The organism is Pseudomonas sp. S3_A03, assembly GCF_054668275.1.
This window is the reverse complement of sequence record NZ_CP162753.1, coordinates 1,552,923-2,475,668: the sequence shown is the minus strand read 5'-3', so window position 1 is coordinate 2,475,668 and position 922,746 is coordinate 1,552,923. Positions and strand designations below refer to the sequence as shown.

The 922,746-nt window shown below is 61.2% G+C and carries 752 protein-coding genes, 15 tRNA genes, 98 pseudogenes and 2 riboswitches (2 of these 867 running past the window's edge); of the genes and pseudogenes, 496 read left to right on the top strand and 369 right to left on the bottom strand.

Annotation, left to right across the window (positions count from 1 at the left end):
* Positions 1–274 carry the 5' portion of a substrate-binding periplasmic protein gene (locus AB4O25_RS11165; RefSeq protein WP_017527491.1) on the bottom strand. The gene continues 488 nt to the left of window position 1, outside the view, so only the first 274 of its 762 coding nucleotides appear in the window; it begins with the start codon at positions 272–274; its stop codon lies off the left edge, out of view.
* A gap of 132 nt (positions 275–406) precedes the next feature.
* Between AB4O25_RS11165 and dnaX the strand changes: the two genes are divergently transcribed.
* The 4 genes from dnaX to recR all read left to right on the top strand — a co-directional run bounded on the left by dnaX (position 407) and on the right by recR (position 4,701).
* On the top strand, positions 407–2,461 hold the full coding sequence (gene dnaX, locus AB4O25_RS11160) for a DNA polymerase III subunit gamma/tau (protein WP_116079344.1): 2,055 nt from the start codon (positions 407–409) through the stop codon (positions 2,459–2,461).
* 43 nt (positions 2,462–2,504) lie between these two features.
* The gene (locus AB4O25_RS11155) at positions 2,505–2,843 is read left to right on the top strand and encodes a YbaB/EbfC family nucleoid-associated protein (protein WP_017527493.1); all 339 of its coding nucleotides are present in this window, start codon (positions 2,505–2,507) and stop codon (positions 2,841–2,843) included.
* A gap of 154 nt (positions 2,844–2,997) precedes the next feature.
* Complete coding sequence (locus tag AB4O25_RS11150; RefSeq protein WP_017527494.1) at positions 2,998–4,032, top strand: NADP-dependent oxidoreductase; 1,035 nt, start codon at positions 2,998–3,000, stop codon at positions 4,030–4,032.
* A 66-nt stretch (positions 4,033–4,098) separates the two neighbouring features.
* On the top strand, positions 4,099–4,701 hold the full coding sequence (gene recR / locus AB4O25_RS11145) for a recombination mediator RecR (protein WP_017527495.1): 603 nt from the start codon (positions 4,099–4,101) through the stop codon (positions 4,699–4,701).
* Positions 4,702–4,872: 171 nt separating this feature from the next.
* Here recR and AB4O25_RS11140 read toward each other — a convergent pair whose 3' ends face one another.
* Both AB4O25_RS11140 and fnr read right to left on the bottom strand, forming a co-directional pair.
* Positions 4,873–5,421: an adenine phosphoribosyltransferase gene (locus AB4O25_RS11140; protein ID WP_017527496.1), complete on the bottom strand. Its 549-nt coding sequence runs from the start codon at positions 5,419–5,421 to the stop codon at positions 4,873–4,875.
* 79 nt (positions 5,422–5,500) lie between these two features.
* On the bottom strand, positions 5,501–6,235 hold the full coding sequence (gene fnr / locus AB4O25_RS11135) for a fumarate/nitrate reduction transcriptional regulator Fnr (RefSeq protein WP_017527497.1): 735 nt from the start codon (positions 6,233–6,235) through the stop codon (positions 5,501–5,503).
* 154 nt (positions 6,236–6,389) lie between these two features.
* Here fnr and AB4O25_RS11130 point away from each other — a divergent pair, with 154 nt between their 5' ends.
* Entirely contained in the window at positions 6,390–6,854 is a 465-nt protein-coding gene (locus tag AB4O25_RS11130; protein WP_026067235.1) for a hypothetical protein, read from the top strand.
* A gap of 6 nt (positions 6,855–6,860) precedes the next feature.
* Here AB4O25_RS11130 and hemN read toward each other — a convergent pair whose 3' ends face one another.
* From hemN to ccoN (AB4O25_RS11060), 14 genes are all read right to left on the bottom strand, one after another.
* Positions 6,861–8,243, bottom strand: coding sequence for an oxygen-independent coproporphyrinogen III oxidase (gene hemN, locus AB4O25_RS11125; protein WP_017527499.1), 1,383 nt, complete (start codon positions 8,241–8,243; stop codon positions 6,861–6,863).
* 102 nt (positions 8,244–8,345) lie between these two features.
* The gene (locus AB4O25_RS11120) at positions 8,346–9,029 is read right to left on the bottom strand and encodes a sulfite exporter TauE/SafE family protein (protein WP_017527500.1); all 684 of its coding nucleotides are present in this window, start codon (positions 9,027–9,029) and stop codon (positions 8,346–8,348) included.
* A complete protein-coding gene (gene ccoS, locus AB4O25_RS11115) occupies positions 9,022–9,240 on the bottom strand; it encodes a cbb3-type cytochrome oxidase assembly protein CcoS (protein ID WP_017527501.1) in 219 nt (72 codons plus the stop codon). Before ccoS ends, AB4O25_RS11120 begins: the two co-directional genes overlap by 8 nt.
* A gap of 22 nt (positions 9,241–9,262) precedes the next feature.
* The gene (locus AB4O25_RS11110; RefSeq protein ID WP_017527502.1) at positions 9,263–11,713 is read right to left on the bottom strand and encodes a heavy metal translocating P-type ATPase; all 2,451 of its coding nucleotides are present in this window, start codon (positions 11,711–11,713) and stop codon (positions 9,263–9,265) included.
* A 114-nt stretch (positions 11,714–11,827) separates the two neighbouring features.
* On the bottom strand, positions 11,828–12,367 hold the full coding sequence (locus tag AB4O25_RS11105; RefSeq protein ID WP_460150858.1) for a FixH family protein: 540 nt from the start codon (positions 12,365–12,367) through the stop codon (positions 11,828–11,830).
* Between the two features lie 15 nt (positions 12,368–12,382).
* Positions 12,383–13,798, bottom strand: a complete 1,416-nt coding sequence (gene ccoG / locus AB4O25_RS11100) for a cytochrome c oxidase accessory protein CcoG (protein ID WP_460150857.1) — start codon at positions 13,796–13,798, stop codon at positions 12,383–12,385.
* A gap of 312 nt (positions 13,799–14,110) precedes the next feature.
* Entirely contained in the window at positions 14,111–15,088 is a 978-nt protein-coding gene (gene ccoP / locus AB4O25_RS11095) for a cytochrome-c oxidase, cbb3-type subunit III (protein WP_460150856.1), read from the bottom strand.
* Positions 15,085–15,270 (bottom strand): CcoQ/FixQ family Cbb3-type cytochrome c oxidase assembly chaperone, encoded by a 186-nt coding sequence (locus AB4O25_RS11090; RefSeq protein WP_003175465.1) that lies wholly within the window; start codon positions 15,268–15,270, stop codon positions 15,085–15,087. Before AB4O25_RS11090 ends, ccoP (AB4O25_RS11095) begins: the two co-directional genes overlap by 4 nt.
* 6 nt (positions 15,271–15,276) lie before the next feature.
* Entirely contained in the window at positions 15,277–15,885 is a 609-nt protein-coding gene (ccoO, locus tag AB4O25_RS11085; protein ID WP_003193167.1) for a cytochrome-c oxidase, cbb3-type subunit II, read from the bottom strand.
* Positions 15,885–17,327: a cytochrome-c oxidase, cbb3-type subunit I gene (gene ccoN, locus AB4O25_RS11080; protein ID WP_065878162.1), complete on the bottom strand. Its 1,443-nt coding sequence runs from the start codon at positions 17,325–17,327 to the stop codon at positions 15,885–15,887. The genes ccoO (AB4O25_RS11085) and ccoN (AB4O25_RS11080) overlap by 1 nt, the downstream gene beginning before the upstream one ends.
* 423 nt (positions 17,328–17,750) lie before the next feature.
* Positions 17,751–18,698 (bottom strand): cytochrome-c oxidase, cbb3-type subunit III, encoded by a 948-nt coding sequence (gene ccoP / locus AB4O25_RS11075; RefSeq protein WP_017527507.1) that lies wholly within the window; start codon positions 18,696–18,698, stop codon positions 17,751–17,753.
* Positions 18,695–18,895: a cbb3-type cytochrome oxidase subunit 3 gene (locus tag AB4O25_RS11070; RefSeq protein WP_010208563.1), complete on the bottom strand. Its 201-nt coding sequence runs from the start codon at positions 18,893–18,895 to the stop codon at positions 18,695–18,697. Before AB4O25_RS11070 ends, ccoP (AB4O25_RS11075) begins: the two co-directional genes overlap by 4 nt.
* A gap of 3 nt (positions 18,896–18,898) precedes the next feature.
* Positions 18,899–19,507, bottom strand: a complete 609-nt coding sequence (gene ccoO / locus AB4O25_RS11065) for a cytochrome-c oxidase, cbb3-type subunit II (RefSeq protein ID WP_017527509.1) — start codon at positions 19,505–19,507, stop codon at positions 18,899–18,901.
* A gap of 10 nt (positions 19,508–19,517) precedes the next feature.
* Positions 19,518–20,942 (bottom strand): cytochrome-c oxidase, cbb3-type subunit I, encoded by a 1,425-nt coding sequence (gene ccoN, locus AB4O25_RS11060; protein WP_116079354.1) that lies wholly within the window; start codon positions 20,940–20,942, stop codon positions 19,518–19,520.
* A 79-nt stretch (positions 20,943–21,021) separates the two neighbouring features.
* Between ccoN (AB4O25_RS11060) and AB4O25_RS11055 the strand changes: the two genes are divergently transcribed.
* On the top strand, positions 21,022–21,714 hold the full coding sequence (locus tag AB4O25_RS11055) for an alpha/beta family hydrolase (RefSeq protein WP_116079355.1): 693 nt from the start codon (positions 21,022–21,024) through the stop codon (positions 21,712–21,714).
* Positions 21,715–21,746: 32 nt separating this feature from the next.
* Here AB4O25_RS11055 and AB4O25_RS11050 read toward each other — a convergent pair whose 3' ends face one another.
* Entirely contained in the window at positions 21,747–23,312 is a 1,566-nt protein-coding gene (locus AB4O25_RS11050; protein ID WP_017527512.1) for a methyl-accepting chemotaxis protein, read from the bottom strand.
* A gap of 451 nt (positions 23,313–23,763) precedes the next feature.
* Between AB4O25_RS11050 and AB4O25_RS11045 the strand changes: the two genes are divergently transcribed.
* The 3 genes from AB4O25_RS11045 to AB4O25_RS11035 all read left to right on the top strand — a co-directional run bounded on the left by AB4O25_RS11045 (position 23,764) and on the right by AB4O25_RS11035 (position 27,730).
* Positions 23,764–25,206 (top strand): mannose-1-phosphate guanylyltransferase/mannose-6-phosphate isomerase, encoded by a 1,443-nt coding sequence (locus AB4O25_RS11045; RefSeq protein ID WP_116079357.1) that lies wholly within the window; start codon positions 23,764–23,766, stop codon positions 25,204–25,206.
* A gap of 443 nt (positions 25,207–25,649) precedes the next feature.
* The gene (gmd, locus tag AB4O25_RS11040; protein ID WP_017527514.1) at positions 25,650–26,684 is read left to right on the top strand and encodes a GDP-mannose 4,6-dehydratase; all 1,035 of its coding nucleotides are present in this window, start codon (positions 25,650–25,652) and stop codon (positions 26,682–26,684) included.
* Between the two features lie 95 nt (positions 26,685–26,779).
* Positions 26,780–27,730, top strand: a complete 951-nt coding sequence (locus tag AB4O25_RS11035; RefSeq protein WP_116079359.1) for a GDP-mannose 4,6-dehydratase — start codon at positions 26,780–26,782, stop codon at positions 27,728–27,730.
* A gap of 27 nt (positions 27,731–27,757) precedes the next feature.
* On the opposite strand, the gene AB4O25_RS11030 is transcribed toward AB4O25_RS11035, so the two are convergent.
* Together AB4O25_RS11030 and AB4O25_RS11025 are read right to left on the bottom strand one after the other, a co-directional pair.
* The gene (locus tag AB4O25_RS11030; protein ID WP_017527516.1) at positions 27,758–28,642 is read right to left on the bottom strand and encodes a DMT family transporter; all 885 of its coding nucleotides are present in this window, start codon (positions 28,640–28,642) and stop codon (positions 27,758–27,760) included.
* 52 nt (positions 28,643–28,694) lie between these two features.
* Positions 28,695–30,305, bottom strand: a complete 1,611-nt coding sequence (locus AB4O25_RS11025; protein ID WP_370737724.1) for a methyl-accepting chemotaxis protein — start codon at positions 30,303–30,305, stop codon at positions 28,695–28,697.
* Positions 30,306–30,709: 404 nt separating this feature from the next.
* Between AB4O25_RS11025 and aceK the strand changes: the two are divergent.
* Both aceK and hrpA read left to right on the top strand, forming a co-directional pair.
* A pseudogene (gene aceK / locus AB4O25_RS11020) lies at positions 30,710–32,407 on the top strand (bifunctional isocitrate dehydrogenase kinase/phosphatase); the annotation flags it as partial.
* Between the two features lie 129 nt (positions 32,408–32,536).
* Positions 32,537–36,448, top strand: coding sequence for an ATP-dependent RNA helicase HrpA (gene hrpA, locus AB4O25_RS11015; protein ID WP_460150855.1), 3,912 nt, complete (start codon positions 32,537–32,539; stop codon positions 36,446–36,448).
* Positions 36,449–36,591: 143 nt separating this feature from the next.
* Here the strand turns inward: hrpA and AB4O25_RS11010 are convergent, their stop codons facing one another.
* Positions 36,592–37,524 carry an IS110 family transposase gene (locus AB4O25_RS11010; protein ID WP_068931592.1) on the bottom strand — a complete coding sequence of 311 codons (933 nt, stop codon included), beginning with the start codon at positions 37,522–37,524 and terminating at the stop codon, positions 36,592–36,594.
* 433 nt (positions 37,525–37,957) lie between these two features.
* Between AB4O25_RS11010 and AB4O25_RS11005 the strand changes: the two genes are divergently transcribed.
* From AB4O25_RS11005 to AB4O25_RS10995, 3 genes are all read left to right on the top strand, one after another.
* Positions 37,958–39,079, top strand: a complete 1,122-nt coding sequence (locus AB4O25_RS11005) for a beta-ketoacyl-ACP synthase III (protein WP_017527520.1) — start codon at positions 37,958–37,960, stop codon at positions 39,077–39,079.
* A 143-nt stretch (positions 39,080–39,222) separates the two neighbouring features.
* The gene (locus tag AB4O25_RS11000) at positions 39,223–39,837 is read left to right on the top strand and encodes an RNA polymerase sigma factor (RefSeq protein WP_017527521.1); all 615 of its coding nucleotides are present in this window, start codon (positions 39,223–39,225) and stop codon (positions 39,835–39,837) included.
* The gene (locus tag AB4O25_RS10995) at positions 39,831–40,064 is read left to right on the top strand and encodes an anti-sigma factor family protein (RefSeq protein WP_017527522.1); all 234 of its coding nucleotides are present in this window, start codon (positions 39,831–39,833) and stop codon (positions 40,062–40,064) included. The genes AB4O25_RS11000 and AB4O25_RS10995 overlap by 7 nt, the downstream gene beginning before the upstream one ends.
* A 75-nt stretch (positions 40,065–40,139) precedes the next feature.
* On the opposite strand, the gene AB4O25_RS10990 is transcribed toward AB4O25_RS10995, so the two are convergent.
* On the bottom strand, positions 40,140–41,462 hold the full coding sequence (locus AB4O25_RS10990) for a putative porin (protein ID WP_017527523.1): 1,323 nt from the start codon (positions 41,460–41,462) through the stop codon (positions 40,140–40,142).
* 283 nt (positions 41,463–41,745) lie between these two features.
* On the opposite strand from AB4O25_RS10990, the gene AB4O25_RS10985 reads away from it, so the two are divergent.
* Positions 41,746–42,870: a GNAT family N-acetyltransferase gene (locus AB4O25_RS10985; RefSeq protein ID WP_460150854.1), complete on the top strand. Its 1,125-nt coding sequence runs from the start codon at positions 41,746–41,748 to the stop codon at positions 42,868–42,870.
* Between the two features lie 90 nt (positions 42,871–42,960).
* Here AB4O25_RS10985 and AB4O25_RS10980 read toward each other — a convergent pair whose 3' ends face one another.
* From AB4O25_RS10980 to AB4O25_RS10965, 4 genes and pseudogenes are all read right to left on the bottom strand, one after another.
* Positions 42,961–44,793, bottom strand: a complete 1,833-nt coding sequence (locus tag AB4O25_RS10980) for an ABC transporter ATP-binding protein (RefSeq protein WP_017527525.1) — start codon at positions 44,791–44,793, stop codon at positions 42,961–42,963.
* An 82-nt stretch (positions 44,794–44,875) separates the two neighbouring features.
* Positions 44,876–45,439 carry a peptidylprolyl isomerase A gene (locus tag AB4O25_RS10975; protein ID WP_017527526.1) on the bottom strand — a complete coding sequence of 188 codons (564 nt, stop codon included), beginning with the start codon at positions 45,437–45,439 and terminating at the stop codon, positions 44,876–44,878.
* 3 nt (positions 45,440–45,442) lie between these two features.
* Positions 45,443–46,246, bottom strand: coding sequence for an alpha/beta fold hydrolase (locus AB4O25_RS10970; RefSeq protein WP_460150853.1), 804 nt, complete (start codon positions 46,244–46,246; stop codon positions 45,443–45,445).
* Positions 46,247–46,271: 25 nt separating this feature from the next.
* Positions 46,272–47,183 (bottom strand): annotated as a pseudogene (locus AB4O25_RS10965) (LysR family transcriptional regulator); the annotation flags it as partial.
* 49 nt (positions 47,184–47,232) lie between these two features.
* On the opposite strand from AB4O25_RS10965, the gene AB4O25_RS10960 reads away from it, so the two are divergent.
* The 3 genes from AB4O25_RS10960 to AB4O25_RS10950 all read left to right on the top strand — a co-directional run bounded on the left by AB4O25_RS10960 (position 47,233) and on the right by AB4O25_RS10950 (position 49,367).
* Entirely contained in the window at positions 47,233–47,547 is a 315-nt protein-coding gene (locus tag AB4O25_RS10960) for a 3-phosphoglycerate kinase (RefSeq protein WP_017527529.1), read from the top strand.
* Between the two features lie 151 nt (positions 47,548–47,698).
* Positions 47,699–48,298: an FMN-dependent NADH-azoreductase gene (locus tag AB4O25_RS10955; protein ID WP_017527530.1), complete on the top strand. Its 600-nt coding sequence runs from the start codon at positions 47,699–47,701 to the stop codon at positions 48,296–48,298.
* 202 nt (positions 48,299–48,500) lie between these two features.
* Positions 48,501–49,367 carry a carboxylate/amino acid/amine transporter gene (locus AB4O25_RS10950; RefSeq protein ID WP_017527531.1) on the top strand — a complete coding sequence of 289 codons (867 nt, stop codon included), beginning with the start codon at positions 48,501–48,503 and terminating at the stop codon, positions 49,365–49,367.
* 21 nt (positions 49,368–49,388) lie between these two features.
* Here the strand turns inward: AB4O25_RS10950 and AB4O25_RS10945 are convergent, their stop codons facing one another.
* Positions 49,389–50,687 carry a mechanosensitive ion channel family protein gene (locus tag AB4O25_RS10945; protein WP_017527532.1) on the bottom strand — a complete coding sequence of 433 codons (1,299 nt, stop codon included), beginning with the start codon at positions 50,685–50,687 and terminating at the stop codon, positions 49,389–49,391.
* 193 nt (positions 50,688–50,880) lie between these two features.
* On the opposite strand from AB4O25_RS10945, the gene AB4O25_RS10940 reads away from it, so the two are divergent.
* Positions 50,881–52,227, top strand: a complete 1,347-nt coding sequence (locus AB4O25_RS10940; RefSeq protein WP_003193110.1) for a DEAD/DEAH box helicase — start codon at positions 50,881–50,883, stop codon at positions 52,225–52,227.
* Positions 52,228–52,277: 50 nt separating this feature from the next.
* Here AB4O25_RS10940 and AB4O25_RS10935 read toward each other — a convergent pair whose 3' ends face one another.
* A complete protein-coding gene (locus tag AB4O25_RS10935) occupies positions 52,278–52,553 on the bottom strand; it encodes a hypothetical protein (protein ID WP_017527533.1) in 276 nt (91 codons plus the stop codon).
* Between the two features lie 152 nt (positions 52,554–52,705).
* Between AB4O25_RS10935 and AB4O25_RS10930 the strand changes: the two genes are divergently transcribed.
* From AB4O25_RS10930 to copD (AB4O25_RS10910), 5 genes are all read left to right on the top strand, one after another.
* On the top strand, positions 52,706–53,095 hold the full coding sequence (locus AB4O25_RS10930) for a hypothetical protein (protein WP_017527534.1): 390 nt from the start codon (positions 52,706–52,708) through the stop codon (positions 53,093–53,095).
* Positions 53,096–53,219: 124 nt separating this feature from the next.
* Positions 53,220–54,932 (top strand): copper resistance system multicopper oxidase, encoded by a 1,713-nt coding sequence (locus tag AB4O25_RS10925; protein WP_460150852.1) that lies wholly within the window; start codon positions 53,220–53,222, stop codon positions 54,930–54,932.
* Between the two features lie 10 nt (positions 54,933–54,942).
* The gene (locus AB4O25_RS10920) at positions 54,943–55,761 is read left to right on the top strand and encodes a copper resistance protein B (protein WP_065878134.1); all 819 of its coding nucleotides are present in this window, start codon (positions 54,943–54,945) and stop codon (positions 55,759–55,761) included.
* A 50-nt stretch (positions 55,762–55,811) separates the two neighbouring features.
* Positions 55,812–56,198, top strand: coding sequence for a copper homeostasis periplasmic binding protein CopC (gene copC, locus AB4O25_RS10915; protein ID WP_017527537.1), 387 nt, complete (start codon positions 55,812–55,814; stop codon positions 56,196–56,198).
* Positions 56,195–57,076 (top strand): copper homeostasis membrane protein CopD, encoded by an 882-nt coding sequence (gene copD / locus AB4O25_RS10910; protein ID WP_065878133.1) that lies wholly within the window; start codon positions 56,195–56,197, stop codon positions 57,074–57,076. The genes copC (AB4O25_RS10915) and copD (AB4O25_RS10910) overlap by 4 nt, the downstream gene beginning before the upstream one ends.
* Here copD (AB4O25_RS10910) and AB4O25_RS10905 read toward each other — a convergent pair.
* From AB4O25_RS10905 to AB4O25_RS10895, 3 genes are all read right to left on the bottom strand, one after another.
* On the bottom strand, positions 57,073–57,939 hold the full coding sequence (locus tag AB4O25_RS10905; protein WP_017527539.1) for a DUF6279 family lipoprotein: 867 nt from the start codon (positions 57,937–57,939) through the stop codon (positions 57,073–57,075). The genes copD (AB4O25_RS10910) and AB4O25_RS10905 overlap by 4 nt on opposite strands.
* A gap of 66 nt (positions 57,940–58,005) precedes the next feature.
* Positions 58,006–58,728, bottom strand: coding sequence for a TorF family putative porin (locus AB4O25_RS10900; protein ID WP_065878130.1), 723 nt, complete (start codon positions 58,726–58,728; stop codon positions 58,006–58,008).
* A 205-nt stretch (positions 58,729–58,933) separates the two neighbouring features.
* On the bottom strand, positions 58,934–59,113 hold the full coding sequence (locus tag AB4O25_RS10895; RefSeq protein ID WP_017527541.1) for a hypothetical protein: 180 nt from the start codon (positions 59,111–59,113) through the stop codon (positions 58,934–58,936).
* 324 nt (positions 59,114–59,437) lie between these two features.
* Here AB4O25_RS10895 and AB4O25_RS10890 point away from each other — a divergent pair, with 324 nt between their 5' ends.
* From AB4O25_RS10890 to AB4O25_RS10880, 3 genes are all read left to right on the top strand, one after another.
* A complete protein-coding gene (locus tag AB4O25_RS10890) occupies positions 59,438–60,274 on the top strand; it encodes a CvfB family protein (protein ID WP_017527542.1) in 837 nt (278 codons plus the stop codon).
* A 52-nt stretch (positions 60,275–60,326) separates the two neighbouring features.
* Entirely contained in the window at positions 60,327–60,725 is a 399-nt protein-coding gene (locus tag AB4O25_RS10885; protein WP_017527543.1) for a DUF2177 family protein, read from the top strand.
* Between the two features lie 198 nt (positions 60,726–60,923).
* The gene (locus AB4O25_RS10880) at positions 60,924–62,366 is read left to right on the top strand and encodes an NCS1 family nucleobase:cation symporter-1 (protein ID WP_017527544.1); all 1,443 of its coding nucleotides are present in this window, start codon (positions 60,924–60,926) and stop codon (positions 62,364–62,366) included.
* On the opposite strand, the gene AB4O25_RS10875 is transcribed toward AB4O25_RS10880, so the two are convergent.
* On the bottom strand, positions 62,278–63,483 hold the full coding sequence (locus AB4O25_RS10875; RefSeq protein ID WP_017527545.1) for an MFS transporter: 1,206 nt from the start codon (positions 63,481–63,483) through the stop codon (positions 62,278–62,280). The genes AB4O25_RS10880 and AB4O25_RS10875 overlap by 89 nt on opposite strands.
* 104 nt (positions 63,484–63,587) lie before the next feature.
* Between AB4O25_RS10875 and ptrR (AB4O25_RS10870) the strand changes: the two genes are divergently transcribed.
* Together ptrR (AB4O25_RS10870) and AB4O25_RS10865 are read left to right on the top strand one after the other, a co-directional pair.
* A complete protein-coding gene (gene ptrR, locus AB4O25_RS10870) occupies positions 63,588–64,481 on the top strand; it encodes a putrescine utilization regulator PtrR (RefSeq protein ID WP_065878127.1) in 894 nt (297 codons plus the stop codon).
* Between the two features lie 141 nt (positions 64,482–64,622).
* Positions 64,623–64,745: a PA1414 family protein gene (locus AB4O25_RS10865; protein WP_003193089.1), complete on the top strand. Its 123-nt coding sequence runs from the start codon at positions 64,623–64,625 to the stop codon at positions 64,743–64,745.
* Positions 64,746–64,756: 11 nt separating this feature from the next.
* Here the strand turns inward: AB4O25_RS10865 and AB4O25_RS10860 are convergent, their stop codons facing one another.
* The 3 genes and pseudogenes from AB4O25_RS10860 to speB form a co-directional block, all read right to left on the bottom strand.
* A complete protein-coding gene (locus AB4O25_RS10860; RefSeq protein ID WP_017527547.1) occupies positions 64,757–66,271 on the bottom strand; it encodes a purine-cytosine permease family protein in 1,515 nt (504 codons plus the stop codon).
* A 21-nt stretch (positions 66,272–66,292) separates the two neighbouring features.
* A pseudogene (locus AB4O25_RS10855) lies at positions 66,293–66,717 on the bottom strand (YybH family protein).
* Complete coding sequence (speB, locus tag AB4O25_RS10850) at positions 66,717–67,667, bottom strand: agmatinase (RefSeq protein ID WP_017527549.1); 951 nt, start codon at positions 67,665–67,667, stop codon at positions 66,717–66,719. The pseudogene AB4O25_RS10855 and the gene speB overlap by 1 nt, the downstream one beginning before the upstream one ends.
* 150 nt (positions 67,668–67,817) lie before the next feature.
* On the opposite strand from speB, the gene AB4O25_RS10845 reads away from it, so the two are divergent.
* The 7 genes from AB4O25_RS10845 (at position 67,818) to AB4O25_RS10815 (ending at position 75,654) form a co-directional block, all read left to right on the top strand.
* Positions 67,818–68,711 carry a LysR family transcriptional regulator gene (locus tag AB4O25_RS10845; RefSeq protein WP_017527550.1) on the top strand — a complete coding sequence of 298 codons (894 nt, stop codon included), beginning with the start codon at positions 67,818–67,820 and terminating at the stop codon, positions 68,709–68,711.
* Positions 68,712–68,717: 6 nt separating this feature from the next.
* Positions 68,718–69,323, top strand: a complete 606-nt coding sequence (locus AB4O25_RS10840; protein ID WP_460150851.1) for a tRNA-uridine aminocarboxypropyltransferase — start codon at positions 68,718–68,720, stop codon at positions 69,321–69,323.
* Between the two features lie 146 nt (positions 69,324–69,469).
* On the top strand, positions 69,470–70,372 hold the full coding sequence (gene cysM, locus AB4O25_RS10835) for a cysteine synthase CysM (RefSeq protein WP_017527552.1): 903 nt from the start codon (positions 69,470–69,472) through the stop codon (positions 70,370–70,372).
* Positions 70,372–71,724, top strand: a complete 1,353-nt coding sequence (rlmD, locus tag AB4O25_RS10830; protein ID WP_116079389.1) for a 23S rRNA (uracil(1939)-C(5))-methyltransferase RlmD — start codon at positions 70,372–70,374, stop codon at positions 71,722–71,724. The genes cysM and rlmD overlap by 1 nt, the downstream gene beginning before the upstream one ends.
* A gap of 122 nt (positions 71,725–71,846) precedes the next feature.
* Positions 71,847–74,093, top strand: coding sequence for a GTP diphosphokinase (gene relA, locus AB4O25_RS10825; protein WP_017527554.1), 2,247 nt, complete (start codon positions 71,847–71,849; stop codon positions 74,091–74,093).
* A gap of 156 nt (positions 74,094–74,249) precedes the next feature.
* Positions 74,250–75,083 carry a nucleoside triphosphate pyrophosphohydrolase gene (gene mazG, locus AB4O25_RS10820; RefSeq protein ID WP_217855289.1) on the top strand — a complete coding sequence of 278 codons (834 nt, stop codon included), beginning with the start codon at positions 74,250–74,252 and terminating at the stop codon, positions 75,081–75,083.
* A gap of 25 nt (positions 75,084–75,108) precedes the next feature.
* Positions 75,109–75,654, top strand: a complete 546-nt coding sequence (locus AB4O25_RS10815; RefSeq protein WP_017527556.1) for a DUF2058 domain-containing protein — start codon at positions 75,109–75,111, stop codon at positions 75,652–75,654.
* A gap of 92 nt (positions 75,655–75,746) precedes the next feature.
* On the opposite strand, the gene AB4O25_RS10810 is transcribed toward AB4O25_RS10815, so the two are convergent.
* The 7 genes from AB4O25_RS10810 to purM all read right to left on the bottom strand — a co-directional run bounded on the left by AB4O25_RS10810 (position 75,747) and on the right by purM (position 84,184).
* Entirely contained in the window at positions 75,747–77,867 is a 2,121-nt protein-coding gene (locus AB4O25_RS10810) for a TonB-dependent receptor (protein ID WP_017527557.1), read from the bottom strand.
* An 11-nt stretch (positions 77,868–77,878) separates the two neighbouring features.
* Positions 77,879–79,090: an MFS transporter gene (locus AB4O25_RS10805; protein WP_017527558.1), complete on the bottom strand. Its 1,212-nt coding sequence runs from the start codon at positions 79,088–79,090 to the stop codon at positions 77,879–77,881.
* On the bottom strand, positions 79,080–80,972 hold the full coding sequence (locus AB4O25_RS10800; RefSeq protein ID WP_223271399.1) for an IucA/IucC family protein: 1,893 nt from the start codon (positions 80,970–80,972) through the stop codon (positions 79,080–79,082). Before AB4O25_RS10800 ends, AB4O25_RS10805 begins: the two co-directional genes overlap by 11 nt.
* 285 nt (positions 80,973–81,257) lie before the next feature.
* Positions 81,258–81,446, bottom strand: a complete 189-nt coding sequence (locus AB4O25_RS10795; RefSeq protein ID WP_017527560.1) for a hypothetical protein — start codon at positions 81,444–81,446, stop codon at positions 81,258–81,260.
* A gap of 307 nt (positions 81,447–81,753) precedes the next feature.
* Positions 81,754–82,467: a DUF3108 domain-containing protein gene (locus tag AB4O25_RS10790; protein ID WP_017527561.1), complete on the bottom strand. Its 714-nt coding sequence runs from the start codon at positions 82,465–82,467 to the stop codon at positions 81,754–81,756.
* A gap of 8 nt (positions 82,468–82,475) precedes the next feature.
* Entirely contained in the window at positions 82,476–83,126 is a 651-nt protein-coding gene (gene purN / locus AB4O25_RS10785) for a phosphoribosylglycinamide formyltransferase (RefSeq protein ID WP_017527562.1), read from the bottom strand.
* Positions 83,126–84,184 (bottom strand): phosphoribosylformylglycinamidine cyclo-ligase, encoded by a 1,059-nt coding sequence (gene purM, locus AB4O25_RS10780; RefSeq protein ID WP_065878114.1) that lies wholly within the window; start codon positions 84,182–84,184, stop codon positions 83,126–83,128. Before purM ends, purN begins: the two co-directional genes overlap by 1 nt.
* A gap of 356 nt (positions 84,185–84,540) precedes the next feature.
* Here purM and AB4O25_RS10775 point away from each other — a divergent pair, with 356 nt between their 5' ends.
* From AB4O25_RS10775 to AB4O25_RS10685, 19 genes and pseudogenes are all read left to right on the top strand, one after another.
* Positions 84,541–85,578: a DUF2066 domain-containing protein gene (locus AB4O25_RS10775; RefSeq protein WP_068938079.1), complete on the top strand. Its 1,038-nt coding sequence runs from the start codon at positions 84,541–84,543 to the stop codon at positions 85,576–85,578.
* A 39-nt stretch (positions 85,579–85,617) separates the two neighbouring features.
* The gene (locus AB4O25_RS10770; protein ID WP_065878111.1) at positions 85,618–86,691 is read left to right on the top strand and encodes an AI-2E family transporter; all 1,074 of its coding nucleotides are present in this window, start codon (positions 85,618–85,620) and stop codon (positions 86,689–86,691) included.
* A gap of 203 nt (positions 86,692–86,894) precedes the next feature.
* Positions 86,895–87,599, top strand: a complete 705-nt coding sequence (gene hda / locus AB4O25_RS10765; protein WP_017527566.1) for a DnaA regulatory inactivator Hda — start codon at positions 86,895–86,897, stop codon at positions 87,597–87,599.
* Positions 87,600–87,808: 209 nt separating this feature from the next.
* A complete protein-coding gene (locus AB4O25_RS10760; RefSeq protein ID WP_017527567.1) occupies positions 87,809–88,438 on the top strand; it encodes a C40 family peptidase in 630 nt (209 codons plus the stop codon).
* Positions 88,439–88,582: 144 nt separating this feature from the next.
* Positions 88,583–89,122 (top strand): C40 family peptidase, encoded by a 540-nt coding sequence (locus tag AB4O25_RS10755; protein ID WP_017527568.1) that lies wholly within the window; start codon positions 88,583–88,585, stop codon positions 89,120–89,122.
* Between the two features lie 97 nt (positions 89,123–89,219).
* Positions 89,220–89,465, top strand: a riboswitch (cobalamin riboswitch).
* Between the two features lie 79 nt (positions 89,466–89,544).
* Positions 89,545–90,157: pseudogene (gene cobO / locus AB4O25_RS10750) on the top strand (cob(I)yrinic acid a,c-diamide adenosyltransferase).
* Positions 90,154–91,473 (top strand): cobyrinate a,c-diamide synthase, encoded by a 1,320-nt coding sequence (locus tag AB4O25_RS10745; RefSeq protein WP_460150850.1) that lies wholly within the window; start codon positions 90,154–90,156, stop codon positions 91,471–91,473. Before cobO ends, AB4O25_RS10745 begins: the two are co-directional and overlap by 4 nt.
* A gap of 4 nt (positions 91,474–91,477) precedes the next feature.
* Positions 91,478–92,128 (top strand): 5,6-dimethylbenzimidazole synthase, encoded by a 651-nt coding sequence (gene bluB / locus AB4O25_RS10740; protein ID WP_017527571.1) that lies wholly within the window; start codon positions 91,478–91,480, stop codon positions 92,126–92,128.
* Positions 92,125–93,033, top strand: a complete 909-nt coding sequence (gene cbiB, locus AB4O25_RS10735; RefSeq protein WP_460150849.1) for an adenosylcobinamide-phosphate synthase CbiB — start codon at positions 92,125–92,127, stop codon at positions 93,031–93,033. Before bluB ends, cbiB begins: the two co-directional genes overlap by 4 nt.
* Positions 93,026–94,015, top strand: coding sequence for a threonine-phosphate decarboxylase CobD (gene cobD / locus AB4O25_RS10730; protein ID WP_065878102.1), 990 nt, complete (start codon positions 93,026–93,028; stop codon positions 94,013–94,015). The genes cbiB and cobD overlap by 8 nt, the downstream gene beginning before the upstream one ends.
* Positions 94,012–95,465, top strand: a pseudogene (locus tag AB4O25_RS10725) (cobyric acid synthase). Before cobD ends, AB4O25_RS10725 begins: the two are co-directional and overlap by 4 nt.
* The gene (cobU, locus tag AB4O25_RS10720) at positions 95,465–95,986 is read left to right on the top strand and encodes a bifunctional adenosylcobinamide kinase/adenosylcobinamide-phosphate guanylyltransferase (protein ID WP_017527575.1); all 522 of its coding nucleotides are present in this window, start codon (positions 95,465–95,467) and stop codon (positions 95,984–95,986) included. Before AB4O25_RS10725 ends, cobU begins: the two are co-directional and overlap by 1 nt.
* Positions 95,983–97,038: a nicotinate-nucleotide--dimethylbenzimidazole phosphoribosyltransferase gene (cobT, locus tag AB4O25_RS10715; protein WP_460150848.1), complete on the top strand. Its 1,056-nt coding sequence runs from the start codon at positions 95,983–95,985 to the stop codon at positions 97,036–97,038. The genes cobU and cobT overlap by 4 nt, the downstream gene beginning before the upstream one ends.
* Positions 97,035–97,610: an alpha-ribazole phosphatase family protein gene (gene cobC, locus AB4O25_RS10710; RefSeq protein WP_065878096.1), complete on the top strand. Its 576-nt coding sequence runs from the start codon at positions 97,035–97,037 to the stop codon at positions 97,608–97,610. Before cobT ends, cobC begins: the two co-directional genes overlap by 4 nt.
* 2 nt (positions 97,611–97,612) lie before the next feature.
* Positions 97,613–98,341: an adenosylcobinamide-GDP ribazoletransferase gene (locus tag AB4O25_RS10705; RefSeq protein WP_460150847.1), complete on the top strand. Its 729-nt coding sequence runs from the start codon at positions 97,613–97,615 to the stop codon at positions 98,339–98,341.
* A 42-nt stretch (positions 98,342–98,383) separates the two neighbouring features.
* The gene (locus AB4O25_RS10700) at positions 98,384–98,788 is read left to right on the top strand and encodes a MarR family winged helix-turn-helix transcriptional regulator (protein ID WP_017527579.1); all 405 of its coding nucleotides are present in this window, start codon (positions 98,384–98,386) and stop codon (positions 98,786–98,788) included.
* A gap of 63 nt (positions 98,789–98,851) precedes the next feature.
* On the top strand, positions 98,852–100,051 hold the full coding sequence (locus AB4O25_RS10695; protein ID WP_161979887.1) for an MFS transporter: 1,200 nt from the start codon (positions 98,852–98,854) through the stop codon (positions 100,049–100,051).
* A complete protein-coding gene (locus AB4O25_RS10690) occupies positions 100,048–100,170 on the top strand; it encodes a hypothetical protein (protein WP_017527581.1) in 123 nt (40 codons plus the stop codon). The genes AB4O25_RS10695 and AB4O25_RS10690 overlap by 4 nt, the downstream gene beginning before the upstream one ends.
* A gap of 35 nt (positions 100,171–100,205) precedes the next feature.
* Positions 100,206–100,757, top strand: coding sequence for a glutathione peroxidase (locus AB4O25_RS10685; protein ID WP_017527582.1), 552 nt, complete (start codon positions 100,206–100,208; stop codon positions 100,755–100,757).
* A gap of 65 nt (positions 100,758–100,822) precedes the next feature.
* Here AB4O25_RS10685 and AB4O25_RS10680 read toward each other — a convergent pair whose 3' ends face one another.
* From AB4O25_RS10680 to AB4O25_RS10665, 4 genes are all read right to left on the bottom strand, one after another.
* Positions 100,823–102,103: an outer membrane protein transport protein gene (locus AB4O25_RS10680; protein ID WP_116079402.1), complete on the bottom strand. Its 1,281-nt coding sequence runs from the start codon at positions 102,101–102,103 to the stop codon at positions 100,823–100,825.
* Between the two features lie 146 nt (positions 102,104–102,249).
* A complete protein-coding gene (locus AB4O25_RS10675; RefSeq protein ID WP_460150846.1) occupies positions 102,250–102,732 on the bottom strand; it encodes a hypothetical protein in 483 nt (160 codons plus the stop codon).
* Positions 102,733–103,011: 279 nt separating this feature from the next.
* On the bottom strand, positions 103,012–103,236 hold the full coding sequence (locus AB4O25_RS10670; RefSeq protein ID WP_007898912.1) for a hypothetical protein: 225 nt from the start codon (positions 103,234–103,236) through the stop codon (positions 103,012–103,014).
* A gap of 441 nt (positions 103,237–103,677) precedes the next feature.
* On the bottom strand, positions 103,678–103,983 hold the full coding sequence (locus tag AB4O25_RS10665) for a hypothetical protein (RefSeq protein WP_017527585.1): 306 nt from the start codon (positions 103,981–103,983) through the stop codon (positions 103,678–103,680).
* Between the two features lie 457 nt (positions 103,984–104,440).
* On the opposite strand from AB4O25_RS10665, the gene AB4O25_RS10660 reads away from it, so the two are divergent.
* Both AB4O25_RS10660 and AB4O25_RS10655 read left to right on the top strand, forming a co-directional pair.
* Complete coding sequence (locus AB4O25_RS10660; RefSeq protein WP_065878088.1) at positions 104,441–104,764, top strand: SEL1-like repeat protein; 324 nt, start codon at positions 104,441–104,443, stop codon at positions 104,762–104,764.
* A gap of 175 nt (positions 104,765–104,939) precedes the next feature.
* Positions 104,940–106,304: a DNA recombination protein RmuC gene (locus AB4O25_RS10655; RefSeq protein WP_460150962.1), complete on the top strand. Its 1,365-nt coding sequence runs from the start codon at positions 104,940–104,942 to the stop codon at positions 106,302–106,304.
* 110 nt (positions 106,305–106,414) lie between these two features.
* Here the strand turns inward: AB4O25_RS10655 and AB4O25_RS10650 are convergent.
* The 3 genes and pseudogenes from AB4O25_RS10650 to AB4O25_RS10640 all read right to left on the bottom strand — a co-directional run bounded on the left by AB4O25_RS10650 (position 106,415) and on the right by AB4O25_RS10640 (position 110,990).
* A pseudogene (locus AB4O25_RS10650) lies at positions 106,415–109,884 on the bottom strand (hybrid sensor histidine kinase/response regulator).
* A 114-nt stretch (positions 109,885–109,998) separates the two neighbouring features.
* On the bottom strand, positions 109,999–110,382 hold the full coding sequence (locus AB4O25_RS10645; RefSeq protein ID WP_026067239.1) for a YbaN family protein: 384 nt from the start codon (positions 110,380–110,382) through the stop codon (positions 109,999–110,001).
* A 20-nt stretch (positions 110,383–110,402) separates the two neighbouring features.
* Entirely contained in the window at positions 110,403–110,990 is a 588-nt protein-coding gene (locus AB4O25_RS10640; protein WP_065878086.1) for a UPF0149 family protein, read from the bottom strand.
* Positions 110,991–111,268: 278 nt separating this feature from the next.
* Here AB4O25_RS10640 and recQ point away from each other — a divergent pair, with 278 nt between their 5' ends.
* Entirely contained in the window at positions 111,269–113,395 is a 2,127-nt protein-coding gene (gene recQ, locus AB4O25_RS10635; RefSeq protein WP_017527591.1) for a DNA helicase RecQ, read from the top strand.
* A 121-nt stretch (positions 113,396–113,516) separates the two neighbouring features.
* Complete coding sequence (locus tag AB4O25_RS10630; protein WP_017527592.1) at positions 113,517–113,951, top strand: MarR family transcriptional regulator; 435 nt, start codon at positions 113,517–113,519, stop codon at positions 113,949–113,951.
* Between the two features lie 105 nt (positions 113,952–114,056).
* On the opposite strand, the gene AB4O25_RS10625 is transcribed toward AB4O25_RS10630, so the two are convergent.
* The gene (locus AB4O25_RS10625) at positions 114,057–116,246 is read right to left on the bottom strand and encodes a patatin-like phospholipase family protein (RefSeq protein WP_460150845.1); all 2,190 of its coding nucleotides are present in this window, start codon (positions 116,244–116,246) and stop codon (positions 114,057–114,059) included.
* Between the two features lie 83 nt (positions 116,247–116,329).
* Between AB4O25_RS10625 and AB4O25_RS10620 the strand changes: the two genes are divergently transcribed.
* Positions 116,330–116,617: an Rdx family protein gene (locus AB4O25_RS10620; RefSeq protein WP_017527594.1), complete on the top strand. Its 288-nt coding sequence runs from the start codon at positions 116,330–116,332 to the stop codon at positions 116,615–116,617.
* A gap of 41 nt (positions 116,618–116,658) precedes the next feature.
* Here AB4O25_RS10620 and AB4O25_RS10615 read toward each other — a convergent pair whose 3' ends face one another.
* Together AB4O25_RS10615 and AB4O25_RS10610 are read right to left on the bottom strand one after the other, a co-directional pair.
* Positions 116,659–116,940, bottom strand: coding sequence for a hypothetical protein (locus tag AB4O25_RS10615; RefSeq protein ID WP_017527595.1), 282 nt, complete (start codon positions 116,938–116,940; stop codon positions 116,659–116,661).
* A gap of 131 nt (positions 116,941–117,071) precedes the next feature.
* Positions 117,072–117,956, bottom strand: a complete 885-nt coding sequence (locus AB4O25_RS10610; protein ID WP_017527596.1) for a DMT family transporter — start codon at positions 117,954–117,956, stop codon at positions 117,072–117,074.
* A 191-nt stretch (positions 117,957–118,147) separates the two neighbouring features.
* Here AB4O25_RS10610 and AB4O25_RS10605 point away from each other — a divergent pair, with 191 nt between their 5' ends.
* Positions 118,148–118,957: a UDP-2,3-diacylglucosamine diphosphatase gene (locus tag AB4O25_RS10605; protein WP_065878084.1), complete on the top strand. Its 810-nt coding sequence runs from the start codon at positions 118,148–118,150 to the stop codon at positions 118,955–118,957.
* A 61-nt stretch (positions 118,958–119,018) separates the two neighbouring features.
* Here the strand turns inward: AB4O25_RS10605 and AB4O25_RS10600 are convergent, their stop codons facing one another.
* From AB4O25_RS10600 to phhA, 3 genes are all read right to left on the bottom strand, one after another.
* Positions 119,019–120,212 (bottom strand): amino acid aminotransferase, encoded by a 1,194-nt coding sequence (locus AB4O25_RS10600; protein ID WP_017527598.1) that lies wholly within the window; start codon positions 120,210–120,212, stop codon positions 119,019–119,021.
* The gene (locus AB4O25_RS10595; RefSeq protein ID WP_003192995.1) at positions 120,212–120,568 is read right to left on the bottom strand and encodes a 4a-hydroxytetrahydrobiopterin dehydratase; all 357 of its coding nucleotides are present in this window, start codon (positions 120,566–120,568) and stop codon (positions 120,212–120,214) included. The genes AB4O25_RS10600 and AB4O25_RS10595 overlap by 1 nt, the downstream gene beginning before the upstream one ends.
* A gap of 99 nt (positions 120,569–120,667) precedes the next feature.
* Complete coding sequence (gene phhA / locus AB4O25_RS10590) at positions 120,668–121,459, bottom strand: phenylalanine 4-monooxygenase (RefSeq protein WP_460150844.1); 792 nt, start codon at positions 121,457–121,459, stop codon at positions 120,668–120,670.
* A 257-nt stretch (positions 121,460–121,716) separates the two neighbouring features.
* Here phhA and AB4O25_RS10585 point away from each other — a divergent pair, with 257 nt between their 5' ends.
* From AB4O25_RS10585 to AB4O25_RS10405, 37 genes are all read left to right on the top strand, one after another.
* A complete protein-coding gene (locus AB4O25_RS10585; RefSeq protein WP_017527600.1) occupies positions 121,717–123,279 on the top strand; it encodes a sigma-54-dependent phenylalanine hydroxylase transcriptional regulator PhhR in 1,563 nt (520 codons plus the stop codon).
* 230 nt (positions 123,280–123,509) lie between these two features.
* Positions 123,510–124,250 carry a flagellar basal body rod protein FlgF gene (locus AB4O25_RS10580; RefSeq protein WP_017527601.1) on the top strand — a complete coding sequence of 247 codons (741 nt, stop codon included), beginning with the start codon at positions 123,510–123,512 and terminating at the stop codon, positions 124,248–124,250.
* Positions 124,251–124,307: 57 nt separating this feature from the next.
* Complete coding sequence (flgG, locus tag AB4O25_RS10575; RefSeq protein WP_017527602.1) at positions 124,308–125,093, top strand: flagellar basal-body rod protein FlgG; 786 nt, start codon at positions 124,308–124,310, stop codon at positions 125,091–125,093.
* 52 nt (positions 125,094–125,145) lie between these two features.
* Positions 125,146–125,841 (top strand): flagellar basal body L-ring protein FlgH, encoded by a 696-nt coding sequence (gene flgH / locus AB4O25_RS10570; protein WP_010208725.1) that lies wholly within the window; start codon positions 125,146–125,148, stop codon positions 125,839–125,841.
* 27 nt (positions 125,842–125,868) lie between these two features.
* The gene (locus tag AB4O25_RS10565) at positions 125,869–126,957 is read left to right on the top strand and encodes a flagellar basal body P-ring protein FlgI (RefSeq protein WP_032883431.1); all 1,089 of its coding nucleotides are present in this window, start codon (positions 125,869–125,871) and stop codon (positions 126,955–126,957) included.
* 4 nt (positions 126,958–126,961) lie between these two features.
* On the top strand, positions 126,962–128,233 hold the full coding sequence (gene flgJ / locus AB4O25_RS10560) for a flagellar assembly peptidoglycan hydrolase FlgJ (protein WP_032883425.1): 1,272 nt from the start codon (positions 126,962–126,964) through the stop codon (positions 128,231–128,233).
* A gap of 10 nt (positions 128,234–128,243) precedes the next feature.
* Positions 128,244–130,289, top strand: a complete 2,046-nt coding sequence (gene flgK, locus AB4O25_RS10555; protein WP_068938085.1) for a flagellar hook-associated protein FlgK — start codon at positions 128,244–128,246, stop codon at positions 130,287–130,289.
* Positions 130,290–130,303: 14 nt separating this feature from the next.
* Positions 130,304–131,896 (top strand): flagellar hook-associated protein 3, encoded by a 1,593-nt coding sequence (locus AB4O25_RS10550; protein WP_135196174.1) that lies wholly within the window; start codon positions 130,304–130,306, stop codon positions 131,894–131,896.
* Between the two features lie 279 nt (positions 131,897–132,175).
* Positions 132,176–133,105 (top strand): ketoacyl-ACP synthase III, encoded by a 930-nt coding sequence (locus AB4O25_RS10545; RefSeq protein ID WP_065878075.1) that lies wholly within the window; start codon positions 132,176–132,178, stop codon positions 133,103–133,105.
* A gap of 275 nt (positions 133,106–133,380) precedes the next feature.
* Complete coding sequence (locus AB4O25_RS10540; protein ID WP_135196173.1) at positions 133,381–135,081, top strand: flagellin N-terminal helical domain-containing protein; 1,701 nt, start codon at positions 133,381–133,383, stop codon at positions 135,079–135,081.
* A 77-nt stretch (positions 135,082–135,158) separates the two neighbouring features.
* On the top strand, positions 135,159–135,506 hold the full coding sequence (locus AB4O25_RS10535; protein WP_017527609.1) for a flagellar protein FlaG: 348 nt from the start codon (positions 135,159–135,161) through the stop codon (positions 135,504–135,506).
* An 83-nt stretch (positions 135,507–135,589) separates the two neighbouring features.
* Positions 135,590–136,957 carry a flagellar filament capping protein FliD gene (gene fliD, locus AB4O25_RS10530; protein ID WP_017527610.1) on the top strand — a complete coding sequence of 456 codons (1,368 nt, stop codon included), beginning with the start codon at positions 135,590–135,592 and terminating at the stop codon, positions 136,955–136,957.
* A 128-nt stretch (positions 136,958–137,085) separates the two neighbouring features.
* Positions 137,086–137,475, top strand: a complete 390-nt coding sequence (fliS, locus tag AB4O25_RS10525) for a flagellar export chaperone FliS (RefSeq protein ID WP_017527611.1) — start codon at positions 137,086–137,088, stop codon at positions 137,473–137,475.
* Positions 137,476–137,500: 25 nt separating this feature from the next.
* Positions 137,501–137,797, top strand: a complete 297-nt coding sequence (fliT, locus tag AB4O25_RS10520) for a flagellar protein FliT (protein ID WP_017527612.1) — start codon at positions 137,501–137,503, stop codon at positions 137,795–137,797.
* 168 nt (positions 137,798–137,965) lie between these two features.
* A complete protein-coding gene (locus tag AB4O25_RS10515; protein ID WP_017527613.1) occupies positions 137,966–139,441 on the top strand; it encodes a sigma-54 dependent transcriptional regulator in 1,476 nt (491 codons plus the stop codon).
* Positions 139,442–139,551: 110 nt separating this feature from the next.
* Entirely contained in the window at positions 139,552–140,763 is a 1,212-nt protein-coding gene (locus AB4O25_RS10510) for a sensor histidine kinase (RefSeq protein WP_068938087.1), read from the top strand.
* A gap of 6 nt (positions 140,764–140,769) precedes the next feature.
* Complete coding sequence (locus AB4O25_RS10505) at positions 140,770–142,146, top strand: sigma-54-dependent transcriptional regulator (protein WP_017527615.1); 1,377 nt, start codon at positions 140,770–140,772, stop codon at positions 142,144–142,146.
* A gap of 529 nt (positions 142,147–142,675) precedes the next feature.
* Positions 142,676–143,005, top strand: coding sequence for a flagellar hook-basal body complex protein FliE (gene fliE, locus AB4O25_RS10500; protein WP_015885194.1), 330 nt, complete (start codon positions 142,676–142,678; stop codon positions 143,003–143,005).
* A 16-nt stretch (positions 143,006–143,021) separates the two neighbouring features.
* Positions 143,022–144,803, top strand: a complete 1,782-nt coding sequence (fliF, locus tag AB4O25_RS10495) for a flagellar basal-body MS-ring/collar protein FliF (RefSeq protein ID WP_017527616.1) — start codon at positions 143,022–143,024, stop codon at positions 144,801–144,803.
* The gene (gene fliG, locus AB4O25_RS10490; protein WP_017527617.1) at positions 144,796–145,812 is read left to right on the top strand and encodes a flagellar motor switch protein FliG; all 1,017 of its coding nucleotides are present in this window, start codon (positions 144,796–144,798) and stop codon (positions 145,810–145,812) included. Before fliF ends, fliG begins: the two co-directional genes overlap by 8 nt.
* Positions 145,813–145,822: 10 nt before the next feature.
* Positions 145,823–146,587 carry a flagellar assembly protein FliH gene (fliH, locus tag AB4O25_RS10485; RefSeq protein ID WP_065878070.1) on the top strand — a complete coding sequence of 255 codons (765 nt, stop codon included), beginning with the start codon at positions 145,823–145,825 and terminating at the stop codon, positions 146,585–146,587.
* Positions 146,577–147,935: a flagellar protein export ATPase FliI gene (fliI, locus tag AB4O25_RS10480; RefSeq protein ID WP_017527619.1), complete on the top strand. Its 1,359-nt coding sequence runs from the start codon at positions 146,577–146,579 to the stop codon at positions 147,933–147,935. The genes fliH and fliI overlap by 11 nt, the downstream gene beginning before the upstream one ends.
* Before the next feature lie 3 nt (positions 147,936–147,938).
* On the top strand, positions 147,939–148,388 hold the full coding sequence (gene fliJ / locus AB4O25_RS10475; RefSeq protein ID WP_017527620.1) for a flagellar export protein FliJ: 450 nt from the start codon (positions 147,939–147,941) through the stop codon (positions 148,386–148,388).
* 115 nt (positions 148,389–148,503) lie between these two features.
* Positions 148,504–148,809: an STAS domain-containing protein gene (locus AB4O25_RS10470; protein ID WP_017527621.1), complete on the top strand. Its 306-nt coding sequence runs from the start codon at positions 148,504–148,506 to the stop codon at positions 148,807–148,809.
* Complete coding sequence (locus AB4O25_RS10465) at positions 148,806–150,524, top strand: ATP-binding SpoIIE family protein phosphatase (RefSeq protein WP_460063361.1); 1,719 nt, start codon at positions 148,806–148,808, stop codon at positions 150,522–150,524. Before AB4O25_RS10470 ends, AB4O25_RS10465 begins: the two co-directional genes overlap by 4 nt.
* A 30-nt stretch (positions 150,525–150,554) precedes the next feature.
* On the top strand, positions 150,555–150,902 hold the full coding sequence (locus tag AB4O25_RS10460; RefSeq protein WP_017527623.1) for an Hpt domain-containing protein: 348 nt from the start codon (positions 150,555–150,557) through the stop codon (positions 150,900–150,902).
* A gap of 87 nt (positions 150,903–150,989) precedes the next feature.
* Positions 150,990–152,324: a flagellar hook-length control protein FliK gene (locus tag AB4O25_RS10455; protein ID WP_065878066.1), complete on the top strand. Its 1,335-nt coding sequence runs from the start codon at positions 150,990–150,992 to the stop codon at positions 152,322–152,324.
* Positions 152,325–152,485: 161 nt separating this feature from the next.
* Complete coding sequence (gene fliL / locus AB4O25_RS10450; RefSeq protein ID WP_017527625.1) at positions 152,486–152,986, top strand: flagellar basal body-associated protein FliL; 501 nt, start codon at positions 152,486–152,488, stop codon at positions 152,984–152,986.
* A gap of 9 nt (positions 152,987–152,995) precedes the next feature.
* On the top strand, positions 152,996–153,964 hold the full coding sequence (gene fliM / locus AB4O25_RS10445; protein WP_017527626.1) for a flagellar motor switch protein FliM: 969 nt from the start codon (positions 152,996–152,998) through the stop codon (positions 153,962–153,964).
* Between the two features lie 56 nt (positions 153,965–154,020).
* Entirely contained in the window at positions 154,021–154,488 is a 468-nt protein-coding gene (fliN, locus tag AB4O25_RS10440) for a flagellar motor switch protein FliN (protein ID WP_017527627.1), read from the top strand.
* A 1-nt stretch (position 154,489) separates the two neighbouring features.
* Positions 154,490–154,924, top strand: coding sequence for a flagellar biosynthetic protein FliO (gene fliO, locus AB4O25_RS10435; RefSeq protein ID WP_017527628.1), 435 nt, complete (start codon positions 154,490–154,492; stop codon positions 154,922–154,924).
* Positions 154,924–155,667: a flagellar type III secretion system pore protein FliP gene (fliP, locus tag AB4O25_RS10430; protein WP_017527629.1), complete on the top strand. Its 744-nt coding sequence runs from the start codon at positions 154,924–154,926 to the stop codon at positions 155,665–155,667. Before fliO ends, fliP begins: the two co-directional genes overlap by 1 nt.
* 4 nt (positions 155,668–155,671) lie before the next feature.
* Complete coding sequence (gene fliQ, locus AB4O25_RS10425; protein WP_003175300.1) at positions 155,672–155,941, top strand: flagellar biosynthesis protein FliQ; 270 nt, start codon at positions 155,672–155,674, stop codon at positions 155,939–155,941.
* Between the two features lie 4 nt (positions 155,942–155,945).
* Positions 155,946–156,731 (top strand): flagellar biosynthetic protein FliR, encoded by a 786-nt coding sequence (gene fliR, locus AB4O25_RS10420; RefSeq protein ID WP_017527630.1) that lies wholly within the window; start codon positions 155,946–155,948, stop codon positions 156,729–156,731.
* A gap of 3 nt (positions 156,732–156,734) precedes the next feature.
* Complete coding sequence (gene flhB, locus AB4O25_RS10415; protein ID WP_017527631.1) at positions 156,735–157,871, top strand: flagellar biosynthesis protein FlhB; 1,137 nt, start codon at positions 156,735–156,737, stop codon at positions 157,869–157,871.
* A 398-nt stretch (positions 157,872–158,269) separates the two neighbouring features.
* Entirely contained in the window at positions 158,270–158,479 is a 210-nt protein-coding gene (locus AB4O25_RS10410; RefSeq protein WP_017527632.1) for a cold-shock protein, read from the top strand.
* Positions 158,480–158,664: 185 nt separating this feature from the next.
* Positions 158,665–159,827, top strand: a protein-coding gene (locus tag AB4O25_RS10405; protein ID WP_139129458.1) for an IS3 family transposase whose coding sequence is annotated in 2 segments (ribosomal slippage) — positions 158,665–158,920 and positions 158,920–159,827 — 1,164 coding nt in all. Because the reading frame shifts where the segments join, the coding sequence is not laid out codon by codon here.
* A gap of 20 nt (positions 159,828–159,847) precedes the next feature.
* Here AB4O25_RS10405 and AB4O25_RS10400 read toward each other — a convergent pair.
* On the bottom strand, positions 159,848–160,780 hold the full coding sequence (locus AB4O25_RS10400) for an IS110 family transposase (RefSeq protein ID WP_068931592.1): 933 nt from the start codon (positions 160,778–160,780) through the stop codon (positions 159,848–159,850).
* Between the two features lie 451 nt (positions 160,781–161,231).
* On the opposite strand from AB4O25_RS10400, the gene flhA reads away from it, so the two are divergent.
* From flhA to yegS, 15 genes and pseudogenes are all read left to right on the top strand, one after another.
* A complete protein-coding gene (gene flhA / locus AB4O25_RS10395) occupies positions 161,232–163,346 on the top strand; it encodes a flagellar biosynthesis protein FlhA (protein ID WP_460150960.1) in 2,115 nt (704 codons plus the stop codon).
* Between the two features lie 12 nt (positions 163,347–163,358).
* Complete coding sequence (flhF, locus tag AB4O25_RS10390) at positions 163,359–164,675, top strand: flagellar biosynthesis protein FlhF (protein WP_017527634.1); 1,317 nt, start codon at positions 163,359–163,361, stop codon at positions 164,673–164,675.
* Between the two features lie 104 nt (positions 164,676–164,779).
* Positions 164,780–165,613: a flagellar synthesis regulator FleN gene (fleN, locus tag AB4O25_RS10385; protein WP_003192912.1), complete on the top strand. Its 834-nt coding sequence runs from the start codon at positions 164,780–164,782 to the stop codon at positions 165,611–165,613.
* Positions 165,610–166,350, top strand: a complete 741-nt coding sequence (gene fliA, locus AB4O25_RS10380; protein ID WP_460150843.1) for an RNA polymerase sigma factor FliA — start codon at positions 165,610–165,612, stop codon at positions 166,348–166,350. Before fleN ends, fliA begins: the two co-directional genes overlap by 4 nt.
* 169 nt (positions 166,351–166,519) lie before the next feature.
* Complete coding sequence (locus AB4O25_RS10375; protein ID WP_003192908.1) at positions 166,520–166,894, top strand: chemotaxis response regulator CheY; 375 nt, start codon at positions 166,520–166,522, stop codon at positions 166,892–166,894.
* A gap of 18 nt (positions 166,895–166,912) precedes the next feature.
* Positions 166,913–167,701 carry a protein phosphatase CheZ gene (locus AB4O25_RS10370; RefSeq protein ID WP_017527636.1) on the top strand — a complete coding sequence of 263 codons (789 nt, stop codon included), beginning with the start codon at positions 166,913–166,915 and terminating at the stop codon, positions 167,699–167,701.
* Between the two features lie 11 nt (positions 167,702–167,712).
* Positions 167,713–169,944, top strand: coding sequence for a chemotaxis protein CheA (locus AB4O25_RS10365; protein ID WP_135196172.1), 2,232 nt, complete (start codon positions 167,713–167,715; stop codon positions 169,942–169,944).
* Between the two features lie 48 nt (positions 169,945–169,992).
* Positions 169,993–171,143: pseudogene (locus AB4O25_RS10360) on the top strand (protein-glutamate methylesterase/protein-glutamine glutaminase).
* Positions 171,143–171,882, top strand: a pseudogene (locus AB4O25_RS10355) (flagellar motor protein). The pseudogenes AB4O25_RS10360 and AB4O25_RS10355 overlap by 1 nt, the downstream one beginning before the upstream one ends.
* 94 nt (positions 171,883–171,976) lie before the next feature.
* The gene (gene motD / locus AB4O25_RS10350) at positions 171,977–172,864 is read left to right on the top strand and encodes a flagellar motor protein MotD (RefSeq protein ID WP_017527640.1); all 888 of its coding nucleotides are present in this window, start codon (positions 171,977–171,979) and stop codon (positions 172,862–172,864) included.
* Positions 172,865–172,914: 50 nt separating this feature from the next.
* On the top strand, positions 172,915–173,703 hold the full coding sequence (locus tag AB4O25_RS10345; protein WP_017527641.1) for a ParA family protein: 789 nt from the start codon (positions 172,915–172,917) through the stop codon (positions 173,701–173,703).
* 2 nt (positions 173,704–173,705) lie between these two features.
* The gene (locus AB4O25_RS10340) at positions 173,706–174,518 is read left to right on the top strand and encodes a CheW domain-containing protein (RefSeq protein ID WP_026067243.1); all 813 of its coding nucleotides are present in this window, start codon (positions 173,706–173,708) and stop codon (positions 174,516–174,518) included.
* An 81-nt stretch (positions 174,519–174,599) separates the two neighbouring features.
* Complete coding sequence (locus AB4O25_RS10335; RefSeq protein ID WP_010208785.1) at positions 174,600–175,082, top strand: chemotaxis protein CheW; 483 nt, start codon at positions 174,600–174,602, stop codon at positions 175,080–175,082.
* Positions 175,083–175,475 (top strand): DUF2802 domain-containing protein, encoded by a 393-nt coding sequence (locus tag AB4O25_RS10330; RefSeq protein ID WP_017527643.1) that lies wholly within the window; start codon positions 175,083–175,085, stop codon positions 175,473–175,475. It begins immediately after the preceding gene.
* 92 nt (positions 175,476–175,567) lie between these two features.
* The gene (gene yegS, locus AB4O25_RS10325) at positions 175,568–176,488 is read left to right on the top strand and encodes a lipid kinase YegS (RefSeq protein ID WP_460150842.1); all 921 of its coding nucleotides are present in this window, start codon (positions 175,568–175,570) and stop codon (positions 176,486–176,488) included.
* Here the strand turns inward: yegS and AB4O25_RS10320 are convergent.
* The 3 genes from AB4O25_RS10320 to AB4O25_RS10310 form a co-directional block, all read right to left on the bottom strand.
* Positions 176,447–177,106 carry a response regulator transcription factor gene (locus AB4O25_RS10320; protein WP_017527645.1) on the bottom strand — a complete coding sequence of 220 codons (660 nt, stop codon included), beginning with the start codon at positions 177,104–177,106 and terminating at the stop codon, positions 176,447–176,449. The two genes, yegS and AB4O25_RS10320, sit on opposite strands and share 42 nt — an antisense overlap.
* Complete coding sequence (locus tag AB4O25_RS10315) at positions 177,103–177,996, bottom strand: sensor histidine kinase (protein WP_017527646.1); 894 nt, start codon at positions 177,994–177,996, stop codon at positions 177,103–177,105. Before AB4O25_RS10315 ends, AB4O25_RS10320 begins: the two co-directional genes overlap by 4 nt.
* A 355-nt stretch (positions 177,997–178,351) precedes the next feature.
* Positions 178,352–178,801, bottom strand: coding sequence for a hypothetical protein (locus AB4O25_RS10310; RefSeq protein ID WP_017527647.1), 450 nt, complete (start codon positions 178,799–178,801; stop codon positions 178,352–178,354).
* 558 nt (positions 178,802–179,359) lie between these two features.
* Between AB4O25_RS10310 and AB4O25_RS10305 the strand changes: the two are divergent.
* Together AB4O25_RS10305 and AB4O25_RS10300 are read left to right on the top strand one after the other, a co-directional pair.
* Positions 179,360–180,294, top strand: a pseudogene (locus AB4O25_RS10305) (chemotaxis protein CheV).
* Between the two features lie 41 nt (positions 180,295–180,335).
* On the top strand, positions 180,336–181,142 hold the full coding sequence (locus AB4O25_RS10300) for an MOSC domain-containing protein (protein WP_065876515.1): 807 nt from the start codon (positions 180,336–180,338) through the stop codon (positions 181,140–181,142).
* A 65-nt stretch (positions 181,143–181,207) separates the two neighbouring features.
* On the opposite strand, the gene ppnP is transcribed toward AB4O25_RS10300, so the two are convergent.
* The 8 genes and pseudogenes from ppnP to AB4O25_RS10260 all read right to left on the bottom strand — a co-directional run bounded on the left by ppnP (position 181,208) and on the right by AB4O25_RS10260 (position 190,387).
* A complete protein-coding gene (gene ppnP, locus AB4O25_RS10295; protein ID WP_017527650.1) occupies positions 181,208–181,489 on the bottom strand; it encodes a pyrimidine/purine nucleoside phosphorylase in 282 nt (93 codons plus the stop codon).
* A 63-nt stretch (positions 181,490–181,552) separates the two neighbouring features.
* A complete protein-coding gene (locus AB4O25_RS10290) occupies positions 181,553–182,095 on the bottom strand; it encodes a 3'-5' exonuclease (RefSeq protein WP_017527651.1) in 543 nt (180 codons plus the stop codon).
* Between the two features lie 73 nt (positions 182,096–182,168).
* Positions 182,169–184,051 (bottom strand): annotated as a pseudogene (locus AB4O25_RS10285) (acetyl/propionyl/methylcrotonyl-CoA carboxylase subunit alpha).
* A 125-nt stretch (positions 184,052–184,176) separates the two neighbouring features.
* The gene (locus tag AB4O25_RS10280; protein WP_017527653.1) at positions 184,177–184,938 is read right to left on the bottom strand and encodes an enoyl-CoA hydratase/isomerase family protein; all 762 of its coding nucleotides are present in this window, start codon (positions 184,936–184,938) and stop codon (positions 184,177–184,179) included.
* A 4-nt stretch (positions 184,939–184,942) separates the two neighbouring features.
* A pseudogene (gene atuD / locus AB4O25_RS10275) lies at positions 184,943–186,092 on the bottom strand (citronellyl-CoA dehydrogenase); the annotation flags it as partial.
* Positions 186,093–186,107: 15 nt separating this feature from the next.
* Positions 186,108–187,724, bottom strand: coding sequence for a geranyl-CoA carboxylase subunit beta (gene atuC, locus AB4O25_RS10270; protein ID WP_017527655.1), 1,617 nt, complete (start codon positions 187,722–187,724; stop codon positions 186,108–186,110).
* A 3-nt stretch (positions 187,725–187,727) separates the two neighbouring features.
* Positions 187,728–188,600 (bottom strand): annotated as a pseudogene (locus tag AB4O25_RS10265) (SDR family oxidoreductase).
* 11 nt (positions 188,601–188,611) lie between these two features.
* Positions 188,612–190,387, bottom strand: a pseudogene (locus AB4O25_RS10260) (acyclic terpene utilization AtuA family protein).
* A 153-nt stretch (positions 190,388–190,540) separates the two neighbouring features.
* Between AB4O25_RS10260 and AB4O25_RS10255 the strand changes: the two are divergent.
* From AB4O25_RS10255 to AB4O25_RS10245, 3 genes are all read left to right on the top strand, one after another.
* On the top strand, positions 190,541–191,164 hold the full coding sequence (locus AB4O25_RS10255; protein WP_017527658.1) for a TetR/AcrR family transcriptional regulator: 624 nt from the start codon (positions 190,541–190,543) through the stop codon (positions 191,162–191,164).
* A gap of 93 nt (positions 191,165–191,257) precedes the next feature.
* Positions 191,258–192,046, top strand: a complete 789-nt coding sequence (locus AB4O25_RS10250; protein WP_137219824.1) for a substrate-binding periplasmic protein — start codon at positions 191,258–191,260, stop codon at positions 192,044–192,046.
* 68 nt (positions 192,047–192,114) lie between these two features.
* Positions 192,115–193,128, top strand: a complete 1,014-nt coding sequence (locus tag AB4O25_RS10245; protein ID WP_460150841.1) for a GNAT family N-acetyltransferase — start codon at positions 192,115–192,117, stop codon at positions 193,126–193,128.
* 43 nt (positions 193,129–193,171) lie between these two features.
* Here AB4O25_RS10245 and AB4O25_RS10240 read toward each other — a convergent pair whose 3' ends face one another.
* The gene (locus tag AB4O25_RS10240) at positions 193,172–193,723 is read right to left on the bottom strand and encodes an RNA polymerase factor sigma-70 (RefSeq protein ID WP_017527661.1); all 552 of its coding nucleotides are present in this window, start codon (positions 193,721–193,723) and stop codon (positions 193,172–193,174) included.
* A 303-nt stretch (positions 193,724–194,026) separates the two neighbouring features.
* Between AB4O25_RS10240 and AB4O25_RS10235 the strand changes: the two are divergent.
* A pseudogene (locus AB4O25_RS10235) lies at positions 194,027–194,777 on the top strand (thioesterase II family protein).
* A 50-nt stretch (positions 194,778–194,827) separates the two neighbouring features.
* Positions 194,828–207,731: pseudogene (locus tag AB4O25_RS10230) on the top strand (non-ribosomal peptide synthetase).
* Between the two features lie 115 nt (positions 207,732–207,846).
* Here the strand turns inward: AB4O25_RS10230 and dsbG are convergent.
* From dsbG to dsbD, 3 genes and pseudogenes are all read right to left on the bottom strand, one after another.
* Complete coding sequence (gene dsbG, locus AB4O25_RS10225; RefSeq protein WP_460150840.1) at positions 207,847–208,608, bottom strand: thiol:disulfide interchange protein DsbG; 762 nt, start codon at positions 208,606–208,608, stop codon at positions 207,847–207,849.
* Positions 208,584–209,428, bottom strand: a pseudogene (locus AB4O25_RS10220) (prolipoprotein diacylglyceryl transferase family protein). Before AB4O25_RS10220 ends, dsbG begins: the two are co-directional and overlap by 25 nt.
* Positions 209,428–211,155, bottom strand: a complete 1,728-nt coding sequence (gene dsbD, locus AB4O25_RS10215) for a protein-disulfide reductase DsbD (protein ID WP_017527666.1) — start codon at positions 211,153–211,155, stop codon at positions 209,428–209,430. Before dsbD ends, AB4O25_RS10220 begins: the two are co-directional and overlap by 1 nt.
* A 176-nt stretch (positions 211,156–211,331) precedes the next feature.
* Between dsbD and AB4O25_RS10210 the strand changes: the two genes are divergently transcribed.
* From AB4O25_RS10210 to AB4O25_RS10190, 5 genes are all read left to right on the top strand, one after another.
* Positions 211,332–212,012, top strand: a complete 681-nt coding sequence (locus AB4O25_RS10210; RefSeq protein ID WP_017527667.1) for a response regulator — start codon at positions 211,332–211,334, stop codon at positions 212,010–212,012.
* Positions 212,009–213,331: an ATP-binding protein gene (locus tag AB4O25_RS10205; protein WP_017527668.1), complete on the top strand. Its 1,323-nt coding sequence runs from the start codon at positions 212,009–212,011 to the stop codon at positions 213,329–213,331. Before AB4O25_RS10210 ends, AB4O25_RS10205 begins: the two co-directional genes overlap by 4 nt.
* A 121-nt stretch (positions 213,332–213,452) precedes the next feature.
* Positions 213,453–214,220 (top strand): N-acetylmuramoyl-L-alanine amidase, encoded by a 768-nt coding sequence (locus tag AB4O25_RS10200; RefSeq protein ID WP_460150839.1) that lies wholly within the window; start codon positions 213,453–213,455, stop codon positions 214,218–214,220.
* Between the two features lie 171 nt (positions 214,221–214,391).
* Positions 214,392–215,786, top strand: a complete 1,395-nt coding sequence (locus AB4O25_RS10195; protein ID WP_065876505.1) for an aspartate aminotransferase family protein — start codon at positions 214,392–214,394, stop codon at positions 215,784–215,786.
* Positions 215,787–215,868: 82 nt separating this feature from the next.
* A complete protein-coding gene (locus AB4O25_RS10190) occupies positions 215,869–216,090 on the top strand; it encodes an MbtH family protein (protein WP_017527671.1) in 222 nt (73 codons plus the stop codon).
* 59 nt (positions 216,091–216,149) lie between these two features.
* Here the strand turns inward: AB4O25_RS10190 and AB4O25_RS10185 are convergent, their stop codons facing one another.
* From AB4O25_RS10185 to minC, 7 genes and pseudogenes are all read right to left on the bottom strand, one after another.
* Positions 216,150–218,315: a mechanosensitive ion channel family protein gene (locus tag AB4O25_RS10185; protein ID WP_065876504.1), complete on the bottom strand. Its 2,166-nt coding sequence runs from the start codon at positions 218,313–218,315 to the stop codon at positions 216,150–216,152.
* 52 nt (positions 218,316–218,367) lie between these two features.
* Positions 218,368–218,544, bottom strand: a complete 177-nt coding sequence (locus AB4O25_RS10180; protein ID WP_017527673.1) for a hypothetical protein — start codon at positions 218,542–218,544, stop codon at positions 218,368–218,370.
* Between the two features lie 248 nt (positions 218,545–218,792).
* A complete protein-coding gene (locus AB4O25_RS10175; protein WP_017527674.1) occupies positions 218,793–220,082 on the bottom strand; it encodes a M18 family aminopeptidase in 1,290 nt (429 codons plus the stop codon).
* A gap of 184 nt (positions 220,083–220,266) precedes the next feature.
* Positions 220,267–220,902 (bottom strand): RluA family pseudouridine synthase, encoded by a 636-nt coding sequence (locus AB4O25_RS10170; RefSeq protein WP_017527675.1) that lies wholly within the window; start codon positions 220,900–220,902, stop codon positions 220,267–220,269.
* 96 nt (positions 220,903–220,998) lie between these two features.
* A complete protein-coding gene (gene minE, locus AB4O25_RS10165) occupies positions 220,999–221,253 on the bottom strand; it encodes a cell division topological specificity factor MinE (RefSeq protein WP_003175252.1) in 255 nt (84 codons plus the stop codon).
* A gap of 3 nt (positions 221,254–221,256) precedes the next feature.
* Positions 221,257–222,070: pseudogene (minD, locus tag AB4O25_RS10160) on the bottom strand (septum site-determining protein MinD).
* A gap of 201 nt (positions 222,071–222,271) precedes the next feature.
* Entirely contained in the window at positions 222,272–223,009 is a 738-nt protein-coding gene (gene minC, locus AB4O25_RS10155; protein ID WP_026067245.1) for a septum site-determining protein MinC, read from the bottom strand.
* A gap of 119 nt (positions 223,010–223,128) precedes the next feature.
* Between minC and AB4O25_RS10150 the strand changes: the two genes are divergently transcribed.
* Together AB4O25_RS10150 and AB4O25_RS10145 are read left to right on the top strand one after the other, a co-directional pair.
* Positions 223,129–224,064, top strand: a complete 936-nt coding sequence (locus AB4O25_RS10150; protein ID WP_460150838.1) for a lipid A biosynthesis lauroyl acyltransferase — start codon at positions 223,129–223,131, stop codon at positions 224,062–224,064.
* Between the two features lie 30 nt (positions 224,065–224,094).
* A pseudogene (locus AB4O25_RS10145) lies at positions 224,095–225,244 on the top strand (patatin-like phospholipase family protein).
* 44 nt (positions 225,245–225,288) lie between these two features.
* On the opposite strand, the gene AB4O25_RS10140 reads toward AB4O25_RS10145, so the two are convergent.
* The 7 genes and pseudogenes from AB4O25_RS10140 to puuE form a co-directional block, all read right to left on the bottom strand.
* Entirely contained in the window at positions 225,289–226,074 is a 786-nt protein-coding gene (locus tag AB4O25_RS10140; protein WP_017527680.1) for an outer membrane protein OmpK, read from the bottom strand.
* A 230-nt stretch (positions 226,075–226,304) separates the two neighbouring features.
* Positions 226,305–227,650, bottom strand: a pseudogene (locus AB4O25_RS10135) (nucleobase:cation symporter-2 family protein).
* Between the two features lie 158 nt (positions 227,651–227,808).
* Positions 227,809–229,092: a urate hydroxylase PuuD gene (locus AB4O25_RS10130; protein WP_017527682.1), complete on the bottom strand. Its 1,284-nt coding sequence runs from the start codon at positions 229,090–229,092 to the stop codon at positions 227,809–227,811.
* Positions 229,093–229,143: 51 nt separating this feature from the next.
* The gene (locus AB4O25_RS10125) at positions 229,144–229,647 is read right to left on the bottom strand and encodes an ureidoglycolate lyase (protein ID WP_017527683.1); all 504 of its coding nucleotides are present in this window, start codon (positions 229,645–229,647) and stop codon (positions 229,144–229,146) included.
* A 60-nt stretch (positions 229,648–229,707) separates the two neighbouring features.
* Positions 229,708–230,703: an allantoicase gene (gene alc / locus AB4O25_RS10120; RefSeq protein WP_017527684.1), complete on the bottom strand. Its 996-nt coding sequence runs from the start codon at positions 230,701–230,703 to the stop codon at positions 229,708–229,710.
* A gap of 42 nt (positions 230,704–230,745) precedes the next feature.
* On the bottom strand, positions 230,746–231,261 hold the full coding sequence (gene uraD / locus AB4O25_RS10115) for a 2-oxo-4-hydroxy-4-carboxy-5-ureidoimidazoline decarboxylase (RefSeq protein ID WP_065876486.1): 516 nt from the start codon (positions 231,259–231,261) through the stop codon (positions 230,746–230,748).
* Positions 231,258–232,184: an allantoinase PuuE gene (puuE, locus tag AB4O25_RS10110; protein WP_017527686.1), complete on the bottom strand. Its 927-nt coding sequence runs from the start codon at positions 232,182–232,184 to the stop codon at positions 231,258–231,260. The genes uraD and puuE overlap by 4 nt, the downstream gene beginning before the upstream one ends.
* Before the next feature lie 384 nt (positions 232,185–232,568).
* Between puuE and uraH the strand changes: the two genes are divergently transcribed.
* The 5 genes from uraH (at position 232,569) to AB4O25_RS10085 (ending at position 238,303) form a co-directional block, all read left to right on the top strand.
* Entirely contained in the window at positions 232,569–232,922 is a 354-nt protein-coding gene (gene uraH / locus AB4O25_RS10105; RefSeq protein WP_460150837.1) for a hydroxyisourate hydrolase, read from the top strand.
* Between the two features lie 172 nt (positions 232,923–233,094).
* Positions 233,095–233,934, top strand: a complete 840-nt coding sequence (locus tag AB4O25_RS10100; protein ID WP_460150836.1) for a hypothetical protein — start codon at positions 233,095–233,097, stop codon at positions 233,932–233,934.
* A gap of 10 nt (positions 233,935–233,944) precedes the next feature.
* On the top strand, positions 233,945–235,342 hold the full coding sequence (locus tag AB4O25_RS10095) for a hypothetical protein (RefSeq protein ID WP_460150835.1): 1,398 nt from the start codon (positions 233,945–233,947) through the stop codon (positions 235,340–235,342).
* The gene (locus AB4O25_RS10090) at positions 235,339–236,517 is read left to right on the top strand and encodes a dermonecrotic toxin domain-containing protein (RefSeq protein ID WP_460150834.1); all 1,179 of its coding nucleotides are present in this window, start codon (positions 235,339–235,341) and stop codon (positions 236,515–236,517) included. The genes AB4O25_RS10095 and AB4O25_RS10090 overlap by 4 nt, the downstream gene beginning before the upstream one ends.
* Before the next feature lie 97 nt (positions 236,518–236,614).
* The gene (locus tag AB4O25_RS10085; protein ID WP_460150833.1) at positions 236,615–238,303 is read left to right on the top strand and encodes a hypothetical protein; all 1,689 of its coding nucleotides are present in this window, start codon (positions 236,615–236,617) and stop codon (positions 238,301–238,303) included.
* A 21-nt stretch (positions 238,304–238,324) separates the two neighbouring features.
* Here the strand turns inward: AB4O25_RS10085 and AB4O25_RS10080 are convergent, their stop codons facing one another.
* From AB4O25_RS10080 to AB4O25_RS10070, 3 genes and pseudogenes are all read right to left on the bottom strand, one after another.
* Positions 238,325–238,951, bottom strand: coding sequence for a LysE family translocator (locus tag AB4O25_RS10080; RefSeq protein WP_460150832.1), 627 nt, complete (start codon positions 238,949–238,951; stop codon positions 238,325–238,327).
* 63 nt (positions 238,952–239,014) lie between these two features.
* A pseudogene (locus tag AB4O25_RS10075) lies at positions 239,015–240,362 on the bottom strand (NCS2 family permease).
* 174 nt (positions 240,363–240,536) lie between these two features.
* Positions 240,537–240,965, bottom strand: a complete 429-nt coding sequence (locus AB4O25_RS10070; protein WP_026067248.1) for a MarR family winged helix-turn-helix transcriptional regulator — start codon at positions 240,963–240,965, stop codon at positions 240,537–240,539.
* A gap of 82 nt (positions 240,966–241,047) precedes the next feature.
* Here AB4O25_RS10070 and AB4O25_RS10065 point away from each other — a divergent pair, with 82 nt between their 5' ends.
* A complete protein-coding gene (locus AB4O25_RS10065) occupies positions 241,048–242,214 on the top strand; it encodes an aminotransferase-like domain-containing protein (protein WP_068937084.1) in 1,167 nt (388 codons plus the stop codon).
* A 10-nt stretch (positions 242,215–242,224) separates the two neighbouring features.
* On the top strand, positions 242,225–242,827 hold the full coding sequence (locus tag AB4O25_RS10060; protein ID WP_217855267.1) for a glutathione S-transferase family protein: 603 nt from the start codon (positions 242,225–242,227) through the stop codon (positions 242,825–242,827).
* A 7-nt stretch (positions 242,828–242,834) separates the two neighbouring features.
* On the opposite strand, the gene AB4O25_RS10055 is transcribed toward AB4O25_RS10060, so the two are convergent.
* Entirely contained in the window at positions 242,835–243,734 is a 900-nt protein-coding gene (locus AB4O25_RS10055) for a LysR family transcriptional regulator (RefSeq protein ID WP_017527693.1), read from the bottom strand.
* A gap of 125 nt (positions 243,735–243,859) precedes the next feature.
* On the opposite strand from AB4O25_RS10055, the gene AB4O25_RS10050 reads away from it, so the two are divergent.
* Genes AB4O25_RS10050 through AB4O25_RS10040 form a run of 3 tightly spaced genes read left to right on the top strand, consistent with a single transcriptional unit; the run spans position 243,860 to position 246,795 of the window.
* Positions 243,860–245,152 carry a CitMHS family transporter gene (locus AB4O25_RS10050; protein ID WP_017527694.1) on the top strand — a complete coding sequence of 431 codons (1,293 nt, stop codon included), beginning with the start codon at positions 243,860–243,862 and terminating at the stop codon, positions 245,150–245,152.
* Positions 245,153–246,478 carry an acyclic terpene utilization AtuA family protein gene (locus tag AB4O25_RS10045; protein WP_460150831.1) on the top strand — a complete coding sequence of 442 codons (1,326 nt, stop codon included), beginning with the start codon at positions 245,153–245,155 and terminating at the stop codon, positions 246,476–246,478.
* Positions 246,475–246,795 carry an AtuA-related protein gene (locus tag AB4O25_RS10040; protein ID WP_017527696.1) on the top strand — a complete coding sequence of 107 codons (321 nt, stop codon included), beginning with the start codon at positions 246,475–246,477 and terminating at the stop codon, positions 246,793–246,795. Before AB4O25_RS10045 ends, AB4O25_RS10040 begins: the two co-directional genes overlap by 4 nt.
* A gap of 43 nt (positions 246,796–246,838) precedes the next feature.
* Here AB4O25_RS10040 and AB4O25_RS10035 read toward each other — a convergent pair whose 3' ends face one another.
* The 5 genes from AB4O25_RS10035 to AB4O25_RS10015 form a co-directional block, all read right to left on the bottom strand.
* A complete protein-coding gene (locus AB4O25_RS10035) occupies positions 246,839–247,210 on the bottom strand; it encodes a glutathione S-transferase N-terminal domain-containing protein (RefSeq protein WP_068937085.1) in 372 nt (123 codons plus the stop codon).
* A gap of 101 nt (positions 247,211–247,311) precedes the next feature.
* The gene (folE, locus tag AB4O25_RS10030) at positions 247,312–247,857 is read right to left on the bottom strand and encodes a GTP cyclohydrolase I FolE (RefSeq protein WP_017527698.1); all 546 of its coding nucleotides are present in this window, start codon (positions 247,855–247,857) and stop codon (positions 247,312–247,314) included.
* Positions 247,858–247,935: 78 nt separating this feature from the next.
* Entirely contained in the window at positions 247,936–248,493 is a 558-nt protein-coding gene (locus tag AB4O25_RS10025; protein ID WP_460150830.1) for a Smr/MutS family protein, read from the bottom strand.
* Between the two features lie 74 nt (positions 248,494–248,567).
* Positions 248,568–248,888, bottom strand: coding sequence for a hypothetical protein (locus AB4O25_RS10020; RefSeq protein WP_017527700.1), 321 nt, complete (start codon positions 248,886–248,888; stop codon positions 248,568–248,570).
* 135 nt (positions 248,889–249,023) lie between these two features.
* The gene (locus AB4O25_RS10015) at positions 249,024–249,614 is read right to left on the bottom strand and encodes a cysteine hydrolase family protein (RefSeq protein ID WP_017527701.1); all 591 of its coding nucleotides are present in this window, start codon (positions 249,612–249,614) and stop codon (positions 249,024–249,026) included.
* 240 nt (positions 249,615–249,854) lie between these two features.
* On the opposite strand from AB4O25_RS10015, the gene prmB reads away from it, so the two are divergent.
* Positions 249,855–250,763 (top strand): 50S ribosomal protein L3 N(5)-glutamine methyltransferase, encoded by a 909-nt coding sequence (gene prmB, locus AB4O25_RS10010; protein WP_065876493.1) that lies wholly within the window; start codon positions 249,855–249,857, stop codon positions 250,761–250,763.
* A gap of 109 nt (positions 250,764–250,872) precedes the next feature.
* Here prmB and AB4O25_RS10005 read toward each other — a convergent pair whose 3' ends face one another.
* Together AB4O25_RS10005 and AB4O25_RS10000 are read right to left on the bottom strand one after the other, a co-directional pair.
* Positions 250,873–251,679: a hypothetical protein gene (locus AB4O25_RS10005; protein WP_017527703.1), complete on the bottom strand. Its 807-nt coding sequence runs from the start codon at positions 251,677–251,679 to the stop codon at positions 250,873–250,875.
* Positions 251,680–251,778: 99 nt separating this feature from the next.
* Positions 251,779–252,741: an alpha/beta hydrolase gene (locus AB4O25_RS10000; RefSeq protein ID WP_017527704.1), complete on the bottom strand. Its 963-nt coding sequence runs from the start codon at positions 252,739–252,741 to the stop codon at positions 251,779–251,781.
* 142 nt (positions 252,742–252,883) lie between these two features.
* Here AB4O25_RS10000 and aroC point away from each other — a divergent pair, with 142 nt between their 5' ends.
* From aroC to AB4O25_RS09980, 4 genes are all read left to right on the top strand, one after another.
* On the top strand, positions 252,884–253,975 hold the full coding sequence (gene aroC / locus AB4O25_RS09995; RefSeq protein ID WP_017527705.1) for a chorismate synthase: 1,092 nt from the start codon (positions 252,884–252,886) through the stop codon (positions 253,973–253,975).
* A complete protein-coding gene (locus AB4O25_RS09990; protein WP_050553993.1) occupies positions 253,938–255,146 on the top strand; it encodes an MFS transporter in 1,209 nt (402 codons plus the stop codon). Before aroC ends, AB4O25_RS09990 begins: the two co-directional genes overlap by 38 nt.
* Entirely contained in the window at positions 255,143–255,667 is a 525-nt protein-coding gene (locus AB4O25_RS09985; RefSeq protein WP_017527707.1) for an acireductone dioxygenase, read from the top strand. The genes AB4O25_RS09990 and AB4O25_RS09985 overlap by 4 nt, the downstream gene beginning before the upstream one ends.
* Positions 255,668–255,883: 216 nt before the next feature.
* Positions 255,884–256,153 carry a response regulator transcription factor gene (locus AB4O25_RS09980; RefSeq protein WP_026067249.1) on the top strand — a complete coding sequence of 90 codons (270 nt, stop codon included), beginning with the start codon at positions 255,884–255,886 and terminating at the stop codon, positions 256,151–256,153.
* A 62-nt stretch (positions 256,154–256,215) separates the two neighbouring features.
* On the opposite strand, the gene AB4O25_RS09975 is transcribed toward AB4O25_RS09980, so the two are convergent.
* Positions 256,216–256,494, bottom strand: a complete 279-nt coding sequence (locus AB4O25_RS09975; RefSeq protein ID WP_003172952.1) for a DUF3509 domain-containing protein — start codon at positions 256,492–256,494, stop codon at positions 256,216–256,218.
* A 403-nt stretch (positions 256,495–256,897) separates the two neighbouring features.
* Here AB4O25_RS09975 and AB4O25_RS09970 point away from each other — a divergent pair, with 403 nt between their 5' ends.
* The 5 genes from AB4O25_RS09970 to AB4O25_RS09950 all read left to right on the top strand — a co-directional run bounded on the left by AB4O25_RS09970 (position 256,898) and on the right by AB4O25_RS09950 (position 262,607).
* A complete protein-coding gene (locus tag AB4O25_RS09970; protein ID WP_017527709.1) occupies positions 256,898–258,724 on the top strand; it encodes a long-chain-acyl-CoA synthetase in 1,827 nt (608 codons plus the stop codon).
* A 107-nt stretch (positions 258,725–258,831) separates the two neighbouring features.
* Positions 258,832–259,347: an ankyrin repeat domain-containing protein gene (locus tag AB4O25_RS09965; protein WP_017527710.1), complete on the top strand. Its 516-nt coding sequence runs from the start codon at positions 258,832–258,834 to the stop codon at positions 259,345–259,347.
* Between the two features lie 41 nt (positions 259,348–259,388).
* Positions 259,389–259,919 carry a hypothetical protein gene (locus AB4O25_RS09960; RefSeq protein ID WP_460150829.1) on the top strand — a complete coding sequence of 177 codons (531 nt, stop codon included), beginning with the start codon at positions 259,389–259,391 and terminating at the stop codon, positions 259,917–259,919.
* 67 nt (positions 259,920–259,986) lie between these two features.
* Positions 259,987–260,178, top strand: coding sequence for a PLDc N-terminal domain-containing protein (locus tag AB4O25_RS09955; RefSeq protein WP_003172956.1), 192 nt, complete (start codon positions 259,987–259,989; stop codon positions 260,176–260,178).
* 341 nt (positions 260,179–260,519) lie between these two features.
* On the top strand, positions 260,520–262,607 hold the full coding sequence (locus AB4O25_RS09950; RefSeq protein WP_017527712.1) for an LTA synthase family protein: 2,088 nt from the start codon (positions 260,520–260,522) through the stop codon (positions 262,605–262,607).
* Positions 262,608–262,658: 51 nt separating this feature from the next.
* Here the strand turns inward: AB4O25_RS09950 and AB4O25_RS09945 are convergent, their stop codons facing one another.
* Positions 262,659–262,811, bottom strand: coding sequence for a DUF3309 family protein (locus AB4O25_RS09945; protein WP_015885095.1), 153 nt, complete (start codon positions 262,809–262,811; stop codon positions 262,659–262,661).
* Positions 262,812–263,137: 326 nt separating this feature from the next.
* Here AB4O25_RS09945 and AB4O25_RS09940 point away from each other — a divergent pair, with 326 nt between their 5' ends.
* Both AB4O25_RS09940 and csrA (AB4O25_RS09935) read left to right on the top strand, forming a co-directional pair.
* Entirely contained in the window at positions 263,138–263,953 is an 816-nt protein-coding gene (locus AB4O25_RS09940) for an SDR family oxidoreductase (RefSeq protein ID WP_460150828.1), read from the top strand.
* Between the two features lie 127 nt (positions 263,954–264,080).
* On the top strand, positions 264,081–264,278 hold the full coding sequence (gene csrA / locus AB4O25_RS09935) for a carbon storage regulator CsrA (RefSeq protein ID WP_017527714.1): 198 nt from the start codon (positions 264,081–264,083) through the stop codon (positions 264,276–264,278).
* 7 nt (positions 264,279–264,285) lie between these two features.
* Here csrA (AB4O25_RS09935) and AB4O25_RS09930 read toward each other — a convergent pair whose 3' ends face one another.
* The 4 genes and pseudogenes from AB4O25_RS09930 to AB4O25_RS09915 form a co-directional block, all read right to left on the bottom strand.
* Positions 264,286–264,513, bottom strand: a complete 228-nt coding sequence (locus tag AB4O25_RS09930; RefSeq protein ID WP_003192759.1) for a YheU family protein — start codon at positions 264,511–264,513, stop codon at positions 264,286–264,288.
* Positions 264,514–264,572: 59 nt separating this feature from the next.
* Positions 264,573–265,755 (bottom strand): annotated as a pseudogene (locus AB4O25_RS09925) (osmoprotectant NAGGN system M42 family peptidase).
* A 31-nt stretch (positions 265,756–265,786) separates the two neighbouring features.
* Positions 265,787–267,536 (bottom strand): annotated as a pseudogene (gene ngg / locus AB4O25_RS09920) (N-acetylglutaminylglutamine synthetase).
* Positions 267,537–267,539: 3 nt separating this feature from the next.
* On the bottom strand, positions 267,540–269,312 hold the full coding sequence (locus AB4O25_RS09915; RefSeq protein WP_017527717.1) for an N-acetylglutaminylglutamine amidotransferase: 1,773 nt from the start codon (positions 269,310–269,312) through the stop codon (positions 267,540–267,542).
* Positions 269,313–269,502: 190 nt separating this feature from the next.
* On the opposite strand from AB4O25_RS09915, the gene AB4O25_RS09910 reads away from it, so the two are divergent.
* The 4 genes from AB4O25_RS09910 (at position 269,503) to AB4O25_RS09895 (ending at position 274,291) form a co-directional block, all read left to right on the top strand.
* Positions 269,503–271,056, top strand: a complete 1,554-nt coding sequence (locus AB4O25_RS09910; protein WP_460150827.1) for a dermonecrotic toxin domain-containing protein — start codon at positions 269,503–269,505, stop codon at positions 271,054–271,056.
* Between the two features lie 348 nt (positions 271,057–271,404).
* Positions 271,405–271,836, top strand: a complete 432-nt coding sequence (locus AB4O25_RS09905; RefSeq protein ID WP_460150826.1) for a hypothetical protein — start codon at positions 271,405–271,407, stop codon at positions 271,834–271,836.
* A 260-nt stretch (positions 271,837–272,096) separates the two neighbouring features.
* A complete protein-coding gene (locus AB4O25_RS09900; protein ID WP_460150825.1) occupies positions 272,097–272,681 on the top strand; it encodes a hypothetical protein in 585 nt (194 codons plus the stop codon).
* Positions 272,564–274,291 (top strand): NEL-type E3 ubiquitin ligase domain-containing protein, encoded by a 1,728-nt coding sequence (locus AB4O25_RS09895; RefSeq protein WP_460150824.1) that lies wholly within the window; start codon positions 272,564–272,566, stop codon positions 274,289–274,291. Before AB4O25_RS09900 ends, AB4O25_RS09895 begins: the two co-directional genes overlap by 118 nt.
* A gap of 9 nt (positions 274,292–274,300) precedes the next feature.
* On the opposite strand, the gene mnmC is transcribed toward AB4O25_RS09895, so the two are convergent.
* Positions 274,301–276,283, bottom strand: coding sequence for a bifunctional tRNA (5-methylaminomethyl-2-thiouridine)(34)-methyltransferase MnmD/FAD-dependent 5-carboxymethylaminomethyl-2-thiouridine(34) oxidoreductase MnmC (mnmC, locus tag AB4O25_RS09890; protein ID WP_460150823.1), 1,983 nt, complete (start codon positions 276,281–276,283; stop codon positions 274,301–274,303).
* A gap of 141 nt (positions 276,284–276,424) precedes the next feature.
* Between mnmC and pap the strand changes: the two genes are divergently transcribed.
* From pap to AB4O25_RS09830, 12 genes and pseudogenes are all read left to right on the top strand, one after another.
* Positions 276,425–277,939: a polyphosphate:AMP phosphotransferase gene (gene pap, locus AB4O25_RS09885; protein ID WP_460150822.1), complete on the top strand. Its 1,515-nt coding sequence runs from the start codon at positions 276,425–276,427 to the stop codon at positions 277,937–277,939.
* A gap of 107 nt (positions 277,940–278,046) precedes the next feature.
* The gene (locus tag AB4O25_RS09880) at positions 278,047–279,231 is read left to right on the top strand and encodes a thiolase family protein (RefSeq protein ID WP_017527721.1); all 1,185 of its coding nucleotides are present in this window, start codon (positions 278,047–278,049) and stop codon (positions 279,229–279,231) included.
* 471 nt (positions 279,232–279,702) lie between these two features.
* Positions 279,703–280,223, top strand: a pseudogene (locus AB4O25_RS09875) (fimbrial protein).
* Between the two features lie 165 nt (positions 280,224–280,388).
* The gene (locus tag AB4O25_RS09870; protein ID WP_017527723.1) at positions 280,389–280,835 is read left to right on the top strand and encodes a fimbrial protein; all 447 of its coding nucleotides are present in this window, start codon (positions 280,389–280,391) and stop codon (positions 280,833–280,835) included.
* Between the two features lie 19 nt (positions 280,836–280,854).
* Complete coding sequence (locus AB4O25_RS09865) at positions 280,855–283,458, top strand: outer membrane usher protein (protein ID WP_460150821.1); 2,604 nt, start codon at positions 280,855–280,857, stop codon at positions 283,456–283,458.
* On the top strand, positions 283,455–284,204 hold the full coding sequence (locus AB4O25_RS09860; protein ID WP_460150820.1) for a fimbria/pilus periplasmic chaperone: 750 nt from the start codon (positions 283,455–283,457) through the stop codon (positions 284,202–284,204). Before AB4O25_RS09865 ends, AB4O25_RS09860 begins: the two co-directional genes overlap by 4 nt.
* Positions 284,205–284,225: 21 nt before the next feature.
* A pseudogene (locus tag AB4O25_RS09855) lies at positions 284,226–284,797 on the top strand (fimbrial protein).
* A 10-nt stretch (positions 284,798–284,807) separates the two neighbouring features.
* A pseudogene (locus AB4O25_RS09850) lies at positions 284,808–285,301 on the top strand (fimbrial protein).
* Between the two features lie 22 nt (positions 285,302–285,323).
* Positions 285,324–285,804: pseudogene (locus AB4O25_RS09845) on the top strand (fimbrial protein).
* An 11-nt stretch (positions 285,805–285,815) separates the two neighbouring features.
* The gene (locus AB4O25_RS09840) at positions 285,816–286,352 is read left to right on the top strand and encodes a fimbrial protein (protein WP_460150819.1); all 537 of its coding nucleotides are present in this window, start codon (positions 285,816–285,818) and stop codon (positions 286,350–286,352) included.
* 37 nt (positions 286,353–286,389) lie between these two features.
* Positions 286,390–287,360, top strand: a pseudogene (locus AB4O25_RS09835) (fimbrial protein).
* Between the two features lie 99 nt (positions 287,361–287,459).
* On the top strand, positions 287,460–288,416 hold the full coding sequence (locus AB4O25_RS09830) for a DMT family transporter (protein ID WP_460150818.1): 957 nt from the start codon (positions 287,460–287,462) through the stop codon (positions 288,414–288,416).
* Here the strand turns inward: AB4O25_RS09830 and AB4O25_RS09825 are convergent.
* Positions 288,413–289,790, bottom strand: a pseudogene (locus AB4O25_RS09825) (class II fumarate hydratase). The gene AB4O25_RS09830 and the pseudogene AB4O25_RS09825 sit on opposite strands and share 4 nt — an antisense overlap.
* Positions 289,791–289,970: 180 nt before the next feature.
* On the opposite strand from AB4O25_RS09825, the gene AB4O25_RS09820 reads away from it, so the two are divergent.
* From AB4O25_RS09820 to AB4O25_RS09795, 6 genes are all read left to right on the top strand, one after another.
* The gene (locus AB4O25_RS09820) at positions 289,971–290,489 is read left to right on the top strand and encodes a DUF2059 domain-containing protein (protein ID WP_017527734.1); all 519 of its coding nucleotides are present in this window, start codon (positions 289,971–289,973) and stop codon (positions 290,487–290,489) included.
* 6 nt (positions 290,490–290,495) lie between these two features.
* On the top strand, positions 290,496–290,789 hold the full coding sequence (locus AB4O25_RS09815) for a BolA family protein (RefSeq protein ID WP_017527735.1): 294 nt from the start codon (positions 290,496–290,498) through the stop codon (positions 290,787–290,789).
* A 255-nt stretch (positions 290,790–291,044) separates the two neighbouring features.
* Positions 291,045–293,393 (top strand): RHS repeat-associated core domain-containing protein, encoded by a 2,349-nt coding sequence (locus AB4O25_RS09810; protein ID WP_460150958.1) that lies wholly within the window; start codon positions 291,045–291,047, stop codon positions 293,391–293,393.
* Positions 293,394–293,416: 23 nt separating this feature from the next.
* On the top strand, positions 293,417–293,977 hold the full coding sequence (locus AB4O25_RS09805) for a hypothetical protein (protein WP_460150817.1): 561 nt from the start codon (positions 293,417–293,419) through the stop codon (positions 293,975–293,977).
* Positions 293,978–294,140: 163 nt separating this feature from the next.
* On the top strand, positions 294,141–295,811 hold the full coding sequence (locus AB4O25_RS09800; protein ID WP_460150816.1) for a hypothetical protein: 1,671 nt from the start codon (positions 294,141–294,143) through the stop codon (positions 295,809–295,811).
* A gap of 27 nt (positions 295,812–295,838) precedes the next feature.
* Positions 295,839–296,960, top strand: a complete 1,122-nt coding sequence (locus tag AB4O25_RS09795) for an RHS repeat-associated core domain-containing protein (RefSeq protein ID WP_460150815.1) — start codon at positions 295,839–295,841, stop codon at positions 296,958–296,960.
* 60 nt (positions 296,961–297,020) lie between these two features.
* On the opposite strand, the pseudogene AB4O25_RS09790 reads toward AB4O25_RS09795, so the two are convergent.
* The 4 genes and pseudogenes from AB4O25_RS09790 to AB4O25_RS09775 form a co-directional block, all read right to left on the bottom strand.
* A pseudogene (locus tag AB4O25_RS09790) lies at positions 297,021–301,574 on the bottom strand (SpvB/TcaC N-terminal domain-containing protein).
* Complete coding sequence (locus AB4O25_RS09785) at positions 301,571–303,658, bottom strand: Tc toxin subunit A-related protein (protein WP_460150814.1); 2,088 nt, start codon at positions 303,656–303,658, stop codon at positions 301,571–301,573. The pseudogene AB4O25_RS09790 and the gene AB4O25_RS09785 overlap by 4 nt, the downstream one beginning before the upstream one ends.
* Complete coding sequence (locus tag AB4O25_RS09780) at positions 303,562–306,387, bottom strand: neuraminidase-like domain-containing protein (RefSeq protein WP_460150813.1); 2,826 nt, start codon at positions 306,385–306,387, stop codon at positions 303,562–303,564. The genes AB4O25_RS09785 and AB4O25_RS09780 overlap by 97 nt, the downstream gene beginning before the upstream one ends.
* Before the next feature lie 49 nt (positions 306,388–306,436).
* A pseudogene (locus AB4O25_RS09775) lies at positions 306,437–309,216 on the bottom strand (Tc toxin subunit A).
* 232 nt (positions 309,217–309,448) lie between these two features.
* Between AB4O25_RS09775 and trhO the strand changes: the two are divergent.
* The 5 genes and pseudogenes from trhO (at position 309,449) to AB4O25_RS09750 (ending at position 316,210) form a co-directional block, all read left to right on the top strand.
* Positions 309,449–310,390 carry an oxygen-dependent tRNA uridine(34) hydroxylase TrhO gene (gene trhO, locus AB4O25_RS09770; RefSeq protein WP_017527741.1) on the top strand — a complete coding sequence of 314 codons (942 nt, stop codon included), beginning with the start codon at positions 309,449–309,451 and terminating at the stop codon, positions 310,388–310,390.
* Between the two features lie 3 nt (positions 310,391–310,393).
* On the top strand, positions 310,394–311,029 hold the full coding sequence (locus tag AB4O25_RS09765) for a DsbA family protein (RefSeq protein ID WP_017527742.1): 636 nt from the start codon (positions 310,394–310,396) through the stop codon (positions 311,027–311,029).
* Positions 311,022–312,824, top strand: coding sequence for an ABC transporter ATP-binding protein (locus AB4O25_RS09760; protein WP_460150812.1), 1,803 nt, complete (start codon positions 311,022–311,024; stop codon positions 312,822–312,824). The genes AB4O25_RS09765 and AB4O25_RS09760 overlap by 8 nt, the downstream gene beginning before the upstream one ends.
* A 71-nt stretch (positions 312,825–312,895) precedes the next feature.
* On the top strand, positions 312,896–315,361 hold the full coding sequence (locus tag AB4O25_RS09755) for an EAL domain-containing protein (RefSeq protein WP_137219814.1): 2,466 nt from the start codon (positions 312,896–312,898) through the stop codon (positions 315,359–315,361).
* Positions 315,362–315,408: 47 nt separating this feature from the next.
* Positions 315,409–316,210, top strand: a pseudogene (locus tag AB4O25_RS09750) (TenA family transcriptional regulator).
* A 21-nt stretch (positions 316,211–316,231) separates the two neighbouring features.
* On the opposite strand, the gene AB4O25_RS09745 reads toward AB4O25_RS09750, so the two are convergent.
* Positions 316,232–317,158 carry a GGDEF domain-containing protein gene (locus tag AB4O25_RS09745; RefSeq protein WP_137219813.1) on the bottom strand — a complete coding sequence of 309 codons (927 nt, stop codon included), beginning with the start codon at positions 317,156–317,158 and terminating at the stop codon, positions 316,232–316,234.
* A 281-nt stretch (positions 317,159–317,439) separates the two neighbouring features.
* Positions 317,440–318,582, bottom strand: a complete 1,143-nt coding sequence (gene lldD / locus AB4O25_RS09740) for an FMN-dependent L-lactate dehydrogenase LldD (protein ID WP_017527747.1) — start codon at positions 318,580–318,582, stop codon at positions 317,440–317,442.
* Positions 318,583–318,683: 101 nt separating this feature from the next.
* On the opposite strand from lldD, the gene AB4O25_RS09735 reads away from it, so the two are divergent.
* The 3 genes from AB4O25_RS09735 (at position 318,684) to AB4O25_RS09725 (ending at position 320,590) form a co-directional block, all read left to right on the top strand.
* A complete protein-coding gene (locus AB4O25_RS09735; RefSeq protein ID WP_017527748.1) occupies positions 318,684–319,580 on the top strand; it encodes a LysR family transcriptional regulator in 897 nt (298 codons plus the stop codon).
* A 60-nt stretch (positions 319,581–319,640) separates the two neighbouring features.
* Positions 319,641–319,716, top strand: a tRNA-Asn gene (locus AB4O25_RS09730).
* 121 nt (positions 319,717–319,837) lie between these two features.
* Complete coding sequence (locus AB4O25_RS09725; RefSeq protein WP_460150811.1) at positions 319,838–320,590, top strand: ParA family protein; 753 nt, start codon at positions 319,838–319,840, stop codon at positions 320,588–320,590.
* Positions 320,591–320,600: 10 nt separating this feature from the next.
* On the opposite strand, the gene AB4O25_RS09720 is transcribed toward AB4O25_RS09725, so the two are convergent.
* From AB4O25_RS09720 to AB4O25_RS09710, 3 genes are all read right to left on the bottom strand, one after another.
* Positions 320,601–321,395, bottom strand: coding sequence for an Abi family protein (locus AB4O25_RS09720; RefSeq protein WP_460150810.1), 795 nt, complete (start codon positions 321,393–321,395; stop codon positions 320,601–320,603).
* 678 nt (positions 321,396–322,073) lie between these two features.
* Entirely contained in the window at positions 322,074–322,886 is an 813-nt protein-coding gene (locus tag AB4O25_RS09715; RefSeq protein WP_017527752.1) for a DUF1206 domain-containing protein, read from the bottom strand.
* Positions 322,887–323,103: 217 nt separating this feature from the next.
* Positions 323,104–324,330: a benzoate/H(+) symporter BenE family transporter gene (locus tag AB4O25_RS09710; RefSeq protein WP_017527753.1), complete on the bottom strand. Its 1,227-nt coding sequence runs from the start codon at positions 324,328–324,330 to the stop codon at positions 323,104–323,106.
* 95 nt (positions 324,331–324,425) lie between these two features.
* On the opposite strand from AB4O25_RS09710, the gene pdxR reads away from it, so the two are divergent.
* From pdxR to AB4O25_RS09695, 3 genes are all read left to right on the top strand, one after another.
* The gene (gene pdxR, locus AB4O25_RS09705; RefSeq protein WP_017527754.1) at positions 324,426–325,925 is read left to right on the top strand and encodes a MocR-like pyridoxine biosynthesis transcription factor PdxR; all 1,500 of its coding nucleotides are present in this window, start codon (positions 324,426–324,428) and stop codon (positions 325,923–325,925) included.
* Between the two features lie 222 nt (positions 325,926–326,147).
* A complete protein-coding gene (gene wecB, locus AB4O25_RS09700) occupies positions 326,148–327,197 on the top strand; it encodes a non-hydrolyzing UDP-N-acetylglucosamine 2-epimerase (RefSeq protein WP_065877733.1) in 1,050 nt (349 codons plus the stop codon).
* A gap of 284 nt (positions 327,198–327,481) precedes the next feature.
* On the top strand, positions 327,482–328,300 hold the full coding sequence (locus tag AB4O25_RS09695; protein WP_460150809.1) for a glycosyltransferase family protein: 819 nt from the start codon (positions 327,482–327,484) through the stop codon (positions 328,298–328,300).
* A gap of 47 nt (positions 328,301–328,347) precedes the next feature.
* Here the strand turns inward: AB4O25_RS09695 and AB4O25_RS09690 are convergent, their stop codons facing one another.
* Genes AB4O25_RS09690 through AB4O25_RS09660 form a run of 7 tightly spaced genes read right to left on the bottom strand, consistent with a single transcriptional unit; the run spans position 328,348 to position 337,673 of the window.
* Complete coding sequence (locus AB4O25_RS09690) at positions 328,348–330,405, bottom strand: glycosyltransferase (protein ID WP_116077672.1); 2,058 nt, start codon at positions 330,403–330,405, stop codon at positions 328,348–328,350.
* 13 nt (positions 330,406–330,418) lie between these two features.
* Complete coding sequence (locus AB4O25_RS09685) at positions 330,419–331,396, bottom strand: class I SAM-dependent methyltransferase (protein ID WP_223271396.1); 978 nt, start codon at positions 331,394–331,396, stop codon at positions 330,419–330,421.
* A gap of 19 nt (positions 331,397–331,415) precedes the next feature.
* The gene (locus AB4O25_RS09680) at positions 331,416–333,572 is read right to left on the bottom strand and encodes a glycosyltransferase (protein ID WP_460150808.1); all 2,157 of its coding nucleotides are present in this window, start codon (positions 333,570–333,572) and stop codon (positions 331,416–331,418) included.
* An 11-nt stretch (positions 333,573–333,583) separates the two neighbouring features.
* The gene (locus AB4O25_RS09675) at positions 333,584–334,288 is read right to left on the bottom strand and encodes a 2OG-Fe(II) oxygenase family protein (RefSeq protein WP_017527760.1); all 705 of its coding nucleotides are present in this window, start codon (positions 334,286–334,288) and stop codon (positions 333,584–333,586) included.
* The gene (locus tag AB4O25_RS09670) at positions 334,281–335,603 is read right to left on the bottom strand and encodes a polysaccharide pyruvyl transferase family protein (protein ID WP_135196147.1); all 1,323 of its coding nucleotides are present in this window, start codon (positions 335,601–335,603) and stop codon (positions 334,281–334,283) included. Before AB4O25_RS09670 ends, AB4O25_RS09675 begins: the two co-directional genes overlap by 8 nt.
* Positions 335,600–336,868, bottom strand: coding sequence for an ABC transporter ATP-binding protein (locus AB4O25_RS09665; protein WP_460150807.1), 1,269 nt, complete (start codon positions 336,866–336,868; stop codon positions 335,600–335,602). Before AB4O25_RS09665 ends, AB4O25_RS09670 begins: the two co-directional genes overlap by 4 nt.
* Entirely contained in the window at positions 336,858–337,673 is an 816-nt protein-coding gene (locus AB4O25_RS09660) for an ABC transporter permease (RefSeq protein ID WP_017527763.1), read from the bottom strand. Before AB4O25_RS09660 ends, AB4O25_RS09665 begins: the two co-directional genes overlap by 11 nt.
* Before the next feature lie 258 nt (positions 337,674–337,931).
* Here AB4O25_RS09660 and AB4O25_RS09655 point away from each other — a divergent pair, with 258 nt between their 5' ends.
* Together AB4O25_RS09655 and AB4O25_RS09650 are read left to right on the top strand one after the other, a co-directional pair.
* Positions 337,932–338,390: an Hsp20 family protein gene (locus AB4O25_RS09655; protein WP_065877722.1), complete on the top strand. Its 459-nt coding sequence runs from the start codon at positions 337,932–337,934 to the stop codon at positions 338,388–338,390.
* 102 nt (positions 338,391–338,492) lie between these two features.
* A pseudogene (locus AB4O25_RS09650) lies at positions 338,493–339,746 on the top strand (IS3 family transposase).
* A 38-nt stretch (positions 339,747–339,784) separates the two neighbouring features.
* Here the strand turns inward: AB4O25_RS09650 and AB4O25_RS09645 are convergent.
* The 4 genes and pseudogenes from AB4O25_RS09645 to AB4O25_RS09630 all read right to left on the bottom strand — a co-directional run bounded on the left by AB4O25_RS09645 (position 339,785) and on the right by AB4O25_RS09630 (position 344,468).
* Positions 339,785–342,196, bottom strand: a complete 2,412-nt coding sequence (locus tag AB4O25_RS09645) for a TonB-dependent siderophore receptor (RefSeq protein WP_460150806.1) — start codon at positions 342,194–342,196, stop codon at positions 339,785–339,787.
* A gap of 75 nt (positions 342,197–342,271) precedes the next feature.
* The gene (locus tag AB4O25_RS09640; protein ID WP_460150805.1) at positions 342,272–343,222 is read right to left on the bottom strand and encodes a FecR family protein; all 951 of its coding nucleotides are present in this window, start codon (positions 343,220–343,222) and stop codon (positions 342,272–342,274) included.
* Positions 343,219–343,739: pseudogene (locus AB4O25_RS09635) on the bottom strand (sigma-70 family RNA polymerase sigma factor). Before AB4O25_RS09635 ends, AB4O25_RS09640 begins: the two are co-directional and overlap by 4 nt.
* An 87-nt stretch (positions 343,740–343,826) precedes the next feature.
* Complete coding sequence (locus tag AB4O25_RS09630) at positions 343,827–344,468, bottom strand: TetR/AcrR family transcriptional regulator (RefSeq protein ID WP_017527768.1); 642 nt, start codon at positions 344,466–344,468, stop codon at positions 343,827–343,829.
* Positions 344,469–344,590: 122 nt separating this feature from the next.
* Between AB4O25_RS09630 and AB4O25_RS09625 the strand changes: the two genes are divergently transcribed.
* The 3 genes from AB4O25_RS09625 to AB4O25_RS09615 all read left to right on the top strand — a co-directional run bounded on the left by AB4O25_RS09625 (position 344,591) and on the right by AB4O25_RS09615 (position 348,075).
* Positions 344,591–345,856 (top strand): MFS transporter, encoded by a 1,266-nt coding sequence (locus AB4O25_RS09625; RefSeq protein ID WP_065877715.1) that lies wholly within the window; start codon positions 344,591–344,593, stop codon positions 345,854–345,856.
* A gap of 34 nt (positions 345,857–345,890) precedes the next feature.
* Positions 345,891–346,688 carry a DNA/RNA non-specific endonuclease gene (locus tag AB4O25_RS09620; RefSeq protein ID WP_017527770.1) on the top strand — a complete coding sequence of 266 codons (798 nt, stop codon included), beginning with the start codon at positions 345,891–345,893 and terminating at the stop codon, positions 346,686–346,688.
* Positions 346,689–346,863: 175 nt separating this feature from the next.
* Positions 346,864–348,075 (top strand): YeeE/YedE family protein, encoded by a 1,212-nt coding sequence (locus AB4O25_RS09615; RefSeq protein WP_017527771.1) that lies wholly within the window; start codon positions 346,864–346,866, stop codon positions 348,073–348,075.
* Positions 348,076–348,077: 2 nt separating this feature from the next.
* Here AB4O25_RS09615 and AB4O25_RS09610 read toward each other — a convergent pair whose 3' ends face one another.
* From AB4O25_RS09610 to AB4O25_RS09590, 5 genes are all read right to left on the bottom strand, one after another.
* Positions 348,078–348,239 carry a DUF2986 domain-containing protein gene (locus AB4O25_RS09610; RefSeq protein ID WP_065877713.1) on the bottom strand — a complete coding sequence of 54 codons (162 nt, stop codon included), beginning with the start codon at positions 348,237–348,239 and terminating at the stop codon, positions 348,078–348,080.
* Between the two features lie 61 nt (positions 348,240–348,300).
* The gene (locus AB4O25_RS09605) at positions 348,301–349,527 is read right to left on the bottom strand and encodes an MFS transporter (protein WP_026067255.1); all 1,227 of its coding nucleotides are present in this window, start codon (positions 349,525–349,527) and stop codon (positions 348,301–348,303) included.
* A 173-nt stretch (positions 349,528–349,700) separates the two neighbouring features.
* Complete coding sequence (locus tag AB4O25_RS09600; protein WP_460150804.1) at positions 349,701–350,741, bottom strand: alpha/beta hydrolase family protein; 1,041 nt, start codon at positions 350,739–350,741, stop codon at positions 349,701–349,703.
* Positions 350,742–350,859: 118 nt separating this feature from the next.
* Positions 350,860–351,267, bottom strand: coding sequence for a hypothetical protein (locus AB4O25_RS09595; protein ID WP_017527775.1), 408 nt, complete (start codon positions 351,265–351,267; stop codon positions 350,860–350,862).
* Positions 351,268–351,554: 287 nt separating this feature from the next.
* Positions 351,555–352,523 (bottom strand): AraC family transcriptional regulator, encoded by a 969-nt coding sequence (locus AB4O25_RS09590; RefSeq protein WP_116077689.1) that lies wholly within the window; start codon positions 352,521–352,523, stop codon positions 351,555–351,557.
* Between the two features lie 103 nt (positions 352,524–352,626).
* On the opposite strand from AB4O25_RS09590, the gene AB4O25_RS09585 reads away from it, so the two are divergent.
* Together AB4O25_RS09585 and AB4O25_RS09580 are read left to right on the top strand one after the other, a co-directional pair.
* Complete coding sequence (locus tag AB4O25_RS09585) at positions 352,627–353,877, top strand: MFS transporter (protein WP_460150803.1); 1,251 nt, start codon at positions 352,627–352,629, stop codon at positions 353,875–353,877.
* 194 nt (positions 353,878–354,071) lie between these two features.
* Positions 354,072–355,199, top strand: coding sequence for a mechanosensitive ion channel family protein (locus tag AB4O25_RS09580; protein WP_368949261.1), 1,128 nt, complete (start codon positions 354,072–354,074; stop codon positions 355,197–355,199).
* On the opposite strand, the gene gudD is transcribed toward AB4O25_RS09580, so the two are convergent.
* Positions 355,200–356,525: a glucarate dehydratase gene (gene gudD / locus AB4O25_RS09575; RefSeq protein ID WP_017527778.1), complete on the bottom strand. Its 1,326-nt coding sequence runs from the start codon at positions 356,523–356,525 to the stop codon at positions 355,200–355,202. It lies immediately after the preceding gene.
* A 19-nt stretch (positions 356,526–356,544) separates the two neighbouring features.
* A complete protein-coding gene (locus tag AB4O25_RS09570) occupies positions 356,545–357,906 on the bottom strand; it encodes an MFS transporter (RefSeq protein WP_217855234.1) in 1,362 nt (453 codons plus the stop codon).
* 339 nt (positions 357,907–358,245) lie between these two features.
* On the opposite strand from AB4O25_RS09570, the gene AB4O25_RS09565 reads away from it, so the two are divergent.
* The 3 genes from AB4O25_RS09565 to AB4O25_RS09555 all read left to right on the top strand — a co-directional run bounded on the left by AB4O25_RS09565 (position 358,246) and on the right by AB4O25_RS09555 (position 360,037).
* The gene (locus AB4O25_RS09565; protein ID WP_017527780.1) at positions 358,246–358,956 is read left to right on the top strand and encodes a FadR/GntR family transcriptional regulator; all 711 of its coding nucleotides are present in this window, start codon (positions 358,246–358,248) and stop codon (positions 358,954–358,956) included.
* Positions 358,957–358,969: 13 nt separating this feature from the next.
* The gene (locus tag AB4O25_RS09560; RefSeq protein ID WP_065877701.1) at positions 358,970–359,665 is read left to right on the top strand and encodes a tRNA (adenine(22)-N(1))-methyltransferase; all 696 of its coding nucleotides are present in this window, start codon (positions 358,970–358,972) and stop codon (positions 359,663–359,665) included.
* Between the two features lie 81 nt (positions 359,666–359,746).
* A complete protein-coding gene (locus tag AB4O25_RS09555; RefSeq protein ID WP_017527782.1) occupies positions 359,747–360,037 on the top strand; it encodes a DUF3144 domain-containing protein in 291 nt (96 codons plus the stop codon).
* Here AB4O25_RS09555 and AB4O25_RS09550 read toward each other — a convergent pair.
* A complete protein-coding gene (locus AB4O25_RS09550) occupies positions 360,016–360,567 on the bottom strand; it encodes an RNA 2'-phosphotransferase (RefSeq protein ID WP_026067257.1) in 552 nt (183 codons plus the stop codon). The two genes, AB4O25_RS09555 and AB4O25_RS09550, sit on opposite strands and share 22 nt — an antisense overlap.
* Positions 360,568–360,918: 351 nt before the next feature.
* Here AB4O25_RS09550 and AB4O25_RS09545 point away from each other — a divergent pair, with 351 nt between their 5' ends.
* Complete coding sequence (locus tag AB4O25_RS09545) at positions 360,919–362,976, top strand: methyl-accepting chemotaxis protein (protein WP_368949260.1); 2,058 nt, start codon at positions 360,919–360,921, stop codon at positions 362,974–362,976.
* 65 nt (positions 362,977–363,041) lie between these two features.
* Here AB4O25_RS09545 and AB4O25_RS09540 read toward each other — a convergent pair whose 3' ends face one another.
* Positions 363,042–364,163 carry a lactonase family protein gene (locus AB4O25_RS09540; protein ID WP_460150802.1) on the bottom strand — a complete coding sequence of 374 codons (1,122 nt, stop codon included), beginning with the start codon at positions 364,161–364,163 and terminating at the stop codon, positions 363,042–363,044.
* Positions 364,164–364,536: 373 nt separating this feature from the next.
* On the opposite strand from AB4O25_RS09540, the gene AB4O25_RS09535 reads away from it, so the two are divergent.
* Positions 364,537–366,273, top strand: coding sequence for an OPT family oligopeptide transporter (locus AB4O25_RS09535; protein WP_068935567.1), 1,737 nt, complete (start codon positions 364,537–364,539; stop codon positions 366,271–366,273).
* Positions 366,274–366,297: 24 nt separating this feature from the next.
* Here the strand turns inward: AB4O25_RS09535 and AB4O25_RS09530 are convergent, their stop codons facing one another.
* Both AB4O25_RS09530 and AB4O25_RS09525 read right to left on the bottom strand, forming a co-directional pair.
* Positions 366,298–366,924: a glutathione S-transferase family protein gene (locus tag AB4O25_RS09530; protein ID WP_065877697.1), complete on the bottom strand. Its 627-nt coding sequence runs from the start codon at positions 366,922–366,924 to the stop codon at positions 366,298–366,300.
* Positions 366,925–366,986: 62 nt separating this feature from the next.
* Complete coding sequence (locus AB4O25_RS09525) at positions 366,987–367,445, bottom strand: VOC family protein (RefSeq protein ID WP_017527788.1); 459 nt, start codon at positions 367,443–367,445, stop codon at positions 366,987–366,989.
* 195 nt (positions 367,446–367,640) lie between these two features.
* Between AB4O25_RS09525 and AB4O25_RS09520 the strand changes: the two genes are divergently transcribed.
* From AB4O25_RS09520 to gbdR, 6 genes are all read left to right on the top strand, one after another.
* Positions 367,641–369,686, top strand: coding sequence for a 2Fe-2S iron-sulfur cluster-binding protein (locus AB4O25_RS09520; RefSeq protein WP_065877695.1), 2,046 nt, complete (start codon positions 367,641–367,643; stop codon positions 369,684–369,686).
* A 144-nt stretch (positions 369,687–369,830) separates the two neighbouring features.
* A complete protein-coding gene (locus tag AB4O25_RS09515; RefSeq protein ID WP_017527790.1) occupies positions 369,831–370,460 on the top strand; it encodes a glutathione S-transferase family protein in 630 nt (209 codons plus the stop codon).
* 25 nt (positions 370,461–370,485) lie between these two features.
* Positions 370,486–371,406 (top strand): LysR family transcriptional regulator, encoded by a 921-nt coding sequence (locus AB4O25_RS09510; protein WP_065877693.1) that lies wholly within the window; start codon positions 370,486–370,488, stop codon positions 371,404–371,406.
* Positions 371,406–372,305, top strand: coding sequence for a LysR substrate-binding domain-containing protein (locus tag AB4O25_RS09505; protein ID WP_017527792.1), 900 nt, complete (start codon positions 371,406–371,408; stop codon positions 372,303–372,305). Before AB4O25_RS09510 ends, AB4O25_RS09505 begins: the two co-directional genes overlap by 1 nt.
* Positions 372,306–372,567: 262 nt before the next feature.
* The gene (gene gabP / locus AB4O25_RS09500; RefSeq protein ID WP_217855226.1) at positions 372,568–373,974 is read left to right on the top strand and encodes a GABA permease; all 1,407 of its coding nucleotides are present in this window, start codon (positions 372,568–372,570) and stop codon (positions 373,972–373,974) included.
* Positions 373,975–373,997: 23 nt separating this feature from the next.
* Positions 373,998–375,083, top strand: a complete 1,086-nt coding sequence (gene gbdR, locus AB4O25_RS09495) for a choline metabolism transcriptional regulator GbdR (protein WP_017527794.1) — start codon at positions 373,998–374,000, stop codon at positions 375,081–375,083.
* Between the two features lie 60 nt (positions 375,084–375,143).
* On the opposite strand, the gene AB4O25_RS09490 is transcribed toward gbdR, so the two are convergent.
* Entirely contained in the window at positions 375,144–376,907 is a 1,764-nt protein-coding gene (locus tag AB4O25_RS09490) for a S8/S53 family peptidase (RefSeq protein WP_017527795.1), read from the bottom strand.
* A 130-nt stretch (positions 376,908–377,037) separates the two neighbouring features.
* Here AB4O25_RS09490 and AB4O25_RS09485 point away from each other — a divergent pair, with 130 nt between their 5' ends.
* Complete coding sequence (locus AB4O25_RS09485; protein WP_368949282.1) at positions 377,038–377,214, top strand: hypothetical protein; 177 nt, start codon at positions 377,038–377,040, stop codon at positions 377,212–377,214.
* 23 nt (positions 377,215–377,237) lie between these two features.
* On the opposite strand, the gene AB4O25_RS09480 is transcribed toward AB4O25_RS09485, so the two are convergent.
* The gene (locus AB4O25_RS09480) at positions 377,238–377,657 is read right to left on the bottom strand and encodes a DUF6691 family protein (RefSeq protein WP_017527797.1); all 420 of its coding nucleotides are present in this window, start codon (positions 377,655–377,657) and stop codon (positions 377,238–377,240) included.
* A 2-nt stretch (positions 377,658–377,659) separates the two neighbouring features.
* A complete protein-coding gene (locus AB4O25_RS09475; RefSeq protein WP_017527798.1) occupies positions 377,660–378,091 on the bottom strand; it encodes a YeeE/YedE family protein in 432 nt (143 codons plus the stop codon).
* A gap of 134 nt (positions 378,092–378,225) precedes the next feature.
* On the opposite strand from AB4O25_RS09475, the pseudogene AB4O25_RS09470 reads away from it, so the two are divergent.
* A pseudogene (locus tag AB4O25_RS09470) lies at positions 378,226–378,336 on the top strand (chloride channel protein); the annotation flags it as partial.
* Positions 378,337–378,357: 21 nt separating this feature from the next.
* Here AB4O25_RS09470 and AB4O25_RS09465 read toward each other — a convergent pair.
* Complete coding sequence (locus AB4O25_RS09465) at positions 378,358–379,938, bottom strand: methyl-accepting chemotaxis protein (RefSeq protein WP_460150956.1); 1,581 nt, start codon at positions 379,936–379,938, stop codon at positions 378,358–378,360.
* Between the two features lie 239 nt (positions 379,939–380,177).
* Here AB4O25_RS09465 and AB4O25_RS09460 point away from each other — a divergent pair, with 239 nt between their 5' ends.
* Entirely contained in the window at positions 380,178–380,840 is a 663-nt protein-coding gene (locus AB4O25_RS09460; RefSeq protein WP_460150801.1) for a hypothetical protein, read from the top strand.
* The gene (locus AB4O25_RS09455; protein ID WP_460150800.1) at positions 380,837–381,841 is read left to right on the top strand and encodes a tetratricopeptide repeat protein; all 1,005 of its coding nucleotides are present in this window, start codon (positions 380,837–380,839) and stop codon (positions 381,839–381,841) included. Before AB4O25_RS09460 ends, AB4O25_RS09455 begins: the two co-directional genes overlap by 4 nt.
* A gap of 454 nt (positions 381,842–382,295) precedes the next feature.
* Here AB4O25_RS09455 and AB4O25_RS09450 read toward each other — a convergent pair.
* Positions 382,296–383,241, bottom strand: a pseudogene (locus AB4O25_RS09450) (hypothetical protein).
* 309 nt (positions 383,242–383,550) lie between these two features.
* Between AB4O25_RS09450 and AB4O25_RS09445 the strand changes: the two are divergent.
* From AB4O25_RS09445 to AB4O25_RS09435, 3 genes are all read left to right on the top strand, one after another.
* A complete protein-coding gene (locus AB4O25_RS09445; RefSeq protein WP_460150799.1) occupies positions 383,551–383,946 on the top strand; it encodes a hypothetical protein in 396 nt (131 codons plus the stop codon).
* Between the two features lie 832 nt (positions 383,947–384,778).
* Positions 384,779–385,450, top strand: a complete 672-nt coding sequence (locus tag AB4O25_RS09440; RefSeq protein ID WP_460150798.1) for an AAA family ATPase — start codon at positions 384,779–384,781, stop codon at positions 385,448–385,450.
* Positions 385,444–386,112, top strand: a complete 669-nt coding sequence (locus tag AB4O25_RS09435) for a TOPRIM nucleotidyl transferase/hydrolase domain-containing protein (protein ID WP_460150797.1) — start codon at positions 385,444–385,446, stop codon at positions 386,110–386,112. The genes AB4O25_RS09440 and AB4O25_RS09435 overlap by 7 nt, the downstream gene beginning before the upstream one ends.
* A 1,477-nt stretch (positions 386,113–387,589) precedes the next feature.
* Here the strand turns inward: AB4O25_RS09435 and AB4O25_RS09430 are convergent.
* The 4 genes from AB4O25_RS09430 to AB4O25_RS09415 all read right to left on the bottom strand — a co-directional run bounded on the left by AB4O25_RS09430 (position 387,590) and on the right by AB4O25_RS09415 (position 389,728).
* The gene (locus tag AB4O25_RS09430) at positions 387,590–387,844 is read right to left on the bottom strand and encodes a hypothetical protein (RefSeq protein WP_460150796.1); all 255 of its coding nucleotides are present in this window, start codon (positions 387,842–387,844) and stop codon (positions 387,590–387,592) included.
* Between the two features lie 233 nt (positions 387,845–388,077).
* Entirely contained in the window at positions 388,078–388,299 is a 222-nt protein-coding gene (locus AB4O25_RS09425) for a hypothetical protein (RefSeq protein ID WP_460150795.1), read from the bottom strand.
* 655 nt (positions 388,300–388,954) lie between these two features.
* Positions 388,955–389,314, bottom strand: coding sequence for a hypothetical protein (locus AB4O25_RS09420; RefSeq protein WP_460150794.1), 360 nt, complete (start codon positions 389,312–389,314; stop codon positions 388,955–388,957).
* Positions 389,315–389,332: 18 nt separating this feature from the next.
* Positions 389,333–389,728 (bottom strand): hypothetical protein, encoded by a 396-nt coding sequence (locus AB4O25_RS09415; protein WP_460150793.1) that lies wholly within the window; start codon positions 389,726–389,728, stop codon positions 389,333–389,335.
* Positions 389,729–390,048: 320 nt separating this feature from the next.
* Here AB4O25_RS09415 and AB4O25_RS09410 point away from each other — a divergent pair, with 320 nt between their 5' ends.
* Entirely contained in the window at positions 390,049–390,282 is a 234-nt protein-coding gene (locus tag AB4O25_RS09410; protein ID WP_460150792.1) for a hypothetical protein, read from the top strand.
* Positions 390,283–390,285: 3 nt separating this feature from the next.
* Here AB4O25_RS09410 and AB4O25_RS09405 read toward each other — a convergent pair whose 3' ends face one another.
* Entirely contained in the window at positions 390,286–390,525 is a 240-nt protein-coding gene (locus AB4O25_RS09405) for a DUF6124 family protein (protein ID WP_017527807.1), read from the bottom strand.
* 378 nt (positions 390,526–390,903) lie between these two features.
* Here AB4O25_RS09405 and AB4O25_RS09400 point away from each other — a divergent pair, with 378 nt between their 5' ends.
* Positions 390,904–391,476, top strand: a complete 573-nt coding sequence (locus AB4O25_RS09400) for a nucleotidyltransferase family protein (RefSeq protein ID WP_135196135.1) — start codon at positions 390,904–390,906, stop codon at positions 391,474–391,476.
* Between the two features lie 120 nt (positions 391,477–391,596).
* Here AB4O25_RS09400 and chrA read toward each other — a convergent pair.
* Positions 391,597–392,805, bottom strand: a pseudogene (gene chrA / locus AB4O25_RS09395) (chromate efflux transporter).
* Between the two features lie 132 nt (positions 392,806–392,937).
* On the opposite strand from chrA, the gene tspO reads away from it, so the two are divergent.
* Positions 392,938–393,378 carry a tryptophan-rich sensory protein TspO gene (tspO, locus tag AB4O25_RS09390; RefSeq protein WP_017527810.1) on the top strand — a complete coding sequence of 147 codons (441 nt, stop codon included), beginning with the start codon at positions 392,938–392,940 and terminating at the stop codon, positions 393,376–393,378.
* Entirely contained in the window at positions 393,378–394,301 is a 924-nt protein-coding gene (locus AB4O25_RS09385; protein WP_460150791.1) for an alpha/beta hydrolase, read from the top strand. The genes tspO and AB4O25_RS09385 overlap by 1 nt, the downstream gene beginning before the upstream one ends.
* 225 nt (positions 394,302–394,526) lie before the next feature.
* Here the strand turns inward: AB4O25_RS09385 and AB4O25_RS09380 are convergent, their stop codons facing one another.
* The 3 genes from AB4O25_RS09380 to AB4O25_RS09370 are packed head-to-tail and all read right to left on the bottom strand — an operon-like array spanning position 394,527 to position 397,299.
* On the bottom strand, positions 394,527–395,291 hold the full coding sequence (locus AB4O25_RS09380) for an ABC transporter ATP-binding protein (protein WP_116077710.1): 765 nt from the start codon (positions 395,289–395,291) through the stop codon (positions 394,527–394,529).
* Positions 395,288–396,292, bottom strand: coding sequence for a FecCD family ABC transporter permease (locus AB4O25_RS09375; protein ID WP_460150790.1), 1,005 nt, complete (start codon positions 396,290–396,292; stop codon positions 395,288–395,290). The genes AB4O25_RS09380 and AB4O25_RS09375 overlap by 4 nt, the downstream gene beginning before the upstream one ends.
* On the bottom strand, positions 396,289–397,299 hold the full coding sequence (locus AB4O25_RS09370; RefSeq protein WP_017527815.1) for an ABC transporter substrate-binding protein: 1,011 nt from the start codon (positions 397,297–397,299) through the stop codon (positions 396,289–396,291). The genes AB4O25_RS09375 and AB4O25_RS09370 overlap by 4 nt, the downstream gene beginning before the upstream one ends.
* Positions 397,300–397,414: 115 nt before the next feature.
* Positions 397,415–397,608: riboswitch (cobalamin riboswitch) on the bottom strand.
* A gap of 60 nt (positions 397,609–397,668) precedes the next feature.
* Here AB4O25_RS09370 and AB4O25_RS09365 point away from each other — a divergent pair.
* The 3 genes from AB4O25_RS09365 (at position 397,669) to AB4O25_RS09355 (ending at position 399,327) form a co-directional block, all read left to right on the top strand.
* On the top strand, positions 397,669–398,532 hold the full coding sequence (locus AB4O25_RS09365) for a M24 family metallopeptidase (RefSeq protein WP_223271395.1): 864 nt from the start codon (positions 397,669–397,671) through the stop codon (positions 398,530–398,532).
* 317 nt (positions 398,533–398,849) lie between these two features.
* Positions 398,850–399,152, top strand: coding sequence for a hypothetical protein (locus tag AB4O25_RS09360; RefSeq protein WP_460150789.1), 303 nt, complete (start codon positions 398,850–398,852; stop codon positions 399,150–399,152).
* A gap of 10 nt (positions 399,153–399,162) precedes the next feature.
* Positions 399,163–399,327, top strand: coding sequence for a hypothetical protein (locus AB4O25_RS09355; protein ID WP_460150788.1), 165 nt, complete (start codon positions 399,163–399,165; stop codon positions 399,325–399,327).
* 173 nt (positions 399,328–399,500) lie between these two features.
* Here the strand turns inward: AB4O25_RS09355 and AB4O25_RS09350 are convergent, their stop codons facing one another.
* Positions 399,501–400,892: an aldehyde dehydrogenase family protein gene (locus AB4O25_RS09350; protein ID WP_017527819.1), complete on the bottom strand. Its 1,392-nt coding sequence runs from the start codon at positions 400,890–400,892 to the stop codon at positions 399,501–399,503.
* 104 nt (positions 400,893–400,996) lie between these two features.
* Between AB4O25_RS09350 and ptrR (AB4O25_RS09345) the strand changes: the two genes are divergently transcribed.
* Positions 400,997–401,869 (top strand): putrescine utilization regulator PtrR, encoded by an 873-nt coding sequence (gene ptrR, locus AB4O25_RS09345; protein ID WP_017527820.1) that lies wholly within the window; start codon positions 400,997–400,999, stop codon positions 401,867–401,869.
* A gap of 46 nt (positions 401,870–401,915) precedes the next feature.
* On the opposite strand, the gene AB4O25_RS09340 is transcribed toward ptrR (AB4O25_RS09345), so the two are convergent.
* Entirely contained in the window at positions 401,916–402,125 is a 210-nt protein-coding gene (locus tag AB4O25_RS09340) for a hypothetical protein (RefSeq protein ID WP_016970937.1), read from the bottom strand.
* Between the two features lie 111 nt (positions 402,126–402,236).
* Positions 402,237–403,433: an amino acid aminotransferase gene (locus AB4O25_RS09335; protein ID WP_460150787.1), complete on the bottom strand. Its 1,197-nt coding sequence runs from the start codon at positions 403,431–403,433 to the stop codon at positions 402,237–402,239.
* Between the two features lie 344 nt (positions 403,434–403,777).
* On the opposite strand from AB4O25_RS09335, the gene uvrB reads away from it, so the two are divergent.
* The 12 genes from uvrB (at position 403,778) to AB4O25_RS09275 (ending at position 413,330) form a co-directional block, all read left to right on the top strand.
* On the top strand, positions 403,778–405,793 hold the full coding sequence (uvrB, locus tag AB4O25_RS09330) for an excinuclease ABC subunit UvrB (RefSeq protein WP_017527823.1): 2,016 nt from the start codon (positions 403,778–403,780) through the stop codon (positions 405,791–405,793).
* Between the two features lie 184 nt (positions 405,794–405,977).
* Positions 405,978–407,459, top strand: coding sequence for a glutamate--tRNA ligase (gene gltX, locus AB4O25_RS09325; RefSeq protein WP_017527824.1), 1,482 nt, complete (start codon positions 405,978–405,980; stop codon positions 407,457–407,459).
* A 147-nt stretch (positions 407,460–407,606) separates the two neighbouring features.
* Positions 407,607–407,682 (top strand) — tRNA-Ala (locus tag AB4O25_RS09320).
* Between the two features lie 78 nt (positions 407,683–407,760).
* Positions 407,761–407,836, top strand: a tRNA-Glu gene (locus tag AB4O25_RS09315).
* 50 nt (positions 407,837–407,886) lie between these two features.
* A tRNA-Ala gene (locus AB4O25_RS09310) sits at positions 407,887–407,962 on the top strand.
* Between the two features lie 79 nt (positions 407,963–408,041).
* Positions 408,042–408,117: transfer RNA gene (locus tag AB4O25_RS09305), tRNA-Glu, on the top strand.
* Positions 408,118–408,300: 183 nt separating this feature from the next.
* Entirely contained in the window at positions 408,301–408,840 is a 540-nt protein-coding gene (locus AB4O25_RS09300; RefSeq protein WP_017530682.1) for a TetR/AcrR family transcriptional regulator, read from the top strand.
* Positions 408,841–408,854: 14 nt separating this feature from the next.
* On the top strand, positions 408,855–409,688 hold the full coding sequence (locus AB4O25_RS09295) for an alpha/beta fold hydrolase (protein WP_460150786.1): 834 nt from the start codon (positions 408,855–408,857) through the stop codon (positions 409,686–409,688).
* Between the two features lie 40 nt (positions 409,689–409,728).
* Positions 409,729–410,163 (top strand): acyl-CoA thioesterase, encoded by a 435-nt coding sequence (locus AB4O25_RS09290; protein WP_017530680.1) that lies wholly within the window; start codon positions 409,729–409,731, stop codon positions 410,161–410,163.
* 55 nt (positions 410,164–410,218) lie between these two features.
* A complete protein-coding gene (locus AB4O25_RS09285; protein WP_017530679.1) occupies positions 410,219–411,196 on the top strand; it encodes a tRNA dihydrouridine synthase in 978 nt (325 codons plus the stop codon).
* A 575-nt stretch (positions 411,197–411,771) separates the two neighbouring features.
* Complete coding sequence (locus tag AB4O25_RS09280) at positions 411,772–412,260, top strand: hypothetical protein (RefSeq protein ID WP_137219793.1); 489 nt, start codon at positions 411,772–411,774, stop codon at positions 412,258–412,260.
* 302 nt (positions 412,261–412,562) lie between these two features.
* Positions 412,563–413,330 carry a hypothetical protein gene (locus tag AB4O25_RS09275; RefSeq protein WP_460150785.1) on the top strand — a complete coding sequence of 256 codons (768 nt, stop codon included), beginning with the start codon at positions 412,563–412,565 and terminating at the stop codon, positions 413,328–413,330.
* A 3-nt stretch (positions 413,331–413,333) separates the two neighbouring features.
* On the opposite strand, the gene AB4O25_RS09270 is transcribed toward AB4O25_RS09275, so the two are convergent.
* The gene (locus tag AB4O25_RS09270) at positions 413,334–416,612 is read right to left on the bottom strand and encodes an EAL domain-containing protein (RefSeq protein ID WP_116077719.1); all 3,279 of its coding nucleotides are present in this window, start codon (positions 416,610–416,612) and stop codon (positions 413,334–413,336) included.
* Positions 416,613–416,678: 66 nt separating this feature from the next.
* Complete coding sequence (locus AB4O25_RS09265) at positions 416,679–417,569, bottom strand: LysR family transcriptional regulator (RefSeq protein ID WP_017530194.1); 891 nt, start codon at positions 417,567–417,569, stop codon at positions 416,679–416,681.
* A 139-nt stretch (positions 417,570–417,708) separates the two neighbouring features.
* Between AB4O25_RS09265 and leuC the strand changes: the two genes are divergently transcribed.
* The 19 genes and pseudogenes from leuC to AB4O25_RS09170 all read left to right on the top strand — a co-directional run bounded on the left by leuC (position 417,709) and on the right by AB4O25_RS09170 (position 436,622).
* Positions 417,709–419,127 (top strand): 3-isopropylmalate dehydratase large subunit, encoded by a 1,419-nt coding sequence (gene leuC / locus AB4O25_RS09260; protein ID WP_017530193.1) that lies wholly within the window; start codon positions 417,709–417,711, stop codon positions 419,125–419,127.
* A gap of 10 nt (positions 419,128–419,137) precedes the next feature.
* Positions 419,138–419,782 (top strand): 3-isopropylmalate dehydratase small subunit, encoded by a 645-nt coding sequence (gene leuD / locus AB4O25_RS09255; RefSeq protein ID WP_017530192.1) that lies wholly within the window; start codon positions 419,138–419,140, stop codon positions 419,780–419,782.
* A 151-nt stretch (positions 419,783–419,933) separates the two neighbouring features.
* A complete protein-coding gene (locus tag AB4O25_RS09250) occupies positions 419,934–420,698 on the top strand; it encodes a class I SAM-dependent methyltransferase (RefSeq protein ID WP_017530191.1) in 765 nt (254 codons plus the stop codon).
* Between the two features lie 53 nt (positions 420,699–420,751).
* The gene (gene leuB / locus AB4O25_RS09245) at positions 420,752–421,834 is read left to right on the top strand and encodes a 3-isopropylmalate dehydrogenase (protein ID WP_460150784.1); all 1,083 of its coding nucleotides are present in this window, start codon (positions 420,752–420,754) and stop codon (positions 421,832–421,834) included.
* Positions 421,835–421,898: 64 nt separating this feature from the next.
* Positions 421,899–423,011 (top strand): aspartate-semialdehyde dehydrogenase, encoded by a 1,113-nt coding sequence (gene asd / locus AB4O25_RS09240; RefSeq protein ID WP_460150783.1) that lies wholly within the window; start codon positions 421,899–421,901, stop codon positions 423,009–423,011.
* A 229-nt stretch (positions 423,012–423,240) separates the two neighbouring features.
* Positions 423,241–424,250, top strand: a pseudogene (locus tag AB4O25_RS09235) (aspartate-semialdehyde dehydrogenase).
* A gap of 163 nt (positions 424,251–424,413) precedes the next feature.
* The gene (locus tag AB4O25_RS09230) at positions 424,414–426,945 is read left to right on the top strand and encodes a FimV/HubP family polar landmark protein (protein ID WP_460150782.1); all 2,532 of its coding nucleotides are present in this window, start codon (positions 424,414–424,416) and stop codon (positions 426,943–426,945) included.
* A 127-nt stretch (positions 426,946–427,072) separates the two neighbouring features.
* Complete coding sequence (truA, locus tag AB4O25_RS09225) at positions 427,073–427,897, top strand: tRNA pseudouridine(38-40) synthase TruA (protein ID WP_020379920.1); 825 nt, start codon at positions 427,073–427,075, stop codon at positions 427,895–427,897.
* Positions 427,898–427,960: 63 nt separating this feature from the next.
* Positions 427,961–428,593, top strand: coding sequence for a phosphoribosylanthranilate isomerase (locus tag AB4O25_RS09220; protein WP_017530185.1), 633 nt, complete (start codon positions 427,961–427,963; stop codon positions 428,591–428,593).
* Between the two features lie 247 nt (positions 428,594–428,840).
* Positions 428,841–429,761, top strand: a complete 921-nt coding sequence (gene accD / locus AB4O25_RS09215; RefSeq protein ID WP_017530184.1) for an acetyl-CoA carboxylase, carboxyltransferase subunit beta — start codon at positions 428,841–428,843, stop codon at positions 429,759–429,761.
* Positions 429,758–431,065 (top strand): bifunctional tetrahydrofolate synthase/dihydrofolate synthase, encoded by a 1,308-nt coding sequence (gene folC, locus AB4O25_RS09210; RefSeq protein ID WP_017530183.1) that lies wholly within the window; start codon positions 429,758–429,760, stop codon positions 431,063–431,065. Before accD ends, folC begins: the two co-directional genes overlap by 4 nt.
* Positions 431,049–431,711, top strand: a complete 663-nt coding sequence (locus AB4O25_RS09205; protein WP_460150781.1) for an SPOR domain-containing protein — start codon at positions 431,049–431,051, stop codon at positions 431,709–431,711. Before folC ends, AB4O25_RS09205 begins: the two co-directional genes overlap by 17 nt.
* Positions 431,712–431,966: 255 nt before the next feature.
* Positions 431,967–432,524 (top strand): CvpA family protein, encoded by a 558-nt coding sequence (locus tag AB4O25_RS09200; RefSeq protein ID WP_003192538.1) that lies wholly within the window; start codon positions 431,967–431,969, stop codon positions 432,522–432,524.
* A 41-nt stretch (positions 432,525–432,565) separates the two neighbouring features.
* A complete protein-coding gene (purF, locus tag AB4O25_RS09195) occupies positions 432,566–434,071 on the top strand; it encodes an amidophosphoribosyltransferase (RefSeq protein ID WP_017530181.1) in 1,506 nt (501 codons plus the stop codon).
* Between the two features lie 65 nt (positions 434,072–434,136).
* The gene (locus tag AB4O25_RS09190) at positions 434,137–435,348 is read left to right on the top strand and encodes an O-succinylhomoserine sulfhydrylase (RefSeq protein ID WP_065877647.1); all 1,212 of its coding nucleotides are present in this window, start codon (positions 434,137–434,139) and stop codon (positions 435,346–435,348) included.
* 11 nt (positions 435,349–435,359) lie between these two features.
* Positions 435,360–436,124 (top strand): SDR family oxidoreductase, encoded by a 765-nt coding sequence (locus AB4O25_RS09185; RefSeq protein WP_020379919.1) that lies wholly within the window; start codon positions 435,360–435,362, stop codon positions 436,122–436,124.
* A 107-nt stretch (positions 436,125–436,231) separates the two neighbouring features.
* Positions 436,232–436,307 (top strand) — tRNA-Val (locus tag AB4O25_RS09180).
* A 56-nt stretch (positions 436,308–436,363) separates the two neighbouring features.
* Positions 436,364–436,440: transfer RNA gene (locus AB4O25_RS09175), tRNA-Asp, on the top strand.
* Between the two features lie 105 nt (positions 436,441–436,545).
* A tRNA-Asp gene (locus tag AB4O25_RS09170) sits at positions 436,546–436,622 on the top strand.
* Between the two features lie 157 nt (positions 436,623–436,779).
* On the opposite strand, the pseudogene AB4O25_RS09165 reads toward AB4O25_RS09170, so the two are convergent.
* A pseudogene (locus AB4O25_RS09165) lies at positions 436,780–438,064 on the bottom strand (NAD(P)/FAD-dependent oxidoreductase).
* Between the two features lie 184 nt (positions 438,065–438,248).
* Here AB4O25_RS09165 and AB4O25_RS09160 point away from each other — a divergent pair.
* Positions 438,249–438,325: transfer RNA gene (locus AB4O25_RS09160), tRNA-Val, on the top strand.
* 1,439 nt (positions 438,326–439,764) lie between these two features.
* Here the strand turns inward: AB4O25_RS09160 and AB4O25_RS09155 are convergent.
* From AB4O25_RS09155 to AB4O25_RS09135, 5 genes and pseudogenes are all read right to left on the bottom strand, one after another.
* A complete protein-coding gene (locus tag AB4O25_RS09155; RefSeq protein WP_460150780.1) occupies positions 439,765–440,040 on the bottom strand; it encodes a hypothetical protein in 276 nt (91 codons plus the stop codon).
* Positions 440,041–440,719: 679 nt separating this feature from the next.
* On the bottom strand, positions 440,720–442,183 hold the full coding sequence (locus AB4O25_RS09150) for a DEAD/DEAH box helicase family protein (RefSeq protein WP_460150779.1): 1,464 nt from the start codon (positions 442,181–442,183) through the stop codon (positions 440,720–440,722).
* Positions 442,170–442,445, bottom strand: coding sequence for a hypothetical protein (locus AB4O25_RS09145; protein WP_460150778.1), 276 nt, complete (start codon positions 442,443–442,445; stop codon positions 442,170–442,172). The genes AB4O25_RS09150 and AB4O25_RS09145 overlap by 14 nt, the downstream gene beginning before the upstream one ends.
* Before the next feature lie 14 nt (positions 442,446–442,459).
* Positions 442,460–442,870 carry a hypothetical protein gene (locus AB4O25_RS09140; protein ID WP_460150777.1) on the bottom strand — a complete coding sequence of 137 codons (411 nt, stop codon included), beginning with the start codon at positions 442,868–442,870 and terminating at the stop codon, positions 442,460–442,462.
* 717 nt (positions 442,871–443,587) lie between these two features.
* Positions 443,588–444,122: pseudogene (locus AB4O25_RS09135) on the bottom strand (tyrosine-type recombinase/integrase); the annotation flags it as partial.
* A 63-nt stretch (positions 444,123–444,185) separates the two neighbouring features.
* Here AB4O25_RS09135 and AB4O25_RS09130 point away from each other — a divergent pair.
* Positions 444,186–445,347, top strand: a protein-coding gene (locus AB4O25_RS09130) for an IS3 family transposase (RefSeq protein WP_460150776.1) whose coding sequence is annotated in 2 segments (ribosomal slippage) — positions 444,186–444,445 and positions 444,444–445,347 — 1,164 coding nt in all. Because the reading frame shifts where the segments join, the coding sequence is not laid out codon by codon here.
* Between the two features lie 9 nt (positions 445,348–445,356).
* On the opposite strand, the pseudogene AB4O25_RS09125 reads toward AB4O25_RS09130, so the two are convergent.
* Together AB4O25_RS09125 and AB4O25_RS09120 are read right to left on the bottom strand one after the other, a co-directional pair.
* A pseudogene (locus AB4O25_RS09125) lies at positions 445,357–445,782 on the bottom strand (tyrosine-type recombinase/integrase); the annotation flags it as partial.
* A 305-nt stretch (positions 445,783–446,087) separates the two neighbouring features.
* Positions 446,088–446,708: a CatB-related O-acetyltransferase gene (locus AB4O25_RS09120; RefSeq protein WP_017531156.1), complete on the bottom strand. Its 621-nt coding sequence runs from the start codon at positions 446,706–446,708 to the stop codon at positions 446,088–446,090.
* A 344-nt stretch (positions 446,709–447,052) separates the two neighbouring features.
* Between AB4O25_RS09120 and AB4O25_RS09115 the strand changes: the two genes are divergently transcribed.
* The 4 genes from AB4O25_RS09115 to AB4O25_RS09100 all read left to right on the top strand — a co-directional run bounded on the left by AB4O25_RS09115 (position 447,053) and on the right by AB4O25_RS09100 (position 449,848).
* A complete protein-coding gene (locus tag AB4O25_RS09115; protein ID WP_017531155.1) occupies positions 447,053–447,769 on the top strand; it encodes a DUF969 domain-containing protein in 717 nt (238 codons plus the stop codon).
* Positions 447,766–448,716, top strand: coding sequence for a DUF979 domain-containing protein (locus AB4O25_RS09110; RefSeq protein ID WP_460150775.1), 951 nt, complete (start codon positions 447,766–447,768; stop codon positions 448,714–448,716). The genes AB4O25_RS09115 and AB4O25_RS09110 overlap by 4 nt, the downstream gene beginning before the upstream one ends.
* 7 nt (positions 448,717–448,723) lie before the next feature.
* Positions 448,724–449,338 carry a pyroglutamyl-peptidase I gene (gene pcp / locus AB4O25_RS09105; RefSeq protein WP_017531153.1) on the top strand — a complete coding sequence of 205 codons (615 nt, stop codon included), beginning with the start codon at positions 448,724–448,726 and terminating at the stop codon, positions 449,336–449,338.
* A 63-nt stretch (positions 449,339–449,401) separates the two neighbouring features.
* Complete coding sequence (locus tag AB4O25_RS09100; RefSeq protein WP_017531152.1) at positions 449,402–449,848, top strand: anti-virulence regulator CigR family protein; 447 nt, start codon at positions 449,402–449,404, stop codon at positions 449,846–449,848.
* On the opposite strand, the gene AB4O25_RS09095 is transcribed toward AB4O25_RS09100, so the two are convergent.
* From AB4O25_RS09095 to AB4O25_RS09085, 3 genes are read right to left on the bottom strand one after another with little or no spacing between them, the layout of a single operon-like run.
* Complete coding sequence (locus AB4O25_RS09095; RefSeq protein WP_065877646.1) at positions 449,818–451,260, bottom strand: heavy metal sensor histidine kinase; 1,443 nt, start codon at positions 451,258–451,260, stop codon at positions 449,818–449,820. The two genes, AB4O25_RS09100 and AB4O25_RS09095, sit on opposite strands and share 31 nt — an antisense overlap.
* Positions 451,257–451,928 (bottom strand): heavy metal response regulator transcription factor, encoded by a 672-nt coding sequence (locus AB4O25_RS09090; protein ID WP_065877645.1) that lies wholly within the window; start codon positions 451,926–451,928, stop codon positions 451,257–451,259. The genes AB4O25_RS09095 and AB4O25_RS09090 overlap by 4 nt, the downstream gene beginning before the upstream one ends.
* Positions 451,929–451,970: 42 nt before the next feature.
* Positions 451,971–452,222, bottom strand: a complete 252-nt coding sequence (locus tag AB4O25_RS09085) for a DUF2790 domain-containing protein (protein ID WP_017531149.1) — start codon at positions 452,220–452,222, stop codon at positions 451,971–451,973.
* A gap of 205 nt (positions 452,223–452,427) precedes the next feature.
* Between AB4O25_RS09085 and AB4O25_RS09080 the strand changes: the two genes are divergently transcribed.
* On the top strand, positions 452,428–453,105 hold the full coding sequence (locus tag AB4O25_RS09080) for an HAD-IA family hydrolase (RefSeq protein ID WP_460150774.1): 678 nt from the start codon (positions 452,428–452,430) through the stop codon (positions 453,103–453,105).
* A gap of 20 nt (positions 453,106–453,125) precedes the next feature.
* Here AB4O25_RS09080 and AB4O25_RS09075 read toward each other — a convergent pair whose 3' ends face one another.
* Complete coding sequence (locus AB4O25_RS09075; RefSeq protein ID WP_065877643.1) at positions 453,126–453,380, bottom strand: hypothetical protein; 255 nt, start codon at positions 453,378–453,380, stop codon at positions 453,126–453,128.
* 211 nt (positions 453,381–453,591) lie between these two features.
* Complete coding sequence (csrA, locus tag AB4O25_RS09070; RefSeq protein WP_003192511.1) at positions 453,592–453,786, bottom strand: carbon storage regulator CsrA; 195 nt, start codon at positions 453,784–453,786, stop codon at positions 453,592–453,594.
* A 263-nt stretch (positions 453,787–454,049) separates the two neighbouring features.
* Between csrA (AB4O25_RS09070) and AB4O25_RS09065 the strand changes: the two genes are divergently transcribed.
* Positions 454,050–454,415: an SPOR domain-containing protein gene (locus tag AB4O25_RS09065; protein WP_017531146.1), complete on the top strand. Its 366-nt coding sequence runs from the start codon at positions 454,050–454,052 to the stop codon at positions 454,413–454,415.
* 31 nt (positions 454,416–454,446) lie between these two features.
* Here the strand turns inward: AB4O25_RS09065 and AB4O25_RS09060 are convergent, their stop codons facing one another.
* The 3 genes from AB4O25_RS09060 to AB4O25_RS09050 all read right to left on the bottom strand — a co-directional run bounded on the left by AB4O25_RS09060 (position 454,447) and on the right by AB4O25_RS09050 (position 456,670).
* Positions 454,447–455,136 (bottom strand): endonuclease, encoded by a 690-nt coding sequence (locus AB4O25_RS09060; RefSeq protein WP_017531145.1) that lies wholly within the window; start codon positions 455,134–455,136, stop codon positions 454,447–454,449.
* A 4-nt stretch (positions 455,137–455,140) separates the two neighbouring features.
* Positions 455,141–455,392: a DUF1654 domain-containing protein gene (locus AB4O25_RS09055; protein ID WP_017531144.1), complete on the bottom strand. Its 252-nt coding sequence runs from the start codon at positions 455,390–455,392 to the stop codon at positions 455,141–455,143.
* Between the two features lie 189 nt (positions 455,393–455,581).
* Positions 455,582–456,670, bottom strand: a complete 1,089-nt coding sequence (locus AB4O25_RS09050) for an asparaginase (RefSeq protein ID WP_017528197.1) — start codon at positions 456,668–456,670, stop codon at positions 455,582–455,584.
* Positions 456,671–457,220: 550 nt separating this feature from the next.
* Between AB4O25_RS09050 and AB4O25_RS09045 the strand changes: the two genes are divergently transcribed.
* The 7 genes from AB4O25_RS09045 to AB4O25_RS09015 are packed head-to-tail and all read left to right on the top strand — an operon-like array spanning position 457,221 to position 464,188.
* Complete coding sequence (locus AB4O25_RS09045; protein WP_017528198.1) at positions 457,221–458,180, top strand: sugar ABC transporter substrate-binding protein; 960 nt, start codon at positions 457,221–457,223, stop codon at positions 458,178–458,180.
* A gap of 57 nt (positions 458,181–458,237) precedes the next feature.
* Positions 458,238–459,791 carry a sugar ABC transporter ATP-binding protein gene (locus tag AB4O25_RS09040; protein WP_017528199.1) on the top strand — a complete coding sequence of 518 codons (1,554 nt, stop codon included), beginning with the start codon at positions 458,238–458,240 and terminating at the stop codon, positions 459,789–459,791.
* Positions 459,751–460,764, top strand: coding sequence for an ABC transporter permease (locus AB4O25_RS09035; RefSeq protein ID WP_460150773.1), 1,014 nt, complete (start codon positions 459,751–459,753; stop codon positions 460,762–460,764). The genes AB4O25_RS09040 and AB4O25_RS09035 overlap by 41 nt, the downstream gene beginning before the upstream one ends.
* A gap of 3 nt (positions 460,765–460,767) precedes the next feature.
* Positions 460,768–461,790, top strand: coding sequence for a LacI family DNA-binding transcriptional regulator (locus tag AB4O25_RS09030; RefSeq protein WP_017528201.1), 1,023 nt, complete (start codon positions 460,768–460,770; stop codon positions 461,788–461,790).
* A gap of 23 nt (positions 461,791–461,813) precedes the next feature.
* Positions 461,814–462,731 (top strand): ribokinase, encoded by a 918-nt coding sequence (gene rbsK, locus AB4O25_RS09025; RefSeq protein ID WP_065877638.1) that lies wholly within the window; start codon positions 461,814–461,816, stop codon positions 462,729–462,731.
* A complete protein-coding gene (rbsD, locus tag AB4O25_RS09020) occupies positions 462,728–463,132 on the top strand; it encodes a D-ribose pyranase (RefSeq protein ID WP_017528203.1) in 405 nt (134 codons plus the stop codon). The genes rbsK and rbsD overlap by 4 nt, the downstream gene beginning before the upstream one ends.
* A gap of 27 nt (positions 463,133–463,159) precedes the next feature.
* On the top strand, positions 463,160–464,188 hold the full coding sequence (locus tag AB4O25_RS09015; protein ID WP_065877636.1) for a nucleoside hydrolase: 1,029 nt from the start codon (positions 463,160–463,162) through the stop codon (positions 464,186–464,188).
* 33 nt (positions 464,189–464,221) lie between these two features.
* Here AB4O25_RS09015 and AB4O25_RS09010 read toward each other — a convergent pair whose 3' ends face one another.
* Positions 464,222–464,434 carry a hypothetical protein gene (locus AB4O25_RS09010; RefSeq protein WP_017528205.1) on the bottom strand — a complete coding sequence of 71 codons (213 nt, stop codon included), beginning with the start codon at positions 464,432–464,434 and terminating at the stop codon, positions 464,222–464,224.
* A gap of 170 nt (positions 464,435–464,604) precedes the next feature.
* Here AB4O25_RS09010 and AB4O25_RS09005 point away from each other — a divergent pair, with 170 nt between their 5' ends.
* Positions 464,605–464,910 carry a hypothetical protein gene (locus tag AB4O25_RS09005; protein ID WP_017528206.1) on the top strand — a complete coding sequence of 102 codons (306 nt, stop codon included), beginning with the start codon at positions 464,605–464,607 and terminating at the stop codon, positions 464,908–464,910.
* A gap of 144 nt (positions 464,911–465,054) precedes the next feature.
* Positions 465,055–465,375: an I78 family peptidase inhibitor gene (locus AB4O25_RS09000; protein WP_017528207.1), complete on the top strand. Its 321-nt coding sequence runs from the start codon at positions 465,055–465,057 to the stop codon at positions 465,373–465,375.
* A gap of 73 nt (positions 465,376–465,448) precedes the next feature.
* On the opposite strand, the gene AB4O25_RS08995 is transcribed toward AB4O25_RS09000, so the two are convergent.
* Both AB4O25_RS08995 and AB4O25_RS08990 read right to left on the bottom strand, forming a co-directional pair.
* Entirely contained in the window at positions 465,449–465,661 is a 213-nt protein-coding gene (locus AB4O25_RS08995) for a cold-shock protein (protein WP_003179963.1), read from the bottom strand.
* Positions 465,662–465,950: 289 nt separating this feature from the next.
* Positions 465,951–466,265 (bottom strand): hypothetical protein, encoded by a 315-nt coding sequence (locus AB4O25_RS08990; RefSeq protein WP_017528208.1) that lies wholly within the window; start codon positions 466,263–466,265, stop codon positions 465,951–465,953.
* Positions 466,266–466,621: 356 nt separating this feature from the next.
* Here AB4O25_RS08990 and thrS point away from each other — a divergent pair, with 356 nt between their 5' ends.
* The 11 genes from thrS to AB4O25_RS08935 all read left to right on the top strand — a co-directional run bounded on the left by thrS (position 466,622) and on the right by AB4O25_RS08935 (position 474,790).
* Complete coding sequence (gene thrS, locus AB4O25_RS08985) at positions 466,622–468,544, top strand: threonine--tRNA ligase (RefSeq protein ID WP_460150772.1); 1,923 nt, start codon at positions 466,622–466,624, stop codon at positions 468,542–468,544.
* A complete protein-coding gene (gene infC / locus AB4O25_RS08980) occupies positions 468,544–469,095 on the top strand; it encodes a translation initiation factor IF-3 (RefSeq protein WP_169850653.1) in 552 nt (183 codons plus the stop codon). Before thrS ends, infC begins: the two co-directional genes overlap by 1 nt.
* A 60-nt stretch (positions 469,096–469,155) precedes the next feature.
* Entirely contained in the window at positions 469,156–469,350 is a 195-nt protein-coding gene (gene rpmI, locus AB4O25_RS08975; RefSeq protein ID WP_002553160.1) for a 50S ribosomal protein L35, read from the top strand.
* Positions 469,351–469,380: 30 nt separating this feature from the next.
* On the top strand, positions 469,381–469,737 hold the full coding sequence (rplT, locus tag AB4O25_RS08970; protein ID WP_005789679.1) for a 50S ribosomal protein L20: 357 nt from the start codon (positions 469,381–469,383) through the stop codon (positions 469,735–469,737).
* A 109-nt stretch (positions 469,738–469,846) separates the two neighbouring features.
* On the top strand, positions 469,847–470,863 hold the full coding sequence (pheS, locus tag AB4O25_RS08965; protein WP_003234250.1) for a phenylalanine--tRNA ligase subunit alpha: 1,017 nt from the start codon (positions 469,847–469,849) through the stop codon (positions 470,861–470,863).
* Positions 470,864–470,889: 26 nt separating this feature from the next.
* Positions 470,890–473,268 carry a phenylalanine--tRNA ligase subunit beta gene (pheT, locus tag AB4O25_RS08960; protein WP_017528211.1) on the top strand — a complete coding sequence of 793 codons (2,379 nt, stop codon included), beginning with the start codon at positions 470,890–470,892 and terminating at the stop codon, positions 473,266–473,268.
* A 3-nt stretch (positions 473,269–473,271) separates the two neighbouring features.
* Entirely contained in the window at positions 473,272–473,574 is a 303-nt protein-coding gene (ihfA, locus tag AB4O25_RS08955; protein ID WP_002553164.1) for an integration host factor subunit alpha, read from the top strand.
* Positions 473,555–473,911 (top strand): MerR family transcriptional regulator, encoded by a 357-nt coding sequence (locus tag AB4O25_RS08950; protein WP_003174972.1) that lies wholly within the window; start codon positions 473,555–473,557, stop codon positions 473,909–473,911. Before ihfA ends, AB4O25_RS08950 begins: the two co-directional genes overlap by 20 nt.
* Before the next feature lie 90 nt (positions 473,912–474,001).
* Positions 474,002–474,078 (top strand) — tRNA-Pro (locus AB4O25_RS08945).
* Between the two features lie 294 nt (positions 474,079–474,372).
* A complete protein-coding gene (locus AB4O25_RS08940) occupies positions 474,373–474,603 on the top strand; it encodes a hypothetical protein (RefSeq protein WP_460150771.1) in 231 nt (76 codons plus the stop codon).
* The gene (locus tag AB4O25_RS08935) at positions 474,539–474,790 is read left to right on the top strand and encodes an RES family NAD+ phosphorylase (RefSeq protein ID WP_460150770.1); all 252 of its coding nucleotides are present in this window, start codon (positions 474,539–474,541) and stop codon (positions 474,788–474,790) included. Before AB4O25_RS08940 ends, AB4O25_RS08935 begins: the two co-directional genes overlap by 65 nt.
* Before the next feature lie 507 nt (positions 474,791–475,297).
* Here the strand turns inward: AB4O25_RS08935 and AB4O25_RS08930 are convergent.
* The gene (locus AB4O25_RS08930) at positions 475,298–476,794 is read right to left on the bottom strand and encodes a trypsin-like serine peptidase (protein WP_068933790.1); all 1,497 of its coding nucleotides are present in this window, start codon (positions 476,792–476,794) and stop codon (positions 475,298–475,300) included.
* A gap of 743 nt (positions 476,795–477,537) precedes the next feature.
* Here AB4O25_RS08930 and AB4O25_RS08925 point away from each other — a divergent pair.
* The 4 genes and pseudogenes from AB4O25_RS08925 (at position 477,538) to AB4O25_RS08910 (ending at position 482,861) form a co-directional block, all read left to right on the top strand.
* Positions 477,538–478,910, top strand: a pseudogene (locus tag AB4O25_RS08925) (sigma-54 interaction domain-containing protein).
* A gap of 183 nt (positions 478,911–479,093) precedes the next feature.
* Positions 479,094–480,243 (top strand): annotated as a pseudogene (locus AB4O25_RS08920) (iron-containing alcohol dehydrogenase).
* Between the two features lie 75 nt (positions 480,244–480,318).
* Positions 480,319–481,752, top strand: a complete 1,434-nt coding sequence (locus AB4O25_RS08915; protein ID WP_460150769.1) for a hypothetical protein — start codon at positions 480,319–480,321, stop codon at positions 481,750–481,752.
* A 152-nt stretch (positions 481,753–481,904) separates the two neighbouring features.
* Positions 481,905–482,861, top strand: a complete 957-nt coding sequence (locus AB4O25_RS08910) for a cyclase family protein (protein ID WP_020379909.1) — start codon at positions 481,905–481,907, stop codon at positions 482,859–482,861.
* 146 nt (positions 482,862–483,007) lie between these two features.
* Here AB4O25_RS08910 and AB4O25_RS08905 read toward each other — a convergent pair whose 3' ends face one another.
* The 3 genes from AB4O25_RS08905 to AB4O25_RS08895 all read right to left on the bottom strand — a co-directional run bounded on the left by AB4O25_RS08905 (position 483,008) and on the right by AB4O25_RS08895 (position 484,512).
* Positions 483,008–483,418 (bottom strand): VOC family protein, encoded by a 411-nt coding sequence (locus tag AB4O25_RS08905; RefSeq protein WP_080598144.1) that lies wholly within the window; start codon positions 483,416–483,418, stop codon positions 483,008–483,010.
* A 126-nt stretch (positions 483,419–483,544) separates the two neighbouring features.
* Complete coding sequence (locus AB4O25_RS08900; RefSeq protein WP_017528219.1) at positions 483,545–483,871, bottom strand: DUF2388 domain-containing protein; 327 nt, start codon at positions 483,869–483,871, stop codon at positions 483,545–483,547.
* 77 nt (positions 483,872–483,948) lie between these two features.
* Positions 483,949–484,512 carry an acyltransferase gene (locus AB4O25_RS08895; protein WP_068937397.1) on the bottom strand — a complete coding sequence of 188 codons (564 nt, stop codon included), beginning with the start codon at positions 484,510–484,512 and terminating at the stop codon, positions 483,949–483,951.
* Positions 484,513–484,765: 253 nt separating this feature from the next.
* Here AB4O25_RS08895 and AB4O25_RS08890 point away from each other — a divergent pair, with 253 nt between their 5' ends.
* The 3 genes from AB4O25_RS08890 (at position 484,766) to AB4O25_RS08880 (ending at position 488,940) form a co-directional block, all read left to right on the top strand.
* Complete coding sequence (locus AB4O25_RS08890) at positions 484,766–485,092, top strand: DUF2388 domain-containing protein (RefSeq protein WP_026067284.1); 327 nt, start codon at positions 484,766–484,768, stop codon at positions 485,090–485,092.
* Between the two features lie 636 nt (positions 485,093–485,728).
* Positions 485,729–488,134, top strand: coding sequence for a TonB-dependent receptor (locus AB4O25_RS08885; RefSeq protein WP_267864589.1), 2,406 nt, complete (start codon positions 485,729–485,731; stop codon positions 488,132–488,134).
* Positions 488,135–488,325: 191 nt separating this feature from the next.
* Positions 488,326–488,940, top strand: coding sequence for a TetR/AcrR family transcriptional regulator (locus AB4O25_RS08880; RefSeq protein ID WP_065877620.1), 615 nt, complete (start codon positions 488,326–488,328; stop codon positions 488,938–488,940).
* Between the two features lie 121 nt (positions 488,941–489,061).
* Here the strand turns inward: AB4O25_RS08880 and AB4O25_RS08875 are convergent, their stop codons facing one another.
* A complete protein-coding gene (locus tag AB4O25_RS08875) occupies positions 489,062–491,800 on the bottom strand; it encodes a beta-glucosidase (protein ID WP_068937398.1) in 2,739 nt (912 codons plus the stop codon).
* 486 nt (positions 491,801–492,286) lie between these two features.
* On the opposite strand from AB4O25_RS08875, the gene AB4O25_RS08870 reads away from it, so the two are divergent.
* From AB4O25_RS08870 to AB4O25_RS08770, 21 genes and pseudogenes are all read left to right on the top strand, one after another.
* Positions 492,287–492,514, top strand: a complete 228-nt coding sequence (locus AB4O25_RS08870; protein WP_017528227.1) for a hypothetical protein — start codon at positions 492,287–492,289, stop codon at positions 492,512–492,514.
* 93 nt (positions 492,515–492,607) lie between these two features.
* Positions 492,608–494,338 (top strand): type II secretion system ATPase GspE, encoded by a 1,731-nt coding sequence (gene gspE / locus AB4O25_RS08865; RefSeq protein WP_017528228.1) that lies wholly within the window; start codon positions 492,608–492,610, stop codon positions 494,336–494,338.
* Positions 494,335–495,536 (top strand): annotated as a pseudogene (gspF, locus tag AB4O25_RS08860) (type II secretion system inner membrane protein GspF). Before gspE ends, gspF begins: the two are co-directional and overlap by 4 nt.
* 20 nt (positions 495,537–495,556) lie before the next feature.
* Complete coding sequence (gene gspG, locus AB4O25_RS08855) at positions 495,557–495,982, top strand: type II secretion system major pseudopilin GspG (RefSeq protein ID WP_017528230.1); 426 nt, start codon at positions 495,557–495,559, stop codon at positions 495,980–495,982.
* Positions 495,983–495,991: 9 nt separating this feature from the next.
* On the top strand, positions 495,992–496,423 hold the full coding sequence (locus AB4O25_RS08850; RefSeq protein ID WP_460150768.1) for a GspH/FimT family pseudopilin: 432 nt from the start codon (positions 495,992–495,994) through the stop codon (positions 496,421–496,423).
* Positions 496,420–496,782: a prepilin-type N-terminal cleavage/methylation domain-containing protein gene (locus tag AB4O25_RS08845; RefSeq protein ID WP_017528232.1), complete on the top strand. Its 363-nt coding sequence runs from the start codon at positions 496,420–496,422 to the stop codon at positions 496,780–496,782. The genes AB4O25_RS08850 and AB4O25_RS08845 overlap by 4 nt, the downstream gene beginning before the upstream one ends.
* The gene (locus AB4O25_RS08840; protein WP_017528233.1) at positions 496,779–497,408 is read left to right on the top strand and encodes a prepilin-type N-terminal cleavage/methylation domain-containing protein; all 630 of its coding nucleotides are present in this window, start codon (positions 496,779–496,781) and stop codon (positions 497,406–497,408) included. The genes AB4O25_RS08845 and AB4O25_RS08840 overlap by 4 nt, the downstream gene beginning before the upstream one ends.
* Positions 497,405–498,130, top strand: a complete 726-nt coding sequence (locus tag AB4O25_RS08835; protein ID WP_065877615.1) for a general secretion pathway protein GspK — start codon at positions 497,405–497,407, stop codon at positions 498,128–498,130. Before AB4O25_RS08840 ends, AB4O25_RS08835 begins: the two co-directional genes overlap by 4 nt.
* Complete coding sequence (locus AB4O25_RS08830; protein WP_026067287.1) at positions 498,127–499,170, top strand: PilN domain-containing protein; 1,044 nt, start codon at positions 498,127–498,129, stop codon at positions 499,168–499,170. Before AB4O25_RS08835 ends, AB4O25_RS08830 begins: the two co-directional genes overlap by 4 nt.
* Positions 499,145–499,756 (top strand): type II secretion system protein GspM, encoded by a 612-nt coding sequence (gene gspM / locus AB4O25_RS08825; protein WP_017528252.1) that lies wholly within the window; start codon positions 499,145–499,147, stop codon positions 499,754–499,756. Before AB4O25_RS08830 ends, gspM begins: the two co-directional genes overlap by 26 nt.
* Positions 499,753–500,277, top strand: coding sequence for a hypothetical protein (locus AB4O25_RS08820; RefSeq protein ID WP_460150767.1), 525 nt, complete (start codon positions 499,753–499,755; stop codon positions 500,275–500,277). Before gspM ends, AB4O25_RS08820 begins: the two co-directional genes overlap by 4 nt.
* Positions 500,274–502,494: pseudogene (gspD, locus tag AB4O25_RS08815) on the top strand (type II secretion system secretin GspD). The gene AB4O25_RS08820 and the pseudogene gspD overlap by 4 nt, the downstream one beginning before the upstream one ends.
* An 827-nt stretch (positions 502,495–503,321) precedes the next feature.
* The gene (locus AB4O25_RS08810) at positions 503,322–503,585 is read left to right on the top strand and encodes a DUF6124 family protein (RefSeq protein WP_017528238.1); all 264 of its coding nucleotides are present in this window, start codon (positions 503,322–503,324) and stop codon (positions 503,583–503,585) included.
* A 577-nt stretch (positions 503,586–504,162) separates the two neighbouring features.
* A pseudogene (locus AB4O25_RS08805) lies at positions 504,163–506,555 on the top strand (TonB-dependent receptor plug domain-containing protein).
* Positions 506,556–506,571: 16 nt separating this feature from the next.
* A pseudogene (locus AB4O25_RS08800) lies at positions 506,572–507,538 on the top strand (amino acid ABC transporter permease).
* Positions 507,531–508,303: pseudogene (locus AB4O25_RS08795) on the top strand (amino acid ABC transporter ATP-binding protein). Before AB4O25_RS08800 ends, AB4O25_RS08795 begins: the two co-directional pseudogenes overlap by 8 nt.
* 17 nt (positions 508,304–508,320) lie before the next feature.
* Positions 508,321–509,247, top strand: coding sequence for an ABC transporter substrate-binding protein (locus tag AB4O25_RS08790; RefSeq protein ID WP_460150766.1), 927 nt, complete (start codon positions 508,321–508,323; stop codon positions 509,245–509,247).
* Between the two features lie 12 nt (positions 509,248–509,259).
* Positions 509,260–510,843: a flavin monoamine oxidase family protein gene (locus tag AB4O25_RS08785; RefSeq protein WP_460150765.1), complete on the top strand. Its 1,584-nt coding sequence runs from the start codon at positions 509,260–509,262 to the stop codon at positions 510,841–510,843.
* 11 nt (positions 510,844–510,854) lie between these two features.
* On the top strand, positions 510,855–511,277 hold the full coding sequence (locus AB4O25_RS08780; protein WP_017528244.1) for a RidA family protein: 423 nt from the start codon (positions 510,855–510,857) through the stop codon (positions 511,275–511,277).
* 175 nt (positions 511,278–511,452) lie between these two features.
* Complete coding sequence (locus tag AB4O25_RS08775) at positions 511,453–511,839, top strand: DUF4398 domain-containing protein (RefSeq protein ID WP_223271400.1); 387 nt, start codon at positions 511,453–511,455, stop codon at positions 511,837–511,839.
* 10 nt (positions 511,840–511,849) lie between these two features.
* The gene (locus tag AB4O25_RS08770) at positions 511,850–512,623 is read left to right on the top strand and encodes an OmpA family protein (RefSeq protein WP_065877601.1); all 774 of its coding nucleotides are present in this window, start codon (positions 511,850–511,852) and stop codon (positions 512,621–512,623) included.
* 110 nt (positions 512,624–512,733) lie between these two features.
* On the opposite strand, the gene AB4O25_RS08765 is transcribed toward AB4O25_RS08770, so the two are convergent.
* From AB4O25_RS08765 to AB4O25_RS08750, 4 genes are all read right to left on the bottom strand, one after another.
* Positions 512,734–513,942, bottom strand: coding sequence for a DUF1835 domain-containing protein (locus AB4O25_RS08765; protein ID WP_017528247.1), 1,209 nt, complete (start codon positions 513,940–513,942; stop codon positions 512,734–512,736).
* Between the two features lie 151 nt (positions 513,943–514,093).
* Positions 514,094–514,336 carry a hypothetical protein gene (locus AB4O25_RS08760; RefSeq protein ID WP_017528248.1) on the bottom strand — a complete coding sequence of 81 codons (243 nt, stop codon included), beginning with the start codon at positions 514,334–514,336 and terminating at the stop codon, positions 514,094–514,096.
* Between the two features lie 170 nt (positions 514,337–514,506).
* Complete coding sequence (locus AB4O25_RS08755; protein ID WP_460150764.1) at positions 514,507–515,559, bottom strand: L-idonate 5-dehydrogenase; 1,053 nt, start codon at positions 515,557–515,559, stop codon at positions 514,507–514,509.
* Between the two features lie 13 nt (positions 515,560–515,572).
* On the bottom strand, positions 515,573–516,346 hold the full coding sequence (locus AB4O25_RS08750) for a glucose 1-dehydrogenase (RefSeq protein WP_017528250.1): 774 nt from the start codon (positions 516,344–516,346) through the stop codon (positions 515,573–515,575).
* Between the two features lie 146 nt (positions 516,347–516,492).
* On the opposite strand from AB4O25_RS08750, the gene AB4O25_RS08745 reads away from it, so the two are divergent.
* On the top strand, positions 516,493–517,365 hold the full coding sequence (locus AB4O25_RS08745) for a LysR family transcriptional regulator (RefSeq protein WP_017528251.1): 873 nt from the start codon (positions 516,493–516,495) through the stop codon (positions 517,363–517,365).
* A 118-nt stretch (positions 517,366–517,483) separates the two neighbouring features.
* A pseudogene (locus AB4O25_RS08740) lies at positions 517,484–517,636 on the top strand (ABC transporter ATP-binding protein); the annotation flags it as partial.
* Here AB4O25_RS08740 and arnT read toward each other — a convergent pair.
* Together arnT and pmrG are read right to left on the bottom strand one after the other, a co-directional pair.
* Positions 517,608–519,292, bottom strand: a pseudogene (gene arnT / locus AB4O25_RS08735) (lipid IV(A) 4-amino-4-deoxy-L-arabinosyltransferase). The pseudogenes AB4O25_RS08740 and arnT sit on opposite strands and share 29 nt — an antisense overlap.
* 188 nt (positions 519,293–519,480) lie before the next feature.
* The gene (pmrG, locus tag AB4O25_RS08730) at positions 519,481–520,155 is read right to left on the bottom strand and encodes a lipopolysaccharide core heptose(II)-phosphate phosphatase PmrG (protein WP_460150763.1); all 675 of its coding nucleotides are present in this window, start codon (positions 520,153–520,155) and stop codon (positions 519,481–519,483) included.
* 275 nt (positions 520,156–520,430) lie between these two features.
* Here pmrG and AB4O25_RS08725 point away from each other — a divergent pair, with 275 nt between their 5' ends.
* From AB4O25_RS08725 to AB4O25_RS08680, 10 genes and pseudogenes are all read left to right on the top strand, one after another.
* Positions 520,431–521,099 (top strand): ABC transporter ATP-binding protein, encoded by a 669-nt coding sequence (locus AB4O25_RS08725; protein WP_116077759.1) that lies wholly within the window; start codon positions 520,431–520,433, stop codon positions 521,097–521,099.
* A 1-nt stretch (position 521,100) separates the two neighbouring features.
* The gene (locus tag AB4O25_RS08720; protein ID WP_460150954.1) at positions 521,101–523,563 is read left to right on the top strand and encodes an ABC transporter permease; all 2,463 of its coding nucleotides are present in this window, start codon (positions 521,101–521,103) and stop codon (positions 523,561–523,563) included.
* Positions 523,553–524,614, top strand: coding sequence for a lipocalin-like domain-containing protein (locus AB4O25_RS08715; protein ID WP_065877597.1), 1,062 nt, complete (start codon positions 523,553–523,555; stop codon positions 524,612–524,614). The genes AB4O25_RS08720 and AB4O25_RS08715 overlap by 11 nt, the downstream gene beginning before the upstream one ends.
* 114 nt (positions 524,615–524,728) lie before the next feature.
* Positions 524,729–526,180: a hypothetical protein gene (locus tag AB4O25_RS08710; RefSeq protein ID WP_368949631.1), complete on the top strand. Its 1,452-nt coding sequence runs from the start codon at positions 524,729–524,731 to the stop codon at positions 526,178–526,180.
* Positions 526,181–526,381: 201 nt separating this feature from the next.
* Positions 526,382–527,305: a substrate-binding domain-containing protein gene (locus AB4O25_RS08705; protein WP_460150762.1), complete on the top strand. Its 924-nt coding sequence runs from the start codon at positions 526,382–526,384 to the stop codon at positions 527,303–527,305.
* 63 nt (positions 527,306–527,368) lie between these two features.
* Positions 527,369–528,878: pseudogene (locus AB4O25_RS08700) on the top strand (sugar ABC transporter ATP-binding protein).
* Positions 528,844–529,836, top strand: a complete 993-nt coding sequence (locus AB4O25_RS08695) for an ABC transporter permease (protein WP_017527391.1) — start codon at positions 528,844–528,846, stop codon at positions 529,834–529,836. Before AB4O25_RS08700 ends, AB4O25_RS08695 begins: the two are co-directional and overlap by 35 nt.
* Positions 529,837–529,861: 25 nt before the next feature.
* Entirely contained in the window at positions 529,862–530,941 is a 1,080-nt protein-coding gene (locus tag AB4O25_RS08690; RefSeq protein WP_017527004.1) for an erythritol/L-threitol dehydrogenase, read from the top strand.
* A gap of 2 nt (positions 530,942–530,943) precedes the next feature.
* A pseudogene (locus AB4O25_RS08685) lies at positions 530,944–532,477 on the top strand (FGGY-family carbohydrate kinase).
* Between the two features lie 52 nt (positions 532,478–532,529).
* Complete coding sequence (locus AB4O25_RS08680; protein WP_065877585.1) at positions 532,530–533,255, top strand: SDR family oxidoreductase; 726 nt, start codon at positions 532,530–532,532, stop codon at positions 533,253–533,255.
* Here AB4O25_RS08680 and AB4O25_RS08675 read toward each other — a convergent pair.
* The 15 genes and pseudogenes from AB4O25_RS08675 to AB4O25_RS08605 form a co-directional block, all read right to left on the bottom strand.
* Positions 533,252–534,256, bottom strand: coding sequence for a LacI family DNA-binding transcriptional regulator (locus AB4O25_RS08675; RefSeq protein ID WP_065877583.1), 1,005 nt, complete (start codon positions 534,254–534,256; stop codon positions 533,252–533,254). The genes AB4O25_RS08680 and AB4O25_RS08675 overlap by 4 nt on opposite strands.
* A 58-nt stretch (positions 534,257–534,314) precedes the next feature.
* Entirely contained in the window at positions 534,315–535,178 is an 864-nt protein-coding gene (locus AB4O25_RS08670; RefSeq protein ID WP_017527008.1) for a LysR family transcriptional regulator, read from the bottom strand.
* A gap of 98 nt (positions 535,179–535,276) precedes the next feature.
* Entirely contained in the window at positions 535,277–535,756 is a 480-nt protein-coding gene (locus AB4O25_RS08665) for a DUF2846 domain-containing protein (RefSeq protein ID WP_017527009.1), read from the bottom strand.
* Between the two features lie 118 nt (positions 535,757–535,874).
* Positions 535,875–537,269, bottom strand: coding sequence for an amidase (locus AB4O25_RS08660; protein ID WP_135196107.1), 1,395 nt, complete (start codon positions 537,267–537,269; stop codon positions 535,875–535,877).
* The gene (locus AB4O25_RS08655; protein WP_017527011.1) at positions 537,266–538,534 is read right to left on the bottom strand and encodes a Zn-dependent hydrolase; all 1,269 of its coding nucleotides are present in this window, start codon (positions 538,532–538,534) and stop codon (positions 537,266–537,268) included. The genes AB4O25_RS08660 and AB4O25_RS08655 overlap by 4 nt, the downstream gene beginning before the upstream one ends.
* Positions 538,535–538,547: 13 nt before the next feature.
* Positions 538,548–539,243, bottom strand: coding sequence for an ABC transporter ATP-binding protein (locus AB4O25_RS08650; RefSeq protein ID WP_017527012.1), 696 nt, complete (start codon positions 539,241–539,243; stop codon positions 538,548–538,550).
* 12 nt (positions 539,244–539,255) lie between these two features.
* A pseudogene (locus AB4O25_RS08645) lies at positions 539,256–539,993 on the bottom strand (ABC transporter ATP-binding protein); the annotation flags it as partial.
* Positions 539,990–540,952: a branched-chain amino acid ABC transporter permease gene (locus AB4O25_RS08640; RefSeq protein WP_460150761.1), complete on the bottom strand. Its 963-nt coding sequence runs from the start codon at positions 540,950–540,952 to the stop codon at positions 539,990–539,992. The gene AB4O25_RS08640 and the pseudogene AB4O25_RS08645, both read right to left, overlap by 4 nt.
* Positions 540,953–540,999: 47 nt before the next feature.
* Positions 541,000–541,860 carry a branched-chain amino acid ABC transporter permease gene (locus tag AB4O25_RS08635; RefSeq protein ID WP_017527015.1) on the bottom strand — a complete coding sequence of 287 codons (861 nt, stop codon included), beginning with the start codon at positions 541,858–541,860 and terminating at the stop codon, positions 541,000–541,002.
* Between the two features lie 57 nt (positions 541,861–541,917).
* A pseudogene (locus tag AB4O25_RS08630) lies at positions 541,918–543,121 on the bottom strand (ABC transporter substrate-binding protein).
* Between the two features lie 101 nt (positions 543,122–543,222).
* On the bottom strand, positions 543,223–543,993 hold the full coding sequence (locus tag AB4O25_RS08625; RefSeq protein ID WP_460150760.1) for a FadR/GntR family transcriptional regulator: 771 nt from the start codon (positions 543,991–543,993) through the stop codon (positions 543,223–543,225).
* A 110-nt stretch (positions 543,994–544,103) separates the two neighbouring features.
* Positions 544,104–544,849: pseudogene (locus AB4O25_RS08620) on the bottom strand (alpha/beta fold hydrolase).
* Between the two features lie 102 nt (positions 544,850–544,951).
* Positions 544,952–546,350 (bottom strand): annotated as a pseudogene (locus AB4O25_RS08615) (efflux transporter outer membrane subunit).
* A 7-nt stretch (positions 546,351–546,357) separates the two neighbouring features.
* Positions 546,358–548,329 (bottom strand): annotated as a pseudogene (locus AB4O25_RS08610) (MacB family efflux pump subunit).
* 6 nt (positions 548,330–548,335) lie between these two features.
* Positions 548,336–549,500, bottom strand: a pseudogene (locus AB4O25_RS08605) (efflux RND transporter periplasmic adaptor subunit); the annotation flags it as partial.
* 259 nt (positions 549,501–549,759) lie between these two features.
* Between AB4O25_RS08605 and AB4O25_RS08600 the strand changes: the two are divergent.
* The 4 genes and pseudogenes from AB4O25_RS08600 (at position 549,760) to AB4O25_RS08585 (ending at position 553,815) form a co-directional block, all read left to right on the top strand.
* Positions 549,760–550,241: pseudogene (locus AB4O25_RS08600) on the top strand (sigma-70 family RNA polymerase sigma factor).
* 119 nt (positions 550,242–550,360) lie between these two features.
* A pseudogene (locus AB4O25_RS08595) lies at positions 550,361–551,697 on the top strand (lysine N(6)-hydroxylase/L-ornithine N(5)-oxygenase family protein).
* A gap of 67 nt (positions 551,698–551,764) precedes the next feature.
* On the top strand, positions 551,765–552,985 hold the full coding sequence (locus tag AB4O25_RS08590; RefSeq protein WP_065877569.1) for a putative DNA modification/repair radical SAM protein: 1,221 nt from the start codon (positions 551,765–551,767) through the stop codon (positions 552,983–552,985).
* Positions 552,982–553,815, top strand: coding sequence for a TIGR03915 family putative DNA repair protein (locus AB4O25_RS08585; RefSeq protein WP_068937415.1), 834 nt, complete (start codon positions 552,982–552,984; stop codon positions 553,813–553,815). The genes AB4O25_RS08590 and AB4O25_RS08585 overlap by 4 nt, the downstream gene beginning before the upstream one ends.
* A 131-nt stretch (positions 553,816–553,946) precedes the next feature.
* Here the strand turns inward: AB4O25_RS08585 and AB4O25_RS08580 are convergent, their stop codons facing one another.
* The 7 genes and pseudogenes from AB4O25_RS08580 to ctlX form a co-directional block, all read right to left on the bottom strand.
* Positions 553,947–554,444: an Lrp/AsnC family transcriptional regulator gene (locus tag AB4O25_RS08580; RefSeq protein WP_017527026.1), complete on the bottom strand. Its 498-nt coding sequence runs from the start codon at positions 554,442–554,444 to the stop codon at positions 553,947–553,949.
* 5 nt (positions 554,445–554,449) lie between these two features.
* Positions 554,450–555,280 carry an ABC transporter ATP-binding protein gene (locus tag AB4O25_RS08575; protein WP_065877567.1) on the bottom strand — a complete coding sequence of 277 codons (831 nt, stop codon included), beginning with the start codon at positions 555,278–555,280 and terminating at the stop codon, positions 554,450–554,452.
* A gap of 3 nt (positions 555,281–555,283) precedes the next feature.
* Positions 555,284–555,996, bottom strand: a pseudogene (locus tag AB4O25_RS08570) (ABC transporter permease).
* Positions 555,993–556,694 carry an ABC transporter permease gene (locus AB4O25_RS08565; RefSeq protein ID WP_017527029.1) on the bottom strand — a complete coding sequence of 234 codons (702 nt, stop codon included), beginning with the start codon at positions 556,692–556,694 and terminating at the stop codon, positions 555,993–555,995. The pseudogene AB4O25_RS08570 and the gene AB4O25_RS08565 overlap by 4 nt, the downstream one beginning before the upstream one ends.
* 168 nt (positions 556,695–556,862) lie before the next feature.
* Complete coding sequence (locus AB4O25_RS08560) at positions 556,863–557,642, bottom strand: ABC transporter substrate-binding protein (protein ID WP_017527030.1); 780 nt, start codon at positions 557,640–557,642, stop codon at positions 556,863–556,865.
* A gap of 257 nt (positions 557,643–557,899) precedes the next feature.
* Entirely contained in the window at positions 557,900–558,946 is a 1,047-nt protein-coding gene (locus AB4O25_RS08555; RefSeq protein WP_460150759.1) for an ornithine cyclodeaminase, read from the bottom strand.
* Positions 558,947–558,957: 11 nt separating this feature from the next.
* Entirely contained in the window at positions 558,958–559,884 is a 927-nt protein-coding gene (gene ctlX, locus AB4O25_RS08550) for a citrulline utilization hydrolase CtlX (protein ID WP_460150758.1), read from the bottom strand.
* 223 nt (positions 559,885–560,107) lie between these two features.
* On the opposite strand from ctlX, the gene AB4O25_RS08545 reads away from it, so the two are divergent.
* A complete protein-coding gene (locus AB4O25_RS08545; protein ID WP_083221593.1) occupies positions 560,108–560,992 on the top strand; it encodes a GNAT family acetyltransferase in 885 nt (294 codons plus the stop codon).
* Positions 560,993–561,058: 66 nt separating this feature from the next.
* Here the strand turns inward: AB4O25_RS08545 and AB4O25_RS08540 are convergent, their stop codons facing one another.
* From AB4O25_RS08540 to AB4O25_RS08520, 5 genes and pseudogenes are all read right to left on the bottom strand, one after another.
* Positions 561,059–562,078 carry a branched-chain amino acid aminotransferase gene (locus AB4O25_RS08540; protein WP_017527033.1) on the bottom strand — a complete coding sequence of 340 codons (1,020 nt, stop codon included), beginning with the start codon at positions 562,076–562,078 and terminating at the stop codon, positions 561,059–561,061.
* An 83-nt stretch (positions 562,079–562,161) separates the two neighbouring features.
* Positions 562,162–563,541, bottom strand: coding sequence for a dihydrolipoyl dehydrogenase (gene lpdA / locus AB4O25_RS08535; RefSeq protein ID WP_068937417.1), 1,380 nt, complete (start codon positions 563,539–563,541; stop codon positions 562,162–562,164).
* Positions 563,542–563,545: 4 nt separating this feature from the next.
* Positions 563,546–564,802: a dihydrolipoamide acetyltransferase family protein gene (locus AB4O25_RS08530; protein ID WP_460150757.1), complete on the bottom strand. Its 1,257-nt coding sequence runs from the start codon at positions 564,800–564,802 to the stop codon at positions 563,546–563,548.
* Positions 564,803–565,860 (bottom strand): annotated as a pseudogene (locus AB4O25_RS08525) (alpha-ketoacid dehydrogenase subunit beta).
* Between the two features lies 1 nt (position 565,861).
* Positions 565,862–567,096: pseudogene (locus tag AB4O25_RS08520) on the bottom strand (thiamine pyrophosphate-dependent enzyme).
* A gap of 194 nt (positions 567,097–567,290) precedes the next feature.
* Between AB4O25_RS08520 and bkdR the strand changes: the two are divergent.
* Positions 567,291–567,779, top strand: a complete 489-nt coding sequence (bkdR, locus tag AB4O25_RS08515) for a Bkd operon transcriptional regulator BkdR (protein WP_003174877.1) — start codon at positions 567,291–567,293, stop codon at positions 567,777–567,779.
* A gap of 54 nt (positions 567,780–567,833) precedes the next feature.
* Here bkdR and AB4O25_RS08510 read toward each other — a convergent pair.
* Positions 567,834–568,698: pseudogene (locus AB4O25_RS08510) on the bottom strand (MBL fold metallo-hydrolase).
* Positions 568,699–568,792: 94 nt separating this feature from the next.
* On the opposite strand from AB4O25_RS08510, the gene AB4O25_RS08505 reads away from it, so the two are divergent.
* From AB4O25_RS08505 to AB4O25_RS08480, 6 genes and pseudogenes are all read left to right on the top strand, one after another.
* Positions 568,793–569,128 (top strand): ArsR/SmtB family transcription factor, encoded by a 336-nt coding sequence (locus AB4O25_RS08505; RefSeq protein WP_017527038.1) that lies wholly within the window; start codon positions 568,793–568,795, stop codon positions 569,126–569,128.
* Positions 569,129–569,179: 51 nt separating this feature from the next.
* Positions 569,180–570,427, top strand: a pseudogene (locus tag AB4O25_RS08500) (NAD(P)/FAD-dependent oxidoreductase).
* The gene (locus AB4O25_RS08495) at positions 570,428–571,240 is read left to right on the top strand and encodes a sulfite exporter TauE/SafE family protein (protein ID WP_460150756.1); all 813 of its coding nucleotides are present in this window, start codon (positions 570,428–570,430) and stop codon (positions 571,238–571,240) included.
* 157 nt (positions 571,241–571,397) lie between these two features.
* On the top strand, positions 571,398–572,573 hold the full coding sequence (locus AB4O25_RS08490) for a porin (RefSeq protein WP_003174872.1): 1,176 nt from the start codon (positions 571,398–571,400) through the stop codon (positions 572,571–572,573).
* Between the two features lie 171 nt (positions 572,574–572,744).
* Entirely contained in the window at positions 572,745–573,890 is a 1,146-nt protein-coding gene (gene nosP, locus AB4O25_RS08485; RefSeq protein ID WP_116077787.1) for a nitric oxide-sensing protein NosP, read from the top strand.
* Complete coding sequence (locus AB4O25_RS08480; protein WP_460150755.1) at positions 573,832–575,775, top strand: PAS domain-containing hybrid sensor histidine kinase/response regulator; 1,944 nt, start codon at positions 573,832–573,834, stop codon at positions 575,773–575,775. Before nosP ends, AB4O25_RS08480 begins: the two co-directional genes overlap by 59 nt.
* Positions 575,776–575,821: 46 nt before the next feature.
* Here the strand turns inward: AB4O25_RS08480 and AB4O25_RS08475 are convergent, their stop codons facing one another.
* From AB4O25_RS08475 to AB4O25_RS08450, 6 genes and pseudogenes are all read right to left on the bottom strand, one after another.
* Positions 575,822–576,487, bottom strand: coding sequence for a response regulator transcription factor (locus AB4O25_RS08475; RefSeq protein WP_017527045.1), 666 nt, complete (start codon positions 576,485–576,487; stop codon positions 575,822–575,824).
* Between the two features lie 27 nt (positions 576,488–576,514).
* Positions 576,515–577,054, bottom strand: coding sequence for a PQQ-dependent catabolism-associated CXXCW motif protein (locus AB4O25_RS08470; protein WP_068937420.1), 540 nt, complete (start codon positions 577,052–577,054; stop codon positions 576,515–576,517).
* A gap of 107 nt (positions 577,055–577,161) precedes the next feature.
* Positions 577,162–577,953: an ABC transporter permease gene (locus AB4O25_RS08465; RefSeq protein WP_065877546.1), complete on the bottom strand. Its 792-nt coding sequence runs from the start codon at positions 577,951–577,953 to the stop codon at positions 577,162–577,164.
* Positions 577,950–578,690: an ABC transporter ATP-binding protein gene (locus AB4O25_RS08460; RefSeq protein WP_017527048.1), complete on the bottom strand. Its 741-nt coding sequence runs from the start codon at positions 578,688–578,690 to the stop codon at positions 577,950–577,952. Before AB4O25_RS08460 ends, AB4O25_RS08465 begins: the two co-directional genes overlap by 4 nt.
* A pseudogene (locus AB4O25_RS08455) lies at positions 578,687–579,645 on the bottom strand (YVTN family beta-propeller repeat protein). Before AB4O25_RS08455 ends, AB4O25_RS08460 begins: the two are co-directional and overlap by 4 nt.
* 30 nt (positions 579,646–579,675) lie before the next feature.
* Complete coding sequence (locus AB4O25_RS08450; protein ID WP_460150754.1) at positions 579,676–580,812, bottom strand: ABC transporter substrate-binding protein; 1,137 nt, start codon at positions 580,810–580,812, stop codon at positions 579,676–579,678.
* Between the two features lie 203 nt (positions 580,813–581,015).
* On the opposite strand from AB4O25_RS08450, the gene AB4O25_RS08445 reads away from it, so the two are divergent.
* Positions 581,016–582,278, top strand: a complete 1,263-nt coding sequence (locus AB4O25_RS08445) for a sensor histidine kinase (protein WP_368949637.1) — start codon at positions 581,016–581,018, stop codon at positions 582,276–582,278.
* Positions 582,275–582,901 carry a response regulator transcription factor gene (locus AB4O25_RS08440; protein WP_017527052.1) on the top strand — a complete coding sequence of 209 codons (627 nt, stop codon included), beginning with the start codon at positions 582,275–582,277 and terminating at the stop codon, positions 582,899–582,901. Before AB4O25_RS08445 ends, AB4O25_RS08440 begins: the two co-directional genes overlap by 4 nt.
* A 206-nt stretch (positions 582,902–583,107) precedes the next feature.
* Here AB4O25_RS08440 and AB4O25_RS08435 read toward each other — a convergent pair.
* Positions 583,108–583,756: pseudogene (locus tag AB4O25_RS08435) on the bottom strand (pentapeptide repeat-containing protein).
* A 97-nt stretch (positions 583,757–583,853) separates the two neighbouring features.
* Positions 583,854–585,759, bottom strand: a pseudogene (exaA, locus tag AB4O25_RS08430) (quinoprotein ethanol dehydrogenase).
* Positions 585,760–586,012: 253 nt separating this feature from the next.
* On the opposite strand from exaA, the gene pedF reads away from it, so the two are divergent.
* From pedF to AB4O25_RS08370, 12 genes are all read left to right on the top strand, one after another.
* A complete protein-coding gene (gene pedF, locus AB4O25_RS08425) occupies positions 586,013–586,474 on the top strand; it encodes a cytochrome c-550 PedF (protein ID WP_460150753.1) in 462 nt (153 codons plus the stop codon).
* A 3-nt stretch (positions 586,475–586,477) separates the two neighbouring features.
* Positions 586,478–587,353 (top strand): substrate-binding periplasmic protein, encoded by an 876-nt coding sequence (locus AB4O25_RS08420; RefSeq protein WP_017527056.1) that lies wholly within the window; start codon positions 586,478–586,480, stop codon positions 587,351–587,353.
* A gap of 9 nt (positions 587,354–587,362) precedes the next feature.
* Complete coding sequence (locus tag AB4O25_RS08415; RefSeq protein WP_017527057.1) at positions 587,363–588,112, top strand: quinoprotein dehydrogenase-associated SoxYZ-like carrier; 750 nt, start codon at positions 587,363–587,365, stop codon at positions 588,110–588,112.
* A gap of 16 nt (positions 588,113–588,128) precedes the next feature.
* Positions 588,129–589,061 carry a quinoprotein relay system zinc metallohydrolase 1 gene (locus AB4O25_RS08410; protein ID WP_116077791.1) on the top strand — a complete coding sequence of 311 codons (933 nt, stop codon included), beginning with the start codon at positions 588,129–588,131 and terminating at the stop codon, positions 589,059–589,061.
* Positions 589,062–589,174: 113 nt separating this feature from the next.
* On the top strand, positions 589,175–590,950 hold the full coding sequence (locus AB4O25_RS08405; RefSeq protein ID WP_017527059.1) for a PQQ-dependent methanol/ethanol family dehydrogenase: 1,776 nt from the start codon (positions 589,175–589,177) through the stop codon (positions 590,948–590,950).
* 121 nt (positions 590,951–591,071) lie between these two features.
* Positions 591,072–592,592, top strand: coding sequence for an acetaldehyde dehydrogenase ExaC (gene exaC / locus AB4O25_RS08400; protein WP_017527060.1), 1,521 nt, complete (start codon positions 591,072–591,074; stop codon positions 592,590–592,592).
* A 240-nt stretch (positions 592,593–592,832) separates the two neighbouring features.
* On the top strand, positions 592,833–592,904 hold the full coding sequence (gene pqqA / locus AB4O25_RS08395; protein ID WP_074750225.1) for a pyrroloquinoline quinone precursor peptide PqqA: 72 nt from the start codon (positions 592,833–592,835) through the stop codon (positions 592,902–592,904).
* A gap of 103 nt (positions 592,905–593,007) precedes the next feature.
* Positions 593,008–594,171, top strand: a complete 1,164-nt coding sequence (ercA, locus tag AB4O25_RS08390; RefSeq protein ID WP_017527061.1) for an alcohol dehydrogenase-like regulatory protein ErcA — start codon at positions 593,008–593,010, stop codon at positions 594,169–594,171.
* A complete protein-coding gene (locus AB4O25_RS08385; protein WP_065877533.1) occupies positions 594,155–595,525 on the top strand; it encodes an ATP-binding response regulator in 1,371 nt (456 codons plus the stop codon). Before ercA ends, AB4O25_RS08385 begins: the two co-directional genes overlap by 17 nt.
* 77 nt (positions 595,526–595,602) lie before the next feature.
* On the top strand, positions 595,603–597,066 hold the full coding sequence (locus tag AB4O25_RS08380) for a DASS family sodium-coupled anion symporter (RefSeq protein WP_460150752.1): 1,464 nt from the start codon (positions 595,603–595,605) through the stop codon (positions 597,064–597,066).
* Between the two features lie 239 nt (positions 597,067–597,305).
* The gene (locus tag AB4O25_RS08375) at positions 597,306–598,949 is read left to right on the top strand and encodes an MFS transporter (RefSeq protein WP_017527064.1); all 1,644 of its coding nucleotides are present in this window, start codon (positions 597,306–597,308) and stop codon (positions 598,947–598,949) included.
* A complete protein-coding gene (locus AB4O25_RS08370) occupies positions 598,946–600,091 on the top strand; it encodes an HlyD family secretion protein (RefSeq protein ID WP_065877529.1) in 1,146 nt (381 codons plus the stop codon). Before AB4O25_RS08375 ends, AB4O25_RS08370 begins: the two co-directional genes overlap by 4 nt.
* A gap of 20 nt (positions 600,092–600,111) precedes the next feature.
* Here AB4O25_RS08370 and AB4O25_RS08365 read toward each other — a convergent pair whose 3' ends face one another.
* From AB4O25_RS08365 to copC (AB4O25_RS08325), 9 genes and pseudogenes are all read right to left on the bottom strand, one after another.
* Positions 600,112–601,011 (bottom strand): aldose 1-epimerase, encoded by a 900-nt coding sequence (locus AB4O25_RS08365; protein ID WP_460150751.1) that lies wholly within the window; start codon positions 601,009–601,011, stop codon positions 600,112–600,114.
* Between the two features lie 98 nt (positions 601,012–601,109).
* Positions 601,110–602,390 (bottom strand): TRAP transporter large permease, encoded by a 1,281-nt coding sequence (locus AB4O25_RS08360; protein ID WP_017527067.1) that lies wholly within the window; start codon positions 602,388–602,390, stop codon positions 601,110–601,112.
* Position 602,391: 1 nt separating this feature from the next.
* Complete coding sequence (locus AB4O25_RS08355; protein WP_017527068.1) at positions 602,392–602,919, bottom strand: TRAP transporter small permease; 528 nt, start codon at positions 602,917–602,919, stop codon at positions 602,392–602,394.
* A gap of 63 nt (positions 602,920–602,982) precedes the next feature.
* Positions 602,983–603,945: a TRAP transporter substrate-binding protein gene (locus AB4O25_RS08350; RefSeq protein ID WP_460150750.1), complete on the bottom strand. Its 963-nt coding sequence runs from the start codon at positions 603,943–603,945 to the stop codon at positions 602,983–602,985.
* A gap of 50 nt (positions 603,946–603,995) precedes the next feature.
* Positions 603,996–604,871 (bottom strand): SMP-30/gluconolactonase/LRE family protein, encoded by an 876-nt coding sequence (locus AB4O25_RS08345; RefSeq protein ID WP_017527070.1) that lies wholly within the window; start codon positions 604,869–604,871, stop codon positions 603,996–603,998.
* 30 nt (positions 604,872–604,901) lie between these two features.
* Positions 604,902–605,720: an NAD-dependent epimerase/dehydratase family protein gene (locus AB4O25_RS08340; protein ID WP_017527071.1), complete on the bottom strand. Its 819-nt coding sequence runs from the start codon at positions 605,718–605,720 to the stop codon at positions 604,902–604,904.
* 231 nt (positions 605,721–605,951) lie between these two features.
* Positions 605,952–607,214 (bottom strand): OprD family porin, encoded by a 1,263-nt coding sequence (locus AB4O25_RS08335; RefSeq protein ID WP_065877523.1) that lies wholly within the window; start codon positions 607,212–607,214, stop codon positions 605,952–605,954.
* 189 nt (positions 607,215–607,403) lie between these two features.
* A pseudogene (gene copD, locus AB4O25_RS08330) lies at positions 607,404–608,260 on the bottom strand (copper homeostasis membrane protein CopD).
* Between the two features lie 3 nt (positions 608,261–608,263).
* Complete coding sequence (gene copC, locus AB4O25_RS08325; RefSeq protein WP_460150749.1) at positions 608,264–608,629, bottom strand: copper homeostasis periplasmic binding protein CopC; 366 nt, start codon at positions 608,627–608,629, stop codon at positions 608,264–608,266.
* Between the two features lie 116 nt (positions 608,630–608,745).
* Between copC (AB4O25_RS08325) and AB4O25_RS08320 the strand changes: the two genes are divergently transcribed.
* Positions 608,746–609,366 carry a TetR/AcrR family transcriptional regulator gene (locus AB4O25_RS08320; protein ID WP_017527075.1) on the top strand — a complete coding sequence of 207 codons (621 nt, stop codon included), beginning with the start codon at positions 608,746–608,748 and terminating at the stop codon, positions 609,364–609,366.
* A gap of 111 nt (positions 609,367–609,477) precedes the next feature.
* Here the strand turns inward: AB4O25_RS08320 and preA are convergent, their stop codons facing one another.
* From preA to hydA, 3 genes are all read right to left on the bottom strand, one after another.
* Positions 609,478–610,752: an NAD-dependent dihydropyrimidine dehydrogenase subunit PreA gene (preA, locus tag AB4O25_RS08315; protein WP_017527076.1), complete on the bottom strand. Its 1,275-nt coding sequence runs from the start codon at positions 610,750–610,752 to the stop codon at positions 609,478–609,480.
* Positions 610,752–612,119 carry an NAD(P)-dependent oxidoreductase gene (locus AB4O25_RS08310; RefSeq protein ID WP_017527077.1) on the bottom strand — a complete coding sequence of 456 codons (1,368 nt, stop codon included), beginning with the start codon at positions 612,117–612,119 and terminating at the stop codon, positions 610,752–610,754. Before AB4O25_RS08310 ends, preA begins: the two co-directional genes overlap by 1 nt.
* Positions 612,120–612,277: 158 nt before the next feature.
* Positions 612,278–613,717 carry a dihydropyrimidinase gene (gene hydA / locus AB4O25_RS08305; protein ID WP_017527078.1) on the bottom strand — a complete coding sequence of 480 codons (1,440 nt, stop codon included), beginning with the start codon at positions 613,715–613,717 and terminating at the stop codon, positions 612,278–612,280.
* A gap of 591 nt (positions 613,718–614,308) precedes the next feature.
* On the opposite strand from hydA, the gene AB4O25_RS08300 reads away from it, so the two are divergent.
* Together AB4O25_RS08300 and AB4O25_RS08295 are read left to right on the top strand one after the other, a co-directional pair.
* On the top strand, positions 614,309–615,796 hold the full coding sequence (locus tag AB4O25_RS08300; protein ID WP_017527079.1) for an NCS1 family nucleobase:cation symporter-1: 1,488 nt from the start codon (positions 614,309–614,311) through the stop codon (positions 615,794–615,796).
* Positions 615,797–615,951: 155 nt separating this feature from the next.
* On the top strand, positions 615,952–617,235 hold the full coding sequence (locus AB4O25_RS08295; protein ID WP_017527080.1) for a Zn-dependent hydrolase: 1,284 nt from the start codon (positions 615,952–615,954) through the stop codon (positions 617,233–617,235).
* 161 nt (positions 617,236–617,396) lie between these two features.
* On the opposite strand, the gene AB4O25_RS08290 is transcribed toward AB4O25_RS08295, so the two are convergent.
* The 3 genes from AB4O25_RS08290 to AB4O25_RS08280 are packed head-to-tail and all read right to left on the bottom strand — an operon-like array spanning position 617,397 to position 623,176.
* Positions 617,397–618,815: an efflux transporter outer membrane subunit gene (locus AB4O25_RS08290; RefSeq protein ID WP_460150748.1), complete on the bottom strand. Its 1,419-nt coding sequence runs from the start codon at positions 618,813–618,815 to the stop codon at positions 617,397–617,399.
* Positions 618,799–619,965 carry an efflux RND transporter periplasmic adaptor subunit gene (locus AB4O25_RS08285; protein ID WP_460150747.1) on the bottom strand — a complete coding sequence of 389 codons (1,167 nt, stop codon included), beginning with the start codon at positions 619,963–619,965 and terminating at the stop codon, positions 618,799–618,801. Before AB4O25_RS08285 ends, AB4O25_RS08290 begins: the two co-directional genes overlap by 17 nt.
* Entirely contained in the window at positions 619,955–623,176 is a 3,222-nt protein-coding gene (locus AB4O25_RS08280; protein WP_460150746.1) for an efflux RND transporter permease subunit, read from the bottom strand. The genes AB4O25_RS08285 and AB4O25_RS08280 overlap by 11 nt, the downstream gene beginning before the upstream one ends.
* 195 nt (positions 623,177–623,371) lie before the next feature.
* Here AB4O25_RS08280 and AB4O25_RS08275 point away from each other — a divergent pair, with 195 nt between their 5' ends.
* On the top strand, positions 623,372–623,782 hold the full coding sequence (locus AB4O25_RS08275; RefSeq protein ID WP_065877505.1) for a PA0061/PA0062 family lipoprotein: 411 nt from the start codon (positions 623,372–623,374) through the stop codon (positions 623,780–623,782).
* Here AB4O25_RS08275 and AB4O25_RS08270 read toward each other — a convergent pair.
* On the bottom strand, positions 623,779–623,928 hold the full coding sequence (locus AB4O25_RS08270) for a hypothetical protein (RefSeq protein WP_017527085.1): 150 nt from the start codon (positions 623,926–623,928) through the stop codon (positions 623,779–623,781). The genes AB4O25_RS08275 and AB4O25_RS08270 overlap by 4 nt on opposite strands.
* 210 nt (positions 623,929–624,138) lie before the next feature.
* Here AB4O25_RS08270 and AB4O25_RS08265 point away from each other — a divergent pair, with 210 nt between their 5' ends.
* Positions 624,139–624,801, top strand: coding sequence for a C39 family peptidase (locus tag AB4O25_RS08265; RefSeq protein WP_026067213.1), 663 nt, complete (start codon positions 624,139–624,141; stop codon positions 624,799–624,801).
* Between the two features lie 35 nt (positions 624,802–624,836).
* Here AB4O25_RS08265 and pbpG read toward each other — a convergent pair whose 3' ends face one another.
* Positions 624,837–625,760: a D-alanyl-D-alanine endopeptidase gene (gene pbpG, locus AB4O25_RS08260; RefSeq protein WP_460150745.1), complete on the bottom strand. Its 924-nt coding sequence runs from the start codon at positions 625,758–625,760 to the stop codon at positions 624,837–624,839.
* A gap of 208 nt (positions 625,761–625,968) precedes the next feature.
* Positions 625,969–626,823, bottom strand: a complete 855-nt coding sequence (gene folD / locus AB4O25_RS08255) for a bifunctional methylenetetrahydrofolate dehydrogenase/methenyltetrahydrofolate cyclohydrolase FolD (protein WP_065877503.1) — start codon at positions 626,821–626,823, stop codon at positions 625,969–625,971.
* A gap of 276 nt (positions 626,824–627,099) precedes the next feature.
* Between folD and AB4O25_RS08250 the strand changes: the two genes are divergently transcribed.
* The 10 genes from AB4O25_RS08250 to AB4O25_RS08205 all read left to right on the top strand — a co-directional run bounded on the left by AB4O25_RS08250 (position 627,100) and on the right by AB4O25_RS08205 (position 636,495).
* Positions 627,100–627,176 (top strand) — tRNA-Arg (locus tag AB4O25_RS08250).
* 32 nt (positions 627,177–627,208) lie between these two features.
* Positions 627,209–627,284: transfer RNA gene (locus AB4O25_RS08245), tRNA-His, on the top strand.
* A 57-nt stretch (positions 627,285–627,341) separates the two neighbouring features.
* A tRNA-Leu gene (locus AB4O25_RS08240) sits at positions 627,342–627,426 on the top strand.
* A gap of 76 nt (positions 627,427–627,502) precedes the next feature.
* A tRNA-His gene (locus tag AB4O25_RS08235) sits at positions 627,503–627,578 on the top strand.
* A gap of 398 nt (positions 627,579–627,976) precedes the next feature.
* A complete protein-coding gene (gene tig / locus AB4O25_RS08230; RefSeq protein WP_017527089.1) occupies positions 627,977–629,287 on the top strand; it encodes a trigger factor in 1,311 nt (436 codons plus the stop codon).
* A gap of 91 nt (positions 629,288–629,378) precedes the next feature.
* Positions 629,379–630,014 (top strand): ATP-dependent Clp endopeptidase proteolytic subunit ClpP, encoded by a 636-nt coding sequence (gene clpP, locus AB4O25_RS08225; protein ID WP_003174822.1) that lies wholly within the window; start codon positions 629,379–629,381, stop codon positions 630,012–630,014.
* A gap of 112 nt (positions 630,015–630,126) precedes the next feature.
* Entirely contained in the window at positions 630,127–631,410 is a 1,284-nt protein-coding gene (clpX, locus tag AB4O25_RS08220) for an ATP-dependent Clp protease ATP-binding subunit ClpX (protein ID WP_010209414.1), read from the top strand.
* 160 nt (positions 631,411–631,570) lie between these two features.
* Positions 631,571–633,967 carry an endopeptidase La gene (lon, locus tag AB4O25_RS08215; RefSeq protein WP_017527090.1) on the top strand — a complete coding sequence of 799 codons (2,397 nt, stop codon included), beginning with the start codon at positions 631,571–631,573 and terminating at the stop codon, positions 633,965–633,967.
* A gap of 150 nt (positions 633,968–634,117) precedes the next feature.
* Positions 634,118–634,390 carry an HU family DNA-binding protein gene (locus tag AB4O25_RS08210; protein WP_003174819.1) on the top strand — a complete coding sequence of 91 codons (273 nt, stop codon included), beginning with the start codon at positions 634,118–634,120 and terminating at the stop codon, positions 634,388–634,390.
* 230 nt (positions 634,391–634,620) lie between these two features.
* Positions 634,621–636,495: a SurA N-terminal domain-containing protein gene (locus AB4O25_RS08205; protein ID WP_460150744.1), complete on the top strand. Its 1,875-nt coding sequence runs from the start codon at positions 634,621–634,623 to the stop codon at positions 636,493–636,495.
* A gap of 48 nt (positions 636,496–636,543) precedes the next feature.
* On the opposite strand, the gene AB4O25_RS08200 is transcribed toward AB4O25_RS08205, so the two are convergent.
* Positions 636,544–637,731, bottom strand: a complete 1,188-nt coding sequence (locus AB4O25_RS08200; RefSeq protein WP_065877501.1) for an MFS transporter — start codon at positions 637,729–637,731, stop codon at positions 636,544–636,546.
* 119 nt (positions 637,732–637,850) lie between these two features.
* Between AB4O25_RS08200 and AB4O25_RS08195 the strand changes: the two genes are divergently transcribed.
* On the top strand, positions 637,851–638,750 hold the full coding sequence (locus AB4O25_RS08195; RefSeq protein ID WP_017527093.1) for a LysR family transcriptional regulator: 900 nt from the start codon (positions 637,851–637,853) through the stop codon (positions 638,748–638,750).
* Positions 638,751–638,839: 89 nt separating this feature from the next.
* Positions 638,840–639,613 carry a DUF2242 domain-containing protein gene (locus AB4O25_RS08190; protein ID WP_017527094.1) on the top strand — a complete coding sequence of 258 codons (774 nt, stop codon included), beginning with the start codon at positions 638,840–638,842 and terminating at the stop codon, positions 639,611–639,613.
* A gap of 1 nt (position 639,614) precedes the next feature.
* On the opposite strand, the gene aceE is transcribed toward AB4O25_RS08190, so the two are convergent.
* Positions 639,615–642,275, bottom strand: coding sequence for a pyruvate dehydrogenase (acetyl-transferring), homodimeric type (gene aceE, locus AB4O25_RS08185; RefSeq protein ID WP_460150743.1), 2,661 nt, complete (start codon positions 642,273–642,275; stop codon positions 639,615–639,617).
* 145 nt (positions 642,276–642,420) lie between these two features.
* Between aceE and AB4O25_RS08180 the strand changes: the two genes are divergently transcribed.
* On the top strand, positions 642,421–642,891 hold the full coding sequence (locus AB4O25_RS08180; protein WP_065877499.1) for a MarR family winged helix-turn-helix transcriptional regulator: 471 nt from the start codon (positions 642,421–642,423) through the stop codon (positions 642,889–642,891).
* A 78-nt stretch (positions 642,892–642,969) separates the two neighbouring features.
* On the opposite strand, the pseudogene AB4O25_RS08175 reads toward AB4O25_RS08180, so the two are convergent.
* The 3 genes and pseudogenes from AB4O25_RS08175 to AB4O25_RS08165 form a co-directional block, all read right to left on the bottom strand.
* Positions 642,970–643,080: pseudogene (locus tag AB4O25_RS08175) on the bottom strand (transketolase-like TK C-terminal-containing protein); the annotation flags it as partial.
* Between the two features lie 261 nt (positions 643,081–643,341).
* Positions 643,342–644,376 (bottom strand): AraC family transcriptional regulator, encoded by a 1,035-nt coding sequence (locus AB4O25_RS08170; RefSeq protein ID WP_017527098.1) that lies wholly within the window; start codon positions 644,374–644,376, stop codon positions 643,342–643,344.
* 4 nt (positions 644,377–644,380) lie between these two features.
* Entirely contained in the window at positions 644,381–645,511 is a 1,131-nt protein-coding gene (locus AB4O25_RS08165) for a carbon-nitrogen hydrolase family protein (RefSeq protein WP_460150742.1), read from the bottom strand.
* 212 nt (positions 645,512–645,723) lie between these two features.
* On the opposite strand from AB4O25_RS08165, the pseudogene AB4O25_RS08160 reads away from it, so the two are divergent.
* Both AB4O25_RS08160 and AB4O25_RS08155 read left to right on the top strand, forming a co-directional pair.
* Positions 645,724–647,762, top strand: a pseudogene (locus tag AB4O25_RS08160) (oxidoreductase).
* Positions 647,763–647,819: 57 nt separating this feature from the next.
* Positions 647,820–648,718: pseudogene (locus tag AB4O25_RS08155) on the top strand (1-aminocyclopropane-1-carboxylate deaminase/D-cysteine desulfhydrase).
* On the opposite strand, the gene AB4O25_RS08150 reads toward AB4O25_RS08155, so the two are convergent.
* The 3 genes from AB4O25_RS08150 to AB4O25_RS08140 all read right to left on the bottom strand — a co-directional run bounded on the left by AB4O25_RS08150 (position 648,699) and on the right by AB4O25_RS08140 (position 651,337).
* On the bottom strand, positions 648,699–649,256 hold the full coding sequence (locus tag AB4O25_RS08150; RefSeq protein WP_017527102.1) for a cytochrome b: 558 nt from the start codon (positions 649,254–649,256) through the stop codon (positions 648,699–648,701). The pseudogene AB4O25_RS08155 and the gene AB4O25_RS08150 overlap by 20 nt on opposite strands.
* Positions 649,257–649,371: 115 nt before the next feature.
* Positions 649,372–650,199 (bottom strand): phosphonoacetaldehyde hydrolase, encoded by an 828-nt coding sequence (gene phnX / locus AB4O25_RS08145; RefSeq protein ID WP_460150741.1) that lies wholly within the window; start codon positions 650,197–650,199, stop codon positions 649,372–649,374.
* Between the two features lie 28 nt (positions 650,200–650,227).
* Entirely contained in the window at positions 650,228–651,337 is a 1,110-nt protein-coding gene (locus AB4O25_RS08140; RefSeq protein ID WP_116077812.1) for a 2-aminoethylphosphonate--pyruvate transaminase, read from the bottom strand.
* Positions 651,338–651,447: 110 nt separating this feature from the next.
* Here AB4O25_RS08140 and AB4O25_RS08135 point away from each other — a divergent pair, with 110 nt between their 5' ends.
* Positions 651,448–652,305 carry a LysR substrate-binding domain-containing protein gene (locus AB4O25_RS08135; protein WP_460150740.1) on the top strand — a complete coding sequence of 286 codons (858 nt, stop codon included), beginning with the start codon at positions 651,448–651,450 and terminating at the stop codon, positions 652,303–652,305.
* Between the two features lie 99 nt (positions 652,306–652,404).
* Positions 652,405–653,112: a YebC/PmpR family DNA-binding transcriptional regulator gene (locus AB4O25_RS08130; protein ID WP_017527106.1), complete on the top strand. Its 708-nt coding sequence runs from the start codon at positions 652,405–652,407 to the stop codon at positions 653,110–653,112.
* A 61-nt stretch (positions 653,113–653,173) separates the two neighbouring features.
* On the opposite strand, the gene AB4O25_RS08125 is transcribed toward AB4O25_RS08130, so the two are convergent.
* From AB4O25_RS08125 to AB4O25_RS08110, 4 genes and pseudogenes are all read right to left on the bottom strand, one after another.
* Positions 653,174–654,475 carry a protein kinase gene (locus AB4O25_RS08125; RefSeq protein WP_460150739.1) on the bottom strand — a complete coding sequence of 434 codons (1,302 nt, stop codon included), beginning with the start codon at positions 654,473–654,475 and terminating at the stop codon, positions 653,174–653,176.
* Between the two features lie 37 nt (positions 654,476–654,512).
* On the bottom strand, positions 654,513–655,607 hold the full coding sequence (gene zapE, locus AB4O25_RS08120) for a cell division protein ZapE (protein ID WP_217855179.1): 1,095 nt from the start codon (positions 655,605–655,607) through the stop codon (positions 654,513–654,515).
* An 83-nt stretch (positions 655,608–655,690) separates the two neighbouring features.
* Positions 655,691–656,428: an anti-sigma factor family protein gene (locus AB4O25_RS08115; RefSeq protein ID WP_460150738.1), complete on the bottom strand. Its 738-nt coding sequence runs from the start codon at positions 656,426–656,428 to the stop codon at positions 655,691–655,693.
* Positions 656,425–656,936, bottom strand: a pseudogene (locus AB4O25_RS08110) (sigma-70 family RNA polymerase sigma factor). Before AB4O25_RS08110 ends, AB4O25_RS08115 begins: the two are co-directional and overlap by 4 nt.
* 170 nt (positions 656,937–657,106) lie before the next feature.
* On the opposite strand from AB4O25_RS08110, the gene AB4O25_RS08105 reads away from it, so the two are divergent.
* Both AB4O25_RS08105 and AB4O25_RS08100 read left to right on the top strand, forming a co-directional pair.
* Complete coding sequence (locus AB4O25_RS08105) at positions 657,107–658,189, top strand: catalase family peroxidase (RefSeq protein ID WP_017527111.1); 1,083 nt, start codon at positions 657,107–657,109, stop codon at positions 658,187–658,189.
* Positions 658,186–658,725: a cytochrome b gene (locus AB4O25_RS08100; protein ID WP_460150737.1), complete on the top strand. Its 540-nt coding sequence runs from the start codon at positions 658,186–658,188 to the stop codon at positions 658,723–658,725. Before AB4O25_RS08105 ends, AB4O25_RS08100 begins: the two co-directional genes overlap by 4 nt.
* Before the next feature lie 16 nt (positions 658,726–658,741).
* Here AB4O25_RS08100 and AB4O25_RS08095 read toward each other — a convergent pair whose 3' ends face one another.
* Complete coding sequence (locus AB4O25_RS08095; RefSeq protein WP_017527113.1) at positions 658,742–659,893, bottom strand: M14 family metallopeptidase; 1,152 nt, start codon at positions 659,891–659,893, stop codon at positions 658,742–658,744.
* A gap of 462 nt (positions 659,894–660,355) precedes the next feature.
* Positions 660,356–660,706, bottom strand: a complete 351-nt coding sequence (locus AB4O25_RS08090) for a DUF6124 family protein (RefSeq protein ID WP_460150736.1) — start codon at positions 660,704–660,706, stop codon at positions 660,356–660,358.
* A gap of 131 nt (positions 660,707–660,837) precedes the next feature.
* Between AB4O25_RS08090 and AB4O25_RS08085 the strand changes: the two genes are divergently transcribed.
* A complete protein-coding gene (locus AB4O25_RS08085) occupies positions 660,838–661,473 on the top strand; it encodes a LexA family protein (protein ID WP_065877490.1) in 636 nt (211 codons plus the stop codon).
* Here the strand turns inward: AB4O25_RS08085 and AB4O25_RS08080 are convergent.
* Genes AB4O25_RS08080 through AB4O25_RS08065 form a run of 4 tightly spaced genes read right to left on the bottom strand, consistent with a single transcriptional unit; the run spans position 661,470 to position 666,996 of the window.
* Positions 661,470–663,395, bottom strand: coding sequence for an acetyl/propionyl/methylcrotonyl-CoA carboxylase subunit alpha (locus AB4O25_RS08080; protein ID WP_068931687.1), 1,926 nt, complete (start codon positions 663,393–663,395; stop codon positions 661,470–661,472). The genes AB4O25_RS08085 and AB4O25_RS08080 overlap by 4 nt on opposite strands.
* Positions 663,392–664,198, bottom strand: coding sequence for a gamma-carboxygeranoyl-CoA hydratase (locus tag AB4O25_RS08075; RefSeq protein ID WP_460150735.1), 807 nt, complete (start codon positions 664,196–664,198; stop codon positions 663,392–663,394). Before AB4O25_RS08075 ends, AB4O25_RS08080 begins: the two co-directional genes overlap by 4 nt.
* Before the next feature lie 15 nt (positions 664,199–664,213).
* Positions 664,214–665,821 (bottom strand): carboxyl transferase domain-containing protein, encoded by a 1,608-nt coding sequence (locus AB4O25_RS08070; protein ID WP_065877484.1) that lies wholly within the window; start codon positions 665,819–665,821, stop codon positions 664,214–664,216.
* Between the two features lie 11 nt (positions 665,822–665,832).
* Complete coding sequence (locus tag AB4O25_RS08065) at positions 665,833–666,996, bottom strand: isovaleryl-CoA dehydrogenase (RefSeq protein WP_017527120.1); 1,164 nt, start codon at positions 666,994–666,996, stop codon at positions 665,833–665,835.
* 150 nt (positions 666,997–667,146) lie between these two features.
* On the opposite strand from AB4O25_RS08065, the gene AB4O25_RS08060 reads away from it, so the two are divergent.
* Positions 667,147–668,778, top strand: coding sequence for an AMP-binding protein (locus AB4O25_RS08060; protein ID WP_065877482.1), 1,632 nt, complete (start codon positions 667,147–667,149; stop codon positions 668,776–668,778).
* Between the two features lie 99 nt (positions 668,779–668,877).
* Positions 668,878–674,001, top strand: coding sequence for an NEL-type E3 ubiquitin ligase domain-containing protein (locus tag AB4O25_RS08055; protein WP_460150734.1), 5,124 nt, complete (start codon positions 668,878–668,880; stop codon positions 673,999–674,001).
* A gap of 546 nt (positions 674,002–674,547) precedes the next feature.
* Here the strand turns inward: AB4O25_RS08055 and AB4O25_RS08050 are convergent.
* From AB4O25_RS08050 to AB4O25_RS08040, 3 genes are all read right to left on the bottom strand, one after another.
* Positions 674,548–675,447 (bottom strand): hydroxymethylglutaryl-CoA lyase, encoded by a 900-nt coding sequence (locus tag AB4O25_RS08050; protein ID WP_137219770.1) that lies wholly within the window; start codon positions 675,445–675,447, stop codon positions 674,548–674,550.
* A 16-nt stretch (positions 675,448–675,463) separates the two neighbouring features.
* On the bottom strand, positions 675,464–675,856 hold the full coding sequence (locus AB4O25_RS08045; RefSeq protein WP_003174785.1) for a MerR family transcriptional regulator: 393 nt from the start codon (positions 675,854–675,856) through the stop codon (positions 675,464–675,466).
* Between the two features lie 84 nt (positions 675,857–675,940).
* Positions 675,941–676,876 (bottom strand): LysR family transcriptional regulator, encoded by a 936-nt coding sequence (locus tag AB4O25_RS08040; RefSeq protein WP_017527123.1) that lies wholly within the window; start codon positions 676,874–676,876, stop codon positions 675,941–675,943.
* Positions 676,877–677,042: 166 nt separating this feature from the next.
* Between AB4O25_RS08040 and AB4O25_RS08035 the strand changes: the two genes are divergently transcribed.
* Positions 677,043–678,272 carry an acyl-CoA dehydrogenase gene (locus tag AB4O25_RS08035; RefSeq protein ID WP_017527124.1) on the top strand — a complete coding sequence of 410 codons (1,230 nt, stop codon included), beginning with the start codon at positions 677,043–677,045 and terminating at the stop codon, positions 678,270–678,272.
* Positions 678,273–678,323: 51 nt separating this feature from the next.
* Here the strand turns inward: AB4O25_RS08035 and AB4O25_RS08030 are convergent.
* Positions 678,324–679,653, bottom strand: a pseudogene (locus AB4O25_RS08030) (substrate-binding domain-containing protein).
* A 106-nt stretch (positions 679,654–679,759) separates the two neighbouring features.
* Positions 679,760–680,595 (bottom strand): annotated as a pseudogene (xthA, locus tag AB4O25_RS08025) (exodeoxyribonuclease III).
* Positions 680,596–680,764: 169 nt separating this feature from the next.
* On the opposite strand from xthA, the gene AB4O25_RS08020 reads away from it, so the two are divergent.
* The 7 genes and pseudogenes from AB4O25_RS08020 to AB4O25_RS07990 all read left to right on the top strand — a co-directional run bounded on the left by AB4O25_RS08020 (position 680,765) and on the right by AB4O25_RS07990 (position 691,727).
* Positions 680,765–681,415: a GNAT family N-acetyltransferase gene (locus AB4O25_RS08020; protein WP_460150733.1), complete on the top strand. Its 651-nt coding sequence runs from the start codon at positions 680,765–680,767 to the stop codon at positions 681,413–681,415.
* A gap of 64 nt (positions 681,416–681,479) precedes the next feature.
* Positions 681,480–683,206: pseudogene (locus AB4O25_RS08015) on the top strand (autotransporter assembly complex protein TamA).
* A pseudogene (locus AB4O25_RS08010) lies at positions 683,206–686,874 on the top strand (translocation/assembly module TamB domain-containing protein). The pseudogenes AB4O25_RS08015 and AB4O25_RS08010 overlap by 1 nt, the downstream one beginning before the upstream one ends.
* A gap of 190 nt (positions 686,875–687,064) precedes the next feature.
* The gene (locus AB4O25_RS08005; protein ID WP_017527130.1) at positions 687,065–687,535 is read left to right on the top strand and encodes a MarR family winged helix-turn-helix transcriptional regulator; all 471 of its coding nucleotides are present in this window, start codon (positions 687,065–687,067) and stop codon (positions 687,533–687,535) included.
* Positions 687,535–688,985 (top strand): annotated as a pseudogene (locus AB4O25_RS08000) (efflux transporter outer membrane subunit). The gene AB4O25_RS08005 and the pseudogene AB4O25_RS08000 overlap by 1 nt, the downstream one beginning before the upstream one ends.
* Positions 688,986–689,000: 15 nt before the next feature.
* Positions 689,001–690,199: pseudogene (locus AB4O25_RS07995) on the top strand (efflux RND transporter periplasmic adaptor subunit).
* Positions 690,199–691,727 (top strand): annotated as a pseudogene (locus tag AB4O25_RS07990) (DHA2 family efflux MFS transporter permease subunit). The pseudogenes AB4O25_RS07995 and AB4O25_RS07990 overlap by 1 nt, the downstream one beginning before the upstream one ends.
* Positions 691,728–691,792: 65 nt before the next feature.
* Here AB4O25_RS07990 and lpxH read toward each other — a convergent pair.
* Both lpxH and AB4O25_RS07980 read right to left on the bottom strand, forming a co-directional pair.
* On the bottom strand, positions 691,793–692,542 hold the full coding sequence (gene lpxH / locus AB4O25_RS07985; protein ID WP_017527134.1) for a UDP-2,3-diacylglucosamine diphosphatase: 750 nt from the start codon (positions 692,540–692,542) through the stop codon (positions 691,793–691,795).
* Positions 692,539–693,046, bottom strand: a pseudogene (locus AB4O25_RS07980) (peptidylprolyl isomerase). Before AB4O25_RS07980 ends, lpxH begins: the two are co-directional and overlap by 4 nt.
* Before the next feature lie 238 nt (positions 693,047–693,284).
* On the opposite strand from AB4O25_RS07980, the pseudogene AB4O25_RS07975 reads away from it, so the two are divergent.
* From AB4O25_RS07975 to AB4O25_RS07955, 5 genes and pseudogenes are all read left to right on the top strand, one after another.
* Positions 693,285–694,984 (top strand): annotated as a pseudogene (locus AB4O25_RS07975) (glutamine--tRNA ligase/YqeY domain fusion protein).
* Between the two features lie 15 nt (positions 694,985–694,999).
* Positions 695,000–696,382, top strand: a pseudogene (cysS, locus tag AB4O25_RS07970) (cysteine--tRNA ligase).
* A gap of 527 nt (positions 696,383–696,909) precedes the next feature.
* Entirely contained in the window at positions 696,910–697,887 is a 978-nt protein-coding gene (locus AB4O25_RS07965) for a hypothetical protein (protein WP_460150732.1), read from the top strand.
* 183 nt (positions 697,888–698,070) lie between these two features.
* Positions 698,071–699,117 carry a hypothetical protein gene (locus AB4O25_RS07960; protein ID WP_460150731.1) on the top strand — a complete coding sequence of 349 codons (1,047 nt, stop codon included), beginning with the start codon at positions 698,071–698,073 and terminating at the stop codon, positions 699,115–699,117.
* On the top strand, positions 699,042–700,496 hold the full coding sequence (locus AB4O25_RS07955) for a hypothetical protein (RefSeq protein ID WP_460150730.1): 1,455 nt from the start codon (positions 699,042–699,044) through the stop codon (positions 700,494–700,496). Before AB4O25_RS07960 ends, AB4O25_RS07955 begins: the two co-directional genes overlap by 76 nt.
* Here the strand turns inward: AB4O25_RS07955 and AB4O25_RS07950 are convergent.
* From AB4O25_RS07950 to AB4O25_RS07920, 7 genes are all read right to left on the bottom strand, one after another.
* Positions 700,488–700,847: a Na+/H+ antiporter subunit G gene (locus AB4O25_RS07950; RefSeq protein ID WP_017527139.1), complete on the bottom strand. Its 360-nt coding sequence runs from the start codon at positions 700,845–700,847 to the stop codon at positions 700,488–700,490. The genes AB4O25_RS07955 and AB4O25_RS07950 overlap by 9 nt on opposite strands.
* Positions 700,844–701,122: a K+/H+ antiporter subunit F gene (locus AB4O25_RS07945; RefSeq protein ID WP_017527140.1), complete on the bottom strand. Its 279-nt coding sequence runs from the start codon at positions 701,120–701,122 to the stop codon at positions 700,844–700,846. Before AB4O25_RS07945 ends, AB4O25_RS07950 begins: the two co-directional genes overlap by 4 nt.
* Positions 701,119–701,607, bottom strand: a complete 489-nt coding sequence (locus AB4O25_RS07940) for a Na+/H+ antiporter subunit E (RefSeq protein ID WP_017527141.1) — start codon at positions 701,605–701,607, stop codon at positions 701,119–701,121. The genes AB4O25_RS07945 and AB4O25_RS07940 overlap by 4 nt, the downstream gene beginning before the upstream one ends.
* Entirely contained in the window at positions 701,604–703,286 is a 1,683-nt protein-coding gene (locus AB4O25_RS07935; RefSeq protein WP_460150729.1) for a monovalent cation/H+ antiporter subunit D, read from the bottom strand. The genes AB4O25_RS07940 and AB4O25_RS07935 overlap by 4 nt, the downstream gene beginning before the upstream one ends.
* Positions 703,283–703,627 carry a Na+/H+ antiporter subunit C gene (locus AB4O25_RS07930; protein ID WP_003192163.1) on the bottom strand — a complete coding sequence of 115 codons (345 nt, stop codon included), beginning with the start codon at positions 703,625–703,627 and terminating at the stop codon, positions 703,283–703,285. The genes AB4O25_RS07935 and AB4O25_RS07930 overlap by 4 nt, the downstream gene beginning before the upstream one ends.
* On the bottom strand, positions 703,627–706,548 hold the full coding sequence (locus tag AB4O25_RS07925; RefSeq protein WP_460150728.1) for a monovalent cation/H+ antiporter subunit A: 2,922 nt from the start codon (positions 706,546–706,548) through the stop codon (positions 703,627–703,629). Before AB4O25_RS07925 ends, AB4O25_RS07930 begins: the two co-directional genes overlap by 1 nt.
* Before the next feature lie 154 nt (positions 706,549–706,702).
* Positions 706,703–707,632: a DMT family transporter gene (locus AB4O25_RS07920; protein WP_068934691.1), complete on the bottom strand. Its 930-nt coding sequence runs from the start codon at positions 707,630–707,632 to the stop codon at positions 706,703–706,705.
* 93 nt (positions 707,633–707,725) lie between these two features.
* Here AB4O25_RS07920 and AB4O25_RS07915 point away from each other — a divergent pair, with 93 nt between their 5' ends.
* The 11 genes and pseudogenes from AB4O25_RS07915 (at position 707,726) to AB4O25_RS07865 (ending at position 718,614) form a co-directional block, all read left to right on the top strand.
* Entirely contained in the window at positions 707,726–708,289 is a 564-nt protein-coding gene (locus AB4O25_RS07915) for a helix-turn-helix domain-containing protein (protein WP_017527145.1), read from the top strand.
* 154 nt (positions 708,290–708,443) lie between these two features.
* A complete protein-coding gene (locus AB4O25_RS07910; RefSeq protein ID WP_017527146.1) occupies positions 708,444–709,640 on the top strand; it encodes an SfnB family sulfur acquisition oxidoreductase in 1,197 nt (398 codons plus the stop codon).
* Between the two features lie 12 nt (positions 709,641–709,652).
* On the top strand, positions 709,653–709,979 hold the full coding sequence (locus AB4O25_RS07905; RefSeq protein ID WP_065877455.1) for an acyl-CoA dehydrogenase: 327 nt from the start codon (positions 709,653–709,655) through the stop codon (positions 709,977–709,979).
* Positions 709,979–711,415, top strand: coding sequence for an LLM class flavin-dependent oxidoreductase (locus AB4O25_RS07900; protein WP_065877454.1), 1,437 nt, complete (start codon positions 709,979–709,981; stop codon positions 711,413–711,415). Before AB4O25_RS07905 ends, AB4O25_RS07900 begins: the two co-directional genes overlap by 1 nt.
* Positions 711,416–711,524: 109 nt before the next feature.
* Complete coding sequence (locus AB4O25_RS07895) at positions 711,525–712,373, top strand: AMP-binding protein (RefSeq protein ID WP_116077839.1); 849 nt, start codon at positions 711,525–711,527, stop codon at positions 712,371–712,373.
* A complete protein-coding gene (locus tag AB4O25_RS07890) occupies positions 712,370–713,140 on the top strand; it encodes an ABC transporter ATP-binding protein (RefSeq protein ID WP_017527150.1) in 771 nt (256 codons plus the stop codon). The genes AB4O25_RS07895 and AB4O25_RS07890 overlap by 4 nt, the downstream gene beginning before the upstream one ends.
* Positions 713,140–714,021, top strand: coding sequence for a branched-chain amino acid ABC transporter permease (locus tag AB4O25_RS07885; RefSeq protein ID WP_065877451.1), 882 nt, complete (start codon positions 713,140–713,142; stop codon positions 714,019–714,021). Before AB4O25_RS07890 ends, AB4O25_RS07885 begins: the two co-directional genes overlap by 1 nt.
* Positions 714,022–714,025: 4 nt before the next feature.
* The gene (locus AB4O25_RS07880; protein ID WP_017527152.1) at positions 714,026–715,075 is read left to right on the top strand and encodes a branched-chain amino acid ABC transporter permease; all 1,050 of its coding nucleotides are present in this window, start codon (positions 714,026–714,028) and stop codon (positions 715,073–715,075) included.
* A 21-nt stretch (positions 715,076–715,096) separates the two neighbouring features.
* The gene (locus AB4O25_RS07875; RefSeq protein WP_460150727.1) at positions 715,097–716,437 is read left to right on the top strand and encodes an ABC transporter substrate-binding protein; all 1,341 of its coding nucleotides are present in this window, start codon (positions 715,097–715,099) and stop codon (positions 716,435–716,437) included.
* 3 nt (positions 716,438–716,440) lie between these two features.
* Complete coding sequence (locus AB4O25_RS07870; RefSeq protein ID WP_017527154.1) at positions 716,441–717,208, top strand: ABC transporter ATP-binding protein; 768 nt, start codon at positions 716,441–716,443, stop codon at positions 717,206–717,208.
* A 12-nt stretch (positions 717,209–717,220) separates the two neighbouring features.
* Positions 717,221–718,614, top strand: a pseudogene (locus AB4O25_RS07865) (FAD/NAD(P)-binding protein).
* Between the two features lie 46 nt (positions 718,615–718,660).
* Here AB4O25_RS07865 and AB4O25_RS07860 read toward each other — a convergent pair.
* The 4 genes and pseudogenes from AB4O25_RS07860 to AB4O25_RS07845 form a co-directional block, all read right to left on the bottom strand.
* A pseudogene (locus AB4O25_RS07860) lies at positions 718,661–719,904 on the bottom strand (efflux RND transporter periplasmic adaptor subunit).
* A complete protein-coding gene (locus AB4O25_RS07855) occupies positions 719,894–721,357 on the bottom strand; it encodes a TolC family protein (protein WP_068934701.1) in 1,464 nt (487 codons plus the stop codon). The pseudogene AB4O25_RS07860 and the gene AB4O25_RS07855 overlap by 11 nt, the downstream one beginning before the upstream one ends.
* Positions 721,350–722,549, bottom strand: a complete 1,200-nt coding sequence (locus AB4O25_RS07850) for an ABC transporter permease (protein WP_017527158.1) — start codon at positions 722,547–722,549, stop codon at positions 721,350–721,352. Before AB4O25_RS07850 ends, AB4O25_RS07855 begins: the two co-directional genes overlap by 8 nt.
* Positions 722,546–723,253: an ABC transporter ATP-binding protein gene (locus tag AB4O25_RS07845; RefSeq protein WP_017527159.1), complete on the bottom strand. Its 708-nt coding sequence runs from the start codon at positions 723,251–723,253 to the stop codon at positions 722,546–722,548. The genes AB4O25_RS07850 and AB4O25_RS07845 overlap by 4 nt, the downstream gene beginning before the upstream one ends.
* A 356-nt stretch (positions 723,254–723,609) precedes the next feature.
* On the opposite strand from AB4O25_RS07845, the gene AB4O25_RS07840 reads away from it, so the two are divergent.
* Complete coding sequence (locus tag AB4O25_RS07840; protein ID WP_017527160.1) at positions 723,610–724,359, top strand: TetR/AcrR family transcriptional regulator; 750 nt, start codon at positions 723,610–723,612, stop codon at positions 724,357–724,359.
* Positions 724,360–724,656: 297 nt separating this feature from the next.
* Positions 724,657–727,989 (top strand): hypothetical protein, encoded by a 3,333-nt coding sequence (locus AB4O25_RS07835; protein WP_460150726.1) that lies wholly within the window; start codon positions 724,657–724,659, stop codon positions 727,987–727,989.
* A 431-nt stretch (positions 727,990–728,420) separates the two neighbouring features.
* Here AB4O25_RS07835 and AB4O25_RS07830 read toward each other — a convergent pair whose 3' ends face one another.
* Both AB4O25_RS07830 and AB4O25_RS07825 read right to left on the bottom strand, forming a co-directional pair.
* Positions 728,421–729,482 carry an FUSC family protein gene (locus AB4O25_RS07830; RefSeq protein ID WP_460150725.1) on the bottom strand — a complete coding sequence of 354 codons (1,062 nt, stop codon included), beginning with the start codon at positions 729,480–729,482 and terminating at the stop codon, positions 728,421–728,423.
* Between the two features lie 62 nt (positions 729,483–729,544).
* On the bottom strand, positions 729,545–731,161 hold the full coding sequence (locus tag AB4O25_RS07825) for an NADP-dependent glyceraldehyde-3-phosphate dehydrogenase (protein ID WP_017527163.1): 1,617 nt from the start codon (positions 731,159–731,161) through the stop codon (positions 729,545–729,547).
* Between the two features lie 138 nt (positions 731,162–731,299).
* Between AB4O25_RS07825 and AB4O25_RS07820 the strand changes: the two genes are divergently transcribed.
* From AB4O25_RS07820 to AB4O25_RS07810, 3 genes are all read left to right on the top strand, one after another.
* Positions 731,300–732,184: a Dyp-type peroxidase gene (locus AB4O25_RS07820; protein WP_017527164.1), complete on the top strand. Its 885-nt coding sequence runs from the start codon at positions 731,300–731,302 to the stop codon at positions 732,182–732,184.
* 65 nt (positions 732,185–732,249) lie between these two features.
* Positions 732,250–733,614 (top strand): MFS transporter, encoded by a 1,365-nt coding sequence (locus tag AB4O25_RS07815; RefSeq protein WP_460150724.1) that lies wholly within the window; start codon positions 732,250–732,252, stop codon positions 733,612–733,614.
* Between the two features lie 70 nt (positions 733,615–733,684).
* On the top strand, positions 733,685–734,818 hold the full coding sequence (locus tag AB4O25_RS07810) for an MFS transporter (RefSeq protein WP_017527166.1): 1,134 nt from the start codon (positions 733,685–733,687) through the stop codon (positions 734,816–734,818).
* Position 734,819: 1 nt separating this feature from the next.
* Here the strand turns inward: AB4O25_RS07810 and AB4O25_RS07805 are convergent, their stop codons facing one another.
* Positions 734,820–735,341: a DUF3087 family protein gene (locus AB4O25_RS07805; RefSeq protein WP_460150723.1), complete on the bottom strand. Its 522-nt coding sequence runs from the start codon at positions 735,339–735,341 to the stop codon at positions 734,820–734,822.
* Between the two features lie 126 nt (positions 735,342–735,467).
* Here AB4O25_RS07805 and AB4O25_RS07800 point away from each other — a divergent pair, with 126 nt between their 5' ends.
* Positions 735,468–735,647 carry a hypothetical protein gene (locus AB4O25_RS07800; protein ID WP_017527168.1) on the top strand — a complete coding sequence of 60 codons (180 nt, stop codon included), beginning with the start codon at positions 735,468–735,470 and terminating at the stop codon, positions 735,645–735,647.
* A 14-nt stretch (positions 735,648–735,661) separates the two neighbouring features.
* Positions 735,662–735,861: pseudogene (locus tag AB4O25_RS07795) on the top strand (DUF6021 family protein).
* Positions 735,862–735,892: 31 nt separating this feature from the next.
* Here AB4O25_RS07795 and AB4O25_RS07790 read toward each other — a convergent pair.
* A complete protein-coding gene (locus AB4O25_RS07790) occupies positions 735,893–736,129 on the bottom strand; it encodes a DUF6555 family protein (protein ID WP_017527170.1) in 237 nt (78 codons plus the stop codon).
* Between the two features lie 259 nt (positions 736,130–736,388).
* Between AB4O25_RS07790 and AB4O25_RS07785 the strand changes: the two are divergent.
* Positions 736,389–737,142, top strand: a pseudogene (locus AB4O25_RS07785) (outer membrane beta-barrel protein).
* Between the two features lie 91 nt (positions 737,143–737,233).
* Here the strand turns inward: AB4O25_RS07785 and nuoN are convergent.
* From nuoN to AB4O25_RS07670, 23 genes and pseudogenes are all read right to left on the bottom strand, one after another.
* Positions 737,234–738,697 carry an NADH-quinone oxidoreductase subunit NuoN gene (nuoN, locus tag AB4O25_RS07780; RefSeq protein WP_017527173.1) on the bottom strand — a complete coding sequence of 488 codons (1,464 nt, stop codon included), beginning with the start codon at positions 738,695–738,697 and terminating at the stop codon, positions 737,234–737,236.
* 7 nt (positions 738,698–738,704) lie between these two features.
* Positions 738,705–740,236: pseudogene (gene nuoM / locus AB4O25_RS07775) on the bottom strand (NADH-quinone oxidoreductase subunit M).
* Between the two features lie 39 nt (positions 740,237–740,275).
* Complete coding sequence (nuoL, locus tag AB4O25_RS07770; protein ID WP_460150722.1) at positions 740,276–742,129, bottom strand: NADH-quinone oxidoreductase subunit L; 1,854 nt, start codon at positions 742,127–742,129, stop codon at positions 740,276–740,278.
* Entirely contained in the window at positions 742,126–742,434 is a 309-nt protein-coding gene (nuoK, locus tag AB4O25_RS07765) for an NADH-quinone oxidoreductase subunit NuoK (RefSeq protein ID WP_003174727.1), read from the bottom strand. The genes nuoL and nuoK overlap by 4 nt, the downstream gene beginning before the upstream one ends.
* Before the next feature lie 2 nt (positions 742,435–742,436).
* Positions 742,437–742,940 carry an NADH-quinone oxidoreductase subunit J gene (gene nuoJ / locus AB4O25_RS07760; RefSeq protein ID WP_017527176.1) on the bottom strand — a complete coding sequence of 168 codons (504 nt, stop codon included), beginning with the start codon at positions 742,938–742,940 and terminating at the stop codon, positions 742,437–742,439.
* 9 nt (positions 742,941–742,949) lie between these two features.
* A complete protein-coding gene (gene nuoI / locus AB4O25_RS07755) occupies positions 742,950–743,498 on the bottom strand; it encodes an NADH-quinone oxidoreductase subunit NuoI (protein WP_003174725.1) in 549 nt (182 codons plus the stop codon).
* Positions 743,499–743,509: 11 nt separating this feature from the next.
* Positions 743,510–744,517 carry an NADH-quinone oxidoreductase subunit NuoH gene (nuoH, locus tag AB4O25_RS07750; RefSeq protein ID WP_017137518.1) on the bottom strand — a complete coding sequence of 336 codons (1,008 nt, stop codon included), beginning with the start codon at positions 744,515–744,517 and terminating at the stop codon, positions 743,510–743,512.
* A complete protein-coding gene (gene nuoG / locus AB4O25_RS07745) occupies positions 744,514–747,228 on the bottom strand; it encodes an NADH-quinone oxidoreductase subunit NuoG (protein ID WP_017527177.1) in 2,715 nt (904 codons plus the stop codon). Before nuoG ends, nuoH begins: the two co-directional genes overlap by 4 nt.
* A gap of 135 nt (positions 747,229–747,363) precedes the next feature.
* Positions 747,364–748,719, bottom strand: a complete 1,356-nt coding sequence (nuoF, locus tag AB4O25_RS07740; protein ID WP_017527178.1) for an NADH-quinone oxidoreductase subunit NuoF — start codon at positions 748,717–748,719, stop codon at positions 747,364–747,366.
* The gene (nuoE, locus tag AB4O25_RS07735; protein WP_003174721.1) at positions 748,716–749,213 is read right to left on the bottom strand and encodes an NADH-quinone oxidoreductase subunit NuoE; all 498 of its coding nucleotides are present in this window, start codon (positions 749,211–749,213) and stop codon (positions 748,716–748,718) included. Before nuoE ends, nuoF begins: the two co-directional genes overlap by 4 nt.
* A gap of 2 nt (positions 749,214–749,215) precedes the next feature.
* On the bottom strand, positions 749,216–751,000 hold the full coding sequence (nuoC, locus tag AB4O25_RS07730; RefSeq protein WP_460150721.1) for an NADH-quinone oxidoreductase subunit C/D: 1,785 nt from the start codon (positions 750,998–751,000) through the stop codon (positions 749,216–749,218).
* Between the two features lie 71 nt (positions 751,001–751,071).
* The gene (locus AB4O25_RS07725) at positions 751,072–751,746 is read right to left on the bottom strand and encodes a NuoB/complex I 20 kDa subunit family protein (RefSeq protein ID WP_017527180.1); all 675 of its coding nucleotides are present in this window, start codon (positions 751,744–751,746) and stop codon (positions 751,072–751,074) included.
* Between the two features lie 10 nt (positions 751,747–751,756).
* Positions 751,757–752,170, bottom strand: a complete 414-nt coding sequence (locus tag AB4O25_RS07720) for an NADH-quinone oxidoreductase subunit A (protein WP_003219575.1) — start codon at positions 752,168–752,170, stop codon at positions 751,757–751,759.
* 555 nt (positions 752,171–752,725) lie between these two features.
* The gene (gene aceA, locus AB4O25_RS07715; RefSeq protein ID WP_003174717.1) at positions 752,726–754,051 is read right to left on the bottom strand and encodes an isocitrate lyase; all 1,326 of its coding nucleotides are present in this window, start codon (positions 754,049–754,051) and stop codon (positions 752,726–752,728) included.
* 494 nt (positions 754,052–754,545) lie between these two features.
* Positions 754,546–755,283, bottom strand: coding sequence for a secretin N-terminal domain-containing protein (locus AB4O25_RS07710; RefSeq protein ID WP_017527181.1), 738 nt, complete (start codon positions 755,281–755,283; stop codon positions 754,546–754,548).
* A 227-nt stretch (positions 755,284–755,510) separates the two neighbouring features.
* On the bottom strand, positions 755,511–755,933 hold the full coding sequence (locus tag AB4O25_RS07705; protein WP_017527182.1) for a GNAT family N-acetyltransferase: 423 nt from the start codon (positions 755,931–755,933) through the stop codon (positions 755,511–755,513).
* Positions 755,926–757,092, bottom strand: coding sequence for a ribosomal protein uL16 3-hydroxylase (locus AB4O25_RS07700; RefSeq protein WP_017527183.1), 1,167 nt, complete (start codon positions 757,090–757,092; stop codon positions 755,926–755,928). The genes AB4O25_RS07705 and AB4O25_RS07700 overlap by 8 nt, the downstream gene beginning before the upstream one ends.
* 83 nt (positions 757,093–757,175) lie before the next feature.
* Positions 757,176–758,546, bottom strand: coding sequence for an adenylosuccinate lyase (gene purB / locus AB4O25_RS07695; RefSeq protein ID WP_065877430.1), 1,371 nt, complete (start codon positions 758,544–758,546; stop codon positions 757,176–757,178).
* 124 nt (positions 758,547–758,670) lie between these two features.
* Positions 758,671–759,294, bottom strand: a complete 624-nt coding sequence (gene hflD, locus AB4O25_RS07690; RefSeq protein ID WP_065877428.1) for a high frequency lysogenization protein HflD — start codon at positions 759,292–759,294, stop codon at positions 758,671–758,673.
* On the bottom strand, positions 759,291–760,415 hold the full coding sequence (mnmA, locus tag AB4O25_RS07685) for a tRNA 2-thiouridine(34) synthase MnmA (RefSeq protein WP_135196785.1): 1,125 nt from the start codon (positions 760,413–760,415) through the stop codon (positions 759,291–759,293). The genes hflD and mnmA overlap by 4 nt, the downstream gene beginning before the upstream one ends.
* Before the next feature lie 59 nt (positions 760,416–760,474).
* Positions 760,475–760,921, bottom strand: coding sequence for an NUDIX hydrolase (locus AB4O25_RS07680; RefSeq protein ID WP_017527187.1), 447 nt, complete (start codon positions 760,919–760,921; stop codon positions 760,475–760,477).
* Between the two features lie 67 nt (positions 760,922–760,988).
* Positions 760,989–761,390, bottom strand: coding sequence for a carbohydrate-binding module family 20 domain-containing protein (locus AB4O25_RS07675; RefSeq protein ID WP_017527188.1), 402 nt, complete (start codon positions 761,388–761,390; stop codon positions 760,989–760,991).
* Between the two features lie 211 nt (positions 761,391–761,601).
* Complete coding sequence (locus AB4O25_RS07670; protein WP_017527189.1) at positions 761,602–763,827, bottom strand: NADP-dependent isocitrate dehydrogenase; 2,226 nt, start codon at positions 763,825–763,827, stop codon at positions 761,602–761,604.
* Between the two features lie 507 nt (positions 763,828–764,334).
* Here AB4O25_RS07670 and icd point away from each other — a divergent pair.
* The gene (gene icd, locus AB4O25_RS07665) at positions 764,335–765,591 is read left to right on the top strand and encodes an NADP-dependent isocitrate dehydrogenase (protein ID WP_460150720.1); all 1,257 of its coding nucleotides are present in this window, start codon (positions 764,335–764,337) and stop codon (positions 765,589–765,591) included.
* A gap of 81 nt (positions 765,592–765,672) precedes the next feature.
* Here the strand turns inward: icd and cspD are convergent, their stop codons facing one another.
* Positions 765,673–765,951: a cold shock domain-containing protein CspD gene (cspD, locus tag AB4O25_RS07660; protein ID WP_065877426.1), complete on the bottom strand. Its 279-nt coding sequence runs from the start codon at positions 765,949–765,951 to the stop codon at positions 765,673–765,675.
* 224 nt (positions 765,952–766,175) lie between these two features.
* On the opposite strand from cspD, the gene clpS reads away from it, so the two are divergent.
* Together clpS and clpA are read left to right on the top strand one after the other, a co-directional pair.
* A complete protein-coding gene (gene clpS / locus AB4O25_RS07655; RefSeq protein ID WP_065877424.1) occupies positions 766,176–766,544 on the top strand; it encodes an ATP-dependent Clp protease adapter ClpS in 369 nt (122 codons plus the stop codon).
* 29 nt (positions 766,545–766,573) lie between these two features.
* A complete protein-coding gene (clpA, locus tag AB4O25_RS07650; RefSeq protein WP_065877422.1) occupies positions 766,574–768,844 on the top strand; it encodes an ATP-dependent Clp protease ATP-binding subunit ClpA in 2,271 nt (756 codons plus the stop codon).
* Positions 768,845–769,030: 186 nt separating this feature from the next.
* Here the strand turns inward: clpA and infA are convergent, their stop codons facing one another.
* The 3 genes from infA to aat form a co-directional block, all read right to left on the bottom strand.
* The gene (gene infA, locus AB4O25_RS07645; RefSeq protein WP_002553999.1) at positions 769,031–769,249 is read right to left on the bottom strand and encodes a translation initiation factor IF-1; all 219 of its coding nucleotides are present in this window, start codon (positions 769,247–769,249) and stop codon (positions 769,031–769,033) included.
* A gap of 100 nt (positions 769,250–769,349) precedes the next feature.
* A complete protein-coding gene (locus AB4O25_RS07640; protein ID WP_017527193.1) occupies positions 769,350–770,057 on the bottom strand; it encodes an arginyltransferase in 708 nt (235 codons plus the stop codon).
* A gap of 56 nt (positions 770,058–770,113) precedes the next feature.
* Positions 770,114–770,794, bottom strand: coding sequence for a leucyl/phenylalanyl-tRNA--protein transferase (aat, locus tag AB4O25_RS07635; protein ID WP_017527194.1), 681 nt, complete (start codon positions 770,792–770,794; stop codon positions 770,114–770,116).
* Between the two features lie 484 nt (positions 770,795–771,278).
* Here aat and ftsK point away from each other — a divergent pair, with 484 nt between their 5' ends.
* The 6 genes from ftsK to cysG are packed head-to-tail and all read left to right on the top strand — an operon-like array spanning position 771,279 to position 778,778.
* Positions 771,279–773,684 carry a DNA translocase FtsK gene (gene ftsK / locus AB4O25_RS07630; RefSeq protein WP_017527195.1) on the top strand — a complete coding sequence of 802 codons (2,406 nt, stop codon included), beginning with the start codon at positions 771,279–771,281 and terminating at the stop codon, positions 773,682–773,684.
* Positions 773,685–773,738: 54 nt separating this feature from the next.
* Positions 773,739–774,362, top strand: coding sequence for an outer membrane lipoprotein chaperone LolA (lolA, locus tag AB4O25_RS07625; protein ID WP_016975527.1), 624 nt, complete (start codon positions 773,739–773,741; stop codon positions 774,360–774,362).
* A 27-nt stretch (positions 774,363–774,389) separates the two neighbouring features.
* Positions 774,390–775,715 carry a replication-associated recombination protein A gene (locus AB4O25_RS07620; RefSeq protein WP_017527196.1) on the top strand — a complete coding sequence of 442 codons (1,326 nt, stop codon included), beginning with the start codon at positions 774,390–774,392 and terminating at the stop codon, positions 775,713–775,715.
* Positions 775,712–776,086, top strand: coding sequence for a fluoride efflux transporter CrcB (crcB, locus tag AB4O25_RS07615; protein ID WP_017527197.1), 375 nt, complete (start codon positions 775,712–775,714; stop codon positions 776,084–776,086). The genes AB4O25_RS07620 and crcB overlap by 4 nt, the downstream gene beginning before the upstream one ends.
* 16 nt (positions 776,087–776,102) lie before the next feature.
* Positions 776,103–777,383, top strand: coding sequence for a serine--tRNA ligase (gene serS, locus AB4O25_RS07610; RefSeq protein WP_017527198.1), 1,281 nt, complete (start codon positions 776,103–776,105; stop codon positions 777,381–777,383).
* A complete protein-coding gene (gene cysG, locus AB4O25_RS07605) occupies positions 777,384–778,778 on the top strand; it encodes a siroheme synthase CysG (RefSeq protein WP_017527199.1) in 1,395 nt (464 codons plus the stop codon). It begins immediately after the preceding gene.
* A 107-nt stretch (positions 778,779–778,885) separates the two neighbouring features.
* Here the strand turns inward: cysG and AB4O25_RS07600 are convergent, their stop codons facing one another.
* The 6 genes from AB4O25_RS07600 to tusD all read right to left on the bottom strand — a co-directional run bounded on the left by AB4O25_RS07600 (position 778,886) and on the right by tusD (position 782,322).
* A complete protein-coding gene (locus AB4O25_RS07600) occupies positions 778,886–779,881 on the bottom strand; it encodes a glutathione S-transferase family protein (protein WP_017527200.1) in 996 nt (331 codons plus the stop codon).
* 88 nt (positions 779,882–779,969) lie between these two features.
* On the bottom strand, positions 779,970–780,971 hold the full coding sequence (locus tag AB4O25_RS07595) for a glycosyl transferase family protein (protein ID WP_135196787.1): 1,002 nt from the start codon (positions 780,969–780,971) through the stop codon (positions 779,970–779,972).
* Positions 780,968–781,303 carry a TusE/DsrC/DsvC family sulfur relay protein gene (locus AB4O25_RS07590; protein WP_017527202.1) on the bottom strand — a complete coding sequence of 112 codons (336 nt, stop codon included), beginning with the start codon at positions 781,301–781,303 and terminating at the stop codon, positions 780,968–780,970. Before AB4O25_RS07590 ends, AB4O25_RS07595 begins: the two co-directional genes overlap by 4 nt.
* Positions 781,300–781,578: a sulfurtransferase complex subunit TusB gene (gene tusB, locus AB4O25_RS07585; RefSeq protein WP_017527203.1), complete on the bottom strand. Its 279-nt coding sequence runs from the start codon at positions 781,576–781,578 to the stop codon at positions 781,300–781,302. The genes AB4O25_RS07590 and tusB overlap by 4 nt, the downstream gene beginning before the upstream one ends.
* Positions 781,578–781,928 (bottom strand): sulfurtransferase complex subunit TusC, encoded by a 351-nt coding sequence (gene tusC / locus AB4O25_RS07580; protein WP_017527204.1) that lies wholly within the window; start codon positions 781,926–781,928, stop codon positions 781,578–781,580. Before tusC ends, tusB begins: the two co-directional genes overlap by 1 nt.
* 1 nt (position 781,929) lies before the next feature.
* Positions 781,930–782,322, bottom strand: a complete 393-nt coding sequence (gene tusD, locus AB4O25_RS07575; protein WP_065877414.1) for a sulfurtransferase complex subunit TusD — start codon at positions 782,320–782,322, stop codon at positions 781,930–781,932.
* 157 nt (positions 782,323–782,479) lie between these two features.
* On the opposite strand from tusD, the gene AB4O25_RS07570 reads away from it, so the two are divergent.
* A complete protein-coding gene (locus tag AB4O25_RS07570; RefSeq protein WP_065877413.1) occupies positions 782,480–783,655 on the top strand; it encodes a CaiB/BaiF CoA transferase family protein in 1,176 nt (391 codons plus the stop codon).
* Between the two features lie 40 nt (positions 783,656–783,695).
* Here AB4O25_RS07570 and AB4O25_RS07565 read toward each other — a convergent pair whose 3' ends face one another.
* Together AB4O25_RS07565 and AB4O25_RS07560 are read right to left on the bottom strand one after the other, a co-directional pair.
* The gene (locus AB4O25_RS07565) at positions 783,696–784,190 is read right to left on the bottom strand and encodes a SprT family zinc-dependent metalloprotease (RefSeq protein ID WP_017527207.1); all 495 of its coding nucleotides are present in this window, start codon (positions 784,188–784,190) and stop codon (positions 783,696–783,698) included.
* A gap of 128 nt (positions 784,191–784,318) precedes the next feature.
* Entirely contained in the window at positions 784,319–784,921 is a 603-nt protein-coding gene (locus AB4O25_RS07560) for a Yip1 family protein (RefSeq protein ID WP_017527208.1), read from the bottom strand.
* A gap of 360 nt (positions 784,922–785,281) precedes the next feature.
* Here AB4O25_RS07560 and ttcA point away from each other — a divergent pair, with 360 nt between their 5' ends.
* Both ttcA and AB4O25_RS07550 read left to right on the top strand, forming a co-directional pair.
* Positions 785,282–786,106, top strand: a complete 825-nt coding sequence (gene ttcA, locus AB4O25_RS07555) for a tRNA 2-thiocytidine(32) synthetase TtcA (RefSeq protein ID WP_017527209.1) — start codon at positions 785,282–785,284, stop codon at positions 786,104–786,106.
* Between the two features lie 68 nt (positions 786,107–786,174).
* A complete protein-coding gene (locus AB4O25_RS07550; RefSeq protein ID WP_017527210.1) occupies positions 786,175–786,846 on the top strand; it encodes a DNA-3-methyladenine glycosylase I in 672 nt (223 codons plus the stop codon).
* Here AB4O25_RS07550 and AB4O25_RS07545 read toward each other — a convergent pair.
* The 3 genes from AB4O25_RS07545 to arsC are packed head-to-tail and all read right to left on the bottom strand — an operon-like array spanning position 786,840 to position 788,210.
* Positions 786,840–787,262: a DUF2069 domain-containing protein gene (locus AB4O25_RS07545; protein WP_017527211.1), complete on the bottom strand. Its 423-nt coding sequence runs from the start codon at positions 787,260–787,262 to the stop codon at positions 786,840–786,842. The genes AB4O25_RS07550 and AB4O25_RS07545 overlap by 7 nt on opposite strands.
* Positions 787,246–787,803, bottom strand: a complete 558-nt coding sequence (wrbA, locus tag AB4O25_RS07540) for an NAD(P)H:quinone oxidoreductase (RefSeq protein WP_460063957.1) — start codon at positions 787,801–787,803, stop codon at positions 787,246–787,248. Before wrbA ends, AB4O25_RS07545 begins: the two co-directional genes overlap by 17 nt.
* A 53-nt stretch (positions 787,804–787,856) precedes the next feature.
* A complete protein-coding gene (gene arsC, locus AB4O25_RS07535; RefSeq protein ID WP_017527213.1) occupies positions 787,857–788,210 on the bottom strand; it encodes an arsenate reductase (glutaredoxin) in 354 nt (117 codons plus the stop codon).
* 115 nt (positions 788,211–788,325) lie between these two features.
* Here arsC and AB4O25_RS07530 point away from each other — a divergent pair, with 115 nt between their 5' ends.
* Positions 788,326–788,787: a TlpA family protein disulfide reductase gene (locus AB4O25_RS07530; protein WP_017527214.1), complete on the top strand. Its 462-nt coding sequence runs from the start codon at positions 788,326–788,328 to the stop codon at positions 788,785–788,787.
* Positions 788,788–788,861: 74 nt separating this feature from the next.
* Here the strand turns inward: AB4O25_RS07530 and AB4O25_RS07525 are convergent, their stop codons facing one another.
* From AB4O25_RS07525 to AB4O25_RS07510, 4 genes are all read right to left on the bottom strand, one after another.
* Positions 788,862–789,266 (bottom strand): META domain-containing protein, encoded by a 405-nt coding sequence (locus tag AB4O25_RS07525; RefSeq protein ID WP_017527215.1) that lies wholly within the window; start codon positions 789,264–789,266, stop codon positions 788,862–788,864.
* On the bottom strand, positions 789,263–789,703 hold the full coding sequence (locus AB4O25_RS07520) for a hypothetical protein (protein WP_065877407.1): 441 nt from the start codon (positions 789,701–789,703) through the stop codon (positions 789,263–789,265). The genes AB4O25_RS07525 and AB4O25_RS07520 overlap by 4 nt, the downstream gene beginning before the upstream one ends.
* A 71-nt stretch (positions 789,704–789,774) precedes the next feature.
* Entirely contained in the window at positions 789,775–790,764 is a 990-nt protein-coding gene (locus tag AB4O25_RS07515) for a 2-hydroxyacid dehydrogenase (protein WP_065877405.1), read from the bottom strand.
* A gap of 23 nt (positions 790,765–790,787) precedes the next feature.
* Positions 790,788–793,541, bottom strand: a complete 2,754-nt coding sequence (locus tag AB4O25_RS07510; RefSeq protein ID WP_017527218.1) for a response regulator — start codon at positions 793,539–793,541, stop codon at positions 790,788–790,790.
* 205 nt (positions 793,542–793,746) lie between these two features.
* Here AB4O25_RS07510 and AB4O25_RS07505 point away from each other — a divergent pair, with 205 nt between their 5' ends.
* On the top strand, positions 793,747–794,475 hold the full coding sequence (locus AB4O25_RS07505; RefSeq protein WP_460150719.1) for a response regulator transcription factor: 729 nt from the start codon (positions 793,747–793,749) through the stop codon (positions 794,473–794,475).
* A complete protein-coding gene (locus AB4O25_RS07500) occupies positions 794,459–795,832 on the top strand; it encodes a histidine kinase sensor domain-containing protein (RefSeq protein ID WP_460150718.1) in 1,374 nt (457 codons plus the stop codon). Before AB4O25_RS07505 ends, AB4O25_RS07500 begins: the two co-directional genes overlap by 17 nt.
* A 3-nt stretch (positions 795,833–795,835) precedes the next feature.
* Here the strand turns inward: AB4O25_RS07500 and AB4O25_RS07495 are convergent, their stop codons facing one another.
* Positions 795,836–796,351 carry a DUF2062 domain-containing protein gene (locus AB4O25_RS07495; protein ID WP_017527221.1) on the bottom strand — a complete coding sequence of 172 codons (516 nt, stop codon included), beginning with the start codon at positions 796,349–796,351 and terminating at the stop codon, positions 795,836–795,838.
* 135 nt (positions 796,352–796,486) lie between these two features.
* On the opposite strand from AB4O25_RS07495, the pseudogene AB4O25_RS07490 reads away from it, so the two are divergent.
* The 8 genes and pseudogenes from AB4O25_RS07490 to murB all read left to right on the top strand — a co-directional run bounded on the left by AB4O25_RS07490 (position 796,487) and on the right by murB (position 803,345).
* Positions 796,487–798,713: pseudogene (locus AB4O25_RS07490) on the top strand (DNA internalization-related competence protein ComEC/Rec2).
* A 109-nt stretch (positions 798,714–798,822) separates the two neighbouring features.
* A complete protein-coding gene (locus tag AB4O25_RS07485; protein ID WP_017527223.1) occupies positions 798,823–799,458 on the top strand; it encodes a MotA/TolQ/ExbB proton channel family protein in 636 nt (211 codons plus the stop codon).
* Positions 799,455–799,883, top strand: coding sequence for an ExbD/TolR family protein (locus tag AB4O25_RS07480; RefSeq protein ID WP_017527224.1), 429 nt, complete (start codon positions 799,455–799,457; stop codon positions 799,881–799,883). The genes AB4O25_RS07485 and AB4O25_RS07480 overlap by 4 nt, the downstream gene beginning before the upstream one ends.
* The gene (gene lpxK, locus AB4O25_RS07475) at positions 799,883–800,893 is read left to right on the top strand and encodes a tetraacyldisaccharide 4'-kinase (RefSeq protein WP_460150717.1); all 1,011 of its coding nucleotides are present in this window, start codon (positions 799,883–799,885) and stop codon (positions 800,891–800,893) included. The genes AB4O25_RS07480 and lpxK overlap by 1 nt, the downstream gene beginning before the upstream one ends.
* Before the next feature lie 24 nt (positions 800,894–800,917).
* Positions 800,918–801,103, top strand: coding sequence for a Trm112 family protein (locus tag AB4O25_RS07470; protein WP_003174668.1), 186 nt, complete (start codon positions 800,918–800,920; stop codon positions 801,101–801,103).
* A complete protein-coding gene (gene kdsB, locus AB4O25_RS07465) occupies positions 801,100–801,864 on the top strand; it encodes a 3-deoxy-manno-octulosonate cytidylyltransferase (RefSeq protein ID WP_460150716.1) in 765 nt (254 codons plus the stop codon). Before AB4O25_RS07470 ends, kdsB begins: the two co-directional genes overlap by 4 nt.
* Positions 801,864–802,329, top strand: a pseudogene (locus AB4O25_RS07460) (low molecular weight protein-tyrosine-phosphatase). Before kdsB ends, AB4O25_RS07460 begins: the two are co-directional and overlap by 1 nt.
* Complete coding sequence (murB, locus tag AB4O25_RS07455) at positions 802,326–803,345, top strand: UDP-N-acetylmuramate dehydrogenase (protein WP_460150715.1); 1,020 nt, start codon at positions 802,326–802,328, stop codon at positions 803,343–803,345. The pseudogene AB4O25_RS07460 and the gene murB overlap by 4 nt, the downstream one beginning before the upstream one ends.
* A 67-nt stretch (positions 803,346–803,412) precedes the next feature.
* Here murB and AB4O25_RS07450 read toward each other — a convergent pair whose 3' ends face one another.
* Positions 803,413–804,084, bottom strand: coding sequence for a Bax inhibitor-1/YccA family protein (locus tag AB4O25_RS07450; RefSeq protein WP_460150714.1), 672 nt, complete (start codon positions 804,082–804,084; stop codon positions 803,413–803,415).
* A 152-nt stretch (positions 804,085–804,236) separates the two neighbouring features.
* Here AB4O25_RS07450 and AB4O25_RS07445 point away from each other — a divergent pair.
* From AB4O25_RS07445 to AB4O25_RS07435, 3 genes are all read left to right on the top strand, one after another.
* Positions 804,237–804,327, top strand: a tRNA-Ser gene (locus tag AB4O25_RS07445).
* Between the two features lie 159 nt (positions 804,328–804,486).
* Entirely contained in the window at positions 804,487–805,119 is a 633-nt protein-coding gene (locus AB4O25_RS07440) for an ABC transporter permease (RefSeq protein ID WP_065877392.1), read from the top strand.
* 725 nt (positions 805,120–805,844) lie between these two features.
* Entirely contained in the window at positions 805,845–806,861 is a 1,017-nt protein-coding gene (locus AB4O25_RS07435; RefSeq protein ID WP_460150713.1) for a hypothetical protein, read from the top strand.
* 119 nt (positions 806,862–806,980) lie between these two features.
* On the opposite strand, the gene AB4O25_RS07430 is transcribed toward AB4O25_RS07435, so the two are convergent.
* The gene (locus AB4O25_RS07430; RefSeq protein ID WP_017527230.1) at positions 806,981–807,226 is read right to left on the bottom strand and encodes a hypothetical protein; all 246 of its coding nucleotides are present in this window, start codon (positions 807,224–807,226) and stop codon (positions 806,981–806,983) included.
* 724 nt (positions 807,227–807,950) lie between these two features.
* Here AB4O25_RS07430 and AB4O25_RS07425 point away from each other — a divergent pair.
* The 7 genes from AB4O25_RS07425 (at position 807,951) to AB4O25_RS07395 (ending at position 815,154) form a co-directional block, all read left to right on the top strand.
* Positions 807,951–808,250 carry a hypothetical protein gene (locus AB4O25_RS07425; protein WP_460150712.1) on the top strand — a complete coding sequence of 100 codons (300 nt, stop codon included), beginning with the start codon at positions 807,951–807,953 and terminating at the stop codon, positions 808,248–808,250.
* A 400-nt stretch (positions 808,251–808,650) separates the two neighbouring features.
* Complete coding sequence (locus AB4O25_RS07420; protein WP_217855145.1) at positions 808,651–809,400, top strand: hypothetical protein; 750 nt, start codon at positions 808,651–808,653, stop codon at positions 809,398–809,400.
* Positions 809,401–809,555: 155 nt separating this feature from the next.
* Positions 809,556–809,822, top strand: a complete 267-nt coding sequence (locus AB4O25_RS07415; protein ID WP_116077878.1) for a hypothetical protein — start codon at positions 809,556–809,558, stop codon at positions 809,820–809,822.
* A gap of 108 nt (positions 809,823–809,930) precedes the next feature.
* The gene (locus AB4O25_RS07410; protein ID WP_017527234.1) at positions 809,931–811,244 is read left to right on the top strand and encodes a methyl-accepting chemotaxis protein; all 1,314 of its coding nucleotides are present in this window, start codon (positions 809,931–809,933) and stop codon (positions 811,242–811,244) included.
* Between the two features lie 244 nt (positions 811,245–811,488).
* On the top strand, positions 811,489–813,603 hold the full coding sequence (locus AB4O25_RS07405; RefSeq protein WP_460150952.1) for a TonB-dependent receptor family protein: 2,115 nt from the start codon (positions 811,489–811,491) through the stop codon (positions 813,601–813,603).
* A gap of 79 nt (positions 813,604–813,682) precedes the next feature.
* Positions 813,683–814,222: a sigma-70 family RNA polymerase sigma factor gene (locus AB4O25_RS07400; protein ID WP_017527236.1), complete on the top strand. Its 540-nt coding sequence runs from the start codon at positions 813,683–813,685 to the stop codon at positions 814,220–814,222.
* The gene (locus AB4O25_RS07395; RefSeq protein WP_065877378.1) at positions 814,222–815,154 is read left to right on the top strand and encodes a FecR family protein; all 933 of its coding nucleotides are present in this window, start codon (positions 814,222–814,224) and stop codon (positions 815,152–815,154) included. The genes AB4O25_RS07400 and AB4O25_RS07395 overlap by 1 nt, the downstream gene beginning before the upstream one ends.
* Here the strand turns inward: AB4O25_RS07395 and AB4O25_RS07390 are convergent.
* A pseudogene (locus tag AB4O25_RS07390) lies at positions 815,151–816,963 on the bottom strand (sigma-54-dependent Fis family transcriptional regulator). The gene AB4O25_RS07395 and the pseudogene AB4O25_RS07390 sit on opposite strands and share 4 nt — an antisense overlap.
* Before the next feature lie 268 nt (positions 816,964–817,231).
* Here AB4O25_RS07390 and AB4O25_RS07385 point away from each other — a divergent pair.
* From AB4O25_RS07385 to tnpC, 11 genes and pseudogenes are all read left to right on the top strand, one after another.
* Complete coding sequence (locus AB4O25_RS07385) at positions 817,232–818,326, top strand: ABC transporter ATP-binding protein (RefSeq protein WP_065877376.1); 1,095 nt, start codon at positions 817,232–817,234, stop codon at positions 818,324–818,326.
* Positions 818,326–819,423 carry an ABC transporter ATP-binding protein gene (locus tag AB4O25_RS07380; protein ID WP_460150711.1) on the top strand — a complete coding sequence of 366 codons (1,098 nt, stop codon included), beginning with the start codon at positions 818,326–818,328 and terminating at the stop codon, positions 819,421–819,423. Before AB4O25_RS07385 ends, AB4O25_RS07380 begins: the two co-directional genes overlap by 1 nt.
* Complete coding sequence (locus tag AB4O25_RS07375) at positions 819,420–820,286, top strand: carbohydrate ABC transporter permease (protein ID WP_460150710.1); 867 nt, start codon at positions 819,420–819,422, stop codon at positions 820,284–820,286. Before AB4O25_RS07380 ends, AB4O25_RS07375 begins: the two co-directional genes overlap by 4 nt.
* A gap of 10 nt (positions 820,287–820,296) precedes the next feature.
* Positions 820,297–821,097, top strand: a complete 801-nt coding sequence (locus tag AB4O25_RS07370; protein WP_017735079.1) for a carbohydrate ABC transporter permease — start codon at positions 820,297–820,299, stop codon at positions 821,095–821,097.
* 10 nt (positions 821,098–821,107) lie between these two features.
* A complete protein-coding gene (locus AB4O25_RS07365; protein ID WP_003232363.1) occupies positions 821,108–821,380 on the top strand; it encodes a DUF2160 domain-containing protein in 273 nt (90 codons plus the stop codon).
* Positions 821,381–821,411: 31 nt separating this feature from the next.
* Complete coding sequence (locus AB4O25_RS07360; protein ID WP_460150709.1) at positions 821,412–823,154, top strand: ABC transporter substrate-binding protein; 1,743 nt, start codon at positions 821,412–821,414, stop codon at positions 823,152–823,154.
* A 624-nt stretch (positions 823,155–823,778) separates the two neighbouring features.
* Positions 823,779–824,078 (top strand): annotated as a pseudogene (locus AB4O25_RS07355) (isocitrate lyase/phosphoenolpyruvate mutase family protein); the annotation flags it as partial.
* Between the two features lie 32 nt (positions 824,079–824,110).
* Complete coding sequence (locus AB4O25_RS07350; protein WP_026067219.1) at positions 824,111–825,202, top strand: bifunctional transcriptional activator/DNA repair enzyme AdaA; 1,092 nt, start codon at positions 824,111–824,113, stop codon at positions 825,200–825,202.
* A 229-nt stretch (positions 825,203–825,431) separates the two neighbouring features.
* Complete coding sequence (tnpA, locus tag AB4O25_RS07345; RefSeq protein ID WP_003173944.1) at positions 825,432–825,764, top strand: IS66-like element accessory protein TnpA; 333 nt, start codon at positions 825,432–825,434, stop codon at positions 825,762–825,764.
* On the top strand, positions 825,761–826,096 hold the full coding sequence (tnpB, locus tag AB4O25_RS07340) for an IS66 family insertion sequence element accessory protein TnpB (protein ID WP_003177794.1): 336 nt from the start codon (positions 825,761–825,763) through the stop codon (positions 826,094–826,096). Before tnpA ends, tnpB begins: the two co-directional genes overlap by 4 nt.
* An 81-nt stretch (positions 826,097–826,177) precedes the next feature.
* Positions 826,178–827,706, top strand: a pseudogene (gene tnpC, locus AB4O25_RS07335) (IS66 family transposase).
* Positions 827,707–827,723: 17 nt separating this feature from the next.
* Here the strand turns inward: tnpC and AB4O25_RS07330 are convergent.
* A pseudogene (locus AB4O25_RS07330) lies at positions 827,724–828,183 on the bottom strand (winged helix-turn-helix transcriptional regulator).
* Between the two features lie 96 nt (positions 828,184–828,279).
* Here AB4O25_RS07330 and AB4O25_RS07325 point away from each other — a divergent pair.
* Positions 828,280–829,227: an aromatic alcohol reductase gene (locus AB4O25_RS07325; protein ID WP_108538180.1), complete on the top strand. Its 948-nt coding sequence runs from the start codon at positions 828,280–828,282 to the stop codon at positions 829,225–829,227.
* Positions 829,228–829,726: 499 nt separating this feature from the next.
* Here AB4O25_RS07325 and AB4O25_RS07320 read toward each other — a convergent pair whose 3' ends face one another.
* Entirely contained in the window at positions 829,727–830,221 is a 495-nt protein-coding gene (locus tag AB4O25_RS07320) for a DUF6622 family protein (RefSeq protein ID WP_460150708.1), read from the bottom strand.
* An 818-nt stretch (positions 830,222–831,039) separates the two neighbouring features.
* Between AB4O25_RS07320 and AB4O25_RS07315 the strand changes: the two genes are divergently transcribed.
* The 4 genes from AB4O25_RS07315 to AB4O25_RS07300 all read left to right on the top strand — a co-directional run bounded on the left by AB4O25_RS07315 (position 831,040) and on the right by AB4O25_RS07300 (position 835,833).
* Complete coding sequence (locus AB4O25_RS07315; RefSeq protein WP_017527247.1) at positions 831,040–832,419, top strand: iron-containing redox enzyme family protein; 1,380 nt, start codon at positions 831,040–831,042, stop codon at positions 832,417–832,419.
* A gap of 11 nt (positions 832,420–832,430) precedes the next feature.
* Complete coding sequence (locus tag AB4O25_RS07310) at positions 832,431–833,375, top strand: methyltransferase (protein WP_017527248.1); 945 nt, start codon at positions 832,431–832,433, stop codon at positions 833,373–833,375.
* Between the two features lie 6 nt (positions 833,376–833,381).
* Positions 833,382–834,500 (top strand): carboxylate-amine ligase, encoded by a 1,119-nt coding sequence (locus tag AB4O25_RS07305; RefSeq protein WP_068935779.1) that lies wholly within the window; start codon positions 833,382–833,384, stop codon positions 834,498–834,500.
* A gap of 85 nt (positions 834,501–834,585) precedes the next feature.
* Positions 834,586–835,833, top strand: a complete 1,248-nt coding sequence (locus tag AB4O25_RS07300) for a zinc-dependent alcohol dehydrogenase (protein WP_017527250.1) — start codon at positions 834,586–834,588, stop codon at positions 835,831–835,833.
* A 51-nt stretch (positions 835,834–835,884) separates the two neighbouring features.
* Here the strand turns inward: AB4O25_RS07300 and AB4O25_RS07295 are convergent, their stop codons facing one another.
* Together AB4O25_RS07295 and AB4O25_RS07290 are read right to left on the bottom strand one after the other, a co-directional pair.
* Positions 835,885–836,316, bottom strand: coding sequence for a hypothetical protein (locus AB4O25_RS07295; RefSeq protein ID WP_065878691.1), 432 nt, complete (start codon positions 836,314–836,316; stop codon positions 835,885–835,887).
* 186 nt (positions 836,317–836,502) lie between these two features.
* A complete protein-coding gene (locus AB4O25_RS07290; RefSeq protein ID WP_017527252.1) occupies positions 836,503–837,291 on the bottom strand; it encodes an AraC family transcriptional regulator in 789 nt (262 codons plus the stop codon).
* 60 nt (positions 837,292–837,351) lie between these two features.
* Here AB4O25_RS07290 and AB4O25_RS07285 point away from each other — a divergent pair, with 60 nt between their 5' ends.
* The 3 genes from AB4O25_RS07285 to AB4O25_RS07275 all read left to right on the top strand — a co-directional run bounded on the left by AB4O25_RS07285 (position 837,352) and on the right by AB4O25_RS07275 (position 840,691).
* Positions 837,352–838,374: a bile acid:sodium symporter family protein gene (locus AB4O25_RS07285; RefSeq protein WP_460150950.1), complete on the top strand. Its 1,023-nt coding sequence runs from the start codon at positions 837,352–837,354 to the stop codon at positions 838,372–838,374.
* Between the two features lie 87 nt (positions 838,375–838,461).
* Positions 838,462–839,646: a sugar transporter gene (locus AB4O25_RS07280; RefSeq protein ID WP_017527254.1), complete on the top strand. Its 1,185-nt coding sequence runs from the start codon at positions 838,462–838,464 to the stop codon at positions 839,644–839,646.
* A gap of 70 nt (positions 839,647–839,716) precedes the next feature.
* Positions 839,717–840,691, top strand: a complete 975-nt coding sequence (locus tag AB4O25_RS07275) for a hypothetical protein (RefSeq protein ID WP_460150707.1) — start codon at positions 839,717–839,719, stop codon at positions 840,689–840,691.
* Here the strand turns inward: AB4O25_RS07275 and tal are convergent.
* The 7 genes from tal to AB4O25_RS07240 all read right to left on the bottom strand — a co-directional run bounded on the left by tal (position 840,688) and on the right by AB4O25_RS07240 (position 847,868).
* Entirely contained in the window at positions 840,688–841,611 is a 924-nt protein-coding gene (gene tal / locus AB4O25_RS07270) for a transaldolase (protein WP_017527256.1), read from the bottom strand. The genes AB4O25_RS07275 and tal overlap by 4 nt on opposite strands.
* A gap of 22 nt (positions 841,612–841,633) precedes the next feature.
* Positions 841,634–842,587 (bottom strand): sugar-binding transcriptional regulator, encoded by a 954-nt coding sequence (locus AB4O25_RS07265; protein ID WP_017527257.1) that lies wholly within the window; start codon positions 842,585–842,587, stop codon positions 841,634–841,636.
* Positions 842,588–842,632: 45 nt separating this feature from the next.
* A complete protein-coding gene (locus AB4O25_RS07260) occupies positions 842,633–843,433 on the bottom strand; it encodes an SDR family oxidoreductase (RefSeq protein ID WP_017527258.1) in 801 nt (266 codons plus the stop codon).
* Between the two features lie 9 nt (positions 843,434–843,442).
* The gene (locus tag AB4O25_RS07255; RefSeq protein WP_068935775.1) at positions 843,443–844,207 is read right to left on the bottom strand and encodes an SDR family oxidoreductase; all 765 of its coding nucleotides are present in this window, start codon (positions 844,205–844,207) and stop codon (positions 843,443–843,445) included.
* Positions 844,208–844,353: 146 nt separating this feature from the next.
* Positions 844,354–845,862, bottom strand: coding sequence for a sugar ABC transporter ATP-binding protein (locus AB4O25_RS07250; RefSeq protein WP_460150706.1), 1,509 nt, complete (start codon positions 845,860–845,862; stop codon positions 844,354–844,356).
* A gap of 15 nt (positions 845,863–845,877) precedes the next feature.
* Positions 845,878–846,810 (bottom strand): sugar ABC transporter substrate-binding protein, encoded by a 933-nt coding sequence (locus AB4O25_RS07245; protein WP_065878697.1) that lies wholly within the window; start codon positions 846,808–846,810, stop codon positions 845,878–845,880.
* 50 nt (positions 846,811–846,860) lie between these two features.
* Complete coding sequence (locus tag AB4O25_RS07240; RefSeq protein ID WP_017527262.1) at positions 846,861–847,868, bottom strand: ABC transporter permease; 1,008 nt, start codon at positions 847,866–847,868, stop codon at positions 846,861–846,863.
* Between the two features lie 361 nt (positions 847,869–848,229).
* Here AB4O25_RS07240 and AB4O25_RS07235 point away from each other — a divergent pair, with 361 nt between their 5' ends.
* From AB4O25_RS07235 to AB4O25_RS07225, 3 genes are read left to right on the top strand one after another with little or no spacing between them, the layout of a single operon-like run.
* Positions 848,230–849,066, top strand: a complete 837-nt coding sequence (locus AB4O25_RS07235; RefSeq protein ID WP_460150705.1) for a transketolase — start codon at positions 848,230–848,232, stop codon at positions 849,064–849,066.
* Positions 849,056–849,988, top strand: a complete 933-nt coding sequence (locus AB4O25_RS07230; RefSeq protein ID WP_017527264.1) for a transketolase family protein — start codon at positions 849,056–849,058, stop codon at positions 849,986–849,988. The genes AB4O25_RS07235 and AB4O25_RS07230 overlap by 11 nt, the downstream gene beginning before the upstream one ends.
* Before the next feature lie 4 nt (positions 849,989–849,992).
* Positions 849,993–851,468: an FGGY family carbohydrate kinase gene (locus AB4O25_RS07225; RefSeq protein ID WP_017527265.1), complete on the top strand. Its 1,476-nt coding sequence runs from the start codon at positions 849,993–849,995 to the stop codon at positions 851,466–851,468.
* Between the two features lie 61 nt (positions 851,469–851,529).
* Here the strand turns inward: AB4O25_RS07225 and AB4O25_RS07220 are convergent, their stop codons facing one another.
* A complete protein-coding gene (locus AB4O25_RS07220; RefSeq protein ID WP_460150704.1) occupies positions 851,530–852,474 on the bottom strand; it encodes an aliphatic sulfonate ABC transporter substrate-binding protein in 945 nt (314 codons plus the stop codon).
* A gap of 110 nt (positions 852,475–852,584) precedes the next feature.
* Positions 852,585–853,433 carry an AraC family transcriptional regulator gene (locus AB4O25_RS07215; RefSeq protein WP_017527266.1) on the bottom strand — a complete coding sequence of 283 codons (849 nt, stop codon included), beginning with the start codon at positions 853,431–853,433 and terminating at the stop codon, positions 852,585–852,587.
* A gap of 111 nt (positions 853,434–853,544) precedes the next feature.
* Between AB4O25_RS07215 and AB4O25_RS07210 the strand changes: the two genes are divergently transcribed.
* Positions 853,545–853,955, top strand: coding sequence for a hypothetical protein (locus AB4O25_RS07210; protein ID WP_065878705.1), 411 nt, complete (start codon positions 853,545–853,547; stop codon positions 853,953–853,955).
* Between the two features lie 138 nt (positions 853,956–854,093).
* Positions 854,094–855,002, top strand: coding sequence for a glutaminase B (gene glsB / locus AB4O25_RS07205; protein ID WP_017527268.1), 909 nt, complete (start codon positions 854,094–854,096; stop codon positions 855,000–855,002).
* 48 nt (positions 855,003–855,050) lie between these two features.
* On the opposite strand, the gene AB4O25_RS07200 is transcribed toward glsB, so the two are convergent.
* The 3 genes from AB4O25_RS07200 to AB4O25_RS07190 form a co-directional block, all read right to left on the bottom strand.
* Entirely contained in the window at positions 855,051–855,290 is a 240-nt protein-coding gene (locus AB4O25_RS07200) for a DUF6124 family protein (protein ID WP_460150703.1), read from the bottom strand.
* A gap of 505 nt (positions 855,291–855,795) precedes the next feature.
* Positions 855,796–857,040 carry a saccharopine dehydrogenase family protein gene (locus tag AB4O25_RS07195; RefSeq protein ID WP_017527270.1) on the bottom strand — a complete coding sequence of 415 codons (1,245 nt, stop codon included), beginning with the start codon at positions 857,038–857,040 and terminating at the stop codon, positions 855,796–855,798.
* A 29-nt stretch (positions 857,041–857,069) separates the two neighbouring features.
* Entirely contained in the window at positions 857,070–858,167 is a 1,098-nt protein-coding gene (locus tag AB4O25_RS07190; RefSeq protein WP_017527271.1) for a carboxynorspermidine decarboxylase, read from the bottom strand.
* Between the two features lie 293 nt (positions 858,168–858,460).
* On the opposite strand from AB4O25_RS07190, the gene AB4O25_RS07185 reads away from it, so the two are divergent.
* From AB4O25_RS07185 to metE, 7 genes and pseudogenes are all read left to right on the top strand, one after another.
* On the top strand, positions 858,461–859,480 hold the full coding sequence (locus AB4O25_RS07185; RefSeq protein ID WP_460150702.1) for a LacI family DNA-binding transcriptional regulator: 1,020 nt from the start codon (positions 858,461–858,463) through the stop codon (positions 859,478–859,480).
* Complete coding sequence (locus tag AB4O25_RS07180) at positions 859,464–860,468, top strand: ABC transporter substrate-binding protein (RefSeq protein WP_267864418.1); 1,005 nt, start codon at positions 859,464–859,466, stop codon at positions 860,466–860,468. Before AB4O25_RS07185 ends, AB4O25_RS07180 begins: the two co-directional genes overlap by 17 nt.
* A pseudogene (locus AB4O25_RS07175) lies at positions 860,469–861,286 on the top strand (ABC transporter permease).
* The gene (locus tag AB4O25_RS07170) at positions 861,283–862,077 is read left to right on the top strand and encodes an ABC transporter permease (RefSeq protein WP_065878710.1); all 795 of its coding nucleotides are present in this window, start codon (positions 861,283–861,285) and stop codon (positions 862,075–862,077) included. The pseudogene AB4O25_RS07175 and the gene AB4O25_RS07170 overlap by 4 nt, the downstream one beginning before the upstream one ends.
* Positions 862,074–863,105, top strand: coding sequence for an ABC transporter ATP-binding protein (locus AB4O25_RS07165; protein WP_460150701.1), 1,032 nt, complete (start codon positions 862,074–862,076; stop codon positions 863,103–863,105). The genes AB4O25_RS07170 and AB4O25_RS07165 overlap by 4 nt, the downstream gene beginning before the upstream one ends.
* Positions 863,106–863,115: 10 nt before the next feature.
* Complete coding sequence (locus AB4O25_RS07160; protein ID WP_460150700.1) at positions 863,116–863,949, top strand: phosphodiesterase; 834 nt, start codon at positions 863,116–863,118, stop codon at positions 863,947–863,949.
* Between the two features lie 199 nt (positions 863,950–864,148).
* Positions 864,149–866,437, top strand: a complete 2,289-nt coding sequence (metE, locus tag AB4O25_RS07155; protein ID WP_068935783.1) for a 5-methyltetrahydropteroyltriglutamate--homocysteine S-methyltransferase — start codon at positions 864,149–864,151, stop codon at positions 866,435–866,437.
* A 68-nt stretch (positions 866,438–866,505) separates the two neighbouring features.
* Here metE and AB4O25_RS07150 read toward each other — a convergent pair whose 3' ends face one another.
* Complete coding sequence (locus AB4O25_RS07150; protein ID WP_460150699.1) at positions 866,506–867,660, bottom strand: DUF1624 domain-containing protein; 1,155 nt, start codon at positions 867,658–867,660, stop codon at positions 866,506–866,508.
* A 133-nt stretch (positions 867,661–867,793) separates the two neighbouring features.
* On the opposite strand from AB4O25_RS07150, the gene AB4O25_RS07145 reads away from it, so the two are divergent.
* Complete coding sequence (locus AB4O25_RS07145) at positions 867,794–868,330, top strand: DUF924 family protein (RefSeq protein ID WP_017527280.1); 537 nt, start codon at positions 867,794–867,796, stop codon at positions 868,328–868,330.
* A gap of 96 nt (positions 868,331–868,426) precedes the next feature.
* Positions 868,427–869,059, top strand: a complete 633-nt coding sequence (gene yfcF, locus AB4O25_RS07140) for a glutathione transferase (RefSeq protein ID WP_017527281.1) — start codon at positions 868,427–868,429, stop codon at positions 869,057–869,059.
* Here yfcF and AB4O25_RS07135 read toward each other — a convergent pair.
* Positions 869,034–869,306 (bottom strand): hypothetical protein, encoded by a 273-nt coding sequence (locus AB4O25_RS07135; protein WP_017527282.1) that lies wholly within the window; start codon positions 869,304–869,306, stop codon positions 869,034–869,036. The genes yfcF and AB4O25_RS07135 overlap by 26 nt on opposite strands.
* A 130-nt stretch (positions 869,307–869,436) precedes the next feature.
* Between AB4O25_RS07135 and AB4O25_RS07130 the strand changes: the two genes are divergently transcribed.
* Together AB4O25_RS07130 and AB4O25_RS07125 are read left to right on the top strand one after the other, a co-directional pair.
* Entirely contained in the window at positions 869,437–870,081 is a 645-nt protein-coding gene (locus tag AB4O25_RS07130; RefSeq protein ID WP_460150698.1) for an ATPase, read from the top strand.
* A 49-nt stretch (positions 870,082–870,130) separates the two neighbouring features.
* Positions 870,131–870,463, top strand: coding sequence for a hypothetical protein (locus tag AB4O25_RS07125; protein ID WP_026067221.1), 333 nt, complete (start codon positions 870,131–870,133; stop codon positions 870,461–870,463).
* Positions 870,464–870,519: 56 nt separating this feature from the next.
* On the opposite strand, the pseudogene AB4O25_RS07120 reads toward AB4O25_RS07125, so the two are convergent.
* Positions 870,520–871,265 (bottom strand): annotated as a pseudogene (locus AB4O25_RS07120) (creatininase family protein).
* Positions 871,266–871,295: 30 nt separating this feature from the next.
* Positions 871,296–872,006, bottom strand: coding sequence for a murein L,D-transpeptidase catalytic domain family protein (locus AB4O25_RS07115; RefSeq protein WP_017527286.1), 711 nt, complete (start codon positions 872,004–872,006; stop codon positions 871,296–871,298).
* A gap of 39 nt (positions 872,007–872,045) precedes the next feature.
* Between AB4O25_RS07115 and AB4O25_RS07110 the strand changes: the two genes are divergently transcribed.
* On the top strand, positions 872,046–873,647 hold the full coding sequence (locus AB4O25_RS07110; RefSeq protein ID WP_065878724.1) for a L,D-transpeptidase family protein: 1,602 nt from the start codon (positions 872,046–872,048) through the stop codon (positions 873,645–873,647).
* On the opposite strand, the gene AB4O25_RS07105 is transcribed toward AB4O25_RS07110, so the two are convergent.
* Positions 873,599–874,138 carry a P-loop nucleotide/nucleoside kinase family protein gene (locus tag AB4O25_RS07105; RefSeq protein WP_017527288.1) on the bottom strand — a complete coding sequence of 180 codons (540 nt, stop codon included), beginning with the start codon at positions 874,136–874,138 and terminating at the stop codon, positions 873,599–873,601. The genes AB4O25_RS07110 and AB4O25_RS07105 overlap by 49 nt on opposite strands.
* A gap of 77 nt (positions 874,139–874,215) precedes the next feature.
* On the opposite strand from AB4O25_RS07105, the gene dapF reads away from it, so the two are divergent.
* Positions 874,216–875,019: a diaminopimelate epimerase gene (gene dapF, locus AB4O25_RS07100; protein ID WP_460150697.1), complete on the top strand. Its 804-nt coding sequence runs from the start codon at positions 874,216–874,218 to the stop codon at positions 875,017–875,019.
* On the opposite strand, the gene AB4O25_RS07095 is transcribed toward dapF, so the two are convergent.
* Together AB4O25_RS07095 and AB4O25_RS07090 are read right to left on the bottom strand one after the other, a co-directional pair.
* On the bottom strand, positions 875,007–876,149 hold the full coding sequence (locus tag AB4O25_RS07095) for a PAS domain-containing sensor histidine kinase (protein ID WP_460150696.1): 1,143 nt from the start codon (positions 876,147–876,149) through the stop codon (positions 875,007–875,009). The genes dapF and AB4O25_RS07095 overlap by 13 nt on opposite strands.
* The gene (locus AB4O25_RS07090; RefSeq protein ID WP_065878727.1) at positions 876,139–876,954 is read right to left on the bottom strand and encodes an alpha/beta fold hydrolase; all 816 of its coding nucleotides are present in this window, start codon (positions 876,952–876,954) and stop codon (positions 876,139–876,141) included. The genes AB4O25_RS07095 and AB4O25_RS07090 overlap by 11 nt, the downstream gene beginning before the upstream one ends.
* Before the next feature lie 128 nt (positions 876,955–877,082).
* On the opposite strand from AB4O25_RS07090, the pseudogene AB4O25_RS07085 reads away from it, so the two are divergent.
* Positions 877,083–878,307, top strand: a pseudogene (locus tag AB4O25_RS07085) (TPM domain-containing protein).
* 22 nt (positions 878,308–878,329) lie between these two features.
* Here AB4O25_RS07085 and AB4O25_RS07080 read toward each other — a convergent pair.
* The gene (locus tag AB4O25_RS07080; protein ID WP_017527293.1) at positions 878,330–878,755 is read right to left on the bottom strand and encodes a GNAT family N-acetyltransferase; all 426 of its coding nucleotides are present in this window, start codon (positions 878,753–878,755) and stop codon (positions 878,330–878,332) included.
* A 17-nt stretch (positions 878,756–878,772) separates the two neighbouring features.
* Complete coding sequence (locus AB4O25_RS07075) at positions 878,773–879,264, bottom strand: GNAT family N-acetyltransferase (protein WP_017527294.1); 492 nt, start codon at positions 879,262–879,264, stop codon at positions 878,773–878,775.
* Positions 879,265–879,345: 81 nt separating this feature from the next.
* Here AB4O25_RS07075 and AB4O25_RS07070 point away from each other — a divergent pair, with 81 nt between their 5' ends.
* Together AB4O25_RS07070 and AB4O25_RS07065 are read left to right on the top strand one after the other, a co-directional pair.
* The gene (locus AB4O25_RS07070) at positions 879,346–879,816 is read left to right on the top strand and encodes a GNAT family N-acetyltransferase (RefSeq protein ID WP_065878731.1); all 471 of its coding nucleotides are present in this window, start codon (positions 879,346–879,348) and stop codon (positions 879,814–879,816) included.
* Between the two features lie 1,035 nt (positions 879,817–880,851).
* Positions 880,852–881,181: a DHCW motif cupin fold protein gene (locus tag AB4O25_RS07065; RefSeq protein WP_017527297.1), complete on the top strand. Its 330-nt coding sequence runs from the start codon at positions 880,852–880,854 to the stop codon at positions 881,179–881,181.
* A gap of 57 nt (positions 881,182–881,238) precedes the next feature.
* On the opposite strand, the gene AB4O25_RS07060 is transcribed toward AB4O25_RS07065, so the two are convergent.
* Both AB4O25_RS07060 and AB4O25_RS07055 read right to left on the bottom strand, forming a co-directional pair.
* Complete coding sequence (locus AB4O25_RS07060; RefSeq protein WP_017527298.1) at positions 881,239–881,706, bottom strand: copper chaperone PCu(A)C; 468 nt, start codon at positions 881,704–881,706, stop codon at positions 881,239–881,241.
* On the bottom strand, positions 881,706–882,311 hold the full coding sequence (locus AB4O25_RS07055; RefSeq protein WP_003174593.1) for an SCO family protein: 606 nt from the start codon (positions 882,309–882,311) through the stop codon (positions 881,706–881,708). The genes AB4O25_RS07060 and AB4O25_RS07055 overlap by 1 nt, the downstream gene beginning before the upstream one ends.
* 181 nt (positions 882,312–882,492) lie before the next feature.
* Here AB4O25_RS07055 and AB4O25_RS07050 point away from each other — a divergent pair, with 181 nt between their 5' ends.
* From AB4O25_RS07050 to AB4O25_RS07035, 4 genes and pseudogenes are all read left to right on the top strand, one after another.
* Positions 882,493–882,876, top strand: a complete 384-nt coding sequence (locus AB4O25_RS07050; RefSeq protein WP_017527299.1) for a DUF2946 domain-containing protein — start codon at positions 882,493–882,495, stop codon at positions 882,874–882,876.
* A 62-nt stretch (positions 882,877–882,938) separates the two neighbouring features.
* Positions 882,939–883,483, top strand: a pseudogene (locus AB4O25_RS07045) (putative natural product biosynthesis protein).
* 67 nt (positions 883,484–883,550) lie between these two features.
* A complete protein-coding gene (locus AB4O25_RS07040; protein WP_017527301.1) occupies positions 883,551–883,994 on the top strand; it encodes a membrane protein in 444 nt (147 codons plus the stop codon).
* 77 nt (positions 883,995–884,071) lie between these two features.
* Positions 884,072–885,328: an oxygen-independent coproporphyrinogen III oxidase gene (locus tag AB4O25_RS07035; RefSeq protein WP_460150695.1), complete on the top strand. Its 1,257-nt coding sequence runs from the start codon at positions 884,072–884,074 to the stop codon at positions 885,326–885,328.
* Positions 885,329–885,401: 73 nt separating this feature from the next.
* Here AB4O25_RS07035 and AB4O25_RS07030 read toward each other — a convergent pair whose 3' ends face one another.
* Genes AB4O25_RS07030 through AB4O25_RS06980 form a run of 11 tightly spaced genes read right to left on the bottom strand, consistent with a single transcriptional unit; the run spans position 885,402 to position 894,312 of the window.
* A complete protein-coding gene (locus AB4O25_RS07030; RefSeq protein ID WP_017527303.1) occupies positions 885,402–886,856 on the bottom strand; it encodes a nitrite reductase in 1,455 nt (484 codons plus the stop codon).
* Positions 886,853–887,677 carry a uroporphyrinogen-III C-methyltransferase gene (cobA, locus tag AB4O25_RS07025; protein WP_017527304.1) on the bottom strand — a complete coding sequence of 275 codons (825 nt, stop codon included), beginning with the start codon at positions 887,675–887,677 and terminating at the stop codon, positions 886,853–886,855. Before cobA ends, AB4O25_RS07030 begins: the two co-directional genes overlap by 4 nt.
* 45 nt (positions 887,678–887,722) lie before the next feature.
* Positions 887,723–888,904, bottom strand: a complete 1,182-nt coding sequence (gene nirJ, locus AB4O25_RS07020) for a heme d1 biosynthesis radical SAM protein NirJ (protein WP_017527305.1) — start codon at positions 888,902–888,904, stop codon at positions 887,723–887,725.
* A gap of 12 nt (positions 888,905–888,916) precedes the next feature.
* Positions 888,917–889,417, bottom strand: a complete 501-nt coding sequence (ahbB, locus tag AB4O25_RS07015) for a siroheme decarboxylase subunit beta (RefSeq protein ID WP_017527306.1) — start codon at positions 889,415–889,417, stop codon at positions 888,917–888,919.
* Entirely contained in the window at positions 889,392–889,835 is a 444-nt protein-coding gene (locus AB4O25_RS07010; RefSeq protein WP_017527307.1) for an Lrp/AsnC family transcriptional regulator, read from the bottom strand. The genes ahbB (AB4O25_RS07015) and AB4O25_RS07010 overlap by 26 nt, the downstream gene beginning before the upstream one ends.
* Positions 889,828–890,316, bottom strand: a complete 489-nt coding sequence (gene ahbB / locus AB4O25_RS07005; protein WP_017527308.1) for a siroheme decarboxylase subunit beta — start codon at positions 890,314–890,316, stop codon at positions 889,828–889,830. Before ahbB (AB4O25_RS07005) ends, AB4O25_RS07010 begins: the two co-directional genes overlap by 8 nt.
* 23 nt (positions 890,317–890,339) lie before the next feature.
* Entirely contained in the window at positions 890,340–890,798 is a 459-nt protein-coding gene (locus AB4O25_RS07000; RefSeq protein WP_116077908.1) for an Lrp/AsnC family transcriptional regulator, read from the bottom strand.
* A 1-nt stretch (position 890,799) separates the two neighbouring features.
* On the bottom strand, positions 890,800–891,969 hold the full coding sequence (locus tag AB4O25_RS06995; RefSeq protein WP_065878742.1) for a cytochrome D1 domain-containing protein: 1,170 nt from the start codon (positions 891,967–891,969) through the stop codon (positions 890,800–890,802).
* Positions 891,966–892,283, bottom strand: coding sequence for a c-type cytochrome (locus tag AB4O25_RS06990; protein ID WP_017527311.1), 318 nt, complete (start codon positions 892,281–892,283; stop codon positions 891,966–891,968). Before AB4O25_RS06990 ends, AB4O25_RS06995 begins: the two co-directional genes overlap by 4 nt.
* A gap of 16 nt (positions 892,284–892,299) precedes the next feature.
* The gene (locus tag AB4O25_RS06985; RefSeq protein ID WP_068935796.1) at positions 892,300–892,614 is read right to left on the bottom strand and encodes a c-type cytochrome; all 315 of its coding nucleotides are present in this window, start codon (positions 892,612–892,614) and stop codon (positions 892,300–892,302) included.
* 24 nt (positions 892,615–892,638) lie between these two features.
* The gene (locus tag AB4O25_RS06980; RefSeq protein ID WP_460150694.1) at positions 892,639–894,312 is read right to left on the bottom strand and encodes a cytochrome D1 domain-containing protein; all 1,674 of its coding nucleotides are present in this window, start codon (positions 894,310–894,312) and stop codon (positions 892,639–892,641) included.
* A 195-nt stretch (positions 894,313–894,507) separates the two neighbouring features.
* Between AB4O25_RS06980 and AB4O25_RS06975 the strand changes: the two genes are divergently transcribed.
* The 3 genes from AB4O25_RS06975 to AB4O25_RS06965 are packed head-to-tail and all read left to right on the top strand — an operon-like array spanning position 894,508 to position 896,087.
* A complete protein-coding gene (locus AB4O25_RS06975; RefSeq protein WP_017527314.1) occupies positions 894,508–895,284 on the top strand; it encodes a CbbQ/NirQ/NorQ/GpvN family protein in 777 nt (258 codons plus the stop codon).
* Entirely contained in the window at positions 895,268–895,831 is a 564-nt protein-coding gene (locus tag AB4O25_RS06970) for a cytochrome c oxidase subunit 3 (RefSeq protein ID WP_026067224.1), read from the top strand. Before AB4O25_RS06975 ends, AB4O25_RS06970 begins: the two co-directional genes overlap by 17 nt.
* Before the next feature lie 7 nt (positions 895,832–895,838).
* Complete coding sequence (locus AB4O25_RS06965; protein WP_017527316.1) at positions 895,839–896,087, top strand: cytochrome C oxidase subunit IV family protein; 249 nt, start codon at positions 895,839–895,841, stop codon at positions 896,085–896,087.
* Here the strand turns inward: AB4O25_RS06965 and AB4O25_RS06960 are convergent.
* Positions 896,064–896,744, bottom strand: coding sequence for a Crp/Fnr family transcriptional regulator (locus AB4O25_RS06960; RefSeq protein ID WP_065878749.1), 681 nt, complete (start codon positions 896,742–896,744; stop codon positions 896,064–896,066). The genes AB4O25_RS06965 and AB4O25_RS06960 overlap by 24 nt on opposite strands.
* A 218-nt stretch (positions 896,745–896,962) precedes the next feature.
* Between AB4O25_RS06960 and AB4O25_RS06955 the strand changes: the two genes are divergently transcribed.
* Positions 896,963–897,400 (top strand): carboxymuconolactone decarboxylase family protein, encoded by a 438-nt coding sequence (locus tag AB4O25_RS06955; protein WP_017527318.1) that lies wholly within the window; start codon positions 896,963–896,965, stop codon positions 897,398–897,400.
* Between the two features lie 4 nt (positions 897,401–897,404).
* Here the strand turns inward: AB4O25_RS06955 and AB4O25_RS06950 are convergent, their stop codons facing one another.
* Positions 897,405–898,175, bottom strand: a complete 771-nt coding sequence (locus AB4O25_RS06950; protein ID WP_460150693.1) for an AraC family transcriptional regulator — start codon at positions 898,173–898,175, stop codon at positions 897,405–897,407.
* A 98-nt stretch (positions 898,176–898,273) separates the two neighbouring features.
* Here AB4O25_RS06950 and AB4O25_RS06945 point away from each other — a divergent pair, with 98 nt between their 5' ends.
* Positions 898,274–899,404 carry an MFS transporter gene (locus AB4O25_RS06945; RefSeq protein WP_460150692.1) on the top strand — a complete coding sequence of 377 codons (1,131 nt, stop codon included), beginning with the start codon at positions 898,274–898,276 and terminating at the stop codon, positions 899,402–899,404.
* Here AB4O25_RS06945 and AB4O25_RS06940 read toward each other — a convergent pair.
* Positions 899,394–901,538: a TonB-dependent siderophore receptor gene (locus AB4O25_RS06940; RefSeq protein ID WP_460150691.1), complete on the bottom strand. Its 2,145-nt coding sequence runs from the start codon at positions 901,536–901,538 to the stop codon at positions 899,394–899,396. The two genes, AB4O25_RS06945 and AB4O25_RS06940, sit on opposite strands and share 11 nt — an antisense overlap.
* 191 nt (positions 901,539–901,729) lie before the next feature.
* On the opposite strand from AB4O25_RS06940, the gene AB4O25_RS06935 reads away from it, so the two are divergent.
* The gene (locus AB4O25_RS06935; RefSeq protein ID WP_017527320.1) at positions 901,730–902,509 is read left to right on the top strand and encodes an acetoin reductase; all 780 of its coding nucleotides are present in this window, start codon (positions 901,730–901,732) and stop codon (positions 902,507–902,509) included.
* 181 nt (positions 902,510–902,690) lie between these two features.
* Here the strand turns inward: AB4O25_RS06935 and AB4O25_RS06930 are convergent, their stop codons facing one another.
* Positions 902,691–904,556 carry a sigma-54-dependent Fis family transcriptional regulator gene (locus AB4O25_RS06930; protein ID WP_460150690.1) on the bottom strand — a complete coding sequence of 622 codons (1,866 nt, stop codon included), beginning with the start codon at positions 904,554–904,556 and terminating at the stop codon, positions 902,691–902,693.
* Between the two features lie 308 nt (positions 904,557–904,864).
* Between AB4O25_RS06930 and AB4O25_RS06925 the strand changes: the two genes are divergently transcribed.
* From AB4O25_RS06925 to AB4O25_RS06915, 3 genes are read left to right on the top strand one after another with little or no spacing between them, the layout of a single operon-like run.
* Positions 904,865–905,842 carry a thiamine pyrophosphate-dependent dehydrogenase E1 component subunit alpha gene (locus tag AB4O25_RS06925; protein WP_017527322.1) on the top strand — a complete coding sequence of 326 codons (978 nt, stop codon included), beginning with the start codon at positions 904,865–904,867 and terminating at the stop codon, positions 905,840–905,842.
* Between the two features lie 26 nt (positions 905,843–905,868).
* The gene (locus tag AB4O25_RS06920; protein ID WP_017527323.1) at positions 905,869–906,888 is read left to right on the top strand and encodes an alpha-ketoacid dehydrogenase subunit beta; all 1,020 of its coding nucleotides are present in this window, start codon (positions 905,869–905,871) and stop codon (positions 906,886–906,888) included.
* Positions 906,885–907,988 (top strand): acetoin dehydrogenase dihydrolipoyllysine-residue acetyltransferase subunit, encoded by a 1,104-nt coding sequence (locus AB4O25_RS06915; RefSeq protein ID WP_460150689.1) that lies wholly within the window; start codon positions 906,885–906,887, stop codon positions 907,986–907,988. Before AB4O25_RS06920 ends, AB4O25_RS06915 begins: the two co-directional genes overlap by 4 nt.
* 75 nt (positions 907,989–908,063) lie before the next feature.
* On the opposite strand, the gene AB4O25_RS06910 is transcribed toward AB4O25_RS06915, so the two are convergent.
* The 3 genes from AB4O25_RS06910 to rfaH all read right to left on the bottom strand — a co-directional run bounded on the left by AB4O25_RS06910 (position 908,064) and on the right by rfaH (position 910,336).
* The gene (locus AB4O25_RS06910) at positions 908,064–909,146 is read right to left on the bottom strand and encodes an LLM class flavin-dependent oxidoreductase (RefSeq protein WP_460150688.1); all 1,083 of its coding nucleotides are present in this window, start codon (positions 909,144–909,146) and stop codon (positions 908,064–908,066) included.
* Between the two features lie 206 nt (positions 909,147–909,352).
* Positions 909,353–909,661 (bottom strand): phosphomannomutase, encoded by a 309-nt coding sequence (locus AB4O25_RS06905; protein WP_223271478.1) that lies wholly within the window; start codon positions 909,659–909,661, stop codon positions 909,353–909,355.
* Between the two features lie 165 nt (positions 909,662–909,826).
* Positions 909,827–910,336, bottom strand: a complete 510-nt coding sequence (gene rfaH, locus AB4O25_RS06900; RefSeq protein WP_068935806.1) for a transcription/translation regulatory transformer protein RfaH — start codon at positions 910,334–910,336, stop codon at positions 909,827–909,829.
* A gap of 412 nt (positions 910,337–910,748) precedes the next feature.
* Between rfaH and AB4O25_RS06895 the strand changes: the two genes are divergently transcribed.
* From AB4O25_RS06895 to AB4O25_RS06845, 11 genes and pseudogenes are all read left to right on the top strand, one after another.
* Complete coding sequence (locus AB4O25_RS06895; protein WP_420712911.1) at positions 910,749–911,138, top strand: low molecular weight protein-tyrosine-phosphatase; 390 nt, start codon at positions 910,749–910,751, stop codon at positions 911,136–911,138.
* A gap of 43 nt (positions 911,139–911,181) precedes the next feature.
* Positions 911,182–913,409 (top strand): annotated as a pseudogene (locus AB4O25_RS06890) (polysaccharide biosynthesis tyrosine autokinase).
* 204 nt (positions 913,410–913,613) lie between these two features.
* Positions 913,614–914,777, top strand: coding sequence for an acyltransferase family protein (locus AB4O25_RS06885; RefSeq protein WP_068935810.1), 1,164 nt, complete (start codon positions 913,614–913,616; stop codon positions 914,775–914,777).
* Complete coding sequence (locus AB4O25_RS06880) at positions 914,768–916,045, top strand: O-antigen ligase family protein (protein ID WP_017527331.1); 1,278 nt, start codon at positions 914,768–914,770, stop codon at positions 916,043–916,045. Before AB4O25_RS06885 ends, AB4O25_RS06880 begins: the two co-directional genes overlap by 10 nt.
* A gap of 25 nt (positions 916,046–916,070) precedes the next feature.
* Positions 916,071–917,096, top strand: coding sequence for a glycoside hydrolase family 5 protein (locus AB4O25_RS06875; RefSeq protein ID WP_017527332.1), 1,026 nt, complete (start codon positions 916,071–916,073; stop codon positions 917,094–917,096).
* Positions 917,097–917,116: 20 nt separating this feature from the next.
* Positions 917,117–918,292 carry an MATE family efflux transporter gene (locus AB4O25_RS06870; RefSeq protein ID WP_017527333.1) on the top strand — a complete coding sequence of 392 codons (1,176 nt, stop codon included), beginning with the start codon at positions 917,117–917,119 and terminating at the stop codon, positions 918,290–918,292.
* Positions 918,289–918,909, top strand: a complete 621-nt coding sequence (locus AB4O25_RS06865; RefSeq protein ID WP_460150687.1) for a polysaccharide pyruvyl transferase family protein — start codon at positions 918,289–918,291, stop codon at positions 918,907–918,909. The genes AB4O25_RS06870 and AB4O25_RS06865 overlap by 4 nt, the downstream gene beginning before the upstream one ends.
* A 37-nt stretch (positions 918,910–918,946) precedes the next feature.
* Entirely contained in the window at positions 918,947–919,354 is a 408-nt protein-coding gene (locus AB4O25_RS06860) for a polysaccharide pyruvyl transferase family protein (RefSeq protein WP_460150686.1), read from the top strand.
* A gap of 18 nt (positions 919,355–919,372) precedes the next feature.
* Positions 919,373–920,518, top strand: a complete 1,146-nt coding sequence (locus tag AB4O25_RS06855) for a glycosyltransferase family 4 protein (protein WP_017527335.1) — start codon at positions 919,373–919,375, stop codon at positions 920,516–920,518.
* Positions 920,511–921,617: a DUF1972 domain-containing protein gene (locus tag AB4O25_RS06850; RefSeq protein ID WP_065878776.1), complete on the top strand. Its 1,107-nt coding sequence runs from the start codon at positions 920,511–920,513 to the stop codon at positions 921,615–921,617. The genes AB4O25_RS06855 and AB4O25_RS06850 overlap by 8 nt, the downstream gene beginning before the upstream one ends.
* 53 nt (positions 921,618–921,670) lie before the next feature.
* Positions 921,671–922,746, top strand: the 5' portion of a protein-coding gene (locus AB4O25_RS06845; protein ID WP_460150685.1) for a mannose-1-phosphate guanylyltransferase/mannose-6-phosphate isomerase. The gene runs 331 nt beyond the window's last position; the window shows 1,076 of its 1,407 coding nt (coding positions 1–1,076); the start codon lies at positions 921,671–921,673; the stop codon falls past the right edge of the window.

Here is a 922,746-nt window from a genome sequence, read left to right as displayed (position 1 = left end):
CCCATGACGGCGTGACGTAACAGCGCACGTCAATTTCACCATGGGCCATGGACGCGGCGATCCGTGCGCGTGCCAGTACCTGGAAGTGCGCCGGATGGCCAACGTGGGTGGCCAGGCTCGACATCAAGTCATACACAATACCCTGGGTTGGCCGGCCATTATCCAGTTGCACCATGGGCATCGCCCAACTGTCGGACACCGAAAAGCGCAGCGGTGCAGGCGCCGCAAGGCTCGCCGTGGTGATCATCCATAAAGCGCCCAGGACTACGCGCATATTCTCTCCGGGTTCAGGCCTTTGCAGGCCACTGCGCAGAGCTTAGTCAGATTAGACGAGCGTGCCGGATGCAATTTCCCCCTTGCTCCGCTAGCATTACGGGCTTCCGCTTCCCAGTTGCGACGGTTTTCGATGAGTTATCAGGTTCTTGCACGTAAATGGCGCCCGCGCTCGTTCCGCGAAATGGTCGGCCAGACCCATGTGCTCAAGGCTCTGATCAATGCCTTGGACAGCCAACGGCTGCACCATGCCTACCTGTTCACCGGCACCCGTGGGGTGGGCAAGACCACTATTGCGCGCATCATCGCCAAATGCCTGAACTGTGAAACCGGCATCACCTCGACGCCCTGCGGCACCTGTTCGGTGTGCCGGGAAATCGACGAAGGGCGTTTCGTCGACCTGATCGAAATCGATGCCGCGAGCCGCACCAAGGTCGAAGACACCCGCGAACTGCTGGACAACGTGCAGTACGCGCCGAGCCGCGGCCGCTTCAAGGTCTACCTGATCGACGAAGTGCACATGCTGTCCAGCCATTCCTTCAACGCGTTGTTGAAAACCCTGGAAGAGCCGCCGCCCTACGTCAAATTCATCCTGGCCACCACCGACCCGCAGAAGCTTCCTGCAACGATTCTGTCGCGGTGCCTGCAGTTCTCTCTGAAAAACATGACCCCCGAGCGCGTGGTCGAGCATTTGACCCACGTGCTGGGCGTCGAGAACGTGCCGTTCGAAGACGACGCACTGTGGCTGCTCGGCCGCGCCGCCGATGGCTCGATGCGGGATGCCATGAGCCTCACCGACCAAGCCATCGCCTTTGGTGAAGGCAAGGTCATGGCCGCCGATGTGCGCGCGATGCTCGGCACCCTCGACCACGGCCAGGTGTTCGACGTGCTGCACGCGCTGATCGAAGGTGACGCCAAGGCGTTGCTTGAAGCGGTGCGCCACTTGTCGGAACAGGGCCCGGATTGGAACGGCGTGCTGTCGGAAATTCTTAATGTGCTGCACCGCGTTGCCATCGCCCAGGCCCTGCCGGAAGGGGTCGACAACGGTCATGGCGACCGCGACCGCGTATTGGCCCTGGCCCAGGCGCTGCCGGCCGAAGATGTGCAGTTCTACTACCAGATGGGGCTGATCGGTCGCCGCGACCTGCCGCTGGCGCCGGACCCGCGGGGTGGCTTCGAGATGGTGCTGCTGCGGATGCTGGCCTTCCGGCCTGCGGACTCGGCAGACGCACCGAGGCAGCCGCTAAAGCCAGTGGGGATCAGCCAGGCCACAGTTGATTCCGCCAAACCAGTGGCTGGCGCGGCGGTCGTCGCGCCAGTGGTTGCTGCGCCTGCCCCGGCGCCTGCGCCTGTCGCGGCGGCGCCGGTGGCCGAGCCTGCCCCGGTTATCGAAGCCGAGCCCGCGCCTGTCGTCGACCTGCCGTGGAACGACCCGGTAGAACCCGAGCCCGAACCCGAAGTCGAGCTGCAACCCGCCGTGGAGCCCGTGCTGGAAACCACCGGCGAGCAGCCCGAGCTGACGCCAATGCCTGCGCCGACCCCGGACAGCGCAGTGCCGGCCGCGCCGGAGTGGGTGTCGGCGCCGGTGCCCGAGCCGACCGTGGCCCAGGTCGATAGCGCCACGCCGGGCATCGACCTCGATGACGACGAGCCGCCGCTGGACGAAGACTACATCGAGCCGGACATGGATTCGGCCTACAGCTACCTGGACGACCTGGCCAGCGAACACACCGCCGAGCCTGCGCCCGAGCCCGAGCCTGAACCCGCTGCGGCCCCGGCCACCGGCCTGGCGTTGCAATGGCTGGAACTGTTCCCGAAACTGCCGATCTCCGGCATGACCGGTAGCATCGCCGCCAACTGCACGCTGATCTCCATCGAGGGCGACCACTGGTTGCTGCACCTGGACCCGGCCCATAGCGCCCTGTTCAACGCGACCCAGCAACGCCGGCTCAATGACGCGCTCAACCAGTACCATGGGCGCACGCTGACCATCGCCATCGAGTTGATCAAGCCCGAGCAGGAAACCCCCGCCCAGGCCGCCACACGCCGGCGCCTCAACCGCCAGCGCGAGGCTGAAGAGTCGATCCACGGCGATCCGCTCATCCAACAAATGATGCAACAGTTCGGTGCGGTCGTCCGCCACGATACTATTGAACCTGTCGAAGCCCCGGTGCCCCAGGCGTCATAACACCGGGCTATTAACTGATCCACGAACGTTTGAGGTGATTCCCATGATGAAAGGTGGCATGGCCGGCCTGATGAAGCAGGCGCAGCAGATGCAGGAAAAAATGGCCAAGATGCAGGAAGAACTGGCCAACGCCGAAGTCACCGGTAAAGCCGGTGGCGATATGGTCAGCGTGGTGATGACCGGTCGTCACGACATCAAGCGCGTGAGCATCGACCCAAGCCTGCTCGAAGGCGTCAGCGATGACGACCGTGAAGTGCTGGAAGACTTGTTCGCCGCCGCCGTCAACGACGCCGTGCGCAAGATCGAAGCCAACAGCCAGGACAAAATGTCCGGTGTGACCGCTGGCATGCAGCTGCCACCGGGCATGAAGCTGCCGTTCTGATCGGCAGTCTGCGCTAAGCTCCAATGCCAGGCCTCGTGCCTGGCATTTTTTTTGTCTGCCGGTGATCGCTCCAGCAGGTGGGAACGATCTGAACCCCAACCACCTGATGATGGTCTGCACCCTGTACCGATGAATTCGATAAAGGAGCCCCTTCATGCCTCAAGAACCGACACTCAACCAGCGCATCGTCCTGGTCTCGCGCCCTCACGGCGCGCCCACCCCGGAAAACTTCCGCCTGGAGCGCGTGAGCCTGCCGGAGTTGGCGGACGGCCAGGTACTGCTCAAAACGCTGTACCTGTCCCTCGATCCCTACATGCGTGGGCGTATGAGCGATGCCCCGTCCTACGCCGCACCGGTGGAAATCGACGAGGTAATGACCGGGGGCGCTGTCAGCCGTATCGAACAGTCGCGTCATCCTAAATTCGAGGTGGGCGACCTGGTGGTCGGCGCCACCGGCTGGCAGAGCCACAGTATTTCCGACGGCCGCAACCTGATGCCGGTGCCCAAAGGCCTGCCCAGTCCGTCAATGGCCCTGGGTGTGCTGGGCATGCCTGGCATGACTGCCTACATGGGCCTGATGGACATCGGTCAACCCAAGGCCGGCGAAACCCTGGTGGTCGCCGCGGCATCCGGCGCGGTGGGCTCGGTGGTGGGCCAGGTGGCCAAGCTCAAGGGCTTGCGTGTGGTCGGCGTCGCGGGCGGCGCCGACAAGTGCCGTTATGTGGTGGATGAGCTTGGCTTTGATGCCTGTATCGACCACAAGAGCGCGGAGTTTGCCGATGAGTTGGCCCAAGCCTGCTTCAACGGTGTGGACATCTACTTCGAGAACGTCGGTGGCAAAGTATTCGACGCCATAGTGCCCTTGCTCAACCCCAAGGCTCGCATTCCCCTGTGCGGGCTCATCGCCGGCTACAACGCCCATGAGGCGCCCAGCGGGCCTGATCGCTTGCCGGCCTTGCAACGTACCCTGTTGACCAAGCGTGTGCGGATCCAGGGCTTTATCGTATTCGACGACTACGGCGACCGTCAGCCCGAGTTCCTCAGCGCCATGGCGCCTTGGGTACGCGACGCTAAGATCAAGTTCCGCGAAGACGTGGTCGAGGGCCTGGAGCGCGCGCCCGAAGCCTTTATCGGTTTGCTCGAGGGGCGCAACTTCGGCAAGTTGGTGGTGCGCGTCGCCCAGGATTGAGGATTTGACGCTAATCCGGGGCGCGGGTATAAACCGCGTCTCGTTGTTTTGTCGGACCATTGCCCCATGAGCTTCAGCCCCCTGATTCGCCAACTGATCGACGCCCTGCGCACGTTGCCCGGCGTCGGCCAGAAAACCGCCCAGCGCATGGCGCTGCAACTACTGGAGCGCGATCGCAGCGGCGGTTCCCGGTTGGCCCAGGCCCTGAGCCAGGCCATGGAAGGTGTGGGCCACTGCCGCCAGTGCCGCACCCTCACCGAAGAAGAACTCTGCCCGCAATGCGCCGACCCGCGCCGCGACGACACGCTGTTGTGCGTGGTGGAAGGGCCGATGGACGTGTACGCGGTGGAGCAGACCGGTTATCGCGGGCGCTACTTTGTGCTCAAGGGCCATCTGTCACCCCTGGACGGCCTGGGCCCGGAGGCTATCGGCATTCCGCAACTGGTGGCGCGGATCGAAGAGCAGGGCACCTTTACCGAAGTGATCCTGGCCACCAACCCGACCGTGGAAGGTGAAGCCACTGCGCATTACATCGCCCAACTGCTGAGCAACAAAGGCCTGATCACGTCGCGCATCGCCCATGGCGTGCCGTTGGGCGGAGAGTTGGAGTTGGTGGACGGCGGCACCCTGGCGCACTCGTTCGCCGGTCGCAAGCCGATCGCGCTCTAGCGGACACTGCAGGGCTAAAAATGTGGGAGGGGGCTTGCTCCCGATAGCAGTGGGTCAGTCAATGAATGTGTTAACTGATACACCGCCATCGGGAGCAAGCCCCCTCCCACAATGGTTTTGCAGTGTTAGTGAGATATATGTTGTCCGCGATGTCCTCAGCCCGGCCACTCGTTAACGTTCAGTCAACGCAAACTGCGTCAGGCAAAAAGTCGGAATCCCCATATCTTCCAAGCGCTGCGAGCCGCCCAGTTCCGGCAGGTCAATAATCGCCGCCGCTTCAAAGACCTTGGCGCCCATGCGCCGCACCAGGTTCGCCGCTGCGATCAAGGTTCCGCCGGTGGCGATCAGGTCATCGAAGATCAGCACCGAGTCACCTTCGCACAGGCTGTCGGCGTGCACTTCCAGGAAGGCTTCGCCGTACTCGGTCTGGTAACCCTCGGCCAGCACATCGGCCGGCAGCTTGCCCTGCTTGCGGAACAGAATCAGCGGCTTGTTCAGTTGGTAGGCGATGATCGACCCGATCAGGAAACCACGCGCATCCATGGCGCCGATATGGCTGAAATCGGCTTCGACATAACGGTGGGCAAAGGTGTCGGCCACCAGGCGCAGGGCCTTGGGCGATTGGAACAACGGCGTGATGTCACGGAAGATCACCCCAGGCTTGGGGAAGTCGATGACAGGGCGGATCAGGGATTTGATGTCGAACGAATCGAAGGTCATCGTCGAAGAGTCCTGGGAGGAAAACGGACTCGGAGTATACCTGCGGCCTCGCTGCTTGGCGCGGCCGCAGATGTCTGGCTCAGCCTTCCAGAGAGCCGCCGGCCAGCGCGCACAGCTGGATCGGATCGAGGATGTGCACTTCCTTGCCTTCGGCGGCCAGCAGTTCGTTCTGCTGGAAACGGGTAAATACGCGGGACACGGTTTCCACCGCGAGGCCCAGGTAGTTGCCGATTTCGTTGCGCGACATGCTCAGGCGGAACTGGTTGGCCGAGAAGCCACGGGCACGGAAGCGCGCCGATAGGTTGACCAGGAAGGTGGCAATGCGCTCATCGGCGGTTTTCTTCGACAGCAACAACATCATTTGCTGGTCGTCACGAATTTCGCGGCTCATCACGCGCATCAACTGGCGGCGCAGTTGTGGCAGTTGCAGGGCCAGTTCGTCGAGGCGTTCGAAGGGAATTTCGCATACCGATGTGGTCTCCAGCGCCTGGGCCGACACCGGGTGAATCTCGGTGTCCATGCCCGACAGCCCGACCAGCTCGCTGGGCAGGTGAAAACCGGTGATCTGTTCTTCGCCGCTGTCGCTGAGGCTGAAGGTTTTCAAGGCGCCCGAACGTACTGCATAGACGGAATCGAATTTGTCGCCCTGGCGAAACAGAAACTCGCCTTTTTTCAGCGGGCGACCACGTTTTACGATGTCGTCCAGCGCGTCCATGTCTTCCAGATTCAATGAAAGTGGCAAGCAGAGCGGGGCCAGGCTGCAATCCTTGCAGTGGGCCTGGCCGTGAGCGCGCAGTTTGGCTGGCTCGGACATTTCTTAAATCCTTGTGGGAAAACACACATAAGACGTAAGGGTAACGCACAGTGAGGGGGTGAGGCCAGCCTGTACAAAAAAACGCGGTCGGTATAAAGATCCGCAAAAAACGGCCGATAGTCTGCTATCGACTCTTCATTCACGGGCTAAATTGATGCTTTCTTTCAATACTAATCTCGCAGCCAGCGTCAGCATCCCAGCGGCTCAGGCCACTAAAGACGACGCTGTGAAAGAGAAGGATGACGTGACGGGTGTGGCGGAAGTAGCCAAGCCTGGCGTTTCGGTAACGATTTCCGGTGCCGCAATGAAAGCCGCGGCGGCGCAGAAAACCTCCAACAACGATATTGATGACAGTGGCCTGGCAGACAACGTCAAGCAACTGCTGAAGATGATTCGCGACATCAAAAAGCAGATCGCCGAGAAACAAGCCGAAATGGCGGCCGTGATGGCCGACAAGAACCTCAGCCCTGAACAGGCCAGGGCCAGGCTCGCCGGCCTGCAATCGGCCTTGAGCGGCTTGCAGGCCGGCTTGACCAGTGCTCAGGCATCCTTGGCCAAGGCGATGAAGGATATGAGCGCCGGCGATGCGATCAAGGCCTCCGGCCTGGCGATGAAATAGCCGCGCTTAGATCACCCGCGAAAACCGCTGCCGGTTCTGGTGTTCCAGGTACGTATCGAACACCATGCACACCGACCGCACCAGCAAGCGCCCGGCAGGCAATACGCGAATGCCCTGGGCGTCGAGCTCGATCAGGCCGTCGGTGGCCATGGTCTCCAGTTGCGGCCAGATCTCGTCGAAGTACCCGCGAAAATCAATGTTGAAGGCCTGTTCGATGCGTTCGAATGCCAGGCTGAAATTACAGATCAACTGCTGAATCACCTCCCGCCGCAACCGATCGTCCGTGGTGCAGACCAAGCCACGGCTGGTGGCCAGTTGCGCGCCGGCCAAGGTGTTCTGGTAGCCGTTGAGGTCGCTGCTGTTCTGGCAGTACAGGTCGCCGATCTGGCTGATTGCCGACACGCCGAGCCCGATCAGGTCGCAGTGACCGTGAGTGGTATAGCCCTGGAAGTTGCGTTGCAGGGTGCCTTCTTCCTGGGCGATGGCCAATTCGTCATCGGGCAGGGCGAAATGGTCCATGCCGATGTAACGATAGCCGGCCAGGGTCAGTTGCTCGATGGTGGTGTGCAGCATCAGCAGTTTTTCGGCGGGCGACGGCAGGTCGTCGGTGTTGATGCGCCGCTGGGGCATGAAGCGCTCCGGCAGATGCGCGTAGTTGAACACCGACAGGCGGTCCGGTTGCAGCTTGATCACTTCTTCCACGGTGCGCGCGAAGTTGATCGGCGTTTGCTTGGGCAGGCCGTAGATCAAGTCGATGTTGATCGAGCGAAATTGCAGGGTGCGCGCGGCGTCGATCACCGCGCGGGTTTCCTCCAGGCTTTGCAGGCGATTGACCGCCCGTTGTACCTCGGGGTCGAGGTCTTGCAGGCCCACGCTGATACGGTTGAAACCCAGCTCGCGCAGCAGGCCCATGGTGGCCCAGTCGGCTTCGCGCGGGTCGATCTCGATGCCGTAGTCGCCGGAATCATCCTCAAGCAAATTGAAGTGCTGGCGCAGGCAGGCCATGACCTGGCGCAATTCGTCGTGGCTGAGAAAGGTGGGGGTGCCGCCGCCGAAATGCAGCTGTTCAACCGGCTGTTTCGGGTCGAGGTGGCAGGCCACCAGTTGAATCTCCTGCTCAAGGCGTTGCAGGTAGGCGTGGGCGCGGCCACGGTCCTTGGTGATCACCTTGTTGCAGGCGCAGTAGTAGCAGATGTTCGCGCAGAACGGCACATGCACATACAGCGACAATGGTCGCACGGCCTTGCGGCTTTCGCGCAGGGCATGGAGCAGGTCGAAGGTGCCGACCTGGCTGTCGAATTGTACGGCGGTGGGGTAGGACGTGTAGCGCGGTCCTGCCAGGTCGTAGCGATGAATCAGATCGGTATCCCAACGAATGGCGTCGAGCATGCGGGCGTCCCCCGGATAGGCTAGTGGGCCGAGTCTAGGGGCTGTGCGGGGCTGGCACCTTGATTTGCATCAACAGGGAGCGGCGCTATGCCACATGGCCCTTTAGTGGCCCATTAGCCAGTGCTGATGCGGCCCCGGCAAGGTCCATATGCCAAACACCATCACCAGCAAGCCACCGGCCATACGCACACTGCGTTTACGCAAGAGTGCGGTCACGCGTTCGGCCGCGAGCCCTGTCGCCAGCAACACTGGCCAGGTGCCCAGGCCGAACGCCAGCATCAGCAGTGCACTGTTCAGCGCATTGCCCTGGCTCGCGGCCCACAGCAGGGTGCTGTAGACCAACCCGCACGGCAACCAGCCCCACAGCGCACCCAGCAGCAAGGCGCGGGGCAGGCTCGACACCGGCAGCAAACGGTTGGCGACGGGCTGGATATGCCGCCACAGGCCGCGCCCGAGGCTTTCGATGCGGGTGAGGCCGCTCCACCAACCGGCCAGGTACAGGCCCATGCAAATCAGCAACAGGCCGGCCAGCACGCGCATGAACATCGCCGCCGGGCTATTGGCCACGGCCCAGCCGGCCAGGCCGATCAACAGCCCGGCGGTGGCATAACTGAAGATGCGCCCCAGGTTGTACGCCAGCAGCAGGCGAAACCTGCGGCGTCGTTGCTCCTTGGGAATGGCCAGGGTCAGCGCGCCCATCAGCCCGCCGCACATGCCCAGGCAATGGCCGCCGCCCAGCAAGCCCAGGATCAGCGCGGAGACCAGCAAGGGGGCCAATTCAAGCATGGGGCGGGTCTTGGGGCTTGGGCGGTTGTTCGGCGCTATTGGCTTCGTCGACGGCGGCCAGGTGGTTAGGGTCCTGGTCATCGAACAGCACGCTGTGGGCCGGGCCGTCGAGGTCGTCGTACTGGCCGCTGTCCACGGCCCAGAAAAAGATGTAAATGGCGATCGCCACGATCAGCAGCGCCGCTGGAATCATCACGTATAAAGCTGGCATCTGCACTCCATGCCCGCGCGGCTCACGCCGGCAGCGGGCGGGTGATTGAGGGGGCGCCGCCTGCTGGCGCGCTCGGCAGGCGAGTCAGGCGCAGGGCGTTGAGCACCACGGTCAATGAACTGATGGACATGCCGACCGCCGCCCAGATGGGGGTGATCCAGCCGAGGGCGGCGAACGGCAGCATCAGGCCATTGTATAGACCCGCCCACAGCAGGTTTTCAAGAATCACTCGTCGGGTGCGCCGCGCCAGGCTGAAGGCCTGCACCAGGGCGTCGAGGCGGTTGGACAGCAGCACCGCGTCGGCGCTGGTCTTGGCCAGGTCGGTGGCCGAGCCCATGGCCACGCTGATATCGGCGGCGGCGAGTACCGGTACGTCATTGACGCCGTCGCCGAGCATCAGCACCTTGCGGCCTTCCTTGTGCAGTTGTTGCAGCACCTGCAACTTGTCGTCGGGGCGCAGGCCACCGTGGGCCTCGTCGATACCCAGCTCAAGGGCGACGCTGGCGACCATCGGCGAGCTGTCCCCCGACAGCAGCAAGGTACGCCAGCCGCGTGCCTTGCAGGCGGCGAGCAGGGCGGGGGCATCGCTGCGCAGGCGATCGTCGAGTACGAACCAGGCGAGGGCGCCGTCGCGGTCGCCCAGCAGCAGCCATTGCCCGGCGTCGTCCGGTGAAGCAGGGGCCGGGCAACCACTGAGTTCACACACAAAACCCGGCTGGCCGATGCGCAATAAGCGCCCGCCCACACAACCCTCCAGGCCCAGGCCCGGGGAGCTGAGTACCTCATCGGCGGCCAGCGGCGCGCGGCCAAAGGCTCGGGCAATCGGGTGTTCCGAGCGGTTTTCCAGGGCGGCCGCAAGGCTCAGGCAGCGGTCGCTGCTCAGTTCGCCCAACGGCCGAATCGCCCGCAGTGCCAAGCGGCCCTCGGTGAGGGTGCCGGTCTTGTCGAAAATCACCGTGTCGATCTGGTTCAGGCCTTCCAGCACATGACCGCGAGTCAGCAGCAGCCCGAGTTTATGCAGGGTCCCGGTGGCGGCGGTGAGGGCCGTCGGCGTGGCCAGGGACAAGGCGCACGGGCAAGTCGCGACCAGCATGGCCAGTACGATCCAGAATGCTCGCGATGCATCCAGTTCCCACCACAGCAGGCCGATCAGCGCGGCGGCGATCAGCGAACACAGCAAGAACCACTGCGCGGCGCGGTCGGCGATTTGCGCCAGGCGCGGCTTCTCGGCCTGGGCCCGTTCCAGCAGGCGCACAATGGCGGACAAACGCGTCTCATGGCCCAGGGCGCGCACTTGGACGGTCAACGGGCCCTCGACATTCAGGGTGCCGGCCGTGACCGCATCACCGACCTGACGCGGTTGCGGCAGGTACTCGCCAGTGAGCAGCGATTCATCGATGCTGGACTGGCCGTCGAGGATCACACCATCCGCCGGCAGCACCGCGCCCGGATGCACCAGTACACGGTCGCCCAGGGCCAGTTCGCTCAACAGGATGCGCTCGCTCTGGCCATCGGCCTGCACGCGCAGGCACGAGGCGGGCAACAGGTTGACCAACTGCGCAGTGGCCGCCGCCGTGCGCTCGCGGGCACGCCGTTCCAGGTAGCGCCCCGCCAGCAGGAACAGCGCAAACATGCCCACCGCATCGAAGTAGAGTTCGCCGACACCGGTGATCGCGGTCCAGATTCCCGCCAGATAAGCCCCGCCAATGGCCAGGGAGACCGACACGTCCATGGTCAGGTGGCGCGTGCGCAAGTCGCGCATGGCGCCCTTGAAGAACGGCGCGCAGCTGTAGAACACGATGGGCGTGGTCAGAAACATCGCAACCCAACGCAAGATGACGTGCAGTTCCGGGCTCAGGTCGATATTGAATTCGGGCCAGGTGGCCATGGTCGCCATCATCGCCTGGAACCACAACAGCCCGGCCACACCGAGTTGGCGCAGGGCCAGGCGGTTTTCGCCGGCCAGTTGCTCGGCGGCGCGGTCGGCTTGATACGGGTGAGCGGCGTAGCCGATATGGCGCAGTTCACTGAGCACTTGGCTCAGTGGCAGTTGCCCGTCGGCCCAACGCACTTGCAGGCGATGGTTGGACAGGTTCAGCCGCGCCTCGGCCACGGCGGGCAGGCTGCGCAGGTGTTTTTCGATCAACCAGCCACAGGCGGCGCAGCTGATGCCTTCCATCAGCAGGGTGGTTTCAGCCAGTTCGCCCTGGTGGCGCACGAACGGTTTTTGCACGTCGGCGCGGTCGTACAGCGCCAGTTCGTCCACCAGTTGCACCGGCAGCGTTTCGGGGTTGGCCGAGGCTTCGCTGCGGTGCTGGTAATAGCTTTCCAGGCCGCCGGCGACGATGGCTTCGGCGACTGCCTGGCAGCCCGGGCAGCAGAGCTCACGGCGCTCGCCGAGGATATCGGCGGTGAACCGGCTGCCCGGCGGAACGGGCAGGGCGCAGTGGTAGCAGGGAGTTGGGCTGGTCATTGGTTTGGATCTTGGTTGGCTGGGAGGGCCTCATCGGGGGCAAGCCCCCTCTCACAGGGGAACGCATTCCAACTGTGGAGGGGGGCTTGCCCCGGATGCGCGAAGCGCGGGCTTTTACTTCTTGAGGTCTTCGGCCCCTTGCAGCGGCTCGTCGCCCAGCAGCAAGTCCTTGTCGTGGCTGACCTCTTCTTCTTCGAACAGGCGCCAGGTCTTGTCGCCTTCCACGCCCAGCAGTTCGACGAAGCGACGACCCTGGACCTTGTCGGTGACCTGGCCAATATAGCGGCCCGGCTCGCTGTCGCTGCGCGCCAGGTTGATCTTGCGATCCTTCTCCGGCTGGGTCGGGGAAATCAGATTGAGTTCCAGGGTGGTCGGGTTGCTGTAGCCGGTGAGGTTCAGCTCGACTTCACCGGTCAGTTCATCCAGATGCAGCTTGGCGCGCAATTGCAGGGTCTGGCCCAGGCGTTCGCGGTCCAGGGAACGGTTGATGCCCTTGCCAGCCTCGTAGTAATTGTCGTTGACCAGGTTGTCCGGGTTGTTCACCGCGATGGTTACCATGGACAAGGTCAAGGTCACCGAGCAGGCGAGGATTCCAATGATGATCCAGGGCCAGAGGTGCTTGTACCAAGGGCTTGCGGCAGTGGTTGCGGGCATTCTCGTGTTCCCTGTTTAACGAACTTGTGGGCCGATGAACCGGCTCTTGGCTTCAATACGGACGCTGGTGTCATCGGCATCCTTGAGGATGAAAGTCACCTCGTTGGTACTCGACGGCAGTTGTTCCGGCGCGCTCGACAGCTCCACCGGCATGCTCACGATATCCCCGGCGGCCACTTTGATTTCGCGTCGGCCTTGCAGCTTGAGGTCCGGCAGGCCGGCGGCGTCGAGCACGTAGGTGTGGTCGCGCTGGTCTTTGTTCATGATCTTCAGGCTGTAGACGTTTTCGATACGGCCTTCGGCGTTTTCGCGGTACAGCACGCGGTCTTTGCTCACGTCGAAACCCACCAGTGAACGCATGAAAAACGCGGCGGCCAACAGGCTCATCATCGCCAGTAGCACCAGGGCGTAACCGATCAGGCGTGGGCGCAATTTGTGGGTCTTTTGCCCCGACAGGTTGTGTTCGGTGGTGTAGCTGATCAGGCCGCGCGGGTACTCCATCTTGTCCATGATGTTGTCGCAGGCGTCGATGCACGCGGCGCAACCGATGCACTCGATCTGCAGGCCGTCACGGATGTCGATGCCGGTGGGGCACACCTGTACGCACATCGTGCAATCGATGCAGTCGCCCAGGCCCTGGGCCTGGTAGTCGCTACCTTTTTTACGCGGGCCGCGCAGTTCGCCACGGCGCGGGTCGTAGGACACGATCAGGGTGTCTTTGTCGAACATCACGCTCTGGAAACGGGCGTATGGGCACATGTAGATGCACACCTGTTCGCGCAGCCAGCCGGCGTTGCCGTAGGTGGCGAGGGTGAAGAAACCCACCCAGAAATACGACCAGCCGTCGGCCTGGCCGGTGAAGAAGTCGAACACCAGTTCGCGGATCGGCGAGAAGTAGCCGACAAAGGTCATGCCGGTGACAAAACCGATCAATAGCCACAGGGTGTGCTTGCTGAATTTGCGCAGGAACTTGTTGGCGCCCATCGGCGCCTTGTCCAGCTTGATGCGCTGGTTGCGGTCGCCTTCGGTGACTTTTTCGCACCACATGAAGATCCATGTCCACACGCTTTGCGGGCAGGTATAGCCGCACCACACGCGGCCGGCGTACACCGTGATAAAGAACAGGCCAAACGCCGCCACGATCAGGATGCCCGACAGCAGAATGAAGTCCTGAGGCCAGAAGGTCGCGCCAAAAATAAAGAACTTACGCTCCGGCAGGTTCCACCACACTGCCTGGTGACCGCCCCAGTTCAGCCACACCGTGCCGAAGTAAAGCAGGAACAGCCCGGCGCCGCCGAGCATGCGCAGATTGCGGAACAGGCCGGTGAAGGCGCGGGTATAGATCTTCTCGCGCGCGGCGTAGAGATCGACCGTTTTACTCTCGGTTTTGGCAAGCGGGGTAACGTCATGTACCGGTATTTGGTTGCTCATCATTGCATCCCACGGCGGTGGAGATTTGCCTCGGCCAGTACGTGCCAACCGGGGTCAAATTAAGGGTCTTGCAGTGGCTTAATGATACGCCCCCGATGGTACGCCAAGGGTGCGACCTTTGGTCGCGTTGGGGGAAATGAATTGATGGTGTACGTGATCTGGATCAATTGACTTGGGAAGTATGGACGGTTTTTGCGGGTAAGCCGGTCATTCGTCCCATGGATTTATCAGTGGAACGCCACTGGAACTGAAATCACTGAACAAAAAGCCCCGCCAGCTTTCGCTGCGCGGGGCTCTGTTGTCTGAGCGCTTTTACTGCTCTTCAGCCTTCTTATCCCCATGGGACAAGCTGTACACATACGCCGCCAACAAATGCACTTTGTCGTTGCCTTGCAGTTGCTCCTGCGCCGGCATCTGGCCCTGGCGGCCATAACGGATGGTCTGTTGCAGTTGGGCGAAGCTTGAGCCGTAGATGAACGCACCGGGGTGGGTCAGGTCGGGCGCGCCCATGGCGGGGGTGCCTTTACCGGCCGGGCCGTGACAGGCCACGCAGTTGGCGGCGAAGAGTTTTTCGCCGTTGGCCACGTCAGCCTTGGCGCCTTCCGGCAAGGTGCGACCGTCGAGCTTGGTCACCACAAAGCCCGCTACGTCGGCCACGCCTTGCTCGCCGATGACTGCGGCCCAGCCCGGCATCACCGCGTGGCGGCCCTTCATGATGGTTTCCTTGATGGTGTTCGCCTCGCCACCCCAGCGCCAGTCGGCGTCGGTCAGGTTGGGGAAACCATAGGCGCCCTTGGCGTCGGAACCGTGGCACACCGAGCAGTTGGAGGCGAACAGACGGCCACCCATCTTCAAGGCTTGCGGGTCCTTGGCCACTTCTTCAATCGGCATCGATGCGAATTTGGCGAAGATCGGCCCGAACTTGGCGTCCGACCTGGCCATTTCCTTTTCCCATTCGTGTACGCCGGTCCAACCGGTCTGGCCGTTGGCGAAAGGGGTCTGTTTTTCGGTGTCGAGGTAGTTGTAGCCCGGCAGCAGGCCTTTCCAGTTGCCCAGGCCCGGGTACAGCACCAGGTAGCCAAGGGCGAAGATGATGGTGCCGACGAACAGCATGAACCACCACTTGGGCAGCGGGTTGTCGTACTCCTCGATGCCGTCGAACGAGTGGCCGACGGTTTCGTCGGTTTGTTCGGCGCGCTGGCCCTTGCGGGTCGACAGCAGCAGCCAGGTCAGGGCGAAGATGGTGCCCAGGCTGAGGACTGTGACGTACAGACTCCAGAACGTAGTCATTCTTTGTTACTCCTAGAAGCTTGCTCGACGTGCTTGATGGCTTCGGGGTCATCCGCAAAGGGCAGCAAGGTCGCGTCTTCAAACTCCGACTTGCGCTTGGGGCTGAACACCCACAACGCCAGACCGATAAAAGCCACCATCACGACAACGGTGCCCAGGCCACGAATCATCCCGATATCCATGAAGAATCACCGTTTGCTTTTGATGATGGTGCCCAGGCCCTGCAGGTAGGCCACCAGTGCGTCCATTTCGGTCTTGCCCTTCACGGCTGCGGCTGCACCGGCGATATCTTCGTCGGTGTAGGGCACGCCCAGGGTGCGCAAGACTTCCATCTTCTTCGCGGTGTCCTTGCCGTCCAGCTTGTTTTCCACGAGGAACGGGTACGCCGGCATTTTCGACTCGGGCACAACGTTGCGCGGGTTGTACAAGTGCGCACGCTGCCAGTCATCGGAGTAACGCCCGCCCACACGCGCCAGGTCCGGGCCGGTACGCTTGGAGCCCCACAGGAACGGGTGGTCCCATACGCTTTCACCGGCCACCGAATAGTGGCCATAGCGTTCGGTTTCGGCACGGAACGGCCGGATCATCTGCGAGTGGCAGCCGACACAACCGTTGGCGATGTAGACGTCGCGGCCTTCCAGTTCAAGGGCGGTGCGTGGCTTCATGCCTTCGACCGGCTTGTTGGTGACATCCTGGAAAAACAGCGGAACGATCTGGGTCAGGCCGCCGATGCTCACGGCGATGACCATGAAGAAGGCCAGCAGGCCGATATTCTTCTCGACTACTTCATGCTTCATCAGTGGGCTCCCACAACGGCGATCTTGGCGGCGGCTTCGGCTTGTGCAGGGTCCGAGGCACGCACGGTGCGCCAGACGTTGTAGGCCATGAACAGCATGCCGGCGGCAAAGAACGCACCGCCCAGGGCACGGACAATGTAGCCAGGGTGGCTGGCTTGCAGCGCTTCGACGAAGGAGTAGGTGAGGGTGCCGTCATCGTTGATCGCACGCCACATCAGGCCTTGGGTGATGCCGTTGACCCACATCGAGGCGATGTAGAGCACGGTACCGATGGTCGCCAGCCAGAAGTGCGTGTTGATCAGCCCGACGCTGTGCATCTGCGCGCGGCCGAACAGCTTGGGAATCATGTGGTACAGCGCGCCGATGGAGATCATTGCCACCCAACCGAGGGCACCGGCGTGTACGTGGCCGATGGTCCAGTCGGTGTAGTGGGACAGCGAGTTGACGGTCTTGATTGCCATCATCGGCCCTTCGAAGGTCGACATGCCGTAGAACGCCAGGGACACCACGAGGAAGCGCAGGATCGGGTCGGTGCGCAATTTATGCCAGGCGCCCGACAGGGTCATCATGCCGTTGATCATGCCGCCCCAGCTCGGGGCCAGCAGGATGATCGACATCGCCATGCCCAGGGACTGCGCCCAGTCCGGCAGGGCGGTGTAGTGCAAATGGTGCGGACCGGCCCAGATGTACAGGGTGATCAGTGCCCAGAAGTGCACGATGGACAGGCGATACGAGTAAATAGGACGTTCGGCCTGTTTAGGCACGAAGTAGTACATCATCCCCAGGAAACCGGTGGTGAGGAAAAAACCTACGGCGTTGTGGCCGTACCACCACTGGATCATCGCGTCCGTCGCGCCGGCGTAGGCCGAGTAGGACTTGAACAGGCTGACCGGCAACGACGCGTGGTTGACGATGTGCAGCATCGCCGTGACCACGATGAAGGCACCGTAGAACCAGTTGCCCACGTAGATATGTTTGGTCTTGCGCTTGACGATGGTGCCGAAGAACACCGCACCGTAGGTCACCCAGACAATCGCCAGCAAAATGGCGATCGGCCATTCCAGCTCGGCGTATTCCTTGGTGGTGGTGTAGCCCAGCGGCAGGCTGACGATGGCGCCGATGATGACCGCTTGCCAACCCCAGAAGGTAAAGGCGGCGAGGCCGTCGGAGATCAGCCGCGTCTGGCAGGTGCGCTGCACGACATAGTAAGAGGTGGCAAACAGCGCGCATCCGCCGAAAGCGAAAATCACCAGGTTGGTGTGCAGTGGGCGTAGACGGCCGAAGGTCGTCCAAGGCAGGTCGAAATTCAATTCCGGCCAGACCAGTTGCGAGGCGATGAACACCCCGAGCCCCATGCCAAGGATCCCCCAGACCACCGTCATGATGGCGAACTGGCGGACTACCTTATAGTTATAAGCAGTCGGACTGATTGCTGTGCTCATTCTAAGGTTCCACGGTTTAGGTTTTTTTATAGGTAAAATCGGCCGCAAGTATGGAGAAAGCGAGGGGCCATTGCAACGCAACGGCTGACCTGGATCAATGCGTTCCACGCCAGATTCTGCGCCCTTTCCATGTTTGGCGTAAGGACAAATCCGAAATGGAAAGCTGATCAAGTGGACAGGAAAATTGCGGGGTCACAACGGGTGTCGTTGGGCGTACCGCAATCGCTGCGCTTGAAAGCAAGCGTAGACCCGAATGGCAGGAGGGGAAAGGTGTGCTTTGGAAGGGTGCGACACTTGGTCGCGCCAAAAGATGCCGCACGGTAACGAGCGAACAAAAAACCTGTGGCAAGGGATCTTGCTGGGGTAAGGGAGCAAGCTCCCCGTGGAAAGTGACCGCCCCAGGGTCGGGGCGGTCGTCAACGCTTACTGCGGTTGGGCTTGCGGCGTTGCGCCGTTGGCGTTATGGGACAGGCTGTACACGTAAGCCGCCAGCAAATGCACCTTGTCATTGCCTTGCAGCACGTCCTGCGCCGGCATCTGGCCCTGGCGGCCGTGACGGATAGTCTGCTGCAACTGCGCCAGGCCGGTGCCGTAGATATAACCGCCGGGCAGCGTCAGGTTCGGCGCGCCCATGGCTTCCATGCCGTGGCCTTGTGGGCCATGGCAGGCTACGCAGGTGGTGTTGAACGCAGCTTGACCGGCGGCCAGGTCAGCAGTGCTGTCGGCCGGCAGTGGCAGTTTGGCCAAGTCGTGACGCACATAGGCGGCGACGTTTCTTACACCATCATCACCCAATATCTCACCCCAGGCCGGCATCGCCGCGTGGCGACCGTTCAGGATGGTGGTCTTGATCGCTTCGGCCGAACCGCCCCAGCGCCAGATAGTGTCTGCCAGGTTAGGGAAACCGTACGCGCCCTTGGCATCCGAACCGTGGCACACCGCGCAGTTGGAGGCGAACAAACGCCCGCCCATTTTCAGCGCTTGCGGGTCCTTGGCCACTTCTTCCACGGGCATGGCCGAGAATTTGGCGAAGATCGGCCCGAACTTGGCGTCGGCCTTGGCCATTTCCTTGTCCCACTCCTTGGCCTGGGTCCAGCCGCCTTCATAACCGGGCAATATGCCTTTCCAGTTGCCCAGGCCCGGGTAGAGCACCAGGTAGCCGACGGCAAACACCAGGGTGCCGGCGAACAGCATGAACCACCACTGCGGCAGGGGGTTGTCGTATTCCTCGATACCGTCGAAGGCGTGGCCCATGGTCTGGTCGACGCTGCCCTTGGTCTCGCCCTTGCGGGTGCCGATCAACAGCCAGGTCAGGCCGATCAGGCTGCCGATGGTCAGTACACAGATCCATGTACTCCAGAATAGGGTCATGGCCGGGTGCTCCTTATTGCAGGCTCTTCTTGAGCGTCGGATGGAGAAGGTTCATCGGCGAAGGGCAGCAGGCGCGCCTGCTCGAATTCCGCATTGCGCCGGTTGTTGAACACCCACAGTGACAGGCCGATAAAGGCGATGGCGACGACCAGCGTGCCAAGGCCGCGGATGGTGCCCGCATCGAATTCAAATCCCATGGCTCACCTCTTGCTCTTGATGGCGGTGCCGAGCACTTGCAGGTATGAAACCAGCGCGTCCATTTCGGTCTTGCCCTTGAGGCTGGCGACGGCGCCACTGATGTCGTCGTCGGTGTACGGCACGCCGAGGGTGCGCATCACCTTCAACTTGCTCTCGGTGTGGCTGCTGTCGACCTGGGCCGTGACCAGCCATGGATAGGCCGGCATTTTCGACTCCGGTACCACGTTGCGCGGGTTGTACAAGTGCGCGCGATGCCAGTCGTCCGAGTAGCGTGCGCCGACGCGTGCCAGGTCCGGCCCGGTGCGCTTGGAACCCCACAGGAAGGGGTGGTCCCACACGCTTTCACCGGCGACCGAGTAGTGGCCGTAACGTTCGGTTTCGGCGCGGAACGGACGGATCATCTGCGAGTGGCACTGTACGCAGCCTTCGCGGATGTAAATGTCGCGGCCTTCCAGTTGCAGCGCGGTGTAGGGCTTCATGCCTTCGACCGGCTTGTTGGTCACGTCCTGGAAGAACAGCGGGACGATCTGGGTCAGGCCGCCGATACTCACGGCGAGTACCATCAGCAACATCAGCAGGCCGACGTTTTTTTCAATCGTTTCGTGTTTCATCACGGACTCCTCAGGCCAACTGCGCAGTGGCAGTGGCTTCGACAGGCTGCGGCGAACGCACGGTGCGCCACGTGTTGTAAGCCATCAGCAGCATGCCGCTGAGGAACACCGCGCCGCCCACCAGCCGCACGATGAAGCCTGGGTGGCTGGCCACCAGGGTTTCGACGAAGGAGTAGGTCAAGGTGCCGTCTTCGTTGACCGCACGCCACATCAGGCCCTGGGCGATGCCGTTGACCCACATCGAAGCGATGTAGAGCACGGTGCCGATGGTGGCCAGCCAGAAGTGCGCGTTGATCAGGCCGAGGCTGTACATCTGCTCGCGACCGAAGATTTTCGGGATCATGTGGTACAGCGCGCCGATGGAGATCATCGCCACCCAACCCAGCGCCCCGGCGTGTACGTGGCCGATGGTCCAGTCGGTGTAGTGGGAGAGGGCGTTGACGGTCTTGATCGCCATCATCGGACCTTCGAAGGTCGACATGCCGTAGAAGGCCAGGGAGACAACAAGGAAGCGCAGGATCGGGTCGCTGCGCAACTTATGCCAAGCCCCCGAGAGCGTCATCATGCCGTTGATCATGCCGCCCCAGCTTGGCGCCAGCAGCACCAGCGACATCACCATGCCCAACGACTGCGCCCAGTCCGGCAGCGCGGTGTAGTGCAAGTGGTGCGGGCCGGCCCAGATGTACAGGGTGATCAGCGCCCAGAAGTGCACGATGGACAAGCGATAGGAATACACCGGGCGCTCGGCCTGCTTGGGTACGAAGTAGTACATCATCCCCAGGAAACCGGCGGTGAGGAAAAAGCCTACCGCGTTGTGCCCATACCACCACTGCACCATGGCATCCGTCGCACCGCCGTAGAGGGAGTAGGACTTGGTCAGGCTGACCGGGATTTCCAGGTTATTGACGATATGCAGGATGGCCACGGTGATGATGAACGCACCGAAGAACCAGTTGCCGACGTAGATGTGCTTGGTGTTGCGCTTCATCACCGTGCCGAAGAACACGATGGCGTAGGCCACCCAGACAATGGTGATCAGGATGTCGATCGGCCATTCCAGCTCGGCGTATTCCTTGGAACTGGTGTAGCCCAGCGGCAAGGTGATCGCGGCCAAGAGGATGACCAACTGCCAGCCCCAGAAGCAGAACGCGGCGATTTTCGGCGCGAACAGCTGAGTCTGGCAGGTGCGCTGCACCGAGTAGAACGAGCTGGCAAACAGCGCGCAGCCACCGAAGGCGAAGATCACCGCGTTGGTGTGCAGCGGGCGCAAGCGGCCGAAGCTGGTCCAGGGCAAATCGAAGTTGAGCGCGGGCCAAACCAATTGGGCGGCGAGAAAAACCCCGAGCCCCATGCCGACGATGCCCCACACCACCGTCATAATGGCGAATTGGCGGACCACCTTGTAGTTATAGGCGGTACTTAAAGTAGTGTTCATGGTTCCCCATCCACGGTTCAACCCAAGCAAGTGCGGCACTTGGGCTGGAGTTATAGGCAGACTAAATAGCGAGGCAAGCATGGGCAAAGAGCACAAGGCCAGTATTGACGGGGATCAATGGGCGCAGTGTGCGCGGGAACATGGGTGGTTATGGGATGTCGCATCGGGCCCGGCGGCGGGTACCGCGCCGACGCTGATCCTGGCCCACGGCGCCGGCGCCCCGATGGACTCGTCTTTCATGAGCGACATGGCTGCACGCCTTGCCGGGCATGGCGTGAACGTGTTGCGCTTCGAGTTTCCCTATATGGCCCAGCGTCGGCTGGACGGCGGCAAACGCCCACCGAACCCGGCGCCGAAACTGCTGGGTGCCTGGCGTGAGGTGCATACCGTAGTGCGACGCCATGTCGCTGGGAAACTGGCCATCGGTGGCAAGTCGATGGGTGGGCGCATGGCCAGTTTGTTGGCCGATGAAGTCGGCGCCGATGGCCTGGTGTGCCTGGGGTATCCCTTCTATGCGGTGGGTAAGCCTGAGAAACCACGGGTCGAGCACCTGGCGGGCTTGAAAACACCGACGCTGATTGTGCAGGGCGAGCGCGATGCCTTGGGCAATCGGGCGGCGGTAGAAGGCTATGATTTGTCGCCGAGCATCGAGGTGATGTGGCTGGAGGCGGGGGATCATGACTTGAAGCCGTTGAAGGCTTCCGGGTTTAGCCATGAGCAGCATGTGGAGGCTGCGGCAGTGAGGGTGGCCGGGTTTCTCGGCGCCCTCTAGGGCCCTATCGGGGGCAAGCCCCCGATAGCGGTTTACCGGTTAAACCGCTCCACCAGCGAGTACTGGGTATTAGCGGTATGCGTCAGCTCTTCACTCAACTGCGCCGAGTTCAACGCCTGCTCCGAGGTCTGGTCCGCCAGCAACGCAATGGTGCTGATATTGCGACTGATCTCCTCGGCCACCGAGCTTTGTTCCTCGGTCGCCGCGGCGATTTGGGTTGTCATGTCGGTGATATGCGCCACCGCCTCACTGATGCCCACCAGCGCCTGGTCTGCTTCCATCACCCGCGCCACGCCTTCTTCGGCCTGGCGATGCCCGGCGTCCATGGTCTGTACGGCGGCGGAGGCGGTTTGCTGCAGCTTGGCGATCAGGGCATGGATCTGCCCGGTCGATTCAGCCGTGCGTTGCGCCAGTTGGCGAACCTCGTCAGCCACTACCGCAAAACCACGGCCCATTTCGCCGGCACGTGCCGCTTCGATGGCTGCGTTCAATGCCAGCAAGTTGGTCTGGTCGGCAATGCCTTTGATCACGTCAACCACGCCACCGATCTCATCGCTGTCCTTGGCCAACTGCGTGACGGTCACCCCCGTTTCCCCGACGGCCAGCGACAAGCGCTGAATCGCCTCGCGGGTTTCCCCGGCGATATCGCGCCCGCGACCGGTCAGGCGGTTGGCCTCCTGGGTCGCATCGGCGGTGCGCTGCACGTGGCTGGCCACTTCCTGGGTCGTCGCCGCCATCTGGTTGACCGCCGTGGCCACCTGTTCGGTTTCGACGCGCTGGCGTTCCAGGCCGCTGGAGCTGTTGTGCGCCAGGGTGTTGGACTGCGCGGCTTGGTCGTTGAGGTGTTCGGCGGTGTCCTGCAAGCGCGTAAGACAGGTCTTCAGACGTGCCTCCTGGCTGAGGATCGACATCTCCAGGCGCGCCTGGGCGCCACGGCTGTCGGTGTACATCTGCGCGATCAGCGGGTCGGACGTGGTTTGCTCGGCCAGGCGCAACAGGCGCTTGAGCCCGCGCTGCTGCCAGCTCAGGCCCAGCAGGCCCAACGGTACCGACAAGCCCGCCGCCAGGGCAAAGCCCCAGTGGGAATTGAGCGACGCGCCGATCATGAAACTTAACTGGCTGATCAGGATAAATGGCACCCAGTCCTGCAACACCGGCAGCCACTTGTCCCGCTGGGGAACGGCCGACTTGCCCTGGTTGATGCGTTGGTAGAGCGCTTCGGCCCGGCGGATCTGCTCGGTGGTGGGCTTGATGCGTACCGATTCGTAGCCGACCACCTGATTGCCTTCGAAGACCGGCGTCACATAGGCGTTAACCCAGTAATGATCGCCCGTCTTGCAGCGGTTCTTGACAATGCCCATCCATGGCAAGCCTTGTTTGAGCGTTGACCACATATGCCCGAACACTGCAGCCGGCACATCCGGGTGACGTACCAGGTTGTGCGGCGCACGCAGCAGTTCTTCACGGGAGAACCCACTGATCTCGACGAACGCGTCGTTGCAGTAAGTGATCACGCCTTTGGCATCTGTGGTGGAGATCAACCGTTGCTGAGCGGGGAAGGTACGTTCGCGCTGGGTAACGGGTTGGTTATTACGCATGGTTTTTTTATCCGCAAGGCTTTGAAGGGTTGTCGGCCGTGATCTGTGATTGTTGAGTGGATTTTCCGATAAGCAGTGTAGACACAGTCCCGGCGCAAGGGCGCGAGCATTCATGTGGCGTACACCGATGGGCTGCAGAGCGTGGGGTGTTTTTGCGGGCGTTCGGTTGTTTGAGGCGCAAAATCGACACGTCCCTTGGCAGGCTTTTTTCCTGGGCCATAAAAAATAGTTTTTGTCTGTCGGATGACGGGTCTTTTCCTAGACATAAATGACCATTTAAATAAGAATGTTCGGGGTAATTTGTAAGAGAAACGCCATAACCTCCTCCAAACGCTCCGGCGATTTGATTTTTTAGCTCAAAGACTCTAGTCGCTTTGCTTTCGAGTCTGTTCGTCGCGAGGAGGCGAGGGCGACGGCCGAAATAAAATGACATTGCGTAAAGGAGTACAGTGTGGCACTCGTTCCAGTCATTATTTGCGGCGGTGCGGGTAGCCGTCTGTGGCCTGTTTCCCGTTCAGCGCATCCCAAACCGTTTATTGAATTGCCAGATGGTGGCAATTTAATTCGGAAGACTTATGCCCGTGCCTTGGCTTTGGAGTCGGTCAGCGAAGTATTGACCATCACCAATCGTGATCTTTATTTCAAGACGCTCGATGAGTACGGCGCGCAGGCTCCGGAATTCACCAATTTAAGTTTCGTTCTGGAGCCATTCGGACGTAATACGGCTGCCGCAGTCGCACTCGCGGCCCAGGAAGTTGCACGAACTCATGGGCAAGATGCCATCATGTTAGTGCTGCCTGCCGATCACTTAATAGATAATCACGCTGCATTTGCCCAGGCCGTTTGCTCTGCTTCGGAACTGGCAAAAGACGGCTGGCTGGTGACGTTCGGTGTAAAACCGGAGTTTGCGGAAACCGGTTACGGCTATATCCAAAAAGATAATGACGGCCCCCTTGGTAATGGGTTCAAGGTCAAACGTTTCGTCGAGAAACCGGACCTGGAAACGGCTCAAGGGTATGTGGCGTCGGGCGATTATTTTTGGAACTCCGGCATGTTCTGCTTCCGCGCGGGTACGCTGATCCAAGAAATGCAATTGTGCGCGCCGGATGTATCCAGCGCCGTGGACGCGTGCCTCGCAGGTTCCGGCACGATGACGGGTCACAGCCACCGCAGCCTGCACTTGGAGCCGGGCAGCTTTGCCAGGGTGCCGGACATCTCCATCGACTTCGCACTGATGGAGCGCTCAAGCAAAGTGGCGACGGTGCCTTGTGACATCGGTTGGAGCGATATCGGTTCGTGGAACGCCATGAGTGAACTGTCCCCGGCGGATGAGCACGGCAATCGCATTGACGGCGAGGCTATTTGTCATAACTCCAACAACAACTATGTGCGCAGCCATCGCCGACTGGCGGCTTTGGTCGGCGTTCAAGACCTGATCATTGTCGACACGACCGATGCCCTGCTGGTTGCACACAAAGATCACGCGCAAGACATCAAGGCTATCACTGCTCAGTTGAAGAAAAATGGGCATCAGTCCCATCTGGACCACACCACCGTGCGCCGTCCGTGGGGGGCCTACACCACCTTGGAAGACGGGCAGCGGTTCAAGATCAAGCGCATTGTCGTCAAGCCCCAAGGTTCGTTGTCGCTGCAGATGCACCATCACCGCAGCGAGCACTGGATTGTGGTCAGCGGTATGGCACGCGTGGTCAATAATGACCGCGAATTTCTACTCAATACCAATGAATCAACCTTCATTCCTGCCGGGCACACCCATCGGCTGGAGAATCCGGGGGTCATTGACTTGGTATTGATCGAAGTGCAGAGCGGTGATTACTTGGGTGAAGACGATATCGTGCGGTTCGAGGATATTTACGGTCGGGCCGGCATCTGAGTCATGCGCCGTTGGAAACACGTTTGAGGGCTCGCGGTTTGCCCGGCATCGCTTGGGTTGGGGTAGAGGATTATTCACCCATTGGCGCAGGTTGCGATTTAAGTGCTGATGTTGCCCAGCGTGCCGCCTGCGAAGTTGCAGGGTATTGAAGTAAATGCACTGTCGGGATTGTTTGCGACGCAGAGATTTTGATGAGGTTCACACCGCCGTATTTACAGTTGAGCCGAATATAAAGTGAAACTCCATTGCGCATGCCCAAGAGCATTCATGGGGCAATTGTGCCGCTGGTTTTTTGCTGGTGTAACAAGATCAATTTTTGGTAAGCGCGTCGCTTGGGCGTGCTCATGTTTTCGGATAGAACGGGTAATGGACTGTACTCTTCATTACGATCTGAGTAGGTCAGCCTCGTTCGTTATAGGATTTATTTTCGAAGGGGATTTTTCATGAAAAAAGCAATTATCACCGGTGTTACTGGCCAAGACGGTGCGTACCTTGCTCAGCTCTTGCTGGAAAAAGGCTACACCGTATATGGCACCTATCGCCGTACCAGTTCGGTCAATTTCTGGCGGATGGATGAGCTAGGTGTCACCCAGCACCCAAACCTGCACCTGGTCGAATACGATCTGACTGATCTGTCCTCCAGCATTCGTCTGCTGCAGACCACGCAGGCCACTGAAGTCTACAACCTGGCTGCCCAGAGCTTCGTCGGTGTGTCCTTCGACCAGCCGGTGACCACCGGTGAAATCACGGGCTTAGGCGCGGTCAATTTGCTGGAAGCCATCCGCATCGTTAACCCGAAGGTGCGCTTCTACCAGGCCTCTACTTCGGAAATGTTCGGCAAGGTTCAAGCGATTCCACAGGTCGAATCCACGCCCTTTTATCCGCGCAGCCCATACGGCGTTGCCAAGTTGTACGCGCACTGGATGACCATCAACTACCGCGAGTCCTACGGGATATTCGGGACCAGCGGTATCTTGTTCAATCACGAGTCGCCACTGCGCGGCCGTGAGTTCGTTACCCGTAAGATCACTGACTCCGTCGCCAAGATCACCCAAGGCAAACTGAGCGTCCTGGAGCTGGGCAACATGGACGCCAAGCGCGATTGGGGTTTTGCCAAAGAGTACGTGGAAGGTATGTGGCGCATGCTGCAAGTCGATGAGCCAGACACCTTCGTGCTGGCGACCAATCGCACTGAAACAGTACGTGACTTTGTATCGCTGGCATTCAAAGCGGTTGAGATCGACCTGGAATGGAAAGACAAGGGTGACCAGGAGCACGCGATTGACGCACGCACCGGCAACACCGTGGTGCGGGTCAACCCGAAGTTCTACCGACCTACCGAGGTGGAGTTGTTGATCGGCGATCCAGCAAAAGCCAAGGCGGTCCTGGGTTGGGAACCAAAAACCAGCCTGGAGGAACTGTGCCGGATGATGGTTCAAGAAGACTTGCGTCGTAACGAACAAGGCTTTTCGTTCTAAGGCCAGAAGAGCGCAGTCACTTGCGTTGCAGTGGGCGGGTTCTATTTGAACCCGTTCGGTCCTACTTATGTTGTTCAGGCCAAAGGTGAATAGCGGTGAAACATGTTCTGGTGACTGGAGCCAACGGCTTTGTCGGTAAAGTCCTGCTCGGGCAACTATTGGCGGCAGGCTATCGAGTAAGTTGTGCTTGCACTACGCCCAACCCGTCACCTCGTGAAGGCGTGGAGCAGGCCATACTGGATATCCGTGATCCAAGTGCCTGTGCGGCGACGCTTGAACGGTTAAAGCCAACCCATATTATTCACCTGGCGGCCATTTCCCACGTGCCAACCAGTTTTCAAGACCCTCTGCTGACTTGGAATACCAATGTCATGGGCAGCCTGAATCTGCTGGAAGCCGTGAAACAGAAGGCCCCGGATGCCTTTGTTGTGTTCGCCAGTTCCTCTGAAGTGTATGGCGAGGCGTTCAAGGCTGGCGTAGCGCTGGACGAAAGCAGCCCGTGCTTGCCGATGAACCCTTATGCGGCCAGTAAATTGGCTGCGGAGTTGGCACTCGAGCAGTATTTCAAGCAGGGTGTGCGAGGCGTGATTGCGCGCCCTTTCAACCATATTGGCAGCGGCCAGTCTCCTGACTTCGTGACGGCATCGTTTGCCCGACAGATCGCACGCATCGAAAGCGCAGAACAAGCGCCGGTCATGCAAGTCGGCAATCTGGAGGCATGCCGCGATTTCCTCGATGTGCAGGATGTGTGTGCCGCTTACGTGCAGTTGCTCAAGCTGAGCGATCGTCACGATTATCCCCGTTTGTTCAATATCGCATCGGGGCAGTCGCGCAAAATTCGCGACATTCTTGACGAGATGATCAGCCAAAGTACCGTGGCTATTTCTGTTGAGCTTGACCCTCAACGCTTGCGGCCGTCCGATATCCCGGTCGCGGTGGGTAACTGTGACCGCATCCGCGACGTGCTCGGCTGGCAGCCAACTATCCCGCTGGAAGACACCCTGGCTTCGTTGTTGGCTGACTGGCGGTCGCGCACAGACGCATAAAACGTGTCCTCACCGAGCAACTCGCGCCTACAATTTTTGCGGGCGCAACACCAACCCCAACGCCCCCCCAATCAACACCCCTCCATACACGTGCGCCATCGACAACGGCTCCCCCAATAGCAAAGCCCCCCACAACACTCCAAACGGTGGGATCAAAAACGTCGTGGTCATCGATTTCACCGGTCCGATGGATGTCAGCAGCCGGAAGTACAAAACATACGCGAACGCTGTACACACCAAGCCCAACCCCAGCAGCGACATCCACACCTGCCACCCACCCCAGCTCGCGGGCGGATGGCTGATGGCGCTGTAGGCAAACAACGGCAGCAGGAACAACGTGGCGCCGAGCATGCTGCCCAACGCCGACAGGCGGCTGTCCAAGCCGCCGCGTTGGTCCAACCAGCGCCGCGCCAGGAACCCGGCAAAGCCATAACAGGTGGTGGCCAGCAAGCAGGCCAGCGCACCCGTCAACAATTCCAGGTCAAACGCCACTGGCCCCGCGCGGGTCAGTACGCCCACGCCGAACAAGCCCAGGCACACGCCGGCGAGTTTCGAGGGGGTGAGGCGCTCGCTGAAGAACAGCCCGCCGATCAGTACGCCCATCAGTGGCGTGGTCGCGTTGAAAATCGCCGAATAGCCCGCCGGCAGCACCTGGGCCGCCAGCGAATACAAGGTTGCGGGGATGCCGGAGTTGATCACGCCCAGCAGCAGCACGGTTTTGAACTTGCCCTGGAAGTCCCAGCTCACCCGCATCACTGTCAACATCACCAGCAGCCCGGCGGCGGCAATCGATACGCGGAAAAACGCGGTGGGCACGGTGCCGATTTCCGGCGCAATAATGCGCATGAACAGGAAGCTCGCGCCCCAGATGGCAGCCAGCCCCAGCAGGTAGAGGGTGTCGACAGGTCTCACGCAACGCTCCTACATCAATCAGGCGGCGAGTGTTGCACGCCGCTTTCATTGATTACAGAACAAACCGCGTCACCAGCCCATTCAGGTCCACCGCCAGGCGCGACAGTTCCTGGCTGGCGGCGCAGGTTTGGGTGGCGCCGGCGGCGGTCTGGGTGGACAGGTCGCGAATATTTACCAGGCTGCGGTCCACCTCCCGCGCCACCAGTGCTTGTTGCTCGGCGGCGCTGGCGATCACCAGGTTGCGCTGGCTGATCTGCGAGATGGCGGCGGTGATTTTCTCCAGGGCGCTGCCGGCGCTGTTGGCCCGTTGCAGGGTTTGGCCGGCGTGTTCGGCGCTGCTGTTGAGGGCCTCGACGGTGTTCTGGGTACCTTGCTGGATGCTGGTGATCATCTGCTCGATTTCCTGGGTGGAGTCCTGGGTGCGCTGGGCGAGCGAGCGCACCTCATCGGCGACTACCGCAAACCCGCGCCCGGCTTCACCGGCGCGCGCGGCTTCAATGGCGGCGTTGAGCGCCAGCAGGTTGGTTTGCCCGGCAATGCCACGGATCACCTCCAGCACCTTGCTGATGTCCTGCGCCTGTACGGCCAGGCCTTCGGCCTTGTTCGAGGCGCCGAGCACTTCCTCCACCAGGTTCTGGATCGAACTGATGGTTTCGCTGATCTGGTAGTGGCCGTGCTTGCTGTCTTCGTCCGAGGCCTGGGACGCTTCGGCGCTGGACACCGCGTTACCCGCCACTTCGTCCACCGCTGCGCTCATCTGGTTGACGGCGGTGGCGGCCTGTTCGATTTCATCGTTCTGTGCCTGCAGGCCACGGGTGCTCTGGTCCATCACCGAACTCATTTCCTCGGCCGCCGAGGCCAGTTGCTGGGCCGACTCGCTGATGCCTCGGATGGTGCTCTGCAACTGCGCCTGCATGCTGGCCAGCGCGCTGAGCAGTTGGGCCGGTTCATCGGTGCCACTGACCTTGATCGGCTGGCTCAAGTCGCCGTTGGCGATGGTGCGTGCCACGCTCAGGGCCTGGGCGATTGGGTGGGTGATGCTGCGAGTCAACAACCAGGCCATCAGCAAGGTGGCGATCAGCGCACCCACGATAATCAGGCTGACCACCCACTGCGCGCTCGAATACATCTGTGCCGCCGAATCGGCGGCGGCCTCGACGCCGTTCTGGTTGAACACGATCAGGTTTTCCAGGCTCTGGCTGAGGACCGCACCCTGGGGGGCGAGGCGACTGACGAGCAGGTCGAGGGCGTCCTGCTGCTGATCCTTGTCCACCAGCGCGATCATTTGGCTAGCGATGGCGAGGTAGGTCGCCACATTGGTTCTCAGGGTTTTGAGCAACTCGCGTTCTTCGTCGTTGCTCAGCAAGGTTTCATGCCGGTCGAGCAAGGCTTGCAGCTCGCTGCCGGTGCGGGTGATCAGGCCTCGGCTGGTGTCACGCACCCGCGATTCGTCGGTGCTCACCATGCGCAGGGACTCCAGGCGGACCGTGGCGATCAAGGCGGCGCTGTCGTGGATGTTCTCGATGCTCGGCATCCAATTCTGTTCAATGACCAGCGCACTTTCGCGCAGTTTGACCATCTGGCCCAGCCCAAACAGCCCCACGATCACCAGCAAAGCGGCCAAAACCCCAAAACTCAGGCTGGCGCGTAGCCCGATCCGCATATTCCTCAACGACATCTCAATGCTCCTTGTGCGATTAAAACCTGCTCCCGTAGCGGTCTTTTGACCTTGTCAGGGCGGGAGAGGGCGCGCTGTATATCAAAGTGCCATCAAGCTAGTAATCGGGGTTTCCCTTACTTGGATCCAAAATCATGGCGCATTGCCAGGTTCAAGACCGTTGGCGCTTTTCCAGGGCGGGGTGGCAAGCCACGCGTTTGCGGGGCTAGAGGCGCGGCGGCGGGTGACGTGTGCGCACGTTTATTGACCGATTGGTCGACTTATAAAAAATCAAAATAAATGCATGAAGTGAACGAAGCTGTACAACGCGGCGTAAAAAATCGTCCTTCTCCTGCTCTCCTACACTGGCTAAGCTCAGGGCTTCCAGATGCCCGTTCGAGGTTTCCCGCATGCCGCAGTCCGCCCCCGCCATCGCCCGAATGATCCTCGATGGCTTCGATGATTACCGCGAGCACTTCCGCCAGATCACCGACGGCGCCCGCGAGCGATTCGAAAAGGCCCAGTGGCAACAGGGCCAGGCGGCGTCGGCGGCGCGCATCAACCTGTATGAGGACAAAGTTCTTGAGGTGACCACACGCCTGCGCGCCAGCTTCGATGCCGCGCTGTTGCTGAAGATTGACCTGTGGCCCCTGGTTAAAAGCGCCTACATCGGCCTGATCGACCTGCGCTTCGACGATGAACTGTCGGAGACCTGGTACAACTCGATCTTTTGCGGCCTGTTCAGCCACGACCTGATCAGCGACGGCTGCATGTTCATTCACACCACACGGCCAAGCCTGCGCCGGGCACGCGCGGCGCAAACTCGCACGTACGCACCGGCCGGCAACATTGCGCCGGTGCTGGCGCAAATTTTCACGGACTTCAGCTTCAGCGAACCCTACGCCGACTTGCCCGCCGACCTGCGGCGCCTCCAAGCGCAACTGCGCGAGAACCTGCCGGATTGGGTGTGCAAGGACCCGGACCTCAAGATCGAGCTGTTTGCCTCGGTGCTCTACCGCAACAAAGGCGCCTACCTCGTAGGGCGCATCTACACCCGTGACGAACAATGGCCCTTGGTGATCCCGCTGTTGCACCGCGAGGGGCAGGGGATCCAGATCGATGCGTTGATCACCGACGAAGCCGAGGTGTCGATCATCTTTTCGTTCACCCGCTCCTACTTCATGGTCGACGTGCCGGTACCGGCGGAATTCATCGGCTTTCTCAAGCGCATCCTGCCGGGCAAACACATCGCCGAGTTGTACACCTCCATCGGCTTCTATAAACACGGCAAGTCGGAGTTCTACCGCGCGCTGATCAACCACCTGGCGACCACTGACGATCAATTCATCATGGCTCCCGGTGTGCGCGGCATGGTCATGAGCGTGTTTACCCTGCCGGGCTTCAACACCGTGTTCAAGATCATCAAGGACCGCTTCTCACCGTCGAAAAACGTCAACCGCGCCACAGTGATCGAGAAGTACCGCCTGGTTAAAAGCGTTGATCGTGTCGGGCGCATGGCCGATACCCAGGAGTTCGCCGACTTCCGTTTTCCGCTGAGCAAGTTCGAGCCCGAGTGCCTTGCCGAGCTGTTGGAAGTGGCCGCCGACACGGTCGAGGTGGAGGGCGACACGGTGCTGATTCGCCACTGTTGGACCGAACGGCGCATGACCCCGCTCAACCTCTATCTCGACAACGCCAACCCCGCCCAGGTGCGTGAAGCCCTGGAAGACTACGGCCTGGCCATCAAGCAACTGGCGGCGGCCAATATCTTCCCCGGCGACATGCTGCTGAAGAATTTCGGTGTCACCCGCCACGGTCGCGTGGTGTTCTACGACTACGACGAGATCTGCTTTCTTACCGAAGCCAACTTCCGCCACATCCCGGCACCGCGTACCCCGGAGGATGAAATGGCCTCCGAGCCCTGGTACTCCATCGGCCCGCTGGACGTGTTCCCGGAAGAGTTCCCACCGTTCCTGTTTGCCGATGCCGGCCAGCGCAAGCTGTTCAATGAACTGCACGGCGAGTTGTACAACGCCGACTATTGGAAGGGCCTGCAAGACGCGATTCGGGCCGGCAAGGTGATTGATGTGTTTCCGTATCGCAGAAAGAGCCGCTGTAAGCGTCAAACGGCAAGAGAAAACCACACGGTGCTTACTGACTGCTTGAAGCTTGCCGCTTGCTGCTGCTTTTCTGCGACAATCCGCCCCCTGCCTATATAGAAGACCCTTGCGTACCTGATGACCGACCAAGCGCCCACTATCGACCAACTGCTCAAAAACCTCGATCACGCCATGCTCGCCGACCGCCACCGCTTGCGTCGGCAGTTGCTTGAGCTGCGCAAGAAACCCGACGAGGAGAAGCTGGCGCAGTGGGTCACGCGCCTGCAGGCTTCCTGCGCCCAGGTCACGGCGCGGCGCGCCAGCCTGCCGGTGATTCGCTACGACGACAGCCTGCCGATCGCGGCCAAGCGCGACGAGATCAAGACGGCGCTGCAAAAGCATCAGGTGCTGATCATTGCCGGCGAAACCGGCTCGGGTAAAACCACCCAGTTACCGAAAATCTGCCTGGAGATCGGCCGCGGCCAGTACGGCCTGATCGGTCACACCCAGCCACGCCGGATCGCCGCGCGCAGCGTCGCCAGCCGCGTGGCCGAAGAGCTGGCCACGCCGCTCGGGGCGTTGGTCGGCTATCAAGTACGCTTCGAAGACCAGAGCGACTCCAATACCCTGGTCAAGCTGATGACCGACGGCATCCTGCTGGCGGAAACCCAGAACGACCGCTACCTGGAACGCTACGACACGATCATTGTCGACGAAGCCCACGAACGCAGCCTGAACATCGACTTCCTGCTGGGTTACCTCAAGACCCTGCTGCCGCGGCGCCCGGACCTGAAAGTCATCATCACCTCGGCGACCATCGACCTTGAACGGTTTTCCAAGCACTTCGACGATGCGCCGATTGTCGAGGTCTCGGGCCGCACCTTCCCGGTGGACACCTGGTATCGCCCGCTGACGCTGGAACAGGACGAGGAGGGCAACCGCGTCGAGGACGACTTGACCGTTGACCAGGCGATCCTCGCCACCCTCGACGAAATCGCCGCCTATGAGCGCAGCGAACGGCGCAGCCCCGGCGATGTGCTGGTGTTTTTGCCGGGTGAGCGCGAGATTCGCGACGCCGCCGAGATGCTGCGCAAGGCCCAGCTCAAGCACACCGAAATCCTGCCACTGTATGCGCGCCTGTCGCCGGCCGAGCAGCAGCGCATTTTCCAGTCCCACCCCGGCCGCCGGGTGGTGCTGGCGACCAACGTCGCGGAAACCTCGCTGACCGTGCCGGGCATTCGTTACGTGATCGACAGCGGCACCGCGCGCATCAGCCGCTACAGCTACCGCGCCAAGGTGCAGCGGCTGCCGATCGAGGCCATTTCCCAGGCCAGCGCCAACCAGCGTAAAGGCCGTTGTGGCCGGGTGGAGCCGGGCATCTGTATCCGCCTGTACAGCGAAGAAGATTTTATCGGCCGCCCGGAATTCACCGACCCGGAGATCCTGCGCACCAACCTGGCCGCCGTGATCCTGCAAATGCTGCACCTGCGCCTGGGCGAGATCACCGATTTCCCGTTTATCGAACCGCCGGATGGCAAGGCCATCAGCGACGGTTTCAACCTGCTGCAAGAGCTGTCGGCGGTCGACCGCAACAGCCAGCTCACGCCGCTGGGCCGTCAACTGGCGCGCCTGCCGGTGGACCCGCGCATGGGCCGCATGCTGCTCGAAGCCGCCAAGCTCGGCAGCTTGCAGGAAGTGCTGATCGTCGCCAGCGCGATGTCGATCCAGGATCCGCGCGAACGCCCGCCCGAGCGTCAACAGGCCGCCGACCAGGCCCACGCCCAATGGAAAGACCCGGACTCGGACTTCGCCGGGCTGGTCAACTTGTGGCGCGGCTTTGAAGAACAACGCCAGGCGCTCACCGCCAGCCCGCTGCGCAACTGGTGCCGCAAAAATTTCCTCAACTATTTGCGCCTGCGCGAATGGCGTGACTCCCATCGCCAGTTGAGCCTGATCTGCCGCGACATGCAGCTGGCCCTCAACAAAGAGCCGGCCGACTATCCGAAACTGCACAAGGCCGTGCTGGTGGGCCTGCTCAGCCAGATCGGCCAGAAGACCGAAGAGGGCGATTACCTCGGCGCGCGTCAGCGTCGCTTCTGGATTCACCCGTCATCGGGCATCGGCAAAAAACGCCCGCAATGGCTGATGACCGCCGAGCTGGTGGAAACCACCAAGCTCTATGCGCGCATGGTGGCCAAGATCGATGCCGACTGGATCGAGCCGTTGGCCGGGCACCTGATCAAGAAAAACCACTTCGAACCGCACTGGGAAAAAAAGCGCGGCCAAGTAGTGGCCTTCGAGCAGATCACCCTGTTCGGGCTGATTGTGGTCGGGCGCCGGCCGGTGCATTACGGGCCGATTGACCCGGTGGTGTCCCGCGAGCTGTTTATCCGCGAAGGCCTGGTGCGTGGCGAGATTCAGTCCCGCGCCAAGTGCCTCACGGCCAACCAGCAGTTGCTGGAGCAGCTCGACGAACTGGAAGCCAAGGCGCGCCGCCGCGACATCCTGGCCGACGAAGAAACCCTGTACGCCTTCTACGACGCGCGCTTGCCGGCGGAGATCCACCAGACCGCGACTTTTGACAGTTGGTACAAGGTCAACAGCCAGAAAGACCCGCAGTTGCTGATCATGCGTGAGGAAGATGTGCTGGCCCGCGAAGCCAGTGAAGTCACCGCCGCGCATTACCCGGACACCTTGCACCTGGGCGACCTGGCCCTGGCGCTCAGCTACCACTTCGAACCCAACCACCCGCGCGATGGCGTGACCTTGCGCGTGCCGGCGCCGCTGCTGCCGGCCTTGCCGCCGGAGCGCCTGGAATGGCTGGTACCGGGGTTGATCGAAGCCAAGTGCATTGCCTTGGTGCGCAACTTGCCCAAGGCCCTGCGCAAGAACTTCGTGCCGGTGCCGGACTTCATCAAAGCCGCGCTGCAACGCATCGAATTCGGCCAGGGCTCTTTGCCGCAGGCACTGGGCCGCGAACTGCTGCGCATGACCGGCGCGCGGGTCAGCGATGAAGCCTGGGCTGAAGCGGCGCAGCAGGTGGAAAACCACCTGAAGATGAACCTGGAAGTCGTCGACGCCCAGGGCAAGTTCCTCGGCGAAGGCCGTGACCTGGCCGAGCTGACCGCACGGTTCGCCGAAGCCAGCCAGGCCGCCCTGGCCGTGCCGCAAACCGCGAAGAGCCAGCAACCGGTGGAGGCCAAGGTGTTCGCCGCCGTGGCCGAGAAAACCCAGCAGAACATCGCCGGGCTGTCGATGACCGTGTATCCGGCGCTGGTGGAAGAAAACGGCACGGTCAAGGAAGGGCGTTTTTCCACCGCAGCCGAAGCCGAGTTTCAGCACCGCCGCGCCTTGCAGCGTCTGTTGATGCAGCAACTGGCGGAACCGGCCAAGTTCCTGCGCGGCAAATTGCCCGGCCTGACTGAGTTGGGCCTGATGTACCGCGAATTGGGGCGTATCGACGCGCTGGTGGAAGACATCCTGCTGGCCAGCCTCGACACCTGCGTGCTGGACGGCGAAGCCAGCCTGCCGCGTGATGGCGCGGGCCTGGCCGCCTTGGCCGAGCGCAAGCGTGGCAGTTGGACCGAGCATGCCGAACGCCTGGCGCGCTTGACCCTGGACGTGCTGAAACTCTGGCATGGCCTGCAAAAGTGCTTCAAAGGCAAGATCGACCTGGCCCAGGCCGTGGCGCTCAACGATATCAAGCAGCAGTTGAGCAACCTGGTGTACCCGGGTTTTGTGCGCGAAACCCCGGCACAGTGGCTCAAGGAGCTGCCGCGATACCTCAAGGCCATCGAACTGCGCCTGGAGAAACTGCCGGGCCAGTTGCAGAAGGATCGGGTGTGGAGCGGCGAACTCGGCGGGTTGTGGGCGCAGTACCAGAACCGTCTGAATAAACATACCCAGGAAGGCAAGCGCGACCCTCAGTTGGAGCTCTACCGCTGGTGGTTGGAGGAATATCGCGTGTCGTTGTTTGGCCAGCAATTGGGCGCCAAGGTACCGATTTCCGACAAACGCTTGAGCAAGCAATGGGGCCAGGTAGAGCCCTGAAGCCTTGCTCGGTTTCCAGCACACAGCAGGTTCAAATGTGGGAGCAACTGTCTTGATGACCCTAACTTTGGCATCGCTTTTTAAGACAGCCAAGCTCCCACAGCTTCAAGCCGTGTGACCTTCAACCACATATCGCTACCGATTCAGGCAGCGTGTTCTTTCCATTCGGCTCTATAACGCAGCATCGCGTTCAGCCTGACTAACAAAACACGCATGCATGCGATTAGCGCAACTTTTGCGCGTTTGCCTTTGTCGCGCAGTGCTTTATAGCGGGCTTGGAATTCAGGCTGTTCCCGGATGACAACCCAGCAGGCCATGTAGAGCGAGCGACGCACGGAAAACCTCCCGCCGCTAATGTGACGCGCACCTTGGTGTTTCCCACTGTCGTTGTTATACGGAGCGAGGCCCGCTAGCGCCGTGATCGGACGCCTGCCAATCTCGCCCAGCTCCGGCAGATATGCCATTAGGCTAGCCGCCGTAATGAGCCCGATGCCCTTAACTGAGCACAGGCGTTCGACCTTTTCGCGGTCTAGCCTGTTGGCGGTTTCGCGAATCAGCTGCTCTATCGCGTTCACAGCCTTGCTCAAGTAGTCGATATGGCTCTGCAACGCCGGTTTTACTACGTCGCAGGAGGCTGTTTTCAGGCGCCTTCTGTCATCGTCCCTCTGCTGAACAAAGTTCTCTCGCTGCTGGACTAACGCGCGCAACTCGTCATGTTCCGGGCTGGTGATTCGGCTGCTTGGTGAGTCGAGAACCGCTGCGAACTGCGCAAGAGACTTTGCGTCTATCGGGTCGGTTTTAGCGTGTTGCCCCATCGCCCTGGAAAAACTCTTGGCCCGACGGGGATTGACGCAGATGACATTAAGGCCCGCAGCCTGAAGCGCCTTCATGACTTTGCGCTCATAACCGCCAGTAGCCTCCAACACCACGCGTCCGACCTGGTGAAGCAATAGCCACCCAATCAACCCAGGGAAATCTTCTTCGGCGTTAGCGCAATTTACCCCAACGTCAACCTGATGAACTCGAGCTTCAAGGCTGTCCTTGGAAACATCAATGCCTGCTGGATAGGAAAACATAGCCAAACCCTCTTACACTAAAAGTGAGAGCGCTCTGGCTTGGCCCACGCTTGTAACTGTTCGAGGTGGGCTCGTTCAACTGTTCGGGCTCATGTCCAGAGCGGAGAAGTGAGTGGCAGCATGGGCTCCCACACGTGCTTTAAGCACTTCGGGCATTCAGCTTGCCACTCACCCTCTCACTCTCAGCTTAATCCCGTATCAAGACACAAGGGGGCTTGCTCCCACATTTAAAAGAGGCGCTTTTGAGAGAGGGCGCCAAATTCCTGGGTTTGTGGCAAACTTCGCCGCTATAAATCCCGGGATCGCCGCAAACGGCGGCGGCCCGATGGAATAAAGCATTGCCAGTTTGATGTCCGCCAGGCGGAATAAAACTACTTAAAGTTTGGTACGACGGTACCAATATCTTCTGCCTGACAGACATAGAGGAACGACCGTGCATAACGTCGTCATCAGCGGCACTGGCCTGTACACCCCTGCCAACAGCATCTCCAACGAAGAGCTGGTGCAGTCTTTCAATACCTATGTGCAACAGTTCAACCGCGACAACGCTGCCGCCATCGAGCGCGGGGACGTGCAGGCGCTGACCGAATCCAGCGCGGCGTTTATCGAGAAGGCATCCGGCATCAAGAGCCGCTTTGTGATGGACAAGGACGGCATCCTTGACCCGCAACGCATGACCCCGCGCCTGCCCGAGCGCAGCAATGACGAGTGGTCGGTACTCTGCCAGATGGCTATCGGCGCTGCCGAGCAAGCCTTGCAGCGCGCCGGCAAGACCGCCGCCGACATCGATGGCGTGATCGTCGCCTGTTCCAACCTGCAGCGTGCTTACCCGGCCATCGCCATCGAAGTCCAGGAAGCCCTGGGCATCGAAGGCTTCGGCTTTGACATGAACGTGGCGTGTTCCTCGGCCACGTTCGGCATCCAGAATGCCGCCAACAGCATCCAGCTGGGCCAGGCCCGGGCGATCTTGATGGTCAACCCGGAGGTCTGCACCGGTCACCTTAATTTCCGCGACCGCGACAGCCACTTCATCTTTGGCGATGCGGCCACGGCGGTCGTCCTCGAGCGCGCCGACCTGGCGACCTCCAAGCACCAGTTCGACGTGGTGAGCACCAAGCTGCTGACCAAGTTCTCCAATACCATCCGCAACAACTTCGGCTTCCTCAACCGCGCGGCGGAGGAAGGCATCGGCGCGCCGGACAAACTGTTCGTGCAGGAAGGCCGCAAAGTCTTCCGCGACGTGTGCCCGATGGTGGCCGAGCTGATCGGCGTGCATCTGGCGGAAAACCAGCTGGAGGTGGCTGATGTGAAGCGCTTCTGGCTGCACCAGGCCAACCTGAGCATGAACCACCTGATCGTGAAGAAGCTGCTGGGCCGCGAAGCTACCGTGGAAGAGGCCCCGGTGATTCTCGATACGTACGCCAATACCAGCTCGGCCGGTTCGGTGATTGCGTTTCACACTTATCAGGATGATCTGCCCAAGGGCGCGGTCGCGGTACTCAGCTCGTTTGGCGCGGGCTATTCAATCGGCAGCGTGATCCTGCGCAAGCGCTGAGAATGCGCTGGCGCGCGATCAACTGCGGGAGCGGGCTTGCGAAAGCGCTCGGCCAGTCACCGGATACTGTGGCTGACACGGCCCCTTCGCGAGCAAGCCCGCTCCCACATTGACCGTATTCCACGGCAAGATCGAGGTTAACGATGGCAGCAGTGGACGACACGCACCTGCTTGAACGTTTGCTCAAGGGTGAGCAGCGGGCCTACAAGGAATTGGTCGTCACCTACCAGAGCGCCATGCGCGCGGTGGCTTATGCGATTGTCGGCCAGCGCCATGCCGATGAAGTGGTGCAGGACGCCTGGCTGTCGGTGGTGCGCAACCTGGGGAAATTCGAAGGGCGCTCCAGCCTCAAGACCTGGCTGCTGACCATCACCGCCAACGCTGCCAAGGGCCGCTACAAACAGAATCGTCGCGAAGTGCTGCTCGACGATTTACCGTCGCCCCACGGCACCATCGGCGATGATCGCTTCAGCCCCGACGACGGTCACTGGGCTGTTGCCCCGTATGCCTGGCACCAGGACACCCCGGAAGCGCTGCTCACCGAAGACGAACTGCGCAAATGCCTGGAACATACGTTACTCAGTTTGTCGCAACTGCAAAGCAGCGTGCTGGTGCTGCGCGAGCGCCAGGGCCTGGAATTGGAAGAGATCTGTAATCTCCTGAGCCTCACGCTCTCCAATGTCCGTGTGCTGTTGCACCGAGCGCGGCTGAAAGTCTTCGCCACGGTGGAGCATTTTGAGGAAACGGGCGAATGTTGACCTGCAAGGAACAAGTGGCGCGATCCAGTGATTATCTCGATGGGCAATTGACCTTTCGCGAGCGTCTGCTGGTGCGTCATCACTTGATGTTCTGCCCGAACTGCCGCCGGTTTATTCGTCAGATGCGCCTGCTGCAGGCGACGCTGAAGATCATGCCGCAGGAGCCGGTGAAAGAGGCTGATGCCCTGGCGCAGCGGCTGGCGGCCGAGCGGCTCAAGGATCTGTAAGACGGTTGCAAATCAAAAACGGCAAGTGACGCGCTTCTCCTTGAAGCGTGCCGCTTGCCGCTTGACGCTGCTTGTTTAGAACTTGGCCTCGGCATCCAACTGCAAGGTATTGGCGTTGGCGTCACGCTGGGTGCGGCTGGCGAAATCCGCCTTGGTCAGGAAGTAGGTGGCGCCGACCGCGAAGTTCTTGTCGATGTCGTAACCCACTTTGAGCTTGTGCCCGCGCGAGCCGGTGGTGCCGTTGGCAAAGTCCGAGTCGGTGAAGGCACCCACCACGGCGTTACGTTGCGTATCGCGGTAGTTGTAGTCCAGGTTGAAACCGAACACCTTGGACTTGGCGCCCAGCAACCAGGCGGTGTCCTGATCGGTAGAGGCGTCGTTGTTTTTCACGTATTGGCCATACAGCGACAGCGGAACAGCCAGGCCGCCGATGTCCAGTTGGCTGAAACCTTCGTACAGGCGGAACTCTTCGTTGGCCGAGTTACCGTTGACCGCCAGGGCGCATGGCGTGGTGGTCGTGGTGCAGCGGCTGTCCTCATCGTTCTGGTAGGCGTACACGCTGCCGCCCACGGTCAGTTTGAGGTTGTCGGTCAGCGCGAAGCGCGAACCCAGTTGGCCGGCCGTCAGGCGCAGGTCGTGACGGAACTGCACGCCGTCGCCGTCCACGTTGTCCTTGAGGTTGTAGTTGCCGATGCTGCCGAACACCTCGGCGCTGCCACCCAATGGGTACTTGTAGGTCAGGGCCAGGCCTTCCGGGTTGATATCGCTATCCCAGATCACGTCGCCCATGTTGACCCAGGGTTGCAGCATCTTGCCGCCGATCACGTGCAGGTTCTTGATCTGGTCGGGGTGGTAGTCGATATAGCCCAGGTCCAGCCAGATCGACTTCTTGTCGAAGTAACCATCCTGGTCCTGGTTGGTGGAACGCGCATCGTCGCCGCCGCCGGTGGCGATACGAATACCGGTGTCCACTTGCGGGTTGATTTCGGTGTAGGCGCCCAGGCGGGCACGAATACGCTGACGGTCCTTGTCGCGCCCGCCGTTGTTGGGTTCGCCATCGATCTTGATGGTTTCCTGACGGAACCGCACATCACCCTTGAACTGCGTCTTGGCGGCCCAGGCCAGCTTCTGGTCGAAGCTGCTCAGCTCGTTGGTTTTTTTCGCGGTGGCCGCGATCTGTTCGTTGGTCTCTTGTTGAGCTTGCCGTGCGATCTGCTGTTCTTTCTGGTCTTTGGCCAACTCACTTTGCAGTTCGGTGTACTGCGCAGCGGTAATCTGGCCGTTGGCCTTGAGCATGTCGAGCAATTTAGCGTCGACTGCGGCGCTGGCCGGAACGCTCAGGGCCAGTAACAGGCCGCCGCACAGGGCCGCCGCAGTTTTAGTGGAAGCAAGACGCATATCAATCTCCGAAAGTGAGGAGGGATGGCAAACCATCCAGGACACAACCGACCGATGACGGACGGAAAAATAGCCGCCTGCTAGAACCAGGCGCTCTAAAAACAGGCGTCAGTATCGCGAGGGTTTATGACGCAGCAGTGGCGAAGTGATGTCATCTACATGACAAATCACTCAGCCTTGGAACTAATGGTTTAGAGCCTTGTCGTGCGATTTGAAGGTGTGCCAGGCCCGCCGATAAGCGATACTCGCCAGGCTTTCACGCCCTGAAGTAGTGAGGATGCCGATGCCGCTGCAACGCCTGGACAGCCTGTCCGAAATCGACCCGCAGGTGTGGGACGCCCTCGCGCCGCAGGCCCAGCCTTTTGTGCGGCATGCGTTCCTGAGCGCACTGGAAGACAGCGCCAGCCTGGGCCCGCAATCGGGCTGGCGACCCGAGCATTTGCTGCACTGGGAGGGTGATCGGCTGGTGGCGGCACTGCCGGGTTATCGCAAGTGGCATTCCTACGGTGAGTATGTGTTCGACCATGGCTGGGCCGACGCCTGTGCGCGGGCGGGTATCGACTACTACCCCAAGCTGCTCACGGCCGTGCCCTTCAGCCCGGTCAGCGGGCCACGGCTATTGGCCGCCAACGCCGAGGATGGCTTTGAACTGCTCAACAGCCTGCCGGGTTATCTGGAAATCGAAGGGCTTAGCAGTGCGCACGTCAATTTCACCGATGCGTTGGCCGATGAGGCGCTGGCCCGGCAACCGGGCTGGATGCAGCGCCTGGGCTGCCAGTTTCATTGGCAGAACCGTGGTTATCGCGACTTCCAGGATTTCCTCGACGCCCTCAGTTCACGCAAGCGCAAGCAGATGCGTAAAGAACGTGAACAAGTGGCGGGGCAGGGCATCGATTTCGAATGGTTGCAAGGTGGTGAACTGAGCGAGGCGCAGTGGGATTTTGTCTACGCCTGCTATGCCAACACCTACGCGGTACGCCGCAAGGCCCCGTACCTGACCCGCGCGTTTTTCAGTCTGCTGGCCGAACGCATGCCCCAGGCCATCCGCGTGGTACTGGCCAAGCAAGGCCCGCGGCCCGTGGCCATGGCCTTCAGCCTGATCGGGGGTGACAGTTTTTATGGTCGCTACTGGGGCTGCCTGGCGGAATTCGATCGCCTGCATTTCGAAACCTGTTTTTACCAGGGCATGGACTACGCCATCGCTCAGGGCCTGCAACGCTTCGACGCCGGCGCCCAGGGCGAGCACAAACTGATTCGCGGGTTCGAACCGGTGATCACCCGTTCCTGGCACTACCTGCGTCATCCGGGGTTGAAGAATGCCGTGGAGGACTTCCTCGAGCGCGAGCGGGTGGGGATTGTGGCCTATGCCGAAGAGGCGAGGGCGGCCCTGCCTTATCGGCAGGCGTGAGTCGTCCCGATAGCACTAACCCGTCAACGCACTGTTGACTGCCCCAGCGCTATCGGGAGCAAGCCCGCTGTGGTAGAGGCGGGGCAGTATTCAATCGATACCCACAAACCCCCCGGTCTGGTGCTGCCACAACCGGGCATACAGCCCCTTATGCGCCAGCAGCTCGGCATGGCTGCCACTTTCGGCAATCTGGCCTTTTTCCAGCACCACCAGGCGATCCATCCGCGCAATGGTCGACAAGCGGTGCGCAATCGCGATTACCGTCTTGCCTTGCATCAGGGTCTCCAGGCTTTCCTGGATCGCCGACTCGACTTCCGAGTCGAGCGCCGACGTGGCTTCGTCCATGATCAGGATCGGCGCGTCCTTGAGCAGTACGCGGGCGATAGCGATGCGCTGGCGTTGCCCGCCCGACAGTTTCACCCCGCGTTCGCCCACGTGGGCATCCAGCCCGGTGCGGCCTTCGGCGTCCGACAGCAGCGGGATGAACTCATCGGCGCGGGCCTTGTGCACGGCGGCCCAGAGTTCTTCGTCGGTGGCGTCGGGCTTGCCGTACAGCAGGTTGTCGCGGATCGAGCGGTGCAGCAATGAGGTGTCCTGGGTGATCATGCCGATCCGCTCGCGCAGGGACTCCTGGGCCACCTCGGCGATGTTCTGGCCGTCGATCAGAATGCGCCCGCCTTGCAGGTCATAGAGGCGCAGCAGCAGGTTGACCAGGGTCGACTTGCCCGCCCCCGACGGGCCGATAAGGCCGATTTTTTCGCCGGCCTTGATCTCAAGGTTCAAGTTGCCAATGATCCCGCTGCGTTTGCCGTAGTGAAAATCCACCTGTTCAAAACGCACTTCGCCGTGGGGCACGCTCAGGCGTGGGGCGTTGTCGCGGTCGACCACCGCCAATGGTTGGGCGATGGTCTTGAGGCCGTCCTGCACGATGCCGATGTTTTCGAAAATGCCGTTGACCACCCACATGATCCAGCCGGACATATTGACGATGCGAATCACCAGGCCCGTGGCCAGCGCGATGGCGCCTACGGAGATCAGCGATTGCGTCCACAGCCACAGGGCCAGGCCGGTGGTGGTGACGATCAGCAGACCGTTCAGCACGGTGATCACCGCATCCATGCTGGTGAGCACGCGTGCCGCCAGCTGGGTTTTTTCGGTTTGCTCAATGATCGCTTCCTTGGCGTATTCCTGCTCATTCTGCGTATGGGCGAACAGCTTCAAGGTGGTGATGTTGGTGTAGCCGTCGACGATGCGGCCCATGAGTTTGGAGCGCGCTTCGGAAGAAATCACCGAGCGTTCCTTGACCCTTGGCACGAAGTAACGCAAAGCCAGGCAGTAGCAAATGATCCAGGTGATCAGCGGGATCATCAGCCGCCAGTCGGCCTCGGCAAACAACACCAGCGAAGTGATGGCGTAGATCGATACATGCCAGATGGCCTCCGCGGTTGCCACCGCAGAGTCACGCAGGGCGTTGCCGGTTTGCATGATGCGCTGGGCAATGCGCCCGGCGAAATCATTCTGGAAGAAATTCAAGCTCTGCTTGAGCACGTAGCTGTGGTTCTGCCAGCGGATCTGGCTGGTCATGCCGGGGTTGATGGTCTGGTGCACCAGCAGATCATGCAGGCTGTTGAAAATCGGCCGCAGCAGCAGGGCGACCACGGCCATCCAGATCAGCTCGGCGCTGTGCACTTGGAAGAAGTTGGCGGGCGGTGTGCCCTGGGCCAGGTCGATAATGCGGCTCAGGTAGCTGAACAGCGCGACTTCGATCAATGCGCCGACCAGCCCCACCACGAGCAGCGCGGCAAAGCACGGCCACACCTGGCGCAGGTAGTAGAGGTAGAAGGGCAGGACTTTATCGGGCGGGGCGGCGCTGGGGGCGTCGCGGAAAATATCGATCAGTTGTTCAAAACGACGATAGAGCATTAGGGTTGACGCCCGCCGGGCGGGCTCTCCTTTCAAATGCGCGCGCAGCCTTGTGGGCTACGCGCGAAGCTTCCTGCAAACCTCAGTCGATGCGCTTGGCCGACTTGATGATCACAGGATCGATTGGCACGTTTTGCATGCCCTGCTTGGTGGTGGTCTGGGAGTTGACGATGATGTCGACCACGTCCATGCCCTTGACCACTTTGGCGAACACGGCATAACCGGCATCGCGACCTGGGTCGAGGAAGGCATTGTCGGCCACGTTGATGAAGAACTGGCTGGTGGCCGAATCCGGGTTCGAGGTGCGGGCCATCGACAGTGTGCCGCGCACGTTATGCAGGCCGTTGCTGGCTTCGTTCTTGATCGGCGCTTCGGTCGGCTTTTGCGACATCTGCTGGGTGAAGCCGCCGCCCTGGACCATGAAGCCTGGGATCACCCGGTGGAAAATCGTGTTGGTGTAAAAGCCCTTGTCGACATAGGCCAGGAAGTTCTTGGTACTGATCGGCGCCTTCACCGGGTCCAGTTCGATTTCAATCTGGCCGTTGGTGGTGTCGAGCAAAACGTGCGGCGCCTTGGCCGGCTCAGCCGCCATCAGGTTGGCAGCGAACAAGGCGGAACCGGCAAAGAAGGCGATTTTTTTCAGCATGGGTCAGTGATCCTGGGTAGTGGTGTCGACGGTCGTTAGAAAGTCGAGCAGGGTAGCGTTAAAGACTTCGGGTTGATCCAAGGGCGTGGCGTGACGGGAATCCTCGATCACCACCAGTCGCGCATCGGGCAGCAGTTTTACATAGATTTCTTTCTGGGCCACGGGGGGGTAGTCGTGGTCGGCGCTGATGACCAGGGTTGGACAGGTAATCCGCCAAAGTCGTTCCTGCACACCCCAGCCCACAATCGCATCGAAGCTGGCGAGATAAGCACGTTTGTCGTTTTTTGCCCAGCGTTCGGCCATCTTGCGGCGCAGGTCGGCCTGCTCCGGTTTGGGAAATAATCGGTCACCCAGCGCCTTGCCGATGGTGCTCAGGCTGAGTACGCGGGCCAGGGTCCGGCGCTTGGCCCATTGCCAGTAATCATCGGCGCTGCGCACTTTTACCTCGGGGGCACTGTTGACGATGCACAGGCTCCTGACCAGGGCGGGTTGGTCCACGGCCAACTGAAACGCGATCATGCCGCCCATGGACAGGCCCACTACATGGGCGGGCGGCAGGTTCAAGTGGTCGAACAGTGCCAGCAGGTCATGGGCAAACCCCTGGATGCTGTAGCGCTCGCGGGGTTTGTCGGAGCGCCCGTGGCCGCGAACGTCGACCACGACCAGGCGGTAGTGCCTGGCCAGTACCGGCACTTGCAGTTCCCAGTCCTGGCTGCTGGAGCCGAGGCCGTGGATCAGCAGCAGCGGGGTGCCGTGGCCGTATTCCTCGTAGTGCAGGCTGCAGTCGTCGTGGTCGAACCAGGCCATGCATGAACTCCGTCTCAGGCTTGCCGGGGGCGGCGAAAGGTGCGTCCAGCGGGGCCGTGTCAAAAGTGCGCAGCAACTCCACCAGGATCTGCGTTGCGGGCCCCAAGGGTTTGTCTTTGTTTGAGTACAGGTAGAACGTAGGGTGGCGGCTGCCACCCTGCTCCAAGGGTAGTTGCTTGAGCACGCCCTCGGCGAGTTCGCGCTCGATCATGTGCCGGGGCAACCAGGCAAAGCCCAGGCCGCTGCCGACGAAGGATGCCGCGGTGGCCAGGCTGCCGACGGTCCAGCGCTGCTCGGCGCCGAGCCAGCCCACATCGCGGGGTTGCTGGCGGCCGGAGTCGCGGATCACCACTTGCATCTGGCTTTCCAGGTCCTGGAAGCTCAGCTCGCGATTCATGCGGTGCAGGGCGTGCTCGGGATGGGCCACGGCGACGAATTCCACGTCGCTCATTTCCGTGCCCAGGTAACCGGGGATGCTGAAGCCGCAGATCGCCAGGTCGGCCACGCCCTCGATCAGCAGTTCCTCGACGCCCGACAACACCTCTTCACGCAGGCGCACGCGGCAGCCACGGCTCTGCGGCATAAAAGCGCTGAGCGCACGTACCAGGCGTGCGTTAGGGTAGGCGGCATCGACCACCAGCCGCACTTCGGCTTCCCAGCCCTGTTCCATATGGTGGGCGAGGTCTTCCAGTTGGCTGGCGTTTTTGACTAACTGCCGGGAGCGCCTCAATAGCACTTCGCCGGCATCGGTCAGCACCGCCTTGCGCCCATCGATGCGCAGCAGTGGCACGCCGAGCTGGTCTTGCATGCGGGCCACGGTGTAGCTCACCGAGGACTGCGAACGGTGCAGCGCTTCGGCCGCCTGGGCGAAGCCGTCATGGTCGACCACGGCTTGCAGCGTGCGCCATTGATCGAGGGTAACGCGGGGCGCTTTCAAGATAGGTTCCTCTTGTCCTAAGCTGGCGGTCCTTATTGGAGACTGCCGAATGAGAAAATTCTGTTGTGTGTTGCTGGCGCTGCTGCCGATGAGCGCGTTCGCCTACCCCATCGACGTGACCAAAAAGATCGATGGCGTGAGCGTGGACTACACCGCCTCCGATGTGGACGGCGACATCAGTTCGATTCAACTCAATAACTACGGCACCCGAGACGCGGTGTGCTCAGTAACCTTCACCAACGGCCCGGAAGCGCCGCGACGTCGCACGGTCACGGTACCGGTGGGCAAAAGCACCAACACCACGGTGAAGTTCAACCGCGCCATTATCAAGATGCGTATTGCCCTGGCTTGCGCGCCGAAATAAAGCGGCAGCGGAGCATGCCCACAGGAATACTCCGCTTATCAACAAATTTCTAGATGGGTTGCAGCAGTTTTTTGCGCTTTTTTATCGAATGAGCCTTGGTTAATCTTTTCTCCATCGACTTACAGCAGTTTCAGATGGAGCCTACGAAGCCATGTCCAACGTTCTGATCATCGAAAGCAGCGCCCGCCAAACGGATTCGATCTCCCGCCAATTGACCCGGCAGTTCATCAGCCAATGGCAGGCCGCCCACCCGGCGGATCGGATCACCGTGCGTGACGTGGCCCGTGAACCGGTGCCGCACCTGGACGCCAACTTGCTCGGCGGCTGGATGAAACCGGCGGAGCAGCGCAACGACGACGAACAGATTTCTCTGGACCGCTCCAACGAGTTGACCGACGAACTGCTGGCCGCCGACGTGCTGGTCATGGCTGCACCGATGTACAACTTCGCCATCCCGAGCACCTTGAAAGCCTGGCTGGACCACGTGTTGCGGGCCGGCGTGACCTTCAAGTACACCGCGACCGGACCGCAGGGTTTGCTGACCGGCAAGCGCGCCATTGTGCTCACCGCTCGCGGCGGCATTCATACCGGCGCCAGCTCCGATCACCAGGAACCGTACCTGCGCCAGGTCATGGCCTTTATCGGGATTCACGATGTGACTTTCATCCATGCCGAAGGGGTGAACCTGAGCGGTGACTTCCAGGAGAAGGGCATCAATCACGCCAAGGCGCTGATCGCCCAGGTGGCGTGATCCTTTAATCGTCACGTAATCGCCCGGTGTTTATATCGCTTCACGCAAACCCTTCAAGTACGCGTATCGAACCTCCCTTTGCACTTGTTGCTCCTGAGTGCTCCTGCCCGACTGACGCTTTAGCGAGGTCGGGTTTTTTTGCCCCGAGTTTCTTCACATCCCGAAAACCTTTAATGTCGCGCCCATTCAAAACGAGGTGCGCATGGGCTATCTACTGGTTGTCACCCTGATACAGGCTTTTTCCTTCAGCTTGATCGGCGAATACCTCGCCGGCCACGTCGACAGCTACTTCGCGGTGCTGGTGCGTGTGGTACTGGCCGGGCTGGTGTTTATCCCGCTGACGCGCTGGCGCTCGGTGGAGCCTGCGTTCATGCGCGGCATGCTGGTGATCGGCGCCCTGCAGTTCGGTGTGACCTACGTGTGCCTGTACCTGAGCTTTCGTGTGCTCACGGTGCCGGAGGTGTTGCTGTTCACCATTCTTACGCCGTTACACGTGACCTTGATCGAAGATGCCCTCAACCGACGCTTCAACCCGTGGGCGCTGGTCGCCGCACTGGTGGCGGTGGCGGGCGCGGCGGTGATTCGTTTCGACCAGATTACCCCGCACTTCCTGATGGGCTTTTTGCTGCTGCAACTGGCCAACTTCACCTACGCCGCCGGGCAAGTGATGTACAAGCACCTGGTGGCGCGTTATCCGAGTGACCTGCCGCATTACCGGCGTTTCGGCTACTTCTACCTCGGCGCCTTGTTGGTGGTGCTGCCGGCATTCCTGTTGTTCGCCAAGGCCGATTTCCTGCCGCAAGCGCCGCTGCAATGGGGCGTGCTGGTGTTCCTGGGCCTGGTCAGCACCGCGCTCGGCATGTATTGGTGGAACAAAGGCGCGTGCCTGGTGCATGGCGGCACGCTGGCAGTGATGAATAACCTGCATGTGCCGGTGGGGTTGTTGCTGAACTTGCTGATCTGGAACCAGCACGAGCCGCTGGGGCGTTTGGCATTGGGCGGGTTGGTGATTCTGGGGGCGGTGTGGATCAGTCGGTTGGGTGTGCGCAAAGCCCCGACCCGCGCCTGAGCACACCGCTGAGCCGAGGCGTTATATAGCGCGGTGTTCGGTGGTCGGCAAGTGGCTGGCCCCCACCACCGCCGGCAACATCCCCGCGCGTAAGTCATTGCCACTCGGCTGCTGATATAAGCTCAAGCCGAACTCCGGCAGCACCGCCAGCAGGTAATCGAAGATATCGCCCTGGATGCGCTCGTAATCGGCCCACGCCGTGGTGCGGGTAAAGCAGTAGATCTCCAGCGGCACCCCCTGGGCGGTGGTTTGCATCTGGCGCACCATGCACGTCATGTTCGGCTGGATGTCCGGATGGCTTTTCAGATAAGCCAGGGCGTAGGCGCGGAAGGTGCCGAGGTTGGTCATGCGCCGGCGGTTGGCCGACAGTTGCGCGGTGTTGCCCTGGGCCTCGTTCCAGGCCTTGAGCTCGGCCTGTTTGCGGCTGATGTAGTCGGTGAGCAGGCGAACCTGGGTCATGCGGACTTCTTCATCGTCATGCAAAAAGCGTACGCCGCTGGCGTCGATGTACAGGCTGCGCTTGATCCGGCGGCCGCCCGAGGCCTGCATGCCGCGCCAGTTCTTGAACGACTCGGACATCAGTCGCCACGTGGGAATGGAGACGATGGTCTTGTCGAAATTCTGCACCTTGACCGTGTGCAGGGTGATGTCCACCACATCGCCGTCGGCGCCGACCTGGGGCATTTCGATCCAGTCGCCCACGCGCAGCATGTCGTTGCTGGTGAGCTGCACACTGGCGACGAACGAGAGCAGGGTGTCCTTGTACACCAACAGAATTACCGCCGACATCGCACCCAGGCCCGAGAGCAGCAACAGCGGCGAACGATCGATCAGGGTGGCGACGATGATGATCGCGCCAAACACGAACAGCACCATCTTCGCCAATTGCACGTAGCCCTTGATCGAGCGGGTACGCGCGTGTTCGGTGCGTGCGTAGATGTCCAGCAGGGCATTGAGCAGGGCGCTCATCGCCAACACCAGGAACAGAATGGACAGGGCCAGCGCAACATTGCCGATAAACAGGATGGCGGTCTTACTCAGGGCCGGCACCAGGTACAGGCCGAACTGGATCACCAGCGACGGCGTCATCTGCGCCAGGCGGTGGAAGACTTTGTTGTGCCGAAGGTCATTGAGCCAGTGCAGCGCCGGTTGCCGGCCGAGCAGTTTGACGGCGTGGAGGATGAGGTAACGCGCCACCCGTCCGAGTAACAGGGCGACGACCAGCAACACCAGAAAACCCAGGCTGGCATGCAGCATCGGGTGTTCGTCGAGGGCGCCCCAGAGGTCTTGGACGTTGAGCCAGAGCTGTTTGATATCCATGGGTGAAACCGATTCTTCTGTTAAGACAAGATGGGGCGATTAGAGCATTTAAGTGCTGCAAAGTTGACCTTGCGTATAAATTCCATGACAAAAATCAGCTGTTTAGCCCCGTGCGCGTAAAGAAACTCGGTTTGGACGCCCGAAACCGTTACCCTATGCAGCTGATATTTTGTATTTCTTCGAGGTAGCACCCGTGTTTTCCCAATTCGCCCTGCACGAACGCCTGCTCAAAGCCGTGGCCGAGCTTAAATTTGTCGAGCCTACGCCTGTGCAAGCAGCGGCCATCCCGCTCGCGCTTCAAGGGCGTGACCTGCGGGTGACGGCTCAAACCGGTAGCGGCAAGACCGCCGCGTTCGTCCTGCCGGTCCTGAACCGTTTGATTGGCCCGGCCAAGGTCCGCGTCAGCATCAAGACCCTGATTCTGCTGCCGACCCGCGAGTTGGCCCAGCAGACCCTCAAGGAAGTCGAGCGCTTCTCGCAGTTCACGTTCATCAAGTCCGGCATTATCACCGGCGGCGAAGACTTCAAGGTCCAGGCGGCCATGCTGCGCAAGGTGCCGGACATCCTCATCGGCACCCCGGGCCGCATGATCGAGCAACTCAACGCCGGCAACCTTGACCTCAAGGAAGTCGAAGTGCTGGTGCTGGACGAAGCCGACCGCATGCTCGACATGGGCTTTGCCGACGACGTGCAGCGCCTGGTCGGCGAATGCGTCAACCGTCAGCAGACCATGCTGTTCTCCGCCACCACCGGCGGTTCGACCCTGCGCGACATGGTCGCCAAGGTGCTGAACAACCCTGAGCACTTGCAGGTCAACAACGTCAGCGACCTGAACGCGACCACGCGTCAGCAGATCGTCACTGCCGACCATAACGTGCACAAAGAGCAGATCCTCAACTGGCTGTTGGCCAACGAGACCTATCAGAAGGCCATCGTGTTCACCAACACCCGCGCGGCGGCCGACCGCATCTACGGTCGCCTGGTGGCCCAGGAATACAAGGCGTTCGTGCTGCACGGCGAAAAAGACCAGAAGGACCGCAAGCTGGCCATCGACCGCCTCAAGGCCGGTGGCGTGAAGATTCTGGTCGCCACCGACGTCGCTGCCCGCGGTCTGGACGTGGACGGCCTGGATCTGGTGATCAACTTCGACATGCCGCGCAGCGGCGACGAATACGTGCACCGTATCGGCCGTACCGGGCGTGCCGGCAACGATGGCCTGGCCATCTCGCTGATCTGCCACGGCGACTGGAACCTGATGTCGAGCATCGAGCGCTACCTTAAGCAGTCGTTCGAGCGCCGTACCATCAAGGAAGTCAAAGGCACCTACACCGGGCCGAAAAAGGTCAAGGCCTCGGGCAAGGCAGTTGGGGTGAAGAAGAAAAAGACCGACGCCAAGGGTGACAAGAAGAAAACCGGTGCCAAGTCGCCGACCAAGCGCAAGATCGCCAACCGGCCGAAGACCGACAACCTGTCGCTCGTCAGCAAGGACGGCATGGCCCCGCTCAAGCGCCGCAAGCCAGAAGCACCCGCTGCCGAGTAAGGCGCTGGCTGCTGTGAAAAAAACCGGACATTGTCCGGTTTTTTTTGCCTTCAGTTTTTGGCCTTGGCGGCGGCTTCTTTCAGCTCTTTGAGGCGTGCGTCGATCAACTGGCACTTATCGGGCAATCGCGCGCTTTCGGTGTCCAGGTCCATTTTTTGTAGCTCGGCATTCATCTCCTTGGCCTGGGTCGGGTTTTGCTCGGTCAAACGGGTGACTTCCTTGGCCAGCGCTTCACGCTTGGCCGTGGCTTCTTCGGGCGTGCAGGCCCAGGCGGGCAGGGCGGTGAGCAGGGCGGCGGCGATGGCCAGGGTTTTCAGGGTGCTCATGGTTCGGACCTCCTTGGTAATGATGTGCGGTTGAGGGGGCGAACGTCTGGAAAGTTCAGAGAAGTGACGCTCGTCCGTTTGGCTGAACGGCTGCCGACGCGGTGTGTCACTCCTTATGACGGGCTACTTTTTCGCCTGCAGGAGGAATCAGGATGACGACTTACAACTGGGATTTGATCGAACGTCTGCTGCATGAAGTGCAGAACGGCGAAGGCAGCTTTGCCCCACGCAAATACGCCGAACAGGAAGCAGCGGATAAGGCCACGGCAGGCGAGGACACCGGCAACCTGGATGCGCTGAAGAAGACCGCCGCCGATTACGAGGCGTTGCTGTTCAAGCGCGGTTTTATCGAATCACGCCCGGAGGAAGAGGGCGGCAATGGCGAGAATTTCATTTTGACGGCGCTGGGCGCGCAATTGCTGGCGCTGATCGACAGTTCCATTCCGGGCAATGACCACCCGCGCCAGGTGCTGGACGAGCAAGCGGATGCGCTGGACCCAGCGACATTTGCCGACGTGGCCTCCAAGGCCCAGATCGCCTGACCTCATCACGCGCCGGCACCCGCCTGGCCGGCGCGAAACTGTCGGATCGGTAATCTGCCGCTAAGGTTGCTGACAGCCGGCGCCGCCTAATCTGCTGCCATTCAACTCATGGACTTGAATCGGCATGCATTCCACTACCTCCAGACGTACTTTCGTCAAAGGCCTGGCCGCCGGCGGCCTGTTGGGCGGGCTCGGGCTTTGGCGCCCCCCGGTGTGGGCGCTGACCAGCCCCGGCCAGCCGACGGTGCTGGCGGGCACTGAATTTGATGTGTTCATCGGCCAGACCGTCGTCAACCTTACCGGCCAGGCGCGCACCGCGTTGACCATCAACGGCAGCCTGCCCGGCCCGCTGTTGCGCTGGCGCGAAGGCGACACCGTGACCCTGCGCGTAAAAAACCAGTTGGCCGCGCCTACCTCGATTCACTGGCACGGGATTGTGCTGCCTTCGACCATGGACGGCGTGCCAGGGCTGAGCTTCAAGGGCATCGAGCCGGGCGGCGTGTTTGTCTATCAGTTCACGCTCAGGCAGCACGGCACCTACTGGTACCACAGCCATTCGGGGTTCCAGGAGCAACAGGGCGTGTACGGCCCTTTGGTGATCGACCCCAGGGAGCCGGAGCCTTACACCTATCAGCGCGATTACGTGGTGATGCTGTCGGACTGGACCGACGAAGACCCGGTGGCCCTGATGAAGACCCTCAAAAAGCAGTCCGATTACTACAACCTGCACAAACCTACCGTGGGTGATTTTGCGCGCGATGTGGGCAAGCAGGGCTGGTCGGCCACCGTTGCCGACCGCTGGATGTGGGCGCAGATGAAGATGAACCCCACCGACCTTGCCGACGTCAGCGGCCAAACCTACACCTACCTGCTCAACGGCCAGCCGCCCGGTCGGAACTGGACCGGGCTGTTTCAGGCCGGGGAAACGATTCGCCTGCGCTTTATCAATGGCTCGGCGATGACCTATTTCGATGTGCGCATTCCGGGCCTGAAAATGACCGTCATCGCCGCCGACGGCCAGCCGGTGACGCCGGTGAGCGTGGACGAGTTGCGCATCGCGGTCGCCGAAACCTTTGATGTGCTGGTGGAGCCCACGGCCGAGGCTTACACCTTGTTTGCCCAATCGATGGACCGCACCGGCTATGCCCGAGGCACCCTGGCCCGGCGGGCCGGCGCGGTGGCCCCGGTGCCGCCGCTCGACCCACGTGTCTGGCTGAGCATGCAAGACATGAGCATGGGCGGCATGGACCACGGCGCCATGGCGGATATGCCCGCAATGGAAGGCATGGACCACAGCATGGGCGCGATGCCGATGCAGGCGCACCCGGCCAGCGAGGCAAACAACCCGCTGGTGGACATGCAGGCCATGAACCCGCTGCCCAAGCTCGACGACCCCGGTATCGGCCTGCGCGACAACGGCCGGCGGGTGCTGACCTACGCCGACCTGCGCAGCACGTTCGAGGACCCTGATGGCCGTGATCCCGCGCGTACCATCGAGTTACACCTCACCGGGCATATGGAGAAGTTCGCCTGGTCATTCAATGGTGTGAAGTTTTCCGATGCCGAGCCTCTGCAACTCACCTATGGCGAGCGCGTGCGGCTGGTACTGGTCAACGACACCATGATGAGTCACCCGATCCACTTGCATGGCCTGTGGAGCGACCTGGAGGACGAGAACGGCCAGTTCCAGGTGCGCAAACACACCATTGATATGCCGCCGGGGTCGCGCCGCAGTTACCGCGTGACCGCCGATGCCTTGGGCCGCTGGGCCTATCACTGCCACCTGCTGTACCACATGGAAATGGGCATGTTCCGTGAAGTGCGCGTGCATGAATAAGGAAGCGAATATGAGCCACCGGGTTTTAGCGGTTTGCATGGCGCTGGTGTTCAGTTCGCTGGCGACCGCCGAAGAAGAGTTCCAGGGGATGAGCCCCGCAGTGCCGGCGTTGACCGAAAGCCGCACGCCGATCCCGGTGCTGACCGACGCGGACCGCGCGGCGGTGTACAACGAGCCGGGCGGGCACAACGTGCATGACAGTGCCGTGCATTCGATGCTGCTGTTCAACCAGTTGGAATGGCAGGGCGGTGAAGGCAGTGGGGCGCTGAATTGGGACGTCAAGGGCTGGGTCGGCGGTGACGTCGACCGCCTGTGGCTGCGCAGCGAAGGCGAGCGCAGCGCCGGGCGTACCGACAGCGCCGAAGCCCAGGCGTTGTGGGGGCATGCGATCAGCCCATGGTGGGATGTGGTGGGTGGCGTGCGCCAGGACTTCAAGCCCGATGACAGCCAAACCTGGGCCGCGTTCGGTGTGCAGGGCATGGCGCTGTACAACGTCGAAGCCGAGGCGACGCTGTTTGTCGGCGAGTCGGGACGCACCGCCGCGCGGCTGGAAGGGGATTACGACGTCCTGCTGACCAATCGCCTGATTCTGCAGCCGACCGCCGAACTCAACTTTTATGCGCAAAACGATCCGCAGCGTGGCGTGGGGGCGGGCTTGTCGCAGAGCGAACTGGGCCTGCGCTTGCGTTACGAAATACGCCGGGAGTTTGCGCCTTACGTGGGTGTCAGCTGGAACCGCACCTATGGCCAGACGGCGCACTACGCCCGGGAAGAAGACGAAGACATCAGCCAATGGCGCTGGGTCGTCGGTGTGCGCCTGTGGTTTTGAGCTTTTTCTTATACCTATAACTCGCCGCCTGGAGCGGCCTGGAGCCTTGCATGTCGATGTTGAAAACTGCGTTAGCGGGAGGTGCCCTATGGGCCGGATTAATGTTCAGCGTGTCGGTTTCGGCCCATCCGAAACTGCTGTCCTCCGCCCCTGCGGCCGGTGCCCAGGGGGCCGCGCCGGGGGTGATTGAACTGCGCTTCTCGGAAAACCTGCTGACGCAGTTTTCCGGGGCCAAGCTGACCATGACCGATATGCCCGGCATGCCCAATTCGCCGATGCCGGTGAAGGCCAGTGTGGCGGCGGGCACTGACCCCAAAGTCATGCTGATCAAGCCTGCGTCTGCGCTGACGGCAGGCACCTACCGGGTCGACTGGCGCGCGGTGTCATCCGATACCCACCCGATCACCGGTAACGTCGTGTTCAGCGTCCAGCCATGAGCGAACTGAGCCAAATCCTGTTGCGCTTCGCGCTTTATCTGGACCTGATGCTGGTGTTTGGCCTGGGGCTTTTTGGCCTCTACGGGCTGAAGGCCGCAGAGCGTACGCTGTTGAATTTCAAGAGACTGCTGGGGTGTACGGCGGGCCTTGGCGTGTTGCTGTCGATCGCATCGATGTTGAGCATCACCCAGGCCATGAGCGGAGCCACGGATTGGCCGACGTTGTGGCCGCACCTGTACATGATGCTGGCGCAGACAGACTTGGGATGGACAGCGTGCCTGCGCCTGGCGGCGCTGGTGCTGGTCGCCTTCAGCGCCAGCCTGCATCTGGCCACGCTGTTTGGCGGTGTTGCCCTGGTGACGCTGATGTGGAGCGGGCACGGCGCGATGCACGAGGGCGCGCAAGGGGTGTGGCACATGCTCAGCGACGGTGCGCACCTGCTGGCGGCGGCGGGGTGGGTGGGTGCGTTGGCGGCGTTTGGCCTGTTGCTGATGCGCGCGTCGGTGCCGGACGCGCGCCGCGTTGAGGCATTGGCCGCTGCATTGGCGGGGTTCGAGCGAATCGGCGCGGGGTTCGTCGCCGTGCTGATCGTCAGCGGGGTGGCGAATTATCTATGGGTGGTGGGGCCGAATCTGGACGGCCTCACCGGCGGCATCTACGCGTTGCTGTTGAGCCTGAAATTGGGCTTGTTCGGCGTGATGTTGGGGCTGGCGGCGCTCAATCGCTTTCATCTCACGCCGTTTCTGCAACGCGCCGTAGCGGCGGGCGACACTGCGCCGGCCATTGCCGCACTGCGGCGCAGCATGGCCCTGGAGTTTGGCGCCGTGGTGCTGATACTCGGCTTGGTGGCCTGGCTGGGGACACTGTCACCTGTTTAGGGCGCGGCGCTCTTCAGGCATTTGAGTGCCTTGAAGTCGCTGCGTACGCCGTCGATTTTTTGCGTGAGCTTGCGGCGTTGCTGCGCAGTGCTTTGCGCCATCAGATCGACCAGCAGGCTGCGTGCGGCGGCTTCGGTCTGGGCATAGGCGGCGCGGTATTCGGGCGTCCACAGGCTTTCGCGGTCCACCAGTAGTTGCTGCATCTTTTGCGGGAAGTCGGCGTTGTGGCGTTGTCGCACGGCGTCGATAAATTGCGCCTGCCAGTTCGCACGGTTGCCTATCCACTGCGTATTCTGCTCACCCAGGGCGATGGACCAGGCCATGACGCGGTTCTGCTGGCCGGCACTGAGCGGGCCCATCCAGGTATCCAGGCGTTTGGTCATGCGCTCGGCGCGTTGCTTGATTTGCTCGGCCAGCGGCGGCTTGAGGTATTCGTCCTGGCGTTTGCGCAGGTCCTTGGCCAACGCCTCGTTCATATCCTGGACTTGTTGATCATCCAGCCCCTGGAGCAACTCGATGGCTGACGGCGTGATTTCGCGGGCGACGTCGGCGATGGCCTGTTTGGCCTCGAGGGTACGGCTTTGCAGCGCGGCGTCGTTGACCTGGTTGTCATCGACCATCCGTTGCAGGCGGTCGAGCCAGTCCAGGTAACCGGGCAATTGCGTGGTGCAATGCCAGGCCAGGTGTTCCTTGAGCGTGTCGTTGAACCAGCTCTTTTGCCCGGCGTTCATGTCCAGGTAGTCGTTGAGGGTCCAGGGGATGATCACATCCAGGTTGCGATAGGCCAGGCCTACGCGATTGCAGCCGGCGAGCGCCAGGCTCAGGGTAAGCAGTATCACCAGCAGTTTGAGCCGACGCAGCATGGGTAGGTCCTGGCGCAGAGTGGGTTAATGCATGTGAACCCACGCCGAGGGCGACAGTTCAGCCCATCAATAAAACGGCCGCACGGCCTTCAAGGTCAACAGGCCGTCGCATTGCGAATTGTGCCCTGAATAGGCTGAGCAATCGCCGCCGCTGAGGCTGGAGTCGCTGTAGATCAGGTTCAGGTCAACGCCCTTCCACGCGCGGGAGAACTGCACCGACCAGTCGCTGAAACTGCTGATGGTGCCGCCCTCCACCGAGGCCGGGGTGCCCAATTGATGGGTGGTGTACTTCATGCTCACGCCGATGCCGAAGGGCTGGGTGCCGCCCAGGTCGGCGAACAGGGTGCTGTCCTGGCGGTCCGGATCGTTGCTGAACGAGGCGCCGAAACGATTGCCCAGCAGGTTCAGGCCGCCGTAGAACTCCTGGCTGTCGAGTGGGCTGAGCTTGGGATAGCTGTAGTGAATCAACCCCACTTCGTAGCCCAGTGTCTGGTCGAAGGGATGTTTGAAACCCATATAGGAGTCGACTTCGAGGGTATTGGCCGAAGAAAACCCCATGTTGGGTGAAAATTGACCGAAGTACAGCCCACTGTCGTGGCTCAGGTCCAGACCGCCATGGAACGAATCGCTGCCCGGTGAGGTGGGCTTGACCAGGCCCTGGGCCATGCTGCGGCTGGGCGTGGTGCCTAATTTGAGGTCGAAGTCGCCCAACTCGCGCTGGAAAATCTGCGCTTCGGCGAGGGGGCAAGCCACTAAGGCACAGACCAGGAAAATGCAGGGTTTAAGCATGCTTCACTCCATGAAAAGCGAGGAGCAGTAACGGGAAAATCGGGCAGATGCCCGTGCTAGACGTGTGCAAGGATACCGACGTATGCCAGGCGGTGAGGCCCGTTCGTCGATTAGCACGATATTGAATCGGTGGGCGAGGTATTGCGGACTCTAGTCCTAGCGCCTTGAGAACAAGACGCTTAGGGACCAGGCATGTTGCGAGGCTTTACTTTTTACCCAGGCTGATCTGCTTGGATGGGCCGAAAGTCTGGCCGCTGACGCCCTTGGCAATTTGTTGGATTTCGCCACCGGACTTGAGGAAAGCCGCGATTTGGTTGTTGATCGATTCGCTGGTTTCAACGGCGGGAGCTGGCTTTGCTTTGCTGTTGGATGCTTTTACGCGCATGGCGGCCACTAACCTGTAGAAAATTAACTTGGCCAGGCATCGTACAGGAAATACTTGACAATTGCTTGGTAAATATCCCCCCAGGAATAAGCGTTGCGTCGAATCATCGGCAAACTTGCTGTTGGAAATTAGCCGCTAACTTACTGTTTTAACTCGAAACCACGCGGCGAATCGGCGCTGGCGGGGGTAACGAAATTCAGCCGATTGATCGGACGAGCGGGGCGGTGCCACTGGAAGGCCACGCCAGGCCGCGATTTTTCAGGTGCGCGCGCGTGGCGGGCGCAACTCGGGTAGAATGCCGCCCACGCAATGAGGGTATTGGAAATGGCTTTAGTCGGGCGCTACAACAGCTTGCAAGTGGTTAAACACACTCACTTTGGTTTGTACCTCGATGGTGCGCAAGATGGCGAAATCCTCTTGCCTAATCGGTATATCCCCAAAGATATTCCCAGTGAAGATGAAGACTGGCTTAACGTTTTCATTTATCTGGACAGCGATGACAAACTTATCGCGACCACCGAAAAACCCAAAGTTCAAGTTGGCGAATTCGCCAGTTTGAAAGTAGTGGAAGTCAACAGTATTGGTGTATTCCTCGATTGGGGTTTGCCAAAGGACCTGTTGCTGCCGTATTCGGAAGAAAAGCGTCAGCTGACCGCCGGTGAATATTGCGTCGTGCACGTCTACCTCGACAAGCACACCAAGCGTATTACCGCGACCGCACGTCTTGACCGCTACCTGGACAAAACCCCGGCCAACTACCAGGTCGGCCAGGAAGTCGACCTGCTGGTGGCCGAAGCCACTGACATGGGCTTCAAGGCGATCATCAACAACAAGCACTGGGGCCTGATCCACAAGAACGAAGTGTTCAAGTTCCTGCGCCCAGGCAAGGAAGAGAAAGGTTTTATCAAAGAGATCCGCGCCGATGGCAACATCAGCCTGAGCCTGCAGCCGGTTGGCCAGGAAGCGGCCTCCAGCCTGAACTCGAAGATCCTCGCCAAGTTGCGCGAAAACAACGGCACCCTGCCGGTCAGCGATAAGAGCGATCCGGTGCTGATCAGCAACTTGTTCGGCGTGAGCAAAGGCAACTTCAAGAAAGCCATTGGTGCGCTCTACAAACAGGGCCAGATTGTGATTCATGCCGATCGCATTGAACTAAGCTGAATGCGCTTTGCTCTTTTGTAGGCGCCAATCGGCGCCTACAGAGGCTGCGTCCATGTCCAAGAAAATACTGTTTGCCTACCTCGGCACTTTGCTCGCCTTTCTGATCCTGGACGGGCTCTGGCTCGGCGTCCTCATGGGCCCTACCTACAAATCCCTGCTGGGCCCGCTGATGCTCGATCAGCCACGGCTGTTGCCCGCTGTACTCTTCTATCTCTTATACGTTCTTGGTTGCGTGGTGTTCGTGGTCTTGCCCAGCGTCAGTTGGCAGCGTTCTGCGCGCCTGGGGGCGCTGCTTGGCCTGGTTGCCTACGGCACGTATGACCTGAGCAATTGGGCCACGCTGCAAGGCTGGTCCGCCGGGTTGGCGCTGATGGACATGGTCTGGGGAACCTTCCTGAGCGCCGCTTGCTGCACGGTTGGCTACTTGTGTGCACAACGGGTGCACCGATGATTGTGTACAGGATCCCTATGCACCGTTGCTGAGCGTAGCCCTTACGACTAAACCCACGTCAGTGTCTTTGGTGTCCCGTGTTAGAGGGATTGTGTGCTATTGGCACGTATTCTGCTGACTGCCTCGTATACAAACCATGCCGCCTCCCGTATGCACCACCGCAACGGAAGCGCGGGCTGGTATTTCGAGGAGCCAGCGATGACCGAACAATTGCCCAAAGGCTACAGCCCGCGTCTGTACAACCAAGACCTGGGCCCACTGCCGCAAAAATGGACTTGGTACAACATCTTCGCCTTCTGGATGAGCGACGTGCACAGCGTCGGGGGTTATGTATTTGCCGCCAGCCTGTTCGCCTTGGGCCTGGCCAGTTGGCAGGTGCTGATCGCCTTGCTCGCCGGCATCTGCATCGTGCAGTTGGTCGCCAACCTGGTGGCCAAACCCAGCCAACAGGCGGCGGTGCCTTATCCGGTGATTTGCCGACTGGCGTTTGGTGTATTTGGCGCGAACATTCCTGCGGTGATTCGCGGTTTGATTGCGGTTGCCTGGTACGGCATTCAGACCTACCTTGCCTCCAGCGCCTTGATCATTGTGGTGCTGCGTTTTTTCCCACAGATGGCGGTGTATGCAGAGCCGCATTTCGCCGGTCTGTCTTACCTGGGCTGGTTTGGTTTCCTTAGCCTGTGGGTGCTGCAGGCTGCAGTGTTCTGGGCCGGCATGGAATCCATTCGGCGCTTTATCGACTGGGCCGGGCCGGTGGTGTATGCGGTGATGTTTGCCCTGGCCGGTTGGATTGTGTGGAAGGCCGGTTGGGCGAATATCAGTTTTACGCTGTCGGAAAAGGCCCTGTCGGGCTGGCAAGCGGTTGGTCAAGTGATCGTGGCCACCGCGTTGGTGGTGTCGTATTTTTCCGGGCCCACCCTGAATTTCGGCGATTTCAGCCGTTACTGCCGCAGCATGCAAGACGTGCGGCGCGGCAACTTCTGGGGCTTGCCGGTGAATTTCCTGGCGTTCTCCCTGGTCACCGTGGTGATCGTCTCGGGCACCTTGCCGGTGTTTGGTGAAATGCTTCATGACCCGATCGCCACCGTTTCGCGCATCGACAACAGCATGGCCGTGCTGCTGGGCGCCTTTGCCTTTGTGACGGCGACCATCGGCATCAACATTGTCGCCAACTTCGTTTCGCCGGCCTTCGATTTCGCCAACGTGGCGCCAAGCAAAATCAGCTGGCGCGCCGGCGGGATGATCGCCGCCGTGGCCTCGATCTTCATCACCCCGTGGAACCTGTTCAACAACCCGCTGATGATCCATTACACCCTGGACATCCTCGCGGCGTTCATCGGGCCGCTGTTCGGGATTTTGCTGGTGGATTTTTACCTGATCAAAAAACAGCAGATCGACGTGGATGCGCTGTTCGACGACAGCGCGAATGGGCGTTACTACTTTGACGGCGGCGTGAACTGGACGGCGATCAAGGCGCTGGTGCCCGCGACGCTGACGGGCGTCGCGATCACCTTCACGCCGGCGCTGCAAGGTTTGGCCAACTTCGCCTGGTTTACCGGGTGCTTGCTGGGTGGGTTGTTTTTCCTGGTGCTGTCACGGCGTGAACAGATTCGCGCGCCTGCACCGTTGGTTGCCAGCTGACCAACACGCCTCCCGCCAGTAACAGGCCTGCACCGGCGACCACCAACGCCGGTTGCAGGCCGCCGCTCAGGTGACTGCTCACCGAGGCCAGCAATGGCCCGCCCAATTGGCCGATGGCGAAGCTGGCGGTGAGCAACCCGGTGCTGCGCTGGTAGCCTTGTGGCGCGACATCGCGCAGACGGGCCATCACCAATTGCATGCACGCCAGAAATGGCCCGCCGCACAGCAACACGCCCAGTGCCAACCCCCAGCCATTGCCCAGCAAGCAGGCGAACACCCCGGCCGCTTGCAGCCATAACGTGGTCATCAGCCAGCGACGTGTAGTGGTCGGGTCCTTGCGGCGCAGGCTTGCGACTCCCACGCCAATCGCGGCGATCAGGCCAAAACATGGCCAGAACAGGTCGGCCTGCCAGGCACCGTTGAACTGCGCGCTGGCCATTTGTGACAGAAAGGTCGCCGGAATGATGTAGCCCAGCCCGAATAGCACATAAACCCAGCACAGGTGCGTGATGCTGCCGGCGTTGCCCGAAGCGCTGTGGTGGGGGGACGGGGCGCTGGCGCAGGGTTTGGGTAAAAACGGCAGGATCGCCAGCAACATCGCCAGCGCTACGGCGCCATACAGCAGCCACAACGTGGCGGAATTTTGCCCCAGCAGGTTTGAGCCCAGCGCCAGCAAACCGGTCAACAAAATCCCTAGTCCCGGCCCGGCAAATACCAGGGCACCCAGGTGCGGGCGTCCGGCAGCGATCGCCAACGGCTGGCTCAGGCTGGTGATCATCACCAATACCCAGGCACTCGCCACGCCGGTACCAAAGCGCAATAACAGGTGCGGCAAGAAGCCATGGGCCCAGTACGACACGAACGTGAGCAGCACACATAGCCACAGCCCCGCGTACAGCCGGCTCCTGACATGGTGATGGCTGCGGGCGAAAATCGAATCCACCGCGCCCACCAAATAGCCGAGGTAATTCGCGGCGGCGATCAGGCCGGCGTCGGTCAGGTCGATCTGCCCTTCACTCAGCATATGGGGCATTTGGGGGGTGAGGGCGAAGCGGCCAATGCCCATGGCCATCATCAGGGCGATACAACTGGCGAGTAAGCGAGTGAGGGGTGACATGGTCAGTGTCCTGCTGAGAAAACGAATGACCTTCAGCCTAAGGTGGATTGACTTTCTGTAAAATTGAATAATAGTGAGCAACTTGTTTAGTTTTGGAGAAAGGTATGGAGTTCAGTCAATTGCGCATTTTCCAGGCCGTGGCGCAAGAAGGCTCTATTACCCGGGCGGCCGAGCGCCTGCACCGTGTGCCGTCGAACCTGTCGACCCGACTTAAACAGATGGAAGAGCAGCTCGGTGTTGACCTGTTCATACGCGAACGCCAGCGTTTGCAGCTTTCTCCTGCGGGCAAAGTGTTACTGGACTACAGTGCTCGCCTGCTGGCGCTGCACGACGAAGCCCACGGTGCCGTGCAAGGAGGGCAGCCGGTCGGCGACTTCGTGTTGGGCAGCATGTACAGCACCGGCGCAGTGCATTTACCCGGGCTGCTGGCGCGTTATCACAAGGCTTACCCGATGGTGAATTTGCAGGTGCAGTCCGCGCCCAGCGGTGAGCTGCTGGAAGGGCTGATCACCGGGCGCCTGGATGCAGCCTTTGTGGACGGCCCAGTGACCATCGCCACCTTGGACGGCGTGCAATTGTGCGAGGAAAAACTGGTGCTGATCTGCGAAGCCGATCACCCACCCGTACAGGGTCCTCAGGATGTGATCGGGCGCTCGGTATTCACGTTCCGACGCAGCTGCGCCTATCGCACGCGTCTGGAAAACTGGTTCTCCAACGAACACGTGCCCATGGGGCGGGCCATTGAGATTGAGTCGTACCAAGGCATGCTCGCCTGTGTGATCGCCGGTTCAGGTGTGGCGTTGATGTCCCAGTCCATGCTCGACAGCCTGCCCGGCAAGGACAGCGTGTCCGTTCATCCGCTGACTGGGCATTTTGCCACTGCGACAACCTGGCTGATGTGGCGAAAGGGTATGCTCGGCGCTAACCTCAATGCATGGATCGACCTGCAGCAAGAAGGCACGGCCGCGTTGGCGAACGACACGCGCGCCATTGCTTGACCGGTCCGTCAGCATTTGGATGAATCCAGTAATAGTTCGTTGTGGTTTCGTACAAGCAATACGTAGGACTTAGGGCTACTATCTATGTAGGAAAAGGCGACAAAACTGCGCCGAACCGTACTACCCTCAAAGGGGGCAATCATGAAAGAGAAAATCCAGAACTGGCTCCATGACCTCGGCGTGGCCCTGGGCTTGATCGAGCCGCCGCTGCAGCCCGTGCCAATTCGTACAGATGACGAGCAGCGTCGTCCTCGGCGCAGGTAAGATCCGATTTTTTACGTTGTAGGTGCGCTCGTTGTGGCGAGGGAGCTTGCTCCCGCTGGGCTGCGAAGCGGCCCTTCGGGGCCATACACCGCAGCCGGTTCCGGAAACAGGCGCAGCAACGTCAGGTACACCACCGACGCCAACCCCAGGCTCACCGGCAAACTGATATCAATGCCGTCGGCCAAATTGCCCAGCGGCCCGACAAACTGCCCCGGCAGATTCACGAAACACAGGCCCACCAGCGCACTTGGGATCCACGCCCCCAGCCCACGCCAGTTCCAGCCATGGCTGAACCAGTAGCGCCCGCCGGTTTCACCGCGGGTGAACACTTGCAGGTCATCCGGGCAGTAGAAACCGCGACGTGCGATCAGGCCGATGATCATCATCACCATCCACGGCGTGGTGCAGGTGATGATCAGCACGGCGAAGGTCGACACGCTTTGCACCAGGTTGGCGGCGAAACGTCCGATAAAGATGAAGGCAATCGACATCACCCCAATCAGCAACGTGGCCTTGACCCTTGACAGCAGGCGCGGAAACACACTGGACATGTCCAACCCGGTGCCATACAACGCGGTGGTGCCGGTAGACATGCCGCCAATCACCGCGATCAGGCACACCGGCAGGAAAAACCACGTGGGTGCCACCGCCAGCAGACCGCCGACGTAGTTGTTGGCCGCGATGTAGTCCGGGGCCTTGATCGCCACGATGGTCGCGGTGGCGAGGCCGAACAGGAACGGAATCAACGTGGCGATCTGTGCCGCAATCACGGCAAGAAGGATGCGCGCTTTCGGCGTTTCACGCGCAATGTAGCGCGACCAGTCACCGAGGAACGCGCCGAAGGAAATCGGGTTGCTCATGGCCACCAGCGCCGCACCGATAAACGCCGCCCAGAACCCGGGCTGGCCCATGGCGACGCTGCCGGCGAAGTGGCTGTCGAAAGCCTTCGCGAACGCGAATATCCCCAACAGGAACAGCAGGCTCGCCGCCCACACCGCGATGCGGTTGACCCACAGCATGAAGCGAAACCCGTAGATGCACACGGTGAGCACCAGCACGGCGAACAGGCCATAGGCCAAGCCCAGGGTCAGGTCGGTTTCCGGCAGGCCAACCAGACGTTTCGCACCGCCGACCAGCGCATCGCCTGAACTCCACACCGACAGTGAGAAGAAGGCAATTGCCGTCAGCAGCGACAGGAACGAGCCGACAATCCGCCCATGCACACCAAAGTGCGCACCGGAAGACACCGCGTTATTGGTGCCAGTGATTGGCCCGAACAGACCCATGGGCGCCAGGATCAGCGCGCCCACCAGCACGCCCAGCACAATCGCCCAGGCACCGGCCTGGAACGACAGGCCGAACAGCACCGGGAACGCGCCCAGTACGGCGGTGGCAAAGGTATTGGCACCGCCGAAGATCAGACGAAACAGATCCGTGGGGCTGGCGGTACGTTCGTGGTCCGGGATCTGTTCGACCCCGTTGGTTTCTATTTTGCGAATACTGTTGTCGTTGTTTTTATTATTCATGATCAGCTCCGATCACATTGGCTAAGGGGGCGGCAGCCCTTCCGGCATAGCGGACAAATGTTCGTGACAGGCCAGCCACAGGCCTTGTTTTTGTTGTGCGCGCAGCCTTTGCCGTTTGAAGACAATGGTCTCGCGTTCCTGGCTAGAGAATTGCTCCCCGTTCATGCGCAGCTCGGTGGCCACGTCATGCACAAATATCGCCACGTCCTCACCTTGTAGGCTGACGAACGCATTGCTTGAAGTGCATGACAACACTTCAAAGCCCTCGTCCCGACGCCAGCCGTCCCACAACGCCTGGTAGGCCTCGCGACTGAGCAGCGGCCGGGGAGGGTATAAAACACGAAGCTGGCATCGGCCGTGAACGCGCCGAAGTAGGCGTCGCGGTCATTGCGAGCGAAGGCCGCCACCAGCACGGCGGCGGCGTGCAGTACCTCGCGCGTGCTCATCAGCGATGCGCCACGCCGGGCAGTACGCAGAGCATCTCGTACAGCAGGTTGGCGCCGAGCAACGAGGTGTTGCCGGTGGTGTCGTAGGGCGGCGAAACTTCGACCAGGTCGCAACCAATCAGGTCGAGGCCCTGGCAGCCACGGATGATCTCGATCGCCTGGATGGTGGTCAGCCCGCCGATTTCCGGGGTGCCTGTACCGGGTGCCCAGGCCGGGTCGATACCGTCGATGTCGAAGCTCAGGTACACCGGGCCGCCGCCGACTTTTTCGCGTACTTCGGCCATCAGCGGTGCGAGGGAGCGATGCCAGCACTCTTCGGCCTGCACCACACGAAACCCCTGTTTGCGGCTCCAGTTGAAGTCTTCGGCGGTGTAGCCCTGGGCACGCAGGCCTATCTGCACCACGCGGTCGCAATCGAGCAGGCCTTCTTCCACGGCGCGGCGGAAGGTGGTGCCGTGGGCGATTTTCTCGCCGAACATATGGTCATTGACGTCGGCGTGGGCATCGATGTGCACCAGCCCGACCTTGCCGTGTTTTTTGTGGATCGCCCGCAGGATCGGCAGGGTGATGGTGTGGTCACCGCCGAGGGTCATGGGAATCACGTTGTGTTCGAGGATCTCGTCGTAGGCCTCTTCGATGATGCGCACGGCGTCGAGTAGGTTGAAGGTGTTGATCGCCACGTCGCCGACATCGGCCACCGACAGCGAGTCGAAGGGTGCGGCGCCGGTGGCCATGTTGTACGGACGGATCATCACCGATTCGGCGCGAATCTCGCGTGGCCCGAAACGGGTGCCGGCGCGCAGCGAAGTGCCGATGTCCAGCGGCACGCCGATAAAGGCGGCATCCAGGCCCTTGGCCGTTTGCAGGTGGGGAAGACGCATCATGGTGGCGATGCCGGCAAAGCGCGGCATTTCATTGCCGCCCAGTGGTTGATGGTAAGTCTTGTCCACGGGAGTGCCTCAGCGTTGTTGTGTTTGTCTTGGGCCGATTCTGCGAAAAGCTGAGGCGGGGAAGAATCGGCTGGGGCAAATACTTAGTTCAGATTTTTCTAAACTAACGCCTGGGGTAAACTCGCCACAAAATGTGTTCCTGGAGCCTTCATGGCCAACGCCTTGCCCGACCTGAAACTGCTGCGCATCTTCGTCAGCGTCGTGCGGCACCAGGGGTTCGCCAATGCCCAGCACGAACTCAACCTGTCGACGTCGGCCATCAGCACTTATATGAGCCAACTGGAATCGGCACTCGGGCTGGTGCTGTGCCATCGCGGCCGGGGCGGCTTCAGCCTGACCAGCAAGGGCGAGTTGTTCCATCAGGAAACCCTGCGCCTGCTCGCTGAGCTCGAAGGCTTCGAGCAGTACGCCGCCGCGTTGAAAGGCGAGTTGCGCGGTACCCTCAAGCTTGGCGTGCTCGACTCAACCGTCAGCGACAAGGCTCTGCCGTTCGCCGAAGTGATCGGCGCCTACAGCCTGGAACACCCGGCGGTGCACCTGAATTTATCGGTGATGAGCCCTTACGAATTGCAACTGGGCGTGCAGGACAACCGTCTGGACCTGGCCATCGGCGCTTTCTCCAACCGCATGAGCGGGCTGATCTACATGCCGCTGTACCGCGAGCAGCACTGGTTGTATTGCAGCACGCGGCATCCGCTATTCAATGAGCGGCGCATTCCCGAGCCAGTGATCACTCAGCAGCGCATGGTCGGGCGCGGCTACTGGAGCCAGGCGGAGCTGGCGCGCCACGGCTTCAAGCACAGCGCCGCCACGGTGGAAAGCATGGAGGCGCAACTGATCCTGGTCCTGTCCGGTGCCTACATCGGGTACCTGCCGGAGCACTACGCCCAGGCCTGGGCGGATAAAGGCGATTTGCGCGTGCTGCTGCCTGCGACCTTCGGTTACCAGGCGCCGTTCTCAATGATCATGCGCCGTGGCCGCAGCCGCGAGCCGCTGATCCAAACGTTTCGCGATCTACTCAAAGCACAGCTCAACCAGGCCTGAAAAACCATGTCCAGACCCCAGTGTTCCCGTTGCCTCAGGCCCGTCACCCATTGCCTTTGCGCGCTAATCCCCACCCTCGACAGCCGCACCCGCGTGCTGTTGCTGCAACACCCGAGCGAGGTCAACCATGCGCTCAATACCGCGCGGTTGGCGGCGTTGGGTCTCAATAACGCGCGATTGGTGGTGGGGGAGGTATTCGATGACCTGGCCACGCTATTGACCCCGCCCGGTTATCAGGCCCGGCTGTTGTTTCCCGCCGACGACGCCCAGCCGCTGCAAACCTATGCGCCTGATGAGCAACCGCTGTTGCTGGTGGTGCCCGACGGCACCTGGCGCAAGGCGCGCAAGCTGCTGCATCTCAACCCGTTGCTGGCCGCATTGCCACGGGTGACGTTGGCCGATGGCGGCGTCTCGCGTTATCGACTGCGCAAGGCGCCGGGGCCGGGGGCATTGTCGACCATTGAAGCCATCGTGCAGGCGTTACAGGTATTGGAAGCGCCCTTGTCATTCGAGCCGTTGCTCAAACCCTTTGAAGCGCTGATCGAGGGGCAGATTGCGGCGATGGGTGATGAGGTCTTCCATAAAAATCATGGTGACGGTCGGCCTGGCTAGCAGGTTCACCGAGGGGGGCTTGCCCCGATGGGCCCCCTCACAGTCACCTTATGCCTTTAAGCCATAAGCACCGTACTTTGCGTGATATGGCCCGCCGGCCTTTCCCGGTATGATGTGCGCCCCGCAGTCTGGATTGCGAATACGCCATGACCTTGCAGTACCCAACAATCGCCGATTGCGTCGGCAACACGCCCCTGGTCCGCTTGCAACGCATGGCGGGTGAAACCAGCAATACCCTGTTGCTCAAGCTCGAAGGCAACAACCCGGCCGGCTCGGTAAAAGACCGCCCGGCGCTGTCGATGATCACCCGTGCCGAGTTGCGCGGGCAGATCAAGCCCGGCGACACCCTCATCGAAGCCACCTCGGGCAATACCGGAATCGCCCTGGCCATGGCTGCGGCGATCAAGGGTTACAAGATGGTGCTGATCATGCCCGACAACGGCAGCGCCGAGCGCAAGGCGGCGATGACCGCTTATGGCGCCGAGCTGGTGCTGGTGACCCAGGAAGAGGGCATGGAAGGCGCCCGCGACCTCGCCGAGCGTATGGCCGCCGAAGGCCGTGGCCAAGTGCTGGACCAGTTCGCCAACGGCGATAACCCCGAGGCGCACTACACCAGCACCGGCCCGGAGATCTGGCGCCAGACCCAGGGCACCATCACGCATTTCGTCAGCTCCATGGGCACCACCGGCACCATCATGGGCAACTCGCGCTACCTCAAGGAGCAGAACCCGGCGATCCAGATCGTTGGCCTGCAGCCGATGGAAGGCGCGGCCATCCCGGGTATTCGCCGCTGGCCCGAAGAATATCTGCCGAAGATCTACAACGCTGCGCGGGTGGATCGCATCATCGACATGGCCCAGCGTGAGGCTGAAGACACCACTCGCCGTCTGGCTCGTGAAGAAGGTATTTTCTGCGGCGTGTCGTCCGGCGGTGCCGTGGCCGGTATGTTGCGCCTCTCCAAAGAAGTGGAAAACGCGGTGATCGTCGCGATCATCTGTGACCGAGGCGACCGTTACCTGTCGACCGGCATCTTCGACGAACCCAACTGATGGCCAAGCACGAGAGAGGCCTGCGCTTCCAACCGACGGGCGGCAGCCGGGCCCCGCAGGTTCCAGTGGGCAAGAAGCAACGCCTGACCATCGAGCGGCTGGCCAACGACGGCCGTGGCATCGTGTTCTTTGAAGGCCGCACCTGGTTCGTCAATGGCGCGCTGGCCGGCGAAGATGTCGAAGCGCGCGTGTTGGGGGCCCATGGCAAAGTGGTCGAGGCCCGCACGGAGCGGGTGTTCAAGCCCAGCGAACTGCGTCGTCCGGCGCCGTGCGCGCATGTTGGCCGCTGTGGCGGTTGCAGCGTGCAGCACTTGCCCCACCACGAACAACTCGCCCTGAAACAGCGCATGCTCGCCGAACAACTGTCCCGAGTGGCCGGTGTCGAGCCGCAAGAGTGGGCGCCACCTTTGAGTGGTCCGGAGTTTGGCTACCGACGCCGCGCCCGCGTGGCTGTGCGCTGGGATGCCAAGGCGAAAAAACTCGAGGTGGGTTTTCGCGCCGTGGCCAGCCAGGATATCGTCGCCATCGATGATTGCCCGGTGCTGGTACAGGCCTTGCAACCGATCATGCAGCGCTTGCCGAACATGCTGCGCCGCCTGAGCAAACCCCAGGCGCTGGGGCATGTGGAGCTGTTCAGCGGTTCGTCCATCGCCGTGTTGCTGCGGCATATGGCGCCGCTGTCCGAAGCGGACCTGCACGTCTTGAAAGAATTTTGCAGCTTTCATGAGGCTCAATTATGGCTGCATGGCGAAGGCCGGCCGGAACCCGTCGAGCCCGATCAGGCCCTCGGTTTTCGCTTGGACGCATGGGATCTGGATCTGGCTTACCGGCCAGGAGATTTCGTGCAGGTCAATGCCGGGGTCAACGAGGCGATGGTTGCCCAGGCTCTGGAATGGCTGGCACCGCAGCCTGATGAGCGGGTTCTGGACCTGTTCTGCGGCCTGGGCAACTTTGCCTTGCCGCTGGCCAAGCAGGCGCGGGAAGTGGTGGCGGTGGAGGGTGTGCAGACCATGGTGGACCGGGCGGCACACAATGCCCTCAGCAACAATTTGCATAATGCGCAGTTTTTTCAGGCCGATTTGTCCCAGCCTTTGACTGACGCGGAATGGGCCAAACAGGGCTTTTCTGCGGTACTCTTGGACCCACCCCGCGATGGTGCCCATGAGGTTGTGCGCAAGCTCGCCACTCTAGGGGCCAAGCGCCTGGTGTATGTGTCCTGCAACCCCGCCACGCTGGCGCGGGACACAGTTGAGTTGGTCAAGCAAGGCTACCGGCTAAAACGTGCCGGGATCCTCGACATGTTTCCGCAGACAGCGCATGTCGAGGCCATGGCGTTATTTGAAGCGGGCTAGGATGCCCGTTTAATCCGACTGGCCTGCGTTCTCCAAGGCCTGTGAACTGCCACGGAGCTCGCAGTAAAAGGTCGGCGATGATTCTGGCGCATCGAAGATGCGTCATAGGGAAGGTAAGCAAGATGGTACAGGTGAGAGCACACCAGCCGATCAACACTGACGGCAGTATCAATCTCGAGGCATGGTTGGATCATGCCGTCAGTGTCGATCCGGCACTGGACCGTGAAGCCTTGAAAGCAGCCTGCGAGTTCGCTCGTGAGTCTGAACAGCAAGACAATGCGGCCAAGAACCTGTGGGCCGAGGGCACTTCCAGCTTTCGCACCGGCCTTGAGATCGCCGAGATCCTCGCCGACCTCAAGCTGGACCAGGATTCGCTGATCGCCGCCGTGCTCTATCGCGGCGTGCGCGAAGGGCACATCCCGTTGGCCACCGTGGGCCAGCGTTTCGGCTCCGTGGTGGCCAAGCTGATCGACGGCGTGCTGCGCATGGCTGCCATCAGCGCCAGCCTCAGCCCGCGCCAGTCCCTGGTGTTGGGCACCCAGGGCCAGGTCGAGAACCTGCGCAAGATGCTGGTGGCGATGGTCGACGACGTACGCGTCGCGCTGATCAAGCTGGCCGAACGCACCTGCGCGATTCGTGCGGTGAAGACCGCCGACGACGAAAAGCGCAACCGCGTCGCCCGCGAAGTCTTCGACATCTACGCGCCGTTGGCGCACCGCCTGGGTATCGGCCATATCAAATGGGAGCTGGAGGATTTGTCCTTCCGCTACCTGGAGCCCGATCAATACAAGCAGATCGCCACGTTGCTGCATGAGCGGCGGCTCGACCGCGAACGCTTCATTACCGACGTGATGGGCCAACTGCGTGCCGAATTGCAGGCCACCGGCGTTGATGCCGACATCAGCGGCCGCGCCAAGCACATCTATTCCATCTGGCGCAAAATGCAGCGCAAGGGCCTGGCCTTCAGCCAGATCTACGACGTGCGTGCCGTGCGCGTGTTGGTGCCGGAAATGCGCGACTGCTACACCGCGCTGGGCATCGTGCACACCCTGTGGCGGCACATCCCCAAGGAGTTCGACGACTACATCGCCAACCCCAAGGAAAACGGCTATCGCTCGTTGCACACGGCGGTGATCGGCCCCGAGGGCAAGGTGCTCGAGGTGCAGATCCGCACCCACGCCATGCACGAAGAGGCAGAGCTGGGCGTATGCGCGCACTGGCGCTACAAGGGTACCGACGTCAAGGCCGGCTCCAATCAATACGAAGAAAAAATCTCCTGGCTGCGCCAAGTGCTCGAATGGCATGAAGAGCTGGGTGACATCGGCGGCCTGGCCGAACAGCTGCGGGTGGATATCGAGCCGGACCGGGTCTATATCTTCACCCCCGACGGCCACGCCATCGACCTGCCCAAGGGGGCCACGCCGCTGGACTTCGCCTACCGCGTACACACCGAAATCGGCCACAACTGCCGGGGCGCGAAGATCAACGGGCGCATCGTGCCGCTCAACTACAGCCTGCAGACCGGTGAGCAGGTCGAGATCATCACCAGCAAACACGGCACGCCAAGCCGCGACTGGCTGAACCCGAACCTGGGTTACATCACCACCTCGCGGGCGCGGGCTAAGATCGTGCACTGGTTCAAGCTGCAGGCGCGCGACCAGAACGTCGCCGCCGGCAAGACCTTGCTCGAACGCGAACTGGCGCGCCTGGGCCTGCCTCAGGTGGACTTCGACAAGCTGGCCGAAAAGGCCAACATGAAGATCGCCGAAGACATGTTCGCCGCCCTTGGCGCCGGCGACCTGCGCCTGGCGCAACTGGTCAACCTGGCCCAGCAACTGGTCGAGCCCGAACGCGGTAACGAACAGTTGGAACTGATCCCACGCAAAGCCACCGGCTACAAGCCCGGCAAGCGCGGCGATATCCAGATCCAGGGCGTGGGCAACCTGTTGACGCAAATCGCCGGTTGCTGCCAGCCGCTGCCGGGCGACGCCATCGTCGGTTACATCACACAGGGCCGTGGCGTGAGCATTCACCGCCAGGACTGTGCCTCGGTGCTGCAACTGGGTGGGCGCGAGCCGGAGCGGATTATCCAGGTCAGTTGGGGCCCGGTGCCGGTGCTCACCTACCCGGTAGACATCATCATCCGTGCCTACGACCGTTCCGGTTTGCTGCGTGACGTGTCGCAAGTACTGCTCAATGAGCGGATCAACGTACTGGCGGTCAATACCCGCTCGAATAAAGAGGACAACACGGCGTTGATGTCCTTGACCATCGAGATCCCGGGGTTGGACGCGTTGGGGCGGTTGCTGGGGCGTATTTCCCAGTTGCCGAACATCATCGAGACCCGGCGCAACCGCACACCCTCATGAATAGCTGGATGAACACGGTTCCAACGTGTGGGAGGGGGGTTTGCTCCCGATAGCGGTGGGTCAGTCGATATAGGTACTGACTGATCCACCCTCATCGGGAGCAAGCCCCCTCCCACAGATGATCGGCAGTGTTCGTACCTGATCGGAAAGAGACTGATGTATTCACTGGATGACCTGCTGCACTTGATGAATCGCCTGCGGGACCCGCAATACGGGTGCCCGTGGGACATCAAGCAAACCTACGCGAGCATCGTGCCGCACACCCTGGAAGAGGCTTACGAAGTCGCCGATGCCATCGAGCGCGGTGACTTCGACCATCTGCAAGGTGAACTGGGCGACCTGCTGTTCCAGGTGGTGTATTACAGCCAGCTGGCGCGGGAAGAAGGGCGTTTCGAATTTGCCGGGGTGATCGACGGCATCACCCGCAAGCTGATCCGTCGCCACCCGCACGTGTTCCCCACGGGCGACCTGTATGCGCCGCTGGATATCCCGCAATTGAGCGAAGAGCAGGTCAAGCTGCGCTGGGAGCAGATCAAGGCCGAGGAGCGTGCACAAAAGTCTGACGCGCCGGAGCAGCTCTCCCTGCTGGATGATGTGCCTGGCGCATTGCCGTCGTTATCCCGTGCCGCCAAATTGCAAAAACGCGCCAGCCAGGTCGGCTTCGACTGGCCATCCGCCTTGCCGGTGGTGGATAACGTGCGCGAAGAGCTGGATGAAGTGCTCGAAGCCATGGCCGATAACGACTCGGTGGCCATTGCCGATGAGGTCGGTGACCTGCTGTTTGCGGCGGTCAACCTGGCCCGGCACCTGAAGGTCGACCCGGAAACCGCGCTGCGTGGCGCCAATGCCAAGTTCGAACGACGTTTCCGATTTATCGAACAGGCATTGCGCGATACCCAGCGTCCCATAGAAGATTGCACCCTTGAAGAATTGGACGCCCTCTGGGGCGAAGCCAAACGTCAGGAAAAGAACGTGTCCAGCTGCGGTTGAGCAGTTGCCTAAGTGAGTAAGCACCATGAGCCTTTCCCTTCGCGACCAGTTGCTCAAAGCAGGTCTGGTCAACCAAAAGCAGGCCAAGCAGGTCGGCAAAGAGAAACAGAAGCAGCAGCGCCTGGTTCACAAAGGTCAGGCCGAGGTTGATGACACCCAGGCGCGCCTGGCCCAGGAAGCGCAGGCCGAGAAGGTCAAGCGCGATCAGGAGCTGAACCGCCAGCAGCAGGAAAAAGCCGAGGCCAAGGCGCGCACGGCGCAGGTCAAGCAACTGATCGAGACCTCGCGCCTGCCCAAGCTGACCACCGAGGACTACTACAACTTCGTGGATGACAAGAAGGTCAAGCGCCTGTCGGTCAATACGCTGATGCGCAACAAGCTGAGCAACGGCTCACTGGCGATCGTGCACCACGGTGGCGGTTACGAGGTGATCCCCCGTGAAGCGGCGCTGAAGATCCAGGAACGGGCACCGGAGCGTATTGTGCAGCTCAATATCCTGACCGAAAGCCAGGTGCCGGATGAGGATGACCCGTATGCGGCCTACCAGATCCCGGATGATCTGATGTGGTAAGGCGCTAACCCCGTAAACGACAAACCCCGCTCAACAGGCGGGGTTTGTCGTTTCTACGCGGCGTATGGCCGACCGCGGGCTACATCAAGCAATCACCAATCCACCGCATAGCTCAGGCTGAACGTGCGCCCTTGAGCATTCGGGTAAGGCGCGCGTGCGTTGGCCTGGGCGAACATGTTCTGGTAGTTGCGGTCGCTGAGGTTGTAGATCGCCCCTTCCAGGCGCCCGACCGGCAACCGCACTGAGCCCAGCAGGTCGACCAACGTATAGCCTTTTATATCGCGACCATTGTTGTCTTTGAACGCAGCGTCATAGTCCGCCAGTTGCATGCCTTGCAGGCGCAGGCTGTAGTCATCGTGGTCATAACCGACGAAGACGGTGGTCTTGGCCGGCGAGATACGCGTGGCGGGCAGGTCGATCCATTTGCCGTTTTGCTTGGTTTCACCTTTGGCGTAAGCGTAGGTGCCGCCAACCGACCATTGCTCGGTCACGTTGTAGGTGAGGCTGGTTTCGATGCCGCGCACGCGCTCTTTCTGGTTGACCAGGCGCAGCACACGATCGTTTGCGTCGTAGAACTGGGTGACATCCGAGGTGTTCTCATAGGCCGTTACGTTGGCCAGCCACTTGTCCCAATTGCCACGCCAGCCCAACTCGTAGCTATCGACCTTGAGCGCTTGTGCGTTGAGTTTCTGAATGTCATAGGTGCTGCTGACGTCGCGCAGGAAGCGCTGGATATCCGGCAGCGAAAAGCCCTGGCTGAAGTTGGCGAACACGTCCTGGTTTTCACTCAGGTGATACACCGCGCCGAGGTTGTAGAGCGTGTCATCGTATTTAAGGGTGCCGCCGGGCAGGGTTGCACGGTTGCCGGTCTGAACGATTTCCCCGTAGGCGATGCTGTCGGCAACGTCGCTTTCGATCCACTCGCGACGCACACCGCCACGCAGGGTCCAGTCACCGATGTCGTAGGACAGCTGACCAAAAATGGCTTTGGTGGTGGTCTCGATGTCCGGGCCCAGTTCGAAGGTAGTGCCGGTCTTGGTGTAGGTCAGGCCATTGACGCGGTATTGGTCGCCGCGCTGGCGTGAGGTTTCATGGTCATAGTCCGCGCCCCACACCAGGTTGCCGGTTGCCGGGCCGATGTCTGGCATCTGGCTGTCAATCGCCGCGCGCAGCCCATACACATCTTGCACGCTGTTGTTGTCGGCCACGCCGGCGCGGCCGCGCGACAGGTCCGGGAAGAACAGCGCGTCGGCGCGCCGCCAGTAGCTTTCGATCTGTAAGCCCTGACCGTAGAAATCCTTATCGGTGTAGTTGAGATTGACCGCCTGGTTGTGGGTATAAGGCTGGTCATCCAGGTCCAGGCCTTTTACCGCGACGGCATTGCTGGTGATGCGTGGGTTCTTGGTGTAGCGGGTGTCTTGTTCGTCTTTGTAGTCTTGCAGTGACAGGCTGATCTTCTTGTCGTCATCCAACTCATAGCCGAAACGACCTTGCAGGTCGTAGGTGTCGGTGTCCATGTTGCTGCCCTGGGACGTGTCCTGGGGAATGCGCTTGCCGTTGCCGTCAAACTGGTCGTTGCGCTGTACGGTGTTGGCCGATAAGTACCAGTCCACGGGGCCTTGACGGCCCGTTGCGCTCTGAAAGGCCTCGTAGGCGAAGCCCTTGTGGCTGAGGTTGTTGCCGGAGGTCATGCCGAGCTTGCTGCTGAACGCCAGGTCTTCACCTTTGTTGCGCTTGGTGATGATGTTGATGATGCCGCCCGATGCGCCTGCGCCATAGACACTGCTGGCGCCGGATATCACTTCGATACGTTCAATGCTTTCCGGCGCCACGCTGTTGAGCTGACGGAAGTTATCGCGCGTTGCGTTCTGGGACACGCCGTCGATCAGGATCAGCGTACTGCGCCCGCGCAGTGTCTGGCCGAAGTTGCTCATACCGCCGCTGGAAGGCGAAATGCCCGGTACCAACTGGCCGAGGATGTCGGCGACCCGGCGCCCCGCGCCTGCCTGCTGGCGAATCTGATTTTCGTCGATGACCTGCACGGAGCCTGGGATCGCTGCAATGCTGGTTTCACTGCGTGTGGCGGAAACCACTGTGGCCTGTAGCTGCAGGTTGGTGGGGGCTGCCTGCGTTTGCTCGGATTGATCGGCCCAGGCCGGCGCGCTGATCGATCCGAGGAGGGGCAGCAAAACCGCCCATTGCGATTTGTTCATGACCTTGCCTTTCAGTTATTAGAAGTATTGACAGAAAAACGCGATGTTTCGGGCGTTCGGGTGAACGAACGGATTGCGCGGATACCCAGGGCGGCCAGGGCATACGTGAGTGCTACCAGCCAGAAGCTATGAGCCAGACCGACTAGGCCCATGCCGATACCGCCTATCAGGACGCCGCACAGCGCGCCGGCTTTGGCGGCGCTGTTGCCCAGGCCGAGCGCGAAACCTTGTTGGCTGGGCGCCACGGTATTGGCGATGAGGGTGTACGCGACCGGCAACAAAGCGCCTTGCCACACGCCCCATATCAACCGGCTGGCGAGGAACCCCAGCCATTCGCTTGCGATCGCCGTCAAGGCCAACGTCAGGGCGCAGGACCACGTGACCCATTCGATGATGCGTAGCGTCTGCGCCGGCTGATGACGGTCGAACAGGCGCCCCCACAACGGAGCGGACACTGCCAGGGTGAGCGCACTGGCGGCATAGCTGGCACCGATCAGCCACGCCGGGGCGTGTAATACGTCGGCGACGTATAGGGCATAAAACGGTTGCGGCATCATCTTGGCGGCTTGAATCAGCACGATGATTCCCAGCATTGCGCCCAGCCAGCCCTTGGGCAGCGCGCTGGCGGGCGTGGTACGCGCCGGCCGCACGTGCTGCGTATCGCCCGGCAAGAACAGGCTGATCACCGCACACAACAAGCAGACCGCGGTAGCGCTGTAGCACAGCAGGGCGAAGCCCGAGATATCCATCAGCCAGCCGCCCAGCACTGGCCCGGCCAGCGAGCCCACGGCGGTGGCCGATTGCAGGCGCGCCAAAATGTGGCCGCGCCCGCCATCGCCGCAGCAGGCCAGCGCATAGGCTTGGGCCGCGGCAATGAAGCCGGCCAGTGCACCTTGTGCCACTCTGATGGCCACCAGTAGCCACGGGTCGGTGGTGAAGGCAGCCAACGCCTGGCACACCGCCAGCGCCAGCAGTGCCCGGATGATCATCGGCTTATGGCCGGTACGATCACCCAGGCGCCCCCACATCGGCGTGAGCAGCATCGCCGCCATCATCGGCCCGGCATATACCAGGGACGACAGCAGGCCGGTGTAGTGGGCGTCGGCAACTCCCAGCAGCTTCTGGATTTGCAGCGGCCAGAACGGCCCGCTCATTTCCATGGCCCCCATGGACACCAACTGAATCACCACCAGCAGGCGTAGCGCAGTGTGGTTAGCCTGCACGGGCGAGGCTGCTCAGCGGGTTCGGCAGGCGACCCACAATGTCGGCATGGCTTTCAAGCAAGCGCATGCGCATAAACGACTTGGCCGGCCAGTCCTGCTCCAGCAGCGCTTTGCGTTCAGTCTCCCAGCGCTGCGGTTCGACTTGGCTGCGCAAATCATCAAAACACTGGTTGACCTGCGCCGACAGTTCATCCCATAGCAACGCCTGGGGAATATCGAAGTAGCGGGCGCTGAGCAACACCAGCTCTCCCAGATGGCACATGAAGACCGTGTGCAAGAGCTTGTCACGCACGAAGCTCGCGTCGTCGTACAGGGTCATCTTGGGATCGTGCAGTTCGATGTCAAGACCTTGGGCGTGCAAGGTCTTGCGGTCGATCCGGATATCACCGAAGTCACGCAACAACAGGCGGTTCGGTTGCCCATCCGCCGCCATGACCATAAAGGCATTTTGTTGATGGGCCTCGAAAGCCACACCGTAGCGCAGGTACATACCCAGCAGCGCCGGCACCGTGATCGCGGCGTAGTCCCGAAAGAAGGCGAGCATCGCATCCGCGTCGTCAATGCCTTTGCTCAGGCGTACCCATTGCCTCAGCAGGGGTTGCCCATGCTGGTCGATGGCAAACAGGCTGCCCACGGGCACGGCCATTTCGCCGGGCGCGAGCAGGCTCAGCGGGTTGTCGCGGTAGAGCACGGCCAAGTGGCGGGAGCTTTCGTCATTGGCGGGCTGAGGCTTGAAGTGCACGCCGATGCGCTCGGGAACGATGCTGAGCATTTTCTGAATCGCAGGCTCGCGCTTCAAAATGGTCTGCAACAGATGGCTGATGCGCGGGCCCATACGGGCCGAACGGGGTGAAACAGTGCGCTGCACACTGGTCAGTCGCAGTGAAACCGGCAGTTTGACCATCGGCGCGTCGCGCCGGCCCTCGGGCAGCACGGTTCGGAAGGACATGGTGGGGTGGGCGTTGAACGCGACGATGTCGGTCAGCACCAGCAGGCGGTCGCCAATTTCGTTGGCGAACAGTTGCGGCAATTCCTGGCGTGCCTGCCAAGGGTGGGCCGGCAATGGAAGATAGTCGCTGGCCTCAAGCCCCTGGGATGCCAACTGCGCGGTCAGTTGTTGGGCGGCCTGTGGGAAGTGGTGTTGCCACCACGGCCAATAATCCGCCGTACCGGCCAATGTCTCGACATGCGCGAACTGGCGGTGCAGCGCACACAGGAGCACGGGGAAACGAGCTTCGAATTCCGGCGAAAAGTCGATGACCTGGTGCGTGCTCAAACCCAGTTTGGTTTTGTAGTTGGGATGCCACGGATGGCCCAGCGTGCCCCACTGTTCAAGCACCGAGGTAGGGTTGCTGACGCTAGGGTCGTGCTTGAGATGGCTGAGCAGGTTGTGTTGATGCGCAGGGGCCATGGCGGCGTGCAGCTTGAGTGTCCACTGCTCATGGAAGGCGAGGCACAGGGTGTCGTTGACGAAGCTGTCGTCGATCTCTGTGTTGAGCCGGGCCAGTACCTCTGAGGTGGCGGGCGATTCAAGGCAACCGTTGAGCAGCGTCAACAGCTGCGAAGGGAACTGAATTTTTTGTGCAGGCTGATCTGCGCGGCAGAGGGTGACGTGACCGCGCAGGTCCCAACTGCCCATGCGTCCGGGAACAAGGTGATCGAAACGCAGGTGGCTGTGGTCCGGGAGTGCCAGCGAGCATTGACCGCGCTCGTTGTAAGCAAGGGCGTCGCAGGCCAATAGGCCTTCACGAAACAGTGCCTGGACCAAGCGTTGAAAGCTGCGCTCGGCGGCGGGGGCCAGCGTGCAGACCAATGAGTCGAGGGAGATGCGATCGGTTTGAAACTGTGGGGTAGCAAGTGCCTGCGTCCAACGTTCCAGCAATGAAATCTCCGGCGTCCTGCAGTTTCCGTGCGTCACAATCGAATTCCTTATTCGTGGGGCTAGGTAAAACGCGTCGGGATGTTATCGAGAACCATTACCAATTGTCTATTTGTTGTTACATATATTTGTTGGAAACATTTCCCCAGGGCCTTGTTTTAGAGCGGTTGCAGCGCTCATGCGGGGGAGCAGGGGGCTTGGAAAAGCAAAAAACCCGTTCAAAGACGGGTTTTTTGGTTGCAGTGCCCAGGCTGCGTGGGGCCTGGGCATTGGCGCGATTTCAGCGTTTCAGGAGCTTTGCGGCTGACGTTGCATCTCAAGGGCTTCGAGCTCGTTTTTATAATTATGAGCGTCGCTCTCGTTATGGAACATGCCGACCAGCAGGTCTTGTTGGTGTACATCCCAGATGTGAATCCCATGGCCCAAGGCTTCGTGGGACATATGTTCGTCGTCGCGTTCAGTTACTTTTACAGTCATCTGCTTGCTCCAATCTCTGGTGGACCTGCGGCAAGTCGTCGCAGGCCTTTGTTATATGATTTGTTAGCTTGCTAAGTAAACGGCTTTGACGGTTTATGACAGAAGTTTCATGTTGTATGGCAGCTTGATAGGGCTGGGTGGGTCATGCCGCCGCTATCGGGAGCAAGCCCCTCCCACATTTAAAAGTGTTCGCAGTCCAAAACTGGGAGGGGCTCGCTCTCGATGGCGGTAGAAGCTTCAACACAAAATATCCAGGCGAAAAAAAGCCCCGCATTCAGCGAGGCTCCGGTTCAGCTCATCTGCGCAATCAGCTGCCTTTGACGGCCTTACCGTCAACGGTACCGTCCTGCAGCATGATGTTGTATTCCTTGCCGTCGGTTTCCACCTGACGCAATGCAACCAGAATGCCGCCCTGGTCCTTGGCAAACCACATCTGGGTGATGCGCTTGCTTTGCGTCGGGTCGCGCACGCGCTCGACCTTGATCGCATCAATGGAACCGACCTTGGTCTGGACCTTTTCCGGGCCGATCACACGGAAGTCGTAGGTGTCGACGTCGGTGCCTTCCACCACGTTGTAGCTCATGCTCTTTTTGCCGGCCGCCACATCGCGCTGCAGCGCCAGTTGGTAGGTCGACTTGTCGAGCATGCCGCTTTGCAGGGGCACGTTGACCGGGTCTTTGTTTTCAAAGCCGGTGACTTTCTTGGCGGTCTGGTCGAAGTCCAGGTTGATCTTCTTGGCCTTGCCCAGGCCGCCGCGCTCGAAGCTGTAGCTCTTGGGTTGCAGGGCGTCCTTGTCAAACTGGATGACGCTGGTTTCGGTCAGGCTGGCGATCATCATCGAGGCCTTGAAATTCAAGGTCCACGTACCGTCGCCATTCTTGGTCAGGCTGCGTTCAGCCGAACCACTCATGGGCAGCTGTTTCCAGTCGGCGGTGTAGCTGGCGGAGAAAGGGTGAAGGTCTGCCGCTTGCACGGCAGGCAAGGCAAACAGAGCGAAAGCGAAGAGCAAGGCGCGACGCATAAAATCTCCTAGGTTCGAATCAAGTGGCCGCTGGCCGCGAGTAGCTGACCGTCCAATAATGCACCCTGGTCACCAAGAATCAATCGCCCCTCGGCAAACCAGCGTACCGCCAGCGGGTAAATCCTGTGTTCCTGGGTATGGACCCGTTGCGCAAGCGTCTGCGCCGAGTCGTCAGACTCTACCGGAACCACTGCCTGTACGACCAGAGGCCCGCCATCGAGTTCCTCGGTGACAAAATGCACGCTGCAGCCATGTTCGCTGTCACCGGCATCGAGTGCGCGCTGGTGGGTGTGCATGCCTTTGTATTTGGGCAGCAGGGAAGGGTGGATATTGAGCAGGCGCCCTTCATAGTGCCGAACGAAATCAGCGCTGAGGATGCGCATGAAACCGGCCAGTACCACGAGTTTTGGATTGAAGGCGTCGATCAGTTCGATCAAGGCGGCATCGAAGGCCTCGCGGCCTTCGAAAGCCTTGTGATCCAGCGAGCGGGTTTCGATACCCGCGTCTCTGGCGCGTTGCAGGCCATAGGCGTCGCTGCGGTTGGAGATCACCGCAGCGATGCGCACCGGGCTGTCGCCGGTGCGCGTGCTGTCGATCAGGGCCTGCAAGTTACTGCCGGTGCCGGAAAGCAGCACCACGACATCACAGGTCTGAGACATTAATGAGCCTTGAGGTTCTTCAGTTCAACCTGAGCCGCGCCTTCGGCAGCGGTGGCGATCTGGCCGATGACCCAAGGCTGCTCGCCGGCTTCACGCAATACGTTCAACGCGGTTTCGACGTGCTCCTGGGCCACGCAGATCACCATGCCCACGCCGCAGTTCAGCACGCGGTGCATTTCGGTTTCGTTGACGTTGCCTTTTTCCTGCAGCCAGTCGAAGACCGCAGGACGCTGCCAGCTGGCTACGTCGACAATCGCCTGGGCGCCTTTTGGCAGCACGCGCGGGATGTTGTCCAGCAGGCCGCCTCCAGTGATGTGGGCCATGGCCTTGACCGCGCCGGTGTCCTTGATCAGCTTGAGCAGTGGCTTGACGTAGATGCGGGTCGGGGCCATCAGCAGGTCGGTCAGCGGCTTGCCGTCGAGCTGGATATTCTCGATGTCGGCACCGGACACTTCGATGATCTTGCGGATCAGCGAGTAACCGTTGGAGTGCGGACCGGACGATGGCAGGGCGAGCAGGGCGTCGCCGGCCGTCACTTTGGAGCCGTCGATGATTTCGGCTTTCTCTACCACGCCGACGCAGAAGCCAGCCAGGTCGTAGTCTTCGCCTTCGTACATGCCGGGCATTTCGGCGGTTTCGCCACCGACCAGCGAGCAACCCGACAGTTCGCAACCCGCGCCAATGCCGGTCACTACCTGGGTAGCGGTCTCGACGTTGAGCTTGCCGGTGGCGTAATAGTCAAGGAAGAACAACGGCTCGGCGCCGCACACCACCAGGTCGTTGACGCACATGGCCACCAGGTCGATGCCGATGCTGTCGTGCTTGTTCAGGTTCAGTGCCAGGCGCAGCTTGGTGCCCACGCCGTCGGTGCCGGACACCAATACAGGCTGTTTGTAGCCGGCCGGGATTTCGCAGAGGGCGCCAAAACCGCCCAGGCCGCCCATGACTTCGGGGCGCGCAGTGCGCTTGGCGACGCTCTTGATGCGTTCGACCAATGCTTCACCGGCGTCGATGTCTACACCGGCGTCCTTGTAGCTCAGGGAGGGTTGCTTGCTCATGATCCAGGCCTTTAGGGGGGATTTCTGGGTAACGACCGAGCGGGCAGGCGCTTTTGGTAAAAGGCCCAGCCGTTGACGGTCTGCGAAGGCGCGCGATTTTATCAGGCTTGAGGGGCAGCGGCCATCCTCGGGCCGACGGGCAGGGCTATATAGCTGAAAAAAGCGCGTTAAAAAAATGCTAATCGGCTCTGCTTCGGGCCGTATTAAGGTATAGCCTTGAACCCGCTATCGTTATGACGGCGCGAAAACTTACCGAGGCCCTGTGAATGTTTTGTCGGTCGCCATGGTCACAGCCATGGCAAACCGAGTTCATGCGGTCTGTTCCAGCCGCTAAATTTGTCGTTCGGGAATCTTCCATGCGTCTGTGTAAATTCTTCTTTGTGGGCTGCTTGTCGTTGGTCAGCCTGGCGAGTCATGCCGAAACCCTCAATGGCCTGTATCAAGTACTTGAACCGGTTAGCAGCCAATCGCCGCAAGAGCGCGATCAGGCCACCCAGCGTGCGGTGCAGACGATGGTGATCCGCCTGACCGGCGACGCCAAAGCCGCCGAGGGCCCGGGCCTGGCGGCGATTCGCAAGGACCCGCAGCAAATCATCACCCAATATGGCTATGACGCCGGGCCGCCCGAGAGCCTGCAAGTGGACTTCGATCCGGTCAGCACCGACCGCGCCCTGCGTGACGCGGGCCTGTCGATCTGGGGCAGCAATCGGCCGTCGATCCTCGGCTGGTGGCTCAACGATTCCACCGAAGGCAGCAGCCTGGTAGGCGATGGCCAGAGCGTTGCCCAGGCCCTGCGCCGCGCGGCACAACATCGCGGTTTGCCGCTGCGCCTGCCCCTGGGGGATCTGGACGAGCAGGTCGTGGCCACCGCGCCGAACCTGGAAAGCGCCGATGCCACCCCCTTGCGCGCCGCTTCCGAACGTTACGGTGCCGACGCCTTGCTGGCGGTGCATGCGCGCCAGGAAGGCAACCAATGGCAAGCCAAATGGCGCCTGTGGCTGGGTGACAAGAGCGAGCAGGGCACCGCCCAAGGTGCCGATACCGGCGCCGTGGCCGACGCGGTGATGCTGGCGATCAGCCAAAAGCTGGCGCCGCGTTTTGCGGTCAAGCCGGGCGTGAGCACCGAACAATTGCTGCAAGTGCAGGGCATGACCCTGGAACGCTATGCGGCGCTGGGGCATTTGCTTGAGCCGTTTGGTGGCCAGCCGCTGCGGGTGGAGGGCGATCGCATCGTGTATCGCGTCAATGGCAGCGCCGATCAGTTGCGCACCCAGTTGAGCCTGGCCAAGTTGCAGGAAATTCCCGCGGGCGAGCCTGCGCCGCAACCGTTAGCGCCAGGCGCGCAACCGCCCGCCGCACCTGAGCCTCAGGCGCAACTGCGGTTTCGTTGGTAAACAGTTCTTCCTTATATAGATAGAAGCATGGAGTGGTGTATGGCGGATACGCGTCGTTGGGTGTGGCTTGGCGGGATTGTCCTGCTGTGCGTTTTTGTGTTCTTGCTGCATTCGATCCTGACGCCGTTCCTGGTTGCGTTGCTGCTCGCCTATCTGTTCGATCCCGTGGTGGATCGCCTGGAGAAGGCCGGGCTGTCGCGGACCTTGGGGGTTGTCGCGGTGTTCGCGCTGTTTACCCTGATCATCACCGCGTTGGTATTGGTGCTGGTGCCGATGTTGGCCAAGCAATTGTTCCGCCTCTATGAACTGGCGCCACAGATGCTCGACTGGTTGCAACACACGGCGATGCCGTGGGCCCAGGCCAAGCTCGGGCTGTCGGACGGCTTCTGGAAGTTCGACAAGGTCAAGGCGGCGATCAGCGAACATATGGGCCAGACCACCGATATCGTGGGTGTGATCCTCAGCCAGGCCACCGCCTCCAGCCTGGCATTGATCGGCTGGCTGACCAACCTGGTGCTGATCCCGGTGGTAGCGTTCTATTTGCTGCGCGATTGGGATGTGATGATGGCCAAGATCCGCAGCCTGCTGCCGCGCAACCGCGAGGAGCGCATCGTCGCCCTGGCCGGTGAGTGTCATGAAGTGCTCGGGGCGTTCGTGCGCGGGCAGTTGCTGGTGATGCTGGCACTGGGGATCATCTACGCCGCCGGCTTGATGGCGATAGGCTTGGAGCTGGGCCTGTTGATCGGCCTGATCGCGGGCTTGGCCGCCATCGTGCCGTACATGGGGTTTGTGATTGGTATCGGTGCGGCGCTGGTGGCCGGGCTGTTCCAGTTTGGCGGTGACCTTTACCCGATGCTGGGCATTGTTGCGGTATTCATGGTCGGCCAGGCCCTGGAAGGCATGGTGCTCACCCCATTGCTGGTGGGCGATCGAATCGGCCTGCACCCCGTGGCGGTGATCTTTGCGATCCTGGCGGGCGGCGAGCTGTTTGGCTTTACGGGCATCCTCCTGGCGCTGCCGGTGGCGGCGGTGATTATGGTGCTGGTGCGCCATGTACATGATTTGTACAAGGATTCCGAGGTGTACACGGGCGTCGAAGACCCCGAGTTGTAATCGCGGCGTCACAAACCCGGCTTCGGCCGGGTTTGGCGTTTATGGCCCTGTGCCGTCAAACAAACCGCAAAAAACCGGCAAGTTAACGCAAACCTTTGATTTTGCTTGTGGTCTGCTGCATTGTGCGCCCGGCTTCACGGGTATAAACTTTGCAAACTTTACACAGAGGCCACTAACGGTTCGATGGGAGCCGTTCAGTCAGCATGAAACCGATTCAGCTGCCCTTAGGTGTGCGTCTGCGTGATGACGCCACCTTTATCAATTACTACCCAGGCGCCAATGCCGCTGCACTCGGCTATGTCGAGCGGCTCTGCGAAGCCGACGCCGGGTGGACTGAAAGCCTGATCTATCTGTGGGGCAAGCATGGCGTGGGGCGTACCCACCTGTTGCAGGCCGCCTGCCTGCGCTTCGAGCAAATGGGTGAGCCGGCGGTATACCTGCCGTTGGCTGAGCTGATGGATCGCGGCATCGGCATCTTCGACAACCTTGAACAGTACGAACTGGTGTGCCTGGATGACCTGCAGGTGATCGCCGGCAAGGCGGATTGGGAAGAGGCGCTGTTCCATTTATTCAATCGCTTGCGTGACAGCGGCCGGCGCTTGCTGATTGCCGCCGCCACGTCGCCTCGGGAATTGCCGGTCAAGTTGGCCGACCTCAAGTCACGCCTGACCCTGGCGCTGATCTTCCAGATGCGCCCCCTGTCCGACGAAGACAAGCTGCGCGCCCTGCAATTGCGTGCATCCCGTCGTGGCCTGCACCTCACCGACGAAGTGGGGCACTTTATCCTCACCCGCGGTACCCGCAGCATGAGCGCCTTGTTCGATTTGCTTGAGCAGCTCGATCAGGCCTCTTTGCAGGCGCAACGAAAATTGACGATCCCTTTTCTCAAAGAGACGTTGGGTTGGTAACACGTTGATTTGTCACGATTCGGCACTTTTCAGGCGCCAGAAAACCTGCGTCTGAGCCCGGCGGGCTACGCATTTACGTCATTAATTGGAATCAGGGCTTAGATGTCACGGTCCAATCGCGAAGTCACATAGCGCACGATTGAATTTGCAAATCGATGTGATAGAGGGCATAGTCTCGGCTTCTTTACACATCAGCCACGGTCGTGCCCATGCTAAATCGCTTCGCACCCCTCGTGCCTCTCGCACTCGTTACCCTGTTGTTTGGTTGCGCCTCCCACCCTCAACACGTGGCAGAGCAGCAGAAGCCTCAACAACAGTCCCAGGCAAAATTCGTCGCTGCGCAGTCTGCTTCCGTTTATGAAGAAGAGCTGGCAACCGAGAAAGAACTGGCCGATTTCTCCGGCAACAAGCCTTACCAGCTTCCAGTTCTGGCCGACAGTATCCTAGAACGCGGCATGTCCCTGATCGGTACCCGTTACCGTTTCGGCGGTACCTCCGAAGCCGGTTTCGATTGCAGCGGTTTTATCGGCTATCTGTTTCGCGAAGAAGCCGGCATGAACCTGCCACGCTCCACGCGCGAAATGATCAACGTGAAAGCACCGTTGGTCGCACGCAACAACCTCAAGCCCGGTGATCTGCTTTTCTTCAGTACGGCAGGCCGTGGTCGTGTCAGTCACGCCGGTATCTACTTGGGTGACAACCAGTTTATCCACTCCAGCAGCCGTCGCAGTGGCGGTGTGCGAGTCGACAGCCTGGGTGACAGCTACTGGAGCAAAACCTTCATCGAAGCCAAGCGCGCACTCGCCATGGCCCCGACTACGGTTACCGCCAGTAAGTAAACTTAAAGTGATACTTGAAGTTTGACGCGTAAGCGCTAGAATCCCTGGATATTGTTGTAACCCGTTCGCGCGAGCTTTGCTTGCGCGTTCTGGTTTTCAGCGTTCGGCAGCGAAAGCCGCATCCAGACCAGGATTGTTCTGCACATGTCGACCTCGGCCCGCCTGATTCTAATTGTTTGCGCCGCGCTTCTCAGCGCCTGCGCCAGCCGCACACCGCCGCCTGCGCCCATCGCGGTCAAGCCCAAGCCGGTGTTCAATTATTCCACCCAGAACTTTTCGCCTGCTGCCGAAGACGTGCTCTTTCGTGCGCTGGGCCTGGTCGGCACGCCTTATCGCTGGGGCGGTAACACGCCGGACTCCGGTTTTGATTGCAGCGGCCTGATCGGCTTCGTCTACCGCGACGCCGCCGGCATTTCCCTGCCACGCACCACGCGCGAGCTGATCGTGATGCGCGCCCAGGATGTGAGCGAGCAGAACCTGCAAACCGGCGACCTATTGTTCTTCGCCACCGGTGGTGGCTCGCAGGTCAGCCATGCTGGGATCTACGTGGGTGAAGGTCGCTTTGTCCATGCGCCGCAAACCGGTGGCACGGTGAAACTGGACACCCTGTCCAAAGCGTATTGGCAGAATGCTTACCTGAGTGCCAAGCGCGTATTGCCGGGCAATCTGGCGCGTAATCCTTAGAATCAATGCCACGTTGCACGCTTAAAGCTGCAAGACGGCGCAATGCCTGCTTGTAGCTTTAGGCTTGACGCTTGCAGCTAGCCCTCCAACCCACTAACCTTCGCCGCTTGTTCCAGGTGCTCTGTGACCCGTGGGTCGACAGAGTGAAACAGGGAAGCCGGTGAGTGAGCGCGCTTATACACAGCGCCGCCGCAATTCCGGCGCTGCCCCCGCAACGGTAAATGAGTCAAGACCCTGCATTGAGCCACTGTATCGCTCGCGATATGGGAAGGCGCAGCGTCGGCCTGTTCGCTTCAGAACGCCACTCATGAGCCCGGAGACCGGCCAGGATCATCCAACAGCATCACGGTGGGCGATGCTTGGCTGTCTGTTTTTTCTTTTCCCTGCCCGCCGTTTTTGTTCAGCCCCAACGGAGAGCTGCCATGACCGATACCCCCGACCGCGATGAACGCCACCTGGCACGCATGCTGCGCAAAAAAGCCGTGATTGACGAGCGCATCGCCAATTCACCCAATGAATGCGGCTTGCTATTGGTGCTCACCGGTAATGGCAAAGGCAAGAGCAGCTCGGCATTCGGCATGCTCGCCCGCGCCATGGGCCATGGCATGCAGTGCGGCGTGGTGCAGTTCATCAAGGGGCGTAACAGTACCGGCGAAGAATTGTTTTTCCGCCGTTTCCCCCGAGCAAGTGCGCTTTCACGTGATGGGCGAAGGCTTCACTTGGGAAACCCAGGACCGGCAGCGCGATATTGCCGCCGCCGAAGCCGCCTGGGCCGTGTCGCGCCAATTACTGCAAGACCCGTCCATTGGCCTGGTGGTGCTGGATGAGCTCAATATTGCCCTCAAGCATGGCTACCTCGACCTCGATCATGTTCTGAGCGACCTGCAAGCCCGCCCACCGATGCAACACGTGGTCGTCACCGGCCGTGGCGCCAAGCCCGAGTTGATCGAAATGGGCGACACCGTCACTGAAATGGGCATGCTCAAGCATGCGTTCCAGGCCGGTATCAAGGCACAGAAGGGCGTCGAACTGTGAACCCGCCCCGTCATTGCCCGGCTGTATTGATCGCCGCTCCGGCGTCCGGCCAGGGCAAAACCACCGTCACCGCCGCGCTCGCCCGTTTGCATCGTAACCTGGGGCGCAACGTGCGCGTGTTCAAATGCGGCCCGGACTTTCTGGACCCGATGATCCATGAGCGCGCCAGCGGTGCGCCGGTTTATCAATTGGACATGTGGATGGTGGGCGAGCAGGAAAGTCGCCGCTTGTTATGGGAAGCGGCGGGGGAGGCGGACCTGATCCTGATCGAGGGCGTGATGGGCCTGTTCGACGGCACGCCGTCCAGCGCCGACCTGGCGCGGCACTTCGGCGTGCCGGTGTTGGGCGTGATCGACGGCACCGCCATGGCCCAGACCTTTGGCGCGCTGGCATTGGGCCTGGCGCGCTATCAGCCGGACCTGCCGTTTGCCGGGGTACTGGCCAACCGCGTCGGCACGCTGCGCCATGCGCAGTTGCTCGAAGGCAGCCTCACCGAAGGCCTGCGCTGGTACGGCGCGTTGTCACGTGAGACCGGTATCGAGCTGCCCAGCCGTCACCTGGGGCTGGTGCAGGCCAGCGAATTGAATGATCTCGATGTGCGCCTGGACGCCGCCGCCCAAGCCCTGGGCGGTAGTTGCAAAGTCGCGCTGCCGCCGCCGGTGGCCTTCGCCGCACCGCAGGTGATCGAGGCGGAGCCATTGCTCAAGGGCGTGCGCATCGCCGTCGCCCGTGACGAAGCCTTCGCGTTCACCTACGGCGCCAGCCTCGACCTGCTGCGAGCGATGGGGGCTCAGTTGAGCTTCTTTTCGCCGATCCATGATCACGCACTGCCCGACGCCGACAGCCTCTATCTGCCCGGTGGTTACCCGGAACTGCACCACCAGGCGCTGTCGGAAAATACCCCGATGCTCGCTGCCATCCGCGCCCACCACGCCGCCGGCAAGCCGTTGCTCGCCGAATGCGGCGGCATGCTCTACCTGCTGGACTCGCTCACCGACGTCGACGGCAACCGTGCCGAACTGCTCGGCCTTTTACCGGGCGATGCGGTGATGCAAAAGAAACTCGCGGCCCTGGCCCTGCAAAGCGTCGAATTGCCGGAAGGCGTGTTGCGCGGGCACACGTATCACCATTCCCTGACCAGCACCGAGTGCGAGCCGATTGCCCGTGGCCTGAGCCCTAACGGTGGGCGCGGTGCCGAGGCGGTTTACCGACAGGGGCGGATGACAGCCTCTTATGTGCACTTTTATTTCCCATCGAACCCATCAGCGGTCGCCGCCTTGTTTGCACCCAATGTGGGAGGGGCTTGCCCTCGATAGGGCCATGACCGACAACGCATTTGCCCCGGCCGACCGCGACGCCGTCTACCGCGCCATCGCCGAGCGCCGCGACATGCGCCACTTCAGCGGCGGTACGGTGGCTCCCGAATTGCTTCATCGCCTGCTCCAGGCCGCGCATCAGGCACCCAGTGTGGGTTTGATGCAGCCGTGGCGTTTTATCCGCATCAGCGACCGCCACCTGCGTGGGCAAATCCAGCAAGTGGTCGAAGAAGAGCGCGTGCGCACCGCCCAAGCCCTGGGCGAACGTTCCGATGAATTCATGAAGCTCAAGGTCGAAGGCATTCACGACTGCGCTGAAGTACTGGTGGCGGCGTTGATGGATGATCGCGAGCGGCACATTTTCGGCCGCCGTACCTTGCCGGAAATGGACATGGCTTCGCTGTCCTGTGCGATCCAGAATCTATGGCTGGCTGCCCGTGTCGAAGGGCTGGGCATGGGCTGGGTATCGTTGTTCGACCCCCAGGCCCTGGCCGATCTGCTGGGCCTGCCGCCCGGCGCCAAACCCCTGGCCGTGCTGTGCCTGGGGCCGGTGGCCGAATTCTATCCGGCACCGATGTTGCAGCTCGAAGGCTGGGCCGAACCGCGGCCGCTGAAAGACATGTTGTATGAGAATACGTGGGGAGCGAGTCAATGAGTGTGGCCTTGCTGTGTGTCGCCGGGGTGGCGTTGGATGCGCTGCTGGGTGAACCCAGGCGTCGGCATCCGCTGGTGGCGTTCGGCAATTTTGCCGGGCGCATCGAGCAACGCTTCAATAGCGGTGGCCGTGGCTGGCGCAGCCATGGCGTGACGGCATGGTTTATCGCCGTGGTGCCGTTGACGCTGCTGGCCACCGCGCTGTCGTGGGCGCCCTCTATCGGGTGGGCGCTGGAGATTCTGGCGCTGTACTGTGCCCTCGGCATGCGCAGCCTGGGTGAACATGTACTGCCTGTCGCCCAGGCGTTGCGCAGCGATGACCTGGATGAAGCGCGCACGCGGGTGAGTTACCTGGTGAGCCGCCAGACCAGCGAGCTGGACAGCACCGAAGTAGCCCGCGCCGCCACCGAATCGGTGCTCGAAAACGGCAGTGATGCGGTGTTTGCCGCGTTGTTCTGGTTCGTGGTCGCTGGCGTACCGGGGGTGGTGCTCTACCGTTTGAGCAATACCCTCGACGCCATGTGGGGCTATCGCAATGAGCGCTTCGAACGCTTTGGCTGGGCGGCGGCGAAAATCGACGACGTACTGAACTACATTCCTGCGCGCCTGGTGGCCTTGACCTACGCGGTGCTGGGCAAAACCGCCCTGGCGCTCAAATGCTGGCGTACCCAGGGGCCGACATGGGACAGCCCCAACGCGGGGCCGGTGATGGCGTCCGGGGCCGGCGCACTGGGCGTCGAATTGGGCGGTGCGGCGATTTATCACGGCGAGCTGCACCAGCGCCCGCCATTGGGCGAAGGCCCGGCGGCGGATGCCGATTCAATCGAACGAGGCTGGCAACTGGTGCAGCGCGGCGTTTGGCTGTGGCTGCTGATCCTATGCGCGGGGGCGCAATTCTATGCTTGAACACGGTGGTCGGCTGCGCAAAGCGTCGGTTCAATACGGGATTGCCGAGGCCAACTGGCTGGATCTCTCCAGCGGCCTTGCGCCCTGGCCCTGGCCGATCCCCGAGATACCGCTACGCGCTTGGGCGCGCCTGCCGGAAACCGACGACGGCCTGGAGCAGGCCGCCGGCGAGTATTACGGCGCGGCGCACGTGTTGCCGGTGCCCGGTTCCCAGGCGGCGATCCAGTTGCTGCCACGCCTGCGCCGTGCGGGCAAGGTCGGCGTGTTATCGCCGTGCTACGCCGAACACGCCGAAGCTTGGCGCCGCGCGGGTTACGTGGTGCGTGAGGTGCAGGAGCAGGAAGTCGACTTTTTCCTCGATGGCCTCGATGTGCTGGTGGTGGTCAACCCCAACAACCCCACCGGTCTGAGCCTCAGCCCGCAGCGCCTGCTGGATTGGCACACGCGGCTGGCCCAGCGCGGCGGCTGGCTGGTGGTGGACGAAGCGTTTATGGACGTGACCCCGCAATTGAGCCTGGCGAGCCAGGCCCATCAGGTTGGCCTGATTGTACTGCGCTCGTTCGGCAAGTTTTTCGGCCTGGCGGGTGTACGGCTGGGCTTTGTGCTGGCCGAGCGCCGGCTGCTCAAGTTGCTCGCCGAGCAGGTCGGGCCGTGGGCGGTCAGTGGGCCGACGCGGGTGCTTGGCCAAGCGTGCCTGCGCGACACCGCCGGCCACGCGCACCAGCGCGCCCGGTGCCTGGAGGCCGGCCGGCGCTTGTTCGAGTTGCTGCAACGCCATGGCTTTGAACCGCAGGGCGGCTGCGCCTTGTTCCAATGGTTGATCACTCCGCATGCCGAACGCATGCACGAATTCATGGCCCAGCGCGGCATTCTGCTGCGCCTGTTTGTGCACGACAGCAGCCTGCGCTTCGGCCTGCCCGACACCGAGGTCGATTGGCTGCGCCTCGACGCGGCGCTGGCTGCCTATAAGGACGCTGCATGAGTACGCTGATGGTGCAAGGCACCACCTCCGATGCGGGTAAAAGCACCCTGGTGACTGCGCTGTGCCGTTGGCTGGTGCGCCAAGGCATTGCAGTGGCACCGTTCAAACCGCAGAACATGGCGCTCAACAGTGCGGTGACCGCCGAAGGCGGCGAAATAGGCCGCGCCCAGGCGGTGCAGGCCCAGGCGGCCAACCTGGCGCCGCATACCGATATGAACCCGGTGCTGCTCAAACCCAACAGCGACACCGGCTCCCAAGTGATCATCCATGGTCGTGCGGTCACCAGCATGAACGCGGTGGCCTATCACGACTACAAAGCCATCGCGATGCAAGCGGTGCTGGCGTCCCACTCGCGCTTGAGCCAGGCCTACCCGGTGGTGATGGTGGAAGGGGCGGGGTCGCCGGCGAGATCAACCTGCGCGCCAACGACATCGCCAATATGGGCTTCGCCGAGGCGGTGGATTGCCCGGTGTTGTTGATCGCCGATATCAATCGGGGCGGGGTGTTCGCCCATTTGGTCGGCACGCTGGAGTTGCTCTCACCCAGCGAACAGGCGCGGGTCAAAGGCTTCATCATCAACCGTTTTCGCGGTGATATCGCGCTGCTGCAGCCTGGCCTCGATTGGCTGCAAGCGCGTACCGGCAAACCGGTAGTGGGCGTATTGCCGTACGTGATGGACCTGCACCTGGAAGCCGAAGACGGCATTGACCATCGCCAGATCGACAAGGCCGCGCAGGTACTCAAGGTGGTGGTCCCGGTGTTGCCGCGCATCAGCAACCATACGGATTTCGACCCGCTGCGCCTGCATCCCCAAGTGGATCTGCAGTTCGTCGGGCCGGGCCAACCTATACCCGCCGCCGACCTGATTATCCTGCCGGGCTCGAAAAGCGTGCGCAGCGATCTGGCGTATCTGCGCGCCAATGGCTGGCACACCGCCGTGGCGCGGCACCTGCGTTATGGCGGCAAGGTGCTCGGTATTTGCGGCGGCTTGCAGATGCTTGGCGAGCAGGTGCACGACCCGTTGGGCCTGGAAGGGCCGGCGGGTTCCAGCGATGGCCTGGGCCTGCTGGCGTTCAGCACCACGCTGGAGCACGAAAAACAGCTGCGCAACGTTCGCGGTCGCTTGTTGCTGGAAGATGCCGAGGTCAGCGGCTATGAGATCCATGCCGGCGTAACATCGGGCGAAGCCTTGTCGAGCGCTGCCGTGCACTTGGATGACGGCCGTACCGATGGCGCCCTGAGTGCCGACGGGCAGATCCTCGGCACCTACCTGCACGGGCTGTTCGAAACCCCGGCCGCGTGCAGCGCCTTGCTGCGCTGGGCGGGGTTGGCCAACGTGCAGGCGGTGGATTACCACGCCCTGCGCGAGCGCGACATCGAGCGGTTGGCGGACCTGGTGGAGCGCCACCTGGATACGGATTTGTTGCGCACCTTGTGTGGAGTCGCCTGATGCACCAACTGATCCTGGGCGGCGCCCGTTCCGGTAAAAGTCGCCTCGCCGAAAAACTCGCCAGCGACAGCGCGTTGCCTGTCATTTATATCGCTACCAGCCAACCGCTGGACGGCGAGATGAACACCCGCGTGGCCTTGCATCGCAAGCGTCGCCCCGAGCAGTGGGGCTTGATCGAAGAACCGATCGAGTTGGCGCGGGTGCTGCGCGAAAACGCCGCCCCCGGCCGCTGCCTGCTAGTGGATTGCCTGACGTTGTGGTTGACCAACCTGCTCATGCTCGAAGACCCGGAGCGCCTGGCGTTCGAGCGCGAGCAATTGTTGGAAAGCCTGGGCACGCTGGCGGGTGAAATCATTTTTGTCAGCAACGAGACCGGTCTGGGTGTCGTGCCGCTGGGCGAATTGACTCGCCGCTATGTGGATGAAGCCGGTTGGCTGCATCAAGCCTTGGCCGAACGGTGTCAGCGCGTGGTCCTGACCGTTGCCGGCCTGCCCCTGACTTTGAAAGGTACTGCGTTATGACTGACACTTGGTGGCTCAACCCGTGTAAGGCGATTGACGCCTCTGCGTACGAGCAGGCGCTGGCGCGCCAACAGCAATTGACCAAACCTGCCGGCTCCCTCGGCCAGTTGGAAGCGCTGGCCGTGCAATTGGCCAGCTTGCAGGGCCAGGTCAAACCGTCGATGGACCGGCTGTGGATCGCTATTTTTGCCGGTGACCACGGCGTGGTCGCCGAGGGCGTGTCGGCCTATCCCCAGGAAGTCACCGGGCAAATGCTGCATAACTTTGTCACCGGCGGTGCGGCCATCAGCGTGTTGGCGCGTCAGTTGGGCGCGCAGCTGGAAGTGGTGGACCTCGGCACGGTGAACCCTTCGCTGAGCTTGCCTGGCGTGCATCACCTGAACATAGGCGTCGGCACCGCCAATTTCGTCAAGGGCCCGGCAATGACCGCTGCCCAGGGCAGATTGGCGCTGCAAGCGGGTCGCGATAGCGTGCTGCGTGCCCGTGAAAACGTTGCGCAATTGTTTATCGGCGGCGAAATGGGCATCGGCAACACCACCGCCGCCAGCGCGCTGGCGTGTGCGTTGCTCAAGTGCCAGGCCAGTGACCTGACAGGCCCTGGCACGGGCTTGAACGCCGACGGTGTCAGCCACAAGGTGGCCGTGATTGAACGCGCGTTGGCGCTGCACGCCGGGCAGCGCGATGATGCCCTGCACACCCTGTTCAATCTTGGCGGTTTTGAGATTGCCGCATTGGTGGGGGCCTACCTGGCGTGCGCCCAGGAAGGCATCGTCGTGCTGGTGGACGGGTTTATCTGCACCGTCGCTGCGCTGGTCGCCACGCGGTTGAACCCGGCATGCCGCGACTGGTTGCTGTTCGGCCATCGCGGGGCGGAGCCCGGCCATCGGCACGTGTTGCACAGCCTTGATGCGCAACCGTTGCTCGACCTGGGCCTGCGCCTGGGTGAGGGCAGTGGCGCCGCGTTGGCCGTGCCGCTGCTGCGCCTGGCCTGTGCGTTGCACGGGCAAATGGCGACCTTTGCCGAAGCGGCCGTGGCGGACCGCCCGGCATGACCTTGCACCTGGACCTGCTGCGTCACGGCGAAACCGAACTGGGCGGCGGCCTGCGTGGCAGCCTGGACGACGCATTGACCGTCAGGGGCTGGGAGCAGATGCGCGCCGCAGTGGCGCAGCGAGGACCTTGGGACCGGGTGGTCAGTTCGCCATTGCAGCGCTGCGCGCGGTTCGCCGATGAATTGGGTGCGCGGTTCAACCTGCCGGTGAGCCTGGAGAACGATCTGCAAGAACTGCATTTCGGCGCTTGGGAAGGGCAGAGCGCGGCGGCGTTGATGAACACCGATGCCGAAGGCCTGGGGCTGTTCTGGGCCGATCCCTACAGCTTTACGCCGCCCGATGGCGAGCCGGTGGGCGAATTTTCTGAGCGGGTTCTGGGCGCTGTCTCACGCTTGTATCAGGCCTATGCCGGTAAGCGGGTGTTGTTGATCAGCCATGGCGGCGTGATGCGCTTGCTGCTGGCGCGTGCGCGGGGGTTGCCCCGTGAGCAACTGCTGAATGTGGAGGTCGGCCATGGCGGCTTGTTCAGTCTGCGGGTGGCCGCCGATGGTGGGTTGAAGGAAGGAATCTGACGATGCTGCCGTTCTGGATCGCTCTGCAATTTCTCAGCAGTTTGCCGATTCGCCTGCCGGGGATGCCGCAGCCCCTGGAATTGGGGCGTTCATTGCTGTTTTATCCGTTGGTCGGGTTGCTGTTCGGGTTGCTGCTGTGGAGTTTGAATGCGGCCCTGCTGGGCGCGCCGCTGTTGCTGCATGCCGCGCTGCTGTTGACCGCCTGGGTGTTGCTCAGCGGCGGCCTGCACCTGGATGGCCTGGCGGACAGCGCCGATGCCTGGCTGGGTGGCTTCGGCGACCGCGAACGCACCCTTACCATCATGAAAGACCCACGCAGCGGGCCGATTGCCGTGGTCACGCTGAGTTTGGTGCTGCTGCTCAAATTCACCGCGTTGGTGGCCTTGATCGAACAGCACAACGGTGCGGCATTGATCCTGGCGCCGCTGATCGGGCGGGCCTCGATGCTGGCGTTGTTCCTCACCACGCGCTATGTGCGGGCAGGCGGATTGGGTCAGGCACTGTCGGATCATTTACCCAGGACCGTCGGCCAGCAGGTGCTGGTTTTCAGCGGTCTGGCGTGCGTCCTCATCGGCGGTTTCAACGGCGGGGTGGCCGTGTTGCTCGCCACGCTGTGCTTTATGGGGCTGCGCCAATTGATGATCAAGCGTCTCGGCGGCACCACGGGCGACACCGCTGGGGCCTTGCTGGAGTTGCTTGAGGTCGCGGTAGTGGTCGGCCTGGCGCTGTAACACTTTCTTGCATTCCCTTAATCGCGGGTATATACACGTTCCATGCTTGCCTCCCAATGTTTATGCACCAACCTGCGACGTGCCGCCCGTGGCGTCAGCAGGCACTATGACGGCGCTCTCGACGGCTTCGGGATCAACGTCGCCCAGTATTCCTTGCTGTGTAATCTGCAGCGCCTCGATCAACCGAGCATTTCCAGCCTGGCCGAGGCCATGGGCCTGGATCGCAGCACCCTGGGGCGAAACCTGCGGGTGCTGGAATGCGAAGGCTTGGTGCAATTGGTCGAGGGCAATGACCTGCGCAACCGCCTGGTGTTGCTCACCGAAGCGGGTGCGCAGCGCCTGGCCGACGCCTTGCCGGCCTGGGAAGCGGCACAACAGAAATTGATCGATCGACTCGGCGCGCAAAAACGCGAAACCTTGTTGGCCTTGCTGGATGAACTCGCCTGAGTGCGGGTTTGTTCGAACACAAGCGGGTATATACCCGTGAGCGGAGAATAAGAAATGACCTCGATGTGGCGCACCAGCGGTTGGATCCTTGTGGGGAGTGCGCTGATCCTGGCGCTGTCTTTGGGCGTGCGGCATGGTTTCGGCCTGTTTCTGGCGCCGATGAGCAGCGAATTCGGCTGGGGCCGTGAGACCTTTGCCTTCGCCATCGCCTTGCAGAACCTGATCTGGGGTCTGGCGCAGCCATTTACCGGTGCGTTGGCCGACCGTTTCGGCGCCACCAAGGCCGTCTTTGTCGGTGGGGTGTTGTACGCCGCCGGCCTGGTGCTGATGGGCATGTCCGATTCGGCCTGGACGTTGTCGTTGAGTGCGGGCCTGCTCATCGGCATTGGCCTGTCCGGCACCTCGTTCTCGGTGATTCTGGGTGTGGTCGGCCGCGCGGTGGCGCCGGAAAAACGCAGCATGGCCATGGGCATTGCCAGCGCCGCCGGTTCTTTTGGCCAATTCGCCATGGTGCCGGGCACGTTGGGCTTGATCAGTTGGTTGGGGTGGTCGGCCGCGCTGCTGGCGCTGGGCTTGATGGTGGCGCTGATCCTGCCGCTGGTGATAATGCTCAAGGACCGGCCGCTGCCGGTGCTGGCCGGCCAGCAAACCCTGCGCGAAGCTTTGAAGGAAGCCTGCTCGCACTCCGGGTTCTGGCTGCTGGCCTTTGGCTTTTTCGTCTGCGGTTTCCAGGTGGTGTTTATCGGCGTGCATCTGCCGGCATACCTGGTGGACCAACACTTGCCGGCCACCGTCGGCACGACCGTATTGGCGCTGATCGGCCTGTTCAACATCTTCGGTACCTACACCGCCGGCTGGCTCGGTGGGCGCATGTCCAAACCACGCTTGTTGACGGGTTTGTACCTGTTGCGCGCGGTGGTGATCGTGTTGTTCCTGTGGGCGCCGGTCACCGAAATCAGCGCTTATCTGTTCGGCATGGCCATGGGCTTTCTGTGGCTGTCCACGGTGCCGCTGACCAACGGCACGGTCGCCACGCTGTTTGGTGTGCGAAACCTGTCCATGCTCGGTGGGATCGTGTTCCTGTTCCATCAACTGGGTTCATTCCTGGGCGGTTGGTTAGGCGGAGTGGTCTATGATCGAACCGGCAACTACGATTTGATCTGGCAAATGGCGATCCTGCTTAGCCTGCTCGCTGCGGCCCTGAATTGGCCGGTGCGTGAGCGGCCGGTCGCGCGATTGCAGGCACAGATGGAGGCAGCATGAATTCGATGGGGTACCTGTTCGGCGGGGTTGGCGCGATAGCGCTGCTGCTGGTGTTGGCATGGTGGGGCTGGCAGCGGGGTGGGCTGGCATTGATGCAACTGGGTATGTCGATCTGTTAAGTTCGATGTCCGGATTCTTTAAAGGACTTTTTGACATGCAGATGCGCTGGCTGGCTGTACCTGTGCTGATGGCGACCTTTGGCGGCGTGGCGTTGGCCGCCGAGTGCCCTTCCTTGCTTGAGGGCCAATTGCCCAAGCTGCGCGCCAAGGAGTCCATCGACCTGTGCCAGCGCTTTGCCGGCAAGCCACTGGTCATCGTCAACACCGCAAGCTTTTGTGGGTTCGCGCCGCAGTTCAAAGGCCTCGAAGCCTTGTATCAGCGCTACAAGGACCAAGGGCTGGAAGTGATCGGCGTGCCGTCCGATGACTTCAAGCAGGAAGCCAAGACGGGCGAGGAAACCGCCAAGGTCTGCTACGTGAATTATGGCGTGACCTTCACCATGACCGAGCCGCAGAAGGTCAAGGGGCCGGACGCGGTACACCTGTTCAAGGTGCTGGCGCAGCAGAGCAATGCGCCGAAGTGGAATTTCTACAAGTACGTGGTGGACCGTCAGGGCAAGGTGGTCGCCGATTTCTCCAGCCTGACCAAGCCGGACAGCCCGGAGCTGATCGAGGCGGTGGAGAAGGCCATCGCCTCCAAACCCTGAGCAACCCCGACTAAAAAGCCCCGCCTCCTTTGCAGGAGAGCGGGGCTTTTTTACACCACTGTGAATCAGAAGCGGTAGGTCATGCCCAGGCCGAAGCCGTTGGCGCTGTTTTCATATTTGGCGTTGTAGCTGGCCAGTTGGTTGGAGCGCGTGACCTTGACGTCTTCTTCCTTCAGGTAGGAGTAGGCGACGTCGATGGTCATGTTCGGCATGACCTCGTAGCCCAGGCCCAGGCTGAAGATGGTGCGGTCGCCGGTAGGAATGCGTGGCGAACGATCAGTGTTGTTGGTTGGCGACTGGTCGAATGTCAGGCCGGTACGCAGCACGACCTGTTTGGTCAACTGGTACGAAGTACCCACGGCGTAAGCCCAGGTATCGTGCCAGTTCTGATCTTCCTTGATGGTGCCGACCAGACTAGGCGCGAGCGCGCCGCCGCTGGCACCGCCAACGACACCTTCGTTCTTGACGGTGATGTCTTTCAGGCGGCTCCAGCGGGTCCAGGTGGCGCCTGCGTAGAGTTTCCAGGCGTCGGTCAGGTCTTGAGTCACCGAAAGGTCATAGGACTCAGGCGTGTCGATTTTCAGAGACGCGTCATAACGGTTGCTGCGCAAGAGGCCGGACGTTGCAGCGGGCGCGCTGACTTCGGTGTGACCGTCCAGCTTGTAGCTGACCTTGGAGTGATAGGTCAGGCCCACGCGAGTGGTGTCGGTGGCTTGCACCAGTACGCCGACGTTGAAGCCGAGCGCCGTGTCGTCGCCCTTGATCTTGATATTGGTGTCGGGTAACGCTTGGTTGAACGACAGATCCGATTCCAGCGTGCCGGAGATGCGGTTGATGGTCGGGCCAAAACCAACGGAAACGCGATCATTGAAGGCGTAGCTGACGGTCGGTTGAAAGGTCATGACTTTAACTTCGCTGTTGCTGCCGAAACTGCGGCCCTGGAAGTTTTTTTCGTAATCGGTCACCAGGCCGAACGGCGCATAGACGCCGAAGCCGACAGCCCACTGATCATTGAGTTTATTGGTGTAGAAACCGAAAGGAACCGCAGTGAAAGGCACCATGTCGCCTTTGTTGCTGCCACGCGAACGGCCGCTGGTATCGCTGATATCGCTGGAGGCGTCAATCGCCGCGACACCGCCGGTAATCTGCTGGCCATTGAGGCGCGCCATACCGGCAGGGTTACCGTAGACAGTGCTTGCATCATCGGCAGAGGAAGAGCGACCTGCGAAACCCGTACCCATCCCGCTGACGCTCTGTTCGTTCAGTGCGAAACCGCTCGCGAACAGTTGGGAGGATGCCATGGCAACGGCGAGGCTAAGTGTGGTCTTGAGCATTACTTTTTTCATTATTAGAACTCCGGGGTGATCACCGCTGCGGAAAGTAACAATAAAATTAACATCGCGCTATAGGCTGTAATGTAGGAGATAGAGCAGTTTTGTAGGACAATCCGACCAAAATTCAGCGTTTTTGGCGAATCTTGCAAATTGCCCGGTCAGCAAACCACGTGATTCAAGGGTGAAACACAGGTTTTCCAGGTTTGGCTGAAATCACGCAGCCTTCCTTGCGGATGAAATATTTCTTTCCAGATACGCGCCATGGCTAAAACATCACCGGGTGGTGGCAGGGCGGGGCTGTGTTGTTCCACCAGGAGCCAGGCGATGGCCGTGGCGTAACGCAGGTTTACCGTGAGTTCCAACTGGGGGGCGCTGAGAAAGGCATGTTGACTGGCCAGCCCGCGTACCAGGCTGGCACGTTCTGGATCGAGCGCCAGGTAGGTGTCCCACAAGGCGCGATGCCGGGGTTCGGTGATGCTGTACAGGCCGTGGCCGCGCCGGTCGTGCAGTGCCGAGCCCAGTTCCGACTGGCTGGCCGCAATGCCCAGCAGCAGAGCCTCGGCCGTCGGGCTCTGCCGGCCGAGGTACGACAATGTCGGTCGGACCACATAACAACACAATTCACTGGCTGCGATACCCATACATACCTCAATCCGTGAAAGTGGTTGGCGAGGCCTGAGAGGGGGGGCTTGGCAGCAGTGAATCGGATCTCAGGCTCGCCGGAAGCGGATCACGCCGCTTGAGTTGAAGTGTAGTGTCATATTCATGATGTAAAGGCCTGTTTTTAAAACATCTTCGTTATTCAGTTATAACGTTTATATCTATTTGAACTTAGTGCAAAAGCTCAATACGTAAATATCAGGCAATAAAAAACCCTGTGTTTTAAACAGGGTTTTTTGGGTTTCAGCAACTCGGGTCGATCAGGCAACCAGTGCCTGACGGGTACGCTCGATCACGGCCTGCAGCGGTTCTGCGCTGGAGTATTGATCGGGGTACAGGCGTTCGCTGTGACGAGCGATACCGTGTTCGTTGACCAGGGTAAAACTGAAGCAGCCTTTGCGAGCGGCCATGATCAGGCAGTTCATCGGGGCAAAAGCATTGGTGAGGGTGCGAATGGCATCCTGAGTATGGATTTGAGTGGACATATTATTGGTGTTCCTACAAATGACACGGATAAGAACCGTGCAACGTTAAAACGTTCCAGTAACGTTGATCACCATTGATCAAACGAAGAACCCGACTGGAACAAAGCAGCCAGTTTAAAGCGCTGTTAATTGGCGCGCTTGGGCTGGCAGGTAGGTACTTAGGAGGGCAGGCATCACAACAGGGGCAAAGGTTCTGGGCCCGGGGTGAAGATCCTGATCAATTTGCAGGTTGGTTCGGTCAGAGTATGAAAACTTCGCGCCACCCTTTGCTTATTCAAAGGCAGTGTCGTCGCAAGTGATACCTGGAAACCATCGAGGTGGTCGATCCCGTGTTGTTCAGGGGAGTTGTTCGACCAGAATTGACTTTCAGCTTGGTACTAACGCCGCGGATAGTAACGGATTGATACAGGGAAAGGAAGCGCACTGACCAAAAAACTTCAATCAGCCCCCCAACACGCCGCGATAGACCAGCACCGTGACGGCCGCGGCCAGTGAACAGCCCAGTGCGTAAGCGGCCAGGGTCAGGCGCAGGGATTGGCCGGTCTCGACCACCTTCATCACATCGCCCATGTCATTGATGCGGCCTTCACCCAGTTCGATACACAGGCTCACGGCTGTGAAAGCCGCCGACAGCAAGATCGCAATGGCAAACAAGGCCCCGTCCGGCGACGGCAGTGCGGCGTTGATCCCCAGGGAAGTGGCGCAAATCACCAGCAATAACCCGGCGAATATCAGAATTCCTTTCATCGCGCCTCCCACCGTTGCGCTGTCGGTCGGGCAGTGTGGCGAGCCTTTGAGGGTTTGAAAAGTGCCTGTTATGTCCTGCCGGTAACATTTTTGAGGCCGGCAGCTCCAAAAAAAGCCGGTGATATAACCATCGGGTGGGTACTTGTGCACATTAGTTGCGGCGTGTGTAGCCAGGCTGTCAAGGGTAAGGCAGGGTCGCCATTTGCCTGTAATGGAAATTTAAGTCAATGAAAAATCTGGCTTTTTTTAATTGGTGAAAAAATCGTCAGTTTGACTGCGAGGCCCGTTCCATGGGCGTTTGCGCGAGTTAGAGGGAGGTTGTCCACTGAGTTATCCACAGCTTCTGTGGATTGTCCCAAGCGCTTGCTCTAGGACGGGCGTGCACGGTTTTTTCAGCTTTACCTGTACGAAAAAAAGAGTAGAGTTGCGCGCCTTCCGTTCTGTCCCACAGTGCTTTATGAAGTTTCGCTCAGTATCACCTTCTGTTACCGACGCCCCGCAAGCTGTTACCGCACCCAGGCGCTTCTCCTTGAAAGTCGCCCTGTGGTTGCTCGACAGCCCGCGCCTGGGCCACAGCACCAACGTCAAGCACTTTGCCGGGCGCTTGCTCAAGCAGTCGGCCCGTGAAGGCGTAGTCGCCGCGCAAAGCCGCCTGGGCCAATTGATGTGCCGTGAGTGCGGCAACGCGCGCGACCGCCGCATTGGCCATGAGCTGCTGCGTTCAGCTGCGCGCGCCGGTGACCGCCGCGCCCAACGTGAACTGGGTCAGGTCGAAGACTGAGCTGTCCTCCCGCTCTATGCTTGGTTAACCTTGCTCTTTTTCGGTGATGGCAGAGATGGCTATGGCTTTTGACTGGACCAGTATTGCCTTGGGCCTGGCGGGTGCCGCAGTGCCTTTATTGGCGGTGTGCTGGCAGCTTCAACGGCGGCTGACCGCGCGCACCACCGGCTGGGAATTGCTGGAAGAACGCCTGGCCACGGCGCAATTGGCCCAGGAAGGCCTCGCTGCGCAGTTGGATGCCAGCCGCGATGAAATCAGCGACCTGAGCCACGCCAATGCCGCCAAGCAAGCCGACCTGGCCGCGCTGCGCCGCGAAGTCGAGTTGCTCCACATCGACCGCGACAACGCACGCGACGCCGCCCACGCCTGGAGCCTCGACCGCAGCGCCAAGGAAACCGAATTGCGGCGCCTCGATGCGTTGTCGGCCGCCCTGCGCGCCGAACTGCGCGAGCAACAGGAAAGCCAGCAACAGCGCCTCAATGACCTGCAAGGTTCGCGGGATGAACTGCGTGCACAGTTCGCCGAGCTGGCCGGCAAGATCTTCGATGAGCGTGAACAGCGCTTTGCGCAAACCAGCCAGGAACGCCTCGGGCAGTTGCTCGACCCGCTGAAGGAGCGCATTCAGTCCTTCGAAAAACGCGTGGAAGAGAGCTACCAGAACGAAGCGCGCGAGCGTTTTTCCCTGGCCAAGGAGCTTGAGCGCCTACAGCAATTGAACCTGCGTCTGTCGGATGAAGCCACCAACCTGACCCGCGCGCTCAAGGGCCAGAAAACCCAGGGCAACTGGGGTGAACTGATCCTAGAGCGGGTGCTGGAACATGCAGGTCTTGAGAAGGGTCGCGAGTACCAGACCCAGGTCAGCCTCAAGGGGCCGGATGGTGAGCGCTTCCAACCGGATGTGCTGATCATGTTGCCCGGCGACAAGCAGGTGGTGGTGGATTCCAAGGTCAGCCTGACGGCCTATCAACAATACGTCGCCGCCGATGATGAACTGATCGGCCAGGCGGCGTTGAAACAGCATGTGCTGTCATTGCGTAATCACGTCAAAGGTTTGGCCGGCAAGGACTACAAGCGCCTGGAAGGCTTGCACAGCCTGGATTTCGTGTTGTTGTTCGTGCCGATCGAAGCGGCGTTTTCCGCCGCGTTGCAGGCTGAGCCGAACCTGTTTCAGGAAGCCTTCGACCGCCACATCGTGATCGTCAGCCCCACCACCTTGCTGGCCACCTTGCGGGTGATCGACAGCCTGTGGAAGCAGGAACGCCAAAGCCAGAACGCCCGTGAAATCGCCGAGCGCGCCGGCTGGCTGTATGACAAGTTTGTGCTGTTTATCGAAGACCTGGATGAGGTGGGCAACCGTCTGCAGCAGTTGGACAAGGCTTACAGCGCTGCGAGAAACAAGCTGACGGATGGACGTGGAAATCTGGTCAGCCGCACCGAGCAATTAAAATTGCTCGGCGCGCGCGCCAGTAAAAGCCTGTCGGCAGATTTGCTGGAACGGGCCATGACCGACTCAGACGGCGTGGCGCACTTTCCCGAGTAAACGCAGTGCTAAATGTGGGGGCTTGCTCCCGATAGCGCAGTGCCAGTCGGTATTTATTGACTGGCATCCCGCTGGCGGAGCAAGCCGCTCCCACAGGTTGATCTGCTTGCCTACAGCGGTAAGTGCCGGCTGATCAACGCACGCAACGCCGCCGGCTTCACCGGTTTGGCCAGGTAGTCCAGCCCCGCTGCATGCACTTCGGCGACCATCTCGGGGCGGCCGTCGGCACTGATGACCACGCCGGGAATCGGCTCCGCCAATTGCGCGCGCAGCCAGCCCATCAATTCGGTGCCGGTCTCGCCGTGGTCCAGGTGGTAATCCACCAGTGCCAGTTGTGGCCGCACACCCTCTGCCAGCAACGCCGCGCACTGCGCCTGGTCGGTGGCGGTCCACACTTCGCAACCCCAGCGTGTCAGCAAACTGCGCATGCCGATCAGGATGCTCTCCTCGTTATCCACGCACAGTACTTGCGCGCCGCTCAGTGGCAGGCCATTTTCCTGCGGGGCCTTGACCGGTGCAGCGGTTTGGTTGCGCGCCAATGGCACGCGCACGCTGAACACGCTGCCTTGGCCCGGCCATGAGCGCACGCTGAGGCGATGGCCCAGCACGCGACATAGGCCATCGGCAATCGCCAGGCCCAGGCCCAGGCCTTTTTCAGCGCGAGTCTGATGGCTGTCCAGGCGCTTGAACTCTTCGAAGATCACCTTCTGTTTGTCCTGCGGAATACCGGGGCCACGATCCCAGACTTCCAGGCACAGTTCGCCCTTGCGTCGACGTACGCCAGCAGCACCGGGCCGTCGGCATAGCGGAAGGCGTTGGTCAGGAAATTCTGCAAAATCCGCCGTAGCAGCTTGATGTCACTGTCGACGCGCAAACGGCTGCCGCGCAAGCGAAAGCGCAGGCCTTGTTCGTGGGCGAGCGCCTTGAATTCGGCACCCAGGGTGTCGAACAGCTCGTTGAGGACAAAGGGCTGACGTTGCGGGTTGATCTTGCCGTTTTCCAGTCGTGAGATATCCAGCAAGTCACTGATCAGGTCTTCGGCGGAGCGCAGCGAACTGTCCAGGTGCTGCACCAGTTGCCGGGCTTCGCTGGACAGCCCGTCGTTCTGGTGGGAGAGGGCGGCGGAGAATAGGCGTGCGGCGTTCAACGGCTGCATCAAGTCATGGCTGACGGCCGCGAGGAAGCGTGTCTTCGACTGGCTGGCGGATTCGGCCACGCCTTTGGCATCGGTCAGCGCCACATTGAGCTGCGACAGTTCATGGGTACGTTCGGTCACCCGTTGTTCAAGGCCTTCGTTGGCCTCGGTGAGGGCCTGTTCGGCTTCGCGGAACGCGGTGATGTCGGTGAAACTCATGACAAAACCGCCGCCCGGCATTGGGTTGCCGATCAGTTCGATCACCCGCCCATTGGGGAACAAGCGCTCAGAGGTGTGCGCGCGGCCCTGGCGCATCCAGTGCAGGCGTCGCGCCACATGCACTTCGGCCTCGCCGGGGCCACACAGGCCGCGCTCGGCGTTGTAGCGGATGATATCGGCAATCGGTCGGCCCACGCTGATCAAACCGTCCGGGTAATTGAACAGCTCCAGGTAGCGCCGGTTCCAGGCCACCAGCTTGAGGGACTGGTCCACCACGCTGATGCCCTGGGTGATGTTCTCGATGGCGCCTTGTAACAGCGCGCGGTTGAATTGCAGCACTTCAGACGCTTCGTCGGCAATGCGTACCACGTCCTCCAGCTGCATTTCCCGCCCTTCAATCGCAGCTTTTACTACGGCGCGTGTCGAAGAAGCGCCGAGTACACCGGCCAGCAGGCGCTCGGTGTGAGCAATCCAGTCGTTGTCGGCATTCTGGTTGGGGTTGAAGCCTTTGCCCTGGCGGTAAGCGAAGCGGATAAAGCTCTGTTGGGCGCGTTCTTCACCGACAAAGCGCGCCGCCAGGCTGAGCAGGTCGCTGATCTGTACCGACAACATCGAGCGGGCGCTGGCACGCTGGCTGATTTCCTGGCCGATGAAACGCCCGGCTTGCCAGTGTTCGGACACCCGCGTGCGCGACAACATCGACACCCACACAAATAAGGTGAAATTCCCCGCCAGGGAAAACACCGTGCCCAGTGTAAGAGAGGTCACCGACAAGCCGAGCGGGTGTGAATGCATCCACGTCAGCCCAGGGAAAAGGCTGAGTGACCAACCCAGGCTTTTCGCCGTTACCGGTAGGACCAAGGTGTAGAACCATAGGAATGTACCTGCCGCCAAGCCGGCAAACACGCCCCGTCGGTTAGCCTGTTTCCAGTACAGCGCACCGAGCATGGCGGGGGCGAGCTGGGTCACGGCGGCAAACGCGATCTGGCCGATGGTGGCCAGGCTCGCGGTAGACCCCAGCAACCGGTAGCTGACATACGCCAGCAACAGAATGATCACGATGCTGACCCGGCGTACCGAGAGCATCCAGTGGCGGAACACTTCGAATGGCCGCTCGGCGCTGGAGCGGCGCAACAGCCATGGCAGCAGCATGTCGTTGGAGACCATGGTCGACAAGGCGATGCTGGCCACAATCACCATGCCCGTGGCTGCCGAGGCGCCGCCGATAAAGGCCAGCACGGCGAGTGCCGGGTGAGCTTCGGCCATGGGCAGGCTGATCACGTAGGAGTCCGGCAATACCGACGTGGGTAACATCATTTTGCCGCCGAGGGCGATGGGTACCACAAACAGCGCGGCGAGGATCAGGTAGGCAGGGAAGACCCATTTGGCCAGGCGCAGATCCTGAGGGTCGATGTTCTCCACCACCGTCACGTGGAACTGGCGCGGCAGGCAAATGATCGCCATCATCGCCACGCCGGTCTGTACCACCATCGACGGCCAGTTGATGGTTTCTTTCCAGTACTCTTCCAGCCGTGGTGCGAGCATCGCCTGGCTGAACAGGTCGCCGAAACCGTCGTACAGGCCGTAGGTCACAAACGCGCCGACGGCAAGAAAAGCCAGCAGCTTGACCAGAGATTCAAATGCAATCGCCAACACCATGCCACGGTGGTGTTCGGTGGCGTCGAGGTTGCGCGTACCAAACACAATGGTGAACAACGCCAGCACCAGCGACACGATCAATGCCGTGTCCTGGGCGCGGGTGCCGGTGGTGTCGGCACCCGCGCCAATCAGCAGGTTCACCCCCAGCACGATGCCTTTGAGTTGCAGGGCGATATAAGGCAATACGCCGACGAGGCAGATCAGTGCGACCACGACCGCCAGGGCTTGGGATTTACCGTAGCGCGCGGCGATAAAGTCGGCGATTGAGGTGATGTTTTCCTGCTTGCTGATCAGGATCATCTTCTGCAGAACCCAGGGCGCTAACACCAGCAGCAGCACCGGCCCCAGGTATATCGGTAAGAACGCCCACAACTGTTCGGCGGCCTGGCCTACAGCGCCGAAGAAAGTCCAACTGGTGCAGTAAACCGCCAGCGACAGGCTGTACACCCAGGCGCGCACACGCGGCGGCAAGGGCGCGTGGCGACGGTCACCGTAGAAGGCGATGGCAAACATAATGGCCATATAGGCCAGGGCAACGGCGGCAATCAGCCCGCTGGACAGCGTCATGGTAACTCCGAGCATAAGAACGCCCGGGCATTCCAGGCCCGGTTGGACAGTCTCGCATGATGCTTGGGGTTAGTCAGTGTCGACCATGGTCTGAGCGCGACGTGATGTCGCGGCCTATCGAGGCGGCAGGGTTTTCTGGCGCAGGATGTAGACAGTCACCAGCACGGCACTGGTCAGCATGAACCCACGTGCCCACGGCAGCGGCACCAGGTAGCAGGAGAGGCCGATACTCAGCCACATCAGGCCGATGGCGTAGACCTTGCCCTTGAGCGGGATGCCGTTGCCCTCCAAATAGTCACGGATCCAGGGGCCCAGGCGTGGGTGTTCGACCAGCCACTGGTAGAAGCGCGGTGAGCTTCGAGCGAAGCAGGCGGCAGCGAGCAGGAGGAAGGGCGTGGTCGGCAGCACCGGGAGGAAAATGCCGATCACTCCCAGCGCAACGCTCAACCAGCCGATGGCCAGCAGTGCGTAACGCAGGAGCAGCGAGCGGTTGCCCATGGGTGTCACGGGCAAGCGACTCAGTGGTGACGAGGCTTGAGGATCGCCGGTTTTTCGTCAGGCGCGTTGCACAGCAGGTACAGCGCGGTCAGGGCTTCCGGGATCTGGACGATCATGTCGTCCATCAGGTTGGCATCGCTGGCGATGTCGGCGAATTCCGGCTGGTCGTCGAACAGGCCCGAACCGACCATGATCGGCAGGAGCATTTCGCTGACTTCTTCCTCGGCGGTTTCGAACCAGGCGGCTTCGCGCAGGAACACGCCTTCCATGAAGCCGATGCACCAGCCGCGCAGGTCGGAGTCATCCGGGTCTTCACCCAGGTCCAGCTCGCATGGCAGCTCGAATTCCTCGTCGGAGGCCAGTTGACGACCGATGTGGGCCTTGAGGGCGAGCAGGGTGGCTTCGATTTCTTCGCGCTGGGCGTCGTTGGCGTAATGCGGCTCTTCGGCGAACAGTGCGTCGATCCATTCACGATCAGGCACTTCTTCGGCGCAGATCGACAGGGCGGTCAGGTAGCCGTGGGCGGCCACATAGTCCAGCGCCTCGTCATGCAGCTCATCGGCGTCGAGGAAGGCTTGCAGGCGGGTTAGTTGCTCAGCGAAGGACATTGAAGGACTACCTTGGGAATAAACGATGCTGAATTCTAGGCGTTCTTGCGCGCCCAAGCCAGTCGCCATGCAGATTTGCCAGGTTTTAGAGACGGGCTGCAATTCGTCAGTGGTGCCCTTCGGTGGATGACGCCTCGGGTATACTGCCGCGTTTTGTGATGCCCTTACAGGTTAGGCGCCAGTCCGCGAAAACTTCGCTTACGGATTATTTCCCGTAAAGCCGTATTTTTTCGGCCAGCCTGTACAGAGGGTTTTCGGGACTATTTTTGGAGTTTTACATGCTCGAGCAGGCTCAACGCGTCCTCAAGGACATCTTCGGCTACGACAGTTTTCGTGGCCGCCAGGGTGCGATCATTGAGCGCGTGGCCAGTGGTGGAGACGCCCTGGTATTGATGCCTACCGGCGGCGGCAAATCCTTGTGCTTCCAGGTGCCGGCCTTGCTGCGCAATGGGTTGGCCGTGGTGGTGTCGCCGTTGATCGCGTTGATGGACGATCAGGTCGCTACCCTGGAAGAACTCGGCGTCGCGGCTGCGTCCTTGAATTCCACCCTCAGCGCCGAGCAGCAGCGCGATCTGGCTGCGCGCATCAAGCGTGGCGAAGTGAAAATGCTGTACCTGGCCCCTGAGCGCCTGGTGCAGCCGCGCATGCTGGCCTTTTTGCAAAGCCTGGAAATCGCCTTGTTCGCCATCGATGAAGCGCACTGCGTCTCGCAGTGGGGCCACGATTTCCGTCGCGAATACCTGCAACTGGGTCAGTTGGCCGAACTGTTCCCCGATGTGCCACGTATCGCCCTGACCGCCACTGCCGACAAGCGCACCCGCGAAGAAATCGTCGAGCGCCTGCACCTGCAGAATGCCGAGCGTTTCCTGTCGAGCTTCGACCGTCCGAATATCTTCTACCGCATTGTGCCCAAGGAGCAGCCGCGCAAGCAGTTGCTGGCGTTCCTCTCCGAACGGCGCAGCGATGCGGGCATCGTTTATTGCCTGTCGCGCAAGAAGGTCGACGAAGTGGCCGCGTTCCTCTGCGAGCAGGGCTACCCGGCACTGCCGTACCACGCAGGGTTGCCGAATGAAACGCGCTCTGCGCACCAGAAGCGCTTCCTTAACGAGGAAGGCCTGATCATGGTGGCCACCATCGCGTTCGGCATGGGTATCGACAAATCCAACGTACGTTTCGTGGCTCATATGGACCTTCCCAAGTCCCTTGAGGCGTACTACCAGGAAACCGGTCGTGCCGGCCGTGATGGCCTGCCGGCGGATGCCTGGATGGTCTACGGCCTGCAAGACGTGGTGATGCTCAAGCAGATGTTGCAGAACTCCGAAGGCGACGAACGCCACAAGCGACTGGAGCAGCACAAGCTCGACGCCATGCTCTCCCTGTGTGAAGAGACCCGCTGCCGGCGCCAGACCTTGCTGGCGTACTTCGACGAAGACATGCCACAGCCGTGTGGCCACTGCGATAACTGCATGGACGGCGTGCAGACCTGGGACGCCACTGAGCCTGCGCGTCAGGCCTTGTCCACGATCTATCGCACCGGCCAGCGTTATGGCGTGGGGCATCTGGTGGATGTACTGCTGGGCAAGGACAACGAAAAGGTGCGCAGCTTCGGTCACGAAAAGCTGTCGGTCTATGGGGTCGGCAAGGCCCGCGCCGAAGGTGAGTGGCGTTCGCTGTTCCGGCAGATGGTCGCGCGCGGCCTGGTGGACATCGACATTGAGGGCTATGGCGGCCTGCGCCTGAACGACAGTTGCCGGCCGCTGCTCAAGGGCGAGGTGAGCCTGGAGCTGCGCCGCGACCTCAAGCCGCAGACCACGGCCAAGAGCAGCACCAGCCAGGCCAGCCAGTTGGTGCGCTTGGAGGAACGCGAACAGTGGGAAGCCCTGCGTACCCTTCGACGCAAACTGGCGCAGGAACACAGCGTGCCGCCTTACGTTATTTTCCCCGACTCCACCTTGCTGGAGATGCTGCGCGAGCAGCCGACCACGATGGCGCAAATGGGGCGGGTCAGTGGTGTGGGGGCGCGCAAGCTTGAGCGCTACGGCCAGGCGTTCCTCGAAGTGCTCGGCGGCCAGGCCGAAGCGCCGAAGGAAATCGCGGATATTCGCCACGAGCTGATCAGCCTGGCACGTGCCGGCATGACGCCGATCCAGATCGCCGGCCAGTTGCAATGCTCGGAAAAGAACGTCTACACGTTGCTGGCCGAAGCCATCGGCAAACAACAGCTGTCGCTGGAGCAGGCGCTTGATTTGCCGGAAGATTTGCTCGGCGAGATCCAGGACGCGTTTCTTGATGGCGAGGGCGAACTGCCACCGGTGGCCGAGATCGCGCCGCTGTTTTCAGGGCGCGTTCCAGACGGTGTGTTGTACTGCGTGCGGGCCGCTTTGCAGTCTGAATTCGAAATTTAGTGTGCCAATTACGACAATGTAACGAATCAGTACATAGCGACTCTTGCCTACGGGCATGGCGCATGCTTAGCTGACTAATAATTAGCCACAATTTGTTTTTAGTCTAAATCATGAGTTTTTTATGCCGTTAACCGATCAACACCGTTTTGGCATGCAGCTGGCGCAAATGTCCCGAGGTTGGCGCGCTGAGCTGGACCGCCGTTTGGCGGGGCTGGGTTTGTCCCAGGCGCGCTGGCTGGTGCTGTTGCACCTGGCCCGTTTCGAAGAAGCACCGACACAGCGTGAGCTGGCGCAAAGCGTCGGTGTAGAAGGGCCGACCCTGGCCCGTTTGCTCGACAGCCTCGAAGGCCAAGGCCTGGTGCAACGCCAGGCCGTGGTGGAAGACCGTCGCGCCAAACGCATCCTGCTGTGTGACACCGCCCGGCCGTTGATCGAGCAGATTGAAACCATTGCCACCGCTTTGCGCCACGAGCTCTTTGTGGGCGTGGACGAGGCGGATCTGCGCGTGTGCATGCGCGTGCATGGGCACATCCTGGCGAATCTGGAAAAGTCCTGACCTGAACGCTGATGTATGCCGGCCGGACTTGTTGTGGTGAGCGGGCCCGCTCACCTCATTAAGTCCCGCTCATCACCACCCCCCACATTTGATTTGCGTAGGGCTCTAGAACGTCTGCCCGAGGTTCAGGTACACCGCCTTCTGATTATCATCATTGAAGCCATAGCTGAAATTCAGCGGCCCCAGCGGTGTATCAAACCCCAGGAAAATACTCGCGGCGTTGATATAACCGCTATCGAATTCATTGTCGTTGTTCCACGCCCGACCGCGTTCCAGCGACGCGCCGAGGTACAGCGGGAAATCCAGCGGCAGGTACGAACGCGGCGTCAGCCGGCGGTAGTACACCGCGCGCATCAGGCTGATGTTCTGCCCTGAAATCGCATCCTGGCGAAAGCCCGACAATTGCCGCGCACCGCCCAGCAGGAAGCTGGAAATCACCACGTCCGAATCATCCAGGGTGCGCCCGTAGCGACCGCCCAGCACCAACGTGTCCGGGCCGTGGCTCATGGCTTTGTCGAGCTTGAATTCCCACTGCCGGTAACGCTGGTCCGAGCCCAGGCCGGGCTCGAACTCACGGAAGGCCAGGCCAATGTCCTCGCCGGTGTGCGGGAAGTACACGTTGTCCAGGGAGTCGAAGGAATACTTCAACTCATAGAAACCCTCGTTGAAGCTCAAACTCGGTAGGTCGCGGTCGCCAATGCGCACATCGGCTTTGCCCCAGGCCTCGCCGACGCCGAAGCGGATCTCGCCGCTGTTGCCGATCTGGCGCCCCACGTTCAAACCGAAACCATAGCGTTCCAGGCGGTATTCGGAGATGGGGTCGTTGTCCAGGATCAACTCGACGTTCTGCGCCTGGGCGCTGAGATAGGGCGCGATAAAGTAGCGTGAACCGGCGTCCATCGGTTGGTAGAACTCGCTGTACAGTTCTTGCCGATCACCGATCTGCACGCGCGTCAGCCATTCGGCGCCGAGGCGGTTGATGCCATTGATGCGGTAGCTGGCGCCGAGGTTGAAGGCGCTGTCGCCGCGCATGTCGTCCGACAGGTTCAAGCCCAGGCGCAGGTAATCGGTGCCGCTGCGTTTGCCGCGTGCGCTGATGACCAGCGTATTGTCCTGGCCTTTTTTCACGACGCGGTATTGCACCTGATCGAAGTAGTCCAGGCCATACAGGGTGCCCATGTCGGTTTGCAAACGGCCGAGGTTCAGCGGTTCACCCAGCGGTTGACGGATGTAGTAGCGGATCACGTCGTCGCTGACTTTCGAGTCGTTCTCCAGCTTGATTGCAGTGATCACCGGGGTGCGTTCGCCCGGTGTACGCGCGGCCACCAGTGTGGGGTCGATGGGTTCGGCGGGGCGCAAGTGGGCCAGGCGCAAGTCCAGGGCGCGGGTGGCACGGTAGCCGGCGTCGATCATGTCTTTGGCGCGGCCGAAGTCGGTCACGCCATAGGCGGCCAGGGGCGGCTGGATCAGCACGTCCTTGGGGTTCAGCGCCTTGAGCTGCTCTTCGGAATTGCGCCGGGTCATCAGGGTAATGGACTGGTTGAGCACGTCCACCACCGTTGCCAGTTGTTTGCGCGAGCGCAGCGGGGTGCCGATATCGACGACGATGGCGATATCGACCCCCATCTCCCGTGCCACATCCAGGGGGATGTTGTCGGTCATGCCGCCATCCACCAGCAGGCGGCCGTCCAGCTCCACCGGGGCGAACACCGCCGGGATCGACATGCTGGCGCGGATTACCTGGGGCAGGTGGCCCTTGCTGAACACCACCTTTTCGCCGGTGGTGATATCGGTGGCCACGGCGCGGAAGGGGATCGGCAGCTTGTCGAAATTACGCGTGTTGCTGCTGTGGGCGAACATGCTTTCCAGCAGCAGCGCCAGGTTCTGGCCCTGGATCACTCCGAGCGGCAGGCCGAGGCTGCCGTCATCACGAAAGCTCAGCTTTTGCTTGACCAGGAAATCACGGTCGTCCTGCTTGCGCCGAAACGGCACGTCTTCGCGCGGCGGCGCATCGGACAAGGCCTGCTGCCAGTCGATACTCAGCGCGAGTTTTTCCAGCTCATCGATCTTGTAGCCCGAGGCGTACAGCCCGCCGATCACCGCGCCCATGCTGGTGCCGGCGATGGCGTCGATGTGGATACCTTGTTCCTCCAGCGCCTTGAGCACACCGATATGCGCCAGCCCACGGGCGGCGCCACCAGACAGCACCAGGCCGATTTTAGGGCGTGGGGCTTCGACGGCATCGGCAAACAGAGGGATGAGGCACAGAAACAGGTAGGGCAACAGGCGGCACATCGTGAATCTCGAGGCTGGGCGATAAAGGCCGCTATTATAGCCGCCTGACCCTCATCCCTCGTTACGCCAGGAATTTCTGAATTATGTCCGCGAGCAAACCCGAGATCGTCATCACCTATTGCACCCAGTGTCAGTGGCTGTTGCGTGCGGCCTGGCTGGCCCAGGAGCTGTTGAGCACTTTCAGCGATGACCTGGCCAAGGTGTCGCTGGAGCCGGCCAGCGGTGGGGCGTTCCGCATCACCTGTGATGGCGTGCAGATCTGGGAGCGCAAGGCGGACGGTGGTTTCCCCGAAGCCAAGGTGCTCAAGCAGCGCGTGCGCGATCGGATCGACCCGCAGCGCGACCTGGGGCACAACGACCGTACGCAGTAAAAGTCACCGCCGCTGTTGGGCGGTGACCCGGTGGTGCGCCGTTATTTCTCGGCCATCTTGCTTTTGATCAAGCCTACCACCCAGGTGAGCACCAGGCCGCCGACGCCACCGCCGACAATATTGCTGCCGACCGCCGCCACATCCAGTGCTTCGCCACCGGAGGTGCCGGTCAGCGCCGAAACAACCTGGCCCAGGATCAGGCCGCCGACGCCACCGAGAGTGGTATTGAGCCCGGTGCCCAGGCTTTGTTTGGTCATGCCGGCGAGGTTACCGCCGACGGCGCCGCTGATCACCTGAACCAGCAAGCTGATGAGCATTTCCATGGTTAAAGCTCCTGCATCGCGTTGAGGGATAACCACCCACGTGCAGCAACTTCAGAAAACGCCATGGCTGCCGTCGAGCGGTCTTTATCCGTTGAACGACTACAGACTGTTGCGGATGTTTAAAGTATAGATCAGGCCGTTGCAGCCGGTTGTTTAGCCTGGCTGGCGCTGCCCAGCAGCCCCGAAAGCACGATGGCGACGATGATCAGCACGCCGCCCAGCAGCATGCGCAGCGTCGGCGTTTCGGCGAACAACAGCCAGGCCGCCGTGATGCCGTAGACCGGTTCCATGGCAAACACCACCGAGGCGGTACGGGCCTTGATCACCGCGAGGCTGGCCACAAACAGGCTGTGGGCCAGGCCAGTGCAGAACACGCCGAGCAGGCCGATCCACAACCAGTCCAGCGCGCTTACTTGCATCAGGCCCGGCGCGGCCACGGGCAGCAGGCATACCGCGACCACCACGTTCTGGCACAACGCCGCCTGCACCGCCGGTATACGCCCGGAGCTGGCGCGATTGTTCAGCGAAAGCAGGGAGAACAGCAGCCCCGAGGCGATGCCCCACAGCAAGCCACCGGTGGCTTCGCTGGCCAGGTTGAAGTCCGGGGTGACCAGCACCAGGCCAACGCTCACCAGTACCACCAGTACGATTTCATTGGCGCGGATGCGTTCGCGGAAAATCAGCCCCTCAAGGATCACGGTAAACGCCGGGAACGCCGTGAACCCCAGCGTGGCGACGGCCACACCGGCCACCTTGACCGCGATGAAGAACGTCACCCAATGCGCCGCCAGCAATACGCCGCTGACCAACAGGCGGCGCCAATCGCGCCGCTCCAGGGTTTTCCACGCGGTGTTGCTGGCAAATCGGGCGAATACCGCCAGCGCCAGCACGGCAAACAGGGCGCGCCCAAATACGATGATCGACGGTGAGGCGGCCGCCAGCTTGCCGAAGACGCCGGTGAGGCCAAACATCAATGCGCCGATATGCAGGGCGCCGAGGGCTGAGCGGGGAGTCATTGCGATCCTTGAGCAAACGAGCTAACAGCCTCGCAGTCTAATGGGTTGGTCATGCCGATGTCTGTGGGTTGCAGCGCGTTTGGCCAAACCCGGCCGAACAGGCTCGTCGCTGTCATCAGACTGACGCACAGCTGTCATGGGCTATTAATCGCCAGGGCGCAAGCTCGCCAAAACAGCGTCGAGGGATGCCCATGACCAGTGCCGAGCTCACCCAGCCCAGCCGTAAACAGCGCGTACGTACTTTATGGATTTCCGATGTGCACCTGGGCACCCGGGATTGCCAGGCCGAACACTTGTCGCAGTTCCTCAAGGGCTACCACGCCGACAAAGTGTACTTGGTGGGTGACATCATCGACGGCTGGAAAATGCGCGGGGGCATGTATTGGCCACAAGCGCACACCAACGTCATCCGCCGCCTGCTGACCATGGCCAAGCGCGGCACCGAGGTGATCTACGTCACCGGTAACCATGACGAGTTCCTGCGCCGCTATTCCAAGTTGATCCTGGGCAATATCCAATTGGTCGATGAGGCGGTGCACGTGACTGCCGATGGCCGTCATCTGTTGGTGATCCATGGCGATCAGTTCGATGTGATCACCCGTTATCACCGTTGGCTGGCGTTTCTCGGCGACTCGGCCTACGAGTTCACCCTCACCTTGAACCGCTGGCTGAACCATTGGCGCGCACGGTACGGCTATGGCTATTGGTCACTCTCGGCGTATTTGAAGCACAAGGTCAAAACCGCCGTGAGTTTTATCAGCGATTTCGAAGAAGCCATCGCCCACGAAGTGACCAAGCGCGAATTGCATGGCGTGGTGTGCGGGCATATCCACCATGCGGAGATCCGCAAAGTGGGCGAGGTGGACTACCTCAACTGTGGGGATTGGGTGGAGTCGTGCACGGCGCTGATCGAGCACTGGGATGGGCATATCGAGTTGTATCGGCTGGCGGATGCGCAGGCCAGAGAGGCACTGCTCAAGGCTGAGATGGTCGCAAGCTGAAGGCCAACCACAGTCCAAATGAGGGAGGTGGAAAACCCCTCCCTCATTTGAACCGGTTTGTTCAGTTGCAGACGTCGGCGATCGCTTCGGCCAATAGCGCCAACCGCGTTGCATCCGCCCCGGCCACGTTGGCCCGGCCCGAACTGACCATATACACACTGTGCTTCTCGCGCAGTTGCTTGACCTGCTCGGCGTTCAAACCGGTGTAGGAAAACATCCCGCGTTGCGCGCCAATATGCGCAAACCGCTCGGCCAGCCCATGGGGCGCGAGCGCCTCCACCAGCCCGGAACGCAACTGCGCGATCCGTGAACGCATGGCTTCGACCTCGTCGCTCCACTGCTTTTTCAACTGGGCATCACCGAGGATGGTCGCGACCACGGCCGCGCCATGATCCGGCGGCGTCGACCACAGGTTGCGCGCGATATTCGCCAGTTGGCTGCGTACATCCGTCAGCTTCTCGGCATCCGCGGCGCACACGATCAGCGCGCCGACCCGGTCGCGGTACAGGCCGAAGTTCTTCGAGCAAGAACTGGTGACCAGCACTTCCGGCAGTTCGGCGGCAAACAATCGCACGGCCCAGGCGTCTTGCTCCAGGCCATCGCCGAAACCCTGGTAGGCAAAGTCGATCAGCGGCAGCAACTGGCGCTCGCGCACGATCTGCAGCACTTGGCGCCAGTCATCCCGGGACAGGTCGAAACCGGTGGGGTTGTGGCAACAGGCATGCAGCAGCACCACATCACCCTCGGGTACGCGGGCCAATGTTGCCAGCATCGCGGCTACATCCAGGCGGTTGTCCGCGCCTACGTAGGGGTAGTGGCTGACCTTGAGGCCGGCCTTGGCGAAGATGGTTTCGTGGATCGGCCAGGTCGGGTTGCTCAGCCACACGCCCCGGCCGGGCAGGCTGTGGGCGATAAAGTCGGCGCTCAGGCGCAGGGCGCCGGTGCCGCCAGGCGTCTGGGTGGCGCCGGCACGGCGGTCGCGAATCAGCGCGCAATCGGCACCGAGCACCAGTTCGCTGATCAACGCGCCGAAGGCTGCATCGCCGTGGCCGCCGATGTAGGTCTTGGTGGTTTGCCGCTCCACCAGGCGCTGCTCCGCCAGCTTCACCGAAGGGGGAATCGGCGTCAGGCCCTGGTCGTCCTTGTACACGCCCACGCCCAGATCGAACTTGTTCGGGTTGGGATCCTGGGCGTACAGGTCCATCAGCCCCAGGATCGGGTCGCCGGGTACGCGGCCAATGGCATCGAAATGCATTACTTGCGGCCCTCGGCGGTCTTGGCCACTTCGTCGGTGCGCGCGGCCATGATGAAGTCGTTGCGGTGCAGGCCCTTGATCGAGTGGCTCCACCAGGTCACGGTGACTTTGCCCCACTCGGTGAGCAGGCCTGGGTGATGGCCTTCGGCTTCGGAGATTTCACCCATGGCGTTGGTAAAGGCCAGGGCAAACTTGAAGTTCTTGAACAGGAAGACTTTTTCCAGCTGCATCACACCGTCGCGTACTTCGATGTTCCAGTCGGGGATCTGCTTGATCAGTACCGGCAGTTCTTCATCGCTGACCTGTGGGGCATCGGCGCGGCAGGCTTCGCAGTGGGCTTGGTTCAAGGTGGTCATGTGCGGTGTCCTGAATTCGAATGATTGAAGATCAGTGAGCGTCACCCTAAAGCAACGCGGGGCCAGGGAAAAGGCTCACCTGGCCATAAAAATCGTGGTTCACGCGGCTTTGGGTTTGGGCGGGAACTTGGGGGCGTGCAGACCCAGCCGCATACCACGTTCGACCATGCCCATGATGTCTTCCTGGGCTACCTCGAACAGGCGCTTGAGCTCGGGCAGCACAAAATAGAGCGGTTGCAGGATGTCGATGCGATACGGCGTGCGCATCGCCTCCAGCGGGTCGAAGGCCTGGTGCTCGGGCTCGGAGGACAGGCTGTACACCGTCTCCTTGGGCGACGACAGGATCCCGCCGCCGTAGATGCGTCGACCCAGGGGAGTGTCCACCAGGCCGAACTCGATGGTCATCCAGTACAGGCGCGCCAGGTACACCCGCTGCACCTTGGTGGCCGCCAGGCCGAGTTTGCCGTAGGTGTGGGTGAATTCAGCGAACCAGGGGTTGGTCAGCAGGGGGCAGTGGCCGAAGATCTCGTGGAAAATATCCGGCTCTTGCAGGTAGTCCAGTTCTTCACGGGTACGAATAAAGGTCGCCACCGGAAACTGCTTGCTGGCGAGCAATTCGAAAAAAGTCTGGAAGGGAATCAACGCCGGTACCCGTGCGACTTGCCAGCCGGTGGTTTCGGCCAGCACGGCGTTGATTTCGCCCAACTGGGGGATGCGGTCCAGCGGCAGGCCGAGCTTGTCGATGCCGTCCAGGTATTCCTGGCAGGCGCGACCCTCGATCACTTTCAACTGACGTGTGATCAGGGTGTTCCACACCGCGTGTTCTTCCGGCGGGTAGTGGATAAAACCTTGCGCATCGGGCTCGCGGGCCACGTAGTGCGTCTGCTTCATACGGTTCTCCTGCTAGGCATTCGTTCTTGTTATGTCCTGCGATGTACCTATTGATAACCCGTGAAGGGCAGGATTCCACCCGCCTGCGCGGTGTTCTTGTAGGGAAAGACGCGGCTTTTCGTAAAGTATTCGTTACGTTTCTGTAGCCCATCGCCGCGCCGGGCTGTGAAAAGCTCACAGGCTGTAACATAATCTTGACGACTATCTGCGCCCAGCGACAAAAAGACGCGGCGCCTACCCATTGTTCGAGCCTCTTCATGCGTATCAAAGTGCACTGCCAGAACCGCATCGGCATCCTGCGGGACATTCTCAACCTGCTGGTGGAGTACGGCGTCAACGTCGCCAAGGGCGAGGTCGGCGGGGAACATGGCAATGCCATCTATTTGTTTTGCCCGAACCTGGTGAACATGCAGTTCCAGGCACTGCGCCCGCAGTTCGAAGCGATTGCCGGGGTGTTTGGCGTGAAAAGGGTAGGGCTGATGCCCAGCGAGCGTCGACACATGGAACTCAACGCGTTGCTCGGCGCCCTGGAGTTCCCGGTGCTGTCCATCGATATGGGCGGCTCCATCGTCGCCGCCAACCGTGCGGCGGCGCAGTTGCTCGGTGTGCGGGTGGACGAGGTGCCGGGCATTCCGCTGTCGCGCTATGCCGAGGATTTCGACCTGCCGGAGCTGGTGCGTGCGAGCAAATCGCGGATCAACGGCCTGCGGGTCAAGGTCAAGGGCGACGTGTTCCTGGCGGATATCGCGCCGCTGCAATCGTCCGAGCACGATGACAGCGAAGCCATGGCCGGCGCCGTGCTGACCCTGCACCGCGCCGACCGTGTGGGGGAGCGCATCTACAACGTGCGCAAGCAGGAGCTGCGCGGCTTTGACAGCATTTTCCAAAGTTCCAGAGTCATGGCGGCGGTGGTGCGTGAAGCCCGGCGCATGGCACCGCTGGACGCGCCTCTATTAATAGAAGGCGAAACCGGCACCGGCAAAGAGCTGCTGGCGCGCGCCTGTCACCTGGCCAGCCCGCGTGGCCAATCGCCGCTGATGGCGTTGAACTGCGCCGGCTTGCCCGAATCGATGGCCGAGACCGAGCTGTTCGGCTATGGACCTGGCGCGTTTGAAGGCGCGCGGGCCGAGGGCAAGTTGGGGCTGTTGGAACTGACGGCGGGCGGTACGTTGTTTCTGGATGGCGTCGGGGAAATGAGCGCGCGCCTGCAGGTGAAATTGCTGCGCTTTCTGCAGGACGGCTGCTTCCGACGGGTCGGCAGCGATGAGGAGGTGTACCTGGATGTGCGGGTGATCTGCGCGACCCAGGTCGATTTGTCCGAACTGTGCGCCCGTGGCGAATTCCGCCAGGACCTCTATCACCGCCTCAACGTGCTGTCGTTGCATATTCCGCCACTGCGCGAATGCCTCGATGGCCTGGCGCCGTTGGTCGAGCACTTTCTCGATCAGGCCAGTCGGCAGATCGGCTGCCCGCTGCCCAGGTTGGCGCCTGCCGCGATGGACAAGCTCAGCCACTACCACTGGCCGGGCAATGTGCGGCAGTTGGAAAACGTGCTGTTCCAGGCGGTGTCGTTGTGCGAGGGCGGGACGGTCAAGGCTGAGCATATTCGCCTGCCGGACTATGGCGTGCGTCAGCCGCTTGGCGATTTTTCCCTGGAGGGCGGCTTGGAGGCGATTGTCGGGCGCTTCGAGAAGGCGGTGCTGGAAAGTTTGTATGCCGAGCACCCCAGCAGTCGGCAATTGGGCAAGCGACTGGGCGTGTCGCATACCACCATCGCCAACAAACTGCGCGATTACGAGATTCTCAAGGCCGACAAATAACCCAAGGTGGGAGGGGGCTACACCCTCTCACATTGATCTGCGCCGTTGCCGTAAGCGGCAGTAGTCCGCCGTTTTTTTCGACTATCCCTCCCTCCATATTTTTTAATGCCTTTGCGCAAGCCCCCGTGGTTGCTGGGCTTCGTCCTCTTTTGAGAAGTTGGTTCGCAAATTGCTTAAGCCTCCTCAGTACAGCGGTAGGCGGCAAGCCTGCGTCAGAAAGAGGAAAGAGTGTGGACAAGTACCTTTATGTGGCAATGACCGGCGCCAGCCAGAATGCACTGGCGCAGAAGGCCCATGCCAACAACTTGGCGAACATTTCCACCAACGGTTTTCAGCGTGACCTGGAACAGGCGCGTTCGATGCCGGTGTTCGGTGACAGCTTTCCGGCGCGGGCGTTTGCCATGACCGAACGCCCAGCCACCGATTTCAGCCCTGGCGCGATGATCGAAACCGGTCGTGACCTGGACGTGGCCGTCAATGGTGATGGCTGGATGGCCGTGCAAACCCCGGATGGCGGCGAAGCCTACGTGCGCAGCGCCAGCATGAACGTCGATGCATTGGGCGTGCTGCGTGCCGGTAACGGCATGCCGATCATGGGCAACGGTGGGCCGATTGCCGTACCGCCGCAGCAGAAGATTGAAGTGGGCGCCGACGGCACCATCAGCATTCGCGCCATGGGCGAAGGCCCGCGCGTGATGGCCGAGGTAGACCGCATCAAGCTGGTCCAGCCGGACCTCAAGAACATGAACAAGGGCCTCGATGGCACCATCCACACCAAGGATGGCCAGCCGGCCGTGGTCGATGCGAGCGTCAAGCTGACCTCGGGTTTCCTGCAGGCGAGCAACGTCAATGCTGTGGAAGAAATGACGGCGGTATTGGCGCTCTCCAAGCAATTCGAGCTGCACATCAAGATGATGAACAGCGCCAAGGAAGACGACCAGGCCATGACTCGCGTCATGCAGATGAGCTAAGTCATTCACTAATTTCGCAGCACGGCGCCAACAAACAGGCGCACAGAGGAGAACAGCATGCTTCCGGCTCTATGGGTTGCCAAAACAGGCCTGTCCGCCCAGGACACCAACCTGACCACCATTTCCAACAACCTGGCCAACGTGTCGACCACGGGTTTCAAACGTGACCGCGCCGAATTCCAGGACCTGCTCTATCAGATCAAGAAGCAGCCTGGCGCCCAGTCGACCCAGGACAGCGAACTGCCGTCGGGCCTGCAATTGGGTACAGGTGTGGCAATTGTCGGCACCCAGAAAAACTTCAGCGCCGGCAACCTGCAGCAGACCGGCCAGCCGCTGGACATGGCCATCAACGGCCGTGGTTTCTTCCAGATCCTTCAACCGGATGGCACCACGTCCTACACCCGTGACGGTACCTTCCACCTGGACTCCAATGGCCAGATCGTCACCGCCAACGGGTTCTCCCTGGAACCGGCCGTGATCGTGCCGGCCGATGCCAAGACCTTCACTGTCGGCAACGACGGCACCGTGTCGATCACCGTGGCCGGCAACCCGGCGTCGCAAGTGATCGGCAACCTGCAAACCGCCGACTTCATCAACCCGGCCGGCCTGCAGGCGATGGGCAACAACCTGTTCCTGGAAACCGCCTCCAGCGGCGCGCCGCAAATCGGCACCCCTGGCCTGAACGGTTTCGGTACCACGCTGCAAAGCACCCTGGAAACGTCCAACGTGAGCACCGTTGAAGAGATGGTCAACATGATCACCACTCAGCGCGCCTACGAGATGAACTCCAAGGTGATCTCCACCGCCGACCAGATGCTTTCGTTCGTAACGCAGAATCTGTAATCAAGTCTATGGGGCGCTCTTGAGGGCGCCTGCAACACCGTGAGGTAGGGTCATGAATCGCTATGTTTCCGTTCTGGCATTGAGTGGGATTGCCGTGCTCGCGGGCTGCGTCGCCCCGACGCCAAAACCCAATGACCCGTACTACGCGCCGGTGTTGCCGCGCACGCCGTTGCCGGCGGCGGCCAACAATGGCTCGATCTACCAGGCCGGTTTCGAGCAGAACCTGTACAGCGACCGCAAGGCGTTCCGGGTCGGTGACATCATCACCATCACCCTCAACGAGCGCACCCAGGCGAGCAAGAACGCCAACTCCCAGGTGGGTAAAACCAGCAAGGCGGGCATTGGCCTGACCTCGTTGTTCGGTGCGGTGCCCAACGTCAATAACCCGTTGGGCGATGGCGACCTGAGCCTGAGCGCCGGCTACAGCGGCGACCGTGCCACCAACGGCAAGAGCGCGGCAGGGCAGGGCAACAGCCTGACCGGTTCGATCACCGTGACCGTGGCCGATGTATTGCCCAACGGCATCATCGCCGTGCGCGGTGAGAAGTGGATGACCCTCAACACCGGTGACGAGCTGGTACGCATCGCCGGCATGGTGCGCGCCGATGACATCTCCACCGACAACACCGTGCCGTCCACGCGGATTGCCGATGCACGCATTACCTATTCCGGCACCGGCGCGTTCGCTGATGCAAGCCAGCCGGGCTGGTTCGACCGTTTCTTCCTTAGCCCGCTGTTCCCTTTCTAGGTGGCCACTTTGAAACTCAAACAGCTGATGGCGGCCGCACTCCTGCTCTCGTTGAGCGCTGTCGCCCAGGCCGAGCGCCTGAAAGACATCGCCAGCATCTCCGGCGTGCGGTCCAACCAGTTGATCGGCTACGGCCTGGTGGTAGGGCTCAACGGTACGGGTGACCAGACCACTCAGACCCCGTTCACCCTGCAGACCTTCAACAACATGCTCTCGCAGTTCGGCATCAAGGTGCCGGCGGGCTCGGGCAACGTGCAACTCAAGAACGTCGCGGCAGTGTCCATCAGCGCCGAATTACCGGCGTTTTCAAAGCCGGGCCAGGCGGTGGACATTACCGTGTCGTCCATCGGTAACTCGAAAAGCCTGCGTGGTGGCACCTTGCTGATGACGCCGCTCAAAGGTATCGACGGCAACGTCTACGCCATCGCCCAGGGCAACCTGGTGGTGGGCGGGTTTGACGCCGAGGGCCGTGACGGCTCGAAGATCACCGTTAACGTACCGTCGGCCGGTCGTATTCCCGGCGGCGCCACGGTGGAACGTACCGTGCCCAGCGGTTTCAACCAGGGCAACAGCCTGACCCTGAACCTCAACCGCTCCGACTTCACCACCGCCAAGCGCGTGGTCGACAAGATCAACGATATGCTCGGCCCTGGCGTGGCCCAGGCCATCGATGGCGGCTCGATCCGTGTAACCGCGCCGCTGGACCCAAGCCAGCGCGTGGATTACCTGTCGATCCTGGAAAACCTCGAAGTCGACCCGGGCCAGGCCGTGGCCAAAGTCATCATCAACTCGCGTACCGGCACCATCGTGATCGGCCAGAACGTCAAGGTGTCGCCGGCCGCGGTGACCCACGGCAGCCTGACCGTGACCATCACCGAAGACCCGATCGTCAGCCAGCCCGGGCCGCTGTCCAATGGCCAGACTGCCGTGGTGCCACGCTCGCGGGTCAATGCCCAGCAAGAAGCCAAGCCGATGTTCAAGTTCGGCCCCGGTACCACCCTGGATGAAATTGTCCGCGCGGTGAACCAGGTGGGCGCAGCCCCCGGCGACTTGATGGCGATCCTCGAAGCCTTGAAACAGGCCGGCGCCCTTCAAGCCGACCTGATCGTGATCTGAGGCCATGGTCATGGATATGCGCAAGAGCGGTCTTACCAGCACGGCGGACTCGGGGTCTTACTCCGACCTGAACCGGCTTAACCAGCTCAAGGTCGGTGACGACAAGAACAGCGAAGGCAACATGCGCAAGGTGGCGCAGGAGTTCGAGTCGCTGTTCCTCAACGAGATGCTCAAGTCGATGCGCTCGGCCACCGAGGTGTTGGGCAAGGACAACCCGATGAACACCCCGGCCGCCAAGCAGTATCAGGAGATGTACGACCAGCAATTGGCCGTGTCGATGTCCCGCGAAGGCGGCGGTATCGGCCTGGCCGACGTGCTGATGCGCCAGATGCAGAAGAACAAACCGGTGGACGCCCAGGCGGCCACCTTGCAGGGCCCGGCGGCTGCCGAGCCTGCGAAAAAAGCCGATGTGCCGACCGAAATTGCCGCCGGCACCCAGGCCACCGGGCCGCTGGGCCGCTCCAATGGTCAGCGCCCGCTGTGGGCTTACCGCGTAGCCGAGCCCCAGGCCGGTGCCGCGGCTGCCCACAGCAACGACATGGAGCTGATGAACCAGCGCCGTATCGCCTTGCCGAGCAAGCTGACCGATCGCCTGCTCGCCGGCATCGTGCCGACCACCCAGGCCGCCAGCGAGGCCAAGGCCGCGCCGCTGCGTAACAGCGCCTTGCAAGACAACGTGGTCAACAGCGCCGCGCGCAGCTTTGCCGTGCCCAGCGACCGCATGCAGATCTACAGTCGCGCCGTGGCCCAGCCGCCATTGGCGCCGGCGAAAAAGGCGTTCAGTTCACAGGATGAATTCGTCGCCACCATGTTGCCGATGGCCAAGGCGGCCGCTGCGCGCATCGGTGTCGATCCGAAGTACCTGGTGGCCCAGGCCGCCCTGGAGACCGGTTGGGGCAAATCGGTGATGCGCGCCGAGGACGGCAGCAGCAGCCACAACCTGTTCGGCATCAAGGCCGGCCAGAGCTGGCAGGGCGGCCAGGCACGTGCGATTACCAGCGAGTTTCGTGATGGGGCGATGGTCAAGGAAACGGCGCAGTTCCGCTCCTACGACTCCTACCAGGACAGCTTCCATGACCTGGTGACTTTGCTGCAAAGCAATGATCGCTATAAAGAAGTACTGAAGTCGGCCGACAACCCGGAACAGTTTGTGCGCGAGTTGCAAAAAGCCGGTTACGCCACCGACCCGGCCTACGCCAGCAAGATTTCGCAGATCGCAAAAACGATGAACAGTTACCAGAATTACGCTGCCGCTGGCGCGACCACTCATTTATAAGGTCTGAACCATGAGTTTGCTCAATATCGGGATGTCGGGTCTTAACGCCGCTCAAGGATCGTTGTCGGTCTTGAGTAACAACATCGCCAACGTTAATACGCCGGGCTATTCGCGCCAGCAGAGCAGTCAGACCGCCAATGCGTCGAACCAGTTCGGCGGTGTGTTTATCGGCAGCGGTACGACCCTGGCGGATGTGCGCCGGGTGTACAACGAGTACCTCGATGCCGCGTATCAGAACAGTACCTCGCTGAGTGCCGATGCCAATGCGTACCTGGGGCAGGTCAGCAGCGTGGACAAGCTGTTGTCGGATCGCACCACGGGCATGTCGTCGGTCCTCAGCACGTTTTTCGCAACGTTGCAGACGGCGTCTTCGAACCCCAATGATCTTTCGGCCCGGCAGCTGCTGGTTGCCAATGCCCAGACCCTGACCAATCGCTTCAACTCGCTGTCGACGCAACTGACCCAGCAAAAAGAAACCATCAATAGCCAGTTGAGCACGATGAGCGATCAGGTCAACCAACTGACGTCTTCGATCGCTTCGCTCAACAAGCAGATCAAACAGGCCCAGGGTTCGGCCAGCAGCCCACCGGCTAACCTGCTGGACTCGCGCAACGAGGCCGTGCGTGCGCTCAACGAGCTGATCGGCGTGACGGCGACGGAAAAGAACGGCCAGTTCAGCATTAACACCGGTACCGGGCAGTCGCTGGTGGAAGGTGGTATTTCCAACACTATTTCGGCGGTGCCGAGCAAAAGCGATAACAGCCAATACACCATTCAGTTGAATGTCAGCGGCACCACCCTGGACCTCGGTTCGGTCGTCACCGGCGGCAGCATTGGTGGCCTGTTGCGTTATCGCAGCGATGCGTTGATGCCCGCCATCAATGAGCTGGGCCGTCTGGCCGTGGCCACCGCGGACACCGTCAACAATCAGCTGGGCCAGGGCCTGGACCTGAACGGTGAATTCGGCACCTCGCTGTTCAAGGACATCAACAGTGCCACGGCCATCGCTTCACGCAGCCAGGGCGCGTCGGGTAACAGCGCGACGGCAAGCAACCTGAACGTGACGATCACCGACAGCAGTAAGCTCACGACATTCGACTACAAGGTCACCTTCAGCGACCAGGCCAACCCGAACATGGTGACGGTGCTGCGCTCCGACGGTAAGGCCATGGGCACCTTCGACATCACGGCCGCGAACCAGGTGCCGATGGACGGCTTCACTCTGGCGCTTGATGGTAAGGGCACCATGAGCTACCCGGACAGCTTCAAGGTCAGTCCAACCGCCACCGGGGCCAGCGCCATCGGAGTGGATATGGTCGATGCCAACAAGCTCGCGTTTGCCGGGCCGCTGATTGGCGAAAGTGGCAAGACCAACGCTGGCACGGGCACGTTTACCCAGCCGTCGTTGACCGTGCCGCTGGATATCCACGGGGGCGCTGCGACTGCGCAGTTGCGTACGGATATCAAAGCGCTGATGCCGGTAAAAATGGTCTTCGACAAGCCGGCGGCGGATGGCACGCAGTCGTACACGATCAGCAATGCCCAGGGCAAACCGCTGGGTACCGGCACCATCATTCCGGGGCAGGGCAACAAGATCACCGTGAATGTGCCCGAACTGGACGCCACTGGCGCCGTGATCCCGGGGTCCGGTTTCAAATTCGACACCACCATCAACGGTTCGCCGGCGGGTGGTGACAGCACGACCTTTTCGTTCAACAGTGGCGGCAAATCCGATGGCCGTAACGCTCAGCAGTTGCTCGATCTGCAGACCAAGGCCACGGTCGGCCTGGGCGACGGTAACGTGGGGGTGAGCCTGACCGGCGCCAACAGCCGCCTGGTTTCTCAGGTGGGTGCCAAGGCGAACCAGTCTGGCGTTGATGTTTCCGCGACAGGGGCGTTGCTGGCAGCCAACAAAGCCGCGCGTAACTCGGTGTCCGGGGTCAACCTGGATGACGAGGCGGGCGACATGATCAAGTTCCAGCAGTACTACACCGCATCGTCACAGATCATTAAGGCTGCGCAAGAAACCTTCACCACATTGATCAATAGCCTTTAAGGGAGCCTGGGAAGATGCGTATTTCTACACAGCAATATTTCGAAACCAGCTCCGCCAACTACCAGCAGAATTATTCCAGCGTGGTGAAGGCCCAGGATCAGGCCAGCAGCGGCGTGCGCGTGCAAACGGCGGCGGATGATCCGGTGGCGGCGGCGCGGTTGCTGATGCTGCAACAGCAGAAAGATATGCTGGCGCAGTTCAATGGCAATATCGACACGCTGAAAAATTCATTGAGTACCGAAGACAGCGTGCTGGAAAACATCAATATCGCTGTGCAGAAGGCCAGTGAGTTGGCCCTGAAGGCGGGTAACGTGGGTATCAGTGATGCCGACCGCAAGTCGATTGCAGCTGAGGTCGGTTCCCTTGAAGACCAGATCATGGGCCTGCTCAACACCAAGGACGCCAGCGGCAATTACCTGTTTTCCGGAAGCAAGACCGATACCCCGCCGTATTCGCGCAACAACGACGGCACCTACACGTATAAGGGCGACGACACTCCGCTGACCCTGAAAGTGGCGGAGAACTTGTCGATTTCGATGGGTGATACCGCCAAGAGCATGCTTGAGACGGCCGCCAACACCGGGCGTACGCAAGCCACGCGCGTGCTGCCGAACCCGCTTGTGGATGTGGATGACGGTAAAGTCACCGTGTCGGCGGGCCTGATCGCTTCAGGCACCACCAGCGTTAAATTTGCCGACGGCCAACCGTATAAGCTGACGTTTGTCAGCAGTACGCAGTACACCGTCCAGGACGCCGCCGGCCAGGACATCACCGCCGAGATCCCGGGCAACGGCACCTTCGATTCCACCAAGGAAGGGGCTTCCACCATCAACCTGCGTGGGGTCAAGTTCGATATCGGCTTGAACCTGGGCCAAGGCGTATTGCCGGGCGCGCCGTCGGACGCCGTGGTCGCGGGACGTGAGTTCAGCCTCTCGATCAAGCCAGACTCGTTCAGCGTATCCCGTACGCCGAGCAACCCGAGCACGGCGCAGTTGACGGGCGGCGCAGTGACCGATCCGGCGGCCTATTCGAGTACCTTTCCCAACTCCGGCATGGTGGTCAAGTTTGGCGCGGCGGGGGCTTACAGTGTCTATGCCCAGCCATACACTGCCGACAGCAAAGCCATTGCCAGCGATACACTCGCCGCCGGTGCCACCTCGATCACAGTGGCGGGCGTCACGCTGGGCGTGAGTGCCGACCCGCAAGACGGTGACCAGTTCCTGGTCGGTGCCACCAGCAACAAGAATGAAAATGTGCTCGATACCCTGGGGCGTCTGCGTAAAACCCTGGAGACACCGTCGGATGGCAACCCGGCAGCGCAAAAGGAACTCAAGGATGTGGTGGCCAGGTCCATCGGTAACCTGACCAATGCCTACAGTCAGGTCGACCAGATCCGCGGGGGCATCGGTGCGCGCCTCAATACCCTGGATATTCAGGTGCAGGAAAACACCAGCCTCAGCCTGGCCAACACCACCACCATGAATTCGTTGGGCAATGTCGACTTCGCCGAAGCCGCCATCAACCTCAGCCTGCAACAAACCATGCTGCAGGCGTCGCAGCTGGCGTTCGTGAAAATCTCGCAGTTGAGCCTGTTCAACAAGATGTGATCGGCGCTCTGTCATGCAATGGCCCAGCCTGGAAACAGGCTGGGCCATTGTCGTTTTCGCGGCTTAATTGTTTGAAGGTTTTGCATAAACCACACACAATTAGGTGACCTGTGAGTCATAAAGCGCATCTTCACTGTATCGTGTGAAAAGGATAAGTCGTCACAGGGTCCTTGCGGGGCGGCTTTCAGTGAGATTGTTACGGGGTTATCCCCTTTATTGTCAGCACTCCAGGCGTAGCCCGAGGGGTGTTCTCCAGCTATTTAGTATTGGGAAGCCACAATGATTGGCATAAAAAGCATCGCCAGTTACGTGCCGGTAGACGGGATCGATAACTACGCCCAGGGTGCCAAATTCGCCAAGGATGAAGAATTCATCATCGGCAAGATCGGTTCCGCGTTCCTGCCGCGCAAGGCAGCTGCGCAGGAAACCTCCGATCTGTGTGTCGAGGCGGTCAACGCTTTGTTTGCCAACAACCCGGATTTGAAGCGCGAATCGATTGACGCGCTGATCGTCGTCACCCAGAACGGTGATGAAGAGGGCTTGCCCCACACAGCGGCCATCGTCCAGGACAAACTGGGCCTGCCGACCCACGTTGCCGCGTTTGATATTTCCCTGGGCTGCTCCGGTTATGTCTACGGCATCTACGCGATGAAGGGCTTCATGGAAGCCGCCGGCCTGAAAAACGGCCTGCTGGTCACCGCCGACCCGTACTCCAAGATCGTCGACCCGGAAGACCGCAACACCACCATGCTGTTCGGCGATGCCGCCACCGCCACCTGGATGGGCGAAGACGCCTTCTGGCAGCTCGGCAAGGCCAAGTTCGGCACCGACGGTTCAGGCGCGCCGCACTTGAAGGTCAGCGACGGCGTGTTCTTCATGAACGGCCGCCAGGTCTTCAACTTCGCCTTGCTCAAGGTGCCGGCGCATCTGCACGAGCTGCTCAACGAGTCTGACCTCAAGGCCGATGAGATCGATGCGTTCTGTATTCACCAGGGCAGCGCGGCGATTGTCGACGCCGTGGCGCGCCGTTTCGAAGATGCACCGGTGGACAAGTTCATCAAGGACATGGTCGAGACCGGTAACACCGTGTCGTCGAGCATTCCGTTGCTGCTGGAAAAGCACGTGATGGATGCCACCTGGAAACGCGTGGCAGTCAGTGGTTTTGGCGTGGGGTTGTCGTGGGGGTCGGCGATTCTTTATCGTCCGTGAGGCTGCCGTAGACCGCGTTCACCGCAAAAGCAAACGCCGATGATCAAAAGATCATCGGCGTTTTTTATTTGGCGCCAAAAAAACCCGTAAAAGTGGGTATTTGCGGGGGTCTAAACCCTTGAATTACAAGGGGTGGCACCGCGCCAGTAAAAAAAATCAAAAAAACCCTCAAGCAACCGGCTACCACGACGATAACTATTACGTAGGTTCTCTAGGCCACACCCGGCGGTTGCCAGGGCCGGAAGCCGCAGCATCCAATCAACGAGGATTTCGTCATGGCATTATCAGTAAACACCAACATCACTTCCCTGGGTGTCCAGAAGAACCTGAACAAAGCTTCCGACGCTCTGAGCCAGTCGATGAACCGTCTGTCCTCCGGCCTGAAAATCAACAGCGCCAAAGACGACGCTGCCGGCATGCAGATCGCCAACCGTCTGAACAACCAGGTCAAAGGCCTGAACGTTGCAATCTCCAACGCCAACAACGGCGTGTCGATTGCCCAGACCGCTGAAGGCGCGATGCAAGAATCCACCAACACCCTGCAGCGTCTGCGTGAACTCGCCCTGCAAGCGGCGAACGGTGATAAAAGCGACGCTGACCGTGTTTCCCTGCAGCAAGAATTCACCGCTAAAGTGGGCGAGCTGAACCGTATCGCCAGCACCACCACCTTCGGTGGTCGTAACCTGCTGGATGGCTCGTTCAACAACGTAGCATTCCAGATCGGCGCCAACGCCAACGAGACTATCTCGTTCGGTATGACCGATATCAGCTCTACCGCTCTGAAAGGTAACTACAAAGAAGCTGCCGTAAACGGCGCTGCAATGACTGGCCTAGCTGCTACCGCTACTGGTTCGGTTGTTGGCGATAAGGCAACTGTTACAGGTTCCGCCGCTGCGACTGCACTTGCTGCTGGTGATGCAATTACCATTAACGGTACTTCAATCACTCTGGCCACTGGTGCAGTTGCTGCTGGTGCAGCTGCTGGTACCGCTGCTGTCGCCGCTATCAACGCACAAACAGCAACCACTGGCGTTACCGCAAGCACAACCGCTGCAGGCATTGTCTCTCTGTCTTCCAGCAGTGCAATCACCATTGGTGCCACCCCAGCTACCGGTCCTACCGCTCTGGGCATGACAGCTGGTACTACCGCTGCCGCTACCCCGACCACTCTGGCTGCTGCCGGTTCGGTTTCTGTAAATGGCAACAACGTGACTTGGGCTGCGAACGCTACCATCGCCAGCGTCGTAACAAGCCTGACAACCGCTGCCGGTACTGGTGGTACTGCATCGTTCACCAACGGTCGTTTCCAGGTGACCTCTGGTCAGGGCGCTGACATCAAGCTGGCCAACAACACCAGCGGTTCTCTGTCGCAGTTGGGTCTGTCCGCCGGTACTACTCAGGCCAAGTTGACCGCAGATACCTCGATCAGCCTCAACGGTGTTGAAGTCAAGTTCAAGAAAGGCGATACCGCTGACGCGATCGTTTCTTCGATCAACAGCGCCAGCACCGGTGTTCAAGCCAGCAAAAACGCTGACGGCACTCTGAACTTGTTCGCTGACAAAGACATTACCGTTAAAGACGGCAGCGCAGGTACTGGCCTGGCTGCACTGGGTCTGACCACTGTCGCTGCTGCCGGCACCAAGGCTGCTGTGACCATGGAAACCACCGTTTCCGACCTGAACATCCTGACTGCCGCTTCTTCGCAGCAGGCTATCCAGGCTCTGGACGACGCCATGCAGCAGATCGACAGCCAGCGTTCGCAGCTGGGTGCCGTACAAAACCGCTTCGCCAGCACCGTGGCCAACCTGCAGAGCATTTCGCAGAACTCCTCCGCTGCCAAAGGCCGCGTAGAAGACGCTGACTTTGCTTCTGAAGCTGCTGAACTGACCAAGCAACAAACCCTGCAACAGGCTTCCACTGCGATCCTGTCCCAGGCCAACCAACTGCCATCCTCTGTTCTGAAGCTGCTTCAGTAATAGGCGGTAGCGGTTAAATAACGGGAGGGTGCGTTTAACAACGTGCCCTTCCGTTTTTTCAGTTTGGAGGTGGTGACATGGACATGAGCATCAAGCTGAACACGCCTTACCTCTCTGGCACAGTCCAGCCCAGCGCCACACCCGTGGTCGCTCAGGCCAAGCCTGCAGCCAGCATTGAGCCAGTCCAAGGCGAAGAGCCACAGCGCGTTGCGCTGGAAAAAGCGGTAACCGATATACGTGAGTTTGTGCAGGCTTCACAGCGCAACCTGGATTTTTCCATCGATGACTCCACCGGCAAAGTGGTCGTCAAGGTGATCGCCACTGACAGTGGTGAAGTAATTCGACAGATTCCATCGGAAACTGCGCTGAAGTTGGCGCAGAACCTGAGCGATGCCAGCAGCCTGTTGTTTGACAGCAAGGCTTGAGTTGGCACGAAACATGTTTCTGATTGCGGTCAGGGCGCGCTCGCGCCAAAAAAACGGCCGCTGCAGAACAAGGAGAATGGCAAATGGCTAGTTCAACGATTTCCGGCCCAGGTTCGGGCTATGACACCCAGGCTATCGTCAAGGCATTGGTGGGGGCTGAACAGGCACCCAAGCAAGCTCAGATCACCAGCGAGCAGAAAAAGGCCACCGTGCAGCTGTCTGCGGTTGGTTCGGTCAAGACGGCGCTGGAAGCCTACCAGGCGGCGATCACCAAGTTGAACAATGCCTCGGCCTTCAACGGTCTGGCGGCGACTTCTTCGGAAGAGAAAAACGCTAAGGTCACCCTGACTGACGGTGCGTCCAGCGGCAAATACCGATTGGAAATTGCCAGCCTAGCCACGGCCTCGAAAGTCACTACAGCCGTCAATGCGGACGGCGCATCGGGCAAGGCCAACAGCACGGACGAAGACCAGACGCTGACCATCAACCAGTCGGGCAAGAGCTACGACGTGGTGATTCCGGGCGGCGCGACCTTGCAGCAGGTGCGCGAGTCCATCAATGCCCAGTTCTCGTCCCAGGGCATCAGCGCCAACGTGCTGAGTGACTCCAACGGCGCGCGCCTCGTGTTGACCTCGACCAATATGGGTGAAGGCACCGACATCACCCTGACAGGCGACTCGCAACTGGCTGTCGGTTATGACAAGGGTGCGGCGCCGACTAACGCCAAATACTCCATTGATGGCGTTGCCATGTCATCCACCAGCAACAAGATCACGAATGCCATCAGTGGCGTGACCCTGGATCTGTTGGACACATTCGACATCGCCAAGCCGACGACTATCACCGTGTCCAGTAACACCGACACGCTGAAAACCTCGGTGCAGTCCTTCGTTACCGCGTACAACGCCCTGATGACGGCCGTCAACACCCAGACCAAAGTCACCGCGACCGGCGACGCCTCGACCACCACCGCAGGCGCGTTGACCGGCGATGCCTCGATGCGTCAATTGGTGAACAGCCTGCGTTCCGAACTGGTGAGCGGCTCCGGCGCGGGCACCATGACCAGCCTGGCGCAGATGGGGATCACCACTGACCAGAAAACCGGCCTGCTGAGCCTGGACGATACGGCGTGGAACAAGGCGGTGGTCAAGGGCGCTGGCGATATTGCCAAGCTGTTCACAGGCGACACTGGCTTGATCACGCGCATGAACAAGGCGACCAGCAGCTACGTGGGCACCACGGGCACCCTGGCGACCCGTGCCACTGATCTGAATAACAAGTTGACCGACTTGACCAAAGAGACGGACGACCTGACACGGCGTATGGATGCTTTGCAAAAATCCCTGACGGCCAAGTACACCGCCATGGACACCATGATCGCGCAGATCAACTCCAGCAGCTCCAGCATCATGACCACCCTCAACTCGCTGAATAATCCGAAGTCGAGCTGATGGGCGGTGCGCCGGCAGGCCCTGCTTCAGGGCCCTGGCGCGTGGTTCTGGATTAAAGTTTTAGCCGCCACGGTCGAAAAACTGGTTAAGCAAACCTATTCGATTGTCGCCAGTAACGAGGTAGCAACATGAACCCGATGAGAGCCCTTCGCCAGTACCAGAAGGTCAATTCCCATGCTCAGGTCTCCGAGGCCAGCCCGCATCGCCTGGTGCAGATGCTGATGGAAGGCGGTCTGGATCGTATGGCGCAGGCCAAGGGGGCGTTGAGTCGCGGTGATATTGCACAAAAAGGGCTGATGCTGGGCAAGGCAATTGAAATTATTTCCGGCCTGCGCGATGGGCTGGAGCCGGAGAAAGCTGAAGATCCGGCAGCCATACAGCGTCTGGATGCGCTGTATAACTACATGGGCAATCGTTTGGTAGAGGCTAATCAGGTCAATGATGCCGACATGATCGACGAAGTCGCCCGTCTGCTGATCACAGTCAAGACCGGCTGGGATGCCATCGCTCCACAATAAGGCGGATCGCCTTGAGGTACGCATCATGAGCCAAGCACTGCAACGCATCGACGAAACCCGCGAAGCCCTGATCGGCGCGCTGGCTGAGCGCAACTGGGAGGCCGTTGGCGAGTTGGACCTGGGATGCCGCGCGGCGATTGATGAGGTGCTCAGTGAGCCACCGGTGGACGAAGCTGCATTGCGCGAGAAGCTAGAGAGCCTGTTGGCGGTTTACCAGCAGTTGCTCGAGGTGACGACGGGCGAGCGCCAGGCGATTTTTGAAGAGATGTCGCAGATCAACCAAGCGAAGAATGCGTCAAAGGTCTACCATCTTTTCGGCTGAGCAGACGCAGTTAATCCAACCGGCGCGTCATAAATTTGACCGTGCCAGCTTTTTTGACTTAACTAGTGCTGTTTTCAGAGTTCAGACGTCTATAGAGTACGAAGTCCTACAGCCGTCTCGATTGCCCTTACACCGGGCAGGAAGTTTTACTAGGGAAGTTGCTATTGCATGTGGCGTGAAACCAAAATTCTGCTGATTGATGACGATAGCGTCCGTCGCCGCGACTTGGCGGTGATTTTAAATTTTCTTGGCGAAGAAAATTTGCCCTGCGGTAGCCATGATTGGCAGCAGGCTGCGAGCTCATTGTCATCGAGCCGTGAAGTCATTTGTGTACTGATCGGGACGGTAAATGCTCCTGGCGCTGTTTTGGGCTTGTTAAAGACACTGTCTACCTGGGATGAGTTCCTTCCGGTGTTGCTGATCGGCGATATTTCTTCTGTCGAGCTGCCGGAAGACCAGCGCCGCCGTGTGCTTTCCACCCTGGAAATGCCACCCAGCTACAGCAAATTGCTCGATTCCCTGCACCGTGCCCAGGTCTATCGCGAGATGTACGACCAGGCCCGCGAGCGCGGTCGCCACCGCGAACCCAACCTGTTCCGCAGCCTGGTCGGCACCAGCCGTGCCATCCAGCACGTGCGCCAGATGATGCAGCAAGTGGCCGATACCGACGCCAGCGTGCTGATCCTCGGCGAGTCGGGCACCGGCAAGGAAGTGGTCGCGCGCAACCTGCACTACCATTCCAAGCGTCGCGACGGGCCGTTTGTGCCGGTCAACTGCGGGGCGATCCCGGCAGAGTTGCTTGAAAGTGAGTTGTTCGGCCACGAGAAGGGCGCCTTTACCGGGGCGATCACCAGCCGTGCCGGGCGTTTCGAGCTGGCCAACGGCGGCACCCTGTTCCTTGACGAAATCGGCGACATGCCGCTGCCGATGCAGGTCAAGCTGCTGCGCGTGTTGCAGGAACGTACGTTCGAACGCGTGGGCAGCAACAAGACCCAGAGCGTCGACGTGCGCATCATTGCCGCGACCCACAAGAACCTCGAAAGCATGATCGAGGTCGGCAGCTTCCGCGAAGACCTTTACTACCGCCTCAACGTCTTCCCTATCGAGATGGCCCCGCTGCGTGAGCGCGTGGAAGACATCCCGCTGCTGATGAACGAATTGATCTCGCGCATGGAACACGAAAAACGCGGCTCGATTCGCTTCAATTCCGCCGCGATCATGTCCCTGTGCCGTCATGGCTGGCCGGGCAACGTCCGTGAACTGGCCAACCTGGTGGAGCGCATGGCGATCATGCACCCCTACGGTGTGATCGGCGTGGTCGAGTTGCCGAAGAAATTCCGCTATGTCGACGACGAAGACGAGCAAATGGTCGACAGCCTGCGCAGCGACATGGAAGAGCGAGTGGCCATCAACGGCCATGCGCCGGACTTCGCGTCCACCGCCATGCTGCCGCCGGAAGGCCTGGACCTCAAAGACTACCTCGGCAACCTGGAACAAGGCTTGATCCAACAGGCCCTGGACGACGCCAACGGCATCGTCGCCCGTGCCGCCGAGCGCTTGCGCATCCGCCGAACCACCCTGGTGGAGAAGATGCGCAAGTACGGTATGAGCCGTCGCGAAGGTGATGAACAGGCGGATGATTGACGCCTGTTTTTCAACTGACTGATTTATAGCTGGTTTTTTTTAGGCACGGGTATTGCTACAGCCCTCGCAACGTTCCGTTTAACTGACGGTCAGCCAAGCGAGAGAGCATGATGCCCCACGCCGCCCAACTTCCTTCGGCCCCTGCCATCCAGGGGCTGGTTCCGCCTGTAGAACCGCTGGCCCGGCAGGGGCTTGAGCACGCGTTCTCGCAGTTCAGCCAGATGTCGAGCCAACTGAGCGATTCCTACAGCCTGCTGGAAGCCCGAGTATCCGAGCTCAAGGGCGAACTGGCGGTGGTCAGCGCCCAGCGCATGGAAGAGCTGGCCGAGAAAGAGCGCCTGGCCAACCGTTTGCAAAACCTGCTGGATTTGTTGCCCGGTGGCGTCATCGTCATCGACGACCAGGGCCGCGTGCGCGAAGCCAACCCGGCAGCCTGCGACCTGCTCGGCCTGCCGCTGGAAGGCGAGCTGTGGCGTCATGTCATCACCCGCTGCTTTGCGCCGCGTGAAGACGACGGCCACGAAATCTCCCTCAAGGACGGGCGCCGCCTGTCTATCGCCACGCGTTCTCTGGATGCCGAGCCCGGTCAGTTGGTGCTGCTCAATGACCTGACTGAAACCCGTCACCTGCAAGACCAACTGGCGCGCCACGAGCGTTTGTCGTCGTTGGGACGCATGGTTGCTTCGTTGGCCCATCAGATCCGCACGCCATTGTCGGCGGCGTTGATCTATGCCAGCCATTTGACCGACGAGCAGTTGCCCGCCGCCACCCACCAACGTTTTGCCGGGCGCCTCAAAGAGCGCCTGCACGAGTTGGAGCATCAGGTGCGCGATATGCTGGTGTTCGCCCGTGGCGAATTGCCGCTGACCGACCGCGTCACCCCCGGCCAGTTGATGCAGGCCCTGCAAGCGGCGGCCTCCACGCATATCCAGGATGCCCACGTGCGCTGGCAATGCGACAGCCACCTTGGTGAGTTGCTGTGCAACCGCGACACCCTGGTGGGCTCGCTGCTCAACCTGATCGAAAACGCCATCCAGGCCAGCGGCCCCGGCGTGCGGCTCAAGGTGCACCTGTACCACCGCGAGCAAACCCTGCGCCTGTGCATCAGCGACAACGGCAGCGGCATTGAGCCGACCGTGTTGCGACGCCTCGGCGAACCCTTTTTTACCACCAAGACCAACGGCACCGGGCTGGGCCTGACCGTGGTCAAGGCCGTGGCGCGTGCCCATCAGGGAGAATTGCAACTGCGTTCCCGTGTCGGGCGTGGCACTTGTGCATTGATGACCTTGCCGCTGTTTTCATGCGCGGCAAGCGCGGAGTAAAAGGAAATGGCTATCAAGGTTCTATTGGTCGAAGACGATCGCGCCCTGCGTGAAGCATTGGCTGACACGCTGCTGCTGGCGGGCCATGACTACCGTGCGGTCGGTTCCGCCGAGGACGCCTTGGAAGCGGTGGAACAAGAGGCCTTCAGCCTGGTGGTCAGCGACGTGAATATGCCCGGCATGGACGGCCATCAGTTGCTGGGCCTGCTGCGCGCGCGCCAGCCGCAACTGCCGGTGTTGCTGATGACCGCCCACGGTGCCGTGGAGCGGGCGGTGGACGCCATGCGCCAAGGCGCGGCGGATTATTTAGTCAAGCCGTTCGAGCCCAAGGCGCTGATCGAACTGGTGGCGCGGCATGCCCTGGGCGTGGTCGCGGCCGGCGAAGGTGAAGGCCCGATTGCGTTCGAGCCGGCCAGCGCGCAATTGCTCGACCTGGCGGCCCGTGTCGCACGCAGTGATTCCACGGTGCTGATTTCCGGCGAGTCGGGTACCGGTAAAGAGGTGCTGGCGCGGTATATCCACCAGCAATCGACCCGCGCCACGCAACCGTTTATCGCCATCAACTGCGCGGCGATCCCCGACAACATGCTCGAAGCCACGTTGTTCGGTCACGAAAAGGGCTCGTTCACCGGTGCCATCGCGTCCCAGGCGGGCAAGTTCGAACAGGCCGACGGCGGCACCCTGCTGCTCGATGAAATCTCGGAAATGCCCCTGGGCCTGCAAGCCAAGCTGCTGCGGGTGTTGCAGGAGCGCGAAGTGGAGCGGGTGGGCGCGCGCAAGCCGATCCAATTGGATATCCGGGTGATCGCTACGACCAACCGCGACCTCGCCGGCGAAGTGGCGGCGGGGCGTTTCCGTGAAGACCTGTTCTACCGGCTCTCGGTATTTCCGCTGGCCTGGCGCCCGCTGCGCGAGCGTCCGGCGGACATCCTCCCGCTGGCCGAGCGCCTGCTGAATAACCACGTCAAAAAAATGAAGCACGCCCAGGCACGGCTGTCGGCCGAGGCCCAGGCGTGCCTGGTCGGTTACCCATGGCCCGGCAACGTGCGTGAACTGGACAACGCCATCCAGCGTGCGTTGATCCTGCAGCAGGGCGGCCTGATCCAGCCCCAGGATTTTTGCCTGGCCATGGGCAGCGGCGCCGCGCCGCTGCCCACGTTGGCCGCCGCGCCGGTGGTTGCCGAGGCGGAGTCTGCCGGTGCCCTGGGCGACGACCTGCGCCGTCGCGAGTTCCAGATGATCATCGACACCCTGCGCGCCGAGCGCGGCCGCCGCAAAGAGGCGGCTGAACGCCTGGGTATCAGCCCGCGCACCCTGCGCTACAAGCTGGCGCAAATGCGTGATGCCGGGATGGATGTGGAGGCGTATCTGTTTGCCACCTGACTTCGCCCTATAGCCATTGGTCTCTACACAACGTTGGCGTGGGTTTGAACCTGTGGCGGTTCGGGCGCAGACGACTATCTAACTGATGCCCCGCGACTAAAAATGTGGGAGGGGGCTTGCCCCCGATGGCGGCGTGTCAGGCGACTATTTTTTGGATCTGACCGAGTACATATCCGTTTCTGCGGTAACGGCGGCTATTGGTTCCGCTTTTACAGCGGGTCACTTTTGGAAAAGAGCCCCAAAAGTAACCAAAGGGCTCTTGCCCCAACACTCGGCCCCTCGCTTAGGCTCGGTGTGCCCGAACCTGCGTTCGCCCAGCGTGTTTGACGGGGCGCCTTAGATCAAGATCAAAAGCCAGAGCAACAGCCTGCAGTCGTGTAGATACCCATGCCTATAGCCGGTAACAATTTGGACAAGCTTTGTCGCCTTTTCTTACGAGCTGATAGGAATCTGGCACCCTTGTTGCTACCTCCCCAGGTAAGTACGGCGTAGCGTCAAAAAAATACGGGTTGTCGGAGAGAGAAAGGTCATGAGCCAGGGTATTGAGTTCAATCGGTTGATGTTGGATATGCGCTCCATGCAGATGGATGCCATGGCTCAACCGAAATCCGTCGCGCCAGCGCCGGAATTGGGCCAAAGCAGCTTTGCCGACATGCTCGGCCAGGCGATCAACAAAGTCAGTGATACCCAGCAAGCCTCCAGCCAGTTGGCCAATGCGTTCGAGATCGGCAAAAGTGGCGTGGACCTTACCGATGTGATGGTTGCCTCGCAAAAGGCCAGCGTCTCCTTCCAGGCCCTGACCCAAGTGCGCAACAAGCTGGTTCAGGCCTATCAAGACATCATGCAGATGCCGGTTTAAGGGCGAGATTTAAATCATGGCAGAAGCAGTCTCCGACAACGTCCCCGCCAAGGCAGACGGCAAACCGCCGCTGTTTGGCCTGTCGTTCCTGGAAAACCTCTCGGAAATGACCATGTTGCGTCAGGTGGGCCTGTTGGTCGGCCTGGCTGCCAGCGTGGCGATTGGTTTTGCCGTGGTGTTGTGGTCGCAGCAACCCGATTACCGGCCGCTGTACGGCAGCCTGGCGGGCATGGATTCCAAGCAGATCATGGAAACCCTGGCCGCCGCCGACATCGCTTATACCGTGGAGCCCAACTCCGGCGCGCTGCTGGTCAAGGCCGATGACGTGGCCCGCGCGCGCATGAAGCTCGCCGCCGCCGGCGTGACCCCGTCCGACAGCAACATCGGTTTTGAGATCCTCGACAAGGACCAGGGCCTGGGTACCAGCCAGTTCATGGAAGCCACCCGCTACCGTCGTGGCCTGGAAGGCGAGTTGGCGCGCACCATTTCCAGCTTGAACAACGTCAAGGGTGCCCGCGTGCACCTGGCCATTCCAAAAAGCTCGGTGTTTGTGCGCGATGAACGCAAGCCAAGTGCTTCGGTATTGGTCGAGCTGTTTTCCGGCCGCTCCCTGGAGCCTGGCCAGGTCATGGCGATCATCAATCTGGTGGCCACCAGCGTTCCCGAGCTGAGCAAGTCTCAGATCACCGTGGTCGACCAGAAGGGCAACCTGCTGTCCGACCAGGCCGAGAACTCGGCATTGACCATGGCCGGCAAGCAGTTCGACTACAGCCGCCGTATGGAAAGCATGCTCACCCAGCGTGTGCATAACATCTTGCAGCCGGTGCTGGGCAACGACCGCTACAAGGCTGAAGTGTCCGCCGACGTGGACTTCAGCGCGGTCGAGTCGACCTCCGAGCAGTTCAACCCAGACCAGCCGGCCCTGCGCAGTGAGCAGTCCACCAGCGAACAACGTACCGCCAGCAATGGCCCGCAAGGTGTGCCGGGGGCCCTGAGCAACCAGCCACCATCGCCGGCCTCGGCACCGCAAACCACCGGCGGCGCCACAGCCGCTGCGGGCGCGATCCAGCCTGGGCAGCCACTGTTGGACGCCAACGGTCAGCAGATCATGGACCCGGCCACCGGCCAACCGATGCTCGCCCCGTACCCGGCGGACAAGCGGAACCAGTCCACCAAGAACTTCGAACTCGACCGCTCCATCAGCCACACCAAGCAACAACAAGGGCGCGTCAATCGCCTGTCGGTGTCGGTGGTGGTCGATGACCAGGTCAAGGTCAACCCCGCTGACGGCGTGGTCACCCGCGCTCCGTGGAGCGCCGACGAATTGGCGCGCTTCACACGCCTGGTGCAGGACGCCGTTGGTTTTGATGCCAGCCGGGGTGACAGCGTCAGCGTGATCAACATGCCGTTCTCCGCCGAGCGTGGCGAAACCATCGCCGAGCCTGCGTTCTACTCGCAGCCGTGGTTCTGGGACATCGTCAAGCAAGTGCTGGGTGTGTTGTTCATCCTGGTGCTGGTGTTCGGCGTGCTGCGTCCGGTGCTCAATAACATCACCGGCAACGGCAAGAAACAACAACTGGCGGCCTTTGGTGGCGGCGACGTGGAGCTGGGTGGCATGGGCGGCCTGGACGGCGAACTGGCCAACGACCGCGTCAGCCTCGGCGGCCCGCAAAGCATTCTGTTGCCAAGCCCGAGCGAAGGTTACGACGCTCAGTTGAACGCAATCAAAAGTCTGGTGGCAGAAGACCCGGGCCGTGTGGCCCAGGTCGTGAAAGAGTGGATTAACGCAGATGAGTGATCGAGCCGCAGTTGCCAAACTCTCCCGGGTCGACAAAGCCGCAGTACTGCTGCTGTCGCTGGGTGAAACCGACGCCGCCCAAGTGCTGCGCCACATGGGCCCCAAAGAGGTCCAGCGCGTGGGCGTGGCCATGGCGCAGATGCGCAATGTGCACCGTGAGCAAGTCGAACAGGTGATGAGCGAGTTCGTCGAGATCGTCGGCGACCAGACCAGCCTGGGCGTCGGTTCCGACAGCTACATCCGCAAGATGCTCACCTCGGCCCTGGGCGAAGACAAAGCCAACGGCCTGATCGACCGCATCCTGCTGGGCGGCAACACCAGCGGCCTGGACAGCCTCAAGTGGATGGAGCCGCGCGCCGTCGCCGACGTGATCCGCTACGAGCACCCGCAAATCCAGGCGATCGTGGTGGCGTACCTCGACCCCGACCAGGCCGGTGAAGTGCTCGGCCACTTCGACCATAAGGTGCGCCTGGACATCATCCTGCGCGTGTCATCGCTGAACACCGTACAGCCGGCGGCCTTGAAAGAATTGAACACGATTCTGGAAAAGCAGTTCTCCGGCAACTCGAACGCCTCGCGCACCACCCTGGGTGGTATCAAGCGCGCGGCCGACATCATGAACTTCCTCGACAGCTCGGTCGAAGGCCAGTTGATGGACTCGATCCGCGAGATCGACGACACCCTGTCCGGCCAGATCGAAGACCTGATGTTCGTGTTCAACAACCTCTCCGATGTCGACGACCGTGGCATCCAGGCGTTGCTGCGCGAAGTGTCCTCCGACGTGCTGGTATTGGCCCTCAAGGGGTCCGACGAAGGCGTCAAGGAGAAGATCTTCAAGAACATGTCCAAACGTGCTTCCGAGCTGCTGCGCGACGACCTCGAGGCCAAGGGGCCGGTGCGTGTCAGCGACGTGGAAACCGCGCAGAAAGAAATCCTCACCATTGCCCGCCGTATGGCCGAAGCCGGAGAAATCGTTCTCGGTGGGAAGGGCGGCGAAGAAATGATCTAAGGCGCCACGCATGTCGAACAAAGATGAGGCGCCCAGCGATCTGATTCGCGCACGGGATGTCGGTGGGTTCGACATCTGGTCGTTGCCCAGTTTCGACCCGCATGTGCCGGAGCCCGAGCCGGAACCGGTGGTCGAACTGCCGGTGGAAATGGAAGAAGTGCCGCTGGAAGAAGTCCAGCCACTGACCCTGGAAGAGTTGGAAAGCATCCGTCAGGAGGCCTACAACGAAGGCTTCGCCGCCGGTGAGAAAGACGGCTTTCGCAGCACCACCCTCAAAGTGCGCCAGGAAGCCGAGGCGGCGTTGAGCGTCAAGCTGGGCAGCCTGGAGCGCTTGATGGGCGGGCTGTTCGAGCCCATCGCCGAGCAGGACTCGCAGATCGAAAAAGCCATGGTGCGCCTGGTGGAGCACATCGCCCGCCAAGTGATCCAGCGCGAACTGGTGCTGGACTCCAGCCATATTGAAAGCGTGATGCGCGAGGCCCTCAAGCTGCTGCCCCTGGGCGTCGGCAATGTGCGCTTGTACATCAACCCGCAGGATTTCGAGCAGGTCAAAGCCCTGCGCGAGCGCCATGAAGAAACCTGGCGCATCGTCGAAGATGCGGCCTTGCAGCCCGGTGGATGCCGGGTCGAGACCGAACACAGCCGCATCGATGCCACGGTGGAAACCCGCATCAGTCAGATCATGGCCAAGCTGTTGGACCAACAGCACGAGCAAGCGCTGAACCCGGCCGAACCCGACCTGAGCGTGGACCTGGACGCCGCCGATGCGCCTTGATCGCACCAGCTTCGCCAAGCGCCTGGGCGGCTACGTCGAGGCCACCGAGTTGCCCGGCCAGCCGATCCTCGAAGGGCGTCTGTTGCGCATGGTCGGCCTGACGCTCGAAGCCGAAGGCCTGCGTGCCGCCATGGGCAGCCGCTGCATGGTGATCAACGACGACAGCTACCACCCGGTGCAGGTGGAGGCTGAAGTGATGGGCTTCTCCGGCAACAAGATTTTCCTGATGCCGGTCGGCAGCCTGGCGGGCATCGCCCCCGGTGCGCGTGTAGTGCCACTGGCCGATACCGGCCGCCTGCCCATGGGCATGAGCATGCTCGGCCGTGTGCTCGACGGTGCCGGCCGCGCGCTGGACGGCAAGGGCGGCATGAAGGCCGAAGATTGGGTGCCGATGGACGGGCCGACCATCAACCCCCTCAACCGTAACCCCATCAGCGTGCCGCTGGACGTGGGTATTCGCAGCATCAACGGTTTATTGACGGTCGGCCGTGGCCAGCGTCTGGGCCTGTTCGCCGGTACCGGCGTGGGCAAGTCGGTGTTGCTGGGCATGATGACCCGCTTTACCGAGGCCGACATCATCGTGGTCGGGCTGATCGGCGAGCGGGGCAGGGAAGTCAAGGAGTTCATCGAGCACAGCCTCGGTGAAGAAGGCCTCAAGCGCTCGGTGGTGGTCGCCTCGCCTGCGGACGATGCGCCGCTGATGCGCTTGCGCGCTGCCATGTACTGCACGCGCATTGCCGAATATTTTCGCGACAAGGGCAAGAACGTCCTGTTGCTGATGGACTCGCTCACGCGTTTCGCCCAGGCCCAGCGGGAAATCGCCCTGGCCATCGGCGAGCCGCCCGCCACCAAAGGCTACCCGCCGTCGGTGTTCGCCAAGCTGCCCAAGCTGGTGGAGCGTGCCGGTAACGCCGAGGCCGGTGGCGGTTCGATCACCGCGTTCTATACCGTTTTGTCCGAAGGCGACGACCAGCAGGACCCGATTGCCGACTCGGCGCGGGGCGTGCTCGACGGCCACATCGTGCTGTCGCGGCGCCTGGCGGAGGAAGGGCACTACCCGGCCATTGATATCGAAGCGTCCATCAGCCGGGTGATGCCGGCGGTGGTCACGCCCGAGCATATGACCCGCGCGCAGCAGTTCAAGCAGCTGTGGTCGCGCTATCAACAGAGTCGTGACCTGATCAGCGTCGGTGCCTACGTGGCCGGTGGTGATCGCGACACCGACCTGGCGATCGCCCTGCAGCCGCAGTTGGTGACCTACCTGCGCCAGGGCCTCAATGACAAGATCAGCATGGGTGAAAGCGAAGCGCATTTGCAGTCCATTTTTGCCCCTGCGCCAGGCGGCTAAGCCATGGCCAACAGCCGCGCCGCGCGCCTGGCTCCCGTGGTGGAGATGGCCGAAAAGGCCGAGAAAACCGCGGTTCAGCGCCTGGGTTACTTCCAAGGCCAGGTACGCCTGGCCGAAAGCAAGCTGGGCGACCTGGAGCGCTTTCGCAGCGAGTACCAGCAGCAATGGATCGAACGCGGCACAAAGGGCGTGTCGGGCCAGTGGTTGATGGGCTACCAGGGCTTTCTCAACCAGTTGGAAACGGCGGTCGCCCAGCAGCGCCAGAGCCTGGCCTGGCATCAGAACAATCTCGATAAAGCCCGCGAAAGCTGGCAAGCGGCGTTTGCCAGGGTCGAGGGGCTGCGCAAGCTGGTGCAGCGCTATATCGACGAGGCGCGAGCGCTGGAAGACAAGCGCGAGCAAAAACTGCTCGACGAATTATCACAACGCCTTCCGCGCCAACAACAGTTCTAACTACGCCCGGCAGGAAAAAATGGGGGGCTTGCTCCCACATTTGATTTGTTGTGTTGCCCACTTCCGGTTCACCTGCTAAACCTTGTGTGTATCTCAATGACAAGGAAGCTGTCATATGTCAGTCGAGTCAGAAGTATCCCTGGATGGGAAGAAGTTGACGATTGCAATCAAGGGCCGGTTCGATTTCGGCAGTCACCGGGCGTTTCGAGATTCATATGAGCGTTTCTACAAGGTTCCCGAGACTTACATCGTCGACCTGAAAGAAACCACCTACATGGACAGCTCGGCCCTGGGCATGCTCCTGCTGTTGCGCGACCACGCGGGCGGTGACGACGCGGAAGTCAGGGTTATCAACACCCACTCCGACGTGCGCAAGATCCTCGCCATCTCCAACTTCGACAAGCTGTTCGATATCAATTGAGAGTCCTGGCCCCAGTCTCCGAGCCGCTGAGCATTCTGATCGCCGAAGACAGCGCGGCCGACCTGTTGCTGCTGTCGACTATCGTGCGGCGCCAGGGTCACCACGTGCTCACCGCCACCAACGGCGAGGAAGCCGTGGAAGTCTTTGCCCGCGCGCGTCCGCACTTGGTGCTGATGGACGCCATGATGCCGGTGATGGACGGTTTTATCGCCGCGCGATGGATCAAGCAGTTGGCGGGTGAAGCGCTGGTCCCGATTATTTTTCTGACCTCTCTGAGCGAAAGCGCCGACCTCGCCGAATGCCTGGATGCGGGTGGCGATGATTTCCTGCCCAAGCCCTACAACGCATTGATCCTGGCGGCCAAGATCAATGCCATGGACCGCCTGCGCCGCCTGCAAGCCACGGTGCTGGAGCAGCGCGACCTGATCGCCAAGCACAATGATTACCTGCTGCACGAGCAGCGGGTGGCCAAGGCGGTGTTCGACAAGGTCGCGCATTCGGGCTGTATCAACGCCGCGCCGAATATCCGCTATCTGCAATCGCCCTATGCGCTGTTCAACGGTGATTTATTGCTGGCGGCCTACACGCCGTCCGGCGATATGCACGTGCTGCTCGGCGACTTCACCGGGCACGGCCTGCCGGCGGCGGTGGGCGCCATGCCCCTGGCCGAAGTGTTCTATGGAATGACCGCCAAAGGCTATGGCCTGGCGCAAACCCTGCGGGAGATGAACGCCAAGCTCAAACGCATCCTGCCGGTGGACATGTTCTGCTGCGCCACGCTGCTGTGCCTGAGCACCCAGCGGCGCGTGGTCGAGGTGTGGAACGGCGGCATGCCCGACGGCTATGTGCATGAAGTGGCCAGCGGCAAGCGCACGCCGCTGCAATCGCGGCATTTGCCCTTGGGGGTGCTGTCGCCGCAAGCGTTCGATGACCGCACCGAAGTCTGGCCGATGGCGCTTGGCGACCGGGTGTTCCTGCTCTCCGACGGTGTACTGGAGACGGCCGATGCCAATGAGCAACTGTTTGGCACGCAGCGTTTGCATCAGGTGTTCGCCGCCAACCGCGAGCCGGACCGCCTGTTCGAAGATATCGAACAGGCGCTGGCCGCGTTTCGTGGTGAGGCGCGCGATGACGTAAGCATGGTGGAAATCACCCTGGAGCCCGGCCCGGCGGTGCGCGTGACGGGGCCGCTGTATGCCGACAGCGGCCAGTCGTGCCCGCTGGATTGGTCGGTGGATTTCGAGTTCAGGGCCGACACCCTCAAGCGCTACAACCCGTTGCCTTATCTGCTGCAGCTGTTGCTGGAGATCCATGGCCTGCGCGAGCAGAGCGGGGCGCTCTATAGCGTGATGGCCGAGTTGTATTCCAACGCCCTGGAGCATGGCGTGCTTGGCCTGGACTCGCGGCTCAAACGCGATGCCGAGGGTTTCGCCGAGTACTACCGCCAGCGCAATGACCGCCTGGCGCAGTTGAGCGATGGGTACGTGCGGGTGCGCATCCACGTGGTGCCGACCGCGACGGGCGGCAAAATGACCCTGTGCCTGGAGGACAGCGGCGCGGGGTTCGACGTGGAGCAGGTGCTGGCCCGACCGTTGGATACGGACCGCCTGTCCGGCCGGGGCTTGAGCCTGGTGCGCCAATTGAGCAGCGATGTAGGCTGGTCTGACGGTGGGCGCAGCGTCTGCGTAGAGTTTTGCTGGGAGGCTCTGGCATAATCCGCCGATTCTTGATCAAGGAGCGAGCAAGTGGCTGAGATTCATTTGGACCCGCAGGTGTTGTCGGGTTTGCAGGAAGTCATGGAAAGTGAGTATCCCAAGCTGCTCGACACCTTTCTTGACGACTCCCAGAAACGCGTCGAAGCGCTGCGCAAGGCGCGTGACGATGCCAAAGCGCTGGGGCGGATCGCGCATAGCTTCAAGGGCAGCAGCAGCAACCTGGGGGCGGTGCGGCTGGCCGATCTTTGCCGGCGACTGGAAGACGGGTCGGCCGAACCTGCCCACATAGACCTGGGGAAGCTGGTGAACGAGATTGACCTTGAGTTCGCCCTGGTTCGGCCTTTGTATGAGCGCGAGCGGCAACGGTTTCAGCTGTGATGGCAGGTTAATCGCGAACCTGGCCCGACTCTTGCTCTACCTCCTGATACTGCATCCCCGATCCCCATGCAGTGGAGACCTTTACCTATGCCAGTCGCTCCCAATTCGCTGCTTCAGACTGCCGCCGCGGCCAAACCCCAGGCACCTGCCGCCAACCCGCCGGTGGTAGCCGCGGAGCCACGGGACAAGGGCCCAGGCTTCGCTCAAGTGTTTGCCAGCCAAGGCTCGAAACCGACGGTAAAGGGCGACGATACCCCGACCAAGCCGATGCGCGACAAGACCGCCGATGCCGCCGCCAAACCGGCAGCCGGCAGCGACAAGCCTGCCGCCAGCAAACCGGCGGTTGCCGATAGCGGCAATAGCTTGCCTGCCAAGCCGGCGGCCACCTCCGATGACAGCGCCAGTACGGATGAGGCGGCGCCGGTTGACCCGACCCTGGCGCAACAGCCTGCGGTTGACCCGGTGGTCGATCCGGCGTTGGTAGCCACCGTCACCCCGGTGGCGGTACCGGTTCCCGTCGAGACGCCGGCACCCGCCGCTGCGCCGACTGATCCCAAGGCGCAGGTTGCCGCGCCGATCACGGCCACCGATGAGATCAAGCCCGCCTTCGACCCCGCGGCCGACCCGCTGGATGCGATGCCGGCCGTGCGCCTGGCGATGGAGCAGGGCGGGCATGTGTCGGCCAGCAGTCAGGCCTCGGCCAAGACTGCGCCGCCGCCCGCCCAGGATCAGCCGACCGCCGCGCAGAATTTCGCCGCCGGCCTGGCCGGCATGGTCGACCAGCAGGCCACCAAGGACAGCACCGACCAGGGCGGCGACAAAGCTTTTACCGGGCTGATCGAAGAGGGCCTCAAGGACCTCAAGGGCGCCAGCAGCGACACCCGTGTCGACGACTTCGCCAATCGCCTGGCGGCACTGACCCAGGCGGCCACGCCGAAAACCGCCAACGCCTTGCCGCCGGTGGCCAACGCACCGTTGGCCATGCACCAGAGCGGCTGGACCGACGAAATCGTCAACCGTGTGATGTACCTGTCCAGCGCCAACCTCAAATCGGCGGAGATCCAATTACAGCCCGCCGAACTCGGACGCCTGGATATCAAAGTCAACATGACCGCCGATCAACAGGCCCAGGTCAACTTCATGAGCGCCCACCCGGTGGTGCGTGAAGCGCTGGAAAGCCAGTCCGGCCGCCTGCGGGAAATGTTCGCGCAGCAGGGCATGGGCCAGGTGGACGTCAACGTTTCCGACCAGTCCCGTGGCCAGGAGCAACAACAACAGCAGGCCCAGACCCGTGGTGTGAGCGGCAGCGGCGGGCGCGGTGGTGATAATGGCGATGGCGGCAACCCCATTGATGTGGCTGAGGCCGTGGCGCCCCTGACCTCAACCGTGATCGGCTCCAGCGCCGTGGACTACTACGCCTGACCTGAGCCTGGCGTAGGACAAAATGTGGGAGGGGGCTTGCCCCCTCCCACATTTGCTTTGGGGTGTGCTTTCGTCTGCGACTTGCCGGACAACTCTGGCATAACACTTGCTCTTGCCTTTGCGTAGATCTATGAATCCCCGAATAGTGACGGATTATTGGCATGGCGAAGAGCGACGACGCAGCAAAAGCACCCGCAGGCAAAGGTAAGCTCAAGCTTATCCTGTTGATAGTCGTGGGCCTGCTCCTGGCCATCGGCGCTTCGGTGGGTGGCACCTGGTACATCATGCACAGCAGTGCAAGCAAACCGGCGCCGGTTGCCGAAACCGCCAGTAACGCCAAGCAACCGGCTATCTTCGAACCGATGCTTCCGGCCTTTGTCGCCAACTTCAACCAGAACGGTCGCCAACGCTATTTGCAGGTGAGCATTACCTTGCTGGCGCGCAACCAGTCGGACCTGGACGCACTCAAGGTGCACATGCCGGTGATCCGCAACAACCTGGTCATGCTGTTCTCCGCCCAGAGCTTCGACACCCTGGCCACTCCGGTGGGCCAGGAAATGCTGCGTCAGAAGGTCACTGCCAGTGTGCAGGAAGTGGCCCAGAAGGAACTCGGCAAAGTCGTGATCGAGCAGGCGCTCTTCACTAACTTCGTATTGCAGTAGGATCACGACATGGCCGTGCAAGACCTGCTGTCCCAGGATGAAATCGACGCGCTGCTGCATGGTGTGGACGATGGTCTGGTACAGACCGAAATGGTTGCCGACCCCGGCAGCGTCAAAAGTTATGACCTCACCAGCCAGGATCGTATCGTCCGTGGGCGCATGCCGACCCTGGAGATGATCAACGAGCGTTTTGCCCGTTATACCCGCATCAGCATGTTCAACATGCTGCGCCGTTCGGCGGACGTGGCGGTGGGCGGCGTGCAGGTGATGAAGTTCGGCGAGTACGTGCACTCGCTGTACGTGCCCACCAGCCTCAACCTGGTCAAGATCAAGCCGCTGCGCGGCACCGCGTTGTTCATCCTCGACGCCAAACTGGTGTTCAAGCTGGTGGATAACTTCTTCGGCGGTGACGGCCGTCACGCCAAGATCGAAGGGCGCGAATTCACCCCAACCGAATTGCGCGTGGTGCGCATGGTGCTGGAGCAAGCCTTCATCGATTTGAAGGAAGCCTGGCAGGCGATCATGGAAGTCAATTTCGAGTACATCAACTCGGAAGTGAACCCGGCCATGGCCAACATCGTCGGCCCCAGCGAAGCGATTGTGGTGTCCACCTTCCACATCGAACTCGATGGCGGCGGCGGCGACCTGCACGTGACCATGCCGTACTCGATGATCGAGCCGGTGCGCGAGATGCTCGACGCCGGTTTCCAGTCCGACCTGGACGACCAGGACGAGCGTTGGGTCAAGGCCCTGCGCGAAGACCTGCTGGACGTCGACGTACCGCTGAGCGCCACCGTGGCCCGTCGCCAGTTGCGCCTGCGAGATATTTTGCATATGCAACCGGGGGACATCATTCCCGTCGAGTTGCCGGAAGAAATGATCATGCGCGCCAACGGCGTGCCGTCGTTCAAGGTCAAGCTTGGTTCCCACAAGGGCAACCTGGCGCTGCAGGTGGTGGAGTCGATCACTCGTCGTTGACGCCACCCGTTTGAAACATCCCTATTTATGAATGTTTGCTCCGCCGAGGACATGTAATGGCTACCGAACACGAAAACACTTCCGCCGAAGACCAGGCTCTGGCTGACGAATGGGCGGCTGCCCTGGAAGAAACCGGCGAAGTTGGCCAGGACGATATCGACGCACTGCTGGCCGCTGACGCCGCCACCGCGCCTGCCGGCAACCGCCTGCAAATGGAAGAATTCGGCAGCGTGCCCAAGAACAACGAGCCGGTGAGCCTGGACGGTCCGAACCTGGACGTGATTCTCGACATTCCGGTGTCGATTTCCATGGAAGTGGGCAGCACCGACATCAACATCCGCAACCTGCTGCAACTCAACCAGGGTTCGGTGATCGAGTTGGACCGCCTGGCCGGCGAGCCGTTGGACGTACTGGTCAACGGCACCCTGATTGCCCACGGTGAAGTGGTGGTGGTCAACGAGAAGTTCGGCATCCGCCTGACTGACGTGATCAGCCCAAGTGAACGCATCAAGAAGTTGCGCTGATATGAAACGGCTGATGGTGGGACTGTTGGTCGCGCTGCCACTGGATGCCTGGGCCGCCGAGCCGGTGGTGCAGGCCGTCGCCGCGCCGGTTACCGGCAGCGTCGCAGGGCAATTGACACAACTGGTGTTGGGCCTGCTGCTGGTGGTCGGTGTAATTTTCGTGCTGGCCTGGCTGATGCGCCGCGTGCAGAGCATCGGCCCGGGCAACGCCCAGGTGATTGAGCTGGTCGGCTCGCGTGCGCTTGGTCCGCGTGATCGGCTGGTGCTGGTGCAGGTAGGCGAGGAGCAGATCCTGCTGGGCATCACCCCTGGCCGCATCACCCCGCTGCACGTGCTCAAGACGCCGGTACAAACCACCCAATCCCAGCCCGCCACGCCCGAATTCGCTCAGCGCCTCATGGAGTTGCTGGGCAAGGATCAGAAGGATAAGAAGTAATGCGCGTTTTATTGACGCTCATGCTGTTGCTGGCTGCGCCGTTGGCGTTTGGCGCCGATCCGTTGTCGATCCCGGCCATTACGCTGGGTACCAACGCCGCCGGGGCCCAGGAATATTCGGTCAGCCTGCAGATCCTGCTGATCATGACCGCGCTGAGTTTTATTCCGGCGTTCGTCATGCTGATGACCAGTTTCACGCGGATCATCATTGTGTTCTCGATCCTGCGCCAGGCACTGGGCCTGCAACAGACGCCATCGAACCAGATCCTCACCGGCATGGCGCTGTTCTTGACGATGTTCATCATGGCGCCGGTGTTCGACAAGGTGAACCAGCAAGCCCTGCAACCGTACCTCGCGGAAAAAATGACGGCCCAGGATGCAATCGACAAGGCGCAGGGGCCGATTAAGGATTTTATGCTGTCGCAGACCCGTTCCAGCGACCTTGAGCTGTTTATGCGTCTATCCAAACGTACCGATATCGCCACCCCGGACCAGGCGCCGCTGACCATTCTGGTGCCGGCATTCGTGACCTCGGAACTCAAGACGGCGTTCCAGATCGGCTTCATGATTTTTATCCCGTTCCTGATTATCGACCTGGTGGTGGCGAGCGTGCTGATGGCCATGGGGATGATGATGCTCTCGCCGCTGATCATTTCGTTGCCGTTCAAGATCATGCTGTTTGTGCTGGTGGATGGCTGGGCGCTGATTATCGGCACCTTGGCCGGCAGCTTCGGCGGGGTATAGCGCGATGACTCCAGAAGTAGCCGTTGACCTGTTCCGTGAAGCGCTGTGGCTGACCACCATGATGGTCGCGGTGCTGGTGGTACCGAGCCTGTTGGTGGGCCTGCTGGTGGCGATGTTCCAGGCCGCGACGCAGATCAACGAACAGACCTTGAGCTTTTTGCCGCGCCTGCTGGTGATGCTGGTCACGCTGATTGTCGCCGGCCCGTGGCTGGTGCAGACCTTCATGGAATACATCCTGCAGTTGTACGGCAGTATTCCGCAGTTGATCGGCTGATCCGATGAACTCGCTGCTGGCGTTGACCGATACCCAGATCAGTACCTGGGTGGCTTCGTTCATCCTGCCGTTGTTCCGTGTGACGGCCATGTTGATGGCTATGCCGGTGTTCGGCACGACCTTGGTGCCACGGCGTATTCGCCTGTATTTCGCGGTGGCGATTACCGTGGTGATCGTGCCGGGGTTGCCGCCGATGCCGCCGGTCAATGCGCTGGACCTGAGCGCGTTGCTGCTGATCGCCGAGCAGGTGTTGATCGGTGCCATGCTGGGGTTTTCCCTGTCGCTGTTTTTTCAGGCGTTCGTGATTGCCGGGCAGATCATTTCGATCCAGATGGGCATGGGTTTCGCGTCCATGGTCGACCCCACCAACGGCGTGTCGGCGGCGGTGATCGGGCAATTTCTGACCATGCTGGTGACCTTGCTGTTCCTGGCCATGAACGGCCACTTGGTGGCGTTCGAGGTGCTGACCGAAAGCTTCACCACCCTGCCGGTGGGCTCGGGGCTGGTGGTCAATCACTTCTGGGAAGTGGTGGGGCGCCTGGGCTGGGTGTTGGGCGCGTCCCTGTTGTTGGTACTGCCGGCGATCACTGCGCTGCTGGTGGTCAATATCGCGTTCGGCGTAATGACCCGCGCCGCGCCGCAACTGAACATCTTCTCCATTGGTTTCCCATTGACCCTCGTATTGGGCATGTGGATTTTCTGGATCGGCATGGCCGACATTCTCAATCAGTATCAACCGCTGGCGACCGATGCCCTGCAGTTCTTACGTGACCTGGCACGGGCGCGCTGAGCCATGGCCGAGAGCGAGAGTGGTCAGGACAAGACAGAAGACCCCACGGAGAAACGTAAAAAGGACTCCCGGGAAAAAGGCGAGATTGCCCGTTCCAAAGAACTCAATACCGTTGCGACCATGATGGCCGGTGCCGGCGCCTTGCTGATCTACGGCGGTGGTCTGGCGCTGGACCTGCTGGAATTGATGAAGCACAACTTCAGCCTGCCCCGTGAAGTGTTGCTCAACCCGGACTCCATGGGGCAATACCTGCTGCACTCGGGGAAAATCGCGATCCTGGCGGTACAGCCGATTCTGATTACCTTGCTGCTGGCCGCGCTGATCGGCCCGGTCGCCCTTGGTGGCTGGTTGTTCGCGGCGGGCAGCATGGCGCCCAAATTCAGCCGCATGAACCCGGCCGCCGGGCTCAAACGCATGTTTTCCGCCAAGGCGCTGGTGGAACTGCTCAAGGCGTTGGCCAAATTCATCCTGATTCTGTTCGTGGCGCTGTCGGTGTTGTCGTCCGACGTCGACGATTTGCTGCGCATCGCCCACGAGCCGCTGGAGTCGGCGATCATCCACAGCGTGCAGGTGGTCGGCTGGAGCGCGCTGTGGATGTCGGCCGGTTTGATCATCATTGCGGCGGTGGATGCGCCGATCCAACTGTGGGAAAGCCACAAGAAATTGCTGATGACCAAGCAGGAAGTGCGTGACGAGCACAAGGACCAGGAAGGCCGGCCCGAGGTCAAGCAACGTATCCGCCAACTGCAGCGCGAAATGTCCCAGCGCAAGATGATGGCCGCAGTGCCTGACGCCGATGTGGTCATCACCAACCCGACCCATTATGCGGTGGCCCTCAAGTACGACCCGGAGAAGGGCGGCGCGCCGATGCTGCTGGCCAAGGGCAGTGACTTCACCGCCCTTAAAATCCGCGAAATCGCCGTGGCCAACGACATCCTGCTGTTGGAATCGCCGGAGCTGGCGCGTTCGATCTTCTACTCCACCGACCTCGACCAGGAAATCCCTGCCGGGTTGTACCTGGCCGTGGCGCAGGTGTTGGCGTATGTCTATCAAATCCGCCAATACCGCGCCGGCACGGGCAAACGCCCGGACCCGCTCAAGGACCTGCCGATTCCGCCGGAATTGCGCCGCGACTCTTAATTCGCATCTCACCTGGCCTTCAACGGTTGCCGCTACCACCTCTTCTCAATCGGTGTCTACCTGTCAACTCTGACAGTAGCCAGCCGCCGCTCGCCCGGGTTTCATTACAGCAGGCACGGCGCACAGGTCGTAGACGAGAGGCTGGGAGCGTGGCGGTGAATAGGTACAGAGGGCGTGTCGGATCGTATGACCCCGAGACCGGGTTGGGGTGGGTTGTGCCGCGCTCCGGGGAAGAGGGCGTGATGATTCGCCGGGACGATTGGGCTGGGACGGTGCTTTATGCAGGTAAAAAACTGACGTTTCGAATGATTCATCGGCCCGATGGCATTTATGCGTTGCGTGTTGATGCGAGCGCCGATATCTGAGTCGCGGCTCAGTCACGATTAGGGAGAACGACAATGGCTAGGGGTACGGTGAAGTGGTTCAACGCGGAAAAGGGCTTTGGGTTTATTACTCAGGATGAGGGTGGAGCTGATCTCTTTGTTCACTTTTCCGCGATCCAGGGTGAAGGGTTCAGGACGCTCGAAGAAAATCAGAAGGTTGAGTTCGAGAGCGAGCAAGGAAAGAAAGGGCCTCAGGCTATGAACGTACGACCCGTTGCGGGGTAGCGCTGGACGCACACACATCCAAATGTGGGAGCAACTGTCTTGATGACCCTAACTTTGGCATCGCTTTTTAAGACAGCCAAGCTCCCACAGCTTCAAGCCGTGTGACCTTCAACCACATATCTGTAGTGGTCTAATGAAACCGGACACCCATTTAGGCGAGAATGCTCGCCAGATCGAGGTGTCAGATGACCAAACAACGCCGCTCCTTTACTCCTGAATTCAAACGCGAGGCTGCCGACCTCGTGCTCAAACAAAACTACAGCTACATCGAAGCCAGCCGTTCACTCGGCATTGGTGAGTCGGCATTGCGCCGCTGGGTTGACCAGATTCAGAAAGAACATAAAGGCATCACCCCGCAGAGCAAGGCTCTGACTCCGGAACAGCAAAAAATTCAGGAGCTGGAAGCCCGGATTGCTCGGCTTGAGCGAGAGAAATCAATACTAAAAAAGGCTACCGCGCTCTTGATGTCGGAAGATCACGAGCGTTCGCGCTGATTGACCAGTTGAGTGCACATGAGCCGGTTGATTGGCTGTGCAAGGTGTTTGACGTCACGCGCTCGTGTTACTACGCCCAGCGCCTGCGGCGCCGCACGCCCGATGTTGAACGGCTTCGATTGCGAAGTCGCGTCAGTGAGCTGTTCTCGCAAAGTCGCAGCTCTGCGGGCAGTCGCAGCATCTTGTCGCTGATGCGTGAAGACGGTGAGCAACTCGGTCGATTCAAAGTGCGTAGCTTGATGCGCGAGCTTGATTTAGTCAGCAAACAACCTGGCTCCCATGCCTACAAACGAGCAACAGTAGAAAGACTGGATATCCCGAACACATTGAACCGCGAGTTCGACGTGCCAGCGCCCAATCAAGTCTGGTGCGGCGATATCACCTACATTTGGGCGCAAGGAAAGTGGCATTACCTGGCTGTCGTCCTGGATCTTTGTACGCGTCGGATCGTGGGCTGGGCGCTGTCGGAAAAGCCAGACGCTGAGCTGGTGATCAAAGCGCTGGATATGGCTTACGAGCAGCGTGGCAGGCCTTCGGATCTGCTATTCCACTCGGACCAGGGATCGCAATATGCAAGCCGACTCTTTCGCCAGCGGTTGTGGCGATACCGCATGCGCCAGAGCATGAGCCGACGAGGAAACTGCTGGGATAACGCACCGATGGAGCGCGTATTTCGCAGCTTGAAAACAGAATGGATACCGACCGTGGGCTATCGAACTGCGCAGGAAGCACAGCGCGATATCAGCCATTTTTTGATGCATCGCTACAACTGGATTAGGCCTCATCAATTCAACGATGGGTTGGCCCCAGCGCGGGCCGAGGAAAAACTTAACGTCGTGTCCGGGATTAGTTGACCACTACAATCGCTACCGATTCAGGCAGCGTGTTCTTTCCATTCGGCTCTATAACGCAGCATCGCGTTCAGCCTGACTAACAAAACACGCATGCATGCGATTAGCGCAACTTTTGCGCGTTTGCCTTTGTCGCGCAGTGCTTTATAGCGGGCCTGGAATTCAGGCTGTTCCCGGATGACAACCCAGCAGGCCATGTAGAGCGAGCGACGCACGGAAAACCTCCCGCCGCTAATGTGACGCGCACCTTGGTGTTTCCCACTGTCGTTGTTATACGGAGCGAGGCCCGCTAGCGCCGTGATCGGACGCCTGCCAATCTCGCCCAGCTCCGGCAGATATGCCATTAGGCTAGCCGCCGTAATGAGCCCGATGCCCTTAACTGAGCACAGGCGTTCGACCTTTTCGCGGTCTAGCCTGTTGGCGGTTTCGCGAATCAGCTGCTCTATCGCGTTCACAGCCTTGCTCAAGTAGTCGATATGGCTCTGCAACGCCGGTTTTACTACGTCGCAGGAGGCTGTTTTCAGGCGCCTTCTGTCATCGTCCCTCTGCTGAACAAAGTTCTCTCGCTGCTGGACTAACGCGCGCAACTCGTCATGTTCCGGGCTGGTGATTCGGCTGCTTGGTGAGTCGAGAACCGCTGCGAACTGCGCAAGAGACTTTGCGTCTATCGGGTCGGTTTTAGCGTGTTGCCCCATCGCCCTGGAAAAACTCTTGGCCCGACGGGGATTGACGCAGATGACATTAAGGCCCGCAGCCTGAAGCGCCTTCATGACTTTGCGCTCATAACCGCCAGTAGCCTCCAACACCACGCGTCCGACCTGGTGAAGCAATAGCCACCCAATCAACCCAGGGAAATCTTCTTCGGCGTTAGCGCAATTTACCCCAACGTCAACCTGATGAACTCGAGCTTCAAGGCTGTCCTTGGAAACATCAATGCCTGCTGGATAGGAAAACATAGCCAAACCCTCTTACACTAAAAGTGAGAGCGCTCTGGCTTGGCCCACGCTTGTAACTGTTCGAGGTGGGCTCGTTCAACTGTTCGGGCTCATGTCCAGAGCGGAGAAGTGAGTGGCAGCATGGGCTCCCACACGTGCTTTAAGCACTTCGGGCATTCAGCTTGCCACTCACCCTCTCACTCTCAGCTTAATCCCGTATCAAGACACAAGGGGGCTTGCTCCCGATAGCGGTGGTTCAGCCAATTAATCTATTGCCTGATACACCGCCATCGGGAGCAAGCCCCCTCCCACATTTAACTGGGGCTAGGGCTGTAGAAACGCTCGCTTGTGAGGTTGTTCACGCCCCCAAACCAAAGTTGGACAGCTTCTTGCAATACCGCCACCAGGATGCCTCCCGGCGTCAAAAGTTTGCTTTACGTTACGAGGAATACCGGTGGTGGATCGCTCTCAAATGCTCGGCACGGCCCGTACGACCCTGACTGACCTCTCGCGGGGCAATCTGGGTGTGCCGTTGTTGTTGCTGGTGATGCTGGCAATGATGATGTTGCCGATGCCGCCGTTCCTGCTCGACGTGTTCTTCACTTTCAACATCGCCCTGTCGGTGGTGGTGCTGCTGGTGTGCGTGTATGCCCTGCGGCCCCTGGATTTTGCGGTGTTCCCGACGATTTTGCTGGTGGCGACCCTGCTGCGCCTGGCGTTGAACGTGGCCTCTACCCGCGTGGTGATGCTTCATGGCCAGGACGGCCACGCCGCGGCCGGTAAGGTGATCCAGGCCTTCGGTGAAGTGGTGATCGGTGGTAACTACGTGGTCGGTATCGTGGTGTTCGCGATCCTGATGATCATCAACTTCGTGGTGGTGACCAAAGGCGCCGGACGGATTTCCGAGGTGAGCGCGCGGTTTACCCTCGACGCCATGCCCGGCAAGCAGATGGCCATCGACGCCGACCTCAACGCCGGCCTGATCGACCAGAACCAGGCCAAATCGCGCCGCCTGGAAGTGGCCCAGGAAGCCGAGTTCTACGGCTCCATGGACGGCGCCAGCAAATTCGTGCGCGGTGACGCCATCGCCGGCCTGCTGATTCTGTTCATCAACCTGATCGGCGGCATTGCCGTGGGTATCTTCCAGCACGGTATGACCTTCGGCGACGCGGGCAAGGTCTACGCCTTGCTGACCATCGGTGACGGTTTAGTGGCGCAATTGCCATCACTGTTGTTATCAACAGCCGCTGCAATCATGGTGACCCGTGCGTCGGGCTCCGAAGACATGGGCAAGCAGATCAGCCGGCAGATGTTCGCCTCGCCCAAGGCCCTGGCCGTGGCGGCGGGCATTATGGCGATCATGGGTATCGTGCCGGGCATGCCTCATGTGTCGTTCCTGACCATGGCCGCATTGGCCGGCGGCGGTGCCTACCTGTTTTGGAAAAAGCAAAACGCAGTCAAAGTGCAGGCGCTGCAGGAGGTCGCGCGCCAGCAGGAGCTGCTGCCATCCCCGGCCCGTGCCCAGGAAACCAAGGAGTTGGGCTGGGACGACGTGACGCCCATCGACATGATCGGCCTGGAAGTCGGCTACCGCCTGATTCCGCTGGTGGACCGCAACCAGGGCGGCCAATTGCTCGCGCGGATCAAGGGGGTGCGCAAGAAGTTGTCCCAGGACCTGGGCTTTTTGATGCCCACCGTGCACATCCGCGACAACCTCGACCTGGCGCCCAGTGCCTACCGCCTGACGCTGATGGGGGTGATCCTGGCCGAAGCCGAGATTTACCCGGACCGCGAGCTGGCGATCAACCCCGGCCAGGTGTTCGGCAGCCTCAACGGCATTACCGCCAAAGATCCGGCTTTTGGCCTGGAGGCGGTATGGATCGAAATCAGCCAGCGCAGCCAGGCGCAGTCCCTGGGCTATACCGTGGTGGACGCCAGCACCGTGGTCGCCACCCACCTCAACCAGATTTTGTACAAGCACTCCCACGAGTTGATCGGTCACGAAGAAGTCCAGCAATTGATGGGTTTGCTGGGCAAGGCCTCGCCAAAACTCGCCGAAGAGCTGGTGCCGGGCGTGCTGTCGCTGTCGCAACTGCTCAAAGTGCTGCAGGCGCTGCTGGCCGAACAGGTGCCGGTGCGCGACATTCGCAGCATTGCCGAGGCCATCGCCAACAATGCCGCCAAGAGTCAAGATACCGCCGCGCTGGTGGCGGCGGTGCGTGTCGGATTGTCGCGTGCAATCGTGCAAAGCATTGTAGGGCTTGACTCTGAGCTGCCTGTGATCACCTTGGAACCAAGGTTGGAACAAATATTGCTCAATAGTATTCAGAAGGCAGGACAAGGCCAGGAAGAGGGCGTTCTGTTGGAGCCAAGCATGGCTGAAAAACTGCAGCGTTCGTTGATCGAGGCCGCGCAGCGCCAGGAAATGCAGGGCCAGCCGGTGATTCTGCTGGTGGCAGGCCCGGTCCGGGCAATGTTGTCGCGGTTCGGGCGCCTGGCAGTACCGAATTTGCACGTTTTGGCTTATCAGGAAATTCCTGACAACAAGCAAGTGACTATCGTCGCGACAGTAGGGCCCAACGGCTGAGGGTAGTGGGTTATGCAAGTGAAGCGTTTTTTCGCCGCCGATATGCGTCAGGCCATGAAACTGGTCCGTGATGAGCTGGGCGCCGACGCCGCGATTATCGGTAACCGTCGTATTGCCGGCGGTGTCGAGCTGACGGCTGCCCTGGATTACACCCCCCAGGCCCTGGCGCCGCGCGTGCCGAACATGGAGCTTGAAGACGAGCTGCGCAAGACTGCCTCGCGCATCGTCTCGGCCCAGGCCGAACTGAGCATGCGCGGCGACAGCGATGCCACCACCAATCGCCAGTTGTTCGCCGGCCTGCCGCTGACGGCTGCCGAGCCGTTGGTCGAGCCCACTTTCATCGAACCGCCGCGTCCTGCCGCGCCCGCCCCGGCCGCCGCAGTCGACCAGCGCGCGTTCGACTCGATGCGCTTTGAACTCAATGGCCTGCGCGAGTTGCTCGAAGTGCAGCTCGGCTCGCTGGCCTGGACCCAACTGCAAGGCAGCAAACCGCAACAGGCCAACTTGTGGCGTCGCCTGCAACGCATCGGCCTGTCCGGCCCGTTGTCCCGCGACCTGTTGGCGCTGACCCACGAAATCGAAGAGCCTCGCCAGGCCTGGCGCATGTTGCTGGCCCACTTGGCGCGGATGATCACCACGCCACAGATCGAACCCTTGGAAGAGGGCGGAGTGATCGCCATGGTCGGCCCGGCCGGCATGGGCAAGACCACCACGCTGGCCAAGCTTGCCGCCCGTTATGTGCTTAAGTACGGCGCCCAGAATATCGCGCTGGTGAGCATGGACAGCTACCGTATCGGCGCCCAGGAACAGCTCAAGACCCTGGGCCGCATCCTCAATGTGCCGGTTACCCATGTCGACCCCGGTCAATCCCTGGCCAATGCCCTCGACCCGCTGCTGCGCAAGCGCGTGGTGCTGATCGACACCGCCGGCCTGCAAGCCAGCGACCCGGCGTTGCGTATGCAGCTCGAAAGCCTGGCCGGGCGTGGCATCAAGTCAAAAAATTACCTGGTGCTTGCAACCACCAGCCAGAAACAGGTTCTTACCGCTGCGTATCACAGCTACAAACGCTGCGGGCTGGCCGGTTGCATCCTGACTAAACTGGATGAAACCGCCAGCCTGGGTGAAGTGCTGAGCCTGGCTATCAGCCACGAACTGCCGGTGGCTTACCTGACCGATGGGCCGCGGATCCCGGATGATCTGCATCTGCCGCGCCGTCATCAGTTGGTCAGCCGCGCCGTCAGCGTACAAATGCAAGACGAGCCTAGCGAGGAAGCGATGGCCGACATGTTCGCCGATCTCTATCACAACCCGGCAAAACGGGTCGGTTGAGTCAGATGAACACCGTGAAAAGTATCTACATCGATGGTCTGCAAGCGATTCACGCGGCCAAGCCATGTAGCCTGCGTCTAAGCAAGACAAGGTAAAGAAATAAAATGGGCAGCATGCATCCCGTACAGGTGATCGCGGTGACCGGCGGCAAAGGTGGCGTCGGAAAAACTAACGTGTCAGTGAATTTGTCCCTGGCCCTGGCAGAACTTGGCCGTCGCGTCATGCTGCTGGATGCTGACCTGGGACTGGCGAACGTCGACGTTCTGCTGGGGTTGACGCCCAAACACACGCTTGCCGATGTGATCGAGGGGCGCTGTGAGCTGCGCGATGTGCTGCTTCAAGGCCCTGGCGGGATCCGCATCGTGCCGGCCGCCTCCGGCACCCAGAGCATGGTGCACCTGAGCCCGGCGCAGCATGCCGGCCTTATCCAGGCATTCAGCGATATCGGCGACAACCTCGACGTGCTGGTGATCGACACCGCCGCCGGGATCGGCGAATCCGTGGTCAGCTTCGTGCGCGCGGCGCAGGAAGTGTTGCTGGTGGTCTGCGATGAACCCACCTCGATCACCGACGCCTACGCCCTGATCAAATTACTTAACCGTGACTACGGCATGAACCGCTTCCGCGTACTGGCCAACATGGCCCAGAGCCCGCAGGAAGGGCGCAACCTGTTCGCCAAGTTGACCAAGGTCACGGATCGCTTCCTCGATGTCGCCTTACAATACGTCGGTGCAGTTCCCTACGACGAGTGTGTGCGCAAGGCTGTGCAAAAGCAGCGTGCGGTCTACGAAGCGTTCCCTCGTTCCAAATGCGCATTGGCGTTCAAGGCTATTGCCCAAAAGGTCGATACTTGGCCGTTGCCCGCCAACCCACGGGGGCATCTGGAGTTTTTCGTCGAGCGATTGGTACATCAGACGAGCGCAGGACCCGTGCTATGACAGCGAACGGCTATAACGCCTACAAGAAGTCCGCCCGTGACGGTCAGGGCGAGTTGATCGAGCGTTATGCGCCGCTGGTCAAGCGCATCGCCTATCACCTGCTGGCACGCCTGCCCGCCAGCGTCCAGGTCGAAGACCTGATCCAGGCCGGCATGATTGGCCTGCTCGAAGTGTCAACCAAATACGATGCCACCAAAGGCGCGAGTTTCGAGACGTATGCGGGTATCCGTATCCGGGGCGCCATGCTCGATGAAGTGCGCAAGGGTGATTGGGCGCCTCGTTCGGTACACCGCAATACGCGCATGGTCAGTGACGCAATTCGCGCAATTGAAGCAAAAACCGGTCGCGACGCTAAAGATCACGAAGTTGCGGCCGAACTCCAATTGAGTCTCGACGATTATTACGGGATTTTGAACGACACCTTGGGCAGCCGCCTGTTCAGTTTCGACGACCTGTTGCAGGACGGTGAACATGAAGGGCTGCACGAGGACGGCGCGAGTACTCATATGGAGCCGGCGCGAGACCTGGAAGATGAACGCTTTCAGGGTGCGTTGGCGGACGCGATTGCCAATTTGCCTGAGCGTGAGCGACTGGTATTGGCGCTGTACTACGACGAAGAGCTGAACCTCAAGGAAATCGGTGAGGTCCTGGGGGTCAGCGAATCGCGAGTCAGCCAGTTACACAGCCAGTGCGCCGCTCGCTTGCGGGGGCGTTTGGGAGAGTGGCGAGCGCGCTGACAGGCAGTGTGGGGACACTGCAAAGCGATACCGCGAAGGTGATGGATCTTCGCGGGTTCGGCCCGTGGTGCCCCCGGCAGTCCTTTTTGTGTAATGCCTGTTGATTGAAATGACGCGTCCAGGTGCTGGGCGCGTTTAAGACTGCTTGGAGGTCGAATTGGACAAGAACATGAAAATCCTCATCGTTGATGACTTCTCAACGATGCGGCGGATCATAAAAAACCTGTTGCGTGACCTTGGGTTCACAAACACGGTCGAGGCGGATGATGGCCTTACGGCGATTCCGATCCTCAACAGCGGGAGCATCGACTTTCTGGTAACCGACTGGAACATGCCGGGCATGACCGGTATCGACTTGCTGCGTCATGTGCGGGCCGACGAAAAGCTGCGCAGCCTTCCCGTGCTGATGGTCACCGCCGAAGCCAAGCGTGAGCAGATCATCGAAGCTGCCCAGGCGGGTGTTAACGGTTACGTGGTCAAGCCATTCACTGCACTGGCCTTGAAAGAGAAGATCGAAAAAATCTTCGAACGCATCCACGGCTGATGCCATCGCGGGGGAGCTATGGAGCATAACGAAACGTCACAGGGAGACTTTGAGTCGACCCTGAAAAAACATGCTCACCAGTTGGTCGACAGCCTTGAAAAAGGCCAGTTCGGCGACGCGGTGCAGTTGATCCATGAGCTCAACCAGACCCGTGACCGCGGCCTGTATCAGGAAGTGGGCAAGCTCACACGCGAGCTGCACAGTGCGATTGTCAATTTCCAGATTGACCCGCACATGCCCCAGGCCGAAGAAATCTCACAGATCACCGATGCCACCGAACGCCTGTCCTATGTGGTCAGGCTGACTGAGGCGGCGGCCAACCGCACCATGGACCTGGTGGAGAACGCCACGCCCCTGGTCAACGGCATGGCCACTGAAGCCCAGGCCCTGAGCGCCGATTGGGGCCGCTTCATGCGCCGGGAAGTCGGGGCTGAGGAGTTTCGTGAGCTGGCACGTCGGGTTGAAGGCTTCTTGTCGCGCAGCGAGCAGGAAAACCGCACGGTTTCCAGCAACCTCAACGATATTTTGCTGGCCCAGGATTACCAGGACCTCACCGGTCAGGTGATCAAGCGTGTGACCCAGTTGGTCACCGAAGTGGAAAGCAACTTGCTCAAATTGGTGCTTATGGCAGGCCAGGTTGACCGTTTTGCCGGCATTGAACATGACCGCGAAGCGATCCTCTCGGAAAAAGATCCACAAAAACATCTCGCCAAGGGTGAAGGTCCGCAGATTCATGCCGATAAACGTGAAGACGTTGTGTCAGGTCAGGATGACGTAGATGACCTGTTATCCAGTTTAGGCTTCTAAGGAGCACCCACATGAGCTTCGGCGCCGATGAAGAGATCCTTCAGGATTTCCTTGTAGAGGCCGGCGAAATTTTAGAGCAACTGTCCGAGCAACTGGTCGAGCTGGAAAGCCGCCCGGATGATGCGAACCTGCTCAATGCAATTTTTCGCGGTTTTCACACTGTAAAAGGGGGCGCCGGCTTCCTCCAGCTCCATGAGCTGGTGGAGTGCTGCCACATCGCCGAGAACGTGTTCGACATCCTGCGCAAGGGTGAGCGTCACGTTGATTCGGAGTTGATGGACGTGATTCTCGAAGCACTGGATGCGGTCAACGGCATGTTCAGCCAAGTGCGTGAACGTGCCCCGATCACGGCGGCCACGCCGGAACTGTTGGCGGCCCTGGCGCGCTATGCAGAGCCTGCGGACACTTGCGCGCCGGTGGTTGAAGCGGCGCCGGAGCCTGTGGCGGAGCCTGAAGCGGATGTCACGGACACTGAGTTCGAACAACTGCTCAACTCCCTCAGTGCCGTCAAGGCCGAAGCCGAAGCACCGGCCGCCGAAGCCCCGGCAGCGGCGCCGACCAGCGAAGACATTACCGACGCGGAATTCGAATCGCTGCTCGACCAGCTGCATGGCAAAGGCCAGTTCGCCGCTGATGCGGTGGCGCCTGCCGCTGCCGCTCCTGCACCTGCCGCAGCGGGCGGGCCGGTCAGCACCGACATCACCGACGACGAATTCGAAGCGTTGCTCGACCAACTGCACGGCAAAGGCACCTTTGCGGCCGACGCCTTGCCGGCAGTCGCCGCCACCGCCGCTGCGCCTGCCGCCCCTGCGCAGCCTGCCGCTGATGGCCTGATCACGGATAACGAATTCGAAGCCCTGCTTGACGATTTGCACGGCAAGGGCAAGTTCAGCGAGGTTGCACCTGCCGCCGCTACGGCAGCACCGGTTGCCGCCAAAGCGGCTGCACCCGCCAAAGCTGCCGCTCCAGCCGCTCCAGCCGCCAAACCGGCACCTGCCCCAGCGGCGGCGCCGGCTGCGGCCCCAGCGCGTGCCGCCGCCGCGGCGCCGCCTGCGGACAAACCCGCCAGTGAAGCCGAAACCACCGTGCGCGTGGACACCGCGCGCCTGGACGACATCATGAACATGGTCGGCGAGCTGGTGCTGGTACGTAACCGCCTGGTGCGCCTGGGCCTGAGCAGTGGCGATGAAGCCATGCAAAAGGCCGTGTCGAACCTCGACGTGGTGACCGCCGACCTGCAAACCGCCGTGATGAAAACGCGGATGCAGCCGATCAAGAAAGTCTTCGGCCGCTTCCCGCGCCTGGTGCGTGACTTGGCGCGCCAACTGAAGAAAGAGATCAACCTGGAACTGGTGGGTGAAGAAACCGACCTCGACAAAAACCTTGTCGAGGCCCTGGCCGACCCGCTGGTCCACTTGGTGCGCAACGCGGTCGACCACGGCGTCGAAACCCCGGAAGAACGCGAAGCCTCGGGCAAGTCCCGTGGCGGCAAAGTCATCCTGGCGGCGGAGCAGGAAGGCGACCACATCCTGCTGTCGATCACCGATGACGGCAAGGGCATGGACCCGACCATCCTGCGCAATATCGCGGTCAAGCGTGGCGTGATGGACAAGGACGCCGCCGACCGCCTGACCGACACCGAGTGCTACAACCTGATCTTCGCCCCTGGCTTCTCGACCAAGACCGAGATCTCCGACGTGTCGGGCCGTGGCGTGGGCATGGACGTGGTGAAGACCAAGATCAGCCAGCTCAATGGTTCGATCAACATCTACTCGACCAAGGGCCAAGGCTCGAAGATCGTGATCAAGGTGCCGTTGACCCTGGCGATCATGCCGACCCTGATGGTGATGCTGGGCAACCAGGCGTTCGCCTTCCCGCTGGTCAACGTCAACGAGATCTTCCACCTCGACCTGTCGCGCACCAACGTGGTGGACGGCCAGGAAGTGGTGATCGTGCGCGACAAGGCGCTGCCCCTGTTCTACCTCAAGCGCTGGCTGGTTGCATCGGCCGCCCATGAAGAGCAGCACGAAGGTCATGTGGTGATTCTCTCCGTGGGTACCCAGCGTATCGGCTTTGTCGTCGATCAACTGGTGGGCCAGGAAGAAGTGGTCATCAAGCCTTTGGGCAAAATGCTGCAGGGAACCCCGGGCATGTCGGGTGCGACCATCACCGGTGACGGTCGGATCGCGCTGATTCTCGATGTTCCGAGCATGCTCAAGCGTTACGCCGCTCGGCGTATTTGATTCTGGTGGGGCAGGGCGGTCTCGCCCGCCCCACCTAACGGAGTGTTTATGGCAGTCAAGGTCCTGGTGGTGGACGATTCGGGTTTCTTCCGCCGCCGCGTCTCGGAAATTCTTTCCGCCGATCCAAGCATCCAGGTGGTCGGCACGGCCACCAACGGCAAAGAGGCGATTGATCAAGCCATTGCGCTGAAGCCGGACGTGATCACCATGGACTACGAGATGCCGATGATGGATGGCATCACGGCAGTCCGGCACATCATGCAACGCTGCCCCACCCCGGTATTGATGTTCTCCTCGCTGACCCATGAAGGCGCCCGAGTGACCCTCGATGCGCTGGATGCCGGTGCGGTGGACTTTTGCCGAAGAATTTCGAAGACATCTCGCGCAACCCCGAGAAGGTCAAGCAGATGCTGTGCGAGAAAGTCCACAGCATCTCGCGCAGTAACCGCCGCAGCCTGTTCAGCGCGCCGACACCGACACCGACGCCTGCCCCGGCAGCGGTGGCTCCGCCGGCTGCCTCCAGCCGTGCCTCGTTCGGTCGCCCGGCGCCCGCGCCGCTTGCACGGCCTGCACCGCCACCGGTACGCACGTCGGCCCCGGCCACTGCAACGGCGCATTCGCCGGCACCCAAGCGCAAAGCCTACAAGCTGGTCGCCATCGGCACCTCCACGGGTGGCCCGGTCGCCTTGCAGCGCGTGTTGACCCAGTTGCCGGCCAACTTTCCGGCGCCGATCGTGTTGATCCAGCACATGCCCGCCGCGTTCACCAAAGCCTTTGCCGAACGCCTGGACAAGCTGTGCCGCATCAGTGTCAAGGAAGCCGAGGATGGCGACATTCTGCGCCCTGGCCTGGCGCTGCTGGCCCCCGGCGGCAAGCAGATGATGGTCGACGGCCGTGGCGCGATCAAAATCCTGCCGGGCGATGAGCGCCTCAACTACAAGCCGTGCGTGGACATCACCTTCGGTTCGGCGGCCAAGTCCTACGGTGACAAAGTTCTGGCGGTGGTGCTCACCGGCATGGGCGCCGACGGCCGTGAAGGCGCGCGCCTGCTCAAGCAGGGCGGCAGTGCGATCTGGGCCCAGGACGAAGCCAGCTGTGTGATCTATGGCATGCCCATGGCCATCGTCAAGGCGGACCTGGCCGACGCCGTGTACAGCCTGGACGACATCGGCAAGCATTTGGTGGAGGCCTGCCTCTAATGGATGTGTTGAGCCTGATCGGCATCACCATGGCGTTTGTCGCAATCATTGGCGGCAACTACCTCGAAGGCGGCCACCTGGGCGCCTTGGCCAACGGGCCGGCGGCGCTGATCGTGATTGGCGGCACCGTGGGCGCCGCGTTGCTGCAGTCGCCGATGAGTTCGTTCAAGCGTGCAATGCAGATCGCGATCTGGATCATTTCCCTCCACGCGTCGACTTGGCCGGTGGCATCGACCGCGTGGTCAACTGGAGCCTCACCGCCCGCAAGGAAGGCCTGCTGGGGCTGGAAGGCGTGGCCGATGCCGAGCCCGACAGCTACGCGCGCAAAGGCTTGCAGTTGCTGGTGGACGGCGCCGAGCCGGAAGCGATCCGCAGCATCCTTGAGGTGGATTTCTACACCCAGGAAAGCCGCGACATCAACGCGGCCAAAGTCTACGAAAGCATGGGCGGTTACGCGCCGACCATCGGCATCATCGGTGCGGTGATGGGCTTGATCCATGTGATGGGCAACCTCGCCGACCCTTCGCAACTGGGCAGCGGGATTGCCGTGGCGTTCGTTGCCACCATCTACGGTGTGGCCAGCGCCAACCTGGTGTTGTTGCCGGTAGCGAGCAAGCTCAAGTCGATTGCCATGCGCCAATCCCGTTACCGCGAAATGCTGCTCGAAGGCATCCTGTCGATTGCCGAGGGCGAGAACCCGCGCTCCATCGAATTGAAGCTCCAGGGCTTCATGGACTGATGGATATGAACAATGACGTGTGGCCAGCGAGCTTGCTCGCTCACCCCTGTGAGCGGGGCGGTTACATAAGTGGTGTACAGAGAGGTGCCTGCCTGTGAGCCGTCGCCGCCGCGAGCCTGAAGAACACGTCAACCACGAGCGCTGGCTGGTGTCCTACGCGGACTTCATCACCTTGCTGTTTGCGTTTTTCGTGGTGATGTATTCCATCTCGTCGATCAACGAAGGCAAGTACAAAGTCATTTCCCAGGCGCTGATCGGCGTGTTCAACGACGCCGACCGCGCGCTCAAGCCGATCCCCATCGGTGAAGAGCGACCCAAGACCGTGACGCCGGCCAAGCCGCTGGTCAACGACAGTGACGAAACAGCCGCCGGCGTGGGGGGCACCAGCGACCCGCTGAAAAGCATCGCCGATGACATCAGTGCCGCGTTCGGCGACTTGATCAGCTCCAACCAGATGACCGTGCGCGGCAATGAGTTGTGGGTAGAGATCGAACTCAACTCCAGCCTGTTGTTCGCCAGCGCCGATGCAATGCCCAGCGATCAGGCGTTCACCATCATCGACAAGGTGGCGGCGATCCTCAAACCGTTCGAGAACCCGGTGCACGTCGAGGGCTTTACCGACAACGTGCCGATCAGCACCGCGCAGTACCCGACCAACTGGGAACTGTCATCGGCGCGTGCCGCGAGCATCGTGCGCATGCTCGCGATGCAGGGCGTAAACCCCGGGCGCCTGGCCTCGGTGGGGTACGGCGAGTTTCAGCCGGTGGCCAATAACGCCACGCTGGAAGGCCGCGCGCGCAACCGGCGCGTGGTGTTGGTGGTCTCGCGAAACCTGGATGTGCGCCGCAGCCTGACCGGGACCGGCACCGCCAATGCAACACCGGACGCGGCCCTGAAGCGCGCTGGCACACAAACTGCACCGGCCCCGGTAAAACCGCTGGTTCGGCAGAGTGCCGTCAATTCTCCGTCACCGGCTCAATAACCTATGCAATGTCTCGGTCGCGCTTGTGCCCACCGGGAGGAACCATCCGAATGAGAGTCTGGGCAGTTGCCAATCAAAAAGGTGGAGTCGGCAAGACCACCACCTCCATCGCCTTAGCCGGCTTGCTGGCCGAAGCGGGCAAGCGCGTGGTCGTGGTTGACCTTGACCCCCACGGCTCGATGACCAGCTACTTCGGCTATGACCCGGATGCGCTGGAGCACAGCTGTTTCGACCTGTTCCTGCACAAGGGCAGTGTGCCTGGCGACTTGCCCGGCCAATTGCTGCTGCCAACCAGCAACGAGAGCATTTCCCTGTTGCCGTCCAGCACCGCGCTGGCCACCCTGGAGCGTCAGTCGCCGGGGCAGAGCGGCCTGGGCCTGGTGATCGCCAAGACCCTGGCGCAACTGTGGCAGGACTTCGACTACGCGATCATCGACAGCCCGCCGTTGCTCGGCGTGCTGATGGTCAATGCCTTGGCGGCGAGCCAGCAACTGGTGATCCCGGTGCAGACCGAACACCTGGCGGTCAAAGGCCTGGAGCGCATGGTCAGCACCTTGGCCATGATCAACCGCTCGCGCAAGCAGCCGCTGCCGTACAGCATCGTCCCCACCTTGTTCGACCGCCGCACCCAGGCCTCCCTCGGTACCTTGCGCGTATTGCGCGACGCCTACCCGCAGAGCATCTGGAACGGCTACATCCCGGTGGACACGCGCCTGCGCGATGCCAGCCGCGCCGGGCTCACGCCTTCGCAGTTCGACGCCAAGAGCCGTGGCGTCATGGCTTACCGTGCGTTGCTCAAGCATCTGCTGTCGCAGCAACTCGTGGCGCAGGTGGCTTGATGATGAACCGCCCCGTTGAACTCAAGACCAAGACCCGGCCGCAACTGGCGCTGGAGTCCTACCTGGACGCCCTGCTGCAAGACGCGACCGCAGAAGAATTACCGGAACCGATCCTGGTGCTGGAACCGGCGGTAGAAGTGCCGCCGTCGGACGCCCTGGATGAGTTCCAGTTGGCTGTATTGGAAGAGCAGGCCCGCGATGCACACGCCGCGCCGCTGACCGTGGCGCCCGAGGCGCCGGTTGTCGTGGAAGCGCTGACGCCGCCGGTGGTGGTCGAGCCGGTGGTGCAAGTGCACCTGCCGCCCAGCATCACACCGCCGCCGGTCACCGGCGACGGTCGTCCGTCGTGGGCCGCCGAGCCGTTCGAGTGCTTGCTGTTCGACGTCGCCGGGTTGACCTTGGCGGTGCCGCTGGTGTGCCTGGGCTCGATCTATTCCCTGGAAGGCCAGGAATTGACGCCGCTGTTCGGGCAACCGGAGTGGTTCCTCGGCATCCTGCCCAGCCAGGCCGGCAACCTCAAGGTGCTGGACACCGCGCGCTGGGTGATGCCCGACCGCTACCGCGATGACTTCCGCCAAGGCTTGCAATACGTGATTTCGGTGCAGGGCTACGAGTGGGGGTTGGCGGTGCATCAAGTCAGCCGCTCGCTGCGCCTGGATCCCAATGAAATCAAATGGCGCAGCCACCGGGGCCAGCGGCCTTGGCTGGCGGGCACCGTGATCGAACATATGTGCGCGTTGCTCGACGTTGCCGAACTGGCCGAATTGATCGCCAGCGGTGCCGTCAAGGCGATGCCTGCCAACAAACGCAGTTGATTGAACAATAAGGGCCGCGCGCAAGTGTGGTCAAAAGCAGTAAATACGCCGCCTACATCGGCATCTGAAGGGGTCAGAGATATGAACAAGTCAGCGTCCGCACAAGGTTTGGATGATCCGATCCTGCAATGGGTTACCTTCAAGCTGGACAACGAGACCTACGGCATTAACGTGATGCGCGTGCAGGAAGTGCTGCGCTACACCGAGATCGCTCCGGTTCCGGGTGCGCCGAGCTACGTACTGGGCATCATCAACCTGCGCGGCAACGTGGTGACGGTAATCGACACCCGCCAGCGCTTCGGTCTGGGTACCGTCGAAGTCAGCGACAACACCCGTATCGTCATCATCGAAGCCGACAAGCAAGTGGTCGGCATCATGGTCGACAGCGTGGCGGAAGTGGTTTACCTGCGCCAATCGGAAGTGGAAACCGCGCCGAACGTGGGCAACGAAGAATCGGCCAAGTTCATCCAGGGCGTGTGCAACAAGAACAACGAACTGCTGATTCTGGTTGAGCTGGACAAGATGATGAGCGAAGAAGAATGGTCGGAACTGGAGAGTATCTGATTGTTCTTTGAGGCTGCGGTGATTGTCCTGGCCCTGTTGTGGGCCGGGACCCTGGGTTTTTTGCTGCGCTACCTGCGCCAGCAACGGGAATTGGCGATGCAGCAGGCCGAGCGCGACGCTGTGCGCGACCGGCGTGTATTGGAGCTGGTCAAGCGGGTCGACCAGTACCAGCGCAGCGCGGTGAAGGTCGGGGATGAGGTGCATGAACTGCGCGCCATTCTCGCGCCGTTGCCGGACAAACTGGTGCAGCTCGAGCAGCGTGATCCCGCCAGCCTGTCGTTCGCTCAGGCCGCGAAATTGGTCGGCATGGGCGCGACGGTGGACGAGCTGACCCAGTCGTGCGGGCTGACCCAGGCTGAGGCGCAGTTGATGAGTAAGTTGCACAAGGGCTGAGTGCGACAAGCTTGTCACTTGCTGCCGCACTTTTGCTACGGGTTCAAGGTCCACATCCTTCAAGCACCTTTGAATCCAGGAGTACCTCGTCCATGACCAGCCCCAAGGCACTGTTGATCCTCCACGGCAAGCAAGCCCTCAACGAGGACGTGCGCGCAGCCGTGCAGGCCCGGCGTGAGCAGGGCTGGGAGCTGGCGGTACGGGTGACCTGGGAGGGGGGCGACGCCCAGCGCTTGGTCAACGAAGCCCTGGACGACGGATACACCTGCCTGATCGCCGGTGGCGGCGACGGTACCTTGCGCGATGTGGCCGAAGCGATGGCCCTGGCCAGGACCGACGCCAGCCTGGTGCTGATGCCCCTGGGCACCGCCAATGATTTCGCCAAGGCCGCCGGTGTGCCGCTGGAGCCGGCCCTGGCGCTGGCGATGCTGGACGTGCCGCCGCGGGCGATCGACCTCGGCCAGGTCGGCGGGCAGATCTTTCTCAATATGGCCACCGGCGGCTTCGGCAGCCAGGTCACCGCCAACACCTCCGAAGACCTGGAAAAAGTCCTGGGCGGCGCCGCCTACCTGTTTACCGGCTTGACGCGTTTCAGCGAATTGACGGCGGCCTATGCCGAGCTGGACGGGCCGGATTTTCATTGGAAGGGCGAGCTGCTGGCGCTGGGCATCGGCAATGGTCGCCAGGCCGGCGGTGGGCATGAGCTGTGCCCGGGTGCCATGGCCGATGATGGCTTGCTCGACGTGAGTATTCTGCCGGCACCCCAGGAGGTGGTCGGCACGTTGCGTGAGCTGATGAGCAACGGGTGGGGCCTGGACACCATGTTTGTCCGCGCGCGCCTGCCGTGGGTCCGGATCCAGCAGGCTGAAGGGCTTTACATCAACCTCGACGGTGAGCCGCTGCAGGGTGACGATCTGCGTTTTGAAGCCTTGCCCAAGGCGCTTCGTGTGCACCTGCCGCTGGGTTCGCCGCTAGTCATCCAGGCTGATGATCTGCTCGCGCACCGCGAATAACACCAGGCCCGCGACGTCGAATATCTGCAGGCGCTTCATGATTTGCGAACGGTGCGCTTCCACGGTCTTGATGCTCAGGCCCAGGCCGTGGGCAATCTCCCGGGTGGATTTGCCACGCACGATCAGGCGCAGGATCTCCAATTGGCGCGCCGTAAGGTTATGGCTGTGGCCGGCAGGCGCGCTGGTCGCCTGGTTACGCACCAAGGCCTGGTTGATCACGGTGTGGGCGATGGCCGGGCTCAGGTAGCGCTCGTTGTTGGATAAGGCCGCCAGCGCGTGTTCCAGCTCATTGGCGGTGGTGTCCTTGAGCAGGTAGCCATGGGCGCCGGCCTCCAGCGCACACATGATCAACTGCGGGTCGGTGTGCATCGACAGGATCAGCACTTTGCTCCTGGGGTAGGCGCGCTTGAGTTGCTGCAAGGCATCCAGGCCGCTGGTGTGCTTCATCGACAGGTCCAACAGGACGATATCCGGCTGCAGCGCGCTGAACTGCTCCAGCAATTGCGCGCCATCGCTGGCTTCGCCGGCCACCGCATAGCCGGGAATGTCTTGGATCAGCGCGCGTACGCCGGCCCTGATCAGTGCGTGGTCATCCACCAGCAATAATGTACAGGTCACTCGAGAACCTTAGGGGAGCTGGCCCGTTCGAGGGCGCGCGGCGCCCAGGGGAAAAGTGCTTCGATGCGCGTGCCGGCGCCAGGCTGGCTGCTCACGGACAGGGTGCCTCCCAACTGATCGATCCGCTCGGCCATGCCGGCCATGCCCCGTTGGCCTTCGCTACCTGGGTCGATGGCGGGCGAAAAGCCCTGGCCGTCATCACAGATACTCAGCGACAGCCCTTCAGGCAGGCGTTGCAGGCGAACCAGCACGTTGCGCGCCTGGGCGTGGCGCAGCATGTTGGTCACCGCTTCCTGGGTAATGCGAAAGGCCGCCACGGCCATTTCTTCGGGGATGCCGGTCAGCCGTTGCTGGCATTCCAGGCTCCAGTGCACCGGGGTGTTTGCCAGCGTCTTGAGCAAGTGCGCGCGCAGGCTGGCTTCCAGGCCCAGGCTGGCGAGCTGTCGCGGGTTGAGGATGGCGGACACGTCGCGCACCTTGGCCAGGGTCTCGTTCAAGGTGTTGCACAACACGCTGCACTGGCTTTGCAGTTCGTCCGGCAGGCGCCGCTTGAGCCATTCGCTTTGCAGCTTGGCGGCGGTCAGCAGTTGGCCGATATCGTCATGCAATTCGCGGCTGAGGCGGTGGCGTTCGTTTTCTTGCACTTGCAACAGGCGCTTGGCCAGTTCGTGAGGCTGGAACTTGATGGACTTGCGCGAATACCACTGCTGCAGGCCCACCACCAGCAAGATAGCGAGGTTGAGCAGCAACACCATCAGCGGCAGCGGCGCGGATCGAACGTAGGCCCACAGGCTCAACAGCAGCGAGCCAAGGCACAGGGTGAGGATCAAACGGCGTGCATTGCTGCGGGACGCGGACCTGGCAATGAGTGTCTTGAGGCTGGCATTCATAGCGGATGGAGCCAATAAAGGTTCGCTGCGGGAAGACCGGTCACGGCGGCTGAGCGGTCTTGTTTGGAATACGTTATCGAGTCGTTTATTCGCATCATGAAGTTGGGTCACTTCGAGCGCAGGCATAGTACCACCACTCTTACCGTTGGTCGCCTGGTGCCATGACCGGCAGGCTTACTTGGCGGCGGCCTTGCCCCAGGCGGCATTCCCGGAGTGTAGGCAGTGAGAGGAAGTTGTCGTACTTGAGTGGGGGTGTGGTGATAAACATTAATAGCTAATTGATATCTATGCGCGCCGTTTTAACGGGTGAACAAGCTTCTGGGCTGTAAAGAACACGCGAGTTGAAGACGACCCATCAACTCGCGTGATGCAGGCGTTGCTGCGGCTTATAACTGAAGCTTTTTTGCGGAATCTGCAGGCTTACCGTGGCAATCAAGGTGGTTTGCTCGGTGTCGTCCATGCCCAGCTCACCCGTGCGGGTGTCGATCAATTCCAGTTGCCAGGCCAGCAGGCTCAAGCAGGCGTGCAACGCGTCCAGCGCCTGATCATGCAATTGCAGGGGGCTGGCGGCGTTGGCGATCAGATACTCGATATGCCGGGAGAATTCGCTGATAGCTTGCAGGGCCAGGCTGTCGGCTGTCTCGGCCAGTTTGGCCAAGCTGTTTTTCATGCACTCGATGGCATCGCTGTCGTCGCGGATCAAGTGCAGATGGCTCAAGCATTCTTCTGATTTTGCCAGCAGTTTTTCTGCTTCAATCAAGAACTCGGGGAAGGTGGTCTGCCATTCATTTGCGCTATTCATCATGCAAGCCTCCACAACATACGGTCGGGTGATGAGATGTCGCACTGGGTGGATGGCTTAAAAATAGCGCTGAAATTTGGCTTGGACCTGTAGGTCGCTTCTGATTTTTTAGTAAGACGTTTATTGGAATGACGGCAAGGGCCGTGCGTAGCCTTGGTGAGTGGGCTTTGTTGCACACCTTCACTTGCCGTGACATGGACGTCTGAAAGGCCTGTGGGCCGAGGGCTTGGCATGGCAAACAAAAAAGCCTGACTCCATTCATGCAATGAGAATGGCGTCACATTAATGGCTATTAGATACTGCGAATATCAGGTTTTGCCTGATTGTGCATAGGGGAACCCCTTACATAGCGGAACCTTGCGTCGATTTGAATGTCACGCAACGTCGCTGTACTGCCGTCTGGAGAGGCCCGCGCAGTAAAGCATGATGTCAGTGTGACATCAATCAATTTCCGTGGCACTTTACAGGGGGTCAAGGTCTGGCATTTGCCGCCGATAACTAGCTCAAGTGAACTGCATAATCCGTTCGCGCCACATTTCCAGCGCACATCAGGAGCATTTAATGGCCGGCATTCTCGACACCGTAGATCAACGTACGCAACTGGTGGGTGAGAATCGCCTGGAGATCCTCATGTTCCGCCTGTTCGGCCGGCAACTGTTTGCGATCAACGTGTTCAAGGTGCAGGAGGTCCTGCAACTGCCCAAGCTCACGCTGATGCCCCAGCGCCACCCTTTGTGTGTGGCGTGGTCAACCTGCGTGGCCAGACCCTGCCGGTGATCGACCTGTCCCAGGCGATCGGCATGCGCCCACTGGTACCGGGCCCGAACAGCACCATCATCGTCACCGAGTACAACCGCTCGGTGCAGGCGTTCCTGGTCGGTGGCGTGGACCGCATCGTCAACATGAACTGGGAAGCCATCCTGCCGCCGCCGACCAGCGCCGGGCGCCAGCATTACCTCACCGCCATCAGTAAGGTCGATGACCAGTTGGTGGAAATCATCGACGTCGAAAAAGTCCTCGCCGAAATCGTGCCCTACAACGCCAAGGTCTCGCGTGAAAAACTCGAAGACCCGGTGCTGGAACGTGCCCGTGGGCGCGAAGTGCTGCTGGTGGACGACTCCAACGTTGCCCTCTCGCAACTGCGCGACACCCTGGGCCAACTGGGCGTGAAGATGCACATCGCCAGCGACGGCCTCAAGGCGTTGAACATGCTCAAGGCCTGGGCCGATGAGGGTCACGTGATGACCGACAAACTGCTGATGATCTTCACCGACGCCGAAATGCCCGAGATGGACGGCTACCGCCTCACCACCGAAATCCGCAACGACCCGCGCCTGCGCAAACTCTACGTGGTGCTGCACACCTCGCTGTCGGGCAGCTTCAACGAATCGATGGTGAAGAAGGTCGGCTGCGACAATTTCCTGTCCAAATTCCAGCCCGACAAACTGGTGGATGTGGTGCGTCAGCGACTGATGCTGGACGAAGCCTCGGCTTGACCTTAGGGTTGCACTCTTTGCCCCCCGAGGAATGCAGGCCCATGCTTCGTCTCAGCGCGTTGTACCGTTACCCCTTGAAGTCCGGCAAGGCCGAAACCTTGCAGGCTGTCGGCCTGGATAAACTCGGGCTGGAGGGCGATCGACGCTGGATGCTGGTGGACGAAGCCAGCGGGCGTTTCCTCACGCAGCGCGCCGTGGCGAAGATGAGCCAATTGTCGGCGTTGTGGAACGCTGCCGGCGGGCTCACCCTGAGTTCGCCGGGCTACCTGCCGTTGGACGTGGCGTTGCCCGGCAGCGCCAACGAACTGCGCGGCGTGACCATTTGGCGCGACACCCTGCGTGTGCCGGATGCCGGTGACGCCGCCGCTGCCTGGGTCAGCGATTTCATCGGCAAGCCGACGCGCCTGGTGCAGATGCCCGTGGAATATGCGCGCAGCACCCAGGCGGGTTATGGCCGCGATGATGACCAGGTGGCGTTCGCCGATGGTTACCCGTTGCTGCTCATCGGCCAGGGCTCCCTCGATGACCTCTGCGCAAAAATCGGCCGCCCCATGCCGATGCTGCGTTTTCGCCCCAACCTGGTGATCGAAGGCGCTGAAGCCTTTGCCGAGGACGGCTGGAAGCGCCTGCGCATCGGCGATATCGAATTTCGTGTGGTCAAGCCCTGCTCGCGCTGCATCCTCACCACCATCGACCCACAGACCGGCGAGCGCAGCGCCGACCGCGAACCCTTTGCCACGCTGCAAACCTACCGCAACACGCAAGAGGGCGCGATGTTCGGCCAAAACCTGGTCAACGACGGGGTAGGGCGCCTGGAAGTAGGCATGCCGGTGACTGTCCTGGAATAATTTTCAGTGCCCATAAAAAATGCCCGTCTCGCAGGAGACGGGCATTTTTTTGTTCGGTTGAACCCTCAGCCGCGGTATTCGCACAGGTAAGCGGTATCGACGGCGACCTTCAGCTGGAACTTGCTGTTGGCTGGTACGTTGAACTGGCTGCCGGCGGCGAAGGTTTCCCACTCGGCGTCAGGCAGCTTGACGATAAGGGCGCCGGAGACCACATGCATGATTTCACGCTGGGCCGTGCCGAATTCGTATTCGCCCGGGGCCATGACGCCGATGGTCGCCGGACCTTCTGCGGTGCCGAAAGCGATCGACTTGACGGTGCCGTCGAAGTACTCGTTGACTTTAAACATGGGCGATTCCTCGGAAAAGGGTCTGAAAAGGTCGGCCAGTATGCCCAAGGCCAACGGGGCTGCCTAGACCGGCAAAATCAGCGGCAGCAGGCGCGCGGTGTTGCGCGCATCTTCGAGTGCCCGATGTTGCTGGCCATGGAACTGCATCCCCGCCAATTGCAGGGCGCCATTGAGCCCCAGGGGCTTGTCCAGGCGCCGGGCCTTGGCGAAGCGCTGCTTGAGGTTCACATGGGGCTTTTCGGTGAGTGCGCTGGCCAGGCCATTGCGCTGCCATTCGAGCTCCAACTGCGCGCGATCATAGTCGCCCCAACTGGCCCAGCCCTCCAGGCGCGGTTGATGCTGGCCCAGCCAGCGTTCGAACAGCGGCCACACCTCGGTGATGGGCGCCGCGCTGTCGATGTTCGCCTGGGTGATGTGGGTGAGCTGGCGGCAAAACGGCGTCAGCAAGGGGCGGCGCAGCGGCCGCACAAAGCGCTGGAAGTGGTCCAGTTCGCGGCCCTGGCGGTTGACCAGGCTCGCGCCGATCTCGATGACTTCCATTTCCGTCACGGGCCAGCCGCCTTCATCCGTTGTGGCTTCAAGGTCAATAATCAGCCAATGAGGCATCGTGCAGGTTCCCGTACTCGTCTCTTCCTGATGGGGATAGAGCGTAGCCCGGCCTTGTAGTTCCGCCCAGGGCCTATTCAATCTCCAGTAAAACCTGGCGATTGCGCACCTGATCGCCGGTTGCGACTTGCACGCCTTTGACGATGCCATCAATGCCCGCGGTCAGTGGATGCTCCATTTTCATGGCTTCCAGCACCAGCAGCAGTTGGCCTTTGCTCACACGCTCACCGGCATTGACGCGCACATCGACAATGGCGCCGTCCATCGGTGCCTTGAGCGTACCGCTGCCGGCGTCGGCCTGAGGGTTGGCGACGGGTTGGGTGCGGTTGGTCAGCGCCAGGCCCGGCAGCCACAGGCGGTCGCCGTCGAGGTGGTAGGCGATGCGACGGCGAATGCCGTTGAGCACAAACGTGGCGTGACGGCCGTCGGTGGTGAGCGGCAGGGCGGCGGCGGTGACGCTGTGGATCTGGTCGTTGACCTCAAGGCGGCAGGTCCAGGGCGTGCTGGCGTTGTTGCGCCATCCCGCCAAGCCTGGGGGATGCGGGCGGGCGCTGTGGTGATAAAACAGCGCGGCGGCCAGGGCGAGTTGTTCGTCGGTCGCAGGCTGTCGGGCAATGACGCTGAAGTGCTCGGCGATAAACCCGGTGGTGAAATCGCCGCCGATAAAGCCTGGATGCGTGAGCAGGTCGGCCAACAGGCGCTGGTTGGTGGTTACTCCGAGCAGTTGCGTGTCTTGCACCGCGCGCAACAACTTGCGCCGTGCCTCTTCGCGGGTGGCACCGTGGGCGATGATCTTGCCTTGCATGGCGTCGTAGAACGGGCCGATGGTATCGCCCTCGCACAGCCCGTGGTCGATTCGCACACCGGGCGCGGGTTCCCAGCGCAGCACCTCACCGGTCTGCGGCAGAAAGCCCTGGGCCGGGTCTTCGGCGTACAGGCGCGCTTCGATGGCGTGGCCGGTCAACGTCACGTCTTCTTGGTCAGGGGCAGCGCCTGGCCGGCGGCGATCTGCAATTGCAACTGAACCAGGTCCAGGCCGGTAATCAACTCCGTGACCGGGTGCTCCACTTGCAGGCGGGTGTTCATTTCCAGGAAGTAAAACCGGCCGTTGCGGTCGAGCAGGAACTCCACGGTACCGGCGCCCACATACGTCACCGCGCGGCCGGCCCTGAGCGCGGCTGCGCCCATGGCCTGGCGCAGCTCGGGCGTCATCACCGGGCACGGCGCTTCTTCAATGACTTTTTGATGGCGGCGCTGGATCGAACAGTCGCGCTCACCGAGGTAGATGAGGTGGCCATGGGTGTCGCCGAACAGTTGGATTTCGACGTGGCGCGGCTCGATCAGCGCCTGTTCCAGAATCAGCTCATCACTGCCGAACGCGTTCTGCGCCTCGGAGCGCGCGGTGCGCACGTGTTCCAGCAAATGTTCGCGCTGATGCACCAGGCGCATGCCACGCCCGCCGCCACCGGCGCTGGCCTTGATCATCAACGGGTAGCCGATGCGCTCGGCTTCCCGTTGCAACGTGGTGTCGTCCTGGGCGCTGCCCTGGTAACCGGCGATGCAGGGCACACCGGCGTCGAGCATGGCCAGTTTGGACAGGCGCTTGCTGCCCATCAACTCGATGGCCTCGACGCTGGGGCCGATAAAGGTGAGGTTGGCCTGCCGGCAGGCGCGGGCAAAGTCGGGGTTTTCCGAAAGGAAGCCGTAGCCGGGGTGGATGGCGTCGGCACCTGTGCGTCGGGCTGCGTCGAGGATGGCCGGGATGTTGAGGTACGACTGCTGCACCGGCGCCGCGCCGATATTCACCGCTTCGTCCGCCATTTGCACATGCAGGGCCTGGCTGTCGGCCTCGCTGTACACCGCCACGGTGCGGTAGCCCAGGGCTTGGGCAGTGCGCTGGATGCGGCAGGCGATTTCGCCGCGGTTGGCGATGAGGATTTTGTTGAATGCGGGCATTGGGTTATCCCTCGGGTTATACGGGTGTCTGTTCCGGCCTCATCGGGGGCAAGCCCCCTCCCACATTTGAAACGCGTTCCCCTGTGGGAGAAGCGTTGCGACGATTCGACTTGCCCCCGATAGCGTCATTTGCACCACCCAGGCTTGCGCTTCTGCACAAAAGCCTGGGTCCCCTCAATCCCTTCTTCACCGGTCACCGCCTCGGCAAACCACTGCGCCGCCTGATCCAGCAGCGGCCCCAACGGCTGTTGCGCGCTGGCCAGCAACAGCGCTTTGGTGCGCGCATTGGCCTTCGGCGCGCACTGCAACACCTGGCCCAGCAACGCGTCCAATCGCTGCGCCAATGCCTGTGGATCGCTTTCGGTAAAGTGCACCAGCCCCAACCGCTCGGCCTCGACCCCATCAAAGCGCGCTGCCGTCAGGGCCAGTCGTCGGGCCTGGGTGAGGCCGATGCGCTTGACCACGAACGGTGCGATCTGCGCCGGCAACAGGCCCAGGCTGGTTTCCGGCAAGCCGAACTGCGCCTTGTGGTCGGCAATGGCGATATCGCTGACGCATGCCAGGCCAAATCCACCGCCCAACACCGCACCTTGCAGCACCACGATCACCACCTGCGAAACGGCTTCGACCTCTTGCAACAAGGCGCCGAAAGCTCGGTTTAATGCGGCCAGCTGATCGCCCGCAGTAACCAGGTCCTTCACATCCGCCCCAGCGCAGAAGTGTCCGCCCGCGCCGCTGATCACCACGGCCCGCACCTGGCTGTCCAATTGCGCCAGGGCCGTGCGCAGTTCGTTGACCATCTGCAGGCTCATGGCGTTGCGGCATTCCGGCCGGTTGAGGGTAATGTGCAGCACGCCGTTGTGCGGTTCGAGCAGTAGAGTGTTCATGGTTTTTCCCCGGCAGGGTGCCCATCAGTTTGCAGATGATGCCCAGCATGATTTCGTCGGCGCCGCCGCCGATCGACACCAGGCGCACGTCGCGATAGGCCCGCGCTACCGGGTTGTCCCACATAAAGCCCATGCCGCCCCAATATTGCAGGCAGCTGTCACTGACTTCGCGGCCCAGGCGCCCGGCCTTGAGTTTGGCCATGGACGCCAGGCGGGTCACGTCCTGGCCCTTGATGTATTGCTCGGTGGCCTGGTACACCAGCGCCCGCAGGCATTCGATTTCGGTGCTCAGTTCGGCCAGACGAAAATGGATCACCTGGTTGTCGATCAGCGCCTTGCCGAAGGTCTGGCGCTCCTTGCAATAGTCGATGGTGCTGTCGATGCAGTGCTCCAGGCCCTTGATCATGTTGGCCGCGCCGAACAGGCGTTCTTCCTGGAATTGCAGCATCTGCATCATGAAACCCGCGCCTTCATGGCCGATGCGGTTGCGTTGTGGCACGCGCACGCCATCGAAGAACACCTGGGCGGTTTCGGAGCTGTGCATGCCGAGCTTTTCCAGGGGCGGGCTGACGCTGACACCGGGGGTGTTCATGGGCACCATGATCAGTGATTTGTTGATGTGCGGCTTGTCGTCGGAGGTGTTGGCCAGCAGGCAAATGAAGTCGGCGCTGGGCGAGTTGGTGATCCACATTTCTGCTGCCGTTGATCACGTAGTCATCGCCATCCTTGCGCGCGTGGGTCTTGAGCCCGGCCACGTCGGAGCCGGCGCCGGTTTCCGAGACCCCGATGCAACCGACCTGCTCGCCACTGATGGCCGGGCGCAGGAATTGCTCGCGCAGCTCATCGGAGCCGAAGCGGGCGAGGGCGGGGGTGCACATGTCGGTCTGCACGCCGATGGACATGGGAATGCCGCCGCAATGGATGGTGCCGAACTCTTCGGCGGCGACAATCGAGTAGCTGTAGTCCAGCCCCATGCCGCCGAACTTTTGCGGCTTGCAAATGCCCAGCAGGCCGAGGTCGCCGGCCTTGCGGAAGATCTCGTGGATGGGAAAACGCCCGGCCTTTTCCCATTCGTCCACATGGGGGTTGATCTCGCGGTCAACGAAGGCGCGCACGCTGCGGCGCAGTTCCTGGTGTTCCTGGGTGAAGATCATGGTTTTGTTCTCCTGTTAGAAACGCGCCACGCCGAAGCTGTTCGGTTGCAATTGCCGTACTTCGGCCTCGTGGCAGATATCCAGCAAAAAACCGAGCAGCGTTCGCGTATCCCGAGGATCGATCAGCCCGTCGTCCCACAGGTTCGCGCTGCCATACAGCGCAGTGGACTGGCTGTCGAGTTTCTGCGCGGTGACCTGCTCCAGCATGTCCAGCATCTTGGGGTCGGGCACCAGGCCATCCTTGAGTTGCTTGGCCTCGGTGACGATACGCAGCACCTTGCCTGCCTGCGCCCCGCCCATCACCGCCGTGCGGCTGTTGGGCCAGGCGAAGATAAAGCGCGGGTCGAGGCCGCGGCCGCACATCGCGTAATTGCCGGCGCCGTAGGAGCCGCCCACCACAATCGTGAGTTTAGGCACCCGTGCATTGGCCACCGCCTGGATCATCTTCGCGCCGTGCTTGATCACCCCTTGCTGCTCCGATTCGGTGCCGACCATGAAGCCGGTGGTGTTATGCAGGAACAGCAGCGGCGTGCGGCTCTGGTCGCACAGCTGGATAAACTGCGCGGCCTTGCTGGCGCCCTTGGGCGTGATGGGGCCGTTGTTACCGATCACGCCGACGGCGCGACCCTGGATGTGCAAATGGCCGCAGACGGTGTGGGCGTCGAACTCACCCTTGAATTCGAGGAAGCGCGAGCCGTCGCCCAGGCGCGCGAGGATCTCGCGCACGTCGTAGGGCTTTTTCGGGTCATCGGGGATCAATCCCAGCAGTTCGTCGACGGGGTACAGCGGTTCTGTGTAGGTGCGTTGTGGCGCTGCCGGCAGGCGATCATTCCACGGCAGCAGGCCGACGATCTCCCGTACGATGCGCACGCCGTCGGCGTCGTTTTGCGCCAGGTATTCTGCGGTGCCGGCGGTTTGCGCGTGCATCTGGGCGCCGCCCAGTTCTTCATCGGTGGCCACTTCACCCGTCGCGGCCTTGAGCAGGGGCGGCCCGGCGAGGAACAGTTTGGCCTTGCCGCGCACCACCACCACGTAATCCGACAACCCCGGCTGATACGCCCCGCCGGCCGTGGCCGAGCCATGCACCACGGTGATCTGCGGCAAGCCCATGGCCGACATGCGCGCCTGGTTGGCAAAGCTGCGCGCGCCTTCGACGAAGATCTCGGCGGCGTAGTTGAGGTTGGCGCCGCCGCTTTCGGCCAGGGTCACCACCGGCAGTTTGTTTTCCAGGGCGATCTGTTGCAGGCGCAGGGATTTTTTCAGGCCGGTAGGGGAGATGGTGCCGCCCTTGATCGCGCTGTTGTTGGCCACCACCAGCGTGCGCACCCCGCTGACATAGCCGATACCGGCGATCAACCCGCCACCGGCGGCGCTGCCGTCCTTGTCGTCATGCAGCTTGTAGCCGGCCAGGCTGGCCAGTTCCAGGAACGGCGCCCCAGGGTCCAGCAGCAGGTCCAGACGCTCGCGGGGCAGCAATTGGCCGCGTGTGTCGAACTTGGGCTTGGCTTCCTGGGCTTTGCTCAGCAGGTTCTGCTCCAGTTGGCGCAGGTGCTGGAGGCTTTCCAGCAGGGCCTGGCGGTTCTGCGCGAACTGCGGGCTGTGCGGGTCGATCAGGCTTTCAATCACCGGCATGCGCTATTGCTCCGTCTTGAGCACATCGGGTAGATACGCCCGATGAAAACCATTGAAGGGCTCGCTTGGCGGCTGCGCCTTGTGCAGCGGCCAGGCGCGGCTGCCCAGGCTGGCGGCGCCGTCGATGCGCAGGGTGCTGCCGCTGATGAACGCGGCGGCGGGGCTGAGCAGGAACACAATGGCGGCGCTGACTTCCGATTCGGTGCCGATGCGTTTGAGTGGCACATGTTCGCGCAAGGTCGGGATCACTGCCTTGAATGCGCCTTCGTAGGTGTCCATGCCGCTGGATGCGATCCAGCCTGGCGCTACGGCGTTGACCCGCACGCCGGCGCAGGCCCATTCGACGGCGGCGGTCTTGGTGAAGTTGTCCATGCCCGCGCGCGCCGCGCCCGAGTGGCCCATGCCAGGCATGCCGCCCCACATGTCGGCGAGCATATTGACGATGGCGCCGCCGTGCGTGCTCATCGACTGGTTGGAACACTTCCCGCGCCATCAGGAAGCCGCCCACCAGGTTGGTGCGCAGTACGGTTTCAAAGCCCTTTTGATTGATCGAGGCAAGCGGCGAGGGTACTGGCCCCCGGCATTGTTGACCAACCCGTGCACGGGGCCGTGCTCGTTGACGATCTGCGTGACCAGCGCCGTCACCGCCTCTTCGTCGCGAATATCACAGGCGTGCCAATGGGCGCTGCCACCGTCCTCGGTGATTTCCTGCGCGACCTGTTGCAGCTTTGACGCCTTGCGCCCCACCAGAACCACGCGGGCGCCCAGGGCTGCCAGCTCGTGGGCGGTGCACCGGCCAATACCGCTGCCGCCACCGGTGACGATCAGGGTGTGCCCCTGGAAAAGGTCGGCTTTGAAGATCGAGTCGAAAGCCACGGCAGCGCTCCTTATTTGAATTGATCGGCGATGTGTTGCGGCACCGCGATGGGGATTTCCAGCAACTGCTGGGCGAAGGCCTTGCCTTGCGGGTCGATGCGCAAGCTGGCGATACCGCCGCCGCCCAGGGCGTTTTCCAGCAGGAAATTCAGGCTGTGGCTGCCGGGCAGGTACCAGCGCTCGACGCGGCCATACACGGGGTCGAGGACGTGGCTCATCCAGTCGACGACGACTTGTGGGGTCAGCGTTTCGGCGATCCACGGCAGGTACTCGGGCTGGCGGGCGATCACGCCGATATTGCTGTGGTTGCCCTTGTCGCCGGAGCGCGCCACCGCGAGTTTCACCAGCGGCACGCTGGCGTCGGCGCAGCCTTGCGCGGTTGGCGGATCAAGTGGCGCTGCGGGAGTGGCCAATACGGTAGCGGCAGGCAAGGTGCAGGGTGGCGCTTGCCTTCGAACTCGATCAGCGGCTCACACAGGGTTTTGTCGACCAGGAACGAAAACAGCCGAATCAACGGATACACCGTGGGCCGCCCGCCGACGATGCCGGTCAGCCCCGGCGCCATGCCCGTGGCGGCCTGGGCGATTTCGCGGGCGAACAGCACCAGTGCCTGCTTGCTCGGGTGCCGCACCGCCAGTTTCATCACCACCTCGCGGCAGTCGTGGCGCCGGGCGTGGGCGCCATAGGTCGCTTCGCTGCCCAGCAGTTCTATATTCACGTCGGTGTAAGGCGCCCAGCCGCGTTGGCTGAACAGCTGCGAGGTCTTGTGGATGATCGCCTGGCTGACGCGCTCGGCCTTGGCCACCGCGTCGATCCCGGCGATCAGGCAACTGGCGGTGCAGCGGAATCCGTCGGGGTAGGTGGCGCTGACCTTGTACTGGTCGGTCGGCGGCAGCCCTTGGCGCCGCGCAGGTGAACGCGGTTCTCCCCTTGTTGCTGCAAGGTGACCTGGCTGAAATCGCAGATCACGTCGGGCAACAGATACGCGCGCGGGTCGCCGATCTCATACAGCAGTTGTTCGGCCACGCTGAGTTCGCTGATCAGCCCGCCACTGCCGTCGACTTTAGCGACGGTGAACGAGCCGTCGGCGCTGACCTCGACGATGGGAAAACCGATGTGCTCGTAGTCGGGCACCTCGCGCCAATCGGTGAAGTTGCCGCCGGTGCATTGGGCGCCGCATTCGATGATATGGCCGGCGAGCGCGGCCTGGGCGAGCTGGTCATAGTCATGCCATGCCCACTTGAATTCATGCACCAACGCCGCGCTGACGACCGCACTGTCGACGACCCGGCCGGTGATGACGATGTCGGCGCCCAGCGTCAAAGCCTGTGCGATGCCCGGAGCACCGAGGTAGGCATTGGCCGATACGCACACCGGCGGCAATGGCGCGCCGCTGAACATGTCGCGGATATTGGGCAATTGCTTGAGTCGGGGGTGCAGGTCATCCCCGAGCAATACCGCGATTTTCAACGCGATGCCGGCCTTGTCGCAGGCCGCTTGCAGGACGGTGGCGCAGGCCTGGGGGTGGATGCCGCCGGCATTGCTGATCACGCGGATGCCCTGGCGCTGGATCTCGGCCAGCAGCGGCGTGAGCACTTCGACGAAATCCGTGGCGTAACCGGCCTGTGGGTCTTTCAGCCGCGCACCGGCGAGGATCGACAGGGTGACTTCCGCCAGGTAATCGAACACGAGGTAATCCAGCGCGCCGCCGTGTACCAACTGCGCGGCGGCGGTGCAGGTGTCGCCCCAAAGGCACTGGCGCAGCCGATACGAACCGTCTTGCTCATGAGAAATCCTTCCTCGAGTGGCTGGCGATGAGACTACCAAGCAAGCGCTTGGTTTGTAAACATTGGATACAAGTTTCACCCAAGCGCTTGCTTGGTTGGCCGGCACCGCCTAAATTGCCGGCCAAGACGTCAGTAGAAGTAAAGGAGAGCAGCATGGATGAGCAAACAGCCCTGCGGGTGATGCGCACCATGGTCGACGGCGGCCAATTGACCGACCCCGACAGCGCCCGGGGCAAGTTGCTGCAAACCGCGGCTCACCTGTTTCGCCACAAAGGCTTTGAACGCACCACCGTGCGCGACCTGGCAGGCGCGGTGGGCATTCAGAGCGGCAGCATCTTTCATCACTTCAAGAGCAAGGATGAGATCCTGCGTGCGGTGATGGAGGAAACCATCCATTACAACACCGCGCTGATGCGGGCTTCGCTGGAAGAGGCCGGCACCGTGCGCGAGCGTGTGCTGGCGCTGATTCGCTGCGAATTGCAGTCGATCATGGGCGGCAGCGGCGAGGCCATGGCGGTGCTGGTGTACGAATGGCGCTCACTGTCGGCCGAGGGCCAGGCCCAAGTCCTGGCCCTGCGCGACGTGTATGAAGAGCTCTGGTTGCAGGTACTGGGGGAGGCCAAGGCGGCCGGCTACATCAAAGGCGATGTGTTTATCGTCCGACGTTTCCTCACCGGCGCGTTGTCCTGGACCACCACCTGGTTTCGCGCCGAGGGCAGCCTGACCCTTGAGCAATTGGCCCAAGAGGCGCTGTTGATGGTGCTCAAACCTGACTGAGGCGCAAGCTATTAATTTGCCGACGGAAAGTTGTTTCGCCAGGCAAAAACGCCTAGCTTATCGCCATCAATGTGTTGAACGGTGTGTGCCTTGATGTTATCGCCATGGCGGTTGGCTGCAGGACTTACTTTATGGGCACTGGGCACCGCGTGGTGGATGCCGGCTTCGGCTGCGCAACTGGTACGCATCGGCGCGGCGCATTTTCCGCCCTACACCGTGCGCCCGGAGCAGGGCGCCGACACCGGTTTGCTGCCGCAATTGGTCGAGGCCCTGAATGCCTCGCAAAGCGACTACCAGTTTGTGCTGGTGCCCACCTCCATCCCCCGACGTTTTCGCGATTTCGAACAAGGCCGGGTCGACATGGCGATTTTCGAGAACCCCGATTGGGGCTGGAAAAACATTCAACACACAGCCGTCGACATGGGCCTGGAAGATGCGGAAGTGTTTGTCGCGCAGCGCAAGCCAGGTCGTGAGCAGCGCTATTTCGCTGACCTCGATGGCAAACGCCTGGCAGTGTTCAGTGGTTATCACTATGCCTTCGCTCACTTCAACCCCGACCCCAAGTACATGGCCGAGCACTTCAACGCCACGTTGACCTACTCCCATGACAGCAACCTGCAAATGGTCGCCCGTGACCGTGCTGATATCGCCTTGGTGACCCGTTCTTACTTGAGCGACTTCATGGTGCGCAACGCCGACATAGCCGGCACGTTCCTGGTCTCGCAGCGCATCGACCAGGTGTATCACCATTACGCCTTGCTACGGCCCGGGGCGCCGATTACCGGCGAAGCGTTCAGCGCCATGCTCAAGCGTTTGCGCGACAGCGGCCAGATGCTGAAAATTTTCGAGCCGTACCGCATCGATGTGATGGCAGTACCCTGATCGGCTAAATTTGTGCACGCGGCTCACGTCACTTCTTTATCCAGTCGACGCTACCGTGAGCCCTCTCCATGTCCAATCCGAATGACCCGTCGGTCTTGCCCTTGCCGGCCGGGCCGGCCCTGAATGCCGATGAAACCGAAAACCACCTGAGCCTGACCCTGGAAGGCCAGCCACTGGCCCGCTTGCGCCTGGAGCGCGGCGACGAACTGCATGTGCATTGGCAGCAACCCGGCGAGGTGCCGTCCGCAAGGGCGTTGTGGGCCGCCTGCTATTGGTTGTTCGCCAAAGAGCCGACCCGCCAGCGCCTGGCCTGGCACCATGAACATGTGCCGGAGGATGCGTTGCGCAGCGGTTTGCTGCGGACCACCGAGATTGCCGGGCAGTATCACTGTAAGCGCACCCTGTTTTGGCAACTGCCCCAGCCGTGGCTCGGGCATTCCCCTGCTGGCAGTTACCCGCAACAGATGGTTATCAGTGCCGGCAAGCGCCACCCTGCGCGCCCGCCGAAACCACGGGGTGAGGTTTATCGCCGTTTCGACGCGCGCCTGGGTGCCTGGATTTCCCTGCGAACCGTGGAGATTGACGTCGACCTGGCGCGCTTCAATCGCTGGCAGAACAGCCCGCGCGTGGCGAGTTTCTGGCAGGAAAGCGGCAGCCTGCAACAGCATCGCGAGTACCTGGACAAGCTTGAGGCCGACCCGCACACCCTCACCTTGATCGGCTGCTTCGATGACGAACCCTTTGCCTATTTTGAAGCGTACTGGGCCAAGGAAGATCGCATCGCACCGTTCTACGACGCCGCTGACTACGATCGCGGCATCCACATGCTGGTAGGCGAGGAGCATCATCGCGGCCCGCACAAGGTCGGCAGTTGGCTATCGGCGCTGGTGCACTACGTGTTCCTGGATGACCCGCGCACCCAGCGTGTGGTGGCGGAGCCGCGTGCCGACAACGCGAAGATGATCGGCCATATGCACAACCAGTGTTTCCACTGCGAAAAGGAGTTCGACTTCCCGCACAAGCGCGCGGCGCTGATGCTGCTGGGGCGCGAGCGGTTTTTTGAGCGGTGTGGGTTAGCGTGAAGGGGCGCTGATCGTTCCCGTCGTGGGAACGATCAGCGGGCGGTCATACCCGCCGCGCGAAGGTGTCGCTGTGGTTGCCCGAAACCTTGCGGCAGTGCACCAGCGCATCGCGAATCATGAAGTTCACCAGTGTGGGCGAAACCCCCAGCTCCTTGGCGATGTCCTTTTGCGGCACGCCATGCAGGCGGTACATCTCGAACGCGTAGCGGGTGCGCTGGGGCAACTCGGTCAGCGCGTCGGCGATGTTTTCCAGGGTGTTGAAGTTGATGTGCGAGGTTTCCGGCGAGGCGCCGTGAATCACCACATTCAAGCCTTCCTCCTCCGGCCCTGAATATTTGAGCTCCAGGGCCTGCTTGCGGTAGTGGTCGATCGCCAGGTTGCGCACGATCTGGAACAGGTAACTCAACTGGGCCTTGAACGATGAGGTGATCGTAGGCGCCGATTGCAGTCGAAAGTAGGCGTCCTGCACAACGTCTTCGGCACGGGAGCGGCAACCGGTAATGCGTGCCGCGATCTTCACCAGAATCAGCCGATTGTCGACGAATGCCTGGAGAAGGGGTGAGTCGCACCTGCCTGTGGATACTTGTTCCGTCATGGAAATCACCTTGTCGCAAAAGAGGTTGGGAGAGGGCGTCCTTGCTGAGGCCTCCTACACATCGGGCAACAAATTATGCTTAATGATAATTATTGTCAAATGAGAAGACGAACTAATCTTATGCCTTCCGGTTCGATGTGAACCACCTCTCGCTCGGCGCCTGCGACTAATTATTTGCCGGTGCCGTCCGTTCTTCTGGGTGACAGGTCCGTTAGTCAAGCGGCCAAGGATCAGCCACCCGCAGGAGGACGAAATGGGTTTTTACCGTGCACACAGCGTGTTTCAGTGGGGAGTGCTCAAGCGATGAGTGCACCGACCAGACTGCGCCTGTTCTGCCTGCCCTATTCCGGCGCCAGTGCCATGGTTTATGCGCGTTGGCGGCGAAGCCTGCCGGACTGGTTGCACGTGTGCCCGCTGGAATTGCCCGGTCGTGGCATGCGCATGGACGAGCCCTTGCAGCGCGATATCAAGGCGTTGGCCGCGCAACTCGCCGAGGAGATCAGCCATGACCTGAGCGGCCCTTATGCCGTGTTCGGTCACAGTCTTGGCGGGCTGCTGGCCTTCGAGCTGGTCCATGCGCTGGCCGCACGCAACCTGCCGGCGCCACTGGCCCTGTTCGCCTCCGGCACCGCAGGCCCCGCGCGCCGCGATGTCAGCGAATACGCCATCGAAAAGACCGATGCACAACTGATCGACCGCCTGCGCGAGTTGCAGGGCACTGCCGAAGAAGCCTTGGCCAACCCCGAATTGATGCAACTGATGCTGCCAATCCTGCGCGCCGACTTCCTGCTTTGCGGCAGTTTCACCTACGGCCGGCGCGCCGCTGGGCATGCCGATTCATGTGTTCGGCGGCAAGCAGGACAGCGTGCGTGCCGACCAATTGCTCGACTGGCAACTCGATGCCGCCAGCGGCTTCTCCCTCGACCTGTTCGACGGCCACCACTTCTTCCTCGTGCAGCACGAAAGCGCCGTGCTGCGCTGCCTGCGGCGCTACGCCGAAGAACATCTGGCCCGCTGGCGCAATGGCGCGGCGCGGCAACGGGTTGCCGGCTGAAGCCCCCCAATTTCATAATTTCCCGTAAGCCGATTTCAGGCAGGAACCCCATGATGGACGCCTTCGAACTTCCCTCTACTCTGGTCCAGTCCCTTCAACGCCGTGCCGCGCAGACCCCGGACCAGGTGGCCCTGCGCTTCCTCGCCGAGTCCGCCGAGCACAGCGTGGTGCTCAGTTACCGCGACCTCGACCAGCGTGCCCGCACCATCGCCGCCGCGCTGCAAGCCAACGTCGAGCCGGGCGACCGCGCGGTACTGTTGTTTCCCAGCGGCCCGGATTACGTCGCGGCGTTCTTTGGCTGCCTGTACGCCGGCGTGATCGCGGTGCCGGCCTACCCGCCGGAATCCGCCCGCCGTCATCACCAGGAGCGTTTGCTGTCGATCATCAGCGACGCCGAGCCGCGCCTGCTGCTGACCATCGCCAGCCTCGCCGATGGCCTGGCGCAGATCGAGCATGCGCCGCCGCTGCTGAGCGTCGACACCCTCGATGCGCCACTGGCCGACCATTGGATTGCCCCCGACCTGCAACCCGGCGACATTGCCTTCCTGCAATACACCTCCGGCTCCACCGCGCTGCCCAAGGGTGTGCAAGTCAGCCACGGCAACCTGGTGGCCAACGAAGTGCTGATCCGGCGTGGTTTCGGCATTGATCTGAACCCGGATGACGTGATCGTCAGCTGGCTGCCGCTGTACCACGACATGGGCTTGATCGGCGGCCTGCTGCAGCCGATCTTCAGCGGCGTGCCGTGCGTGCTCATGTCGCCGGCGTATTTCCTCGCTCGGCCGTTGCGCTGGCTGGAGGCGATCAGCGAATACGGCGGCACCATCAGCGGCGGCCCGGACTTCGCCTACCGCCTGTGCAGCGAGCGGGTCAGCGAGTCGGCTCTGGATCGCTTGGACTTGAGCCAGTGGCGCGTGGCCTATTCCGGTTCCGAGCCGATTCGCCTCGACACCCTGGAACGCTTCGCCGAGAAGTTCGCCGTCTGTGGCTTCAGCTCGAAGCAATTCTTCGCCTCCTATGGCCTGGCGGAAGCGACGCTGTTTGTCGCCGGTGGCCGCCGTGGCCACGGTATCCCGACGCTGCGCGTCGACGAGCAGGCCTTGGCCGCCAATCGCGCCGAGCCCGGGCAGGGCAGCGCGATCATGAGCTGCGGCACCCCCAGCCCGAACACGCGGTACTGATCGTCGACCCGCACACCTTGAGTGAACTGGCCGACAACCGCGTCGGCGAACTCTGGGCCACCGGCCCGAGCATCGCCCACGGCTACTGGCGCAACCCCGAAGCCACCGCCAAGACCTTCGTGCAGCACGCCGGGCGCACCTGGCTGCGCACCGGTGACCTGGGCTTTATCCGTGAAGGCGAGGTGTACATCACGGGGCGCCTGAAAGACCTGCTGATCGTGCGTGGCCATAACCTGTACCCGCAAGACATCGAACAGACCATCGAGCGCGAAGTGGAAGTGGTGCGCAAGGGCCGCGTCGCGGCGTTCGCGGTGAATGACCAGGGCCTGGAAGGCATCGGCATTGCCGCCGAAATCAGCCGCAGCGTGCAGAAGATTCTGCCGCCCGAAGCCCTCATCAAAGCCATCCGCCAGGCCGTGGCCGAGGCCTGTCAAGAAGCGCCAAGCGTGGTGGTGCTGCTCAACCCCGGCGCGTTGCCGAAGACCTCCAGCGGCAAGCTGCAGCGTGCCGCGTGCGCGCTGCGTCATGCCGACGGCAGCTTCGACAGCTATGCGCAGTTCCCCGGTGTGCAAGCGCCGGTCAGCGAGGCCGCGCCGGAGTCCGCACTGCACAACCGGATCGCCGCGATCTGGTGTGAGCAGTTGCAGGTGGCCCATGTCGCCGCCGACGATCACTTCTTCCTGCTCGGCGGCAACTCCATCATTGCCACCCAGGTGGTCGCACGCCTGCGTGAAACCCTGGGCCTGGAGCTGAACCTGCGCATGCTCTTCGAAGCGCCCACGCTGGCCGCCTTTGCTACCCGCGTTGCGCAGTTGCAACAGGAGGGTGGCGTAGCCCAAGGTGCGATCCAGCCCCTCTCGCGCCAGCACGAACTACCGCAATCCCTGGCCCAGAATCGCCTGTGGATCACCTGGCAACTGGACCCGCACAGCAGCGCCTACACCATCCCCGGCGCGCTGCGCCTGCGCGGCGAGCTGGACGAAGACGCCGTGCGCCTGAGCTTCCAGCAGTTGGTCCAGCGCCACGAAGCCCTGCGCACGCGTTTCTACGAGCGCGACGGCCGGGGCTTCCAGCGCATCGATGAACACGGGGCGTTCGAGCTGCACGTCATCGACCTCAGCGACGTGCCCGCCGTGGAACGCGAAGCCCGCGCGCAGCAGATCCGCGAGGATGAAGCGCGCACCCGGTTCGATCTGGAGAAAGGCCCGTTGCTGAGGGTGACCCTGGTGCGCCTGGATGATGAAGACCACCAGTTGCTGGTGACGCTGCATCACATCATTGCCGACGGCTGGTCGCTGAACATTCTGATCGATGAATTCTCGCGGTTGTACGCCGCCGCTTCACAGGGCCAGCCCCTGGAGCTGCCAGCACTGGCCCTGCAATACGCCGACTACGGCACCTGGCAGCGCCAATGGCTGGCCGAAGGTGAAGGCCAGCGCCAACTGGCGTACTGGAAAGCCCACCTGGGCGACGAGCAGCCGACGCTCAACCTGGTTGGCGATCACCCGCGTTCGGCGCGGCGCCTCAACAGTGCCGCGCGCCACACCACGCGCCTGAGCGTCAACCTCAGCCAAGCGATTCGCCAGACCGCCCAGGCCCATGAGTCCACGCCGTTCATGCTGTTGCTGGCGGCGTTCCAGACCTTGCTCTACCGCTACAGCGGCCAGCGCGATATCCGCATCGGCGTGCCCAACGCCAACCGCCCGCGCCAGGAAACCCAAGGCCTGGTCGGCTTCTTCATCAACACGCTGGTGTTTCGCGCCGAGCTGGACGGGCGCCTGCCGTTCGACCAACTGCTGGCGGCCACCCGCGAGACGGCGCTGGGCGCTCAGGCCCATCAGGACTTGCCGTTCGAGCAACTGCTCGAAGCCTTTGCGCAAGCGCGCGAGCAGGGCCTGTTCCAGGTCATGTTCAACCACCAGCAACGCGACCTCAGCGCCTTGCGCCGCCTGCCGGGCATACTGGCCGATGAACTGCCGTGGCACAGCCGCGAAGCCAAGTTCGACCTGCAACTGCACAGCGAAGAAGACCGTAACGGGCGCCTGAGCCTGTCGTTCGACTACGCCGACGAACTGTTCGACCCTGGGACGATCCAGCGCCTGGCCGAACACTTCAGCCACCTGCTGCAGGCGGTCTGCGCACAACCGCGCCAAGCCCTCGGCGACCTGCCGTTGATGCCGGCGAACGAACCACAACCGTGGGCCCAGGCGCCGTGCGCGCCGGCCCGGCAGTGGTTGCCTGAACAGCTCAATCAAGCGGCTTCGGACGACACCGCAGTGGTCTGGCAGGGCGGCAGCCTGAGCTTCGCCCACCTGCATACCCAGGCCAACCGCCTGGCCCATTACCTGCGCGACAAGGGCGTCGGCCCCGACGTCTGCGTGGCCATCGCCGCCGAGCGTTCGCCGCAACTGTTGATCGGCTTGCTGGCGATCATCAAGGCCGGTGGCGCCTATGTGCCGCTCGACCCGGACTACCCCGCCGAACGCCTGGCCTACATGCTGGAGGACAGCGGCGTACACCTGCTGCTGACCCAGACCTCATTGCTTGACCACCTGCCGACGCCCGCCGGCGTGTGCGTGATTGCCATGGACAGCCTGCATCTGGATCAATGGCCGACCCAGGCACCGGGCCTGAACCTGCACGGCGACAACCTGGCGTACGTGATCTACACCTCCGGCTCCACCGGCCGCCCCAAAGGGGTGGGCAACACCCACGCGGCCCTGGCCGAGCGCTTGCAGTGGATGCAGGCCACCTATCAACTGGACACCACCGACGTGCTACTGCAAAAGGCGCCGATCAGTTTTGACGTGTCGGTGTGGGAGTGCTTCTGGCCACTGATCACCGGTTGCCGATTGGTGCTGGCCGGCCCCGGTGAACATCGCGACCCGCACCGCATTGCGCAACTGGTGCAGGAACACGGCGTGACCACCCTGCATTTTGTGCCGCCGCTGTTGCAGCTGTTTATCGACGAACCGCTGGCGGCCGGGTGCACCAGCCTGCGTCGCCTGTTCTCCGGTGGCGAGGCCTTGCCTGCCGAGTTGCGCAACCGCGTCCTGGCGCAGTTGCCGGCGGTGCAATTGCACAACCGTTATGGCCCGACCGAGACCGCGATCAACGTCACGCACTGGCATTGCCAGGCCGAAGATGGCGAGCGCTCGCCGATTGGCCGACCCCTGGGCAATGTGATCTGTCGCGTGTTGGACGACCAGCTCAACCTGTTGCCGGCCGGTGTGCCGGGTGAACTGTGCATCGGCGGCATCGGCCTGGCGCGGGGTTACCTTGGCCGTGCCGGGTTGACCGCCGAACGCTTCGTGGCCGACCCGTTGGGCGAGCCGGGTGCGCGCCTGTACCGCACCGGTGACCGCGTGCGCTGGAGCAACGATGGAGTGCTCGAATACCTCGGCCGTCTCGATCAACAAATCAAGCTGCGCGGTGTGCGCCTGGAGCCGCAGGAAATCGAAGCACGCCTGCTGGCCCTGGACGGTATCGCCCAGGCCGTGGTGCTGGTGCGCAACGCCACGTTGATCGGCTACTACACCGCCCACACCGCATGGGTGGAGCAGGACGTGAAGGCCGCCCTGGCCGCCGAATTGCCGGAGTACATGGTGCCCGCGCTGCTGATGCGCCTGGACGCCATGCCCCTGAGCCCCAGCGGCAAACTCGACCGCCGTGCGCTGCCGGAACCGGTGTGGCAGGTGCGTGAACACCTCGAACCCGAATCGCCGTTGCAGCAACAAATTGCCGCCATCTGGCGCGAAGTCCTCGGCCTGCCGCGTATCGGCCTGCGCGACGACTTCTTCGCCCTCGGCGGCCATTCGTTGCTGGCCACGCAAATCATCTCGCGCACCCGCCAGGCCTGTGACGTCGAGTTGCCGCTGCGTACCTTGTTCGAAGCCAGTGAACTGGGGGCGTTCGTTGAGCAGATCAGCCTGATCCAGGCCTCGGGCCAGCGTAACCGGCAAACCGCAATCGCCAAGGTCGACCGCAGCCAACCGGTGCCGCTGTCCTATTCCCAGCAGCGCATGTGGTTCCTCTGGCAAATGGAACCGGACAGCCCGGCCTACAACGTCGGCGGCATGGCGCGCCTGCGCGGCGTGCTCGACGTGGGGCGTTTCGAGGCCGCGTTGCAAGCGTTGATCATGCGCCACGAAACCCTGCGCACCACCTTCCCGAATGTCGATGGCGTGGCCTGTCAAAAGGTCTCGCCGCAGACCGGCCTGCGCATGGCCTGGCAGGATATTTCGGCGCTGGATGAAGCCGCCGCGCGCAGCGTTTGCAGGAGTTGGCCGAGCATGAAGCCCACACGCCGTTCAACCTGGAAACCGGGCCATTGCTGCGTGCGTGCCTGGTCAAGGCCGGCGAGCAGGAACACTACCTGGTGCTGACCCTGCACCATATCGTCACCGAAGGCTGGGCCATGGACATCTTTGCCCGTGAACTCAGCGCGCTGTACGAAGCCTTTATCGACGAGCGCGAGTCGCCGCTGGCGCCGTTGCCGGTGCAATACCTCGACTACAGCGTGTGGCAACGCCAGTGGATGGAAGCCGGGGAGCGCCAACGCCAGCTCGATTACTGGACGGCACAACTGGGCAATGAACATCCACTGCTCGAACTGCCTGCCGACCGGCCACGGCCACCGGTGCAAAGCCACCAGGGCGAGCTGTACCGTTTCGATCTCAGCGACGAATTGGCCGCCCGCGTGCGCGCCTTCAACGCCGAACGCGGCCTCACGCTGTTCATGACCATGACCGCGACCCTCGCCGTGTTGCTCTACCGCTACAGCGGCCAGACCGACCTGCGCATCGGCGCGCCGGTGGCCAACCGTATTCGCCCTGAAAGCGAAGGGCTGATCGGTGCGTTCCTCAACACCCAAGTGCTGCGTTGCCGGCTCAATGGGCAGATGCAGGTCGGCGAGCTGTTTGAGCAGGTGCGCCACACCGTGATCGAAGGCCAGTCCCATCAGGACTTGCCGTTCGACCACTTGGTGGAAGCCCTGCAACCGCCGCGTAGTGCCGCGTATAACCCGTTGTTCCAGGTGATGTGCAACGTGCAGCGCTGGGAGTTCCAGCAGAGCCGCCAACTGGCTGGCATGACCGTCGAGTACCTGGCCAACGATGCCCGCGCGACCAAGTTTGACCTCAACCTGGAGGTCACCGACCTCGACCATCGACTGGGCTGCTGCCTGACGTACAGCACTGACCTGTTCGACGAACCGCGCATCGCGCGCATGGCCGCGCATTGGCGCAACCTGTTGGAAGCGCTGATTGCAGGTCCCGAACAACGTCTCAGTGAACTGCCGTTGCTCAATGCCGACGAGCAACGGGCGTTGCGCGGCAGCCTCGGTGTGGAGGCCGGTGAACATCGTCTCGACCAGTGCATCCACGCGCTGTTCAGCCGGCAGGCGGTCAGTCGCCCGGATGCACCGGCCCTGACCTTTGCCGGCGTGACCCTGACTTACGCCGAACTCGACGCCCGCGCCAATCGCCTGGCCTGGATGTTGCGCGAGCGCGGCGTGGGCCCGCAGGTGCGGGTTGGCCTGGCGCTGCCGCGATCGCTGGAAATGGTCGTCGGCCTGCTGGCGATCCTCAAGGCCGGCGGTGCCTATGTGCCGCTGGACCCGGAATACCCGCTGGACCGCCTGCACTACATGATCGAAGACAGCGGTATCGGCCTGTTGCTCAGCGATGCGGCGATGTTCCAAGCCCTCGGTGAACTGCCGGCCACGCTGGCGTGCTGGTGCCTGGAAGACGACTCGCCAAGGCTTGCCGATTACCCGGCGGATGAGCTGCCGTTTATCAGCCTGGCGCAACACCAGGCGTACCTGATCTACACCTCCGGCTCCACCGGCAAGCCTAAAGGCGTGGTGGTCTCTCACGGCGAAATCGCTATGCATTGCCAGGCGGTGATCGAACGCTTCGGCATGCGCCCGGATGATTGCGAGCTGCATTTCTATTCGATCAACTTCGACGCCGCCACCGAGCGTTTGCTGGTGCCGTTGCTCAGCGGCGCGCAGGTAGTGTTGCGTGCCCAGGGGCAGTGGGATGCCGAAGAAATCTGCGGGCTGATCCGTGCCCATCGCATCAATGTCCTTGGCTTTACCCCCAGCTATGGCAGCCAGTTGGCGCAATGGCTGGCGACCCAGCAACAAACCCTGCCGGTGCGCATGTGCATCACCGGTGGCGAGGCGCTGACCGGCGAGCATTTGCAGCGCATCCGTGCGGCATTCCAGCCCCAGGTGTTTTTCAACGCCTATGGCCCGACCGAAACCGTGGTGATGCCGCTGGCCTGCCTGGCGCCGCAGCAGTTGGAGGAGGGCGCCGGCAGCGTGCCGATCGGCAGCATTATCGGTGACCGCGTGGCGTATATTTTCGACGCCGACCTGGCGTTGGTACCGCAAGGCGCGACCGGCGAGCTGTACGTCGGCGGTGCCGGCCTGGCCCAGGGTTACCACCAGCGTCCGGGCATGACGGCGGAACGCTTTGTGGCCGATCCGTTCAGCACCCGGGGCGGCCGTCTGTACCGCACCGGTGACCTGGTGCGCCAACGCGCCGATGGTCTGGTGGAATACCTGGGGCGGATCGACCATCAGGTGAAGATTCGCGGCTTCCGTATCGAGTTGGGCGAGATCGAAACCCGCCTGCTGGAACACCCGGCCGTGCGCGAAGCCGTGGTGCTGGCGCTCGACTCGCCAAGCGGCAAGCAGCTCGTGGCGTACCTGGTCAGCGACCAGGCGCCGGTCACGCTGCGCGATGCGTTGAAGGCCCACCTCAAGGCGCAACTGCCGGACTACATGGTCCCTGCGCACCTGATCGTGCTGGATGCCATGCCGCTGACCGCCAACGGCAAACTCGACCGCCGCGCCTTGCCGCAACCGGACGCCGAGGCCAATCGTCAGCAGTACGTGGCGCCACGCAGCGAGTTGGAGCAAACCCTGGCCGCGATCTGGTGCGCGGTGTTGAACGTGCGGCAAGTCGGCCTGGACGATAACTTTTTCGAGCTGGGGGGCGACTCGATCCTGTCGATCCAAGTGGTCAGCCGCGCGCGCCAGGCCGGGGTTCATTTCAGCCCGCGCGACCTGTTCCAGCACCAGACGGTGCGCACCCTGGCCGCCGTTGCCACGCGCTCCGAGCGCGTCACGGCTGAGCAAGGCGTGCTCACCGGCAGCTCGGGCCTGACGCCGATCCAGCATTGGTTCTTCGACACCGATATTCCTGATCGCCAGCACTGGGACCAGGCCCTGCTGCTCAAGCCGCTGCAACTGCTCGACCCCCAGCGCCTGGAGCAAGCGCTGCTGGCCGTGCTCGAACACCACGATGCCCTGCGCCTGAGCTTCACGCAGCGGGACGCCCAGTGGCACGCCGAACACTTGGCCGTGCCCCAGGGCGGCGTGCTGATGCAGGCGCATGTGCGCGATATGGATCAATGCGCCGCGCTGTTCACCGACACCCAGCGCAGCCTCGACCTGGCACACGGCCCGCTGCTGCGCGCCTTGCTGGTGGATGGCCCCGACGGCCAGCAACGCCTGCTGATCGCGATCCATCACCTGGTGGTGGACGGTGTGTCGTGGCGTGTGTTGCTCGAAGACCTGCAGAACGTCTATCGCCAATTGAGCGACGGCCAGTCGGTGAACCTGCCGGCCAAGACCAGCGCCCTGCGTGACTGGGCCGCGCGCTTGCAGGCGTATGCGGGCAGCGAATCCCTGCGCGAAGAACTGACGGTGTGGCAGCAGCAATTGGCCGGGCCCGCCGTGGCGTTACCGGTGGACCGTGCGCACGGTACGTTGCGTAATCGCGATGCCGAGACCGTCAGCGTGCGCCTGGGCGCCGAACACACCCGCCAATTGCTGCAACAAGCGCCGAGCGCCTACCGCACCCAGGTCAACGACCTGCTGCTGACCGCCTTGGCCCGCGTGCTGTGCCGCTGGAGCGGGCATGCATCGGCTCTGATCCAACTGGAGGGCCACGGCCGTGAACCCCTGTTCGATGAGATCGACCTGACCCGCAGCGTCGGCTGGTTCACCAGCGCCTATCCATTGCGCCTGACCCCGCAAGCGGAGCAGGGCGCCTCGATCAAGGCGATCAAGGAACAACTGCGCGGCGTGCCGCACAAGGGCCTCGGCTATGGCGTGCTGCGTTACCTGGCGGACGACCTGTGCAGGCGGACCCTGGCGGCGTTGCCAACCGCCGACATCACCTTCAACTACCTCGGCCAGTTCGACCAGAGCTTCGGCGGCGATGCGCTGTTCCATCCGCTGGAGGAGCCTGCCGGCCTGGCCCATGACCCGGACGCGCCGCTGCCCAATCAGCTGAGCGTCGACAGCCAGGTGTACGGCGGGGAACTGGTGCTGCGCTGGACCTTCAGCCGCGAACGCCACGACGCCCACACCGTCCGCGAATTGGCCGGGGCGTACCTGGCTGAGCTGCAAAGCCTGATTGCCCACTGCCTTCAGGACGATGCCGGCGGCCTCACCCCGTCCGACTTCCCCCTGGCGCACCTGACCCAGCCGCAACTGGATGCGTTGCCGGTACCGGCCAATGCCATCGAAGACGTCTACCCGCTGACCCCGATGCAGGAAGGCCTGCTGCTGCACACCCTGCTGGAACCGGGTACTGGCCTGTATTACATGCAGGACCGCTACCGTATCAACAGCGCGTTGGACCCTGAGCGTTTCGCCCAGGCCTGGCACGCGGTGATCGCCCGTCACGAAGCCCTGCGCGCCTCGTTCTGCTGGAACGTCGGCGAAGACATGCTGCAAGTGATCCACACCCGGGCAGCACGCCCATTGAATATCTCGATTGGAGCGCCGCGCCTGAGGCCGAGCAGGAGCCGCGCCTGCAAGCGCTGCTCAAAGCCGAGCGCGAAGCTGGTTTCGATCTGCTCAACCAGGCGCCGTTCCACCTGCGCCTGATTCGCGTCGGCGAAGCGCGCTACTGGTTTATGATGAGCAACCACCACATTCTGATCGATGCCTGGTGCCGTTCGCTGCTGATGAATGACTTCTTCGAAATCTACCTGGCGCTCGGTGAAGGCCGCGACGCGCAACTGGCCACGCCGCCGCGCTACCGCGACTACATCGCCTGGCTGCAACGCCAGAACCTGAATGAGGCCCGCCAGTGGTGGCAACACAACCTGCAGGGTTTCGAGCGCACTACGCCGATCCCGAGTGACCGGCCGTTCCTGCGTGAACACGCCGGCCACAGCGGTGGCATGGTAGTGGGCGATTGTTACACCCGCCTCGACGCCGCTGATGGCGTGCAACTGCGCGAATTGGCCCAGGCCCATCAGCTCACCGTAAACACCTTCGCCCAAGCGGCCTGGGCCTTGGTATTGCGGCGCTTGAGCGGGGAGCGTGACGTGCTGTTCGGCGTCACCGTGGCCGGTCGCCCGGTAGACATGCCAGAGATGCAACGCACCGTCGGCCTGTTCATCAACAGCGTCGCGCTGCGCGTGAAACTGCCCGAGGATGACCAGCGGTGCAGCGTGCGCCAGTGGCTGAGCGACCTGCTCGACAGCAATATGCAGCTGCGCGAGTACGAATACCTGCCGCTGGTGACGATCCAGGAACACAGCGAACTGCCCAAGGGCCAACCGTTGTTCGACAGCCTGTTCGTGTTCGAAAACGCCCCTGTGGAAACCTCGGTGCTGGACCGTGCGCAAAGCCTGAACGCCACCTCGGACTCCGGCCGCACCCACACCAACTTCCCGTTGACCGCCGTGTGCTACCCCGGTGATGACCTCGGCCTGCACTTGTCGTATGACCAGCGTTATTTTGACGAAACCACAGTGCAAGGCATGCTCGGCGAGTTCAAGCGCTTGCTGCTGGCGCTGGTGCAAGGCTTCCATGGCGACATGGCCGACCTGCCGCTGATCGGCGAGCAGGAACGCGAGTTCCTGGTGGAAGGCTGCAACCAGAGTGAGCACGACTACCCGTTGGCGCGTAGTTATGTCGAGCTGTTCGAAGCGCAAGTGGCCGCGCATCCGCAGCGGATCGCGGCCAGTTGCCTGGGCCGGCACTGGAGCTTTGACGAACTCAACCGTCGCAGTAACGGCTTGGGTCATGCGCTGGTCGCGGCGGGCGTCGGCCTGGATCAGCCGGTGGCGTTGCTGGCCGAGCGCAACCTGGACCTGCTGGGCATGATCATCGGCAGCTTCAAGGCCGGTGCCGGTTACTTGCCGCTGGACCCCGGCCTGCCAAGCCAGCGTCTGAGCCGCATTATCGATTTGAGCCGCACGCCGTTGCTGGTATGCACCGAGGCGTGCCACGAGCAGGCACTGGAACTGCTGGCGCAATTGGGCTGTGCGATTCGGCCGACGTTGCTGGTATGGGAAACGCTGGCGGCATCAGAGCAGAACCCGGGTATCTACAGTGGCCCGGACAACCTCGCCTATGTGATCTACACCTCGGGTTCCACCGGCCTGCCCAAAGGCGTGATGGTTGAACAGCGCGGCATGCTCAATAACCAGTTGAGCAAACTGCCCTACCTGGACCTGAGCGCGGCGGATGTGATCGCTCAGACGGCCTCGCAAAGTTTCGATATTTCCGTGTGGCAATTCCTCGCCGCGCCGCTGTTCGGCGCGCGGGTGGACATTGTGCCGAACAGCATCGCCCATGACCCCCAGGGCTTGCTCGCACATGTGCAGGCCCAGGGCATCACGGTGCTGGAGAGCGTGCCGTCGCTGATCCAGGGCATGCTCGCCCAGGACCGCATCAGCCTCGACGGCCTGCGCTGGATGCTGCCCACCGGCGAAGCCATGCCACCGGAGCTGGCGCACCAATGGTTGCTGCGTTACCCGCAGATCGGCCTGGTGAATGCGTATGGCCCGGCGGAATGCTCGGATGACGTGGCGTTCTTCCGCGTCGACCTGGCGTCGACCCGAGGCCCCTACTTGCCGATCGGCACGCCCACTGACAACAACCGTTTGTACCTGCTCGATGGCGCGCTGGAGTTGGTGCCTCAAGGGGCGGTGGGCGAGTTGTGCGTGGCCGGTACCGGGGTAGGGCGCGGTTATGTCAGCGACCCGCTGCGCACCGCCCAGGTGTTTGTGCCGAACCCGTTCGGTGCGCCGGGGGAACGTGTACCGCACGGGGGACCTGGCCCGCCGCCGCAGCGACGGTGTGCTGGAATACGTCGGGCGGATCGATCATCAGGTGAAGATTCGCGGCTACCGCATCGAACTGGGCGAAATCGAAGCGCGCCTGCATGAGCAACCCGAAGTGCGTGACGCGGCGGTCGGCGTCCAGGACGGCGCCAATGGCAGGCATCTGGTGGGTTATCTGGTGCCAACTGATGAAACGCTGAGTTCAGGCGAACGCCTGGACCGTATCAAGCAACGCCTGCGTGCCGAACTGCCGGAATACATGGTGCCGCTGCACTGGCTGTGGCTGGAGCGCCTGCCGCTCAACGCCAACGGCAAACTCGACCGCAAGGCCCTGCCGGCGCTGGAGATCGGCCAGTTGCAGGGCCAGGATTACCTGGCGCCACGCAACGAACTGGAAACCACGTTGGCCGCCATCTGGGCCGAAGTGCTGAAAGTCGAAAAAGTCGGTGTGCAGGACAACTTCTTCGAACTGGGTGGGCACTCGTTGCTGGCCACGCAGATCGCCTCGCGGGTACAGAAGACGCTACAGCGCGATGTGCCGTTGCGGGCGATGTTCGAGTGCAGCACGGTGGCGCAGTTGGCCGAATACATTGATGGGCTGGCGGCCAACGAGATCAGCGCGCAGAAGGCGGATCGGTTGAGTGACCTGATGGCGGAGTTGGAAGGGCTGTAGATTTGGTTGCCTGTCAGGGCCTCATCGGGGGCATGCCCTCTTCCACAGTTTGAATGTATTCACAGTCAACCTGTGGAAGAGGGCTTGCCCCCGATAGCGCCCGCCCAGGCACGGCCTATTTGGGCCCGAGTATCTTCACCAGCTTATCCGGCGACGGCGCCCCTTGCTGTTGCTGCAACCCGCCCTTGTCATCCAGGTAGAAAATCGCCGGCGTCGCCGACAGTTCCAGCTCGTCCATCAACTTCATGTTGGCTTCGAGCTTGGCTTCGATATTCGCCGGGATCTTGGTCAGCGCCTGCAATGTGCTGCCTTTGCCGGCGGCTTCGTGTTCTTCCAGGGCTTTTTGCGGGTCTTTGGCGGCGAACAGTGCGGCGGATTTACCGGGGCTGTCTTCGCGAATGATCCCTACCATGATGTGGCGCAACTGCACCTTGCCGGCTTTGACCCACGGCCGCGCCTGTTCCCAGAACATGTTGCAGTACGGGCAGTTGGGGTCGCTGAACAAGTAAACGGTGCGTGGGGCGTTCTTGTCGCCGTCCTGGATCCAGCTGCTTTTTTCCATCTTGGCCCACACTTCCTTGGCCATCGGGGCGTACACCAGTTGTTCCAGGGGCGCGCTGCTCAGGTCATTGCCCTGGGCATCGTACAGGCTGCCGGCGATCACGCTTTTGCCGTCGGCGGTCAGGTACAGGGCCATGCCGTGGTTCTGGTATTGCGCGGCGTAGCCAGTGAGGCCGCTGGGGGCGTCGAATTTGCCGATGATCTTGGCGCCCTTGGCTTCGATCTGTTTGATGGGCGCCGGCCAGTCTTCGGCTTGCACCAGAGTGGCCGCCGCCATCAGCGGCAGCAGGGTCAGCAGGTGGCGGAGGCTTGGCATGAGGGTTTCCTTTCAGGGCGGTGTCGAAGGGTTCCATGGCATGGGCCAGGCTGGCCTGGGACAACTCGCCCAGGTGACTGTTGATCAGGCGTCCGTCGGCTGAGTAGAACAGCGTGGTCGGCAATGCCATGGAACCCACGGCCTGGCCGAGGTGGCCGCTGGCGTCGAACAGCACGTTGTCCAGGGTCAGGCCTTGCGTGGCCAGGTAGGTGCTGACGCTTTGCATGCTTTCGGCCTGGTTGACGAACAGGAAGGTCACGTCGGGGCGTTGGTGCTGCGCGCGTTCCAGTACCGGCATTTCGCGGCGGCACGGCGGGCACCAGGTGGCCCACAGGTTGATCACCAGCGGGCCACCCTTGTAGTCGGTCAGTTGCACCTCTTGGCCATCGGCCGTGCGCAAGGTGATGTGCGGTAGCTGCGTGCCCTTGTCGTAGAGGCTCAGGGCCAGGCTGGTCATGCCCCAGAACAGCAGGCCGGTGACCACCCCGGCGCTCAGCGGCTTGCGCAGCGCCGGGCGCCGCCAGCCGTAGGCCAGCGCGCCCAGGACCAGGGCGACCACGCCGGGCCAGGCGAGAAAACCACCGTCGCGCAGGTCGACCATCTGCAACCAGTCGCTGCTGTAATAATTCCAGTACATCAACACAAAGCTCACGCGCGCTGCGAGCATGCCCAGCAGGAACAGGCTGAACAGCACCGACTCCGGGTTCTCACCGCCACGCTTTGCCACTCGCCAGCCCACCAGGGTGGCGAGAATCAGTGCGCTGATCAGCAGGATGTGATTCAGCGCAATGGCGAAGGTGCCGATGGTCAGGGTCAGCATCAGAGGGCGTCCCGGGCTTGGGTCCAGCGTTGCAGGAAGGCATCGGCATTCACTTCGCCGGTGATGCGCTGGGCGCGGCGTTCTTCACCGTTGGGGCCGATCCACACAAAGCTGGGCGGCCCCGGCACCTTGTAGCGGCTAAGCAGCTCGCGGCTGGCCGCGTTGTCGGCGGTCACGTCCAGGCGCAGCAGGCGTACGTCTTTCAACGCGTCGAGCACGTCGGGTTTACCGAACACCTGTTTTTCCATGATCTTGCACGACACGCACCAGTCGGCGTAGTAGTCCAGCAGTACCCATTGGCCCTGGGCCTTGGCGCTGTCGAGCTGGCTTTGCAGCACGGCCGGGTCGTTAATCGTCATGAAGGCTTGATGGGCGCTCGGCGCCTCGGCAACCCGCGAGCCGCTGTACACCTTCAACGGTTGCCACAGGTCGTCGCTGCCACCGGCGGCGCCCACCACCAGCACGCAACCCCATACACCCAGTACCACGGCGCCGGCGCCGAACAGCATGGCCACGCGGCCGAAATCCTGGGCCAGGCGCCAGCCGCAATAAGCCATCGCCAGCGCCAGCGCGCCCCACAGGCCGAGCCACAGGCTGTCGCCGATGATCGGGCGAAGCATCAGCACGGCGGTGCCCAGGAACAGGAAGCCGAAGACGCCCTTGAGCACGTTCATCCAGGTGCCCGGCTTGGGCAGGAAGCGGTTACCCACGGTCACCAGCAGCAACAGCGGAATACCGATGCCGATACCCATGGCGAACAACACCAGGCCACCGTGCAGCGCATTGCCGCTTTGTGCGATATACAACAGCGCGCCAGCCAGGGGCGCGGTCATGCACGGGCCCACCAGCAGGCCGGACAAGGCGCCGAGAATACCCGCACCCACCAGGCTGCCGCCGCTTTGCTGGCGGCTGACGGTGTCCAGGCGATCGCGCAGGAAGGCCGGCAATTGCAGTTCAAAGAAGCCGAACATCGGCAGCGCGAGGAGTACAAACAGCGCGGCGAAACTGCCCAGGATCCAGGGGGTTTGCAGCCATGCGGCGAGGTTGGCGCCAAGCAGGGCGGCCAGCACGCCCAGCGCCGCATACACCAGCGCCATGCACACCACGTAGCTGCCGGCCAAGGCAAAGCCGCGACGCGCACTGGCGCCACTGCCTACCACCAGGCCGGCGAGGATCGGCAACATCGGCAGCGAACACGGGGCAAACGCCAGCAACAGGCCCAGCCCGAAGAACACCAGCAAGCTCCAACCCAGGCTGCGCTGTTGCAGGCCGCTGGCCAGGCTCTGGTCCTGAGCCTGGGTGGTGGCCGCAACTGCCGGGTTGCCGCCCAGGTCCACGGTGATCGACTGCGGCGGGTAGCACAGCCCCGCATCGGCGCAGCCCTGCCAGCCCAGCTTGACCTGGCCGGTGACGCCGGCCGGGATCTTCACTTCCAGGCCCTGGCGATACACTTGCTGCTCGCCAAAGAACTCGTCGCTGTGGGCTTCGCCCTGGGGCAGCACGGGCTTTTCGGCCAGGCCATCGAACTTCATGCGCTGCTGGTACAGGTAATATCCGTCGGCAATCTGCCAATACAGCTGGGTCTCGCCGCTTTCAAGACGTTCGGAGGTAAAGGTGAATGCCTTGCCCACCGGCAGGAAATCGGGTTTGGTCTCAAACGGGTTGCCCGGCGCGGCCTGGGCGAACCCTGCGAACAACACCAGCAGAAAGGTAAACAGATGCCGCATGGTCAAGCCTTAGTTCGATGCAAGTGAGGCACACAATGTGTGGCGTTGATTAACCGATGATTAACCGGTCGCTATTCTAGAGTGTAGGGATTGCCGGGTGTTGTGAACTTTGACGGCATAATGCGCGCTTAATCCACGGCTTCTCTAATCGCCCCATCTTTTATGAAGGGTTCAGCATGCACGTACTGGTCTGTGAAGACGACGAACTGATCGCCAGCGGCATCGTGGCCGGCCTCGGTGCCCAGGGCTTTACCGTCGAGCGCGTGGCGACGGCCGCTGCCGCGCGGGCGATGCTCAAGGCCGCGACCTTCGACATCATGGTGCTGGACCTGGGCCTGCCCGACGAAGATGGCCTCAAGCTGCTGCAACAACTGCGCAGCCAGGGCCTGGAAATTCCAGTGCTGATCCTCACCGCGCGCGATTCGGTGACCAACCGCGTCGACGGCCTGCAAGCCGGCGCAGACGACTACCTGCTCAAACCCTTCGACCTGCGCGAATTGGCCGCCCGCCTGCAAACCTTGCTGCGTCGCATGGCGGGGCGCAGTGTCAATTTGATCGAGCATGGCCGGTTGAGCTACGACCCGAGCAGCCGCGAAACCTTGCTCGGCGGCCAGCCGGTTGATTTGTCGCGCCGCGAGCAGGCGCTGTTGCAGGCCCTGCTGCACAACAAGGGGCGAGTGCTCTCCAGCGAACAACTCAAAGACAGCGTCTACGGTTTTAACGACGAACTGGAAAGCAACGCGCTCAATGTGCATATCCATCACCTGCGCCGAAAACTGGGGAATGGCATCGTCGAAACCGTGCGCGGCCTCGGTTACCGCCTGGGCCCGGCGGACGACGGCGAGAGTGCGTCGTGAAGAGCCTGCGCCTGCGCCTGACCTTCAAGCTCGGCGCTGCCTTTGTAGTGATCTGGGCCCTGGCGGCGGCCTGGATGCTCAACGATCTGCGTAACCAGATGATGTTTTCCCTCGACCAGCGCCTGGTGGCGTCGGCGCGCATGGTGGCGGGGCTGACCGAACAGATGCCGGGCCTGGCCAGTATCAGCGGCGGCGCGCACTTGCGTACCGAACAGCTGCATGTGCCGGGCGGCATGGCCTGTCAGGTCAGCTCGTTGCGCGGGGAAATCCTCGCGCGCAGCCACACCACGCCGGATCAGGGCCTTGAGTCGCAACGCAGTGGCTTTCGCGACCAGACGATCGACGGCGTAGGCTGGCGCAGCTTTACCCTGTCCCGTGGCGACCTGTTGATTACCACCGCCGACCGCCAGGTGGAGCGTGAAGCGCTGAACATGTCGATCCTGCTGGCGGCGTCGGTGCCGGTGGGCGTGGCCATGCTGGGCTGCCTGTGCCTGCTGTGGCTGGGCATCGGCCAAAGCCTGCTGCCGCTCAACCGCATGCGTGACGCGCTGATGCGGCGCAGTGCCGACTCCCTTGAGCCGCTGCAGATCCACCCGTTGCCCAGTGAGCTCAAGCCGCTGCTCGACACCCAGAACCAACTGTTGCAACGCATCGCCAAGACCATCGAGCGCGAACGCCGCCTGACCGGCGACGCCGCCCACGAACTGCGCAGCCCGTTGACCGCGATCAAGACCCACCTGCAAGTGGCGCGCATGACCGACGGCGCGGCCCGCGACCAGTCGCTGGCACATGCCGAGGAGGGCGCCGACCGCCTGCATCGCACCCTGGAACAATTGCTGCTGCTGGCGCGGGTGGAAGGCAGCCTGTCGTTTGACGATGGCTTGCAGTCCAGCGCCGAAGAGGTCGCGCGGCTGGCGATTGAGGATGCCAATGCGGGGGATAACGCACGTATCGACCTGATCCTGGCGCAAAACCTCACCGGCGCGCCGGTGGAAATGCCCGTTGGCCTGGCGGTTGCGGCCCTGCGCAACCTGCTGGATAACGCCTTGCGCCACACCCCGGCGGACACTCGGGTCGAACTCAGTGTGTTCACTGCCAAGGATCACGTGGTGTTCCGCGTGCGTGACCATGGCCAGCAGATTTCCAGCGAAGACCTGCAATACCTGACCCAGCGCTTCTGGCGCAACGGCAACAGCGAAGGCTGCGGGCTGGGCCTGGCAATCGTGCAAGCGATCGTGCAGCGCTGTTCGTGCTCGCTGAAATTTGACAGTCAGGTCGATGGGTTGCGTGTCGACCTGGGCATGCCACTGCGACGCTGATCCTTTTTCCAAGTGCCAAATAGTTACCGCCCGCCTGGGGTTCAAGCCTTCAGGATGGCGGTAATTTTTTTGTGCTTGAACGGGCCGAAAGACTCGGCCTGTATTGAAAAGGACGGTTCTTATGTTGGTCATCGACACCAGTTTCCCCGCCACCGGTTTCAACGATCGCAACGGCGAGCCCGTTGGGCAGTTGCTTGTGCATTACACCGCGGCGCCTTTTGCGTCGTCCCTGCGCACCCTGACCCGGGACGGCGTCAGCGCTCACTACTTGCTGCCCGACCCGCATGAACCCAGCTATCGCGCCGCCGGTTACGACGAGTTGCGCGCGTTTCGCCTGGTCGACGAAGACAAGCGCGCCTGGCATGCCGGCGTAAGCCAGTGGGACGGGCGGGATAACCTCAATAGCCGCTCGATTGGCATCGAGATCGTCAACCTGGCAAGGGATGACGGTGGCGTGTTCACCTTTCCTGCGTATGGCGAGGAACAGATCGAGGTGTTGATAGCGCTGCTGCGCGACATTCTTGGCCGCTACCCACGGGTTGGGCCGACGGACATCCTCGGACATTCGGACGTGGCCTTTTGGCGCAAGAGCGATCCCGGACCTCGTCTGCCCTGGCGGCGTTTGTTCGAGGCGGGCGTCGGCGCCTGGTTTGATGAGGCGACGCGTGCCATGTACCAGCGCCGGTTTTGCCTCGGGCTGCCGCCGGAGGTGGAAGTGGAGCGGGCGTTCCAGCGCTATGGCTATGCACCGGCCAAAAATCGCCAGGGCTTTGAGCTCCGGACGCGGGCGTTTCAGATGCATTTTCGGGCGCGGGATTATTGTGGGTTTCTGGATGCCGAGACCTGCGCGATTTTGTATGCGCTGAACGAAAAATACCGCGGCCTGTAACGCTGATCGCTTTCACCTTTCAGGCTTGATCCGCCCATAACGATTACCGGCCCTAAATCCCTGCGGCGCTGATGCGTTTCCAGAACAGGAAATCCGTGCGCATGCCCTTGGGCCAGACGCCAACGGATCGGCAGTTTGGTCACCATCATCAGCGTATTGAGGGATCGAGAAATGTCAGTCGCTACCAGTCGTATCGAAGACGCCCAGGTGCATGAAACGCTCTACCAGTTCGACGAGACGCCGCTGCTGGCCCGTCAGCGTCAGCAGGAGTCCAACGCCCGCAGCTACCCACGGCGTATCCCCCTGGCGCTCAAACGTGCCAGGGGCATTTACGTGGAAGACGTGGAAGGTCGCCAGTTCATCGACTGCCTGGCCGGTGCGGGTACCCTGGCGCTGGGGCACAACCACCCGGTGGTGATCCAGGCCATCCAGCAGGTGCTGAGCGACGAATTGCCGTTGCACACCCTCGACCTGACCACGCCGGTCAAAGACCAATTCGTACAGGACCTGTTCGGCCTGTTGCCTGAAGCGCTGGCGCGGCAAGCCAAGATCCAGTTCTGTGGCCCCACCGGCACCGATGCGGTGGAAGCCGCGTTGAAACTGGTGCGCACTGCCACCGGGCGCAGCACCGTGCTTTCGTTCCAGGGCGGTTATCACGGCATGAGCCAGGGCGCGTTGAGCTTGATGGGCAGCCTGGGGCCGAAGAAACCCTTGGGTGCATTGCTGGGCAATGGCGTGCAGTTTTTGCCGTACCCCTATGACTATCGCTGCCCGTTCGGCCTGGGCGGCGCGCAAGGCGTGCGTGTCAACCTGCATTACCTGGAAAACCTGCTCAACGACCCGGAGGCCGGGGTGCTGCTGCCGGCGGCGGTGATTGTTGAAGTGGTACAGGGCGAAGGCGGTGTGATCCCGGCGGACCTCGACTGGCTGCGTGGCCTGCGGCGCATCACCGAGCAGGCCGGTGTGGCGTTGATCGTCGATGAGATCCAGAGCGGTTTTGCGCGCACCGGCAAGATGTTTGCCTTTGAACACGCCGGGATCATCCCGGATGTGGTGGTGCTGTCCAAGGCCATCGGCGGTAGCTTGCCGCTGGCGGTGGTGGTGTATCGCGACTGGCTGGACACCTGGCTGCCGGGCGCGCATGCCGGGACGTTCCGTGGCAATCAGATGGCCATGGCGGCAGGCTCGGCGGTGATGCGCTACCTCAAGGAACACGACCTGGCCGGCCATGCCGCGGCCATGGGCGAACGCCTTGGCGAGCATCTGCGCATCCTGCAACGGGATTTCCCGCAACTGGGGGATATTCGTGGTCGTGGGCTGATGCTCGGCGTGGAACTGGTAGACCCGCACGGTACGCCGGATATCCAGGGCCATCCGCCCGTGGACCGCCAATTGGCGCCGCGTGTGCAGCGCGAATGCCTCAAGCGCGGGCTGATCCTGGAGCTGGGCGGCCGACACGGTAGCGTGGTGCGCTTCCTGCCGCCGCTGGTGATTACCGCCGCCGAAGTCGACCGTGTGGCCGAGATTTTCGGGCGAGCCCTGGCGGCCGCGGTCGCCAGCCTCTAATTTTTCGACGACTTGGTACGTTTCTACAGATATCAGCGCTGCGCGTGGTGCGCAGCCAGCCTTTGAGCAACGGAGAACAGCAATGACCTCAGTATTTGACCGCGACGACATCCTGTTTCAGGTAGTGGTCAACCATGAAGAACAATATTCCATCTGGCCCGACTACAAGGCCGTGCCGGAAGGTTGGCGCACCGTGGGCAAGAGCGGTCTGAAAAAAGAATGCCTGGCCTACATTGAAGAAACCTGGACCGACATGCGCCCGTTAAGCCTGCGCCAGAAAATGGACGGCGCTGCGCTGGCCTGACTCACCCCGTGTGGCGAGCAAGCACGCTTTCTCGCCACCACCGGACGGCTTCTGCGGGTTCACGCGGTCTTGTCTTTTTCCAGCCCGCCCGTAGCGCCCGTCACCACCTGCACACTCAAGCGCGGCGTGGCCAGGTCCAGCCCTGCTTCGTCGAGTTGCCGCTTGAGCGCCAGGTTGAATGCCCGCGACACTTCCCATTGCTTGATCGGCGCCGTCTTGAAGCGTGCACGCAGGATCGCGCTGCCTGATTCGAAACTCTCCACCCCCTGGATCTCCAGCGGCGACCAGATATTGCGGCGCTGTAGCGGGTCGTTGCGGATTTTCTGGCCCACGTCGCGGATCAACTTGATCGCGGCATCGATCTGCATGTTGTAGGGGATCGCCACCCGGAAGATCGCATAGCCGAACTCACGGGAGTAGTTCTTGATGCTCTTGATTTCGCTGAACGGGATGGTGTGCACGATGCCGTCGATGTCGCGCAGGCGCACGGTGCGGATGGTCAGGCCCTCGACAGTACCGAGGTGGCCGCCCACATCCACGTAGTCGTCGATGGCCAGGGAGTCTTCGATGATGATGAACAGGCCGGTGATCAAATCCGCCACCAGCGACTGCGCACCAAAACCGATGGCCAGCCCGATCACACCGGCACCGGCCAGCAGTGGAGTGACGTTCATGCCCATGTTCGCCAGGGCCACGATGGCGGCGATGATAAAGATGGTTACGAACAGCACGTTGCGGATCAACGGCATCATGGTCTGCGCCCGCGCATTCGCCAGGCCTTTGCGCGAACGGGTGAGCGCGTGGTGGATCGCGGTGTCGCTGAGGATCCAGATCAGCCAGGCAAACAGCAGCGTGCCGGCCAGGCCAAACAGCTTGACCGCGATTTCATGGCCCTCGCCTTCGGCAAAGCCAATCAGCGACAGGCCCCACACCCGTAGGCCCAGCTCGATAAACACCAGCCACACCGCCAAGTGGGCCAGGGTGTAGATGAAGCTTTTCAGGCGCTCGGAATACAGCGCATGACGTTTGTGCCGTTGGGGTTTCAGGGCATGGCGCCGCACCAGGCCATTGATCACCATGCACAACACCAGCAACACCGTGCATAACAACGATTGGCGCAGGGCGGTGCTGGTGTCGCCGGCCGACAGGAAGGTGGCAAACAGCGAAATACCCACCAATAACATCGCCGGCAGGTACCAGAAGGTGCCGATGATCGACAGCGTGTCGGTGAGCGCGCGTCGGGTGAGGCGGCGCGACAGCGGCTGGTTGCGGATCAGGTGCGCAATCGGCCGGCGGAAACGCAGGATAAACACGCCGGTGGAGAGCGCCGCCATTACATTGGCCACGGTCGCAGCGGTATGGGCCAGGTGCTGGCCCAGGGCGGTCACCAGGCGCGGGTCGCTCAACGCTTCGCCAAAGGCGGCAAAGCTGCCGATCAGCCACAGTGGGCGAAATGCCTGGTGGCGCAGGATATACAGCGCGCGGTGACGGTGCGGGCCGTCGAGCAGGGAAAAGGCAATCACGCAGATCGCCGAAAAACAGGTACCCACCACCAGCGCGTAGGCCAGCACCATCGCCAGGGATTTGCCCAGGGACGAGGGCAGGGCATAGCTCAGGTAAACCGTGATCACCAATGCGATCAGCCAAGGCCCCAGTTTGCGCAGGGCAAAGCGCAGCATGTCCCAGGTGCGCGGGTGTTGGGGAAGTTCTTCCGGCAGGCCGAAGCGCTCGCGCACACGGTGGCTGAGCCAGATCAGCGCGGCCGCCAACAGGCTCCACACCGCCAGGATCAGCGCAAAACCGAAGATGATCGGCAGCCACTCACTGGCCGGCAGCATCAAGGCGTCGAGTTCCTCCTTGGCCTGGTCGACTTCATTGGACCAGCGTCCCAGCGGGCTGTCGTTACCCGAAAATTGCTGTTCAAAACCGGACAGCGTGCTGCCGATCAGCCCGAGCACACCTTGCTCGGCCACGGGCTGGGCCTTTTGCGTGGCGGCACGCAGCTTTTTCAGGTCGCTGAGCAGTTGGCTGCGCTGCTGGTCGTTTTCCAGGGTCTTGATCACCTCATCCAGCGACTGCCCCAGAGGTACCTCGGCCTGAGGTTGAGCCTTGGCGGTGCCCCCCAACAGTCCGGGCAAACCCACGGCGTGGGCAGGCGAAGTGGGAAGCAGGATGAGCAGGGCGATCAACAGGTAGCAGGGCAGGGCGAACAGACGGGAAAGCACGAGGCGGTCAACCTTGGAGACGGCAGGTTGACCGAGTGTACGAGGGCAGGCGTCATTCGGCCAGTTTGGCGAGGATCTTGTACACCACGGTACCCAGGATCAGCAGCATACCGACCCACATGCCGAACACGCCGACGGGCTTGTCCCGAAAATTGAACCCCACGGCAAGCAGGAACATGCCGATCAGGATAGGGATAAGCATGGCGTGGAAGGCGGACATGGAGATCATGGGGCGACGGCCTTGTCGGAGTGGGAATACTGACAAGTCTAGGTCGGATTATGGAAAGTGCAGATGATGCAGATCAGTTTGGCCTGGGTCATATTTCCAGAAACACACAGAACCCAATGTGTGTGGGGCTTGCTCCCGATAGCAGAGTTTCAGTCACCAGATTCATTGACTGATACACCGCTATCGTGAGCAAGTCGAATCGTCGCACCGCCCCTCCCACATTTTTTGACCGCATTCAGCCCTTGAGATCAGGGCAGGTCGTGGCTCGCGTAGAACGCACCCAACACTTTCACCAAATGCGCCAGGTCATGGCTGCCGCACAGTTCACGGATGGAGTGCATGGCGAACGTCGGCAGGCCGATATCGACGGTGCGCACGCCCAGGTGGCTGGCGGTGATCGGGCCGATGGTCGAGCCGCAACCCATGTCGCTGCGCACCACGAAGCTCTGTACGGGCACTTCTTCGGCCATGCACAAGTGGCGGAAGAACCCGGCGGTTTCGCTGTTGGTGGCGTAGCGCTGGTTGCTGTTGACCTTGATCACCGGGCCGGCATTGAGCTTGGGGCCGTGGTTGGCGTCGTGCTTGTCGGCATAGTTGGGGTGCACGCCATGCGCATTGTCGGCAGACACCAGCAGGGATTTCTGGATGGTGCGTACGAACTCGTCACCTTCGGGCAACAGGCGACGCAGGGTCTGTTCCAGCATCGGGCCGTCGGCACCGCACGCCGAGCAGGAACCGACTTCTTCGTGGTCGTTGCACACCAGCACGCAGGTTTCATCACTGTCGCTGGTGAGCAAGGCTTGCAGGCCGGCGTAGCACGACAGCAGGTTGTCCAGGCGCGCACCGGCGATAAAGTCGCCGTTCAGGCCAATCACCGCAGCACTTTGCGTGTCGTAGAAGCTCAGCTCGTAATCGAGCACCACATCGGCGTTCAACCCATGTTCGCGTGCCAATTGCTCGGTGAGTACGGCGCGGAAGTCCACGCGCTCGTCACCGGCAAACTGCGCGAGGATCGGCGGCAGCTCGGTCTGGGCATTGATCGCCCAACCCTGGTTGGCCTCACGGTTCAGGTGAATGGCCAGGTTGGGGATGATGGCAATGGGCAGCTTGAAGTCGATCAACTGGCTCTCGACCTTGCCGTCGCGGCGGAAAGTCACGCGGCCGGCCAGGGACAGGTCACGGTCGAACCACGGTGCCAGCAGTGCGCCGCCATAGACTTCAACGCCCAGTTGCCAGAAGCCCTGGCGTTGCAGCTCCGGCTGGGGCTTGACCCGCAGGCACGGGCTGTCGGTATGGGCGCCGACCAGGCGGATACCGCCCAGCAGCGGCGAGTGACGGCCGAGCTTGAAGGCGATGATCGAGGAGTCGTTGCGGGTCACGTAGTAGCGACCGTTGGCTTCGGTGGTCCAGGTCTCGCGTTCGTCGAGACGCTGGTAACCGGCCGCTTCGAGGCGCTGGGCCAGGGCGGCAGTGGCATGAAAAGGAGTAGGGGAGGCCTTGAGGAAGTCAATCAGGCCTTGATTCAACGCTTCGCGCATAAATAGCTCCAGACAGCAGTGCCGCAAGTTTACCGTTCGATAGCGGCAAGTGCACAGAACAAATGTGGAGGGGCTTGCTCCCGATGGCGGTGGGTCAGGCCCATACCTCTGGAGCTGATACACCGCCATCGGGAGCAAGTCGAATCGTCGCACCGCCCCTCCCACATTTGACGGTGTTCACAGCTTAAAAAGGAGCTGGGCACTCGAAGCGCAAGCGCTCACCGCTTTGCGGGTGCGTGAAGCTCAACATGCTGGCATGCAGGCACAGGCGCGGCCAGGCGGCCAGGGCTTGTTCGTGGGCGTACAGGCCATCACCCAGCAACGGGTGGCCGATGGACAGCATATGCACACGCAACTGGTGCGAACGCCCGGTGATCGGCGTCAGTTCTACCCGGCACCACTCGCCACAACGCTCCAGCACTTTCCAGAAGGTCAGCGCGTGCTTGCCGAACTCATGATCCACCACGTGGCGGGGCTTGGTCGGGGGGTCGTAGCGCAGGGGCAGGTCGATGCTGCCGCTGTCCAGTGCCGGTTGGCCCCAGGCCAGGGCGGTGTAGGCCTTCTCGGTTTCACGGTCGTGAAATTGGCGGGACAGTTCGCGATGGGTATCGGCGTCCCTGGCCAGCAGAATGATCCCCGAGGTTTCCCAGTCCAGTCGATGGACGATGCGGGCTTCGGGGTAGCCGTTTTCCTGCAGGCGGGTGATCAGGCAGTCTTTGTTGTCGTCGGCGCGACCAGGCACCGAGAGCAGCAGGGTCGGCTTGTTCACCACCAGGACGGCGGCGTCCTGATGAAGGATATGGATGTTGGACAACGGCATTAAACAGCCTCGTAACAAACGCCAACGGCGGCTCGACCACCCCGCTCTCGCACAGAGATCAAGGTGATCGAGCCGCCGTGGCGGCCGCCTGTTCGATCAACGATCAGGCAGGGTGATATTGAGTTCCAGAATCGAGCAGCTGCCGTCGTTTTCCAGGGCGACATGCACGTCATCGTTGCCGATATTGACGTACTTGCGGATCACCTCGACCAGTTCCTTTTGCAAGGCGGGCAGGTAGTCCGGGGTACTGCGTTGGCCGCGTTCGTGCGCCACGATGATCTGTAGACGCTCTTTCGCGACCGACGCGGTGCTTGGCTTTTTGTTGGCGCGAAAGAAGTCGAGAAATTTCATTGTTTAGTTGCCTCCAAAGATACGCTCGAAGAATCCCTTCTTCTTTACATCGAGGAAGCGATGTTCCACGGTCTTGCCCAGCAAACGATCGACGGCATCGCTGTACGCCTGGCCGGCGTCGCTCTGGTCGTCAAGAATCACCGGCACGCCCTGGTTGGAAGCCTTCAGCACGGCCTGGGATTCCGGGATCACGCCCAGCAGGGTCACCGCGAGGATTTCCTTCACGTCTTCAACACCGAGCATCTCGCCGTTGCTGACGCGCTCAGGGTTGTAGCGGGTGAGCAGCAAGTGCTCCTTGATCGGCGATTCGCCTTTCTCGGCGCGCTGGGATTTGCTCGCCAACAGGCCCAGCATGCGGTCCGAGTCACGTACCGACGAAACTTCCGGGTTGGTCACCACGATGGCTTCATCGGCGAAGTACATCGCCAGGTGAGCACCGGTTTCGATGCCGGCCGGGGAGTCGCACACCACGTATTCGAAGGTTTCCTTCAGCTCGGCCAGGACCTTGCCCACGCCTTCTTTGGTCAGCGCGTCTTTGTCACGGGTCTGGCTGGCGGCCAGTACGTACAGGTTCTCAAGGCGCTTGTCCTTGATCAGGGCCTGTTGCAGGTTGGCTTCGCCGTTTACCACGTTGACGAAGTCGTACACCACGCGGCGTTCGCAGCCCATGATCAGGTCGAGGTTACGCAAACCGACGTCGAAGTCGACGATGATCTGTCTTGTGGCCGCGCAGAGCGAGGCCGGTACCGATAGCGGCGCTGGTGGTGGTCTTACCCACACCACCCTTGCCGGATGTAACCACGAGAATCTTGGCCAAGGTGTTTCACCCCTAAGGAAAAAGGACTTTTCAGCCCCTGAAAAACATCTCTTGAAACTCGCTGCAGGCGGACAGCCCTTGTAGGAAAAAGATGTCGTTTGCGTAAAGGAAACGCCAACTTCAGAAGATTCCTACACAAGTATTGCCGGTTTCGCTGTGCTATCAGAGTCTAGAGATGCTTGGAAAATGCGGCAGTATCCGTTAAAGCCGGGTGATGTTCAACACATCGCCCGCCAGGCTGACCTGCACCCCGGCCCCCCATAGCGGATCACGGCGCAAATCTTCGGAAACCTTGTACCGGCCTGCAATGGAGACCAGCTCAGCGGTCAACTGCTGACAGAAAATACGCGCCTTGGTATCACCCTTGATGCCGGCGAGTGCACGTCCGCGCATCGGGCCGTATACATGGATGTTGCCATCGGCGAGAAGTTCCGCGCCGGGGCTGACCGAAGCGATCACCACCAGGTCGCTTCCTTCGGCGTAAATTTGCTGCCCGCCGCGTACGGGCGAGGTGATGATCTTTGTAGGCTTGATCGTCGGCTCGGGTGGTTTTTCCGGTTTTTTCTTCACTTCACCTTCGCTCGGGTCCAGCGGACGCTCGCGAGCGCCGGACGGCGGCAGTACTGGCAGTTCAATAGCGATGGCGGCGGCAATGTCTTCGATACGGCTGGCGCGAATGGCCAGGGTGCGCAGGCCATGGGAGCGGCACACGCGCATCAGGCCGGGCAAGTCGATCACGCCCTGGCCGGCGGGCAGTTTGTCCAGGGCCAGTACCAGCGGGGCATTATTGAAAAAGTTCGGCGCCAGCGCGACCTTGGCGGCGAGCTGGCGGTCCAGGGCGTCGAGGTCGTTGCGGGCCAGTTCCAGCACGGTAATGGCGAGCATGCTGCCTTTCAGCTGGAACACGGGATCTTGGTCTAGCGGTTCGGTTTGGCTCATGGTCGGCATAAAGCGGCTTGTCACGAAAAGTGTCGAGACTTATAACGAGAACACTCACCCGCCGCAAGCCGGGTCGAACCGTTGTAGAATGCGCGGCCCTGTCTTTACCGGAATCTGTAATGGATCGCCCGCGTTTTCGAGCTGCATTTTGTCACCCGCGTTTCTGGCTGTTATGGCTGGGGCTAGGCCTGCTGTGGCTGGTCACCCAGTTGCCCTACCGCACGCTGCTGACCATTGGTCGGTTGCTTGGCGCCGGCATGTACCACGTGGCGGGCGAACGTCGTCGCATCGCCGCGCGTAACCTGCAATTGTGCTTCCCGGAAAAAACCGCCAAAGAGCGCAAGCAACTGCTCAAGCAAAACTTTGCGTCCACCGGCATCGCCTTCTTTGAAATGGCCATGAGCTGGTGGTGGTCGCGCCAGCGCCTGGCGCGGCTGGCCCACGTCGAAGGCCTGGAGCATCTCAAACAAGCGCAGTTGGATGGCAAGGGCGTGATCCTCATGGCCCTGCACTTCACCACCCTGGAAATCGGCGCGGCGCTGCTTGGCCAGAAGCACACCATCGATGGCATGTACCGTGAGCACGGCAACCCCTTGTTCGACTTTATCCAGCGCCGTGGCCGCGAACGCCATAACCTCGACTCCCTGGCCATCGAGCGCGAAGACGTGCGCGGCATGCTCAAGCTGCTGCGTGCCGGCCGTGCCATCTGGTACGCGCCGGACCAGGACTACGGCGCCAAGCAAAGCATCTTTGTGCCATTGTTCGGCATCCAGGCCGCCACCGTCACCGCCACCAGCAAGTTCGCGCGCCTGGGCAAGGCGTTGGTGGTGCCGTTCACCCAGGAGCGCCTGGCCGACGGCAGCGGTTACCGCTTGGTGATCCACCCACCGTTGACCGACTTCCCCGGCGAGACCGACGAAATCGATTGCCTGCGCATCAATCAATGGGTCGAAGCCGCGGTGCGTGAGTGCCCCGAGCAATACCTGTGGACCCACCGGCGTTTCAAGAGCCGGCCACCGGGTGAACCCAAACTGTACGAAAAACGCCGTCGATAAGACCGACTTTTCCCCACATGGAGTGACGCAATGCCCCCATCTGAACCGGTTACAGGTTTGATTCTTTCCGGCGGCGGTGCGCGCGCGGCGTATCAGGTGGGGGTGTTGGCGGCAATTGCCGAACTGCTGCCGCCGGGGGCACCCAACCCATTTCCGGTGATCGTCGGCACCTCGGCCGGCGCGATCAATGCGGTGAGCCTGGCCAGCGGTGCGATGGACTTCAGGGCGGCGGTGCAACGCCTTACCGCGTTCTGGCAGGGCTTTCGCAGCCATCTGGTGTTGCGCAGCGATTGGCCTGGCGTGGTCCGCCAGGCGAGTCGCTTCCTGATCCACAGCCTGTTCGGCCTGGGCCGGCAATTTCCTGTGGCATTGCTCAACAGTTCACCGCTGCGCGACTTGCTGCAGGACAAGCTGCACCTGGCGGGGATCGACGAAGCCATCCGGCAACAGCACCTGCATGCGGTAGCGGTGACCGCGTTCGGCTACGAGTCCGGGCAAGCGGTGACCTTCTACCAAGGCGGCGGCACCATCGACGCATGGCTGCGGCACCGCCGTATCGGCATACCCACCCAACTGACGGTTGAACACCTGCTGGCCAGTTCGGCGATCCCGTTGTTATTTGCCCCGGTCAAACTCGACGAGGAGTACTTCGGCGACGGTGCCGTGCGCCAATCCGCACCCATCAGCCCGGCCCTGCACCTGGGCGCCAGTCGCGTACTGGTGGTGGGCGTCAGCGGCAACCCACGGGGCAACGAGCCGGCGATACAACGCACGTACACCGGCCAGCAACCCACGCTGGCGCAGATCGGTGGGCATATGCTCAACAGCACGTTCATTGACAGCCTGGAAAGCGACATCGAACTGCTGGAACGCCTGAACCAGTTCAGCCATTTGCAACCGGCCGACAGCACGGCCCGTGGCCTGGCGCCTGTAGACGTGTTGGTGATCGCACCCAGCCAGCCGATCGATGAAATCGCGGCACGGCATCGCCAGGAGCTGCCGGCGGCGTTGCGTTTGTTCTTGCGTGGCCCAGGGGCGACCAAGACGAGCGGGGCGGGGGTGTTGAGTTATTTGCTGTTCGAGGCGGGGTATTGCAGCGAGTTGATCGAGGTTGGGGCGCAGCGATGCGTTGGCCAAGCGCGAAGAAATCACGCGGTTCCTGGGCATAAACCCAATCTGAATGTGTGAGGGGCAAGCCCCTCACACATAGGTTTGCAGTGCTCTTTAGAAGTGGTACTTGACCAGGAAACTCGCCGTGTCCTGCGTCGTCTTGAACGCGCCCGAATCTTCGATCCCGTACTTGTTCTTCCAATAGTCGTATTCAAAGCCGACATACAGCTGCTTGTCGCCCCAATGCAGCGCCTTGCCCAAGTCATATTTGACCTGTGGGTTGAAGTGCAGGTTGGCGTGATAGGTGCCACGGGCGTTCTTGTCGTTGTCCACCACCCAATCCATAAAGCCGTCGATCAGGATATTGGAGTTGCCCACCGGCAGGGTGTACGACCACACCGGGGTGATCTGCCACACGCCATCACCCGGGCGATTGCCTTCGGTCTGGCGCTGGTAGAAGTTCAGCTGGAAATAATCGAAACCGGGGATGTTCAAGTCAAAGCCCGGGCCGACCAGGTACGACTCGTTGTCGCCTTCGCCGAACTCATAAGTCATGGCCAGCAGCACATCTTTGATCGGGCCGAAGGACAGGTCTTTGTCGAGAATCTTGCCGAATGACAACCGTGGGCTGAACTCGCCGTAGTAAGTATTCGGGCCGACGTTGCCGTCTTCCTTGCCGTTGTAAAAGATGCGGTCGAGGAAGAAGAAGTTGTCGCCGTACTTCCACGCGTCGGCGTGTTCGAAGGTGACGGTCTGCTGGATCTGCGGGTTGATGGTAAAGCTCTTGCCCCACAGGTAGGTCAGGCTGTTGTTCTGCCACTGCAACAAGTCACCCGCCACGGCCTGGCCGCCGGCCAGCAGGGATCCTGCCAACACCAGGCCTTTGAACAGAGGTTTCATTCGGTTGCTCCCGAGTTAAGGTTTTATGGTTTTTCTCATGTGGCGCTCTGATGTGGCGCCTTTGGTTTCGCTGAAAAACTCGTCTGATTGGTCAGCTTTATGGCTACAGCAAAAGCCGCGCCAAGGCGGTAAAACCACCGTCGATACAAGCGGGCGCGGAGAATACTGGCTCCCACGTCTGGGCTCAAGTGCGCCGTTACAGCGCGCACAGGGCGACAATGGGGCATGTTTCAGGTATGGGCGTGCTCAACCGCAACGCGTTCAGCGCCGCCAAGGATGTTGAACAGTATGTTCAGCGACAACGCGCTGAGGGTGGCCATGGCGATGCCGCTATGGGTAATCGGGTTCATCCACAGCGGCAGTTGTGCAAAGAATTCCGGGCGCACCACCGGGATCAGGCCCATGCCGATGCTCACCGCCACCAGCAACTGGTTGCGACGGTCAGCGATGTCGGCTTCCTGGAGGATCTTGATACCGGTGGCCGCAACCATGCCGAACATGGCAATGGCCGCGCCGCCGAGCACTGCCGGCGGTATCGACGCCACCAGATAGGCGGCCTTGGGTAGCAGGCTGAGCACGATCAGGAACGCGCCGGCCATGATCGTCACCGAGCGGCAGCGCACGCCGGTCATCTGCACCAGGCCGATATTCTGCGCGAAGGAGGAATGGGTAAACGTGTTGAAAAACCCGGCGAAGAACGATGCGCCGGCGTCACACAGCAAACCGCGGCGCAGCATCTTCGGCGTGACCTCCTGGTCGGTGATCTTGCCCAGGGCGAGGAACAGGCCGGTGGATTCGACAAAGATGATCACCACCACCAGGCACATCGACAGGATCGGCGCCAGCTCGAACGTCGGCATACCGAAGTGCAGCGGTGTCACCACCTGCACCCAGGGCGCCTGGGCCAGGCCACTGAGGTCGACCATGCCGATCATGCCGCACAGGCCGTAGCCCAGGCCCATGCCGATCAACACGGAGATATTCACCCAGAAACCCCGCATGAAGCGGTTGATCAGCAGGATGGTGGCCAGTACCAGGGCGGCAATCGCCAGGTAAATCGGCGAACCGAAGGTAGCGGCGGCGCTGCCGCCACCGGCCCAGTTCACGGCTACGGGAAACAGCGACAGGCCGATGGCGGTGATCACCGTGCCGGTCACCAGGGGGGAAAGAAGCGCACCACCTTGGACATGAACGGCGCGATCAACATGCCGAAGAACCCGGCGGCGATGGTTGCGCCGAAGATGCCTTGCAAGCCGATACCGGGCATGCCGGCCATGGCGACCATGCTGCCGACGGCGGCGAAACTGGCGCCCATCATCACCGGCATGCGAATGCCCACCGGGCCGATGCCGAACGACTGCACCATGGTGGCAATACCGGCCACCAGCAGGTCGGCGTTGATCAGGAAGGCGATTTCTTCACGGCTCAGGCCCGCGGCCTGGCCGATGATCAAAGGCACGGCGACGGCGCCGCCGTACATCAGCAAGACGTGTTGCAGGCCTACCAGGATCAGTTGCAAGAGGGGCAGCCGCGCCATTGCGGGCGCGGCAGGAGTCTGCGGTTCTAACTGGGACATGCAACACCTCGAATCTTTTATTGTTGTGTTGTGTGGAACGCACTCTTCAAAACACTGCTGATCCCCAGTGGGAGGGGGCTTGCTCCCGATGGCGGTGTGTCATTCAAAGCATCAGTGACTCAAACACCGCCCTCTGGAGCAATCCTGTATGTATCAGATCAGTTGGTTCGCGCCCCCTGATTGATCCAGGCACCAATCAAATCCCGCTCCTGCTGGGTCATCTGCGTGATGTTGCCCAGTGGCATGATCTGGCTCGCCACGGCTTGCGCCTGGATGCGCGCGGCCTGCTGCTGGATCTGCTGCGGGGTGTCGAACATCACGCCGGCCGGTGCGGTGCTGAACAACGGGCTGGTGGGTTTGGCCGAGTGGCACACCGTGCAGCGTTGCTCGATCACATGGTGCACCTGGCCGAAGTCGGTGCCGGCCTGGGCCGGTGCCGGTTCAGCGGCCGGCGCGGCGGGCGCTGCGGGTTTCAAGCCGCCGCCCAACGCCGTTTCCGGCAGTGGCTGGTATTCGATGGCCGCGGGTGCCTTGGCAATCGGCTCCGCCGGCTTGGGCCCGGTGACGTACGCCAGGCTGATCATCGCCAACGCGCCCACCGGCAGGGTCCACGCGTACTTCTGGCTGTTGTGACGGGTGTTGAAGTAATGCCGCACCAACACCGCCGCCACCGCGATACCCGCCAGGATCAGCCAGTTGTATTGGCTGCCGTAGGTGCTCGGGAAGTGGTTGCTGATCATGATGAACAGCACCGGCAAGGTGAAGTAGTTGTTGTGGCGTGAACGCAGCAAGCCCTTGGCCGGCAGGGCCGGGTCGGGTGTGCGGTTCTCGGCGATGGCGGCCACCAGCGCGCGCTGCGCCGGCATGATGATGCGGAACACGTTGCCCACCATGATGGTGCCGATCACCGCACCCACGTGCAGGTAGGCGCCACGGCCGCTGAACACTTTGCTGAAGCCATAGGCGGCCGCAATCAACAGCACGAACAGGATAAAACCGAGCAGGGCAGGGCGCTTGCCCAGGGCCGAGTCGCACAGGAAGGAATAGATAAACCAGCCGGCGAACAGTGAGCCGATGCCCAGCAACACGCCTTCGGTGCCGCTGAGTGTGCTGCCGGGGGCGAGCAGGTACAGCGTGGGGTTCCAGTAGAACACCACGCACAGCAGCGCGACGCCCGACATCCAGGTGAAATAGGCTTCCCATTTGAACCAGTGCAGGTTGTCCGGCATGGTCGGTGGGGCCAGTTTGTATTTTTCCAGGTGGTAGATACCGCCACCGTGGATCGCCCACAAGTCACCGGCCAGGCCGCTCTTGGGATTGACGCGATTAAGGTTGTTTTCCAGCCAGACAAAGTAGAAAGAAGCGCCGATCCAGGCGACGCCAGTGATCATGTGAACCCAGCGCACGCTCAGGTTCAGCCATTCCAACAGATGTGCTTCCACAGTCTTTACCTCTCGCCTGTCACCCTTGTTGTCGGGTGATCCGGCCTTCTCTTATTGGTGGGGGGCGAGGATCAACCGCTCATCCTCTTCAAAAAAATGCTCATCGCAGTTATTGCCTGTGCCACTGCGATCAACCACCAGGAAGTCATCCCGCTTTTCGATCGTCAGCACCGGGTGGTGCCAGACGCCGCGATGGTAATTAATGCCCTGCCTGCCGTTGGTAACGAAGGCGCGGACCAAGCCCGATACAGGTGCATCGCCAAGTGGCGCGACCACGATCAGAAAGGGGTTGCCGAGCAGCGGAATGAAAGCCTGGCTGCCCAGCGGGTGTCGCTCCAGCATGCACACGGTCAACGGCATATCCAGCGCGTCGGCGCGGAAGATGCTGATGATGGCGCGGTCTTCAGGCTGTGCTGTTTCGACCGTCGCCAGTTTGTGAAAGCGCATGGTCGACCCGTTGTTGATCATGAAGTGATCGCTGCCGTCGGTTTCGATAACGTCTCCGAAAGGGGCGAAGGCTTCTTTGGTCAGGGGTTCGATCATCAGTGTGCGCATGGCTGTCTTCTTAAGTTTTCGAATTTGATGTTGTCTGGTCTACCGCGATTGGGTCGACCCTTATTTGGCTACCTTGCCCAACACACGCAGGCGACTCACACCACCGTCCGGGAACACATTCAAGCGGATGTGGGTAATCGGCCCCAGCGCCTTGATCTGCTCGGCGAAGGTGTGTTCGGCGTGCATTTCCAGTTTCTGCGCCGGCAGCAGTTCGCGCCAGAACAACGATTGGGTTTCGATCTGGCTGTCGGTGCCGCCTTTTACGAAGGCGCCCTGGATCGAGCAGGTGTCCGGGTAGTTGCCCTTGAAGTGCAGGGTATCGACGATGATTTTTTCGATCTCGCCCGGGTGGCCCAGCGCGACGATCACCCAGTCATTGCCCGGTGTACGACGCCGTGCGGTTTCCCAGCCGTCGCCCATGTTGATGCCGCGGCCGGGGTTGAGGATGTTGCTCATGCGGCCGAAGTGTTCATCGGAACAGGCCAGGGCACGGCCACCATTGAGCGCGGCGGCCAGGTCGACCTGTTCGTTGTCGCCTACAGACGACCAGTCGCGGTACGGCACGCCGTACACCCGCAGGCGGGCCACGCCGCCATCCGGGTAAATGTTGAAGCGCAGGTGGCTGAACGCCTGTTCGTGGTTGATCTCGTGGTAGTGGTGGCTGTTGCCTTGCAGCTCGACGGCCGACAGCACTTCGGTCCACTGGGTGTTTTCGTCCGGCTCGCCCGAAGCCAGGAAGCAGGCTTCCAGGGAGGCCGACGGCGGGAAGTTGCCGGTGAAGAATGAAGTGTCGATGTCCACGCCCTTGATTCGGCCCGGTACGCCGAGTTGGATCACCGCGCTGTCGTAGCCTTCGAAGCGCTTGCGGCGCGATTCCCAGCCGTCCATCCACTTGCCGTTGTCATCGAAAACGCCCTCCTTCCACACGGCCGGGGTCGGCTGGAACAGGCGGTTGGCGTCAGCGAACCAGTCATCGGTCACCGAGAGAATCTTGGTGCCCAGGCGGGCGTCGGCCAGGTTGACGAACTTCTCGAAAGGTACGGGTTGCGCTTTCATTCTTCTTGTCTGCCTTAGATAGAGTGGCTGGGGATGGACTGCTTAGAGGGTCAGTAAGCGGAACAACGCGATCTTGTTGATCTCGTCCAGCGCGCATTTGAACTCGGCGTCCGCAGAGTTGTGGATGCGCGTTTCGAACGCGGCAAGGATCTGGTGCCGGTTGCTGCCTTTTACCGCCATGATGAAGGGAAACTTGAACTTGGCCTTGTAGGCATCGTTCAGCTCGGTGAAGCGTGAGAACTCTTCGGCCGTGCATTGGTGAATCCCCGCGCCAGCCTGTTCATCGGTGCTGGCTTGGGTGAGTTGGCCCTGGACGGCCGCTTTGCCGGCCAGGTCCGGGTGAGCATTGATCAACGCCAGTTGGCTGGCATGATCGGCGCTCAACAGGATGTCGCTCATGCGCTGGTGCAGGGTTTCGATCTGGTCGATCGACGCGTCCTGGCCCAGGTCGTAGGCCTTTTCGGCCACCCATGGCGAATGTTCGTAGATATCGGCGAAGGCGGCGACAAAGGCGTCACGGCTCAAGGTCGACGGTTTCAGGCTGTGAAACGCAGTCATTTCACCGCTCCCGTGCAGGGGTGGGTTTCGTGCCAGTGGCGGGCAATATCGACGCGACGGGTGAACCACACCTGTTCGTGGCTTTTGGCGTACTCGATAAAGCGCTTCAACGACGCCAAGCGGGCAGGGCGGCCGATCAGGCGGCAATGCAGGCCGATGGAGAGCATCTTCGGCGCCTCGGCCCCTTCGGCGTAAAGCACGTCGAAAGCGTCTTTGAGGTACTCGAAAAAATCATCGCCCTTGTTGAAACCCTGCACCTGAGTGAAGCGCATGTCGTTGGTGTCCAGCGTATAAGGGATCACCAGGTGCGGCTTGCCGGTGGGGGTGTTCGGCTCCCAGTAGGGCAGGTCGTCGTCGTAGGTGTCGCAGTCGTAGAGGAAACCGCCTTCTTCCATTACCAGCCGCCGCGTATTGGGGCCGGTGCGGCCGGTGTACCAGCCCAGCGGGCGTTCGCCGGTCAGCTCGGTGAGGATGCGGATGGCTTCGAGCATGTGCTCGCGCTCCTGGGCCTCGTCCATGTACTGATAGTCGATCCAGCGGTAACCGTGGCTGCAGATCTCGTGGCCGGCCTGGACCATGGCACGGATCACATCCGGATGGCGCTGGGCGGCCATGGCCACGGCGAAGATGGTCAACGGAATATCGAATGCCTTGAACAGCTTGAGGATGCGCCACACGCCGGCACGGCTGCCGTATTCGTACAGCGACTCCATGCTCATGTTGCGCTCGCCCTGAAGCGGTTGGGCCGAGACCATTTCCGAGAGGAAGGCTTCGGACTCTTTGTCGCCGTGCAAGATGTTGCGCTCGCCGCCTTCTTCGTAGTTGAGTACGAAAGACAACGCGATGCGCGCCTTGCCCGGCCAGTGGGGGTGAGGAGGGTTACTGCCGTAACCGATCAGGTCGCGTGGGTAGTCAGCGCTCACTGCAGTCTTCCTTCTTGTGCGTGGTAGCAAGTGTGTGGCGGCCGGCGGAAAAGATCGGGTGGCGTCACAGCGATGGGATGATTGTATACAACTTGCTGGTCACTTTGTAAGCCTGTAATTCTGCATTTTTTCCAGCCCAGCGTTAGCGCCTGGCATTGCAGAAACTTGCCCAACTGGTCAGTAAATGGATGAAAGGTCTTTAAAAAGCAAGGCTCAATGAGGATCTGCTGCAAGGAGGGAGGTTCAAAGGCTCGCGCAAAAGTTTGTGATTTTTATTGTGTACAATTTTCATTAAAAGTGTCTTAATTAGCCCGTCACCGGCTTTTTCATGCCCTGCAAAGGTGCGGCCTATCTTCATTCGACTCAATAAGGGAGCCCGGATCCATGGGACGACTGACCACACACGTACTGGATGCGGCTCACGGCTGCCCCGGCAGCGCCATCCAGGTTGAACTGTACCGCGTCGAAGGCGCGCAGCTCGAGCGGGTCGCCAGCGCAGTCACCAACAGCGATGGCCGTTGCGACGCGCCGCTGCTGCAAGGCGATGACTACCGCAGCGGCGTCTACCAGTTACAGTTCAGTGCCGGCGATTACTACCGTGCCCGTGGCGTGCAGTTGCCGGAACCTGCGTTCCTCGAGGTGGTGGTGCTGCGCTTTGGCATCAGTGCCGAACAGGACCATTACCATGTGCCCCTGCTGATTTCGCCCTACAGCTACTCCACTTATCGCGGTAGCTGAGCGTCACCTCGCTTCACACCCCCAAAGCGACTCAAAGGTTTGGCCCGCGCACACTGCGGGCTTTTTTTCGTCCGATGTGGCTGATCGCCAACGATCTCGAGCTATTTATGTAGCGCCAGAGCGGTGAGCCAGCCCCTAATCTGCGGTTTTACAGCAGAGAATGGATGCAGGCATGGAACCCGAAGAGTTGGCCGCGACTGATAAAACCCCTGAACGTACGCAAGGGTCAGCGTCTTCCTCCGACCCACCAGGCTCCGTGGCGTGGATGGAGTCGGTCCTGATTGAGCGCTTGTCCACCAGCGCTCACCCCAGCCAAATGCTCAATCAGCTTTACCACGCTCAGGCGCGATGCGCGCGGCACGCGCACCTGTTGCAAAAGATGCAGGTTAGTTCGCCAAGAATTACCCGGCTGATCCGCAAGACGTTGCGCGAAACATTCGAGACTGACCCCGATTCCCTGTTGCTCAATGTGCCATTGGTGCCCGATGCGCCGCCATGGCGTCGCAACTTGACCGACACGATCATGCATCTGCTGGCCGAACATGCGTGTACGAGAGCAGGTGTATGGAGCGAGCAGGTATGCCGACCGGAGGGCCAAACCGACAGAGTGCTGGATGAGATTTTCGATGTGGATCTGCTCGAACGCATTGAGGCCGCTGTGCCGGCGTATTGGCAAGTGCTGGCTGAAAACGAGGTCTGTTCGCGCAAGGATCGCTGGTGCACGCTGTACCGGGAGTTCGCGGCTGACCAGGCAGTGCTGGCCCACGGGTTGAATCAACTGTCCGACGCCGGGTTGCAGATGGTCATGACCGTGGTCGAAGCGCCAACGCCTCAGGCCCGTGCACTGGCGGGAGGCGTGCGCGCGAAACTGCACGTGGCGCAAGTAGTGTGTCCAGGAGAGGGTGACAGCCAGATCCCGTTCAGTGGGGCCTTGCATTTTTTCTATCAGGAGGGGACTGAGGATAAGCGACAGGTCCTGCTACCTACCCGGCCTGGCTCAAGCGTTTTATGAGTTCAGCAGCTTGCAAGAATGGCAGGCCCAATTCGCCACGCTGGTCAATAAGCATGCGCTGCTGTTGTGGCCGCTGTTGGAGTTGCCTCGACGTCACCAGTTAGCACCGGCCACAGCAGTCGCACTGCTGCCCTTCGCCGCAGGCCGGATAGGCCCGCACATCAGCATGGATGCCTTGTCCCATAGCGCCGAGGCGCTGTTAAAGGTGCAGTGGGACAACGAACTGGCCACATTGCTGGAGATCAATATCCCCTATCTGTTTGCCGGCAACGCAATCAAGGGCGCGCATATGCGACCGCTCGAACGCCTGCTGCAGGTGGAGCAGGAACGGGGCGTGATATCCGTGCAACCCGAGTTGAACACCGTTCTGTCGCGGTTGCTGGAAAGGGACAAGCAACGGCGTCATCGTGAGATCAGCTTTTCCAGCCTCTCGACCCACTTACCCTTGCGTGCCTGCGAAGCGAAGGTGCGGCATCAGGAACTCGCCTTTCAACGTCTGCTCAACCCCGAGAAACCAGGCGAGCAGACCCAGGCATTCAACACCGCCGTGGCCCTGCACAAACAATGGCTGGAAAAACGCGATCAATGCGTGGAGTTGCTGCAAGCGCAGGCGCACCGATTGCATGAGTCGGCGTCTTGGGCCGACATCGGCATCGACCAGCTTAGTCTGGAGCAGCGCCTGCTGAGCGCTCGTGGCGCGGCGTTGGAGCTCGAGGCACTGCTGGGACACCGGATGGGCTTGATTGATCCGACGCTCTTGGCACGCGTCACGGCGCTCACCGCGACGCCGGCGCAGGCACAGGCGAGCGACACCCGTGCAGATCGGGTGTTGGCGCTCAGTATCGGTTCGGCGTCGCAGCCCAGGTACCGATTGCGTGGTGCATGCGTACTCGCCGGTGCGGATAAGCCCGCAGCCTCCAGCCAGGCGGTGTTGTTGTATGTGCCTGGCATTGACGGTGGCTTGCAACGGTTTAAATCCCTGACGTACCTGAAGCAGTGTGTACAGGCCAGTTTCAAGGCCGCTGAACCCGCTGCGCTCTGGCAATGCATCGGGCGTGCCGAGCGCAACGCTGCGCGTGACTGGGTCCGAAGCTTGGCGGTGGACGAAGCGCTGGAGGTGACTGTCGAAGCGCTTGGGGCCGATGCGCTGAAAATCGGCCTTCAGGAGCAGATAGCGGCGCTGGTGGAGGCGCACGAGCGGCTTGGACGAGGCGAGCGGATGTTCACCGAAGTCAGCGACAGATCGTTGACCACGACCTTGCTGGCGATGGAGGCCGTGCAGAACCTGCAGGTGCCGGCCAACGATGCGCGGGAAATGGCCTTGAATAATATCCAACTGGTCATCGCCGCTGCCAGGTTCAGCGCCACGCTGCCCCCCTTGGCACGGATCACCGGCGCTTGCTTTTGAGACAGCAACACAGTGAGTTCAATCTCCAGCGTTGGTTGGCCACTCAGTTGGGCGACATAGAAAGTTTCGGCCGCCAGCGCTTGATCCTGCAATTGACCCAGGATGGTTTTTACCCTGGGTTGGATATCGACAAGCCGCTTTTCGATATTCCAGACGACGTGAGCAAGGTCTGGGCCGCCCACCCTGAGCGCGCGGTGGGGGAAGCCGGCGCGAAAACGCTGGTGAGTCCGGAGCGCACCACCTACAGCTTCGTGCAACTGGCCCTGAACAATCTCGACCCACAAGCGCCATGGACGCGCTGGCGCCTGCAGCATATGACCTGCCTGGACCCGGTCTGGACAACGCGCCTGAACGTGGATTACCTGATCAAGACTATCTCTGGCCTGGACCTTGGCGGGCAATTTGAGCGCAAAATCCTTGAGGTCTGTTATGGCGAAGAGGGCATGGCCCGGACCGCGCAGGTGTCGCCATTGCTGCACGAGTTATTGCGCCGGCCGGTCAAGCGTCAGGCGAAGCTGGCGCTGCTCGATCAGCAGCAGTGCGTGCTGAGCGAGCGGGGCCGGCAGCTGTTTGCAAAGGTGTTGGCGAACAAGCGTGGCGTGAGCCTGGCGCCGCTGCAACTGTGTTTTCTACGGCTGGAGGCGCTGACGCTGCCATGGGCGCGGCATATTGCCGCGAGGGTGGTGATTCATGACCCAGGCAGCGGTTATTGCCTGCTTTACTGGCCCGGCGCCATTGGTTACCCGGCGCTGTCCGAATACACGAGCCTCAAGGCGTTGCGCGAGGCCTTGATAGCGCACCTGCAGCCCGGAGAACCCATCTCCCGGTTGGCTGAACATGTTGCGCCTGGTTCCGAGTCGCAAGCTCTGCTTGGTTACCCTGGCTATATCAAAGCGCTGGTCGAGCCCGCTTCGATCTGGCGCCGCATGCTGGAACGCAACGGGATGTTTTCAGTCTTGCCTCTCGTTCACGGGGCGGTTGAGACGGGCAAATACCTGTATCGATGGTTCAAGACCCACCGAGTGTTCCCTGCGGCGGCCTTGAGCGAGATAGAGGCCGAGATCCTCGAGCAGCGAGCGCATGGTCCGCACGAATGGCTCGGCATCAGCGCAACGGATGCCACGGATATGCTCGGTCTCCTGGCCCACGCACAGGGTATTGCGGGTGCAGCGTGAGGCGCATGCTCAATCCAATTCTCTCGAAAGGCTGCAGACGTATCGTCAGTGGCGATATGGCGAGGCGACGGGTCGAACCAACAGGGGGCTGTTATCGATGATCCCCCTGGTGGGTGTGGGGGTCATGGCTTGGGAGGCGATATTGGCCGCGCGACGGCTTTATCACAGCGGCAGTGCCGATGATGTGATCGAGTTGGTGTCCAGCGTGCACCTGTTATTGCTCGAATGCGTAATGCTGTTCCTGCCGGTAAAAGGGGCCGCAGCGGGTAAGCTGGCCACCGGCTCGTCAAAGCGCTCGATGGGCGCGGCGCTAAGGCGTCTGCATCAAGGCCAGCGCAGGCAAGCCAGCCTTGCCGTGCGGCCTCTGTCGTCGTCCAGGTTCAAGGGGCCGTCTCCCTACAAGATGGCAGGCGAGGCGGTCGATGCGGTCGAGCTCAAGGCGCCGGTGGACAAGGGGACACGGATACGCGACGGCGAGCAGTTCGTGCTCGACGCCACAGGCCAGCGCCTGGGTGTCTATCGACGCAAAGGTGAGCAACGGCTGCGTTTCAAAAACACCCAGAAACCTGGCGAGAATGAGCTGTTTGTATTTATCGAAGAGCCCCGTGAATGGCTGCTGGGCGCCGACAACCCGCAGCCGGGAACGAGTACCGGCGCAAGTGCTTCCTGGCGGCCGACACCCGCGCCCACCCCGGTCAGTTGGTCGCCACCGTCGTCACGCTTGCTGGGTGATTTGACGAGACGTCCGACCAACATCACCAGTCAATGGCGCGAATGGGGGCAGACGCTGAACATCGGAGAACTCACCGAGATAACGCCAGGCAAAAACCTGTATCAGGCAACCGGCTCGCCGCGCCGGCTCGTTAAAGTGGGCGCGAACTTTTATGAGACACTTGCCGACGGCTCGCAGCCCCATGCCGACCTCGTCTTCCTCAGACCACCAGGCGGGGTGATTGACAGCCTCGATGGTTTGGCCATGCACCTGGGGCAAACCCCCACACCGCAACCGTTGATGCTCACATACGGCGCCGACCTGCGTTGGAGCCCGCGTCGAGACCTGTTCCTCCAGCCGCTTTCACAATCACTGGCTAACCGTTTCCCGGGCCTGACACCGGCCAGTCTGCGACAGTTGACGCACAGAATGGTGGAGCTGGCCGACACTGGCACATCCGTCACGAGCACTCGTTTATTAACCATCCGTGCAACGCTGAATAGATGGGTGCCTCCCGCACTGGGGCAGATGGCACCGACCGACGATCTACTGACAATGCTGCGGCCTGTCAGACCGCGCAAAAAAACCAATCTGTACGTGGGACTGGATGGCGAGGTGGGAGGGTACGAGCGTGTGGACTTCGGTCTGCCAGGTGCGCTGGAGGCCAGGCTGCTCGGACCATCACACGGTGACATAGCGATCACCAATGCTCGGATAAGCGCCAGTATCACTGCCGTGACTGATGTCCTTCAGTCTCTCGGATTTACGGTCACGCTGAAGCGCGTCACCTCTGGCAGCAGGCAGCTTGCCTATCTGGTTTGCGCACATACAGCTTCAAATAACGTGTATTTCATATGGATCAAATGGCTGGATGGGGTATCTCTCGAGATGAAAAGCGGACGGGGACGTTTGATGTCTCGTGCATGGTTCACGGACAAACACAGCTCGCATCCAACGGTCTATCAACCGTTCCTGACGGCCCAGAATGAGGGCCGACTGGTCAAGCTATTCGCCGGCATCCAGAATGCCAATCGGCCGACAATTTACTTTTTGAGGCCGGCCGACCTGGACTGACGCTAAATCCGCCCAGAACGTCTACCGGCTGAGCAACGAAGCCGCGCCGGCGCCGCCGAACAGGCCGGCACTGACCCGGTTGAACCAGCTTTGGCCCTTGCCGCTGCGCAGATACCGCGCAGCGCCATGGGCGCCCAGGCCATAGGCCAGCTTGCACAACAGGTCGAGCACGGTCCACGTCGCGATCATCACCAGCAGTTGCGGCAAAAACGGCCCTTGGCTATCGAGAAACTGCGGCAGAAAGGCGGCAAAAAACAGGATGTCCTTGGGGTTGCTGGCGCCCAACACGAAGGCCCGGCCAAACAGCGCGCGAAAACGCGGCACGGCCGGCGCCTGCGGGACTTCGGCCCCCTGGGCCGGTTGCCGCGATTGCTGCCAGCTCTGCCAGGCGAGGTAGAACAGGTACAGCGCGCCGACGATCTTCAGGGCGCTGAACAACTGTTCCGATGCCAGCAACAGCGCGCCCAGGCCCAAGGCCGACGCGCTCAACAGACAAATCGACGCAAATACCCCGCCGAGGAACGCCGGGTAGGAGCGGCGCAGGCCATAGTTGAGGCTGTTGCTGATCATCAGCAGCGACAGCGGGCCGGGGATCAGGATCACGATCAATGCAGCGCCGCTGAACAGCAGCCAGGTTTCCACGCTCATTACAGTCCTCCATTCATGCAAAAGCCCCGCCCGAAGGCGAGGCGGTATTCGCCACTTCCGCGGTTACAGGAAGACAAACTTGGCAATGAAAATCGCACACAACACCCACAGGCTCACGGAAATTTCCTTGTGCTTGCCGGTGCCGGCCTTGAGCGCCACGTAGGTGATAAAGCCCAGGGCGATACCGTCGGCGACCGAAAAGGTCAGCGGCATCATGATCATGGTGACAATCGCCGGAATGCTGTCGGTGGCGTCGTCCCACTCGGATTTGCGCCATGCCGCTCATCATCAGCATCGCCACGTAGATCAACGCACCCGCTGTGGCATACGCCGGAATCATGCCGGCCAGCGGCGCGAAAAACATCGCGGCGACAAACAAAACGCCCACGGTGACGGCGGTCAACCCGGTGCGCCCACCCGCGGCCACGCCTGCGGCGCTTTCCACATAACTGGTCACCGGTGGCACGCCGACCATGGCGCCGAACACGCTGGACGCACTGTCGGCCTTCAAGGCACGGGACAGGTTTTCGATCCGGCCGTCGGCGTTCACCAGGCCCGCGCGCTGGGCCACGCCCATCAAGGTGCCGGCGGTGTCGAACATGTGCACGAACAGGAACGCAAACACCACGCTGATCATGCTGACGTTGAACACGCCCATCACGTCCATGGCCATCCAGGTCGGCGCCAGGCTCGGCGGGCTGGCGACGATGCCTTGGTACTGCACCAGGCCCAGGCCCCAACCCGCCAGGGTCACGGCGATGATGCTGAGCAGGATCGCGCCGAACACGCGGTGATAGCTGAGGATCGCGATTAACAGAAAACAGATGGCCGCCAGCAGCGGCGCGGGCTCATGCAGCGGGCCCAGCTTGATCAGAGTGGCTGGGCTGTCGACGATGATGCCGGCGGTTTTCAGGCCGATCACCCCCAGGAACAAACCGACGCCCGCGCCCATGGCGTGGCGCAGGCTCACGGGAATGCTGTTGAGCAGCCATTCACGAATGCGCGACAGGGTCAGGATCATGAACAGCACCCCTGAGATAAACACCGCACCCAGTGCGGTCTCCCAGGTGTAGCCCATGGTGCCGACCACGGTGTAGGTAAAAAACGCATTCAGCCCCATCCCTGGTGCCAGGCCTACAGGCCAGTTGGCATACAGGCCCATCAACAGGCAGCCCAGCGCGGCGGCGATGCAGGTGGCGACAAAGGCCGCACCATGATCGATGCCGGCGTCGGCCATGATGTTGGGGTTGACGAAGATGATGTAGGCCATGGTGATGAAGGTGGTGAGGCCGGCGATCAGCTCGGTCTTCACTGTGGTGCCATGCAAGCGCAGTTTAAACAGGCGTTCCAGCCAGCCGCTGTGCGGTATGGCGTGGTCGAGCGTTGGGGCTTCGGATTTGCGGCTATCCACAGCGAGTACTCCTCAAGCATTTTATTGTTATGGCCAGCGCGCGGGCGCTGTGAGGTACTGGCGGGTTTGTTGACTAATAGGTCAGGAACTCGCACGAAGCGAATTATGCTTTTGTATACAAATAAAGCAAATAATGTTTTTGATTATGTACTCAGAATTGGATGAAAGGCTAATTCACCCACTCAGGGCCTGATTGACCGCCAACCATCCGGCCACCGCCTCTTCCCCGGTTTCACTGAACGCACGCTGCAACAGCTTTACCTGTTCACGGCGCAACGACTGCTCGAAACGCCGGCCTTCGTCGGTCAACTCCAGCAAGCGTTTGCGCTTGTCGGTCTCGGACGCAATGCTCTGCACCAGGTGCATTTCCTGCAATTGGCGCAGCGGCATGTTCAGCGCCTGCTTGCTCACGCCGAGTAATTCCAACAGCTCTTTGACGCTCAACGCCGGGTAGCGCGCGATAAAAAACACAATGCGCTGGTGCACCCGGCTCAGGCCGCGCCGCTCGAGCATTTCGTCAGCCTTGGCGGTAAAGGCCTGGTAGCCGAAGAAGAACGCTTCCATGGCGAGTTGCTGACTGGTCTGGTTTTTAAGGTCAAGCATATTGACGTATCCACTCAAGTCGTCGTAGTTTCGGTCAACCAGTTTGACGTATTTCCCACAGCCTCCGCCAGCGGTGACCTCCATGCCCTTCTCTGAACGTGTTACCCGCCTTAAAAGCTCCTTGATCCGTGAAATCCTCGCGGCAGCCCAGCGCCCGGAAGTGATGTCATTTGCCGCAGGCCTGCCGGCCGAAGCCATGTTGCCCGCGCTGAACTGGGACGACATGCCGCTGAACATCGGCCAATACGGCATGAGCGAAGGCGAGCCGCAGCTGCGCGAGTTGCTCGCCGCCCAAGCCCGCGCCCTGGGCGTGCCGTGCCAGGCCAGCCAGGTGCTGGTGGTCAGCGGTTCCCAGCAAACCCTGGACCTGGCGGCCAAGCTGTATATCGATAAAGGCACGCAGATCCTGCTGGAAGGCCCGACCTACCTGGCCGCATTGCAGATCTTCCAGCTGTTCGGCGCCGAATGCCTCACCGTGCCGCTGGAAGCCGACGGCCCGGACCTGGCCGCGTTGCGCGCCAATCTCGAACGCCATCATCCGGCCTTCATCTACCTGATCCCGACCTTCCAGAACCCGTCGGCCGTGCGCTACAGCGAAGCCAAGCGTGACGCCGTGGCGGCCCTGCTCGATGAGTTCGGCGTGACCCTGATCGAAGACGAACCCTACCGCGAACTGTCCTTCGACGGTGGCAGCGCGCGACCGATCGTCAGCCGCCTGCACAAGGCCAGCTGGATCTACACCGGCACCGTGTCCAAAACCCTGTTGCCCGGCTTGCGTGTCGGCTACCTGATCGCCAGCCCGGACCTGTTCCCGCACCTGCTCAAGCTCAAGCAATCGGCAGACCTGCATACCAACCGTGTGGGCCAGTGGCAGGCGATGCAGTGGGTCGGCAGCGAAAAATATCAGCAACACCTGCTGCAATTGCGCAGCTTTTACCGTGAGCGCCGCGATGCGTTCCAGACCGCGCTCGAGCATCACTTTGGCGATTTGGCCGACTGGCAGGTGCCTCAGGGCGGATTATTCTTCTGGCTGACCTTGAAACGGCCGCTGGACACCCGCACCTTATTGCCCCAAGCGTTGCAGCAGAATGTGGCGTTCATGCCCGGTGAACCGTTCTTCTCCGAGCCGGACCAGCACCTGGGCTCGTTGCGCCTCAATTTCAGCCATATCGACCCGGCCCGCCTGGATGAAGGCCTCAAGCGCCTGGCCAGCGTGATCCGTCAAGCACAGCACGCGCAAGCGGCATAAGGGGAGCCCCATGTACAAGGTTTATGGCGATTACCGTTCGGGCAACTGCTACAAGGTCAAGTTGATGCTGAACCTGTTGGGCATCCGGTACGAATGGGTGAATGTCGACATCCTCAACGGCGACACCCAGACCGCAGAGTTCCTGGCCAAGAACCCCAACGGCAAGATCCCGGTGCTGGAACTGGAAGACGGCACCTGCCTGTGGGAGTCCAACGCGATTCTCAACTTCCTCGCCGACGGCAGCGAATTTTTGCCGAGCGAGCCGCGCTTGCGCACGCAAGTGCTGCAATGGCAGTTCTTCGAGCAGTACAGCCACGAGCCGTACATTGCAGTGGCGCGGTTTATCCAGTTTTACCTGAACATGCCGGAGGATCGTCTTGAGGAATACAAGACGACCCACAAGGGCGGTTACAAAGCCCTGCGCGTGATGGAACGGCAACTGCAGGCCACGCCCTACCTGGTGGGCGAGCAGTATTCGATTGCCGACATCGCGTTGTATGCCTACACCCATGTGGCGCATGAAGGTGGTTTCGACCTGGCGCCTTACCCGGCTGTGCAGGCATGGTTGCAACGAGTGGCCAGCCACCCCAAGCATGTCTCGATGCTGGACTAAACACAGATTAAATGTGGGGTGGTTTGTCAGATAGTTCGTCGCTCAATAGGTCAAAACACTGCCGCGCCGCCGGGCTCAGCCCCATCCCGCTGCGACTGATCAGCCCGATCTCCCGGTTTACGCCGGGATGGTCGATGTTGATGCGCTTCAACCCCTCCAGGCTGTCCGCCGCCGATTCCGGCAGCACGCTGATCCCCAAGCCCTGGCGCACCAACGCCAGCACCGTCGACATGTAGTTGGCCTCCATGCCTGCGGTCATCGTCAGCCGCATCTGATCGAACAAGGCGTCCACCTGCTCGCGCACACTGCTGTCGCGCCCGGTCAGGATGATCGGCTGGTCCGCCAATTGCTCCAGCGTCAACCGGCGGTGACGGGCGAGGGGATGACCCAGCGGCACGAACGCACACAGCCGGTCATTCAGCACCGGTACAAAATCCAGCCCGTGGCTCAGCCGTGCGCGTACGCCGATGCCGAAGTCCACCAGGCCTTCACGCACCTGGGCATGGATGCGGTGCGCGACCAGGTCATGCAAGCGCACGTCGATCCCGGCAAAGCGTTCGCGAAACAGGCGCAAGGCCGGCGGCAGGGCTCCTGCGCACACCGAGGGCAGGGCGGCAATGCTGACCACGCCGCGGCGCAAGGCGGCGAGGTCGCGTGAGCCCGTGACGATGTTGTCCAGGTCCAGCAGCAGCTTTTCCATGGGGCCGCGCGCTTCCTGGCCGGCGGCGGTGATGCTCACATGGCGCGGGCTGCGATCGAGCAGGGCGACGCCGAGCCAGTCTTCCAACTGTTGCACTTGCACGGTGAGGGCCGAAGGTGACAGATGCAATTCGTTGGCAGCCTTGGTGAAGCTGCCCGTCCGCGCTACCGCGAGAAAGGCTTGTATGTGCTGGATAGAGTTCTTCATAGCGATCGCTTCATTTTGTTTTTCCGAACATGCCAGGCCGAATATTCCAATTTACAAAGACTAACCCGCTTCCAATACTCCTGGGAAAACAATAACCGGCCGCAAAGGCCGCTCTGGAGTAACCCATGCTCGCTACCCTGGGTGTCATCACCATCCTGTGCCTGCTCGCTGCCGTCATGAGCAAACGCCTCTCGCCATTGGTGGCCCTGATCGCCTTGCCGATCATCGCCGCGCTGCTCGGCGGGTTCGGCCTGCAAACCAGTGCCTTCATCATTACCGGGATCAAGAACGTCGCCCCGGTGGTGGGCATGTTTGTCTTTGCGATTCTGTTTTTCGGGATCATGACCGATGCCGGCATGCTCGACCCCATCATTGATCGCATCCTGCGCACGGTCGGCACGCGGCCCACGCGCATTGTGGTCGGCACCGCGACCCTGGCGCTGTTGGTACACCTGGACGGTTCCGGCGCGGTGACGTTCCTGGTGACGGTGCCGGCGATGCTGCCGCTGTACACGCGGCTGGGCATCGACAAGCGCATCCTCGCCTGTGTGTGCGCCATGGCCGCCGGGGTCAATTTCCTGCCTTGGACCGGGCCGGTGCTGCGCTCGTCGGCGGCGCTGCATGTGCCGGTCGCGGACCTGTTCCAGCCGCTGATCCCGGTGCAGATCGTCGGGCTTATCTTTGTTTTCGCCTGTGCCTGGTGGCTGGGCCACCGTGAAGAAAAACGCCTGGGCCTGGGGGCCGGTTCCAGCGTGGAGGCGGTGCCACAACGGGTGCTCAGCGACGACGACATCAAGCTGCGTCGTCCAGGGCTGTTTTGGCTCAACCTGATGCTCACCGTGCTGGTGATGGTGGTGATGATCGCCGGCTGGGTCGACCCGGTGGTGATGTTCATGCTCGGCACCGTGGTGGCGTTGTGCATCAACTACCCCAATGTCGACGCCCAGCGCGCACGTATCGACGCCCATGCCAAAACCGCGTTGACCATGGCCAGCATTCTGCTCGCCGCCGGCGTGTTCACCGGCATCATGCAAGGCACCGGCATGCTCAAGGCGATTGCCGAAGTGGCGGTGGCGCAGATTCCCGCCGGCCACGGCAAGCTGATCCCCGCAGTGGTGGGCTTTATGTCCATGCCGCTGAGCATGCTGTTTGACCCCGACTCCTATTATTTTGGCGTGATGCCGGTGATCGCCGAAGTGGGCAAAGCCCTGGGGGTCGACCCGTTGCAAGTGGCCCAGGCTTCGCTGTTGGGCGTGCATACCACCGGATTCCCGGTCAGCCCGCTGACCCCCGCGACCTTCCTGCTGGTGGGCCTGTGCAAGATCGAATTAGCCGATCACCAGCGCTTCACCATTCCATTTCTGTTCGCCGCGTCGGTGTTGATGACCCTGACGGCGCTGCTCCTGGGAGTGATTTAAATGAAAACCTTGCGCATCGGTTCCGGCGCCGGCTATTCCGGCGACCGTATCGAACCTGCCGTGGAACTGGCCGAACAGGGCGACCTGGATTACCTGGTGTTCGAATGCCTGGCCGAACGCACCATCGCCCTGGCGCAACAGGCGCGTATCAGCGACCCACAGGGCGGCTATGACCCGCTGCTGAGTGAGCGTATGCGGCGTGTTTTGCCGTGTGTAGGCGCGCAGGCCGGGCGCCGTCGCCTGCGGGTGATCACCAACATGGGCGCGGCCAACCCGGTGGCGGCGGCGATTGAAGTGCGGCGGATAGCCGGGGAGCTGGGCTTGAACCTCAAGGTCGTCGCCGTGGTGGGCGATGACGTGCTCAGCGTCTTGAACCCCGAGCAGTTGTTGGATAACGGCCAGACGGTTGGCGCGCTGGGTAAACGGCTGATTTCCGCGAATGCCTACCTGGGCGTCGACGGCATCCTAGAGGCCCTGCGCGCCGAGGCCGATGTGGTGATCACCGGGCGCGTGGCTGACCCTTCGCTGTTCCTGGCGCCGCAGATGTTTGAGTTCGGCTGGGCGGCGGACGATTGGCAACGGCTGGGGCGCGGCACGTTGGTGGGGCATTTGCTGGAATGTGCGGGGCAGGTCAGCGGCGGTTATTTTGCCGACCCTGGTTTCAAGGATGTTGACGACTTGGCGCGCCTGGGTTTCCCGCTGGCTGAAGTCGACGCCGAAGGTGAAGCTGTGATCACCAAGGTCGCAGGCTCCGGTGGACGGGTGAGCCGGGCAACCTGCATCGAGCAATTGATCTACGAAGTGCACGATCCGGCGGCGTACCTGACGCCCGATGTGACCGCCGACTTTTCCCAGGTGGGTTTTGTCGAGGATAGCCTTGATCGGGTACGTGCCCAAGGCGCGGCGGGGCGGGCACGGCCGGAGCAATTGAAGGTCAGCGTCGGTTATCTGGACGGTTGGATCGGTGAAGGGCAGATGTCCTACGGCGGCCCCGGCGCAGTCGCACGGGCGCAGTTGGCGCGGGATGTCGTACTCAAACGCCTGGAATTGATGGGTGTAAAGATGCACGACGTGCGCGCCGAGTTGATCGGTATGGACGCGCTGCACGGCCCGCGCAGCAGTGTCGAACCCTGGGAAGTGCGCCTGCGCATCGCCGCGCGTTGTGAGGAGCGCAGCGACGCGGTGCGCGTGGGCAACGAGGTGGAAACCCTCTACACCAACGGCCCGTCCGGCGGCGGCGGGGCCAGTAAAAGCCTACGGCAGGTGGTGGCGGTGGCGTCGCTGCTGCTGCCGCGTGGTGCGGTCAACCCGAGGATCGAAGCATGAAACTGCATAACCTGGCCCATTCCCGTACCGGGGACAAGGGCGATACCTCGAACATTTCGATCATTGCCTATCGCAAGGAAGACTACCCGTTACTGTGCGAGCAGCTCACGGCTGCGCGGGTGGCCGAGTTTTTTGCCGGGCTGCTGGAGCCGGGCGCGGCGCCGGTGCGACGCTATGAGTTGCCGAATGTGCAGGCGCTGAACTTCGTGTTGCCGGGGATATTGCGCGGCGGCGTGACCCGCTCGCTGGCGCTGGATGCTCATGGCAAGTGCCTGGGCTCGGCACTGTTGAGCATGGATCTGCCAATACCGAACTAATGTGGGAGGGATGCAAGCCCCCACATTAGATGGCACACGCCTCTCAGATGGCGGCGAAGCGTTTGTCCAGGTAGTCGATGATCACCTTGGAATCGTACATCCAGCTGGTCTGGCCATTTTCTTCGATACGCAGGCACGGCACCTTGATCTTGCCGCCTTGCTCCAGCAGGGTCTGGCGGTCCTGTTCGTTGTTCTTCGCGTCCTTGAGCGCCACCGGCACATTCAGGCGGTGCAGGGTACGGCGGGTCTTCACGCAGAACGGGCAGGCGTGGAATTGATACAGGGTCAAGCCCTTGGCGGCATCGTTGACCTGCGCCTGTTGCTCGGCGGTGCGCTGCTTTTTGCGCGGGCGGGTCAGGAAGTCGCCCACGATGATGATTTGGCCGAGACCGACTCGAAGTGCTTTGACGAACATGGCTGAAAGCCTCTTGCCCATGAAGAAGGGGTCGCAGCTTACCTGAATTTTGCGGGCGAAAAAAAACCGGCGATGAACGCCGGTTGCTTTCTACGCAGCCTTTACTTGATCAGGCTGAGGAATTCGCTGCGGGTGGCCGCGTTTTCGCGGAACTCACCCAGCATCACCGAGGTGATCATCGACGAATTCTGCTTCTCCACACCGCGCATCATCATGCACATGTGCTTGGCCTCGATCACTACCGCCACGCCCAGGGCGCCGGTCACTTGCAGTACCGCATCGGCGATCTGGCGGCTGAGGTTTTCCTGGATCTGCAGGCGACGCGCATACATGTCGACAATCCGCGCGACCTTCGACAGGCCCAGCACTTTGCCGCTCGGGATATACGCGACGTGAGCCTTGCCGATAAACGGCAGCAGGTGATGTTCGCACAGCGAGTACAGCTCGATGTCCTTGACCAGCACCATTTCGCTGTTATCGGAGCTGAACAAGGCACCGTTGGTGACTTCTTCGAGCGTCTGCTCATAACCGCGGCAGAGATACTGCATCGCCTTGGCGGCACGCTTTGGCGTGTCGAGCAGGCCCTCGCGGGAGACGTCCTCGCCGAGTTGGCCGAGGATCTCTGTGTAATTGTGTTCCAGGGACATGAAACTACCTGTGGGATTTTCGCAAAGCGCAAGGTTACGGTGGTGGACACATCGCTGCAAGCCTGACGATGGCACTTGTTACTCGTCCCGCCCTTCCATCATCGTGCGCTTGAGCATCACATACACCGCGCCCGCGCCGCCGTGACGGGCCTGGCAGGAGGTAAAGCCGAGTACCTGGGCATGCTGGCGCAGCCAGGTATTGACGTGGCTCTTGATCATCGGCCGCTTGCCGTCCAGTCGCACGGCCTTGCCGTGGGTGACGCGCACGCAGCGGATTTCGAATTTGGTGGCTTCGGCGAGGAAGGCCCACAGGGTTTCCCGGGCTTTTTCCACGGTCATGCCGTGCAGGTCCAGGCTGCCTTCGAATGGGATCTGGCCAGCCTTGAGCTTGCGCATCTGGTTTTCCTGCACGCCGTCGCGGGCCCACATCAGCTCGTCTTCGGGCCCGACATCGATCACGAACTGATCCGACAGGCCATCCACGGTGGTGGCGTGGGTACGCACGGTCGCGGCCTGGCGCAGCGTGGCGATCTGCGCGCGGTCAGCTTTGGGTTTACCGGTGTCGGCGCGGTCGTGCTTGATAGGCTTGACGCCGCGCAGCTCGTTTTTGAACAGGGAAAAATCGTCGTCTTGCATGTCAGCCTCCGCGAAGGGCGGGCAGTTTACCTAATCGCGGCGGCCAGGGCGCAGGAAACGCTATCCAAGCGCCACTAGTCGTGCTTTTTCATCAGGTGCGAAGCGATGTTAAGCGACAGTGGCTGGCGCATTTTGCGCCGGCTGCGGCGCCACAACCACACGCCCAGCCACAGCACCAGTAGGCCGATCCCCGCCAGGAGGGCCGAACCGCCAGGGCTGGCATTCAGTTCGCCAAGGGCCGGTGAATGCCCCAACAAACCGGCGCCACCTGCGCCGGCCAGCAACAGACCAACAATCGCCAGCAGCGCCGCGATGCACGCCAACAGGCGCAGACGCCAATTGCTCGGGCCCTTGGGGCGCAAGCGACGAGCGTCAAAACCATCGGATATCTTCATTCCGACCTTTCCTCCAGGGTATCGGCCCTTCGACCGGAAGATACACAGGTTGTTCCTGTACCGAAGGTAAATGCGCCAAATGAGGAGGCTTTGCGGATGAGCGGGCCGTACCCGGCACCGCTCATCGAGGGGCAGTCAGATCAGATCCTTGGTCAGCGCGAGGGTGGCGAAGTTGTCCGCCATGATCGCCATTTCAGTCTGCTGCACGTGCTCGGCGCTCAGGATGCCGCCTTTATAGGGCAGGTCGCGGGTGGCGCAGGCGTCTTCCACCAGCGTGCAGCGAAAACCCAGGTTCTTGGCGGCGCGCACCGTGGTGCTGACGCTGGAGTGGCTCATGAAACCGCACACGATCAGGTCCAGGGAGCCGAGGTCCTGCAGGTGTTTTTCCAGGCCAGTGCCGTGGAAGGCGCTCGGCAGCAACTTGCCGATGATGGTTTCGTCGCCTTCGGGCTCAAGGCCGGGAATGAATTCCCCGCGCTCGCCTTGCGGGTCAAACAGGCCGCCGACGGTGCCCAGGTGGCGCACATGCACGATCGGGCGCCCGGCGTTGCGTGCCGCGTCAACCAATTGTTTGATGTTGCCGACGGCGGCGTCCATGCCCGAAAGGGCGAGCGGGCCGCTGAGGTATTCCTTCTGGGCGTCGATGATCACGAGGGTCGCATGGTTGAGGTTGGCTGCTGCATAACCGCGACCGCTGAGTTGAAACATCGTCTTTGGAACGGACATTCTGGGGGCTCCTGTGAGGGGGGCTTTTGCGACATTGTCCACTGGCTGAGCGGTTCTGTGAATCGCTACTATCGTAAGGTACGCCGTTGCTGGCGTGCAGCCTTGTCAAGTAGGCGGCTTGTTTATCGCAATAGTGGCAAATTGGATGAAATCCGACATACGGTGCCGAGGGTTTCGTACATCGTCGGTACAGGCGAAGGCTGTTAGAATCGCCAGTCGTTTTTTCAGGAGTCTGCCCCCGTGATCACTTCCCGCCTGCGCACCTTGCGCGACCATATCCGTTGGGCTGTCAGCCGTTTCCATGGGGAAGACCTGTTTTTTGGACACGGTACCGACAATGCCTGGGACGAAGCCCGGCAATTGGTGCTCGGCGCCGTGCATTTGCCGTGGGAAATTGCCGACAGCTACCTGGACTGCAACCTGGAAGAAGAGGAAATCTCTCACGTTCAGCGCTTGCTGCATCGCCGTATCCACGAGCGCGTGCCCACCGCCTACCTGCTGGGTGAGGCCTGGTTCTGCGGCATGTCGTTTATCGTCGACAAGCGGGTGCTGATCCCGCGCTCTCCCATTGGAGAGTTGATCGAAAACCGCTTCGAACCCTGGCTGGCGCAGCCGCCGGCCCGCATTCTCGATTTGTGTACCGGCTCCGGCTGCATCGGCATTGCCTGCGCCTACGAGTTCCCGGACGCCGAAGTGGTGCTGGGCGACTTGTCCTTCGAAGCCTTGGAAGTGGCTAACCAGAACATTGAGCGCCATGGCGCCGACGAGCGCGTGTACACCGTGCAGGGCGATGGCTTCGACGGCCTGCCGGGCCAGCGCTTTGACCTGATTGTGTCGAACCCGCCGTATGTGGATGCCGAAGACTTCGCCGACATGCCCGACGAATACCAGCACGAGCCGGAACTGGGCCTGGCCTGTGGTGACGACGGCTTGAACCTGGTGCGACGGATGCTCGCCGAAGCGGCGGACCACCTGACCGAGAAAGGTTTGCTGATTGTCGAAGTGGGCAACAGCCAAGTGCACGTCGAGGCGCTGTACCCGGAAGTGGACTTTGCCTGGCTGGAGTTCCAGCGCGGTGGGCACGGCGTGTTTATGCTCACTGCCGAGCAGTGCCGCCAGCACCAGGCGGTGTTTGCGGCGCGTATCTAACTGTAAACAGAGCCAATGTGAGAGGGGCTTGCTCCCGATAGCGGTCTGTCAGTCACTGCATTGAGTGACTGACACCCCCCTCATGCATGTTTGATTGCATGCCGGTCCATTACCGGTGCGTGGCAATCCAGATCAGCAACCCCGCCTGAAACACCGTAAATGCCACCAAACAGGTGATGGTAAACCGTAGCCCGCTGTCCTCACGCTTGAACTTGGTGACCTTTTCTTCCTCCTTGCGCAGCTTCACTTCCTGCTCCAGCAGGTTGTGCTCGGCCTGTTGCAACATCTGCGCGGCTTCGAGGATCTCCACGAACTGCACTTTCTCGGTGTTCCAGCTGTCCAGCACGTCGCTGACCTTGCCGGGCTGCACGTTGCCTTTCAAATGCTGCACATCGGCGTAGGCCACATCAAAGCCCTGGATACGCAGGAAGTGATCGCGACGCAGGCGCGTGGCTTCGTTGAGCGCGTCTTTGTTGGACAGGTCGACACCGTCGACGCGGTAATGCGACCACTTCTTTTTCGCCCACGCCGCCGCTTGGGCCACGAGGAAACGGCCGATGCCGCGGTTGGCCGGTTCGATTTCCAGGCTGTTGCCCGGGCCGAAGTGCACGCGATGGGTATCGTGGTCGACCCAGATATCCAGATGGTTCTGCTCGCGGCGCACACGTTGCCCCGGAAGTTGGATGACCATGCGCAACAGGCTGTGGTGTTTGTCATGGCGCTCGGCATAGCCGAACTGCACGAACCGCAACGGCCGCGCACCGGTGGCACGGTCCGTGGCCAGTGGGGCCAGGCGCAGCATCTTGAAATGCTCGGCCTGAACGTCTGCCCACGGCAGCGACGCCATGTCGACGGCCGCGTTTTTTTCAGCCGTGGTGTCGGCGGTCGGTTCGGGTGTTGCTTCTGTGGTAGTCATGCGACGCGATCCTGTCCAAGCCTTGCGAGCCGACAGTCTTTTGACTGCCGACTGTGGGCTTATCGGCCGCTTTTCCCAAGACTGGAGGCCAATTGCCGCTTAATTGGGTTGAAGTTCATCGATAAAGCGCACCACCCGTTCACCCAGTTCGGCGGCGAGGGGCAGCTTCGGGTCGTTATAGGAGGCCAGTTGTTGCTTCACCTCGTTGGGCACGATGCGCATCACATGATTCATGCCTTCAATCACCGTCAACTGCGCGTCCGGCTTGGCCCGTTTCAGTTGCTGGGCATCGCCGACGCCTACCTGGATATCATGCGTGCCCTGGATGATCAGCGCAGGCATGCGCAGTTTGGCAAAGGCCGCGCGAGGGTCGGCGCGAAACAGGCTGATCAGGTAAGGCTGGACGCTGGGCCGGAAAATGCCTTCCAGCGGGCCGGGCACGTCGGTATCCACTTGGCCGGCCTTCAGGTGATCAAGGATTTCATTACTGCGCAGCAGCAGGGCTGGGGGCAGGTGATCGGCCAGTTGCTGGCGGATCACCTGGTCTACCGGGCGCGCGCTGCCGGACAGCGAGATGACGCCCGCCGGGTCTAATTGCGGCGCAGCCAGGGCTGCCACCAGCGCACCTTCACTATGGCCCAGCACAATCAACGGGCCCATGCGTTTGTCGGTCTTGAGCAATTGGCCCCAGGCCACCGCATCGGCGACGTAGGCATCAAGGGTCAGGTTGCGTTCATCCGGGGTGGCGGCGAGGCTGGCGGCCACGCCGCGCTTGTCATAGCGCACGCTGGCGATGTTATGCCGGGCCAGTACCCAGGCCAGGCGCTTGAGGCTGTCGTTGCGCGCGCCGTCGGCGCTGTTGCCGTTGCGGTCGGTGGGGCCGGAACCGGCGATGATCAGCACCACCGGCACCGGCTTGTCGGACTGTGGCAACAGCAGTGAGCCGAACAGCTCGCCGCTGCCGGTGTCCAGGCTGATAGGGCGTTGCAGTACGACGGGGGAGGCGGCGTGGGCCACGGCGGTAAACAAGGTCAGGGTAAGAAGCAGGACTCGAAGCATCATCGCGCCATCATGAGGAGGTGCCGGTTGGACCAACGTCCACCGGTAAGGTTTCGAGGATGAACTAGTCGGTTAGCCTGCGTATACTGGCCGCCTTAAGTTATTACGGTTGACTCGATTCAACTGATTTCACGGAGCGCCCCGCATGTCCGGCAATACCTTCGGCAAGCTGTTCACTGTCACCACCGCGGGCGAAAGCCATGGCCCGGCGTTGGTCGCCATTGTCGACGGCTGCCCGCCCGGCCTCGAGCTGTCTCTGGAAGACCTGCAGCGTGATCTCGACCGCCGCAAGCCCGGCACCAGCCGCCACACCACCCAGCGCCAGGAGCCCGACGAAGTCGAGATCCTCTCCGGCGTGTTCGAAGGCCGCACCACCGGCTGCGCCATCGGCCTCTTGATCCGCAACACGGATCAGAAGTCCAAGGATTATTCCGCGATCAAGGACCTGTTCCGGCCAGCCCACGCCGACTATACCTACCACCACAAATACGGCGAACGCGACTACCGTGGCGGCGGCCGCAGCTCGGCGCGTGAAACCGCCATGCGCGTGGCCGCCGGCGCCATCGCCAAGAAATACCTCGCCACCCAGGGCATCGTGATCCGTGGCTACATGAGCCAGCTGGGCCCGATTGAAATCCCGTTCAAGACCTGGGACAGCGTTGACGACAACGCTTTTTTCAGCCCGGACCCGGACAAAGTGCCGGAACTGGAAGCCTACATGGACCAGCTGCGCCGCGATCAGGACTCCGTTGGCGCCAAGATCACCGTGGTCGCTGAAGGGGTGAAGCCTGGCCTGGGCGAACCGATCTTCGACCGTCTCGACGCTGAGCTGGCCCATGCATTGATGAGCATCAACGCGGTCAAGGGCGTGGAAATCGGCGCGGGTTTCGCCTGCGTCTCCCAACGCGGCACCGAGCATCGCGATGAGCTGACCCCGCAAGGTTTCCTCAGCAATAATGCCGGCGGCATCCTCGGCGGTATTTCTTCCGGCCAGCCGATTGTGGCGCACCTGGCGCTCAAGGCCACGTCGAGCATCACCACTGCGGGCCGTTCGATCGATGTGCACGGCAATCCGGTGGACGTCATCACCAAGGGCCGCCACGACCCGTGCGTGGGCATCCGCGCCACGCCGATTGCCGAAGCGATGATGGCTATCGTGTTGATGGACCACCTGCTGCGCAACCGCGGGCAGAACGCCGATGTGCGCGTCAGTACCCCGGTGCTCGGCCAGCTGTGACGGGCTGGTTGTGACAGCCCTTCCTTATTGGCGCCTCTCCAGTTTCTACCTGTTCTATTTCGCCCTGCTGGGGGCGACGGCGCCATTCCTGGCGCTGTATTTCGATCACCTGGGGTTCTCCAGCGCGCGCATCGGCGAGCTGGTGGCCATTCCCATGTTGATGCGCTGCGTGGCGCCTAACCTGTGGGGCTGGCTGGGCGATTACACCGGCCGGCGCCTGGCCATCGTGCGGTTTGGCGCGGTGTGCACCCTGGTGAGTTTTTCGCTGATTTTCGTCAGCCAAACCTACGCCTGGCTGGCGCTGGTGATGGCCCTGCATGCGTTCTTCTGGCATGCGGTGCTGCCGCAGTTTGAAGTGATCACCCTGGCTCACCTGCAAAAACAAACCTCGCGCTATAGCCAGATCCGCCTGTGGGGCTCCATCGGTTTCATCCTTGCGGTGGTGATCATGGGCCGCCTGTTCGACCGGTTGAGCCTGGATATCTACCCGGTCGTGATCGTGGTGATCATGGCCGGCATCGTCGGCGCCAGCCTGTGGGTGCCGAACGCGCAGCCCGTCACCCACGGCAGTCGAGTCGCAGGCGACGGGTTCCTCAAGCAACTGCGCAGCCCTGGGGTATTGGCGTTTTACGCTTGCGTGGCGTTGATGCAAATGAGCCATGGCCCGTATTACACCTTCCTCACCCTGCATCTGGAACACCTGGGCTACAGCCGTGGCGTGATCGGCATGCTGTGGGCGCTGGGGGTGGTGGCCGAAGTGCTGATGTTCCTGGGCATGAGCCGTATCCTCACACGCTTTTCGGTACGCCGGGTGCTGCTGGCCAGCTTCCTGTTGGCGGCGTTGCGCTGGCTGCTGCTGGGGTCGTTTGCCGAGTTCTTCTGGGTGCTGTTGCTGGCGCAGGTGATGCATGCCGCGACTTTCGGCAGCTTCCATGCGGCGGCGATCGCCTTTGTGCAACGCAGTTTCGACGCTAAACAACAAGGCCAGGGCCAGGCGCTGTACGCCGCCCTGGCCGGCACCGGCGGCGCATTGGGCGCATTGTATTGCGGCTATAGCTGGAACCTGCTGGGGCCGACCTTCACCTTTAGTATTGCGAGCATCGCCGCCCTGGCCGCGGCCGTTATCATTGGCCTTCGATTGCACGAGCAGAACCAAGGAACCCTTCAATGAGTTATGTCGCCGTCTACCCCGTTGCTACACCGGATACCCCGAACAAGGTATTGACCCATTTCGACGACATCGCCGCCATCCTGGCCGAACACGGCGTACGGTTCGAGCGCTGGCAGCCCAGTCCGATCGAGAAGGGGGCCAGCGATGCGGCAATGATCTCGGCGTACCAGATGCAGATCGACCGCCTCGGCTACGCTCAGGTGCAAGTGCTCAGCATCACCAGCGACCACCCGCACAAAGCCGAGCTGCGCGAGCAGGCTCGCAAGGAGCGCCGCGGCGAGAAAGATGAGGTGCGTTTTTTCATCGCAGGCCTTGGTCTGTTTTGCCTGCACATCGGCGACTACGTGTATGCCGTGCGCTGTGAGAAAAACGACCTGCTGATGATTCCGGCGGGTATGGCGCATTGGTTTGACATGGGCGAGAACCCGCACTTCGTGGCCTTGCGGTTATTCCACGCGGGCGGTGAGCCGGAGTTGACCGGTGACTCAATTGCCAGTCGCTTCCCGGGTCTGGACGACTGAGCCCCCAGCCATTGGAATGTTCAACCCCAGTGGGTTTGAAACTGCTGTGGGAAGACGCCTAAATATATGTAGGGCAGCGCTGTTTATCACGAGCCCTGCGCACTGGCTCCATTCATTGTGTAACTCTCTGCGGCCTCAACGTTTATATATCGCCTGTCAACAGGAGGAATCCGAGGGGTGATTAAGGCATCAGCCAAATAAAAAGGAGAGAACGTGATGAATGGCCCAGAGGAGTTGTGTTCGCCGCCGTATTTCGTACCCACTGCCGTCAGGAGGCGGCTTGGCTTGTCCGGCAAGCCCCTGACCCCGGCGGAGTTGGAGATTCTGCGCTGGGCTTCGGAAGGCAAGACCGTCTGGGAGATCAGCCAGATCCGTGCCACGTCCGAGGCCACGGTTAAATTTCACCTGCGCAATATCTACGGCAAATTGCAAGTGACCAACCGCGTGCAGGCCATGAATGAAGCGGCCCGCCAAGGCCTATGGTAGGCCCATGAAAAAAAGGCCGGGACGCTCAACGGCGTCCCGGCCTTTTTTTTCGGGGTGTGGCGTTAAGCCGAATGGTAGGTCGGCAGAGCAAAGCGGTTCTGGCTTTGCAACATCGAAATTTGCGGCAGTTCGCTGGCTTGTTCAGCCAAATCACGGCGAATGGCGCTGATCACCCACGTCAGTTGATCGGCGGTGTGCAATTGCTGGTAAGAAATCGACCGCTTGACCTGTTTGCCTTCACTGTTACGCAGGGTCAACAGGATGCCGCCGTCTGGACGTGGTTGGGTGGTGACGTCGTAGTTGGAGAATACTGAAGCGAATTTATCTTGGATCAGGCTCATGTCTATCAGCTCCGTTGGCTCAAGTGGGCAAGCATGGAGTGATAGGTGCAGTGATTGTGCCAGCTAGTGATTTTGTTAAATATCTTTATAAATCAGTCACTTATAAAAATCGTGATTTTTCGATTTCGTGCAATTTGCATGAATGGCCATCATGCACACTGCATTTTGCTCTACTCGCGGAGGCGGCTGGGGGCGCGCTTATTCATAAAGACCGCCGTGGCGTAGGTAAATTCCCTTTTGCAAGGGCATGGGCTGGGATACAAAACTTTTCAAATCGCGCGTGTACAGCCGAAGAATGGCTGGCGTATTTTCCTGCATGGCATTGGGCCTCTCGCCTACGAAGCTTGCGTGGAAAATGCCGGTGTTGCCGGATCATACGAAGAATAAGAAAAAGGACGTTCCCATGAGGCATCCGCAGAGCGACATGATCACCTGGGCCAAGCTGCTGCGTAAGGTGCCCGCCATTGTGCGTGCCTTACCTCGGGTGGTTCGCGGCATGCGTGCCGCCAACGTAACCGACCCCGCGCAGCCGTGCGGGTTGGGCTGGCACTTTGAGCAAGCCACCCTGAGCAACCCCGACGGCCAGGCATTGTTGTATGGCGACCGGGTCCTCAGCTATCGCGAAGCCAATCAATATGCCAACCGCATCGCCTACCACCTGCAGGCCCAGGGCATCGGCAAGGGCGACGTGGTGGCACTGTTTATCGAAAACCGTCCCGAATTACTCCTCAGCGTATTGGCCGTGGCCAAGCTCGGTGGCATCTGCGCCATGCTCAATACCGCGCAAACTCAAGCTGCGCTGGTGCACAGCCTGAACCTGGTGAGCCCGGTGGCGATTGTGGTGGGCACGGAACTCGTGGCTGCCTACGGGGCAGTGCGCGATCAGGTGCAGATCCCGGCGGCGCGAACCTGGTTCGTCGCCGATCAGCTATCCGGCGAAATGCCCGAGGGGTACATCGACCTGCTGGCGGCCAGCGCCGAGTGCCCGGTGGACAACCCCGCCAGCACCGCGCAGATCTTCTTCAACGACCCCTGCTTTTATATCTACACCTCCGGTACCACGGGCCTGCCCAAAGCGGGCATCATGAAACACGGCCGCTGGACCAAAACCGCCGTCAGCTTTGGCCGCATTGCGCTGGACATGGGCCGGGACGACGTTCTGTATTGCACCTTGCCGCTCTACCACGCCACCGGTCTGTGTGTGTGCTGGGGCTCGGCGATTGTCGGGGCTTCGGGGTTTGCCATCCGCCGCAAGTTCAGCGCGAGCCAGTTCTGGGACGATGCGCGCAAATTCAAGGCGACCACCCTTGGCTATGTCGGTGAGCTGTGCCGTTACCTGCTGGACCAGCCGCCCAGTGCAAGCGACCGCGATAACCGCGTGACCAAAATGGTCGGCAATGGTTTGCGCCCCGGCGTATGGGCGCAGTTCAAGGCGCGGTATGGCGTCGAACACATCTGTGAGTTGTACGCGGCCAGCGACGGCAATATCGGGTTTACCAACGTGCTGAATTTCGACAACACCATCGGCTTCTGCCTGCAGCATTGGGCCCTGGTGGACTACGTTCACGACAACGGCGAGCCGCTGCGTGGCAGCGATGGCTATATGCGCAAGGTGCCCACCGGCGGGCAAGGCCTGTTGCTGGCCAGGATTGACGAAAAATCACCCTTCGACGGTTACACCGACCCGCAAAAGAACGGCAAGGTGGTGCTCACCGACGTGTTTGAAAAGGGCGATCGCTACTTTAATACCGGTGATTTGTTGCGCAGCATCGGCTTTGGCCACGCGCAATTCGTCGATCGACTGGGGGACACCTACCGCTGGAAAGGCGAAAACGTCTCCACCACCGAAGTCGAGAACGTCCTGCTGCAACACCCACAGATCGCCGAAGTGGTGGCCTATGGCGTCGAGATCGACAACACCAACGGTCGCGCAGGCATGGTCGCCATCACGCCGAGCGAATCCCTGGCGGCATTGGACATGCGCGAATTGCTGCAATTTGCCCATGGCCAGTTGCCGGCCTATGCGGTGCCGTTGTTCCTGCGAATCAAGGTCAAGATGGAAACCACCGGTACGTTCAAGTACCAGAAGGTCAAGCTCAAGGAGGAGGCGTTTGATCCGGACAAGGCCGGCAATGACCCGGTGTACGCGTGGCTGCCGGGGTCCGACTGCTACGTACCGGTGACGGGTCAATTGCTGGCGCAGATTCAGGGCGGCCAGTTCCGTTATTGATTATGCCTATGGCGGCTTTTGACAAAAAAGCCATGACAGGTGGGAACTCCATCGCGACACTGGGCGCCTCTATTGAATACCCGACGTCGCCACACCAGGAGCCCCGCATGTCCGACCAGCCAAAACAAATGACCGAAGACGAAGCCGCCGAATTTGCCGAGCAGGTCTTCGACGTGGCCCGCCGAGGCGATGCCGCGATGCTCGCCGCCTTGCTGGCCAAGGGCTTGCCGGCCAATTTTCGCAACCACAACGGCGATACCTTGTTGATGCTCGCGGCCTACCACGGCCACGCCGAGGCGGTAAAAGTACTGCTCGAATTCAAGGCGGACCCGCTGATTGCCAATGACAAGAACCAACTGCCGATTGCCGGCGCGGCGTTCAAGGGCCATTTGCCTGTGGTCCAGGCGCTCATCGAAGGCGGTACGCCGGTGGCAGCGGCTTCATCCGACGGGCGCACGGCCTTGATGATGGCGGCCATGTTCAACCGCGTCGAAATGCTCGACTACCTGCTCGACCAGGGCGCTGACCCCAAGGCCACCGATGCGCAGGGCGCGACCGCGCTGGCGGCGGCCCAAACCATGGGCGCGGTGGATACGGCGGCGCGGTTGCAGAAACTGGTGTAGGCTACGCGCCCTCCAAAACCCGCCCGTCACAGGATTGCCCCATGAAAACCGCCCTCGTCGAACTCATCAGCAAAATCAGCGCCGGGGTCATGGGCGAGGACGAAGTGGCGCGCATCGCCGAGGAAGCCGCCCGGGCCTACGCCGATCCCGCGGCATTCCTGGCGGCCAACCCGGACATCAACTACGACGACAGCTTTCCGATCCCGCTGGGAGAGTGGGTGGTGGTCGGTAGCCTGCCGGACACCGCGCTGTTCCAGGCCGATACCTATGCCGACCTGTTTGCACAAATCGTCGCGTCGTTTGGTCCGGGTGTGGCGTTCAACCTCAAGCCCAAGCAATTGGCCAAGACCGAGGACCTCACTGCACTGAACCGCATCCAGATCCAGATGAGTGCGCTTAGCCCCGAAGAGGGTGGCTATGTGCTGCTCAACTTCAGCCAACTGTTGGATGACGAGATCCAGGCCGTGCTGGTGTTCGGTAACGACCTGCCGCGTGTGCTGCAACTGTGTGCCGAAGTGGGTATCAAGGCCGAGCCGTCCCTGGAAGCGCTGAAGATCGGCGTGCACATCTGAAATAAAACGGAACCCCTGCCAGGGCTGACTATCCTACAAGTGCATGCCCTCACTTAGGAGCGACACCATGGGTTCCACTTTTAACGGCTTGATCGGGCTGATCATCCTGGCGCTGGATATCTGGGCGATCATCAACGTATTCAAAAGCGGCGCGAGCACCGGCGCCAAGGTGCTGTGGATCCTGCTGATCCTGCTGCTGCCGGTACTTGGCCTGATCATCTGGGCGATTGCCGGGCCGCGGGGTAACGTGCGGATCTGATCGCTTCACTCCTGCTGGAGTGGGCACAGTCAATATGGAAGGGGGCTTGCTCCCGATGACGGTTTATCAGTCACAGCTGTTCTGACTGATCCACCGCTATCGGGAGCAAGCCCCCTTCCACATTTGCTTTGGGCGTGCTCCATAGATTTATGTATCGAAATATTCGCTGCACATAATTTTCACACCCCGTCCAAGACAATTCCCCGGCTTTACCTGCCTGCTATTAAAGGTGGCGCAGCGGTGCTCGTTCACTAATTAATAGCCTTGCTGTGATTGATCGGGCACCATTCGCGCCACCGCGATATTTCGTCACATAAACTTCCAATGGGTCCTGAAACGACATGGCAAACCCGGACGCCCTGAGTCAGCAGCGAGCTTCTAATCGCCTGCTGCAACCGACCGTCAAATCCCATCTGGCGTACACGCTGCTCTGCGCACTGGTCATGATGGTGATGCTCTCCCTGCTGCGCCTGGCGCTGCTGGTATACAACCGCGAGATGATCCTCGACACGCCGGCCTCGACCTTCCTTGAAGCGTTCGCCAACGGCCTGCGCCTGGATATCCGCCTGGTGGTGTACCTGCTTATCCCGTTGCTGCTGGCATTGTTCAGCGTACGCGCCATGGCCGCGCGGGGGTTCTTCCGTTTCTGGCTGACTATTGCATCCAGCATCGCCCTGTTCCTGGGCTTGATGGAGATGGACTTCTACCGCGAGTTCCACCAGCGCCTCAACGGGCTGGTCTTCCAGTACGTAAAGGAAGACCCGAAAACCGTCATGAGCATGCTCTGGTACGGTTTCCCAGTGGTGCGCTACCTGCTGGCCTGGGCCGTGGGCACGCTGATCCTGAGCATGGCGTTCAAAGGCGCCGACCGCGCCACGCGCCCACGCGGGCCGTTCAGCGGCGGCAGCATCGGCACCCGCCAGGTGGCCCCGTGGTACTCGCGCATCGCGGTATTCGTGGTCTGCCTGCTGATCGCCGTGGTCGCCGCCCGTGGCACCCTGCGCCAAGGCCCGCCGCTGCGTTGGGGCGATGTGTACACCACCGATTCGAACTTCGCCAACCAGTTGGGCCTCAATGGCACCTTGTCGCTGATCGCGGCGGCCAAGGCGCGGTTCGGTGAAGACCGTTCCAACATCTGGAAGGCTACCCTGGACCAGCCGCTGGCCACCCAGACCGTGCGTGACATGCTGGTGCTGCCGCAAGAAAAGCTGGTAGACACCGATACCGCCGCCGTGCGCCGTGACTACATGCCACCGGCCGAGAAGACCCTGCCGATCAAGAACGTGGTCGTGATCCTGATGGAAAGCTTCGCCGGTCACTCGGTGGGCGCCTTGGGCCGGCCGGGCAACATCACGCCGTATTTCGACAAACTGTCCAAGGAGGGCCTGCTGTTCGACCGCTTCTTCTCCAACGGTACCCACACCCACCAGGGCATGTTCGCCACCATGGCCTGCTTCCCGAACCTGCCGGGCTTCGAATACCTGATGCAGACCCCGGAAGGCAGCCACAAGCTGTCGGGCCTGCCGCAGTTGCTCAGTGCCCGCAAGTTTGACGACGTGTATGTCTACAACGGCGATTTCGCCTGGGACAACCAGTCGGGTTTCTTCAGCAACCAGGGCATGACCAACTTCATTGGTCGCAACGACTTCGTTAACCCGGTGTTCTCCGACCCGACGTGGGGCGTGTCCGACCAGGACATGTTCAACCGCGGCCTGGAAGAGTTGAAGGCGCGTGAGGGCGGCAAGCCGTTCTACGCACTGCTGCAAACCCTGTCCAACCATACGCCGTACGCATTGCCGACGCCGTTGCCGGTCGAGAAAGTCACAGACCGTGGCAGCCTCAACGAGCATTTGACGGCCATGCGCTACTCCGATTGGGCCCTGGGCCAGTTCTTTGAAAAGGCCCGCAAAGAGCCGTACTTCAAGGAAACCCTGTTTGTGATCGTGGGCGACCACGGCTTCGGCAACGAACAGCAGATCACCGAGATGGACCTGGGCCGCTTCAACGTGCCGATGCTGATGATCGCACCCGGCATGCAGGAGAAGTTCGGCGAGCGCGACCACACCGTGGGCACCCAGATCGACATCGTGCCGACCATCATGGGCCGCCTCGGTGGCGACACCCTGCACCAGTGCTGGGGTCGCGACCTGCTGAACCTGCCGGAAGGCGACAAGGGCTTCGGCGTGATCAAGCCATCGGGCAGCGATCAGACGGTGGCGCTGGTCACCGCCGAGCGCATTCTGGTACTGCCCAAGGAGATGCCGCCGAAGTTGTGGGAATACGAATTGGGCGCCAACCCGAGCGGTAAAGTGATCCCCGACTCGCCGGACGAGGCGGCACTCAAGCAGAAACTTGAATCGTTCCTGCAAACGGCCACCAAGAGCCTGTTGAACAACACCGCCGGTGTGGTTGACGGCAAGCCGGACTAACTAACCGGCAATAAAAAAGAGGCCTGTGAAGGCCTCTTTTTTATCCGGCGTTTATATCCGACCGAGCAACAACAGCACCAGCAGTACCACCAGCACAACCCCGAGGATGCCCGACGGGCCATAACCCCAGTTACGCGAGTGAGGGAACACTGGCAGGCCACCGACCAGCAGCAGGATCAAGATAATGATCAGAATCAGGCTCATGTTTTTTTTCCTTATTGGCTTTCTGCAAAGACCGGTTATTAACGATAGGCCCGGCACTTAATGACGGACGCCTTAATAACTCCGACTCTGTCACTTCAAAGAAAATTCCAAGTTTTTTAAAGCATTTCGATCGCTCGCTTATTTCTTTTAACGCACGCGTCCGTACGCCTCGTTAGTCAAAAAAGATTGAACTTAGGCCCCGCGCGGGCATCCGACCCGGCCTTCGGTTTGCCTGGGGCATTCATCATTCTGATGGTGCGTGGGTACGGGAAAAACCTTCGCTACACTGCCGATCACTTCTTCTGTGAACCACAAGGCTACTTCCTATGCAAAATCGCATGATGATCACTGGCGCCGGGTCCGGCCTGGGTCGCGAAATCGCTCTGCGCTGGGCTCGCGAGGGTTGGCAATTGGCCTTGTCGGATGTCAGTGAGCCCGGCTTGCAGGAAACCCTGAAGCGGGTGCGTGAGGCCGGTGGCGACGGGTTTATCCAGCGCTGCGACGTACGTGACTACAGCCAGCTCACCGCGTTTGCCCAGGCCTGCGAGGTCAAGCTCGGGGGTATCGATGTGATCGTCAACAATGCCGGCGTGGCCTCGGGGGGCTTTTTCGCCGAGTTGTCCCTGGAAGATTGGGATTGGCAGATCGCAATCAACCTGATGGGCGTGGTCAAGGGCTGCAAGGCATTCCTGCCGCTGCTGGAAAAGAGCAAGGGCCGTATCATCAACATCGCCTCCATGGCGGCGCTGATGCAAGGGCCGGCCATGAGCAACTACAACGTGGCCAAGGCTGGCGTCGTGGCGTTGTCGGAGAGTTTGCTGGTGGAGCTCAAGCAGCAGGAGGTCGGCGTGCATGTGGTGTGCCCGTCGTTCTTCCAGACCAACCTGCTGGACTCGTTCCGTGGGCCGACCCCCGCCATGAAAGCCCAAGTGGGCAAACTGCTGGAAAGTTCGCCGATCCCGGCGGCGGATATTGCCGATTACATTTATCAGCGCGTGGCACAGGGCGAATTCATGATCCTGCCCCACGAGCAGGGCCGGATGGCGTGGGCGTTGAAGCAGAAGAACCCGCAGTTGCTGTACGACGAAATGACCACCATGGCCGACAAAATGCGCGCCAAGGCGCAGGCAGTTAAGGGCTGATTCGGCAGCGGTCTGTCAGGCAAATTACCTGCATCCGTAGGTGTTGCCTGATTTCGCCGCGAGCCATTGAAGCCTCCATCCTCAGCGCGCATGGTCGGGGTCCTGTCACTCCAAAAGGTCCACCGCCATGCTGGTTTTAAGCCGCGCCGTAGGCGAAATCATCTCCATCGGTGATGACATCACCGTGCATATCCTCGAACTGAAGGGCAACCAAGTGAAACTCGGCATCCAAGCGCCGCCTGGCGTGCACGTACATCGTGCCGAGGTCTACCGCAAGATCCTAGAACGCCAGACGCCGTCTGCCCAACCCGTCATCCAACTCTAGAACGCCCTCAGTCGAACAGATGCTTGGGCACGTCATGCTTGAGCATCAATTGGCATTGTTCGCTTTCGGGGTCGAACACGATCAGCGCCTGGCCTTTGGTCAGCGCCTGGCGCACACGCAGTACACGGGTTTCCAAGGGCGTGTCGTCGCCGTTGTCGGTGCCGTCGCGGGTGACGAAGTCCTCGATCAGGCGGGTCAGGGTGTCGACTTCAAGTGCGTCGTAGGGAATCAGCATACAAGCCTCAGGTGTCAGGTCCCGGCGATGCTACTGCGCCGGGGCCTTGCTGACCAGCGTCAGGACTTGTGGCCGACCAGGCTGTCCACCGGCGGCACACGCGTGTCGCTCTCCATCTGCGTCTCATGTTCCAACTGGTGACTGAAGCGGTCCAGTGAGCCCTGGGCCGGCTGCGCGTCGCTGGCAAACACCGGCGGGCTGAGGATATACGCGCCCAACAGGCGGCTCAGCGCGGCCAGGCTGTCGATATGGGTGCGCTCGTAACCGTGGGTCGCGTCGCAACCGAACGCCAGCAGCGCGGTGCGAATGTCGTGGCCGGCGGTCACGGCGGAATGCGCATCGCTGAAGTAATAGCGGAACAGGTCGCGGCGCACCGGTAGGTCATTGTCCGCGGCCAGGCGCAGTAAATGACGCGACAGGTGATAGTCGTAGGGCCCGCCGGAATCCTGCATCGCCACGCTCACCGCATGCTCACTGGAGTGCTGGCCGGGAGCGACCGGGGCGATATCGATGCCGACGAACTCACTCATCCCACGGCAGCGCGGCTGCGGCACCGCTGCCGGTTTCCTCGGTAATGGTGAACAGCGGGTGACAGTCGATCAGCAGGGGTTCGCCACTGTCGACAATCGCCTTGAGCGCAGCGAGCAGGGCAGCGACGCCGGCTTTGTCGTCCAGGTGGCGTGCGCTGATATGCCCACTCTCGGTGAACTCGGGCAAGGGGTCGAAGGCCACGTAGTCGCCGACGCTGATGCCCAGCGAGTCGCAATCGGCGCGGGTGGCGCAGTAGGCGTCCAGGCGCAGTTCCACATGGTCCCAACTCACCGGCATTTCATCCACGGCGGTGTTGAACGCATGCCCGGAGGCCATCAGCGGCAGTACGCTGCCACGGATCACGCCGTTGTCGGTGAACAGGCTGACGCGGCTGCCTTCGGCAAAGCGGCTCGACCAGCAGCCTACGGGGGCAAGTGTCAGGCGGCCGTTGTCCTTGATTGCGCGCACGGCGGCACCGATGGTGTCCAGGTGCGCGGAGACGGCGCGGTCCGGGCTGTTTTTCTGGCCCTTGAGCGTCGCGCGGATGGTGCCGCGCCGGGTCATTTCAAACGGGATGCCGAGTTCTTCCAAACGCTCGGCGACGTAGCGCACGATGGTATCGGTGAACCCGGTAGGGCTGGGAATGGCGAGCATTTCCAGCAGGACTTTTTGCAGGTAGTTGAGATCAGGTTCGGGAATGGTTCGAGTCATAAAAATTCCTGATGAGATAAGCGTGCTCAGGTCATTGGGCGGCCGGTTGGCTGTGTGGAAACAGCAGGTCCACAAACTTTTGCGCGGTGGGCTGCGGTTCATGGTTGGCCAGGCCGGCCCGTTCGTTCGCCTCGATAAATACGTACTCTGGTTGATCGGCGGCGGGCACCAGCAGGTCCAGGCCCACCATGGGGATGTCCAGGGCGCGGGCGGCGCGCACGGCGGCGTCCTTGAGCGTGGGATGCAGGATCGCGGTGACATCTTCCAGGCAACCGCCGGTGTGCAGGTTGGCGGTACGGCGTACCGCCAGGGTTGAGGCCACGGGGCAGGACGCTGCTGTAGTCGTAGCCTGCGGCGGCGAGGGTGCGTTCGGTTTCGGCGTCCAGGGGGATTTTGCTTTCGCCGTCGGTGGCGGCCTGACGGCGACGGCTTTGGGCCTCGATCAGGGCGCGGATGGAGTGCTGGCCGTCACCGGTCACCTCGGCGGGGCGGCGAATCGCGGCGGCAACCACCTCGAAGCCGATCACCAGGATGCGCAAGTCTAGGCCTTCATGAAAGCTCTCCAGCAGTACGCGGTTGTCGAACTGGCGCGCGTTTTCGATTGCCTGCTGCACCTCTTCGATGGTCTGCAGGTCCACCGCCACGCCTTGGCCCTGCTCGCCATCCAGCGGCTTGACCACCACGCGCTGGTGCTCGTCGAGGAACTCCAGGTTCTCGTCGGCACTGCCCGCCAATTGCTGCGACGGCAACTGCAAACCGGCGGCCTTGAGCACCTTGTGGGTCAGGCTCTTGTCCTGGCACAGGGTCATGCTGATGGCGCTGGTCAGGTCGCTCAGTGACTCACGGCAGCGCACGCGGCGCCCGCCATGGCTGAGGGTGAACAAACCGGCATCGGCATCATCCACCTGCACATCGATACCGCGTCGGTGGGCTTCTTCAACGATGATCCGCGCATACGGGTTGAACCCCGCCTGCGGCCCAGGGCCGAGAAACAGCGGCTGGTTGATGCCGTTCTTGTGCTTGATCGCAAACGTGGTCAGCGCACGGAAACCGAGCTTGGCATAAAGCCCCTTGGCCTGACGGTTATCGTGCAGCACCGACAGGTCCAGGTAGCTCAAGCCACGGCTCATAAAGTGCTCCACCAAGTGACGCACCAGCACTTCGCCGACGCCGGGGCGCGTGCATAGCGGGTCGACGGCCAGGCACCACAGGCTGCAACCGTTTTCCGGGTCGTGAAAGGCTTTCTGGTGGTTGAGCCCCATCACGCTGCCGATCACCGCGCCGCTGTCTTCGTCCTCCGCCAGCCAATACACCGGGCCACCCTGATGACGCGGCGTGAGGCGTTCGGCGTCGACCGGCAACATGCCGCGCCCTTGATACAACTGGTTCACCGCCTGCCAGTCGGCTTCGCTCTGTACCCGGCGGATACGAAAGCCGCGAAACACACGGGTGGCCGGGCGATAGTCGCTGAACCACAGGCGCAGGGTGTCGGAGGGGTCGAGAAACAATTGCTGCGGGTCAATCCCGAGGATCTGCTGGGGCGCGGCCACGTACAGCGCGATGTCGCGTTCGCCGGGCTGTTCATTCAGCAGTTCCCCCGCCAGGCTGGCCGGGTCGGGGAAGGTATGGCCGATCAACAACCGGCCCCAGCCGCAATGCACGGCAATCGAGTTCGGCGGCCAACGCGCTGCCGTCTTCGGCCAGGCGCGCCTGCAGGCGTTCGTAAGTGGGGGCCTGGCCTTGAGCAAGCGTTGGCTATACGCCGCGGCGTTAGGTTTCATGGATCAAATTCCTTGTTCGCTGAGCCACAGGTTCAGCGCTGCCAGTTGCCACAGCTTGGAGCCGCGCAGCGGGGTCAATTGGCCCTGGGGGTCGGTGAGCAAGCGGTCGAGCATGGCGGGGTTGAAGAGGCCGCGGTCCTGGCTCGGGTCCAGCAGCAGGTCGCGCACCCAGTTCAGGGTGTCGCCTTGCAAATGCTTGAGGCCCGGTACCGGGAAGTAACCTTTTTTGCGGTCGATAACCTCGCTCGGGATCACCCGGCGCGCCGCTTCCTTGAGCACGTGTTTGCCGCCGTCGGGCAGCTTGAACCGGCCCGGCACACGGGCCGAAAGTTCTACCAGGCGGTAGTCGAGGAACGGTGTGCGCGCTTCCAGGCCCCAGGCCATGGTCATGTTGTCGACACGTTTGACCGGGTCGTCCACCAGCATCACCGTGCTGTCCAGGCGCAGGGCCTTGTCCACGGCGGCATCGGCGCCCGGCATCGCAAAATGCTCGCGCACGAAGTCGCCGGCGGCGTCATGGGCGGTCAGCCATTTTGGTGCGACGGTGGCGGCATAGTCGTCATAGCTGCGGTCGAAAAACGCCTCACGGTAGGCAGCATACGGGTCGCTTGCGCCGTCCACTTGCGGGTACCAGTGGTAACCGGCGAACAACTCATCGGCACCCTGGCCGCTCTGCACAACCTTGCAATGCTTGGCCACTTCCCGCGACAACAGGTAGAAGGCGATGCAGTCATGGCTGACCATCGGCTCGCTCATGGCGCGGAACGCCGCCGGCAGTTGCTCGATGATTTCGCTTTCGGCGATACGCAGTTGGTGGTGACGGGTGCCGTAGTGCTTGGCGATCAGGTCCGAATACTGGAACTCGTCACCGCGCTCGCCGCCGGCATCTTCAAAACCGATGGAGAAGGTCGACAGATCCTGCACGCCAACCTCACGCAACAGGCCCACGAGCATGCTCGAATCGACGCCGCCGGAGAGCAACACGCCCACATCCACCGCCGCCCGTTGGCGAATCGCCACGGCTTCGCGGGTGCTGTCGAGCACACGGTCGGTCCAGTCTTCCAGGCTCAGGTACTTCTCATCTTCACGCGGGCCGTAGGGCAGGGTCCACCAGGTTTTCTGCTCGGTGTTGCCGTTGGCCTCGATACGCATCCAGCTGGCCGGCGGCAGTTTTTCAATGCCCGCCAGCAACGTGCGCGGCGCAGGCACCACCGCGTGGAAGTTCAGGTAATGGTTCAGCGCCACCGGATCGAGGATCGGGTTGATGTCGCCACCCTTGAGCAGCGCAGGCAGCGCGGAGGCAAAGCGCAGGCGCTGGCCGGTGCGCGACAGGTACAGCGGCTTCACACCCAGGCGGTCACGCGCGATGAACAAGCGCTGGGCATCGCGCTCCCAAATGGCGAAGGCGAACATGCCGTTGAGCTTGGGCAGCAGCGCTTCGCCCCAAGCGTGATAGCCCTTGAGCAGCACTTCGGTGTCGCCACCGGAATAGAACGCATAGCCCAGCGCTTCAAGCTCCTGGCGCAATTCGGGGAAGTTGTAGATCGCGCCGTTGAACGCCAGGGAAAGCCCCAGTTGAGCGTCGACCATCGGTTGGGCGGAGCCGTCCGACAAGTCCATGATCTTCAGGCGGCGATGGCCCAGGGCAATCGGCCCTTGGGCATGAAAACCCCAGGCATCGGGGCCTCGGGGGGCGAGGTGATGGGTGATGCGTTCTACGTCTGCAAGGCTTGCAGGTTGATGATCAAAGCGTAACTCGCCAGCTAATCCACACATAAGTTCCTTACCGGTTTTTCCGTTGGGGAGGTTTGGGGGTACCCGAAAACTGACCCACCTGTGTTGCGGTAGTTTTAGATCAATCGGTTATAAGCAGGCTGGCGGGCGCGTCGTTGTATTAATTATTACGGCCTTGATTGCGGCGTGAGGTGCCTAAGCTGACGCCTCATTTTTTCAAGGAGCACCCCCCATGGATCAGGACGTCAGTGTGTCGCAGGGTCTTCAGCCGATGACGACGCGTGAGTTATCGATGGCGTTATTGGAGCTCACCGGCGAGCTGGAAAAGGCCGAGGTACTGCAACAGAACGTGCCCGACTGGTTGATGAACGCCGGTGGCACATTCCTGGAACAACTCAATGAGGCCGCAGACGAGGCGCTGTCCCTTCAGGAAGCCGTAAAAGTGCGCTTGAGTACCTTGGACGATGTCCAGGCTTTTTGCCGCAAACACCTGAAAGCCGCGCTGTCCAGCGAGTTTGGCGACGGCTTCGACGTGGATGAAGACCGTCTGTGGCTGCCACAGCGCGAGTGGTTCAACCTGGGGCCGCCGCTGTATCGGGATGTGCCCACGCCGGCGCGGTGGGTCAGCCACAGCTTGTTGGAAGCCGCGATGCAGAACTTCACCCAAGCGCAGGAAGGTGTCGGTGAGGACGGCATGCCGGCGGTGGCGATGTTGGCCACCCAGGCACCGGCAAAGCCCTCGCCGGCGGCTTTTGCCAAGTGCTGTCGCCGCTTGGACCTGGGTAAGCGCTATCAAGAACACCTGCTGCACGTGCTCACCCAGGGGCGGTCCGCCAACGATGACCAGGCGTTGTTCACACCGGTCGCGCGATCGATAAAACAGCTGAGAGTCGCCGTGTTGAAAACGGAGGTGCTGATTGCCTATCAGAAGCAGCACCTGTCCAAAGACGGCTACGACACGCTGCAGCTGTTCCTCGAAAAAGGCGCGACGCTGGCGTCAGGTGATGTGCTTTATAACGCTAAGCCGGTGAGCCTGCAGGGCCTGGAAATCCACGGCGCCTGCCTCTGGGGCGTGGTGGTGTTTTCCGCACGCTCGGTTGAACAATTCCCTACCGAAAAATGCATGGTTTACATGCCCGGCGAACCTTTTCGCCCGGTGTACGAGTACGCGGCATTCAGCCAATTCCAGCAGTACCTCAGCCTCAAATTGAAAACGAAGGCCTACCGGCAGACCTTCACCCGTTATATCGATGAGGCCAATCGGCTGGATTTTTTCAAGGCGCTGACGGACCAGGCCGAGTTGGGGGTTATCAAACAACGCCCGATGACCCATGACCTCAACAGGTTTTTCTTCGAGAGCCTGCTGGGCAAACCGCAAGTGGACAGTCGGACCCTGGCGGTGCCGACCGCCGATGTGGATGCCGAGCAACGGCAAAAACGTCTTGAGGGCTACTGGGAGGCCGGGCTCACCCTGGCCAACATCTGCGCGATGTTCATCCCCGTCATGGGCGAACTGATGATGGGGGTGACCCTGGGGCAGTTGCTCGGCGAGATCTTTGACGGTTATGAGGATTGGCAGGCCGGGGATAAGCGCAAAGCGTTTTCGCACCTGACCAATGTGCTGGCCAATGTCGCGCTGATGGCCGCGTTCGCAAAGGCCAGCTCCGCGCTCAAACTGCACCCGCAGCAAGACACGGCTGATTGGTTCGATGGCTTCGAAGCGGTCACCCGAGGGGGTGGCGTCGGCTGTGGAAGCGCAACCTGCGTCGTTATCGCCAGCCGATAGACCTGTCTGACACGCCGGACAGCAACGGCCTCTACCAAATAGGCGACAAGACATTTGTGCGGTTGCAGGGGCATGCGCTGGAGGTGCGTTTCGATGAGCTGTCCGGGGGCTGGCGCTTGCAACCCCAGGCGGGTCACGACCTGTTTGCCCCGCCTGTGGAGCTCAACGGCGAAGGCGGCTGGCGTTACCGCGGCGAACGGCCGGCCGAATGGGATAACAGCCTGTATGTGCTGCGGCGTATAGCGCCTCGATCTCAAAGCGCTCAGTGCGCTGCGGCTGGAAGCAGTCCAGGACATCACCCAGGCGCCGCTGCCGCGATTGCAAGCGTGGGCGCGGCAGAACCAACCCGTGTCCAGGCGCTTCAGAGACCAGGCCGAACGGTTCATCCTGGAGCAGCGCATTCGTGACTGTATCTGGCACCTGGTGAATGAGGGCCAGCCCACCGCCGAGAATCAACGGTTGTTGCTGCATGCGTTACCCATGCTGCCGGCATGGCCCAAGCACGTCTATTTCGAATTGTTCAACGACAACGGCGTGCATATCGCGAACTACCCGCAGGGGCTGCGCCTCACGCCCGAGCACACCGGTATTCGTCTGACCGAGCACTCATTGCGTGAAGACGGAGTACTGGGCTTGGCCCTCGATAAGCTGGATGAGCAAGCCACGGCACAGTTGCTCAAGGAGGCGCCCGCTAGTGGCACGCCCGCGCGTCGCCTCGCCCCGGGCGGTAGCGGACTGGATGGAGAAAAACGCAGCGCTGTTTTTCGGCAAGCTGTATGAGGCCTATGACCGGCCCAACGGGCCTTCGCAAACCCTGTTCAAGCAGCGATTTGCCCAATTGCCGGTGCGCGTTGCTCAGCGTCTGATTGATCGGGCCAGCAGCGTTGAGCGCCTGCGGGTTGTCAATGACCAGCGTATCCCCATGCGCCTGGCCCAGGAGGCTCGAGAAATGATGGAACAGGTAGCGGCGGACCGGGCCTGTGCCGAATTATTCCTGCCCGCGCGGGGGGTTATCCGAGAGCCGGCACCAGGTGCTCCAGTTGCTCAAACGCATGCCCGGCTGGCCGGCGGATTTTGCCCTGGAAGTTCGCGACGGCAGTATCGGGGGGCCGTTGCTGGAGCGGGTGGGGCCGTCGGATGCCAAGGTCCGCCGGATTATCGCCAAGCAGGGCGAGCTGCATGAAGCCTACGACGTCTCGGGGCGAATCTTGGGGCTTCCCACCTCCGGGCGCCAGAGTCTGTACGACGCGGCGCTGCGTGCGCTGCCCGCGGAACAATTGAACGCGCTGGGGTTGTCTGAGCGCGAGCGCTCCCATGGGTTCAAGCTACGCAACGAACTCTTTGAGCATGCCGTCAATGATCGTCCGGCGGTCATGGCGTTGTTGCGCGGCGAGTCTCTGGATAAAACTGAACCGCTTCCCGCGTGCGTCCAGGCCAGCCCGCCGGCCCCCCAGTGCCTGCCGCTCACTCGCGGGCGTTGGTGCGTCGCACGCGCAGACTGTTTCCATTGTTTACCGAGATCCAGATCAACCATTTCCTGGATGAGCGAGGCGCCGACCACCTGGAGCGTGCCGAATCGATCAAGGCGCATGAGCAGCAGCTACAGGTGTTGCGCGCCAGTTTGAAAAGCTGGACCCGCGCCACCCAAGGCATTACCGGCGAGCTGCACACCAGCCGCCTGCAAGTGGCCGGCCTGATCGAAGACGCCTGGCGCCGTCTGACCTTCGTCCCGGGGGAGGGGCGTGAAAGCGTCGCGGGCCTCAAGCTCGACGGCATGCGCGTCGGCGATCTGCCGTCGCTGCCTGGCGCGGTCAAGTTCGATCACCTGCGGCTGGTGTCACTCAACGATATGCAACTCGACGACAGCGTGGCGTACTTTCTCAAGGCATTTACCCACGTCGAATCATTGAGCCTTGAGCGCAACAACATTACCCGGCTGCCGGAAATCCTGGCGCACATGCCCGGGCTCAAACGTTTGCTGATGTCGTCCAACGCCCTGACGCTGTCCGAGTACACGCTGAAAAAACTCGCCGATATGCGCAACCTGATTGCCCTGGACTTGAGTGAAAACCGCCTCGGCGCAACGCCGGAGGTGGGCAAGATGCTGGATATGGTGCATCTCAAACTGCGTAATTGTGACCTTCGCGAACTCCCGGTGGGCTTGGGGCGGTTGCCCTTCCTGGACTTTGTGGATCTGCGCAACAACGCCATTCGACAACTGCCTGATTGGGTGTTTGCCGCACCACGGCGTATCGCCCAAACCATTAACCTGCGTTTCAACCTCTTGTCGTCGACCACGGTCGCGAGCCTCGACGCTTACCGTAGGCGAACCGGTATCGGCATGGGCTACCTGCACGACGATATCGCGGCGATGAATGAGTCGACCGCACGCGGTATCTGGATGCCGGAGTCCCCTGCCGCCCCCAAAGCGATCTGGACCGATCTGAAAGACGACCAGCGTTCAGAGAGCCTGTTCGCGTTGTTATCCGAACTGGGTAACAGTGCTGACAGCGAATTTGTCAGAGAAGACATGCACACGCGCGTATGGGAGGTGCTGGAAGCGGCGCATGACAACACCGAGCTGCGTAACGAGGTATTCAACCTGGCGGCCAACCCCTTCAACTGTACGGACTCGGCGGCCATCAACTTCAGCCATCTGGAAGTGGCGGTGCGGGTGCACAAGGCCGGCGTGGCGAGTGAGCGGGGCACTTCGACGGCGGCATTGCTGCGCGAGGGGCGTGGCCTGTTTCGGCTTGATGAGCTGGAAAAACTGGCCCATGAACACAGCCAGGCCGACCCCTCGGCGGATCCGGCGGAAGTCAGCCTGGCCTATCGCACCGGCCTTGTGGAATCGCTGGACTTGCCTGGGCAGCCGACGCATATGCGTTTTGCCGGGTTAAGCGGAGTAACGCGCGAGGACCTGGAAAAGGCTTCCATGCGAGTGCGCACGGCCGAACTTTCGCCGGCCTTCATGGACTCCCTCACCGGGCGCAAGTTCTGGCGTACCCATTTGCGTAAACGCTATCCCGGCCGGTTTGACTTGATGAACACGCCGTTTCACGAGGAGCAGGATGCGATCATGGAACGCGCTCACTCCATGGACGATGCGCAATTTCGGCGTGAGTTTGAAGCCATTGGCGATCGCAGGGAGGCCGCCGAACGCACGTTGTTCAGGGAGCTGACCCACGAGGAAATGAAAACCGTGGACATGGGCTGCCAAGCGCTCGTGGACTGAGCGACGCCGTTACTTTTGATTGCGCATCAGGCCGCGCACGGCAAACCGATTGGGGTGGCAGGCCTGTGCGACGCTGACGGGCACCGGCAGCGGTTCGTCGTTGAGCCACGCCGCGAGCAGCTCGCCGCACAGTGGCGCGGTGATCAGGCCGCGTGAGCCGTGGCCGCTGTTGATGTACAGGCCTTCGAGCCAGGGGCAGGGCGTTTGCGGGACCTGGCGTGCGTCCTTGCGCAATACGGCGTAGGCCTGGGCGAAGTCTTCGCTGTGGGCCAACGGGCCGACAATCGGCAAGTAATCCGGGCTGGTGCAGCGAAACGCGGCGCGCCCCTGGAGCTGCGTGGGGTCTGCCTGGTCGGCGGCCAGGCGTTCGAGCAAGTCGACCGAGATGTCGCGCAGCATCTGCAGGTTGCCGCTGTGCTCGCCGGCCGTGGGCGTCAGGTCATCGCTGGCGAAGTCAAAACTGGCGCCGAGGGTATGTTCGCCCAACCGTGCCGGCGCGATATAACCCTCGCCGCAGACCACTGTGGCCAGTGCCTGGCTGTCGGCGGTTTGCGGCAACCGGGTGATCTGGCCGCGAATGCGCTTGAGCGGCAGCTGGGCGCTGAACGGGAAGCGCTTGATCTCGGCGGCGCCGGCCAACACCACCACCGGCGCGCTGGCCAGCAGAGTCTCGCCGTCGCGTGCCTGCCATTGCCCGTCGACCTGCTGCAAGGTGAGGGCCTCTTGATGCAGCAGCGACTGCACCCCCGGCTGCTGCGCTTGCCACTGGCACAGCGCGGGCGGATGTACCCAGCCACCCTGCGGAAAAAACAGCCCGCCGTGCGCCAGTTGCACACCGGCGCGGGCCTGGGCCTCGGCGCGGTCCAGGGTATGCAGCAGGTCAGGGGCAAAGGCCTGGGCCAATTGCGCCTGGCGCTCGCCTTCCTTGGCATTGAACGCCAGTTGCAGCACGCCGCAGGCCTGCCAGTCGACGTCTTGCTGCAAATGCTCGAGCAGGCGGCGTGTGTAGCCGAACCCGCTGACAATCAGTTGCGACAGTGCCGTGCCGTGGGCCGACAGCTTGAGGTACAACACCCCCTGCGGATTGCCCGAGGCTTCCTGGGCCAACGCCCCATGGCGTTCCAGCAGGCTGACGCGCCAGCCCCTGGCGGCCAGGCTGGCAGCGGTGGCGCAACCGGCCAGGCCGGCGCCGATGACCAGCGCGTGGCGCTCGCCCGTGTGCCGCGCCGGGCGGGCGAACCACGGCGCGCCGGCCGCTGGCGCAGGCAGTTGTTCGGGCCAGCCGATGAACTCACCGCGCAAAATTTCCCATTTATGGCCGATCCCCGGCGTGCGCTTCATTTTGAAGCCGGCGGCGTTGATCAGCCGCCTTACCCAACCCGTGCTGGTAAAGGTGCTGATGGTTGCGCCGGGCGCGGCCAACCGCGCCAATTCGGCGAACAACTCGGCGGTCCACATGTCGGGGTTTTTCGCCGGCGCAAAGCCGTCGAGAAACCACGCGTCGACCTGGGCATCCAGCTGCGGCAGTTGCTCCAGGGCATCGCCGATCAACAGCGTCAGGGTCACGCGACCGCCGTCCAGCACTAAACGCTGGAAGCCTTGGTGGATGGCGACGTACTGGGCCAGCAACTGTTCGGCGAAGGGCTGCAGTTCCGGCCACAGGGCCAGTGCCCGTTGCAGATCGGCGTAACTCAGCGGGTACTTTTCCACGCTGACGAAATGCAGGTGCGCCCCGGCCACCGCCTGTTGCGCGAACAACTGCCAGGTACACAGGAAATTCAAGCCGGTGCCGAAGCCGGTCTCGCCAATCACCAACCGCCCACCCACCGGCAGGGCGGCAAAGCGTTCCTGCAAACGGTTCTGTTCAAGGAACACATAGCGGGTTTCTTCAAGGCCCGACTTGTCGGAGAAGTACACGTCGTCGAACACCCGCGAGCGCGGGCGACCTTGGTCATCCCAGTCGAGCTGGGCGTGGGGCAATACGGGGTTCATGGGCGGCTCGGCAAAGGCAAGGCCGCCATTCTAGCTGATCAACAGGCAATCAATTGACCCATGGCAAGCATGCGTGGAATTTCCTCCCGCGTGTTGCTGCCCAATCCGCTAGTCTTGAGCCATCTTGAAACGGAGCTGCCCATGTTCGAATCCGCCGAAATCGGTCACGCCATCGACAAAGACACCTACGACGCCGAAGTGCCGGCCTTGCGCGAGGCCCTGCTGGAGGCGCAGTACGAGCTGCAACAGCAAAAGCGCTTCCCGGTGATCATCTTGATCAATGGCATCGAAGGCGCCGGCAAGGGCGAGACGGTCAAGCTGCTCAATGAATGGATGGACCCGCGCCTGATCGAAGTGCGCACCTTCGACCAGCAGACCGACGAAGAACTGGCCCGGCCACCCGCCTGGCGCTACTGGCGCCAGTTGCTCGCCAAAGGCCGCATGGGCATCTTTTTCGGCAACTGGTACAGCCAGATGCTGCAAGGCCGGGTGCATGGGCACATCAAGGACGCGCGGCTCGACCAGGCCATCGCCGGCGCCGAGCGCCTGGAAAAAATGTTTTGCGATGAAGGCGCGCTGATCTTCAAATTCTGGTTCCACCTTTCCAAGAAACAAATGAAGGCGCGACTCAAAGCCCTGGCCGACGACCCGCTGCACAGTTGGCGCATCAGCCCATTGGATTGGCAGCAATCGCAGACCTACGACAAGTTCGTGCACTTCGGCGAGCGCGTGCTGCGCCGCACCAGCCGTGATTACGCGCCGTGGCATGTGATCGAAGGGGTGGACAGCAATTATCGCGGGCTCACCGTGGGCAAACTGCTGCTGGAAGGCATGCAGAATGCCCTGAAGCAGCCCAAGGGCAAGGCCAGCGGCATGAACCCGGCGCCGCTGATCGCCGCCGTGGACAAGAAGGGCCTGCTCGACAGCCTCGACATGACCCTGCGCCTGGACAAGGACGACTACGAAGAACAGCTGATCACCGAGCAGGCGCGGCTCTCTGGCCTGATGCGCGACAAGCGCATGCGCAAACACGCGTTGATTACGGTGTTCGAAGGTAACGATGCGGCCGGCAAGGGCGGCGCGATCCGTCGCGTGGCGGCGGCGCTGGACCCGCGCCAGTACCACATCGTACCGATTGCCGCGCCGAGCGAAGACGAGCGCGCCCAACCCTACCTGTGGCGGTTCTGGCAGAAAATCCCGGCGCGGGGCATGTTCACGGTGTTCGACCGCTCCTGGTACGGCCGCGTGCTGGTGGAGCGCATCGAAGGCTTTTGCACACCGGCGGACTGGATGCGCGCCTATGGCGAGATCAATGACTTTGAAGAGCAACTGCGCGATGCGGGCGTGATCGTGGTCAAGTTCTGGCTGGCCATCGATAAAGACACCCAACTGGAACGCTTCCAGGCCCGTGAAGAAATCCCCTTCAAACGCTTCAAGATCACCGAAGACGACTGGCGCAACCGCGACAAATGGGACGCCTACCGCACCGCCGTGGGCGACATGGTCGATCGCACCAGCACCGAAGTCTCGCCCTGGACCTTGGTGGAAGCCAACGACAAGCGCTGGGCGCGGGTCAAGGTGTTGCGCACCATCAACCAGGCGCTGGAGGAGGCGTTCGCCGAAACCGATAAGCGCGACAAGAAGAAAAAGAAATAACCTCACCGTCATGCTTTCGCATCCATGGGGTGAATGATCGTCGCGGTCGGGCAGGCCTGGATCTATCCTCGATCCATCTCCCAACAACCACAAGATCGAGGTAGCCCATGCGTGAAGTAGTGATCGTCGACAGTGTGCGAACCGGCCTGGCCAAGTCTTTTCGCGGCAAGTTCAACCAGACCCGTCCGGACGACATGGCGGCCCATTGCGTCAACGCGCTGCTGACCCGCAATGGCATCGACCCGGCCACGGTAGAAGACTGCATCGTCGGCGCCGGCTCCAATGAAGGCGCCCAGGGCTACAACATCGGGCGCAACGTGGCGGTGCTGTCGCAACTGGGCACCGGCACGGCAGGCATGACCCTCAACCGCTTTTGTTCCTCGGGCTTGCAGGCGATTGCGATTGCCGCCAACCAGATCGCCTCCGGCTGCAGCGATATCATCGTCGCCGGGGGCGTCGAGTCCATCAGCCTGACCATGAAAAGCGTCAACACCGACAACCTGATCAACCCACTGCTCAAGGCGCAGGTGCCGGGTATTTATTTCCCCATGGGCCAGACCGCCGAAATCGTCGCGCGCCGCTATAACGTCAGCCGCGAGGAACAGGATCTGTACGCCCTGCAGAGCCAGCAACGTACCGCCCAGGCCCAGGCGGACGGGTTGTTCAATGATGAAATCGTACCCATGAAGGTCACCTACAAGGTCGAGGACAAGGCCACCGGCGAGGTGCAGCTACTGGAAGGCGTGGTGGACCGCGACGACTGCAACCGACCCGACACCACCCTGGCCAGCCTGCAGGGCTTGAAACCGGTATTCGCCGAAGATGGCTCGGTGACGGCGGGCAATTCCTCGCAGCTGTCCGACGGCGCTTCGATGACCCTGGTGATGAGCCTGGAAAAAGCCCTGGCGCTGGGGCTCAAGCCCAAGGCGTTCTTCCGCGGCTTTACCGTCGCGGGTTGCGAGCCGGACGAGATGGGCATCGGCCCGGTGTTCTCGGTGCCCAAGTTGCTCAAGGCGCGCGGCTTGCAGGTGGCGGACATCGATGTGTGGGAGCTCAACGAAGCGTTCGCCTCCCAATGCCTCTACGCCCGCAATCGCCTGGAAATCGATAACGCCAAGTACAACGTCAACGGTGGTTCGATCGCCATCGGCCATCCGTTCGGCATGACCGGCTCGCGGCAAGTCGGGCATCTGGTGCGCGAGTTGCAACGGCGCAACCTGCGTTACGGCATCGTCACCATGTGCGTGGGCGGTGGCATGGGCGCGACAGGGTTGTTCGAGGCGGTGCGCTAGCGCAGTGATGCCCTGCGGCATCCGATAACCATTGAAAGGGGGAGCTTGCTCCCCCTTTTCTTTACCTTCAAATAATCAATAAGCCATTAATGGGTCGATGTTTAACACGGTTGGACTTTCAAGTTTATCTCGTTTGCTTCTGACAGTTTTTGCTGGTGAGTAGGTGCGTTAACTAACGCCAATGTAGTCCGCTTCCTTCAGATCAACTTATTATTTATGTAGGACGCCATAAGTTTCCTATTTGTCGTGATGGACTTTGCCTACGCAATCATCTGATGTTGATGGGTTGTTTATCCAAGTGTGGAGTGGGAACTTGCATGCCGTTGATTGGCGGCCCGAAAGCACAATAAAAAGTTGCCAGGGCCAATACGGTCGCCCGATCAAACGCATTGTTTAAACCGCTGATTAGTAAGCGCCTTGCACGTCCGTGGCGGCGCTTTTTAATGACACTTGATAAGTAGGAAACTGTGAATGAAAACGATATTGAACGTTGCGCTGTTGTCTGCCGGTGTGTTGGCCGGTTCGTTGTCCGTTGCGCAAGCGTCTCAAGGGACGGTGACGTTTTGGGCTCGGTTCATTCGGGGGCGTGTTCCATCAAGCCTGAATCCGTTGATCAAACCGTTAACTTGGGCGCCATTGCAAAGCACCAACTGCAAACCGGTGGCAAGTCCGAGGCCCGGCCTGTGCTGATCGAACTGCAAGGGTGCGATTTGGCCGACCTGACCGATAACACGGTGACCACCACGTTCACCGGGGCACCGTCGGCCGTAGTACCGGGCGCTATCGGCACCGTGGGGGGCGCCGGCGGCATCGGCATCATGATGACCCACGGCGGCAGCGCGGTGAAATTGGGGGTGCCTACTGCCCCGCAGCCAATCAGCGCCGGTGATAACACCCTGCAGTTCGGTGCCTATGTGCAAGGCGTCGCCACGGGGGACATCGTTCCCGGTGACTTCAGCGCGGTGGCCAATTTCACCTTGGCCTATCAGTAAGTTGCGCCCCCGCCACTGCGGGTGGCGGGGGCACGCTGGCGGGAGGTCCACGTGAATATATCCATACATATCCCTATCGCCTTTTCAGTGACGTTGCTCCTTGGCCCTTGCGTTTTTGCGCAGTCATCTTCCCAGGGCGAGGGGGTCGTCACGTTAGGCGGCGAGGTGGTTGATTCGGCCTGCGGGCTGGAGCTGAGCAGCCTCGATCAAACCGTCGAGATGCCTGCGGAACCGGTGGGGCGGCTGCTGCGAAACACGCGGGGTGAAACGCATCCCTTCCAGTTGCGCCTGGTCAATTGCACGTTGAGTCGGCCGGACCCTTCGCGCCCCGGGGGAACCTTGCCGGATTGGCAGCACATGCGAGTGACGTTTGACGGCCCGACCGATCGAAGCGGGCGCTCATTTGCGGTCTTCGGCGGTTCACAGGGCGTTGCCCTGCATATCGTCGATTCCGCCGGCGAGGAAAGCGTGCCGGGTGAGCGCATGGCGCCCAGGCCATTGAGTGAAGGCAGCATGACTCTTGACTACACGCTCAGTTTGATCGGCAACGGATTGCCACTGATCGTTGGCCCCCACAGTGCCGCCGTGCGGTTCAAGTTGGAATACTTTTGAACAGTGATGGATTGCTTGCATGTTGAATACATTGAAAGTCAGACACACGTTCGCCCCAAGTGTGTTGGGTGGGCTGATGTCGTTGGCCGGAACGGCATTGGGTGCTGGGGATATCGAGTTCAATACTGACGTGCTTGACCTGAGTGATCGCCGCAATATTGATTTGTCCCGGTTTGCGCACAGCGGGTTTATTCTGCCGGGCACTTACTCAATGGTGGTGCAGGTCAATGCCCAGCCTGTTTCAGAACAATCAGTCACGTTCTATCCGCCTGACGATGATCCAAAGGGCAGTCAGGCGTGTTTGTCGCCGGCCCTGGTTGAGCAACTGGGCCTCAAGGCCACGCAGGCCGCCGGCCTTGCGTCGTGGCGCGGTGGCGAATGCCTTGATCTCAAGGGCTTGCCCGGCACGCAGGTCAGTGCCGACCTGGCCACGTCCACGCTGAACATCAGCCTGCCCCAGGCGTACCTTCAATACAGCGCTATCAATTGGGACCCGCCCTCACGCTGGGATGAAGGCGTGCCGGGGTTGCTGGTTGACTACAACCTGACGGCGCAGTCGATCTTCCAGCGCAACGACGGCCAGCGCAAGAACCTGAGTGGTAACGGAACGGTGGGGGCCAATGCCGGGGCCTGGCGCCTGAGGGCGGATTGGCAGGGGCGTGTCGAGAATGGTCGCGAGTCGGCGGCCGGGCCCCAGAAGCTGGAATGGAGCCGCTATTACGCGTATCGCGCGGTGCCCGCCCTGAGTGCCCGTTTGCTGGTGGGTGAGAACTACCTGTATTCGGACCTGTTTGACAGCTTCCGTTTTACCGGTGCTGCGCTCAACTCGGACGAAAGCCAGTTGCCCCCCAACCTGCGTGGATACGCACCGGAGGTGGTCGGGGTGGCCAAAACCAATGCCAAGGTGATCGTCAGCCAGCAGGGCCGTGTGCTGTATGAAACCCTGGTGGCGGCGGGACCTTTCCGTATCCAGGACCTCAATGACGCAGTGTCGGGCACCCTGGATGTGCGGGTCGAGGAGCAGGACGGTTCGGTACACACGTTCAAGATCGATACGGCAGGCGTTCCCTACCTGACCCGCCCCGGCCAAGTTCGTTACAAGTTGGCGAGTGGGCGACCGACCCGGCTTCAACACGGCGCCGAGGGTAAGACGTTTGCCACCGGCGAATTCTCCTGGGGCATCAGCAATGGTTGGTCCTTGTTTGGCGGCGGCATCACCGATAGCAACTACCGGGCAATGTCGGTGGGGGCGGGGCGCGACCTGCTGGCGTTCGGCGCCGTCTCGCTGGACGTGACGCAATCGCGCGCCAGCGTCTGGAATGAAACCCTCTCGGGTAAGTCGTTGCGTCTTCAATACTCGAAGAACTTTGAAGCCTACGACAGTCAGGTGACGTTTGCTGGTTACCGGTTCTCCCAAGAGAACTTCTTGAGCATGAGTGAATACCTGGACGCGCGTTATTACGGCCTCAATGGCGAACGCGGCAGTCGCGATGAGTACGTTGAAGGGCGCGACAGCTGGAAACCGCTTGGCGCCAGCAAGGCCCTTTATACCGTGACGCTCAATAAGCAGTTTCGTGACCTGGGTGCCACCGTCTATGCCAGTTACAACAAACAGACGTATTGGAACCGTTCCGACACTCAGCGCTGGAACCTGGCGGTGTCGCGCTACTTCAACGTGGGCACCGTAAAAAACATGAGCCTGTCGCTGAACATGTACCGCAGCGAGGATTACAACTACAAGGGCAACGGCATGTCGCTGATGGTCAGCCTGCCATTGGGGCGCACCGGTACCTTGTCGCTGGATGCCAACAGCGGTTCGGGTAAAAACCCATTGGCGGCGCGCTACAGCGATCGCCTGGATGAACGCAACAGTTACCAGATCGGTGCGAGCAACCAATCGGCCAGTGGTTATCTGAGCCACATGGGGGATGCAGCCGACATTGATCTGAGCGCCAGTACACAGAAAGGCAGTTACAGCAGCCTCGGTGTGTCGGCGCGTGGCGGTGGCACGCTCACGCCCTACGGTGCGGCCCTGCATCGCACCCAAAGCACCGGCGGTACCCGGTTGATGATCGATACCGCGGGTGTGCCCGATGTGCCAGTGCGCGGTTATGGCTCGCCCACCCGCAGCAACGCGTTCGGCAAGGCGGTCATTGCCGACATCGGCAGCTACCAGCGCACCTCTGCCAGTGTCGATCTGGAGCGCTTGCCAGCCAATGTCGAAGCCACCCAATCGGTGACACAACTGACGCTCACCGAAGGGGCTATCGGCTATCGCTCGCTGGAAGTGATTTCCGGTGAGAAGGCGATGGCGGTACTTCGCCTGCCGGACAGCAGCGCACCGCCCTTCGGCGCGACGGTGAAAAACCTCAGGCAGCAGGACACCGGCATTGTGAATGACGACGGCCATGTCTACCTCAGCGGGATTCAGGCCGGCGAACGGATGATCGTCAGTTGGGGCGGTGCCGAGCGCTGCACCGTCACGCTGCCGACCATTTTGCCCATGGACGGCCTGACCGATGCCCTGAACCTGCGCTGCCAACTGTTGGCCGCTGATCAATCTTCAACCGACCCGGCAGCATTGACCGGGACGCCTATCGATACGGAGAACACATCCTCATGATGCCGAACATGCGCCTCATCGCCCTGGCCTTCGCGCTGCTGGGGCCTGGCTTGACTCAAAGCGCCAGCGCCGCTGTCGGCCTGGACCGCACCCGCGTGATTTTCGACGGGGGCAAACAGGCCACCAGTGTGAACATCACCAATAACAACACCCAACTACCGTACCTGGCCCAGGGCTGGATCGAGGATGAAGCCGGCCAGAAAATCACCACGCCGTTGATCGTCCTGCCGCCGGTGCAACGCCTGGAGCCCGGCACGCAAAGCCAGGTCAAGGTGCAGGCGTTGCCGGCGGCCAGGTTGCTGCCCCAGGACCGGGAAACGGTGTACTACTTCAACCTGAGGGAGATTCCACCGCGCAGCGACAAATCCAACACCCTGCAAATTGCCCTGCAGACCCGCATCAAGTTGTTCTACCGGCCGCAGGCAATCGAGCCGAGCCAGCAAGACCTGTCCAACCCTTGGCAGGAAAAGCTCACCCTGACCCGTGCGGGCGATCACTACATCGTCAACAACCCCACGCCTTACTACGTGACCCTGGTGGATGCACGCAGCACCAAGGACGGCAAAACCGTGGCGGGTTTCGAGCCCATGATGGTGGCGCCCAAAGACTCGCTGAAGTTGAAACCCACGGCGACGGCATTGGGGACGGCCCCCTATTTGAGTTATGTGAACGACTACGGCGGACGTCCGTTGCTGGCCTTCACCTGCCGTGGCGAAACGTGCCAGGTAGCGCCGTCCAATGAGTAACGCCTGGGGTTGGAGAACGTCATGAAGTCGAACACCGTGAAAGTCTTCGCCGGCCTGCTGCTGATGCTGATGGGGCGGGCGCACGCCCAGGACGTGGAAGGTATGAATGGACTGCTGAACGTGCTCGGGTCCCTGCATGAGAGCCCATGCAGCCTGGAGATGACCGCCGTCAACCAAACGATTGACCTGGGTGAGGTCTCGACCAGCCAACTGCAACGGCCCGGCGATCAGGCGAACCCGGTGGCCTTTCAACTGCGCTTCGATGATTGCCAGCGAACCGCCGGCAGCCTCCGCAATGAACGTACCGGGAACCTGACATGGAGTGCCTATCAGCCGGTGCTGTCGGTTGCGTTTATCGCACCCGCCGATGCCGATGACCCGCGGCTGGTCAGGGTGCAAGGCATCACCGGGATGGGCCTGCGCCTGACCGATGCGCTGGGGCGGGATGTGCAATTGGGGGCGCGGGGCGAACCGTTGTTCCTGGCTGTGGGCGCCACCACCCAGACCTGGAAGGTTCAACCCACGCGCACCGCCGCACCTTGACCAGCGGGGCGTTCAGGGCCGTCGTGGATTTCAGGCTCAACTATGAGTGAGGGCAGAACAATGGCTTACACAAACGGGTCGCGCGCCATTCTGGTCGGGGGCGCCTTGCTGTGGGTGGCCTGCCGGATGGCGCAGGCCGATACTAACCTGACCATCCGCGCGGTGATCGTTGCGCCACCACCGTGCGTCATCAACAGCGGCGGTACGCTGAATGTACCGTTTGGAAATGACCTGCTGACGTCACGGATCGATGGGGTCAACTATCGTCGCGAGGTGCCTTATACCGTCACCTGTGATTCCCCCTTCAGTAACGCCTTGACCCTGGAACTCAGGGGCACGGGCGCCGCGTTCGACCGGCGCGTGCTCGCGACCCGCAAGACGGACCCGGGGTCAAGCTGTTCGTCAATGGCGCCGACTGGCCGTTGAATACCGCCGTGAACTTTACCTACCCCCAGTTCCCCGCGGTGCAGGCGGTGCCCGTCAAGCGTGCGGGCAGCCGACTGACCGGCGGGGCGTTCGATGCGACCGCCACCCTGGTGGTCGATTATCAATGACGGCGATAAAGAGGAACGACCCATGACATTCAGGCAGCAGCGAGCGCTGTTTTTCCTGTGCGCCGTCGGCCTGCATGGCGGCGCATCGGCCAACGTGACATTCAGCGGAACATTGAATGAACCACCGCCCTGCACGATTGAGGGGGGCAACACCATTGAAGTCGATTTTGGCGATGTGGGGGTCAAGCGCGTCGATGGCGTGAAGTACCGCAAGCACGTGGGTTACACCATCACCTGTGGCACCGACACGCTGCCTTGGGTGCTGAAGTTGAGCGTCAACGGCACACCCACGACGTTTGACGGCTCGGCGGTGCAGACCAGCGTGCCGGCGCTGGGGATACGGGTTTTCCAGGACAGCCAGCCGTTTCCACTCAATACCCCCCCTGGACATAACCCTGTCGTCACCGCCGACATTGGAAGTGGTGCCCGTCCAACAACCCGGCGCAACCCTGAGCGCCGCCAGCTTCACGGCGGTGGCGACGCTGTTGGCCGAATATCAGTAGGAGTCGAGTCTATGCGACATGAAAGGGTTCAAAAGGGCGCACTGGCGCTGCTGCTCACCTGCGGCCTGGCCCCGCTTGGGCAGGCAGCGGACAACCTGCGTTTCAAGGGCAATCTGGTGGAAGAAGCCTGCACCCTGCGCCCCGGTGACGAGGCCATCACCTTGGAGCTGTGGGACCTGACCAGCAAGTATCTCTATATCAGCACGCGTTCGGTGGGCCGGCGTTTCCAACTGCACCTGCAAGAGTGCGACACCACCATCAGCGACTCGGTGACCATCACCTTTGGCGGCACGGGAAACCCTGAGCTCCCCGGTCTGCTCGCGCTGGACGCCGGCAGTGGTGCCTCGGGTATCGGGGTCGGGCTGGAAACCCTCGGCGACAAGCCATTGCCCGTCAATAGTGTGAGCGACAGGCAGGTGCTCAGTGATGGCAGCTATGTGATCGAGCTCAAAGCCTATGTGCAGGGCGAGCCGGCCGCGATCAGGGATCGAACCATTGGGCACGGGGCGTACTCGGTGACCTCAACCTTTATGTTGGACTATCCATAGGCTGTGCCTGGATAGGGCAGCGCGACGAGAAATAAACATGAGAAAAACAGCTAGCGCCATGACGCTTTTGTTCCTTGTCTGTGTGGCTACGACGGCTCGCGCCGTGGACTGTCGTATGAATGGCGGACCGTGGATCACGGTTGGCGGGGGGCAGGATATCAACTTGCAGGTACCGGTGACTGTTCGGCTGGACACCAACCAGAACCGAATCCTAATGGACGGGGCGAACCTCCAATGTCGATACACGCCCGGCCCTCAAACCCCTCTCGCGCCGAAGACTACTGGGCCACCGGCAGCACCGCCGGTATCCCGTGGACGCCCGGTCCCAAGTTCGCCTCGGAAGGCACTGGCCTGCGCGTCAATGGCGTGTACCGAAACTATCCGGTGGCCGGCGGTATCCGGGTGGCGACGCTGCCGGACAACAGGGTCGGCTACCCGATTGATGTCACGCCCTACATTATTATGCGTAACAGCCCGGGGAACCCGATCAGCATCCGGATCGGCGACAACCTGGGGCTGCTGCGCATGACCCAGACAAACAACGCGGGGAGCGGTTCATCCAGGCTTGCGGTCACCTATGTGGCCAACAACAACTTCACCATCTCCCCATCGACCTGCACGATCAACAATAACAACCCGATCGAAATCAACTTCGGCCAGGTCAACCAACGCGCAATCGGCAGCGACCCGTTGACCACCCCCATCGTCAGCAATCGCAGGCTGACTTATTCATGCCCTCAAGGCGGGATCAGCACACCGATCACCATTACCTACAAGGGAACCCGGTCGTCGTTCGACGCCCGGTTGCTGATGATGAGCAACCCGCAAGTGGGTACAGCCCTTGTGCGTGCCGGCACTGCCGTTCCCGTGAATGGGTCGTTCCTGACCCGCATCACTAACAGCGTGGGTGGCGACGACGTGACGTTCTCGCTCGTGCGGCAAGCGGCATCGCTGCCGGCCGCCGGGGCCATAAGCGGCAGCGGAGTACTGGTGATGGGGGTGCCGTGAGCCATTTGTGATGTCCATCGGGGGGAATCATCTATACCCAAACCGCACCGTAGCGCCCTAGAATGCCTGCTCTTCCACCTCTGGCTTTTTGGGGCACTCATGCACATTTCTTCAGGCCGCTGGGTCTACGGTTTTTTCCTGACCCTGTTGACCGCGCTGCTCTGGGGCATTCTGCCGGTCAAACTCAAGCAGGTGTTGCAGGCAATGGACCCGATCACCGTGACCTGGTTTCGCCTGACGGTTGCCGGTGGTTGCCTGTTTGTCTACCTCGCGGCCACCCGACGTTTGCCAACCCGCAAAGTGCTGGGGCCCAGGGGCGGCTGGTTGGTGGCGATGGCCGTGTGCGGCCTGGTGGGCAACTACGTGTTGTACCTGGTGGGCCTTAAAACCCTCAGCGCCGGCACCGCGCAGTTGGTGATCCAGATGGGGCCGATCTTTCTGATGGTCGCCAGCGTATTCGTGTTCAACGAGCGTTTCAGCCTGGGGCAGATGATCGGGCTGGTGGTACTGATCATCGGTTTTGGCCTGTTCTTCAATCAGCGCCTGGTCGAACTCTTGACCTCCTTCGGCGCCTACACCGCCGGCGTGCTCACAGTGTTGCTCGCCACCTCTCTCTGGGTGTTCTACGCCCTGGGCCAAAAGCAATTGCTGACGGTATGGAACTCGCTGCAAGTGATGATGGTGATCTACCTGAGCTGTGCCTTGCTGCTTACGCCCTGGGCGCATCCGCTGGAGGCCCTGCAACTGAGCCCGCTGCAAGGCTGGCTGTTGCTGGCGTGCTGCCTGAACACCCTGGTGGCTTACGGTGCGTTTGCTGAAGCGCTGGCCCATTGGGAGGCGTCGCGGGTGAGTGCGACCCTGGCCCTCACGCCGCTGGTGACCTTTGTGGCGGTGGCCTTGGCGGCCTGGTTGTGGCCGGATTACGTGCAGGCCGAAGAGATCAATGCCTTGGGCTATTTCGGCGCATTCGTGGTGGTGCTCGGCTCGGCGGCCGTGGCGTTGGCGCCCTCGCTGCTCGCCGGGCTCAAGGCCCGGCGGCTGCGTGCGACGGCTTAGCTGCCGAGCATGTCTTCAGGGCGTACCCACTGATCGAATTCTTGGTCAGTGAGGTAGCCCAGCGACAGCGCCGCTTCCCTTAGCGTCAACCCTTCGGCGTAGGCTTTCTTGGCGATTTGCGCCGCCTTGTCATAGCCGATATGCGGGTTGAGCGCTGTTACCAACATCAGCCCACGCTCCAGGTGCGCGGCCATTTGCTCGACGTCTGGCTCAAGGCCGGCGATGCAGTGTTCCTGGAAGTTATTGCAGCCATCGGCCAGCAGGCGGATCGACTCCAGCAGGTTGTGGATGATCACCGGCTTGTACACGTTCAACTGCAAGGCCTTGGCTGGCGGCCATGCCGATGGTCACATCGTTGCCCATGACCTGGCAGGCCAGCATCGACAGCGCTTCGCACTGAGTGGGGTTGACCTTACCCGGCATGATCGAACTGCCCGGCTCGTTGGCGGGCAGCTTCACCTCTGCCAGGCCGGCGCGCGGGCCGGAGCCCAGCAGGCGCAGGTCGTTGGCGATTTTCATCAGGGCCACGGCCAGGGTTTTCAGCGCGCCATGCAAGGTCACCAACGGCTCGTGACCGGAGAGGGCAGCGAATTTGTTCGGTGCGGTCACAAACGGCAGGCCGGAGAGGGCGGCCAGTTCAGAAGCAATCGCCTCGCCGAAGCCATGGGGCGTTAAGGCCCGTGCCCACTGCGGTGCCGCCCTGGGCCAGTTCACACACGGCGGGCAGGGCGCTGCGAATGGCGCGTTCGGCGTAATCGAGTTGGGCGATGAACGCCGACAGTTCCTGGCCGAAGGTAATCGGTGTCGCATCCATCATGTGGGTGCGCCCGGTCTTCACCAGCTTCATGTGCCGCGCCGCCAGTTCCGCCAAACCGCCGGACAGCGTGGCGATCGCCGGCAGCAAGCGTTGATGCACGGCCTGCACGGCCGCGATGCTCATGGCCGTGGGGAAGCAGTCATTGGAGCTCTGGGAGCGGTTCACATGGTCGTTGGGGTGCACCGGGCTCTTGCCGCCGCGTTCGTTGCCCGCCAACTCATTGGCACGGCCGGCGATCACTTCGTTGGCGTTCATGTTGCTTTGGGTACCGCTGCCGGTCTGCCACACCACCAGCGGGAACTGGTCGTCGTGCTGGCCGTCGAGCACTTCATCGGCGGCCTGCTCGATCAGCGGGCGATGTCGGCGGGCAGGTCGCCATGGCGGTCGTTGACCCGGGCGGCGGCCTTCTGACCAGGGCCAGCGCGTGCAGCACCGCCAGGGGCATGCGTTGCTCGCCGATGGCGAAATTCACCAGCGAACGTTGGGTCTGGGCGCCCCAGTAAGCAGCTCTCCGGGACTTCCACTTCTCCCAGGCTGTCGGTTTCAATTCGGCTCATCGGGCACACTCCTTCAGGTTCGTTTGCGCAGTTTAGGCCGTGATCGGCCAGGTGGGTTCCCTAAAAGACGTTTCATCGGCCAATCCATGCCGGATAAGGCTCGGGGTTGAGCCGTGAGGTTTTTTAGGCGCAGAATGGGCGCCCTTGGGGTCTTACCCCGCCAGCTAGAAAGGAAACTCGATGACTCGTCTTCGTGCCATCTGTACCGCGGTTGCTCTGGTGTGCGCCAGCGGCCAGGTTTTTGCCGATACCGCCAGCCACAACGCCAGTGCCGAAGCCTTCCTGACCCTGGCCCATGCCGACAAGCTGGGTACCCCGGTGTACATGCAAGTGCAGCAAATGTTCGCCCAGCGCTTCGAACAGACCAAGGCGCCCGCCGCCAAGCAGTCCGTGCTCGACAGCTACCAGGCCAAGGCCAACGCCGCGCTGGACCAGGCCATTGGCTGGCCTAAGCTGAAGCCGGACATGGTCAAACTCTACACCACCAACTTCAGTGAATCCGAACTCAAGGACCTGGTTGCGTTCTACCAGTCGCCACTGGGCAAGAAAGTCCTGGAAAAAATGCCGCAACTGACCCAGCAATCGGCCCAGATGACCCAGGCCAAGCTGGAAAGCGCCGTGCCGGTGGTCAACAAGCTGTTGGAAGACATGACCAACGAACTGTCGCCCAAAGCCGCCGCACCGGCCAAGAAGAAGTAAGCAGCAATGACTATGCAACAGCGTATCGAAACGGCCCTCGCCGCCCTGGGCCCGCAACACTTGAGCGTGCTGGATGAAAGCCACATGCACAGCCGGGGGTTGCAGACCCACTTCAAGGCCGTGCTGGTCAGCCAGCAGTTCGAGGGGCTCAACCGGGTCAAGCGCCACCAGAAGGTCTACGCCACCCTGGGCGACCTGATGGGCGAGTTCCATGCGCTGGCGCTGCACACCTACACGCCCGAGGAGTGGGCCACAATCGACGCGGCTCCGGCCTCGCCGACCTGCGCCGGCGGGCATTGAGACCGTGTGCGGGGTTTGCACCGATGCTTATCGGCCAAGCCCCGCAATACGCGGTCCCCTAGAACGCTGACGCCTGTATTCGCTTTGCGCATCCGGATACACAAAACGCACCACTACTACCGCTTTTCAGCGCGACCCCAGCAATAGCCTTCGTGATCATTTAACAACCGATGATCACAACCCCATGTCCCATGCCCTGCATCAATTCACCCCCCCCCCCCTTCGCTGACGGCGTACGATCCTCGCGGCTTGACTGTGCGTAACGTCGACTACTATCGCGCGACAGCCTCCGACCCTCCTCAGCCGCACATTTGCCGGCAGGTGCATGACAGCGCCGGTTCGATGGTCGAGCAGTGGGACCCGCGTCTGTTCCAATTGCAACGTTCGCAGCCTGCGACGCTCGCCAATCAACGCACGGTCTACAGTCTTGGCGGCCTAGCTTTGCGCACCGACAGTGTGGACGCGGGCCTGCGGTTAATGCTGCCCGGGGAGGCAGGGCAGGTGCTCGACATCTGGAGCGGCGGCGGTGCACACCAGGCCTATCGCTATGACCCGTACCTGCGGGCCGTGGCGGTGTTCGAACAAGCCTCCGGTGACGCGCAACCTCACTGTGTCGAGCGACTTGAATATGGCGCCTATTCGGTGGCAGAGGCGGCACTCAATCGCTGTGGCCGGGTCATTCGTCATGATGACGGCGGCGGCAGCGTGTTCCATGAGCGTTATGGCGTACACGGGGAGGTCGCGCTGCAGACCCGGCGTTTTCGGCAGTGGGATGCAGTGTTGGATTGGCCGCAGCCCGAGGCGCAACGAGAGGCACGCCTGGAGCCCGAACGTTTCGCCACGACCGCCGGGTTCAACGCGCTCGGTGAGCGCTTGTATCACACCGATGCCAAGGGGCACCGCGTTGAATACGCCTATGGGGTGGACGGTCAAACGACGGGCGTTTTCCTGGTGCTCAGGGGCAGCGTGCGCCAGTGCCTGTCGGATCAATACCGTTACAACGCCGCAGGGCAGTTGCTCCACCAACGGGCTGGAAACGGCGTCGTGCGCACCTTGCACTATCACCCGTGTGATGGTCGCTGCCGACAGATGATCGCCCATTTACCGGGGGCTGCGGCGCAACGGTTGCAAGACGTGCAATACGACTATGACCCCGTCGGCAATATCGTGCGGATCGACGATCGTGAACAACTGACGCACTGGTCGCGCAACACCCGGGTTGATGCGCTCAGCACCTATGAGTACGACACACTGTCGCGACTGACCAAGGCCAGCGGACGGGAAACCGTCGGCAACAGCGGTGGCCCTGCGTTACCGGGTTGGGTGGCGTTCGGCTCCACCGACGACAGTGTCTGGCGTCGTTACACCCAACACTTTCGCTATGACCCGGCCGGCAATCTGCTTCAACTGCGCCATGTGCCGAGCAGCGGGGTGGGCTACACCCGCAACATGACGATAGCTGCGCACAGCAATCATCTTTTGCCCCGGATCGATGGTGCGGCTGCGCCGGGACTGGGGCAGGGTTATGACCGCTGCGGCAATCTTCAGGCCCTGGAGGGTATTCGCGGGATGGGGTGGAATGCGCGCGGCCAATTGACCCACCTGATTCAGGTAGCGCGCGCGGGTGATGACGATGACGAGGAACGTTATGAGTACGATGCCGCAGGGCAACGAATACGCAAACGTCGGTCGTTCAAGGCTCGCGGCCGCCTGCATACGGCCGAGGTGCGATACCTGCCGGGGCTGGAAATCCGCCATGACAGTGCCACCGACGAACAGTTGAACGTGCTCAACCTGGCTGTCGGCACGACGACCGTGCGGGTGTTGCAATGGGATCGGCATCCCGGCGGGGTTGCTCAGCCGGCGCAGATTCGTTTCGGGCTGTCGGACCACTTGGGCAGCAGCACGCTGGAATTGGATGAGCAGGCGCAACGCATCAGCCACGAGAGCTACTACCCTTATGGCGGCACCGCGTGGTGGGCAGCCAGGAATGCCAGCGAGGCGGATTACACATTCATTCGTTATTCGGGTAAGGAACGCGATGCCAGCGGGCTGTATTACTACGGTTTCAGGTACTACGCGCCGTGGCTATGCCGCTGGATCAGCCCGGACCCGGCCGGCGATATCGATGGGTTGAACCTGTATGCCATGGTCGGCGGTAATCCCGTCACCCACGGGGATGAACAGGGGGTTGGCGCCCTCAATACCCACGGCAGTTTCCCGGCCCAGGCGACTGCGCACAATTTCCTGGACACGCACTGCCGCGCACATTGGTCGAATCCTGAGGCCGCGGATCCAAGCGGCCGGTTCGGCGGCGATTCGCGATGGGTTGTCGACGTATCTGGCCAACGCCATCGCGGCGGGGGTCGATATGGCGATCTTTGGCAGCACTGCGCCGACAGCGGCAGGCAACCAGGCGTTGCGCTATACCGTCGCGGCGCTGGATGCACTGGCTGTCGTGCACATGAGTACCGGGCTCGCCGGTCGGTGGACGCGCTATGCGCCACTGGTCGGGCTGATAGCGGGCGGTGTGGCGGGAGGAGGGGTACGCCGGGCATGCCGAGTCGCTGCATCCGTCCGCAGAGGAGGGTTGGGACCCTGTAGCGCGCCTGCGCTTGGCTGGGCATGTGCGCTCGTTCGCCAGGGAACTGGTGCAACAGATTATTCGCGGGCACGGCAGCGGTTTCTCTTGGGGCGCGACGCCCCTGCGCGCCAGGCTCACAAGAACCGCCGGCGCGACGGCGGCCTATGCGGTCGCGACCGTTGGCAACGCGTTTTTCGGCGCGGACGTGCCGGTGCCCCTCGTGCCGAATGTCACCCCCATGGTCGAGGCCTATGACGGGGCCATGGGCACGTTGATTCGTGCCGGCCATGCAACCGCCGTCGCTGATACGCATGGTGAGACCCTGCAGCTTCCGGACCCGACGGCGATGATGCACGGCGGCCTGAGCCGGATGTTCAATCAAACATGGGCGTACTGGGTCTCGACAGGCATAGAGGCATTGGCCGTGCGCCTGACCGGCTCGTCCATGGCCGGGCAAAGTGCATTGGCGCGTACCGCTGTGACGGCCGCGCGCGGCCTGACTTCAGCGCTCACCGAATGGCGCGGGTTCGCGGTACAGGCGGCCAGGGAAGGGTATTCGAACCTGGCGTCGAGATGGTCGCGAAGCCGGGTTGCGCGGCTCTGATGCCCACTTACAACACCGCCCAAAGCCGCCCTTGTGCCCATCCGCCATGTCTTCGCTTTGCGCACCTTTGGATTATTGAGGTTATGTGCCATGTCTTACGCCCAACACCAACACACCCCTACGCTGTTCTGCCATTGACCCGCGCGGGTTACCGGTTCGCGGCGTGGCTTATCATCGCGAGACCGCGCGGGAGCGCCCCCAGCCACGTATCACCCGCCGAGTGTTCGGCGCCCAGGGGGCGTTGCACGAGCAGTGGGATTCGCGGCTGATCGCGCTGCAGGCGGCAGACCCAGCGGTTAAACCCAATGAGCGCGTGCAGTTGAGCCTTTCTGGAGCGTTGCTGCGCATCGACCGCGTGGATGCCGGCTGGCAGTTGAGGCTGCCGGGAGCGGCTGGGCAATTGCTGGAGCAGTGGGACGCCCGCGGTGCTCATCAGCGTTATGAATACGACCGTCTGCTCCGTACCGTGGCGACGTTTGAACACGCCGCCGATCAGCCTGCCCCGCGTTGCGTCGAACGCCTGACCTATTCCCACGGCACCGCCACGCAGGGTGGCCTGCACGCCGGGCGCCTGGTACGCCATGACGACACCGCCGGCACGCTGTTTTATGAGGCTTATGGCGTGCAGGGTCAGGTTGTGCGGCAAAGTCGAGCCTTTGCGCAACAACCGCAGATGCTCGATTGGCCTGAATCGCCAACGGCCCGTGAGCCGTTGCTGGAAGCGCAACGGTTTGTCACCACCTGGCACTATGCGGCGTCGGGCCAGCTGCTGGAGCAAGTCGACGCCAAGGGCAACCGCGCGCAGTCGCGCTATGGCCTGGAGGGGCAGCTCATGTCCGGCGCGGTGTTGCTTGCCGGCGGCCGTCGACAGGTGCTGGTGGAGCGCTGTACCTACAACGCGGCGGGTCAATTGCTGTCGGAGCGAGCCGGTAACGGCGTCGTTACCTCGGCCGATTACGCTGAGGCGGATAACCGGTTGCAGCGTTTGCGGGTGCATCGCGCGGGTGGTCAGAACCCGTCACTGCAAGTCTTGAATTATGAATACGACGGTGTTGGCAACGTTGTGCGTATTCAGGACGCGGTGCAGCCGACGCGCTGGTTCAATAACGCGCACAGCGCCGCTGACGCGGTTTATGCCTATGACACGGCTTATCAACTGATCCGCGCCACGGGACGTGAACATGCACACGCCCTGGCGGGACAGGGGCCGGCGCCGATGGTGCTGTTCGGTGCCGTGGATGACAGCCAGTGGCGCGCCTACACCCAGCAGTACAGCTACGACGCGAGTGGCAATCTCAAGACCGTCCAACACCGGCCGGCCGTCGGCACGGGGTACACCCGCGACTTCACGGTTGGCCGCTACAGCAACCACGCTTGCCTGCAACCGACGGCGGTGGATGCGCCAGGCTTGGGCCGAGGTTTCGATGCATGTGGCAATCAGCTGGAGTTGGTGCAAGGGCAGGCCATGTCATGGAATGTGCGCAACCAGTTGACGCGGGTGACCCAAGTGCGGCGTGGCCAGGATGCCGACGACGATGACGAAACATACGGCTACGACGGCGGCGGCCAGCGCGTGTTCAAGCGCCGGCGCAGCCGCGGCCGGATGCGCACGTTCGTGCAAGAGGTGCGTTATTTGCCGGGGCTCGAAATCCGCAGCAATACGGCCACCGGGAAACAGTTGAATGTAATCACCGCGTCGCTGGGGCGTAGCCCCGCACGGATACTGCAATGGAGGCAGGGCAACCCGAGGGGCTGGCGAACGAGCAGGTCCGCTTCAGCATCGGCGACCATTTGGCTAGCCGTTCGCTGGAACTGGATGGCCAGGCGCAATTGATCAGTCAGGAAGTGTTTTATCCGTTCGGTGGTACGGCCTGGTGGGCGGCCAGGGAATGCCGTTGAAGCCAACTACAAAACCCTGCGCTATTCGGCTAAAGAGCGAGATGCCAGTGGGCTGTATTACTACGGGGCTCGGTATTACGCGCCTTGGTTGCAGCGCTGGATCAGCCCCGACCCGGCAGGCGCCGTTGATGGGCTGAATCTCTACGCCATGGTGGGCAATAACCCGGTGACGTTTGTTGATCGCGACGGCCTGCAAGGGCAGCGCGCAGCACCTGTGTCACCGCTAGCGCTGACCGCGGTGGCTGTTTTGATGATGCTTTTGGGGGTTATAGGCGGTGCGTTGATGGGACATGAAATGGCAGGCGCTTCTATCGGCGCATTGGTGGGGGCTGCTGTGGTGTATCGCCACCAACGACGCCCTCGAACCGAACCTGCTCAGATGACCGACAGCCAATATGGTGAACAGTTGACGAGCCTCGCCCTGCGGATGGCTGAGCATTACCGGTTGAGCAACGAAGAGGCTTCCAGGCTGCTGTCGCTTGCCTATGAACAGCGACGGGAAGTGGAAGGGGTCTCTTTCCTCGTTTCCTACGAACAAGACCTTATTTACGCGCATGCGGGCCCGTTTGCTGCAAAACCTCAAGCCGAGGCGCTGATCGCCCAGCACCGCAACCCCGCACCCGAGTTGGCTCGCATAGGCTGGGACACTCGCCAGCTGCGCGGTCCAACCCGCTCGCAAACCCTGGAAAACGTACAAGCGTCCTCCGCTCCATCATTTGAAGTGGCGTCTACGTCCCATGCTTCCCGTGCACGCCGCCAGCGCAGGTCAGCGGTGGCCGAGGCGCATACGCCGGTTCAGCAAAGCCAGGCGGTAACAGCATCCGGCTTTGAGATCGACACGACGGCCGTGCAAGGAATAGACCCCCTGAGTACCCAGGGGCGCAGTATTGCTCTGGCGCTCAGCCACTTGCGCGAGGCGCGCTTTACTGCGGTTCATTGGCACCAGCATCGGGATCGACTGTGGTCCGTTGATTTGCATGGGTATCCCGGCGCGCGCGGGCGCGGTGCCTATCGGCTCATGCTGCAGCATATGGGCGGGCTGCATTATCGCGTTCAGGGGGTACGTGACCCCCACAGGCGTTGACTGCGGCCGTGGAGGCCAGGCCGTCACCGGCAACCGGTGACGGCCTTTTTTCGAGAGGCATCAGCGCAGCGGTGAATCCAGCGCAGGCTTTACCTCTTGGTAGGTATCGTTTTCATCCTCGCTCACCGTATACCAGGCCCAATACGTCATGCGCCGCATGAAACCGGCGGCGGTGAGTGTCCGTGTCGGGCGCCCAAGGGAATCGTAGAACTGCCGGTCGCTGTAGCCGAGTTCGCGCAGGGATTGATCATTGATGTAACCGTGCCTGTCGGCAAAGTAAGGGCGGTAGGTGCGAATGATCAGGCCTTGGTGGTTGAACTCGACCCGTTCGCTGACTCGCCAGCGAGGATCGGCCTGCACCTGGCGCAGCTGTTTTTTTACCGTGTTGGCATCAGCGTCAGGCGTTTCGTCGACCAGCAGGTTGCCTTGGGCGTCCACGGCGTTGGCCGGTCCTGGTTCGGTTTTTTGCTTGCTCTGCAGGGTGCGGCCAAAACCGTCCCAGTAGGTCAGGGTCATGCGCACCTGCTGTTCGGCATCGTCTGGGTAACGATCGGCCAGCAGCGTAAGCGCGTGTACCGGCGTTTGCCGGGCCGCGTCGATCAACACCTTGAGTTCTTTTTCGCTGTCGTTGAGCGGTCGACGAGTGTCTTTCAGACGTGAGCGTGCAAGGGGCCGAATATGCCCAGTGGGCAGAACATAACCACGGGTCACCCAGTCTTTTTTACCTGGTCTTTATTGATCGCGCCCATCCAGCTGAAGGGGGCGTAGCAGTGAGCGCCGGCCATGTTCCGCAACACGGTCTTGCTGTTTTCAATGGCAAAGGCAGGCGTTGTATCGTCGGCCCGGGTGTCGTCGGCCAACGCTGAGAAGCCCACTCTGAGCCCCTGCTCATGACCGTAAAAGGTATGGGCGAGTAGCTGTCCAAACCCGTCATACCGTGCCTCTTGAACAGTGCCATTGGGGTCGACGATTTTGGTCGGCAGCAGCGACCCATAGTCATATTCGGCGGTGGTCAAACAACCATCGGGCAGTTTTACCTGGGTGACCTGAAGCCAATAAGGGTCGTAAGTAATGCTTGTTCTGCCATGCGCCTGGGTCGCTTGCAGCGCTTTGAGCCGGTAGAACTGTGTGGCATTTCCATACTGTGGGAAATAGCGTCGGATCGACCACAGGTTGCCGGCCTCGCCCGCGAACGAAAAACCGCTCCATGGTGTGGTAACCGCTGTCCTTGAGCTTTTGCGTCAACTCAACCGTGGGTTGGTTCGGCATCACCGGTATGTCTTCATAGATACCCAGCGCCTTTTCATCCAGCTCTGCCGCTTCAAGATAATCGGTCAGGGCCTGCGGGGTCGCGACGCCTGGCGCGAGGGTTTCCCCATGGCCGCCGGCTTCCCGGTAACGTTGCACCGTCAAGCCGCTCAGTTCGCGCGCGGCATCTGCGGCCAAGGGGCCGTTTTTCAGGTCGATGAGGGTTTCATGGCTGATCTGCTCCAGGCTTAACCCACCCGCCGCAGGGGCCTTGCCCAGTACCAGCGCGTTGCTGCGCTGGCGATACGGCAGGGCCAGGCGCTGCGGCCGCGCGTTATCCAGATGAATGTAGTGCGCCAACGTCTCGCTCAGGTAATAGGACTGTTGCGCGCTGTCATGGGTGTCGCGCCACCATTGCCGTTGAGGGTCGTCGGTGAGCACGGCGGGTGGCGCGTCCTCGGCGGTGGTCCGGCGCGCGTAGTGAACCGTCACGCCATGCACCAGGCAGCCATAGGCGTCCCGGCGCAGGTTGATCTGGTGCCGGCACACAGGATCGTCCGCTACGCCTTCATATTGATAACTGATCGATTCCAGCGGCAGTAACAGCAGCCTGGCATCGCGCGCGTGCGTGCTGATGGGGGCCAGTTCGCGAACCTGATAACGATGCACCTGCACTGAATAGGGCGGCCGGTGTGGCGCGGTATCCACGGCCACCACTTCGCTGCGTAAAACCATCCCGCTGAGTGCGCGCGCGGCCTGACGCAACAGCGCGGGCGCGGGCGCATGGATCACCTCATCGTGATGGCCGATGGGATCGGCCGGGTCGACGGCCCGGTGTTTGCTGAGCAACGTGGGGCCCAATGCCTTGGCTTGCCGGTCATGCGCGCTGGCGCCGCGGGTCGGCATGTCCAGCTGTTGCCCGGTATGGAACCAGGTTTTGTGCACCACCGGTGCGCTGAAACCGGCCGCGCCTGATGGGTTACCGTCGGCCTCGGTGTCGGTTTGCAGCAGTAGGCCAAAGCCGCGAAATTCAAGGTCTTCGCGGTCGTAGTAGGCGCAGCGGTAACGCAGGTGATGGGTAAGCCGGTTGCCGGTAATTTCGTCTTGTTGGGTATGCGCGCGCACCACGTGGATCGCAAAGGGCAAATGGCTGATGGCGGGCTGGCCGGCGGCCTTGAGTTCGTGTTTTTCATCCAGCCACTCTTGGGCGCTGCTGCGGTACTGGATGGAGGCTTGGGCGCCCATGTTGTTAGAGGTTTTGATCAGCAGGCAGGGCTTGTTGTGGAAAAAGTCATAGCGCCAGTGAATGGGCGACTGGTGGGCGGCGCTCAGGATCAGGCTCGGGCAGCCCAGGCCTTGCACATCGACCAGGCTGACCTGGCAGTGATCGTCATGCACGATGCCCTTGGGCCAGGGCACCTTGACCGGCTCCGTCTCGAAGCCGTTGCCGCCGTTGTTGAGGAAAACCAGCAGGTGTTCGGGGCTCGGGTACAGCAAGTCCGTGGCACCGCTGCCCGCCAGATCGGCGAGCAGCACATTGCTTGCCTTGAACGTACGGTAAGAGAACGGCAGCGTGGCCAGTACAAAACCCTTGGCGAAACGCCCCCGGCCCAGGTTTGGCCAGCATTTCACTTCGTTGTGACGGATGCGCACCAAGTGCTGTTGCCCGCTGGCGAGGACGTCGCTGAAGGCCACCAGTTCGTCAGGCGAGGACGAGAGCGTCGGCAAGCTGTCGTCGTCCAAGTGAAGGACTTCGGTGGCCGGCGCGAAGCCGGATTTTCTGCGGTTGGCATACAGGCGCACGCTGCGGGGGCCGATCATGGCGAAATCACTGCGTCCGGCGCCCATCAAGTCAGCCAGCGCGCCCCGGGGATGGAAAAACTCCGATGGGAACGCATCGAATGGGGTAAATGCCGACCAGTTGCGCTGTTCGTCCAGGGCGAAAAAACCACTCATTCCAGGCTGGGCGACGATCCAGTCCAAGCGGCCGTCGCCCTCAAGGTCGGCCAGTGCCTGGTGGATGGGGCGGCTGCTGTCAGCGACCGGCACTCGCGCCAGCGCTTGGGCGATGCCGTACGTCACTTCGTCACCGGTAGGTGCGGCGGGTGCCCTGAGCGGCTCTCGGTAGTACCAACTTTTGTCGCTGCGGTAGAGGATCCCCGGGATCCCTTCGCCATACAGATCGACCAATTGGTAGCGATTGCCATCGTTGAGTCCCGCCATCGCACCAAGCGGTTGGTAACGGCTCTGATCCGTCCTGAGCCGGCTCGATTCATAGGCACATTCCAGCGGTGGGCGGCTCACGCATTGGCCCGCGCTGTCGAAGGCCTGCTCATGCACGGCGCCCAACAGATTGACCTTGCCGATGAGGTGGTATTCCAGCAACAGGCGCCTGACCAGCACCGGTTCGGCAGCCATTTTGGGCTCATCGGGAAAGTGGTGAAACATCAGGATCTGCCGGCACAGGCGCAGGGTGCGTAACTCAAAACCGAAGGAAAAGTCCGAGCTGGCGTCAGGTCGTATGCGCCAGGCGCGGGTGGGTTCATAGGTCGTCGGCTTGGACCATTGGATGGCGCGCTCGTCGTAATCGAACAGCAATTGAAAGTGCCAGCCCATAGCCGGCTTCTCGTCGGTATGCCACAGGTACAGGTGTTCTTGTTTCCTGGCCGTGAAGTTGCCGTAGCAGATGCGTTCCAGGTAGTGCTGGGCACGGCAATCGCGTGGGTGGCGCGAGGTGTCGGTTTCTGGCGTGTAGTGATAGTAAATATGCTCGCCGTGGGCATTCAGGCTTTCCTGCAACAACCATTGCGCCACGTGCTGTGGTTCGTCCGGGTCGGCAATGCGCGCCAGCGCGGTTTTGCCATAGAAGTGCTGGCTGCCGTCAGCGCCGTGTATCAGCCAGAAGCCTGCGGTATCGGTTGCTGATCGCCAATGCTCGATGATGTCGAAGCTGCTTTCGACTCGCGCAAAGTAGCGAACCACACGATAGGCCGTGCCCGCTACCGTGGACGGGCGGTCGAGCGTCGTGCCTTGGGCGTCGCGCTCGGGCAACCAGGTTTGCGCGTCGGGCCCGATGAACTCGTCGTGTTCCGTGTAGGCAGGCACGCCATGGGCCGTGCGTCGGCGGATGGCGCTCAGGTTGATCGTCCACCCCAAGCCGAAGGGGCCGTTTCCCGCCGTGCTGTGGTAACTCAGCGTCATGGCCGGCGCATACCCCCTGGCGGGAGAAATCGGTAAGGCAATCTCAAAGGTCGCCGTACCGCTGATGCCGACGTTGGCCCAGCCCTTGCCGGTGCCTTGAATGGCGCCGCCGCCTTTGGGCAGCGTGGGTGGGTTGATCTGCAGGTCAGGCGTATCGTTGCTCATACCTGGGCCCCCGCTGCGGGCTTGACCCGCGCGGTGTAGCGCAGGTGAATGACAATGTCGTTGATCGATTCCAGGATGGCTTTTTGCATGTCGTGATTGGGAAACGTCAGGGTCCATTCGGAAATGGCGCCCGTGTACTCGAACGGCAAGTAGCGCTCGTGACTGTCGAACGTGAGCGCAAACAGGCCGTTGTCATCCAAACCGGTGGACAGCGCGATTTGCTGATGGGCGCGCTTATCCTTGATCGAGGTACCGTTGGGCAATTCGATCTCGTGGCTGGTCTGGGTCAGTATCGCCTTGATGTCTTCATACGCGCCCAGTGTCGCCGGCAACGACACGCTGATGCCTTTGATGCGCCGCAGGATGTGGTTGGGGTAGTCCTCTTCGAAGAGCGTTTGGGGCAATTTGAAGCAAAGCGCGCCATCGCTGACCAGTTGTTTTTTCAAGTGGGCCCACCGCGCCGGAGTGTCGGCTTGAGCGGTCTCACTGAGTTCGGAGGTGTTGGTCGGGACAAGGGGTTGGACGTTGCAGTCGAGCACGCGATGTCGCAGAGACAGGGTCTTGACGATTTCCAGATCGCGAACATTGGTTTGCAGGTACGCGTCGTTCATTTTCAGCAGCGACAGCTTCAGGGCTTCGCCCGCGAGGTAACCGCGGTAACGGGTGTTCCAGGCCCCTGTTTGGATAAATGAGCGGTTGTCGGCCATTTCGTATTGCCAGCTCGCTTCGGCTGCCCGGCACAGGCCCAGGCTCAGGTCGTAGGCCTGGTAGAAGAACTGGCCGAGCTGAGCATTGAGCCAATCGTAGAGCTGGGCGTTGGCGAAGCGTTTGATCAGCAATTGATAGCTCGACCAGGCCTGGGCGAGGGTCGTCTGCGCCAGGCGCAATTGCAGGCGCGTGGCCTTTTCCTGCTCGGCATAGGCTTGCAACTGGGCATCGACCTGGGCCAGTTCGAATCGGGCCTGTTCCTGGGCATGGGCCCACTCTTGTGCGCGACGCTTGAATTGTTCGGTACGGTCCAGGTCCGACGCGGTGCTGCGCAGGGCTGTCGCGGCCCCTTGGGCCAGTGCTTGTGCGGCATGGAATGGGCCTTCCCAGCGCGAACCACCGACCGACGTGCCGACGATGTTCGGCGCCATCATCGCAATGCCGGCCCCGGCGCCCGCGACCGCGCCTGCGGCATCGAACACATTACTGGCCAGGTAAAGCTGCCCCGCCTTGGTTTCGTGGTGGCTGACACCCTCGGTGAGCAGATGCTGGTAATAGCCCAGCCGGGCTTCGATGATCTGTCGGCTGATAGACAGCGCCTGGCGGTTTTTCTCGTCGATCAACAACGCCTGGGTGTGTTGCATGACCACGATATTGGCCAGGTCCCAGGCTTGTTGATGTTGCAGTTCCAGGTATTCGGCCTGGTCCTTGCGCTCATTGAGCGTCAGCAGCGTATTGCCGAATTGGATCACTGCGTCGGTGGCCGCCAGGGCATGGCCGAGCATGATCTGGAAACGATAGTGGCCAACCTGCGCAGAGGGAAAGGCCGCCGCGCCCACTGCCGGGACGAGGCCGTCTTTGACCTGGCTGGCCAACAGCGTTAGCGCTGCCAATGGCGCGCCGTACAACGCCAGCTGCAGCGGTTTGCCGGTGATGTCGAGGTTGTGCCGCAGGTTATGCAGGCGGCTTTCGAGTTTGTCCCAGCGCGCCACGAGGTCGGTGTTGAACGGCAGGCAGAGCTTGTCGGTGGGGGCCGGCAGCGCGCGTGCGGCGTCGTCGACCGGTCTGTCCATATCGATTGACGGTGTCGACCATTCCAATTCGCGTAGCGCCTGCGAAGGGGTTGTGACCAACGTACGCAGCGTGATGCTGGCCCAGGGCTCGGTAGTGGTGATGGTGGGGCGTGCGCCCAGCAGCCGATTGACCCGCGTGTACCAGAGTTTGGCCTGTGTCAGGCTGTCGGGCGTCAGCTGTCGGTAGGCGGCATCGCCACGGTTGATCAGGATATCGAGGAAAAACAGGTACACCGCCTTGCGAAAGTACAGGGGAGTACGAATCGCCAGTTCGTGCGGGTCGTGTGAGATTGCGCCAGGCACGGCCTCCCGCCGGGCCAGTTCGTTGAAGCCCCAGTAGGCCGGGCGGCCGATGGCGGCGTCGGCTGCGCGTGCGGGGTCGAAGATGTAAGTGAGCCAGGCTTGGGCTTCTTCGTGTTGCTGCTCCTGATCCAGGCGGTGAGCGACCAGCCAGGGCAGGTACAGAAACAATTCCCAGAAGTACTGGCCGTAAGCCCCTTGAAAGTCGATAGCCTCGGCCACTTGTTTTTCCGCCAGGGAGGCTCTTGCCAGTGTTGCGGGGTTAACGAAAACACCTGTTCCAGGCCTGTATTGGCGGCCTTGACCAGCTTGTCGGCAACGCAGGTGTTCATACGAAGGGTCTTGGGCGTATCGCTGGCCGCGTTGGGCGTGCTGCCCGAGAAATCAATGAATTGGGCGGTGCCGAGCGGGAGCGACGTGTAGGTGTTGATACGCGGGGCAAGTTGTTGGAGGGCCGCGGATATCGTGGAGACGGCGGTTGATTTCAGTTCAACCGCTTTCAGGGCACAGCCAAGCGTCTGGGTGCGGTTCTCGTTAATCTCAAGCGTCAACACCCCATGGATAAGCGTAACGCCCGCTTTCAACATTTCGGCTGTCATCGGAATGCGGGCGGTGACTTTATGCCCGATCGACAATTCGGGGCTGGAGCCGACGAGGCTGGTATGGGCGGTGTCCTGCAAGTTGAGGATTCGGGCCGAGCCTTCGTTGATCTGCTCTACAAGGGGGTATTCGGCAAAGTTGGAACGCATGACGACATGCTTATACACGCGATATTTCTCGATTTTTGCGTCGCAGCGAATGAGCGATAGCGCATTCGTTCCGTGAAGTGCGACCAGGCCGCTGGGCAGGGTGGACGTGGTGAGGCGGTTGGTCAGGACGTCGAACGTGTGATGGGTGTTTTGATACAGGTGTATGAAAGCGCTCCTGTCGATGAACTTACCTTCCAGCGATATAGCCTCTTCGCCATCCGGTGTCGGCTTGATCAAGCGCGACTCGTCATCGTGGATGCAGTTGATGAACTCTTCGTGAGTAACCCCATCTCTGAGGAAGATGGCATAGAAGCCCGCTTTGTAATTTGAGTACGCATCGGTGAAGCGCGAACCGGCACTGAGTTTTAGCTGGGGGGTAGTGGCATCGCCCAGCGTTTCGGTGGTCAGGGTTAACGTGTAATCCCCTTTCTTTATGGTGACCGTGTAAGGGTGCTGAAATGTGCCCTTGAGGGTGGAAGTGAATACCAGCTCCTGAGTGTCTGGGTCGAAACTCGATGAGTTGTATTTGGCCTCTTCAATGGATGTTTTATTGCCCAGATAGTCCCAGTTTGTATAGTTCGGCTCCAGGGTGGCCTGGGTGATCGAGTGTTTGGTGGAAGGGGCGAACTTGAACTGGAGATTGCCTTGGTTTGTATGCCCGAACAGCGTGAAGTGTTGTCGAGAAGTGCCGAGCAATAATTCGTTGTAATACTCTTCATGTTCCGGGTCGTTGCCGGCGAGGGCCTGTTTGACTTGTTGCTGCTGGGACGGCTGAAAGTACTTCAATAACTCATGTATTTCTTCGGATAACTCCGAGCCCTGTGGCACTTTGTAGCGCCCAGGCGTGCCGCCGTCGGCGATTTTTATCATGTTGAAGTGGGGATCTACCTCTACGGCCTGGAAAAATTTGCCACTGAAGGGTTCCTGTTGTTTCGGATCGGTCGTATGCAAGCCTAAAAACAGCCGAGCCGGCGTATTCGAAGAAGCGGCATCCACGATCGCCACGGTGTGCGTGAAGGATTTGATCGCGGCAAGGTCAACCCCATTGATTTCCTGCGCTGCACAGTACTCCTCAATACAGGTCTGGGCCGCGCTCCAGCTGTCATTGTGTTTTTTATAAGAAAAATTAAGACGGAATTTAGGAAAGTGACTGTCCGCCCATTCGTTGAGGCGTTGTTTAGTGTCCGGTTTCGCTGGCGTGGTTTTGAAGGCGCTGGTCGGCGCGGGTTTACTGCATTCGGCCCAGACTAAAAACAGCCGGTTATTAAAAAATACCGGGCGAATACTTGCCTCGATGGTGTCTTCGGAGGGTGTCAGGTTGATCTTTTTCCACGCCGACCAAGCGTCTGGAAAAAGCCGCTCGCCGGAGCGCCTGGAGAGGTCAAGGCTGCGCCAGTAATAGGTATTCTCGGAGCTGGACTTGCCAACGAAGTAATAGGTGCTGCGGTACAGCGCAGTGGTGTTGCCGTCGATATAGCCGTTGAGCGTACGGATATTGGCGATTTCTTCGAAACGCGCCAGGTAACTCTGTACCGCCGTCACGACGCTGTCTGATTGCACTCGATACTGGCTCAGCTCGTTTTCCAACTGCTGGAAACTATCGGTTTTATTGCGACGCAGCGTCGGGTCCAGGTAGTTGGCCGGGTGGTAACGCAATTGCTGGCTGGCGCTCCAGACCGGGTAAGTGTGCAGTTGCTCACGCCAAAGCCGGTCATGCTGCGCGCTCATCCCCTGGTTTTCGTAACCCGCTTCCAGGCCCAGTTGAATGCGCGTGATGTATTGCTGAAGGCTGGCAATGGCGCAGGCCACGGGGCTGGTCGGTACCGCTCGGCTGACTTGAACGTCGAGCAGCCAGTATTCGTAGAGGTCATCGGCGTTGCTGATTTTGTCTTTGAGTGAGGCAGGTACTTTGTGGGCCAGGTAGTACGCGAGCATCGCATCGCGCAGGCGTTCATCGGGGTGTTGATTGAACAGGTGAGACATGATCAGTCCTTGAACAGGTCGAAAGGGGCGGTGGTGAAGGTGCGGCTATTTATTGATCAGTACGCGCGAGCGCCTCGCTGACGACCTTCCATTCCTCCAGCGTCGAGGTGCTTTGCAATTGGCAGGCGCGCAGGAGCATGCCGGCCGACAGTTGGGTGTCGAGACTTGCCTGGTGGCAGCGCAGCACCCAGTCCAGACGGCTCATTGAGGTAATACGGGGAGGGCTTAAATGGTGGCTCAGCACTTCGATTTCTTCAGTGCGCCAGCCCAATAGTTGCGCGAGGTGCTCATCGGTTTCATGACGGCTGGTCAGCGAGACATCGTTGGGTGGGCGATTGGCATAATCGAAGTAGTCGAATAATTGTTGTTCCGACAGGCTGTAGCGGTCGATGCAGTGTTTGAACCGTTGCAGCAGGTAGAGGGTGTTCAGAGACAATTCCAGCAGTGAAAACGTTGGATATGCCTGATCAAGCCAGTGCGGTTTGGCCAGGAATTGATGCAGCGCCTGCTGGCTGATCGACAGTTGCAACAGCTCGGTGGCGTTGGGCAGCAACAGGATCAGGTAACCCAGGGTTTGCAGAGGCGCGGCTGATGGGGTGAGGGGCATGTACAACCGGGAGAGCGCGCTATGGCACTCATATTTCAGGCGCAGCTCGGACTCGCCGGCGGGGTGGGGGTGAGCGTTAATGAGGGGGCGCAGGCGAAGGTAGAGTTCCCATAACTCGCCGATGGTCTTGACCAGTTCGGGGAGTAGTTTTTCCTTCGCTTGCTCAATGAAATGCTTCTGACGGTCATGTTGAACGCTGATAGGGCAGGTGCCGAGGGCTTCGTCGAGCGCCTGCTCCACAGTGCCTGTGAAACGCGCCCGCGACATGGCGCTGTGAATGATTGACTGCCAGTTAATCGCTGTCAGCCGTGGTGTCTCGTCGTAGGGTTGTTGCGGAAGCGTCAGCTTGTTCACTCGATCTGTCAGGGCGTTTTGGTCGTAGTCGGCGAACCTCTTCAGCAGTGCGTTAACCGCCGAGTCAGTGCTCGCCAGCCCTTGCAACCATTGGCGACGCAACCACGATGGGCCAGTGCCCTGGGCCTTGAGCCATTGGCTGGCCCAGTCCAGTTGCATCAGTAGATCCAGGAAGTCAGGCAACCCCTGTGGTGCGGCGCGCAAATTCGGGTTGAGCAGTTGTGGCTGGAGTTGCAGCAGGTTGGCCAGTTGCTGGCATTCCAGGACGGACAGGCCAAACAGACGGGCAATGCGTGCTTGCCTGTAGATTTTGCTGAGGGTGAGGATGTTGCGTTCTGCAAAGGTGTTTGTGCTGATCAGCAACCCCAGCGAGTCGGGTGTGTCTTGCAGGCCAAGGGCGGCGCTGAGTTGTTGCCGGGTGTTCATATCGAATGGCCTGTTATCCAGGCGCAGTGGCGGCGAGTCGGTGCGGTTGAACACCTGATCGAACAGCGACAGATCTTGGCCCGAGCCGTGAACGGGCATTTGATGGACCAGCGCGGCAAACTCTTCGGCGTGTAACCCGTAGCGTTTATTCAGGTAGCGATAGACGCCCAGTGCGCGCAGGGTGTTGTGGTTGATCATCAGCAGCGTGCTATTGGTGCTGTTCTCGCCGCGCATGACGCTGACGATCAGCGTGTCCAAGTGTGCAAACGGGATATCGAGCCAGCGCTGCAAACGGATCATGCGCTGCAAACGGTCAAAACGTTCAAGCGACACGTTTGACAGTTTGTCCGGCGCTTGCGCGTCCAGGCTGATGGGGGAATGCCCTGGCGCGTTGACGTAGCAGGCGCCATAGGTAAGGCCGGTGTCTTGCAGGCAGTTGGGCGATTTGCTGGGTTGATGGGCCTGTTGCGCAAGCAGCGCCTGAAGCTGTTCGGCGTCCAGCTGAGTATGTTGCAGAAAATCCGCGATCTTTTCCGGCGCGCCCACATCAGCGTTGTAATACGTTCGATAGAAGCCAGCGGCGCCGTAGGCGTTGGCCAATGGGCTTTTGAGCATGTTCTGCTGTTCGGGGCTTAACCCGCTGAGTAAGCACTGCACCTCATCATTAGGGGCGGTGACGAGTCCGTAGACGCTGGAGTTGCCTGCTATGGGCAGCTTGCGGCTGATGCGATAACTGAGCTCCCCCAGCGCGGGTTTTGCCCCAGAGAGCGCGTAGTGGCAGGTGTAATGGTAGACGTTGAACGGCAGGGAGTAGGGGTACCACGTGTCGCTCAATAAGGCATAGGTATCGGTTGTTGGCGTGTCCGCGATATTGCTTAGCAGGGTGTGGTTGATGATCGACAACATGGGCCGTTGTTCCGACACGCTGCGCGAGTCGATCAGCAGGCCCTTCAGGTCGGGCGGCGCTCGGTCAGCTTGGTGGCGCTGGGCCCCAGGGCGTTTTTTTCCAGTTGCTCGGCGAATAGATAGAGTTCGCGCAGGTAAGCGGCCGGCGAATCGACCGCGGCAATGGATGTGCTGGCGCAGAACTGATCCCAGTTTTCTTCGAACAGGGCTTTATAGGTGGCACCTGCTGCGCTTTTGGCTGCGCCGATGCGCCGTTTGTGGCGCAGCGACGAAGCGTCCGAGCCGACCTGGTTTTCGCGAAATACCCCTTCCAGTTGGGCGACTGCACTCTGGGCCTTGAGGTATATCGATTGGGCGTCGTCGTCGTTATATGCAGCCAGTTGCCTGGCGAATTGCTTTTCGGATAACCGCACAATGTCGAACACCGAATGGATGTTCAAGCGTTGCAAGGCGGTCTTCAGGTCGTCCCGGCCCGGCGCGGGAGGGTTTGCGTGGTCGATCAGTCGAGTCAGTAAAGGGCTGCTGTCGGCGTCCATATCCATACGTTTCCTTGGGCTTCGCCGGTGAGTCGGCGGGTAGCGGGAAACGCTATCACGCAGGTCCCCAAGGTTCAGGTCAGCCATGTCGCGATGGGCGTGGGGGGAAATATCACTGGCTGCGTGTCGATGGCGCCGGGGTTTTGTTAAACTGCGCGCCGCACGGCTGCGGCCGGCGATTTTTTGCATCCGGTTCACCCCTTACGAGGGTAGCCACCTGGAGAGAACACCCATGACCCAACCCATCGTCGTGGCGGCACTGTACAAGTTCGTCACCCTCGAAGATTACGTCGCCCTGCGCGAGCCATTGCTGCAGGCGATGGTCGACAACGGCATCAAAGGCACCTTGCTGATCGCCGAAGAAGGCATCAACGGCACTGTTTCCGGCAGCCGCGAAGGCATTGATGGCCTGATGGCCTGGCTGAAGAACGACCCACGCATGGTCGACATCGACCACAAGGAATCGTACTGCGACGACCAGCCGTTCTACCGCACCAAGGTCAAGCTCAAGAAAGAGATCGTGACCCTGGGCGTCGAAGGCGTGGACCCGAACAAAAAGGTCGGCACCTATGTCGACCCAAAAGACTGGAACGCGCTGATCAGCGACCCTGAAGTGCTGTTGATCGACACCCGCAACGACTACGAAGTGTCGATTGGCACCTTTGAAGGCGCAATCGACCCGAAAACCACCAGTTTTCGCGAATTTCCCGACTACATCAAAGCCAACTTCGACCCGGCCAAGCACAAGAAAGTCGCCATGTTCTGCACCGGCGGCATTCGTTGCGAGAAAGCCTCGAGCTACATGCTCAGCGAAGGCTTCGATGAGGTGTATCACCTCAAGGGCGGCATCCTCAAATACCTTGAGGAAGTGCCTCAGGAAGAGACCAAATGGCAGGGCGACTGCTTTGTTTTCGACAATCGCGTGACCGTGCGCCACGACCTGAGCGAAGGCGACTACGATCAATGTCATGCCTGTCGCACACCGGTGAGCGTGGAAGACCGTGCATCCGAGCACTACGTGGCCGGCATCAGTTGCCCGCATTGCTGGGATAAGCTGCCGGAGAAAACCCGTCGCAGCGCCATCGACCGGCAGAAGCAGATAGAGCTGGCCAAGGCCCGCAACATGCCGCACCCGATTGGCTTCAACTATAAGCAAACCCCTTCCGAGGTCTGACCCATGTCCGCGCGCCTGCTCTACGTAATGGACCCGATGTGTTCCTGGTGCTGGGGCTTTGCCCCGGTGGCGACGGCCTTGGTGGAGCAGGCCCGGGCGGTCGGCGTGGACGTGCACCTGGTGGTGGGCGGCTTGCGCACCGGCAGCGGCGCGGCGCTGGAACCGACCACCCGGCGCTACATCCTTGAGCACTGGCAGGCCGTCACCGAGGCTACCGGCCAGCCGTTCAAGCGCGAGGGGGCGCTGCCGGACGGTTTTGTCTATGACACCGAGCCTGCGTGCCGCGCCATCGTCACCGCGCGCAGCCTGGCGCCGGATTGCGCCTGGACGCTGTTGGGGCTGATCCAGCAGGCGTTTTATGTCGAGGGCCGCGACGTGACCCTCGCCAGCGTGCTGGTGGAGTTGGCTGAGCAGGCGGGCATACCGCGCATCGAATTTGCCGGCGAGTTCGACCGTGCCGAGCAGCACGCCGCCACGGCTGCCGATTTCACCTGGGTGCAGGATCTGGGCATTGCCGGGTTCCCGACCCTGCTCGCCGAACGCAAGGGCCAGTTGGCCTTGCTGACCAACGGTTACCAGCCGCTGTCCGAGTTGTCGCCTTTGTTGGGCCGATGGCTGGAGCGAGCCGCCTGTGTATGACCCCAATACACGCACCGATCGCCTGACCTGGGCGGAAATTCGCCGCCTGGCCCTGCGTCACAAGAAATCCCTATGGGCCGCCAATGGTGTCGCCGTGTTGGCGACCCTGTGCAGCGTGCCCATCCCCTTGCTGTTGCCGTTGCTGGTGGACGAAGTGTTGTTGGGCCGTGGCGATGCGGCGCTCAAGGTGATGAACCACGCGCTGCCCCTGGTTTGGCAGAAAGCCGCCGGGTATATCGGCCTGATGCTGCTGGTGACCCTGCTGCTGCGCTGCGGCGCGCTGGTGTTCAACGTGTTACAGGCGCGGCTGTTCGCGCGCCTGGCCAAGGACATCGTGTACCGCATCCGCGTGCGCCTGATCGAGCGCCTCAAGCGTATCTCGCTGGGTGAATACGAAAGCCTGGGCAGCGGAACGGTCACCACGCACTTGGTGACCGACCTGGACACCCTGGATAAATTCGTCGGCGAAACCCTCAGCCGTTTCCTGGTCGCCATGCTGACCCTGGTCGGCACCTCGGCGATCCTGGTGTGGATGCACTGGCAATTGGCATTGCTGATCCTGCTGTTCAACCCGTTGGTAATCTACGCCACGGTGCAGTTGGGCAAGCGCGTCAAACACCTCAAGAAACTGGAAAACGACAGCACCTCGCGGTTTACCCAGGCCCTGACCGAAACCCTCGACGCCATCCAGGAAGTGCGCGCGGGCAACCGCCAGGGCTTTTTCCTCGGGCGCCTGGGCCAGCGCGCCCAGGAAGTGCGTGACTATGCGATCCATTCCCAGTGGAAAACCGACGCGTCCAGCCGTGCCAGCGGGCTGCTGTTCCAGTTCGGTATCGACATTTTTCGCGCGGCGGCGATGCTTACCGTGCTGTTTTCCGACCTGTCCATCGGCCAGATGCTCGCGGTGTTCAGCTACCTGTGGTTCATGATCGGCCCGGTGGAGCAACTGCTTAACCTGCAATATGCCTACTACGCGGCGGGCGGCGCGCTGAGCCGTATCAACGAGCTGCTGGCGCGTGCCGATGAGCCGCAATACGTTGGCGGCGAAGACCCGTTCACCGGGCATGAGACCGTCGGCATCGAGGTGCGCGGCCTCAATTTCGGCTATGGGGAAGAGCGGGTGCTCAACCAGTTGAACCTGCAGATTGCGCCTGGCGAAAAAGTCGCGATTGTCGGCGCCAGCGGCGGTGGCAAGAGCACGCTGGTGCAATTGTTACTCGGGCTGTACACGCCCCAGGCGGGGAGTATCCGTTTTGGCGGTGCCACCCAGCAGGAGATTGGCCTGGAGACCATTCGCGAGCATGTCGCGGTGGTGCTGCAACACCCGGCGCTGTTTAACGACACCGTGCGCGCCAACCTGACCATGGGCCGCGAACGCAGTGACCAGGCCTGCTGGCAGGCGCTGGAAATCGCCCAACTGGATGCCACCGTCAAGGCATTGCCGCTGGGGTTGGACAGCGTGGTGGGGCGTTCCGGCGTGCGCTTCTCCGGCGGGCAGCGCCAGCGCCTGGCGATTGCGCGCATGGTGCTGGCCGAGCCCAAGGTGGTGATACTCGATGAAGCCACGTCTGCGCTGGATGCCGCCACCGAGTACAACCTGCACCAGGCCCTGGCGCGGTTTCTGAATGGGCGTACTACACTGATCATCGCCCACCGTTTGTCGGCGGTAAAACAGGCAGATCGAGTGTTGGTGTTTGACGGCGGTCATATCGCTGAGGATGGCGATCATCAGCAATTGATTGCCGATGGCGGGCTTTACGCCAAACTTTATGGACACTTGCAACAAGTGCGTTGATTTAGCCTAGTCTGTGCTATCGGAAGCGGGTGTTTGCGTGCGTATCCAGCAGTGCATATGCAAGGGACTTCATGAAGCAAAAGCGGACTCTCGGAACGCCTCGGCTGTTGGGCATTGTCTGGCCTTTTATAGCCGTCGTCCTGTTCCAGGCATTGTTGGGTTGCGTCAGTCTCTACGTGCTTTCAGCGGTGCGTGGTTATGTGGGCGGCGAGAGCTTGTGGTCCAAGGGCCAGAAGGACGCTATCTATTACCTGACGCTTTACGCCGATAACCGCGACGCAGCCACCTACCTCAAATACCAGCAGGCCATCGCCGTGCCCCAGGGCGGGCATGAATTGCGCATTGCCCTGGACCGCCCCAGCCCTGACCTCGCCGCCGCGCGCCAGGGCATCCTCAAGGGCGGCAACCATGCCGATGACGTCTCCAGCCTGATCTGGCTGTACCTTAATTTTCGTCATTTCAGCTACCTGGAAAAAGCCATCGAACTGTGGACCGTCGGTGATGGTTACCTGGTGCAATTGGATGACCTCGCCCGCCAGATGCACGACGCGATCAGCCGCGACCAGGTCAGTGCCAACGATGTGCGCGAATGGAAGGCGCATATCACCGCCATCAACGAGGGCGTGACGCCGGCCGCCAAAGCCTTCAGCGATGCGTTGGGCGAAGGCTCGCGCATGATCCTGCGGTTGCTGCTGATCACCAACCTGGCCACGGCCCTGGGCCTGATCGTACTGGCGCTTCTGCGCACGCATAAACTGTTGGCGCAGCGCCATGCCTTTGCTGATGCCCTGCGAGAAGAGAAGGAGCGGGCGCAAATTACCCTGGAGTCGATTGGCGACGGCGTGATCACCACCGACGTCGATGGCGCCATCACCTATATGAACCCCGCCGCCGAAGCGCTGACCCACTGGAACTCGGTCCAGGCCCAAGGCCTGCCCCTGGCGGCGCTGTTCAGCTTGCTGGATGACGATGCCCAGCCCGACGGGTTTACCCTGATCGAACACATCGTCAAGGGCCAGTTGCGGGGCGGCAGCGAGCATGCCAAGACCATCCAGCGCCTGGATGGCAGCACGGTGTCGGTCACTCTGGTGGGCGCGCCGATCCGCAGCGCCGGCAGGGTCAGCGGTGCGGTGCTGGTGCTGCACGACATGACCCAGGAGCGTCAATATATTGCCAACCTGTCGTGGCAGGCGACGCACGATGCCTTGACGGGGCTGGCCAACCGTCGTGAATTCGAGTATCGCCTGGAACAGGTACTGCACCCGGCCGGGGGGCAGCAGGGCGGGCGGCATGCGCTGATGTTCCTGGATCTGGACCAGTTCAAGCTGGTCAATGACACCTGCGGCCATGCCGCTGGCGATGAGTTGCTGCGACACATCTGTGCGTTGCTGCAATCGGACCTGCGTGAGGGCGACACGCTGGCGCGTCTGGGCGGCGATGAGTTCGGCATCCTGTTGGAAAACTGTCCGGCGTCGGCGGCGGAAAAAATCGCCGAGAGCCTTCGCCATACTGTGCAAAATCTGCATTTTGTGTGGAAGGGTCGGCCGTTCATGACCACCGTGAGCATTGGCCTGGTGCATCTGTCATCCCAAACGCCGACCACGCTGGAAACCTCGCTACGGGCTGCCGACATGGCCTGCTATATGGCCAAGGAGAAGGGGCGCAACCGCGTGCAGGTCTACCATGCCGATGATTCGGAGCTGTCGCTGCGCTTTGGCGAAATGGCCTGGGTGCAGCGTTTGCACATGGCGTTGGAGGAAAACCGCTTTTGCCTGTACGCCCAGGAAATTTCACCCCTGGGTGCTACCGACGCCGGCAATGGGCATATCGAAATCCTGCTGCGCCTGCATGATGAAGCGGGCCGCATCATCCTTCCCGATAGTTTTATTCCTGCGGCCGAACGTTATGGCTTGATGACTTCCCTGGATCGCTGGGTGGTGGAAAACGTATTCAAGATCATCGCTCGTTGCATGCTCGAGCGTCCGGCCCGGCCTATGGCTATATGTGCGATTAATCTGTCAGGCATAACTATTGGAGACGACGAATTTTTAGGATTTTTACGTGAGAAATTCGAGACTTACCGCATTCCCCCAGAAATGATTTGTTTTGAAATAACTGAAACCAGCGCGATCGCAAACTTGGGTAGCGCGATTCGATTTATTAATGAACTCAAAGCCTTAGGCTGCCATTTTTCACTTGATGATTTTTGCGCCGGAATGTCCTCGTTCGCGTATTTGAAACATTTACCTGTAGACTTCCTGAAGATCGATGGAAGTTTCGTAAAGGATATGCTGGACGACCCGATTAACCGCGCCATGGTCGAAGTGATCAACCACATCGGCCATGTCATGGGTAAGCGCACAATTGCCGAGTTTGTTGAAACACCGCAAATCGAAAAGGCTCTGCTCGAAATTGGTGTGGATTACGCTCAGGGTTACCTGATTGAACGACCGCAATTGTTTACCTTTGATAGCTTGCAGTGTCGACCTGCGCGGCCGCAGCCTGTGTTATTCAAGGCGCCCGGCACATTCCGCTGAAACAACTGCTGGTCTGTACAACATCACACTTAAAAAGGAGCCTTACAGTGATCGACACATTCAACCGAACCGGTCCGCTTATGGAAGCCTCAAGTTACCCCGCCTGGGCACAGCAATTGATCCTGGACTGTAGCGAGAGCAAGCGCCGCGTTGTCGAACACGAACTGTACCAGCGCATGCGCGATAACACGCTCAGCGCCAAGACCCTGCGCCACTACTTGATCGGTGGTTGGCCCGTCGTGGAACAGTTTGCTTTGTACATGGCACAGAACCTCACCAAAACCAAGTTTGCCCGTCATCCTGGTGAGGATATGGCGCGACGTTGGCTGATGCGCAATATTCGGGTGGAACTGAACCATGCCGACTATTGGGTGCATTGGGCGCGCGCCCACGGTGTCAGCCTTGAAGAGCTGCAAGCGCAGAACGTACCGCCGGAGTTGCATGCACTGAGCCATTGGTGCTGGCACACCAGCTCGGCCGATTCGTTGATCGTGGCGATTGCCGCCACCAACTACGCGATCGAGGGGGGCGACAGGGGAGTGGTCCGCAGTGGTGTGTTCCACCGGTGTGTATGCGGCAGCCTTTCCCGAGGAAGACCGCAAGCGTGCGATGAAGTGGCTGAAGATGCACGCGCAGTACGACGACGCGCACCCTTGGGAGGCTCTGGAAATCATCTGCACCCTGGCCGGGATGAACCCGAGCAGGGCCTTGCAGGTAGAGCTGCGCCAAGCCGTGTGCAAGAGCTACGACTACATGTACCTGTTCTTGGAAAGCTGCATGCGCCTGGAGAAGGAGAAAGCGCCGGCGGTGGTGCGCGAGCGCCAGATGCGCGTCGCCAGCGAAGCGTGACGTAAAAGGGATGGCGGGGTTTTACCCCGCCATTGCCAAGCGGTTGCGACCTTCGCGCTTGGCCACATACAACGCGCTGTCGGCCCGGCGCAACAGGCTTTCTGCCGACTCGGCGGCCAGCAACGTCGAGCAACCCAGGCTCACCGTCAATTCAATCCGCGCACCTTCCGCCCAATAGTCCTGGGCCTGTGCCGCCTGGCGCAGACGTTCTCCAACCATCCTGGCCGCATCCCGCCCGGTGTTGGACAGCAGGATCAGAAACTCTTCCCCGCCAAACCGGAACACCATATCGACGTTGCGCAACTGGCTCTTGATCGCCGCCGCGATAGTGCGCAAGACGTTGTCGCCGGCCGCGTGGCCGTGGGTATCGTTGATGGTTTTGAAATGGTCGATGTCCAGCATCAGCACGGAGAGCGGGCTCAGATGCCGACGCGCCATATCGATTTCGCGCTGCAGCGTCTGGTCCATGGCAATACGATTGCCCGTTTCGGTCAAGGGATCACGCAGGGCACTGCGGGTGGCGGCGCGGTAGAGCAGGGCATTGCGCATCGGGTAGAGCAGCGTCGACAGCAGGGATTCGAGCTGGCCGAGTTCCTCTTCCGTCAGGCGTTGGTTGCGGCGAAACACCAGTTCGCCCAAATGCTCGCCTTCGTGGCTCAGGCTGTAGCTCACCGAATGGTGGCCGCGATGGCCGAACTCCAGGCGCAGGTCGCTGGCTTCGTGCCGGTAGTGCAGGGCGTCCAAGGGGACCAGGCGTTGAACCTCGCGAAAAAATGCGCCGAGGACACGCTCCACTTCCAGGCTGGTTTGCAGTTGCTGCACCAGTTGCTGGCGAAGCTGCACGATGGTCGCGGGGCGACGGGGCAGGGCGGTGGGGTGGCCAAACCCAAGGCGTTGCAATTTGGCACTGTCGAAGTCGATTGCGTGGGTCTGGGTCGGTGTTTTCATCAGCAATCGGCCTCTAAGTACTTAACTGTCTTACAGGCTCGATGAGCGCGGCGAGTGCCAAGCGTATTACTGTTCCTTCAGTTCCGTAAAACATTGGAAACAGTTTAGTCCGCTTTGCCAGGGCGTATAACCCTTGGGCCCTGCCGCACGTCTTGTCATTGCGTGACCTGCTTGAAAATTAATAGAGCGATATTCATGCCAATAGTTACAAATTAATAAATATCCTTATAAATCAACGACCGTTTTCCGGCTGGAAAACAGTCGTCGGGGTATGACGCCGGTTATTTGGCTGCTTGAACCAATGTGTTGGCGTCAATCTGCTCAATCGACGTCACGCCGGTCAATGTCATTGCCACGCGCATCTCCCTGGCGAAGATATCCAACAGGTTTTCCACCCCGTGCCGGCCATCGGCGGCCAACGCATAGGCGGTCGCGCGGCCCAGCAGGCAAGCTTTGGCGCCCAGGGCGAGCATGCGCACCACATCCAGCCCGGAACGGATGCCGGAGTCCACCAGCACCGTCAGGTCCTCGCCCACCGCGTCGGCAATCGGTGGCAGGGCTTTGGCGGTAGACAGCACGCCATCGAGCTGACGGCCGCCGTGATTGGACACCACGATGGCATCGGCGCCGAAACTGACCGCGTCCTTGGCGTCCTGAGGGTCGAGGATGCCCTTGATGATCATCGGGCCCTTCCAGAATTCGCGTATCCATTCCAGGTCTTTCCAACTGATCGACGGGTCGAAGTTGTTGGCCAGCCAGCCGATGTAGTCTTCCAGGTGCGTGGGTTTACCCAGGTACTTGGAGATATTGCCCAAGTCGTGGGGGCGGCCCATCAAGCCCACATCGAACGCCCACTGCGGCTTGGTGACGGCTTGCAGCATGCGCCGCTGCGCCGCAAACGGCCCGGACATGCCCGAGTGGGCATCGCGATAGCGCGCGCCCGGTGTCGGCATGTCCACAGTAAACACCAGCGTGGTCACCCCGGCTGCCTGGGCGCGCTCCAGCGCATTGCGCATAAAACCACGGTCTTTGAGCACATACAGCTGGAACCAGATCGACCGCGGGCTTTGTGACGCCACCTCTTCGATCGAACACACCGACACCGTCGACAGGCAGAACGGGATGCCTTTATTGGCCGCTGCCTGGGCCGCTTGCACTTCGCCGCGTCGCGCATACATACCGGTCAAGCCCACGGGGCTGAGGATGACCGGCATGTCCAGTTCCTCGCCCAGCAGCGTGGTCTTCAGGCTCAGGTTGTCGACATTGCGCAGGATGCGTTGGCGCAGGCTGATATCCGCCAGGTCCGAGCTGTTGGCGCGCAGCGTATGTTCGGCGTAGGCGCCACCGTCAATGTAGTCAAACAGAAAGCGCGGCAGCTTGCGCTTGGCGGCGGCGCGGTAGTCTGAGGCGGACGAAATGATCATGCACGGGATCTCGGCAGGGCAGGGTGGCTCCAAGATAAGCAAACATCTGTCATGATAAAAGCAACTTTTATCGCTAGTTGCCAGTCGCTAAAGGAATACTGATGAACCTCAGAACATTGCGCGCCTTCGTCGAAGTCGTGCGCCAAGGCGGCTTCTCCCAGGCCGCCGAGGTGGTGTCCCTGACCCAATCGAGTGTGAGCAAGGCGGTCAAGACCCTGGAAGACGAACTGGGCACGCCGCTGCTCAGTCGCCTGGGGCATAAGAACGAACTCACCGCCGCCGGCGAAATCGCCTACAGCCGCGCTTTGGTCATGCTTGCCGAACATAACGACCTCGTCGCTCAAATCAATGACCTGCGCGGCCTCAAGCGCGGTGTGTTACGCATCGGCCTGCCGCCGGTGGGATGTGGGGTGGTGTTCGCGACGATGTTCGCCACCTACCGCAGCCGCTACCCGGACATCGACATCGAACTGACCGAATATGGCAGCAAAAAACTGCGTGAATGCCTGGACGCCGGGGAGGTCGACCTGGCGGCCCTCCTGCTGCCGATAGATGAAGGCTTCGACTATCAACCCGTGCGCAACGAACCGCTGATGGCCGTACTGCCCATCAGCCACCCGCTGGCCGCACGCGCGAGCATCGACTTCACTGACCTGGCGGATTCACCCTTTATCCTGTTCGAAGCCGGCTTTGCCCTGAACGCCAAGATCCTCAAAGCGTGCGAGCGCAAAGGCGTCATGCCGAAGATAACCGCCCGCAGCGGGCAGATCGACTTCATCGTCGACCTGGTGTCCGCCGGACTCGGCGTCGCCTTCCTGCCGCGCATGCTGGCCCACAAGCACCAACACGCTGGCATCGCCCTGATCCCCCTGGACGAACCCCACACCGACTGGCACATCGCCCTGGCCTGGCGCGCCAGCGCCCACCTGCCACCCGCCGCGCGGGCCTGGCTGGAATTGGCCAGGGAGCCGCAACGTTCGACCGGTCATCCGGATTAATCCGCCGAAATGCTGTGCAAAGCTTGACTTATCCTTTTCAATCAGTAACATACGGCGCATTCCGCGATAGCTCAGTTGGTAGAGCAAATGACTGTTAATCATTGGGTCCCTGGTTCGAGTCCAGGTCGTGGAGCCAGATAGGGAAAAGCCTGCAGCGATGCAGGCTTTTTTTTGCCTTGGATTTTCCGGGGTGATCAAAGCGCACAGCGTGACCTGCATGAAAGCATCTCAAATCCTACGATTCCGAGGTCAATATCATGAAAGTCACTGCGGTCGTTTCAACCAAAGGCGGGCCGGGTAAAACCACGGTTGGCGTCAATCTGGGCGCGTTCTGCGCCGATGCAGGGATCCGTACCCTGCTCATCGATCTGGATAACCAGCCGTCGCTGTCGTCGTTTTATGCGCTATCGCATGAGGCGCCTGGTGGCACCTATCCACTGATCGCGAATAACGAAACTCGGGCCGACCAGGTCATTTCGCGGACCTGCACTCCTAATCTCTCGCTGATCCACTCCAATGATCCGTTCAATCAGTTGGGAAATCTGTCGCGGCATGCTGCTGACAGGCGTCTTCGTCTCAAGAATCTGTTGCCTGCTTTCGAGCAGGACTTTGATCTGATTCTGATCGATACCCAAGGAGCTCGCTCCATCGTGCTGGAGATGGCCTTGCTTGGGGCACACATGGCGATTTCGCCCATCACCCCGGATATGCTGACTGCACGAGAGTTTCAGCGTGGGATGCTTCAGCTTTATCGAGACCTTGAGCCGTTGGCAGCACTGGGCGCAGTGACGCCAATGCTGAATGTCGTGATCAACAAGCTTGATGCAACCAATGATGCAAACCTGATTTATCACACGCTGACCGAAACCTTTGCTGATTATCCGAAGGTCCAGATGACCCAGACCACGATCCCGGCGGCAGTGAGTTTTCGTCGGGCTGCCACAGAAGGCATTCCTGCCCACCGCCTGGAATATCGCGTCCCTACTCACCGCCGTTCACCGGACGATTAAAGACGGGATTTCAGATGCCGAACAAGTGCCGCGGAAAACCATCTTCAGAAGGAAGCCCAAGGGACCCGAACGGGCACCCAGGAAGGTTCGGTTTGGAATCTATGACATCCGCTACATGTCGGATCCAGTCTGAGCTTGGTCCGATACGCTGTACCAGGAACCAGATGATAGCGATCTGTCCATAAAGACGGGTGAGTGCACTGTGATCCAACTTCAACGTTTGGAAGTATGGCTCTGCAGCAAGGTCAGGGAGCGCATTCGCTGACACCTGGTTCCAAATACGACTGTGATGTGCACAGCGATTTCGAAGGGTGTTAATTTCTTGCAGCCAAAGCTTGAGTGTCCTGGTGTTCGAGACACCCAGGCGCTGTGCGATACGGTTTTGATGGTTGCCCTTGAGTATCTCGTAGTACTTGGAGAGCGTACCGAAGTCCCAGGCCTCAATGGCTACCCAGAAAGGAATCGCCTTGCGGTTTCGTTTGTGCCACTCAATGCAGTCCTCTTGGCTGCGGGCAACTAGACCGTTTTGTCTTTCAAGCCACTCTCGCCAGGTGTTGCGTTGCCTTTTGCTTCTATCCGTCCAGTTTTGGGTCTGCTTTGGGACGATGAAACTGGGATCCGTATAGGCCAATGCCCCGTAATACCCGACTTCATGGGCAGTGACAGTTCGAACGTGGATCTCGATTCGCTCGATGGCATCAAGCATTAACTGGCGCAGCTTTTTGTCGAAAAGGTAAAGGCTAAACGCGTCGTCGAATGTGGTGTCTGGAAGGAAGGAGTTTTGTCGAAGGGGCTTTTGGGTCACCTAGCAGAGCACCACATTCTGCAGGTGGTCTCGTACAAAATCACGAGCCGGGAACCAGTAACCGCTCAGACGGTAGTAGCCTACCTGAGCGATTTTGCGTTCCGAACGGGCTGGGTTGGCGATGCCCATACCGCGTTCAATCAGTAACGCAACGAGGTCTGGGTAAGTCCGAAAGGGCTTCGGTGGCGAGAGCTGCTGCAACTTCCGTGTTCCATAAACAAGAAGGCCCGAACATAGAGCTGGACAAGCCAGCCCCAGAGGATCGGGCGCTATTGGGCCCAAATCTCGGCTATCAGCGTCTCAGTGTCAATCGACTGGCAGCGTGCGTGAGTAGGCTGAGTGTATAGGACTATCAGAGCCTGAAAGCTTTGGCGAATTTATGAATCTGTCACTTTTGATTAATCTTGAGTGGGCTGGAGAAGGGCGGAGCTTCTGCTCTACCGGGCGGAGGTGTTCTGGTGCCGGTACAGGTTCCGACCGCGCCGGTTGGAGGGCTATGCATCACTGGCCGCATGTTTACGTGGATATTCTGCGATTTAAACACAGAGGTCACGGGTCCGTGAGCTGACTGTTGCCGCCTCCTTTTCCTACAAGTCATTGCTTTGCCACGCTTTGACAACCCAATCCAGCCCGACTAACTTTCGTGATCCGAACGGGCTTGTACGGCGATGGCTGGCACTAGGGTCTCGGTATTCCCGGCACATCCATGTTGATCTTGCGCCAGAAGGCTTGCGAGAAGCTATAAACCGAGAAAGCTATCAGCCCTGATGCCATCACCATCAAAATCAACCAACCAGCGGGTAGGTTTTGCAGCGCGTTCAGTGCTTCCTTCATCCCCGGTGGGTCCATGGCTTGATAAGTGGAGCCGCTGATTGCCAGCAGCAGCGCAATCTCTATAAACACGACCCCACGGGCAACTAGACCGAATCGAGATACAGGGCGGACATACCGCATGACGTCTTCATCGGCCTCAAAATATTTCTCGAACGACGCCTTCCATCCCTTGATGATGTGAGCAATACCGACGCCCAGCGGAATGAGTGCGATCAGGTACAGCATCAAATTCGAGTGATCCCAAGACAAGACATGCGCCAGCCAGTCTTTGGACTGCCCACCGGAATGACCCGAACGTTCAATGCCGCTAATGAGCAGGCCCAATGCAAAGAACGCTAGAGCGCCGTTGACCAGACCTCCCGCCAACAGGCCTGCACGAATCACCAGGCCTTTGAGTGCTTTGCCGTGATGATCGACATCACGCGTAGCTTGCAGCACGCGCCACGCCGCAAATGCGAGCAGACCCGCCACCACCAGCCCCACTAAAAAATAGCCAAATGGTTGGCTTAGCAGTGCTTCCAGGCTCTTATGGCTGTCTTTGGGTTTTGTCGAATCCTGCGCTGCCAGCAGTGCGAAGAGACCGATGATCAAATAAAGCAGCCCCCGAGCGGCGTAGCCTCCCCGAGCAAGTATCACTAGGCTATGTTGCGCGGACATTCGATGTATTCCCAGGTTCTGATAAAGGAGCAGACCCTTCTCGTTGGGCTGGGTTCTATTTTCCAGTCGATGACTGTGATGTGTGATCCGGCTGCGGCAGTCGAGCACTGGCGTGCCGCCAACGTGCGTTAACCTGCCGGATACCAGGAAGGCCACATCAAGCAGACCTCTATGGCTACCCGTCTCAACGCACTGCGTTGCACCGACCTCTGCTATTTCACCCGCGCGTTGGCGCAGCATCGGAACCCGCCTCGCGACGTGGCAAGCGGCCGTTGAGCACGGCATACGCCACCAGCCCGATCAACAACCCCCAGAACGCCCCGCCGATGCCGAACACGGTAATGTTGGCGGCAGCCGCCAGGAAGGTTATCAGCGCGGCTTCGCGGGATTTGGCGTCGACCATGGCGCCAGCCAGGCTGCCGCCGAGGGTGCCCAGCAGGGCGAGCCCGGCCAGGGTTGTGATGAAGGCGGCCGGGAAGACCATGAACACCGCGGCGAGGGTCACGCCGAAAATCCCCACCAGAATATAAAACACGCCTGCGGCGATGCCGGCGATCCAGCGCTTGGAGGGTTCTTCGTGCGCCTCCTTGCCGGTGCAGATAGCCGCTGTAATCGCTGCGATGTTGAACGCGTGGGAGCCAAACGGTGCCATCAGCAAGGAACCCAGCCCGGTGAGGGCCACGATTGGATTGGCGCTGGTGCGGAACCCATCGTTGCGCAGTACCAGCATGCCAGGCATGTATTGGCCGGTCAGGGTGATCAGAAACAGCGGCAACGCGACGCTGAGCAAGGCATTGAGCGAGAACTCAGGCCGGGTGAACACGGGGGCTGCAAACTGCAACCCAAGCCCTGACACATCGAAACGTCCCTGAATCAGCAAAACGACCAGGCCCAGCGCCAGCACGCCCACCACTGCGTAGCGCGCGGTAAAGCGTTTGAGCAGCAGGTAAGCAACAATCAGCACCCCGACCAGCGTCGGCTCGACGCTCATGCCGCCAAAGGCGCCGATGCCGAACTGCAACAGGATACCGGCCAGCAGCCCTGCGGCCACGCCTGGCGGGATCAGGCGGATGACTTTCTCGAAATAGCCCGACACGCCCAACAGCACGAAGGCCGCGCCCGAAATCATGTACGCGCCCACCGCCTCGGCATAGGGCGTGGTGGCCAGGGCGACGACCAGGAACGCCGCCGCAGGCGTCGACCAGGCGGTGATGATCGGTTCGCGCGCGACCCAACTGAGCAACAGCCCGGTCACCCCCACGCCAATCGATACGGACCACACCCACGAAGCGGTCAACTCAGGGCTCAGCCCCGCGACCTTGGCCGCCTGGAACACCAGGATGAAGGTACCGCCATAGTTGACGATGACCGAGATCAGCGCGGCGACAATCGGATGGATAAGATCTCTGAGGCGAATGGATGAGTTGGCGGGTGACGAAGACATGGCGTTACGTTGCTCCTTGCAAATGGCGATGAGCAAAGTCTACGGATAAACTGGCCTGTCATTTACGGCCAATTTATTCACGTAGGGCAGACCGCATGGCAAATACGTTCGAACTCGAAACGTTGCAGATACGCCTCAACGATGCCGAGTTTCAGAGGCTGGACTTGCATCAGCGGATCCAGCGCGCCCTGCGTGCCTTGATCCTTGAAGGTGCCCTCGGCCCAGGCCTGAAGTTGCCGGCGTCCAGGGTCCTGGCCAAGACGCTCGGCGTGGCCCGCGACACGGTCGAGAACGCTTATGTGCATTTGCACCGTGACGGTTTCATCGTGCGGCGCGAGGGCTCGGGCAGCTACGTATCCGCGGCGGTCGGCGCCGAATTGCGCGGGGCTGCGCGCCGGCGCACGAACGTGCAAGGCGCCCCGCACAGCGAGGCGCCGCCGGGGGCGGGCCTGAGCCAGCGCGGGCGGATGATTTTCAACAGCGGTGGCGTTAACGATCAACAAGTAATCAAGGCATTTGCCACCGGGTTGCCGGAAACCCGAACCTTCCCCACCCGGATATGGGAGCGCCTGCAACGCCAGGTCACGAAGGATTACCAGGCCAATGTCCTGCTGCATGGCGACCCCCAAGGCGCCGAGCCTCTGCGCAAGGCAATCGCCACGTACCTGAACCTTGAGCGCGGGGCCAAATGCTCGCCTGAGCAGATCCTGGTGTTAAGCAGCACGCGCCAAGCCCTGTTCCTGTGCGCCCAGTTGCTGGTGGACGCCGGCAAACCGATCCTGCTGGAAAACCCGGGCTACTTCGGTGCCAAAAAGGCCTTTGAAACCGCCGAGGCCAACGTGGTGCCCATCGATGTCGATGCCCAGGGCATACGCACGGACCTGCTGCGGGCCGATCGCAGCGGTGCCAATTGCGTCTATGTAACGCCCTCGCATCAATACCCCACCGGTGCGACCTTACCGCTGGAGCGTCGACTCGAGCTGATCAACTGGGCGACCGAGCATGGCAAGTGGATCATCGAGGACGACTACGACAGCGAGTTCCACTACGACGGGCTGCCGATTGCGTGCGTGCAGGGCCTGGACAACGATCAACGCACGATCTACCTCGGTACCTTCAGCAAAACCCTGTATCCGGGGTTGCGGATCGGCTACATGGTGCTGCCTCTTGAGTTGGTCAAAGCCTTCACCTACGCACGCAGCATCATGGACGGCCACACACCGCAGAGCCTTCAACTGACCCTGGCGCGCTTCATGGAAGACGGCCATTACAACGCGCATGTCCGCGCCATGCGCAAACTCTACGCCGCGCGCCGTGCAGCCATGCTGGATGCGATCGGCCGGCACCTTGGCGCAATTGTCACGGCCTTAAGCCCCCAGGGCGGGCTGCAGATTCCCTGTTTGCTGGCCGAGGGTTGGTCGGAAGAAAACACCATCCGCCAGGCTGCCCGCGTGGGCGTGCAACTGCCCGGCCTCAGTCGGCTCTATGCCGGCGTAGAGAAAAAACACGGTTGGCTATTGGGATACTCGTCCCTGACCGCCCATGAAATCGAAGTCGCCATGCAGCGCCTGGCCGGTGCGCTGAGCAAAAAATAGGGCAACCTTTCCGATCTGGGAAAGCGCGTCGCGCTATCGGGCAGGAAGCGCGTTCTGTGTCTATGCTGCTTAAGCACAGCGGAATGTGCGTGCAATGGCTTGAATTCAGTTGAGTCACGAACCTCAGCAGTTATTCAGCTACTCCCTGAATATGGAAATAGGCTCGACGTGTCTCTGAAAAAAATCTTGTGTGTTGTCGGGACTCGTCCCGAAGCGATCAAAATGGCCCCGGTTATTTTGGCCCTGAAAAAAGAACGTTGGGTGGATGTGCGTGTACTTGCCACGGCGCAACACCGTCATCTGCTGGACCAGATCCTGGTGTCTTTCGGGATCGAACCCGACATCGACCTGGACGCGATGCGGCCCAATCAGACCCTCACCAGCTTGACCGCCCATTTGTTGCTCGACCTGGACACCGTGCTCCTGCAAGAGCGGCCCGATGCCGTTTTGGCACAGGGCGATACCACGTCGGTGCTGGCCTGCGCCTTGGCCTGTTTTTATCACCGTATACCGGTGGGTCATGTTGAGGCCGGCCTGCGCACCTGGGATATGCAACAACCGTTTCCAGAGGAAGCCAACCGTGTGATGACCGGCAGGTTGGTGCGTTGGCACTTTGCACCGACGGCAAGCGCCCGGCAAAACCTGTTGAAAGAGGGCGTCTGCGCTGCAGATATTGTGGTCACCGGCAACACGGTGATTGATGCCCTGCTCACGGCAGCGGCCAGGGCGCCGGCGCTCAACCTTGATCTTGACCCCAGCCGACGCCTGGTGCTGGTGACCTCTCACCGCAGGGAACATTTCGGCGCGCCGTTTCTCGATATTTGCCGGGCATTGCGTACCCTGGCCGAGCGCAACCCTGAGGTGCAGTTCCTGTACCCCGTGCATCCGAACCCGAATATCAAGGAGGTCGCGCATGCGTGTTTGGCCGGGATACCCAATTTCAGGCTCTGCGCGCCGCTCGATTACACGACCTTCATCGCCGCCATGCAAGCCGCCTATCTGATCCTGACCGACTCGGGCGGGGTGCAGGAAGAAGCCCCGGCACTGGGTAAGCCTGTACTGGTCATGCGGGATGAAACCGAGCGACCCGAGGCGGTTGAACAGGGTTGCGTAAAACTGATTGGTACGAACGGCGATCACATTATTGAGGCCGTGCAGCACCTGCTTGATGATGAATCGGCCTATCGGGCCATGGCGCTCGGCATTTCGCCCTATGGCGACGGGCAGGCGGCCGGACGTATCGTCAACGCCCTGCGCGAGCACTTTGTTTGAACCGCGTAGTCATCCTTTCGCCGCTACCCTGGGAGAGCTTCGCTCAGCGGCCACATAAGTTTGTCGACTGGCTTCACCGCCGCACGGGCGTGTCGGTGCTATGGGTGGACCCTTACCCCACGCGGCTGCCCAAGTGGAGCGATCTGCGGCGTCTGCGCGCATCCCCAGTTGTTCAGCCACCCAGCCCAACGCCCGCCTGGCTAACGGTTTTGAAGCCGGGCGGGTTGCCCATTGAGCCGCTACCGGGGGCAGGCTGGGTAAACCGTTTTGTGTGGCGGCATGCCTTGAGCTTGATCGAAGGTTTCGCGCGCGAGGCGCCCACCTTGCTGGTGGTCGGCAAGCCGTCGGCGCTGGCGGGGTTGCTGTTGCAGCGTCTGCCGCATTGCCCGTCGCTGTATGACGCCATGGACGATTTTCCGGCGTTCTACACCGGTTTTTCGCGCGCGTCCCTGGCGCGATGGGAGCGGTTGATCGCTCAGCGAGTGGATGTCATCTGGGCGTCGAGCTCTGGCATTAATGCGCAATGGCGCGGTTATCGGGACGATGTGCACCTGGTGCATAACGGTCTGGATCTGGCGGCAGTGCTCGGCATACAACCTGCGCCGACGTCCTCCACGCGAAAGGTGTTCGGCTATGTGGGCACGATGGCCTTCTGGTTTGACTGGGGCTGGGTAGCCGCCTTGGCCCTGGCCAGGCCCCACGACGAAATCCGCTTGATCGGCCCCGTGTTCGAGCCGGCCGCCCATCAGCTACCCCCTAACGTCGTCTTGCTGCCCGCCTGTGATCATGACGCGGCACTGCAAGCCATGGCTGAGTTCGACGTGGGGTTGATCCCCTTCAAACCGAACGTACTCACCGCCTCTGTCGACCCCATTAAATATTACGAATACCGCGCCCTGGCGTTGCCCGTGATCTCCACCGACTTTGGCGAAATGCACTGCCGCTCAGACCTGCCAGGTGTGTTTATCAGTCATTCGCTGACCGATCTTGCGGCGCTGGCCGAGGCAGCCTTGTGCTGTGAACGTGACGCGGATGAGGCCCATGCGTTTGCCTTGCAACACTCTTGGGAGGCGCGTTTTGATGCCACTAAACTTCATTCATGAGCGCGACGTTGCCGCAGGCCAGTGGTGCGCGCAACGTCGTCGCGGCCTTATTCATGTTGATGGGGCACCCATGGGCCCCATTTGGCCTCGTAGATCGCTTTGTTTTTCTCGAACAGTGCCTGGCGTTCGCTCTGGTTTATTTGCCCGAACGAGGCCGACAGCTGGTGATGAATGAACACATCGCGCGCGCATGCGCAGGCGAGGCCGGCGTGTTCGACACGTCGGCAGTAATCGTCATCTTCGAAAAAGCCTCGGCCATACACCTCGTCGAGCGGGCCGATTTGCGTGTAGGTACTGCGCCGCATCATCACGCAGAAGAACGCCAGGGTCGGCTGCCGGACACGCTCGCCAAGGTGCCGGCAGGTAAAGCGTCGAGCCGCTTGCGGCATCTGCGCCAGGCTGGTGTAGGTGACATCAACCTTGGCTTGATTGCCGATATTATTGGTCACCGGGCCAATCAGGCCGAGTTCAGGGTTACGTTGCAAATGCCGCTGCAAGGTACTCGCCCAGCCTGAAGTCACCTGGGTGTCGTTGTTGAGCAGCACCAGATAATCGCCGGTGGCGACCGCCAACCCCTGGTTATTGGCTGCCGCGAAGCCTCGGTTGTCCGGGTTGAGGATGACCCTGTGCCCGCTGTCGGCGGCCCACTGCGCCAGGAAGTCCGCGGTGGCGTCGCTGGAGGCATTGTCCACCACGATAATCTGCAGCGCGATGCCTTCGCGGTGGCGCTCAAGGCTTTCGAGGCAGGCGCGGGTCAATGCCAGGTTGTTATAGGTCACGACGATCACGCTGACCCGCGCGGCGTGGTCGCGGTGTTCGGCCAGGGTGATGAGCGCATCGGCGCGGTGCGTCCAGGTTTGTTGAGCCGCGAACGCCTGTCGTTGAGCGAGGTGTTCGGCGGTGGAGGGTGCCAGTGCCTGGGTGATCGCGGCAATAAACCCAGGCGTATCCCTGGCGACCTGCACCAGCGCGCCAAATTGCTGCATTTCCGGCAGGTCCACCGAAACCACCGGTTTGCCGGCGCTCAAGTACTCGTAAACCTTTACCGGGTTGGTGGCGAGCGTCAGCGGCGTCACGCGAAACGGCACGATGCACACGTCGAAACCATGCGCGTAATAGGGCAGGGCGCCATAGGGCACTTCGCCCATGAACTCGACGTTCGGGCAGCCGCGCAAGCGTGCCTGCACCCCGGCCGTATCGGCACCGATCAGCAGCACCACATGCTGTGCAAAGGCCTCGGCGATGCTGGCTACCAGTTCGGCGTCGAACCAACCGGCAATGGCGCCGTAATAGCCGATCACCCGGCGTTGCAGGCGATCCCGATAGACCGACGCCGGGGGGCTGGAAAAATGCGCGAAGTCAGCCGCGTTACGGACGATAGCGCTGGGTTCGTGTGGCTGGGCCGGCCATTGCCGGGCCAGCCAGTCGGAGGTAAACAGCCGGAGGTCGGCGTCGCGCACCAGTCGCCGCTCAAGCTGCAGGATGTCCGGGGCGTTGTCGTCGAACCCTTGGTGATGGTCCATGCAATCGTAGATCAATCGACTGTCGGGCAATTCACCGGCGATGTCGCACCAGAAGGGATGTTGCACCAATGAAATAACACGGGTAGATCCGGACCACAGCAGCACCTCACCGATACTGCGCAGCAATTGGTGAACCTGCGCCGCGTTTGGGGCACCGGCGTAGATACGCGGCGCGCCATGGGCGAACAGGCTGACCTGGAACAGCCGGCCCTGTTCATCCAGCGGCGCCAGTTCAAAGCCGGCATGGCGCGCATCGATCAACGACGACGACACGTAGATCACCCGGCGCCCCGTGGCGCCCAGTGCCTGGGCCAGTTGTTGCGGGCGTTGGTGGCGCAAGTCCCAGTCGATGGCGCCCCAGATGATGTAGTCGGCCAGCCCTGCCTGTTGGGGCTGCGGCACCGGTGAGGGGCTGATAAAGGTTTGTCCTGCGTTCATGGCATTTCGTATGGCGCGCACAGCGCCCAGCAACACCCGTCGATAAATCGCGGCGAGCAGCTTTTTTATACTGGCCGGCAACGGCAGCCGATGGTAAGCCGCGCGCCAGCGGCTAAGCCGCGAGGGGCGTCGATCGATCAGCATGGCGCGGGCCGTTTCATGCGGTTTTCCCCGGCGATGCGGCGACCACCACGAAGTCACTTTTCAGCGTGCCCGACTCGATAAGGCCGTCCTCGATGTCGAACAACATTTGCAGCACCCTGAGCGACTGTGGATTATCCGGCGTGAAGTTGCCGGCGATGCCGTGCAGCAGAAATTGCAGGAGCGAGCCGCCGCAGCGGTTCAGCGCGCGAATCTCGAAGTGCTCCTGCACCACGCGCAAAATGTCGGCGGAGCGCACGGCTTCCGAGGGGTCGACCTTCACCACTTCGATGGGGTCGGGTAATGGCACGGCCTGTTGCACCTGGCCGTAGGAACCCTTGACGAATGAGCGGCGAAACGGTTCTGGAATCAAGCCGAACGCATGGCTGATGGCCGCACATTGTTGCGCATCAAAGGCAAAGTGATTGGCCCCGACGTACTCATTGAAAAACAGCCAGCCACCGGGCTTCAGGCTGTGGCGAACCCGTTGGCAGACGATTTCCAGTTCGCGGATGTGGTGCAGCGAGCCATTGAACCAGACCGCGTCGTAGCAGTTGCCGGGCAGGTCCGTCTGTTCGATGTCGCACAATGAATAGTTGATGCTCGACGCGCCGATCGCCAGCGCCTCGGTTCTGGCAACGTCGAGTGCGCCAGGCGCTATGTCCACGGCATCGCACTGCTCGAAGGCGTTGAGCTTGTAGAGCTCTCGCTCCAGGGTGCCGGTGCCGCAACCGATACTCAGCATCCGCGCGCCGGAAACCGAGTGGCCCAAAAACTCCTTGAGGCAGTACTGCACCCAGCCAGGGTGGCCGCTGCCGGCAGTCGCTTTGTGCTGATGGCGCCGTTGTACGGCGGGGACCGCGAGCCAATACACATCCGCGGAAAATGCGTCGGAGCCGGCCATGTTCTCCGACCAATGATCGGCGGTGACTTGCTTGTCGGCGCTGACCGCTTCCGGCTGGGCGTTGAGCTTTTTCATGATTCGCTTGAACACGATGTCATCCTCCGGTTGGTCAGCGCGCGCGCGATTGCAGGCGGGGTTCAGGGCGCTTCCATTTACCCCACTTGCTCTCGAAATAGGCCTGGTTCTTGTCCCACAGCGCCTGGTATTCACCGCTGGCGATCAGCTTCTTGAACGAGGCCTGCCCATAGTGATGAATGTATGCATCCTGGGCGCAAACCGTCCTCAGCCCGGCCGCCTGGATGCGCCGGCTGTAGTCGTCATCTTCAAACATACCGATGCCGAATGCTTCGTCCAGCAGGCCTATGCGCTCGAACACCTCGCGGCGCATGGCCACGCAGAACATGGCGAGCATGCTGATATCGAAGGTGCGGCCGCGGTGCCGTGCGACATGGCGGTCGGCGAAGGCTTCCATGTGTTCAAGGTCAACATAGTCGACGTCCACCTTGGCTTCGTTGCCGACCGCGTTCGTCATCGGGCCGACCAGGCCAATTTGCGGGTCTTGCAGGTGGCGCAACAAGGGGTCGATCCACCCCTTGGGTAGCACGGTATCGTTATTGAGCAGCACCAGGCAGTCACCGGTTGCCAGGCGCAGCCCCTGGTTGTTCGCGGCGGCGAAGCCGAGGTTGCGGTCATTGAGCACGACGGTGACATTCGCCTGGGTGCGGCTCAGGTAACGCAGGTAGTTGCGCGTATCGTCCGAAGAGGCGTTGTCGACGATGATCAATTCGTAGTTGGGGTAGGTGGTATTGCGCAACAGGCTCTGGATGCAGCCTTGGGTCAGCTCGACGTTGTTGTAGGTGACCACGATGATCGACACTTTCGCATGCAAGGCCGTCAGCGCGTTCAGATTGGTTTCGAAGCGATGATGCCAGTCATTGGCGCTGGCGAGCGCCACGCGTTCGGTGGCGGCGCGGGTGTCGGTCTCGTTCAGGGCGCACTCGATCTGTTCGATGAAGGCCCGCGGTTCGCTGGCGAAATAAACGAAGTCCTGGTAGATCTTCATTTCTTCCAGCGGCACCGATACCACCGGTTTGCCTGCGCTGATGAATTCGTAGAACTTCACCGGGTCGACCGCATGGGTCACGTTATACAAGCGGAACGGGATCAGGCAGGCATTGAAGTGGTACAGGTACAACGGCATCTGCGCATAGGGCTTCCTGCCGAGCAAATGCACGTTGGGCAGGCGGTCCAGCCCGGCCAGGTCTTTGACGAACAGGTCGCCGATCAATACGAAGTTCCAGTCCGGCCGCTGCCGGGCGATGGCCGCGATCAACGGCAGGTCCACCCATTCGGCCAGGCCGCCATAAAAGCCGATCAAAGGCCGCTTGATGTCCGCCAGCAGGTTGTTGGGCACGCAGTTGCGTTCGAAGAACTCAAAATCCACGCCGTTGCGCAGCAGCAGGCAGTTGTCGCTCGCGGTGGCCCATTTTTCCTGGAGCGAGGCCGCGGTGACCGTCATCAAATCGGCCTGCTTGACCAGGGTTTGTTCTTCTTCGAGCAAGACCTCGCCGATACCCGGGAAGCCAACCCAGTCATCCATGCAGTCGTACTGAATTTTCCAGCCGTGATCGTTGCGCAGTTGATACGCGAGCGGGGCCCAGAAGGCCAGGTGAATCACTGAAACCGCAGTCTTTATACGCAGGTCCCTGGCCAGCGCATCGATCGCCTTTGTGTAGCCCCGCAGGGTGTCTTCAGTGAGGCGTTGGTTGTAGCAGTCCACGAACTCATCGCGCCGCAACGCAACCTCGAACACGCCAGGCGCCACTTCTACGCTGCTGTAGGCATGCCCAGGCTCGGCGCTGCGGGAGGGGACGATGTAGAAGACACGGTAGCCATGCCGGGCAAACTGGCTCATCAGTTGCTGAGGGCGCTGAAAGCGTGCGGCCCAGTCGATATTGGCAAAACAGAGAATGTCGAAGCGGGCCTCTGTCGGCGATTCGTCCGGCAAGGATGGCTGGGTAGTTTTCGCGGTGGGGCTTAAGGGGAGATCTTCAGCACGCAGGAATTCCAGGGTGTCGGGTTCGGTGTGCCTGGATTTGTACTTGAGCCAATGCAGCAGCGTGCGCAAGGGGCGGGTAATGCGCCATGAGCGGGTATTTTTCAGCATTGCGATGTAGGCAATCGCCGCGTCTCGTTCCCTGATGGCCGCATCGCGTTCTACCCGTGCGTTTTCGCGCTCAAGTGTGGCCAGATTGTCCTTGTCCATGGGGGCGTCCTTTACACAATCGTTGCGTTGTTCGGTTCACTGTAAGGGTGCAGCGGTGTCGGGTCATCGGCCGGCCACATCGAGCTGCGTGAGCCTGGACGGTAGAAGGTCACGGTCACGCTGCGCCGGGAGGACCGACAGCCATCCACGACTCGCGAAACCGCGTGCCACGAGTTGTCGGCGCGCACCAGGACCGCCGAGTTGCCGATCACGGGGGGCACTTGGGCGACGACGTCGGCAGGGTCGGCAGAGCCGAGGATTTGCAGGCAACCGCCGTCGGCGGGGTTCCATGTCTCGTTGAAATACAGAATGTGCGTGACCCGTTTGTCGTCCAGGTCGGGATGGGGCCCCAGGTTGGCGCCAGGGCCGTAATGGAAGACATTCACCTCCATGGGCGCGTGGCTCAGGTCCTGGCCGGTCAATGTGGACATCGCATGGCGGTACTGCGCCGAGCGCAGGCTGTCGCTCAATGCCAGCCATGCGCGGCTCAGGGCCTGTGGGTTGACCACCTCGTGGCTGCCCATGGCGATCAATTGCCGTGCCTCGTATTCGTAATCCTTTGCCCCGCCGTAGCCCGATACCGTCTTGAAGTGGTCGTGGGGGTAGGTTCGGGCCAGTGCCTTGGCGTCTTCGGGGCTATACAGCGCGTCGATCTGCGCCCAGGAATAAGGCGCGCTTTTCAAGCGATTGGCGCTCAGTTTGCTCAGGTCAATCATGTCGAAGGGCTCCCAGCCATTTCGTCAGGGTACGGCGGATGTGGCGCAACGGCGCCGTCAGCTTGAAAGAGTTGGAGCGGTACAGCGCCTCAAGCGCGTGTTGGTGTTGCGCGTGGTCGCTTTGCCGCTCGGCGACCTGATGTTGGACCTGTGCATGCAGGTCTTCGAGTACCCCAGGCAAGCCTTGCCAATAACGGTTGAGCGCGGCTGGGGTCGACCTCGGGCCTTCACGGATCAGCTCGGCCACGCGGTCCCAGTGTGCGTCGAGCTGCTCCGTCGCGTGGGCGGTGACCTGGGACAGGGGCTGCCTGCCCAATTGGGCGCGAAACCACTGCGGCTCAATGGGCTGGTCCCGGCGTATCTGGAAGATGCGCCCATGGCTGGGCAGCGCGGTGTATTTACCGGTGCCCAGGTCCGCCGAGCAGAAGATCGGCACGCCAAACACCAGTGAGCTGATCGCCAAGTGATAGCTGTGCCCGATGACGCCCTCGGCATGGGCCAGCAGTTCCGCCAGCAGCAAAGGATCAGGCCAGAACGGCAGGCATCGCGAGCGTTCCAGGCCCTCGCCCAGAACGCTTTCGTGGTCGCCCAGCACCGGTCCTATGGGCAACAGCAGCAGCTGCAAGTCTTCGAACAATCCGGCATGGGTTCGCCACAGGTGCAGGAAGCTGTCCAACCCCCACATCGCATGCACCACCAGATACGGTTGAGTCAGCCCGGCGCTGGCGCGAAGTGCCAGGAAGGCGGCCGACGGCGCTTGCACGTCGAGCAACCGCGCAAGGCCGAAGGCGGTATCGGGGAGCACCTCGACCTGGGCGGTCGGCGACACCTGCGCCAGGGCTGACTGCGAGAGTGCATCCCGCACCCGGATATGCGGGCTGTGATCCAGGCTCAGCTTCACCAGCGGCACGGCCCACGACGGAATCTCGTTGCAATGCATGCCGGGCGCATTCCAGATCAGCGGGATTGCGTGTTGCAAGGCGATCAGCGCCGGCGTCAGCCAGTAACCGGTGGGGTGGTGAATGGAGGCATCCGGCGGGTAATAGCCGGTGGCAACCACTTTGTCGAAGCGAATAATGAAACCGCCGCCGATCAGTACGCCATCCAACTCGCCGGCGATGTCCGGCAAAGCGGTCAGTGAGGTGACCTCGTACGGCCATTCGGGTGGGGTTTTTGCGTGATAGGAAAACCGATGGAGCTTTACCGCGCCCAGGCGCCTGGTCAATTCCACTTCAGCGATGATGGGAAACAGCAAGTCGCCATAGTTGGCGACATCGAACGTGCCGAAGATCCCTACCTGCCACGCGCGACTCATTGGCGCTCCCCCAGAGTGCTCGTTTGCAGGGCGTGACCGGCCTCGATTCCCAGGTCGACGAACCCAAGGAAGTCCTTGGTGCCGGGCAGGGTGTCGAACGCCAGCAGCGCGACCTGCTTCTCGATGAGCTGTGCGGTTTCTTCGCTGTGGCCGTTCATCAGTTTCAGTGTGATGTGGTATTTGCCCGCCGCGAGGGCGGCGGGGAAGTGGACGGTGATGGTCGCCTTGCGCCAGCCATCGTGCGCCGCCTCCATCTGCAGCGGCAGGTTGGCGCCGCCGATCACCAGCAGCCGGGCTTCCTGGATTGTCACGCTGATGGAGGGCAACTCGATGGTGTCGCGAACCTGGGCCTGGATGCATATCTGGATGGTTTCGCCGTACACAAAGCTCGAATAGAGGCTGTCGGTATTGGTAAAGCAGGCGGCCACGATATGCCCCTCATCGGTGCCGAAGGCGATGCCGCCTTGTTTGTCGAGAAACGCCTTGGGAGCGACCGGCACCGCACCGCCACTGGCCCAGCGGCGCTGTTCGTCGCGCATTTCCAGCAGATAGAGTTCGGCCATTTCTTCGGGAGACCCACTGGCGCGCACCCGGCCTTCGCGCAGGTAAATGACTCGATTGCAAAAGCGTTTGACCATGCCCATGTCATGGGACACGAACAGCAACGTGGTGCCTTGCTGGGTCAGCGCCTCCAGGCGATTGAGGCACTTGAACTGAAACGATGCGTCACCCACCGCAAGGGCTTCATCGACGATCAGGATGTCGGGCTGTACGCACACGGCCACCGCAAAGGCCAACCGCACGAGCATGCCGCTTGAGTAGGTCTTGGTCGGTTGGTCGATAAAGTCGCCGATATTGGCAAAGTCAGTAATCTGGGCAAAACGCGCGTCGATTTCAGCACGACTGAGCCCCAGCACCGCGCCGTTCATATAGACGTTTTCGCGCCCGGTGAAGTCGTGATTGAAACCCGACCCCAGCTCCAGCAACGCGGCCACGCGCCCATGGCTGTGAATGCTGCCGGACGTGGCGCTCAATGTGCCGCAGATCAGTTGCAGCAACGTCGATTTGCCACTGCCGTTACGGCCGATGATCCCCACCGTTTCGCCTTTGCGCAGTGTCAGTGACACATCCTGCAGCGCCCAGAACTCGCGATAAAAATGCTTTTTACCCCGGGACAACAGCTGCCACAGACGATCCCTGGGCGTGTCATAGATGTGATAGCTCTTACTCAGGTGGGCCGTTTTTACGGCGATGTCAGAGCACATCGGCAAATCCTTTACGAGACTTCTGGAACCAGCTGAACCCCAGCCAGGCTACGCCCCCGGCCGCGAGTAGGCCGCAGACCCAAGTGAGAGGGTCGGGCAAGACGCCCCAGAACAGCACGTCACGGGTTTGCTCGACCACCAACGTGAGTGGGTTGAGGCGCAGGAGGCCTTGATAGGCCGGCGGAAAGGCGCTGGCCGGGTAAAAAATCGCGGAGACGAACATCAAGGCCGTCGTCAATACGCCAACTATCTGGCCGACATCGCGCAGGTAAACCCCCAGTGAGGCCAGCAGCCATGAGATGCCCAGGGTAAAGAGCACCAGCGGCAATAGCACCAGGGGCAGCAGCAGGCTGGTCAGGGGCGGAAAACCGAAAAACAGCAGGTGGAAGACCAGCCAGATCAATAAGCTGGCCAGGGTATGGAACAGCACCGCGCCCAGCACCACCCAAGGCAGGATCTCCAGGGGGAACATGACTTTTTTGACGTAGTTGGCGTTGGCGATGATCAGGCCGGGCGCACGGCCCACACATTCGGCGAACACGTTGAACACCAGCAGGCCGGCAAACACCAGCAGCGCGAATTCGCTCCTGGAACCGCTGCCTTGAGGCCAGCGCAGCTTGAACATCATGCTGAACACGAAGGTGTACACCAGCAACATGAACAGAGGGTTCAGGAACGACCACAACAGCCCCATGATGGAGCCGCGATACCGACCAATCACTTCCCGCTGAACCATGGAAACCAACAGTTCTCGATGTCGCCACGGGCTGGAAAACATGCCGGCCCGTGCGTTTACTTCACTCATCCAACGATTCCCATGACCAAGTCTGTGCGCTCATCAGTCTAGTCAGGAACTGCCGTTTAGCTATGCGGCCCTGGAAGATTGCTCGCGGCACTGCTCATCCGTCGGTGCTGTGGCCTGTATTCACGGGATCAGAGCCCAGCAAAAAAATTTTTAGGGACGCCGCTTGAAATTTTTTCGCCTGAACCTACTTAGGTTTTACGCGATGCCGAATACGGGTCGCGTATCAAATCACTTGGAGAAAACTCAGGAGATTTTGCAATGGCTACTACTCTCTCGTTGGCCCCACTGTTCCGCCATTCTGTTGGCTTTGACCGTTTCAACGACCTTTTCGAATCGGCGCTTCGCAGCGAGGCCGGTACCACGTATCCGCCTCACAACGTCGAGAAGCACGGTGATGACCACTACCGGATCGTCATCGCAGCTGCCGGCCTGGTGGAGGACGACCTGGAGATCCAGGTGGAAAAAGGTGTGTTGACCGTCGCCGGTGGCAAGCGTGAACACGATGAAAACATCACCTACCTGCACCAGGGCATCGCCCAGCGCGCGTTCCGCCTGTCGTTCCGCCTGGTCGACCACATCGAAGTGCAGGGCGCACAGCTCTCCAACGGTTTGCTGAGCATCGACTTGCTCAGGGTGGTACCGGAGGAAGCCAAGCCGAAGCGCATTGCGATTGGCGGTGCGGCCAAGGCTGAGGTGAAATCCATCAGCGAGCAGTAATGTCGCGATGAATAAAGGCGCTCTTTGGAGCGCCTTTATTGTTTGGTCTGTCCCGTCCTGAATAAGGTTTACACCTTCTGATCTGCTTTTCAGGAGGACGTAATGGAATCAGTAAAAAGGCGCAGTCAGCGAGACTACACGTTGACCTTCAAATTATCGGTCGTCGATCAGGTCGAAAAAGGCGAGCTGAGTTATAAAGAGGCTCAGGAGCGCTACGGGATTCAAGGCAAAACGACCGTTCTGACCTGGTTACGCAAGCACGGTCGGCAGGATTGGAGCCCGGGCACATACATTGGCTCGCCGAGGATGGGGTCTATGCCCGACAAAAACCGACCATTAACGCCAGAGCAACGCATCAAAGAGCTTGAAGAGCAGTTGGCGCTGTCCAATCAGAAAGCGCAGTTTTTTGAGGCAGTCGTGGATGTCTTGAAAAATGACTACGGTCTCTCTGTCGTAAAAAAGCGTCCCGGCAAGTCCTCGCCCAAAAACGAATCCAAAACCTGAGCATCAGCAGGGCTTGCCAGTTCATGGGGATAAGCCGCCAGGCTTACTACAAACGCAATCGCGCCGATGCGGCACGTCTCGCTCTGGATCAGAAAGTTGCCGATTTCGTTCAGCAAAAACGTCAGCGGCAGCCACGTTTGGGCACCCGAAAGCTGCATTACTTGCTGCAGTGCCAACCTCAGCTTGAGCTGCAAGTGGGTCGAGATCGCCTGTTTTCGATTCTGCGTGAACGGCGTTTATTGGTAGCCCGCAAGCGGGCGTATCACAAGACAACCGACAGCCATCACCGCTTTCGGCGTCATCCAAACCTGCTCAAACCCGGCCCTGATCAAGTTATTCCCAGCGGCCCGGAACAAGTCTGGGTGGCTGACATCACCTATCTGCCCACTCAGGAAGGTGTGGCCTATTTGAGCCTTGTGACGGATGCTTTTTCACGAAAGATCGTGGGCTATCACGTCCATGAAAGCCTGCACACCGAGTCGGTCGCGCAGGCGCTGCGCCGAGCGGTGAAATATCGTCGAACGGAGCAGCCGCTGGTGCATCACTCAGATAGAGGCAGCCAATATTGCTCGGGAATGTATCAGGAGTTGCATGCGAAGCACGGCATCAGGTGTTCGATGACGGATGGCTATGACTGCTACCAAAACGCCTTGGCAGAGCGGGTCAACGGGATATTGAAGACAGAGCTTTTGCTCCAGCGGCCACAGGATTTAACGCAGGCGAAGAAGATGGTCAGCGAGTCGGTATCGATCTACAACCGTGAGCGTCCACACCTGTCTTTGAAATACAAAACGCCCGATGCGATGCATCGGGCGTTAGGGTGAAACAGGTGTAAACCTATTTCAGGACTAGACAGTCCTATGAATGTCAACGGGGGTTGTTCCAGCCGATTACCAGCGATACGTCAACGAACTGATCAACTGCCGCTCATCCCCATACCGGCAAATCGCGAATTCACAATAGGTGTAGCGCTTGTTGGTGACGTTATTGGCGTTGACCGCGACCTCCCAATGCTCGTCGAGCTCATAACTGGCGCGAGCGTCGTACAGGGTGTAGGCGGGCATCGACGAGGGTACGCCGGAGGCTTGGGTGGTGCCCTTGTAGCGGGCGCCGCCGCCGATGCGCAGGTGCGGGATACCCAGTGCCGCCAGGCGGTAATCGGCCCACAGGGCGGCCTGATGATAGGGAGTGTCTTCGCTGCGTTGGCCGATTTCGCTGGCGATATCGCTTTTTGTGATGCGCGCGTCGATGTAGGCGTAGGACGCGATCAGGCTGAGGTTGGGGGTGGCTTCGGTCTTGGCTTCCAGTTCAAAACCACGCGAGCGCACCTCGCCGACCTGTACCGAGAAGTTGAGGTCGGTGCGGTCCTGGCTCAGCACGTTGCGCTGTTCCAACTGATACACCGCCGCGCTCAACAGCGTGGCGCTGCCTTCGGGTTGATAGCGGATACCGATTTCATACTGCTTGCCTTCGGTGGGAATAAAGCTCTCTTCGGCCTTGTTGGTGCCGGCCACCGGAAAGAACGATTCGCTGTAGCTGATGTAGGGCGCCAGGCCATTGTCGGCCTTGTACACCAGGCCGGCGCGCCAGGTGGTGGCTTCATCGCTTTTGCCGCTGTCGACCCCGTTGCGGAACAGTTCGGTGTGCTGGTCGGCCCAGTCGTGACGGCCGCCCAACAGCAGGATCCAGCGTTCGTCGAACTTGATCTGGTCCTGGAAGTAGATGCCTTTTTGCAGGGTGTCGATCTGCGAGCCACGGTCGGTGGCGGGGTTTGTGTTGACCACTACCGGCTGGCCATATTGATAGGTCGCCAGGTTCAACGGCTGTGCGGTGCCGCGAAAGTTATGCGAGTCGTAGCTGGTGTCGTAACCATCGAAGCCCAGCAGGAAGGTGTGCTGCCAGTCACCGAACTGCCATTTGCTTTCGATATGGGTGTCGCTGGCCAGGCCCCGCGAGCGTTCTTCGCGGTCGCTGTATTGACGGCGCAGCAGGCCGGTGGTCTGCGCGGTGGCGATGTTGTTGCCGGCGATGTTGACCTGCAGGTAGCGCCAGGTCACGTCCGACTGGTAGTAGCGCAGCTTGTGGCTGATGCGCGTGTGCTCATCGAAACGGTGCTCGAACTCATAGCCCAGCGCCGACATCTCGCCGTTCATTTCGTCGTAGTCCGGTTCACCGATAAAGTCGTGGCGGCCGATCTGGGACCGGCCGCTGCCCACGCCCTTGGTCAGTTGATAGGGCAGGGGCGCGGAGAAGCCGGTTTCGGTCTTCTGGTAGAACGACAACAAGGTCAGCGAGGTGTCGTCGTTGGGCTGCCAGGTCAGGGCCGGCGCGACGTAGACCTTGTCGTTGCGGATATGGTCGGCGGCGGTGTCGCTCTTGCGGTCGAGCAGGGTCAGGCGGTAACTCAGGGTGTCGCTGTCGCCCAGCGGGCCGGTGAAGTCGGCGGACAGTTGTTTACGGTTGTTCTGCCCGGCCTGCAGGTTGAGCTCATGGTAAGGCGTTTGGCTGGGGCGCTTGCTCACGGTGTTGATCAACCCGCCGGGCGAGAGCTGCCCGTACAGCACCGACGCCGCGCCGCGAATCACCTCGGCGCGTTCCAGCCCATAGGGTTCCTGTACGCCATCGTACGAGTTGTTTTGCAGGCGCAGGCCATCGCGCAGGGAGCCACCGGTGGCCGACTCCACGTCGAAGCCGCGAATGCGGAAACGGTCCGAGGTGCGGTTGAAACTGGTGGGTTGGCTGGTGAACCCCGGCGTCAGGTCAAGGGTTTGCGAGAGGGTTTCCGATTGCCGATCGCGGATCTCATCGCTGGTGACCACCGACAGCGATTGCGGGGTTTCGATGATCGGCGTGTCGGTCTTGGTAGCACTCAGGTTACGCGTGGCCACGTAGCCCTTGACGTGCTCGGTGCTGCGTTCTTCGGTCAGGCCCGTAATCGACGTCAGCCCCAGTTCCAGCGAGCCGCTGGTGTTGACCGGCACCAGTACATAGCCATTGGCGCCTTGCGCAGCCTGCAAACCACTGCCGCTCAGCAGTTGGGCAAAGCCCTGGTTGATCGGGAACTCACCGTGCAGGCCAGCCGTAGTCAAACCGGCGACGGTTTTGCTGTCGAACAACAACGCCACATGGGCCTGCTGGGCGAACAGGTTCAGCGCCGGGCCGAGCGGCCCCGCGGCGATGGCATAACGCGCCGCCTCTTGCGCGGCAGCCGGGCTGCACAGGGCCAGGCTCAGCGCGGCAACGCTGGCCAGGTTGATCGCCAGGGCGAGGGGCAAGGGGGAACGCTGGAAGTGGCGCGGCATGGAAGACATTCCTGTTATTGAGGTGCTTTCTTCCTTGACGGGGCAGTACGTAAAAGCGGAACCCGGCCTGCGCGATTATTTTTCGTGACGCTCGATCCGCAGCCACAACGGGCTGAACGCGCGGATGCGCACCGGCAGGCCATCGGCAATCAGTTGCAGGGCGCGGCGCGGGTTATCCAAGGGCAAGACGGCGGATACGCGCAGGTCGGCCAGTTGCTCGCGATCGAACTGCAGATGGCCGCCATATTGGCGTGCGAGTTCATCGAGGACCTCTGGCAACGGTCGGTCCTGTACCACCAACTGATGGTATTGCCAGGCGTCGTTCAGGGTGCGCGGGTCAACCTTGCCCACGCGTGTCACCGCGTTTGGCGTGATGCGCGCCTGCTCGCCCGCGCTGACGTTCACCGTGGCGTGATGGCCGGCATCGGTGGCTGCGACCGTTGACTCGAGCAGGGTCAGCAGCGTACCCGGTGCTTCGCGCTTGACCGTGAAACGCGTGCCGAGGGCGCGCATCTGGCCGTCGTCGGTCACCACCACAAACGGCCGCGCGGCATCGTGGGCCACCTGCACCAGGATTCCACCGCGCAGCAAGCGCACCTGGCGTTGCTGGTCATTGAAGGTCAGGTCTACGGCGCTGTTGCCACCAAGAGTCAGTTGCGAGCCGTCGTCCAGGTTGACCTGCTGCCATTGCGCCGGGGCGGTGCGCTGGTCGGCCAACAGATAGCTCGGCGGGTAGGCCCGCAGCGCCAGGGCCACCGGCAATGCCAGCAACAGGCCCAGCAACACCCGGCCGCTCGGGTTGCGTCGGCGTACCCGGGCGGCTTCCAGTGCGGCCTGCACCGGCGCCTGTTGCGGGCGCAACGCCTGCAAGCGCCCCACGAACCCTTGCAGGCGCTCGAACGCCGCCGCATGCCGTGGGTCGGCGGCTCTCCAGCGTTCGAACTGCTGTTGCTCGCGTTCGCTGAGGTCGCCTTCGCTCAGGCGGATTACCCAGTTGGCGGCCTGTTGATCGAGGTCGGCGTTCATACATCCAGCGCATGGTGGCAGTGCAGCAAGGCGTTCATCAGATGCTTGCGCACCATGCGCTCGGAAATCCCCAGGCGGCGGGCGATGTCGCTTTGGCGCAGGCCTTCGAGGAAGTACAGCAGGAACGCCTGCCGCGCGTTCAGGGCCAGGCCGTCGAGTACGAAGGCGATCTGTTCCAGTGCCTCGAGGGTGACGAGGATCTGCTCCGGCGATTGCTGGCACTGCTCCATGATCTCGATGGTCAGCGCCAGCTCGCGCAGATAGGTGCCTTCCAACTGACGGCGGCGCGCGCGGTCGATGATCAGGTGGCGCGCCGTGGTCGTCAAGAACGCCCGTGGTTCGCGCATGGCGCCCAGGGCCTCGCGTGATGCGAGGATGCGCATAAAGGTGTCGTGGGAGAGGTCCGCCGCGTTTTGCGGGCAACCGAGTTTTTTCGCAGCCAGCCGAACAACCAGCCATGGTGCTCGGTGTAGAGCGCATGGACAGCCTGGTTCAAGGGAAGGTCGCTGGCCGACATCGGAAGTTACGTCTGCGGATAAGAATTATTCGCAAGATTAGCGGTGTGCCATCAACGAAAGCAAGCGTGGCCAGCACTGATTTGTAGTTAAGCCTTCGAATGGGGCGACGCAGGCGTGATCGACGCCGCGACATCCCAGGTGCGCAGGAGCCGGCTGATCGCGGCATCGATGGTTTGCGCCGGCACACCGTCGCGCGCGAGGATCGAAACACCCTGCAAGAAACTATCGAACACTGTGGCCATCACGCTCACCTGAGTGTGCGCTGGCAACTGGCCCAGGCGTACCGCGCGTTCCACACACGCCACGATCCCTGCGCGCGTGCGCAGCCGCGACTGGGTCAGCGCATCCGCCACCCGCGCGTTTTCCGGGCTGGGCGCACTCATCACGCCGAGTGCCACCATGCAGCCTTTGGGGTGGCCGTCTTCGCATTGCATGCGCGCCGATTGGCGCAGCGCGGTTTCGATGGCTTGACGCGGCAATAGGGATTCGTCCCACAGGCATTCGGTGACTTGGGCGTAGGTGGCCAAGTAACGCTGCACGCACTCCTCGAAGAGTGCTTCTTTGGAGCCGAACGCGGCGTAAAAACTCGGCGCGGAAATGCCGCCGCCCAGGCCGGCCTTGAGCTGGGCGAGGGAAGTGGCGTCATAGCCATGCTGCCAGAACAGGTGCAGCGCCTGTTCCACGGCCTGTTCACGATCGAAGTTACGCGGGCGGCCCATTTTTGCCATGGGAGGTCTCCTGTGGAAAGCGAGATAAATACTATTCGATACATAAGTCGTTGACAATGCGCGGTGCGAGCCTGCAACATTTGTATCGATCAGTATTTAAGTCTGCCTCCAAGGAGCTTCACATGACCGCCTCACTGGCCCTATCGGCTTCATCCGAACGCTTGCCCGTCGGCGCTTTGCTCGCCCTGGCCATGACCGGCTTCATCTGCATCGTCACTGAAACCCTGCCCGCCGGCCTTTTGCCGTTGATCAGCGAAGGCCTGGCGATCTCGCCGTCGATGGCCGGGCAGATGGTCACGGCCTACGCGCTGGGTTCGGTGCTGGCGGTGATCCCCATGACCATCGCCACCCGTGGCTGGCGTCGGCGCAATGTGTTGCTGCTGACCGTCGTCGGTTTTTTGCTGTTCAATTCGATTACGGCGTTGTCCTCCCACTATGGCGTGACCCTGGTGGCGCGGTTTTTTGCCGGGGCGGTGGCGGGTTTGGCCTGGAGCCTATTGGCCGGTTACGCACGACGCATGGTCGAGCCGCATCAACAGGGCAAGGCGCTGGCGCTGGCAATGGTCGGTACGCCGATTGCGCTGTCATTAGGCGTACCGCTGGGCACTTGGCTAGGTGGGTGGGTGGGGTGGCGTACCACGTTTGGCCTGATGTCGGGGCTGACCCTGATATTGATCGCGTGGGTGCTGGTGACAGTGCCGGACTACGCACCACAACCCGCGAATCAACGGCTGTCGTTGGGCAAAGTGCTGACCACGCCCGGCGTGCGCCCGGTGCTGGCGGTGGTGATCAGTTGGATGCTAGCGCACAACATTTTGTACACCTACATCGCACCGTTCTTGGCGCCGGCGGGGTTGGCCGAGCGTGTGGATCTGGTGTTGCTGGTGTTCGGGATCGCCGCGCTGGCGGGTATCTGGATCACCGCCCGATTGGTCGAGCCGTTGCTGCGCAACACCGTGTTGGCGAGCCTGGCGACGTTTGCGCTGGTCTGTGTGGTGTTCGGTTTGCTGGGAGCAATGCCTGAGGTGATCTACCTCGGCGTGGCGGTATGGGGCCTGAGCTTTGGCGGCGCCGCCACGTTGTTGCAAACCGCGCTGGCGGATGCGGCGGGCGAGGGCGCTGATGTGGCGTTGTCGTTGAACGTGGTGGCGTGGAACAGCGCAATTGCCGGCAGCGGCGTACTGGGTGGGGTGTTGCTGGACACCTGGGGCGTGGCTGCGTTTGCGTGGGCGATGCTGGTGTTGGTGGGCGTGGCGCTGAGTATCGCGTGGACGGCGCGGGCCCATGGCTTCAAACCGGGAAAACGGTCTGCCGATGGGCCGGCGGCGGCTGGAAACGCCAGCGCAACCGCCAGGGCCAGCACTAAAGTGCAATGTGAGGGTCCATAGGTCCCGCTCAATCCTCACGATAAGATTTAAAAACATGCACTTACGCAACATTGCTATTGGGCTCTCGGCCTTTTTTCTGCTGTCCACCGGGGCGCACGCCCGGGGTGCGATGGACCTCTATTCCAGCCAGGAACAACGCCTTTCGTTCGACAGCTGCGCCGATATTTTCCCGACCGCCACACCGATCAAAACCGCGACCGTCCCCGCCAGCATGAAACCGCTGGCGCTGTGCTCCGACCATTTTGCCGTGCTGTATTCACAAACCAGCAAGACCCCGCTGCTGGTGGTCGAACGTCTCAACGCGCGCCAGCTCAACGACGCCAAAGGCGAAGAACGCACCAACCACTTCTACGCCGACCCGCGCATCCCCAAGGCAGGGCGCGCGGAGTTGAGCGACTACCACGGCCAACACCCGGCCATGGACCGCGGGCATCAGTCCCCGGCCGCCGATGCCCCCGACGCCAAAGCCATGGCCCAGTCTTTTGCGCTGTCGAACATGGTGCCGCAAGACCCCACCAACAACCGCAAGATCTGGAGCAAGGTCGAGGCCGATGTGCGCAAATTCGCCGTACGCGCCGGCGGTGACGTGTATGTGTTCACCGGGCCGTTGTTCGATGCCGGTTACGGCACCATCGGCGATAACCAGGTGTGGGTGCCGACGCGGCTGTTCAAACTGGTGTACGACGCTTCGTCCAAGCGGGCCTGGGCGTATGTGCTGCCCAACGCCGAAACGCGTATCCAGCGGCCGATGGACTACGACACCTTTGTGAAGACCACCGGGCTCAAGTTGCTGGGTAACCTTCCCGTGTCGGGATCGGTGGGGCGCGGCTGACAGCGGTGCGGCAGTGACTGTGTTCGCTGCCCTCGCCAGCGCTTGCGCAGCCTCGGTACACCCGCCGAACCGAGTCGCGCGCATCCCGGCCGCGCTGAAGCGACAGCCCAGTGCCGGTCTGGGTTTATACTCACCCGCTTCGCAACCCGTTCCTACCCACCCACCGAGATACGCCATGAGTACCTCCTTGCCTATCGCCGCCACGCGCAAACCCTTTGCGCCGCTGGTGGCCTTTATCGTCCTGGTGCTGGGCGCCTTGTTTTTGCAAGCCAGCGTCGGCTCGCGCCAGGTGCTGTTGCTGGTGGTCGGTGCCGCATTGGGCCTGACCCTCTACCACGCCGCTTTCGGCTTCACCTCGGCCTGGCGTGTGTTCATCAACGAACGCCGTGGCGCCGGTTTGCGCGCGCAGATGGTGATGCTGGCGCTGGCGGTCTTGCTGTTCTTCCCGGCGCTGGGGGCGGGGACCTTGTTCGGGCAGCCGGTGGTCGGGCTGGTCGCGCCGGCCGGTGTCTCCGTGGTGTTTGGTGCGTTTATTTTCGGCATCGGCATGCAACTGGGCGGCGGTTGTGCGTCGGGCACGCTGTTCACCGTGGGCGGTGGTAATGCGCGCATGCTGGTGACGTTGCTGTTCTTTATCTGCGGTTCGCTGATCGCCACTCATCATGTGGACTGGTGGTTCGCACTGCCTGCGTTCCCGGCGGTATCGATCGTCAACAGTTTTGGCGTCATACCGGCCTTGTTCGCCAGCCTGGCGATGTTCGCACTCATCGCCGCCGTCACCGTCCGCCTCGAAAAACGCCGCCACGGCCAGCTTGAACACGGCGTGCAAAGCGAACACCAAGGCCTGCGCCGCTTCCTGCGCGGCCCATGGCCATTGGTCTGGGGCGCGGTTGGCCTGGCGCTGCTCAACTACGCCACCCTGGCGCTGGCCGGACGGCCATGGGGCATTACTTCGGCGTTCGCCCTGTGGGGCGCCAAAGTGGCAAGCGGTTTGGGTGTGGATGTCGGCGCCTGGGCGTTCTGGCAGATGCCGGGCAATGCCAAGGCCCTGGCGGCGCCGGTGTGGCAGGACATCACCAGCGTCATGGACATCGGCATCGTGCTCGGTGCGCTATTGGCCGCCGGCCTGGCCGGGCGTTTTGCCCCCAGCCTGAACATCCCGGCCCGCTCGCTGATCGCTGCCGTGATCGGCGGCCTGCTGCTCGGTTACGGTTCGCGCCTGGCGTACGGCTGCAATATCGGCGCGTACTTCAGCGGCATCGCCTCGGGCAGCCTGCATGGCTGGGTGTGGCTGGTGGCGGCGTTTATCGGCAACGGCGTGGGGGTGCGCCTGCGGCCGTTGTTCTTTGCTGGCGAGCGGCCGCAGGTGGCGCTGAGCGGTTGCTGAGATCAGTCCTGCAGGGAAAGGCTTGGCGCCTGATCGGCTTCCGCCGCCAGCTTTTCCCGTTCGGCTTTACTGATGTAGCGGTCCTTGGATTTGGGCGCCAATTTGGCGCTGGCCTTTTTGGCCTTGGCCTTGAACAGCTGCTGCAGTTTTTTCTGGCGATTCATGGAGTTCTTACCTGGGCTAAACGTGCCCGGATGATACCAGCTTAAAAACCGCAGCCAATGCCTAGCAAGGCTGCGCCGCCAAGCTGTTACTGACGCTGCGCCCCAGCACCAGCACCGTCACGAACCCGCAGCCCACCAGGGCCGTCGCCAGGCTCAACAGCACCGCACTGCCCATCTGGTCGACGATCTGCCCGCCAAAGAACGAGCCCAACGCAATAATCACCTGGAACAACGCGACGAACAGCGGCATGCCACGCTCGACATCCTTGGGCGCCACCACGAACATCCAGATACTCGCGCACGCCGGGAAAGCGCCAAAGGCAAAGCCCCACAGTGCGATCAACATCGCCGCGCCGGTCATGCCGGTGGCGAAGTACGGGAACAACGCGGTGCTCGTGCCGATCATCAACGCCACCAGCAGCAAGGTGTGACGCACACTACGATTGGCCGCGAACCCGGCAAAAACATTCCCCATCACGCCCGCTACGCCATACAGCAACAGCAGTGAACCAATGGTCGGCCCATCGAAGCCGGAGCTGTGTTTAAAGAACGGTGCGACGTAGGTGTAAGCCGCAAAGTGCGCCAGGCCAATCAACAACACCGCGATCAAACCGACCCGCGCCTGTGGGTTGATAAACAGCGCCGGCAGGTCACTGATGCGAATGGCCTTCTCCGGGGTGAGGCGCGGCAGCAGAAACACCTGCGCCAACAGCACCGGGATGCCCACCAGCGCCGTCACCAGGAACGTCATGCGCCAGCCCATCAAACCACTGAGCCAGGTGCCGACGGGCACGCCGAGCACGGTGGCCAGGGTCACCCCCATCATGATGATCGACGTGGCCTTCGCCACGCCCACACCCTTGGGCGCCAGGCGGCCGCTGAGCGCAATGGCCGTGGCCCAGAACCCGCCGATGCTGATACCCAGCAACACGCGGCCGAACAGCAGCAGGTTGAAATCACCGGCAAAGGCCACCACCGAGTTGGCGATGATCATGATCAGCGTCAGGCCGATCAGCAGGTAACGGCGGTCCATGGCGCCAATGCTCACCGACAGAAAAGGCGCAGCGAGCGCGGCCATGATGCCGGGCAGCGTCACCATCAGGCCGGCGTGACCGGCGCTGATGCCGAGGTCGGCAGCGACGTCGTTGAGTACGCCCACCGGCAGGAATTCACTGGTCACCAGGGCAAAGGCACCCACGGCAACCGAGAGAATCGCCAGCCACTGCTGTTTGACGCTTTGTTGATTATGTTCGGGAAGGCCGCTGGGGGCCTGGCTCGCGCTTGGCATGGTGTTGAGTTCCAAGAGGGGATGCGCCTGAAGACAGGCGCAGGGGAAAAAGTAGGAGGCGATTATAGGAAGGGGTGTTTGGCGGGCTATAGGCGAGCGGTTCGATAGTAATCATCAGTGCTATCGATGCGAAGCCCTTGGGCACCTCGCTTCGAGAACGGTTTGCGCTTTATTCAGTGCCGAAACGATCGCCCCAGAAACTCACTGATCAGCCCCACCACCTGCTGTTGAATGACCGCCCTTGGCCGAGCCCCCTCACCATCCCGGCAAATCATCCCATCCCCAGGCGAGTCCTCTTCAATCAACGCCATGCCGCCCGGCTTGCAGATCGCCATAAAGCTGAAGTGAGTAGCGTCGCCGATCTCCACGTACTGCGTGGATGCCTTGGGCATGCGCCCAACCATGTGGGCGGACTCCAATTCAGGCGCCATATCGTCGGTGGGTACACCCCCGGCAATCACCAGCGCAGGCACCGGCAGCGCGGCCAGGCTGGCGTCGGTGAAGCCGCGCGACAGGCCCAGGTCCAACGACACGATGGCGGTGACGCGCTTGTCGCTCAAGTCAGCGGCCAGTTTGGCCTTGCCGGTTGGCGTGCCGGCAGGGCTCATCCGCGTGTAGCCGATGCAGCCGCCCAGCTTGGGGTGGGCGTTGCAGTCCTGAGCGAACAGGTCGGGGTCAAACCGCGCACCGGCGATTTCCATCACCGTCCAGCCGCCAATGGAATGGCCCACCGCGGCAATCTGGTTGTTCGCTACCGCGCCGAACTGCTGCGGCTGCGCAAGCACCGCATCAATGACGCGGCTCAGGTCTCTGGGTCGTTGCCATAACTGCGCGGCGGCTGCGGGGCTGCGGTCCTTGCTGGTGGTGCCGGGGTGGTTGACCGCCGCCACGATATACCCCTGGCGTGCCAACGCACTGGCCAGCCACACCTGGTTGCCCCAATTGCCGCCATAGCCGTGGGAGAGCACTGCCAACGGATGCTCACCCGCAGCCGGTGGCGCGTCGGACACCGCGAGGGCACCGATGAACACCGCGTTGTCGGCGATCCATTCGGGTTTGGCTGTGGTGGCGGCGGGGTACCAGACGGCCAATTCGAGTGGTCGGCTGTGTTGTGCGTCGGGCAGGGTGACGGTCTTGAAGCCCACGGGATTTTCGTTGGCGAATGCAGGTGCGGTCAGGCAGATCAGCAGCAGGGCGGCGAAGTGGGTTTTCACTGTTGTTATCGTCCTTGAAGTGAGCGGCGCAGCATGACTTGAAACCAGTCGTTTGCATACCGGTGAACCGCCCCACGCCGAGGCTGAGGCCACCATGTTGCGCCCTGGGCTCGTCGAGCTACGGCAGCGCATACCCCTCATAATCCAATGCAATCCGATCCTCTTTCGGATAACTCACGTACACCACCACCGCATCGCTGCTGTCCACCAATGCGTAGGGCCATTTGCCGTTCGCCTTACGCATACGCTCATACAGCGGTAGGAAAAAATCCTTGGTTTGACCGCGTGGGTCGTAGGGGGCTTGCACGTGGAATATCGGATAGTGCCCGCCATTGCACAGTTGTATGCGGTCCAGCGCGAAGTGGTTTTTTTCCAGCAAAGCGCGGGTTGGGTGCTGCCACGTGGTGAGGTCGACGTCTTGGCAGTCTCTGGCGGTTTGGCTGTAGAGGGTAGTGTCTTCCAGAGGCGGCAGCGCGAACGCCAGGGAAGGTAAAACCAACAGCAGCAAGGGAAGAAGGCGTGGCATGGTGGCGATTCGGCAGGAAGGGGAGCGCTAGTGTAGGTTTCCCGCCACCGCGACGCTTCAATTTTGTCGTCGATCATTCGATTCCCAGGCATCGTTCGCGCGGTCACGATGATCAGGTCACTGAGAAAGGTGGGGGGGCTGGGTTGGTGGGGTTCTTGTCTTGATATGGACCGCGACGCCAAGCCTTCACCAAGAAAATGGGGGGGCAGACCACATTCAAAACACTATTCGCTTCTGGCCGAAACCCGTCCAATGCCCCCTAACTCATCCACCACCTCCACCCGCCTTCAAGAGACAGCAACCTGCCTCGATTTCCGGCTTAACCCAGGTGTCTTGCCTGTAATGCGCTTGAATGCGCGACTGAAAGCGGCTTGGGAGGTATAGCCCAAGCGCTGCGCCACTTCTTCTATCGGCAGCCTTTCGAGCGTCAGCCACTGGCTGGCAAGGCGCATCCGCACTTCGGTGACGTAGCGCAGTGGGGTCATGCCGATAGTCATCTGGAAACGGTCCGCGAAGACCGAGCGAGAGGTATTGCATTGCTCGGCCAACTGGCCGACGGTCCAGTCGCGGCCCGGTTGCTGATGGAGCGCCAGAAGCGCACCCGCCAGCCGTGGATCGCGCAAGGCGGCAACCAGGCCGGAGGCATTGCCGCACGCACACTCGACCCAACCGCGAACGACCATGGCGGCGACCACGTCGGCCAGTCGTGCGAGGATGCCGGCGAAGCCGACGCGTGCGGCGCTGACCTCGCGCTCCATGGTGGTGAGGATAGGCACAAGTCCGGGGTAACGTTGGCCGCCGGCGTCGATCAGCATCAGGCCCGGCATCAGCTTGCCCAGGCCATGAATACTGCCCAATTCGAACTCCATGCAGCCACTGAACACAATCGCGGTCGGTGTGGGGCCGGCGTTGGTTCCGGTGTCCACCGCGCTGACGGTGTCTCCGAGGGGCTCGCGATCCAGCAGGTCGATGTCCTGAACAGGCACGTCCATGTGGGAGAGCAGTTGATGGGCCGCGCCATGGGAGATGAACACGGCGTTGCCGGCGGACAGCGCATAGGGGGTGCCGTCTTCCATCCGCAGCACTGCGTTGCCGACCGCCAGGAAGTGGAACCAGGCATGCCCAGGTCTGGCGGCGAAGCCCAAGCCGAAGGTGGGGCCCGTTTGGATACGGCGGTACTCGACGCCGCGCAGGCGCATGCCGCGCAACAGCTCATTGATGAGGTCCGAGGACAGGGCAAATTGATCTGTAGACATGGCTCAGGTGTTTCAGTCAATAAATTGAGGTTTTGGATCATAGATCATCCGGTTTCAGGTGCCTAGACTGCGGGACGCCATGAAGATTGGGAGATCTGTGCAAATGACTGACCTTGTATGCAATGCCGTAGCCGACCGCCGTCTTGATGCCGGGCCGGATGTGGAACCTGCAACCCCGGCGTGGATGGCCGTATTTTCGCTGGCAATGGGCGTGTTCGGCTTGCTGACCGCCGAGTACCTTCCGGCCAGCCTGCTGACGCCGATGGCGGGCGAGCTGGGAGTGTCTGAAGCGCTGGCTGGCCAGGCGGTGACGGTGACCGCCGTGGTGGCGCTGTTCGCCGGCCTTCTGGTGCCCGGCCTGACCCGCAGTATCGATCGTCGCTGGGTGCTGCTGGGGTTTTCTACGTTGATGATCGCGTCCAACCTGCTGGTCGCTATTTCCTCCAGTTTCGCAGTGCTGCTGTTGATGCGTATCTTGTTGGGCATCGCCCTTGGTGGGTTCTGGAGCATGGCGGCGGCGGTGGCGATGCGCTTGGTACCGGGGGCTTTGTTGCCCCGAGCGCTTTCGATCATTTTTAGCGGGATTGCCATAGGGACGGTGGTTGCGGTCCCGCTGGGCAGCTATCTGGGAGGGCTTTATGGCTGGCGCAGCGCGTTCTTCGCCGCGGCGGCGGTGGGCGTGGTGACCCTGGCTTTCCAGTCGTTCACCCTGCCGCGCCTTGCGCCGCGCCGGCCGGCACGCCTGCGCACCGTGCTTGAGGTGTTGCTGCGTCCGGGCATCGCCATGGGCATGTTCGGCTGTGTGCTGGTGCACAGCGGCCACTTCGCGATGTTCACCTATATTCGGCCATTTCTCGAAGGCACCACCGGCATCGGCCCGCAAGGGCTGTCGCTGATGCTGTTGGGTTTTGGTGTGGCGAATTTTGTCGGCACGCTGGTGGCCGGGTGGCTGCTGCCCCGTCATCCGCTGGGCACCCTGGTGTTGATGCCCGCGTTGGTAGGCGTTGCAGCGCTGGCATTGGTGCTGCTGCCGGCCTCGGTGCCGGGGCAGGCGGTGCTGCTGGCGGTGTGGGGCCTGGCCTTTGGGGGTGTGCCGGTGGCGTGGTCGAACTGGGTCGCCAGCGCGGTCCCGGATCAGGCGGAAAGCGCCGGGGGCATGGTGGTGGCGTCTGTGCAGTCGGCCATCGCAACGGGCGCAGCCGCTGGCGGGGCAATGTTCAGCCTCGGTGGCAGCGCCGGTGTATTCCTAGCGGCGGCCGTGCTGATGCTGCTGGCCGCGTCGCTGATTGCATGGCGTGTGCGCGTTCCTTCTGCCCACGGCGCTGCCCGGACCACGCCGGCGCCGCACCTTTGATTGCCAGCTTGCCCAGCAACACGGCGCGGTCAGTTATCGCCCCAGCCTTTGATTAGATTGAACAGCCGCATACCCACGGCGCCTAACCCAAACAGGCTGTTTGACGGCACCGCCAGAGCAAGCGGCGTTTACCGGGCTGCAGTCGGCCATGCGCTGAGGCGCATGCGCCGTCGCAGGCTTCAAAGGGGGTTTGAATGACCGAGGAATTCGCAGACTTTTTCAGCACCTACACGATCCTGGGCATTTCATTGGCCAGTTGGGCGCTTGCCGTGTGCGCCGCAGCGCTCAGTTACTGGCTGGCGAGAACCGCCATCCGCTTCGTGTTTCGCAAGGTCCAGGCCAGGGCGAGCGCCGGTAATGGTCATCTCAGTTTGATCGCCAGCCAAGTGCTGTCGGCGACCAGCACCACGTTGTTGCTGTTGGCCTCGATTCTGGTCGGGGTCGGTTTGCTGGATTTGCCGCAGCGCTGGCTCGGTCGGGTCAGCAGCCTGTGGTTTGTGGTGGCGGCGTTGCAGATCGGCCTGTGGGCCAACCGTGCCCTGGCGCTGGGGCTGCACCGTTATTTCTCTCGCCACAGCGCCAACGGGGTGTTTCAGGCCAGCGCCCTGGCAACCTTGAGTTTGTGGGGGGGGAGGGTGTTGTTATGGGCAGTGATTCTGCTCGCGATGCTGTCGAACCTGGGCGTCAACATCACCGCGTTTGTCGCCAGCCTCGGCGTGGGCGGTATCGCGGTGGCGCTGGCGGTGCAGAACATCCTGGGCGATGTGTTCGCCTCGCTGTCCATTGCCGTCGACAAGCCCTTTGAAGTCGGCGATTTCATCGTAGTGGGCACGCTGGCCGGTACGGTTGAGCATGTGGGCCTGAAGACCACGCGCATCCGAAGCCTGGGTGGCGAGCAGATTGTCATGGCCAACGCCGACATGATCAGCAGCACCATCCAGAACTACAAGCGGCTGCAGGAACGCCGCATTGTGTTCGAGTTTCGCCTGACCTATGACTGCTCCACCGAACAGGTCCGCCAAGTCACGCAACGGGTGCAGGAGATCATCAAGCGTGAAGAATTGGCCAGGTTCGATCGCTGCCATTTCAGGAATTTTGGCGAGAGCGCGCTCGAGTTCGAGACGGTCTATATCGTCCTGGACGCGAGCTATAACGTTTATATGGACGTGCAGCAGCGGATCAACCTGAGCATCATGAAGGCGGTCGCTGAGCTTGGCGCTTGCTTTGCTTTCCCGGCGCGCACCGTGCACGTCGCTTCAATGCCCGACGCTGCCGCACGGCCTTCGCGCACGCCGTCTCCGGCGCGCGCCGAGCATGCTTGATCAGCGCACCAGGCAAGGCTGCTTGTTGTTATAGCGCCAACCCGGTATCAAAAACTGCATCGCCACGCTGTCATCCCGCGCGCCGAGGCCCATGCCTTGGTACAGCTCATGGGCCTTGGCCACGGCGTCCATGTCGATGTCCACGCCCAGGCCAGGCTTGGCCGGTACTTTCACATAGCCGCCTTCGATTTTCAGGGGTTCACGGGTCAGGCGCTGGCCGTCCTGCCAGATCCAGTGAGTGTCGATGGCGGTGATGTCGCCCGGCGCGGCGGCAGCCACCTGGGTGAACATGGCCAGGGAAATATCGAAGTGGTTGTTGGAGTGCGAGCCCCAGGTCAGGCCCCATTCATGGCACATCTGCGCCACGCGCACCGAGCCTTGCAAGGTCCAGAAGTGCGGGTCGGCCAGCGGAATGTCCACCGATTGCAGCTGGATCGCATGGCCCATTTCGCGCCAGTCGGTGGCGATCATGTTGGTGGCGGTCTTGAGGCCCGTGGCGCGACGGAACTCAGCCATCACTTCGCGGCCCGAGTAACCGTTTTCGGCACCGCATGGGTCTTCGGCGTAGGCGAGCACGTGGTGCTGGTCGCGGCACAGGCGAATGGCTTCTTTCAGAGACCAGGCGCCGTTCGGGTCGAGGGTGATACGTGCATCGGGGAAACGCTCGGCCAGGGCGGTGACCGCTTCGATTTCCGCGTCGCCGCTCAATACGCCGCCCTTGAGCTTGAAGTCGTTGAAGCCGTACCGGGCTTTGGCGGCTTCGGCCAGGCGCACAACCGCTTCGGGGGTGAGCGCGGTTTCATGGCGCAGGCGCAACCAATCGTCGTCGGCGTCCGCTTCGTTACGGTAAGCCAGGTCGGTGGCGTTGCGGTCGCCGACGTAGAACAGGTAACCGAGCATTTTCACCGCATCGCGCTGCTGGCCTTCGCCGAGCAGGGCGGCCACCGGCACGTCGAGAAACTGCCCCAGCAGGTCGAGCAGCGCGGCCTCCATGGCGGTGACCGCGTGGATGGTGATGCGCAGGTCAAAGGTTTGCAGGCCGCGCCCGGCCGAGTCCCGCGAGGCAAAGGTGCTGCGCATTTGATTCAGCACGCGCTGGTACTGGCCGATCGGTTGGCCGATCACCAGGCTGCGTGCGTCTTCCAGGGTTTCGCGGATGCGTTCGCCACCGGGCACTTCACCCACGCCGGTGTTGCCGCAGCTGTCCTTGAGGATGACGATATTGCGTGTGAAAAAAGGCCCGTGGGCGCCGCTGAGGTTAAGCAGCATGCTGTCGTGGCCGGCGACGGGGATAACCTGCAAGTGCGTGACGACTGGAGTATTCATGGCAAGTGTCCTGAAAGGTTCAAAGAGGTTTGCTGACGGCGGCGCTGTTGGGCGCCACGCTTGTCGGGGTCAATACGGCAGAGGGCGCGGTCTTGGCGAAGAACACCAGGATCGCCGCCAGCACCGAGGTGCCGGCCAGGCCGTAGAGGCCGCCTTGGATCGAACCGGTGGTCTGTTCCAGGAAGCCGAAGGTGGTCGGCGCAACGAAGCCGCCGAGGTTGCCGATGGAGTTGATCAGCGCGATCACCGCCGCCGCGATGCGCACATCCAGGTAACCCTGGGGGATCGGCCAGAACAGCGATGACGCCGACTTGAAACCGATGGCCGCAAAGCAGATCGCCACGAAGGCGAAAATCGGCCCACCGGTGGTAGACATGAACATGCCTGCCGCGGCAATCAACAGTGCCGCCGCGACCCAGGCCTGCTGGAACTTGAACTTGCCCGACAGCGACGCGAAGGCGTACATGGCGATGATCGAGATCAGCCAGGGGATCGAGTTGAAGAAGCCCACCTGCACGTCACTCAAGTCGCCCATCTTTTTGATGATGCTCGGCAGCCAGAATGTCGCCGCGTAAATCGTCAGTTGGATGCAGAAGTACAACGCGCAAAACAGCAGGATCTGGCGGTCCTTGAGCAGCTTGCCGAGGGTGGGTTTGACGCTGGTCAGCGCTTCACGCTGGCGTTGTTCGGCGTCGATGGCGCCGACCAGTGCGTCCTGCTCTTCACGGCTCATCCATTTGGCATCGTGGGGCTTGGAGTCGAGCCAGAACCACACAAAGAACCCGATCACCACCGAGGCCAGGCCTTCGATGGCGAACATCCATTGCCAGCCATGAAAACCAAAGCCTTCGATCTGCAACAGCACCCCCGACAGAGGGCCCGAGATCAACGACGCCACCGCCGAGCCGCTGAGGAAAATCGCGATGGCTTTACCGCGCTCCACGCCCGGCAACCAGCGCGTGAAGTAGTAGATCACCCCAGGGAAAAAACCGGCCTCGGCCACGCCCAGCAGAAAACGCAGGATGTAGAAGTGGGTTTCGTTCTGGATGAACGCCATCATCGTCGCGACGATGCCCCAGGTGAACATGATGCGGGTCAGCCAGATGCGCGCGCCGACCTTTTGCAGCAGCATGTTGGACGGTACTTCGAACAGGGCGTAGCCAATGAAGAACAACCCGGCGCCAAAGCCATAGGCCGCGGCGCCGATGCCCAGGTCATGCTCCATGTGCGTGCGCACGAAGCCGATATTGACCCGGTCGATGTAGTTGAGGATGAACATGATCACGAACAGTGGAAGCACATGGCGCTTCACTTTGCTCACGGCGCGCGTGAGGACGGGATCGCGGGTGGGTGCAACGGATGCATGGCTTGAACGAGTCACAATGGAAAACTCCCCCTGATTATTTTTATGCGGGTTTGTATGCGTTGTTGATAGACATCATACAAGTGCATTTCTGGGGTTCGCAATCCATGGCGGGGTGTTTTTTGTGTTTATAAGGTGACCAGGGGGCTGCTTGGTTTAGTTATTAGTCCGTATTTATTGGGGTTTTGTGAGCGCTTGCGTTGAATTCCTCTGTTTGAAAATGCCCGCTCGATAGCGTCAGTTGTTAAACGCTACAGATTGGTTGTCATACAAGATGATGGTTTTCTCACGCGCTCAGCAATGTCCCTCCAGCAGGATGTTAAGCTCCGCCCAGCCCAACCTCGTGGACCTCCCGCAATGCCCATTGAAAGCCCAGCGCCCCTGCGTAGACGCTCTAACAACCTGGCCCAAGGCGTGGTCGATGCCCTGACCCAGCGCATCCAGCTCGGGCAATTGAAACCCGGTGAAAAACTGCCTTCCGAATCCACCATCGTGCGTGAGCACGGCGTCAGCCGTACGGTGGTGCGCGAGGCGCTTTCCAAGTTGCAGGCCTCGGGGCTGGTGGAGACGCGGCATGGCATCGGCACCTTCGTGCTGGAGCAAAACGCCCAGCAGGGCTTGCGCCTGCATGTGGATACGGTGGCCAGCGTGCGTAACATGCTGGAACTGCGCCTGGGTCTGGAAGTACAAGCGGTAGCGCTGGCCGCGCTGCGCAGAAGCGAGGTGCAACTGGCCGATATGCGCCAGGCGCTGGATGACTACCAGGCCTGCCTGGCCAACCACGACAGCTGTGTGGAAGAGGACAAGCGCTTTCACCAACTGATCGCCGAGGCCACCGGCAATACGTTCTTCAGCGAAATCATGTCGCACCTGGGCAATGCGATGATTCCCCGCACTCAGGTCAAGGGCGCCGAGCGCGGCGGCGCCGATTTTGCCAAGCTCGGGCAATTGGCGAACCTTGAGCATGAGGCGATTTTTAATGCGATCAAACGCCAGGACCCGGACGCGGCGCGGGCCGCCATGGTGCTGCACCTGACCAACAGCCGGGATCGGTTTTCCGGCGAATGACAAGGACTCAAGGTTGAACGAACAGACATTGTCCCAGCGCCTGGAGCGCGTGGCGGCGCATATACCGCACGGCGCACGCCTGGCCGATATCGGCTCGGACCACGCCTACCTGCCGGTGGCATTGTTGCGCCGTGGCGTGATCGAGGCGGCCGTGGCGGGGGAGGTGGCCGCCACGCCTTTTCAAGCGGCCAAGCGTACCGTGTGTGACAACGGCCTGGAGCAGCGCATCCGCGTGCGCTTGGCCGATGGTTTGTCGGCCATCGAACCCGACGACCGTATCACCGCCGTCAGCCTGTGCGGCATGGGCGGCGAAACGATCCGCGACATCCTCGAAGCCGGCAAGGCCCATTTGAGCGGTCATGAGCGGCTGGTCCTGCAACCCAACGGCGGCGAGCAACCGCTGCGCGTGTGGTTGATGCACAACGGCTACCGCATCGTCAGTGAAGAGTTGCTGCACGAAAACCGCTTCTACTACGAAATCATCGTCGCCGAGCGCTCGGAGCCGGTGGTGTACAGCGCTGAAGAATTGTACTTCGGCCCGCTGCACATGCAGGCGCGTACGCCGGTCTTCCTGGCCAAGTGGCAACGCGCGCTGCGCCTCAAGCACAAGACCCTGGCCGGCTTCGAACAGGCACGGCAGACGCTGCCCGAGGCTAAGCGCCAAGAGATAGCCCGGCAGATTCAGTGGATGATTCAATTGCTGGGTTGATCGCTGTTGTCGCCGGATCCGCATCCATGGCGCCGGATATGCTCCAATAACCGCCTCATTCGCTCACCCAGGACGCCCGCCATGGCCGACGCCACCGACCAAGCCTTCTACGACCGCGCAGACGCACATATCGAACTGTCGAACGAGCAGCTCAAAACCTTCGAAGACCTCGGTCAGGTCAGCGCCTCAATGATGTTCGGCACCACCCGGTTCAATGCCTGGGCGTGTGCGCGTAATTTTAAATCCGGCGCGCACATGGCCGAGGAGCGCGAGGCGATGCTGAAGTATTTCTGTGAGCAGTACCGGATGATGCTTGAAGACAATCTGGACGATCACATCAATAATTTTACTCAGTACATGCAAGTCAAATAGGGCGCCGGTACTGCGTCCACCAGCCATACGCCGTTGTCCGCCTGGAAGAACCGCATGCCTGCCTTTCTCATCGCGTGCGTATCAATGCTGAGCAGCACCGGTTGCCCATAGCGCTTGCCGACGGCCATCGCGGTCTCAGGGTTCTCTGTGAGGTGCACATGGTGCCGGCTGCCCGGAATCAGTCCTTGAATGTCGATGGAGGCCATGAAGCGGCTGGCGGTACCGTGGTAGAGCACGGCCGGCGGTTCCTTTTCGATGTGCTGCACCTGCACGTGTTCAGTGCTATGGCCTTGGGCGGCGCGGATGCGGTAGCCATCGTCGGAGAGTGTGAAGCGCTTTTTATCGTTGGTCTCAACGACATCGAGCAAGGCCTGGCGGTCAACGTTATGCCCGTGCCGGTTGGCTTTTGTGATCAGTTCGTCAATATCGGTCCAGCCGTCGCTGTCCAGTGCAATACTCAATGACTCCGGGGCATGGCGCAGTACGTAGCTGAGGAATCTGCTGATATCGTCGCGTTGTTTCTTATTCAAGAGGATTTCCTTTTCCGAGGTGAGCTTGATTGCCGTCAGACGCATTCAGCCCTTCAAGTTTGTTCGGTTCGCGGCCGATAGGATGCCTGTAATTGAAGATGTTTTGGAGCGCATCTCAGGTAGTCGTCTCCGCCGGTTACAACACCCTGGCCGACACTGAGTGCTTTTGCCCCATTTTCGTGCACGCCACCGGCACCATAAGCACACCGAGCGCGCTGTTTCGGGGCTGCGTGCCGGCGGCTCGTATCTTGCTAGTGCCAAGCTAATCAATGACATGGCATTTTGCCGTTAGTCATTTCAAGGCTTGGCCCGCCGTTTATTCGCGTGGGTTGTTTTTGGGAGTGGTCGGACATGCACAGCTTGTTATCACCCGGTATCCGCCTGCTCGGACGTCTCGGTTTCGCACGTAAATTCCAGATTCTGTTTTTCCTGTTCATGCTGCCCCTGGCCGGTAGCCTGTGGATGATCGGGCAGGACTATCGTGAAAAATTAAGCGTGATTTCCAACGAACAGTCCGGCGTCCGCCAACTGTTGGCCCTGGACACACTGGACGGCCAATTGACCGCCCAGCGCAACCTGGCCGCGCGCTGGAAAGCAGCAGACATCCTGCACGCCCCGACGCCGGCGGCGAAGGCGGCGATGGACAAGGTCGATGCGAATTTCCCACTGATCCAGCAAAGCCTGCAAACCTTGGGCGATACCCTCAAAACCCAGAACGCCGGGGCCGATATCCTGGCGCGCTTCGACGCGTTGCAGGCCACGGTCAAGGGCATGGACTCCGCGTCCCTGCGCACCGTGGGCTGGTGGCCGGACGGCTACGACCGTTTCACCTCGGCCCTGAGCGCGATGCAAACCCTGCGTGAGCAGATCACCCTGGACGCCGGCCTGATCCTCGACCCCTGGCTGGAAACCTACATGCTGATGCAGATGGGCACGCAGCAGACGCCGGACCTGATCGAGCGCATCGGTCGCATGGCCAGTGTCGGTCAATCGTCCATCGCGTCCGGGCAATTCACCCTGCAAAGCCGTTTGCAGATGCGCGACCTGCGCAGCCGCATCGGCGACGCGCGCGACCAGTTGGACAAGGCTGCGACTGCGCTCAAAGCCAAGCAATTCGACGGCATGCAACCCTGGACCGCGCAGTACGACAACAGCCTGCAGTTGCTGGATAACGAACTCAAAGTGCTCGATGACGGCGTGTTCGGCGGCAGTATCAAGCTTGACACCACCAGCTTTGAGCGCAGTGTCGACACCACGCTCGCCTCGCTTGGCGCGCTGCGTGTGCAGTCGCTCACCTCGCTGGATGCGCGCTTGAGCTACTACCACAGCCACGCCAACCAACGCTTCATTCCCCTGGCGCTGACGTTCGGCCTGCTGGCCCTGGCGGCGCTGTACCTGTTCGTGTGCCTGCAAGCTTCCATCCGCCGCAGCGCCAGTGGCATCACCACCCTGGCCGAGTCCCTGCGCGACGGTAACCTGTGCGTGGAAGTGGCGGTGGAAGGGCGTGACGAACTGGCGGCTATCAGCACGGCACTGAACGTGGCGGTGATGCAGCTGCGCACCAGCCTGCTGGGGGTCAATCACGAAACCCAGCAACTGGGCTCAGCGGTGCTCACCCTCAATTCGCAATCGGGCAGCACCCTCACTGAAGTCGAAGACCAGCAACACCAGATCAGCCAGATTGCCGCTGCCGCCACGCAGTTGGCCGCCACCTCCATGGGCGTCGCCAGAAGCTGCGAGCAAGCCTCGGGCAGCGCCCAGCAGACCCGGCGCATTGCCGAAGACAGCAGCCGTGACAGCCAGCGCACCACCGCGAGCATCCAGCAGCTCAACCAACGCCTTACCGACACCGCCGATGCGTTGCAGCAGGTGAGCCAGCAGGGGCAGCAGATTCAATCGGTGGTCGACACCATTCGCGGCATTGCCGAACAGACCAACCTGCTGGCACTCAACGCGGCCATCGAGGCGGCGCGTGCCGGTGAGCAGGGCAGGGGGTTTGCGGTGGTGGCCGATGAAGTGCGCAGCCTGTCGCAACGCACCCAGGCTTCCACGGCGCAGATCGCCGGCACCGTCGACAGCCTGCGCGCGACCGTCAGCCAGGCGGTCACCTTGATGGGCGCCGCGTGCGAGCAAGCACTCACCGATGCCGAGTCCGTCACCGGCCTGGGCGCGCGCTTGGGCGAGATTGCCGGCGCGGTGCAGAACGTCACCGACACCCTGGCGCAAATCGCCACGGCCGTGGAAGAACAAGCGGCGACGGCGGACGAAGTGAGCGGCAATATCCAGCAAGTCGATCAGGCCGCAGGGCGCTTATTGGACGGCGCCCGCGCAGTCAACCGCGCGGCCGACACCTTGAGCAGGGGCAGCCAGGCGTTGAGTGACAACACGGCGCGGTTTCGTTTGGGCTGAGCGGCGTTGTGGTGAGCGGGGCAAGCCCGCTCACCACCTGCATCGTTCCCGAAGGGTGCTGAGGGTTACTTCGCTTGGGTGTGCAACACCTCAATCCACAACGCCCCCTTGCCCGACGCCGCTTCTCCCACCCGCTTCAATGCCCCGTTGGCGCTGACCGCATACGCCCCGACCGTGTCGCTTTTCTCGCCCGTCACCAGCAACCATCGGCCATTGGGCGAAAACGCGATATTACGCGGCTGCTTTTCTTGCACCGGGTAGTTGTCGAGAAAGCGCAGGCCGCCCGTGGCTGTGTCCAGCGCAAACGCCGATACCGAACTGCTGGTGCGCTCGCTCATCAGCAGCAGCTTGCCATCCGGCGACAGACGCAGGTCGGCGGCCCAGATGCGCGGTGTCGGGTCGTCTTTGAGGTCATTGTTGCGCGCATCGCGCACTTCGCCGTGGGCCAGTTTCAAGCGTGCGGGGATGCCGTTGGCCACGCCGACCTGGGTCAGCGCGCCGGTGTTGTGGTCGATGGCAAACGCGGTCACGGTACCGCTCATTTCGCCGACCACATACAGGTATTGACCGTTGGCCGAGAACGCCAGGTGCCGAGGGCCGGTATTGGCCGGCACGCTGACAAAGCCCGTGCCGATCGGCGTGAGTGCGCCGGTGTTGGCGTCGAAGCGGTATTGCAGCACATGGTCGGTGCCCAGGTTGCCGGCGTACGCGAAGCGATTGCTCGGGTCGGTACGCAACGAGTGCGCGTGCAGGCCGGTTTTGTAGGTGAGGATCGGCTCGGCCTTGTCGACGGGCTGCACGCTGAGCAGGTCGGCACCGTAGGAGGCCGCGAGCAGATAACGCCCGGCGCGGTCGGTGGCCAGGTAGGCCATGCTGTCGGCCAGCGGCGCCTTGGACGTTGGCGTCAAATGCCCGTTGGCCGGGTCAATGCTGAACGCCTGCACCTGAAACGGCTTGACCCGCAGCGCGGCAAACAAGGTCTTGCCGTCCGGGCTCAGGGCCATCGGGTTGACCTGATCGCCCGCCGTTACTTGCTCGACTAGGCTCAGTGCACCGTTGCTTTCATCGAGGCGATATTGAGAAATCAAGCCATCGCCGGGGCTGGAGATGTAGGCAAAGGTGGTGGCGTTGGCGTGTGCGACGAGGCCGCAGGCAATGGCGGCGGCCAGAATGAGAGGTTTATTCACGAGCGGACCTTTATTGTTTTGATTGTGGTCAGTCATCGTATGACTCTGCGGGAGTCTCGGCAATGGGTGTTTGGTCGGCGCACTGACTTCTTCATCTTGGCGCCTCGCACCAACCTGGTCCTGGGCCGACGGTTTGGCGGCGAGCCGATCCCCTGGCCCATACGGCCTATTCGCCCCAAAGTGCCGATCAGTTAAGCGAACGCAATGTTCAAAGCAATGAAGATCCCCTGTGAGCAAGCCTCCTCCCACAGGGATCTGCGCTTAACGGATCTGCCCACAAACGCGGGTGCGTCAGCGGCTGGCTCAGGAACCTTTCGCGCTCCAAGGGGCTCACTTGTCAGGTCGCTCCGTTTGATCGCCGAAAGGAATCCGCATGCTTTCAGCCTCGCCAGCCTTTGCCCAGCACCCCCCCGTCGAACGCGAACTCAGCCTGCGCGCTGTCATCATGGGGACGCTGCTCGGCATCCTGCTCACCCCTTCCAACGTGTACGCCGGCCTGAAGATCGGCTGGTCGTTCAACATGTCCATCATTGCTCTGTTGGTGGGTTATGCGATTTTCCAGGGCGTGGCCAAGCGTTCGTCCGGGCAACTGCCGTGGACGCTGCATGAAAGCAATATCAACCAGACGGTCGCTTCGGCCGCCGCTTCGATCATCTCCGGCGGGTTGGTCGCGCCGATCCCGGCCTACACCCTGCTGACCGGTAACCAACTGGACGCGCTGCCGATGATTGCCTGGGTGTTTTCGGTGAGTTTCCTGGGTATTTGGATCGCCTGGTACCTGCGGCCGTCGCTCCTCAATGACAAGGCGCTGAAATTCCCCGAAGGCATGGCCACCCTGGAAACCCTGCTGCATATCTATAACCACGGCCGCGAAGCTGCGACACGCCTTAAGGTGTTGCTCAGCGCGGCGTTGTTGTCCGGCATGGTGAAGTGGGTAGACACCTTTATGTGGACCTTCCCGCGTTGGTCACCGACGGCCCATCTGGAACGCCTGACCTTTACCGCCGACCCTTCGCTGCTGTTGCTGGGGTTTGGCGGCATCATCGGCATCCGCGTCGGTCTCACGCTGCTGCTTGGCGCGTTGCTCGCCTGGGGCGGCCTGGGCCCGTGGCTGCTGGCGCAAGGTTTGGTGACGTTGCCGGCCGACAGCAGCGGCCCGCAGTTCGCCGCTTTGGTGGAATGGCTGCTGTGGCCGGGCGTGAGCCTGATGGTGTGCTCCACGTTGGCCTCGTTGACGATCCGTCTGTGGGCGTTGCGCTCCTCCATCAAGGCCGGCGGTGGCGCCATCTGGACTCTGCCAAAACCTGGGCCTGCCGCAGGCTTCGTGTTGTCGATTGCATTCGTGGTGAGCCTGCAGGCGCTGTTGTTCGGCATCAACCTGTGGATGGCGTTATTGACCATCCCCTTGGCGATTTGCCTGGCCGCCGTGGCCGCCCGTGTAGTGGGAGCCACCGGCATTCCGCCGATTGGCGCCATCGGGCAATTGTCCCAACTGAGTTTCGGCATCGTCGCGCCCGGCCAGGTGCCGATCAACCTGATGAGCGCCAACACCGCCGGCGGCTCGGCCGGACAGTGCACCGACCTGATGAACGACTTCAAGGTAGGCAAGGCGATTGGCGCCACGCCGCACAAGCAGGTGATCGCGCAGATCCTGGGGATTTTCATCGGCAGCATCGTCGGCGTGTGCGCCTACCTGGCGCTGATTCCCGATCCGCAGTCCATGTTGCTCACCGAGGAATGGCCGGCCCCGGCAGTGGCGACCTGGAAAGCCGTGGCGCAAACCCTCACCCATGGGCTGGATTCGTTGTCGCTGAGTATCCGTTGGGCGATTGCCATTGGCGCTGTGATGGGCGTGTTGTTGGGGGGGCTTGACAGCCTGTTGCCCGCGCATCGCTCCCGTTACCTGCCCAGTGCCGCCGCACTGGGGCTGGCCTTTGTGTTGCCGGCCTCGGTATCGCTGATGATGGCGCTGGGCGCGATACTGACCTGGCTGGTGAGCTGCCGCTGGCCGAGCCTCACCGAGCGTTTCGCGATTACCGCGGCGGCGGGATTGATTGCCGGGGAGAGCATTACCGGGGTAGGGGCGTCGTTATGGCAGATGCTCGGATAGCAGCCACCATTGAGCGCCTGTTATCTACTTGGCAAACGCATACTCGCCACCCTGTTCCAGCGCCTGGCGATACGCCGGCCGTGCCTGAAACCGTTGCACCCACGCCGCCAAGTGCGGGTATGCCTGCAACTTGCCCTGCGCCTTGGCGATTTCGCCGATAAAGCTCATCTGGATATCCGCGCCGCTCAGCTCATCGCCCAAAAGGTACGGCGTCGTTGCCAGCGCGTCGTTGAGATAACCGAGGTAGTTGGCCACTTCCGATTCAATCCGCGGGTGCAACGGCGCACCGGCATCGCCCAACCGCCCCACGTACAGGTTGAGCATCAACGGCAGCATGGCCGAGCCTTCGGCGAAGTGCAGCCACTGCACGTACTGATCGTAGCGCGCGCCCGCCGGGTCCGGTTGCAGGCGGCCTGCGCCATGGCGGCGGATCAGGTAGTCGACGATGGCGCCGGACTCGATCACCACCTTGCCAGCGTCTTCGATCACCGGCGACTTGCCCAGCGCATTGATCGCCTTGAGTTCAGGCGGCGCGAGGTTGGTCTTCGGGTCGCGTTGGTAGCGCTTGATCTCGTAGGGCAGGCCGAGCTCTTCGAGCAGCCACAGGATGCGCTGCGAACGTGAGTTGTTGAGGTGGTGAACAATGATCATGGAAACTCCGGCGGCTGAGGGGTAGGTGTAGGAACAGACTACTGTGCGGGCGCAGAGTGCCCTCAATCGGCGAACGCCGCCTCGATGAACGCGTCCAGGCCCTTCTCTTCGAGGATCTCGATAGAGAAATGCCCAAAGCGCTTGGGCAGCCAGATAATGCGCCCGCCGGCCGGCGTTTGCAGGTTTTGCTTCGCCAATGGCTGGCCATTTTCATCTTCGGGTTGCACGCCCGAGGCCACCAGTTCGTCGTAAGCAACCTCAATGTCCGGCGTCGAGTAGCAATGACGATAGATCATGCCTTCGCCATGGGCGTCCAACAATTCCCGCAGGTTGCCCGCGATCGGCTGAACCAGCATGAAGCGCTCCTGGCCCATCAGCGCCACGGCATAACGCACATGCAGGCCGCCCCGGTCCCAGATGAAAGTCCTGGAAATACGCGCCTTGAGGGTTTGCGCGTAGTAGGCGCAGGCGTCTTCAAGGTTGGCGACCAGTACGTCGACGTGACTGAATTTCAGATCCATGGGGTGCCTCCTTTGCGAATCGACGACCATCGTAACCACGATAGGTATCACAGGGATATCCATCTCGACGGCATCCTTTCAGGCACTGAAACACTCAATTGCCATTCGTGCAGGTTCCGCCCAGCAGCCGATAGCGCAAAAATCCAACCGCGCGCTGTGCTTGCTTAACCCAAGGCGCGATCGAGGAGAGCACCAATGGATGAGATCTCGACACCGCCGGCCTCACCGTGGCACGCGGGCGAACTGGCCTTGCAGCGCAGCGTGGGCGCGGTAGACATGATGGCCGGCGTGGGCCAGCGGCAAATGGCACGCGACTGGATGCCAGACCAGCACCGCGAGTTCTATGCGCAACTGCCCTTTGTGGTGCTGGGCAGCGTGGACCGCCAGGGCGATGTGTGGGCGACCCTGCGCAGCGGGCAGCCGGGCTTCATGCAGTCGCCCACCCCGCAAACCCTGCGGATTACGCTGGCGCCGCAACCCCAGGACCCGGCCCAGGAGGGCTTGGGCGAGGGGCGTGCGATCGGCATGCTGGGCATCGAGTTGCATACCCGACGCCGCAACCGCATGAACGGCATTGTGCGTCGCCAACTCAAGCAGGGCGTTGAGATCGAAGTCACCCAGGCCTATGGCAACTGCCCGCGTTATATCAACCTGCGCCAGTACCGCGTGGTCGACGAACAGCCTGGCCCTGTGGTCGAGTTGCCCGCCAACGACCCGTTGATCCGGCGCCTGGTGACCACGGCGGACTCGTTCTATGTGGCCACTTACGTGATCCGCGACGGCCAGATGCAGGTCGATGCGTCCCATCGCGGCGGGCTGCCCGGCTTCGTGCGCGTGGAGGCGGACGGCAGCCTGACCGTGCCGGATTTCTCCGGCAACCTGTTCTTCAACACCCTGGGCAATATTCTGCTGAACCCGCGTGCGGGCCTGGTTTTTGTCGATTTTGCCAGCGGTGACCTGTTGCAAATGAGCGGCAGCGCCCAAGTGCTGTTGGATGACCCCGAAATCGCCGCGTTCCAGGGCGCCGAGCGGCTGTGGCGGTTTACCCCGCAACGCAGCGTCTACCGCAAGGCCGCGCTCGGGTTGCGCTGGGAAGACCAGGCCGAAGGGGTGTCTCCCAGCTCACTGATGACCGGCAATTGGTCGCAGGCCGCCGAACGGTTCAAGGCCCAGGCCCTCAGCGCGCAATGGCGGGCGCTGCGGGTGGCGCGGGTGGTTGATGAAAGTGTACACATCCGCTCGTTTTACCTGCACGCCGACGACGGTGCGGGGCTGCCGGTCTATGCGCCGGGGCAGCATCTGCCGGTGCGCGTGACATTGCCGGGCCACGCGGCGGCGGTGATTCGCACCTACAGCGTCTCCAGTGCGCCGTCCGATGATTTCCTGCGCATCAGCGTCAAGCGCGACGGCGCGGTGTCTTCGCATTTGCATGCGCAGCTTCAGGTTGGCGACCGGCTGCAAGTGCGGGCGCCCCAGGGGCACTTCACGGTGCGGCCCGCCGAGCGTCGGCCGTTGGTGTTGCTGGGCGCCGGCGTGGGGATCACGCCGTTGCTGTCGATGCTGCGCGAGGTGGTATACGAAGGCAAACGCATCAACCGCATGCGCCCGACCTGGCTGATCCAAAGTGCGCGCACGGTGCAGGAGCTGGCGTTTACCGATGAACTGAAGGCGCTGCTGGCACGAGCCGGGGACAAGCTGCATTGGTTGCGGGTTGTCAGCCAGGCGCCTGGGCCGGGGCCGGGCTACGACGCGGTGGGCAGGATCGACATTTCGCTGCTCAAGTCGGTGCTGCCGTTGGATGACTACGACTATTACCTGTGCGGCCCCGGCACCTTCACCCAGGCGCTGTACGACGGCCTGCGCGCGCTGCGTATCCCGGACGAGCGCATTCATGCCGAAACCTTCGGGCCATCCACGCTGGTACGCGACAGCGAGGTGAGCGTGGCCGCGGCGCCACAAACGCCGGTCTCCAGCGAAGCGGTGAAAGTGCTGTTTGCCACCTCCGCTAAAGAGGCGCGCTGGGAACCCGGCGCCGGCACCTTGCTGGAGCTGGCCGAAGCACGCGGCCTCACGCCGCCCTTCAGTTGTCGCGGCGGTTCGTGCGGCACCTGCAAATCCACCTTGCGCCGTGGCCAGGTGCATTACCTCAACACCCCCGCCGAGCCTTTGGCGCCCAACGAAGTGCTGATCTGCTGCGCCGTGCCGGCTCAGGGCAGCGAGCCGCTGGTGCTGGACATCTAAGCCCCAGGCGTGGCGCCGATCATTGCGCTTTGTGAAATGCTGGATTGCACACCCTGGTAATTCCGCTGTTGAACGCGACGGCCGAACATGGCCCCACAGACGCACTAGCGTCTTGAACCCTACCTTTGATAAATGGAGCACGTCATGTCCCGCAACCCGATCAAACTGTACCGCCACCCTCTGTCCGGCCACGCCCACCGGGTCGAGTTGATGCTGTCGCTGCTGGGCTTGCCCACCGAGCTGATCTCGGTGGACCTGGCCAACGGCGCGCACAAGACCCGCGAATTCCTGGCCCTCAATCGCTTTGGCCAAGTGCCGGTCATCGACGACAACGGCACGGTGTTGGCCGATTCGAATGCCATCCTCACCTACCTTGCCGTCAAGTACGGCGATGGCCAATGGTTGCCCGCCGACGCGCTGGGGCAGGCCAGGGTGCAGCGTTGGTTGTCGGTAGCGGCCGGGCAGATCCATGCGGGCCCTGCCACGGCGCGGTTGATCACGGTGTTCGGTGCAGCGTATAACGCCGAGGACGCGATCGCGCGCTCCCACGCCTTGCTCAAGGTCATGGAAGAAGAACTGGGCGACAGCCCCTTCCTGGCCGGCAGCGCGCGAACCATCGCCGATATCGCCGCCTACACTTACGTGTCCCACGCGCCGGAAGGCAATGTCGACTTGAGCGACTACCCGCAGGTGCGTGCATGGCTGGGCCGCATTGAAGCGTTGCCCGGTTTTGCCGGCATGCAACGTACCGCCATAGGCCTGCAACAGGCGTGATTCACACCACCACAACGGGTTTGCCATGGATCGCTTTCAAGAAATGCAGGTGTTTGTCAGCGTCGCGGAAGAAGAGGGTTTCGCCGCCGCGGCGCGTCGCCTGCACATTTCCGCGCCGAGCGTGACTCGGGCGATTGCGGCCATGGAGGCGCGCATCGGCACGCAGTTGCTGGCGCGAACCACGCGCAGCCTGCACCTGACCGAAGCGGGCCAGCGCTACCTGGAAGACTGCCGGCGCATCCTGAGCGAGCTGGACGAGGCGGAGCAATCCGCCTCGGGCGGCTACTCCTTGCCGCGCGGCGCCCTCACAGTGACCGCGCCGGTGCTGTTCGGCGAACTCTACATCGCGCCGTTGCTGGCCGATTACCTTGACCTGTTTCCCGCCGTACAGGTCAACGCATTGCTGGTCGACCGGCTGGTTAACCTGTCGGAGGAAGGCATCGATGTGGCCATCCGCATCGGCCATCTGCACGACAGCCAGCAGCACGCGATCAAGGTCGGTGAGGTGCGCCAGGTGGTTTGCGGCGCGCCGGTGTATTTTGCGCGTCACGGTCGGCCCAGCCATCCCCACGAGTTGAGCCGCGCCAATGTGGTGATGTCCAGCGCCAGCACGCTGCTGAGCGACTGGCACTTTCGCAGTGATGCCGGCCCCTTGAGCGTGCGCGTGGACCCACGCCTGGTGGTGAGTGCCAACCAGGCGGCGATCCATGTCGCCTGTGAGGGCTGGGGGCTGACCCGGGTGTTGTCCTATCAAGTGGCGCAACGTGTGGCCGATGGCGAGCTGAGCCTGGTGCTCGAAGCGTTCGAGCCTGCCGCGTTGCCGATTCATGTGGTGTACCAGAACACCACACGGGTGCCGGCCAAGGTGCGCACCTGCGTGGACTTTCTGGTCGAGCGTCTGCGCCAGGATTTCAGGCTCAAGCCTGTACACCCCGGCGCCGCGTGATGGACCGCTACCATGAAATGCTGATGTTTCGCGCCTTGTCGCAGCGCCCCAGCCTTGCCTCGGCGGCGCGCCTGCTGGAGGTCTCCGGCCCGACACTGGTGCGCGCCATCGCCCGCCTGGAGGCGCGGCTTGGCGTACCGCTGGTGGTGCGCAGCACGCGCGGTGTGGCGCTGACAGAAGCGGGCGCGGCGTTCATGGCTGACTGTTCGCGCATCCTGGATGACGTCGAGCAGGCCGAAGCGTTTGCCAAGGGCTTGCACGTGCAGGCACAAGGCAGCCTGCGGGTGCATCTGCCGTTGTTGTTCAGTCGTTATGTCATGGCGCCGATGCTGACGCGCTACATGGACCTGTACCCGCAGGTGCGGCTCTTTGCGCATTATCATGACCGCCTCGTCAACCTGCATGAGGAAGGCGTGGATGTGGCCGTGGTGATGGGGCATTTGCCCAACTCCTCGTTGATTGCGCGCCCGGTCGGGCAGGTGCGCTCGATCATCTGCGCCAGCCCGGCGTATCTGGCCGCCCATGGCCAACCCCAGGTTCCACACGACCTGCTGCAGCACCGACTGATCGCCGTGCAGGCCCATCAGGACAAGGTGCAATGGCCGTTCCAGGCCGGCGTCGAAACCTGCCTGCTCAAGGCGCGCCCTCACCTCAGTTGCTCCACCGTGCAGGCAGCCATCAACGCCGCTGCCCATGGCGCCGGGCTGGTGCGGTGCGAGAGTTATGCGCTGTACGACTATTTGCAGAGCGGGCGCCTGCGCCGGGTGTTATCCGCCTGCGAGCCGGCATCGATTCCGGTGCAGGTGGTATACCGCGAAGGCCTCAAGGCGCCGGTGCGTGTACGCAGCCTGGTCGATTTCCTGGTCGACCATCTGCGCGAGCACCCGGCGTTGCGCTGAGGCGCAAGTGCCCGCAGATCCACTGTGGGAGGGGGCTTGCTCCCGATGGCAGAGTGTCAGATACAGATAAGTTGGCTGGCACACCGCAATCGGGAGCAAGCCCCACATTTGGAACTGCGTTGTGATTGGGTCGACTGCCGCTGACGCCCACGGTTTGCCTGCGTGTCGACATCGAGCATGACAATGGCGCAACCAGGCTACTTTGGCCTTGCCGAGCCCCCTTAAGGTGGTGCGAATTCGGTCGCAGAGCACAACAAGAACAATGAATAGCCTGAACTCCACGGATTCCAACGGCCAGTTGGCGCAAGGCTTCAAGCCGCGCCACGTGACCATGCTGTCCATCGCCGGCATCATCGGTGCCGGGTTGTTTGTCGGTTCCGGGCATGCCATTGCGGCCGCCGGGCCGGCGGTGTTGCTGGCCTATCTGGCCTCGGGGCTGCTGGTGGTGCTGGTGATGCGCATGCTCGGTGAAATGGCCGTGGCGCGGCCGGACACGGGCTCGTTTTCCACCTACGCCGACCAGGCCATCGGCCCTTGGGCGGGGTTCACCATCGGTTGGCTGTATTGGTGGTTCTGGGTGCTGGTCATCCCGATCGAGGCGCTGGCGGCCGGGCATGTGCTCAACCAGTGGTTCCCGCAGGTGGACGCGTGGCTGTTCGCCTTGCTGTCGATCATCCTGCTGGTCATCACCAACCTGTTCAGCGTGGCCAAGTACGGTGAGTTCGAGTTCTGGTTCGCGATGGCCAAGGTGCTCGCGATCATGGGGTTCATCGGCCTGGGTTTCAGCGTGTTGATGGGCTGGGTTCCCGACCGCGAGGCCAGCGGCCTCAGCCGGTTGATGCAGGAACACGGCGGTTTCGCACCCAACGGCCTGTCGGCGGTGGTGGGCGCGTTTATCACCATTATGTTCAGTTTCATCGGCACCGAAGCCGTGACTATCGCGGCGGCCGAGTCGAGTAACCCGGCGCAGAACATCGCCAAGGCCACCCGTTCGGTGATCTGGCGCATCGGCATTTTTTACCTGTTGTCGATTTCCATCGTCATTTCGGTGGTGCCGTGGAATGACCCGCTGCTGGCGTCGGTCGGTTCTTATCAACGCGCGCTGGAGTTGATGAACATCCCCCATGCCAAATTCATGGTCGACCTCGTGGTGTTGATCGCCGTGGCCAGCTGCATGAACTCCTCGATCTACATCTCTTCGCGCATGTTGTTTTCCCTGGGCAAACGTGGCGACGCACCGCAAGCGCTCAAACGCACCTCGACGGCAGGCGTGCCCAGGGCCGCGGTGGTTGCCAGCACCATCATCGGCGCGGGCGTGACATTGCTCAGTTACTTCATGCCGGCCGGGTTGTTCCAGTTTCTGCTGGCCAGTTCCGGCGCCATCGCGCTGCTGGTGTATTTGGTGATTGCCATCTCCCAACTGCGCATGCGTCGGTTGCTGCGTCGACAGAACGTCGAGTTGACCTTTCGCATGTGGCTGTTTCCCTGGCTGACCTACCTGGTGATCGTGTTCATCTGCCTGGCGCTGGGGGTGATGATGGTCACGCCGGAGCACCGTACCGAAGTGTCGTCGACCATTGGCCTGGCGCTGGTCATCTCCTTGATCGGCCTGCTCACGGCGCGTCCGCACGGCCCGACGGCCGAACCGGTTTCGCTGGGGCAATCCTGATCAGCCGTTGGGGGGTACCGGTCATGACGCCTCACGCGCCTGCTTGCCAGAACATCGGCTTTTTGCTGCTGGACCAGTTCACCCTGATTTCACTGGCCTCGGCGGTCGAGCCGCTGCGCATGGCCAACCAACTGGCCGGCGAAGAGCTCTACCGCTGGCAAACCCTCAGCTTCAACGGCCAGCCGGTGTGGGCGAGCGATGGCGTGCCGGTCACGCCGGATGCCTCGACGCAGGACCCGCACAGCTTCGACGCTGTGATCGTGTGCGGTGGCGTGGGTATTCGCACGGCGGTGAAGCCTGAGCACATCGCCTGGCTGCGCAACCAGGCCCGCGTGCATTGCAAGCGCCTCGGCGCGGTGTGTACCGGCAGTTGGGCACTGGCCATGGCAGGCTTGCTCGATGGCTTCCAATGCAGCGTGCATTGGGAGCTGATGGCGTCGATGCAGGAAGCCTTTGCGCGGGTCACTGTCAGCTCCAGTGTGTTCACCCTCGACGGCAACCGCTTCACCAGCTCCGGCGGCACCGCGCCGCTGGACATGATGCTGCACCTGATTGGCCGCGATCACGGGCATGAGCTGTCGGCGGCGATATCGCAGATGTTCGTGTACGAGCGCATCCGCAACGAACGCGACCACCAGCGCGTGCCACTTAAGCACCTGCTTGGCACGCAACAGCCCAAACTGCAGGAAGTGGTGGCCTTGATGGAAGCCAACCTGGAAGAACCCCTTGATCTTGATGACCTGGCGGCTTATGTGCAGGTATCCCGGCGCCAACTGGAGCGCATGTTCCAGCGTTACCTGTACTGCACGCCGTCACGTTATTACCTCAAGCTGCGCCTCACGCGTGCGCGTCAGTTACTGATGCAAACGCCTATTTCGATTGTGGAACTGGCGGTGATCTGCGGCTTCGTGTCCACGCCGCATTTTTCCAAGTGCTATCGGGATTTCTTCGGCGTAGCGCCCAGCGACGAACGCTGCGACATGCGCCTGCAACCCCCGCAGGCGAGCCGGCCGGTGGTGCATCCGCGCTCGTCGGCAAAGCCGAAGAACACGCTGGAACAGGCGCGCGATGAGCCGACCTTTGCGAGTGTGCAGATTCAACGGCGCTGACGCTCGGCAGGGGGGCTGGTTTTCAGCCCCACTGATAACGCAGAACCGTCGCCCTCAGGTTCAACGCACCCGCGTCCTGCTCTGTACGGCCAGGTCCAGTGCCTTTTGCATGTCCAGCCGCGCGGAACGCCCCACGTCCTTGTCATTGAGCTGATAGCTACGCTCCGACGGCAGGATCGGCGCGGTAAGGTCCTGGGCGTCGCTGCGTTCAAAGTCATGGTTGTCGCCAATCGCCATCGAGCTGCGGCGCAAGAGTGTGCGCAATTGTTCGGGTTGCAGTTGCGGGTTGATCGACAGCATGGCCGCCAGCAGGCCCGCGACCATCGGGGTGGCATAGGAGGTGCCGCAATGCACGGCGCCTTCCTCGCCGGCGTCGGCCGTGGATGCATGGGCGCAGGCGGCGGCGGTGATATCGACGCGCATGTCGACGTTCGAGGAACTGCGCGTGACCGCATAGGCCGGGTCATCCACGGCGAGGCCGGCCTGCTCGCCGCGCTGGTGGCCGCCCACCACCAACAGTTGCTCGGTGATAAACGAGGAGGGCAGGCGGTAGTCATCCGTGCCGGAGAACGCCGAGCCGTTACCGGCGGAATTCACCACGATCACGTCGGGATGTTCCTTGCGCAGCCATAGGAAAAATTCTTCCAGCAATTCTTCGTAGCCGCTCATGGCAATGCCTGAGCGCACCAGTGAGTCGACGTCCTGGCCGTTGACGTCCCGGGTGCCGACGCGATGGATGCCCCAACTCCAGTTGAGCACGCGTACGCCGTCTTCCACGAGGTTGACCGATGCCGCGATGTTGGCCGTGATGCCGGCATCGGAATTACGCTCGACGATCACGTCGAAACCACCGCTGGCCTTGTCCAGGCCACGCAAAAAACCGCTGTTGCCGCCGTTGTGCCAACGCGCCGCAAGGATGCCGGCGACGGTGGTGCCGTGGCCGTTTGCTGCGTCGGTGTCGCGTGCGTACACGCAGGTTCGACTGGGCGCGCAGGCACCCAGGTAGTCGGCGAAATCCGCCGTGTCGAAGTCCACGCCGCGCTCGATCACGCCTACGCGCACCGGTTTTGGCAGGATCGGCGAGTGCTGCCCCGGGATGCGCCGCTGATAGTAGGCCACCGCGTCGAGAAAGCGGTTGGCGGCCCATTCATCGGAGTCGGCGGGCGGTTTTTTCGGCGCTTCACGGCGCGTGGCGGCGTGCTCGGTTTCTTCGGCGGCGGACTCTTCGATCACCACGGCATCCACGCCGGTCTCGCTGCCCAGGCGCAGCACCAGCGCATCCCGTTGCATCAGGTCCGTGGCCGGCAGGCGCAACTGGAAGACATTCAACGGCGCGATGCTGCCGACCACCGTCGCTCCATATTTGCGCGCCAGGCGCTCGGCTTCCTGGCGGCCGTTCTGGTCTTCTTCGATCAGCACGCTGACCAGGTTCACATAGGTGGTCAGGCCGTCCATGTTCTTCGCCACTTCGCTGGGGCCGGCCGCTACCACCTGGCTGTTGCGCACGCTCAGCCAGGCGGCATTGCTGACGCGCGGGCCGTCTTCCAACCACAGCGGGCCGCTCTGATAGCGGGCGCTGTCCAGGCGCAGGCGCACGTGGTTGCCGTCGCGTTGTACCGCATCCGCCGGCAGGGCCTTGCCCGCCAGTTTCAGCTGTGGCGGGGCATCGTTCAGGCCGCGAACGGTCAGGCACCAGTCCTGCTGGCGGTTTTCCAACACGTCGCCGCAGCGTTGCAGGTTTTCCAGGCGCAGCGGTGGTTGGGCTGCGCTGGCCGTGGCAGCCAGGCTGAAAAGGGTTGCCAGGGTGGCGAAGCGTAAGGGCATGAGCGGGTTCCTTGCCGGTGGCCTGCTGTTCCGACTACGCCGGAGCTTGCTTCGTTCAGCGCATAACCGACGCCATTGAATTTGAACTCCCGTTTCAGGCGCTTACTCATAACGGGGGAGGGACTTGCACATGACGGACGTGGCCATGACCCAGCAACACGCGCTCCAACGCGACACCGCAGCGGTAGTCTTGCTGGGGCGCTTGTTTGACGTGATCGGCCGCCGCGTGATGATCAGCTTTACTTACGCCATCTCCGGTGTGTTGCTGGCGGTGAGCGGCTATGCCTTCCAACAGGCCGCGGATTGAGGGGCTGACGCCAGCCGCAATGTTCAGCGCTGCTTGCGTGATTCGAGGCCCGCGAACACCAGCATGCCCGCCAGCATGGCCACGCTGAACAGCACCGCCTGCCATCGCCCCGTCAGCAGCAAGGCCACGGCCGGTCCGGGACAGAGCCCGGCAATCGCCCAGCCGATACCGAACACGATGCTGCCCAGCACCAGCCGGCGGTCGATGTTGCGCCGTGTCGGCATCTGCATCGGCGCGCCGAGCAATGCGGTGTCACGCCGCCTGGCGAAGAAGAAAAACACGCTGCTCACCATCAGCGCCCCGAGCATGACCAAGGCCAACGAAGGGTCCCAGTCGCCAGCGAGGTCGAGAAAACCCAGCACCTTGGCCGGGTTTGTCATCCCGCTGAGGTACAGCCCCAGCCCGAAGATCAAGCCCGCCATCAAAGCCGTGATTTTGCGCATGCTCAAGCCCCCACTACATGACGTAGCACGTAGACGCCGGCAAAGCCGCTGCCCATGAAACAACCCACCGCCACCAGCGAGCGCACCGACAACCGTGAAAGCCCGCAGACCCCGTGCCCGCTGGTGCAGCCGGCGCCATAGCGCGTACCGATCCCCACCAACACCCCCGCCAGTACCAGCGCCACGCCACCGACCTGGAACGAGGGCTGCGGCAACGGCGCGCCGAGTAACCAGATCAGGGGCGAGGCGATCAACCCCGCGACGAACACCAGCGCCTCCCCCCGACCATCGCTACGCCTGGACAGCAGGCTGCCGAGCAGACCGCTGATACCGGCAATGCGCCCGTTGAGCAGCATGAACAGGCCGGCGGACAAACCTATCAAGGCACCGCCGAGCAGGGAGGTCCATGGGGTGAAATCGGCGGAGAGGCTCATGGTCGGGACAGCCTTCGGGGATTGGGGGAGTGCATCGATAGCACAGTTTCTGCCCGTATTGCGTGAAATGCCGGTGGTAGATGGGGCGGCTCAAGCCCTGGGGCGCAAGCACCGCTATGATTTTGCGGTGCTGCCTGCATTTCTTTCACCGCTATCTGCCTAACGCACGCATCGTCCGCCCTGAAGACCTGATCCCGGCCGGTGGCGCAGCGGGTATTGCCGCCGCCTTCAATACACCCCTGGCGGAACGCGTGGGGCCTGATGTTTCAAACGACGAAGCGACTCACCATCCTGTTAAGGTCGACCGCCAACTTTGACATTTCTCCGCACGCGCTGGCGGTTTGACTGGCGCCCGCGGAACTCTGCACGGCCAGCTCTCGAATGCTGACCAGATTACGGTCGACTTCACGCGCTACATGAGCTTGTTCTTCAGACGCAGTGGCTATCAAGGTGTTGCGCTCATTGATCTGCGTAATGGCCTTGGCGATCTGGTCCAGTGAAGTGCTGGCTTCCTGGGCGACGTCGAGGGATTGGGTCGCCAGCTCTTTGCTTTTGCTCATGGCTTCCACCGCTTCGGCTGAGTCGCTCTGCATGGCGGAGATCATCTGTTCGATCTCTTGCGTGGAAGACTGCGTTCGGTGCGCCAGCGCCCTGACCTCGTCCGCCACCACGGCAAAGCCGCGCCCTTGCTCACCGGCCCTTGCGGCTTCAATGGCTGCGTTCAGCGCCAGCAGGTTGGTCTGCTCGGCGATGGCCCTGATCACTTCGACGACTTTGTTAATGCTTTGAGCGCGCTCTGACAGCACCTGAATCTTGTCGCTCGTGGTTTCAACGTTGCCGCTCAGTTTTTGAATGGACTTCAGTGTTTGAGAGACGCGCTCCAGGCCGGTCTCAGTGAACCCCTGGGTGCGACGCGACTCTTCGGAGGCCGACTCTGCATTGCGGGCCACCTCGTCAACCGCCGCGCTCATTTCGGTTACGGCGGTGGCCGCCTGGTTGACCTCATCATTTTGTGAAACAAGGCCTCGACTGGATTCCTCCGTGACCGCCGTCATTTCTTCTGCGGCCGAGGCCAGCTGCGTGGATGAATCACTGATCTGCATGATGGTTTTGCGCAGGTTTTCCTGCATCTGGGCCAGCGCTTTTAACAGGCGTGCGGCTTCATCCTTCCCGCTGACCTGCACTTCTTTGGACAGATCACTGCCGGCAATGCGTTCGGCCACGGACAGGGCTGTACCTATCGGAGTGGTGATGCTCTTGGTCAGAAGGGTCGCCAGCGCGATAGTCAGGACTACGACACCGGCAATAAGGCCACTGATTACCCAGATGCCTTCGGCGTAAGTGGCGGTTGCGTATTGCCCAGCGGCTGTCGCGCCATTGTTGTTGTAGTCAGTCAGGGCTTTGATCTCGCCCTCCAACCGATTCGTCAACGGGCGGATGCCTGTACTCACCTGGCTTACCGCTGCAGGTATGTCAGCGCGCGCCATCAAAGGTTCGAGAATGTCCAGCTGTTTGGCATATGCATCGGCGGACGCTTTAACCACTAGATACAGGGTGCGCTCGTCGTTGCTCGCGATCAGTGGTTCATACTGGGCTACCGCATCCGCCAAGACCTTCCGGTAGCCTGCAAAGGAGGCAACGGTCGACTGAAGGGTTTTAGGGTCAGCGAGCGCGCGCTGAGTTTCAAGCCTCAGCCGCATCACGCCGGAGTTCATTAATGCTGTTTGCCTGATACTTGGCAGCCAGTTGGTTTCAATATCTTTTTCTGCATCCCGCAGTTTGCCCATCTGCACTGCGGCGACTGCGCCGAGTACAAAGACCAATACGATGATTGACGCGAAAAACATGGAAGCTCGTGGAGCTACGTTAAGGTTTCTAAGGTTCATGTGAGCTTCCTGGCTGCGAGGGGGTGCGGGTTAGTCAGGGTATCGACCTGACGTTGGGAAACTTAATCGGGCCGCTTTGGATATTCGTGCCACGTCAACGCGCCAGCTGTTACGGTGACCACTCCTGGGGCCAAGGCCGGTGAGGCACTGTGTATCCAGAGTCCATACTTCTGCCGTTGAACCGTAAGAAAGGGATTTTCATGAGAGCGTTTCTGATGGCAGGCCTGGCCTTTGCCGTGAGCGGCTGCGGCAATATTTCCAATATCCGTGCTTATTCCACGGCTTATGTTGAACCCGCCGCGGGTGATACCGCACGCTTGCGCATCATCACCAATGGCATGGCGCGTGGCGTGCCGGGCAGCGATTGCATCGACTGGCGTGTTCCCGGCGCTGGCGTGATGGCGGTGGCCGAATCCGGCTTTGCCGACCAGAATAACGGCCGCAGCCTGGGCATGCCCGAGAGCAACCGTCGGGTGGAGGCGAAAGGCCAAGCGCTGGCGCGTACCGAACTGAAGGTCCCGGCGGGTAAACCGTTCGCGATGAACTTCCAGAGTGAAGGCCACGTTTGCGCCGGCTATTCCTATAGCTGCCAACAAACCTTTCGTTTCACCCCAACGGCGCATCAGGACTATGAATTGATCCTGTTGGACAGTGGCCGGTGTCTGGTCGCGTTGCAGCGTTTGAATGCAGGGGGGAACCTGCAAATGAGGCTGTTGAGAAGGCGGGGCTTTGTAGAGCGATGGATGTCTTTTAATAGCATGCGTCTGGGAAGGGGGCGGGTAAACGAACCCACCCCCGTTCCGCGTCAAAGCCCGCTTCGTTACTTCAATTTAATGAGTGTGTTGGATCGAAAAAAACTATGAGTCAGATCTGCATTTCAAACCCAAGAACCTCCCTGCGCATTCGTTGGCTGAAAGCGCTATTGCCGTTCTCATTGCTCTTTCTGATGTTTGGCTCTGAGGCCGCCCTGGGGGCCGTGAGCGACAAAGCAGTTAGCCTTTTCGCGGCAGGGCAGTATCAGGCGACGATTGAGGAAGCGGATCGCGTGCTTGAAGCCGACCCTGCCAACTCCGAGGCGTTGAATATCAAGGCGCTGGCAGTCTCTGTGCTGGGCGATGACCGTACCGCCATCGTCCTGGTTACCCAGGCACTGGAGGCGGCTAAACAGAACGGCCAAGCCTCGACCGCGCAACAGGCGACCTACTGGAACAACCTCGGCTATCTTCACGAGCGACTACGCAATTTCGAGATTGCCCTTGGCTACTATGAAACATCCTTGAAGATGCGCCTCGCGGTACTTGGCACGGATGACCTGATAATTGCCGACAGCTACAACAACATCGGTACCGCGCAGAGCAAACTGGGCCGATATGAAGAGGCCTTCGAAAACCTGCGCAAAAATATCGCGTTGAGAAAGCGACTGCTCGGCGACAACGACGCTTCGGTAGCCGTCTCGCTGAACAACTTGGGCAATGCCTATAACCTCCAGGGCAAGTACGAGGCGGCGCTGCCGCTTTTTCAACAGGCGCTGGATATCGACATGGCCCTGCATGGTCCGCGCCATCCGACGGTCGCCATCCGCTGGAACAACCTCGGCGACGCCTATCGCGGCCTGGGCCAGTACGATAAAGCGGAAGCCTTCCTGACGATGGCGCTGAACAGTGACCAGGCAACGTTTGGCGAGCATCACCCCAAAATAATTTTGCGCCACTTCAACCTTGCGCGAGTCTACGAGGCTCAAGGCGACACCGCCAAGGCACGCGCCGCCTATACAAAGGCTCTTCAGATACTCAGGCAGGTCGACCCCGATGACTTGGCGCAAATCCGCTACTTCGAAGAAAAACTGCGAACACTGCAAGGCTAGTGTGTGCGCATCGGAGGGGCATTTTTTTCATGCGTCTCTCCCATGCCGACGCTTGCGTCAGAACCCTTGGCTGAAGCTGATGCCGCGCATAATCGAGAAACGTGGGTCGATCAGTTTCAGCGCCTGTTCGCCCTTCACCTTGGCCACGGTTACGTTGTAGGTCTTGGGCGCGTCGCAGAGAACTTCCGGTTGCGTGCGAGTTTTTCGATGGCCGGGGTTTTTGGACCAGGCAGCGATGGGTTGCTGGCGGAATGTCGACGGGCAGCATCCAGGATTTTTCCACGGCGGGGCCCATCTGCTGGGGGTTAGCGGTGGTGTTCTGGATCTTGGCGATCTCATACCCCTGGGCGTAACGAAGCCGGACGCCTGCGGTACGTACGCGGTGCGGCCAGGTGTAGGGATCTGGTTTATGAGGAAGGGGTTTTGAGCTTGCGGATGCGCCAACATCCTACGTTCAAGGATTGGCTTTCATCCGCCCCAGAATCGCCGTGCGCAGGCATTGCCAGGCGATAAACCCGATCACCAGAACCTCGGCCACGCCCAAAAATACGTTGAATGAAAACGCGACCGGCTGCTCGGCCCAGTAGAACGTCGTGTATCCCGATCTAAAACCGCTGATTCGCAGTCGCCCGCTGATCACCGCCGGCACTAATGCGACGATCTGATTCAGCTCCAGCACTGCGAGGAAAGTGCCTATCAGCGCGAGCAGGGCGCGCGCGGGGATGCCGAGTTGTTCGGTCGACTCAGCCGCCGGCACGGGGCCTTTGGTTTTGCGCTGCCTGGCGATCTTCGCCGGCGTTGGCGCCGGCCGATAGGGTGCCGGTTTAGCGACCGCCGATTCAAGGACGACCTCGCCAGGCACGGCCACGTCGAGGTAGTCGGCCAGTGTGCGCAGCCACAGGTCGGTGCGTTTGCTGCCCGGCACCACCGGAATGTTGTCGGTGGTCAACCGGTGCTCGCCGCCATCACGCATTACCAGCCACAACTGGGTGTGGATGGGCTCGGCCTGCTCGCGACGGACGCAGTTCCAGGGCGCGCGGGTTATCGATGTTGAATACAGACTTCACACGCTCTCGGCGCCCGAAAAAGTTCTGCGTGCGGCGCTTGCCTTCGCCGCCGACGCGTGACAACAACAACGACTCGCGCGAGCCCATGTACACCATCAGGGACAGGCCCAAGGCAGGCATCAGCAGCAGCGAGAGTATTAACAGGAGGGTCGACAACGGATTCAGATCAGCCAGCTGCGCTTGCCATTCGGTAAGCCAGAACCCGACGCAGGCCACCGGCAGGATGAAGGTGATTGCGCCGGTCAGCAGCATAAATGCGCTTTGCACGAGGTTGCGTGAATGGATATGCAGATCGCCGTTGGCGAGATGTTCGAAGCGGTGGCCGATTAGCATGTCGAGATCCATGGGCGCCGGGCTCAATACCGCTTCAGGGGCCGGTAGGCTGGGGTCGAGGTTGATGTCGCGCAGAATACCGTATGCAGGGCCTGCTTTCTAAGCGCATCCCATCCAGATGACAGCCTCCGTCCATGCGGTCACCGTCGGTGCCAATCCCCAGGGGATGATTTCCGCGCTCGCCGACACCCTGTCATCGTCCCCGGTGAAACAAACAGATGCCCACTGAACGTTGCTTGAGTGAGCCGGCTGTGAAATTCATCTCCAGTTCTGTGGTCTGTACAACGATCCCGTAAAGGACTGGTACCAATGCCTATTCGCCGTACTCTTTGTTTTCTGACGCTGCCGTTATTTGCCGGCTGTCAGTATTTCCCTCATTTCCATTACTTCAAAGCGCCTGAAAACGAGCCGAACCCCGCTTGGGTCAGGGTCGTGAATTTCACTCAGCATGCCGATATTTATCAATACGAGAACGGCGTGCGTTCGGGAGGCTCCGTCCGGACGGGGCCTCTTCCATTTACCCACACGCAAGACGTGGGCATGCCCAAGGCCGGGCAGAATTTGACTTCCGACTACTATGAAACACCCATAAGGCCGGGCATCGAGACGCAGGTGAGTATGTTCTGGAAGGGCTCGCGCACCGCTCGTGCTACGTCACAACTCAATTCACGCCACAGGCCGGGCGCTATTATCAATTCAGGCTGACATCCGGTTCGGGGGGGACCTGTACGTTGTATCCGTCGCTGATCGAACGCGATAACGACGGGACCGGATGGCATCTGACGCCCAATCCTGAGGTTACGTACATAGGCGAGGGGCCCACTGCCAAAATGCATTACAACAATAGCCGCTTTGAAGACCCCAACTACCACCCACCTGCGGATCTCTATCCCGGCATCGACGTTAACTGAAAGGGGGATTTCGTAGATCGAATGGGCTCGTCTGGCCGTTTTCTGCCTGTGACGACCGATTGAATTCGGCCATTTACTGCCTTTCGAGACTGGCTGAAAATGGGCAGATATGGACGCTCACCTTGTAGCAGTCCCGTCCCGAAACGGAAAACGACGCTATCGGATGCTGGTAGCGTTCTTTGAGCATCGCCTGCACCCTTCTTAGTTGTGGTATGTTTGTTTTATATTTTTGTAATAGACATAAAAATATTCATTCATATAGAGGCCGTACTATCAGATGCTCTCGCGAATAATCTTTAAAAGCGGCTCCAGCCCAAATGAACCGAGCCTAGAGCTCGATCTCTCAGCAGTTACTGTTTTTGTAGGTCCTAATAACAGCGGGAAGTCAAGGGCGCTAGTGGAGATTGAAAACTTCGCCACTAAAAGCCATCCAGGCGAAACGAAGCTAATACAAAGTATAGAGTTTTTGAAATGGACTAGTGATGAATTCAAGTCTGCTTTGAGCAAGGTTGAGGCTCCGCCGGGGCCAGGTGAGGTACATCACGCAGACCATATGTACATTTCAAGATTGAAACCGCAGAATAATGCGATTCAACGCGCATTTGTACACATTCCAACCATATTGAATGAAGCCTACAAGCGCTGGCGCGGGACATAGTAACTACCACCAGTACTTAAATTTTTTTACTCTACGCATGAATGGGCAAAACCGCCTTACACTTACCAGTGAGCAATCCGCTGGTGATTTGCAGTCTGCACCTACTAATAATCTTGCGAAACTGTTTGTAGATAACGACCTGCTAGAGGAGATTCGCCGTATAGTTTTTGATGCATTTGGTCAGTATCTAGTTATTGACCCTACAAAAATTGGCTCGTTCAGACTTCGCCTGTCACCGCGACCTCCCAGTGATGAACGAGAGGAGAAAGGTTGGGATGAGGCTTCACGGGAATTTCACGCCAATGCTGTTGAAATTTCAGAAGCAAGCGATGGAGTGAAAGCGTTCGTAGGAATGCTAAGCACTGTCATAGCAGGCGAGCCAAAGGTTTCCCTGATCGATGAGCCTGAGGCGTTCCTCCATCCCGCGTTATGTGCCCGATTAGGGAAAGAGCTTTCTAAGGCATTAGCGGACTCGAATCGACGCTTATTCGTCTCAACCCACAGTGCAGCATTTCTCATGGGCTGCGTTCAAAGCGGAGTACCCATAAATATTGTTCGACTTACATATGATTATAAGGTCTCGACCGCGCGCCTTCTTGCGATGGAGAAACTGTCCCACCTTATGAGAAACCCTTGCTGAGATCGGTTGGTGTTCTCAATGCTTTGTTTTACAATGCTGTCGTCGTAACCGAAGCCGATGCTGATCGGGCTTTCTATCAAGAAATCAATGAACGCCTTTTGCAATCTTCAGATTCGCGCGGCATTGAAGGATGCCTTTTTCTGAATGCTCAAAACAAACAAACTATTTGGGATATTGTTCATCCTTTACGTGAGCTTGGAATTCCGTGCGTGGGTATATGTGACATCGATGTTATTAAAGAGGGTGGAGTTGTTTGGCAGAAACCCATGAACGGCGCATTTGTCCCATCCTTAAGTCATGCCTCTCTGGGGTTAGAGCGTGCTAATTTGTTAAAAGCATTTAACGACACGGGCAAAGACTTTAAGCGCGAGGGCGGAATAAATGTTTTACCAGCAGAACAACAGCAGGCATGCAACGACTTTTTTTCACGCCTCGCCACTTATGGGATATTCGTAGTAGACAGAGGTGAAATTGAAAATTGGCTGCCAGATTTAGGTGTCAGTACTAATAAGAATGCTTGGTTGACCTCAATTTTCGCTGCAATGGGAGAGGATCCTACTGATAAAAACTTCGTACATCCTGGTAATGGAGATGTATGGGACTTTATGGGGAGCATCAAGAACTGGACTTCAAATCCTCAGCGACTGGGAATTCCCGCTTGACACCCACTAATTAGCTCCACAAGCCGCTGCCATTATTGTAATGGCAGCGCCAAAAACTGCTGTAAATTTTAGGCAAAGTTTTCTGAAGGTGGTAAAGAGCGCTCGCCGAATAGCATTCATATTAATATGTGCCGACCGTAATGCTTTTTTGCTAATCGACTTAACTAAGTGCCACGTTCGAAGTATTTTTTGTCCCGCCCTGGGAGTAGAGTCAATCCTAACTCAATGTCAATCTCAACCTTAGAGTAGCCGCGATCCAACGTCCGCTTTTGGCCGAGGCTACCCTTCGCGACAGGCAGAAAACGGCCAAAAGCTGTCAGTGCTTTCATCCTGAAAGGAGGCGTGTCACGCCAGATTTGTTAAATATTGAAGCTAACAATTTTTTATCTAATGTTGAAGTTCCACTACAAAAAAACCACTAGGCTCCCCAGTATAAAATGGGGACTGAGGAGCCTAATAGTTAAGTTTTACGCGCCTTTCTATAAAGGTTAACTACACTACGACGAGCTCCGGTGTGGCGCAATCCTAAACCACGTCGGTATAACTCTTGGAACCTCATAAGGTGCAGTTTCTCCATAAACAATACCGTGCCTCGTTAAAGTTTCAATTTCGGCATCGCCAATACCTATCTCAGCCAACGACTCCGTCGTGAGTGGTGCAACGATTTCCTCTGCCCGCGTCCTGAACTTTACGAAAATTGGTTTAAGCTCTGAGATCTCTTCTTCAGTTTCTCTGACTTTTGCATTGCTAGTTGGCTCGACAGAATTCTTTAAAACACCGTGGAGAAAGCAGCCGACCTGCAAAGGTTATTTCTTCTTCAGGCTCAGGCGATTGGTGGGCGGCGCTTGCTAGGAACCGCACTAAATCCCGAGGTACTAATCTTCCTCGAAGATCAGAGAGTACCGCGATTATCCACGTTGCTGTGTACGCTTCTCTAGTGCGTTTTCCAGGTATGTCATCTGGACCAAGTTTACTGCCCCAGAGCTTCTCGAGGCGAGTTGCTTTCTCAGAGGAACTTATGAGATTGAAATCGTTAGTCCACAACCCAGGCATCGCCCCCGACTGATCTGCCAGCCATGCCGCCAGTTCAAGCACGTCATCCTCGGTCCATGAAAGTGCAAAAGAATGCGTACTCACGACGGAATTGATCCAAGTTTTGTTTACTGCCGCTTCCACAGTATCTCGTCGAGCGAAAATCAAGGCACCAATTGGTCTGCGGGCTTCAGACCTGAGACGTTGTGGAGCGAGACGAGGATTGCCTCGCATTGCTTTATCTACACCTGGATCAGTAGCTGAGCTATACAGCTCTTCCAAACCCTCAAAAACTGCAATGCATGTTTTGCCCGTGGATCTGAGGAACTCTAGGAACTCACCTCCTACATTTGAGGTGTTAGCACGATACCCAGAACACCAAGCGATCAGGTCCAGCCATAGTTCGACCCACTTTTGCTCAGAGTGATCTTTACTTAATTCATCTTTAAGCCATGCCGTACTCTGATATAGAGGAGATTGGTTCGTCTAGGCCAAGTTCACTTGCCACGGCGATTCTAGCAGCATCGACTTCAGCTTGAAAATTACCGCTGGATTGAATAGAAGCACAAATCGGAAGAAGCGGAGAGTTTACTGCTCCTGTTTTATGAACAAGTTCATTAACGGCTGTATCCCAGTGTCCTTGGGAAATAAAATATCGCGCTGCTAAAGTTTTGCCGGTGCCTTTGGCGCCTTCGCTCACTGCAATGGGGACCTCAGATTGAAATCTTTGAGCTAGGGCAGCAAGTGATTGTGTTACAAGAGGCTTAGGGACCTTTCCATCGGCATTCTCAGCAGCAATCAATTGGTTGGCGAAAGTCGAGAGCAGGCGACGTGCGTCACTGGGCTCAACCTTTTTAGGGGAGCTGATGTCAAGTCTGCCTCTGCTTGAGATATTGAGTTCGGTGGTAATCCAGTGGTCAATACCTGAGCCAATTATTTTAGAGAACCGCTTCCAGTGATTTGGGAAGTGTAGGTTTCCCACTCCTTTGAGGATACTTGAATGTCTGGCAGCTCAGGAACTTCAACTTGTATGTATGGTTCAAGCTCAACTTCATCGCTGAAAATATCGGACTGCGCGGAAATATTTTTCGCCGTATCAGGTACTAGGCTAGACAGCAACTCAATCGTTAATGGTTCAATGAGTTTCTTGTCCAAACCGGCTTGTTTGAATATTGCTGGCACCCTGTTAATTACTATCAGGGGCTTGCGGAGCCAGCCGCCTTGGCGTTTAATTTCTCGCGACAGAAACCTCACCAATCCAGATGTAGCTCTGATCGACTGATCTGCAAAGAGTCGAGACAATTATCGGAGAAACGTTTGGATCCATCGCCATGGTGACGCCTAGAGGTACTAAACCCGCTCGCACATCAACTACTACGCCGCAGCAACCTAACTCTGCGGCAATTTTTGAAAGGATATCGGCTAAAGCAAAGGATGTTCGGGGGTCGAAAGATGCTCAGGACGTATGGAAGAGCTAGCAAGTTCATCAATATTTCTTCTCAAAGGAAGGACGATCAGATTCCCACTGATCGTGTGATCTTTAAGCGCTCAGCAGCGAATGCCACTGTGCCGGGCGCTCCTTCCGACTCCTCTGAGTGGGCAAAGTGTAATGATGTCCTCAAGAGAAATTTTTGGTGTGCCTGCGTAGTTCTCGAATAGGTAGCTAACTCCAGGCGCTTCGAGGTCAGCGTCCACCAGCATCACCGGCCCTTGTGAAAGTTCAGCCCATCGAAGCGAAAATGCGATCGCTGTCGTCGTTCGTCCAGTTCCACCTTTGACACTCAATGCGGCGACAACTGGAACTGGTCGATCAACTAGATTCGCAGGTCGAGCTGGTGAACTCTATAACTCCATCAACAATCCCGAAGGACTGCCTATAGTGATGCTCAGCCTCCTCTTCAATGATTTCGATACCCAGTTCATTGTGATCTAGCGGACCTTCTAGCGCTAAGGACAGAGGTTCAGATTTTAACCTAGTGGGGAATAACACCATCAGCCAACTTAGAATCTCCTGATGATCAGCACCTTTGGTGATTTCAATAATCAATCCAAACCAACCCACTCGAGCCCGGATTACAGTTAGCGGTGTGTTGCAGTCTTCAAATGAAACAGACGCAAACCGTCGAGCTACGTCCATCCATGTCATTGGAGTTTGGTCGATGGGATTCATGTGTTCCTTTTGCACCATTCAATTAATTTTAGGAGCCACTGTATAATCGTGGCCCGTTTCTCTAACTTTTTCGCCATAACGCCATGCTTGATGCAGATCGCTGATTTCGTTTCTCTGGCCATTTCTAACTAGAAAAACCTCTGGAGTGCGCGGTAAGGAGGCCGTAGGGATGTTGAGTGACTTAGTGAGTGCAACGAGATTGTGGATGAAGCTTCGCGCAGCACGGTATGGACCACGCTCCTCTCCAGTATCCTTTAGGTTATTTTTATACATGTAAGCAGCTTTGAGTGCGCATTCCGCTGCATAGAAAAGTAATAGTGCTCCAGACTCAGGGTTGTGCGGTAGTTCGCGACAACCAGAGGTGTGGAGCTCCTCAGCCCTTCGTTTCAAAGTTAAAAGTGGTGGATTGATCAAATTCCAATACCTAGAGCAGAGAATATTTCGGCGAAGAGGCCGTGTCCGTAGGCGTTACAAGGTGTCGGGAAGATAACCTTGATACGATGAAACGTCTACATGACGAGGTAGTGCTTCCTCGTGCAACGCTGTATCCAAGACCGAGCACACTTCGATGAAAATCGGAATTACGCCCGTACGGAAACCCTTACCGTCTCGCCTTGAAACGGTGACCGTCCGCTTTTTGGCCGAAAGCAGCCCCTCTCATCGCAAACCGGTCTACTATGCCTCCCCCGGCAGTGGTTCCAAGCGCTACCGACTCAACTGTTAAAGGTATCGCAATGTCCATCGAGCAAATCTCCCTCCCCAAAGGCGTTGGCCCTCACGCCACCAAGCTGCTCGACGCCATCACCGGCGCCACCACCCATGACGAGCTCAACCGCGCAGGCGGCAAGGCCGAGGGTTTTGTGTTGGGGCTTGAATCCACCAAGGCCATCAAAAGCCAGATCGCCGAGTCGTTGTATGTGGCCTACGACGACGCGGCGGCCCATCGGGCGAGTGAGTTGAAGGGCTGATGATCAGCCGGGGCAGGGCGCTTCGCGGTCGAGGAGTCTGGCGGTGAGGAGTACGCCCAGTTCGCTCAGTTGGTGGATGGCCAGGGCGATGTCGCGGTGTTTGCCGTTGAGGTCTTCGCACAGGTCGAGCAGCAGGGTGCTGACGCTGGTGAAGGTTTCGTAGCTGTTGGTGATGAGGGTTTCGTTGCTGGCGTTGGGTGCGACGCTGAAAAGTGCGGCTGAATCTGGTGCGGCCTTATACATGTTTGAATTCCGTCTAGGGCCGCCATCCTTTAGCTACTAAACAAAAGGGTGGCAGCTGTGCGCAGGTTAGTAGACCGGGGAATCCAAACGAAAGCCGGCGCGCCCGAAGGCGCCCTGCGCACAGCCACCATCAAGTACAGACTGGAATGTCTGGTTGATAACGCTTGTGCACTTTTGTCTGGATAAACCGTCAGGCTACTAAACCCGATCCCCGAGATGTCGGCGACCGAGCCACCTTAGAGACGGCTACCCAGGTGCACAAGTCGGCGGATTCTGACGCACGCGTAGGCAATGCAGCAAGTTGGAGTCGCTCGATTTTCGCTTGTGAGAACGTGTACAGTCGGCTCCTGGACAAGGACTGCTTACCAAGGACGCACCATGACATTGACCGTCGACACCTTCCTCGAACTGGCCATGGCCAACCCCATCAACGCCGAAATCACCGCGCGTCTACCCGACCTCGGTGTGGACCAGTGCATGCTCACGGCGGGTTGTCTGTTCCAGGCGGTGTGGAATCACCAGATGAAGCTACCGGCCGATCAGGGGGTGAAAGACTACGACGTCTTTTACTTCGATACGGACCTGTCCTACGAGGCGGAGGACGCGGTGATTCGCCGGGCTGACGGCTTGTTCAAGGACCTGGGCGTGAATGTGGAGGTCAAGAACCAGGCGCGGGTGCACCTTTGGTATGGGCAGCGCTTCGGTCGGCCTTACCCACAATTGCAATCGGCCCGGCAGGGGGTGGATCGTTACCTGGTGGCGGGGACGTGCATCGCGTTGGATATCGCCAGCGGTGAGGTGTACGCCCCGTATGGGCTGGCGGATGTGGAGCAAGGGGTGTTGCGGATCAACCCGTTGCATCCGGAGCAGGCGCTGTTTGCTGAGAAGGCCAGGAGTTATCAGGCGCGGTGGCCTTGGCTCACGATTGTGGAGCCGTCGGCCGGGCAATAGGGCTTTAGTGAGAGGGCGATGCAGGTGCCTTGGCCAGGCAAGGAGACTGAGGCGATCCCATCGCAGCCTCGCTGGGGCTCGACAGCTCCCACCGGTTAATCCCGTGGTGCCAGCGGCTTTTTATCCGGCAGTGAGGCTGAGCAGCCATCCCAGCCCAGCGCTTGCCGCCACCACCAGCCACGGCGGCAACTTCCAGGCCATCAACGCCACCAGCGCGAGCACGGCCAAACCGAGGTCGTAGACGCTGAAAATCGCGCTGGTCCACACCGGGCGATACAGCGCGGCCAACAGCAGGCCCACCACGCCGGCATTCACGCCGGTCAGGGCGGCTTGGGTGCGTGGGCTGCGGCGCAGGGTTTCCCAAAAGGCAGGGCGCCGAACACCAGCAGGAACGATGGGGCGAAGATGGCGGGCAGGCGAATCAGGCCGCCCAGCCAGCCGTTCGGGTCAGGTTGCATGGCGGCGCCGAGGAAAGCCGCGAACGTGAACAGAGGGCCGGGCACGGCTTGGGCGGCGCCGTAGCCGGCGAGGAACAGGTCGTTGCTGATCCACTGCGGCGGCACCACTTCGGCTTGCAGCAGCGGCAGCACCACGTGGCCGCCGCCGAACACCAATGCACCGGCGCGGTAGAAGGCGTCTACCAGCGCCAGGCCTTGGTTGGGCAGGTTTTGCGCCAGCAGCGGCAAGGCCATCAGCAACAGCGCAAACAGCAGTAGCCACAGGGCGCCGGTGCGACGGCGGATGGGCATGGGCAGCGCTTCGTGTTCGGCGTTCGGCGTGGGTTTTAAAAGCAGCAGGCCGATCATGCCGGTGACCACAATCACGCCCACCTGGCCCCAGGCGGAAGGCTCGAGCAAGGCCACGCCACCGGCGATCAGCATCAGCATGAGGCGGGCCGCGCCCTGGCACAGATTGCGCGCCATGCCCCACACGGCTTGGGCGACCACGGCCACAGCGACCACTTTAAGGCCGTGCAGCACGCCGGGCGGCAGGGCGCTGCTGTGGTGCGCAATGCCCAGGGCGAACAGCACCAGCAGCACGGCGGATGGCAAGGTGAACCCGGCCCAGGCGGCCACGGCACCGCCATAACCCGCCCGCGACAGGCCCAGAGCGATGCCGACCTGACTGCTGGCGGGGCCGGGCAGGTTGGCACAGCGCGACCAGGTCGGCATAGCTGCGCTCACTGAGCCAGCGCCGCCGCGTCACGAACTCGGCGCGAAAATAGCCGAGGTGGGCGATGGGGCCGCCGAACGAGGTGAGGCCCAGGCGCAGGAAGATCAGGAACACCGACCAGGGGCTGTTGGAGCAATCGGCGCGGGTGTTGGTCACGGTTGGGGTCTCTGGTGGTGCTCAAAAAAGGTGGAAGAGTGCCATTTTTGCCGCCGTTATTGAATTTATTCGCGGTAGTTCGAGTCACTCAAGCATAGCGTTGCTTTCTACCCTCCAGCTCAAGGACCGACCATGACCTTCTTCATCTTCCTGCTCGCCTGCGCCGCCGCCGCCAGCACCGGCATTATCTTCAAGCCCGGCGCCTGGTACGAATCCCTGGTCAAGCCCAGCTTCACCCCGCCCAATTGGCTGTTCCCGGTCGCGTGGACCATCATCTACCTGCTGCTGGCCTGGGCCGGTTATCGTCTGAGCCTGATACCGGGCAGCGAAATGGTGTTGGCGCTGTGGGCCGCACAAATCGCCTTGAACACCTTGTGGACGCCGGTGTTCTTCGGTGCCCATCGCCTGCTCGCCGGCATGGTGGTTATCGTGCTGCTATGGCTCACCGTGGCGGCGATGGTGGTATTGGCGGTGCGCCTGGACCTGATCACCGGCTTGATCCTGTTCCCGTACCTGGCGTGGCTCTGCGTGGCGGCGGCGCTGAATTTCTCGATCTTGCGCAATAACCGCTGATGGCTCACAAACTCTGGCCTGCGAGCGAGGCTGAACTGGCCCAAATGCGCCGCTTCAATCAAAAGCTCGCGTGGATGCCGCGCTTTAAAATCCGCAACCGCGTCACACCGCGTCTGATCCAGGCGCTGTTGCGTGCAAGCCAAACGTTCAAGCAGGCGCCCGTGGTCGAATGCAAAGTGGTGGCGGGCGTGCCCGTGCGCATCCTGCGCCCGAGCGGCCCGCCCAAGGGGGTGGTACTGGATATTCACGGCGGCGGTTGGGTGATCGGCAATGCGCAGATGGACGACGACCTCAACCTCGGCATGGTCAACGCGTGCGACGTGGCGGTGGTGTCGGTGGATTATCGGCTGGCGGTGGATACGCCGGTTGAAGGGCTGTTGGAGGACTGCCTGGCGGCGGCGCATTGGTTGCTCGCCGAGGAAGAGTTTGCGCATTTGCCGGTGGTCTTCGTCGGCGAATCGGCCGGCGGGCATCTGGCGGCGGCGACGTTGCTGGTGTTCAAACAATGGCCAGAGTTGCTCAAACGGGTAAGCGGTGCGGTGTTGTATTACGGCGTTTACGATTTGACTGGCACACCGAGCGTGCGCCAGGCCGGGCCGAGCACGTTATTGCTGGACGGGCCGGGGATGGTCGAGGCGTTGCGCTTGCTCACGCCGGGATTAAGTGATGAACAGCGCAGGCAACCGCCGTTGTCGCCGTTGTATGGCGACTTTGAAGGTATGCCGCCAGCGTTGATGTTCGTGGGCGAGTTGGACCCGCTCAGGGACGACACGTTGCTCATTGCTGAACGATGGCCGCAGGCCGAGGCCCATCTGCTGCCGGAGTCGGCGCACGGGTTCATTCATTTTCCGGTGGCGATGGCGGATGAGGTGTTGGGGTATGGCCGAAGGTGGATCACGAAACGTATCAATGGCGAACAATAAAGCCGTTCGCCACAACGGCTGATCGGCATGATTTAAAAGGCTAGGCAGGCGGAAAGTCCTTATAGCACTTTGGCAGGTATCCCCAGATTCTCAGCACACATATCCACCCATTTTTCAGGCCGCCATTAGTGAAGTTTGGCCAGACGTGACGGTCGGCGGGCGCATGGTGGGCTGTTTGTTGTGGGTTTCCCAGCGCTGATCTTTGCTGCCCGACGGCATGGTCGCTCAGTTAGAGCGCAACCGCAGTATTTGCGCCCCATCAAACGGGTCCGTCAGGTAGTGCCCCTGCACGCCGAACGTGTCCTGCAGGCGTTGCGGTGTGAGTACATCCATCGGCTTGCCCAGCGCCACCAATCGCCCGCGATCCAGCACGGCCAACCGATCACAGGTCAGTGCCTGGTTGAGATCGTGCAGCGCAATCAATGTCGTCACCGGCAGCGCCTGGACGCCTTTCAAAATCGCCAGTTGATGCTGGATATCCAGATGGTTGGTCGGCTCATCCAGCAACAGAATCTGTGGCCGTTGCGCCAGGGCACGGGCGATGTGCACGCGTTGGCGCTCGCCGCCGGAGAGGCTGCGCCAGGCGCGTTGGCTCAGGTGGGTGGCGTCCACGTCGTGCAGGGCCTGGCGCACGATTGTGTCGTGGTCGTGTGACCATGGGCTCAGCGCCGACAGCCAGGGTGTGCGGCCCAGCGCCACGGCGTCGAACACGCGGATCGCGTCGTCGGTGTCGGCCTGCTGCTCCACCACCGCCAACTGTTGCGCGATGGTGCGGCGCGAGAGGTCGCCCAGGCGTTGGCCGCCCAGTCGCACCTCGCCGCTGGCGGGCGTACGCAAGCCCGCCAGCAGTTTGAGCAGGGTGGATTTGCCGGAACCGTTCGGGCCGACGATGCCCAAGGTTTCACCCAGGTTTACCTCCAGGTGAATCTCGCGCAGCAACTCGGCCTCGCGCACCTTGAAGCCCAGGCCCGTGCAACTGAGCACTGTCATCGGGCATTCCTCCGGCCGATCAGGATCAGCGCAAACACCGGCGCGCCGACCAGCGCCGTGACCACGCCCACCGGGATCACCTGGCCCTTGATCAAGGTGCGCGATAGCACATCGGCCGCGATCAGGAACAAGGCGCCGCCCAACGCACTGGCCGGCAGCAGTCGCGAGTGCCCGGTGCCGAGCAACAAGCGCACGGCGTGGGGGATCACCAGGCCGACAAAGCCAATGGAGCCGACAATCGACACCATCACCGCGGTGACCAGCGCGGCGCAGCCCACCAGCACAAACTGTACGCGGCGCACCGCAATGCCGAGGGACGCCGCCGAGTCGCTGCCGAAGGTAAACGCATCCAGCGCACGCCGGTGCCACAGGCGCACGGCCAAGCCCGCCACGGCGACCGGCACCGCCAGCCACACCGACGGCCAGCGCACGCCGCTGAGGTTGCCGAGCAGCCAGAACAGGATGCCGCGCGCCTGTTCCGAGCTGGCGGACTTGGTGATCAGGAATGCGGTGAGCGCATTGAACAGCTGCGAGCCGGCGATGCCCGCGAGGATGATCTGCCCGGTGCCGCTCATGGAGCCACTGGCCCGCGCCAATAAAATCACCAGGGCGAATGCCGCCATGGCCCCGACAAACGCGCCGGCCGACAGCGAAACCAAGCCGCCGCCCACGCCCATCAACGCCACCAGCACCGCGCCGGTCGAGGCGCCGGCGCTGATGCCCAACAAGTACGGGTCGGCCAACGGGTTACGCAACAACGATTGCAGAATCACCCCGCAGGTGGCCAGCCCGGCGCCGCAGGCGGCGGCGACCAGGGTGCGCGTGAGGCGGTAGTTCCACACCACGCCTTCGTCGATGGGGTCCAGCAGGTAGCCGGCGTTCCACAGTTTATTGGCGAGCACCTGCAACACCACCTGCGGTTCGATGGCGGTTTCGCCGATGGCCACGCCGGCGAGGACGGCGGCCAGCAGCAGCGCGAGGGCGAGTAGGGTACGGATCATTTGGGCAGGTTGTAGCCGTCGATGGCCGCGGCCAGTTGTTCAAGGCCATCAAAGGTGCGCAGGCTTGCCTGCAGCGCCAGGGCATCGAGGATGATGATGCGGTTGTTTTTTACCGCGTCCATGTTGCGCGTGACCGGGTCGCTGCGCAGGAAGGCGAGTTTCTTTTCATGGTCGTCGGCGGGGTAGCGGCGGCGGTCCATGCGGGCGATCACCAGGAAGGTCGGGTTGGCTTTGGCGAGGGTCTCCCAGCCGACGGCGGGCCACTCTTCATCGGACTGCACCACGTTGTGCAAACCGAGGGTTTCCAACATGAATTCGGGAACGCCCTTGTGCCCGGCCACATAAGGGTCGCTGGCCATCTCGGCGCTGGAGAACCAGACCAGTGCGCTGGCGTGTTTCAAGCCCTTGCCTTGCGCGGTGGCGACGGATTTGGCCAGGCGCGCTTTGAGTTCGTCGTTCAGTTGTTGGCCGCGATCCTGCACGTCGAAGATCTGCGCCAGTTGGTGGATGCTTTTGTAGATCGTCTCGATGCGGAACGGCTCCAGCCGCGTGCCGTCGGCGCCGACCAGGTTGTCTTTGCCTTCACAGTCGGAGGGCAGCAGGTAGGTGGGGATTTGCAATTCATGGAACTGCTCGCGCGTGCCCACCACCCCTTGCGCGCCGACCACCCATTCCAGCTCGGCCGCCACCAGTTGCGGGCGCTTGGCGATCACCGCTTCAAAGCTCGGCTCGTTGTTGGCCAGGCGGTCGATGCCGTCGTTCTGCGCCTTGAACGGCGCCAACACGCTGTTGAACCACAGCGAGGTGCCGACCACTTTGTCACCCACGCCCAGGGCGTAGAGCATTTCGGTGGCGGCCTGGCCGATGGTCACGCTGCGCTCGGGGGCGTGCTGGAAGGTCACGGTGCTGCCGCAGTTTTCGACCGCCAGCGGGTAATGAGTGGGCGCCGCTTGGGCCAGGGCACATAAGCCCAGCCCGGCGATCAGGGCGGTAACGCGTGGCAGCATGGGGCAATCTCCGTGTGAACCGTACGTGCAGCAGGGGCGTTACGGCTCGGAAATACGCCCTCGAACGCTGCCGCTCGGGCAGGCGAGGATGTCCTTCCCGGACACCCCGCCGGTGAGTGATGTTGCTGGGCCGGCAGGTCTCCTGACTGATGCGTCGTCGCCTCGCTCCGGCCTTCCCGGACGGTGTCCAGTGGCATGAAGGAGCAGGCTCGGCATCTACAGTTGCGGGGGCAGTTTCGATTGGCGCCGCGTGCGGCGTTTCGAATTCCCTATTAGTCCCGTTTGGGAACCGGCGCGGTATGGTAGTCCATCTTGGGCGCTGGGTGGAGGTACAATTCGGGTCCGTCCATAACCAACCCAAGGAAGGCCATGTTGATACGTCTGGGAATAGTGCCACTGTTGTTTTGCATGAGCGCACACGCCGCTGACCCTGCGCTCGCCCGCTACACCGACGCGATCGGCGACAGGGCCCGCGCCATCGCCCAGTTGGATGACGCAACCATTCTTGCCGAGGAAGCCAAACTGGCGCCCATCGCCAGTGACCTGTTGCGCAAGGTCGCGCCGCTGATCCGCAAGGGCGGCACCGGCACTGCGGTCCAGGAATTTTTACTCGACCAGTACGCACAGCACGGCTGGCTGCCGATGATGTTCGGTTATCGCGGCTACCCGGCAGCGGTGGCGGTGTCGGTGAATAACCAGGTGAGCGCCGCGCCGCCCACCGATGTGCCGTTCCCGGACGCGGCGCTGGTAAAAGTGGAGTTGATCGCGGCATCGGCGCAGGCCCATGTTGCTCAGGTCTGGACGTTTGCCACACCCAATGCCACCCCGGCGCAACGCCAATTGCTGATGACTGCGCGCCGTGCGCTGGCCAACGGAGTCGCCCACGTTCAGGGCGGCGAGCGGCTGGCCAATGTGGGGGCGGCGATACAACAGGAACTGGACGCGGGCCATGCCGTCGCGGTGCGTGAGTTTGCGGGCTATGCCATGGGGCAGGCGCGCATACAAAAGCCGCAAGTGCTCGGTTACAAGGTCGAGGGTGACAGCCCGTTGATGCAACCCGGGCAAGTGCTCAACGTGTATGTGATCGCCAAGGCGGGCACCGTTGGTGTGAGGTATCAGCCACCGGACTTTTGGAGCCTGCTCTCCACGGACGGTGCCGACGGCGTGATGTTGTCGGCGATGGTCGAGGTGACGGCAGATGGGCACCGGCTGCTTAGCCGGATGCTGGATTGATGCGCTGTACCGCCCTGCGAATGCTTGGGCGATGGGGTGATACGCAGTGATGGCTCAATGATATTATTTGCCGCGCCCTTTCGATTCGCCCCCAGGCACTGGATGCCCACACCCGCAGCCAGTTAAACGCACGCCTGACTGACCGCACCGCGGCCTATATCACAACCAGCAATCAGTCGTTCCGGGCGGCCACGGACGCCCACATTAACCGCATGGCCTTGATGGATCGCCAATACGATGTCTGCGCACGCCACCCGGATTGCTGGGATGCACCAGTCAAGCACTAGCCTCGATACGTCATACACAGGGAGTCAGTCATGAATGCTGATCAATGGATTGTTTTGTTCGAGCGGGCCTTTCGTGAAATGGGCGATAAACTCGAACAGGTGTTGCAACTGAACAGTTGCCGCGAGCACTGGATTCAGGCCGAAATCAGCTTGTATGCCTGGTTCAAGAATGACATCAGCCTCTGGACCGATTTGCCGATTGGCGAGCGGCGCAAAGCCGACCTGTATGCCCTGGACGACAGTGGCTCAACGAGCATGGTTGCTGAAATCAAGTGTCTGGGCGACATATCCCAAGCCAAGTGCCTGGAGGGCAATTGGTCAGTGAGGGGCTGATGTTGAGCGGTTGCGCTCATTCGAATGCCCGGTCCGGTTGTTTGTGCTGGTGATTGCCAAAGGTGAGCGCGAGACCAACACCGGACGACGCCTTCGCGGGGATGAGTGGGTAGATGGGCGTGACTGCGTCAACGTAGACCTGGGGTTTGCCTTGATCCGCCTGTGGGCGCTTTGACGCAGCTGCTTTCCTGTCGGGCATGCGACTGGCTTACTGCGCGAGCAACGGCTGGAAGCAAGTAAGGGCATGCTGCAAAAGCAGTGGGGGAAGTGACGGTCGATTGGTCGAAAAGCACCGCAGGTCAAAGGTGGGAGCACGCCCGCTCCCACAGTTGACGGGTGTTGCCTGTTTTATTTGCGATCCCGCCACACCGTCTGTGCATTGCAGAACTCGCGCACACCAAAGTGCGACAGCTCGCGGCCGAACCCGCTCTTTTTCACGCCACCAAACGCCACGCGTGGGTCGGAGACGCTGAAGGCGTTGACGAAGATCCCGCCGGTTTCCAACTGATTGGCAATATCCCGCGCCTTGGCCGCGTCGGTGGTGAAAATGCTGGCGGTGAGGCCGAATTCGCTGTCATTGGCCAGCGCCACCGCGTGGTCAGCGTCGCGGGCGGTGATGATCGAGGCCACCGGCCCGAACAGCTCCTGTTTGAACGAGGTCATCTGGTCGGTGACGTCTGCCAGTACGGTCGGTTCGTAATAGTTACCGGCCCCTGCGACTTTATTGCCGCCCAATAACAATGTGGCGCCTTCTTGCAGAGTGGCCTGGACCTGGCCGTGCAACTCGTCCCGCAGGTCGAAGCGGGCCATCGGGCCGACGTAGGTGTCGGCTGAGGTCGGGTCGCCCATCACCATGGCGCGGCTGGCCTCGACGAATTTGGCGGTGAAGGCTTCGACCACACCGGCCTCAATGATCAGGCGCTTGGCGGCGGCGCAAACTTGGCCGCTGTTTTGGAAGCGGCCAATCAGCGCGGCCTGTACGGCGGCGTCGAGGTCGGCATCGTTGAGCACGATGAACGGGTCGGAGCCGCCCAGTTCCAGCACGCATTTTTTCAGCGCCGCGCCCGCCTGGGAGCCGATGGCGATGCCGGCACGCACACTGCCGGTGAGGGTGACGGCAGCGATGCGCGGGTCGGCGATGGCGCTGGACACACCCTCGGTGGTCACGTTGATCACTTCAAACAGGCCTTCGATAAAACCGGCTTTCTGGAAGGCTTGCTGGATCAGGTAGGCGCTGCCCATCACGTTCGGCGCGTGTTTGAGCACGTAGGTATTGCCGGCGAGCAGCGTCGGCACGGCGCCGCGCAGTACTTGCCATACCGGGAAGTTCCACGGCATCACGGCGAGGATCGGGCCCAGCGGGCGGTATTCGATGTGGGCAGTGCCGTTGTCCACCAGGGTTGGCTCCGGCTCAAGCATGGCCGGGCCTTGGGCGGCGTACCATTCACTCAGTTGCGCGCATTTTTCGATTTCGGCACGGGCCTGGGCAATGGGCTTGCCCATTTCCAGGGTGATCATCTGTGCCATGGTTTCGGCTTGACCGCGCAGCGCGGTCGCCAGGCCCAGCAGCAGTTCGGCGCGTTGGCTCACCGGTGTACGGCGCCAGGTGCGGAAGGCACCCGTGGCGCGGTTGAGCGCTGTGTCCAATTGCGAGGCGGTCTCGTACGGGTAGCTGCCGACCGTTTCGCCGTTGGCGGGGTTGATCGACAGGGCGTGGGTCTGGGAGGAAATCGCGTTCATGGCACCGTCCTGTAAGTACGTTGGGATGGTGGTGAGCGTACGGGGCTGGATGTTTTCTGGAAACTGAATAATATTAAGCAATACATTCACGATTGGAGAATGACTTGGATCTGGTGCAGCTGGAAATTTTCAAGGCGGTTGCCGAGCAAGGCAGCATCAGCGCCGCCGCGCAGTTGATTCATCGGGTGCCGTCGAACCTCACCACGCGCATCAAGCAATTGGAGCAGGACCTGGGCGTGGAGTTGTTTATCCGTGAAAAGAGCCGTTTGCGCCTGTCGCCGGCCGGGTGGAATTTCCTCGGCTATGTGCGGCGTATTCTCGACCTGGTACAAGAGGCCCGCGCCACGGTGGCGGGGGAGGAGCCCCAGGGCGCGTTTGCCTTGGGTTCGCTGGAGAGCACGGCGGCGGTGCGTATTCCGGCGTTGCTGGCGGCATATAACCAGAAACACACCAAGGTCGAGTTGGACCTGAGCACGGGGCCTTCGGGCACGATGATCGAAGGCGTGTTGTCGGGGCGGTTGACGGCGGCGTTTGTCGACGGCCCGGTGTTGCACTCGACGCTGGAGGGCGTGGCGGTGTTCGAGGAAGAGATGGTGGTGATTGCGCCGCTGCATCATGCGCCGATCACGCGGGGCAGGGAGGTCAACGGCGAGAACATTTACACGTTCCGTTCCAACTGCTCTTACCGACACCACTTCGAGCGCTGGTTTGCGCAGGACGGCGCGGTGCCGGGCAAGATCTTCGAGATCGAGTCGTACCACGGCATGCTCGCGTGCGTCAGCGCCGGTGCCGGCTTGGCACTGATGCCGCGCAGTATGTTGGAAAGCATGCCGGGGTCGGCTGCGGTGAGTGTATGGCCGTTGGCCGACAGCTTTCGCCTGTTGAATACCTGGTTGATCTGGCGGCGCGGCACGGTGTCGCAGAGTTTGAACAGCTTTGTAAAGTTATTGGAGGAGCGCGGGCTGGTAGCGGCGTGAATCGAAGGCGGGAGTAGGCAAGCCATCTCCCACATCTTGTTGTGTATCAGCCGCCGAACTGGAAGGTGCCCATGGCCAGCTTCGCCATGATTGCCGTCGCGCCCAGTTGCACCAGCCATAAGGCCAATCCGCCGAGAAACACCCCCAGGGCCACTTGCAGCACGAGGCTTTTCTGGCGTTTGGCTTGCGGGGCGCGTGGGGTGTAGTCGTGCAGTTCGTCGCGGTCGGCGCGCAGGTCCAGGTCGTCGTTTCTCATAGGGCTCTCACAGCAAAGGGGCGATCAGGGGCAGTCTAGGGGAGCAGGGTGTTTTCCGACAGGCATTAAAAAAGGGAAGCCGCGGCTTCCCTTCGTATAGCGCCGTCAGGGTTATAGAACCTGAACGATTGCCTTTGTTACCGCGTCAATGTTCGACTGGTTCAGCGCCGCCACACAGATACGCCCGGTATCCAGCGCGTAGATGCCGAACTCGGTGCGCAAACGGGTGACTTGCTCAACGGTCAGGCCGGAGTAGGAGAACATCCCACGCTGGCGGCCGACGAAGCTGAAGTCGTGGCCTGGAGCGGCCTTGGCCAGTGCGGCGACCATCTGCTCGCGCATGCCACGGATGCGCAGGCGCATCTCGGCCAGTTCGGCTTCCCACTGGGCGCGCAACTCGGGGTTGTTGAGCACTGCCGCCACAATCGCTGCGCCATGGGTCGGCGGGTTGGAATAGTTGGTGCGGATCACACGCTTGACCTGGGACAGGATGCGCGCGCTTTCTTCCTTGGAGTCGCCGACGATCGACAGCGCGCCCACGCGCTCGCCGTACAGCGAGAACGATTTGGAGAACGAACTGGAAACGAAGAAGGTCAGGCCCGATTCCGCGAACAGACGCACGGCAGCAGCGTCTTCGTGGATGCCATCACCAAAGCCCTGGTAGGCCATGTCGAGGAACGGCACCAGATTGTTGGCCTTGACCACGTCCAGCACGTTTTGCCAGTCGGCCGGGCTCAGGTCGACGCCGGTCGGGTTGTGGCAGCAGGCGTGCAGGACCACGATGGACTGGGGTGGCAGGGCTTTGAGGTCTTCGAGCAGGCCGGCACGGTTCACATCGTGGGAGGCTGCGTCGTAGTAGCGGTAGTTCTGCACCGGGAAGCCGGCGGTTTCGAACAGTGCGCGGTGGTTTTCCCAGCTTGGGTCGCTGATGGCAACGACCGCGTCAGGCAGCAGTTGCTTGAGGAAGTCCGCGCCGAGCTTCAGCGCGCCGGTACCGCCGACAGCTTGCACGGTGACCACGCGGCCGGCTTGCAGCAATGGCGACTCGCCGCCGAACAGCAGGGTTTGCACCGCCTTGTCGTACGCGGCGATGCCGTCGATCGGCAAGTAGCCACGGGCGGCGTGTTGTGCCACGCGAATGGCTTCCGCTTCGGCAACGGCACGCAAGAGTGGAATCTTCCCCTCCTCGTCGCAGTAAACGCCGACGCCAAGGTTGACCTTGGTGGTTCGTGTATCGGCGTTGAATGCTTCGTTGAGGCCCAGGATAGGATCGCGTGGTGCCATTTCGACAGCGGAGAACAGGCTCATTTTTGCGGCAGCTCTATGGGGGAAGGGAGGGACGTGTCGCGCTCCAGCCGAATGCACTAGAGCGGTGCACAAACGGGGAGCTAGTATAGAGGCCATCACGGCTGAGAGCGACAACCGAAATGGCTTTTCGGCCAAGTTTTTCGGTTTATTTGCTGACCGTCAGTCTTATTGCAACATTGCGCCAGGATCGCGGGGTAGGGCGATTGCCTTGAAACCCGTCACATTCGTCTCCACTTCTACAGCTATCATGGTTTTTTCCTACTGCCCGCTCTGAAACTTCGCGGGTCGTGGTCTATTTCGTCCCCGACGGGTCTACAGTCCGGGGTGACTTCACGAGGTACGTTATGTCGGATTTCCAACTCGTCACCCGTTTTGAACCCGCCGGCGATCAGCCGGAAGCCATTCGTCAGATGGTCGAGGGCATCGAGGCCGGCCTGGCGCACCAGACGTTGCTGGGGGTGACCGGTTCAGGCAAGACCTTCAGCATTGCCAATGTGATCGCGCAGATCAACCGCCCGACGCTGGTGCTGGCGCCGAACAAGACCCTCGCCGCGCAGTTGTACGGCGAGTTCAAGGCGTTCTTCCCGAACAACGCGGTGGAGTACTTCGTCTCCTATTACGACTACTACCAGCCCGAAGCCTATGTGCCGTCCTCCGATACCTTTATCGAGAAGGATGCGTCGATCAACGACCATATCGAGCAGATGCGCCTGTCGGCGACCAAGGCGCTGCTGGAGCGCAAGGACGCGATCATCGTCACCACGGTGTCGTGCATCTACGGCCTGGGCAGCCCGGAAACCTATTTGAAGATGGTGCTGCACGTCGATCGCGGCGACAAACTCGACCAGCGCGAATTGCTGCGCCGTCTGACCAGCCTGCAATACACCCGCAACGACATGGATTTTGCCCGCGCCACGTTCCGCGTGCGCGGTGATGTGATCGACATCTACCCGGCCGAATCCGACCTGGAAGCGATCCGCATTGAACTGTTCGACGATGAAGTCGAGAGCCTCTCGGCCTTCGACCCGTTGACCGGCGAGGTGATCCGCAAGTTGCCGCGCTTTACCTTCTACCCGAAAAGCCACTATGTGACGCCGCGTGAAACCCTGATGGGCGCTATCGAGGGTATCAAGGTTGAATTGGCCGAGCGCCTGGAGTACCTGCGCGCCAACAACAAGCTGGTGGAGGCTCAGCGCCTGGAACAGCGCACCCGCTTTGACCTGGAGATGATCCTTGAGCTGGGCTACTGCAACGGCATCGAAAACTACTCGCGTTACCTCTCGGGTCGCGATTCGGGGGCGCCGCCGCCGACGCTCTATGACTACCTGCCGGACGACGCATTGCTGGTGATCGACGAATCCCACGTCAGCGTGCCGCAAGTGGGGGCGATGTATAAGGGCGACCGCTCGCGCAAGGAAACCTTGGTGGAGTACGGCTTCCGCCTGCCGTCGGCGCTGGATAACCGGCCGATGCGCTTCGACGAATGGGAAGCCATCAGCCCGCAGACCATCTTTGTTTCGGCAACGCCCGGCAACTACGAGGCCGAACATGCCGGCCGCGTGATCGAGCAACTGGTGCGCCCCACCGGCCTGGTGGACCCTGAGATCGAGATCCGCCCGGCGCTGACGCAGGTCGACGATCTGCTCTCGGAAATCAACAAGCGCGTGGCCCTGGAAGAACGTGTGCTGGTGACCACGCTGACCAAGCGCATGTCCGAAGACTTGACCGATTACCTGGCCGACCACGGCGTGCGTGTGCGCTACCTGCACTCGGACATCGATACCGTGGAGCGCGTGGAGATCATCCGCGACCTGCGCCTGGGCACTTTTGATGTGCTGGTGGGGATCAACCTGCTGCGTGAGGGCCTGGACATGCCGGAGGTGTCGCTGGTGGCGATCCTGGATGCCGACAAGGAGGGCTTCCTGCGCTCCGAGCGCTCGCTGATCCAGACCATCGGCCGCGCCGCGCGTAACCTCAATGGTCGCGCGATTCTTTATGCGGACCGCATTACCGGCTCCATGGAGCGGGCGATCGGCGAGACCCAGCGGCGTCGCGACAAGCAGATCGCGTTCAACCTGGAAAACGGCATCACCCCCAAGGGTGTGTTCAAAGACGTCGCCGACATCATGGAAGGCGCCACCGTGCCCGGCTCGCGCAGCAAGAAGCGCAAGGGCATGGCCAAGGCCGCCGAGGAAAGCGCCAAGTACGAGAACGAACTGCGCTCGCCGAGTGAGATCACCAAGCGCATTCGTCAACTGGAAGAGAAGATGTACCAGTTGGCGCGGGACCTGGAGTTCGAAGCGGCGGCGCAGACGCGCGATGAGATTGGCAAGTTGCGCGAGCGCTTGCTGGCTGTTTGATTGGGGGTGATGCCACTGGCCTCATCGGGGGCAAGCCCCCTCCCACATTTGACTGTATTCGCACATCAATGTGAGAGGGGGCTTGCCCCCGACGGCCGCGCCTCGGTTTTCCAGAAATCCCCCAGGCTGTTACCATTCGCCTCTTGTTTCAATTTTCAGTTTTATTGCCCATTCGAGACCCGCCATGACCACCGTCCGCACGCGCATCGCGCCATCGCCTACTGGGGATCCCCACGTCGGTACTGCCTACATCGCCTTGTTCAACTACTGCTTTGCCAAGCAGCACGGCGGTGAGTTCATCCTGCGGATCGAAGACACCGATCAACTGCGTTCCACCCGCGAGTCGGAACAGCAGATCTTCGATGCCCTGCGCTGGTTGGGCATCACCTGGGCCGAAGGCCCGGACGTCGGCGGCCCGCATGGCCCGTATCGCCAGAGCGAGCGCAGCGATATCTACAAGCAATACACCCAGCAACTGGTAGACATGGGCCATGCGTTCCCGTGCTTCTGCACCGCCGAAGAACTCGATCAGATGCGCGCCGAGCAACAGGCCCGTGGCGAAACCCCGCGCTACGATGGCCGTGCGCTGCTGTTGTCGAAGGAAGAAGTGGCGCGCCGCCTGGCCGCCGGCGAGCCCCATGTGATCCGTATGAAGGTGCCGAGCGAAGGTGTGTGCGTGGTGCCGGACATGCTGCGCGGCGACGTCGAGATCCCGTGGGACCGCATGGACATGCAAGTGCTGATGAAGACCGACGGCCTGCCGACGTACTTCCTGGCCAACGTCGTCGACGACCACCTGATGGGCATCACTCACGTACTGCGCGGCGAAGAATGGCTGCCCTCGGCACCTAAGCTGATCCTGCTCTACGAATATTTCGGCTGGGAACAGCCGCAGTTGTGCTACATGCCGTTGCTGCGTAACCCGGACAAGAGCAAGCTGTCCAAGCGCAAGAACCCGACCTCGGTGACCTTCTACGAGCGTATGGGCTTCATGCCTGAGGCCATGCTCAACTACCTGGGCCGCATGGGCTGGTCGATGCCGGACGAGCGTGAGAAGTTCTCGCTGCAGGAAATGGTCGACAATTTCGACCTGTCCCGCGTGTCCCTCGGCGGGCCGATCTTCGATATCGAGAAATTGTCGTGGCTCAACGGCCAGTGGCTGCGTGACTTGCCGGTGCAAGAGTTCGCCAGCCGTGTGCAGCAGTGGGCGTTGAACCCTGAGTACATGATGAAGATCGCGCCGCTGGTGCAGGGCAGGGTGGAGACGTTCAGCCAGGTTGCACCCTTGGCCGGTTTCTTCTTTGCTGGCGGCGTGAACCCGGATGCCACGTTATTCGAGTCCAAGAAACTCTCGGGCGATCAGGTTCGTCAGTTGATGCAGTTGATCCTGTGGAAGCTCGAAAGCCTGCGCCAGTGGGAGAAGGACGCGATCACCGCGACGATCCAGGCGGTGGTGGAATCCCTGGAGCTGAAATTGCGCGACGCCATGCCGCTGATGTTTGCCGCGATCACCGGGCAGGCCAGTTCGGTGTCGGTGCTCGATGCGATGGAAATCCTCGGCCCGGACCTCACGCGTTTCCGTCTGCGCCAAGCCCTTGATTTGCTTGGTGGTGTGTCGAAGAAAGAAAACAAAGAGTGGGAAAAGCTGCTGGGCGCTATCGCTTAAGCAGGCTGTTGCAACGGCGAAACCCCGGTTTTCCGGGGTTTCGCCGGTAAGTGATTGTTATCCCGGCAAAAAACTTTGGAAATTGTTGAAAATAAATTTGACACACTTCCAAACCGCCATTAAGATTCGCCCCGTCCTCACCGATGAGGGGCTATAGCTCAGCTGGGAGAGCGCTTGCATGGCATGCAAGAGGTCAACGGTTCGATCCCGTTTAGCTCCACCAATTTACAGGTTCAAGGTCTGGCCACACCGTCCTTGAATTGATCAGTACTCAGCACTGATCGGTTGTACAGAAGGTTTTGTCCCCTTCGTCTAGTGGCCTAGGACACCGCCCTTTCACGGCGGTAACAGGGGTTCGAGTCCCCTAGGGGACGCCAGTTTCAACAAGCAGTTCGAAAGGTCTGCTGCGTCGCGAGACGAAAAATCCGGGGCTATAGCTCAGCTGGGAGAGCGCTTGCATGGCATGCAAGAGGTCAACGGTTCGATCCCGTTTAGCTCCACCAATTTACAGGTTCAAGGTCTGGCCACACCGTCCTTGAATCGATCAGGTCTCAGCCCTGATCAGTTGTATAGAAGGTTTGTGTCCCCTTCGTCTAGTGGCCTAGGACACCGCCCTTTCACGGCGGTAACAGGGGTTCGAGTCCCCTAGGGGACGCCACGATTACCCGCTCTGCGGGATTTTTTAAGGGTCATTCAATTATTGAATGGCCCTTTTGTTTGTCTGGCGTTTAGCCAATTTTCCTCTCGACTCCTTTCCTGTGTTCTGACCAGTGGTCATAGCGTTCGCTTGCTTAATATTATTATGGTAATAATATCCACCCCATGAGAGTCGGAGGCTTTGATGAGCGATAAAAAAGCACAAACCCGCGAACGCATTCTTCAAGCCGCCAGCGCCGCGTTGATCCAGCGTGGCCCGGCCGAGCCGAGCGTCGGCGAAGTGATGGGGGCGGCGGGGCTGACCGTCGGTGGCTTCTATGCGCACTTCGAAAGCAAGGACGCGCTGATGCTGGAGGCGTTCAGCCAGTTGCTGGCGCAGCGCCGCGCCTCCATCGACGACATGGACGAACAGATCACCGGCGAAGAGCGCCGTGCATTGGTGGCGGCGTTTTACCTGTCGCGCAAGCATCGTGACTCCACCTCCCAGGCGTGCCCCTTGCCGGCCACGGTTGGCGAGATGGGACGTTTGCCGGAGGCTTTTCGCGAGGTCTTGAGCGAGCATGTCGAGTTAATGGCCGCACAATTGGCGGGCAGCCCCGAAGACACCGACAAGGCCTTGGCAGACATGGCCTTGATGGTGGGTGGCCTGACCCTGGCGCGGGCGCTGGGGCCGGGCGAGTTGTCGGACCGGGTGATACGCGCGGCCAAGTCGGCGGTGCGCTGAAGAGGGTTTGCAGCATGGGCGCATTGACCTGGGTTCGCAGTTTCAACGGCACCGTTGGCCGCCTGGCGCCGCACATGGTTGCCAACCGGATGCGCCGCACCTTCATGACCCCGCGCGATCTGCCGCCGCGTGACTGGGAATTGCCGCTGTTGGCCCAGTCAGAGCGCATCACCTTGCGTTTTGGCTTGTCGGCCCTGCGTTGGGGGCAAGGGCCGACGGTGTTGCTGATGCATGGCTGGGAAGGGCGCCCCACGCAATTTGCCAGCCTGATCACGGCGCTGGTCGACACGGGCTATTCAGTGATCGCCCTGGACGGCCCCGCCCACGGTCGTTCGCCGGGGCGTGAAGCCCATGTGCTGCTGTTTGCCCGCGCCATGCTGGAGGCGGCGGCCGAGTTGCCACCGCTGCATGCGGTCATTGGCCATTCCATGGGCGGTGCCAGTGCGATGCTGGCGGTGCAGCTCGGTTTGCGTACCGAGGTGTTGGTTAGTATTGCGGCGCCGTCACGCTTTCTGGATGTGCTGCGCGGCTTCACCCGCATGGTTGGCTTGCCGCCGCGGGCGCGTTCGGCGTTTATCCAGGAGGTGGAGCACTCGTTCGGCATGCCTCTCAAGCACTTGGACGTGGCCCACTATCAGATGAACATCCCCGGCCTGATCGTACATGCCGAAGACGACACCTTTGTGCCGGTCCGGGCCTCTCAAGCCATTCACGATGCCTGGTTCGACAGCCGCCTGCTACGCCTGGAGCAGGGCGGTCACCAGAAAGTGCTGGCCGACCCCCGGGTGATCGACGCCGTGCTGGCGCTGCTGGCTGACGGTCGACTACAGCAGCGCCAGAGCGCCTGATACACTGCTGCCGCCGACATTAATCGACCGGGAGCAAGGCATGGGCTGGGATTTGGCAACGCCGTTTATCATTGATCTGCAGGTAGCGGCTGAAGACATTGACGGCCTGGGGCACGCCAACAATGCGGTGTACGTTTCCTGGCTGGAGCGTTGCGCCTGGCGCCACTCCCAGCGGCTGGGGCTGGACCTCACCGAGTATCGCCGCCTGGATCGCGCCATGGCCGTGGTACGCCATGAGATCGACTACCTGGCGGCGGGCTATGAAGGCGACGAACTGCAACTGGCCACCTGGATCGTCGATTGGGATCAGCGCCTGAAAATGACCCGCCGCTTCCAACTGATGCGCCCGTGCGATGGCACGACCCTGCTGCGGGCACACACCACGTTTGTCTGCATCGAACTGTCCAGCGGCAAGCCCAAGCGCATGCCCTCCGAGTTTCTCGACGGGTATGGCCCCGCCCTGACCGGGGGTTAACGTTTGTTGCGGGAAACCCAGTAAACTGCGCCACGATTTTTGTTGAGTGTTTTCCATGCAAATTGCTTTGGCGCCCATGGAGGGGTTGGTCGACAACATCCTGCGGGACGTGTTGACCCGCGTGGGCGGTATTGATTGGTGCGTGACCGAATTCATTCGCGTCAACGACCGCCTGCTCACCCCCGCCTATTTCCACAAACTTGCTCCTGAGTTGCTGTGCGGTGCCCATACCGCCGCAGGCGTGCCTTTGCGCGTGCAATTGCTCGGCTCCGACCCGGTGTGCCTGGCGGAAAACGCCGCGTTGGCCTGTGAGCTGGGTTCGCAAGTGATCGACCTGAACTTCGGCTGCCCGGCCAAGACCGTGAACAAGTCGCGCGGCGGCGCGGTGTTGCTCAAGGAGCCGGAGTTGCTCAACCAGATCGTCGAGCACGTACGCCGCGCGGTCCCGGCGCATATCCCAGTGACCGCCAAGATGCGCCTGGGCTTCGACAGCCCGGACGGCGCGCTGGTGTGCGCCACGGCCTTGGCTGAAGGCGGCGCGGCGCACATTGTGGTCCATGCGCGCACCAAGACCGACGGCTACAAGCCACCGGCCCATTGGGAATGGATCCCGAGGGTGCAGGACGTCGTCAAGGTGCCGGTGTTCGCCAATGGCGATATCTGGAGCGTCGAAGACTGGAGGCGTTGCCGCGAGGTCAGCGGCGCCGAAGACATCATGCTCGGGCGCGGCCTGGTGGCCCGTCCGGACCTGGCTCGGCAGATCGCCGCTGCACGCGCAGGCGAAGAGGTGATCGAGATGACGTGGGCGCAGATGCAGCCGATGCTCCAGTCGTTCTGGCGCCAGTCGGTAGCGCAACTCACCGAAAAACAAGCGCCTGGTCGTTTGAAGCAGTGGCTGGCGATGCTGACGCGCAATTACCCTGAAGCGGTGGAGCTGTTTACCGCTATGCGTCGGGAAGTCGACTTGGAGCGGGTCAGCCGCTTGCTCGGGATGGAGCATGCCGCGGCCTCTGAGGCATGCGGTAACGCTTGAGTGACGTGAGAGGGCTGCGGTGAGTTATCGGTAGCGCTTTGGGTGTAACAAATGAATGCTCCGTATCGAAAGATGCGGAGCATTTTGCGTTTCTGGGCGCCTCTCACCGGGAATCCGCTCCCATCGCAGGGTATTGGCGGCTTTTGGAAAACAACTGAAAAGTTCATATGTTTTAAGTTTCATAATGGATCGGTGTGTAAGCGTATTTGTTGTATTGCATCGGTGCGCAAAGAATGACTTGGCTGGCATGAGCGGGCTCGCGCTGCGCGGAATATCACAATCTGAAGTGGTGTGGTGTGCGAATGTATATCGGTGAATTGCATACTCGACGGTTTATTATTATGTGTGTCGATTGAAGTGCCATCCAAGTCGCTTGGCGCGTGGTGTTTAAAGCGGGGCATGATAAAAAAGTCGAGAGATTTTTTGATTTCCTTATATGAAGTGTCATTTTCTGGAACTCGATAGCGTCACAGTCCACGTAAGTATCGTCTGCAAAGCAACGCTGTTGTTTTCAGTCGATCAACTTTTTCTGGCCCGCTGTCGCGCCAGATGACACCGAACAAAGGAACGTGCTCATGTCTTTATCGATTGGTAATCGCCCTGTCGTCCAACTTGATACATCATCCAATGATCAAACCGCCGTCCCCCTCATGAAAACAGCCGCGCATCCGGCATCCACGGCTTCGCATAACAACGTCCATTGCGCGCCTTTGCGGCAGGATAATAGCTGGGCTCCGCGCAGTGAGGTAATGCGCGACGCATCGGTCTTTGCGAGGTTGTTCGATATGCTGGAACTGGTATTCAAAATAATCCGCGATATGTTTCCCGCCAGAACCGTAATGCCTGATGCACGCCAGGAACCGGTCGATTTACGAATAAAGCCGGATGTCAATGAGCCGCCGGTACAACCCGACCTGGGCAAATTGCCAAGCGTGACCCCAACGCCTGCACCTGCTGTCAATCCGAGCCCGGATGAGACTGACTCGGATCTGACCAGCCCGCCCCCGACTGATAAACGATTCAGTCCAAGGCACTGGCGATTCAATTCGCGCCGAACTTTATAACGCTGAGGTTAGCCCCGGCTTTTAAGTGTGGTTAATTAAGTGCATGCATTTCTCCCGGTTTAAAAGGTGTGGAGAAGTGCGTGCTTACGGAGGGGTTTATGTCGTGCTGTTCAATTAAAAGTATGCAGCAGATGGTAAGGGTGGGTCGGTTGGTCGCTGTTGAGCCCGTGCGTGCGATTGATGAAGTAGCGCCAAAAATTATGCCTGCCGGTGAAGGGCGGTCTTCTCGCTTTTATGCTCGGCCACGCGCCCTCTCGCAAAGTAAATCCGGTGTAAGGCGAGCATCAGGATCGTTCAAGACATTGACCTCTCTGTTTGCTTCTTTTTTCACCCGGTTAATGAACGTGCTGGGCGGGAAGCAGAACAGGATAATCCCCGATACAAGAGTGTCGGTTATAACCCCGTCGCCAGCCAAAATCACCCCCAAAGTGTTACCCGCGCAGGTGGCACCCCTGCCCACTTCCGACGTGAATCTTCCGGCCTTGTCGAATAAGCGCAATGGCGCAAAGCCGAACAATATCTGGAGTGGGTTTCGCCAGGGCCCGGATGGTAACTGTGTGACGGTCTCGGCCATCAAAGCGGCGATGTATCGATTCGGTCAAAGCCCCACGGACATCTTCAAGGAAGTGCGCAAGACCGGCGACTTGTACCATATCGTCATGCGCGATGATTTTCGGCTCAATTTAACGGAGCGTGAATTGGCCGAAGGTGCGCGGGCGGCGAAATTCACCGGTTCAGATCAGGAAATGCTCAAGGATGCGCGGTTTCTGTTTGCCGCCAGCGCCAAGCGTGCCCAGATGGAGAATAACGACCGTACGGCCAGCAGCAGTTATCAGGCGGCGGTTCGTAGTTTGAACAACGGCGAAGACGAGACCGGGCCGGGCGAGGGGTTCCTGCGGCTGGGGTTGCGCAAGCACATGAAAAGAGTCTCCGTGCGCGAACTGGCGGCCGGGCAATTGGGCATGTGCAATCGCGCCGGGCATTCGGTAGCGGTGATCAACGGTCGCGAAGAACTCTGGGGGCGACGCGGCAGCTCTCCCACCCGAGGGCAAGCGGTGGCCCTTATTTGAGCGCTACTCCAATAACCGCCTGAAGCCCTCGATAGGCAATGGTCGGCTGTGTAAATACCCTTGGAACAAATGGCACCCCAGCTTTTGCAGAAACGCCAATTGTTCCAGGGTTTCCACGCCCTCGGCGATCACTTCCAGGTTCAGACTGCGGGCCATGGCCACAATGGCACGGATGATCTCGGCGTCGTTCGGGTCGTGAGTCGCATCGCGTACAAACGACTGGTCGATCTTCAACGCATCCACCGGCAGGCGCTTGAGGTAGGTCAGCGATGAGTAGCCGGTGCCGAAGTCATCCATCGCAAAGCTCACTCCGAGCTTTTTCAGGCGGCGCATTTTGCTGATCGTGTCGTCGAGGTTCTGGATCACGATGCCTTCGGTGATTTCCAATTTCAGCAGGCTGCAGGGCAGTGAGTGCTGCTTGAGGCTGTGCTCCACCTGTTCGACGAAGTCATTCTGGCGAAACTGCCGGGGGCTGATATTCACGCAGAGGCTGAAATTGAGTGGGTCCACCAGGCCTTGCGCAATCAACTGCTCAAAGGCGGCGCAGGCTTCATCGAGGATCCAGGTGCCCACTTCGAGGATCAGGCCGCTGTCTTCCAGCACCTTGATAAAGTCGGACGGCGACTGCGCACCCAACTGCGGGTGCTGCCAGCGCACCAACGCCTCCGCGCCGACGATTTTGTTGCCGCGCGCGTCTACCTGAGGCTGGTAATGCACACTGAATTCGCCGCGCGACAGGGCCAGGCGCAGGTCGGTTTCCATGCGCAAGCGCTCGCTGGCGGTCTTTTGCATGCTGTTGTGGAACATCTGCGTGGTGTTGCGCCCGGAGTCCTTGGCACGATAAAGGGCGATGTCAGCGCGTTTGAGCAGGTCGGCCGGGGTGGAGCCATGATCGGGAATCAATGCCACACCGATGCTCGGCGTGACCTGCAAGCGATGGCCATCGAGGAACATCGGCTCCGAAAGCAGTTCGCGCAGGGTATTGGCCAGGTCCTGCACTTGATGGGTGACTTCCACGCGTGAGCCGTCCAGGCCGCTGAGCAGCACCACAAACTCATCGCCGCCCAGGCGTGCCACGGTGTCTTCCATGCGTACGCTGGCTTCGAGGCGCGCGGTGACGATTTTCAGCACCGTGTCGCCCACCGGATGGCCGAGGGAATCGTTGATGTGCTTGAAGTGGTCGAGGTCGAGAAACAGCAGGGCTCCGCGTAAATTATGGCGCTTGAGCAAGGCGATCTGCTGGCTCAGGCGGTCCATCAGCAATGCGCGGTTGGGCAGGTTGGTCAGCGGGTCGTGATAGGCCAGGTGCCGGATCTGCGCCTGGGCGTTTTTCAACAGGCTCACGTCTCGCGCGGTCAGCAACAGGCACGCGGTTTCATTCAGGCTGATGGGCTCCACCGAGACTTCCACCGCCAGCAGTTCGCCACGTTTGTTGTGCCAGAGCATCTCCATGTGATGAATACGGCCTTTGATCTTCAGCTCGGCCAATAGCGCCGAACGCTGGTTCTCATCGGCCCAGATACCGATCTGGTACAGCGTCAGGCCAATCGCCTCTTCGGCGCGGTAGCCGGTCAGGCGGCAGAAGCCGTCGTTGACCTCCACATAACGGCCGGTATCGCGTTCGGTGATGGAAATTGCGTCGGGGCTGGAGTGGAAAGCCTTGGCGAATTTCTCTTCGCTGGCCTTGAGCGCCGCCTCCGAGCGTTGTTGCTGGGTGATATCGCGCAAGGTGGTGACGATGCAGGGTTGGTCGCCGACCTTGATCAAGCGGCTGGAAATCACACAGGTCAGGCTCTGGCCGCTTTTGTGGCGCACCACCACGGCCACGTTGCTCAATGCCTGTTCGCGAATGACGCGCTCGATACGCTCCAGGCGCTTGCTGGAGTCGTCCCACAAGCCTATTTGGTCTGCGCGCTGGTCGAGCACCTCGGCGGCGGTCCAGCCGAAGGTTTGGGTAAAAGCCGGGTTGATCTCGATAAAGGTCCCGGTTTCAAGGCGCGTGACGCAGATGGGGTCGGGGCTGGCCTGGAACAGGCTGGCGAATTTTTCTTCGGAGGCGATCAAGCGTTGTTCGCGTTCCACCTGGTCGGTGATGTCCAGCAAGGTGCCGGCCATGCGCAACGGCGCACGTTTCGCATCACGGTACAAGCGGGCGCGGCTTTCCAGGTAGCGCGAGGTGCCGTCTTCCATGGGGACGCGGTAGGTCAGTTGATAATTGCCGGCCGGGCCTTCACGCAGGGTGCGGTAGGCATTGCGCATGCTCTCGCGCTCTTCATTGGGCATGCCCTCGAAAAAGGCGTCGAAGGATTCATGGAACGGCTCGGGCGGCAAGCCGTGTAGCTGGGCGGCGCGCGCCGAGCCGTAGAGCATGCCGCTGGGGATGTGCCAGTCCCAGGTGCCCAGTTGCGCGGAGTCCAGGGCCAGGTCAAGGCGCTCCTGGCTGTCCTTGAGCGCCTGCTCGGCATTTTTGCGTTCGGTGGTGTCGAGGAAGGTGCTGATCAGATAGGCCTCGCCGTCCAGCTCGACCTTTTGCGCGCTAAGGGTGCCGTCGTGGATCTGTCCGTTGCTGGCGCAAAACTGCACCTCCATGGTGATCGGCTCGCCCTTGCGCTGAGTGGACTTGACCAACTGCGCGCGCTGCTCGGGATGGCGCCACAGGCCCAGGTCGAGGGTGGTGCGGCCGATCACATCGGCGACGGGCCAGCCGAAGAGCATCTCGAAATATTGGTTGGCTTCGCTGATCAGGCCGTCTGACTGGCGCGTGAGCAGCACCATGTTCGGGCACAGGTGAAACAGCGTGGCGAAGCGTTTTTCGGAGTGGCTGAGGGCGCTTTCCCGTTCGCGCTGATGGGTGATCTCACGGATCACGCCGATCATACGGCGCCGACCGCTTTTGTCCGGCAGCAAACTGCCATTGATTTCCAGCCAGTGAAAGCTGCCGTCCGGCCATTGGATGCGGTGGTGCATGGCCTGCTCGAACGGCTCGCCCGCCAATACCGCATGAAAAGCCCGTATCACCCGCGCGCGATCTTCGGCGGCCAGCAGGTCAAGGTAATCGAGGTCATTGGGCAGTGGTTGGCGCGGGTCAAAACCAAACAGTGCCTGGGTGCCCCGCGACCAGTTGATCCTGCCGGTGTCGATTTCCCAGCACCATGCGCCCAGCCGGGCAGCGTTGAGGGCGGCCAGCAGTTGCGGGGCACTCTCCCAGCTTTGCTCCGCCTCTTGGGGGTCCAGGGCGTAGATGCGCGGCAGGGGTGGCAGGGAATCGACGGGGTTGCGCATTATCAAAGGGCCTTGATCCGATGGGCAAACAGCGCGGTTCTACTCAGAACCTGAGGCCGCACGGCGTCATGCCGGTATCCCTGGCAAATCCACCTGTGCATCCAACAGGCTCATAAAAGCCCGCGCAGCGTTCGACAGCGTCCTTTCGGTGTGCACGATATAGCCTAGCTGGCGACTGAGCTGTATGCCCGGCAAAGCGATACTTGCCACCTGATCATCGAGCATGGTGCGCGGTAAAACGCTCCAGGCCAGGCCGATCGACACCATCATCTTGATCGTTTCCAGGTAGTTAGTGCTCATTGCGATATTCGGCGTCAGGCCCTGGGCTTCGAACAACCGGCTGACAATATGATGGGTAAAGGTGTTGCCGCCAGGGAAAACCGCCGGATGGCCGGCAATATCGGCCAGGCTGATAGCGCCGTTGCTGATCAGGCTGTGCTCCGGCGCGACTACAAAGTCCAGGGGGTCGTCCCACACCGGCGTGGCGCGCACCAGGTTGTGCGGTTCGGGCGCCAGGGTGATGACGGCCACTTCGGCGCGGCCGTGGAGGATTTCTTCGTAGGCCACTTCCGAATCGAGAAACTGAATATCCAGCGCCACGTTCGGGTATTCCCGGGTAAAGGTGCGCAGCACGGGTGGCAGGCGGTGCAGGCCGATATGGTGACTGGTGGCCAAAGTCAGGCGGCCACTGACTTCACCGGTGAGGTTGGTAAGGGCGCGGCGGGTGTCGTCCAGCACATTCAGAATCTGATAAGCGCGCGGCAGCAGGGCCCGCCCGGCTTCGGTCAAACCCACTTCACGGCCCAAACGATCGAACAGGCGCACCTTCAGTTGTTGCTCCAGGCCGGCGATGCGCTTGCTGATGGCCGGTTGGGTCAGGTGCAGGCGTTCGCCCGCGCCGGAGAAGCTGCCGGTCTCGGCGATGGCAATAAAGGCATTCAGGTTGGCCAGGTCCATGGTGCTATTCCAGTTGGTAATCCAAAGCATAAAAAATATGAATTTGAGTTATTTAATGTAGCGCCATACCATCAGCCTCACAAGCCAAAGGGTTATTGAAAAGCCCGGCGCATGAAATACCGCTGATGAGGACCGACTGATGGCCGGCAAAACGCTTTACGACAAGCTTTGGGATTCCCATGAAGTGAAACGGCGCGATGATGGGTCGTCGCTGATCTACATCGACCGTCACATCATCCATGAAGTGACCTCGCCCCAAGCGTTCGAAGGCCTGCGACTGGCAGGGCGCAAGCCTTGGCGTGTCGACTCGATCATCGCTACCCCGGACCACAACGTACCGACCACCCCGGAGCGCAAGGGCGGCATCGAAGCGATTGCCGACCAGGTATCGCGTCTGCAGGTACAGACCCTGGATGACTACTGCGACGAATATGGCATCACCGAATTCAAGATGAATGACGTGCGTCAAGGCATCGTCCACGTCATCGGCCCGGAGCAGGGCGCCACGTTGCCGGGCATGACCGTGGTTTGCGGCGACTCGCACACCTCCACCCACGGGGCCTTTGGCGCCTTGGCCCATGGCATCGGTACGTCCGAGGTGGAGCATGTGTTCGCCACCCAGTGCCTGGTCGCCAAAAAGATGAAGAACATGCTGGTGCGTGTCGAAGGCACCTTGCCGTTCGGCGTCACCGCCAAGGACATCGTGCTCGCCGTGATCGGCAAGATCGGCACCGCCGGCGGTAATGGCCACGCCATTGAATTCGCCGGCAGTGCGATCCGCGACCTGTCCATCGAAGGCCGCATGACCATTTGCAACATGTCCATCGAAGCCGGTGCCCGTGTGGGCATGGTGGCGGCGGATGAGAAGACCGTTGAATACGTCAAAGGTCGTCCGTTCGCGCCAAGCGGCGCCGATTGGGACGCCGCGGTCGAAGCCTGGAAAGACCTGGTGTCGGACGCCGACGCGGTGTTCGACACCGTGGTTGAGCTCGACGCCGCGCAGATCAAGCCGCAAGTCAGCTGGGGCACTTCGCCGGAAATGGTCTTGGCCGTTGACCAGAACGTGCCGGACCCGGCCAAAGAGGCCGACCTGGTCAAGCGCGGTTCCATCGAGCGCGCCTTGAAATACATGGGGTTGAAAGCCAACCAGGCGATCACCGACATCCAGTTGGACCGCGTATTCATCGGCTCCTGCACCAACTCGCGGATCGAAGACCTGCGCGCTGCGGCGGTGATCGCCAAGGGCCGCAAGGTCGCCTCGACCATCAAGCAAGCCATCGTGGTGCCGGGCTCGGGCCTGGTCAAAGCGCAAGCCGAAGCCGAAGGCCTGGACAAAATCTTCCTGGAAGCCGGTTTTGAGTGGCGCGAGCCGGGCTGTTCGATGTGCCTGGCGATGAACCCGGACCGGCTGGAGTCGGGCGAGCATTGCGCGTCCACCTCCAACCGTAACTTCGAAGGGCGTCAGGGCGCCGGCGGGCGTACCCACCTGGTCAGCCCGGCCATGGCCGCCGCGGCTGCCGTCAACGGTCGTTTCATCGACGTTCGCGAATTGATCTGAGGAATACCCGATGAGAGCTTTTACCCAACACACAGGTCTTGTCGCGCCGTTGGACCGTGCCAACGTGGACACCGACCAGATCATCCCCAAGCAGTTCTTGAAGTCGATCAAGCGCACCGGTTTCGGCCCTAACCTGTTCGACGAATGGCGCTACCTGGATGTGGGCTACGCCTACCAGGACAACTCCAAGCGCCCGTTGAACAAGGACTTTGTGCTCAACGCCGAGCGTTACCAGGGTGCCAGTGTATTGCTGGCCCGGGAAAACTTCGGTTGCGGCTCCAGCCGTGAACACGCGCCGTGGGCCCTGGAAGAATATGGCTTTCGCAGCATCATCGCGCCGAGCTACGCCGACATTTTCTTCAATAACAGCTTCAAGAACGGCCTGTTGCCGATCATCTTGACCGACGCAGAAGTCGACGAACTGTTCAAGCAGGTGGAAGCCGATGTGGGCTACCAATTGACCGTCGACCTGGCCGCGCAAACCGTGACCCGTCCGGATGGCAAGGTGTATCACTTTGAAGTGGACGCCTTCCGCAAACACTGCCTGATCAACGGCCTGGATGATATTGGCCTGACCTTGCAGGACGGCGAGGCGATTGCCGCGTTTGAAGCCAAACACCGGGCTAGCCAGCCTTGGTTGTTTCGCGACGCCTGATTTGCTGTAGGCAGGACTGCCGCCATCGGGAGCAAGTCGAATCGTCGCACCGCCCCTCCCACATTTTGATCTGTGAATGCAGTCAAAGGTGGGAGGGGGCTTGCCCCCGATATGGCCAGTGTTAACAACACACCACCCAAGGAAAGCCACCATGACCACCACCGCCCATACCCAAGTCGTGCAAAAACAATTCGGCGAACAGGCTGCGGCCTACCTGAGCAGTGCCGTGCACGCCCAAGGCACCGAGTTCGCGCTGCTGCAGGCCGAGCTGGCCGGGCAGGGCGGTGCACGGCTACTGGATCTGGGCTGCGGCGCCGGGCATGTCAGCTTCCACGTGGCGCCGTTGGTTAAAGACGTGGTGGCCTATGACCTGTCCCAGCAGATGCTCGATGTAGTGGCTGGCGCTGCGCAAGATCGCGGCTTCACCAACATCAGCACCGTACAGGGCGCCGCCGAACGCCTGCCATTTGCCGATGGCGAGTTTGACTTCGTGTTCAGCCGCTACTCGGCTCACCACTGGAGCGATCTTGGCCTGGCCCTGCGCGAAGTGCGCCGCGTGCTCAAGCCGGGCGGTGTGGCGGCGTTTGTCGACGTCTTGTCACCGGGCAGCCCGCTGTTGGACACTTACCTGCAAACCGTCGAAGTGCTGCGCGACACCAGCCACGTGCGCGATTACTCCGCCGCCGAGTGGATGCGCCAGCTCAGCGAAGCCGGTTTGCATGTACGCAACAGCAGTCGCCAGCGCCTGCGCCTGGAATACACCTCCTGGGTCGAACGCATGCGCACGCCCCAAGCCTTGCGCGTCGCGATCCTGCAGTTGCAGCAGGCGATGGGCCAGGAAGTACGCGATTACTATGAGATTCAAGCCGACGGCACCTTCAGCACCGACGTGCTGGTGGTCTTCGCTGAACGCTGATTGATTTTTCCCGACCTGCCCACGGGCGGGTTGCTTGATGAAATGAGGAACGCATGAGCAAGCAGATTCTGATTCTCCCTGGCGACGGTATTGGTCCGGAAATCATGGCCGAAGCGGTCAAGGTGCTGGAACTCGCCAACAGCAAGTACAGCCTGGGTTTCGAGCTGAGCCACGACGTGATCGGCGGCGCAGCCATCGACAAGCACGGCGTGCCCCTGGCCGACGAAACCTTGGACCGCGCCCGCGCCGCCGACGCCGTACTGCTCGGCGCCGTGGGTGGCCCGAAGTGGGACAAGATCGAACGTGATATCCGCCCTGAGCGCGGCCTGCTGAAAATCCGCGCGCAACTGGGCCTGTTCGGCAACCTGCGCCCCGCGATCCTCTACCCGCAACTGGCCGATGCGTCGAGCCTCAAGCCGGAAGTAGTGGCGGGCCTGGATATCCTGATCGTGCGTGAGCTGACCGGCGGTATCTACTTCGGCTCGCCACGCGGCGTGCGTGAGTTGGAAAATGGCGAACGCCAGGCCTACGACACCCTGCCGTACAGCGAGAGCGAAATCCGCCGTATCGCCCGTGTCGGTTTCGACATGGCTCGCGTGCGCGGCAAAAAGGTTTGCTCGGTCGACAAGGCCAACGTCCTGGCTTCCAGCCAGCTGTGGCGCGAAATCGTTGAAGAAGTCGCCAAGGACTACCCGGACGTCGAGCTGAGCCACATGTACGTCGACAACGCCGCCATGCAACTGGTGCGCTCGCCGAAGCAGTTCGACGTGATCGTCACCGACAACCTGTTCGGCGACATCCTGTCCGACCAGGCCTCCATGCTCACCGGTTCCATCGGCATGCTGCCGTCGGCGTCGCTGGATACCAACAACAAGGGCATGTACGAGCCTTGCCACGGTTCGGCGCCGGACATCGCGGGCCAGGGCATCGCCAACCCGCTGGCGACGATTTTGTCGGTCTCTATGATGTTGCGTTACAGCTTCAACCTGTCCGATGCGGCGGACGCCATCGAGAAGGCTGTAAGCCTGGTGCTGGACCAAGGCCTGCGCACCGGCGACATCTGGTCGCAGGGTTGCACCAAAGTCGGAACGCAAGAAATGGGCGACGCAGTAGTCGCCGCGCTGCGGAATCTGTAATCTCTCGGGCCCGCTGGCAGTTATTGCCGCCAGGCGGCCCACTTTTTAACAAGGTGTAGTTGCGATGAAACGTGTAGGTCTGATCGGTTGGCGCGGTATGGTCGGTTCCGTGCTCATGCAGCGGATGCTGGAAGAGCAGGATTTCGATCTTATTGAGCCGGTGTTTTTCACCACATCGAACGTGGGTGGCCAAGGGCCGTCCGTGGGCAAGGATATTGCCCCGCTCAAGGACGCCTACAGCATTGACGAGCTCAAAACCCTCGACGTGATCCTGACCTGCCAGGGCGGCGACTACACCAGCGAAGTCTTCCCCAAGCTGCGCGAAGCCGGCTGGCAGGGTTGTTGGATCGACGCCGCGTCGAGCCTGCGCATGCAGGACGATGCGGTGATCATCCTCGACCCGGTCAACCGCAAGGTCATCGACCAGCAACTGGACGCCGGCACCAAGAATTACGTGGGCGGCAACTGCACCGTCAGCCTGATGCTGATGGGCCTGGGTGGTCTGTTCGAGGCTGGCCTGGTGGAGTGGATGAGCGCCATGACCTATCAGGCGGCGTCCGGCGCCGGCGCGCAGAACATGCGCGAACTGATCAAGCAGATGGGCGCGACCCACGCCGCTGTCGCCGATCAACTGGCCGACCCGGCCAGCGCGATCCTCGACATTGATCGCCGCGTGGCCGAAGCCATGCGCAGCGATGCCTACCCGACCGAGAACTTCGGCGTGCCATTGGCCGGTAGCCTGATCCCGTGGATCGACAAGGAACTGCCCAACGGCCAGAGCCGTGAAGAGTGGAAGGCCCAGGCCGAGACCAACAAGATCCTCGGTCGCTTCAAGAGCCCGATCCCGGTTGACGGCATTTGCGTGCGTATCGGCGCCATGCGTTGCCACAGCCAGGCGCTGACCATCAAGTTGAACAAAGATGTGCCGATCGCCGATATCGAAGGGCTGATCAGCCAGCACAACCCATGGGTCAAGCTGGTGCCGAACAACCGCGATATCAGCATGCAGGAGCTGAGCCCGACCAAGGTCACCGGCACTCTGAATGTACCGGTGGGCCGCCTGCGCAAGCTGAATATGGGCAGCCAGTTCCTCGGCGCGTTCACCGTGGGCGACCAGCTGCTGTGGGGCGCGGCTGAACCGCTGCGCCGTATGCTGCGGATTTTGCTGGAGCGTTGATTGCTTGTAGGCTGTTTAAAAACCCCGCGCTCTGGTGACAGGCGCGGGGTTTTTAATGGGCTTTCGGGCCTCATCGGGAGCAAGCCCCCTCGCACACTGCGCAGAACAAAATGTGGGAGGGGCTTGCTCCCGATGAGGCCATCAGCCACACCACAACCCCCAGGCTAATTGCCTCACCCCCTGCCACCCGGTAAAGTGCCGCTCCCCCGCAATGCCCGAGGCAGCCCCCATGACCCAGACCTTTGAAATTGCCGTAATCGGCGCCACCGGCACCGTTGGCGAAACCCTGGTGCAGATTCTCGAAGAGCTGAATTTCCCGGTGGGCACCTTGTACTTGCTGGCGGGCAGTAACTCCGCCGGTGCATCGGTCCCGTTTCGTGGCAAGAACGTGCGGGTCAAGGAAGTCGACGAGTTCGACTTCAGCAAGGCGCAACTGGCGTTTTTCGCCGCTGGCCCTGCGGTAACCCTGAGCTTTGCACCGCGCGCCACGGCGGCAGGGTGTGCGGTGATCGATTTGTCGGGTGCCTTGCCCGTCGACCAAGCGCCCCAGGTGGTGCCCGAAGCCAATGCACACGTTCTGGGCAGCCTGAAAAAACCCTTCCAGCTTGGCAGCCCGAGCCCGTCCGCCACCAACCTGGCCGTGGTGCTGGCGCCGTTGCGCGCGGTGCTGGATATCCAGCGCGTCAGCGTTACCGCCAACCTGGCGGTGTCGGCCCAAGGCCGTGAGGCGGTCAGTGAGTTGGCCCGTCAGACGGCGGAACTGCTGAACGTACGCCCGCTGGAGCCGAAGTTCTTTGATCGGCAGATGGCCTTCAACCTGCTGGCACAAGTCGGCACGCCAGATGCTCAAGGTCATACCGCCCTGGAGAAGCGTCTCGTACACGAACTTCGTGCAGTGCTGGAATTACCTTTGCTAAAGATTTCCGCAACTTGCGTTCAAGCCCCGGTGTTTTTTGGCGATAGCCTGACTGTGTCGTTGCAGTTGGGCGCGCCGGTTGACCTGGCGGCGGTCAACCGCGTGCTCGGCACCGCACCAGGCATAGAGCTGGTAGAGGAGGGGATTACCCCACTGCCGTGGGCGATGCCGTGGGGCAGGATGTGGTCTATGTGGGCCGTGTTCGCACCGGCGTGGATGACCCTGCGGAACTAAATTTGTGGTTGACGTCAGATAACGTACGTAAAGGCGCAGCCCTTAACGCGGTGCAACTGGCGCAGTTGTTGATAAAAGGCCTTGTGTAAAAGATACTTGGCGGCAATTTGTAGATTGATTCTAACCAGGCGCTATGCTTGGCCCCAAGCAGGAACAGTTGCGTGTCGGTGACCTATCGGCTCGCCATGCCTTATGGCAAGCGGTTACCAACCTTCTCGCAGGCCGGGGAGTGTTCAGACAAAGGATGAGGCTATGGTTCAAGTTCGCAAACTGGTGTTAGCAATAGCGGCCGCCTCGGCGCTGTCCTCCGGTATGGCGCAGGCGCTGCAGCTCGGGGAAATGACCCTCAAGTCGAAGTTGAACCAGCCCCTGTCGGTGGAAATCGAATTGCTGGATGTCGGTGGCCTCACGGCGGCCGAGATCACCCCGAGCCTGGCTTCATCCCAGGCGTTTGTGGATGCGGGCGTGGATCGCCAGGCGTTTCTCAATGACCTGACGTTTACCCCGGTGATCAACCCCAATGGTCGCAGCGTGGTGCGTGTCACCTCCAGCAAGCCGCTGCCTGATTCCTATGTGCGCTTTCTGCCGCAGGTGCAATGGCCCAACGGTCGCCTGATGCGCGACTACAGCGTATTGCTCGACCCGGCCAAATTCGACCAACCCGCACCGGTGGCCAAGGCCGCCGCGCCGCGCTTGAGTGCGCCTGCCAGCAGCGCGCCCGCCGCCAGCACCTCGGCCCAACACACCACCACCTCCCGCGACACCCTGTGGGAAATTGCCGAGAAATACCGCAACGGCGGCTCGGTGCAGCAGACCATGCTGGCCATCCAGGCGTTGAACCCTGGCGCCTTTGTCGGCGGCAATATCAATCGCCTTAAAACCGGCCAGGTGCTGCGCCTGCCGGACACGGTGCAAAGCACGGCGCTGCCGCAACCCCAGGCGATCGCCGAAGTGCGTGCGCAGAACGATGCGTGGCGCCAGGGCCGGCGCTCGGCCAATAACCAGGCCGCCGGCAAACAGCAACTGGACGCCACCAAGCGCACCCAGGCGGGCAACGCACCGTCTACCACCAATGCCAAGGACAATTTGAGCTTGGTTTCGGCCGAAGCGGCCAAGAAGGGTGGCAAAGGCAAGTCCGGTGACAGTCAGGCCCTGAGCGACAAACTGGCGATGACCCAGGAGCAACTGGACACGACTCGCCGCGACAACGAAGAGCTGAAAAGCCGCGCGGCCGATTTGCAAAGCCAGTTGGATAAGCTGCAAAAGCTGATTCAACTGAAGAACGATCAATTGGCCCGTCTGCAGGCGGAAAAAGTCGAGCCGGCCGCGCAACCGACGGCGGTAATGCCCGCACAGTTGGCCACTGAGCCTGCCGCGCCCGTGGCGGCCCCAGCGGCCCCCGTCGCGGCGCCGACGCCCGCGCCCGAGCCGGTCAAGCCAGTCGCTGCGGCTGACACCGCCGAAGGCAAATTCAACGAGCTGCTGACCAACCCGGTTGTGCTTGGCGTTATCGGCGGCGCGGCGGGGCTGGTGGTGCTGTTGCTCCTGCTGCTGTGGGCGCGCCATCGCAACGCCCGCCGTGAAGAGGAAAAGCACCTGCGCATGGCGCGGGCCCTGGCTGAAGAGCCTCTGTTCAGCTCGAACATCGAGCAGGACCTGCCATCGGACAGTTTTGAAGGCCTGGAAACGCCGCCGCCAAACGTCAAGCTGACGGCCGCGCCCGCCCCGGCGCCAGTGCAGCCGGCAGCCGTGGTGCCAACGGTTGCTTCCGTGCTCGCGCCGCTGGCCGTCGCCGTGGCGCCGGTCAACTCCAACGATGCGCTGGCGCAAGCCCAGTCCCATATCGATCGTGGTCATCTGAACCAGGCCGCCGATGTGCTGGAGCAGGCGATCAAGCAGGAGCCCAAGCGCAGCGACCTGCGTTTGAAGCTGATGGAAGTCTACGGCCTGCAAAGCGACAAAGACGGCTTCGTGACCCAGGAGCGTCAGTTGGTGGCCAATGGTGAAAACCATGCCCAGGTCGAGCAGCTCAAGTCGCGCTTCCCTGCGATGGCCGTCGTGGCGGCAGGCGTCAGTGCTGCGGTAGCTGCTGCGGCGCTGGATGCTCAGTACGTCAAGGAGTTGCTGGAGGACAAACCGGCAGCTGCGGCGCCTGAACCTGAAGCGGCCGACACCGATTTTGATCTGAGTCTGGACGACCTTGAAGCAGCGTCGCCGGCCGATCCGGATGATGTGTTGAGTTTTGAATCGGTGCTGCAACAGCAAACCGCAGCCAACGAATTGTCGGACTTCGACTTGGATCTGCAAGTGGATGGGCCGGCTTCGACCCTGTCCGATGATGACTTCCTTTCGGGCTTGGAAGAGCAGATGAAGGACGTCCCGGCCGTGGAGCCGCCGACCCTCACCCCCGCAGCGCTGGATGATTTCGATCTGCCGGAAGATTTCGACCTGTCACTGGCGGACGAGCCTCAAGCCGATGCCAAGCCCGATGCCTTCGCGTCCGAACTGGATGATGTCAACGCCGAGCTGGACCGCCTGTCCCAGAGCCTTGAGCATCCTCCTATCGGGCCGTCCTTCACGGCCGAAGACGCTGCACTGGGTGATGATGAGCCGGAGTTCGACTTCCTCTCCGGCGCCAATGAGGTTGCCACCAAGCTGGACCTGGCCCAGGCCTATATCGATATGGGCGATGCGGATGGCGCGAAAGACATCCTGGCCGAAGTGCTGACTGAGGGCGATGAGTCCCAGCGCGGCGAAGCCAAGGAAATGCTCGGCAGAATCTGACGGTTGTGGGAGGGGGCACTCCATAACAAAATCGCCCGCCACCCTTGCGCCGTCTTTATAATGGCCGCCTTTGCGCAACCCATCAGGCTCTCAATTCTTGGCAAATATAGATAACGCGGCCGCCGAAATGGCGGCCGCAGGCTTTCACCGCATCGCCCTGGGCGTGGAATACAAAGGTTCGCGCTATCGCGGCTGGCAGCGCCAGGCATCGGGCGTGCCGACCGTACAGGAAACTCTGGAAAAGGCCCTGTCCAAGGTCGCCGATTCGCCGGTCTCGCTGATGTGCGCCGGGCGTACCGACGCCGGGGTACACGCCTGTGGCCAAGTGGTGCACTTTGACACCCAGGCCGAGCGCACGATGAAGGCGTGGGTGATGGGCGCTAATATCAATCTGCCTCATGATGTGAGCGTCAGTTGGGCCAAGGTCATGCCGGCGCATTTTCATGCACGCTTCAAGGCGATTGCCCGGCGCTATCGCTATGTGATCTACAACGACCAGATCCGCCCGGCGCACCTTAACGAAGAAATTACCTGGAACCACCGCCCGCTGGACGCCGAGCGCATGGCCGAAGCCGCGCAGCATCTGGTGGGCGTGCATGATTTCAGTGCCTTCCGTGCCGGCCAGTGCCAGGCCAAGTCGCCGATCAAGGAGGTGCATCACCTGCGGGTGAGTCGCCACGGCAAGATGATTGTGCTGGACATCCGTGCCGGTGCGTTCCTGCACCATATGGTGCGCAACATTGCCGGCGTGCTGATGACCATCGGCACCGGCGAGCGTCCGGTGGAGTGGGCCAGGGAAGTGCTCGAGAGCCGCATCCGCCGCACGGGTGGCGTCACGGCGCATCCGTTCGGGCTGTATCTGGTCGATGTGGAGTACCGCGACGAGTTCGAACTGCCGGATCGTTTTATCGGGCCACATTTCCTTACCGGTTTCAGCGAACTTGGCGGCTGACGCCCGGAAAAGCTTTTGTTACCATCCGGGACTTTCTCGGCCAAACCCTGAGGTTTCTACGACATGTCAGCCGTTCGCAGCAAGATTTGCGGGATTACCCGCATAGAAGACGCGCTGGCGGCGGTCGAGGCGGGGGCGGATGCCATCGGTTTTGTGTTTTATGCCAAGAGCCCGCGCGCAGTGAATGTGCTGCAGGCGCGTGCGATCATCCAGGCACTGCCGCCGTTCGTCACCACTGTGGGATTGTTCGTCAATGCCAGCCGTTGCGAACTCAACGAAACCCTGGATGCCGTGCCGCTGGACATGCTGCAGTTTCACGGCGACGAAACCCCGGACGAATGTGACAGCTACCAGCGCCCGTACATCAAGGCGCTGCGCGTCAAGGCCGGTGATGACATCGCCGCCGCCTGTGCCGCGTACGCCGGGGCGCGCGGGATCCTGCTCGACACCTACGTCGAAGGTGTACCGGGTGGTACGGGGGAGGCGTTCGATTGGACGCTGATTCCCGAAGGGCTGGGCACGCCGATCATCCTGGCCGGCGGCCTTGACCCGGCGAACGTCGGGGCGGCCATCGCCCAGGTCCGGCCGTATGCCGTGGATGTCAGTGGCGGGGTGGAGCAGGGCAAGGGTATCAAGGACCACGCCAAGATTCGCGCATTCCTACACGCGGTGCGCAACAGCAACGGTGGGATGTGACGGCTGGCAGTCTGCCGCCGTCCATAACTACCACTGTGTAAAACAGTCCGGTGCCGCCTGTGGGTGGCCTGGAAACAGAAGTGGCAACCCTGCACTGGCAGGTTGTCTGGAAGGCTGAGGGTGCGGGTTGGAAATGGCAGGTCGAACGTCTGACCCCGTCCAACTGGCGTCATCGTCACATAAATGAATTTAGCTCAAGGGCATACGCGGGGCTGTGTTCAAGCCACCGGTACTGGAGAAAGAAAGCATGAGCAACTGGTTAGTAGACAAACTGATCCCTTCGATCATGCGTTCCGAGGTGAAAAAAAGCTCGGTTCCTGAAGGTCTGTGGCACAAATGCCCTTCCTGCGACGCGGTGCTGTACCGCCCGGAGCTGGAAAAGACCCTGGACGTTTGCCCCAAGTGCAACCATCACATGCGTATCGGCGCGCGCGCGCGTATCGACATCTTCCTGGATGCCGACGGCCGTAACGAGCTGGGCGCGGACCTGGAGCCGGTTGACCGTCTCAAGTTCCGCGACGGCAAGAAGTACAAGGACCGCCTGAGCGCTGCGCAAAAGCAGACGGGTGAGAAGGATGCCTTGATCTCCGTCAGCGGCAAGCTGCTGGGCATGCCTGTGGTCGTGTCGGCGTTCGAGTTCTCCTTCATGGGCGGCTCCATGGGCGCCATCGTTGGCGAGCGTTTTGTTCGCGCCGCCAACTATGCCCTGGAAAACCGTTGCCCGATGATCTGCTTCGCCGCTTCCGGTGGTGCACGCATGCAGGAAGCGCTGATTTCCCTGATGCAAATGGCCAAGACCTCCGCAGTATTGGCGCGTCTGCGCGAAGAAGGTATTCCGTTTATCTCCGTGCTGACCGACCCGGTCTACGGCGGCGTATCCGCCAGCCTGGCGATGCTGGGCGATGTAATCGTCGGCGAGCCGAAAGCCCTGATCGGCTTTGCCGGCCCGCGCGTGATCGAGCAGACCGTTCGCGAAAAACTGCCGGAAGGCTTCCAGCGCAGCGAGTTCCTGCTGGAGCATGGCGCGATCGACATGATCATTGCGCGCGGTGAGTTGCGTCCACGCCTGGGTAACCTGCTGGCGCAAATGATGGGGCTGCCGACGCCGGTCTACATCGCGCCTAAAGTAGAGCCGATTGTCGTACCGCCTGTGCCTGCGAACCTATGACCCAGCGAACCCTGGGCGAATGGCTCGCCTACCTTGAGCAGTTGCATCCGTCCGCCATCGACATGGGCCTGGAGCGCTCGCAACAGGTAGCGGCCCGCCTTGGGTTGGGCCGGCCGGCACCGCGTGTGATCACGGTGACCGGCACCAATGGCAAAGGCTCTACCTGCGCCTTCGTTGCCGCGCTGCTGCAAGCCCAAGGGCTGAAAGTGGGCGTGTACAGCTCACCGCACCTGCTGCGCTATAACGAGCGCGTGCAGCTCAATGGTGTCGAAGCCACCGACGAGCAGCTCTGCGAAGCCTTCGCGGCACTGGATGCCGGCCGGGGCGAAACTTCCCTGACTTACTTCGAGATGGGCACCCTGGCGGCGTTCTGGCTGTTCGAGCGCGCGCAACTGGATGTGGTCGTGCTGGAAGTGGGGCTGGGTGGGCGTCTGGACACGGTCAATGTGGTGGATGCGGACCTGGCGCTGGTCACCAGTATTGGCGTGGACCATGCTGACTACCTGGGTAATACCCGTGAGTCCGTGTCCTACGAAAAGGCCGGAATCTTCCGTCAGGGCAAGCCGGCGCTGTGCGGTGATCTGGACCCGCCACAACCCTTGCTGGACAAGGTGCGAGAACTGGCCTGCCCATTTTTCCTGCGGGGGCGCGAATTCAATCTCGAGGTCGGCGAGCAGTCTTGGCAGTGGCGTGGGCGTGATGCCCGAGGTCAAGCCGTAGAGCTGCGCGACCTGCCGCTGCTGAACCTGCCGATGGAAAACGCTGCGCTCGCGCTGCAAGCTTATCTGCTGCTGGATCTGCCGTGGAATGCCGAGCAGATTGCCGCGACCTTGCTGGCGACGCGCGTGGTAGGGCGCCTGGACCGTCGCGTAGTCGACTGGCAGGGCAAGCGCTTGAGCCTCTTGTTGGACGTTGGGCATAACCCCCATGCGGCGGACTATCTGGCCCGGCGTTTGGCGCGCACGGCGCCGGCCGGTCGGCGCCTTGCCGTGTTCGGTTTGCTGGCCGACAAGGACCTGGAGGGTGTGCTTGCACCGTTGTCGAGCAGTGTCCAGGCTTGGGCGGTAGCGCCGCTGGATACGCCGCGCAGTCGTCCGGCGGCAGAACTCGAAGTGGCCTTGCAGAACCTTGGTGCGTCCGTGGCATCGTATGCAAGCGTGACGGCGGCCCTTGAGGCGCAGTGCGCGGTGGCGACGGCGGAGGACGAGATTCTGTTGTTCGGATCATTTTATTGTGTTGCCGAGGCGCTTGAGTGGTTGGCCCGGCGCTCCACGGAGGAAGCTGCACATGGCATTACTCGATAGCGCGTACAAGCAGCGAATGGTTGGAGCCCTGGTTCTGGTGGCGCTGGCGGTGATTTTCCTGCCGATGTTGTTTTCCCGCCAGGACGAGCAACGCCAGGTCGTGGTTGAAGCCCCGGCTGCGCCGCAGGCGCCGGCCGTGCCGCAGGTGCAGGTTGAGCCTGTGGTGGTGCCCGAGCCCCAGGCGTTGCCGGAACAAGAGCCTGTGCCAACGGATGAGGAAGTGGCCGCGCAGCAGGCGCCGTCGATGCCGGTGCAGCCAAGCGTGCCGGTGGTCAAGCCGGCGCCCGCTGCGCCGGCTGTCGCCGCCAAGCCTGCTGCTCCTGCGTCCCCGCCCAGGCCGGTAGCGCCGCAACCTGCGGCGCCAGGCAAGCCGGATGTGGGGCAGAGCCGCATCGACCCGAATGGCTTGCCGATCAGTTGGTCGATCCAGGTGGCCAGCCTGGGCAATCGCGAAGGTGCCGACGCTTTGCAGAAGAAGCTGCGTGCCCAGGGGTACAACGCTTACATCCGCAGTGCCGATGGCAAGAACCGTGTGTTTATCGGGCCGCTGATCGAGCGCGCCGAGGCGGATCGCCTGCGCGATTTGCTGGATCGTCAGCAGAACCTGAAGGGGTTCGTGACCCGTTTCCAGCCTGAGCGCGGCTGATTCCGCATCGATTTCAGCTTGGAATGCAGTTAAGTGTGGGAGGGGGCTTGCTCCCGATAGCGGTGTATCAGTATCAGACTTTCTGACTGACCCACCGCCATCGGGAGCAAGCCCCCTTCCACATTGATGTGGTGGGGGTTGAAATGCGATTGGCTCGCCACAAACTATTGATTTGCAAAGCAGCCGCAATCACAGCTTACCGACAGCCCGGCGCTCTGCTAAAATGCGCCGCCTTATCCGTACGTAGGCTGCACTGTGCCATTTACCTGGGTTGATTGGGCGATTGTTGCCATCGTCGCCATCTCCGCGTTGATCAGTCTGAGCCGCGGCTTTGTAAAAGAAGCACTGTCGTTGCTGACCTGGATCATCGCAGGAGTCGTAGCCTGGATGTTTGGTGGTTCATTGTCGGTTTACCTGGCCGGTTACATCGAAACACCTTCGGCTCGCGTCATCGCGGGCTGCGCCATCATGTTCATCGCCACGCTGCTGGTGGGAGCAATGGTCAATTATCTTATTGGCGAGTTGATACGTGTCACCGGCCTCTCCGGGACCGATCGATTTCTCGGCATGGCCTTTGGTGCCGCGCGTGGCGCATTGCTGGTGGTCGTGGCGGTCGGGCTGTTGAGCCTGGGGCCGGTACAGCAGGATTCGTGGTGGCAGGAGTCGGTACTCGTGCCAAAATTTCTATTGGTTGCAGACTGGTCCAAGAACCTCATTTTGGGGTGGAGCAGTCAGTGGCTGGCCAGCGGAATCAGCGTACCCGCTGATCTTCCGTTCAAGGAACACCTCTTGCCGGCCAAAACGCCTCAGTGAGCTGTGTTCAGTCAAGATCCATTAAGTAGGGGTTGCGTCGCATGTGTGGCATCGTCGGTATCGTCGGTAAGTCGAACGTCAATCAGGCGCTGTATGACGCGCTAACCGTCCTCCAGCACCGCGGCCAGGACGCTGCCGGTATTGTGACCAGCCATGACGGCCGGTTATTCCTGCGCAAGGATAATGGCCTGGTGCGTGACGTGTTCCACCAGCGTCACATGCAGCGGCTGGTCGGGCACATGGGCATTGGTCATGTGCGTTACCCGACTGCCGGCAGCTCGACCTCGGCCGAAGCTCAACCGTTTTACGTCAACTCGCCTTACGGCATCACCCTGGCGCATAACGGCAACCTGACCAACGTGGAACAACTGGCCAAGGAGATTTACGAATCTGACCTGCGCCACGTCAACACCAGTTCCGACTCGGAAGTGCTGCTCAACGTGTTTGCCCACGAGCTGGCCCAGCGCGGCAAGCTGCAGCCGACCGAAGAAGACGTGTTCGCCGCCGTGATCGATGTGCACAACCGTTGCGTCGGTGGTTATGCCGTGGTGGCGATGATCACCGGTTACGGCATCGTTGGTTTCCGCGACCCGCACGGCATCCGCCCGATCGTGTTCGGCCAGCGTCACACCGACGAAGGCGTCGAGTACATGATCGCTTCCGAAAGCGTGTCCCTGGATGTGCTGGGCTTTACCCTGATCCGCGACCTCGCGCCGGGCGAAGCGGTGTACATCACCGAAGATGGCAAGCTGCACACCCGCCAGTGCGCCGTGGCGCCGAAACTCACCCCGTGCATCTTCGAACACGTCTACCTGGCGCGTCCGGATTCGATCATCGATGGTGTTTCGGTATACAAGGCGCGCCTGCGCATGGGCGAGAAGCTGGCCGACAAGATCCTGCGCGAGCGTCCCGAGCACGATATCGATGTGGTCATCCCGATCCCGGACACCAGCCGCACCGCCGCGCTGGAACTGGCCAACCACCTGGGCGTCAAGTTCCGCGAAGGCTTCGTCAAGAACCGCTACATCGGTCGTACCTTCATCATGCCGGGCCAGGCGGCGCGCAAGAAGTCGGTACGCCAGAAGCTCAACGCCATCGAGCTGGAATTTCGCGGCAAGAACGTGATGCTGGTGGATGACTCCATCGTGCGCGGTACCACCTGTAAGCAGATCATCCAGATGGCCCGCGAAGCCGGGGCGAAGAACGTGTACTTCTGTTCCGCCGCGCCTGCCGTGCGTTACCCGAACGTGTACGGTATCGACATGCCGAGCGCCCACGAATTGATCGCCCACAACCGCAGCACCCAGGACGTGGCCGACCTGATCGGCGCCGATTGGCTGATCTATCAGGACCTGCCGGACCTGATCGAAGCGGTCGGTGGTGGCAAGATCAAGATCGAGCAGTTCGACTGCGCGGTGTTCGACGGCAAATATGTGACCGGTGACGTCGACGAGGCCTACCTGAACAAGATCGAGCAGGCGCGTAACGACTCCTCGAAGATCAAGACCCAGGCGGTCAGCGCGATCATCGATCTGTACAACAACTGAGTAGACACCGGCCCTGAGGGGCCGGTTTTGCATCATAAATAAAGCATTGAGCAAGGAGTGGCAGCATGAGTCAGGAATGGGATGCCGGTCGGTTGGACAGCGACCTCGATGGCGTAGCTTTCGATACTCTGGCTGTGCGCGCAGGCCAGCACCGGACCCCTGAAGGTGAGCACGGCGACCCGATGTTCTTCACCTCCAGCTACGTGTTCCGCACGGCAGCCGATGCGGCTGCGCGCTTTGCTGGCGAGGTGCCGGGCAACGTCTACTCGCGCTACACCAACCCGACCGTGCGTGCGTTCGAAGAGCGTATCGCGGCCCTGGAAGGTGCCGAGCAGGCAGTGGCGACGGCGACCGGCATGGCGGCGATCCTGGCGGTGGTGATGAGCCTGTGCAGTGCCGGCGACCATGTGCTGGTGTCGCGTAGTGTGTTCGGTTCGACCATCAGCCTGTTCGAGAAGTACTTCAAGCGCTTCGGCATCGAAGTGGACTACGTGCCCTTGGCCGATCTGTCCGGTTGGGATGCGGCGATCAAGGCCAACACCAAATTGTTGTTCGTCGAGTCGCCCTCGAACCCGCTGGCTGAATTGGTGGATATCGCTGCGTTGTCCGAAGTCGCTCATGCCAAGGGCGCCATGCTGGTAGTCGACAACTGCTTCTGCACGCCTGCGTTGCAGCAGCCGCTGAAGCTGGGCGCGGACGTTGTGGTGCACTCGGCCACCAAGTTCATCGACGGCCAGGGCCGTTGCATGGGCGGTGTGGTGGCCGGTCGTGGCGAGCAGATGAAGGAAGTGGTGGGCTTCCTGCGCACCGCCGGCCCGACCTTGAGCCCGTTCAACGCCTGGATTTTTCTCAAGGGCCTGGAAACCCTGAGCCTGCGCATGAAAGCCCATTGCGCCAATGCCCAGGCCCTGGCCGAGTGGTTGGAGCAGCAGGACGCCATCGAAAAAGTCCACTACGCCGGGCTCCGGAGCCATCCGCAACACGAATTGGCGCAGCGCCAGCAGCGTGGTTTCGGCGCGGTGGTGAGCTTCGAAGTGAAGGGGGGCAAAGAGGGGGCGTGGCGCTTTATCGATGCGACGCGCCTGATCTCCATCACGGCTAACCTGGGCGACAGCAAAACCACGATTACCCATCCGAGTACCACTTCCCACGGCCGTCTGGCGCCGCAGGAGCGTGAGGCGGCGGGTATTCGTGACAGTCTGATCCGCATCGCGGTGGGCCTGGAAGACGTGGCTGACCTGCAGGCAGACCTGGCTCGCGGGTTGGCGGCGTTGTGATCGAGTGGTCCATGGAAGCCGCGGCGGCCACTAACGGGCGCGTCGCGCTGGTGACAGGCGCTGCGCGAGGCATTGGCCTTGGGATCGCGGCGTGGTTGATCAGTGAAGGTTGGCAAGTGGTGTTGACCGACCTGGACCGCGAGCGCGGTGCCAAGGTGTCCAAGGTGCTGGGTGAAAACGCCTGGTTCATCACCATGGATGTGGCCGATGAGAAGCAGGTCGCCCAAGGCGTTGCCGAAGTGCTCGGGCAGTTTGGCCGCCTGGATGCGTTGGTGTGCAACGCGGCGGTGGCCGACCCGCGCAATATCACCCTGGAAAGCCTTGACCTGGCCTACTGGAATCGCGTGCTGGCGGTGAACCTCAGTGGGCCGATGTTGCTGGCCAAGCACTGCGCGCCTTACCTGCGTGCCCACGGCGGCGCGATCGTCAACCTGGCATCGACGCGGGCCCGTCAATCGGAGCCGGACACCGAAGCTTATGCGGCGAGCAAGGGCGGTTTGTTGGCCTTGACGCACGCGCTGGCCATCAGCCTCGGGCCGGAGGTGCGGGTCAATGCCGTCAGCCCTGGCTGGATCGATGCGCGTGATCCTGCCGCACGGCGTGCCGAGCCTTTGACCGACGCAGATCACGCCCAGCATCCGGCGGGCAGGGTGGGCACAGTCGAGGACGTGGCTGCGATGGTGGCGTGGCTGCTGTCGCGCCAGGCGGGCTTTGTGACCGGGCAGGAGTTTGTGGTGGACGGCGGCATGAGCAAGAAGATGATTTACAGCGAGTAGGGCCGGTAGCGGTCTTGAAGCAATTTTGTCTTTTTCAGAAAAACTTCAAGCAGGCTATTGACTTAGGTCTGCTACCTGCGTAAATTTCGCGGCCTCAACGAAGCAAAGGGTGATTAGCTCAGCTGGGAGAGCATCTGCCTTACAAGCAGAGGGTCGGCGGTTCGATCCCGTCATCACCCACCACTTCTTGAGAGTTTTGCCCTTGGGCAAGACGCAACGTTAAAGGTTGCAACCGACGCGCAGCGGTAGTTCAGTCGGTTAGAATACCGGCCTGTCACGCCGGGGGTCGCGGGTTCGAGTCCCGTCCGCTGCGCCATATTTTCCAGGTTCGAGTTATCGGGCTTGAGATCGAACAGCCAAGGTTGCTCGGTCAGACGTTTAAAGACGGTTGAGGGTTTACGCTCAGCCAGTCAAGCGATACGCAGCGGTAGTTCAGTCGGTTAGAATACCGGCCTGTCACGCCGGGGGTCGCGGGTTCGAGTCCCGTCCGCTGCGCCATATCTGCCTCAAGGCCCACTGAACGCCTTGAAGCACAAAGAAAGCCATTGGCTGCTTTGATCCGATAGCAAAGACCCTGGTCGAAAGACCGGGGTTTTTTGTGTCTGCGATTTGGTGATGTGTTGCGAGAGCCGGCGAGCCGGCCCCCTTGGCAGTGTCAGAACCCCAACTTGTCCCGCAAGCCGTAGTACCAAGCCCCCAGCGCCGCAAACGGCGTGCGCAACAGTTGCCCGCCCGGGAACGGGTAGTGCGGCAGGTCGGCAAACGCGTCAAAACGTTCGGCCTGGCCTCTCAATGCTTCGGCCAGTACCTTGCCTGCCAGGTGCGTGTAGGTCACGCCATGGCCGCTGCAGCCCTGCGAGTAGTAAATGTTGTCACCCAGGCGACCCACCTGCGGCAGTCGCGACAAGGTCAGTAGGAAATTGCCGGTCCAGGCGTAGTCGATCTTCACATCCTTGAGTTGCGGGAAGGCCTTGAGCATTTTCGGCCGGATGATTGCCTCGATATTCGCCGGATCGCGCGCGCCGTACACCACGCCGCCGCCGAAGATCAGGCGCTTGTCGCTCGTAAGGCGGTAGTAGTCGAGCAGGTAGTTGCAGTCTTCCACGCAGTAATCCTGCGGCAGAAGCGTCCTGGCGAGTTCGTCCCCCAGTGGCGCGGTGGTGATCACCTGTGTGCCGCACGGCATCGACTTGGCCGCCAGCTCCGGCACCAGGTTGCCCAAGTAGGCATTGCCCGCGACGATGATGAACTTGGCCCGGACCTTGCCCTCGGCGGTGTGCACCACCGGATTGGCGCCGCGCTCGATACGCACCGCCGCCGATTGCTCATAGATCGTGCCGCCCAGCGACTCCACCGCGGCCGCTTCACCGAGCGCCAGGTTGAGCGGGTGGATATGCCCGCCACTCATGTCCAGCAGGCCGCCGACATAATTGTCGCAGGCCACCACCTCGCGGATACGGCGTTCGTCCAGCAACTCCAGCTGCGTATGGCCGTAGCGCTCCCACAGGCGCTTCTGCGACTCCAGATGGCCCATGTGCTTGCTGTTGAGCGCGGCGAACACGCCGCCGTCCTTCAGGTCGCACTGGATCTGATACTTGGCGACCCGCTCGCGAATGATCCTGCCGCCCTCGAACGCCATCTGCCCCAGCAGTTGGGCTTGCTGAGCCCCGACGCTGCGCTCAATCACATCGATATCGCGGCTGTAACTGTTGACGATCTGCCCGCCATTGCGGCCCGACGCGCCAAAGCCCACCTTTGGCGGCTTCCAGTACCGTCACGCGAAAACCGTTCTCCAGCAGAAACAGCGCGCTGGACAAGCCCGTATAGCCGGCGCCGATCACGCAGACATCGGTTTCGACGTCGCCTTGCAACGTCGGGCGAGGCGGAACGGCATTCGCGGAAGCGGCGTAATACGATTGGGGGTAGGGGGTGTTCGCCATCCTGGAACCTCTGTTTTATATTTTTTACGAGTGGCCAGATCCTACCTCAGTTGAAAATTGCCTGCCAGCCACCCGGAAAAGGCGGGTGTGCCAGCTGCAAATAAAAAATTCGCATATTCATAGGCTTAGCTGCAAAAAAGATGTTGACACCCCTGCGCAATTCCGTAGAATGCCGCCTCACAGCAGGCACGTAGCTCAGTTGGTTAGAGCACCACCTTGACATGGTGGGGGTCGTTGGTTCGAGTCCAATCGCGCCTACCAAACAAAATCCGCTCTGCTGGGCGGTGTGAGGGGGAATCCGAAAGGGTTCCCCTTTTTCTTTGCCTAAGAAAACGTTCACAAATTATAGGCTTCGTTCACACAAGGCAATGTGAGCGTAGATCTTTACTTCCCCTGTTCACACTCATATTTGTGAACGACTCTACCTAACCCATTGATATACATGGCTCGTTCACTATCTTGTCTAGGTGGTGGTACGTTCGCAGGCTCACTCCCTTGCCCGTTGCTCGTGCCTCGCAAGGGCAGGCTTCTAACCAACTGAGCTACTTGCCTGCTGTGAGGCGGGTACGCCTGTCGGCCACGCTCAACGCCCTACGCTCTGTGGTGAATCCTGAACGCTCTGTGTGCTGCTGTAGGGCTGGCGGGGGTGTCTCTCTAGGGGTGGGGCAGGGGGTGTAGGGTGGGGTGCTTATGTATGCAATGGTGCTAGTTAATTTCTAATCAAAACTCCAGGGGCTGGCATCCGCTAAATACAGATAGTGAGAGCAGAGTTGCCCCTGCCCTCGGTCAATCTTAAGCGTACTGAGTCAGCTTCCAGGTCACCGATTTGCCGCTGTAAGGCGGGAAGCGATTACCCTTGGCGATAGGTGCCGTGGTGCTTGGAGTGCCTACTACTTTCCAAATCCCGCTTTCTGGGCAGCTTTGACCTGTTGTCCCCGTAGTACCAATTGGTGCCTTTGCCATCTTCGTTTCGCTCCTGTAGGCCAGTCGCAACGTCATGGTTGCTCAAGGAGCGTAGGCGATGATTTCAATTTGGCATCATGGTCGTGGTATTATAACCGCTAAATTTGTAAGGGTATGTTTCGGATGAAGTGGTTAGCTGCGTCAATTGTGTTTGCTGCGTTGGTTCTTTCCTACGCTATCAGTATGCCGTTTCGTGACTGTGTGGCGGGCTATGTGACCCAAGCAAAATCCGATGATGCTTCTACGCGTGCATTGGCTGCGATGACCTGCCAAGTTCGGCGAGGCTAGGGCTTGACGCTATTTACTTTCCGGCGTATACAGATGTTCGGGCAAACGGGCCTAGCTTAAGCTGAACCGTATGTCCCTGACTTTGAGGGGCGCGATTGTGTAAGTAGTGGTAGAGCGAACCTTCAATGGCGTAGTTCTATCAGGAACGCTCATTCGGTCGCATCGAGACTATAAGCGGTGGGAGCAGCCACGCTCAGACGTGGAACGCTTACCCCTTCTGGCGTGGTTAGGAGGGCAGGTGACTGGTAGCTGAACTATCAGGCATAGAGGGCTTGGCCCCTATGAAGAACGGCCAGTGTGGTAACGCATTGAGCACCCCTGAGGGGCATCTAGGTACGCCTAGAATCTGAGCATCACGCTCTACCTGCCCTTGCTATGTCCAATGCTCACTGTTTTAAATTGAATGCTAGCCTCCAGGGTCAATGAACCCCTCCTGTCTTAATAAATAATTATCTTGGTTTGCTGTCTACGAGCTTCATTCGTCGAATGTCTGCGTCGTATTCTTCCTGAATGCGTTTACCAATTGCAATTTCACGCTCAGCCTCTAATTTACGTGGGCGTCCTACAGGTCTTACGCCACCAGTTAATTTTAACATCTCCTTAACGGCACTGATGTTTCCATTGACTAGCTCTTGTTTCAATATCTCAATTGATTTGTCATGCCAATAGATACGGTGTTCCTCTTTCCAACCTTGTTCTTCTGCATAAGTGTCAAGCGTAATCATGCTGACGCCTAAGCGCTTAGCTAGGACGCAATGTGAGTTTGTCTCAATGTATTCTGTCTTGTCTGTGTCTGTAAGGTTCATGGCTCTTCTCGGTATTTGATTGTTATTGTCAGGATGAGTAAGTAGCAGATGATGTTAAGTGTTATAGCTATGAAGCTATAGTCATGCATAATCTGAAGCACTACTAGTTGGGTGTATTGTATGAGGAGTAGGGCGCTTAGGAGGTACGTCACATTTTTATAGCTGACGCTCTCTCTATTTCCTCTAGCGTACACCTTGATAGATAGCCTACCGCTTGAAGAGAGATGCCGTGATTATATGAGATGTAATACAGAGCTTGGTGGTCCTCACGCTTAGCAATAATTTCTTTGGCTAAACCCCTTCGTATGATGATGCTATGAATTACGAAAGAGGTTAAATCAGGTATTCGTATATTATCATTGTCTGACATTGTATTGTCCTGGGTGAATTGTCTTAACGTCACTGCGTGACAGAAGCAAAAGCAAGAGCACGCCACGGAGTGGCATACGCATAAAGAAAAGATCAAGAGCGATACACTGGTAGGTGCTCTGCTTTTGATTCTTCTTTAATGCGTGCTCTTTGTCGGCTCTGCCGACGTTGCTCTTGATTTTAGGTGGGCGAGAGTGTGTAAAATCTCTTAGAGTATCTTTAAGGGAAATTACACAGTCTGCTTCAGCCATAAGCTTACAGTTCTATTGCTGACTCCCATAAGATTAGCGATCTTCCTTGCAGACAACCCATCCGATGATAACCCTTTGGCAATTAGAATGTTGTCTTCTAACTTGCTTCGTGAGCGTGTGTGAGGTGCTGGTCGAGTAAGGTCTTTTAGGATTAGGTGATTGCCTCTAAGGTCGAACGCCAAGTGTCGTGCTGATTCCTCTGTTGGTACAAAGTGAACCGTAGGTCTATCATTGGTAAATGTCCTGATGCTACTGCGTGTAGCAGCTTGAAATATTAACTCTCTGTAGCGTTCGTTGCGCAGGGCTTGCTTGCCTACCACTGAGCAGATAGCCATCTTAGCCAACATCTCAGAGTTGTTCTGATCATCAATAGGGTTAGGGTTGCCATGAATCAATGACAGCGTATGGTGTACGTCTGAGTATCCATTCAATCCCCTAGCGTCAAAGGGAATGCGTAACACATTGGGATAGTCCTCAAAAGGAAACTTGCACCATTCATGAACTTGTACAAGGAGGGGTTCACCCTGTACGAATTCTATAGCGTCGCGTAATAGCGAGTGACCATAGACCCTATCGTTCCACTCTTCAGCCACAGCACCATCAGGAAGCGTAAGAAGCATAGTCTTGCTAACCTTACTACCACCAATCAACGGATAGATGTAGCTTTCAAATTTATATCGTCTGTACTCTGGTGTGAATTTAGACGCTGTAATGGTGTACCCCTTGGTGAGGGCGTGCTGATAGGCGAGGGTCCCAGTGACGTTAGCCCCTAAGATGTGTGTCTCAAAGGCGTGCTCATAGATACCGCTCAAGTCAAAGTAATCTATGACCCTGACTTGCCATTTCCATTTGCTCTCCTTCTTGCTTAGATACTCCTTGATGAATACGTCTGCTTTTCCCCTGAGCAATGCCCCTAGACAAGTAGTGATAGTTGACATTCCCTTGTCGTCTATTACATCTGAGTAGATGGCTCGTGCTTCCTTTGTCATTCCTTGTTTGATGGACGCTTTGGTCGAGACGCTATCAATCTCAATGAATTTTTCTAGGAAGTTTGTATAGGCGTGGTCTCCAATATCTCTGGTAAGATTATTAGCGACTGAGGGCACTTCATCAATGACCACAATCCAGTCTTGCAGGTAGCAAGGGTCAAGGTCTAACAAAGTTTTATGCGTGATGATAAGAATCTTAGGGTCATCTTCTAGCAGCGTACATTCTACGGTGTCAGTGACATGCTTGTGGGTGTCACTATTGATTACGCAAATGTGATTAATGCCGATAGCTTGGATACGTCTAACTACATCCTTCGACAGGACTTTGGTAGGCACAGCGTATAGGTATCGTTTATAAGGGGCTGAGTCTAGCTCTCTGATGAATTGCTCTGTCTTGCCTGTGCCCGGTGTAGCTTCTGCTACGTGTATAACCTTGGACTCACTTAGGCTCAATCAGTTTTCCTTCTTTGATTAGGTCGTTTACCAGTTTGATAATGTAGCTTGGGTGCGTGAAGCTGCCTGTAAGCTCATCGGGTATAGACTTGCTCCCTTTGATTGTCAGCACCTGATAGTAGCCATACTGGGTCATCCCATACTCAACAAGCTTGTAGTCGCGAATGCCTGTTATGAGTTTATTCTTTTGCTCAATGCTGCAATCAATTGCCCCTAGCTCGGAGCGACGCTCTTGCAGGCCCTTTAGGTCAGAGTCGCTCATGTAAGTGTTTCCCATTAGTTACCTCCTTGATTATAGGTGGCACGGATGGCGGCCATAAGTTCAGCCTGCTCCCTCTGTGTGGCTCCAGTGAGCATGCTTTTAGATGTACCTGTTACATTGCCTTGGTCATCACGCTGTAGAACGCTCTTCTTAGCTTGAGGTGCGAAGGCTTGGTAAGCATTGTCAGCATCCATTAGCTGTCGGACGAGTGGGTCAGATTTATACATATCGTCCGCCACTTGTTGCTTAGACGCTTTCCATTGGGCTAGGGCATCCTTGGAAGAGGATAGTGCGTTTCCTTTAGGTTGTACCGCTTCCTCAATAAGCTGGTAGCCGTTCTCAATCAGTTCAGTTAAAACCCCCATCGGAGTATTACCTGTACGGCGTGCTAGTTCGTTAACGTCGGTCATGGTGATTGTTTTCATTGGTCTTGCTCCAGTGGGATTGTTTTATATTGATTGTAAGTTGTGGACCCAAGACAATTCTTTCGAATCGCAATGAGTTTATGTTCGACTAAGTGTTGGATGGTCTTGCTAGATGAGCTGCGTGTTTTACCAGTTGCTGCGGAAAACTCTTCAAGCGAAATTTCACACCACCGTAACCCATCGTCACTCTTGTTCCTGATCATCAGCCATACTAATTTACGATCTGCTGTGTTTAGGTGCATGATCTTACTTTCTATGATTTTGTCTATATCCATCACGTTCTCTCTTTCATTTCTCTCTGATTTCCTGTTGTGGAAAGCCCGCTATTTAGGCAATAAAAAAGACCGCAACCTACTGACTCTGTGTAAGCAGTGTGAGGAAGCAATCTTTATACTGGTATAAGCTATACTGCTTATTAGGGATAAAGGTCTACAAGGCGTGACGTAAATATTTTCAGGCCCTATATCCTATATACTGTTTTTTAAAGCAAAAGGAGACAGCGATTGCGAAAATAATTTCATTTCCTATATGTATATACTTAAATCTGAGAGAAAACCCTACACGGATTCTTAAAATTAATGTCTATCCGTAACCCCCATGCACACCCATTCCTTTACTCGTTGCCACTGTAAGCCCCTGTGAGGGGGCTACAGGCTTATATTGCTATATGGGTGGCAGTTGATCGCCTATCGTGGTTCCTGTGCGCTTACAGGTGGCTTAATCAATGAGGTGAAGTACATCCTTCGCATTCAAATGTGAGTATCTAGCCACTGACCTAGTATCTCTATGTCCTGAAACAATCATTATCTGAGCGTTGTTGAATCCCTTCTTGGCTACGTTAGTAATACGCGTATGCCTTAACTGGTGAAGCCTCACGCTACAGTCGAGTCGTGCTTTGTTCCTTGCCAGCCTAACGGCCTGTGACACAGCATGAGGCGTCACAATAAACAGTCTTCCTCTGTGTGCCTTGTTTGCTATAGCCAGCCTCTGTGCTTCTTTCAATAGCTCTATGGCACGCATGGTCAAGGGCACAGACCTAGTGCCGTTCTTACCGTCCACTACATCCGCAATACGTTCATCCAGGTGAAGGCATTGGGTTGTGAGCTTGAGTATTTCTGAGCGTCTCATTGCTGTCTCATAGGCCAGCTCAACGATTAGGGCCATGGTGGGGGGAGAGCTTGTTGAGCAACTGTCTAAGCTCGCCAGCACTGATTACCTTGTCGCTCGACTTGTCGGGCTTGGGTAGGGCTATGTAGTGGTCTAATGAAACCGGACACCCATTTAGGCGAGAATGCTCGCCAGATCGAGGTGTCAGATGACCAAACAACGCCGCTCCTTTACTCCTGAATTCAAACGCGAGGCTGCCGACCTCGTGCTCAAACAAAACTACAGCTACATCGAAGCCAGCCGTTCACTCGGCATTGGTGAGTCGGCATTGCGCCGCTGGGTTGACCAGATTCAGAAAGAACATAAAGGCATCACCCCGCAGAGCAAGGCTCTGACTCCGGAACAGCAAAAAATTCAGGAGCTGGAAGCCCGGATTGCTCGGCTTGAGCGAGAGAAATCAATACTAAAAAGGCTACCGCGCTCTTGATGTCGGAAGATCACGAGCGTTCGCGCTGATTGACCAGTTGAGTGCACATGAGCCGGTTGATTGGCTGTGCAAGGTGTTTGACGTCACGCGCTCGTGTTACTACGCCCAGCGCCTGCGGCGCCGCACGCCCGATGTTGAACGGCTTCGATTGCGAAGTCGCGTCAGTGAGCTGTTCTCGCAAAGTCGCAGCTCTGCGGGCAGTCGCAGCATCTTGTCGCTGATGCGTGAAGACGGTGAGCAACTCGGTCGATTCAAAGTGCGTAGCTTGATGCGCGAGCTTGATTTAGTCAGCAAACAACCTGGCTCCCATGCCTACAAACGAGCAACAGTAGAAAGACTGGATATCCCGAACACATTGAACCGCGAGTTCGACGTGCCAGCGCCCAATCAAGTCTGGTGCGGCGATATCACCTACATTTGGGCGCAAGGAAAGTGGCATTACCTGGCTGTCGTCCTGGATCTTTGTACGCGTCGGATCGTGGGCTGGGCGCTGTCGGAAAAGCCAGACGCTGAGCTGGTGATCAAAGCGCTGGATATGGCTTACGAGCAGCGTGGCAGGCCTTCGGATCTGCTATTCCACTCGGACCAGGGATCGCAATATGCAAGCCGACTCTTTCGCCAGCGGTTGTGGCGATACCGCATGCGCCAGAGCATGAGCCGACGAGGAAACTGCTGGGATAACGCACCGATGGAGCGCGTATTTCGCAGCTTGAAAACAGAATGGATACCGACCGTGGGCTATCGAACTGCGCAGGAAGCACAGCGCGATATCAGCCATTTTTTGATGCATCGCTACAACTGGATTAGGCCTCATCAATTCAACGATGGGTTGGCCCCAGCGCGGGCCGAGGAAAAACTTAACGTCGTGTCCGGGATTAGTTGACCACTACACTATGTCACTTACGGGGTTATGTATGTCTATGAGCAGGCCACGCTTAGCGAACCTGAAGAAACGAGACATGAACGCTAGCTGTATGCGACAGGTAGCAGGCTTGACCGTTTGTAAACGCTTCAGCTTGAAGTCGTTGACTAGCTGAGGGGTGATGTCATGGATTGACTGAGGGAAGGCAGCAAAGAGCTGGTCAACAATCTTGATTGCGTGGTCATAGCTACCCTTGCCCTTGAGCATGGTTTCGCAATAGGTCATGCCAAGCGTGTACAGAGTGTGCGTCTGATGCGTCTTGGTAACAGCCTCTAGCTGGTCAGCCCATGCCTGGGCCAACACTTGAGTGGGGAACGTTTTGGATTGCGGGGGACTTCCTCTCAACCGAACCTGAGCGTTCCAATTGCCAGAGGGAAGGGAGCGAATGTTAGCCATGATTGACGCCTCATAATGTGAATGGGCGTTCTCTTAGGGCCATAGGCTGCGTGGCCTAGCGCCTAGCATGGTGGCTCTTGACATGGTGGGGGTCGTTGGTTCGAGTCCAATCGCGCCTACCAAACAAAATCCGCTCTGCTGGGCGGTCTAGAGGGGTCATCGGAAACGGTGACCCCTTTTTGCTGTCTGCGATTTGCAAAACGTTGCTAATCCCACCTCAGAACGCCAGCTCTGCATCCTCCTTGCCAACCCGACCTCGTGCTGAGGCCGGTTCAAGAGGGACGCTCGGTGTATTCCCAGTGAAATCAGCGAGCCCGCTGTTTGAGGTACTCGACGAAAGGCTCGATGTCGCTGCTGCAGAGCAGATGGGCCACTGCGCGAACCTCCGCCTCGGGCCACTCCCACCAGGCGGATTGTTCAAGGATTTGGCGAGTCGGTTCATCGAAACGCCAGCGGATGTGCTTGGCCGGGTTGCCTCCGACGATGGAGTAGGGCGCGACGTTTTTTGTTACCACTGAACCGGCCGCGACCACTGCGCCATTGCCGATGGTGATGCCAGACAAAATGATGGCATGGGAGCTTATCCAGCAATCGTTGCCAATGCTGACGTCGCCGTTGCTGCCGCCGAAGTCGGTGATGTGAGCAAGCGCCTTGATCTTCGCCGGGAATGGATAGCAGCTGAGCCAATCGGTGCGATGGTGGCCGCCCAGATAGACTTCGACATCGCCTGCGATAGAGGTATAGGCGCCTACGCGCAGGGTGGTGCCTTCATTCCAGTCGTGGACTTTCACATCACCATAGGTGCCCAGGCCGAAGCTGTACTTCGGGTAACGGTTACGCAATTTCTGGGTGGAACGTTCCAGCGCAGTCATTGCCCGTAACGCTTTGCGTTCCTGATGTTCGCGCCATTTACGCAGTAGCTTCATGCCTTGGCCTTTCGCAGATCTTGAAAACAGTGCGCCATCCTGATGACTGCGCGCGTGCGATGCAAGATCGGCGTGCCATTAGTCTTGCCCGGCCTCTGCTGTTCAAGCCGGCACCGTTCAATTAGCGCTGACGCCTTGCGCCGACAAAATTTATTGGTTCACAGCAACAATTTTTCTTGTTGGACACCTCCCGCTTCCAGGCAGCAAAGTTGCCGCCACTGACGCTCGCCCTTACGGGTCAACAATAAAAAACCGAGCCGACTGCACGCCACTTCCTGCTGTGAACCCTTTGTTCACATCCTGCTGTAATGGCGCCGCAGCGCGCACTTAAGGACTTCATCGCCATGCAAACTGTTGTGAACTTATGGCCGTTGATCGGCGTACTTGTGATCGTGGTTGGCTTTGTTTTGCGCTTCAATCCGCTGTTGGTGGTCACCGCCGCCGCTATCGCCACCGGGCTTGCCGCCCATTTCCCGCTGGAAAAAATCCTCGCCACCATGGGTGATGGCTTCCTTCAAACCCGTGCCCTGCAATTGATCCTGTTACTGCCCCTGGCGGTCATCGGCTTGCTGGAGCGCCATGGGCTGCGCCTGCATGCGCAGAACTGGATTGCACGATTTGAGCGCGCCACGGTTGGGCGCCTGTTGATCATCTACCTGTTTGTGCGCGAATCCACGGCCGCCATGGGCTTGACCAGCCTGGGCGGGCACCCGCAGATGGTGCGCCCGTTGCTCGCGCCGATGGCCGAAGGCGCCGCTGAAAAACGCTACGGCAAACTGCCCGACAAGCTGCGCCACAAGGTCTTGGCCATGTGCGCGGCGACGGACAACGTCGGTCTGTTTTTTGGCGAAGATATCTTTGTGGCCTTTGGTGCGATTGCACTGATGCACACCTTTCTTCTGGGTTCGGGGATTGATGTCGAGCCGCTGCATATCGCGGTGTGGGGGATTCCCACGGCGATCTGTGCGTTTATTATCCACGCGATCCGCTTGCATCGCTTTGATCGAAGGCTCACCCGCGAGCTGACGCCCGCCGCGACGTCCGTGGAGGCTGCGCAATGATTATCTCCATTCAATACCTGTACTGGCTTGCCGGCGTGCTGCTGCTCATTACCGCAGGCATGATCCTGATGGATCGCACCCATCCTAAACGTTGGTCCAGCGCACTGTTCTGGCTGTTGTTCGCGATCCCGTTCCTGGTCGGGGAGCGGCTGCCATCGGTGGCCATCGGCGTGGGCGTGGTGGTGATGGCGTTGATCGCAGGATTGGGCGGCGTTGGTCGCGGTAGCCATGCCGAGTTGCATGACAAGGCCTCCCGCGCCAGTGCCGGGCGCCTGGGGCACAAACTGTTTATCCCGGCCTTGGCCATCCCGCTGACCACGGTGATCGGCTCTGTAGTGCTCAAGCACACCGAGATCGGCGGCGTGCCGCTGCTGGACCCGAAAAACACCACGTTTGTTTCGCTTGGCATCGGTTGCCTGATCGCCCTCGGCCTGGCCTGTTGGCTGACCCGCGACACACCGGTGCAAGCCTTGCGCGAGTCGCGTCGCCTCACTGAGGCCTTGGGCTGGGCCATGGTGCTGCCGCAGATGCTGGCGATGCTCGGGTTGTTGTTCAACGAAGCCGGGGTCGGCACGGCCGTTGCGCACGTCACCACCACCTATATCAACCTGGATTACAAGTTGGTGGCCGTGATGGTCTATGTGTTGGGCATGGCCCTGTTCACCGTGATCATGGGCAATGGCTTCGCGGCATTCCCGGTGATGACCGGCGGGGTCGGGGTGCCGGTGTTGGTGGGCATCTACGGCGGTAACCCGGCGGTAATGGCCGCCATCGGCATGTTTTCCGGTTATTGCGGTACCCTGATGACGCCAATGGCGGCCAACTTCAATATCGTGCCGGCGGCGTTGCTGGAGTTGCCGGACAAGAACGCGGTGATCAAGGCGCAGTTGCCGACAGCGTTGATGATGCTGGTGGTCAATATCGTGCTGCTTTATCTGTTGATGTGAGGCCGGGATGCGAACTGTATTGCTGACGGGCTTCGAGCCCTTTGACCAAGACTCGGTGAACCCGTCCTGGGAGGCTGCGCGCCGGCTGGATGGTTTTAAAATCGACGAACAGGTGACAATCGTCGCGCGTAGGTTGCCCTGCGCGTTCACCACCGCGGGCGAATGCCTGGTGAAGCTGATCGAGGAGTTGCGTCCGGCAATGGTGATTGCCACAGGCCTGGCAACCGGGCGCAGCGAGATATCCATCGAGCGGGTAGCGATCAATATCAACGACGCGCGCATCCCCGATAACCTGGGTGAGCAGCCCGTCGACACGGCGGTTGTGGCCGGTGGTCCGGCGGCTTATTTCTCGACGCTGCCGATCAAGGCCATGGTCAGGGCGGTGCGCGAGGCGGGCATTGCGGCGTCGGTGTCGCAGACGGCGGGGACCTTTGTCTGCAATCAGGTGTTCTACCGTTTGCAACATGTGCTGACGGGCTCAGAGGTGCGCAGTGGGTTTATCCATGTGCCCAGTCAATCGTCGATGGCGTTGCCTACCTTGGTAGATGGGCTGCGTAGCGCAGTGTCGGCGGCGTGGAACACGCCGGTGGATGTGGTCGAAGGTGGCGGCCAGGTGAGTTGACGTGGCGCATTACTCATCAACTTCAACTACAGTTCAATCACGTCCCGGCCTTGGATTATCGTCATGATCAAATCGTTGAAGTTCGTGTCTGTTGCGCTGTCGATTGTGCTGTTTGCCGGGAGCGGCATGGCGCTGGCTGATCCAGGCAATGGCAAGGGGCAAGGTAACAATAAAGGCAATAGCCAAGGCGGGCAGGGCCATGACAAGCCCAAAGGCAAAGGTGGGTCGAGCAGCCACGGCCCTAGTGTTGATCGCGGCAGCGTGCTGAATGTGTTGGGGGGGTATCGCGACTACTGGAGCCCGGGGCCGTCTTTACCGCCGGGTATCCAGAAGAACCTGGCGCGCGGCAAGCCGCTGCCACCGGGCATTGCCAAAAAACTCGATGGCCGTTTATTGGGCCAGTTGCCCCGTTACGACGGGTATGAGTGGCAGCAGGCGGGCACCGACCTGATATTGGTGGCTGTCGCGACAGGCATTATCTACGAAGTGCTCAATGGCGCCTTTGATTGAGCCGATGCCTCCTGTGCTTTACGCCCAGGGAAAAACAGCTCGAAACGCGTCACGCCTTCGTCGCTGCTGACGCTGTAGCGGCCGTTATGCAACTGCATGATGGTCGCCACAATGGACAGGCCCAACCCGTTGGAGTGGGCCGACCGTTCCCTGGATTCGTCCACCCGGTAAAACCGCTCGAACAGCCGCGATAAATGCTCGGCGGGGATGGTTTCACCCTGGTTGTTGACGCACAACTGAATGCCTTCAGCGTTTGGAACCGCCTGGATCACCAGTTCGGAGTTCGGCGCCCCGTATTTGATGGCGTTGGCGCACAAATTTGCCAGGGCCCGACGCAGCAGCATCGGTTCAGCCCAGATCACACCTTTCCCTTCGGCGCGAATATTGATGTTTACGTCGCTCGCCAAGCCTTCAAAGTAATCGGCGATGCGTTGCACTTCATCGGCTGCGCTGAGTTCCTGGCGTTGGCGCAGGGCGCTGGCCGGGTCGGTGCGCGCCAGAAACAACATGTTGTCGAGCATTCGCGCCAGGCGCTCCAGCTCCTCGACGTTGGAGGCCAGGAGTTGCTGGTAGTTTTCGATGCTGCGCGGCTGTTGCAGGGCGACCTGGGTTTCCCCCAGCAGGTTGTTGATTGGCGTGCGCAGTTCGTGGGCCATGTCGGTGGCCACCTGCCCCAGTTGCACAAAGCCCTTGGCCAGGCGCTCCAGCATGGTATTGAACGAGTCAATCATCGGCAGCAGTTCTTTCGGCGCGCCGTGGCTGTCGAGGCGTTCTGCGAGGTTGCCTACGCCAATATTCTCGGCATGTCGTGCCAGGCGCCTCAACGGCAGCAGGCCGCGATACACCAGTAGATAGCCTGCCAGCGCGAGAATAATTGCAGCGATACTCGCCAGGATATAAACGCTGAGCCGGTAGCTGGCGAGCATGGCGGTGCGCTCGGTCATCAGGCGCCCGCTGGTAACTTGCAGGCTGCCCAGGTCGCCGGAGTCGATGGAGGCGGCGAGAGTGGAGAAGGGCACGCCATTCAGGCCTGGCAGATGCTGCACATCGCTTAGCGCAAGCACGTGATCCTTGGGCACCGGTTTGATTGTCGGCAAGTCTATATTGGCGGGGTTTACCAGTAGCAGCGGCGCTTGGCCGGGCGCGGCGATGCTCAGCACTGATTCACGGTTGCCCAACATGTTCTGGAACAATTCCGGCTTGGTCTTGATCAGATCCAGCGTGTTGCTGTCGTTGAGCAGGTTGCGCAACTGGTCCACACGGGAGATCAACTGGGCGTCGTCGCGGCGGATCAACTCGCGCTCCAGCTCGCGATACAACGCCACCCCCAGTGTTGCCAGCAGGGCGAAGGCGAGCAGCGCGAAAATCAGCGCCAGGCGCAGGGTCAGTGAATAATGCCGACGAGTGCTCATGGCTGGGTATCGAAGCGGTAGCCGATGCCCCGCACGCTGTGGATCAACTTGAGCGGGAACGGGTCGTCGACTTTAAGGCGCAGGCGCCGCACGGCGACGTCCACCACGTTCGTGTCGCTGTCGAAGTTCATGTCCCAGACCCTGGAGGCGATCAGAGAACGTGAGAGCACTTGGTCCTGGTGGGTGGCGAACAGGTGCAACAATGCGAACTCCTTGTTGGTCAGGGTAATGCGCGTGCCGGCGCGGGTGACGCGACGCTTGAGCACATCGATTTGCAGATCGGCGATGTGCAGTTGCTCTTCTTCACGGATCGGGCCGCGACGGGTCAGGGTGCGTAGGCGCGCCACCAGTTCGGCGAAGGAAAACGGCTTGATCAGGTAATCATCGGCGCCCAGTTCCAGGCCTTTGATGCGGTCGGCAATATCATCGCGCGCCGTCAGGAAAAGTACCGGCGTGTCGGTTTCCTTGCGCAGGCGGCGCAGCACTTCCCAACCGTCCATTTTCGGCATCATCACATCCAGCACGATCACGTCGAACGGCGTTTCCAAGGCCAGGTGCAAGCCGTCCACGCCATCCCGGGCGAGGCTTACGGAGTAGCCCAATTCCTGCAAGCCATTGAGCAGGTAGTTGCCGGCCTTGGGTTCGTCTTCGACTACGAGGATGTTCATGGGAGATGCCCTGATTCAATACGTGGCGCCAGTGTAGCCCGATCAATTGTCACTGGCGCAGCCGGTGCCCTGGACCTGATAGTCGAGCACGTGTTCGCGGCCCTGGTGGTCGAGGTAGTCGAGCCGGGCGGGGACGATGCCGCACTGGCCGTTGGTGTCGCTGCTCGACAGCACTTTGGCCACGTCCAGATGCACGAAAAAGCCGGTCTTGTCGTGGATAACAGTGTTCTGGTCAGCAGCAAATACCGGGCCGGTGGCCAACAGCGCGGCAATGGCGAGGGTTAACAGTTTCATGGCGGTCTCTCGTTTAAAAAGGGGGGCTGCCAGGTCATGGCAGTGCGCTCACGGTAACCAGTGCACCCGAACAGCCGGCCAACAGGATGATGACAAGTTCGTAATGATTGGCGGCGCGACACACCCGCAGCGTTTACAAGTCGTGGGGTGATCCGTAGATTGCATCGGGCCGATTATTCGTTTCAGCTCACGAGGAAGCTCCGCAGTGTCCGTCCGAGGTTCAGCCGTCTTTGCCCGCCGTTACCGCGCTTTCCTGTTCGATATGGATGGAACCCTGCTCAACTCCATCGCCGCCGCCGAGCGAGTGTGGAGCATCTGGGCTGAACGCCATGGGTTGGATGTGGCGGCGTTCCTGAAGACCATTCATGGTGCCCGCGCAATCGATACCATCACGCGCCAGGCCCTGCCCGGCGTGGATCCTGAAGTTGAGGCGCAATGGATTACCGAGGCTGAAATCAAGGATGTGCGGGGCGTCGTGGCGATTCCCGGGGCCATCGAATTTTTAAAGCGCTTGCCCGCTGATCAGTGGGCGTTGGTGACCTCTGCGCCCCGGAAGCTGGCACTACGTCGGCTCGAAGCGGCGGGGATCGCGGCGCCGGCAGCGCTGGTTACCGCCGAAGACGTGGCTATCGGCAAGCCGAACCCCGCTTGTTATGTGTTGGGTGCGCAACGCTTGGGGGTGTCGGTGCAAGATTGCCTGGTATTTGAAGACGCTGCGGTGGGCATTCGAGCCGGGGAGGCAGCGGGGGCGGATGTGATGGTCGTGACGTCGACGCACTCTGTGCCTATGGTCACGCGTCATCCGTCGATTGAGGGGTATGGGCAGTTGCAGGTGCAGCGCGACGCCGATGGCTTGCTGCGTTTGCAACACACGACGGGCTGACGCAAAAAGGCCGAGCCGCGTTATCGGGCTCGGCCTGCTTTTTTTGGCCCGGGCCGCTGGCACAGCTTACGCTGCACGGCCTTCTGGATGGGCTTGAGGCAGAATATGAACAAATAGCCGCACAGCAGCAATGCCAGGTCCAGCGGCGAGCGCGCGGCGCCTGTGCCTTCTACTTCGAGCCTCAGGCCATACTCCAAACCGACAAATACCAGCCCTATCAGCAGGGTGATCACCCAGGATCTGGGGAGAAATGGCTGCACGGCAGTGGGCCTCATCGACGCGCGCCTGAATGCGCACGAGTGGCAGGATGTCAGTCAGGGGATTCGGCCGTAGAGCGCGCGACAAGTTCCGGGCGTGAAGACAGTTTCATCTTGGGGCGCGGATGAAATAAAGGGCGCTGCGAACCGCGCAACACAAACAAGGACAGTCCGGAGGGGTTTTCGCCAGCCGTTACAGTGAACGAAAGGGCTGGCTACTGAGGGCGCTTCAAGGCGTCTGGTTTTTGTCCGGAGCGGTCAGGCCAGCCTGGATGCGCTGATAGATTTCCTCGCGATGCACGGCAACATCCTTGGGTGCGTTGATGCCGATTCGTACTTGCTGGCCGCTGACGCCCAGGATGGTGATAGTAATGTCATCACCGATGTTTATGCTTTCACCGACTTTGCGGGTGAGTATAAGCATGGACTTCTCCTTGATTACTTTTAAGGACACATGTTTCAGACAGGGCTGGTGTCGGATGTATGTAGCTTACTGCTAAGCGCGTCCCTGTGACTGCCTCTTTTAGGACGCATAGAGGCGGCATTAATTCCCGTGGCGGCATCATACAGGTCTGGGATACATCATTCGCATTGTTTAAGCCAACGTTTATGACGGCCAGAATAGACAGTGAATGATAAAGTCGCCTCTTTATCCGTTGAAGGAGCAGGGTAGTGCGTAAAGTAGCGATGGCAATGGCGGTGTTGGCATTGGCCGGATGCGGTGAGGGCAAGCCTGTCGATGCCCCCAAGGCCAAGCCCGCCGCGACCGAAAGCCAGCCACAAACCGGCGCAATTGCCGCCCAGGAATGGGACCTGCGGGTAGGGCCGCCTGATCATAAGTTGCAGGCAATCACCGACCTGACCGCCTGGTTGCTCGAACACGGTTTCAACTTCTATATCGTGAAGGTCGACGGCAAGGATGAGGTTTTGCTGGGCCCATTCGCCACCAGGGCCGAGGCCGAGGCCAAGCAGACGCTGTTGAACGAAAAAATGGCCCGCGCCAAGAAAAACGACACCGTCTCCGAAATTATCGAGCACAAGGCCGCGCAGTAACAGGCCGATTGGGCGGCGGCGCCGCCCATGTTCAACCGCAGGCTTTAAGGTTCACCGGGCCGACAAATTCATTGCCGCGCCCCATCACACACGCCACGGTCTGATTACGCTGGCGCTCCCAGGCTTGTACCGGGTAGGTCTTGTTCCAGGCCTCATACAGCTGGCGATCCTGTTTCGACAGGCGCAAGCCATACTGTTTGCTCATGTAGAAATACGTGCGCGCAATCATCCCGCGAATGGACGGGCGCGGCATGACCTTCTTGGCCTTGAAGTCCACCTGGGTCAGACAGGAGCCGTACTGCCCGCTTTGCACCGGCAGCCAGCCAAAACTAAAATTGTTACGGTCACCGTTGACCTCGCCGATGCTCGGCACCAGGTTGTGCAAGTCGGCTTCGGCGCGCTTGAACACATTGTCATTGCGCGTGCAGTTCTTGCGCCCACCGTTCTGCCAGCATTGGCGCTGGTGCCCGATTTGCCAGGCCGGAACAATATGCTCCCACTCGATGCGCGCGGCGCGGCTGGCGTTCTTGCGGGGGATATAACCGCAGGCCTTCAGGTCCACGCGGTTGCCGGTGTATTTGCAGCCGCAATAGAACTCGGTGGACTGCGGCGAATAGAGCTTCCAGGCGACTTTCTTGGCTTCGCTGAAGGTTCGGGGCGCCTGCGCGTGGGCGGTAATGGCAAAAAACAGGCAGCACAGAGCAATAAAACGGGCACTCATCGAATCAATCTTCCTTCGGCACAACCCAGAAAATCTGCACGCCGCCATCGTCGCGATAAGCGAGGGTAACGTTGTCGTTCTCTGCAATTTCCTCCAGCAAACGCTGCCACTCATCCTCGGGCTCGTCCGGTAGACGGAAAATCAACGCGGCCTTGGCTTTTTGGGCGTTGGTGGAGTTGATGATCTTTTGCACACGAATAGCCAGGCGCTCATAGGCATCAGGCGGGGTAGGCGCTGCGGAAGAGGACTTTGCCACGGGGTATTCCTTAATAAGCTGTACGCACATACAGTATTTAACTGCGGGCGATTTCGCAACTACTTAAAACTCAAGAAGTTCGTCTGACAGCGAATTGGGAGGCTTGGCGTAGGACGCAGAGTGGGATAGGGCGGGAAGCGAGGAAGGTAGAGGCGGGCATGCCCGCCTCTACAGAGGTGTCAGCGCGAATCAATACTCCCAGAACATCCGTTGCAGCTCTTTGCTGTCCTGGGTCTTGGTCAGGGCGACCATTGCCAGAATCCGCGCTTTCTGCGGGTTCAGGTCAAGGGCTGCAACCCAGTCGTATTTGTCGTCTGGCTGTTCGGCATTGCGCAGCACCATGCCGCCGGCATTTACGTGGGAAGAGCGAATGATCTGCACGCCTTGCTTGCGCAGTTCCACCAGGGCAGGGACGACTTTGGACGACACCGAACCATTACCGGTACCGGCGTGGATGATGGCTTTGGCGCCAGCCTGGGCCAGGGCCTTGTAGGCGGTGTCGCTCACGTTGCCGTAGCCGTAGGCGATTTCGACATCGGGCAGGCTCTTGATGTTCTTGATGTCGAATTCCGAATCCATGGTGTGACGCTTGGCCGGCAGGCGGAACCAGTAGGATTTGCCTTCAACTACCATGCCCAATGGGCCCCATGGGCTTTTGAACGCTTCGGTCTTGATGTTGATCATCTTGCTGACGTCGCGACCCGATTGGATCTCGTCGTTCATGGTCACCAGCACGCCTTTACCGCGCGCGTCCTTGCTGCCGGCTACGGCCACGGCGTTGTACAGGTTGAGCATGCCGTCGGCCGACATGGCGGTGCCCGGGCGCATGGAGCCGACCACCACGATAGGCTTGTCGGTTTTTTCCACCAGGTTCAGGAAGTAGGCGGTCTCTTCCAGGGTGTCGGTACCGTGGGTGATCACGATGCCATCAACGTCTTTGCTGTCGGCCAGTTCGGCGACGCGGCGACCCAGTTGCAGCAGGTTTTCGTTGTTGATGCTTTCGGATGCAATTTGCATCACTTGTTCGCCGCGCACGTTGGCGATCTGGCTCAGTTCAGGCACACCGGCGATCAACTGCTCGATACCGACTTTGGCCGCCTGGTAGGTGGCGCTATTGGCCGCACTGGCGCCAGCGCCGGCAATGGTGCCGCCGGTAGCGAGGATCACTACGTTGGACAGTTTGGTCTTGGCTTCAACTTCCTTTGCCTGGGCGGCAACGGGGAACAGCAGCAGAAGGGCTAATGCGCCCGGGACAAAGTTCTTCAATGCAGATTTCATTATTTTTCTCTCTGGTTTTTGATGAGTGCTGTAGCCGGTTCATCTAGAACACCCGGGCGGTGCTGAATGCCACGAGGCGCCTGTTAGGAGCAGGATCTGTACCAGGCTGATGGTATTTATGAATATAAATTAACTATTTGATATGTAAGGATTTTCAGTGTTTTCAACAGGCTTCTGGCCGAACCGTCGTCCGGCTTTCCGAACAACCTGAAGTGTCGCGTTCGGTTGTCCGAAAAATATGACAAAAAAATCCTGGAAGGCTCGAAAAAAACGGCGTTTCAGAAAATCATGGCGAGCGCTGGCTGTTTAAGGGGGGCCAGCACGGGGCGCCAAGGCAGGCGCCAGAGGCCTTGCATGAAAGGCTGTGTTCTACCGTTGACAAATCTCGACAAGGTTCGCATAGTTTGAATAACGCAAACGTTTGCGAGATGTTTCGCTGGATGCTCCCTGAGCCCTGTGATCACTCGTACCAGCCTCCCGGGTGGGGGGCTGCCGAAGCGTCTTTCGGTGCAAGCGTTGCTCACAATAATCATAAGATCGGAGTGAACCCATGAAGCTGCCATTCGCTGCACGTCTTCTTGCTGTCGCTGTGCTTGCTGCCGCATCCGCCGCTTTACCTCTTTCCTCGGCATTCGCCGATGACACCGCCGCCAAGCCCAAGGTCGGCCTGGTGATGAAATCCCTCGCCAACGAATTTTTCGTGACCATGCAGGACGGTGCCAAGGCGTACCAGAAAGAGCACGCCGCCGATTTCGACATGATCACCAACGGCATCAAGAACGAGACCGATACCAGCGCGCAGATCGACATCGTCAACCAGATGATCCTCGCCAAGGTCAACGCCATCGTCATCGCGCCTGCCGACTCCAAGGCGCTGGTCACGGTGCTGAAGAAAGCCTCCGATGCGGGTATCAAGGTGGTTAACATCGACAACCGCCTGGACCCGGACGTACTGAAAAGCAAAAAACTCGAGATCCCTTTTGTCGGTCCGGACAACCGAAAAGGCTCCAAGCTGGTGGGCGATTATCTGGCCAAGCAACTGGCGGCAGGTGACAAGGTCGGCATCATCGAAGGGGTTCCGACCACCACCAACGCCCAGCAGCGCACCGCAGGCTACAAGGATGCGATGGACGCGGCCGGCATGAAGATCGTCTCTACCCAGTCCGGTAACTGGGAAATCGACCAGGGCCAGAAAGTTGCCTCGGCCATGCTCAGCGAATACCCGGACCTCAAGGCCTTGTTGGCGGGTAACGACAACATGGCGCTGGGCGCTGTCTCCGCCGTGCGTGCGGCGGGCAAGGCGGGCAAAGTGCTGGTGGTGGGCTACGACAACATCGAAGCCATCAAGCCAATGCTGCAGGACGGCCGCGTGCTGGCCACCGCCGACCAGGCGGCTGCGCAACAAGCCGTATTCGGTATCCAGAACGCGCTTAAGTTGGTCAAGGGTGAGAAAGTCGATGCCAACGACGGCGTGATCGAAACCCCGGTCGAACTCGTCATCAAGCAGTAATCCTGGCAGCACCCAACAGCGTCCGCTCGCCCTGAGCGGACGCCTGGAGATTTTCCTATGTCATCTTCCGCCCCGAACGCTGTCCTCTCGGTCAGCGGTATCGGTAAAACCTATGCCCAGCCGGTTCTCTCTGACATCACCCTCACGCTTAACCGCGGGGAAGTGCTGGCGCTGACCGGTGAGAACGGCGCAGGCAAAAGCACCTTGTCGAAGATCATCGGCGGGCTGGTCACGCCGACTACCGGGCACATGCAGTTCAATGGCCAGGACTATCATCCGGCTAGCCGTACCCAGGCCGAAGCGCTAGGCGTGCGTATGGTCATGCAGGAACTCAACCTGTTACCGACCCTGACCGTTGCCGAAAACCTGTTCCTGGATAACTTGCCCAGCCACTGTGGCTGGATCAGCCGTAAGCAACTGCGCAAGGCCGCGATCGAGGCCATGGCCCAGGTCGGCCTGGATGCCATCGACCCGGACACTCTGGTCGGCAGCCTGGGCATCGGCCACCAGCAGATGGTCGAGATTGCCCGCAACCTGATCGGCGACTGCCATGTGCTGATCCTCGACGAACCCACGGCGATGCTTACTGCCCGTGAAGTCGAAATGCTATTTGAGCAAATCACCCGTCTGCAGGCCCGGGGCGTGGCGATCATTTATATTTCGCACCGGCTCGAAGAGCTGGCCCGTGTCGCCCAGCGCATTGCGGTACTGCGTGACGGCAAGCTGGTCTGCGTTGAGCCGATGGCCAACTACAACAGCGAGCAACTGGTGACCTTGATGGTCGGTCGCGAGCTGGGTGAGCACATCGACCTGGGCCCCCGCACGATTGGCGGCCCGGCCCTGACGGTCAAAGGCTTGAGCCGCTCGGATAAAGTCCAAGACGTGTCCTTTGAAGTGCGTGCCGGTGAGATCTATGGCATCTCCGGCCTGATTGGCGCGGGCCGTACGGAGTTACTGCGCCTGATCTTCGGTGCCGACCTGGCGGACAGCGGCACCGTGGCCCTGGGGCCTGCGGCCGAGGTGGTGAGCATTCGCTCGCCGGTGGATGCAGTAGGGCATGGCATCGCCTTGATCACCGAGGACCGTAAAGGTGAAGGCCTGCTGCTCACCCAATCCATCAGCGCCAATATCGCCCTGGGCAATATGCCGGAAATTTCCGGCGGCGGCGTGGTGAACAGTCGCGATGAAACGGCCCTGGCCAAGCGTCAGATCGACGCCATGCGCATCCGCAGCTCCAGCCCGGCGCAATTGGTGTCGGAACTGTCGGGCGGCAACCAGCAGAAAGTCGTGATCGGCCGCTGGCTGGAGCGTGACTGCTCGGTGATGCTGTTCGACGAGCCCACTCGCGGCATCGACGTCGGGGCCAAGTTCGACATTTATGCCTTGCTCGGCGAGCTGACCCGCCAGGGCAAAGCGCTGGTGGTGGTGTCCAGTGACCTGCGTGAGCTCATGCTGATCTGTGATCGCATCGGCGTGCTGTCCGCCGGGCGCCTGATCGAAACCTTCGAGCGCGACAGCTGGACCCAGGACGAATTGCTCGCCGCCGCGTTTGCCGGCTATCAGAAACGTGATGCGCTGCTCAACGAAGCCGCGCCTAGGAATACCCCATGAAAACCACAACATCCCCGGCAAAACCGGCGGCAACTTCTACGGCCTGGGTACTTACCTGGGGTTGGCGGGCGCTTTACTCGCGATGATCGCGCTGTTTTCGGTGCTCAGCGATCACTTCCTGTCCTATGACACCTTCAGCACCCTGGCCAACCAGATCCCGGATCTGATGGTACTGGCGGTGGGCATGACCTTTATTCTGATTATCGGCGGGATTGACCTGTCGGTGGGCTCGGTGCTGGCGCTGGCGGCGTCGGCGGTCAGCGTGGCGATTCTTGGCTGGGGTTGGAGCGTGTTGCCGGCTGCTGTGCTTGGCATGGGCTGCGCCGCGTTGGCCGGCACCATCACTGGGTCGATCACCGTGGCCTGGCGAATTCCGTCGTTTATCGTATCCCTGGGCGTGCTGGAAATGGCGCGGGGCGTGGCGTACCAGATGACCGGTTCGCGCACGGCGTATATCGGTGATTCGTTTGCCTGGCTGTCCAACCCGATTGCCTTCGGTATTTCGCCATCGTTCATCATCGCCTTGCTGGTGATCATCGTCGCCCAGTTGGTACTCACCCGCACGGTGTTTGGTCGTTACCTGATCGGCATCGGCACCAACGAGGAAGCCGTGCGCCTGGCGGGGATCAACCCCAAGCCATACAAGATCCTGGTGTTCAGCCTGATGGGCCTGTTGGCCGGCGTGGCAGCGTTGTTCCAGATATCGCGCCTGGAAGCGGCGGACCCGAATGCCGGTTCCGGCCTGGAGCTGCAAGTGATTGCGGCGGTGGTGATCGGCGGCACCAGCCTGATGGGCGGACGCGGTTCGGTGATCAGCACGTTCTTTGGGGTGTTGATTATTTCTGTATTGGCCGCTGGCTTGGCGCAGATCGGTGCTACAGAACCTACCAAGCGCATCATCACCGGTGCGGTGATCGTGATTGCGGTGGTCCTCGACACGTACCGCAGCCGACGCGCCAGTCGGCGGGGCTGAACCATGGCAACGATCAAGGATGTGGCGGCGCTTGCAGGTATTTCCTACACCACGGTGTCCCATGTGGTGAACAAGACGCGCCCTGTTAGCGAGCCGGTACGGGTCAAGGTCGAGGCAGCTATCAAGCAGCTCGACTACGTGCCCAGCGCCGTCGCGCGCTCGCTCAAGGCCAAGACCACAGCCACCATCGGCTTGCTGGTGCCCAATAGTCTCAACCCGTATTTTGCCGAGCTGGCGCGAGGTATTGAGGATTACTGCGAGCGTAATGGTTACTGCGTGATCCTGTGCAACTCCGATGACAACGCTGAAAAACAACGCAGCTATTTACGGGTGTTGCTGGAGAAGCGCATCGACGGCTTGATCGTCACCTCGGTGGGTGGCGATGACAGCGGATTGGCCGCAGGCTTGAGTGCGGTGCGCACGCCGATGGTGATTGTCGACCGCGCGCTGGATGGTATCGATGTCGATCTGGTGCGTATCGATCACGAGGAGGGCGCTTATTTGGCGACCCGGCATTTGCTCGAGTTGGGCCATCGTGACATCGCCTGCATTGGCGGCCCGGCGCATACCCGTGTGGCGCAGATGCGTCTGGCGGGGTATCACCGTGCGCTGCGGGAAGCGGGCGTGGAGGTGGCGGCCAATCGCACCCGGGAGAGCGACTTCACCAGTACTGGCGGTTACACCGCCGCCGTTGAGTTGCTGGCGGAGAACCCGCCCAGTGCGATTTTTGCCAGCAACGATATGATTGGTTTCGGTGTGTTACGTGCGGCAGCGGAGCGTAATATCCGCGTGCCCGGCGAGCTGTCGGTCATTGGCTTTGATGACATTCAAATGAGCCGCTACGTATACCCGGCGCTGACGACGGTCGGGCAGTCGATCCTGCACCTTGGCGAGACCGCAGCCGAGCTTTTACTGCGACGAATTGCAACCCCCCAATTGCCGATCGATCAACGCGTCGTAACGCCGAGCATCGTGTTGCGTGAGTCGACGGCCCCCGTCGCCGGTGTGTTTGCCCAATACCGTTGAACCGAATTGATGAGTACTGATGTATGCCAGCAAAAGTAGTGGTAGTAGGCAGCCTGAATATGGACCTGGTCACCCGTGCCAGTCGGCTGCCCCGTGCCGGTGAAACCCTGATTGGCCGCACATTCTCCACCGTTTCCGGTGGCAAGGGCGCCAACCAGGCCGTGGCCTCGGCACGATTGGGCGCCGAGGTGGCGATGATTGGCTGTGTCGGCACCGATGCCTACGGCGCTGAGCTGCGTGGCGCGTTGCTGGTGGAAGGTATCGATTGCCAGGCCGTGAGCACCGTGAATGGCTCCAGCGGCGTGGCGTTGATCGTGGTGGATGACAGCAGCCAGAACGCAATTGTGATTGTCGCCGGCAGCAACGGTGAGCTGACCCCGGCGTCATTGCAGGCCGCTGAGGCGGTGTTGCAGGCTGGCGATGTGATCATCTGCCAGCTTGAGGTGCCGATGGCTACCGTCGGATATGCCCTCAGGCGTGGCCGTGAGTTAAACAAGGTGGTGATCCTGAATCCGGCGCCGGCCAGTGGTCCGTTGCCGGCTGAATGGTACGCGTCGGTCGACTACCTGATTCCCAACGAAAGTGAAGCCAGCGCACTCAGCGGCGTGACGGTGGATTCCATCGACAGCGCCAAGCTGGCTGCCACAAAACTGATCGAGGCGGGGGCGGGTAAAGTCATTATTACCTTGGGCGGTGAGGGCGCCTTGTTTGCCGATGGCAACGGCTTTGAGCATCTTGCGGCACCCAAGGTCAAGGCGGTGGATACCACCGCCGCCGGCGACACGTTCGTCGGTGGTTTTGCTGCCGCGTTGGCCGACGGTAAAAGCGAAGCCGAGGCCATTCGTTTCGGTCAGGTGGCGGCAGCGCTGTCGGTTACTCGCGCCGGTGCGCAACCCTCCATTCCCACGCTGCATGACGTTCAAGGTTTTGTGCCCTCATGAAAAAGACTCCTCTGCTCAATATCGCCCTGTCGCGGGTGATTGCATCCCTGGGCCACGGCGACATCCTGGTGATCGGCGATGCCGGCTTGCCGGTCCCTCCGGGTGTTGAATTGATCGATCTGGCGCTGACCCAGGGCATTCCCGACTTCATCAGCACCTTGCGCGTCGTGCTCAGCGAGATGCAGGTGGAAAGCCATGTACTGGCCGAAGAAATCCTGCTCAAGCAGCCGCCGGCGCTGACCGAGCTGAACACCCTGACCGAACAGGCCGCCCTTGGCGCACGACGCCTGGTCAGTCATGAGGCGTTCAAGCAACTGAGCCAAAAGGCACGTGCGGTTGTGCGTACCGGCGAATGCCAGCCTTATTGCAATATCGCGCTGGTGTCCGGCGTCACGTTCTAGAGTTCCCCAACGACAAGGAGTGTTTTTATGCAACGTGGTCTCCCAACCCTGAGAAATCTGTTTCGGAGTGTCCTGCTTTTGTCCGCGCTCACAGCAGCAAGCGCCCATGCGGCGGAAAAAATCGATCTGATCATCGATACCGACCCAGGCGCCGACGATGTGGTGGCCTTGCTCTTCGCCATGGCGTCCCCGCAAGAGCTGAACATTCGCGCATTGACCACCGTCGCCGGCAACGTGCGTCTGGACAAGACCTCCCGTAACGCGCGTCTGGCCCGCGAGTGGGCGGGGCGCGAGGACATCCCGGTGTACGCCGGTGCTCCGGCGCCGCTACTGCGCAAACCGATCTATGCCGAGAACATTCACGGCAAGGAAGGCATTTCCGGTGTCACCGTGCATGAACCAAAAAAAGGCCTGGCGGACGGCAATGCCGTTGACTACCTGATCAAGACCCTTCGTGCGGCCAAACCTCACAGCATCACGATTGCCATGCTCGGCCCGCAGACCAACCTTGCGCTGGCATTGACCCAGGACCCGGAAATCACCCAAGGCATCAAGGAAGTGGTGGTGATGGGCGGCGCGCACTTCAATGGCGGCAATATCACGCCGGTCGCGGAGTTCAATCTGTTTGCCGACCCGGTGGCGGCGGAGATTGTGCTCAAGAGTGGCGTGAAGCTGACTTACCTGCCGTTGGACGTGACCCACAAAGTGCTGACCAGCGAGGCGCGCTTGAAGACGATCGCCGAGATCAACAACAACGCGAGCAAGATCGTTGGGGATATTCTCAATGAGTACGTCAAAGGCGATATGGAGCACTACGGCATTCCTGGCGGCCCGGTGCACGACGCCACTGTCGTTGCCTACCTGCTCAAGCCTTCGCTGTTCAGCGGGCGCGAGGTCAACGTGGTGGTAGACAGCAGAGAAGGCCCGACCTTCGGTCAGACCATCGTCGATTGGTACGACGGCCTGAAACAGCCGAAGAACGCGTTCTGGGTTGAAAGCGGCGATGCCCAAGGCTTCTTCGATCTGCTGACCGAGCGCCTGGCGCGCCTGAAGTAAAGCGTTTGCCGGTCGACGCGCGTCGCCCGGCGTTTATTCGCGCTCGACGCTGCCCACGCCCATATGATCGGCTGGGTATTTCTCGAATACCTGGCCGATGAAGGCTTGGGCCGCTTGGGTGCCCAGCTCCTTGACCAGCAGGTCGATGCCGATGATTGCCAATTCCTCTGGGCTGCCGGGGCTGTAGGAACTCTGTCCCAGGGGCCACTTGGCTTTGATGTCGGCTTGGAGCGTTACGGTGGTCATGGAAATCTCACGGGCTTGAAATACTGGGCAATGCGCTGGAACGCGGTTCCAGCGGGCGCAGTTAAGCACTTTGCGCCGCGTTTGGCACTGCTACTTAGGCATGAAGCGTTTCAGAATGAGGCCGGCGCTATGCGACACTGTCCTTCTGTTTAATTGCCGGGGAACACCGCGTGCAAATCGATTTGAACACCCCCGAGAACCTGACCCTGGAAAGCGTGCGTCAACTGCTCGCCAGTGCCAGCGACGATCAACATACTCAATTGCGCGTCACCAAGGCGGGTATTGCCTACATCTCTTGCGGAACAGTGGGGGGTACTGATATCGACGGGCTGTTGTTTCGTCTGGAGACCTGGGCCAAGGGCTCCGGCTATGTCGGTAATGTGGCTGCCAGCGATGAAGTCTGGGTCATGCAGATTTTCAACGCCCTCAAGCAGAATTGGCCAAAACCGCCGTTCGACTATATCGATATCTACTGATCACGTTCATATCCGGTCACGATTGACCGGGCGAATGCCTGCGCAGACTCAGGCAGACTTGGCCATCGGCGGTTTACGTCTTGAAACCAATCCGCCATACCGCTGTCGCACGATCTCTGTCCATTTTTAACCATAGGAGGCTTCATGCCTTGGAAGCTCGCATCATTCGGTACTTTGTTGGCAGCACTCGCGTTGGCGGGTTGCAGCACCCCGGGTGCCTCTGAGCCAGGCAAAGATGCCGCCGTGACCGATGCCGGTCATAGCCGCTGTGAGTCGAAGGCCGCCGAATTCACCATCGGCCAGAAAGCCTCGCCCCAGTTGCTGGAACAGGCCCGTACCCGTGCCGGTGCGCAGAATGCGCGGATCCTCAAGCCCAACGACATGATCACGCTGGAATACCGTTCCGACCGCCTTAACCTCAATACCGATGACAATCTGGTGATCACGCGGGTCAACTGCGGCTGATCGAGCTCGGGCTTTTGTTGCACCCATAAAAAACCCCGTCACATGGACGGGGTTTTTTTGATCAGCGCAGAAATTACTCTGGGCGAACCTGTGCAGCTTGCATACCCTTTTGGCCTTTCTCAGCCACGAAGGAAACGGTTTGGCCTTCTTTCAGGCTTTTGAAACCGTCGCTTTCGATAGCTTTGAAGTGTACGAACAGGTCGTCACCGCCACCTTGAGGAGTGATGAAGCCGAAGCCTTTTTCATCGTTGAACCATTTAACGGTGCCGGTTTGGCGATTAGACATGGTGTATCTCCAAGAAACATATATTTTCAGTAGTGCTGTGCTGCTCAGGCCAACTGGGCACACCGGGCTATCATAGTCGAAATGTTCGGCTTGGGAGCCCCCCCAAGGCACTGTTTGCTAATCAATAGCGTTGCGTTTGGCATCTTTGTTGGCTGAAAGCCCCGATCTACGGGGCTTTCGCACGAAATATCAGTTGGTAAAAAAAGCCGTAAAAGCTGCGTAATTTGTGAGAAATAGCAGTTTTTTGGCTGTTTTTACTGCGCAAAATCCCGCTGGTCATGGGGCGTTGTTACTTTTTCTTCACCACTTTGCAGGACGAAATAGCCGCGACTGCTTTGTTTTTGAGCTGCGGGCTGGCGTTCTGGTTGGTCATGAGTTCCTTGATTTCGGCAGTGCTCAATTCCGCGTTGATCTTGTCGGCGCCGCATTCGCAATGGGCTTTGGCGGTTTTGACGTCCACGTTCTGGCTGGCGGCGGCACTGCAATCGCTGACGAAGCTGTCGCGGGCACCGGCAGGCCAGTTCGACGGGGCCGCAGCTTGTGCGCCGAGGGAAAGGAGGGTCAGGGAAGCGGCTAGAGCGAGGGTAGAGGTAAAACGCATCATGAGGATGCTCCTTTGGGTCGAGGACGAACGGCGATTCTCAGTGGGTTTGAGGCCTTGCGTACAGCCCAAGTTCATTTTTGCCGCTATTTTGTCTTTACCCGAAGGCGGGCCGGCGCGATGACCGTCCATCTGTGCTAGCATCGTCGCCCTGGCTCTTACGGGCGCGCCATTTGCCGCCTTGCCATGTTCTTTTTTAGCTCACTCCAGTCACTCTGGTTCGATTATCGGTTGGCCGAAAGGCTCCTGCCGCTGTAAGGCAGGCGTTCATCCTTGAACGGCCTGGTATTGGATCTTGTACTGGCTCATCCCAACCCACGTGACCTTTGGTAGGGGTCACCACTAGGAGAGGAGGCGCCATGCCAACTATTACTCTTCCCGATGGCAGTCAACGTTCATTCGATCATGCGGTTTCCGTAGCCGAGGTCGCCGCATCCATTGGTGCCGGCCTGGCCAAGGCCACCGTGGCCGGCAAGGTCGACGGCAAGCTGGTCGATGCCAGTGACCTGATCACCGCCGACGCCAGCCTGCAAATCATCACGCCCAAGGATCAAGAGGGGCTGGAGATCATTCGCCACTCTTGCGCGCACCTGATTGGCCATGCGGTCAAGCAGTTGTACCCGACCGCGAAGATGGTGATCGGCCCGGTTATTGAAGAAGGCTTCTATTACGACATCGCCTACGAGCGTCCTTTTACGCCGGACGACCTGGCCGCCATCGAGCAGCGCATGCATGCGCTGATCGAAAAAGATTACGACGTCATCAAGAAAGTCGCCCCGCGCGCCGAAGTGATCGACGTGTTCACCGCCCGTGGCGAGGACTACAAGCTGCGTCTGGTGGAAGACATGCCGGATGAGCAGGCCATGGGTCTGTACTACCACGAAGAATATGTCGACATGTGCCGTGGCCCGCATGTGCCGAATACGCGCTTCCTCAAGTCGTTCAAGCTGACCAAGCTGTCCGGTGCCTACTGGCGCGGCGACGCGAAGAACGAGCAATTGCAACGTATCTACGGCACCGCCTGGGCTGACAAGAAACAGCTGGCCGCCTACATCCAGCGCATTGAAGAAGCCGAAAAACGCGACCACCGCAAGATCGGCAAGCGCCTGAACCTGTTCCACCTCCAGGAAGAAGCGCCGGGCATGGTGTTTTGGCACCCCAACGGCTGGACTCTTTACCAAGTGCTTGAGCAGTACATGCGCAAGGTACAGCGCGAAAATGGCTACCTGGAGATCAAGACTCCACAGGTCGTTGACCGCAGCCTGTGGGAGAAATCCGGGCATTGGGCCAACTACGCCGACAACATGTTCACCACCCAGTCGGAAAACCGCGATTACGCCATCAAGCCGATGAACTGCCCTTGCCACGTGCAGGTGTTCAATCAAGGCCTGAAGAGCTACCGCGAGTTGCCGATGCGCCTTGCCGAGTTCGGTGCTTGCCACCGTAATGAGCCATCCGGTGCGCTGCACGGCATCATGCGCGTGCGCGGCTTCACCCAGGACGATGCGCATATCTTCTGCACCGAAGAGCAGATGCAGGCCGAGTCCGCCGCGTTCATCAAGCTGACCATGGACGTTTATCGCGATTTCGGTTTTACCGAAGTCGAAATGAAACTGTCCACTCGTCCGGAAAAACGCGTCGGCTCCGACGAGCTGTGGGATCGCGCCGAGGCGGCCTTGGCCGCTGCGCTGGACAGCGCGGGGCTTGCGTACGACCTACAGCCGGGCGAGGGCGCCTTCTATGGTCCCAAGATCGAGTTCTCGCTGAAAGATTGCCTTGGCCGCGTCTGGCAGTGTGGTACCCTGCAGCTCGATTTTAACCTGCCGATCCGTCTGGGAGCCGAATATGTCTCCGAAGACAACAGCCGTAAACACCCGGTTATGCTGCACCGGGCGATCCTTGGCTCGTTCGAACGGTTCGTCGGTATCCTGATCGAGCACTACGAGGGTGCATTCCCTGCGTGGCTGGCTCCGACCCAGGCAGTGATCATGAATATCACTGATAAACAGGCAGATTTTGCCGCTGAGGTTGAAAAAACTCTCAACGAAAGCGGATTTCGTGCCAAGTCCGACTTGAGAAATGAAAAGATCGGCTTTAAAATCCGCGAGCATACTTTGCTCAAGGTTCCCTATCTTTTGGTTATCGGAGATCGGGAAGTCGAGATGCAGACTGTCGCTGTGCGTACTCGTGAAGGTGCTGACCTGGGCTCGATGCCCGTCGCCCAGTTCGCTGAGTTCCTCGCGCAAGCGGTTTCCCGGCGTGGTCGCCCAGATTCGGAGTAATTATTATTAAGCGTGAAATGAGACAAGATAAACGAGCTGCACCGAAAGCCCCGATCAACGAGAATATCTCGGCACGCGAGGTTCGGTTAATTGGCGCTGACGGCGAGCAGATTGGCATCGTCTCGATTGATGAAGCGCTTCGTATCGCTGAAGAGTCCAAATTGGACCTGGTGGAAATCTCCGCCGACGCAGTCCCGCCTGTTTGCCGGGTGATGGACTACGGCAAGTCGATCTTCGAAAAGAAGAAGCAGATTGCTGCGGCGAAGAAGAACCAGAAGCAGATTCAAGTAAAAGAAATCAAGTTTCGTCCAGGGACGGAGGAAGGGGATTACCAGGTAAAACTGCGCAACCTGGTACGTTTCCTGAGTGATGGGGACAGGGCCAAGGTATCCTTGCGATTCCGCGGCCGTGAGATGGCCCACCAGGAGCTGGGGATGGAACTCCTCAAGCGGGTTGAAGCTGACCTGCTCGAGTACGGTTCGGTCGAACAGCATCCTAAGATGGAAGGACGCCAACTGATCATGGTCATCGCCCCGAAAAAGAAGAAGTAATCAACAGGGCACGGCAGGCCTTCTGATTATGTTTATCAACTGAATGCGGAGTATCCGAACATGCCAAAGATGAAGACTAAAAGTGGTGCTGCTAAGCGGTTTCTGAAAACTGCTAACGGTATCAAGCACAAGCACGCTTTCAAGAGCCACATCCTGACCAAAATGTCGACCAAGCGTAAGCGTCAACTGCGCGGTAGCAGCTTGCTGCATCCGTCTGACGTGGCAAAAGTCGAGCGCATGCTGCGCCTTCGTTAATTTTTGGATCAAGAATAGAGGAAGTAACTCATGGCTCGTGTAAAGCGTGGCGTCATTGCCCGTAAGCGTCACAAAAAAATTCTGAAACTTGCTAAAGGCTACTACGGCGCGCGTTCACGCGTATTCCGTGTTGCCAAGCAAGCGGTAATCAAGGCTGGCCAATACGCCTACCGTGACCGTCGTCAGAAAAAACGTCAGTTCCGCGCTCTGTGGATCGCTCGTATCAACGCTGGTGCACGTGTTAACGGTCTGTCCTACAGCCGTTTCATCGCTGGCCTGAAAAAAGCGTCCATCGAAATCGACCGTAAGGTTCTGGCTGAACTGGCCGTGAACGAAAAAGCGGTGTTTGCTGCGATTGTCGAGAAAGCTAAAGCCTCCTTGGCTTAAGTACCCCCGACAGTCACCTTGGGTTACTCCTGTACCCCAAGGTGGTAAACGTCATAAATAGGGGAAGAGCCTTCAAGCTCTTCCCCTATTTTGTATCTGGAGTCTGTACATGGAAAACCTGGACGCGCTCGTTGCCCAAGCTCTTGAGGCTGTGCATAGCGCTGAAGATATCAATGCCCTGGAGCAAATCCGGGTTCACTACCTTGGCAAAAAAGGTGAATTGACTCAGGTGATGAAGACCCTGGGGAATTTGCCGGCTGAAGAGCGTCCGCAAGTTGGTGCGCTGATCAACGTTGCCAAGGAGCGTGTCACAGAGGTTCTCAATGCGCGCAAGGCGTCGCTGGAGGAGGCCGACCTTGCGGCCAAACTCGCCGCCGAATCCATTGATGTCACCCTGCCTGGCCGTGGTCAGGCCTCAGGCGGTCTGCACCCGATTACCCGGACTCTGGAACGTATCGAGCAGTTCTTCACCCATATCGGCTACGGCATTGCCGAAGGTCCTGAGGTCGAAGACGACTATCACAACTTCGAGGCGCTCAACATCCCAGGCCATCACCCGGCCCGGTCGATGCACGACACCTTCTATTTCAACGCGAACATGTTGCTGCGCACCCATACCTCGCCGGTACAAGTGCGCACCATGGAAGCGAACAAACCGCCGATCCGCATCGTCTGCCCAGGCCGCGTGTATCGTAGCGACTCCGATATCACCCACTCGCCAATGTTCCACCAGGTCGAAGGCTTGCTCGTTGATCGCGATATCAATTTCGCTGATCTCAAGGGCACCATCGAAGAGTTCCTGCGGGTGTTCTTCGAGAAAGAACTGGCGGTACGTTTCCGTCCCTCGTTCTTTCCGTTCACCGAACCGTCCGCTGAAGTCGACATGGAATGCGTAATGTGCAGCGGCAAAGGCTGCCGTGTCTGCAAGCAGACCGGCTGGCTGGAAGTGATGGGTTGCGGGATGGTTCACCCTAACGTGCTGCGTATGTCCGGTATCGATCCGGAAGAGTTCTCGGGCTTTGCCTTCGGCATGGGCGTTGAGCGTCTGGCCATGCTGCGTTACGGCGTGAACGACTTGCGTCTGTTCTTCGACAACGACTTGCGGTTCCTCGCGCAATTTCGCTAGTCGTAACGAATCTTTAGGAGAGCAGGATGAAATTCAGTGAACAATGGCTGCGCGGCTGGGTAAGCCCGCAGGTGGATCGCGACGCGCTGGTTGCGCGTCTGTCGATGGCCGGCCTTGAGGTCGATAGTGTTACTCCGGCCGCCGGTGTTTTCAGTGGCGTGGTCGTGGGCGAAGTGCTGAGCACCGAGCAGCACCCGGACGCCGATAAATTGCGCGTATGCCAGGTCAGCAATGGCGCGCAAACCTTCCAGGTCGTGTGCGGAGCGCCCAACGTGCGCCCGGGCCTGAAGATTCCGTTTGCCATGATCGGTGCTGAACTGCCGGGCGACTTCAAGATCAAGAAGGCTAAGCTGCGTGGCGTCGAATCCAACGGCATGCTGTGCTCCCAAGCGGAGTTGCAGGTAGGCGAAGGGAATGATGGCCTGATGGAACTGCCGGGCGACGCGCCGGTGGGCCAGGACATCCGCGTTTACCTGGAGCTGGAAGATGCCAGCATCGAGGTCGACCTGACCCCTAACCGCGGCGATTGCTTGTCGCTGGCTGGCCTTGCCCGTGAAGTGGGCGCGCTGTACAACGCTCCGGTGACCCGTCCGGTGGTTGCCAGCGTAGCTGCTGTGCACGACGAAGTGCGTCCGATTGAAGTGCTGGCACCAAACGCCTGCCCACGTTATCTGGGGCGTGTGATCCGTAACGTTGATTTGTCCAAGCCAACTCCGCTGTGGATGGTCGAGCGTCTGCGTCGCGCGGACGTGCGCAGCATCGATGCTGCCGTAGATATCACCAACTACGTCATGTTGGAGCTGGGCCAACCGCTGCATGCGTTCGATCTTGCCGAAATCAACGGTGGCATCCGCGTACGCATGGCCGAAGAAGGCGAGAAGCTGGTGCTGCTTGACGGTCAGGAAGTCAGCCTGCGTGCTGACACCTTGGTCATCGCCGACCACTCCCGTGCCTTGGCGATTGCCGGCGTGATGGGTGGCGAGCACAGCGGAGTGTCCGCAACCACCCGTGACGTGTTCCTTGAAAGCGCATTTTTCGACCAGATCGCCATCGCTGGCAAGGCCCGTTCCTATGGCCTGCACACCGATGCATCGCACCGCTACGAGCGTGGCGTGGACTGGAAGCTGGCCCGTGAAGCCATGGAGCGCGCCACTGGTCTGCTGCTGGAAATCACCGGTGGCGAAGCTGGCCCGATCACCGAAACCGTCAGCGAACAGTACCTGCCGTCTGTAGCACCGATCACTTTGCGCGCCAAGAGCGTTGAGCAAATGTTGGGTCTGGTGATTGAGCCGGCCGAAATCGAGCAATTGTTGTCGGCCCTCGGCCTTGGCATTTCTGCGGGCGGGGAAGGGCAGTGGCAGGTCGAAGTGCCAAGCCATCGCTTCGATATCAGCCTGGAAGTCGATTTGATCGAAGAGCTGGCCCGTTTGTACGGCTACAACCGCCTGCCGGTTCGTTATCCGCAAGCGCGCCTGGCACCGCAACCCAAGGCCGAGGCGCGTGCGCATTTGCCTGAGTTGCGTCGCCTGTTGGTGGCTCGTGGTTACCAGGAAGCGGTGACCTACAGCTTCATCGATCCTAAGCAGTTCGAACTGTTCAGCCCAGGCGTCGAGCCACTGCTGCTGGCCAACCCGATCTCCAACGACATGGCCGCCATGCGTTCGTCGCTGTGGCCGGGCCTGGTGAAGGCGCTGTCCCATAACCTGAACCGTCAGCAAGATCGTGTACGCATGTTCGAAAGCGGCCTGCGTTTCGTCGGTCAGTTGGACGGCCTGAAGCAAGAGCCGATGCTGGCTGGCGTGGTGTGTGGCAGCCGTCTGCCGGAAGGCTGGGCACAGGGCCGCGACGCTGTGGACTTCTTTGACGTCAAGGCTGACGTTGAAGCGGTGCTGGGCTTCGCCGGCGCATTGGATGCCTTCACCTTTATTCGGGGTAGCCACCCCGCACTGCATCCGGGCCAGACTGCACGTATAGAACGTGAAGGTCGCCTGGTGGGCTTCGTGGGTGCGATCCATCCTGAATTGTCGAAAACCCTTGGTCTTGATCGCCCGGTCTTCGTTTTCGAACTGGTATTGGCTGAAGTGGCGTCGGGCAAGATGCCGAAATTCAGCGAGTTGTCGCGCTTCCCTGAAGTGCGTCGCGACCTGGCCCTGATCGCCGACAGCGAAGTCGCCGCAACTGCCGTTCTGGATGTAATCCGTGAAAATGCAGGGGAATGGCTGACAGACCTCAGGCTATTTGACGTCTATCAGGGTAAAGGCATTGATCCGCATAGAAAAAGCCTCGCAGTTGGCTTGACCTGGCAGCATCCATCGCGCACTCTTAATGACGATGAGGTGAATACCACGACACAAAATATCCTCACCTCGCTCGAACAAAGGTTGAACGCCACGTTAAGGAAGTGACGTATGGGGGCTTTGACGAAAGCTGAGATGGCGGAACGTCTGTACGAAGAGTTGGGTCTGAACAAGCGCGAGGCCAAGGAATTGGTCGAGCTGTTTTTTGAAGAAATCAGACACGCTCTGGAAGACAACGAACAGGTCAAATTGTCCGGTTTCGGCAATTTTGACCTGCGGGACAAACGCCAGCGGCCTGGCCGCAATCCAAAAACGGGAGAAGAAATCCCGATCACGGCCCGCCGTGTGGTCACCTTTCGTCCAGGGCAGAAGTTGAAGGCCCGAGTTGAGGCTTATGCTGGAACCAAGTCATAACGACGAGCTACCCGTCATCCCAGGCAAACGCTACTTCACCATCGGTGAAGTCAGCGAGCTATGTGCGGTAAAGCCGCACGTGCTGCGCTATTGGGAGCAGGAGTTTCCTCAACTCAACCCCGTCAAACGTACCGGGAACCGTCGGTATTATCAGCGCCAGGATGTGCTGATGATCCGACAGATCCGTGCATTGCTGTACGACCAGGGTTTCACCATCAGCGGCGCACGCCAGCGTATGTCCGGCGATGAAGCCAAAGATGACACCACCCAGTACAAGCAACTGATTCGCCAGATGATCTCCGAACTCGAAGATGTGCTGGTGGTTTTGAAGAAGTGATTCAGGCTTTTAAAATACTTCCACATTTCAAAAGCTTGCGGTATATTCCTGATCGCTTCGTTGCGAAGCAAACCCAGTAACACGCCTAGTCGGGGCGTAGCGCAGTCCGGTAGCGCACTAGCATGGGGTGCTAGGGGTCGAGTGTTCGAATCACTCCGTCCCGACCATATTATTCAATGACTTAGCCCAATTTTCACCGGTTGGGCTTTTTCATGTCTGCGAAAAAACCCCTACTAAAACCCCTACCGCACCGTGGGCTGTTGTGGGCCCGAGGTTTTCGCGCCTCCGTGACCTTGTCTGGTCATTGTAAACCTGGCGCCATTTGACGTATAAATTTGATCAAATGGTGGGCATGTCTATGAGCACGGCAGTTCAGTCCCACGTCTCTGACGAGTCCGTGTTCGGGCGAATGGCGCGTTTCGCGTTTGTTGGATATTCAGTTCGCATCGGAGTCCGATGCCTTGCGTATCGTGGTTGCGGGCATTTCCACCCACAGCTACAAGCGCGTCGCCAGCAAGCTGAAGCTGTCGCTGTCACTGGTGGCGCCGGAGAGCACCATCCGACGCCGGTTGAGCAGCAATGCACGCTTTAGCGAGGCCGAGTCAGAGCGGGTCGTGCGTCTGACGCATGGATGTGGCGCCAGGGGCGTTGATGGGCGCATCGCCGGAGTTGCCGGTGGGCTGGCAGGCTAATGAACCGACTTCGCAGTCGGTCGGCAACCGTTGGTTGAATGAGAGCGTGGAGTTCCTCCTGCCAGTGCCGTCTGCATTGCTGCCGCACGCGACTAACTATCTGATCAATGCCGCTCATCCACAGGCGCAGACACACCTGAGCGAGATGCTAGAGCCGTTCTGGTTCGATAAGTGTTATCTGCGCTGACGACGGCTGGGCACAGCGAACATATTGCTGCGGCAAGGCAGCGTGCATGATTCCCATGTGCTGCACGACACTCCCCTGAAATGGCTGGCGTGAAGTTGATAGGCGTTGTCCCGGGCATGTCGATACTCCATTAGCACACCTGCCCTAATTGATCCTCGCTCAAGCCCACTATTAGAGTTTGAAGCGCAAGCCAATGTATTAATGATGGGAAGGGGAGTGAAGATGACTATAAAAAAGTACGTTTATACGACTGCTGCAGCCTGCCTGTTAGCGACTTCAAGCGTGCATGCGTCGTTCGCCACCAGTTGCCAGGATTCTCAGCCGTGGTACCACTTCAGCATGATTGAAGCGGCAACCTGTTGGCTCTCTGGCCAATGGTAACCGGGTCGCCCCCGCTGTGGTTCGGCGGGGAGAGCCCAGTGATCCCGCTCAAGTCGTGCCTTTCGGGCATTGCCCTCGATTGCGCTGACTTGAGTCATTAACATTTGCTTAAAACATCTCGCTGCCTCACCTGGCCTGACGCTGCGAGCGAACCGTTGCGCCTGTGATCACGTCTGTGCGAATGGCGGACGGTTGCCCAGCGTTGTTGCGTGCATAGCTGCATAGCGCGATTGGCAGCTCTGCTATATCAAGGAAAATGCCGTCCATGGCCAGGGCGTAGCGATCGTCGTCAATATCGCCACAGGTGGTGCTGATCGACGCGTTCACGCTGTAGTAGTAATGCTGGCTAAAACCGTTGTGCTGGGTTTCCCAGGCGATGTGATAGCGGTGCTTGAGCTGTGGTGCAGGTGCCGGGTTGGTCAGGAACACCGAATGGGTGAACACATTGCGCAGCAGCGCTTCGGTCAGCGGCTGCTCGGCCTTTTGCACCCCGAGTATGCATAGCACATGCGGCCCCAGCACTGGTCCAATGGGCTGGTTGATATAGGCCTCGTCAGAGGCGGCAGCCACTTGGTAGCCCTGCGTGCGTGCGCACTCACTGACGTCATTCACGGCCTTGAATCGGTAGAACGGTTCCTGGATCGAAAACCTCAGGTTCCAGGTCGGACGGGTAACCTGGTCGGCGTCGTCACGTTGTAAATGCACATAGGGTTTCAGGTTCCACGGCTCGTCCAGCGTGATGTCAACCGCCTTGAGCTGGCAGGTCGGGGTGTCGTTACGGAAAACACCGTCTACAAAGCAGTAGTACAAGTCGTTGGCGGGATAGCTGTAGTTGAATTTCGCGGCTTCGCATGCAGAGTTGTTCTGGCAACTGTTGAGAATGTCTTTCTGAATGGCAGACGCGACCTTGCTGATGATGCTGGTGATTTCATTGGTGTTCCGGTCCAGCATCGGACTGCCGGAGCTGCCTGGGCGCAGACCGTTGCAGCGGTTGCGCAAGGCGCTGGGGAACACGCCAGGATGCTCGGCAAAACTGTTGAGGGTCGACTCCACGCAGGCGCTCATGCGCAGGCCCTTTTTCAGAAAACCGGTCGGCGCTCCCACGTTGATCACTTCTCGATTCGACGTCTGCCGCTGGGAGGCCAGCTTGAGTGGCATGATCGCACCGGCCACCAGCACGCCCAGAGATGTATCCAGTTCGAGCACGGCCAGGTCAGTGCCCGCCATGCTGCTCCAATGTGCTGTCTTGACGGCGTAAGTGGCGCGCTGTTCGGGCGTGTCATGAAAGTAATTGAAGGTCACCTCGGCGGTGAATGCCTGGCGCACGCGCGCCGTACCGTAGCTGTAGAACACACAATGCCCGGCGGTCAGCACATAAGCCGGGCCGACGGCCTTACCCTGGCGATTGAGCGTGTCGAGCAGAACGGCATTGCAGGTCTGGCCTAAGGCGTTTTTCAGTGAGCCGATGCCGGTCCATTGCGGGTACCGTTGGTTTTTATTTTCAAGTGCCACGGAAGGTGACTGTTCCGTAAGTCCCTCGGCCAGGTCTCTGGCGTGGCTGGGCCAGACAGTGCCGAGCAACAGGAAATACAGGAAGACGCAGGCGGTGTGAGTAAGCGACATAAGGGGCCTCGACAAGGAAGTCATTGATTGGCTGAAATTACCCAATCAGGCCAAGGTAGAAGACGTACATGGCTATTGCGTAACCCTTGACGCGGGTGCTGGGGGCGGGTTGACGTTGAAGGTGTGAGCGATCTCACACTGAATTTGTAGCGCCCGTCACCAATTTTGTAACTCAATGTTGGTTCGCTGGAACCCCTGGCAGCACCGTCGTATAAACGCTGATGGCAGATGTGCTTTTCGCCCACCTTCTGTGGCCGTTCAGTTCGCATCTGTGTCTGTCGATCGGAGGTGTGCGATGCGCAAGTTGATCTTCTTCACTACACATCAAAAAATCACCTAAGCCTATGTTTTATATAGACTAGTCTGCGTTTTTACGTGTCGCCAGGTTGCCCGACGAACCGCTCTTAAACCCATGGGGTGCTAGGGGTAGAGTGTTCGAATCACTCCGTCCCGACCATATTATTCAATGACTTAGCCCAATCGGTAACGGTTGGGCTTTTTCATGCTTGAAAAATACCCCCACAATTACACCCACGGATATCTTGGATCTTGGTAGCGCTGCGTGTAAGTGTAGTTGGCTCCGAATTTGGCACCGCATTCGTCCACTGTCTACTTAGCTACTTGCTGTCAAACTGAAAGCTAGCTGTGCACGGTGAGCGTACGCCTCTCCAGAGGTTAGCGAATAGCGGGCCCACCCAAAAAACTCTTCTGAAAGCAGCGCCCACTCGAAGGAACGGACCCCGGTGAATCTCAACGACACCAGTTTCGAAGAACTGCTCAACGCTTTACATGACGGCGTCTACATTACGGATGGCGACGGCAAGACGCTGAAGGTCAATCAAGCCTATGAACGTCTGACCGGGCTCAGCGGTGCGGATCTCGTCGGCCGATCCATGCAGGAGCTGGTGAAGGAGGGTGTCATCTCGCAATCGGCCACCTTGCGGGTATTGCAGGGCGGGCGGCCGGTGTCGGTCATGCAGAGCCTGAGCCAGGGCAAGAAATTGCTCGTTAGCGCCACGCCGATTCTTGACGCTGGAAGGCGGATTTCATACGTGGTCAGTACCGTGCGCGACATGACGGAACTGCTGCGCATGAAGCATGAGCGTGATGAACTGCAACAGCTTAAACAACTGCGCAACAGCACCGCCAAACTTCATGCCGGCCAACGAGACAACCTCCTGCTTTCTCCCCTGATGGCCAATCAGGAAATGTCCGGTCGCGTTCTCTCGCTGGCCCGCCAGGTTGCCAGCAGCTCGGTCAAGGTGTTGCTCCAAGGTGAAACCGGCGTCGGCAAGACCCTCGTTGCGCAATTCATTCACAACGCCAGCCCGCGTGCCAGCGAACCCTTTCTCGCGCTCAACTGCGGTGCGCTGCCCGAGAACCTGATCGAAGCCGAGCTGTTTGGCTACGCTCCCGGAGCGTTCACCGGCGCAGGTCCAAAAGGCAAGCGTGGCCTACTGGAGCTGGCGCATCACGGCACATTGTTTCTAGACGAGATAGGTGATTTGCCATTGCCGGTGCAGGTCAAGTTGCTCAAGGTGATCGAAGAGAACCGCTTCATTCCTGTTGGGGCCTGGAGCTGAAGGAGGTCGATGTACGCATCATCAGCGCCACCCACCATGACCTCAAACAGCAGGTGGCGCAGGGGCGTTTTCGGGCGGACTTGTATTACCGGCTCAACGTGGTGCCGATCCACATTCCGGCACTGCGTGAACGTCGGGAGGAAATCGCGCCGCTGCTGCATTACTACCTCGACCGGTTCAATGCTCGTTACGAACGCCAAGTCCAATGGAGTCTCGAGGCCCTAGACTTGATGTGCGACTACGACTGGCCCGGCAACATCCGCGAGTTGATCAACCTTGTCGAGCGGTTGGTGGTGACCAATCAGACCGGGACTGTCGAGCCGCTCGATATGCCGGAAGAGATCCTCGACCTCAATCCACCCAGCACCTCGGACGCAGGCTTGCCGCTGCGCAAGGTGTTGGAAAATGCCGAGCGCAGTGCGATTCGTGCCGCGTTGCTTGCGCACAAGACCACGCGCCTTGCGGCCAAGGCACTGGGGGTGAGCCAAGCTACCGTGGTGCAGAAAATGAAACGCTGGGAACAGTCTGATTAGGATTCTGATCGGCTTCGGATAAATCGATCAGAAAACTAATCGGCACTGACCCAAAAAAGCCCTCCTGTTTTCGTGCGAGTCGCGCAGAGCCCCATGCCGCAGGGGCTTTGCGGGTATTGGCACGCCTTTCGCTATCTCCTGTGGCACGTCTTCCAATAAAACAACATCAACTGGACGAGCCCGATGAATATCTCTGCTTTCAAAATCGCTAATAAGTTGATTACCGGACCTGGTGCTGTCGAACAGCTTTGCGCGGAACTGACGCGCCTTGAGGTCAAGAATCCGCTGATCGTCACAGACGTCATCCTAGTGAACTCCGGCACCGTTGGCCTGGCCCTGGCGCAACTCGGCGATCGCCGTTACGGCATTTTCGATCAGGTCGAACCGGAACCTGAAGTGGCCATCGTCGAGGCGTGCACCCGCGCTTATCGCGAGGGTGGCCACGACGGATTGATTGCGGTGGGTGGCGGCAGTGCCATCGATATCGCCAAGGGCGTCGCGGCGTATGCCGGGCATGCAGGTCCGCTGAGCGAACTGTTCGGTGTCGACCTGGTGAAACGCAAAGGCCCTGTGTTGATTGCCATCCCGACGACCGCCGGGACGAGGCTCGGAAGTGACCAACGTCGCCATTTTTTCCGACAAGCAAGCGCAGTTGAAGAAAGGCATCGTCAGCGACTACCTGCTGCCCGACGTGGCCTTGGTCAGTCCGGCGATGACATTGACCTGTCCCCGCGGTGTGACGGCAGCCAGTGGTGTCGATGCGCTGGTGCATGCGGTCGAGTCGTATATTTCGGTGAACGCTTCGCCCATCACCGATGCCATCGCCCTGGGCGCGATCAAGCTGATCACCAAGGCGCTGCCGAAGGCTTATGCCAATCCAACCAACCTGCGGGCTCGGGAAGACATGGCCACCGCCAGCCTGATGGCCGGCATGGCGTTCGGCAATGCCGGGGTAGGGGCGGTGCATGCGCTGGCATACCCGCTGGGCGGGAGATTCAACATTGCCCATGGTGTCAGTAACGCCTTGCTGCTGCCGTACGTGATGGAGTGGAACAAGACCGCCTGCGTCGAGCGTTTTCGCGACATCGCCGAAGCCATGGGCGTGCGCGTGGCGAACCTGAACGACAACGAGGCGGCAGACCAGGCTGTCAAAGCCATGGCTGATCTATGTGCCGCCGTTGACATCCCGTCCGGCCTGCGCACTTTCAACGTGCCCGAGGATGCCATCCCGGCGATGGCGCAAGAGGCCAGCAAGATCGACCGCCTGATGCGCAACAACCCGCGCAAGCTCAGCGCCGCCGATATCGAGAAGATCTACCGCGCTGCGTATTGATCCGAAAAAGCCACGATTCCGGTGCCGCCGGAGCGTGCGCCCGCCATTACAAAACCAATAAAACAGGTGAACCGAATGTCTGACACTCCTGCGCAACGGAGCGAAAGCCCGTACATCCCGCTGGGCCCTTTCAAGGTCCGGCTGCCGTTTATCCACTACAAGATCGAGCTTCCAGATTATCTCCAGGGCTTGCTGATGTGCGCCGTGGACCTGGCTGCGATTCCGCTGATGACCGAACTGCTCGGCATGCCCTTCGAGGTCGCGCTTGCCGTCGTGATGCTCAACGGCCTGCTGTATCTCGCACACCATCTGCTCGGCGACCCGACCGTGCCGGGCTGGATCACCCCGGCAGTGCCGTTGTTGATGGCGTACTGTGCGCAGTTTCCAGTGGGCCCGGAGCGTGTCCACGCGTTGATTGCCTTTCAGTTGATGCTGGGGATTTTTTCAATCGCCCTGGGCGCGACCGGAATGGCGAAAAAGGTGGTGGAATACGTGCCCTCGGCGATCAAGTCCGGGATTATCGTCGGCGCCGGCTTGAGTGCAGTGATCGCAGTGTTCCAGGTCGGCGGTAAGTTCAATGTGCTGCCCTGGACCATTTCCATTGCGGTCGGCATCGCCTTCTATTTGATCTTTTCCCAGCACTTCAATGAGCTCAAGCAACGCAACCGTTTCTGGTGGAACTTCGCCAAGCTCGGCATCTTGCCGATCGTGCTGTTGGCCGTAGTGCTTGCCCCGTTGTTCGGGGAAGCGCCATGGCCAACCCTCCAGTGGGGCATCAGCCAACCGGATTTCGCCGGCCTATGGAACAACTACACGGTATTCGGCCTGGGCATGCCGCCACTGTCGATGTTCATCTCCGCGCTGCCGACCATGCTTGCGGCGTACATCATCGTTTTCGGTGACGTCCTCAGCGCGAAGTCGCTTCTCGACGAAGCAGAAACCGTCCGCACTGACGAAGTCGTCGACTACAACGCCGACCGCGCCCACCTGATCTTCGGTGCGCGTAACGCGTTCATGAGCATCTTCGGCCCGGACGTCGCCATGTGCGGCCCGAAATGGGCGGCGATGCTGGTGGTGGTAATCGAGCGTTTCAAAGGTGGGCCGAAAGCGATGCAGTCAATCATCGGCGGCGTCGGGTCGTTCCGCTGGGGCACCAACAGCGGTCTGCTGCTGTTGCCGGTCGTGACATTGGTACAGCCGATTCTCGGCGTTGCCCTGTCGCTGACGTTACTGATCCAGGGTTACGTGAGCGTGCGCCTGGGCATTCTTGAAGCCAAAAGCCAGCGCGACCTGGGTATCGCCGGCGTGATCGGCGCGGTACTGGCGATCAAAGGCGCGAGCTGGGCATTCGGGATTGGCGTTGTGTTGTGCTTGCTGATCTATGGCAAAAATTTCTTCAAGGGAGAGGTGGATGGGATATTTACCAAGGACCTGAAGGCTGCGCCTGTTAAAGATGCTGAGTCGGCCACGGCTGTTAAGCGGGGATTAGAAGAACCTATAGTTGAATGATAGGCGTAGCCGCTCACTGACATGAACATCCATTTAAAGACGTGTCGTCATTAAGCGAGCGCTTTATTGGGTTTTTGTGTGCTCTGATTGATAGGGGAAGCAAGGCGCACGGGTGTGCGCTTAATAACCACTGCAACTAAAAAGGAAAAACTATGACGACTTCAGTTCCTACTATGGAAGAACTATTGGGCGATGCTCCTTCTAATTGGGGCAGATGGGGCGCGGAAGATGAAGTTGGCTCTCTGAATTACCTGACTGCGCAGGAAGTCATGCGCGGGGTTGCGCACATTAAGACCGGAAGCGTATTTACCTTACAACGGATGATCGGCGATCCTGCTGGCGATCCAGTGTGGCCAGGCCGTACCCCGGCAGAACGTACGATGGTTCTTGATGAGTCGAGTTGGGACAATGATCATGGCCCTTGTTATCCGGGCGGCTTGCACTACGCGGATGACAAGATCGACGCGTTCCTGCAAGGATCCACGCAATATGATGCGCTTGGCCACCTTTGGTACGGCGGAAAAATATGGAACGGGTACGACGCGCGAACAACAGTGGGCGGCCTCGACAAGGCCAGTGTCGCGCCTATCGGCGAACGAGGAGTCGTCGGGCGCGGAGTATTACTGGATATGGCACGGCATCGCGGTAAGCGCATGCTGGATAAAGGTGAGACGTTCACTCATAGGGATCTTGAGGCGTGCGCAGAGGCTCAGGGCCATTCAATCGAGCCTCACGATATCCTGATTATCAGAACCAACTTTCTTCAAGCGTTCTATGAGCAGGGCGAAGCGTTTTATGACGGTTTCTGCGAACCAGGCCTTACGTATTCGCAGGAACTTGTTCAATGGTTTTATGATAAGGAAATTCCAAACCTTGTCACCGATACCATCGCCAATGAAGTGACGATAGACCCCGTATCAGGCGTGGCGCTGCCTCTGCACTGCGCTTTGATGCGTAATCTCGGTATCGCCTTTACGGAAATCTGCAACTTGGAAACGCTGGCTGAAAGTTGCGCTAAAGATGGGCAGTATACTTTTCTTTATGTGGCTGCACCGCTCAAAGTGCACCGCGCGACCGGGTCGCCGGTTAATCCGGTTGTGATCAAATAGTCATTTGTGCTGGGGCAGTTTAATCCTGCCTCAACATGATTGAAGCGCTGATATAAAGGTACTTGCCCGACACGTTATAACCCTGGCCGCAGGCAAATAACAGCCCGTGATCGGTGTGCTTCAAACAACTCCCGTTGGAGCGTTGCCTACACGGGCAAGTGCACATCGCCACGATGCACGATGTGCACTTTATTGCCATCCGGGTCGCGCAGGTAGGCGCCATAATATCCGTTTCCATAATGTGGGCGCGGTCCTGGCTTGCCCTCATCAATACCTCCAGCGCGAAGGCCAGCGGTATAGGCCGCATCGACTGCCTCCGGATGTGGCGCGGCAAAAGCCACCATGCTGCCATTTCCCGCGGCGGCCTTTTTAAGATTGTAGGGGCAGTAAACATAGAAGCGAGGCAGGGGATGGTCGGGGTTAACCCAGCATGCGGAAGGTGGCCCTCCATCAGGGCTTACAACCCGACGGCGAAGGCCCAGGGGAGTCAGTACCGCTTCATAGAAGGTAGCGGCCCTATCGAGATCGTTTGTCCCTACGGTGATATGACTGAACATCCTGTATTCCTGCTGACAAAGACGAGGCGTTATCGTGTCATTTTGTGGGCTGCCACGTATAGCCGGTGTTGTGTGGAACTGCGAGAGCGAGTCTCGGCCAGGCAATCGCAGGCGTGAAAGCCCCACTCAGTACTGCGCTGCGATTACCTGGGCCAGTTGCATGTCAGACATCAGTGGCGATGGGTAGGTGGCGCGATAGTAGTGAGACGCCTGCTCAAACTGAGCGCCGCGGATCTCACCATCAGAGCCTACAAATGCGAGCGCATCGCTCTTCGCTTTCTTCATCATTGATGGGCCATAAACGGTAAACGCTGTCGTCCCGCCGAGGATCATAGTGGGGACCAGGGTGGTAGCGGACAACGCTCTCTCGACCGGATTCTCGACGTACCACGCCATAGCGTCAGCGCTGATCGATAGCGTGATAACGGCTGTCAACGTCTTCCATAAACCCATTCTTCGATGCATCCATTGCGGTCAGAGGGCGCCACGAGATTAACGGGCATGACCAATAAACTAAAGTGAGCGCCTGCCTATTGGATTTCCGAGGCAAGATACTTGGCTTCAAGATCAAGAAGCTGACGGCTCCTGTTTTTTATACGCTTGGCCGGGACCCCAAAGTAGATTCCCCATTCCTCGGTCGACTTTGTGACCATTGACATAGCCCCAACAGAGCAACCCTCAGCCAGGTTTACACCGGGAAGTACGATGGAGTGGGTGCCAATAATGACGTGCCGACCAATATAAATGGCGCTCTTGGTTTCGGCCTTGTACTCGTTGGGAACGGTTGGATTGGTCAGTGTCTTTCCTGAATAGTCATCTGACTGAGCAAACACTTGGCAGCCATAAGCCAGTCCAGAAAAGTCTTCCATCGTCACACCTGGCTCGCCGCCGGCGACGTTGCTGAACACGGCAATGTGAACGTTACGCCCAAGTGTTACTGTCCCCGAGATCATGCAAAAGTCGTCGATTCGAGTGTTATCGCCAATTGAAATTCTGTCGCAGTTGTAGAGAGAGGCTTTATCGCTGATCTTTACATTCTTGCCGAGATGCTTGAAACCCATTTCCTTTAACTGAGCCTCTGTCAGAAATGCCATGTTGTTTTCTCCTCGGCGAAGTTAAAAATTGCCACTTTATACAGGATGAAAATGCTGAGCGCGAGCAGGTCGATGTGTGTGGTTGCACGCGCGAATATCTCGTGTGCCGGCGACCTATCAGTCTTTGGAGACTTTAAGAAGAGTGCAGACAGACCGGCCTTTCAGCAGCGCGCCCGGCGCCGTGATTGTTGTTTCTAGCGACACCTACTCTGCTATGGTGGCGCTCCTCTGATAGCAACGGAAGCCTCGAAGAATGGACTCATGGAAGATCCTGGCCATATCCGCAATGGTGTTGATCAACACGCCGGCGGTGTCCGGCGAAAACGTCAACCCTGTCGCTGCGGGGTTTATGATCACGACGTTCTTGCCAACCCTGGTGATTGGAGGCCTCACCTCCCTCACGACCGAGCCGCCAACGGTCTTCAAATCAGCCAAGACCGATGCGCTGGCGTTCATTGGCTCTGATGGTGAAATTCGTGGGGCACAGTTCGAGCAGGCTTCGCGGCACTATCGTTCCACCTATTCCCCACCGCTGATGTCGGATGCACAACTTGCCCAGGCGATAGCTTTGTCCTTCTGACGCTGCGCCGCGATTGAAAACGCCTTCCAAAGACACGCGCGGCGTGGCCAAGGCGGGTGCCATCTCTGCGTCCACACCGGGGGATCACAACGCCAAAGGGTTGAGTAAGGCCGGGGCGTCGGTTTCAAAAAAATCTCACTGATTCGCGACGTCTGCCGCACGCGGCTTTGAGCAAACGGGCGCCCTGTAAAGAGCGCCCGTTTTCATTTATTTCCCTCGCGCTCGCAAGCGTGGCCGCCGGCAAAGTCGACATTGGCCTGGCGCAGCGCGTCACTGCGCGCCCAGCGACACCCACCCCGCCAGGGCCACCAATGCGGTATTCAAGCAGGCCAATGCAAAGCCGAAGCGCACCAACTGACCTTCTTCCTCCGCGGTGGTCATTGGTCTCTGAATCGAGGTTGTTTTCGGTAAGTTTTTCTCACCCCCGTCGCTTCTGTGTACCCCAGGTGCAGCAGTGCGACTGCGTTGTTTGCCCAGTGCCCCAACGTGAAGTGGTTCAAGACCCTGCTGGCGCTGGACCGGGTCAACGTCGGCCTGGAAACCCCAGTGGGTTGAAAAATAATCGTCGAAGCCTGTCCCTTTTTTTCACCTCGCCTGTCATTCCAGGCAAGTGAATAAAATCGAGAGTTTCCTCCCATGCCCGCCGTCCTCCCCCTGCGCTTGCGCCCGTTGCTCAAACTGAGCCTGATGCTGAGCCTCAGCGCCAGCCCACTGTTCGTCCCTTTCAGTTTTGCCGAAGACAGCGCCGCCCGGCGCAGCTACCAGGTGCCGGCCGGCAGCCTGAGCGCGGCGTTGACCCGGTTTGCCGGGCTGTCGGGGGTCAACCTGTCGGTGGACCCGGCGCTGGTCAGCGGGCGCAGCAGCAGCGGTCTGACCGGCGAATACGGCGTGGAGGAGGGCTTCGCGCGCCTGCTGCAAGGCTCCGGCCTGCAACTGCAACCCATGGGCGCGCAAGCCTACACGCTGGTGCCGGCGCCGCAGGGCAGCAGCCTGGAACTGGCGCCTACCGCCATCCTCGGCACCACCGGCCTGTACGATGGCGATACCTATGCCGGTGGCCAAGTGGCGCGCCGTGGCTCGCAAGGTTTGCTGGGCACGCGAGACTTCATGGAAACGCCGTTCAGCATGACCACCTACACGGCGGACGCGGTAAAAAACCAGCAGGCACGTACCCTCGGCGACCTGATCGCCAGCGACCCGTCGGTGCGCGCCACCAACCCGGCCGGTGGGCGCTATGAGCAGTTCACCATTCGAGGCTTCAGCCTGTTCAACAGTGATGTGTCGTACAACGGCCTCTATGGCGTACTGCCGACCTACACCATCGACATGGAAATGGCCGATCGCGTCGATATCTTCAAAGGGCCCACCCAGTTGATCAACGGCATCTCGCCGCGCGGCAGCGTGGGCGGCGGCATCAACGTGGTGCCCAAGCGCGCCACCGACAAGGACATCACCTCGTTCACCGGCACCTGGGCTTCCGACAGCCAGGCGGGCGGCGCGGTGGACGTCGGCCGACGCTTTGGCGAAGACAATAAGTTCGGCCTGCGTTTCAACGGCGTGAAGCAGTCCGGCGATACCGAATGGGACCACCAGAGTGTCGACCGCGAGATGGCCGTGCTGGGCCTGGATTTTCGCGGCGAACGCCTGCGCCTTTCCACCGACATCGGCCGCACCGAGCGTGACACCGATGCCCCGCAGGAGCGTGTACAAGTGGCCGCCGCCGCACCGGTACCCAGCGCCAACGATGTGCGCCGCAATTACGCGCAATCCTGGAGCAAGGCACGCACCAAGGACACCTTCGGCACGGTGAATGCCGAATATGACCTCAGCGATTCGGTGATGCTCTATGGCGGTGTCGGCGCGCGCAAAAGTAACCATGAGTTCCTGCGCCACGCCGTGTCGGTGGCCAATGCGGCCGGCGCGTTCAGCGTGCAGCCCCGGGATTTCACCCGCGATGAAAACGTGCAGACCGCCACCGCCGGCGTGCGCAACTGGTTCCACACCGGGCCGGTGAGCCATGAGGTCAACCTGGCGGCCAGCTACTTCTACATGGACTTCACCAACGGCGGCGCACGCTATACCAATTCGACGAGCAATCTGTACAACCCGGTGCAAACCCCGACGCCGTCTACGATCACGCGCCGGGACGCGAAGGTGTACACCGAGAACAAATTCAGCGGCGTGGCACTGTCCGACACCCTGGGCTTTTTCGATGACCGCCTGTTGCTCACCCTCGGCGCGCGCTGGCAGCGCGTGGCCGTCGACGACTGGAGCGATGGCATCAAGGGCGACACCAACTACGACGAAGAAAAGGTCTCTCCGTCGGGCGGGCTTCTGTTCAAAGCCACCGACGCGCTGTCGCTGTATGCCAACTACATGGAGGGGTTGAGCCAGGGCAAAATCGCACCGTCCACGTCGAAAAACGAAGACCAGATCTTCCCGCCGTTTATCAGCCGCCAGATGGAAGTGGGCGCCAAGTACGACGCCGGCGCCTTCGCCGTAACCGCCGCGGTGTTTCGCATCAAGCAGCCGGCTTACGAAACCAACGCCACCACGCAGCTGTTCGGCCCCAACGGCAAGCGCCAGAACACCGGTGCGGAGCTGAGCGTGTTCGGCGAACCGCTCAAGGGCATGCGCTTGCTCGGCGGTGTGATGTATATCGACAGCAAGCTCAAGGGCACCACCAACGGCACCTTCGACGGCAACCGCGCCCCGGCCACGCCCAAGTACAACGTCAACCTGGGTGCCGAATGGGACGTGCCGACCTTCGAAGGCCTGACCCTGACCAGCCGCGGCATCCACTCCAGTTCGCAGTACCTGGACCAATCCAACGTCAAGCAAATCGATGCCTGGAACCGCATCGACGTCGGCGCGCGCTATGCCTTCAACGTGGACGACAAACACATCACCTTGCGCGCGAATGTGGAGAACGTCGCCGATAAACGCTACTGGAGTTCGGCGGGCGCGTCGGATGACAGCGAGCCGGGGCTGACCTTGTCGACGCCGCGCACCTATCTGCTGTCGGCCACGGTCGACTTCTGACCGATGTACACAGGCCAAATCAGCGGGTGATCGAGCGGCAAAGTGCCTAGGCGCACTTCACCGCCAGCACATAGGGGCGTGCGGCGTACGCCTGCATCGCAAGGCAGCGTCCCCTATCGCGCAAGGCTGAGCTTTATTTGCGGCCCCCGTCAATTTGGATAGGGTGCAACCCAGCCATCAAGGACTTTCTCATGAGCGATCTGCCCCCCAAGACCCGCCGCGCGCCCAAAGGTGAAAAACGCCGCGAAGAGCTGCTGGACGCGGCCTTGCAGGTGTTTTCCCTGGAGGGCTACGGCGGCGCTTCAATGGCCCAGGTGGCCGGGATAGTCGGCATTTCCGTGGCCGGGTTGCTGCATCATTTTCCCAGCAAAATCTCGCTGTTGATGGGCGTGTTGCAGCGGCGCGATGAGGTCAATCAACGGATTGCCGATGAAGTGCGCGCAGAGAAATCCCTCAACGGTTTGCTCGGCAGCCTGCGGGCGATCAATCGTTCCAATGCCACGGCGCCGGGCGTGGTGCGGGCATTCAGTATTTTGAATGCGGAGAGTCTGTTGGATACCCACCCGGCGTGGAGTTGGTTCCAGGTGCGCTACGCGGCGATTCACCAGCGCCTGCAGGGTCAGTTCGCCGAACTGGTCGCGGCCGGAGAGGTGCGCGGCGATGTCGACATCGCCGGGCTGGTGGAAGAAATCCTGGCCATGATGGATGGCCTGCAGATCCAATGGCTGCGCTTTGCGGAACAGGTGGACCTGGTGGCGCGCTTCGATACCTACCTTGCGCGGGTCGAAGCGGCAATCAGAACCTGAGCCGAACACCATTCAAATGTGGGAGGGGGCTTGCCCCCGATGGCGGCGGGTCAACTGATACACCTGTGACTGACCCACCCTCATCGGAAGCAAACCCCCTCCACCCTAGACCGCGCCAGCATCAGTTACCGGCAGCGCTGCCTTGGCTGCTGTCGTAACCATCACCGTCACCGGTGCCGCTGTCACTTTCATCCTGATGCAGTACGCCGCCGGTCTTGACCGTGGACTCACGCAGGGTCGAATTGAGGGCCGAGCGCGGCAATGGGTTGCTGGTGGTGGTCGACAGTTCCTGGCGGAACGGGTTGACCAGCCTGGCGTTCAGGCGAATGTCCTGGGACGAGGCGCCCACCGACAGAGTGAAGCTGTCGGCGTCCACCACCCATTGCTTGCGCTTGACGTCGTAGTAGGCCAGTGAGCGATCGTTGAGCTCGATCGTCACGCGCTTGCTCTCGCCAGGTTTCAGGAACACCTTCTTGTAGCCTTTGAGTTCCTTGAGCGCGCGCTCGACTTTCGGCGCGTTCTGGCCCACGTACAGCTCGGCGACTTCGGCGCCCGCCACCTTGCCGGTGTTGGTCAGGTCGAACGACACCTTGATCGGCGCGCCCGCCACCGCGACCCCTGGGGTCACACTGATGTTGCTGTAGCCGAAGGTGGTGTACGACAGGCCGTAGCCGAACGGGTAGAGCGGCTTGATGCCTTTTTTCTCGTAACCGCGATAGCCCAGGAACAGGTCGTTCTTGTAGCTCATCGTGGCCAGGGTTTCCTGATTGTCGAATGTCGGGAAGGTCGCGTAGGTCGGGTTGTCTTCGATGTTGCGCTCAATGCTGATCGGCAACTTGGCCGATGGGTTGACCTTGCCCAGCAGGATCTCCGCCAACGCCTGGCCGCCGTTCTGCCCTGGGTAGAACGCATGCAGCGCGGCCGGCACCTGGTCGATCCAGTCGCTCATCTTCAGCCCGGTGCCGCCGTGCAGGGTGACGATGGTGTGGGGGTTGACCCTGGCGATGCTCTGGATCAATTGGCCCTGGAATTCCGGCAGGTCGAATCCGTGGTCGAAGCCTTCACCTTCGTACTCATTGCTGTTGCCTGCGGCCACCAGCACGGCGTCGTACTTGGCCAGGTCCTGTGGCGCAACCAGCGACGCCCAGCTCATCTGCACGCCCACCAGGCCGCCCATGGTCGAGAGGTAGCCGTTGCGGCGCGAATAGTCCAGCTTGATATCGACCGGTTGGCCGGCTTGCAGATTGACCTTGGCGAACACCGGGATGGTCGGCGGAATGCTGTTGTTGGGCAGTGGTTTGCCGTCGCCGTTGTCGAGGACTTTCTGGCCGTTGACGTAGAGGCGCACGGCACCGTCGGCGCGTACCTTGAACACCTGCTCGCCGCTGACGGTCGGGGTGATTTGGCCGCTGTAGCGGATCGAGGTGGCGGCGGTGTCACCGTTCACCGGCAGGCTATCGGTGGACCAGTCCAGGTCGACATGGTTGTCGGTGCGGCTGGCGGCCGGGTCACCGGACCAGTTGCTGTTGCTGAAGAACTCAGTCTTCAAGCCTTTGACACGGTTGCCATTGCTGTCGGCATGGGTCCAGCTGGAGCTGGCCGGGTCCAGGGACAACCCGTCGATAAACTCGACCTTGGCCCCCGGCGCCAATTGCCGCAGGCCGCTCAGCTCGCTGATGTAATTGGCCGCCATCACGTTCGCGCTGCCGAAACCGGTCGGTGGGGCGTACTTGGCCAGGTTGCCGACCACCGCGATGGTCTTGACCTGCTTGGCGTCCAGCGGTAACAGGTTGTTCTGGTTCTTCAGCAGCACAATGCCTTCGCGCGCCGCGTTCAGGGCCACGCGGTTGCTGGTGGCGCTGTTCATGTTGTGGCGGGTCAGCGGCGCCTTGCTGTCGAACGCGTACAGGTAGATCTGCTTGAGGATGCGGCGCACCTTGTCATCGAGAGTCGCGCTGCTCAGCTCGCCGCTGTCCAGGTACGGCTTGAGCACCGTGCTGTTCATCTGGTAGCCCATCATGTCCAGGTCGGTGCCGGCCTGCGCCGCCGGCAAGCCGTTGACCACTGCGTTGTAGTCGCTCTGTACGAAGCCTGGGTAACCCCACTCGGTCTTCAGGATGTCGTGGATCAGGTGCGCGTTTTCGCAGGCGAACTCGCCATTCACCTTCTGGAAGGCGCACATCATCATGGCGACTTTGCTGTTCTTCGAGGCGGACTCGAACGATGGCAGGGTCATCTCGCGCAGCACCCGCTCGCTGATGCTTTCATCGAGGTGGAAGCGGTTGCTTTCCTGGTCGTTGGCCGCGTAGTGCTTGGCGTTGGCCCACACCCCGCGCGACTGGATGCCATTGATCACCGCCGGCCCCAGGCTGGCGCCGAGAAACGGGTCTTCACCGGACAAGTACTCGAACGCACGGCCGCTGTACGGCATGCGGTACAGGTTCATGCCGGGGCCGGTGACGAACTGATACCCGCCGCTGGCGGTGTCATAGCCCAGGGCGCGACCCAGGTCAATGGCGCGGCGCGGGTTCCAGCTGGCCGCCAGGTTCGGGCCGGACGGGTACACCACGCCCTGGGCATTGCCTTCGCTGGTGTAGCGCACGCCGACGCCGCCATCGGCGCCGTGGATCTGCGGGATGCCGTACCGGCTCAGCGGCTTGACGTCCCAACCGCCGGTGCCGCCGATGTAGGCGAGTTTTTCTTCCATCGTCATCTTCGCCAGGGTGTTATCCGCGGCTTTTTCCGCACGGTTCACCCGGCCTTCATCCAGCGCAGGGCTGGTGGCTGCCTGCACGTGGGACACGGCCAGGGCCAGCAGGGCGAATGCCGACTGTGCACCGATCATCTTGCGTTTACTCATGGGTACTCCGACAACTCTTCGTTGAAAAATGCGACGTCACGCGTCACTTTTTCGTGGGCAATAGTTCACCTTGATCGCAATGTTTAACCGATGGCTAATTGCAATTACTTGGCGGATTTTTCAGTTATAAAAGTTTAATAATTGTATTGATTGTTCTTGTGGGTAATGTCTTGGCGACATCACGAGATGGCAGTTTGAACCGCTAAAGCGGCATAATTAGGGCAATTATTGCGACGGTAAGTCAAATGAAAGCTAATTTTTGCGAGAAATAAGAAATATTTCATTACGATTTTGAACTTAGTCTAAACCTACCAGTCGATTGGTTTAAGAAATTAAAGGGCGGCATGTCAAACTAGTGGCTCCGTCCGGTAGTTCTAAAAGGCCATGTTTTATACAAGCTGTCATACACAACGCTTTGGTGTAGGGTCTTGAACGCATTCAGGGCGCTACTTGAGCGGTCCGTTGTTTTTTGTCTGGAGAATGTTCATGAAGATGTCCCTGTTGGGTGCCGGTTTTGTGCTGGGCGTTGCATTGAGTAGCGCGGCCATGGCGGCTGAAGCCACCGACGCTGACGCCAAGTCCGGCGCCACCGATTCCACCGTGCTGACCCAGGCCCAGGATGCCAAGGCCGCGAAAAAACAGAAGGCTGAAACCACCAAGGGTGGGCGGCCGTTGACTGGCAGCAGCGAGGCCGCGCCGAAGACCTCCAACTAACGGGGAAAACGCGATCAAAAAGTGGGAGGGAGCAAGCCCCCTCCCACAGGGTTTTCCACCGTCCTTAGAACATAGCCCCTCAGACAGTCACCCATGCCCAGCTCCTCAACCCCCATCGATGCCTGCCAACTGCACATCCCGCACACCGAACAGGTCTGCGCGTGGCTGATGCGACACGCCGGCTTGAAAACCGTTGACCTGGAGCGCGCCCGGCGCTTGTCCCAGGAGTCTGGCGACAGCCAATTGCTCGGCCTGTTGACGCGCCTGGGGCTGGTCTCCGAAGTGGAGCTGGCTCGCGCCTGGGCCGATCTGCTCGGCGCGCCGCTGTTGTTGGCGGAAGCCGCGCCGCCCTTGCTGGACCCATTGCCGGCCTTGACCGAGCGTTTCATGCGCCACTATCAAGTGGTGCCGGTGGGCTGGAGCCACGGTGGCCTGCGCGTGCTGGCGGCCAACCCTGCGCTGGTCTATCCGTTCCAGGCCATGGCCTATGCCTGCGGCGTGCCGGTGTGGCTGGCGGTGGGTCCGCGCAACGAAGTCGAAACCCTGATCGAGCGTTACTACGGCCAGGGCCGTTCGGCCATGGGCACCCTGATCGAAAACCTCGACGAGCAGGGCGGTGCGCTGGAAGACATCGAACACCTCAAGGACATGGCCTCCGAAGCGCCGGTGATCCGCCTGGTCAACCTGATCCTGCAGCGCGCCGTGGAACATCGTGCCTCGGACATTCATATCGAACCCTTCGAAAACCAGCTCAAGGTGCGCTACCGCATCGACGGCGTGCTGCACGAGGCCGAGGCGCCGCCATCCAGTTCGTCGGCGGCGGTGATTTCACGGGTAAAGATCATGGCGCGCCTGGACATCGCCGAGCGGCGCCTGCCCCAGGACGGGCGCATCATGCTGCGCATCCAGGGCAAGGAGCTGGACTTGCGCGTGTCCACGGTACCGACCAGTTTTGGCGAATCGGTGGTGATGCGCCTGCTTGACCGCCAAACCGTGCAGTTCGATTTCCAGAGCCTGGGTTTCGATGGCCGGCGCCTCGAAACCTTCCTTGAAGTGCTCGAACGCCCCCACGGCATCCTGCTGGTCACCGGCCCCACCGGCTCGGGCAAGACCACCACGCTGTACACCGCGCTGTCGCGCCTCAACACCGCCGAGCGCAAGATCATCACCGTCGAAGACCCGGTGGAATACCAGCTCGAAGGCATCAACCAGATCCAGGTCAAGCCGGCCATCGGCCTGGACTTTGCCGGGGCGCTGCGTTCCATCGTGCGCCAGGACCCGGACGTGATCATGATCGGTGAAATCCGCGACCTGGAAACCTGCCGCATCGCTATCCAGTCTTCCTTGACCGGGCACCTGGTGCTCTCGACCCTGCACACCAACAGCGCGGCGGCGAGTATCACGCGCCTGCTGGACATGGGCGTGGAAAGCTACCTGATCGCCTCGACAGTCAACGGTATCCTCGCCCAGCGCCTGGTGCGACGCCTCGACCCGGCCACCCGAGAGGCCTTTGAAGCACCGCCGCCATTGATCGCCGAACACGGCCTGGATCGCTTTACCGACCAGCGCCCGATCCTGCTCTACCGCCCCCGCGCGGATGCGCCGGGCGGCGGCTATCACGGGCGCAGTGCGATCACCGAATTGCTGGTGATGAATGACGAACTGCGTAGCCTGCTGATGCGCCAGGCCGACGCCGCCACCCTCGAACAGGCCGCGCGTCGCGGTGGCCTGCGCACCTTGCATGAAGAGGGCCTGCGCCAGGCGGTGGCCGGCGTTACCTCGCTCGAAGAAGTGCTGCGCGTCACCCGTGGTGAGGGCGCATGAGTCTGTTCAAGTACCGCGCCCTCGACAGCCAGGGCCAGCCGCAAAACGGCTCCCTGGAGGCCAAGGACCAGGACGCCGCCGTCGCCGCGCTGCACAAGCGCGGGTTGTTGTTACTGCACATCGATGCGGCCGGCGCCCAAGGGCTGCGCAAGGCGTTTGGGCGAGGCCAATTGACCGGCGCGGCGCTGGTCAGCTTCACCCAGCAACTGGCGACCCTGCTGGGGGCCGGCCAACCGCTGGAACGCTCCCTCGGCATCCTGCTCAAACAGCCCGGCCCGCCGCAGACCCGTGCGTTGATCGAGCGTATCCGCGAACAGGTCAAGGCGGGCCAGCCCTTGTCCAAGGCTCTGGAAGAAGAGGGCAGCCAGTTCTCGCCGCTGTACCAGAGCATGGTGCGTGCCGGTGAGGCCGGCGGCGCGCTGGAAAACACGCTGCGCCAACTCAGCGACTACCTGGAACGCAGCCAGTTGCTCCGAGGCGAAGTGATCAACGCTCTGATCTACCCGGCGTTCCTGGTCGTGGGCGTGCTCGGCTCGCTGGCGCTGTTGCTGGCGTATGTGGTGCCGCAGTTCGTGCCGATCTTCAAGGACCTGGGGGTGCCGATCCCGCTGATCACCGAAGTGATCCTGGGGCTCGGCCAGTTCCTCGGCGCTTATGGCCTGGCGGTGTTGGCCGGGTTGATCGTGACCGTCTGGAGCCTCGCCGCGCGGCTGCGTGATCCCCAGCGGCGTGAACGCCATGATCGACGTGTGCTGGGCCTTCGCGTGATCGGCCCGCTGTTGCAACGGGTCGAAGCCGCGCGGTTGGCGCGCACCCTGGGCACCTTGCTCAGCAACGGCGTGGCCCTGCTGCAGGCGTTGGTCATCGCGAGACAGGTTTGCACCAACCGCGCCCTGCAAGCGCAAGTCGCGCAGGCCGCCGAAGCGGTCAAGGGCGGCGGCACCCTGGCCGCCGCCTTCGGCAGCGAGCCATTGCTGCCGGACCTGGCCCTGCAAATGATTGAAGTCGGCGAACAGGCCGGTGAACTGGACAGCATGCTGCTCAAAGTCGCCGAGGTGTTCGACGTCGAGCCAAGCGCGGCATCGACCGCCTGCTCGCCGCGCTGGTGCCGTCCCTGACCGTGGTCATGGCGGTGCTGGTGGCGGTGATCATGCTGGCGATCATGCTGCCGCTGATGAGCCTGACCAGCAATATATGAACCCTCAAGGAAGCAAACCGATGCGTCAGACCCGATTCAAACCCGCCCGCCGCCAGGGCGGTTTTACCCTGTTGGAAATGCTCGCGGTGATCGTCCTGTTGGGCATCGTCGCGACCATCGTTGTGCGCCAGGTCGGCGGCAATGTGGACAAGGGCAAGTACGGCGCGGGCAAGGCGCAACTGGCCAGCCTGAGCATGAAGATCGAAAGCTACGGGCTGGACGTCGGCTCGCCGCCCAAGACCCTGCAACAGTTGGTCGACAAGCCCGGCAACAGCGCCGGCTGGGCCGGGCCATACGCCAAGCCGTCGGACCTCAAGGACCCGTTCGGTCATGCCTTCGGTTATCGCTTCCCCGGTGAGCACGGCGCGTTCGACCTGATTTTCTACGGCCAGGACGGCCAACCCGGTGGCGAAGGCTACGGCGCCGACCTGGGCAACTGGGAATAAGCCGCCCCCATGGCCAACCCTCAACGCGGCTTTACCCTGCTGGAAATGCTGGTGGTGATCGTGCTGATCAGCGTCGCGGCCGGGTTGATCGGCTTCGGCCTGCAACAGGGCCTGCGCGCCGCCAAGGAGCGCCAGGCCGTCGGGCAGATCGTCGAGGCGCTGCGCAGCACGCGGGCGCGGGCAATTGTGAGTGGTACCCCCCAAAGCACCGTCTTCGATTTACAGCAATTGAGTTTTCAAGCATCCGGGCGCCCGAAAAAACACTGGCCGGCCGACCTGCAAGTGACCCTGCACACCGCCGAACAAGCCGGTTCGGCGGTGGCGTTTTATGCCGATGGCAGCTCCACCGGCGGCAACCTGCTGTTGGCCAATGGCAGCCGGCGTTGGCGCATCGATATTGGCTGGCTCACCGGCAGCGTTCAGTCCAGGGCGTTGCCATGAAGCGCCAGCGCGGGTTCACCTTGCTGGAAATGCTCGCCGCGCTGACGCTGATGGCGATCTGTAGCACCGTGCTGCTGGTCGCGTTCGGCCAGAGCGCGCGCTCGCTGTTGCAGGTTGCCCACAGCGACCGCCTTACCCACGCCGCCGTGAGCGTGATGGATGAGCAGGGGAGTGGGCCCCTCGCCAACGGCACTCATGAGGGCGAGATGGACGGCATCGGCTGGCAGCTGCGTATTGCCCGGCAACCGAGTCGTGTCGGCCAGCCCCACCTGTATCGCCTGGACCTGACGGTGCGCGAAGGCCCGCGTCAGGCCACGTTCAGCACCCTGAAGCTGCGCACTGCCGGGAACGCTCCGTGAAGCGGCGCCAGCAGGGTTTTACCTTGCTCGAAATCATGCTCGTGCTGAGCCTGCTCGGGGTGTTGCTGACCCTGGTCGGCGGCGCGTTGCTCGGCGCCAATCGCGCGGTGCTAAAGGCCCAGCGCTACACGGTCAGCCTGGATGAAATGCGTGCCGCCCAGCAGTTCTTGCGCACCGCCATCAGCGAGTCGTTGCCGTTGGACGTGACCGAGGACGACAGCCAGGTCGATGGTTTTTTCGCCGGTGGCCCGCAGCGCATGCAATTTGTCGCGACCTTGCCCGGCGTGCTTGGCGGCGGCATCCAGCGCTTCACCTTGCAGTTGACCGGCCCCGAGGCATCGCGCGATTTACAGGTGGCGTTCGCGCAGTTTGAGTCCAAGGCGCAGGTCAGCGTGCCGGCCTCGCGCAGCGAACCGCAGGTGTTGCTCAAGGGCGTTGAGGGTTTGCACTTCAGCTATCGCGGCCTGTCGCCCAAGGGCCAGGCCACCGGTTGGATCAGTGAGTGGCCGTGGCCCAGGCGCCTGCCGTATGCGGTGCGCATCAGTGCGCACGTGAACGGGCCGGTGCCTTGGGTGACGCAAGTGATTGCCTTGCGCCTGAACCTGTCGAGCGGCTCCCCCGAATGATCAGGCATCAACGCGGTGTCGCGCTGTTGCTGGTGCTCTGGGTGCTGGCGTTGCTCAGCTTGTTGCTGGGCGGCCTCGCCGCTTGGGTGCAACTGGAAACACGCCAGGCGGCCTGGCATCGCCAGCATACCCAGGCGGTATTGGCGGCCGAGGCGGGCGTGGCGCTGGCGATGCAAGCCGTGGCCGACCCGTTGCAGCGCAAGCAGTGGATTGCCGATGGGCGTGACGTCCCGCTGGTGTTCGACGATGCGCAGTTGCACGTCAGTCTGTACAGCGAGCGTGGCAAGTTGTACCTCAACAGCGCCGAGGTGGCTGACTTTGCCCGTCTGGCCCTGGCGTGCGGTGCCACCCAGGCCCAGGCCAGGCAACTGGCCAGGGCGCTGCAAGTGCGGCGCAACCAGGGCCTGGCGCCGTTCCGGGTGGTGGAAGAAGTGCGGCAATTGCCCGGCATGACCCAAGCGCTGTACAGCGCCCTGGTGCCGCAAATCAGCCTGTGGAGCGGCCTCGACCGCCCCGACCCGGCCTTCGCCAGCCCGTTGATGCGCCACGCCCTCAACCTGCCGCATCAGAGTGCGGTGGGCGCCGACCCCGGCGAGGTGCTGGTGGTGATCAGCCGTGCACAACGCCCCGGTGGCTACCGCGCCGAAGTACAAGCCACGGTTTTATTGAGCCCCGCGCAAGGTAGCGCACAACCTTATCGAGTATTGCGTTGGCAAGAATAAATCAACACGTAACCGCGCGGCTGGAGGCGCTGGCCGCGCCGATTGCCCGGCGCTGGCGCGCCAGCCTGCTGCAACAGGGGTGGCGCTGGTGGCTCAAGGAACTGCGTGGCTGCCTGCCCGCGTGGCTGTCCTTGCACGACATCCCCGAGCACGTTTACCCGTGGCCGCTCACTGGGGCCGTGGCCAAACCCACCGGGCAGGCGCGCCAAGTGCTGTTACTGGCGCCTGATGCTGTGCTGGTGCAAACCCTGCAATTGCCACTGGCCGCCGCGCGCAACCTGTCGACGGTGGTCGGTTATGAACTGGACCGCTTCACCCCGTTCGAGGCCGCGCAGCTGTACTTCGTCGCGCGCCAGGAGCGCCGCACAGCCAGCCATTTGCAGGTGATGCTGGTGGCGATCCTGCGCGAGCGCCTGGACCGGGTCCTCAGTGACTGCGCCGCCCTCGGCCTGCAACCGCATGCCGTGGATGTGGCGGATGACACGGGCAGGCCCATGGGCATCGACTTGCTGCCGGCACCGTTGCGTCCACGCCAACGCCCGGCCGGCAAAGGCTTGCAACGCAGCCTGCCGTGGCTGTGCGGTGCCTTGCTGATTGCGGCCATGTTGCTGTGGCTCGACGACCGCCAGCGGGTGCTCGACGCCATGCAGCACAGCGTGCGCGAACAGAAAGCCGAGGTCGCCGAGGTCCAGGCGTTGCGCCAGCAACTGCTCAATACGCGGGGCGCCGCGCAGTACCTGATTCGCCGCAAAATGGCCCAGCCGCCGTTGGCCGCGTTGCTCAATGAACTGACCGCGTGCCTGCCGGCCGACACCTGGGTCGACCAGTTGGAAGTCAACGACGGCGCCCAGGTGTCTTTCTCCGGGCAAAGCGCCAAGGCCAGTGCGTTGATCACCCGTATCAAGAACTGCCACAGCCTGGAAAACGCCCAGTTCGAAGGGGTGATTCAACCCGATGCGCAAACCGGCAAGGATCAGTTCTCCTTGCGCGCCCACCTGCACCAGGAGGCCGCCGATGCGCCGACCACTGACACCCCGTGAGCGCCGTGGCGCGGCCTTGATCGGCCTGGCCGTGGTGCTCGGCGCCGCTTACTGGTTATTGATCGACAGTTGGTTCGCCGGCCCCTTGCGCGCCATGGGCGAGCAGGCCGAACAATTGCGTGAACAGCAACAGCGTTATGCCGGGGTACTGCGCCAGCGCGACAGCTTGCGCGAGCAGCTCGAACAGGCGCGGCAAGACCCGGCCAGCAGCACCAGTCTGTTGCCGGGCAATGACCCCAGCGCGGTCGCGGCCGACCTGATGCAACGCATCGTCGACCTGATCAACAGCCGCGCCGGTCTCGGTGGCGGTTGCAGCCTGACCCAGCGCATGCCGATCACCCCGGAGCAGGACGATGCCGAGCCTTATCGCCAGGTCAAAGTCAGCCTGACCCTCAACTGCGCCATCGAACCGCTGACCGCGATCCTGCATGAGCTGGAGTACCAGCGCCCGTTTCTGTTCGTCGATGAAATGAGCATCCGCCGTGGCCCGCACGCGCCCGCCACCGGAGGCGCCGGCAAACTGGTGGTGCACTTGCTGGTGCGCGGTTACCTGCAACCGGCCGGCGCGCGGCAGGTGGCCCGATGATCAACCCATTGCGCCCGATTGAGTGGGTTTTGCTCGGTCTGTCCGCCGCGTTGGGCGTGCTGATGCTGGGTATTTTGAGCAGCATCGGCGACGCGCCGCAGTGGCTGCCGGAGCCTGAGCCCGCCACCCCCGCAAATGCCGCGGCCAAGGCGCTGACCGCGCCGGATGCAAGCCTGGACAGCCTGGCCGGTACCTGGCAGGCGCCGCTGTTCAGCACCGACCGCAGCCCGGATCCTACGGTGGGCCAGGCGGCGGTCTCCAGCCTGTCGGGCCTGACCCTCACCGGCATCGTGCTGGACGGCGACCTGCGCGTGGCACTGCTCAAGCGCGCCGACGGCCCGCCGTTGAAAGTCCACCAAGACCAGACCCTGCCCAACGGTTGGCGCCTGGAACACCTGACCCCGCGCGACGCGCGCTTTGTGCTCGATGGCCGCAGGCAAACCCTGAGCCTGCGGGCCTTGCGTCTACCGCCGCCGTCGACGACGCCCCCGATTACCCTTCCTCACGAGTCCGCCCCTTGATCGATACCTACCCTGGCGCCTTGCGCACCACCGTGCTTTGCCTGGCAACCGCTATTTCCCTGGCGGGCTGCGGGACATTCCCCGACCACCTCGACCCGGACGAGGCCCTGTTGCACGAAGCGATGCAGGGTACCGGTGCGCAACGCCCGCCCGTGGATCCGGCCAGTGAACAAGCGCCGGTCAACAGCGGCCAGCCTGCGGCAAACCCTGCGGCCCAACGCCAGTTGATTCGCGGCAACCAGCAGTTCGTGCGTCAGCCCGCCGCGGCGTCGGCACTCAAGGAGGAGGGCGGTGGCGACATCGTGTTCAATTTTGCCGACCAGCCGATTGAAGCGGTGATCAACAGCGTGATGGGCGACCTGCTGCACGAGAACTACAGCATTGCCCAGGGCGTGAAGGGCAATGTGAGTTTTTCCACCTCCAAACCGGTGAACAAGCAGCAGGCGCTGTCGATCCTGGAAACCCTGTTGTCCTGGACCGACAACGCCATGATCAAGCAGGGCAATCGCTACGTGATCCTGGCGGCCAACCAGGCGGTGGCGGGCAAGCTGGTGCCGCAAATGCGCGTGTCGCAGCCCGCCAGCGGGTTGTCGGCGCGCCTGTTTCCACTGCGTTATATCTCCGCCACCGAGATGCAGAAGCTGCTCAAGCCGTTCGCCCGTGAAAATGCGTTTTTGCTGGTGGACCCGGCGCGCAACGTGCTGAGCCTGGCCGGTACGCCGGAGGAACTGGCCAACTATCAGGACACCATCGACACCTTCGATGTGGACTGGCTCAAAGGCATGTCCGTCGGCGTATTCGGCCTGCAACGCGCCTCCGTGGCCGAGCTGATGCCCGAGCTGCAAAAGATGTTCGGCCCCGACAGCGGCATGCCCCTGGCGGGCATGGTGCGGTTCCTGCCGATCGAGCGCACCAACTCGGTGGTGGCAATCTCGTCGCAGCCGCAGTACCTGAGCGAAGTCGGCGACTGGATCCACACCATCGACGAAGGCGGCGGCAACGAGCCGCAGATGTACGTGTACGACGTGCGCAACATGAAAGCCAGCGACCTGGCCAAGTACTTGCGGCAGATCTACGGCAGCGGCGCGATCAAGGACGACGCCCCGGCCAAGGTCGCCCCCGGTTTGCGCACCGCGACGCTGTCATCGCCCGGTACCAACAGCACCTCCGGCAACACCCCGGGTGGGCTGAGCAGTACGCTCAATAACCAACCCGCCGCCGATGACCAGGCGCCAGAAGCCGAGGCCGAAGAGACCGCCGAGCCAGAGGTTACCGACGGCGCTCCCGCCAAAAGCCTCGACGCCGGCACCCGCATCACCGCGCAAAAAAGCAGCAACCAACTGCTGGTGCGCACCCGCCCGGTGCAGTGGAAGGAGATCGAATCGGCGATCAAGCGCCTCGACAACCCACCGCTGCAAGTGCAGATCGAAACACGCATCCTCGAAGTCAAACTCACCGGTGAATTGGACTTGGGCGTGCAGTGGTACCTCGGGCGCCTGGCCGGCAATTCCACCAGCACCACCGTGGCCAATGCCGCCGGCAGCCAGGGCGCGCTGGGTGGTGGCGGGGCGGGGTTGGGCGCGGCGGATTCGTTGTTCTACTCCTTTGTCAGCTCCAACCTGCAAGTGGCGTTGCATGCGCTGGAAACCAACGGCCGCACCCAGGTGCTGTCGGCGCCGTCGCTGGTGGTAATGAACAACCAGCCGGCGCAGATCCAGGTGGGGGACAACATTCCCATCAGCCAGACCACGGTGAACACCGGCACCTCAGACACGACGTTGAGCAGCGTCGAGTATGTGCAGACCGGTGTGATCCTGGATGTGGTGCCGCGCATCAACCCGGGCGGGTTGGTGTACATGGATATCCAGCAGCAGGTCAGCGATGCCCAGGACCAGGCGAACGCCAACAGCGACACGCCGACTAATCCGCGTATTTCCACACGGTCGGTGTCGACCCAGGTGGCGGTGCAGAGCGGGCAGACGGTATTGCTGGGGGGGGTTGATCAAACAGGACAACGCCGACACGGTGAGCGCCGTGCCGTACCTGGGGAAGATTCCGGGGTTGCGGTGGCTGTTTGGGAGCACCAGTAAGTCCAAGGACCGTACCGAATTGATTGTGTTGATTACGCCTAGGGTCATCACCAGCAGCAGTCAGGCAAGGCAGGTGACGGATGATTATCGGCAGCAGATGCAGCTGTTGCGGCCGGAGAAAAACTGAAGGAATGCGGTTGGAAAGGTGGGCGGGAGGGCTTGCCCTGATGCCAGTCAGTTAAGCGATAGAGCGGGGAACACTGTACCTGTGGCGAGGGAGCTTGCTCCCGTGACGGCCTGACAGCCGACCTGGATGTTGGATCAGATCGAGTACATATCCATTTCTGCGGTAACGGCCACTTAGGGTTACGCCCTTACGGCGTGTCACTTTTGGAAGAGCGCCAAAAGTAACCAAAAACGCTTCGCCCCAACACTCGGCACCTCGCTTAGGCTCGGTGTGCCCGAACACAGGCTTGAATCCGTGGGCCGCCGCCATGCGCCATCCATGGCGCAGGGCGGCTAACCCGGCGTCCTGCCGGGTTACCCACGGATTCAAGCCTGCGTTCGGCCAGCGTGTTTGACGGGGCGCCTGAGATCAAGATCAAAAGCCAGAGCCAGAGCCAGAGCCAGAGCCACGGCAACAGCAACAGCGCGGGAGCGGGAGCAAGAGCAAGCAGATCGCAGCCACCTATGAAACGGAGTTCCGCAGGTGCGAGTCTCGGATCTTTCCGGACAAAGCTTTCAGGTTGTCGCTCGGAACTGCGCTGACTAACCTCCTGGCCGTCGCTGCCAATTCAGCGACCGGATTTGACCGTCCGACTCGTAGTGCTTCTGTGCCAACATCGACTCAGGCGTTTTTTTTACGTCTGTTGTATCGTGTCGCGGCAGCTGTGCGCGGGATACCTTCGGGTATGCCGGTGTTCCTACGAGCCGGTCGGTCAACCCGCGTATAGCTGCCACCTTATTTCGTTTGACCGCGAATCGTGGCGGCTCCATTTTCGTAGGAGTTCCACCATGATCAAAGACAGCCCAAATCCTCCAAGCGCTTCAGACACCGATACCCGTTACGGGCTCTTCACCGTACGCGCCGATCTGGACACGGAAACCTTACTGGTCAATGCCTCCCAGGACTTGGCCTCTATCAGCAACATCGCCACCCATCTGGCCTTTGAAATCGACGGTGCCCAACGCAATGTCGCGCTGGGCATGTGTCGAATGCTTGAAGGCGTGCAACTGTTGGTGGACAGGGCATTGGATAAGTCCCACCCGGCTGTATGAGAGGTGGGAGCGACTGCTGCTTGGCGTTGATCCTGATGGTTGCCCGGGCGATCATCAGATGCAGCTGTTACGCCCGGCGAAATACTGAAGGAACGCGGTTAAAAATGTGGAGAGGGGGCTTGCTCCCGATGAGGGAGTGCAGTGATGCATCTATGACTGACCCACTGCCATTGGGAGCAAGCCCCCTCCCACACGTTGATCTGCACAGATCAGGTAGGCCTCCGTCTAAGCTAAGGCCAATATCAAAATATATTATTTATATCAATAAAATAATAAAAGTAGAGAATATTAGCTTATACCAAAACAGCATTATATTTTCAAAACCCATTCCGTTATGTTTGATCGCAACAGCCTACCCCTGACCTCGGATGGTACCCAGCGTAATCAAGATTCTGCGCGCCATAACGGGGTGATCATCCCGCGGCAGAATCGTTGGAAGGGAGCTCAACGTATGTTGCCGATTCAACCCCCACGCCACACCTAGCGCCAAATCGCCGCAACACCCCTCACAAAACCCGAGCACCGCGCACGACCGCGTGCCTGCCCGACTTCGCGATTTGCAACGCTGGGAGTAGCTATGAAGCACGTTTTACAACCCACCACGGTGCTGGCGCTGGCGATCCTGGGGAACACCGCGCAAGCCCAGGACGACAGCACCCTGTCCACCGTCGTCGTCACCGGTAACCGAGGCGCCGAACAACGTACCGTCACCAGCAGCCCGGTGCCGATCGATGTGGTCAGCGCCAGGCAACTGCAAAGCACCGGCAAGCCCGGTTTGATGGAAGCCTTGAGCGCGGTGATCCCGTCGCTGACCCTGCCGGAAAAAACCGGTTGGGACGCCAGCGGCATTGCCCGTGCGCCCAACCTGCGCGGCTTGAGCGCCGCCGAGGTGCTGGTGCTGGTCAACGGCAAGCGTCGCCATACCGCCGCCACCTTGAACATCAACGGCATCAACACCGGCGCCGCACCGGCGGACCTCGACCTGATCCCCATCAGCGCCATCGACCATGTGGAAGTGCTGCGCGATGGCGCCGCCGCGCAATACGGCTCCGACGCCATCGCCGGGGTGATCAATGTGATCCTCAAGGCCGACACCAGCGGCACCTCGGTGACCAATGCCGGCCTGGGCTATGACGGTAAAAAGCAGACCGTGCAACAAAGCCTCAACAAGGGTTTCGAGATCGGCAATGGCGGCATCCTGCAACTGGCGCTGGATGCGCGCAGCCAGAATGATGACAACAAGGCCAGTGCCAACGGCTACACCTACGCCCAGGCTTTGAACAGGCCGGCCGTGCCACCTATGGCGGCTACGGCACGCCCAAGACCAACCTGCTGACCCTGGGCTACAACGCCGAACTGCCCATCGACGACAGCTTCAGCCTGTACTCCTTCACCACCTACTCCCGACGCAAGGCCGAGCAGGGCCAGAATTTCCGCCTGCCGACCATCACCAACACCATCACCACCGGTCCCAATGGCTACCCCGGCGGCTATACGCCGACCTGGTACATCGACGAGGACGATTTCCAGGCCGCGTTCGGCGGCAAGGGTACGCTTGGGGAGTGGGACTGGGATTTGTCCAGCACCTACGGGCGCAACGAAGCGGAGCAGGGCACCACCCACAACCAGAACCCGTCACTGGGCGAGGCCACGCCCAATAGCTTTACCTCCGGCACCTGGATCAGCACCGAGCTGACCACCAACCTCGACTTCAAGCGCGGCTTCGATGTGGGCCTGCAAAAACCGTTGGACCTGAGCTACGGCTTCGAACATCGCCGCGACACCTATGAGGTCCGGGCCGGTGACTACGCCTCCTATGCCAACGGCGGTTACTGCGTGGCGCCGGGCAATTGCGCTTCCTCCGGGGCCCAGGTCACCAACGGCATTTCGCCGGATGAAGAGAGCAGCGCCTCGCGCAACAGCCTGGCCAGTTACGTCGATGTGGGCTTCAACCCGCTGCCGGACTGGTACGTGGGCACCGCGTTTCGCTATGAGCACTACAACCAGGGCGTGGGCGCCACCCGCAGCGGCAAGCTGACCACCCGCTACGACTTCACCCCGCAATTTGCCGTGCGCGCCACGGTCAGCAATGGCTTTCGAGCGCCGTCGTTGGCCAACAGCCTGTTCAGTGCGCGCTCCACCACCTATGGCGTAGTGAACGGGGTGTATCAGTCGATCAACTACGGGGTGCTGCCGGTGGGTTCGGCGGCCGCCAAAGCGCTGGGCGCCGAGGAACTCAAGCCCGAGCGCTCGACCAACTTCAGCCTGGGTTTCACCCTCACGCCCACCGACCGCCTGAACTTCACCGCTGACGCCTACGTGATCAACCTGCGCGACCGCATCACCCTGACCGGCACCTTGCTCGGCCCCGAAATCACCCAGGTGCTGCAAGGCAACGGCATCACTTCCACCTCCGGCGGCCAGTACTTTATCAACGGCGCCGACACCCGCACCAAAGGCCTGGACCTGGTCGGCAACTACAACCAGGACCTAGGCCCTTATGGCGCGCTGAAGTGGACCGCGGCATTCAACTGGAACCAGACCAAAATCCTCAACTACAAAGCGTCCACCACGATCCTCGGCACCGCCTACGACCTGATGGACCGCCAGGCGCGCAACCTGATCACCGGGGTGCAACCGAGCACCAAGTTGATTCTCGGCGGTGACTGGAGCATCGACCGTTTCAACCTCAACCTGGCCCTGACCCGCTACGGCGCCTACAAGGAGGTCAACGTCTCCGCCGACCGCGGCCTCGACCGGGTCTACAGCGCCAAATGGATCACCGACCTCGACCTTGGCTACAGCCTCACCAAGGACCTCAACGTGGCCATCGGCGCCAAGAACCTGTTCGACCTCTACCCCAAGAAACAAGGCGTGCCCAGCAGCACCATGCTCAGCAGCTATGGCACCTATTCGCCCTACGGTTTTACCGGTGGGTATTACTACACCCGCCTGACCTATGCCTTCTGAGGCCGAGGAATACAGCATGCCTATCGTCGCCAAATCCTATGACCTGATCGACACGCACCGCCCGGTTCGCCAGGCGCGCATTTCCACACCGATCAAAGCCCTGCGGGTGGTACCCGCGCGGCATCCCTGGCGCTGGGCCGGGTCGATCTTCGCCGCGCTGGTGCTGCTGGCCGTCGTGCATTCCCTGGCCACCAACCCGCGCTGGGAGTGGGGCGTGTTCGGCCAGTGGTTCTTCTCGCCGTCGGTACTGCGCGGCCTCGGCCAGACCTTGTTGCTGACCCTGTTGAGCACGCTGTTCAGCGTCATCCTCGGCACCGCGTTGGCCCTGGCGCGGCTGTCGGGCTCGCCGCTGCTGGCGGCGCTGGCCTGGGGTTATATCTGGTTCTTCCGCCTCGATGCCGGCGCTGCTGGTGCTGATCATCCTGTACAACTTTGCCTACCTGTATGACCACATCGTGCTCGGCGTGCCGTTCACCAGCGTGGTGTTCGCCGAGTGGTCGACGGTGGACGTGCTCAGCCAGTTCACCACGGCGGTGCTGGGCTTGAGCCTGATGCAGGCGGCGTACGCGGCGGAGATCATTCGCGGCGGGCTGATCGGTGTCGACGCCGGCCAGCATGAAGCGGCAGCGGCCCTGGGGCTGCCGGCGTCGCGACGGATCTTTCGCATCATCCTGCCCCAGGCGCTGCGCTCGATCCTGCCGTCGGGTTTCAACGAAATTATCGGCCTGGTCAAGGGCACCTCCATCGTCTACGTGCTGGCCTTGCCGGAGCTGTTCTACACCGTGCAGGTCATCTACAACCGCACCCAGGCGGTGATCCCGCTGCTGATTGTGGCCACCGTGTGGTACCTGATCATCACCACCGTGCTCACCAGCGCGCAGTACTACGTCGAGCGGCATTTCGCACGGGGTACGGCAAGAGTGCTGCCGCCCACGCCGGTGCAACGGGTGCGCCGCTGGTTCAAGGAGAAACACCATGGGTGAAACACACGCCGGGCGCATTCAAATCCAGGGCGTGGGCAAACGCTTTGGCAACCAACAGGTGCTCAAGGACATCGACCTGACCATCGACCCTGGCAAGGTTACGGTGATTCTCGGGCCCTCCGGCTCGGGCAAGTCCACCTTGCTGCGCACTATCAACCACCTGGAGAAGATCGACAGCGGCCACATCACCATCGACGGTGAATACGTCGGCTATCGACGCAAGGGCGACCTGCTCTTTGAACTCAAGGAACGCGAGATTCTCAAGCGGCGTATCGACGTGGGTTTTGTGTTCCAGAACTTCAACCTGTTCCCGCATCTCACCGCCTGGGAAAACGTCGCCGAAGCGCCCCTTGCCCACAAGCGCTGGGGCAAGGCCGAGGCGCAGGCCAAGGCGGGTGAACTGCTGGCCAAGGTCGGCCTGGCGGACAAGGTCGACGCTTACCCCCGCCAACTCTCCGGCGGCCAGCAGCAACGCGTGGCCATTGCCCGCGCCCTGGCGCTGGACCCGAAAGTGCTGCTGTTCGATGAACCCACCTCAGCCCTCGACCCGGAACTGGTGGGCGAGGTGCTCGACGTGATCAAGGGCCTGACCCAGCTGGGCGTGACCCTGGTGATCGTCACCCACGAGATCGGTTTTGCCCGCGAGGTGGCCGACCACGTGGTGTTTCTCTGCGACGGCCAACTGATCGAAGAGGGCCCGCCCGAACAGATCTTCGCCAACCCCGACATCCCCGCACCGCCGCCTTTCTCGGCAAGGTGCTTTAGTTAACGGAGTGACTGCCATGTCTATCAAAACCGCCCGCGTGGCCTGGTTGACGCTGGCCCTGAGTGCCGCGCACAGTGCATTCGCTGCCGTGCAACCGGTGGATCTGAGCCCGGACCGCGCGCGCATTCATGCGCCGCGCAACGCGGCGGCCATCGCGCAGATCCTGCCGGGCTTCAAGTTCGCCCAGCCGGGCAAGTTCACCGTGGCCGTGTCCGGCGTGGCCGGGCCGCCCCTGGCGCTGCTGGCCAGTGACGACAAGACCACCATCGGCAGCGAAGCCGACACCGCGCAGTTGATCGCCGACAGCCTGGGCCTGCAACTCAACGTGGTGCAGACCAGTTGGGAGGATTGGCCGCTGGGGGTCAGCTCGGGCAAATACGACGCCGTGATCAGCAATGTCACCGTGACCGAGGCGCGCAAGAAGCGCTTTGATTTCGCCACCTATCGCCAGGATGTGCTCGGCTTCTACGTCAAAACCACCAGCAGGATCACCGAGATCAAACAGGCGGCGGACATCGCCGGGTTGAAGATCATCGTCGGCTCCGGCACCAATCAGGAGAAAGTCCTGCTGGCCTGGAACGAGGCCAATGAAAAGGCCGGCCTCAAGCCCGCGCTGTTGCAGTACTTCGACGACCAGGCCGCCGCGCAACTGGCGGTGCAGTCGGGGCGCAGCGATGCGCTGTTCGGGCCCAACTCGGTGTACGCCTATTCGGCGGCGATCACCGGGGGTATCAAGCGCGTCGGCACGGTCAATGGCGGCTGGCCGTTGCAGGCGGATATCGCGGTGACCACGCGCAAGGACAATGGCCTGGTGCAGCCGATCCACACCGCCCTGCAAGGCGCAATTGCCGGCGGCCAATACGAGCAGGTGCTGCAACGCTGGGGCCTGGACGTGGAGCGTGTCGACGCATCGCAGATCAACCCACCCGGCTTGCCGGACTGAGGAGCAATGAGCATGGGACTGACACGACGTGAAGCGTTGTCGAGCATCGCTGCGGTCGGCGGTGAAAAGGCGGTCAAGGATGCACTCGCGGTGTTGGGGTTGGGGCCGTCATCGCACCGCCGCCCGCAACCGTTGCAACTCCAGGAGGGCCTGGGGCAGGGCACCCGCGTGCTGGTGCTGGGCGCGGGGATTGCCGGGTTGGTCACCGCCCTGGAACTCGGCCGCGCCGGGTTCGACGTACAGGTGCTGGAGGCGCGCGACCGCGTCGGCGGGCGCACCTGGACCCTGCGCCAGGGTGATCGCGTGGCCTACACCAATGGCCGCACGCAAACCGTGGCCTTCGATCCGGGCCTGTATTTCAACGCCGGCCCGGCCAGGATTCCGAGCCAGCACCGCACGCTCCTCGACTATTGCAGCGAACTCGGTGTGCCCCTGGAAGTGCTGGTCAACAGCAGCCACGGCGCCCAGGTACGGCCCGATCTGCGGCAACCGGCGTTCACGGTCGGCCAGGCGATCAACGATGCGCGCGGGCATGTGTCCGGCTTGCTGGCCAAAGCGGTGCAACGCGATGCCCTCGATGACGTACTGAGCGGTGAGGAGCGCACGCGCTTGCTGGGCTTTTTGCAGGTGTATGGCGACTTGTCCCAGGAGCTGGCCTTTGAGGGCACGCTTCGTTCGGGGCACTTGGAATCTCTTGCCCATCCCGGCGCCTTGCCGGCCAGCCGCGCACCGCTGGGGTTGGATCGGTTGCTGCATCCCGAGCTGTGGGGCGCGTTGCTGCACACCGAGTTCCCGGAATTTTCCGCGACCATGTTCCAGCCCGTCGGCGGCATGGACCGCATCACCGACGCCTTCTACCAGCGCGTGCGTGACCATGTGCAGTTGGGCGCGGTGGTTCGCCAGATTCGCCAACGGGATGACGGCGTGGCGGTGACCTACCACGACCGCGGCAGCGGCCGCGAACAGGTGGTACGCGCCGATTATTTGATCTCGACCCTGCCGTTGCCGCTGCTGGCCAGGCTCGACACCGACTTCAGCGAGCCGATCAAAGCCGCGTTGCACGGCACGCGCAACGACCAGGCGACCAAAGTGGCCTGGCAATCGCTGCGCTTCTGGGAAACCGACTACCGCACCTACGGCGGCCTGTCGTGGATCGATCACCCGGCGCGCCTGCTGTGGTACCCCAGCAACGACCTCAACACCCGCGACGGCGTGCTGGTGGCGGGCTATGTGACCGGCGAGGGCGCCGATGCGTTTGGCGCAACGCCTTTTGCCGAGCAATACGCCGCCTCCAAGGAGGCCGTGGAGCTGCTGCACCCCGGCAATTCAAAACACCTGCGCAACCCCTTGGCCGTGTCCTGGGAGCAGATCCCCTACAGCGAAGGCCCATGGCTGCAACGCGAACACTTTGCGGCCGATGCCAGCGCCTTGCTCGAAGCCGGCCACGGTCGCGTGTATTTCGCCGGTGACGGCCTGGTGCAAAGCGGCGTGGGCATCTGGCAGGAGTCGGCGGCCAACTCGGCGCGGCACGTGATTGCGCAACTGGCTGAACGGGTTACCCAACAACGACAGGTCGCGGCACTGGCCGCTTCTTAAGGAGACTCATCATGAGCGACAGCATCCAACGCACCAGCGTCGGTGATTTCCCGATCTCGCAGACCGTTACCGTACCGGCCTGCGCCAGCCTGGTTTTCGTCAGCGGCACCTTGCCCGACCTGGCCGACCCGAACGTGCCAGGGGTGTTTGGCGATACCGAGGTTCAGACGGTGTCGGTGTTCAACAAGCTGCGCCAGATCTTGCGCCAACAAGGCCTCGACCTGGGCGACATCGTGCAACTGCGGGTGTTTCTGGTGGGCGCCGAGCAGACCCAGGGCAAGCTCGACTTTGCCGGGTTGCAGCGCGGCTACACGCAATTTTTCGGCACGCCCGAACAGCCGAACAAACCGGCGCGCACGGCGCTGCAAGTGGTGGCTTTGCCGTTGCCGGGGGCGTTGGTGGAGGTTGAAGCGGTCGCCGCCAGGCCGGCCTGACAGCAACGGTGCAGGGCGTGCGCCGGGGCGCTGGTTATTGGGAGATTTCCTACACATAAGCAGGAAATCTCACCATTCTGATTAATGTTTTTCCTCCCTAGCATGGCCCCCGCTTGAACTCAGGCGGGCCCTTAAGGGCCACTCGAACCCAATGCTTAGGAGCCGAACCGTGAAAATGACGAGTGTCAGTAACTACCTGCGCCGCTCGGCTTTCGCCGTCATCGTCGTGAGTGCATTGGCGGGCTGCGCCGCAACGCCTCTGCCCGCAGAAAAAATCTCCCTGGCCCGTGACTCGGTAGAGCGCGCGCTGTCGGCGCAAGCCACTCAATTCGCCCCGCTGGAACTGAGGACAGCCCAGGACAAATTGGCGCGCATGGAGCAAGCCATCGGGGAAAAGAACTCGGTCCAGGTCCACACGTTGGCCGAGCAGATCGAAGCCGACGCCAACCTGGCCGAAGTCAAGGCCAATGCCGCGCGTAAACAACAGGTCTTGAAGCAGGCGCGGGAGGGCATCCAGGTGCTCAAGCAAGAAATGCTCAACGCCCCCGCGACCACCCACTGAGGACTTTGCCATGCGTGCCATTTTTTTCATTCCTGCCCTGTCGGTCCTGAGCCTGGCGTTGGCCGGTTGTGCGACTGCGCCGGAAAACCCGCAACTGCTGCAAGCCCGCAGCCAGTTCTCCGACCTGCAACAAAAGCCCGAGTCCAATACCCTGGCGGCGGTTGAAACCCGTATTGCCGCCAACGCGCTGGACCGCGCCAATCAACTCTCCCTGCACAGTCGCACCGACCCGCAGGTCAACCAGTTGGCCTACCTCGCCACGCAGAAAATCGCCCTGGCGGAACAGACCATCATTGGTCGCACAACCGATGCCCAGCTCGACAACATCGCGGCCGACCGCACCCAGGTACAGCTTGATGTGCGCACCGCGCAGCTCAAGGCTTTGCAGGCGATGAAGGCCAAGCCGTCCGAGCGTGGCCAGGTCATCACCTTTGGGGATGTGCTGTTCGATACCGCCAAGGCCGACCTCAAGCCCGCCAGCGCGCGTGATCTTCAGGGGCTGGCGGATTTCCTGTTACAGAACCCGGAGCGCCAGGTGCGCGTGGAAGGTTTCACCGACAGCACGGGGGCTGATGCTTTCAACCAGAGCTTGTCCGAGCGACGTGCCCAGGCGGTCGCCCGTGGCCTGCAACGGCTCGGCGTCGCGGCCGAGCGCGTGACGGTAACCGGTTACGGCAAGCAGTTCCCGGTCGCTGACAACCTGAGCGCACACTCGCGCCAGCTGAACCGCCGCGTGGAAGTGATCGTGTCCAACGGTGCCTCGGCGGTCAGTGCTCGCCGCTGAGTCTCGACGCTCATGGACGAGCCCTTTGCGTAGCCGCTGCGGGGTCTTGGCGCGGCTGCGTGTGCGGTGTGTCACCCACGCTGCAGACGCAGCCACGTCAGGGCGCGTTGCTAGCGCTCGCGCCACACCGGCTTGAGGTGGCGGTCCAACGCCCAATGCGCCTCACCCGGCCGCGTGCAAACACCGCCTACCCACCGCTCTGATTGGGTGTGGGCTATCCAGTTGGCGTTGCCACTCAATACCTCGCTTCCCAACGGCGTCAACGCCAGCCTGCGCTGAGGCCATGGCAGGTGGGCCTCGGTTTCCAGCAGTAACGGCTGTGCCCCATCGATCAACGGCCGCAGCAGCGCATGAAACATCATGTCCCCCAGGAACGGCAGCGGCTCGCGCTTGGCCATCAACTCGGCGAACACCCGGCCGAACGCTACCGGCCCGGCTTCGGCGATGTAAGTGAGGGCAAGACGTTCGGTCAGCGACAGGCCGTCCTCAAGCCCCGGCAATTCCTGCAACTGGCGCAACAGGGCGGGTGCCATAAGCGGCAGGGCGGTGTGCTCGGCATGGGCCAACTGCGCCAGTGCGATGGGTGAGCTGTCGCAGTACGCCGCCCAGGCCTGTTTGGCCAGGTGAACCGCGTCGTCATCGATCACGCGCCGTTGCGGCCATAACCAGGCCAATACATCCGGTGCCAGTTGGCCAATGCCGATAAAACGCTCGACGCCGGGAATGCGGTCCACCTCGATCAGTTCCAGCCTGGGCGGAGCCTGCTCGAGACCGGCCAGGGCGCGGATCAGGAACAGCTGGTCATAGGCATCCGCCTCGCACCACAGCACGCTGTGTTCGGCGCTGGCCAGGGTTTGCAGTTGGGTGTATTCGTCGACCACGCGGCGTGCGGTGTCTGTTTCGTCCATGGCGAAGGCCCGGCTGATGAACGCGCCGCGCATGTCGTGGAATGCCTGGCGGGGCAGGTCGCGCACCGGGCCCATGCACAGCGGGTCGGTCAGCATCCGGAAGCGGCCCTTGAAGCCTGCCACCTTCAGTGTGTGGGCAATGTCGCTGCCGCAACGCCAGTGGGTGGTGCGCGCTTCATCGCTGGCATCGAAGCCCGGGTGGCGAGCCGCGAAGTCGAGGGCGTCGACATGCGCCTTGAGCTTGGGCCAACTGCTGAAACCGAGCTGTCTGGCGACTTGCCATTGGGCCTGGGATAGCGTGGCTGCCGGGTCTTGGGTCTTGAGCTGGGATAACAGTTCCTTGGCACGCTTGCGCTGCTGCTCAAGGTTCAGACGGCCATCGGTGTTGGAGGTGACGGGACGTTGCGACATACGAGCTCCTTGCACAAACCTTTTCCGCTTTAAGGTGTGGAGTCGTAGAAATAAGAGGGTGCTTCACTGTCTTGGGCGCAGCCCTTTCCGCGGAAGGTGGCGTAGAGAGCGCCAGGCGGCAAATATAGGCAGTGCGGTGCGCGATTGCAAATCAGGCGCGCGCATCGGGCTTGCGGTCGATCCAGTGCGTCTTGATGCCCTTGGCCCACGCCACCGTGTAGAAACAGCTGAGCAATACGATGCCCCATTGCTCGGCATTGATCGAAGACCAGAACCAGAACGGCTGGCCCGCCATGCCGAACAGGCAGGCGTAGCGGCGCACCTTCAGGCGTTTGCTCTGGCTGAACCAGATGGCGACGACGCCGAGGGCGGCGATCATGATTTGTGCGATCAAGGGGCGTGCTCCATGTTCTGAAGTTTCACAGGAGGCGCTGGCTCGCGTGTGGCAGCGCGGTGCCGGAACCTGAAGTTCTGAACCGCGCAGGTGGCGATAGTTTGATTTTTTCAGGCAAAAGTCGCACTGCCTGGCAACCACCGCGCCCACAGCAAAGTCACAAACGGGCGTTAATCCAGATCGCTCACGCCAAAATCCAACACCACCTTCATCGCCTGGGTCTTGTCCGCCGCCAGCTCAAATGCCCGCACCGCCTGTTCGAATGGCACGGTGTGCGAGATCACCGGCCGTACATCAATGATCCGGCGGTTGAGCAAATCCACTGCCTGGGCAAATTCCGGATGAAAGCGGAAGGTGCCGCGCAGGTCGATCTCGCGGCTGACCAGCAGGTTGAGCGGCAGCGTCACGTCACCGCCCAACCCGACCGTCACCAACACGCCGCGCGGGGCGATGCATTCCAGGCCGTTGCGCAGGGCCTGGGCGCTGCCGGACACTTCGAACATCACATCGAAGTAGCCTTTTTCGCTGGTGTAGCGCTTGAGTGCATCGTTGCCGTCGGCAAGGTTGTGGGTGCGGCTGGCGCCCATTTTTTCGGCGCAGGCGAGGGCGCTGGCCGACAAGTCCACGGCGACGATTTCAGCCGCGCCCGCTGCGCGCAAACCGCCGATCAGCAGGTTGCCGATGGGGCCGCAACCGGTCACCAGCACACGCTTGCCGAACACCGCGCCGGCGCGTTGGATGGCGTGCAAACCCACCGACAACGGCTCGGCCAGCGCACCTTCGGCGAGGGTCACGTGGTCGGCCAGGCGATGGGCCTGGTGCGTTTCGATCACCAGGCTTTGGCGAAACGCGCCTTGGACATGCGGGAAGGGCATGGCGCTGCCGTAGAAGCGCATATTCAGGCAATGATTGGGCAAGCCCTGCTGGCAATAACGGCAACCGCCGCAGGGGCGCGACGGCGAGACCGCGATGCGCTGGCCGACCTTGAACGGCCCGGCGTCCACGCCCACGGCATCGATCACCGCCGACACTTCATGGCCGAGCACCATCGGTTCACGCAGGCGCACAGTGCCGAAACCGCCGTGTTGGTAGTAATGCAAATCCGACCCGCAGATACCGCCGCGGGCGATGCGCACGCGCAGTTGGCCGGGGACGAGGGTTTGCGGTTCATCCTGAGGGCTGACCCGCAGGTCTTTTGAGGCATGGCAGACGATAGCGTGCATGAGTTTCTCCGGGTTACAGCGATGCGGTGATGCCGCCGTCGACATACAGGATATGGCCGTTGACGAAACTGGCCGCGTCACTGGCCAGAAACACCGCCGCGCCGGCCAGTTCGGCCACGTCGCCCCAGCGTCGGCTCGGCGTGCGTTGCACCAGCCAGTCGCTGAATTCGGGGTTGGCCACCAGGTTGGCGTTCAGTTCGGTCTTGAAATAACCGGGGCCGATGCCGTTGACCGTCAGCCCGTGCGGGCCCCAATCAATCGCCATGCCTTTGGTCAGCATCTTCAGCGCGCCCTTGCTTGCCGCATACGGCGCAATGCCTGGGCGGCCCAGCTCACTTTGCACCGAGCAGATGTTAATAATGCGCCCACGCTTGCGCGGGATCATCGCCCGCGCCACGGCCTGGCCCACCAGGAACGCACTGTCGAGGTTGGTGCTGATCAGCTCGCGCCAGTGGTGCTCGCTGTAGTCTTCCAGCGGCCCACGGCGTTGCATGCCGGCGTTGTTCACCAGAATCTCCAGCGGGCCGAGGCGCTCCTCGATGCTCGCAACGGCGGCCTGGATCGCCGCGCTGTCGGTCACATCGAACGGCTGGGTGTGCACCTCCAGGCCCTCCAACGTGAGCAAGGCGGCCGCGTCACGCAAGGTGCTGCGGTTGCGCCCGTTGAGTACCACCCGCGCGCCGGCCTGGGCCAGACCGCGCGCGATGGCCAGGCCGATGCCGGCACTGGAACCGGTGACCAGCGCGAGCCGGCCGTCGAGGCGGAAGTTATCTAAAACGCTGTGCATGGAGCCTGTCTCCTGACGTGCTTATTGTTATAAGCAAACCCATCTTCAATCATCGCGAGTGACCTTAGTTCACCCCAAGGCGCGGTGGGGGGCCAATATTCATTTATGATCGGCTGATCAATTTTTGTGATAACCGAGGAGGCGGGATGGAACTCAAGCACTTGCGGGCGTTCGTGGTGCTGGCCCAGGAGCTGCATTTCGGCCGGGCCGCCGCGCAATTGTCGATTGTGCAGCCGGCGCTGAGCATGCAGATCAAATTGCTCGAAAGTGGCTTGGGTGTGCGCCTGCTCGACCGCAATCGCCATTCGGTGACGCTGACCGAAGCCGGCCGTGTGTTCTTGCCCGAAGCCCAGGCCACCTTGCATCAGGCCGCACGGGCGGCCGATGCGGCGCGGGCGTCCAACCGTGGTGAAATCGGCCGTGTGCGCCTGGGTTTTGTCTCGTCGGTGTTGCCGCAATGGCTGCCCGAGTTGATCCGCGCGGTGCACCAGCGCTACCCGCGCATCGAGCTGGAACTCAAGGACATGCCCGGCCCCGATCAAGCCGCCGCCTTGAAAAACGGCCTGCTGGATTTCGGCCTGATGCGCCTGCCCGCCACACATCCCGGCGTGCAGACGCGCGCGGTGCTACAGGAAAGTTTTTGTGTGGCGTTGCCGGCGGACCATCCGCTGGCGGCGCAGCCCTGCGTGCTGCCCAGCGATTTGCTCGACCTGCCCGTGTATATCCTCGCGCGTCGCTATGCGCCGGGTTTTTACGATGAATTTATCCAGGCACTGGGCATGCCCTTGCAGATCGCTGCCGAACTGGGCGAGTTCACCACCATGCTTGCACTGGTCTCTGCCGGGTTGGGCATTGGCGTATTGCCAGAGCAGGCGGCGCGGGCGCTGCCGACCAACTGCGTGTCACGGCCTCTGCAACTGGGCGCGTTCAAGGCCAGCACCGGGTTGGCCTGGACCGAACTGGACAGTGCGGTGAAGAGCACCGTGTTCAACCTGATTGGGGAGTTGTTTGGGGAGTGATTGTGAGTGGAGGGGCGGTAGGGGCAGTGAATGCATTTATAGCTGACCCACTGCCATCGGGAGCAAGCCCCCACATTTGGATCGCGGGGCCTCAGTTAGAGAGTTGTTCGAACCGTCACACGTCGATGAGATCGTCACGCACTGCGATGATTTCTACATGCTCAGCCAGCGGCGCTTCAATCGTTTCAATGATGCGCAAGGCTTTATGAGTGCGTACAAGGCCAAGAGCCTGGATGAGGCGTTTATTCATGCGGCGAGCCTGCGTTCGTGAGGGGGAGTTGTGGATACACGATCAATTCCAGTGCCCCTTTGTAATAGCGCTTGCCCCCCGGTGGCAGTTGCCCGGCCTCGCGCATTTCGCTGGTGCTGCCGACGCGTATCAGCACGCCGACCGACCCCTGTTGGCGGGCGTCCTTGAGCCAGGCTTGCACCTGGTCCAGGTCGATCTTGCGGTGGACCGAATCGGCATATTGCAGGCCGTAGCGCAGCTCGCCTTCGGTGTCATACAACGCCACTTGCGGGCGTTGCAGGCGCCAGGCGAGGGCGGCGGCGAGGCTCAGGTCGTTGCTGAGCAGGGCGTGGGTCTGTTGCAGGACTTGCTGATGCTCCGAGACGAACGTGTCGGGCATTTCGTTATCGGCGATCACTTGCGGCATGCTCGCCGGCAACAGAATCACCAACAGGCCGATACCCAGCACCGGCATGGCCCACAGCGTCAACGGGCGAAAGGCTTGCAGCAGGTTGGTGAGTATCCACCCCAGCAACACGATAAACGCCAGGGACAGGCTGAACATCTCGGCGTGGCTGTTGCTGTACACGGGCCTGGCGATTTGCAGATAGATCAGGCCGACCATGGCCGCCATGCCGATCACGAAGTTGAGCAGGCCATTGAGGCGAGATCGTGCGGGCCTGGCGTAGGCGCAGCAGGTCGCTCAAGGTATGCCCCATCAGCAACGCCAGCGGCAGCAGGCACGGCATGATGTAGGTTGGCAGCTTGCCGTTGCTCAGGCTGAAGAACACCAGCGGCAGCAACAGCCACAGCGCCAGGAAAGCGATGGCCGGCTGGCGTTTCTGCTGCCAGGTGGCGCGCAGGGTGCTGGGCAGCAACCCGGCCCACGGCAGGCAGGACACGGCGATGATCGGCAGGAAGAACCACCACGGTCGCACGTGTTGCGCGTTGTCGGCGCTGAAGCGGCGGATGTGTTCATTCCAGAAAAAGAAGCGCCAGAAGTCCGGCTCCTGGCTGTGAATCGCCAGCACCCACGGCAAGCACACCAGCACCGCGACACAGATCGCCAGCGGGCCATAGCGCAGCAACTCGCCCAGGCGCCGTTGCCAGAGCATGTACGGCAGCGCGATCAACACCGGCAGCGCCCAGGCCAGGAAGCCCTTGGTCATGAAACCCATCGCGCAGGCAAACCCCAACACGGCCCAAGCCCCCAGGCGGCTGCGTGGGGTGCTGCTGTCGAGGGCAAACCACAATGCCACGAGGCTGAGGTTGACCCACAAGGTGAACTGCGGATCGAGGTTCGAATACCCGGCCTGCCCGGCGATCAGGCCAAAGCTCAGGTATAGCAGGGCACAGGCGAAGCTTTTGCGCGGGTCGTTCCACAGGCGGCGGGCGATGAGGTAGGCCAGCAGCACGCTCAAGCCACTGGTGAGCGCAGAGGCAATGCGCACGCCGAACAGGTTCTGGCCAAACACGGCCTGGCCCAGGGCGATCAGCCAATAGCCGCCGGCCGGTTTTTCGAAATAGCGGATGCCCATGAAGTGCGGCGCCACCCAGTTGCCACTCTGGAGCATCTCCTGGCTGATCTGGGCGTAGCGGGTTTCATCCGGGGTCCACAAACCGTGCAGGCCCAGGGGGTAATAGATAAAACGCGGCGAGAGCCAAAAGCAGCACCGGCAGGGGTTTTAAACGGTTCACGAACACGTCGCTCCTTGACGTTCAAAGTTGAGGTTTTGAAGTGATGAAGTCATCACGCAAGTGTTCACAGCGTTTATTGAATAGCGTGAATGAGTCATGAAGTTCTTAGTTAAAAGGCGCAATTAAACATGCCAGAACAGGCCTGTCTTTTTGCTGAACATGGGCGGTAATCGCGTTGGCGCGATGACTTAGAATTGTTTGAGGGCAGCGGGCCAGTCGGGGTTATTCATGATGCCCAGGGTCTTGAATTTGCCATTGGGCAAAACCTGTACGAACAGTGCGCTGCCGTACTCGGGGAACCTGGCGCGAGGGAAGCCCAGGCTGGTTTCGAAGTCGGCGATGCAGCCGCTGTGGGTGACGAATACCAGGTTGCGCCCAGGCTGTTTGTAGCGCAGCAATTCTTCGCCCATGGCTGCGCCGCAGACGGCTCTCTCGCCGGAGGTCAGCTCATGTTTGTCGAACATGAAGCGCAAAGTCTGGGCGGTGCGGATAGCGGGGCTGGCGAGCACGTCGCTCTGGGCCATGCCCAGCGATTTAAAGGCGTTGCCGAGTGTCTGCGCGTGTTGGCTGCCGTTGATCGTGAGGCCTTCGAGCGGGCCCAGGCACGGGTTGCTCGAACGGTCGCAGCGTTCTTCATGGCGCACCAGCACAATCACTTCGCCGTCGCGCCAAAGGGGGATCACTTGCGAGGTCAGGAGACGATCGCCCACCCCCAGGTTCCGTGGGGACGCCGGCCACAGCAGGCTGCACACGAGCAGCAAGGTGACCACGCTAATGCCTAGCCACAGCCGTTGCAGGCGCTTGGAAAAAGCCCGCCGCGAACGTGGTTTGGTCAGGGTAAGGTCAACCACTTCATTCACCATGGGCGCTGTTGGCAATGTTGTATTTGTTTGGCGCAACGTGTCGGCTATTCGCCGCAGTGAAACAGGAGGCTGTCATAGGGCTGCTGTCTTTTCGCTGAACACGTGGCGGTTAAAAAAGTTACCAGGCGTTGTAACTAACAAGTTGCCGACGCGTGGCGCTTGACCGGTAATTTAAAGCGGGGGAGTGGGCAACCGGTGAAATCCATGTGAAAAATTTGCGTAGGATCAATACATAGCCGTTATCCTCGATTGCCCCCCATCAAACGAGTGTTGTCATGTTGCAGGTGCACGCTGTGTTTAAAAGCTATGCCACGCCCCAAGGCCCATTGGCGGTGCTGTCGGGGGTCGACCTGCACTTGGCCGAGCGCAGCAGCCTGGCGTTGATGGGCGAGTCGGGCAGCGGCAAGAGCACGTTGTTGCACCTGGTGGCGGGGCTCGACCGAGTGGACCGCGGCAGCATCCAGGTGGGTGAGCAGCGCCTCGACCAGATGAGCGAAGCGCAACTGGCCCAGTGGCGACGTACCGACATCGGCCTGGTGTTCCAGCAGTTCAACCTGATCGGCAGTTTGCGTGTCGACGACAACCTGGCGTTCCAGGCCCGGCTGGCGGGGCGTTTTGATCCGCACTGGCAGGCGCATCTGGTCGAGCGCCTGGGCTTGGGCGATTTGCTCAAGCGCTACCCGGAACAACTCTCGGGCGGCCAGCAACAGCGCGTCGCCGTAGGGCGCGCGCTGGCATCCAGGCCCGGCTTGTTGTTGGCGGATGAGCCCACCGGCAACCTGGATGAGGCTACCAGCGACGAGGTGCTGCAACTGCTGCTGGACCTGCTGCGGGACAGCGCCACCAGCCTGTTGATGGTCACCCACAGCCCGCGCATCGCAGCGCGGCTGGACCGCCAGGTGGTGTTGCATCATGGCCATATCGTGCCTGCGGACGCGCGCTGAGATGGCGGTGTTTTATTGGACGCTACGCGCGTTGCTCAGCCATTGGCGACGCCATCCGGTGCAGTTTTTCAGCGTGCTCACCGGGCTGTGGCTGGCCACGGCGCTGTTGACCGGGGTGCAGGCCCTCAACAGCCAGGCTCGCGACAGCTACGTGCGCGCCAGCCAGTTGATCGGCGGCGAAGCCCAGGCCAGCCTCAGCGCTGCGGACTCGGCGAGTTTCCCCGAGGGGGTGTTTGCGCAACTGCGCCGCACCGGCTGGCCGGTGTCGCCGGTGGTGCAAGGGCGGGTGCAGTTGCAGAGCCATGAGGATGTGCGCCTGCAATTGATGGGCATCGAGCCGTTGTCGTTGCCCGGCAGCGCGACAGTGGCGGGGCAACGCTTGAGCCAGGCGCAACTGCTGGCCTTCTTTGACCCGCCGGGACGCACCTGGGTTGCCCCGCAGACCTTGCGGTCGCTGGGTTTGCAGGAAGGCATGCAACCACTGACGCTCAATGGCCAGCGCCTGCCGCCCCTGCAAGCCCAGGCGGACATGGCGCCCGGCCTGTTGTTGACCGATATCAGCTTCGCCCAACCGCTGCTCGACATGCCCGGGCGACTGTCGCGCCTGCTGGTAGACAAGGCGTTCGCCGCCGGCCAGCCCACGCCGCCCACCGACCTGCAACTGCGCCAGGCCGAGGACAATAACCTGGCGCGCCTCACCGAGAGCTTTCACCTGAACCTGGACGCCTTGGGTTTCCTCTCGTTTGTGGTGGGGCTGTTTATCGTGCACGCCGCCATCGGCCTGGCCCTGGAACAACGGCGCGGGCTGCTGCGTACCTTGCGTGCCTGTGGGGTCAGTGCGCGGCGTTTGATCTTCAGCCTGGGCGTGGAGTTGGCCGCGTTGGCGCTGCTCGGGGGCATCCTCGGCGTCGCCAGCGGCTACGGGCTGGCCAGCCTGTTGCTGCCGGATGTGGCCGCCAGCCTGCGCGGCTTGTATGGCGCCGAAGTGCCGGGGCAATTGAGCCTGAGCCCGGGGTGGTGGCTGGCGGGGTTGGGCCTGAGCCTGCTCGGCGCGTTGCTTGCCGGCGCAAGCAGCCTGTGGCGGGCCGCGCGCTTGCCATTGCTGGCGCTGGCCAACGATCAGGCGTGGCATGAGGCCCATGGCCGTTGGTTGCAACGCCAGGGTGGGGTGGCGGCGGCCGCGCTGCTGATCGCACTGTTGGCGCTGTGGCTGGGCGATAGCCTGGCGGCCGGCTTTGTGCTGATGGCGGCGTTGCTGCTTGGCGCGGCCCTCGGTTTGCCGGTGCTGCTCAATGGCGTGCTCAACGCCGTGCTCGGGCGCAGCCGCTCAGTGCTCGGCCAATGGTTTCTCGCCGACTGCCGCCAGCAGTTGCCGGCGCTGAGCCTGGCCTTGATGGCTCTGCTGCTGGCCCTGGCCGCGAATATCGGCGCGGGTTCGATGACATCGGGCTTTCGCCATACCTTCAACAACTGGCTGGAACAACGCCTCACCGCCGAGCTGTACCTCAACCCGCAAACCCCGGCCCAGGCCGAACAGCTCGGCGGCTGGCTGGCGCAACAGCCGTGGGTAAGGGCGGTGCTCCCCACCTGGCAAGTCGCCGTGCAAATACAGGGTTGGCCGGCGGACCTGTTCGGGGTGGTCGATGACCCTACTTATCGTCAGCATTGGCCGTTGTTGGAGGCTGTAGACCAGCCGTGGGACCAATTGCACACAAACGACACGCTGATGCTCAGCGAGCAGTTGGCGCGTCGCCTTTCAGTGACACTGGGGGATGTGCTCCCTATCCCAACAGCGCAAGGTGTATGGTCGCCCAGAGTCGTGGCGATCTACGCCGACTACGGCAACCCCAAGGGCCACCTACTGGTCAATTCGCAGCACCTGCTGGCGCATTGGCCGACACTCTCGCCGGCACGCTTCAACCTGCGTGTCGCTGCGCCCGACGTGGCGCCGCTGGTGCGTGAAGTGCAGCGCGCATTTGCCCTGGAGGACAGCCGGATCATCGATCAGCAGCAACTCAAAGGCTGGTCGAGCCAAGTGTTCGAGCGCACCTTCGCCGCCACCGCGGCCCTCAATAGCCTGATGTTGGGCGTGGCCGGCGTAGCGCTGTTCATCAGCCTGTTGACCCAGAGCCAGAGCCGCCTGGGCCAACTCGCACCGCTGTGGGCGCTGGGCGTGACGCGCCGGCAATTGATGCTGCTGAACCTGGGGCAGACCTGGCTGCTGGCGGTGCTCACCCTGGTGCTGGCGGTGCCGCTGGGCCTGCTGCTGGCGTGGTGCCTGGATGCGGTGATCAACGTGCAAGCCTTTGGCTGGCGCCTGCCGTTGCAGGTGTTCCCGTGGCAGTTGGCGCAACTGCTCGGGCTGGCGTTACTGGCGACATTGCTGGCATCGGCGTGGCCACTGTGGCAGCTGTACCGCAGCCGTCCGGCAGACTTGTTGAGGACGTTTGCCCATGAAGGTTAAAGCGTTGTTGTGCGCCGCTTTGCTGCTGGCCGGTTGCGACAAAGCCCCCGCGCCGGCGCAGAGCTTCGCGGGCCTGGGCAATGATGCGGCGGACTTTGCCCAGGTGGTGCCGGGCAAGGTGTTCAGCTTTCCAGACGACCACGGCCCCCATGACGGTTTTCGGATCGAGTGGTGGTACGTCACCGCCAACCTCAAGGACGCACAGGGCAACGTATTCGGGGTGCAATGGACGCTGTTCCGCAATGCCCTCAAGCCCGGGCCGACGCAAGCGGGCTGGCATGACTCCACCGTGTGGCTCGGCCACGCCGCCGTCACCAGCGCCACTCGCCACTACGCCGCTGAACGTTTGGCCCGTGGCGGCGTCGGCCAGGCCGGTGCCCAGGCGGTGCCCTTCAACGCCTGGATCGACGATTGGAATTTTGCCAGCCGCCCCGGCGCCGCCAGTGCGTTGGCGGATATGCAACTCAAGGCCGGCGGTGCGCAATTCGCCTACGATCTGCACCTGACCTCCAGCCGCCCGCTGGTGCTGCAAGGCGCCAACGGCTACAGCCGAAAATCCGATCTGGGCCAGGCGTCGTACTACTACAGCCAGCCGTTTTTCAACGCCAGCGGCAGCCTGAGCATTGATGGCAAGGTGTACCAAGTCACGGGCCCTGCCTGGCTGGATCGCGAATGGAGCAGCCAACCCTTGAGCGCCAGCCAAACCGGTTGGGACTGGTTCTCCCTGCACCTGGACAGCGGGGCGCAACTGATGTTGTTCCGTGTGCGCCAGCAGGACGGCGCCGGTTACCTCACCGGCACCTGGATCGACCCGCAAGGCCACGCCGAGACGTTGCACAACGCCAATATTCAACTTGCGCCGCTGGCAACCACGGCCATCGAGGGGCGCAACATGCCCACGCGCTGGTCGCTTAAAATTCCGGGCAAACAGCTGGACATCAGCCCTGAGGCCGTCAACCCGAACGCCTGGATGAACCTGAGCATTCCCTATTGGGAAGGGCCGGTGCGGTTTGACGGCGGGGTGGGGTATCTGGAAATGACCGGGTATTGAATAGGTAAAATTTCCTACAAAAATACTGGACATACATACAGTTGTTGGCTAGATTCCATCCCAGGTGACCGGATGTCACCTGACCTTCAGTTTTTAACTATGGATGGATAAAAAATGAAATCGAAAAAAGCCTTTATGTTGGGCGCGGCCATGGCGGCCTCCTGCTTCGTGTCGGCCTTTGCCCTGGCCGAGCAATACCCTCAGAAGCTCAGCGCCGAAGCGGTCAGGCTGGCCGTGGACAAAGCGCTAAAATCCGGCGGCAAGCTGGAAACAACCCAAGTTTCAACCGCGCTCAAGCAAAAGCTCAAGGCGGCGATGGCCGGCAATTCGAAGCCAGCGCAGAGCAAGGCCGCAGTCAGTGGCGCGCCGGTTGACGTGCAGGTCGATGCATTGAACACAGCTGACCCGGCGCAACTGAAAGGCTCGGCGATTGCTGCGTTCACGCCGCTGTTCCCGACCCTGGATATCAATACGCTGTACACCGTCAGCGGTGTGGAAACCGGTGCGCAAATCGCCTATCACTTCAACCTGCCGAAAAACGCGCGCATTCAGGTGCAACTGCTGAACCAGAGCGCCGGCACGGACATGTCGTTGACGCTGTTCCACGATGACGGCCAGGGTAATTTGACGCCCCTGGGCACTTCCGACGCCGCCGGCAATGCCGATGAGTACCTCAACGGTGTAATGCCGGCCGGTGACTACTACTGGTACATGGTGGCGAACACCGCGAGCAACGCACAGTTCAGCTTTGGTGTGGCGGTGGACAGCAACATCGATGCCTTCGAGCCCAACGACACCGCACAAACCGCGTTTGCCTTGCCGGATGCGCTGAACCAGGTGACGGGCAACATCGACTCCGTCAACGATGTCGATTACTTCGACTTCACTTCGCTGCGCGGTCAAGGCGTGGCCGTGTACCTGGATGAAGAAAGCACAGGCGCGCGCAACCAGTGGGTGTTCGAACGGTTTGATGGGAATAACTGGATAGTGGTCCAGCCGGAAAATACCTCGACCTACCCGAGCGTGCCCGTGGGCTATACCGTGAAGGTTCGCGTGCGCGCCAACCCAGCGGTGGCATTGAACCCCCAGGCGCAATACAAGTTGACGCTGGGTTCGGCACCCCGCCTGAACCAGTACGACGTGATTGGCGACAATGTGGTGCGCATCCCCAGTTCGATTTTCCAACTGGCCACCCAGGCGGCCCGCAACCTGAGCTGGAGCACGCAATGGTCTGACAGTACCGGCGAACCCCTGCGCGGCGTCACCCCGGTATTGCGGGTCGATAAGCAGTTCAGCGGCGCCTATAACTTTGTCAATTACGAGGCCACCACCGGCATCACTGGGGCAGCTTCGGGCAATGTCGCGCTGGGTACCTGCTCGGGTGACCACAACGCGATCTACCCGGACAGTTCGTCCGGCCAGACCTACAACTGGAGAACCTGGTTCAACGACGGCGGCTGGCGGATTGAACTCAAGGAATTCCCAGGCGTGGGTGTCGGGGTAGGTGGCAATATCGTGCAATACGTTAGCCTGGGTCATATTTGCAGCCAGAGCATTGTGCGCTAACTGATTCATGCAAGTGAGGCGGGGGGCAGTCCATAGGGCTGCCCCCTTTTTTTGCGCCTGTTATGCGCACCTCTCAAGAGGCTGTTTGCAGGCGGTACGACCAACGGGGGCTTGCACGCCCGGGATTTCCTTGCTAGCTTCTCGCAAAATGTTAACGATAACATTTGCTCTAAAAATAAAAACAAAACAGAGACCCACGCCATGAAAATGCTCCCGAAAACCCTGTGTTTATTGGCTGTAAGCATCACCCTCGGCACCGTTGCACCGGCATTTGCCGACGCCGCCAAGCCGATCCGCATCGGCGCGTCATTCCAGGAAATCAACAACCCCTATTTCGTCACCATGAAAAACGCCCTGGAAGAAGCCGGCGCGAGCATCGGTGCGAAACTCATCATCACCGACGCCCGCCACGACGTGTCCAAGCAGGTCAGCGACGTGGAAGACATGCTGCAAAAAGGCATCGATATCCTGCTGATCAACCCCACCGATTCGGTCGGCGTGCAATCGGCCGTCAAATCCGCTCACGCCGCCGGTGTCGTGGTGGTGGCGGTGGACGCCCAGGCCGAAGGCCCTCTGGATTCATTCGTCGGTTCGAAGAACTTCGATGCCGGTTTCCAGGCCTGTGAATACCTGGCTAAAAACATTGGCAACAAAGGCAACATCGCGATCCTCGACGGCATTGCCGTGGTGCCGATCCTGGAGCGTGTGCGCGGTTGCAAAGATGCCGTGGCCAAGCACCCTGGCATCAAGGTCGTGAGCATCCAGAACGGCAAGCAGGAGCGTGACCAGGCGCTGACCGTCACCGAAAACATGTTGCAGGCCCAACCCGGCCTCAAGGGCATTTTCAGCGTCAACGACAACGGCTCCCTCGGTGCCCTGTCGGCCATCGAAGCCAGTGGCCTGGACGTGAAACTGGTCAGTGTCGATGGCGCGCCGGAAGCGATCAAGGCGATCCAGAAACCCGGCAGCAAATTCATCGCCACCTCGGCCCAGTACCCCCGCGACCAGATCCGCCTGGCCCTGGGCGTTGCCCTGGCCAAGAAGTGGGGCGCGCAAGTGCCCGCCACTATTCCGGTGGACATCACTCTGATCGACCAGGCCAAGGCCAAGGACTTCAGCTGGTAAACCGCCCATGGCCCCACGGAAGGCGTGGGGCCTGGGGCTCCTTCTGAGCGAGAGGTCGGCGGCATGAGCAGTCTTCTGAAGCTGGAAAATATCTGTAAGCGTTACCCAGGGGGTGCAGGCCCTCAAGTCCATCAACCTGCAAGTCGAGCGCGGCGAGATCCATGCCTTGCTCGGCGAAAATGGCGCGGGCAAATCGACCCTGATGAAGATCCTCGGCGGCGTCGAGCACCAGGACGAAGGGCGGATCCTCATCAATGGCCAGGCACAGCGTTTCGCCACTTACCGCGACGCCATTGCCGCCGGAATCGGCATCGTGTTCCAGGAATTCAGCCTGATTCCCTATCTCACGGCAGTGGAAAATATCTTCCTCGGCCACGAGCTGAGCAACCGCTTCGGCCTGTTGCGCAAGCGTGAGATGGTCGCGGCCGCCGAGGCATTGTTCCAGCGCCTGGGCGTGAGCATCGACCTGCATTGCGCGGTCGAGCATTTGAGCGTGGCCGAGCAGCAGTTCGTCGAAATCGCCAAGGCCCTGGCGCTGGATGCGCGTTTGCTGGTGCTCGATGAACCCACCGCGACCCTGACGCCCAGCGAGGCCGAGCTGCTGTTCGAGATCATGCGTGAGCTCAAGCGCCAGGGCGTGGCGGTGATTTTTATCTCCCATCATTTGGAAGAGATTTTCCAGGTCTGCGACCGCATCAGCGTGCTGCGCGACGGCGCTAACGTGGGCGTCACCGATGTGGCCGACAGCGATATCGACCGCCTGGTGGAAATGATGGTGGGCCGCCGCCTGGAATGCAGTTTCCCGCCCAAGCCCGGCACCGGGCGCGGTCCGTTATTGCTGGAGGTCAAGGACATCCAGTTGGTGCGCAACGGCCCGCATAACAGCTTCCAACTGCACCAGGGCGAGATCCTCGGGTTTGCCGGCCTGGTCGGCTCCGGCCGCACTGAGCTGGCCCTGGGCATGCTCGGCGCGCTGCCGTCGGTGAGCAAGGAGGTGTGGCTGCGCGGTGAAAAAATCCGCCTCGACGACCCGGCCCAGGCACTGGCCCATGGCATCGGCCTGCTGCCGGAAAGCCGCAAGAGCGAAGGGCTGATCACCGATTTCAGCATTCGCGAAAACATCTCCCTGAACAACCTGCCCAAGTACCAGAACGCCGGTGGCCTGATCGACAAGGCCAAGGAATGCGCCAGCGTCGAGGCATTGATGAAGCAGCTGTCGATCAAGGCCCCGAGCGGCGAAAGCCGGGTGTTCAACCTCAGTGGCGGCAACCAGCAAAAGGTGGTGATCGCGCGTTGGGTCAACCACCACTGCGACGTGCTGGTGTTCGACGAACCCACGCGCGGCATCGACGTGGGCGCCAAGGCACAGATCTACGCGCTGATGCGCAGCCTCACCGAACAGGGCTACGCGATCATCATGATTTCCTCCGAACTGCCCGAAATCATCGGCATGTGCGACCGCGTCGCCGTGTTCCACAAAGGCGCGATCGTCAAGGTCCTGGAAGCGTCCGCCGTCAATCCTCAAGAGGTCATGCGCCATGCAACAGGGGGCTCAAGTGAATACGTCCATTAACCGCGCCGACACCGCTCGGCTGCGCCTGAACCTGGCGCGGCTGGTGCGTTCGCCGGCGTTCTATCCGTTCGTGGGGCTGGTGGTGGTGACCCTGGTGATGATCCTCGCCAGCGACACGTTCCTGACCGCCAGCAACCTGTCGAACATCGCCCGGCAGGTGTCGATCAACGCGATTATTGCGGTGGGCATGACCTGCGTGATTCTCACCGGTGGCATCGATTTATCGGTAGGGCCGGTGATGGCGTTGTCCGGCACGCTGACGGCCGGGCTGATGGTCGCGGGGCTGCCACCGGGGCTGGCGATTGGAGCCGGCATGCTGATCGGCGTGGCCTTCGGCATCGGCAACGGTTTATTCGTGGCCTACCTGCACATGCCGCCGATCATCGTCACCCTGGCGACCATGGGCATCGCCCGGGGCCTGGGCCTGATGTACACCGACGGCTACCCGATTTCCGGCCTGCCGGACTGGTTTGCCTTCTTCGGTCGCGAAAGCGTGTTCGGCATCCAGGTGCCGATCCTGATCATGCTGATCACTTACCTGGCCGCCTACGTGCTGCTGCAACACACCCGCGTCGGCCGCTACATCTACGCCATCGGCGGCAATGAGGAAGCCGTGCGTTTGTCCGGCGTGCGCGCGGCGCGCTTCAAGTTGCTGGTGTACGGCATCAGCGGCCTGACCGCCGCGATTGCCGGGCTGGTGCTCACCTCGCGCTTGATGAGTGGCCAGCCCAATGCCGGTGTGTCGTTCGAGCTGGATGCGATTGCCGCCGTGGTACTCGGCGGTGCGTCGATTGCCGGGGGCCGCGGGGTGATCGTCGGCACCTTGCTCGGCGCCATGCTGCTCGGCGTCTTGAACAACGGATTGAACATGCTCGGCGTGTCGCCCTACGTCCAGAGCGTGATCAAGGGCGGGATCATTTTGCTGGCGATTTTTATCAGCCGTCAGCGCCATAAATAAACTCCTCTCATATAGGTCAACCATCATGGACAAGCACACCCAAATGCAAGCCGTCGTCTGCCACGGCCCTAAAGACTACCGCCTGGAACGCATCGGCAAACCGCAGGCGCGCCCCAATGAACTGGTGATCCGCATCGCCGCGTGCGGCATCTGCGCCAGTGACTGCAAGTGCCACTCGGGCGCGGCGATGTTCTGGGGCGGCGACAACCCATGGGTCAAGGCGCCGGTGGTACCGGGCCATGAGTTTTTCGGCTATGTGGAGCAAGTGGGCGAGGGCGCCGAGGAACACTTCGAGGTGCAGGTGGGCGACAAGGTCATCGCCGAGCAGATCGTGCCGTGCGCCAAGTGTCGTTTCTGCAAGTCGGGTCAGTATTGGATGTGTGAAGTGCACAACATCTTCGGCTTCCAGCGTGAAGTGGCCGAAGGCGGCATGGCGCAGTACATGCGCATTCCCAAGACCGCCATCGTGCACAAGATTCCGGCGGCGGTGTCGCTGGAAGACTCGGCGCTGGTGGAGCCGATGGCCTGCTCGATCCACACCGTCAACCGTGGTGATATCCAGCTTGACGATGTGGTGGTGATCGCCGGTGCGGGCACCCTCGGGCTGTGCATGGTGCAGGTCGCGGCGCTGAAAACCCCGAAGAAACTGGTGGTGATCGACATGGTCGACGAGCGCCTGGAACTGGCGAAAAAATTCGGCGCCGACGTGGTGATCAACCCGGCCCGCGAGAATGCCCGCGAGATCATCAATGGCCTGACCGACAACTATGGCTGCGACGTTTACATCGAGACCACCGGCGTGCCGGCCGGCGTTACCCAGGGCCTGGACCTGATCCGCAAGCTTGGGCGTTTTGTCGAGTTCAGTGTGTTTGGCGCCGAGACCAGCGTGGACTGGTCGATCATCGGCGACCGCAAGGAACTGGACGTACGCGGCGCTCACCTCGGGCCGTATTGCTACCCGATCGCCATCGACCTGTTCGAACGCGGGCTGGTGACGTCCAAGGGCATTGTCACCCATGATTTCCCGTTGGATGACTTTGCCGAGGCTTTCGAACTGGCCAATTCGACCAAGTCGATCAAGGTGCTGCTCAAGCCGGTGCGCTGATCATGCATTACGTGATGGGTGTGGACATAGGAACCCAAAGTACCAAGGCGCTGCTGGTGGATGCTCAAGGCACGATCATCGCCCAGCATAGCCAGGGGTATCGCGTGGATACCCCCAAGGTGCGCTGGGCCGAGCAATGGCCGCAGGTCTGGCTGGATGCCGTCGAGGCCTGCGTGGCGCAGTGCATGGCCAAGGCCGAGGTGGCGGCGGGGCAGGTCAAGGCGCTGTGCATCAGCAGCCTGTATGGCGGCTCGGGCATCCCGGTGGATGCGCAGATGACGCCGCTGCACCCATGCCTGATCTGGATGGACCGGCGTGCCGGCGAGCAGGTGGCGTGGGTACGCGAGCATGTGGACCTGGAGCGCTTGTTCAGGATCACCGGCAACTCGGTGGACAGTTATTACGGCTTCACCAAGATGCTCTGGCTCAAGCAGCACCAGCCCGAGGTCTGGGCGAACACCCGCTACTTGCTGCCGCCCAACAGTTACATCAACTGGTGCCTCACGGGTGAGCTGGCGGTGGACCATAGCAGTGCCGGCAATATCGGTGGGGTCTACGATGTGGCGGCGCGGGGTTGGTCCGAAGCACTGCTGGCCGAGCTGGGCATACCGTTGGCGATGATGCCGCAGCGCCTGCTGTATGGCGCCGACGTCGTCGGTGGTTTGCTTGACGGCTGGGCCACCCGCCTGGGCTTGCAGGCGGGCACCCCGGTGCTTGCCGGGGGCGTGGATGCAGCCATGGCAACGCTGGCCGCCGGCGTCACGCAGCCGGGCAACCACGTGGCGATGATCGGCACCAGTATGTGCTGGGGCTACCTGAACCAGCAGGTGGATGCGCGTCACGGCTTGGTCAGCATGCCCCACGTCTACAACGGTCATCGGGACCTGTACATCTTCGGCGGCGCGATTACCGCAGGGGCGTCGGTGAGCTGGTTTCGCGAACAGTTCTGCCAGGCCGAGGAACAACAGGCCAAGGCCCGCGGCCTGGACAGCCTGGTACTGCTGGAACAGAGCGCGATGAATATTCCGGCGGGCAGCGAAGGGGTGGTGTTCCTGCCCTACCTGATGGGCGAGCGCAGCCCGGTGTGGGACGACCGCGCCAGTGGCAGTTTTGTTGGCCTGAACCTGTATCACAGCCGTATCCACCTGTACCGCGCGGTATTGGAGGGGGTGAGTTTTTGCCCTGCGCCATAACATCGAGGCGGGTACTCGCGGCGCGCACTCACTGGACCCACGCTTGATCGTGGTGGGGGGCGCGAGCCGCTCGGATTTGTGGATGCAGATCATCGCGGATGTCACGCGGTTACCGGTGTACACCATTGTTCAGGAAGTCGAGGCGGCCTTGGGCGCGGCGCTGCTGGCGGCGCACGCGGTGGGGTTGGTGAGTGATGAGGCGATGGACAAAGGCTGGGTGCACCTGGCGTTGCGCGCCGAACCCAAGGCGCAGAACGCCGAGGTGTATGACCGGGTCTTCGCCGAGTATGTGAAGTTGTATCCAGCCCTGAGGCCGATCATGCACAACCTGCAAACTACCTGAATCAACACGGTCCAAAAATGTGGGTAACTTTATCGCCTATGGAAAAGTGATCATGAACGCAACCTTCGACTTCACCCACCAGCGCATTCTCGTCACCGGCGCCAGCAGTGGCATCGGCCGCGAAATTGCCCGGCAACTGATCGCCAGCGGCGCCGAGGTCTTTGCGCTTGGCCGCGACGCCGAGGCCCTGTCGCAACTGGGCTGTCACACCCTGTGCCTGGACATCGCCGACAGCACCGCCCTCGACAAGGCCCTGCAAGGCTTGCCGCCCTTGCACGGCCTGGTCAACTGCGCCGGTATCTCGCGCCTGGAGCCTGCCGCCGCCATCAGTGCCGAGGCCTTTGACCAGGTTATGCAGGTCAACGCCCGCGCCGCCGCGCAGGTGGCCAGCCGTGTGGCGGCCAACATGATCCAGGCGCATATCGCCGGCAGCATCGTCAACGTCTCCAGCCAGGCGTCATTGGTGGCGCTGGACGAGCACCTCGGCTACTGCGCCTCCAAGGCCGCGCTGGACGCGATCACCCGCGTGCAGTGCGCCGAATGGGGCCGCTTTGGCATCCGCGTGAACAGCGTCAACCCCACCGTCACCCTCACGCCCATGGCCACCATGGCCTGGTCCGACCCGGCCAAGCGCGATCCGGCGCTGGCGGCGATCCCACTGGGGCGCTTTGCCGAGACCGTGGAAGTGGCGCTGCCGGTGTTGTTTCTGCTCAGCGATGCCGCCAGCATGATCAGCGGCGTGAGCCTGCCGATCGACGGTGGTTACACCAGCCGCTAGCCGTTCTCCAGCTTGCCGGCGATCACCACTTTGTCCCGTGGTTTGTACGGATCTTGCAGGCGATCGAGCAGCAGGCGTACCGCGCTGCTGCCCGCCAGGGACGCATCGTGGGCCACGCAGGCGATCGGCACGCCGAAGATATCGGCGAACGGCAGGCGGTCGATGCCGCAGATGGTCAGGCTGTCATGGGGAATGTTGTGCATGCGCAGGGCGCGCAGGGCGCCCAGGGTGATCAACTGGTTGAAGCCCATGATCGCGTCCGGCGCCGGATGTTCGGCCAGGTAGTCGAGGGTGTGCAGGTAGGAGGGCATCAGCGTGTAGTCGCCGGCTTGCACGTGCACCTGTACCTGTGGATGTTCGGCCAGCACTTCGCGCAGGCCTTTGAGGCGTTCGACGGTGATGCGCGAATGCGCGGGGCCGGTGAGCACCAGCAGGTGCTTGAGGGCGGGGGTTTGGCGCAACAGGTACTGCGCAGCCTGGATGCCGCTGTGGTAGTTGTCGAGCACCACGCGACTGAACGGGCTGTCATGGAGGGTGCGATCGAGCAGCACCACCGGGGTCTTGCCGTTGCGCAGGCGCTCCAGGTAGTCGGGTTGGTAGCTCGGCTCGTCGGAGACCGGTGACAGGATGATCCCCGCCACGCGGTAGCCCAATAACGTATCGACCGCTTTGCTTTCCAGTTCCTCCAACTCATCGGTGTCCACCAGCATGATGGTGTAGCCGTGTTGTTTGGCCTCGCGGGAAATCGCCTTGATCATCTCGCTGTAGAACGGGTTGTCGACTGACGCGGTAATCACGCCGATGATCAGGCTTTCACTGCGTTTGAGCCCGCGTGCAAAGGCGTTCGGCACGTAGTCGAGTTCGCGCGCCACTTCCAGGATGCGTGCCAGGGTGGCGGGTTTGACCAGGTCAGGTTTGCTCAACGCCCGGGACACGGTGATGGTGGTCATGCCGACGCGTTTGGCGATGTCGCTGATGGTGACGGACTTTTTCTTGTTCATCGGTAAGGCTGCCAGAGGACACCCACGCAGGCTAGCATGGGCGGCGACTGACAGTGATTCAAATCAGTGGGTCCCAGCGCTGTGACCAGTCACTTTCGGCCTTGACCACCCCGCGCAGCAATTCCAGCGCCTGCTGCAATACCGCCGAATCCCGTGCCCGCGAGTACACCAGGTACGTCGGGAAACTGAACTCCGGCGCCTTGGGCACGCGCCGCATCACGCCGCTGTCCAGGTAGCTTTGCACCACGCGTGTGCGGAAATAGCCCGCGCCGCCATGTTCGAGGATGTACTGCAACGCCAGTGGCCCCAGGTTGAAACTCACGGCGGCGCGGGCCTTGTCGGGCAGGGCGGCGTCATGCTGCTGACGAAAGCCCTGGCCCCAATCGATGTACACGTAGGGCTCAGGCTTGCTCACCAACTGCACCAGGATCAGTTTTTCTTCCAGCACTTGCTCCACCTGCAACCCCGGCCAGTATTGCGGCTGGAACACCAGTGCGGCATCGAGCACACCCAGTTCCAGTTGGCGCAGCAGGTATTCGCCTTCGCGGATTTCCGTGCGCAGGGCGTGCCCGGGGATGTGTTCGCGCAGGGCCTGGGCCCAGCCGAGCATCAACGGGTTGCACAGGCTCACCTCGCCGCCGATATGCAGCACATTGCGATAGCCATCGGGCAACGGCAAGTCGCGGCGCGCGGCTTCCCAGGTTTGCAGCAATTGGTTGGCGTATACCACAAACGCCTCGCCGTCGGCCGTCAGCCGGGCGCCGGCGCGGTTGCGCACGAACAGCGTACAGCCCAATTGGTTTTCCAGGTTTTTGACGCGTGCGGTAATGGCGGTCTGGGTGACGTGCAGTTTCTCGGCCGCCGCGGCCAGGCTGCCGCAACGGCTGATTTCAAGGAAAGTGCGTGCCAGTTCGATGTCCATGAAGCCCCCTGGGAAGAATGGGCGACAGTGTAAAGGCTAGGAACTGGAATGCAGTCAAAAATGTGGGAGGGGCGGTTATCGGGCTAACAGGGACGGTTCTATTCAGACTTGGCCAGCCGGTACTTGGGCATGAATGTCTGCGCAGTATCGGCAGGTAGCAGCGCCCAGCGAAAATAGTGCATGGCGCCTCGATAGCGATTGTTGTTCATCTCCCCCAGGGTGAAACCGTCCTTGGGTTCTGCCCACAAATCCTGGTCCACCACGAAGTAGCTCTGGCCGGCCTTGACGGGCAAGTCAAACTGACGCGTGGCTTCGTCGGTGAGGATTGAGGTTTTGTTGGAGCTGATGCGGTGCACGCCGGCGGGCAAGTCAACCTTGAAGTAGCCGCCGGTAGGCAGTTCCCCAAGGCTCTTGCCGTCCACATGGACTTCGGTGGTGAACTGCGGGCTCATGAGGCGATACTCGCGCACGAAGTAAACGGTTGCCTTGTCGTTGGCGGTTTGGGCCGGCGCGGTGAAGTAGGGCTGCCCCAGCAGTGGGTCGGTATGCGCGCAGCCTTGCAAGCAGGCCAGCGCCAAGAAAAGACCTATCCGTGTGAGTGTTCTTGGCATTGCATAAAACTCCTGAAAACGTTGGGGGCGCGAGAATAGCACTGAGCCAGGCGTCAGCGCATGCCGAAGGCACGGCGGTTATCCGTCAGACCGGTGCCTGCAAATGTCGGGTTGGAAAAGCGCGCGCATACACCTGGCACACCCTCAACACCTGCTCATCGGCAAACCGCGCCGCCACCACATGCAGCCCCACCGGCAAGCCATTCGCCGCCAAGCCGCACGGCACCGACGCCGCCGGTTGCTGGGTGAGGTTGAAGGGGTAGGTGAACCGCGTCCACTCGGTCCATTCCTGCAGGCCCGAGCCGGGCGGTACGTTGTGCCCGGCCTCGAACGCGGTGATCGGCATCATCGGCGACACCAGCACATCGTAGTGCTGGTGGAACGCCGCCATCTTTGCCACCAACGCGGCGCGAGCTTCGAGGGCCGTGTTGAAATCATCCAGGCTCAACCGCTCGCCACGCTCCGCAATGCGCCGCAGGCCGGGGTCCAACAGCTGTTTTTGGGCGTCGCTCATCGTGCGGGTCAGGCGTGCGGCGCCGGCGGCCCAGAGGGTGCTGAATACCTGCTGTGGGTCGCTGAAACCGGGGTCGATCTGCTCGACATGAGCGCCCAGCTGCGCCAGGCCCTCCACCGCCCGGGCGACGACTTCGGCCACCTGCGGGTCAACGTCGATGTAACCGAAGTTGGGGCTGTACGCGATACGCACACCCTTCAAGTCCGTCGCGTGCGATAACCACGGCGTGCTGCGTGGCGCTCCGATCAAACCATCCCGCGCATCCGGCCGCGCCACGGTTTGCAGCATCAACACACTGTCTTCTACCGTGCGCGTCATCGGGCCCAAGTGCGACAGGATCGTCATGGAGCTGGCCGGCCATTGCGGCACATAGCCGAAGCTCGGCTTGATGCCGAACGTGCCGGTAAACGCGCACGGGATCCGGATCGAGCCGCCGGCATCGCTGCCCTGGTGCAGCACGCCCAGGTTCAGCGCCGCCGCCGCGCCGGCACCGCCGGATGATCCGCCGGCGGTGGTACGCGTGTTCCACGGGTTGCGGGTGATGCCGTACAAGGGGTTGTCGGTAACGCCTTTCCAGCCGAATTCCGGGGTGGTGGTTTTGCCCAGCAGCACCGCGCCGGCCTTGCGCATAAAGGCTGTGAAGGGTGCATCGATGTCCCACGGGCCTGCAGCGCAGGTGGTGCGCGAGCCCTTGCGGGTGGGCATGCCGACAGTCAGCGTCAGGTCTTTGATCGAAGCCGGCACACCGTCCAGCGCACCGCACGGCTCGCCCTTGAACCAGCGCTGCTCCGAGGCGCGTGCGGCGTTCAGCGCGCCTTGCGGGTCCACGTGGCAATAAGCGTTGACCACCGGGTTGTAGCGCTCGATACGCAGCAACGCATCTTCGGTGACCTCCACCGGCGATAAGGTCTTGTTGCGAAAATGCTCCAGCAGTTGCACCGCTGTCAGTTGGCCTATCTCGCTCATGCCAGGTCCCCCTGCGCCGCATTGACCATGGCGCGCAGCAGCACCGCGCAACCGGCCGCCAGGTCATCCGGCGCGGCATTCTCGATTTCGTTATGGCTGATGCCGCCTTCGCAGGGCACAAAGATCATCCCGGCCGGCCCCAACTCGGCGACGAAAATCGCGTCATGCCCGGCGCCGCTGACGATATCCATATGGCTCAAGCCCAACGCCTGGGCGCCGTCACGCACGGCTTTCACGCAAGCCGGGTTGAAATCCAGCGGTGGGAAGTCGGCGGTAGGGGTCAGCTCAACGCTCAGGCCGTGACGCTGGGCGGTGGCGTCGATCACGCCGCGCACTTCATCGACCATCGCTTGCAGTTTGTCGGCGTGCAGGTGGCGCAAGTCGAGGGTCATGTGCACCTGGCCGGGAATCACATTGCGCGAGCCGGGGTGCAGGGCCAGGCAACCAACCGTGCCGCAGGCGTGAGGTTGTTGTTGATGGGCGATGCGGTTGACCGCGCTGACCACCTCGGCGGCGCCGACCAGGGCGTCCTTGCGCAGGTGCATCGGTGTTGGGCCGGCGTGGGCTTCGACACCGGTGAGGGTCAGGTCGAACCACTTCTGGCCCAGGCACCCCATGACCACGCCGATGGTGGTGGCCTGGTCTTCCAGCACCGGGCCCTGCTCGATGTGTGCCTCGAAGTACGCACCGACCGGGTGGCCCAGCACCGCACGTGAACCGGCATAACCGATGCGCTGTAATTCGGCGCCCACCGACAGGCCTTGTTCATCCCGCTTGTCGAGGGTGTCCTGCAAGTCGAACTTCCCGGCAAACACCCCGGAGCCCATCATGCACGGCGGGAAGCGCGAGCCTTCTTCGTTGGTCCACACCACCACTTCAATCGGCGCATCGGTTTCGATCTTCAAATCATTCAGGGTGCGGATCACCTCCAGCCCGGCCATCACGCCGTAGCAACCGTCGAACTTGCCGCCGGTGGGTTGGGTGTCGATATGGCTGCCGGTCATCACCGGCGGCAGGGCCGGGTTACGTCCCGCGCGGCGGGCGAAGATATTGCCGATGGCATCGACGGTGACGCTGCACCCGGCGGCCTCGCACCACTGCACAAACAGGTCACGGGCCTGGCGGTCCAGGTCGGTGAGGGCCAGGCGACACACGCCGCCTTTGACCGTGGCGCCCAGTTGCGCCAGGTCCATCAGCGATTGCCACAGGCGGTCGCGGTTGATCAGCGGGGCATTGCTCTTGAGCGGTTGCGCAAAACTATTCATCTGCAATCTCCGATCAGGCACTCAGGGCCAGGTAGCGGTTCTTGATGGTCGGGTCGGCGCGGAAGGCTTCGGCGCTGCCTTCGTACACCACGCGGCCCTGTTCGAGTACGTAATGGCGGTCGGCGAGTTTGTCGCAGACCATCAGGTTCTGTTCCACCAGCAGCACCGGCAGGCCGTCGTCCTTGACCTTGCGCAGGATCTTCACCAGTTCGTCGACGATCACCGGGGCCAGGCCTTCGGTGGGTTCATCGAGGATCAGCAGCTTGGGATCGTTGAGCAGGGCGCGGGCGATGGCGAGCATCTGCTGCTCGCCGCCGGAGAGGGCGTGGCCGGCGTTTTTGCGGCGCTCCTTGAGGCGCGGGAACATGGCGTACACGTCCTCCAACTGCCAGCGGCTGGTTTTGCGTGCGGCGATGCGCAGGTTTTCCTCTACCGTGAGCAGGCGGAAAATCCCACGGTTCTCCGGCACCAGTGCCAACCCTTGGCGGGCGATTTCAAAGATCTTCCGCCCGACCAGCGCCTGGCCGTTGAAGTGAATCTGGCCCTGGCGCGGGCAAATGATGCCGAGGATGCTGCGCAGGGTGGTGGTCTTGCCGGCACCGTTGCGCCCCAGCAGGGTCACCAGTTCGCCGGGGTTGACCGTCAGCGACACGCCTTCGAGCACATGGCTCTTGTCGTAGTAGGAATGGATATTCTCGACGATCAGCATCAGGCAGCCTCCCCCCAGATACGCCGTGCGTACGCGCTCATCGGCGCGCACGAATTGCAGGGTGCCTTCGACCAGGATCTGGCCGTGGCTCATCACGGTGATGCGTTGGCTGATGGACATGACGATGCTCATGTTGTGTTCGATCAACAGCACCGTGTGGTCGCGGCCGAGGTCGCTGATCAACTGGGTCATGATGGGGATGTCATCGATGCCCATGCCCGAGGTCGGCTCGTCGAGCATCAGCAGTTTGGGCTTGGAGCAGATCGACATGCCCACCTCCAGCACCCGTTGCTGGCCGTGGGACAACTCGCCGGCCAGGGTGTCGGCGCGGGCGCTGAGTTGCAGGCGTTCGAGTACCTGGTCGGCCATCTCCAGGTGTTCGCGTTTGCTATCGACCCGGCGCCAGAAGTTCAGGGCGCGGGCGCCGTCGCGGCCCTGGGCGGCCAGGCGCAGGTTTTCGCGCACGCTGAGGTTCTGGAACAGGCTGGTGAGCTGGAACGAACGCGCCATGCCCAGGCCGACACGGGCGTGGGCCGGCTTGCGCATCAGGTTGTTGCCGTCGAAATGAATCGCCCCGGCGGTGGCCTGGCGTTCGCCGGTCAGGCAATGGAACAGGCTGGTCTTGCCGGCGCCGTTAGGGCCGATGATGGTGTGGATGGTGCCGGCCTCGACCTTGAGGTTGACGCCGTTCACCGCATGGAACGCGCCGTAGGCCAGTTCCAGGTTTCTGGTTTCCAAAAGGATGCTCATAGCACGTGCTCCTTGTTCACCACACTAGCCTTGCGGCTGCGGCGCACCTTGTCGAACAGTGAGGCCAGGCCGCCCCACAAACCGCCGCGCATGAAGATCACCACCAGGATCAAAATCACCCCCAGCAGCATCAGCCAGCGCGGCCACAGGTCGGAGAGGAAATCCCCCAGCAATACGATGGAGCCGGCGCCCAGCAACGAGCCGAACAACGAACCGGTGCCGCCGACGATGGTCATGATCAAAATGTTCTCGGACATCGCCAGGTCGATGTTCGACAACGGCACGAAGTGCAGCAGCATGGCGTATAACGCACCGGCGATACCGGTGACGGCGCCCGACAACACAAACACCAGGATCTTGAAGTGGCGCGTGTCGTAGCCGATGGCCGAGGCGCGGGTTTCGTTTTCGCGGATTGCCATCAGCGTGCTGCCGAACGGCGAGGCGATGACGCGGCGCGCGCCGATGAAGATCAGCAGGAACAGCACCGCGACAAAACCATAGAAGGCACGGGCGTCGGCCAGCGACAGCAGCACGGTGTCACCGATGCGGACCTGCGGGCGCGGCACGCTGAGCAGACCGTTGTCGCCGCCGGTCCAGTCGCTCAAGGTGTAGGCGACGAAGTAAGCCATCTGGCTGAACGCCAAGGTGAGCATCACAAAGTAAATGCCGGTACGTCGGATCGCCAACGCACCCACCAGCAACGCCAGGAAACCACCGGCGACAGCGGCACCGAGCAACGCGGTGAACAGGCCCCATTGCAGGTGGATCATCAGCAGCGCCGCGCAATACGCACCGGCGCCAAAGAAAATGCCTTGGCCGAACGACAACAGCCCGGTGTAGCCCAGCAGCAGGTTGCAGGCCAGGGCCGCCATGGCGAAGATCAGGATCTCGCTGGCCAGGGTTGCCGAAGGCAGGATCAACGGCAGGCCGATCAGCACCGCCAGCACCCACAGCAACATGGCTTTGGACTGGGTCTTGGCAAACGGCAGGGGTTTTCTCGCTCATGTCAGGCTCTCCCGAACAGGCCATAAGGGCGTACCAGAATCACCACGGCCATCGCGCCGTAGATCATCAGGCTCGCGCCCTGGGGCCAGAGTGTGGTCATCAGGCTCTGCACCACGCCGACCAGCAAACCGCCGACCAGCGCACCGCTGAACGAGCCCATGCCGCCGATCACCACCACCACGAAGGCGATGCCGAGAATTTCCGGGCCCACGAATGGCTGCGCGCCGCGCAAGGGCGCGAACAGCACCCCGGCTACCCCGGCCAGGGCCACGCCGAGGGCGAAGGTCATGGAGAACAGACGCAAGATATTGGTGCCCAGCAGCGACACGGTTTCGGTGCTCTCACTGCCGGCACGCACCAGGGCGCCGAAGCGCGTGCGTTCCAGCAACAGCCACAGGCCCAGGCCCACCAGCCCGGAAAACACAATGAGGAACAGGCGGTAGTAGGGGTAGACGAAATCGCCCACCACCAGTACGCCGCGCAGCAGTTCCGGCACCGCCACGCTTTTGCCCACCGGGCCCCAGATCATCACGCTGGCTTCCTGGATGATCAGCGCAATGCCCAAGGTCACCAGGATCTGGAACATGTGCGGCAAGTGGTAAATGCGCTGGATCAGCAAGCGTTCAATCACCCAGGCCAGGGCGGCCACCACCAGCGGCGCGATCAGCAGCGCCAGCCAAAAGTTGCCGGTGAGGCTCACGGCGGTGTAGCAGATGTAGGCGCCCAACAGAAAGAACGCGCCGTGGGCGAAGTTGACGAAGTTGAGCAGGCCGAAAATGATCGTCAGCCCGACTGCGATCAGGAAGTAGATCATCCCCAACCCCAGGCCGTTGAGTATCTGGAACAGGTAAAGATTAAGCATGCAGAAACCCTCGAACAGGCGGCTTGGGGCCGCCTTGTCGTGTTTAACCGTTCAGGATCAGGCGAGCGTGCAGCCCGTGGCGTCTACCGGTGGGAACGATTGGCCGGCGCTGAGCACCTTGGCCAGGTCGTCCTTGTCGGCCATATCAGCCGTGGCTTTGCCGATCAGCAGGTAGTAGTCCTTGATCACCTGGTGGTCGCCTGCGCGGATCGACTCCTTGCCGGTCGGGCCCTCGAAGCTCAGGCCCTGCATGGCCTTGGCCACGGTCGGCCCGTCGAAGCTGCCGGTGGCGATGATGCTGTCCAGCATGACCTTGGTGCTGATGTAGTCGGCGGCCAGCGGGTAGGTGGGGTTGATGCCGTATTTGGCTTTCGTCAGCTTGACCAGCTCGCGGTTGAGCGGGGTGTCGACCTGGTGCCAGTACTGCGCGCCGAGGTACACGCCTTCGAGTACATCGCTGCCCAGTTCCTGGAATTGGTCAAGCCCGGCGGACCACACCAGCAGCACTTTCATGCGCTCCTTGATGCCGAAATTCACCGCCTGGCGCAGGGTGTTGGACGACTGGCTGCCAAAGTTGAGCAGCACCAGCACGTCGGGCCTGGTTGAGATGGCGTTGGTCAGGTAGCCGGAAAATTCCTGTTCCTGCAATGAGTGGTAGCTGTTGCCGACGTGCTCCAGGCCGTGCTCTTTGAGCACCGTCTTTGCGCCTTCGAGCAGCGCTTCGCCGAACACATATTGCGGGGTGATGGTGTACCAGCGCTTGGCGTCGGGCAGCAGTTTGATCAGCGGCACCATGGTTTGGCGGATCGCGCCGTAGGTGGGCACCGACCAGCGGAACGTCGCCTTGTTGCGAGTCCTTGCCGGTGACTTCATCGGCGCCCACCGGGGTCATGAACACGCCACCCACCTTGTCGACTTCCTTGGCCACCGCAAGGGCTGATGACGACAGGGTGCAGCCCTGGAAGAACTGCGCGCCATCCTGCTGGATGGCCTCTTGCACCTTACGCACGGCCTTGCCGGCATTGCCTTCGGTGTCGATGACTTTGTAGTTGAGCGGGCGCCCGAGAATCTCGGGATGCTGTTCCACCGCCAGGCGCGACCCCATGTCGGCAAACTTGCCATAGCTGGCAAAAGCGCCGGACATGGACTTGAGGCCGTAAAAGGTAAAGGGCTCGGCGGCGAATGCCGAACGCACGCTCAGCGGGAGGCTGAGGGCGGCTGCGGCGGTAAGACTGGCTTTCAATAACGTACGACGCTGCATGGGGTGACTCCCTGGTTTAGTTATTGGCAGGAGCGGCAAGGGCGATACGGTGAAGCTGGGGCCTGTGGGCAGGCGTTTTTTATTGGGGTAACGCGGTGTATTCAGTGGTTGTGATCGAACTCCAGCAGAAAGTGCGGGCTGACCTGGCCTTCCAGCGCGGTCATATGGTGTTCGGCATCGCACATGTGTTCATGCATCAGGCTGCGCACCGCGCTTTCATCCCCGGAGCGAAAGGCGATCAGCAGCTGTTTGTGATAGTCCAGGTTGGCCGCGTCGAACTGTTTGCGCTTGGGTTTGTAGGCTTTTTTCAGCACCACGAGGTCGCGCAACAGGTCATTGAGAAACTGCGCCATAAAGCTCAGCAACGGGTTGGGGCAGGCCTTGGCCAGCAGGTTGTGAAACTCCAGTTCCGCCAGGCGCTGTTCGCGCTGGCCGGCCTCGCTGTCTTCCGGGTCGCTGCAAAAATCCACGTTGTCCTGCAAGGCCTGGAAGTCGTTTTCACTCAAACGCCCGAGCACGGAGACCGCCAGCTCCACCTCGATCACCTTGCGCAGTTGGTACACCTGCTCGCCGTCCAGATGCTGGAAGTGCAGGTAGTTGCGCAAGGCGCGGCTGGCGGGTTCGGTGCCGGCCTGGTTCAGGTACGCGCCGCCGCTGAGGCCAGTGCGTGTACTCACCAAACCTTCCACTTCCAGGGCCTTGAGCGCCTCGCGGGCCGAGCCTTTGGAGCACTGGAAACTTTCCATCAGCTCGCGCTCGGTGGGCAGGCGGTCGCCGGGTTTCAAGGCATCGGTGACGATGGAGCGCTTGACCGACTCGACAATCACATCGGAGAGCTTCTGGCGTTTGCGTCGCAGCGGTCGGCTTAGCATGGGTTCGATTTATCGTATTAATGCGGATAAATAGCACTTAATAACGATTGGCACGGAGCGTCAACGCAGCGCGTCGTTTTCGGGGCAAGGAGGTCGTAAACGGCGTGCTGTCACCCGTCATCTGAACCCACACAGCGGGTCGACGGTGGCGGCTGTTTGCCATACGCCAGAAAGGCCCCGCCCATTGGGTCACGCAACGGTTGGCGCCGGGTTTGGCGGGTTCCTTGAGGTGCAGTTGTTGCACTTGAGGCGCGTCCGTCATGCCGCGTTCGCCGTTGACCAGCACCATGCGCGCGACGCGTTCGGGAAACAGCGCCGCGTAGCGGTTGCCCAGGCGCGTGGCGGCGGCGTTACCCAGGAAGTGCAGTTGTGCGTCGCCCAGTTGGGTGCGTACGAATTCCAAGTCGCGTGCGGCTTGTTCGACATCCTCATCGCGGCCCAGGTCGCGCGTGCCCAGCTCAATCACGTCGTAGCGGTTGAGCAATGTGCGATAGGCGCTGGCCGCGGAAGCTCCCCACTGGCTGGCCAGTTGAATGGCGAAGGTGCCGCCGCTGTTGGGGGGTGGCGGGTCGCCGGACTGGGCGAATACCACACCCTCGCGGTTCAACGGCTCGCGGGCACCGACCCGGGTCAGGTAAAGGTTCAGGTGGCCTTGCCTGGGAGCGGCATGGTTACGCGGTACGCTCACGATGCCGCACTGGGTGCGCGCCAGTACCTCGGGGTCCAGACGCTGCGCGATGGGGAGGGGGCAGTCCAGCAGCCAGTCGATGGCGGTGGGCCTGATCAGCGGCTCGGCATGGCCAGCGCCTGCGGCCAGCCAGAGACAGCCCCAGGCGAGGTGCTTTGCGACAGTCATCGGGAGGTCCTGGGCAGCCGTGTTAGGGCGGCATGTACCAGCGACCCCGGTCTAAAGAATGTAGGGTGAGAAGACAGCTTGTGTAGGATTTTGGATTTTTTATCAGTGTTCGCTTTGCCAGCCACTCCCCAATGCCTTGTACAACCCGATGCTGGCTTGCAGGCGCGACAGACGCAATTGCACATGGGCGTCCTGGGCGGCGTACAGGGTGCGTTGGGTTTCCAGTACCGTCAGCAGGTCTTCGGCACCCGCCTGGTAGCGGCTTTCGGCGATCTGGAAGGCGGTCTGCGCCTGTTGCAGTTCTTCTGCCTGCCATTCGCGCTGCTGGTTCAGGCGCGTGATGCTGCTGAGGGATTTTTCCACATCGGCAAACCCATTGATGATTGCGCCGCGATAGGTTTGCAACAGTTCATCCTGGCGCGCACGGGCCTTGTCGCGCTCGGCGCTTAAACGACCGTTGTTGAAGATCGGCCCCACCAGGCCGGCGGTCAGGGTGTAGTAAGGGCTGCGCAGGATGTCCAGGGCTTTGTAGGCGTCGGAGCCAAAGGTCGCGCCGAGGGTCACGGTCGGCAGCATGGCGGCGCGGGCCACCGTGACGTTGGCTTGCGCCGCCGAGAGTTCCGCTTCGGCCTTGGCGATATCCGGTCGGCGGCTGAGCAGTTGGCTGGGCAGGCCGGCGCCGATGGTCGGCCAGGTCAGGGCCTGGAAAGGTTCGGTGCCCAGGTCCAGGGCTTGCACCGGTTGGCCGAGGAGGGCGGCGAGGGTGATCCGGGATTCTTCGGCCAGTTGGGCAAGCAATGGCAACTGGCGCTGTTGGCTGGCCACCAGGCTTTTCTGCTGGGCCAATTCCAGGGCGGTGGCGGAACCTGCGTCATAGCGGGTTTGCACCAGCTTGAGCACATTGCGCGCATTGGCCAGGTTCAACTCGGCGATCTGCTGGCGCTGGCGGGTGGCCAGGGTTTGTGCGTAGCGGTCGGCCACGTTGCTGACCAGGGTCAGCTCCACGGTGGCGCGGTCGAATTCGCTGGCGCGCAGGCTGTGCAGGGCGCTGTCGCGGGCGGCGGCGCGGCCGCCCCAGAAGTCCACTTCGTAACTGGCGGCAAGGTTGACGCCGAAGCCGTCGACCGTGCGTTCGCTGGGCGAGGCATCCAGGTTCGGGCCGCCGGGCCCGCGCATCAGTTTCTGGTGGCTGGTGCTCAGGTCGAACTTCACCTCGGGTAACAGCGGCGCCCCGGCGATCACCGCCGTGGCCTGGGCCTGGCGCACGCGAGCCATGGCCGCGGCCACGTCAACGCTGTCATGCCGGGCCTGGAACGACCAGGCGGTTGAGTTGCGGGCTGCCGAACTGCGCCCACCATTGTGGGTGGGCGGTCTGGGCGGCTTCGCCCCCGACGTATTGCCAGGCCGCCGGCGGCGTGATTTCGCTGTCGACGGCCGCAGGGTTGCCGGCGCAGGCGCCGAGCAACAGGCACAGGCTGAGCACGCACGGGTGAGCGGGGATGGGTCGTTTATTCACTGGTCAACGCCTTAACCGGATCGAGCCGGGCAGCTGCACGGGCCGGCATAAAGCCGAATACGACGCCGGTGACCAGCGCACAACCAAATGCGCCGAGTACCGCCACCAAGGAAAACTGCACCGCCACCTTGGCCAGCACCAGCACGCCACCCACCAGCAGCGCCAGGGCGATACCGCACAGGCCGCCGACCACCGAGAGCATCACCGCTTCGGTGGAGGAACTGGCGCAGGATGTCGCGCTGGCGGGCGCCGGTGGCCATGCGGATGCCGATCTCACGGGTGCGCTCGCGCACGGTCATCAGCATGATGTTCATGACACCGATCCCTCCCACCAGCAGCGAAATCGCGGCAATCGAACCGAGCATCAGCGACAGGGTGTTCTGGGTACGCGCTTCGGCCTGGATCATCGCGGCGTTGTTGGTCAACTCGTAGTCGCGTTTACCGTTGTGCAGCTTTTGCATCAACTGGTCGATCGCCACTTCGGTTTCGTGAACCCGGCGCGCATCAGCGGCGGCAATCACCACGTATTCGGGGTTGTAGCTGCCGAACAGGCGCACGCTGGCGGCGGTGTAGGGGATGGCGATGCGGTCGTCGCTGTCCTTGTCGCCGGAGGCGGCGCCTTTTTCCGCGAGCACGCCGATCACTTGGAAGGGCACGTTTTCAATCAGGATGTACTGGCCGATCGGGTTGACCGGGGCCTTGAACAGCCGCTGGCGGATACGATGGCCGATCACGGCGACCGTGGCGCCGGTGCGTTCGTCGGCGGCGGTGAAATAGCTGCCCTCGACCACTGGCCAGTTGAAGATGTCCGGGAAGTTGGTGTCGTTGCCGCCCACATAGGCCATGTAGTCGAGGTTGCCATAGCGCACGCCGGCTGCGCTGCCGTTGACCGGCATGATGCGCTTGACCTGAGGCAACGCCGCCAGCGCCGCGACGTCACTGAGCGTAATCACCCCCGGCGGCGTGCGCGGGTTGGGCGATGCGCCGCTCAGGTAGAGGATGTTGGAGCCGAACGCGCCCATTTGCGCCATGACCTGGCGTTTGCTGCCTTCGCCGACCGCCAGCATTACCACCACCGAGGCCACGCCGATGATGATCCCCAGCAGGGTCAGCGCCGTGCGAAAACGGTTGATCCACATGACGCGCCAGGCCGCTTGCACGGCATCCACCACTTCGGCCTTCCAGGCGCCATTGTGTTCGACGCCGTCGCTCAGCCGCCGGCGCAGGTCCACGGCTTGCAGGGCGCCGCTGTGGGCGGTAGGGGCGAGCGGGCGGTGCTCGGCCGAATCGCTGATGATCAGGCCGTCACGAATCTCGATGATGCGGTTGGCCCGCGCCGCCACCTCGCGGTCGTGGGTAATCAGGATGACCACATGGCCCTGGCCGGCCAGTTCGTCCAGCAGGGTCATCACCTCGGCGCCGCTGTGGCTGTCGAGGGCGCCGGTGGGTTCATCGGCGAGGATGATATGGCCGCCGTTCATCAGGGCGCGGGCAATCGAGACCCGTTGCTGCTGCCCGCCGGACAGTTGATGAGGACGGTTGCCGGTGCGCTCCGCCAGGCCCAGGCGGGTGAGCAGGGCGGTGGCCCGGGCCTGGCGCTCGGTGGTACTGGTACCGGCATAGATCGCCGGCATTTCGACGTTTTCCTGGGCCGAGCCCGAGGGGATCAGGTGGTAGCCCTGGAAGACGAAGCCAAACGCCTCGCGACGCAGCCAGGCCAGCTCGTCGCTGTCCAGATGGGCGACGTTTTCCCCGGCGAACAGGTAGTCGCCCGCACTCGGGCGGTCGAGGCAACCGAGGATGTTCATCAAGGTGGACTTGCCGGAACCGGAAGCGCCGACGATGGCGACAAACTCGCCGGCGTGGATCGACAGGTCGATGCCACGCAAGACGTCGACCTGCGGGCTGTCGCCGCCGCCGTAGGATTTGCGGATGTGCTTGAGTTCAATCAGCGGTGTGGTCAATTCAACCCCGGTGCCGTCGGCTGGGCCGATCACCAGGTGATCGCCTTCGCTCAGGCCGCCGAGTACCTGCACCCGCAGGCGGTCGCTGAGGCCCAGTTGCACTTCGCGCTCTTCGATGCGCCCGTTCGGCAGGACCACCCGGGCGATTCTGCTTGTCGGTGCTGCCGTTGCCGAGCAGCGCGGCAACCGGCGCGGTGAGTGTGTCCTTGGCTTGGCCGGCGACAAAAAACACCTGGGTGGTCATTTCCGCCATCAAGGCATTGTCGCTGTTGTCCACATCCAGCAGCACGGTGTACAGCACCACGCGGCCGGTGCCGCTTTTGCCGAAACCGTTGGGGCTGCCGCTGCCCTGGGTCTCGCTCAAGGGCTTGGGCGGGATCGGCAGGATCTGCCGCACAGTGCTGGCCCAACGCCGGTTGCCGCCGCTCAGCGTGGTGAAATACGCGGTCATGCCGGGTTTGACGTGGCCGATATCGGCCTCCGACACTTCAGCCCACACGGTCATCGGCGACAACTTGGCGATACGCAGGATCAGCGGCGTTTGCTGCTGGGCGTTGAGGGTCTGGCCGACCCGCGCGTCCACCGCAACCACTGTGCCGCTCATCGGCGCATAGATGCGTGTATAGCCCAGCTCGGCCTCATCGCTGCGCAGGCTGGCCTGGGCCTGGAGAATCTGCGCCTGGAACATGTCGACCCGGGCCTGGGTGGCGTTCAATTGCGCCTTGGCGGTTTGCACATCCTCTTCGCGGGTGGCGTTGCCGGCCACCAGGCGCTGCTGGCGTTGGTACTTCTGGCGGGCCAGTGCGTGCTGGGCCTGTTGCTCCCGAAACTGGGCCTTGAGGTTTTCGATGGCATAGCGGCTGGCGTCGAGCTTGGCTTTTTGCGTGGACGGGTCGATCTCCACCAGCAATTGGCCTTCCTGGACCTGATCGCCGGCCTCGACGTGGATCTTGCGGATCTGCCCGGAGGCCTGGGCGCCGACATCCACGTAACGCCGTGGTTGCAGAGTGCCCAGGGCGGTCACGCTGTTTTCGATAGTGCCGCGCGTGACGGCGACGGTGGTCAGCGTATCGCGACCCGGCGGCAGTACCTGCCAGGCGGCGACGGCAAGCACGGGGATCAGGCACGCTACAACAAGCAGGGCGCGTCGGGCAGGTCGAGGGCGTTTCATGCTTAGGTTCCAGCCGGGAAAGTTCGGAGCGCGGTTGCGCGGAGCTGACAGTTAAACGAGAAAAATGCCCGAGGATTTAGGCCGTTACACACCGTGTAACAGGTGGAATACGCAAAAAAATCGACCGCTGGCGTAAGACTTCTTTAAAAGTAGATGAGAATTACTATAAATTGCACTTGGTCAAACTGCCATTACCCAATCGGCTGTCATTTTCAGGTGCTCAAGGAACGGATACCGCCCCTTTCGGCGGACGGGAGTCATGTTGGAAAACTACTATCGCGAGCTGGTGTGTTTCCTCAACGCCAAGCTGGGCAACCGTCAGGTGGCCGAAGATGTGGTGCATGACGCTTATGTGCGGGTACTCGAGCGTTCCAGCGACACCCCCATCGATCAGCCGCGCGCGTTTCTATACCGCACCGCGCTCAACCTGGTGATCGATGGCCATCGGCGCAATGCCCTGCGTCAGCACGAACCGCTGGAAACCCTCGACAGCGAAGAGCGCTTTTCTGCCACTTCCCCCATGCCAGTCACGACCAGAGCCAGCGCCTGGAGCTGCTTGAGCGCGCCCTGGCCGAGTTGCCGGCGGCCTGTCGCAACAGCTTCCTGCTGCGCAAGCTCGATGGTTTGACTCATCTGCAAATCGCCGAGCGCCTGAATATTTCCCGCGCACTGGTGGAAAAACACATCGTCAATGCCATGAAACATTGCCGCGTGCGGATGCGCGAGTGGGACGCGCACTGATCGCCGATCAGTTAAATTTTATTTCACTGTCCTCGTTTCCTATCAACACACGACCTGTTGTGCAGGTCTTGAAGGTATTCCCCGCCCCATCGCCAGGGGCTTATCCAGAGGACACTGGAATGACACAGGCAATTGCTTCGCCCGCGGTTCACGACCTTATCGGTATCGGTTTCGGCCCATCGAACCTGGCGCTGGCCATCGCCCTGCAGGAACGCGAGAAAACCCAGGGCAAACTGGATGCGTTGTTTCTCGACAAGCAGGCCGACTACCGCTGGCACGGCAATACCCTGGTGACCCAGAGCGAACTGCAGATTTCGTTCCTCAAGGACCTGGTGACCCTGCGCAACCCCACCAGCCCGTACTCCTTTGTCAATTATCTGAAAGCCCACGATCGCCTGGTCGACTTCATTAACCTGGGCACCTTTTATCCGTGCCGCATGGAATACAACGACTACCTGCGCTGGGTCGCGGCGCAATTCCAGGGCCAGGGCCGATATGGCGAAGAAGTGCTGGCGATCGAACCGATCCTGCATCAGCAGCAGGTCGAGGCGCTGCGTGTGATTTCCCGCGATGCCCTGGGCGAGCAGCATGTGCGCACCACCCGTTCGGTGGTGGTCAGCGCCGGCGGCACCCTCGGGTACCCGAGGCATTCAAGGCGCTCAGGGACGACGGCCGCGTGTTCCACCACTCGCAATACCTGGCGCGCATGGCGCAGCAGCCGTGTGTCGAGGGCAAGGCGATGCGTATCGCGATCATCGGCGGTGGCCAGAGCGCTGCCGAGGCCTTTATCGACCTCAATGACAGCTACCCGTCGGTGCAGGTCGACATGATCCTGCGCGGCTCGGCGCTCAAGCCGGCCGATGATAGCCCGTTCGTCAATGAGGTGTTCTCGCCGGCCTTTACCGACCTGGTGTTCCAGCAGGTCGGGGCCGAGCGTGAGCGGCTGGTCGCCGAGTACCAGAACACCAACTATTCGGTGGTGGACCTGGACCTGATCGAACGTATCTACGGGATTTTCTACCGCCAGAAAGTCTCCGGTATTGCCCGCCATGCGTTCCGCACCATGACCGTGGTCGAAAAGGCTGTGGCGGGCCCGCTGGGTGTGGAGTTGACCCTGCGCAACAATGCCACCGGCGAGGTCACCGTCAATCACTACGATGCCGTGGTGTTGGCCACCGGTTACGAGCGCCAGATGCACCGCGAACTGCTGGCGCCGCTGGAAGCCTACATGGGTGACTTCGAAGTGGCCCGTGACTACCGCATCGTGACCGATGAGCGCTGCAAGGCCGGCATCTACATCCAGGGGTTCAGCCAGGCCAGCCACGGGTTGAGCGACACGCTGTTGTCGATCCTGCCGATTCGCGCCGATGAAATTGCTGCGTCGTTGTACGAAAACGACCGTAACCGCGGCAAGGGCCGCTCGGTGCAGGACCTGTTGCTGGCCTCCGCCAGCTGACGGGCTGCGCTTGTGAGCCGAAGGGTTGGCTGATACTGTACAAAAAACCAGTATCAGGCAGCCCTCCATGCAGTTGATCGAAAAACTCAGCATTCTCGCCGACGCCGCCAAGTACGACGCTTCGTGCGCCAGCAGCGGCGCGCCCAAGCGCAGCTCCGAGGGCAAGGCGGGGCTGGGTTCCACCGATGGCATGGGCATCTGCCATAGCTACACACCCGATGGGCGCTGCGTATCGCTGCTCAAGGTGTTGCTCACCAACTTCTGTCTCTACGACTGCCAATACTGCGTCAACCGCCGCTCCAGCGATGTGCCCCGTGCACGTTTCAGCCCGGAGGAGGTGGTGTCCCTGACCCTGGATTTCTACCGGCGCAATTGCGTCAGCGGGTTGTTTCTCAGCTCCGGCATCATCCGTTCGGCCGACTACACCATGGAGCAGTTGGTGCGCGTGGCCAAGCTGTTGCGCCAAGAGCATGACTTTCGCGGTTATATCCACCTCAAGACCATCCCTGAAGCCGACCCGGCGCTGATTGCCGAGGCCGGGCGCTATGCCGATCGCCTCAGTGTGAACATCGAGCTGCCCACTGACGCCAGCCTGCGGACGTTGGCGCCGGAGAAGCAGATCGGCTCGATCAAGCAGGCCATGCAGACCATCTATACCGGCGAGCAGACCGTCTTCAACGAACCCCGCGCGCCACGGTTTGCACCGGCTGGGCAGAGCACGCAGATGATCGTCGGCGCCGACGACACCGACGACAGCACCATCCTCCACGGTGCCGAGGCGTTGTACGGCAACTTCAAGTTGCGCCGCGTGTATTACTCGGCGTTCAGCCCCATTCCCAACAGCCCCAAGAGCGTGCCCCTGGCGGCGCCGCCGCTGATGCGCGAGCACCGTTTGTATCAGGCGGATTTTCTGCTGCGCAGCTATGGCTTCAACGCGGGCGAACTGTTCCAGGGCCCTGGCCATTTGGCGTTGGACATCGATCCCAAGCTGGCCTGGGCCCTGGAGCATCGCGAGGTGTTCCCGCTGGACCTGAACCGCGCCGAACCCACCCTGATCGCGCGTATCCCAGGCATTGGCCTGCGCACCACCCAGCGGCTGGTGGACCTGCGCCGCGAGCGCAAGATCCGCTTCGAAGACCTGACCCGCATGCGTTGCGTGCTGGCCAAGGCCAAGCCGTTTTTCATCACCAGCGACTACCACCCGCAACAGGCTGAAAGCACCAGCGTGCTGCTGCGCGAACAACTGCGTGACCGCCCGCAGCCGCAGCAGATGGGGTTGTGGGGATGATCAGCCTGGAATGCGACAACCTGTTCAGCACCTGGCGCGAACAGGCGCGCTGGTTGCTCAGCCATCAGGTCGACCCCAGCCAGGTCTGTTGGGGCGAGGCCGAGGTGGCGGACCTGTTTGCCACCGATGAGCCGATACCCACCGGGCTTGGGCCGTTTCAGGCGCGGATCCCCAAAGCGTTGATCGAGCTGCTTGAATCAGCCGCCTGCTACCACGGCGATCAACGCTGGAGCCTGTTGTACGAAGTGCTATGGCGGGTCAGCCATGGGGATCGCACGGCGATGCTGGCAGGTGACAAATTGGGCAGCGAGTTGCAGCGGCGCATCAAGCAGGTCAGCCGTGAAGCCCATCACCTGCACGCGTTTGTGCGGTTCATTGCGCTGCCAGCCGAGGCGGGGCCGCATTTGCCGGAGTACGTAGCCTGGCACGAACCGGCTCATGACATCCTTAAACCCGCCAGCCAGCATTTTGTCGGGCGCATGGGGCGTCATCGCTGGATGATCGCCACGCCATTGGACGCGGTGTATTACGACGGCGAGCAATTGATTCACGAGCGCCAATGTCCCGAAGCCTGGCGCCAGCTGGCGCAAACTGTTGAAGACCCGCACAGCGCCATGTGGTTGACGTACTACAGCCATATTTTCAATCCGGCGCGGCTGAACCCCAAGGTGATGGAGGGGCACCTGCCAAGTCGGTTCTGGAAGAACCTGCCGGAGGGCAAGCTGATACCGGGGTTGATCAGCGAGGCGCGTACCGGCAAGCAAAAGGATGGGCAGGCGAAGCTGGTTGGCGCTAGACCCGGCAAACGTATTTCAAGCGGGCAGGGTTAAAAATCTGGGAGGCTTGACCCGATGCCAGTCAGTTAAGGGTGGGCAAAAAGTAACCTGTGGCGAGCGGGCGGGTGACTATCTAACTGATGCCCCCCGCCCACATTAAATCTCCAGTGTTGTGGGGCGGACGATCAGGTCAGTTCAGTGGCGGTGTTCTTGACGACCGCGAGTTCGGGATGCGCCACGAGCTTGTCGATATGCAGCTCATCATTGTTCAACCAGGTCTCCGTCAGCACCCGGTAATGCTCCATGTCCCGGCAGCGCATCCTCAGGCTGTAGTCAAACGGCCCGCTGATCAACTGGCATTCGAACACCTGGGGGCACGCTTTCACGCAGGCCTCGAACGCCCTTTGTGCCGAGCGCCCGCTTTGGTTGGACAAGGCCACCAGCACCAGCAGCGACAGCCCCGGTGAGACCATCTGCACATCGATGATCGCCCCGTACCCACGGATCACCCCGCGTCGCTCCAGCTTGCGCACCCGTTCCAGGCAGGGCCTGGGGGTGAGATGCACCAGCGACGAGAGCTTTTCGTAGGTGATACGCCCCTGATGGCGCAGTACTTCGATGATTGCCTCATCGATGCGGTCCAGCGCGGGGGAGGTATGGGGTCCGTTGGCCTTGGTATCCATGGGTTTCACTTCAAACGGTTGGAAAGAAATTGCTGCAAGCGTTCGCTGTTGGGGTGGTCGAGGATCTCGGCACCGCCTTGTTCCTCGACCCTACCCTGATGCAGGAACAGCACTTGGCTGGACACCTGGCGGGCAAAGCCCATCTCGTGGGTGACCATCAGCATGGTACGGCCTTCCTCGGCCAACGTCTGTATGACTTTGAGGACTTCTCCTACAAGTTCTGGGTCCAGTGCGGAGGTGGGTTCGTCGAACAGGATAATTTCCGGTTCCATCGCCAGGGCGCGTGCGATGGCCACGCGCTGTTGCTGGCCGCCGGACAGAAATGCCGGGTATTGATCCGCCACGCGGCCGGGCAGGCCGACTTTGTCCAGGTACAGGCGCGCACGTTGTTCCGCCTCGGCCGCGCTCACCCCCAGCACTCGGCGCGGGGCCATGGTGATGTTCTCCAGCACGGTCATGTGGCTCCACAGGTTGAAGTGCTGGAACACCATGGCCAGGCGCGTGCGCAGGTTCTGCAATTGCGCCTGATGCGGTGCGCGGGTACCTGCGCGGCCTTGTTGCATTTGAATGCTGATGCCGTCCAGGGTGATGACCCCGGCGTCCGGCTGTTCCAGAAAGTTGATGCAGCGCAGCAGGGTGCTTTTGCCCGAGCCGCTGGCGCCGATCAGGCTGATCACATCGCCGTGGCGGGCGTTGAGGGACACGCCCTTGAGCACCTCGTGTTCGCCGTAGCGTTTATGGATGCCTTCGACCTGGAGCTTGACGGCAGCGGTTGCGGTTTTGGCCGCGGGAATATCGACAGGATAGGTGGCCAGGGCCTGCGCGGACTGATTCATGGGTTAGCCTCGGGTAGGAACAAGAAAACGCATCCAGCGACGTTCGGCCAGTCGAAACAGGCCCACCAGTGCAAAGGACAGCAGCATGTACAGCAGGGCCGCGATACCGAAGGCCTGGAAGGTCAGGAAGGTTTCGGCATTGGCGTCGCGGGCCACTTTGAGAATGTCGGCGACCGTGGCGGTGAACGCCAGCGACGTGGCGTGCAGCATCAGGATCATTTCGTTGCTGTAGGCCGGCAACGCACGGCGCAAGGCCGCCGGAACCACCACAAACAGATTCAGCCGCCAGCCGTGCAGGCCATAGGCGCGCGCGGCTTCGATCTCGCCGTGGGGAATATTGCGGATAGCGCCGGCGAAGATTTCCACGGTGTAGGCGCAGGTGTTGAGCACAAAGGCCAGCAGGGTGCAGTTCAATGCATTGCGGAAAAATTGATTGAGCAGGGCGTTGTCCTGCACCACCTCCAGGCTGTACAGCCCGGTGTAGCAAATCAGCAGTTGGATATACAACGGCGTGCCACGGAACAGGTAGGTGTACATCTCGACCGGCCAGCGCAGCCAGAAATGCGCCGAGACCCGGGCCAGTGCCAACGGGATCGACAGAAAAAGCCGAGTACCACCGAGACAATGAACAGCCATAGCGTCATGGCCACGCCGGATAACCCCGCGCCATCGCTGAACACGTAGGCCAGGCCGTATTGCTGGAACAGTTCGATCATCGCGCCATCCCCTTGATGCCGAGGTTGTAGCGCCGTTCGAGGCGCTTGAAGATGCGGTTGGAGAGGGTGGTGATCACCAGGTACACCAGGCCCGCGAGGATCAGGAAGTACAGCGGCTCGCTGGTGGTCTTGCCGGCGTTTTGCGCGGCCTTTACCAGGTCCGACAGGCCGATGATCGAAACCAGCGCCGTGGACTTGAGCAGCACCAGCCAGTTATTGCCCAGACCCGGCAGCGCAAAGCGCATCAATTGCGGGAATAGCACCAGATGGAAACGCTGCCAGCGGCTCAGGCCGTAGGCGGTGGCGGCTTCCAGTTGGCCGGCCGGCACGCTGAGGATCGCGCCACGGAAGTTCTCGGTGAAATATGCCCCGTAGATAAAGCCCAGGGTGATCACCCCAGCGGTGAAGGGGTCGATTTCGAAGTAGTCCCAGCCGAAGGTTTCGGTCAGGTCGTTCAGCCACAGTTGCAGGCTGTAGAAAATCAGCAGGATCAGCACCAGGTCCGGCACGCTGCGGATCAGCGTGGTGTACAGCGTGGCCGGTATGCGCAGCCATTTGGCGCTGGACAGCTTCGCGCCGGCGGCAATCAGGCCCAGGGCGAGGCTCAGGGCCAGTGCGAGGAACGCCAGCTTGAGCGTCATCCAGGCACCCTGGGCCAGCATCGGGCCGTAGCCGTGCAGGTTGAGAAAGTCGTTCATCGGAAGAATCTCTGAAGGGCGCAGACATACCCTTGTGGGAGAGGCTTTTGGGGAGGGGGCTTGCTCCCGATAGCGGTGGGTCAGTCAATACATGTGCCGACTGGCGCGCCCTCATCGGGAGCAAGCCCCCTCCCACATAAGCGATCTCACACAGGGAATTGTGATGGCTTACTCGTGGTAGATGTCTTGGTCGCCGAAGTACTTTTGCTGGATCTGCGCATAAGTGCCATCGGCCTGCACGGCAGCGATGCCCTTGTTGATCAGCGCACGCAGTTCCTGATCGTTCTTGCGCAGGCCCATGGCGATGTCCAGGGGCAGGGTCGGGTCCTTGAAGGCCGGGCCGGTCTTGAAGTCGGCGCCTTCAGGCTTGGACAGGAAGTTGAGCTGCGCTTCGAGCTTGTCGGTCAGGGTGGCGTCGAGGCGCCCGTTCTGCAGGTCGGCGTAGTTCTGGTCCTGGGACTGGTACGCCTTGACCTGGGCACCGAGCCTGGTCAACTGCGCGCGGGCATAGGCTTCCTGCAGCGAGCCTTGCAGCACGCCGACCTGCTTGCCCTTGAGCGATTGCGGGGTGTCGCCGAAGTCGGCATTTTTGCGGGTGATCACCGAAGTCGGGCTGAGGAACAGGCGGTCGGTGAAGTCGATCTGTTTTTCGCGGGCCGGGGTCACGGCCATCGACGACATGATGGCGTCGAACTTACGCGCGCGCAGTGCCGGGATCATGCCGTCGAATTCGTTGTGCACCCAGGTGCATTTCACTTCGAGCTTGGCGCAGATCGCATTGCCTAATTCGATATCGAAGCCTTGCAGGCTGCCGTCGGCGGCGACGGATTCGAAGGGAGGGTATTCGGGGAACACGCCGAAGCGGATTTCTTTCCATTCCTGGGCGTGGGCGGCGGTGGCGCACAGTGGCAACAGCAACGCAGCGATGAGTGATCGCAATGGGGTCATGGTGTAGTCCCTATATTTTGTAATTGATGTCAGGGCAGTAGAAAAAGGTGCGGCTTACATGCATTGGGTGACGCTTTGGTCGGGCTCAGAATGCTTCATGATGGTGCGTTTTTTGTGTCGTTTACCCCGTGCGCAAAGGGCAAATTGCGCTGTTAAAAAGCGCAATGCAGCGGAATCGGCTGCCGCACGCGCTAAATCGGCTTTTACTCGTCGAAATCTGACCTGGCCTGGGCGCAAAGCGGCAGGCCAGAGCGGTCTCAGGCGCGCTTTTTGTGCTGTACGCCGGGCTGTTGGGCCAGGCGTGCGAACAGGTCCTTGGGGTCGGCGAGGTCAGGCACCAGCTCCAGCTCGCGGCCTACATCCAGGGCCTGGGCCACGTCCAACACGTAACGCAGGGCCGAGTAGTCTTCGATGGCAAAGCCCACCGAGTCGAACAGCGTGATCTGGCGTGGGTTTTCGCGGCCGGGTTGCTGGCCGTTGATCACTTGCCACAGTTCGGTCACCGGTGAGTCTGGCGGCATGTGTTGGATCTCACCTTCGATGCGGCTTTGCGGTTCGTACTCGACGATCACCCGGGCGCGCTCGACGATGCGGCGGTCCAGCTCGGTCTTGCCCGGGCAGTCGCCGCCCACGGCGTTGAGGTGCATGCCCGGCTCGATCATCTCGTTGGTGAGGATGGTGGCGTAGGCCTTGTCGGCGGTCACGGTGGTGACGATGTCCGCGCCTTTGACCGCTTCGGCCACGCTGGCGGCCAGGATCACCTTGATCGCCGGGAACGCCTTGAGGTTGGCCGCCAGCTTGGCGGTGGCCTTGGCGTCGATATCGAACAGGCGAATTTCATTGATGCCGAGCATGGCGTGGAAGGCCAGGGCCTGGAATTCGCTTTGGGAGCCGTTGCCGATCAACGCCATGCTGCGGCTGTTGTCGCGGGCCAGGTAGCGCGCCACCAGCGCCGAGGTGGCGGCGGTGCGGATGGCGGTGGTCAGGGTCATTTCCGCCAGCAGTACGGGTTTACCGGTGTCGACATCGCCCAGGGCGCCAAAGGCCATGACGGTGAGCATGCCGGCCAGGGTGTTTTTCGGGTGACCGTTAACGTATTTGAACGCGTACAGCGACGCGTCGGACACCGGCATCAGCTCGATCACGCCCTCCGGCGAGTGGTTGGCCAGACGTGCGCATTTTTCGAAATCCTGCCAGCGCAGGTAGTCGGCGTGGATGTATTCGGCCATCTCGCTGATGCAGGTTTGCAAGCCTTTTTGCGAGACCAGGTAGCTGAGGTCGTTTACGTCGATATAGCGGGTCATGGCAAGACTCCTTATTGAAATGAGGCGCGGGCGGGCAGATGGACTTCCGCCAGCATGCAGCGGGCACTACCGCCGCCGATGCGTTCGATGTTGTCGATGTTCACCACCACCGGTCGCGTATGGCGTTCCACGTGTTGACGCTGGGCCGGTTGCAACGCGCCCCAGGCACTCGCGGACATCACCAGCAGCGGCTGGCCGTCGCGGTCATGCACTTCGAGCATGTTGCCGGCGAAGGCTTCCAACTGGTCGAAGTCCAGCGCGACGATGTCCTTGCCGGTGTCGCGCAGGGAGCGTTCCAGGGCCTGGCGTTCACCTTCGTCGGGCAGGGCTTGCAGGCACACCACCGAGAGGTCGCGGCCCACGCTCATCATCACGTTGCTGTGGTAGATCGGCGTGCGGTGACGGTCGACCGCGTGGAATACACACAGTTGGTAGTCGAGGCGTTCGGCGAATTGGCGCAGGGCGTCCTGATGAGTGCGCCCGGAGTGGCAGGCGTAGCTGATGCGGTGCTGGCGGTCGAGCACCATGCTGCCGGTGCCCTCGAGGAAGATGTTCTGCTGTTCCAGATGGCTGAGGTCAATGGTGTGCTTGACCGTAAAACGTTGCTCCAACACGTGCAGCACACCTTTGTTGCGCTCCAATCGTCGGTTCTGGCCTTCCATCGGGTACAGCACCAGGCTGCCGTCGGCGTGGCTGCTCCACCAGTTGTTGGGGAAGATCGAGTCGGGCGTGTGGGGCGCCGGGGTGTCTTGCACCACCAGCACTTCCACGCCGTGCCGGCGCAGGGTCGCGACATACCCGTCGAACTCTTCCAGCGCTTTGTGCTGTGCGTTGAGCGGGTCCAGGGGCTGGCGCTGGAAACGGTTGTTGATCGCGGTGTCCGGGTTGAAGGCAAAGCGCGCCGGGCGAATCATCAGGACGGTGTTGGTGGTTTGCATGGGGGCACGGGTCCATGGGGGATCTTGTGCCGCTATTTTGGGCGCTGTACGGGGTGAATCCCGGCTGAAACAACGCAGCGGTTCAGCCGGGAAAGCTGAAAAGGTGGGTGCGGCAGCCGAATCGGCTGCAGGATTGAAATAGGGTCAAACTGTGGGAGTGGGCTTGCTCCCTCCCACATTGGTATTGTGGTGTTTGTCATAGTCGTGTCAGGCAGGAGGAATCATGTCTACCGCCGTTCGTCTCGCTCAGCCCACCGATGCCGAAGGCATCAGCCAGGTCATATTAGCGGCCCTGCACAGCAGCAATGCGCGGGATTACCCGGCGGATGTGATCGCTCGAGTGGCGAGCAACTTCACCGCCGACGCTGTGCTGGAACTACTCAAGCGCCGCGTCGTGCTGGTGGCGGTCCAGGCTCAATTGATTGTCGCCACGGCGGCCCTTGAGGCGAACGTGGTGCGCTCGGTGTTCGTCAACCCGGCGCTGCAAGGGCAGGGCATTGGTCGCCTGCTGATGCTCGAGATTGAGGTGCGCGCCCGTGAAGCCGGGGTAACGGTGCTGAGCGTGCCGGCCTCGCTGACCGCCGAGCCGTTCTATACCAAGCTGGGGTTTCACACCGTGCGCGACGTCTACCACGGCAACGAGCGCACGCTGGTGATGGAAAAGACGCTGCTGTCGCGCCACCCCATCGGGCCGTATCGCGACCGTCAACACCGCACACAGGTGGTCGCGCTATGGCAGCAAGCATTTGGCTATGACACCGCGCACAACCTGCCGAGCCTGGCGATCGATAAGAAGCTGGCGGTCAATGATGGGTTGTTCTTCGTCGCGACGGATAAAAAAACGGTGATCGGCACAATTCTCGCCGGCTATGACGGCCATCGAGGCTGGCTGTATTCGGTGGCGGTGCACGCTGACTATCAGCGCCATGGCCTGGGTTCGTCGTTGGTGCGGCATGCGGAACAGGCGTTGGCGGCGCTGGGCTGCATGAAGATCAACCTGCAGATCACCGGCGGCAATGACGCAGTGGCAGGGTTCTATGAGGCGCTGGGGTATGCGGTGGAGCCGAGGATCAGTATGGGCAAGAAGATTGCGGCGAATATTCCCTGAACCCATGGCGGGCCCCATGTGGGAGGGGTGTAGCCCCCTCCCACAGGGTATTGCAGGGTGGCTGGATTAGACTTTTACGATCCAACCCGCTGGCGCTTCAACATCGCCGGTCTGCACGCCGGTCAGCTCTTTGTAGAGCTTCTGGGTGAGCGGGCCCACTTCGGTTTCGCTGTGGAACACGTGCAGCTGGCCGTTGTACTGGATGCCGCCGATCGGCGAGATCACCGCAGCGGTGCCGCAGGCGCCCGCTTCTTTGAAGTCGGACAGCTTGTCAATGAACACTTCGCCCTCGACCACTTCCAGGCCCAGGCGGGTCTGGGCCAGTTCGATCAGCGACAGGCGGGTGATGCCTGGCAGCACCGAAGGCGACTTCGGCGTGATGAACTTATTGTCGTGGGTGATCCCGAAGAAGTTGGCCGAGCCGACTTCTTCGATCTTCGAGTGGGTCATCGGGTCCAGGTAGATCGCGTCGGCGAACCCGGATTTTTTCGCTTCCGAGCCCGGCATCAGGCTGGCGGCGTAGTTGCCGCCGACTTTCGCGGCACCGGTGCCTTGCGGCGCGGCGCGGTCGAACGTGGAGATCTGGAAGTTGTGTGGCACCAGGCCGCCCTTGAAGTAGGCGCCAACCGGGATGCAGAACACCGAGAAGATGAACTCCGGCGCGGTACGCACGCCAATGTTGTCACCGGTGCCGATCACGAACGGGCGCAGGTACAGCGCGCCGCCGCTGCCGTACGGCGGGATGAATCGCTCGTTGGCCTTGACCACTTGTTTGCAGGCTTCGATGAAGTCCTCGGTGGGCACGTGCGGCATCAGCAGGCGGGCGCAGCTGCGCTGCATGCGCGCGGCGTTCTGGTCCGGACGGAACAGGTTGATCGAGCCGTCCTTGCAGCGGTAGGCCTTGAGGCCTTCGAAGCACTGCTGGCCATAGTGCAGGGCGGTGGAGCCCTCACTGATGTGCAGCACGTTGTCGTCGGTCAGGGTGCCAGCTTGCCATTCGCCGTTTTTCCAGGTCTGGAGAAACCGCTTGTCGGTCTTGATGTAGTCAAAACCCAGCTTGTCCCAATTGATGCTTTCGTTACCCATGACACCCTCTATCTCTGGTCAAGTCGGATTTTTTTCTGAATGGGCGCAACAATACTGCATTAGCCGGTGCCTTAGCACCCCCTTCAAAGGTGCAACGCGTGCCCCAATGCCCGCAGCGCAGCTTCCTGTACCGCCTCACCCAAGGTTGGATGGGCATGGATGGTGCCGGCCACGTCTTCCAGGCGCGAACCCATTTCCAGGCTCAGGCCAAACGCGGTGGACAGTTCCGACACGCCCACGCCCACCGCTTGCCAGCCGACGATCAGGTGGTTGTCACGTCGCGCCACTACCCGCACGAAGCCGGTTTTCGACTCCAGGGTCATGGCCCGGCCATTGGCGGCGAACGGAAAGCTCGACACGATGCAGTCCAGGCCGGCCGCCTTGGCCTCGTCCGGGGTCTTGCCGACCACCACCAGTTCCGGGTCGGTAAAGCACACCGCCGGGATGGCCGCCGGGTTGAATTCGCGGTGTTGACCGCTGATCAGTTCGGCCACCATTTCACCCTGGGCCATGGCCCGGTGCGCCAGCATCGGCTCGCCGCTCAGGTCGCCAATGGCATACACATTGCGCATGCTGGTCTGGCAACGGCTGTCGATCTTGATCGCCGCGCCGTGCATGTCCAGGTTCAGCGCTTCGAGGTTCCAGCCCTGGGTGTTGGGTTTGCGACCAACGGCCACCAGCACTTGATCCGTTTCCAGCGACAAGGTGTCGCCATTCGGGTCACGCACTTGCAGGCAGTGGTCGGCAAAGCCGATGACGCTGTGCTTGAGGTACAGCTTGACGCCCAGTTGCTTGAGGGATTCGCCGACCGGCTGCGTCAGTTCGGCGTCGTAGGCCGGCAGGATGCGATCCTGCGCCTCGACCACACTGACCTCGGCGCCGAGTTTGCGGTAGGCAATCCCCAGCTCCAGGCCGATATACCCGCCGCCCACCACGATCAGGCGCTTGGGCACGCGAGTCGGCGCCAGGGCTTCGGTGGACGAGATGATCGGCCCGCCAATCGGCAGCATCGGCAGGTTGACGCTGGTCGAGCCGGTGGCCAGCAGCAGGTGTTCGCACTGGATACGCTGGTCGCCGACATCGACGGTCTTGCCGTCGACCACCTTGGCCCAGCCGTGGATCACCTGCACTTTGTGCTTCTTGAGCAGCGCGGCGACGCCGGTGGTCAGGCGGTCGACGATGCCGTCCTTCCATTCCACGCTCTTGCGGATGTCCAGGGTCGGTACATCCACTTCGATACCCAGCGGCGAGCCCTGGCTGTGGTGCACGCTCTGCTGGAACTGCTCGGCCACGTGGATCAAGGCCTTGGACGGAATGCAGCCGATGTTCAGGCAGGTGCCGCCCAGCGCCTGGCCTTCCACCAGAACGGTCGGGATGCCCAGCTGGCCTGCGCGGATCGCCGCCACATAACCGCCGGGGCCGCCGCCGATAATCAGCAGCGTTGTTTGCAATGTCTGGGTCATGCCCTTACTCCAGGAACAGGCTGGCGGGTTGTTCGAGCAGGCCGCGAATGGCCTGGATGAATTGCGCCGCGTCCATGCCGTCGACCACGCGGTGATCGAACGAGCTGGAGAGGTTCATCATCTTGCGCACCACGATCTGGCCCTTGATCACCATGGGCCGCTCAACGATGCGGTTAACCCCGACAATCGCCACTTCCGGCAGGTTCAGCACCGGCGTGCTGACGATACCGCCCAGGGCGCCGAGGCTCGTCAAGGTAATGCTCGAGCCCGACAGCTCGTCACGACTGGCCTTGCCGTTGCGCGCGGCCGTGGCCAGGCGTGCGATTTCCTCGGCATTGCCCCACAGGCTGCGCGCCTCGGCGTGACGCACCACCGGTACCATCAGGCCCACATCGCTCTGGGTGGCGACGCCCACATGCACCGCGCCGAGGCGGGTGATGATCTGGGCTTCGTCGTCGTAACGCGCGTTGATCTGCGGGAAGTCGCGCAACGCCACGACCATGGCGCGCACGATGAATGGCAGCAGGGTCAGCTTGCCGCGCGTAGCGCCGTGTTTTTCGTTGAGGTGTACACGCAGCTCGTCCAGCGCGGTGACGTCGATCTCTTCCACATAGCTGAAATGCGCGGCCCGCCGGGTGGCGTCCTGCATGCGCTGGGCGATCTTGCGGCGCATGCCGATCACCGGGATCTGCTGTTCGTCGTTGCGTTCGGCGTAGGGGTTGGCCGCTGTTGATGGCCTGGACGAGCCTTGTTGCAGGTACGTCTCGAGGTCTTCATGCAGAACCCGGCCCGCCGGGCCGGTGCCTTGCACCAGGCGCAGTTGAATGCCCGCGTCCAGCGCATGTTTGCGCACCGCCGGCGAGGCCAGCGGGCGTTCATCGGCTGCACGGGCCACTGGCGCCTGAGCGGTCACCGCGACCGGCGCTGGTTTGCTTTCGACCGGTGCCGGCCTGGCTTCAGGCACAGGCGCTGCCTTCGGCGGCTCAGCCACTGTCGGCGCGTCCTTGGCGTTACCAGCGCCTTCCACTTCAATGCTGATCAAAATACTGCCCACGGCCATGACCTCGCCCGGCTCGCCGCCGAGGGAAATCACCTTGCCGTGCACCGGCGAGGGGATGTCCACCATCGCCTTGTCGGTCATTACATCCGCCAGCACCTGGTCTTCGACGACCAGGTCGCCGACCTTCACATGCCACTGCGACAATTCAACTTCCGCGATGCCTTCGCCGATGTCCGGCATCTTGATAACGTGCGTGCCCATTCAGACCTCCATGACCCGTTTCAACGCCGCGCCCACTCGGGACGGCCCTGGGAAATACGCCCATTCCTGCGCGTGCGGGTAGGGCGTGTCCCAGCCGGTGACGCGTTCGATCGGGGCTTCCAGGTGGTGGAAGCAATGCTCCTGCACCAGCGACACCAGCTCGGCGCCAAAGCCGCAAGTGCGGGTAGCTTCGTGCACCACCACGCAGCGGCCGGTCTTTTTGACTGACTTGACGATGGTCTCCAGGTCCAGCGGCCACAGGCTGCGCAGGTCGATGACTTCGGCGTCGATGCCGGTTTCCTCGGCGGCGACTTGCGACACATACACCGTGGTGCCGTAGGTCAGCACCGTCACGGCCGAACCCGGACGCACGATGGCGGCCACGTCCAGCGGCACGGTGTAGTAACCGTCCGGCACTTGCGCTTGGGGTGTTTCGACCACGGCGTTACCGGGCGGTCGTGATGGCCGTCGAACGGGCCGTTGTACAGGCGCTTGGGCTCCAGGAAGATCACCGGGTCATCGTTTTCGATGGATGCGATCAGCAAACCCTTGGCGTCATAAGGGTTGGACGGCATCACCGTGCGCAGGCCGCAGACCTGGGTAAACACCGCTTCGATACTCTGGCTGTGGGTCTGCCCGCCATAGATGCCGCCGCCGCAGGGCATGCGCATGGTCAGCGGCGCGGTGAACTGGCCGGCCGAGCGATAACGCAGGCGCGCGGCTTCGGAGATGATCTGGTCGGTGGCGGGGTAGACGTAGTCGGCAAACTGGATTTCCGCGACCGGTCGCAGGCCGTAGGCGCCCATGCCCACGGCCACGCCGATGATGCCGCTCTCGGAAATCGGTGCGTCGAATACCCGCGAGCTGCCGTACTTGGTCTGCAAGCCTTCGGTGCAGCGGAATACGCCGCCGAAATAACCGACGTCCTGGCCGAACACCACCACGTTGTCGTCGCGTTCGAGCATCACGTCCATGGCCGAGCGCAGCGCCTGGATCATGGTCATGGTGGTAGTGGTCATGGCGGTTTCCACTTCAATGCTGTTGTTGTGATCGTTCATGTCAGACCCCCAACTCTTGACGCTGGCGCTTCAAGTGCTCCGGCATCTCTTTGTAAACGTCCTCGAACATGGTCGCGGCGCTTGGAATCTGGCCGCCGGCGAGGGTGCCGTATTGTTCGGCTTGTTTTTGCGCGGCGATCACTTCGGCTTCCAGTTCGGCACTGACCGCCGCGTGTTCCTCTTCGGACCACTGGCCAATCTTGATCAAGTGCTGCTTGAGGCGCGCAATCGGGTCGCCCAGCGGGAAGTGGCTCCAATCGTCGGCGGGGCGATATTTGGACGGGTCATCGGACGTGGAATGCGGGCCGGCGCGGTAGGTGACCCATTCGATCAGGGTGGGGCCGAGGTTGCGGCGCGCACGTTCGGCGGCCCAGGTGGAGGCGGCGTATACGGCGATAAAGTCGTTGCCGTCCACGCGCAGCGAGGCGATGCCGCAACCGACGCCGCGTCCGGCGAAGGTGGTGGCTTCACCGCCGGCGATGGCCTGGAAGGTGGAGATCGCCCATTGGTTGTTGACCACGTTGAGAATCACCGGCGCCCGGTACACGTGGGCAAAGGTGAGGGCGGTGTGGAAGTCGGATTCGGCGGTGGCGCCGTCGCCGATCCAGGCCGAGGCGATCTTGGTGTCGCCCTTGATCGCCGAGGCCATGCCCCAGCCCACGCCCTGTACGAATTGAGTGGCGAGGTTGCCGGAAATGGTGAAAAACCCCGCGTCCTTCACCGAATACATGATCGGCAACTGGCGGCCCTTGAGCGGGTCGCGCTCGTTGGACAGCAACTGGCAGATCAGGTCCACCAGCGGCACTTCCGGGCCATCAGGATGCTTTGCTGGCGGTAGGTGGGGAAGCACATGTCGTCGATGTTCAAGGCCAGGGCCTGGGCGCTGCCGATGGCTTCTTCGCCAAGGCTTTGCATGTAGAACGACATTTTTTTCTGACGCTGGGCGACCACCATGCGGTTGTCGAAGATGCGCGTCTTGAGCATGGCGCGCATGCCCTTGCGCAGGATGTCGGCGGGAACGCCTTCGGCCCACGGGCCCAGGGCCTGGCCCTGGTCGTCGAGTACACGGATCAGGCCCTTGGCCAGGTCGGCGGTGTCGGCGGGTTCTACGTCGATGGCGGGTTTGCGCACCAGGCCCGCGTCGGTCAGGCGCAGGTAGGTAAAGTCGGTCTTGCAGCCTGGTCGGCCCGAGGGTTCGGGAACGTGCAGGCGCAATGGTGCATACGGCTGGTTCATGGCTTCTACGCTCGATCTTGTGAATTTCTTGTAGTGGGCGCGCTAGCTGACAGTCAGTCTTCGGGTAGAAGAAATCTTGTCCTACAACAATCATAGGCGGGGCGCAGAAGAATATTTATCTGTGTTTCGTTGCGCTGGGGCTCATTTGCGGATAAAAAAACTGCATAAACATAATAAACAGGTGATTTTGTCTCATGCGCAAACTGGACCGTACCGACATCGGCATTCTTAACGCCCTGCAGGAGAATGCCCGCATCACCAACGCCGACCTGGCCCGCTCGGTCAACCTGTCGCCCACGCCGTGCTTTAACCGGGTGAAGGCAATGGAAGAACTCGGCTTGATTCGCGAGCAGGTAACCTTGCTCGACGCCGACCTGCTGGGGCTGCACGTCAACGTGTTTATCCACGTGAGCCTGGAAAAGCAGAACGAGCTGGCACTGCAGCAGTTCGAAGGGGCGATCTCGGACCGACCCGAGGTGATGGAGTGCTACCTGATGGCCGGCGACCCGGATTACCTGATCCGGGTGCTGGTGCCGACGATCCAGTCGCTGGAGCGCTTCATGATGGATTTTTTGACCAAGGTGCCGGGTGTCGCCAACATCCGCTCGAGCTTTGCACTCAAGCAAGTACGCTACAAAACCGCGTTGCCGCTGCCGGCGAATGGCATCAGCCTCGGTTCTTGAATTAACACAAGACAGAATGTGGGAGGGGGTCCCCCCACATTGTTTAATCGCATTTCATAGTTGGTTGAGTGGGATCTTCAGGTAGGTCACGCCGTTCTCTTCCGCCGGCGGCATATTCCCCGCCCGCACATTCACCTGGATCGCCGGCAGCAGTAATGTCGGCATACCCAACCCGGCATCGCGCTGGGTGCGCATCGCCACGAACGCCGCCTCATCCACGCCGTCATGCACATGGATATTCCCCGCGCGCTGCTCGGCCACGGTGGTCAGGCATTTGGCTTCGCGACCTTCAGGCGGGTAGTCATGGCATACGTACAGTTGGGTGTGCGGTGGGAAGGCCAGCAACCTGCGCATCGACGCATACAACTGCCGCGCATCGCCGCCGGGGAAGTCGCAGCGGGCGGTGCCCACGTCGGGCATGAACAGCGTGTCACCCACCAGGATCAAGCGGTCGTCGATCAGGTAGGCCATGTCTGCCGGGGTATGCCCCGGTACATGCAGCGCCTGGGCTTTTATCGCGCCGATATGAAAGATTTCATCCGGCGCGAACAAATGATCGAACTGCGAGCCATCGGCGCGAAATTCAGGCTCCAGGTTGAACAGGTGCTTGAACACGTCCTGTACCTGGCTGATGCACTGGCCAATGGCGATCTTGCCGCCCAGCGTGCGGCGCAGATACGGCGCGGCCGACAGATGGTCAGCATGGGCGTGGGTCTCCAGCAGCCACTGCACCTGCAAACCGTGCTCGCGGACAAAGGCGATGACCTTGTCGGCCTGGCGCGTGTCGGTGCGCCCGGATGCCGGGTCGTAGTTGAGCACCGAGTCGACAATGGCGCAGGGGGCCGCCGTCCGCTGCATAGACGACGTAGGTGTAGGTCGACGACGCCTCGTCCAAAAAGGAATGAATCAACGCTGACATGACGGCTACCCCTGCTGCTGAAAAAAGTGATTACAATCACTTTACATTTACACATAATGTTTCGAGCTTAAGTGACGCAAAGGACCCGAGGCAAATGGAATCTACTCTGAGTGAAGGCGAAGTCGCCCAGTTGCGCGCATCGGCGTCCAAGGCCTGTGCCTTGCTCAAGGCCCTGGCCAATGAGGATCGCTTGTTGATCCTGTGCCAACTCACCCAGGGCGAGCGCAACGTCGGTGAGTTGGAAACCATGACCGGCGTGCGCCAGCCCACGCTGTCACAGCAGCTGGGCATCTTGCGTGATGAAGGGTTGGTCGCCACCCGTCGGGAAGGCAAATACATCTTCTACGGGTTGGCCAGCCACGAAGTGATTCAAGTGATGAAGACCCTGTCCGGCCTGTACTGCGGCGCGGTGATAAAAAGCTGGGCGTGACGCCATACGGCAGCGACCCTTGTGTGCATTGACGATAAAAGGCAATAGACCATGACCGACCAACACTGGGGCCCAACCATCAGTGGCGATATCGTCGTCATCGGCGGCGGTTCGGCAGGCATCGGCCTGCTGGCCAGCCTGCTCAAGCGAGACCCGCACCTGAATATCACCCTTGTCGAACCCAGCGATCACCACTGTTACCAACCGGCCTGGACCCTGGTCGGCGGTGGCGCCTACGACATTAAAAAGACCCGTCGCCCCCTGGCGGACGTGCTGCCCAACGGTGTCACCTGGGTGCAGGCGGCCGTCACTGAGCTGCTGCCGGACGAACACACCCTGGTACTCGACAGCGGCCAGCGCGTCACCTGGAACAACCTGATCGTCTGCCCCGGCCTGCGCCTGGCCTGGGAAAAAATCGAAGGCCTGGAAAACACCCTGGGCCAGCACGGCGTCACCTCCAACTACCGCTACGAACACGCGGCCTACACCTGGCAATTGGTGCGGCAGCTCAAGGGCGGCAAGGCGATCTTTACCCAGCCGGCGATGCCGATCAAATGCGCCGGTGCGCCGCAAAAGGCCATGTACCTGTCTTGCGACCATTGGCTCAAGCAGGGCAACCTCAAGCACATCGACGTGGAATTCAACCTGGCTGGCGCAGCGTTGTTCCGGCGTGGCGACCTTTGTGCCGCCGCTGATGAACTACGTAGCAAAAAATACAACGCGCGCCTGGCCTTCAATGCCAACCTGGTAAAGGTCGACGGCCCGGCACGCAAGGCCTTGTTTGAAGTGAAGGACGCCGAGGGCAATGTCACCGTCGAGGAAAAATCCTTCGACCTGTTGCACGTTGTTCCCCCGCAGGTCTCCCCGGACTTTATCCGCCACAGCCCACTGGCCGATGCTGCCGGCTGGTGCGAAGTGAACCCCCACAGCTTGCAACACCTGCGCTACCCGCACATTTTCGGCCTGGGCGATGTGTGCGGCACCACCAATGCCAAGACCGCCGCCGCCGTGCGCAAACAGATCGTAGTGGTTGCCGAAAACCTGCTGGCCCTGCGCAAGCAGGCGCCGCTGCCGCTCAAGTACGACGGCTACGGTTCCTGCCCGCTGACGGTAGAGAAGGGCAAGGTGGTACTGGCCGAGTTCGGCTACGGCGGCAAACTGCTGCCGACGTTCCCCCTCGACGCTACCAAGGCGCGGCGTTCGATGTGGTTCCTCAAGGCCACGCTGCTGCCGTGGTTCTACTGGAACGGCATGCTCAAGGGGCGCGAGTGGCTGACCCGCTTGAGCAAGGTGGACTGAATGCTGCTGGCCAGTGTGTTGGGGTTGTTGATGGGCCTGGTCATGGGCCTTACCGGCGCGGGTGGCGGCATCCTCGGCGTGCCGGCGTTGGTGCTGGGCCTGGGCTTGAGCATGACCCAGGCCGCGCCGGTGTCGTTGCTGGCGGTGGGCGCGGCGGCGGCCGTCGGTGCGATTGATGGCTTGCGCCACGGCCTGGTGCGTTACCGCGCCGCGCTGCTGATCGCCTTGCTCGGCGCACTGTTTTCGCCGTTGGGAGTGTTTGTCGCCCATCAACTGCCGGAGCCGTTGCTGATGGGCCTGTTCAGTGCGCTGATGGTGCTGGTGGCCTGGCGCATGTTGCAGCGGGAAAAAGTCGACGCCGGGCCGAGCGACCATGGCGCCGCGTCCTGGGGCCAGAAGAACTGCATGCTCAACCAGCAGACCGGGCGCCTGGCCTGGACCGCCAAATGCAGCGCCACCCTGGCTGCGCTCGGCGCCGTGACCGGCGCGGTGTCCGGTTTGCTTGGCGTGGGCGGCGGTTTTCTGATCGTGCCAGCGTTCAAGCAGCTCACCGATGTACAGATGCGCGGCATCGTTGCCACGTCGCTGATGGTCATCAGCCTGATTTCGCTGATCGGCGTGGCGGGGGCGTTGCATGCCGGCGTGCGCATCGAACCGGTCGGGTGGATGTTCATCGGCGCCAGCATCTTCGGCATGCTGGTCGGCCGACGCCTGTGTTCGGTGATCCCCGCGCGTGCCTTGCAGGTGGGGTTTGCCGGCCTCTGTGTACTGGTTGCCGTGGGCATGTTGGCCAAGGCCGGTCTTACGCATTAAGTGCCGGGCCTGCGAGCGGGCCCGTCTTACGCCAGAATTGCCGGGCACCCGCTGCCCGCCCAAAGCACCTTCAAACCACGGCCAAGGCAGCGTAGGCCGTGGCCTGGCGCCTTTCGATAATCGCCTCCGACATCAAGTCCCCGTTGCGGAGCGCGTTATGCATAACAATAAAAATGTCCCCCTGCGTCTGTTACCTGCGTTTATCGTCGGCCTGAGCCTCAGCCCGTTGGCTGGCGCCGAAATCATGCTGTACGACAAGGACGAAACCACCTTTTCCACCGACGGCTACATCAACGCTTTCTACGTCAACAGCGATGTGGACCGCGCCGGCGACCAGTACGACCGCCGTCAATCCCGCGTGAAGATGGGCTTTCTGCCCAACTACCTGGGCTTCAACATGAGCAAGCAGGTCGACGACCTCAAGCTCGGCGCCCGCGCCTCGTTCTGGGTCACCATCAACGACAGCGAAACCAACGGCACCGACACCGCCATCGACGTGCGCCAGTTCTACGGCACCGTGGCCAACCCCGAGTGGGGCGAAGTGCTGATCGGCAAGGACTTCGGCCTGTTCGCCCGCTCCAACATCCTGCTCGATGAACTGCTCGCCGGTTACGGCCAGGTCAGCGACAGCCTCGGCCTGGTGGACGGCGGCGGAGTGTCGTTCGGCAATATCGGCAGCGGTTACCCGTACCCGTTCCCCACCTCGCAGATCACCTATCGCACTCCGGTGATGGACGGCCTGCGCGTGGCCGTCGGCATCATGGACCCGGTCGACACCAACGACAGCAGCGCCGTGGGCAAGGCCTACCAGGAGAACCCGCGCACCGAAAGCGAGGTCACCTACCAGTTCGACCTGGGCGGGGCGAAGATCTACAGTTGGCTCAACGGCAGCTACCAGACCTCCGATAACACCGACTCCTCCGTGGCCTCGGTCACCTCCAAGGGCCTGGGTTATGGCGTGCAAGCCAAAATGGGCGGCTTGTCGCTGACCGGTTCCGGCTTCCAGGCCAAGGGCATCAACCCGTTCTTCACCAACAATGCCGGGGAAGCCACCCTGCGTAATGTGGACAGCAACGGCTACCTGGTGCAGGGCTCGTACAAACTGGGCAAGAACCGCCTGGCGCTGTCCTACGGTAAAACAAAGGATGACGGCAACGGCGTGGTGGGCAGTGGCGCGGATTATGAGACGCGCGGGGTTGCGCTGTTTCATGACGTGAACGACAACCTGAAGCTGGTGGCCGAGTACAACCAGTTCCAGATCAAGGGGCATGACACCAGCGCCCAGAATGAAGACACCGATACCTTCGCCGTTGGTGCTGTCTTGACTTGGTAATGCGGTTAACTGTGGGAGGGGCGGTGCGACGATTCGACTTGCCCCTCCCACATTTTGATCTCCATCAGTCTTGAGAGAGTCATCCCATCGCATCCCCCTACCCAGTACACAAGTAGCATAGGTCCCGCCCCCAGCCCTTCGTACACTCATGCCTCAGAGGGGGAACCAACGATGCATAACAGTGAAGGCGTAGTCAGCGCCATGTCCCAGGCCACCGACGCGGGGCAGGCGGCTGAGGAGTTGGCCCGCCAACTGCTGCACCCCTACCTGGGGTTTGTGCTGTTTTTCTGTTCGGCTTCCTACGATTTGCAGGCGTTGGGCCAGGCCTTGCAGCAGTGTTTCGGCAATGTGCGCGTGGTGGGTTGCACCAGCGCCGGCGAGATCACGCCCCAAGGCTACGGCCGCAATTGCATTACCGCGATGGGTTTCAACCATGCGCATTTTTCCATCGCCACCGAGCTGATCGACCAGGTCGAGCACTTCAGCCTGATCGACGCCCAGCACATGGTCGAACGGCTGGTCGGCGGCTGTCGCAGCAATACCCTGGCCCCCATCAAAGGCAACACGTTTGCCCTGACCCTGCTCGATGGCCTGTCCAGCCGCGAAGAGATGGTGCTCGCCGCCCTCAGCGCCGCCCTTGGCGATATCCCGCACTTTGGCGGCTCGGCCGGCGACGACAACTTCCTCACCCACACCCACGTCTACTTCAACGGCGCCTTTCACAGCGGCGCGGCGGTGGTGGTGCTGGTCAATACCTGGCTGGATTTCGAAGTGTTCACCACCCACCACATCCTGCCGCGTGCCGAAAAACTGGTGGTGACCGGTGCCGACAGCCCCTCGCGCCGGGTCTACGAGCTCAACGCCGAACCCGCCGCCGAAGAATACGCGCGGCATATCGGCGTGGCGGTGGCCGACCTCGACCATCGGGTCTTTGCCGCTCACCCGCTGGCGGTGCGCATCCATGACCAGTACTACGTGCGCGCCATCCAGCAGGTGCATGAAGACCTCAGCTTGAGTTTCTACTGCGCCGTGGAAAACGGCATCGTACTGACCGTGATGAAGCCAGGCCCGATCCTGCCCAACCTGGACAGCCTGTTCGACGGCCTGCAGTCGCGCCTCGGCGAACTCTTGCTGACCATCGGCTGCGACTGCTTCCTGCGCCGCCTGGAATTGGAAGACGCCGGCAACCTGGAACAGATCGGCAGTTTCCTGCAAGCCAAACGGGTGATGGGCTTCAACACCTACGGAGAACAGTTCAATGGCATGCATATCAACCAGACCTTCACCGGGGTCGCCATTGCCAGAGGCCGGCGCTGAACTGCTCGCCCAGGTTGCCCAGCTGCAACAGGACAACCACAAGCTGGCCCGGATCAACGCCGCGCTGATCGAACGCATCGAGTCCGGCATGAGCCAGGGCAATAACCCGTACACCACCTTCCAGCATTCGGTGGTGCTGGCCGAGCAAGTGCGCGAACGTACCGATGCGCTGAACCAGGCGATGGCCGAACTCAAGGCCAGCAACCACCTGCTGATCAACGCCCGGCTGCGCGCCGAAACCCTGCGCGGCGAACAAGTGGCGGCGCAGAAAGCCCAGGAAAGCGAGCGCTGGATTCGCCTGATCACCGATAACGTACCGGCGCTGATCGGCTACCTGAATGCCGACCTGGTCTATGAGTTCACCAATAAAGTCTACGAAGAATGGTACTGCTGGCCGCGCGGCATGATGCTCGGCCAGAGCCTGCGCGAAGTGCACAGCGAACAGCACTGCCAGCGCCTGGACGCCTACGTCGCCCGCGCCCTGGCCGGGGAGAGCGTGACCTTCGAATTCGCCGAGACCAATATCAATAACCAGGAACGCTACATGCTGCGCTCCTACGTGCCGAACATGCTGGCCAGTGGCGAAGTGGTGGGGATCTTTGTGTTGATCCGCGACATCACCGAACGCCGCCGCACCGCTGAAGCGCTGCATCAGGCCTATCAGCACCTGGAACAGCGCGTCGCCCAGCGCACCTCGGAACTCACGGCGCTCAATGACCAATTGCTCAAGGAAATCGACGAGCGCCGGCGCATGGAAAGCCGCCTGCGCGAGGCCAAGCTGGAGGCTGAACAGGCCAACCTGTCCAAAACCAAGTTCCTCGCGGCCGTCAGCCACGACCTGCTGCAACCGCTCAACGCCGCACGGCTGTTCACCAGCGCCTTGTTGGAGCGCCCGAGTGAAAAACTGGTGCGCAACGTGAGCAATTCCCTGGAAGACGTGGAAAACCTGCTGGGTACCCTGGTGGATATTTCCAAGCTGGACGCCGGGGTGATCAAGGCCGATATCGCGCCGTTCGCCTTGAGCGAATTGCTCGATAACCTGGCCGTCGAGTACACCGAATTGGCCCGCAGCGAAGGGCTGGAGCTGCACTTCATCGGCTGTTCCGCGCTGGTGCGCAGCGACATCCAGCTATTGGCGCGGATCCTGCGCAACCTGCTGAGCAACGCGATTCGCTACACCTATCAAGGGCGCATTGTGCTGGGGTGTCGGCGCCAGCATCAGCGCTTGTCGATCCAGGTGTGGGACAGCGGCATGGGCATTGCCGAGGAGCGGCTGGAGGAGATTTTCCAGGAGTTCAAGCGCGGCGATGTGCAGCGCCCGGACCAGGATCGCGGCTTGGGCCTGGGGCTGGCGATTGTGGAAAAAATTGCCGGCATTCTGGGGCACCGCATCACAGTCAAATCCTGGCCGGGCAAGGGCTCGATGTTTGCAATGGAGGTGCCGTTGAGCGCCACCGCGCCCAAGTCATTGCCCCTGCCGTGCATGAGCGAGGCGTTGCTGGAGCGCTTGCAGGGCGCCCGGGTGTGGGTGCTGGATAACGACGCGGCGATCTGCGCAGGCATGCGCACCTTGCTCGAAGGTTGGGGCTGCCAGGTCGTGACGGCGTTATCCGAAGAAGACCTGGCGCGACAGGTGGACAACTACCATGCCGAGGCGGATTTGCTGATTGCCGATTACCACCTCGATGACGACCAGAACGGCGTCGACGCCGTGGCCCGCATCAACGCCCGGCGCGCCAGCGCCATCCCGGCGATGATGATCACCGCCAACTACAGCAACGAGCTCAAACAGCAGATCCGCGAGTTGGGGCACACCTTGATGCACAAGCCGGTGCGGCCGATGAAGCTCAAAACCGCCATGAGCCACCTGCTCGGCCGTCCCTGACAAACACAAAACCAGTGTGGGAGGGGGCTGTGTGGTTGCTGTGGGCTCAGCGGCGCAGGTAGGAGCCGAAATCGATATCTCCGGCACTCAATATCGCCTGCACGCGGTTATGCACATTCAGCTTGCGCAAGATCGCCGATACATGGGCCTTTACCGTGGTTTCGGCAATTTCCAGGGTGTACGCGATCTGTTTGTTCGACTCGCCCTTGGTCATGCGTTCGAGCACCAGCAACTGCTTGCGCGTGAGGGCCTGCAATAGCTCGGGGGCGAAGCCCGGGTTTTCGTTGAGGCGCCTGTGGGTGCCGGTTTTCTGGGTGCGGATGATGTCGGGCGGCAAGTACACATTGCCGTTGAGAATCTGCTGGATCGCCTCGGTCATTTGCAGGCGTGGCGAGGACTTGGTGATGAAGCCCACCGCGCCATAGGTGATGGCTTGCAGCACGATCTGCTTGTCCTGCTCGGCCGAGACGATCACCACCGGGATGGTCGGTGCCTCGTTGCGCAGGTTGATCAAACCGTTGAGGCCGTGCATGCCGGGCATGTTCAGGTCCAGCAGGATCAAATCGAGGTCATCGTGTTCCTGGGTCAGGGCAAGCGCGCTGTCCAGGTCGGCGGTTTCCATCACCTCGCTGCCGGGGAAGCCGTCGCTGATGACGTTGTGGATCGCCTCGCGAAACAGCGGGTGATCGTCGGCAATCAAGATCTTGTACATGGCCGTTCACCTTCTTGTTGTGGTTTTTTATTGAAAGGGTTCGGGTGTCGCAGCCGTCACTGGCAGTTGTGCCGCTTCCCAGGCATCCAACCCGTCGCGATACCAATACACAGAGGTATAGCCCAGGTTGGCGGCACGTTTTACCGCGTTCCAACTCAGCCAGCAATCGGCGCGGCAATAGAACACCAGCGGGCGTGCGAGGTCGCCGTCGGTGAACTTATACAGGTGGCGCACGAAGTACCCCTGCCACTCGGGCGTGAGGTCGCCGTCGCCGGTGTTGGCCAGCCAGTGGCTGCCGGGCAGGTTGGCGTGGGGCTGGTCTTCGATGAAGCGACCTTGCAGCCATGGGCGGCGATACACGTCAATCAGCACCGGCGCCGGCGTTTGCTCGAGCAGGGTTTGCAGGGCCGGGGTGTCGACAACGGCCGCCCCCGGCAGTTGATCGGGCGTGGGGCTGCGGTACAGGCTGATGCGATAGCCGTCGGCGGAAAACAGCGGGGAGTCGGCCTGGGCGTTGACACAGAGCAGGCACAGTAACGCCAACAGAGGCAGTCGGGCAGGCAGCATGGCGGGTCAATCCTTATCGTTATGTCGCCATTACACGTGAGTCGCGCTGCCTTGGGAATGCGACGATAGACAGCAAAACCAGTACTAAAGTAGTAGTTTTGCCGCCCTCAGCCTTTTTTGCGCAGTGCCGCGTGCTGGGGGTTGAAGGTCAGCACCGCCAACAATGCGAACAACGCCGTCAGCCCCACGCACACCGCCATCGCCAGCCCGGCGAAGCGCTCATACAGGGCAAAGCGCACCAGTTCCACGGCGTGGGTAAACGGGTTGATCGCGCACAACCAGTACAACCCTTCGCTGGAGTCGCGCATCTTCCACAGCGGGTACAGCGCCGACGACAGGAAAAACAGCGGGAAGATCACGAAGTTCATCACGCCGGCAAAGTTCTCCAATTGGCGAATCGCATTCGACAGCAACAAGCCCAGGGCGCTGAGCATCAACGCCACCAGCAGCAACGCGGGCAGGGCGATCAACAGCCCCATGGCCGGCGGGCGCACGCCGTAAACCCAGGCAATGGCGAGGAACGCATACACCTGCAACAGCGAGATCAACGCAGTGGCCAATAGTTTGCTGCACAGCAAAAACGTGCGCGGCAGCGGGCTGGTCAACAGCACGCGCATGCTGCCCATCTCGCGGTCGTAGACCATCGACAGCGAGCCCTGCATGCCGTTGAACAGCAGGATCATGCAGGCCAGGCCGGGGATGATGTAGACCTCATAGGGGATGTAGGTGTCGTAGGGCTCGATCACCGAGATGCCCAGGGCCGCGCGGAACCCGGCGGCAAACACCACCAGCCACAACAGCGGGCGCACCAGCGCGCTGAGAAACCGCGTGCGCTGCAACACAAAGCGCAGCCATTCGCGCAGCACGATGCCGCGCAGGCACTGCCAATAAGCGTTCATGCCGTGGCCCCCGCAATGGCGGGGCGCGTCAGCCGGGCGAACAGGCTGCCCAGGTCATCGCCCTGTTGTTGAGTGAGCACATCGACTTGCCCGCTGGCCACCAAGCGGCCCTGATGCAGAACCATCAGTGCGTCGCTGGCCTGCACCTCATCCAGCAAGTGGGTGGTCCACAGCACGCTGATGCCGTGTTCGGCGCACAGGCTGCGCACGTGCCGGTTCAGGGCCAGGCGGCTGGCGGGGTCGAGGCCGACGCTGGCTTCGTCGAGCAGCAGCACGCGCGGCGCGTGCAGCAACGCGCGGGCAATTTCCACACGGCGCCGGTGCCCGCCGTTGAGTTCGCGAACCTTTTCGCGGCGTCGCTCAGTGAGGGCCTGGCGCGCCAGTTCGGCTTCGACCCGCGTGTTGGCCTGGCGTCGCGACAAGCCATGCAGCGCGGCGTGGTAACGCAGGTTCTGCTCCACGCTCAAGTCCAGGTCCAGGGTGCTTTGCTGGAACACCACGCCCAACTGGGTGAGGGCGGCGCGCGGTGCCTCGCGCAGGGAATGCCCGCTCACGCGAATGTCGCCCGACTGCAGGTCATACAGCCGGGTCAGCAGGGCGATCAAGGTCGATTTGCCGGCGCCATTGGGGCCCAGCAACGCCGCAAATTGCCCGGCTGCGAGGCTGAAACCCACCTCGTTCAAGGCCTGGCGCGAGCCATAGGCGAAACTCAGCGCGCTGACCTCCAGGGCGCTCATGGCGTTACCACCACGCCCCAGGGGTAGCGCCCGACTTTACCGACTTGATCACCTTGAGGCTGTCCACATCGATCACCGACACATCACCGCTCACGCCGTTGGTGGCCAGCAGTTGTTTTTGGTCCGGGGTAAACGCCATCTGCCAAACGCGGCGGCCCACCAGCAGGTAGTCGAGGATCTCGAAAGTCTTGGCGTCGATCACCGCCACATGGTTGGCCGGGCCGAGGGCGACAAAGCCGTATTTGCCGTCGGCGCTGAGTTTGATGCCCACCGGTTGCACCTTGTCCGGGTGGACGCCCTTGATCTTGAACGTCAGGGTCTTGAGAACCGCGCGGCTGGCCACGTCGAGAATGGTCACGGTGCCGCCGATTTCCGCCGAGGCCCACAGCTGCGAGCCATCGCTGTTGAATTCGACAAACCGTGGGCGCTGATCCACCAGGGTGCTGTCGGCCAGGGTCTGGGTGCTGGTGTCGATCCAGTGCAGCATGTTCGTGGTTTCGCTGGTGTTCACCGCCCATTTGCCGTCCGGGCTCACCGCCATGCCCTCGGGCTCGACGCCGACGTTGATCTGGCCGAGCACCTTGGACGTCTCGGTGTCGATCACCGTGACCAGCGCATCGTCTTCGTTGGACACATACAACCAGCGGTTATTGGGGTGCAGGGCGAACTGCTCGGGGTCTTTGCCGGAGGGCAGTTCCTTGATGATCTTGCGCGTGGCCACGTCCATCACCTGCACACGGTCCGAGTCGCTGGCGCAGATGTACAGCAGCTTGTTGTCATGGGACAGCAGCAGGCCCCGCGGGCGCTGGCCGACCTTGAGCGTGTCGGTGACTTGCAGGGTCTGCAGGTCGATCAGGCTCAGGCTGTTGTCTTTTTCATTGGAGACCCAGGCGGTACTGGCCACGGCGTGCCCGGCGGCAAGCAGCAGGGCGCATGAGAGCAGGGTGCGGCGCATGGCGGATTCCTTATTATTGTGGGGTGGCGATCAGGGATAGCGGCACGTCACCTCGGGCTTGTCATAGCCCAGGCTGTCCATTTCATTGGTGGGGTGCAGGAAGCCGTCCTGGGGTGAGGTGCTCACCAGGGCGCGCGGTTGCACGATAGGAATCGGCTGGCGCAACTGGCCGTTCCAGGGGCGATAGCTGAGCTTGCGACCCTTGAAACCGTCCAGCGGCAGCTGTTCGCTGATCGCCAGTTGGCGGATCGCCATGGGGTCGGCCTGGCGTAACCGGCTCACTGCACTGGCAACGCTGCGCACGGCCATCCAGGCGGCGAAGTCGCGGTCGTTCATCCAGCGCCCGGTCAGGGCCTCGAAGCGTTTTTGCAATTGGGCCGCGCCGTAGGTCTCGACGGTTTTGTGCCAGCCGGTCGGCGTGAGGCCCTGCGTACCGGCGACGGGGCGCGGGTACCAGGTTTGATAGGGGACGTACTCGCCGAAGTCGCCGCGCTCATCGGCCACCAGCACCACCTCGTATTCGGCGGTCTGGGTGAACAGCGGCATATCCGCCTGGGCGCTGCGGCGTTGGTCGTTATCGAAACGCCAGGCTTTTTCCGCCACCAGTTGCACGCCAAAACGCTTGGCGGCGCGGCGCAGGGCGGCGGCGTAGGCCTGGTCGTCTTCGGTGGGGCCGACGATCAGCAGCGCCTTTTGCCATTTGCGCAGCACCAAAAACTGCGCCAGCGCGTCGGCGAGCATCGCGCGGCTGGGCAGGGTATGCAGCACGTTGCCCAGGCAGTCGGTGCTGCGCAGGCTGTCATCGGGGCTGCCGGCGTTGAACAACAGGCTGTCGGGCAGGGCGGCGCTGAGTTGACGCAGGCTGGCGGTGGGCGCGTTCACCACGAACAGGCGCAGGCCCTGGTCATGTTGCACCTTGGCGGCGGCAAGCAGCGCCTCGGCCGTGTCCACCGTGGCGCTGGCCAGGCTGTAGCGTTGATTGAGAAAGGCGCCGGTGCTGTTGCTGTCGATGATCGCCAGTTCGGCGCCGCGTTGCCCGGCATCGGCGGGTTCGGTAATCACATTCGACAGCAGCGGCCCAGGGTCAGGTCGATAGCCCAGGTAGCCGAGCTGCACCTGCAACGGCGTCTGGGCAGCCTGGCCGGTGGTGGCCCAGGCGATCGCCATCAGGCAGACCACGGCATAGGGGCGAGCTGGCGCATAAGGCACTCCATGACAGGTAGCGCCAGCATAGGAAGCCTTACGGTCGCTGCAAATATGCAGAAAGTACCGCCGAGCCAGTACCAAGGTAGTAGCCCCCCCGCGCGCTGCGCGGTTTTAGCATGGAGCACCACGGGCCTATTCACAGGAGTGACACCAGCATGCGCGTCTTGTCGGCCTTGTGGCGGATCAACCTGTGGGTGTGCGGCTTCTTCGTGCTGGTCACCTGTGCCTGCACTGCGTTGTTGCTGCACCAGGCCCTGGCGGATGTGGAACGCGAGCTGCAATCGGCCGAAGCGGTGGTGCACTACCTGAGCGAGACCGCCGAACGCGACCCCGCCAGCCTGCAACCCAGGCTCACCGCCAGCCTGCGCCATGTGCGCGTGCACTGGCTCAAGCCTGGCGAGACCGCGCAGGCGCCCACGGCGCAGGGCCTGGATGCCTGGCTCGGGCGCCTGTTGTTCGTCGAGGCACGGCGCACGGCCCAAGTGCTGGACTTACCGGACGGTCGACGCGTGTCCATCGCGGTAGACCCACGGGATGAAATCGACGAAGTCTGGGACTCCCTGCAACAACTGTTGGGCCTGTGCGCCCTGGCGCTGGCGCTGAGCCTGTTGACCATCCGCTGGGCGGTGCGCCGTGGCATGGGCGTGCTCGATGAGCTGCTGCGCGCCCTGCAACAGGTGTGTGCCGGCCGGCTCAATGTGCGCCTGCGCAGCGAAGGCGCGCCGGAAGCGCGGCAATTGGCGCTGCACTTCAATCGCATGACCCACGCCCTGGAACAGGCCCGCACCGACAACACCCAACTCACCCAAACCTTGCTGGCGGTGCAGGAGCAGGAACGCACCCACCTGGCCCAGACCCTGCACGACGACCTTGGCCAATACCTGGCCGGTATCCGCGCCCAGGCGTGCCTGTTGCGCCTGGTGGCCGATCAGCCGCAAATGCTCACGCGCACCGTGGGGTTGCTGGAGGCGCATTGCGAGCATTTGCAGCAAGGTTTTCGCGCGCTGGTTCACGACCTGTACCCGGTGGCCCTGCAACATCTGCCGATGGCTGAGGCGTTCGCCATGCTGGTGACGCAGTGGCAGGCCAGCCATGGCATCCCGTGCCGGTTGCAGGTCAGTGCCGATCTGCCGGCGCTATCCGGCGCCAGCAAGACCCACCTGTATCGCCTTCTCCAGGAAGCCCTGACCAACATCCTGCGGCATGCCGACGCCAGCCAGGTGCGCGTGCGCCTGCAGCATCGCGGTTCACGCCTGCGCCTGTGGGTGCGCGATAACGGACGCGGCGCAGACACCCCCCAGCAGCCCGGCGTGGGCCTGCATTCGATGGCCGAACGCGCGCGCTGCCTGGGCGGCGAACTGAAGATCCTCAGCCACCCCGGCGCCGGTTGGGCGCTGGCGTTGAACATGCCATTGGAGGCCGGATGAATATTCTGTTGGTGGATGACCACGCCGTGGTGCGCCAGGGTTACGCCAGCCTGTTGCGCGCCGTGCTGCCGGCGGTCGAGGTACGCGAGGCCGCCAGTGGCGAAGAAGCGTTGAGCCGGGTGCAGGAAGCGGTGCCGCACCTAGTGATCATGGACTTCGGCCTGCCGGGCATCAGCGGCCTGGAAACCACCCGCCGCCTGCGCCAGCGCCTGCCGCAGCTGCGCGTGCTGTTTTTCAGCATGCACGACGAATTGCCGCTGGTGCGCCAGGCCCTGGAGGCCGGGGCCTGGGGCTACCTGACCAAAAGCTCGGCGCCCGAAGTGTTGATCGAAGCGGTGCGGCGCATCCTCGACGGCCACGCCTACATCGAACAGGCCCTGGCCACCGAACTGGCCTATACCCCCAGCGATCAACGCCTGCAGGGCATGACCCCACGCGAGCTGGAAATCTTCCTGATGCTGGCCAAGGGCACCCCCACCCGTGCGATAGCCGACCGGCTCAATATCAGCAGCAAGACCGTGTCCAACCACCTGACCCTGCTCAAGAGCAAATTGCAGGTCAGTTCCCATGCTGAACTGGTGCATTTGGGAATCGACATGGGGGTGGTGCGGGTGGCTGGATAAGCGGGCCAGCGTGTTTGACGGGAGCCTGAGATCAAAAGCTCGGGCAACAGCAAAAGCCAGAGCTGAGGCTGGCTGAGCTCTATTTGATCGATGGAGATAAAACTGTGGGAGGGGGCTTGCTCCCGATAGCGGTGGGTCAGTTGACGTATCTGCAACTGATGTACGGCTATCGGGAGCAAGCCCTCTCACATTTGAATGGCGGTGTGCTAACGGTCCCAGGTGGTGGGGCAGTCCGTGCAGCCCTCCAGGTTGGCGTCCTGGAAGTTCGCGTAGTGCTGGCGACTGCCGGTGAGTGTCGCTTTTTCCAGGTTGCTCTCGCCAAACTTGGCTTCCTGCAAGTTCGCGTCACGCAGGTCTGCCCCTTGCAGGTCCGCCTTGCTCAACCAGGTCATTTCCAGATCCGCTGCACGCAGGTTGGCCTTGTGCATCTTCGCTCCCCGACAGCCGTGCGAATTGCAGGTAGGCCGCGCTGAGGTTGGCGTTTTCAAACTGCGCGCCCTGGGCAAACAGGCCCCAACCCTGGATCGCTATCAGCGTGGCGCCGGTAAAGTCGGCCAGGCGCAGGTTGCTTTGTTGCAGGCTGGCGCGGGTGAGGTTGGCGCCTTGCAGTTGGGCTTTTTCCAGGTTGGCCAGGTCGAGCGTGGCGTGGCGCAGGTCCGCACCGCGCAGGTCGGCGCCGGCCAGGTTCATGTTGCCGAGGTTCTGGTTGCGCAGGTTGGCACCCTGCAGGTTGGCGCCGGGGCATTGGCTGTGTTCGGCGATGGTGCAGCCGTTGATGATCAGCGGGGCGTCGTCGCCATCATCGGCGTGGGCCAGGGGCAGGGCGAGCAGGAGTAACAAGGGTATGTAGTTCATCACGAGACCTCTGGGGATCCTGTAGCGAGCGAGCTTGTGGGGTGAGCGGGCAAGCCCGTTCACCACAAAAAAGCGCGGCCCGGCATTGGTTGATGGGTTATTTCTGGGCGGTCTTGTTATCCCAACTCGGGATCTTGAACACCCAGAACGACCCACCCTGTGCCACCGGCTTGGTCAGCTCAGCCATGTCGCCGCCCCACAACGGCACCGCGCCGCCATAACCGACAGTCACGCCGATGTACTGCTCGCCATCCTGCTCCCAGGTGATCGGCGGCGAGACGATGCCGCTGCCGGTCTGGAACTTCCACAGCTCCTTGCCGGTTTTCGCGTCGAAGGCCTTGAAGAAACCGTCGCCGGTGCCGGTGAACACCAGGTTGCCCTTGGTCGCCAGCACGCCGGCCCACAATGGCAGGTGTTCCTTGTGCTCCCACACCACCTTGCCGGTGGTGGGGTTCATCGCCCGCAGGGTGCCGACGTGGTCGTCATACATGCGCTTGATGCGAAACCCCATGCCCAGGTACGCCGAGCCCTTCTTGTAGTTGACCTCTTCGGTCCAATATTCCTCTTTCCACTGGTTGCCCGGGATGTAGAACAGCCCGGTGTCCTGGCTGTAGGCCATGGGGTTCCAGTTCTTGCCCCCCAGGAACGGCGGCGAGACTTCCACCGGTTTGCCTTTGGTTTCGCCGGGCAATGGCTTGGCCGGGCGCTGGCCTTCGTTCTCGACCGGGCGGCCGGTCTTCAGGTCGATGTGGCTGGCCCAGGTGATGTTGTCCACGAACGGGAAGGCGTTCTGCAGCTTGCCGTTGTTGCGGTCGACCACGTAGAAGAAACCGTTGCGGTCGGCGTGGCCGGTGGCCTTGACCACTTTGCCGTCCTTGCCCTTGTAGTCGAACAGCACCAGCTCGTTGTTGCCGGAGAAATCCCACGCGTCGTTGGGGGTGTGCTGGTAGAACCACTTCACTTCACCGGTGCTGGGGTCGACGCCGACCTGGCCGGAGGTGTAGAGGCTGTCGAAGTCGTGGGGGTTGCCGTCCTTGGCCGTCCGCGCCCAGGTGTTCCACGGGCCGGGGTTGCCGGCGCCGACGATGATGGTGATTGGTCTCGGCATCGAAACTCGCGCTCTGCCAAGGTGCGCCGCCCCCGTGGCTCCAGGCTTCGACCTTGCCGGTTTCGGTGGTCGGGTCGTTCGGCCACGACGGTGCTTTCACGTCGCCGGTGGGCGTGCTGTCCTTGCCGTTCAGGCGACCCATGTGGCCCTCCACGAACGGGCGCATCCAGACTTCTTCGCCGGTGTCCGGGTCGCGCGCATACAGCTGGCCGACCACGCCGAATTCATCGCCGGAGCTGCCGTGGATCAGCAGTACTTTGCCGCTGACTTTGTCTTTGATCAGCACCGGGGCGCCGGTCATGGTGTAGCCGGCGGCGTGGTCGCCGAATTTTTTGTTCCACACCACTTTGCCGGTGTTTTTGTCGAGGGCGATCAGGCGCGCGTCGAGGGTGCCGAAGTAGATCTTGTCGCCGAAAATCGCCGCACCGCGGTTGACCACGTCACAGCACGGGCGAATGTTGTCGGGCAGGCGGTGGTTGTACGTCCACAGGCGCTTGCCAGTCTTGGCGTCGAGGGCAAATACGCGGGAATAGGACCCGGTGACGTAGACCACGCCGTCGTTGACGATGGCCTGGGACTCCTGGCCGCGCTGCTTCTCATCGCCGAACGAATAGGACCAGGCCGGGGTGAGCTTGAACACGTTCTTGTCGTTGACCTGCGCCAGCGGGCTCCAGCGCTGGGCGTTGGTGCCCATGCCGTATTGCAGCACGTCCTGGGTGGTCAGGTGGTCGTTGGCGATGTCTTCCCAGGTGACGTTGCGCGTCGGTTTTTGGGTAGAAGGGGCAGGCTCGGCGGCGGCAAAGCCGGTGGCACTCAACGACAGGCTGCCGACCAGCAGCAAGGCCTGCACGGCAAGGCTCAACGGTGAACGGGCGGGTAGCGATCTTATTGTCATGGTTGCAGTTCCCAGTGGAGGTTTTGGCCTGCACAGGGTGGAGCGCCGGGGCATTGGGCGGATACGGAAAAGTCCCGCTGTGGCCGGGAAGACTTCCCGGACCGCCGCTGTTTTAGGCGTGCCCCTCAAGCCCTACTACCAAGGGAGGAGAGGCCGACCACCAAAGCAGCATACGGCCCATGCCCAGGGCTTTCTAAGATGGTTGCCATAGCCTCTGTAATGAGGTTTTGCGTGCAATTCTGAGGGCAAAATAATGACAACAAAACACAATGCCTGGCTCGTGGCTGGCCTGTTGGTGGGTGTGATCGGTGCCGGCTCCGCCTGGGCGCACGGCAACGTGGTTCCGCAAGCGGTGGAAACCAAGGGCCTGACCTCGGTCAAGGACGCCGGAGTACCGGTGGACGCCGATGGCTGGGCGGCGGTGAACCCGTACCGCACCTCGCCGGAACATGACAAAGCGGTGGAAATCGGCTCGTCCGCCTACAACCAGAACTGCGCCGCCTGCCACGGTCTGGAAGCCAAGTCCGGAGGTATCGCCCCGGACCTGCGCATGCTGGATGCGGGTGAGGCCGGTGATGAGTGGTTTGTCGAGCGTGTACGCCATGGCGCCGTGCGCGACGGCCGGGTGTATATGCCGAAAATGGCCGATTACCTGAGCCAGGAGGCCTTGTGGGCGGTGCGTACCTACCTGGACTCCGTGCACGTCGAGGAGTAACCCATGCGCCTGTTCGCGTATGTGCTTGGCCTGGCCCTGCTGTGTTGCCAGACGGCACAGGCGCAGGTGCGCGGCTATGACCAGATGATCGCCGACGGTGAGATCAAGGTGGCGGTGTACAAGGACTTCGCCCCCTACAGCTTCCAGGAGGGCAGCTCCCCACGGGGTGTCGACGTGGAGCTGGCCCAGGCCCTGGCCAAGGCCCTCGGTGTGCAACTGACGCTGATCTGGGCGCCGGCCGGCGAGAAACTCGACGACGACCTGCGCGACTACATCTGGCGCGGCAGCCCGTTGCACCACCAGCAACTGGCCGACCTGATGATGCGCGCGCCCTACGACCCTGCCTACGCACAAAAGCGCAACGACCAGGGCGAGTTGGAAAACGGCCACGTGGTGATGTTCGGGCCCTACCAGAACGAACAATGGCAGGTGGCGTATGACCGCCGACGCCTGGACAAGGTCGCCAGTGTGGCGGTGTTCGAGCAGCACCCGATTGGCGTCGAAGTCGACAGCGTGCCGTCGTTCTACCTCACCTCGGTATTCAACGGCATGCTCGCCGGCAAGACCCGTCACTACCCCGGCGTGCCCCAGGCGTTCGCGGCGATGAAGGCCGGCGAGGTCGACGCGGTGATGGCCATGCGCGGTGAAATCGACTGGCAGGTGCACGAGGCCCACGACCCGCAACTGGCCCTGGCGCAAAACGCTTACCCCAACATGGGCAAGCAGCGCTGGGAGATCGGCATGGCGGTGCACGAGAGCAATCGCCAGTTGGCCTATGCCGTGGAAGAGGCGCTGGAAGCGCTGATCCGCGATGGCTCGGTGCAGCGCATCTATAGCCACTATGGCCTGCAGTACGAAGTGCCCGACATGTACCAATAGGAGCAGGCGATGAACTGGCGACTGAGCTGCATATTGGCCTGCTGGCTGCCGTTGGCGGCGCACGCCGTGGAGGTCGACCCGGTGCCGTCGGTGATGTGGGCCTTCTACCACAAGCAGTTCCTGGCGGATGCGCCGTTTGTGTTCGACGAGCGGGTCAAGCTGCTGGCGCCGCCGTTCGCCGAGGATGCGCGCCAGGTGCCGCTGGAAATCGACGCCCGTGCGTTCAACGGCGAGGTGGTGAAGATCCTGGCCTGGGCCGAGCTGAACCCGCTGCCGAAGATTGTCGAGTTTGAACCCAAGGCCGGGGTGTTGCCGTGGCTGGCGATCCGTATTCGCATCGAACAGGCCACGCCGTTGCGCGCGGCGGTACTCACCACGGACGGGCTGTGGCACGTCGGCTCGACCCTGATCGACGCCGCCGGTGGTGGCTGCACCGCACCCAGCGTGGTGCGTAGCCAACCGGGGTGGGAGGAGCATATCGGCGAGGTGCTCGGCGGGCGTTACCCACGTGGCGAATTCAGCCGGGTGCGCGTGCAGGTGGCGCACCCGATGGACAACGGCATGGTCAGCGGCATCCCGGAATTTTTTCTCAACCATGCGCAATTGCGTGGCCGGGATGATCAGGTGCTGGCCGAACTGGAGCTGTTCCCGGCGGTCAGCGAAAACCCCAACCTGGCGTTCGATATCGACGCGCCAGGGCCCACCCGCCTGGTGCTGCGTGACAACAGCGGCAACGAATTCGACGCGGCCATCCCCTGACCAGAAGGAGCGCGGCATGCGCTGGATTCTCTTGTTGTGCCTGGGCCTGAGCCTGCCCGCCCTGGCAGACCTCGACTACGCCCTCAAACCCCGACTGATCGCCGACGACACCTGGCTGCTCGAAGGCAGCACCGACAACTTTGCCAAGGCCAATGGCGGCAATATCGTCAACACGGCGTTCATCGTCACCGAGGCCGGCGTGGTGGTGATCGACACTGGCCCGTCGCGGCGCTACGGCGAAGCCCTGCGCCAGGCCATTGCCAAGGTCACCGCCAAACCGGTGGTCCGGGTGCTGATTACCCATCATCACCCCGACCATGCGCTGGGCAACCAGGCGTTCAAGGACGTCCCCATCGGCGCGCTGGCCGACACCACGCAGTTACTGCACGAGCAGGGCGACAGCATGGCGCAGAACCTCTACCGCATGGTCGGCGACTGGATGCGCGGCACCGAAGTGGTGTTGCCCACCCAGGTGCTGGAGCCCGGTGTGCTCAGCGTGGGCGGCCACGACCTGCGCCTGCTGGCACTCACCGGGCACACCGGCGCTGACCTGGCGATTCTCGACCAGAGTACCGGCGTGCTGTTTGCCGGTGACCTGGTGTTTTATCAGCGCGCCCTTACCACCCCCAACAGCCCTGGGCTGGCGGTGTGGCTGGCCGACCTCGACACCCTGCAAGCCTTGCCCTGGAGCCTGATCGTGCCCGGCCATGGCCCGGTGGCCAGCGATGCGCAGCCCTTCGCGCAGATGCGCGACTACCTCACCTGGCTCGATCAACTGCTGCGCGACGGCGCCGCCCAGGGCAGCGACATGGCCGAGATGATCCGCAGCCCCATCCCCGAGCGGTTCGCCGCGATCAGCCTGGGCCGCTATGAACTGATCCGCAGCGTCAGCCACCTGTACCCGCGCTACGAGCGCGCGCAGATGCAACGGGTGGATACCCGCTACTAAGGAACTAGCGATCTCGATACTGCGGTCAATTGTGACAATCGCCCCTGCGCCCAAGAATCTGCACCAGACCGGGAAAATTTCCCGGATATAACAAAACCGCAGAGGTAGCCGTCATGACCCAACCCGCACGTCGCCAACCCTTCGCCTTGAGTGTGTTGCTCGGTGCCATCCTGTTATCCGGCCAAACCATGGCGGCCGTGACCGACCAGGACATCCTCCAGGACCCGAAAACCCCCGGGCAGATCGTCACCAACGGCCTTGGCGTGCAGGGCCAGCGTTATAGCCCGCTCGATACGCTCAACGTGGACAACGTCAAGGAGCTGCGCCCGGTCTGGGCATTTTCGTTTGGTGGCGAGAAACAGCGCGGGCAGCAGGCGCAGCCGATGGTCAAGGACGGGGTCATGTACCTCACCGGTTCCTACTCGCGGGTGTTCGCGGTGGACGCGCGCACCGGCAAGAAGCTCTGGCAATACGATGCGCGCCTGCCCGATGACATCCGCCCCTGCTGTGACGTGATCAACCGTGGCGTGGCGCTGTATGGCGACCTGGTGTTCTTCGGCACCCTCGACGCCAAGCTGGTGGCCCTGAACAAAGACACCGGCAAAGTGGTGTGGAGCAAGAAAGTCGCCGACCACAAGGAAGGCTACTCGATCAGCGCCGCGCCGCTGGTGATCAACGGCAAACTGATCACCGGCGTGGCCGGGGGCGAGTTCGGTGTGGTGGGCAAGATCGAGGCCTACGACCCGAAAAACGGCGACCTGTTGTGGAGCCGTCCGACCGTCGAAGGCCATATGGGTTACGTCTACAAGGACGGCAAGGCCGTGGAAAACGGTATCTCCGGTGGCGAGGCGGGCAAGACCTGGCCCGGCGACCTGTGGAAGACCGGCGGCGCAGCACCGTGGCTGGGCGGCTACTACGACCCGGAAACCAACCTGCTGTTGTTCGGCACCGGCAACCCGGCGCCGTGGAACTCGCACCTGCGCCCTGGCGACAACCTCTATTCGTCGTCGCGCCTGGCGCTGAACCCGGACGACGGCACCATCAAGTGGCACTTTCAGAGCACGCCCCACGACGGTTGGGACTATGACGGCGTCAACGAGCTGATCTCCTTCAACTACACCGACGGCGGCAAGGAAATCAAAGCGGCGGCGACCGCTGACCGTAACGGCTTCTTCTATGTGCTCGACCGCACCAACGGCAAGTTCATCCGTGGCTTCCCGTTTGTCGACAAGATCACCTGGGCCACCGGCCTGGATAAGAACGGCCGGCCGATCTACAACGAAGCCAGCCGCCCCGGCGCGCCGGGCAGTGAAACCAAGGGCACCTCGGTGTTTGTCGCGCCGGCGTTCCTCGGCGCGAAGAACTGGATGCCGATGGCCTACAACCGCGACACCGGGCTGTTCTATGTGCCGTCCAACGAATGGGGCATGGATATCTGGAACGAAGGCATTGCCTACAAGAAAGGCGCGGCGTTCCTTGGCGCAGGTTTCACCATCAAGCCGCTGAACGAAGACTATATCGGCGTGCTGCGCGCCATCGACCCTAAAACCGGCAAGGAAGTCTGGCGCCACAAGAACTTCGCGCCGCTGTGGGGCGGGGTGCTCACCACCAAGGGCAACCTGGTGTTCACCGGCACGCCGGAAGGGTTCCTGCAGGCGTTCAACGCCAAGACCGGTGAGAAGGTCTGGGAATTCCAGACCGGTTCCGGCGTGCTCGGCTCGCCTGTGACCTGGGAAATGGACGGCGAACAGTACGTGTCGGTGCTCTCCGGCTGGGGCGGCGCGGTGCCGTTGTGGGGCGGCGAGGTGGCCAAGCGGGTCAAGGACTTCAACCAGGGCGGCATGCTCTGGACGTTCAAATTGCCTAAAGAGCTGGTCGCCAAGCACTAAATCTACGACCAAATAACAAGAGCCCCCCCTGCCAACGGCGCATTCGCCCGGCGGCGGGGGCTCTTACTATCGGGTCATCGCCTGTTGACCGACAGGCCCGGACCCAGACAGAGGCTTCAACATGATCTACGCACAACCTGGTACCCCTGGCGCTATCGTCAGCTTCAAATCGCGCTACGGCAATTTCATCGGCGGCGAGTTCGTTGCGCCGCTCAGTGGTGAGTACTTCACCAATTCCTCGCCGGTCACCGGTGAAGTCATCGCCGAGTTCCCGCGTTCCAACGCCGCCGACATCGACAAGGCCCTGGATGCCGCGCACGCCGCCGCCGACGCCTGGGGCAAGACCTCGGCCCAGGACCGTTCCCTGGTGCTGCTGAAAATCGCCGACCGCATCGAGCAACACCTCGAAGTGCTGGCCGTGAGCGAGACCTGGGACAACGGCAAGGCCGTGCGCGAAACCCTCAACGCCGACGTACCCCTGGCTGCCGACCACTTCCGCTACTTCGCCGGTTGCATCCGCGCCCAGGAAGGCGGCGCCGCCGAGATCAACGAACTGACCACGGCCTATCATTTCCACGAGCCGCTGGGCGTGGTCGGGCAGATCATTCCGTGGAACTTCCCGCTGCTGATGGCCGCCTGGAAACTCGCCCCGGCCCTGGCCGCCGGTAACTGCATCGTGCTCAAGCCGGCCGAGCAGACGCCGCTGTCGATCATGGTGTTTGCCGAGCTGATCGCCGATCTGCTGCCACCGGGCGTGCTGAACATCGTGCAGGGCTTTGGCCGCGAGGCGGGAGAGGCGCTAGCCACCAGCAAGCGCATCGCCAAGATCGCCTTTACCGGCTCCACCCCGGTGGGCGCGCACATCATGCATTGCGCGGCCGAAAACATTATTCCGTCCACGGTGGAGCTGGGCGGCAAATCGCCGAACATCTTCTTTGAAGACATCATGAACGCCGAGCCTGCGTTCATTGAAAAAGCCGCCGAAGGCCTGGTGCTGGCATTTTTCAACCAGGGCGAAGTGTGCACCTGCCCGTCGCGGGCGCTGGTGCAGGAGTCGATCTACGAGCCGTTCATGGCCGAAGTGATGAAGAAGATCGTCAAGATCAAGCGCGGCAACCCGCTGGACACCGAGACCATGGTCGGCGCCCAGGCGTCCGAGCAGCAATACGACAAGATCCTCTCGTACCTCAAGATCGCCCAGGAAGAGGGCGCGGTGCTGCTCACCGGCGGCGCGGCCGAGCGTTTGGATGGCGACCTGGCCAGCGGGTATTACATCCAGCCGACGCTGCTCAAGGGCCACAACAAGATGCGCGTGTTCCAGGAGGAAATCTTCGGCCCAGTGGTGGGTGTGACCACCTTCAAGGACGAAGCCGAGGCCCTGGCGATTGCCAACGACAGCGAGTTCGGCCTGGGCGCCGGTTTGTGGACCCGCGACATCAACCGCGCCTATCGCATGGGCCGGGCGATCAAGGCCGGGCGTGTGTGGACCAACTGCTACCACCTGTACCCGGCGCACGCGGCATTTGGCGGGTACAAGAAATCGGGCGTGGGGCGTGAGAACCACAAGATGATGCTCGATCACTACCAGCAGACCAAGAACCTGCTGGTGAGCTACGACATCAATCCGCTGGGGTTCTTCTGACCCCCTGATTGCAACGCGGTCCCCTGTGGGAGGGGGCTTGCTCCCGATAGCAGTGGGTCAGTGACATGAATGTTGACTGACCCACCGCCATCGGGAGCAAGCCCCCTCCCACATTTTGTCCTGGGTACATTCGCGACTATTGCAGTGCATTCACTCCTTCGAAAGTAGCATTCGCACACCCATCCCCCCATGCATTAATGCCTCTACCGGAATCTTCCGGCATAACAAGAGGACTACCCCATGTGGACTAAACCGACCTACACCGACCTGCGTATCGGCTTTGAAGTGACCATGTACTTCGCCAGCCGCTGATCGCGGGCGCCGCACGGAGGATGCCTCTTTGGTCTGATTGCATTCGCGGCCGGATCGGTTAGTGTGGAGCGCATCTTCCAAAATAATAAAAACAGGCTTTCCAATGAGCCCCAACTTGAGCCTCCTGCGTAAATTCGTCTCGCCTGAAATCATCTTTGGCGCCGGCTGCCGGCATAACGTGGGCAATTACGCCAAGACCTTCGGCGCGCGCAAGGTGCTGGTGGTCAGCGACCCCGGCGTGATCGCCGCCGGCTGGGTGGCGGACGTGGAAGCCAGCCTGCAAGCCATCGGCATCGACTACTGCCTGTACAGCGCCGTGTCGCCCAACCCCCGCGTCGAAGAAGTGATGCAGGGCGCCGAGGTGTACCGCGAACACCATTGCGACGTGATCGTGGCCATCGGCGGCGGCAGCCCCATGGACTGCGCCAAGGCCATCGGCATTGTGGTCGCTCACGGGCGCAGCATCCTCGAATTCGAAGGGGTGGACACCATTCGCGTGCCCAGCCCGCCGCTGATTCTCATCCCCACCACCGCCGGTACGTCGGCGGATGTGTCGCAGTTCGTGATCATTTCCAACCAGCAGGAGCGCATGAAGTTCTCCATCGTCAGCAAGGCGGTGGTGCCGGATGTGTCGCTGATCGACCCGGAAACCACGGCCAGCATGGACCCGTTCCTGTCGGCCTGTACCGGTATCGATGCGCTGGTGCATGCCATCGAAGCGTTCGTGTCCACCGGCCATGGCCCATTGACCGACCCCCATGCGCTGGAAGCGATGCGCCTGATCAACGGCAACCTGGTGCAGATGATCGCCAACCCCAGCGACATTGCCCTGCGTGAAAAAATCATGCTCGGCAGCATGCAGGCGGGCCTGGCGTTTTCCAATGCGATTCTCGGCGCGGTACACGCCATGTCCCACAGCCTCGGCGGCTTCCTCGACCTGCCTCACGGGTTGTGTAACGCGGTGCTGGTGGAACATGTGGTGGCGTTCAACTACAACTCGGCGCCAGAGCGCTTCAAGGTGATCGCCGAGACCTTCGGCATCGACTGCCGGGGCCTTAACCATCGGCAGATCTGCGCGCGGCTGGTGGAGCACCTGATCGCGTTGAAGCACGCGATCGGCTTCCACGAAACCCTCGGCCTGCATGGGGTGCGCGTGGCGGATATTCCGTTCTTGTCCGAGCATGCGATGGACGACCCGTGCATCCTTACCAACCCACGTGAGTCGAGCCAGCGTGACGTCGAGGTCGTGTATGGCGAAGCGCTCTGACGAGCAGCAACGCGCCCTCGCCGGGCTGCTGGGGCTGGGTGACCAGTCGGCGCGCAAGAGCCACTACCCGGAGCTGACGGCGCGCCTGGATGAGTTGGAGGACGAGCGCAGGCGCTACATCCGCCTGAACGACGAGCTGGAGCAGCGCGTGGCCGCGCGCACCGACGAGCTGCTGGAAGCCAACCACAACCTGCAACAGCAGATCGCCCAGCGCGAACAGGTCGAGCAAGCCCTGCGCGACGCCCGCGATGCCGCCCAGGCGGCCAACCGCAGCAAGGACAAATACCTCGCCGCCGCCAGCCATGACCTGCTGCAACCGCTCAATGCCGCGCGGCTGCTGATTGCCACGTTGCGTGAACGTAACCTGCCCAGCGTCGAGCAGGTGCTGGTGGAACGCACCCACCAGGCCCTGGAAGGCGCGGAAGATCTGCTCACCGACTTGCTCGACATTTCGCGGCTGGACCAAGCGGCGGTCAAGCCGGACGTGGCCCTGTATCGGCTGGATGAAGTGTTTGCGCCGCTGGTCTCGGAGTTTCAATCGGTGGCCCAGGCCGCCGGCCTCAACCTGCGGGTGCGCATGGGGCACTACGCGGTGCATACCGACCTGCGCCTGCTCACGCGGATCCTGCGTAATTTCCTCAGCAATGCCTGCCGCTACACCGATGAAGGCTGCATCCTGCTCGGCGCACGCCGCCGTGGTGATTACCTGCGCCTGGAGGTGTGGGACACCGGGCGCGGCATTGCGGCCGACCGGCTGGAGGCGATCTTCCTTGAGTTCAACCAACTGGACGTGGGCCGCGCCGCCGACCGCAAAGGGGTGGGGCTGGGCCTGGCGATTGTCGAGCGTATCGCCGAGGTGCTCGGTTATAGCATCGCCGTGCGTTCGTGGCCGGGGCGGGGCTCGCTGTTCAGCATCGAAGTGCCGCTGAGCGCCCAGATGCCAGCGGCGATCAGCCAGTTGCCGGTGCAACCGACCACGGGCAACCCGCTGCCGGGCCGGCGCTTGCTGGTGATCGATAACGAAACCAGCATCCTGGAGAGCATGCGTGCGTTGCTCGGCCAGTGGGGCTGCGAGGTCGTCATCGCCACCGACCAGGCCGGCGCGTTGCTGGCGTTGCAGGGCAGGGCGCCGGAGCTGATCCTGGCGGACTATCACCTGGACCACGGCGTACTGGGCTGCCAGGTGGTGCGGCAGTTGCGCGAGCATTTCGCGCAGAAGATCCCGGCGGTGATCATCACCGCGGACCGCACCGACCAGTGCCGCCGTGCGCTGCGGCGGTTGGATGCGCCGCTGTTGAACAAGCCGGTCAAACCTGGAAAGTTGCGGGCGGTGTTGAGTCAGTTATTGGGCTAGCCCATTGACACCTGTCAACACGCGGCGCGGCGCTTTGCCTCATGCTCAAGGCTTGATTTAGAGCCCTGGAGCACCCCATGAGCGCGGCACATTTCAAATTACCGTTGGGCCTGGTGGTCGCCGTACTGGTGATGACCGGTGTGCTGCTGTTGCCGCTGCCCGCCGACTTGCCGGTAGCGGGGCAGCGGATGCTGGCGATCCTCGCGTTTGCGGTGGTGGTGTGGATTACCGAAGCGGTGTCCTATGAGGCCAGCGCGATCATGATCACCTCGCTCATGGCGTTTTTGCTCGGTACCGCGCCGTCGCTGCAAGACCCCGCGCACCTGATCGGCAGCAGCCCGGCGATCAGCATGGCCCTCACCGGGTTTTCCAACCCGGCGCTGGCGCTGGTGGCGGGCGCGTTGTTTATCGCCGCCGCGATGACCCACACCGGCCTGGACCGGCGCATCGCCCTGGTTACCTTGAGCCGCGTCGGCACCAGCACCCGGCGCATTCTGCTGGGGGCGATTGCGGTGACTATTCTGCTCAGCCTGGTGGTGCCCAGCGCCACTGCGCGCAGCGCCTGTGTGGTGCCGATCATGATGGGCGTGATTGCCGCGTTCGGCGTCGATAAACGCTCGAACATCGCCGCCGGGATCATGATCGTGGTGGCCCAGGGCACCAGCCTCTGGAACGTCGGCATCCAGACCGCCGCCGCGCAGAACCTGCTGACCGTGGGCTTCATGGACAAAATGCTCGGCCAGCGCGTGTCGTGGATCGACTGGCTGATCGCCGGTGCGCCGTGGGCGCTGATCATGTCGGCGGTGTTGCTGTTTCTGGTGCTCAAGTTGCTGCCTCCCGAAACCGACAGCATCCCCGGTGGCAAGGAGGCGGTGGCGCAGTCCCTGGTCGATATCGGCCCCATGACCGGCCCACAGAAACGCCTGCTGAGCGTGTCGGTCTTGCTGCTGCTGGCCTGGGCCACGGAAGGGCGCCTGCACGCGTTCGACACCACCTCGACCACCTACGCCGGGTTGGTATTCCTGCTGTTGCCGGGTATCGGCGTGATGACCTGGAAGGATGTGCAGTCGCGGATTCCGTGGGGCACGGTGATTGTGTTCGGCGTGGGGATCAGCCTCGGTACGGCGTTGCTGACCACCCAGGCCGGGCAGTGGCTGGGTTCTGCCGTCGTGGCCCACACCGGGCTGGATCAGGTGGGGCCGTTGGGGGTGTTTGCGATTCTGGGGGCGTTTTTGATCGTGATTCACCTGGGGTTTGCCAGCGCCACGGCGTTGACCTCGGCGTTGCTGCCGATATTGATTGCGGTACTGCAGACCTTGCCGGGGGATTTCAGCCGGTTGGGGATGACCATGCTGTTGGGGTTTGTGATGAGCTACGGGTTTATCCTGCCGATCAATGCGCCGCAGAACATGGTGTGCTTGGGCACCGGCACGTTCACGGCGCGCCAGTTTGCCAAGGTGGGCATCCTGGTGACGCTGATCGGGTACGGGCTGATGCTGGTGTTTGCCGCGACCTACTGGAGTTGGCTCGGTTGGATCTGATTGCTCTTCTGAATGCACAAGAGATCTGAATGTGGGGCTTGTTCCCAATGAGGAAGTGTCAGTGGATGCATCTGTTGCTGACCCACTGCCGTCGGGAGCAAGCCCCCTCCCACATTTTTGACCGTGCCCGCTTCAGCCGTTAATTCCCCGCCAACATGACAAGATGAACTCCATTCAGGTTTACTACTCCCTGAATAACGCCCCCGCGATCCCAACCGCCGGCTCATCCAGGTCATTGAATGGACAAATACACCCCCCACACCTGGGAACCCCACGAGCGCCCGAGCCTGCCGGGTTCGCCGTCGACACCGTTGCACCCCACGCACAAGCGTTGGCTGTTCGCACTGGTGGGCGTGCTGGTCGCCATCACCGGTGGCCTGGGTAACGCCCTGGTCATCGCCAACCTGCAATACCTGCAAGGCGCCCTCGGCGCGACCACGGCGGAAATGGCCTGGCTGCCCGCCGCTTATGTGATGACCAACGTTTGCATGAACCTGCTGCTGGTGAAGTTTCGCCAACAGTTCGGCCTGCGCGCGTTTACCGAGGTGTTCCTGGTGTTGTATGCGCTGGTGACCTTCGGCCATTTGTTCGTCAACGACCTCAGTTCAGCCATCGCGGTGCGTGCGGCGCATGGGATGGTGGGGGCGGCGCTGAGTTCGTTGGGCTTGTACTACATGATCCAGGCGTTCCCGGCGAAGTGGCGCTTGAAGTCGCTGGTGCTGGGCCTGGGCACGGCGCAACTGGCGTTGCCGCTGGCGCGGCTGTTCTCCGAAGACCTGCTGCAAATCGCCGAATGGCGGGGCCTGTACCTGTTCGAGCTGGGCCTGGCGCTGATCTGCCTCGGCTGCGTGTTCCTGCTCAAGCTGCCGCCTGGCGATCGTTTCAAGACCTTTGAAAAACTCGACTTTCTCACCTTCGCCATTCTCGCCAGCGGCGTCGCGCTGCTCTGCGCGGTGCTGTCCCTGGGGCGTATCGACTGGTGGCTGGAAGCGCCGTGGATCGGCGTCGCCTCGGCCTGTTCGCTGGTGTTGATCATGGCCGGCCTGGCCATCGAACATAACCGCGCCAACCCGATGTTGATGACCCGCTGGCTGGGCAGCGGCACCATGATTCGCCTGGCGCTGGCAGTGATCCTGATTCGCATGGTGCTGTCCGAGCAGTCCACCGGTGCGGTGGGCTTCATGCAGATGCTGAACATGAGTTACCAGCAGATGCACACCCTGTACGTGGTGATGCTGGCCGGGGCAATCAGCGGGTTGGTGGTCAGCGCGTTAACCATCAACCCGGCCCACTTGTTGATGCCGCTGGTGATTTCCCTGGCGCTGATGGCAACCGGCTCGGTAATGGACAGCTTTTCCAGCAACCTGACCCGCCCCGAGAATCTGTACGTCAGCCAGTTCCTGCTGGGCTTTGGCGGCACGTTCTTCCTGGGGCCGACCATGGTGCTGGGCACCAAAAACGTATTGGCCAACCCGCGCAACCTGGTGAGCTTTTCGGTGATGTTCGGCATTTGCCAGAACCTCGGCGGGCTGATTGGCGCAGCGTTGCTCGGCACCTTCCAGGTGGTGCGCGAGAAGTACCATTCCAGCATGATCGTCGAACACCTGAGCCTGATTGACCCGCGTGTGGCCGCACGGGTGCAGAGCGGCGGTTCGGCTTATGGCGGTCTTGTCGCCGACCCGGAACTGCGCAACCTCATGGGCATTCGCAGCCTGGCCACGGCGGCTACCCGTGAGGCAAACGTCATGGCTTACAACGATGTCTTTATGCTGATCGCGATTATCGCGATGCTGACCATGACCTGGATCTTTATCCGCAGTCTGTGGTTGATGAGCACCACCAAAACGGCCACTCCCGTTCAACCCAGCGGCGCGACTTCATGACCGAACCCACGACCACGACCACCAATGCCATCGCCTCCACCCCGGAAGGCACTACGCCGCCGGGCGCCACCGTTACCGAGCCGCGTTCGTTGCGGGTGCGCATACTCTCGTCCCTGGGCTTTGCCGCGATTGCCGTGGTGGGGGTGTTGATTGTGCTTTACGCCTGGCAGTTGCCGCCGTTCAGCAGCGCCGTGGAAACCACCGAAAACGCGCTGGTGCGCGGGCAGGTGACGATCATTGGTCCGCAGCTCAGTGGCTATGTATTTGAAGTGCCGGTGCAGGACTTTCAGTACGTCAAGGCCGGCGATTTGCTGGTGCGTCTGGACGACCGTATCTACAAGCAGCGCCTGGACCAGGCCCTGGCACAGTTGGCGGTGCAGAAGGCCGCCTTGGCCAATGTGGTGCAGCAACGTAACAGCGCCGAAGCGACCATCAAGCTGCGCCAGGCGGCATTGGCGGACAGCCAGGCCCAGGCGCGCAAAAGCACCGCCGACCTGCGCCGCAACGAAGAGCTGATCAGCGACGGGTCGGTGTCCCGGCGCGAGCTGGACGTGACCCGTGCCGCCCATGCGCAAACCCTCGCCGCCGTGACGCAAGCCCAGGCCAGCCTGGAAATTGCCCGGCAGGACCTGCAAACGGTGATCGTCAATCGCGGCTCCCTGGAAGCGGCGGTCGCGAGTGCCGATGCGGCGGTGGAGTTGGCGCGGATCGACCTGTCCAACACGCGCATTACCGCGCCGCGTGACGGTCAATTGGGGCAGATCGGTGTGCGCCTGGGGGCCTACGTCAATTCCGGCGCGCAGTTGATGGCGCTGGTGCCCAAGCAGTTGTGGGTGATCGCGAACATGAAAGAGACCCAGATGGACAACGTGCAGGTCGGCCAACCGGTGACCTTCACCGTGGATGCGCTGAACCACCGCAAATTCCACGGCACGGTGCAGCATATTTCCCCGGCCACCGGGTCCGAGTTCAGCCTGTTGCAGGCGGACAATGCCACCGGCAACTTTGTGAAGATCGCTCAGCGCGTGCCGGTGCGGATTATGGTGGATCCCGACCAGGTTGAGAGTGAGCGGCTGCGGCCGGGGTTATCGGTGGTGGTGAGCATTGATACGGCGGGGCGCCTGAAAAACAGCCCGCCCTGACATCCCTGACACAACACAAATCAAAATGTGGGAGGGAGCAAACCCCCTCCCACAGTTGGAATGTATTTCAAGGTGAAATCGAGGTGGGTTGATTGGCCTTGCTCTAGCAGTTTCAGGCCCGGTTTGCCCGGCAGGTGATGAGCATTCACCGGATGACTCACCGGCTCGATGCAAAAGAACCCCAGCCCCGGCGGGCAGTACAGCAGGAAGTAATCGGCGCCGCTGGCCTGGCATTCCAGGGCGTAACCCAGCTCGGGCTGTTCAATGCGGCAATGCCCGTCCCACTGGCAAAAGCCGTTGTCCACGAGACCTTCGGGCAGCGCCTTCAATAGCTGAAAATCCCATTCGGGCGGCACTGGCGCCAAGCCTGTCGGCAACTTCGTGGTATCACTCGACCACACCTGTGCCGCCGAGGCCTGCAATCGTGTGTCCGGCCGGCGCGGGAAGTAGGGATGCAACCCCAGCCCGTACCACGCGGCTTTTTCCGCCAGGTGGGTGACGCGCAATTCGATACTCAGCTCCCCATTGTTCAACCCAATCCGTTGCTCGGCGCGATAGGTAAACGGTGTCTCGCACCGCACCTCAAGCACCACTTCATTCGCCGTTTGGCTGACCACCTGCCACGCCTGCTGCCAGGCCGAGCCGTGAATCGGAAACGGATCGGTGGCGCTGTTGGGCGTCAGCGCCAGCCAGCCGTCGGGATTGTCGAACCCTTCTTTTGCAATGCGGTTGGACCAGGGCGCCAAGGGGTAACAGCCCAGCTTGCCGGGCAGGCCGATGTTCAATGCCTGCTGGTCGTTATGCCGCAACAACGGCTGGCCCGTGGCGCGTGCGGTCCAGTTGACGAGGCTGCCGCCGATGGCGGGGGCGAGGGTGAGGTGTGTGAGTTGATCGCTGATTTCGATGAGGTTTGAAGGCATGGTCTTTCGCCGGATGAAGGGGGACGGTCGCAGGGGCAAATTGTGGGAGGGAGCAAGCCCCCTCCCACATTTGATCTGCTTTGTGCTTGAGAGCGGGTTTACAGCACCACACTCGGCAGCCACAGCGACAAGGCCGGGATGTAGGTCACGGCTATCAGGATCAGGAACAGCACCGCGTAAAACGGCAGCAGCGCCTTCACGGTTTTCTCGATCGTGGTTTTGCCCACTGCCGCGCCGACGAACAGCACCGCGCCCACCGGCGGGGTGATTAGGCCGATGCCGAGGTTCACCAGCATGATCATGCCGAAGTGCACCGGGTCGACGCCGATACCCAGCACCACCGGCAACAGGATCGGCGTGAGGATCAGGATCAGCGGCGCCATGTCCATCACCGTGCCGAGCAACAGCAGCATGACGTTGATGCACATCAGGATCACGTAGCGGTTGTCCGACAGGGTCAGGAACAGCGTGGTGATCTTCGCCGGGATCTGCATCAGGGTCATGATGTAGCCGAAGCTGGCGGCGAAGGCGATCAGGATCATCACGATGGAAATGGTGCGCACCGTGCGGTGCATCAGCTTGGGCAGTTCGTTCCACTTATAGTCGCGGTAGATAAACATGGTCACGAAGAACGCCCACAACACGGCAATCGCGGCCGATTCAGTGGCGGTGAAGATCCCTGAGAGGATACCGCCCAGAATGATCACCATGGCCATCAGGCCCCAGAGTGCATCGGCGGCGATTTTCAGCGCCTGCTTGAGGGGGATGACTTCGCCTTTGGGGTAGTCGCGTTTTTTCGCGAAGATCAGGCACAGCACCATCAGGCACGCGCTCATCAACAGGCCCGGGACCACGCCGGCCATGAACAGCGAGGCGATGGACACCGTGCCGCCGGCCGCCAGGGAGTAGAGCACCGAGTTGTGGCTGGGCGGCGTCAACAGCGCCTGCACCGAGCCGCTGACGGTCACGGCGGTCGCGAACTCACGCGGGTAGCCACGCCGTTCCATTTCCGGGATCAGCACCGAGCCGACCGAGGCGGTATCCGCCACCGACGAGCCCGAGATGGCGCCAAAAAAGGTCGAGGCCACGATATTCACCAGGGACAGGCCACCGCGCACGAAGCCCACCAGCACCCCGGCAAACGCCACCAGGCGCCGCGACATGCCGCCCTCGGCCATGATCGCCCCGGCCAGCACAAAGAACGGGATCGCCATCAGCGAAAACTTGTTCACGCCGCCGGCCACCTGAATCATCAGGGCCTGGAAGGGGATGTCGATCCACCATGCGCCAATCAGCGCTGACAAGCCCAGGGCGTAGGCCACCGGCATGCCGATCAGGATCAAGGCGATAAAGCTGCCCAACAGAACTAAAGCATCCATTTCACGCAGCCCCTTCACTTTCTTCGACGAGGTCGAAGCGCACCACACGACGGTTGCTCTGGTCACCGAGCAGGAGTTTTTCCACCACAAAAATCAGCGTCAACACACCGCCGATAGGGATCGGCATGTAGGTGATGCCCACGCGCAGGGTGGGGATGGCGCTCATGAATTGGTTCCAGGTGGACAGGCACAGCTTGGTGCCCCAAATGGCCATGAACAGACAGATGGTCGCCATCAGCAGTTGCGAGAAAATGCCGACGAGGCGGCGTTGTGCGGGCGGCAGGCGGTCAACGACCATGGCCACCGACATATGCGCGCCGGCGCGATAACTGGCGGCGGCACCGATAAAGGTGAACACCAGCATCAGCAGGATAGCGGTGGGTTCCGGCCAGCTTGCGCCGGTACCCAGGACGTAGCGGGCGAAGATGCCCCAGGGGATGATCAGGGCGACGCCGAGAACCGAAAGGCCGGCGACCCAGATACAGGTCATATAGATACGGTCGTTGATGCGCAGCAGTAAATTCTTCATGGCGTTCACCGTGACCGGGCGCGTCAGTACCCACCGCGCCGGGCCTTGTCAGAGAGGAGGGCGTTACTGCACGGCGTCGATACGCTTGATCAGGTCGGCGTAAGGCGCGCCGTACTTGGCCTGCACCGCTGCGGTGGCGTCGTAGAAGGGTTTTTTGTCGACGCTGATGAACTCGACGCCGGCATCCTTGAGTTTTTTCTCACTGCTGGCGGACTTGGCGTCCCACAGCGTGCGCTCATCGGCCTGGGCGGCCTTGGCGGCTTTTTTCACCATGTCTTGCTGGGCGGGGGTGAGTTTGTTCCAGGTGATTTTAGACATCACGATGGGTTCGGGCAGGATCAGGTGTTCGGTGAGGGTGTAGTACTTGGCGTTCTGGTAGTGGTTGTGCTCGAGCATGGTCGGCGGGTTGTTCTCCGCGCCGTCGATGACCCCGGTCTGCAAGGCGCTGAAGATCTCGCCGGTGTCCATGGCGATGCCATTGGCGCCCATCGCGTTGAAGGCTTCGATGAAGATCGGGTTGCCCTGCACGCGAATCTTCATGCCCTTGAGGTCTTCGATTTTGCGCACCGGTTTCTTGGTGTAGAGGTTGCGCGTGCCGCCGTCCATCCAGGCCAGGGCCACCAGGCCGAATTCGGAGTTGGTGATTTTGGCGAGGATTTCGTCACCGATCTCGCCGTCGATGATCTTGCGCATGTGCGCCTGGTCACGGAATACGAACGGCAGGTTGAACACATTCACATCGGGCACCACCGGCCCGACAATGCCGAGGCTGACGCGGGTCATTTGCACGGCGCCGACCTGGGCCTGTTCGACCACCTCTTTTTCGGAACCGAGCACACCACCAGGGAAGTACTTGAAGGTCAGTTCGCCGTTGGTTTCCTTCGTCAGTGCCTTGCCCATGTTCTCTTCGGCAACCACGGTGGGGTAGCCGGCGGGGTGGATATCGGCAAATTTGATTTCCAGCGCGTGGGCGGCGCTGCTGAGGGTGAAGACTGCGGCGGCGAGCAAGGTGCGTTTGAAGTCCATGGGTGTGTCTCCTGTGTTGTTATTTTTTTATTCAAGGCACAGCGATGCAGCTAGAGGGTGAAGGTGGGCTCCGGCAATCCGGTGACGCCGGGGTTGAGGGCGAACACGCCGCCGGACAATGACTCTTCACTTTGGTCGTCACGGATCGAGGTGACGAACAGGGTGTCCAGGCGACTGCCGCCAAAGGCACACATGGTGGGTTTTTTCACCGGCACGCTGAGGGAGCGATCCAGCCGGCCGTCAGGGGTGAAACGGTGGATCAACCCGGCGTCGTTGGCGCAGATCCAATAGCAGCCGTCGGCGTCCACCGCGGCGCCGTCGGGGCGGCCGGGGTGGTTATGCATGTCCACGAACACGCGGCGATTGGACGGCGTGCCGGTGTCGATGTCGTAGTCAAAAGCCCAGATCTGTTGCACCAGCGGGTGCGAATCCGAGGCGTACATCGTGCGGCCATCGGGGCTGAAGGCCAGGCCGTTGAGGGTGATGAAGCCATCCAGTTGGGCGTGGGGTGCTGAGCCTGACGCATAGCGGTAGAGGATGCCCTCGGCGGCATTTTCGCCCATGTTCAAGACCATGCTGCCGGCCCAGAAGCGGCCCTGGCGATCGCAGCGGCCGTCGTTCAGGCGCATGTCTTCACGCGGGTGCTCGACGCTGGCCAAAGCCACGGTGTCGAGGCTGCCGTCGTTGTGCGGGGTGAGTTGGAAAAAACCGGTTTGCATGCCGGCGACCCACTTACCCGCCTCGGTGCGGGCGATGCAGGCCAGCATCTGCGGGGCTTTCCACGCGGCGAGGTGGCCGCTGTCGGCGCTCCAGCGTTGCAGGCGACCATTGGGGATGTCCACCCAGTACAACGCGTTTTCCTCTGGCACCCACACCGGGCATTCGCCCACGGCGTTGCGGGCATCGACGATCAATTCAGCAGTCATGGCAACGCATTCCCTTGGGTTGATGTGAACTCAGTCACCAAACGGCCCGGCTGCGCAGAACGCACCGCCCTGATACACCGCGGCCGGGTCATCGGCGGGCACCGGCGGTTGGGCTTCGACCTGGGCGCGGAACACTTCGGAGCTGTCCTTGGGTACAAAACCCAGGTGCGCGGCGTAGCGGTTGTCCCACCAGGTAGCGAGGTTGTCCGACACGCCGTAGACCACGGTGTGGCCCACATTTGGCGTGTACAGCGCACGTTCGAGCAGTTGGGTGAGGTCATCGAAGCTCAGCCAGGTATGCATCATGCGGCGGTTCTGCGGCTGCGGGAACGAGGAGCCGATGCGGATGCTCACGGTCTCGATGCCGTAGCGGTCGAAGTAGAAACTGGCCATGTCTTCGCCATAGGACTTGGACAGGCCGTAGTAGCTGTCCGGGCGGCGAGGGGAGTGGGCGTCGATGGTTTCGGTTTGCTTGTAGAAGCCGATCACATGGTTGGAACTGGCGAAGATCACGCGTTTGACGCCATGGCGGCGGGCGGCTTCGTAGATGTGGAAGGTGCCGCTGATATTGGCGCCGAGGATTTCTTCAAATGGGCGCTCTACCGAGACACCGCCGAAATGCAGGATGGCGTCGACGCCTTCGACCAAGTGATGCACAGCTTGTTTGTCGGCGAGGTCGCAGGGCTGGACTTCTTCCGAAACATCGGCAGCCGGGGCCATGGCGGCGATATCGGACAGGCGCAGGACGTGGGCGTAGGGGCGCAGGCGCTCGCGCAGGACTTTGCCGAGGCCGCCGGCGGCGCCGGTGAGGAGCAGGCGGTTGAAGGGCGCTTGGGTGGTCGTGGTCATGGGGATTCCAAATTTTTGTTGTAGGTTGTCGTATGACTGTGTCGAAGTATTGTGATGCAGCCCCAGGTTGTCAACGCTCTTGCCGACGAGTGAGAGTCAAAATGTGGGAGGGGGCTCCCGATGAGGGAGTGCCAGTGAATGTATCTGTTACTGACTGACCTATATCGGGAGCAAGTCGAATCGTCGCACCGCCCTCCCACAGGGGATTCGCTGTAGGAGGACGACTAAGTTCTACAGCAGGGAAATCGGATAGCTGACAAAAATCCGGTTCTCGTCAAACTCGTTGGTGCTGAAGTCCCGACGAATTGACGCGTTGCGCCATTTCACGTTGAGGTTCTTCAGCGCGCCGCTCTGCACGGTGTAGGCCAGCTCCGATTCACGGCCCCATTCCTTGCCATCGGTGATCGTCCCGGTGTGCACGTTGCTGCCGCTGATATAGCGGTTCATCAAGGTCAGCCCCGGCACGCCGAGTGCCGCGAAGTTGAAGTCGTGGCGCACCTGCCAGGATTTTTCCTTGGCGTTGTCATAACTGGAGTTGTAGCTGTCGTTGGCCAGGGTGCCGCCGCTGGTGCCGTTGACGCGCATCCACACGCTGTCGCCGGTGAGTTTTTGCAGGCCCACGTAGAAGGTGTTGCCACCGTATTTGGCCGAGAGCAGGGCGAAGGTGGTTTTGTTGTCGAGGTCGCCGGCCAGGGCGCTGCCGTCTTCCTTGCCGCTGAAAAACCCGAGGTTGGCGCCCAGGGTCCAGTCGCCCACGGGTTGGCTGTGGGTCAGGTTTATGTAGCGCTGCTGGTAGATATCGGTGAGTTCGGCGTACCACAGGCCGACCTGGGTGCGTTTTTCGTTGAAGCTGTATTCGCCGCCGCCGAAGTTGAAACGGTCGGAGGTGAACGCGGCTTTGCCGTTCATGAACATGTCTTCCATGCTCGCGTCGTTGCGTGGGCTGTTACCCCGGAACTGCCCGCCGTAGAGGGTCAGGCCGGCGATTTCATTGGAGGTCACCTGGCCGCCGCGGAACGTTTGGGGCAGGGAGCGGCCATCGTCGGAACGCAGGATCGGCAATACCGGCATCCATTCGCCGACCTTCAACTCGGTCTTCGATAGCTTGGTTTTCAACGCCACGCCCAGGCGCCCGAAGTTATCGGCGGGGCGGCCGTCGTCGTGGATCGGCAGCAACTGAGTACCCCCGGTGCCTTTGCCGCCATCGAGCTTCTGCGAATACAGGCCCAGCACATCCAGGCCAAAGCCCACGGTGCCTTGGGTGAAGCCGGACTTGGCGTCGAGAATGAAACTCTGCGTCCATTCTTCAGCCTTGCCCTGGGCATTGGCCGGGTTGGTGAAATTGCGGTTGAAGTAGGCGTTGCGCAGGTTGAGCGTGGCCTTGGCGTCATCGACAAAACCTTCGGCGTGAGCACCGAGAGGCAGGGTGAAGGCCAGGCTGCCGAGGCCGATAAGGCCCAGGCGTGAAGAGGAATTGCGGGCGAATTGACTCACAGCGGTGCTCCCTTCTTTGTTGTTTTTATTATTTGTTATACGTCGTCGTACAACATTTGAAGGGATATTTGCGGGGTTTTCGTGGAGTGTCAAGCAGAAGTTATACGATGACCAAGCGGGAGGTGATCTAAAAAAGCGGACACGGTCAATGCGGGAGGGGGCTGCATTCAAACTTGAGAGCGGTGGGGTTCAGCCAGCCAGGACCATCGGAGGCAAGGTGCCAAGCACTGACACGGCCGCTACCGCGCCCACACCCAGGGCCCATTCCAGCATCACACTGGTTTTCAGGGCGGCCAGGCGCTGCTCGCACTGCTCCAGGCGCAACCGGTTGAGCAACGCCAGCGCTACCATGCCCAGCACGAGCATCGCCTTGATCAACAGAATCAGCGCAAACCCGCTGAACAATGGCGTGGGCCACAGTTGCCCGGTGAGCACGCGCACGTTGATCAGCCCGGTGACCAGCAAGCCGGCAACCAAACCGTAGCCCACACCGCTGAAGCGCCGCAGGACCGTCTGCAACGCATACCCCGGCGGTTGCCTGAGGATCAAGACCAGCGACAACAACCCACCCAGCCATGCACCGACACAGGCCAGGTGCGCCATTTGATTAAGGATCAGCAACTGCCCGCTGAGGCCGTCGAGCATCGCGCCATGGCCGACGGGCGCCAGGGTTACAAGCAATAGCGCCAGCAACGCCAGGCGCAAGGCCGGCCAGGGTTTGATCAGCGCGATCAGCAGTAGCAGGTTGAGCAGCAAGTGCCAGCCCCACACCTGGCCAAAAAAGTCTTGCCCAGCACCAATCGCACCGTGCTCGGTTGCAGCGCTGCGCTCCAACTGCCGGCCATGCTTGCGGTGATCAACAACAACCAGGCCACCCCGGAAACCAGCGCCACCCAGGCCAGGCCACGGGTGATGCGCAGCAGTTGCCGGTCCAGCCTCGGCTGCGGTGCAGCGCCCAAAAGCCGGGGCCTGAACACGCAGGCCCCGAACATCAGCAACACCACGCTGAAATGCAGGAAGCGGCACAGCACCAGCAGCGTCATCATCGGTTATTGGCCAACCTTGAAGCTGTATTCACCGTTGCTCTTGTGGGTGTCGACCGAGACGGCGTTCCACACGACTTTGTAGTTGCCGGCGGCCAATGGCGCAGCGGGGGTGACCACCAGGACTTTTTTGTCGGCGTCCGGTGTTTCTACGCCCTTGATGGCAACTTCGGTGCCGTCCTTGCTCAGGGATACCTTGGTGAAGGTGGCCTCGAGGCCTTCGCTGAACGTCAGGCGCAGCTCCTTCGGCGCCGCGCCGCTGCTGTCGGCGGCAGGTTCCGAGCTTTTCAGATGGGCGTGGGCAAAGGCCGCCGAGGCACCCAGCAGGGAAGCAAACAGGGCGATGGCGGTGAGGGATTTCTTGATCAACATTGTTCAATACCAATCAATGGGCAGGAGCGGGCAGTGTACGAAGTTTCAGTTGCCCCTGTCGCCCCGATCTAGAGCGGATGGTAGTCTTTGGGCCAAGTAGTTGTCAGGGAGCCCTTATGGGCAATCACAAGATCGGAATTCGTCGGGTCAACGTCGAGAAAATCCTGCTGGCGGCGGAGAAAGTCTTCGCCGAGAAAGGCTATGGCAGCACTGCCATGGCCGACATCGCCGAGCAAGCGCAACTGCCGCGCTCCAACCTGCATTACTACTTCACCACCAAGAGCGAGTTGTACAGCGCGGTGCTGTTCGACCTGCTCGATGTGTGGAAGCAGGACGCCCTGAGTTTCGAAACTTTCGATGACCCTCGGGTGGTGCTCAGCAGCTACATCCGCGCCAAGATGCAACGCTCGCGCACGCGGCCCTATGGCTCCAAAGTCTGGGCCAACGAGATCATCCATGGTGCGCCCACTCTGGGTGAGGCATTGGATGAAAGCCTGTACGACTGGGCCAAGATGAAGGAGGCGAAAATCCGCCAGTGGGTGGAAGACAAACGCATCCTGCCGGTGGAGCCGTCGAGCCTGCTGTACATGATCTGGGCCTCGACCCAGCACTACGCTGACTTTGACCACCAGGTGAAGATTTTGAATGATCACCAGCCGCTGTCGGATAGGCAGTTCGAGAAGGCGATCCAGACGGTGACGGCGGTGATATTGCGGGGGATTGGGTTGGAGCCTTGAGTCTTGTGGTGAGGCTGATGGCCCTATCGGGAGCAAGCCCCTCCCACATTTTGAATGTGTTCACACATCGAAATGTGGGAGGGGGCTTGCTCCCGATAGCGGCCTAAAGGACTACACAGCCTCCCGGTAGGGATTGCGGGGGTCCTGGGTCCAGTTCAAAAACGGCTTGCCCGTGTCCACCGGCACCATCTCGATGCAGTCGGCCACCGGGCAGGTGATCTGGCACAGGTTGCAGCCCACGCACTCATCATCGATGACCTCGTAGGTGTGCGTACCGTCTGCCTGTTTCACGCTGGCGATGGCCTGGTGCGAGGTGTCTTCACAGGCAATATGGCAACGGCCACAGCCAATACAGGCCTCTTGGTCGATCTTGGCGATCACCTGGTAGTTGATGTCCAGGTACTTCCAATCCGTGGTATTGCCCACCGCCTTCCCGGAAAACGCTTGCAGGCTGGTGTAGCCCTGGCTGTCCATCCACCGCGACAGCCCATCCTTCATCTCTTCAACGATGCGGAACCCATGCAGCATCGCCGCCGTGCACACCTGCACCGCGCCGCAACCCAGGGCGACGAATTCCGCGGCGTCGCGCCAGTTGCCGATGCCGCCGATGCCGCAGATCGGCAGGCCTTGGGTCTGCGGGTCGCGAGCGATTTCGGCGACCATGTTCAAGGCGATCGGCTTGACTGCCGAGCCGCAATAACCGCCGTGGGTGCTTTGCGTACCGACGGTGGGCAGGGCAACCATGTGTTCGAGGTCGACGCTGGTGATGGAGTTGATGGTATTGATCAGCGATACCGCATCCGCACCGCCTCTGTAAGCGGCACGCGCGGCCACGCGGATATCGGTGATGTTCGGCGTGAGCTTGACGATCACCGGCAGTGAGCAATAGGTCTTGCACCAGCGCGTCACCTGTTCCACGTATTCCGGCACCTGGCCCACCGCCGCGCCCATGCCGCGTTCGGGCATGCCGTGGGGGCAGCCGAAGTTCAGTTCGATGCCGTCGCAGCCAGTGGCTTGCACCAGCGGCAGGATGTTTTTCCAGGACGCTTCAACACAGGGCACCATCAGCGACACGATGAGCGCACGGTCGGGCCAGTCCTTTTTCACCTGGGTGATTTCCCGCAGGTTGATCTCCAGGGAACGGTCGGTGATCAGCTCGATATTGTTGATGCCCAGCACTTCACGGTTGGCGCCGTAATGTGCCGAATAGCGCGACGACACGTTGACCGCCGCCGGGTCTTCACCCAGGGTTTTCCACACCACGCCGCCCCAGCCGGCCTCAAAGGCGCGGACCACGTTGTAAGCCTTGTCGGTGGGTGGCGCGGAGGCCAGCCAGAACGGGTTGGGGGCTTTGATACCGGCGAAGACAATCGAGAGATCGGCCATTACGCAGCCTCCACATTGAGCATGAGTTGGGCGTGCATGGCTTCGGCGGCCAGCTTGCCGTGTTGCACCGCCTGCACGGTGAGGTCCTGGCCGAGGCTCACGCAATCGCCGCCGGCGTAAATGCCTGGAATGCTGGTGCGCAGGTGCTCGTCGACGAAAATCCGCTCGCCCACGCGATGCAGTTGCTGGGCCAGTGGGTCGTGCAATGCCGCGTTGTCGAAGCCTTGCCCGATGGCCTTGAAAATCGCATCGGCGGCCAGTTCGAAGGTGTCTGCGGTGGCGCTCAGGCGGCCGTTTTCCAGGCGCGTGCGGGCAAAGCGCATGCCGCGCACATGGCCTTGAGCGTCGAGCAAGACTTCCTCGGGTTGGGCCCAGGTCAGCAGGCGTACCTGGTTGGCCTTGGCGATGTCCTGTTCGTGGTGAGTGGCGCCCATGTCCGCCAGGCCGCGACGGTAGACAAGGTTGACGTCGCGGGCACCGAGACGGGCCATTTGCACGGCCATGTCGATGGCCGTATTGCCGGCGCCGAGCACGATGCAGCGGTCGGCCAGCGGCAGTTGGGTCAGGTCATCGGCCTGGCGCAGTTCGCGGATGTAGTCGGTGGCGGCGAGCAGGCCGGGGGCGTCTTCATGGGGCAGACCCAGTTGTTTGCTGGCGGCGAGGCCGAGGCCGAGGAACACCGAATCGTATTGCTGGTGCAGTTCGCTCAGGGTGAGGTTGTCGCCCAGGCGCTGGCCGTGTCGAATCTCGATCCCGCCGATTTGCAGCAGGAACTCCAGCTCCTTCTGGGCGAAGTCGTCCACCAGCTTGTACTTGGCGATCCCGTATTCATTCAGGCCGCCGGCCTTTTCCCGCGCTTCGAAAATCACCACGTCATGGCCATGCAAGGCAGCGCGATGGGCGCAGGCCAGGCCGGCGGGCCCGGCGCCGACCACGGCAATGCGTTTACCGGTGGGCGCGGCGCGTTGGAAAGGGTGCTCGCCAAAGTGCGCGTTGTCGATGGCGTAGCGTTGCAGCAGGCCGATCAGCACCGGTGCGCACTCTTCGGCGTGGTTACGCACGCACGCCTGTTGGCAGAGGATCTCCGTGGGGCACACCCGCGCGCAACTGCCGCCGAGGATGTTGGCCGAGAGGATTTTCTGCGCGGCACCTTGCACATTGTCGGTGTGGATGTTGCGGATGAACGACGGGATATCGATCTCGCTGGGGCATGCATTCACGCACGGCGCGTCGTAGCAATACAGGCAGCGCGAGGCTTCCAGCTGGGCCTGGCGGGCGTTGAGCGGGGGCGCCAGGTCGGTGAAATGGGCGGCGAGGGTTGTGCCGTCTTCACGGGGGTGGGGGAGGTGGGTCAGGGTCTGGATCACGGTGGTGGCCTCACGGTTTTTTTGGATTGCCTCTAAATGGGCATTTTTGTTGCCTGTGCTGGCCTCATCGGGGGCGAGCCCCCTCCCACATTTGACCGCGTTTTTCCAATTGGAATGAGATCAGTGTGGGAGGGGGCGACTTGCTCCCGATAGCGGTCTCAGCGTTTCACGGCCGTGGGCCTGGAATGCTCGGCCCGCTTGCTCAACTGCTCGAACACCGGCGGGTACGCCGGCCGTTCCACATAACGCCCGGCCCCGCGCTCGGCGCGCAGGTCGCCATCGGCCCAGACCAGCTTGCCCTGGCTGATGGTATGGCTCGGCACGCCGCGCACGGTCTTGCCTTCGAAGATGTTGAAGTCGACTTGCTGGTGATGGGTCTTGGCGGAGATGGTCCGGGTGCCTTCGGGGTCCCATAGCACCAGGTCGGCATCGGCCCCCACGCGGATCGCGCCTTTGCGTGGGTAGAGGTTGAAGATCTTCGCGGTGTTGGTGGACGTGAGTGCGACGAACTCCTGCATGGACAGGCGCCCACTGTTGACGCCTTCATGCCACAGCAGCGCCATGCGGTCTTCGATACCGGCGGTACCGTTGGGGATCTTGCTGAAATCGTCGCGCCCCGCGGCTTTTTGCTCGGCGCAGAAGCAACAGTGGTCGGTGGCGGTGGTGTGCAGGTTGCCCGCTTGCAGGCCGTGCCAAAGCGCCTCCTGGTGCCCACGCGGGCGGAACGGCGGGCTCATCACGTAGCCGGCGGCGGTTTGCCAGTCGGGGTGCTGGTAGACGCTGTCGTCCAGCAACAGGTGGCCGGCGAGCACTTCGCCGTACACCGGCTGGCCCTTGGCGCGGGCATAGGTGATTTCATCGAGCGCCTCCTTGGTGGACACATGCACCAGGTACAACGGCGTGCCGAGGGTCTCGGCGATGCGGATAGCGCGGCTGGCCGCTTCGCCTTCAACCTGGGACGGGCGCGACAGCGGATGCGCTTCCGGCCCGGTGATGCCTTGGGCCATCAGCTTGCGTTGCAGGTGGTACACCAGCTCGCCGTTTTCCGCATGCACGGTGGGCACCGCGCCTAGTTCCAGGCAGCGCTCGAAGCTGGCGACCAGGGTATCGTCCGCCGCCATGATTGCGTTCTTGTAGGCCATGAAGTGTTTGAAGCTGTTGATGCCGTGATGGCTGACCAACTCGGCCATTTCCGCGCGCACTTGCTCGCTCCACCAGGTGATCGCCACGTGAAAACCGTAGTCGGATGCGCACTTTTCGGCCCAGCCGCGCCACTGGTGAAAAGCTTCCATCAGCGACTGCTGCGGGTTGGGAATCACAAAGTCGATGATCGACGTGGTGCCGCCCGCCAAACCCGCCGCCGTGCCACTGAAAAAGTCTTCACTGGCCACGGTGCCCATGAAGGGCAGTTGCATATGGGTATGGGGGTCGATGCCGCCGGGCATCAAGTATTGGCCACTGCCATCGAGTACTTCAGTACCGGCCGGAATATCCAGACCGGTGCCAATGGCGCGAATCAAGCCGCCCACACATAAAACATCGGCGCGGTAACTTTCATCATGGGTAATAACGGTGGCGCCACGGATCAACAGCGACATGTCGAGTTCCTCACAGGCTTGACCGGCTTGGGCCAGTTCTAAGTGTTGTAATGCTGCTTGCCGATGGCTGGTTGATTCTTGTCATCGGTGACAGGAATAGAAACTAGCCCGAGTTTTTCGATTGGGCAAGCAGATTTTTTATAAGCTTATTCAGATAGTAAATACTTGATTTTTAGAGGAAAAAATCAAATATCACCAAAATGTAGCGGCCTCTCCCCATTTTGACGCACTTGACAGGTTCGAGATTTTAGCAACATTTTCTATTGCAAATCAGGTGCTTGAGATATGCCTCTTGACGGCGTCGGGAAATAAAAATAATTGTGTCGCACCAGATTGAACCCCGACAGTTCGGGCAACTTGCAGGTTATTGCGCCTGGGTAACGCGGCAAGTGCGTAAGGTTTAATCGGAAAGCTGATTAACATCAGCAAGTTATATAAGCGGTGCGGGCGTGGTGGTGGTTTTCGGCACGGTTATTGAGTGCGGTAACGGCTGGCCGGGCCCGTGATGTCATGTTGTTTACGAGGTACTCCGGCCACCTGCATTCACTACGCAGGTGAGCAAAAATAATTCGAAAAAACCGTGGAGCGGCCATGCAACAGAACAGATCGCAAGTCATTGAACGCAACGGCCTGTACGAACTCGACGCCGGCCCCGACGTCCTCGACAGCCCTCGCTACAACCACGACATGGCACCGACCAAGGTGCACGAACGAACCTGGAACACATGGCACATCACCGCGCTGTGGGTTGGCATGTCGATCTGCGTGCCCACCTACACCCTGGGCGGGGTGCTCACGGCGTATTTCGGGTTGTCGGTGGGCGAGGCGCTGGTGGCGATTTTGCTGGCCAATATCGTGGTGCTGATCCCGTTGACCCTCAACGCCTTCCCGGGCACCAAGTACGGCATTCCATTTCCAGTGTTGTTGCGTTCATCGTTCGGCATTCTCGGCTCCAACGTGCCGTGTTTGATACGGGCGCTGGTGGCATGCGGCTGGTTTGGTATCCAGACGATGTTTGGCGGGCTGGCGATTCACCTGTTCCTGGGGTCGATCTTCGAGGGCTGGAAGTCCCTCGGCGGCACCGGTGAAGTGATCGGTTTCATGGTGTTCTGGACGCTTAACCTGTGGGTGGTGCTGCGTGGCGCCGAATCGATCAAGCGCCTGGAGACCCTGTCGGCGCCGCTGCTGGTGGCGGTGGGGATCGGCCTGCTGGTGTGGGCGATGCCCAATGTGTCGCTCAGCGAGCTGATGGCGATCCCGCCCAAGCGTCCGGAAGGCGCGAGCCTCACCGGTTATTTCATGGCGGGGCTTACCGCGATGGTGGGGTTCTGGGCCACCTTGTCGCTGAACATTCCCGACTTCAGCCGCTACGCCAAGAGCCAGAAAGACCAGATCCTCGGGCAGATTTTCGGCCTGCCGCTGACCATGTTCCTGTTCGCCGCGCTTGGCGTGGTAATGACCGCCGCCTCGGTAAAACTGGTGGGCGTGAGCGTGTCCGACCCGGTCACCTTGATCGGTCATATCCACAGCCCTGTCTGGGTGGCCGTGGCCATGGCGCTGATCATTGTCGCCACGTTGTCCACCAACACGGCGGCCAACATCGTCTCGCCCACCAACGACTTCCAGAACATCGCGCCCAAGCTGATCAACCGCACCACGGCGGTGATCCTCACGGGCCTGGTCGGGCTGGTGCTGATGGCCCATGAACTGCTGAAAAAACTCGGCCTGATCGTCTCCGATGTGAGCCTGGAGACCGTTTATTCCAACTGGTTGCTGGGCTATTCAAGCCTGTTGGGGCCGATCGCCGGGATCATGGTGGTGGACTATTTCATTACCCGCAGACAGCAATTGGACCTGGCCGGCCTTTACCGCGACGACGTGTACCCGGCATGGAACTGGAGCGGCTTTATCGCCTTTGGCGTGCCGGTGGTACTGACCTTGCTGTCGCTGGGCAGCGATGCGTTCAGCTGGTTCTACAGCTATGGCTGGTTTACCGGCTCGGCGTTGGGCGGGGTGTTGTATTACGGGTTGAATGCCAGACGTGGCGTGATTCCGGTCGCGGCTAAATCCCCGTTGTAAACACTGCCAAATGTGGGAGGGGGCTTGCTCCCGATTGCGGTGGGTCAGCCGCCCATGCACTGGCTGAAGGGCTGCTATCGGGAGCAAGCCCCCTCCCACACTGAATCGCGTTTCACCTGTTCCAATCATAAGAAACTCAGCCTGAGGAGATCCCCATGAACGCTGCCCTGGACGTTCTGCAATCGACCGATCAGCACATCAATCGCGACCGCTTGTGGCAGTCGCTGATGGACCTGGCCACGCTCGGCGCCACGCCCAAGGGCGGCGTGTGCCGGCTGGCCCTCACCGACCTCGACCGCAAGGCCCGCGACCTGTTTGTGCAGTGGTGCGAAGCGGCCGGCTGCACCGTGACGGTGGATGGCATCGGCAATATTTTCGCCCGCCGTCCGGGGCGAAATCCCGATTTGCCGCCAGTGATGACCGGCAGCCATATCGACACCCAGCCTACCGGCGGTAAGTTCGACGGTTGCTTCGGTGTGCTGGCGGGGGTGGAAGTGCTGCGTACCCTCAATGACCTGAACCTGCAAACCGAGGCGCCATTGGAAGTGGTGGTGTGGACCAACGAAGAGGGCTCGCGTTTTCCACCGTGCATGATGGGCTCCGGGGTGTTCGCCGAGAAGTTCACGCTGGCGGACACCCTGGCCAAGGTGGATGCGGATGGGGTCAGCGTGGGTGAGGCGTTGAATGCCATTGGCTATGCGGGAACGCGGCCGGTCAGCGGGCACAAGGTCGGCGCTTACTTTGAGGCGCATATCGAGCAGGGGCCGATTCTGGAGGATGAGAAAAAGACCATCGGCGTGGTGCTTGGTGCCCTCGGGCAAAAATGGTTTGACTTGAAGTTGCGCGGCGTCGAGGCGCATGCCGGGCCAACGCCGATGCACCTGCGCAAGGACGCCCTGGTGGGTGCAGCGGCCGTGGTCGCGGCGGTGAACGCGGCAGCATTGGCGCACCAGCCCCATGCGTGCGGCACGGTCGGTTGCCTGCAGGCATATCCGGGTTCACGCAATGTCATTCCGGGTGAAGTGCGCATGACCCTGGACTTTCGTCACCTGGAACCGGCGCGGTTGGATGCGATGATTGCCCAGGTGCGCAAGGTGATCGACGACACCTGTGCCAAGCATGGCTTGAGCTTCGAGATGCAGCCCACCGCCGACTTCCCGCCGCTGTACTTCGATAAAGGTTGCGTGGACGCCGTGCGCGATGCCGCCAATGGTTTGGGGTTGTCGAACATGGACATCGTCAGTGGGGCAGGGCACGACGCGATCTTCGTCGCCGAACTGGGCCCGGCGGGGATGATCTTCGTGCCGTGCGAAGGCGGCATCAGCCATAACGAAATCGAGAATGCCGCGCCGGATGATCTGGCGGCGGGGTGCGCGGTGCTGTTGCGCGCCATGGTTGCTGCTTCGGCCGCGATTGCCAGCGGTAAGCTTGCGGCCTGAAATGCGCTAAACAATGTGGGGGCTTGCTCCCACATGGAGCCTGTGGTGTTTATACATTGTGTGTCTGGCATAGAGCCAGTGTGGGGAGGGGGCTTGCTCCCGATGACGGTGGGGTGGGCACTGCATGCATCAACTGAAGCAGTGCCATCGAAAAAACCGCCTCATGCCCCAGGCTGCCAACCACCCCCCAACGCCGTCAGCAACCCCACACTCGCTTGCAACTGCCGCGTCTGCACCGCCTGCAACGTCCGTTGCGCCTGCAATGCCGCCGTTTGGGCGGTTACCACGTCCAGGTAGCTGACCGCGCCCGCCTGATAGCTGTTCATTGCCAAGGCCTCGGTATGCTGGGCTGCATCCGCCGCTGCTTGTTCATCCTGTGCCTGCTGTTGCAAATCGCGCAGTTGCGCCAGGTTGTCTTCCACTTCGCGTACGGCTTTGAGCACTTGGCTGCGGTACTGCGCGCTGGCTTCTTCAAACTCGGCCTTGGCCTGGCGCTCATTGGCGCTTAAACGCCCGCCGTCGAAAATCGGCAGATTCATCAGCGGCCCCAGCGCCCAGTACCGATTACCCGCCGAAAGCAAATTCCCCACGCCCTGCGTCTGCCCACCGACCACCCCGGTCAAACTGAAATCCGGATACCACGCCGCCTTGGCCACGCCGATAGTCGCGTTGGCCGCAAACACCCGTCGTTCTGCCGCCGCGATATCCGGGCGACGTTGCAGCAGTTGACTTGGCAACTGCGACGGAACTACCGGCAGGGCGATCAAGTGCTTGTCGGGCGGCAAGCTAAAGTCGCCGGCTGCCACGCCCACCAACTCACCGATGGCATGCTCAGTGAGGCGGCGTTGCCCGCGCACCTCATCCCATTGCGCCTTGGCCTGCGCCAGTTGATTTTGCGCACGGGTCAGGTCCAGCTCCGAGGCAATCTGGCCTTTGTAACGGCTGCGGGTCAGTTGCAGTGCCTGGTTGAAATCCTCCAGCGAGCCAGTGAGGATCCGGCTCTGGGCGTCCAGCCCGTTGAGCTGCACGTACAAGGTTGCCAATTGACGCTGCAAGCTCAGGCGCGCCACCGCCAAGTCATCTCCGCACGCTTGTGCCTGGGCATCGCCGGCCGCGACCTGGTTGCGGATTCTGCCCCACAGGTCCAGCTCGTAACTCAACGAAAACCCGGCGCTGTTGCTGTCGTACACCGACGGCTGCGTGGTGCCCCGCAACGGCCGCGAGTCCGATTGGCGCTGGCGCAGGGGCTGCGCGCTGGCGGTGAGCTGCGGGAACAACCCCGCCTGCAGCTGGCTGGCGTACGCCTGTGAGGCGTCGAAGTGCGCGAGTGCCGCCGCCAGGTCCGGGTTGGCCTTGAGCAGTTGCTGTTGCAGGTCATTCAGGCGCGAATCGTGATAGAGCTGCCACCATTCGGGGGCCAGTAGGTCGGACGGTTGCGCGCTGTGCCAGGGGCCGTCGCTGATTTGTTCGCGGTAGTTGGCCGGCAGGTCGAGCGTCGGCACCTTATAGGTCGGCGCCATCGAGCAGCCTTGCAATGCCAGCAGCATCACCGCCGCGAGCGGTTTAAGCCTTGGGTGCATGCGCACCTCCGGCGTCGGCCAGCTGTACGGCATCGCCTTCGCGCAGAGCATCGGGCGGGTTGTCGACGATGCGGTCGGCGGGTTTCAAACCTTGGTCGATCACCAGGCGTTCGCCCAGGTCCAGGCCGATATGGATCGCTTGCAGGTGCACATGATTCTGCGCATCCAGCACCGCGACCTGGGTGCCCTGGGCGCGGAAAATCAAGGCGCTGGCCGGGATGCTCACACCATGGGTATCCGCCGGAATCGGTAGGGTGGCTTCGGCGTAGTCGCCGGGCAGCAACTGCCCGCTGGGGTTGTCGACCACGAACTGCGCGAGCAGGGTACCGGAGCGGCGGTCGATGGCGGTGGAGTCGCCGATCAAGCGTGCGGTGAAATGCTTGCCGGGGTGTTCGGGCACGGTCAACGCGGCCTCCAGGCCGGGGTGGATCACCGCCGCGTAGTTCTGCGGCACCGGCACGTACAGGCGCAGTTGATGGGTGTCGGCAATGTTGAACAGCTCCGGATCGCTGTCGGCGTCGGCCTTGATCAACTGGCCGATATCGGTATTGCGCGCGGTGATGGTGCCGGCGAACGGCGCACGAATGGTCTTGTAGCTTTCCAGCGCCGACAGCCGTGCGACGTCGGCGGCCGCCGCCTCGGCATTGGCTTTGGCGGCCGCGGCGTTGGAGGTTTTTTCATCGGCTTCCTGGCGCGACACCGAGTGGCTGGCCAACAGGTTCTGCCAGCGCGTGGCGGTGGTTTGCGCCAGCCGCGCATTGGCTTGTTCCTGCACCAGCCTTGCCTGGGTTTGTGCAAGCTGTTGGTCCAGGTCCGGGCTGTCGATTTGTGCAAGTATTTGCCCGGCTTTGACCGGGCTGCCGATGTCGACTTTCCAGTCCTTGAGGTAACCGCTGACCCGTGCGTGAATCGGCGCCTTGCTCCAGGCTTCCAGGTGCGCGGGCAAGCGCAGGGTGTCGCCGGTGGCGTTCTGTTTGGGTTGAAACACCATCACTTGGGGGATCGCAGTGGTTTCGGTCCAGGCAGTGACGGTTTGTGCGTGCAAAGTGCGCGCGTGCAGGCCGTTGGCGACCAGCAGGGCGGCGAGGGTCAGGCCACCGATACCCAGCAGCATCAGGCGCTTGCGCGAGGGTGTGTGATCAGACGACATGTGGGGTTTCTCCAACAGCTGCGCGAGTGGGGTGACGCCCGTGGACCAGGCTGAAGACCACGGGAACGAACAATAGGGTGGCGACGGTGGCAAAGATGAGGCCACCGATGACGGCGCGGCCCAGCGGCGCGTTTTGCTCCTCGGACAAGGCCAGCGGCAACATGCCGATGATCATCGCCAGGGCGGTCATGCACACCGGGCGAAAGCGCGTATAGCCGGCTTCCAGCGCGGCCTTGAGCGCGTCGCCATGTTCGGCCAGGCGTTCACGGCAAAAGCTCACCACCAGGATCGAGTTGGCGGTGGCCACGCCCATGCACAGGATCGCCCCGGTCAAGGCGGGTACCGACAGCGAGGTGCTGCTGAGGAACAGCATCCACACGATTCCCGCCAGCGCGGCCGGCAGCGCGGTGATGATCACGAACGGGTCGGCCCAGGACTGGAAGTTGACCACGATCAGCAGGTAAATCAGCACCACCGCGCCGAGCAGGCCCAGGCTCAGGCCGCTGAAGGCTTCATGCAGTGCATCGATTTGCCCATGCAGGCTGATCGTCGCGCCTTTGGGGCGCAGGTGCGCGGTGTCATCCAGCACTTTTTGCACGTCGCGAGCCACGCCACCGAGGTCGCGGCCCTGCACGTTGGCGTACAGGTCCAGGGTCGGTTCGATGTTGTAGTGGGTGACCACCGCCGGGCTTTGTACCCGGGAGATCGTGGCCACGCCGCCGAGGATCTGTGATTGGCCATCGGCACCGGTGACCGGCAAGGCTTCCAGCGACGGCAGGCTGTCGAGGCGATATTGCGGGGTGGCGGCGACGATGGAATACGACACGCCGTTGGCCGGGTTGAGCCAGAAGGTCGGCGCGGTTTGCGAACTGCCGGCCAGCGACGCGACCATGCTGTTGGTCACGTCACGTTCAGTAATGCCCAGGCCGTTGGCGCGCAGGCGGTCAACATTGACCTGCAGTGACGGGTAGCCGGTGGATTGCTGGATCCGCAGGTCGGCGATGCCCGGTACATGTTGCAGGCGGCGTTCAAGTTCGATGGCGTAGGCGCGGTTTTCGGCGTCGTTGCGCCCGGAGATTTTTACGTCCAGCGGAGCCGGGGCGCCGAAGTTGAGGATCTGGCTGCTGATATCCGCCGGCAGGAACGCGAAGTGGCTGCCGGGGAAACTCTGCGGCAAGGCTTCGCGCAGTTTTTTTACGTAAGCGGCGGTGGGCGCATGCTGCGGTTTCAGGCTGACCTGGATGTCGCCATCCTGCGGGCCGATGGTGCCGCTGCTGCTGTAGGCCATGTCGATGCCGCTGAGCGGGATGCCGATGTTGTCGACGATGGTGTCCAGTTCCTCGGCGGGAATGACCTCGCGAATCCGCGCTTCGATGCGGTCGAAGGCGGCGGCGCTTTCTTCGATGCGTGTGCCCAGCGGCAGGCGAACGTGGAGGGCCAGTGCTCCCGCGTCGGTGGCCGGGAAAAAGTCCTGGCCCAGGCTGGGCAGCAACAGCATGGAAGCGAGGACGCAGGCCAGGAAACCGATGATAAAGCGGCGGCGATGGCCCAGCGCAAGGGTGAGCAGGCCGTGATAGGTATCGCGGATATTCGAGAAATGGCGCTCGAAGCCCTGCTGAAAATTCAGCACCGCTTGCAGTGCGCGGTTACGCGGCTTGTTGTGCTGCTCACCCTCATGGTGGTTGATGAATGCATCTTCCGGGTGATGGCCTGCGCCCTGCTCGGGTATATGCGGCTTGAGCAGGAACATCGCCAGTGTCGGCACCAGCGTGCGCGAGAGGACGAACGAGCTGACCATGGCAAAGATCACCGCCAGCGCCATCGGCCGGAACAGGTAGCCGGCGATGCCTTGCAGCAGGAACATCGGCACAAACACGATGCAGATGCACAGCAGCGAGACAAAGGCCGGGCCGACAATCTGCGCGGCGCCGTCGAGGATCGCAGTCTTCACCGCCTTGCCTTGTTCCAGGTGCCAGTTGATATTTTCGATGGTCACCGTGGCGTCATCCACCAGGATCCCCACGGCCAACGCCAGCCCGCCGAGGGTCATCACGTTGAGGGTTTGCCCGGTGGCCGCCAGCAGCGCAATGGCCGACAGCACCGCCAGCGGGATCGACGCGGCGATGATCAGGGTGGAGCGCCAGCTACCCAGAAACAGCAGGATCATCGCGCTGGTCAACAGTGCGGCGATGATGCCTTCCTGAGCCACGCTGCCCACCGATTGCTTGACGAACACCGAGGCGTCGCCCAGCAGCGAGGTCTTCAGCGACGGCGGCAGGGTTTCGTTGATGCGCGGCAGCATCTGGCGGATGCCGTCGATGATCGACAGGGTGGAGATGCTGCCGTTTTTCAGCGCCGGCATCAGCACCGCGCGGTGGCCGTCGACGCGCACGATGTTGGTTTGTGGCGGCGAACCGTCGCGCACATGGGCCACCTGGCCGATGGTGATCAACGCGCCGTCGACGGTCTTGATCGGCAGGTCGTTGAGTTCATCGATGGCCTTGGGGCTGTTATTGAGCAGGATCGTGTATTCGTTGGGGCCGAGCTTGGCGGTGCCCACTGGGATGATCTGGTTCTGCAGCGCCAGGGCGTTGCCCACGTCCTGTGCCGACAGGCCTTTGGCAGCCAGTGCCTGGGGGTTGAGGTCGAGGGTGATCTGGCGTTGCTTGCCGCCCATCGGGGTGGGCATGGCCAGGCCGGGCAGGGCGCTCAGGGGCAGGCGGATGTTGTTCTGCACCAGGTCGCGGATTTTGGCTTCCGACAGGCTGGGGCTGGAAAACGCCATTTGCAGGATCGGTACCGTGGACGCGCTGTAGTTGAGGATCAGCGGCGGCGTGATGCCCGGCGGCATCTGCTTGAGCACGGTTTGCGACACGGCGGTTACTTGAGCGTTGGCGGTGCGTATATCCACGCCGGGCTGGAAGAAGATCTTGACGATGCCCATGCCGGGCAGCGATTGCGACTCGATGTGTTGGATGTCGTTGACGGTGGTGCTCAGGGAGCGTTCGTAGGTGTAGATCACCCGACCGGCCATGGCGTCCGGCGACAGGCCGTTGTACTGCCACACCACGGCGACCACGGGGATGCCGATATCGGGGAAAACGTCAGTGGGGGTACGCAGGGCCGCCATCGGCCCGATGATGCAGATGAATATGGCCAGCACGATAAACGTGTAAGGCTTTTGCAGTGCGGTCTTTACCAGCCCGAGCATGCGTGATCTCCGGAGAAAGCAGGATTGCAAACCCCGGCAGTCTTGCCCGACCCACCTAACACGCACCTTTCAGCCAGGTGAAGGAACATTTAGGTCGAGGCTGAAAATCGTTTCATGGGTATTCATTTGTTCTGCACAGGGCTGCTCGCCAAGCTTGTAACCCATCGGACACATTGTCTTTATTGGAGCCCTGCCATGTCACTTAAACCCTTGTTGTTGATCCCTGCACTCGGTGCCGTCCTGTTGTTGTCGGCGTGCGCCGGCCCGATCCCCAAGGCAGACCCGAGCGAGGCCTGGATTGGTCTTCAAGAAGAAGCGCCGAACGACCTGATGGCCGAACGCGTGGACGGCAAGCGTGTGGATGACGGGCGCTTCTTTGAAGTGACACCGGGCGATCATCGCCTGGATGTGACGTTATTTGAGGAAGAGGCGGGCGAGGACAACCAGCAGGACTGCCAGGGGCGCGTCGAGTACAGGCACTTCAAGGCGGGTGAGCACTACACCCTGGTGGAATCCAGCCTGGGCACCACCGTGCGCGCATCCTTGAAGGATGACCACGGCAAGGAAGTGGCGGCGACGCAAGACTTCAACTGTATGCCTGGCTAGGCGTGGCGTACCGCAGCCTTAGGGGGCTTGGCGGTTTTGACGTGGGGGTGATGGCGACGGGTAATGCGCAATACCCCCCACAGCATGGCGCCGGCAACCGCCAGCCAACCGCAGATCAACAGCATAATCGTCGTTGCAAGGCTCATTTGGGCCTCCTTTCGCCCCGCAGGGGGCACACACAGTCTTCTCAATGGACAGTCTAGCCACCTGACGGTTGCCTGCTATTGACCAATGGTCGTGTCTGTCCAACTTGTTTGCTCTATGCGAGCGGTAAACCCAGGCTTTGGGCTATACCCGCGTGGCAGAGCGTCCTATGATCAGGGCCCTTACCGGCAGTTGATCAAGAGAGTAAAAAATTGCGGTTACGGTCGAACGTTAAAACCTCCTTGTTATTGGCCTGCGCCCTGGGGCTGGCGGCGTGTGCCGGGCAGCCGTCGAAACTCGCCGGCTTGCCTGAGCGCGTTGAACTCAACGGTGTGCCGACCTTTCGCAGCGAGGCGTATCAGAGCGGTCCTACGGCTCTGGCCAGCATGCTGTCGCAACAAGGCATTGTCATGACACCAGGCTTGTTGGATAAGCCGCTGCGTTTACCGGGCGGCGAAGCGGACCTTGAGCGCAACATGCAGGTGTTGGCGCGTGAATACGGGCTGATGGTGTATCCACTGGATGCCAGGCTGACGGCGGTGCTGGCGCAAGTGGCGGCGGGTTATCCGGTGATGGCGCGGGTGGGCGGTGGGCTGTGGTCTGACGCGCACTATGTGGTCGTGGTGGGGTTCAACCAGCAGAAAAGCACGGTGCTGCTGCGCTCGGGCATGGACCGGCGCTTGTTGATGAGCTTCAGCGACTTTGAATCGAAGTGGGCAAGTGCCGGGAACTGGGCGATCCTCATTCAGCGCCCCAGCCAGTTGCCGGCCAATGTGGATGCGCAGCGCTGGCGCGAGGCCGCCCATGCGACGGCTCAGGCCGGGCAGGAACAGGCCGCGGCGCAGGCACTCAAGGTGCTGGCGCAAGGAAAATAAAAAAAGGCGCTCATGGCGCCTTTTTCATTTATCGGTTACCGACGGACTTCTGCGGCATTCGGGCGGCTCTTCAGGTTCTTGTCGGCTTTATAGCGCAGCGCCACATCCGGCACCGAACCGCCCTTGCCGGTCTCGACCCAGCTGCGAATACGGCTGGCATCAGCGAAGTGAGTGAACTTGCCGAACGCATCCAGAATCACCAGCGACACCGGACGATTACCCATACTGGTCACCAGCACCAGGCAGTGGCCGGCCTGGTTGGTGAAGCCGGTCTTGGTCAGCTTGATGTCCCAATTGGCGCGGTTGATCAGGTGGTCGGTGTTGGAGAAACCGAGGGTGTAGTTGGGTTTGCGGAACGAAACGGTCTTTTCCTTGGTGGTGCTCAACTGGCTCAACATAGGGTAATGACGGGCGGCGGCCAGCAGTTTGCTCAGGTCGCGGGCGGTGGACACGTTATGGATCGACAGACCGGTGGGTTCCACATAATGAGTGCTGGTCATGCCCAGCGCCTTGGCTTTGGCGTTCATCGCTGCAATAAAGGCTGCGTAGCCGCCTGGGTAGTGGTGGGCCAGGCTGGCTGCGGCGCGGTTTTCGGAGGACATCAGGGCGATCAGCAGCATTTCCTTGCGCGGCATTTGGCTGCCGATCTTCACCCGCGAAAACACGCCTTTCATTTCCGGGGTGTCGGTGATGTTGATGTCGATGTATTCGTCCATGTTCTGCTTGGCTTCAAGCACGATAAGGCCGGTCATCAATTTGCTCACCGAGGCGATGGGCACGACTACGTCCGGGTTGCTGGCGTAGATGACTTTGTTGGTTTGCAGGTCGACCAGCATGGCGCTGCCGGAAGCAATCTGCAGTTTGGACGGATCGCGCGGCGCCAGGGTGGATTCGGCCGCGTGCGCAAAGGTGCCTGTGAAAGCAAAAAATAGGCTGACGATAGAAATACGAATTTTCACGCGGATGAACTCGCTAAAAAGTAAGAAATACCGTTAAAAAACGGGTTTTGTGAAAAATGGCGTTACATTTTAGGAGTATGGATCAGAAACTGTCGAATGTTCTTCTACATACAGATGAAAGTGCTTAAAAACTAAGAAAAAACAGGGTTTCTTCCGGGCAATAAAAAAGCCCTGCGATAAGGCAGGGCTTTTTCAGTACGCCTGGTTATTAAGCGTGCAGGGTCTCTGCGGCGTACAGGGTGTTTTCCAGCAGGCAGGCACGCGTCATCGGGCCAACGCCGCCCGGCACCGGGGTGATCCAGCCGGCGCGAGGCAGTGCGGTTTCGTACACCACGTCGCCCACCAACTTGCCGTCTTCCTGACGGTTGATGCCCACGTCGATGACGATGGCGCCTTCCTTGATCCATTCCCCCTTGACCAGGCCAGGCTTGCCGGCGGCAACCACTACCAGGTCGGCACGACCGACGTGGCCAGCGAGGTCCTTGGTGAAACGGTGCGTGACGGTCACGGTGCAGCCGGCCAGCAGCAGTTCCATGGCCATTGGGCGACCGACGATGTTGGACGCGCCGACGACCACGGCATCAAGGCCGTACAGGTCGATGCCGGTGCTTTCCAGCAGGGTCATGATGCCTTTGGGCGTGCACGGGCGCAGCAGCGGGATACGCTGGGCCAGGCGGCCGACGTTATAGGGGTGGAAACCGTCGACGTCTTTGTCCGGGCGGATGCGCTCCAACAGCTTGGAAGCGTCCAGGTGCTCGGGCAGCGGCAGTTGCAACAGGATGCCGTCCATCGCCGGGTCGTCATTGAGGCTGTCGATCAGGTCGGTAAGGGCCTGCTGGGTGGTCTCGGAAGGCAAGTCGTAGGCCTTGGAAATAAAGCCGACCTCTTCACAGTCTTTACGCTTGTGCGAGACATAAACCTGAGAGGCAGGATCGCTGCCGACCAGGATCACCGCGAGGCCCGGCGTGCGCAGGCCTTGCTGGCTGCGCTCGGTGACTCGTTTGGCGATCTGCTGGCGCAGGCTGGCGGCGATTGATTTGCCGTCGATAAGTTGTGCAGTCATTACGCGTGATTAACCATCGAGAGGGGGAAGAAAAGTGCGCGCATTCTCGCACGCCAAGACGTGAGGGCAAAGGCGCTTGGTCTGCAAATTGGCCTAACCCCTTAAATAAAATGAATTTTTTTCAAAAAAGATTTGACGGGTTTCCAGCCCCTCTATACTATTCGTCGCACTTGTCGGGCACAGCCTAGCACTGGTTAAGAAGGTCAAGCAGAATTGCTGTTCTGCAAGGCTGGAAAGCACTTAGTTTGTAATCCTCAAAGAGTACAGATTAATAAGGCGCCCGTAGCTCAGCTGGATAGAGCATCCGCCTTCTAAGCGGATGGTCGCAGGTTCGAGTCCTGCCGGGTGCGCCATTAGGCAGCTTTGGCACAAGTAGCGCTATATGGTGGGCGTAGCTCAGTTGGTAGAGCACGGGATTGTGACTCCCGTTGTCGAGGGTTCGATCCCCTTCGTCCACCCCATATTTTGAAAAGGCGCCAGATTAATCGTCTGGCGCCTTTGCTTTAAGAGCTACAAGCGCGGATGTGGTGGAATTGGTAGACACACTGGATTTAGGTTCCAGCGCCGCGAGGCGTAAGAGTTCGAGTCTCTTCATCCGCACCAATATAGCTTGGCCCAGTCGACAGGCAGGGTAGGGCTCAACAAAGAAGTGGTTTGGTTTCTTTGTTAACGCAATATGGTGGGCGTAGCTCAGTTGGTAGAGCACGGGATTGTGACTCCCGTTGTCGAGGGTTCGATCCCCTTCGTCCACCCCATATTCGAAAGGCGCCAGATTTAACAGTCTGGCGCCTTTTTTGGTTTTAGCGGTTCAAATATTCGCGACTGCAGGTGCTGGGTCGCAACGGCAGGGCGTTTCGTCGTATTTGTGTTGCTCGATGATGCCGCGCTGCCTGCCGGCCCCGTTTGCGGGTTGGCCGTCAGGGAAGTGGATGACGACTTCTTCTATATATAGAAGGGGCGGCGCAGAGCCCTGGCGTGATGGGCTGTATTTGTCACCGGGGCGAGGTGCATCAGTGCCTTCGTACCGATAAATTGCCGGCTGTTTTCGGGCGTATTTCCAGTAGGGTGACTTCTTGAGTTTGACCCTCTAGAATGCATGCCCTTGATTGGGGTCGGAAATGGCCGGCTAACGTCTGTGCAACGAGGAATATCCATGCAAGTTTCTGTTGAAAATACTACTGCTCTCGAGCGCCGCCTGAGCATCACCGTGCCGGCAGAACGTATTGAGACTGCGGTCAACAAGCGTCTGCAGCAGACTGCCCAAAAGGCCAAGATCGCTGGTTTCCGTCCAGGCAAAGTGCCGATGAGCGAAATCAAGCGCCGTTTTGGTGCCGATGCGCGCCAGGAAGCTGTGGGTGACGTCATCCAGGCTTCTTTCTACGAAGCCGTTGTCGAGCAAAAGCTGAACCCGGCTGGCTCGCCTTCGATTGAGCCGAAGTCCCTGGAAGCTGGCAAGGACCTGGAATACGTTGCCGTATTCGAAGTGTTCCCAGAGTTTGAGGTTGCCGGCTTTGACGGTATCGAAGTCGAGCGCCTGAGCGCCGACGTCGCTGATGCCGACCTGGACAACATGCTGGAAATCCTGCGCAAGCAGAACACCCGTTTCGAAGTGGCCGACCGTGCCGCTCAGAGCGAAGACCAGTTGAACATCGATTTCGTGGGCAAGGTTGACGGCGAAGTGTTCGCTGGCGGCTCCGCCAAGGGTACTCAGCTGGTGCTGGGTTCCAACCGCATGATCCCTGGTTTCGAAGACGGCCTGGTTGGCGCCAAGGCTGGCGAAGAGCGCGTTCTGAACCTGACTTTCCCTGCTGACTACCAGAACCTGGACCTGGCCGGCAAAGCCGCCGAGTTCACCGTGACTGTCAACAGTGTTTCCGAGCCTAAGCTGCCAGAGCTGAACGAAGAGTTCTTCGCCCAGTTCGGTATCAAGGAAACCGGTATCGAAGGTTTCCGCACCGAAGTTCGCAAGAACATGGAGCGCGAGCTGCGTCAGGCCATCAAGTCCAAGGTCAAGAACCAGGTCATGGACGGTCTGCTGGCGACCAACCCGATCGAAGTGCCTAAGGCTCTGCTGTCCAATGAAGTGGATCGCCTGCGCGTTCAAGCGGTTCAGCAGTTCGGTGGCAACATCAAGCCTGACCAACTGCCGGCCGAGCTGTTCGAAGAGCAAGCCAAGCGTCGCGTTGTGTTGGGTCTGATCGTGGCGGAAGTGGTCAAGCAGTTCGACCTCAAGCCTGACGAAGACCGCGTTCGCGAAATGATCCAGGAAATGGCTTCGGCCTACCAGGAGCCTGAGCAGGTTGTGGCTTGGTACTACAAGAACGACCAACAGCTGAACGAAGTACGTTCGGTTGTGCTGGAAGAACAAGTTGTGGATACTGTTCTGCAGAAGGCTAAGGTGACCGATAAAGCGGTCTCTTACGAAGAAGCAGTCAAACCGGCGGAAGCAGCACAAGCCGACTGATTGTCCAACTCGTTGGAAATACAACCATAAGCCAGCCTCGCGCTGGCTTATGCGTTTTCAAGACATGACTATTTGGGAGTAACTGCAGAGCATGTTCCGTAATTCCTATATTCAGCAGAACTCTGATATCCAGGCCGCAGGCGGCCTGGTCCCGATGGTTGTCGAGCAGTCCGCTCGTGGCGAACGCGCCTACGACATCTACTCGCGCCTGCTCAAGGAGCGAGTGATCTTTCTGGTGGGCCCGGTAGAGGACTACATGGCCAACCTGATCTGTGCGCAACTGCTGTTCCTTGAAGCGGAAAACCCGGACAAGGACATCCATCTCTACATTAACTCGCCAGGCGGTTCGGTGACCGCGGGCATGTCGATCTACGACACCATGCAGTTCATCAAGCCGAACGTATCGACGACCTGTATTGGCCAGGCCTGCAGCATGGGCGCCTTCCTGCTGACCGCCGGTGCCGAGGGCAAGCGTTACTGCCTGCCGAACTCACGCGTGATGATTCACCAGCCACTGGGCGGTTTCCAGGGCCAGGCGTCGGACATAGAAATCCACGCCAAGGAAATCCTTTTCATCCGCGAGCGCCTCAACACGCTGATGGCCAAGCACAGCGGGCACACCCTGGAAGAAATCGAGCGCGACACCAACCGCGACAACTTCATGAGCGCCGAAGCCGCACGTGAATACGGGTTGATCGACGCAGTGATCGAAAAGCGCCCCGCTTAATATAAGCACCTCAAAATAAGGCTGGTCGGCTTTTCCGATCATCGGCGGGCTTGAAAAAGCCCGCATAAGCCTTCATCTTGTGTTGCAAGCCTATCGGATTTGGATCGAACGAATGACTGACACCCGCAACGGCGAGGACAACGGCAAGCTGCTCTATTGCTCCTTCTGTGGCAAAAGCCAGCATGAAGTACGCAAATTGATTGCCGGCCCCTCGGTCTTTATCTGCGACGAGTGCGTCGACTTGTGCAATGACATCATCCGCGAGGAGGTGCAGGAAGCACAGGCCGAAAGCAGCGCGCATAAATTGCCTTCGCCTAAAGAAATCAGCGGCATCCTTGACCAATACGTCATCGGTCAAGAGCGTGCAAAGAAGGTTCTGGCCGTAGCGGTGTACAACCACTACAAGCGTCTGAACCAGCGTGACAAGAAAGGCGACGAAGTCGAACTCGGCAAGAGCAACATCTTGCTGATCGGTCCTACAGGCTCGGGTAAGACCCTGCTTGCAGAAACCCTCGCTCGTCTGCTCAACGTTCCCTTCACCATCGCCGACGCCACCACTCTCACCGAGGCTGGCTACGTTGGCGAGGACGTCGAGAACATCATTCAGAAGCTACTGCAGAAGTGCGACTACGACGTAGAGAAGGCCCAGATGGGTATCGTCTACATCGACGAAATCGACAAGATTTCGCGCAAGTCCGACAACCCGTCGATCACTCGGGACGTTTCCGGTGAAGGCGTGCAGCAGGCCCTGTTGAAACTGATCGAAGGCACGGTTGCTTCCGTACCGCCACAAGGCGGCCGCAAGCACCCGCAGCAGGAATTCCTTCAGGTGGATACGCGTAACATCCTGTTTATCTGTGGTGGTGCGTTCTCGGGTCTGGAAAAGGTCATTCAGCAACGCTCCACCCGTGGCGGCATTGGGTTCAGTGCGGAAGTGCGCAGCAAGGAAGAAGGCAAGAAGGTGGGCGAGTCCCTGCGTGAAGTCGAGCCTGACGATCTCGTCAAGTTCGGTCTGATCCCGGAATTCGTTGGCCGTCTGCCGGTTTTGGCTACGCTGGATGAACTGGATGAGGCCGCTCTGATTCAGATCCTCACCGAGCCCAAAAACGCTCTGACCAAGCAGTACGCGAAGCTGTTCGAAATGGAAGGCGTGGACCTCGAGTTCCGCACCGATGCACTCAAATCGGTGGCCAAGCGGGCACTGGAGCGCAAGACCGGTGCGCGTGGCCTGCGTTCCATCCTCGAAGGCGTGTTGCTCGACACCATGTACGAAATCCCCTCGCAGTCCGAGGTGAGTAAAGTGGTGATCGACGAAAGCGTTATAGAAGGCAAGTCCAAGCCACTGTATATCTACGAAAACAGTGAGCCGGCTGCCAAGGCTGCGCCAGACGCGTAAGCGTTTCGCAGTTTCGGTACAAACAAGGGGCCTCTAGGGGCCCCTTTGTTTTTTCTAAGAGTTTTACTGCGTTTAACCGCGGGCAATAAGCTTGTTTTTTTTGCATGCAGCCCCCATCTTGGCTTCAAGCATATTTTTCAACTGTCATAGAGGCGAAATCATGAAGACAACCATTGAATTGCCTCTCCTGCCGTTGCGTGATGTCGTCGTCTATCCGCACATGGTTATCCCGCTGTTCGTGGGGCGCGAGAAGTCTATCGAAGCCCTCGAGGCCGCGATGACGGGCGACAAGCAGATCCTGCTGTTGGCCCAGAGAAATCCTGCCGATGATGATCCAGGCGAAGATGCCCTGTATCGCGTCGGTACCATTGCCACCGTGCTGCAATTGCTCAAGCTGCCGGATGGCACCGTCAAGGTGCTGGTGGAAGGCGAACAGCGCGGTGCGGTCGAACGTTTCATGGAAGTAGACGGCCACCTGCGCGCCGAAGTGGCGCTGATCGACGAAGTCGAAGCGCCTGAGCGCGAGTCCGAAGTTTTCGTACGCAGCCTGCTCTCGCAGTTCGAGCAGTATGTGCAGTTGGGCAAGAAAGTCCCGGCTGAGGTCCTGTCTTCGCTCAACAGCATCGATGAGCCAAGCCGCCTGGTCGATACCATGGCCGCGCACATGGCGCTGAAGATCGAGCAGAAGCAAGACATCCTCGAAATCATCGACCTGCCGACCCGTGTCGAACACGTGTTGGCGCTGCTGGATGCCGAAATTGACTTGTTGCAGGTCGAGAAGCGCATCCGTGGTCGTGTGAAGAAACAAATGGAGCGCAGCCAGCGCGAGTACTACCTGAATGAGCAGATGAAGGCCATTCAGAAAGAGCTCGGCGACAGCGAGGAAGGCCACAACGAGATCGAGGAGCTGAAAAAGCGTATCGATGCGGCTGGCCTGCCAAAAGACGCTCTGACCAAAGCCACTGCCGAGCTGAATAAGCTCAAGCAAATGTCGCCGATGTCGGCCGAAGCCACCGTGGTGCGCTCGTACATTGACTGGCTGGTTCAGGTGCCGTGGAAGGCCCAGACCAAGGTGCGCCTGGATCTGGCCCGCGCCGAAGAAATCCTTGATGCCGATCACTATGGCCTCGAAGAAGTCAAAGAACGCATCCTCGAATACCTCGCCGTGCAAAAGCGCGTGAAGAAAATCCGTGGTCCGGTGTTGTGCCTGGTCGGTCCTCCGGGTGTAGGTAAAACCTCCCTGGCTGAGTCGATTGCCAGTGCCACCAACCGTAAATTCGTGCGTATGGCCTTGGGTGGCGTGCGTGACGAAGCGGAAATCCGTGGGCATCGCCGTACGTACATCGGTTCCATGCCAGGAAGATTGATTCAAAAGATGACCAAAGTGGGCGTGCGCAACCCGCTGTTCCTGCTTGATGAAATTGACAAAATGGGCAGCGACATGCGCGGCGATCCGGCGTCGGCGTTGCTTGAAGTGCTCGATCCGGAGCAGAACCACAACTTCAACGACCATTACCTGGAAGTCGACTACGACCTGTCCGACGTGATGTTCCTGTGCACCTCCAACTCCATGAATATTCCGCCGGCCTTGCTGGACCGGATGGAGGTGATTCGTCTGCCGGGTTATACCGAAGACGAGAAAATCAACATTGCCGTCAAATACCTCGCGCCCAAGCAGATTTCGGCCAATGGCCTGAAGAAGGGCGAGATTGAATTCGACGTCGAGGCAATCCGCGACATCGTGCGTTACTACACCCGCGAGGCCGGTGTGCGTGGCCTTGAGCGTCAGGTCGCGAAGATCTGCCGCAAGGCGGTCAAGGAACATGCCCTGGAAAAACGCTTCTCGGTGAAGGTCACGGCCGACTCTCTCGAGCACTTCCTGGGTGTGAAGAAATTCCGCTACGGCTTGGCTGAGCAGCAGGATCAGGTAGGGCAGGTGACTGGCCTGGCATGGACCCAGGTGGGCGGTGAGTTGCTGACCATCGAGGCCGCGGTGATCCCGGGCAAGGGCCAACTGATCAAGACCGGTTCCCTGGGTGATGTGATGGTCGAATCCATCACCGCAGCGCAGACCGTGGTGCGCAGTCGCGCCCGTAGCCTGGGAATTCCCCTGGACTTCCACGAGAAGCACGATACCCATATCCACATGCCGGAAGGGGCAACGCCCAAAGACGGTCCCAGCGCTGGCGTAGGTATGTGCACTGCGTTGGTGTCGGCATTGACCGGCATCCCGGTGCGCGCCGATGTCGCCATGACCGGGGAAATTACCCTGCGGGGTCAGGTATTGGCCATCGGTGGTCTGAAAGAGAAATTGCTTGCCGCACACCGGGGGGGTATCAAGACCGTGATCATTCCTGAAGAGAATGTTCGCGACTTGAAGGAAATTCCTGACAACATCAAGCAGGATCTTCAGATTAAACCGGTTAAATGGATTGACGAGGTCCTGCAAATTGCGCTGCAATACGCGCCGGAGCCCTTGCCGGATGTGGCTCCGGAGATAGTCGCTAAGGACGAAAAGCGAGAGTCTGATTCCAAGGAAAGAATTAGCACGCATTAATGCAATTAAGCCTGGGGGCTTCCTTGACAGCATTTTAGAGCCCTTGTTATAAAGCGGCTCTTAAGTGTCTGTAGGCCATTCAGCACTCGTTTTTGCTGTTTACCAAAAAAACTTAGAATCATACTCAATAGATATATAAGGGGACTTAGAGTGAACAAGTCGGAACTGATTGATGCTATCGCTGCATCCGCTGATATCCCGAAAGCTGCTGCTGGCCGTGCGCTGGATGCAGTAATCGAATCCGTCACTGGCGCTCTGAAGGCCGGCGACTCCGTGGTACTGGTAGGCTTCGGTACTTTCTCTGTGACTGACCGCCCAGCTCGCACTGGCCGCAACCCACAGACTGGCAAAGCACTGCAAATCGCTGCTGCCAAGAAACCAGGTTTCAAAGCCGGTAAAGCCCTGAAAGAAGCCGTTAACTAAGCTTCGATCAAGCCTTGCTTACCCGGGTCGGACGCATGTCCGGCCTGGCAGCGGAGCGGTAGCCGACCCACGTATCCATCGGGTCGCCACGCCGGGGGTGAGAAGTCAAACCCCCGTCCGCTCCGCCAGTTACGAGAAGGCGCATCCTCGGATGCGCCTTTCTTCTATCCGGACTCTACCCACGCTCCACGGTTGCCTATTTTTGAAGTTCAACCGTTTCTGGGGGACGCATGCTGCAAAATATCAGGGACAATTCACAAGGCTGGATTGCCAAGACCATTATCGGGATCATCGTCGCATTGATGGCGTTCACCGGTATCGAGGCCATTTTCCAGGCTTCGGGTACTAACAAGCAGGACGTGGCCAAGGTCAACGGTGAAGCCATCACCCAGACCGAACTGAGCCAGGCTGTCGACATGCAACGTCGCCAACTGATGCAACAGTTGGGCAAGGATTTCGATGCTTCGCTGCTGGACGAAAAACTGCTGCGCGAAGCGGCGCTCAAGGGCCTGATCGACCGCAAGCTGTTGCTGCAAGGTGCCGCCGATTCCAAGTTCGGCTTCTCTGAAGCGGCACTGGACCAGGTGATCCTGCAAACGCCGGAATTCCAGGTGGACGGCAAATTCAACGCCGAACGCTTTGACCAGGTGATCCGTCAGCTGGGCTACAGCCGTCTGCAGTTCCGTCAGATGCTGACCCAGGAAATGCTGATCGGTCAGGTTCGCGCAGGTATCGCGGGCAGCGGTTTCGTCACCGATGCCGAAGTACTGGCCTTCGCCCGTCTGGAAAAACAGACTCGCGATTTCGCCACGGTCAACATCAAGGCCAACCCCGCAGCGGTGAAGCTCACCGACGACGAGGTCAAGGCCTACTACGACCAGCACGCCAAAGAGTTCATGACGCCGGACCAAGTGGTCATCGACTATCTGGAATTGAAGAAGTCGTCCTTCTTCGACCAGGTCAGCGTCAAGGATGATGAACTGCAGGCGGCCTACGAGAAAGAAACCGCCAACCTCGCCGAACAGCGTCGTGCCGCGCACATCCTGATTGAAGTCAACGACAAGGTCACCGAGGCGCAAGCCAAGGCCAAGATCGAAGAGATCCAGGCGCGCCTGGCCAAAGGCGAGAAGTTCGAAGCCCTGGCCAAGGAGTTCTCCCAGGACCCAGGCTCGGCCAATAACGGTGGTGACCTTGGCTTTGCCGGCCCTGGCGTCTACGACCCGGACTTCGAAACCGCCTTGTACGCGTTGAAACAGGACCAGGTATCGGCGCCGGTGCGCAGTACCTTCGGCTGGCATCTGATCAAGCTGTTGGGCGTTGAAGCACCACAGGTGCCGACCTTCGCCAGCCTGAAAGACAAGCTGACCCGTGAGCTCAAGGCCCAGCAAGTCGAGCAGCGTTTTGTCGAAGCCACCAAGCAATTGGAAGATGCGGCATTCGAAGCGTCCGACCTGGCTCAACCCGCATCTGACCTGAAGCTGACCGTGCACACCTCCGCGCCATTCGGCCGTGAAGGTGGTGAAGGTGTTGCGGCCAACCGTGCCGTGGTCACCGCAGCGTTCAGCCCGGAAGTGCTGGATGAGGGTGCCAACAGCACCGCCATCGAGCTGGACCCGGAAACCATCATCGTGCTGCGTGCCAAAGAGCACCGCAAACCTGCGCAACTGCCGCTGGAAAGCGTTGCCGCGGCGATCCGCACCCAGATGGCCAAGGAGAGCGCCAGCGCCGCTGCCAAGACTCACGCCGACGAGCTGATCGCCAGCCTGCGTGATGGCAAGACACCGCTGAACCAGCCGGTCGACGGCCAGGCCTGGAAAGTCACTGAAGCGGCTACCCGTAGCGCGGACGCGGTCGACCCGGCCGTGCTGCAAGCGCTGTTCCGCATGCCCAAGCCTGCGGCCAAGGACAAGCCGACCTTCACCACCGTGACCCTCGCTGACGGCAGCCTGGTGATCGTGCGTTTGAACGGCGTGAACGAAGCGAGCGCTCCAACGGAAGAAGAAAAGGCGCAATACCGTCGCTTCCTCGCTTCCCGTGTTGGCCAGCAGGACTTCGCGGCATACCGCAAGCAGTTGGAAACCCAGGCTGACATCAAGAAGTATTGATGGCGGTTTGAATAAGAAGCCCCCGGCCTGAAAAGACCGGGGGTTTTTTTATGTGCGCTGGACGCCGACCTGTGATGCACCTGCCAGGGCCAACAGCATCAATAACACGATCGCCCAGGGGAACGTCGCAACGCCCCAGCCCTGAAGCAACACGCCGCCAGCCAACCCGCCGCCGGCTATCCCCAGGTTCCATACGGTCACGAGCATCGATTGCGCGGCGTCCGCCGATTCGCCCGCCGATTGGGCCAGGGCGGTTTGCAACAAAGCCGGCAGGCCGCCAAACGCCAGGCCCCAAAACACCACCGCGAGGTAGATGACGGTCGGCACCTCGATCCATAACGCCAACGCCAGGGCGATCATGCCGAACAGTGCGCAACTGATGAGCAGCAGTGTGCGCAACCACCGATTAATCAGCACGCCGGCCAGCCAGATGCTCAACAGCGCGGCGAGACCAAACACCAGCAGCACTCGGTCGATATCGGCAGCGATACCGGCGGGCTCCAACAGCGGTGCCACATAGGTGTAGAGGATGTTGTGGGCCAATACGTAGGTAAAGGTCACCCACAGCACCGAGCGAATACCGGGCAGGGTCAATACCTGGTGCAGGCGCAGGCGCTTTTGAGCGGCTTGGCCGGCAAAGTCCGGAAGCTGCCAGCGTGCCCATATCAGCAACACCAGTGTGAGCCCGGTCATGATCGCAAAACTCAGGCGCCAGCCCACGATGGTGCCGAGCCAGGTGCCGGCCGGCAGGCCCAGGCACAACGCCAACGGTGCGCCGAGCATCGCCACCGCGATTGCCCGGCCTTGCAGGTGCGGTGCCACCATGCGGCTGGCGTAGCCGGCGAGCAATGCCCAAAGCAGCCCGGCGAACACGCCGGCAAAGAAGCGTGCCACCAGGGTCAGCCCGTAGTGGCTGGAGAATGCCGTCACACTGTTGACCACGGCAAAGCCGCCGATGGCCATCAACAGCAGCGGTCGGCGGCGCCAGCCTCGGGTCAGCAGCGTGAGGGGGATGGCCGCCAGCAATGACCCTAGGGCGTAGAGGGTGACCAACTGGCCGACCAGTGCCGGCGACACGCCCAGGCCTTGGCCCATTTGCGGCAAGAGCCCGGCGGGCATCGCTTCGGTGAGAATGGTGATAAAACCAGCGCAGGCCAGGGCCAAAAGGCCACCCAAGGGCAGTGTTTCCCGTGGGGCGGTGGTGCCGATCTCAGTCACTAAGGGGTTAGCGCTCATAGTGTGTCCATGCAAAAAAGGGGCGAGGGCGCAGCGTAGGGGGCTGTGCCTTGCGGAAAAACAGGCTAAGGTTCCGAACTTATCGGACGTGGGTGTCCGCAATCGGCAAAGGCAAAATCATGGATAGCTTGGGCAGCCTCGCGGTATTCGTGCAGGTGGCGCAGACCCGCAGTTTCACCGCTGCCGCGCGTGTGCTGGGCGTATCGTCATCGGCGGTGGGCAAAAGCATTGCGCGCATGGAGGAGCGCCTGGGCGTGCGGTTGTTTCATCGCAGTACGCGCAGCATCACCCTGACTGGCGAAGGCGCACTGTTCCTTGAGCGTTCGCGGCGGATCCTGCTCGAGATCGAGGCCGCCGAGCGCGAATTGACCGACGCCCGCGTGGCGCCTCGAGGCAAGTTGCGCATCAGTGTGCCGCAAGTGCGTGGCTTGTTGATGCCGGTGCTCAGCGACTTTATGCGCGCTTACCCGGACATTGAGTTGGATGTGGATTTTTCCGACCGCATGGTTGACGTGATCGAGGAAGGTTTCGATGCGGTGATTCGCACCGGCAAGCCAGAAGATTCGCGCTTGATGGCCCGTCATCTGGGGCACTATCAACTGGTGCTGGTGGCGACGCCGGGCTACTTTCAACAGCACGGCACGCCGCTGCTGCCCCAGCATTTGAGCGGTCACGCCTGCCTGCGCCACAAGTTTTGCGCCACCGGTCAACTGGAGCCCTGGCCGCTGCGGCGGGCACTCGACGAGGTGGAGCCCACCTTGCGTACGCCGTTGGTCAGCACCACCATCGAGTCCCTTAACCATGTGGTGCATGAAGGCTTGGGCATTGCCTGCCTGCCGGACTATATGGTCCACCAGGCAGTGCGGGAGGGGCGTTTGCAGCGTGTGCTGGACGACTACCTGGAACACCGGGGCAGTTTCTGGATGTTGTGGCCATCCAGCCGCCATGCATCGGCCAAATTGCGCGTGTTTATCGATCATATGTGCGCGCAGCTTTTTCCTGCAGGCGCCGTCGTGTAGGTCTGTGACGTTTTACCGACAGGAATGCGCGCGCCAAGGCCACGTTCTGTTGCACAATACCGGCCAGACCGTTTTCCTCAGGATTTTCAATGTCGACATCATTTCACTTGCGTTGCCTCGGGATGGCGCTGGTGTTGGCGGGCGCCGCGGGCTGCTCGTCACCCAAGACCGCTATTTACGAACATGAGAATTTCGACGACTCCGGCACGTTTTCCCGGGATTATCCGGTCAGTGATACCGCCGCGTGCGAAGCTGCCCGGCGTGCCTTGCTGAGCCAGGGTTACATCATCACCAGCAGCGATCCGAAGTTGGTAGTGGGTAACAAGAGTTTCCAGCAGACCGGCGAAACCCATCTGCAGATCAGCTTCAACGTGGTGTGCGCCGATGACGGCAAAGGCACCCACCATTCGACGATGTTCGCCAACGCCTTGCAGGACCGTTATGCGCTGAAGAAGGTCAACAACTCGGCAAGCCTGGGTGTGGGTGTGCTGGGGTCGGTGTCGATGCCGATCGGCTCCACCGATGACTCGATGGTGAAAGTGGCCAGTGAGACCGTTTCGGCACCGAAGTTCTACGAGCGTTACTTTGCGCTGGTGGACGTGTTCCTGCCTCAGGAAGTGAAGCAGGCGGCGCACATTCCCGAGCAGCCCAAGGCGGAGCTGGGTGTTCCGGAACCCAAGGCCGCACCGGCTGCCGAGAAGGTCGAAGCGCCGAAGGAAGAACCCGCCGCTTCGGAACCTGTGGCACCGCCGGCCGAACCTACGCCGATCGCGCCTCAGTCAGAGCCGGCACCGTCGCCGACCAATCCTGAGCTGCCGGCGCCGACAGAGGCGATTCCACCGCTGCCGACGCCTGCTCCATAAATCAGACCGCTGCGGGGTCGGTCTTGTCGACGTTGATCCCGTAGCGCTTGATTGCCTCACTGACTTTATCGCGACCGATCACGCCGTCATCGGCCAGTGCCTTCAAGGCCGCGAGTGCGATGAAGTGTCGGTCCACCTCAAAGAACTCGCGCAAGGCCTCCCGCGTATCCGATTGCCCGAAGCCGTCGGTGCCCAGCGCCACAAAGCGTCGGTTGTGCACGAATGGGCGGATCTGGTCGGCGAACAGTTTCATGTAGTCCGTCGCCACCACCACCGGCCCCGTCTGTCCGGCCAGGCATTGCTCCACATAACCCATGCGTGGCTCGCCTTCCGGGTGCAACAGGTTCCAGCGCTCGACTGCCTGCCCGTCACGGCGCAATTCGGTGAGGCTGGTCACGCTCCACACGTTGCTGTACACCGCGAAATCCTTGGCGAGCAATTGCGCCGCCGCGATCACTTCGCGCAGGATCGAACCACTGCCCATCAGTTGCACCTGGGCCTGCGGGCTGACGCCGAGCGGGTACATGCCCTTGAGAATGCCTTCTTCCACATCTTCTGGCATGGCCGGGTGCGGGTAGTTTTCGTTGAGCAGCGTGATGTAGTAGTAAATGTCCTCTTGCTCGACATACATGCGCCGCATGCCTTCGCGAATGATCACTGCCAGCTCGTAGGCAAAAGTCGGGTCATACGACACGCAGCACGGAATGACCGACGCCAGGATATGGCTATGGCCGTCGTCATGCTGCAGGCCTTCGCCCATCAGCGTGGTACGCCCGGCCGTAGCGCCCAGCAGGAAGCCACGCGCCCGCGCATCGGCCGCCGCCCAGGCCAGGTCGCCGACGCGCTGGAAGCCGAACATCGAATAAAAAATATAGAACGGTACGGTCATCAAACCGTGGTTGCTGTAGGACGTACTGGCCGCTATCCACGAGGAAATAGCGCCGGACTCATTCAGGCCTTCCTGCATAATCTGTCCGTCCTTGCTCTCCTTGTAGTAGCTCAGTTGCCCGGCGTCCTGTGGCGTATAGAGCTGGCCGACAGCAGAGTGGATGCCGATCTGTCGGAACAGGCTTTCCATGCCGAAGGTGCGTGACTCATCCGGCACGATGGGGACGATCAACTTGCCCATCTGTGGGTCCTTGAGCAGGGTGCCGAGGATGCGCACGAACGCCATGGTGGTCGAAATGGCCCGCTCGCCGGTGTCCTTGAGTTGAGTGGCGAAGGCGGCCAGGTCGGGGATCTGCAAAGGCTCGACGGCACTGTGACGCGCCGGCACGTGACCACCCAGGGCTCGGCGGCGGGCAGCGAAGTAGCGGGCTTCTTCGCTGTCGACGGCGGGCTTGAGGTAAGGGATGTCGGCGAGTTGTTCGTCGGCCACGTCCAGGCCGAAGCGGTCGCGGAAGGCCTTGACGGCGTCGGCGCCCATCTTCTTCAGTTGGTGGTTGATGTTCTGGCCTTCGCCGGCTTCGCCCATGCCGAAGCCCTTGACGGTTTTGGCCAGGATCACAGTGGGTTGGCCGGTATGGCGCACGGCGGCGGCGTAGGCGTTGTAAACCTTGTCCGGGTCGTGCCCGCCGCGTGAGAGTTTCCAGATATCGTCGTCGGACATGTCCGCAACCAGTGCCAGCAATTCTGGGTATTTACCGAAGAAATGCTCGCGCACGTAGGCGCCGTTCTGCGATTTGTAGTTCTGATAGTCGCCGTCTACGCATTCCATCATGCGCTGGCGCAGCAGGCCGCTCTGGTCTTTGTCGAGCAACGCATCCCAGCCACCGCCCCAGATCACCTTGATCACATTCCAACCGGCGGCGCGGTACAGGCTTTCGAATTCCTGGATCACCTTGGCATTGCCGCGCACCGGCCCGTCCAGGCGTTGCAGGTTGCAGTTGACCACGAAGATCAGGTTGTCGAGTTTCTCGCGCCCGGCCAGGGAAATGGCGGCGAGGGATTCCGGCTGGTCCATTTCGCCATCACCGAGGAACGCCCAGACCTTGCGGCCTTGGTGTTGCTTGAGGCCGCGGTACTCCAGGTAGCGCATAAAGCGCGCTTGATAGGCGGCAGTGATCGGCCCGAGGCCCATTGATACCGTAGGAAATTGCCAGAAGTCCGGCATGAGTCGTGGGTGCGGGTAGGACGAAATCCCTTCGCCATTGGCCTCGCGCCGGAAATTGTCCAACTGCGCTTCGCTGATGCGCCCTTCGAGATAGGCGCGGCCGTAGATACCGGGTGAGGAGTGGCCCTGGATGTACACCAGGTCGCCATCGAAGCTATCGGTGCGGCCACGGAAGAAATGGTCAAAACCTACGTCGTACAGGACGGCGGCTGACGCATAGGTCGCAATGTGCCCACCGACGCCCGAATGTTTGCCCGCACGCAGCACCATCGCCATGGCGTTCCAGCGGATAAACGCGTTGGTGCGGCGTTCGATGGCCAGGTTGCCGGGGTAGGGCAGTTGGCGCTCCACCGCGATGGTGTTGACGTAGGGGGTTGTCACCCGCCCGTAGAAATCACCGTGACGCGCCACGTCGAAATCCAGCAATTGATCGATCAGGTAGTGGGCGCGCGGGCGGCCTTCGGTGGACAGCACCGATTCGATGGACTCCAGCCACTCGCGGGTTTCCTGTGGGTCGTCGTCGCGGCGCACTGCGGTATTGGGGGTCATGTGAGGCTCCAGGGTAGGCGGATATCGAGTGGCGGGCTCCTTGTGGGAGGGTCGCCAAAGTAATTGCAATTGCAACTACATAAACGAATCTAGCGCGGGATGAGCTACTATTGCAACCTTCTTGAAATCCCCCGGATGGTGTTGCATGTCGTCGAAAGAGCCTGATGTATGGTTCCGTTTTGTCAGGGCTCACAGGACGGTCATCCGTGAAATCGAACGCCGCCTGGCCGAGGCGAACCTGCCGCCTTACGCCTGGTACGACGCCTTGTGGGGCCTGGAAAGCGGCCCCGACGGCACCCGCCGCATGCACGAATTGGCCGATGTGCTGGCCATCGAGCGCTACAACCTCACGCGCCTGGTAGACCGCCTGGAAAAAGACGGCCTGGTGGAGCGTTCCCGCTCGGACGGCGATGGCCGCGCGGCGTTTGCCTCGATTACCGAGGCCGGGCGGGCGCTGCGAAAAAAGATGTGGAAGATCTATGAAAGTACGGTAGATGAGCTGTTCCTCTCGCAGATCGAGCCCGAACAGCGCCAGGGGTTTGCCGATGCGTTGGAGCGCACGGCCGGGCTGGCGATGGAGGCGAGTGTGCAGACCCGCAGCCGCCGCAAATCCTGAAGTCGAAGCCGATCCCGTGTGGGAGGGGGCTTGCTCCCGATAGCACCGGGTCAGCTACAGATGCGTTGGCTGATGCACCGCTGGTGCCGATGGCTGCACCGAACCTGCTCCCAGCGCGATAAACCTTGAGTCCACGTAGGCCGCTAACTGATCGACAATCGCCTGCGGATACCCGGTTACCGCAATCACTGCGCCGCCTCGAAGCTCAGGGGCTAAATTCGGATAACGCTGCTACGTTTAATCTTGGAGTGCGGGAACGCCATGACGCAGACATTTTTTCGTCATGACGGCACTTTAAGCTGCTCATGCAGGTCATCTGTGTGCAGCCGCTTTTAACGTCAACAAGGAGTCCGCGATGGATGATTACCAGGAAGAACTGCTGGAGTACCAGGCCTTTGAATGGGATCCGCTGGATCCGGCCGACGACGCCACCGAGCTGTAGGACCGATTTCAGGCGTACTGCCGCTGACTGCGGCGAAACTCCCCTGGGGTCTGGTTGTTCCACCGCCTGAACGCCCGTTGGAATGCTTGGGCCGAGGCAAAACCGAGCAAGTAGGCGATCTCGCCGAACGCCAGTTCCGTATCGCGGATGTAGGTCATGGCCAGGTCGCGGCGGGTATCGTTGAGAATCGCGCGGAACTGAGTACCTTCTTCGGTCAGTTTGCGGCGCAGTGTCCAGGTTGGCAGCTTCAGGCGTGCCGCCACTTCTTCCAGGTCGGGTTCCCGGCCGCCATTGAGCATTGGCCCGAGCAAGCGGGTAATGCGCTCGCGCAGGCTGCGGGTGCGGGTCAACTGCTCCAATTCCCGTTCACACAATTGCAACAACAGCTGCCAGGTACTGGGGCAATGCTGCGGGTTGCGCAGGGCCAGGGTGGCCTGGTTCAGGCGCAGTTGGTTGGCGTCGGCGCCAAAGTGGACCGGGCTGTCGCCCAACAGGCGGTATTGGTCGCTATAGTCCGGTGCTTCGAACTCGATGTCGATGCGTTGCGCCTGCACCGGTTGTTGGGCCAGGCTCGACAGTTGGTGCAGCCAGCCGGCGATGATCGAGTCCACCACAAAGCGGTTATAGGCGTTGTAGGGGCTGATGGAATAGAAACGCAGCCAGGCGCCGTCGGCATCTTCTTCAAAACTGGACTGCCCACGATAATTGGCGCCATACAGCGGCTCGAAGCGCGTGAGCGTGCGGGCCGCCTCGCGGACGTTGGGCGCCTGGGCGGCGGTGACCCCGGCGAGCCCCGCCTGGCTCAAGCGGCTGAGCCGGCCCATGCGCAGGCCCAGGCCGGCGTCGCCGGTGAGTTGGATGGCCGCATGGCCCAGGCGCATGTAGCGTGGGATCGACAAGCGTGCGCCCGCTTCGGCAAGGCGCGCCGCGTCGAGGCCGTATTGCAGCAGCAGCGGTTGCGGGTCCAGGCCATGGCTGCTGATGGCATCGGCCAGGGTGTGCACGAAGCCCACCGACAGATCCCCCAGGCGCACCGGTTTCACGGCGTTACAGCCAGATATTCAATAAGCGCGCACCCTGTGCGTCGCCGTCGGCGCTGATATGCCCGGCGTGGCTCAGGAAGCTCTGCCCGGCGGTGCCCAGGTCCCAGAACTGACCCCGCAGGAACACGCTCATGCCGGCGCTGGCCTGGCTGATCGGTTGTTGGCTGATCAGTGTGAGGCGCCGCCAGGCTTCGCCTTCGCTGAGTTCCTCGGGCTTGAGGCTGATTTCCGGCGGTGTCGACACGCTTTTGAAACCGCGCCACGGCCGTTCCCAGGTATCGCGCCCGAGCACAAAGGCCGGCACCGCGATCAATTGCGCGCCTTGTTCGTTGAGTTTGCGGTAGTTGTCCGGGTACCAGCTGTCGCTGCCAACCAACACGCCGAGGCGTCCGGCTGGCGTGTCGACCACACTGACGATGTTCTCGTCGCCGGGCTCGATAAAGCCGCGTTCATCGTAGATCGGGTAGAGCTGGCGCTGTGGATCGCCGATCGGCAAGCCGTCCGCCGCGAACACCACGCTGGCGTTGTACAGCGCACCATGACCGACCTGCAGTTGCCCCTGCCTCACCGTCGGGTTGGGCAGGGCGATGGAGCCGGCCACCACGGTAACGCCGAATTCCTTGGCCAGGCCACCGAACAGCACTTGATAGTCACGGGCCATGGTCGGGGCCTTCATGCGCAGGTACGCGTCGTCGCTGCGGCTGGTGCCGGTGGCGCTGATCCAGGCGCGCAGGAATTGCACTGGGTTACTCAATGACAACCAGTTCATCGCATCTTTCACATGCAATGCCTGGTACACCTCGTTTTTTTCGCCGGTGAGCATCAGCCAGGTGCCGATGTGCTCCGGCAGCACCACGATGGTCTTGTCGTTGATCAGGCCTTGGTCCCGGGCGTTTTGCAGGTAGGCCGCGAGTTTCAGGTGCAGGCGTTCCAGGCTTTGGTAATCGGCGGGGTACAGCTGCGGTTGGATGCCCAGCAAGTTGCCGCGATCGGCCGGCTGGCCTTCGTTGACCGCGAGGGTGATGCGCAGGTCCGACAGGTAATGCGCCACGGGGCGCTCCTGGGTCCAGACCAGATACGCGGCGACGGTGGCAACCAGGGCCAGGGTGACGGTGAACGCTAGAAGTTTACGCATGGGGCAACAGACAACAGACCGTGTGCTGGGTTCGCCGACTAGGGTAGGGCGCCTGTGGCGGCTTGCCAAGGGGCGCTGTGCATTTGGATCAATAACTTGTGAGTTTCGGTCATTGAGCGGTAGGGCATCGGCTCTTAGTCTGTGGGACATAAACCGATGGGGCGTCATTCGAACGCCTCACGTCCCGTGATGATCCGTTGTGGAGCTGTACCATGACCGCTGCTGCCTACCCGCACCTGCTGGCCCCGTTGGACCTGGGTTTCACCACCTTGCGCAACCGTACCCTGATGGGCTCGATGCACACCGGCCTGGAAGAAAAACCCGGCGGCTTCGAGCGCATGGCCGCTTATTTTGCCGAGCGCGCCAGGGGTGGCGTGGGCCTGATGGTCACCGGCGGCATTGGCCCGAATGACGAAGGCGGGGTGTATTCCGGCGCGGCCAAGCTGACCACCGACGAAGAAGCGCAAAAGCACAAGATCGTCACCCAGGCGGTGCATGAGGCGGGTGGCAAGATCTGCATGCAGATCCTTCACGCCGGCCGTTATGCCTACAGCCCCAAGCAGGTGGCGCCAAGCGCGATCCAGGCGCCGATCAACCCGTTCAAGCCCAGGGAACTGGACGAAGAGGGCATCGAAAAACAGATCCAGGATTTCGTCACCTGCTCGCTGCTGGCCCAGGTGGCCGAGTATGACGGTGTGGAAATCATGGGCTCCGAAGGTTATTTCATTAACCAGTTCCTCGCCGCCCACACCAACCACCGCACCGACCGTTGGGGCGGCAGCTACGAAAACCGTATGCGCCTGGCCGTGCAAATCGTAAGCCGTGTGCGTGCAGCGGTAGGCCCGAACTTCATCATTATTTTCCGCCTGTCGATGCTCGACCTGGTGGAAGGCGGCAGCACCTGGGAAGAGATCGTGCAGTTGGCCAAGGCGATCGAGCAGGCAGGCGCGACGATCATCAACACCGGCATCGGCTGGCACGAAGCGCGTATCCCGACCATCGCCACCAAAGTGCCACGCGGCGCATTCAGTAAAGTCACCGCCAAATTACGCGGCGCGGTGCAGATCCCGCTGATCACCACCAACCGCATCAACACCCCGGAAATTGCCGAGCAGATCCTCGCCGAGGGCGATGCGGACATGGTCTCGATGGCGCGACCGTTCCTTGCCGACCCGGAGTTCGTCAACAAAGCTGCTGCCGGTCGCGCCGATGAAATCAACACCTGCATCGGCTGCAACCAGGCGTGCCTGGACCACACCTTCGGCGGCAAGCTGACCACTTGCCTGGTTAACCCGCGGGCGTGCTACGAGACCGAGCTTAACTACCTGCCGGTGCGGCAGATCAAAAAAATCGCCGTGGTCGGCGCCGGCCCGGCGGGTCTGGCCGCCGCCACGGTGGCGGCTGAGCGCGGCCATCACGTGACGCTGTTCGATTCGGCCAGCGAGATCGGTGGCCAGTTCAACATCGCCAAGCGCGTGCCGGGCAAGGAAGAGTTCTTTGAAACCCTGCGCTATTTCAACCGCAAGCTGCAGACCACCCACGTCGAGCTGTGCCTCAACACTCGCGTGGATGCCGCGCAGTTGGCGGCCGGCGGCTACGACGAGATCATCCTGGCCACCGGCATCGCACCGCGCACGCCGGCGATCCCTGGTGTAGAAAACGCCAAGGTGCTGAGCTACCTGGACGTGATCCTCGAACGCAAGCCAGTGGGCAAGCGCGTCGCGGTGATCGGTGCTGGCGGTATCGGTTTTGACGTCTCGGAGTTTCTCGTGCATCAAGGCGTGTCCACCAGCCTGGACCGCGAAGCGTTCTGGAAGGAGTGGGGCATCGACACCCACCTGCAAGCCCGTGGCGGCGTCGCCGGGATCAAGGCTGAGCGCCATGCGCCGGCGCGCGAAGTATTCCTGCTGCAACGCAAGGCGTCCAAGGTCGGCGACGGTTTGGGCAAGACCACCGGCTGGATCCATCGCACCGGGTTGAAGAACAAGCAGGTGCAGATGCTCAACAGCGTTGAGTACCTGAAGATCGACGACGACGGCCTGCATATCCGCATCGGCGCCGAGGGCGAGCCGCAACTGCTGGCGGTGGACAATATCGTCATCTGTGCCGGCCAGGACCCGTTGCGTGAACTGCACGACGGCCTGGTCGCTGCGGGCCAGAACGTGCACCTGATCGGGGGGCTGACGTAGCGGCCGAGTTGGACGCCAAGCGCGCTATCAACCAGGGCTCGCGCCTGGCGGCCGAGCTGTAAAAACCCACGCGGGGCGGTGTTAGACTACCGCCCCGTTTTTCATGCGGTTCCCCTCCAATGGGCCCCTTCGATTGGCTTCCCTACGCACCCCTTGAACCCTTGGCGCTGGATTGGCTCAATGGCGTCGAGTTGGCCGTGCTGCGCCTGGATCGCATCGACCCGCTGATCAGCGGCAATAAGTGGTTCAAGCTCACCGAGCATCTGGCCCAGGCGCATCAGGCGGGGGCCAGTGGCGTTATCAGCCTTGGCGGCGCCTATTCCAACCATCTGCACGCACTCGCGGCGGCGGGCAAGCGTTTTGGCTTTGCCACCGTCGGCCTGCTGCGTGGCCATGCGCACCACACGCCTACCGTCGAGGATCTGCAGGCATTTGGCATGCACCTGCATTGGCTGGGTTTCGGCGGCTATCGCGCGCGCCATGAGCCGGGTTTCTGGGCGCCCTGGCGTGAGCGTTACCCGCATCTGTATCCCGTGCCCGAAGGGGCGGCGGGTTGGCGGGCGCAACGGGTTGCCGGGTGCTGGTCGAGCAAGCTCGCGCGCAATTGAGCCACTTGGGTTGGGCCGATTACGACGCCTGGTGGCTGGCGGCGGGCACCGGTACCACGCTGGCGGGGTTGGTCTTGGCCGAGGCGGGGGCGCATTTGGTGTACGGCGCCATGGCGGTGCCGCACGATCATGGCGTGGCGCAAAATGTGAGTGCCTTGGTGCAGGGCGGCTATCAATTGCTGGACGCCAGCCGGGGCGGCTTCGCCAAGGTCGACCCGCTGTTGCGCGACTTTATTGAAACCACGGAGCAGGCCTGCGGCGTGCCGCTGGAACCGCTCTACACCGGCAAAGCGTTACTGGCGTTGAAGCATCAGGTCGAGGCCGGGCACGTCGCGCCCGGCACTCGCCTGATCTTTGTGCACACCGGCGGCCTGCAAGGCCGGCGTGGGTTTACAGCCGGGCGCGCTTGACCGGCATCATGCGCAACGCGGTGTTATCGCGCACCACGTAATGGTGGAAGATCCCCGCCAATGCATGCAGCCCGATCAACCAATAGCCGATCTGGCCGAACAGCACGTGCCAACCTTCAATCTGTTTGGCCAAGGCTTTGTTCTCGCCGATCAACGGCGGCAGCTCGATGCCGTAGAACAGTACCGAATGCCCCTCGGCACTGACGATCAACCAGCCCGCGATGGGCAGGCCGATCATCAAGGCGTACAACGCAAAATGCGTCAGCGTGGCCAACAGGCTCTGCCACTTCGGCGGCGCCGGTACGATCTTCGGCGCAACCCCCAGGCTGCGTGCAAACAGGCGCAGCCACACCAGCACAAACACGGTGAGGCCGAGCATGAAGTGCATCTCGACGATCAGTGTGCGTGCGCCACTGCCTTTGGGGAACTGGCCGCGTAACTCAATGCAGGCGTAGACCACCGCCAGCAGCACCACCATCAGCCAGTGCAGCGCAATCGACATGGTGCTGTAGCGCGTATCGGAATTTTTCCACGGCATCGCTGGGTTTCCTCATTCATCAGGGCAAGCCTCCGTTCTTTGGCGACGGAGTACGGTTACTGTATGCCTGTTTTGAACGGATTACCCGGCGCGAATGCCGCACTATTGACCTCCATCAGTGGCCTTGCGGCATTTCACCGCGCGCCAGGCGCTGGTTGATATCGCTGATTACCGCCGGCAGGTCGGTAATGGTGTCGATCAGGTAGTGCGGGCGCGAGCCTTCGAACATCGCCTCGATGCGCTTGCGCTCGCCGGCCAGTGTGGCGTTGTCCAGGGCGCGAAATTGCTCATAGGTCAGGCCCAGCGCGTTGCCCGAGCAGGTCAGCGCCACGCTCCACATCCCGGCGCGGCGGCCTTCAAGGATGCCCGGCACGGTGTCGTCGACCTTCACACACGCCGCCACATCATCAACCCCCAGGGCAATCACGTTGGCCAGCGCCTGGGCCGGCCATGGGCGGCCGTTGGGTACTTCGTCGGTAGCCACTACATGGTCGGCGACGTAGCCATGGGTGGCGGCCAGGGCGACCAACTTGTCCATCAGTTGCTTGGGGTAGCCGGAACACGAGCCGATCCTGATCCCTTGCCCGCGCAGATGCGCGAGGGTGTCGAGGGCGCCGGGGATCAGGGCCGAGTGCTCGGCAATTTTCTCGATCTGCAAGGGCATGAAACGCTGGTAGATGGCGGTCACGTCGTCGTCGGTGGGCGTACGGCCGAACGCCTTGCGGTAGCGCTCGGCGACCTGCGGCTGGTTGCAGAGGGTGCGGATATGGTCCCACTTGCCCATGCCCATCGGGCCACGGGCTTCTTCGATGGAGACTTGCACATCGAACTCGGCGAAGGCTTCGACAAAAATCTGGGTAGGCGCGAAGGAGCCGAAGTCGACCACGGTGCCGGCCCAGTCAAGGATCACGGCCTGGAGGGTGTTGGGGTTTTGATAGTTCATGGTTCAAATCCTGTGGGTAAGGGGGGAATCAAATGTCCAACACGTCCATTTCTTGCAGCACGTGGGCGATGGCCTTGACTGCCGCGCGCATGCCGGTGGCGTCGACGTGGCCGATGCAGCCGACGCGGAAGGTCTCAACCTGGGTCAGTTTGCCGGGGTACAAGATGAATCCCTTGGCCTTGACCCGTTCGTAGAAGTCCCTGAACTGGTAGCGCGGGTCTTTCGGGGCGTGGAAGGTCACGATAATCGGGGCCTGGATAGCGGCCGGGAGGAAGCTGCGCAGGCCGAGCCCGGCCATGCCCTCCAGCAGCGCCTGGCAGTTGTCGACATAACGTTGATGGCGCGCGGGCAGGCCACCTTCTTCCTGGTATTGCAGCAACGCTTCGTGCAGGGCGGCGACCACGTGGGTTGGCGGGGTGAAGCGCCATTGGCCGGTCCTGGCCATGTAGGTGTATTGGTCGAACAGGTCCATCGCCAGGGAGTGGCAGTTGCCTTGGGCGGCGGCCAGTGCCTGCTTTTCGGCGAAGACGAAGCCCATGCCGGGCACGCCCTCCAGGCATTTGCCGGAGGCGGCGATCAGGGCGTCGAACGGTACTTGGCGGGCATCGATGGGCAGCGCGCCGAAGGAGCTCATGGCGTCGATGATCAGGCGCTTGCCGTGGTGCTTCACCACCTGGGCGATTTCCGGCAGCGGGTTGAGGATACCGGTGCTGGTTTCGCAGTGAATCAAGGCAACGTGGGTGATGCCCTCGTCGGCCTGCAACAGGCGCTCGACATCGGCGGCCGTCGTGGGCTCATCTTCAGCGGTTTCAAAGGTGCTGAAGTCGCGGCCCAACACTTCACAGATGTTCGCCAGGCGCTTGCCGTAGGCGCCGTTGATCAGCACCAGCACCTTGCCATTACGCGGGACCAGGGTGCCGATGGCGGCCTCGACGGCAAAGGTGCCGCTGCCCTGCAAGGGGACGCAGTGATGGCTGGCCGCACCGTGGAGGATCGCCAGTAACCGGGCGCAGACGCTGGCGGTGAGTTGGTTGAAACCTTCATCCCATGAACCCCAGTCCACCAGCATCGCCCGGCGCGTGCGGTTCGCTGTGGTCAGGGGGCCAGGGGTGAGCAGGAGGGGCGCGGCAGGGGTCATCTCGTGTCCTCGTAAACAACGGTGTGAATCTACGGCGCCTAAATTGCAGTTTGGCTTGTTATCAATCCAATTGTTTGTTGTTATGTGAGCTATCAGTGAGGCCGATAGCTATGAACCTGTTCCAATTGCGCGCATTCGACGCGGTGGCCCGCGAGGGCAGCTTTACCCGTGCGGCGGCGCGGCTGTTTATCAGCCAGCCGGCGGTGACCGGGCATATCAAGGCCCTGGAGGAGTACTACCAGATTCCCCTGTTGCGTCGCACCGCCCGGCGGGTGGAGTTGACCGAGGAGGGCGCACGCCTGGCCGCGATCACCCGGGCGATCTTCGGCCTGGTGGACGAGGCGCAGACGCTGCTCGAAGCCAATCGGCAATTGCTCACCGGGCGCCTGGAAGTGGCGGCGGACGGCCCGCACCTGGTGATGCCGATGATCGCCAGCCTGCGCGCGCGTTACCCCGGCATCACCGTCAACCTGCGCTTGGGCAATGCCCAGGAAACCCTGGCCGCGTTGTTGTCCGAGCACGCGGATGTGGCGGTGCTCACCGAAGTGCAGGCGCGCAATGGCCTGCACTTGCAGCCCCTGGACGAATCACGCATCTGCGCCTTGGTGCCGGCCGGTCACCCCTGGGCGATGCAGGCCGAGGGCATTCGTCTCGAACAGCTCCATGAGGTGATCATGGTGCTGCGTGAACCCGGCTCCATTACCCGTCGCACCTTTGACGATGCCTGCCAGGCGGCCGGTGTGCAGCCTAGCGTGCTGCTGGAACTGGACAGCCGTGAAGCCGTGACCGAAGCCGTTGCGGCGCAACTGGGCGTGGGGGTCGTGTCGTCATTGGAGGTCAGCCCCGACCCCCGCGTGCAGGCGATTGCCCTTCAGGGCCATGGGCTGATCAATCGGCACCTGCTCGGTTGTTTGGAGCGGCGGCGCTCATTGCGCTTGATCCAGGCGTTTTTCGACTTGGCGCCCTGAGGGTTTTTTGGTGGAACGATGCGTTCTCGCGCTATAAACTCTGCCCCCAAAGCGCCGGCCAGTAGACGTCTCGGCGCTATGGAAATCAGAGAGTGATTCATGGGCGCACAGTGGAAAGTCAAACATAAAGAAGCGGCATCCAATGCCAAGGGCAAGATCTTCGGCAAGCTGGTGAAAGAAATCACCATCGCCGCCCGCAACGGTGCCGACACCGCGACCAACGCCCACCTGCGTCTGGTAGTGGAGCAGGCCAAAAAAGCCTCGATGCCTAAAGAAACCCTGGAACGCGCGATCAAGAAGGGCGCCGGTCTGCTCGGTGAGACCGTGCAGTACCACCGCGTGACCTACGAAGGGTTTGCCCCGCACCAGGTGCCGCTGATCGTCGAATGCGTGACCGATAACATCAACCGTACCGTGGCCGAAATCCGCGTGGCGTTCCGCAAGGGCCAATTAGGGGCTTCGGGCTCAGTGGCCTGGGACTTCAACCACGTCGGCTTGATCGAAGCTTCCCCGGACAGCCCGGACGCCGATCCGGAAATGGCCGCTATCGAAGCCGGCGCCCAGGATTTTGAAGAGGGCGAGGAAGCGGGTACGACCCTGTTTATCACCGAGACCACCGACCTGGATGCGGTACAGAAAGCACTGCCGGAGCAGGGTTTTACCGTGCTGTCGGCCAAGCTGGGCTACCTCTCGAAAAACCCGGTGAGCGGTTTGACCGATGAGCAGATGGCTGAAGTCGAGGCGTTCCTCGAAGGCCTGGACAATCATGACGACGTGCAGGACATGTTTGTCGGTTTGGCGGGCTGATTCTTATCTGGATGCATGGGGGCAAAATGTGGGAGGGAGCAAGCCCCCTCCCACATTGGTTTCAGGGGTGTTGGATAGATTTGAGCAAGACCTCTACCTCTTCAAAGCTTGGTCGCGCCAACACATCCGACTGACAGCAGGTTCTATGCAGTTCCAGCAGTTCGTCGCTCGCTCCCCCCTCAACCCGCGCCAGCAACTCCCCCAGCAACACCCCGAACGCCCGCACTTCAATCCGCTGCAACGCTTGTGTTTCAAGGGTGCCCGCCGTGGCATGGAACGACGCCGCGCCAAAATCCCCGAGCAGACAACTCCCCGCGTCATTCCACAGAATATTGTGGCCGTACAGGTCGCCATGGGTGATGCCGTGGCGGTGCAAATGCGCGGCCACCGAAGCGATGCCCCGGGCCATGCGCAGGGCCACTGCGGCACTGAAGCGAGTATCGGCGGCGTACACGTCGCGGGTACATGAGGCCAGGCTCGGCAGGCTCGCGAGGTTGCGGTAGCTCGGGTCGATCAGGTCCATTACCAGTGCGGCCTGTTGGTCGGGATGGCCGACCACGCGGCCTTGCACCTTGATCAGGTTGGGGTGCAGCCCGGCGGCGATGCACGCCTGCATTTCGTGCAGCGGCGAGCCGTCGCTGGTGATGGTGCCTTTGTAGAGCTTGACGGCGACAGGTGTGCCTGTGGGTTTGCGCAGCGCTTGGCGAATCACTCCCGATGCTCCTTCGCCCAGCACCTCGCCCAGTTCCAGCTCTGCCCAGGGAATAGTCGGCGTGGCGTCGTCGGTAACCACCTTCACCGCCATTTCTACCGGGTTACCGGCATAGGCCAGCCAGGTCAAGCTTGGCAGCGTCAGCAGCCACTCGGGCAGGCGGGTGAAGCGGTTGGAGGCAATGCGCAGCAGTTCGAGGTGGTGACAGTTGGCCAGGCTGTCCGGCAGCTCTGCCAGGTGGTTGCCGGCCAGCATCAGCTTTTGCAGGTGGGGGCGCTCGCCCAATTCGCGGGGCAATTGGCTGATGCGGTTGTCGGTGAGGATCAGCCAGCGCAGCAAGGGCGGCAGCGCGGCGGCGGGGACGTGGCTGATGCGGTTGGCCTTGAAGCCGATCATGCTCAGTTGCGCGCACTGGCCCAGGCATTCGGGCAGCTCGGTGAAGGCGTTGTCCGAGCAAAACAGCACACGCAGGTGCGGCAGGCGGTGCAGGTCGTCGGGCAACTGGCTAAGGGCGTTACCGCTGAGGTTGAGGATTTGTAGGGAATCGGCCAGTTCGAAGATTTCCCGGGGGAACTCGGTAAGCCCGCAAGACAGGTCCAGGCGCGTAATGCCGGCCAGTTGGCCGGCCTTGAGTTGGGCGAGGGTATGCATGAACGGCGCGGTCACTCGGCTAGGGGGTAAAGGGCGTTCATGATACCGGGTCGGGCAGCGGTTGCGGGCTGGCCTGTTGCAATTGGTTCAGGCGGCTGGCGGTACGGGCGAGGTCGATGGCCTGGCCGCTCAGCGCCTGTGCCAGCGGTTGGTCGCCGATCAACACCACATGCTTGTCCTTGTCGTAGAGCACGTCCACCAGGTTGATAAAGCGCTGCTGCACGGCGATCGGGCAGTGCGCCAGAGGCGGCAGGCCGTCGATGATCCAGTGGTCGAAAGCCTCGCACAACAGCAGATAGTCCATCACCGCGGTCAATTGTTCGCAGAGGTCGTTGAAGGTGAACGCGACAGTGCGCGCCTGATGAAAGCGGCAGATCAGCTGCCGGTTTCCGACCGCCAGGGGGTGCGCCGGGCCATCCGTGGCGGGCAGCCCGAGCGCTGCACGCTGGGCCGCGGTGCCTGGCCACAGGTAGTGCCCGGTGGTAAAGCGCTGCGTGGCATGGGCCTGGGGCAGGCTGCGAAAATCCTTGGGTGAATTGACCTCCAGCACGTCCATGCGCGCGGCGATCAAGTCGATCACCGGCTTGAAACGCTCGTGATACAGCGGGTTGGGCAACAGGCCTTCGGGCGGATAGTTGGAGGTGACCAGTACCAGCACACCCCGCTCGAACAGGGCTTTGAACAGCCGCGTGATCAGCATGGCGTCGCCGATGTCGTGGACGTGGAACTCGTCGAAACACAGCACCCGGCAGCCGGCGAGCAGTGTGTCGAGGGTCACGCCCAGTGCGTCGTCCGCGGCTTGGTGCGCGAACATGCCCAGGTGCAAGCGAGCGAAAAAACCATGAAAGTGCACGCGTTGTTTCTCGGCGATGGGCAGCGCCTCGAAAAAACCATCCAGCAACCAGCTTTTGCCACGCCCCACCGGGCCGTGCAGGTACAGGCTGCGGGTGGGCTGGTTGGCGAGCAGGTGTCGGGTTTCGCGGGCCATGGCGGCGATCGCCTGGGCCTGGCCCGCGCTGAGGGTATACCCCTGCTGTCGGGCCTTGTTCTGAAAGAACGTCTGGATGGGCGAGTGTTTGTGGCTGTCGGAAGGTTTGCCGAGCCAGCGACGGATCAACGAAAGCACGGCCAATGCGAGTCACTCTGTAGTGCGGTGGTCGCTCACTTTAGGACGCTCGCGGTGATTTGACCAATACAGAAGGCGCCTGCGTTCGCCTAGAACTGCAACACATGCGTGGGCGCCAGCTCCGCCGGGCTGACCACCGCATAGTTGTAGCCGGCGCCGGACCAGTATTGCGCTTGCAGCCCGTTTGCCGTGCGGCTGCCGTGGGGCAGGAAGCCATTGTTCGGACCCGGTGGGCGAATGTAAAAGCTGATGCGCCGACCTTGTGGGTCTTCGTATAGCACCATGGCAGCCGTGCCTTGCTCGGTGTTGAGTAGCCGCCCGCTGACCGGTTTGAACCCCGATGGGCTCAAATCCGGCAGGCGATGGGCCTGGTTGAAATAGCGGTCGAGCCACGCCTGCATGGTGCCGCTGTCCTGGGCACGGTAATCGGCGGGCAGGACACCGTCCTGGGCAAACAGGCGGAATGCTTGCATCGCGTCGGCCATCGGTAGCATCGACGGTTGAGTGGCTTCGCGGGCGTGCCAGCCGCCGAGGCCGCCGAGGCTCACGGCGATCAACAGCACGGCGGCCGTCGCAAGGTGGCGGCGCGATTGGAGCCTGATGCGCCGACGAATCAGCGCCGGGTCCAGGTCGGGGTTGGCCGGCAGTTGCAGGGTGCCGCTCAATGAGGCACGCAGCACGTGCGCGTCCTGCTGCCAGGCATGTACCTGGGCGGCGGCGTCGGGGTGGGCGGCGAGCCAGGTTTCGAGGACTCGGCGATCACTTTCCGGCAGTTGGTGATCGACGTAGGCATGCAGGTCGCGTTCGCAGGGGGGCAGGCTGATCATTTGAGTATCCGCAGGGAAGGGCTGGCAATTTCACCATCGCTGAGTTGCCGCAGGGCTTGGCGGGCGCGTGACAGGCGTGACATCACGGTGCCAAGCGGCACATCGAGTATTTCGGCGACTTCCTTGTAGCTCAAGCCTTCGACCGATACCCCCCCCACAGCAACAACGCGCGCTGTTCGGTGTTGAGTTGATCGAACGCTTGCAGGGTCGACTGGGCGATCACCGTACGCTCGACGGATGGCTGCACATCCTCGCGGCCGGTGAAAAACGCCAGCATGCGCGCATAGCGCCGGGTGCGGCGGTGGGCATCGAGGAACTGGCGATAGAGGATCGAGAACAGCCATGCACGCAGGTCGCCTTCGATGCGCTTGTCGGCCCAGCGGGTAATCGCCCGTTCCAGGGTCGATTGCACCAGGTCGTCGGCGCTGCTGGCGTTACGGGTCAGGGACACGGCAAAACGCCGCAGCCTGGGGATGAGTTCACGTAACGGTTCGTCGAGTTCATGCATGGGATGTCTGGCTGGTCACTGCGCTGGGACTAGAGAGACGCCCGGCGCTGGCGGTTATTCCGGGCCACGGAAAATAAATCCGCGGCGAGGGAATAGGGTGGATCGGCGTTCGTCTCAATGCTCCGACCTTATGTTTGACCCCCTAAGGCCTTTGGCCCTGGAGTTTGTTCATGGTAGATCACTCATCACCGCCCCGTCCCCCGTTGAGTACGGCGAGCCTGATCGCGCGCCTTGCCGGTATCGGCGCCGTGGTTGCCGTTGTTGCGGGGGCATTTGCCTACGTCAATGGCACGCTCGACCCACAACGGCTGCGTCCGAAAACCTTGGTCAACGCCTTGGAAACCAATAATGGCGTGCACGCAGGCTTTCGGCGTAACCATGCCAAGGGCGTGTGCGTGGCCGGGTATTTCGAGAGCAGCGCCCAAGCCCGCGCGTATTCCAGCGCACAGCTGTTCAGCGACGCCAGGACCCCGCTGATCGGCCGATTTGCCTTGCCCAGCGGTAACCCCTATGCGCCGGACAGCAGTGTGCCAATCCGCAGTTTTGCCGTGCAATTGAGCCAGGCCAACGGCCAGCAATGGCGCACGGGAATGAACAGCATGCCGGTGTTCCCCGTGGGCACTCCCGAGGCGTTTTACCAGTTGCTCAAGGCTGGCGCGCCGGACCCGGCCACCGGCAAGCCGAACCCTGCAAATATGCCGGCGTTTTTTGCCGCGCATCCGGAGGCCGCGCCATTTTTGGCGTGGGTCAAGACCGCCAAGCCCTCGGCCAGCTATGCCACCGAAACCTATAACGGCATCAACGCGTTTTACCTGGTGAGCGCCGAGGGCAAGCGTCAGGCCGTACGTTGGAGCGTAGTGCCCCAACACGAGGATGCCGAGGGCGAGACCGCACCGGCCGGCGCTGACTTCCTCGAAAAAGATCTGGTGCAACGTCTGGCTGCCGGCCCGTTGCGTTGGCAGTTGAACATGACCCTGGCCAACCCCGGCGACCCGCTGGACGATGCGAGTAAGCCCTGGGCCGGTGAGCATAAGGTCTTGAACGCCGGCACCCTGGTGCTGCAAAGCAGCCAGCCCCAGGCGGAGGGCGATTGTCGCGACATCAACTTCGACCCGCTGGTTCTGCCCAGCGGCATCGAAGCCTCCAATGACCCGCTGCTGGCCGCGCGTTCGGCGGCGTATGCCAGCTCGTACCTGCGCCGTGCCGGTGAAGTCAGCCCGTTGCACAGCGCCCCCAAGGAGTCGAAACCATGAATGCACAACCGCGCTTTTTCGCGCCTTTGGCGCGCCTGCTGCATTGGCTGATGGCGTTGCTGATCATTGCCATGCTGTTTATCGGGGCAGGGCTGGCGGCGTCGGTGTCGCAGCGGCATGAATGGTTGATTCACCTGCATAAACCCTTGGGGATTGCGATCCTGGCATTGGTGATTGTGCGCCTGGTGGTGCGCTTTTCTACGCGCCAACCGCCATTGCCCGCCGACTTGCCGCGTTGGCAAATGCTGGCGGCCAAGGCGTCTCATCTGCTCTTGTATGCCTTGATGCTGGTGTTGCCGTTGTTGGGCTGGGCGATGATTTCGGCGGCGGGCGACCCGGTGATGCTCGGCAGTTCGGTACGGTTGCCGGCGTTGGTGGCGGCTGATGCGCCATTGTTTGCGCTGTTGCGCAAGGCCCATGGGTATTTGGCCTACCTGCTGTTCCTGACGGTGTTGCTGCACTTGGCGGCGGCGCTGTTCCATGGCTGGGTTCGGCGTGATGGTGTGCTGCAGAGCATGACCGGCACCAAGGGCTGATGCCGGGGGGCAGGGGTTAGCGCAGGGCCGTGACGATATCGGCCACGGTGCTCAGCACATCCTTGCCCAATTGCTTGGACCGTTCACCTGACCAGCCGGTTTTTGGGTTGGGGGCGTCATTGTTGTCCTTGAAGGGCATTTCCAGGGTCAGGGACAGGCAATCGTATCGCTCGCCGACCGCATTGCAGGCCAGGGTCATATTGGCTTGGCCTGGCTGGTCGCGGGTGTAACCGTGGGTGGTCTGGAAGTCGCGGGTCAAGGCGCTCAAGTGGCGGCGGAAGTGTTTTTCCAAGGTCTCGATACGCGGGGTGTAGCCCGGGTTGCCTTCGCAAGCGGCGGTGAACACATAGGGGATTTCTTCGTCGCCGTGGATATCGAGGAACAGATCGACACCGTACTTCTCCATTTGCTGCTGCACAAACAGCACTTCCGGGCTGTTCTCCTGGCTGGCGCTTTGCCAGGCGCGGTTGAGGTCCTGGCCGGCGGCATTGGTGCGCAGATGGCCATGGAAGGCCCCGTCTGGGTTCATATTGGGCACCAGGTACAGGTCGGCCACCTTCAGGAGCTTTTTCACCTCGGCATCGCCGTCTTGTTGCAGACGCTCGATGATGCCTTCCATAAACCATTGCGCCATGTGCTCGCCAGGGTGCTGTTGGGCGATGATCCAGACCTTGCGTCGGCCCTCGCCGCCTTTGCCACGGCGAAGCAGTTGGATGTCGCGCCCCTCGACACTTTTGCCCGTGGCCAACAGCTTAGTGCCGGCGTATTTCAATGCCTGCTCGATCAGCCAGGCGTGGCGTTCGCGGCTGTAGGGTTCGAAATAAGCGAACCAGGCGTGTTTCTCGCGGGTTTCCAGGCTGATGTGCAGGATTTCTCCATCAAAGCGCGTAGGCACTCGGAACCAGTTGACATGGTCATAGGACGCCACGGCGTTGTAGCCGCTCCAGGCATGCTTGTAGGAAGACTTGCCCGCGTTGCTCAGGCGGAACGTGTGGGTGTGGCCCACATGCATGCCTTCGGCCTTGAAATGAAACCATTGGAAATGCTGGCTGCGAGTATCGGGTTTGATTGCCAGCAGCAACTGATAGGCATCACTGGCGTCGAGCACCTGGATGTTGCCACTGTCGAAGTTGGTGCTGATCTTGATGGAGGTCAAGGCCACGGTCATAGTCTGGTTGCCTGAATATGAGTGTTGTGGCGGCTATATTACACAGGAGTCCGGTAAAGCCCGGATGCAAAATTGTTGCGAGGAGGGGGCGTCGTCCATGACGCGGCCGCAGCTTAGAATTTATGAGATTGATTCTCAAGCGCTATTTCGCAGAGATACGAGCCGGAGCGCTACGCTGGCTTTCATTAGGCGATGGTCTTTTGCTACCATGCGCGCCATCAAGCAGCACACAGTCTTCATTAGCCTGAAGCCATGCCAGGGAAACTGGCAAAAAAAAGACCCGGCCAAAGAGCCGGGTCAAAAACCGTGATTAGCCTGATGAGGAGATATTCCAAGAGTCCGACCTAAGGTCCCTTGGACTATCGACTGATCTCGCGATCAGCTGAGCCCAATAATAATCATTATCATTTGCAAGTCAAATGTTTTTATCCGTGGGATAGAAATATTTTTCCTTCGGGCCTTCTATACGTTCGATTGAGCCTCTGGCGCCTGCAACGAGCGCTCCAGCATCGCCTTCGCCATATCAATCAAATACACCACTGAAAACGCCAGGTCGCGGTGATTGCCTTGATGGCTGCTTGCTGACTCGTAGGCTGTTGCCGCCGCACTGCGCAGCAGGTCGGAGGCGTAGACCAGGGCCTCCTCCTGGCTGATGCCAGGCTTGATGGCAAACATGGCCTCGTCCGGGGCGGGTGCCGACATTTTTTCTTTCAAATAAAAGTCCAGCGCGCGCTGGGCAGCACCGCTGCCACGCAGGTCGTGCGCGTCATTGTTTTCGGTTGGTTCGGGCAGGAGGTACGGGCTCGTCGTCATAAGGGGCGGTACTCTGGGTGGGTGTCGAAAACCTTATGCCTGATGATAGTACGTGTCGTATTAATGTCGTTTCGTGGATTACTACAAACTGTTTATTGCCCTGAAAAATACCTGACGTATTGTCTGGCCCCATGGATAACTGGATAGCGTTGGTCAAGGCCAACATGAAAGACCGCAAGGTCACGCAGGGTGAGCTGGCTGAACGCTTGGGCATGTCCCAGGGCGGCGTCGGCCATTGGCTCAACAAACGCCGCGTGCCGAGCCTGGCGGACATGAACCGGGTGCTCGAAGAACTGGGCCTGGGTTACCTGGAAGTGGTGCAGGAAGTCCGCGAAAAGGCCCGCGACGCACCAGCCCTGTCAACACAGTACAACCCGTATTTTCGTTACCCGGTCAACGACTGGAGTGGCCTGTGCGAAGTCCGCGAAGAACGCCAGGCCTACGGCGCCGCGCGTTTCGAAACGACCGACTACCATGCGCGAGGCGACGCCTTCTGGCTGCCGGTTACAGGCGATGCCATGACCGCACCCAGCGGCCTGAGCATCGCTGCGGGCATGATGATCCTGGTGGATCCGGCCCTTAGCGCCGAGCCCGGCAATTTGGTGGTCGCCCAATGGGCTGACCGGCCTCACGCGACGTTCCGCCAGCTACTGGAAGAGAGCGGCCAGCGCTACCTGGTGCCGCTCAACCCCACTTATCCGAAACAGCTGTTTGACGCCGATTGCCGCATCCTTGGCGTCGTGGTGCAGGCCACCGCGAAGTTCTAGCCGACTGTTTCGAGCTCCACCAGTGCGCACCCCTCGGCAACCATTTCGCCCTCCTGGCAGAACAGCGCCTTGACCACCCCCGCCTGGGGCGCGCGGATGCTGTGCTCCATTTTCATTGCCTCCAATACCACCAGTTGCGCGCCGGCTTCGACCGCTTGGCCAATGTCCACCAGCACCCGTACGATGCTGCCGTTCATTGGCGCCGTGAGGCCTCCCTGGTGGGACTGGCTGGCCTCCACCGCTGCAATCGGGTCGAACAGGCTGACGCACTGCATCTCGCCATCCCAACGCACAAACATCGCCCCCGCGCGACGCACCGCCAAGTGTGAACGGCGCACGCCCTGACGCTCGATCAGCAACTGTTCGCCCTGCAACTGCGCAGCATCTGCCGCCAACGTCACCAACCGATCCTGCCCGTTGCAGCTCAGGTGCAACGACACCTCGGCGGGCAAACCGGCACGAAAACCACGTCTATCCGCCCACGGCCCTTCAGCCACGGGCAAGCTCTGCATAAAGGCCGCGCCCGCCGCCTGCCAGAACTCATCGCTCAATTCACCGGGTGGCGGTAGCAACTCATCCTGATAACGTGGAATAAACCCGGTATCCAACTGCGCGGTTGCAAACGCCGGGTGCCCGATGATGCGCCGCAGGAACCCCAGGTTGGTCTTCAGCCCGCCGACGGCAAATTCATCGAGCATACTCAGCAAGCGCAGGCGTGCCTGTTCACGGTCCTCGCCCCAGGCAATCAGCTTGCCGAGCATCGGGTCGTAAAAGGGCGATACGCTGTCACCTTGCTCGACACCGCTGTCTACCCGGCGGCCCGCACCGGGTGCCGATTCGCGATACAGCGCCAGATGCCCGGTGGCGGGCAGGAAGTCATGGGTCGGATCTTCGGCATACAAGCGCACTTCAATCGCGTGGCCGATCAGCGGCACTTGTTCCTGGGTGAGCGGCAGCGCTTCGCCCTGGGCCACGCGAATCTGCCAGGCTACCAGGTCCAGGCCGGTAATCGCCTCGGTCACCGGGTGCTCCACCTGCAACCGCGTGTTCATTTCCATGAAAAAGAACTCGCCGCGTGCGTCCAGCAAGAACTCCACCGTGCCGGCGCCTACGTAGCCAATAGCCTGGGCCGCCCGTACGGCGGCTTCGCCCATGGCCCGGCGTTGTTCAACGCTCAACCCCGGTGCCGGTGCTTCTTCGACGACTTTTTGATGGCGACGTTGGATCGAGCAATCCCGCTCGTTGAGGTACAGGCAATGCCCGTGTTGATCGGCAAATACCTGGATCTCCACATGGCGTGGCTTGAGCAGGTATTTCTCCACCAGCATCTGCCCATTGCCAAAGGACGACAGGGCTTCACGCTGGGCCGAGGCCAGGGCTTCGGCGAGTTGGTCGACGTGCTCGACCACCTTCATGCCCTTGCCGCCGCCACCGGCTGTGGCCTTGAGCAGTACCGGGTAACCGATGCGTGCGCAGGCTTCGCGGAAAGTCTCCAGGTCCTGGGCTTCGCCGTGATAACCCGGTACCAGTGGCACGCCGGCGGTCTCCATCAGCGCCTTGGCGGCGGATTTGCTGCCCATGGCGTCGATGGCCGAGGCGGGTGGGCCGAGGAAGATCAGGCCCGCGGCTTCAATCGCGCGGGCAAAGGCGGCGTTTTCGGACAGGAAGCCGTAGCCCGGATGAATCGCCTGGGCCCCGCTGGCCTGGGCGGCGGCGATGAGCTTGTCGATTTGCAGGTAGCTCTCCGTGGCCTTGCTGCCGCCCAGGTCGACGCGGACATCAGCCTCGCGGCTGTGTCGCGCGTCGCGGTCGATGGCGCTGTGCACGGCGACCGTGGTCAAGCCCATGGCCTTGGCGGTACGCATCACCCGGCAGGCGATTTCGCCACGGTTCGCCACCAGTAAGGTGGTCAACGTGCTCATGAGCGCGGCTCCTGCGGTTGCCAACTGGGCGCACGTTTTTGCAGGAAGGCTCTCAAGCCTTCCTGGCCTTCGGCGCTGACGCGAATCCGCGCGATGGCATTTTCGCAATAGCAACGCAGGGCAGGGGTGAGGGCGCCGTTACCCACTTCACGCAGTAAGTCTTTGCTGGCGCGCATCGCGGCGGGGCTGTTGTGCAGCAGGTTGGCGATCCACTGTTCCACGTGCGTGTCCAGCTCGCCCGCCGGGTAGCTTTCCGCGAGCAGGCCGATGTCCCGCGCACGCTGGCCGCCAAAGCGTTCGGCGGTAAGGGCATAGCGCCGCGCCGCACGCTCGCCGATGGCCTGCACCACGAAGGGACTGATCACCGCCGGTGCCAGGCCGATACGCACTTCCGACAGACAGAACTGCGCGTCGTCGGCGCCGATGGCCATGTCGCAGCAACTGATCAAGCCCAGCGCGCCGCCATAAGCCGCCCCTTGCACCACCGCCAGGGTAGGGATTTTCAGCTTGGCCAGGTTGTACATCAGCTCGGCCAGTTCGCGCGCGTCGTCGAGGTTGGTGTGGTAATCCAGCTCGGCCGACTGCTGCATCCAGGCCAGGTCGGCGCCGGCGCTGAAGTGCTTGCCGCGCCCGCGCAGCACCAGGAAACGCAGGGAGGCATCGCCTTGCACGTGGTCGAGGGCGATGATCAGTTCGCGGATCATTTCGGCGTTGAACGCGTTGTTCTTGGCTTCACGACTGAGCCACAGCGTGGCAAAACCACGGCGGTCGGTGATCAGTTCGAGGGTGTTGAAATCGCTCATGGGGTACAGCTCCAGTTACATGCGGAACACGCCGAAGCGGCTCGGCTCGATGGGGGCGTTCAGCGCGGCGCAGAGGGCCAGGGCCAGCACATCGCGGGTCTGCAACGGGTCGATCACGCCGTCATCCCATAGGCGCGCGCTGGAATAGTAGGGGTGACCCTGGGTTTCATACTGGTCGAGGATCGGCTGTTTGATCGCCGCTTCCTCCTCGGCACTGAAGGGGTTACCGGCCCGCTCGGCCTGCTCACGCTTGACCTGCACCAGCACCCCGGCGGCCTGCTCGGCGCCCATCACACCAATGCGCGCGTTGGGCCACATCCACAAAAAACGCGGGTCGTAGGCGCGGCCGCACATGCCGTAGTTACCGGCGCCAAAGCTGCCGCCGATGATCACGGTGAATTTCGGCACCTTGGCGCAAGCCACGGCAGTGACCAGTTTGGCGCCATGCTTGGCGATGCCGCCGGCTTCGTATTTTTGCCCGACCATAAAACCGGTGATGTTCTGCAGGAACAGCAGCGGGATTCCGCGTTGGCAGGCCAGTTCGATAAAGTGCGCGCCCTTTTGCGCCGCTTCGGCGAACAGAATCCCGTTGTTGGCCAGGATTGCAATCGGGTAGCCGTGCAGGTGCGCAAAACCGCACACCAAGGTGGTGCCGAACAGCGCCTTGAACTCATCGAACACCGAACCGTCCACCAGCCGCGCGATTACTTCGCGCACGTCGAACGGCTGCTTGGCATCGGCCGGGATCACGCCATACAACTCTTCGCCGCTGTACAGCGGCGCCATCGGCACGCGCTGGGCCAATTGGCCGTGCTTGCGCCAGTTGAGGTTGGCCACGCTGCGCCGGGCCAGGGCCAGGGCGTGTTCGTCGCTGTCGGCATAGTGGTCGGCCACGCCGGAGACCTTGCAGTGCACATCGGCACCGCCAAGGTCTTCGGCGCTGACCACTTCACCGGTGGCGGCTTTCACCAGCGGCGGGCCGGCGAGGAAGATGGTGGCCTGGTGGCGCACCATAATCGCTTCGTCGGCCATGGCCGGTACATACGCGCCACCGGCGGTGCATGAGCCCATCACCACGGCGATCTGCGGGATGCCCTGGGCACTCATGTTGGCCTGATTGAAGAAGATGCGCCCGAAGTGTTCTCGGTCGGGGAACACTTCGTCCTGACGCGGCAGGTTGGCGCCGCCGGAGTCCACCAGGTAGATGCACGGCAGGCGGTTCTGCTCGGCGATGGCTTGGGCGCGCAGATGTTTTTTCACCGTGAGTGGGTAGTACGAGCCGCCTTTCACCGTGGCGTCGTTGGCGACGATCATGCATTCGACGCCCTCCACGCGGCCGATCCCGGCGATCACCCCGGCGGCGGGCACATCCTCGCCATACACTTGGTGAGCGGCCAATTGGCTGAGTTCCAGAAACGGCGAGCCGGGGTCCAGCAGGCGGTTGATGCGCTCGCGCGGCAGCAGCTTGCCCCGTGAGGTATGCCGCTCCTGAGCCTTGGCGCCGCCGCCTTGCTGCACGTGGGCGAGCAAGGTGTGCAGGGCGTCGACCTGTTGGCGCATTGCCGCGCTGTTGGCGGCGAATTCCGCCGAGCGCGGGTTGAGTTGGGTGTGCAGGGTGGCCATGGCGCGTTCCCTCAGCGGGTTTCGTTGAACAGTTCGCGCCCGATCAGCATCCGCCGAATCTCACTGGTGCCGGCGCCGATTTCGTACAGCTTGGCGTCACGCAGCAAGCGCCCGGCGGGGAACTCATTGATATAGCCATTCCCGCCCAGAATCTGGATGGCATCCAGGGCCATTTGCGTGGCGCGTTCGGCGCTGTACAGGATCACCCCGGCGGCATCCTTGCGTGTGGTTTCGCCGCGCTCGCAGGCCTGCGCAACCGCGTAGAGGTAGGCACGGCTGGCGTTGAGTTGGGTGTACATGTCGGCGACCTTGCCCTGGATCAGCTGGAACTCGCCGATGCTCTGGCCGAACTGCTTGCGGTCATGGATATAGGGCACGATCAGGTCCATGCAGGCCTGCATGATCCCGGTGGGGCCGCCGGAGAGCACCACGCGTTCGTAGTCGAGGCCGCTCATCAGCACTTTAACGCCACCGTTGAGCACGCCGAGGATGTTCTCCTGCGGCACTTCGACGTCGTCGAAAAACAGCTCACAGGTATTGGAGCCGCGCATGCCCAGCTTGTCGAATTTGTTGCTGCGGCTGAAGCCTTTCCAGTCGCGCTCGACGATAAATGCGGTGATGCCATGCGGGCCCTTGTCCAGGTCGGTCTTGGCGTAGATCACATAGGTGTTGGCGTCGGGACCGTTGGTGATCCAGGTCTTGCTGCCATTGAGCACGTAATGGTCGCCACGTTTGTCGGCGCGCAGCTTCATCGAGACCACATCGGAGCCGGCATTCGGCTCGCTCATGGCCAGGGCGCCGACGTGTTCGCCGCTGATCAGTTTGGGCAGGTAGTTGAGTTTCTGTTCGTGGTTGCCGTTGCGGTTGATCTGGTTCACGCACAAGTTCGAGTGCGCGCCGTAGGACAGTGCCACCGAAGCCGAGCCACGGCTGATTTCTTCCATGGCGACCACGTGGGCCAGGTAGCCCAGCCCTGCGCCACCATATTCTTCCGCCACGGTGATCCCCAACAGGCCCATGTCTCCGAACTTGCGCCACAGGTCGGCGGGGAACAGGTTATCGATGTCGATCTGTGCCGCGCGGGGAGCGATTTCCTTGGCCACAAAGGACTGCACCTGGTCGCGCAGCATGTCGATGGTTTCGCCAAGGGCGAAGTTCAGGGACGGGTAACTCATGGACAGGCACCTTAATGTCAGCGTTGTTGTTGTGTCGATGGCGCGCCAGGGGAGGGCGCTCACCTTTACGTTAACGTAAGCTTGCGTTACGGCGCTGTCAATCGTAGTTTACGTTCACGTCAACCTACAAAAAAGACAACAGGGGTCGTTATGGATCAACCGCACCCGAGCTACAGCAGTGGCTCTCAGGATAAGCCCTTACTGGCCATGACCATTGGCCAGGCCTTCGATCACACGGTGGCGCAATACCCCGACGGCGAAGCCCTTGTGGTGCGTCATCAGCAGCGCCGCTATACCTGGCGGCAACTGGCCGAAACGGTTGAACTGCACGCCCGTGCATTCCTGGCGTTGGGCATGCGGGCCGGCGACCGCCTGGGGATCTGGGCGCCCAATTGTGCCGAGTGGTGCATCAGCCAGGTCGCCAGCGCCAAGCTCGGGGTGATCCTGGTGAATATCAACCCGGCCTACCGCAGCAGTGAGCTGGACTACGTGCTCAAGCAATCCGGTTGCCAATGGCTGGTATGTGCCGGGTCGTTCAAAACCTCCGATTACCACGCGATGCTTCAAGAGCTGAAGCCCGATCTGCGCGGCCTCATCAGCCTTGACCCCAACCCACCTTCGGGGTTCTTGCCCTGGTCGCAACTGACGGCCCTCGGCGCGGGTGTGCCGCCCGAGCAAGTGCACCGCCGCCAGGCCAGCCTGCATGTCGACCAGCCCGTGAATATCCAGTACACCTCCGGCACCACCGGCTTCCCCAAGGGTGCCACCCTCAGTCACCACAACCTCCTCAACAACGGCTACATGGTCGGCGAAAGCCTGGGCCTGACTGCGCGGGATCGCCTGGTGATCCCGGTGCCGCTGTATCACTGTTTCGCGATGGTGATGGGCAACCTGGGTTGCATCACCCACGGCACCACCATGATCTACCCCAATGACGGCTTCGACCCGCTGCTGACCCTCACCGCCATCGCCGCGGAGCGCGCTACCGGCCTGTACGGCGTGCCTACCATGTTTATCGCCTTGCTCGACCACCCACGGCGGGGCGAGTTTGAATTGTCCAGCCTGCGCACCGGCATCATGGCCGGCGCCACATGCCCCATCGAAGTGATGCGCCGGGTCATCAATGAGTTGCACATGGGCGAAGTACAAATCGCCTACGGCATGACCGAAACCAGCCCGGTGTCGTTGCAGACCGCTGCCACGGACGACTTGGAACGCCGCGTCACCACGGTCGGCCGCACCCAGCCGCACTTGGAACACAAGATTATCGACGGCGATGGCAACACGGTCGCGCGCGGTGAGATTGGCGAGTTGTGCACCCGAGGCTACAGCGTGATGCTCAGCTACTGGAACAACCCCGAAGGCACCCGCGACGCGATTGACGAGGCCGGCTGGATGCACACCGGCGACCTGGCGACCATGGACGAGCAGGGTTACGTGTGCATCGCGGGGCGTAACAAGGACATGATCATCCGTGGCGGCGAGAACGTGTATCCGCGGGAATTGGAGGAGTTTTTCTTCACCCATCCGGCGGTGGCGGACGTGCAGGTCATCGGTATTCCCGATGAGCGTTACGGCGAAGAGATCGTCGCCTGGGTCAAATGTCATTCAGGCCATATGGTCAACGAGCTTGAGCTTCAGAACTGGTGCAAGGGCCGCATCGCGCACTTCAAGACGCCGAGGTATTTCAAGTTCGTGGAGGCGTTTCCCATGACGGTGACAGGCAAGATCCAGAAGTTTCGGATGCGTGAGATCACCCTGAAGGAACTCGGCCGCGCTTGACACACTTCGGCATACGCAGGGCGATACTCGTGTGCCGCCTGTGTGCCGGTGCCACAGCCTAGGGTAGCGAATCTATTTCGCTCCCCCAGGGTTATGCTCGTGACACAGACCACTTCAGGCCAGAATGAACAAAACGTTCACCTTCACACCATCACAGACAACACACCCGACTGGTACACCGACGCGCTGGCGGAACACAAAACACAATTGGCCCTCCAGCCGCTGAACATTCCGGGTTGGTACAGGCACGCACCGGAGTCAGCCAGGGACGCGCTCAAGGCGATCCATATACGTAGCCGGCGCTCATTGAATCAGCTGGATCAACTGCTGGTCGGGTTGAACAGTGTCACTGACTTTGCCGAACCCTTGCTGGTCGAGGCCATCAAGAAAACCTTCGGCGTTCAATTGGACGTCAGGCAGACTTTTTATGCACGCAAGATAGAACAAAAGGAATGCGAGCGCCTGTCCGCTGAAGCGTCCCGAAGTCGTGAGTCGCCACTGGCGTCAGAGTTCTACTCCTATAAAGGGGTTAGCCTGCTGGAAGCGGCACTAAGCAACTTCAGCGAAGACGAAACCAGTGTGCCTGTCTGCCAGGACTGCCACCTGATTACCCGATACCCCTTTCATCGGCGTTCATTGCGGGCATGGCCGGATGCGGGCAACGTCAGGTCTGTGCCGGTGGGAATCAAGGCTCACGAGTTTGCCCGCATGTGCAGGACACTGGACCTGGGGGCGAAGTATTACGCGCATGTGCGTACCACGCTCAATGCCCGGATCACCTCGACAATCCCGGGGGCAGCCGCCGGTAAACTCTACAGCGCGATGATTACCGCGCATCGCAACCAGCTGGAGCTGGCCGCGCAGATCGCGGTGATGAAGCAGGACATCCAGAATGATGGTCATGCCTTGATCAAGGACATCCTGGTTAACCATCGCGGCCGGCAGTTGGATGGGGAGGATATTAAGTTCTCCAGGTTCTCGCTGTGCGCATTGGCGCTGGAAAATATTCTGGTCATCGGGCCCGTAGTGTTTAAAGCCCACTTCAGGAATGCTTCGCTTCAGCCCCGGCGATGCTGGGTCTACATTCCGGGCGATCCGGAATGTGTATTGAAGGAATATCCCAATCTCGGCTGGTTTGCCGATGATCTGACCACGCGTTTGTGCAAGGCCGAATACCGGACGTTCTTCAGCCAGTTCGTGCCGCTTTCCGAGCAGCAGGCGTTTTTCACCAAGCTCAAGACACTGCTTGACCCTGAGGGAAAGTTCACTCAATCCGAGGATTTCGCCCCGGCTTCCAAGCGCAGAATCTTTAGCCCGGCCGACTACGGCTACGGTCCGTCATTAAAGGATGTGTGGCAGGACAGCGCGGTGCAGAAAGTCCGTTTGATCATGGCCAACTGCAGTACCGCAGCCGTTTCGACGGGGGACATGGATAATCGTGTCGCACGCGCCAGGCTGTCGTTGTGGGGAAACAGGCTGCTGGACATTCTGAACCTGGCCGGGCTTGTGGTGCCGGGTCTTGGCGAAGTCATGCTGGTCGTCGGAGCGCTGCAAATGTCCTATGAGCTTTTCGAAGGCATCGAGTCGTGGTCCGAGGGGCAAGTACAAGAGGGCTGGGCGCATTTCTCGACGGTATTGCTGGGTGTGGCGGGGCTGGCGGTTCCCAAGGCACTGCTGGTGGCCAAGGAGTCGGCGTTCGTCAAACGCCTGGTCCGTGTCGAACTCGGGGGCGCAAGAGTACGCTTGTTTGATTCCGATCTGAGGGCCTTCAGGCACACGGTTACCCTGCCTGCCGAACTCAAGCCGGATGCCCGAGGGTTATACGCGCATGCGGGCGAAAGCTATCTGCCGGTGGAGGGCGGGCACTACAAAGTCGCAGGCAGCCATAACGATATCCGGCTTGTCCATCCAGACGACGCTTCGCTGTATTCACCGCGTATTCGGCATAACGGCGGCGGCGCCTGGGTGCATGAGTTCGAACAGCCCCTCACCTGGGACCGTAAGACGTTGTTACGCCGTATAGGGCACAGTGTCGACGCCTTGAGCGATACAGACCTGGAACAGCTCAGGGTCATGAGCGGGGTGACGGATGAAGCGCTGCGTGGCATCTATATTGACCAGCAGTTACCCCCACCGCTGTTCAGGGAAGCCCTGAGACACTTCGAGGCAAGCGCCAGACACCAGGCATTGCTCGATAATCTGCGCAGTACGGACCCGCAAGCGCTTACGCGCGTAGCCGGCTATGAGCAACTCAATTTGATCATGCGTAAGGGTGTGTGGCCTGACACCAAGGAGCTGCGGATTGACAATGCGGCGGGAGACGCCGTGTGGAGTTCTTATAAGGGAGACACAGAAAAGCCAGTCGTGCTGCTGCACGAACAGGACGTGCTTGCTGGGCGTATCCTGCCGTCGCTCCTGGCACAGCTGGAGCTGACGGAAGCTCGTCAGTTATTGGATGAAGGCATTGCGCGCGATACGGTAAGACTCGATACCCTCGTCGGTGAGACAGAGGTCGAGCTGCCGGATCACTTGCAACGCCCTCTCGCCAAGAGGGCGCTTGAAGCGCCTTCCGACGCCAAAAGGCTTGTCACCTACCAGCGTCGTTTGCTGCAACTGGCAACTGAGTACCGCAGTGAAATCATTGAGCGCGACATTGCGTCCGGGGACCTGTCCGTTGACAGCAACGTGCAGCGGATCCAGCGCTCCTTTCCTGGCCTGCCCAAACTGGTCATCGAAGAATTGCTGGCCAATGCCAACAGCGAGGAGCTGGCACACATGACGCAGCACTCACGCGTGCCGTTGCGGCTGGCGGAAGAGGCGCGCCGCTACTTGCCGCGCTTACGCATCCTGCGGGCGCATGCCGCGCTTAATTTTGACGGCCCTCTCACAATGGATACTGTGCAACTGGCCCTGCACACGCTGGCGGCCATGCCTGGTAGATTGGAGGCAATCGGCATCGAGTTACGTGCCGACAGCCTCACCGGCGCGCTGCTCGATCGTGTTGGCAGCAAGGATGCTCCCCTACAGCGCCGGTTGGTTCGGGTCACCCTGGCACATTGGGAAGTTGTGGATGAGTCCGGTAAAACGCTGTACGCCCGAACCGATAAAGACGCTTTCTACAGCGCCCTCTGGTTCGCCGCAGGGGGTAAGTTCACCAGTTGGGAACGGCTGCACGCCGACACTCAGGCGCTGAAGCTTGAGCTTATGAGACAACCTTTGAACGACGCGCAGGCCCGGCGTGCATTAGCGCTACAACCCATCAAGCCAGGTTACAAATCCCCCATGCGCCTTGCCGATGGGCGTTTCGGTTATCCATTGAGCCCTGTGGGGGGCGCCTCGCAGCGACCTCTGGCACTTGAGCTTGCGGCGGTGAAAATCTATCCCTCCAGGACGCTTGAAGAGGTGCGCGCCTTTTTGGGATTTGAGGGGCGTAGCGACGCTGACTTCCACGCGAAGCTGACTGAGCTTGGGGTTGAGTTTGAACAACTCCAAACGGTGCTTAGCACATGGGTTGACGAGGCGGGTTCGGGTTATGCAAGGGCCAGGCGCAGGGTCGCCAGCACCCTCAAACTTGCTTGGCAGCGCAGCACCACCCAGGCATTTGCAGGAGCGCATACCCTGGATTTGTCTGACGAGATGATCGAAGAGCTCCCCGCGATCAGCGCAAATATGGACCATGTGAGCGATCTGCGTTTGAGCCGTATGGCGTTGAGCGATGAGGCGGCGGGGTTCTTGCGGGCCTTTGGCGGCTTGCGACGGCTGCTGCTCGAAAATAATAACCTGACCCAATTGCCGGAGTTTGCCAATGGCGGCGTCAACCTCACTGAGCTGAACCTGAGCGCCAACGATATTCGCCTGACCGAACAGTCGACCGCCCGCCTTGAGAGCCTGCATAGCCTGCAAATCCTCGACCTTTCCCATAACACCCTGCTGGGGTGGGCCCCAGACCTGAGCGGCCTGCGAAGCCTGAACCGGCTCAACCTGCGCCGTACCGGGACAAGAACATTCCCCACAGGTGTGCAGCATTTGCCGCAGCTTGTCGATATCGATTTGCATACCAATCAGATCAGCACGCTGCCCGATTACGTGTTCGAACAACCTGCACGAATCAATCTGCACGACAATCCGTTATCCGCACAGACGCTCCAGCGGCTGGGTCTCCAGGCCCCTGTGGTTCAACCGAACTGGGAGCATGTTACGGCTGCCGAAGGGCGGGAGTCATGGCTGCGCGACTTGGAACAGATCGAGCGATCACGCTATGAAACGATCTGGGACTCGCTCACGGCCAATCCGGAATCGAGTGCATTGCTGACGGTAGTGGCCGATACCACACGCTCTGCCGAATACCGCAGCGCGGCCACTCGACCGCAATTGAGAGCGCGTGTCTGGGAGATGCTCAAGGCGGTCAGCGAAAACGAGCGTATTCGCAATGAGTTATTCGTGATTGCCGATGACAGGGCCACGTGTGGTGATGGCAGTACGCTTGAGTTCATGAACCTGGAGCGTGAACTGTTCGTGCTGAACGTCATGGAGCTGGCAGAGGGACCGGCGCTCAAGGATCAGTTGTTGAACGCTTCGAAAAAACTGTTTCGACTGAAGTTGGTAGATGACATTGCGCAACGAGATGTGATCGCCAGAGGCGCGGCGTTTACAGAGCAGAGTGAAGTGATTCTGGCGTATCGAATTGGGTTGGCGGACAAGTTGGGTTTACCGGTCAAGTCGCGGAACATGCTGTTTTCTCAGACGGCCAATGTGGGCCAGGCGGCCATCGATGACGCCTACACGCAAGTGCTGACAGCCGAAGCTGTCAGCGGCGACCGGGAAACGTTTCTGGTTGAACAAACATTCTGGGACAGATACCTGCGTACGCACTACAACGATGAGTTGCAAATGCTGACAGCCCCCGCAATCAAGCTGATAGATGAAAAGAGCGATGCGCTGTATGAGCTGTCGAGGTTGCAGGAGGGGCCCGGTGCTCAAGCGGATCAAGCGGCAAGGGAGGCCTGGCAAACGGAACGAGACAGGGCGGTTGACACAGTGGTCAGTACGCTGGGCATGAGCCGCGAAGAAATTTTGGTCGATGGCTCGATGCAAAGTGACTTTTATGTGAAGCAGATGGACGCGCTCAGCATCGCGCGAAGGAGAGAGGAAAAACTGGGGCTAACACTATTGACGCGAAAAGTGCTCAATAATCACGCTGCGGAGCATGGCTCGCAGCTCTGAAATACCCACCGGAAAACACAAAGGGGACCCGAAGGTCCCCTTTAATGTGTCGTTGCGTGCTCTTTTTTATTATTGAGGGGCGGCCTGTTGTTGTTTTTGGCAGCCGTGGCCCTTTCTTGCTGTTTTTGGCGACCCCCATTCGGGGTCAAGAGCAAACGTATTTTTTTGAGCGCTGATCTGCTTCTTCGTAAACGATCCAACCAGTGGGTAGCTACCTGAGGTAGTTTTATTGTTCTCTAACCGGTTGCGGGTTTCGGCAAGCCGTACCCTGCGAAGCACATCTTCTCCAAAAAAATCTGTTAGCTGCGTCTCTGCCGTGTTGTTTTTGTTATGTCAGAGTCGTTTCGTCTTATTTTTATTAGGTTTGGTGCTTTTTATTCTTGTTATGCAATAGAGATAGCAGAAGGCGTGCCAACTTTTAAAAGTTGTTTAAATTCAATGGCTTGAGTTTTTTAGGGGAAATGCCACGCGGCCAATGCCCCACAATATGTTCCCGTGTTACTCGATGTGTAGAGGCTCGGTAACACATTGTCACAAGCCTTCTACTCAAACCGCACTGCGCGCCTTGACCACCCGTGAGCCGGTAGGCCGGCCCAGTACCGTACTGATTTGCCGGCCCGCAAGAATCAAGGCCTCCAGGTCGATACCGGTGTCGATCCCCAAGCCATTGAGCAGGTACACCACATCCTCGGTGGCGACGTTACCGCTTGCGCCCTTGGCATAGGGGCAGCCGCCAAGGCCCGCGATAGAGCTGTCGAACACCTGGATGCCCTCCAGCAGGCTGGCGTAGATATTGGCAATCGCCTGGCCGTAGGTGTCATGGAAGTGACCGGCCAGTTTGTCCCGTGGCACCTGGGCACCCACCACCTCAAACAGCCGCCGCGTGGCGCCCGCCGTGCCGGTGCCGATGGTGTCGCCCAGGGACACTTCATAACAGCCCATGGCGAACAGTTCGCGGGCAACCGCCGCCACCTGTTCCGGTGCGACCGAGCCTTCGTACGGGCAACCCAACACGCAGGACACATACCCGCGCACGCTCACCCCATGGGCTTTGGCGGCGGCCATGATCGGCACAAACCGTTCCAGGCTTTCGCTGATGGAGCAATTGATATTGCGCTGGGAAAACGCTTCGGACGCGGCCGCAAACACCGCGACTTCCTTCACCCCGGCCGCCAGGGCATCTTCAAAGCCGCGCAGGTTCGGCGCCAGCGCGCCGTAGGTCACGCCGGGCTTGCGCTGGATTTGCGCAAACACCTCGGCCGAACCGGCCATCTGCGGCACCCACTTGGGCGAGACAAAACTGCCGACTTCGATATAGCTCAAGCCCGCGGCGCTGAGAGCGTCCACCAGTTGCACTTTGTCGGCCACGCTGATGGGGTGGGCTTCGTTCTGCAAACCGTCGCGCGGGCCGACTTCCACCAGGCGTACGTAGGAGGGGAGGGACATGGCAGTTACCTTCTGATCAATGGCCGGCCTGGCTCATGGTGTGCGCAAGGGCCTGGGTGCAGCGCTCTTCGGCGGTGTCCAGTTCCAGTTTCATCTGCTCGATATCCAGCAACTGCTGTTCCAGTTGCTCACGGCGCTCGGCGATTTTCGCCAGCATGCTGTTGAGCTGGATATGGTTGCCGCTGGTGGGGTCATAGAGTTCGATCAACTCGCGGCATTCGGCCAGGGAAAAGCCGATGCGTTTGCCGCGCAGGATCAGCTTGAGGCTGACCTTGTCCCGCGCCGAGTAGATGCGTTCCTGGCCCCGGCGCTCCGGGGCCAGCAAGCCTTGTTCTTCATAAAAGCGAATGGCGCGGGTGGTGATGTCGAGCTCGCGGGCGAGGTCGGAAATGCTGTAAGTGGTGCTCATGACGGTGCTCAAGGGTGGCTTGGGCGTTAGGCTAGTGGCTGGTTTACGTTAACGTCAAGGGCTGCTTTGCAGCCCCGGCGCAGGTCAAGCCTGCTTGCCATCCAGTTTTTTCTCATGGGCCGTCACTTGCTGGCACAACTCGATCATCTGTTCGCGCATCCAGCGGTTGGCCGGGTCCTGGTCGGTGCTTTCGTGCCAGTACAAATGGGTTTCCACCGGCGGCACATCGTTGACCGGCAAATTGAACCAGTGCAGTTCATGGCGCCGGGCGAAGCGTTCGGGCACGGTCATGACCATATCGGTCTGCTGCAGCACTTGCGAGGCCATCAGGTAATGCTGGGAGCGCAGGGCGATCTTGCGCTGCAGGCCCATCTTGCCGAGGGCCAGGTCGACATGGCCCAAGCCGTTGCGGCGGCTGGAGATATGGATATGGGTCAGCCCCATGTAATCGTCCAGGGTCAGTTTGTCTTTACCCACCATCGGGTGGCCCTTGCGCATGGCGCACACGTAGCGGTCTTCCATCAGCTTGACATGGCGCACTTGCGGGTCGGTGTTGAGCGGCGCGTCCACCGCAAAGTCCAGGCGGCCGGCGGCCAGTTCCTTGGTGGTTTCGCGGCGCTTGGACAGGAAACTCTCGATCACCACCGTCGGCGCCAGGCGGCGCAGGCGCTGGAACAGCAGCGGCAAGATCACCGCCTCCGTCAGGTCGGTCATGCTGATGCGGTAGGTCTTGGCCGCCTGTTGCGGGTTGAAAATGCGGCTTTCCTGCACCGACACCCGCAGCAACGACAGCGCATTGCGCACCGGCCCGATGATGTTCTGCGCCATGGGCGTAGGCACCATGCCTTGGGCGGTGCGCACGAACAGCGGGTCGTTGAAGGTCTCGCGCAGGCGCGCCAATGCGTTGGACACCGCCGGCTGGGTGATGCCGACGATCTGCCCGGCGCGGGTCAGGTTGGCTTCGGTGTAGATCGCGTCGAAGACGATAAAGAGGTTGAGGTCGACCTTGCTCAGATTCATTGGGGTGCGCTCTTATTGTTAGGTGGCGATTTGTTGCGTGCCGAGGCGTCGATCATATATCGGTGATGAATGTTAATACACGCCGAGAATAGGCTAGGTAAATTATCAACGCTGTTCTAGCATCGATTGCATGACTTAAACAACCTCTCAGAGAAGGGAGCTGCTCATGGATTTCGCCTATTCGCCCAAGGTTCAGGAACTGCGTGAACGCGTCACCGCCTTCATGGACGCTTACGTCTACCCGGCTGAGCCGGTGTTCGAGCGCCAGGTCAGCGAAGGCGACCGTTGGCAGCCCACCGCAATCATGGAAGAGCTCAAGGCCCGCGCCAAAGCTGAGGGCCTGTGGAATCTGTTCCTGCCCGAGTCCGAACTGGGCGCCGGCCTGACCAACCTTGAGTACGCACCGCTGGCCGAAATCATGGGCCGATCCTTGCTGGGCCCGGAGCCGTTCAACTGCTCGGCCCCCGACACCGGCAACATGGAAGTGCTGGTGCGTTATGCCAACGAAGAGCAAAAGCACCGCTGGCTCGAGCCGCTGCTGCGCGGCGAGATCCGTTCGGCCTTCGCCATGACCGAACCCGACGTGGCCTCCTCGGACGCCACCAACATGGCCGCCCGCGCCGAACGCCAGGGCGACGAATGGGTGATCAACGGTAAAAAGTGGTGGACCTCCGGCGCCTGCGACCCGCGCTGCAAGATCCTGATCTTCATGGGCCTGAGCAATCCGGATGCGCCGCGCCACCAACAGCACTCGATGATCCTGGTGCCGGTGGACACCCCCGGGGTGAAAATCGTACGGCCGCTGCCGGTGTTCGGCTACGACGACGCGCCCCACGGCCACGCCGAAGTGCTGTTCGACAACGTGCGCGTGCCGTATGAAAACGTCCTGCTCGGCGAAGGCCGCGGCTTTGAAATCGCCCAGGGCCGTCTTGGCCCGGGCCGTATCCATCACTGCATGCGCTCCATCGGCATGGCCGAGCGTGCGCTGGAATTGATGTGCAAACGCTCGGTCAGCCGCAGCGCATTTGGCAAGCCGTTGGCCCGTTTGGGCGGCAATATCGACAAGATCGCCGACTCACGGATGGAAATCGACATGGCGCGCCTGCTGACGTTAAAAGCCGCCTACATGATGGACACCGTGGGTAATAAAGTGGCGAAAAGCGAAATCGCCCAAATCAAGGTGGTGGCACCGAACGTGGCCTTGAAAGTGATCGACCGCGCCATTCAGATCCATGGCGGAGCCGGCGTGTCCAATGACTTCCCGCTGGCCTATATGTACGCCATGCAACGTACCCTGCGCCTGGCCGATGGCCCGGACGAAGTGCACCGCGCAGCCATCGGCAAATTCGAGATCGGCAAGTACGTGCCCAAAGAGCTGATGCGCGGCGGGCAGTAAGATCGCGTCGCCTGTATCGGGAGCAAGCCTGAGCCCCGCAAGGCTCAGGTTTTAATACACCCAGACCTCCACCCGCCGATTCTTGATCCGGCCTTCATCCGCGGTATTCGCCGCCACCGGCATCTGCGCGCCAAACCCGCGAATGTCCCTGAGCACCACGCCGTTTTTTACCAACTCGCGACGCACCGCCATCGCCCTCAGCTTCGACAGCAACGCGGCCCGCTGCGGGTCATTCTTGGCGTCGCCGAACCCCACCAGTGTCACCTGTTTATCCAGCTTGGCGTGGTTGCGCAGGTACGCCACCACCCGCTGCAGATCCTGGCGCGCTTTGTTATCCAGGCTGGCGCTGCCTTCTTCGAAACGAAAATTCACCGTCAGCCGCTGGGCATCGCGGGCGATGGCTTGATAGTCCCGGCATCGACCCGCGCGCTTGCACCGCCATCGCCTGCACCTGCTGCGCGATAAACCCGTTGGCCGCGACGATGGCCTGGCCCTTGCTGCTCTGGGCAAACTCCACCAGTGCCTTGGCCCATGGGTTGTAGCCCGCCGGCGGCAAATAAAAGAACAGCCGCCGGGACAGTGGGTAATCCTCGGTGGCAATCAGGCTGTTGAGCGGCAACATGGGTTGTGAGTCGCCGTCCACAATCGCCACGGCCTTGGCCTGGCGTACATAGGGCAGGCCGATAAATCCGATGCCTTGGGCGTCCTGGCTCACCGCATCCGACAACTGCTCGCTCGACTCGAAACGCTTGGCCGAAGCGACGAGGGGCTTGCCACGCAAGCGCAGCACCAGTTCCTTGAAGGTGTCGTAGGTGCCGGACTGATCATCCCGCGCATACACATGGATAGGCCCGCCGATACCGCCCAGCGCCTCCCAGGTGCTGACTTCACCGTTGAAGACTTGCGCCAGTTGCTCGGTGTTCAAGGTATTCAGCGGGTTTTGCGGGTTGAGGATGATCGCCAAGCCGTCAATGGCGATCACCTGTTCGGCGCCGGGGCTTTTCAGGTCGCCGAGGGGCTCGAGGTCGACCAGCTCATTGTCCTTGATCGGGCGGGATGAAGCCGCGAGGTCGGCCGTGGAGTTTTTCAGCGCAGCAAAACCCGTGCTGGAACCATGAGCCGCCACTTCGACAGTGACCGACTTCCCCTGGCGAGTCTTGCCGATCACACGCTGCTCGTTGGCGCTGGCCGGCTCAGTGTGTATCGCCTGCAAGCCCTGTTGCTCCATCAATCCCTTGGCCAACGCAGGTCCCAGCGCCGCGCCGATGGTGTTGGAGCCCTGGATGCGCAACGCGGGGCCTTGTTCGGGGACGGGTAGGGGAGTGGCCATGGCGCAGAGGGGCACCGCGCAACACAACAGAAACAGAACGCGCAGCGTCATGCCGGCACCTTCTCAAGCCAAAGGGAGTGCCGCGAGATTAAGTCAGTTGGATTGCAATAATGTGACTGGCAATCAAGCGATCAAATGTGGGAAAGCCCTCCCACATTCAACCCAAGACGGTGAGGGGGATCAGCTCAGGTTCAAGCCAGATCGGCGCATGGTCCGACGGCTTTTCCAGGCCGCGCAAATCGTAATCCACACCGGCATCCTTGACCCGCTGCACCAGGCCAGTGGACGCCATGATCACGTCAATGCGCAGCCCACGCTTGGGCTCATCTTCAAACCCACGGCTGCGGTAGTCGAACCAGCTGAAGCGGTCGGCCACGTCCGGGTTGAGGTGGCGGAAGCTGTCCACCAGGCCCCAGTTCTTCAAGCGGGCCATCCACTCGCGCTCTTCCGGCAGGAAGCTGCACTTGCCGGTTTTCAGCCAGCGCTTGGCGTTGTCGGGGCCGATGCCAATGTCGCAATCTTCCGGGGAAATATTCACGTCGCCCATCACCACCAGCGCCTGGTCATTGCTGAACTGGCTTTCCAGCAGGTGCTGCAAATCTTCGTAGAACCGTTGCTTGGCCGGAAACTTGGTAGGGTGGTCGCGGCTTTCGCCTTTGGGGGAAATAGCCATTCATGATGGTGATCGGCTGGCCGTTTTCATCGGCGAAGGTGCCCCAGATAAAGCGGCGCTGGGCGTCTTCTTCATCGCTGGCAAAACCTTTGTTCACGCTCAGTGCTTCCTTGCGCGAAAGCAAGGCCACCCCGTAATGGCCTTTTTGGCCGTGGTAATACACGTGGTAGCCAAGGGCCTGTACTTCGGCCAGGGGGAACTGATCGTCGTGGACTTTGGTTTCCTGCAGGCCGATCACATCCGGTTGGTGCTTTTCAATCAGCGCCGCCAACTGATGGGGCGGCGCGCAGCCCGTTGATATTGAAGGAGACGATTTTCATGGTCGGCAGTCCGGTCCTGGCAAAAGGGCGATGCCAGCCGACAAGTCAGACGGGGGCCAGCGTGGCGGTAGCACAGTTGCACTGCTAAGGTCTGAGAACGATTTGTGCCGCGCAGGTTCGTACCCATACGAACGCCATCGTTTAAATGGCGCCCAGGGAGATTGACCGTATGCCTGAAACTTCGACTGCCGCTGCTGAAATCCGCCTGCTCAACAGCGGGTACTCCCGCGAGGCCCGCTCACTGCTGTACCAGGCTTATCGGCATGAGCCGACGTTCGCCTATATCTTCGAAGCAGAGCGTACCGGCTATGAACAACGGGTACGCGCCACGGTGCGCGAACTGGTCGAGCAACACTTTTTCCAGAAGCTGCCTGCCATTGGGCTGTTCGTGAATGATCGGCTGATCGGTATTGCCCTGATCGCCCCGCCGCAACGGCGCCTGGGAATTACCGAGAGCTGGGCCTGGCAGTTGCGCATGTGGCTGAGCACCGGCGTACGCGGTACGCGGCGTTACCTCGACTACCATCACGCGGTGCTGGCGTGCCTGCCCAGCGAGTCGGTGCACGTGCTGCCATTGTTGGGTATTCACCCACAGTTCCAGGGCAAGCACTACGGCGAGCAGTTGCTGGAGGCGGTCCACAACTGGTGCGCCGACGACCCGCATTCGTCCGGGGTGGTGCTGGATACCGGAAACTCACGGTATCTGGATTTCTATAAACGCCAGGGCTACGAGGAAATCGGCGAAGTGGCTGTAGGGCCTATCCTGGAGCACGTGTTTTTCCATCCCAACCCGCAGTCGTTACAGGCGACAACGGCTTAGAACAGAATTATTCAGATAATTCTCAGTTCAACGTAACTCTTCAGCTCGTGTAGCATCCGCGCCTATGAGATTTGCAGGAAGATTTACCAGCGGCTTGGTTCTGCTGTTCACAAGCTGCGGCGCATTTGCACAAAGCGAATTGGACGTGCGGATCAAACCCTCGAACGACGCGTTGAAAGCCAACATCGAAGGCTATATCGGCGGGGTGGGCGATCGTGATGAAGAGGCCTTGCCACGGTTCAGCCGTGGCGCCGAGGAGCAGGCGCGCAAAGCCGCCCAGGCGTTGGGCTTTTATCAGCCACAGATCGAAAGTGACGTGAAGGGCGGCAAGAACCCGCGCCTGATCCTCACCATCGACCCCGGCGAACCGGTGCATTTACGTAACGTGACCTTGCGGGTCGATGGCCCGGCCGCGAACCTCAAGGCGTTTCGCGTGCCCGCCAGCAACGACCTCATTTCCGGCGCCGTGCTCAACCATGGCCACTACGAAGACGCCAAGCGGCTGATCCAGAACCAGGCCTCGCGCTACGGTTTTTTCAGCGGGCGGTTTACCCGTCAGAAACTGGCGGTGGACCCCCAGGCCGGCGTTGCCGATATCGAACTTGTCTACGACAGCGGCCCGCGCTACACCCTGGGCAAGGTCAACTTCGCCGGCGACACGCCGTTCGACGAAGAGCTGCTGCAACGCATGGTGCCCTTCAAGGCCGGCGACCCATACGACTCCGAACTGATCGCCGAACTCAACCAGAACCTGCAAGCCAGCGGCTTTTTCGAGGGCGTGCGCGTGGACGCCGCTCCGGCGGCATCGGCCAACGATGTCATCCCGGTCGCCGTACGCCTGCAAACCCGCAAGCCACGCACCATGGGCCTGGGCCTGGGGTTTTCCACCGACGTCGGGCCGCGCGGCAAAGCCAACTGGACGCGCCACTGGGTCAACCCCAAGGCCACAGCTATGGCTGGGAAACCGAACTGTCGGCGCCGCGGCAGAACGTCGGGCTGTGGTACGACATCCCGCGGGACCCGCCGCTTACCGACAAACTGCGTTTCGCCGGTGGCTACCAGAATGAAGAACTGGCCAACACCGACACCCTGAGTAAATTGCTCACCGTGGGCCCGGAATGGCACAGCAAGTTGCCCAGCGGCTGGACCCGGGTGATCTCGCTCAAGTACCAGCGCGAGGAATATCGCCTGGGCGATGACTCGGGCCTGAGTAACCTGGTGATGCCGGGTGTCAGTTATTCCTACCTGCGCAGCGACAACCGCATCGACCCTCACCACGGCTACCGCCTGCAATTGGATACCCGGGTGGCCAAGGAAGGCTTGGGTTCGGACACCAACCTGCTTTACGGCACGGCCATGGTCAAAGGCCTCACCACCTTGTGGGACAACCACCGTTTCCTGGCGCGGGCCCAGTTCGGCGGCAGCGCCACCAATGGCTACAAGTCGGTACCGCCGTCGCTGCGCTTCTTTGCCGGTGGCGACCAGAGCGTGCGCGGCTACGAGTACCAGACCTTGTCCCCCGAAAACGATCGCGGCGACCGCATCGGTGGCCGATACATGGTGGCGTTGAGCGCCGAGTATCAATATTCGATTGCCGACAAATGGCGGATCGCGACGTTTATCGACCAAGGCAATTCCTTCAACAACCTGGAGCTGCCGAGCTTGAAAACCGGGGTCGGCATCGGTGTTCGCTGGGTGTCGCCCGTCGGCCCGATCCGCCTTGACCTGGCCCATGCCCTGCAAGACCCGGGCGGCATTCGTTTGCACTTTTCCATGGGGCCTGAGTTGTGATGCGTGGTTTGAAAATCGCGGGGCTGGCGCTTGTCGCTGTCCTCGCCGTGGTAGTGCTGGCGCTGTGGGTGGTACTCGGTACCCAGGCGGGCAGTCGCTGGGCCTTGGGCCGCTTGCCGGGGGTGAGCGTGGAGAACTTCCAGGGCCACTTGGGTGGGCAGTGGCGCGCCGATCATCTGCTGTGGCAGCAAGGCAGCAGTCGCGTGGAGCTGACTGCGCCGACCTTCGATTGGGCGCCGGCCTGCCTGCCGCGCATGACGCTGTGCATCAACCGGTTGGATGTGGAGCAGGTCAGCCTGCAATTTCCACCGAGTACCGAAGACAGCAGCGGCCCCATCACGTTGCCGGATTTGACGTTGCCGGTTGCCCTGCAGTTGGGCGACATTCGCGTCGCTAGCCTGCTGTTCAACGGCAGCGAGGAGCTCAAGGGTCTGCAATTGGCGGCGCATTGGACCGCCGCCGGCCTGCAGATCGATTCGGTACAACTGCAGCGCGACGACCTGGCGCTGGACCTCACCGGCCTGCTGCAACCCACCGGCGATTGGCCGTTGACCGCCAGCGGCAACCTGAGCCTGCCTTACGCGCCCGGCGGCGCGCCTGGAAAATCGCCCTCAAGGTCGATGGCAACCTGCTCGATACCCTCAAGCTCGACGCCGATAGCAGCGGCTACTTGGCAGCCAAGCTCACCGGCGAGCTGCAACCCTTGGTGGAAAACCTGCCGGCAACCGTGCATATCAAGGCTGACGGTTTCAAGCCCAGCGCCGATTTGCCCGACACCTTGCAACTCAATCAGCTCAACCTCAGCGCCCGAGGCGACCTGAAAAAGGGCTATCAACTGCTGGGCAAAGCCGCGCTGCCGGCGGAAAAAGGCCCGATAGACCTGCTGCTGCAAGGTAAGGTCGACGCCAAGGGCGCACAGATCGCCGGCCTGGGCCTGACTGCCGGGGATAAACAGAGCGTTAAACTCAGCGCCCAGCTGGATTGGCAACAAGGCTTCAGTGCCGACGCCAGGATCGATTGGATCGACTTCCCGTGGCATCGCCTTTATCCGCTGATCGACGCGCCGCAGGTAACATTGCGCACCTTCAACGGTGAGATCTCCTACAAAGATGGCAACTACCTCGGCAACCTCAAGGCCGACCTCGACGGCCCGGCGGGCAAGTTCAATGTAGTCACCCCGTTCAGCGGTGATCTTAAGCAAGTCTTCCTGCCCGAGCTGAAACTGACCGCAGGCCAGGGCAAGGCCGAAGGCCACCTGAACCTGCAGTTCGCCGATGGCATCGCCTGGGATACGGCGCTGGACCTGTCGGCGCTGAACCCGGCGTACTGGGTGGCGGAACTGCCCGGTACGCTGGCCGGGCCGCTGCGCAGCAAAGGCGAGTTCAAGAATGAGCAGCTCAAGCTCAACGCCGACCTCGACCTCAAGGGGCGCTTGCGGGGGCAAACGGCAGTGCTGGCGGCCAAGGCCGATGGCGCCGGCGAGCAATGGACCTTGGCGAACCTGGATATCCGCCTGGGTGACAACCGCATCAATGGCAGCGGCAGCCTGCAACAACGTCTGGCCGGGCAAATCGACATCAAGCTCGCGCGTCTGGCCCAGCTGTGGCCGCAGTTGCGTGGGCAGGTCAACGGTCGTCTCGATGTGGCCGGCAGCCTCAAGGCGCCCCACGGCAAACTCGACCTCAAGGGCCAGCAACTGGCGTTTGCCGACAACCGCCTGCAAAGCTTGAGCCTCGGCGCCACCCTGGATAATGCCCAGCGCGCGACCATCGATCTCAAGGGCAGCGGCATTCAAAGCGGCGAGACCCAACTGGGCACGCTCACCGCCGCCGCCCAGGGCGATATCAACACGCAAAAAGTCCAACTGGACCTGGCCGGCCCGTTGCTCAAACTGGCCCTGGCCCTGGACGGCAACCTCGACAAGGGCAACTGGCGCGGGCGCCTGGCCAGTGGTGATGTGCAAGCCGGCGGCCAGGACTGGAAACTGCAAGCCCCGGCGAAAATCGAGCGCCTGGCCGATGGCAAGCTGACCTTTGCTGCGCATTGCTGGGTGTCCGGTCCTGCCAGCCTTTGCGGCGAAGACCAGCGGCTGATGCCTGAGCCCAAGCTGCGTTACCACCTCAAGCAATTCCCCCTCGACAGCCTCGCGGCGTTTTTGCCTAAAGACTTCGCCTGGCAGGGCAAGCTCAACGCCGACCTGCAGTTGGACCTGCCCAACAGTGGCCCCAAGGGCCTGGTCTCGGTGGATGCCAGTGGCGGCACCTTGCGCGTCAAGGACAAAGACCAGTGGCTGGATTTCCCGTATGACACGCTCAAGCTGGAAACCACCCTCAATCCCAAGCGCATCGACACACAACTGAACCTGCGCGGTGGCAAGCTGGGTGAGTTGCTGGTGCAGGCGCAGATCAACCCATTGCCGAAGAGCAAGCCGATGACGGGCAACTTCAGCCTCGTCGGCCTCGACCTGGCCGTGGCGCGACCCTTTGTACCGATGGTGGAAACCCTCGGCGGCACGCTCAACGGCAATGGACGCATCTCTGGGGGCTATGGCGCCGCAGGTCAACGGCAGCGTGAATCTGGTGGGCGGCGAAATTTCCGGGCCGGAACTGCCCATCAGCCTCGAAGGCTTGAATGTGCAGGCGCTGATCGCCGGTGAAAGCGTGCAGCTCAACGGTGGCTGGCGCAGCGGCAAGGCCGGGCAGGGCAGCCTCAAGGGCCGGATCGACTGGGGCCAGGCCCTGGCAGTGGACCTGAGCCTGCAAGGTTCGCAGTTGCCGGTGACGGTGGAGCCCTACGCGGTGCTCGAAGTGGCGCCCGACCTGAACATCAGCCTCAAGGATGACAAACTCGCCATCGTCGGCAAGGTGCGGATCCCCCGTGGTGACATCACCGTGCGCGAACTGCCGCCGTCGACCGTCAAGGTGTCGGACGACACGATCATCATTGGCAGCCAGACCGAAGAGGGCAAGCCGCCGATGGCCATGGCTATGGATATCGACGTGGCGGTGGGTGAAGACCAGCTCAATTTCTCCGGCTTCGGCCTGACCGCCAAGGTGCAGGGCCACGTGCATATCGGCGACAACCTAGACACCCGTGGCGAGTTGTGGCTCAACGACGGCCGCTATCGCGCCTATGGCCAGAAACTCGACGTACGCCGCGCGCGCCTGCTGTTCGCCGGGCCCCTGGACCAGCCGTACCTGGATATCGAAGCCATCCGCAAGACCGACGACGTGGTGGCCGGCATCCGCCTCAGCGGCAGCGCCGAACAACCCACCACGCAAATCTTCTCGGAACCGGCCATGAGCCAGGAGCAGGCGCTGTCCTACCTGGTGCTGGGCCGCCCGCTGAGCACCACTGGCGAAGACAACAACATGCTCGCCCAAGCCGCCCTGGGCCTGGGCTTGATGGGCAGCGCAGGGGTGACATCCGACCTGGCCAGGAACCTGGGCATCAAGGACTTCGAACTCGACACCCAGGGCAGTGGTAACAACACAGCGGTGGTGGCCAGCGGCAAGATCACCGAGAAACTCAGCCTGCGTTACGGCGTCGGGGTGTTCGAACCGGCCAGCACCATCGCCTTGCGCTACCTGCTGAGCAAGAAGGTGTACCTGGAAGTGGCCAGCGGCGTGGCCAGCTCGCTGGATATCTTCTACAAACGCGATTTCTGATCCTGAAGCGGTAAAAAAAGTGGGCGGGGCGGGGCGACGATGCGACTTGCCCCCTCCCACATGGGGCCTCTTTCAATCCTCCTTCCTGAACAAATACCAAGCAACCTAATTATTCCATTTGACTTTCGCTGCCTAGGCAGTAACATCTCGTCATACATTCACTGCCTAGGCAGTAATAAGGTGACTTCCGATGTCCCACTTCACCCCTGACAACTTCCACAACTGCCACCTCGGCTTGTTGCTGGGCCGCGCGGCGATCCTCAAGGACCGCATCATCGACACCCATATGGAACCCCACGGCATTACCGCCGCGCAGTTCAAGGTGCTGATCATCATGGCGCAGTTCGGCGTCGACACCCCGGCCGAGCTGTGTCGCCACCTGTCGTTGGACAGCGGCTCGATGACCCGCATGCTCGACCGGCTGGAGCAAAAAGACTTGCTCAGCCGCAAGCGCTCCGAACTCGACCGCCGCCAAGTGCAGTTGGTACTGACCCCCGACGGCCAGCGCCTGGCGGACCTGCTGCCGTACATCGGCGCGCAAGCGTTGAACCAGTTGGCCGGCGCACTTGAGCCGGGCGAGCTGGAAACCCTGGAACGGATTCTCAAGAAAATTCTGATAGCTGCCGGTGACCCCATCACCCTGCAGCGGGTAGGTAAATAATGAACCCACGTGCCCTTTGCCTGGTGCTCGCGGCGATGAGCCTGGCCGGTTGCGCCAACTTCAGCGGCCTCGACACCCAAGGCCGGCGCCTCGACGCCAACACCTTGCAGGCGGGTAAATCCCTGAGCGGTGCGGCCCTGTCGAACGCCGCCTGGCCTCGCGCCGACTGGTGGAAAGCCTCGGCGACCCGCAACTCGACGGCCTGATCCAGGAGGCCCTGCAAAACAGCCCCGACATGCAAGTGGCCAGCGCCCGTGCCCACCAGGCCCAGGCCGCTGCCTACGCCGCGAACGCCGCGCGCATGCCGACCCTGGACGCCAGCGCCGGCGTCAGCCGCTCGCGCCTGGCCCGGGACCAAGACCCGCGCGGTGAGGGCGATGCCTACTCCACCGTGCGTAATATTGGCGCCAGCTTCAATTACACCTTCGACCTGTGGGGTGGCCAGCGCGCCGCCTGGGAAGCCGCGTTGGGCCAGGCCCGTGCCGCCGAAGTCGACCAGCAGGCCGCGCGCCTGACCCTTGCCGCCGATGTGGCCAAGGCCTACAGCGACCTGGGCCAGGCGCATATCGTGCGCGACCTGGCCACCGATGACCTCAAGCGCACCCGGCAAATGCTTGAATTGAGCAAGCGACGCCTGAGCGCGGGCATCGACAGCCAATACCAGTACCAGCAGACCGAGAGCCTGGAAGCCAGCTCCCAGTCGCAACTGATCGACGCGGAAAAACAACTGCAGAGTGCCAAGATCGCCCTGGCGGTGTTGCTCGGCAAGGGCCCGGATCGCGGCAATGAGCTGGCACGCCCCAGCGTGTTGAAACCCGCCGCCGTTGCCGTCCCTTCGGTGCTGCCCGCCGAACTGTTGGGCCGTCGCCCGGACCTGATCGCCGCGCGCTGGCGGGTCGAGGCCGCGAGCAAGGACATCGCCGCGAGCAAAACGCGCTTCTACCCCAACCTCAACTTGAGCGCGAGCGCCGGGGCCGAGTCGTTGCTGGGGGACGCGATGTTTGGTTCGCCGAGCCGCTTCTTCAATATCGCACCGACTATTTCCCTGCCGATCTTCGACGGCGGCCGCCTGCGCGCCGACCTTGACGCGCGTGACGCCGACTACGACCTGGCGGTGGCGCAATACAACAAAACCCTGGTGCAGGCCTTGGGCGATATCGGCGACACGCTGTCGCAACTGCGCGAAACCGGCCGGCAGATCCAGGCCCAGCAACACGCCACCGACATTGCCCAGCAGTCCTACGACACCGTGGTTCAGCGCTACGGCTCCGGGGTCGGTAACTACCTGGATGTGCTCAGCATCGAGCAGCAATTGCTGCAGGCCCAGCGTCAGCTGGCGACCTTGAATGCCGGGCAAATCGCTCTGTCGATTCAATTGATGCAGGCCCTGGGCGGCGGCTTCGACGCCGACAACGTGGCATCGACCACCCCAGCCACACGCACGGAATAATTCGAGGTATTTGTCATGGCCACTGCCGAAAACACCCAAGCAACTGAACAACCGAAAGACAGCAACCCGCGCAAACGCAAAGTCATGCTGATCGGCCTGGCGCTGATCGTCATCCTCGGCGTCGTGGGCGTATGGGGCTGGTATGAATTCTACGGGCGCTTCAACGAAAGCACCGACGATGCCTATGTAAACGGCAACGTAGTGGAAATCACCCCGCTGGTTACCGGCACCGTGGTCAGCATCGGCGCCGACGATGGCGACCTGGTCCACGAAGGCCAGGTGCTGGTCAATTTCGACCCGAATGACGCTGCCGTCGGCCTGCAAAGTGCCCAGGCCAACCTGGCGCGCACCGTGCGCCAGGTGCGCGGTTTGTATAGCAACGTCGACGGCATGAAAGCCCAGGTGAACGCACAGAAAGCCGACGTGCAAACCGCCCAGGACAACTACAACCGCCGTAAGACATTGGCCCAGGGCGGGGCGATCTCCCAGGAAGAACTGTCCCACGCCCGTGACAGCCTGACCGCGGCGAAGAACGCGCTGACCAACCTTGAGCAGCAACTCAAGACCAGCAATGCGCTGGTGGATGACACCGTGATCAGCCTCACCCCGACGTGCAGGCCGCCGCCGCGCAACTGCGCCAGGCCTACCTGACCAATGCGCGCAGCACCCTGATCGCTCCGGTGACCGGCTACGTGGCCAAGCGCACCGTGCAACTGGGCCAGCGCGTGCAACCGGGCACCGCGTTGATGGCGGTGATCCCGTTGAACCAACTGTGGATCGACGCCAACTTCAAGGAAACCCAACTGCGCGACATGCGCATCGGCCAACCGGTAGACATCGAGTCGGACATCTACGGCAGCGACGTGAAATTCAGCGGCACCGTCGACAGCCTCGGCGCCGGCACCGGCAGCGCGTTTGCCCTGTTGCCCGCGCAGAACGCTACCGGTAACTGGATCAAGATCGTGCAGCGGGTACCGGTGCGTATTCACATCAATGCCGAAGAACTGGCCAAGCACCCGCTGCGCGTGGGCTTGAGCACGATGGTCAACGTGAACCTGCACGACCAGAGCGGCCCGGCGCTGGCGCAACAGCCACCGCAAAAGGCCTCGTTCACCACCAACGTGTATGACCGCCAATTGGCCGAGGCTGACGCCATGATCACCCAGTTGATCCATGACAACAGCGTCGCCGCTCCCAAGGCTGTGCAACGCTGATGAGCAATAACGCCTCCTTCACGCCACCCAGCCTGTTGATGGCCACCATTGGCCTGTCGCTGGCGACCTTTATGCAGGTGCTCGACACCACCATCGCCAACGTGGCGTTGCCGACCATTTCCGGCAACCTGGGTGTGAGTTCGAGCAGGGCACCTGGGTGATCACCTCGTTTGCCGTGAGCAACGCCATCGCCTTGCCGCTCACCGGCTGGCTGAGCCGTCGCTTCGGCGAGGTGAAGCTGTTCCTGTGGGCAACCCTGCTGTTTGTGCTGGCCTCGTTCCTCTGCGGTATTTCTACCTCGATGCCCGAGCTGATCGGCTTTCGGGTGCTGCAAGGCCTGGTGGCCGGGCCGTTGTACCCGATGACCCAGACCCTGCTGATTGCGGTGTATCCGCCCGCCAGGCGCGGCATGGCCCTGGCGTTGCTGGCGATGGTCACGGTGGTGGCGCCGATTGCCGGGCCTATCCTCGGCGGCTGGATCACCGACAGCTACAGCTGGCCATGGATCTTTTTCATCAACGTGCCCATCGGTATCTTTGCGGCGATGGTGGTGCGTTCGCAGTTGAAAAAACGCCCGGTGGTGACCAGCTACCAGCCGATGGATTACGTCGGTTTGCTCAGCTTGATCGTGGGCGTCGGCGCCCTGCAGATCATCCTCGACAAGGGCAATGACCTGGACTGGTTCGAATCCAACTTCATCCTCATCGGCGCGGCGATTTCGGTGATTGCCCTGGCGGTGTTCGTGATCTGGGAAATGACCGACAAGCACCCAGTGGTCAACCTGCGCTTGTTTGCCTACCGCAACTTCCGTATCGGCACCATTGTGTTGATCGGCGGCTATGCGGGCTTCTTCGGCATCAACCTGATCCTGCCGCAGTGGCTGCAAACCCAGATGGGCTACACCGCCACCTGGGCCGGGCTGGCGGTGGCGCCGATCGGTATTCTGCCGGTGCTGATGTCGCCGTTCGTGGGTAAGTATGCGCACAAGTTCGACCTGCGCCTGCTGGCGGGGCTGTCGTTCCTGGCGATGGGGTTGAGTTGCTTCATGCGCGCCGGCTTCACTAACGAGGTGGACTTCACCCACATCGCCCTGGTGCAGTTGTTCATGGGCATCGGCGTGGCGCTGTTCTTCATGCCGACCTTGAGCATCCTGATGTCCGACCTGCCGCCGCAGCAGATTGCCGACGGCGCCGGCCTGGCCACTTTCCTGCGGACCCTGGGCGGCAGCTTTGCGGCGTCGCTCACCACATGGATCTGGATTCGCCGGGCCGACCAACACCATGCCTACATGAGCGAGAACATGACCGTTTATGACTCGGCCACGCGCGACGCCTTGCAGGCGCTGGGTGGGGCAGGGCAGAAGGCATACACGCAACTGGACCAGATACTGACCAGCCAGGCGTACATGATGTCCACCGTGGACTACTTCACCTTGATGGGGTGGATATTCGCCGGGTTGATGCTGTTGGTGTGGCTGGCCAAGCCGCCGTTTACCGCCAAGGCGGGGCCTGCGGCTTCAGGTCACTGACCGCTGAAGGCTGTAATGCAATTCAATTGGATCTCTATTCACGTTTGAACGACGGTGTGCTTGAGTCAGGCGCCAGGCAGCGCCAACTGCGGGTTCACAAAATCAAACGCCGCCAACGCGAACCCCTGCTCATCCACCTGCAAGGCCCAGCCTTGCTTGTCCCAGTCCCCCAGCACAATGCGCTTGGCCGCCTGGTCACCGATCTGCAATTTGTGGATGGCCGGGCGGTGGGTGTGGCCGTGGACCAGGGTACGCACGCCAAAGTGCTGCATCACCCGTGGCACTTCCTCGGGCGTCACATCGACAATGTCGTTGGCCTTCATGCGGGTTTGCGCACGGCTTTCGCTGCGCAGCTTGCGCGCCAGCCTGTGGCGGGTACGCAAAGGCAGGTGACGCAGGATAAACAGCACGAGCGGGTTACGCAGGATGCGCCGCAGCTTCATATAGCCGAGGTCGCGGGTACACAGGCTGTCGCCGTGCATCAGCAGCACGGGTTCGCCGTAAAACTGCACGACACTCGGGTCCTTGAGCAGGGTGGCGCCTGCGGCTTTGCAGAACGCCTTGCCGATCAGGAAATCGCGGTTGCCGTGCATGATGAAAATCGGGGTGCCGCTGTCGCTCAGCTCACGCAGAGCCTCGCCAATCGAACGCTGGAAGGCGGTCATCCCATCGTCGCCAATCCAGGCTTCGAAGAAGTCCCCCAGAATGTACAACGCCTGGGCACCACGGGCGCGGCCGTGGAGCAGATCCAGAAACGCCCGGGTGATGTCCGGGCGCTCCTGTTCCAGATGCAAGTCTGAAATCAGCAATATCACGCTTCGATGATCTCGGCTTTCTCGACGATCACGTCTTCGGCGGGAACGTCCTGGTGACCGGCCTTGGAGGTGGTGGACACGCCTTTGATCTTGTCGACAACGTCGGTGCCTGCGGTGACTTTACCGAACACCGCGTAGCCCCAACCCTGCACGTTCTTGCCGCTGTGGTTCAGGAAGGCGTTGTCGGCGACGTTGATGAAGAACTGCGCGGAGGCTGAATGCGGCTCCATGGTACGGGCCATGGCGACGGTGTACTTGTCGTTGGAAAGGCCGTTATCCGCTTCGTTCTGGATGCTTGGGCGCTTGTCTTTCTTCTTCTTTCATGCCCGGCTCGAAACCGCCGCCCTGGATCATGAAGTTGCCGATGACACGGTGGAAAACAGTGCTTTCGTAGTGGCCGGCCTTCACGTACTCGATGAAGTTGGCGACGGTGATCGGCGCTTTCTCGGCGTTCAGTTCGATGACGATGTCACCGTGGTTGGTGGTCAGTTTCACTTGAGTCATGTTCACTACTCTTTTCAGGGAATTCGTGGGTTTGGGCGAATAAACGCTTTACCTGTCTGGCTAAACGGCGGCCAAGCGCGCGCAGTTTAGCCTGCCCCGTGCGAATTTCGAGGTGGTTTTTTACCGCCCGGGCAATTAATTGGCCGCGCTCTGTCAGTGTCTTGACTGCTTCGGCTATCATGAGCCCTTTGTTTTATCTGGCCCCAACCGGCCACGAACCTGTCTGTTCAAGGATCCCATGAGCAAGCCCACTGTCGACCCTACCTCGAACGCCAAGGCCGGACCTGCCGTCCCGGTCAATTTCCTGCGCCCGATCATCCAGGCGGACCTGGATTCGGGCAAGCACACGCAGATCGTCACCCGTTTCCCGCCAGAGCCCAACGGCTATCTGCACATCGGTCACGCCAAGTCGATCTGTGTGAACTTCGGCCTGGCCCAGGAGTTCGGTGGCGTCACGCACTTGCGTTTCGACGACACCAACCCGGCCAAGGAAGACCAGGAATACATCGACGCGATCGAAAGCGACGTGAAGTGGCTGGGCTTCGAATGGTCCGGTGAAGTGCGCTATGCCTCGCAGTACTTCGACCAGTTGCACGACTGGGCCGTCGAGCTGATCAAGGCCGGCAAGGCCTACGTCGACGACCTGAGCCCCGAGCAAGCCAAGGAATACCGTGGCAGCCTCACCGAGCCGGGCAAGAACAGCCCGTTCCGTGACCGCTCCGTGGAGGAGAACCTCGACTGGTTCGCCCGCATGCGCGCCGGTGAGTTCCCGGACGGCGCCCGCGTGTTGCGCGCCAAGATCGACATGGCCTCGCCGAACATGAACCTGCGCGACCCGATCATGTACCGCATCCGCCATGCCCACCACCACCAGACCGGTGACAAGTGGTGCATCTACCCCAACTACGATTTCACCCACGGTCAGTCGGACGCCATCGAAGGCATCACCCACTCCATCTGCACCCTGGAATTCGAAAGCCATCGCCCGCTGTACGAGTGGTTCCTGAGCAACCTGCCGGTGCCGGCGCAGCCGCGCCAGTACGAATTCAGCCGCCTGAACCTGAACTACACCATCACCAGCAAGCGCAAGCTCAAGCAACTGGTCGATGAAAAACACGTGCATGGCTGGGATGACCCGCGCATGTCGACGCTGTCGGGCTTCCGCCGTCGCGGCTACACCCCGGCGTCGATCCGCAACTTCTGCGACATGGTCGGCACCAACCGTTCCGACGGCGTGGTCGACTTTGGCATGCTCGAATTCAGCATCCGCCAGGACCTCGACGCCAACGCCCCGCGCGCCATGTGCGTGCTGCGCCCGCTGAAAGTCGTGATCACCAACTACCCGCAAGACCAGGTCGAACACCTCGAACTGCCGCGTCACCCGCAAAAAGAAGAACTCGGCGTGCGCAAGCTGCCGTTCGCCCGTGAACTCTACATCGACCGCGATGACTTCATGGAAGAACCGCCGAAGGGCTACAAGCGCCTGGAGCCCAATGGCGAAGTGCGCCTGCGTGGCAGCTACGTGATCCGCGCTGACGAAGCGATCAAGGACGCCGATGGCAACATCGTCGAACTGCGTTGCTCGTACGACCCGGACACCCTGGGCAAGAACCCTGAAGGCCGCAAGGTCAAGGGTGTGGTCCACTGGGTGCCGGCCGCCGCCAGCATCGAGTGCGAAGTGCGCCTGTACGATCGTCTGTTCCGTTCGCCCAACCCCGAGAAGGCCGAAGACAGCGCGAGTTTCCTCGACAACATCAACCCTGACTCCCTGCAAGTACTACGGGTTGTCGTGCCGAGCCATCGCTTGGCGACGCACAGCCGGAAGACCGTTTCCAGTTCGAGCGCGAAGGTTACTTCTGCGCGGATATCAAGGACTCCAAACCTGGTCATCCGGTATTCAACCGTACCGTGACCTTGCGTGATTCGTGGGGCCAGTGATTTAAGGGAGTTGTCGTGTTAACGATCTACAACACACTCAGCAAGACCAAAGAAGTCTTCAAGCCGCTCGATGGCAACAAAGTGCGCATGTACGTGTGCGGCATGACCGTGTACGACTACTGCCACATCGGCCACGGCCGCAGCATGGTTGCCTTCGACCTGGTGACCCGCTGGTTGCGTTTCAGCGGTTACGACCTGACCTATGTGCGCAACATCACCGACATCGACGACAAGATCATCAACCGCGCCAATGAAAACGGCGAGGCGTTCGACGCGCTGACCGAGCGCATGATCACCGCGATGCACGAGGACGAGGCGCGCCTCAACATCCTCAAGCCGGACATGGAACCGCGTGCCACCGACCACATCCCTGGCATGCACGCGATGATCCAGACCCTGATCGACAAGGGCTATGCCTACGCCCCCGGCAATGGCGACGTGTACTACCGCGTCGCCAAGTTCATGGGCTACGGCAAGCTGTCGCGCAAGAAGATCGAAGACCTGCGCATCGGCGCGCGCATCGAAGTCGACGAAGCCGGCGCAGGACCCGCTCGATTTCGTGCTGTGGAAAGCCACCAAGCCCGGCGAGCCAAGCTGGGAGTCGCCATGGGGCGCCGGGCGTCCGGGTTGGCACATCGAATGCTCGGTGATGTCCACCTGCCGCCTGGGCGAGACCTTCGACATTCATGGTGGCGGCAGCGACCTGGAGTTCCCGCACCACGAAAACGAAATCGCCCAGAGCGAAGCCGCCACCGGCAAGACCTACGCCAACGCCTGGATGCACTGCGGCATGATCCGCATCAATGGCGAGAAGATGTCCAAGTCCTTGAACAACTTCTTCACCATCCGCGACGTGCTGGAAAAGTACCACCCGGAAGTGGTGCGTTACCTGCTGGTGTCCAGCCATTACCGCAGCGCCATCAACTACTCGGAAGACAACCTCAAGGATGCCAAGGGCGCCCTGGAGCGGTTCTACCACGCGTTGAAAGGCCTTCCCGCAGTGGCTCCGGCCGGCGGCGAAGCGTTCGTGGCACGCTTTACCGAAGTCATGAACGACGACTTCGGCACCCCGGAAGCCTGCGCGGTGCTGTTCGAAATGGTGCGCGAGATCAACCGCCTGCGCGAGAGCGATCTCGACGCGGCGGCGGCCTGGCGGCGCGCCTCAAAGAGCTGGCCAGCGTGCTGGGCGTGTTGCAGATGCACGCCGATGACTTCCTGCAAGCCGGCGCTGAAGGGCGTGTGGATGCGGCTGAGGTGGATGCGCTGATTCAGGCGCGCCTGGCCGCTCGCGCAGGCAAGGACTGGGCGGAGTCCGACCGTATCCGTGACCAACTGACCGCGATGGGTGTGGTGTTGGAAGACGGCAAGGGTGGGACGACGTGGCGGTTGGCTGACTGAGGCTTGGTTGCCGCACGCTGAATAAAAAACGCCCCGACTGGTTCGGGGCGTTTTTTTTTGTGTTCTCAACGCTCTCCTCGCGATCTCAAGTGATGTGAGAGGCAAGCCCGCAAGCCTGTATGAAATGGAACCTCCCGCCGCCACTTCCCCACTTAGCGAATAAGAGGCCTCTCTGGCCTGCCGATCAGCGATGACAGGTTCACATAACCTCTACCCGCTGACGCATAGGTAACGCGTTTGACAGCACCTGTTCTTAGGACGAGGACATTTTCAAAAGTCTCTTTTAAGAGGGTTGAATATGCCGGTCTCCATGATCAATCTCCACGCACGCAACAGTCTGTACCCCTCCCACCCATCGCCTGAGCCTGAGGGCCCGCGCATCGCCGTTTCGTCTGAGAACACTGCGCAGCCCGGCTCGCCTCCAGGCAACGGGTTATTGCGAGCGCCGGGCGGGCACGTGGCGCCGCTTCCCTTTGGTACATCAGCGTTCGAGGAAACCGCTGCACGGCGCGAAAAAACGCTCGCTTTTGAACGTGCCCTCCAGCCCCACGCGTCACACCCTGGGCATGCTGGATGGCCCGGCGTCTGCCTCCGTCGAAGCAGATAAAACCCTGCAAACACAATTGACCGGGAAAATGGCAAGCGTGTCTGACTCGTCGGTGAGCGTACCCGCGAACGCCCTGATCTCGCGACCGTTCGAGATCTACAAGCAAGTGGTGAATCAGCCCGAAGTACTGGCCTGGTTGAGGAGCAAGGGGTTTTCACTGGACTCGGTCGTTATTGGCCACAACGGCGTAACGGGCCTGGTCACCCGCGATGGTGTGGTCACCCGCCAAACCTATGCGTTGCAAGACACCTGCGGCTGGTGGCAAATATCCGGTCGAGTGATGCGCGCGCTCGAAGCACTGGACCCCTCACACCACGGCGTGCCTTACGTCTCTGCCGCCAGCTCGCACATTTCTCGCAACGTGGCGAGCCTGTTTTATGGCGTTCAGCCGCCTCACACCCCGGAGCAAGCGAGCGCATTGGCCGCGACGCTGGAGGCGGGTTGGCCCGCGCTCTCCACAGCCCAGACACGTAACCGCCAACTCAGGCTCGAATGGGCCAAGCGCGGTATCGCTGAAATGGACGACCGACACAACCTGGCGGACGCCTTGCAGCGAGTGGCGCAGGGCCTTGAAGACGATAAGCCGATAGCGTTATCGGCTACCGCGTTCGAGGTGTCTCGAACACACCCGTTAAAGAGCGATCACGAGGCTCGCACACGCCTGGCCGAGCTGATTGCACGCCCCGAGATGCAGGGTGTTTTGGCGGACCTTGGGCAAACATTGCCGGACCGGCCGGTGCGTATCAGCGAAGGCCGTCTGCAAGTGCTGCAACCCACGCTGAATCAATGGTTGGAGGTACCTGTCAGTGACCGTTGGAGCCAGCCGCTGAAAGACGCATTGGCGGCGGTCGTCGTGTCGAGCGAACCGTTCGGTAACGCGCTCTATTCAGGACGATAGCCACGATCTGCGCCAGGTCGCCAGGTCGATGGGCCTGGGGGCGCTCGATACCGCCGGCCAGGCTCGCGCCGCTGCCAAATGGCTGCGCACCTACTTCGCGCCGACGACGCCTGTCGGTAATTACGCGACATTACTGCCTCAGCATTGGCTGCGGGCGCCTTGTCGGCGGGTGACAAAACCAAGTTGATCGCGTTGGCGACGGATCAGAAGTATGGCGCCAATACGATAGGGTTCGCCTTGGGCCTGCACGCGGTGACACACGTCGACCCGCAGGAAACAGCCGCCAAGGCAGACCAGATCTGGGACGACATACTCAACACCCCGCAGGCCCGGCAGTGGGGGCTGGAGCTCGCCCAGGCGTTGAATTGGTATACGGGGAACGCCGACAGTGATGCCGCGCAACACAAAAACCTGCTGACCAGCGCCATCCTGCTCAGTGTCGACCCAGATGTTCCCGGCGTCCCGGGAAGCGCCGCGGGTTACCCGTTTTATACGCCGGCCAACATGGGCCGTGAGATGGGGGCCGTACGCAAAGACTTTGAAAAGCACCTGATCGAGAAGAAAGGCGTGAGCGTACGGGCTGCACCGTTGGTGGCTCATCTGTTCCTGGCACATGCCGCCCCGGAGTTTTTGGTGAAACCGGACCAGCAGGAGTCTGCAGCGCTCCCCGGGCCGCTACGCCAGGCGCCAGGCAAAATACGTATCGGCAGCCCGGCGTGGATGACGCTCAGCCTGGGCACCGCATTGGCTGAAGTGTGGGGCGGTGCCGGCGCCAGTCGCGGCATGAGCCTCACCGAGCTTGGCGCATTGACCACCCTGCAAGCCGTGCAGCCGCAACAACAGGTCCTGGCCATAGGGCTTGGTGCCAAGTTGGTGCTGGATGCAGGGGTCATGACGGGGGCCGTGCCGCGGCGCAGCGACAACCGCTATACGCCAGAGGATTACCAGTTGGCGTCTAGCGCCATAGCCCGTCGCAGCGAGGCGCTCGAGCAGTCTGTCGTCACACTGGGGACGGCGCCGCCCACGCGTAGCAGTCTGGCAATCAAGGCACTGAAACAGGCATTTCCGGAGCTGAATGAGCGTGAGATCGAAACGCTCACGTTGAGGAAGCCGGCGACGATACACAGCCTATCGGGTGTGGGCATTAATACGAAGTGGCCGACCTGGTCGAGGCGTATGCAACGGGCGATCTGCATGAGCATTGGTTCAAATTCAGCCACCCTCGAATGACCCAAGCGCAATTTGAAGCCCGAATACAGACACTCCCGCGTATTGCCGATCAGGTCGCAGGTGCAGTCGATCAGTACCTGAGTGATGTCAAAGGTGCGATGCCCTCGCTGATGAAGATGAGCCTTGCAAACCTGCCGCTTGACGTTCGGCAGGCGCTTGAATGGGGGGAAGTCGACGTCTACAGGCTGCGTAGGGAAACCGGAGAAACGCAGAAGGACGACGCTGCCAAGGGCAATAAGGTAGCCCGGAACCGTGGGTGGCACGGGGTACTGCTGCGCAGCAAATACAACGGTAAATACCGCTACCTCGAATTTTTTCCCACGTCCGGGACGATCATTGATCGCACGGCCAGTCTGGCGGGGAACAAGTCATTGAACCTGAAGGGGGGCGTCCTTGAAAAAGAGACCGTGCCCAGATGGAGAAGTGGCGAGAAGACCCACTGGTATCTGCGGGGCACAAGGCAGCCTTTTGATTTCAACGCCTACCTCACCGGGGAGGCCCCTCGCGAGAACACCTGGTCTAAGGTCATCATTTCCAAAGTCGGTGCTTCCCTGGCGGGGTCAACGGCCAAAGGCTCCGGTGACAACCGTAATGACTGGGTGCCCGACACCTTTGCCTCGGCTAAAAGCCAGGCGATTGTCGACACTGTCCTGACGGGTAATTACCTGGGCAATTTCAGCGGGCATCGCCAGGAACTCATTGACCATGCCAATGCCATGCTGCCCAGCGAAGACACTGTTCGAGGCTACGTCAATCGTCTGACGAGTGGGGAAAACGGTCGCGCACTGGTGTCGATGATTTCGTTCATCGGCCCATTGGTGGATATCTATGAGGGCAACATCAAAGACGGCTTAAAAGGTTTGGCAATCGATGCGTTGCTGCTGATTGGCGCGGGAGGACTTCAGGGCGCCCGCAAAGCCTGGAAGGCGGTCAAGTTTGCCTCGCGCCTGAACAAGCAGGCATTTGGCATTTCTGCTCTTAAGGAAGGCACGGCATTGCTGCGTGGCATGTTCAACCCGGCGGATGGCTTATCCAACCTGCCGAGCCTGCCGGGTCGACTCACCAACTTTTTAAGACGTTCGAGCAAGGGTGTCCCCGTCAGAATCGGGATGGGCGTGTATGCACCGGTTGATATTTTTGCAAAGCTTCGCTTCACCCGTGACACCACTCCCACGGTCGTCGACATGCTCAATAAGGCGAATGCCCAGCAGGTGACTCCCCTGCAGGGCACGGTTAACCAAGTGGAGTTGCAGGCGATCCAGGCAGGGGGGCAATGGTATGCGATCAATCCCCACAGCGGTTTACCGTTCGGCTCGCCCTCCAGGGTTTTGTCCCAACACACCCTTAGCACCCACGGGCCGATGGCGTCGCTAGGCTGATTTGGAGCGTTCAGCTCGGCGACTGCTGACCTCGGCGGGCACATCGTCACCGGCCATGCGTTTGCGAAACAGCGCCGTACGCGCCAGCAAAAGGGTAGTCACCGGCACGGTGATCGACAGCAGAATCGGGATCAACCAACCGTGCAACACCGGCCCGGACTTGAGTACCGAAAAATAGATGATCGACGCCAACGCCACACACCATGCACCCAGCGTCGAGGCCAGCGCCGGCGGGTGCATGCGCTGGAAGAAGTCCTTCATGCGCAGCAAGCCAATTGCTCCGATCAGCGCGAACACACTGCTTAATACCAGCAGCACAGCCACGAGGATTTCCACCCATAACGGCATCATTCAATCACCTCCCCACGCAGCAGGAATTTGGCCAGGGCAAACGAGCCGACGAAGCCGAACAGCGCGATCAACAGCGCCGCTTCAAAGTAGGTATCACTGGCGTACCGGATGCCCAGCACCAGCATCATCAGCATCGCCAGGATATACAGGTAGTCCAGCGCCAGGACCCGGTCCTGGGCCGAGGGGCCTTTGAACAGGCGCACCAGGGTTAGCACCATGGCCAGCGAGAACAAAAACAGGCTGAACAGGATCGCATTGGCGAGCAGGGCGCTCATTCGAAGATCTCCATCAGGGGCCGTTCATAGGTGGCTTTGAAGTGTTCGATAAACGGCGCTTCATCGTGCAGGTCGAAGACATGCAACAGCAGGAGGCTGCGGTCCAGGGCCAGCTCCGACCAGATGGTGCCGGGAATCACCGTGGTGATCATCGACAGCGCGGCGAGGCCGTTGGGGCTGCGCAGATCCAGGGGGATCTTGATGAAGCGCGAGTGTGGCGGGCGTGAGCCGCAGGTCAGGACGCGCCACGCCACTTGCAGGTTGGAGACAATCACGTCGCGGCCCACCAGCAGAAACAGGCGCAGGATCACGCCGGGACGGCGCAGGCTTATCGGTTGCGGGCGCAGCGGTGCCATCATCCACGGCGCAAGAACGCCCAGCAGTGCGCCCAATAGCAGGTTGCCGGGGCTGACCGACAGGTTCAGCAGCAGCCACAGTATGCACAAGGCCAGCGATAACCACGGGGCAGGGAGCAGGCGTTTCATGGCTGTACCTCCCGTGCGGCGGCCTTGGCTTCAGGGCTAGGCACCGGGCGCGTGGCCATCACGGCCATCACGTAGCGCTCCGGGTTGTTCGGGCTCTGGGCGGTGGCCAACGTGTAGTGCAGCAGGGGTTCAGCCTTGAAGGTCAGCGCAATGCTCAGGCCCAGCAGCAGGAAGATCGGCAGGCACTCATAGCGCCGCAACAGCGGCGAAGGGCGCTCTTCGGGGGTCCAGAAGCGTTGGATGCCCAAGCGCGCAAAGGCGATCAATGAAGCCAGCCCGGACAGAATCAGCAGCGCCACCAGGCCCCAGGCCGCCGGGCGAATCGGCTCATCCACGGCATTGCCCAGGCCCAGCGGGTTGACCAGCGCACTCAAGAGGCTGAGCTTGCCGATAAACCCGGACAACGGCGGCATGCCGATGATCAGCAGCGCACAGGCGATAAAACTCAAGCCCAGGAAGGCCATGGTCCAGGGAATGACCTGGCCGACCACGGCTTTCTGTTCGTCATCCAGATTCACGCCTGGCCGTGGATGCAGCGACTCCATGGCCTTGGGCAGCGCATCGATTTCTTCATCCAGCGGCAGGTCATTGGCCGAGCGCGACCGCTCGATCAATTCCGCCAGCAGGAACAGTGCGCTCAGCGCCAAGGTGGAGCTGACCAGATAGAACAGCGCCCCGGCGGTGAGGCTCGGCTGGGCAAAGCCCACCGACGACAGCAGGATCCCGGCCGATACCAGAATGCTCAGGCTCGCCATGCGTTCCAGCCGCTGCGCCGCCAGCATGGCCAGCGCCGCGCAGACGATGGTCGCCATGCCGCCATACACCAGCCAGTCGCCGCCAAACAGCGCCGATGCGCCGGCCTGGCCGGAAAACAGCAGGGTCCACAAACGCAGCACGGTGTACACGCCGACCTTGGTCATGATCGCAAACATCGCCGCCACCGGCGCGCTGGCCGAGGAGTAGGCGGGCGCCAGCCAGAAATTCAGCGGCCACATGCCGGCCTTGGCCAGGAACGCCGTCGCCAGGATCGCCGCACCCGCGTGCAGCAGGCCACGGTCCGCTTCGGGCACCAACGGGATTTTCAGCGCCAGGTCGGCGAAATTCAGCGTGCCGGTGACGCCATAGATCATCGCCGCGCCAATCAGGAACAATGACGACGCCAGCAGGTTGATCGCGATGTAATGCAGCCCCGCCGACACCCGCGCGCGGCCGGAACCGTGCAGCATCAAACCGTAGGACGCCGCCAGCAGCACTTCGAAGAACACGAACAGGTTGAACAGGTCGGCCGTAAGGAAGGCGCCATACAGGCCCATCATCTGAACCTGGAACAGGGCATGGAAACTGGTGCCGGCACGGTCCCAGCGGGCCATGGCGAACAGCAGCGCGCTCACGCCGATGATCCCGGTGAGCACCAGCATCAGCGCCGACAGCGGGTCCACCACCAGCACGATGCCGAACGGCACTTGCCAGTTGCCCGGCAGGTACACGCCAATCGAGCCGGGGCCGTCTTGTTGCGTCCAGTACAGCAGCAACACGGCAATGCCCAGGCCGATCAGGCTGGAGAACAGATTGATGCGCGCCTTGAGCGGGCGGCGCTTCTCGCCGAGCATCAGCATCAGCCCGGCGGTCAGCAACGGCAGCAGGATCGGCGCGACGATCAGTTGATTGACCCCATTCATTCCTTGGGCTCCCGGCCATCCACGTGGTCGGTGCCGGTCAGGCCTCGGGAGGCCAGCAGCACCACCAGGAACAATGCGGTCATGGCGAAGCTGATGACGATGGCCGTGAGTACCAGTGCCTGAGGCAGCGGATCGGTGTAGTTGAGCAGGTCCTGCGGCACACCGTCCTTGATGATCGGCTCCTTGCCGATAAACAGGCTGCCCATGCTGAAAATGAACAGGTTGACCCCATACGACAACAGGCACAGGCCCATCACCACCTGGAACGTTCGCGGGCGCAGGATCAACCACACACCGGAGGCCGCCAGGACCCCAATGGCAATCGCGATGACTTCTTCCATCAGGCGGCTCCTTCTGTTGCGGCAACGGCTTGGGGCTGGTTGCTCGGTTTGTGCGCGCGCACCGATTGGTGGCCGAGGGCGGTGAGCATCAGCAGGGTGGAACCGACCACCATGGCGTACACCCCAACGTCGAAAAACAACGCACTGGCTACATGGATATCGCCCAGCAGCGGCAGGCTCACATGCCAGGTATGGGTGGTGAGGAACGGGTAGCCGACAAACAGCGCGCCGAGCCCGGTGAGGGTCGCCGACAGCAGCCCGAAGCCCATCCAGCGCATCGGCCGCAGGCGCATCTGCGCTTCGACCCACTGCGTACCGGCGACCATGTATTGCAGAATGAACGCCACCGACATCACCAAGCCTGCGACGAATCCGCCGCCCGGTTGGTTGTGGCCGCGCATGAACAGGTAGAACGACACCACCAGCGCAATCGGCAGCAGCAGGCGCACCAATACCGCCGGCACCATCATGAAGCCCAGGGCGGTGTCGCTGGCCTGGCGCGGGTTGACCAGGTCGGTGGCCACGTCCGGCGCCAGTTGGCGCTGTTGCGCGGGCAGTTGCATGCTTTCCTTCGAAGGGCGGAAGCGGCGCAGCAGCGCGTAGACGGTCAGCGCCACGGCGCCGAGCACGGTGATTTCGCCCAGGGTGTCGAAGCCCCGGAAGTCCACCAGCATCACGTTCACTACATTGCTGCCGCCGCCTTCGGGCAGGGCACGGCTCAAGTAGAACGAGGAAATGTCGTTGGGCGTCTGGCGCGTCAGCATCGCGTAGGACAGCAGCGCCATGCCGCCACCGACCACGGTGGACAACAAGAAGTCACGCAGGCGACGGACACGGGCCTTGCGCAACGAACTGGGCAGTGGCGAGACGTCTTCGATCCGCCGTGGCAACCAGCGCAGGCCGAGCAGGATCAGCACCGTGGTGACGACTTCGACGACCAATTGGGTCAGCGCCAGGTCCGGCGCCGAGAACCACACGAAGGTCACGCAGGTCATCAGGCCGCACACGCTGACCATGGTCAGGGCCGCGAGCCGGTGATACTTGGCTTGCCAGGCGGCGCCCAGGGCACAGGCAATCGCCAGCAGCCACAAGGTTACGAACACGACGGAACCGGGGATCTTCGGCCGCTCGCCCCAGGTGAGGCCACTGTGCAGCAGCGGGATCATGGCGCCTATCACCGCGACGATCACCAGCAGGAACAACTGCGTTTGCAGGCGCTTGGTGCTGATGCGTTTTTCGATCTTGCGTACCCCGCGCATCATCACCACCAGGCAGCGTTCGAAACCGCGCTTGCCGTTGAAGTAGCTGATGACCGGCGGGTATTTGAAGCGACCGCGCTTGAGTTGCTTGCGCAGCATCAGGTAGAGCACCACGCCGCCGGTCATGGCCACCAGGCTCATGATCATCGGCGCGTTCCAGCCATGCCAGATCGCCAGGCTGTACTGCGGCAGCACACCGCCCACCACCGGCAACGCGGCGGCGGCGAGGACCGAACCGACCATCTGGGCCGGGAAGATCCCCACCAACAGGCAGGTCAATACCAGCAGCTCAACCGGCGCGCGCATCCAGCGCGGTGGTTCGTGGGGCGTGTGCGGCAAATCGGTGGCGGGCGGGCCGAAGAACACATCGACGGTAAAGCGCAGGGCATAGGCCACGCTGAATGTGCCGGCGATGGTCGCAATCACCGGCAGGGCGATTTCCACCCATTTTGTCGCCGAGATAAACACCGTTTCGGCGAAGAACATCTCTTTGGACAGGAAACCATTGAGCAACGGCACGCCGGCCATGGAGGCGCTGGCCACCATCGCCAGGGTCGCGGTAAACGGGATCAGCCGCACCAGGCCGCTGAGCTTGCGGATGTCCCGCGTGCCGCTTTCGTGGTCGATGATGCCCGCCGCCATGAACAGCGAGGCCTTGAAGGTGGCGTGGTTGAGGATATGGAACACTGCCGCGACGGCGGCCAGCGGGCTGTTGAGCCCCAGCAGCAAGGTGATCAGCCCGAGGTGGCTGATGGTGGAGTAGGCCAGCAGGCCTTTGAGATCGTTTTGAAACATGGCGCAGTAAGCGCCGAGGAGGAGGGTGAGGGCGCCGGCACCGCCGACGATCCAGAACCATTCTTCGCTGCCCGACAGCGATGGCCACAGGCGGGCCAGCAGGAACACGCCGGCCTTCACCATCGTCGCCGAATGCAGGTAAGCGGAAACCGGTGTCGGCGCCGCCATGGCGTGGGGCAGCCAGAAGTGGAACGGGAACTGCGCGCTCTTGCTCAACGCGCCGATCAGCACCAGGGTCAGCATCACCGGGTACAGCGAGTGCGCGCGAATCTGATCGCCCGCCGCCAGCACCTGGTCCAGGTCATAGCTGCCGACGATATGCCCCAGCAGCATCACCCCCGCCAACAGGCACAAGCCGCCCGCGCCGGTGACCATCAACGCCATATAGGCGCCGCGTCGTGCATCGGCGCGGTGGTGCCAGTAGCCGATCAGCAGGAACGAGAACAGGCTGGTCAGTTCCCAAAAGAACACGATCTGCACCAGATTGCCGGAGATCACCAGCCCGAGCATGGCGCCCATAAACGCCAGGAAGAACGCGAAGAACCGCGGCACCGGGTCTTCCGGCGACATGTAGTAGCGCGCATACAGCGACACCAGCGTGCCGATGCCCAGCACCAGCATCGAGAACAACCAGGCGAAGCCATCCATGCGCAGCACGATGTTCAGCCCCAGGCTGGGCAACCACATGAATTCTTCGCGGATCACGCCGCCATAGGCGACCTGGGGGTAGAGCAGGGCAACCTGAACAGTCCCCACCAGCGCCACGAGGCCGGCCAGCAGGGATTCGGTGTTACGTGCGTTGTGCGGCAGCAAGGCCGCCAGACAGCTGCCGACAAAAGGCAGAAGCAGTAGAACTATCAGGGACATAGGCTTCTAATCTGCGGGAGTTTGGGATGCATCATACGTGCCGCTTTCGTGATCACCAAACGGCAAGATGTGGCAGGATCCTACAAGGTAGATCGAAAATTCCGAATAAGCATTGTTTCAGCCCCGCACCGTTACCTGTGGTGAAGGCCGGGTCTTATCCTTGTTGTTCGTGTTCTACCTCCGCTTGAAGTTCAACCGCCTTCTGCCCGCGCGTCTTCATCTCACTCACAATTACCGCCAGCACAATCAACACCGCCCCCAGCATCGCTATCGGCGGGAAGCGCTCGCCGGCGAGCCGCCCGATCACCCCGGCCCAGACCGGCTCACCGGCATAAATCAAGGTGGCCCGTGTTGGCGAAACGCTCTGCTGCGCCCAGTTCATCGCGACCTGGATCACCGCGCTGGTCAAGCCCAGGCCCACCGCGCTGAACAGCAGCAACCAGGAGAACCCCGGCAATACCTCGCCCATCGGCACGACCATCAGGAACGACAGCAGCGATGCCGTGGCCAGTTGCACCACGGTGACGCGACGTACATCCACCTGCCCGGCAAAGGCGCTGATCAGGATGATTTCCGCGGCAATCGCGATGGCGCCGATCAAGGTCGCGATTTCGCCGGGGCTGAAATTCAGCGATGCTCCGGTCGGCCCGGTCAACAGCATCAACCCGGCAAACGCCAGCATGATGCCGATACTGGGCATCAAGCCCGGACGACGCCCCAGCACCAGCCATTGCAGCAACGGCACGAACGGCACGTACAGCGCGGTGATGAACGCCGACTGGCTGCTCAAAATGGTTTGCAGGCCGATGGTCTGCAGGCCGTAGCCGAACATGATCGCCACGCCGATAAACACCCCGGCCTTCAGTTCGAACAGGCTCAGGTCACGCAGGGTGCGCAGGGAAAAGAAGCCCACCACAATCGCCGCCGCCGCAAAGCGCAGGCCCACGAAGAACATCGGCCCGCTGACGGTCATGGCGTGCTGCACCAGCAAAAAGGTGCCGCCCCAGATCATGGTGATAAACACCAGGATGCATTCGGCTTTGCTGAAACGATTGAAACGCGAAGGGGAGGTCGGGGCGGTCATGGCGGCTCTGGTCTTGCAAGGGAAAGGCACGGACCGCACAATGCGCCGCACGCTGGGCAGTATACTGCGCACACCCACCCATTGAGCAATATAGTGCACAAAGAAAATCCACACCGGGCCTCGGTCCTGCAACACGTCAGCCAGAACGTCCGTCGTCTGCGCCACGCCGCCGACCTCAGCCAGACCGCGCTGTCGGAAAAGTCCGGGGTCAGCCGGCGCATGCTGGTGGCCATCGAGGCCGGCGAGAAGAACGTCAGCCTGTCCACCCTCGACCGCGTGGCCGAAGCACTGGAAGTGGCCTTCAGCGACCTGATCCAGGCCCCGGATGCGGGCGACCACAGCCGCATCAACGAACTCGCCTGGGCCGGCGACATTCCCGGCAGCAAAGCCGTATTACTGGCCAAGGCCACTGCGCGGCGCGAAGTCGAGCTATGGGAGATGCGCCTGGAGCCCGGCGATCGCTACAGCCCCGAACCCGACCCCGAAGGCTGGAGCGTGCAGGTGTTTGTGTTTGAAGGCTGCCTGACCTTGCGCGTTGGCGAAGAAGACAAACAGGTCGCTGCCGGTGAGTTTTTCATGTTTGCCAGCCGCCAGGTCCATGGCTATCGCAATGACGGCGACGTGGCCGTGCGCTTTGTTCGTAACGTGGTGCTCTAACTGTCCGCCAGGCAACAGTGGATGGACATTTTGCTGGTTTGCACTGCGCTCAAGGGTCTCGCTTAACCCGCAACCCGCTGATTTTGCTGGTGATTAGATTCAGGCACGACTCCTGCAATCCCTCCGTTATTCTCTCGGAGCCTGGAGTCGGCCCATGTCAGCCCACCCTCAACACCCTGCCCATATCATCCGCTCGGACGCGGAGGCCATTGAGGTCGCCACGCGCCTGGCCGAACGCTTTGCCGTCGAAGCCAGCGCGCGCGACCGCGACCGGCGCCTGCCGGTGGCCGAACTTGACGAATTTTCCGGCAGCGGCCTGTGGGGTATCACGGTGCCCAAGGCCTACGGCGGTGCCGGGGTGTCCTATGTGACGGTGGCCGAGGTGATCAAACGGATTTCCGCGGCCGACCCGTCCCTGGGGCAAATCCCGCAGAACCATCTGGGGGTGGTGGACCTCCTGCTGCAAACCGGTACCGAGGAACAAAAGCGCTATTACTTCGGCAAGGTCTTGGCGGGTTACCGCTTCGGCAATGCGTTCTCCGAAGCCAAGAGCAAAAACGCCGGTACCTTCGACACGCAGATCCGGTTCAACGGCGACACCGCGCAAATCAATGGTGAAAAGTTTTACTGCACCGGCGCGCTGTTCGCCCATATCGTGCCCACCGCAGGCAATAACGAGCAGGGCCAGGCGTTTATTGGTTTCGTCGAACGCGACGCGCCGGGGCTGAGCGTGATCGACAACTGGGACGGCTTCGGCCAGCGCACCACCGCCAGTGGTGGCGTGACCCTCGATGGCGTGAACGTACCGTTGAGCGCGGTGATCCCTGCGCATCTAGCGTTCGATAAACCCACCGCCGACGGCCCGATTTCACAAATCATCCAGGCCGCCGTCGATACCGGCATCGCCCTTGGCGCGCTGGAACAGGCCAAGATCCATGCCCGCCAGGCCCGGCCCTGGATCGACAGCCAGCAGGACCACGGCTGGCAGGACCCATTCACAATCGCCGCCATCGGCGACCTGCAATGGCGCGTTCACGGCACCGAAGCCATCCTCGCCAAGGCCGGCATCGCGGTCGACCAGGCGCTGGCCGAGCCGAATGAAGACAGCGTGGCCCACGCCTCCCTGGTCGTGGCCCAGGCCAAGGTGCTGTCGGCCGAAACCGCCTTGCTCGCCAGCAGCAAACTCTTCGAACTGGCCGGCACCCGCTCGGTGACCGCCAAGCACAACCTCGACCGCTTCTGGCGCAACGCGCGCACCCACACCCTGCATGATCCGGCCCGCTGGAAATACCACCTGATCGGTAACTTCGTGCTCAACGGCGTGAAGCCTGCGCGCCACGCCTGGAACTGAGGAGCCTGCCCCATGACCGCACTGACACTCGCCCGCCAACTGCTCGACAGCACCCGTCTTCACGTCCAAAAAAGTGACGACCCCTACGTGATCAGCCGCTTCGGCGACTTGCAGATCCGTGTCGACGTGGCCGCCGCCTTGCTTGAGCGCGCCGACAGCCACCCCAGCCCGGTGGCCGCCACCGAAGCGCAGATCGCCGCGGCCGAGGCCCTGATTGCCGCCAGCAACGCCGAATTCGAATTGACCGGCCAACGCACCGCGCTGCCGTCGACCCTGGATGACCCCTTGCGGCGCAAATACCAGATCGTCGGCAACTACCACCTCAACGGAGTGCTTTGATGGCCCGCCAAATCCGCTTGAACGCCTTCGACATGAACTGCGTCGGCCACCAGTCGCCAGGCCTGTGGGCGCATCCGCGTGACCGCTCGTGGCAGTACAAGGACCTGGAGTACTGGACCGATCTGGCGAAAATCCTCGAGCGTGGCAAGTTCGATGGCCTGTTTATCGCCGACGTGCTGGGCATTTACGACGTGTACCACGGCAACGGTGACGCGGCGATTCGCCAGGCCACCCAAGTGCCGGTCAACGACCCGCTGTCGCTGATCGCACCGATGGCGCTGGTCACCCAGCACCTGGGTTTTGGCCTCACCGCGTCGCTGTCCTTCGAGCATCCGTACCCCTTCGCGCGCCGGCTGTCGACGCTCGATCACCTGACCAAGGGCCGCATCGGCTGGAACATCGTCACCTCCTACCTGGAAAGCGGCGCCAAGAACCTCGGCCAGAAGGCCCAGACCGAACACGATGCACGTTATGACTACGCCGAGGAATACCTCGAGGTTTGCTACAAGCTCTGGGAAGGCAGTTGGGAGGAGGGCGCGGTGCTGCGTGATCGGGAGCGTCGGATCTTCAGCGACCCGAGCAAAATCCATGAGATCCGCCACGTCGGCAAACACTTCCAGGTGCCCGGCATTCACCTGTGCGAGCCGTCGCCGCAGCGCACGCCGGTGCTGTACCAGGCCGGCGCCTCCAGCCGTGGCAAACAGTTCGCCGCCGAGCAGGCCGAATGCGTGTTTGTCGCCGCACCGTCCAAGGTGCTGCTGAAAAAAACCGTGGCCGATATCCGTCGCCGTGCCGCCGAGGCGGGGCGCGATCCGAAGAAAATCCTGATCTTCAATTTGCAGACGGTGATCGTCGGCGAGACCGACGCCAAGGCCAAGGCCAAGTTTGACGACTACAAAACCTACGTCAGCTACGAAGGCGCAATGGCGTTGATCTCCGGCTGGACCGGTATCGACTTCAGCCAGTTCAAGCCCGACGAGCCGCTCAAACATGTCCACACCAACGCGATTCAATCGGCGGTGGAGGCGTTCTCCACGGCTGATCCGAACAAGGTCTGGACGCCCAATGAACTGGCTGACTGGGTGGGCATCGGCGGGTTTGGGCCCTTGTTTGTCGGCGGCCCGCAAACCGTCGCCGACCTGTTGCAGGAATGGGTGGAAGACACCGACGTGGACGGCTTCAACCTGGCGTATGCGCTGACCCACGAGACCTTCATCGACGCCGTGGAGTGGTTGGTGCCGGAGCTGCAAAAGCGTGGCGTGTACAAGACCGAATATGCCCAGGGCACCCTGCGCGAGAAGTTGTTCGGCGAGGGCGCAAGGTTGGGTCCAAACCACCCCGGCGCCAGCTACCGCGATCTGTCTGGTGCACGAAATTCCAATGTGGGAGGGGGCTTGCCCCCGATAGCAGTGGGTCAGCAATTGATAGGTGTCTGACACACTGCCATCGGGGGCAAGCCCCCTCCCACATTTGTCCCGTGTCGATCCAAATATCCCAGCCAGCGGACCACCGCACGCTTGACCACCCCAATAGGAACCACCCCCTATGAGCGTGCACGACCCCAAGGCCCTTCTGGAGCACCTGCGCCGCTGGGCGCAACTTACGCCGTTGCACATCGCCCTGCGCCACAAGCGCCAGGGCCAGTGGTACGCCTGGCGCTGGATCGACGCCTTGCGCGACGTCGAACGCCTGGCCGGTGGTTTGCGCCAGCACGGTTTCGATCAACACTCACGCCTGGTGCTCAGTGGCGCCTTTGAGCCGAACCTGCTGTTGCTGGCATTGGCGGCCCAGTCCGTCGGCGCGCAGGTGCTCACGCTGGCCGATAACCTCGAGCCGCAGGCCCTGGAGCAGCAACTGTGGCGTATTCACCCCAGTCATGCCTACGTTCAAGGTCGCCTGCGCGATTGGGCATTCACCCAGCGCTTGGACTTCGCTCAGTTGCTCGGCCCGGTCGATCCGGCGCAACACCTGCAGCGTTGGTGGCAACCAACGGGCGAAACCGTGCTGTGGAGCGAAGAAGGCACCGGCTGGCCAGACGGCCTTGGCGTGGTGCTGGAGCAATGGCTGCACAGCGGTCATGGCCTGGCGTTTCCGGAAAACCTGGCCTCGGCGCGACGCGATCGCAGCGAAGTGGCGCCCACCGGCCTGGTGCTGTCGCCCGAGCGTTTGCAGCACCTGGCCGATGAGATCGAAAGCCGCCTGGCTCCCGTCGGCAGTTGGCGGCGCCGCCTCTGCGACTGGGCCATCGCCCACCCGCAAGGCGGCCTGCGCCGGTTGCTGAAAAACCGCGTGCGCACACTGCTGGGCTTTCAACGCCTGGCCTCTATCTGGCAGCCCCTCAAAGCCGGTAATGAGCCGACGTGGCTGGCCGAATTCAAACGGGACATCGCATGAGCCAGGCCATTCTCCAGGTGCGGGACATTTCGCTGTCGTTCAAAGGGGTCAAGGCCATCAATGCGCTGTCGTTCGAGGTACAACGCGGCGAGATCTGCGCGTTGATCGGCCCTAACGGCGCGGGCAAAAGCTCGCTGCTCAATGTGCTCAACGGCGTGTACCGTTTCGATGCCGGCGAGATCGTCTTTGAGCAACAACACTTCCATCGCATCGATCCCTTGGGCGCCGCCCGCCGAGGCATTGGGCGCACCTTCCAGAACAACGCACTGTTCAAGAAGATGAGCGTGCTCGACAACCTCCTTACCGGGCTGTCGCGGCATATGCGCGCCGGCTTTCTCGAACAGGCCCTGGGCTTGCCCCGTGCACGCCGCGAAGCCGAAGCATTTCGCCGGCGCGGCCAACACATCCTGGAATTTCTTGAGCTGCAAGCCCATCGCGATGTGTTGGTGGGCAACCTGTCCTACGGCCTGCAAAAGCGCGTGGAGTTGGGCCGCGCACTGATCGCCGGGCCCAGCCTGTTGCTGCTTGACGAACCCATGGCCGGCATGAACGCCGAAGAGAAACAGGACATGGCACGCTTCGTCGCCGACGTGAACCGAGACCTGGGCACCACGGTGGTGTTGATCGAACACGACATGGGCGTGGTGATGGGCCTGTCTGACCATGTGGTGGTGCTCGACTATGGGCGCAAGGTCGGCGACGGCACGCCGGCCGAGGTGCAGGCGCACCCCGAGGTGATCGCGGCGTATCTGGGAGCGGTGCGCTGATGACGTTCTTCTTCGAAACCCTGCTCGGCGGTTTGCTGGCCGGCACCCTGTACTCGCTGGTCGCCATCGGCTTCGTACTGATCTACAAGGCCAGCGGCGTGTTCAATTTCGCCCAGGGCGCGATGTTGCTGTTTGCCGCGCTGACCTTCGTCAGCCTGCACGAGCAGGGCGTTCCGTTCGCCGTGGCGCTGCTGCTGACGGTGCTGGTGATGATCGTCGGCGCGTTGCTCATCGAGCGCCTGGTGCTACGCCCGCTGGTGAACCGTTCGCAGATCACCCTGTTCATGGCGACCCTGGGCCTGTCGTTCATCATCGAGGGCCTGGCCCAGGGCTTGATGGGCTCCCAAGTGCGCGCACTGGACCTGGGCATCGACGACGTGCCGCTGTTTGTCGGGCCGCTGATGCTCAGCCAGTTTGACCTGATCGCCGCCGCCACCGCCGTGGTGCTGGTGACGGTGCTGGCGTTGCTGTTCAACAAGACCCGCATCGGCGTGTCGTTGCGGGCGGTAGCCGATGACACCACGGCGGCGCTGTCCATCGGCATCAACCTCAACCGCATCTGGCAGATCGTCTGGGCAGTGGCCGGCGTCGTCGGCCTGGTGGCGGGGCTGCTATGGGGCGCGCGCCAGGGCGTGCAGTTCTCGCTGTCGCTGGTGGTGCTCAAGGCGTTGCCGGTGTTGATCATCGGCGGCTTTACCTCGATTGGCGGGGCGATGGTCGGCGGGCTGATCGTCGGCGCCGCCGAGAACCTCGCCGAGGTGTATATCGGCCCGCTGATCGGCGGCGGCATCACGCCGTGGTTCGCCTATGTATTGGCGCTGGCCTTCCTGTATATGCGTCCCGCCGGCCTGTTCGGCGAGCGCGCCATCGAGCGAGTCTGAAACCATGTCGATTCCTGTTGCGCAAGACACCGCGCCGTTACTGCTGATGCAACGACGCCTGCCCTGGGGCCTGCTCGGCCTGCTGGCCCTGGCTTTTGGCGTGGTGCCGCTGTGGGGCAATGACTATTGGCTCAATGCGATCCTGATTCCGTTTCTGGTGCTGTCCCTGGCCGGGTTGGGCTTGAACCTGCTGACCGGCTACACCGGGCAGACCTCGGTGGGCGCCGCCGGCTTCATGGCGGTTGGCGCATTTGCCACCTACGGCTTTCTGCTGCGCCTGCCCGAGCTGGGCCTGCCGGTGGCGCTGCTGGGCGGCGGGATTATCAGCGCAGGGGTGGGCTTGCTGTTCGGCCTGCCCAGTTCGCGGATCAAGGGCTTCTACCTGATGGTCACCACCCTGGCCGCGCAGTTTTTCCTGGAGTGGCTGTTCGTCAAATTCCCCTGGTTCTACAACTACGGTTCGTCCGGCACGATTTCGGCGCCCAAGCTTGCGCTGTTCGGCCATGACCTCAACACGCCGCTGGGCCGTTACCTGCTGACACTGGTCACGGTGCTGCTGTTGACCTGGACCGCGACCAACCTGGTGCGCAGCCAAGTGGGGCGCAACTGGATGGCGATCCGCGACATGGACACCGCCGCCGCCGTGGTCGGCATTGCGGTGGTGCGCTACAAGCGCCTGGCGTTTGCGGTCAGTTCGTTCTACTTGGGCATCGCCGGCGCGCTGTGGGCCTTCGCCTACCTGGGCACCGCCAGTGCCGGCAGCTTCGATATCAACCGCTCGTTCCAGATCCTGTTCATCATCATTATCGGCGGCATGGGCAGCATCGCCGGCAACTTCGTCGGCGCGGCCTTCATCAGTTTGCTGCCGATCTTTCTCAGCCACGCCGGGCAGGCATTGTTCGGCGGTTCGGTGGACGCGGGGCAGTTGCAGAACCTGCAGAAAATTATCTTTGGCGTGTTGATCATCGTGTTCCTGATCAAGGAGCCCGAGGGCTTGATTCGCCTGTTGCATACCCTTCGCGATCGGCTGCGGCAGTGGCCGCTACGTTTCTAACCCCTGTAGAAGAGAACTTCCATGCGTGCATCCTTGAAACGTTCCCTGGTCGGCGCCGCCTTTGCGTTGGCCGCATTGGCCGGCGCCGTGCCCCAGGCCATGGCGACGCCGGACCAGCAATTCATTCCCCTGGCCACCTATCGCGTGGGCGCCTATGCCTCCAGTGGCGTGCAGGTGTGGGCCGGGATGATCGACTACCTGCGCTACATCAACGAGGTCGAAGGCGGCATCAACGGCGTCAAGCTGGTGTGGCAGGAATGCGAGACCGAATGGACGGCCGAGAAGGGTATCGAATGCTATGAGCGCTTCAAGCACGGCCTGGATGGCGCGCCGGTCGCGGTGTACCAACCCAACGGCGCGCCGGCGGCGTATGCCCTGAGCGAGCGCGCCGAAGTCGACAAGATCCCGCTGATTACCCTCGGCTACGGGCGCACCGAGGCCACTGACGGCACGGTGTTCCCCTACAACTTCCCGGTGATGCTGACCTTCTACAGCGAGGCGTCGAGCCTGGTCAATTACATCGCCGAGCGCGAAGGCGGCTTCGACAAGCTCAAGGGCAAGAAGATCGCTACGGTCTATCACGACTCGGCCTACGGTCGCGAAACCCTCGGGCCACTGAAATTGCTCGCCGAAAAGTATGGCTTTGAGAACATCCAGATCCCGGTGGCCGACCCCGGCAACGAACAATCGGCGCAATGGCGCCAGGTCCGCCAGGCCAACCCGGACTGGGTGTTCCTGCGTACCTGGGGCGTGTCCACGCCGGTAGCGGTGAAGACCGCCGCGCGCTTCGGCTTCCCCGTGGACCACATCATCGGCGACATCTGGGCCAGTTCCAGCGAGGACGTGCTGCCGGCCGGTCCCGCCGCCAAGGGGTACCTGGCGCTCACGCCGTACCCGGCCGGGGCCGACTTCGAGATCCATCAGCGCCTCAAGCAAGCCATCCTCGACAAGGGCCACAGCGACCTCAAGGACCTGAAAAACTTCGGCAGTGTCTACTACAACTCCGGCCTGGTGAATGCCGCCGTAGCGGTAGAGGCGATTCGCACCGCGCAGGCCAAATTCGGTAAGCGCCCACTCAATGGCGAAGAAGGCCGCTGGGGCCTGGAACACCTGAACATCGACGACGCACGCCTTAAAGCCATGGGCTACCTGGGCCTGATGCAGAACCTCAAGCTGTCGTGCCGCGACCACGAAGGCGGCGGCTCGGCGCGGGTGCAGCAGTGGGACGGCGCCCAGTGGACGCTGATCAGCGACTGGATCGCCGCCGACCGCGCACTGCTGCGCCCGTTGATCGATGAAAAGTCGGCCGCGTTCGCCAAGGAAAAAGGCCTGACGCCACGCACCTGCACTGGGGATGAATAAATCATGAGCCAGCCTGCCACCGAGCCTGCGCGCCCGTCGCTGCTGACGGTCAACGACATTGAAGTGATTTACGACGGCGCAATCCTGGCGGTGGCCGGGGTGTCGCTGAGTGTGCCCAAGGGCGCCATTGTTGCCTTGCTCGGTGCCAACGGCGCCGGCAAGAGCACTACCCTCAAGGCCATCTCCGGGCTGGTGCGTGCCGAGCGCGCCGAGGTCAGCCGGGGTGTGATCGAATACGCCGGGCGCGACCTGGCCGGTATCGACCCCAGCCAGCGCGTGCGCGAGGGCATGGTGCATGTGCTGGAGGGGCGGCATGTGTTCGGCCAACTGAGCGTGGAAGACAACCTGCGCAGCGGCGGCTTTGTGCGCCGCCTGAGCCGCAAGGACATGGAGCACGACTTGGAGCGCATCTACACCTGGTTCCCAAGGCTCAAGACCAAGCGCCACACCCGCGCCGGGCTCACCTCCGGCGGCGAGCAGCAGATGGTCGCCATCGGCCGGGCGTTGATGACGCGTCCTACTTTGGTACTGCTCGACGAGCCGTCCATGGGTTTGGCGCCTATGATCGTGCAGGAGATCTTCGCGATCATCGCGCAGCTCAACCGCGAACAGCAGGTGAGCTTCCTGATCGCCGAGCAGAACATCAACGTCGCGCTGACCTATGCGTCCCACGGTTACGTGCTGGATACTGGGCGCGTGGCCTTGAGCGGCAGCGCCGCTGAGCTGCTGGCACGGGGTGATTTGCATGATATTTATCTGGGTAAACAGTAAGGGCGAACCTGCATGAGTGAATCCACCCGCGACGCTGATGTGCTGATCATCGGCGGCGGCCTGAGCGGCACGATGCTCGCCGTGCAACTGCTGCGCTTGCCTGGCCGGCGTCGGATCCTGGTGATCGAGCCGCGTGCCGAATTGGGGCGGGGCGAGGCCTACAGCGCGGTCGAGCTGGGCCACACGCTGAACGGCAACGCGGCGCGCATGAGCGTCGACCCCGACAATGCCGACGACCTGACGCAGTGGCTCACCGAGCACATCGGCGCCGGTGGCTGGCCGGAGTCGGACCAACAGCACGTACCGATCAGCGAACTGTTCCCGCCGCGCGGGCTGTTCGGCTTGTACGCGCAGCAGCGGCTGGCCGAGGCCAAGGCGCTGTCGGCGTCCACGGTGGCGCATGTAAGGGCCGAAGTGGTCGACCTGCAAGTGGACGCGGGTTCAACCCGGCTGACCCTCGATAACGGCCAGTCACTGCGCGGCGCCGTTGCGGTGTTGGCCACCGGCATGTTCCCGGCGGCGCGCACGCCACAAACCGAGTCCAGCGGTTTGAACGCGGCGGCGGTGGACCCTGGGACGTGCAGGCCATGGCCCAGCTCGACCCACAATCGACGGTGCTGATCATTGGCTCGGGGCTGACCATGGTCGATGCCGTGGTGTCCCTGGAACAGGCCGGTCATCGTGGGCCCATCGAGGTGTTTTCGCGCCATGGCCTGCTGCCCCATGTGCGCCGCCAACCGCCGAGTTGGGTGGACTTTCTCGGCGAGGACCACAGCCTGCGCAGCCCTCGGCAGTTGCTGCGAGAGGTGCGGCGCCAATGCCGGATTGCAGTGGCGCAAGGCATTGACTGGCAGGCGCCGCTGGACACGGTACGCGCGCATATCGGCCGGCTGTGGAGCCAGGCCGGCGAGCGTGAGAAACGCCAATTCGTGCGGCATGTGCGGCCGTGGTGGGAGAGCCATCACCACCGCTCGCCGCCGTTGAGTGCGCAGTTGGTGGCGCGGTTGCACGACGAGGGGCGGTTACGCATTCGCGCGGCGTCGTTCAAGGGCCTGGCGCCTGCGGATGAGGGCGTGACGATCCGTTTGCGCTATCGCGGTGAGCCAGCGCTGACCCAGGTGTCGGGCGCGGCGCTGATCAACTCCAGCGGCATCGAATACGACTGGCGCCGCGTGGCGCGGCCGTTGCCCCGGCAATTGCTCAAGCGCGGCCTGATCCAGCCTGGGCCGTTGGCGTTGGGGATTGCGGCGCACGTGTCGGGCGCGGTGCTGGACGCCCAGGGGCAGGCCAGCCAAAGACTGTTCGCCATGGGCCCGCCGTTGCGCGGGATGTGGTGGGAGAGCACCGCGGTGACGGACGTGGCGCTTCAGGCCAAAGCCCTGGCTTCGAGGCTGGCGGAAATCTGAGTGTGGGAGGGAGCAAGCCCCCTCCCACAGAAGAGCGGAACTCCATTTATTTTAAGATTTTCACCAGGCCGGGCTTGAGGCCGAATACCTCGACCCCTTGCGCCGTCGATTGGCCTGTCGTCACGTTCACCCGCTCCACCGGTTTATCCATCGCCTCGCGATATTCCACGGTCATGTCCGTTTGGATCGCCTGGCTCGGCACGACGAGCGCCTGGGCATTGTTGTAGGTGACGATGGTCAACCGTGCGCTCATGCCCAGCCGCACCCGCTGCAACTGCTGGGGCGTGAGCCGGGGAATCGTCAGGGTCACCGGAAACTGGGCGCTGCCCTGGCTGTCACTGGCCATCGCCAATCCACTGACCACACTCACCGAACCGCTCAGCCGTTCGCCGTCAAAACCATCACCCATCACTTCCACCGCCTGGCCCTGATGCAATTGGTTGATGTCCAGTTCCGAGACCTTGGCGACGATTTTCAGCCGTTCGATATTTGCCAGGCCAAACAGTACCTGGCCCTGGCTGACCTTACTGCCGGCCTGGATGGGCGCGTTGTTAATGTTGCCCCCTGGGCTGAATTATTACCGGGCGCGGGCACCACGATGCCGGAGAACGGCGCCTTGACGTCCTGGCCTTCGAGCAACGTGCGCAGCGCCTCGTATTTCACCGTGGCGTTGGTCAGTTCCATGTCGGCGATCTGGCGGTATTCGCCCTTGCCCTGGTCCAGGGCCTGTTGCAGTTCACTGCGTGCGGAGGCGAGGTCCAGCTGTTGCTGTTGGGCCTGTTGCTTGAGGTCGTCCAGTTCATTGCGCGGGATGATGCCGCGCTTGAACAGGTTGTCGCTTTCGGTGAGCTTGCGCTGGGTGTTGCCGGCGCTCATTTCGGCGGTGCGCAAGCTGCGTCGGGCGCGGCTGACGGCGGGGCTGCTGTCCCAATCCTGCATTTCCTGCACGGTGCGCCGAGCCTTGAGCTGGGCGGCGAGGGCGTCGCGCAGTTGCATTTGCAGGGTGGCAGGGTCCATGCGCAGCAGCACCTGGCCGGCTTCGACCCGCTGACCTTGCTCCACCAGGTTGGCCTGCACATTGCCGTCGAATGGCGCGGTGAGGACCAGAGTGGTGTCGGGCTCGATCTTGCCCACCAGGCCGATCTGGTGCACCAGCGCGTCGGGCTTGACTGCCAGCCACTGCTCGGCGGTGCCGGCCGGGTCTTGCGCGGGGCTGCGCAGGGCCAGCGCCGCGCCGGCCACCAGCAGGATCAGCACAGCGCCCAACAGGCGTTTTTTATCAGTAGTCATTGAGGGCGATTTCCCAACTTTCCAACGTCATGCCCAGCGTCAGGTCGAGCTGGGTCTGGGCGTTCAAATAAGCGATCAGGGCATTGAGCCGGGCATTTTCGGCGTTGCGCAGGTCGGTCTCGAAACTCAGCACCTGGAAGTTGGTGGAGCGCCCGGCGCTGAGTTTTTCCCGTTCGATCTCGATTTTGCGGCGCGACAACTCCACCGCGCGCTGGGAGATTTCATACTGGCGCCAGCGCGTGCCGAGGTCGCGCACCACATCGTTGACGCTGCGCTCCAGCTCTTGGCGCGCATCGGTGATGCGGATCTGCTGGTCCTCGACGTTGACCCGCGCACGCACTTCGGCCTGGCGGGTGCTGATGTCGCCGATGGGGATCTGCACTTGCACCCCGGCGTAGCTGTCCCAGGTGCGGTTGTTACTGCTGCCGGCGTCGTTGTTGTAGGCGTCGCGAATCTGGTTCGCGCCGGCGACGAGGTCGACTTGCCAGCGCCCGGAGTCCTTGGCGATCACCAGGTTGAGGTCGGCCTGCTGGCTGCCGAGCAGGGCGGCGAGGTATTCCGGTTGCTGGGTTTGCGCCAGGTTGAAGGCTTGGCGCTTGTCGATCTGCATGGGCTTGGCCTCCAGGGCTTCGGTAGCGCGAATCGGCGTGGACAGGTCCAGCGCCAGCAGGCGCAGCAGGGCCAGGCGATTGGTGTCCAGTTGGTTCTGGGCTTCCTCCACGCCCAGTTGCTGGGTGGCGATGTCGGCTTCGGTCTGCACGATTTCGAACTCGGCCATGCGCCCGGCACTGATCAGCGCCTTGTTCACTTCCAGCAGGGTGCCGGAGCGCGCGAGGGCGTCTTGCACGATGCTCAGTTGCTCCTGGGCGCGCAGCAATTCGCGATAGGTGGCGATGATCTGGCTGATGGTCTGCGCCACCGTGGCCTTGAGGTTCAGGCGGTTGGCCTGCTCCGACAGGCGCGACAGGCGCAGCGGCGCGGTGGTGGCGTCCCAGCCGGCGCCGCGCAGCAGCGGTTGGATAATTGCCAGGTCCAGGCCGTCGCTGCGATAGCGGCCGGCGCGGTCGGCGTTGTTCAACTGCTGGGTCCAGGCCATGCTCAGGCGCGTGCCGTACTCACCGAGCAGGCTGCTGGACGGCGCCAGGTTGGCGTTGCGTGCGCTGTCCTGGGAGCCGCGAGTGCCGCGGTAATAGCTGTTGAGGGTGAGCTTGGGGTTGAACACGTCTTCGGCCACGCGCAGGTCGAACTTCTGCGCGACCCGTTGCAGGTACGCGCTGCGGATCGCCGGGTTGTTGCGCAGGCCCAGATACACCGCATCACCCAGGGTCAGGGTGGTGACCTGCGCATTCAGCGATACGCTGCGCGAGGTAGTGGGCGCCGACGGCCGGATGACCACGTCGGCGGCCATGCCGGGCAGGCTGATCAGCGTCAGCAATAGCAGCCATTTATTCATCGCGCAGGGCCTCCACCGGTTGCAACCGCGAGGCCGAGACCGCGGGGTAGATGCCGAAGAACAAACCCACCCACAACGTACTGCCCACTCCCAGGGGCAGGGCCGCCGCGGCCAGCGCGAATTCCCAGCCCGACAGCCAGGCGTAGAACCACGCCGCCGTCATGCCCAGTACCGCGCCGCACAACGCGCCGACGGCGGTGAGGGTCACCGCTTCGATCAGGAACAGGTTGCGGATATCCCGTCGACGCGCGCCCAGGGCCATGCGGATGCCGATTTCGCGGCGCCGCTGCGAAACGTTCATCAGCATCACGTTCATCACGCCCACGCCGCCGCCCACCAGCGAGATCGCGCCCAGGGCCAGCAGCAAATAGGCGAACGTGCGGCTTTGCCGGGTCATGCCATCGATCATTTGCTGAGGCACCTGGATGTCGACATCGTGGTCGGTGAGTTGGCGTTGCAAGGCCGCGGCGGCGGCTTTGGCAATGCGTTCCATGTCTTGGCCGGGCGCGGCGCGAATGATCACGTTGCTGATCTGCGGGGTGGCGTAGATGCGGCGCATGCCTTCGGCGGGGATGAACAGCGACTCGTTGGCCTGCACCGGCATTAACATCGCCCGGGGCTGGTTGTGCAGGATGCCCACGATCAGGAACAGGTAGTCGTTGATGCGCACGCGGTCGCCCAGTTGCACTGGATCGCCCGGCGCGCCAAGGGCCTGGGCGATCTGGTCGCCGATCACGCCATAGGTTTCGTGGGTGTCGAAGCTCGACAGGAAGCGGCCCTGTTGCACCACCAGGCGCATCGCTGGCTGGATGTCGGGCGTACTGCCGACAAAGTTGGCATTGACGCTGCGGCCATGGAACACGATGGGCCCGCTGAACAGCGTCAGGGCGCCGATATGCGCGATGCCCGCTACCGCCTGGCGCACCGCATGCAGGTCGAGACGGCTGCGCATCGGCACGTTGGCGCCGCCTTTGGGGGGGAACTGGACGATGAGCGTGTCGGTGCCCATGTCCTTGAAAATCATCGCGGCATCCACCGCCGCGTTGTGCCCGATATTGATCAACGCCACCACCGAGGAGCTGCCGATCACGATGCCGAGCAACGCCAGGACCGAGCGCTTGCCCAAGGTGCGCAGGCTGATAAAGGCTTCATGCAGCAGTTGGCTGAGGCTTTGTTCGACCCGCAGGCTCATGGGCGATGCGCCTCGTGCACCACGCCATTGCGCACCAGGATCTTGCGCGCCAGGCGTTCGGCGATGTGCGGGTCATGGGTGACGATAATCAGCGTGACCTGTTGCTCGCGGTTCAGGGCCAGCAACAGGTCCATGATGTCTTGGGCGGTGGTGCTGTCGAGGTTGCCGGTGGGTTCGTCGGCGAGGATCACCGAGGGGTTGCCGACCAAGGCGCGGGCAATCGCCACCCGTTGGCGCTGGCCGCCGGAGAGGTCGGCAGGGCGATGGTGAGCGCGGTCGGCCAGGCCGACCTGTTCGAGCATGCGCAGGGCCCGCTCCACGGACTCATGGCGCGACACGCCGCGATAGCTCAAGGGCAGGGCGACGTTATCCAGCGCGCTGAGGCGCGGCAGCAGGTTGAAGCTCTGGAACACGAAACCGATCTGCTGGTTGCGAATGGCGGCCAGTTCATCGGCGCTGGCGTTGAAAATATCGTGGCCGGCAAAGTGGTAGTGGCCGTCGTTGGGCAGGTCCAGCAAACCGAGGATATTGAGCAGGGTACTTTTGCCGGAACCGGAGGCGCCGAGGATGCCGCAGCTGTCACCGCTGGCGATGGACAGGCACACATCCTTGAGAATGGTCAATTCCTGCCCGGCGAGCTGATAGCGCTTGCCGATGCCTTGCAGGGAGATCAAGCCTGGGTGCGCGCGGGTATCGGTCATCATGACTACGCCTGCAGTCTCGACGCTGCCGTCATACCCCCGGTAAAGCCTTGTGACAAGTTCGGGAGCTGTCTGGTACGCGTCTCGGACTGGTTTTATTTCTTGTTTTTAAAATATTGTTTGAATACTAACCGCGTTCCCGGCGCTTCGCCAGCCAAGGATGTAGAGCGTTTTTACCCTTTGAAATGATTCTTTGATGGCGCTGAAGGCGCTCTTGAAAACTCCCGGACGATCCCCGAAACCGCCGTATGCCGAGGCTTTCGATGATATGGCGGAGTGTCACTACTTGCTTTCGACGGGCTGCATCGGTATAAAAATCAAATTATTTTTTAAAACAATATTTCCGCCGTGGAACCCTTATGGTCGCGAAGAAACTCAGCGCTCCAAACGTTACCAAGACCCGCTTGCTGGATGCGACAGAAGCTCTGTTTATCAAATACGGGTATGACGCGGTGCTGTTACGGCAGATTACCGAGCGTGCCCAAGTCAACCTGGCCGCCGTGAACTACCACTTCGGGGACAAGGATTCCCTGATGAAAACCCTGCTGATGCAACGTCTGGAGCCGCTCAACGAGCAGCGCCTGGAACTGCTGGCGCGCTGCGAAGCCGAATCCGACGGCCCGCTTGATTGCGACACGCTGCTGGGCGTGCTGTTCGCCCCGGCCATGGGCCTGGAGCGCAGCGACCCGTCAAGCGGGGAAGGGCGCTCGTTCATCCGCTTTTTGGGCCGGGTATACAGCGACACGTCGCCGTTTATCCAGGAATACCTCAAGGTGCATTACCAGCCGGTGTTCCAGCGCTTCTTCGAAGCCTTCGCCCTGGCCTTGCCGGACCTGCCGCGCAACGAGCTGGGGGTGCGCCTGCAATTTGCCCTCAAGGCGATTTCCGGGGTAATGGCCGGCACCGAGCTGCGCCTGCTGATGAACTCCATGAGCCTGGGCCGCCCGGCCACCGACGCCGAAGTCATGGCCAAGCTGATCACCCTGGTCTCGGCGGCGATCCGCGTGCCGCAACAAAGCCCCGAAGCGCAAACCGCCTTGGCCAAGGTGCTGGACACCCAGCGGGCTATTCGCGAACAAACGGCGCCTGTTGCCAACGCCGCACGCTGAGGCCAAACCCCAGGCAAAAAAAGCCCGCTGGGGCGGCGGGCTTGATGTGCAACGTTTGTAACGGATGAGGCTTCACCCTACGTCTGTGCATGTGAATAAATCGTGAAAAAAGCGTAAGAAAAAGTGTGGATGTTAAGAGATTCATACTCGGTTGCGAGCACGTCGGTTAGGCATTGCGTCCTAGCCATTCGTCGTCACTGTCAATTCTGACAGTAGATTTGATTGTCTCCCCAGGCGTTTAGTCACCTTGCCCGTCGCGCCATTTCAGCGCGGCCCTGACCATGCAAGGTGATGGCGATGTCCACAAATTTTCCTGTACCCGAACTTAACCCTTCTCCGATATACCCCCCTGTAGACCTGACGAAGGCCAAATACGCTGAAACATCCAAGATAGGCCTTGGCAGAAATGGCATATATGCCCTATTTGGCATCGATGACACAGACAAGGGCGCCATATTTAGCGTTTTGCGTTGGGACGTCGTAGATGGCGACTATCTGAGTTTGTGGATCAATGATGAGGAGCGCGTCGGGGCCCCCGTCACGCGCGGCGAAAACTCTCATTATCTCTTGGAAGTCCCTGCCGAAAAGGTACCCGAGGGTGACTGCACGTATTTTGCCAGAGTTCGCCGTGCGCTCAGCGGGAATGAGGTTGATTCGGAAGTTCAGTCCATTCTGTTCAAGACGACCATCCCGGGCGGCTACGACGACGACGATACGAAGCAATGGCACAGCGGTTTGGCGATGGAGCTTGGGAACTTCAAGCCAGGCGCTATTCTGACGCCGACCAACACCGCAGACGGCTTGCAGTGTTTGATCATGCCTTATGAGAACATCCGCAAGAACGACAAGATCATCGTTCGCGTGGGCGGGACTATTTATGTGCACACCGTCGACGGTGAACAGGCGAAACAGCCACCGACGCAGCCGATTGTCGTGACTGTGCCCGTGGAGGTCTTGCGCAATCTCAACCCATCAGGGGAGGTTAAGGTGTACTTCACCGTGCTCGACGTGGTGAATAATGAACCTTTTGGTCGATTTCCGTACTCCCAACCTATCGTATTGAACAGTGAGATGTACACGTATCCGTTGGCGCCACCCTATGTGATGGTGGATGGCCAGTATATCAGCGAGCTTGATCTCGACACCCAGAGCGGAGCAACACTGGAGGTGGAGGTTGAGTTGAAGCCCAGTACCGTGCTGCCCAAGCCTCCGAATAAGGTAAAGGTTCATGTAGAAACGACCGATAAATACGGCGCGACCGAAACCTTGACTCACCAGGTAGACGACAACAATCGCAGGTTTCAAATCATCCCCCTGCCGGCCGAATGGATGGCAACGTTCAAGCAATTGGCCGGGGGGAGCTTTCGCGTATGGTACGAGCAGATTAAGAGCGACGGGGTATTCCTGAGGCGTTCGAACAGTACGTCGATTGGTGTAGTAGGTACACCAAGCCTGATGCCAGCACCCATCATCACACTTTTGGAAGCAGGGCTGTTTCCACTCAATACACATATGGAGTTGGTACTACCGCCTTATCAACCCCACGACCCTTCATACACGGAAACCGTGAAGCTTCAGCATATAGATGCGAACGGCGGCGGTGCGCTCGTGATCTCCCGTCAACAGGCTGGCGCGCAGGGCGGCACACGGCTGATACTCATGGAGGCCCTGAAGGTATTTGAGGGCAAGGGTGTCTGCCAGGCTTTCTACGAAACCGACGATGGTAAAGGTACGCCTGGCTCCGTTCGGCAATCGGAAAAGCTGAACGTCGAAATTGGTGTTCGCGTTCCAACCCTGCCGCCCATGATGGTTCCCGCCATCCTGGACAACAACATCGACCCGGCCACGGTGCCGGGTGCGAACTGGCTGATGTACATTCCCTACGCAGGCACTGTCGTCGGTGACAAAGTGTATTGGACCGTGAGTGGCAAAAGTACGGTGGCAGGTTCCATCGACATCACGTCCTCGCTTGAAGGAGTTCAGTTGACAACCCTGGAAATTCCGATAGATACCTCTTTCCTTGTCGAGAACAACAACCGCAGCATCCGTATCAGCTATAGCGTTGTACACGCCGGCCCGCCAAAAACGACTGAGAGCTCGATGGTGCTCAACCCCACCGTCGGTGCGGCGGTGGAGCTGGGGGTGCTCAAAATTCTTGAGGCTGATCCGACTACGGGCAGTATCCGGCCGATAACGGTGAAAGGCGGCGCAACCCTGCAAATCAGCTACAAATTAATGCTGCCGGGCGATGTAATTACGTACACATGGCGAGGTCAATATGGCTACAGCCAGTTTAAAGCTGTAGCGGCAGCCGATCCGGCAACCAACAGCATCAATGTGGTTATTCCGGCCAATGTCATTGCCAGGGGCGTGCACCCAAGCGGCAACGCCATCACGGTGGAGTGTGAAGTAAAGCGTGGGCAAGTCAGCCACAAATTTCAGCCGTTGAATGTGCTTCTGCTGCCCCTAAAGGTATTCCCGACGCCTTATATCGTTGGGTTTGAAAACCAGACAGTGTTGCCGGTGAGTGAACTGCCTGCCGAGGCCACTATCAAGGTCGCGCCGTGGGAGTTTATCAGTGAAGGCCAACTCTATTGGGTGACGGTGGAAGGTACCTTGGCAACGGGTATTGCGTACACCGAAGACCTCGCCATCGCCAAGCCACTCACCGTAGGCGATCTGACCAACGGGGTTTCCTTGCCGCTCTCGGCAGATAAAGTGCGCGCGCTTCAGGATAATTCGGTCTTCAATATCCGCGTTTGGGTAAGTTTCCCAGAAATCCCCATCAAGCAAGTAGCGATAGCTTTTGAGGTTGCCAGCTACGTTGTACAGCTACTGCCGACTGAGCTGCCTTTCCCAACCCTTAACGGCGCTCCGAGTACGGGGCAAACGGTGACGGTCGACCCCTTGATGTTTAAAGACAGCACCCAGGTAACGGTTAAATACCTAGGTATGCTCGCGACGGACAGTATTACCGCGGAATGGATTCACTGGAATGGGACTAAAGTTACATTAACGCTCAATGGCATGGCAGGCGGATCGGTAGTTTTTGACTTTACAGCGCGTGAAGTTATACACGATAGCGTGAATAGTGTCGTGCAATTAAGGTACTCGATTGTGCGTAGTGGCAAAACGCTTGTTTCTCAAGTTCAAACGGTAACCGTTGGCACAATTGCAACGGCCAGGTTGCTGGGAGCATTGATTAACGGGCTGGCCTCCGGCGCTGCGTTGACTATGAATACCTTTTCAGGCGACGCTAAAGCCTCCGTCCCCGCGTGGCCGCTTATTAAAGCCGGGCAAAAGGTATATCTGAGCCTTTTGTCAGGAGGGCGTGAGTTAAAGGTGCTGGGTGGCTATGTCGTCACTATGCAGGAATTGACCAACGGCATTGTGAACAAGCCCGTATTGCGTTCTTGGTTACAGAGGGTAATACATAACACCCCCATCACGGTAAAGTTATCGGTGGGGTTTGATGGCAGTACAGACATGGCAAGAGCCACGCCATTTTTGACGACGACCTACCAAATGCTCAATTTACCTGACTTTACTAACTTTCAAGATGGGACGTTAAATGGTTGGGGACTTGGAACTGCAGGAAAAGGGGGCGATAACCGGGGCGCCCGGAAGTAGAGTCTGGACGCAAACCACCGGTTCGGGCTTGAGTCAGTATCAAGGGTACGTGCTGATAAAAAGGATCACCCCTCTACCAGGGCATCGCTATAGACTTAGTTTTGCGGTCCGGCAGTTGAATGTGGGTACCACGACACCCAAGTTAAGGCTCACTGTTGGATACAGTACGACAGCCACCTTTGCGGTGTCGTCTGGTAATTGGCAAGAGTACTCTCATACGGCGGTAAATAATGGCGAGGATCATTTCGCTGTGCACAGCGATGAGCCTACGTGGAGCGGAAATGACTTTGAAATTGCTTGGCTGAGAATCGAAAAAATATAAGTAAGGCAGTGAAACAGGGCAGATTTATTTAATCAATGAATCTGCCTTTTTAACAGGCGGTGGTGCCACGGATAGACCTTTATATAACCCTGCAGGCTCAACGCAGTGCTCAAACGCTCCAGTGTGGTAAATGCTTCACCAACCGGCCGCGCATTGCGTCCACATTGTCTGCCAATTGCATGGTTACCAACCGATAGCCATTGAGCGCGGTATCACCCTGTGAATTCGGTGCAGGCTCAACGCCACTGAGCTGGCCTGGTCGCTCCAACCGCTCTCCCGCACCCGACTTCAACGCCCGCGCCATCCCCACCAACTGCACCCGAATCTGCCGGTGCTCGGCCTTCAACATCACTTGCATTCTTGCCATTGCCTGCTCGTCACGCGGGTCCGGCCGGGTATTGCCGAGAATCTCCAGCGTGCTGATGCACATGCGCAGGTGGCGCTGGATGGCGTCCAGTTCGGTCATGGAGATGCGTACTTCCTTGGACACCGAGGGCATCAGCGAACGCAGTTGCACCATCGCCGCGTTGAGGCGGTTGAGCAGCTTGAGGTGTTCGTCGTCGGTGACCGACTGGCCATTGATGATGCGGCTGTAAATGGCGGCGCAGTCGCGCAGGGCGCCGGCCAGGTTGTAGCGCCACGAATACACCGCATACAGCGGCAGGGCGAAGGAGAACGCCAGGGCCAGCACGATGCCGATAAGAATATCGACGGTACGCCACAACCCGTCCGACAAGGGATTGTCCCCGTGGCCGGCGACGATAAACACGGTGATCGCCGACAACAGCGCGATGTAGCCGCCCTTGCCGATGGCATGGTAGGAGAAGAACCCGCACACCACCGACATCAGCAGGTAGGTCAACAGCGGCAGGCCAAAGTAGGCCTGTTGCACCACCAGCAGCAGGCCGACGCTGGCGCCGATCAAGGTGCCGTAGGCGCGCTCCGCGGCCTTTTTGCCGATGTTGCCGTGGTGCTGCAAGCCGCCGATGACGATCAACATGGTCACCGATGCCCATTCGCCATGGGGTAGGTTGATGCCGGTGGTCAGCAGGATCGTCGCCAGCAAGCCGATGGACACGCGCGCGGCGTGGATCAGCTTGGCATGGCGATAGCGCCGGTAGGGGTCGAGCAACGGGCGCAACAGGCGCCGGGCGAAGAGTGGCAGGTTCATCAGTACTAAAGTGGCCTCGGTTCAGGAGATGTACCCCTCCCACACAGTGAGTCGTGCAGATGTTAGAAGATGTAATCGGTGGTCAGAAAGCTTGAATCGCGGTTGCGCAGGATGTCGCTGACCAGCGCCTTGTTGCTCTCCTGGAATTTGGTCGCCACCAACGTGCGGATCGAGAACACGCGCAAGGCGTCATGAACCGACAGCGTGCCTTCGGCGGAGTTTTTGCGCCCGTTGAACGGGAAGGTGTCCGGGCCGCGCTGGCATTGGGCGTTGATATTGATGCGCCCGACCTGGTTGGCGAAGGTGTCCACCAGGCGCCCGACCTGGGCGGCATCGGTGCCGAAAATACTCAGTTGTTGGCCAAAGTCGGCGTCGAGTACGTAGTCGATCACCGTTTGCAGGTCACGGTAGGGCACGATCGGCACCACCGGGCCGAACTGTTCTTCGTGGTACACGCGCATCTGCGGGTTCACCGGGTACAGCACCGCCGGGTAAAAGAACGAACCGCGACTGACCCCACCCTCGCTATTGACCACGTTGGCGCCGTGTTGCACGGCATCGGCGACCAGCCCGTTGAGGTAATCCACTTTGCCCACTTCCGGCAACGGCGTCAGTGCCACGCCGTCCTCCCAGGGCATGCCGGGTTTGAGCGTTGCCAGCCTGGCATTGAATTTTTCGATGAAACTGTCGACCACGTCCTGGTGCACAAACAGGATTTTCAACGCGGTGCAGCGCTGGCCATTGAACGACAGCGAACCGGTGAGCGCTTCGCTGACGGCGTTGTCCAGGTCGACCTCGGGCAACACGATGCCGGGGTTTTTCGCATCCAGGCCCAGGGCGGCGCGCAAGCGGTGCGGTTTGGGGTGCAGTTTTTTCAGGTCGCTGGCGGCCTTGTTGGTGCCGATAAACGCAAAGATGTCGATCTTGCCGCTGGCCATCAGCGCACTCACGGTTTCGCGGCCACTGCCGTAGATCACGTTGATCACCCCGGCCGGGAAGCTGTCGCGGAAGGCTTCCAGCAACGGGCGAATCAGCAGCACGCCGAGCTTGGCCGGTTTGAACACCACGGTGTTGCCCATGATCAGCGCCGGGATCAGCGTGGTAAACGTTTCGTTGAGCGGGTAGTTGTAGGGGCCCATGCACAGCGCCACGCCCAGCGGCACGCGGCGGATTTGCCCGAGGGTGTCCTGTTCCAGCTCGAAGCGGCTGCTGCGGCGGTCGAGGTCCTTGAGGGCGTTGATGGTGTCGGTGATGTAGTCGCAGGTGCGGTCGAATTCTTTCTGCGAGTCCTTGAGGTTCTTGCCGATCTCCCACATCAGCAGCTTGACCACCGCGTCGCGCTGTTCACGCATGCGCCGTAAGAACGCTTCGACGTGCTGGATGCGCTCGACCACGCGCATCGTCGGCCATGCGCCCTGGCCACGGTCATAAGCGCGCACGGCGGCGTCGAGGGCGGTGAGGGCGGTGCCTGCGTCCAGCAGCGGCGTGCTGCCGATATGCACGCGCTCGTCGCCCAATTGCACCGGGCTTTGCACGCGGGCCAGCGGGCCGTTCCATATGTGCAATTGGCCGTCCACCAGGAACTCACGCTGTTCAATGGGCGCTCCCAGGCGAAAGGGCTCGGGAATATCGGCGGCGGAGGTCGGGAACAGTTGGGCGATCAGGTTGCTGGTGGTCATGTCGCTACCCCTGGAATAGTTGCAAAACATGACTAGAGAGTCACCCATCCCAGTGCGCTATGGCAAGGCTTGCGCGCTTTCTCCTACGCACGATGGCGTGCGCCGGGTAAACTGCGCGCCTTTCTTGAAGGAGTTCACATGAGCCAGTACCAGCCGGGCATTCTTGCCGCACCGGTGCCTTTGCAGGCACGCCATCTGTTCTTTGCCGTGCAAACGCCGGTAGCCGTACCCGCTGCGCTGGACGCGTTGGTACAGCTTGCGGATTCGTCGGCAGTGGTCGGTTTCGGTGAGCCGCTGGTACAGGCATTGGGCGTACACATTGATGGCCTGCGCGCCTTCCCGGCCGTCAGTGGTCCGGGCGCGCATAACCCGTCTACCCAGCACGCCCTGTGGGTGTGGTTGCACGGCGTGGATCGCGGTGAGTTGTTGCTGCGCAGCCGGGCGTTCGAAAAGGCCCTGGCCCCCGCGTTTGGCCTGGTGCAGTCAACCGAAGGTTTCCGCTACAAGACCGGTTTTGACCTTACGGACTACGAGGACGGCACCGAAAACCCCCATGACGACGCCGCCGTCGAAGCCGCCTTGACCGACAGTGGCGCCAGCTTCGCCGCCATCCAGCAATGGCAGCACGACCTGGATGGCTTCGCCGCGTTGCCCGCCCAGGAGCGCGACCACATCATCGGCCGCCGCCATGGCGATAACGAAGAACTGGAAGACGCCCCCGAGTCTGCCCACACCAAACGTACCGCCCAGGAGAGCTTCACCCCCGAAGCCTTCGTGGTGCGCCGCTCCATGCCATGGGCCGAGAACGGCCAGGCCGGCTTGATGTTCCTTGCCTTCGGCCATTCCTTCGACGCATTCGAAGCGCAACTGCGCCGTATGAGCGGGCTGGAAGACGGGATCGTCGATGGTCTGTACCGCATCAGCACGCCGTTGACCGGTGGTTACTACTGGTGCCCGCCGATCATCGGCGGGCACCTGGACCTCAGCGTGCTGGCGAACATGAAATTGTCGACAGGCGGTTGATCGGCGGCTGAAAAAAATCTGCGCCGCCCTTAATCTGGCGGCCTTATCACCGCGTGGGTTCGTTCATGTCTTCTGTTGCCGATGGCCTGCCCCTTAATAAACGCCTGCCGGCGGTCATCGCGATTTCCCTGGGGATCGGCATGGCGACGCTCGACACGGCCATCGTCAACACCGCATTGCCGACGCTGGCGCAGGGCATCGGCACCGATTCGGCCTCGGTGATCTGGGTGGTCAATGCCTACCAGTTGGCGATTATCGCCACGGTCCTGCCATTTGCCTCGTTGAGCGATGTGCTCGGGCACCGGCGGGTGTACCTCGGTGGGCTGCTGCTGTTTATCGTCTCGTCGTTGTTGTGCGGGTTGGCCGGTTCGCTGGTCACGCTCACGGCCGCACGGGTAGCGCAGGGCCTGGGGGCGGCGGCGATCATGAGTGTGAACACCGCGCTGCTGCGGCACATTTACCCGTCAACCATGCTCGGGCGTGGCCTGGGCTATAACTCGCTGGTGGTGGGGCTGGCCTTCACCTTGGGGCCGACCGCGGCGTCGGCGATTCTGTCGGTGGCCAGTTGGCACTGGTTGTACCTGATCAACGTGCCGCTGGGGTTGCTCGCCTTGGGCTTGGGCCTGCGTTCCTTGCCGACGTTGCCGATGACCGGGCATGCGTTTGATCGTCTGGCGGCGCTGTTGTGTGCCGGGCTGTTCGCCTTGTTGGTGCTGGGCCTGGGCACGGCGGTACACGGTGCCCAGTGCGCGTTGACCCTGGGGCTGGTTGCCGTGGCGCTGGTGTGCGGTGGGGTGTTGTTGCGTCGTCAGGCGGGGCATCCGGCACCGATGCTGGCGCTGGACCTGTTCAAGCGCCCGGTGTTTGCCCTGTCCTCGCTCACGGCGATCTGCGCCTTCAGCGCCCAGGGCCTGGCCTTTGTGTCGCTGCCCTTTCTGTTGCAGGCGGTGCTTGGCCATAGCCAGGTGGAAACCGGTTTTCTGATGACGCCCTGGCCGGCGGTGGTTGCGGTGATGGCACTGGTTGCCGGGCGCTTGGCCGACCGCGTGTCCCTGGGCTTGTTGTGCGGTATCGGCCTGTTGATGTTGAGCGCGGGCATGGCGGCGATGGCGACGTTGGGCAATGGCGCGTCCGCCTTCGATATCGCTTGGCGCATGGCCTTGTGCGGCGCCGGTTTCGGCTTCTTTCAGTCGCCCAACCTCAAGGCGTTGATGACCAGTGCGCCGTTGGCGCGCAGCGGTGGGGCCAGTGGCATCGTGGCGATTTCACGTTTGCTTGGGCAAACGCTGGGGGCTTCCTTGGTGGCTTTGTGTTTCCACTTGTCCTTGGGCAGCGGTCCTTACTACGCGCTGTGGCTGGGCTGCGCGTTTGCGTTGGTGGGCAGTGTGGCCAGCGGTTTGCGTTTGTTGCCCTACCGGAAAAAACCCTGATGGGGCGTTGTAAAACAGCGTTCGGGAAGGCTACCGTGGCGGCCTGAATATTTCGGGATGTTTCAGATTTATGTCCAGCCAGGCTCAACGCACTGCCGACACCACCTCCCGCCGCGCCGCGCTGACCCTGGCTTTGTGTTTACCCAGCGACGTGTTGCTCTACCTGTTGCTGCCCATGGAATCCCAGGCGTTCGGCATCACCTTGGCCCAGGCCGGGGTGTTGCTGGCGGCCAACCGCCTGGTGCGGATTTTCGGCTATCGGCATGTACTCAACTTCTACGCGCGCAACGGCGATCGCCTGACCTGCATGATCGCCGCCGGTGCGGCTGCGCTGTGCGCCGTGGGCAACTCGGTGCTGTCGGGTTTTGCCGCGTTGTTAGGGCTGCGGCTGGTGTGGGGCTTGTGTTTCGCGGCGTTGAACCTGTCGACCCAAGTGCTGGCGACCTCCGAGCCCGTCGGCGCCGCACGCCGGGCCGGGCGTTCACGCGCGTTGATCGCCTGGGGGCCGATGCTGGCGTTGCCGTTCGGCGGCTGGCTGACCTTATGGGTGGGGCCGCGACCGATCTTTCTGATTCTCGCCGCCTGCTGCTTGCTGGGTGTGTGGGCGGCGCGGGGATTGCCGGGCGCCGCCCATGACTTGCACAACAGCTCGGGGCGGCGCTTCAAGTTTCCCGACAGCGTGGCGATGTGGTCGTTTATCGAAGGCGTGGCGTTGGATGGGTTGTTCATCTTTGGCCTGTCGATCCAGGCGCAAAAGCTGCTGGGGGGCGATGCGGTGCTGATTGCCGGTGGCTTGATGGCGCTGCGCTATGTCTCGGAAATGCTCCTGAGCCCGCTGGGCGGTCGCGCGGCGCAACGGTTTGGCGCCACCTCGATGTTGCTGCTGTTTTCGTTCCTGAGTGCCCTGGCCCTGAGCGCGTTCGGCAGCTATTGGGTGATAGTCGGCGCGGCCGCGGTGCTGGTGCTGCGCGCACTGCAACTGCCGCTGGTGACGACGTTGGTGGCCGAGCGCAACCCCGGCGCGATGCGCGTGTCGGCCCTGGCCTCCAATGCGGTGTGGCGGGACATCGGCGCAGGCCTTGGCCCGCTGCTGGCGGGCCTGCTGTTGCCGGTGGCCTCGGCGCCCCTGGTATTTGGCGTGGCCGGGGCGGCGATTGCCGTGAGTGCGCTGTTCTGCTGGCGGGCCGGCCCGTCGGCGAACTGACTCAGGCGCTCTTCAGGCGTTCCAGCCAGTCGGGATCGAAGCGGTTTTGTGCGGTGTCGATGCCCAGCGCCTGCAGCTTGGCTTGATGGGCCTGCATCTCGCCGACCAGTTGCGCCTGGGCACTGGAATTAGCGTCCAGCGCGTGCATCTGCGTCAGTCCCAGGTGATAGAAACGCAACACCTTCATCGCCGTCGGGTCGTTGGCCTGCACACCCTCGGTGACCTTGTGCATCACGTTGGTCACCCGCATCAGGCTGCGCTTGAGCTGCCAGCCATACACCGCCGGCGCCAGCCATGGCTGGCTCCAGAACGGGCCGCGTACCAGGGCAACGGTGATCAGCACGCCGGCGAATACACCGCCGACATTGAAGCGAAAGTTGTCTGCGCCGGGCTCGCCGAACAGCATCACCGCGGCGCTCGACAGCAGCATGGCCAAGGCCAGGAATAGCACGGCGACGATCAACGTGCTGCGGCGGGTCTGTTGGCGGTAGGTGACGGGGTCGCAGGCTTTGAGTTCGAACATGCGGGTAAGGTCTCCAGAGGGTGGCGGGGTGGCATCATCGCACGCCTGGGCAAACAAGTTGAACGATGCCGGCGGCGGCGTTCTCTAAATTCAGCCAGGCCACCAATGTTCATGAGGTGAACCATCATGCCCGAATACAAGCAGCCACCACCGGGTACACCCAACCCGGACCGCACACCCGGAGAAGAAGAGCGTGACAACGATGCGTTGCGCCCCAATGACCCGGCTGAGCGTGACCAAAATGACGACGTGGAGCGGGTCGAAGAAGACCTGGAAAACCTCCACGACAAAGCCCGCCCGCTTTGACAGAAGAGACTGCCATGACGAATCCTCCGAAAGGCCCGCGTTCCAGCGAGCACGCCAGCGGCAAGGACGAACTGGGCTTCGACCCGGACTCGCCGGACGTTGCCGACCCGCAGGTCGACCCCATCGGCCCGGCGATCGCGCCGTTGGACAAAGACAAGAAGCAGCCATCCGAAAAAAACCGCCCTATGACCCGTTGGGCGACCTGAAGAAGTGACGCAGGCCCCGCCGTCGAGCGGGGCCTCCGTTTATTTGGGCGCTACCCAGGTGACGTCGCTGATCCCGTACTTTTCCGCCCAGGGCCGGGTGGTTTTTTTGACCTGCTCGTGGCCCACACGGCCGATGCGGCTGACGTGCGCAATATCGGCATCCACCGCCGCCCAGTGCCAGGCTTCGGCGTTATTCATCACTTCGGCGCGCACCACAAAAGACTTCGGTTTACCGTGCAATTGGTAGTGGACGGTGTAGATTTTTGCGCTACTCATGTTGCCTCCCTGTCTCGTTTTAAATGGAGGCAAATGCGTTCAAGAAGGTTCATTCAAAATGACAACCTGCACACGGCGGCGGCATAGTGGCCCATTCGCCTCGTGCACAAGGATCGCGGCTGATCGCCGGGAGCCTTGAGCTAGACGCGTCGCTGAACCGTTTTATCTCCAACTGGGTGCATTTTTTCGAACCTTTTGCGTCAACCTGCGCTCGAACCGGTTCCTGAATAATTTGCAACCGACAAGGAGATGTAAAACGATGTCAAGGCTATTCGGAACATTCCTCAAGAATTCTTCATTGCTGGCGCTGGTTGCCGCGCCGGCCGTGGTGTTCGCCGCCCCGTCCACCGACCCGATTTCGACCTTCGGGATCCTGGGCAGCTACAACGACTTCAAACTGGAGGGCGGTAGCGAAAGCGATAAAGACCATATGCCGCAGGCGGGCCTGTTCTATAACTTCGGTAACAAGCTCACTGCCGAATCCGGCTTTATTTACCAGGCCGGTATCGAAGCCAAGTACGGCAAGAAGAGCGACAACAAACTCAAGGAAGGCCAGGCCGACCTCGACCTCGGCTGGCGTGCCGCGCTCGATGCGCGCAATTTTGTAGACGTGGTCGTGGGCGGTGGCTACAGCTGGACCCGTTACGAGTTGGAGTCCAACGACAACGATCTGGAACTCACCAACAAATCGCCATTCGCCAAGGCCGCCCTGGGTTACAACCACCAGTTCGATGACATGACCCTGCGCGTCGAAGCCGGTGCCCGTCGCACCCTGGATGGCCGCACGCGAGATCAAGGTCGACGGTCTGGGCAGCGACACCGTGGACCTCAAGGACCGCACCAACCCCTATGCCGAAGTCAGCCTGCTGATGAACCAGAAGGGTGATCTGCCGGTGACGGCGGGCCTGTATTACACCCGCACCGAGTACAAGCTGGATGCCGACTCCGAAGTCGCCGATAACACCAAGCTCAAGCGTGACGAGTATGGGGTCAAGGTAGGTATTGCGTTCTAAGCAGCTCCCTCGCCACAGGGGGAGGGGGTGGTCTTCAGAATGTAAAAACGGCGCCCGAGGGCGCCGTTTTTTTACTGCATCAGCGGTGCGATCACACACCCAATACCGCGTGCTGCACCAAGGTGAGCAACGGTTGCGGGTACACGCCCAGGAAGAACGCGAGCAGGGCGATGGCCAGCAGCATCACGCCACCGGCTTTCTGTTCCCAGTGCAACTCGGCGTCCACACGGCGCAGGTTCGGCTCGATCAGGTACAGGGTGACCATCACACGCAGGTAATAGAACACGCCGATGGCGCTGCCCAGTACCAGGGATGCAACCAGCCACCATTCGTGGGCTTCGACACCGGTTGCCACGATGTAGAACTTGCCGATAAAGCCAGCGGTCAGCGGAATGCCGGCCAGGGACAGCATCATCACGGTGAGTACGGCGGTCAGGTACGGACGGCGCCAGAACAGGCCGCGGTATTCGTACAAGGCGTCGGCGTCACGGCCTTTGTAAGGCGAAGACATCAAGGTGATCACGCCGAACGCACCCAGGCTGGTGATCACGTAGGTGACCAGATACACGCCGATGGCTTCCACGGCCAGGCCTTTGCTCGCCACCAGGGCGATCAGCAGGTAGCCGAAGTGGGCGATGGACGAGTAACCCAGCAGACGCTTGAGGTTGTTCTGGGTCAGGGCCAGCAGGTTACCGAACAGGATCGATGCAATCGCGATCACGGTCAGCACGTTGCTCAGCACACCGGTGTTGGCCGCGGGCGAGATCTGGAACAGACGCACCATCACCGCAAACACTGCAACCTTGGACGCCGTGGCCAGGAACGCGGCCACCGGCGCCGGGGCGCCTTCGTACACGTCCGGGGTCCACAGGTGGAACGGTACCAGCGACAGCTTGAACGCCAGACCGATCAGCATCATCGCCAGGCCCAGTTGGGCGATGGGCGCAGGGCTGTTGGTGGTCGCCAGGGCGTGGCCGATACCGGTGAAGCTCAGGCTGCCGGCTTCGGCGTAGAGCAGGGCCATACCGAACAACAGGAACGCGGAACCGGCGGCCGACAGCACCATGTACTTGATGCCGGCTTCCAGGGAGCGTTTGTTGAAGAAGGCATAGGCCACCAGGCCGTAGGTCGGGATCGACAGCAGTTCCAGGCCGATGAACAGGCCGGCCAGGTGCTGCGCGCTGACCAGCACGATACCGCCGGCCGCAGCCAGCAGGATCAGCAGGTACAGCTCTTCGCGGTTGCCGGGGTAGCCGGTGCCGCCTTCGCCGAGGTAGGCGTGGGCGAGGGTGACGCAGGCCAGGGTCGCGACCAGGATCAGCGCGATGTACAGCAGCGCGAAGTCATCGACCATCATCAGCGGGGTGACCGCCAGTGGCGCGACCTTGAGGGCCGGGATGATCGACAGCAGGGCCAGGTTCAAACCGGCACAAGACAGCAGGAACGTTTGCGAGTGATTGCGGCGCCAGGCGATCGCCAGCATCACCACCACGATGGTGAGGCTGGTGATCAGCAGCGGCGCAAGCGCGATAAAGTGTTGGATCGTGAATTCCATAGCGCTCTTACCGGGCCGAAGCGAGTTGAGAGAAGGCGGTGCCGAACCACTGCTGCACGCCATGCATCGTTGCGGCAGAAGTGTCCAGGAACGGCTGCGGGTATACGCCGATGTAGATCAGCAGTACCGCGAGGCCGAGCACCATGATCAGTTCGCGAGCATCCATCCCCTTCAGGACAGTGTCGGACTTGGCCGGGCCGAAGTAGGCACGGTGGATCATGATCAGCGAGTAGACCGAACCGAACACCAGGCCCGAGGTAGCGATGGCGCTGATCCACGGCGTCTGCACGAAGGCTCCCATCAGGATCAGGAACTCGCCGATGAAGTTACCGGTACCCGGCAAGCCCAGGGATGCCGCGGCAAAGAACAGGCTGATCGCCGGCAGGTAAGCGATGCGTGACCACACGCCACCCATTTCACGCATGTCACGGGTGTGCAGGCGCTCGTACAACTGGCCGCTGAGGATAAACAGCGCAGCCGCCGAGACACCGTGGGCCAACATCTGGATCACCGCGCCCTGCAACGCCAGCTGGCTGCCGGAGTAGATGCCGATCAGTACGAAACCCATGTGGGAAACGGACGAGAAGGCGATCAGGCGCTTGATGTCGGTTTGGGCGAAGGCCAGGAACGCACCGTAGAAGATCCCGATCAGACCCAGGGTCATGGCGATCGGCGCGAACTCGGCCGAGGCGTTCGGGAACAACGGCAATGCGAAGCGCAGCAGGCCATAAGCGGCGGTTTTGAGCAGGATACCGGCGAGGTCGACGGAACCGGCGGTCGGTGCCTGGGCGTGAGCGTCAGGCAGCCAGGAGTGGAACGGCACCACCGGCAGCTTCACCGCGAAGGCGATGAAGAAGCCCAGCATGAGGATGTACTCGGTGGTCAGGGACATCTTGGTTTTCAACAGGTCGGCGTAGTTGAAGGTAATCACGCCTGTGCTGTTGAAGTTGACCAGTACCAGACCCAGGATCGCCACCAACATGATCAGGCCGGAAGCCTGGGTGAAGATGAAGAACTTGGTCGCCGCGTAGATCCGGGTTTTCTTGCCGTCCGAAGAACTGTGACCCCAAAGCGCGATGAGGAAGTACATCGGCACCAGCATCATTTCCCAGAAGAAGAAGAACATGAACAGGTCGAGGGCGAGGAATACGCCGACAACACCGCCCAGAATCCACATCAGGTTCAGGTGGAAGAAGCCCACGTGACGCTGAATTTCTTTCCAGGAGCAGAGTACCGAGAGGATACCCAGCAGGCCGGTCAGCAGGATCATCAACAGCGACAGGCCGTCGAGGGCCAGGTGCACGTTGATGCCGAAACGCTGGATCCACACGTGCTTGAATTCAAGCGCGAAGGTCGGATCGACGCCCGGTGCCGGAGCGAATGAGTAGTCACCATGGGCCCACAGCCAAAGGCCGAGCGCGAGTTCCAGGGACATGGTCAGCAACGCAATCCAGCGGGGAGGGTGGCGCCGAAGCGTTCACCCATCCAGCAGAGCAGGCCGCCGATAAAGGGGATCAGGATTAGCCAGGGCAGAATCATGACAGGCTCGTTTCCTTTCGCAAGTTCGCAAAGTTCATATCAGACCGCTACCACTACGATGGCGCCGATCACCAGCACGGCACCGGCCGCCATGGAAGCTGCATACCAACGCAATTGGCCCGTCTCGCTGCGGCTCAGGGCGGTGTGACCGCCTTTCGCGGCGCGCGGGATCAGACCGATGGTCTGGTCGAGCGGGTCTTTGCGCAGTACGTGGCTGATAGCGAGGTAAGGCTTGACGAACAGTTTGTCGTAGATCCAGTCGAAGCCCCACGCGGCGAACCACCAGGCCGACAGGAAGCGGCCGATGCCACTGTTGGCCACGGCCGTCACGAAGCGACGCTTGCCGAGGAACAGCAGGGCCGCCAGCAGGATACCGGCAATGGCAATGGCGCCCGAGGCGATTTCCAGGCTGTGCTGAGCTTCGCCGCCGGCATGGCCGACGCTCTGTGGCAACACACCGTGCAGAGGCGGGGTGATCATCGCGCCGACGAAGGTCGACAGGATGATCAGCACCGACAATGGCAACCAGTGGGAGATGCCGTGGCCTGCGTGCGCTTCGGTCTTGGCTTCACCGTGGAAGGTGATGAAGATCAGGCGGAAGGTGTACAGCGAGGTCATGAACGCACCTACCAGGCCTGCGTACAGCAGGTTCCGGTTACCGCTGGCGAAGGCTTCCCAGAGAATTTCGTCCTTGGAATAGAAACCGGCGGTCACCAGCGGCAGGGCGGCCAGGGCGGCACCACCGACGATGAAGCTGGCGTAGGCCAACGGCAGTTTCTTCCACAGACCGCCCATCTTGAAGATGTTCTGCTCGTGGTGGCAGGCAACGATCACCGCACCGGAAGCGAGGAACAGCAGGGCCTTGAAGAAGGCGTGGGTCATCAGGTGGAAAATCGCCGCGTCCCAGGCTCCGACGCCCAGGGCCAGGAACATGTAGCCGATCTGGCTCATGGTCGAGTAGGCGAGGATACGCTTGATGTCGGTCTGCACCAGCGCGGCGAAGCCGGCCAGTACCAGGGTCACGCCGCCAACGATGCCTACAAGGTGCAGGATGTCCGGCGCCAGGGTGAACAGGCCGTGGGTACGGGCGATCAGGTAGACACCGGCGGTTACCATGGTGGCGGCGTGGATCAGTGCCGATACCGGGGTAGGGCCGGCCATCGCGTCCGCCAGCCAGGTTTGCAGCGGCAGTTGCGCGGATTTACCCACGGCGCCGCCCAGCAGCATCAGGGTCGCCAGGGTGATCCAGAAGTCGCCGACCTGGAATTTTTGCGGTGCCAGCACCAGCAGTTCCTGGATATTCAGCGTGCCCACCTGTTGGAACAGGATGAACAGGCCGATCGCCATGAACACGTCGCCGATGCGGGTGACGATAAACGCCTTGAGCGCCGCGTTACCGTTGTTGCGGTTGCTGTAGTAGAAACCGATCAACAGGTACGAGCACAGGCCCACGCCTTCCCAACCGAAGTACAGGAACAACAGGTTATCGCCCAGCACCAGGAACAGCATGCTGGCGATAAACAGGTTGGTGTACGAGAAGAAGCGCGAGTAGCCCGCTTCACCGCGCATGTACCAGGACGCGAACAGGTGGATCAGGAAGCCCACACCCACCACCACGCCGAGCATGGTGATCGACAGGCCGTCGACGTAGAGGGCGAAGTTGGGCTTGAAGCCCTCCACCGACATCCACTGCCACAGCACCAGGGTGTAATGGCCGCCGTCGGGCGGTGCCACGTTGAATTGCCAGATGACGTAAGCGGCGACGATGGCCGACAGGCCGATCGAGCCCACGCCCACCAGGGCAGACAAGTTTTCCGACCAGCGTCCACGGGAGAACGACAGCAGCAGGAAACCGATCAGGGGGAATACGAAAGTCAGAAAGATCATGTTCATCCGCGCATCTCACTGGCAGCGTCGATATCAAGCGTGTGGAAGCGACGGTACAGCTGCAGCAGGATCGCCAGGCCAATACTGGCTTCGGCGGCTGCCAGGCTGATCACCAGGATGAACATGACTTGTCCATCGGGCTGGCCCCAACGTGCGCCCGCCACGATGAACGCCAATGCCGCGGCGTTCATCATGATTTCCAGGCTCATCAACACGAACAGAATGTTACGGCGAACCATCAGGCCGACCAGGCCAAGGCAGAACAGGATGCCGGCGACCGCCAGACCATGCTCCAAAGGGATAGCAGGCATCGTCATTGCTCCTTGGCTTCGTTGCGGCCCAAGTGGAAGGCAGTGATGGCTGCGGCGAGCAGCAGCATCGACGCCAGTTCGACCACCAGCAGGTACGGGCCGAACAGGCTGACGCCCACGGCTTTCGCGTCCACGGTGGTGTGGCCGATGGCCTGGCCGCTCTGGTGGGCGAACAGCACATACAGCAGTTCACCCAGCAGCAGCGCTGCGAGGACAACCGGGCCGAGCCAGATGCCGGGCTTGAGCCAGACGCGCTCCTGGGCGACCGAAGCCGGCCCCAGGTTGAGCATCATCACCACGAACACGAACAGCACCATGATGGCGCCGGCGTAGGCGATCACTTCCAGCACGCCGGCGAACGGTGCGCCGAGGCTGAAAAAGGTCATGGCCACGGCGATCAGCGAAATGATCAGGTAGAGCAGGGCGTGCACGGGGTTGGTGTTGGTGATCACGCGAAGCGTGGACACCACTGCAATACCCGATGCGAAATAGAAAGCGAATTCCATCTTTCTTCCTTAAGGCAGCAAGCTCTTCACGTTGATCGGCTCGGCTTCGTTTTGTGCGGCGCCTTTGGGCTTACCGGCAACGGCCATACCTGCAACACGATAGAAGTTGTAATCAGGGTTTTTACCGGGACCGGAAATCAACAGATCTTCTTTCTCGTACACCAGGTCCTGACGTTTGAACTCGGCCATCTCGAAATCCGGTGTGAGCTGGATCGCGGTGGTCGGGCAAGCTTCCTCGCAGAGGCCGCAGAAAATGCAGCGCGAGAAGTTGATGCGGAAGAAGTCCGGGTACCAGCGACCGTCTTCGGTTTCAGCTTTCTGCAGGGAGATGCAACCCACCGGGCACGCCACGGCGCACAGGTTGCAGGCTACGCAACGCTCTTCGCCATCGGGGTCGCGGGTGAGTACGATGCGGCCGCGATAGCGCGGCGGCAGGTACACCGCTTCTTCCGGATATTGCAGGGTGTCGCGTTTGCGAAAGCCGTGACCGAACACCATCACCAGGCTTCGCAACTGGGTACCGGTACCCTTAACGATGTCGCCAATATATTTGAACATGGGTCAAATCCTCACTGAACCGCGCCGGCTGGCGTGTTCAACAACACGACGGCAGCCGTCACCAGCAAATTGATCAGGGTCAGCGGCAGGCAGAATCTCCAGCTGAAATCCATCACCTGGTCATAGCGCGGGCGCGGAATCGAGGCGCGCAGCAGGATGAACAGCATGATGAAGAACGCGGTCTTCAGGAAGAACCAGAAGAAGGCCAACTGCGGCAGGATGCCGAACGGACCGTGCCAGCCGCCGAAGAACAGCGTGACCAGCAGGGCCGAGATCAAGATGATGCCGATGTACTCACCGACGAAGAACATGCCCCACTTCATGCCGGCATATTCAATGTGGTAACCGTCGGCCAGTTCCTGTTCCGCTTCCGGCTGGTCGAAGGGGTGACGGTGAGTCACGGCCACGCCAGCGATGAAGAAGGTGCAGAAGCCAAAGAACTGCGGAATGATGAACCACAGGTTCTGCGCCTGGTACTCGACGATGTCGCGCATGTTGAACGAGCCAACCTGCACCACGATGCCCATCAGCGCGAGGCCCATGAACACTTCGTAGGACACGGTCTGGGCCGAAGCCCGCAAGCTGCCCAGCAGGGCGAACTTGTTGTTGCTCGACCAACCGGCGAACAGCACCGCGTAGACCGACAAACCGGCCATGGCGAAGAAGAACAACAAGCCGATGTTCAGGTCCGCCACGCCCCAGGTCGGGGTGATCGGGATGATCGCAAACGCAATCAGCAAGGCGCTCATGGCCACGACGGGTGCCAGGGTGAAGATCACCTTGTCGGCAAACGGCGGGGTCCAGTCTTCCTTGAAGAACATTTTCAGCATGTCGGCGGCGATCTGGAACATACCGAACGGGCCAACGCGGTTCGGACCGTAACGGTCCTGCCACCAGCCCAGCAGGCGACGTTCGACGAAGCTGAGCAGGGCGCCCGCGACGACCACTGCCAACAGGATCACGATGGCCTTGACCACCGAGATGATCACGTCAATTACTTCCGGCGTGAACCAAGTCATTGCGCTGCCTCCTGCAGACCGTCAACGGTTTTGCCGAAAATGGCGGGCGGGATCCCGGCGATGCCTTTTGGCAGCGCAACCAGGCCGGCACCCAGCTCTTCGTTGATGCGCAGCGGCAGGCGCAGGGCCTGGCCGGCCACGTTCAGGCTGAGCAAAGCGCCGTCGTTGACGCCCAGGCGGTCGGCTTCGGACTTGGCCAGCGACACGTAGGCGGCTGGAATGCGCTCTTGCACCGGCGCGGCCTTGGAAGAGTTCTCTTCGCTGCCGAACAGGTGGAAGAACGGCACGACCTGCCAGGTACCCGGCGCCGGGTTGAACGGACGCGGTACCGCGGCGAACCAGTTCAGCGAGTCACCGCTGCTTTCGATCAGGCGGGTGCCCGGGTCACCGGCACGGATATGCCCACCGACTTCGTCCTGGAACTTGTTCCAGGCCTGCGGCGAGTTCCAGCCCGGCGACCAGGCGAACGGCACCTGCTGACGCGGTTCGGCCGAACCCGAGTAACCTTCCATCGAGAAGGCGAACGCGGTGTCGTTGTCTTGCGGGGTACGCGGTTCGTGCACGCTGATGTCGGCGCGCATGGCGGTACGACCGGAGTAACGCAGCGGTTCACGGGCGAGTTTCAAGCCCTTGATGCGGAACGCGGCGGACGGCGCGGCATCGACGATACGCGCCAGTTGCGGTGCACTGGAGGCCACGGCAGCGGTGACGTGGTCGAGCTGGGTCCAGTCGATCGGCTGGTTCAGCAGGGTCGCGCGCAGGGCATGCAGCCAGCGCCAGCCTTCGTGAACCAGGATGCTGGCGTCCATGTACTTCGGATCGAACACCTGGAAGAAGCGCTGGGCGCGGCCTTCCTGGCTGACCAGGGTACCGTCGCCTTCGGCGAAGGTGGCGGCCGGCAGCACCAGATGGGCACGGTCGCTGGTGGCGGTCTTCTGGTGGTCGGCCACGATCAGCACTTTGGCGGCGCTGAGTGCGGCGTCAACCTTGGCGGCATCGGTGCGGGTGTACAGGTCGTTTTCCAGTACCACGATGGCATCGGCACGGCCGTCGGTCACCGCTTGCAGCGCAGCGTCAACGGACTCGCCACCGAGCATGGCCAGGCCGAGGCTGTTGGCTTCCGGCACGACCAGACTGATGGAACCGTTCTTGTCGCGCAGCTTGAGGGCCTTGGCGATGTTGGCGGCGGCTTCGATCAGCGCTTTGGAACCCAACGAGGTACCGGCAATGATCAGCGGGCGCTTGGCCGCCAGCAGGGCGTCGGCGATACGCTGGGCCAGCGCCACGGCTTCAGCGTCCAGGCCGTCGACGGCAGGCGCGCCGGCGTCAAGGGCGTGGGCCACGGCGAAACCGATGCGGGCCAGGTCGTCCGGTGCTGCGTGGACGCATTCTTCGGCGATGTCGTCGAGCTTGGTTTCAGCCAGGCTTGCGATAAACAGCGGGTTCAGCGCGTGCTGGCCGATGTTCTTCACGGCGGCGTCGAGCCACGGCTGTACGCGCATGGCGTCGGCCATTTCTTCGGCTTTGCCTTTGACCGACTGGCGCAACGACAGCGCTATGCGCGCGGCGGTCTGGGTCAGGTCTTCACCGAGCACGAAGATCGCGTCGTGGTCTTCGATGTCGCGCATGTTCGGCACGGGCAGCGGGCTGTCGTTCAGCACTTGCAGCACCAGACGGATACGCTCCAGCTCACCGGCTTCGATGCCGCTGTAGAAGTGCTCGGCGCCTACCAGCTCGCGCAACGCGTAGTTGCTTTCGAGGCTGGCGCGCGGGGAACCGATACCGACGATGTTGCGGCCGCGCAGCAGGTCGGCGGCTTTATCCAGCGCTTCGTCCAGGCTCAGCTTGGCGCCATCGGCCAGCAACGGCTGGCGTGGGCGGTCTTCGCGGTTGACATAGCCGTAGCCGAAACGGCCACGGTCGCACAGGAAGTACTGGTTGACCGAACCGTTGAAGCGGTTTTCGATACGACGCAGTTCACCGTAGCGCTCGCCCGGGGAGATGTTGCAACCGCTGGAGCAGCCATGGCAGATGCTCGGCGCGAATTGCATGTCCCACTTACGGTTGTAGCGCTCGGAGTGGGTTTTGTCGGTGAACACACCGGTCGGGCAGACCTCGGTGAGGTTGCCGGAGAACTCGCTCTCGAGCACGCCGTCTTCAACGCGACCGAAGTACACGTTGTCGTGTGCGCCAAAGACGCCCAGGTCGGTGCCGCCGGCATAGTCTTTATAGAAGCGCACGCAGCGGTAGCAGGCAATACAGCGGTTCATCTCGTGGGAGATGAACGGGCCGAGGTCCTGGTTCTGGTGGGTACGCTTGGTGAAGCGATAGCGGCGCTCGTTGTGGCCGGTCATCACCGTCATGTCTTGCAGGTGGCAGTGACCGCCTTCCTCACAGACCGGGCAGTCGTGGGGGTGGTTGGTCATCAGCCATTCGACAACGCTGGCGCGGAACGCCTTGGATTCTTCATCGTCGATGGAGATCCAGGTGTTGTCGGTGGCTGGGGTCATGCAGGACATGACGATACGACCACGGGTGTCGTTCTCGTCGGTGTATTGCTTGACCGCACACTGGCGACAGGCACCGACGCTACCAAGCGCGGGGTGCCAGCAGAAATACGGGATGTCGAGGCCTAGTGACAGACATGCCTGTAACAGGTTGTCCGCCCCATCGACTTCGAGCGCTTTGCCGTCTACGTGGATAGTGGCCATGGTTCAAAGTTCTTCGTTGGCCCGTTGTCAGCGGGCGTGGCTAATGGAATCTTGTTATTCATGTGCATCTACACAGCCGTTACGGCGTCAGCACATGAGCAGGCGAAGGGCACGGACCCTTCGCCTGTTTAAGCGTTACGCGCCGACTACGATCGGCTTCGCCAGAGGCGGCACGGCGGCGCTGGTAGGCGCGATGCCGGCTTCGAACTCCGAGCGGAAGTATTTGATTGCGCTGCCCAGTGGCTCCACGGCGCCCGGTGCGTGAGCACAGAAAGTCTTGCCGGGGCCGAGGAAACCGACCAGGCCCAGCAGGGTTTCGATGTCACCCTCGCGGCCTTCGCCGTTTTCCAGCGCCATCAGCAGCTTCACGCTCCACGGCAGACCGTCGCGGCATGGGGTACAGAAGCCGCAGGACTCGCGGGCAAAGAACTGCTCCATGTTGCGCAGCAGCGAGACCATGTTCACCGTGTTGTCCACCGCCATCGCCAGGCCGGTACCCATCCGGGTGCCCACCTTGCCGATGCCGCCGGCGTACATTTGTGCGTCGAGGTGCTCAGGGAGCAGGAAACCGGTACCGGCGCCGCCTGGCTGCCAGGCTTTCAAGGTGTAGCCGTCGCGCATGCCACCGGCGTAGTCCTCGAACAGCTCGCGCGCGGTCACGCCGAATGGCAGTTCCCACAGGCCAGGGTTCTTGACCTTGCCGGAGAAGCCCATGAGCTTGGTGCCCATGTCTTCGCTGCCTTCGCGGGCCAACGATTTGTACCAGTCCACGCCGTCGGCGATGATCGCCGGCACGTTGCACAGGGTCTCGACGTTGTTCACGCAGGTCGGCTTGCCCCACACGCCCACGGCGGCAGGGAAGGGCGGCTTGGAACGCGGGTTGGCGCGGCGGCCTTCGAGGGAGTTGATCAGTGCGGTTTCTTCGCCGCAGATATAACGCCCGGCGCCGGTGTGCACGAACAGTTCGAAGTCAAAACCCGAACCGAGGATGTTCTTGCCCAGCAGGCCCGCTGCCTTGGCTTCGGCCACGGCACGGTTGAGGTGCTTGGCGGCGGTGGTGTATTCGCCACGCAGGAAGATGTAGCCACGGTAGGTCTTGAGGGCGCGGGCACTGATCAGCATGCCTTCGATCAGCAGATGGGGCAGTTGCTCCATCAGCATGCGGTCTTTCCAGGTGTTGGGCTCCATTTCATCCGCGTTGCACAGCAGGTAGCGGATGTTGATGGACTCGTCCTTGGGCATCAGGCCCCACTTCACGCCCGTGGGGAAGCCTGCACCGCCGCGGCCCTTGAGGCCGGCGTCCTTGACCGTCTGGACGATATCGTCCTGGGCCATGTCGGCGAAGGCTTTGCGCGCGGCGGCGTAACCGTTCTTGGCCTGGTATTCGTCGAGCCATACCGGCTCGGCATCATCACGCAGGCGCCAGGTCAGCGGGTGGGTCTCGGCCGAACGCTTGATCAGGTTGGCCGGGCCGAAAGAAGTCAGGGTCATGGGTAGCCCTCGAGCAATTGGGTCACGCCAGCAGGCTGCACGTCACCGAATGTGTCGTCGTCGATCATCAACGCCGGCGCCTTGTCGCAGTTGCCCAAGCAGCACACCGGCAGCAGCGTGAAGCGCCCGTCCGGGGTGGTCTGGCCGAGGCCGATGCCCAGCTTGTTCTGGATCTCGCTGACCACCGACTCGTGACCCCCGATATAGCAGACCATGCTGTCGCACACGCGAATGATGTGGCGGCCGACCGGCTGGCGGAAGATCTGGCTGTAGAACGTCGCCACGCCTTCAACGTCGCTGGCGGGAATGCCGAGGATCTCGCCGATGGCGTAGAGCGCGCCGTCAGGCACCCAGCCACGTTCCTTCTGGACGATCTTCAAGGCTTCGATCGACGCCGCGCGCGGGTCTTCGTAGTGATGCAGCTCGTGCTCGATGGCCGAGCGCTCGGTTTCACTCAAGGTGAAACGGTCTGTCTGGATAAGCGTGCTGTTCATGCTTAGCGGTCCACGTCGGCCATAACGAAATCGATACTACCCAGGTACGCAATCAAGTCCGCGACCATCTCGCCTTTGATCACCGAAGGGATCTGCTGCAAGTGCGGGAAGCTTGGGGTGCGAATCCGGGTGCGGTAGCTCATGGTGCCGCCATCGCTCGTCAGGTAATAACTGTTGATACCCTTGGTCGCTTCGATCATCTGGAAGGATTCGTTGGCCGGCATGACCGGGCCCCACGAAACCTGCAGGAAGTGCGTGATCAGGGTTTCGATGTGCTGCAGCGTGCGCTCTTTGGGCGGCGGCGTGGTCAGCGGGTGATCCGCTTTGTACGGGCCGGCCGGCATGTTGCGCATGCACTGCTCGATGATCTTCAGGCTCTGGCGCATTTCTTCGACGCGCACGATGCAACGGTCGTAGGCATCGCCATTGGCCGCCAAGGGTACTTCGAACTCGAAGTTCTCGTAGCCGGAATACGGGCGTGCTTTACGCAGGTCGAAGTCGCAACCGGTGGAACGCAGGCCGGCACCGGTGACGCCCCATTCCAGGGCTTCTTTGGTGTTGTACTGCGCGACGCCGATGGTGCGGCCCTTGAGGATGCTGTTGTCCAGGGCGGCTTTCTGGTATTCGTCCAGACGCTTGGGCATCCACTCGACGAATTCCTTGACCAGGCGCTCCCAACCATTGGGCAGGTCGTGGGCCACGCCGCCGATGCGGTACCAGGCCGGGTGCAGACGGAAGCCGGTGATGGCCTCGATGACCTTGTAGGCACGCTGACGGTCGGTGAAGGTGAAGAACACCGGGGTCATGGCGCCGACGTCCTGGATATAGGTACCCAGGAACAGCAGGTGGCTGGTGATGCGGAAGAACTCGGCCATCATGATGCGGATGGTGTCGACGCGGTCTGGCACTTTAATGCCGGCCAGCTTCTCGACCGAGAGCACGTACGGCAGGTTGTTCATCACGCCGCCGAGGTAGTCGATACGGTCGGTGTACGGGATGAAGCTGTGCCAGGACTGGCGCTCGGCCATCTTCTCGGCACCACGGTGGTGGTAGCCGATGTCCGGTACGCAGTCGACGATTTCTTCGCCATCCAGTTGCAGGATGATACGGAAGGCACCGTGAGCCGAAGGGTGGTTCGGGCCCAGGTTGAGGAACATGTAGTCCTCGTTGGTGCCGGAGCGCTTCATGCCCCAGTCTTCCGGACGGAAGCGCGCGGCTTCCTCTTCCAGCTGTTGCTTGGCCAGGTTGAGGCTGAACGGGTCGAATTCGGTGGCGCGGGCAGGGAAGTCCTTGCGCAGCGGGTGACCTTCCCAGGTCGGCGGCATCATGATGCGCGTCAGGTGCGGGTGGCCAGGGAAGTCGATACCGAACATGTCCCAGACTTCACGCTCGTACCAGCTGGCGTTCGGCCAGATACCGGTCACGGTCGGGACGCTCAGGTCGCTTTCGCTCAGCGCGACCTTGATCATCACGTCGCTGTTACGCTCCAGCGACATCAAGTGGTAGAACACGGTGAAATCGGCGCCGCTCGGCAGCCCCTGGCGCTTGGTACGCAGACGCTCGTCCACGCCATGCAGGTCATAGAGCATGACGTACGGCTTGGGCAGGTTGCGCAGGAAGGTCAGGACCTCGACGAGCCTGGCGCGCGCCACCCACAGCACCGGCATACCGGTGCGTGTGGCCTGGGCGGTGAAGGCGTCAGGGCCGAAACGGTTATTGAGTTCGACGACCACATCCTGGTCGTCTGCCTTATAAGGCGGGATATACAGAGCACTGCCTGTAGTCATGGTTTTTTATCGCTTTCGGTCAACGTAAAGAATGAGGCCAGGTTTTCGTTCTATAAAAGAAGCGGGCTGGATCAGACTTCGTCGGGGCTGCGCAGATTGGTGACTGCGATTCGCTGTTCGCGGCGCGCATCCTTTTGCGAAGGCATCTCGGCGCGATAAACGCCTTGATCGCCGACGACCCAGGACAGCGGGCGACGCTCCTTGCCAATCGATTCCTGCAACAACATCAAGCCTTGCAGAAATGCTTCGGGGCGGGGCGGGCAGCCAGGCACATAGACGTCCACGGGCAGGAACTTGTCCACCCCTTGAACGACCGAGTAGATGTCGTACATGCCACCGGAGTTGGCGCACGAACCCATGGAGATAACCCACTTCGGCTCGAGCATTTGCTCATAGAGACGCTGGATGATCGGCGCCATCTTGATGAAGCAGGTACCGGCGATAACCATGAAATCCGCCTGGCGCGGCGAGGCCCGGATAACTTCGGCGCCAAAGCGCGCGATGTCGTGGGGCGCCGTGAAGGCGGTGGTCATTTCCACGTAGCAGCACGAAAGGCCGAAGTTGTACGGCCACAGGGAGTTTTTACGCCCCCAGTTAACCGCGCCACTCAGCACGTCCTCCAGCTTGCCCATGTAGATGTTTTTGTGGACTTGGTCTTCTAACGGGTCGGAAACGGTTTCCCGTTCGCCGATGGGGTATTGCTCGTTAGGAGCATCCGGGTCGATCCTGGTGAGATTGTATTGCATCGCCAAAGCCTCATTGTTTCAGCTTCGCTTGCCGCTTACGACGAGCTTCCGGAGCCCAATCAAGGGCGCCCACTCGAAATAGGTAGACAAGGCCTGCCAACAGAATTGCTATGAAAACGAGGGCTTCGACGAATCCGGTCCAGCCGCTTTCGCGGACGGACACAGACCAGGCAAAGAGAAAAAGGGCTTCGATATCGAAGATCACGAAGAGCATCGCGACCAGATAGAATTTGGCTGAGAGCCGCAAGCGGGCGCCACCTGTAGGTAGCATGCCCGACTCGAACGGTTCGTTTTTGCTGCGGCCCCAGGCTTTTGACCCAAGGAGGCTGGAGACGCCGAGCATGAAGGCACAGAGGCCGACAACACCGAGGAGGAAAATGGCAAAGCCCCAGTTGTGGGCCATGAGTCCTGTCGCTTCGGTCATGCTGGAAATCCTTAACAGAGAGCAAAGGTCTCTGAGCTCGAAAAAGTAATGATGCAGTGACGATATGTCGCAGCGCAGTCAACCGCGGTGATTTTATGGCTAAACACCGGGCAAGTAAAATTGCGATAGCGAAATTATTCGTTGGAATAAGGACATAGTGCACCTCAATGGGGCTGTAACCCTTACAGGGTGGGCATTAGCGGGCATTTAATCAAATCTGTTTTGTTTAACCGGTAACGAAGCTTTTAAGTGCCAAATGATAATGAATATTGTTTGTGCGGAGGTTTAAGCGAGTGTTTCTCGTGTGGCGCGGGAAGTTGCCGTTACTTGCTTGAATGTCGCGAGTGTTGGAGTGGATCTTTTAACCGATTTATCTGCAGCGAATACCGCTCTGGATCAAGATTTGCGCAAAATTTTCAGGCAGATCACATTTCCCCATGTGGGAGGGGGCTCAGTCCAGGCAAAAAAAACGCCCCGAACCAGTCGGGGCGTGATTGTTGTGCGGCACGGCGGTTAGGTCTTCCCTGGGGCCGCCGTGGCCGTGTACCCGATCAATCAGTGAAACTGTTCTTCTTCGGTCGAGCCGGTCAGCGCGGTCACGGACGAGGTGCCGCCCTGGATCACGGTGGTCATGTCGTCGAAGTAGCCGGTGCCCACTTCCTGCTGGTGCGCCACGAAGGTGTAGCCCTTGGCGGCGTCAGCGAATTCCTGCTCCTGCAGCTTCACGTAGGCGGTCATGTCGTTGCGGGCGTAGTCGTGCGCCAGGTTGAACATGCTGTGCCACATGTTGTGAATGCCGGCCAGGGTGATGAACTGGTGCTTGTAGCCCATGGCGGACAGTTCGCGCTGGAACTTGGCGATGGTCGCGTCGTCCAGGTTCTTCTTCCAGTTGAAAGAAGGCGAGCAGTTGTAGGAAAGCAGTTGGTCCGGGTATTCCTTTTTGATCGCTTCAGCAAAGCGACGGGCTTCGTCCAGATCCGGCTTGGCGGTTTCGCACCAGATCAGGTCGGCGTACGGCGCGTAGGCCAGGCCGCGAGCGATAGCCTGGTCCAGGCCGGCGCGTACTTTGTAGAAGCCTTCCTGGGTACGTTCGCCGGTCACGAACGGCTGGTCGTACGGGTCGCAGTCCGACGTCAGCAGGTCAGCGGCGTTGGCATCGGTACGCGCCAGGATGATGGTCGGCGTCCCGGCAACGTCAGCGGCCAAACGCGCAGCGGTCAGCTTCTGTACGGCTTCCTGGGTCGGAACCAGTACCTTGCCGCCCATGTGGCCGCATTTTTTCACGGAAGCCAGTTGGTCTTCGAAGTGAACGCCGGCAGCGCCTGCTTCGATCATGCTCTTCATCAGCTCGTAAGCGTTCAGTACGCCGCCGAAACCGGCCTCGGCGTCAGCCACGATCGGTGCGAAGTAGTCGATGTAGCCTTCGTCACCTGGGTTCTTGCCGGCTTTCCACTGGATCTGGTCGGCACGACGGAACGAGTTGTTGATGCGCTTGACCACGGTCGGCACGGAGTCCACCGGGTACAGCGATTGGTCGGGGTACATGGACTCGGCGGAGTTGTTGTCCGCCGCCACTTGCCAGCCGGACAGGTAGATCGCCTGGATACCGGCTTTCACCTGTTGGACTGCCTGGCCGCCAGTGAGGGCGCCCATGCAGTTGACGAAATCTTTGTCGGGGCGGAAGGAAGGCTTGGCACCTTGGGTGACCAGGTTCCACAGCTTCTCGGCGCCGAGTTTTGCAAAGGTGTGCTCGGGTTGAACCGAGCCACGCAGGCGGACGACGTCAGCAGCGGAATAAGCGCGGGTTACGCCTTTCCAGCGTGGGTTTTCAGCCCAATCTTTTTCAAGGGCTGCAATTTGCTGTTCGCGTGTCAGTGCCATGGGGAAAAACCTCGTCGCATAGGTCTAGGTGGAAAAGTCCTTTTGCCTGCCACGCAATCGTTGCGCGGTAGGGCGGCTCGCTGACCAGAGGCATAGGCGGTCAAGCCAGGTTCGACGGGGGAGGCGACGGGGTGAACGAAGGGCTCAAGGGAGAAAGTGAGCAGGTAGGGGCGAACCGAGAACAGTCTTTGGGCGTCGTGGGCCGTTGGACATTCTGCAGTGTGTTGCCGGGTTACCTGGTTAGCTTCCGTCCCTCGGGACAACTTCGTTCCAGTCGCAACCAACGTCAAACACACCTTGTGGGCGGTACAGACACGAATCGGCTCAGGTGGGTAACTTAGAGCGGCGATCCGAAGACCCTTGCCAGGGCCTCTGATTAGCGGGAGCGAGGCCATCATGCCCATGCTTTTTTGGATCGTCAAATGTTTTGTAGTGCTTTTTTTGAAGCACTACATCTTTAGTCTAATACGACTCATCAGTCAGTTTTTGGTGCTTCAGTTCAGGGTGTCGACCTTGACCCGTAAAGTCAGGTCGTCGCGCCCCTGGGTAGCGTAGCTGCGGGTTGTGGAGGATTTATCGGCCTGGGTTTCACGATTGACGCCTGCCAGGGATATCCATTCGCCCAAGCGCCCGCTGACGGTTGTGTCGGTACTTTGCACGTTCACTACATCGGGACGTTCCTGGCTCATGCGGTCACGGTTGGTACTGATCGCCAGGTGTACGGTCTCGCCAGTGACGCTGGCGGTCACATAAAAGCCCTGGGTGACATTGCGATATTGGGTCTGGTTTTGCGGGCGCCCGTACGCGTCGGGTTGGGTGGTGGTCAGCGGGACGCTCTGGCCTACCTGGATCAGGGCCGGCACGCCTTCACTGGCCTGGATCTGCTGGATGCCGCCGTCGCGACTGGCGGTGCCATAGCTGATGATGCGGGTCTGGCTGTCGCCGCTGTTTTGCTGGTTGGTTTCGTTGGTGTCGACGGTGATCAGCAGGCGCTTGGCCGGCGTGTCGAGTTGGGCGAGCAGGGCGCGCAGCTCTTCGATCTTGCCGGGCTCGGCTTTGACAATAAGCTGGTTGCCGTAAGCGCTGACGGTGCCGTCCTTGCCGATGAAGTTCTGTGCTACAGGCAGCAGGTCGGCGCTGGTGCGGTTGCTCAGGTTGACGACTTGGGTGTCGGCCATGGCCGAGACGCTGGCGGTCAGCAGGAGTGCGGTGAGCAGGGTGCGTAGGGACATGTCCGTTATCTCTGCGAGTCATTTGGGCTTGATAGTGCCAGTTTGTCGGCCTGGCGGGTCGCATATTGAATCGTAGACGGCAAAATGCCCTGGCTGGCAGGGCATTTTGGGGTGTTGCTGAGATAGCTATCGGGAGCAAGCCCCTCCCACACTTGACCGAGTACATCCTTTGGAATGCGGCCAATGTGGGAGGGGGCTTGCCCCGATGGCGGCGACTCGGTCTTGAGTCAGCCCCCGCGCACCATATCGACGTGCGGAATCCCGACTTCAAGAAACTCGTCACTGACGATCTCGAAGCCCAGCCGCTCATAAAACGGTGCGGCATACACCTGAGCGCTGAGAAACTGCTTGGTCTGGCCGCGTTTTTCAGCTGCTTCGATCACGGCCTCCATCAGCTTGTCGCCCACCTTCAGCCCGCGCCAGTCCTTGAGCACCGACACGCGGCCGATCTCGCCGCTGGGCAGCAGGCGCGCGGTGCCAATCGCAAAGTCGCCTTCGAATGCGAGGAAATGCATGGCGTCCGCGTCGTCCGCGTCCCATTCCAGCTCCGGTGGAACCGATTGCTCAGCGATAAATACCGCTTCACGAATGCGCCGAATCTCGTCGATATCCTTTCGCCAGTCCGCGACACTTACGTGAATCTTATTCATCGGCAAACCCCAAGCTCCCTTGCTTGACCAATTCGCACAGCAGGTCGCGACCGTCTTCGTCGGCGAGCCACTCGCCGAGGTTTTCGCTGTGCAGCGCATCGGCCGAGCACACCAGTTTCAACAGCTCGCGCAGTTTGCCTGGCAGGTAACGGCTCTGGCCGCTGGCGAACAGCAGTACATCATCATCCACTTCGGACCAGGCCATGCGCGCGCTAGGGTTGCGCACCAGGATCGCGCCGTCCTGCAGGCTGCCGAGGAAGTCTTCTTCGCCCACGTCTTCGCCCGCTACCAGTTCCGGGTAGCGTGGCTCGGTCATGAACTGGCCGAACCAGGTCAACAACATGCGCTCGTCGCTCATGTGCTCGGCCAGCAGGCTCTTGAGGCGATCAAGGGCGTCGCTCTGGATCTGATGCGGGTCGCTGACGGGCTGGGCGTCGGCGTCGGTGTAGCGCTCTTCGTCCGTCAGGTACTGGGCGAGGAAGTCGGTGAAGTGGGTCAGTACTTCGGCGGCGCTCGGGGCGCGGAAGCCGACCGAGTAGGTCATGCAGTCATCTTCAGCGATGCCGTAGTGTGCCAGGCGCGGCGGCAGGTAGAGCATGTCGCCCGGTTCCAGCACCCATTCGGCACTTTCTTCGAATTCGGCGAGGATGCGCAGGTCAGCGTGTTGCAGCAGTGGGCTTTCGGAGCTGCACATCTGGCCGATCTTCCAGTTGCGCTTGCCTTGGGCTTGCAGCAGGAACACGTCGTAGTTGTCGAAGTGCGGGCCTACGCTGCCGCCTGGCGCGGCGAAGCTGATCATCACGTCATCGATGCGCCAGCTAGGCAGGAAGCGGAACTGCTCCAGCAACTCGGCCACTTCCGGTACGAACTGGTCGACCGCTTGTACCAGCAGGGTCCACTCGCGTTCCGGCAGGGTGCTGAAGGCGTCTTCGGCGAACGGGCCGCGGCGCAGTTCCCATGGGCGCTCGCCGTGTTCGATCACCAGGCGCGATTCGACTTCTTCTTCCAGGGCCAGGCCGGCCAGTTCGTCGGCGTCTATCGGGCTTTCGAAGTCAGGGATGGCCTGACGGATCAGCAGCGGTTTTTTCTGCCAGTAATCGCGCAGGAATTCCCGTGCCGTGATGCCGCCCAAAAGTTGAAGAGGGATATCAGGATTCATGTGTAACCTATTGAAAAAAAGCACTTTTCAGACTGAAATAAAAACGCCCGGCGCGGCCGGGCGTCTCAAGGGTCTTGCGATGATCAGATGCGCTTGGCTTGGGCCACGGCGTTGCCGATGTAGTTGGCCGGGGTGAGCAATTTCAGCTCGGCCTTGGCAGCGTCCGGCATGTCCAGGCCGTCGATGAAAGTTTGCAGCGCTTGCGGGCTGATGCCCTTGCCACGGGTCAACTCTTTGAGCTTCTCGTAGGGGTTTTCGATGTTGTAGCGACGCATCACGGTCTGGATCGGCTCGGCCAGTACTTCCCAGCACGCGTCCAGGTCGGCGGCGATTTTCTGCTCGTTGAGCTCCAGCTTGCTGATGCCTTTGAGGCTGGCTTCGTACGCGATCACGCTGTGGGCAAAACCCACGCCGAGGTTGCGCAGTACAGTGGAGTCGGTCAGGTCGCGCTGCCAGCGGGAGATCGGCAACTTGCTGGCCAGGTGCTGGAACAGCGCGTTGGCGATGCCGAGGTTGCCTTCGGAGTTTTCGAAGTCGATCGGGTTGACCTTGTGCGGCATGGTCGACGAACCGATTTCACCGGCAATGGTGCGCTGCTTGAAGTAGCCCAGGGAGATGTAGCCCCAGATATCGCGATCGAAGTCGATCAGGATGGTGTTGAAACGCGCAATCGCGTCGAACAGCTCGGCAATGTAGTCGTGCGGTTCGATCTGCGTGGTGTACGGGTTGAAGCCCAGGCCCAGTTCGTCTTCGATGAAGGCGCGGGCGTTGGCTTCCCAGTCGATCTCAGGGTAAGCCGACAGGTGGGCATTGTAGTTGCCGACAGCGCCGTTGATCTTGCCCAGCAGCGGAACGGCAGCGACTTGAGCGATTTGACGCTCCAGGCGGTACACCACGTTGGCCAGTTCTTTGCCCAGGGTGGTCGGGGAGGCGGGTTGACCGTGGGTGCGCGACAGCATCGGCACAGCAGCGAAGCGGATCGCCAGTTCGCGGATGGCTTCGGCGGTCTGGCGCATCAGCGGCAGCATCACGTCATCACGGCCTTCGCGCAGCATCAGGGCGTGGGACAGGTTGTTGATGTCCTCGCTGGTGCAGGCAAAGTGGATGAATTCACTGACCTGGGCCAGTTCCGGCAGCTTGGCCGCTTGCTCCTTGAGTAGGTACTCAATGGCTTTGACGTCGTGGTTGGTGGTGCGCTCGATCTCTTTGACACGCTCGGCGTGCTCCAGAGAGAAGTTTTCCGCCAGGGTGTTCAATACAGCGTTGGCCTCGGCGGAAAACGCCGGCACTTCGCTGATGGCGCGGTGACTGGCCAGGCGCTGGAGCCAGCGCACTTCAACCAGTACACGAGCACGGATCAAGCCGTATTCGCTGAAAATAGGGCGCAGGGCCTGGGTTTTGCCGGCGTAGCGGCCGTCAACAGGGGAAACCGCAGTGAGCGAAGAGAGCTGCATGGGGTGTTCTCGGACAGTCGGGCAACGAAATGGGGCGCGTATCATACATGAAAAATCCGCCGGTCCGTTGCCAACTGACCGGCGTATTACGCGTAACGGCTTGAAAATAGCGTGCTGGTGCGACTTATTCGTTGCGCATCAACGGGTAAAGCTCTTTGAGCAATTTGCGCCGGCTGATCACCAGTTGCCAACGATGACCGCCCAACTGGCGCCACAACCGCGCCGAACGAATACCGGCCAGCAGCAGCGCACGGATTTTCGAGGCGTTGTTCGGTTGTTGCAGGTTGCGCATGTCGCCGTGCACCTGGATCCGTTGGCGCAAGGTACTCAAAGTATCCTGGTACAGCGCGCCGCAGGCGGCGATCACGTTTTCGTGAGCCGTGCCGAAGTGCTCGACCTGGGATTGGATCTGCGGCAGGCGTTTGCCGATGGTTTCCAGCATGTCGTCGCGCTTGGCCAGTTGCCGCTCGAGGCCGAGCATCGACAGGGCATAGCGCAGCGGCTCGCGCTGCAAGGTGCTCGGGTCGCGCTCCAGGGCGCCGATCAGCGCGCGGTAGCCTTCACGCAGCGCGAGGTCGTCGCCGCCGTAGACTTCGAGGGTGTCCTTGGGGTCGCGGATCAGCAGGCTGCCGAGCATGCAGGTCAGGCCCGCTTCGGTGACCTGGCCGGTCTTGGCGATCTTGTCCACCAGCACGGCAGACAGAAATACGCCGCCCAGTGCGGTCAATTGCTCCTGGGTCGGGCTCATGCCGGGTTGCTCCAGGCCTGCGCGACTTCAATCACGCCGCCGCCCAGGCAGATTTCACCGTCATAGAACACCACGGATTGGCCAGGCGTGACCGCGCGCTGCGGGTCATCGAAGGTGGCGCGGTAGCCCGAAGCGGTTTTTTCCAGGGTGCAGGGTTGGTCGCTCTGGCGATAACGCACTTTGGCGGTCAGGCGGCGCGGCGTGCTCAGGTCGATCGGGTTGACCCAATAGATTTCCGAAGCGAGCAGGGCGCCGGAGAACAGCAAAGGGTGTTCGTTGCCCTGGCCGACGATCAGTACGTTGTTTTCCAGGTCCTTGACCAGCACGTACCACGGCTCTTCACCGGCGTCTTTGAGGCCGCCTATGCCCAGACCCTGGCGTTGGCCGATGGTGTGGTACATAAGGCCGTGGTGGCGACCGATCACTTCACCATCGGTGGTTTTGATGTCGCCCGGTTGTGCCGGCAGGTATTGCTTGAGGAAGTCGCTGAAGCGGCGCTCACCGATAAAGCAGATCCCGGTGGAATCTTTCTTCTTGGCGGTGGCCAGGCCATGTTGCTCGGCGATCTTGCGGACCTCGGGCTTTTCCAGTTCGCCGACCGGGAACAGGGTCTTGGCGATCTGTTCGCCGCCGACGGCATGCAGGAAGTAGCTCTGGTCCTTGTTCGGGTCCAGGCCCTTGAGCAGCTCGGTGCGGCCGTCGATGTCACGGCGGCGCACGTAGTGGCCAGTGGCGATCAGGTCGGCGCCGAGCATCATGGCGTAGTCGAGAAACGCCTTGAACTTGATCTCGCGGTTACACAGGATGTCCGGGTTCGGCGTGCGGCCGGCCTTGTATTCGGCCAGGAAGTGCTCGAACACGTTGTCCCAGTACTCGGCGGCGAAATTGGCTGTGTGCAGCTTGATACCGATCTTGTCGCACACGGCCTGGGCGTCCGCCAGGTCGTCCATGGCGGTGCAATATTCTGTTCCGTCGTCTTCTTCCCAGTTCTTCATGAACAGGCCTTCCACCTCATAACCCTGCTCCATGAGCAGAACGGCGGAAACGGAAGAATCCACGCCGCCGGACATGCCGACGATGACGCGCTTCTTTTGTGTGTCAGAAGGGGCTGGATCACGCATAGGGTTTCAACGGGTGTCTTGAAAAAGGACGCGATTCTAACAGGCCTGGGCCCGCAAGGCTAAAGAGAAGGGCGGATCAATTCCAGGCTGTGGCGCTGGCCGGCCAGATAATCATCGATACAGCGGATGATCAGCTCGCTGCGCCAGTCGTCGCGCAGGGCCATCAGTTCGTCACGGGTGAGCCAGCGGGCGCGGACGATGCCTTCGTCGAGTTGATAGCCCGGGTGGTGTTGCAGGGCCTTGGCGATAAAGCACACGCGCTGATAGGTCACGCCGTTGCTCGGTGCGGTGTACAGGTAGATGCCGACGATGCCGGTGGCTTCGACGTCCCAGCCGGTTTCTTCGAGGGTTTCACGCACGGCGGCTTCCGTCAGGGTTTCGTGCGGGTCGAGGTGGCCGGCGGGCTGGTTGAGCACGGCGCGGCCGCCCTTGAGTTCTTCGACCATCAGGAACTTGCCGTTGTCTTCGACGATGGTGGCGACGGTGATGTGGGGTTGCCAGGTCATGAATGGCTCTCGAATGCAGGTGGGGGCTAAATCATCCTGCATGATACGCCGGACATGGCTGGGCTGCTCAAAACGTAGCGGTGGCCTGGGCTTGCGGGGAGAACGTCAATATCACTTCGTTATTCGGCCCAGCCTGCCATTTCTGTACATCCTGCGGGTTCTTTTCGTTGCGAATAATGCACTTCCATTCCACCTTTTCATCGAGCTGGACGCCCGAAAAACGCACCTGGCCGGTCCATGTCGGGTAGTTGGATGGGCTGAGTAAAACGGCGTTGGCGGGGTCCCATTTTCCGACTTCTGGGTGCGAGCCAACCACATAAACGCTATATCCTTGCGTTGTGACGCCGTTCTGGCAGGTAAAGCTCGCGTTGAGGAAGTATGTCATCTGGACGTTTTGGCCAGCGTTTGCCAGGGGCAGCAGCGCAAGTAAGAAAGCGCCCAGTGGCAATAAATAGTAGGTGCGCAACATTTGATGGTCTCCCGGTCTCGGCTCAGTCGTCACGGGATAAGGATGGCCCTCAGGGGGCTGGGGGGCACCTGTTAGAACTTACAGTTCATTAGAGTTTTTCGCGATTGTTCTGCCATCGGGAGCAAGCTCCCTCCCACATTTGAATCCGGTTTATTTGCTGGAAACAGAAACCCCGGCACAAGGCCGGGGCTTCTTTTGCATCGTTACAACCTTACTTCAACTTGGCAATCGCCGCGTTGAGGGTGTTGCTTGGGCGCATGGCCTTGCTGGTCAGCTCTGGGTTCGGCGCGTAGTAGCCGCCGATGTCCACTGGCTTGCCCTGTACGGCGTTGAGTTCGGCAACGATGGTTGCTTCGTTCTCCGCCAGGGTCTTGGCCAGTTCGCCGAACTGCGCTTGCAGTGCAGTGTCTTCGGTCTGGGCGGCCAGGGCTTGGGCCCAGTACAGCGCCAGGTAGAAGTGGCTGCCGCGGTTGTCGATGTTGCCGACTTTGCGCGATGGCGACTTGTTGTTGTCCAGGAACTGGCCGGTGGCCTGGTCCAGGGTCTTGGACAGTACCAAGGCTTTCGGGTTGTTGTAGGTCACACCCAAATGCTCAAGGGAGGCGGCCAGGGCCAGGAACTCGCCCAGGGAGTCCCAACGCAGGAAGTTTTCTTCCAGCAATTGCTGCACGTGCTTGGGTGCCGAACCGCCGGCGCCGGTTTCGAACAGGCCACCGCCATTCATCAGCGGCACGATCGACAGCATCTTGGCGCTGGTGCCCAGTTCCATGATCGGGAACAGGTCGGTCAGGTAGTCGCGCAGTACGTTGCCGGTTACCGAGATGGTGTCCAGGCCCTTGCGGGTGCGTTCCAGGGTGAACTTCATCGCGTCGACCGGCGACATGATGCGGATGTCCAGGCCTTCGGTGTTGTGGTCTTTCAGGTAAGCCTGAACTTTCTCGACCACGACGCCGTCGTGCGCACGCTTGGGGTCCAGCCAGAAGATGGCCGGGGTGTTGCTGGCGCGGGCACGGTTGACGGCCAGCTTGACCCAGTCCTGGATCGGCGCGTCCTTGGTCTGGCACATGCGGAAGATGTCGCCGGCTTCGACGTTCTGTTCCATCAGCAGGTTGCCCTTGCTGTCGGTGACGCGGACTACGCCGTCGGCCTTGATCTGGAAGGTCTTGTCGTGGGAGCCGTACTCTTCGGCTTTTTTAGCCATCAGGCCAACGTTCGGCACGCTGCCCATGGTGGTTGGGTCGAAGGCGCCATTGGCCTTGCAGTCTTCGATGACGGCTTGGTAGATGGTGGCGTAGCAGCGGTCTGGAATCACGGCCTTGGTGTCGTGCAGTTGGCCGTCGGTGCCCCACATTTTGCCGGAGTCACGGATCATGGCCGGCATCGAGGCGTCGACGATCACGTCGCTCGGCACGTGCAGGTTGGTGATGCCTTTGTCGGAGTTGACCATCGCCAGGGAAGGGCGAGCGGCGTAGACCGCCTGGATGTCCGCTTCGATCTGCGCTTGCTGGTCGGCCGGCAGCGCCTTGATGCGTGCGTACAGGTCGCCGATGCCGTTGTTCAGGTTGAAGCCGATCTGTTCCAGCACGGTGGCGTGCTTGGTCAGGGCATCTTTATAGAACTCGGCAACGATCTGGCCGAACATGATTGGGTCGGAGACCTTCATCATGGTGGCTTTGAGGTGCACCGACAGCAATACGCCTTGTTTCTTGGCGTCTTCGATTTCAGCGGCGATGAACGAACGCAGGGCGTTTTTGCTCAGCACGGCGCTGTCGAGGATTTCGCCGGCCTGGGCGGTGGTCTTTTCTTTCAGGACGGTGGTGGCGCCATCCTTGCCGACCAGCTCGATTTTGACAGCATCGGCCGCTTCGATCTGTACGGCTTTTTCGCTGCCGTAGAAGTCGCCGCTGCTCATGTGGGCAACGTGGGATTTGGAGTCGGCAGCCCAGGCACCCATTTTGTGCGGGTGCTTGCGCGCATAGTTCTTGACCGACAGCGGTGCGCGGCGGTCGGAGTTGCCTTCGCGCAGTACCGGGTTCACGGCGCTACCCTTGACCTTGTCGTAACGTGCGCGGGTTTCTTTTTCCGCGTCGGTGGTTACGGTTTCCGGGTAGTCCGGCAGGGCGTAGCCCTGGGCCTGCAGTTCTTTGATCGCGGCTTGCAGCTGCGGGGTCGAAGCACTGATGTTAGGCAGCTTGATGATGTTGGCTTCGGGGGTAACGGCCAGGGCGCCCAGTTCGGCGAGGTGGTCCGGTACAGCCTTGGTGCCCAGTTGCTCGGGGAAGCTTGCGAGGATGCGCCCGGCGAGGGAAATATCGCGGGTTTCCACGGCAATATCAGCGGAAGCGGTGAAGGCCTCTACGATAGGCAGCAGTGAATAGGTGGCGAGGGCTGGGGCTTCGTCGGTGAAGGTGTAGATGATCTTCGAGCGGGTGGGCATATTCGGATTAACTCTCTTCTTTGCTGAAAGCGTGCGCAGAAACTCGAGATGCGCCGGGTGGAGCGCGTTCGTTCAAAGTCATCCATGAGCGAAAGGTCGAGGTTTCTTCGCGGTGATGTTGGGTTGCATCAGTCGAGCGTCAAGCGGGTGGACTATTGTATTAGTCCTGCTTTTGGCGGAAGGCGCCGCTCTTTATTTGCAGAAACTGGAGCGGTCCGCCGTCGTGACTCTTTGGTCAGCGGCGGCATTATACATAGGTCGCTATGCTTACGCCGAGCCTTCATACAAAAGGTGTGTCGTCCATTGGTCTAAAGGTCGCAGGTACCGGGTTACGCCTAAAGTCGCACGATGTGCTCGAGATTGGCGTTTTTCCCTTTGCTTTCAGGCTTGTAGGCGGCAATTTATGCTGTTTTCGATGCAAATGAGCATGGCGCGAGGTTTCAGTCGCCATTTATCTGGAGTAGGCTCGAACGCAGCCAGATGTTCAATCCATAGATGGAGTTCAGCATGGGATACAAGAAGATTCAGGTTCCGGCAGTCGGCGACAAAATCACCGTCAACGCAGACCATTCTCTCAATGTTCCTGACCAACCGATCATCCCTTATATCGAAGGTGACGGTATTGGCGTCGACATCAGCCCGGTGATGATCAAGGTGGTCGACGCAGCTGTTGAAAAGGCCTACGGCGGCAAGCGCAAGATTTCGTGGATGGAGGTGTACGCCGGCGAGAAGGCGACCCAGGTCTACGATCAGGACACCTGGCTGCCCCAGGAAACCCTCGATGCGGTCAAGGATTATGTGGTGTCCATCAAGGGCCCGCTGACCACACCGGTCGGTGGCGGGATCCGGTCGTTGGACGTGGCGCTGCGCCAGCAACTTGACCTCTATGTGTGCCTGCGCCCGGTGCGCTGGTTTGAAGGCGTGCCCAGCCCGGTCAAGAAGCCTGGCGACGTGGACATGACCATCTTCCGCGAAAACTCCGAAGATATTTACGCCGGGATCGAGTGGAAGGCCGGCTCGCCGGAAGCGATCAAGGTGATCAAGTTCCTCAAGGAGGAAATGGGCGTCACCAAGATCCGTTTCGACCAGGATTGCGGGATTGGCGTCAAGCCGGTTTCCAAGGAAGGTACCAAGCGCCTGGCGCGTAAGGCCCTTCAATACGTAGTGGATAATGATCGCGATTCGCTGACCATCGTGCACAAAGGCAACATCATGAAGTTCACCGAAGGGGCCTTCAAGGAATGGGCCTACGAGGTGGCCGCTGAGGAATTTGGCGCGACCCTGCTTGATGGCGGGCCGTGGATGCAGTTCAAGAACCCGAAGACCGGCAAGAATGTGGTGGTCAAGGATGCGATTGCCGACGCCATGCTCCAGCAGATCCTGTTGCGTCCGGCCGAATATGACGTGATTGCTACCCTCAACCTCAATGGTGACTACCTGTCCGACGCCCTGGCGGCGGAGGTGGGCGGTATCGGTATTGCGCCGGGGGCGAACCTGTCCGATACCGTGGCAATGTTCGAAGCCACCCACGGCACTGCGCCAAAGTACGCGGGCAAGGACCAGGTCAACCCGGGGTCGTTGATTTTGTCGGCGGAAATGATGTTGCGCCACATGGGGTGGGTCGAGGCGGCCGACCTGATCATCAAGGGTACCAATGGTGCGATTTCGGCCAAGACCGTGACCTATGACTTCGAGCGGTTGATGGAGGGCGCCAAGTTGGTGTCGTCGTCGGGCTTTGGTGATGCGCTGATTTCGCATATGTAAGGCTCAAGCCATAAAAAACGGCCGCCCCACATTGATTGGGGGCGGCCGTTTTTTTTCGCGAGCTACGCGCTCGACGGTGGATCAGGCCGTTTGCTTCTTTTCTTTATGAGCGTGGGAGGGTACGGTTTTTTCCGTTGATTCGACTTTCACTGCATCGATGTTCACTGCGTGCAGCCCTTTCGGTCCTTGAATGATTTCAAAGCTCACCACCTGGCCAGCTTTCAGCGTTTTGTAACCATCCATAATGATCGCTGAGTAATGCGCAAAAAGATCCTCAGTTTTTCCTTCTTCATTCACAAAGCCATATCCTTTGGCGTTGTTGAACCACTTGACCTTGCCATTGATCTTGACGCCAGACATACCCATTTCCTTCTGCACCAGACTCCATCACTGGAGTATCATCCAGTTTATCCGTCCTAACCCGAATAAATAAGGTTGACTGCGCGGACCTTTTTTACCCACTGTGGGTTCTATTGGTTGTAACACCGATTTGCCGATAGTCAAGGCGACCAGTCGGTCAGAGTTGAATTTCTGACAGCTCGCCCCCACCACTGTATTTGAACCACTGACGAACCTTTCTTTCCATGCATGCAATCAGCCAGATTCGACTAACATTCAATCAGGATCGACCGGATCACGAACACGATGACGACGGTTCTGCGGGCATTGCTGTCAAAGAGGCCAAGCCTGCTTTACAGGCGCCGCCGATGTACAAGGTGGTTTTGTTCAATGATGACTACACACCGATGGATTTCGTCGTCGAAGTGCTCGAGGTGTTTTTTAACCTGAACCGCGAGTTGGCGACCAAGGTAATGCTGGCCGTTCACACAGAAGGACGGGCAGTATGTGGAGTGTTTACCCGTGACATCGCCGAGACAAAGGCCATGCAGGTCAACCAGTACGCCAGGGAAAGCCAGCATCCGCTACTCTGTGAAATCGAGAAGGACGGTTAACGCCGACCACTTGGGTATGAGGTGAAGCTATGTTAAACCGCGAGCTCGAAGTCACCCTCAATCTTGCCTTCAAGGAGGCTCGTTCGAAGCGTCATGAATTCATGACCGTCGAACACCTTTTGCTGGCACTTTTGGACAATGAAGCTGCCGCCACCGTGTTGCGTGCGTGCGGCGCCAACCTCGACAAACTCAAGCATGACCTGCAGGAGTTTATCGACTCCACCACGCCACTGATCCCCGTGCATGACGAGGACCGCGAAACCCAGCCGACCCTGGGCTTCCAGCGGGTATTGCAGCGCGCTGTGTTCCACGTACAGAGCTCCGGTAAGCGTGAAGTCACTGGCGCCAATGTGCTTGTGGCGATCTTCAGCGAACAGGAAAGCCAGGCAGTGTTCCTGCTCAAGCAGCAGAGCGTTGCCCGCATCGATGTCGTCAACTACATCGCCCACGGTATCTCCAAGGTGCCTGGGCACGGCGATCATTCCGAGGGTGAGCAGGATATGCAGGACGACGAGGGCGGTGAGTCTTCTTCTTCAAGCAACCCGCTGGATGCCTATGCCAGCAACCTCAACGAGCTGGCGCGTCAGGGGCGGATCGATCCGCTGGTGGGGCGTGAGCTTGAGGTTGAGCGTGTAGCGCAGATCCTGGCGCGTCGTCGCAAGAACAACCCATTGCTGGTGGGAGAGGCGGGTGTGGGTAAAACCGCGATTGCCGAAGGTCTCGCCAAGCGTATTGTCGACAACCAGGTCCCGGACCTGCTGGCCAACAGTGTCGTCTACTCCCTTGATCTGGGTGCGTTGCTCGCCGGGACCAAATATCGCGGCGATTTCGAGAAGCGCTTCAAGGCGCTGCTCGGCGAACTGAAAAAACGCCCACAGGCGATCCTGTTTATCGATGAGATCCATACGATCATTGGTGCCGGTGCGGCATCCGGTGGCGTGATGGACGCCTCCAACCTGCTCAAGCCATTGCTGTCGTCGGGTGATATCCGCTGCATCGGCTCGACCACGTTCCAGGAATTCCGTGGGATCTTCGAAAAAGACCGTGCCCTGGCGCGTCGCTTCCAGAAAGTCGACGTCTCCGAGCCTTCGGTCGAAGACACCATCGGCATCCTGCGCGGGCTCAAGGGGCGTTTTGAGGCGCACCATGGCATCGAGTACACCGATGAGGCGCTACGTGCCGCTGCGGAGCTTGCGTCGCGCTACATCAACGACCGTCACATGCCGGACAAGGCTATTGACGTGATCGATGAAGCGGGTGCCTATCAGCGCTTGCAGTCGGTCGAGAAGCGGGTGAAGCGCATCGATGTACCTCAGGTCGAGGATATCGTGGCGAAGATCGCGCGGATTCCGCCAAAACACGTCACCAGCTCCGACAAGGAGTTGCTGCGTAACCTGGAGCGCGACCTCAAGCTGACCGTGTTCGGCCAGGATGCGGCTATCGACTCGCTGTCTACCGCGATCAAGTTGTCGCGTGCGGGCCTCAAATCGCCGGACAAGCCTGTTGGTTCGTTCCTGTTCGCCGGTCCTACCGGTGTCGGCAAGACCGAGGCGGCGCGGCAGTTGGCCAAGGCCATGGGCATTGAGCTGGTGCGGTTCGACATGTCCGAGTACATGGAGCGCCACACTGTGTCGCGCCTGATCGGTGCGCCTCCGGGCTATGTCGGCTTCGACCAGGGCGGTCTGTTGACCGAGGCAATCACCAAGCAACCCCATTGCGTATTGTTGCTCGATGAAATCGAAAAGGCCCACCCGGAAGTCTTCAACCTGCTGTTGCAGGTCATGGATCACGGGACCCTGACCGACAACAACGGGCGCAAGGCGGACTTCCGCAACGTGATCGTGATCATGACCACTAACGCCGGTGCCGAAACGGCTGCGCGGGCTTCGATCGGCTTTACGCATCAGGATCACTCCTCCGATGCGATGGAAGTGATCAAGAAGAGCTTCACGCCGGAGTTCCGTAACCGTCTGGACACCATTATCCAGTTTGGTCGCCTCAGCCATGAGGTTATCAAGAGCGTGGTGGACAAGTTCCTTACCGAGCTTCAGGCGCAGTTGGAAGACAAGCGCGTGCAGTTGGATGTAACCGACGCGGCGCGCAACTGGCTGGCGGAGGGTGGTTACGACGCGGCAATGGGCGCGCGCCCAATGGCACGTCTGATCCAGGACAAGATCAAGCGGCCATTGGCCGAAGAGATCCTGTTTGGCGAACTGTCCGACCATGGTGGCGTGGTGCATATCGACCTGAAGGATGGCGAGCTGACCTTCGAGTTCGAAACCACGGCTGAAATGGCCTGATAGCGGGTTGCAACAAAGCAAAAGGCGCCGAAAGGCGCCTTTTTGCTGCCTTGGAATACGGTCATCAAAACAATTACATATCAAATGTGGGAGGGGCTTGCCCCCTCCCACAGAATTGCTCAGTGCTTGAGAAATCCTATGCACACAAAAACGCCCGGCATAACCGGGCGTTTTGTATTGACTTGCTTAGCGAGCGCGGTAAGTGATGCGCCCTTTGCTCAAGTCATAGGGCGTCAGCTCGACGCGCACTTTGTCACCGGTAAGAATACGAATGTAGTTCTTGCGCATCTTGCCGGAGATATGCGCGGTTACGACGTGCCCATTTTCCAACTCCACACGAAACATGGTGTTGGGCAGGGTGTCGACGACAGTGCCTTCCATTTCGAAGCTGTCTTCTTTCGACATGCAGTAAAGCCCTCGGTATCCAGTGAATGGCCCGGTGCAACTGCGCCAGGCAAAAGCGGCGTGCATTGTGCCCGAAAAAGGGTGTTTAAGCCAAGGGGTTCTAGTTAAGCGTGACCCATCTTTGATTAATCAGTAGCTCAATGGGCCGATATTGGGTCTTGTAGTTCATCTTTTTGCAGTTTTTTATCCAATATCCGAGGTACACCGCCTCCAGTTCCAGGCGCAGGGCCTCGCCGATTTGCCACAGGATCGCAAAGCGCCCGAGGCTACGGCGCTCCTCGGCCGGCTCGTAGAAGGTATAGACCGCCGAAAGGCCGTTCGGCAGCAAATCGGTCACCGCCACGGCCACCAGGCGGCCGTCCGCACGAAACTCGTAGAACCGCGAAAAGGGCAGGTCGCGCACCAGAAACGTTGAAAACTGGTCGCGGCTGGGCGGGAACATATCGCCGTCGGCGTGCCGTTGCTCGATATAGCGTTGGTAAAGATCGAAATACTCTTCGGTAAAGCGTGGCTTGCTCGACGTCACTGTCAGGTCGGCGTTGCGCTTGAGAATGCGCTTCTGGTTGCGGTCCGGCAGAAACTGAGCCACGGGAATGCGAGCCGGCACGCAGGCATTGCAGTTCTGGCAATGGGGCCGGTACAGATGATCGCCACTGCGCCGAAACCCCATTTCCGAGAGATCGGCGTACACGTGCACGTCCATAGGCTGGCTGGGGTCGAGGAACAGCGTGGTGGCCTGCTCGTCGGGCAGATAGCTGCAAGAGTGGGGTTGAGTGGCATAGAACTTCAAACGCGCCAACTCGGTCATGATCAACCCTCGGGGTAAGCTTTGAAATAAGTGTAAGCCAGGTGGGCGAATGTCGCCTACGAAACCCACGGCCCAGAGCTGGGTTGGTCCAGATGGTTGCGCAGAAAGCCGGCGAAGTCGCTGCGCGATATGGCGCGAGCGCCCAGGCTGTGCAGGTGATCATTGGGCATCTGGCAGTCGATCAGCACAAAACCCCAGGCCTTCAGTTGCCCGACGAGCGTGGCAAAGCCGAATTTGGAGGCGTTGTCGGCGCGGCTGAACATCGACTCCCCGAAAAACAACTGGCCCATCGCCAAACCATACAGGCCGCCCACCAGCTTGCCGTCGTCCCACACCTCCACCGAATGCGCGTAGCCGCGTTGGTGCAGTTCCAGGTAGGCAGCTTGTATGCCTTCGGTGATCCAGGTGCCATCGGCATACGCGCGCGGCGCGGCGCAGGCCTGGATAACGGCGGCGAAGTCCTGGTCGAAGGTCACGCGGTAACGCTGCTGGCGCAACAGTTTACCCAGGCTGCGCGATACATGCAGTTCGTCCGGAAAGATCACCGTGCGTGGGTCCGGCGACCACCAGAGGATCGGCTGACCCTGTGAGAACCACGGAAAGCAGCCGTGGCGGTAGGCTTGCACCAGCCGCTCGGCCGACAGGTCGCCGCCCGCGGCCAGCAGGCCGTTGGGTTCGCGCATGGCTTTGGCCAGCGGTGGGAAGGTCAGGGAGTCGCGTTGTAACCAAGTCAGCATGGTATCCAGGCTTACGGAAGGGGAGGGAGTGGCAGGGATGGCGCCTGCCCCAAACGTGTTGATTATTGTCGACGCAGCGCCATCGGGCCAGCCCGAATCAGCCATGAAGGTGGATTAGCGTGAGCGGGTGTTTCTGCAACTCTATGCCTGAGGCGTGGTCGTAATCGGGTCTGAGCCATGCAGGCCATTTGCCAAGCTGGCCTGGATTGGTAAAAACAGCTCATAAGCCTTTGTCAGCAAAGACAATGCATGCTCAAATTGAGCACCTTATGACACGCCAATTGACTGGGCTGCCGGCTGAGTGGCAGGGCGTGGCATCGGAGACACAAACCCGTACAATGCGGCCATTGTGGCGTTATCGCCGTTTCGTGAATCAATCGCGCAGTGTTAAAAGTAGATCGTTCATTTTTCAGCTGCTCGGATTGGGCAGTATGTATCGTCATTTAACAGATGGACGCGCTAAAGGCGCAGGAATAGACCCGTTTTGAAGAAATCCACCGCAGCACCCAAGACAGTCGTGCCGGCCTGGCGCCAGCACCTGCATTATCGCCTCAAGGAAGGTGCGCTGATCGCGATCGGCGCGTTGTGCCTGTTCCTGATCATGGCGTTGCTCACCTATGGCAAGGACGATCCGGGCTGGAGCCACAACAGCAAGATCGACGATGTGCAGAACTTCGGCGGGCCGGTGGGCTCCTACAGCGCCGATATCCTGTTCATGGTGCTCGGTTACTTCGCTTACATCTTTCCCTTGCTGCTGGCGATCAAGACCTGGCAGATCTTCCGCCAGCGCCACGAGCCGTGGCAATGGAGCGGCTGGCTGTTTTCCTGGCGCCTGATCGGCCTGGTGTTCCTGGTGCTCTCCGGCGCGGCGCTGGCGCATATTCATTTCCATGCGCCTACCGGCCTGCCGGCGGGCGCGGGCGGGGCGCTGGGCGAAAGCCTTGGCGACCTGGCGCGCAAGACCCTGAATATCCAGGGCAGCACCTTGATGTTCATCGCGTTGTTCCTGTTCGGCCTTACGGTGTTCACTGACCTGTCGTGGTTCAAGGTGATGGACGTGACCGGCAAGATCACCCTTGACCTGCTGGAGCTGTTCCAGGGCGCCGCCAATCGCTGGTGGGCGGCCCGTGTCGAGCGCAAGCGCATGGTCGCGCAACTGCGTGAAGTCGACACCCGCGTCAACGAGGTGGTGGCCCCAAGTACGCCGGACCGCCGCGAGCAGGCCAAGGTCAAGGAACGCCTGATCGAACGCGAGCAGGCCCTGAGCAAGCACATGTCGGACCGCGAGAAGCAGGTGCCGCCGGTGATCGCTCCCGCGCCGCCCAAGGCCCCCGAGCCGAGCCATCGCGTGCAGAAAGAGAAGCAGGCGCCACTGTTTGTCGACAGCGCGGTTGAAGGCACCTTGCCGCCCATCTCGATTCTTGACCCGGCTGAAAAGAAACAACTCAATTACTCCCCGGAATCCCTGGCGGCCGTCGGCCACCTGCTGGAAATCAAGCTCAAGGAATTCGGCGTCGAGGTCTCGGTTGACTCGATCCACCCCGGCCCGGTGATCACCCGTTACGAAATCCAGCCGGCCGCCGGTGTGAAAGTCAGCCGCATCTCCAACCTGGCCAAGGACCTGGCCCGCTCCCTGGCCGTGACCAGCGTGCGTGTGGTGGAGGTGATTCCCGGCAAGACCACCGTGGGTATCGAGATCCCTAACGAAGACCGCCAGATCGTGCGCTTCTCAGAGGTGCTGTCGACGCCGGAATACGACAACTTCAAATCGCCGGTCACCCTGGCGCTGGGTCACGATATCGGCGGCAAGCCGGTGATCACTGACCTTGCAAAAATGCCTCACTTGTTGGTGGCCGGTACCACCGGTTCCGGTAAGTCGGTGGGCGTGAACGCGATGATCCTGTCGATTCTGTTCAAGTCCGGCCCGGATGACGCCAAGCTGATCATGATCGACCCGAAGATGCTGGAACTGTCGATCTACGAAGGCATTCCGCACCTGCTCTGCCCGGTGGTCACCGACATGAAGGACGCCGCCAACGCCCTGCGCTGGAGCGTTGCCGAGATGGAACGCCGCTACAAGCTGATGGCGAAGATGGGCGTGCGCAACCTGTCGGGCTTCAACGCCAAGGTCAAGGAAGCCCAGGACGCCGGCACGCCGTTGACCGACCCGCTGTACAAGCGCGAAAGCATCCACGACGAAGCGCCATTGTTGAGCAAGCTGCCGACCATCGTGGTCGTGGTCGATGAATTCGCCGACATGATGATGATCGTCGGCAAGAAGGTTGAAGAACTGATCGCCCGTATCGCCCAGAAGGCGCGAGCGGCCGGTATCCACTTGATCCTCGCCACCCAGCGCCCATCGGTGGATGTGATCACCGGTCTGATCAAGGCCAACATCCCGACGCGCATGGCGTTCCAGGTATCAAGCAAGATCGACTCGCGCACCATCATCGACCAGGGCGGCGCCGAGCAATTGCTGGGCCATGGTGACATGCTCTACATGCCGCCAGGCACCAGCCTGCCGATCCGCGTGCACGGCGCCTTTGTCTCCGATGATGAGGTTCACCGCGTGGTGGAAGCCTGGAAGCTGCGCGGCGCCCCGGAATACAACGACGATATCCTGGCGGGTGTCGAAGAGGCCGGCAGTGGCTTCGACGGCGGCAGCGGCGGTGGCGACGATGACGCCGAGACCGACGCGCTGTACGACGAAGCCGTGGCATTCGTGCTGGAAAGCCGCCGGGCCTCGATTTCCGCCGTGCAGCGCAAGCTGAAGATCGGCTATAACCGCGCTGCCCGCATGATCGAAGCCATGGAACACGCCGGCGTCGTCACCGCAATGAACACCAACGGCTCGCGTGAAATCATCGCCCCCGGGCAGATGCGCGACTGATCCCGTGCTGCGTGGCAATACGCGGCACGTCCTGACTACTCAATGAGGACTCCCATGCGCCTTATCCGCATGCTGTTGTTGCCGGCCCTGGCCCTGACCGCTGTTTCGGCTCACGCTGACCCGGCTTCGGTGGCCAGCCTGAAGAACCTGCTGGACAAATCCCAGACCCTGACCGCGCGCTTCTCCCAGCTGACCCTGGATGCCGGTGGCACCCAGTTGCAGGAAACCGCGGGGGAGATGGCCGTGCAGCGCCCAGGGCTGTTCTACTGGCACACCGAGGGCAAGGCCGAGCAGACCATCGTTTCCGATGGCCAGAAGGTTACCCTGTGGGACCCGGACCTGGAGCAGGCCACCATCAAGAAGCTGGACCCACGCCTGAACCAGACTCCAGCGCTGCTGCTGTCGGGTGATGTGTCGAAAATCAACGACAGCTTTGACATCACCTCCAAGCAGACCAGCAACGTCATCGAGTTCACCCTCAAGCCCAAATCCAAGGACACGCTGTTTGACACGCTGTCCCTGTCGTTCGGCAACGGCGTGATCAACAACATGCGCCTGGTCGACAGTGTGGGCCAGCGCACCGATATCCTGTTCAGCGGGGTCAAGGCCAACCAGCCGGTACCTGCGTCCAAGTTCAAGTTCGACATCCCCAAGGGTGCCGACGTGATCCAGGAATAAACTGCCCAGAGGTTTCAAACGCTGCCCATGGACCTGTTTCGAAGTGACCCGATTGCCCAGCCCCTGGCCGCACGCTTGCGCTCGACCAACCTGGATGAGTACGTCGGTCAGGAACACCTGCTCGCTCGCGGCAAGCCTTTGCGCGAAGCCCTGGAGCAGGGTGCGCTGCATTCGATGATTTTCTGGGGGCCGCCGGGGGTGGGTAAAACCACCCTGGCACGGCTGCTGGCGAAAGTCTCGGATGCGCACTTTGAAACAGTCTCGGCGGTGCTGGCCGGGGTCAAGGAGATCCGCCAGGCGGTGGAGGTCGCCAAACAGCAGGCTGGGCAGTACGGTAAGCGCACGATTCTGTTTGTCGACGAAGTGCACCGCTTCAACAAGTCGCAGCAGGATGCGTTCCTGCCCTATGTTGAGGACGGCACGCTGATCTTTATCGGCGCCACCACCGAAAACCCCTCGTTCGAACTGAACAATGCCTTGCTCTCGCGGGCGCGGGTCTATGTGCTCAAGAGCCTGGATGAAGGGGCGATGCAAAAGCTGCTGCAGCGTGCCTTGAGCGAAGACAAAGGCCTGGGCAAGCGCCAACTGAGCGTCAGCGACGAAGGCTTCAAGATCCTGCTCACCGCCGCCGATGGCGACGGCCGACGTTTTCTCAATCTGCTGGAGAACGCCTCCGACCTCGCCGAAGATGGCAGCGAAATTGGCGTCGACCTGTTGCAGAGCCTGCTCGGTGACACCCGTCGTCGTTTCGATAAGGGCGGCGAAGCCTTCTACGACCAGATCTCGGCGCTGCATAAATCCGTACGCGGCTCCAACCCGGACGGTGCGCTGTACTGGTTTGCGCGGATGATCGACGGCGGCTGCGACCCGTTGTACCTGGCCCGCCGCGTGGTACGCATGGCCAGCGAAGACATCGGCAACGCCGACCCCCGCGCACTGAGCCTGTGCCTGGCCGCGTGGGACGTGCAGGAACGCCTCGGCAGCCCGGAAGGCGAGTTGGCGGTAGCGCAGGCCATCACTTATCTGGCCTGCGCGCCAAAAAGCAACGCGGTGTACATGGGCTTCAAGTCGGCCCTGCGTGCGGCGGCCGAACACGGCTCCCTCGAAGTGCCGATGCACCTGCGCAATGCGCCGACCAAGTTGATGAAGCAACTGGGCTACGGTGATGAATACCGCTACGCCCACGATGAACCGGACGCCTATGCCGCCGGTGAAGACTACTTCCCCGATGAGCTTGAGCCCTTGCCGCTCTACCAGCCGGTGCCCCGTGGCCTGGAGTTGAAGATCGGTGAGAAGCTCAATCATCTGGCCGCACTCGATCGTTTAAGTCCCAGGCAGCGGAGAAAATCATGATTCCCTTGGTGGTCGCCGTCTCGGCGGGCGGTATCGCGGGTACACTGCTGCGCTTTGCGACGGGTAATTGGATCAGCGCGAATTGGCCCAAGCACTTCTATACCGCGACGCTGGCCGTTAATATCGTGGGCTGCCTGTTGATCGGCGTTTTATATGGCCTGTTCCTGGTGCGCCCCGAAGTACCGATTGAGGTGCGCGCCGGGCTGATGGTTGGCTTTCTTGGCGGCCTGACGACCTTTTCATCCTTTTCACTGGATACCGTACGCCTGCTGGAAAGCGGGCAAGTGCCGCTGGCGATTGGCTACGCTGCCATCAGTGTATTCGGCGGGCTGCTCGCCACCTGGGCCGGCCTGTCCTTGACCAAACTTTGATAAACGAGAGACCGACATGCTCGATTCCAAACTGTTACGTAGCAACCTTCAGGACGTAGCGGACCGCCTGGCATCCCGTGGCTTTGCCTTGGATGTTGCGCGCATCGAAGCGCTGGAAGAACAGCGCAAGACCGTCCAGACCCGCACCGAAGCACTGCAGGCTGAGCGTAATGCGCGTTCCAAGTCCATCGGTCAGGCCAAGCAGCGCGGCGAAGACATCGCGCCGTTGATGGCGGACGTCGAGCGCATGGGCACCGAGCTGTCCGACGGCAAGGTCGAGCTGGAGGGCATTCAGTCCGAGCTGGATTCGATCCTGCTGGGCATCCCTAACCTGCCGCACGAGTCCGTGCCGATTGGCGAAGACGAAGACGGCAACGTCGAAGTGCGCCGCTGGGGCACGCCAAAAGCCTTTGATTTCGAGATCAAGGACCACGTCGCCCTGGGCGAATTGACCGGTGGCCTGGACTTTGAGACCGCCGCCAAAATGTCTGGTGCGCGCTTTGCGCTGCTGCGCGGCCCGATTGCGCGCATGCACCGCGCCCTGGCGCAGTTCATGATCAACCTGCACACCGGCGAACATGGCTACGAAGAGGCCTACACGCCTTACCTGGTTCAGGCGCCCGCACTGATGGGCACCAGCCAGTTGCCGAAGTTTGAAGAGGACCTGTTCAAGATCAGCCGCGATGGCGAAGCCGATCTGTACCTGATCCCGACGGCCGAAGTGTCGCTGACCAATATCGTGGCCGGCGAGATCCTCGACGCCAAGCAACTGCCGATCAAGTTCGTCGCCCACAGCCCGTGCTTTCGCAGTGAAGCCGGTGCGTCGGGGCGTGACACGCGCGGCATGATCCGTCAGCACCAGTTCGACAAAGTCGAGATGGTCCAGGTGGTTGAGCCGTCGACCTCCATGCAAGCCCTGGAAGGCCTGACCGCCAACGCCGAACGCGTGCTGCAACTGCTGGAGCTGCCGTACCGCGTCCTGGCGCTGTGCACCGGCGACATGGGCTTCAGCGCCGTGAAGACCTACGACCTCGAAGTATGGGTGCCGAGCCAGGACAAGTATCGCGAGATCTCGTCGTGCTCCAACTGCGGTGATTTCCAGGCCCGTCGCATGCAGGCGCGTTTCCGCAACCCGGAAACCGGCAAGCCGGAACTGGTACACACCCTTAACGGCTCCGGTCTGGCAGTAGGCCGTACCCTGGTCGCCGTGCTGGAAAACTACCAGCAGGCCGACGGTTCGATCCGTGTGCCGCAGGTGCTCAAGCCGTACATGGCGGGCGTCGAGGTCATCCGCTAAATGGAATTTCTGCCGCTGTTTCATAACCTGCGCGGCAGTCGCGTGCTGGTGGTCGGTGGTGGGGAGATTGCCTTGCGCAAATCCCGGCTGCTGGCCGACGCCGGTGCCGTGCTGCGAGTGGTTGCTCCCCAGATCGAAGACCAGTTGCGTGAGCTGGTGCTGGGCAGTGGCGGGGAACTGATTTTGCGCGGTTATCAGGAGGCCGACCTCGACGGTTGCACCCTGATCATCGCCGCGACCGACGACGAGCCCCTGAATGCGCAAGTCTCCAGCGAGGCCAAGCGTCGTTGCGTACCGGTCAATGTGGTGGACGCGCCGGCCCTGTGCAGCGTGATTTTCCCGGCGATCGTCGACCGCTCGCCGTTGGTGATTGCAGTGTCCAGCGGCGGCGATGCGCCAGTGCTGGCACGCTTGATCCGCGCCAAACTGGAAACCTGGATTCCGTCCACTTACGGCCAATTGGCCGGGTTGGCGGCGCGTTTTCGGGCCCAGGTCAAGGGGCTGTATCCGGACGTGCAGCAGCGCCGTGCGTTCTGGGAAGAAGTGTTCCAAGGCCCGATTGCCGACCGCCAGTTGGCCGGGCAGGGCGACGAGGCCGAGCGCCTGTTGATCGACAAAGTCAACGGCGCACCGCCGCACGCGCCGGGTGAAGTCTACCTGGTGGGCGCGGGCCCCGGTGATCCGGACCTGCTGACCTTCCGTGCGCTGCGCCTGATGCAGCAGGCTGATGTGGTGCTGTACGACCGTCTGGTGGCCCCGGCGATTCTTGAGCTATGCCGACGTGATGCCGAGCGTGTGTACGTCGGCAAGCGTCGCGCGGACCATGCCGTGCCGCAGGACCAGATCAACCAGCAACTGGTGGATTTGGCCAGGCAGGGCAAGCGCGTGCTGCGCCTCAAGGGCGGCGACCCGTTTATTTTTGGGCGCGGGGGCGAAGAGATCGAGGAACTGGCGGCCCACGGCATCCCGTTCCAGGTGGTGCCTGGCATTACGGCCGCCAGCGGCTGCGCGGCGTATGCCGGGATTCCGCTGACCCACCGTGACTATGCGCAGTCGGTACGCTTTATCACCGGTCACCTGAAGAACGGTACTTCGGATCTGCCTTGGCAGGACCTGGTCGGGCCCTCACAAACGCTGGTGTTCTACATGGGCTTGATTGGCTTGCCGATCATCTGTGAGCAGTTGATCAAGCATGGACGCGCCGCCGATACCCCGGCGGCGTTGATCCAGCAGGGCACCACGTCCAACCAGCGCGTGTTCACCGGCACCCTGGCGGACTTGCCTCGCATGGTGGCGGAGCATGAAGTGCATGCGCCGACACTGGTGATCGTGGGTGAGGTGGTGGTATTGCGCGAGAAACTGAAGTGGTTTGAAGGCGCTCAGTCCCAGGTGTGAGGCTTAAAAGCATCGGGAGCAAGCCACCTCCCACCTTTGGAACGCATTCCAGGTGTGGGAGGTGGCTTGCTCCCGATGCGGCCATCCATCACACCCTATCTTTTGGATCAGCTCCAAACCCCTGAACCCACCAGCCGCGCCCGATCATGCTTGCCCTCAAACCGCTGCAACGGCCCTTTCGGCACAATTGCCGTCGGATTGATCGTACGATGGCTGGCGTAGTAATGCCCCTTGATGTGCTCGAAATCCACGGTCTCGGCCACGCCAGGCCACTGGTACATCTCCCGCAGCCAATTGGACAGGTTCGAATAGTCCGCGATCCGCCGCAGATTGCATTTGAAGTGGCTGTAATACACCGCATCAAAGCGAATCAGCGTGGTAAACAAGCGCACGTCCGCCTCGGTCAGGTGTTCGCCGGCCAGGTAACGATGGTCGTCCAGGTGCCGTTCCAGATGATCCAACTCGGCAAACACATCATCAAACGCGCTTTCATACGCTTGCTGTGATGTGGCGAAGCCTGCGCGATATACGCCGTTGTTTACGGCCGGGTAGATGCGTTCGTTCAACGAATCGATGGTTGCGCGCAGCGGCTGGGGGTAGAAATCCAGCGTGTTGCCGGTCAGCCCGTTGAACGCGCTGTTGAACATGCGAATGATCTCGGCGGATTCATTGCTCACAATGCGCTTGAGCTGCTTGTCCCACAGCACGGGCACGGTGACGCGGCCGGTGTAGTCGGCCGTGTCGGCGGTGTAGCGCTGGTGCATATAGGTAAAGTCGTCGAGGGCATCGCCGGTGGAACCGTGAGCCTTATCGAACGTCCAGCCGTTTTCCAGCATCAGCCAACTGACCACGGACACGTCGATCAAGCTTTCCAGGCCCTTGAGCTTGCGCATGATCAGCGTGCGGTGGGCCCAAGGGCACGCCAAGGACACGTAGAGGTGATAGCGACCGGCCTCGGCCTTGAAGCCACCTTCGCCGCTCGGGCCAGGCTGGCCATCGGCGGTCACCCAGTGGCGGCGCTGGGCCTGTTCGCGCTGGAAAGCGCCGTCCGCGCTACTTTCGTACCACTGGTCTTTCCAGTGTCCTTCGATCAGCAAACCCATGATTGGCTCCTCAACTAATAAGCGTTGGAGCCCAGTCTAAAGGGATGAGTTCGAACTAAAAGCGCAAAGACTGCGGGTGAATAATCGATTAAATCGATCTGTCCCGTGCATCCCAGTACTGCCGGGCCAATTCGAACGCCTGTTCCCGTGATTGCCCCAGGCCACGCAAGGCCAGGGCCATGGTGGCGATCAGCGCCAGTTGCGGGTAGCTGTCCTCGACGTCGCCACGCCACAGCGCTTTCAGATGCTCGGGTTCCAGGGTCGCCGGTTTGACGTGGCGCTGGGCGGAGAGGGCGGGCCATTCTTCATCCCAGCTGGCGCCGCCGGTGGTGCCGTAGAGGTGGCTGGCCGTGTCCGGGTTGATCTCGATTTCGCCGCCGTCACCCTTCACCACAATCACGTTGTCGCCAAGCAGGCCGCTGGCATCGCGGTGAACGCCCTGATAACCCGGATGGAAAATACTTTGCAGGCCGCAGCGCGCATTCAGCGGGTTGAGCAGGCGCGCCAGGGAGTGGATCGGCGAGCGCAGGCCCAGGGTGTTGCGCAGGTCGATCATGCGTTGCAACTGCGGCGCCCAGTCGCCCAGCGGGATAAATGCCAGGTTGCCTTGCTCGTAGGCACTTTCGACCTGCTGCCAATTGCGGCACAGCGGGATCTGCAGGGTGTGCAGCAATTGCTCGGTGTACAACCGGCCGGCCGTATGAGCGCCGCCGCCGTGCATGAGAATGCGCACGCCGTTGTGTGCCAGGCATTTGGCCGCCAGCAGGAACCACGGCAGATGGCGTTTTTTACCGGCGTAGGTCGGCCAGTCGATAGCCACATTCAGCGCGGGTGCGTTCAAGCGTTCGCGCACGGCTTCGGTGAAACCGGCGAGCTCTTCCGGGCTTTCTTCCTTGTGGCGCAGCAGCATGAGGAAGGCGCCGAGCTGGGTGTCTTCGACTTTTTCGTCGAGCAGCATGCCCATGGCTTCGCGAGCTTCCTCGCGGGTGAGGTTGCGCGCGCCGCGCTTGCCTTTGCCCAGGATGCGCACGAACTGCGCAAACGGGTGCTCGGCCGGTGTTTCAAGAGTGAGTGGGGCAAAGTCGGTCATAAGCAATTCGTCGGCCGGGGCAGGCCCGCCAGCTTGGCGGCGAGTTTGGCGGGAGTGCCATTGAACAGTTTGTTGAGATGCAGGCTGTTGCCCTTTTCCGGGCCCAGCTTCAGGGCGGTGTACTTGATCAGCGGGCGTGTGGCCGGGGACAGCTGGTACTCGGCATAAAACCCGCGCAGCAGTTCAAGGATTTCCCAGTGGGCCGGGGTCAGTTCCAGGTGTTCGGCGGCGGCCAGGGCATGGGCCACCTCGTGAGACCAATCGTTCAGGTCGACGAGATAGCCGTCCTTGTCCAGTTCGAGGCGGCGCTCGCCCAGGGTCAGGGTGTTCATAGCCAGGTGTTGACCTTGTCGTAGTCGATCGACAGTTGCACGAAACCTGGGTAGTCCACGCTGTCGGCCCAGTCCGGCAGCGGCAGATTGCGCGCCTGCATGTCTTCGGCCAGCACGAACACCTTCACGCCTTTGATTTGCAGGGCCGGAGTGTGCAGCCCATAGGCGCCGTCGCCGCAGAGCAGGATCGCGTCTTTGCTGCCACACACGCGCAGGCAACTGTCGAGTCGGCTATCGGTGAATGGAGAGTGAGACACCACATGTAAAGTCGACATCAGAGGGTAATCACCTGGTCGTAACGGTCAATCAGTTGGGCGATTGCGTCGTTGCTCAACGGTTGCGCATCGGTGGGAGGGGTAAGGCCGCGGGCGGCCAGGCTATGGCGGCAGGCGAACACGTCGTCAATGCCGAACAGCCCCAATGCCTGCAGGTTAGCGCTGAGGTCTTTTTGCTGCACGGCCTTGGCGTTCTGGTGCGGTGCCAACTGGAACACGCCATCGTCCATAAACAGCAGGCCGATGGGCAGATCAAACGCGCCACCGGCCAACACGATATCCAGCGCCTCGCGCGCGCTCGGCCCGGACCACGGCGCCTGGCGACTGATCACCAATAAGGATTTGGACATGTCACGGCCCTCCAAAACAGATCAGGCGGTCGGCAGCCTGGATCGCATCATGCAACTGCCCCAGGCCCGACAGCGCCCACGGCGCGTCCAGGTTGATCGCGCTGCGTTGATAGCGCGTGGCCTCTTCGCTGTTGAGCACGCCACGGCGCAACGCGGCGGCGATGCACACCACGCCGTCGAGCTGGTGTTGGCTGACGAACTCACGCCATTGTCGGGCAATGTCTTGCTCATCCTGGGGCGCAACGATGGTGTTGGATGCGCTGTACACGCCATCCTGATAAAAAAACAGCCGCACAATCTCGTGGCCGCCGGCCAGAGCCGCCTGGGCGAACAGCAAGGCGCGGCGCGAGGAGGGTGCGTGGGCCGCGGAATACAAGGCAATCGCAAACTTCATGGAACACTCGGCAAGCAAACGTGAGCCAATGATAAAGCCGCCGCCGCGAAAAAGCCCGCCGTGATCAAAACGGTCACTGCCGGTGACTGTTCCGGCGATTGCCGGTAGGGCCAAGGCTGCCTAGTCTGTGGTCAGTCGAATCGCAAATGGAGTTCGTATGTCAGGTCCCTTGGCGTCCCTCAAAGTGTTGGATTTTTCTACCTTGCTGCCCGGCCCGTTCGCATCGTTGATGCTCGCGGACATGGGCGCCGAGGTGCTGCGTATCGAATCGCCCACGCGTATGGACCTGTTGCGTGTGCTGCCGCCCCATGACCGGGGCACGTCGGCGGGCCATGCCTACCTCAACCGCAATAAGCGCAGCCTGGCGCTGGACCTCAAGCAGCCCGAAGCGCTGGAGATCGTGCGCGCGCTGGTCACAGGCTACGACATCGTGCTGGAACAGTTTCGCCCCGGCGTGATGGAGCGCCTGGGCCTGGGGTATGAGGCGTTGAAGGCGATCAACCCAAGGTTGATCTATGTGTCGATCACCGGCTATGGCCAGACCGGCCCCTATAAGGATCGTGCCGGCCACGATATCAACTACCTGGCCCTGGCGGGGCTGGCCAGCCACACCGGGCGCCAGGGCAGCGGGCCGTTGCCGTTGGGCGTGCAACTGGCGGACGTGGGCGGCGGTTCTTTGCACGCGGTGGTGGGGTTGTTGGCGGCCGTGATCGCCCGACAGCAGAGCGGGGTGGGGCAATACCTGGATGTGAGCATGACCGACTGCTCATTCAGCCTCAACGCTATGGCGGGTGCGGGTTACCTGGCGTGCGGGGTAGAGCCTGGGTGGGAAAAACACGCGCTTAATGGGGGCAGCTTCTACGATTACTACCGATCCCGCGATGGCCGCTGGATGTCGGTCGGCAGCCTGGAGCCGGCGTTTATGCAGCAGTTATGCATGGCGTTAGGGCGGCCCGAGTTGGCTGCGTGGGGCCTGGACCCGGAGCGACAACCGGCGCTGAAACAGGCGTTGCAGGTGGAATTCGAGACGCGCAGTTTTGACGAACTGTGTGTGCTGTTTGCCGAGCTGGATGCGTGTGTGGAGCCCGTGTTGAGTTTCGCCGAGGCGGCGGAACATCCCCAATTGAAAGCGCGCGAACTGGTGAGCCAAGTACCCCGGGGCGATGGCTCGACACAGGCGCAACTGGCCTGCCCGCTGAAGTTTTCCGAGGGGTTGCCGGCGCCTCGGCATATGGGTGTCGCGGTGGGTGCGCACAGTGATGAGGTGTTGGCGCAGTTGGGGCTGAGTGCTCAGCGCATAGCCGAACTGCGGCACGCCAAGGTGGTTGGGTGACTGATCTGGCGCTATCGGGGGCTTGCTCCCCATAAGGTCCCTATTCCACCCGGGTTTCCCCGGTAAACACCAGGGTCTGCCGACACCGCCTGCACAAATACCGCCGCCCCTGGCCCACCATTCCATGGCGCTGCGGCGAAAATGGAAAGTCGCTGTCGGCACACGGGCAACGGTAGATGTAGCGCGTCACCTGGCGGCGTTTCACGGCATAGGTGTGACAACGGTCCGGCGGCAGTTCGTAGACCCCACGCATGATCAATTGCCATTCCTCGCCATGGGGCTGGATGCGTTCGCCGAATAATTGGTGAGCGATCAGGTGCGCCACTTCGTGGGCTACGGTCTGCTTCAGGAAATGTTGGCTGTTTTCACGGTACAGCTGTGGGTTGAAGCGCAGCAGGTTCTCGTGCAAATGCGCGACACCGGCTTTTTGGCCCCGCAGCTTGAGGCTGACCTGGGGGCGTTTGAAGCTTCGTTTGAAAAAGAATTCGGCTTGCAGGAAACACTCTTCTACGCGGGTATTGAGTTGCTCGGGCATGCTGTACCTATCTCCAGAGAGGCCCAGTATGCCGCACAACCGTGTGTTTCCGAATCTGTCAGGCGCCGAATGGTCGTGCATCACGCACAAAGCCACCTTGCGGTGGCTTTGCCTTGGGGGTTGTCGGGTCAGTTGGTATAAATCGGGCCTACGCCCAGGCCCCAGACGATCACGGTGAACGCCATGATCGCTACCAGCACCACAAGGCCTACAGCCAGCACCGAGCTGGAAAACAGAAAGCCTTCGTCCGGATCGATGTTCATGAAGGTCGGCAACCCTACATACAGCAGGTACACCGTGTAGCAGATCGCCGCCGTGCCCACGACCATGCCCAGCCACATATGCGGGTACAGCGCGGCCAGCCCGCCGATAAACAGTGGCGTGGCGGTGTAGGTGGCAAAGGCCACGCAGCGCGCCATGCTGGGGCTGGCATCATAGGTGCGCGCCATCCAATGAATGAAGGCGCCCATCACCGCCACGCCGCCGAGCATGGCCGCGTACGACATGATGGTCATCCATAACGCGCTTTCCTGGGTCAGCATCACCGGCGCGCGGTTGCCGATGACCCAGCCGACCTGGGTGGTGCCGATAAACGCTGAAATCGCGGGGATCGCCGCGAGAATCAGGGTGTGAGTGAAGTACATGTGGCCGATGCTTTCTTCTTTATCGCCACGGATTTCCCGCCATTCCTGGTCGGGATGGGTAAACAGCCCCACGACGTGATGGATCATGCCAGTCACTCCTGTCGTTATTACCATCGCCCCCCATCGGAGCGCCCACGGGCCAAATGGCCTGAAAGGTCTGGATATGTGTGCGACCTCATGTCGCAGTATAGGAAGGTATGACCGGAATGACTGTAGGGCCTTTAGAGCAAATCGCGCTGTAAATACCGGGCGTAATCGCGCCGAGGTCTGTGGCAGGCATGCATTTTAATGGGGGAGGTAGCTTGCTCCCGATGGCAGTGGGTCGGTTAATAAACAGGCGCCCGATATAACGCGTCGGGAGCAAACCCCGCCCACCATGGAACTCGGTCGTTCATGAAGGTAAAATGCTGCGCTTTTCGTCACACACCTTTAGCGGATCCAAGCGCCATGGGCACTCTTACGGTCAACCAGAACAAACTGCAAAAACGCCTGCGCCGCCTGGCCGGTGAAGCGGTCGCCGATTTTAATATGATCGAGGATGGCGACAAGGTCATGGTTTGCCTCTCTGGCGGCAAAGACAGCTACACCATGCTCGACGTGCTGTTGCACCTGCAAAAGGTCGCGCCGATCAAGTTCGAGATCGTCGCCGTCAACATGGACCAGAAACAACCGGGCTTTCCCGAGCATGTGCTGCCGGCCTATCTGAAAGCGCTGGGCATCGAGTACCACATCGTCGAAAAAGACACGTATTCGGTGGTCAAGGAGCTTATTCCGGAAGGCAAGACCACCTGCTCGCTGTGCTCGCGCCTGCGCCGTGGCACGCTCTATACGTTTGCCGACGAAATCGGCGCGACCAAGATGGCCCTGGGTCATCACCGTGACGATATCGTCGAGACCTTCTTCCTGAATATGTTCTTCAACGGCTCGCTCAAGGCCATGCCGCCCAAGCTGCGTGCCGATGACGGACGCAATGTGGTGATTCGCCCACTGGCGTATTGCAACGAGAAGGACATCCAGGCCTACTCCGACCTCAAGCAGTTCCCCATCATCCCGTGCAACCTGTGTGGCTCCCAGGAAAACCTGCAGCGCCAGGTGGTCAAGGAGATGCTGCTGGATTGGGAAAGCAAGACGCCAGGCCGTACCGACAGTATCTTTCGCAGCCTGCAGAACGTGATCCCGTCGCAGTTGGCCGACCGCAACCTGTTCGACTTCACCAGCCTGAAAATTGATGAGACCGCGGCGTCGCGTTTCGTCAATGTTGTGAACCTCTAACGTTTTTCAACGCTCTGAAAGACGGCGCTCACAGGCGCCGTTTTCATTTTCTATCCCCAGGAGAGGGCATGCGCGATTACAAGTGGCTGCACGAATATTGTCTGAACCGCTTTGGTTCAGCGGCCGAGTTGGACGCCCATCTGCCTGTACCCAAGACCCCTGCGCAATTGCGCAGGATCAGTGATGACCGCTATCTGTCTACCCTGGCTTTGCGGGTATTCCGTGCGGGCTTGAAGCACAGCGTGGTGGACGCCAAATGGCCGGCGTTCGAGCAGGTGTTTTTCGGTTTCGACCCGGAAAAAGTCGTGCTGATGGGGGCCGAGCACCTTGAGCGCCTGATGCAGGACACGCGGATCATCCGGCACCTGGGCAAGCTCAAGAGCGTACCGCGCAACGCGCAGATGATCCTCGACATTGAGCAGGAGAAGGGCAGCTTCGGTGCGTTTATCGCCGACTGGCCGGTGACCGACATCGTCGGGTTGTGGAAGTACCTGAGCAAACACGGCCATCAACTGGGCGGGCTGTCGGCGCCGCGTTTCCTGCGCATGGTCGGCAAGGACACGTTCGTGCCGAGCTATGACGTAGTGGCGGCCCTGAACGCACAGAAAATCGTCGACAAGGCCCCCACCAGCCTGCGCGATTTGGCAACGGTGCAGGGCGCGTTCAACCAGTGGCACGCCGAGAGTGGGCGGCCGATGTGCCAGTTGTCGATGATGCTGGCGTATACGGTGAATCACTGAGGCTCAGGTGAGGCTGCCGCCAGCCGCCGGTTCAACTGATGCCGCCAGCGTACGTACAGCAGCGCCGTACAAAACACCGCCAGACTCGCCAGCATCTCCAGCACCCCGAACCCCTGCCGGTTCGGGTCATAGGCCGCCAGCGCGCCCTTGATGAAATACAGGTTCACCACAAAGCACATCCACGAATGCCCTCGTGCGCTGCCGACCAAGATCCCCGGCGCCAGCACCAGCAGTGGCACCAGTTCGATCAGCAGGATCACCCACGGCCGTGCGCCATGCAGGTCGGCCACAAACAGGTAATACACGCACAACAACCCCACCAGGGCGAAGAACGCCAGCAGGCTCAGCGCCCGAGCAACCTTGACACGCGGCTCCAGCCACGCCTGGGGCGGCAGAACCTTAGGTTTTCTGGCCACGGCCGTTCTCCAGCAGCGTGGCGGTGGTGGCCAGGCGCAGGCCCAAGGCCCGGCACAGCGCGATTTCATGTTGATCGAGCAGGCGCTTGCCGTCTGGCCCGGAATGGTGGCTGGCGCCATACGGCGTGCCGCCGCCTTGGGTGTCGAGCAAGGCTTGTTCGCTGTAGGGCAGGCCGGTAATCAGCATGCCGTGATGCAACAACGGCAACAGCATCGACATCAGTGTGGTTTCCTGGCCGCCGTGCAGGCTGGCGGTGGACGTAAACACCCCGGCCGGCTTGCCGACCAGCGCGCCGGTGAGCCACAGGTTGCTGGTGCCGTCGAGGAAGTACTTGAGCGGCGCGGCCATGTTGCCGAAACGTGTCGGGCTGCCCAGGGCCAGGCCCGAGCAGTGCTTGAGGTCGTCGAGGCTCGCATACAACGCGCCTTCGTCCGGAATGCTCGGCGCCACGGCTTCACACTCGGTGGAGATCGCCGGCACGGTACGCAAGCGCGCTTCCATCCCGCCTTGCTCGATGCCCCGGGCAATTTGCCGGGCCATTTCACTGACCGAGCCGTTGCGGCTGTAATACAACACCAGCACGTACGCAGTGGTCACGGCAGAATCTCCAGCAGGTTTTCCGGTGGGCGGCCAATGACGGCCTTGTCGGCGGTTTCCAGGATCGGGCGTTCCATCAACTTGGGGTGCGCGGCGATAGCGGCGATCAGTTGCGCTTCGCTGAGGCTGGCGTCGGCCAGGTTGAGGCTTTTGTATTCGTCTTCGCCAGTGCGCAGCAATTGGCGCGCGTTGAGCCCGAGCTTGGCGAGCAGGGCCTTGATTTGCGCGGCGTTCAGTGGGGTTTCCAGGTAGCGCACGACGGTGGGAGTGAGGCCGCGCGCTTCGAGCAGTTCGAGCGCACCGCGGGATTTCGAGCAGCGCGGGTTGTGATAAAGCGTCAGATCGGTCATGTGCGGGTCGCATCTTGCGTAAGGTGGCGAGTATTCTACCCGCGCGGCGCCCCGTCCTTAAACCGTAAGAGGCGATAGCTCGCAGCCAACGTTCATTTTTGCGAAGGATTACCCCATGACAAGTCGACTGATCGGTGCATTGGCGATCATTACAACCCTGCTGCTCAGCGGCTGCGGGAATGACTACGGTGTTGACCAGTACGGTCAGAAAGTCGCGGCCCAACGTTTGGACAAGCAATGGCTGGTGGTCAACTACTGGGCGGAGTGGTGTGGCCCGTGCCGCACGGAAATCCCTGAACTCAACGCCCTGGCCGAACAACTCAAGGCGCAGAACGTGGGGGTGTTCGGGGTCAACTTCGACAATGTGCAGGGGGAAGAGCTGAAGGCGGCCAGCGACAAACTGGGCATCAAGTTCACCGTACTGGCGCAGAACCCGGAAGGGATCTTTGATATTCCGCGCAGCGAAGCACTGCCGGTCACCTACATCATCGATGACAAAGGCAAGGTGCGTGAGCAGCTGATGGGTGAGCAGACGGCGCAGGGCGTACTGGCCAAGCTCAAGGCCTTGCGCGGTTAAAGCAACACCTCAAATCAAACGTGGGAGGAGCAAGCCCCTCCCACATTTGGATCTCGATCCAGTCGGAGTCAGGATCAGCCTTCTTCAAGCCACAAGCGAATCGGCTTGCCCTCGGCCGGCCAGAACCGTGTCTGTTCGATCGGCGAGATGTCCCAGCGCTGCACGCCTCGCAGGGCCTGGAAGAAGCGGTTTTCCTGCTCCATCAAGGCTTCGCCGCACAGCTTGCGGGTGCTGCCCAGCGTGCCGAAGGTGAGCGTGTTGCCGTCCAGGGTGTACGGTGCAAACCAGTGGTTGCAACCGCCATTGCCATAGGCGCGACCATCGGCGCCGAGGGTCACGGTCAGGTGCGCGTAATCCATCAATGGCCGCTCACCGATCCACTCCACCACGTAGCTGTGATCTTGCTTGAGTTTTACCCCGTCACCGGCGCAGCCATTCAGGGCCGCCCCGATGGCGGCGAGCAGCAGCAAGCGTTTCATTGCGCAGCCTGCTGGCATTTCGGGCAGCGGTGCTTGTCGCCTTCGCTGGTCCAGCCCAGTTCTTTGATACGCGCGTTGGCGGCGGGTTGCAGCGGCTCTTTGGTCAGCTTGGTTTCCACCGCGAATTCAAACTCCAGCACGCTGTCGCAGCTGTCGCAGTTGACCTTCCAGGTGTGAATTTCCAATTCGCCGAATTTGGGCCCCTGAGCCATGGCGACCCATTGGCCGGCCGGGCGGATGGAGTAGCGCGCATCGCCTTCGACGGTCAGGCGCATCGACAGGGTTTTACTGCCGCGCAGGGTGACGATCAGTACGTCGCCATGCTTGATCGAACCACCGTTGCCGGTGACTTGGTAACGGCCCGGCACCAGGGCGCGGCATTCGATCAGGGTGTGTTGCGGGCTCAGCAAGCTGAAGCGGAAATCGTGTTCGGCCATGGATCCTCCAAATAGGCGCGGCATCCTATCACGGGTGCCGGCCTATCATGAGCCTGGTATGTGACCGCTGATCATCCCTCCACGCGGTTTTGTACCTTGCCGCCGGCCCATGCGGCAATGTTGCTCAGCGTGGTGCCGGCAATCGCCGCCAGCGCTTCGCGGGTAAGGAACGCCTGGTGCGCGGTGATGATCACGTTGGGGAAGGTGAGCAGGCGCGCGAGCACGTCATCTTGCAAGGGCAGGTCGGAGCGATCCTCGAAAAACAACTGGGCTTCTTCTTCGTAGACATCCAGCCCCAGGTAGCCGAGTTGGCCGTCCTTGAGCGCGTCGACCAGCGCCGGGGTGTCCACCAGCCCACCGCGGCCGGTGTTGATCAGCATGGCGCCGGGCTGCATCTGCGCCAGCGAACCTGCGTTGATCAGGTGTTTGCTGTCGGCGGTCAGAGGGCAATGCAGGCTGATGATTTGGGCCTCGGTCATCAGCTCGGGCAGGCTGACATAGCGCGCGCCCAGGGCTTGGACCTGTGGGTTGGGGAAGGGGTCGTAGGCCAGCAATGTGCAGCCGAACCCGGCCATGATCTTGGCGAAGGTCGCGCCGATCTGGCCGGTGCCGACCACGCCGACGGTCTTGCCCACCAGGTCGAAACCGGTCAGGCCGTGCAGGCTGAAGTCGCCGTCGCGGGTGCGGTTGTAGGCGCGGTGCAGGCGGCGGTTGAGGGCGAGGATCAGCGCCACCGCGTGTTCGGCCACGGCGTGGGGCGAGTAGGCCGGTACGCGCACGATGGTCAGGCCCAGGCGTTTGGCGGCGGCCAGATCGACATGGTTATAGCCCGCCGAGCGCAGCGCGATGAGCCCGGTGCCGCCCCGGGCCAGGTGCTCCAGCACCGGGGCGCTGAGGTCGTCGTTGATAAAGGCGCAGACCACTTCGTGGTGTTCGGCCAGGGCCACGGTGTCGAGGTTGAGCCGGGCCGGCTGGAATTGCAGTTCCAGGCCCGCCGGCAAGGGTTCGCCGAGAAAACTGTCGCGGTCGTAGGTTTGGCTGCTGAAAAGAATCACGCGCATCAAAGGCGTCCTTATTGATAAGTTCAGGCGCTGATCCGCGCTTCACTGGCCAGCCGGGCGATGGCCATTTCCAATTCGTCCAGCGCGCTCATGGCCTTGGCATCGTCCTGTTTGAGCAGGGTTTCGGCACGTTGGCAGGCGGCGCGCAGTTGCGGCACGCCACAGTAGCGGGTGGCGCCATGCAGGCGGTGGACGCGTTCGATCAGGGCAAGGTTGTCACTGGCGTCGCGGGCGACGTTGATGGCCTCGCGATCGGCTTCCAGCGAGGCCAGCAACATGGCGAGCATATCCGCCGCCAGGTCAGCCTTGCCGGCGGCCAGGCGCAACCCTTCTTCATGGTCCAGCACCGGCAGTTGCACGCCCGGGCCGAGGCCTTCCGTGGCGCGCTCCGGCCCTTGATTACGCAGGGCCAGGCCCGTCCATTTCAGCACCACCTGCGCCAGTTGCCGTTCGCTGATGGGTTTGGTCAGGTAATCGTCCATGCCGCTTTGCAGCAAGGCCCGTTTTTCATTGGCCATGGCGTGGGCCGTCAAGGCGACTACCGGTAATGGCGTGCCGTGGCGTTCGCTTTCCCACTGGCGAATCGCCTCGGTGCTTTGGCGTCCGTCCATGCCGGGCATTTGCACGTCCATCAACACCAGGTCGTAGGTGTCCTGTTTTACCGCGTCGACCGCTGCATAGCCGCTTTCTACCGCGCGCACCTTCGCGCCCATGTCTTCAAGCAATGTTTGCACCAGCAGCAAGTTCGCCGGGTTGTCGTCCACACACAGCACGCGCGGCGCACGGCTGGCCAGCGGCTCGCCCGGTTCGTTGCGCGACGGGCGCGGGCTGATCAGGTCGGCCAGCGCCCGGCGCAGCTTGCGGGTGCACGCCGGCTTGGCCTGCAACTGGCTATTGGGGTTGGGCACCGATTGGTTGAACAGCATCTGTTCGGTGGTCGGGCACAGGATCAGCACTTTGCAGCCCAGGTGCTCCAAGTCCCACAGATGTTGGTTGAGGCGCTCGGGCGGAATGTCGTTGGCGGTCACGCCGAGCACTGCCAGGTCAATGGCCTGCTCGGTCTGATGGGCGCTGGTGATGCCGTTGGTCAGGCTTTCCAGGGTATTGAACGGCGTGACTTCAAGGCCGCAGTCTTCCAACTGATGCTGTAAGGCCTGGCGTGCCAGCTCATGGTTTTCCAGCACGGCCACGCGATGGCCCAGCAGCGGCGCGCAAGGCAGGTCTTCGACATCATCGCGGGTCTTGGGCAGGCTCAGGCTGATCCAGAACTCCGAGCCTTCGCCCGGCGTACTGTCGACGCCGATTTCACCGCCCATCTGTTCGATCAAACGCTTGGAAATCACCAGGCCCAGCCCGGTGCCGCCCGGCTGGCGCGACAGCGAGTTGTCGGCCTGGCTGAATGCCTGGAACAGCGCGCGCACGTCCTGGCTGGACAGGCCGATGCCCGTGTCCTGCACGCTGATGCGCAGTTGTACGCTGTCTTCCTGTTGGTCCTCGATCATCGCGCGGGCCACGATAGTGCCCTCGCGGGTGAACTTGATCGCATTGCTGATCAGGTTGGTGAGGATCTGCTTGAGCCGCAGCGGGTCGCCCACCAAGGCCAGCGGCGTGTCGCGGTAGACCAGGCTCACCAGTTCCAACTGCTTGGCGTGCGCGGCGGGGGCGAGGATGGTCAGGGTGTCTTGCAACAAATCGCGCAGGTTGAACGGGATGCTGTCGAGCACCAGCTTGCCGGCCTCGATCTTCGAGAAGTCGAGGATCTCGTTGATGATGCCTAGCAGGTTATCGGCGGATTTTTCGATGGTGCCCAGGTAGTCGAGTTGGCGCGGTGTGAGTTCGCTTTTTTGCAGCAAGTGGGTAAAGCCCAGGATGCCGTTGAGCGGTGTGCGGATTTCGTGGCTCATATTGGCCAGGAACTCCGATTTGATACGGCTGGCCTCCAGGGCCTCCTTGCGTGCCAGGTCCAGCTCGATGTTCTGGATTTCGATGGTTTCCAGGTTCTGGCGCACGTCTTCGGTGGCCTGGTCGACGCTGTGTTGCAGTTCTTCCCGGGCGTTTTGCAGGGTTTCGGCCATGCGGTTGATGCCCGAAGCGAGTTGATCCAGCTCCTGGCTGCCCAAGGCGGGCAAGCGGGTTTCCAGGTTGCCGTCCTTGAGTTGAGCCACGGCTTGTTTGATCAAGCCAAGCGGCGAGTTGATGGTGCGGCTGATACGCAACGCCAGGGCCGCGGTAAAAATCAGGCCGATGGCAATCAGCAACAGGCTGGCGAACAGGCTGCGATAGCCGCGCAGCAACATGCCGTTATGGGACAGCTCCACCTCGACCCAGCCCAGCAGGCGGTCGGCCTCATCGGGAATCCAGTCGCCCGCCAGGTTGCGGTGGCGGCCAAATACCGGCATGAGATAGCGAGTGGCGTCGTTGCCGGTGCGCTGCAACAGATGCGAACTGTTGCCGACCGGCGGCTGGTTGAGCATGGTCGGGCCGGCGTGGGCGAGGGGCGCGCGGTCTGGCGCAAGGAAGGACACGGCGCGTACGTCCGGTTGTTCCAGCGATTGGGTGGCGATGCGCTCCAGCAGGTCGGTGTTTTTGCTGCTCAAGGCAGGCGCCACCAGGGGCGCCAATTGCTCGGCGATCATTTCGCCACGTTGCAGCAGTTGGGTCTGCAACTCCGAGAGCTGCATCCAGGTGAAATACCCGCCCAACAGCAAGGCCATCAAGCTGGTCGGTAATAAGGTCAGCAACAGTACGCGGCCTTTTATCCCCATTCTTCTAAGCACGCCACTCTCCTGCTACCACACTGATATCAATCTTCCGCGCCGGCATCCGGCCCGCGCCACCTGCGCAGTGTAGCCATTTGCACGGGGTGGAATCTTGCAAATTAATGACAGAGCGCAATCTTCGGGCCACTCGGTGCCCGGCAGCGATTGCCTGCGGCGGGGTAATCTTGAATAATCAGCGATTGAGAATGACTTGCAGACGCTAATGAATCCCGCAGCCGTTGGCCTACCCCGTATCCTGACCATTGAAGATGACCCTGTGCTGGGCGCGTATGTGCACGAGCACCTTGGGCGCTGCGGCTTTCAGGTGACGTGGTGCCAAAACGGCCAACAAGGCCTGGAGATGGCACGCGCGCAGGCTTTCGACGTGGTGTTGATGGATATCCTGCTGCCGGGGCTGGATGGCTTGTCGGTCCTCACCCATTTGCGCCGCAGTCATTCGATCCCGGTGATCCTTATGTCGGCCCTGGGCGCCGAGGCCGACCGCATCAGCGGTTTTCGCCTGGGGGCCGATGATTACCTGCCCAAACCCTTCAGCATGGTCGAGCTGCGCGTGCGCATCGAGGCCATCCTGCGTCGGGTGGCCCTGGATCGCCGCCCCGCGCCGACCCTGGCACCGCTACGTGAGGATGCGCACAGCCTGCGTTTGGACGATGAACAGTGGGATGTGTTTTATCAGGAGCGCTGGGCCGGCCTGACCCGCAGCGAATATCGTCTGCTGGAAACCCTGCATCGCAATGCCGAAGAAGTCCTCAGCAAGGCTTTTCTTTATCAACAGGTGCTGCAACGTGGTTATGCACCCCATGACCGCAGCCTCGACATGCATGTCAGCCAGATCCGTCGCAAGCTCAAGGCCATCGGCTATAGCGAGCGCGAAGTGCGCACGGTGTGGGGCAAGGGCTATGTGTTGAGCGGTCATGACGACGGGCTTTAAGGCTTCGCTCAAACGGCTGCCGGGCAAGCACTCGTTATTCTGGAAGCTGGCCTGCCTGTTGATCGCCTTCTGTTTGCTGATGATTTGGCTCAGTTGGTCCTGGGGCCGGTACATGGAGCAGCAGAACGCGTACCTGTCCGACGAGGCGAGGGTCACCTTGAGTGGTTATGCCGCCGGCGCCGAACAGGCCTGGAACCGTGACGGCAACGCCGGCGTTGACGCGTGGTTGCAGGCGATGCGCCAGCGTGAAAGCACCTGGGTGGGCGTGATCGGCAATGACTTGCAGTCGTTGAGCAGCTATCCACTGAGCGACACCGAAAGCCAGCGCCTGACATTCCTGCGCGGCCTGGATTGGCCGGTGAGTCGTCACATAAAGGGCTTGCCGTGGTTGAAGATCCCATTTGCGGTCGACCCAGGTGTCGGCTCGCTTGTGATCGAATTGCCGCAGCGCTTTATGCCGGGGCGTTACCAAGTGTTCTGGCGCGTCGTAACCAACGGCGTGATTCCCGGCCTGTTTACCTTGCTGCTGTGCATTGGCTTGTATCGGTTGCTGATCATGCCCCTCAATCAGTTGCGCGAGCAGGCCAATGCCTGGCGTGCCGATCAGTTGAACACGCGGCTGTCCCATGACGCGACCAGTCGCCAGGATGAATTGGGTGAGCTTGGTCGGGCCTTTGACCATATGTCCGAGCGCTTGCAGGGGACGATGGTTTTGCAGCAGCAGTTGCTGCGCGACATGTCCCATGAACTGCGCACGCCATTGAGCCGCCTGCGCGTGGCGTGTGACAGTGAGCAGGACCTGACGCAACTGCGCGACCGGCTGGGGCGGGAGATAGACGCCATGCAACGCCTGGTGGAAGACAGCCTGCAACTGGCTTGGCTGGATGCCGAGCGGGCACCGCTGCCCAAGGAGGATATTCAACTACAGGCCCTGTGGGACATGCTGCGCGAGAACGCGTGTTACGAAAGTGATTGGCCTGCGTCACGCCTGCCGTGCCTATTGGCCACTGACTGTTGGGTGCGGGGCAACCTGAATGCCCTGGCCCAGGCCCTGGAAAATATCCTGCGCAACGCTATCCGCCATTCCCCGGACGGCGGCGTTGTGTGCCTGGATGGACGGCGCGATGGCGCGTATTGGCACCTGTGGCTGGAAGACCAGGGTGCAGGGATCGATGAGCGGGATCTTGAGCGGATCTTTGCGCCGTTTACTCGCTTGGATGGCTCGCGGCCCGGCGACGGAGGGTTTGGGTTGGGGCTGAGCATTGCACGCAACGCGGTGCAGCGTCAGGACGGCAGCCTATGGGCGGAAAATACCGGCCAAGGCCTGCGGGTGCACCTGCGGTTACCGGCACGCTAGGCGTCAACCGCGACGCTGCTTGCGTTTCTTCCACTGGTGCGCGACCCACCAGCGCCAGTAACCCATGGTCAGGCAGTAGGCCAGTGCGCCCAGCACCAGCCCCAATACCACGGAGCCGAGGAGGAAGGGCTGCCACAACGTACTCAACTGGCCGCTGATCCATTCCCAGGTCAGGTCATCGGGCAGGCTGCGCGGCGGTACATTCATCAGCCAGGCGCCGGTCATATAGGTGCAGATAAACACTACCGGCATGGTGATCGGGTTGGTCAGCCAGACCAGGCTGATCGCGATGGGCATATTGCCACGTACCGTAATCGCCAATATTGCCGCCAGTAACATCTGCAACGGAATCGGGATAAACGCCGCGAACAGCCCCACTGCCATGGCGCGCGCCACTGAGTGCCGGTTCAGGTGCCAGAGGTTAGGGTCATGCAGCAACGTACCCAGAAACTGTAATGACTTGTGTTCCCTGATACTGGTGGGGTCGGGCATGTACCGTTTGAATAAGCGCCGGGGCATAAGGGGTCCAGGTCAGTTCGAGGGGCAAGTATGCGCGCATTCTATAAACAGAAAATTCAGACTTTGTGACAAAACATCATTGGGCGCGCTGAACCCCCCGCTATGACTGAATGGGTCACTTGAAAAGGATGATCCATGAAAACAGGGATGTTTACGTTGGCGCTGGGGCTACTTGCCTTACGTTTCCTGCCGGCGCTGCCGTCAGTGGGGTGGCTTATAGCCATGTTGGTGTTGGCGTTGATGTTGCTGCCTTTTCGCACCTTTGCACTGGCGTTTTTCCTGCTGGGGCTGAGCTGGGCGTGCATCAGCGCGCAGTGGGCATTGAATGATCGCCTGCAGCCTGCGCTCGATGGTCAGACGCGTTGGCTCGAAGGGCGTGTGATCGGCTTGCCGCAGCAGACCGCTACGGGAGTGCGTTTCGACTTGGCCGACAGCCGGTCGCGCAATGCGCGGCTACCTTCGCGTATCCGGGTGTCCTGGCACGGCGGGCCAGCGGTGCGCAGCGGGGAGCGCTGGCGCCTGGCGGTGACACTCAGGCGACCGTCGGGGCTGCTTAATTTTCACGGGTTTGATCATGAAGCCTGGCTGCTGGCCCAACGCATCGGTGCCACCGGGTCGGTCAAGGACGGCGAACGCCTGACGCCGGCGCGCCATGCCTGGCGCGACACGGTGCGCCAACGCCTGCTGGCGGTGGATGCCCAGGGGCGCGAAGCCGGTCTGGCGGCGTTGGTGCTGGGAGATGGTTCCGGGCTGGAGGCCAAGGACTGGCAGGTGTTGCAGGATACCGGCACGGTGCATTTGCTGGTGATTTCCGGCCAACACATCGGCTTGCTGGCAGGGTTGATCTACGGGCTGGTCGCGCTGCTTGCGCGCTACGGTTGCTGGCCCCGCGCCTGGCCATGGCTGCCGTGGGCGTGCGGCCTGGCATTTGCGGCGGCACTGGGCTATGGCGTGTTGGCGGGGTTCGGCGTGCCGGTGCAGCGGGCCTGCGTCATGGTGGGGTTGGTGTTGTTGTGGCGTTTGCGCTTTCGTCATCTGGGGTTCTGGTGGCCGCTGTTGCTGGCGCTGGTCGCGGTGCTGATCCTTGAACCATTGGCCAGCCTGCAAGCCGGGTTCTGGTTGTCCTTTGCGGCCGTCGCTGTGCTGGTGCTGGCATTCGGGGGCCGCCTGGGGCTGCTGGAGTGTCTGGCAGGCCTGGACGCGACCGCAATGGTTGATTGCCATCGGTTTGTTTCCGGCGCTGCTGGTGTTGGGGTTGCCGATCAGCGTCAGTGCGCCGCTGGCCAATTTGGTGGCTGTGCCGTGGATCAGCTTGGTGGTGTTGCCTCTGGCGTTGCTGGGGAGCGTGCTGTTAGGAGTGCCCCTTGCAGGAGAGTGGCTGCTGTGGCTGGCGGGTGGGGCGCTGGATGGGTTGTTCAGAGGTTTGGCATGGCTTGCGGGGCACGTGCCTGCGTGGGTACCGGCTGAGGGTGCCCCTGGTTTGTTGGTGGGTGAGCCTGGCGGGCGCGGTGCTGTTGCTGCTGCCCAAGGGCGTACCGTTTCGGGTGTTGGGTTGGCCGATGCTGCTGTTGGCGGTATTTCCCCCGCGCGAGCAGGTACCCCATGGACGGGTGGACGTGTTGCAGTTGGATGTGGGGCAGGGGCAGGCGTTGATCCTGCGCACGCGCCATCACACCTTGCTCTACGATGCGGGCCCGCGCTCGGGGGCGATGGACCTGGGCGCGCGCGTGGTGGTGCCGGCATTGAAAAAGCTTGGTGTAGGTGCGTTGGACATGATGCTGCTCAGTCATGCCGATGCCGACCACGCCGGTGGCGCGGCGGCCGTGGCCCGCGCACTGCCGGTCAAGCGTGTCGTGGGCGGCGAAACCGGGGGGCTACCGGCATTGCTCGACACCCAACCCTGTAGCAGCGGCGAGCAGTGGACCTGGGACGGCGTGATCTTCGAACTTTGGCAATGGCCTGATGCCACTGCCGGAAACCCCAAATCCTGCGTGTTGCAGGTGCAGGCCAATGGTGAGCGGTTACTGCTGACGGGGGATATCGATCGTGCCGCTGAGCGGGCGTTTCTCGACTCTCCCTTGGCGCTGCGCACCGATTGGCTGCAAGCCCTCACCATGGCAGCCGCAGTTCATCGTCGTGGCCTTTTCTTCAGCGGCTGGCGCCTGGGTCGGTGTTGATTTCCCGGGGGCGTGGCAACGCGTTCGGTCATCCTCACCAGCAGGTCATGCAGCGCTATAAGGCCTTGGGCAGTCGGGTATACGACAGCGCCGAACAGGGGGCCGTGCGCCTGCAATTGGGGGCCTTCGCACCCCCGGTTGTTGCGCGCGGTCAACGCCGTTTCTGGCGTGAAGCGTTACCCTGATCCAGCGTTAACCGGCGCTGGAGCCTGCGACAGGCGGCGCCATGGCCGACAGACCCCGCTGCCAAACCTATATGGTAAAGTGGCGCACTTTTTCGAGGGGACATTCACTGTGTGGGAATTGGTCAAATCCGGCGGCTGGATGATGTTGCCGATCATCTTGAGCTCCGTCGCCGCACTCGGCATCGTTGCCGAACGCCTGTGGACTCTGCGCGCCAGCCGCGTCACCCCCGAGCATCTGCTGGGGCAGGTCTGGGGCTGGATCAAGAACAAGCAGTTGGACAAGGAAAAACTCAAGGCCCTGCGCGCCGACTCGCCGCTGGGTGAAATCCTCGCAGCGGGCCTGGCCAACTCCAAGCATGGCCGCGAGATCATGAAGGAATGCATCGAAGAGGCCGCCGCCCGGGTTATCCATGAGCTGGAGCGCTACATCAACGCCCTCGGCACCATCGCCGCCATGGCCCCGCTGCTCGGTTTGCTGGGTACGGTACTGGGCATGATCGATATTTTCAGCTCGTTCATGGGTTCGGGCATGAGTACCAACGCCGCTGTGCTGGCCGGTGGTATTTCCAAGGCGCTGATCACCACGGCGGCGGGCCTGATGGTCGGTATTCCTTCGGTGTTTTTCCATCGTTTCCTGCAACGGCGCATCGATGAACTGGTGGTCGGCATGGAGCAGGAAGCCATCAAGTTGGTGGAAGTGGTTCAGGGCGACCGTGACGTGGACCTCGTCGGGGGCACAGCGTGAAATTTCGCCGCAAGCAACGGGAAAACGTTGATATCAACCTCGCGTCGCTGATCGACGTGGTGTTTATCCTGCTGCTGTTTTTTGTCGTCACCACCACCTTCACCCGGCAGACCGAGCTGCGTGTCGACTTGCCGGAAGCGGTGAGCGGTTCGCCGGCCGAAGACCAGGAGGTCAAGCAGATTGACATCGCCATCAGCGCCGACGGCGTGTTCTCGGTGAATAACCAGGTGCTGGAGAAAAACGACCTCGCCAGCCTGATGGTCGCCTTGGAAAAAGAGTCCGGGGGCGATACCAAGATGCCGTTGTCCATCAGTGCCGATGGCAAGACCCAGCATCAGGCCGTGATCACCGCGATGGATGCCGCCGGCAAGCTGGGTTTCAGCCACCTGCGCATGAGCACCGTCGAGGCGGCGAGCCAACCCTGATGGCCATGTCCGATCGTTTGCTCAAGGCCTGGTACGAGGGGCATCCGGCGCTCACCCTGTTGCGGCCGCTGGAGTCACTGTATCGCCGTATTGTGGCGCGCAAGCGCGCGCGGTTCGTGGCGGGCGAGGGCGATATTTATCAGTCGCCGGTGCCGGTGGTGGTGGTCGGTAACATTACCGTGGGGGGCACCGGCAAGACGCCGTTGATCCTGTGGTTGATCGAACACTGCCGGCGCAGCGGCGTACGCGTGGGCGTGGTGAGCCGTGGGTATGGTGCCAAGCCGCCGCGCTTGCCGTGGCGCGTCGAGGCCAGCCACAGCGCCGACGTGGCGGGGGATGAACCTTTGCTGATCGTACAGCGTTGCGGCGTGCCCTTGATGATCGACCCCGACCGCAGTCGCGCGGTCAAGGCACTGCTGGCCAGCGAACCTCTCGACCTGATCCTCTCTGATGACGGCCTACAGCACTACCGTCTGGCTCGCGACCTGGAGTTGGTGCTGATCGATGCCGCCCGTGGCCTGGGCAACCGCCATTGCCTGCCGGCCGGGCCATTGCGCGAGCCGGTGGAGCGTTTGCAGAGTGTGGATGCGCTGCTTTATAACGGCGCCGGCTCAGATCGCGACGATGGTTTTGCCTTTCGCCTGCAGCCCAGCGCGCTGATCAACCTGCAGACCGGCGAACGCCGCAGCGTCGAGTACTTCGCGCCGGGCCAGCGGGTGCATGCAGTCGCCGGCATCGGCAACCCGCAACGTTTCTTCAACACCCTTGAAACGCTACACTGGCAACCCATCCCCCATGCGTTTGCCGACCATGCGCCGTACAGCGCCGAGGTCCTGAATTTTACGCCGTCGCTGCCGCTGGTCATGACCGAAAAAGACGCGGTCAAGTGCCGCGCCTTTGCCCGGCCCGACTGGTGGTACCTTGCGGTGGATGCGTTGCCGTCGCCGGCGTTCGTCGCCTGGTTCGACACGCAACTGATGCGCCTGCTGCCTGACCGACTCTTGCCTTAAAACGCTTCTTTCCAGGAAACACTCATGGACACCAAACTGCTCGACATCCTCGCTTGCCCGATCTGCAAAGGCCCGCTCAAGCTCAGCGCCGACAAAACCGAGCTGATCAGCAAAGGCGCCGGCCTGGCGTACCCGATCCGTGACGGTATCCCGGTGATGCTTGAAAGCGAAGCACGCACCCTGACCACCGACGAGCGTCTGGATAAATGACCACTGCCTTTACTGTTGTCATTCCCTCACGCTACGCATCGACCCGCCTGCCGGGCAAGCCGCTGCAACTGATCGGCAGCAAGCCGATGATCCAACTGGTGTGGGAACAGGCCTGCAAAAGCAGCGCAGAGCGCGTGGTGGTGGCCACCGATGACCCGCGTATTATCGAAGCCTGCAAAGGTTTTGGTGCCGAGGCGGTACTGACCCGCGAAGACCATAACTCCGGCACCGACCGCCTGGCCGAAGTCGCCACTCAGCTTGGCCTGGCGCCTGACGCCATTGTGGTCAATGTGCAAGGTGACGAGCCGCTGATTCCGCCAAGCGTGATCGACCAGGTGGCCGCCAACCTGGCGGCCCATGGTGAAGCGCGCATGGCGACCCTGGCGGAGCCGATTGAAGACATTGAAACGCTGTTCAACCCGAACGTGGTCAAAGTGGTCAGCGATATCAACGGCCTAGCGCTCACCTTCAGTCGCGCGACCTTGCCTTGGGCGCGTGACGCCTTCGCCAAAAAATGTGATGTGCTACCGGCAGGCGTGCCTTATCGCCGCCATATCGGCATCTACGCCTACCGCGCCGGTTTCCTGCATGACTTCGTCAGTTGGGGCCCATGCTGGCTGGAAAACACCGAATCCCTAGAGCAACTGCGTGCCTTGTGGCATGGCGTGCGCATCCACGTGGGCGATGCCCTGGAAGCGCCGCCGGCGGGTGTCGACACCCAGGAAGACCTTGATCGCGTTCGTCGCCTGCTGGGGGCTTGATGGAGGTTCTGTTTGTCTGTCTGGGCAACTATCTGCCGCTCGCCCACTGCTGAAGGTGTGCTGCGGCACAAGTTACGCGAAGCGGGGCTGGCCGGCCGGATCGAGGTTGCATCCGCCGGTACCGGCGAATGGCATATCGGCAACCCGCCGGACCAGCGCAGCCAGCGTGCGGCGCTGGAGCGCGGTTACGATTTGTCGGCCCAACGTGCGCAGCAGGTCTCCCGCGCCGATTTTGCGCGCTATGACCTGATCCTGGCCATGGACAACAGCAACCTGCGCAACCTCAAGGCGCTGCAACCGGGGCAAGGCAAGGCTGAGCTGGATTTGTTCCTGCGCCGCTACGACTCGGAAGTGGACGAGGTGCCAGACCCTTATTACGAAGGCGAGCAAGGTTTCGAGCGGGTCTTGGACCTGATCGAGCGAGCCTGTGATTTATTGGTGATCGAATTGAAGGGGCGGTTATGACCTTGCAAGTACGTGCGCAGGTATCGCTCAAGCCATTCAACAGCTTCGGTATCGACGTGCGCGCCCGGCTGTTCGCCGAGGCCCATAGCGACGCGGATGTGCGCGAAGCCCTGGCCTGCGCCGCCGCGCAGGCGCTGCCGCTGCTGGTGATTGGCGGTGGTAGCAACCTGCTGCTGACTCAGGATATTTCAGCGCTGGTTTTGCGCATGGCCACTCAGGGCATTCGCGTGCTGCACGATGATGGCGTGCATGTGGTGGTCGAGGCCGAAGCGGGCGAGGCATGGCACCCGTTCGTGCTGTGGACGCTGGCGCAGGGCTTCTGCGGTCTGGAAAACCTCAGCCTGATTCCCGGCACCGTCGGCGCAGCCCCGATGCAGAACATCGGCGCCTACGGTGTGGAGATCAAGGACGTATTCGCGGGCCTCACTGCGCTGGATCGCCAAACCGGCGAGCTGCGGGAGTTCACCCTGCAAGAGTGTGACTTTGCCTACCGTGACAGCCTGTTCAAACACGAGACCGGGCGTTGGCTGATCCTGCGCGTGCGCTTTGCCCTGAGCCGCGCCAGCCACCTCAAGCTAGACTACGGCCCGGTGCAACAACGCCTGGCCGGGCAGGGGATTACCGAGGCGACGCCGAGCGATGTCAGCCGCGCGATTTGCAGCATCCGCAGCGAAAAACTGCCGGACCCGGCCGTGCTGGGCAATGCCGGCAGCTTCTTCAAGAACCCGTTGGTACCCGAGGCCCTGGCCGAAAAGCTGCGGGCGCGGTATCCGGATCTGGTGGCCTACCCTCAGGCTGACGGGCAAATGAAGCTTGCCGCAGGCTGGCTGATCGACAAGGCCGGTTGGAAGGGCTTTCGTGACGGCGATGCGGGCGTACACAAATTACAGGCGCTGGTACTGGTCAATTATGGCGGCGCCACGGGGCAAGACATTGCCAACCTGGCCCGGTGCATCCAGCGTGACATCTCTGAGCGTTTTGAGGTCGAGCTGGAAATGGAACCCAACCAGTACTGACGTCCTGCTCTTTGATAAAAAAATGCCCCGCATCTTTCGATACGGGGCATTTTTATGTGGCTGGCAATCAGTCGTCGCGGCTCATGATGCCGAAGATCTGCAACAGGCTGATAAACAGGTTGTAGATCGACACATACAGGCTGATGGTCGCCATGATGTAGTTGCGCTCACCGCCGTGGATGATGGCGCTGGTCTGGAACAGGATGCACACGGAGGAGAACAGCACAAAACCCGCGCTGATCGCCAGTTGCAGGCCGCTGATCTGGAAGAACATGCCTGCAACCACCGCCGCCAGCAATACGAAGAAGCCCGCGGTGATGAAACCGCCCAGGAAGCTCATGTCCTTACGGGTGATCAGCACATAGGCCGACAAACCACCAAACACCAGGGCCGTCATGGCAAATGCCGAACTCACCACTTGCGCGCCGCCGGCCATGCCGAGGTAACGGTTGAGGATAGGGCCGAGGATAAAGCCCATGAAACCGGTCAAGGCAAACGCCGATACCAGGCCCCAGGCCGAGTCACGCAGCTTGTTGGTCAGGAAGAACAGACCATAGAAGCCGATCAGCACCACAAAGATGTTCGGGTAGCCGACGCGCATCTGCTGCGCCACGAACGCCATTACTCCGCTGAAAGCGAGGGTAAGGGCGAGCAGGCCATAGGTGTTGCGCAATACGCGGCTGACTTCAAGCTGGTCAGCCTGCGCGTTACCATTCACTGCGTAATTCTGTTCGCGCATGGCGACACTCCTTCGGTTTTGAAACGTTCAGTCGCAAAGATCATAACAGACGCTCTGTAACAAGCTATGGCGAGAGTTTGACAGTGTGTTTCATTCGGGTATTATGGCGCCCGCTGAGACAGGATGGCCTACAATAATCCTGCAATGCACAAGGGAAATTGGCAGAGTGGTTGAATGCACCGGTCTTGAAAACCGGCGAACGTTAATAGCGTTCCCAGGGTTCGAATCCCTGGTTTCCCGCCAAGATTCAAACGAAAGCCCCGCAATGCGGGGCTTTTGTGTATCTGGGGTTTGGGTGGAGCACGACGGTTACTCCTAAATATATGAGAAGGCCCAATGCCTCTTGGTCCGAATGTCTGGCGGTAGTGGTACTGTCTACGCAGCCCCCCTGGAGCCTGCTAGATGAATCGTCAACGTTCACCTCACCGCGCCGCAGCGTCTCTAGTCGCATCAAGCAATGGCAGCCCCGCCGCCCATCCCCCTATTTGGCATCGCGGCCCGGACTTACTGACCTTTGGCAGCACGGGTGCGGCCATTCTGGGTTTCTGCTTTGTGGTGCTTGGGTTGTTGCCGGGCTTAGTACTGATGATTTTGCTCCTTCTCGGGTTCGAAGCGATGCAAGGCGAACCGAGCAGCGATGAGTCGGGTCTCACAATGTCGACGCTCATTCTGGGGCTGATTGGTTGTGTTGTGCTCATGGGGCTGGTCTTCGCGTGGGTTTTCTCTGCGGCTAGAGTGCTGGCCTTCACATTCGATGAAAACCAACAACTGCTTACCCTCACTGTCACCCGTCGCGGCCGTAAACCAACCGAAGTGCAGGTGCCATTTGACGACATTATTTGTATTTGTCCTTACGTGTTAGCCAGTTATGACCGTGATGGCTATTTTAGCGTTGTGTGTCAGGGGCCGAGGGACAAGGAGTTCGTATATCGATTGGCTGAGGGAACTTCTCTGGAAGACATGGAGTTTCATGCCGCTTGGTTGCGAGGAATCATTGGCGTGCGGATGCAGGAACTACTGAATATGGACAAATGAACTACTACGCCGTCTGATACAGGCTATGCGGCACATAAAGTGGTGCTAGGGATCAGCGCAATATTCGACCGTAACGCCTCTTATGGGAAAGGCCTCGACTTTGGAACAGTACGCTTTGGTGGGGGAGACGCGACTGGAGCCTCTAAGGGGTTGGACGCACCTGCAGCTCGCATGTGCCATCAAGGAACGTCGTATCGAGCCACGACTCGGGTTCGCGACATCCCATGCTCAAGCGCTCTATCGCCTGTTAGATCGCTGAAATCTGCGCTTGGCTGATGCTGCTGAAACAGTAGATCCACTTTCTGACTGTCGGCACAGAACCGGCCAGGCTTACATTGGACAACTTCGCAATGAGCGGACCCATTCTCGAAGTACTCGACGGAGGGAAGCAGCCATCCGGCATCTACAAAAAGGCGGAGCGATTGAATCTGTTTTTTGCGTCTTCTTTAAGCTTGGTCAGGACTGATCACGGCATCAGGCGGGCTTCTGTCGATTCACTCTCGTAGGGTTTCTGGTGAGTAGTAGGCCGATTCAAGGGGGGGCGCGCAGTTGATTGCGGTTGATCTACGTGATACATGACGTAGCGACTTACCGGAGGTGTGCCCAGGCGGAGCCAGGGTACGATCCAAAAAAGCATGTCAACACTGTTTCTACGGCGTGAAAATTGATTTTAAATCAGTTGTTACGACGTGTACGGCTAGAAAAATGATATTTAAGGGAATGAAATGAGCACATGGTTCAGTAATATCCAGCTTGGCTTTGATATGGCGACAAGCTTGACAATTGTAGGTGCGGCAATTACTTGGACTGTTCGTCAAAAGAAACAAGCCGAAGCTGAAAAGATTCGTGGAATCAATCAGCACGCAAGATCAACAGGTCTTCAAAAAGTTCAAGATGTGCTTTTTGAAATAGAAGATAAGTATTCGATACTGGTTAGCAAGACACAAGCCTTTGAAAAAAGTATCGACCTGCGCGTGCTCTGGTCTAATGATGTATTGGACTTCACTCGCTTGAATAAAGCGATAAGAGATGACAGTAATTTTTTAGCAGCGTCGGTGGAGCGCTTGCAAGATATTCGTGAAGAGCTGGGCCAGTTTTATGAGCTGATACAGGTTAGACGCTACAGCTTGATTCCTCTCCTTGATGCTATTAAAGAGGGTGATAAATATATTGGCGTATTCAAACGTAATATTGATGAGGTTGGCGAAGCATATAATGAAATGGGCTCTGGCAATGTATCCCTGCTCAAAGAGCTTCACGCAATGATCACCTTGCTTAATAATGAATACGGCGATGAATTGATTGACGTGTCTGATGAGTTCGCAGCCGTTATATTTAATAAAATAGCTACCAATGAAAAAATATTAAACGCCATCAAATCCATTATCTTCGATGAATCCTATTTTTATTGGGTTCAAGAATTTGTCCCTGCGGGTAAAGAAAAGGATTTTTTAGAAAAGGTTGTTAGGCCGAAAGAAATCGAAGATATGGATTTGTGCTATAAGGTAACATACAATTTTATTGTGTGCCTGATTGAAAAGAATCATGAATTGCTTTCTCAAGTTCTCACAACCGCCTCAAGTTCAGTCATGCAAGCACGTATTGAATGTAAGGATATCTTAATTGCGCTCAGCGCAATCTCACACAAATTGGTAATGGACAATAACCACGAGACCTTGGAGCAAGTGATCGGAAAGTATGACGCCGAGCAATACTTCGGTAGGGACATCACTATCCGCTAAGTGGGACTGTTAATAGCGTTCCCTGGCTCCCCGCCAAGATTCAAACGAAAGCCCAACGAAAGCGGGGCTTTTGCGTTTCTCGTGTCCAAAACACGCGCGCAACTCAGGCAAAGGGAACGCTACCCAACTCTCCCTCCCTTGGACATATCAATCTCGAAAACCAATTCGTCAGCAAGCTTCTGAATGCTTGAATTGTCTGTCAGTTGGGCCAGGTTGATTCCCGTCGTGCAAAACATTGAGTCATGTTCGAGCTGTCGGACGAAGACGGTAGCGTTCCAGCCGTTGATCAGGATGCAATCGACCTGATGCCCCGGCAGGCTCCGCTGCAGATCTTCGGTCAGCGAGATTTTCTTCCAGCTGTGCATGATGACGTACTACTTCGGCCGTGATGTGCGATTGACAGGCGGCGGTTGAAAAAGTGCCAATTGGCCATCACTTTGCCGCTCAACGCTTAGATATCATCGTCCCGGCTCAATGCTGTCAGTGCAAACGGTGCGCCTTGAGCCTGACACAGCTGGGAATAGGTATTGGCCTGATGCCATAGAAAATCGCGGACAAAGAAAAGCCCGCGATGGGGGGAGCGGGCTTAAAGGGATGTTCACTAGGAGCTGGAAATGACCATAAGCGCCCGGCTGTGAAAAGAATGTGAAAGAGCCGCAGTCGCCAAGGCCGCCCCTCAATCGTAAATCATCAACGGCTGCCGATACCCGCGATCCATCAGTGGTACTGTCTGCGCTGCAAACCCCGGAGCCCGTCAGATGGATCGTCAACGCCCACCTCGTCTTGTCGCAACGCCTTTAGCCGCGCCAAGCACCGAAACCGTTGCTACCCACCCACCTGTTTGGCATTACGGCCCGAGTATCCCGATCATTGGCGGCAATGGCTACGCAGTTTTTGGATTCTTCCTTGGGCTGCTTTTGCTTTTACCGGGCTATGGGTTGGCGATGTTGCTTGTGGGGATGGGCGATATACACGGTGAGCCTCCCAGCGCTGGATCGAAGCTCAGCGAGTCGTCGTTCATGCTGCTCATGCTGGGTGCTGCAGTGTTCATTGCCGCGATGTTTGCGTGGGTGACGTCTGAGCCTCAAAGTGCAGGCGTTCACGTTCGACGAAAACCAGCAACTGCTCACCCTCACGGTCACGCGTCGTGGCCGCAAACCCATGGAAGTGCGTGTGCCTTTCGACCACATTCTTTCCATCCGCCCCTACGCGGTCGCCCTGTTTGACCACGATGGCCATTTTTACGTGACGTATAAGGGCCCCAAGGGCAAGGTGTTGGGATATCAAATGGGTGACGGGACTTCTCTGGCAGACATCGAGTTTCATGCCGCATGGTTGCGAGGAATGATAGGCGAACGTATGCAGGAACTGCTGAACCTGGACAAATGAAGACGGGCCCCGCCACGCCCGCAGCCCTTTCAAAGGCAGTTTCCCCTCCGGATCAGCAAAAAAGCTGAGCCACCGAAAGCAGGCAAATCACCTGGACAAACATTTGTGCTCGAATTGGATGTTTCATTGCCGTCACCTCATTTACAGCGGCTGCTGATAGTGCCGCGGGCGCTGCGAACCACCCGCAAGGCCACGTAAAAGTGAAAATGCCATCCTGGCTCGCCAACAACGCACGCAACTGAAGTATAGGCGCTGAAACGAATTCGTCACGCGGCGCTCTGGCAGGCACCTCTTACAACTATCTGCTGCTGTCTTTCGCACTTTTTTAGATTTATCCGCTCTATTTCTGTCCCAGCCCCACCGATTTCCCGCGTGGGCAGAAGAACAAGATCGGGTGCCGATGGATCGCACGTTTCCTTTTTTCCGAGTTCGCGCCAGGCGCCGGCTGTTGCTCCTGGCCGCTGCATTAGTGTTTTTTGCTACCGGCTGCACTCAGCAACAAGGCCGCGATATTGCCAAGCAGTTCACCAATGGCAAGCCCGACGAGTTCTTTCAAACCAGTGTCGATCGCATGGCCACGCTGGGCATGCGCGACAACCTGCAAAGCCTGTACGTGCTGATGAGCAAGCTTTACCTGCGTAACCCCAGCCAATGGCGGCAGTCGGGTTACCCGGATGCGGCGAGTGCCGAGCGGGAAATTCGCCAGGCGATCGAGCAGCGCCGGCCGCTGCCAGCCTTGGGTGAACGTCGCGACCTGGTGGCCTTGAGCTATTCCTTGAGCCCGGAATTCCAGGGCGATCGGGTCGGGGCGTTTATCTACGCGATCGGCAGCATGCTGGTGACCGCCCACGGTGGGCGCACCGAGTTCTATATGACCGACTCGATCAACCCGCAATTCGTCAGCAACGCCGCGCGCAATATCGAGAAGGCCACGTGGTTGCTCAGCAAGCGTCAGGATGCCAATGGGGTGCTGCTGTTGTTTTCCAACGAGATATCGGAGGAGGGCAGTAACCTCAGTTTTGCGGTGGAGTTCGGCAAGATTGTCGCGCGGCTCGACCTGTTGACGCAGATGCTTGACGAGCGCTACCGGCGCATTGGTCTCAATTATGCGCAAAGTCTGTTGCTGATGAATTTCCTTCCGGTGCAGTGAGCGCTATTGGCAACGCAAAGCGGCAGCACAGCTATCCGTACAGGTACAGCGTTTCGTTTTCCTCTGTAGGAAGTGGCCTATCTTGCCTTCCCTTGCTTGAATCGCCCCGGCGTCGGCAATAGCCTCGGACTTTTCTGAAAAATGAGGCCCTACCCTTGAGTAAGCAAAAAACGGTGTGGCCTACGGATCGCGAAATACGCCTGCGCTTTATTCTCTTCGCGGTAATCGAGACCGCCAGTGCCGAAGGCGTTGCTGCCGAATTGTTATTGCCTGCACACAAGCTGCTGCGCGCCTCGCCAAGCGAGCCGCAGTTGCTTGAGGCACTTGGGCAGATACTCGCGGCAGATGAGATGTATGGTTTCCGGTTTCCCGCGGGCTCGGAGGCGCATGAGCTGATGCAGGGGCTGGAGCTGCCCGGTTAGGTCAATCACTTGCTTGGGGTCAGTGGCGCCGGCGTGACTGTTCGTCGTCTATGCTCAGCTTGCCGGCCACATGGCCGATGCAGTGATGACCACAGCAGGGACGCCACCATGTTCAATCGCCTCTTGAAGAAAAATTTACAGGACCAGGACGACGAGCTTTTTCATTTGCGACAGCTCGTTGCGCAATTTGACCGTGGCAGGCTTTCCATCGCCCTGGATGCGGAGTACCGCATTACGGCGGTCAATGACGCATTCGCGCGGGTGCTTGGTTATCCCCCAGAGCACTTGCAAGGTCGCTTGCTGGGTGAAGTCGTTCCCCCTTACGTCAAGGACTTGCCCTGCTTTCGCAATTTTCACGCAGCGGTTGAGCGCTTTGAACCGGTGACTGACGACTACCGCTATTTGCGCAGCGATGCCAGCCTGGCCTGGCTCAACCTGACCTGGTGCCCGATCAAAGGGCGTGACGGTCGGCTGTCGCATATCCAGGGCTACGGTGCCGATGTGAGCCGTGCCATTGAGCAATCCAAGGAAAACGAGGCGTTCATCAACGCGTTGATCCGCTCGACTGCCGTTATCCAGTTCAAACTGGATGGGACGGTGGTCACCGCCAATACTCAGTTCCTCGACGCCATGGGGTATAGCCTGGATCAGATTGTCGGCAAAAAACACAGCATGTTCTGCAGCCCGCAAGAGGCGGCATCGAGCGGCTACGTTGATTTCTGGCAGACCCTCAATCGTGGAGAGTTTGTCGCCAGCCGCTTCAAGCGGGTGGACAGCCGCGGTAACGATGTATGGCTCGAAGCCACTTACAACCCGGTGCACGACGCAGAAGGCAATCTGTGCAAAGTGGTGAAGTTTGCCAGTGTGGTCACCGGCCAGGTGTTGCGCGAGTCCGAGGTCAAGGCCGCGGCCGGGGTGGCTTACGAAGTGTCGCTGCAAACCGATGTCACGGCCGAGCGCGGCGCGGCCGTTGTACAGAACACGGTACAAACCATGCAAAACATTGCCGTGCAGATGCAATCGGCTACCGGCAGCATCGAAGCACTGGGTAAGCAGTCATTGCTGATCAGCGCGATTGTGCAGACCATCGGGGGTATCGCCGCCCAGACCAACCTGTTGGCGCTCAATGCGGCCATCGAGGCCGCCCGCGCCGGTGAACAGGGGCGGGGCTTTGCGGTCGTGGCCGATGAGGTCAGGCAGTTGGCTAGCCGAACCAGTACGGCAACCGAAGAGATTGTCAGCGTGGTCCAGCAAAACCAGCGTCTCGCCGACGAAGCTATTACCGAGATGTTCAGCAGCCGCGAGCAGGCAGAGCAAGGCTTGACCCTGGCCAACCAGGCCGGCGCGGTGATCACCGAGATCCAGGGGGGCGCCAAACAGGTGGTGAGCGCGGTCGGGCGCTTTGCCAATGAACTGCAATAACGTGCTGGGTTAGATCGTTTGTTTGCTAAAGGGGGCTTCACAGTAGGGGCACTGTTTATTTCGTCAGATATTGAGTGTGCATGCGCGGACTCGATGTAGGACTTAATAAAAAAGCAGCTTGGCGTTGGTGTAGAAAGAAGCGGGTCCGTTAACAAAGCGTGACTTGGTGGGCCGCGTTGGCTTCCCATCACTGTTCGCGTGGTGGGCCAGGCCCTTCATGCCCCCGACTCCCAAGGACCTGCCCATGCTGTTGCGCCAACCTCCGTTGCTGTTTGCCGCCCTGACCTTAAGTTCGCTGGTGCATGCCGAAGACGTGCAACTGGCGCCGCTCGAAGTCACCACGGCCGAGGCCAGTGCCGGCGAAGTGGCCCAGGCGCAGCTGAAGAACGTGCCCGGCGCCACCAATTACATCGACATGAGCAGCGTGCAGCAGGGGCGGGTGAGCACCAACGAAGATGTGTTCAAGTACCAGCCCGGGGTGTACGCCAAGGCGGCGAATAACGAAGGGGTGAAGTTGTCCATTCGCGGTTCGGGCCTGAACCGCAGCCCCGGCGCGCATGCTTCCGGGCTCTATGAGATGTTCGACGGCCTGCCCCTGACCGGGCCTGGCGGCACACCCTACGAACTCAAGGACCCACTGTGGCAGAGCCGCGTAGAAGTGCTGCGTGGCGCCAACGGTTTTGATCAGGGCGCGCTGGCCCTGGGCGGCGCGGTCAACTACGTGACCCGCACGGGTTACGACGCGCCCAAGCTGCAAGTGCGCTATGAGGCCGGCAGCCGTGGTTACGCCCAACGCGAAATCAGCTCGGGCCAGGTACTGGGGGATGCCGATTACTACATCAGCCTGACCGACTCGGAATCCGACGGTTATCAGCACCAGAGCGCCGCCACCGGCAAGGGCGTGGCCGCCAACTTCGGCTACCGCTTCAATCCGAATCTGGAAACCCGCTTCTATTTCCGTTCCCGCGAGACGACCAACGACACCCCCGGCAAACTCACCCGCAGCCAGATCAGCCACGACCCGCGCGCAGCCAACAGCCTTAACGCCAGCCGTGACTCCAAGCGCCTGCAACCGGGATCGACCTGGATCGCCAATAAAACCACCCTGCAACTGGACGACAACTCGCGCCTTGAAGTCGGCCTGGCCTATCACGATTACCCGATGGACCTGCGCGAAGGCACCAACCGCCTTAAAGTCGCCTACACCGACCTCAGCGGCACCCTCAATTACATCCGCCAGGACATGTTGTTCGGCCACGACAGCAAAACCACCGTTGGCCTGCGCACCACCCAGGCGATGCCCAACAATGGCGCGTCGGAATATGTGCGCGTACCTTCTACTGATCCCAAAAAGTACTACGCCCCCGGCACCAAGACCCGCGACTACAGCTACCTGGGCTCCGACACCGTGCTGCACATCGGCAACGAGCTGGAACTGGTGCCGGACCTCTGGCTGACCACCGGCCTGGCCGCGATCTACACGCGCCGCGAAACCCAGGTCACGTACCCTCAAGGCCAGGCGCCGCTCAGCCAGCATGATTGGGACTACGCGCCGCGCATCGGCCTGCGGTATGACGTCAACCCGCAATTGCAGGTGTACGGCAACGTGAGCCGCTCGGTCGAGCCGCCGCATGCGTGGTCGATGATCTGGGGTTCCAACAAATACTTCGCCGGCGGTGCGGCCACGGGGTTGGCGCGAGAAGGTGTCAGTTTGAAAAACCAGACCGCCACCACCCTGGAAATCGGCGGGCGAGGAGAGGCATGGCTTGGCCAATGGGACCTGGCGCTGTACCGCTCCGAAGTACGTCACGAACTGCTCAGCGTGGAAACCCAGCCCCAGACCCCAACCAGCAATGCAATCATCGCCGAATCCAACGCCAGCCCCACCGTGCACCAGGGCGTTGAACTGGGCCTGCTCAGCCCGCTGTGGGACGGCGGCCACCGCGGCATACTCAACCTGCGCCAGGCCTACACCTACAGCGACTTCCACTACCGCGACGACGACCGTTTCGGCGGCAACGCCTTGCCCGGTATCCCCAAGCACTACTACCAGGCGCAACTGCGCTACGACCACCCGACGGGCTTCTACACCAGCCTCAATACCGAGCATGCTTCACGGGTGGCGGTGGACTACGCCAACTCCTACTACGCGGCGCCCTACACCGTTTATGGTGCGACGTTCGGTTACGACGCGCCCCAACAGGCCTGGCAAGCCTGGGTCGACCTGCGCAACCTTGCCAACCGCCGCTACGCCAACACCGTTACACCGGCTTACGACGACAAGGGCGCGGATTTAGCCCGTTCTACACCCGCGGAAGGTCGTGGCATCTACACCGGCGTGTCGTGGAGTTGGCGTTAATCCGGCCCTTGCCCCGTCATCGTTTTACTGGCATTGTTTGCGCAATTGGTAACATTTCCCATTTGAGAAATTTTTGCGCATGCATGACATTCCGGCCGCGCTGGGCGACTCCGTGCGCCAGCAGACCCTTACGGCGATGTACCGCGAGCACCACGGCTGGTTGCATGGCTGGCTGCGCAGAAAACTCGGGTGTTCCCAGCACGCCGCCGACCTGGCGCACGATGCGTTCATTCGTGTGCTGATGCTGGCCGAGCCACAACACATCCAGGAACCTCGGGCCTTCCTGGCCACCACGGCGGGGCGCCTGTTGATCGATGGCGCGCGTCGACGCCGTATCGAAAAAGCCTACATGCAAGCGCTGGCCATCCAGTGTGAAGACGCCGGCATGCCCGACCCGGCCGCGATCCACGTGGCGCTGCAAGCGTTGGAGCGTATCGCGGAAATGCTCGCCGGTTTGCCAGCCAAGGCCCGCGAGGCCTTCCTGTTAAGTCGCCTCGACGGGCTGACCTACAGCGAAATCGCCAGCCGCCTGGGCGTGTCCTCCGGCACCGTCAAAAACTATATTTCCAGCGCCCTGGTGCACTGTTACCACAGCCTGCATGCGGCCGACCCGCTGTGATGAGCTCCGAACAGATCATTGAGCAAGCGGCGAATTGGCTGACACGCCTGCACGACGAAGACGTCACGGACGCCGAGCGCCAGGCTTTCAACACCTGGTGCCAGGCCGATCCGCGTCACGCGGTGGCAATTGAACGCATGCGCGGCCTTTGGTGCAGCCTCGATACCTTGCCCGCGCAGCCGACGCGCGTGGCCCTGAATCGCGCGTTTAGCGCGCAACGCCCACGCAGTGCCCAAGTGTTGGGCTTGCTTGGCGTGTTGCTGTGCGGTTGGTGGGGCCTGGAGCACCTGCCGGTGTGGATGGCCGACCAGCGTACCGGCGTCGGCGAGCGTCGGCAGATCGCCCTCGAAGACGGCAGCCAATTGCAGCTCAACAGCAACTCTGCGGTGGATGTGCAATTCGACGGCCACCAACGGGTCCTCCAATTGCTGCAAGGCGAACTCTGGGTGGACGTGGCCAAGGATGCCCAGCGGCCGTTCGTGGTTCGCACCGACCAGGGCACGGCGACCGCGCTGGGTACGCGTTATCTGGTCAAGCGCGCGGCAGACGGCAGCACGGTGGTCACGGTGATCGAGTCCACCGTGGCGGTCAAAGGTCAAGCGCAGGACGCAGTCAAGGTCACCGCCGGCCAGCGCGCCGTGCTCAAGGATGGCCACGCCATGCCCGCGCAAAACACCGGCAATGCCGACCCGGACGCCTGGACCCGTGGCCTGCTCAAGGTCAACGACCAGCCCCTGAGCGAGGTCTTGCAGACGCTGGCCAGCTACCGTCACGGGGTGGTGCGCTTCGACTCCCAGGCCTTGGGCGATCTGCGTGTGTCCGGCGTGTTCAAGCTGGACGACACGGCGGCGGCGCTGGCGGCCCTGGCGGATAACCTGCCGATCCAGGTGGAGTACTTCACCGACCTGCTGGTGGTGGTCAAGCCGCGCTAACCTTGGCGCAACCGCTTGTACAAGGTGTTGCGACTCACCCCCAACTCGCGCGCCAGGTGGGAGATATTCCCGCCCGCCGCCTTCAGGCGCTCGTTCAGGTCGATGCTGTCATCCAGGTATTCACTGGCAGTTGGCGGCGGGGCCACATTCAAGTCCACAAAAAAATCATCCGGCAGATGCTCCGGGCGGATCGGTTGTTCCTCGGCCATTGCCAGCGCCACCTGCAGCACGCTGCTGACCTGGCGCAAATTCCCCTGGCCATGGATGCTGTTCGAAAAGCGCCAGCACCTCGCTGCTCAGGCCGGCCCATTGGGTCGGTTCGCGGTGTTGCTGCCACAGTTGCTGAAACAGCGCCTGCTTGTCGCTGCGCTCGCGCAAGGGCGGCAACTCCAGCGTCAGGCCGCCGATGCGGTAGTACAAGTCTTCACGGAAGCGCCCGGCCTGCACCCATTCGCGCAGGGCGCGGTTGGTGGCCGAAATAATGCGCAGGTCCACCGCAAACAACTCGCTGCTCCCCACCGGTTGCACGCAACGCTCCTGCAATACGCGCAGCAAGCGGGCCTGGGTCGGCAGCGGCATATCGCCGATCTCGTCGAGAAACAATGTGCCCTTGTCGGCCTTGCGGATCAGGCCGATGCTGCCTTTTTGGTTGGCACCGGTGAACGCACCTTTTTCATAGCCGAACAGTTCCGATTCCACCAGTTCTGCGGGAATCGCCGCACAGTTCACCGCGATAAAGGCCTGCCGGCTGCGGGAACTGGCTTGGTGCAGGGCTTTGACGAACACCTCTTTGCCCACGCCGGTTTCGCCGTGGATCAGCAGCGGGATGTCTTTTTCCAGCAGGCGCTCGGCCTGACGCACGGCTTTTTCCACGCGAACATCGCCGAAATGCAGGGTCTTGAGGCCAATCGCCGCTGGTTTTGGCGCAGCAGGCTCGCTGAACACCCGCGCCTGCACCGGCATTTGCTGGGGGCGTTTCAACACGCACTGGAACCGATTGCGTCCCGCCGCCTGCAACGAAAACGGCAAGCCTTCCGGCTGGTTGAGCAATTCCAGCAATGACACCTTGAACAAACTGTCGATCATCACCCGCGACAGACTGATGCCCAGCAGGTTGTCGGCGCGCCGGTTGGCCGACAGCACCTGGCCGCTTTCATCGAAGATCAACAGGCCGGCCCACTGGCTGTCGAGGTTGCTCAAGCCGGTGTTGAAGGTCAGTTGAAAATGCTCGTCGCGAAACAGGTTGAGGATCAGCCGGTTTTCCACGGTCTGGCTCATCATCTTGACCATGCCCAGGGTGTGGGAGGGCGGCAGGTAGCTGTCGCTGGACACATCCAGCACCGCAATGATTTCACGTTGCGCATCGAAGATCGGCGCCGCCGAGCCGGTCATGAAGCGGTTGGCCTTGAGGAAGTGTTCGTCGTGTTCGATATGCACTGCCTGGGCGCAGGCCAGTGCGGTGCCGATCGCGTTGGTGCCGCTGCAGCGCTCCTTCCAGCTGGCGCCGGCGCTGAAGCCACGGGCCAGTTTAGGCTCGATAAAGCGTTGAGTGCCCCACGACGTCAGCACCTGGCCCTGATTGTCGGCCAGCATGATCAGGCAATTGGAATTACTGAGGATGTTCTCGTAGTAGGGCAGCACCTCCTGGTGGGTGGTCTGCACCAGGGAGTGCTGGCTTTCCAGCAATTGGCTGATGCCCTCGGCCGGCAACTGGTCGAAGCTGGGCGTGCTCTGGTGGTCCAGGCCAAACGCGCGGCAACGGCGCCAGGAGTCCTGAATGATGATGTCGTGGGGCAGCGGTTCGGCCATGGTGACCTTCTTTTTATTGTTATGGGGCTTGCACGATCTACTGGTTGGATCCGGGGCTTGCCCCTCCCAGTTGTGCTCCAGTGCCCATAAAGTGTTGTTCAGAAGTGTTCATTGTCAACCCCCAACCTGTTCAGTTGTTCAGCCAGATTGTTCACTCTCGAACACCGCTTTTACCCCATTTCCTTACGGATCAAGCACCTGCCGTTTTTGGCATGAAATTCGCTCTGACGACTGGCCAGTTTCATTCCAATAATAAAAAGGTCGTGTCATGTCATTGACCCTGGAACATGTCTCCCGCGTCGTCTCCGGCCAAACCTGGATCGACGACGCCACCCTGCGTTTCGAGCCCGGCTCCTTCAACGTATTGCTTGGCCGCACCCTGTCCGGCAAGACCAGCCTGATGCGCCTGATGGCCGGCCTGGACAAGCCCGACAGCGGCCGCATTCTGATGAACGGCGTTGATGTCACCCACAAACCGGTGCGCCTGCGCAACGTCTCGATGGTGTATCAGCAATTCATCAACTACCCGACCATGACCGTGTTTGAAAACATCGCCTCGCCGTTGCGCCAGGCCGGTGTGTCCAACGAGATCATCCAGAGCAAGGTGCAGGAAACCGCCAGGATGCTGCGCATCGAGAAATTTCTCCAGCGCCACCCGCTGGAATTGTCCGGTGGCCAGCAGCAGCGCACGGCCATGGCTCGCGCACTGGTCAAGGATGCCGAGCTGATCCTGTTCGACGAGCCTCTGGTAAACCTGGACTACAAACTGCGCGAAGAGCTGCGTCAGGAAATGCGTGAGCTGTTCCAGGCCCGCCACACCATCGCCATCTATGCCACCACCGAACCCAACGAGGCCCTGGCATTGGGCGGCACCACCACCATCCTTCACGAAGGCCGGGTGATCCAGAGCGGCAAGGCCGCCGAGGTGTACCACCAGCCGCAGACGGTGCTGGCGGCCGAACTGTTTTCCGAACCGCCGATCAACCTGATGCCGGGACGTATCAGCGGCAACGAGGTGAGCTTCGCCAACTTTGTGCACTTCCCGCTGAATGTTGACCTGCGCCCCATCGGCGAAGGCGAATTCCGCTTCGGTGTGCGCCCCAGCCACATCAGCCTGGTGCCGAGTAACGACGACGACCTGGAGTTGGCAGTCACCGTGGAAGTCGCCGAGATCAGCGGCTCGGAAACCTTCCTGCATGTGCGCAGCGAGCACTTCCTGCTGGTGCTGCACTTGCCGGGGGTGCACGAATACGACGTCGACGCGCCGATCCGCGTGTATATCCCCACCCATAAACTGTTTGTGTTCGATGGTCAGGGCCGTTTGGTCCAGGCCCCCGGACGCCGTGTCGCGAGGGTTGCCTGATGGCCGAGATCCACTTGCAGAACCTGGCGCACAGCTACAGCCCTACGCCGAATGGTCCGGAGGACTACGCCATTCGGGAAATGAACCACGTGTGGGAGCAGGGCGGCGCCTACGCATTGCTCGGCCCGTCCGGCTGCGGCAAGTCGACCCTGCTCAATATCATCTCCGGCCTGCTCAGCCCGTCCGAGGGCCAGGTGCTGTTTGACACCCAAGTGGTCAACGACCCAACGCCGGAGAAACGCAATATCGCCCAGGTGTTCCAGTTCCCGGTGGTGTACGACACCATGACGGTGTTCGACAACCTGGCCTTCCCGCTGCGTAACCAGGGCATGGCCGAGGCGAAAATCCACAGCAAAGTGCAGGAAATCGCCGAAGTCCTCGACCTGCAAAACCTGCTGACCAAAAAAGCCCGCAACCTCACCGCCGATGAAAAACAAAAAGTCTCCATGGGCCGCGGCCTGGTGCGCGACGACGTATCGGCGATCCTGTTTGACGAGCCGCTGACGGTGATCGACCCGCACCTGAAGTGGAAGCTGCGGCGCAAGCTCAAGCAGATTCACGAGCAGTTCAATATCACCATGGTCTACGTCACCCACGATCAGCTTGAGGCTTCCACCTTCGCCGACAAGATCGCGGTGATGTACGGCGGGCAGATCGTGCAGTTCGGCACGCCACGGGAACTGTTCGAGCGACCCAGCCACACCTTTGTCGGTTATTTCATCGGCAGCCCTGGGATGAATCTGATCGAAGTGCGGGCCGAGGCGGGCGGGGTGCAATTTGCCGGTACCCATCTGCCGTTGCCCGAGGCGTTGCAGCGACGCATTGCAGCGACGGACTACACCAAGCTGCAGGTGGGCATCCGCCCGGAATTTATCCACGTGTGGGACGAGCATAACCCCGACGCCATGCAGGCCAACGTCACGCACCTGGAAGACCTTGGCACCTACAAGATCATGACCCTCGACCTCGACGGCGCAACGCTCAAAGTGCGCCTGGCCGAAGACAAACCGGTGCCCGAGGGCCAGGCCTCCATCAGCTTTCCCGCGCAATGGCTGATGCTGTATGCCGACGACTACCTGCTGGAGGTGCAGCCATGAACAAGGTGCAGAACAACAAGGCCTGGTGGCTGGTATTGCCGGTATTCCTGCTGGTGGCATTCAGCGCGGTGATCCCGATGATGACCGTGGTCAACTACTCGGTGCAGGACATCTTCGACCAGTCCAGCCGCTACTTCGTCGGTGCCGACTGGTACAAACAAGTGCTGCTCGACCCGCGCCTGCATGACTCGCTGCTGCGCCAGTTCATCTACTCGGCGTGCGTGCTGTTGATCGAAATACCGCTGGGCATCGCCATCGCCCTGACCATGCCCACCAAGGGCCGCTGGTCGTCGCTGGTGCTGATCGTGCTGGCAATTCCGCTGCTGATCCCGTGGAACGTGGTGGGCACCATCTGGCAGATCTTCGGCCGTGCCGATATCGGCCTGCTGGGTTACAGCCTCAACGCCCTGGGCATCAGCTACAACTATGCGGCCAACACCATGGACGCCTGGGTCACCGTGCTGGTGATGGACGTGTGGCACTGGACCTCACTGGTGGCGCTGCTCTGCTACTCGGGCTTGCGCTCCATTCCGGACGTGTACTACCAGGCCGCGCGCATTGATCGGGCCTCCGCCTGGGCGGTGTTCCGACATATCCAACTGCCGAAGATGAAGAGCGTGTTGCTGATCGCGGTGATGCTGCGCTTTATGGACAGCTTCATGATCTACACCGAGCCGTTCGTCCTTACCGGCGGCGGGCCGGGTAACGCCACTACGTTCCTGAGCCAGACATTGACCCAGATGGCCGTAGGCCAATTCGACCTGGGCCCGGCGGCGGCGTTTTCCCTGGTGTACTTCCTGATCATCCTGTTGGTGTCCTGGCTGTTCTACACCGCCATGACCCACTCCGACGCCAACCGCTGAGGCCGCCAACATGAGCAAGCGCAAAGTCATACCGCTGCTGATCTACATCCTGTTCCTGCTGGTGCCGATCTACTGGCTGCTGAACATGTCCTTCAAGAGCAACACCGAAATCCTCGGCGGGCTGACACTGTTTCCGCAGGATTTCACCCTGGCCAACTACAAGGTGATCTTCACCGACCCGAGCTGGTACACCGGCTACCTCAACTCGCTGTACTACGTGAGCCTGAACACGGTGATCTCCCTGACCGTGGCGCTGCCGGCAGCCTATGCCTTCTCGCGCTACCGCTTCCTGGGCGACAAGCACCTGTTCTTCTGGCTGTTGACCAACCGCATGGCGCCGCCGGCGGTGTTCTTGCTGCCGTTCTTCCAGTTGTATTCGTCCATCGGCCTGTTCGATACCCATATCGCGGTGGCCCTGGCGCATTGCCTGTTCAATGTGCCGTTGGCGGTGTGGATTCTGGAAGGTTTCATGTCTGGCGTGCCCAAGGAAATCGACGAAACCGCCTATATTGACGGCTACTCGTTTCCCAAGTTTTTCGTGAAGATTTTCATCCCGTTGATCGGCTCCGGCATCGGCGTCACCGCGTTTTTCTGCTTCATGTTTTCCTGGGTCGAGCTGCTGCTGGCGCGCACGCTGACCTCGGTCAACGCCAAGCCCATCGCGGCGGTCATGACGCGCACGGTGTCGGCATCGGGGATCGATTGGGGCGTGCTGGCGGCGGCGGGGGTGTTGACCATCCTGCCCGGCATGCTGGTGATCTGGTTTGTTCGCAACCACGTGGCCAAGGGCTTTGCCCTGGGCCGGGTCTGAGGAGTCGATGATGGAATGGATGGCCTGGACCACCCCCACTGCACTGTTCTTTGGCGGCATCGCGCTGATTCTGGCGGGCATGACCACCTGGGAACTGCGTTCGCCGAGCATCCCTCGGCGCGGGTTTCTACCGATCAGCACCACCCGTGGTGATCGCCTGTTTATCGGTCTTCTCGGCAGCGCCTACCTGCATTTGCTGGTTATCGGCGTTACCGACTGGAGCATCTGGGTGGCGTCCGCGCTGTCCCTGGTATGGCTGTTGAGCGTGATGCGTTGGGGCTAATGCCCTTATGAATAAACCCCAGGAGGTCTCTATGTTGAATAAAAACAATAAGCTGCGACATAGCATTTCATTGGCCGCCGTACTGGCCCTCAGCGGTTTGAGCGCCACGGCGTGGGCCGATGCGTATGAAGATGCCGCGAAAAAATGGATCGGCAGCGAGTTCAAACCGTCCACTCTCACCGAAGCCCAACAGCTCGAAGAGTTGAAATGGTTTATCAAAGCGTCGGAACCGTTCCGTGGGATGAAGATCAACGTGGTGTCGGAAACCCTCACCACCCACGAGTACGAATCCAAGGTGCTGGCCAAGGCCTTCACGGAAATCACCGGGATCAAGCTGACCCACGACCTGCTGCAGGAAGGCGACGTGGTGGAAAAGCTGCAAACCCAAATGCAGTCCGACAAAAATATCTATGATGGCTGGGTCAACGACTCGGACCTGATCGGCACGCACTTTCGCTACGGCAAGACCGAATCCATCACCGACCTGATGGCTAACGAAGGCAAAGACTTCACCTCGCCGACCCTCGACCTCAAGGACTTTATCGGCCTGTCGTTCACCACCGCGCCGGACGGCAAGATCTACCAGTTGCCCGACCAGCAGTTCGCCAACCTCTACTGGTTCCGCGCCGACTGGTTCGAGCGTCCGGAGCTCAAAGCCAAGTTCAAGGCAAAGTACGGCTACGACCTCGGCGTGCCGGTGAACTGGTCGGCCTATGAAGACATCGCCAAGTTCTTCACCGAAGACGTCAAGGAAATCGACGGCAAGCGTATCTACGGGCACATGGACTACGGCAAGAAAGACCCGTCCCTGGGCTGGCGCTTCACCGATGCGTGGTTCTCCATGGCCGGTGGCGGCGACAAGGGGTTGCCCAACGGCCTGCCGGTGGACGAGTGGGGCATCCGCGTGGAGGACTGCCACCCGGTGGGCTCCAGCGTCACCCGCGGCGGCGACACCAACGGCCCGGCCGCTGTATTTGCCACGCAAAAATACGTGGATTGGATGAAAGCCTACGCGCCACCGGAAGCGGCGGGCATGACCTTCTCCGAATCCGGCCCGGTGCCGTCCCAGGGCAATATCGCCCAGCAGATCTTCTGGTACACCGCGTTTACCGCCGACATGACCAAACCAGGCCTGCCGGTGGTGAACGCCGACGGCACGCCGAAATGGCGCATGGCACCATCGCCTGTCGGACCTTACTGGGAAAAGGGCATGAAGAAGGGCTATCAGGACGTAGGCTCCTGGACCTTCCTCAAGTCGACGCCGGAAAAACAGAAACTCGCGGCTTGGCTGTATGCGCAGTTCGTGACCTCCAAAACCGTGTCGCTGAAGAAAACCATCGTCGGCCTGACGCCGATTCGTGAGTCCGACATCAATTCCCAAGCCATGACCGACATGGCGCCCAAACTCGGCGGCCTGGTGGAGTTCTACCGCAGCCCGGCACGGGTGGAATGGACCCCGACCGGCACCAACGTGCCGGACTACCCGCGCCTGGCGCAACTGTGGTGGAGCAATATCGCCGCCGCCGCCAGCGGCGAAAAAACCCCGCAACAGGCGCTGGACAACCTGGCCAAGGAACAGGACGCGATCATGACGCGCCTGGAACGCTCCAAGGTGCAACCGGTGTGTGGCCCGAAAATGAACCCCGAGCGTGACGCGCAATACTGGTTCGACCAACCGGGTGCGCCGAAGCCGAAACTGGCCAACGAGAAGCCTAAAGGCGAGACGGTGACCTACAGCGACCTGCTCAAATCGTGGGAGGCGGCGCGTAAGTAAACGCGGCGGGAAAGGCCTGAATGGCACGCTAGCGTGCCGTTCAGGCCAAGTTGCTGGCTTGGAGAAGCTGGCAGAAATCTAAATGTGGGAGCAACTGTCTGGATGACCCTAACGTTGGCATCGCTTTTTAAGACAGCCAAGCTCCCACAGCTCTCAAGCCGTGTGACCTTCAACCACACATCGCTGCCGATTTAGGCTAGCCGCCGTAAATGAGCCCGATGCCCTTAACTGAGCAGGCGTTCGACCTTTTCGCGGTCTAGCCTGTTGACGCTTTCGCGAATCAGCTGCTCTATCGCGTTCACAGCCTTGCTCAAGTAGTCGATATGGCTCTGCAAAGCCGGTTACTTCGCCGCAGGAGGCTGTTTTCAGGCGCCTTTTGTTATCGTCCCTCTGCTGAGCGAAGGTAAGCGTCCGGGGAAGTCATCTATCCGATCCCTGTGATGACTGGATGTGTACGGCAACGTCTTTCAGCACGCTTTTGCTTAGGTATTCACCCCTCCCTAACCCGCAAAAACTATATTCGCTAGCTCTTAAATCACTGTCGATTTCTCGGTGGAGACGTCGCTGCAGTCAGCTTACGATAGCGCGATCTGCACCTGTCTTCTCTCACCGGGGTACCACTGAATGACGCCACTAAGTGCGGTTTTCCGCAAACTTCACCCAGCTAATTTGTTGGTACTCGCCAACGTGAGCGATGCTGGCAGCGCACGTATGGTCGAAAGTGTTGGGAGTAAGGCAATCGCGACCAGCAGCGCCGCCGTTGCTTGGGCGCATGGATACCAAGATGGCAATCAACTTCCCCTAAAACTGCTGACTACTACAGTTGAGTCAATGGTTCGAGTGCTTACAGTTCCCCTCACGGTCGATGTCGAAGGGGGCTATTGCGACGACCTCGCCGCTGTTTCCCGCATCTCGAAAGCGATTTTTACACCCATTCGATGACGAGGCTACGGTCTATGAGATCTTACAATCACGCTCTTCCGCCCAGAAGCGAGATGGTGAATGCGATGCTATGCAGTGATACCGCCTATGAGGGCGTTTTTTTCACTGCTGTCAAAACTACAGGTATTTTTTGCCGCCCTACATGTAGTGCACGTAAGCCAAAGCCCGAGAATGTAGAGTTTTTTTCGCAGGCTAACGAAGCGATGGCAGCAGGTTATCGGCCTTGCTTACGATGCAAGCCATTGGATCTCGCAGCTTGCGCGCCAGATTGGGTCAAGGCGCTACTGGCCTCTGTATCTGCATCACCTGACGCTCGCTGGAGTGATGCTGACCTAACTACGCGTGGTATCGATCCGTTACGCTTACGCAGGTGGTTCAAACAAAATTTTGGCATGACTTTTCATGCATGGATCCGTTCTAGAAGGCTCGGTGTTGCCCTAGGCCGGATTTCTTCGGGCGAAACGCTGGATAACACCGCATTTGACTTAGGGTACGAGTCATTGAGTGGCTTTAGAGATGCTTTCAAAAAAACATTTCAGATGCCCCCTGGTAAGGCAGCTGAAACGTCGCTCCTGCTATATCGCCATTTGACTACACCGTTGGGCCCAATGATCGCCATGGCAGAGGAGCGAGGTTTGGTACTCCTCGAATTTCTTGACCGCCCGGCCCTAACCGCTGAATTAAACGAACTGCGTGGGCGTCATGGGTATTCAATCGCACCTGGTGAGCATGTCTACATCAAGCAGATCGAAGTTCAATTAAAACTTTATTTTGATGGAAAGCTAAAAAGGTTTTCAGTACCGCTCCATATGCCAGGCAGCTCTTTTGACAGGCTTGTGTGGGCAGAGCTTCTAAAAATCGACTATGGAACTATTTCAAGCTACGGTGCCATCGCTAGGGGCATCGGTAAGCCAGGTGCAAGCCAAGCAGTGGGCAATGCAAATGGACACAATCGCTTATCCATTGTCGTCCCCTGTCACCGTGTCATAGCGACAAATGGTGCACTCGCCGGATATGGCGGAGGACAGCCCCGGAAAGAGTTTTTACTGCATTTGGAAAAAACTGCTTTGCAGATGACTCAACAGAACGAACTCCTGTTGAGTTAGTTGCTAGTCAGAATATACGCAGACACAAAGACTCCTCAGCGCGTCTTTTGTAAAGCTCCTTGGGTGTCGACCTTGGGCATCAACTGCGCAGCCAGTGTGCGTAGTTGTTCGGGGTCGAGTTCGACCGTAACCGTCCGAGCAACACATCTTCCTGATGCCATCGGTTAAGGCGATGGTGTCCACCTAAATTTAAGTGGACACCATTTTTAGCCTTTTTAAGCGGACGCCCATGCCACAAGAACGCCGTTCCTATTCCAAGTCCTTCAAGGCCCAGGTCATTACTGAGTGCGCCCATCCTGACACTTCAATTGCCAATGTCGCCTTGACCCACAACCTCAATGCAAACCTCGTCCATAAATGGATTCGGGTGCATGCGCAGAAAAACCTGGCACTGCAAACTGCCTTCATCCCGGTCAAGACTTCGCCGCCGGTGCCGATGCATCAGGCCCTTCCTGCCACGATCCGAATCGAAGTGCCGCATCCAAAAGGTGTAGTCGTGGTGAGTTGGCCAGCAGAAAATGCAGCGGCGTGTTCTGCTTTCCTACGAGACCTGCTGCGATGATCCGCGTCGATTCCATCTGGCTCGCCACCGAGCCCATGGACATGCGCGCCGGCACTGAAACCGCGCTCGCACGAGTCGTGGCGGTGTTCGGTGCGGCGAAGCCGCACTGTGCCTATCTGTTCGCCAACCGCCGCGCCAATCGAATGAAAGTGCTGGTGCATGACGGCGTGGGGATTTGGCTTGCCGCCCGGCGTTTGAATCAAGGACGCTTCTTCTGGCCGGGTGTGCGACACGGCTCCGAAGTTGAGTTGGATGCCGAGCAACTTCAGGCCCTGGTGCTCGGTTTACCTTGGCAGCGCGTCGGTGCAGGCGGAATCATCTCGATGCTTTAACATCTGCCATGGCGTGCTTGCCAGCGCAATTGGCCCATCAGTCTATCGTCGCCATCAGCCCTCTCTGGCAAAATCGGCGGCATGACTTTGCATCCAAATCTCGATCAATTAAACCCTGAACAACTGCGTGCCCTGGCGGCGCAGTTGATCCAGCGCGTCGAGACAATGGACAAGCAAATCACTCATCACAAGTCGGTCAAGGAGAAACTGGCCCACGAGATCGCGCTGCTCAAACGCTTCAAGTTTGCCAAGCGCAGCGAGCAGTTGAGCCCGGATCAAGCCAGCCTGCTCGACGACTTGATCGATACGGATATCGCCGCTATCGAAGCCGAACTTGAGGCTCTGCAACCGGCACCTGTCGAAGCCAAAGTGCGCCAGCAACCCAAGCGCGCACCGCTGCCACCGCAGTTTCCTCGCACACTGATCCATCACGAACCGGACAACAGCCACTGCCAGTGCGGCTGCGCCCTCAAGCGCATCGGCGAAGACGCCAGCGAAAAGCTCGACTACACGCCCGGCGTATTCACCGTCGAGCGTCACATCCGTGGAAAGTGGGCCTGCGAGCAGTGTGAAACGCTAATCCAGGCGCCGGTACCGGCGCACGTCATCGACAAAGGCGTCCCGACCGCAGGCCTGCTGGCCCACATCATGGTGGCCAAGTTCGCCGACCATCTGCCGCTGTATCGCCAAGAGAAAATCTTCGGCCGCGCCGGGCTGCCCATCGCCCGTTCGACACTGGCGCAGTGGGTGGGTCAAACCGGCGTACAACTGCAACCGCTCGTGGAAGCACTGCGCGAGGCAGTGCTGGCCCAGCGAGTCGTCCATGCCGATGAAACACCCGTGCAGATGCTGGCACCGGGTGAAAAGAAACGCACCGAGCGTATGTCTGGGCCTACTGCACGACACCATTCTCGGCACTGAAGGCGGTAGTCTACGACTTCAGCCCGAGCCGTGCTGGCGAACATGCGCGCAACTTCCTGGGCACTTGGAACGGCAAGCTGGTCTGCGATGGCTTCGCAGGCTACAAGGCCGGCTTCGAAGGGGGCATCACCGAAATCGGCTGCATGGCCCATGCTCGCCGCAAGTTCTTCGACCTGCATGTGGCGAACAAAAGCCAACTGGCCGAACAGGCGCTGCACTCAATCGGCGGCCTATACGAGGTTGAACGAAAGGCCAAAGAGATGAGCGATGAAGATCGCTGGCGATTACGTCAAGAAATGGCGATTCCTATCGCGGAGAAGTTGCATGAGTGGATGCTGGCTCAGCGCGAACTTGTGCCCGAGGGCTCGGCCACAGCCAAGGCTCTGGATTACAGCCTGAAACGCTGGGTAGCGCTGACGCGCTACCTCAATGATGGTGCTGTGCCCATCGACAACAATCGGGTCGAAAATACGATCCGGCCTTGGGCCCTTGGCCGTTCGAATTGGCTCTTCGCCGGATCACTGCGCAGCGGTAAACGAGCGGCGGCAATTATGAGCTTGATTCAATCGGCACGCATGAATGGGCATGATCCGTTCGCGTATCTCAAGGATGTACTGACGCGGTTGCCGACACAGAGGGCCAGTGCAATTGACCAATTACTACCGCATCAATGGGCACAGGGCTCCTAACACGCTATGAGCTACATTCAGTCCGACGCGTCTGAATCTAATGGTGTCGATGGAGGTATTTGCCATGCGGGTTTTTTGTCATCCTGACTGTCGAAAATACGCCGCGCCTTGCGGAAATCCTCAACGTTCTCGACAACCCAAGTCCAGATAGGTGACATGCGGATCAACAGTCCCATACCCAGCGGCGTCAGCTCATACTCGACACGTGGCGGAATCTCACCGAACTCCCGCCGAACCACTAGCCCATCCCGCTCCATGGAGCGTAGCGTCTTGGTTAACATCCGCTGAGTCACCCCAGCCATCTGCCTTTTTTATTTCGGCATGGCGCATCGTGCCGTAAACCCCCAGGGCATGCAGAATACCTAACGACCAGCGGCTACCTGCGTGAGCAAGCACTTCTCGTCTGACGCCATCATCGTCTTCTCTAAGCGTTCGGCAAATTGTTTCTGCCTGGCTGAGAGCCTCCTGATCGGTCATTTCATTCTCTGGTATCACAGGTGTGCCTTCTTACGAACGTTGCCTAATCGTGCAAGCATTTGTTCATCTTACAGGCAACAGGTCTCAGGAGAAATCATGACCGAAGCGACCCAGCTTTCCCCCCAATCCATTCTCGTTCTAGGCGCCGGTGAGCTTGGGCTGCCGGTTCTGCGCAATCTTGCGCGAGTAGCAAAGCGCGCGCCCGGCTCCACAATCAGCGTCCTGCTCAGGGATTCGACCATCAACACTCAGGTGCCCGAGAAAAAGGTCGAAATCGATGAGCTTCGAGATCTTGGCATCCAGATGGTGGCCGCAGATCTCGTGAATAATTCAATCGATCAGTTGGCTGAAGTGTTCGCACGGTTCGATACCGTAATAGGCTGCGCAGGCATGGTTGCAGGCCGGGAAACCCCGATGAAGCTGGCTACAGCAGCTCTCAAGTCCGGTGTGAAGCGCTACTTTCCTTGGCAGTTTGGTGTCGACTTCGAGGTAATCGGTCGGGGCAGTCCTCAAGATCTGTTCGATGCTCAGCTTGATGTACGCGAATTGCTTCGCGCCCAGGATAAAACTGAATGGGTAATCATCTCGACGGGTATGTTCACCAGCTTTCTATTCGAGCCAGTATTCGAGGTGGTTGACTTCGAAAACGATACCGTGAACGCGCTAGGCAGTCTTGAGACCAGCGTGACGCTCACGACTCCAGAAGACATTGGTGCGTTGACAGCGGAAATTGTTTTCTTCGAACCTCGCTTCCGCGATCAGATTGTGTACCTCTCGGGAGATACAGTGACGTACGGAGAGGTTGCGAGCCTCCTCGAACGTGTACTGGGTCGCCCGTTCAAACGTAACGTGTGGACTGTTCCGTACTTGCTCCAAGAATTGGAGAGAGACCCAACGCATCACATCAAGAAGTACCGCGCTGTGTTCGCCCAGGGCAGAGGCGTGGCCTGGCCTAAAGCAGGCACTTTCAACGCGCAGCAGTCGACTCAAGTCACGACCGCTGAGGAGTGGGCCCGTGCAAATCTGGCAACCTCATCAGCATAAGGGCAGTAGCTGAACGAACGTTCTCGCGCTCGGAGTTGACCTGCTAAAAAGCTCCTCAGTCTGATAATGGGCGCTGATAACCGAAGCTAAGGCGCGGAGAATGGGTCTGGTAATCCAAGACGACCGAATCTTTATCTTATCCGCACCATCTGCCGAGGTCTGAGGCGTCCCACTTCACTATCTATTGAGTTTTCTAAGCGCGAATTCCGAACCACGGTGACTTAACCAAGCGCTTACTAAAGCCTTGCAAATGAGCGTGGTTTTGAGGAGCACGGGGGAGAATGGTGTGGTCAAGGTGTGTCTGCCGGACGCTTACGTTCGACCTCCGTCCCACGATGGACGCCTGGCCAATGAAACTAACCTTGGTTCAAGCGCCATCCCGCAAGCCGCATAGCTCAAGCGTTTGAAGTTTGCCAAGCGCAGTGAGCAGATGAGTCCTGATCAGGCCGGCCTGCTTGACCTGATCGATACTGATATCGCGGTGATTGAGGCCGAGCTATTAGATAACACGAAGCTCTAACCATTTACGGTAAAAGCTTGTAGCACGACCGCAAAAAAGACCTACGGTAAATCCCGATACAGTGCAGGCGATTAAGAGGATTTGGACATCATTCGAGCGCTCGGGATGAACGGCTGCTTGATAGCCAATAAAATATCTCACGGCAAAGAAAAGCAGGTATATCGCGAGAATTTTCCAAGTCCCCGGCACGACAAGTCGCCTTCCGGTATCGTCAAGAGTTAGGCAACGCGTAGGGAACAACAATAATGCAGTGGCGCTCCCTACAGCTATACCTGTTAACCACGCGCTTAACGTCATCGTGAGATGACCGCTGTAGTTAAGTGAAAAAAGTGACCAAAATACAAAGATACAAGGTGTAATAAGCAGAAAGGTCGGGCTCTCTCGGGTAGGCCGTAGAGCTTTGACTCCGTAATAACAGATCAGTAGAAAAACGCCGAAAACCCAGAGGGGGGTACCTTGTAGAATTTCAAGCATCGCCTTTGGAGTCCTTGTCACTCTTTCGTGACTTTATGCTTACATTGGCTTGGGGGCGCAGTCACGTAAAAGCTTGTCTGGGAGCTAGCGCGCTGAGAGTATTAATGGATTTCGTAGCGCGATGTTAACCGACAACCAAACAGACAAACAGACGCGTTTAAGGCCTCGTCAAGGCGTATTCACCACCCGCTTACCGTTAGCGCAATTTACCCCAACGTCAACCTGATGAACTCGAGCTTCAAGGCTGTCCTTGGAAACATCAATGCCTGGTGAATAGGAAAACATAGCCAAACCCACTTGCTCCCGATGGCTGCTTGTCAGGCGCCTATTTTTTGGATCTGACCGAGTACATATCCGTTGCTGCGGTAACGGCTGATATGGGTTCCGCTTTTACAGCGGCTCACTTTTGAAAAGCGCAAAAGTAAGCAAAACGCTCTTGCCCCAACACTCGGCACCTCGCCCAGGCTCGGTGTGCCCGTAATCCGACATTGATTTGAGGGGCCGCCACCACGCGCCATTCATGGCGCGGGGCGGCTAAACCGGCATCCCTGCCGGTTTACCCCAAATCAATGTCGAATTACGGCCAGCGTGTTTGACGGGGCGCCTGAGATCACAATCAAAAGCAACAGCCAAAGCAACAGCAAACAGTCCCCTGCGCGCTTCACCCATTGACCGCCTATCCCCACCCTCCCAAACCCAATTGAATTTTCCCCACCTGCCCATGCTCTTTCCTATAGAAGCGCCGCACGGCGAGCGCTTCTTGCGGGGCCTTCATGCAAGAAGGCCGGGTTGTATAGGACATTGCGGGAACTGCCATCATGACGCTACTAACGGCGCTGTCGGGCCAGCCGGCCTCTGTGCATCACTCGGGCTACGGTGAGTATCAGCGAGTCTATCAACAGCTGTATGACGAAGTGCCGGACGCCGGCGCGCTGGCGCGCGAGTTTCTGCAAGCGCAGTTGGCGCAGGTTCGGCACGCGGCCAACGAGCTGCCCGACGAACCGCAGCATTTGTGTGCCTGGGTCGAACAGCGCTGCGCCGTCGTCGCCCAGGCCTACGCCGAGTACCTTGAACAACGCCAGCAAGGCCGACCACGTCGTTACTTTCGCAACAAAGCCCATGCGCTGTATGTGCTGCAACGCGTGGCCCCGACCAAACAGGTGGATGGCGCCTGGCTGTACGGTTTACTGCACCACTGGCAAGACCAGCGTTTCGACGGCCTGATCACCACCTATCTCGAAGAGTTGGGCGACGGTGAGGCCGCGCAGAATCATGTGGTGATCTACCGCAAGTTGCTCAGCGAACACGATGCTGACAGCGATGCCGGCCTTGAGGATGAGCACTATGTGCAAGGCGCCCTGCAAATGGCCTTGGGCCTGTGCGCCGAAGAGTTCTTGCCGGAGGTGATCGGCTACAACCTGGGCTACGAACAGCTGCCGCTGCACCTGTTGATCAGCGCGTATGAACTGAGTGAGTTGGGCATCGACCCTTATTACTTCACGCTTCACGTGACCATCGACAATGCCAGCAGCGGCCACGCCTGCAAGGCGGCGCAGTCGGTGCTGAACCTGCTGCCGCTGGGCGAGGGCAGGGCGCAGTTCTATCAGCGTGTGGCCCAGGGCTACCGTCTCAACGATCTCGGGCCGGGCACCACGGCCGTGATCGAGCGTTTCAACCTGCACGACGAAGTGGTGGCGATGCTCGAACGCAAGCGCACTTTCGGCCAGCACATGCATTCGGACTATTGCCGCTTCGAAGGCAAGACCGTCAATCAGTGGCTGACCACGCCGGGGCAAATCCCAGGGTTTCTCCAGGCCCTGCAAGACAAGGGCTGGATCCGACTGAACCAGGACCCCGCCGACAGCCGTTTCTGGCAGTTGATCGAGGGCGCCGGCGCGGCGATGTTCGGCGTGTTCAGCGGCTATGAAAAACAACTGCTGCACGATTGGATTGCCGGGGAGTGGGCCAGCGACCAACGCGTGCCACCCGCCAGGCCTGGACGCGGCAGCCCGTTTTCCCGCGAGCAACAGCGCCCCACCGACCCGGACACCCAGGCCTTGGTGAACGCGCTGTACAACCTGACCGACGAGCAGCAGCTGCAGGCGCTGATCCCGTGGCTGTCCGCCCGCCGTCATTGCACCCCGGCCGGTCTGTACGCCACCCGCCGTTTTATCCAGCTGCGCACGCGTCTACGCTAAGGAGCGACCCCATGTCCGCACAACAACTCGCCGACCGCGCCTTACTGAACCTGGGCAGGGGCTTGAAAGAAAGTGGCTACCGGTTCATCACCCCCACCCCTTTGACCCACGAGCGGGTGTACCGGCGCCTGGGGACACCGCTGGCGATGAACGTGCGCGATGTGTTCGGCTGGTCGATGCCGTTTGACAATGACCTGCTGCCCGCCGCGTTTCGCGATGAGTTGCAGCAAGCGGATGTGATCGAAAAACACGACGCGCTGTGGCGCAGTAACGTGCGCTGGTCGAGCCTTGGGGACCTGCTGTTCGCCCATTCGCCGTACCCCACCACTCAAGCGGACGCGGTGTTTTTCGGGCCTGACAGCTATCGTTTTGCGCAGGTGATCGAAGCCCATCTGCAACAGCGTTTCGAGCCGCTCAAATGCGCGGTCGACATCGGCTGCGGCGCGGGCGTGGGCGCGCTGGTCATTGCCCATGCACGGCCTGATGCGCAGGTGGTGGCGGTGGACATCAACCCGCGCGCCCTGCGTATGACGGCGGTGAACGCCGAGTTGGCCGGCCTGGGCAACGTCAGTGTGTACCAGAGCGACCTGCTGGCGAGCCTGCAAGGTTCATTCGACTTGATCGTCGCCAACCCGCCCTACATGAACGACGATCGGCAGCGCGCCTACCGGCATGGCGGCGGTGCATTGGGGGAGCAACTGTCGGTGCGCATCGTCAGTGAATCCCTCGGGCGCCTGGCCCTGGGTGGCAGCCTGGTGCTGTATACCGGCGTGGCGATGGTCGCGGGCGAGGATCCGTTCCTGGAGGCGGTCAGGCCCTTGCTGGCCAGCGACGCCTACGGCTGGACCTACCGCGAACTGGACCCTGACGTCTTCGGCGAAGAACTCGATAAACCTGGCTATGAGCGCGTCGAACGGATCGCCGTGGTCGCGCTCACCGTCACCCGGTTGCGTTGACGGCCCATGCTCACCTTCGGCATCGAAGAGGAATACTTCATCACCGACCTGCACAGCCGCCGAATGCTCAGCGAGCCGCCGGCAGCGGTGTTGACGGCCTGTCAGCGGGCGATAGGCGCGGGGTTTGCCTTCGAAATGTTCCAGGGGCAGATCGAAGTGGCGTCGCCGGTGTTCAAGGCCAGCCGCGACGCCGCCGATTACCTGGCGACCGTGCGGCATAACCTGGCGCAATCGCTCGGCGACTTCGGCCTGGGCATCGTCTGCGCCGGCAGCCATCCGCTGGCCGCCTGGCGCGAGCAGACGCCCACGGTGCACGCGCATTTCGAGCAGTTGTTCGAGGACGTTCAGCAGGTGGCGCGCCGCAGCGTGTTGTGCGGTTTGCATGTGCATGTGCAGGTGCCGGAGCAGCTCGATCGCATTGCGGTGATGAACGAGGTCTCGCCGTGGCTGCCGTTGTTATTGTTGCTCAGTTGCTCGTCGCCGTTCTGGGAGGGGGCGCCCAGTGGCTTCATGAGTTACCGCCAGGCCGCTTGCGATGAGTGGCCGCGCATGGGGGTACCGGAGCATTTCGAGGACTGGGCGGCCTACCAGCGGTATTTGGGATTGCTGCGGCGCATGGGTGTGATCAAGGCCGACGGCAACGGCTGGTGGGGCATTCGCCCGGCGGCGCGTTATCCCACCCTTGAGTTGCGCATGACGGATGCATGCCCCCGGCTGGAGGATGCGCTCACCCTGGCCACGCTGTTTCGTGTGATGGTCACCCATGCCTGCGGCATGGCTCGGCCCGGCGCCACGTTTACCGCGCAGACGCGTTGGCTGCTCCAGGAAAACCGTTGGCAGGCCAAGCGCTATGGCGCGCAGGGCGCCTTCGCGCTGGACGACGAGGGCGCCACCGGCACTGCCGAGCAATGGTTGGAGCGGGCCTCGCGACGGTTTCGAACGACCGCCGCCAACATGGGTGAACCCGCCGTGTTCGACCACGCCCTGGCGCTGTTGCGTCGGGGCAGCAGCGCGGTCGATCAACTGCGGTGTTTTGCAGACGCCTCGGCCAAAGGCGCGGATGCGCATGCCGGCCTACAAGAGGTCGTCGACCGCTTGCTCGCCCAGAGCCGTGGCGACCTTTGATCGGCTGCCCGCGAACGCCAACGGAACACTCGCCATGAGCGCTGCCCCTAATGAATGACGCTACTCAACAACCGGAGTGCAGCCCATGCGAGCCATGACCTATCAAGGCGCCCATAAGGTGCAGGTGGACACCGTTCCCGACCCCATCATCGAGCAACCCGACGACATCATTCTGCGGGTCACCGCCACCGCTATCTGCGGTTCGGACCTGCACCTGTACCGCGGCAAGATCCCCACCGTGGAGCATGGCGATATCTTCGGCCATGAATTCATGGGCATCGTCGAAGAGACCGGGCCAGGGGTGACGGCGGTGCAACGTGGTGACCGCGTGGTAATCCCGTTCGTGATTGCCTGTGGCGAGTGTTTCTTTTGCCAACTGCAACAATTCGCGGCCTGTGAAACCACCAACGACGGACGCGGTGCGATTCTGAATAAAAAGGCGATCCCACCGGGCGCCGCGCTGTTCGGCTACAGCCGCCTGTATGGCGGCGTTCCGGGTGGCCAGGCCGAACTGGTGCGGGTGCCCAAGGCCAACAGCGGGCCGTTCAAAGTGCCCGGCGTGCTGGCGGATGAAAAAGTACTGTTTCTCTCCGACATCCTGCCCACCGCCTGGCAGGCTGTGACCAACGCCGGCATCGGCCAAGGCTCCAGCGTGGCGATCTATGGTGCCGGGCCGGTCGGGTTGCTGAGTGCGGCGTGCGCGCAAATGTTGGGCGCCGAGCAAATCTTCATGGTCGACGATCACCCGTATCGGCTGGCGTATGCGCAGCAGATGTACGGCGTGATCCCGATCAACTTCGAAGACGACGATGACCCCGCCGACACGATCATCCGCCAGACCGCAGGCATGCGCGGCGTCGACGGCGTGGTGGATGCGGTGGGTTTCGAAGCCAAGGGCAGCACCACCGAAACCCTGCTCACCACCCTCAAGATCGAAGGCAGCAGCGGCAAAGCGTTGCGCCAGTGCATCGCCGCCGTGCGCCGGGGTGGAGTGGTCAGTGTGGCGGGGGTGTATGCCGGCTTTATCCACGGGTTCATGTTTGGCGACGCCTTCGACAAAGGCCTGACCTTCAAGATGGGCCAGACCCACGTGCAGCGCTTTCTACCGCAGTTGCTGGAGCATATCGAATTGGGGCGGCTGAACCCGGAGGCTATCGTCACCCACCGGCTGTCTCTGGAACAGGCGGCACGGGGTTACGAGGTATTTGATAAAGGCGAGGAGCAGTGCCGCAAGGTGATTCTGGTGCCGGGCATGGAGGATCGGCCGCTGACCGAGCCGCTGGAGCCGGAACCGACCCCCGGCCTTCGCGTACAAGGCGTACCCGGTTTCTAGGCCAAATACCTCTGAATGTGGGAGGGCCTGCTCCCACATCGGGGCCTGGTGTCAGGCCGTCGCTTGCGGCTGCAGGCGCAGCTCACCGTCCACGTCCTTGACCAACCCGCTGGCCAGAAACAACGGCGCCAGGCGTTTGTGCAGTTGCGGCTCGACGAATTCCTTCACCGTCTCCAGCACCAGAACGCCACTGAGCGGCAGCTCGGCCTTGGTGTATGACAACCACGCCTTCTTCAACGCCATCAGCACATCGCTGCCCGCCGTGGAGGCAAAGCGGCGGTGGGTGGGTTTGCCGTCGAAGTTGAACGTGTGCTGGAACTCATAGCCGCTTTCATCACCGCCGCCGGCGGTGCAGCGGATGCAGGTGCAGGTGCCGTCGCCGAAAGCGCTGCGTAGGTAGGCGTTGAAGTCCATCACGGGCTTGAGTGACAGGCGCTTATCCACCTCGAACAGGTCCCCGGTCATTTTTTCGTCAGTGTTCAACGTCCATTTCCTCGCAGGTTTACCGCAGTTTTTCAAAGCGCGGCACAATACCAGCCACGCGCGGGTTTGGGGATTATTTGCATAACCATTGAGACGCCGGCGGTGGGTCAGTCGGCTTATTTTCAACTGACCCACCGCTATCGGGAGCAAGCCCCCTCCCACAGGGGGGCGTCATCGTCTGTAAGGTCAGCGAAAGAACTCCCCCGGCGTCGCCTCAAACTGCTGGCGAAATGCATTGATAAACGCCGACGTCGATTCATATCCACAGTTCAGCGCCACATCTGTCACCCGTTCGCCTTGTTCCAGGGCGGGCAGGGCGCTGAGCAGGCGCAAGCGCTGGCGCCAGGCGCGGAAGGTCAGGCCGGTGTCTTTCAAAAACAAGCGGCTGAGGGTCTTTTCGCTGAGCCCCAGTTTTTCGCTCCATTGCCCCAAGGTGGTCTGCTGCTCGGGGCGCAGGTTGAGGCTGCGGTAGATCTGCCGTAAACGGGCGTCGTGGGGCAGGGGTAGCATCAGGTCCACCTGGGGCGCGGCGGCGAGTTGGTCGAGGATCACCTGGGCCAGGCGCCCGTCCGGGCCGTCCTCGGCATACTCCACCGGCAGTTCGCTGAAGCTGCGGATCAGCTCGCGCAACAGGCTGCTCACCTCCAGCACATGACACTGCTCGACCGCCCAGGCGGTCACGCTGCAATCCAGATACAGGCTGCGCATCTCGGTATGGGGCGCGCTGTAGACGCGGTGCGGCATGCCCGCTGGAATCCATACCGCGCGTTGCGGCGGCGCGACAAAGCGCCCGGCGCTGGTCTGGATCTCCAGCACCCCGCTAATCGCGTAGGACAATTGCACCCACGGATGGCTGTGGCGACGGGTCAACGCGCGGTTGGGCAGCGATTCGGTACGCCCATACACCGGGCGTGGCAGGCTGGACAGCCCGGGAATGCTGCGGCGCACGGTTTTATCATGTCCTTTGGGCGGCATTTACTGGCTCATTGGCGTTAGTCGGTAACAAGCGGTTACGTTAGAGTCGCGGTGACGCTCTTGGCAACCCCTGGAAGATTCGCTCATGACTCGCCCCCTTTCCTGCCCGACAACTTCACCCTGACGCTGATCGCCACGGTGATCCTGGCCTCCCTGCTACCCGCCAGCGGCCAGACCGCCGTGGCGTTCGGCTGGGTGACCAACCTGGCCATTGCGCTGTTGTTTTTCCTGCATGGCGCCAAGCTGTCACGCCAGGCCATCGTCGCCGGGGCCGGCCACTGGCGCCTGCACTTGCTGGTGTTCAGCCTGACCTTTGTGCTGTTCCCGCTGTTGGGCCTGGCGCTCAAGCCGGTGCTGTCGCCGCTGATCGGCAACGACCTGTACATGGGCATGCTCTACCTCTGCGCCTTGCCGGCCACGGTGCAATCGGCGATTGCCTTCACCTCGCTGGCGCGCGGCAATATCCCGGCGGCGATTTGCAGCGCGGCGGCGTCGAGCCTGTTTGGTATCTTCCTCACGCCGTTGCTGGTGACGCTGTTGCTGAATGTGCACGGTGACGGCGGCAACACCCTCGATGCCATTGTGAAAATCAGCGTGCAATTGCTGCTTCCATTTGTCGCAGGGCAAATCGCTCGTCGTTGGATTGGCGAGTGGGTAGGCCGCAATAAAGCGTGGCTCAAATTCGTCGACCAGGGCTCGATCCTGCTGGTGGTCTACGGCGCCTTCAGCGAAGCGGTCAATGAAGGTATCTGGCACCAGATCCCGCTGTGGGAACTGGGCGGCCTGGTGGTGGCCTGTTGCGTGTTGCTGGCCCTGGTGCTGATGGCGTCCGCCTTGCTGGGCAAGGCTTTGGGCTTTAGCCAGGAAGATCGCATCACCATCCTGTTTTGCGGCTCGAAGAAGAGTCTCGCCACCGGCGTACCGATGGCCCAGGTGCTGTTTGCCGGTGCAACCATGGGCGTATTGATCCTGCCGTTGATGCTGTTTCACCAGATCCAGTTGATGGTCTGTGCGGCGTTGGCGCAGCGGTATGCCCAGCGACCGGAAGCGATTTCGGAGCTGATGGGGCAGGTCGATCCTTGAAGCGTCGTGTTACTATTTTTCTGCGCTGCTCAAGGGCTGGCATTGGGCCGGATTGATCAGCGCAGGAACTGAGTACGACGCCCGTCAATGAGCATTTCTGCCGCAACTCCCCAAGCCAATTGGCAACCGGTCATCGCCCTCGCGCTGGCCGCGTTCGTCTTCAATACCACTGAATTCGTGCCGGTCGGGCTGCTCAGCGCCATCGGCGCCAGCTTCGACATGCAGGTGTCCAGCGTCGGCCTGATGCTGACTATTTATGCCTGGATCGTGTCCCTGACCTCGCTGCCGGTGATGTTGCTGACCCGCAACGTCGAGCGCCGCAAGTTGCTGATCGTGCTGTTCGGCCTGTTTATTGCCAGCCATATCCTCTCCAGCGTGGCCACCAGCTTTGGCCTGCTGATGGTCAGTCGCGTCGGCATTGCGTTGTCCCATGCGCTGTTCTGGTCGATCACGGCGTCGCTCGCGGTGCGCCTGGCGCCGGCGGGCAAACAGGTACAAGCCCTGGGGCTGCTGGCTACCGGCACGTCATTGGCGATGGTCCTGGGCATTCCCCTCGGCCGCTTGCTGGGCGAGGCCATGGGCTGGCGCACCACCTTTCTGGTGATCGCCGCGTTTGCGGGCGGGCTGGTGTTCTGGCTGGCGCGCACCTTGCCGCTACTGCCGAGCCAGAACTCCGGCTCGCTGCGCAGCCTGCCGCTGCTGTTCAAGCGCCCGGCGCTGGTGGCGCTCTACGTGCTCACCGCGATGACCGTGACCGCGCAATTCACCGCCTACAGCTACATCGAACCTTTCGTCGAAGGCGTCGCTGGCCTGGGGGGCAGTGCGGTCACCTTGATCCTGTTGGTATTTGGCGGCGCGGGCATTATCGGCTCGCTACTGTTCAGCCTGGTGCACCGCTTCAACCCCCACCTGTTCGTGGTGGGCGCGGTGTTTATCCTGGCGGCGTGCCTGGCGCTGTTGCTGCCCTTGAGCGGCGCCGAATCCTACCTGGTGATCCTGAGCATGTTCTGGGGCATGGCGATCATGGGCTTCGGCCTGGCCATGCAGTCCAAAGTGCTGGTGCTGGCACCGGACGCCACCGACGTAGCCATGGCAATGTTCTCCGGCATCTACAACATCGGCATCGGCGGCGGCGCCCTGATGGGCAGCTGGGTCGGCAGCCACTTCGGCTTCGCCTGGATCGGCGCGGCGGGTGGGCTGCTGGCGGCGGTGGCGTTAGGTGGGTATTGCCTGGCGATTCGCCGGTTTGGGACGGGGGTGGCCGCTGCTTGAGTGCGGCACTCGCGGATAGGCCCCGACAATAGGATGCGAAAGCGAGTCATGGATTTTTAGAGAGAGCGTGGTGGATATGGATATGCAGGAACAGGAACTTAAGCGTTTTCTTGAGGCGCAGACCCGCTTTTCGTTTGCGGATGTAGGGACTGCCTATACGGCAAAGGATTTTTGGACGTGGGCCTTTTCCAACATGGAGGTCCCTGTTCTACGAGGTGTTTTGATCGAATACCTAGTGGCCCGCCACCTGATCGCCCACAACGACGCAATCGTTGGGGACACGGTAAGGTCACTCACTACCGAAACGCCTGGCCCCGGTGATTTGACCAAGAGTATCGAGCGATTCTACCGGCAGCAGCCCCATGGCGATGTGTTTGATCTGCAACTGACATGGGGCGTTACGCTGGAGATTAAAAGCACGGCGTCGCCAAACAGCTGGCGGATCAAGAAAACCAGTCGCTGGAACTGTATCGAGGACAAAAACCTCAAGCAGACCGTGTTTCCAGCACACTTCTACGTCCTCGCCCATATGGCCGATGACGCGGTGATCAAGGACGGTAAGCTCGATTTGGGCGCGGTGGTTTTTCACGTCCGAACCGGTCGTGAAATGGACGCGCTCGCGGGCACGCATGAGTCGGTGGGGTTTTCCACGTTTGTTGGAGAGGGTGCAGGTGTTCGCTCGTGCAGTTTTGATCAGCTTCCCGACGTATTGCTTGCGCTGCAAACCCAGCGGCTTGCCGATATCCGGGCAAAAATGCTGCCCGACTGGCAGCTTGAGCCTCTCAAGCAATGCCCCGATCGGGTTTACCTCCCGCTGGCGGTCGAGCAGGACGGGAAAGTGGAGGCTTGTTGGTATATAGAATTCAAGTACGAGCTTGGAGGTAAAAAGGGCAGGCGAGTGGTCCCTCTTAAACCCATTCACTCATGCTGGCTCCCCGGGGTGATACCCGACTGGCGCGACTGGGAGGCTGCGGGCTTCTGCTACGTCGCGCAGGGGGAAGCGATTGTAGAAGTGGGCGAACCCACTTCGGTAACGGCTTCTTAACGCCCAGCCAACACCTTCTCCAATTTCTCCTGGTCCCGCGCAAACTGGCGAATCCCTTCCGCCAGTTTCTCGGTGGCCATCGCGTCTTCATTCGAGGCCCAGCGGAACTGCGCTTCGCTCAGCGGTTGACGGGCCTCGCCCTCGGTGCCCGGCACCAGTTTGCGCGCCAGCGGGCCATGGTCGTCAGCGAGCGTTTGCAGCAGGTCCGGGCTGATGGTCAGGCGGTCGCAACCGGCCAGTTCTTCGATCTGGCTGAGGGTGCGAAAGCTTGCGCCCATGACCACGGTCGGGATGGCGTTGGCCTTGTAGTAGTTGTAGATGCGCGTCACCGACTGTACGCCCGGGTCTTCGGCGCCGGTGTAGTCCAGGCCGGTGTGCTTGCGGTACCAGTCGTAGATGCGACCCACGAACGGCGAGATCAAAAATACCCCCGCATCGGCGCAGGCCTGGGCCTGGGCGAAGGAGAACAGCAGGGTCAGGTTGGTCTGGATGCCGGCTTTTTCCAGGCGTTCGGCGGTGCGGATACCTTCCCAGGTGGAGGCCAGTTTGATCAGCACGCGGTCGCGGCTGACACCGGCCTGGTCGTACAAGGCGATCAATTGGTTGGCCTTGGCCCATAACGCGTCTTCATCGAAGGACAGGCGCGCGTCGACTTCGGTGGAGATACGCCCCGGAATCACCTTGAGGATGCCGCAGCCCACCGCCACCGCAAAACGATCGCAGGCCAGGTCGACATCGCCCTTGGACGCGCTGACAGCATTGCGCAGCAACTCGGCGTATGCCGGGATGGCGGCGGCCTTGAGCAGCAGCGAAGGGTTGGTGGTGGCGTCCACCGGGCGCAGGCGGCTGATGGCTTGCAGGTCGCCGGTGTCGCAGACCACGGTAGTGAATTGCTTGAGTTGTTCGAGTTTGGACGTCATGAGCGGCGGTCTCCAAATAAGGTTAGCGGTTGAGGGCCTGGGCGGTGTCGAGGTCGGTGACCAGGATGTCGAGGTAGCCGCCGGTGAGCGCGCCACGAATCGCCTGGACCTTGTTCAGCCCGCCGGCCAGGCCGAGCACGCGGTGGATGTTGCGCAACTTGGGCAGCGCCACCGACACCACGAACTCTTCATCTTCCTCCAGCACCGGCTTGCCCTGGGCGTCGAAGTAGCGCAGGCAGATATCGCCCACCGCGCCGCGCTCGGCCAGCAGGCGCAGCATGTCTTCAGTGTAGTAATTGCCGCTGTTGCGCAGCAGTTGCGAGGGCTCCAGGTCGCCGATGCCGACAATCGCCAGGGTGATGCTGTCAAAGCGTTGCAGCACCTCCTTGACCTCTTCCATCTGCACGATGCGCTGCTTGCTCTGCACCGATTGCTCGATACTTTGCGACGGCAGTAAATACGCCGGGCAATTGAGCAGGGTGGCCAGGCGCTGGGTGAGCAGGGTGGCCTCGAACGCGCCTTTGTTGCCGACGCCGCCGAGCAGTTGCACGACTTCCTCGGCGCCTTGCTTGCCCGGTTGTGCATGCAGGTGGCCGACCATCGCGCGAATGGTGCTGCTCCACGACGAAATGCCGATGCGGTCCTGGGGCGACAGGCTGGTTTCAAGATAGTGCGCGGCGGCTGAGCCGATGGCTTGCTTGATGCTTTCATCATTGCCGGGCTCGGTGGCTTCCACCACGATCACCCGGCGCACGCCGTAACGGCGTTGCAATTGGTTCTCCAACTCCAGATGCAGGCCTTGCAAGCGCATCACGCTGATCTTCACCACGCCTTCCTGCAACGCCCGGCGCAGGGCGCGGCTGATAAAGGACTGGGACAGGTCCAGTTGCGTGGAAATTTCGGACTGCTTGAGCCCTTCTTCGTAATAGAGGCTCGCAATCTTGGTGATCAGGCGCTGTTCTTCGATCTGGCTCATGAAAGCCTCAGTGGTTGACTCAATGGCCGTGAGGATACCAAACCCTCACGACATGATCAGGCCGCCATCAATATTGATCGCCTGGCCGGTCAGGTAGGCTGCGTCGTCCGACGCCAGGAACGCCACCAGCCCGGCGACATCCGAGGGCTTGCCGGCGCGGCGCAGGGGGATGTTCTTGACCCATTCGGCCATCAACTCACCCTTGGCGTAGCGTTTTTCGTCGGTGCTGAGGATCTCGCCCCATACGCGGTCGTTGTAGTCCCACATCTCGCTTTCGATGATGCCGGGGCAGAACGCATTCACCGTGATGTTATGCCGCGCCAGCTCCAGGGCCAGGCTCTGGGTGATGCCGATCACGCCCATCTTGCTCGCGGCGTAGTGCGGCGTGTAAATGAAGCCCTGGCGGCCCTGGCCGGACGAGGTGTTGATCAGGCGTCCGCTGCCTTGCTTGACCATGTACTTGGCCGCCTCCCGGCAACCCAGCCACACGCCGGTGGTGTTCACCTGCAGCACCTTGTCGAAGTCGGCGCGGGGCATGGTGTCGTAGTGGTCGATGGTGATGATGCCGGCGTTCTGCACCGACACGTCGATACTGCCAAACCGCGCGTGGCCTTCGCGGTAGAGGCGTTCGATATCGCTTTCGTTGGTCACGTCGATGCCGAGGGCGAGTGTGCTCACGCCATATTCACGGGCCAACTGGTCGGCGGTGAAGGTTACGCGCTCCAGGTCGTTGGAGGCCAGCACCAGGTGGGCGCCTTCACTGGCGAAGCGCTCGGCGATGCCGGCGCCGATGCCTCGGCAGGCGCCGGTGATAACGATGGTTTTACCGCTGAATCGTTGCGACATGACAGGCTCCTACCAGCACACAAAACCGCCATCGACCAACAGGTCGACACCGGTACAGAACGACGAGGCCTGGCTGACCAGAAAGATCGCCGGGCCGACCATTTCTTCCACGCCGGCCATGCGGCCCATGGGCGTGGTCTGTTCAAAGATCTTCACCTGGTCGGCGACTTCCGGGCGCGAATTCATCGGCGTCGCGGTGTAGCCGGGGCTGATGCAATTGACGCGCAGGCCCTTGTCGGCCCATTCCATCGCCAGGCTCTTGCTCAGGTGGATCACCCCGGCCTTGGAGGTGTTGTAGTGCGCTTGCAACAGGCCACGGTTGACGATGCTGCCGGACATGGACGCGATGTTGACGATGGCGCCTTTGCCACGCGGCAACATCACGGCGGCCTGGGCCTGGCAACTGAGGAAGATGCCGGTGAGGTTGATGTCCAGCATGGTTTGCCAGCGTTGCAGCTCCAGGTCCTCGGCGGCCTGGGCGTTGGCGATGCCGGCGCAGTTGACCGCGACGCTGAGTTCGCCCAGTTCGCGTTCGGTGCGTGCCACGGCGGCATCCAGCGCGGCGCGCTCGGTGACCGTGCCGCTCAAGGCCAGGGCGCGACGGCCCAGGGCCTGGATACGCTCGACGGTGCTGGCGATGCCGGGGCTGCCGGCTAGATCAAAGCAGGCCACATCGGCGCCGGCTTGCGCGAGGCCGACGGCGATGGCCTGGCCGATGCCGCTGCCGGCACCGGTAACAAAGGCGACTTGGCCCTGAAGACTGAAAAGCTGCATGCAATTACTCCATTCTTGAATTCACAGCAGATCCCTGTGGAGGGGGCTTGCTCCCGATGGCAATCTGTCAGTTGATAAATCAGCTGGCTGATCCACCGCTATCGGGAAGCAAGCCCCCTCCCACATCGGATAGCGGTGATCTTTGGTCAGGCAGTGGCCATTTCCATTACGGAAACCGGTGTCGCCTCGCCCCGTTCCAGAATCCCCATCTGCCGCCCCCGGCTCATCACCATTACCCGATGGGACAGCCCGAGCACCTCATCCAGGTCCGAACTCACCACAATCACCGCCATGCCCTTGGCCGCGAGGTCGGCGATGACTTCATAAATCGCCGCCCGCGCGCCCACGTCGATGCCGCGTGTCGGCTCGTCGAGGATGAACACCTTGGGATTACGCGCCAGCCACTTGGCAATGATCACCTTTTGCTGGTTACCCCCGGACAAACTGGAAATACGCGACTGCGGCGCACCTTTCACACCCAGGCGAGCCACCGCCGCGCGCGCGAATTCACGCAGCGGGGCAGGGAACACCCAGCCGCGCTTATCCAGCAGGTCGGTGTTGCCGTAGATCAGGTTGTCTTCGATGCGATGCTCCACCACCACGCCTTGCTGCTTGCGGTCTTCGGGCACCAACACCACACCGGCCTGGATCGCCTCGAACGGCGAACGCAACTGGCGCACTTCGCCATCCAGCAACAGATGCCCCTGGATGTCCTGGGCCGCACCGGCCAGGGTGCGCACCAGTTCGGTCCGCCCGGCGCCGACCACGCCGGCAATGCCGAACACCTCGCCAGCACGCACACTGAAGTCGATGCCGTGCAGGGCAAACTCGCGGCAACTCACATCCTTGACCTGCAACATCACCTTGTCCTGCGGGGGTTGCAGGGCGGGGAAAATCCGCTCCAGGCTGCGCCCGACCATCTGTTCCACCAGTTCCCGCACCGGCACTTGCGCAGTGGCATGCAAGGCGATCTGACGGCCGTCGCGCAGCACCAATACACGGTCGGCAATGCGCGCGATTTCTTCCAGGCGATGGCTGATATAGATAAATGACACGCCCTGGGCCTTGAGCCGCTCCACTTGCTGGAACAGCAGCTCGGTTTCCTCGCCGCCCAACGCGGCGGTGGGTTCATCCAGGATCAACAGGCGTGCCTTGAGGGTCAGCGCCTTGGCGATTTCCACCAGTTGCTGGGCCGCCACGCTCAGCCCTTCGACCTTGCGCGACGCCGGTACCTTGAGGCCCAGGCGCTCCAGCTGGATCTGCGCCTGGGCCTCGATGTAGGCACGGTCCACCCGCCCGTGACGCATGGGCAGGCGACCGACGAAGATGTTCTCGGCGATCGACAATTGCGGCAGCAGGCGGATCTCCTGGTGGATCAGGCCGATACCGGCGCCCAACGCCGCACCCGGCGAGGCGGGCGCGTAGGGCGCGCCAAGCCAGGTCATGCTGCCCCCGGCCTCCGGCTGCACCAGCCCGGCAATGATCGAGGACAAGGTCGATTTGCCCGCGCCATTCTCGCCGAGCAAGGCCAGGACTTCACCGGGGCGAATATCCACATTCACTTGCGACAACACCTGCACCGGGCCATAGGCCTTGCTGATGTTGTGCAGGCACAGCACCGCGTCGGCGGCTGTGTCCAGAGCTGCTGCGTGCATGACGACCTCCCAGGGTTACGGGTGCTGTTGCAGGAACGGCGCGACGTTTTCTTTGGTGGTCAGCACGGTGGGCAGCAGTTGCTCTTTGGGCAGGGTTTTGCCGGCTTTCAGATCGATCGCCGACGCCACCGCCAGACGGCCCATTTTCTGGGTCTGCTGGGTCATGGTCGCATTGAGCACGCCGCTTTCCACGGCCTTGAGCCCGGCGACGTCGCCGTCGAAGCCGACGATTACCACCTTGTGATCGAGATTACCGACCTTCACCGCTTGCGCGGCGCCCAGCGCCATGGCGTCGGCGCGGCCGAAGAATACGGTGATGTTGGGGTCACGCTGGAGCAGGTCCTGGGCCACGGCGAAGCCTTTATCCTGCGCCCATTCGGCGGGTTGCTGGGCCACGACATTGAGGCCGGGGAAGGCTTTGAGGCCCTCGGCAAAACCCTTGGCACGATCGTTCTCGGGGGTGGTGCCGATCTGGCCTTGCAGGATCGCGATGCGGCCCTTGCCTTCGGTAACCTTGCCCACGTACTCGGCCAGGGTCTTGGCGCCGGCCACGCTGTCGCTGGCGATAAAGGTATCGCCCGGTGCGTCGGGGGCGTTGCGGTCTACGGCGATCACCGGGATACCGGCGGCTTTTGCGGCCTTGACCGGCACACCGGCGGCGGTGGCGCCGGCCGGGATGTAGATCAGCACGTCGATCTGGCGGGTGATCAGGTCTTCAATCTGGCTGACCTGGGTGGACGAGTTGCCCTGGGCGTCCACGGTGATCACCTTGATTCCCTTGGCCTTGCCCTCGGCTTCCACCGATTGCTTGATCTGGTTGAAGAAGTCGGCCTGCAGGTTGGCCACGGCCAGGCCGATGGTCAGGTCCTTGGCCCAGGTGGTGCCTGCGGCGGTGAGGGTGGCGGCTGCCAAGGCGGTGGCCAACAGCAATTTTTTGGGGCTGAACATGTCGGTGACTCCTGGTTTTATTGTTGGAGGGTGTCAACTGTCGAACAGGTTTAACGGGCAGTGCTGGAGCGGCGTCGCAGGGTGTCGATGGTGACGGCGAGGGCGATGACCACGCCGATCACCACTTGTTGAATAAAGGGCGAAACGCCCAGCAGGTTGAGGCCATTGCGCAACACGCCAATGATCAGCACGCCCACCAGGGTGCCGCCGATGCTGCCCACGCCACCGCTGAGGCTGGCGCCGCCGATCACTACGGCGGCGATGGCGTCCAGTTCCAGGCTCAGGCCGGCGCTCGGTTGCGAGGAGTCGAGGCGCGCGGCCAGGGTGACCGCGGCGATGCCAGCTAGAGCGCCGCTGATGGCGTACACCCACAGGGTAATCGCACGCACCTTGATGCCCGACAGGCGCGCCACTTCCGGGCTGCCGCCCATGGCGTAGAGGTTGCGGCCACCGGCGCGAAAGCGCAGGAACACCCAGGCCACCAGCAACATCACCAGGAACAGCCCGACAGTGGCGGATAAAAAGCCGAAATGCCGCACCGTGGCCAGGCTGGTGAACCACTCCGGGTAACCGACGATCTGCCGGCCTTCGGTGAGGATGTTCGCCAGGCCGCGGGCCACCGACATCATGGTCAGCGTGGCAATGAACGGCGGTAACTTGGCGTAGGTGATCAACCCGCCGGACACCAGACCGGCGAGCATGCCGGTGGCAATCGAGATCGCAATCGCAAAGCCCAGCGGCACCGCCTGGTCCTGATACAGCCAGCCGAGCATCATCATCGAGAAGGCCAGTACCGAGCCGACCGACAGATCGATGCCGCCGATCACGATCACCGCCGTCATGCCGATCGCCAGGATGCCCAGCACCGTGACCTGATCAAGAATGTTCAGGCCATTGCGCAAAGAGAAAAAGAATTCGGAGCTGAAGGAGAAAACCAGCACCAGCAGCACAAGCCCTATCAGTGGGCCGCCGATATTGCTGGGCAGCAGTTTCACCAGGCGGGGGCGGGGTGGCGGCTTGAGTTCGTCCGGGTGCTGGACAATCGCTTTGGCGTCCACAGTGTTCTCCTGAGTTGTTTTTTTTGGAGTGCTTTCAGGCTGCTTGAATATTTATGCGCGCCTGACTGTTAATTCAGATTCCAGTGACACCGTGGCAAAGTCAAGCGCTTAATTTTTCGGGTATGCCTCTAAAACGCCGGTTTAACGGCACGCAAAGCCACGGGGTAGACCGGCCCGTGTGGGATTTTGCCCGTTTGTCCGAGTGATATTTCTTCAGTTTTTTCATTTTTACAGCGATCGCTCCCTTGACCGCGCATCCGATCAGCGTCTAAATAGAAATATATTGTCATTGCTGAATAAATATTCAAACACAGCTTTCGGCACTTCCAACTCACGTGGTCAGCCCCACAGGAGCCGCTGCATGAATGCCTTCCAGTACAACGCCCACCAGATCAAGGAACAGGCCCGCCTGATCCGCCGCCATGTGATCCGTCTGAACGCCGATTCCCCGGCAGGCGGTCACACCGGGGCCGACCTGTCGGAAACCGACATCCTTGCCACGCTGTATTTCCGCATCCTCGATACCGGCCCGGAACGCACCGAAGACCCCGAGCGCGATATTTATATCCAAAGCAAAGGCCACGGTGTGGGTGGTTTGTACTGCTGCCTGGCGCAGGCGGGTTACATCCCCGAGGCGTGGTTGTCGACGTATCAGCACTTCAATTCGCACTTGCCCGGCCACCCGGTGCGCCAGAAAACCCCCGGCATCGAACTCAATACCGGTGCCCTCGGCCACGGCTTGCCGGTAGCGGTAGGGCTGGCCTTGGCGGCGAAGATGTCCGGCAGTAAAAAACGTATCTACGTGCTGACCGGCGACGGCGAGCTGGCCGAAGGCTCCAACTGGGAGGCTGCGATGGCGGCGGCCAAGTACGGCCTGGATAACCTGTTTGTGATCGTCGACAAAAACAAGCTGCAGTTGGCCGGATTGACCGCCGACATCATGCCGCTCGACCCGCTGGATGTGAAATGGGCCGCCTTTGGCTTTACGGTCAGCGAATGCGACGGCAACGATGTGGGCCAGTTGATCGACACCCTGGAGCGCATGCAAACCCGCACCGGCGCGCCTCAGGTGCTGATCGCCCACACCGTCAAAGGCAAGGGCGTGTCGTTTATCGAAGCCCGCCCCGAATGGCACCATCGCGTGCCCAAGGGTGATGAAATCAATGCAGCACTGGAGGAGTTGAACCATGGCGAGTGAACATTTGGCGAGCGTCATGGTGCAGGCCTTTATTGACGCGGTCGACGCCGGGTTGGACCTGGTGCCGGTGGTCAGCGACTCCACATCGACGGCCAAGATCGGCCCGTTTGCCCAGCGTTTTCCCGAGCGCTTGATCAACGTTGGCATCGCCGAGCAGTCGCTGGTCAGCGTCGCGGCGGGGCTGGCCCTGGGTGGCAAGATTGCTGCCACCTGCAACGCCGCGCCGTTTCTGATCTCGCGCGCCAATGAGCAGATCAAGGTCGACGTCTGCTACAACCAGGCCAACGTGAAGATGTTCGGCCTCAACGCCGGGGCCAGCTACGGCCCGCTGGCCAGCACCCACCACAGCCTCGACGATATTTCGGTGATGCGGGGCTTTGGCAATGTGCACATCTTCGCCCCGGCCGATGCCGCAGAGTGTCGGCAGATCGTCGATTACGCGTTGCGCTACCACGGGCCGGTGTATATCCGCCTCGACGGCAAAGCGTTGCCCGACCTGCACGACGCGAACTATAAATTCACGCCCGGCCAGGTGGATATCCTGCGCCAGGGGGCCGACGTGAGCATCGTGGCGCTCGGTTCGGTGGTGCATGAAGCGGTGGACGCCGCCAATTTGCTGGCCGAGCAGGGCATCCAGGCGCAGGTGATCAACCTGTCGTCGATCCGGCCGTTGCAGCGCGATGTGTTGCTCAGCGCATTGAGTGGCACCCGCGCCGTGATCAGCGTGGAAGAACACAACATCAACGGCGGCGTCGGCAGCCTGGTCGCCGAAGTGTTGGCCGAAGCCGGGCTGGGCATTGCGTTGGTGCGCCTGGGCATCGGCGATGGCGAATACGCCGCCGCCGGTGCGCGCGAACCGACGCGCGCCTTGCATAACATCGACGCGGCTGGGATTGTGGCGGCTGCCACTCGGTTGCGGTGACCCCATGAATAACCACACTCCGCTGATCCTGGCGATAGACGAAGGCACCAGCAATGCCAAGGCGGTGCTGGTCAACGAACAGGGGCAGGTGATCGCCCGCGGTTCGCGGCCATTGAGCGTCAGCCACCCCCAGGCCGGTTTTTCCGAACAGGACCCGCTGTTTATCTGGCACAGCACCCTGGCCGCGATGGAAGACTGCCTGGCCCAGGTGGATCGCCCGATCACCGCGCTGGCGATCAGCAACCAGCGCGAATCGGTGGTGGCTTGGGACAGCCGTACCGGCGAGCCGCTGTCGCCATGCATCAGTTGGCAATGCCGACGCTCCACCGTGTTGTGCGCCCAGTTGCATCAGCAAGGGCACGAAGCCCTCATCCTGGAACGCACCGGGTTGGCCCTGGACCCCATGTTCTCGGCCGGTAAATTTCGCTGGATCCTCGACCACCTGGACAACGGCCACGCCCGCGCCGCTGCCGGTGAGATTTGCCTGGGCACCGTCGACAGCTGGCTGCTCTGGCAACTCAGCGGCGGCCAGGTGTTTGCCACTGACTATTCCAACGCGGCGCGCACGCAGCTGTTCAACCTGCACACCTGCGCCTGGGACCCGGTGCTGTTGGACCTGTTTGCGATTCCCCTGGCAGCGCTGGCGCCGATCCAGCCCAGCGCGGGGTTCTTCGCCGAAACCGTCGCGCTGGGCGGCTTGCCCGCCGGGATCCCGATCATGTCGATGGTTGGCGACTCCCACGCCGCGCTGTACGGGCAGGGCGGTTTTGCGCCGGGGTTGGTCAAGGCCACCCTGGGTACCGGCTCCTCCTTGATGACCCCCATGAGCGGCGCGATTGCCTCCACCCATGGGCTGTCGACCACCCTGGCCTGGCATGACGGCGTGAAACCCACGTTCGGTATGGAGGGCAATATCGTCCACACCGGCGCCGCCGTGCAATGGGCCGCGCGCCTGGTGGCCGGCGGTTCCCTGGACGCCTTGACCGAGCAAGCCGCGCAACTGCCGGATAACGGCGGTGTGTACTTTGTGCCGGCACTGTCCGGGCTGGGCGCGCCGCATTGGCAAGCCGATGCGCGAGGGTTGATGTGCGGGCTGACCGAGGCCACGTCCGGCGCGCATATCCTGCGCGCGTCGCTGGAGTCCATCGGCTATCAGATTCGCGACGTGTTCGACGCGATGCAGCAGGACATCGGCAGCCCGTTGAAAGAACTGTGGGTAGACGGCGGCGCCACGCGAAATAGCTGGCTGATGCAGTTTTTGGCCAACCTGCTGCAACGCCCGGTGGTGCGTAGCCTGTCACCGGAAGTCTCGGCGCTGGGCGCGGCGCATCTGGCCGGGCGGGCGTTGGGGCTGTGGGCTGATGATCAAGCGCTGAGGCAGTTGGAACGCCAGCGCGAGCGCTTTGAGCCGCAGGATGACCCGGCGATGGCAGGGCGTTATTTAGAATGGAAAAAGGCCCTGGCCCGCACGCTTCTCTAAAGACCGGTGGAGGTCAACTGTGGAGGGGGCTCCCTCCCACATTTTCTAACCGCGTTCGGTCTCAAGGCTTCCACGTCTGCACATCCTTGGCATCCACGGCTCTGGGCAACAACCCCGCCCTGAAGAACGCATCGGCAATCTTCTGCTGTTCCCCCAACTGGTCCACCGTCACCGGCTGCACCTGATAACTGCGGTGCGTGTTCGCCGCTTCCACCGTGGCCACATCCAGGTTGCCCCACAACGGCCCCAGCACTTTCGCCGCCTCCTGGGGATGGGTTTTAACCCATTGCCCGGCCTGCTCCAGCTGCGCATACACCACCTTCAATACCTGCGGATGCGCCGTGGCGTAAGGCGTGCCCGTGAGGTAATAGCGCTTGTAACTCGCCAGCCCCGCGCCATCGGCCAGGGTGCGCGTGGGCAGTTGCCGCTGCACGCTGGTGAGGAAGGGCTCCCAGGTGACCCAGGCGTCGACCTTGTTGTTTTCGAAGGCAGCGCGGCCGTCGGCGGGAGACAGGTACGCCGGTTCGATATCCGCGAAGGCCAGCCCGGCCTTATTCAGCGCGGCGATGAGCAGGTAGTGGGTGCCGGCCGCCTTGGTCACTGCGATTTTCTTGCCTTTCAAATCCGCCAATTGCTCGATCGGCGAGTCTTTGCGCACCACGATGGCCTGGGCCGAAGGCGAGGGCGCTTCCTGGGCAAAGTAGGTGAGCTTGGCCTGGGCGGCCTGGGCGAAAATCGGCACGGTGTCGGCCACGTCGGCGCTGATGTCCACGTTGCCCACGTTCAGCGCTTCGAGCAGCGGCAGGCCACTGGGGAATTCGTGCCAACTCACGTCAATGTTGTCGGCCTTGAGGGCTTTTTCCAGGGTGCCCTGGGTTTTCAGCAGAGTGATGAGGGTGGAGGATTTTTGATAGCCGATGCGCAGGGTTTCCTGGGCCTGCGCGCTCACGGCGACAGACAAGGCCAGCAACCCGAAGACAGCAGCGAAGGGACGAGGTATGGACATGGCACGCTCGATGTTCAACGAAATTTGGCCAAGCATAAGGTTCTAAAAACCTTTAGATAAATAATCTTTAGGCCTGAGCTTAGGTCGCTTTTTTGCGCATTTCGATGAAGTCAGTGGGCGTCTTTCAGCGCAATGGTCTGGACGCTCGCGCTGAGCACCCCCGCACGTTCCGCCAGGTAGCGCGCCGGCGGCTGGCCCACCGCCTTGCGGAACATGGTGATGAAGCCGCTGGCGTTTTCATAACCCAGGTCCAGCGCCACCCGCTGCACACTCTCACCCTTGGCCAGCCGTTGCAGGGACAGGATCACATGCAGCTGCCGGCGCCAACGGCCGACACTCAGGCCCAGCTCCTCCAGCAACAGGCGTGTCATGCTGCGTTCGCTCATGCCGATGCGCACGGCCCACTGGCCCAGGGTGGCTTTGTCGGTGGGATCGGCCAGCAGACTGTTTGCCAGGCGGCGCAAGCGTGCGTCCTGGGGCATGGGCAGGTGCAGGGCTTCGACCGGCGCGGCGGCCAGTTCATCCAGCAACGTATTGATCAGGCGACCTTGGGGGCCGGCCTCGTCATACAACTGCGGGAAGCTCACGGCCTTGCTGATCAATTCATGCAGCAGGCTCGATACCGCCAGGGTGCAGCAGCGCGGAGCGAGGGCCTGGGCGGCGCTGGGCTCGATCAGCAGGCAATACACGTGCGCTTCGCCTGAGCCGCGCGCCGAATGGGGCGTGCCGCCGGGAATCCACAGTGCGCACTGGGGCGGCACGATCCAGATTCCCGCTTCGATTTCACAGTGGATGACCCCACGCAGGGTATACATCAACTGGCCCTTGCGGTGGGTGTGCTGGGCATGTTCCCAGGAGTCCGACGTGCTGGTGGCGCCCACGGCCACCACGGCTCGGGGGAGCAGGTCGGCGTCCTTGGCCATCAGCGGGTCGAGCAGGTCGAGACGGCGGTGCTTCATGGTGGGGCTCGCAGGCTGGCCGGATTGCGAAACAGTCTGGCTATTCTGTGCAATGCCGTCCAGTGGTTGCGGCCTTAATATTGAGATCTACTCTCATTAAGGAGCTGTGCCATGCGACTCGACAGTACAACGTTCCCGGTGGTGAAAATCGTCTTCGATGCGCCGAGCCAAGACGGGCCGGAGGATGCCTTCCGACTCTTTGAAACCCTGCTGGCACGGCGGCAATCCTTCCTGCTGCTGCATGAAAAAGCCGTGGACGAAAGCAATCACGAACATTCCCATGAGCAGCGCAAGCAAGCCTCGATCTGGATGAAGAAACACCGAGAGGCGTTGCGCACGTTCGTCAAGGGCATGATCCAGGTGGAACCCAGCGCGGCCAAGCGCCTGGCGCTCAAACCGTTTGCGGTGATGGTCGGCAAGGCCTGGGGGTATCCGTTGCTGGTGGTGGAGTCCAAAGACCAGGCGTGGGCGCTGGCGCGGGATGTGCTGGATGAGCGGGTGTCGGATGTGGCGCATTTTTGAAGGCGCACACCACCATCGGCGGCCCTGCTGGCAAACGATCCGAGAATGCAGCTTAGATTGTGTGGGGCTTGCACGCCCATTGAAGTATCCTGCGCGCCCCGCTTTCCACTGACTCAAAGACAGATGACAGGACAAGACATGCAGGCGCTGCTGGAGTCGATCCTCGACGAAGTGCGCCCACTGATCGGCCTCGGTAAAGTCGCCGACTACATTCCCGCACTGGCCGACGTGCCCGCCAACCAACTCGGCATCGCCGTGTACGGCAACGACGGCTCGGCCTTCCGCGCCGGTGATGCCGATACGCTGTTCTCGGTGCAGAGCATTTCCAAGGTGTTCAGCCTGGTGCAGGCCATCGACCATGGCGGCGAAACCATTTGGGAGCGCCTGGGGCATGAACCGTCGGGGCAACCGTTCAACTCCCTGGTGCAGCTGGAATTCGAACGCGGCCGCCCGCGCAACCCGTTCATCAACGCCGGTGCGCTGGTGATCTGCGACATCAATCAATCGCGCTTCGCCGTGCCGATTCTGTCGATGCGCGACTTTGTAAGGCGCCTGTCCGGCAACCCGCAGATCCTGGTCAATAGCGTGGTCGCCGACTCCGAAGCCCAACATGGCGCGCGCAACGCGGCCATGGCGTATTTGATGAAGTCCTTCGGTAACTTCCACAACGATGTGGACGCGGTGCTGCACAGCTACTTCAACTACTGCGCGCTGCAAATGAGTTGCCTGGACCTGGCCAAGGCGTTCAGCTTCCTCGCCAACGAAGGCACCAGCGCCCACAGCGGAGAACAGATCTTGACCGCGCGCCAGACCAAGCAAGTCAACTCGATCATGGCCACCAGCGGGCTGTACGACGAGGCGGGTAATTTTGCCTATCGCGTAGGGTTGCCGGGCAAGAGCGGCGTGGGCGGCGGGATTGTCGCGGTGGTGCCGGGGCAGTTTACGGTGTGCGTGTGGTCGCCGGAGCTGAACGCGGCGGGGAACTCGCTGGCGGGGATCAGGGCGTTGGAATTGTTGAGCGAGCGGATTGGGTGGTCGGTGTTTTAAGTGGGTTGAGATCGTTCCCACGCAGAGCGTGGGAACGATCATCGGGTGTCATGCGGCTGGATGGGCGTCATCCAGTGCTTTGTCCACCAGCAGTTGCACACCTTCCAGCATACGGCAGATGCCCAGCGCCACATTGCGTTGTGCACCGTCGATTTCAAAGGCCAGGTGGGTGGCGATGTCGGTGATGGAGGATAGATCCTGGGATGCGTTGACCAGCAGGGTTTCGGTGCCCAAGTTAGGGCGTACGGTGAAGAGTTTATCTGGGGGATTTGGGGTGTCTTTAATCATGGTGGAACTCCGTCGACAAGTGGAGCCGCCAGCGTTCGCGGTCAAACGAAGAGGGTGGCAGCTGTACGCGGGTTGACCGACCGGTTGTCAACGAACCCGGCATACCCGAAGGTATCCCGCGCACAACTGCCGCGACACGATACCTCAGGCACAAAAAAACGCCTGGGATAGGTGCAGGGCGTAGCAGTTCGTTAACAAGGCCGGACGGTCAAATCCGGTCGCTGAATTGGCAGCGACGGGGGAAGAGGTTAGTCAGCGAAGTTCCGGGCGGCAACCTGAAACAGTCGTGGGAAAACTCTGAGAGTTCGGGGCGAAGTGCTATCCCTGTGGGAGGGGCTTGCTCCCGATAGCTGTGGATCAGTGACAAATGTATTGACTGACACACTGCTATCGGGAGCAAGCCCCTCCCACATTTGGATTTTCATTGTTCTTTGGGATTTATGTGAGCCCAAACAAAAAATGCGCCACTTCGGGCGCATTCTTTTGTTCGGTCAGCTATCGCCTATCAGGCAATCGCATCCCAGGCCCGATCACCTTTCTCGTCCTTGATGCGAGTCGGCAAGCCCATCACGTCCAGCGCCTTCAGGAACGGCTCAGCCGGCAGTTCCTCGACGTTGGCCATGTGTTTCACATCCCACTCGCCACGGGCAACCAGCAGCGCTGCGGCCACCGGTGGAACGCCGGCGGTGTAGGAGATGCCCTGGCTGTCGGTCTCGGCAAAGGCTTCTTCATGGCAGGCCACGTTGTAGATAAATAACTCACGTGGCTGGCCATCCTTGGTGCCTTTGACCAGGTCGCCGATGCAGGTTTTGCCGGTGTAGCCAGGGGCGAGCGACGACGGGTCGGGCAGCACGGCCTTGACCACTTTCAGCGGCACCACTTCCAGGCCTTCGGCGGTCTTGACCGGCTTTTCGGAGAGCAGGCCGAGGTTTTTCAGTACGGTGAACACGTTGATGTAGTGTTCGCCGAAGCTCATCCAGAAGCGCACGTTCGGCACGTCGAGGTTTTTCGACAGCGAGTGCACTTCGTCATGGCCGGTGAGGTAGAGGTTCTGCGGACCGACGACCGGCAGGTCGTCGGTGCGTTTGACTTCGAACATGGTGTTGCTGGTCCACTGGCTGTTCTGCCAGCTCCACACCTGCCCGGTGAATTCGCGGAAGTTGATTTCCGGATCGAAATTGGTGGCGAAGTATTTGCCATGGGAGCCGGCATTGACGTCGAGAATGTCGATCGAATCAATGCGGTCGAAATGCTGTTGCTGCGCCAGCGCGGCATACGCGTTGACGACACCCGGGTCGAAGCCCACGCCGAGGATGGCGGTGATGTTCTTCTGTTTGCATTCTTCCAGGTGGTTCCATTCGTAGTTGCCGTACCACGGCGGGGTCTCGCAGACCTTGCCCGGCTCTTCGTGGATGGCGGTGTCGAGGTACGCAACGCCGGTGTCGATGCAGGCACGCAGGACCGACATGTTCAGGAACGCGGAACCTACGTTGATGACGATCTGCGATTCGGTCTCGCGGATCAGAGCCTTGGTCGCTTCCACGTCCAGGGCGTTCAGCGCGAAGGCTTGGATATCGGCGGGCACCTTGAGGCTACCCTTGGCCTTGACGCTGTCGATGATGGCCTGGCATTTGGAGATGTTGCGCGACGCGATAGCAATACGACCGAGTTCGTCGTTGTGCTGCGCGCACTTGTGGGCCACCACCTTGGCGACACCTCCTGCACCAATGATAAGAACGTTCTTTTTCAATTGCTTTTACTCTCCTAATATCCGCCAGCTTACGAAAGGCTGGACAGGTAGTCGTCGTAACCAAATTCACGAACCACTTCGACTGTACCGTCGAGTTGTTTCACTACGATGGACGGCATTTTCAGGCCGTTGAACCAGTTTTTCTTGACCATGGTATAGCCCGCGGTGTCGATGAACGACAGCCGATCGCCGATGGCCAGCGGACGATCAAATTGATATTCGCCGAAGATGTCCCCGGCCAGGCACGATTTGCCGCACACCATGACGGTGTGTTCACCCGCGCTGGGTGCCAGCTTGGCGTTGAGGCGGTAGATCAGCAGGTCCAACAGGTGGGCCTCGATGGAGCTGTCGACCACGGCGAGGTTTTTGCCGTTGTAGAGCGTGTCGAGCACGGTGACTTCCAGCGAGGCGCTGTTGGTGATCGCCGCTTCGCCGGGTTCCAGGTAGACCTGCACGCCGTACTTTTCGGAGAACGCCTTCAAGCGCGCGCAGAACGCGTCCAGCGCGTAGCCTTCGCCGGTGAAGTGGATGCCGCCGCCGAGGCTGACCCACTTGACCTTGTGCAGCAGTTCACCGAAGCGTTCCTCGATGGTGCCGAGCATCTTGTCGAACAGGCTGAAATCGCCGTTCTCGCAGTTGTTATGGAACATGAAGCCGGAGATCTGTTCGATCACGCCTTCGATCTTCACCGGGTCCCATTCGCCCAGGCGGCTGAATGGGCGCGCCGGGTCGGCCAGCAGGTAATCGGAACTGCTCACCTGCGGGTTCACACGCAGGCCACGGGTCTTGCCTTCGCTGCGTTCGGCGAAACGCTGCAACTGGCTGATCGAGTTGAAGATGATCTTGTCGCAGTTCTCCAGCATCTCTTCGATTTCATCGTCGGCCCAGGCCACGCTGTAGGCGTGGGCCTCGCCTTCGAATTTCTGGCGACCGAGCTTGAGCTCATACAGCGACGACGACGTGGTGCCGTCCATGTATTGCTGCATCAGGTCGAACACCGACCAGGTGGCAAAGCACTTGAGCGCCAGCAGAGCCTTGGCGCCGGACTGTTCGCGCACGTAAGCAATCTTCTGCATGTTGACCAGAAGCTTCTGTTTATCGATGAGGTAGTACGGCGTTTTGATCATTTTTGAGAGCCTGCGGCGGTGCCTGCCAAAAAAGGACACGCATTGTGCCCGCACTTGGTCAGGATCGAAAGGTTAGCCGGCGGATTTTGCGCACCCGGTCTCCCAGCATAGTCCTCGAGTATGACTATCCATGGATGTACACCGGTCCAGTGTGGGAGGGAGCAAGCCCCCTCCCACAATTGATTCTCTGTGCATCAGTTACATTGACATCAAACCGTCATCTCTCTACCACCGTCCTGCCATATTGCCCCGTTACTGTCCTGGCCAATGAGATCGATCTCAAGCGAGTGACAATGACTGACCTGAAAGACGTTGCACGCCTGGCTGGGGTATCCCGCGCCACCGCCGCGCGTACCTTTGCCTCCCCTGAGCAGGTGCGCATGAGCACCCGTGAACAGGTGTTTGCCGCCGCCCGTGAGCTGGGTTTTCGTCCCAACCTGCTGGGCCGCCAGCTGCGCCTGCAAACCACCAACCTGATCGGCGTGGTCGTCCCAAACCTGCTCAACCCAGTGTTCGCCGAACAGTTCCAGGCCATGGAGCGCGCGGCGCGGTTGCGCGGCTACAGCCTGGTGTTGGCGACCACCGACTACAGCGCCGAGCGCGAGTGCAGCGTGGTCGAAGAACTGCTGCGCCAGCGCGTCGACGGCCTGGTGCTGACCGTCACCGATGCCGAGAGCAACAGCGTGCTCAGCAGCCTCAATACCGAGAAAACCCCGTTCGTGCTGGCCTATCACCAACCGAGCAACCCCAACTACAGCGCCGTGTCGGTGGACAACCGCGCCGGCATGACCATGGCCACGCGGTATCTGCTGGAAGCAGGGCACCGGCGCGTCAGCATGGTCGCCGGCCCCGCGTTGCAGTCCGACCGTGCGCGCCTGCGTTACGCCGGGTATTGCGACGCCATGCAAGCGTTCGGCCTCAAGAGCCGCCCGGTGATCGAAATGCCGGCCCACACTCAGGCTGAATTCGTCGCCATCCAGCCGTACCTCGAAGGCCCCGAGGCGCCCACCGCGCTGCTGTGCTCCAACGATTTCCTGGCCATCAGCCTGATCGCCGAGTTGCGTCGCAACGCCTGGCACGTGCCCCAGCAACTGTCGGTGATGGGCTTTGACGGCATATCCCTCGGCACCCAGACGCACCCGACCCTGTGCAGCGTGGTGCAGCCCATCGCGCTGCTCGCCAGCACAGTGATTGACCAATTGCTGGCGCAGATCGCCGGCAACGCCCCGATTTCCCATTGTCTGCCTTGCCATATCCGGCCGGGCGAAAGCAGCCAACCCCATGAGGAGTCCCTTGATGCGCGCATTCCGTAAAACCCTGGCCGCCGTGCTGCTGTGTGGCATGGCCAGCCTGGCCCAGGCCGCCGACACCGCGATTTGCTACAACTGCCCGCCGGACTGGGCCGACTGGGGCACCCAACTCAAGGCCATTGCCGCCGATACCGGCGTGCAAGTGCCGCTGGACAACAAGAACTCCGGCCAGTCCCTGGCGCAACTGGTGGCGGAAAAAGCCGCGCCGGTGGCCGACGTGGTGTACTACGGCGTGACCTTCGGCCTGCAGGCGCAAAAAGCCGGCGTGGTCGATGGCTACACACCCAAAGGCTGGGAGCAGATCCCCTCCGGTTTGAAAGACCCGGCGGGGCAGTGGTTTGCGATCCACTCCGGCACCTTGGGCATCATGGTCAACGTCGATGCCCTGGGCGGCTTGCCCGTACCGCAAAGCTGGGCTGACCTGCTCAAGCCCGAATACAAAGGCATGGTCGGTTACCTCGACCCGTCCAGCGCGTTCGTCGGCTACGTGTCGGCGGTGGCGATCAACCGCGCCCTGGGCGGCGACCTGGACAACTTCACCCCGGCCATCGACTACTTCCAGAAACTGGCGCAAAACGCCCCCATCGTGCCCAAGCAAACCGCCTATGCGCGGGTGCTGTCCGGTGAGTTGCCGATTCTGGTGGACTACGACTTCAACGCCTACCGCGCACGCTACAAAGACAACGCTCACGTCGACTTCGTGATCCCCAGGGAAGGCAGCATCAGCGTGCCGTACGTCATGAGCCTGGTTGCCAACGCGCCGCACCGCGCCAATGGCGAGAAGGTACTGGACTTTGTGCTGTCCGACGCCGGCCAGGCATTGTGGGCCAAGGCGTACCTGCGACCGGTACGCCCGGTGCCGATACCAGCCGAAGTCGCCAAGCAATTCCTGCCGGACAGCGACTACGCCCGCGCCGGCGTGGTGGACTACCAGAAAATGGCCGCCGTGCAGGAAGCCTTCGCCGCCCGTTACCTGAACGAGGTCAAGTAAGTGGCCACATCCGCACGACACGCCGCCTGGGCCCTGGCCCCGGCGTTTGCGGTGCTGTTGGCGTTCTGGCTGTTGCCGCTTGCGCACTTGATCGTGCTGGGCAGCGAAAGCCGTGACAGCAATGGCAGCGGCTATTGGCAAGTGCTCAGCAGCGCACAGTACGTGGGCAGCCTGGTGCAAACCTGCGTGCTGGCGATGGTCGTCACGGGCGCGGCCTTGCTGGTGGGCGGTATCAGTGGGGTGTTCCTCGCGCGGCAGCGGTTTTCGGGCGCTCGGCGCTGGTGGCGTTGCTCACGTTTCCGCTGGCGTTTCCCGGCGTGGTGGTGGGCTTTCTGGTGATTCTGTTGGCGGGGCGCCAGGGCCTGCTGGCGTCTCTGGGCCTGCACCTGGCCGGTGAGCGGTGGATCTTCGCCTACTCGTTGGCCGGGTTGTTCGTGGGTTATCTGTACTTCTCGATCCCACGGGTGATTCTCACGGTAATGGCCGCCTGCGAAAGCCTTGACCGCAGCCTGGAAGAAGCCGCGCATTCGCTGGGCGCCGGGCACTGGCGCGTGGTGTGCGACGTGATCGTACCCGGCCTGGCGCCGGCGCTGGCGTCGTGCGGGGCGATCTGTTTTGCCACGTCGATGGGCGCCTTCGGCACGGCCTTTACCTTGGGCACGCGGCTGAACGTCACTCCCGTGGCGATCTACAACGTATTCACCAATTACGCCAACTTTGCCGTCGCCGCTGCGTTGTCGGTGGTACTGGGCGCGGTGACCTGGGCGGTGTTGCTGCTCACGCGGCGCCTGGTGAAAAACGCGGGGACGGTCCTGTGAAGCGCTCATCACTGTTTGTTGTGCAACTGCTGTTTACCTTGCTGGTGTGCGCTTTCATGTTGGTGCCGGTGTTGATGTCGTTGCTGGCGGGGCTTACACGCAACTTCTTTGTCGGCCTGTCCAGTGGCCTCACGTTCGATTGGCTGGTGCAGGTATGGCAGGCCTATTCGCCAACCGTGTGGCTGTCGCTGCAACTGGCCATGGCCTGCGCAGTGTGCGTGTGTGTGGTCGGCGTACCGGCGGCTTACGCCCTGGTGCGCATGAACAACCGCTTCAGCCGCGCCTTCGAGGAACTGATGGTGCTGCCGGTGGCGATGCCGGGCCTGGCCAGTGCGCTGGCCTTGCTGCTCACCTACGGCCAGTTCGGCGCGTTTCGCAGCAGTTGGCTGTTCATCCTGGTCGGTCATGTGCTGTTTACCCTGCCATTTTTGGTACGCCCGGTAATGGCGGTGATGCAGCGCCAGCAACTGCCGGTGCTGGAAGAGGCGGCGGCCAGCCTTGGCGCCGGCCCTATCAAGCGCTTTTTCAGCGTGGTGGTGCCCAACTGCCGGGCGGGGATTCTGGCGGGGGTGCTGATGGTGGTCACCCTGTCCCTGGGTGAATTCAACCTGACCTGGATGTTGCACACACCGATGACCAAAACCCTGCCGGTCGGCCTGGCCGACAGCTATGCCTCGGCACGCCTGGAAATCGCCAGTGCCTACACCCTGATCTTTTTGCTGATGATCGTGCCGCTGCTGATTGCATTGCAGGCCATCAGTGCCCGTTTATCCCGTGGAGAGCGTCGATGACCGCTATCACTATTCGCCTGCAGGGCTGTCGCAAGGCATTCGCCGACGGCACCGTGGCCGTGCATGCCATGAATTTAACCGTCGAAGGCGGCGAAACCCTGGCGATTCTCGGCCCGTCCGGCTGTGGCAAAACCACCACCTTGCGCCTGATCGCCGGTCTGGAGCGCCCGGACGTTGGCCAGGTGCTGTTCGGTGACCGGGATGTGACGCGCCTGCCCATCGAGCGTCGCGACGTGGGCATGGTGTTCCAGAACTACGCGTTGTTTCCCAACCAGGATGTGGCGGGGAATATCGTTTATGGCTTGAAGGTTCGCGGTATGTCGCCGCTGGAGCGCAACAAGCGCTGCGACGAGTTGCTGGAACTGGTGGGGCTGCAGGACCACGGCGCGCGCAGCATCCACGAGTTGTCCGGCGGCCAGCGCCAACGCGTGGCACTCGCCCGCGCCCTGGCGCCGCGCCCCAAAGTGCTGTTGCTGGATGAACCGCTGGCCGCCCTCGATGCGCAACTGCGTGAGCGCCTGCGCAGTGAGCTGAATGAACTGCTGCGCGGCCTCGGCATCACGTCGGTATTTGTCACCCATGACCAGGGCGAAGCCATGGCCCTCGGTGATCGCATCCTGGTGATGGAGCACGGCCGCATCGCGCAACTGGCCAGCCCACGGGAGATCTACCAGCAACCGGCGAATGCCTTCGTCGCCGGTTTCGTCGGCAACCTGAACGCCTTTGAAGTCATCGAACCCTCCGTTCACGGTTTGAAAGTCTGCGGCGGCGAGTTGCCGTGGCACAAGGCTCATGTGCCCAGTACCGTGTACTGCCGCCCCGAACACCTGCGGGTGATGGAACACGAAGGGCATCTGCAGGGGCATCTGCTCGCGCAGTTTTTCCAGGGCGCGCACAGCCGTTTGCTGGTCGACGTCGGCGGCCCACAACCGCTGCTGGTCGACAGCAGCGACAACCACCTGTACAGCGTCGGCGCGCCGATGGCCCTGGCAATTGCGCCGCATACATTGTTCACCCTCAATGCGTGAGAATTTGCCTGTGAATCGTCCGTTTCTAGTCGCCCACATCAGTGACCTGCACCTTAAAGCCGGCCAGCGCCTCACCTATGGGGTTGTGGATACCCTGGGCGCACTGCGCCGCGCCATCGACCATCTGAACGCCAGCCGGCCGCGGCCGGATATCGTGGTGGTCAGCGGCGACCTGGTGGACTTCGGCCGCGCCGATGAATACGCCGTGCTGCACCCGCAACTCGCGCGCCTGCACATGCCGTGCTACCTGGTGCCGGGCAACCATGACAGCCGTGGGCCGCTGTTGGATGCATTCAGTGACCACGCCTATTTGCCGCGTTCGGCCGACGGCCCGTTGGATTGGGTGGTCGACGCGTACCCGCTGCGGCTGATCGGTTTGGATTCCACCATTCCCGGCGGCCATGGTGGCCAGTTACTCGACAGCCAAGTGCAGTGGCTCGACGCACAGTTGGCGTTGCGCCCTGATGTGCCGACCTTGCTGATCCTGCACCATCCGCCCTTTATCAGCGGCATCGGCCATATGGACCGCGAACCCTTTATCAATGCCACCGCCCTGGAAGCCGTCGTCGCCCGGCACCCCCAGGTAGAACGCCTGTTATGCGGGCACCTGCACCGACCGATGCAGCGACGCTTCGGTGGCAGCCTCAGCTGTGTGTGCCCCGGCACGTCCCATCAGATCGTGCTGGATTTGCAGGCAGCGGCACCCGCGCATTTCAACCTGGAACCGGCGGGGTATCTGTTGCATCGCTGGGACGCGCAACAGGGGCTGATCAGCCACAACGGCGTGTTCGGGGACTACCCGGGCCCGTATCCGTTTTATGACGCGCATGGCTTGATTGACTGAGGCTTTACACAGGTTTCAGTCAGTGAGTAAGTGATTTTGAGCTGCTGCGCGATCCAGTGGGAGCACGCTTTCCGGCCAAACAGGCTTGTCTGCGTACATGAGCAAAATTCGTGATGATCTAAAATAAAATGAGTTTGTCTCACTATCGTCGCCCGCCGACAATGGCTGCCATTGAATATTGGCAGTGGAGTTATCAGTCATGGCAGTCGCTCATTCCCTTGGATTTCCGCGTATTGGACGCGATCGTGAACTGAAAAAAGCGCAGGAAGCGTTTTGGAAGGGCGAACTTGACGAAGCCGGCCTGCGCGCCGTGGGCCGTGACTTGCGCAAGGCCCATTGGGATCTGCAGAAGCAGGCCGGTATTGAGCTGTTGCCCGCCGGTGACTTCGCCTGGTACGACCAGGTACTCACGCATTCGCTGATGTTTGGCGTGATCCCCGAGCGTTTCCGCCCGGCTGACGGCCATGTCACCTTGCACACGCTGTTCGGCATGGCGCGTGGCGTCAGCGACAGTTGCTGCGGTGGTGCCCACGCCCAGGAAATGACCAAGTGGTTCGATACCAACTATCACTATCTGGTGCCGGAATTCAGCGCCGACCAGCAGTTCCACCTGGGTTGGGACCAACTCTTCGAGGAAGTGCAGGAAGCCCGTGAGCTGGGCCACAGCGTCAAGCCGGTGATCATCGGCCCGCTGACGTACCTGTGGTTGGGCAAGGCCAAGGGCGCCGACTTCGACAAACTCGACCTGCTGGAACGCCTGCTGCCGCTATACGGCCAGATCTTCCAGCGCCTGGCCGAGCTGGGTGTGGAATGGGTGCAGATCGACGAGCCGATCCTGGTACTCGACCTGCCGCAGGCATGGAAAAACGCCTTTGAGCGCGCCTACAACCTGATCCAGCGCGACCCGCTGAAAAAACTGGTGGCCACCTATTTCGGTGGGCTGGAAGAAAACCTCGGCCTGGCCGCCAACCTGCCGGTCGATGGCCTGCATATCGACCTGGTGCGCGCCGCGGATCAATACCCGACCATCCTTGATCGTCTGCCTGCTTACAAGGTGTTGTCCCTGGGGGTGGTCAATGGTCGTAACGTGTGGCGTTGCGACTTGGAACAGGCCCTGGCGACCTTGCAGCATGCTCATGAAAAACTCGGCGAGCGCCTGTGGGTGGCGCCGTCTTGTTCGCTGCTGCACAGCCCGGTGGACCTGGGCCGTGAAGACCAGTTGGACGACGAGTTGAAAAGCTGGCTGGCCTTCGCCGTGCAAAAGTGCGCCGAAGTGGCGGTGCTGGCCCAGGCGGTCAGCCGGCCCGAAGCCCCCGACGTACGCGCGGCCCTGGCTGACAGCCGCGCCGTGCACGCCGCCCGCGCCGCATCACCGCGTATTCACAAACCCGCCGTACAAGCGCGTGTTGCAGCCATCAGCGCCAAGCACAGCCAACGCCAGTCGCTGTTTGCCCAGCGTATCGACAAACAGCGCGCCGGCCTCAACTTGCCACTGTTCCCGACCACCACCATCGGTTCGTTCCCGCAAACCGCATCGATCCGTCTGGCGCGTCAGTCTTACAAGGCCGGCAAGTTGAGTGAAGCCGACTACGTCGAAGCCATGCACAGCGAGATCAAGCACGCCGTACAGGTGCAGGAAAACCTCGGGCTGGATGTGCTGGTGCACGGTGAGGCCGAACGTAACGACATGGTCGAGTACTTCGCCGAGCAACTGGAGGGCTACGTGTTCACGCGCTTCGGCTGGGTGCAAAGCTACGGTTCGCGCTGCGTGAAACCGGCGGTGATTGTCGGCGACTTGAGCCGCCCGAAGGCCATGACTGTGGAGTGGATCCGTTATGCCCAAGGCCTGACCAGCAAGGTGATGAAAGGCATGCTGACCGGCCCGGTGACCATGCTGATGTGGTCCTTCGCACGTGAAGACGTGAGCCTCGAAGTGCAGGCTCGCCAGTTGGCCTTGGCCATTGGCGACGAAGTGCTGGACCTGGAAGCGGCGGGTATCAAGATCGTACAGATCGACGAGGCCGCATTCCGCGAAGGCCTGCCGTTGCGCCAGGCGCAGTGGCGGCATTACCTGGACTGGGCCACCGAAGTGTTCCGCCTGTGCGCCTGCGGTGTGCGTGATGAAACCCAGATCCACACGCACATGTGCTACAGCGAGTTCAACGATGTGATCGAGTCCATCGCGGCGATGGATGCCGACGTGATCACCCTCGAAACCTCGCGCTCGGACATGGAACTGCTGGACGCGTTCGAAGCCTTCGCTTACCCGAATGACATCGGCCCGGGCGTCTATGACATCCACTCGCCTCGGGTACCGGATGCCTCGCAAATGGCCGGCCTGCTGCGCAAGGCAGCCACACGCATTCCGGCCGAGCGGTTGTGGGTTAACCCCGATTGCGGGTTGAAGACACGGGCTTGGCCGGAGACGGAGGCGGCGTTGATTCATATGGTGGCGGCCGCCCGGCAACTGCGAGCTGAACTGGCTTGATTGGCGAGTCGAATGCAATCCAAATGTGGGAGGGGGCAAGCCCCCTCCCACATTCAGTCCCTATCGCGTCAGAGGTATTTGAGCCAGGCCAGGTCCCGTCGCCGTGCTTTCAGCCCGGCGAACCAACGCACGGGCGCGTACAGTGCCAGCGGCAGCAGCAACGCCGCGAGCCACACGGCGCCCATGCCATCAAACCCAAAGTAGTTGCCGTGGTTAAGCCCAAACAACGCAACGCAGGCGATATACAGCACTTTGAGCACATAAAGATGCAGCAGGTAGAAGAACATCGGCACGGAACCAAACACCGCCAACACGCCGATCCAACGTCGATGCCCCGCGCGTTCCAACGCCAGCAACAGCAACAACCCAACCCCCAGCGTCAATGCCAGAAACAGTAGCGAAGGCGGGTACTTGGTTACATTGAAAAAGCTCATCAACGTCTGCACGCCGCTTTCGTAGGCCTGCCAAGGTTTCTCGCCATACCCGTTCGCCGCGCGCACCAGCACAAAGCCCACCAGCGCGCTCACCCCACCCACTAACAGGTAGCGCTGGCGCAACGCCGGCGGCATGCCGTTGGCAAACCAGGGGCCGATGCCATAGCCCAGGGCGATCACCCCGATCCACGGCAGCACCGGGTAGGTAATGCGCAGGCGCAGGGTATCGGACGCTTGAATCCAACTGCGTTCATGCAGGATCGACCACAACGTTTGCGCCGGCGAACCGGGCGTGAAGTGCAGCCCATCCAACAGGTTGTGCCCGCCGATGATCATCAGCGCCAGCGCGATCAAGAGCGGGCGCGGCAACCAGACCAAGGCGGCGAGGGCGAGCATGCTCACGCCGATCGCCCAGATCACCTGCATGTAGACCACGCTGGGCGGCAGTTGGAAGGTCCAGGCGAAGTTGACCAAGGTGAATTCCAGCACCACCAGAAACAACCCGCGCTTGAACAGGAACGCCGACACGTCGCGCCGGCCCTGGTATTTCTGGCCGTATAAAAACGCCGACAGCCCGGTGAGCAGCACGAACACCGGCGCGCACAGGTGGGCAAGGGTGCGGCTGATAAACAGCGCGGGTTCGGTGGTGTCGATGCTCATGGGGTCGCCGACCTGGCGGTGCAGCAGGAAGGTTTCGCGCACGTGGTCGAGCAGCATGAACAGTATCACCAGGCCGCGCAGGGCGTCGATGCTGAGCAGGCGTTGGCGCAGAGGGGCAGCGTCAGTCATGGGAAAAGGTCGCAGGGCAGGGCGGAAAGAGGGCGTTATCCTATAACATTAATCGGCGCGAGGTGTCGCCATTTGGCTTTCGCCCGGCCAGGATTCTGCTACCGTCAGCCCATCCGCTGTCAGAGGACCTAGCATGCAGACTGCGCAATCCGTCATCGATTTCTGGAAAAACGCCGGCCCCAAACGCTGGTTCGCCAAGGACGATGCCTTCGACGCCAGCTTTCGCGATACCTTCTACGCCACTCACCTGCAAGCCGCCCGGCGTGAGCTGGAAAGCTGGTTGGGCTCAGCCGAAGGCGCGTTGGCCTTGTTGATCCTGCTCGACCAGTACCCGCGCAATGCGTTTCGCGGCACGGCGCATATGTTCGCCACCGACCCGCTGGCGCGGCTATATGCCCATCGCATGGTGGGAGCCGGCCTGGATCAACAGATCGAACCGTCTTTACGCGCGTTCTGTTATTTGCCGTTCGAACACTCGGAATCCCCCAGCGACCAGCAGCGTTCGCTGGAACTGAACCGGCATCTGGATAAAAACACGTATCACTGGGCCAAGGAGCACGCCAACATCATTGAGCGCTTCGCACGGTTTCCTCATCGCAACGAGGTCTTGGCCAGGGTCTCCACCCCCGCGGAGCGGGCCTTTCTCGCGGCAGGCGGGTTTGCCGGCTAGTGCGCTATTCCCAGCAGGAATGCCCCCATAAAAACCCTGCATTGTTTTTATCCGCGAACATCTCGTAGCGTGAGGGCTCATTCAAGGAGATTGCCCATGAGCCAGAGCCCGTTGCGCCTTTATGTGGATTCGTTGTTTACCAGCCCTTACGCGATGTCAGTGTTCGTCACCCTGCGGGAAAAGGGCCTGGCCTTCGATCTGGTCACCCTGGACCTGGACGCTGCGCAAAACCAGACCCCCGACTACGCCCGACTGTCTGTGACCCAGCGCGTCCCGACCCTGATAGAAGGCGACTTCGCGTTGTCGGAATCTTCGGCGATCACCGAGTACCTGGAAGCGGTCTACCCGGAAACAGCGGTGTACCCGGCCGACCCCAAGCAACGGGCGAGGGCGCGCCAGGTGCAGGCGTGGTTGCGCAGCGATCTGCTGCCGATCCGCCAGGAACGCTCCACGCTGGTGGTGTTCTGCGGGCAGAAGAAACCGCCGCTGTCGGCTGAGGCTCAAGCGGCCGCGCGCAAGTTGATCAATGCGGCGCAGGCATTGTTGGCGGGCAACCCGCCGTACCTGTTTGGCGCGTGGTCGATTGCCGATGTGGACCTGGCCGTGATGCTCAACCGCCTGATCCTCAATGGCGACGAGGTGCCGCCTGAGCTGGTGAAATACGCCGAGCGGCAATGGCAGCGGCCCTCGGTACAAGAGTGGGTCAATCAGCCACGTCCGGCGCTGTAGCCTTTGCGGTGATGTGCTCCACCCGCCGGTCCAGGTCTTCCCAATCGGCCATGCCCAGCACCCGCGTGGTGTTCAAGCCGCGCAGGTAACCGCGCAGTTGCTGGGCGCTGGCGTTGACCTGGTCCGCGTCTGCCGCTGCGTCCAGCAGCACCTGTTCGTACTCGATCAGGTAATCGGCGACGCGGTCACGGTACTCCGGCAAGACGGCTTCGCGGATGCGGTCGAAGGTTTTCTGGTGGGGCTTCATGGCAAGTCCTTATAGGTTTTGTCGTGACACTATCGCTTCAGATAATAGTCACCATCACGTAACGCAAGTTCTGTTTTTGCCGGGAAAGCGCAAAATCGCCCCATCGAAACGCTGTTCAAGGAAATGCGCGATGAGGACGATTATTCAATGGGCTTTGATGGCCCTGATGCTGGGCACTGTGGCGCTGAACAACGCGGCCATGGCCGGTGATCTGCGTACAGGCCATTTGCTACCTATTGGCACTGGCGTAAACTCCTTGCAGCACGCGCAATCGGTGGGTGTGTTGTTGAGCGACAATACGCGCGACAACCTCAGCTACCTCGAACGCTACCACGCCATGGCTATGAATGGCGCCAAGGATGCCCTCGACGGGCGTATCCGCCAGGCATTCGTCAACAGCTCCGACCCGGAACTGGCGATTGATTGGTTAATGAACTCGCTGCAGGGAACCTTTGCGTCCGTCACTGTCTACGACACGCTGGATGCTCTTGTGCAAGCTCATCCTGACGTGGTGGTGATGCTCGATACCCATAACCAATTACTGACCCAGCGTAACGACGAGGTCGAGGCGCGGTTTATTGCGCGGTTCTATGACGCCGATCTGCAATACATCGCCAAGGCCGAAGGCTCGGTGCACAAGCAGGTGGCGTCGGTGTGGGTACGCGACAAGGCCGCGCCGGAGATTGCCGCGCAGATCGAGCAGCAGCGCGATGTGCAGCTCGATGCCTTGAAGCAGTTCGATGCGTCGCTCAAGGCGCTGGTTCGCGCAAGTTGATGTGAGCTTTATTTTTTTGGCCTTTATCTTTTCGACCCAGGATTTGTTCATGCGCGCTTTTTTCGTACCGGCTGCGGCCTTGTTGATGACCGGCTGTGTGTCCGCCCCCAATACGCCAACCTTGACCTTGCAAACCAGCAAGGCCCCCGAAGCCTATATGCAGTGCGTGCTGCCCAAGCTGGAAAAACACGGCATCACCTCCACTGTGACGCAGAATTCGCGTCATGCCAGGGTGGTGCTGACCAGCAAGATCGCCGCCGACGATGTGCTGGAGGCCTACAAGGCCGGAGAGGGCGCCAAGGTGTTTTTGTATGAGCGCAAACCGCTGGCATCGACCATTACGCCGTCGCGGCTTGAACTGGCCGCACAGGACTGTAAGTAACACACCCATCCTGTGGGAGGGAGCAAGCCCCCTCCCACAGTGGATTTTTGTATGACTTAAGGTCGTGCTTCGTTGCTGAAGTTTTCGACTACTTTGACCAGGCCGCCGGCCGCCAACGCCACCAATTCACCGCCTTTCTCCACCGTCGCCAGCGCCGGGTCCGAGCCCATGCGCCCGTCCGGGAAGCGCGCCCGGAAGTCCAGGGCTTCGCGGATCGGCCCGGTATTGGCGATTTGTGGCGAATAGTCGGCCGACTTGATCGCGTCCGGGTAGGCCCATTGCGTCACGGCAATTTCCGATGGCGTGGCATGGCTGCCATGGCCCAAAGGGAACTGGCGGTGCGCCAACTCGTTGACGCCGTCCAGGTCCCACCAGTTCACCAACTTCAATGCGAACCCGGCCGGGCGGCGGGCGAAGCTGGCTTCGGCGTACAGCTCGGAAAGGCCGCTTCAATCGTCGCGATGTTGCCGCCGTGGCCGTTGAGGAACAGGATCTTGTCGAAACCATGCCCGGCCAGCGAGCGCACCCAGTCGCCAATCGCGGCAATAAAGGTGGACGGGCGCAGGGAGATGGTGCCGGGAAACCCCAGGTGGTGCTGGGCCATGCCGATATTGAAGGTGGGGCCGATCAGGATGTCGGCGTTTTTTTGCGCCTCATGGGCGATGATTTCCGGGCACATCCAGTCGGTGCCCAGCAGGCCGGTGGGGCCGTGCTGCTCGTTGGAGCCAATGGGGATCACCACCGTGCGGCTGCGCTCCAGGAATTGCCCGATCTCGATCCAGGTCGATTGATGTAGAAGCATTCGAAGCTCTCTTTTATCTGTGGGGACAGGCTAACCGCCACGGATTGTACGACTACTGGCCACCTGTTGGGGTTTGCAATTGAGGTACGTCGAGGACTTCAACCAGCGCTGGTCGGGGTACCACGAAAACATGAACTGCCCATCCTTGAGTTTGTCCACCACTTGGCGCGCCACCTGCGGGCGTACCGCCGGGCAACCCTGGCTGCGGCCGATACGGCCTTCGCGCTTGCTCCACAACGGGCTTACGTAGTCGGCGGCATGGATCACGATGGCGCGGTCGCGGGCCAGGTCATTGAACCCCGGCTCCAGGCCGTCCATGCGCAGCGAATAACCATGGGTGCCCAGGTAGCTTTCCTGGGTGCGGAACAAACCCAGGCTGGATTGGTGGCTGCCTTCGAGGTTGGAGAACTGGGTGGCGAAGTTTTCCCCGGACTTGGCGCCGTGGGCCACCAGGTCACGCAGCACGAGGGTTTTCTTGCGCAGGTCGAAGATCCATAGGCGACGGGCGGTCGAGGGCTGGGAGTAATCAATCACGGCCAGGCGCTCGGAGCGTTCCTCACCATTGCTGACCGCGCACTGCATGGCGTTCAGGGCGCTTTTGAGTACAGTGGGATTGAGTTCTGGAGCCGAGCGCGCCAGGCTGTTATACAAGGACGGAGGATTGCCGTTGGCGGCGAGCGCAGAGTTGCTCAATATAGCCAGTACGACGACCGCGCCGAGGCGGCACATAAAAGTCAGCATCTACAGTACAACTCCCCACTGTGGATTGGAGCAAAGTCATTGTTCAAAAAACACGCATGTTACTTGAGCATTTGCTTGCTCGTTGCACCATTGGTCGCCACAGCCGAAGCGCTGCCGGTGCAGCCGTTGCCGGTCAGCACGCCGGCGCCGTTGGACCTGGCGCCAGTGCAACAGGCCCTGGCGCAGTTGCCCAGCGTGTGTCCCGATCTGGCGCAGCATCTCGATGCGCCAGCGCTTGCACGCTTGCAAGCCCTGTACCAGCAGCAAGGCGATGTCCCGTTGTGGTCAGACGAGACGCGCCGCCAAGCGCTGCACACGCAATTGCTGATGCTCGCCGATGATGGCCTGGACCCCACCCACTATAGCCTGCCTGCGCCACACGCCACGCAAAACGTGCTGTGCAGCGATATCGGCAGCAGCCAGCACTACCTGCAGGCCCTGCAGGATTTGCACTTCGGGCGCCTGCAGCAATCGCGCTTCGAACCGCTGTGGCATTCGCAGCCGCCCGCCGGCGACCCCAACGCCGCTGTGCTGGCCCTTGCCGCCGTCGGCCTGCACGACATGGCGCAAGCCTTCGACCAGGCGCGCCCCAGCGCCGATCTTTACCGCAGCCTGCGCAACGCCTATGCCAGCGTGCGCCAGCAACCGCTGCCGCATTGGGACCCGGTCGGCAGCGGGCCGTTACTGCGCCCCGGCATGGAAGACCCGCGCGTACCGGAACTGGCGCGCCGGCTTTACAGCGGCGGCTATTTGCCCAGCGAACCCAAGGGCGGCGACAGGCAATACCGCGCCGAACTGGTCGCGGCGGTCAAGGCTTTCCAGCTCAGCCACTCGCTGCAATCGGACGGCGTGATCGGTGCCGGCACCGTGGCAGAACTCAATATCAGCCCGGCGATTCGCCGCGAACAACTGCGCATCAACCTTGAACGTTTTCGCTGGCTGGCACAGGACCTGGAGCCCGAAGGCGTGTTGGTCAACGTTGCCGCCGCGCAACTGAGCGTGTACCAGAGCGGTATCCCCGTGTGGCAAACCCGTCTGCAGGTGGGGCGAGCAGAACGCCAGACGCCGTTGCTCAAATCGCGCATTACCCGGCTGACCCTCAACCCTACCTGGACTATCCCGCCCACCATCATGCGCGAGGACAAACTCCCGGCCATCCGCCTCAACCCCGAATACCTGCGCCAGCAAAACCTGCAAGTACTCGACGCCGAAGGCCACCCGCTGGCGCCCGAGTTGATCGACTGGGCGCGCCCCGGCAATATCCTGCTACGCCAGGAAGCCGGCCCGCGCAACCCATTGGGCAAGATCGTGATGCGTTTCCCCAACCCGTACTCGGTGTACCTGCACGACACCCCCAGCCAGCCCCTGTTCACCAAAGGCCCACGTGCGTTCAGCTCCGGCTGTGTGCGGGTCGAGCAACCGTTGCTGCTGCGCGACCTGCTGGTCAGCCCGGCCGAACGCGCGCGCACCGATGAACTGCTGGCCACCGGCGTGACCCACGAATTCAGGCTGGCCACGCCGGTGCCGGTGTTGTTGGGGTATTGGACGGTCGAAGTCGACCGCGAGGGTGGGCTGGTGTATGCGCCGGATATCTATGCGCGGGACCTGGTGTTGATGAAGGCGATGGGGAGTGTGCTCTGAGTACAAGACAAATGCCGGGTGATGGTTTCCACGGCGTGCGCTGATGTGATGTGTGCGGTGTCGATGGTCATTGGCGCCTCGTCCCAGTCCTCGTACTCATGGGCCACTACCGATTGCCAGGTGGGTGGCGTGTGCCCTGGAATGTCGCTCACCCGGGTTTCGACACGGCGTTGGTGTTCCTGGACGTCTGAGCAAACCACTTGGATATCGAGCAACGCAACGCCTGCCGCTGCTGCGCTTGCCGTGAAGGCTGCGCGGCTTTCGCGCACGGGGTTCACGCAGTCGGCAATCACGGTATGCCCCACCGTCAAGTTACTCAGCGCCAGCGCATTCGCCACCCCATAGCCGCTGGCGCCCGGCAACATACCGGCATCGCGCAGCGCTTGTTCGATCACATCGATGCGCAGGTAAACCGCACCGATCCGGCACGCCAACTCGCGGGCAATCGTGGTTTTCCCGGTGCCGGGCAGGCCGCTGAAGACGATAAGCATGCTGCGATCCTTCGATAGGTCAGTGGGCGGCTTCAGGGTATCCTCCCATTCCCCACCGGTCGATCCCAGGACAGCCCATGCCCTTGCCGTTCGTAAAAATGCATGCCCATGGCGACGACTTCATCATCGTCGACCGTCGTGGCCAGGACGACCCGATCACCGCGCCAATCGCCCGCCGCCTGGGCAACCGCCACACCGGCATCGGTTTCAATCAGTTAGCGGTGGTGCTCGACTGCGAAGACGCCGCCGCGCGCGTCAAATTCTGGAACGCCGACGGCACACCGCTGGCCGCCTGTGGCAGCGCCACCCGCGGCGTGGCCGAGCGCTTGATGCATGAAACCGGCAGCCATTCGATTGTGCTGCGCACCGACCGTGGCTTGCTGACCTGCGTGCGCGAGTCGGGCCGCCGGGTGTCGGTGAACATGGGGGAACCTTCACTGGATTGGGCGAGCGTGCCGCTGGCCGGGGCCATGGACACGCGCACTTTGGCGATCGCAGGCGACCCGGCGGCGTGCAGCATGGGCAACCCGCATTGCACGTATTTTGTGCACGACATGGCCGCCGTCGATGTGGCAGTCGCGGGCCCGGCCCTGGAAACTCACCCGTTGTTCCCGGCCAGGACCAACGTGCATTTTGTGCAGGTGCTTGACCGTGGGCAGATCCGCCTGCGCATCTGGGAACGCGGCGGCGGTGTGCCGCTGGCTTCCGGCTCATGTTGCTGCGCGGCGGTGGTCAATGGCATCCGCCGAGGCTTGTTGGATGCCACGGTGCAGGTGCTATGCGACGGCGGCACGCTCACGGTGCAGTGGGACGGGCAGGGCGGCGTGGTGTTGACCGGCAGTGTGGAACCGATCATGCAGGGCAGCGCCTATTTGTACTGAAACGTCACCGTAAATGTGGTGCCGCCCGTGGCACAGGAGCGCACCGCCACGTCACCGCCGTGCACCTTGGCCAATTCGCGCACGATATACAGGCCCAGTCCCACACTGCGCACCTCACTGCCCTGGTCGGTGCCCCGGGTCATGGGCTCGAACAGCACCGCCAGCAGCGCTTCGGGAATCACCGCGCCGTCGTTGTGCACGGCCACCTCGCATGCGCCACCACCCAGCCGCGAGGTGATGGTGATCGGCCGTTGCAGGTCGCCATAGGCCACGCTGTTGGCCACCAGGTTGCCGATGATCTGCTGCACGCGGTCGGCGTCCAGGCAGGCGTCGCCCTGGCCTTCGGCGTGATGCACCAGCGTCGCCTTGGGGAATGCCACGCGCAGTTCGTCCACCGCGTGGGCAATCACCTGATGCAGCGCCAACGGTGCCGCCTTGATGGTGATGCCGTGGCCGACCCTGGCCTGGGTGAAGTCCAGCAGGTCGGCGATCATGCGCTGGGCGCGTTCGGACGATAGGCCGATTTGCCCAAGCAACTGGCGCTCCTTGGCGGTGCGCTCGCCACGGCTGAGAAAGTCCGAGGCCAGGCGGATGGCCGTGAGGGGGTTCTTCAAGTCATGGCTGACAATCGCCACCATCTGCTCGGCAAACAGCGCGCGGCGCTGGGAGATGGAATAGGCCTCTTTCAGCTCGGCCTGGGCCTGATGCAGCGCAGCTTCGGTGGCGGTTTTTTCCTGCAGCAGGGCTTCGGCCAGGTTGCGTGCGTTGAGCAGTTCGCGCTCGTACTTGTCGCGGTCGGTGGTGCCGAACAGCGCCAGGTCGTACACCACGGCGTCGGCCTGTTCACGCTTGTTACCGTTGAGCAGCACGGTCACCTTGTGCCCGTCGCGGTGCAGCATGTCCAGCTTCACTTCGGTCACGCTGCCGTGCATGCGCAGCATGGGCGCCAAGTGGGTCTGGTGGAAAATTCGCCCGCCCATGGTCAGCAGGTCCTGGAAGCGCCGGCTGCACAGCTCGCTGAGGCTGAACCCCAGCCAATCGCTGAAGCGCGCATTGGCTTGCAGGATGGTGCCGTCCTCGGCGGTGACGACCAGGGCGCAGGCGGCGCTGTCGAACACTTCAGCCGACACGCGCGGCCATCCAGGGCGCGAGGAAAGCGGCCATGGCGGCCGCACAGGCTTGCGGCGCGCTCATGTGCGGGCAATGGCCGACGTTGTCCACCAGGCAATAGGTGCTGTTGGGCAACACGCTGTGCAGGTATTCACCCACGGCGATGGGGGCGATCAGGTCGTCGCTCGATTGCAGGATCAGCACCGGCGTGGTCAGGCCGATCACGTCCTGGCGGTTGTCCGACAGGAAGGTCACCCGCGCGAATTGCTTGGCGATGTCCGGTTCGGTGCGGCAGAAGCTGTCGGTCAACTGCACGCCCAGCGCGGGCTGGTCAGGCGCGCCCATGATCACCGGGGCCATGGCGCTGGACCAGCCGAGGTAATTACCGTCGAGGGTGTCGAGCAGTTCGTCGATGTCGCTGCGCTTGAAACCGCCCACGTAGCCGTCTGCATTGATATAGCGCGGCGACGGGCCGATCATCACATGCGCCGCGATACGTCCCGGCACCAGGCGGTCGGCAAGGGCACCGATCATCGCGCTGACCGAGTGCCCCACCAGAATCACCGGGCCTTCGGCATAGGCGTCGATGATCTCGTTAAGGTCGCGGGCATAACCGTCCAGCGCGCCGTACTTGGTTTTATCGAAGGCCTTGAGGTCGGAAAGACCGGCGCCTACCAAGTCGTACATCACCACGCGAAAACGCTCTTTGAACGAGGGCGCCAGGTAATTCCACATGGCCTGGTTGCAGCCAAAGCCATGGGAAAACACCAGGGTCGAGGTCCCGTTGCCCATCACGTTGACGTTGTTGCGGTGGCGTAAGTCCATGGTGATCTCGACGTATTGGCGTATTGCTGGATGTGGCGCAGTTTAGATAGCCGACCGCTTTGGGTCACGCGTTATAGCGCTGATAGGTTACAGTCGGCGCCTTCAGGAAGACACTTCAGGTAACAAACATGATGCGGTGGTTGCGGCAATCTGTCTTGAGTCTCGCTGGTGCTGGCGTGCGCCAGCCTGTTTAGCACCGTCCAGGCTGGCTCTTCGCCCATTGGCGTGGCGCTCGACCAGCGGGTGATTGACCTGACCAACACGCTGGATGCCGACACCACCACCCGTCTGGCAGACCAACTCGCCGCCCTTGAGCAGCGCAAAGGCGCGCAAGTGGCCGTGTTGCTGGTGCCCACCCTCGGCGACGCGAACCTCGAGGAGTACACCAACCAACTGTTCCGCGCCTGGAAACTGGGGCGCAAGGACGTCGACGACGGCATTCTGCTGCTGGTGATCAAGGATGATCGCAAGGTGCGCATCGAAGTGGGCTATGGCCTGGAAGGCACCGTCACGGACCTGTTGTCCCACCGCATCATTGAAGAACGCATCAAGCCGGCGTTTCGTCAGGGCGACTATGCGGGCGGCATCAGCCAGGGCGTCGATGACCTGGTCATGCTGGTGGACGGCGGCGACTTGCCCGAGGTCGCCAAACCTGGGGTAAACCCCCAGATCATCGCGATGCTGCTGGCATTTATCGCGGGCGCCGTCGGCGGTGTACTGCTCGCCGCCGGCAAGCTGCATTGGCGCCGCGCCTTGATTGCCGCAGTGGCGGTCACGCTGTTGCTGGCGATTTTTGGCGGTGGTAGCGAATGGCTTTTGTGCCTGCTGGTGATGCCGCTGGTCATGCTGATCGGCGGCGCGACGTTCGGCGCGTTGTGGCTGGCGCGCGCGGTGTTTTATGGCGTCATCGGGTTGCTGGCCTACATCCTGGGCCTGGTTGTGGTGAATCATCAGTTCGCCGAGGTCAATTTCAGCCATTGGCTGGCGTATCCGCTGGGTGTGTTGGTGGTGCTGGGGCTGTACCTGGTGCTGTTCGCGGTCATGCGGGCGGCCTGGAAGCAAAGCCGCGCGGGTTTTATCGCGCGGTTGCTGGCGGCGGTGGCGGTGTATGTAGCGGCGGGAACGCTGATGGACCTAGGGCGCAACAGCTGGCTGTTTGCATTCCCCATCGCCTCGTTTGCGGCGCTGTTCATCTTCATCAAGACCAGCGGCGGGTCGGGGTCGAGTTCGGATTCGGATTCAAGCTCAAGCTCTAGCTCAAGCTCGGATTCCAGCTCGAGCTCCAGCAGTTCCAACAGCTCTTCTGGTGGTGGCGGTTCCAGCGGCGGCGGCGGGGCTTCGGGGAGCTGGTAGTAACGCGCTTTTCCGCTCGCCGTTACAGCCGCTTGGACATAAACACCCGGCTGCTGCCCTCTGGCGCACAGGGTATTTCGCCGAACCGCACCCAGCCGTTCTTCTCGTAAAACCCCGGCGCCTGGAAGCTGATGGTGTACAGCACGGCATTCAGGCAGCCTCGGCGCCGGGCTTCGTCCTCAAAGGCTTGCAGCAAACGGCTGCCCAGGCCTGTGCCGCGCAGGGTGGCGGGCACGTGGAACAGGTCGAGAAAGGCCATGCCCAGCGTGGTTTTACCCGTGATGCCGCCGATGACCTGCCGGGTCTCGGGGTCCTTGATCAACACGGTGAGCGGCAGGCGGTCGTTGTAGCCGGTGACACCTTCGTTGAACGCGGCCAAGCCACTGCCCAGCACGCGCTCGGCGTCGGGGTTGGCGTGGTCGCTGATTTCAATAATCGGTGCGGTCATTACGAACTCTCCGTCTGTTAGAGCGCCATCACCATCTCATGCCACGCCATGCCGCCATGATCCGAGGGTGAAGGCCGCACATAGGTGTAGCCCATATGTTCGTACAACGGCACATGCCGCGCCTTGCACATCAAGTGAATCGTGCGCTTGCCCAGCGCCTGCATGCGCCGCACAAACTCGCTCATCAGCCGCTGGGCGTAGCCGTTGCGCTGATGCGCGGGGTCGACCACCACCGACATGATCACCACATTCGGCGCCTCGGGCGCATGCCCCACCAACTCCTTGAACGCCTCGTCGGACATCACCACTTCGTGGGCGCAACCACTGTTGATAAACCCCACCACCTCGCCGTCGGCTTCCAGAATCAGAAAGCCTTGCGGGTACTGCGCAATGCGCGTGGCGATTTTTTCCAGGGTCGCGGCTTCGTCGCCTTCATAGGCGCTGGTTTCAATCTCGAAGCAGCGGGCGGCGTCGGCGGGGAGGGCGTTGCGCAGGGTGAGGGCGGGCATGCGGGTTCCTGGGGGGGAGGGAAAGGCCATATGATAAATACAAACCGACAGGGCACCAAAAACAGATAAAGGAAGGACCCCTTGCTGAAAATAAAACGCGCCACACCCGAGGATGCCGATGCCGCTTTCAACATCCGCCGCGAAGCCATACGCGGCCAATGCATCGGCGCCTACACCGCTGAGCAAATGGCGCTCTGGACCCGAGGCCGGGCCGAGGATGGCTACAGCGCGTTGATGGATAAACCGTTCTACCTGGGCTGGATAGACGATGAGCCTGTTGCCACCGGCATGCTCGACCTTGCCAACAACGAAGTGGGCGCGTTGTTTGTGCTGCCGCAATTCATCGGGCGCGGGTACGGCAAGGCGATGCTTGACCACCTTGAAGACGTTGCGCGGGCATTGGAGATAAAGGAAGTGGTGCTGGATGCGACATTGAATGCCGCGAGCTTCTATCGGGCGTGTGGATATGTGGGCGAGCGGCAGGCTATTTACCATTCGCCCTCGGGGTTGACGTTGGCGTGTATCCCGATGGCTAAGCGACTAAGTGCGTAAGGCACTCTTTCAACGACGCAGGAGCCCATCGGTGTGAGCGCTCGAGCTTTGGCGAGGCCGCGATGGAGGCGCTACAAAAAGGACGACCACCTTGCCGCTGCGATACAGTCTGGGTGGCAGCTGTGCGCGGGTTTGCAGACCAGGAAGAATCACCCCCGGCAGACCGGAAGGTCTCCCACGCATAGCAGCCATAAATCGAGACGCAGGCGGGCTCCGCCTGCGGGTCTGATGACTGTGCAGGTTGATTCTAGTGTGTAGTGCTGCGAAACCCCGCCGCTGACCAAAATCGGCGACGGGGCGAACAAAAAGTGCCCTCCGTCGAGGTGCAATCAAGAGGATGTAACCATGCTACTGGCGAACCGCGTCCGTCCGCACACTTGACCGTAAACCTTCTGCTGCGCCCGTCATTCTCAAAGCCTGACCCATTGTCACCGATGATATAGTCCCGGCGTTTTTTACCCTTAATCGCGCCGGGAGACTCCAGGAGAATCTGCATAAACCTTTACACCGCAGGCTATGAGGGCCTCAGTATCAATGCCTTCATCGCGCGCCTGAAGCAGGCCGGGATCGACAAGGTGCTGGATGTGCGTGAATACCCGCTATCGCGCAAAAAGGGCTTCTACCTCTCAGAACAGAGCCATTTGCTGATCGCCTGCTGTCGGTCGCCTAGGCGGATAAATCAGGCTGACAATCAGCCACTGTCCCGGAAAACGATGGAGGGTGCCCATTAACAGCATTAAATCCTTGGTGGTTAGTTCGGTTTCCAATTTGTGTCTGAACGGGACTTCCCAGCCGTTTGCCCCGTGTTTGCGAAACACATTTCGATAGAGCTGGCTGGCTTCCCAGTCATCGAAGAGCTGCCAGAAAGACTTGTAACTACACACGGATAGATCACGCGAGGCGCCTAGATCCTTGTCGGCGCAAACTCCGAAAAGTCCCCACCGCCTGTATCCCAAAAAACCCTGCCATCTGTGCCTATCGCCCATCGCTCGGGGCGGCTAGCCTCACACCACGCTAACTGACGACCGAGCACCCATGGACCTCACCGCTGTCCCCTTTGGTACCACCGACTGGTCCACCGTCGACCCCGTCGTTCATCCCGGCGTCACGGGCAGCGCGCTATGGCGTACCCGCCATTTCGGCACCACCCGCGTACGCACAGTGGAATACACCCCAGGCTACCTGGCCGATCATTGGTGTACGCGTGGGCATGTGCTGTTGTGCCTGGAAGGCGAGTTGCACACGGAGTTGCAAGACGGTCGCCGGTTCACGCTGACGGCCGGGATGAGTTACCAGGTGGGCAATGACATGGAGGCGCATCGCTCTTCGACGAGCGTTGGGGCGAAGCTATTTATCGTGGATTGAGGGCCTGGATACCTGTGGTAGGGAGCAAGCCCCCTCCCACAGTTGAACCGTTGTGTGTCAGTGCATCTGGCTATGGTCCATGCCATCCAACCCACGCGCGGTTGCAGTCACGTCAACCGTCTGTTTTTCCCCCTTGGCGTTTTCCACGGTCAAGGTCAGTGGCACCTGGTCGCCTTCCTTGATCTGCCCGGTCAGGCCCATCAGCATCACGTGATAACCGTTCGGGTCGAGCTTGACCGCTTTGCCGGCCGGCAGCGCAACCGAGTCCACCGGGCCCATGCGCATTACGTCGTCGCGCATGCTCATTTCATGGATCTGTACGTCTTTGGCCACCGGCGAGGCCACACGCAGCAATTTGCTGTCGCTGTCGGCGGTGACGGTCATGAACGCGCCGCTGGATGGCTGGCCCGGCACCGAGGCGCGTACCCAGGCGTCGGTCACTTGCACCTGGGCGCTGGCGTGTGCGGCGAAACCCAGCAGGGCGAGGCTTAAGGTCAAGCGCTTGAGGTGTTGAACGGCAGTCATTAGCAGACCTCCATGACGGTGAGCAGGTCTTCTGCGCACTCTTTAGCGGTAAGGGACGCCTGCAGGCCCAGGCGCAGGTTGCCACGGGTGTCGAAGACAAAACTGGTGGCGGTGTGCGACAGGGTGTAGGTGTCGCCGGCGGGGATTTTTTCATAAAAGATCCCGAACTCCTTGGCGGCCACGGCGATTTCTTCCGGGGTGCCGTAGAGCGCTTCGAAGCTGGGGTCGAAGGCCTTGACGTACTTGTCGAGAATTTCCGGTGTGTCGCGCTCCGGGTCCAGGGTGATGAAAATCACCTGCATGATCTCGCCGTCACGGCCCATCAGCTTCTTGGCCTGGGCGGCGCGAGCCAGTGTGGTGGGGCACACGGCCGGGCACTGGGTGAAACCGAAGAACACCACCGGCATCAGGCCACGGTAGGAACTGAGGGTGACGGTGTCGCCCTCGGTGTTCTTGAGCTTGAAGGTGCGGCCCATGATCTTGTCGCTCAAGTCCTTGCCGTACTTGAAGTTCAATCGGGGGCTGTTGTCACAACCGGCCAGCAGGCCCAGACCCAGCAGGCTCATGCCGGTGAGGACCTTGCGGCGGGTGAATAACGTACTCATCAACTGTGCGTCCTGTGAAACGCCTGCATTGCTCTGGATCTACACATCAGGCTTTGAAAAGGAGTAAACGAGGAGGGCGCCCAGTCTACCAACCCAGGCCTGCGTGCGTAATCTGCGACGTTCTGCCACAGGGGCGCGCTGCGTTTCGTCCCTTTGCGGCTTCGGTGGTAGAGTCGCCGCCATGAATTCAAGCCACCCCGACCGTTCACTGATCGCATGGACCCTGTACTTCTGCGTGCTGATGAACCTGTTCGCGTGCGGTTTGGGCCATGGCCGGATGATGGGCCAGGAGCTCAACGGGATCGGTGGGGCGTTCTGTTCGGTGAGCGGTAAACAGGCGCCACTTTCCGACAAAGGGTTAAACGACGCAGCCTCCAGCAACATCTCGAACTACTTTGCCTGCCCGGTGTGCGCCGCCTTGACCGTCGCCCTGGTGTTCCTGATCGGCCTGGCCTGGCTGCTGGGCCTGGGGCAAACCCCACGCCGTGCCTGTGCCCAACGCAACAAGGCGCCGCCGCGTTACGCCTGGCCCTCGGCCAACCCCCGCGCTTCACCCGCATTCTGACGTGTGCCCTGTGCCTCCTGTGATCAGGCGGCGTTCTATCGTCACGACTGTGAGTGCATGTTATGAACCCTCAATTGCCTGCAGGTGCCCGTCACTTGGTGAACAAGGCATCCCGTCGCCCGCGCGCGGAACCGGCGCGGGCGGAATACCCAAGCAATGCCCGTAGCTTCGTGCACCTGGATGCACGCCTGTTGCCGTACTGGCACAGCCTGTTCGACATCTGCCCGGCCTTGCTCAAGCTCGACCCGCCCGACGGCTTGAACCTGTTTCGCAGCTTCATGACCTGGGCCTATCGCAACCGGCCGGCGCGGATTGGACCTACCACCTGAACGTCTGCCGCTGGCTGCTCGGCTCGTCGTATCGCATGCAGGTCGACGACGAACCGATCGAAGCCTTCATGGCCGCCGCCGCTGCGTGCTGGGCCAACACCGATGACAGCCCGGCCCATGGCGTGGTGCTCGCCTGGAAAGGGCTAAAGGTGTTCGATTGGAAAAACGCCCCGCCCACCCACGCCGAACAACGGCCTTTGCCGCCCTCGGAGGGGGACTTCGCCTGGTGCCCGCTGGCGGCGCGCGGTGGTTTCAGCGGTTGGCTGCCGGTGCCTTGACCGGCATCAAGGCGCACGCTGACGCCGGCCCTCACACTGGAGGCCCGGCGCGACCTGCGAGGCCATCATGCTTTATCTGTTGTTTCTTCTGGCCCACCTGTTTGCTGCGCTGATTTTTATCGGCACGGTGTTTTTCGAGGTGCTGATCCTGGGGCATTTGCACCGGCTGTTGCCGGCCCGCGTGATGGTGTTGGTGGAGCAGGGTGTCGGTCGGCGCGCCCGGGCGCTGATGCCTTGGGTATTGCTGGTGCTGTTCGGCGCGGGGCTCGGCATGGTCTGGTTGCGTTACCGGCCCGTGCTCGCCGCCCCCTGGGCCTCCTCATTCGGCACCTTGTTGACGCTCAAGCTGGTCCTGGCCGCCAGCGTGCTCGCGCATTTTTTGCTGACCATGGCGCGCATGCGCTGGGGCAGCGTCAGCGCGCGCTATATCCGTCTGGTGCACCTGAGCCTGTTCGGCCATATGGTCGCCATCGTGCTACTGGCCAAGAGCATGTTCTACCTCACCTGGTAGCGCCCTTGATGCATATCAAGGTGCGCCGTGGCGTCGCACCGGACAATGGCTCACCGTCGCCTGATCCGGAGTCCGTCATGCACACTGTCATTCCACTCGCTCGCGCACCCCAGGCCCAAGGCGTGCTGGACCTGAATGGGCAGGCCGACAGACGCAGGTTCCACGCCGGTGTTGGTTCCCTCGACGTGTTGCGCGCCTTGCGCGGCAGCCGCCAGTGTCAACGCCCACTGGCGCTTAACCTGCACTGGCCGGCGAGCCCGCCAAGCGATGCTTACCGCCGCAGCCTGGCCCAGGAAATCCAGTTGGTCGGCTGCCACCTGGGCCGGCGCCAACCGGTGGACTATTTGCAGTGGCGCGGGGCGGCGCCGATTGAGGATGTGCAGGCCCTGATGACCGCCCTGCGCGAGCGTTTCAACGTGCTTGAGCATGGCCGTGGCGACTACGGCATCGACCTCGACCCGCGCCGCACCGACTGGGCCACTGTGGGACTGCTGCGCGAGTTGGGGTTTAACCGCGTTTGCATTGGCGTGCCCGATGCGCGTGTCGAAGATCCCCAGGCCGATTACCGCGACCCGGCACCCATCCAGTCGTTGATCGACGCGGCGCGCACGTTTGATTTTCGCTCGGTGAGTGTCGACCTCGGCTACGGCAGCGCCTGGCAGACCCTTGCCAGTTTCGAGCTGAAACTGGCCAGCCTGATCGCCCTGGAGCCGGACCGCCTGCACCTGTTCGACTACGTCCAACCGCCCAGCCGTTACCGTGCGCAGCCGCACCAGGCCGCTTGCGGCGAGGCGGATAAAACCGCCATGCGTCAACTGGCCTTCGAACGTCTCGACGCAGCCGGCTACCACTACATCGGCCTCGGCCAATTTGCCCGTGGCGACGACGACCTCACCCAGGCCCAGGAGCGCGGTCGGCTCAGCCGCACCTGCGAAGGCTTCAGCCTGCATGGCTATTGCGATCACATCGGGCTGGGCCTGGGCGCCATCAGCCAGATCGACACCTTGTGTGCGCAAAACAGCAGCGCCGAACACGCCTACGCCCAGGCCCTGGGCAACGGCCAACTGCCGACTTGCCAAGGCTGGCGGCGCGAAACCGGCGATGCGCTGCGTGAGCAGGTGACCGAGCGCCTGGCCTGTGACCTGGAACTGGATATCCAGGCGATCGAGCGACGTTACGGGCTGATCTTCAGCCGGTATTTCTCGGCGATCTGGCCGCTGCTGGAGCAGTGGGACCGTGACGGCTTGATCGAATTGTCGGCGCAGTTCCTCTGCGTGCTGCCGGCCGGGCGCCGGCAAGTGGATGAGCTGTGCGCGGCATTCGCCGCCCCCTAGACCCCGCGATCCCACTGTGGGAGGGGGCTTGCTCCCGATAGCGTCCCAACACTCGGTGCCCCGCCTGACGCCCTCAGTGAGACGTCCCCTCGGCAAATTCAATCTTGTTGCCCACGTTGTATTTGCCCGATGGCTTGTTCATGGGCAGGCGCTTGATCTCCGTGAGGGTCTGGCTGTCATACACGATCAGCGCACCGTCGGTGGCCCAGATACTCAGCAGCACATAACGCCCATCGCGGGTGAATTCCACATGTGCGGCGGTCTTGCCCGGTACCGGGCGCAAGGTGTGTGCGATCTCCAGGGTCTGCTTGTCGATCAGGTGGATCGCATCGTTATCCGGCCCGAAAAACACATCGCTCCACACATAGCGCGAGCGCACATGGCTGCGCATGAAAAAGCCGGGGCCCAGGGTGGGGATCTGCTTGATCGGCTTCCAGGTCGCCACGTCGAGCACGCTGATTTGCCCCTGGCTGATATTCGGCGTGGCGAACACCCACTTCCCATCGCGTTGCCAATAGGTGCCGGAGCCCAGGTGCGGCATGCCCGCCAGGGGGATATCGCGGACCACCACGCCGGAGTCCAGGTCGATTACCTGGCCGCCACCGGCCTTGCGCGACGTGGCCAACAACTGGCGGTAATCCGGGGTGAACGAGAAGTCATCGAGCACATCGCGGGCGGCAATGCGCCGGGGTTCGAAGCTCGGCTGCGCGGCGGCGTAGGGTAATTCCCAGACTTCATTCACGTCCTTGAGCGCCACGATAAAACTGTCGCGCGGCGGCGCTGTGTACACCGCGCTGACCCGTGAGCCGGTGGGCAGGGTCTTGACCAGTGACAAGTCGCGGGCATCGAGCACCACCAGGTTACCCGGCAGGTAGTTGCCCACCAGCACCCAGCGGCCGTCCTTGCTCACCGCCAGGTTGCGGGTGTTGAGCCCGGCACGGATTTCGGCGATCAGCTTGAGGTTGTGCAGGTCGTACAGGCTGATCCAGCCGTCCCGCGAGGCGAAGTACACAAAGCGCCCGTCCGGGGAAAACTTGGGCCCGCCGTGTACCGCGAAATGGCTGGCAAAGCGGTCGAGGACGGTAAAGCGGTCGCCGTCGAGAATGTCGATGTGATGGTCGCCCGATTCCACCACCACAAACAGGTTGAGCGGGTCGGCCGGGTGTTGCGGCGTGGTCGGTAGTTGGCTCAGGTCGGCCAGCAGGCGATGGCTGCCGCGGATGTCCGGCTCGTTCCAGGTCGCCGGCGTGACGGGCGGCTGTTGCAGAAAACTCGCCAGGCCGTCGATCTGTGATGCGCTCAGTTGGGGTGAAAAAGCCGCCATCTGACTGGCCGGGCGGCCTTGCGCGATGACCTTGCGGACCTCGTCCGGCTTGATTCGCCCCAGGCTTTCTGGAAGCAACGCCGGGCCGGTGGCGCCGATGCGGTTGAGCCCGTGGCAGCCTTCGCAATAGCGCTGGTAGTCCTCGGCGGGTGTGCCGTGGGCGGCGCCGGCCCACAGCAGCGGCACCAGCAGCAGGCGTTTCATACCGTCACCGGTCGGCGCGGCGCCGCCAGGCTGGCCGGGTAGTGCAGCGCGGCGTCGGCAAACAGGTTGACCACCTGGCCGATCACCGTGAGGGTGGGTACGCCCGGCTCACAGTCGGCGGCCAGGGTGGGCAACTGGCGCAAGGTGCCCCGGGCCACGTGCTGGTCGGCGCGCGCGCCATTGCTGATCAACGCCGCCGGCGTGTCGCCCGGCAAACCGGCGGCCACCAGGTGTTCGGCGATCAGCGCCAGGTTCGACAAGCCCATGTAGAACACCAGGGTCTGGCTCGGCTCGGCGAGGCTGGCCCAGGGCAGTTTCAACGCGCCATCGCGTTGCAAATGGCCGGTGACAAAACGGCAGGAGTTGACCAGGTCGCGGTGCGTCAACGGGATACCGGCATAGGCGCTGCAACCGGCCGCGGCGGTGATGCCCGGCACCACCTGGCAGGGAATGTCCCGCGCCAGCAGGTACTCCAGCTCTTCGGCGCCGCGCCCGAAAATAAACGGGTCGCCGCCCTTGAGCCGCACCACGCGTTGGCCCTCGTCAGCCAGCTCGGCCAGCAGTTCGTTGAGTTGAGCCTGGGGCAGGCTGTGGTAACCGCTGGCCTTGCCCACGTAGTGGCGGGCGCAGCTCAAGGGGATCAGGGCCAGCAGCTCGGCGCTGATCAGCCGGTCGAATACCACCGCGTCGGCCTGCATCAACAGGCTCCAGGCGCGCAGGGTCAACAGGCGTGGGTCACCGGGCCCGGCGCCGACCAGGGCGACTTCGCCGGGGTGGAAGGGGCTGTGCAAACTGGCGGGTAAGGGTGTGGGCGTTGGCATGAGACATCCTTGGTTCATCATCAGGTTGGGCGGCCCCCGGTTGTGTCACTGGGTGGTCGAGCAAGGGATCAGGTTGGCCGGCTGGCGGGCGATTTCGGCATCGGTGAAGTAGCAACCGGGGTCCGCGCCCCAGAGGTCGCCATCGGCCCAGGCGCGGGTGCGCGTATTGCCGTTGCAGATCGCCAGCCAGCGGCAATCGGTGCAGCGCCCGCCGATGGCGCGCGGGTGTTCGCGCAGGCGCAGCAGCAAGGGGTCGGGCTGCTCCAGCCAGAGCTGGCGGAACGGCGTGTGGCGCACATTGCCTACCGAGTGCTGCCACCAGTAGGTGTCCGGGTGCACTTCGCCGGTGTTGTCGATATTGGCGATGCCGCTGCCCGACGCATTGCCGCCCCAGCCATGCAGCAGGTGTTCGAGCTGCGGGTAATGCTCGGGCAAATGCTGGTGCACCCATTGCAGCAACAGGATGGCGTCGGCGTCGTTGTTGCCGCTGACAAAGTCGCTGTACACACCGTTTTCAATGTCGCTCCAGGCCTGGCGAAAAATCAGTGCCATGGCGTCGCGGCTCATCTGACGTTGCGCATCCAGCTGGCGGCTGCGTTTGCCGCGGCCGCTGTAGTTGAGGTGCGACAGGTAGAATTTTTGCACGTCGTGGCTGCGCATCAATGCCAGCAATTGCGGCAACTGCGCATGGTTGGCCTGGGTCAGGGTGGTGCGCAGACCCACACGAATCCCGGCCTCGCGGCACAGGCCAATGGCATGCATCGAACGCTGGAAACTGCCGGGCATCTGGCGGAAGGCATCGTGGGTCGCTTCCAGGCCGTCGATGCTGATGCCCACATAGTCGAAGCGGGCGTCGGCGATCTGCTGGATATTGCCCTCGTCGATCAACGTGCCGTTGCTCGACAGCGCCACGAAAAACTTCAGCTTTCGCGCATAGGCACTGAGTTCAAAAAGGTCTTCGCGCAGCAGCGGCTCGCCACCCGAGAGGATCAACACGCGCACGCCGGCCGCGTGCAAGTCATCGATCACCCGCAACGCCGCCGGGGTGTCCAGCTCATCGCGAAACACGCTGTCGGCGCTGGTGGCGTAGCAGTGCTTGCAGGTGAGGTTACAGCGGCGCAACAGGTTCCAGATCACCACCGGTGCGCGCGGGCTGCCGGGAGCCGGGGTGCGGGGTGGCGCGCATTGGCCGGCGAGGGTGCGCAGGTACTGACTGATCCGCAGCATGGGGCATTCCTTCTAGTGCGAGGGGGGCAGGCGCAAGCCGGTTTTTTTCAGGATGCGGCTGCTCACCAACATCTCGTCGGTGCGGCAGGCATCCCCCAGCAAAAACCGCAGGTGCTCGCGGTAGCTGTCGATTTCTTCGCGGCTGCGCCCGTGCACCATGGCGAACAGGTTGTACGGCCAATCCACGCGCCGTGGGCGGCGGTAGCAATGGCTCACGAACGGCTGCGCACCGATCAATTCGCCCAGGCGCGGCATCTGCTCATCGGCCACGTCCCAGACGGTCATGCCGTTATGGCGATAGCCCAGGCGGTAGTGGTTGGGCACCGCGGCAATGCGCCGGATCGCGCCTTCGGCCTGCAGGCGCTTGAGCAGGTCAAGGGTCGACTCGACGCCCAGGCCCAACTGCTCGGCCAGCCACGCCCAGGGGTCTTCCACCAGCGGCAGGCCGCTTTGGGTCAGGGCGATCAGGCGCAGGGCCAGCGGGGTTTCAGACTGGGAAATACACACCGACATGGTACGTTTGCTCCTTCGGCAGGTTGAGCACCGCCAGCCCCGTCAGGGCCTCGATGCGAGACAGGGTGGCGGCCAGTTCCGCCTCGCTGGCGCAGGCCAGCACAAACCACATGTTCCAACGGTGATCGCGGCGGTAGTTGTGGGCCACCTGCGCCAGTGCGTTGAGCTGCGCGGCCACCGCGTAGAAACGTGGCTCGGGCACCGCCAGCGCGGCCAGGGTGAAGGCACCGCCAAGCTGTTCAATATCGAACATCGGCCCGAAGCGGGTCAGCACGTCGTCCTCCAGCAACGCATGCAGGCGGTCGAGCAACTCACCGGGGTGGCTGTGCAGTTCCTCGGCCAGTTGCCGCCAGGGTTGGCGCACCAGCGGCAAGCCGCGTTGCAGGCGGTTGATCAAGCGGCGGTCGAGATCATCCATGGGCCCATACCTGTGAAGGCGGCGGCGCAAATCGCCCGCCGCATTGTTTGAACGCCTGGGTGCTGAACAGCAGTTGGTAGGGCAGGTCGCTGAGTTGTTGCTGGTGCAGCAACGCGTGGATATGCACGGTGACAGCCTCGCGCTCGCGGCCATGCACCATGCAGAACAGGTTGTAGCGCCACTGCGGCAAGCGCCGTGGCCGCTGGTAACACAGGTTGACCCCGTTGGCGCGGCCCAGGCGTGTACCGACTTCATTGACCAGCGCATCCGGCACATCGAGCACCAGCATGGCATTGGCCACGAAGCCCAGGGCGCGATGATTGAGCACCAGGCCGACGCGGCGGAACAGGCCTTGCTCGTGCCATTGGCGCATCTGCTGTAAAACCTGGTCGTGATGGGCGCCGATCTGCTCGGCCAGGTCGTCGTAGGGCCGTTTCACCAGGGGCAGGCCGCGTTCCAGGCATTGGCGCAGGTCGAGCATTTGTTCCTGGCTCAAGGGCGTGATCACGGGTGTGCCCCCAGGGAAAAGCCCAGGTCGATGCGGTAGGCGGTGAGCATCGGCAAATCCAGCGGGGTAAGGCCGGTGTCTTTTTCCAACTCATCGAGTATTTGCTGCAGGTGGTGGCGATGCGGGCCGGTCAATACAAACCACAGGTTGTAGTGGTGCTCGCGGGCATAGTTGTGGTTGACCTCCGGGTACTGGCTTACGCGCCGTGCCACGTGTTCCAGGCGCTCGACCGGCACCGCGAGCGCGGCCAGGGTGCTGGCGCCGGCGCGGGTGTGTTCGAACACCGGGCCAATGCGCGAGAGGGCGCCGGCCAGTTCCAGGCGTTGCAGGCAGGCCATCAACTCGGCCTCGCCGCAGCCCAGCACCTGGGCCATTTCCCGGTACGGTTCGGCGCACAGCGGCATGCCGTGCTGGTAACGCTCGATCAACTGTTGGCTGAGCAGGTCAAGGTCCATCTCAATACCCCATTTTTTGTGCGCGGCTGCTGAAGAAAATTCCGCTGGGACTCAAGGCCGGCAAGGTCTTGAGCAACGTCAGGCGATACGGGTCCCAGACCTGCACCTGTTCGCCGTCGCGCACCGACAGCCACAGCTGTTCGCCACGCCCGGTGAACTCCATGTGCAGCACGCCGGGGCCGGGGCGCAGGTCGGCGACGATCTGATGGGTTTCACTGTCGATCACCTGGACGCGGTCGTTGTCCGGGTAGGCGAAGTTGACCCACAGCTGGCGCCCATCGGGCCGCGCGGTGACGAAGATCGGCTGGCCGGCCACGGCAATCGCGGCGCTCTGTCGCCAGCTGCGCGCGTCCATTACCAGCACCTGGTGGCGGCCCACCGCCGGCACGAACGCCTGGTTGTCGGCCACGGCCCAGCCTTCCAGGTGGGGCATCTTGTAGACCGGCAGCCTGGCCTGGCCGCGGCCATAGTCGGCCAGCACGCGCTTGACGCCTTTTTCCGGGTGCCACAGGTCGAGTTGCGCCATGCCGTCTTCACCGAACAGCCCGGCCATGTAGTAACGGCCATCGGCGGTGATCAAGGCGTCGTAGGGTTGCTCGCCGATACCGGTGAAGCGGGTGATGTGCGGCGTGTCGCCCTGGCTGAAATCGGCGCTCCAGATTTCGCCGCTGTCGAACAGGCTGAACACGAAACGTTGACCGGGCGCATCCACCAGGCCCACCACCCGCGAGCGTTTACCGTCGGGCAACTGGCTGGCGGGGATATCGGCGACCAGCGCCAGGGTGGCGGCATCGAACACCTTGACGCCGCCGGGCTGATAGTTGGAGACGGCAATCAGGCGCCCATCCTGGCTGATGGCGCCGCCGATACTGTTGCCGCCCTGGAGGATGCGTTTTTCAATGCGCAGGCGGAGCAGATCGACTTTGCTCAGCCCGCCGTCACGGCCAAAAATATAGGCCATGCGCTGGTCGCGGGAAAACACCACCGAGGCATGGGACAGATCGCCCAGGCCCTCAATGCGCGCCAGCGTGGTCATGCCGCTGGTTTCAATGATCTGCGCGCTGGCGTTGGCGCGTTCGATCACCAGGCCCAGGTCGCCGCTGCCGCGCAGCGGTGGCTGGGTGCAGGCGCCGAGCAGCAGGCAGAAGGTTAAGAGCGTAGGGCGGATCATGGTGCCGGGCTTCCTTGCAAGAGGCGGTCGACCAGCCAGGCGATGTCGTCCGTGCTGAGCAATGGCGCCCAGCCCGGCATCGCGCGGGTGGGGCGGCCGTCAGTGACGGTGGCGATCAAGCTGTCGCGGCTTTGCCCGGCCAAGGCCTGGGGCGTCAGCGCCGGGCCCAGGCCGCCGGTGAGGTAGAGGCCGTGGCAGGCGCCACAGTCCTGGGTCAGCAGGTGCTCAAGGCGGGCAGCGTCGGGCGTCGCGGCTGCCCGTGTGGCAATCAGCAGGAACAGCGCCATGGCGGTACCGATTATTGATGCTTGCATGGCGCGCTCCTCGTGCTTATTTCAGGCTCAGGATCCACTCGGCCAACACCTTGGCTTCGTCGTCCGTCACCGGGTTCGGCGGCATCGGGATCGGCCCCCAATTGCCCTGGGTGCCGTTCTTGATATGGCTGGCCAGGGTGGTGGCGGCGTCCTTCACACCGGTGTTCTTTTGCGCGACGTCTTTCAACGCCGGGCCGACCCGCTTGCTGTCGACGCTGTGGCAGGCGGCGCAGGGTTTGCTGTTGAACAACGCCAGGCCGTCTTGCGCCAGCGCCGGTTGCAGGCTGAGCGCGGCGGCGGATACCAGCAGTGCCAGAAGCCTATTTTTCATGGGGAGACCTCGTGTTGATGGGGCTCAATAAATGTCGTGTTGGGTGTTGTAGACATTGAATTTTCCGGTGGGCGTGATCAGGCGCTTGTCCCTGATCACCTGCTTGAGCTTCAAGGTCTTGTCGTCGATCACCACCAGCGCCGACTCTTCGGTCTGGCCGTTCCACACTGAGAACCACACCTCGTCACCGGCCTTGTTGTATTCCGGTTGCACCACGCGCAGCGCGCCTTGCTTGATCCCCGAATACTCGGCGATCGGCAGTACGCTGTAGCCCTTGTCCAACTGGTTTATGTCGAACACCGCCACCGATTGGCTCAGCTTGGTGTCGGGGTTCAGGGTGGTGTCGACGTACAGGTGATGGGAGTTGGGATGGGTCTTGATAAACAGCGAACCACCGCCTTGGCCCTTGAGCGATTCGACCTGTTTCCAGGCGTACTGCGCGTGCTTGACCGGGTCGGTACCGATCACCGAAATGCCGCCGTCGCCCAGGTGGCTGGTGGCCCACACCGGCCCATAGGTGGGGTGGATAAAATTGGCGCCACGCCCTGGGTGTGGGGTCTTGCCCACGTCCACCAGGGCGGTGAGCTTGCGCTCCCTGGAGTCGATCACCGCGACCTTGTTGGAATTGTTCGCAGCGGTCATGAAGTAGCGATGGGTGCTGTCCCAACCGCCGTCATGCAGGAACGGCGCGGCGTCGATGGTGGTGATGGTGAGGTTCTTGATGTCCTGGTAATTAACCAGCATCACCTTGCCGGTTTCCTTGATGTTGACGATAAATTCCGGCCATTCATGGGAGGCAATGATCGCCGCCACGCGCGGTTCGGGGTGGTACTCCTGCTTGTCCACGGTCATGCCGCGGGTCGAGACGATCTGTTTGGGCTCCAGGGTTTCGCCGTCCATGATGGTGAACTGCGGCGGCCAATAGGAACCGGCAATCGCATACGTGTCTTCATAGCCTTTGAACTTGGACGTCTCTACCGAGCGCGCTTCGATGCCCACCTTGATTTCGGCGACCTTGGTCGGCTCGGCGGGCCACAGGTCGATCATGTCGATCTTGGCGTCGCGGCCGATCACCAGCAGGTAGCGCCCCGACGCCGAGATCCGCGAGATGTGCACGGCGTAGCCGGTGTCGATGAGCTTGACGATCTGCTTGGTGTCGCCATCGACCAGGGCGATCTTGCCGTCGTCGCGCAGGGTCACGGAAAACAGGTTTTCCAGGTTGAGCATGTTCAGCTGTTTCTTCGGTCGGTCGGCGGGTTTGACCAGCACCTTCCAGGTCTTCAGGGTCTCGGCCATGCCCCATTCCGGCGGCGTGGGCGCGGTGTGCTGGATGAAGGTGGCCATGCTGGTGATCTGTGCTTTGGTCAGCGCGTTGGAGGTGCCCCAGTTCGGCATGCCGGCGGGGGAACCGTAGGTGATCAGCGCTTCCAGGTAGGCCTGGCCACGGGCCTGGGTGATGTCCGGCGTCAGCGGTTTACCGGTGGCGCCTTTGCGCAGCACACCGTGGCAACCGGCGCAGCGTTCGAAATAAATCTGCTTGGACGTATCGAAATCGGCCTGGCTCATATCCGGCGCGCCCGCCGTCTTTATCAGCGCGGGTTGTGTGTTGCCATGGGCGGACAAGGGCAGTGCCAGGGCCAGCGCGCAACTCAGTGCGGCGAGGCTCGGGATGAAGGTGGTTCGGTTGCGAGTCAGCATTCCATTTACTCCTCAGGCAAGACCTTTGCGATGCCGCACAACAGGGTGCGGGGCGCAGGTTCTTAGTGCCCGGCCAGACTATGGCGCAGCGTTGCAATGCTCGCTTGACGGCGATCAAGTTTGCCTCGGGTAGCGCTTGCCAGGTTGTCGCAGGCGCCCTTAGCGTGGCGGTCAAACCCGCTTTGGAAAACGCTAATGACTGAGCCTTTCTATCAACCGCTGGCCAACGAACAGCAGCTGTTTGAACACGCCTGGCACCACCGTATGCCGGTGCTGATCAAGGGCCCCACCGGCTGCGGCAAAACCCGTTTCGTGCAGCACATGGCGCACCGTCTCAACCTGGCGCTGTACACCGTGGCTTGCCACGACGACTTGAGCGCCGCCGACCTGGTGGGTCGCCATCTCATCGGCACCCAGGGCACCTGGTGGCAGGACGGCCCACTGACCCGCGCCGTGCGCGAAGGCGGCATCTGCTACCTGGACGAAGTGGTGGAAGCGCGCCAGGACACCGCCGTGGTGCTGCACCCGGTGGCCGATGATCGCCGCGAGTTGTACCTGGAACGCACCGGTGAGGTGGTCAAGGCACCGCCGTCGTTCATGCTGGTGGTGTCCTATAACCCCGGTTACCAGAACCTGCTCAAGGGCATGAAACCCAGCACCCGCCAACGCTTTGTCGCCATGCGTTTCGACTACCCGGCGGCGGAACTGGAAACGCACATCGTGGCCCGTGAGGCCCAGGTGGACACCGCGCTGGCGGGTGAGGTCGTGCGGTTGGGCCGGGCCTTGCGCCGTCTCGACCAACACGACTTGGAGGAGGTTGCCTCCACACGCCTGCTGATCTTCACCGCCCGCCTGATCGCTGCGGGCATGCCGCCGCGCGACGCCTGCCTGGCGTGCCTGGCCCAAGCCCTGAGTGATGACCCTCACACCGTCGCGGCGCTGATGGACGTGGTGGATGTGCACTTTGCCTGAGCCCCGACGCTTGCCTGGGGACCTGGCGATGTGGTTGTTCATCCTCGCCGAACTGACTGTATTTGCGCTGCTGATCCTCGCGTTTGCCACCGCCCGGCTGTTGGCCCCGCAGGTCTTTGCCGAAGGCCATGCGCAGTTGGACACCTCTACCGGGCTGGCGATGACCCTGAGCCTGCTGACCGCCGGGTTGCTCGCGGCATTGGCGCTGCAGCAGGTACGCCAGGGCTGCCCAAGGCGCGGCGCCGGCTTATTCGTGGCGGCGTTGTTGGCGGCGTTGCTGTATGCGCTGATCAAACTGGCCGAGTACGGCCACCTGGCCGCTGCCGGGTTGGGGATGGAGCACAGCCGGTTTTTTACCTTGTACTGGGTACTCACCGGCTTTCATTTCCTGCATGTGCTGCTGGGAATGCTGATTCTGGGGTGGCTGGCGCTGGGCTGTTGGCGTGGGGGCCTCTCGGTCGGTGGCGTGGAGTCCGGCGTGTTGTATTGGCACATGGTCGATCTGGTGTGGGTGGTGTTGTTTCCCGTGGTGTATGTGATGGGGTGAGGGCGCGATGACGGCTTTTTGGGGGTTGGTGGCGTGTTGGCTGGGGTTGGTCGGGTTGAGCGTGGGCACGGTCCTGGCGGGTGCTTCCGGCGGCGGGTGGGCCGTCTTGCTGCTGGCGGTGGTCAAGGCGTGGGTGATTGTCGACGGTTTCATGGAACTGCGGCATGCGCCTCGGCGGTGGCGTGCGCTGCTGTTGGGCTGGGGTTGGCTGCTGGTATTGCTGGTGGGGATATCAGTTGGCTTGATAGGCCATTAACCCGTCCTCGCTGAGGATGCGGATGGTGCGCCGCTGTACTTCGATCAGGCCACTGTCCACCAGCCGGTGCAGGATCCGCGATAACGTCTCCGGCTGGATGCCCAGCTTCGATGCCACCAGGCGCTTGGGCACTTGCAACACCACGTCGCCGCTGAGGTTGTCGCGCTCCTGGAACATAAAATTGATCACTCGGCGGCTGGCATTGGCCAGGGTCAGGGTGTCGATGTCCTTGAGGCGTTGGTGCAAATGAATGCTCATGCTGGCCAGGATCGCCAGGCAGATTTTCGGTTGGTCTTCCAGGGCGCGTCGGTAGTGCTGGCCCTCGATACTCACCAGCACGCAATCCTTGAGCGCGGTGGCGCTGACCGGATAGGTCTTGGCCTGGGTGAACAGCAGGGCTTCGGCGAACGTCTGGCCGGGATGGATGACTTCCACTAGGTGCTCCTGGCCTTCGCCGGTGACGCGGTGCAGTTTGATCTGGCCGCTGACCAGCAGGAAGAACCGCTCGGCCGGGTCGCCCTGGTGCATCAGCGGGGTGTGGTTGGGCAGGCGCTTGAGATTGGCCAGCGTACACACATCCTGGAAGGTTTTTTCCGGGAGCTGGCTGAACAGATGATGACGGCGCAGGGTCAGGACGATGTTGGGATGAGTAAGCATGGGAGCCTCCGTGGTCGGCATGGTAGAGCGCGACCCGCGCGTGGGGATATGCCTCTGTGGGGGTACCTCTTACGGCGCGCGAGTTAGGCACACAAACCGATATGGCCGCGAAAAAACCGGCGCCATTGGTCACCTCATCTTCGCTGGAATTGGCTATTTCTCGCGCCCTCACCGCTGGCTAACCTAGCCCCCAGTTATCACCCTTGAGGAGTATCACCATGCAACCCCGTACCGACTTCTACACCGCTTCGCCCGACGCCATGAAAGCCATGCTCGCCCTGGAAGCCGCCGTCGGCAAACTGTCCATCGAGCTGCCTCTGTTGGAACTGATCCGCCTGCGGGTCTCCCAGATCAACGGCTGTGCCTTCTGCCTGGACATGCACACCGCCGATGCGCGCAAGGGCGGCGAGACCGAGCGTCGCCTGTACACCTTGTCGGCCTGGCGTGAAACGCCGTTTTTCACCCCGCGTGAACGTGCTGCGCTGGCCTGGGCCGAGAGCTTGACCCTGATCAGTCACACCCATGCCCCCGACGAAGATTTCAACGCGCTGGCCGCCGAGTTCAGCGCTCAGGAACAGATCGACCTGAGCGTGGCGATCGCCACCATCAACAGCTGGAACCGCCTGGCGGTGGGTTTTCGCAAGATGCCCAAGTAAGCCACTAACGGGCTTTGAAATAGCCCCGTGGCGTGGTGCCGGTCATGTGCTTGAAAAAGGCGATCAACGCGCTGTCGCTGGTAAAACCCAGTTCAAAGGCGCAGTAGCTGATACTGCGCCCGGTGGCGAGCAGTTCGATCACCCGCATCAGGCGCCATTGCTGGCGCCATTGCTGATACCCCAGGCCGGTTTCCCGTTGAAAGATCCGGCCGATGGTCTTGGCGCTGGCGCCCACCTGTTGTTCCAGGGCCTGCAACGAGGGCGGCAAGGTGTCGAGGCTGTTCATCAACGGGGCCAGGCGTTTGTCCCGTGGCAGGGGCAGCAGCATCGGTTGTTCGGCGGCATCGCGGATCTCGCTCAGGCACAGCGCCAGCAGATGAGCATATCGGCCAGAGGACCAATCGGTATCGAAGGCCGCCATCGCCATCGGTTCCAACACTGCCCGCAGCAATGGGCTGACCTCGATGACCCGAACCTGGGCAGGCAACTGCTGCGCCAGGGCAGGGTTCAGGTACACCGAACGATAATCCACGGTCTGCTGCATCACCGCACGGTGCGGCAGGCCGCAGGGTATCCAGGCGGCACGGGTGGGCGGCAGCAGGCATAGCTGGTTGTCCAGATGGATGCGCGTGCAGCCCTCGCGGGTGTACAGCAGTTGCCCACGCTGGTGCTGGTGCAGCCCGGAATCATGCTCACCCAAGAGGGCGGCGATCCCGATAACCGGCGCAGCCAGGCGGTCGGGATCGAAAGAAGCGTCGGCGGCGAGCCAGGCCATAGGTTGTCCGATTTCATCGATAAGTTGTCGAAGTTTGGATAATAGTCCATTGGGCGCTGTTTAAAATCCTTCCATTACTTTTCTGGAAGGACACGTCGATGGCTCTCAAAAATCTATTGGTCTTGGCGGTGGCGTTGCTGATGTTTCCGCAACTGGCCCAGACCCTCTACAGCCCCGCCCTCGGCGATATCGGCCAGGCTTTTGCGGTGGGGCCGGAGCGTGCAGGGCAGACGCTGTCGGTGTATTTCCTGGCCTTTGCCCTGGGCGTTGTGGTGTGGGGGCGGGTGTGTGACCACCTTGGGCGCCGCCCGGTCATGCTGGTCGGGCTGGCGATCTACGCGGGCGCTTCGGTGTTGGCGTTGAGCGTCAGCACCTTCACCGGCCTGCTCCTGGCCCAGGCATTGGCGGCCTTTGGTGCCGCGGTGGCGTCGGTGGTCACGCAAACGGTGTTGCGCGACCGCTTTCACGGGCCGGAGTTGGCTCAGGTGTTTTCCGTGGTGGGCATCGCCATGGCCGCCAGCCCGGCGATTGGTCTGTTCAGCGGCGCGGCGTTAGTGCAGTCGTTCGGCTATCGCGGCATGCTCTGCGGTTTGTTGGCGCTGGTGTTGCTGCTGTGGGGCTGGTGCGTCTGGGCCTTGCCGGAAACGCGCCCGGCGTCGCTGCCCACCACCTCAATGCACAAGACGCTGGGCCTGATGTTCAAGGACTTGGGCATCTGGTGTTCGGTCGGGCTGGTAGCGGCGTTCAATGTGGCCTTGTTCGCGTATTACAGCGTGGCGCCATTCATCTTCGAGCAACAGGGGTTGTCCTCTGCCGCGTTCGGCTACAGCGGGGTGCTGTTGGCCATGGGCTCGGGGCTGGGGGCGTGGCTGAACAAAGCGCTGCTCAAGCGGGGCATGAACGGCGATCAATTGGTGCTGACCGCCGCCGGTGTCGCGGTGTTGGGCAGCCTGTTGGTGTTGGCGCTGCAACACACGTGGTTATTCGTCATGCCGATGCTGCTGGTGGTGTTGGCGTTCGGCATGGCGATCCCCAACGTGCTCGGTGCCGCGCTAATGGCGTACCGCGACCGTTTGGGCACGGCGGCGGCGGTGTTCGGTTTGCTGTATTACCTGGCGATCGGTGCCGGCCTGACCCTGGTGGCCTGGGCGCAGGACCTGGGCTGGAGCTTGTTGGTCTGTGGGCTGGCGGCGCTGTGCCTGGCTACGCCGCGAGTGTTCAGAAGTTGACCGAGGCACTCAGGCGCGCCGTCAGCGGCGCGCCCTGGAACAGGTAGTCATCGCCCATGTACTCGCCGGCGTCGCGCCAATAGCGCGTGTCGAACAGGTTGTCGACGCTCAGGCGAAACACCGTTTCATAACCGTCGACTTGGGTGGTGTAACGGCTGCCGACATTCACCACTGCGTAATCCCCCACCTGCACGTTGCCGCTGCGGTTGGCGTACTTCTTGGCGCTGTATTGCACGCCGCCCAACACGGCCAGCCCGTTGACCCAGGGTAACGCGTAGTCGGCGTACACACTGGCGCGCAGCTTGGGTACGTTGATCGCCTGGTGCCCTTCATAGGCCGGTGTGCCGCTGCCGCTCACCCGTGCGCGGATCGCCGCGACGCTGGTGGCTATCTGCAGACGCTCGGTGGCCCAGCCATTGGCCGACAGTTCCAGCCCGGTGTTTTTCTGCTCGCCCTGTTGCACGTAGGTGAAGAGGGCCCCGCCGTCGGGCCTGGCGTACTGGTAGGCCTGGCGGGTCTGGAACACGGCGGCGGCGAAGCTGATGCGGCGCCAGTCGTATTTCACCCCGGCTTCGATCTGCCGGGAGGTGGTCGGGGCCAGGGTTGTGTCCTTATTGGTTGCAAACCACGGCGCGGTGCCGCCCAGGGACAGGCCCTTGTTGTAACTGGTGTAGAGCGAGATGTTTGCAATCGGCTGGTAAATCAGCGAGGCCTGGGGCAGGAACACATATTGCCGGGTATGGCGGGCCTGGTTGCCAGTGCCGTCGAAGGCTGTTTCATCCAGGCGCACTTCGCGGCCGCCAAGAATGGTTTGCCATTGCTCGTTGAAGCGGATGCGGTCGGTGACGAACAGGCCGTACTGGCGGCTGTCGAGGGCACGGTGGCTGTCGTTGAGAGGGGCATCGGCGGGAGCGAATGTCGGCGCATCGGCGTCGATGTTGCCGCTGCCGAGCCACGCGTTGATCGCCGTGCGCTTGTCGATCACCCGGCGAAACGCGCTGGTGCCGAAGGTCAGTTCATGGCCCAGGCCGGCGGCGTCGAACAGGCCGGTCATGGCGGCCTGCATTTCATCGTCGCGGCGGGTGTCGTCGGGGCTGCGGTAGTCGTAGATGTCGTAGTTGCCCTGCGGGGTGAAGGTATTGCCGACGCCGCTGGTGTCACCGCCCCAGGCGAACGAACTGTAGTCATCGATCACCACCTTGCTGCGCGCGGCGCTGACGTTGCCCGACCACTGGTCACTGAAGCGGTACTCGAAACTGCCGTTGAGGTTCAGCGAGTCGATGCCGACCTGCTTGGACCCGCTCTGATGGCCCAGCAGCTTCTTCGGCGAGGCGCCATGTGGCACTTCGGTGCCACCGAGCAATTGGTAACCCGGCACCGAGCGTTGCTGTTTGCTCTGGTATTCGGCGTCGAGTTTCAGCACGGCGTCCGGGCTGATGTTCCAGTCGAAGGCCAGGGACACAAAGTCGCGCTGGCCGTTGGCGTGTTCCACATAGGCATTGAGGTCTTCATGGGCGACGTTGGCGCGCAGGCCCATTTGCTGCTCGCTGCCGAACCAGCCACCGACGTCGGTGGCGATATAGCCGCTGCCGCGATCATCGGTGGCCAGCGTCACCGAGCGCACATCTTCGGGGCGCTTGGTCACATAGTTGATCACGCCGCTGGGCTCGGAAATGCCGCTTTGCAGGCCCGCCAGGCCCTTGAGCACCTCGACCTGCTGCTTGTTTTCCAGGGCGACGTTCTGCTCGCCGGTAATGGTGCGCCCGTTGATCTTGTAGCTGCTGGCCGCATTCAACGAAAAGCCGCGCACCACGAAGTTTTCGTAGTAGCCGATCGGCGCATAACTGTCGCCCACCGAGGCGTCGTTGCGCAGTACCTCGCTGAGCAGGCGCGCTTGCTGATCCTTGATCAGCGCGGCGTTGAGCACGGTGATCGAGGCCGGGGTGTCCAGCAGCGGCGCTTCAGTAAAGCCGCCGACCGAAGCGGTGTCCGCGCGGTAGCCCGACGCATCCTGGCCCTGGACCTTCACCGCCGGCAGTTCGAGGTCTGCCGCGAGGCTATTGCCGATACCACCGCTGAGCAGCAGGCCGAGGGCCAAACGTGACGTGACGACAGGACGAAAACGCAAAACCATGGGGCAGGGCCTTAAAGCGCAGGGCGGGGGGCGCATAAGCTAGGCATTGGCGCGCACTTTTACAAGTTCGCCAGGATCATTCGCGCGCTGAGACGGCCCGTCTCAGTCGCCACGCCATTGCCCTCGCGCCTCGACACCCCGGCGTGCGCCTGCGATAGACAAGGCTTCCCTTATCATTGCAGGAGATCGTCATGGGTATTGCAGGCAACGTTGCGCTGGTCACCGGCGCCGGGCAGGGGATTGGCCGGGCCATTGCCCTGCGCCTGGCACGGGACGGTGCGGATATCGCCCTGGTGGACATCAACGGCACCAAGCTCGAAGCCGTGGCGGCTGAAATCGTCGCGCTGGGGCGCAAGGCCTCGGTGTTCATCGCCGATGTGTCCAAGCGCGACCAGGTGGTGGCGGCGGTGGAGCATGCGCACCAGACCTTGGGCGGCTTTGACATTATCGTCAACAACGCCGGGGTGGCGCAGATCGATTCGCTGCTGGAGGTAAGCCCGGAGCAGGTCGAGCGCACCCTGGGTATCAATGTGCAGGGCGTGCTATGGGGTATCCAGGCCGCCGGCAACAAATTCAAGGCGCTCAAGCAAAAGGGCAAGATCATCAATGCATGCTCCATCGCCGGCCACGAAGGCTTTGCTTTGCTGGGCGTGTATTCGGCCACCAAATTCGCCGTGCGCGCCCTGACCCAGGCGGCGGCCAAGGAGCTGGCAAGCGCCGGGATCACGGTGAATGCCTATTGCCCCGGTGTGGTGGGCACTGACATGTGGGTCGAGATCGACCGGCGCATGGCCGAGATCACCGGGGCTGAAGTTGGCGCGACTTACAAGAAATACGTGGACGGCATCGCCCTGGGCCGCGCGCAAACGCCGGAAGATGTGGCGGGGTTGGTGGCGTTCCTGGCCGGGCCGGATTCGGACTACATGACCGGCCAGGCACCACTGATCGACGGCGGCCTTGTCTACCGCTGATTCCTGAAGGCCCGCTCGATCCAATGTGGAAGGGGGCTGCTCCCGATAGCGGTGGGTCAGCCACAGATCATCAACTGACACGCCCTCATCGGGAGCAAGCCCCCCTCGCCACAGGTCCAGTGTTCGCCCTTAATTGACTGGCGTTGGGGCAAGCCCCTCCCACAGGGTTGGCCGCGTTGTGTCAGGTGGTCTTGCCGGGCATGTCGATGCCCAATTGGTTCACCCGTCTGTAAAGCGTCGCACGTGAAATCCCCAGCGCCTGCGCCGTCGGCAACGGCTTCCAGCGATGTTGAATCAACGCATCCAACACCCTCTGGCGTTCCGGGCTGACGCTCTGTTCGGCCGGTGCCTCAAGCTGCGCTTCGCCCCGTACTTGCACCGGTAAATCCGCCAGTTGCACCGTGCCGCCTTCGCACACCGCGCAGGCATACGCCAACGCGTGGCGCAGTTGCCGCACATTGCCCGGCCAGGCATAACCCAGCAGCCGTTCCAGCGCGGCCTGACCGATGCCCAGCGACACGCCGCTGGTGCGCGCCTCTTGCTCCAGCAGCCGGTTGATCAACGCCAGTTTGTCGGTGCGCTCGCGTAAGGGCGGCAGGCAGAAACGCGCGCAGCCCAGGCGAAAGTACAGGTCTTCACGAAAGTGTCCCTCGCTGACCAGCGCCGCCAGGTCGCGATGGCTGGCGCAGATCACTTGGATATCCACGGTGCGGGTCTTGGCCCCGCCCAGTGGCGCCACTTCGCCCTCGGCCATCACCCGCAGCAAGCGTGTTTGCAAGGCCAGTGGCATGTCGCCTATTTCATCCAGGAACAGCGTGCCGCCATCGGCCTGCACCAACAGCCCAGGCATGCCTTTGTTGGAGGCCCCGGTGAAGGCCCCGGCCACGTAGCCGAACAGCTCGCTTTCGATCAGGTTTTCGGGAATCGCCGCGCAGTTCACCGCCACAAAGGGGCCGTCCCGCCGGGCGCTGCGCTCATGCACCTGGCGGGCGAAAACCTCCTTGCCCGCGCCGGTTTCCCCCTGCACCAGCACCGGCAGGTTACGGTCCTTGACCCGCACGGCCAGGCGCAGATGCTCTTCCACGCGCGGGTCGACCTGGCTGTGGGATATCGCTCGCGCCGGTGCGCGTCGTGGCGTGTTGACCCTTGCGTGCAGGGCTTGCGACTCGCCCAGCCAGCGCAGTTGCTGGGTCGATTGGTCGGTGACCGCGCGCAACGCATCCAGGTCGAACACCTCGCCGATATGCTCCGGCACCTGCCCAAAGCGCAGGCGCAGGGCCTGGCGCGCCTTGCTGTTCAAGGCCTGCAGGCGCCCGTCCTGGTCCCATGCCAGCAGCAGGTCGGGCTGGCTGTCCACATAGCCCGGCGTGCTGTGCGCCTGCAACACCCAGTGCTGGCGGGCGCTGTGCATGAAGAAGGCGTTCTCGATGGCCTGGGCACTCTGCGCCACCATCTGCCGCACCAGGTGCTGGCTGCGCCGGTCATCCGGGGACTTGAGCGCCGAGGCGTCCATCACGCCCAACAGGTTGCCCTGGGGGTCGAAGATCGGCGCGGCGGAGCAGGTGAGGCCGATGAACGCCGCGCGAAAGTGGTCGCGCTTGTGCACGGTCACGGCGGCTTTGCTGGTGAGTACCGTGGCCACGCCGCAGGTGCCTTCTTCGGCTTCCGACCAGCAGGTGCCCAGGTACAGGCCGGCCTTGCGGCAGTCGCTGCGAATCGCCGTGTCCACGCGGTGGTCGATGGTCTGGCCCTGGGCGTCGGTGAGCATCACGCAGTAATCGGCCTGGCGCACGCGGTGGTGCAATTGGCCGACGGCTTCGCTTGCAATGCGCATGAACAGCTCGGCGCGTTCGCGGCATTCCTTGAGCAGGGGTTCGGTGAGGATGCGCGGCCCTTGCAGCGAGCCAGGGTCCAGATGGTGTTGTTCCATGGAGCGGCGCCATGAATCGAAAATCAACGACGGCACCGGCGCCTGGGGCAGGCGTTCGGCATTGCGGACCACGCGACTGACGCAGTCGACGTGCTCTCTGGAGTTCACGGCGAGCATAAGGCCTCCGGTTCTCGATCTTTGTTGTTATGCCCGCCATTAAGCGCCCACGGGCACAGCGGAACAAGAGCGCCCTGACCAAGGGCTCGGGGTGAGACGCTGCGTCTCACGCGCGCTGAGACACAGCCTGCACGCTGCAATGGCCGGTCTCATTCTGTGCTGTGGCGCAGCCTGCGCACAACCGCGCGGCACTGCTCTGGATCAAGGCTTTGCCAGGTTTTTTGATGATTTGGCACAGGCTGTGCTGAGGGGCTTACAGCTGGCCGCAGCCAGCCTTCTGTGTGTCGAGACAACCGGAGAACAACAAGATGTCCACTCACCTGTCCACCGATCAATTGCTGCATGCCTACACCGTGATGCGCACCATCCGTGATTTTGAAGAGCGCCTGCACGTGGAGTTCGCCACCGGCGAGATCCCCGGTTTCGTGCACTTGTATGCCGGCCAGGAAGCCAGTGCCGCCGGGGTCATGGCCCACCTCAACGATGACGACTGTATCGCCTCCAACCACCGTGGCCATGGCCATTGCATCGCCAAGGGCGTGGACGTGTTCGGCATGATGGCCGAAATCTATGGCAAGAAAACCGGGGTGTGCGGCGGCAAGGGCGGCTCCATGCACATCGCCGATCAGGAGAAGGGCATGCTCGGCGCCAACGGCATTGTCGGTGCCGGTGCGCCGTTGGCCGCCGGTGCAGCGCTGGCCTCCAAGCTCAAGGGCAGCCAGGGCGTGGCCGTGGCGTTTTTCGGCGACGGCGGCTCCAACGAAGGTGCGGTGTTCGAGGCGATGAACCTGGCCGCGATCATGAAACTGCCGTGCCTGTTCGTCGCCGAGAACAACGGCTATGCCGAAGCGACCGGCTCCGGCTGGTCGGTGGCGTGCAAGGACATCGCCGAGCGCGCCGTGGGGTTTGGCATGCCCGGCGTCATCGTCGACGGCAATGACTTTTTTGCCGTGCACCAAGCCTTGGGCGTTGCGGTAGAACGTGCGCGCAACGGCGAGGGGCCGACGCTGGTGGAGGTCAAGTTGAGCCGCTTCTACGGCCACTTCGAAGGCGATGCGCAAACTTATCGCGGCGTGGACGAAGTGAAAAAACTGCGTGAATCCCAGGATTGCCTGGTGCTGTTTCGCACGCGTTGCCAGGCCGAAGGTTGGCTTGACGCCGGGCAGTTCGAGCGCATCGACGGCGAGGTCGCCCAGTTGATCGAAGACGCGGTGCGCCTGGCCAAGTCCGATCCCAAGCCCCAGGCCGCCGACCTGCTCAGTGACGTCTACGTCGCCTACCGCTAATAACAATAAATTTCGGAGAGAATTTCATGGCTCGCAAAATCAGCTATCAGCAGGCAATCAACGAAGCCCTGGCCCAGGAAATGCGCCGCGACCAGAGCGTGTTCATCATCGGCCAGGACGTATCCGGCGGCACCGGTTCCCCCGGCGAGCAGGACGCCTGGGGCGGTGTGCTCGGGGTGACCAAGGGCCTGTATCCGGAATTTCCCGAGCGCGTGCTCGATGCACCGTTGTCCGAGGTCGGCTACGTGGGCATGGCCGTCGGCGCCGCCACCCGTGGCATGCGCCCGGTGTGCGAATTGATGTTCGTCGACTTTATCGGCTGCTGCCTCGACCAGTTGCTCAACCAGGCCGCCAAGTTCCGCTACATGTTCGGCGGCAAGACCACCACGCCGCTGGTGATCCGCGCCATGTACGGTGCCGGCCTGCGCGCCGCCGCCCAGCATTCGCAGATGCTCACGTCGATGTGGACGCACATTCCCGGCCTCAAGGTGGTGTGCCCGTCCACGCCCTATGACGCCAAGGGCATGTTGATCCAGGCGATCCGCGATAACGACCCGGTGATCTTCCTCGAACACAAGATGCTCTACAGTCTGCAAGGCGAGGTGCCGCAAGAGCTGTATACCGTGCCGTTCGGCGAAGCCAACTTTGTGCGCGAAGGCCGCGACGTGACCTTGGTGACTTACGGGCGCATGGTGCATATCGCCCTCGAAGCCGCCGCCAACCTAGCGCGCCAAGGCATCGACTGCGAAGTGCTGGACCTGCGCACCACCAGCCCGCTGGACGAAGACAGCATTCTGGAAAGTGTGGAGAAAACCGGGCGCCTGGTGGTGATCGACGAGTCCAACCCGCGCTGCTCCATCGCCACCGACATCAGTGCGCTGGTGGCGCAGCAAGGCTTTGCATTCCTGCGGGCGCCGATCGAGATGGTCACCGCGCCGCACACGCCGGTGCCGTTCTCCGATGCCCTGGAAGACCTGTACATCCCCAATGCCGCGAAGATCGAAGCCGCCGTGCTGAAAATCGCCGACAAGAGGACTGCCGCATGATCCACACCTTGACCATGCCCAAGTGGGGGCTGTCGATGACCGAAGGTCGCATCGACGTCTGGCTCAAGCAACCCGGTGATCGGGTAGAGAAGGGCGAAGAAGTGCTGGACGTGGAAACCGACAAGATTTCCAGCAGCGTCGAGGCGCCGTTCAGTGGCGTGTTGCGCCGGGTGTTGGCCTTGAGCGATGAAACCCTGCCGGTGGGCGCCTTGCTCGGGATCGTGGTGGAGGGCGAGGCCACGGACGCCGAGATTGATGCGGTGATCGACAGTTTCAACGCGGGGTTCGTCTCCACCGCCGCCGAATCCGAAGCCAGCGGCCCGAGCGCGCAGAAGGTCGAGATAGGCGGGCGCTTGCTGCGCTATCTGGACCTGGGCGAAGGCGATACGCCGTTGGTGCTGGTACACGGGTTTGGTGGCGACTTGAACAACTGGCTGTTCAACCAACCGGCCCTGGCCGCCGAGCGCCGGGTGATCGCCCTGGACCTGCCGGGGCATGGCGAGTCGGGTAAGCAGTTGCAAACGGGTGATGCCGAAGAACTGAGCCAGGCGGTGCTGGCGTTGCTTGATCACCTCAAGCTCGACCGCGTGCACCTGGCCGGGCACTCCATGGGTGGGCTGGTCAGCCTGACGCTGGCCAGCCAGGCGCCGCAACGGGTTGCTTCCTTGATCCTGATTGCCAGCGCCGGGCTTGGCGCGGATATCAATGGCGATTACCTGCAAGGTTTTACCGCTGCGAATAACCGCAATGCGCTCAAGCCGCAACTGACCCAACTGTTCAGCGACCCGGCGCTGGTCACCCGGCAGATGCTGGAGGACATGCTCAAATTCAAACGGTTGGAAGGGGTGGATCAGGCGTTGCAGCAGCTCAATTCCCAGCTGTTTGACGGTGGGCGGCAGCGACTGGATCTGCGCGCCGTGGTGGCTCGACAACCGAGCCTGGTGATCTGGGGCAGTGACGATGCAATCATCCCGGCCGGGCATGCCGAGGGGCTGGAGGCCCAGGTGGAGATCGTGCCGGGGCAGGGGCATATGGTGCAGTTGGAAGCGGCGGAGCGGGTCAATCAACTGATCGCCACCTTCCTCAAATCCCAACCTTGAAATGCAGTTAAAAAGTGGGAGGGGCGGTGCGACGATTCGACTTGCCCCTCCCACATTGGTTTGTAGTGTTCTTGCTTACGCGACTTGCCTGGCCTGTTCGCGTTGTGCAATCAGCTGGCGGGTGAGGGGGATCAATTGCTTGCCGTACTCAATCGCATCATTGAGCGGATCGAACCCACGGATCAGGAACGTGGTAATTCCCAAGTCGTAGTAATCCACCAGCGCCTCAGCGACTTGCTCGGCCGTGCCCACCAGTGAGGTGGAGTTACCTTGCGCCCCGAGCAGCCCGGCAATGCCTGTCCACAAACGCTTATCCAACCGCGCGCCTTGTGCCGCCGCCGCGAGCAAACGGCGCGAGCCTTCATTCGGTGGTTCGCGGCGTACAAAGCCATTCTGCTCGGCCAGCGCGGTGGCCCGTTGCAGGATGTTCTCGGCGCGCGCCCACGCCACTTCTTCGGTCTCGGCCAGGATCGGGCGCAGCGACAAACTGAAGCGAATCGTGCGCCCATGCCTGGCCGCTTCGGCACGCACTTGGGTCACCACCTCGCGCACCTGCTCATAGGTCTCGCCCCACAGCGCGTACACATCGGCATGCTTGCCGGCCACCTCAATCGCGGCAGTGGACGAACCGCCGAAATACAACGGAATATGCGGCTGCTGCGGCGACTTCACCGTGGAGTGCGCGCCTTCGACCTGGTAGTAAGTGCCGGCAAAATCGAAGGGCTGCTCGGCGGTCCATTCCTGACGCACCACGCTCAGGTATTCGTCGGTGCGCGCGTAGCGTTCGTCCTTGCCGATATGGCTGCCATCGGCACGCAGTTCGCGGTCATCGCCCCCGGTGATGATGTGCACGGCGGTACGCCCGCCGTTGAACACATCGAACGTGGCGAACTGGCGCGCCGCGAGGGTCGGCTGGACGAAACCCGGACGGTGAGCGATGAGAAATTGCAGTTTTTTCGTCACGCTGGCAGCGTGGGCGGCGATCAACGTGCTGTCCGGGCTGTTGGAATGAAAGGCCACCAGCGCGCGGTCGAAACCGGCCTCTTCGTGGGCGCGGGCCACGGTTTCCACGTAATCCGGTTGCAGGGTAGGGCCGCTGTGCGGGTGGATCTCGGACGCATGGTGGCCGCCGATATAGCCGATGAATTCGATGCTCATGGTCTGTCCTTGTCGAGTAGGGTGATCAACACCTCCGCCGGGTAGGGGGTCGGTCATGCTCGTTCAAGGTAGGGGCAGCGAATGGCTGTGTAAAATGCCGTTTGGTTCTATCCTCATTATTAAAAAATAGAATCATGTAGGCGCCATTTGATCAGATAAATGCATTTAGTGTGTATGCCGGCAAGGGTGTCGCCCACCCTGGACGCTCATGTGCGCTCCCGGGTGTCGGATATGTGGGCCAGCAACTCTGCGGTCTTGACCTGCAGGTAGTGGCTGTCGCCGCGACTTTCCACGCACAGGCATACAGACAGGGCGTCACTGACCTGCAACTTGAAACGCCAGTCGGCAAAAACCATGGACAAGCCCGTGCACGACTCATCGCTGTCCAGGGAGTTGTCGGCATATAACACGTGCATGCGTTCAACGACATGCGTCGAGTTATTGACCTCGACATGAATATTTCCCGAAGAAGGGAATAGGCCAATACGCTCTACCAGTAACTTTGATGTGTTCATGGCCGTCCCCTCGCTGTTGCATCCAGGGGGCACTTTATTATGCGAGGGTAAAAAAGTACTGGAATGTTATTTTTAGTCGGCTAGGCCGACTCGGGTTGTTTTCGACGTGTACGACACACGCTTGAAGTTGACGAAGTGTGCTTGTAAATGGCTGATGGTGGGCGTTCAGTCAAGGCTTTTGACTGCGTTGAGCGGCAAGCCGACCCGGTGCTCGCGGTGCAGGAGATTGATCAGCACAATCGCGCGTTCCTCGCCTGTCATACCCAGGAATACGCCCTCGAGTTCAGCAAATGGCCCTTCATTGATACGCACGTTCTCCCCAGGAGCCAACAGCGGTGTCACAAGGGGCTGGTGATTGCGTCGCTGCAATTCGTCGACCAGTTCATCGCCCACCGGCAGTGGATCACCACCAAATGCGACGATGCGCGAAACCCCACGCGTGGAGCGCAGAGGGCTCCAACTGTCCTGCGAGCTCAACTGAATAAACAGATAACCGGGGAACAGCGATTCAGTCATGACCCGACGCTCGCCTTTTAACAGGCGCTCACGTGTGCAGATGGAGCGAAAGCAGGTGTAGCCCTGGCGCTGCAGATGCGCTTCGGCGCGTTCATCCTGCCTGGCTTTACACTGAACCAGATACCAGGCTTTGGCGGCGAACTCTGTCGTTGCGGTCATGGGATGTCCTTATGGCGGTGAGCCTGTTCAGCCGGCACTCGGATGCCACGCGTTGCGTTAGTTATTGACTGTTCGTCGTGTCATGTTGATCGAACTAACGCCGGCAGTGCGTGAATGTTAGAAATTGTCGGTGGCGGGTATTAATAACAAATAAGTGTCCGAGCAGGCGCCGTGTTATTTTTTGTCCGTTTAAAAACTTGGGTGCCGCCCAAGGGGCGTGATAAATAAGTACCGCGTTGAAGTTGTAAAGCGGGCTTTGCTGTTTCTGTGCCTGTCGATGGCAGGCTTGTACGTGGTTAAAAACTCTTATGTTCGGCAAGTGCGACGTCACCGCCAAAGTTGAAAAGACGGGGAAATTATCTTGCTTAAAAGAGTGTTGATTGTCTGTGTCGGCAATATTTGTCGCAGCCCTATGGCGGAGCATCTGTTGCGTGAGGCACTCACTCGTTCCGATATCGAAGTGAGTTCCGCCGGCCTGTCCGCATTGGTTGGCGAGCCCATCGAATCGACGGCGCTTGCGGTGCTGGCGGCGCATGGTCATACGCCCAACGTGCACCAGGCGACTCAACTCGCGCCCCAGGCGATCACCGAGGCTGATCTGATTCTGGTGATGGAACAAAAGCACATCCGCGGCGTGCTCGGCATGGCCCCCGAAGCGCGAGGCAAGGTGTTGATGCTGGGGAAGTGGCAAAGCGACCGAGAGATCAGAGACCCCTACCGTCAAGGTAAACCTGCCTTTGTACACGCGTATGCGTTGATCGAAGAAGCGGTAAACGCGTGGGCGCTGCGTCTAGCAAAGTGACAACCCCCTTTCTTGAATCGTATTAAGGCAAAGAATCCGACTTATGCAGCAAGTGCCAGTAGCCACCCTACGAGAAGACGACGCCGACGAGATTGATCTCCTTGGTCTGTTTGGAACACTGATCGACCATAAAGGGTTGATTGCAGCGATTACGGGCGCGTTTATGCTGACGGGGGGGCCTATGCGGTGCTGGCGACGCCGGTTTTCCAAGCGAATGCGTTGTTGCAGGTCGAGGCCAAAAAGAACGATTTGCTGGGTTTCTCCGACGTCAGCAGCATGCTCGGAAAAGAGTCGCCGTCCGCGACCGAAATTGAACTGATCAAGTCACGTGCAGTGATCGGCAAGACCGTGGACGAACTCAAACTCGCCATCCTGATCGAGCCTGAGTACTTTCCCGTGATCGGCGGTTTTCTTGCGCGGCGTTTTAAAAATACCAACCCGGGTGAAGTCTCTAGCCCATGGTTGGGCCTGACCCGTTACGCGTGGGGAGGCGAGCTGCTGAAAATAACCCACCTGGACCTGCCGCCCAACTTGCTCGCCAAAAAACTGACCTTCATTACGGGTGAGGGCGGGGCGTTCACATTGCTCGATGACGATGATGAACTTCTGGCGCAAGGGCAGGTGGGCGAGGCTGTCGAGCAGCATGGCGTTGCGCTCTTCGTTGAAGCGCTACAGGCCAATCCGGGGACTCGGTTCAGCATCGTGCGCAAACCTCGATTGACCAGCATTCTGGATTATCAGGAGGCGCTGGATGTCACTGAGCGCGGAAAAGAATCGGGCATTATCGGGTTGGCGTTAGAGAGTACCGAGCCGGAACTCGCGGTAAAAATCCTCAACAAGATTTCTGCGCTCTATGTCGAACAGAATGTGCAACGTACTTCGGCTGAGGCGGCGCAAAGCCTGGAGTTTTTGAAAGAGCAATTACCTCAGGTCAAAAGTGACCTGGAAAAGGCCGGCAATGCGCTCAACGCCTACCAGACGCGCACAAAGTCGGTGGACATCAGCCTGGAAACCAAAGCGATCCTGGACCAGATTGTGTCGCTGGATACGGCCATCTCTCAGTTGAAACTCCAGCAAGCCGAGATGGACCGCAAATTCACCCGCCAGCATCCGGCCTATCGTGCATTGCTCGCGCAGATCGGTGAGTTGAGCAGCAAGCAACAGAGGCTGTCCGAGAAGGTCCAGGACCTTCCTTCGACACAGCAAGAACTGCTCAGCCTGAACCGCGATGTCGAGGTCGGCACGGCGATCTATACGCAGCTGCTCAACAAGTCCCAGGAACTCGACGTGATGCGAGCGGGCACGGTGGGTAATGTGCGTTTGATCGATGCGGCGGATGTGAACCTCATCAAACCGGTCAAACCCAAGAAAGTGTTGATTGTTCTGGTCGCAACGTTCCTGGGCTTATTCCTGGCGGTGGTGCTGGTGCTGTTGCGCAAAGCCTTGAACAGAGGCATAGAAAGCCCGGAGGCTATTGAGAAACTGGGGCTTGCGGTCTATGCCTCCATACCCTACAGCACGCTTCAAAAAGACCTGGAAGAACAACCTACCGCTACGCAAAAACGCCCTGCTCGCAGTGGCGGGTTGTTGGCCATCAACCATCCCACGGACCTGGCGATTGAAGCGCTGCGCAGCTTGCGCACCAGCCTGCATTTTGCGATGCACGAAGCCAGCAACAATCGCCTGATGATCTCCGGTCCGAGCCCACAAGTGGGCAAGACCTTCGTGTCGGTCAATCTGGCAGCCGTGATCGCTCAGACAGGCCTGCGCGTGTTGGTCATCGATGTTGATATGCGAAAAGGCTACATCCATAAAGTCATGAAAACCTCCAGCGCCAATGGGCTTTCCGATGTGCTCACCAAGCGCTGCGATCTGACAACGGCCATTCATAAAACTGCGATCGAACATTTTGACTTTATCAGCCGTGGGCAAATACCGCCTAACCCGTCGGAATTGCTCATGCATCGAAACTTCACGGAACTGCTATCGCAGGTCAGTGAACAGTATGACTTGGTCATCCTGGATACCCCTCCATTGTTGGCGGTCACCGATGCGGCGATTGTAGGGCGCCAGTCAGGAACGAACTTGATTGTGGCGCGGTTCGGTTTTAACCCCGCCCGGGAAATAGAACTCACCATGCGTCGGTTCGCCCAGAATGGGGTTAACTTGAAAGGCGCTATCTTGAACGGTATTGAAAAAAGAGCCTCGGCGAAATACGGGTACGGTGCGTATGGTTACTATACGTATGAATATAAGTCGGATGTTAATTAAGGCCTGTGGGGCGGGCTGATATAAATACACGCCGTCATGAATATGGGGTTCTCAGGGAATGACGCTAAACCCTGGGGCGGTAGCGTGGGTTTTTCAAGTTTGTATGACGCACTGTCTGCGCCTGGGACCTGGCCACGGAAGAGAGACAGGCCTGTGTTTTGTTGAATACAGGTAGTTTTTATCCGATTGATAGTTGAGAGAAAGATGGCCATAGCAAATAAACAGGGCTTCTACGTAGAACTCGAGTCCATTCGTGGGGTGATGGCGTGGTGGGTTGTATTTGGGCACCTCTACTCTTGCTTTCGTCCCGCCATGGGGCACGTTCCTGCATTGATTGATAAGGTTCTATTGGCGACCGCTATCCCGGTAGATATCTTTATTTGTTTGAGCGGTTTTTTTATCGCGATGGCGTTGAGCGGCAAAAGCAACGGCTACCGTTCTTACATTATTCGACGTGCGTTCAGGATCATCCCGATTTATCTATTGGCCATCGCGCTTGCCGCGCTGTTATTCAATGAACGGATGAGTGTCCGCATGGACCTGCCGTGGAACACGCCAGCCCAAGCAGCGGCAGTTGAACAGTATTGGGCAAGTATCGCGGGTAATATCACGGCGTACCTGTTGCCTTGTCTGGTGCTACTTCAGGGCGTGATCCCGGATCAATGGCTACCCCACGCAGGTGATGCGTTTTTGGCGCCGGCCTGGAGCCTCACCCTCGAATGGCAGTTTTATCTGATCGCCCCTGTGTTGGTCGCCGCTTTTGCATTTGGGCGCGCCAAGGAACTGCTGGTGACGGTGGCGGTGTTGGCGTTTTTACTGCTGGCATATTCCGGCCTGACCTTCTCTTATGGCAGTTTCATATTAATCAAGTTACCGGTTTTCATGATCGGCATGTTGACCCACGATCTGTTTCGTCGCGATGAGGGCGAATGGCGTAACGCGATGTTGATCATGGGCATTGTAGTGTCGGTGGGTCTGATTACCCGTTCGTTCGCCAGTTTTGCCTCGATTGCGTTATGGGCAATAGTAGCGATAGCGTTCAAGTTGAATGGCAAACTTAACCCGCCAGTGCTCGGCCGGTGGTTGGCACTGTTTAAAATGCCGTTTAGGAACCCTGTGTTGCTCAGGTTGGGCGGGATGTCATACCCCACCTATCTGATGCATATTCTGATTATCGATGGGGTGCTGATAGTGGCGAGGAAATGCGGTTATCTCAGTAATGATCGGGTGGGGGTGTTGATCCTGCTCTCGATAGGGCTGACGTATGGTGTTTCATGGGCGGTTCATAAATGGCTTGAAGTGCCGTGTATTGAGATAGGTAAAAGATTGTCCGGGTCCGTTTATTCGCGAGCATTGAAATGCGAGTAACCGCGCTGATAAATTATTTTTTGTTTCCGCTGCTCTTGGTGGCTACGGCATTTAACTTGCGGTATCGGCTGACCGGGGCGGAGATACACCTGGGTGGCGCAGAACTGTCGGTTGCGCCTTACGATATTTTTCTTTTGCTGATTTTGGTATCCATTGTTTTTTTCAGTAAAAAAATCAATCTGGAGAAAATCAAGATCGACAGAATCACCACCCTGGCGATTTTTTTTGTGGTGCTGTCTTCTGTGTCGATCATTAATTCGGAAGCGGTGAGTTTCACGCTGTACGAAATCGTTCGCCATTGGAAAATCATTGTTTTGTTTCTGGTGGTGCGGTCGGTTTTCCATGATGCGAAATCGATGGATAAATTCACCCGGGTGGCGGCGCTGTTAATTCTGTTTGAGACGCTGTATGCGGCTTATCAATTGGCAACCGGAGATGTGACCGAGGATGCTCAACAGGTCAAAGAACTGTTCGTGGAGAACGGCATTACCCGAGTGACCGGTACGTTACGACACCCCGCCTTGTTATCGTTGTTCACGGTACTGTTGTTGCCATTTTGCGTGTATGGCGCAGTGAATGGGCGCGGCAGGTTGCTGTATATAAGCGCCATCGCGGCGGGTTTTGTGGTGATTTGCCTGACCTACTCCAGAACTCAAATTGTGTTGTATTTTTTTGTGGTCGGGCTGTGCCTGTTCTACTTCAAGCGGCCCAATGGACGTTCTATTTTAAGAAACAAAAAGATCATCTATACCTCGCTGGTGTTTGCCCTGGTCATCATGGCCGGTGCCATTTATAACTTGGAAAATCTCTACGCCCGATTTTTCGATGCGCCAGAGTCGAGTACCACCTCCCGGCTGATTTTGGCCAAGATTGCCCTGAATATGTTTGTCGCCCATCCGATTATTGGCGTGGGGTGGAATAATTTTGTTGATGTGATGGATAAATACGATGAGTTCGGCGCCTCGCAGAGCTTCAGGTACCCCGCCCATAATATGTACCTGCTGGTCATGTCCGAGACGGGGTTGCTGGGCATTGTGAGCTATTTACTGCTTATATGGAGTGTCTACAAGCTGCACAAAAATACGATAAAAAGGCATGTCGGTGTGTCGATTAACAATGCTTCCGCGGCGGCGCTGGTTTCGATCATCGCGATATTGATAACCGGTATTCAGGGCTGGTCATTTCGAGCGGACAGTATACAAGCGATTATCTGGATAAATTTCGGCATCATCTGCGGCCTCAACGATAGGGCAAAACAGCATGTGTAGACGATACTTCCTGTGCCTCTGTCTGTTGGCGATCAGTTTCGTTGCCCAGGCCTCTACCCAACAGGCCGACACCTATAACGCGGGCAAGCAGTTACGCGGTTTCAATATCGATTTGAATTTGAACGAAGAGGATTTCAAACAGTTGGACGGCTTGAACGTGAACGCCGTGCGCGTGGCGTTTGCCTCCCACCCACTGTTTGACGACAGGGGCGGGCTTGATGATGTCGCGGTCAAGGTGCTTGATACCTATGTGCGCTACGCGAAGCAGTACAATATTTTACTTCTGGTCGATGTTCATACCTTTCCCGGCAACGTCAAGAAATATTCAGGGTCAACTGAAGACGCATATTGGCGTGACGCCGAACTCATGGGAAACCTGATTGCCAGCTATGCGCAACTGGCGCAGCGCTACAAACATGAAAGCATGGTTATCGGCTATGACATCGTCAACGAACCGGCGCCCATCGAGCGCGGCGTTTATCTGGATTTTATAAAGAAGGTCAGCGCAACCCTGTTGCAGATCTCGCCGGACAAGGTTGTGCTTATCCAGCCGCGTATTACGGTCCAACCCAATGGTATTCCCAATGGGCAACGGTCCAATTGGAGTGAAATCACGCCGTTGATAGACGACCACTCAATAATAGGAAGCCTGCACTATTACGACCCTGGCAACTTTACCCATCAGGGCGTGCGTGGTTTTCCGGCGGATCAACGGTTGCCCTTCTTACTGAGAGGCGAGGGCGGTTTGAGTATGTACTTCAAGAAGACACTGTCCCAGGTGCTGAAACATCCGGGACCAGTGATCGTTGGGGAGTTCAGCGTATCGAATTACAGCCCGGTGGACGATGCGGGGTTGTATATGCAGACATTAATCGATCTGTTCGAGCAAAAGCGTTGGAGTTGGTTTTATCACGCTTATAAAGAAGCGGATATCTGGAACCCTCAGGTTACCCTGACAAACACCGGCTTGGCCCCCGATTCAGCCTCTAAAAAATATGTGCTGTTGAAGCGCTATTTCAAATTGAACGATCGATTTCAGAGCTCCGACTGAGGGCGTGCAGGAGTTTTTCCTTGAAGGCGATTCAATTATTGATCTCATCGTTTGGCGCTGCGGGCGCAACGTTCTTGCTTCAGGTCATCCTCAGTAGAGCCTTGGATGCTGCCAGCTTTGGTCTGGTCTCATATGCCAACGCTATTACCATCACGCTCGGCGCTTTGGCGTTCAGCGGTGTGAACAGTTTGCTGTTGAGGCGTGTCAGCCGAGCACCTGGCGAATATGCGCCGTCGATGCGGGTTGCTTATGTTTGCCTGTCGATCAATACGCTAGCGGCCTTTGCAGTCAGTGTGTTGCTGTTATGTGGTTCGGGAATGGATGGATTCGTGGCCGTTGCACTGGCGACGGGTGTGGCGGCATTGGCGGCGCAGGCGATCGTCATCACTCAAGGCCAGCTCAGGAGCAGCCCGCTGCGGATTTCCGTGGGGCAAGTGCTGGTACCGGTATTCCGGATCATAGCGGTTGCAGGGGTTTTTTATGCGCTGACTCCGAGCCTCGCGAACACCGCCATGGCCCTGGGGGTTGCCAACGTTTCATGTGCGATGTTGTGTTTGATGCTGATGACACGGCACGGCAAACAGGCGGCTTTGAAGGTGCGAAGCTTCCTGAAAGACTCCGTTAAATATTCGTTGAATGGCGCGCTGAATATAGCCCAGTTGCAAATCCCCATTTCGTTGCTGGGGCTTATCTATGGGTCGACGTATTCCGGGTATTTAGCCATTTGTAATACGCTGCTCACGGCGCTGTATATCGCACCCAATACGATTTTTAACACCTACCTTATAAAAAAGTACCACGCACTTTCGGGCGCTGAAAAAAACCTGCCGCTACAGCATGCGCGGTATTCATTGGGCGCGGGGGCGCTGGTTGGCATTGGCCTGAGTGTGTATTCCCATGACCTCGTGCACCTGGTATTTGGTGGCGACTATGTGTATGCCGCGCAGGTGTTGCAAATCGCCGCGCTGTCCATTGGCTTCAGGTTTTTCGCAACACCTTTAGGGGCGGCGTTATTGAGCGAAGAGTGGGTCAGCAAAAAAATAATGGTCGCCAGTGTTGGCGTGGCGTTGCAAGTGGGCTTGTTTGTTGTGTTGATGCCCTTTGAGGCGAACGGTATTGGCGCAAGTATTGTGGCCAGCGAATGCTTTATTGCCGTCTCGTATTACATTCTTTATAAAAAGAGCATGCGTGCATGAACATTGTGATCATTGGCTACTATGGCAATAACTTTGGTGATCTGCTCATGCTCAAGTCGCTGTTGTCTGAGCGACGTGCGGGTGTGGTGTATACGGTATTGACCTACGGCGATGGCGAAGCACTCAAACAACAGGGTTTCATTCGCCAAGGCGCGATTACTGTGGTGGAACTCAACAAGGCCAACCGCTGGCTTGCCTACAAAACAGTGATTAAGTGTTCTGCCATCGTGTGGGGTGGCGGAACATGTTTCATGGATGAGGGCGGCACCGGAGGGGTCAAATACATGGCATTGGCTCGCCTGTTCGGTGCTCATGTCATCTACGCAGGTATTGGCGTCGACAATCATAAAAAGCTGAAAACCCGTTTGATTTTATTTTTTGCGACCGTCATGGCCACAGCCTTTTATATTCGCGATTCAGCCTCGCTGCTGGCGGTGAGGAAAATCAACCCTTGGGCCCGCCGTGAAAAAATCAAACAATCCGTGGACCTGGCCTACGCGCTGGGTACTGACGACGCCGGCGCAGGGGGCGAACTGGAGAGTGCAGGGGACTACATCATTGTGTGTCTGCGCGATCTCGCAAGGGTATGGCGAGCAATCCAGCGGCGACATTTATAGCCAATTGCTAGACGTATCCATCAGGATTTGCTGGCGGTTGCGTATTAACCGGATCGGCATATTTAATGCGGATGCAGAGGTTGATACCGGCGTGTCGCGGTACGCACAAAGCGAGTTGAAAGACCGTGGCTTTACGGTTTTCAACATCGCCGGTTCGGATATCGAGCGCTCCATGGCGTATATAAAAGGGGCGCGGCACATACTGACGGCGCGGCTGCATCCCGCCGTGGTTGCGTATTCGTTAGGTACGCCGTTTTCCCTATACAACTACTCAGACAAAAATAAGAAATTTACCGCAGAGACTCAGACCGAGACGTGTTTGATTGAGCGCGGTGCGATAGACGAATTTATGCCGACTTACACGGTGGGTGTCAGTGCGGTTGCCACTACGCAGAGGCAACGGGCGCAGTCGACGATCAGCGAAATATATCGGTTGTTAAATTAAGCGGATAAGGATTTTCTCATGGGGCAATTGGCTTATTTCATCATTGAACCGGTTGGCGGGCATGGCGGAATGAATTACTACAATACCGGCCTCGGACAAGGGCTGGTTTGGAATGACGCCTGCGTCAATCTGTATACGTGTCCCGAGTCGCAGGAGCAGAGTTCGAACAATTTCACGATCAATAAGTTTTTCAAGGGTGTGTATGGTCAGTCCAATAAATTCCTGAGGTTCGCTCGCTTCATCGTTGCCTTGCTCAGGTCGATCGTGGATATCAAGAAAAAGGGTGGAAAAACCTGCCACCTGCATTTTTTTCAATATGCGCTACTGGAGTTGATCACCTGCAGGTTATTGCGCTTGAGCCGGATAAAAATCATTGCAACCATTCATGATGTCGAGTCTTTTGCAGGCGCGTCTCTGACCCGCACCCATGCGGCCATTCTGCGGGCCCCGCGGGAATTTATTGTGCATAACGAATTCTCGCGGCGCGAGTTGCAGGGCGTGCTGGCTGCTCAAGGTCTGAAGACGAACATCACCGTCATTCCCCATGGTAATTATCTGCCCTTCGTGAAACGGCGCGAGGGCGTCATTTCGCGTCGGCGTCTGGCGCTGCCTGAAGATAAGAAAATCATACTTTTTTTTGGTCAGATAAAAAAAGTAAAGGGGTTGGATGTACTGTTGAACGCGATGCAGATCGTCGCCAAGCGTGAGCCCCAGGCGGTGCTATTGATTGCCGGCAAGGTGTGGAAGGATTCATTCCAGGGTTATGAGAGTTTAATAAAATCGAACAACATCTCTGACGTGGTTATTCCGCATATTCGATACATCAAGGATGAGGAGGTCGACTTTTATTATTCTGCCGCCGATATTGTGGTCCTTCCCTATAAGAAGATTTATCAAAGTGGCGTACTGCTGATGGCCATGTCGTATGGCTGTATTACGGTGTCTTCACGGTTACCGCCGATGGTCGAGGTTGTCGACGAAAATGAAAACGGGTTTCTGTTTGAAACGGATAACCCGCACGATTTGGCGCAACAAATAATCAACGCGCTGGGTTCCAGCACTGCGCGGCACATTTCGCAGCGCGCTCGCACCACGATGGTTGAAAAACATGATTGGTCACTGGTCGCGCGTCAGCATATTAAGGTGTTCGAAAACTATGAGTAGGCATTTGCTGGTTCTTGGAATAAGAGGTATCCCGGCGCAGCACGGCGGCTTCGAGACATTTGCCGAAAAGTTAGCGGTGTATTTGCAGGCTAAAGGTTGGCGCATCACGGTTTACTGCCAGGAAAGCGGCACGGGCAGCGTCACTGAAACAGAATGGAACGGTATCCGCCGTGTTCATATCCCGGTGTCTCGGGAGGGTGCGTTGGGCACGGTTATATTCGACTTGAAGGCTGTTTGGCACGCGCTGGGTGAGCGCGGCCTGTTTCTGACGCTGGGCTATAACACCGCTGTTTTCAATAGCCTTCAGCGGCTCAAAGGCCAAGTGAATATTATTAATATGGACGGTATCGAGTGGCATCGGCAGAAGTGGGGGAAGATAGCCAAGGCGTGGTTCTGGTTGAACGAAAGAGCCGGTTGCTGGATCGGTAACCACTTGGTGGCCGACCACCCAAGGATTAAGGAACATCTTGCGACGCGGGTCAGTGCCGACAAGATCACCATGATTCCCTACGGAGGAGATGAAGTGACGTCGGCGGCGGCTGAGGTGTTAAGTACGTTTGCGCTGGAGCCAAATCACTTCTCGATTATTATCGCCAGGCCCGAACCGGAAAATTCTTTTTATGAGATGGTCCAGGCATTCAGTGCGAGCGTCAGGCAGCACAAACTGGTGGTGCTTGGAAACTTCACGCCGAGTACCCATGAATACCATAAGAAAGTGATGGAAGCGGCCAGCGTTGAAGTGGTCTTTCCAGGGGCTATCTACGACGCCAAAGTCGTCCAGGCGCTGAGGTATTTCAGCCGTTTTTATCTGCACGGTCATCGTGTCGGCGGAACCAACCCCTCTCTGGTCGAGGCGTTGGGCGCCGGTTGCGCAATCATTGCGCACGACAACCCCTTCAACCGCTGGGTAGTGGGTGGGGGCGCTGCGTATTTTTCCGATAGCCAGGCGCTTTCTCGATTACTCGATGAACTATTGGAAGACCCACAACGCACCCTGGCATTGAAACAAGCCGGTGCGGCCAGGTTTGCCGAATGCTTCAAGTGGGAGCAGGTGTTGAGTGCCTATGAACAGCTGTTAATTGAATGGTATCCCGCCTGAGCCGTTGATCATTTCAAGCTGATCCTGACGTTTACTTTTCGATGAGGTGTCACATGATTCCGGTGATTTTATCTGGAGGCACGGGTTCGCGCCTGTGGCCGTTGTCGCGTCAATTAAACCCCAAGCAATTTTTATCGTTGGTGGACACTGACATCTCTCTTCTTCAGGCCACTATCCAGAGGTTGAAGGGGCTGGATGTACGGACACCCAGGCTTGTTTGCAACGAAGAACATCGCTTTCTGGCCGCTGAACAACTGCGCAAGTTGGGGCTGGAAGACGCGAATATATTGCTTGAACCCGTCGGCCGTAATACGGCGCCGGCGCTGGCATTGGCGTCATTGCAGGCCACTGCCGATGGGGAGGACCCCTTGCTGTTGATCTTACCGGCGGACCACACCATCAAGGATGTGCAAGCGTTTCAAGCAAGTATCAACTGCGCCCTCCCATTGGCCCTGGACGGTAAGTTAGTCACCTTCGGCGTTGTTCCGACGTATGCGGAAACCGGCTACGGCTATATCGAGAAGGGCGAACCTGTCGGCGAGTGCGGCTTTCGCGTGAACCGTTTTGTCGAAAAGCCGGACTTGGATCTGGCTCAACAGTACCTGTTGGCCAAAACATTCTTCTGGAACAGCGGCATGTTTCTGTTTCGTGCCAGCCGTTATCTGGAGGAGTTGCAGAAGTTCTGCCCGCAGATCCTTTCTGTTTGCAGTGAGGCGCTGAACAACGGTTCCAGGGATTCGAGCTTCACCCGAGTTGACCGTGATGTGTTTGCTACTTGCCCCGAAGACTCCATTGACTACGCGGTGATGGAGCGCACCGCAGACGCGGTCATGGTCGTGATGAACGCCGGTTGGAGCGATATCGGCTCGTGGTCCGCGCTCGCCGATACATTCGTCAAAGATGCCGAAGGCAACGTATTGAAGGGCGATGTCGTTGCCCAGAACACGTTCAACACCTACGTTCACGCCAACAGCCGCCTGATTGCAACGGTCGGTGTCGAGAACTTGGTCATTGTCGAAACCAATGACGCGATCCTGGTCGCACACAAAGACCAGGTACAGGACGTAAAGAAAATAGTCGAGCGGCTCAAGCAATCCGCCCGGCACGAGTACGTCAATCACCGCGAGGT

Coding starts and splice junctions, on each gene's coding strand:
- dnaX (WP_116079344.1), top strand. CDS start 407: ATGAGTTATCAGGTTCTTGCACGTAAATGGCGCCCGCGCTCGTTCCGC.
- AB4O25_RS11155 (WP_017527493.1), top strand. CDS start 2,505: ATGATGAAAGGTGGCATGGCCGGCCTGATGAAGCAGGCGCAGCAGATG.
- AB4O25_RS11150 (WP_017527494.1), top strand. CDS start 2,998: ATGCCTCAAGAACCGACACTCAACCAGCGCATCGTCCTGGTCTCGCGC.
- recR (WP_017527495.1), top strand. CDS start 4,099: ATGAGCTTCAGCCCCCTGATTCGCCAACTGATCGACGCCCTGCGCACG.
- AB4O25_RS11140 (WP_017527496.1), bottom strand. CDS start 5,421: ATGACCTTCGATTCGTTCGACATCAAATCCCTGATCCGCCCTGTCATC.
- fnr (WP_017527497.1), bottom strand. CDS start 6,235: ATGTCCGAGCCAGCCAAACTGCGCGCTCACGGCCAGGCCCACTGCAAG.
- AB4O25_RS11130 (WP_026067235.1), top strand. CDS start 6,390: ATGCTTTCTTTCAATACTAATCTCGCAGCCAGCGTCAGCATCCCAGCG.
- hemN (WP_017527499.1), bottom strand. CDS start 8,243: ATGCTCGACGCCATTCGTTGGGATACCGATCTGATTCATCGCTACGAC.
- AB4O25_RS11120 (WP_017527500.1), bottom strand. CDS start 9,029: ATGCTTGAATTGGCCCCCTTGCTGGTCTCCGCGCTGATCCTGGGCTTG.
- ccoS (WP_017527501.1), bottom strand. CDS start 9,240: ATGCCAGCTTTATACGTGATGATTCCAGCGGCGCTGCTGATCGTGGCG.
- AB4O25_RS11110 (WP_017527502.1), bottom strand. CDS start 11,713: ATGACCAGCCCAACTCCCTGCTACCACTGCGCCCTGCCCGTTCCGCCG.
- AB4O25_RS11105 (WP_460150858.1), bottom strand. CDS start 12,367: ATGCCCGCAACCACTGCCGCAAGCCCTTGGTACAAGCACCTCTGGCCC.
- ccoG (WP_460150857.1), bottom strand. CDS start 13,798: ATGAGCAACCAAATACCGGTACATGACGTTACCCCGCTTGCCAAAACC.
- ccoP (WP_460150856.1), bottom strand. CDS start 15,088: ATGACTACGTTCTGGAGTCTGTACGTCACAGTCCTCAGCCTGGGCACC.
- AB4O25_RS11090 (WP_003175465.1), bottom strand. CDS start 15,270: ATGGATATCGGGATGATTCGTGGCCTGGGCACCGTTGTCGTGATGGTG.
- ccoO (WP_003193167.1), bottom strand. CDS start 15,885: ATGAAGCATGAAGTAGTCGAGAAGAATATCGGCCTGCTGGCCTTCTTC.
- ccoN (WP_065878162.1), bottom strand. CDS start 17,327: ATGAGCACAGCAATCAGTCCGACTGCTTATAACTATAAGGTAGTCCGC.
- ccoP (WP_017527507.1), bottom strand. CDS start 18,698: ATGACCCTATTCTGGAGTACATGGATCTGTGTACTGACCATCGGCAGC.
- AB4O25_RS11070 (WP_010208563.1), bottom strand. CDS start 18,895: ATGGGATTTGAATTCGATGCGGGCACCATCCGCGGCCTTGGCACGCTG.
- ccoO (WP_017527509.1), bottom strand. CDS start 19,507: ATGAAACACGAAACGATTGAAAAAAACGTCGGCCTGCTGATGTTGCTG.
- ccoN (WP_116079354.1), bottom strand. CDS start 20,942: ATGAACACTACTTTAAGTACCGCCTATAACTACAAGGTGGTCCGCCAA.
- AB4O25_RS11055 (WP_116079355.1), top strand. CDS start 21,022: ATGGGCAAAGAGCACAAGGCCAGTATTGACGGGGATCAATGGGCGCAG.
- AB4O25_RS11050 (WP_017527512.1), bottom strand. CDS start 23,312: ATGCGTAATAACCAACCCGTTACCCAGCGCGAACGTACCTTCCCCGCT.
- gmd (WP_017527514.1), top strand. CDS start 25,650: ATGAAAAAAGCAATTATCACCGGTGTTACTGGCCAAGACGGTGCGTAC.
- AB4O25_RS11025 (WP_370737724.1), bottom strand. CDS start 30,305: ATGCGGATCGGGCTACGCGCCAGCCTGAGTTTTGGGGTTTTGGCCGCT.
- hrpA (WP_460150855.1), top strand. CDS start 32,537: ATGACCGACCAAGCGCCCACTATCGACCAACTGCTCAAAAACCTCGAT.
- AB4O25_RS11010 (WP_068931592.1), bottom strand. CDS start 37,524: ATGTTTTCCTATCCAGCAGGCATTGATGTTTCCAAGGACAGCCTTGAA.
- AB4O25_RS11000 (WP_017527521.1), top strand. CDS start 39,223: ATGGCAGCAGTGGACGACACGCACCTGCTTGAACGTTTGCTCAAGGGT.
- AB4O25_RS10995 (WP_017527522.1), top strand. CDS start 39,831: ATGTTGACCTGCAAGGAACAAGTGGCGCGATCCAGTGATTATCTCGAT.
- AB4O25_RS10990 (WP_017527523.1), bottom strand. CDS start 41,462: ATGCGTCTTGCTTCCACTAAAACTGCGGCGGCCCTGTGCGGCGGCCTG.
- AB4O25_RS10985 (WP_460150854.1), top strand. CDS start 41,746: ATGCCGCTGCAACGCCTGGACAGCCTGTCCGAAATCGACCCGCAGGTG.
- AB4O25_RS10980 (WP_017527525.1), bottom strand. CDS start 44,793: ATGCTCTATCGTCGTTTTGAACAACTGATCGATATTTTCCGCGACGCC.
- AB4O25_RS10975 (WP_017527526.1), bottom strand. CDS start 45,439: ATGCTGAAAAAAATCGCCTTCTTTGCCGGTTCCGCCTTGTTCGCTGCC.
- AB4O25_RS10970 (WP_460150853.1), bottom strand. CDS start 46,246: ATGGCCTGGTTCGACCACGACGACTGCAGCCTGCACTACGAGGAATAC.
- AB4O25_RS10960 (WP_017527529.1), top strand. CDS start 47,233: ATGAGAAAATTCTGTTGTGTGTTGCTGGCGCTGCTGCCGATGAGCGCG.
- AB4O25_RS10955 (WP_017527530.1), top strand. CDS start 47,699: ATGTCCAACGTTCTGATCATCGAAAGCAGCGCCCGCCAAACGGATTCG.
- AB4O25_RS10950 (WP_017527531.1), top strand. CDS start 48,501: ATGGGCTATCTACTGGTTGTCACCCTGATACAGGCTTTTTCCTTCAGC.
- AB4O25_RS10945 (WP_017527532.1), bottom strand. CDS start 50,687: ATGGATATCAAACAGCTCTGGCTCAACGTCCAAGACCTCTGGGGCGCC.
- AB4O25_RS10935 (WP_017527533.1), bottom strand. CDS start 52,553: ATGAGCACCCTGAAAACCCTGGCCATCGCCGCCGCCCTGCTCACCGCC.
- AB4O25_RS10930 (WP_017527534.1), top strand. CDS start 52,706: ATGACGACTTACAACTGGGATTTGATCGAACGTCTGCTGCATGAAGTG.
- AB4O25_RS10925 (WP_460150852.1), top strand. CDS start 53,220: ATGCATTCCACTACCTCCAGACGTACTTTCGTCAAAGGCCTGGCCGCC.
- AB4O25_RS10920 (WP_065878134.1), top strand. CDS start 54,943: ATGAGCCACCGGGTTTTAGCGGTTTGCATGGCGCTGGTGTTCAGTTCG.
- copC (WP_017527537.1), top strand. CDS start 55,812: ATGTCGATGTTGAAAACTGCGTTAGCGGGAGGTGCCCTATGGGCCGGA.
- copD (WP_065878133.1), top strand. CDS start 56,195: ATGAGCGAACTGAGCCAAATCCTGTTGCGCTTCGCGCTTTATCTGGAC.
- AB4O25_RS10905 (WP_017527539.1), bottom strand. CDS start 57,939: ATGCTGCGTCGGCTCAAACTGCTGGTGATACTGCTTACCCTGAGCCTG.
- AB4O25_RS10900 (WP_065878130.1), bottom strand. CDS start 58,728: ATGCTTAAACCCTGCATTTTCCTGGTCTGTGCCTTAGTGGCTTGCCCC.
- AB4O25_RS10895 (WP_017527541.1), bottom strand. CDS start 59,113: ATGCGCGTAAAAGCATCCAACAGCAAAGCAAAGCCAGCTCCCGCCGTT.
- AB4O25_RS10890 (WP_017527542.1), top strand. CDS start 59,438: ATGGCTTTAGTCGGGCGCTACAACAGCTTGCAAGTGGTTAAACACACT.
- AB4O25_RS10885 (WP_017527543.1), top strand. CDS start 60,327: ATGTCCAAGAAAATACTGTTTGCCTACCTCGGCACTTTGCTCGCCTTT.
- AB4O25_RS10880 (WP_017527544.1), top strand. CDS start 60,924: ATGACCGAACAATTGCCCAAAGGCTACAGCCCGCGTCTGTACAACCAA.
- AB4O25_RS10875 (WP_017527545.1), bottom strand. CDS start 63,483: ATGTCACCCCTCACTCGCTTACTCGCCAGTTGTATCGCCCTGATGATG.
- ptrR (WP_065878127.1), top strand. CDS start 63,588: ATGGAGTTCAGTCAATTGCGCATTTTCCAGGCCGTGGCGCAAGAAGGC.
- AB4O25_RS10865 (WP_003193089.1), top strand. CDS start 64,623: ATGAAAGAGAAAATCCAGAACTGGCTCCATGACCTCGGCGTGGCCCTG.
- AB4O25_RS10860 (WP_017527547.1), bottom strand. CDS start 66,271: ATGAATAATAAAAACAACGACAACAGTATTCGCAAAATAGAAACCAAC.
- AB4O25_RS10845 (WP_017527550.1), top strand. CDS start 67,818: ATGGCCAACGCCTTGCCCGACCTGAAACTGCTGCGCATCTTCGTCAGC.
- AB4O25_RS10840 (WP_460150851.1), top strand. CDS start 68,718: ATGTCCAGACCCCAGTGTTCCCGTTGCCTCAGGCCCGTCACCCATTGC.
- cysM (WP_017527552.1), top strand. CDS start 69,470: ATGACCTTGCAGTACCCAACAATCGCCGATTGCGTCGGCAACACGCCC.
- rlmD (WP_116079389.1), top strand. CDS start 70,372: ATGGCCAAGCACGAGAGAGGCCTGCGCTTCCAACCGACGGGCGGCAGC.
- relA (WP_017527554.1), top strand. CDS start 71,847: ATGGTACAGGTGAGAGCACACCAGCCGATCAACACTGACGGCAGTATC.
- mazG (WP_217855289.1), top strand. CDS start 74,250: ATGTATTCACTGGATGACCTGCTGCACTTGATGAATCGCCTGCGGGAC.
- AB4O25_RS10815 (WP_017527556.1), top strand. CDS start 75,109: ATGAGCCTTTCCCTTCGCGACCAGTTGCTCAAAGCAGGTCTGGTCAAC.
- AB4O25_RS10810 (WP_017527557.1), bottom strand. CDS start 77,867: ATGAACAAATCGCAATGGGCGGTTTTGCTGCCCCTCCTCGGATCGATC.
- AB4O25_RS10795 (WP_017527560.1), bottom strand. CDS start 81,446: ATGACTGTAAAAGTAACTGAACGCGACGACGAACATATGTCCCACGAA.
- AB4O25_RS10790 (WP_017527561.1), bottom strand. CDS start 82,467: ATGCGTCGCGCCTTGCTCTTCGCTTTCGCTCTGTTTGCCTTGCCTGCC.
- purN (WP_017527562.1), bottom strand. CDS start 83,126: ATGTCTCAGACCTGTGATGTCGTGGTGCTGCTTTCCGGCACCGGCAGT.
- purM (WP_065878114.1), bottom strand. CDS start 84,184: ATGAGCAAGCAACCCTCCCTGAGCTACAAGGACGCCGGTGTAGACATC.
- AB4O25_RS10775 (WP_068938079.1), top strand. CDS start 84,541: ATGCGTCTGTGTAAATTCTTCTTTGTGGGCTGCTTGTCGTTGGTCAGC.
- AB4O25_RS10770 (WP_065878111.1), top strand. CDS start 85,618: ATGGCGGATACGCGTCGTTGGGTGTGGCTTGGCGGGATTGTCCTGCTG.
- hda (WP_017527566.1), top strand. CDS start 86,895: ATGAAACCGATTCAGCTGCCCTTAGGTGTGCGTCTGCGTGATGACGCC.
- AB4O25_RS10760 (WP_017527567.1), top strand. CDS start 87,809: ATGCTAAATCGCTTCGCACCCCTCGTGCCTCTCGCACTCGTTACCCTG.
- AB4O25_RS10755 (WP_017527568.1), top strand. CDS start 88,583: ATGTCGACCTCGGCCCGCCTGATTCTAATTGTTTGCGCCGCGCTTCTC.
- bluB (WP_017527571.1), top strand. CDS start 91,478: ATGACCGACAACGCATTTGCCCCGGCCGACCGCGACGCCGTCTACCGC.
- cbiB (WP_460150849.1), top strand. CDS start 92,125: ATGAGTGTGGCCTTGCTGTGTGTCGCCGGGGTGGCGTTGGATGCGCTG.
- cobD (WP_065878102.1), top strand. CDS start 93,026: ATGCTTGAACACGGTGGTCGGCTGCGCAAAGCGTCGGTTCAATACGGG.
- cobU (WP_017527575.1), top strand. CDS start 95,465: ATGCACCAACTGATCCTGGGCGGCGCCCGTTCCGGTAAAAGTCGCCTC.
- cobT (WP_460150848.1), top strand. CDS start 95,983: ATGACTGACACTTGGTGGCTCAACCCGTGTAAGGCGATTGACGCCTCT.
- cobC (WP_065878096.1), top strand. CDS start 97,035: ATGACCTTGCACCTGGACCTGCTGCGTCACGGCGAAACCGAACTGGGC.
- AB4O25_RS10705 (WP_460150847.1), top strand. CDS start 97,613: ATGCTGCCGTTCTGGATCGCTCTGCAATTTCTCAGCAGTTTGCCGATT.
- AB4O25_RS10700 (WP_017527579.1), top strand. CDS start 98,384: ATGCTTGCCTCCCAATGTTTATGCACCAACCTGCGACGTGCCGCCCGT.
- AB4O25_RS10695 (WP_161979887.1), top strand. CDS start 98,852: ATGTGGCGCACCAGCGGTTGGATCCTTGTGGGGAGTGCGCTGATCCTG.
- AB4O25_RS10690 (WP_017527581.1), top strand. CDS start 100,048: ATGAATTCGATGGGGTACCTGTTCGGCGGGGTTGGCGCGATAGCGCTG.
- AB4O25_RS10685 (WP_017527582.1), top strand. CDS start 100,206: ATGCAGATGCGCTGGCTGGCTGTACCTGTGCTGATGGCGACCTTTGGC.
- AB4O25_RS10680 (WP_116079402.1), bottom strand. CDS start 102,103: ATGAAAAAAGTAATGCTCAAGACCACACTTAGCCTCGCCGTTGCCATG.
- AB4O25_RS10675 (WP_460150846.1), bottom strand. CDS start 102,732: ATGGGTATCGCAGCCAGTGAATTGTGTTGTTATGTGGTCCGACCGACA.
- AB4O25_RS10670 (WP_007898912.1), bottom strand. CDS start 103,236: ATGTCCACTCAAATCCATACTCAGGATGCCATTCGCACCCTCACCAAT.
- AB4O25_RS10665 (WP_017527585.1), bottom strand. CDS start 103,983: ATGAAAGGAATTCTGATATTCGCCGGGTTATTGCTGGTGATTTGCGCC.
- AB4O25_RS10660 (WP_065878088.1), top strand. CDS start 104,441: ATGAAGTTTCGCTCAGTATCACCTTCTGTTACCGACGCCCCGCAAGCT.
- AB4O25_RS10645 (WP_026067239.1), bottom strand. CDS start 110,382: ATGGGCAACCGCTCGCTGCTCCTGCGTTACGCACTGCTGGCCATCGGC.
- AB4O25_RS10640 (WP_065878086.1), bottom strand. CDS start 110,990: ATGTCCTTCGCTGAGCAACTAACCCGCCTGCAAGCCTTCCTCGACGCC.
- recQ (WP_017527591.1), top strand. CDS start 111,269: ATGCTCGAGCAGGCTCAACGCGTCCTCAAGGACATCTTCGGCTACGAC.
- AB4O25_RS10630 (WP_017527592.1), top strand. CDS start 113,517: ATGCCGTTAACCGATCAACACCGTTTTGGCATGCAGCTGGCGCAAATG.
- AB4O25_RS10625 (WP_460150845.1), bottom strand. CDS start 116,246: ATGTGCCGCCTGTTGCCCTACCTGTTTCTGTGCCTCATCCCTCTGTTT.
- AB4O25_RS10620 (WP_017527594.1), top strand. CDS start 116,330: ATGTCCGCGAGCAAACCCGAGATCGTCATCACCTATTGCACCCAGTGT.
- AB4O25_RS10615 (WP_017527595.1), bottom strand. CDS start 116,940: ATGGAAATGCTCATCAGCTTGCTGGTTCAGGTGATCAGCGGCGCCGTC.
- AB4O25_RS10610 (WP_017527596.1), bottom strand. CDS start 117,956: ATGACTCCCCGCTCAGCCCTCGGCGCCCTGCATATCGGCGCATTGATG.
- AB4O25_RS10605 (WP_065878084.1), top strand. CDS start 118,148: ATGACCAGTGCCGAGCTCACCCAGCCCAGCCGTAAACAGCGCGTACGT.
- AB4O25_RS10600 (WP_017527598.1), bottom strand. CDS start 120,212: ATGCATTTCGATGCCATTGGCCGCGTACCCGGCGACCCGATCCTGGGG.
- AB4O25_RS10595 (WP_003192995.1), bottom strand. CDS start 120,568: ATGACCACCTTGAACCAAGCCCACTGCGAAGCCTGCCGCGCCGATGCC.
- phhA (WP_460150844.1), bottom strand. CDS start 121,459: ATGAAGCAGACGCACTACGTGGCCCGCGAGCCCGATGCGCAAGGTTTT.
- AB4O25_RS10585 (WP_017527600.1), top strand. CDS start 121,717: ATGCGTATCAAAGTGCACTGCCAGAACCGCATCGGCATCCTGCGGGAC.
- flgG (WP_017527602.1), top strand. CDS start 124,308: ATGCTTCCGGCTCTATGGGTTGCCAAAACAGGCCTGTCCGCCCAGGAC.
- flgH (WP_010208725.1), top strand. CDS start 125,146: ATGAATCGCTATGTTTCCGTTCTGGCATTGAGTGGGATTGCCGTGCTC.
- AB4O25_RS10565 (WP_032883431.1), top strand. CDS start 125,869: ATGGCGGCCGCACTCCTGCTCTCGTTGAGCGCTGTCGCCCAGGCCGAG.
- flgJ (WP_032883425.1), top strand. CDS start 126,962: ATGGTCATGGATATGCGCAAGAGCGGTCTTACCAGCACGGCGGACTCG.
- flgK (WP_068938085.1), top strand. CDS start 128,244: ATGAGTTTGCTCAATATCGGGATGTCGGGTCTTAACGCCGCTCAAGGA.
- AB4O25_RS10550 (WP_135196174.1), top strand. CDS start 130,304: ATGCGTATTTCTACACAGCAATATTTCGAAACCAGCTCCGCCAACTAC.
- AB4O25_RS10545 (WP_065878075.1), top strand. CDS start 132,176: ATGATTGGCATAAAAAGCATCGCCAGTTACGTGCCGGTAGACGGGATC.
- AB4O25_RS10540 (WP_135196173.1), top strand. CDS start 133,381: ATGGCATTATCAGTAAACACCAACATCACTTCCCTGGGTGTCCAGAAG.
- AB4O25_RS10535 (WP_017527609.1), top strand. CDS start 135,159: ATGGACATGAGCATCAAGCTGAACACGCCTTACCTCTCTGGCACAGTC.
- fliD (WP_017527610.1), top strand. CDS start 135,590: ATGGCTAGTTCAACGATTTCCGGCCCAGGTTCGGGCTATGACACCCAG.
- fliS (WP_017527611.1), top strand. CDS start 137,086: ATGAACCCGATGAGAGCCCTTCGCCAGTACCAGAAGGTCAATTCCCAT.
- fliT (WP_017527612.1), top strand. CDS start 137,501: ATGAGCCAAGCACTGCAACGCATCGACGAAACCCGCGAAGCCCTGATC.
- AB4O25_RS10515 (WP_017527613.1), top strand. CDS start 137,966: ATGTGGCGTGAAACCAAAATTCTGCTGATTGATGACGATAGCGTCCGT.
- AB4O25_RS10510 (WP_068938087.1), top strand. CDS start 139,552: ATGCCCCACGCCGCCCAACTTCCTTCGGCCCCTGCCATCCAGGGGCTG.
- AB4O25_RS10505 (WP_017527615.1), top strand. CDS start 140,770: ATGGCTATCAAGGTTCTATTGGTCGAAGACGATCGCGCCCTGCGTGAA.
- fliE (WP_015885194.1), top strand. CDS start 142,676: ATGAGCCAGGGTATTGAGTTCAATCGGTTGATGTTGGATATGCGCTCC.
- fliF (WP_017527616.1), top strand. CDS start 143,022: ATGGCAGAAGCAGTCTCCGACAACGTCCCCGCCAAGGCAGACGGCAAA.
- fliG (WP_017527617.1), top strand. CDS start 144,796: ATGAGTGATCGAGCCGCAGTTGCCAAACTCTCCCGGGTCGACAAAGCC.
- fliH (WP_065878070.1), top strand. CDS start 145,823: ATGTCGAACAAAGATGAGGCGCCCAGCGATCTGATTCGCGCACGGGAT.
- fliI (WP_017527619.1), top strand. CDS start 146,577: ATGCGCCTTGATCGCACCAGCTTCGCCAAGCGCCTGGGCGGCTACGTC.
- fliJ (WP_017527620.1), top strand. CDS start 147,939: ATGGCCAACAGCCGCGCCGCGCGCCTGGCTCCCGTGGTGGAGATGGCC.
- AB4O25_RS10470 (WP_017527621.1), top strand. CDS start 148,504: ATGTCAGTCGAGTCAGAAGTATCCCTGGATGGGAAGAAGTTGACGATT.
- AB4O25_RS10455 (WP_065878066.1), top strand. CDS start 150,990: ATGCCAGTCGCTCCCAATTCGCTGCTTCAGACTGCCGCCGCGGCCAAA.
- fliL (WP_017527625.1), top strand. CDS start 152,486: ATGGCGAAGAGCGACGACGCAGCAAAAGCACCCGCAGGCAAAGGTAAG.
- fliM (WP_017527626.1), top strand. CDS start 152,996: ATGGCCGTGCAAGACCTGCTGTCCCAGGATGAAATCGACGCGCTGCTG.
- fliN (WP_017527627.1), top strand. CDS start 154,021: ATGGCTACCGAACACGAAAACACTTCCGCCGAAGACCAGGCTCTGGCT.
- fliO (WP_017527628.1), top strand. CDS start 154,490: ATGAAACGGCTGATGGTGGGACTGTTGGTCGCGCTGCCACTGGATGCC.
- fliP (WP_017527629.1), top strand. CDS start 154,924: ATGCGCGTTTTATTGACGCTCATGCTGTTGCTGGCTGCGCCGTTGGCG.
- fliQ (WP_003175300.1), top strand. CDS start 155,672: ATGACTCCAGAAGTAGCCGTTGACCTGTTCCGTGAAGCGCTGTGGCTG.
- fliR (WP_017527630.1), top strand. CDS start 155,946: ATGAACTCGCTGCTGGCGTTGACCGATACCCAGATCAGTACCTGGGTG.
- flhB (WP_017527631.1), top strand. CDS start 156,735: ATGGCCGAGAGCGAGAGTGGTCAGGACAAGACAGAAGACCCCACGGAG.
- AB4O25_RS10410 (WP_017527632.1), top strand. CDS start 158,270: ATGGCTAGGGGTACGGTGAAGTGGTTCAACGCGGAAAAGGGCTTTGGG.
- AB4O25_RS10400 (WP_068931592.1), bottom strand. CDS start 160,780: ATGTTTTCCTATCCAGCAGGCATTGATGTTTCCAAGGACAGCCTTGAA.
- flhA (WP_460150960.1), top strand. CDS start 161,232: ATGCTCGGCACGGCCCGTACGACCCTGACTGACCTCTCGCGGGGCAAT.
- flhF (WP_017527634.1), top strand. CDS start 163,359: ATGCAAGTGAAGCGTTTTTTCGCCGCCGATATGCGTCAGGCCATGAAA.
- fleN (WP_003192912.1), top strand. CDS start 164,780: ATGGGCAGCATGCATCCCGTACAGGTGATCGCGGTGACCGGCGGCAAA.
- fliA (WP_460150843.1), top strand. CDS start 165,610: ATGACAGCGAACGGCTATAACGCCTACAAGAAGTCCGCCCGTGACGGT.
- AB4O25_RS10375 (WP_003192908.1), top strand. CDS start 166,520: ATGAAAATCCTCATCGTTGATGACTTCTCAACGATGCGGCGGATCATA.
- AB4O25_RS10370 (WP_017527636.1), top strand. CDS start 166,913: ATGGAGCATAACGAAACGTCACAGGGAGACTTTGAGTCGACCCTGAAA.
- AB4O25_RS10365 (WP_135196172.1), top strand. CDS start 167,713: ATGAGCTTCGGCGCCGATGAAGAGATCCTTCAGGATTTCCTTGTAGAG.
- AB4O25_RS10345 (WP_017527641.1), top strand. CDS start 172,915: ATGAGAGTCTGGGCAGTTGCCAATCAAAAAGGTGGAGTCGGCAAGACC.
- AB4O25_RS10340 (WP_026067243.1), top strand. CDS start 173,706: ATGAACCGCCCCGTTGAACTCAAGACCAAGACCCGGCCGCAACTGGCG.
- AB4O25_RS10335 (WP_010208785.1), top strand. CDS start 174,600: ATGAACAAGTCAGCGTCCGCACAAGGTTTGGATGATCCGATCCTGCAA.
- yegS (WP_460150842.1), top strand. CDS start 175,568: ATGACCAGCCCCAAGGCACTGTTGATCCTCCACGGCAAGCAAGCCCTC.
- AB4O25_RS10315 (WP_017527646.1), bottom strand. CDS start 177,996: ATGAATGCCAGCCTCAAGACACTCATTGCCAGGTCCGCGTCCCGCAGC.
- AB4O25_RS10310 (WP_017527647.1), bottom strand. CDS start 178,801: ATGATGAATAGCGCAAATGAATGGCAGACCACCTTCCCCGAGTTCTTG.
- AB4O25_RS10300 (WP_065876515.1), top strand. CDS start 180,336: ATGCTTCGTCTCAGCGCGTTGTACCGTTACCCCTTGAAGTCCGGCAAG.
- ppnP (WP_017527650.1), bottom strand. CDS start 181,489: ATGTTTAAAGTCAACGAGTACTTCGACGGCACCGTCAAGTCGATCGCT.
- AB4O25_RS10290 (WP_017527651.1), bottom strand. CDS start 182,095: ATGCCTCATTGGCTGATTATTGACCTTGAAGCCACAACGGATGAAGGC.
- AB4O25_RS10280 (WP_017527653.1), bottom strand. CDS start 184,938: ATGAACACTCTACTGCTCGAACCGCACAACGGCGTGCTGCACATTACC.
- atuC (WP_017527655.1), bottom strand. CDS start 187,724: ATGCCGGTGATTGAAAGCCTGATCGACCCGCACAGCCCGCAGTTCGCG.
- AB4O25_RS10255 (WP_017527658.1), top strand. CDS start 190,541: ATGGATGAGCAAACAGCCCTGCGGGTGATGCGCACCATGGTCGACGGC.
- AB4O25_RS10250 (WP_137219824.1), top strand. CDS start 191,258: ATGTTATCGCCATGGCGGTTGGCTGCAGGACTTACTTTATGGGCACTG.
- AB4O25_RS10245 (WP_460150841.1), top strand. CDS start 192,115: ATGTCCAATCCGAATGACCCGTCGGTCTTGCCCTTGCCGGCCGGGCCG.
- AB4O25_RS10240 (WP_017527661.1), bottom strand. CDS start 193,723: ATGACGGAACAAGTATCCACAGGCAGGTGCGACTCACCCCTTCTCCAG.
- dsbG (WP_460150840.1), bottom strand. CDS start 208,608: ATGCCAAGCCTCCGCCACCTGCTGACCCTGCTGCCGCTGATGGCGGCG.
- dsbD (WP_017527666.1), bottom strand. CDS start 211,155: ATGCGGCATCTGTTTACCTTTCTGCTGGTGTTGTTCGCAGGGTTCGCC.
- AB4O25_RS10210 (WP_017527667.1), top strand. CDS start 211,332: ATGCACGTACTGGTCTGTGAAGACGACGAACTGATCGCCAGCGGCATC.
- AB4O25_RS10200 (WP_460150839.1), top strand. CDS start 213,453: ATGTTGGTCATCGACACCAGTTTCCCCGCCACCGGTTTCAACGATCGC.
- AB4O25_RS10195 (WP_065876505.1), top strand. CDS start 214,392: ATGTCAGTCGCTACCAGTCGTATCGAAGACGCCCAGGTGCATGAAACG.
- AB4O25_RS10190 (WP_017527671.1), top strand. CDS start 215,869: ATGACCTCAGTATTTGACCGCGACGACATCCTGTTTCAGGTAGTGGTC.
- AB4O25_RS10180 (WP_017527673.1), bottom strand. CDS start 218,544: ATGATCTCCATGTCCGCCTTCCACGCCATGCTTATCCCTATCCTGATC.
- AB4O25_RS10175 (WP_017527674.1), bottom strand. CDS start 220,082: ATGCGCGAAGCGTTGAATCAAGGCCTGATTGACTTCCTCAAGGCCTCC.
- AB4O25_RS10170 (WP_017527675.1), bottom strand. CDS start 220,902: ATGCCGTTGTCCAACATCCATATCCTTCATCAGGACGCCGCCGTCCTG.
- minE (WP_003175252.1), bottom strand. CDS start 221,253: ATGAAATTTCTCGACTTCTTTCGCGCCAACAAAAAGCCAAGCACCGCG.
- minC (WP_026067245.1), bottom strand. CDS start 223,009: ATGAGCCAAACCGAACCGCTAGACCAAGATCCCGTGTTCCAGCTGAAA.
- AB4O25_RS10150 (WP_460150838.1), top strand. CDS start 223,129: ATGGATCGCCCGCGTTTTCGAGCTGCATTTTGTCACCCGCGTTTCTGG.
- AB4O25_RS10140 (WP_017527680.1), bottom strand. CDS start 226,074: ATGAAACCTCTGTTCAAAGGCCTGGTGTTGGCAGGATCCCTGCTGGCC.
- AB4O25_RS10125 (WP_017527683.1), bottom strand. CDS start 229,647: ATGCGCACACTGATGATCGAACCCCTGACCAAAGAAGCCTTCGCCCCT.
- alc (WP_017527684.1), bottom strand. CDS start 230,703: ATGAAAGCGCAACCCGTACCTTTCGAGAAGTTCGTCAACCTGGCCGAC.
- uraD (WP_065876486.1), bottom strand. CDS start 231,261: ATGACTGCGTTTCACAGCCTGAAACCGTCGACCTTGAGCCGTGACGCC.
- uraH (WP_460150837.1), top strand. CDS start 232,569: ATGGGACGACTGACCACACACGTACTGGATGCGGCTCACGGCTGCCCC.
- AB4O25_RS10100 (WP_460150836.1), top strand. CDS start 233,095: ATGGAACCCGAAGAGTTGGCCGCGACTGATAAAACCCCTGAACGTACG.
- AB4O25_RS10085 (WP_460150833.1), top strand. CDS start 236,615: ATGATCCCCCTGGTGGGTGTGGGGGTCATGGCTTGGGAGGCGATATTG.
- AB4O25_RS10080 (WP_460150832.1), bottom strand. CDS start 238,951: ATGAGCGTGGAAACCTGGCTGCTGTTCAGCGGCGCTGCATTGATCGTG.
- AB4O25_RS10070 (WP_026067248.1), bottom strand. CDS start 240,965: ATGCTTGACCTTAAAAACCAGACCAGTCAGCAACTCGCCATGGAAGCG.
- AB4O25_RS10065 (WP_068937084.1), top strand. CDS start 241,048: ATGCCCTTCTCTGAACGTGTTACCCGCCTTAAAAGCTCCTTGATCCGT.
- AB4O25_RS10060 (WP_217855267.1), top strand. CDS start 242,225: ATGTACAAGGTTTATGGCGATTACCGTTCGGGCAACTGCTACAAGGTC.
- AB4O25_RS10055 (WP_017527693.1), bottom strand. CDS start 243,734: ATGAAGAACTCTATCCAGCACATACAAGCCTTTCTCGCGGTAGCGCGG.
- AB4O25_RS10050 (WP_017527694.1), top strand. CDS start 243,860: ATGCTCGCTACCCTGGGTGTCATCACCATCCTGTGCCTGCTCGCTGCC.
- AB4O25_RS10045 (WP_460150831.1), top strand. CDS start 245,153: ATGAAAACCTTGCGCATCGGTTCCGGCGCCGGCTATTCCGGCGACCGT.
- AB4O25_RS10040 (WP_017527696.1), top strand. CDS start 246,475: ATGAAACTGCATAACCTGGCCCATTCCCGTACCGGGGACAAGGGCGAT.
- AB4O25_RS10035 (WP_068937085.1), bottom strand. CDS start 247,210: ATGTTCGTCAAAGCACTTCGAGTCGGTCTCGGCCAAATCATCATCGTG.
- folE (WP_017527698.1), bottom strand. CDS start 247,857: ATGTCCCTGGAACACAATTACACAGAGATCCTCGGCCAACTCGGCGAG.
- AB4O25_RS10025 (WP_460150830.1), bottom strand. CDS start 248,493: ATGCAAGACGACGATTTTTCCCTGTTCAAAAACGAGCTGCGCGGCGTC.
- AB4O25_RS10020 (WP_017527700.1), bottom strand. CDS start 248,888: ATGAAGATATCCGATGGTTTTGACGCTCGTCGCTTGCGCCCCAAGGGC.
- AB4O25_RS10015 (WP_017527701.1), bottom strand. CDS start 249,614: ATGTCCGTTCCAAAGACGATGTTTCAACTCAGCGGTCGCGGTTATGCA.
- AB4O25_RS10005 (WP_017527703.1), bottom strand. CDS start 251,679: ATGACTACCACAGAAGCAACACCCGAACCGACCGCCGACACCACGGCT.
- AB4O25_RS10000 (WP_017527704.1), bottom strand. CDS start 252,741: ATGATGCTTCGAGTCCTGCTTCTTACCCTGACCTTGTTTACCGCCGTG.
- aroC (WP_017527705.1), top strand. CDS start 252,884: ATGTCCGGCAATACCTTCGGCAAGCTGTTCACTGTCACCACCGCGGGC.
- AB4O25_RS09990 (WP_050553993.1), top strand. CDS start 253,938: ATGTGCGCGTCAGTACCCCGGTGCTCGGCCAGCTGTGACGGGCTGGTT.
- AB4O25_RS09985 (WP_017527707.1), top strand. CDS start 255,143: ATGAGTTATGTCGCCGTCTACCCCGTTGCTACACCGGATACCCCGAAC.
- AB4O25_RS09980 (WP_026067249.1), top strand. CDS start 255,884: ATGAATGGCCCAGAGGAGTTGTGTTCGCCGCCGTATTTCGTACCCACT.
- AB4O25_RS09975 (WP_003172952.1), bottom strand. CDS start 256,494: ATGAGCCTGATCCAAGATAAATTCGCTTCAGTATTCTCCAACTACGAC.
- AB4O25_RS09970 (WP_017527709.1), top strand. CDS start 256,898: ATGAGGCATCCGCAGAGCGACATGATCACCTGGGCCAAGCTGCTGCGT.
- AB4O25_RS09965 (WP_017527710.1), top strand. CDS start 258,832: ATGTCCGACCAGCCAAAACAAATGACCGAAGACGAAGCCGCCGAATTT.
- AB4O25_RS09960 (WP_460150829.1), top strand. CDS start 259,389: ATGAAAACCGCCCTCGTCGAACTCATCAGCAAAATCAGCGCCGGGGTC.
- AB4O25_RS09955 (WP_003172956.1), top strand. CDS start 259,987: ATGGGTTCCACTTTTAACGGCTTGATCGGGCTGATCATCCTGGCGCTG.
- AB4O25_RS09950 (WP_017527712.1), top strand. CDS start 260,520: ATGGCAAACCCGGACGCCCTGAGTCAGCAGCGAGCTTCTAATCGCCTG.
- AB4O25_RS09945 (WP_015885095.1), bottom strand. CDS start 262,811: ATGAGCCTGATTCTGATCATTATCTTGATCCTGCTGCTGGTCGGTGGC.
- AB4O25_RS09940 (WP_460150828.1), top strand. CDS start 263,138: ATGCAAAATCGCATGATGATCACTGGCGCCGGGTCCGGCCTGGGTCGC.
- csrA (WP_017527714.1), top strand. CDS start 264,081: ATGCTGGTTTTAAGCCGCGCCGTAGGCGAAATCATCTCCATCGGTGAT.
- AB4O25_RS09930 (WP_003192759.1), bottom strand. CDS start 264,513: ATGCTGATTCCCTACGACGCACTTGAAGTCGACACCCTGACCCGCCTG.
- AB4O25_RS09915 (WP_017527717.1), bottom strand. CDS start 269,312: ATGTGTGGATTAGCTGGCGAGTTACGCTTTGATCATCAACCTGCAAGC.
- AB4O25_RS09910 (WP_460150827.1), top strand. CDS start 269,503: ATGGATCAGGACGTCAGTGTGTCGCAGGGTCTTCAGCCGATGACGACG.
- mnmC (WP_460150823.1), bottom strand. CDS start 276,283: ATGAACCCCGTATTGCCCCACGCCCAGCTCGACTGGGATGACCAAGGT.
- pap (WP_460150822.1), top strand. CDS start 276,425: ATGTTCGAATCCGCCGAAATCGGTCACGCCATCGACAAAGACACCTAC.
- AB4O25_RS09880 (WP_017527721.1), top strand. CDS start 278,047: ATGCGTGAAGTAGTGATCGTCGACAGTGTGCGAACCGGCCTGGCCAAG.
- AB4O25_RS09865 (WP_460150821.1), top strand. CDS start 280,855: ATGTTGAATACATTGAAAGTCAGACACACGTTCGCCCCAAGTGTGTTG.
- AB4O25_RS09860 (WP_460150820.1), top strand. CDS start 283,455: ATGATGCCGAACATGCGCCTCATCGCCCTGGCCTTCGCGCTGCTGGGG.
- AB4O25_RS09840 (WP_460150819.1), top strand. CDS start 285,816: ATGCGACATGAAAGGGTTCAAAAGGGCGCACTGGCGCTGCTGCTCACC.
- AB4O25_RS09830 (WP_460150818.1), top strand. CDS start 287,460: ATGCACATTTCTTCAGGCCGCTGGGTCTACGGTTTTTTCCTGACCCTG.
- AB4O25_RS09820 (WP_017527734.1), top strand. CDS start 289,971: ATGACTCGTCTTCGTGCCATCTGTACCGCGGTTGCTCTGGTGTGCGCC.
- AB4O25_RS09815 (WP_017527735.1), top strand. CDS start 290,496: ATGACTATGCAACAGCGTATCGAAACGGCCCTCGCCGCCCTGGGCCCG.
- AB4O25_RS09780 (WP_460150813.1), bottom strand. CDS start 306,387: ATGTCTCACCTGTTCAATCAACACCCCGATGAACGCCTGCGCGATGCG.
- trhO (WP_017527741.1), top strand. CDS start 309,449: ATGACCCAACCCATCGTCGTGGCGGCACTGTACAAGTTCGTCACCCTC.
- AB4O25_RS09765 (WP_017527742.1), top strand. CDS start 310,394: ATGTCCGCGCGCCTGCTCTACGTAATGGACCCGATGTGTTCCTGGTGC.
- AB4O25_RS09755 (WP_137219814.1), top strand. CDS start 312,896: ATGAAGCAAAAGCGGACTCTCGGAACGCCTCGGCTGTTGGGCATTGTC.
- AB4O25_RS09745 (WP_137219813.1), bottom strand. CDS start 317,158: ATGAAAACACCGACCCAGACCCACGCAATCGACTTCGACAGTGCCAAA.
- lldD (WP_017527747.1), bottom strand. CDS start 318,582: ATGATCATTTCGTCCGCCTCAGACTACCGCGCCGCCGCCAAGCGCAAG.
- AB4O25_RS09735 (WP_017527748.1), top strand. CDS start 318,684: ATGAACCTCAGAACATTGCGCGCCTTCGTCGAAGTCGTGCGCCAAGGC.
- AB4O25_RS09725 (WP_460150811.1), top strand. CDS start 319,838: ATGAAAGTCACTGCGGTCGTTTCAACCAAAGGCGGGCCGGGTAAAACC.
- AB4O25_RS09715 (WP_017527752.1), bottom strand. CDS start 322,886: ATGTCCGCGCAACATAGCCTAGTGATACTTGCTCGGGGAGGCTACGCC.
- AB4O25_RS09710 (WP_017527753.1), bottom strand. CDS start 324,330: ATGTCTTCGTCACCCGCCAACTCATCCATTCGCCTCAGAGATCTTATC.
- pdxR (WP_017527754.1), top strand. CDS start 324,426: ATGGCAAATACGTTCGAACTCGAAACGTTGCAGATACGCCTCAACGAT.
- wecB (WP_065877733.1), top strand. CDS start 326,148: ATGGCCCCGGTTATTTTGGCCCTGAAAAAAGAACGTTGGGTGGATGTG.
- AB4O25_RS09690 (WP_116077672.1), bottom strand. CDS start 330,405: ATGCTGATCGATCGACGCCCCTCGCGGCTTAGCCGCTGGCGCGCGGCT.
- AB4O25_RS09680 (WP_460150808.1), bottom strand. CDS start 333,572: ATGGACAAGGACAATCTGGCCACACTTGAGCGCGAAAACGCACGGGTA.
- AB4O25_RS09675 (WP_017527760.1), bottom strand. CDS start 334,288: ATGATTGACCTGAGCAAACTGAGCGCCAATCGCTTGAAAAGCGCGCCT.
- AB4O25_RS09670 (WP_135196147.1), bottom strand. CDS start 335,603: ATGAGTCGCGCGTGGCAGGTAGGGATCTTCGGCACGTTCGATGTCGCC.
- AB4O25_RS09665 (WP_460150807.1), bottom strand. CDS start 336,868: ATGTGCTCTGACATCGCCGTAAAAACGGCCCACCTGAGTAAGAGCTAT.
- AB4O25_RS09660 (WP_017527763.1), bottom strand. CDS start 337,673: ATGAGTGAAGTAAACGCACGGGCCGGCATGTTTTCCAGCCCGTGGCGA.
- AB4O25_RS09655 (WP_065877722.1), top strand. CDS start 337,932: ATGGCTACTACTCTCTCGTTGGCCCCACTGTTCCGCCATTCTGTTGGC.
- AB4O25_RS09645 (WP_460150806.1), bottom strand. CDS start 342,196: ATGCCGCGCCACTTCCAGCGTTCCCCCTTGCCCCTCGCCCTGGCGATC.
- AB4O25_RS09640 (WP_460150805.1), bottom strand. CDS start 343,222: ATGAACGCCGACCTCGATCAACAGGCCGCCAACTGGGTAATCCGCCTG.
- AB4O25_RS09630 (WP_017527768.1), bottom strand. CDS start 344,468: ATGGCAAAAATGGGCCGCCCGCGTAACTTCGATCGTGAACAGGCCGTG.
- AB4O25_RS09625 (WP_065877715.1), top strand. CDS start 344,591: ATGACCGCCTCACTGGCCCTATCGGCTTCATCCGAACGCTTGCCCGTC.
- AB4O25_RS09620 (WP_017527770.1), top strand. CDS start 345,891: ATGCACTTACGCAACATTGCTATTGGGCTCTCGGCCTTTTTTCTGCTG.
- AB4O25_RS09615 (WP_017527771.1), top strand. CDS start 346,864: ATGAGTACCTCCTTGCCTATCGCCGCCACGCGCAAACCCTTTGCGCCG.
- AB4O25_RS09610 (WP_065877713.1), bottom strand. CDS start 348,239: ATGAATCGCCAGAAAAAACTGCAGCAGCTGTTCAAGGCCAAGGCCAAA.
- AB4O25_RS09605 (WP_026067255.1), bottom strand. CDS start 349,527: ATGCCAAGCGCGAGCCAGGCCCCCAGCGGCCTTCCCGAACATAATCAA.
- AB4O25_RS09595 (WP_017527775.1), bottom strand. CDS start 351,267: ATGCCACGCCTTCTTCCCTTGCTGCTGTTGGTTTTACCTTCCCTGGCG.
- AB4O25_RS09590 (WP_116077689.1), bottom strand. CDS start 352,523: ATGTCTACAGATCAATTTGCCCTGTCCTCGGACCTCATCAATGAGCTG.
- AB4O25_RS09585 (WP_460150803.1), top strand. CDS start 352,627: ATGACTGACCTTGTATGCAATGCCGTAGCCGACCGCCGTCTTGATGCC.
- AB4O25_RS09580 (WP_368949261.1), top strand. CDS start 354,072: ATGACCGAGGAATTCGCAGACTTTTTCAGCACCTACACGATCCTGGGC.
- gudD (WP_017527778.1), bottom strand. CDS start 356,525: ATGAATACTCCAGTCGTCACGCACTTGCAGGTTATCCCCGTCGCCGGC.
- AB4O25_RS09565 (WP_017527780.1), top strand. CDS start 358,246: ATGCCCATTGAAAGCCCAGCGCCCCTGCGTAGACGCTCTAACAACCTG.
- AB4O25_RS09555 (WP_017527782.1), top strand. CDS start 359,747: ATGGCCGACGCCACCGACCAAGCCTTCTACGACCGCGCAGACGCACAT.
- AB4O25_RS09545 (WP_368949260.1), top strand. CDS start 360,919: ATGCACAGCTTGTTATCACCCGGTATCCGCCTGCTCGGACGTCTCGGT.
- AB4O25_RS09535 (WP_068935567.1), top strand. CDS start 364,537: ATGCTTTCAGCCTCGCCAGCCTTTGCCCAGCACCCCCCCGTCGAACGC.
- AB4O25_RS09530 (WP_065877697.1), bottom strand. CDS start 366,924: ATGATCATTGTTCACCACCTCAACAACTCACGTTCGCAGCGCATCCTG.
- AB4O25_RS09525 (WP_017527788.1), bottom strand. CDS start 367,445: ATGGATCTGAAATTCAGTCACGTCGACGTACTGGTCGCCAACCTTGAA.
- AB4O25_RS09520 (WP_065877695.1), top strand. CDS start 367,641: ATGGATGAGATCTCGACACCGCCGGCCTCACCGTGGCACGCGGGCGAA.
- AB4O25_RS09515 (WP_017527790.1), top strand. CDS start 369,831: ATGTCCCGCAACCCGATCAAACTGTACCGCCACCCTCTGTCCGGCCAC.
- AB4O25_RS09510 (WP_065877693.1), top strand. CDS start 370,486: ATGGATCGCTTTCAAGAAATGCAGGTGTTTGTCAGCGTCGCGGAAGAA.
- AB4O25_RS09505 (WP_017527792.1), top strand. CDS start 371,406: ATGGACCGCTACCATGAAATGCTGATGTTTCGCGCCTTGTCGCAGCGC.
- gabP (WP_217855226.1), top strand. CDS start 372,568: ATGAATAGCCTGAACTCCACGGATTCCAACGGCCAGTTGGCGCAAGGC.
- gbdR (WP_017527794.1), top strand. CDS start 373,998: ATGACGCCTCACGCGCCTGCTTGCCAGAACATCGGCTTTTTGCTGCTG.
- AB4O25_RS09490 (WP_017527795.1), bottom strand. CDS start 376,907: ATGCCCTTACGCTTCGCCACCCTGGCAACCCTTTTCAGCCTGGCTGCC.
- AB4O25_RS09485 (WP_368949282.1), top strand. CDS start 377,038: ATGACGGACGTGGCCATGACCCAGCAACACGCGCTCCAACGCGACACC.
- AB4O25_RS09480 (WP_017527797.1), bottom strand. CDS start 377,657: ATGCGCAAAATCACGGCTTTGATGGCGGGCTTGATCTTCGGGCTGGGG.
- AB4O25_RS09475 (WP_017527798.1), bottom strand. CDS start 378,091: ATGAGCCTCTCCGCCGATTTCACCCCATGGACCTCCCTGCTCGGCGGT.
- AB4O25_RS09465 (WP_460150956.1), bottom strand. CDS start 379,938: ATGTTTTTCGCGTCAATCATCGTATTGGTCTTTGTACTCGGCGCAGTC.
- AB4O25_RS09460 (WP_460150801.1), top strand. CDS start 380,178: ATGAGAGCGTTTCTGATGGCAGGCCTGGCCTTTGCCGTGAGCGGCTGC.
- AB4O25_RS09455 (WP_460150800.1), top strand. CDS start 380,837: ATGAGTCAGATCTGCATTTCAAACCCAAGAACCTCCCTGCGCATTCGT.
- AB4O25_RS09445 (WP_460150799.1), top strand. CDS start 383,551: ATGCCTATTCGCCGTACTCTTTGTTTTCTGACGCTGCCGTTATTTGCC.
- AB4O25_RS09440 (WP_460150798.1), top strand. CDS start 384,779: ATGAAGCCTACAAGCGCTGGCGCGGGACATAGTAACTACCACCAGTAC.
- AB4O25_RS09420 (WP_460150794.1), bottom strand. CDS start 389,314: ATGAATCCCATCGACCAAACTCCAATGACATGGATGGACGTAGCTCGA.
- AB4O25_RS09410 (WP_460150792.1), top strand. CDS start 390,049: ATGTCCATCGAGCAAATCTCCCTCCCCAAAGGCGTTGGCCCTCACGCC.
- AB4O25_RS09405 (WP_017527807.1), bottom strand. CDS start 390,525: ATGTATAAGGCCGCACCAGATTCAGCCGCACTTTTCAGCGTCGCACCC.
- AB4O25_RS09400 (WP_135196135.1), top strand. CDS start 390,904: ATGACATTGACCGTCGACACCTTCCTCGAACTGGCCATGGCCAACCCC.
- tspO (WP_017527810.1), top strand. CDS start 392,938: ATGACCTTCTTCATCTTCCTGCTCGCCTGCGCCGCCGCCGCCAGCACC.
- AB4O25_RS09385 (WP_460150791.1), top strand. CDS start 393,378: ATGGCTCACAAACTCTGGCCTGCGAGCGAGGCTGAACTGGCCCAAATG.
- AB4O25_RS09380 (WP_116077710.1), bottom strand. CDS start 395,291: ATGACAGTGCTCAGTTGCACGGGCCTGGGCTTCAAGGTGCGCGAGGCC.
- AB4O25_RS09375 (WP_460150790.1), bottom strand. CDS start 396,292: ATGATCCGTACCCTACTCGCCCTCGCGCTGCTGCTGGCCGCCGTCCTC.
- AB4O25_RS09370 (WP_017527815.1), bottom strand. CDS start 397,299: ATGCTGCCACGCGTTACCGCCCTGATCGCCGGGCTGGGCTTATGTGCC.
- AB4O25_RS09365 (WP_223271395.1), top strand. CDS start 397,669: ATGTTGATACGTCTGGGAATAGTGCCACTGTTGTTTTGCATGAGCGCA.
- AB4O25_RS09360 (WP_460150789.1), top strand. CDS start 398,850: ATGAATGCTGATCAATGGATTGTTTTGTTCGAGCGGGCCTTTCGTGAA.
- AB4O25_RS09350 (WP_017527819.1), bottom strand. CDS start 400,892: ATGAACGCGATTTCCTCCCAGACCCACGCCCTGTCGATCAACCCCGCC.
- AB4O25_RS09340 (WP_016970937.1), bottom strand. CDS start 402,125: ATGAGAAACGACGACCTGGACCTGCGCGCCGACCGCGACGAACTGCAC.
- AB4O25_RS09335 (WP_460150787.1), bottom strand. CDS start 403,433: ATGAGCCTGTTCTCCGCTGTCGAAATGGCACCACGCGATCCTATCCTG.
- uvrB (WP_017527823.1), top strand. CDS start 403,778: ATGTCGGATTTCCAACTCGTCACCCGTTTTGAACCCGCCGGCGATCAG.
- gltX (WP_017527824.1), top strand. CDS start 405,978: ATGACCACCGTCCGCACGCGCATCGCGCCATCGCCTACTGGGGATCCC.
- AB4O25_RS09300 (WP_017530682.1), top strand. CDS start 408,301: ATGAGCGATAAAAAAGCACAAACCCGCGAACGCATTCTTCAAGCCGCC.
- AB4O25_RS09295 (WP_460150786.1), top strand. CDS start 408,855: ATGGGCGCATTGACCTGGGTTCGCAGTTTCAACGGCACCGTTGGCCGC.
- AB4O25_RS09290 (WP_017530680.1), top strand. CDS start 409,729: ATGGGCTGGGATTTGGCAACGCCGTTTATCATTGATCTGCAGGTAGCG.
- AB4O25_RS09285 (WP_017530679.1), top strand. CDS start 410,219: ATGCAAATTGCTTTGGCGCCCATGGAGGGGTTGGTCGACAACATCCTG.
- AB4O25_RS09280 (WP_137219793.1), top strand. CDS start 411,772: ATGTCTTTATCGATTGGTAATCGCCCTGTCGTCCAACTTGATACATCA.
- AB4O25_RS09270 (WP_116077719.1), bottom strand. CDS start 416,612: ATGCGCAACCCCGTCGATTCCCTGCCACCCCTGCCGCGCATCTACGCC.
- AB4O25_RS09265 (WP_017530194.1), bottom strand. CDS start 417,569: ATGGACCTGGCCAACCTGAATGCCTTTATTGCCATCGCCGAGACCGGC.
- leuC (WP_017530193.1), top strand. CDS start 417,709: ATGGCCGGCAAAACGCTTTACGACAAGCTTTGGGATTCCCATGAAGTG.
- leuD (WP_017530192.1), top strand. CDS start 419,138: ATGAGAGCTTTTACCCAACACACAGGTCTTGTCGCGCCGTTGGACCGT.
- AB4O25_RS09250 (WP_017530191.1), top strand. CDS start 419,934: ATGACCACCACCGCCCATACCCAAGTCGTGCAAAAACAATTCGGCGAA.
- leuB (WP_460150784.1), top strand. CDS start 420,752: ATGAGCAAGCAGATTCTGATTCTCCCTGGCGACGGTATTGGTCCGGAA.
- asd (WP_460150783.1), top strand. CDS start 421,899: ATGAAACGTGTAGGTCTGATCGGTTGGCGCGGTATGGTCGGTTCCGTG.
- AB4O25_RS09230 (WP_460150782.1), top strand. CDS start 424,414: ATGGTTCAAGTTCGCAAACTGGTGTTAGCAATAGCGGCCGCCTCGGCG.
- truA (WP_020379920.1), top strand. CDS start 427,073: ATGGCGGCCGCAGGCTTTCACCGCATCGCCCTGGGCGTGGAATACAAA.
- AB4O25_RS09220 (WP_017530185.1), top strand. CDS start 427,961: ATGTCAGCCGTTCGCAGCAAGATTTGCGGGATTACCCGCATAGAAGAC.
- accD (WP_017530184.1), top strand. CDS start 428,841: ATGAGCAACTGGTTAGTAGACAAACTGATCCCTTCGATCATGCGTTCC.
- folC (WP_017530183.1), top strand. CDS start 429,758: ATGACCCAGCGAACCCTGGGCGAATGGCTCGCCTACCTTGAGCAGTTG.
- AB4O25_RS09205 (WP_460150781.1), top strand. CDS start 431,049: ATGGCATTACTCGATAGCGCGTACAAGCAGCGAATGGTTGGAGCCCTG.
- purF (WP_017530181.1), top strand. CDS start 432,566: ATGTGTGGCATCGTCGGTATCGTCGGTAAGTCGAACGTCAATCAGGCG.
- AB4O25_RS09190 (WP_065877647.1), top strand. CDS start 434,137: ATGAGTCAGGAATGGGATGCCGGTCGGTTGGACAGCGACCTCGATGGC.
- AB4O25_RS09185 (WP_020379919.1), top strand. CDS start 435,360: ATGGAAGCCGCGGCGGCCACTAACGGGCGCGTCGCGCTGGTGACAGGC.
- AB4O25_RS09155 (WP_460150780.1), bottom strand. CDS start 440,040: ATGATTACGCTTGACACTTATGCAGAAGAACAAGGTTGGAAAGAGGAA.
- AB4O25_RS09145 (WP_460150778.1), bottom strand. CDS start 442,445: ATGAGCGACTCTGACCTAAAGGGCCTGCAAGAGCGTCGCTCCGAGCTA.
- AB4O25_RS09140 (WP_460150777.1), bottom strand. CDS start 442,870: ATGAAAACAATCACCATGACCGACGTTAACGAACTAGCACGCCGTACA.
- AB4O25_RS09120 (WP_017531156.1), bottom strand. CDS start 446,708: ATGAAGCTACTGCGTAAATGGCGCGAACATCAGGAACGCAAAGCGTTA.
- AB4O25_RS09115 (WP_017531155.1), top strand. CDS start 447,053: ATGCAAACTGTTGTGAACTTATGGCCGTTGATCGGCGTACTTGTGATC.
- AB4O25_RS09110 (WP_460150775.1), top strand. CDS start 447,766: ATGATTATCTCCATTCAATACCTGTACTGGCTTGCCGGCGTGCTGCTG.
- pcp (WP_017531153.1), top strand. CDS start 448,724: ATGCGAACTGTATTGCTGACGGGCTTCGAGCCCTTTGACCAAGACTCG.
- AB4O25_RS09100 (WP_017531152.1), top strand. CDS start 449,402: ATGATCAAATCGTTGAAGTTCGTGTCTGTTGCGCTGTCGATTGTGCTG.
- AB4O25_RS09095 (WP_065877646.1), bottom strand. CDS start 451,260: ATGAGCACTCGTCGGCATTATTCACTGACCCTGCGCCTGGCGCTGATT.
- AB4O25_RS09090 (WP_065877645.1), bottom strand. CDS start 451,928: ATGAACATCCTCGTAGTCGAAGACGAACCCAAGGCCGGCAACTACCTG.
- AB4O25_RS09085 (WP_017531149.1), bottom strand. CDS start 452,222: ATGAAACTGTTAACCCTCGCCATTGCCGCGCTGTTGGCCACCGGCCCG.
- AB4O25_RS09075 (WP_065877643.1), bottom strand. CDS start 453,380: ATGAGGCCCACTGCCGTGCAGCCATTTCTCCCCAGATCCTGGGTGATC.
- csrA (WP_003192511.1), bottom strand. CDS start 453,786: ATGCTTATACTCACCCGCAAAGTCGGTGAAAGCATAAACATCGGTGAT.
- AB4O25_RS09065 (WP_017531146.1), top strand. CDS start 454,050: ATGGCAATGGCGGTGTTGGCATTGGCCGGATGCGGTGAGGGCAAGCCT.
- AB4O25_RS09060 (WP_017531145.1), bottom strand. CDS start 455,136: ATGAGTGCCCGTTTTATTGCTCTGTGCTGCCTGTTTTTTGCCATTACC.
- AB4O25_RS09050 (WP_017528197.1), bottom strand. CDS start 456,670: ATGAAATCTGCATTGAAGAACTTTGTCCCGGGCGCATTAGCCCTTCTG.
- AB4O25_RS09045 (WP_017528198.1), top strand. CDS start 457,221: ATGAAGCTGCCATTCGCTGCACGTCTTCTTGCTGTCGCTGTGCTTGCT.
- AB4O25_RS09040 (WP_017528199.1), top strand. CDS start 458,238: ATGTCATCTTCCGCCCCGAACGCTGTCCTCTCGGTCAGCGGTATCGGT.
- AB4O25_RS09035 (WP_460150773.1), top strand. CDS start 459,751: ATGCGCTGCTCAACGAAGCCGCGCCTAGGAATACCCCATGAAAACCAC.
- AB4O25_RS09030 (WP_017528201.1), top strand. CDS start 460,768: ATGGCAACGATCAAGGATGTGGCGGCGCTTGCAGGTATTTCCTACACC.
- rbsK (WP_065877638.1), top strand. CDS start 461,814: ATGCCAGCAAAAGTAGTGGTAGTAGGCAGCCTGAATATGGACCTGGTC.
- rbsD (WP_017528203.1), top strand. CDS start 462,728: ATGAAAAAGACTCCTCTGCTCAATATCGCCCTGTCGCGGGTGATTGCA.
- AB4O25_RS09015 (WP_065877636.1), top strand. CDS start 463,160: ATGCAACGTGGTCTCCCAACCCTGAGAAATCTGTTTCGGAGTGTCCTG.
- AB4O25_RS09010 (WP_017528205.1), bottom strand. CDS start 464,434: ATGACCACCGTAACGCTCCAAGCCGACATCAAAGCCAAGTGGCCCCTG.
- AB4O25_RS09000 (WP_017528207.1), top strand. CDS start 465,055: ATGCCTTGGAAGCTCGCATCATTCGGTACTTTGTTGGCAGCACTCGCG.
- AB4O25_RS08995 (WP_003179963.1), bottom strand. CDS start 465,661: ATGTCTAATCGCCAAACCGGCACCGTTAAATGGTTCAACGATGAAAAA.
- AB4O25_RS08990 (WP_017528208.1), bottom strand. CDS start 466,265: ATGATGCGTTTTACCTCTACCCTCGCTCTAGCCGCTTCCCTGACCCTC.
- thrS (WP_460150772.1), top strand. CDS start 466,622: ATGCCAACTATTACTCTTCCCGATGGCAGTCAACGTTCATTCGATCAT.
- rpmI (WP_002553160.1), top strand. CDS start 469,156: ATGCCAAAGATGAAGACTAAAAGTGGTGCTGCTAAGCGGTTTCTGAAA.
- rplT (WP_005789679.1), top strand. CDS start 469,381: ATGGCTCGTGTAAAGCGTGGCGTCATTGCCCGTAAGCGTCACAAAAAA.
- pheS (WP_003234250.1), top strand. CDS start 469,847: ATGGAAAACCTGGACGCGCTCGTTGCCCAAGCTCTTGAGGCTGTGCAT.
- pheT (WP_017528211.1), top strand. CDS start 470,890: ATGAAATTCAGTGAACAATGGCTGCGCGGCTGGGTAAGCCCGCAGGTG.
- ihfA (WP_002553164.1), top strand. CDS start 473,272: ATGGGGGCTTTGACGAAAGCTGAGATGGCGGAACGTCTGTACGAAGAG.
- AB4O25_RS08950 (WP_003174972.1), top strand. CDS start 473,555: ATGCTGGAACCAAGTCATAACGACGAGCTACCCGTCATCCCAGGCAAA.
- AB4O25_RS08935 (WP_460150770.1), top strand. CDS start 474,539: ATGGATGTGGCGCCAGGGGCGTTGATGGGCGCATCGCCGGAGTTGCCG.
- AB4O25_RS08930 (WP_068933790.1), bottom strand. CDS start 476,794: ATGTCGCTTACTCACACCGCCTGCGTCTTCCTGTATTTCCTGTTGCTC.
- AB4O25_RS08915 (WP_460150769.1), top strand. CDS start 480,319: ATGTCTGACACTCCTGCGCAACGGAGCGAAAGCCCGTACATCCCGCTG.
- AB4O25_RS08910 (WP_020379909.1), top strand. CDS start 481,905: ATGACGACTTCAGTTCCTACTATGGAAGAACTATTGGGCGATGCTCCT.
- AB4O25_RS08905 (WP_080598144.1), bottom strand. CDS start 483,418: ATGTTCAGTCATATCACCGTAGGGACAAACGATCTCGATAGGGCCGCT.
- AB4O25_RS08900 (WP_017528219.1), bottom strand. CDS start 483,871: ATGGGTTTATGGAAGACGTTGACAGCCGTTATCACGCTATCGATCAGC.
- AB4O25_RS08895 (WP_068937397.1), bottom strand. CDS start 484,512: ATGGCATTTCTGACAGAGGCTCAGTTAAAGGAAATGGGTTTCAAGCAT.
- AB4O25_RS08890 (WP_026067284.1), top strand. CDS start 484,766: ATGGACTCATGGAAGATCCTGGCCATATCCGCAATGGTGTTGATCAAC.
- AB4O25_RS08885 (WP_267864589.1), top strand. CDS start 485,729: ATGCCCGCCGTCCTCCCCCTGCGCTTGCGCCCGTTGCTCAAACTGAGC.
- AB4O25_RS08880 (WP_065877620.1), top strand. CDS start 488,326: ATGAGCGATCTGCCCCCCAAGACCCGCCGCGCGCCCAAAGGTGAAAAA.
- AB4O25_RS08875 (WP_068937398.1), bottom strand. CDS start 491,800: ATGAGTAAACGCAAGATGATCGGTGCACAGTCGGCATTCGCCCTGCTG.
- AB4O25_RS08870 (WP_017528227.1), top strand. CDS start 492,287: ATGAAGATGTCCCTGTTGGGTGCCGGTTTTGTGCTGGGCGTTGCATTG.
- gspE (WP_017528228.1), top strand. CDS start 492,608: ATGCCCAGCTCCTCAACCCCCATCGATGCCTGCCAACTGCACATCCCG.
- gspG (WP_017528230.1), top strand. CDS start 495,557: ATGCGTCAGACCCGATTCAAACCCGCCCGCCGCCAGGGCGGTTTTACC.
- AB4O25_RS08850 (WP_460150768.1), top strand. CDS start 495,992: ATGGCCAACCCTCAACGCGGCTTTACCCTGCTGGAAATGCTGGTGGTG.
- AB4O25_RS08845 (WP_017528232.1), top strand. CDS start 496,420: ATGAAGCGCCAGCGCGGGTTCACCTTGCTGGAAATGCTCGCCGCGCTG.
- AB4O25_RS08835 (WP_065877615.1), top strand. CDS start 497,405: ATGATCAGGCATCAACGCGGTGTCGCGCTGTTGCTGGTGCTCTGGGTG.
- gspM (WP_017528252.1), top strand. CDS start 499,145: ATGCGCCGACCACTGACACCCCGTGAGCGCCGTGGCGCGGCCTTGATC.
- AB4O25_RS08820 (WP_460150767.1), top strand. CDS start 499,753: ATGATCAACCCATTGCGCCCGATTGAGTGGGTTTTGCTCGGTCTGTCC.
- AB4O25_RS08810 (WP_017528238.1), top strand. CDS start 503,322: ATGATCAAAGACAGCCCAAATCCTCCAAGCGCTTCAGACACCGATACC.
- AB4O25_RS08790 (WP_460150766.1), top strand. CDS start 508,321: ATGTCTATCAAAACCGCCCGCGTGGCCTGGTTGACGCTGGCCCTGAGT.
- AB4O25_RS08785 (WP_460150765.1), top strand. CDS start 509,260: ATGGGACTGACACGACGTGAAGCGTTGTCGAGCATCGCTGCGGTCGGC.
- AB4O25_RS08780 (WP_017528244.1), top strand. CDS start 510,855: ATGAGCGACAGCATCCAACGCACCAGCGTCGGTGATTTCCCGATCTCG.
- AB4O25_RS08775 (WP_223271400.1), top strand. CDS start 511,453: ATGACGAGTGTCAGTAACTACCTGCGCCGCTCGGCTTTCGCCGTCATC.
- AB4O25_RS08770 (WP_065877601.1), top strand. CDS start 511,850: ATGCGTGCCATTTTTTTCATTCCTGCCCTGTCGGTCCTGAGCCTGGCG.
- AB4O25_RS08765 (WP_017528247.1), bottom strand. CDS start 513,942: ATGTCGCAACGTCCCGTCACCTCCAACACCGATGGCCGTCTGAACCTT.
- AB4O25_RS08755 (WP_460150764.1), bottom strand. CDS start 515,559: ATGCACGCTATCGTCTGCCATGCCTCAAAAGACCTGCGGGTCAGCCCT.
- AB4O25_RS08750 (WP_017528250.1), bottom strand. CDS start 516,346: ATGCACAGCGTTTTAGATAACTTCCGCCTCGACGGCCGGCTCGCGCTG.
- AB4O25_RS08745 (WP_017528251.1), top strand. CDS start 516,493: ATGGAACTCAAGCACTTGCGGGCGTTCGTGGTGCTGGCCCAGGAGCTG.
- pmrG (WP_460150763.1), bottom strand. CDS start 520,155: ATGGTGAATGAAGTGGTTGACCTTACCCTGACCAAACCACGTTCGCGG.
- AB4O25_RS08725 (WP_116077759.1), top strand. CDS start 520,431: ATGTTGCAGGTGCACGCTGTGTTTAAAAGCTATGCCACGCCCCAAGGC.
- AB4O25_RS08720 (WP_460150954.1), top strand. CDS start 521,101: ATGGCGGTGTTTTATTGGACGCTACGCGCGTTGCTCAGCCATTGGCGA.
- AB4O25_RS08715 (WP_065877597.1), top strand. CDS start 523,553: ATGAAGGTTAAAGCGTTGTTGTGCGCCGCTTTGCTGCTGGCCGGTTGC.
- AB4O25_RS08710 (WP_368949631.1), top strand. CDS start 524,729: ATGAAATCGAAAAAAGCCTTTATGTTGGGCGCGGCCATGGCGGCCTCC.
- AB4O25_RS08705 (WP_460150762.1), top strand. CDS start 526,382: ATGAAAATGCTCCCGAAAACCCTGTGTTTATTGGCTGTAAGCATCACC.
- AB4O25_RS08695 (WP_017527391.1), top strand. CDS start 528,844: ATGCAACAGGGGGCTCAAGTGAATACGTCCATTAACCGCGCCGACACC.
- AB4O25_RS08690 (WP_017527004.1), top strand. CDS start 529,862: ATGGACAAGCACACCCAAATGCAAGCCGTCGTCTGCCACGGCCCTAAA.
- AB4O25_RS08680 (WP_065877585.1), top strand. CDS start 532,530: ATGAACGCAACCTTCGACTTCACCCACCAGCGCATTCTCGTCACCGGC.
- AB4O25_RS08675 (WP_065877583.1), bottom strand. CDS start 534,256: ATGAACAAGAAAAAGTCCGTCACCATCAGCGACATCGCCAAACGCGTC.
- AB4O25_RS08670 (WP_017527008.1), bottom strand. CDS start 535,178: ATGGACATCGAACTGGCACGCACTTTCCTTGAAATCAGCCGTTGCGGC.
- AB4O25_RS08660 (WP_135196107.1), bottom strand. CDS start 537,269: ATGAGCGAGATAGGCCAACTGACAGCGGTGCAACTGCTGGAGCATTTT.
- AB4O25_RS08655 (WP_017527011.1), bottom strand. CDS start 538,534: ATGAATAGTTTTGCGCAACCGCTCAAGAGCAATGCCCCGCTGATCAAC.
- AB4O25_RS08650 (WP_017527012.1), bottom strand. CDS start 539,243: ATGCTGATCGTCGAGAATATCCATTCCTACTACGACAAGAGCCATGTG.
- AB4O25_RS08640 (WP_460150761.1), bottom strand. CDS start 540,952: ATGTTGCTGTGGGTGCTGGCGGTGCTGATCGGCCTGCCGTTGATCCTG.
- AB4O25_RS08635 (WP_017527015.1), bottom strand. CDS start 541,860: ATGCTTAATCTTTACCTGTTCCAGATACTCAACGGCCTGGGGTTGGGG.
- AB4O25_RS08625 (WP_460150760.1), bottom strand. CDS start 543,993: ATGCTAAGCCGACCGCTGCGACGCAAACGCCAGAAGCTCTCCGATGTG.
- AB4O25_RS08590 (WP_065877569.1), top strand. CDS start 551,765: ATGCAGTTGATCGAAAAACTCAGCATTCTCGCCGACGCCGCCAAGTAC.
- AB4O25_RS08585 (WP_068937415.1), top strand. CDS start 552,982: ATGATCAGCCTGGAATGCGACAACCTGTTCAGCACCTGGCGCGAACAG.
- AB4O25_RS08580 (WP_017527026.1), bottom strand. CDS start 554,444: ATGGATACCAAGGCCAACGGACCCCATACCTCCCCCGCGCTGGACCGC.
- AB4O25_RS08575 (WP_065877567.1), bottom strand. CDS start 555,280: ATGAATCAGTCCGCGCAGGCCCTGGCCACCTATCCTGTCGATATTCCC.
- AB4O25_RS08565 (WP_017527029.1), bottom strand. CDS start 556,694: ATGAACGACTTTCTCAACCTGCACGGCTACGGCCCGATGCTGGCCCAG.
- AB4O25_RS08560 (WP_017527030.1), bottom strand. CDS start 557,642: ATGACCCCATTGCGATCACTCATCGCTGCGTTGCTGTTGCCACTGTGC.
- AB4O25_RS08555 (WP_460150759.1), bottom strand. CDS start 558,946: ATGACCCGCTATATCGACGTAAACGACCTCAGCTACCTGGTCTCGCAA.
- ctlX (WP_460150758.1), bottom strand. CDS start 559,884: ATGCAAACCACCAACACCGTCCTGATGATTCGCCCGGCGCGCTTTGCC.
- AB4O25_RS08545 (WP_083221593.1), top strand. CDS start 560,108: ATGTCTACCGCCGTTCGTCTCGCTCAGCCCACCGATGCCGAAGGCATC.
- AB4O25_RS08540 (WP_017527033.1), bottom strand. CDS start 562,078: ATGGGTAACGAAAGCATCAATTGGGACAAGCTGGGTTTTGACTACATC.
- lpdA (WP_068937417.1), bottom strand. CDS start 563,541: ATGACCCAGACATTGCAAACAACGCTGCTGATTATCGGCGGCGGCCCC.
- AB4O25_RS08530 (WP_460150757.1), bottom strand. CDS start 564,802: ATGGGCACGCACGTTATCAAGATGCCGGACATCGGCGAAGGCATCGCG.
- bkdR (WP_003174877.1), top strand. CDS start 567,291: ATGCGCAAACTGGACCGTACCGACATCGGCATTCTTAACGCCCTGCAG.
- AB4O25_RS08505 (WP_017527038.1), top strand. CDS start 568,793: ATGGAATCTACTCTGAGTGAAGGCGAAGTCGCCCAGTTGCGCGCATCG.
- AB4O25_RS08495 (WP_460150756.1), top strand. CDS start 570,428: ATGCTGCTGGCCAGTGTGTTGGGGTTGTTGATGGGCCTGGTCATGGGC.
- AB4O25_RS08490 (WP_003174872.1), top strand. CDS start 571,398: ATGCATAACAATAAAAATGTCCCCCTGCGTCTGTTACCTGCGTTTATC.
- nosP (WP_116077787.1), top strand. CDS start 572,745: ATGCATAACAGTGAAGGCGTAGTCAGCGCCATGTCCCAGGCCACCGAC.
- AB4O25_RS08480 (WP_460150755.1), top strand. CDS start 573,832: ATGGCATGCATATCAACCAGACCTTCACCGGGGTCGCCATTGCCAGAG.
- AB4O25_RS08475 (WP_017527045.1), bottom strand. CDS start 576,487: ATGTACAAGATCTTGATTGCCGACGATCACCCGCTGTTTCGCGAGGCG.
- AB4O25_RS08470 (WP_068937420.1), bottom strand. CDS start 577,054: ATGCTGCCTGCCCGACTGCCTCTGTTGGCGTTACTGTGCCTGCTCTGT.
- AB4O25_RS08465 (WP_065877546.1), bottom strand. CDS start 577,953: ATGAACGCTTATTGGCAGTGCCTGCGCGGCATCGTGCTGCGCGAATGG.
- AB4O25_RS08460 (WP_017527048.1), bottom strand. CDS start 578,690: ATGAGCGCCCTGGAGGTCAGCGCGCTGAGTTTCGCCTATGGCTCGCGC.
- AB4O25_RS08450 (WP_460150754.1), bottom strand. CDS start 580,812: ATGGCGATCGCCTGGGCCACCACCGGCCAGGCTGCCCAGACGCCGTTG.
- AB4O25_RS08440 (WP_017527052.1), top strand. CDS start 582,275: ATGAATATTCTGTTGGTGGATGACCACGCCGTGGTGCGCCAGGGTTAC.
- pedF (WP_460150753.1), top strand. CDS start 586,013: ATGACAACAAAACACAATGCCTGGCTCGTGGCTGGCCTGTTGGTGGGT.
- AB4O25_RS08420 (WP_017527056.1), top strand. CDS start 586,478: ATGCGCCTGTTCGCGTATGTGCTTGGCCTGGCCCTGCTGTGTTGCCAG.
- AB4O25_RS08415 (WP_017527057.1), top strand. CDS start 587,363: ATGAACTGGCGACTGAGCTGCATATTGGCCTGCTGGCTGCCGTTGGCG.
- AB4O25_RS08410 (WP_116077791.1), top strand. CDS start 588,129: ATGCGCTGGATTCTCTTGTTGTGCCTGGGCCTGAGCCTGCCCGCCCTG.
- AB4O25_RS08405 (WP_017527059.1), top strand. CDS start 589,175: ATGACCCAACCCGCACGTCGCCAACCCTTCGCCTTGAGTGTGTTGCTC.
- exaC (WP_017527060.1), top strand. CDS start 591,072: ATGATCTACGCACAACCTGGTACCCCTGGCGCTATCGTCAGCTTCAAA.
- ercA (WP_017527061.1), top strand. CDS start 593,008: ATGAGCCCCAACTTGAGCCTCCTGCGTAAATTCGTCTCGCCTGAAATC.
- AB4O25_RS08385 (WP_065877533.1), top strand. CDS start 594,155: ATGGCGAAGCGCTCTGACGAGCAGCAACGCGCCCTCGCCGGGCTGCTG.
- AB4O25_RS08380 (WP_460150752.1), top strand. CDS start 595,603: ATGAGCGCGGCACATTTCAAATTACCGTTGGGCCTGGTGGTCGCCGTA.
- AB4O25_RS08375 (WP_017527064.1), top strand. CDS start 597,306: ATGGACAAATACACCCCCCACACCTGGGAACCCCACGAGCGCCCGAGC.
- AB4O25_RS08370 (WP_065877529.1), top strand. CDS start 598,946: ATGACCGAACCCACGACCACGACCACCAATGCCATCGCCTCCACCCCG.
- AB4O25_RS08365 (WP_460150751.1), bottom strand. CDS start 601,011: ATGCCTTCAAACCTCATCGAAATCAGCGATCAACTCACACACCTCACC.
- AB4O25_RS08360 (WP_017527067.1), bottom strand. CDS start 602,390: ATGGATGCTTTAGTTCTGTTGGGCAGCTTTATCGCCTTGATCCTGATC.
- AB4O25_RS08355 (WP_017527068.1), bottom strand. CDS start 602,919: ATGAAGAATTTACTGCTGCGCATCAACGACCGTATCTATATGACCTGT.
- AB4O25_RS08350 (WP_460150750.1), bottom strand. CDS start 603,945: ATGGACTTCAAACGCACCTTGCTCGCCGCCGCAGTCTTCACCCTCAGC.
- AB4O25_RS08345 (WP_017527070.1), bottom strand. CDS start 604,871: ATGACTGCTGAATTGATCGTCGATGCCCGCAACGCCGTGGGCGAATGC.
- AB4O25_RS08340 (WP_017527071.1), bottom strand. CDS start 605,720: ATGACCACGACCACCCAAGCGCCCTTCAACCGCCTGCTCCTCACCGGC.
- copC (WP_460150749.1), bottom strand. CDS start 608,629: ATGTTGATCAAGAAATCCCTCACCGCCATCGCCCTGTTTGCTTCCCTG.
- AB4O25_RS08320 (WP_017527075.1), top strand. CDS start 608,746: ATGGGCAATCACAAGATCGGAATTCGTCGGGTCAACGTCGAGAAAATC.
- preA (WP_017527076.1), bottom strand. CDS start 610,752: ATGGCCGATCTCTCGATTGTCTTCGCCGGTATCAAAGCCCCCAACCCG.
- hydA (WP_017527078.1), bottom strand. CDS start 613,717: ATGTCGCTGTTGATCCGTGGCGCCACCGTTATTACCCATGATGAAAGT.
- AB4O25_RS08300 (WP_017527079.1), top strand. CDS start 614,309: ATGCAACAGAACAGATCGCAAGTCATTGAACGCAACGGCCTGTACGAA.
- AB4O25_RS08295 (WP_017527080.1), top strand. CDS start 615,952: ATGAACGCTGCCCTGGACGTTCTGCAATCGACCGATCAGCACATCAAT.
- AB4O25_RS08290 (WP_460150748.1), bottom strand. CDS start 618,815: ATGCACCCAAGGCTTAAACCGCTCGCGGCGGTGATGCTGCTGGCATTG.
- AB4O25_RS08285 (WP_460150747.1), bottom strand. CDS start 619,965: ATGTCGTCTGATCACACACCCTCGCGCAAGCGCCTGATGCTGCTGGGT.
- AB4O25_RS08280 (WP_460150746.1), bottom strand. CDS start 623,176: ATGCTCGGGCTGGTAAAGACCGCACTGCAAAAGCCTTACACGTTTATC.
- AB4O25_RS08275 (WP_065877505.1), top strand. CDS start 623,372: ATGTCACTTAAACCCTTGTTGTTGATCCCTGCACTCGGTGCCGTCCTG.
- AB4O25_RS08270 (WP_017527085.1), bottom strand. CDS start 623,928: ATGAGCCTTGCAACGACGATTATGCTGTTGATCTGCGGTTGGCTGGCG.
- folD (WP_065877503.1), bottom strand. CDS start 626,823: ATGACTGCACAACTTATCGACGGCAAATCAATCGCCGCCAGCCTGCGC.
- tig (WP_017527089.1), top strand. CDS start 627,977: ATGCAAGTTTCTGTTGAAAATACTACTGCTCTCGAGCGCCGCCTGAGC.
- clpP (WP_003174822.1), top strand. CDS start 629,379: ATGTTCCGTAATTCCTATATTCAGCAGAACTCTGATATCCAGGCCGCA.
- clpX (WP_010209414.1), top strand. CDS start 630,127: ATGACTGACACCCGCAACGGCGAGGACAACGGCAAGCTGCTCTATTGC.
- lon (WP_017527090.1), top strand. CDS start 631,571: ATGAAGACAACCATTGAATTGCCTCTCCTGCCGTTGCGTGATGTCGTC.
- AB4O25_RS08205 (WP_460150744.1), top strand. CDS start 634,621: ATGCTGCAAAATATCAGGGACAATTCACAAGGCTGGATTGCCAAGACC.
- AB4O25_RS08200 (WP_065877501.1), bottom strand. CDS start 637,731: ATGAGCGCTAACCCCTTAGTGACTGAGATCGGCACCACCGCCCCACGG.
- AB4O25_RS08195 (WP_017527093.1), top strand. CDS start 637,851: ATGGATAGCTTGGGCAGCCTCGCGGTATTCGTGCAGGTGGCGCAGACC.
- AB4O25_RS08190 (WP_017527094.1), top strand. CDS start 638,840: ATGTCGACATCATTTCACTTGCGTTGCCTCGGGATGGCGCTGGTGTTG.
- aceE (WP_460150743.1), bottom strand. CDS start 642,275: ATGACCCCCAATACCGCAGTGCGCCGCGACGACGACCCACAGGAAACC.
- AB4O25_RS08180 (WP_065877499.1), top strand. CDS start 642,421: ATGTCGTCGAAAGAGCCTGATGTATGGTTCCGTTTTGTCAGGGCTCAC.
- AB4O25_RS08165 (WP_460150742.1), bottom strand. CDS start 645,511: ATGCGTAAACTTCTAGCGTTCACCGTCACCCTGGCCCTGGTTGCCACC.
- AB4O25_RS08150 (WP_017527102.1), bottom strand. CDS start 649,256: ATGCCGTGGAAAAATTCCGATACGCGCTACAGCACCATGTCGATTGCG.
- phnX (WP_460150741.1), bottom strand. CDS start 650,199: ATGAACTATCAAAACCCCAACACCCTCCAGGCCGTGATCCTTGACTGG.
- AB4O25_RS08140 (WP_116077812.1), bottom strand. CDS start 651,337: ATGACCCCTGCCGCGCCCCTCCTGCTCACCCCTGGCCCCCTGACCACA.
- AB4O25_RS08135 (WP_460150740.1), top strand. CDS start 651,448: ATGAACCTGTTCCAATTGCGCGCATTCGACGCGGTGGCCCGCGAGGGC.
- AB4O25_RS08130 (WP_017527106.1), top strand. CDS start 652,405: ATGGGCGCACAGTGGAAAGTCAAACATAAAGAAGCGGCATCCAATGCC.
- AB4O25_RS08125 (WP_460150739.1), bottom strand. CDS start 654,475: ATGCATACCCTCGCCCAACTCAAGGCCGGCCAACTGGCCGGCATTACG.
- AB4O25_RS08115 (WP_460150738.1), bottom strand. CDS start 656,428: ATGATCAGCCTGCCCCCCTGCGAACGCGACCTGCATGCCTACGTCGAT.
- AB4O25_RS08105 (WP_017527111.1), top strand. CDS start 657,107: ATGGTAGATCACTCATCACCGCCCCGTCCCCCGTTGAGTACGGCGAGC.
- AB4O25_RS08100 (WP_460150737.1), top strand. CDS start 658,186: ATGAATGCACAACCGCGCTTTTTCGCGCCTTTGGCGCGCCTGCTGCAT.
- AB4O25_RS08095 (WP_017527113.1), bottom strand. CDS start 659,893: ATGACCGTGGCCTTGACCTCCATCAAGATCAGCACCAACTTCGACAGT.
- AB4O25_RS08090 (WP_460150736.1), bottom strand. CDS start 660,706: ATGACGACGAGCCCGTACCTCCTGCCCGAACCAACCGAAAACAATGAC.
- AB4O25_RS08085 (WP_065877490.1), top strand. CDS start 660,838: ATGGATAACTGGATAGCGTTGGTCAAGGCCAACATGAAAGACCGCAAG.
- AB4O25_RS08080 (WP_068931687.1), bottom strand. CDS start 663,395: ATGAGCACGTTGACCACCTTACTGGTGGCGAACCGTGGCGAAATCGCC.
- AB4O25_RS08075 (WP_460150735.1), bottom strand. CDS start 664,198: ATGAGCGATTTCAACACCCTCGAACTGATCACCGACCGCCGTGGTTTT.
- AB4O25_RS08070 (WP_065877484.1), bottom strand. CDS start 665,821: ATGGCCACCCTGCACACCCAACTCAACCCGCGCTCGGCGGAATTCGCC.
- AB4O25_RS08065 (WP_017527120.1), bottom strand. CDS start 666,996: ATGAGTTACCCGTCCCTGAACTTCGCCCTTGGCGAAACCATCGACATG.
- AB4O25_RS08060 (WP_065877482.1), top strand. CDS start 667,147: ATGGATCAACCGCACCCGAGCTACAGCAGTGGCTCTCAGGATAAGCCC.
- AB4O25_RS08050 (WP_137219770.1), bottom strand. CDS start 675,447: ATGTCCCTCCCCTCCTACGTACGCCTGGTGGAAGTCGGCCCGCGCGAC.
- AB4O25_RS08045 (WP_003174785.1), bottom strand. CDS start 675,856: ATGAGCACCACTTACAGCATTTCCGACCTCGCCCGCGAGCTCGACATC.
- AB4O25_RS08040 (WP_017527123.1), bottom strand. CDS start 676,876: ATGAATCTGAGCAAGGTCGACCTCAACCTCTTTATCGTCTTCGACGCG.
- AB4O25_RS08035 (WP_017527124.1), top strand. CDS start 677,043: ATGGATTTCGCCTATTCGCCCAAGGTTCAGGAACTGCGTGAACGCGTC.
- AB4O25_RS08020 (WP_460150733.1), top strand. CDS start 680,765: ATGCCTGAAACTTCGACTGCCGCTGCTGAAATCCGCCTGCTCAACAGC.
- AB4O25_RS08005 (WP_017527130.1), top strand. CDS start 687,065: ATGTCCCACTTCACCCCTGACAACTTCCACAACTGCCACCTCGGCTTG.
- AB4O25_RS07950 (WP_017527139.1), bottom strand. CDS start 700,847: ATGATGCCGTTATGGGTGGAAATCCTCGTGGCTGTGCTGCTGGTATTA.
- AB4O25_RS07945 (WP_017527140.1), bottom strand. CDS start 701,122: ATGAGCGCCCTGCTCGCCAATGCGATCCTGTTCAGCCTGTTTTTGTTC.
- AB4O25_RS07940 (WP_017527141.1), bottom strand. CDS start 701,607: ATGAAACGCCTGCTCCCTGCCCCGTGGTTATCGCTGGCCTTGTGCATA.
- AB4O25_RS07935 (WP_460150729.1), bottom strand. CDS start 703,286: ATGAATGGGGTCAATCAACTGATCGTCGCGCCGATCCTGCTGCCGTTG.
- AB4O25_RS07930 (WP_003192163.1), bottom strand. CDS start 703,627: ATGGAAGAAGTCATCGCGATTGCCATTGGGGTCCTGGCGGCCTCCGGT.
- AB4O25_RS07925 (WP_460150728.1), bottom strand. CDS start 706,548: ATGTCCCTGATAGTTCTACTGCTTCTGCCTTTTGTCGGCAGCTGTCTG.
- AB4O25_RS07920 (WP_068934691.1), bottom strand. CDS start 707,632: ATGACCGCCCCGACCTCCCCTTCGCGTTTCAATCGTTTCAGCAAAGCC.
- AB4O25_RS07910 (WP_017527146.1), top strand. CDS start 708,444: ATGTCAGCCCACCCTCAACACCCTGCCCATATCATCCGCTCGGACGCG.
- AB4O25_RS07905 (WP_065877455.1), top strand. CDS start 709,653: ATGACCGCACTGACACTCGCCCGCCAACTGCTCGACAGCACCCGTCTT.
- AB4O25_RS07900 (WP_065877454.1), top strand. CDS start 709,979: ATGGCCCGCCAAATCCGCTTGAACGCCTTCGACATGAACTGCGTCGGC.
- AB4O25_RS07895 (WP_116077839.1), top strand. CDS start 711,525: ATGAGCGTGCACGACCCCAAGGCCCTTCTGGAGCACCTGCGCCGCTGG.
- AB4O25_RS07890 (WP_017527150.1), top strand. CDS start 712,370: ATGAGCCAGGCCATTCTCCAGGTGCGGGACATTTCGCTGTCGTTCAAA.
- AB4O25_RS07885 (WP_065877451.1), top strand. CDS start 713,140: ATGACGTTCTTCTTCGAAACCCTGCTCGGCGGTTTGCTGGCCGGCACC.
- AB4O25_RS07880 (WP_017527152.1), top strand. CDS start 714,026: ATGTCGATTCCTGTTGCGCAAGACACCGCGCCGTTACTGCTGATGCAA.
- AB4O25_RS07875 (WP_460150727.1), top strand. CDS start 715,097: ATGCGTGCATCCTTGAAACGTTCCCTGGTCGGCGCCGCCTTTGCGTTG.
- AB4O25_RS07870 (WP_017527154.1), top strand. CDS start 716,441: ATGAGCCAGCCTGCCACCGAGCCTGCGCGCCCGTCGCTGCTGACGGTC.
- AB4O25_RS07855 (WP_068934701.1), bottom strand. CDS start 721,357: ATGAATAAATGGCTGCTATTGCTGACGCTGATCAGCCTGCCCGGCATG.
- AB4O25_RS07850 (WP_017527158.1), bottom strand. CDS start 722,549: ATGAGCCTGCGGGTCGAACAAAGCCTCAGCCAACTGCTGCATGAAGCC.
- AB4O25_RS07845 (WP_017527159.1), bottom strand. CDS start 723,253: ATGATGACCGATACCCGCGCGCACCCAGGCTTGATCTCCCTGCAAGGC.
- AB4O25_RS07840 (WP_017527160.1), top strand. CDS start 723,610: ATGGTCGCGAAGAAACTCAGCGCTCCAAACGTTACCAAGACCCGCTTG.
- AB4O25_RS07835 (WP_460150726.1), top strand. CDS start 724,657: ATGTCCACAAATTTTCCTGTACCCGAACTTAACCCTTCTCCGATATAC.
- AB4O25_RS07830 (WP_460150725.1), bottom strand. CDS start 729,482: ATGAACCTGCCACTCTTCGCCCGGCGCCTGTTGCGCCCGTTGCTCGAC.
- AB4O25_RS07825 (WP_017527163.1), bottom strand. CDS start 731,161: ATGACCACCAGCAACCTGATCGCCCAACTGTTCCCGACCTCCGCCGCC.
- AB4O25_RS07820 (WP_017527164.1), top strand. CDS start 731,300: ATGAGCCAGTACCAGCCGGGCATTCTTGCCGCACCGGTGCCTTTGCAG.
- AB4O25_RS07815 (WP_460150724.1), top strand. CDS start 732,250: ATGTCTTCTGTTGCCGATGGCCTGCCCCTTAATAAACGCCTGCCGGCG.
- AB4O25_RS07810 (WP_017527166.1), top strand. CDS start 733,685: ATGTCCAGCCAGGCTCAACGCACTGCCGACACCACCTCCCGCCGCGCC.
- AB4O25_RS07805 (WP_460150723.1), bottom strand. CDS start 735,341: ATGTTCGAACTCAAAGCCTGCGACCCCGTCACCTACCGCCAACAGACC.
- AB4O25_RS07800 (WP_017527168.1), top strand. CDS start 735,468: ATGCCCGAATACAAGCAGCCACCACCGGGTACACCCAACCCGGACCGC.
- AB4O25_RS07790 (WP_017527170.1), bottom strand. CDS start 736,129: ATGAGTAGCGCAAAAATCTACACCGTCCACTACCAATTGCACGGTAAA.
- nuoN (WP_017527173.1), bottom strand. CDS start 738,697: ATGGAATTCACGATCCAACACTTTATCGCGCTTGCGCCGCTGCTGATC.
- nuoL (WP_460150722.1), bottom strand. CDS start 742,129: ATGAACATGATCTTTCTGACTTTCGTATTCCCCCTGATCGGTTTCCTG.
- nuoK (WP_003174727.1), bottom strand. CDS start 742,434: ATGCCTGCTATCCCTTTGGAGCATGGTCTGGCGGTCGCCGGCATCCTG.
- nuoJ (WP_017527176.1), bottom strand. CDS start 742,940: ATGGAATTCGCTTTCTATTTCGCATCGGGTATTGCAGTGGTGTCCACG.
- nuoI (WP_003174725.1), bottom strand. CDS start 743,498: ATGTTCAAATATATTGGCGACATCGTTAAGGGTACCGGTACCCAGTTG.
- nuoH (WP_017137518.1), bottom strand. CDS start 744,517: ATGACTTGGTTCACGCCGGAAGTAATTGACGTGATCATCTCGGTGGTC.
- nuoG (WP_017527177.1), bottom strand. CDS start 747,228: ATGGCCACTATCCACGTAGACGGCAAAGCGCTCGAAGTCGATGGGGCG.
- nuoF (WP_017527178.1), bottom strand. CDS start 748,719: ATGACCCTGACTTCTTTCGGCCCGGCCAACCTGATCAAGCGTTCGGCC.
- nuoE (WP_003174721.1), bottom strand. CDS start 749,213: ATGAACAGCACGCTTATCCAGACAGACCGTTTCACCTTGAGTGAAACC.
- nuoC (WP_460150721.1), bottom strand. CDS start 751,000: ATGACTACAGGCAGTGCTCTGTATATCCCGCCTTATAAGGCAGACGAC.
- AB4O25_RS07725 (WP_017527180.1), bottom strand. CDS start 751,746: ATGCAATACAATCTCACCAGGATCGACCCGGATGCTCCTAACGAGCAA.
- AB4O25_RS07720 (WP_003219575.1), bottom strand. CDS start 752,170: ATGACCGAAGCGACAGGACTCATGGCCCACAACTGGGGCTTTGCCATT.
- aceA (WP_003174717.1), bottom strand. CDS start 754,051: ATGGCACTGACACGCGAACAGCAAATTGCAGCCCTTGAAAAAGATTGG.
- AB4O25_RS07710 (WP_017527181.1), bottom strand. CDS start 755,283: ATGTCCCTACGCACCCTGCTCACCGCACTCCTGCTGACCGCCAGCGTC.
- AB4O25_RS07705 (WP_017527182.1), bottom strand. CDS start 755,933: ATGAATAAGATTCACGTAAGTGTCGCGGACTGGCGAAAGGATATCGAC.
- AB4O25_RS07700 (WP_017527183.1), bottom strand. CDS start 757,092: ATGAATCCTGATATCCCTCTTCAACTTTTGGGCGGCATCACGGCACGG.
- purB (WP_065877430.1), bottom strand. CDS start 758,546: ATGCAGCTCTCTTCGCTCACTGCGGTTTCCCCTGTTGACGGCCGCTAC.
- hflD (WP_065877428.1), bottom strand. CDS start 759,294: ATGAGCCCGACCCAGGAGCAATTGACCGCACTGGGCGGCGTATTTCTG.
- mnmA (WP_135196785.1), bottom strand. CDS start 760,415: ATGCGTGATCCAGCCCCTTCTGACACACAAAAGAAGCGCGTCATCGTC.
- AB4O25_RS07680 (WP_017527187.1), bottom strand. CDS start 760,921: ATGACCTGGCAACCCCACATCACCGTCGCCACCATCGTCGAAGACAAC.
- AB4O25_RS07675 (WP_017527188.1), bottom strand. CDS start 761,390: ATGTTGCGCACCTACTATTTATTGCCACTGGGCGCTTTCTTACTTGCG.
- AB4O25_RS07670 (WP_017527189.1), bottom strand. CDS start 763,827: ATGCCCACCCGCTCGAAGATCATCTACACCTTCACCGACGAAGCCCCA.
- icd (WP_460150720.1), top strand. CDS start 764,335: ATGGGATACAAGAAGATTCAGGTTCCGGCAGTCGGCGACAAAATCACC.
- cspD (WP_065877426.1), bottom strand. CDS start 765,951: ATGTCTGGCGTCAAGATCAATGGCAAGGTCAAGTGGTTCAACAACGCC.
- clpS (WP_065877424.1), top strand. CDS start 766,176: ATGCATGCAATCAGCCAGATTCGACTAACATTCAATCAGGATCGACCG.
- clpA (WP_065877422.1), top strand. CDS start 766,574: ATGTTAAACCGCGAGCTCGAAGTCACCCTCAATCTTGCCTTCAAGGAG.
- infA (WP_002553999.1), bottom strand. CDS start 769,249: ATGTCGAAAGAAGACAGCTTCGAAATGGAAGGCACTGTCGTCGACACC.
- AB4O25_RS07640 (WP_017527193.1), bottom strand. CDS start 770,057: ATGACCGAGTTGGCGCGTTTGAAGTTCTATGCCACTCAACCCCACTCT.
- aat (WP_017527194.1), bottom strand. CDS start 770,794: ATGCTGACTTGGTTACAACGCGACTCCCTGACCTTCCCACCGCTGGCC.
- lolA (WP_016975527.1), top strand. CDS start 773,739: ATGCGCCTTATCCGCATGCTGTTGTTGCCGGCCCTGGCCCTGACCGCT.
- AB4O25_RS07620 (WP_017527196.1), top strand. CDS start 774,390: ATGGACCTGTTTCGAAGTGACCCGATTGCCCAGCCCCTGGCCGCACGC.
- crcB (WP_017527197.1), top strand. CDS start 775,712: ATGATTCCCTTGGTGGTCGCCGTCTCGGCGGGCGGTATCGCGGGTACA.
- serS (WP_017527198.1), top strand. CDS start 776,103: ATGCTCGATTCCAAACTGTTACGTAGCAACCTTCAGGACGTAGCGGAC.
- cysG (WP_017527199.1), top strand. CDS start 777,384: ATGGAATTTCTGCCGCTGTTTCATAACCTGCGCGGCAGTCGCGTGCTG.
- AB4O25_RS07600 (WP_017527200.1), bottom strand. CDS start 779,881: ATGGGTTTGCTGATCGAAGGACACTGGAAAGACCAGTGGTACGAAAGT.
- AB4O25_RS07595 (WP_135196787.1), bottom strand. CDS start 780,971: ATGACCGACTTTGCCCCACTCACTCTTGAAACACCGGCCGAGCACCCG.
- AB4O25_RS07590 (WP_017527202.1), bottom strand. CDS start 781,303: ATGAACACCCTGACCCTGGGCGAGCGCCGCCTCGAACTGGACAAGGAC.
- tusB (WP_017527203.1), bottom strand. CDS start 781,578: ATGTCGACTTTACATGTGGTGTCTCACTCTCCATTCACCGATAGCCGA.
- tusC (WP_017527204.1), bottom strand. CDS start 781,928: ATGTCCAAATCCTTATTGGTGATCAGTCGCCAGGCGCCGTGGTCCGGG.
- tusD (WP_065877414.1), bottom strand. CDS start 782,322: ATGAAGTTTGCGATTGCCTTGTATTCCGCGGCCCACGCACCCTCCTCG.
- AB4O25_RS07570 (WP_065877413.1), top strand. CDS start 782,480: ATGTCAGGTCCCTTGGCGTCCCTCAAAGTGTTGGATTTTTCTACCTTG.
- AB4O25_RS07565 (WP_017527207.1), bottom strand. CDS start 784,190: ATGCCCGAGCAACTCAATACCCGCGTAGAAGAGTGTTTCCTGCAAGCC.
- AB4O25_RS07560 (WP_017527208.1), bottom strand. CDS start 784,921: ATGATCCATCACGTCGTGGGGCTGTTTACCCATCCCGACCAGGAATGG.
- ttcA (WP_017527209.1), top strand. CDS start 785,282: ATGGGCACTCTTACGGTCAACCAGAACAAACTGCAAAAACGCCTGCGC.
- AB4O25_RS07550 (WP_017527210.1), top strand. CDS start 786,175: ATGCGCGATTACAAGTGGCTGCACGAATATTGTCTGAACCGCTTTGGT.
- wrbA (WP_460063957.1), bottom strand. CDS start 787,803: ATGGCCCGGCAAATTGCCCGGGGCATCGAGCAAGGCGGGATGGAAGCG.
- arsC (WP_017527213.1), bottom strand. CDS start 788,210: ATGACCGATCTGACGCTTTATCACAACCCGCGCTGCTCGAAATCCCGC.
- AB4O25_RS07530 (WP_017527214.1), top strand. CDS start 788,326: ATGACAAGTCGACTGATCGGTGCATTGGCGATCATTACAACCCTGCTG.
- AB4O25_RS07525 (WP_017527215.1), bottom strand. CDS start 789,266: ATGAAACGCTTGCTGCTGCTCGCCGCCATCGGGGCGGCCCTGAATGGC.
- AB4O25_RS07520 (WP_065877407.1), bottom strand. CDS start 789,703: ATGGCCGAACACGATTTCCGCTTCAGCTTGCTGAGCCCGCAACACACC.
- AB4O25_RS07515 (WP_065877405.1), bottom strand. CDS start 790,764: ATGCGCGTGATTCTTTTCAGCAGCCAAACCTACGACCGCGACAGTTTT.
- AB4O25_RS07505 (WP_460150719.1), top strand. CDS start 793,747: ATGAATCCCGCAGCCGTTGGCCTACCCCGTATCCTGACCATTGAAGAT.
- AB4O25_RS07500 (WP_460150718.1), top strand. CDS start 794,459: ATGACGACGGGCTTTAAGGCTTCGCTCAAACGGCTGCCGGGCAAGCAC.
- AB4O25_RS07495 (WP_017527221.1), bottom strand. CDS start 796,351: ATGCCCCGGCGCTTATTCAAACGGTACATGCCCGACCCCACCAGTATC.
- lpxK (WP_460150717.1), top strand. CDS start 799,883: ATGGCCATGTCCGATCGTTTGCTCAAGGCCTGGTACGAGGGGCATCCG.
- AB4O25_RS07470 (WP_003174668.1), top strand. CDS start 800,918: ATGGACACCAAACTGCTCGACATCCTCGCTTGCCCGATCTGCAAAGGC.
- kdsB (WP_460150716.1), top strand. CDS start 801,100: ATGACCACTGCCTTTACTGTTGTCATTCCCTCACGCTACGCATCGACC.
- murB (WP_460150715.1), top strand. CDS start 802,326: ATGACCTTGCAAGTACGTGCGCAGGTATCGCTCAAGCCATTCAACAGC.
- AB4O25_RS07450 (WP_460150714.1), bottom strand. CDS start 804,084: ATGCGCGAACAGAATTACGCAGTGAATGGTAACGCGCAGGCTGACCAG.
- AB4O25_RS07440 (WP_065877392.1), top strand. CDS start 804,487: ATGAATCGTCAACGTTCACCTCACCGCGCCGCAGCGTCTCTAGTCGCA.
- AB4O25_RS07435 (WP_460150713.1), top strand. CDS start 805,845: ATGAGCACATGGTTCAGTAATATCCAGCTTGGCTTTGATATGGCGACA.
- AB4O25_RS07430 (WP_017527230.1), bottom strand. CDS start 807,226: ATGCACAGCTGGAAGAAAATCTCGCTGACCGAAGATCTGCAGCGGAGC.
- AB4O25_RS07420 (WP_217855145.1), top strand. CDS start 808,651: ATGGATCGCACGTTTCCTTTTTTCCGAGTTCGCGCCAGGCGCCGGCTG.
- AB4O25_RS07410 (WP_017527234.1), top strand. CDS start 809,931: ATGTTCAATCGCCTCTTGAAGAAAAATTTACAGGACCAGGACGACGAG.
- AB4O25_RS07405 (WP_460150952.1), top strand. CDS start 811,489: ATGCTGTTGCGCCAACCTCCGTTGCTGTTTGCCGCCCTGACCTTAAGT.
- AB4O25_RS07400 (WP_017527236.1), top strand. CDS start 813,683: ATGCATGACATTCCGGCCGCGCTGGGCGACTCCGTGCGCCAGCAGACC.
- AB4O25_RS07395 (WP_065877378.1), top strand. CDS start 814,222: ATGAGCTCCGAACAGATCATTGAGCAAGCGGCGAATTGGCTGACACGC.
- AB4O25_RS07385 (WP_065877376.1), top strand. CDS start 817,232: ATGTCATTGACCCTGGAACATGTCTCCCGCGTCGTCTCCGGCCAAACC.
- AB4O25_RS07380 (WP_460150711.1), top strand. CDS start 818,326: ATGGCCGAGATCCACTTGCAGAACCTGGCGCACAGCTACAGCCCTACG.
- AB4O25_RS07375 (WP_460150710.1), top strand. CDS start 819,420: ATGAACAAGGTGCAGAACAACAAGGCCTGGTGGCTGGTATTGCCGGTA.
- AB4O25_RS07370 (WP_017735079.1), top strand. CDS start 820,297: ATGAGCAAGCGCAAAGTCATACCGCTGCTGATCTACATCCTGTTCCTG.
- AB4O25_RS07365 (WP_003232363.1), top strand. CDS start 821,108: ATGGAATGGATGGCCTGGACCACCCCCACTGCACTGTTCTTTGGCGGC.
- AB4O25_RS07360 (WP_460150709.1), top strand. CDS start 821,412: ATGTTGAATAAAAACAATAAGCTGCGACATAGCATTTCATTGGCCGCC.
- AB4O25_RS07350 (WP_026067219.1), top strand. CDS start 824,111: ATGAGATCTTACAATCACGCTCTTCCGCCCAGAAGCGAGATGGTGAAT.
- tnpA (WP_003173944.1), top strand. CDS start 825,432: ATGCCACAAGAACGCCGTTCCTATTCCAAGTCCTTCAAGGCCCAGGTC.
- tnpB (WP_003177794.1), top strand. CDS start 825,761: ATGATCCGCGTCGATTCCATCTGGCTCGCCACCGAGCCCATGGACATG.
- AB4O25_RS07325 (WP_108538180.1), top strand. CDS start 828,280: ATGACCGAAGCGACCCAGCTTTCCCCCCAATCCATTCTCGTTCTAGGC.
- AB4O25_RS07320 (WP_460150708.1), bottom strand. CDS start 830,221: ATGCTTGAAATTCTACAAGGTACCCCCCTCTGGGTTTTCGGCGTTTTT.
- AB4O25_RS07315 (WP_017527247.1), top strand. CDS start 831,040: ATGACGCTACTAACGGCGCTGTCGGGCCAGCCGGCCTCTGTGCATCAC.
- AB4O25_RS07310 (WP_017527248.1), top strand. CDS start 832,431: ATGTCCGCACAACAACTCGCCGACCGCGCCTTACTGAACCTGGGCAGG.
- AB4O25_RS07305 (WP_068935779.1), top strand. CDS start 833,382: ATGCTCACCTTCGGCATCGAAGAGGAATACTTCATCACCGACCTGCAC.
- AB4O25_RS07300 (WP_017527250.1), top strand. CDS start 834,586: ATGCGAGCCATGACCTATCAAGGCGCCCATAAGGTGCAGGTGGACACC.
- AB4O25_RS07290 (WP_017527252.1), bottom strand. CDS start 837,291: ATGCCGCCCAAAGGACATGATAAAACCGTGCGCCGCAGCATTCCCGGG.
- AB4O25_RS07280 (WP_017527254.1), top strand. CDS start 838,462: ATGAGCATTTCTGCCGCAACTCCCCAAGCCAATTGGCAACCGGTCATC.
- tal (WP_017527256.1), bottom strand. CDS start 841,611: ATGACGTCCAAACTCGAACAACTCAAGCAATTCACTACCGTGGTCTGC.
- AB4O25_RS07265 (WP_017527257.1), bottom strand. CDS start 842,587: ATGAGCCAGATCGAAGAACAGCGCCTGATCACCAAGATTGCGAGCCTC.
- AB4O25_RS07260 (WP_017527258.1), bottom strand. CDS start 843,433: ATGTCGCAACGATTCAGCGGTAAAACCATCGTTATCACCGGCGCCTGC.
- AB4O25_RS07255 (WP_068935775.1), bottom strand. CDS start 844,207: ATGCAGCTTTTCAGTCTTCAGGGCCAAGTCGCCTTTGTTACCGGTGCC.
- AB4O25_RS07250 (WP_460150706.1), bottom strand. CDS start 845,862: ATGCACGCAGCAGCTCTGGACACAGCCGCCGACGCGGTGCTGTGCCTG.
- AB4O25_RS07245 (WP_065878697.1), bottom strand. CDS start 846,810: ATGTTCAGCCCCAAAAAATTGCTGTTGGCCACCGCCTTGGCAGCCGCC.
- AB4O25_RS07235 (WP_460150705.1), top strand. CDS start 848,230: ATGAATGCCTTCCAGTACAACGCCCACCAGATCAAGGAACAGGCCCGC.
- AB4O25_RS07230 (WP_017527264.1), top strand. CDS start 849,056: ATGGCGAGTGAACATTTGGCGAGCGTCATGGTGCAGGCCTTTATTGAC.
- AB4O25_RS07225 (WP_017527265.1), top strand. CDS start 849,993: ATGAATAACCACACTCCGCTGATCCTGGCGATAGACGAAGGCACCAGC.
- AB4O25_RS07220 (WP_460150704.1), bottom strand. CDS start 852,474: ATGTCCATACCTCGTCCCTTCGCTGCTGTCTTCGGGTTGCTGGCCTTG.
- AB4O25_RS07215 (WP_017527266.1), bottom strand. CDS start 853,433: ATGAAGCACCGCCGTCTCGACCTGCTCGACCCGCTGATGGCCAAGGAC.
- AB4O25_RS07210 (WP_065878705.1), top strand. CDS start 853,545: ATGCGACTCGACAGTACAACGTTCCCGGTGGTGAAAATCGTCTTCGAT.
- glsB (WP_017527268.1), top strand. CDS start 854,094: ATGCAGGCGCTGCTGGAGTCGATCCTCGACGAAGTGCGCCCACTGATC.
- AB4O25_RS07200 (WP_460150703.1), bottom strand. CDS start 855,290: ATGATTAAAGACACCCCAAATCCCCCAGATAAACTCTTCACCGTACGC.
- AB4O25_RS07190 (WP_017527271.1), bottom strand. CDS start 858,167: ATGATCAAAACGCCGTACTACCTCATCGATAAACAGAAGCTTCTGGTC.
- AB4O25_RS07185 (WP_460150702.1), top strand. CDS start 858,461: ATGACTGACCTGAAAGACGTTGCACGCCTGGCTGGGGTATCCCGCGCC.
- AB4O25_RS07180 (WP_267864418.1), top strand. CDS start 859,464: ATGCGCGCATTCCGTAAAACCCTGGCCGCCGTGCTGCTGTGTGGCATG.
- AB4O25_RS07165 (WP_460150701.1), top strand. CDS start 862,074: ATGACCGCTATCACTATTCGCCTGCAGGGCTGTCGCAAGGCATTCGCC.
- metE (WP_068935783.1), top strand. CDS start 864,149: ATGGCAGTCGCTCATTCCCTTGGATTTCCGCGTATTGGACGCGATCGT.
- AB4O25_RS07150 (WP_460150699.1), bottom strand. CDS start 867,660: ATGACTGACGCTGCCCCTCTGCGCCAACGCCTGCTCAGCATCGACGCC.
- AB4O25_RS07145 (WP_017527280.1), top strand. CDS start 867,794: ATGCAGACTGCGCAATCCGTCATCGATTTCTGGAAAAACGCCGGCCCC.
- yfcF (WP_017527281.1), top strand. CDS start 868,427: ATGAGCCAGAGCCCGTTGCGCCTTTATGTGGATTCGTTGTTTACCAGC.
- AB4O25_RS07135 (WP_017527282.1), bottom strand. CDS start 869,306: ATGAAGCCCCACCAGAAAACCTTCGACCGCATCCGCGAAGCCGTCTTG.
- AB4O25_RS07130 (WP_460150698.1), top strand. CDS start 869,437: ATGAGGACGATTATTCAATGGGCTTTGATGGCCCTGATGCTGGGCACT.
- AB4O25_RS07125 (WP_026067221.1), top strand. CDS start 870,131: ATGCGCGCTTTTTTCGTACCGGCTGCGGCCTTGTTGATGACCGGCTGT.
- AB4O25_RS07115 (WP_017527286.1), bottom strand. CDS start 872,006: ATGCTGACTTTTATGTGCCGCCTCGGCGCGGTCGTCGTACTGGCTATA.
- AB4O25_RS07105 (WP_017527288.1), bottom strand. CDS start 874,138: ATGCTTATCGTCTTCAGCGGCCTGCCCGGCACCGGGAAAACCACGATT.
- dapF (WP_460150697.1), top strand. CDS start 874,216: ATGCCCTTGCCGTTCGTAAAAATGCATGCCCATGGCGACGACTTCATC.
- AB4O25_RS07090 (WP_065878727.1), bottom strand. CDS start 876,954: ATGGACTTACGCCACCGCAACAACGTCAACGTGATGGGCAACGGGACC.
- AB4O25_RS07080 (WP_017527293.1), bottom strand. CDS start 878,755: ATGACCGCACCGATTATTGAAATCAGCGACCACGCCAACCCCGACGCC.
- AB4O25_RS07075 (WP_017527294.1), bottom strand. CDS start 879,264: ATGCCCGCCCTCACCCTGCGCAACGCCCTCCCCGCCGACGCCGCCCGC.
- AB4O25_RS07065 (WP_017527297.1), top strand. CDS start 880,852: ATGGACCTCACCGCTGTCCCCTTTGGTACCACCGACTGGTCCACCGTC.
- AB4O25_RS07060 (WP_017527298.1), bottom strand. CDS start 881,706: ATGACTGCCGTTCAACACCTCAAGCGCTTGACCTTAAGCCTCGCCCTG.
- AB4O25_RS07055 (WP_003174593.1), bottom strand. CDS start 882,311: ATGAGTACGTTATTCACCCGCCGCAAGGTCCTCACCGGCATGAGCCTG.
- AB4O25_RS07050 (WP_017527299.1), top strand. CDS start 882,493: ATGAATTCAAGCCACCCCGACCGTTCACTGATCGCATGGACCCTGTAC.
- AB4O25_RS07040 (WP_017527301.1), top strand. CDS start 883,551: ATGCTTTATCTGTTGTTTCTTCTGGCCCACCTGTTTGCTGCGCTGATT.
- AB4O25_RS07035 (WP_460150695.1), top strand. CDS start 884,072: ATGCACACTGTCATTCCACTCGCTCGCGCACCCCAGGCCCAAGGCGTG.
- AB4O25_RS07030 (WP_017527303.1), bottom strand. CDS start 886,856: ATGAAACGCCTGCTGCTGGTGCCGCTGCTGTGGGCCGGCGCCGCCCAC.
- cobA (WP_017527304.1), bottom strand. CDS start 887,677: ATGCCAACGCCCACACCCTTACCCGCCAGTTTGCACAGCCCCTTCCAC.
- nirJ (WP_017527305.1), bottom strand. CDS start 888,904: ATGCTGCGGATCAGTCAGTACCTGCGCACCCTCGCCGGCCAATGCGCG.
- ahbB (WP_017527306.1), bottom strand. CDS start 889,417: ATGTCGGTGTGTATTTCCCAGTCTGAAACCCCGCTGGCCCTGCGCCTG.
- AB4O25_RS07010 (WP_017527307.1), bottom strand. CDS start 889,835: ATGGATGATCTCGACCGCCGCTTGATCAACCGCCTGCAACGCGGCTTG.
- ahbB (WP_017527308.1), bottom strand. CDS start 890,316: ATGCTCGACCTGCGCCAATGCCTGGAACGCGGCCTGCCCCTGGTGAAA.
- AB4O25_RS07000 (WP_116077908.1), bottom strand. CDS start 890,798: ATGGACCTTGACCTGCTCAGCCAACAGTTGATCGAGCGTTACCAGCAC.
- AB4O25_RS06995 (WP_065878742.1), bottom strand. CDS start 891,969: ATGATCCGCCCTACGCTCTTAACCTTCTGCCTGCTGCTCGGCGCCTGC.
- AB4O25_RS06990 (WP_017527311.1), bottom strand. CDS start 892,283: ATGCAAGCATCAATAATCGGTACCGCCATGGCGCTGTTCCTGCTGATT.
- AB4O25_RS06985 (WP_068935796.1), bottom strand. CDS start 892,614: ATGAAAAATAGGCTTCTGGCACTGCTGGTATCCGCCGCCGCGCTCAGC.
- AB4O25_RS06980 (WP_460150694.1), bottom strand. CDS start 894,312: ATGCTGACTCGCAACCGAACCACCTTCATCCCGAGCCTCGCCGCACTG.
- AB4O25_RS06975 (WP_017527314.1), top strand. CDS start 894,508: ATGACTGAGCCTTTCTATCAACCGCTGGCCAACGAACAGCAGCTGTTT.
- AB4O25_RS06970 (WP_026067224.1), top strand. CDS start 895,268: ATGTGCACTTTGCCTGAGCCCCGACGCTTGCCTGGGGACCTGGCGATG.
- AB4O25_RS06965 (WP_017527316.1), top strand. CDS start 895,839: ATGACGGCTTTTTGGGGGTTGGTGGCGTGTTGGCTGGGGTTGGTCGGG.
- AB4O25_RS06960 (WP_065878749.1), bottom strand. CDS start 896,744: ATGCTTACTCATCCCAACATCGTCCTGACCCTGCGCCGTCATCATCTG.
- AB4O25_RS06955 (WP_017527318.1), top strand. CDS start 896,963: ATGCAACCCCGTACCGACTTCTACACCGCTTCGCCCGACGCCATGAAA.
- AB4O25_RS06950 (WP_460150693.1), bottom strand. CDS start 898,175: ATGGCCTGGCTCGCCGCCGACGCTTCTTTCGATCCCGACCGCCTGGCT.
- AB4O25_RS06945 (WP_460150692.1), top strand. CDS start 898,274: ATGGCTCTCAAAAATCTATTGGTCTTGGCGGTGGCGTTGCTGATGTTT.
- AB4O25_RS06940 (WP_460150691.1), bottom strand. CDS start 901,538: ATGGTTTTGCGTTTTCGTCCTGTCGTCACGTCACGTTTGGCCCTCGGC.
- AB4O25_RS06935 (WP_017527320.1), top strand. CDS start 901,730: ATGGGTATTGCAGGCAACGTTGCGCTGGTCACCGGCGCCGGGCAGGGG.
- AB4O25_RS06930 (WP_460150690.1), bottom strand. CDS start 904,556: ATGCTCGCCGTGAACTCCAGAGAGCACGTCGACTGCGTCAGTCGCGTG.
- AB4O25_RS06925 (WP_017527322.1), top strand. CDS start 904,865: ATGTCCACTCACCTGTCCACCGATCAATTGCTGCATGCCTACACCGTG.
- AB4O25_RS06920 (WP_017527323.1), top strand. CDS start 905,869: ATGGCTCGCAAAATCAGCTATCAGCAGGCAATCAACGAAGCCCTGGCC.
- AB4O25_RS06915 (WP_460150689.1), top strand. CDS start 906,885: ATGATCCACACCTTGACCATGCCCAAGTGGGGGCTGTCGATGACCGAA.
- AB4O25_RS06910 (WP_460150688.1), bottom strand. CDS start 909,146: ATGAGCATCGAATTCATCGGCTATATCGGCGGCCACCATGCGTCCGAG.
- AB4O25_RS06905 (WP_223271478.1), bottom strand. CDS start 909,661: ATGAACACATCAAAGTTACTGGTAGAGCGTATTGGCCTATTCCCTTCT.
- rfaH (WP_068935806.1), bottom strand. CDS start 910,336: ATGACCGCAACGACAGAGTTCGCCGCCAAAGCCTGGTATCTGGTTCAG.
- AB4O25_RS06895 (WP_420712911.1), top strand. CDS start 910,749: ATGGCGGAGCATCTGTTGCGTGAGGCACTCACTCGTTCCGATATCGAA.
- AB4O25_RS06885 (WP_068935810.1), top strand. CDS start 913,614: ATGGCCATAGCAAATAAACAGGGCTTCTACGTAGAACTCGAGTCCATT.
- AB4O25_RS06880 (WP_017527331.1), top strand. CDS start 914,768: ATGCGAGTAACCGCGCTGATAAATTATTTTTTGTTTCCGCTGCTCTTG.
- AB4O25_RS06865 (WP_460150687.1), top strand. CDS start 918,289: ATGAACATTGTGATCATTGGCTACTATGGCAATAACTTTGGTGATCTG.
- AB4O25_RS06855 (WP_017527335.1), top strand. CDS start 919,373: ATGGGGCAATTGGCTTATTTCATCATTGAACCGGTTGGCGGGCATGGC.
- AB4O25_RS06850 (WP_065878776.1), top strand. CDS start 920,511: ATGAGTAGGCATTTGCTGGTTCTTGGAATAAGAGGTATCCCGGCGCAG.